The following is an 896,474-nucleotide window of genomic DNA, read 5'->3' on the forward strand; positions in this document are numbered from 1 at the left end:
CAGCGCCGCGGCGATGAACGGCGGCTGCGCCGACGCGGAGCGGCTCGCCCATAGCGCGGCGTCGCTGGCCAGCCTGCCCGATCGCGCCGCGCCGAAGCTGTTCAGCAAAGGGCTGAAGGCGACGCATCGCTATCGCGTGCCCGGCGCACGGGAAGAGGCGCAGCAGGGCTTTCCTCACGTCGTCAGGCTGGCGCTGCCGCAGCTGCTGCGCAGCCGCGCGGCGGGCGCGCGTGAAAGCGAAGCGCGGCTTGACGCGCTGATGGCGATCATGACCTCCCTTAGCGACACCTGCGTGCTCTCCCGCGCCGGCCTTGAAGGCCTGCAGGCGATGCAGGCGGGCGCCCGTGCGGTGCTGCTGGCCGGAGGCTGCATGACGGCGCAAGGCCAGCGCGCGCTGGCGCAGCTGGACGCCGAGATGCTGGCCCTGAACGCCTCGCCGGGAGGCGCCGCCGATCTGCTGGCCGCCACGCTGTTCATTGACAGGGTAGCTGTTACTGCCCATCACTCTTTTCTTTAGAGGACGTTATGGAACACATCACATTATCTTTCCCTGCTAACCGCACCTTCAGCGGCAGAGCCCTTGCAGGGGTCGTTGGTTCCGGTGATATGGAAGTGCTGTTCACCGCAGCCGAAGGGCAAACGCTGAATATTGATATCACTACCTCCCTCGACAACAGCGACGCCCGCTGGAAGGCGCTGTTCGATCGCCTCAGCCTGATTAACGGCCTGCCTGCCGGGCAGCTGGTGATCCACGATTTCGGCGCGACGCCGGGCGTTGCGCGCATCCGTATCGAACAGGTTTTTGAAGAGGTAAGCCATGCGTAACGATCCGAGTTTTATCGAACTGCGCGCCCGCGAGCGCGCTCATGCGCTGCTGGACGAGGGCAGCTACCGCGAACTGCTCGATCCTTTTGAGGGCATCATGTCGCCCTGGCTGGCGCCGCAGGGCGTGGTACCGCAGTCCGACGACGGCATGGTGGTCGCGCGCGGCACCATCAACGGCCAGTCCGCCGTGGTCATCGCCATCGAAGGGACCTTCCAGGGCGGCAGTATGGGCGAAGTCTCCGGCGCGAAAATGGCGGCGGCGCTAGAGCTGGCGGCGGAAGACAACCGCAACGGTATTCCTACCCAGGCGGTGCTCTGTCTGGAAACCGGCGGCGTGCGCCTGCAGGAGGCGAATCTGGGTCTGGCGGCGATTGCCGATATCCACGCCGCTATCGTCGATCTGCGCCGCTATACCCCGGTTATCGGCATTATCGCCGGCACCGTCGGCTGCTTCGGCGGCATGTCGATCGCCGCCGCGCTCTGCAGCTATTTGATCGTCACCCGCGAGGCGCGACTGGGGCTTAACGGCCCGCAGGTTATCGAGCAGGAAGCGGGCATCGAAGAGTACGACTCGCGCGACCGTCCCTTTATCTGGAGCATGACCGGCGGCGAAATCCGCTACGCCAGCGGACTGGCCGACGCGCTGGTTGATGATGGCATCAGCGCCGTAAAAACCGCGATGAATACCTTTATCGAAAAAGGCGTGCCGGCGCAGCATCGCAGCGACAACTATGCCGACTTCCTGCCGCGCTTGACCAATTTCGATACGCGTCAGCAGGCGGATACGGCGCAGATTAAACAGCTTTTTGCCCGGGAGGATAAATAATGACCCAGACTATCAGCCGCGGTGCGACCTGGCTGGAAAAACTGGCACCTAATGCGCAGCGCCTGAGCGGCCTGTGCGACTCGGTTCAGGTGGCTGACGGCGAACTCAACGGCGAGCGCGTACGTTTGATCGCCGTCGTGCCCGATGCCAACAACCACTACCCGCGCGCCGCGCGCGGCGAAGTCGGGCTGCTGGAGGGCTGGACGCTGGCGAAGGTGGTGAACGAAACCATCGACGCGGACAAAAACAGCGACGTGAAGCGCCCGATTATCGCGGTCATCGACGTGCCGAGCCAGGCCTACGGTCGACGCGAAGAGGCGTTCGGCATTCATCAGGCGCTGGCTGGCGCAGCGGGCGCCTATGCCAAAGCGCGTCTGGCGGGACATCCGGTGATCGGCCTGATTGTCGGCAAGGCGATGTCGGGCGCGTTTCTGGCGCACGGCTATCAGGCGAACCGACTGATCGCGATTAACGATCAGGGCGTGCTGGTGCATGCGATGGGCAAAGCGTCCGCCGCGCGCATTACGCTGCGTACGGTCGAGGCGCTGGAAAAACTGGCGGCGACCATTCCGCCGATGGCTTATGACGTCAGCAACTTCGCCACCCTTGGTCTGCTGGCCGATCTGCTCACCATCGGCAACCCGGACGCGCCTTCCGACGCCGATCTGGCACAGGTAGAAATCGCGCTGCAAAAGGCGATCGCCGACGCCCGCCAGGATCCATCGCTGAAAACCCGGCTCGGCGCGGAAAACCGCCGCAGCTCCTCTCTGGTGCGCGAGCGTATGCGCGCCAGCTGGTAAAACACAGAAACATTAAAAAAAGACCTGCCGAAATCGGTCTGCCAGGGGCGCGTTGTCGCGCCCCGGAGCGAGGGCCGCTTTTAGAAATTATAAACATCGCGTGACTGGAATCTTATTTCTTAAAAACAGGTGATTTATGATTTACATAATTGTTCATGCCCTTGCTCCAATCTTTGTGATTATGCTGCTGGGTTTCTGGGCCGGTAAAGCCGGTATGGTCGACAATAAAAACGTCTCGCTGCTGAATATCTTCGTGATGGACTTTGCGCTGCCCGCCGCGCTGTTTAGCGCCACGGTGCAAACCGCCTGGCCTGGCATCGTGGCGCAGTGGCCGCTGATTGTGGTGCTGACCGGCGCCATGTGGATTACCTATGCGGCTATCTATTTTCTCGCGACTAAAGTCTTTAAAAAATCCCCGCAGGATGCGGCGGTGCTGACGCTCACCGTGGCGCTGCCAAATTACGCCGCGCTGGGTCTGCCGATCCTCGGCAGCGTGCTGGGCGAAAATGCCACGACTTCGCTCTCCGTGGCGGTGTCGATCGCCTGCGGCTCAGTGCTGCTGACGCCGCTTTGCCTGCTGATTCTGGAACGCGAAAAGGCGCGCGCCGCGGGTGAAGATCACGGTTCCACCTTCGCAATGCTGCCGGTGCTGATGTGGCGTTCGGTGAAAAAACCGATCGTGCTTGGCCCGCTGGTGGGTGTGATACTGTCGGCCATCGGCATTAAAATGCCGGATCTGGTGCTGACGGCGATTAAACCGCTGGGACTGGCGGCGACGGCGGCGGCGCTGTTCCTGACCGGCGTCATCCTCTCTGCGCGTAAGCTGAAACTCAACGCCGTGGTCGGCGTCGGCACCGTCGCCAAGCTGCTGATCCAGCCCTTTATCGCCTGGGGCATCGTCGCCGCGCTCGGCCTGAGCGGCCCGGTGGCGATTACCGCGATTCTGATGATCGCGCTCTCTGCCGGCTTCTTCGGCGTGGTGTTCGGCAACCGCTTCGGCGTGCAGTCGCCCGATGCGGAAGCGGTGCTGCTGCTCAGCTCCGTGCTCTGTATTCTGTCACTGCCGCTGTTTATTACGCTGACTTCAGGAATTTGATATGACGATGACGCCGCGTCCTCACGACCTGCTCTGGCTTCGCGCCGACAGCGCGCTGCTGTCGGTGAAAGAGGCGTGGGTCAGCAAGCACTGGCACGTCGGCTTGCCGGTTGTGGTGCGGCGCGACGTCGCGACGGCGGATCGAATCCCGGTCGGCGTGCGCGGCGAGCGACGGGAGCAGCGCGCCGCCGCATGGGTGCAGGCGGCGGATATCCTGCGCGTCACCACGCCGGAAATCCTCGCCGAACGCGCCTGCCTGCTGGCGTCGCCCTTTGTCACTTACCGCCCGGTTCAGGCGGCGCTTGCGCTCAGCGAGCGCCGCTGGCCCTGGCGCTGGGGCGTCACCGGCAGCGTCGGCTATGCGCTGGCGACGGCGATTCCGGTGCTGCATCCCGGCAGCGATCTCGATTTAACCATCCGCGCGCCGCAGCCGCTGGCGCGCGACCTTTTACAGCAGTGGCAGGCGCAGACGGAGAGTTTGCCCTGCCGCGTCGACACCCAGGTTGAAACGCCGTCAGGCGCGTTCGCGCTCAGCGAGTGGCTGCGCGACGGGCGCGCGCTGGTGAAAACCGCCGCCGGCCCGCTGCTGACCGCGTCGCCCTGGAGCAGGGAGACTTTATGAAAATCCTCTTTACCTTTCCTGGCCAGGGCACGCAGCGTCCCGGCATGCTGCGCAATCTGCCTGACGGAGACGCGCTGCTGAGCAGCGTGCGCGCCGTGTTGGGAGAGGAGACCGACGCGCTCGACAGCCCGGAGGCGCTGCGTCACACCCGCGCCGTACAGCTCTCTCTGCTGATCGTCGGCGTCGCCTGGGCGCGCGAGCTGATCAGAAACGGCGTGAAGCCGGACATCGTCAGCGGCTTATCTATCGGCGCCTTTCCCGCCGCCGTGGCGGCGGGCGCGCTCGATTTCAGCGACGCGCTGCGGCTGGTCGCCCTGCGCGGCGATCTGATGGAGAGCGCCTATCCCCACGGCTACGGCCTGACCGCCATCGTCGGGCTGACGCTCAGCCGGCTGGAAAAGCTGATGGCGGGCAGCAATACCTATATCGCCAATATCAATGCGGAAACCCAGACGGTGATCGCCGGACGCGACGAGGATATGGCGGCGGTGGCGCAAAAAGCGCTCGACGCGGGCGCCAGCAAGGCGGCGCGGCTGGCGGTCAGCGTGCCGTCCCACTGCGCGCTGCTGGATAAGCCGGCGGCGGAGCTGGCCAGCGCCTTCGCCTCGGTCTCGCTGTCGCGGCCCTCATGCGCTTACCTGAGCGGCTCGACCGGCCGCGTGATCTGGGAACCCGCCAAAATCGCCGACGATCTGGCGTTCAATATGGCGCGCACCGTGCAGTGGAGCGACGCCGTGATCGCGGCCAATCAGCGCGACGCCAGGCTGGCGATTGAGATGCCGCCGGGCAACGTGCTGACCGGACTGACGCTTCAGGCGGGCTGGCAGGGAGAGGCGATCTGCATGGAGCGCAATAGCGTTGAGGTCGCGCGCCATCTGGCTAAACGGCTGAGTCAGTAAGGCTGCGCGCGTACATGCGTCCTTCCGCGGCGAGCGCCAGCAGATCCTGATCGCGCTCGCGACGGTGCGAGTAGACGATGGAAACCAGCTGGCGCATCTGGTAGGGCTCTGCCAGCCGAACCAGCTGCACGCTGTTTTCATACACCTTTTTCATGCGGCCGGGGATCAGCGAGAAGCCCATGCCCGCCTGCACCAGACTCACCAGAGAGAAGATGTCGTTCACTTTCGTGACGATGCGCGGTTCGAATCCGGCCACCTGAAACGCCTCCTGAAAGCCAGCGTAAGTGGCGAAGCCCTCCGCCAGCGAGACAAAATCGCGATCGGCGTAGTCGCGCAGATCCGCGTCGCGCGAGCTATCGAGCTTTTCGCCCGCCGGCGCGGCAAGAAAAATATGATCGTAAAACAGCGGAATCACATCGAAATTCGCGCCGCTCAGTTCGCCGCTGTCGGTGGCGATTAGAATAGCGTCGAGCGCGTCATCCTCAAGCATATTGAGCAGCATCTGGTTGGAGCCCATGGTCAGATCGAGCTCAAGCGCGGGGCGCCGCAGCTTCATGCCCATAATCAGACGGGGAATGGTCTCCAGCGTGAGCGAGTAGAGCGTGCCGAGCCGCAATCGACCGCAGCCGACGCCCGCAACCTGTCTTGCCTCTTCTATGCCTTTGCTCATCAGCGCGGTAACGTCCTGGCAATACTCCAGCAGCGTCCAGGCGGCGGGCAGCGGCACCAGATTGCGTCCTTTATGGATAAACAGCGGGCAGTTGATCCCCTCTTCCAGCGTATGCAGCGCGCGGTGCACGCTGACGCTGCTCAGATCGAGCGCCTCCGCCGTGCGCGCGATGTTGCCTTTGGTCATAAACATCATAAAAACGCTGAGCTTACGGAAGGTAATCTCCTGATTGATATCGTTATTCATGCTTTTTCCTTCGCGGGTCTCCTTAAGCGGGCGTAAAGGATAATGCTGGCGCGCCTGATGAGGCAAAGCCCAGCGCGCCGCGCAAGAGAATCAATGCTTCTTCGGCTAAGTGTACTGTTAATCCTGCATTCCGCAGGGAATATAAACTGGCGTCGCAGAGCGGATATTGATCCGGCAAACAAGGAGCGGGAATAAATGCAGAGAGGGGATATCAGCAGGGATTTAACAACCCAAGGCCGCGCAATTTTGCCGTTAACACGCAGGAGAGAGCGGTACAGGAAGGAGGTCGGCAGCAGGAAGCCCTGGGCACCTCAGGGCTTGAGAGCCGGCAGGCTCAGTAGAGGGTATGCTTTAAGCGCTCCGGCAGCGCCTGATCATAGGCCTCGCCGTCTATTTCCGCCTGCGAAAGCTGATGGAGGATCGCCCCTGGAGTGGGCAGTTTGCTACGCGCGATCTGCGCGGCGGGATCCCAGAGTTTTGCTCGAATAATCGCCCGGCTGCACTGAAAAAAGACGCTTTCTACCCTGATGCGCAGCACCGTTTTCGGCAGCTGATTGTTAACGGCGAAGCGGCTAAGAAGATCGGGAGCGATGCAGATCTCCGCGGTTCCGTTTACCCGCAGCGTTTCGCCGATGCCGGGAATCAGAAAAAGCAGCGCCACGCGATTATCGTGCAGGATATTGCGCAGGCTATCGATGCGGTTATTGCCGCGTCGGTCAGGCAGCAATAGCGTCTTCGCATCTTCGATAACGATAAAGCCTGCCGGATCGCCTCGCGGCGAGACGTCTAGCCCGCCCGGTCCCGAGGTCGCCAGCGCCGCAAAGGGCGCAGCCTCGATAAAAGGGCGGTAGGCGGGATGGATATGATCGATCTCCTTGGTCAGCGAGGGTCTGGCGACCGCGCCATAGATCCGTTCCAGTTCCGCTTCGCAGGTAATGCCTCTCTTTGCATCCGTCATCACGTCACCGCCTCTGTATGCAGGAATACGCCTCACCCTTTTATACAGCAGCACGGCCGGCAACGCACCGGCTATTGAGCTCAGGCCGGCAACAGTCCGGCCAGCGCGTAGCTCTTCACCAGGCTGTCGAACAGCGCGATATCCGACCGGCCGCGCGCCATCAGCTGGGCGCCGGCGATAGCCGCATAAATAGCCTGCGCCCGACTGTTGCGCTCTTCGTCGCTGGCGATGCCCGCTTCCTCAAGCTGAGCGGCGAGCCAGGCGATATTGACCTCGGCGAAGATCTTCACTTCCTCTTTTACCGGATCCGGCAGATCGTCATACTCCGCCGCCATAAAGCTCGCCATACAGATGCGGTTTTCATTCTCCAGCGAGCGGCGAAAGATCTCGGGGTAGCGCCGCAGACGGCTGAGCGCATCCGGCTCGCTTTCGCGCAGCGCGTCCAGACTGGCCGCCGTCTCTTCCCAGTAGCGTCTGGCGACAGCCGCGGCCAACTCCGCCTTGCTGGGAAAGTGGTGATAGATGCTTGCCGCCTTGATGCCGACCTCGCTCGCCAGACTGCGGATATTCAGGCCGCTATAGCCATGCGCCTGCGCGCTCAGGCGCGCCGCGTGAAGAAGGGCCTCTTTAGAGGTTTTGCTCATACTCGTTCTCCTGTCAGTTAATAAATATTCTAACATGCGTTAGGTAGGTGTTGACAAGAGGAGGATTTGGCCGCTAACCTAAAACCTACCAAGCGTTAGATAGGAAATTAATCATGAGCCAAGAGATCTTTGTTTCCGACGCCACCCGCCTTGCCGAACTGATCCGCCGCCGCGACATCTCGCCCGTTGAGGTGATGCAGGCCCATCTTGATCGTATTGAAGAGACCAACCCGCAGGTCAATGCGATCGTCACCGTCGCCGCTGACGCGCTGGAGGCCGCCCGCGCCGCAGAAGCCGCCGTGATGGCGGGCGAAGCGCTCGGCCCGCTGCACGGCGTGCCGTTTACCGTCAAAGACTCCATTGACACCGCTGGCGTGATGACCCAGCGCGGATCGCCCATTTTCAAAAACCGACTGCCGACCGAGGATGCCACCAGCGTGGCGCGTATCAAGGCCGCCGGCGGCATTCTGCTGGCGAAAACCAATCTGCCTGAGTTCTCTTACTGGATTGAAAGCGACAACCTGCTTTCGGGCCGGTCAAACAACCCCTGGGATTTAAGCCGTACGCCGGGCGGTTCGAGCGGCGGCGAGTCGGCCGCTATCGCGGCAGGGATGTCGCCGCTGGGGCTGGGCACCGATTTGGCGATTTCGGTTCGCGGCCCGGCCGCCCAGACGGGCATCACCTCCATGAAGGCCACCCACGGCAGCGTGCCGATGACCGGCATCTGGCCGCGCGCGCCGCGCCGCTTCTGGCACGTCGGCCCGATGGCCCGCTCGGTGCGCGATCTGGCGCTCGCCTTTTCACAGCTCTCAGGCCCTGACGGGCAGGATGCCTTTTCCAGCAGCGCGCCGCGCCTCTCTGACGGGCTGCGGTTTAACGCCAGCCGATCGCTGCGCATCGGCTGGATGACCGGCCCGGGTTTCGGCCCGGTCGATAGCGAAGTGGCGGCCGTGGTCAGGGAGGCGGCGCAGGCGTTGAGCAGCATGGGGATGACGATCGAGCCGGTGGGCATTCCGGCGCTGGAGCGGGACGCTGCGCTGGATGTTTTCAACCGCATCCACGTTATGGAGATGAAGCCGGCCTTCGCGGCCGCTACCGCCGGTCGCCGGCCAGATGAGATCTATAAGATGGCAAAAACCATGCTCGCGCTGCCTGATACTTCGCTGGCCGATTTTATCGACGCCGAGCAGGCGGCAGAGCGGCTAAAAGATGGCTTCGCCGACTACTTTTCGCGCTACGACGCGCTGATCACCCAGGTGCTGCCGATCCCGGCCCATAAGCACGGCGTCGATCGCTTTATCATTGACGGTCAGAGCGTGGATGCGACCTGGCTTCAGGGCGCGACCGTGCCGCTTAACGTAACGGGGCTGCCCGGCGTCGCGCTGCCTTTTGGCCGCAGCCGCGAAGGGCTGCCGATTAGCGTGCAGATTGTCGGCAAATGGCACGACGAGGCCGCGATTCTGCATATCGCCTCGCTGCTGGAGGCCGTCAGCCCGATGAAAGGCGCGCATCCCACGCTGTAGCGAAGGTCGTCAGCGTGAAAGGGCTGCGCCGTCGAAGCAAAGATGCCCGCAACGGCGGCGTATCCCTGTAGAATAAGGCGCTTACCGCCGTCAACCTGGAACCCACTGCGATATGAAGCCGATGACGTTAAACGTCGATCTTAACGATCTCTACGCTTTTCAGGCTCTGGTGACATTCAGAAGCTTTAAAGCCGCCGCGGAGGCGATTCATCTTTCTCAACCGGCGCTGAGCCGACGCATCGATAAGTTAGAGACCTCTCTTGGCGTCAGGCTGTTCGAAAGAACCACGCGGCGCGTTAGCCTGACCATGGCGGGCCGCAATTTCGCGCCGCGCGCGCAGCAGATCCTGAAAGATTTAGAGAGCGCCATCGCCGACGTCGGGGATGTCAATCCGCACCGAACGGGCCTGGTGACCGTCGCCTGCGTGCCGTCGGCTGCCTACTATTTTATGCCCAAAGTCATCGCGCAGTTTCAGCTTCACTACCCGCGCGTGCGCATCAAGCTGATCGATTCCAGCGCCGGCGACGTCTACGACGCGGTGATCGACGGCCAGGCCGATTTCGGCCTGAGCTTTACCGGCGCGCCGCAGCCGGACGTCAGGTTTCTGCCGCTGGTGGATGAGGCCTACGTCGCCGTCTGCCCGCGCGACCATCCGCTTGCCGGCAGGAAGAGCTTGAGCTGGCGGGAATTTTATAGCTGGCCCTATGTCTGGCTGGATAAAACCTCGGGCAACCGCAACCTGCTCGATCAGGCGCTGACAGGCATCGTGCCGGAAAAGCCGAGCGTTTGCGAAACGCGTCACGTTACGACGCTGCTGGGCATGGTGGAGGCGGGGCTGGGGATCGCCGCGGTGCCGGGGATGGCGATGCCGAAAGCGGGCCACCCGTTTTTAGCCACTATCCCTTTAAACGAGCCGACGGTGCGCCGCACGGTCGGCATCGTGAAGCGCACCGGTCAAGAGCTGCCGCATCTTGCCGGTGAGCTGGAGGCGATGCTTATTGCGATAAACGCGGCTGAGGGGCAGGCGAACGACCGCTAACGGAATCGAGACCGGTTGCCTGAATCTGCTGCTGTACCCCGGGAGAGGAGAGGTACGCCAGCAGGGCTTTCGCCTCTTCCGGCTGGGCTGAATGGCTGGAGACCGCGCCGGCGAAGCGGGTGACATACTGCATATCCTCCGGCAGCTTGCCGATAAAGGTCACCCCGGCCACCGGCAGCAGTTCGCTGACCTGCTGAAAGCCGATCTCGTAGCGGCCGCTGGCGACGCTTTGCGCCACAGGGGTTTTCTCCACCATCGTCGCCTTAGGCTTTAGCTGTTCAGCGATGCCCAGTTTGTTGAACAGCGTCGTCTCGACATATTTTCCGCTGGCGCTGTCGGAATAGGCGACCGAGCGCGCCTTCAGCAAGGTGGCTCTGAGGGCGTTCGCCGTCGTGATATCGGGCACGGCGGCGCCTTTTTTCACCACCGCGCCGATTTTTGAATCGGCCAGCTCGGTGCGCGTGCCGGGCAGCAGGCGTCCCTCTTTATCGAGCTTATCCAGCGCGTAGCCGACCATAATAATGACGTCCGCTTTTTCGCCCGCGGCTAACCGGTTGGGGATCGCCTCCGGCGACTGACCCATCGACGGCCCTGGCACCGTCTTGATGGTATAGCCTTTTTCAGCGGCGAAGGCGGGGCTGAGCTTTTCCCAGGCGGCTTTGAAGCCGCCGGAGATCATCACCGTGATCTCTTTTGCCGACGCCTCCCAGCTCAGGAGGCAGAGCGGCGCGATAAGCAGCAGGCGGGGTAACCATCGTTTCATCTGTTTTTCCTTAACCAAAGGTTTTTTTAGCGGCGTGATGATGGACCGCCTCTTGCTTGTAGAGGAACAGGGTCGCCAGCAGCGCGCACGCGGCGGCGAAACTCATCCATAAACCAGGCGCGGCTTTGTCGCCGGTCACTTCAATCAGCGCGGTGGAGATGGCGGGCGTAAAGCCGCCGAACAGCGCGGTGGCGAGACTATAGGCCAGCGAAAAGCCCGCGACCCGGACCGAGACCGGCATAATCTCCGTTAACGCCGGGATCATGGCGCCGTTATAGAGCCCGTAAATAAACGAGAGCCACAGCAGCACGCCCAGCATCGAATAGAAGCTCGGATCGGCCGCCAGATATTTAAGGGCAGGGTAGGAGGTGGCGATGGCGATCAGCGCCATGGCGATCAGCACCGGTTTACGCCCGTAGCGATCGGATATCGCCCCGCCAATCGGCAGCCAGATAAAGTTGGAGACCGCCACCAGCAGGGTCACCAGCAGGCTGTCTGATGCGCTGAGCATCAACACTTTTTTGCCGAAGGTGGGCGCATAAACGGTGATCAGATAGAAGGCGGTGGTGGTCATCGCCACCATCAGCATGCCCGCCATCACGGTTTTCCAGTTGCCGAGCAGCGTGCGAAAGACCTGACGCATTTCAGGATGTTGACGACGCGCGCTGAATTCCGCCGTCTCCTCCAGATTGCGGCGCAGAAAAAAGATAAACGGCACGATCAGGCAGCCGAACAGAAAAGGAATACGCCATCCCCAGTCGCGAATCGCGCTCTCCTCCATCAGGGCGTTGAGGGCGAATCCCATCGCCGCCGCCACCATAATGGCGACCTGCTGGCTGCCGGATTGCCAGCTGGTATAGAAGCCTTTTTTGCCTGGGGTGGCGATTTCAGAGAGATAAACCGAGACGCCGCCCAGCTCCGCGCCGGCGGAAAAGCCCTGCAGCAGCCGACCCATCAGCACAATCAGCGGCGCCCAGTAGCCGATCGCCGCATAGGAGGGAATCAACACGATCAGAAAGGTGCCCGTCGCCATAATCGAGAGCGTGACGATAAGCCCTTTGCGTCTGCCCACTTTGTCGATATAGGCGCCCAGCACCACCGCGCCGATGGGGCGCATCAGGAAGCCGGCGCCGAAGACGGCGAAGGTCATCATCAGCGAGGCGAATTCACTGCTCGCCGGAAAGAAGGTGTGGGCGATATAGGTGGCGTAAAAGCCGAACAGGAAAAAGTCGAACTGCTCGAGAAAGTTTCCCGAGGTGACGCGAAAGATCGCGCCTGCCCGAGCGCGAACCGTGTTGATTGATGCAGAGGATGTTTCCATTAAATGCTCCAGCGTTTACGTAATGTTAATGATTCATTACTTTGTTGTGACTCAAGACTGGAACAGGAAGGCGGAGTTAATAAGTGCATTTTGCGTATCGATTAATGCGTGTGGCGCATTAATTTTCGGCCTGCTGCGCGCGATATCCGGCAGCGACTGGCGATACAGCGCATAAGCGGCCGCTTGTCGCCTCTGACGCCTCGTTTTTGCCTTATCAATTTCGTGACCGGCTTCATACCGGCACGGGACGACATCCGCTCGCCGCCGGTCTCTTTGGTTGGCTTCGCGCCGGCTCTCAGGCACACTACCCGCAGCGAAACAGATTCCTGCTGAGACGCGGTTCTCTCACCCGACTTTCTACCGGGCTGCCTGCCAGCGCGCGCCGCCCACCCCTTCGACACACCACAAGAGGAATTACCATGGCTACAGGCCCACTGAACGCAGACGAAATCGAGTGGATGGAAGATGTGTTGATGGAGCACGACAGTGAAGACGGCTTGATCGATATCAGCGAGCTGGACGGTCTTTTCACCGCGGCGCTCTCCAGTCCGTCGCCGCTGGCGCTCGATGCGATGAAACCGGTGATCTGGGGCGAAAGCGCGCCGGACTGGAGCGATCCTGCGGATGAGCAGCGTTTCAATACTCTGGCGGCGCGGATGATGAACGATATCGCCGAGCGCCTCAGCCTCTATCCAGAGCAGTTTGAGCCGCTGTTCGGCTACCGTGAAATGGACGGCCGCGAACTGCTGGTGGTGGAAGAGTGGTGCTTCGGCTATATGACCGGTGTGGCGCTGGCGGAATGGCCGGCGCTGCCTGCTGAGCTACAGCCGTCGCTGCAGGCGATTGCGCTGCATGGCGATATCGATGAGGTCGAGAAACTCGACGGTATGGATGAGATCGCTTACCTGCAGAGCACTGACGCGATACAGCCTGCGGCGCTGCGTCTCTATAACTACTGGCATGGCAAAACCGACGCGATTCACTAAGCGCCAGAGCCGTCTGAGTGCGTTTCACACAGACGGCTCGCAAAGCCTGTAACAAAGAGCATTGGCCCGGCAACGAGCGCACCTCAGGGATGAGGTGCCTGTTGGCGCGGGCCGGGCCGGCAGAGATGGTGTTTACGCGCCGCTACCCGCGTCATTCCCGAGAGCGGCCTCGTCCGACAGCTTTTTCCCTTCCTCGATAAACTCTTCGTCAATCTCTTCGACGTTGTCGCGGTTATCCTTGCCCGACAGCAGGTTCCAGCAGGCGATAAACAGCGCGGCGATCAGCGGACCAATCACAAAGCCGTTAATGCCGTAAATCTCCATGCCGCCTAAGGTGGCGATCAGGATCAGGTAATCGGGCATTTTGGTATCTTTGCCCACCAGCAGCGGACGCAGGATATTGTCCACCAGCCCGACGATCACCACAAAGAAACCGACCAGGAACAGCCCTTTCCACAGCGCGCCGGTCGCGAAGAAGAATATCGCCGCAGGCACCCAGATAATCGCCGAGCCCACGGCGGGGATCAGCGACAGAAACGCCATCAGCGCGCCCCACAGCAGGCTGCCGTCGATATCCACAAACCAGAACGCCAGCCCGCCCAGAATCCCCTGCACGATGCCGACCACCACCGTGCCCTTGACCGTGGCGCGCGAAACGGCGGCGAACTTCATAAACAGGTGATGCTTCACGTAGGTCGAAAGCGGCAGCGCCTCCAGAATCAGATGCACCAGGTAGGAGCCATCTTTCAGCAGGAAGAAGAGCAGATAGAGCATCACGCCGAAGCCGACGGTAAAGGTGAAGGTGCCTTTGCCGATCAGGAACACGCTGCCCGCCATATACTGGCCGCCCTTCAGCGCGAAGGTCGACAGCTTCTGCTGGATCTGCGCCGCGTTATTCATCTGATGCTCAGAGAGGAAGTTGCGCAGCCAGCTGGGCAGGTGATGCAGCAGATCGGCGAAGACCGTCGGAAACTGCGCCGAATTGCTCTGCAGCTTGAGATAGACGGTGTTGACCTCCACCACCAGCGAAGAGGCGATAATCGCCAGCGGCGTAAACACGATCAGGCAGATAATCAGCAGCGTCACCAGCGACGCCAGACCGTTGCGATCGCCCATTTTGTGCCGCAGCCAGGTTTTCAGCGGGGCGAAAATCACCGCCAGGATGGCAGCCCAGAGAATCGGGGAAAAATAGGGCGCCAGTACATCGAAAAACGCCACGGTCACGATCGCCAGAATCACGATGAAGAAACCGATATTTAGTCCTTTAACACGCATGCGTAAACCTCAGGGTTAAGTGTTGCGGGTGAACTATAGAACGCCCGGCGCGCTTTGTAATGCCAATCTGTGGTTTCGTTTAAAAATTTAACGCCGCCGCGACAACCCGGCCGCATCGCCGCGTTAACGGATATTCGGCTGAAATATGCACGATTGGCGCATCACAGTTGAAGCCTGTCGTTAAGGTGTGTAAAAATCCTGCGCAATCGTTTACTCCCGCCGTGGGGAGAGGTTTTTTCCGCGCATCGTTGCGCTGCCGCAAGTCGGCAGAGCAGGGCGACGCGGTAATGCGGCCGTCGATGCTAACTCGCCCTCGACGGCGTTGACGTCATAAAGACAGGAAGGCAGATGAAAACCACGCAAACCGGCGCGCTGACCGCAGCCGCAGAGGCGCCCGCCGAACGCGGCTGGCGCAAAACCGACACCACCTGGATGCTGGGGCTTTACGGCACCGCTATCGGCGCAGGGGTGCTCTTTTTGCCGATCAACGCGGGCGTCGGCGGGCTGCTGCCGCTGATCATTATGGCGATCCTCGCCTTTCCTCTGACCTTTTACTCCCACCGCGCGCTGACCCGCTTTGTGCTCTCCGGCAAAAACGCGGGAGAAGATATTACGGACGTGGTGGAAGAGCACTTCGGCGCCGGCGCGGGCAAAATCATTACGCTGCTCTACTTCTTCGCCATCTTTCCCATTCTGCTGATGTACAGCGTGGCGATCACCAATACGGTAGAGAGCTTTATCGAACATCAGCTAGGGCTGGTGTCGCCGCCGCGCGTGCTGCTGTCGCTGATACTGATTATCGGCCTGATGACGGTGGTGCGCTTCGGCGAACAGATGATCGTCAGGGCGATGAGCATTCTGGTCTTTCCCTTTGTCGCGGTGCTGATGCTGCTGGCGGTTTATCTGATCCCCCACTGGCACGGCGCGGCGCTGCAGACCCTGTCGCTGCACCACAGCGGCGGCGGCAAAGGCATCGCCATGACGCTGTGGCTGGCGATCCCGGTGATGGTCTTCTCTTTTAACCATTCGCCAATCATCTCCTCGTTCGCCGTGGCGAAGCGCGCGGAGTATGGCGAAGGCGCGGAGCCCAGATGCTCGCGCATTCTCGCCTGTTCCCATCTGCTGATGGTGGCGACGGTGATGTTTTTCGTCTTTAGCTGCGTGCTCAGCCTGTCGCCGCAGGATCTCGCCGCGGCGAAGGCGCAGAATATCTCGATTCTCTCCTACCTCGCCAACCACTTTAACGTCCCGGTTATCGCCTGGCTCGGCCCGCTGATCGCCATCGTCGCCATTACCAAATCCTTTCTTGGTCACTATCTCGGCGCGCGCGAAGGCTTCAACGGTCTGGTCAATAAAATACTGCACAGCCGCGGCAAAAGCCTGGCGCCTGCGAAGCTGAACCGGGCGACGGCGCTGTTTATGCTGCTCAGCACCTGGCTGGTGGCGAGCTGGAACCCGAGCATTCTCGATATGATCGAAACCCTCGGCGGGCCGGTGATCGCGATAATCCTGTTCCTGATGCCGATGTACGCCATCCGCCACGTTCCCGCGATGCGCAAATACAGCGGGCATCTCAGCAATCTGTTTGTAGTGCTGGTTGGACTGGTGGCGATCTCCGCCATCTTCTACTCCCTGCTCAGTTAACGAGAAGGCGCCCGCTACGCGCGGGCCGTTTAGCGGCGGTATAGCTTTCCCGTCCCGCAACATGCTAACTTTGTTGAGAATAATTATTAGTTACTGAGGTAGTAAGCGATGAAAAAGGGACTTCTGCTGGCCGGGCTGCTGACATCGGCGGCGTGCGGCGCCACCACGTATCCGCTGCAGATCACCGATCTCGACGGCAACGCCATTCGGCTCGATCATGAGCCGCAGCATGTGATCCTGCAGGATGGCCGCGACGTGCTGGCGCTGGCGCTGCTCGACCGCGACAATCCCTTCAGACGCGTGGTGGCGTGGAATAACCTGCCGAAAAAGCAGGATACCCAGACCTGGGATCTGCTGAAGCAGCGCTGGCCGCAGGCGAGCAACATTGTTGATATGGGCTTCAACGATCAGGGGCAGGTTAATCTCGAAAGCGTGCTGGCGCAGAAGCCGGACCTGATGATCGCCCAGCTGCGCGCGAAATCGGCGCTGCAGCAGTCAGGCGTGCTGGATACGCTGAAAGGGCTCAACATTCCGGTGCTGTTTATCGACTATGAGCTGCACCCGAAAGAGAACACCGCGCGCAGCGTGACGCTGCTCGGCAAGGTGCTTAACCGCGAGAAAGAGGCGGCCGACTATACCGCCTTTTATCAGCAGCGTTTACAGCAGCTCGACGCGGCCATCGCAAAAGTGCCGCAGAAGCCGACGGTGTTTATCGAGCCGATCGCCGGCAACAGCGACAACTGCTGTTTCACTCACGGCCATAACGGCTGGGGCGGCCTGGTGGAGGCGGTGGGCGGTAAGAACATCGGCTCAGCGCTACTGCCGGGCAACGCCGGCTTCGTCTCGCTAGAGAAGATTATCGCCATGAAGCCGGACGTTTATATTATGACCGGCTCGAAGCGTCCTAATCCCGGCGTGCTGCCGTTTGGCTATAACACAACGGCGCAAGAGGTTTCAGCCACCTTTAGCGGCTTGCTTAACCGCAGTGGTCTGAAGCAGATCGCGCCGGTCGAGAAGGGCCGCGTTTATGGGGTTTATCACCACTTTTATAACCATCCTTACAACATCATCGGTATGGAGATTCTGGCGAAAGATCTCTATCCGCAGACGTTTGCCCAGCTCGATCCCACGGCCGATTTCCACTACATCGTGACCCACTTTACCCGTCTGCCGGATGCGCCGGTAACCTTAAGCGCGCCCTGAGCCAGCGACCGCGCGTTGACAAAACGCGCGGTTAATTTACCTTTCCGTCGCGCTATCTTTCGCTACTCTTAAACAAACCGCTGTTTATTTTTGCTCTCGCTGTTTTCCTTGCGCCGTTAGCGCCACCAGTCGAAAAAGATTGCCAAAACCAAAAAACGTGGTGAAATGCGCGCGTTTATTTCGCGCGGACGCAATAAACCGTGCAACAGGGAGTGCAAAAACAGACGATCAATAAGGCAGCATCGCCGCCGCAGTTAGCCAGCGGGCTTAATGCGAGGTTGAACGCTGCCGTTTGGGCTTTGCCCGAGGTGTTTATGACTACACACTCCCTGGCCTCCACGCTGAGTAAAAAATTTATCCTTGAGCCGGTTATGTCGCAGAGCGGCCAGTTTGTCGGTTTTGAGCTGCTGACGCGCTATACCTCGCTGGCGGGGAAATCGCGCAATCCCTTTATGGTGATTGAAAATATGCCGTGCAGCGAAAAGCGCGACCTGCTCTATGAGCAGCTGAGCGATTTGTCGCCGGTCGTGGCGCTGCTTGAGGCGCATCACCTGTTCGTCAGCATCAATGTAGATCGCGATATGGTGACTATGCTGGAGGAGGATGCGCGGCTGGGCTGGCTGCTTAGCACCGCCAGCGTCATACGCTTAGAGGTTTCTGAAGCCATCGACTTCCATCAGGATCACGAGGCGCGCGAAACGCTGCATCGGCTAAAGGCGCGCGGCCTCCGTTTTTTCCTCGACGATCTCGGCACCGGCTTCGCCAATCTGGAAGCGCTCTATACCGGCCTGTTTGAGACGGTAAAAATTGACAAGCGGTTTTTCTGGGAGCAGAAGGATAAATCGATCTTTCCCGTATTAATGGCCAATATTCAGCGCTATTGTCCACAGATAATCGTAGAGGGCGTCGAGAATAAAGAGGATCTGGCGGCGCTGGAACATATCCCGCTTTACGGTTTGCAGGGATACTATTTTAGCGCGCTGGAGATAGAGGATTTGCCGCAGCTTTTTGGCTAAGGCTATTTATTGCGGTGCGTGAGGCGTCGCCAGATTTATCTTTTTCGCCAGCAGGACGTTATTAATTGACCTGGTTAAGTAAGGCGAAGGTAAATAAAATGAAAAGGGCGTCACAGCAGGCGTGCGCTGGCGCTGCGGGCTATGATTGTCGGCCGCGATATTTAGCAGCCATATTAATAGCCTGAATAATTAATTCCCCATACTGGTCAGACCCCAAACCTGTTTCACCTGAAAAGATGATGTTCAGGGCGGATATTTAGCGAGATGTCTAATTCACGCTAAAAAATAAGTCGGCGCAGCGGGATATATTTCAAGAAATATCTTAATTAACAGGGTTAGCGCTGCCAAAATAATAGCGAAAGTGTTATTCTCTTTTTTCAACACTAGTGATGTGGTGTTGTGTCCTCTAGTTTTTTCCTTGATTTGGCAAGGATTAGCCGGTCTTCGGTATTAAGGAATTTCGATTCCCCCGATCGATTTCGATCGGGTTTTCATTTCTGTTTGATTCTATTTTCCGCTTTGTTAAACCGCCATTTTACGCGCTACCCGCCCTGACTCTTCATCGCGCCGCCCGCAGATCCAGCGGTCTCCACAATTTCTGCCGAGTGTTAAGGAAGCGCTAAACGGCGTAATAGTCTGTAAGTTGCCGATTTTTAAGAGTTTTGGAGATGCAGCCGCCATGCAAATCGCCGATAGTAGAGTTCAACGGCGCAACGTTCGCTGTTGCCACTGGAGGTTTACGATGAAAAAAACAACATTACGCGTTATCGCGACTTTTATTGCATGCAGCTCACTGATTTCTACCCTTTCCTGGGCTGACGGCCCGGGCGACCATCATGGCCAGCCCTGGCAGCAGCATGACGGCGATCGTCACGATGGCGGCCGCCACGACGATCGCGGCCGCGGTCCGCAAGGCCATGGCCCGGATCGCGGTCCGGATCGCGACCGTTTCGCCGGCAACCCTCATGGCGACCGCCATGACTATCGCGACCGTGACCGCGATCATTTCGCCTGGAACGGACACGATTTTCGCCGCGGGCACCCGATGCCGCACGAATATCGCGGCCCGCACTATCGGGTAGACGACTGGCGCGAACGCCGCCTGCCGGAGCCGCCGCGCGGCGAGTACTGGTCCTATATCGACGGCAACTATGTGCTGATTGCCGCCGCGACGGGCATTATCACTTCGCTGATCCTCGGCAACGCCTTTAACTAAGCCTGCCATTCGGGCGGCCCTGGCCGCCCGTTCCCCCTGATTTCCGCCTCAATCTTCTGAAAACCGGCAGCCTGCGCGCGCGCCTGTTCCTCTTTTTTTCACGCTCGCCAGGCTATGCTTTGCTTCCACACTGTTCCCTTTCGCCTGATAAGGAGTCGAGATGACAGCGGTAAAAATGGTGGCGGTCGATATGGACGGCACCTTTCTTGATAACCAGAAGCAGTACGATCGCCCGCGCTTTATGCGCTGCTATGAAGAGATGAAAGCGCGCGGCATTAAATTTGTCGTCGCCAGCGGCAATCAGTACTACCAGCTGAAATCTTTCTTTCCCTCTATCGCCAGCGAGATCGCCTTTGTGGCGGAGAACGGCGCCTGGATTCTGGATGGCGAAGAAGAGCTGTTCTGCGGCGCATTTTCTCGCCCGGACGTGCACGCGGTGCTCGATACGCTGCAAAACGGCACCTATCCGGAGCTGCGTTATATCCTGTGCGGACGTGAAAGCGCCTACTATTTTAACGGCAGGGTGGAAGAGCAGTGGCTGGCGAAAATGCGCCACTACTGCCATCGGCTGAAGGCGATTAACTCGCTGGAAGAGACCGGCGACGATCGGCTGTTCAAGTTCGCACTTAACCTCTCTGACGACTATGTCGAACCGCTGATGGCGGATATTCAGCGGCTGCACGCGGGCGCGGCGGCGGCGACCTCGAGCGGTCACGGCTCGGTGGATCTTATCGTGCCGGGCCATCACAAGGCTAACGGGCTGAATATTCTGGCGCAGCGCTGGGGCATCGATCATCAGCAGGTGCTGGCATTTGGCGACGGCGGCAACGATCTGGAAATGCTCAGGCAGTCCGGGTTTAGCTTCGCCATGGCTAACGCGCCGCAGCGGGTGAAAGAGGCGGCGCGCTACGCCGCGCCCGGCAACAACGAGGCGGGCGTTCTGCAGGTGATTGAGAAGATGCTGGCGGGCGCGCCGCCGTTCGCCTGACTTCTGCCCAGGCGGGCGGCGGCCTCGCTGCCCGTTATGCCTGCGCTGGCACCACGCGCCACGCCTGCGTCAGCATCGCGCGCATCGCCTGCTGGCTGTAGTTCACCAGCGAGTTTTTACTGTTGGCGCGCGCCAGAATCCACTCCGCCTCTTCGCTGCTCAGCGTCTGGGCCTCCTGCCAGAAAGGCGCGATCGCCTGCTGCTGCAGCCAGTTTTTCAAAAAGCGCGCCGGCTGCGCCTCCGGCACGGCGAAAAGCTGCTGCTGCAGATCCTGCATCAGCTGCTGCTGCTGCGCATCGTCGCTCTCCGCCAGCAGATCGAGGAACGGAAAGAGCAGCCGGCCGCAGACTTCGCCGTGATGATAAGGCTTGATGGCGCCCAGCTCGCCGGCGATGCCGTGGATCACGCCCAGCCCGGCGCTGCTGAGGCAGACGCCGCCCAGCCAGGAGGCCATCATCATCGCTTCGCGCGCCGCGTCGCCCTGCGCATCGTCGCGGTTTAGCGCGGGCCAGGCCTGAACGAACTGGCGCAGCCCGGTCAGCGCCAGCTGGCGGGTAAACAGGTTCCCCTTGCTGGAAAGATAGGCCTCGAACAGATGGGTAAAGGCGTCGATACCGCAGGTCGCCAGCACCTTATCGGGGGCGCCTTTGAGCAGATCCGCATCCAGAATCGCCACCTGCGGGACAAATACCGGATGGCGCAGCGACGCCTTAACCTTGATCTCATGCTGGTCGGTCACCACCGCGTTCTGCGTCGCCTCGCTGCCGGTGCCGGCCGTAGTCGGCACGGCGATCAGCGGCAGCGTTACCGCCTGCACCGGCGTATCGCCGACCTTTTCCAGATAGCGCGCGGTGGGAAGCGGATGCTGCATCATGGCGCTGAAAGCTTTGGCGCCGTCGAGCACGCTGCCGCCGCCAATCGCCACCACGCGATCCACATGGCCGCGCCAGCGTGTGACCCAGGCGTCAATCTCAGCCGGTGACGCTTCATGCGCCACGATTTCATAACCAATAATAAGATCGTTCAGCTCGCCTTTAAGACGCGCATAGACGGGGCCGTTAAGAAAAGAGCGACCGCAGAACAGCAGCGTAGGCTGAGGATCGGCACTCAGCAGCGGCACCAGCTTACTGATGCTGCCGCGTCCAGAGAGGGTTCGTTGATTGCTGTACAGCTCGATCAGGTTCTCACTCACCGCAACATCCTTATGTCATCAGGGAAAGAGAGAGTGTAACCAAAAGCCGAACGGCGACAGTGGCAAACTTTCTGATAACGCTGCGATGAAATGTTGATCACCTTCGCAAAACAGAAATTCACCCTGTGCAGGGAGGTGCTTTCATCTGGATGTTACCCTTAACATGTTACTGGTAACAGGTTATGTCAGACTGTTAGTCCGTTTTTCGATGCCGTACCCAATGTCCTTTTCGGACCCATGATAACAATATGCTGCTGGCGCTGGCCGGTCAGTAAGGTGGAGAAAACCTATGCCCTTACTTATTGTGGCGATCGGCGTGGCGTTACTGCTGCTGCTGATGATTCGCTTCAAACTTAATGGATTCATCGCGCTTATTCTGGTGGCGCTGGTGGTCGGCATGATGCAGGGCATGCCGGTCAATAAAGTCATCCTTTCGATTAAAAACGGCGTCGGCGGCACGCTCGGCAGTCTGGCGCTGATCATGGGCTTCGGCGCCATGCTCGGCAAACTGCTGGCCGACTGCGGCGGCGCGCAGCGCATCGCCACCACGCTGATTGAGAAGTTCGGCAAGCAGCATATTCAGTGGGCGCTGGTGCTGACCGGTTTTACCGTCGGCTTCGCGCTCTTTTATGAAGTCGGCTTCGTGCTGATGCTGCCGCTGGTGTTCAGCATCGCCGCCTCGGCGCGCGTGCCGCTGCTCTACGTCGGCGTGCCGATGGCGGCCGCGCTGTCGGTGACGCACGGCTTCCTGCCGCCGCACCCTGGCCCGACGGCGATCGCGACGCTGTTTAACGCCGATATGGGCAAAACCCTGCTGTGGGGCACGCTGCTCGGCATCCCGACGGTGATCCTCGCTGGCCCGGTTTACGCCCGCTTCCTGAAAAGCATCGATAAACCGATCCCGGAAGGGCTCTATAACCCGAAAACCTTTAGCGAAGAAGAGATGCCGGGCTTCGGCGTCAGCGTCTGGACCGCGCTGGTGCCGGTGGTGCTGATGGCGCTGCGTGCGCTGGCGGAAATGGTGCTGCCGAAAGGGCATCTGCTGCTGCCGTATGCGGAGTTTTTCGGCGACCCGGTGATGGCGACGCTGATTGCGGTGCTGATCGCCATCTTCACTTTCGGCCTCAATCGCGGACGCAGTATGGATGAGGTGATGGGCACCATTACCGATTCGATTAAAATTATCGCCATGATGCTGCTGATTATCGGCGGTGGCGGGGCGTTCAAACAGGTGCTGGTGGACAGCGGCGTTGATAAATATATCGCCGCAATGATGCAGGAGAGCAACGTCTCGCCGATCTTTATGGCCTGGTCGATTGCCGCGGTGCTGCGTATCGCGCTCGGCTCCGCCACCGTGGCGGCGATTACCGCGGGCGGCATCGTCGCGCCGCTGATCGCCAGCAGCGGCGCCAGTCCGGAGCTGATGGTGATTGCGGTCGGTTCCGGCAGCGTCATCTTCTCCCACGTCAACGATCCCGGCTTCTGGCTGTTTAAGGAGTATTTCAACCTGACGATTGGCGAGACCATTCGCTCCTGGTCGGCGCTGGAAACCATTATTTCGGTGTGCGGCCTGGTGGGTTGTATGCTGCTGTCGATGGTGATTTAAGCGTTACCGCCGGGCGTTGCCCGGCGGATAGCCTTAGCTGGCCAGCGCGCGAAACGCGGCCAGCTCCTCGTCAGGCATTCCCGCCTGGGTCGCCGCGAGGCAGATTTGCCCCCAGCTGTTGGCGTCCAGCGGGATCCCCTCACGCTCGCGCTGCGCGCGATTCGCCTCTTCCCATTCTCCCGGCACCTGAATCGGCTCGCTGCCGCTCTGCGGCGATCGCTTCACCCAGTCGAGAAAGGCTTCCGCTTCCTCCTGCATCGCCGGCGCGTTGAACGCTTCCGGGTTAAGGATGATGGCGGTCATACAGTTGTAGATCGCATCATGGCTGGCGAGCACCGTTTCATCATGGGTGGTGCGTCCGCCAGAGAGCGCGCCGCCGAGGATTTCGCACAGCGTCGCCAGCGCATAGCCTTTATGCAGGCCAAAGGGCAGCAGCGAGCCGTAGGGCGGCTCATGCATAACGGCGGGGTGTTCGGTCGGCCTGCCCTGGTGATCGATCAGATAGCCGGGCGGCACGTCGACCCCTTTATTCCAGGCGACGCGCGTTTTGCCGAAAGCGATGCCGCTGGTGGCGAAATCGAGCAGAAGAGGGCTGGCGTCACGGCGCGGAAAAATGGCGCAGAACGGGTTGGTGCCGAAGCGGCGATCGCTGCCGCCGAACGGCGCCACCATCGGGTCGCCCATCACGTTGACGAAATGAAAAGAGACCAGACCCGCCGCCGCGCACTGCTCGGCCCAGTGGCCGATGCGGCCGATATGGTGCGAGTGGTGCAGGCCGACCGCGGCGATGCCAAGCTGCTGCGCGCGCGCGATCCCTTGCTGCATCGCCTCAAAAGCGGCCACCTGCCCGAAGCCGGAACGGGCATGAAAGGTCAGCACCGCGCCGGCGTCTTTTTCCAGCACCGGATGCTGATTAAGCTGCAGGTGGCCCTGACGGAATGAGCGCATATAGCTGGGGATCATGCCGACGCCGTGGGAGTCGTGTCCGGCCAGATTGGCCGCCACCAGATGATCCGCCACCAGGCGCGCCTCGTCGGCTTCGCTGCCGGCATGCAGCCATATCGCCTGCACAAACTGATGCAGCCGTGCGGCATTGATACGATAGAGTTCACTCACCTTGCTCTTCTCCTTTTTATGGGTACACCGCATCCTGCGACCAAAAAAAAGCAACGGCAAGTGATGGTTTCAGAGCAGGTAATGGGCCACAAGGGGTGGCCCAATGAGGGGGTTAATGCGGCTGTTCAAAGCCGGCCTTCACCATTTGCTCGCGCAGCGCACGCGTAATTTCGCGATTACCGCCGGTAACGGGGTAGATCACGTTGTTGATGACATCGTCAATATAATGCTCATCGAACTCTTGCAGGGTGAGCTGCGTGCCGCCTTCATCGTTGATGGCGAAAGACCCTTTAATGTGATCGCCAGCATTTTTCGCCTTGAGGCTATAGCGACCCATACTGGTATTTATCGTGCTCATAGCGTCTCCTTGTTACTCATCTTACGGTGATCGTCGCAGAGGCGTGCCTTTGCCGCTAAAAGTCTAGCGGGCTGAAAAGCGGAAAACGAAGCGTAAAGCGGTTAAAAAATCAGCTGCTGCGACCGGCGTCGCAGAAATAGATCGGGCTTATCTGGAAAGGTGAACGCCAGCCAGCGTAGAGAGCGGCCCGGCAAAAACGCAGCCATAGGCTATACTCTTATGCGGAAAGGTTTTTTACTGGCAAAGGAACATGGATATGAAAATAATTTTGTGGATTATCGCCATCATTTTCATTGTTGGATTACTGACGCTAACTGGCGTATTTAAGTTAATTTTCTGAATTAACGCGGGCACCGCTCAGGTGCCCTTGCTTCTGTCCTTCTTTGCCGACGCCTGCGCGACCAGACAGCGCGCGATGGGATCAACCAGCGTATTCGGCAACAGATCCCGTGCCGTCAGTCGCTTGTTGCAGCTGGCGCAGCGTGCGCCGTGGAACGCCGGATCTGCTGAAGGATCGTGGGTAAAAGTAAACTTCGCACTGCCACAGGCGGTGCAGCGAATCTTCATTACCATACTCATTGCTCTCCTTGCCTGAATCGAACAGGCGCTAGTCTAACAAATTCCTCCCGTTTATTTATCAAAAATCCTAAACAATTAATGCGCGTTATCTTATGAGGTTCCTGTTTAATTATTTAATAATTACCCGTTGTTATTGTTGCTTTCTGGTAACTTCTGCGCGGCGCAGTAGATCAGAAGCTGACTGATAAGGCGTTGAAATGGCGTAAGGCCTGGCTGGCGATGCTTCTAAAAGCCGTTATTTTCATCTGTTTGGTTCCGGTTTGATTTCGGTTGAGCATAATTGCGCCCCTGACGCAGGAAAATATTCAACCAGGATGCGTGCGGCTGGAAAGGAGCAAGCTGGTCGGCGCGCCGTCGATTTGTACAGGAAAAGAGTTGTGAACCGGTTTTCTTCGAGCGCCATAGTCGGCGCCTGCTCCGCGCTTATTTTTTCATGTTCCCTGCAGGCTGCGACCCTGACGCAAAGTATCCAGAGCGGCTGGAACACCTTCACCAGCAATGTGCAGCAGACCTGGCAGCAGCCGCAGAACAGAGATTTTTATCTGCCCGCCATCACCTGGCATAACCGCTGGACCTACGACGACGAGCATATCGAGCGCTACAATGAGCGACCCTGGGGCGCGGGCGGCGGCATTTCGCGCTATGACGACAAGGGCAACTGGCACGGCCTTTATCTGATGGCCTTTAAAGACTCCTATAACAAGTGGGAGCCGTTCACCGGCTACGGCTGGGAGGCGACCTGGCATCCGATCGACGGGAGCCGTTTTCACCTCGGCGCGGGTTATACCGCTGGCGTTACGGCGCGCGACAACTGGCGCTATATTCCGGTTCCCGCGCTGCTGCCGCTGGCGTCGGTGGGTTACGGCCCGCTGAATTTTCAGATGACCTATATTCCGGGCACTTACAATAACGGCAACGTCTATTTCGCCTGGCTGCGGTTTCAGTTTTAACTTTTCAGGGCATCTTTCAGGCGGGGACGAAGTGAAAAAAAGGGACATTTATCACTTTTTCATCAATTCTCACTGGACAAATGTCACGGCAATTGCTGTACTAGACGGCGACACAGTTTAGTGTCCATTTTTCATGTAAAGGTAATATAGATGTCCAAGATTAAAGGTAACGTTAAGTGGTTTAATGAATCTAAAGGATTCGGTTTCATTACTCCAGAAGATGGCAGCAAAGACGTGTTCGTACACTTCTCTGCTATCCAGAGCAACGGCTTCAAAACTCTGGCTGAAGGTCAGCGCGTAGAGTTTGAAATCACCGAAGGCGCCAAAGGCCCATCTGCTGCTAACGTTATCAGCCTGTAAGTTAACAGTCAGAATTTCAAAAACCCGCCTTATGGCGGGTTTTTTTATGCCTGAAAAAAAGGGCTTAGCACCTGCTCGCTACGTTATCCCGTTCTGGAAATAAAGACTAACTTCGCAGAATCCCTCATGTCCGGTTCGTGACGCCGCACGAACTGCGGCGTCAGTCACATAAAACCCTCGTAACATTATTATAACAACCCTTACTTGCAGCTTTTTTGCTGTCGACGCTATATAACAGAGCGGCGGCATTATCTTCTTCAGGAGGCAGGATGAATATACGTCAGGCACAGGCGAAAGACAGCTTTGCGCTCAGCGCGCTGCTGGCCGAATTAGGCTACGGCGGCACCGAGAGCTTTATCGATAAACGTCTTGCCCAGTTAAGCAGCGATCCCGACGAGATGCTGCTGGTGGCGGAGCATGGCACCCAGGTGCTGGGATTCCTGTCGATGCATTTTATTCCTCAGCTGGCGCTGGCGGGCGACTTTGCGCGCATCAGCTACTTTTGCATCGCCGAAGGGGAGCGCAGCAAGGGCGTCGGCCAGCAGCTGCTGCAGCACGCCGAAGCGATGGCGACGCAGCGCGGCTGCGATCGTATGGAAGTGCACTGCCACGCCTCGCGGCTCAAGGCGAACCAGTTTTACCTGCGCGAAGGCTATGAAGAGTCGCCGCGCTACCATATCAAAGGTCTGAACTAAGCCGCGCCTCGCGTCCGGCGGCAATCGCCAGCGCGCTGGCCAGCATCTCCAGCTGCCTCTCCTGTAAACAGGCGATGCTGACGCGGATAAACTGCGTCGGCCCCAGCCGACAGCGTTCACCGGGCAGCACGGCGATGCCGCGCGCCGCCAGAGTGATCATCGCATACTGCTCCGACGCCACCGGTATGCAGATGCTCAGCCCGTCGCGCATCGGCAGCTGCAGCCCATGCGCCGCCAGAGCCGTCAGCATTTGCTGGCGTCGCTGACGATAGATCGCGCGCGCGGCGGCGATCGTCTCCTGCGTTGCGGCATCCTGCAGCAGCCAGGCGACGCTCTCCTGCAAAATTCGGCTGGTCCAGCTGACGCCGAAATTGCGCCAGGCCTGAATGCGCCTCACCATCTCCGCCGTAGCGGACAGCACCGCCAGCCGCAAATCGGGGCCATAGGCTTTGGAAAACGAGCGGACGTGCAGCGTGCGTTCAGGAAAAACAGTGCCGAGGCTCCAGGCAGGCGTCGAGGAGAGATCGCCCAGTCCGTCATCTTCGACAATCAGCGTCGCGCTCTGCGCCAGCGTCTGCGCCAGCGCGGCCTGACGCGCGCGGCTGACGCTGTTGCCGGTCGCGGAATGGGTGCGCGGCTGGTAGATCACCATCACCGGCGACTTCTGCAGCAGCGCGGCGAGCATATCCGGCAGCGGTCCCTCATCGTCGCAGGCTAACGGCAGGATTTCCGCGCCGACGTTATCAAGCATATCCAGCAGCCGCGTTGCGGTGGGATCTTCAATCACCACGCGATCGCCCGGCGATACGAGCGTCTGCACCACCAGATTCATCGCGTCGAAGCCGCCGTCCGTGGCGAGAAAGGCTTCCGCCGCATAGGGCCAGCGCGGCTTGATGGCGGAGAGCAGCACCGGCGAAATCGCCTCGCGAACATAGCTGTTTAGATGCGGCGACTGCAGCGCCGCCAGCAGGGCAGGCTGCAGATCGGGCAGCAGCGCGGGATCGGGCGAGGCCATCGCCAGATCGGCGCGAATGTTGTCGCCGTAGTTGCCGATCTTCTCAAAGCGAATCGGGCGCGGCATCACGGTGTTGCCCGACACCCAGACGCCGCTGCGCCCTTTGCCCGCCAGCACCTTATGCTTTTTGAGCTGCCCCCAGGCCGCCGACACGGTCGCCGGGCTAACGCCCAGCTTCTCCGCCAGCTCGCGTACTGAGGGCATCTGCATACCTACCGCAATCTTACCCTCACGGATCAGCGTCGAAGCCGCCAGCGCAATGCCTTTTACTGAGGCGTCGCTTATCTGCTCGCTCAGCCAGTCGATATCCACCATTTGCGTCATAAGAAAATACTTTGTTCAGTAACGAATTAATGATTGTTCAGATAAGTATTCCCGAACTAGTATCAAATTCAAGCACTATTTGATGAATAAATCACCGGCGCCTCAGGGCGCTACCTGCTAACGGGGCAAACATGAGCAGATTAACCGTCAGACTGGCCGTGCGCGACTGGGATTACTTTACGCCGCTGGCGCTGGGCGACCTGCGCCCAGAGGGCTTTGAACTGGTAATCGACCGCGTCGGCACGCTGGTCGATCACCTGGCCGACAGCCCCGACTATGAGGGCGGCGAAGTCTCATTCAGCCGCTATGCCCAGGGGCGCGCGCGCGGCGAAACCAGCCTGCTGGGGCTGCCGCACTTTCTGATGCGCGGCTTTCGTCAGCGCTGCATTATCACCACTGCCGACAGCCCCCTCACGACGCCGGCGCAGCTGAAAGGCAAGCGTATCGGCGTCACCGGCTGGCAGGACTCCGGCAACACCTGGACGCGCGCCGTGCTGCGCGAGGCGGGCATAGAGATCGACGATGCTTACTGGTTCGCCGGTCGCCTGACGGAGTCGCATCCCGTCGTCGATCGCCTGGCGGGCTTTGGCCGTCCGGGCCGCATCGAGGCCGCGCCGGGCGAGCGTCCGCTGCTCGATCTGCTGCGGGCTGGGGAGCTGGACGCGCTGTTTACGCCTTTTATGCCGGAAGGCTTTTTCCTGCCGGACTCCGGATTGCGTCAGCTACAGGTCGATTTCCAGCAGGCGGAGCGCGACTATTTCCACCGCGTCGGCTACGTGCCGGGCATCCATATTCTGGCGCTCAAGCCGGCGCTGGCGGAGGCGCATCCCTGGCTGCCGCAGGCGCTCAGCGAGATTATCGATCGCTCATGGCGGCTGTGGATGCAAAAGCGGGAGAAGTACGCCGACACCACGCCCTGGCTGCTGGACGATTTGCGACGCACCGCGCAGGAATTGCCCGCCAGCTGGAATCAGAACGGGTTTGAGGTTAACAAGAAGATGATTGACGACTTTGCCGATGAGCTTTATCGGCAGGGGTTGACGAAAACGCGCCTGACGCCGGAAGCGATCTTCCCGGCGGCCAGCAAGGGGAACATATGATGAAAGTAGCGATGGGGCAGTTCGCGGTCAGCCGCGAGTGGCAGGAAAACGCGGCAATCTGCCTCGATCTTATGGCGCGCGCCGAAGCGGGCGGCGCCGATCTGCTGGTGCTGCCGGAAGGGGTGCTGGCGCGCGATATCGCCGATCCCGATCTGGTGCTGAAGGCGGCCCAGCCGCTCGACGGCCCTTTTCTGACGCAGCTGCTGGCGAAAAGCCAGGGCAGCGCGCTGACCACCATTATGAGCGTGCATGTGCCCACCGAGGGCGACAAAGCGCTGAACGTGCTGGTTGCGCTGCGCAACGGCGAAATCATCGCCGCCTATGAAAAGTTGCACCTCTACGACGCCTTCGCCATGCAGGAGTCGCAGCGCGTCAATCCCGGCGCCGTTATCCCGCCGCTGGTTGAGGTCGCCGGGATGAAGGTGGGGCTGATGACCTGCTACGACGTGCGTTTTCCTGAACTGGCGCGGCGTCTGGCGCTGGACGGCGCCGAGGTGCTGGTGCTGCCCGCCGCCTGGGTGAAAGGTCCGCTGAAAGAGATGCACTGGGAGCTGCTCACGACGGCGCGGGCGCTGGAGAACACCTGCTATATGGTGGCGGTGGGCGAGTGCGGCCCGCGCAATATTGGCAACAGCCTGGTCGTCGATCCGCTCGGCGTCGCCATCGCCAAAGCGCCGGAGTCGACCGCGCTGGTGTTTGCGGAGCTTGATCCGCAGCGTATCGCCTATGCGCGCAGCGTACTGCCGGTGCTGGAAAATCGCCGCTTCGCCCGTCCGGAATTAAAAACAGAATAAACACGCCTGGGAGAGAAACCGTGAAAAAAAGTGCAACCGCCATCCTGCTGGCGCTTGGCCTGAGCGCCTCGCTGGCCCATGCCGCCGACGCGATACCGACGCAGAAAGTCGACCAGGCGCTTCACGATCGCCTGCCCGACGCCATCAAAAAAGCGGGCAAGATGATCTCCGTGAACAATGGATCCTTTCCGCCCTATGAGATTGTCAACGGCCCGCACACGATGGACGGCGCCTCTGCCGATCTCACCACGGCGCTGGGCCAGCTGCTGGGCGTCAACATTGAACATGCCACGGTGAGCGGCCTGTCAGGGGTGCTCTCCGGCATTAACTCCGGACGCTACCAGCTGGCGATCGGCCCGATAGGCGACTACCCGGATCGTCAGCAGAAAGTGGACTTTATCGACTTCGTGCAGGAGTTTGTGGTGTTCGGGGTACAAAAAGGCAACCCGCAGAAGATCAACGGGCTGGAAGATACCTGCGGCAAACGCATCGCGGTGATGGCCGCGGGATCGGCAGAGCAGGTGATCCGTAAACAGTCGGAAGCGTGCGTGGCGGCGGGCAAACCGGCGGTGGTGGTGCAATCCTTCACCGATCAGCCCTCTTCGATTCTTGCGGTACGCTCGAAGCGTTCTGACGCCTTCTTCTCTTCGCAGGCGCCGCTGACGTACTTTATCGAGCAGGCGAGCGGCCAGCTTGAGCTGGCGGGCAAGGGACAGAAAAACGGCTTCGGCGATATTTTCCAGGGCACGGTGGTGCCGAAAGGGTCGCCGCTAGGCCAGGTGGTGCTGGATGGCTATAAGGCGCTTTACCAAAATGGCACCTACGCCGCCATCATGAAAAAGTGGAAGCTGGACGGCAATATGATTAGCGCGCCGGGTCTCAATCTGGCGAAAGGGGCGGCAAAATGAGTTCAGGCATCCACAATACACGAGCCACGGACAGGCCCGACGTGCAGCAGCGCGACGTGGCTTTCGCCCGCAGCGCGCCCGCCTGGGGACGCTGGGTCTCCTGGATTGTGGCGCTGATCGTCGCCTCCAACTTTCTCTGGCTGGTGGCGACCAACCCTAACTTCGAATGGAAGGTGGTGCTGCAGTGGTTTACCGAGGAGTCGGTGCTGAAGGGGCTGGAAATCACGCTCGGCCTGACCGTGGTCTCGATGATCCTCGGCACCGGGCTGGGGCTGCTGCTGGCGGTGTGGCGTCTGTCGGAGAACCGGCTGCTGAGCGGCATTGCCAGCCTCTATATCTGGTTCTTTCGCGGCACGCCGCTGCTGGTGCAGCTGATATTCTGGTACAACCTGTCGACGCTGTTTCCTACGCTTTCGCTGACGCTGCCCTGGACATCCGTGACCTGGGCCAGCTGGAACACCAACGATCTAATTACGCCGCTGACGGCGGCCATCGCCGGGCTGGCGCTGAACGAGGCGGCCTATATGGCGGAGATTATCCGCGCCGGACTGCTGTCGGTGGACAACGGCCAGGTGGAAACCACCCAGGCCTTCGGTATGAGCCGCAGCCGCGCGCTGCGACGCATCATTATTCCGCAGGCGATGCGCGCCATTATTCCGCCCAGCGGCAACCAGCTGATCAGCATGATCAAGGCGACCTCGCTGGTGAGCGTCATCGCCATGGGAGATCTGCTCTATTCGGTGCAGGCGATCTATAACCGCACCTTTGAAATTATCCCGATGCTGATGGTGGCGGTAATCTGGTATCTGCTGATTACCTCCATCCTGAACGTCGGCCAGTCGGCGATAGAGCGCTACTACGCGCGCGGCACGCGCCGCACGGTAGAGGCGACGAAATCGCGCGCATCCACGCCGCTCACCGGCGCGCGCCTGCTGCAGAAGGAGGATGTATGAATGCTGTCGTGCCGCTGGTCAGCGCGCGTAACGTCCATAAAAGTTACGGCCATAACCAGGTACTTAAAGGGATCGATCTCGACGTCTTTCCAGGGGAAGTAGTCGTGATCCTTGGGCCGTCCGGCTCGGGCAAGTCGACCTTCCTGCGCTGCATCAACCATCTGGAAGATATGAACGGCGGCTCGATCATGGTAGGAGATGAGCAGATTGGCTACGAGCTGAAAAAAGGCATTCTGCATCGCCTCTCGCCGCGTAAAATCGCCCTTCAGCGCCAGAAGATCGGCATGGTGTTTCAGCAGTTCAACCTCTATCCCCATCTGACGGTGCTGCAAAACATTATCGAGGCGCCGATCGGCGTGCATAAATTTCCGCGTCATGAGGCGATCGCCTATGCGCGTTCGCTGCTGGCGACGGTGGGGTTAAGCGACAAGGCGGACGCCTGGCCGCGGCATCTTTCCGGCGGTCAGCAGCAGCGTGTGGCGATCGCGCGCGCGCTGGCGATTAAGCCGACGCTGATGCTGTTCGACGAGCCAACCTCGGCGCTTGACCCGGAGCTGGTCGGCGAAGTGCTGGCCACCATGCGCACGCTGGCGGATCAGGGGCTGACCATGATCGTGGTGACCCACGAGATTGGTTTTGCCCGTGAAGCGGCCGATCGGGTGGTGTTTATGGATGGCGGCGTGGTGGTGGAGCAGGGGCCGCCCGAGCAGGTGATCGCGCAGCCGCAGCATCCGCGCACCCAGGCGTTTTTAAGCCGTTTTATTTAACGCTGCATCAACAATCTTACTCTGTTACAGAATCTAGTTGAGGTTGGCGGCGATCTGCGCGTAAATAGCACTGTTCATTTTCGCTTAGGTTGAAAGGTAAAGTATGGAAGGTATCAGTATTGCCAAACTGCTGATCATCGGTGCGCTCATCGTACTGCTTTTTGGCACCAACAAGTTACGTTCACTGGGTGGCGATCTGGGCTCCGCAATCAAAGGCTTTAAAAAGGCCATGAAAGACGAAGAACCCACCGCAACCAAGACAACGGCTGAAGATGTTCCGGCAGAGCGCGTTACCCATAAAGAGTGACGCATGACCGCCAGAGAATAGATGTAACCATTTATTTCTCACGGACATAAAAAAACCAGACCTTACAGCGTCTGGTTTTTTATTGCCTGCAACAGGGCTGAATTTATTTCACTTCCAGACCTTTCGCCTGCATATCCGCATGATAAGAAGAGCGCACAAAAGGCCCGCATGCGGCATGGGTAAAGCCCATCGCCAGCGCTTCCTCTTTCATCTCATCGAACTCGGCCGGGCTGACGTAGCGCTGAACCGGCAGATGGTGACGGCTCGGCTGCAGGTACTGGCCCAGCGTCAGCATGGTGACGCCGTGACGGCGCAGGTCGCGCATCACTTCGATAATTTCCGCATTAGTTTCGCCCAGGCCTACCATCAGACCCGATTTAGTCGGGATCGACGGATGCGCTTCTTTAAAGCGTTCCAGCAGCTTCAGCGACCAGTCGTAGTTTGCCCCCGGACGCACCTGGCGGTAGACGCGCGGCACGTTCTCAAGGTTGTGGTTGAAGACGTCCGGCGGCGTGGCGGTGAGGATCTCCAGCGCGCGATCCATACGGCCGCGGAAATCGGGCACCAGGGTTTCAATTTTAATGGTCGGGCTCTTTTCGCGGATCGCGCTGATGCAGTCGGCAAAGTGCTGCGCGCCGCCGTCTCGCAGATCGTCGCGGTCTACCGAGGTAATGACCACATAGCGCAGCGCCATATCGGCGATAGTCTGCGCCAGCTTCAGCGGCTCGCCGGCGTCCGGGGCGTTAGGACGGCCGTGCGCCACGTCGCAGAACGGGCAGCGGCGGGTACAGATGGCGCCGAGGATCATAAAGGTCGCGGTGCCATGGTTAAAGCATTCCGCCAGGTTAGGGCAGGAGGCCTCTTCGCACACCGAATGCAGGCCGTTTTTGCGCATCGCCGCCTTGATGCCCTGGATTCGGCTGGAATCCGCTGGCAGCTTGATTTTCATCCATTCGGGCTTGCGTAACAGCTCCTGACGTTCTGTCACCACGGTTTTCACCGGGATCAGCGCCATTTTATCTGCGTCGCGATATTTGACGCCGCGTTCCATCTGAATTGGTTTACTCATAAGTCTGCAGGTTCCGGTCGGATTGCGTGATGAGAGCTTTCGCCTTCAGGCCAGCGCTAAAGCTTTCAACTTTATTTGATAAAATTTCAAAAATTATATCAGTTCCGCCTGGCAGAAGCAGCCGTCCGGCGGCGGGAAAAGTTACAATTTTGTAAATTCGCATGCACGGTTAAGGCAGTGGCGCGGATTCAGCCGGCAGCCACTCCACTTGCACAAAGCCCAGCTGGCGCGCGAAGGCCGCCACCAGCAGCGGCTGCACGTCCGCCAGGCTGACGCCGGGCTGAAAGGCGCTGAGCTGCGTCATGCGCATCCCGGCGTAGCCGCAGGGATTGATGCGCAGAAAAGGGGTTAAATCCATCGCGACGTTAAGCGCCAGGCCGTGAAACGAGCAGCCCTTACGGATGCGCAGGCCGAGCGAGCAGATCTTCTCCTCGCCGACATAAACGCCCGGCGCGTCGGGACGCGCGCGCGCCTCAACGCCGAAGTGCGCCAGCGTGCCGATCACCGTCTCTTCCAGCGCGGTCACCAGCTGGCGCACGCCGATCTTGCGGCGCTTAACGTCAATCAGCACGTACATCACCTGCTGGCCTGGGCCGTGATAGGTGACCTGACCGCCGCGATCGCTCTGCACCACCGGAATATCGCCCGGCATCAGCAGATGTTCGGCCTTGCCGGCCTGGCCCTGGGTGAAAACGGCGTGATGCTCCACCAGCCAGACTTCATCGCGGCTGTCACCGTTACGGCGGTCGGTGAACTGATGCATGGCATCGGAGACGGGTTGCCAGTCGCGCTGGCCGAGCTGACGAATAAGAAGCGTATCTGCTGACAAAACGGCGGTCCGGTTAAGGAGGAAAGGCTGAGTATAACGTCGGCAAAGGGCAAGACCAAGACCCTTCGCCGACGCCGGCACTTACAGCACCATGCGCACGATATCGATATTGCCCAGCTCTTCATACAGGGTTTCCACCTGTTCGATATGCGTGGCGTTAATGGTGATCGATACCGAGTGGTAGTTGCCTTTGCTGCTTGGCTTGACGTCGGGCGAGTAGTCGCCTGGCGCATGGCGTTGCACCACTTCAACCACTTGATCAACCAGCTCCGGCTGCGCCAGACCCATCACTTTATAGGTAAAAGGAGTAGGGAATTCGAGCAGTTCATTCAGTTTGGTTTTCATATTGACTCCGGTGCATAAAAAACAGGCTCCCGCCGAAGCGGGAGCTTTATCATAGCGTAGTTATGGCGACGACGTGGCGACTTTTCAACCGCCAGGCCGCTTAGCCGAACCAGTGATGGAACATCAGCTTGATGTAATCGATGATGCGGCTGAAGAATCCGCCTTCCTGCACTTCGTTCAGCACCACCAGCGGACGCTGTTCCACGGTCTTGCCGTCAAGCTGGAAGTTGATGCTGCCCACTACCTGATTTTTCTGCAGCGGGGCGTGCAGTTCGCTGTTGTTCAGCACATAGCTGGCTTTCAAATCTTTCATGCGGCCGCGCGGAATGGTCAGGTAGGCGTCTTTCTCTACGCCCAGCTGTACGCGATCGCTGTTGCCGAACCAGACCGGCTCAGAGGCGAACTCTTTGCCCGCCTTCAGCGGCGCCACGGTTTCAAAGAAGCGGAAGCCCCAGATAAGCAGCTTTTTGCTCTCGACTTCGCGTCCTTTGAAAGTGCGGCCGCCCAGCACCGCCGAGATCAGACGCATCTGGCCTTCGGTGGCGGAAGAGACGATGTTGTAGCCTGCCGCTTCGGTGTGGCCGGTTTTAATGCCGTCGACGTTGAGGCTGGTGTCCCACAGCAGACCGTTGCGGTTGGTCTGGCGGATATTGTTAAAGGTGAACTCTTTCTCTTTATAAACCGAATACTCGTCCGGCACGTCGCGGATCAGCGCCTGGCCGATCAGCGCCATATCGCGCGCCGAGCTGTACTGGCCGTCCGCATCCAGGCCATGCACCGTCTGGAAATGGGTATTCTGCAGGCCCAGCGCCTTCACGTAGTTGTTCATCAGGCCGACGAAGGCGTCCTGGCTGCCGGCGACATAGTCCGCCATCGCCACGCAGGCGTCGTTGCCCGACTGCAGCACGATGCCGCGCGTCAGCTGGGAAACCGGCACGCGATCGCCCGGCTTCAGGAACATCAGCGACGAGCCTTTGAACACCGGGTTGCCGGTCGCCCAGGCGTCTTTGCCGACGGTCACGATATCTTCCTGGTGGATCTTGCCTGCTTTGACCGCCTGACCAATCACATAGCTGGTCATCATTTTGGTCAGGCTGGCGGGATCGCGACGGGCGTCGGCGTTCTTCTCGGCCAGCACTTTGCCCGAGTTGTAGTCGATCAGCACATAGGCTTCGGCATCGATATCCGGCACGCCCGGGATCATCGTTTTAAGGTTGACGTCATCAGCAAATGCTACGTGGCTGAGCGAAAAGGCGACCAGTGATCCCACTGTCAGGCGTTTCAGAAAACGAGAGGGTTTCAGCGTGTTCATGTTATGGACTACAACATCCGTGAGTTAAGGTTAAAAAAAAGTGGCTCATCATAGCAAATGCCTGTTTTACAGGCATCTGGCTTTGGCATTCTGTTGTTAGCAGAGATGTCCAGCGCGGCGAGCCGAGGGTTCAACGACGCGCGCTGGTGATAAATGAAGCCTGCCCGTTGGCATTCAGGCGCTGCTGCAGCGCAGCGGCGTCGGCGCGGTTTTTAAAAGCGCCGAGCTGAATGCGATAGACGTTGTTGCCGGCATTTTCGACCGAGCCGGGCACGCCATATTTCTCTCCGAGGCTCTGCGCTATCTGCTGCGCGCGCGCGGCGTCGTTGATGGCGCCCACCTGCACCACGAAACCGCCTGAAGGCTGCGCGGTCGCGCCGCTGGCGACAGGCGCCGCCGCCGCAGGTGCGGCTACAGGCGCGGCGGCCGGCTGCGGCGCAGGCTCGCTGCCCTCCAGCACGCCGTTTGCCAGCGGCTGAGGGGCGCCGAGGAAGCCGCTGCTGCTGACAGGCGCGCCCATCTCGCCGTTGCTCTGCAGGGTGCGGTTGTCGACGGCGCGAATATCCTGCGCCGGCACCGGCGCGGCGGCAGGTTCGCTGCTGCCGTTCATCACGCCGTTGCCGCCGAGATCGGGGCGCGCGGGCAGGGCGTAGCTCTGCTTCGCCACCACGGTGCCGATGGTGCCGGGGCCGGAGAGCGTGCCGTCCGGCGCGACCTTGATGTAGTCGACGCGCACGCGGCTATTGTTAGAGATATTGAGGCGATCTCCCGCCGCACGCGACAGGTCGATAATGCGTCCCGGCGTATAAGGACCGCGATCGTTGACGCGCACCACGATCTGGCGACCGTTGGCGAGGTTGGTGACGCGCACGTAGCTGGGCAGTGGCAGCGTAGGATGCGCCGCGCTCAGCGCGTCGGGATCGTAGCTTTCGCCGGTGGCGGTGCGCTTGCCCTGCGCTTCGTCGCCGTACCAGGCGGCTAATCCCACTTCGCTGAAGTTAGAGGGATCCTTGACGATACGGTAAGACTTGCCGTTCGCGCTGTAATCCTGGCTGGTGCCGGGATTAATGGGCTCATATTTTGGCTCGACGCCCGGTATTTCCACCACCGGGCCGTTATAGGCCGGTTGCGGCGGCGCGGTGTTTTGCGGCTCCTGGGTGGTGGTACAGGCGGTCAAAACCAGTAGTGCCAGAGCAACAGCAGGCCATTCCTTACGCATGTGCAGCCTCTTAAACGCTTTTAGATAACATTTTTCTGTGAGTATGGATCGACATTACGATGCCGAATCCCGCCATAAGGACAATAAGCGCCGAGCCGCCATAGCTGACCAGCGGCAGAGGGACGCCAACCACCGGTAAGATACCACTTACCATGCCAATATTAACGAAAACATAAACGAACAAAATCAGCATTAATCCGCCCGCCATGACGCGGCCGAAGGTGGTCTGGGCGCGCGCGGCGATCACCAGACCGCGCAGGATCAGCAGCAGATAGAGCACCAGCAGGATCAGCACCCCCACCAGACCAAGCTCTTCCGCAAGCACGGCGAAGATAAAGTCGGTGTGCCGCTCCGGCAAAAACTCCAGCTGCGACTGGGTGCCATGCAGCCAGCCCTTGCCGCGCAATCCGCCGGAGCCGATGGCGATTTTAGACTGAATAATATGGTAGCCCGCGCCGAGCGGATCGCTTTCCGGATCGAGCAGCATCATCACGCGGTCGCGCTGGTAGTCGTGCATCAGGAAGAACCAGAGCACCGGAATAAAGGCCGCGACCAGCAGCACCGCCACGCCGATCAGCTTCCAGCTCATGCCGGAAAGAAACAGCACGAATAGCCCGGAGGCGGCAATCAGGATAGAAGTGCCGAGATCGGGCTGCGCCGCGACCAGCAGCGTCGGCATAAAGATCAGGATCAGCGCGATGCCGGTATTCTTTAAGGTCGGCGGACAGACGTCACGGTTGATAAAGCGCGCCACCATCAGCGGCACGGCGATTTTAGCAATCTCCGAGGGCTGGAATCGCACCACGCCGAGGTCGAGCCAGCGCTGCGCGCCTTTACTGATATGGCCGAAAGCGTCCACCGCGATCAGCAATATCACGCAGACGATATAGAGATAGGGCGCCCAGCCCTCATAGACGCGCGGCGGCACCTGCGCCAGCACCAGCATCATCACCAGACCCATCGCAATCTGGCCGATTTTGCGCTCCATCATGCCCGGATCCTGGCCGCTGGCGCTCCAGATCACGATGGCGCTATAGGCGAGCAGCGCCAGAATCACCAGCATAAACAGCGGATCGATGTGGATACGCGTCCAGATCGATCTTTTCTGCGGACTATCGTTCATCGACATCGTTATTCACCTTCATAGCCGGGCGGGGTAGGGACCGCGTCCGGCAGAGCCGTATTGTTGTCGCCCAGCATAATGTGGTCGAGAATCTGCCTCATCACCGTGCCGACCGCCGGGCCTGCGCCGCCGTTTTCCAGAATCATGGTGACGGCGACGCGCGGTTTGTCATAGGGGGCAAAGGCGGTCATCAGTTTATGGTCGCGCAGACGCTCGGCGATCTTATGCGCGTTATAGGTTTCGTTCTCTTTCAGGCCGAAGACCTGCGCGGTGCCCGATTTGGCGGCGATTTTATAGGGCGCGTCGGCGAAGCTTTTATGCGCCGTGCCGTTTGCGCGGTTCGCCACGCCGTACATGCCGTCTTTGGCGATCTCCCAGTAGCCGGAGTGAATGTCGCCGATCGGTTCGCCCGGCGGCTGACGCCAGGGCACCATGGTGCGTCCCTCGCGGGTAGCGCGCAGCAGGTGCGGCACTTTGACCATGCCGTCGTTAATCAGGATCATCAGCGCCTTGTTCATCTGCAGCGGCGTCGCGGTCCAGTAGCCCTGACCGATGCCGACCGGAATGGTGTCGCCCTGATACCACGGCTTTTTAAAACGCTTCATCTTCCAGTCGCGCGTCGGCATGTTGCCTGCGCTCTCCTGCGGCAGATCGATGCCGGTGCGGTGGCCGTAGCCGAATTTGTTCATCCACTCCGACAGGCGATCGATGCCCATGTCATACGCCACCTGATAGAAGAAGGTATCCGCCGACTCCTCCAGCGATTTGGTCACGTTGAGGCGGCCGTGGCCCCATTTTTTCCAGTCGCGATAGCGTTTTTCCGAGCCGGGCAGCTGCCACCAGCCGGGATCGAACAGGCTGGTATTGCGGTTGATGACGCCGGCGCTCAGCGCGGAGACCGCTACATAGGGCTTCACCGTCGAGGCGGGCGGATAGGAAGCCTGAATGGCGCGGTTATAGAGCGGGCGGTTTTCGTCGTTGAGCAGGCCGCGGTAATCTTTACCCGAAATGCCGTCGACGAAAAGGTTTGGATCGTAACTGGGCGTGGAGACCATCGCCAGAATCTCGCCGGTGCGCGGATCGCTGACCACCACCGCCGCGCGGCTGCCGGCCAGCAGCGTTTCGATATATTGCTGAAGCTTGAGATCGATGGTCAGCCAGATATCGCGCCCCGCCTGCGGCGACTGCTCGTGCAGCTGGCGGATCACGCGGCCGCGGTTATTCACCTCGACCTCTTCATAGCCGGTAATGCCGTGCAGCACATCTTCGTAGTAGCTTTCGATGCCTAGCTTGCCGATATCGTGCGTCGCGGCGTAGTTCGGCCATTTGCCCTCTTTATCGAGGCGCGCCACGTCACGGTCGTTAATTTTGGAGACGTAGCCGACGACGTGCGTCAGCGTCGGGCCGTAGGGATAGTAGCGACGCTGATAGCCTTTCACCTCGACGCCGGGGAAGCGGTACTGGTTGACGGCGAAGCGCGCCACCTGCACGTCGTTAAGGCCGACCTTAACGGGAATCGAGGTAAAGCGACGCGAGCGCTTGCGCTCTTTATCGAAGGCGTCGAGATCCTCGTCGGTGATATCCAGCACCGGGCGCAGATCTTCCAGCGTTTGCTTGAGGTTGTCGACTTTTTCCGGCACCAGCTCCGCCTGATAGATGGTGCGGTTAAGCGCCAGCGCGGTGCCGTTGCGGTCGTAGATAATGCCGCGGCTCGGCGCCACCGGCACCAGCTTGATGCGGTTTTCGTTAGAGCGGGTACTGTAATCTTCAAAGCGCAGGATTTGCAGGTGGTAAAGATTGACCACCAGTACGCTGGAGAGCACCAGAATGCCGAAGAACGCAATTAACGCCCGACGGACAAAGAGCTTCTGCTCGGCACTGTAATCGCGAAAGGCGTTGCTTTGTAATTTCATCCGCTACTTAAAATGTCGGGGTTAGCCTTACCGGTTATTCACGATGATAAGGATGATTGGCGGTGATGCTCCAGGCGCGATAGAGGCTTTCAGCGACCAGCACGCGCACCAGCGGATGAGGCAGCGTCAACGCGGAAAGCGACCAGCTCTGCTCGGCGGCGGCTTTGCAGGCGGGCGATAAGCCTTCCGGGCCGCCAATCAACAGGCTGACGTCGCGGCCATCCTGTTTCCAGCGCTCCAGCTGCTGAGCAAGCTGGGGCGTTTCCCACGGCTGGCCGGGAATATCGAGCGTAACGATGCGGTTGCCTTTGCCGGTTGCGGCCAGCATCGCCTCGCCTTCTTTTTCCAGGATACGCTTGATATCGGCGTTTTTGCCGCGTTTTCCGGCAGAGACTTCCACCAGCTCCAGCGGCATATCTTTGGGAAAACGACGCAGATACTCAGTGAAACCGGTTTGCACCCAGTCGGGCATCTTCGTGCCCACGGCCACAAGCTGCAGTTTCACGCGTCAGCTCCAGAGTTTTTCCAGCTCATACAGCTGGCGGCTCTCTTCCTGCATGACGTGCACGATGACGTCGCCCAGATCGACCACCACCCAGTCAGCGGCATTTTTGCCGTCCACGCCAAGCGGAATCAAACCGGCGGCGCGCGACTCCTGCACCACGTGATCGGCGATAGAGGAGACGTGGCGCGTCGAGGTGCCGGTGCAGATGATCATGCAGTCGGTGATGCTGGATTTACCCTGAACGTCGAGCGCGACGATATCCTGACCTTTAAGATCATCAATCTTATCAATAACGAACTCTTGGAGTGCTTTACCTTGCAAAAGGTTCCCCTTTAATACGGATAGTAGCGGGCCGGCTGCTGGCCCCGATAAGGCAGCCAAAAAATTGAGCCGCGCAGTATAGCACGCCTTTGCCTGTGCGATATACGCCCGGTGAGCGCTTATTTCAGATAGAGGCCTTCGCGGTCGATATAGTCGATAACGGCCGGCGGCAACAGCTGCTCGCACGACAGGCCGGCGTGACGGCGCTGACGGATTTCCGTGGCGGAGATATTCACCAGCGGCGTATCGGCCAGCCAGATAAAGCCGGCGGGCTGCTGGTGCAGCTGCGCCGTATCAACAGCCAGATGGCTCTCCAGCCAGCGCTGCATCTCCGGCGACGCCATCTCGGCCGGGTAGCCGGGACGCTTGCACACCAGCAGATGACAAAGCGACAGCAAATCCTGCCAGCGATGCCAGCCCGACAGGTTGAGCAGCGAGTCCTGACCAATGATAAATCCCAGCGGCTGATCCGGCCCGCGTTCGGCGCGCAGCGCCTCCAGCGTCGCCACCGTCCACGACGGCGTGTCGCGCATCAGCTCGCGGGTATCGATATCGAACAGCGGTCGATCCTGAATAGCGCAGCGCAGCATCTCGACGCGCTGCGCCGCGCTGGCTTCCGGCTGCGGGCGATGCGGCGGCACGTTGTTGGGCAGCAGCAGCACGCGCGCCAGGCCGGTTTGCTGCGCCAGCGCCTCTACCGGCCGCAAATGGCCGAAGTGAATGGGATCGAAGGTGCCGCCGAACAGGGCGTGAAGGTCAGACACTGGCGAAGCTCGCAGGAAAATGTCGATGACAGAGCAGCAGCGAGAGCGTCTCCAGCTGCGGCCAGATACGCTGCCCGTAATCCTGCTTCAGGGTGAGTTCAATCTGCGTCAGCAGGCGGATCGCGCGCTGCAGGCGCGCGCCGTCCACGCGCTGCAGCGCCTCGGTAAACAGCGCGCGCCGGTTCTGCCAGATGCGCTGCTGATCCATCAATGCGCGCAGCGGCTGCTGCGCCTGATGGCGCTGCAGGTGCAGCAGCGTCATTAAGTCGCGCTGCAGGGTGCGCAGCAGAATAACCGGCTCGCTCTCTTCTTTTTCCAGCTGATGGAGAATGTGCAGCGCGCGCTTGCTTTTGCCCGCCAGCAGCGCGTCCACCCAGTGAAACGGGGTAAAGTGCGCCGCATCGCTGACCGCCTCTTCCACGCGCGGCAGCGTCAGCTTGCCGTCGGGCCAGAGCAGCGACAGGCGCTCCAGCGCCTGCGCCAGCGCCAGAAGATTGCCCTCGTAGCAGTAGCAGAGCAGCTGGATCGCCGCGTCGTCTACCGAGAGCTTCATGCTTTTGGCGCGCGTCGCCACCCAGCGCGGCAGCTGCGCCTGCTCCGGCGTCTGGCACGGCACCAGCACGCCATGGGCGGAGAGCGCTTTAAACCAGGCGCTGTTCTCCTGGGCTTTGGTCAGCTTCGCCAGGCGGCAAATCAGCAAAATATCGGCATGCAGCAGGCCCGCCAGCTTATTCAGCTGTTCGGCCATCGCGGCGTTGGGGCCGTTTTCCGGGAAGAGCAGCGTCATTGTCTGACGCTGAGCGAACAGGCTGAGCGCCTGACAGCTGGCAAAGAGGCTTTCCCAGTCGGTCTGGGCGTCGAGCGTAAAGCTTAAATGCTCCTCAAACCCCTGCGCGACGGCAGCGGCGCGAATCGCGTCGGCGCTCTCCTGCAGCAGCAGCGGCTCGTTTCCGGCTAACAAATAGCAAGCGCGCAGCCCCTCGCGGAGCTGCGCGCCTAGTTGCTCAGGATAGATCCTGATCATTGCGTACTGGTAGCGGAAGAGGAGGAGGCTGGCGCGGGCACCGCAGGTTCGCGGGCCGACGCCGGCAGCGTCTCTTTCTGGTTCATCTGCGCGGCATGCACGGTCAGCAGTTTACGCACCAGCTGCTCTGCGGCGCGCTGACGCATCTCCTGCACGATCATGTCCTGCTCGGCATCTTTCGCCAGCGCCGCGTTCGGGTTATCGAAGAACGAACGATACACCGTGGTGCTGATCGGATAGATGCCTTTGCCCGGCAGCAGAACCTGCGCCGTCACGTTCATCATCAGCGAGTATTCCGCCGTGGTACCGCTGATAAACACCGAGGCGGTATCGCGGCCCTGCGTTTCGCCGCCCAGGCGCAGCGTCGGGATGTCGGTACGGTTCTGCTTCGTATCTTCAACGATGGTGACGTTGTTGATGCGCAGCTGCTGACGCACCGTGCGCGCCAGCGGACCGTACGGATCGCCACTGTTCAAGATCAGCGTTTTCAGCTCGCTCGGCACCTGCGTGGTGCCGCGCGGATGAAAACCACAGCCGGCGGTAACCATCACCGCCAGCAGGACAAACAGCCTGATAATCAGATGTCGCACAGTTCCTCCTGAACTTAACCTACGACCAGGTTAAGCAGTTTGCCGGGTACATAAATCACTTTGCGGATGGTGACGCCGTCAAGGTACTTCGCCACCAGATGTTCCTGGGCGGCGCGAGCCTGAACCTGCTCCTGCGTCGCGTCGGCGGCCACGGTAATTTTACCACGCACTTTACCATTTACCTGCACAACCACCAGCAGCGACTCTTCTACCATTGCCGCCTCGTCCGCGACCGGCCAGTCGGCGTTGTCCACGCTGCCTTCGCCGCCCAGCTCCTGCCACAGCACATAGCTGGCGTGCGGAGTAAACGGATAGAGCATGCGCACGACGGCCAGCAGCGCTTCCTGCATCAGGGCGCGATCCTGCTCGCTCTCCTGCGGCGCACGCGCCAGCTTGTTCATCAGCTCCATAATCGCCGCGATGGCGGTGTTGAAGGTCTGACGACGGCCGATGTCGTCGGAAACTTTGGCGATGGTTTTGTGCAGATCGCGACGCAGCGCTTTCTGATCGTCGTTAAGGCTGCTGATATCCAGCGCTGCCGTCGCGCCTTTCGCCGTGTGCTCCCAGGCGAGTTTCCACACGCGCTTCAGGAAGCGGTTTGCGCCTTCGACGCCGGACTCCTGCCACTCCAGCGTCATTTCCGCCGGCGAAGCGAACATCATAAACAGGCGAACCGTGTCGGCGCCGTAGCGCTCGACCATCAGCTGCGGGTCGATGCCGTTGTTTTTCGACTTCGACATTTTGCTCATGCCGGCGTAAATCACCTCGCGGCCCTGGCTGTCGGTCGCTTTCACGATGCGGCCTTTCTCGTCGCGTTCGACGGTGACGTCGACCGGCGAGACCCAGTTGCGCTCGCCGTTGGCGCCGTGGTAGTAGAAGGCGTCCGCCAGCACCATCCCCTGGCACAGCAGACGCTTCGCCGGTTCGTTAGAGGTTACCAGGCCTGCGTCGCGCAGCAGCTTGTGATAGAAGCGGAAGTAAAGCAGGTGCATGATGGCGTGTTCAATCCCGCCGACATACTGATCGACCGGCAGCCAGTAGTTGGCCGCAGCCGGATCCAGCATACCTTCATCGTAGTTGGTGCAGGTGTAGCGCGCGTAGTACCAGGAGGACTCCATAAAGGTGTCGAAGGTATCGGTTTCACGCAGCGCCGGCTGGCCGTTGACGGTGGTTTTCGCCCACTCCGGGTCCGCTTTGATCGGGCTGGTAATGCCGTCCATCACCACATCTTCCGGCAGGATCACCGGCAGCTGATCTTCCGGCGTCGGCATCACGGTGCCATCTTCCAGCGTCACCATCGGAATCGGCGCGCCCCAGTAGCGCTGACGGGAGACGCCCCAGTCGCGCAGACGGTAGTTGACCTTGCGCACGCCGACGCCTTTCGCGGCCAGCGCGTCGGCGATAGCGTTGAAGCCCGCTTCATGGCTCAGGCCGCTGAATTCGCCGGAGTTGAACAGGGTGCCTTTTTCCGTCATCGCGGCGGCGCTGACGTCCGGCTCGCTGCCGTCCTGGTTCAGCACGACCGGCGTAATCGGCAGATCGTATTTGGTGGCGAACTCCCAGTCGCGCTGGTCGTGCGCCGGAACCGCCATAACGGCGCCGGTGCCGTACTCCATCAGCACGAAGTTGGCGACCCAGACCGGCACTTTGTCGCCGGTCAGCGGATGGATGGCGAACAGGCCGGTCGCCATGCCTTTTTTCTCCATCGTCGCCATCTCCGCTTCAGCGACTTTGGTGTTGCGGCATTCGGCGATAAAGTCAGCCAGCACCGGGTTGCCCATCGACGCCTGCAGCGCCAGCGGATGGCCAGCGGCGACCGCGACGTAGGTCGCGCCAAGGAAGGTGTCCGGACGCGTGGTGTAAACGGTCACTTTCTCTTCGCTGTCGGCGACGTCGAAGGTGATCTCGACCCCTTCGGAACGGCCAATCCAGTTGCGCTGCATGGTTTTGACCTGCTCCGGCCACTCTTCCAGCGTGTCGAGGTCGTTAAGCAGCTCATCGGCATAGTCGGTGATCTTAACGAACCACTGCGGGATCTCTTTGCGCTCGACTTTGGTGTCGCAGCGCCAGCAGCAGCCGTCGATAACCTGTTCGTTCGCCAGCACCGTCTGATCGTTCGGGCACCAGTTCACCGCCGAGGTTTTTTTATAAACCAGGCCTTTTTCATAGAGTTTGGTGAAGAACCACTGTTCCCAGCGGTAGTATTCCGGCTTGCAGGTGGCCAGCTCGCGGCTCCAGTCATAGCCGAAGCCCAGCAGTTTCAGCTGGTTCTTCATATATTCGATGTTGTCGTAGGTCCATGGCGCCGGCGCGGTGTTGTTTTTTACCGCCGCGCCTTCCGCCGGCAGGCCAAACGCGTCCCAGCCGATCGGCTGCAGCACGTTTTTGCCGAGCATACGCTGGTAACGGGCGATCACGTCGCCAATGGTGTAGTTACGCACGTGGCCCATATGTAGGCGGCCGGAAGGATAGGGCAGCATGGAGAGGCAGTAATATTTCTCTTTGCTCTCATCTTCGGTCACTTTGAACGTTTGGTTTTCGTCCCAGTGTTGCTGGACGCGGGATTCTATCTCTTCCGGGCGGTATTGCTCTTGCATGGCAGCCTATGGTCCTTAATGAATAACGCTTAGCTTACTTTAAGATCCGCATAGCATACCCATATGGCTGCCGGTCAACAACACTTCACCGCCCTGTTGCGGTGATTTCTCGCGGAAGGCCGCATCCTGCTCTCATATTCCGATTCGCTTTGCTAAACAACGCGGCAAACGGCGCAAAGCGGCTAAACTTAAAGCTGGCTAACCCGCGCAGAAAGGAGAATAAAATGAACAAAGTGGCGCAAATTTACCGTGAATCCCTGGCCGCGCTGACGGAGCGACTGCGCCAGGGCGATCGGGATATCGACGCGCTGGTGACGTCGCGACGTCAGCAGCTGATGGCCAGCGAGTCCGCGACGCCGGGCGAGATCGACCAGGCGCTGGCGGCGGTTCGACGCGATTTAGAGGAGTTTGCACGCAGCTATCAGGAAATCCATCAGCCAGAGAAGGCGAACGATTCGCTGTTTATGCGCATTGTGCGCGAGAGCCTGTGGAAAGAGCTGGCGGATATCACCGACAAAAGCCAGCTGGAGTGGCGCGAGGTGTTTCAGGATCTCCATCATCACGGCGTCTATCAGAGCGGCGAGGTGGTGGGGCTGGGCAATCTGGTGTGCGAAAAGTGTCACTTTACGCGCGCGATTTATACCCCTGAAACCTTAACGCGCTGCCCGGAGTGCGGACACGATCAGTTTCAGCGCCAGCCGTTCGAGCCGTAAGAGGGTGCGCGCGGAACGACTGTGCTAACGTGAATAAGATGGCCCGATCGCAAAGGCGTTCAGGCCATCCCCTCCACCTGCCAGGCGAATGCGTCGTCGTTCAGTTCTTGATGACGCGCGCCGGATGAGTTAGTGCAGAATCTTCGCCAGGAAATCCTTCGCGCGATCCGACTGCGGATTATTAAAGAAGTCGTCTTTACGCGTATCTTCGATAATCTTGCCCTCATCCATAAAAATGACGCGGTTCGCCACTTTGCGGGCGAAGCCCATTTCGTGCGTCACCACCATCATCGTCATGCCTTCCTGCGCCAGTTCTACCATCACGTCGAGCACTTCGTTGATCATTTCCGGATCGAGCGCCGAGGTCGGCTCGTCGAACAGCATGGCGATAGGATCCATGCAGAGCGCGCGCGCAATCGCCACGCGCTGCTGCTGGCCGCCCGACAGCTGGCCGGGAAACTTCTGCGCATGAGCGGTCAGCCCGACGCGATCCAGCAGCTTCAGACCTTTATCCCGCGCGGCGGTTTTGTCGCGCTTCAGCACTTTAACCTGCGCCAGCACCAGGTTATCGATGATGCTGAGGTGGGGAAACAGCTCGAAGTGCTGGAACACCATACCGACCTTGCTGCGCAGCTGCGCCAGATTGGTTTTCTTGTTGTTCACTTCGGTGCCGTTCACCAGAATAGTGCCCTGCTGAATCGGCTCCAGACCGTTAACGGTTTTGATCAGGGTCGATTTGCCCGAGCCCGACGGCCCGCACACCACCACCACTTCCCCTTTCTGGACTTCGGTCGTGCAGTCGGTCAGCACCTGAAAGTGACCATACCACTTAGAAACGTTTTTCAGGTTAATCATTTAAACCGTCCTTTTTCTTTTTAGATAGCTGACCAACAGCGAAGCGCTCAGGCTGATAACGAAGTAGACCAGACCGGCGAAGAGAACCATTTCCACCTGGGTGCCGTCGCGCTCGCCAATGGTGGACGCGGTGCGGAAGAAGTCCGCCAGGCTTAATACATAGACCAGCGAGGTATCCTGGAACAGCACGATGCCCTGCGTCAGCAGCAGCGGCACCATGGCGCGAAACGCCTGCGGCAGAATAATCAGCTGCATCGACTGCCAGTGCGTCATGCCCAGCGCCAGCGCGGCGTTACCCTGTCCACGTGAGATACTGATGATGCCGGCACGAATAATTTCTGAGTAGTACGCCGCTTCGAACAGCGAAAAAGCGACCATGGCTGAAATCAGTCGGATATCGGTTTTGGGCGACAGGCCCAGCACCTGCTGCAGGAAACTCGGCACCACCAGATAGAACCACAGCAGCACCATCACCAGCGGCACCGAGCGGAACAGGTTGACATAAATTTTGGCGAACCAGCTGATGGGCTTAAAGCTCGACAGCCGCATCACCGCCAGCAGCGTGCCCCAGATAATGCCGAATATCACCGCGGTCACGGTGATCTTCAGCGTAATCACCATACCGTTGAGCAGGTAGGGCAGGCTGGGAGGAATGGAACTCCAGTCAAACTCGTACATTATTTTCCTCCCAGATTACCCGGCAGGCGCACCTTGCGCTCCACCAGACTCATAATCAGCATGATCACCAGGTTAATGGCGATATAGGCCAGCGTGATCGCGGTAAAGGATTCATAGGCGTGCGCCGAGTAGTCGAGCAGCTTGCCCGCCTGCGCCGCCATGTCCACCAGCCCGATGGTCGAGGCGATAGCGGAGTTTTTCACCAGGTTGAGCATTTCCGAGGTCATCGGCGGCACGATCACGCGGTAGGCGTTAGGCAGCAGCACGTAGCGATAGGTCTGCGGCACGGTCAATCCCATCGCCAGACCGGCGTTCTTTTGCCCGCGCGGCAGCGACTGAATGGCGGCACGCACCTGCTCGCAGACGCGAGCGGCGGTAAACAGGCCGAGGCAGATCACTGACGCGGTGAAAAACTGGATATTGGGGTCCAGCTCCGATTTAAACCACATGCCGAGCTTCTCGCCCACCAGCTCCGGCGCCACCAGATACCAGAAGAAGAACTGCACGATCAGCGGAATGTTGCGGAACAGCTCTACGTAACAGGTGCCGATCGCCGAAAGCAGGCGGTTAGGCACGGTGCGCAGAATGCCGAATAAGGATCCTACAAGAAAGGCGATAATCCAGGCGCAGCAGGAGACCGCAATGGTCACCTGAAATCCGGACCACAGCCAGCCAAGGTAGGTCGTGTTGCCGAACGGGGCCTGTTCGAGAAAGATGCCCCAGTTCCAGTCGATACCCATAACGAGCTCCGGTAAAAAAGGGTAGCTAAGCTACCCTGAAGATTGATGAACGGCGTCTGTATTGCCTGCTTCAGGGGAACGACCTGAGCAGCTTGTCTGTCCGCGCCGGGTTTTCAGCAATCGAGAGGGCAGCGAGGCCGCCCTTGTTGTCGTTGTTAGTTCAGTGCTTTGTCGTTCGGCGTTTTGAACAGCGCCTGCATATCCGCTGAGAGATCGAAGTTCAGGTTCAGATTCTTCGGCGGAATCGGCTGCTTGAACCAGGTATCGAACCACTTCGCGGCTTCGCCGGAGGTCTGCGCTTTGGCGATGGTGTCGTCGACCAGCGTTTTGAACGACGCGTCATCTTTGCGCAGCATACAGCCATAGGCCTCTTTCGACTGCGGCGTGCCGACGATCTCCCAGTTATCCGGCTTCTTCGCCTTAGCGCGTTCGCCGGCCAGCAGGGCGTCATCCATCATAAAGGCGACGGCGCGGCCGGTTTCCAGCGTGCGGAACGAGTCGCCATGGTCTTTCGCGCTGATGATGCGCATATCCATTTTCTTCTCGTCGTTCAGCTTATGCAGCAGCACTTCCGAGGTGGTGCCGGAGGTGACGACCACGGTTTTGCCTTTCAGGTCGGCGAAATCTTTGATGTCGCCGCCTTTTTTCACCAGCAGACGCGTGCCGATAACGAAAATGGTGTCGGAGAACGCCGCCTGTTTCTGGCGCTCGAGGTTATTGGTGGTGGATCCGCACTCGAAGTCGTAGGTGCCGTTCTGCAGCAGCGGAATACGGTTCTGCGAGGTGATAGGGATCATCTTCACCTGCAGATCCGGCTTGTTCAGCTTCGCCTTAATCGCCTCGACGATGGCGTTGGAGTAAGCCTGCGAATAGCCCACGACTTTTTGCTGGTTGTCGTAATAAGAAAAAGGAACAGAGGACTCGCGATGCCCCACGACGATAACGCCGTTATCGCTGATTTTCTTCAGGGTGCCGCTGAGGTCTTCCGCCTGGGCCGCGCCCGCTGCCGCAACGCCTGCCAGCAAAAGCGATAATGCCACTTTGCGAATCTGCATGGTCCAACTCCTTCAAGAGATGTCGCGCAGAATATAAACTGCGCAGATGTGTGATGTTGTGTGTATTTCCTGCTGCTTTTTTTGTTATCTCATCGCGTCGGCGCGCTAAGAATATTCACTAACATAGCGGATTGTTAACGTTATGAAACGAAAAAGTTTCTTATTTTGCGAAGTGTTCCGCACCAAATTGAGGCGTATTTCTCGGGTTGCGCGCTCAGGGTGCGTCGCTCTGCCTTTTAACGGTGCAGCGCAGCTCGCGTTAACGCGTCAGTCCGCCAGGTTTACAGGAAACAGGGTTACTGATAGCAAACATCGTGCCAGGTGAACGCCGCAGCAGAAAATAGGGGAGGATGGCGAGAAAGCGAGCGGAATATGGCGAGCGGCGGCGAGCAGGGCGCTCGCCGCCGTCCGTCAGGTCAGGCTTTGCGGCGCCACAGCGCCAGCAGCGCGGCGCCCAGCGTCAGCAGCCAGACCGGCCAGAGACCGGCATGGGCGTAAGGCGTTTCGCCGGTGGTCGGCGTCACCTTATCCAGCAGCACGCCGCGGGTAAATTGTGGCAGGATCTTCTCAACGTCGCCCTGCGCATTCACCACCGCGGTCACGCCGTTATTGGTGCCGCGCAGCAGCGGACGCCCCAGCTCCAGCGCGCGCATGCGCGCCATCTGGAAGTGCTGCCAGGGGCCAATAGAGTGGCCAAACCAGGCGTCGTTAGAGACGGTCAGCAGAAAATCGGTGTCGGGATGGAAATTGGCGCGCACCTGTTCGCCCAACACGATCTCATAGCAGATGGCGCTGGTAAGGTGGTAGCCCGCCGCCTGCAGCTGCGGCTGCAGATAGTCGCCGCGGCTGAAGGAGGACATCGGCAGATCGAAGAAGGGCGCCAGCGGACGCAGCAGGTTCTCCAGCGGCACGAACTCGCCGAACGGCACCAGATGGTTTTTCTGGTAGCGGTTCATGCTTTGATAGCTGTAAGGCTTCTCGCCGCCCAGCACGATCACCGAGTTGTAGTCGTGGTAGCGGTTCTGCTCCAGACGGGAATCGACGATGCCGGTGATCAGCGCGCTGCCGCGCTGGCGCAGCTCGCCGTCCAGCGCGCGCAAAAAGGGCTGCTGATTGCTTTCCAGATCGGTAATCGCCGACTCCGGCCAGATAATCAGCTTCGCGTTGCCCATTAGCGGCTGACTCAGGCCGTTATAGGCGCGCAGCGTGTTGAGCAGCTGCTGCGGATCCCACTTCATCGACTGCGGAATATTGCCCTGAACCAGCGCCACCTCGACGCTGCGCGCCGGCTGCGGCTGGGTCCAGTGGATATAACGCAGCGGCCAGGGCAGCGCCAGCAGCAGCAGCGCGGCGACAGCGCTTTTTACGCTGCGCTGGCGAATGGCGTAAGCCAGCAGGCCTGCGACCACCACCAGAATAAAGGTGAGGGTTTCCACGCCCGCCAGCGGGGCCAGGCCTTTTAGCGGGCCGTCAATCTGGCTGTAGCCGAACTGCAGCCAGGGAAAGCCGGTCAGCACCCAGCCGCGCAGAAACTCGCTAAGCTGCCACAGCGCCGGCGCCGCCAGCGCCAGGCGCCACAGCGTGGCGCGCGGCCAGATGCGGTTCAGCACGCCGGCAAACAGCGCCGGGTAGAGCGACAGATAGGCGGCCAGCAAAATCACCAGGAAGACGTTGATCGGTCCAGGCATGCCGCCAAAGGTGGCGATACTGACGTAGACCCAGTTTATGCCGCTGCCGAACAGGCCGAAGCCCCAGGCGAAACCGATAGCGGTGGCCTGGCCGCTGCGCCGATCCAGCGTCAGCAGCTGCAGGCCGATCAGCGACAGCAGCGCGGCGGGCCAGAAATCATAGGGGGAGAAGGCGAGGGTGCCCAGAGCACCCGTTAACGCAGCCAGCAACAAACGTACCCGCTGGCGCGGGTAAAGTAAGGCCAAAGACATAGGGTTATTCGTCATCCAGTTGGGGTAACGGGGCGTTTTCCGGAATCTTTACATGCACCTGGATGATGCGACGGCTGTCGGACATCGCGACTTTGAAGTGATAACCGTCGATGTCAATGCTCTCTCCCCGTCCGGGAAGATGGCCGAATCCCTGCATGACCAGTCCGCCAATCGTGTCCACTTCTTCGTCGCTGAACTGCGTGCCGAACACCTCGTTGAAATCTTCAATCGGGGTCAGGGCGCGCACCGTATAGGTCTGACGGTTCAGCTGACGGATATCGCGATCTTCTTCGTCGTCATACTCATCTTCGATTTCGCCGACGATCAGCTCAAGGATATCCTCGATGGTGACCAGACCGGAGACGCCGCCGAATTCATCAATAACGATCGCCATATGATAGCGCTGAGAACGAAACTCTTTCAGCATGCGGTCGACGCGCTTGCTTTCCGGCACCACAACCGCCGGGCGCAGCACTTTTTCCATGCTGAACGGCTCTGATTCGCTGCTCATAAACGGCAGCAGATCTTTCGCCATCAAAATGCCTTCGACATGGTCTTTGTCTTCGCTGATTACCGGGAAACGTGAATGCGCGGATTCGATAATCACGTCCAGGCACTCGTCCAGCGTCTGGTTGCGCTTCAGGGTAATCATTTGCGAACGCGGGATCATGATGTCGCGCACGCGCTGTTCTGCAATATCCAGCACCCCTTCGAGCATGTCGCGGGTATCTTCGTCAATCAGCTCTTTTTGCTCGGAGTCGCGGATCAGCTCCAGTAGTTCATCACGGTTTTGCGGTTCGCCGTGAAACAGTTGGTTGATAAGCAGGGAAAAAAATCCCTTTTTACTACTGGGTGCATCGCTGTTTTGAGAATGGTCGTCGCTCATGGCGTTTTTTTAGAGATCTCTCTGGTGAGGGTGGTTGCTGTCGGCGTCCTCGCCGACAGCGGGATAAACTGAGCCAGCGGCTCAGGCGTCTTCTTTTTCCGAAATGTACGGATCGGGATAACCAAGAGCAAGCATTATCTCTGTCTCGATCCCTTCCATCTCTTCGGCTTCGTCATCTTCGATATGGTCGTAGCCGAGCAAATGCAGCGTGCCGTGCACCACCATATGGGCCCAGTGCGCTTCAACGCTTTTGCCTTGCTCTTCCGCCTCTTGCTCCACCACCTGACGACAAATGATCAGGTCGCCCAGCAGCGGCAGCTCAATGCCCGGCGGCGCCTCGAAGGGAAAAGAGAGCACGTTGGTCGGCTTGTCTTTGCCGCGATAAGTCAGATTAAGCTCATGGCTCTCCGCCTCGTCCACCAGGCGAATGGTGACTTCGCTTTCTGGCTGAAAAGGGGTGACCGCCGCCTCCAGCCAGCGCTGGAAAGCGGCCTCGTCAGGCAGGCCGCCGGTCTGTTCGCAGGCGAGCTGCAGATCAAGAATTACCTGGCTCATTTACTCTCCTGCGCCTCGATCTGCGCCGCCAGCGCGTCGCGTTTGCGCTCTTCCGCCAGCTTGTCGCGGCGTTTCTGATCCGCTTCTTCCCAGGCTTCATAGGCGGTGACGATTCGCGCCACAACCGGGTGACGCACCACGTCTTCGCTGTGGAAGAAGTTGAAGCTCAGCTCCTCGACATCGGAGAGCACTTCAATGGCGTGGCGCAGGCCCGATTTGGTGCTGCGCGGCAGGTCGATCTGCGTGACGTCGCCGGTGATCACCGCTTTGGAGTTGAAGCCGATGCGCGTCAGGAACATCTTCATCTGTTCGATGGTGGTGTTCTGGCTCTCATCAAGAATGATAAAGGCGTCGTTCAGCGTACGGCCGCGCATATAGGCCAGCGGCGCAACCTCAATCACGTTGCGCTCCATAAGCTTTTCGACGCGCTCGAAGCCGAGCATTTCGAACAGGGCGTCATAGAGCGGACGCAGGTAGGGATCGACCTTCTGGCTCAGATCGCCAGGCAGGAAGCCGAGCTTTTCGCCCGCTTCCACCGCCGGACGCGTCAGCAGAATACGGCGAATCTCCTGGCGCTCCAGCGCATCCACCGCCGCCGCAACCGCAAGGTAGGTTTTACCCGTACCGGCCGGGCCGACGCCGAAGGTGATGTCGTGGTCGAGAATATTGGCGATGTACTGCGCCTGATTCGGCGTGCGCGGCTTGATCACGCCGCGTTTGGTCTGGATATGCACCGCTTTGCCGAACTCCGGCACGCTGTCGGCGGTCTGCTCCAGCACGCGGCTCTCTTTAATCGCCAGATGGATCTGCTCGGGATCGATATCCGGGATGACGCCGCGCACCGGCGCGGTATCGACGTAAAGGGTACGCAGAATATCTTCAGCGGCGTTGACGCAGAGCGCGCGGCCAACCAGCTTAAAGCTGTTGTCGCGACGGTTGATTTCAATGCCCAGACGACGCTCAAGCTGTTTGACGTTGTCGTCGAAGGGACCGCACAGGCTCATCAGTCGGCGGTTATCTGCCGGTTCAAGGGCGATTTCACGAGTTTCGATATTCAAACGAATCCTTTGGGTCACTCAGGGCCAGTTAGAATGTGTGCTGATGCCGGGTTGATTAACGACGGCACTTTGAGAAATTATTTATGGCATGTCGCCGGGGCGCAAGCATCGCTCATGATATTTGGGCAGCGCGTCCAGAAACCAAGGGCGTGCAGAAGAAAAGAGCGGCGACGCAGCAGGCGCCGCCGCTGAGTGAAGCGCGTATCAAGGCTGGAAGGTGCCGACGCCGATCTCGTTCTCTTTGCGCGTGCGCGCGATAACCGATGCCGGGCTTTCTACGATGCGCAGGCCCATCTCATCTTCGGTGCGCACCACTTTGCCGCGCAGCGAGTTGGTGTAGACGTCGACGATCTCCACATCGACGAACTTGCCGATCATCTCCGGCGAGCCTTCGAAGTTCACCACACGGTTGGTTTCGGTACGGCCCGACAGCTCCATCACGTTTTTACGCGAGGTGCCTTCCACCAGAATGCGCTGCACCGTGCCGAGCATACGGCGGCTCCAGGCCATCGCCTGCTGGTTGATGCGATCCTGCAGGATATAGAGGCGCTGCTTTTTCTCTTCTTCCGAGACGTCGTCCGGCAGATCTGCCGCCGGCGTGCCGGGACGCGCGGAGTAGATAAAGCTGAAGCTCATGTCGAAGTTGACGTCGGCGATCAGCTTCATGGTCTGTTCGAAGTCCTGCTGAGTTTCACCCGGGAAGCCGATGATAAAGTCGGAGCTGATCTGGATATCCGGGCGCGCGGCGCGCAGCTTGCGGATTATCGCTTTGTACTCCAGCGCGGTATGGGCGCGCTTCATCAGCGTCAGAATGCGGTCTGCGCCGCTCTGAACCGGCAGGTGCAGGAAGCTCACCAGTTCAGGCGTGTCGCGGTAGACCTCGATAATGTCGTCGGTGAATTCGATCGGATGGCTGGTGGTGAAGCGAATGCGGTCGATGCCGTCAATGGCGGCCACCAGGCGCAGCAGTTCGGCGAAGGTGCAGATTTCGCCGTCGAAGGTCGCGCCGCGATAGGCGTTGACGTTCTGGCCGAGCAGGTTCACTTCTCGCACGCCCTGCGCCGCCAGCTGCGCGATCTCCAGCAGGATGTCGTCGCAGGGACGGCTGACCTCTTCGCCGCGCGTATAGGGCACGACGCAGAAGGTGCAGTATTTGTTACAGCCTTCCATGATAGAGACGAAGGCGGTGGGGCCTTCCGCGCGCGGTTCCGGTAGACGGTCGAATTTTTCGATTTCCGGGAAGCTGATATCCACGACCGGGCTTTTGCTGCCGCGCACGCTGTTGATCATTTCCGGCAGGCGATGCAGGGTTTGCGGGCCGAATACGATATCCACATAGCTGGCGCGCTGGCGAATATGATCCCCTTCCTGCGACGCCACGCAGCCGCCGACACCGATAATCAAATCAGGGTTGCGCTCTTTTAAGCTTTTCCAGCGTCCAAGCTGGTGGAAAACTTTTTCCTGCGCCTTTTCGCGAATTGAGCAGGTGTTGAGCAGCAGAATGTCCGCCTCTTCAGCTTCCTCGGTCAGCGTGTAGCCGTGGGTGCTGTTCAGCAGGTCAGCCATCTTGGATGAATCGTACTCATTCATCTGACAGCCCCAGGTTTTGATATGCAGTTTTTTCATTGTCGAACTAGCCATTGATTCAGTGCAGTGAGGTGCAGGGCGCGTATTGTAATGCTTTGACGCTGTTGTGACCAGCGCAGAGCCGCCATACTTCGCATATCTGCGGCGCAAGCGACGATCCCTCTCTCGTCGCGCAGGCGATTTCTGCCGCCTGGGCGTTTTTCCGGTACACTTTGCGCCAGTTATCCCGCTTTTCGCAGCGGGTAAAGATTCAGAAGGAGATGAGCAATGCAGGATAACCGCTTTGATGTGGTGGTGGTGGGCGGCGGCATGGTTGGCGCCGCGCTGGCGTGCGGTCTGGCGCTTCAGCAGTTTCGCGTCGCGGTGGTGGAGCGCGCGGCGCCTGCGCCGTTTGACGCCGACAGCGATCCCGACGTGCGTATCTCCGCCATCGGCAGCGCCTCGGCGGGTCTGCTGAAGCAGCTCGACGTCTGGCCGCGCGTGCAGGCGATGCGCTGCGCGCCCTATCGCAAGCTGGAAACCTGGGAGTGGCAGACGGCTCACGTTAGTTTCGACGCCGCGTCGCTCGGCCTGCCGGAGCTGGGTTTTATGGTCGAAAATAGCGTGTTGCAGCGCGCGCTGTGGGAAAGGATGGAGCAGCTCGGTATTGCGCTGCGCTGTCCCGCGACGCTCGCAGGTTTGCAGCAGGAGAACGGCGGCTGGCGGCTCGATCTCAGCGATGGCGAGGCGCTGCACGCCCGGCTGGTGGTCGGTGCTGACGGCGCTAACTCGCAGGTGCGGCAGATGGCGGGCATCGGCATCGACGGCTGGAGCTATGCGCAATCCTGTTTGCTGATTAGCGTGACCTGCGAGCATCCAGCGGGCGACGCGACCTGGCAGCAGTTTACGCCGCAGGGGCCGCGCGCTTTTCTGCCGCTGTATGATAATCGCGCCTCGCTGGTGTGGTATGACGCGCCGGCGCGTATTCGTCAGCTGCAGGCGATGCCGCTGCCGCAGCTGGAGAAAGAGATCGCTGCGACTTTCCCGGCGCGGCTGGGACGTTTTAAAGCGCATGCGGCGGGCGGTTTTCCGCTGGTGCGGCGTCATGCGCAGCGCTATGTGCTGCCCGGTCTGGCGTTGATCGGCGATGCGGCGCATACCATTAATCCGCTGGCGGGGCAGGGCGTGAATCTGGGCTATCGCGATGTCGACGCGCTGGTCGAGGTGCTGGTGGAGGCGCGCGCCAACGCGCAGGAGTGGGCGTCCGAGAATGTGCTGCGCCGTTATCAGTCGCAGCGTCGTCGCGATAATCTGCTGATGCAGGGCGGGATGGATCTGTTCTATTTCGCCTTTAGCAATCGGCTGCCGCCGCTGAAATTCGCCCGCAATCTGGGGCTGATGGCCGCAGAGCGTTCGGGCGCGCTGAAGCGTAAGGTGCTGCGCTACGCGCTGGGATTGTAGGTAAGAGGCAGGGGCGGCTGCGGTCTTTGGGGCCGGAGAGCAGAGTGTTAAGTACTTGAGAACAGGCGTGGCTGCGGAGTCCGTGCGCGGCCACAGAGGGGCTCCCCGATCGCAAAGTCGCTGTTCGTCATCCTTGACCGCTCGGCCAGCGCAATCCCTTGCGCTGGACGCTTTGCTCTTCGGGTAACCTCTCTGTGACCGGAATGAGCAATAGCGCAGCTGTTTAAAAAGAAGGTTTGCCAGACGACAAAAACAACAAAGCCCGCAAAAGCGGGCCTGTTGTCAATTTGGCTGGGGTGCAGGGATTCGAACCCCGGAATGCCGGAATCAGAATCCGGTGCCTTACCGCTTGGCGACACCCCAATAGTGTCTTTTCAAATTGTCTTGTATGGCTGGGGTACGAGGATTCGAACCTCGGAATGCCGGAATCAGAATCCGGTGCCTTACCGCTTGGCGATACCCCAATAATTTGGTGGCTACGACGGGATTTGAACCTGTGACCCCATCATTATGAGTGATGTGCTCTAACCAGCTGAGCTACGTAGCCAAATGTACTGCTTACTGCACCCGATGTGGCTGGGATACCTGGATTCGAACCAGGGAATGCCGGTATCAAAAACCGGTGCCTTACCGCTTGGCGATATCCCATTCGTCGACTCGTATCCACGAGAGCGCATCGGATTGGCTGGGGTACCTGGATTCGAACCAGGGAATGCCGGTATCAAAAACCGGTGCCTTACCGCTTGGCGATACCCCATCCGGCTGCCGAAGACTGAAATGGTGCGGGAGGCGAGACTTGAACTCGCACACCTTGCGGCGCCAGAACCTAAATCTGGTGCGTCTACCAATTTCGCCACTCCCGCAAAAAAGATGGTGGCTACGACGGGATTTGAACCTGTGACCCCATCATTATGAGTGATGTGCTCTAACCAGCTGAGCTACGTAGCCATCTTTTTTCGCGTTACCTTCATCGGCGTTGCGGGGCGCATTATGCGTATTGAGCTGTGGAGCGTCAACACATTTTTTGCCGATTTTCGCCTCTGCGCGCCTGTTTGTCTGGCTTATAACCAGGCTGATGAATTATTCGGCAAGTTTTGATCGTAACCACATCAAAGCTAAAAAAAAGGCGCCTCGCAAGGCGCCATTTGTTATAGGTTATTTTGCTTATTTATAAGCAGACTGATGCACGCCCACCGCGCGGCCTGAAGGATCGTCCATCGACTTGAACGCTTCGTCCCACTCAATCGCTTTGGCGGAGGAGCAGGCGACCGACGGACCGCCCGGCACGCACTCCGCCGCGCTCGGCAGCGGGAACAGCTCTTCAAAAATTTCGCGATAGAGGTAGCCCTCTTTCGACGCTGGCGTGTTGTACGGGAAGCGGAAGTGCGCGGTTGCCAGCTGCTGATCGCTGACCTGCTTCGCCGCAACCTCTTTCAGCGTATCGATCCAGCTGTAGCCGACGCCGTCAGAGAACTGCTCTTTCTGACGCCAGGCGACGCTTTCCGGCAGATAAGAGGAGAAACATTCGCGCAGGATATGTTTTTCCATCTTGCCGTTGCTGCCGCACATCTTGTCCTGCGGGTTGATGCGCATCGCCACGTCGAGGAATTTCTTGTCGAGGAAAGGCACGCGCGCTTCCACGCCCCAGGCGGACATCGCTTTGTTGGCGCGGGCGCAGTCGTACATATGCAGCGCCATCAGCTTGCGCACGTTCTCTTCATGAAACTCTTTGGCGTTCGGCGCTTTATGGAAGTAGAGATAGCCGCCGAATACTTCGTCCGCGCCCTCGCCGGAGAGCACCATCTTAATGCCCATCGCCTTGATTTTACGCGACATCAGGTACATCGGCGTCGAGGCGCGAATGGTGGTGACGTCGTAGGTTTCAATGTGATAGATCACATCGCGAATCGCATCCAGCCCTTCCTGCACGGTAAAGTGAATCTCGTGGTGCACCGTGCCCAGGTGTTCAGCCACCGCTTTCGCCGCTTTCAGATCCGGCGAGCCTTCCAGGCCGACGGCAAAAGAGTGCAACTGCGGCCACCAGGCGTCGCTCTTGTCCTGATCTTCGACGCGTTTCGCGGCGAAGCGTTTGGTTACCGCCGAGATGATAGAGGAGTCCAGACCGCCAGAGAGCAGCACGCCGTACGGCACGTCCGACATCAGGTGGCTTTTTACCGACTCTTCCAGCGCATGCTTCAGGCCCGGCGCATCGGTGACGTTATGTTCTACCGCGGCGTACTCCATCCAGTCGCGCTGCCAGTAGCGACGAATTTCGCCGTCGGTGCTGGAGAGATAGCTTCCCGGCGGGAACTCTTTAATAGAGCGGCACACCGGCACCAGCGCTTTCATTTCCGACGCGACAAAGAGGTTGCCGTGTTCGTCGTTGCCCATATAGAGCGGGATGATGCCGATATGGTCGCGGCCGATCAGGTATTGCTGCTTTGCGCTGTCCCACAGGATAAAGGCAAACATGCCTTCAAGCTCGTCGAGGAAGTCGACCCCTTTTTCCTGATAGAGCGCCAGAATGACTTCGCAGTCAGAGCCGGTCTGGAACTGGTAGCGATCGCTCAGCTCGGCGCGCAGCGCCTGATGGTTGTAAATCTCGCCGTTAACCGCCAGAACATGGGTGTGATCGGCGTTGTACAGCGGCTGGGCGCCGTTGTTGACGTCGACGATAGACAGACGTTCATGCGCGAGAATCGCTTTGTCGTCGGCATACACGCCGGACCAGTCCGGTCCGCGGTGACGCATCAGGCGAGAACTCTCCAGCGCTTTTTTACGCAGATCAATCGGATCGCTTTTCAGATCCAACACACCAAAAATAGAACACATATTCTGACTCCTGAGCTCGCCTGTCGGCGATGTTATCGTTGCCTTGTCCGGCAGCCAGCGGCTGCGTGATGTATAAGAAAATGCGCTATTTCATGCAGTCAATGCAAGCATATTCACCTTTTACTGATAAAAAGATTGTTGGTGAGGCTTTTAATTTGAATATTATTCAATTTAATGCGGCTTTTATTAACGGATCGGCAATGGATAGCCAAATCTGGCTAAAAATGATTCAGATAAGAGCGGATTTCAAGGGAAAGCGGCCGCCTGGCGTCAGGCGGCGCGAAGAGAGCGATTAAAAGAGGTCGATATCCGCGACAGACGGGTAGATCCAGTCGGGACGGAAGGGCATGGCGTCGATATCGCTCAGGGTCGAGACGCCGGAGAGCACCAGAATGGTTTCCAGCCCTGCCTGAAAGCCGGCCAGAATATCGGTGCGCAGGTTGTCGCCGACGATCACCGTCTCCTCGGAGTGGGCCTGCATCTTATTCAGCGCGGCGCGCATGATGTAGGGGCTGGGCTTGCCGACGTAAAACGGGCGGCGGCCGGAGATCTTTTCAATGCCGGCACAAAGCGCGCCGCAGGCGGGCACAAAGCCGCGCGCGTGGGTATCGGGGTTGGTGGCGATAAAGCGCGCGCCGCTGGCGACGAAAAAGGCGGCCTTATGCATCATCTCCCAGTTAAAGGAGCGCGTCTCGCCGACGATCACGAAATCAGGATTGACGTCGGTAATGGTAAAGCCCGCTTTATAGAGTTCATGGATCAGCGCGCCTTCGCCAATCACGTAGGCTTTTTTGCCTTCCTGACGCCGCAGGAAGTCGGCGGTCGCCATCGCGGAGGTATAAAACACCGAGTCGGGCACCTCGACGCCGGCGTTGGCGAAGCGGTTCGCCAGATCCTGCGCGGTCTGCGAAGGATAGTTGGTCAGCACCACCAGCGGCATCTCTTTTTGCAGGATGCGCTGCAGAAACTCCTGCGCGCCGGGCACGGCGGTGTTGTCGTGCATTAACACGCCGTCAATATCGCAAATTACGCTTTTTATCGTCATAGGTTCAGTCCGGGTCGCGTTTACTCTTCCAGTAAATGTTGCAGCAGAATGCCGTTGAGCATAGCGCGTTTTGCCAGCGCAAAGGCGCCTATCGCTGAACGATGATCCAGTTCGGAACGCACCACCGGCAGATTTTTGCGGAAGGCGTTGAGCGCTTGCGTGTTGATACAGCCTTCAATAGCGGGGAACAGCACTTTCTCGGCGTCGGTGATTTCGCCCGCCAGCACCACTTTCTGCGGGTTGAACAGGTTAATCGCAATGGCGATCGCTTTGCCCAGATAACGTCCGACATACTCGATCACTTCACAGGCCAGCACGTCGCCCTGGTTGGCGGCTTTGCAAATCTGCGCCATCTGGCAGGCGTCCTGCGTCAGCACGCTGGGGTAGCCCTGGCTGAGCAGATGGCGCACGCGGTTTTCAATCGCGCCGTTAGCGGCGATGGTTTCCAGACAGCCGAAATTGCCGCAGTGGCAGCGTTCGCCGAGCGGATCGACCTGAATATGGCCGATTTCGCCTACGTTGCCGTTGCTGCCGAGAAAAATATGGCCGTTGGCGATAATGCCGGCGCCGGTGCCGCGATGGAGCCGCACCAGAATCGAGTCAGCGCAGTCGCGGCTTGCACCAAAGTAGTGCTCCGCCAGCGCCAGGCTGCGGATATCGTGACCGACGAAGCTGGTGACCTTAAAGCGATTTTGCAGTCCGGCCACCAGCGGCCAGTGGCTGACGGCGATATGGGGCATATAGCGGATTACGCCGTTTATCGGATCGACCAGGCCGGGCAGGATCACCGAGATGGCGATCAGCTCGCGTATTTTACGCTGGTGAGTATCGATAAAGCTGGCGATCGCGGCGAACAGCGCATGCTCCAGCGTCTCCTGCGTGCGCTCCGGCAGGGCATAATCCTCCTGCGCCAGCGATTTGCCGCTGAGATCGAACAGCGTCAGGGTGGCGTCATGGCGGCCGAGCCGCACGCCGATGGCGTGGAAGTGGCGCGTTTCGGTGACGATGGAGATAGCGCGGCGACCGCCGGTGGATGCCTGTTGATCCACCTCTTTGATCAGCCCGCGCTCAATTAGCTGACGGGTAATTTTGGTGACGCTGGCGGGCGCAAGCTGACTGAGTTCGGCAATCTGAATGCGCGAAATAGGGCCTTGCTGGTCGATTAGCCGGTAAACGGCCGCGCTGTTGAGTTGCTTGACAAGATCGACATTTCCTATTTGTGTCTGGCCGCCAGTGGTCATTCAGTGCTTACTCGCTCAGGACGTCGTCTCCGTTGACAAACGTCTTAGTGATATTGAAATCACGCGTAAAAACAGTGAGGTTGGCGACTTTTCCCGCTTCGACCGTGCCCAGCTGTTTTTCCACGCCCATTGCCTGTGCCGGGTAGAGCGTCGCCATGCGCAGCGCTTCATCCAGCGCGATGCCGACATGTTCGACGGCGTTGCGCACCGATTCAATCATCGTAATCGCAGAGCCGCTCAGCGTGCCGTTCTCGTCCACGCACAGGCCATTGCGATAGTATATTGTTTTGCCAGCGAAAATGAATTTATCAATTTCGGCGCCTGCGGGCGCGGTGGCGTCGGTGACCAGCACCAGCTTATTGCCCTTGATGCGTTTCGCGTTGCGTACGTTAGCGTAATGGACGTGCAACCCATCTGCAATAATGCCGCAATAAACATCCGGCGCATCGAACAGCGCGCCGATCAAGCCCGGCTCGCGTCCGGCGAATGTGGGCATGGCGTTATAGAGATGGGTCGCGAAGGTCACGCCCGCGCGGAAGCCCGCTTTGGCTTCGTCATAGGTGGCGTTAGAGTGGCCGGCGGAAACGATGATGCCCGCCTGCGTCAGCTGACGGATCACCGCGTCGCCGGCGTTTTCCGGCGCCAGCGTCACCTTGGTAATGACGTCGGCGTTATCGCACAGATAGCGCACCAGCGCCGGATCGGGCAGGCGGATAAGATCGGGATTATGGGTGCCTTTTTTGGCTTTATTCAGCCAGGGGCCTTCCAGATGCAGGCCGAGCGCCTGATGTTGATGCTTGCGTTTATAGGCGCGCATGGTGTCGATGGCGCGCTTCATCAGCTCGTCGCTGCTGGTGATCAGCGTCGGCAGAAAGCTGGTGCAGCCTGACTTTTCATTGGCGCGCTGCATAATTTCCAGCGTCTCGACGCTCAGGGCGTCGATGTCGTCGTTGAACTGCACGCCGCCGCAGCCGTTCAGCTGTAAATCGATAAAGCCGGGAGCGATCAGCGCGCCTGAAACGTCGCGCAGCGCGATATCGGCTGGCAGCGCGTCGCGCGGACAGACGCGTTCGATCAGCCCATCGGCGATAACCACCGCGTGGTTATCCAGAATTTCATGGCCGGTATAAATTCGGCCGTTAACTAATGCGTACATCGTGGTTCTCCCGGCTGAGCCCGCCAGAGCCTCGCGGCGGGCATTTACAACATCGTCTTACACGCCTTTCATATTTTCCGCTTCCATTTCGCGGAAATATTTAACGGTTTTCACTTTCAGTTCCATGGTGGCGGGTTCGTCGCATACCACCACCGATTTCGCATGCAGCTGCAGGCAGCTGATGGTCCACATATGGTTGACGTTGCCTTCTACGGCGGCCTGCAGCGCCTGCGCTTTGACATGGCCGGTCACCAGAATCATCACCTCTTCCGCATCCAGCAGCGTGCCGACGCCGACGGTCAGCGCATATTTCGGCACCTGATCCACATCGCCGTTGAAGAAGCGCGAGTTCGCTACGCGAGTGTCGTGCGTCAGCGTTTTGATGCGGGTGCGCGAGGCGAGGGAAGAAGCCGGTTCGTTAAAGGCGATATGCCCGTCGTTGCCGACGCCGCCCATAAACAGGTGAATTTTGCCCAGCGCACGAATCTTCTCTTCATACTGGCGACATTCTGCGTCAATATCTGGCGCATTGCCATTCAGAAGATTGATATTTTCTGGTTGAATATCAACGTGATCGAAAAAGTTGCGGTACATGAAGCTGTGATAGCTTTCCGGGTGCTCTTTCGGCAGGCCGACATATTCGTCCATATTGAACGTCACCACATGCTTAAAGCTGACCTGGCCCGCTTTGTGCATCTCGATAAGGTGCTTGTAAGCTTCCAGCGGCGTGCCGCCTGTCGGCAGACCCAGTACGAAGGGACGGTCGGCGGTAGGGTTAAACGCATTGATACGGTTGACGATATGACGGGCCGCCCATTTACCGACCTGCGTAGGGGTAGCCAAAGGTATAAGTCGCATGTTTCACCTCATTCTGAGAAAAGAAAAGGGGACGACGCACTTATCGCGGCGGTCATTATCACGTTAAGGCGTGAAACGATTTCAGCACGCGATCGCTGCGTCTTGATATTTTTCATCATAAAATAAGTTGGGTTCGTTCGCCAGACGTCTCGGCAGTTAACGGTGCTTTTTGGTGATAATTATCACAGAAGAGACGCGTATAATTTGCGAGGCGAATTAATTTGTCATTACACTGCGCAACGTGAAGTGTAGTGTCAATCAACCCCTGCGGCTGACAATAAAAAGCAAGCGGCGCAGGGCGACAAGCTAGTCTCATAGGGGGAAAGGACAAATGTTAGGTTACTTACAAAAGGTTGGCCGCGCGCTGATGGTGCCGGTGGCGACCCTGCCGGCAGCGGCAATATTAATGGGGGTCGGCTACTGGCTTGACCCGGACGCCTGGGGCGCAAGCAACGCGCTCGCCGCGCTGCTGATAAAATCAGGCGCGGCCATCATTGAGCATATGTCCGTACTCTTTGCTATCGGCGTGGCTTATGGGCTGTCAAAAGATAAAGATGGCGCGGCGGCGCTGACCGGCTTCGTCGGTTTTCTGGTGGTGACGACGCTCTGCTCGCCGGCAGCCGTATCGATGATCCAAAAAATACCGCTTGATCAGGTGCCTGCCGCCTTCGGCAAAATCGAAAACCAGTTTGTCGGCATTATGGTGGGCATTATCTCCGCGGAGGTCTATAACCGCTTTAGCCATGTCGAACTGCCGAAAGCGCTCTCTTTCTTCAGCGGACGACGCCTGGTGCCTATCCTCGTCTCCTTTCTGATGATCGCGGTGGCGTTCATTCTGATGTACATCTGGCCGCTGATCTTCAACGGACTGGTGAGCTTTGGCGAACATATCCAGAAGCTGGGCTCGGTCGGCGCGGGCGTCTACGCCTTCTTTAACCGTCTGCTGATCCCGGTCGGCCTGCATCATGCGCTTAACTCAGTGTTCTGGTTCGACGTCGCGGGCATCAACGATATTCCTAAATTCCTCGGCGGCGCGCAGTCAATCGCTAACGGCACCGGCATTGTCGGCATCACGGGGCGCTATCAGGCGGGCTTCTTCCCAATCATGATGTTCGGTCTGCCTGGCGCGGCGCTGGCGATCTATCACTGCGCGCGTCCGGAAAACCGCGTTAAAGTCGGCAGTATTATGCTGGCTGCGGCCTTTGCGGCCTTCTTCACCGGCATTACCGAGCCGCTGGAGTTCTCCTTTATGTTCGTCGCGCCGGTGCTTTACGTCATCCACGCGGTGCTGACCGGCATCTCGGTATTTATCGCCGCCAGCATGCACTGGATCGCCGGCTTCGGCTTTAGCGCCGGTCTGGTGGATATGGTGCTGTCGAGCCGCAACCCGCTGGCGACCCACTGGTGGATGCTGATCCCGCAGGGCATCGTCTTCTTTGCGCTTTACTATGTGGTATTCCGCTTCACGATTAAGAAGTTCAACCTGATGACGCCGGGCCGCGAGCTGGCGGTAGCGGGCGACGAAACGGACGGCTACGACGTTAACGTCGACACAACCGACAACGGCGAGAGCGCGACCGAATCGCTGGCGCGTCGCTATATCGGCGCCATCGGCGGCTCCGACAACCTGACCGGCATCGACGCCTGTATCACGCGTCTGCGTCTCAACGTAAAAGACTCGGCGCAGGTCAATGAGTCCGTCGCCAAACATCTGGGCGCGTCCGGCGTTATCCGCCTGAATAAACAGAGCGTGCAGGTGATTGTCGGCACCCAGGCGGAAAGTATCGCCACCGCAATGAAAAAAGTGCTGACGAAAGGGCCGGTCGCCTCCGCGGGCGGCGCTTCAGCAGCGCCTGCCGCGCCGGCGGCAAAACCGCAGGCAGCGTTGAATCGCGAGACCAAAACCATCGTGACGCTGATGGCGCCGGTGAGCGGCGACGTGGTCGCGCTGGAAGCGGTGCCTGACGAAGCCTTCGCCAGCAAGGCGGTAGGCGAAGGGCTGGCGATCAAGCCGAGCGGTAAAACCGTGGTGGCGCCGGTTGCCGGCACCGTGGTGAAAATCTTCGACACCAACCATGCCTTCTGCCTGGAAACCAGCAGCGGCGTTGAAATCGTGGTGCATATGGGCCTCGACACCGTGGCGCTGGGCGGCAAAGGCTTTGCCCGGCTGGTGGAAGAGGGCGCGACGGTGGCGTCGGGTCAGCCGGTGCTGGAGATGGATCTCGATTTCCTCAACGCCAACGCGCGTTCGATGATCAGTCCGGTTGTGGTCAGCAACAGCGAAGATTTCGCCGGGCTGACGCTGCTGGCGACCGGCCCGGTGGTGGCTGGCGAAACCCCGCTTTACGAGGTAAAAGGCTAAGCCCCTGAGCGCATCGCCGTAAAAAAAAGCAGGCAGGAAGCAATTCCTGCCTTTTTTCGTTTTATCGCCTTAACAAACCGGTTGTTTCCCTTCGACGCTTTGTGGATCATACTCCGTTACTTCGTGGTACAAACCACCCGCTATACGTATTGAGGATTGAGAGATGAGTGAGGCTGAAGCCCGCCCAACTAACTTTATTCGTCAGATCATCGACGAAGATTTGGCGAGCGGCAAGCACAGTAGCGTGCATACCCGTTTTCCGCCTGAGCCCAATGGCTACCTGCATATCGGCCATGCTAAATCGATCTGCCTGAACTTCGGCATCGCTCAGGACTATCAGGGTCAGTGCAACCTGCGTTTCGACGACACCAATCCGGTTAAAGAGGATATGGAGTTCGTCGAGTCCATCAAGCGCGACGTGCAGTGGCTGGGCTTTGAGTGGAGTGGTGACGTTCGTTATTCCTCAGATTACTTCGATCAGCTCTATCACTACGCGGTTGAACTGATCAATAAAGGTCTGGCCTATGTCGACGAACTGACGCCGGAAGAGATCCGCGAATATCGCGGCACCCTGACCGCGCCGGGCAAAAACAGCCCCTATCGCGATCGCAGCGTCGAAGAGAACCTGGCGCTGTTCGAAAAAATGCGCAACGGCGAATTCGCCGAGGGTAAAGCCTGCCTGCGCGCCAAAATCGATATGGCGTCCAGCTTTATCGTGATGCGCGATCCGGTGCTCTACCGCATTAAGTTCGCCGAACATCACCAGACCGGCAAAAAGTGGTGCATCTATCCGATGTATGACTTTACCCACTGCATCTCCGATGCGCTGGAAAATATTACCCATTCGCTCTGTACGCTGGAGTTCCAGGACAACCGTCGCCTCTATGACTGGGTGCTGGATAACATCTCTATACCCGTGCATCCGCGCCAGTATGAGTTTTCGCGTCTTAACCTCGAATATGCGGTGATGTCGAAGCGCAAGCTGACGCAGCTGGTCAACGAAAACGTGGTGGAAGGCTGGGACGATCCGCGCATGCTGACCGTTTCGGGCCTGCGCCGTCGCGGCTACACCGCCGCCTCTATCCGCGAGTTCTGCCGCCGTATCGGCGTCACCAAACAGGATAACGTGGTGGAGATGGCGTCGCTGGAATCCTGCATTCGCGACGATCTGAACGAAAACGCGCCGCGCGCCATGGCGGTGCTCGATCCGCTGAAAGTGGTGATTGAGAACCTGCCGGCCGGCCATAACGAAATCATCACCATGCCAAATCATCCGAACAAGCCGGAGATGGGCACCCGCGACGTGCCGTTTGGCCGTGAGGTCTGGATCGATCGCGCTGACTTCCGTGAAGAGGCCAATAAGCAGTACAAACGTCTGGTGCTGGGCAAAGAGGTGCGTCTGCGCAACGCTTACGTGATCCGCGCCGAGCGTGTGGCAAAAGATGAAGAGGGGAATATCACCTGCATCTACTGCACCTGCGACGTCGATACCCTGAGCAAAGATCCGGCTGACGGCCGCAAGGTGAAGGGCGTGATCCACTGGGTCTCCGCAGACCACGCGCTGCCGGCGGAATTCCGCCTTTACGATCGCCTGTTCAGCGTGCCGAATCCTGGCGCGGAAGAGGATTTCCTGACCACCATCAATCCGAACTCGCTGGAAATTCGTCAGGGATTCGTCGAGCCAGGTTTGCAGAACGCCAGCCCGGAAGCGCCTTATCAGTTTGAGCGTGAAGGCTACTTCTGCGCCGACAGCCGCTATTCGCGTCCCAACCAGCTGGTGTTTAACCGCACCGTGGGCCTGCGCGACACCTGGGCAAAAATCGGCGATTAAATTTTTGCATTAACGGCATGATAAAATCACTACAGGGCGAGCAATCGCCCTTTTTTATAGCTGCAATCAGCCGCAAGGCAATTTTTTGTTCTGTAACAAACAATTACTACTTGTCGGACCAGTATGGGCGTTGTCTGAGTTAACGAAAATTAATCAATTTACAGATGTGAATTTCATTTTTTCAGGTAGGCTATTCGCTCTTTGAAGAGGCTATGCGGGCATAAAAAGGAAAAATGATGACGGCTCTTGGTCAGGAAGCAAAACACAGCGTGGTAGTTTTACATCAGTTAATCGAACGTATATTCAATCAGCCTTCAGGCGAAGACGATACCTTCGATCTGCTGCTTTCACACTTCCATCCCGATTTCCGCATGGTGACGCCGCAGGGGCGGCTACTCGATTTAAATCAAACCGAAGAGCTGTTTCGGCAGTTACAGGGGCGCCGCGAAGGCATGCGCATTGCCACCAGCGAGCACGCGGTGATCTCTCAGGGCAAAGATGAGGTCACTATTCAATATCGCGAGCTGCAGATGATGAACGGCAGCGATCAGGCGCGCATCTCGCTGGCGATCCTCGACTGCACGACCTCAATTCCCCGCTGGCGCTATCTGCACGAAACGCTGGTCGCCTGACGGCCATAAAAAAAGCCGGTACGCAGACCGGCTTTTAGCATTACTGCATAGCGCACATCTTTACTGATCGTGGAGCGTTTCGTCTTCGCGGCAATCGCCCAGCGAGCAGTGTCCGTAGAGATAGAGGCTATGGTTCGTCAGCTTGATGCCGTGACGGGTAGCAATATCTCGCTGGCGTGATTCGATCGATTCGTCGCTGAATTCGATGACTTTGCCGCAGTCGAGGCAGATCAGGTGATCGTGATGATGCTGCTGAGTCAGTTCGAAAACCGATTTCCCGCCTTCGAAGTTGTGACGCGTAACGATGCCCGCATCGTCAAACTGGTTCAGTACGCGATAAACGGTAGCCAGACCAATCTCTTCGCCCATATCAATCAGGCGTTTATACAGATCTTCCGCGCTGACGTGATGGCACTGAGGTTCCTGAAGCACTTCCAGAATTTTAAGTCTGGGCAGCGTGACTTTCAGGCCAGCCTTCTTTAATGCGGTATTGTTGTCAGTCATGCGGATATTGTCCTGTTACTTTGCTGGTTACTTGAGGCGCCTTGCCTTGAATGTCGTTCGGTGTCTATTCTCATTTGCGTCTCATTATAGAGGTGAAGTTTTGAAATGAAAACCGAGGGAAACGCCTGAAATCAACACGGGCTGTAAGAAGATGCGTAACGGCGCCGGGCGGAGAAATGCAGGAGGTTCGTTATCATCTCGCTAACTTCCTGACCTCGCGGAAGAAATAAGCAGATAACCGATGTGGGTATTGTACAGAATCAGAGATAAAAGTTAAAAAACTGTAGCTATTATTTCTATAGGAAAAACCTTTAACTCAATGTGAGCCAGCGCCCACATTGAGTATGTGGGTAATCAGGCTTCGATGATCGCCTGCAGCTGCAGCTCATCATAAATCTGCTTAACCCAGGCCTCGACGCGCTGGTTGGTCAGTTCCGGCTGACGATCTTCGTCAATCGCCAGGCCGAGGAAGTGCTTGTCGTCCGCCAGGCCTTTAGAGGCTTCGAAATGGTAGCCTTCGGTCGGCCAGTGGCCGACGATCACCGCGCCGTTCGGCTCGATAATGTCGCGAATGGTGCCCATCGCGTCGCAGAAATATTCCGCGTAGTCTTCCTGATCGCCGCAGCCGAACAGCGCCACCAGCTTGCCGTTGAAATCGATCTCCTCCAGCGTTGGGAAGAAGTCGTCCCAGTCGCACTGCGCTTCGCCGTAGTACCAGGTCGGAATGCCCAGCAGCAGGATATCGAACGCCTCGAGATCTTCTTTCGTGCTCTTGGCAATGTCGTGCACTTCCGCAACCTCTTTGCCCAGCTGTTTCTGGATCATTTTTGCAATGTTTTCGGTGTTGCCGGTATCGCTGCCAAAGAAGATGCCTACGATTGCCATGGGGTAAATAACCTCTTAAATCCTGATAATGAGTGCATGCGCAGAGCGCACAATTAAGCGAATGATAGCAGAGCGGGCAAAAGGGCGGAACTCGAAAAGCCGCTCCATTTGCTTCTGCGTGCGCTTTACGCTATTCAGCCCAGTTTGAGTTGCGCCAGCAGCATTTGTTCAATCAGTTCGCTGCGGCTGATATTGCGCTGCTCAGCCAGGGTGTTTAACGCATCCACGGCTTCGCTGGTCATTTTAAGTTCGACACGACGCAGCCCGCGCACTTTGTCACGTTTCAGTTGATTGCGCTTATTGATGCGCAGCTGTTCATCACGCGAGAGCGGACTGGTTTTCGGTCGACCGGGCCGACGCTCGTTTGCAAACAGATCCAGCGTGGTGCGGTCAGTGTGTTCTTTTGCCATGGGTTAGTAAAACTAGCGGCGCGAGCAGGCGCGTTTATCACGAAATGGGCCATTGCCGCGGCAAAAAAATGAGCAGCGGCAAAATTTAGCGCGCCATCATACTCCAGCCGAAGTGATGACGCCAATGCTAAACCGCGAACGGCAAGCTTTTGCTTTTAAAGCGCAAAAAAGCGGCGGACGCTGCGCAATACGGCATCAGGTTTCTCGGCGTGCACCCAGTGGCCGGCGCCGCTGATGACGTGCGCATGCGCGGCGGGAAACTGACGCAGCAGCGCGTCGCGATGCTGGTTGTCGAGATAGGGCGAGTCGCCGCCGCGTATAAAGAGCGCAGGATGCGGCCAGGGCGGCACCGCTTCCCAGCCAGATATTGTAGCGTAATTTTCCCATAGCGCCGGAACGTTGAAGCGCCACTCCCCATCCTGAAACGATTTGAGAATAAACTGGATAACGCCTTCTTCTTTAATATGCGTGCGCATCACCTGCGCGGCCTCGCTGCGCTGGCGCACGCCTGCGTCGCTAACGGCGCGGATGGCGGCGAAAATCTCATCGTGGCGTCGCGTCTGATAATCCACCGGCGCGATGTCGATCATCACCAGCCTTTCCAGGCGCTGCGGCGCCAGCGCGCTCATCGCCATGGCAATTTTTCCGCCCATCGAGTGGCCGATAACGGCGACGCGATCGATCTGGTGCGCGTCCAGGGTGTCGAGCATATCCTGCGCCATGGCGCGATAGCTCATCTCGTCGGCGCGCGGCGACAGGCCGTGGTTGCGCACATCCACCTGTATCAGCGGGCCTGCGTCTTTAAGGCCGCGCGCCAGCACGCCGAGGTTATCCAGACTGCCGAACAGGCCGTGAATAAGCAGGATGGGCAAGGAATCAGCGATTGATTGGTCAGTTTGCAGACGAGCATTTAAAATCATGGCAAAGTTCTTAAGATGGGGACCTTGGGTTAGGTTATCATGCTTTCACCTTTCCAGGCGCGACGACACGGCAGGCTTTAGGGCATATTCCGACTTTTGCCGTATGAGCGTGCGAAGGCTATCAGCCCGCCTGGATTTAACTTTATAATCCTTATGTTAGAACCCGCCCGCTCCGCGAACAACCGAGTGTTGCAACGGCGTTTTTCAGGCTGGCGTGGTTCTGTCACGAGTCGAAACCGTACGGAAAAAGATGAAAACGATTGAAGTTGACGAAGACCTCTACCGCTATATCGCCAGCCACACGCAACATATCGGCGAGAGCGCCTCTGACATTTTACGGCGGATGCTAAAATTTAATGCCGGTCAAAGCGCGCCTGCGGCAGCGGCGCCGTTAGCCGCTGGCGAGGCGGCGCAAAAAACGATCCAGCCGGTGCGCGCGGAAAACCGCCCGCAGGATCGCGTGCGCGCCGTGCGTGAGCTGCTGCTGTCCGACGAATATGCCGAACAGAAGAAAGCGGTCAATCGCTTTATGATGGTTCTCTCAACCCTCTATCGTCTTGATCCTTCGGCGTTTGCTGAAGCCACTGCCTCGCTGCAGGGCCGTACTCGCGTCTATTTTGCGGGCGACGAGCAAACGCTGTTGCAAAATGGCACCCATACGAAGCCGAAGCATGTCCCCGGCACGCCGTACTGGGTGATCACCAATACCAATACCGGCCGTAAATGCAGCATGGTGGAACACATCATGGTCTCAATGCAGTTCCCGCAGGAGCTGGCAGAGAAAGTTTGCGGCACCATTTAAACTGAAGCGTCAGGGAGAAGCGCCAATGGCCAGTCACCCCCGTGCCGGGCAACCCGCCCAGCAGAGCGATTTGATTAACGTTGCACAGTTAACATCACAGTATTATGTCCTGCAGCCCGACGTGGCGAATCCGGACCATGCGGTGAAATTCGGCACCTCCGGGCATCGCGGCAGCGCAGGACGCCAGAGCTTTAACGAGCACCATATTCTGGCGATCGCGCAGGCCATCGCGGAAGAGCGCAAGAAAAACGGCATTACCGGACCCTGCTATGTCGGTAAAGATACGCACGCGCTCTCTGAGCCGGCGATTCTGTCGGTGCTGGAAGTGCTGGCCGCCAACGGCGTAGACGTCATCGTGCAGCAGGACAACGGCTACACGCCGACGCCAGCTATCTCCAACGCTATCCTTGAGCACAACAAGCAGGGCGGCGCGCAGGCGGACGGCATCGTGATTACGCCGTCGCACAACCCGCCGGAAGATGGCGGCATCAAGTACAACCCGCCGAACGGCGGCCCGGCCGACACCAACGTCACCAAAGTGGTCGAGGATCGCGCCAACCAGCTGATTAAAGCGGGCCTGCAAGAGGTTAAACGTCTGCCGCTGGATCAGGCATGGGCAAGCGGCCGTATCGTCGAGAAAGATCTGATCCAGCCTTACGTAGAAGGGCTGGCGCAGGTGATCGACTTCGCTGCTATCCAGAAAGCGGGCCTGAAGCTGGGCGTCGATCCGCTGGGCGGCTCCGGCATGGAGTACTGGAAGCGCATCGCCGAGCACTACAACCTCGACCTGACCATCGTCAACGACGCCATCGACCAGACCTTCCGCTTTATGCATCTGGATAAAGACGGCGTGGTGCGCATGGACTGCTCTTCTGAATGCGCCATGGCGGGTCTGCTGGCCTATAAAGACAAGTTCGACCTGGCGTTCGGCAACGACCCGGACTATGACCGTCACGGCATCGTGACGCCGGCGGGCCTGATGAACCCGAACCACTATCTGGCCGTGGCCATCAACTACCTGTTCCAGCATCGTCCGCAGTGGGGCAAAGAGGTTGCCGTCGGCAAAACGCTGGTCTCCAGCGCGATGATTGACCGCGTGGTTAACGATATCGGCCGCAAGCTGGTGGAAGTGCCGGTAGGCTTTAAGTGGTTCGTTGACGGCCTGTTCGACGGCAGCTTCGGCTTTGGCGGCGAAGAGAGCGCGGGCGCCTCATTCCTGCGTTTCGACGGCTCCGCCTGGTCGACCGATAAAGACGGCATCATTCTCTGCCTGCTGGCGGCGGAAATCACCGCGGTTACCGGCAAAAACCCGCAGCAGCACTATGACGAGCTGGCTGCGCGCTTCGGCGCGCCGAGCTACAACCGTCTGCAGGCGCCTGCAACTTCTGCGCAGAAAGCGGCGCTGTCGAAGCTGTCGCCGGAGATGGTCAGCGCCGACACCCTGGCGGGCGATCCGATCACCGCGCGCCTGACGGCGGCGCCGGGCAACGGCGCCTCTATCGGCGGTCTGAAAGTGATGACGGAAAACGGCTGGTTCGCCGCGCGTCCGTCAGGCACCGAAGATGCCTACAAGATCTACTGCGAAAGCTTCCTGGGCGCCGAGCATCGCGCGCAGATTGAGAAAGAAGCGGTAGAGATCGTCAGCGAAGTGCTGAAAAACGCCTGATAATATTGAGCTGGCTGGTAAACCAGAGGGTTTTTCAGGCGGCTCAGTATTCAAAACGCGGATGGCATGGACCGAAGAGCAAAGCGTCCCGCGACAGGGAGGTCGCGGGCCGAGCGAGCATGGATGCGTAAAGCGACTTTGCGATCGGCCCATGCCATCCGCGTCTGCACAGTGACACATGCATCAAGCGCCCTCTGGGCGCTTTTTTTATGGCATAAAGCGGTAGCCGATGCCGGTTTCGGTCAGCAGATGCTTCGGCTGCGCCGGATCCGCCTCCAGCTTCTGGCGCAGATGCGCCATATAGATGCGCAGATAGTGGCTGTGCTCGACCGCATTCGGTCCCCAGACCTGGCTCAGTAGCTGGCGCTGCGTCAGCACCTTCCCGACATTGCTCAGCAGCACGCCCAGCAGGCGAAACTCAATCGGCGTCAGATGCACCTCGCCATCGGCGCGCACCACGCGGCGCGCGGCGAGATCGACGCTAACGTCGGCGAAACGGATCACCGGTTCCGGCTGCTGGCCGGGATGACGCCGCAGCGCCACGCGCACGCGCGCCAGCAGTTCGCCAATACCGAAGGGCTTGGTCAGATAGTCGTCTGCGCCGACGTCGAGCGCGTCGATCTTATCCTGCTCGTCCACGCGCGCCGACAGCACAATCACCGGCACGGCGCTCCACTGGCGCAGCTCGCGGATAAAGTCGCGTCCGTCGCCGTCCGGCAGGCCTAAATCGAGGATCACCAGATCGGGCTTGCGCGTCGCCGCCTCAATCAGCCCGCGCTGCAGCGTATCGGCGTCAAACACCTTCAGCGCTTCGCCTTCCAGCGCAAGACGCACAAAGCGCCGGATCTCTTTTTCATCTTCAACGATAAGTACGGTGGCCACGCAGCGGTGCTCCATGCCTGAAAACCTGGCGCTACTGTAGCAGCAAAATATCCGGCTGCGAATTGATCATAAGGCGATCAACCCTTTAACCATTTTGTAACTTACTTTCACTATTATCTGAAGGTGACGCTTAAAAAGGAAAAATAGTGGTCGGATGAGTAGTAAAATTACACAGAGAAGCGTAATATCTGAGCAAGATCACATTTCACTCACCGCTTTAAAGGAGGCCAACCATGTATCAAAAGTATCCCATGTATAAAATTCTGTTGCGTCGTGCGCTGGTTATCCTGCTGGGCGTGGCGGCGCTGCCGGTGATGCTGTTTCGCCAGGATCGGGCGCGCTTCTACAGCTATCTCCATCGCATGTGGTGCAAAACCAGCGCCAAGCCGGTCTGGCTGGCGCAGAGCGAAGCCGCAGGCGGCGTCTTCTGGTAATCCGTCCGCATTGCAAAACAGAGCCCGATTCCCCCATCGGGCTTTGTTGTTTCTGAAGCCCTGTCAAAGAGAAAAGCCTCTCCAGCCCTGGCTTGAGGCTGTTATTCATTCAATTTTCAGCTACACTTAAACCTCTACAAGATTTCGGAGGTTGTACAAGTATGAGCGTAAAAATTCCGTTGGGTATCAGTGCCTGCCTGCTGGGAGAGCAAGTCCGTTTTGACGGCGGTCATAAACGTCTGGCGTTTGCCGTCAACGAGCTTGCACCCTTTGTACGCTTTGAACCGATCTGCCCCGAAATGGCGATAGGCCTGCCGACGCCGCGTCCGGCGCTGCGGCTGGTGAAGCAGGGCGATGAAGAGATCCATCTCTGCTTCAGCAAAGAGGGCGGCGAAGAGCTGACCCAGCAGATGAACGACTGGTCTGCGCAGCGGGTTAAATCGCTGCATCACCTGTGCGGCTACATTCTGTGCGCCAAATCGCCCAGCTGCGGTATGGAGCGCGTGCGCGTCTATGAACCCGACACCAATAACAACCGTAAAGCGGGTATGGGACTGTTCGCCGAAAAGCTCAAGGCGGAGATGCCCTGGCTGCCGATGGAAGAGGATGGTCGGCTGCACGATCCGGCGCTGCGCGAAAACTTCGTCGGACGCATCTGCGCGCTGCACGAGTTTAACCAGATGTGGCAGCGCGGGCTTACGCGCGCGCAGCTTATCGCCTTCCACAGCCGCTACAAGCTGCTGATGCTGGCGCATTCGCAGGAGAAATACCGCGAGCTCGGCCCGTTCGTCGCCTCGATGAGCCAGTGGGATTCGCTGGAAGCCTTCGCCTTTGAATACCGTAACCGCATGATGGAACTGCTGTCGCAGCCCGCCTCGCGTCGCAACCACACCAACGTGCTGATGCATGCGCAGGGCTATTTCCGTCGTCAGCTCAGCTCCCCGCAGCGTCAGGAGCTGGCGGAACTGATCGATCGCTACCGCTGCGGCGTGCAGCCGCTGCTGGCGCCGATCACCATGCTTAAGCACTACATGTCGCAGTATCCGCATCCCTGGCTGACGCAGCAGCGCTACTTCGATCCCTACCCGGAGGCGCTGCGACTGCGCTACGGCCAGTAAGATGCGCACTCATTTAGTCTGGCTGCGTAACGACTTACGCGTGAACGATAACCTGGCGCTGAGCGCCGCCTGCCGCGATCCCGACGCAAAGGTGATCGCGCTGTTTATCGCCACGCCGCAGCAGTGGCGTCAGCACGATATGGCGCCAAAACAGGCGGCTTTTATCTACGACAGCCTGCTCGAACTGCAGCAGGCGCTGGCCGATCGCGGCATTACGCTGTTTACGCAGGCGTGCGACGATTTCGCCGCGTCGATCGATCTGCTGAGCGCCTTCTGCGAAAAGCACCGCGTCGATGCGTTGTTTTACAACTACCAGTATGAGCTGAACGAGCGCAAGCGCGACGCCGAGGCGGAAAAACGCCTCGATAAGGCGGGCGTGGTCTGCCAGGGCTTCGACGACAGCCTGCTGCTGCCGCCGGGCAGCGTACAGACCGGCGACGGCAAGATGTACAAAGTCTATACCCCGTTCAGCAAAGCTTTTGTGCGGCGGCTGCAGCAGGCGCTGCCGGAGTGCGTCGCCGCGCCGAAACCGCGCGGCGACGGCGCCATTAAGGCGGGGGCCGCGCCAGCGCACTTCGACTATCCCATGGAAGAGTATGACCGCGAACGCTTCCCGCCTGGCGAGCGTGCGGCGCTGGAGCGGCTGCGCCATTTCGCCCGCCAGCCGATCGTCGACTACAGCACGGCGCGCGATACGCCAGCGGTAGACGGCACCAGCCGCCTCTCGGTCTATCTCGCCACCGGCGTGCTGTCGCCGCGTCAGTGTCTGCATCGCGTGCTGAAAGAGCACCCGCGCGCGCTGGAGGAGAGCAACCTTTTCACCTGGCTCAACGAGCTAATCTGGCGCGAGTTTTATCGTCATCTGATGGTGGCGTTTCCGGCGCTTTGCAGGCATCAGCCTTTTGTCGAATGGACGCGCCACGTTGACTGGCAGCGCAACGACGCGCACTTCGCCGCGTGGCAGGCGGGCAAAACCGGCTATCCCATCGTGGATGCGGCGATGCGGCAGATGAAAGCGCTGGGCTGGATGCATAACCGGCTGCGCATGATCGCCGCCAGCTTTCTGGTGAAGGATCTGCTGATCGACTGGCGCGAAGGGGAGCGTTACTTCATGCAAAACCTGATCGACGGCGATCTGGCGGCCAACAACGGCGGCTGGCAGTGGGCGGCGTCGACCGGCACCGATCCGGTGCCGTACTTCCGCATCTTTAACCCGACGACGCAGGGCGAACGCTTCGATCGTCAGGGCGAATTTATCCGCCAGTGGCTGCCGGAGCTAAAAGAGGTGCCGGACAGTGATATTCATCAGCCGCAGCGCTGGGCGGAGAAAAACCACAAGAGACTCGATTATCCGTCGCCAATCGTGGAACATAAGCAGGCCCGTAAAAAGACATTAGACGCCTTTGTGCGCGCGAAAAACGCAGCCTGAGGCGGCATGGAGCCGTTATGAATCATTACGAACTGGAACAGATCGTCAATCAGCAGCTAAACAGCGGCGCCTTCAGCGACTATGCGCCGAACGGCCTGCAGGTTGAGGGACGAACCGAAGTTAAAACCCTGATCACCGGCGTGACCGCCAGCCAGGCGCTGGTGGATGAGGCCGTGTCGCGCAACGCCGATGCGATTCTGGTGCATCACGGCTATTTCTGGAAAAGCGAGCCGGCGGTCATCAAAGGCATGAAGCGCAACCGCCTGCGCGCGCTGCTGGCGAACGATATCAATCTCTACGGCTGGCATCTGCCGCTCGACGCCCATCCGACGCTGGGCAATAACGCTCAGCTGGCGAAGCTGCTGGATATCGACGTGAAAGGCGAGGTGCAGCCGCTGGTCTTCTGGGGCGAGCTGGCCACGCCGCTGAGCGGCGAGGCGCTGGCGCAGCGCATCGAAGAAAAACTGGGCCGCACGCCGCTGCACTGCGGCGACAACGCGCCGGCGCAGATCCGTCGCGTCGCCTGGTGCAGCGGCGGCGGCCAGGGATTTATCGACAGCGCGGCTGCCTTCGGCGTCGATGCCTTTATCACCGGCGAAGTCTCCGAGCAGACCATCCACAGCGCTCGCGAACAGGGGCTTCACTTCTTCGCCGCCGGCCATCACGCCACCGAACGCGGCGGAATCAAAGCGCTGGGCGAGTGGCTGGCCAGCGAGCATGGCCTGGACGTCACCTTTATCGATATTCCCAATCCCGCCTGATTATTCTCCTCCCGTGCGCCCGCTTTCGGGCGCAAATCTGTTGACAGCGTTCTGACACTTTCGCATAACTATTCGCTTTGTTCTGATAATCAGCAGCCGCCGCGCGCGTTGCGCAGCGGAAAAGTGGAGGTGGAATTTGCAACGAGCACGATGTTATCTGCTTGGCGAACAGGCGGTGGTGCTGGAGCTTGAACCACCGGTATCGCTGCAAAGCCAGCAGCGCATTTGGGGATTAACGCAGCATCTGCAGCAGCATGAGCAGGTGGCGGAAGTGATTCCAGGCATGAACAACATCACGCTGCTGCTGCGCGACCCGCAGCAGAACGCGCTGGACGCCATCGAACATCTGCAGCGCTGGTGGGAAGAGAGCGAGGCGCTGGAGGCGACGTCGCGGCTGGTAGAGATCCCGGTGATCTACGGCAACGACGCCGGGCCGGATCTACAGGTGGTGGCTGACCACGCCGGCCTGACGCCGCAGCAGGTGGTGGAGCTGCACAGCAGCATCGACTACGTGGTCTATTTTATCGGCTTTCAGCCGGGATTCCCCTATCTGGGCGGCCTTGACGACCGTCTCCACACGCCGCGTCGCGCCGAACCGCGCGTCAGCGTGCCGGCCGGCTCGGTGGGCATCGGCGGCAGCCAGACCGGCATCTATCCGCTCGCCACGCCGGGCGGCTGGCAGCTGCTGGGGCGAACGCCCGTCGCGCTGTTTAATCCGCGTCAGCAGCCGCCGACGCTGCTGCGTCCCGGCGACAGCGTGCGCTTTGTGCCGCAAAAGGAGGGAGTATGTTGAGGATCCTGCGCGCCGGACTGGCGACCACGCTTCAGGACAGCGGCCGTACCGGCTGGCGGCAGTCGGGCATCAGCGTCGGCGGGGTGCTCGACCTGCCTGCGATGCGCACCGCCAACCTGCTGGTCGGCAACGCGCCAGACAGCGCGGTGCTGGAGATTGTGCTTGGCCAGTTCAAGGCTGAATTTATGCGCGACGGCTGGTTCGCCCTGACCGGCGCCGCCTGCAATGCCGAACTGGACGATAAACCGGTCTGGACCGGCTGGCGGCTGCCGGTGAGGAAAGGGCAGGTGCTGACGCTCTCCATGCCGCTGCACGGCATGCGCAGCTATCTGGCGATTCACGGCGGCTTCGACGTCGCACCGATGCTCGGCTCTCTCAGCACCGATCTGAAAGCGGGCTTCGGCGGCTGGGAAGGACGCAAGCTGGAAGATGGCGACCGTTTGCCGCTCGGCAAGCCGACGCAGCACTTTACGCGCAAAGCGGGCGTCCGCCAGCTGCTGTGGGGCAACCGCATCCGCGCGCTGCCGGGGCCGGAATATCACGAGTTCAGCCGCGAGGCGCAGCAGGCCTTCTGGCGCACCCCCTGGATGCTGAGTCCGCAGAGCAACCGTATGGGCTACCGTTTGCAGGGGCCGGAGCTAAAGCGCGAAACCGCGCGTGAGCTGCTGTCGCACGGGCTGGTGCCCGGCGTGGTGCAGGTGCCGCCGAACGGCCAGCCGATCGTGCTGATGGCCGATGCGCAGACCACCGGCGGCTATCCGCGCATCGCCTGCGTGATCGACGCCGATCTCTATCAGCTGGCGCAGATCCGTCTGGGCGAGCCGATTCACTTTCTCCAGTGTTCGCTGCCGGTCGCGATGCAGGCCCGCATGCATCAGCGGCGCGCGCTGGAGCATATGGCATGGGGACTTGCGAATGAAAATTGATTTGAACGCCGATCTCGGCGAAGGCGGCGACAGCGATCGCGCGCTGCTGCAGCTGGTCAGCTCGGCCAATATCGCCTGCGGCTTTCATGCCGGCGACGCGCAGACCATGCTGCAGTCGGTGCGCTGGGCGAAAGAATTCGGCGTCGCCATCGGCGCGCATCCCAGCTTCCCGGATCGCGAGAACTTCGGCCGCACCGCCATGCAGCTGCCGCCGGAAACGGTCTATGCGCAGATGATCTATCAGATCGGCGCGCTGAAAAGCCTGGCGGAGAGTGAAGGCGAGCGGCTGGCGCACGTGAAGCCGCACGGCATGCTCTATAACCAGGCGGCGGTCGACGCGACGCTGGCGGACGCCATCGCGCGCGCGGTCAAGGCGATCGACTCGGATCTGATCCTGGTCGGGCTGGCGGGCAGCGAGTCGATACGCGCCGCCGCGCGCCACGGGCTGCGCACGCGCGAAGAGGTCTTCGCCGATCGCGGCTACCTCAGCAGCGGCGCGCTGGTGCCGCGCAGCCAGCCGGGCGCGATGATTGAAGAAGAGGCGCGCGCTATCCAGCAGACGCTGACCATGGTGAAAGAGGGAAGGGTAGAGAGCGTCAGCGGCGAGTGGGTCGCGGTTAACGCGCAGACCGTGTGTCTGCACGGCGACGGCGCGCACGCGCTGCTGTTTGCAGAGCGCCTGCGCGACCTCTTCGCCGCCGAGCAGATCGCCGTCACCAGCGCCTGAATTTTCATTTTTTGCCCGGCCTCGCAGCCGGGCGTTTTCAACATAAGGGTAAACATGGATAACGTGATAAACCTCTGGCCGCTTCTGGGCATTGCGGCAATCGTCGTCGGCTTTCTGCTGCGCTTCAATCCGGTGCTGGTGGTGATTGTCGCCGGCTTCGTCACCGGCTTTGCCGCGCTGATGCCGCTGGGCGATATTCTGGAAAAACTGGGCGCGGGCTTTCTCAATACCCGCAATCTGCCGCTGATCCTGCTGCTGCCGCTGGCCGTTATCGGCCTGCTGGAGCGGCACGGCCTGAAAGAGCGCGCGCAGGCCTGGATCGCGCAGATCAAAACCGCCACCGCCGGCCGCCTGCTGATCGTCTATCTCTTTGTGCGCGAGGTGACGGCGGCGCTCGGCCTGACCAGCCTCGGCGGTCATCCGCAGATGGTGCGTCCGCTGCTGGCCCCGATGGCGGAAGGCGCGACCGAAAACCGCTATGGCGAGGTATCGCCGGAGGTGCGGCATCGTCTGCGCGCCATGTCGGCGGCGACGGATAACGTCGGGCTTTTCTTCGGCGAAGATATTTTCGTCGCCTTCGGCGCGATTATCTTTATGCACAACTTTATGCTGGAGTCGGCCAATATTCAGACCGAGCCGCTGCATATCGCCGTCTGGGGCATCCCTACCGCCGTGGCGGCCTTTCTAATCCACTCGGCGCGCCTGGTGCGCCTCGACCGCAAGCTGGCGCGCGAGCTGCAGGCGCTGAACGGCGACGCGCTGAAAGCGAAAGGAGGTCGCTAATGTTTCAACAACAGTATCTGATGTGGCTGGCTGGCCTGATTCTGCTGGTGGTCGCCGTGCTCTCCTGGCGCGATGCGCATAATCCACGCCGCTTCACCACCGGCCTATTCTGGGCGCTCTACGGGCTGATTTTTCTGGTCGGCGACTGGACCACGCAGCTGATGAGCGCGCTGTTCGGCACCACGGAGCTGGGCACGCGCTATCTGCACATCGGCGTCGGCGTGCTGGTGGTGGCGATGGCGTTGATCGCCGGCTGCGGCGGCGTGCGCCTCGGACGCTATCATCAGCGCAGCGACGAGAAGAAGCAGGTTAGCGCCCGCCGCCTCGGCAACCGGCTTTTCCTGCCCGCGCTGGCGATTCCGGTGGTAACGGTCATTGGCGTGCTCGCCTTTAACCATATTCCCGGCCTGCAGGAAGCGGTATTCGGCGCAGGCAACCATTCGACGCTGGTGACGCTCTTCTCCATGATGATCGGCTGTCTGCTTGGCTGGCTGATTGCGCTGAAGATGACGCACGAGAAGCCGGTGCAGTCGATGCAGGAGACGCGACGCCTGCTGGATGCCATCGGCTGGGCCTTTATCCTGCCGCAAATTCTCGCCACCCTTGGCCTGCTCTTCACCAGCGCCGGCGTCGGCAGCGCCATTTCCCATCTTACGGAGAACTATCTGGCGGTCGATAACCGCTTTGTCGCCGTCACGGTCTACGCCGTCGGCATGGCGCTGCTGACCATGGTGATGGGCAACGCCTTCGCCGCGTTCCCGATTATTACCGCCGGCGTCGGCATTCCAATTCTGGTGCTGCAGCATCATGGCGATCCCGCCGTGATGGCGGCGATCGGCATGTTCTCAGGCTACTGCGGCACGCTGATGACGCCGATGGCGGCCAACTTCAATATCGTGCCCGCCGCGCTGCTGGAGCTGCCGGACCGCAACGCGGTGATCAAGGCTCAGGTGCCGACCGGTGTGCTACTGTTAATCGTTAACGTGTTTTTGCTCTATTTCCTGATGTTCCGGTGAGGTCAGTATGAAGACGGTATTAGTCACGGCGTTCGAGCCTTTCGGCGGCGAAACGATTAATCCCTCGTGGGAAGCGGTGCGCGCGCTCGAAGGCAAAGCGATCGGCGGCGCGCGCATCGTGGCGCGTCAGCTGCCGGTGGTCTTTAGCGACGTGCTCGGCGTGCTCTATGCCGCCATGGATGAAGTCGAGCCCGATTTGATTCTCTCGGTCGGCCAGGCGGGTGGGCGCAGCGATATCACCGTCGAGCGCATCGGCATTAACGTCGACGACGCGCGCATCGCCGATAACGCGGGGCAGCAGCCGGTGGACGAGCCGATTGTGGCGGACGGCCCGGCGGGCTATTTCTCCACGCTGCCGATTAAGGCGATTGTCGCCGCGGTGCGCACGGCCGGAATCCCCGCGTCGGTGTCGCAAACCGCCGGCACCTTTACCTGCAATCGCGTGATGTACGGTCTGCTGCACCGGCTGCATTCTCAGGGCAACCGCGTGCGCGGCGGCTTCGTGCATATTCCCTATCTGCCGGAGCAGGCGGCGCAGCATCCCGGCGCGCCGAGCATGGCGCGCGATCACGTGATGCAGGCGCTGGAGATCGCCATTCGCGTCTCGCTGGAGACGGAAACGGACCTGAAAGTCGGCGGCGGCGCCACGCACTAAGAGGACGACTATGCCTGAAGGACCGGAGATCCGCCGCGCGGCGGATCAGCTTGAAGAAGCGATTGTCGGCAAGCCGTTGACGGACGTCTGGTTTGCCTTTCCCGCACTCAAAACTTACGAGCCCGCGCTGCTGGGCGAGCAGGTCAACGCCATCGAGACGCGCGGCAAAGCGCTGCTGACGCACTTTTCCAACGGTCTGACGCTCTACAGCCATAATCAGCTGTACGGCGTCTGGCGGGTGGTGGAGAGCGGCACGGTGCCGGAAACCAAACGTCAGCTGCGCGTGCGGCTGGCGGTCGCCGATCGCGCCATTCTGCTCTACAGCGCCTCCGATATCGAACTGCTGAACGCCGAGTCGCTGGCGGCGCATCCGTTTTTAAACCGCGTCGGCCCCGACGTGCTCGATGCGCAGCTTGACGTGGCGACGGTGCGCGAGCGGCTGCTGTCGCCGCGTTTTCGCCGCCGTCAGTTCAGCGGGCTGCTGCTCGATCAGGCGTTTCTGGCGGGGCTGGGCAACTATCTGCGCGTGGAGATCCTCTGGCAGGCGGGTCTGCTGGCGCAGCATCGCGCGCAGGATTTAACGGATGAGCAGCTTGACCTGCTCAGCGAGGCGCTGCTGGCGATACCGCGTCACTCCTACCGGATGCGCGGCACGATGAAGAAGTACCATCACGGCGCGGCGTTTCGCTTTGAGGTGTTTCATCGGCAGGGCAAGAAGTGCCGGCGCTGCGGCGAGATTATTCAGAAGGGAACGCTGTCGTCGCGGCCGTTTTACTGGTGTCCGGGCTGTCAGCACTAAAAGGGCACGGCCTGTTGCTACAGACGACTTAAAAGCTAGAGGAGTGGGTAGCCAGACCCGAGGAGCAAAGCGTCCCACGCCAGGGATGGCGTGGGCCGAGCGAGCAGGGATGCGAAAAGCGACTTTGCGATCGGACCCGGTTACCCGCGATTGGCACCAGGCTTTCAGGCGACTGAAGCCTGTTGCTCCTAATCATCACCAAACCCATAAAAAAAGCGGAGATTTCTCTCCGCTTTTTTTTATTGGGCAAAATCTGAATTATTTCTTCAGCGCAGACGTAAACTCACGCTCGGTATAGCCGGTATAAAGCTGACGCGGACGCGCGATTTTCATCCCTTCGTCATGCATCTCTTTCCAGTGGGCGATCCAGCCGACGGTGCGCGCCATGGCGAAGATCACGGTAAACATCGAAGACGGAATACCCATCGCTTTCAGAATAATGCCGGAGTAAAAATCGACGTTCGGATAGAGTTTACGCTCGATAAAGTAGGGGTCGTTCAGCGCGATATGCTCCAGCTCCATCGCCACTTCCAGCAGGTCATCCTTCATGCCCAGCTCGTTCAGCACTTCGTGACAGGTCTCGCGCATCACGGTGGCGCGCGGGTCGTAGTTCTTGTACACGCGGTGACCGAAGCCCATCAGGCGGAAAGAGTCGTTTTTGTCTTTCGCGCGGCGCACAAATTCCGGAATATGCTCAACGGTACTGATCTCTTCCAGCATACGCAGGGTCGCTTCGTTTGCGCCGCCGTGCGCCGGTCCCCACAGCGAGGCGATGCCCGCGGCGATACAGGCGAACGGGTTGGCGCCGGACGAGCCTGCGGTGCGCACGGTAGAAGTAGAGGCGTTCTGCTCATGGTCGGCGTGCAGGATCAGAATACGGTCCATCGCGCGTTCCAGCACCGGGTTCACCTTGTACTCTTCACACGGAGTGGCGAACATCATATGCAGGAAGTTGCCGGCGTAGGAGAGATCGTTGCGCGGATAAACGAAAGGCTGACCAATAGAATATTTGTAACACATCGCCGCCATGGTCGGCATCTTCGACAGCAGACGGAACGCGGCGATTTCACGGTGACGCTCGTTATTCACATCCAGCGAATCGTGATAGAAGGCAGCCAGCGCGCCGGTCACGCCGCACATCACCGCCATTGGGTGGGAGTCGCGACGGAAGCCGTGGAACAGACGGGTAATCTGCTCATGGATCATGGTATGGCGGGTTACGGTCTCGCGGAACTCTTCAAACTGCTTCTGCGTCGGCGCTTCGCCGTTCAACAGGATATAGCACACTTCCAGATAGTTAGAGTGGGTCGCCAACTGATCGATAGGGAAGCCGCGATGCAGCAGAATGCCTTCATCGCCGTCGATAAAGGTGATTTTGGATTCGCATGACGCTGTAGAGGTGAAACCCGGGTCAAAGGTGAAAAGGCCGCTGGAGCCCAGGGCGCGGACATCAACCACATCCTGCCCAAGGGTGCCTTGCAGCACGTCCAGCTCAAGAGCGGTGTCATCTTGTAGGGTTAGCGTCACTTTTTTATCTGTCATTTTCGTCTCCATAGCGCCTTATGTAAGTATGGATCTTAGACACCTGAAAAGCGGTCATGTTGCGGTCGCCATTAACTTCACAATAACACTCTGCGGTAACAGCGCGGGTGCAGGGTACAGAGTGAGAGGCGTGTCCCGGCAGGGAACCTGGCAGTCATGAAATTCTGCATATCGCGGTTGTTAAAGATCCGGTCTGGACATAACTTTCTGGTAATCAACAACCTGTTGTTTTAGGGTGCTCATAACCAGAATGTTACATAACTTGTGCTTAGGGGAAAGTGTATCCCCATAACTTTTGTGCATCACTGGGGTTTGATGCCCTAGTTTGTAACTGAATTGTTGAACTTTTGTCAAATCAGATAATTAAATTTGTATTAAATGTGAAATTCGTGAGTCGGATCACTGTTTCACCCAAATGTACCCAAAGAGATTGTAGGGTAATTGTAATAAGAATGTGATCGTCCTATACTGCCGCCAGGTCTCCGGAAACCCCCTGACACCAGGAGCCACCCAGCGTTTCTACCGCGTCAATTAACACTGGATGTTGCTGATTTGGTGACGGTTAAAGTCTGAACACACCTGTGATTCGACTCCGCCTCAGGGACCGGAGGAAGCAAAATAAAAAAGAGCTGTGTGGGCAAAACCGTGAAAAAACAAAGACCTGTCAACTTGGATCTCTCGACGATCCGGTTTCCCGTTACTGCAATATCGTCCATTCTCCACCGCGTTTCCGGCGTCATAACCTTTGTGGCTCTCGGTATCCTGCTCTGGTTGCTGGGCACTTCTCTCTCTTCCCCGGAAGGTTTCCAGCACGCTGCCGCCATTATGGATAGCTTCTTCGTGAAGTTTATTCTCTGGGGCATCCTTACCGCGCTGGCATTCCACACGGTGGGCGGGATTCGTCATATGTTGATGGACTTTGGTTACCTTGCTGAGACGCTGGCTATCGGCCGCCAATCTGCGTGGGTCACCTTCGGCATTACTGTCGTGCTTTCAATCCTGGCAGGAGTTCTCGTATGGTAAGCAATGCATCCGCGTTGGGCCGCAACGGCATTCAGGACTGGCTGCTGCTGCGCGCTTCGGCAATCCTCATTACGCTCTACATCCTCTACATCGTGGGCTTTATCGCCCTGACCGACACGCTGACCTATGATGTCTGGCGCGGCTTCTTCGCCTCGTCGTTCACCAAAGTGTTCACTCTGCTGACGCTGTTCTCGATTCTGATCCACGGCTGGATTGGAATGTGGCAAGTGCTGACCGACTACGTAAAAGGTCTGGCCGTGCGTCTGATTCTGCAGTTTGCGATTGTGATCGCGCTGTTGTCGTATGCAATTTATGGAACTGTTGTGGTGTGGGGTGTGTAAATGAATTTGCCAGTCAGAGAATTTGATGCCGTGGTGATCGGCGCAGGCGGCGCGGGAATGCGCGCCGCACTGCAAATCTCCCAGTCGGGCCAGAGCTGCGCCCTGCTGTCGAAAGTCTTCCCGACCCGTTCCCACACCGTGTCTGCGCAGGGCGGTATTACCGTCGCGCTCGGCAACACCCATGAAGACAACTGGGAATGGCATATGTACGACACCGTCAAAGGTTCCGACTATATCGGCGACCAGGACGCGATCGAATATATGTGCAAAACCGGCCCGGAAGCGATTCTGGAGCTGGAACATATGGGGCTGCCGTTCTCCCGTCTGGAGGATGGCCGCGTTTATCAGCGTCCGTTCGGCGGCCAGTCGAAAAACTTCGGCGGCGAGCAGGCGGCACGCACCGCGGCGGCGGCGGACCGTACCGGTCACGCGCTCCTGCATACGCTCTATCAGCAGAACCTGAAAAACAAAACCACCATCTTCTCCGAATGGTATGCGCTCGACCTGGTGAAAAATCAGGACGGCGCCATCGTCGGCTGTACGGCGATCTGCATTGAAACCGGCGAAACCGTCTACTTCAAAGCCAAAGCGACCATTCTGGCGACCGGCGGCGCCGGCCGTATCTATCAGTCGACCACCAACGCCCACATCAATACCGGCGACGGCGTCGGCATGGCGCTGCGCGCAGGCGTGCCGGTGCAGGATATGGAGATGTGGCAGTTCCATCCGACCGGCATCGCCGGCGCCGGCGTGCTGGTGACCGAAGGGTGCCGCGGCGAAGGCGGTTATCTGCTGAACAAACATGGCGAGCGCTTTATGGAGCGTTACGCGCCGAACGCCAAAGATCTGGCGGGCCGCGACGTGGTCGCGCGCTCCATGATGATCGAAATCCGCGAAGGCCGCGGCTGCGACGGTCCGTGGGGCCCGCACATTAAACTGAAGCTCGATCACCTGGGCGCTGAAGTGCTGGAGTCGCGTCTGCCGGGCATCCTTGAGCTGTCGCGCACCTTCGCGCACGCCGATCCGATCAAAGAGCCGATTCCGGTGATCCCGACCTGTCACTATATGATGGGCGGCATTCCGACCAAAGTGACCGGCCAGGCGCTGCGCGTCAACGCGCAGGGCGAAGATGAAGTGATCCCCGGCCTGTTCGCCGTCGGCGAAATCGCCTGCGTCTCGGTGCACGGCGCCAACCGTCTCGGCGGCAACTCGCTGCTGGACCTGGTGGTATTCGGCCGCGCGGCCGGCGTGCATCTGATGGAGTGCATCGAACAGCAGGGTCCGCTGCGCGACGCCACGCTGGATGAAATCGACGCCGCCATGGCGCGCTTCAACCGCTGGGAAAGCAACACCACCGGCGAAGATCCGGTAGAAATTCGTAAAGCGCTGCAGCGCTGCATGCAGAACAACTTCTCAGTATTCCGCGAAGGCGATGCGATGAAGCAGGGTCTGGAAGAGCTGAAACAGATTCGCGAGCGTCTGAAATCAGCCCGTCTGGATGACCGTTCACCGGACTTCAATACCCAGCGTATTGAGTGCCTGGAGCTGGATAACCTGATGGAAACGGCTTACGCCACGGCGGTTGCGGCGAACTTCCGCACCGAGAGCCGCGGCGCGCACAGTCGATTCGACTTCCCGGATCGCGATGATGAAAACTGGTTGTGCCACAGTCTCTACGTCCCCGAAACCGAGAGCATGACGCGCCGCGAGGTGAACATGCAGCCGAAACTGCGCGCGGCCTTCCCGCCGAAAGTGCGTACCTACTAATAGCGGAGACGATCATGAAACTCGAGTTTTCAATTTATCGCTACAATCCTGAAGTCGACGCCGCGCCGCGCATGCAGGATTACACGCTGGAATCGGAAGACGGCCGCGACATGATGCTGCTGGACGCGCTTATCCGGCTGAAAGAGAAAGATCCGACGCTGGCGTTTCGTCGCTCCTGCCGCGAAGGCGTGTGCGGCTCCGACGGCCTCAATATGAACGGCAAAAATGGCCTGGCGTGCATCACGCCGGTGTCGGCGCTGGGCAACGGCACGAAGAAGATCGTTATTCGTCCGCTGCCGGGCCTGCCGGTGGTTCGCGACCTGGTCGTGGATATGGGGCAATTCTACGCGCAGTATGAGAAGATTAAGCCTTACCTGTTGAATAATGGAGAGAATCCGCCGGCGCGCGAACATCTGCAGTCGCCTGCCGAGCGCGAGCATCTGGATGGTTTGTACGAGTGTATTCTCTGCGCCTGCTGCTCGACCTCCTGTCCGTCGTTCTGGTGGAACCCGGACAAGTTCGTCGGGCCTGCGGGTCTGCTGGCCGCGTATCGCTTCCTGATCGACAGCCGCGACACCGAAACTGAAGCGCGTCTGGACAATCTGAACGACGCTTTCAGCGTTTTCCGCTGTCACAGTATTATGAACTGTGTGAGCGTGTGTCCGAAAGGGCTGAACCCGACGCGCGCCATCGGCCATATCAAGTCGATGCTGCTGCAGCGGGGCGCGTAAAACAGTATCCGTCCGGGAACCTCAGGTTCCCGGCGTTTTACGGAAGCCTTGCTAAGCGCGGCGACGCCACGCTTAGCAAGGTTCCCTTACGGGCAGGGCGCGTGTGAGCGCACAGGCTCGTATCGCTGAACTCACTACGGCAAACCGCGAAAGCGGCAACAAATGAAACCTCAAAAAAGCATAGTAATGCTTAAGGGATCACAATGCAGAACAGCGCGATGAAGCCCTGGCTGGACTCCTCCTGGCTGGCCGGCGCGAACCAGTCTTACATAGAGCAACTCTATGAGGATTTCCTGACCGATCCGGACTCTGTCGATGCAGTGTGGCGCACGATGTTCCAACAGCTGCCGGGCACCGGCGTGAAACCTGAACAGTTTCACTCCACCACGCGCGAATACTTTCGTCGCCTGGCGAAAGATGCATCTCGTTACACCTCCACCGTCTCCGATCCGGCCGCCAATTCAAAGCAGGTTAAAGTCCTGCAGCTGATTAACGCCTTCCGTTTTCGCGGCCATCAGCATGCGAATCTCGACCCGCTTGGCCTGTGGAAGCAGGATCGCGTCGCTGACCTCGATCCCGCTTTTCACGATCTGACCGACGCCGATTTTCAGGAAAGCTTTAACGTAGGCTCTTTCGCCATCGGCAAAGAGACCATGAAGCTGGCTGACCTCTTCGATGCGCTGCAGCAGACCTATTGCGGCTCTATCGGCGCAGAGTACATGCACATCAACAACACCGAAGAGAAGCGCTGGATCCAGCAGCGTCTTGAATCGGCGGCGGGCCGTGCAGCTTTTAGCAGCGAAAAGAAAAAAGGTTTCCTGAAAGAGCTGACCGCAGCGGAAGGGCTGGAAAAATACCTGGGCGCGAAATTCCCGGGCGCGAAACGCTTCTCGCTGGAGGGCGGCGACGCGCTGATCCCGATGCTGCGCGAAATGATCCGCCACGCGGGCAAGAGCGGCACGCGCGAAGTGGTGCTGGGTATGGCGCACCGCGGTCGCCTTAACGTGCTGATCAACGTGCTGGGCAAAAAGCCGCAGGATCTCTTCGACGAGTTCTCCGGCAAGCATAAAGATCACCTCGGCACCGGCGACGTGAAATACCATATGGGCTTCTCGTCTGACGTTGAGACCGAGGGCGGCCTGGTGCATCTGGCGCTGGCGTTTAACCCGTCGCATCTGGAAATCGTCAGCCCGGTGGTTATGGGCTCGGTGCGCGCGCGTCTCGATCGTCTCGATTCGCCGGGCAGCAACCAGGTACTGCCGATCACCATCCACGGCGACGCCGCGGTTATCGGCCAGGGCGTGGTGCAGGAAACCCTGAACATGTCTCAGGCGCGCGGCTATGAAGTCGGCGGCACCGTCCGTATCGTGATCAACAACCAGGTGGGCTTTACCACCTCCAACCCGCGCGACGCCCGTTCGACGCCGTACTGTACCGATATCGGTAAAATGGTGCTGGCGCCGATCTTCCACGTCAATGCGGACGACCCGGAAGCGGTGGCCTTTGTCACGCGTCTGGCGCTCGACTATCGCAACACCTTCAAGCGCGACGTCTTTATCGACCTGGTTTGCTACCGCCGTCACGGCCATAACGAAGCCGACGAGCCGAGCGCGACCCAGCCGCTGATGTATCAGAAGATCAAAAAGCATCCGACGCCGCGTAAGCTCTATGCCGATCGCCTGGCGGCGGAAGGCTCCGCCAGCGCGGAAGATGCGACCGAGATGGTCAATCTCTATCGCGACGCGCTGGACGCGGGCGAATGCGTGGTGGCCGAATGGCGTCCGATGAGCCTGCACTCCTTTACCTGGTCGCCTTACCTCAACCATGAGTGGGATGAGAGCTACCCGGCCACCGTCGAACCGAAACGTCTGCAGGAGCTGGCGCGCCGCATCAGCCAAATCCCCGACGCGGTCGAAGTGCAGGCGCGCGTAGCGAAAATCTACAACGACCGTAAAGAGATGGCCGAAGGCAACAAGCCCTTCGACTGGGGCGGCGCCGAGAATCTGGCCTACGCCACGCTAGTGGATGAGGGCATTCCGGTGCGTCTCTCCGGCGAAGACTCCGGTCGCGGCACCTTCTTCCACCGTCATGCGGTGATCCACAACCAGGCTAACGGTTCGACCTATACGCCGCTGCACCATATCCATAATGGACAGGGCCAGTTTAAGGTGTGGGACTCCGTGCTGTCGGAAGAGGCGGTGCTGGCGTTCGAATATGGCTACGCCACCGCAGAGCCGCGCACCCTGACTATCTGGGAAGCGCAGTTCGGCGACTTCGCCAACGGCGCGCAGGTGGTGATCGACCAGTTCATCAGCTCCGGCGAGCAGAAGTGGGGTCGTATGTGCGGCCTGGTGATGCTGCTGCCGCACGGCTACGAAGGCCAGGGCCCGGAACACTCCTCCGCGCGTCTGGAGCGTTACCTGCAACTCTGCGCCGAGCAGAACATGCAGGTGTGCGTGCCCTCCACGCCGGCGCAGGTTTACCACATGCTGCGTCGTCAGGCGCTGCGCGGTATGCGCCGTCCGCTGATCGTGATGTCGCCGAAGTCGCTGCTGCGTCATCCGCTGGCGATCTCGTCGCTGGACGAGCTGGCCAACGGCAGCTTCCAGCCCGCTATCGGCGAAATCGACGCGCTCGATCCGCAGCAGGTGAAACGCGTGGTGCTCTGCTCCGGCAAGGTCTACTACGATCTGCTGGAACAGCGCCGCAAAAACGAGCAGACCGATGTCGCCATCGTGCGCATCGAGCAGCTCTATCCGTTCCCGCATAAAGCGGTGCAGGATGCGTTAAAAGATTATGCCCATGTGCAGGATTTCGTCTGGTGTCAGGAAGAGCCGCTGAATCAGGGCGCATGGTATTGTAGCCAGCATCACTTCCGCGAAGTGGTTCCGTTTGGCGCGTCGCTGCGCTATGCGGGCCGTCCGGCCTCCGCTTCGCCGGCCGTGGGCTATATGTCCGTACATCAACAACAGCAGCAAGACCTGGTTAATGACGCGCTGAACCTTGGTTAATTTAAAAGGAAAGATAATGAGTAGCGTAGATATTCTCGTTCCCGACCTGCCTGAATCCGTTGCCGATGCCACCGTGGCAACCTGGCACAAAAAACCAGGCGATGCGGTAAGCCGCGACGAAGTGCTGGTAGAGATCGAAACAGACAAAGTGGTACTGGAAGTGCCGGCCCAGGCTGACGGCGTGCTTGAAGCCGTGCTGGAAGATGAAGGCGCGACCGTTACGTCGCGTCAGATTCTGGGTCGCCTGAAAGAGGGCAACAGCGCTGGCAAAGAGACCAGCGCCAAAGCCGAAGCCAACGAGTCCACGCCGGCGCAGCGCCAGACCGCGTCGCTGGAAGAAGAGAGCAACGATGCGCTGAGCCCGGCCATTCGTCGCCTGATCGCTGAACACGATCTCGACGCGACGCAGATTAAAGGCAGCGGCGTCGGCGGTCGTATTACGCGCGAAGATGTGGAAAAGCATCTGGCGAACAAACCTGCCGCGGCCAAAGCCGCGCCGGCCGCCGCTGAAGCTGCGCCGCAGCCAGCCGTCGCCAACCGCAGCGAAAAACGCGTGCCGATGACCCGTCTGCGCAAGCGCGTGGCCGAGCGTCTGCTGGAAGCGAAGAACAGCACCGCCATGCTGACCACCTTCAACGAAGTGAACATGAAGCCGATCATGGATCTACGCAAGCAGTACGGCGATTCCTTCGAGAAGCGTCACGGCGTGCGTCTGGGCTTTATGTCCTTCTACCTTAAGGCTGTGGTGGAAGCGCTGAAGCGTTTCCCGGAAGTGAACGCCTCAATCGACGGCGAAGATGTGGTGTATCACAACTACTTCGACGTCAGCATCGCCGTCTCCACGCCGCGCGGCCTGGTGACCCCGGTGCTGAAAGATGTCGACGCGCTGAGCATGGCGGACATCGAGAAGAAAATCAAAGAGCTGGCGGTGAAAGGCCGTGACGGCAAGCTGACGGTCGACGAGCTGACCGGCGGCAACTTCACCATCACCAACGGCGGCGTTTTCGGCTCGCTGATGTCGACGCCGATCATCAACCCGCCGCAGAGCGCCATCCTGGGCATGCACGCCATCAAAGATCGTCCGATGGCGGTCAATGGTCAGGTCGTGGTGCTGCCGATGATGTATCTGGCGCTCTCCTACGATCACCGCTTGATCGACGGCCGTGAATCGGTCAGCTATCTGGTGGCGGTGAAAGAGCTGCTGGAAGATCCGGCACGTCTGCTGCTGGACGTCTGATTTTTGCCGGGCGCGCCGACGAAACGCGCGCCCAACCTTATTACTCTTTTCAGACCTGAATGGATAGAACATCATGAACTTACACGAATACCAGGCGAAACAGCTGTTTGCACGGTATGGTATGCCGGCACCCACCGGCTACGCCTGCACTACGCCACGCGAAGCGGAAGAAGCGGCCTCTAAAATTGGTTCTGGCCCGTGGGTAGTAAAATGTCAGGTTCATGCCGGCGGACGCGGTAAAGCGGGCGGCGTGAAAGTGGTTAACAGCAAAGAAGAGATTCGCGCTTTCGCTGAACACTGGCTGGGCAAACGCCTGGTGACCTATCAAACTGACGCCGACGGCCAGCCGGTAAACCAGATTCTGGTTGAAGCGGCCACCGACATCGATCAGGAACTCTATCTGGGCGCGGTGGTAGACCGTGCGACCCGTCGCGTGGTCTTTATGGCCTCGACCGAAGGCGGCGTTGAGATTGAGAAAGTGGCGGAAGAGACCCCGCACCTGATCCACAAAATGGCGCTCGATCCGCTGACCGGTCCGCAGCCTTACCAGGGCCGCGAGCTGGCGTTCAAACTCGGCCTGACAGGCAAGCAGGTCAGCCAGTTCACGAAAATCTTTATGGGCCTGGCGACGCTGTTCCTGGAGCGCGACCTGGCGCTGGTTGAGATCAACCCGCTGGTGATCACTAAGCAGGGCGATCTGGTCTGCCTCGACGGCAAGCTGGGCGTGGACGGCAACGCGCTGTTCCGTCAGCCGGAGCTGCGCGAAATGCGCGATCCGAGCCAGGAAGATCCGCGCGAAGCGCACGCTACGCAGTGGGAACTGAACTACGTCGCGCTGGAAGGCAATATCGGCTGTATGGTTAACGGCGCAGGTCTGGCGATGGGCACCATGGACATCGTTAAGCACCACGGCGGCCAGCCGGCCAACTTCCTCGACGTGGGCGGCGGCGCGACCAAAGAGCGCGTTACCGAAGCCTTTAAAATCATCCTTTCCGACGATGCGGTGAAAGCGGTATTCGTTAACATCTTCGGCGGCATCGTGCGCTGCGACCTGATTGCCGACGGCATCATCGGCGCGGTGGCGGAAGTCGGCGTCAACGTGCCGGTCGTGGTGCGTCTGGAAGGAAACAACGCTGAGCTGGGCGCACAGAAACTGGCGGACAGCGGACTGAACATCATTGCAGCAACCAGCCTGACAGACGCGGCACAGCGCGTCGTTGCGGCTGCGGAGGGGAAATAATGTCTATTCTGATCGACAAAAACACTAAAGTGATTTGCCAGGGTTTTACTGGCGGTCAGGGTACGTTCCACTCTGAGCAGGCGCTGGCTTACGGCACGCAGCTGGTTGGCGGCGTGACGCCGGGCAAAGGCGGCACCACCCATCTCGGCCTGCCGGTGTTCAACACCGTGCGCGAAGCGGTAGAAGCCACCGGCGCGACGGCGACCGTGATCTACGTTCCGGCGCCGTTCTGTAAAGACGGCATCCTGGAAGCGATTGATGCCGGCATCAAGCTGATCATCACCATCACCGAAGGCATCCCGACGCTGGATATGCTGACGATCAAAGTGAAGCTGGATGAAGCGGGCGTGCGTATGATCGGCCCGAACTGTCCGGGCGTGATCACCCCAGGCGAATGCAAAATCGGCATCATGCCGGGTCACATCCATCAGCCAGGCCGCGTCGGCATCGTGTCGCGCTCCGGCACCCTGACCTATGAAGCGGTGAAGCAGACCACGGATATCGGCTACGGCCAGTCGACCTGCGTCGGCATCGGCGGCGACCCGATCCCAGGCTCCAACTTCATCGACATCCTGAAAATGTTCCAGGATGATCCGCAGACCGAAGCGATCGTCATGATCGGTGAGATCGGCGGCAGCGCGGAAGAAGAGGCGGCGGCGTTCATTAAAGAGCACGTCACCAAACCGGTTGTTGGCTATATCGCAGGCGTAACCGCGCCGAAAGGCAAGCGTATGGGCCATGCGGGCGCCATCATCGCCGGCGGCAAAGGCACGGCGGACGAGAAGTTCGCTGCGCTGGAAGCGGCAGGCGTGAAAACCGTGCGCAGCCTCGCCGATATCGGCGACGCGGTGAAAGCGGTGCTGCCAGCAAAATAAGCGCGCACGCATCAGCTATCAGGCCACCCTCTGGGGTGGCTTTTTTTTTGCCAGCAGAGAGAGAGCAGGGCGCTGAACGCGTTATTTAAGCACGGGAAGAAGGCGGTAGCTTTTTAAAGGGGAGGTTAAAAAGTGAAATTAAAGGTAATGCTTTTCTTAATTACGTCATCGCGCGATGACAACTAATTAACAATATTCTTAAGGCTACATATCTGAAAATTAATAGCCTTAATCCAGATCAATAATTCTCGATATTTAACAAACTTTACCGCTGGCAAAGTGTAAGCCAACCGGTTTTAATTGCGCTGCATCAATTCAGTCGTTTCCAAAAACATCCAGGAGATTGCGCCAGGTCGCGCTAAATCAGTGCCGCCAGCTTTTCTCTCTCGCCAGCCTGAAATCAACTGAATGGTGCTTTTCGGGGAAGTTTCACCACTGTTACTCGCTCACGTCGGGCCGCGGATGCGTCTGATCCGTCGGTAACAAAAGCTGGAATCAATAATCAGTCGTTCCTGAATCTTATTCTCTGCGTCAATGCCAGTTGTTCGCCGTTGTTATTCGCAGAGTAAGGTCATGCGAGGAGCAAGGAGTCATTATGCTAGATATCGTCGAGCTGTCGCGTTTACAGTTTGCCTTAACGGCGATGTACCATTTCCTGTTTGTCCCGCTTACGCTCGGTATGGCGTTTTTGCTGGCGATCATGGAAACGGTTTACGTCCTGAGCGGCAAACAAATCTATAAAGATATGACCAAATTCTGGGGCAAGTTATTCGGCATTAACTTTGCGCTGGGCGTGGCCACCGGTCTGACCATGGAGTTTCAGTTCGGAACCAACTGGTCTTATTACTCTCACTACGTCGGCGACATCTTCGGTGCGCCGCTCGCCATCGAAGGGCTGATGGCGTTCTTCCTGGAATCCACCTTTGTCGGCCTCTTTTTCTTCGGCTGGGATCGCCTGAGCAAAACGCAGCATCTGGCGGTGACCTGGCTGGTGGCGCTGGGTTCTAACCTGTCGGCGCTCTGGATCCTGGTGGCGAACGGCTGGATGCAGAATCCCATCGCCTCCGCGTTCAATTACGAAACCATGCGTATGGAGATGCTGAGCTTCTCTGAACTGGTGCTCAACCCGGTTGCGCAGGTGAAGTTCGTGCACACCGTGGCAGCGGGCTACACCACCGGCGCCATGTTTATTCTCGGCATCAGCGCCTGGTATCTGCTTAAGGGACGCGACGTCGCCTTTGCCAAACGTTCGTTCGCCATCGCTGCCAGCTTCGGCATGGCTGCGGTGCTGTCGGTTATCGTGCTGGGCGACGAGTCGGGCTACGAAATGGGCGACGTGCAGAAAACCAAGCTCGCCGCTATCGAAGCCGAATGGGATACCCAGCCCGCGCCGGCGGCCTTTACGCTGTTCGGCCTGCCGGATCAGGATAAACAGGAAAACGCCGCGGCGGTGCAGATCCCTGGCCTGCTTGGCCTGATTGCCACGCGATCTGTCGATACGCCGGTCACCGGCCTGAAAGATCTGATGGCGCAGCATGAGGTGCGCATCCGCAACGGCATGAAAGCCTACGCGCTGCTGAACCAGCTGCGCAGCGGCAGCGAAGATCCGGCGGTGCGTGAGGCCTTCGACCAGCGCAAACAGGATCTGGGCTACGGCCTGCTGCTGAAACGCTATACCCCGAACGTGACGGATGCCACCGAGGCGCAAATCAGCCAGGCGGTGAAAGATTCTATTCCGCGCGTGGCGCCGCTCTATTTCGCCTTCCGCATTATGGTGCTGGCTGGCGTGCTGCTGCTGGGCATTATCACCTTCGCGTTCTGGAGCGTGATCCGCAACCGCGTCGGCAAGCATCGCTGGCTGCTGAAGGCGGCGCTCTACGGGATTCCGCTGCCGTGGATCGCGGTCGAGGCGGGCTGGTTCGTCGCCGAATATGGCCGTCAGCCGTGGGCGATCGGCGAAGTGCTGCCGACCTCGGTGGCCAACTCGTCGCTGACCGTGGGCGATCTGCTCTTCTCCATGCTGCTGATCTGCGGCCTCTATACGCTGTTCCTCGTGGCGGAGATGTATCTGATGTTTAAATTCGCGCGCCTTGGGCCGAGCAGCCTGAAAACCGGACGCTATCACCATGAGCAGGTCGCGGCGGCGGCTGAGCCGGTACGCGGTTAAGGAGAGCAACCATGTTTGATTATGAAGTTTTGCGCTTTGTCTGGTGGCTGTTGATCGGCATTCTGCTGGTGGGCTTCGCCGTAGCAGACGGCTTTGATATGGGCGTCGGCATGCTGACGCGTCTGATGGGGCGCAACGACACCGAGCGCCGCATTATGATCAACAGCATCGCGCCGCACTGGGACGGCAACCAGGTCTGGCTGATCACCGCAGGCGGGGCGCTGTTCGCCGCCTGGCCGATGGTGTACGCCGCCGCCTTCTCCGGCTTCTATGTGGCGATGATTCTGGTGCTGGCGTCGCTCTTTTTTCGTCCGGTAGGTTTCGATTATCGTTCTAAAATTGAAGATATGCGCTGGCGAGGCATGTGGGACTGGGGCATCTTTATCGGCAGCTTCGTGCCGCCGCTGGTGATTGGCGTCGCGTTCGGCAATCTGCTGCAGGGCGTGCCGTTCCACGCGGATGAATTTTTGCGCCTCGAGTACACCGGCAACTTCTTCCAGCTGCTCAATCCGTTCGGGCTGCTGGCAGGCGTGATCAGCGTCGCGATGATCCTGACGCAGGGCGCGACCTACTTGCAGATGCGCACCGCAGGCGAGCTGCATCTGCGTTCGCGCGCGGTGGCGCAGGTGGCGGCGCTGGTGATGCTGGTCTGCTTCGTGCTGGCGGGCGTCTGGGTGAAATATGGCATCGACGGCTATGTGGTGACCAGCGCCATCGATCATCACGCGGCGTCGAACCCGCTGGGCAAAACCGTGGTGCGCGAGGCGGGCGCCTGGCTGGCGAACTTTAACCATATGCCGGCGCTGTGGCTCTTTCCGCTGCTCGGCGTGGTGCTGCCGCTGCTGACGGTGCTGTTCTCGCGCTGCGAGAAGGGCGGCTGGGCGTTCGTCAGCTCGTCGCTGACGCTGGCGTGCGTAATTATGACCGCCGGCATCGCGCTGTTTCCCTTTATCATGCCGTCGAGCATCGAACCCGGCATGAGCCTGACGATGTGGGATGCCACCTCGAGCCAGCGCACGCTGACGGTGATGACCTTCGCCGCCATTATCTTCGTCCCGATTATCCTGGCCTACACCAGCTGGTGCTACTACAAGATGTTCGGGCGGATCACTAAAGAACATATTGAGCGCAATACGCACTCTCTCTACTGATTAAGGAGACGACGCATGTGGTATTTTGCCTGGATTCTCGGCACCCTGCTGGCCTGCGCTTTCGGCATCATCACCGCGCTGGCGCTTGAGCACGTTGAAGACAGCGCCGCGCAGGACGAGCACGCCTGATGCGTAAACTGATTCGGACGTCATATCGTCTGATGAACAAAGGGCCTTTACGTGCCCTTTCGCTCATTCTGGCGCTGATTGTCGCGGGCTGTTTGTTCTGGGACCCCTCGCGCTACGCCGCGCACACCAGTACGCTCTCGGTCTGGCAGGGCATTCTGGTTATCTGGGCGGTGTGCGCCGGCGTGATCCACGGCACAGGCTTCCATCCGCGCCGCACGCGCTGGCAGGCGCTCTTCTCGCCGCCGGTGGCCCTGATCGTTCTGCTGTTGGCGCTTTACTGGTTCTGGCGCTGACGGAAAATCTCCGCCGCTGATCGTGGGTATTGTCAGTGGCAGGTCAAGAAATCTCCTGAAAATCCTTCTGATTGTTACCTTCCGATAATTATTTTCTCCTGGCTCTGGCATCCCATTCCCAACCCCAAATCTCTTGCGTATAGTAGCAACGTTTAAAAACGAGACCGGGATGTAGAGTGAGTACAACGCTGTTTCGCTGGCCGGTTCGGGTCTATTACGAAGACACCGATGCTGGTGGCGTGGTTTACCATGCCAGCTATATCGCTTTTTATGAACGAGCACGTACCGAAATGCTGCGTCAGCGCCATTTCAATCAGCAAACGCTGCTGGAACAGCAGGTTTCTTTTGTGGTGCGGCGCATGACGGTGGACTATGTTGCGGCGGCGCGTCTTGACGACCTTCTGGAGATCCAGAGCGAAGTCACCGCTATGACGCGCGCAACCATGACATTTTCCCAGCGTATCGTGAATGCAGAAGGCAGAGTCCTGAATGAAGCAGAAGTCCTGATTGCCTGCATTAACCCACATCTTATGAAGCCGATTGCGCTTCCCAAGTCTATTGTCGCGGAGTTCAAGCAGTGACTGACATGAACGTTCTTGATTTGTTCCTGAAGGCAAGCCTTCTGGTCAAACTTATCATGTTGATTTTGATCGGCTTTTCCATTGCCTCCTGGGCCATCATTATTCAGCGCACCCGTATTTTGAACGCGGCGGGACGCGAGGCGGAAGCCTTTGAAGATAAGTTCTGGTCCGGCATCGAGCTGTCGCGTCTCTATCAGGAGAGCCAGGGACGCCGCGAAGAGCTGAGCGGTTCAGAGCAGATCTTCTACGCCGGCTTTAAAGAGTTCGCTCGCCTGCACCGCGCCAACAGCCACGCGCCTGAAGCGGTGGTGGAAGGCGCCAGCCGCGCGATGCGCATCTCGATGAACCGCGAGCTGGAAACGCTGGAAAATCACATTCCTTTCCTCGGCACCGTCGGCTCTATCAGCCCCTACATCGGCCTGTTCGGCACCGTATGGGGCATCATGCACGCCTTTATCGCGCTGGGCGCGGTCAAGCAGGCGACGCTGCAGATGGTTGCGCCGGGCATCGCCGAAGCGCTGATCGCCACCGCGATCGGCCTGTTCGCCGCGATTCCGGCGGTTATGGCCTACAACCGACTGAACCAGCGCGTTAACAAGCTGGAGCAGGGCTACGACAACTTTATGGAAGAGTTCACGGCCATCCTGCACCGTCAGGCCTTCTCCAGCGACAGCGCGAAGTAAGCGGAGGTAACCCATGGCCAGAGTACGTGGTCGCGGCCGCCGCGACCTGAAATCGGAAATTAATATCGTTCCGCTGCTCGACGTCCTGCTGGTGCTGCTGCTGATCTTTATGGCGACAGCGCCGATTATTACTCAGAGCGTAGAAGTGGACCTGCCGGACGCCACCGATTCGAAAACGGTCTCCAGCGACGATAATCCGCCGGTGATCGTTGAGGTCTCAGGCGTCGGTCAGTACAGCCTGGTGGTGGATCACGATCGCATGGAGCAGTTGCCGCCGGAACAGGTGGTGAGCGAGGCGCAGCGTCGCATCGAGGCGAATCCGAAAACCGTCTTTTTAATCGGCGGCGCCAAGGATGTGCCCTATGACGAAATTATTAAAGCGCTCAACCTGCTGCATCAGGCAGGCGTTAAATCTGTCGGTTTGATGACGCAGCCGATTTAAAGTCGAACCGTTTTTTGGGAACCGAGTGTGTCGAAGGCAACCGAGCAAAACGAGAAGTTAAAGCGCGCGATAATTATATCGGTGGCTCTGCACGTGGTACTGATCGCCCTGCTGATCTGGAGCTCCTTCAACGAGAACATTGAGGCGAGCGGCGGAGGCGGCGGCAGCGATATTGACGCGGTGATGGTCGATCCCGGCGCCGTGGTCGAGCAGTACAACCGTCAGCAGAACCAGAAAAGCGACAGCCAGCGCGCCGAGCAGCAGCGTGAGAAGCAGGCGCAGCAGCAGGCTGAAGAGCTGCAGCAGAAGCAGGCTGCGGAACAGCAGCGGCTGAAGGCGCTGGAAAAAGAGCGTCTGCAGGCGCAGGAAGCGGCAAAAGCGCAGGCTGAACAGCAGAAACAGGCGGAAGCGGCGGCTAAAGCGGCGCAGGAGCAGCAGAAAGCGGCCGAGGCGGCTGCGGCGCAGGCGAAAGCCGATGCGAAAGCGGAAGCGCAGGCGCAGGCCAAAGCCGATGCGAAAGCGGAAGCGCAGGCGCAGGCCAAAGCGGCTGCCGAGGCGGCGCAGAAGGCGGAAGAACAGGCGAAACAGGCCGCCGCCGACGCGAAGAAAAAAGCGGAAGAGCAGGCGAAAGCCGCCGCCGCGTCCGCCGCCAAAGAGAAAGCGGTGGCCGACGCGAAAGCGGCAGCTGATGCGAAGGCGAAAGCGGCAGCGGAGGCGAAAGCCAAAGCGGCGCAGGAGGCGAAAGCTAAAGCGGCCGAAGAAGCGAAAGAGAAAGCCGAAGCAGCCAAAGAGAAGGCGGCTCAGGAAGCGAAAGAGAAAGCCGCTCAGGACGCGAAAGAAAAAGCGGAAGCCGCGAAAGAGAAAGCGGCGGCCGAGGCGAAAGCGAAAGCTGATGCGGCCGCCAAAGCCAAAGCTGACGCAGCGGCGAAAGCCAAGGCCGCCGCCGACGCGAAGAAAAAAGCGGCGGCGGAAGCGGCGAAAAACAGCAGTGACGTCGACGATCTGCTTGGCGGCCTGACCTCTGGTAAGAATGCGCCGAAAAGTGGCGCGGCCGGCGGCGGCGCGGCAGGGCAGGGCAATCAGAAGAAAGCCGGCGCGTCGGGCGCAGAGATTAACTCTTATCTGGGGCAGGTCGTGGGCGCGATTCAGAGCCGCTTCTACGATGCTGATACTTATAAGGGGAAAGAGTGTAACCTGCGTATCAAGCTGGCGCCGGATGGTTTGCTGATTGACGTCAAATCTGAAGGCGGCGACCCGGCGTTATGCCAGGCGGCGATCGCTGCCGCGAAGCAGGCTCGCATTCCTAAGCCGCCATCGCAAGCAGTGTATGAAGTGTTTAAAAACGCGCCAATGCGTTTCAAACCGGAATAATGCAGTAACCCACGGCAGGTTGGACTAAGGTTAGCTTGCCGTATTTGATGAATACTCGTGTTTTTCAGGAACTGTGCGAATTATCATGAACTCAGGTTCAGGTAAGGGAGAAAAGATGAAGCAGGCACTTCGTGTAACCTTAGGTTTTTTTGTTCTGCTGTGGGCTGCAATGCTCCACGCAGAAGTACGCATTGAAATTACGCAGGGCGTAAACACCGCGCGCCCAATTGGTGTGGTGCCCTTTAAATGGGCGGGCTCAGGCGCCGCGCCTGAAGATGTGGGCGGCATCGTCTCCGCTGACTTACGCAACAGCGGTAAATTCAATCCAATCGATCGTTCGCGTCTGCCGCAGCAGCCGACCAGCGCGCAGGAAGTACAGCCTGCCGCCTGGAGCGCGCTGGGTATCGATGCGGTGGTTGTCGGTCAGGTCACCTCTAATCCAGACGGCAGCTATCAGGTTGCCTATCAGCTGGTGGACACCGGCGGCGCGCCGGGCACCGTTCTGGCGCAGAACTCTTACAAAGTCACCAAACAGTGGCTGCGCTATGCTGCGCACACCGCCAGCGACGAAGTGTTCGAGAAGCTGACGGGCGTTAAAGGCGCGTTCCGCACCCGTATCGCCTACGTGGTGCAGACCAACGGCGGCCAGTTCCCGTATGAACTGCGCGTGTCAGACTACGACGGCTTTAACCAGTTTGTCGTGCATCGCTCGCCGCAGCCGTTGATGTCTCCGGCCTGGTCGCCAGACGGCAGCAAAGTGGCCTATGTGACGTTTGAAAGCGGTAAATCGGCGCTGGTGGTGCAGACGCTGTCAAACGGCGCAATTCGTCAGGTTGCCTCTTTCCCGCGTCACAACGGCGCGCCGGCCTTCTCGCCGGATGGGACTAAACTCGCTTTCGCACTGTCGAAAACGGGCAGTCTGAATCTCTATGTGATGGATCTGGCTTCTGGCCAGACGCGTCAAATTACCGACGGTCGCTACAACAGCACTGAACCGAGCTGGTTCCCGGATAGCCAGACGCTGGCTTACACCTCGGATCAGGCTGGCGCGCCGCAAATCTATAAAATTGGTATCAACGGCGGTGCGCCACAGCGTATTACCTGGGAAGGCTCGCAAAACCAGGATGCGGACGTCTCTGCCGATGGTAAAACTATGGTGATGATCAGCAGCGCCGGTGGCGCTCAGCATGTCGCCAAACAGGATCTGGTAACGGGAGCCGTTCAAACGTTAACGAGCACGTTCCTGGATGAATCGCCAAGTCTGGCTCCTAACGGCACGATGGTAATCTATAGCTCTACTCAGGGGATGGGTTCCGTGTTGCAGTTGGTATCAACAGATGGGCGTTTCAAAGCGCGTCTTCCGGCAACTGATGGACAGGTAAAATCACCTGCCTGGTCGCCGTATCTGTAATGCATAGGTCCCCTGCGCAGCAGGGGGTTAAATGTATGATAAACAATATAACAGGATAACAAAATGCAACTGAACAAAGTGCTGAAAGGGTTGATGCTGGCTCTGCCGGTTCTGGCTGTAGCCGCTTGTAGCTCACACAAAAACAACAACAACGACCAGACTGGCATGGGCGCTGACGGCGCTTACGGCAACGGTGCTGGCATGAACGGCAGCGGCAACATGTCTTCTGACGAGCAGGCGCGTCTGCAGATGCAGCAGCTGCAGCAGAACAACATCGTCTACTTCGGTCTGGACAAATATGACGTGCAGTCTGACTACGCTCAGATGCTGGACCAGCACGCAGCCTTCCTGCGCAGCAACCCGTCATACAAAGTGACCATCGAAGGTCACGCGGATGAGCGCGGCACGCCGGAATACAACATCGCACTGGGCGAGCGTCGCGCTAACGCCGTGAAGATGTACCTGCAGGGCAAAGGCGTGTCGGCTGACCAGATGTCTATCGTCTCTTACGGTAAAGAGAAACCGGCTGTTCTGGGTCATGACGAAGCGGCTTACTCTAAAAACCGTCGTGCCGTTCTGGTCTACTAAGAGAATCACATGATTAGTAACTTCAGACTTCACCTGTTGGGTCTGTCGTTACTGGTTGGCGTAGCGGCCCCCTGGGCCGCTAATGCCCAGGCATCAATCAGTAACGTCGGCTCTGGCTCGGTCGAAGACCGCGTCACCACTCTTGAACGCATTTCCAACGCCCAGGCTCAGCTTCTGCAGCAACTGCAGCAGCAGATGAGCGACAACCAAAGCGATATCGATTCGCTGCGCGGGCAAATCCAGCAAAACAGCTACCAGCTTAATCAGGTCATCGAGCGGCAGAAGCAGCTCTATCAGCAGATCGACAGCCTGAGCAGCAGCGGCGCGAACGGCGCGGCGCAAAGCGGCGCAGATGCGCCGGCGGCGAGCGCCGATACGGGCGCAGCGGCAAGCGCAGGCGACGCGGCGGCAGCCTCCTCAGGCGCGCCGGTGCAGAGCGGCGACGCCAACAGCGACTATAACGCCGCGGTGGCGCTGATTCTGGAAAAAAAACAGTACGATCAGGCGATTGTCGCGCTGCAGGCGTGGGTCAAGCGCTATCCTGACTCAACCTACCAGCCGAATGCCAATTACTGGCTGGGGCAGTTGAACTACAACAAGGGTAAAAAAGACGACGCGGCGTACTATTACGCCACCGTGGTGAAAAATTACCCTAAGTCGCCGAAGGCTTCTGAAGCGTTGCTAAAGGTTGGCGTTATCATGCAGGAGAAAAAGGATACGGCGAAAGCCAAAGCCGTTTTCCAGCAGGTGATAAAACTTTACCCCAATACCGATTCGGCGAAGCAAGCGCAAAAACGTCTCGACGGTCTGTAATTTGTGCAGCCAGCACCGGATTTTGCCTGATTTCTGGTCTGGCAGCATGAAAGGTAAGCAGTTGACGCCGCTGGCGGAAAATAAGGGTTGCGCTACCTCGGTAAATCAGTAATATATGCCGCCGTTGCCGGGACAGAATGCAAATGTGTCTGGCAAGCCTGAAGATGGGTCGTTAGCTCAGTTGGTAGAGCAGTTGACTTTTAATCAATTGGTCGCAGGTTCGAATCCTGCACGACCCACCATCTTCTCAGCGAACAGGTTTTCTTCTCTGTTGCTGCGAAACTTCAGCATCGCTTCACAACCTAAAGATGGGTCGTTAGCTCAGTTGGTAGAGCAGTTGACTTTTAATCAATTGGTCGCAGGTTCGAATCCTGCACGACCCACCATCTTTTACGCAGGCTTCAGGTTTGCGGGTTGTAAGCCCCAAGGGGTCGTTAGCTCAGTTGGTAGAGCAGTTGACTTTTAATCAATTGGTCGCAGGTTCGAATCCTGCACGACCCACCAATTCAGAAAGAAGCGCCCAATGGGCGCTTTTTTCGTTCAGGCACGCTGAGATGTCTGACGTGCAGGATGAGAACCTGCGCAGGTTCGACTGAATCGCCGGGAGCGATTCAGGCTGATGTAGCGCATCACCCGAAGGGCGAGGCCCCGGACGGGCCGAGGCAAATCCTGCACGACCCACCAATTCAGAAAGAAGCGCCCTATGGGCGCTTTTTTCGTTTCTGCGCTATGCCGTTTCTTAAAGCCACTCCATAGTCACCCTGGTGCAGGGCTAACGGATCCGAAGAGCAAAGCGTCCGAGCCAGGAAGGCGAGGCCGACCCACAGGGAGGTGGGTTTCCTTTGCGATCGCGCTCGCTACCTCTGCGCCGCGCACTATACCTGCAGCTATGGCTATCCGCGCCTCGTTAAGATTCTTTCTTCGCTTTTGCTACGGTGAGATTCTCCCAGATATGCATCACCGCGTAGCTGCGCCACGGACGCCACTGCTGCGAACGCGCCTCCGCCTCGGCGGGCTTCAGGCCGCCGAGATTATTACGAATGGCGATATCTTCCTTGGGGAACGCGTCCGGCCAGCGCAGGGCGCGCATCGCAATATAGTGCGCCGTCCAGGGCCCGATGCCCGGCAGCGCCACCAGCTGCTTCATCACCGTCTCCGGCGACTGCGTGGCGTTAAAGCGCAGCGAACCGCCGGCGCACGCCTGCGCAAAGGCGATAATGGCGCGCGAGCGCGCGCTCACGATGCCGAGCGGCGCAACGTCGTCCACCGTCAGGCTGGCGACGCGCTCTGGCAGCGCCGCGTAGCGCGTCAGGTCGGCAAAAGGGGTCACGCAGGGCTCGCCAAAGGCGGCGGCAAAACGGCTGCTCACGGTGGTTGCGGCCTTCACCGTCACCTGCTGCCCGATAATGGCGCGCACGCCAAGCTCAAAGGCGTCAAATGCGCCTGGCACGCGCAGGCCCGGATTGCGCGCCAGGCTCGGCGCCAGCAGCGCATCCTGCGCCAGTCGGGCGGCGATAAGCTGCGGCTGCGCGTTAAGGTCGAACAGATCGCGCAGGCGGCGCAGCAGCAGCGGCAGCACCGGCGTCAGCGAGGTGGAAAAGGTCAGCTGCAGCGCGCGCTTCTGCGGCAGGTGCGCCACGCTAACCCAGCCGCGACAGCGGCCCAGCGCCACGGTGCGCCGATACGCGCCATCCTGCACCGCCTCGACCTCTTTCATCAGGTGGGTCTGCAAAAACGCCAGCATCGCCTCCCAGTCATAGGGCGGACGATAGACCATCAGCAGGGTGGTGCTGTCGCCCGGCTGCGCGCGCGTCGAGGCGCTGACACCCTTGCGCAGCGCGCTCGGCGTCATGCGGTAGCGCGCCTGAAACACATCGTTAAAGCGCCGCAGGCTGCTAAAACCGCTGGCATAGGCGACATCCGTCACCGGCAGCTGCGTCTCCGTCAGCAGCTGCTTCGCCAGCAGCATGCGCCGCGTCTGCTTCAGCTCCAGCGGCGACACGCCCAGCTCCCGCTGCACGATGCGGCGCAGCTGGCGCAGGCTGACGCCAAACTCGGCGGCGATCGCCTCCAGCCCCTCGCTCTCCTCCAGCATGCCCTCCTCGATGCGCTGAATCAGCCTGTCCGCCACGCGGTGGGACTGATCGACCGGCGCGTTGCCCGGCGCAAGCTCAGGGCGACAGCGCAAACAGGGGCGGAAATGGGCCTTCTCCGCCGCTTCGGCGCTGGCGAAAAACAGACAGTTCTTCTGCTGCGGCGCTTTCACCGGGCAGACAGGGCGACAGTAAATGCCGGTCGAGGTGACGCCGACGAAAAACACCCCGTCGAAACGGGTATCGCGCGAGGTGAGCGCCTGATAAGCAATCTCAGGATCGAACATAGTGACTCCTGCAAATAAACAAAGCCTATACCCGCGTTCTGATGCAGACTCGCTGTTTTCGGACAGCAAAGCAGTTTAGTCTGATGGCCGAAAACGGCCAGCGCGCCGTGGCCAAAATGCGACAATAGCGGATGTCTCAAACAGGGAGAACGGCATCATGTATCACTACAAACTTGTCTCCACGCCGGTGGGCGAACTGAAACTGGTGGCGAGCGATCGCGGACTCGCAGGCATACTCTGGAAAAACGACGACCCGCACGGCGCGCGCTTTCTGCCGCAAACGCGCGACGAGTCGCATCCGATCCTGATCGAGGCGGAGCGCCAGCTGCGGGAGTACTTTGCCGGCGAGCGCCGCTGCTTCACGCTGCCGCTCGACTTCGTCGGCACCGAGTTTCAGAAAAAAGTGTGGAACGCGCTGGTGGCGATCCCCTTCGGCGAAACGCGCAGCTACAGCGAAATCGCCCGCCAGATTGGCCATCCGCAGGCGGTGCGCGCGGTCGGCGCGGCGAACGGCAGAAATCCGATCTCTATCGTCGCGCCTTGCCATCGCGTCATCGGCGCCAACGGCAAGCTGACCGGTTTTGCCGGCGGTCTGGAGGTCAAAGCCTTCCTGCTGGATCTGGAAATGCCGCAAAAGGCGGCCGTGCTGCCGCTGTTCGCCGGGGAGCCTTCGCCGCCGCGCGTCTAAAAAAGATCACGACACCGCCGCGCGTTTCCGCTATCGTGTTTAGCATATAAAACACGATGGCGGAATGAACGTCAGTTTTCGCCGTCTTAAGCGATTTTCGTTCATTTAATAAAACGAGAGCGGTGTAATGAGTGCTTTATTCGAAACAGACAGCGCGGCCTGGCCCTTTCCCGCGAAGCCCGCGCGCCTCAGCGGCGACGAAAAAGAATTTTACCTCAGCAAAATCAAACGACTGCTAAAAGAGCGCGACGCGGTTATCGTGGCGCACTACTACACCGACCCGGAAATCCAGGCGCTGGCGGAAGAGACCGGCGGCTGCGTGGCGGACTCGCTGGAGATGGCGCGCTTCGGCAGCGCGCATCCGGCGTCAACGCTGCTGGTGGCGGGCGTGCGTTTTATGGGCGAAACCGCCAAAATCCTCAGCCCGGAAAAAACCGTGCTGATGCCGACGCTGCAGGCGGAATGCTCGCTCGACCTCGGCTGCCCCATCGACGAATTCAACGCCTTCTGCGACGCCCATCCTGACCGCACCGTGGTGGTCTACGCCAACACCTCGGCGGCGGTCAAAGCGCGCGCCGACTGGGTGGTCACCTCCAGCATCGCGGTGGAGCTGATCGACCATCTCGACAGCCTGGGCGAAAAAATCATCTGGGCGCCGGACCGCCATCTCGGCCGCTACGTCACGCAGAAAACCGGCGCGGACGTGCTCTGCTGGCAGGGCGCCTGCATCGTGCATGACGAATTCAAAACCCAGGCGCTGCTGCGCATGAAAGCGCTCTATCCCGACGCGGCGGTGCTGGTGCATCCGGAATCGCCGCAGGCGGTGGTCGATCTCGCCGACGCGGTCGGCTCCACCAGCCAGCTGATCCAGGCGGCGCAGCAGCTGCCGCATCCGCAGATGATCGTGGCGACCGATCGCGGCATCTTCTACAAAATGCAGCAGGCGGTGCCGGAAAAAACGCTGCTGGAAGCGCCGACCGCAGGCGAAGGGGCGACCTGCCGCAGCTGCGCGCACTGCCCGTGGATGGCGATGAACGGCCTGAAAGCTATCGCCGAGGGGCTGGAGCAGGGCGGCGCGCAGCATGAAATAGAGGTTGATGCCGCGCTGCGCGAGGCGGCATTATTGCCGCTCAACCGCATGCTCTCTTTCGCTGCGGATCTCAAACTGAAGGTAAAAGGGAACGCCTGAGGAACCGATGATGGATTTTTTCAGCACAAGCAATATCCTGGTTCATATCCCGCTTGGCGCGGGCGGCTACGATCTCTCGTGGATTGAAGCCATCGGCACGCTGGCGGGTCTGCTCTGCATCTGGCTCGCCAGCCTGGAAAAAGTGATCAACTATCCGTTCGGCCTGATCAACGTCACGCTGTTCGCCGCCATCTTCTTCCAGATCCAGCTCTACGCCAGCCTGCTGCTGCAGATCTTCTTTTTCGTCGCCAACGTTTATGGCTGGTACGCCTGGAGCCGGCAGACCGACGATCGCCAGGCGGCGCTGAAAATCCGCTGGCTGCCGCTGCCGAAGGCGCTGGGATGGGGCGCGGTGTGCGTCGTTGCCATTGCGCTGATGACGCGCTATATCGACAGGGTCTTCGCCTTCCTGACGCAGATCGCCGTGTCGCTGATGAACGCGCTCGGCCTGCAGGTGGCGATGCCGACGCTGCAGCCCGACGCCTTTCCGTTCTGGGACGCCTGCATGATGGTGCTCTCCATCGTGGCGATGATCCTGATGACGCGCAAATATGTTGAAAACTGGCTGCTGTGGGTGGTGATCAACGTCATCAGCGTGATGATCTTCGCGCGCCAGGGGGTGTACGCCATGTCGCTGGAGTACGCCATCCTGACGCTGATCGCCCTTAACGGCTCGCGCCTGTGGATAGCGAGCGCGCGGCAGCACGGCTCGCGCGCGCTGGCGCGTCAGTGATGGTGCGCCTGTTCGCCGTGATGATGATGGTGATGCGCCGTCGCTGAGCCGCCGTCGAAGCCCAGCTCGCAGTCGGGCGTGGCGCACGGCTGATACTCCATCTGCACCGTGGCGTGTCCAATCTGATACTTCTGGTGCAGATAGCGGTGGATACGCTGCAGCAGCGCATCGTGGTCGTATGGCGGGATCACATGCACATGCAGCGTCACCACCGGCTTCTCGCCGACCTGCCAGACGTGCACATGGTGCACGTTGCGCACCTCTGGAATATTCAGCGTCAGGTCGCGCGCCAGCTTCTGCGCGTCGATCACCTCCGGCGCGCCCTCCAGCAGCTCGTGCAGGCTCTCGCGCAGCAGCGACCAGGCGCTACGCAGCACCAGCAGCGACACCAGCAGCGACAGAATTGGGTCGATGGGCGTCCAGCCGGTATAGAGGATAATCAGCGCGGCGACAATCGCCCCAACCGAACCCAGCAGGTCGCCCATAACGTGCAGCGCGGCGGCGCGCACGTTGAGGTTCTTCTCTTCGCTGCCGTGGTGCAGCAGCCAGAACGACAGCATATTGGCCAGCAGGCCCGCCACGGCGATGCCGAGCATCAAACCGCCGGTCACCGGCTGCGGCTGGTAAAAGCGACGCAGCGCCTCCCAGACGATAAGCGCGGTAATCACCAGCAGGGCGATGGCGTTGACGAAGGCCGCCAGCGTGGTAAGACGCAGCAGCCCGAAGGTATGACGGGCGTTGGGCTTGCGCTGGGCGAACTGCACCGCCAGCAGCGCCATCAGCAGCGCAGCGGAGTCGGTAAGCATGTGCCCGGCATCGGCCAGCAGCGCCAGCGAGCCGGAGATCCAGCCGCCGATCGCCTCCGCCAGCATAAAGATTGCCGTCACGGCGAAAGCGGCCGCGAGGCGTTTACGATTGCCCGCCGGCGCGCTGTGAGCGTGGTTATGAGCCATAAGAGTCCAGTTTTATCAGTAACCTGTTGGTGAGTAATAGTAGCAAATCCCAGTCATCCGGCGCGTCCTGCTGCGCTCTGGCGCGATCCGCCAGCCGCTGGCTGAGTTCGGCGCCTTGCTCCAGGCCGATAAGCAGCCAGCTTCCCTTCATGCGGTGCGCCGCTTCCGCCAGCTGCGGCCAGTCGCGCGCCGCGCGCGCCGCCGTAATGCGCGCCACGTCGTTGTTCAGCGCGTCGCGCAGCGTCTGGCTAAGCCGCGCCAGAAACTTCTCGCTCCTCTGCGCCAGCTGGCGCAGGTTGTCATCCAGCGCCGCCAGCGGATCGCGATCGAAATGGGCCAGCAGCGCGGCGAGATCGCTGAGCTGCACCGGCTTAATCAGCACGCGCTCATTCGCCTGCAGCGGCAGGCTGAGCAGCTGCGCGTCGGCGGAGCAGAGCACCCGCAGCGCCGCTCGCTGACGCTGACGATCGCGGCGGCGCAGCAGCCGCAGCAGCAGCTGGCCGTCCGGGCGCGGCATCATCTGATCGATAAACAGCAGATCGTAGGGTTGTTCGGCATCCGCGCGCAGCAGGGCGCGCCCGTCGGCAAAGCAGTCCGCCTCGACGGCGAAGCGCGCCAGCTGCTGCTGCAGCACCATCAGGTTGGCCGGGTGATCGTCGACGATGGCGCAGCGCAGCGCGGCGTAGCGCGGCAGCACGGCGCTCTCCTGCGGCGCGGCCTCGCAGCGCTCCAGCGGCAGCGTCACCGTGACCTCGGTGCCGCGGCCGGGCTGCGAGCGCAGCGCGATATCGCCGCCCATGCGCTGCACGATCTCCCGGCAGATAAACAGGCCCAGGCCGCTGCCCTGCACCGACACCTTCTTGCCCGACGGCGCCTGATACCAGGGATCGAACAGCTTCGGCTGCTCCTCCGGCGGAATGCCGCTGCCGCTGTCGCGCAGGGTGAAGATCAGCTGTTCATCGGCGGCGAGCGTCAGACGTATCTCGCCCTGAGCGGTAAACTTCAGGGCGTTGGTCATCAGGTTGTTGATCACCTGCTGCAGCCGATCCGCGTCGATCAGCACGCGCTCCGGCAGCGGCGTCAGCGTCTCGACGATGAGCGTCGGGCCGCCGGCGCGCATCAGCGGATGATAAAAGCGCTGCTGCTGCGCCAGCCACGCCGCCAGCGCCAGCGGACGCGGCGCGAGGGTAAAGCTGTTGCTCTCGATGCGCGCGTGATCCTGCAGATCGTTCAGCAGCGTCAGCAGCGAGCGGGCGCTGCTGTAAACCAGCGACAGGTTGGCGGAGCGCGCTTTTTCCAGCTCCAGCAGACCAAGGATCGCCTGCATCGGCGTGCGCAGCTCATGGCTGACGGTGGCGAGGAACTGGCTTTTCATCGCGTTGGCGCGCTCGGCCTGCTGACGCTGAAGACGTTCGCGCCGCTGCTGCCAGTAGCGGCGCGCCAGTAGCAGCAGCAGCACGACGATGGCCGCGCCCGCTGCGGCCAGCACCAGCTGCGGCAGCGCGCGCATCGTCATCGCATTGCCCGGCTGCGGCGGCGTCAGCCAGCCGTCGCGCATCTGCCGCTGCGTATCAACGGGGATCTGCTGCAGCGCGCGGTTGATCAGCGGACGCAGCAGCGGCTGGTCGGGAGCGACGCCCAGCGCCACCGGCCAGGCGATATCGCTGGCGGCGAAGGCGAGACGCAGCCGATCGCCGTAGCGCGCGGCGATGCGCCAGCGCGCCGACAGCACGTTATCCGCCAGCGCGTCGATCTGTCCGCTCGCCAGCGCGTCGTAGAGGCTGGCGCGATCGGCAAACACCTGCGGCGTCACTTCGGGCGGCAGCAGCCGCGTCGCGACGTCATCGCGCAGCATGCCGACCCGCTTGCCCGCCAGATCGTGCCAGCGGCTGAAGCTGGCGTCGCGCCGGCTGTAGATGCCCCACAGGGCGCGCCAGACCGGCAGCGTGGCGTTCTGTGCCGCGTCGCCGCTGAGCGGCTGCGTCAGTCGCAGCATCACCTGACGCTGCGCCAGCAGTTCGTCCGCCTGCTGCGGGCCGGCGACCCAGCGCGGCGCGAAGCGCACGCCGCTGCTCTGCGCGATGGCGTTCAGCAGATCGACGCTGTAGCCGCGCGCCGCGCCGTTGCCGTCACGGTAGCTCCAGGGGGCGTTGTCGCTCTCCGCGGCGTAGTAGATCACCGGATGGGCGCTCAGCCAGGCGCGCTCCGCCGCGCTCAGCATCAGGGTTTGCGTATCCTGATAGCGCGGCAGCGGGGCGCCCCAGCGCGACTGCAGGCTGGTCGCCAGCTCGGCGGGCAGCTGGCGCAGGCTCTGGTTGAGCCAGTCGATCAGCGCGGCGTCGCGGGCGAAGGCGCGCAGCGTTAGCTGGCCGACATCCAGCTGCGAGGCGATCTGATAGATTTCGCCCTGCTGCAGCTGACTGAGCAGAAAGCTGGCGCTGATCTCATCCGCCACCACATAGTCGTTTTGCTGATTCAGCAGCGTCGAAATCGCCTGCAGGTCGTTGCTGTAGGTGCGCCAGCGATGCTTTTGCGCCACCGTCGTCGGCAGCTGCGCCAGCGTGACCTGGCTAATGGCAAGCTGCGCGTTCTCGCTGTTGAACATCACGGCGCGCGCGTTGCGCTGGCTGCGATAGATGCGCAGCGGGCTGCTGAACCAGCTTTCGCTGTGCAGCACGCCCGCCGGCAGCGGGTTCGGCAGCGCGCCCAGCGCAAAATCGATCTGGCCGCTCTGCAGCGCCGCCATCAGCTGCGCGCGATCGGCGAACAGCCTGAGCGTAAAGCGGGCGCCGGTAAGCTGGTGCAGGGCGGCCAGCGCGTCGGCGTCCAGGCCGTAAAGCTCGTCGCCGACGCGCATCGTCCAGGGCGCGTTGCTCTCCTCCAGCAGGCCGACGCGCAGCGTCTTTCCCTGCATCGCGTCGGCGCCGCTGACCGGCATCATCATCGGCAGATCCAGGCTGCTGACCGGCCGCAGTTCGGCGCAGGCCAGGGTGGCCGTCAGAGAGAGCAACAGCAGCAGCAGGAAACGCCTCACTGCTGCGCTTTCCACAGGTCGGCCAGCTCCACCACCGAGCGCGCGCCGGTTTTTTCCAGAATGTTCTTTTTATGGGTGCTGACGGTTTTATTGCTGATATGCAGCTGCTCGGCGATTTGAAGATTCGAGAGGCCGGTCGCCAGCAGCGCCAGCACCTGCTGCTCTTTGCTGGTGAGCGGCAGGGCGGGGGCGGTCACCTCAGGCGGGAAGGCGAGCTGGCCGCCCAGCACCGCGAGGATCGCGCTCAGCAGCTGCTCCATACGCTGGCTTTTAACCACGTAGCCCGCCGCGCCCAGCGCCTGCGCGCTGCGCACATAGTGGCTGCTCTGCTGCGCCGAATAGATCAGCACGGGGATCTGCGGAAAATGGATCTTAAGGCGACGCAGGATTTCCAGCCCGTCGCCGTCCGGCAGGCCGATATCCAGCACGATAATGTCGGTGGGCTGCGTCAGCAGCTGGCGCGCCTGCTGTTCGCTGGCGGCGGAACGTAAAAGGATGGGGAAGGGTGCCCGATCGAGCGCGGCTTCCAGCGCCACTTCGACCAGCGGATGATCGTCTATTAACAACAGCGAGGCCATGAACGTTTCCTGACAGAATTCATTGCCCCAGCATAGCGGAAGTTAACGCAGAGAAAAATAATGGAGAGCCGAAGCTCTCCAGAAGATATTACTGCGAGGTGCCGTCAGTTTTGCGGTCGACTGTGCCGCCGCCCTCTTTGGTTTGCACCTTGCTGTTAATATCAGGGCATTTGCCGTCTTTACACTGGCTATTCTGGTCCATCTCATTGGCAGACATATTGCTGCCGCTGGTGGTGCCGCCGTTAGCCGCAGGATTGGTATTGGTGCCGGTATTATTGATTTTGCTGTTGTCGACGTTATTCGGCGGCAGATTCTGTTTTGCGCCGCCCGCTGCCGCGCCTGCTTCAGCCGCCTGGTTGGCCGTGCCGTTATTGTCGGCCATCGCCGCGCCGCTGCCTAAAGTCATTGCTGCCGTCAGAAAAATAAATGCAAACTTATTCATCATTATGCTCCTGTAATCAATGATAGCTGCTGTTTTGAACCCGATGGTGCAGTTTGACGCAAAGAGGTTCCGGCGAAATTTAATTTCACCCAAAGGTCGTCCGGAAGGGATAAATAATGTAAGCGAAGCGTTCCTCAGTGCTTACATGTAAAAGCCTAGTAGAGAACCCTATAAATGCAAATCTCACACATGCATTTAAGACGCGCCCTGAATTTACACTCCGGGCGCAACGGGATAAATTGGACGGGTTGTGCCCGACGCGCGTTGGGCCAGGAATAAATGGAATGATTTATGAATTACCAGAATGATGATTTACGTATTCGGGATATTAAAGAGCTGCTGCCTCCCGTTGCGCTGCTGGAAAAGTTTCCCGCTACCGATAATGCCGCGCGCACCGTTGCTCGCGCGCGCGACGCTATCCACCAGATTTTGCAGGGCGAGGACGATCGCCTGCTGGTGGTGATCGGCCCCTGTTCGATTCACGATCCGCAGGCGGCGAAAGAGTACGCCTCGCGCCTGCTGAAGCTGCGCGACGAGCTAAAAGGCGAGCTGGAAGTGGTGATGCGCGTCTATTTTGAAAAGCCGCGCACCACCGTCGGCTGGAAAGGGCTGATTAACGATCCCTATATGGACGGCAGCTTCCAGCTGAACGACGGCCTGCGCCTGGCGCGCCAGCTGCTGCTGGAGATCAACGACAGCGGCCTGCCGGCGGCGGGCGAGTTTCTCGATATGATCACGCCGCAGTATGTGGCGGACCTGATGAGCTGGGGCGCTATCGGCGCACGCACCACCGAATCGCAGGTGCATCGCGAGCTGGCGTCAGGGCTTTCCTGTCCGGTCGGCTTCAAGAACGGCACCGACGGCACCATTAAAGTGGCTATCGACGCCATCAACGCCGCCGGTTCGCCGCACTGTTTCCTGTCGGTGACCAAGTATGGCCATTCGGCGATTGTCGAAACCAGCGGCAATGCGGACTGCCATATTATTCTGCGCGGCGGCAAAGAGCCGAACTACAGCGCGCAGCACGTTAGCGCGGTGAAAACCGGGCTGGAGAAGGCGGGTCTGCCGCCGCAGGTGATGATCGACTTCAGCCACGCCAACAGCAGCAAGCAGTATCAGAAGCAGCTGGAAGTGGCGGATGACGTGTCGGCGCAGATTTCTGGCGGCGAGCGCGGCATTATCGGCGTGATGATCGAAAGCCATCTTGTCGAGGGCAACCAGAGCCTCGAGAGCGGCGAGCCGCTGGTCTACGGCAAGAGCATCACCGACGCCTGCATCGGCTGGTCTGACACCGACAAGGTGCTGCGCCAGCTGGCCGCCGCCGTGAAGCAGCGCCGCGGCTGATTAACAACGGCGAGATGCTTGAAACGCGAATGGCATAAACCGAGAGCAAAGCGTCACACGCCAGGGACAAAAATGCCGGGAGCATTTTTGAACAACGCAGCGCGTTGGCCCGTTTACGGGCGCACCTCAGGGATGAGGTGCATATCGGCGCGTGCCGAGCTGGCAGGGATGCCGTCTTTTGCGTCTTTGCGATCGGTTTATGCTGTTCGCGTCAGCGCCAAATCCGTAGCCATAAAAAAGGCCAGACATTGTCTGGCCTTTTTAGATTTCAGCTCGCGCTTACTTTGCTTTACCCTGGTTAGCGACGGCGGCGGCTTTCGCTGCGATCTCGTCGGCATCACCCAGATAGTAGTGTTTGATCGGTTTGAAATTCTCGTCGAACTCATACACCAGCGGCACGCCGGTCGGGATGTTCAGCTCGAGGATCTCATCTTCGCTCATGTTGTCGAGGTATTTCACCAGCGCGCGCAGCGAGTTGCCGTGCGCCGCGATGATCACTTTCTCGCCGCTCTTGATGCGCGGCAGAATGCTCTCGTTCCAGTAAGGGATAACGCGATCGATGGTCAGCGCCAGGCTCTCGGTGGTTGGCAGCTGCTCAGCGCTCAGCTTCGCATAGCGCGGGTCGTGGCCAGGGAAACGCTCGTCGTTGCGATCCAGCTCCGGCGGTGTCACCGCGAAGCCGCGACGCCACTGTTTCACCTGATCGTCGCCATATTTGGCCGCGGTTTCCGCTTTATCCAGACCCTGCAGCGCACCGTAGTGACGCTCGTTCAGACGCCAGGATTTCTCTACCGGCAGCCAGGCCTGATCCAGCTCATCAAGAACATTCCACAGAGTGTGAATGGCGCGTTTCAGCACGGAGGTGTAAGCGAAATCAAAGACGAAACCTTCTTTTTTCAGCAGCTGACCGGCTGCTTTGGCTTCGGTGCGACCTTTATCAGAAAGATCCACGTCATACCATCCGGTGAAGCGGTTTTCCTGGTTCCACTGACTTTCGCCGTGGCGGACCAGAACCAGCTTAGTTACGGCCATAGTTAACTCCTTAACTCTTTGATGTTTCTACGATAATGGAAACTTTGCTGCAACCAACCCGACGCGCGCGCCCGGCGGCACATGGATAGCGCCATACCATAGCGGAAAACGGCGCAGGGTGTAAGCCTGTCGGCGACGCACTGCGCGTTTTTCAGGCGGCTCAGCGCGGCGTGAAGCGGTAGCGCGTCACCGATTCCCAGCGCTCGCCCGGCTGCAGCCAGCATGAGGGCTGAGGCCACTCAGGATGATTCGGCGAATCGGGTAAAAATTCGCTCTCCAGCGCAATGCCCTGGAAAGCAGTATAGCTTTTCTGTTCGCGCGCGCGCGTTCCCGCCAGATAGTTGCCGGTATAGAACTGCAGCGCGGGCGCGGCAGTGGTCACGGTCAGCTGCAGTTCGCCGTCGGCAGACCAGAGATGCGCGGCTGGCTGGCTGGCGTCGCCGGCGCTGTCGAGCAGAAAGGCGTGATCGTAACCTTTCACAGCCTGCTGATCGGCGTCGGCGAGAAAATCCTGCGCCACAATCTTGCCCGTGTGAAAATCGAAGCTGGTGCCCGCCACCGCTTTCAGCGGCGCGTTGGGAATCCCCTCGCTGTCGACAGGCAGATAGTGTTCGGCCAGCAGTTGTAAGCGATGCTGGCGCGCGTCGCCATGATGCGCATCAAGATTAAAGTAGGCGTGGTTGGTCAGATTGACCGGACAGGGCCGATCGACCTCCGCCTGATAGCTGATCGACAGGCAGTTGTCGTCGTCCAGCTCATAGCGCACCTGCGCCAGCAGGTTGCCGGGATAGCCCTGGTCGCCGTCCGGCGAGTCCAGGCGGTAAACCACGCTGTTCTCGCTCTGGCTGACGATCTGCCAGCGGCGCTTGTCAAAGCCCTGCGGCCCGCCGTGCAGCTGGTGCTCGCCCTGATTCGCCGCGAGCTGAATAGCCTGCTGCGTCAGCGTCGCCTTGCTGATGCGGTTGGCGTAGCGTCCAATGGTGGCGCCGAGGTAGGCGTCCTGATGCAGATAGTCGGACGGCGTGGCGCAGCCGAGCAGGGTTTCGCGCACGCTGCCGTCACGCATCGGCACGCGCGCCGACAGCCAGGTGGCGCCCCAGTCCATAAAGGTCGCCACCATGCCGCCGGCGTTGCGCAGCACGGTAATACGCCAGGGCTGACCGTCTGGCGCGTGTGAATTCACGTCGCTTAGCATTGGCCCGCTCCTTCTGAGGCGGTGCAAACGTAAAAGGTCTCTTTGATGCCGGTTTTCGCTTCGTACTGTTGCGCCACCGCCGCCTTCACCCGATCCACCAGATCGAACGGCATCAGCGCCACCACGCAGCCGCCAAAGCCGCCGCCGGTCATGCGCACGCCGCCGCGATCGCCGATCTCCGCCTTGACGATCTCGACCAGCGCGTCGATCGGCGGCACGGTGATTTCAAAGTCATCGCGCATCGAGGCGTGCGATTCCGCCATCAGCTCGCCCATGCGTTTCAGGTCGCCCTTGCTCAGCGCGTCGGCCGCCTCCAGGGTGCGGGCGTTCTCTGTCAGCACGTGACGCACGCGTTTCGCCACCTGCGGGTCCAGCTCATGCTCCACCGCTTTGAACTGATCGATATCCACGTCGCGCAGCGCCGGCTGAGCGAAGAAGCGCGCGCCGGTTTCGCACTGCTCGCGGCGCGTGTTGTATTCACTGCCCACCAGATTGCGGCGGAAGTTGGAGTTGATGATCACCACCGCGACATCTTTCGGCATTGAAACCGGGCGGGTGCCGAGGGTGCGGCAGTCGAGCAGCATGGCGTGATCTTTCTTGCCCAGCGCGGAGATCAGCTGGTCCATGATGCCGCAGTTGCAGCCCACAAACTGGTTCTCCGCTTCCTGGCCGTTGACGGCGATAGCCGCGCCGTCGAGCTTCAGATGATAAAGCTGCTGAAACACGGTGCCGACCGCCACTTCCAGCGACGCCGACGAGCTAAGGCCCGCGCCCTGCGGCACGTCGCCGGCGATCACCATGTCGACGCCGCCGAAGCTGGCGTCGCGCTGCTGCAGGTGTTTCACCACGCCGCGCACGTAGTTGGCCCACATCGGCTCTTTCACGCTGAGGATCGGCGCGTCGAGCGAGAAGCTGTCCTGCTGGTTATCATAATCCACCGCCACGACGCGCACCTGGCGGTCGTCGCGCTTCGCGCAGGCGATAACGGTCTGGTAGTCGATGGCGCACGGCAGCACGAAGCCGTCGTTGTAGTCAGTATGTTCGCCAATCAGGTTGACGCGGCCTGGCGCCTGAATGGTGTGGGTCGGGGCATAGCCGAAGGTTTCGTTGAAAATCTGCTGCGTGGTGGTTTTTAACATTGTTGTGCCTCGCGGAAATGAATATCGCTAACGGCGCGCAGGCGTTCTGCCGCCTGTTCCGCCGTTAAATCACGTTGGGTTTCAGCCAGCATTTCGTAGCCGACCATAAATTTGCGAACCGTAGCCGAGCGCAGCAGCGGCGGGTAGAAGTGCGCGTGCAGCTGCCAGTGATGGTTTTCTTCGCCGTTGAACGGCGCGCCGTGCCAGCCCATGGAGTAGGGGAAAGAGCACTGAAACAGGTTGTCGTAGCGGCTGGTCAGCTGCTTAAGCGCCTTCGCCAGATCCGCGCTCTGCTCCGGCGAAAGATCGTTGAGGCGTTTAATATGGGCTTTCGGCAGCAGCAGCGTCTCGAACGGCCAGGCCGCCCACCAAGGCACCACCGCCAGCCAGTGTTCGGTCTCCACCACGGTGCGGCTGCCGTCGTTCAGCTCGCGCGCGGCGTAGTCCACCAGCATTGGCGAGCCGTGCGCGGCGTAGTAGGCGCGCTGATGCTCATCTTCACGCTGCGCTTCGTTAGGCAGGAAACTGTTGGCCCATACCTGGCCGTGCGGATGGGGATTGGAGCAGCCCATCGCCGCGCCCTTGTTTTCAAAAACCTGCACCCAGGGATAGTGCTGGCCGAGATCGGCGGTCTGCGCCTGCCAGGTTTTAACCACCTCTTCCAGCGCGGGCAGCGACATCTCCGGCAGCGTTTTGCTGTGGTCGGGCGAGAAGCAGATCACCCGGCTGGTGCCGCGCGCGCTTTCGCAGCGCATCAGCACGTCGCTGCTCTCCGGCGCTTCCGGCGTATCGGTCATCAGCGCGGCGAAATCGTTAGTGAAAACGTAAGTGCCTTTATAATCAGGGTTTTTGTCGCCGGTGACGCGCGTGTTGCCCGCGCAGAGGAAACAGTCGGGATCGTGCGCCGGCAGCTGCTCTTGCGAAGGGGTTTCCTGCGCGCCCTGCCAGGGACGTTTGGCACGGTGGGGCGAAACGAGGATCCACTGATCGATCAGCGGATTGTAACGGCGATGCGGATGATCGACCGGGTTAAATTTTTCCATGTTGAGTCCTGGTTAACGTCAAAAAGCCAGACAGGCAGGGTTAAAAAGTAGCACATCAGCGCGCGGTAAAGCGTGATCAAGTCTGGATAAATGGAATCGTTTACACAAGCTGAAAATTCTTATTCAAAGCCTTTTGCTTGCGAATATAGCGGTTAAAAGGGCGAAGCAATGGTAGCGGTTACATCACGAATGCTGGCGAGGTGAGCGGACGCCGCCGGGCGGCGTCGCGGGGGTTAATCCAGGCTCTCCTGCTGGTAGACGTAGCCCTTGGCGGCAGGCACAAAGCTGAGGCGATGGGTAATGCAGCGCGGCGCGTCTTCCGCGTGGTGCGAAACAAACAGCAGCTGGGTGCGGCCTTCGCCGATAAGAATATCGACGAAGCGGCGCACCAGCTGGCGATTGATGGGATCCAGCCCCTGCAGCGGTTCGTCAAGGATCAGCAGCGCCGGATGCTTCACCAGCGCGCGGGCGATCAGCACCAGCCGCTGCTGGCCCCAGGAGAGGCTATGGAAGGGCGCGTCGGCCAGCGCGTTATTCATGCCGAGCAGCGCCAGCCACTGCCGCGCCAGCGCCTTCTGCCGCTCCGACGCCGCCTGGTAGAGGCCGATGGAGTCGAAGAAGCCGGAGAGGATCACGGTGCGCACGTTGACGCTGACGCGATACTCCAGATGCAGGCTGCTGCTGACGTAGCCGATATGCTGTTTGATATCCCAGATAGTTTCGCCGCTGCCGCGTTTAGTGCCGAACAGCCAGAGATCGTTGCTGTAGCCCTGAGGATGATCGCCGGTCACCAGGCTCAGCAGCGTCGATTTTCCGGCGCCGTTAGGCCCGACGATCTGCCAGTGTTCACCGGCGTTGACCTGCCAGCTCAGCCCGTTGATCACCGCTTTGTCGTTGTAGCAGACCATGCCGTTGCGCAGAACGACGCGCGGCGTATCCTGCGCCAGCGGCGGCAGCTGGTCGGGCGCATCCGGCTCCGGCAGGGCCATCCCCTCCAGCCGTTCGCTGTGCGCCAGCTGCGCCACCAGCGCCTCCGCCAGGATCGCATCACGCGCGCCGACGTGAGTCAGGGTGCACTCCGCCAGCACGCCGACCTGCTGAATAAAATCGGGGATGTCGTCAAAGCGATTGAGCACCAGCACCAGCGCGACGTCGGGCTGCTGCAGGTTCGCCAGCGTCTCGGTCAGGCTGGCGCGCGAGGCGACGTCGAGGCCGTCGAAAGGCTCGTCGAGGATCAGCAGATCGGGCTGTTTCATCAGCGCCTGGCAGAGCAGCACCTTGCGCGTCTCGCCGGTTGAGAGGTATTTAAAGCGCCGATCGAGCAGGTAGCCAATGGCGAACCGCTCCGCCAGCGCCTGCGCGCGCGCCTCGTCCTGCACCTCATCCTGGATAATCTCCAGCGCGGTGCGCCCGGTATCAGTTTCGCCTTCGCTCAGCAGATCGGTGTTGTTGCGTTCCCATTCGTCGGCGACCAGCTTTTGCAGCTGTTCCAGCGACAGGCGCGTCGGGCGTGCGAACCGGCTGGCGAACGCGCCTTTTTCCGGCGCCAGCTCGCCTGCCAGCGCGCGCGCCAGCGACGATTTGCCGCTGCCGTTGGCGCCGACGAAGCCCCAGCTCTGGCCGCCCGTCAGTCGCAGATCGTTCAGGTTCAGCAATCGGGTGGCGCTAAGACGAAACGTGCCTTGCGAAATTTGCAATAATGCCATGATATATTCCATTTTATGCACTGTAATATCGGGTTGTACCCAGTGCCGTCAGCGAAGTCAAATCATGGCGCGCAGGTCAGAGCAGCGTAGCGATAATCGCGTGTTCGGCGTTAAAACTTGCCGTGACGGGGTCGCCCGGCTGCAGATTCTGCTGCTGCACCTGCTGGTTAGAGAGCGTGGCGCAGAGCGTTTCGCCGCTCGGCAGCGTCATCAGCACTTCGCTCATCTCATCGCCGGGTTCAATCTGGCTCACCTGCGCGCTCAGCTGGTTATCCGCCTGCGACGCCTCGCGGCTCACCTGAATCCATGGCGCTTTGATCAGCACCAGCACCTCTTTGCCCGCCTCGAGCTGCAGGCGCGCCACGCTGCGCTCGGTCAGCGCCACGTTAAGCAGGGTGGCGCCGTCGGCGAGCCGCACCTGAAGATGCTGCACCACATGCTGTTGGTCATGGGCCACCACCGTGCCGAACAGCTGGTTGCGCGCGCTGGTCTGCAGGGAGAAACGCGCGATGGTCGCCAACAGGCTGTCGAGCGGCACCGCGTCGTTTTGCAGCGCGTCGAACGCCTTTTGCTGAATCTGCTCCAGCAGCTGGAATAGCTGGATAAGCCGCTCGCCATAGCGTGTCAGTCGTGCGCCGCCGCCGCCTTTGCCGCCGGTGGCGCGCTCTACGAGGGTTTCGTCAGCCAGCTGGTTCATCTCATTGATCGCGTCCCAGGCGCTTTTGTAGCTGATGCCCGCCAGCTTCGCGCCCTGGCTGATAGAGCCGGTTTCGCGGATGCGTTTCAGTAACGCCATACGGCGCGGATCGGCAAACAGCTTCTGCTGCAGCCGGATGGAGAGGGAAAGTTCAGCCTGCATAGTGGCGTCTCCAGAAGGTGTGAATGCAACGATCATAGCGGGGAGCGGTGTAAAAAGTAAAAGCACGAAAAGGGCAGTGCGTTTTTTTCCTCAGACGTTACAATCACTTTTTTGCTTTGCTGAGTGAGACTTCCATGCTGGAACTGTTAAAAAGCCTTGCTGTAGCGGTGATTATGGTGCCGGTGGTGATGGCGATTATGCTGGGCCTGATTTATGGTCTGGGCGAGGTGTTCAACGTCATCTCGAAATTTGGCCGCCGCGAACACGCTTCACGCTCCCCGCGCTGATTTTACGACGCCCGCTCAAGCGGGCGTTTTTATTTGCTTTCGCTCAACCTTCTTTTTTTCCTGCCGATAATTTTAATAACGCTGCCATGGCGCGCGTTGTATCATCATCTACACAACGCATAACTGGAGAAAACCCATGTCATTCCGATCGTATCGCTGGGGCCTTGCCGCCGCGCTGAGCGTCACGCTGGCCGGTCAGGCCGCCGCCGCTGAGAAAGTCACCGTCTTCGCCGCCGCGTCCTTGACCAACGCGCTGCAGGAGATTGCGACGCAGTATAAAAAGAAAACGGACGTAGAGGTGGTGTCGTCGTTCGCCTCTTCCTCTACGCTGGCGCGTCAGATTGAGCAGGGCGCGCCCGCCGATCTCTTTATCTCAGCGGACCAGCAGTGGATGGATGACGCCGTAGCGAAAAAGAGCATAGATGACGCCACGCGCGTGACCCTGCTCGGCAACGAACTGGTGCTGGTGGCGCCGCGCGGCGACAGCGCGAAGCCCGTTACGCTGAATCAACAGACCGACTGGAAAAGCCTGCTGAAAGGCGAGCGTCTGGCGGTGGGCGATCCCGACCATGTGCCGGCCGGCATCTATGCGCAGGAAGCGCTGCAGAAGCTGGGCGCCTGGGAAGCCGTTTCGCCGTCGCTGGCGCGCGCCAATAACGTGCGCGCCGCGCTGGCGCTGGTCGAGCGCAATGAGACGCCCTACGGTATCGTCTACGGATCGGACGCGGTAGCCAGCGACAAAGTGCAGGTGGTCGGCACTTTTCCGGCCGCCAGCCACAAGCCGGTGGAATATCCGATGGCGATAGTAAAAGCGCATAACAACGCAGCGGTGAAGGCGTTTTATGACTACCTGAAAGGGCCGGAAGCGGCCGCGGTGTTTAAACAGTACGGATTCTCCCCGAAAGCATGATACTCAGCGATCCCGAATGGCAGGCGGTGGCGCTTAGCCTGAAAGTCTCCAGCATCGCGGTGCTGTTCAGCCTGCCGTTTGGCATCCTTACCGCCTGGATTCTGGTGCGCTGCCGGTTTCCAGGCAAGTCGCTGCTCGACAGCCTTATTCATCTGCCGCTGGTGTTGCCGCCGGTGGTGGTGGGCTATCTGCTGCTGATCGGCCTGGGCCGACGCGGCGTGATTGGCCAGTATCTCTACGACTGGTTCGGCTTTAGCTTCGCCTTTAGCTGGCGCGGCGCGGCGCTCGCCTCCGCGGTGATCGCCTTTCCGCTGATGGTGCGCGCCATCCGGCTGGCGCTGGAAGCGGTCGATCCGCGACTGGAGCAGGCGGCGCGCACGCTCGGCGCCGGGCGCTGGCGCGTTTTTTTCACTATCACGCTGCCCCTGACGCTGCCTGGCGTGATCGTCGGTACCGTGCTGGCCTTTGCCCGTTCGCTGGGCGAATTCGGCGCCACCATTACCTTTGTTTCCAACATCCCGGACGAGACGCGCACGCTGCCGCTGGCGATGTTTACCCTGATTGAAACGCCCGGCGCCGAGGGCGCGGCGGCGCGGCTCTGCGCTATCGCCATCGCGCTGGCGCTGCTCTCGCTGCTGATCTCCGAATGGCTGGCGCGCTGGGGCCGCAAAAGGATGGGCGCCTGATGCTAAAACTCAACTTTTCTCAGCGGCTGGGCGATCACCAGCTTGATATCGACGCGCAGATCCCGGCGAAGGGGATTACCGCGGTTTTCGGCGTCTCCGGCGCGGGCAAGACCTCGCTGATCAACGCCATCAGCGGGCTGACGCAGCCGCAGCGCGGCACCATTTCGCTCAATAATCGCCTGCTGCTCGACGTGGAAAAGGGCGTGATACTGCCGCCGGAAAAACGCCGCGTCGGCTATGTGTTTCAGGATGCGCGGCTGTTTCCGCACTATCGCGTGCGCGGCAATCTGCACTACGGCATGTCGCCCGCGATGAAAGGGCAGTTCGACGCGCTGGTAGCGCTGCTGGGGCTGGAGAGGCTGCTGGATCGTTTTCCGCTGTCGCTCTCCGGCGGTGAAAAGCAGCGCGTCGCCATTGGCCGCGCGCTGCTGAGCGCGCCCGATATTCTGCTGATGGACGAGCCGCTCGCCTCGCTCGATCTGCCGCGCAAGCGCGAGCTGATGCCCTATCTGCAGAAGCTGGCGAAGCAGGTCGAGATCCCGGTGCTCTACGTCACCCACAGCCTCGATGAAATTTTGCAGCTGGCGGAGAACGTGCTGGTGCTCGATGGCGGCGGCGTCAGGGCGTTCGGCCCGCTGGAGAAGGTCTGGAGCAGCAGCGCGATGCGGCCCTGGCTGCCGGTAAACGAGCTGACCAGCGTGCTGCGCGTGCAGGTGCTGGAGCATCATCCCGACTATCCGATGAGCGCGCTGTCGCTCGGCGACCAGCATATCTGGGTGAGCCGGGTCAACTATCCGGTGAAAACCGCGCTGCGCATCCGCATCGCCTCGGCGGACGTTTCGCTGGCGCTGCAGCCGCCGCAGCACAGTTCGATACGCAATATCCTGCCGGCGCAGGTGGTGGAGCTGCTGGAGGTCGGGGATCAGATCGAGGTGCGTCTGCGCATCGGCGTCAGCGAACTCTGGGCGCGCATTTCACCCTGGGCGCGGGATGAGCTGGGCATTCGGCCGGATCAGTGGCTCTATGCCCAGATTAAAAGCGTGTCGGTGACCGCCTGACTACAGCAGTTCCTGCTCAATTACCTGGGCGATGCCAGGCTCAAGGTTGGTGCCGATCACCCGCTTCGCGCGCGCCTTGATCGCCTCGTCGGCGTTGCCCATCGCCACGCCCAGCCCGACGGCTTCCAGCATGCTGAGATCGTTATAGTTGTCGCCGAAGGCGATCACCTCCTGCATAGAGAAGCCCAGCGAGGCGACCCACTCCGCCAGCCGCTTGCCTTTGCTGTTGCCGCGCTGCGCGATATCCACCTGATCGTGCCACGACCATTCGCACGCCAGCCCCAGCTCCGCTTCCACATGAGTCGCAAACTGCTGCAGTTCGGCGGTGTTTTCATGGGAAAGCGCGAACTTCCAGATCGCCTGCGCGTCGCGCGCCGCCTGCGCCAGGTTCGGCACCTGAACAAACAGCGGACGCTGATGCGGCGGCAGCGATTCCGCCCATTTCAGGGTGCGCGTCACGTGACCGGTCGGCGTCTGATAGAGCATCGCATCGTCGACGTAGAGCAGGCCGTGGATCTGGTGCTCATCCAGCATCTCAATCACGCGCAGCGCCTGGTCCTTATCCAGCGGGTCGGCAGCCAGCACCTTTTCTGTCTGATAATCATACAAATAGGTGCCGTTGCAGCAGATTGCGGGTGTATCGAGTTCCAGCGCCTGATAAAAAGGGTGGATGGCGCAGTGGTGACGGCCGGTGACGATAGCCACCTTGACGCCAGCCTGACGGGCGCGCTTCAGCGCCTCGATAGACTGGGGCAGGATGGTTTTCGCGGGCGTCAGCAGGGTGCCGTCAAGGTCGAGGGCGATTACGCGATAGCTCATGGCTTATTCCGTGTGAAAGGATTAAAGAGGCACCGAGTCTACACCCGGGCGCGGGCCTGAGACAAAAAGCAGGGCACAAATGATTCCGGCGCACCGTGGCAAAACAGGCTACAGTGAGCCACAGACACAAACTGACAGGCTGCGAACAAGGAGAATGCATGAAACAAGTCGTTTATACCGCCAGTCCCGAGAGCCAGCAGATCCACGCGTGGCGGTTAGATGAAGAGGGCGCACTTTCGCTGTTGCAGGTGACGGACGTCTCCGGCCAGGTTCAGCCGATGGTGGTCAGCCCGAAGAAAGATTTTCTCTATGTCGGCGTGCGCCCGAACTTCCGCGTGCTGGCGTTCCGCATTGCCGCCGACGGCACCCTGAGCGAAGCGGGCGAAGCGCCGCTGCCGGGCAGTCCGACCCATATTTCCACCGATCGCGCCGGCAACTTTCTGTTTTGCGGCTCCTATAACGACGCCTGCGTCAGCGTCAGCCCGATTGGCGTTGACGGCCTGCCGCAGGCGCCGTCACAGGTGATCCGCGAGCTGGACGGCTGCCACTCCGCCAACATCGACAACGCCAACCAGACGCTGTTCGTGCCGGCGCTGAAGCAGGATCGCATCTGCCTTTACTCACTGAGCGCCGACGGCACGCTGGCGCCGCGCGAGCAGGCGCAGGTCACTACGGTAGAGGGCGCGGGCCCGCGTCATATGGCGTTTCATCCCAACGGCAGCTACGCCTACTGCGTCAACGAACTCGACAGCACCGTTGACGTCTGGGCGCTGAGCAATGCGCGCGGCGAAGTTGAGCGCGTGCAGTCGCTGGACATGATGCCGCCGGGCTTTAACGAAACGCGCTGGGCGGCGGATATTCACCTGACCCCTAACGGCCGCTTCCTTTACGCCTGCGATCGCACCAGCAGCACCATTACGGTGTTCAGCGTCAGCGAAGATGGCGGCTTGCTCTCTATCGAGGGCTATCAGCCGACGGAAACCCAGCCGCGCGGCTTTAATATCGATCACAGCGGTCGTTATCTGGTGGCGGCAGGTCAGAAATCGCACCATATTGAAGTGTACCGTATCAGCGAGCCGCAGGGATTGCTGACCCCGCTGGCGCGCTATGCGGTGGGCCAGGGACCGATGTGGGTGGTGATCCATCAGCTGGATTAAAACGATGCGGGGCCGCGGCCCCGCACGCCTTTAGCTAAATGGCAGGGTACTGCTGCAAGATCAATATCGACCCCTTCTGGCTGTGACAGGATAGGCGGATTGTTTTTTTCGGAGTCAGGAACGATGAAGAAGAAAAACCGCACCTCCACCCCGCACGATGCTGCGTTCCGGCAGTTTCTCACCCAGCCAGAAATCGCCCGCGATTTTATGTTAATCCACCTTCCGCCCGAACTGCGCGCCATCTGCGATCTCAGCACGCTAAAGCTGGAGTCCGGCTCTTTTGTCGAGGACGACCTGCGTCAGTATTTCAGTGACGTGCTCTACAGCCTGAAAACCACCGCTGGCGATGACAGCTATGTTCATGTCCTGATTGAGCACCAGTCCACGCCGGATAAACATATGGCATTCAGGCTGCTACGCTATGCGGTAGCCGCTATGCAGCGCCATCTGGATGCCGGTCATAAAAAATTGCCGCTGGTGATACCCGTTCTCTTTTACGTGGGCAAACGCCGACCCTATCCCTGGTCAACCTGCTGGCTGGATGAGTTCAGCGATCCGGCACTGGCGGCGAGGCTCTACGGTGCCGCGTTTCCCCTGGTGGACGTTACCGTCATTCCTGACGAAGAGATTGCCGGTCATCGCACCATGGCTGCCCTGACGCTGCTGCAAAAGCACATTCATCAGCGCGATTTAACCGAGATGCTGGACAAGCTGGCGTCAATCCTGCTGGCAGGTTATCTCTCTTCATCGCAGTTAATATCGCTGATACACTATATTCTTCAGGCTGGCGAAACCTCAGACGCCAAAGCCTTTGTTCGCGAACTGGCACAGCGGATGCCGCAACAGGGGGACGAATTGATGACCATTGCAGAACAGCTTAAACAGGAAGGCCTTGAAAAAGGGCTTGAAAAAGGTATTCAGCTTGGCCGTCAGGAAGGCCGCAACGAGGGCAAACTCGAAGTCGCTCGACGCCTGCTGGAGATGGGCATGCCCAGCGAGTCGGTACAGGCAGCGACCGGCCTGAGTGAGACAGAGCTGGCGCAAATCCCTCACTAATCGCTGGCGCAGCGGCGCCGCTTATTGCGCGCCGCCTTCAGGCGCCGTTACGAATAGTTCACCGTAATGCTGGCGCTCGCCAGCGCATGAAAATGCACGTTAAACCCGACCATTGCGCCGCTCGCTTCGGCGTCTACCTCGATCGCCTCAACATCCAGCGCGTGCACGGTAAAAATATAGCGATGGCTTTCGCCCTGCGGCGGCGCCGCGCCGCCGTAGCCGGCTTTGCCGAAATCGGTGCGCGTCTGCAGCGCCCCCGGCGGCAGCATCGCCAGGCCGGAACCGGCGCCTTGCTCCAGCAGCTGGGTGCTGGCGGGAATATTCACCACTACCCAGTGCCACCAGCCGGAACCGGTCGGCGCATCGGGATCGTAACAGGTCACGACGAAACTTTTGGTGCCTTCCGGCGCATCGTCCCACGCCAGGTGCGGGGAGATATTGTCGCCCTGATAGCCCATGCCGTTAAACACCTGGCGCTCCGGCATCTTGTCGCCGTCGTTAAAATCATTACTGTAAACGCGCATCTTCTCTCCTCGGTTGTGATAAACCTTCCGTATCAACGTTTTCCATCTTAGCGAAAAAAGGAAAGGGTTCCAGCCGTTAGCGCCGATCAGGCGTTAAAGTGCGCCTCCCGCGTCAGCGCCTCGGCAATCGCCCCAGTCAGCTGGCGCAGCGCCTGCGGCGTAATGATATAGGGCGGCATCAGGTAGATTAGGCGGCCAAACGGACGGATCCAGACGCCGCGCTCGACGAAAAAGCGCTGCAGCGCGGCCATATTCACCGGACGGCGCGTCTCAACCACGCCAATTGCGCCCAGCACGCGCACATCCGCCACCTGCGGCGCGTCGCGCAGCGGCATCAGCTCATCGCGCAGCTGCTGTTCAATGCGCGCCACCTGCTGCGGCCAGCGGCCTTCGTTAAGCAGAGAGAGGCTTTCTGCGGCCACGGCGCACGCCAGCGGGTTGCCCATAAAGGTCGGCCCGTGCATAAAACAGCCCGCCGGACTGTCGCTGATGCCATCGGCGACGCGGCGCGTGGCGAGGGTAGCCGCCAGCGTCATCATGCCGCCGGTCAGCGCCTTGCCGACGCAGAGAATATCGGGCGTCACCTCTGCATGCTCGCAGGCGAAAAGCTTGCCGCTGCGGCCGAAGCCGGTGGCGATCTCGTCGGCGATCAGCAGCACATCATAGCGATCGCAGCATTCGCGCACCCGCTGCAGATAGCGCGGATGATAGAAGCGCATGCCGCCCGCGCCCTGAACGATTGGCTCGAGTATTACCGCCGCTAGCCTGGCGTGGTGCAGTTCGATCAGGCGGACAAAGTCATCCGCGTCGCGCTCGTCCCAGATATCGTCAAAGCGGCACTGCGGCGCGGCGGCGAAATGGTGCTCCGGCAGATAGCCGCGCCACAGGCTGTGCATCGAGTTATCGGGATCGCATACCGACATCGCCGCAAAGGTGTCGCCGTGATAGCCGCGCTGCAGCGTAAGAAACTGCTGGCGCGTTTCGCCGCGTCCCAGCCAGTACTGCATCGCCATCTTCATCGCCACTTCCACCGCGACCGAGCCGGAATCGGCGAGGAACACGCACTCCAGCGCGGCGGGCGTCATCGCCACCAGCTGGCGGCAGAGCGCCACCGCCGCAGGATGCGTAATACCGCCGAACATCACATGCGACATCTGCGCCATCTGATCCTGCATCGCCCGGTTCAGCCGGGGGTGGTTGTAGCCGTGGATCGCCGCCCACCAGGAGGACATGCCGTCCACCAGTTCGCGGCCGTCCGCCAGCTGCAGTTGCGTGCCCTGCGCCGCGACTACCGGATAGCAGGGCAGCGGATCGCGCATCGAGGTATAGGGATGCCAGATGTGCTGGCGATCGAATTCAGCGTCCTGAGGGGTAAACATGGTAGTTGTAAACCAAAATAAAAAGATTTAGTTTACAAGTATAACCACGTTAACTGTCGGGATGACACCCTTTTTTTGGAGTAGGCAATGGCACAACACTGGACTCTGGCGCAGGCGCAGGCGCTGTTTGATAAACCTTTTCTTGAGCTGATGTTTGAGGCGCAGCAGGTTCACCGCCAGCATTTCGACCCGCGTCAGGTTCAGGTCAGCACGCTGCTGTCGATCAAAACCGGCGCCTGTCCGGAGGACTGCAAATACTGCCCGCAAAGCGCCCGTTATAAAACCGGCCTGGAATCTGAACGGCTGATGGAGGTACAGGAGGTGCTGGCGTCGGCGCGCAAAGCGAAAGCGGCGGGATCGAGCCGTTTCTGCATGGGCGCGGCGTGGAAAAACCCCAACGACCGCGATATGCCTTACCTTGAGCAGATGGTGCAGGGCGTGAAGGCGCTGGGAATGGAAACCTGCATGACGCTCGGCACGCTAAGCGATCGGCAGGCGCAGCGTCTGGCGGGCGCCGGGCTCGATTTTTATAACCATAACCTCGACACCTCGCCGGAATTTTACGGCAGCATCATCACCACGCGCTCCTATCAGGAGCGGCTGGATACGCTCGGCAAAGTACGCGATGCCGGTATCAAAGTCTGCTCGGGCGGCATCGTCGGGCTGGGCGAAACCGTAAGCGATCGCGCCGGGCTGCTGGTGCAGCTGGCGAACCTGCCGACGCCGCCGGAGAGCGTGCCGATCAATATGCTGGTGAAGGTCAAGGGCACGCCGCTGGCGGATAACGACGACGTCGAGCCGTTCGACTTTATCCGCACCATCGCCGTGGCGCGCATCATGATGCCGACCTCGCACGTGCGCCTCTCGGCGGGCCGCGAGCAGATGAGCGAGCAGACCCAGGCGATGTGCTTTATGGCGGGCGCCAACTCGATTTTCTACGGCTGCAAGCTGCTCACCACGCCGAACCCGGAAGAGGATAAAGACCTGCTGCTGTTCCGCAAGCTGGGCCTCAATCCTGAACATACTCACACCGCGCACGGCGACAACGAACAGCAGCAGCAGCTGAGCGAGCAGCTGTTCCACGCCGATACCGAACAGTTCTACAACGCGGCGCTGTAATGAGCTTCTCCACGCGTATGGCGCAGGCGCTGGAGACGCGCCGCGCCGCTGACGGCTGGCGGCAGCGCCGGCGGGTGGCGCACAACGATACCCGCACGCTGCAGGTAGAGGGAAAGAGATACCTTCACTTCTCCAGCAACGACTATCTCGGCCTGAGCCAGCATCCGGCGGTGATCGCCGGCTGGCGTCAGGGCGCGCCGGGTGCCGGCGCGTCGGGGCACGTCACGGGCTATAGCGGCCGCCACGCGGAGCTGGAGGCGCAGCTCGCCGACTGGCTCGGCTATTCGCGCGCGCTGCTGTTTATCTCGGGCTTCGCCGCCAATCAGGCGATCGTACATCTGCTGGCGCAGAAGCAGGATCGCCTTATCGCCGATAAGCTGGCGCACGCGTCGCTGCTTGATGCGGCAGGCCACACGCCCGCCACGCTGCGCCGCTTTCACCATAACGATGTTGAGAGCCTGACGCAGCGGCTGGCGACGCCGTGCGATGGCGACACCCTGGTGATCACCGAGGGGATCTTCAGCATGGACGGCGACAGCGCGCCGCTGGGGGCGATCGCCGCCGCCGCTCGCCGCGCCGACGGCTGGCTGCTGGTGGATGACGCCCACGGCATCGGCGTGGTGGGCGAGCAGGGGCGCGGCAGCTGCTGGCGGCAGGGCGTGAAGCCGGAGCTGCTGGTGGTGACCTTCGGCAAAGCCTTTGGCGTCAGCGGCGCGGCGCTGCTGTGCGATGACGAGACCGCAGACTATTTCCTGCAGTTCTCGCGCCACCTCATCTACTCGACGGCGATGCCGCCCGCCCAGGCGAGCGCGCTGCTGGCGGCGCTGCATGAGATTCAGGGCGGCGACGCGCTGCGTCAGCGGCTCAGCGACAATGTTCAGCGCTTTCGCCGCGGCGCAGCGGGCTTGCCCTGGGCGCTGATGCCTTCGGAAAGCGCGATACAGCCGCTGATCGTCGGCGAAAACGGCGCCGCGCTGGCGCTGTCGCAGCGGCTGGCGCAGGCGGGCTGCTGGGTCAGCGCCATCCGGCCGCCAACGGTGCCGCCCGGCACCGCGCGGCTGCGCATTACCCTGACCGCCGCCCACCGGGCGGATGATATCGACGCACTGCTGGAGGCGCTGCATGACGCTGCGGGTTAATAAAGCGGCGGTGGCGCGCGCGTTTGGCCGCGCGGCGGGCCACTATGAACAGCACGCCGAGCTGCAGCGCCGCTGCGGCGACGCGCTGCTGGCGCTGGCGCCGCCTCTGGCCGATGGCGATCTGCTCGACGCGGGCTGCGGCACCGGCTGGTACAGCCGCCTCTGGCAACAGCGCGGGCAGCGCGTCGTGGCGCTCGATCTCTCGCCGCAGATGCTGCAGCAGGCGCGCAGCCTCGACGCGGCGAGCGGCTATCTGGCGGGCGACATCGACGCCTTGCCGCTGGCGAGCCAGAGCGTCGATTGCGTCTGGAGCAATCTGGCGGTGCAGTGGAGCAGCGATTTGCGCACCGCGCTGCAGCAGTTCGCCCGCGTGCTGCGTCCCGATGGCGTCATGCTCTTCTCAACGCTGCTGGCCGGCTCGCTGCAGGAGGTGCACGCCGCCTGGCGGTCGCTGGGGCCCGGCGTGCACGCCAATCGCTTTCTGACCGAGGAGCAGGTGCGCGCGGCGGGCGCTGGGCTCAACCTTCGCTTTATCCGTCAGACGCAGGTGATGCATTTTCCCAACGCCCTGAGCGCCATGCGATCGCTGAAGGGCATCGGCGCCACGCATCTGCACCAGGGCCGGGACGGCGCGCCGCTGACGCGGCAGCGGCTGGCGCAGCTTGAGGCGCAGTGGCCGCGCGATGCGCAGGGCTACCGTCTGACTTATCAACTGCTTTTTGGAGTCACGCAACGATGAAATGGTTTATTACCGGCACCGATACCGAGGTGGGCAAAACCGTCGCCAGCGGCGCGCTGCTGCAGGCGGCGGGCGCGGCGGGCTATCGCACCGCCGGCTACAAGCCGGTCGCCTCCGGCTGCGACGTCACGCCGGAGGGCGTGCGCAACGGCGACGCGCTGGCGCTGCAGCGCTACAGCAGCCTGGCGCTGCGCTATGAGCAGGTGAATCCGCTGGCGTTTCTCGAGCCGACGGCGCCGCATATCGTCAGCGCGGAAGAGGGCAGGCCGATCGCGTTTGACCTGCTTTCACAGGGGCTGCGCGCGCTGGAGGCGCAGGCGGAGTGGGTGCTGGTAGAGGGCGCAGGCGGCTGGTACACGCCGCTGTCGGAGACGCAGACCTACGCCGACTGGGTGGCGCAGGAGCAGCTTCCGGTGATTTTGGTGGTCGGGGTCAAACTGGGCTGCATCAACCACGCCATGCTGACCGCCGATGCGGTGCAGGCGCGCGGCCTGCGGCTGGCGGGCTGGATCGCTAACGATATCGAGCCGCCGGGCAAGCGGCATCAGGCCTATATGGCGACGCTGAAACAGCGCATTCCCGCGCCGTTTCTCGGCGAAATTCCCTGGCTGCCCGATGCGGCGGCGCAGGCGGACTGCGGCCGCTTTATCACGCTGCCCAGCTAGCGTTCAGCTCACCGTCAGCCACTTACTGACGGTGAGATCGTCCAGCTGCGCCACGCGTCCCTGCGCGACGTTGCGGCCGCGGTGCAGCAGCAAAAAGTAGTCGGCGACGCGGCGGATCAGCGAGACGCGCTGCTCCAGCAGCAGCACGGTCAGGCCGTAATCGAGATTCAGGCGGCGGATCAGGTTGCCCATCTCCTCTTCCAGCCAGGGCGACATGCCGTCGGTCGGCTCGTCGAGGATCAGCAATCTGGGCCGCAGCACCAGCGCGCGCGCCAGCGCCAGCTGCTGCTGCTGATCTACGGGCAGCTCGCCGCTGCGCTGCTGCCGCAGCGAATAGAGCGCTGGAAACAGATCGAACACCATCTCGGGGATAACGTGCGGTTTGTCGCTCTGACCGCTGCCCGCCAGCAGGGCGATCAACAGGTTATCCTCTACGCTCATCTGCGAGAAAATATGGCGGCCCTGCGGCACATAGCCGATCCCCATACGCGCGCGCTGTTCGGCCGGCTGCAGCAGCAAATCGCGCGGCGGCGAGCCATCTTCCTGCCAGGTCATCGACCCGCTGTTAATCGGCAGGCGACCCATAATGCAGTTTACCAGCGTGGTTTTGCCCATGCCTGGACGGCCCAGCACGCCGGTGCAGGTGCCGGGCGGCAGGTCGAGATCCACGTCCCACAGAATATGGTTCTGCCCGTAAAACTGATTCACCGAACGTAAACTCAGCATCTGACTCTCCTCTTACAGATCTTGCCTGAATGCTTCCGCTCTTTGACGTCTGGCAAACAAGTCTTCAACGGTAGTGGTATCGCGATTATCGCCTTGCTTTACCTTCCTCAACTCTCTGGATAAACGCTGCAATTACCGGGCCAGAATCATTTTGCAGGTCGAGAAGCACCGGCAGGGCGCAATTCACCCGGAAATGATGAAAAATGCTTAACAATTGCTTCGGGTAATCAGGGCGCTGCACTTTCACGGTGCTGATGACTTGACGTTTCTGGTGCAATGGGGCTGCCGTCAGGCAGCTTGTTGAATTTAACTGGTCTTAAAGGCAGTCGCGGCTGGACGAAAATTCAGCGGCGGGCTGAAAAAGCATAGTTAACCGCCACGTTTTCGGTAGGAATTTAAGCGGAAATATTTTTTTTTCACGCGGGCGGCTTAAGGACAAAAAATTATGCACAGCCGATGGCGAAAGGGCTGCCTTCAGTTATCCACCATTCCTGTGGATAACCTTGTGCATTAGACAGTGAAAACAGAGCGCAAGCGAGGAAATACGCGGCCTGGTTACATAATGCTGAGAAACTGGGCTTTTCTCTTATTAATATAAAAAACAGATAGTTAATAAAAAACAAGCCTGAGAATTTTCCGCTGCGTAACAGAGCTGAAATTTAATGACGGTCTCTTGACAAATGTTATAAATCCGCTCCGGCTGGGGATAACCTTGCGCAACGGCAAAAATGTTGTGGCGCTGTTACAGCCAGCAGGAGGCCGCGCCGCGCCAGCGTCTTACTGTGCCGCGTTACTGGTAATTTATCCAGTATTATTTTCTGGCAAAATCGCCACGGCAGAGTAAAATGACTCGGCTAGCCGCCGCATTCTTCAGCAGGAACCGCATCTCATGAGTAAAGTCTTTAAACTAAATTCCGCCTTCCAGCCCTCCGGCGACCAGCCAGAGGCGATTCGTCGCCTCAAAGAGGGGCTGGAGGATGGTCTTGCCCATCAGACGCTGCTCGGCGTGACCGGCTCCGGCAAGACCTTTACCGTCGCCAACGTTATCGCCGATCTCAACCGGCCGGCGATGGTGCTGGCGCCGAACAAAACCCTGGCGGCGCAGCTCTACGGTGAGATGAAAGAGTTCTTCCCCGACAATGCGGTGGAGTTCTTCGTCTCCTATTACGACTACTACCAGCCTGAAGCCTATGTGCCCAGCTCCGACACCTTTATCGAAAAAGACGCCTCGGTAAACGAACATATCGAGCAGATGCGTCTGTCGGCCACCAAGGCGCTGCTGGAGCGTCGCGACGTTATCGTCGTGGCGTCGGTTTCCGCTATTTACGGCCTGGGCGATCCCGATCTCTATCTGAAAATGATGCTGCACCTGACGCGCGGCATGATTATCGACCAGCGCAGCATTCTGCGCCGTCTGGCGGAGCTGCAGTATGCGCGCAACGACCAGGCGTTCCAGCGCGGCACCTTCCGCGTGCGCGGCGAAGTGATCGATATTTTCCCGGCGGAGTCGGAAGATACCGCGCTGCGCGTCGAGCTGTTCGACGAAGAGGTTGAGCGGCTGTCGCTGTTCGATCCGCTTACCGGGCAGATCCTCTCAACCGTGCCGCGCTTTACTATCTATCCCAAAACGCACTACGTGACGCCGCGCGAACGTATTCTGCAGGCGATGGAAGATATCAAAGTCGAGCTGGCGGATCGCCGCCGGGTGCTGCTGGAGAACAATAAGCTGCTGGAAGAGCAGCGCCTGACGCAGCGCACCCAGTTCGATCTGGAGATGATGAACGAGCTGGGCTACTGCTCGGGCATCGAAAACTACTCGCGCTACCTCTCCGGGCGCGGGCCGGGCCAGCCGCCGCCGACGCTGTTCGACTACCTGCCCGCCGACGGTCTGCTGATTGTCGATGAATCGCACGTCACCATCCCGCAAATTGGCGGGATGTATAAGGGCGACCGCGCGCGTAAAGAGACGCTGGTGGAGTATGGCTTTCGCCTGCCGTCCGCGCTCGACAACCGTCCGATGAAATTTGAAGAGTTTGAGGCGCTGGCGCCGCAGACCATCTACGTCTCGGCGACGCCGGGCAACTACGAACTGGAGAAGTCGGGCGGCGAGGTGATCGATCAGGTGGTGCGTCCGACCGGTCTGCTCGATCCGCTGCTGGAGGTGCGTCCGGTGGCGACGCAGGTAGACGATCTGCTGTCGGAGATCCGCAAACGCGTCACCATCAACGAGCGCGTGCTGGTAACGACGCTGACCAAGCGTATGGCGGAAGATCTCACCGAATATCTTGAAGAGCACGGCGAGAAGGTGCGCTATCTGCACTCAGATATCGATACCGTCGAGCGTATGGAGATCATCCGCGATCTGCGTCTTGGCGAGTTCGACGTGCTGGTGGGGATCAACCTGCTGCGTGAAGGGCTGGATATGCCGGAAGTGTCACTGGTGGCGATCCTCGATGCGGACAAAGAGGGCTTCCTGCGCTCTGAACGCTCGCTGATCCAGACCATCGGGCGCGCGGCGCGTAACGTTAACGGCAAGGCGATCCTGTATGCCGACAAGATCACCAACTCGATGGCGCGCGCCATCGAAGAGACCGAACGCCGTCGCGAGAAGCAGCAGAAGTACAACGAGGAAAGAGGCATTGTGCCGCAGGGGCTCAACAAGAAGATCACCGATATCCTCGAGCTGGGCCAGAACGTCATCAAGACGCGCGGCAAGGCCAAAGCCAGCAGCCGCGGCGCCGCCGAGGCGGACGCCAGCTATCTGGCGCTGACGCCGCAGGCGTTGCAGAAGAAGATCCACGAGCTGGAGTCGCAGATGCAGCAGCACGCGCAGAACCTTGAGTTCGAAGAGGCGGCGAACGTGCGCGACAAGCTGCACCAGCTGCGCGAACTCTTTATCGCCGCCTCGTAGCGGCTTAGCTAAAGCGCTGAATGGCGTGTTCTAGCGCCAGCCGCAGCAGCTGGCGGTCGTGACGATAGGGAATATCGGCGGCCTCCAGCGGCTCGCGCACGATCAGGCGGTTCTCGACGCCGGCGGTATCGGCGGCCGGGCTGACCACCACCGCATCAATCACCCGTTTGCCGATATATTTCTCCATCATCGCCAGCTTATCCGCCACCGTCAGGCTGGCGGCGGCTGGACTCAGCTCGCGTCCCAGATTGCCGATAAACACCATGGTGGCGGGCGTACGGCGCAGCGCGCGCGCCATCTCCTCCATCAGCAGGCACGGCATCAGGCTGGTGTAGAAGCTGCCCGGTCCGATCAGAATCAGGTCCGCTTCGGCGATCGCTTCCAGCGCTTCGCGGGTCGGCGCCACGTTCGGGTGCAGCATCAGCTCCTGCGGCGGCTGCGTCATGGCGTCGATATCGGTTTCGCCGTAAACCATATTGCCTTCGCTGTCTAACGCCACCAGATCGACCGGCTGCTCCGACATCGGGATCAGGAAGGCGTCGACCTTGAGCAGGTTGCGAATGATATTGATCGCCTCCAGCGGCCTGACGCTGAGGTGATCCAGCGCCTTAAGCATCAGGTTGCCCAGGTTGTGGCCGGAAAGCTCGCCGTTGCCGGCAAAGCGATATTCAAACATCGCCGACGCGACGCTCGGCTCAGTAATCAGCTGATTGATGCAGTTGCGCATGTCGCCCCAGGCGATGCCGCCTTCGGAACGGCGAATGCGTCCGGTAGAGCCGCCGTTATCGGTGGTGGTGACAATGCCGGTCAGGCGCGAGCCCAGCGGCGACAGGGCTGACATCACGCGACCCAGCCCGTGTCCGCCGCCCAGCGCCACTACGCGATCGAGGTCTGCCAAAGTTCGGTTCATATTTCCTCTTTACCCCCGCTGCCGACTTACCGTACCGGCGTCATTTCAGCGGGCCATGTTAACCTTACTGCCGCGAAAATGCGGCGAAAAACCGTTATATGTCAATATATATAGCGAAATTAGTGGATGGCAGAGCGGCAAAATTCGCGCTACCATTTGCCAACCATGTCGTCCATGTGGCCGACATACACTCAAAGCCTGAACGCCTAAGTCAAATGATAGGGGGTTCAGGCCGCAGCCGACGCGCTGCCAGGGTGCAGAAAGAAATGCCTGCATCTCCCGTATTTGGAAAAGGTGTTCTGGTGTCACAACTTACTGATGCATTTGCACGTCGGTTTTATTACCTGCGTCTCTCGGTGACGGATGTCTGTAACTTCCGCTGCACCTACTGCCTGCCCGACGGCTATAAGCCGCAGGGCGTGAGCAACAAAAGCTTTCTCTCGCTCGATGAAATTCGACGCGTCACGCGCGCCTTCGCCGCGGCCGGCACTGAAAAAGTGCGCCTGACCGGCGGTGAGCCGTCGCTGCGTCGCGATTTTACCGACATTATCGCCGCCGTGCGGGAAAACCGCGCCATTCGGCAGATCGCCGTCACCACCAACGGCTACCGGCTGGCGCGCGACGTCGCCGCCTGGCGCGCTGCCGGGCTTACCGCGCTGAACGTCAGCGTAGACAGTCTCGACGCGCGCCAGTTCCACGCCATTACCGGACAGGACAAGTTCCATCAGGTGATGGCGGGCATCGACGCTGCCTTCGACGCGGGCTTCCAGCAGGTCAAAGTCAACAGCGTGCTGATGCGCGACCTCAACAGCCGCAGCCTGCAAACCTTTCTCGACTGGATCCGCACGCGCCCGATTCAGCTACGGTTTATCGAGCTGATGGAGACGGGCGAGGGCGGCGCGCTGTTCCGCGACCAGCACGTCTCAGGCGCGGTGATCCGCGACCAGCTGGTGGCCCAGGGCTGGCAGCGCCGCGAGCGCGGCCGCAGCGACGGCCCGGCGCAGGTCTTTTACCATCCTGACTACGTCGGCGAGATCGGCCTGATTATGCCCTATTCGCGCGATTTCTGCGCCAGCTGCAATCGTCTGCGCGTCTCGGCGCACGGCAATCTGCACCTTTGCCTGTTCGGCGACAGCGGCGTGCCGCTGCGCGATCTGCTGGTTTCCGATGCGCAGCAGGCGGAGCTGCAGGCGCGCATCGCGCACAGCCTGGGCGCGAAGAAGCAGACGCACTTCCTGCATCAGGGCAATACCGGCATCACGCAGAACCTTTCCTTCATCGGCGGTTAATCTCAGGAGCGAGTCAATGGGCAAATCTACGGGTGAATTTATTCCGGTCAACCTGGCGGTGCTGACCGTTTCCGATCGACGCGACGCCAGCAGCGACACCTCCGGCGACTATTTGCGCGCTGCGGCGCACGAAGCCGGTCACGTCGTGGTGGATCACGCCATCGTCGGCGAAGATCGCTACCGCATTCGCGCCATCGTGTCGCGCTGGATCGCCAGCCTGGATGTGCAGGTGGTGGTGATCAACGGCGGCACGGGGTTCAACGCGAAAAACATCACGCCAGAGGCGATTGAGCCGCTGTTCGATCGCAAAATAGAGGGCTTCGGCGAGCTGTTCCGCATGTTCTCCTGGGAGGATATCGGCGGCTCGACGCTGCAGTCGCGCGCCGTCGCCGGCATCGCCAACGGCACGCTGATCTTTGCGATGCCGGGCTCCACCAGCGCCTGCGAGAGCGCCTGGGAGCGCATTATCGCCGACCAGATCGACGCCCGCACCGGTCCCTGTAATTTCGTTTCACACTTAAAGAAGCTGTAAGCCATGCAACTGACACATATTAACGCCGCGGGCGAAGCCCATATGGTCGACGTCTCCGGCAAGGCGGAAACGGTGCGCGAGGCGCGCGCGGAAGCGCTGGTGCTGATGGCCGCCGAGACGCTGCAGATGATCGTCGACGGCAGCCACCATAAAGGCGACGTCTTCGCCACGGCGCGCATCGCCGGCATTCAGGCCGCCAAACGCACCTGGGAGCTGATCCCGCTCTGCCATCCGCTGATGCTGAGCAAGGTCGAAGTCAATCTGGTGGCCGAGCCGGAACATCAGCGCGTGCGCATCACCTCGCTTTGCCGCCTGAGCGGCAAAACCGGCGTCGAAATGGAAGCGCTGACCGCCGCGTCGGTGGCGGCCCTGACCATCTACGACATGTGTAAAGCGGTGCAGAAAGATATCGTTATCGACCAGCTGCGCCTGCTGAGCAAAAGCGGCGGCAAATCCGGCGATTTCCAGGCGGTGGCCCATGATTAAGGTGCTGTTTTTCGCGCAGGTGCGCGAGCTGGTGGGCACCAGCGTGCTGGAGATGCCTGCTGACTTTCCCGACGTGGCGACGCTGCGCGACGCGCTGGCGCAAAAAGGCGATCGCTGGGCGCTGGCGCTCGACGCAGGCAAACTGCTGGCCGCCGTCAATCAGACGCTGGTGCCGATGTCGCATCCGCTGAAGGCGGGCGACGAGGTAGCCTTTTTCCCGCCGGTCACGGGAGGCTAAGATGGCAACGCAGATCCGCGTCGGTTCGGCGCCCTTTAGCATGGCCGACGAGTACGCCTGGCTCTCTGCCTCCGACGCCGACGGCGCGGTGGTGACTTTTACCGGCAAGGTGCGCAATCACAACCTGGGCGACAGCGTCGCCGCGCTGACCCTTGAGCACTATCCGGGGATGACGGAAAAAGCGCTGCAGGAGATCGTCGACGAGGCGCGCGGCCGCTGGCCGCTCCAGCGCGTCAGCGTTATCCACCGCATCGGCGAGCTTTTTCCCGGCGATGAGATCGTGTTCGTCGGCGTCACCAGCGCGCACCGCGGCAGCGCCTTCGCCGCCGCGGAATTCATCATGGACTACCTGAAAACCCGCGCCCCGTTCTGGAAGCGCGAAGCCACCGGGCAGGGCGATCGCTGGGTTGACGCCCGCGACAGCGACCATCAGGCCGCGCAGCGCTGGGATTAAGGCTTGCTGAGCTGCTCCGCCGGGCCGAAATGGGTCTGGCCGTGAGCGTGCTCGCCGCCGCCGGAGACCCGTTTTAGCTGGATCACCTCGCCGCGCTGCCAGGCGTTGGCGCCCGGCTGCACCGGCTGGGTGACAATATCGGCGCGCGACGCCCGCAGCTTGCGGCTGTCGATATCAAAACGTTTGTCGCGATCCGCCAGCAGGCGATTATCAAGCTGACCGTCGGCGGTAAAGCCCATCATCAGCGCCGGAATGCCGATCGGCAGGGTTTTGTCGCGATCGGTATGCCAGGTGTGCCAGGTTTTGCCGTAGGTATTGGCGATGCGCGCCATCAGCGCGTGATCCGCCGCCTGCGGCAGGCCCGGCGCAATCAGCGTGCCCGATTTCACCTCATAGTCGTGGCTGTGCCACAGCTTTTTCTCTTCCGGCGGCAGGCTCTGATAGAGCCGCGCGCTGATAATGTACTCCACCCCCATCAGCCGCGCGTCTTTGGTATTGCCGTCGTAAATCACCGCCTGCATCACGTCGTCGTTCAGCACCGTCACGTAGTGGTGCGCCTCCATCTGGCCATTCTGATCGCCGTTGTAGAAGTGAAAGCCGTCGAGATAGGTATTAATCGCCTCGATGGGCGGACGCGACTGCAGCAGATCTGCGCCTGTGGCGAGCGCTTTCATTTTTGCCGAGGTGGGCGCGCCGGGCGAGGCGACCTGCGCGGGCGTATTATTCGCGCCGCAGCCGCTGAGCAGCAGGGCAATGGCGGCGCCGAGCCAGAGTTTTTGCATAACTATTTCCTTTTACGCGAGAAAACCTCAGCCTGGCTGAGAAACGCCGATACGCAAGCGCGACGGCAGCGCGGGAATTTACGCCCTGTCTGATGGTTTGTCCGCGCTTCGGTGCTAAGGTAAGGGTTTTGTTTTCCTGCAAGGACCGCTATGTCAGTTTCCGCATCGCTTAAACGTTTCTCGCTGCTCGCCGCGCTGGTGCTGGCGGGCTGTAGCACCAAAAAAACGCCCGAGGCGCCGGCGCGTCAGCCGGCCGACGTCAAGGCGCAAATTCAGCGTCTGCTGCCCGCGCACGTCAGCGACAAACCGGGCTGGGCCACCGATATCTATACCTCGTTCCGCACCCAGCAGATCGACCCCAGCGTCAGCAATCTGTGCGCCGCTATCGCCGTCGCGGATCAGGAGTCGAACTTTAGCGCCGAGGCGGCGGTGCCCGGCCTGCCGAAAATCGCCTGGGGCGAGATCGATCGCCGCGCGGCGAAGGTGCATGTGCCGGCGTTCCTGGTGCGCACCGCGCTGATGATTAAATCCTCCAACGGCGAAAGTTATGCGGCGCGCCTCGACAAAGTGCGCAGCGAAAAAGAGCTGAGCGCCATTTTCGACGATTTTATTGATATGGTGCCGATGGGACAGACGCTGTTCGGCAACCTGAACCCGATTCATACCGGCGGCCCGATGCAGGTCAGCATCAGCTTCGCCGAGGCGCACGCCAAAGGCTATCCCTGGCCGATCGACGGCTCGATCCGCCGCGAGGTCTTTACCCGCCACGGCGGCATGTACTTCGGCATTATGCATCTGCTTGGCTATCCGGCGGACTACAGCAAGCCGATCTACCGCTTCGCCGACTTTAACGCGGGCTGGTACGCCAGCCGCAACGCGGCCTTCCAGGCGGCAGTGGCGCGCGCGACCGGCATGAAGCTGGCGCTGGACGGCGATCTGATCCTTTACGGCTCAGACAAGGCGGGCGCGACCGAGCTGGCGGTGCGCACCCTGGCGAAGCAGATCGACATGAGCGACAGCGCCATTCGCCGCGACCTGGAGAAAGGGGAGCAGGCGAGCTTCAGCGACAGCACGCTGTGGAAGCAGGTCTTCGCGCTGGCCGACAAGATGGCCGGCCGGCCGCTGCCGCGCGAGATGCTGCCGGGCATCAAGCTGGAGAGCCCGAAAATCACCCGTAATCTGACTACGGCCTGGTTCGCGCAGCGCGTCGACAGCCGCTATCAGCAATGTTTATCGCGCCGCTGAGGCGCGCATTGTGGGGCAGTTAAGCGATGCTGTGCCACAATTAGGCATATCCGTCGGCTTGCCGACGCCTTTTCACTCACATGAGGTGCATCATGGATCGATATCCACGCAATGATTCTCTGGTGCAGCCCGCGACGAGCGGGTTGCAGGCTTTTATGGCGCAGGTTTACGGCTGGATGACCTGCGGGCTGCTGCTCACCGCCTTTGTCTCCTGGTATGCGGCGGGCAACGAGCGCATCATGTTCTTTATCTTTTCCAACCGCATGACCTTTTTCGGGCTGATTATCGCCCAGCTGGCGGTGGTGTTCGTGCTCTCCGGCATGGTGCATCGCCTGAGCGGCGCGCTGGCGACCGGGCTGTTTATGCTCTATTCGGTGCTGACCGGCCTGACGATGGCCAGCATTTTCCTCGCCTACACCTACACCTCAATCGCCAGCACCTTCTTTGTGACGGCGGGGATGTTCGGCGCCATGAGCTTTTACGGCTACACCACCAAACGCGACCTGAGCCGCTTCGGCAGCCTGCTGTTTATGGCGCTGATCGGCATTTTGCTGGCGTCGCTGGTGAACTTCTGGCTGAAGAGCCCGGCGCTGATGTGGGCGATTACCTATATTGGCGTGGTGGTGTTCGTGGGGCTGACCGCCTATGACACCCAGCAGCTGCGTCAGATGGGCGAGCAGATCGACGTGCGCGACCGCGAGTCGCTGCGCCGCTATTCAATTATGGGCGCCCTGAAGCTCTATCTCGACTTTATCAACCTGTTCCTGCTGCTGCTGCGTATCTTCGGCAATCGTCGCTAAGCAACTAATGGCTCCATCCCGCCGGCCAGGCCGGGATGGAGCCAATGCGAATTACGCACTCTTCTGCAGTTTCTGTTCATTCTTCGCGCGCAGATGCTTCGCGCGGCTCTCCAGCATCAGATAGAGCACCAGCGCCAGCAGCAGCGGCAGAATAAAGTAGAGTACGCGATAGGCGAGCAGCGCCGCGATAATGGTGCCGTGCGACGCGTGCTGTCCGCTTAGCAGCGCCAGGAACACCGCCTCCAGCACGCCAATCCCGGCCGGAATATGAATAATCACCCCCGCGATGCTGCTGATCAGGAGTACGCCGAGCACGACCGGGTAATCCACCTGCCGCGCCAGCAGCAGCCAGATAATCGCGCCCATCACCAGCCAGTTGGCGGAGGAGACCGCAAACTGAAACAGCGCCATGCGCAGCGACGGCAGCTGCAGCGTCTGACGCCGGATGGTCCACTTGCGGCGCTTTGAAAAGGCGCAGGCCCAGAGAAAGATCGCCACCACCGCCAGCAGCACCACGCCGATAATGCGCAGCGTGGTTTCGCCGATAAACCAGCCGCCGGGGATCGGCACCATGCCCGCGCTAAACACGATACCCGCCAGCAGGATATAGCCGAGCCAGTTGGTGGCGATGCTGAGCGAGAAAATGCGCGTAATGGTGGCGCTGTCCAGTCCGAGGCGCGAATAGAGCCGGTAGCGCATCGCCACGCCGCCGACCCAGGTGCTGAGCGTCAGGTTAAAGGCGTAGCAGATAAACGACACCAGCATCACCTGTCGCTTCGCCAGCTTATGGCCGCAGTAGGCGCGGCCGATCAGGTCATAGCAGCCGTAGGTGAGATAGCTGACGATCACCAGCGTGACCGCGCTCAGCACCGCCAGACGGTTGTAGTTGACGATAACGTTATAGACATCTTCCCAGTTCACTTTGCGGGCGTAGACCACCAGCAGCACAATCACCGCGATAAAGAAGAGCCAGGTCAGCACCTTCTTCGCCAGCTTCCATTTAGGATGTTTTTCCGCCATCAGGATTTCGCCCCTTCATTGTCTGTTTCGACCCGGTCCTGCGTTTCCATTTCCGGCTGAACCGGCGGATCGACCTGCGCAATCAGCGGCGTATGCGCGGGCAGCCAGCCGGCGATAGCCGGGAAATGGCGTAAGAAGTGAAACACCACCACGCTTTTGGTCAGCTGCCACCAGTTGCGCGGCGGCAGGCGATCTTCCTGCACGCGCTGGCAATCTTTCGCCAGCAGCTGCTCCAGGTTATCGCGCAGCGTCTGGTTAAAATCGCGATCGTAGATAATCAGGTTGGCTTCGAGGTTGAGCGACAGGCTCAGCGGATCGAGGTTGCTGGAGCCGACGGTGGCCCACTGGCGATCCTGCACCGCCACCTTGCCGTGCAGCGGGCGGCGGATATATTCGTAGACTTCGACGCCGGCATCCACCAGATAGTTATAGAGCAGCTCCGCGCCGACTTTAACGATCGGCATATCCGGTTCGCCCTGTACGATCAGCCTGACCCGCACGCCGCGCTGCGCCGCGTTGCGCATCTCGCGCAGCAGACGATAGCCGGGGAAAAAGTAGGCGTTGGCGATAATCACATCCTCTTTCGCGCTGCGCAGCATATCGAGATAGTGCTTTTCGATATCGTCGCGGTGGTCGTCGTTGTCGCGATAGACGAACAGCACCTGCGCGTTGCCGGGTACGGCGTTGACCGCAGGGCGATGCGAGCGGCCGCCCCACCAGCGGCGCGTCACCGCTTCGCTGCCCATCGCCTCGCGCACGTAGCGGGTGATATCCTCCACGATGGGGCCTTTGACCTCAACGGCATAATCCTGCTTCGCCTCCGGGCCGTAGCTGGTGTTGTGCTCGGCGGAGAAGTTAATGCCGCCGACGAAAGAGATGACGTCGTCCACCACCACGATTTTCCGGTGCAGGCGGCGGAAGACGTTGGTGCGCATCCCCATCACCAGCGGACGCGGATCGTAGTAGATAAAGCGCACGCCTTCAGCCGTCAGGCTATTGACGAATTTGTCGGAGAGATCCGGCGAGCCGTAGCCGTCCACCATCACCTCTATCTTCACGCCGCGCTGCGCGGCGGCCAGCAGCTCGCGATGCAGCGCGTTGCCGACCTCATCCTCAAACAGGATAAAGGTTTCCAGCATCACGCTGCGTTCGGCGCGCTGAATGGCGCCGAACACGCGCGGGAAAAATTCTTCGCCATTTTCCAGCAGACGCAGACTGTTGCCTTCTCGCCATTCAAAATTCATAGGTGAATCTCCACGGCGAGCGGGGCGTGATCCGACAGGTGCGACCAGGGTTTACGCGGCAGCGCCCAGGGATGACTGACCGTGGCGTTGCGGACATAGATACGATCGAGCCGCAGCAGCGGAAAGCGAGCAGGGAAGGTGCGCGCCGGGCGACCGTGTTTCATGCTAAATACCTCTTTTAATCCTGCGCCATGCTTCAGAATGTGATTGGCGCGCAGCTGCCAGTCGTTGAAATCGCCCGCGACGACCAGCGGCGCGTCGTGCGGCAGCGAGGCCACCATGTCGCACATCATCTTCATCTGCGCGTGGCGGTGCGCCTCTTTCAGACCCAGATGCACGCAGATAACGTGCAGGGTGCCGTGCGGCTCCGGCAGGCTGATTTTGCAGTGCAACATGCCGCGGTTTTCACTTCCTGCGACAGAAATATCGCGATTTTCATACTCCTGAATGGGAAACCGTGACAAAATCGCGTTCCCGTGGTGTCCCTCTGGATAAACGGCGTTGCGGCCGTAGGCGAAATCGTTCCACATGGTGTCGGCCAGAAACTCGTAGTGCGGCGTGCCTGGCCAGTTTTCGTGATGCAGCGGGTGTACGGCATGCGTGCCCATCACCTCCTGCAAAAAGACGATATCCGCTGAGGTGGCGCGCACCGCTTCGCGCAGTTCCGGCAGGATGAAGCGACGGTTGAAAGTGGTAAATCCCTTGTGGGTATTGATCGTCAGGACTTTAAGGAAAAATCCTTGCTTAGTTTGTGGCATACTCTCGACGCACTCCTTTTCATCAGCAACAAAAGTAAAGTGTAGTCTTTGTCACAAACGGGTGCGGTTAAGGATGGAAATTTAGGGCGTTATCCGAAAATTGCTTTACATTGAGGAAACCGTTACCGGCCTGTGCCGGTTGCACTTGGGCGACCTGTTGGGTCTGCCAGGAGAAAAGAATGAAATGGTCTAATCGTGTTCAAATCATCACTGGACAAACCTGCGTGCATATCGCAATGCACGCGCTGGTGATCGCCGCGCTGATCTGGGGCTGGAAGCACAAAGCTCTGATCGAAGTGTGCAGCACGCTGGTAGCCGCCTATGCCGTGGTGTTTATCGCCATGCTGGTCCTGCAGCGTAGTGTTCGTTTGCGTCGCATCGGTGATTATCTTGAAGAAGCGACTACTACCTACTATTTTGGCGCGGCGATGATGACGCTGTTTATCGTCTCGCGCTACATCCACAACGCCTTGCTAATCGGTATGCTGGGCGTGGTGATGCTGGTAGGGCCGGCGCTGGTCTCACTGCTGGCGAAAGAGCCGGCAGGGCGCATCCAGAAGAAGCGCAGCTAACCTTCCGGGTTGGCTATCAGGGGCTGCCGCAAGGCGGCCCTTGTTGTTTCTGCCTTTCTCGCACCCCGCGAGGAAAGCTGCTACACTGCCATCCTTACGCATCGTAGTTTGTGCCCTTTTCACACGTTAGCCCTCGGCTGGCGTCACTTTCCCCCCTGAAAACTACACCGTGAATCGCGGTCAGGGCGGACCGGAGTAACACACTTAATGTCTTTTGACTCTCTCGGCCTGAGCGCCGATATTTTGCGTGCGGTCGCTGAACAGGGCTACCGTGAACCTACGCCTATCCAGCGCCAGGCGATCCCTGTGGTGCTGTCCGGACGCGATCTGCTGGCCAGCGCGCAGACCGGTACCGGCAAGACCGCCGGCTTTACGCTGCCGCTGCTGCAAAAACTCTCTACTCAGGCTGCTTCGGGCCGCGGTCGCCGTCCGGTGCGCGCCCTGATCCTGACCCCGACGCGTGAACTGGCCGCCCAGATCGGCGAAAACGTGCGCGACTACAGCAAATATCTGGAGCTGCGTTCGCTGGTGGTGTTCGGCGGCGTCAGTATCAATCCGCAGATGATGAAACTGCGCGGCGGCGTCGATATTCTGGTCGCCACGCCGGGCCGTCTACTCGATCTGGAACACCAGAACGCGGTCGATCTGTCGCAGATCGAAGTGCTGGTGCTGGACGAAGCGGATCGCATGCTCGACATGGGCTTTATCCACGACATCCGCCGCGTGCTGGCCAAGCTGCCGGCGAAGCGTCAGAACCTGCTGTTCTCAGCAACCTTCTCCGACGACATTAAAACGCTGGCGGAAAAACTGCTGCACAACCCGGAGCAGGTCGAAGTCGCGCGCCGCAACACCGCCTCCGAGCAGGTGTCGCAACTGGTGCACTTCGTCGATAAGAAGCGCAAGCGGGAACTGCTTTCACAGCTGATCGGCGAAGGCAACTGGCAGCAGGTGCTGGTGTTTACCCGCACCAAGCACGGCGCCAACCACCTGGCTGAACAGCTGAATAAAGACGGCATCACCGCCGCGGCGATCCACGGCAATAAAAGCCAGGGCGCTCGTACCCGCGCGCTGGCCGACTTTAAAACCGGCGCCATCCGCGTGCTGGTGGCGACCGACATCGCCGCGCGCGGTCTCGATATCGAAGAGCTGCCGCACGTAGTGAACTATGAACTGCCGAACGTGGCGGAAGATTACGTGCACCGTATCGGCCGTACCGGTCGCGCTGCCGCAACCGGCGCCGCGCTCTCTTTGGTCTGCGTGGATGAGCACAAGCTGCTGCGCGATATCGAGCGTCTGCTGAAGCGTGAGATCCCGCGTATGGCGGTGCCGGGCTATGAGCCGGATCCGAGCATCAAGGCGGAGCCGATTCAGAACGGTCGCGGTCAGCAACAGCAGCCGCGTGGCCGCGGTCGTGGTCAGGGCGGCGCGCCGTCATCTGCACGTCCGCAGGGCGACAAACGCGCGCCGCAGCCGCGCCGTCAGAGCCAGTCCGAGCAGGGCGCTAAGCCTGCGCGTCCGTCGCGTCGTCCGGCTGCGAAGAAAACCGCGTAACGCCATGCGGGTGTTGCTTGCCCCGATGGAGGGCGTGCTGGATTCGCTGGTGCGCGAGCTGCTGAGCGAGGTCAACGATTATGACCTCTGCGTCACCGAGTTTCTGCGCGTGGTGGATCAGCTGCTGCCGGTCAAATCGTTTTACCGGCTCTGTCCCGAGCTGCGCAACAACAGCCGCACGCCTTCGGGCACGCGGGTGCGTTTGCAGCTGCTCGGTCAGCATCCTGAATGGCTGGCGGAGAATGCGGCACGCGCCGCCGAGCTGGGTTCCTGGGGCGTCGATCTTAACTGCGGCTGCCCCTCGAAGCTGGTGAACGGCAGCGGCGGCGGCGCCACGCTGCTGAAAGATCCCGAACTGATCTATCGCGGCGCGAAGGCGATGCGCGAGGCGGTGCCGTCGCATCTGCCGGTCACGGTGAAAGTGCGTCTCGGCTGGGATTCCGGCGAGCGGCGCTTTGAAATCGCCGACGCGGTGCAGCAGGCGGGCGCCAGCGAGCTGGTGGTGCACGGCCGCACCAAAGAGGATGGCTACCGCGCCGAGGCGATCAACTGGCAGGCAATAGGCGAGATCCGCCAGCGGCTGCGCATTCCGGTGGTGGCGAACGGCGAGATTTGGGACTGGCAGAGCGCGCAGGCGTGTATGAGCGCCACCGGCTGCGATGCGGTGATGATCGGTCGCGGCGCGCTCAACGTGCCGAACCTCAGCCGGGTGGTGAAGTACAACGAGGCGCCGATGGCCTGGCCGGACGTGGTGGCGCTGCTGCAAAAGTATGCGCGGCTGGAGAAGCAGGGCGACACCGGCCTCTACCACGTCGCGCGCATCAAGCAGTGGCTCGGCTACCTGCGCAAAGCCTATCCGCAGGCGGACGGCCTGTTCACCGACATCCGCGCGCTAAAACACTCCGCCGCTATCGCCGAGGCGATCGACCGACAGGCCGCAGCCCTGACCCTGTGACAAAAATTCAGGCGACCCGTTAGCAGGCTAAGCGTATAGTGAAAGCCATTTTTCACAACAAGCCAGCCTGCTATGTCTGATGTCGCGGTACTGACTAACGGTCAACTCAACAAACGCATTCTCTCGGTTCTGATCTTCACCTTCTTCTGCTATCTCTCCGTCGGGCTGCCGCTGGCGGTGCTGCCGGGCTTCGTGCATAACCAGCTCGGCTTCAGCTCGTTTGTGGCGGGGCTGATTATCAGCCTGCAATATTTCGCCACGCTGCTGAGCCGTCCGCAGTCGGGCCGGCTGGCGGATCGTCTGGGGCCGAAGCGGGTGGTGATGCTCGGCACGCTGCTCTGCGGCATGAGCGGCGTGATGACCATTATCGCCGCGCTGTGCCGCGACTGGCCGCTGGTCAGCCTGCTGCTGCTGGCGGCTGGACGCCTGTTCCTCGGCGTCGGCGAAAGCTTTAGCAGCACCGGCTCCACGCTGTGGGGCATGAACATCGTCGGGCCGCTGCAGACCGCGCGCGTCATCTCCTGGAACGGCGTCGCCACCTATCTGGCGATGGCGATCGGCGCGCCGCTCGGCGTGATGCTGAACCAGGGACTGGGCATCAGCGGCTTTGCCGGCCTGGTGGCGCTGATGGGCGTCGTAGGTTATCTGCTGGCGAGCCGCAAACCAGCGGTCGAGGTGAGTCAGGGGCAGCGCATTCCATTTCATCGCGTCTTTTCGCGCGTCTGGCTGTTTGGCCTGGCGCTCGGCTTCGGCACCATCGGCTTCGGCGTCATCTCAACTTTTATTACCCTCTACTTCGCCAGCCGCGACTGGAGCGGCGCCGCCTTCGCGCTGTCGCTATTCAGCCTCGGCTTCGTGCTGTTTCGCCTGCTGTTCAGCCGCGCCATTACGCGCTTCGGCGGGCTGCGCGTCGCTATCGTCTCTCTGCTGCTGGAGTGCGCCGGGCTGCTGATTATCTGGCAGGCGGAGAGCAGTGTGCTGGTGGATCTCGGCGCGCTGCTGACCGGCTGCGGCTTTTCGCTGATTTTCCCGGCGCTGGGCGTGGAGGCGGTGAAGCAGGTTGAGCGGCAGGATCAGGGCTCGGCGCTCGGCGTCTACTCGGCGTTTCTCGACCTGGGACTCGGCCTGACCGGCCCGGTGGCGGGATTGCTGATTGGCTACTGGGGCATGCAGTCGGTCTACCTGGCGGCGGCGATGATGGTGCTGGGCGCCTTCGCCATTACGCTGCGCCTGATGCAGCGCTATAGCGGCGCGGCGTAACGCCGCGCCGAAGCCATCAGAACTGCGAGAAAAGGGCGTAGAGCCCGGCGGCCAGCAAAATCGACACCGGCAGCGTCAGGATCCACGCCATCGCCAGATTGCGCAGCGTGGCGAGCTGCAGGCCGGAGCGGTTGGCCGCCATGCTGCCCGCCACGCCGGACGAGAGCACATGGGTGGTAGAAACGGGCAGGCCGAAGCTGTCCGCCGCGCCGATGGTCGCCATCGCCACCAGCTCCGCGCTGGCGCCCTGCGCGTAGTTGAGGTGGGTTTTGCCGATGCGTTCGCCCACGGTCACTACGATGCGACGCCAGCCGACCATGGTGCCGAGGCCCAGCGCAATCGCCACCACCACTTTCACCCACATCGGAATAAAGCGCGTGGCGCTGTCCAGCTCCTGCTTGATCGCTGTCAGATTGCGCTGCGTCTCTTCCGGCATCGCCACTTTATTAGCCTGAATATGTTTGATCGATTCCGAGGTCAGGTACATCTGGTTACGGGTATTCGACACCGCCTGCGCCGGGATATTCTCCATGGAGCCGTAGCGGCGGATCTGCTCGCTGATATCGCCCAGCGTCAGGGCCAGCGCGGGCAGCACGTTGGCGTTCATCTCATTGGTACGCACATAGTCGGTCAGCACGTCGCGCGCGACCGGCGGACGGGCGCTGGCGGGCTGTAGCTGCAGCAGCTGGTTTTCCGTCACCTGCGCCAGCGCCGCCACGCGCGGGATCTGATCCGGCGGCAGCGAACGGTTCAGCGCATAGGCGATCGGCATGGTGCCCACCAGAATCAGCATAATCAGCCCCATGCCTTTCTGGCCGTCGTTGGAGCCGTGGGCGAAGGAGACGCCGGTGCAGGTCAGGATCAGCAGGCCGCGGATCCAGGCCGGCGGCGGCTCGTTGCTTTGCGGCGCTTCATAGAGATCGCGGTTGCGAATAAAGGCCTTCATCGCCAGCAGCAGCAGCGCGGCGCAGATAAAACCCACCAGCGGCGAGAGGATCAGCGAATAGCCGATCTTAATCGCCTGATCCCAGTCCACGCCGCTCATGCCGCTGCGGCCGTGCAGCAGCGCATTGGCGACGCCGACGCCGATAATCGAACCGATCAGCGTATGGGAAGAGGAGGAGGGCAGGCCGAGATACCAGGTGCCCAGGTTCCAGATAATGGCGGAGAAGAGCAGCGCATAGACCATGGCGAAGCCGCCGCCGCTGCCCGCCTGCAAAATCAGCTCGACCGGCAGCAGCGAGATAATGCCGAACGCCACCACGCCGCTGGAGAGCAGCACGCCGAGAAAGTTGCACAGTCCTGACCAGACCACCGCGACGCCGGGCGTCAGCGAGTGGGTGTAGATTACCGTCGCCACTGCGTTGGCGGTGTCGTGAAAGCCGTTAACGAACTCAAACCCCAGCGCGATCACCAGCGCCAGGCCCAGCAAAAAGAAGGGGACGTAGCTGGTGACCGGCGTGTCGGTCTCCTGCACGTCGCTGAACAAGTTGAACCCGGCAAAAGAGAGCCCGGCGACCAGCAGAATAAGAAACAGCGGTTTTGAAAAGCGGTTGCGCTTGCCAGTCAGATTGGGACGCCCGGCAACCGATGACGATAAGCTGTTTTCGCTCATAAACACCTCGGTGGATAGTGGCGGGCGCGCCCTGTCCGCACCCATTACTGGCAGGGATACGCGCTTTATATGACAGAACAATGATGTTGCGCGGCGGCTGTCATTATTCTGTCATCACTCTGCATCAGGCTGTGGATCTGGTCCGCTCTGACATTTATGCCATCCATGGTTTCTGAGCTACTGCTTGCGCCCAATAAATCCGATTTCGACGACGAGGTTGCCGGTTTAATTCACGGCTATCTGATGTCGCCCGACGCGCCGCCGCGCCGCCTGAACGCGCGCGAAGCGGTGCAGGCCGGAGAGCGGCCGCGCCGCGACGGCGAGTTTCTCTGGCTGCATATCAATCTCAATCACGCCCGTGCCCAGCACTGGGTTCAGAGCCATTTTCAGGTTGATGAAGATTTCTTCGAAGAGATCCATTCCGCCTCGTCGCGCACCCGGCTGGCGGAGCAGGGCGAAGCGCTGATGGCGATCCTCAACGACGTCACCTTTAGCCAGCAAGAGCACAGCGCGCAGAACGCCACGCTGTGGATCTGGTGCCGCCGCCAGCTGCTGGTCAGCGCGCGCTATCGTCAGGTCGATATGATCGAACGCATGCACCAGCGCCTGCAGTCGTGCGCCTTTCGCAACGCCGAGGAGATGCTGCTCAGCCTGCTGGGCGAGCAGGAGCGGCAGCTGGAACAGGTGGTGCGGCGCACCAGCCTGGCGGTGGACGCGATCGAGGAGCGGCTGCTCAGCCCGGCCATCAAGGCGAACCGCAGCGAGCTGGGAGAGCTGCGCCGTATGCTGCTGCGTATTCAGCGCCTGCTGGCGCCGGAGCCGGCCGCGCTGTTTCGCCTGCTGAATCGTCCGCCCGCCTGGCTGAACCGCGATACGCTGCGCGAACTGCGCGCCTTTACCGAGGAGTTCAGCGTGGTGCTTAACGACCTCGCCAGCCTGATGGAGCGCATCCGGCTGCTGCAGGAGGAGATCGCCGCGCGCCTGATGGAGCAGAGCAACCGCACGCTGTTTCTGTTAACCGTGATCACCGTGCTGGCGCTGCCGATCAATATCGTCGCCGGCTTCTTCGGCATGAACGTCGGCGGCATCCCGCTGGCGGGCAATGCGCACGGCTTTTTGATTCTGGTGCTGGTGGTGCTGGCGTTTACTGTTGTGGCGGGCTGGCTGGCGCTGAGAAGGCCGCGGAGGTGAAGGAAAGGCTATCGGGGCAGTGTGGTTGTGCGCGCTTCCGTGATGGCGGACAAGCAGAGGAAGCGTTGGTTGTTCGCTATAAGCGAAGAGCGGACGTTAGCACCGCTCTTAAAATGAATAGGCTCAGGACGTTGTGATGCAATTTAGAGCAGATTAGAAGAGACTGCCCCAGGCAGTAAAATCGACAGACTTTATATACCCTTTGCAATTAAGACGTCACTTACGTTTTTGTAAGTCTGCCAGAGCATATTTTCCTCTTTCTGCTACTGAGGCTGATATATCGGATGCCAGCATTTTTGCCAGGCTGAAAGCTTCATCACCGATATTATCTAACTCTTTAATAAGCATTTCGCCAGCTATACGCCGAACCATTGGAGAGCGATCGATTGCCGCCGCCCTCAGATTTTCAAGGAAAGGGGTTGTTATCGATATTGTTCGTTCTTTTAAAGCAGGAATGCGCCGTCTTATGCCGTATGCTTTGTCGATCCACTGCCATTCTGTCCCCTCAGCCCAGACAAATTTTCCTTCAAACTGACAGCGATATGCTCTTGCTCGCAAAGAGGGTTGAACCGATGATTCTGCAATCTCAGCCACAAAATTGTCTAAGGCTGACGTTCGGCCTGTCTGCATAAATATAGTAGCAGCAGGTCCTGAAGTAGATAATATAAGTCGTTTTTTTAGACAGCGGGTTACTTTGTCCATTAAAATAATTTCCATCAGCGTCTCTTTTTCTTTTTCTCCCATTCTTCCCCATGAATCCCAGTAGGGCAGTGTTATAAACAAAACATCAACAATAATTTCCGGGTCAGAATCCTTAGCTATCAAAAGTAGGGCATCACGTGCTGCTTCTCTTACCTGAGGAACCCAGTCATTTAGTTTTCTGACGATCAAAGCGAATAAAAAACTATTAGGTGCGCCACCTGCTAATATCCTTAAAGCTTTCTCCCTTCTGAAACCATTAGCGTTACATATATCAAGCCATCTGAGAGAGCCAACCAAACGGTCTTCGCCCCTTGTACGTAACGAATTAAGCCGCTGAAGAGACAAGGAAATCGTCTGTTGAATGAGGCGCTCCCATTCATCAAGGCTTTTTAAAGGCACTTTTGAAGTGGCAGCAATAAACGGTGATATATCTGGCCTTATTCTCTGATAGAAAATATTAAAGGTCAGTGATTTCTTTACAGACTCTATAACTTCCTGTTTAAGGTCATCCTGCAATGGCATAAGCCTGTATCTCCTGAGAAAAGTTACCGTGACTTGCATACTTCTATAAATATGCGCTAATCAAAAGTCAACGTGCGTTTGCCTGTGACTCCCTGGCAGCAGACAGGTTCTCACCGAGCCAGAGGCTGAGAACTCTGGAAGGCAATTGTCTGCAGGATAAAAAATATTGCATTCTGTACCGCTGTAGAGTTGTGGGCGCTATGGAGCTAAGAGAGCGCCGCTTTTGCCACAAAGCCGGTTTACGCGGACAAGAAGCAGGCCAGGTGCAAAGTTTTTTTCCCGCACATCTGCCCTTTGCCTGTCGGAAACGTGCCAGGAATCAGTGATTCAAACTACCCAGCCGTCTGGCTCTCAAGCACCACCCGAATAACCGCTTCCATTTTCTCCGGCGTAGTGATCGGCGCAAAGCGCTTAAGCGGCTTGCCGTCACGTCCAACCAGGAACTTAGTAAAATTCCATTTAATCCGCCCGCCCAGCACGCCGGGCAGTTCGCTTTTCAGATAACGAAAAATCGGGTGCGTTAAGGCGCCGTTGACCGCCACTTTCTCGAACATCGGAAAGCTCACGCCATAGTTGATATGACAGGTCTGCGCGATTTCCTCCGCGCCGCCTGGTTCCTGCTTTCCGAACTGGTTGCAGGGAAAACCCAGCACCACCAGACCCTGCGCGGCGTACTTCTTGTAGAGCGACTCTAGGCCGGCGTATTGCGGCGTAAATCCGCAGTGGCTGGCGGTGTTGACCACGAGCACCAGCTTGCCGGCGTAGTCGGCCATAGGAATAAGTTCGCCACGCAGGCTGGTGGCGGCAAGTTGATGAAACCTGGTCATGTCGAGATCCTCAGAATAAAAAAGCCCGCAGAAGCGGGCTTTTAAACAGCGGTTAACCAACAACCCTTACGAAGGATTATTAACCGGAGCCGGAGCAACAGGCTGCGCCTGCGGTGCGGCATTCGGGTCGACAACGTTCGCGCCCTGCGGCGTAACCGGCGTCATCGGCTCTTCTTTCGGCTGCGCGCCCGGCGCTTCCGGCACTTCCGTCGGCGCAGTCTGCACGCTGTCGGCAACGCCGTTCACTTTGGTCGGCATGCCGGTGCGGTTCTGAATCGCCGCGTTGACCTGATCCTGGCTGACGCTGGCGTCGGTGATCACTTTGGTCACCGCAGAGGTCAGGGTGATCGGCACCACTTCGCGCGAGTTGAACTGCTCTTCGGTAGTAGAGAGCGGGTTATGCACCTCTACGTAGCGCGAACCGTCCGGCTCAACCGTCGCTTTAACCGGCTGGTCGATAAACTGTACGCGCGTGCCAACCGGCACGTTCTCAAACAGCCATTTGATATCGTCGGCGCGCAGACGCACGCAGCCGTGGCTGACGCGCAGGCCGATACCGAAGTTGGCGTTGGTGCCATGGATGGCGTACAGACGACCGATATAGAGCGCGTAAAGGCCCATCGGGTTGTCTGGACCGGCCGGGAAGACTTCCGGCAGGTTCTCGCCGCGCGAGGCGTACTCTGCGTGCATCGCTTTGGTCGGCGTCCAGGTCGGGCCCGCTTTCTTGCGCTGTACGGTGGTGGTCCAGTTGATCGGCGTATCTTTGCCTAACTCGCCAATACCGATCGGCAGCACCACAACGGTTTTGGTGCCTTTCGGATAGTAGTAGAGGCGCATTTCCGCGCTGTTGATCACGATGCCTTCGCGCGGGGCGTCAGGCAGGATCAGCTGCTGCGGAATGATCATTTTTTTGCCCGCCTGCGGCAGGTAGACGTCCATGCCCGGGTTGGCTTCCAGCATATTGCTGAGCCCCATCTGGTACTGCGCTGCAAAAGCTTCCAGCGGCAGTTTGTTGTCCTGAGGGACGGTAATCTCAATATTTTGCCCAACCAGACGGCTGTTGGCGGCTGGTAAGGGGTAAACCACAGCGAAGGCGGACTGACTGAATGCAGCCAGCGCCAGAGCCATTGAAGCGAACGCGCGAATCATTTTCATATTTTACAAGTCGTTATGGCCTGTTAGCAGGCTTGTCAGTTTATCGAACCCGTACCGGTCAGCGTGGCCGGCTGCACATTATATGGGCATTGTTTCGATGTTGTGAATCAGGATTTTAGCAGCCATCGCAGACTTTAGGTATCCAACTGTGTTATTGGGCCTCCTTGCCGCGATAACGAAGCCGATTAGGGCTGCCACAGGGTCACTTCGCCGCTCAGCTTGCGGTTGAGAAAAAAGGCGGCGCTGATCAGGGCCAGATGGGTCAGCGCCTGCGGCATATTGCCCAGCGCGCGGCCGTGATTGTCGAACTCCTCGGCATACAAGCCTAGCGGATTGGCGTAGCTCAGCAGCTTCTCAAACTCGAAGTGCGCCTCGTGGATGCGGCCGGCGCGCGCCAGACACTCCACGTACCAGAAAGAACAGGCGCCGAAGGAGCCTTCCGAACCGGTCAGGCCGTCGGCAGGCGTCTCGTCGATATTGTAGCGGCGCACCATGCCGTCGCTCACCAGCTCGCGCTTGATGGCGTCGAGCGTCGACAGCCACTCGGGATCGGTCGCGCCGACGAAGCGTACCAGCGGCATCAGCAGCATCGAGGCGTCGAGATGCTTGCCGTGACGCGTCGAGACGAAATGGCCGCGCTCGGCGTTCCAGAAGTTTTGCCAGATATCGGCGCGGATCTCGCTGCGCGCGCTGTCCCAGCGAGCGTAGGGCATCGGCAGCGATCGCTTCATGCCGAGGCGCAGCGCGCGGTCAAGCGCCACCCAGCACATCAGGCGCGAATGAAGAAAGTGCTCGGGCTCGCCGCGCATCTCCCAGATCCCGGCGTCGGGCTGGTTCCAGCTTTCGCACACCATATCGATCATCTGCGACACGTGCTGCCAGCCGCGCTCTGAGATCGCCTCGCCATACTTGTTCGCCAGATAGACCGCATCCATCAGTTCGCCGTAAATATCGAGCTGCGTCTGCTGCCAGGCGTCGTTGCCGATGCGCACCGGCCGCGAGTCGGCGTAGCCGGAGAGGTTAAGCAGCTCGATCTCATGCAGCTCAACGCCGCTGTCGAGGCGATACATCACCTGCAGGCGCATCTCGTCATGGTGGCTGTTCTCGACGCAGCGGCCGACCCAGCGGGTGAAGTTTTTCGCTTCGTCGACGTAGCCGAGGCGCATCAGCGCATACATGCTGAACGAGGCGTCGCGGATCCAGGAGGCGCGATAGTCCCAGTTGCGCTCGCCGCCCAGCTCTTCCGGCAGGCCGAAGGTGGCGGCGGCGGCGATAGAGCCGTGCTGGCTGGAGGTCAGCAGCTTCAGCGCCAGCGCCGAGCGCTGCACCATCTCCTGCCAGCGTCCGCTATAGTTGCTCTTTTTGCTCCAGCGTCGCCAGTAGTTGAGGGTCTCTTCGAAGCAGATTTCCGTGGCGACGTCGCCGATGCGCGCGTCCTCCTGGTTGCCGAACTCGAACTCGACATGCTCGCCCGAGTGAAGTTCAAAACGCGCCGTCGCGGCGTCCGCCTCGCAGGTCAGCGGCACGGTGGCGGCGAGCCGCAGCGTCGGCTGGTTCTCGGCGTAAAAGTCGATGCAGTCGCCTGCGGCCTGCGCGCGGGTTTCGGCGCGGGCGTAGTCGTGACGCGGCGCGCAGCGCATGTTAAACCAGGCGCTGCCGCGCACCATTTTAATGCGGCGCACCAGGCGCGGCTGCTTTTTCGCATCGTCGCAGATCGGCATGTAGTCGGTGATCTCCGCCACGCCTTCCGCGCCGAGCCAGCGCGTTTGCAGAATATTGGTGTCCGGCAGGTAGAGCTGCTGGCGACGCACGTTTTCCCACTCCGGCGCCAGCGAAAAAAGCCCGGCGTCGTCGCTGTCGAGCAGCGCGGCGAACACCGACGGGCTGTCGAGCGCCGGCCAGCAGAGATAGTCAATGGTGCCGTCGTTGGCCACCAGCGCGCAGGTGCGCAGATCGCCAATGATGCCGTGATCTTCGATCGGGCGTTTTATCGTGCTCATCCTCATCTCCATAGCGGGCAATCTGTTAACTATAGACAAAGCGGCAACAGCGGCTGCGGCTGGACATCACCGGATTGCTTCTATACTTCAGCTTACCCGATATCCTGAGGAGGCAATCATGACCACACCACAGAACAAAGTCGCCGTCGTTACCGCATCTGACTCCGGCATTGGCCGCGCCAGCGCGCTGATGCTGGCGGAGCAAGGCTACGATCTCGGCATCACCTGGCGTTCCGATGAAGCGGGCGCGCAGGAGACGGCGCGCCTGGTGCGCGACAAAGGCCGCCGTGCGGAACTGATCCACCTCGACCTCGCCGATCCGCAAGAGGGCGGCCGTTCGCTTTCGGCGCTGATCGACAAGCTGGGCCGCATCGACGCGCTGGTCAATAACGCTGGGGCAAACGCCAAATCGGAGTTTCTCGACACGCCGTTTGAGGAGTGGCGCAAGGTCTTCAGCGTCGATGTCGACGGCGCCTTTATCTGCGGGCAGATCGCCGCGCGCAAAATGGTGGAGCAGGGCGACGGCGGGCGCATTATCAACATCACCTCGGTGCATGAGCATACGCCGCTGCCCGACGCTGTCGCCTACACGGCGGCGAAGCACGCCATGGGCGGCCTGACCAAATCGATGGCCATCAGCCTGATCAAACACAACATTCTGGTGAACTCGGTGGCGCCAGGCGCCATCGCCACGCCGATGAACAATATGGGCGACGGCGACGCGCAGAAGATCAAGACGCCGGAGATCCCGATTGGACGGCCGGGCGACGTGCGTGAAATCGCCAGCCTGGTGGCCTGGCTCTGTTCAGAGTGGGCCAGCTACACCACCGGACAATCCTTTATCGTCGACGGCGGCTTTATGCTGGCCAATCCGCAATTTTACGGCGGGAAAGATATCTAACCGGCGCGGCGGGTGTTCCAGCGACGGATCACCCAGCGCAGGGCGAAGGCGAAGACCACCGCCGCGACCAGCCACAGAATATGCTTCAGGTGCTGGTCAAGTTTGTGCAGCCACGGGGCGATAATGCCGCCGGCAAAGTAACCCAGGGCGACAAAGATCGTCGCCCAAATCGCCGCGCCGATAATATTGAGCAGCAAAAATTTCAGCGGCTTCAGGTGGCTGGCGCCGATGATAATCGGGCCGATAATGCGGAAGCCGTACATAAAGCGCACGCCGATCACGAACAGACTGGGATGGCGCTGGATGAGCCGGTTGGCCTTACGCACCTTGTCCTGATGTTTTTTCAGCTTGCGCAGAATTTTTGTGCCGTAGCGACGGCCGATCCAGTAAAGCAGCTCATCGCCGATAATGCCGCCAACCATCGCCGCCAGCACCACGCCGACAAAGTTGAGCAGCCCCTCGTGCGCCGCCACGCCGCCCAGCAGCGTGAAGGTTTCCCCTTCGGCGATACAGCCGATCAGCAGCGCCAGATAGCCATATTGCGTAATTAATCCGTTGATATCGAAATGCAAAAGTAAACTCCCTGTTCGGTCAGCGATTCATACATTCTATACCGCTTCGGCCAATCCTTCAGGCAGCCGGCTCGTTCGATCACAATTTTTCGCCTGATCCCCTCGCGCTGGCTACAAAAGCAGCAATGCCGTTTATACTTCAAATAATGCTGCCTGAGGGATCGGCGACGCGGGTTCTGGGCGGCCTTTCGCATCTGCGAGGTGATGATATGAATCATGTCTGGGGTCTTATGGCGCATCCCGATCGGGAAATGCGCGATATCAAGCAAGAGAATGAAAGCGTTTCGCACCATTACACCCACCACGTTCTGCTGATGGCGGCGATCCCGGTGATCTGCGCCTTTATCGGCACCACGCAGCTGGGCTGGAACCTGGGCGAAGGGCAGTTCGTTCAGCTCAACCTGCTCACCGGCATCGCGCTCGGCGTGCTCTTTTACCTGGTGATATTAGGCGGCGTAGCGGTGATGGGCCGCGTTATTCACTGGATGGCGCGCGACTATCCGCAGCGGCCCAGCGTGCAGCGCTGTACGGTGTTCGCCGGCTATGTCGCCACGCCGCTGTTTCTCAGCGGTATTGTGGCGCTCTATCCGCTGGTCTGGCTCTGCGTGCTGGCGGGCGCGCTGGCGCTGGTCTACACCGGCTATCTGCTCTATATCGGCATTCCGCTGTTTCTGAATATCGACCGTGACGAAAGCCTGCGCTTTTCCGGCTCGACGCTGGCGATCGGCGTGCTGGTATTTGAAGTGCTGCTGGCGCTGACCGTGGTGCTGTGGGGCTACGGGCCGCGGCTGTTTTAACCCTCCGGCCAACCGCGCCAGCGGCGGATAAAGCGCGCCGCCGCGTAAAGCGTCCTGCGACAGAGATGTCCAGGACGTTTTTTTTAACGCCCGGAAACATTCTCGCCAGGAAATTTCTTACGCTTCCGCGTATTATGCTGCTGCCAGCCTCCGCGTGGTCGGCTCTGCGGCGGGCGGCCTGTGTAAAACACGGCGTACTATCTTAATCGGTCTTTTTATAAGATGCCTGTAACCATTCGCTATTCACTGCTTTCGCTGGCGCTGCTGTTCGGCGGCCAGGCGGCTATCGCGCCCGCGCAGGCGGCTACGTCACTTTCTCAGCTCGCGCCGGTCGCCGAGCCGCAAATTGCCTCGGGCAGCGCGATGATCGTCGATCTCAACACCGGGAAAGTGCTGTTCTCCAGCCATCCCAACCGCGTACGGCCTATCGCCTCTATCACCAAGCTGATGACGGTGATGGTGGCGCTGGATGCGAAGCAGCCGCTCGATGAGCGAATTTCGGTGGATATCAGCCACACGCCAGAAATGCGCGGCGTCTTTTCCCGCGTCAAGCTCAACAGCGAAATCAGCCGCCGCAATATGATGCTGCTGGCGCTGATGTCGTCGGAAAACCGCGCGGCGGCCAGCCTGGCGCATCACTATCCCGGCGGCTACGACGCCTTTATCCGCGCCATGAACGCCAAAGCGCGCGCGCTGGGCATGACCCATACGCGCTACGTCGAGCCGACCGGCCTGTCGACGCAAAACGTCTCCAGCGCGGAAGATCTGGTTAAGCTGCTGCGCGCCACGCGCGACTATCCGCTGCTGGGCGAGTTGAGCACCACGAAAGAGCAGACCGCGGTGTTCACCCATCCCAGCTATGCGCTGCCGTTCCGCAACACCAACCATCTGGTCTATAAAAGCGACTGGCGCATTCAGCTCACCAAAACCGGCTATACCGACGAAGCGGGTCACTGCCTGGCGATGCGCACCACGATCAATAACCGGCCTGTAGCGCTGGTGGTGCTGGACGCCTTCGGCAAATATACCCACTTCGCCGACGCCAACCGTCTGCGCGACTGGCTGGAAACCGGCAAGGCTGCGCCGGTGCCGGCGGCGGCGCTCGCCTATAAAAAGCAGAAGGCGGGGCTGGTGGTGAATAACGTCCACGGCGCGGCGGTAGTGGAATAACCCTTTACCGGCGTCCGCCCACGCGGACGCCGCAACCTGCTCGACGACAACGGCCAGCATTCCTATAGTATCCTGGTGCGCCTGGCCCTAAACTACGCGCCAACGCGATGATCGATCGCCTGAATTTGTGCTGGAACCTCTCTATGTTTACGTTACGCCTCTTTTTACCGCTGCTGATGCTGCTGACGGCGACGCTGTTCCCCGCCTGCGGCATGGCAGACGACAATGCGGCCGATGCCGCGCAGGAAGCTGACGCCGCGCCCAAAGTGAACGCGGCGGTTGAACTGCCGAAAATGCAGAAAGTCCTCGACAAGATCAAAGGTCAGGTGTCGGGGCAGACCAACGAAAACCAGCTGACGCAGCTTAACGAGCTGGCGCTGGAGTTGTCGGGCAACGCCGATACGCTCGCGCAGGCGCTGCAGCCGCAGCGTCAGCAGCTCGACGCGCAGCTGGCGGTGCTGGGCCCCGCGCCTAAAGCGGACAGCGGCGTGAAAGAGACGCCGGAAGTGACCCGCAAGCGCAGCTCGCTGGAGTCGCAGAAGAGCAAACTGGACGATCAGATCAAGCAGGCGGAGGGGATTAAAAACAGCGCCCTGATGCTCTCATCGCAGATCACCAATCTGCGCCGCGATCTGATGAAAACCCAGCTGGCGCTTAACTCCGGCAGTATTCTCGGGCCGCGCTTCTGGGCGCCGCTGTTTGTGAAGCAGGATCTGGATAACGAGAAGATCGACGGCTTCCTGCAGGATTTACAGGACACCGCCGCGCTGTCGTGGGAGCCGGGCTACCGTTTCGGCACCGTCGCCTGGCTGCTGGCGGCGATGCTGGTGATGACGCTGGGACGCCGCTACAGCGAAGAGTTCCTCGCCTGGATCAGCATCCACAAGATGCCGGAAGGACGGCTGCGCCGCAGCTTCCTTGCCGCGGCGATCGCCCTGACCACGCTGGCGGCGGTGGTGCTGACCTTTAACTTTACCGCGCTGGCGTTCGCGCGCCGCGATGAGGTCTCCGGCGACGTGCAGGACTTCGTGGTCAGCCTGGTGAAGCTCAGCGTCTTCTGCGGCCTAATCGCCGGTCTGGGACGCGCTTTTCTCTCGACGCGGCGTCCGAGCTGGCGTCTGCCCGCTATCTCCAACGAGGTGGCGATGGCGCTGAAGCCGTTCCCGCCGATTACCGCCGCGCTGGTGTTTATTTTCCAGACGGTAGAGAACTTTAACTACACCGTCGGCACCAGCCTGAACACCACGATTTTCGCCAACGGCCTGACGGCGCTGCTGATCGGCAGCACCGCGCTGGCGATCAGCATGCGCACCAACCGCGTGCGCCGCCGCATGGTGCAGGAGGGCAATGCGCCGGAAGTGCGCTCGACGCTGGTGGGGCTGATTCAGATGGCGCTGACGCTGACCGCGGTCGCCATTCTGCTGTCGCTGATTATCGGCTACGTCACCCTGGCGCGCTTCCTGAGTTACGAGGTGGTGTGGTGCGGCATTCTGTTCGGCTCCTTCTACTTCCTCAGCCATCTGGTCAATGACGGCTGCGAGAGCCTCTTTTCCGTCAACAGCCTGACCGGCCGACGCCTGCAAACCTCGCTCAACATCGACGAGCGCCATCTGCAGCAGGCGGCGACGCTGCTGGCGGCGCTGGGCAAAACCCTGCTAATCGGCTTTGTGGCGCTGGCGCTGCTTAACGGCACCTTCGCCTCGTCGACGCCGATCGAGCTGCTGCAAAAAGCGATTGAGTTCTGGGGCGGCAAAGGGCTGGAGTCGCTGAACATCGTGCCGGCGCACATGGTCAACGCGATTATCTGCCTGGTGGTGGGCATCTACGTGCTGCGCAGCGTGCGCCGCTGGCTCGACAACGATTTCCTGCCGAAGACCACCATGGACGCCGGCATGCGCGTATCGCTGATCACGCTGTTCAGCAATATCGGCTACGTGCTGGTGATCCTGCTGACGCTGTCGATTATGGGCCTGCAGTGGAACAAGCTGGCGTGGATCGTCAGCGCGCTGTCGGTCGGTATCGGTTTCGGCCTGCAGGAGATCGTAAAGAACTTTATCTCCGGCCTGATCCTGCTGACCGAGCGGCCGGTGAAGGTGGGCGATCTGGTGACCATCAGCGGCATCGAGGGCGATATCCGCCGCATCAACGTGCGCGCCACCGAGATCCAGCTGGGCGACAAGTCGACGGTGATTGTGCCGAACTCGCAGTTCATCTCGCAGAACGTGCGCAACGCCACCATGGGCAACGCGCAGGGCGTGGTGACCATTACGCTGACTTTCCCGCTCAATATCGATCCGGTGCGGGTGCGCGAGCTGCTGCTGGAGGTCTATAACGAGAACGAACGTATTCTCGAGACGCCGGAGCCGTCGGTCTCCTTTAAGGATCTGACGGCGCAGGGCATCATCCTGAGCGTCACCGGCAACGTCGCCAGCCAGCGGCAAATTTCCGGCGCGAAGAGCGACCTGCTGTTCGATATTCTGACGCGCCTGCGCAAAGAGGGCATTGTACTGTCGACGCCGCAGACCATGATTATCGAGCGCCGCCAGCAGATGGCGGAGCAGGCGGCCGATCCGCAGCCTTGATGGTTTGATGAAATAGCCCATGCCACTGCTTAAACGCAAATGGTATTGGGCTTGCCCAGAGATAAAAACGCCAGTCACGTAGCGCGTTAAGCCGAATATGTGAGTGTGAAAGACGGACAGAGCGCATAATTATGTAAATTGAGCGAACGGGCTTTTCTCTTTGTCCCGTTGCGCTGTCTGCATCGAAGCGCACAAAAGGTCCCTGGGGCGGCCATTCATACTGTAAGCCTTGCGACAGCTCACGTAACATTAATCAGGAATAACAAACACGCTTCCCTTGTCATCCCGCTCCAGCAGCGACCAGCAGGCGGGATATTTTTTGCCGTGTCTGTCCTCAAACTCCGGCAGCACCTGGCCTTCTTTAGTCTGAAGATACTGCGTTGTGCCGTTCACGATGGTCGCCCAGCGTCCGGCAAAGGGGGCCAGGTCGCCATTCCAGCGAGTGATACGAACAGGCTCGAATGACTTACCCTCATCCTCTTTATCCAGCTCTGCGCTGGCCGCATCGAAACGGGCAAACCACGCCATGGAGGACGCTTTTTCAAACTGAAAGTTTTCATATTCGGAGTAGAAATGCAGGCCGTTATGCCCGTCATAGCGGATGGGCTTAATCATCTGGTTTACTTTTACCAGCAATGGCGGCAGCTCTTCAGTTTTCGTTTCGCCCAGCGCGGGCGGGAGTGGCCCGGCCTTGAGGATAATGCCGCTGTTATAAGGCAGCAGTTCAATCTCCGGTGTTTTCTTCAGGCGGTGAGCCAGCTTCTCGGCTCCGCCAAGCTTTTCCAGCCAGGGATTGCCCAGGATGGTGTACCAGCAGGCTCCTTTTACGCCTTCCACCGCCTCGCCGCCTTCCAGCGTCCCCAGCGAGTCTACCATCACGCCGGAGAAGCGCTGGGCGAGAGCGTATTCATAGGGGAACATCCGCTCAAATGCATAAGGCAGAATGAACGACAGGCCGGCATAGCCGCTTTCCACCTTAAAACTGTCACACAGCCACAGCAGCCAGGCCTGATAGCGTTCTTTACCCTCCGGCTCTTTAAGTAGCGAGAATGGAAATACCAGTTTGATGACTGAGCGATCGTTGTCGTTATGAAAAACCCGTTTTCCCATTATGAGTATTTCGTAATCAGGGGCATGATAATCTGTATCTACACTTCCCAGATACCATGAAAAAATCTCTTCAGGGGATGAATCCAGGATCGCCTGCCGCTTTTTTTTATAGTTTTTCGCAGTAATTCCAACCCATTTTGGCGTTAGCGTCTTTTTCAGATAGCACTTAAATTCAGTATAAAAGCGATCCACGCACTCCACCATCTTGCGGCGAACCTCGGGTGTGTGGCCGTCCTTAAAAAATACGGTGATAATCAGCCCGAGATTAATAGCGGGGCTGCCGTCTTTGTACTTCACCGACGCTTCCGGCAGCCATTTCTCAATATAATTCAGCTCAAAATCTTTCAGTTCCATTTTCTCTCCTTACCGGGTTGCCAGCGTACCGACCACCCCGGCACTGAGGAGAGCAGCCAGCGCTTCCCACGCGGTGAGCGCCAGACGCACAATCAGTAAAAAGGCCCCCAGAAGGGCTTCCGGAATACCCAGTGTAACTACGAGAACCCCGACACCCACCGCCACCAGTATGACTCCGACTGTTTTCGCCACATCTGTCAGCACCTGCACCCAGTTCACCTGCTTCAGCGTCTCCAGCGTCATATCGGTCGCCCTCTGTATTGCTGACCACGCGGCCCGGAGCTGTTCATCCGTCCAGGATGCAGCCGCACGTCCCGTCCGGCTCACCCAGTGCCAGGCCTGGCTGCCCTGACAGTATGCCCACTCGCCGCTGTCGTTCAGCCAGTTGGCAACCCGATTCAATTCCTGCTGCATCTCTTGCGACAGAGCATTCCAGCCCGCAGCGACGTTATTTATGGCCCCTTCGCTGAGGTCGGCAACCGCTTTACCGGCCCAGGTCCAGGGTTCCAGTTTCGCCGGAGCGGGAGTTTCAGGTGGACGAGGGGTAAAAATCGGCGGGTAGAGGAAAAGCGGCCAGTATTTGGCCCCGCTGGTTCTCCAGGCATTCATGGTTACGTTAACCACCTGGTCGATCCACTGCTGCTCCTGAGGACGACAGTCGTGGATCTCCAGAATGGTCATCCGTTGACGCTCTTTGCCCACTATTTGCATATATTCGTCATACTGGTCTCGTTCAAATTTATCCCCCGGAAACTTCACCTCCACCAGCCGCTCCAGATTATCCACGTGCATCTCGTCTTCCGTATCCGGTCCCGCCAGCCCCGGCCAGCGGTCATACCTGTTCTTCACGATAATGACGTCAGGACGACGGTAGAGGCCTTTGCCCGGCACAGGGAAGGGGTTAGTGGTGTGCCGTCTTCCGGGACCTTCATCCAGCAGCGTACTGCTGAGAAACGGGCGTGGCGGCGTGGTGCGCATGTCGAACGGCACCTCAGCCTTGTACCACCAGTGGTAATGACGGGCAATTTCATCCACCCGGATAAGCCCGCTCATCATCAGCTGCCTGAGGCTCATCTGATAGCTTTTTCCGTCGCGGCGAATCTCAGTGGACAGGCGAGGAAAACGCATGGCGTATTCCACCTTGATATGCAGATACTGGCGGTTATCCGGGGCAGGCAGGCGGGACTGTTTCTCCACCATTTCAACGCCGGTTGTCGTGCAGTCCCAGGCCTTATTATCAGTGCCGGCAGGGATATCAGTTGCTGGCGTATCGGGTAAGTCGGGCATCGTCATGGCGCATCCTCCCTGAGTTCCGTGGTCAGTTGCTGAACATCATCATCCCCGATAAACCACATGGCTTCTTTTGACTGCGGTTTGCTCTGTATGACGTGCAGCTCTACCTCTTCCTGCTCCTGGGTATATACCGGAACGGTCCAGCCTTCGTGGCTGCTGTAGCCTGTGGCAGTCTGACCGGACGGCGTTTTCAGGCTGTAAGGTGTTCCCGCCAGAAGATTTCCCTGTTCATCCTGGAGCTGATACACAGCAGAGTAGATATGCGAAGTGCCCATAAGGGGGAATGACACGGGCATCTCTGCGGGTCTGGTCAGATGCGTCCGCTTTACCTTGCGGGTGTAGGTCGACTCCGTGCCGTACTCGATTTTCCCCTCTTCGATTGTCAGGTAGCTGCCGCCGCCGATTAAGGTCACCTTTTTCTTGCCTGCAAACAGCATGTCGCTGGCGGAAATCAGGCTCAGCTTCTGCTCTGCCGACAGATGCATGTCTCCGTTCTGGGCCTGAATCTGCACCGGGCCTTCGCCGGCCATAATGCTGACTTTTCCTGTCCGGGCGAACAGGCCGGCTTGCTCCCCGGCCAGCATGCTGGTGTTGCCCGTCGAGCCGCTGCTGACGTCGCCTCCGGCGTTTATCCCCACGTTGCCGGCGGCCGTCATCTGCATGTGCTCCCCGCTGGTAAACGCCACGCCGGCCGGGCCGTGGAAGTGGAGCACCCCGTTCAGAGGCTTCAGGCGCTTCTCAAACATCGCTGTCTGGCTGGCGATATCCGCCTCCAGCGCCTGCGCCTGCTCTGCGGCGGCGGCAAGGGCCTGAATCTGCCGCCGGCAGATGTCGATTTCCCGCAGCGCCGTCTCCATATCCAGCACCTCACCCGCAGCTTTTTGCTGTCCGTCAGCGGTGATAAACAGCCCCTTCGCCACGCGGATAACGCCGTACTCGTCGGTGCGCAGCTCAAAGCCCGTTCCTCGCGCTTTCTCCTGCCCGTCCACGATATGTCCCTGACTGAGCTGCGTCGCCCCAGAAGGCGTGGTCAGGGCGATATGCTCTTCGCCCCGCCTGTCCTCCATGCGCAGCGCGTTCCCGGCCGCCGTTCGCAGGATGTTCTGGCTGCGGTTGTCGCGGGTCACAACGTCCTGGTGTTCTGAATCATGAAACGCATGGGCGATGTACGGGCGGTCAATATCCCCGCCCTCGTACGCAATGCCCACTTCGGTGCCGTCGGTCAGCGGCATATGCCAGCCGTACTCTTCCCCGGCGTACGGTTTCGCCAGGCGGACCCACGGGGTGTTAAACCCCGGTTCGGCGTCCTCGCGGCTGAAATCCAGCTTCACCCGGTAGCGGCCCGCGCTGTCGAGGTGGGCGCAGGCGTCGCCTTTCTCCCGGCTCCCGATGCGGGCCGGAAGCGTGCCGAAAATCTGCGGGCGGGGAATGTCGGGCGGACGATAGCAGAACCGCTCGCTGCAGGGCATGCCCCAGAGCGAGACGTGCAGGCGGGTATCACGGGAGGCCCGAAAGGAGGCGAAGGTGATGAGGACCCCGTCCCGCAGGGCGCGGAGCGGGCAGCCCGGCGTCTCCAGCACCTGTCCGGGCGTCAGGCCGGAGGCGTTGCTGAACAGGTGCAGGCGGGCGGAGGCATTCAGCTCACGCTCATGGTGGAGGCGGGCAAAGAAAGCCCCGCTTTCCGTTTCAGGCTCGCGGTCGTCACCCGCCTCCCGGAACGGGCCGCCGTAGCGGTAATGCTCCCCGGTGGTGACGGCCTCGCTGCGCACCGCAACCGCAGAGTCCATCGGCTCTGCGGCCCGGCAGTAGCGGTAGTCCCGGGTCCGTACCCGCCCGGTGACGGTCTTATGCCAGCTCCGCAGGCCCCAGACGGACTCTTCCGCCCCGTCATGCAGCCCGGCGGGCTCCCGGTACGCCCGTACAACCCCATACTGATAGCCCGTCTGGCCGTCGGCGAAGGTCACCGTATCCAGCCCGGTCACGTCGCTGGCGCCGCAGCGATACCAGATACCCGTTTCGGCCAGCAGCCGCTGGATAAACTGCAGGTCGGTCTCCCGCCACTGGGTTATCATCTCCCGCTGCGGGTAACGCCGCTCCAGCCGGAAAGCCAGGTCAGCCCCGTCAAAGCCGTGCGTCCGCAGAATATGCTCCACCAGCTCCGGTACGGAGAGGTGCTGATACACGGCGCAGCGGCGGGTCAGGTTCAGCAGGGCGAGGCGCGAGGCCAGCGTGACGGCAAAGTGCCGCTGGTCCGCGCTGGTTCCGAGCCATTCGAGGCCGATGATAACGCCGTGAACGGTCTTGCCGCTGCGCATGAACAGACTGGCGTATTTCATCAGCACATCGCTGGCGGCGACTTCCTGGACGGTGGTGAACTCAATGCGCCAGCAGAAGGGAGCGCTGAGGGCTTCGGTGCCGCGAAAGCGCAGCACGTCCGGGGTGACCGGGCTGGCGCTGATGGCAAGCGTATAGGGGGAGATCGGATCCATCCGCGTAATCCCTGAGGTAGTCAGTGGACCGAAATTGTGTGTTAATTAACCAGGCGGATCAAGAAGGATTGCGGCGCGCCTCGCTTACGGATAGTCCAGAATAGGAATATAAAAAAGGATACCTGACGCTAAGTTAGGATGCTCAGCCCATGCTACCGGCTCGAGCATCCTTGCTAAAGCGTGTTTCCTTCAGGGCTGCTTCACCGCCCAGCCTTTCTGCTTGCTGGTTTTGCCAATCCCCGGATTAAAGGTGTTGGTGGGATCGAGCTGGCGATAAAAATCCGCCAGCTGCGGCTTCGCCCGATAGAGATGGCCGACGTTATGCTCCGCCGGATACTCTGCGCCGCGCGCCTCTAAAAGCGCCAGCATCTGCTCTTTCAGCGCATGCGCGTCCACCCCTTTTTTCACAATATAATCCTGATGGAAAACGTGGCAGAAGAAGTGGCCGTAATAGAGGCGGTGGCTGAGCGACTGGGTGATTTCCGGCGGCAGGGTTTCAAACCAGTCGCGATCGTTGCGGCGCAGCGCGATATCGAGCGCCAGAATATCCTCTACCTCATCGGCGTGCACCGCGTGATAGCGCACCGCCGCGCCCGCCGCGGCGAAACGGTGCAAAAAGGCGTGCGCGCCCTCTTTGCCTTCGCACTCGAAAAAGGCGCCGCCGCCTTCGCGGAAATACTCCTTCAGATAGTCGCGCGCCTCCTCGACGCCCGCGCCGGACATCTTCAGCAGCAGGTGATGGGCGTATTTATCGCGATACTGCTTCATGCGCTTCGGCAGATGCGCCGGGAAGAGGGCGCTGACGCGCTGCAGCAGGCGATCGGTCAGGTGCGGCTTAACGAAGCTCAGCTTCGCCAGCCAGGCGTCGACACGGCCCTTCAGCGTGAAAAACAGCGGCATCTTATCGGTGCCCAGCTTGTCGATCATCAGAAAGGTATCTTTGCCGTAGACTTCGGCGATGTCGTAAATATCGCGATGCATATATTCGGCCGCCACCGGCAGATGGGTGAAGTGGGCGAGCATATGACGGCGAATATCGCTCAGCACCGCCGGATCGTTGGTGCCGATATAGAACACCTGCTGCTGCGGTTCGCAGGGGAAGGTGTCCAGCCGCACCGCGAACACCGCCAGCTTGCCCGCGCAGCCGGAGGCTTCGAACAGCCGACGCGCATCGGCGTTGAAGCGCGCTGGGGTATCGGCGTCAACGTGCCGCACGCGGTCGGCGTAGTCGGGGTCGGAGGCGTGGCGTCCGTCGTGCTGCACATCTTCCGCTCGCCAGCGCTCATCGTCCAGCCGGCCGAGGATCTCTTCCGGCGAGGCGCCGAGATCGATGCCGAGATGGTTCACCAGCTTCAGCTTGCCCTGCTCGTCCACCTGGGCGAACAGCGCCATCTCGCTGTAGGCCGGGCCGCGTTTGATCAGCGACCCGCCGGAGTTATTACAGACGCCGCCCAGCACCGAGGCGCCGATGCAGGAGGAGCCGATCACCGAATGGGGCTCGCGGTTAAGCGGCTTCAGCGTTTTCTCCAGCTGGTAAAGGGTGCTTCCGGGAAAGGCGAGCACCTGTTTGCCGCCGTCGATTAGCTGCAGCTTATCGAGACGTCGCGTGCTGATAATCACCACCGGGCGATCGTAGTCGTTACCGCTGGGCGTCGATCCCTCCGTCAGACCGGTATTGGCCGCCTGCATCAGGATAACGGCATCGGCGCTGACCAGGCTTTGCAGCACGCGCCACAGCTCCAGCAGGCTGCCGGGAAAGACCACCGCCAGCGCCTCGCCTTCGCCGGAGCGAAAGCCTTTGCGGTAGCGCGCGGTCTGCTCCTGGTCGGTAAGCAGGTGGGAGGCGCCAACGTGGCGGCGCAGATCGGAGAGTAAAGCGGAATGAGACGCTGGATGGATCATGTGCAACTCCCTTGTCATTACATGGCGCCATTACTGTAGCACGTCAGGGAAAAGCAGGACGCAGTGTGACGCTGACGGCTACCTGCTATCCTCAACTTGTGGCACACTGCCGCCTGTTTATTCGATATTGCGCAGTTACTTAAGAGAACCCGACCTGATGAAATGGATTTACTCTGTTAGTCTCGCTGTCTCACTCGCTCTGCAACCCGCGCTGGCCGACGAGCTGACGGGACCGCATCCCATGAACGCGCAGGCGCGCGACGCTTTCGTTAATCAACTCCTGACCAAAATGACGCTGGACGAAAAAATCGGCCAGCTCAGGCTGATCAGTGTGGGGCCGGACACCCCGAAATCGGCGGTTCGCGACATGATAGAGAAAGGTCAGGTCGGCGCGATTTTCAATACCGTGACGCGTCAGGATATTCGCGCCATGCAGGATCAGGTGATGCAGCTCAACCGCCTGAAAATTCCGCTGTTTTTCGCCTATGACGTGGTGCACGGCCAGCGCACTATTTTTCCTATCCCGCTGGGGCTCGCCGCCAGCTGGGATCTCGACGCCGTCAGCGAGGTCGGACGCGTCTCGGCCTATGAAGCCGCCGACGACGGGCTGAACATGACCTGGGCGCCGATGGTGGACGTCAGCCGCGAACCGCGCTGGGGCCGCATCTCCGAAGGATTCGGCGAAGACACCTGGCTCTCCTCGCAGATGGGCAGCACCATGGTGAAGGCGATGCAGGGCAAAAGCCCCGCCGATCGCTATGCGGTAATGACCAGCGTCAAACACTTCGCCGCCTATGGCGGCATTGAAGGCGGCCGCGACTACAACACCGTGGACATGAGCTCGCAGCGCCTGTTCCAGGACTATCTGCCGCCCTATAAAGCCTCGCTCGACGCCGGCAGCGGCGGCGTGATGGTGGCGCTTAACTCGCTTAACGGCGTGCCCGCCACCGCCGACGGCTGGCTGCTGAAAACGGTGCTGCGCGACCAGTGGAAATTCAAAGGCATCACCATCAGCGACCACGGCGCGATTAAAGAGCTGCTCAAGCACGGCGTGGCGACCGATCCGGAGGATGCGGTGCGCGTCGCCCTGAAGTCGGGCATCGATATGAGCATGAGCGACGAGTATTACAGCAAATATCTGCCGGGTCTGGTGAAGAGCGGCGCGGTGAGCATGGCGGAGATCGACGACGCGGCGCGCCATGTGCTGAACGTCAAATATGATATGGGGCTGTTCAACGATCCTTACAGCCATCTCGGCCCGAAAGAGAGCGATCCGCAGGATACTAACGCCGAAAGCCGCCTGCACCGCGCCGAAGCGCGCGACGTGGCGCGCAAAAGCATCGTTCTGCTGAAAAACCGGCTGGACACCCTGCCGCTGAAGCGCGCCGGCACCATTGCGCTGATCGGGCCGCTGGCGGACAGCCAGCGCGATATTATGGGCAGCTGGTCGGCCGCGGGCGTGGCGAAGCAGTCGGTGAGCCTGCTGCAGGGCATGCGTAACGCCACCGCGGGCAAAGCGACGCTGCTCTACGCGAAAGGCGCCAACATCAGCGACAACAAAGGCATTCAGGACTTCCTCAACCTCTACGAGCAGGCGGTGTCGGTGGACGCGCGCTCGCCGCAGGCACTGATCGACGAGGCGGTGGAGAAGGCGAAGCAGGCGGATGTGGTGGTCGCGGCGGTCGGCGAAGCGCAGGGAATGGCGCATGAGGCCTCCAGCCGCAGCGAACTCACCATTCCAGCCAGCCAGCAGAAGCTGCTGGCGGCGCTGAAGGCCACCGGCAAACCGCTGGTGATCGTGCTGATGAACGGCCGGCCGCTGACGCTGGTCAATGAAGATCGCATGGCGGACGCGCTGCTGGAAACCTGGTTCAGCGGCACCGAAGGCGGCAACGCCATCGCCGACGTGCTGTTCGGCGACTACAACCCGTCCGGCAAGCTGCCGATTACCTTCCCGCGTTCGGTAGGGCAGATCCCGCTTTACTACAACCATCTGCCGACCGGGCGTCCCTATAACTACGCCAAACCGAACAAATACACCTCGCACTACTATGATTCAGTGAACGGCCCGCTCTATCCGTTTGGCTACGGGCTGAGCTACACCCGCTTCAGCGTCTCGCCGGTGAAAATGTCGGCGGCCACCATGCCGCGCAACGGCACGGTCGAGGCGAGCGTGACGGTGACCAATACCGGCGACCGCGACGGCGCGACGGTGGTGCAGATGTACCTGAACGATCCTGTCGCCTCGCTCAGCCGTCCGGTGCGCGAGCTGCGCGGCTTTAAGCGGATTATGCTTAAAGCGGGCGAATCGCAGACGGTCAGCTTTAAGATCGACGTGGACGCGCTGAAGTTCTGGAACCAGCAGATGCAGCAGGTGGCGGAGCCAGGCAAGTTCAACGTGATGATCGGACTTGACTCGGTACGCACCCAGAACGCGCAGTTCGACTATCTCTGACGCTGCACGACACGCTTCTTCCGGCTTTGCGGCCGGGAGAAGCGGCCACACCAGGCCAACCACAACCTTATGAACAGCATCCGCAACCGTATCCAGAACCAGGTTTTTCGCGTTAACGGCCTGGCGCTTAATGAGTTCGATATCTCGCAGCCGCCTGGCGACCCCGGCCTGTTCGGCCCCGACAGCGTGATCTGGCGCGTGCACGGCGACTTTCCCGCCATGCTGTGCGGCGGCATCAGCGCCTTGCTGTTACAGATGCTGCATCCTTCCGCGCTGGCGGGCGTCTGGGATCACTCCAATTTCCGCCAGGATATGTTGGGCCGCCTGCGGCGCACCAGCCAGTTCATCGCCGTCACCACCTTCGGCAACCGCCACGACGCCCGCCTGCTGATCGAGCGCATTAAAAACATTCATCTGCGCGTCAGCGGCGTCGACAATTACGGCCAGCCCTACGCCGCCAGCGACCCGCGTCTCCTCACCTGGGTGCACGTCGCCGAAACCAGCGCCTTTCTCGCCGCGCATCTGCGCTTTAAAAATCCGCAGCTCAGCCTGGCGGAGCAGGATCGCTACTATCGGGAAGCGGCGCTGATCGCCGAAGCGCTGGGGGCTGACGGCGTGCCGAAAAGCGTCGAGGCGGTGGGGCGATACCTGCAGGATATGCGCGGCGAGCTGCGCTATGACGAGCGCACTGCCGAGGTGACGCGCCTGCTGCGCGAGGCGCCTGCGCCAGGCTGGCAGGCGAAGCCGGCGATGAAAGTCATGCTGAATTCGGGTATGGCGCTGCTGCCCGACTGGGCGCAGCAGATGTCCGGCTATCGCTTCAGCCCGCTGTCGCGCGCGCTGCTCGAAGCCGAGATGCGGCTGCTGGCGAAAACCCTGCGCTGGTCAATTACGCGCGGCGCATACCATCGCGCCATGCTGCGCATGGGACGCCAGCCTTAACGCTTTCTTAACCTTTTCTGCGCGCTATTCTGCTGGCGTCGCGCTGCCGCTTAACTGCGCGGCGGCGGGAAAGATAACCGACGTTTAACCATGAAATTCGTCGTGCGGCCGCGTATAGCTGCGCGGCGCGCGCGTTTGCCGCTGCTGCGCCGTCTGGCTCTGCTGCAGGCGGTGCGCCAGCAGGCCCAGTCCGGCGCCGATGGCGGCCAGCGACAGCAGGCCGGAGCCGGGTTCGACAGGCAGCAGGATAAGCGCCGCCAGGCCGACCGCGATGAGCGTAGCCGCCAGCGTAAGCGTGGTATAGCGATAAAGAAGCCAGAGAAAAAGCGCGAGAACCGCCAGCTCGCGCCAGGTGAAATCGGTAACGGGCTGCATCATGCGCCTCCGATAAAAAGGGTAGCTCGACCTTAGCACGCGGCTGCGCCTCAGAAACGCGAATAGACTTTCACCATCCGGGCCGCCCACTGTTAAGCAGCGTTGCGCTTTTCCGCGCGGCGCCGCGCTCCCCGCTTTACTTTTGCTTACCCTTGCGCGGGCGCACTGCGCCGACTTTGAGAGTTTTACCCTTGTCTCACGTGGCGGCAGTGGGGATCCTGCTCTAATCTCGGGGAAATGGATCCCTAAGCTTTGTCGAGGCGCTATGACTTACCAACCTCTGATTGCTGAGGTCCACAATCAGCAACACACACTGACGGCGATTGTCGAACAGGATGAGCGCACCGCTTACTTCTACATCTGGCCGACGGATCTGTTCCGCAGCCAGTATGCGGTGCGCGGCTGCTGGCTGCGCAATCTGCTGCCTGCGCCGGCGCAGGAAGATCGCGCGGCGATGGAGCAGGGCATCGCGCCGCTGCTCAGCGCCGAATATTGCCGCACGCTGGAGGCGGAGCCGCCGCTCGATCCGGCAGGCCTGCAGGTGCTGTGGGAGCCGAGCGACGACGGCGCGGCGCTGTGGTATTACGGCCAGCTGCTGGCGGTGATCCCCGGCTGGAGCCTCTACCAGGATAAACAGGTCAGCTTCTCTGCCGGCTGCATCAAAAAAAACCGGCTGACCGCGCCGCTCGGCTCCGCCTCCACCAACGACTACTACGCGCGCGCCGAGCATCAGCGTCAGTTCTGGCGCGACTGGCACGACGGCAACGAGTGGGAGCGGGTGCAGCAGGCGCTGCTGCAGCGCTATCAGGCGCAGTTCGGCGAATCGGTGAAATATTACGCCATCGATCAGGGCAGCTGGCCGCCGATGGCGATCTCCCAGCACTGGCATCAGGGCGTCTGGTATTTCCTCACGCTCGGCATGAGCATTCGCCCGATGCCGCAGGTCGACTATCTGTTCGACGAGCTGGCGCCGCAGTATCGCCGCGTCGAGCTGGCGATGGCGGTGGATGGCGAGGTAATGACCGAAGGCAACGCGGTGCAGATGGCGAGCGCGCTGGCGGAGTTCGCCCATCTGCCCTGGGCGCGTCTCACCTGGCTGGGCGAAGGCCATACGCTGGCGTCGGAAGTGGCGCCGGTCGGCTTTGAAAGCTTTCTGCTGGCCAACGCGCTGGCGGACGAGAGCGCGCAGTTTAACCTGCCGAAGCGCGACGGCGATCGGCCTAACCTGCTGTGGGCGACGCCGATCACCGAAGCGGAGCGCCAGTTCGCGCAGGCGGATGAGCTGGGCGGTCAGCAGCTGGCTGAGCTGCTGATGGCAGCGGGCAATAACCATATCTTCCGTCCGCGCCAGCAGGTGGTGGAGAGCGAAATCTGACGGCGGCGCGCTGTTTGCCCAGCGCGCCACCAGGTCCTTAGTGACTAAATAATCACCTCACTCAACGAGTTGTTAAATTTGTGATCTCGCGCATCTCAAGTTAGCTGCTGCTGCGCCGTTAACCCTGATCAGGCAATCGCGCCGTTTCTGCCAGGGGAAAGCAGATGCTAAAAACAACTCAGTCCCGCTTTACTGCGGTTCTTGTACTCTTTTTTCTCGTTCTGATGCTCATTACCGTCGTGGTGATTAAACAATTTATCGCGCCGCAGCTGACCGCGAATCAGAGCCAGCTGGTGCGCTACCAGGTTGACGCGCTGGCGACCGGCATCGTGGAGCAGATGAACCGCGTGCAGGCGCAGCAGCGCGCCATCACCGAAGCCGCGAGCGTTATGGAGAGTTCCGCCATCGATCAGATGCTGCCGGCGCTGGTGAACCAGTATCAGGACAGTAACGTCTTCGGCGGCGGCATCTGGCCGCTGCCTAACCGTCGCGACCCGGCGAAAGAGAAAGACAGCAGCTTCTTTGCGCGCAACGCCAGCAACCAGCTGCAGGTCAATACCTACTGGAACTCCGACGCCGCCGACAAATACTGGGAGCAACCCTGGTACAAAGACGGCATGGCCGCGCCGAAAGGGCAGTGCGCCTGGGCGAAAGCCTACCAGGACGCCGCCAGCCCGCAGCCGCGCACCAACTGCGCCATGGCGATCTATCGCGACGGCACCGTCTGGGGCGTCGCCACCATCGACGTCACCCTCGGCTTTTTCAACCATCTGGCGAAAGAGATGGGCGACGCCATTCAGGGGCGTGTGCTGATCGTCGAGGCCGACGGCAAAGTCGTGGGCAACGCCGCGCTGGTGGACGGCACGCCGAAGCTGGAAAACCTGACCGACCTGCAGCTGCCGATGGCGGCGCCGTTGAAAGGTCTGCTGAGCGGCGCGGGCTCGCAGCCGACCGAGACGACCTTTGACGGCGAGGATGGCGAACATACGCTGTTCGTGCAGGCTATTCCGGGCAGCCCGTGGTATCTGGCCAGCGACGTGCCCACCAGCCTGCTTACCGCGCAGACGCACAGCATGCTGACGCGCCTCGGCCTGGTGCAGATCCCGCTGGCGATCGTGCTGCTGCTGGTGCTGCTGGGCTTTATCCGCACGATGATGCAGCGCCTTAACGTGCTGCATCGCAATATCGACGCGCTGGCGCAGGGCGGGGCCGATCTGACCCAGCGTTTGCCGACCAGCAACAGCCCGGAGTTCAACGCCGTGGCGCAGAGCTTCAACAACTTTATCGGCTATTTGCAGGGGCTGATGCGTCAGGTCGGCGACAGCGCGCTGGCGATCACCGCCGCATCGCGCGAGATCGCCAGCGGCAACGCCAACCTCTCGTCACGCACTGAAGATCAGGCCAGCTCGATCGTCGAAACCGCCGCCTCTATGGAGCAGCTGACCGGCACGGTGCGCCAGAACGCCGACAACGCCACCCACGCCAACCAACTGGCGGGCAATGCGTCGCAGGTGGCGGCGCGCGGCACGGAAGTGGTGCGTCAGGTGGTGAGCACCATGGGCGAGATCCATAGCTCGTCGCGTAAGGTGGTCGATATCATCAGCGTTATCGACAGTATCGCCTTCCAGACCAATATCCTGGCGCTCAACGCCGCGGTGGAAGCGGCGCGCGCGGGCGAGCAGGGCCGCGGCTTTGCGGTGGTCGCCTCTGAAGTGCGCAATCTGGCGCAGCGTTCGGCCAACTCGGCGCGCGAAATCAAAAAGCTGATTGAGGAGTCGGTAGCCAATATCGACGCAGGCAGCCAGCTGGTGGAGCAGGCGGGCGAGACCATGGACGAACTGATGCAGGGCGTCAGCAGCGTCACCACGCTGATGAGCGAAATCATGTCCGCCAGCCGCGAGCAGAGCATGGGCATCGAGCAGGTCAACGTGGCGATCACCCAGCTTGACGGCACGACGCAGCAGAACGCCGCGCTGGTGGAGCAGGTTTCCGCCGCCGCCCAGGCGATGGAAGAGCAGAGCGTGCAGCTGGAGCAGGTGGTGCAGGGCTTCCGCCTGTAAGCGTTACCTGCGGGCCCGCGCAGTGGCTTGCGCGGGACGCTTTACTCTTCGCTCTCTGCTACCCGCGTCAGCACAACGTCAGTTATCCCACGGACTCGCGCAGGCAAGTCCGTTTTTTTTGCGCGAAACCGCACGAATTCACGCGGCATGATACGGCAGGGATGTGCCAGAATAGTAAGAGTTATCTTAAGGAATCCTCATGTCTGCTATCGAAGTTATTCTCGTCGACCATCTCGATCGTCCCACCGGCAAAATGGAAAAGCTGGAAGTGCATGAGAAGGGACTGCTGCATCGCGCGGTCACGGTCTACGTATTTAATTCGTCCGGCGAACTGCTGCTGCAGCGCCGCGCCAGCGGCAAATACCATTGCGGCGGGCTGTGGAGCAACACCACCTGCGGGCACCCCTATCCGGCGGAGCCAACGCAGCAGGCGGCGGAGCGCCGCTTATACGAGGAGATGGGACTGGAGCTGTCGCTGACGCCGGTCTTCGAGCTGAGCTACAACCTGCCGCTCAGCAACGGCCTGATCGAGCATGAGTATGGCCATGTCTATTTCGCCGTCAGCGATGAGCCACCGACGCCTAATCCCCAGGAAGCGGATGACTGGCGCTACCTTTCGGTGAGCGACATCCAGCGCGCGATGCTTGAGGCGCCGCAGCAGTTCACGCCCTGGTTTCTCTACACCTTTCCGCGCATACCCGCCTATTTGAATGCGCTGAGTATGCCAGCCTGAATAGCGGATCGGACCTCATTCAGACCGCACGTAATTTGTAAGCGGGAGAGAGGAACCGATGAGCAAAGCGTCCCGCGCAAGGGACTGCGCGGGCCGAGCTGCCATGGATGGCGTTTATTGCGTCTTTGCGATCGGTTCCTCTCTCCCGCGTTAGCACTGCTACACAGGCCGCACAAGCGCGTTTTAACGTCCGGCAAAATCCTCCGCGTCCACATCATAGCCCGACGGCTCCCAGCGGATCGCCAGCAGCGCCAGCAGACCGGCCAGCGGCGCCAGGAAAATGACCCAGAAAACCCCGGTGCCCAGCGCGGCGACTAGCACCGGAAACAGAAACAGCGAAACGGTTGAGCTGCCGCGCATCAGCGTCTGGTTAAAACCGACGCCGACGCCGCGCAGCGAAGTCGGATAGCTGAGCGACGCGAAGGTCATGGTATGCGAACCGGGGCCAAAGCCCTGGCCAAACAGAAACAGCGCCAGCATCGCAATGGCGATGCCCGCCTCCTGACCGCCTTCTGGACGCCCAATCAGCGCCAGCCCCAGCAGCGCCACGCACTGACAGGCGTAGCCCGCCACCGACATCTTCCACGCGCCCAGACGCGGCACCAGACGCACCGCCAGCACGCCGCCGACAAAGGCGAACAGCAAATTGAGCGCCAGCGACACCAGAATCGTGGTCAGCATCGACTGGGCGAAAAAGCTGGTGATGATCACCGGCAGGCCGAAGGCCACCGCGTTATAGGCGAAGGAAGAGGCGACCGAGGTGATGGTCGCCAGCAGCGTGCGGCGCAGGTAAACGCCGCGCAGCAGCGCGCCGTAGTTGCGCCAGCTGGCGCGGCGTGCAGGCTGGACAGGCGCCGTAGACGCCTCCTCTGCCACCTGCGCGTTGATATTCCAGCCGCTGCGCAAAATGGCGGCCGCGCCTTTCAGATCGCCCTGATTGGCCGCCCAGACCGGCGACTCGCTCATATAACGACTGCGGATGGCGATAATAATCAGCGCCGGCACCGCGCCGAAGCCGAGGATCAGGCGCCACAGCCAGCCGGTGTGGCTTTCCGGCAGCACCGCATAGAGCAGCAGCACCAGCAGATAGGAGATGCTGATCGCCGCATACCAGGTGGGGCACCACATCGCCACGCTGGCGGCCTTGTTGCCCTTGCCGCGCAGGCGGGAAAACTCGGCGAGAAACGCCATCGCCACCGGCAGATCGATGCCGACCCCCAGTCCCATGACAAAGCGCGCGCCGCCCAGCACATACTCGTTGGGCGCAAAGGCGCAGGCGAGCGCCGCCACCACGAAAAAGAACATATCCGCCATAAAAACGCGATAGCGGCCAATCTTATCGGTGAGGTAGCCGCCGATCAGCGCGCCGACAATGGCGCCAAAGGTAATGGCGGAGGCGACCATGCCGGTGCCGGTCGGGGTGAGGTTGAACTCGCGTGCCACATCCTTGATGCCGAACGCCAGCGCGCCGAGATCGTAAGCATCGAGAAACACGCCGCCCAGCGCGATCGCCACCACGATGCGCGCGTTATTGCGCGCGCCGTCGCCGCTGTTGATCAGGCGCGACACGTCCGCCGCGCTGCGGATCCACTGCGTTTCCCCTTCGGGCCGGTTCCCTGTTAACGCCACCTGGGCGGAAGATGAAGTGAGGTCGGTCATAATGTTGTCTGTGATTATTGTGAGTGAATGGACACCTTACCCTCCAGACGTCTGGACGTAAATTCTTTTCAGTTATAACCGAACGGATAACAGTATGAAAAAGTTGAGGCGCGATACTTCACGCTTCAGGCAATGTGTTACGCGATGCATGACGAAACGACTACTCTCTATAAGCACCTCACAAATAACCGAATTAAAGGAACACCTCATGGCAAGGTCTGGTTTTCTGGCATTGACGGCAGCCGCGCTGCTGCTGGCGACAGGCGCGGCGCAGGCCGCCGATCCCGTGCGCGTGGGTTCGAAAATTGATACGGAAGGTTCGCTGCTGGGCAATGTGATCCTGCAGGTGCTGGAAAAGCACGGCGTGAAAACGGTGAACAAAATCCAGCTCGGCACCACCCAGGTGGTGCGCGGCGCCATTACCGCTGGCGAACTGGACATCTATCCCGAATATACCGGCAATGGCGCTTTCTTCTTCAACGACGAAAAAGACGCCGCCTGGAAAAATGCGCGTCAGGGCTATGAGAAGGTGAAAAAGCTCGACGCCGACAAAAATCAGCTGGTGTGGCTGACGCCGGCGCCCGCCAACAACACCTGGACTATCGCGGTGCGCCAGGATATCGCCCAGCAGAACAAGCTCAGCTCGCTTGACGATCTCAGCAGCTACCTGAAAAAAGGCGGCACCTTCAAGCTGGCGGCCTCGGCGGAATTTATCGAGCGCGGCGACGCCCTGCCGGCCTTTGAAAAAGCCTATGGCTTTAAGCTGACGCAGAGCCAGCTGCTCTCGCTGGCGGGCGGCGATACGGCGGTCACCATCAAGGCGGCGGCGCAGCAGACCTCCGGCGTCAACGCGGCGATGGCCTATGGCACCGACGGCCCGGTGGCGGCGCTGGGCCTGCAAACCCTGAGCGATCCCAAAGGCGTGCAGCCGATCTATGCGCCGACGCCGGTGATCCGCGCCGCGGTGCTGAAAGCCTATCCCGACATCGAAAGCTGGCTGAAGCCGGTCTTCAGCAAGCTGGATGAGAAAACCCTGCAGCAGCTGAATGCGAAAATCGCCGTCGAAGGCCAGGACGCCAGCAGCGTGGCGAGCGAATGGCTGCAGCAGCAGAAGCTGCTGTAAACCATGGCGCTATCGCGGGATGCGATGCTGGCGGCACGGCGCCAGCCGGTCGCGCTGCTGCTGTTGCTGCTGTTAAGTCTGGCGCTCTACTGGCTGCCGTTTCTCAGCTACGCGCCTAACCGACTGGTCTCCGGCCAGCCGCTGATGCTCGGCCAGGTCAGCGACGCCGGCTGGCTGGCGCTGCCGCTGGCGGCGCTCTGGCTGCTGCTGTGGGCGCGCCCGACGCGCGCGGCGCTGGCGCTGATGCTGCTCGCCTGCGACGCGCTGCTGACCGGCATGGTGTGGCTGAGCGGGCACGAGGCGGCGCGGCTGGCGGCGCAGGGCAGCGCGCTGGCGCGCACCAGCTTCGGCGGCGGCCTGTGGCTGGCGTGCGGCGTCACGCTGCTGCTGGGCGCGGAGCTGACGCGCACGCTGACGCGCAATACTCTCTGGCGACTGCTGCTCAATCTGCAGATCTGGCTGCTGCCGCTGCTGATGCTGTTCAGCGGCGAGCTGAACGCGCTGTCGCTGCTGAAGGAGTACGCCAACCGCCACGCGGTATTTGACGCGGCGCTGGCGCGCCATCTGACGCTGCTCAGCGGCACCCTGCTGCCTGCGCTGCTCATCGGCCTGCCGCTCGGCGTCTTGCTGCACCGGCGTCCGGCGTGGCAGAGCGGCGTTTTCAGCGTGCTGAACGTTATTCAGACCGTGCCGTCGGTGGCGCTGTTCGGCCTGCTGATCGCGCCGCTGGCCGGGCTGGCGAGCGCCTTTCCCTGGCTGAAAAGCTGGGGCGTCAGCGGCATCGGCATGGCGCCGGCGCTTATCGCCCTGACGCTCTATGCGCTGCTGCCGCTGGTGCGCAGCGTAGTAGCCGGGCTGCAGCAGGTGCCGCGCGACGTGCGCGAAAGCGCGCGCGGCATGGGCATGGGCCAGCTGCAGCGCTTTTTCGCCGTCGACGTGCCGCTGGCGCTGCCGGTCTGGCTCGCCGGGCTGCGCGTGGTGGTGGTGCAGACGCTCGGCATGGCGGTGATCGCCGCGCTAATCGGCGCAGGCGGCTTCGGCGCCATTATTTTTCAGGGACTGCTCAGCAGCGCGCTCGATTTGGTGCTGCTGGGAGTGATCCCGGTGATTGCGCTGGCGGTGGTGATTGACGCGCTGTTCCGCCTGCTGATTTCCCTGCTGGAGAGAACCCATGATTCACTTTAACGGCGTCAGTAAGCACTTCGCCGGCAAAGCGGCGGTGAAGGATTTGTCGCTGCAGATCGGCGAAGGGGAGTTTAGCGTGCTGCTCGGCACCTCGGGCTCCGGCAAATCGACCACGCTGAAGATGATCAATCGCCTGGTGGAGTTCGACGAGGGCGAGATCCTGTTCGCGGGCGAGTCGATCCGCCGGCTTGACGCGCGCGATTTGCGACGGCGCATGGGCTACGCCATTCAGTCCATCGGCCTGTTTCCCCACTGGACGGTGGAAAAAAATATCGCCACCGTGCCTGCGCTGCTCGGCTGGCCGAAAGCCCGCATTCGCGCGCGGGTCGAGGAGCTGCTGGCGCTGCTGAGTCTGGATGCGCATCTGGCGCGGCGTCTGCCGCATCAGCTCTCCGGCGGCCAGCAGCAGCGCGTCGGCGTGGCGCGGGCGCTGGCGGCGGATCCTGAAGTGCTGCTGATGGATGAACCCTTCGGCGCGCTCGATCCGGTCACGCGCGGCGCGCTGCAGCAGGAGATGCTGCGCATTCACCGCCTGTCGGGCCGCACCATCGTGCTGGTGACGCACGACATCGACGAGGCGCTGACGCTGGCGGATAACATCGTGCTGATGGATCAAGGGGAGATTGTGCAGCAGGGCAAGCCCGCCGCGCTGCTGACGCAGCCGAAAAACGACTTTGTGCAGGACTTCTTTGGCAGAAGCGAGCTGGGCGTGCGTCTGCTGTCGCTGGGGCAGGTCGGCAACGCGGCGCGGCGCGGCGAGTGGCTGGAGGGTGAGCCGCTGGCAGCCGCGCAGTCGCTGCGCGAAGCGCTGTCGCAGTTTATCGCCCGGCGCGCCGATAAGCTGCCGGTGGTGGATGAGCGCCAGCAGCCGCTCGGCGTGCTCTACTTCAGCGATCTGCTGACCCTGCGCGAGGGGCAATGATGCGCTGGCTGAAGGACCCGCTGCTGTGGCTGATTATCCTGTTTGTGGCGCTGCTGCTCGGCCTGCCCTACAGCGGGCCGCTCTTCGCCTGGTGGTTCCCGGAGCAGGCGCGGCCGCTCTACCAGCAGGAGAGCTTTTTACAGCTGGCGCTGGCGCATCTTTTTCTGGTGGTCACCGCCAGCGCGCTGGCGCTGCTGGTCGGCGTCGGTGGCGGGGTGTTGGTTACGCGGCGCGCGGGACGGCGCTTTCGGCCGCTGGTGGAGACTATCGTCGCGGCCGGGCAGACCGTTCCGCCGGTCGCGGTGCTGGCGATCGCCGTGCCGGTGATGGGCTTCGGCGCCTGGCCGGCGGTGGTGGCGCTGCTGCTTTACGGTCTGCTGCCGATTTTACAGGGCACGCTGGCCGGGCTCGATAGCGTGCCCGCCAGCAGTCGGGAGATCGCCGACGGCGTCGGTATGAGCGCGTGGCAGCGTTTGAGGCAGGTAGAGCTGCCGCTGGCTGCGCCGGTGATACTGGCGGGCGTGCGCACCTCGGTGATCGTCAACATCGGCACGGCGGCCATCGCCTCGACCGTCGGCGCCGAGAGTCTCGGTTCGCCGGTGATCATCGGACTGAGCGGCTTTAACACCGCTTATGTGATTCAGGGCGCGCTGCTGGTGGCGCTGCTGGCGATTGTCAGCGATCGCCTGTTTGAGCGCCTGCAGCGCTGGCTTAGCGTGAGTGGAGAATGAGGGTGTAGCCGACCAGCATCAGCCCGCCGGTGCCGCCGACGGCCATAATGAAAAACAGCGTTGCGAAGAAGATTTTTTGCCAGTTCATGCGGAAACCTGAGTAGAGCCCGAAAGCCGGGGATAATAACGCGGGCAGGGCGAGGCGAAAAGGGCCCTGCGTGCGTTTTACTGAAAGCGCGTTTCGTGGGCGCGAATGGTATATCCCTGCTCCTGCCAGTGCGTCAGCTGCTCCTGCTGGCGACGCGTCAGCTTTTTGCCGGTCCAGACAAAAATAGTCTGACCGGGAAAAAGTTCGGGGCGCGGCAGATCGAGCGGCTCCGCCAGCACGTCGAGTCGCCAGCCCTCCTGCGAGAGACGCCAGGCCTCCAGCCAGATGCGGGTGCGGTCTTCTACCGCCCAGCCGAGGATCAGCGCGTCTTTACCCGCTTTTTTACGACTGGCGGCGAGACAGAAGGCGACGTAATCAATCAGCGCGCCATCCAGCAGGCTGCTCATCACGCGCGCGGTGTTCTGATCCAGGCCAAGCTTCTGCCGAACCGGCATAATCACGTGATCGATAAGCGCGTCTACCGGGTTTTCCCGCCCGAGCGCGGCGATTTTGGCGCGCAGCTTTGACGGTTTGACGTGGCGCAGCACGCCCATCAACTCTTCCTGCAGGTTGCCCCAGCCGTCGTGTACGTTCACGCTCTCGCCTTCGAGCAGCGCTTTGACTTTGCCTACCGGCACGCCGCTTTCGATCCAGCGTTTGATTTCTTCGATGCGCTGCACATCCTCGTCATCAAACTGACGATGTCCACCCTCCGATCGCTGCGGCTTTAACAAGCCGTAACGTCGTTGCCACGCGCGCAGCGTGACTGGGTTTATTCCACAGCGTTCGGCGACGTCACCGATACTGTAAAAGGCCATAACTTCCCCAAACTTCCTGACTGCGATCCAGTAACCTTAACTAACCGGATCAACTTGTACAAATGTTTTTTAAATGTACAAGTTGACCCTGGCGCCAGTTTCACGCTATATCTCATTTATGAGATATTTTTCCCAAATATGAGAAGAGCGCCATGCTGACTGAAGAGAGTGAACAACGCCTTGCGGCTCGCCTTGCGGAACTCCGCGTTCAGCGCGGCTGGTCGCTGGATGAACTCGCCACGGCGACCGGCATCAGCCGGGCGTCATTGTCGCGTATTGAGCGCGGCGAAACCAGCCCGACGGCTGCCTTATTGAATCGGCTGTGCGTCGCTTATGGTCTTACCATGTCCCGGCTGTTAAGTGAAGTGGAAGAGGCGGTCAATCTGCTGCTGACGCCGGAACAGCAGCCGTTATGGCGCGACGACGCCAGCGGCTTTGTGCGCCGCAACGTCTCGCCGCCGGCCGCCCACTTCCGCGCAGAGCTGGTGGAAGGGCAGCTGCGGCCGGGCGCGCGCATCGATTACGATGCGCCGCCTGTTCAGGGGCTGGAGCAGCATATCTGGCTGCAGCAGGGCGGCCTGACCATCACCATGGACGGGCAGAGCTGGACCTTACAGAGCGGCGATTGCCTGCGTTTTCATCTGACCGGCCGCTCGGCGTTCGAGGCGCATCTCACCGACGGCGCGCGCTATGTGCTGGTGGTATGCAAACCATGACAACTTATGAATGGCTTGACGCCGATCGGGCGCGTATCGAGCAGGACTTTCTCAGCGATCTGCTGCAGGCGTGCGTCGCGGACGGCGCCAGCATCGGCTTTACCGATCCGCAGGACCGCGCGACGATAGCGCGTTTCTGGCAGCAACGCGCAGCCAGCCTCGCCGAGGGCGAGAACGAACTCATCGTTGCGCGCCAGCACGAGCGGGTGGTCGGCACGCTCACCCTGAGCGCCGCCGTGATGCCCAACGGCCGCCATCGCGCGGAGATAAACAAGCTGCTGGTGCATCCCGCCGCTCGCCGTCAGGGCATCGCGCGCCAGCTGATGCGGCTGGCCGAGCAGCGCGCGCAGGCGCTGGGCAAAACGCTGCTGGTGCTGGACACCCGCAGCGGCGACGTCGCCACGCAGCTCTATCTTTCGCTCGGCTGGCAGATTGCCGGCTCGATTCCAGGCTACGCCGAATCGATCGCGGGCGAGCTGGAGGCGACGACGGTAATGTTTAAGCCGCTGAAGCCCCTGCCATGATCCAGGTCGCGCGTGAAGATGCGGATCATCCCGACGCTCGCTGGCTGCTGGATCGGCTTTCCGACACCCTGGCGCAGTTAACCGGCAGCAGCGGCCGTGCCCGTTTTGATGCGGCGGAAATGGCGATGCCGGGACGCTGCTTCGCCGTGGCCCGGAATGCGCAGCGGCAGCCGGTTGGATGCGGCGCCTTTCGCCCGCTGCAGCCCGGCGTGGCTGAGCTTAAACGCATGTTCGCGCTGCCCGGAAGCCAGGGCGCTGGCGCGGCGCTGCTGCACTTCCTTGAGCAGCAGGCGCTGCTGGCGGGATATCGCCAGCTGTGGCTGGAGACGCGCCGCGTCAACGCGCGCGCGCTGGCGTTTTACGCACGCCACGGCTTTCAGCCTATTGCCGCATTCGGACCTTATGCCGCAATGCCGCAGGCGCAATGTCTGGGCAAACGGCTGGATGGTCAGGGCAGCGCATAGCTGACCGGCGTCACCGCCCGCGGGTCAATCTGCTGGCTTAGCGTGCGAACGGCACGCGCCAGCGGGCAGAGGGTGCCCACCGGCGTCACACGGCATCCCGCCTGCCGCCACTCCTCGCGCAGCAGCGGATGCGCGGCGTCGATCGGCTGCAAACGGCGCAGGTCATCCAGGCTTTGCGCCTGAAAATAGACGCGCAGAAAGCGTTCACCGCTGGCGTTGTCGCGCCAGCGCTCCAGCACAAGAGCGCCGCCGGGCGGGATATTGCCGCGCGCGTAGCCGGGCAGCGTCCAGCTAAAGCCCATCAGAGTACGCACCATCGCGATATTGGTGTCGTGAGCCACCAGCAGCAGCCAGCGCGCATGTGGCGCGGCGTCGCGGCTTTCCGCTGCCTCCAGCATAGCGTTGAGCAGAATCGAGCCGCGCTTTTGCGCGCTGTAGAGCACGTCGTTGCTGAGGTCGTAGTTCGCCGTCAGCAGCGGGAGAATGGCGGTGATCTGCGCCGAGCGGGTGATATGGCCCCAGGCGATCTGGCTGAGCGGCAGGTTCTCGCTCCAGCCGAGGCGCAGCGTTTCCGCCATGCTCGCCATCACGCTCAGGCCGGCGATATAGGCGTGGCCGCCTTTGCTCTGGCGGATCTGCCACGGCTGATCGAACAGCGCGCACTGGGCGTCCGAGAGACACACCGCCTGCTTCAGCGCCTGAACGGCGGGCTGTAGCGCCCGCTGCCGCGCGGCCAGATCGCCCGCCTTCGCCGCGACCGCCGCCCGCTGCCGCGCAGGATCGGTCGCCGTTGCGGCGAAGGCGTCGGTCTGGAACAGCGGATCGGCTTCATCTGCCACGTGATGCACCGGCACGCCGCAGCCGGGAAAGGCGCCGTCCACCAGCGCTTCGGCGGTGGCGCGGGTGCGCTGCAGCGGGCTGGCGCGCACGTAGATATCCTGCGGCTGCGGGCAGCCGGCCGTCAGCAGGCCGAGCTGACGATAATGTTCGCCCTCCCAGCGCCCTTTATTGACCACCGCCGCATAGCCGTGGCCCGTCAGCTCGCCGTCGCGCGTGCTCCATACCGTCCAGGGACGCTGCGTGGCGGCCTCGATCTCTTTGCGGTTGCCCGGCGTGGGCGGACGCACGCCGTGGCGGCTCAGCTCCACCACCTGCTCCAGCTGATAGGTCGGCTGCGCGGCGGCCTGCGCCATCCAGAGCAGCAGGGCGCAGAGAGCGGCAAAGGCGCGGTGGGGAAAAATCATCTCTTCTTCCTTATGAGAACGGCGGTGATGCGACACCATAGCGCTGAAGCCCGGCCGCTGGCTACGGCAAGATTTTTCCGCTGCGCAATTCTTCGAGACGGCGCGAAAAAATGCGCCTCAAAGCTGACGCTGGCGGATTACTGTGTAAAAATACAGGCCATTTTCACCCGGCGGTAAACGACTATGGCCCTGACAGCAGCAATAAAAAGCCAGATAGCGCAGTGGTATAAGGCGCTACAGCAGCAGGTGCCGGACTTTATTCCCCGCGCGCCGCAGCGCCAGATGATCGCCGAAGTGGCGAAGTGCCTGGCGGGCGACGACGCGCGCCATCTGGCGATTGAGGCGCCGACCGGCGTCGGCAAAACCCTCTCTTACCTGATCCCCGGCATCGCGGCGAGCCGCGCCGAAGAGAAGACCCTGATCGTCAGCACCGCCAACGTGGCGCTGCAGGATCAGATCTTTACCAAAGATCTGCCTCTGCTGAAAAAGATCATTCCCGATCTTACCTTTACCGCCGCCTTCGGGCGCGGTCGCTACGTCTGTCCGCGCAATCTGGCGGCGCTGGCGGCCAGCGACGACCAGCAGGGCGATCTGCTGCTCTATCTTGACGACGAGGCGGTAAGCAGCACTCAGGAGGAGCAGACGCAGTGCGGCCGACTGGAGAAGGCGCTCGGCAGCTACGCCTGGGACGGACTGCGCGACCACAGCGAAGAGAATATCAGCGACAGCCTGTGGCAGCGCCTCTCGACCGACAAAGCGAGCTGTCTCGGCGCGCACTGCCGCTGGTATCGCGAATGTCCCTTTTTCGTCGCCCGTCGTGAAATCGAGCAGGTGGATGTCGTGGTGGCTAACCATGCGCTAGTGATGGCGGCGATGGAGAACGAGTCGGTGCTGCCGCCGCCGAAGCACCTGATGCTGGTGCTGGACGAAGGCCACCATCTGCCGGAGGTGGCGCGCGACGCGCTGGAGATGAGCGCCGACATCACGCCCGGCTGGAGCAGCCTGCAGCTCGATCTCTTCGTGCGGCTGGTAGAGGGCATTATGACGCAGATGCGCCCGAAATCGCCGCCGCCGCTCAGCAACCCCGAGCGTCTCAAGGCGCACTGCGAGGAACTGCGCGAGCTGCTGACGACGCTGAGCCAGGCGCTCAATCCGCTGCTGCCCGCCGACAACCAGCCGGGCGAGTTTCGCTTTGTGCTCGGCGAGCTGCCTGAAGAGCTGCTGGCCCTCTGCGCGCGCCTGTTCAAGCTGAGCGACGCGCTGCGCGGCCTGGCGGAAGGACTGATCAACGCCCTCAGCGAACAGACCGGCAGCGTCGATCTGATGCGTTTGCACCGCAATCTGCTGCAGCTTAACCGCCAGTTCGGCTGGTTCGAATCAGTCAGCAAGCTGTGGCGGCTGGCGGCAATGCCGAAAGCGTCGGGCGCGCCGGTGTCGAAGTGGATCACGCGCGAGCTGCGCGACGGCCAGGCGCATCTGCTGTTTCACTGCGCCGGCATTCGCGTCAGCGATCAGCTGGAGAAGCTGCTGTGGCGCAAAATTCCTCATGTGGTGATGACCTCCGCTACGCTGCGCTCGCTCAACAGCTTCGGCCGCCTGCAGGAGATGTCGGGCCTGAGCGAGAAAGCCGGCGACCGATTCGTGGCGCTCGACTCGCCCTTTAATCACGTCGAGCAGGGCAAGCTGGTGATCCCGCAGATGCGCTATGAGCCGCTGCTGGCGAACGAAGCGGAGCATATCGCCGAAATGGCGGCCTTTTTCCGTCAGCAGATGAAAGAGGAGAAGCACAAAGGGGTGCTGGTGCTGTTCGCCAGCGGCCGCGCGATGCAGCAGTTCGTCGCACAATTGCCTGAGCTGCGCCTGACCATGCTAGTGCAGGGCGATCAGCCGCGCTCGCGTCTGGTGGATCTGCACCGTAAACGGGTGGCGAAGGGCGACACCAGCATTCTGGTGGGCCTGCAGTCCTTCGCCGAAGGGCTGGATTTAAAAGGCGAGCTGCTGAGCCAGGTGCATATTCATAAAATCGCTTTTCCGCCGGTGGACAGTCCGGTAATTTTGACCGAAGGCGAATGGCTTAAGAGCCTGAATCGCTACCCGTTTGAGGTGCAGAGCCTGCCGAGCGCCTCCTTTACGCTGATCCAGCAGGTTGGCCGCCTGATCCGCAGTCATCAGTGCTACGGCGAAATCGTCATCTATGACCGTCGCCTGCTGAGCAAAACCTACGGCAGCCGCCTGCTGGCCGCGCTGCCGGTCTTCCCTATCGAGCAGCCGGAGGCGCCCGCCGCGCTGAAGGTGAAACGCGCGCCAGCGCTGGCGGGTAACAAACGGCGCCCCACCCGGCGGCCGGCGACGAAGCGTTAACCACTGACTAATTTTGGCCGCCGCCTGGCGCGGCCCCTGATCGGAAGCGAAGAATGGAACTGAACAAAGTGATTAAAGAGATCGGACGCGGCAAAAATCACGCGCGCGATCTCGACCTCGCCACTGCGCAGGCGCTTTATACGGCGATGCTGGCGGGCGAGGTGCCGGAGCTGGAGCTGGGCGGCATTCTCATCGCGCTACGCATCAAGGGCGAAGGCGAAGAGGAGATGCGCGGTTTCTATCAGGCGATGCAGGCGAGCATGATGTCGCTGCAGGCGCCTGTGCAGCATCCGCAGCCGATAGTTATTCCCAGCTACAACGGCGCGCGGCGTCAGGGCAATCTGACGCCGCTGCTGGCGCTGTTGCTGAATCGCCTGGGCTTTCCGGTGCTGGTGCACGGCGTCAGCGACGATCCGACGCGCGTTACCAGCGAGGCGGTGTTCGCCGCGCTCGGCATTGCGGCGGTGACCACGCAGCAGCAGGCGCAGGCGGCGCTGGACAAGGGCGGCCTCGCCTTTATCACCATCGATCATCTCTGCCCGCCGATGGCGAAGCAGCTTTCGCTGCGCTGGCGAATGGGGGTGCGCAGCAGCGCCCATACGCTGGTGAAGCTGGCGACGCCGTTCGGCGAACGCGACGCGCTGCGTCTCTCCAGCGTATCGCACCCGGAATATGTACCGCGCGTGGCGAAATTCTTTAGCGATATCGACGCGCCCGCCATTCTGCTGAACGGCACGGAAGGCGAAGTTTACGCCAGCCCGCTGCGCTGTCCGGCGATCAGCTTTATTCCCGGCGCAGGAGGCGAAGCGGAAGTCTGGGTAGAGCGGCAGCCGGAAGCGGCGCCGGAGCTGCCGGCGGATAAATCGGCCGAGGCGACCGCGCGCTGGACGGAAAGGGTGTTGAAGGGCGAGTGCCCGGTGCCGCAGGCGCTGCGTCTGCAAATCGCCTGCTGCCTGCGCGCCAGCGGCGAGAGCGCGTCGCTGGAGGCGGGCCTGGCGCGCCTCAGCGACGCCGGATTTTAAGTTAGCCTTGCGGCAGCGCCTGTTCGACCAGGCGCTGCCAGAACGTCACGCCCAGCGGAATTAGCGCGTCGTTGAAGTCATATTCGGCGTTGTGCAGCGGTGCGGAAGGCGTCGCGCCATCGGCGCCCAGCCAGAAATAGGCGCCGGGACAGACATCAAGCATGCAGGCGAAATCTTCCGACGCCATGGAGGGATTCACTTGCCAGTGTACCTGCTCTTCGCCCAGCATCTGCTGCGCCGCCATGCGTACCTGCTCAGCGGGTTCGGCGTGGTTGGCGGTGACCGGATAGCCGGGAAACCAGTGAACAGCGCCGCTGACGCCGAACGGGCGCGGCAGGGTAGTGACAAACTCTTCGATCAGACCGCGTACCTTGTTGCGTACGTCGGTCTGCAAACATCGCACCGTACCGCGCAGCACCAGCGTTTCCGGGATGACGTTAATCGCTTCGCCGCCGTGGATCTGCGTGACGCTGACCACCGCCGAGGCGAGCGGCGAGAGGCGACGTGACGGAATGGTTTGCAGCGCCAGAATCAGTTCGGCGGCCACTACCATCGGATCGGCGCCGCTTTCCGGCATCGCCGCGTGGCAGCTCTTGCCGGTCAGGGTAATTTCAAACGAGTCGAGCGACGCCATCATCGCGCCGGGATTGACCGCCAGCGATCCCACCGGCAGGCCAGGCCAGTTATGCAGCGCATAGATTGCATCCATGGGGAAGCGCTGAAACAATCCCTCTTCCACCATTTTGCGCGCGCCGCCCAGATTCTCTTCGGCGGGCTGAAAGATAAAGTGCACCGTGCCGCGAAAGCGGCGCGTGGCCGCCAGCTGCAGCGCCGCCGCCAGCAGTATCGCGGTATGGCCGTCGTGGCCGCAGGCGTGCATCACGCCCTGACGCGCAGAGCGCCATTGCGGGTTGCCTTTTTCGGTGATGGGCAGGGCGTCCATATCGGCGCGCAGCCCGATAACCGGGCCGTCGCCGTTGCGCAGCGTGCCGACCACGCCGGTGCCTGCCAGCCCGCGATGCACCTGCAATCCCGCCATTTCCAGCTCCTGCGCGACCAGATCGCTGGTTTTATGCTCCTGATAACCGAGTTCCGGTTCGCGGTGCAGCTGATGACGCCAGTGTTGGGCTTTGTCGAGCAGGGCAGGGGATAGGGTCATGCGGAATCGCGCTCCTGTAGTGATGAGTCTCCACTTTAGTGGCAAGGCGCAGGCGCGTCTATCTTCCGGGCTGGGAATTTGGCTATAGGTCAGAACCAAAGGGAATAAGGGGCAGCGGACCGGCTGGGGGCGGAGCGGGGTAGCGGCCCCGCTTGCCTTTTGCGCGCGGCGCGCGCGGCGATTGACCTGGTGCGCAGATGGCTCTGAGCGGGTTTCGTTCGCCTGGTGGCGGCGTGGGTTTTGTTCGCCTGACGGCGGTGCGGGTTTCGTTCGCCTGACGGCGGTGCGGGTTTCGCTCGCCTGACGGCGGTGGGGGTTTCGTTCGCCTGGCGGCGGGGCAGGTTTCGTTCGCCTGACGGCGATGCGGGTTTCGCTCGCCTGGCAGCGGCGCAGGTTTCGTTCGCCTGACAGCGAGGGAGTTTCATTTCGCCCGCTGCGGGCGACCGAGCAGGGCCGGTGGGCGCCGGCCCTGCACCCGCGCCTCGGGCCAGCTCAGCCGCCCGCTGCGCGGGTCCCTTCGCTCTCTCAGGATTTCTGACGGACCGGCTGGATTCGCCATCCTTGGCTCATGCCAGCCTCTTCGCGGCATCCCTGCCGCTCGTCCTGAAATCCTTCCTCCGCTCAGCGGCTGCGATGGCCCCTACAACCCCCGCTGCGAGTTCTGATTCTTAAAGGCGCATCTTTGTCGCTGAAAGCATGAGTCATGCGCTCAGACAATGGCGTCGTTAATAAAAATAAGGAAATTGCAGGCGGGGCAGTGTCAGAGGCATCCGACACGCTGAGGCGCGCACGGCGGCCAGGACGAGCCGACAGGACGTCGGCGAGAGCGCGGCATGAGACAGGATGTCGAATCCGCGCGGTCCGTGAGGCCGACGTAAGCAACGAAGGGACCGCGCGGAGCGCGGCGTGGAGGCTGCCGGAAGCCGGGATTGTTAAGGGGCTGGCGAGCCCCTTAACACGCACGCCAGCAGCGGCGCTGCTGAAACTCCCTGCCGCCTGGCGGGCGGAACCCGCTCAGAGCCTGTTCGCGCAGCGAACCAGAGCCGCCAGCGGGCGGAACCCGCTCAGCGCCCACCTGCGCAGCAGGCCAACCCGCCAGCGGGCGGAACCCGCTCAGCGCCCGCCTGCGCAGCAGGCCAGCCCGTCAGGCGGGACGGAACCCGCCGCCGCCCGCGCCCGGCCTGGCGCCCCTCACTTCAGCATCGGCAGATTAAGCCCGTGCTCGGCCGCGCAGGCCTGCGCGCGCTCATACCCGGCGTCCGCATGGCGCATCACGCCCGTGGCGGGATCGTTCCACAGCACGCGGCCCAGGCGCTGGTCGGCCTGCTCGCTGCCGTCGCAGACGATCACCATGCCCGCATGCTGCGAAAAGCCCATACCGACGCCGCCGCCGTGGTGCAGGCTCACCCAGGTCGCGCCGCCCGCGGTATTCAGCAGGGCGTTAAGCAGCGGCCAGTCGGACACCGCGTCGGAGCCATCCTTCATCGACTCGGTTTCGCGGTTCGGCGAGGCGACGGAACCGCAGTCGAGATGGTCGCGGCCAATCACAATCGGCGCTTTCAGCTCGCCGTTGCGCACCATCTCGTTGAACGCCAGTCCGGCCAGATGGCGCTCCCCTAGCCCCAGCCAGCAGATGCGCGCCGGCAGACCCTGAAAAGCGATGCGCTCCTGCGCCATATCGAGCCAGCGATGCAGGCTTTTATGCTGCGGAAACAGCTCTTTGAGCTTCGCATCCGTTTTGTAGATATCTTCCGGATCGCCCGACAGCGCGACCCAGCGGAACGGTCCTTTGCCCTCGCAGAACAGCGGACGAATATAGGCCGGCACGAATCCCGGGAAATCAAAGGCGTTCTCGACGCCCTCGTCCAGCGCCACCTGACGAATATTGTTGCCGTAGTCCACCGTGGGGATGCCCATATGGCAGAAGTCGAGCATCGCCTGCACGTGCACCGCCATCGAAGCGCGCGCCGCTTTTTCCACCGCTTTCGGCGCGCTGGCGCGTTCGGACTGCCAGCGCGCCACGTCCCAGCCGATCGGCAGATAGCCGTTTACCGGGTCGTGCGCGGAGGTCTGATCGGTCACGATATCGGGCCTGATGCCGCCCGCGCGGGCGCGTTTCACCATTTCCGGCAGGATCTCGGCGGCGTTGCCCAGCAGGCCGACGGAGATCGCCTGTTTCGCCTGCGTCGCCTCTTCAATCAGCGTCAGCGCCTCGTCCAGCGTGTAGGCTTTGTGATCGACATAGCGGGTGCGCAGGCGAAAATCGATGCGCGATTCCTGACACTCGATAGCCAGCACGCAGGCGCCCGCCAGCACGCCCGCCAGCGGCTGCGCGCCGCCCATGCCGCCCAGACCGGCGGTCAGGATCCAGCGTCCGGCCAGATCGCCGTTATAGTGCTGACGGCCCGCTTCGACGAAGGTTTCATACGTGCCCTGCACGATGCCCTGCGCGCCGATATAGATCCAGGAGCCGGCGGTCATCTGGCCGTACATCATCAGCCCGGCTTTATCCAGCTCGTGAAAATGATCCCAGTTGGCCCAGTGCGGCACCAGGTTGGAGTTCGCCAGCAGCACGCGCGGCGCGTCGGCATGGGTGCGGAAGACGCCAACGGGCTTGCCCGACTGGATCAGCAGGGTTTCGTCGGGCTGCAGCAGCTCCAGCGAGCGCAGGATCTGTTCAAAGCATTCCCAGTTGCGCGCCGCTTTGCCGATGCCGCCGTAAACCACCAGATCTTCCGGCCGCTCGGCCACGTCGGGATCGAGGTTATTCTGGATCATGCGCCAGGCGGCTTCGATCAGCCAGTTGGCGCAGTGCAGCGTAGTGCCGTGCGGCGCACGCACTTCGCGCGCCACGGCCTGGGAGAGAGTTTCGCTCATAGCAGATTCCTTATTCACCTGAAGAGACGGTCTGCTGGCTGGGCAGCAGCGCCGTGAGAAAATCGGGCCAGTCGCTACGGCTGGCCCACAGACGCATGGCGTCGATATCGGGCGCCAGCAGGCGGTCTTCCTCAAGGAAGGCGACCTGCTGACGAATACGGCTAATCTCGCGCTCAAGCAGCGCGGAGCTTTGCAGCGGACGGTGGAACTCAATGCCCTGCGCCGCCGCCATCGCTTCGATGCCGACCACTGCGGCGGTGTTAAAGCACATGCTGCCGAGACGGCGCGCCGCATAGGTCGCCATCGAAACGTGATCTTCCTGATTGGCGGAGGTCGGCAGGCTGTCGACGCTGCCCGGATGCGCCAGCGATTTATTCTCTGAGGCCAGCGCGGCGGCGGTGACCTGCGCAATCATAAACCCGGAGTTGACGCCGCCGTCGCGCACCAGAAAGGGCGGCAGGCCAGAGAGGCCGGTGTCGAGCAGCAGCGCCATGCGGCGCTCGGAAATAGCGCCGATCTCCGCTACCGCCAGCGCGATAATATCGGCGGCGAAGGCCACCGGCTCGGCGTGGAAATTGCCGCCGGAGATGACGTCGCCGCTGTCGCTGAACACCAGCGGGTTATCCGAGGCGGCGTTGGATTCAATCTGCAGTACGCGCGCGGCATGAGTGAGATTGTCGAGGCAGGCGCCCATAACCTGCGGCACGCAGCGCACCGAGTAGGGGTCCTGCACCCGGCCGCAGTTAGCGTGCGAGCCGAGAATTTCGCTGCCGTTGACCAGCGTTTCGACGGCGGCGGCCACCGCGATTTGCCCGCGCTGGCCGCGCGCCTGATGAATGCGCGCGTCGTAAGGTTTCAGCGAGCCTTTAATCGCCTCCAGCGACAGCGCGCCCGCTACCAGCCCGGCGGCCATCAGGTTTTCCGCCTCGAACAGGCCGCGCAGCGCCAGCGCGGTCGACACCTGGGTGCCGTTAAGCAGCGCCAGACCCTCTTTCGGGCCGAGCACGAAGGGCTCCAGCCCAACGGAGGCCAGGGCGTCACGCGCGGGGATCAGCGCGCCATCGACGCGTACCTGGCCTTCGCCCAGCAGCATCAGCGAAAGATGCGCGAGCGGCGCCAGATCGCCGGACGCGCCGACCGAGCCTTTTTCCGGAATGCAGGGCATCACGCCCGCGTTAAACAGCGTCAGCAGCGCGTCGATCAGCGCGATACGCACGCCGGAATGGCCGCGCGCCAGGCTAATGATTTTGGTCGCCATCACCAGACGGGTTACGTTATCGGGCAGCAGATCGCCCAGGCCAACGCTGTGCGACAGCACCAGATTACGCTGCAGATCCGCAAGACGGGCGGCGGGAATTTGCGTCTGCGCCAGCTTGCCGAAGCCGGTATTGATGCCGTACACCACCTTGCCGGAGGCGACGATCTCATCCACGGTCTGCTGCGCGCGCAGGATAGCCTCCTGCGCCTGCTCATCAAGCGTGAGCGTCACGCCGCCCTGATATATCCTGCGCAGCGCGGCAAGATCCACTTTACCGGGAACCAGGCGCATCGCCTGAGCCGAACCTGACATAGTCTACTCCTGTCTATACAAGTAAGCGCGTTAAGCAAAAACCCGAACCGTTTTCACTCTGCGCAGCGAATGAAATCGAGTGAACCACAAGTGTCTATTCTTGTCTATACAACTGGCAAGTTATAAGCATTTGCTATGCCAGCGCGATCACAAATTAGCGTGCTCAACTGGCGTGCGATAGCGAGACGGGCGGGGCTGAGGATGTATATACATTTACGCCGTGAGACAGTAAACTTCAGGCATTATCGTGATAAGGAAATGAATATGGTCGAGCATTCGGCAATAGCACAGCTGGCGGCCGCGATGAGCGATGAGCCAGCCCCAATCTACCAGCGCGTCAAGCAGGCGATCGTCAGCCAGATCCGCGCAGGCAGCTGGAAGGCGAACCAGCGCGTGCCGTCGGAAAGCGAGCTGGTTAACGAGCTGGGCGTCAGCCGCATGACCATCAACCGCGCGCTGCGCGAACTGACCAGTGAAGGCTTTCTGGTGCGTATGCAGGGCGTCGGCACCTTCGTCGCCGAGATGAAAGGCTACACGGCAATGCTCGAAGTGCATAACATCGCGGACGAGATCGCCCAGCGCGGCCACCAGCATCGCTGCCAGATCCTCGCCATCGGCCAGAATAAAGCCGATCCCGAGCAGGCGGCGGTGCTCGGCTTAAGCACCGGTCAGACCCTCTTCCATTCGCTGATCGTGCACTATGAGGACGATTTGCCGGTGCAGCTGGAGGATCGCCTGGTTAACCCGCTGGTGGCGCCCGATTACCTGAGCCAGGATTACCACCAGCTTACGCCCTATACCTATCTGATGCAGGTGGCGCCGCTCACCGCAGGCGAGCATATCGTCGAGGCGGTGCTGCCGGACGCGCGCCAGCGTAAATATCTGTCGCTGGATGAGCACGAGCCCTGCCTGCTGATTCGACGCCAGACCTGGAGCGACACCAAAATCGTCACCTACGCGCGCCTGCTCTATCCGGGATCGCGCTATAAGCTGCTTGGCCGCTTCAAGGGACACGGCTAAGACGCGTCAGCAGCAGCTGCGCACCTGGCGTGACCGGCGTCAGCCGCGTCTCCTCATCCAGCCACCAGACGCCCTGCGCTGCGCCGAACCGTTCGCCGTTATCCAGCCGCCATTCGCCGGCGATCGACCAGGCGACGCCGTGCAGGCTGGCCTCCGCCTGTGCGGTCACCGCCACCTCCGCCGCCCAGCTGTCGCGCCGCGTCATGATGTTAAAGTCTTCGCTTTGCCCCTGCAGAGCGGCGTGGATCGCCCATTCGCCGGGAAAGCGCCACGGTTGAAGCGGCTTCAGCCGGTGCGTGGCGGCGGGCGCGCTGAGCCGCACCTCATCGCCGCGCAGCAGCGTAATCACCCGATCGATGCCGGGAAAGCGTGAGAAATCGCCATCGTGGGCGAGGGTGGCGATACTGGCGCGCCAGGCGAAATCCGCTTCGCCCGGCGGATAGCTGACGATTTCGCGCGTTTCGCCGCCGCCGTTGCGCCAGCGGCTGACCGGAAGATCGGCGTAGCAGAAATGCGTTCTCATCGCAGCGCCGCCATCGCCTGGCGAAACGCGGCCGCGCAGCGCTCTTCCGCGGCGTGGCGTCCCCCCTCGATCACCGCGCGGCCCGCGACCCACACCTCGCGGATCTGTTCGCGCCGTCCGGCGAACAGCCAGCGGTTGAGCAGCGCCTCGTCACCCACGCTGTCGAGCCATTCATCCTCCGCCAGCACCAGCCAGTCGGCGCGTTTACCCGGCGACAGTTCGCCGAGCGCGACGCCGCACGCCTGCGCGCCGCCGAGCGCCGCGCCGCGCCACAGCAGATCGCCTACCGAGGGCTGATCCGCCGTGGTGATGCGGTTGCGGCGGCGATCGCGCAGCCGCTGGCCATATTCGAGCCAGCGCAGCTCCTCCAGCGCGCTGAGGGAAACATGGCTGTCGGAGCCGATGCCCCAGCGTCCGCCCTGGGCGATAAACTCAGCCGCCGGGAAGATGCCGTCGCCGAGATTGGCCTCGGTGGTCGGGCAGAGACCGGCCACCGCGCGGCTGGCGGCGAGCTGCGCGATTTCGCGCGCGTCGAGATGCGTGGCGTGGATCAGGCACCAGCGCGCATCGACCTCAAAGCGGTTAAGCAGCCACTCCACCGGCCGCTCGCCGCTCCAGGCCAGGCAGTCGTTGACCTCTTTCTCCTGCTCGGCGACGTGAATATGCACCGGCAGCGCGCTGTCGCTCGCGGCCAGCGCCTCGCGCATCTGCGCTTCGCTCACCGCGCGCAGCGAGTGAAAACAGAGGCCGCGATTAAGCAGCGGCTTATCGCGCACGCTCGCCGCCAGCCGTTCCTGCTGCCGCAGCCAGGCGTCGGTCTGCTGAATAAAGCGTTTTTGTCCCGGCAGCGGCGGCTGCGCGCCGAATCCGCTGTGGCTGTAGAGCACCGGCAGCAGCGTCTGGCCGATGCCGGCGATCTCGGCGGCCTGCATCAGCTGCTGCAGCATCGCGTCCTGCGTGTAGGGCGCGCCGCTGGGATCGTGATGGAGATAGTGAAACTCCGCCACCTGGGTATAGCCGCCTTTCAGCATATCGATATAGAGATACGCGGCGATGGCGCCCACCTGTTCCGGCGTCAGGCGCTGCACCATGCGATACATCAGATCGCGCCATGTCCAGAAGCTGTCCTGAGGATCGCCTGCGACCTCCGCCAGCCCGGCCATGGCGCGTTGAAAGGCGTGCGAGTGCAGATTGGCGACAGAGGGAAGGGTTGCGCCGGGCAGGCGGATAGCGTCGTGCGCGTCGCTGTCGGGCGTGACGCGCTCAATAACGCCGGCGTCGTTAACGGTAATACGCACCTGATGTCGCCAGCCGTCGGCCAGCAGCGCGCGTGGAGCAAAAAAGGTTGCCATAGTTGATCCTCACCGGCTGTAGTTGTATATACATATACATACTTTAAAAGGCGGAGTAAATCGTCCGCAACGGGAGAAAGCGCAATGGCGGAAAGCAAAGCGATCGACAGCCTGTGGCTGGGGGCCGATCTGGTCACCATGCGCGAAGGCAAATATCACATCATCGAGGATGGCGCGCTGGCGGTCACAGGCGACAGGATAGTGTGGGTAGGGCCGCGCGCAGAGATGCCCGATTTTACGCCGCGTCAGCAGCACCGCTTCGACGGCGGCATTGTGACGCCAGGCCTGATTGACTGTCATACCCATCTGGTGTTCGGCGGCGACCGCAGCGCAGAGTTCGAGCAGCGCCTCAACGGCGTCAGCTACGCCGAGATCGCCGCGCAGGGCGGCGGTATTCTCTCGACGGTGCGCGCGACGCGCGAAGCCAGCGAGGCGTCGCTGGTGGCGTCGGCGCGCTGGCGGCTCGACCGACTGCTGGCGGAAGGGGTCACCACGGTAGAGATTAAATCGGGCTATGGGCTGGATGAGGCGAGCGAGCTGCGCATGCTGAGCGCCATCCGCCAGTTAGGCGAGAGCGCGCCCGTCGACGTGCTGGCGACCTGCCTGGCGGCGCACGCCTTTCCGCCGGAATTCAAACAGGATCCCGACGGCTGGGTCGATCTGATTTGCCAGCGCATTCTGCCGCAGGTGAAAGCCAACGGGCTGGCGGACGCGGTGGACGCCTTCTGCGAGCATCTGGCTTTTTCTCCGGCGCAGGTGGCGCGCGTGTTCGATAAGGCCGTGGAGCTTGGGCTGCCGGTGAAGCTGCACGCCGAGCAGCTCTCTTCGCTGGGCGGCGCGCGGCTGGCGGCGGGCTACGGCGCGCTCTCCGCCGACCATCTCGAATACGCTACCGAAGAGGACGCGCGGGCGATGGGCGAGCGGGGCACGGTGGCGGTGCTGCTGCCCGGCGCCTTCTATCTGCTGCGCGAAACCCAACGGCCGCCGGTGGCGCTGTTTCGCCAGCACGGCGTGCCTATGGCGCTGGCCAGCGACGCCAATCCCGGCACTTCGCCTGCGCTGTCGCTGCGCCTGATGCTCAATATGGGCTGCACGCTGTTCGGTATGACGCCGGAAGAGGCGCTGGCGGGCGTTACGCTCTGGGGCGCGAAGGCGCTGGGGCTGCAGCAGACGCACGGCTCGCTGGAGGCGGGCAAAATGGCGAACTTCGTTCACTGGCCGCTGGCGCGTCCGGCGGAACTGGTTTACTGGCTGGGCGGCGAGCTGCCCTGTACCGTTATCTATCGCGGAGAAGCGCAATGACATCTTTCGACTTTACGCCGGGCAGCCTGCCGCTGCTGGTCAGCATTCCTCACGCCGGCACGCAGCTTACGCCAGAGGTGGAAGCGGGGCTGAGCGAGGCGGCGCGCGGCCTGCCCGACACCGACTGGCATATTCCGCTGCTGTTCGATTTTGTGCGCGATCTGGGCGCCAGCGTGCTGATCGGCCGCTATTCGCGGTTCGTTATCGACCTGAATCGTCCGCCGGACAATCAGCCGCTCTACGCCACGGCCACCACCGGCCTCTTTCCAGAAACCCTGTTCGACGGCTCGCCGACCTTCGCGCCAGGCAAAACGCCCTCTGCGGCGCAGCGCGAAGGCTATCTCCGCGATATCTGGCAGCCCTATCATCAGCAGATCCAGCAGGAGCTGGCGCGCCTGAAGGCGCAACACGGCTACGCGCTGCTGTTTGACGCCCACTCTATCGCCAGCGTCATCCCGCGTCTCTTTGAGGGGCGTCTGCCGGATCTCAATATCGGCACCAACGACGGCAAAAGCTGTCGCCCCGAGGTGACGCAGGGGCTGGAAGCGGTCTGCGCGGCGCAGAGCGACTACAGTTGGGTGGTGAACGGACGCTTTAAGGGGGGCTACATTACGCGCGCCTATGGTCAGCCGGAAGAGCAGGTCGAGGCGGTGCAGCTGGAGCTGGCGCAGCGGAACTATATGGAGGAGACGCCGCCGTTCGCCTGGCGGCAGGAGCGGGCTTCAGCGCTGCAAAAGGTGCTGAAGCCGCTGATGCACAGTTTTATCGCGCGCGGCAAGAGCCGGTAACGGGCGGCGCGCCGCGCTTAGCGGCGGCGCGCGTCCGGCCGCATCAGGTCGAAGCGCTCGTTTTCGCTGATGCCGTAATAGGCGCTCGGCCCGCCGGCGCGCAGAATAGGCTGCGCGCGCGCCGTCTGGTAAATCCCCTCGTCCAGCAGCGACTCGTCGATATGAATGGCGATCGCTTCGCCCAGCACCAGCCAGCTGTCGATCGGATTGCCCTGCGCATCCTGCAGCTGGATCAGCTGCGTCAGGCGACATTCGAAGTTCACCGGGCTTTCCGCCACCAGGCTCGCCTTCACCTGCGAGGCGGCCAGCGGCGTGACGCCCGCCAGCGCGAACTCATCCTGTTCCGGCGGCACCGATGCCGAACTCTCGTTCATCGCTTCCGCCAGCGAGCGCGTCGCCAGATTCCAGACGAACTCTTTGCTTTCGCTGATATTGCGCACGCTGTCTTTCCAGCCGCTGCTGGCGAAGCCGATGATCGGCGGATGATAGTTAAAGCAGTTGAAGAAGCTGTAGGGCGCCAGGTTGCGCTGGCCCGCCGCGGAAATCGAACTGATCCAGCCGATCGGGCGCGGCCCGATAATGGCGTTCAGCGGGTCGTGCGGCAGGCCGTGGCCGGCGCGCGGCTGGTAGGAGTAGCGTTTATGCGTCATCTTTTATCCCGTAGCGAAGTGTTAACAATATCTTAGCGCTACAGCATCGGCTGCATCGGGAAGAAATGTGTAAGCGGATTGTGCGGCTTTATTTTCCCGGCGCTGCGGCGTATTGTACGCGCCTGCAAAACGGGAGACGCCATGAACAAGCCAGCCAGTAATTTATTCCACGCCCGCAACCGCCATCAGGGCGAATATGACTTTGCCGCCTTGACCGCCGCGCATCCGCCGCTGGCGGCCAAAGTGCGGCCCAACGGCTACGGCGCGCAGTCGATCGATTTTGCCGACGCGGAGGCGGTGATGCTGCTCAATCAGGCGCTGCTGAAGCTTTTTTACGGCATCGAGTGGCAGCTGGCGCCCGGCGCGCTCTGTCCGCCGGTGCCGGGCCGCGCCGATTACCTGCACTATCTGGCCGATCTGCTGGCGCTGGACAATCGCGGCGCCATCCCGCAGGCGGATATTCTGGATATCGGCTGCGGCGCGAACTGCATCTATCCGCTGATCGGCCAGGCGGAGTATGGCTGGCGCTTTACCGGCACCGATATCGACGAGGCGGCGCTGAAGGCGGCCAGTCGTATCGTGTCGGCCAATCCTGGCTTACAGCGCGCGATTCGCCTGCGTCGACAGAAAGATCCGCAGGCGGTGCTGGCGGGCGTGGTGAACAAAAATGAATTTTTCCACGCGGTGATTTGCAACCCGCCGTTCCACGCCTCGGCGGCGGAAGCGGCAGGCGCCTCGCAGCGTAAAACGCGCAATCTGAAGCTGGAGAGCGCGACGCCGCTCAACTTCGGCGGTCAGCATAACGAGCTATGGTGCGAAGGCGGCGAAAAAGCGTTCGTCGGCAAGATGATCGCCGAGAGCGCGGCGCTGGCGCGCCAGTGCGTCTGGTTCACCTCGCTGGTGTCGCGCCGCGAGAACCTGCCCGCGCTGGAAAAACAGCTGCAGGCGCTCGACGCGGCGGAGGTGCGGGTGGTGAATATGGCGCAGGGGCAGAAGCAGAGCCGTTTTCTCGCCTGGAGCTTTATGCCCGCGGCAACGCGCGCGCAGCGGCTGGCGAAATAGCCTTGCGAGCGGGCCATGCCGCCCGCCTGTTGCAAAGGGATAAAGCGACGGGCCGACTGATGTCGGCCCGGAAACTCAGGAAACGTGCTGCAGGAACTCGCGCAGGCGATCGCTCGGCGGCTGGGTAATCAGCGCATCGGGATCGCCATCTTCCGCGATAGTGCCTTTATCGATAAAGATCAGGCGCGACGCGACTTTCTGCGCAAAGCCGACTTCATGGGTGACGATCACCATAGTCATGCCTTCCTCCGCCAGATCCTGCATCACCTTCAGCACCTCGTGACGCAGTTCGGGATCCAGCGCGGAGGTCGGCTCGTCGAACAGCATCAGCTTCGGCTTTACCGCCAGCGCGCGGGCGATAGCGACGCGCTGCTGCTGGCCGCCGGAAAGCTCGGAAGGAAAGTGGTGCGCGCGCTCGGCCAGGCCGACCTTCGCCAGCAGCTGGCGCGCCAGCGCATGCGCATCCTCTTTCTTTGCGCCGCGCACGCGAATCGGCCCGAACGCCACGTTGTCCAGCGCGCTCATCTGCGGGAACAGATGAAACTGCTGGAACACCATGCCCGCTTCCTGACGGATCAGGCGCTCGTCTACTTTGGGATCGTTGACCTTGAGACCGTCGACGATCAGATCGCCGCTAGTGATCTCTTCCAGCTTGTTGATGCAGCGCAGCAGCGTCGATTTGCCGGAGCCGGACGGCCCGATAATCACCACCACCTCGCCCTGATTAATCTTCAGGTTGATATCGTGCAGCACCTGGGTGGTGCCGAAGCTCTTGGAAACGTTTTTAAATTCAATCACAGGATTTTCATCCTTTTCTCGATGCGGCGCAGCACAAAGCTCAACACCAGCGTAATCACAAGGTAGATAATCGCCACGGCGCTCCAGATCTCCAGCGCGCGGAAGTTGCCGGCGATGATCTCCTGACCCTGACGCGTCAGCTCCGCCATGCCGATAACGATAAACAGCGAGGTATCTTTGATGCTGACGATCCACTGGTTGCCGAGCGGCGGCAGCATACGGCGCAGCGCCAGCGGCATAATAACGTAGCGCAGGGTTTCGCGACGCGACAGCCCCAGCGCCAGGCCCGCTTCGCGGAAGCCTTTATTGATCGACAGCACCGCGCCGCGCGTGATCTCGGCGATATAGGCGCCGGAGTTGATCATAATGGTCACCACCGCCGCGGTGAAGGGATCGATGCGCAGATCGGGGAAGGCCATCGGCAGCGCGAAGTAGATAAACATGACCTGCACCACGATAGGGGTGCCGCGGATGATCTCAATAAAAACTAGCGCGAGATTGTTGGCGATCCAGCCGCCGTAGGCGCGGGCGAAGCCGGCGACCAGGCCGATGATCAGTCCGCCGACCAGGCCGAGCACCGAGATCAGCAGGGTCATTTTCGTGCCTTCGATCAGCGCCGGCATCGCGGGCCAGATGACGCTCCAGTCAAACTCCATGGTGTGACTCCAGTTATGTTGCGATGGAAAAAGCAGGGCACGCGTCCCTGCTCAAAATTGAAACAAAAAAATTATTATTTAGGTTCGCTGCCGAACCATTTTTTGTAGATCTGGTTATAGGTGCCGTTCTCTTTCAGGGTCTTCAGCGCGCCGTTTACTTTCTCACGCAGTTCGTCGCTGCCTTTCGGGAACGCCACGCCGTACTGCTGCGCCTCGATAGAGTCGCCTACCGCTTTAAAGCGGCCTTTGCCTGCGGTGTTGATAAAGTAAAGGATGTTCGGCGTGTCGTGCAGCACCGCGTCGGCGCGGTTGGTGCCCAGCTCCATATAGGCGTTGTCGATATTCGGGAACTGACGCAGATCTTTGGTTTTGATATGCGCTTTCGCGTAATCCACCGAACCGGTGCCGCTCTTCACCGCAACCACTTTACCGTTGAGGTCGTCAATACCTTTGATGTCGTTTTCGTTATTGCGAACCATCACCAGCAGACCGCTCTTGTAGTAGCCGTCAGAAAACTCGATCGCTTTTTTACGCTCGTCGGTAATGGTGATGCCCGCCAGCGCCAGGTCGATATTGCGCGTCTGCAGGGCAGGGATAATGCCGCTAAAGTCCATCGGCTTAAGGGTATAGTCCAGCTTCAGCTCTTTAGCGATGGCGTCCCACAGGTCGACGTCGAAGCCGACATACTTATCGCCCTGTTTGAATTCAAAAGGAACGAACGCGGTATCGGTGGCAACGATCAGTTTTTTTTCTGCTGCGGTGGAAGAGAGTGAGAAGGCCAGCGCCAGCGCGGCCACAGAGACTTTAAACAGTGACTTCATCATTTTTCCTTATTACATCCCGGCCTGAAGGCGGTGTTTACGGCTTACCATATGAAAAAATTATGCCAACTTTTCATTTTTACCACAATCAAAGGGTTAAATCAGAAAGCTGACACGATTTTGCACAGGTAAAAACTTTTGCACCAAAATCGATCACCAAAATGGTGCATAAGATTATTCTGGTGCAATGCACCTTTGCATGCGGCATTCGGCGTGGGAAGGAGAGGCGTTCAGAAATGTTATAGAGGTCAAAAAAAGGGGAGTTTACTGTTAAGCGGGCATAAAAAAGGCGGGTTTCCCCGCCTGATGAGTGCAGTTGCACTTATTCGATATTGGATTCGATAAACCACAGGAATTTATCCAGATCGCGCGATGCCGCGGTAAAGATATCTGCGGTGTCTTCATCTTTCACTTCAGAAATCGCTTTACGGGTATCGTTCGCAACGATGGCGTAGCGATCGGCCAGCGCTTTCAGATGGTCCTGCACGCTGTGAATGTTCAGCGGATAGCTCTGCAGAGGCGTTCTGTCGTTAACGACCTGAGTCGTACCCAGCGCCACGCCGCCTAACTGCACGACACGTTCAGCAATGGTGTCCTGGTGATCGGTAATGGTGGTACGGAAACCGTCCAGCATTTCATGTACGCCGATAAAGTTGGAGCCGCGCATATTCCAGTGCGCCTGCTTGGTGATCAGCGACAGATCGATAAATTCCACTACCAGACGGTTGAGCACCTCAATGGTGGCTTTTTTCTCGTCATCAGCCACATCGTTACGGGTGTAAAGCAGATCGGAAGCGTTCGTTTTAACCAGTTTTGCGGTACTCATCGTATGAATCCTCTCTTTGATGGGTTGTCCTAATCAAGCACGGGAATAAGTATAGCAGCCATTCGCGTGTTTGCAGGATTGAGCTTATCGATGGCTGAAATAGATAGCATTTACGGATAAAGCGTAGGCGGCAATAACAGCTAAAAGAGATGCCGGTTACATTAATATAAATAAATGTTTTTATTATCAATAATTTATATGGTTTTTATGGCCGGGATTTAAACAGTATGTTTCAGAATTATAATAAGAATGTTTATCAATTAATAAAATAAAGGCGCCTGAAGCGGTGAAATATTATCCACCTGCGTTATACGCAGGCGGAATATGTTATTGCGCCGGCGGCGGGGTTATTTCCACTTCTTTAAGCGCGTTATTTTTAGGCTTGAGCGTCAGCGTCGCGCCTGCCGACGCCAGAATGATCGCCAGCAGACCCAGGCTCTGCGTCAGCGACAGCGTTTCACCCAGGAACAAAATGCCCGACAGCGCCGCTACCGCCGGTTCGAGGCTCATCAGCGTGCCGAAAATACGCGCTGGCAGCCGCGTCAGCGCCACCATTTCCAGCGCGTAGGGGATGGCGCTGGAGAGCAGGGCGACCAGCAGCGCGACAGGAATGACGCTCCAGTGCCAGATGCCGGGCTCGGCGAACGTCAGCCCCAGCGGCACGAAAATCACGGAAGCGATTAACGAGCCCATTGCCACGGTCGCCGGGCCGTGCTGCGCGCCAGCGCGCGGACCCGCCAGAATATAGAGCGCCCAGCAGGCGCCCGCGCCCACCGCCAGCGCCGCGCCCAGCGGGTCGATGGCTTTCATACTGTCGCCGAACGGCAGCAGAAACCAGAGTCCGGCCACCGCCAGCACCACCCAGATCAAATCGAGCAGGCGGCGCGTGCCCAGCAGCGCCAGCGTCAGCGGACCGGTAAACTCCAGCGCCACCGCGACGCCGAGCGGCACGGTGCGCAGCGACAGGTAAAAAAGAAAGTTCATACAGCCCAGCGCCAGCCCGTACAGCAACAGCGGCAGACGTTGTTCGCGGGTAAAACGCAGCCGCCAGGGTTTGAAGATTACGCACAGCATCAGCGTGCCGAGTCCGAGACGCAACGCGGTAATGCCGGTGGCGCCTACCGTGGGGAAGAGCGATTTAGCCAGAGAGGCGCCGCCCTGCAGCGATAGCATCGCTATCAGCAGCACGGCGACCGAGAAGGCCGGGGCAGAAGTTTTACCTGAGAGAGAAAATGACATCCTGTAAGCGCGTCCTGATGGTCAACTGAGAGGCAATGAGAGGCTCAGTTTAATCGAACCACGGGCAAAAGCGGAGGAGGCAATCCAGCCTGTCCGCTCCTGGCTGAGCGAAATTCAGGCAATTTCAGGGCCAGTAGCGTAAAGAAATGTCAGGTTTTTTTAGGATTTAACTTAAAGGACAATTTTTATCGCAAAAAATTCATTGCAGTTTGATGACGGAAATTATAAGTAAAATGAATAGCATAGGAAGCTTCATTAACTTTCTGTTACACCAAACATTCTGTTAGACAATAATTTGCGGGCAGAGTTTCTTGCTAAGTTTTGTTATATTTTCAGCGTTGTCAGGAGAGAAGTATTATCACATTTGAGGTGGTTATGAAAAAAATTGCATGTCTTTCAGCACTGGCTTGTGTTCTGGCAGTTTCTGCGGGTTCCGCAATGGCGCAGAGCACAGTCACCGGCGGTTACGCTCAGTCCGACTATCAGGGCGTGGCTAACAAAGCTAACGGTTTCAACCTGAAATACCGTTATGAAGACGGCTCTAACCCGCTGGGTTGGATCGGTTCTTTCACCTACACCGAAAAAGATCGCACTGATTCTGGCGTGTACAACAAAGGCCAGTACTACGGTTTCACCGCAGGTCCTGCTTACCGTCTGAACGACTGGGCGAGCATCTACGGCGTGGTAGGTATCGGCTACGGTAAATTCCAGCAGAACGAAACCACTTTCCGTTCTAACTCTGATTCCAGCGACGTAGGCTTCTCCTACGGTGCCGGTCTGCAGTTCAACCCGTACCAGCAGTTCGCTATCGACGTAGGTTACGAGCAGAGCCGTATCCGTAACGTTGACGTAGGCACCTGGATTGCTGGCGTAGGTTACAGCTTCTAAGTTTTGCTTAGACCAGTTGCATAAAAAACGGCCCTTTGCGGCCGTTTTTTTTATCTCTTTTTTTAGCGCGTCCCATTGTCGGATCGGCGCGAACGCTTCGCAAAAGAGGGGAAATGGCGCTAAAAGAGGGGCGAACAGCAGAGCAGCCCAGGCAAAGAGCAGAGGCTGCATAAGAAAGGTTGCGCGTTAGCCGCGCCAGATAAGATTTGGGCAGTTGCGATTGCCGCGTTTTTCGCCCAGCAGCTTTTCAACCAGCATCAGTCGAAGCGAAAACGGGGAGCGGCTCAGCAGGCAAAGCCAGGATTTCAGCGTTGCGGATGAAACCGGTTTTTCAGTCTGGACGCATTTGCCGCAGTCAAGGCAGCATTTCAGGGTGCTCATATCGACCTCCCAATCAGTAACGTCGTAGCAGCAGGCAAAGGCCGGCGATATACAGGAGAAAAAGCGCTAATAACAGATAAGGATCCTGCACGATCGTCTCCTGATTGTCTGCGCGTTTGCCTACAATATCAACAAATATAGCACTGGCTATACCCTGTAGCCAATGCTATTTACGAAAAATTTGAGCTTCTTTGTGCCTGGTTTACAATGAGCGCAGCAAATCCGTCTCGCTGCGCGGGCGCGGAGAATAATAAAGAGGAAGCTGAATGAGTCGTCGTGCCAAAAGTGGGGCGTCCGCGTCGCCTGGACCCCTGAAAGATGTTGAAGAGCATGTCGAAGGATTTCGACAGGTTCGCGAAGCGCATCGTCGCGAACTGATCGATGACTACGTTGAGTTGATCTCAGATTTAATCGGTGAATTCGGCGAAGCGCGTCAGGTCGATATGGCGGCGCGCCTGGGTGTTTCGCAGCCTACCGTCGCCAAAATGTTGAAACGCCTCAGCAGCGCTGGGCTGGTGGAGCAGGTTCCCTATCGCGGCGTCTTTCTGACCGGCGAGGGCGAGAAGCTGGCGGCGGAGAGTCGCGCCCGCCATCATATCGTCGAAACCTTTCTGCTTGCGCTGGGCATCAGCCCGGAAACCGCGCGTCGCGATTCCGAAGGCATCGAGCATCACGTCAGCGATGAAACGCTCGCCGTCTTCCAGAAGTTTTACGAAAGCCGTCACTAATCACCGGACTCGCTACCATGCTCACCGTGCTGCGCCCTTTTTTGCATGATCGTATTCTGCATTTGCTGTTAGCGTTCGGCGCAGTGTTGCTGCTGCTGGCGAATTTCCGCTGGGCGGATCTGCCCGGCGCCGTCGACTGGCACACCATCGTCACGCTGACGGGGCTGCTGCTGTTAACCAAAGGGCTAGAGACCAGCGGCTACTTCGACGTGCTCGGGGCGCGCCTGATTGGCCGCTTCCGCCATGAACGCGCGCTGGCGCTTTTTATGGTGCTGGCCGCCGCGCTGCTCTCTACTTTTCTGACCAACGACGTAGCGCTGTTTATTCTGGTGCCGCTGACCCTGACGCTGCGTAAATATTCGCGCCTGCCGCTGTCGCGACTGATTATCTTTGAAGCGCTGGCGGTCAATGCCGGATCGCTGCTGACGCCGGTGGGCAATCCGCAAAACATCCTGCTGTGGAGTCACGGCAAGCTCAGCGTGGCGGGATTCATCGGGCAAATGACGCCGCTGGCGGTCTGGCTGCTGGTGACGCTGCTGGCGCTGACGTGGTTCAGCTTTAAGCCGCGCGATATTCAAAAACAGGAGAGCGACGAGACGCGCGCCTGGCAGAAACCGCTGTTCGCCGTTAGCGTACTGCTCTATCTGCTGTTCGTCGCCGCGCTGGAGTGGCAGATGACCGGCTGGGCGCTGCTGCTGATTATGGGCTGCTATCTGGTCATGGCGCGGAAGGTGCTGCTCGCCATCGACTGGAGCCTGCTGGCGGTGTTTATCGCCATGTTTATCGACGTCTACCTGCTTACCCATCTGCCCGTGGTGCAGCGTCACTTCGACGCCGTGTCGCACTTCAGCGACGGCGCGATTTATCTGCTGGCGATCGGCCTGTCGCAGGTTATCAGCAACGTGCCCGCCACCATTCTGCTGCTGCAGAAGATCCCGCCTTCCGACGTACTCGCCTGGGCGGTGAATATCGGCGGCTTCGGCCTGTTGCCCGGATCCCTCGCCAACCTGATCGCGCTGCGCATGGCGAAAGACCGCGCCGTCTGGTGGCAGTTCCATCTCTTCTCTATACCCATGCTCGCCTGGTCGATGCTGAGCGGCTGGCTGCTGCTGCGCCTGCTGCCCTGACTTCCGCTGCGCTTAAAAAAATGTTGCAGGTTGTGCCTCTTTTGTCGGGAAAGGTCAAGAAACGCTGGAAAATGTCAGTTTACCATCTACTGTTTATCTGACCTTTTATGCCCTGGAATTAGGGCGTTAGCGATGCGGAACTGACTATGAGCGAGAATGAAAAAGGCGAATCTCATCAGGATGATGCGGAGAAAAAGCAGGATCCATCCGGTGAGCAGTCTGACCAGAACAACGATGAGCCTGAACGTAAAAGACCCGGCAAAAAACCGCTGATTATTCTCGCCGTAGTGGTGGTGATCATGCTGATCGTCGGCTTCTGGTTCTGGTTCAGCACGCGTAATGAAGAGACCACCGACGATGCCTTTACCGAAGGCGACGCGGTCACCATCGCGCCCAAAGCCTCCGGCTACGTGGTGAAGCTGCTGGTTAAAGATAACCAGCGCGTAAGGAAAGGCGATCTGCTGGTGGAGATCGACCCGCGCGATACCCTGGCTCAGCGCGATCAGGCCAAAGCGCAGCTGGGTCTGGCGCAGGCGCAGCTGCATCAGGCGCAGGCGCAGCTGGCGCTGTCGAAGGTGCAGTATCCGGCACAGCGCGACCAGGCGCTGGCCGATCAGGCGAAAGCCCAGGCCAACCTGCTGAACGCCGAAGCGGACTACCGTCGTCAGCGCGGCGTCGATCCGCGCGCCACCAGCCAGCGCAATATCGATACCGCCGCCGCGCAGCTGCGTTCGGCCCAGGCCCAGCTGCAGAGCGCCAAAGCGCAGGTGGAAGTCGCCTCGCAGGTCGCGCTGCAAATTCGCCAGCAGGAAACCAACGTAGAAGCGCGACAGCAGCAGGTGGCGCAGGCGCAGGCGCAGTTGAATACCGCCGAGCTGAATCTCTCCTATACCCAGGTGCGCGCGCCCTACGACGGCTTCGTCACCAAACGCAACGTGCAGCTCGGCACCCTGGTGCAGGCGGGCAGTTCGCTGTTTTCGCTGGTGTCGCCCGATATCTGGATCACCGCCAATTTTAAAGAGTCGCAGCTGGCGCGTATGAATCCAGGCGATAAAGTGGCGATCAGCGTCGACGCCTGGCCCGATATGGCGCTGGAAGGGCACGTCGACAGCATTCAGATGGGCTCAGGTTCGCGCTTTTCTACTTTCCCGGCGGAGAACGCTACCGGCAACTACGTGAAGATCGTCCAGCGCGTCCCGGTGAAAATCGTTATCGACAAAGGGCTGGATCCCAACCATCCGCTGCCGCTCGGCCTGTCGGTAGAACCTAAGGTCACCGTGGAATGAGTCAGGCGCAGAGCTGGCAACCCTCCAGCAATCCCTGGCTGGTGGCGATAACCGTCACGCTGGCGGTGTTTATGGAGATTCTGGACACCACCATCGTTAACGTGGCGCTGCCCCATATTGCCGGTTCGCTCTCTTCCAGCTATGACGAATCCACCTGGGTGCTGACCTCTTATCTGGTGGCGAACGGCATCGTGCTGCCGATCTCCGCTTTTTTCAGCCGACTCTTCGGCCGCAAGCAGTTTTTCCTGATCTGCATCGTGATGTTCACCGTCTGCTCGTTCCTGTGCGGTATCGCCACCGAGCTGTGGCAAATCATCCTGTTCCGCGTGCTGCAGGGCTTTTTCGGCGGCGGCCTGCAGCCGGTGCAGCAGTCGGTACTGCTCGACTACTTTAAGCCGGAAGATCGCGGCAAGGCGTTCGGTCTCTCCTCTATCGCCATTATCGTCGCGCCCGTGATCGGGCCGACGCTGGGCGGCTGGATCACCGATAACTACAGCTGGCGCTGGGTCTTCTTTATTAACATTCCGGTCGGCATTCTGACGGTGCTGGCGATCTACCAGCTGCTGGAAGATCCGCCCTGGGAGCGCAAGTGGGCGAAAGGGCGGCTGAAGATCGACTATATCGGCATCGGGTTGATTACGCTGGGGCTGGGCTGCCTGCAGGTCTTTCTCGATCGCGGCGAAGATGAAGACTGGTTCGCCTCGCACTTTATCGTGCTGTTCGCCACCCTGGCGCTGGTCGGCATCGTCGGCGCCGTCTACTGGCTGATGTATGCCCGTAAGCCGGTGGTGGATATTCTGGTGATGAAAGACCGCAACTTCTGGGTCTCCGGGCTGCTGATGGCGGGCATGGCGATGATCCTTTACGGCAGCTCCGTCGTGCTGCCGCAGCTGGCGCAGCAGGATCTTGGCTACACCGCGACCTGGTCGGGGCTGGTGCTGTCGCCGGGCGCGGTGCTGATTGTGCTCACCATCCCGCTGGTGCTCGCCCTGATGCCGCGCGTGCAGACGCGTTACATCATCGCCTTCGGCTTTACCTGCCTGGCGCTGGCGTTTATGTACTCCTCGACCCTGACGCCGGATGTCGATTTTAAAACGCTGGTGCTGATGCGCAGCGCGCAGTCTATCGGGCTGGGCTTTCTGTTTGTGCCGCTGACCACCATCGCGTTCATTACTATTCCGCAGCGCCTCAACGCCGACGCCTCGGCGCTGTTTACCATGTTCCGTAACGTGGCGGGCTCCATCGGCATCTCGCTCTCGACCGCGGCGATCACCGAGCGCGAGCAGGTGCGTTCGGCGCATATGGTGCACAACATGACGCCGCTGAACGAGCAGTTCAATATCACCCTGCAGCACTGGGCGCAGGCGATCCGCGACTTTACCTCGGCGGTGGGCGATCCCGCCACGCTGGCGGCCGGTCAGCTCTATCAGGAGATGGTGGCGCAGTCGCGCATTCTGGCGTACATCGATGTCTTTACGGGCCTGAGCATCGTCGCCCTGATCTTGATTCCATTTTGTTGGCTGCTGTCGCCGATTAAGAGCGAAGGCAGCGCAGGAGCACACTGACATGAAGGTTATCTCTACATGCTCGCTGGCGAGACCGCTCAGCATGCTGACGCTGGCGCTCTGGCTGGCGGGCTGCGCCGTCGGCCCCGATTACGAGGCGCCGAAGCCGCAGCTGCCCGGCGGCTATCACCTGATGGACGCGCAGCAGGCGTCGAAAACCGCGCCGGGCGCCGTCAATGCGCGCTGGTGGCAAACCTTTAACGACCCGCAGCTCAACAGCCTGATTGACCGCGCCGTCGAGGGCAACCTGACGCTGCAGCAGGCGGTGCTGCGCATCGCGGGCGCGCGGCAGGAGCTGGCGCAGGCGCGCGGCGGCCTCTTTCCCAGCCTGAACGGCAGCGCGAAAGTGACGCGTCAACAGCTGGGTCTGGAAGGCCTGCTGAAAGCGAACGGCGCCACCGACCAGCTGGACAGCGAAACCGCCAGCCAGCTCAGCAGCCTGGAGCAGCCGGTGACGCTCTACCAGGGCAGCTTCGACGCCAGCTGGGAGCTGGATCTCTGGGGCAAAGTGCGCCGTCAGGTCGAGCTGGCCGATGCGCAAACCCAGGCAGCTATCGAGCAGCGCAACGACGCGCTGGTCTCGCTGGAAGCCGAGGTGGCGCGCGCTTACCTGCAGCTGCGCGGCGCGCAGGCGACGGTCGCCACGCTGGAGCAGCAGATTGCCGTGGCGCAGCAGAGCTGGGAGCTGACGCAGAGCCAGCAGCGCAACGGCCTGGCGCCGCTTACCGATGTGGAGAATGCGCGCGCGCAGCTCAGTTCGCTGCAGGCGCAGCTGCCGCAGTATCAGTCGCAGGCGCGCCAGGCGATGAACGGGCTGGCGGTGCTGCTGGGCAAAACCCCCGGCGCGCTGGATAACGAGCTCTTTACCCCCAAAGCGATGCCCGCCTTGCCGCAGATTGTGCCGGTCGGCATTCCCGCCACGCTGGCGCGGCGCCGTCCCGATATCCGCCAGGCGGAGGCGACGCTGCACGCGCAGACGGCGAATATCGGCGTGTCGGTGGCGCAGCTCTTTCCCAGCCTGTCGCTTACCGGCCAGCTCGGGGTGCGCAATACCGACGTCAGCTATCTCGATAACTGGAGCAGCCACTTCTATTCCGTCGGCCCCTCGCTGTCGATTCCCATTTTTCAGGGCGGCCGTCTGGTCTCCAGCGTGAAGCTGGCGCGCGCCCAGCAGGCGAGCGCGGCGCTCGACTATCGTCAGACGGTGCTCACCGCGCTGCAGGACGTGGAAAACGCGCTGGTGAGCTATCGCGCCGATCAGGCACGGGTCACGGCGCTGGATGAAACCACAGGGTCGCTGCAGCGTGCCTTTGATCTGGCCAGCGACAGCTATCGTCAGGGCATCTCGACCTTTATCGAGGTGCTGGACGCGCAGCGTCAGCTGGCGCAGGCGCAGGAGCAGGCGACCCAGGCGCGCATGCAGAGCGCGCTCGATTTGGTGGCGCTCTATAAAGCGCTGGGCGGCGGCTGGGAAACTTACCAGAACGTTACGCTGCCGCAGTTCGACGTTTTCGGCCCGGCCGCCAGCGCCAGCTAGCCCTTTTCCCGGCTTACGGCTGCGGCAGCTGTCGCAGCCAGTTCCCGCAGCCGCGCCGCTGCTAATGAAATAAAAATTTCCTTTTATCGCCTCACTGGGTTTTATCTACGGCGCGATTAAGGGGGCCAGGTAAAGGCTTTTGGAGCATAAATGTGATCGGTTAAGCAAAAATAAGTGGAGCCTATGATTCACCACGCAAAACTAATATTTCATAATTTATATATGCGATAAAAATAATCTATTTTCACTGGACACCTGCACACCATCGGGAGAAAAGATGTCCAGAGAATCCTACCTTACGCTGAATAAAGCCTCAGGGCCGAACAGCAATGCCCGTACCGAACCTTTTGTTAAAGTCATCGCCGTGGTCGCTACGCTTGGCGGGCTGCTGTTTGGCTACGACACCGGCGTGATCTCGGGTGCGCTGCTGTTTATGGGCCCGGAACTCCATCTGACGCCATTCACCACCGGGCTGGTGACCAGCAGCCTGCTGTTCGGCGCGGCCTTTGGCGCGCTGCTCTCCGGCCATTTCGCGGCAGCGGCCGGACGGAAAAAAATTATTCTGGTTTTAGCCGTGATCTTCGCTATGGGCGCCCTGGGCACCTCAATGGCGCCGGATGTGGGCTGGATGATTTTCTTCCGTCTGGTGCTGGGCGTCGCCGTCGGCGGCGCGGCGGCCACCGTGCCGGTCTATATCGCGGAAATCGCGCCGGCGAACCGACGCGGCCAGCTAGTGACGCTGCAGGAGCTGATGATTGTCTCCGGCCAGATGCTGGCCTATATCTCCAATGCCGGTTTCAACGCCGCGTGGGGCGGCGAAACCACCTGGCGCTGGATGCTGGCGGTAGCGACGCTGCCGGCGGTTCTGCTTTTCTTCGGCATGATGTTTATGCCGGATACGCCGCGCTGGTACGCGATGAAAGGGCGTCTGGCCGATGCGCGCCGGGTGCTGGAGCGAACCCGCGCGCGGCAGGACGTCGACTGGGAGCTGACGGAAATAGAAGAGACGCTGACGGAAGAGCAGCAGCAGCGCCCGCGGCTGAGCGAGCTGCGCAAACCCTGGCTGTTTAAGCTCTTTTTGATCGGTATGGGTATTGCGGTTATTCAGCAGCTGACGGGCGTCAACACCATTATGTATTACGCGCCGACCATGCTGAAAGCGGTCGGCATGGATGACAGCGCGGCGCTGTTCGCCACCATCGCCAACGGCGCTATCTCGGTGTTGATGACCTTTGTCGGCATCTGGCTGCTGGGAAAAATGGGGCGGCGCACGCTGACCATGATTGGTCAGTTCGGCTGTACCGCATGCCTGGTGTTTATCGGCGCGGTGACGCTGTTTATGCCGGAAACCGTTAATGGGCAGCCTGATATGTGGCGCAGCTATATGGTGCTGTTCGGCATGCTGCTGTTTTTAAGTTTTCAGCAGGGCGCGTTATCGCCGGTGACCTGGCTGCTGCTGTCGGAAATATTCCCAACGCGTCTGCGCGGTATTTTTATGGGCGGCGCGGTATTCGCTATGTGGATCGCCAATTTCCTTATTTCGCTAATGTTTCCGGTGCTGCTGGCGAGCGTCGGTCTGGCAGGCGCTTTCTTTATCTTTGCGCTGGTGGGTATTGCGGGCGCGATATTTGTCATTAAGTGCGTACCGGAAACGCGTAATCGTAGCCTGGAGCAGATTGAACACTATCTGCATGAAACCCTCTCGCGCGACGATGAGTTTGTGCGCGAACCCCTAAGACGGCCGGCAAATAAAACATCATAATAAAAGGTTATCAATTTGATTTTGAGCCGGCGCGCGTGCCGGCTTTTTTTTATCCATTCGTGCCGAAGATTAACCTTTTCATGCTCGCTTAGGCTTAATCTCCACGCGAGCGTGCTGGATGATGCCGCAGACACTATTTGTAAAATATCATCTGAAAAGCACGTTATATCCCCTTTTTCCTCAGGCCAGAGGCTATTAAACCCTTCAACCATCAATGAAAACGATTTCAGTCTTGCGCTTTTATCCAGACGTGTACTGTTAATTCACCGTTAATAACACCGTGAGAATTCCCTTAAGTGTCTGCTACAAAAATTTACCTGCGCGCTTCGGAATTTTCTGGAGTAGAAAATTAATTTATTTTTTTATTTGAATTGGGTAATCTTGTCGCTACAGTTTTATTAACCCCCTTAGTCAAGGACAGTATAATGAGTGACGCATTTAAAGTTCTGAACAACATTCGCACATTACGTGCTCAGGCACGCGAACTGCCATTGAGCGATCTGGAAGAAATTCTGGAGAAATTAACCGTCGTCGTCACAGAACGTCGTGAAGAAGTGGAAGCTGAAGAAGCGCAAAACCGCGAAAAAGAAGAAAAGCTCTCTAAATATCGCGAAATGCTGCTGGCTGACGGTATCGACCCGAACGAATTACTGGGCGCGCTGGAAACCGGTAAAAAACGCGCCAAGCGCGCGCCGCGTCCCGCCAAGTATTCTTATACCGACGAGAACGGCGAAGTAAAATCCTGGACCGGCCAGGGCCGTACCCCAGCGGCAATTAAAAAGGCGCTCGATTCCGGCAAAAGCCTTGACGATTTCCTGATCGGCTAAATTTACCCAATCCTTGCAAGTGGGAGCCGGTGGCCTGAACAGCCACCGGCTTTTTATTTTTCCCCCACTGCCAGCGGCTTGCCTCATGCGGCACGTCCGGTGCTGGCATGCGTAAGGCGATGTCTGGCATAATGGCCGCCGTTTTTCCCCTCACTCAGCCATAAAGGTCAATGCCGTGTTAGTAAGCAGCAATATCACCATGCAGTTTGGCAGCAAGCCACTGTTCGAAAATATCTCCGTAAAATTTGGCGGCGGTAATCGTTACGGTTTAATCGGTGCAAACGGCAGCGGTAAATCCACCTTTATGAAAATCCTCGGCGGCGATCTGGCGCCCACCGGCGGTAATGTCTCTTACGATCCCAACGAGCGCATCGGCAAGTTAAGACAGGATCAGTTCGCGTTTGAACAATATAGCGTGCTGGACACCGTCATCATGGGTCACCATGAATTGTGGGAAGTAAAGCAGGAGCGCGACCGCATATATGCTTTGCCGGAAATGAGCGAAGAGGAAGGCTATAAAGTCGCGGACCTTGAAGCGCTTTACGGCGAAATGGATGGCTACAGCGCCGAATCGCGCGCTGGCGAGTTATTACTCGGCGTAGGCATCCCGGTTGAACAGCATTATGGCCCGATGAGCGAAATTGCGCCGGGCTGGAAATTACGTGTGCTGCTGGCGCAGGCGTTATTTTCAAATCCTGATATTTTGTTACTGGACGAACCAACCAACAACCTGGATATTGATACTATCCGCTGGCTGGAGCAGGTGCTGAACGAGCGTGAAAGCACCATGATCATCATTTCGCACGACCGTCACTTCCTGAATATGGTTTGTACGCATATGGCGGATCTCGATTACGGCGAATTACGCGTATATCCAGGCAACTATGACGAGTATATGACGGCGGCTACCCAGTCGCGCGAACGTTTATTAGCAGACAACGCCAAGAAAAAAGCGCAGATTGCCGAGCTGCAGTCTTTCGTCAGCCGCTTTAGCGCCAACGCCTCTAAATCGCGGCAGGCGACGTCGCGCGCGAAACAAATTGATAAAATCAAGCTGGATGAAGTTAAAGCGTCCAGCCGTCAAAACCCGTTTATTCGTTTTGAACAAGACAAGAAGCTGTTCCGTAATGCGCTGGAAGTCGAAGCGCTTACTAAAGGTTTTGATAACGGTCCGCTGTTTAAAAATCTCAATCTGCTGCTTGAAGTGGGCGAGAAGCTGGCGGTTATCGGCGCCAACGGTATCGGTAAATCCACGCTGCTGAAAACGCTGGTGGGCGAACTTGAGCCAGACAGCGGCAGCGTTAAATGGTCGGAGAATGCGCGCATTGGCTATTACGCGCAGGATCACGCCGCCGACTTCGCCGACGACCTTAGCGTCTTCGACTGGATGAGCCAGTGGAAGCAGGAAGGGGATGACGAGCAGGCGGTGCGCAGCATTCTGGGGCGTCTGCTGTTCAGCCACGACGACATCAAAAAGCCGGCGAAGGTGCTGTCGGGCGGGGAAAAGGGGCGCATGCTGTTCGGCAAGCTGATGATGCAGAAACCTAATATCCTGATTATGGACGAACCGACCAACCACCTGGATATGGAGTCGATCGAGTCGCTGAATATGGCGCTGGAGATGTATGAAGGCACGCTGATCTTCGTTTCGCACGACCGTGAATTCGTCAGCTCGCTGGCGACGCGCGTGCTGGAGATCAAAGAGGACCGCGTGGTGGACTTTACCGGCACCTACGAAGACTATCTGCGCAGTCAGGGTATTTACTGATTCAACAGACTATGTGGGGTAGCGAGAGTTACCCCATGGCGGTTAGCTCGGGCGCGAACGCAGGTGGCATGGCCCGATCGCAAAGTCGCTTAAGCATCCATGCCGCTCGTCCCGCGCGGATACGCACCTCATCCCTGAGATGCGCCCGTAAACGGGCCAACGCGCTGCGTTGTTTAAAACGCTCCCGGCGTTTTTGTCCCTGGCGCGGGACGCTTTGCTTTTCGGTCCATGCCACCTGCTTTGAAGCTTATTGGCTGGCTGTCGGCAAACCACAGACTTCGCAGTGCGCATCCTGCGCCACCTTCACGCTGCGAAACTCCGCGTTCATCGCATCATACATCAGCAGCCGCGACGCGGCGGGCGCGCCAAAGTCCGTCAACACTTTAATCGCCTCCATCGCCTGCATGGCGCCAATTACCCCGACCAGCGGCGCCATCACGCCCGCTTCGACGCAGCTTAGCGTCTGCTCGCCGAACAGACGGCTAATACAGCGATAGCAGGGCGAACCCGGTTGCCAGGTAAAGACGCTAATCTGGCCTTCCATACGAATCGCCGCGCCGGAAACCAGCGGCACGCCACGCGACCGACAAAGGCGGTTGAGCTGTTCGCGGATCTGCACGTTGTCGGTACAGTCGAGCACCACCTGATGCCCGGCGATCAGCGCCTCAAGCGCCGCTTCTTCAAGCATGCCGTTAACGGTATCGATATGCACATGCGGATTGATGGCAGCCAGACTCTCCGCCGCCGAATCGACCTTGGCGCGGCCGATATCCGCGTCGTGATGCAGGAGTTGACGCTGCAGGTTCGACAGCGCGACGGTATCGAAGTCAAGCAGGGTCAGCGCGCCGACGCCCGCGGCGGCCAGATAAGGCGACGCCGCGCAGCCCAGTCCGCCGAGACCGACGATCAGCGCGCGGCTCGCCTTGAGCTTCTCCTGACCGTCGAAGTCGAAGCCGCGCAGCACGATCTGGCGGTTATAGCGCAGCATCTCTTCATCGCTGAGTTCGGGCAGCATTACCCCTCCAGCAGCGCGTTGAAGGGCTCAACCTCGACCCATTCGCCCGGCTCGACCGCGCCGCGATCGCGCTCCAGCACAATAAAGCAGTTGGCGGCGGCAAAAGAGCTAAAGACGTGCGAGCCCTGATGGCCGGTGCTGTGCACCTCCAGCTCGCCGTCCGCGCCGCGACGCATGACACCGCGCTGGAAATCGAGGCGGCCAGGGGATTTTTTCAGGCGCGAGGCGGCGCGCGCGCGCAGGCGCGGCGGCAGCGGCGATTCGATCTGGCCGGTCAGGGCGGCAAGCAGCGGCTGCACCAGCTGATAGAAGGTGACGGCGGCCGAGACCGGATTGCCCGGCAGCCCGCAGAACCAGCTGCTGGCGAGGCGGCCGAAGGCGAAAGGCTTGCCCGGCTTGATGGCCAGCTTCCAGAAAGTGATAACGCCCAGCTCGTCCAGCATGGTTTTGGTGAAATCCGCTTCGCCGACTGAGACGCCGCCGGTGCTGATCACCACGTCGGCCTGCCGATCCGCCTCTGCGAACGCATGACGCAGCGCCTGCGGATCGTCTTTGATAATGCCCAGGTCGATCACCTCGCAGCCGAGCTTGCGCAGCATCAGCGAGACGGCAAAACGATTGGTGTCGTAGATCTGGCCCGGCGCCAGCGGCTGGCCGACCGGCTGCAGCTCGTCGCCGGTGGAGAAAACCGCGACGCGCAGCTTGCGCAGCACGCTGACCTCGGCAAGGCCGAGCGAAGCGAGCAGCGGCAGCTCCGCCGCGCCGAGGCGCACGCCCGCCGCCAGCACCGGCTGATCGCGACGGATATCTTCACCGATCAGGCGGATATTTTGTCCCGCCCGCACCGGCGCGTTAATCACAATGCCGTCCTCGACCTCGCGCGTCTCTTCCTGCATCACCACCGCTTCGCAGCCTGGCGGCACCGGCGCGCCGGTCATAATGCGCACCGCGCTGCCCGCCGGCCAGTCGCCGTCAAAAGGGGCGCCGGCAAAGGCTTTACCCGCGATCTTCAGCGGGCGATCGGATTGAATATCGGCCAGACGCACGGCGTAACCGTCCATCGCCGAGTTATCAAACGGCGGCACGTCAATCGGCGAGGTGACCGGCAAGGCGGTAATGCGGCCGGCTGCGTCCGCCAGCGGCACGCTGACGCGATCGCGCAAAGGCTGAAGCTGCGCCAGCATTTTCGCCTGCGCCTCTTCCAGAGAAATTAATCCTGCGGTAAAGCTTTCCATCGTATTAGCAACCTGAGTAAAGACAGTTGCTGACTATTATGGTGCTAATTGCCAGCAGAGTCACATTTCCGCCGCGGCATAAGCCACAATAAAAGGTTATGGCCGACGCGCCAGTTTCCGCTTTACAAGCTTTGACAGGCTTTCTATAGTCAAAAATCATTTAAATTGGCTGAAAACCATTTTAAATCAGTGTTTTCACTCCGGTAAAAGGACAGGGCAAGCGTTATGGTCAAAGCAGTCATCGCTATTCACGGTGGGGCAGGCGCCATTACGCGCTCGGCAATGAGCGCAGAAAAAGAGCAGGCGTATCGTCAGGCGCTGAACGATATTCTCAGCGCGGGACAGCAGATGCTGGCGCAGGGCGCCAGCGCGCTGGACGCCGTAACCGAGGCGGTGCGGCTGCTGGAGGAGTGCCCGCTGTTCAACGCCGGCAAGGGCGCGGTCTTCACCCACCAGGGCACGCACGAGCTGGACGCCTGCGTGATGGACGGCCGCACGCTGGAAGTAGGGGCGGTGGCAGGCGTATCGCGCCTGCGCAATCCGGTGCTGGCAGCGCGCAAGGTGCTGGAGGTGAGCCCGCACGTGCTCTTTATCGGCGCGGGCGCGGAGCAGTTCGCGCGGGACAACGGGCTGGAAGAGGTCGATCCTGCCTTCTTTTCGACGCCGGAACGCTGGGAACAGCTGCAGCGCGCGCTGGCCAGCGACGAGATGGTGCTGGATCACGACGGCGCGGCGAAATCTGACGACCCGCTCGATCCCGACCGTAAATTCGGCACCGTCGGCGCGGTGGCGATCGACGCCGAGGGCAACCTCGCCGCCGCCACCTCAACCGGCGGCATGACCAACAAACAGGCGGGGCGCGTCGGCGACTCGCCGCTGCCGGGCGCAGGCTGCTACGCCAGCAACGATACGGTGGCGGTCTCCTGCACCGGCACGGGCGAAGTCTTTATTCGCACCCTGGCGGCCTACGATATCGCCGCGCAGATGCGCTACGGCGGCCACTCGCTGCAGCAGGCCTGCGTTAACGTCATCCACGACGCTATTCCCGAGCTGGGCGGCAGCGGCGGCCTGATCGCCATCGACCGCTTCGGCAACGTGGCGCTGCCGTTCAACAGCGAAGGCATGTACCGCGGCGTAGCGCGCGTGGGTGAAGAGATAGAGGTCGGCATCTACCGCGAAGGCTAAGGAGCAGGCATGACGCAGCAAATGGCGCCGAATCAAGTTCTGGCGGTACGCAATCTTAACGTGCGCTTCAGCCATGAAGGGCGCGTAACGCACGCGGTGCGCGATCTCTCGCTCGAGGTGCAGCGCGGCGAAACCCTGGCCATCGTCGGCGAGTCCGGCTCCGGCAAATCGGTCACCTCGCTGGCGCTGATGCGGCTGATCGAGCAGGCGGGCGGCGAGGTCAGCGGCGATATTCTGCTACGTCGTCGCAGCGGCGAGCTGCTGGACGTGACGCGCGCGGCGCCGGGCGTGATGCGTCGCGTGCGCGGCGCCGACATGGCGATGATTTTTCAGGAGCCGATGACCTCGCTCAACCCGGTGTTCACCGTTGGCGAGCAGATCGCCGAGTCGATCCGCCTGCATCAGGGCAAAGGCCATCAGCAGGCGCTGGCGGAAGCGCGACGCATGCTCGATCTGGTGCGCATTCCCGAAGCGCAGGGCGTGCTGTCGCGCTATCCGCATCAGCTCTCCGGCGGCATGCGCCAGCGCGTGGTGATCGCCATGGCGCTGTCGTGCCGTCCCGCGCTGCTGATCGCCGATGAGCCGACCACGGCGCTCGACGTCACCATTCAGGCGCAAATCCTGCAGCTGATCCGCGTGCTGCAAAAAGAGATGCAGATGGGGGTGATTTTTATCACCCACGATATGGGCGTGGTGGCCGAAATGGCGGATCGCGTCCAGGTGATGTACCGCGGCGACGTGGTGGAGAGCGCGCCGGTGCAGCAGCTGTTCGACGCGCCGCAGCAGCCCTATACCCAGGCGCTGCTGGCGGCGGTGCCGAAGCTCGGCGCGATGAGCGGTCAGCCGCTGCCTGCGCGTTTTCCGCTGCTGCGCGCCGGCGGTCAGGCGGAGCCGGAGACGCCGCAGGACACCGCGCGTCGCGATCTCGACCCGATTTTGCAGGTGCGCGATCTGGTGACGCGCTTCGATATTCGCGGCGGCCTGCTTAACCGCGTCAAACGCCGCGTGCACGCGGTAGAGAAGGTGAGTTTCGATCTCTACGCCGGCGAGACGCTGGCGCTGGTGGGCGAATCGGGCTGCGGTAAATCCACCACCGGGCGTTCGCTGCTGCGGCTGGTGGCGAGCCAGGGCGGCACCATTACCTTCAACGGCCAGCGCATCGACAGGCTCGCCGGCTCGGCGCTGGCGCATCTGCGGCGCGATATCCAGTTTATCTTTCAGGATCCCTACGCCTCGCTCGATCCGCGCCTGACGGTGGGCTTCTCTATTATGGAGCCGCTGCTGGTGCATAAAGTCATGCCGCGCCGCGAGGCGGAACAGCGCGTCGCCTGGCTGCTGGAAAAGGTGGGGCTGCTGCCGGAACACGCGCAGCGCTATCCCCATGAATTCTCCGGCGGCCAGCGCCAGCGCATCTGCATCGCGCGCGCGCTGGCGCTCAATCCCAAAGTGGTGATCGCCGATGAGTCGGTGTCGGCGCTTGACGTGTCGATTCAGGCGCAGATCGTCAATCTGATGCTCGATCTGCAGCGCGAATTCGGCATCGCCTTCCTGTTTATTTCGCACGATATGGCCGTTGTCGAACGCATCAGCCATCGCGTGGCGGTTATGTATCTGGGACAAATCGTTGAAATGGGGCCGCGCCAGGCGGTGTTCGAGCAGCCGAGGCACCCCTACACCCGCAAGCTGATGGCCGCCGTGCCGGTGGCGGATCCGGCGCATCGTCGGCGCGAACGGGCATTGATGGTGGATGAAATACCCAGCGCCGTACGCGCGCTGGGCGACGAGCCTGAAGTCGCGCCGCTGATGGAGGTGGCGCCAGGCCATTTCGTCGCGCGCCACGCTATCAGCAGCACCTGACATCACAATCACACTAAGCAGGGATACAGGAGAACACGATGCACAACGCAATGCGTAAAGGGTTACTGGCGGCGGGCGTGATGAGCGCCATGGCGGCGCTGCCCGCCTGGGCGGCAAAAGATGCGGTTATCGCCGTCGGGTCCAACTTCACCACGCTCGATCCTTACGACGCCAACGACACGCTGTCGCAGGCGGTGGCGAAATCGTTCTATCAGGGGCTGTTTGGCTTCGATAAAGAGATGAAGCTGACCAACGTGCTGGCGGAAAGCTATCAGGCAAGCCCGGACGGCCTGACCTACACCATTAAGCTGCGCCCAGGGATCAAATTCCAGGACGGCACCGACTTTAACGCCGAGGCGGTTAAGGTCAACCTGGAGCGCGCCAGCAATCCCGATAATCACCTCAAGCGCTACAACCTGTTTAAATATATCGCCACTACCGAGGCGGTCGATCCCACCACGGTGAAAATCACCCTGAAGCAGCCTTTTTCCGCCTTTATCAACAATTTGGCGCATCCGGCCGCTGCAATGATTTCGCCTACCGCGCTGAAGAAATATGGCAAAGAGATCGGCTTCCACCCGGTCGGCACCGGTCCGTATGAGCTGGTGACCTGGAACCAGACCGACTATGTGAAGGTGAAAAAGTGGGACGGCTACTGGAAGAAGGGCTATCCGAAGCTCGACAGCATTACCTGGCGTCCGGTGGTAGACAACAACACGCGCGCGGCGATGCTGCAGACCGGCGAAGCGAACTTCGCCTTCCCGATCCCCTTTGAGCAGGCCAAACTGCTGGAGAAGAACGCGAAGCTGAAGGTGGTGACCGCGCCATCCATCATGCAGCGCTATATCAGCCTGAACGTCACCCAGAAGCCGTTCGATAACCCGAAAGTGCGCGAGGCGCTAGAGTACGCCATCAACCGCGAGGCGCTGACCAAAGTCGCCTTCGCCGGCTACGCGACGCCGGCGACCGGCATCGTGCCGCCGTCGATCGACTTTGCGCAGCGCTATCCAGCGATTCAATACAACCCGGCCAAAGCGCGCGAGCTGCTGAAGGAAGCGGGCTACCCCAACGGCTTTGAAACCACGCTCTGGTCGTCGCATAACCACAGCACCGCGCAAAAAGTGCTGCAGTTTACCCAGCAGCAGCTGGCGCAGGTAGGCGTGAAGGTCAAAGTAACGGCGATGGATGCTGGCCAGCGCGCCGCCGAGGTAGAGAGTAAAGGGCAGAAAGAGAGTGGCGTCCGCATGTTCTACACCGGCTGGTCCGCCTCTACCGGCGAAGCCGACTGGGCGCTGACGCCGCTGTTCGCTACCGCCTCCTGGCCGCCGGCGATTTTCAATACCGCCTTCTACAGTAATCCGCAGGTGGATAAAGATCTGGCCGATGCGCTGAAAACCACCGATCGCGAGCGCAAAGCCAGCCTGTATAAAGACGCGCAGGATAAAATCTGGAACGACCATCCGTGGATCCCGCTGGTGGTGGAGCAGCTGGTTTCCGCCAACACCGCGTCGCTGACCGGCTTCTACGTGATGCCCGATACCTCCTTCAGCTTTGACGAGGCCGACCTGAAGTAACCCGATCGGCCAGCCCGCGCGGGCTGGCCGCCGCTGCGCAGGATTTCGCATGCTTAACTATTTTATTAAACGTCTGCTCGGGCTGATCCCGACGCTGCTGATTGTCGCGGTGCTGGTGTTCATGTTTGTGCACCTGCTGCCGGGCGATCCGGCGCGCCTGATCGCCGGTCAGGACGCCGACGCCACGGTGGTGGCGCTGGTGCGCCAGGAGCTGGGGCTGGATCAGCCGCTGCCGCAGCAGTTCTGGCACTTTATTCTCAATGCGCTGCAGGGCGATTTCGGCCATTCGCTGGTGTCGAAGCGGCCGGTCGCCGAGGAGATCGCCACCCGCTTTATGCCGACGCTGTGGCTGACGCTGGCCAGCATGATCTGGGCGGTGATTTTTGGCATGACGATCGGCATTGTCTCCGCCGTGTGGCGCAACCGCTGGCCCGATCGCCTCGGCATGACGCTGGCGGTGTCAGGCATCTCTTTTCCCGCCTTTGCGCTCGGCATGCTGCTGATGCAGGTTTTTTCAGTGGAGCTGGGCTGGCTGCCGACCGTCGGCGCCGACAGCTGGCGGCACTATATTCTACCGTCGATTACGCTGGGCGCCGCCGTGGCGGCGGTCATGGCGCGCTTTACCCGCGCCTCGTTCGTCGAGGTGATGCAGGAAGACTATATGCGCACCGCGCGCGCCAAAGGGGTGCGCGAATCGCTGGTGGTGGTCAAACACGGCCTGCGCAGCGCCATGATCCCGGTGGTCACCATGATGGGGCTGCAGTTCGGCTTTCTGCTCGGCGGTTCGATCGTGGTAGAGGTGGTCTTCAACTGGCCGGGCCTCGGCCGCCTGCTGGTGGATTCGGTGGAGATGCGCGACTACCCGGTGATCCAGGCCGAAGTGCTGCTCTTCTCGCTGGAGTTCATCCTGATAAACCTGATTGTCGATCTGCTCTATGCGGCAATCAATCCCGCTATTCGCTACAGGTAAGGAGTCGCAATGAAAAACTGGCGACGCGAAGCGGTGCTGAAAAGCCTGCCGCTGACGACGGAAAATCGGGTTCGCACGCCCTGGAGCGAGTTCTGGCGACGCTTTCGCCGCCAGCCGGTGGCGATGACCGCCGGGCTGTTCGTGCTGCTGCTGATTGTGCTGGCGTTTATCGCGCCGCTGATCGCGCCGTTCGACGCTGAGAACTATTTCGACTACGACCGGCTTAATCAGGGGCCTTCGCTGATGCACTGGTTCGGCGTCGATGCGCTGGGCCGCGATATCTTCAGCCGCGTGCTGGTTGGCACCCGCATCTCGCTGATCGCCGGCTTCTTTTCGGTGGCGATTGGCGCGGCGATCGGCACCTTCTTCGGTCTGCTGGCGGGCTACTACGAGGGCGCCTGGGATCGCATTACCATGCGCATTTGCGACGTATTGTTCGCTTTTCCCGGCATTCTGCTGGCGATTGCGGTGGTGGCGATTATGGGCAGCGGCATGAGCAACGTGATTATCGCGGTGGCGATTTTCAGCATTCCGGCGTTTGCCCGCCTGGTGCGCGGCAATACGCTGGTGCTGAAGCATCAGACCTATATTGAGTCGGCGCGCAGCATCGGCGCGTCCGACGCCACTATTCTGCTCAGGCATATTCTGCCCGGCACGGTGTCGTCTATCGTGGTCTACTTCACCATGCGCATCGGCACCTCGATTATTACCGCCGCCAGCCTGTCGTTTCTCGGTTTGGGCGCGCAGCCGCCCACGCCGGAGTGGGGCGCGATGCTCAACGAGGCGCGCGCCGATATGGTGCTGGCGCCGCACGTGGCGATTTTCCCCAGTCTCGCGATTTTTCTCACGGTTTTAGCATTTAATTTGCTTGGTGACGGGCTACGCGACGCACTCGATCCTAAACTCAAGACATGAAAAAATTCGATTACGAGCAGGACTTTAAAACCATCGACTTCCGCAAACAGCCGGAGCGCTATCAGGTCGGGCGCGGCGAGCAGGGCGTGCTGATGGTGGAGCCCTATAAAAGCGAGATCTTGCCGCACTGGCGCTTCCGTACCGTGCCGATCGCCGAGGCGTCGGCGGCGAAGATTATGGAGCTGTTTGAAACCTACCGCGCGCAGGATGATTTCGTCGGTATGGATATGGCGCGCAAGTTCATCCAGATGGGCTATACCCGTGCGCGCCGCTACAGCAATCACAAGGGCGGACGCAAGTACGACGCCGACGGCAACGAGCTGCCGCGCGGCGTCGATGAAGAAAAGGCCGCTGCGGCGGCCGTTTTCAAAGCCTACTGGGATCGCCTGCGCGAAGATGAAGACTACCTGGCGCGCAAGCAGGCGCACCAGAAGCTCTATGGCTAACTGCCAGTGATAAGCTGAATGTCGCCATCCATCCTGGCTCTATTCGGCGCCTGGACGACGGCGCGCGTTTCGTCGCGTTTCGCCCTAAATCACCGTGCTTTTTGTAGGGGAATTATGACGTCTTTTCAGTGAGATAAGCCGCGATTTTCCCTGGTAAAAAGGCGGCGAGCTGACCTTATGTTACGTAAATATGTGCAAACGTCGCGGCCAGAGGGTCAGAGGCTAAACTCCGAGAATTTAAACGAAAATTCTTATCCGCCACAGGCGCATTATTTGTCAATAATCAGAACAGGGTTGAGTTTAACGCGGCCTGGTGCTTAAATCCTGAATTCAAATTTACTGTGAATTCAATAATAAGCAGATAACAAGGCAGCTGCGGACATCTGTCGCCGCAGTCGACTAAGTGGATAATGTGAGAGCGCAATGATGAAAGAGATCGTTAACGGATTTCTGAGTTTTCAACAGAATGTGTTTCCTGAAAGGAAGGATCTTTTCAAAAGCCTGGCGTCGAACCAAAATCCGAAAGCGCTGTTTATCTCCTGTTCCGACAGCCGTTTAGTACCGGAGCTGGTGACCCAGCAGGAGCCGGGCCAGCTTTTCGTGATCCGCAACGCGGGCAATATCGTGCCGCCGTTCGGGCCGGAACCAGGCGGCGTATCAGCCACCATCGAATATGCGGTCATGGTGCTGGGCGTAAGCGAAATTATCATCTGCGGTCACTCTAACTGTGGTGCGATGAACGCTATCGCCTCGTGTCAGTGCATGGATAATATGCCGGCGGTCGATCACTGGCTGCACTACGCGGATGCGGCGAAAACCGTGGTGGAAGAGCGCCAATATGAGACGCCGGAAGCCAAGCTGAACGAGATGGTCAAAGAGAACGTCATCGCCCAGCTGAACAATATCAAGACGCATCCATCCGTGGCGCTGGCGCTGCGTAAAGGCAAAGTGCGCCTGCACGGCTGGGTCTACGATATCGAATCAGGCAAAATTATGGCGCTGACCGAAGGCGGCAAGCGCTTTATCTCGCTCTCCGATAACCCGGAAACCTGCTTCGAGTAAGCCTCTCGCCCGCTGCATCCACAGCGGGCGTTTTCTTTTTGTTTATCCCGGCACGTTCTCAACGGATTATCTAAGCTATTAACGTCCTGTTTCTATTTGAGAACTGACTATGCGCAAAATTTCCTTGTTGACCCTGCTGACCAGCGCCATGCTGCTGGCGGGATGCACCTCGCACGTTGCCGATAAACAGCAATATTCCGGTTTTATCTCCGATTACAGCCAGCTCAAGCCCGCCACCTCAGCCAGCGACCGGCCTACGCTGCGCTGGATCTCGCCCGACTACCGCAGCAGTGACTACAGCTCGGTGGTCTATACGCCGGTGGTTTACTATCCGGCGGCTAAGCCTAACGCGCGCGTTAGCCAGCAGACGCTGGATCAGATCCGCAGCTACACCGATACGCGACTCAAGGCGGCAATTGGCGAACGTAAAAAGCTGGTGACCCAGCCTGGTCCGCACACGCTGATCGTGCGCAGCGCTATCACCGGCGTGACGGCGGAGAATGAGGGCGTCCAGTTCTATGAGGTGGTGCCGGTAGCGGCGGTGATCGCCAGCACCATGGCGGCGACCGGCCACCGCACGCAGAACAGCGCGCTGTTCCTCGAGATCGAGGCGCGCGACGCCCAAACCGGCAAACCGCTGATCAAGGTGGTGCGTAAGGCGTTTGGCAAGTCGCTGAACAACAGCAGCGCGCCCATCACCTACGCCGACGTGAAGAGCGCGATTGACGATACCGTCAGCGACGCGATGAACTTCAGCGCGCCCTGACTCGGACGGCGATGGCAGGGACGCCATACTTAATCTTTTGTAAAGCCTGAACATTATCCTGTCGCGCTGGCTACCCTTAAGCTCATCCCCTGGCGACTGGAGCACTACGATGACCCGACTCACTGCCGCGCTGCTGCTTAGCGGCGCGCTCTCTACTCTCCCCGCGCTGGCGGCGGAGGTGCAGGTTCAGGTTTTACAGGACAAACTCGATCATCCCTGGTCAGTGGCGTTTCTGCCGGACAATCAGACGCTGCTGATCACCGAGCGCAGCGGGCAGCTACGCAGCTGGCGGCCGCAGAGCGGTCTGTCGCAGCCGATCGAAGGGGTGCCGAAGGCGGCGGTGCGTCGCCAGGCGGGATTGCTCGACGTGGTGCTGGCGCCGGACTTCGCGCAGAGCCGCCGCGTCTGGCTGAGCTACACCGAGGCTAACAGCGGCGGCGAGCTGGGCGCGGTGGTGGGCTACGGCCAGCTCAGCGAGGATAATCGCCGCCTGACCGGCTTTAAAACGGTGGTGCGCCAGACGCCGCAGCTGTCGGCGGGCAACAACCTCGGCACGCGTATGGCCTTCGATGGCGACGGCTATCTCTACATTGTGTTCGGCGACAACTTCCACAGCAGCAGCGCGCAGGATCTCGACAAGCTCACCGGCAAAATTCTGCGTCTGAATCAGGACGGCAGCGTGCCGAAAGATAATCCTTTCGTCAGCCGCAGCGGCGCGCGGCCGGAGATCTGGGCCTACGGCCTGCGCAACCCGCAGGGGCTGGCGTTTAACCCCTGGACGCAGCAGATATGGGAAAGCGAGCACGGCCCGCGCGGCGGGGACGAGGTGAATATTCCGCAGAAAGGCAAAAACTACGGCTGGCCGCTGGCGACCTGGGGCATCGACTACAACGGCAGCAAGGTGCCGGAATCGAAAGGAACGCACGCCGAGGGAACGGAACAGCCGGTGTTCTACTGGAAGAAATCGCCTGCGCTAAGCGGCATGGCGTTTTACAACAGCGCGCGCTTTCCGCAGTGGAAAAATTCGCTGTTTATCGGCGCGCTCAAAGAGAAAAGCCTGATCCGCCTCAGCGTCAATGGCGAAAAGGTGGTCGAGACGCAGCGTCTGCTTACCGATCGCGACGAGCGCATTCGCGACGTGCGTCAGGGGCCGGACGGCTATCTCTACGTGCTTACCGACAGCGACAACGGCAAGCTGCTGAAGGTGGGACTCGCCGAGGCGGCTGGCGCGTCCCGTGGTTAATCAGCGCGCCCAGCGGCAGACTTGCCAGCCGCGGTTGAGCGCTTCCTGATGCAGCAGCGCATCCGGGTTGATCACCAGCGCGTGATCGGCCTGCGCCAGCAGCGGCAGGTCGTTCATCGAGTCGCTGTAAGCCCAGGTGCGCGCGAAATCCTGCTCCTGCTGCAGGGCGCGCCAGTCGGTAAGCCGCGTCACCTTGCCCTCTTTATAGGTCATAGTGCCGTAGGTTTGTCCGCTGTAGCGGTCATTCACCACTTCGACGCCAATCGCCAGCGCGCCGTGCGCGCCCAGCCGTTCGGCAATCGGCGTCACCAGATGTTCGCCGCTGGCGGAGCAGATCACCACTTTGTCGCCGCGCTGCTGATGCCAGGCAATACGGTTGCGCGCTTCGGGATAGACGCGCGGCAGGATGTCGCGCTGGATCCAGCGGCGCACCCAGCCTGCGACGGTCGGCGCTGCCAGACCGGCCAGCGGCGACAGCGTCAGCGCCATATAATCTTCCATCGCCAGCGTGCCAGCGTAGTAGTGCGCCATCAGCGCCTGCTCTTCGGCCAGCAGCGCTTCACGGGCAAAGCCCTGCGACACCAGCCAGCGTAGCCACAGGCCGGTGCTGCCTTCGCAGATAACGGTTTCGTCGAGATCGAATACGGCTAAGTCCATGGTGGGTCTCCTCAGTAGACTCACATCAGCCTGGCAGAATTTTGTGACGCTCTTAACCCTTCTGCGAAAAATCGGAATTTCACCGGCTTTTTCGTGCGCGCCTCTGGCGCGAAACTGGTCAGCGCGCCCGGCAGATGCCAGGGTTACTCTACTAAACTCTATAAAACTTTACGGTTGGGCGGTTTTTTTCATGCGCTGCAGAGGGTAGCGTTTCACTCTGTAGGTTTTGCCTTAAAACCGCGATTTAACATGGAATTTCCTCGCACATGACAACTATTCGCTCTTCACGCCGCCTGCGGCACGCCGCCGCCGCTTCGTTACTGCTGTTTATCGCCCCCGTTGCCTTCGCCGTGGATGCGCCTGCGCCGCCCCAGGTCGAGGCTAAAGCCTGGATATTAATGGATTACGCCAGCGGCAAGGTGCTGGCGGAGGGCAACGCGGACGATCGGCTCGATCCCGCCAGTCTGACCAAAATGATGACCAGCTATGTGGTCGGCCAGGCGCTGAAGTCGGGCAAAATCAAGCGCGATGATATGGTGACTATCGGCCAGGACGCTTGGGCGACCGGCAATCCCAAACTGAAAGGCTCTTCGCTGATGTTCCTCAAGCCTGGCGACCGCATTCCGGTGTCGGAGCTGAATAAAGGCATTGTTATTCAGTCCGGCAACGACGCCTGCATCGCGCTGGCGGACTATGTCGCCGGCAGCCAGGACGCCTTTATCGGCCTGATGAACAACTATGTTAAGGCGTTCGGACTGAAGAACACCCACTTTATGACGGTGCACGGGCTGGATGCCGAAGGGCAGTACAGCACGGCGCGCGATATGGCGCTGATTGGCCAGGCGCTGATCCGCGACGTGCCGGAAGAGTACGCGCTGAACAAAGAGAAAGAGTTTACCTTCAACCATATTCGCCAGATGAACCGCAACCGGCTGCTCTGGAGCACCAACCTGCAGGTCGATGGCATTAAAACCGGCCACACTTCTGGCGCAGGCAATAACCTGGTGGCCTCCGCGACCGAGAATGGGATGCGGCTGATCTCCGTGGTGCTCGGCACCGCCACCGACGCCGCGCGCTTCCGCGAGAGCGAAAAACTGCTGACCTGGGGTTTCCGCTTTTTTGAGACCGTGACGCCAATCAAGGCGGACAAACCGTTCGCCCAGCAGCGCGTCTGGTTCGGCGATCGCAAAGAGGTCAACCTCGGCGTTGAGAAGGATGCCGCGCTGACGCTGCCGAAAGGGCAGATGAAGAACCTGAAGGCGAGCTATACCCTCACAACGCCGCAGCTTGAGGCGCCCTTGAAGAAAAATCAGGTGGTGGGCAGCATCGATTTCCAGCTTGACGGCAAAACCATTGAGCAGCGGCCGCTGGTGGTGATGGAGGAGGTGCCGGAGGGCAATTTCTTCAGCCGCATCGTCGATTTCGTGCTGATGCAGTTCCACTCGCTGTTCGGCAAGTGATTTAGTTAAAGCACACTCTGGTAGCGTTGAGCAGACGCGGCTGGCATGGGCCGATCGCAACGTCGCTCAACGCCTCCCTGCGCGCTCGGCCCGCGTGGTTACGCACCTCATCCCTCAGGTGCGCCCGTAAACGGGCCAGCGCGCTGCCCGCTTGCTTAATCCTGGATCCAGCCCTTGCGTATCGGCAGGGCGAACAGCGCGCGGTAGACGGCGTTTAAGGTCGCCAGCATGCGCGCGCCATATCCCTGCCAGGCGAGATGCGACGCCAGACAGCCGAGCAGCCCCACCAGAAATCCGCCCAGCATATCCATCGGCCAGTGCACGCCGAGATAGACGCGCGACCAGGCGATGGCCGTGCCGAGCGCCATCAGGATCACGCCTGACCAGAGTCGATGCCAGAAGATAAACGCCAGCGCGAAGGTGAAAATTGTGGTGCCGTGATCGCTCGGGTAGGAGTCGTCAGGCGCATGATGCAGAAACTGATACCCAAGCCCGATCGCGAACGGCCGCGGATGAGGGAAAAGCTGGCCGACGCACCAGGAGATAGCAAGGGCGTAGATCAGCGCCATGCCGGTTTTCAGCACCAGCACGCGCTGCGATTTCACCTGGTCGCGCGGCCCCCACAGCCAGAGCGCGACAATCAGCAGCGGCACGATGGCGATCAGATCTTTGGCGATAAAGGTCGCCAGCGCCAGCAGCCAGCCGGGCGAATCGGGCGTTGCGTTAATGGATAAAAACAGAGAGTGGTTAAACGCTTCCATAAAGGTAAAAAATCCTCGTCGTAGATCTGCGCCCGTTCGCCGCTGCGCACAAAATGTCAATGAAAAGATCTATTCTGGCGACGTCACGCGTCGGGAGATATAGCGCCCGCTCCTAAATGACGCGCAGGTTTCAGAACGGTTTAAGTTCAGTGACAACGCGCGCACCCCTTATCCGCTCTGCCCTGGTATGTGACAGGCATAAAAAAACCCGTCAGCAAAAAGCTGGCGGGCTCCACAATTTGGGGATTTCAAAGAAAAGCAGTGGCACTTATTCAGACTCAGCCTTAACAAAAAAGTTCTGGACTGAGCTGAAAAAATTTTATAGGGGCAAAATCGGCCAGATAATCACAATCAGCGTGCCCGCCAGCGTCAGCAGCACGTTGGCGATGGCGTAGGTGCCTGCATAGCCCAGCGCCGGAATATTGCTGCGCGCCGTATCGCAAATAATCTCCATCGCCGGCGCGCAGGTGCGCGCGCCCATAATGGCGCCGAACAGCAGCGCGCGGTTCATGCGCAGCACGTAGGCGCCGAACAGATAGCAGATCACTACCGGCAGCAGGCTCACCAGCAGGCCGCACAACAGCATCAGCGCGCCTTCGCTGCCGAGACCCTGGTTGATGCCGCTGCCGGCGCTCAGCCCGACGCCCGCCATAAACACCATCAGCCCGAACTCTTTCACCATGGTGAGCGCGCCCTGCGGGATATAGCCGAAGGTGGGATGGTTGGCGCGCAAAAAGCCGAGCATAATGCCGGCGAACAGCAGCCCGGCGGCGTTGCCGATGCCGAAGCTGAAGTTGCTGAACTGAAAGGTGATCAGCCCGATCATTAGCCCGACGATAAAGAAGGCGCAGAACGCCAGCAGATCGGTCACCTGGCTGTGAATCGCGATAAAGCCGATGCGATCCGCCACGTTTTTCACGCGCTTCGCCTCGCCGCTGACCTGCAGGATATCGCCTTTATGCAGCATAATGCTGTCGTCGATCGGCATCTCGATCTGACTGCGGATGACCCGGTTCAAAAAGCAGCCGTGATCGGTGAGATTGAGTTTGCTGAGGCGTTTATTTACCGCGTTGTGGTTTTTCACCACGATCTCTTCCGTCACGATGCGCATATCGAGCAGATCGCGGTCGAAGACCTCTTTGCCGTTGCGAAAGCTGGCGTCGAGCCGCGCATGAGCGTCTGGATAGCCCACCAGCGAAATATCGTCGCCGAGCTGCAGCACCGCGTCGCCGTCCGGGCTGGCCAGAATGCCGTTGCGGCGAATACGTTCGATATAGCAGCCGGTCTGGCGATAGATACCCAGTTCGCGCAGATTCTTGCCGCCGCTCCACGCCACCAGCTCCGGGCCGACGCGGTAGGCGCGGATCACCGGCAGAAAGACTTTGCGCTGGCTGTCGGCGTCCAGTCCGCGCTCGCGCGCGATTTGCTGGGCGCAGGTGGGCAGATCCTGATGCTGCAGGCGCGGCAGATAACGCGCGCCGAAAATCAGGCTCACCAGGCCGATCAGATAGGTCAGGGCGTAGCCGAGCGAGAGGTGATCCTGCATCAGCGCCAGTTGTCCGCCGTCGCTGAGGCTCTGCCGCAGGGTATCGCCTGCGCCGACCAGCACTGGCGTCGAGGTCATCGAGCCCGCCAGCATCCCCGCCGTCATGCCGATATCCCAGCCGAAAAGTTTGCCGAAGCCCAGCGCCAGCAGCAGGGCGCTGAGCACCATGACGATCGCCAGCAGAAAATAGTTTTTCCCGTCACGGAAGAAAATAGAAAAAAAGTTGGGGCCCGCTTCTACGCCGACGCAAAAAATAAACAGCATAAAGCCGAGGCTCAATGCGGCGGTATTTATCGCGAAGTGCTGCTGGCCGAGTAATAAAGAAACGACTAATACGCCGATGGAATTACCCAACTGCACTGAGCCCAGGCGCAATTTACCCAGGCAAAGACCGAGTGCTAAAACGACAAATAATAACAGAACGTCATTTCCGCTTAACAAATCTGCGACGTTTATGTTCACTGTTTAACTTCTTGTTTACTTGTAAGCTGTTGATGACAGGCCTGTTTTTCGCTATCTTGTGCAGGCCGAGCAGTAAGCCTGCTGCCAGATTTAAACAGGCCACTCTTAAACGGCAGGTATTCTAATCATAAAAATCACCCTCAGCCATTAGCTTAAAATTTCATACCGCTAACGGCCTGTTTCATTTTATTTCCACCAGAGATCGCGGCAGGTTGTTGTCATTATGATGATTTTCAATAAGTGGGGTGATATGCCACAGCGTTCCTTACGCTGGACCAGTGCGATGCTTGGCGTTGCGCTCTACAGTCTGGTGTTTATTTATGCGCATCGTTACTGGCTGGTGGGCAATGCGCCGCTGGGCGGGCAGCCTGAATTGCTGCTTTTTTTGCTGCCGGGCGCGGTAATGGCGATGCTGCACGCGGAGAGTCCGCTAAAAAGCACGCTGCTGATGGCGCTCTGGGGCACGCTTCTCGGCGTTCTGCTGCTCAACAACTCGCTGCTGGCCCACACCAGCTGGCTTACCCTGTCGGTCTGGAGCCTGAGCGCGCTCTTCTGGGCGGGCAGCGGCGCGCTGCTGGTGCGTCTGGCGCGCATCGTCTGGCGCTGACGCCAGAACGAAAAAACGGGCCGTGTCGGCCCGTTACGCTGGCGAAAAAATCTTATACGCTCAGGTTTTCTTTGGTCCAGGCGGCGAAATCGGTGTAGCCGCCGATATGCTGCTCGTCGATGAAAATCTGCGGAACGGTGGTGACGGGTTTGCCCGCGCTTTTCTCCAGATCCGCTTTGGTAATGCCTTCCGCCTGGATATCCACATACTGGTAGCTAAAGTCGTCGCGCTCGGCGCTGAGCTTGTCGGCCAGCTCTTTCGCACGTACGCAATAGGGGCAGCCAGGACGACCAAAAATGACAGTAACCATGAAAAGCTCCTTAATTCAGGCTATTTAATGTGACACATGTCACACAAGCTCAAAGTAGATGGTCAACATGATGCCCGCTCGAACCGCTTAAAGAAAGCAGGAAATGCCTGTTAGTCTGATGCGCGCCGTCTATGCAAGTTGGTGAACCTTGACCATAATTGACGGCCTGAACCCGGTGCGACCCAGGAGAATGCTATGCCGAATCTGGCGCGTTTGCCCAAAGCTCTGCTGATCATGGAGGCGCTCGGCGGCCTGCTGACGCTCTGCGCGCTGCTGCTGGCTAACCGCTGGCTGCCGCTGCCCGCGCACGCTGACGGCAAGACGCTGGCGACCGCGCTGCTGATTATCGGCATTCTGCTGATGCTGCCCGCCGCCTGGCTGATGATATGGCGCACCGCGCAAGCGATGGCGCCGCAGCTGTTCGGTCGCGCCGTTAATAAAAATGACACTCGCCGGAGACCTTAATGACACCGACTATCGATCTATTGTGCAGCCACCGTTCCATTCGTGCCTTTACCGACCAGGCAATCAGCGCGGAACAGCGTGAGGCGATTATCGCCGCGGCGCAATCGGCGTCCACCTCCAGCTTTCTGCAGTGCTCTTCCATTATTCGCATCACCGATCCCGCGCTGCGCCAGCAGCTGGTGACGCTGACCGGCGGTCAGCAGTGGGTGGCGGACGCGGCGGAGTTCTGGGTATTCTGCGCCGACTTTAACCGCCACCTGCAAATTTGTCCCGATGCGCAGCTGGGCCGCGCCGAGCAGCTGCTGCTGGGCTGCGTCGATACCGCGCTGATGGCGCAAAACGCCATGATCGCCGCCGAATCCCTTGGCCTGGGCGGCGTCTTTATCGGCGGCATCCGCAACAATATCGCGCAGGTGACCGAGCTGCTTGGCCTGCCGAAATTCGTGCTGCCGCTGTTCGGCTTCTGTATCGGCTATCCCTCTGCCGTGCCTGACCTTAAGCCGCGCCTGCCGCAGGCGATGCTGGTGCATGAAAACCGTTATCATCCGGTCGATCCGCAGGTGCTGGCCGATTACGATAGCCGCACGGCGATCTACTACGAGCAGCGCGACAGCAATCAGCGCAGCGAGACCTGGAGCGAGCTGATTCAGCGTCTGATCGTCAAAGAGACGCGCCCCTTTATGCTCGACTACCTGCACCAGCAGGGCTGGGCGACGCGTTAATTCCAGAGAGGTTCGATGATGAAAATCGCCATCCTGTCGCGCGACGGACAACTTTACTCCTGCCGACGCTTGCGTGACGTTGCCGAGCAGCGCGGGCATGAGATTCAAATCATCGATCCGCTCTCCTGCTACATGAATATCAACCCGGCTTCGCCAGCGGTGCACTATCGCGGCGAACCGCTCGGCCATTTCGACGCGGTCATCCCGCGCATCGGCTCCGCCGCCACCTTCTACGGCACGGCGGTGCTGCGCCAGTTCGAGATGTGCGGCAGCTATCCGCTCAACGAGTCGCTGGCCATCGCCCGCGCGCGCGACAAGCTGCGCTCGCTGCAGCTGCTGGCGCGTCAGGGTATCGATATGCCGGTGACCGGCTTCGCCTCGTCGCCGGACGATACTCAGGATCTTATCGCCATGGTCGGCGGCGCGCCGCTGGTGGTGAAGCTGGTAGAGGGCACGCAGGGCATCGGGGTGGTGCTGGCGGAGACGCGGCAGGCGGCGGAGAGCGTCATCGACGCCTTTCGCGGCCTTAACGCCCATATTCTGGTGCAGGAGTTTATCCAGGAGGCGCAGGGACGCGATGTACGCTGCCTGGTGATTGGCGGCGAAGTGGTGGCGGCGATCGAGCGCGAGGCGAAAGAGGGCGATTTCCGCTCTAATCTGCATCGCGGCGGTAAAGCGCATCCGGTGGAGATTACGCCGCAGGAGCGCGCCATCGCAGTCAAAGCGGCCGCGACGCTGGGGCTGGACGTGGCGGGCGTGGATATTTTGCGCGCGCATCGCGGCCCCCTGGTGATGGAGGTAAACGCCTCGCCCGGGCTGGAAGGGATCGAAACCAGCACCGGCATCGATATCGCCGGCCTGATGATCGACTGGACAGAGCGCAACGCTCTGCCCGGTTTCAGTCTTAAAACCGGCGGCTGACGCGCGCTTTTCAGCGGTTTTCGTAGCGTCAGGCGCATTTTTTCCGTAAGCTTAGTCGCCTGTTTATTCACCCCTTGGGACACTACGATGGATTCTCTTGTCGTTCCGGATATCGACCTGTTGCGTCGCTGGCTGGATCAGCAAAATATCACCTGGTTCGAATGTGATGCCTGCCAGGCACTTCATCTGCCGCACATGCAAAATTTCGATGGGGTGTTCGACGCCAAAATCGATCTGGTCGACAACGTTATTCTCTTTTCCGCGCTGGCGGAAGTGAAGCCCACGGCGCTGATCCCGCTGGTCGGCGATCTGTCGCAGATCAACGCCAGCTCGCTGACGGTAAAAGCCTTTGTCGACATTCAGGATGACAACCTGCCGAAGCTGATTGTCTGCCAGTCCCTGGCGACCAGCGCCGGGTTGACCTTCGGCCAGTTCGCCAGCTTTATGAAGCAGAGCGAAGAGCAGGTCTCGATGGTGATTATGGAAGCCTTCGCCAATAATCTGCTGATGATGGGCGAAGAAGAAGAGCGTTCGCCGGTTAGCTTCAGCCACTCGCTGCTGCACTAAGCCAGCCTTTTTTCCGCCCCGCTTCAACTGCCGCTTTATGCGGCAGTTTTCATTTTTGGCCCACCATTTTTTATTCTGCATTTTGCCCTTTAATGCCAGATATTTCTCGTGGTTTGTGCCGTTCCTGCCAGACCACATAGCACAAACATGCATAACCTGTCGCTAAAAGGCGTTTTTTACGCTGGGGTATGGTAGCGGCAGGGTAGCGGGGCTATTCTTGCGGGGCTGCATGAGACGTGGATTCGCAGCGCAGGTATCAGTTTTTACTATTAAACTCTCAATGAATATTGATTCATTGTGTCTGTGAATTGACGCACAGCTCGCAGCGCTGGCATTCGCTTTAGCCAGGCCGTGACGATCCGCTCAGGAGGAAATAAAAAGATGTTCAATCAAAAAAAATGGTTGTCAGCTGCGGTTACCGGCGTACTGATGGTCGCCTCTGCAGGATCGATGGCGGAAGATAAAACGCTGCATGTTTATAACTGGTCAGATTATATCTCGGCGGACACGGTGCCGAATTTTGAAAAAGCCTCCGGCATCAAAGTGGTCTACGACGTCTTCGACTCCAACGAAGTGCTGGAAGGCAAACTGATGGCGGGCAGCACCGGCTACGACGTGGTGGTGCCATCCTCCAGCTTCCTGGCGCGCCAGCTGCAGTCCGGCGTATTCCAGCCGCTGGATAAGAGCAAACTGCCGAACTACAAGAATCTCGATCCTGAGCTGATGAAGAAGGTGTCGCAGCACGATCCCGATAACAAATACGCCATTCCTTATCTCTGGGGCACCACCGGCATCGGCTATAACGTTGACAAGGTGAAGGCGGCGCTGGGCGCCGACGCGCCGGTCAACAGCTGGGATCTGGTGCTGAAGCCGGAAAACCTTGAGAAGCTGAAAAGCTGCGGCGTCTCTTTCCTCGACGCGCCAGAAGAGATTTTCGCCACCGTGCTCAACTATCTCGGCAAAGATCCTAACAGCTCTGACGCCAAAGATTACTCCGGCGCGGCGACCGATCTGCTGCTGAAGCTGCGCCCCAGCATTCGCTACTTCCACTCGTCGCAGTACATCAACGATCTGGCGAACGGCAACACCTGCGTCGCTATCGGCTGGTCGGGCGATATTCTGCAGGCGAAAAATCGCGCCGAGCAGGCGAAAAACGGCGTGCATCTCGCCTACAGCGTGCCGAAAGAGGGCGCGCTCGCCTTCTTCGATATGATGGCGATCCCGAAAGACGCGAAAAATCTCGATGCGGCCTATCAATGGCTGAACTACATCATGGATCCGAAAGTGATTGCCGACGTTTCCAACAAGATGTCCTACGCTAACGGTAACAAGGCGTCGCTGCCGCTGATCAACGCCGATATCCGCAACAATCCGGGCATCTTCCCGACGCCGGAAGCGATGTCGAAGCTGTTCGTGCTGAAGGTGCAGGATCCGAAGCTGGATCGCGCGCGCACCCGTGCGTGGACGCGAGTGAAAAGCGGGAAATAAGCGGCTTTTTGCGCATTCGCACATTTACAACCTGGAACAGAGGCGCTGCGCTGGCCTCTGTTTTCTCTTTTTTAGCGGCTGGCTTAGCCGTTCCGCGTAGACCGGAGTGAACTGTTAGTGAACGACGCGATCCCTCGTCCCCAACCTAAAACCGCAAAGGCGTTAACGCCCTTGCTGGAGATCCGCAACCTGACCAAATCGTTCGACGGACAGCACGCCGTGGACGATGTCAGCCTCACCATCTATAAAGGCGAAATTTTCGCGCTGCTTGGCGCCTCCGGCTGCGGAAAATCGACGCTGCTGCGCATGCTGGCGGGTTTTGAGCCGCCGACCAGCGGCCAGATTGTGCTGGACGGCCAGGATCTCTCTCACGTGCCGCCTTACCAGCGTCCGGTAAACATGATGTTTCAGTCCTATGCGCTCTTTCCGCACATGACGGTTGAGCAGAATATCGCCTTCGGCCTGAAGCAGGACAAACTGCCGAAGAGTGAAATCACGGCGCGGGTGCAGGAGATGCTGGCGCTGGTGCATATGCAGGAGTTCGCGAAGCGCAAGCCGCACCAGCTCTCCGGCGGTCAGCGGCAGCGCGTGGCGCTGGCGCGCAGCCTGGCGAAGCGTCCCAAGCTGCTGCTGCTCGACGAGCCGATGGGCGCGCTCGATAAAAAACTGCGCGACCGCATGCAGCTGGAAGTGGTGGATATTCTGGAGCGCGTCGGCGCGACCTGCGTCATGGTGACCCACGACCAGGAAGAGGCGATGACCATGGCGGGCCGCATCGCCATTATGAACCGCGGCAAGTTCGTGCAGATCGGCGAGCCGGAAGAGATTTACGAGCATCCCACCACCGTCTATAGCGCCGAGTTTATCGGCTCGGTTAACGTCTTCAGCGGGCTGCTGCGCGAACGTCAGGAGGATGGCCTGGTGATCGACAGTCCTGGGCTGGTGCATCCGCTGAAGGTCGACTCCGACGTCTCGGTGCCGGACAACGTGCCGGTGCACGTGGCGCTGCGCCCGGAGAAAGTGATGCTGTGCGACGAAGTGCCGGCGGACGGCTACAACTTCGCCGTCGGGGAAGTGGTGCATATCGCCTATCTCGGCGATCTCTCTATTTTTCACGTGCGTCTGAAAAGCGGGCAGATGATCAGCGCCCAGCTGCAGAACGCCCACCGTTTCCGCAAAGGCTTGCCGACCTGGGGCGACGAAGTGCGCCTCTGCTGGGATGTCGACAGCTGCGTCGTGCTGACCGCCTGAGGAGATGCGATGAGCCAACTTTTTCACTCCAGCAAACCGGCGCGCGCCTGGCTGGCTGGCACGCCGCTGCAGCGCTGGGCGACGCGCATGAAAATGCGTCACGGCCGCAAGCTGGCGATCGCGCTGCCTTACGTCTGGCTGGTGCTCTTTTTCCTGCTGCCGTTTTTAATCGTGCTGAAGATCAGCTTCGCCGATATCGCGCGCGCGATCCCGCCCTACACCGAGCTGATGAGCTGGGCCGACGATCAGCTCAACGTGGTGCTGAATTTCGGCAACTACCTGACGCTCACCGACGATCCGCTCTACGTGGACGCCTATCTGCAGTCGCTGAAGGTGGCGGCGATCTCGACCCTGATCTGCCTGCTGGTCGGCTACCCGCTCGCCTGGGCGGTGGCGCACAGCAAGCCCTCGATGCGCACCATCCTGCTGCTGCTGGTGATCCTGCCGTCGTGGACCTCGTTTCTGGTGCGCGTCTACGCCTGGATGGGGCTGCTCAACAACAACGGCATCCTGAACCGTTTCCTGATGTGGCTGGGCGTGATCGACCATCCGCTGGTGATCCTCTATACCAATACGGCGGTCTATATCGGCATCGTTTACTGCTATCTGCCCTTTATGGTGCTGCCGATCTATACCGCGCTGACGCGCATCGACTACTCGCTGGTGGAAGCCTCGCTCGATCTCGGCGCGAAGCCGCTGAAGACCTTTTTCAGCGTCATCGTGCCGCTGACCAAAGGGGGCATCATCGCCGGCTCGATGCTGGTGTTTATTCCGGCGGTGGGTGAGTACGTGATCCCGGAACTGCTGGGCGGCCCGGACAGTATTATGATTGGCCGCATCCTGTGGCAGGAGTTCTTTAACAACCGCGACTGGCCTGTCGCCTCGGCGCTGGCGGTGATAATCCTGCTGATTTTGATCCTGCCAATCGTCTGGTTCCACAAGCATCAAAACCGTGAAATGGGAGAGAAGGAATGAATCAGCTGCCTGCGATTCGCTCGCCGTGGCGCACCGCCATTCTGGTCTGCGGTTTCCTGTTTCTTTATGCGCCGATGCTGCTGCTGGTGGTCTACTCGTTTAACAGCTCGCAGCTGGTCACGGTGTGGGAGAGCTTCTCGTTTCACTGGTATCGCGTGCTGTTTCAGGACAGCGCCATGCTGGACGCGGTAGGACTCAGCCTGACCATCGCCGCGCTGAGCGCGACCATGGCGGTGGTGCTCGGCACCATGGCGGCGGTGGTGGTGGTGCGCTTTGGCCGCTTCCGTGGCCATACCGGCTTCGCCTTTATGCTGACCGCGCCGCTGGTGATGCCCGACGTGATCACCGGCCTGTCGCTGCTGCTGCTGTTCGTCGCGATGGGCAACGCCTTCGGCTGGCCGAGCGACCGCGGCATGCTGACCATCTGGCTGGCGCACGTCACCTTCTGTACCGCCTATGTCGCGGTGGTGATCAACTCGCGCCTGCGCGAGCTGGATCGCTCGATTGAAGAGGCGGCGATGGACCTGGGGGCGACGCCGCTCAAGGTGTTCTTCGTGATCACCGTGCCGATGATCGCCCCGGCGATCGTCACCGGCTGGCTGCTCGCCTTTACGCTGTCGCTGGACGATCTGGTGATCGCCAGCTTCGTTACCGGGCCGGGCGCCACCACCTTGCCGATGGCGATCTTCGCCACGGTGCGGCGCGGCGTGAACCCGGAGATCAACGCGCTGGCGTCGCTGATCCTGTTTGTGGTCGGACTGGTGGGCTTTATCGCCTGGCGCTGGATGGCGCACGAAGAAAAACAGCGTATTCGCGATATTCAGAAGGCCAGACGTGGCTGAAATCCCTGATCTTTGCCACTATAAAGACGGGCGGATTTTTCCGCCCGTCTGCGTGTAGTGATGGAGCCTGGCCATGTCCGAAACCCTGAAAAAAGGCGATTTTATCGCTCTTGCGCCCGTGCCGGTGACGGTGGCGGGCATCGCCATTATCGCGACGCGCTGCCTGAGCGTGCTGATGCTGGCCAACGAGCTGGGGCTGGAGGAGATCGCGAACTTCGTTCATCGCAGCGCGCAGGCCTGGGACTCCACCCTTATCTTTATCGCCAGCCAGCTGATCTTTTTCTATGAGCTGCGCTGCGCCTTTCTGCTGCTGCGCGGCAGCAACCGCGGCCGCTGGGGCTTCGCCGCCACGCAGCTGGTGGTGCTGCTCTATATGCTGCTGGCCTCTACCGGCGGCATCTATCCGGAGATTTTCAGCATCAGCGGCGCGAACAACGCGCAAATCATTCACCATACGCTGATGCAAAAGCTGCCCGATTTGCTGGTGCTCGGCCTGCTGTTCGTGCCGGCCGCCAGCCGCGCATTTTTCCGTAAGCGGTGATACAATCGCGCTCCGCCCGACCTCCTTGAATGACACAGGCCTTACCCCATGCAATGCGCGCTCTATGACGCCGATCGCTGCCGCTCATGCCAGTGGCTGGAAAAACCCTATTCACAGCAGCTCAGCGACAAGCAGTCGCGGCTGAAGTCGCTGCTGGCGCAGCAGCCGGTAGCGCAGTGGCTGCCGCCGGTCACCTCGGCGCAGCAGGCGTTTCGCAATAAGGCGAAGATGGTGGTCAGCGGCAGCGTAGAGCGTCCGGTGCTGGGTATGGTGCAGCGCGACGGCAGCGCGGTAGATCTTTGCGCCTGTCCGCTCTATCCAGACAGCTTCGCGCCGGTTTTCGCCGCGCTGAAGCCCTTTATCGCCCGTGCGGGCTTAACCCCCTATAACGTGGCGCGCCGCCGCGGCGAGCTGAAGTTCCTGCTGCTGACCGAAAGCACCCAGGGCGGCATGATGCTGCGCTTTGTGCTGCGCTCCAGAGAGAAGCTGAACCAGCTGCGCGCCGCGCTGCCCTGGCTACAGCAGCAGCTGCCGCAGCTCAAGGTGATCTCCGCGAATATACAGCCGGTGCACATGGCGATTCTGGAAGGGGATGAGGAGATTGCGCTGACGCCGTCGCAGTCGCTGGCGGAAAATTTCAATCAGGTGCCGCTCTGGATCCGGCCGCAAAGCTTTTTCCAGACCAACCCGCAGGTCGCCGCCGCGCTCTACGCCACGGCGCGCGACTGGGTCGGCGAGCTGCGCATCGGCAGCATGTGGGATCTTTTCTGCGGCGTCGGCGGCTTCGGCCTGCACTGCGCCACGCCGCAAATGCAGCTGACCGGCATTGAGATCAGCGCCGAGGCGATCGCCTGCGCGCAGCGTTCAGCCGAGATGCTGGGGCTGGAAAAAGTCAGTTTCGCCGCGCTGGATTCGACCGCTTTCGCCACCGGGCGCGACGCGGTGCCCGATCTGGTGCTGGTCAACCCGCCGCGGCGCGGCATCGGCGCCGCGCTGTGCGACTATCTCAGCCGCATGGCGCCGGACAACATTCTCTACTCGAGCTGCAATCCAGAGAGCATGGCGCAGGATATCGCGCGGCTGGCGGATTATCGGATAACGCGCGTACAGCTGTTCGACATGTTTCCGCATACCGCGCACTTTGAAGTGCTCTGCCTGCTGACGCGCCGTGGCGCGGAAGAGGGTGGGCCAGCGTCCTGAGCCTCTGAGCCAGGAGCGATGCAGAACCGATCGGACGCCCGTCCGCTGGCCCATAATAGCGTATTACTCAGGGAACCATTTCTGATTAAGCTGCTGAAGCACGCCGTTGCTCTTCAGCGTCGCCAGCGCGGCGTTTAGCCTGTCGCGCAGCGCGTCGTTGCCTTTTCGCACCGCGATGCCCAGACCGGTACCGAAATAAGCCTTGTCCGTCACGTGCTCGCCGACCGGCGCTAAATCGCCGTTGGTCTTCAGCCACTGATTCACCACGGCCGTGTCGCCGAATACGCCGTCAAGACGGCCATTTTTCATATCGAGAATGGCGTTTTGATAGCTGTCATAGGCGACGGTAACGATCTCAGGATGCTTCTCCTGCAGATATTTCTGGTGCGTGGTGCCGTTCTCCACGCCGATACGTTTGCCCTTCAGCGCGGCGAAATCGCTGAATTTGCCCTTACGCGCAATCACCACGGCGGAGTTGGCGTAATAGGGCTGGGTGAAATCGACCTGCTTGCTGCGATCGTCGGTGATATCCATGCCGGAGATCACCGCGTCGAAGCGGCGAAATTTCAGCGACGGGATCAGGCTGTCGAAAGCGTTATTGGTAAAGGTGCACTCCGCCTGCATTTGCTGGCAGAGCGCTTTGGCCAGATCGATATCGTATCCCACAATCTGATTGTCGCGATCCAGCGATTCAAACGGAGGATAGGTAGCGGAAGAGGCGAAGCGGAGGGTATCCGCCGCGTGGGCGCTCAGGGTCAGCGTCGCCAGCGCGGCGGCAAGGATCCATTTTTTCATCGTATTACTCCTGAAAACCATGCCAGAGGCGGAACGGTTGACACGATGCCAGTAAATGAATCTTTATGCAATATTTGTGAGTAAAAAATGAAAAAGGCGAGCATTGCTCGCCTGGATATTAACTTCTGCGCTCAAAGGCGAGCGCGCGCCGTTCGATCAGCCGCATCATCAGCGTCAGCAGGCCGTTGACCACCAGATAGACCAGCCCGGCGGCAGCGAACACCATCACGTCGTAGGTACGGCCGTATAGCAGCTGGCCGTGGCCCATCACTTCCATCAGCGTAATGGTGTAGGCGAGCGAGGTGCCTTTAAACACCAGCACGACCTCGTTGGAATAGGAGGAGAGGGCGCGCTTAAACGCATAGGGCAGCAGAATGCGCAGCGTATCTTTGCGGTTCATCCCGAGCGCGGCGCAGGACTGCCACTGGCCTGACGGGATGGCGCGCATCGCGCCGTAAAACAGCTGCGTAGTATAGGCGGCGCTGTTAAGCGACAGCGCCAGCATGGCGCACAGCCAGGGCTGCGACAGCAGATGCCACAGCCAGGGAACGCTCTGCAGGCTGGGAAACTGGCCGGGGCCGTAGTAAATCAGAAAGATCTGCACCAGCAGCGGCGTGCCGGTAAACAGGGTGATATAGATTTTCACCAGCGGATTAAGCAGCGGCGTTTTCAGCGACAGCACCACGGTGAAAAGCAGCGCCAGCGCCAGCGCCACCAGCAGCGACGCCAGGGTGAGCGTCAGGCTGGTGTGTAGCCCTTTCAGAATTTCAGGCAGGTAGCTCAGCATCAGCTATTCCCTCGCTCGAAGCGGGTGGCGCGCAGCTCGATACGGCGCAGCACCGCCTGGCTCAGCAGCGTAATCACCAGATAGATAGCCGCGGCGATCAGAAACCAGGTAAAAGGCTCCTGCGTGCGGGTGGCAATGCTCTTGGTCTGCAGCATCAGATCGTTAACGCTGATCAGCGACACCAGAGCGGTATCCTTTAGCAGCACCAGCCACTGGTTGCCGAGTCCGGGCAGCGCGTGGCGCCACATCTGCGGCATAATCAGGCGCAGGAAGATGGCGGACCTCTTCATGCCCAGCGCCTGACCCGACTCCCACTGACCCTGCGGCACCGCCTTCAGCGCGCCGCGCAGGGTTTGCGAGGCGTAGGCGGAGTAGAGGATCGCCAGCGCAATCACGCCGCACAGAAACGGGCTGACGTCGAAATTCTCGATCTGAACCTGCACCGGCAGCTGAAACAGGCCGAAATTGAGGGTAAAACCGTCGGAGAGCACCAGCAGCAGCTGCGAGGCGCCGAAATAGATAAACAGCACCACCAGGATTTCCGGCAGGCCGCGGATCAGCGTCACCAGCGCCGTGCCGATCCACGCCAGCGGCTTAATGCGCAGCGATTCCCAGCCGGCGAAAATCATCGCCAGCGCAAGGCCGGCGATCAGGGCGCACACAGCGAGGCCGACGGTCATGCCGGCGGCGCTGGCGAGAGGATAGAACTCACTCATGGTTAATTACTGCTGGAACCATTTGCTGTAGATGGTTTTGTAAGTGCCGTCAGCTTTTACCTTCTCCAGCGCGGCGTCGAATTTCGCCTGCAGATCGGTGTTGCCCTGACGCACGGCGATGCCGAGGCCGGTGCCGAAATAGGCTTTGTCGGTGACTTTATCGCCAACTGCCGTCAGGCTGGCGTTCTGCTTCAGCCATTCGTTGACCACTGCCGTGTCGCCGAAGACCGCGTCGATACGGCCGTTTTTCAGATCCAGCACCGCGTTCTGATAGCTGTCGTAGGGCACGGTAGTGATATCGGCATGCTGATCGTTAAGGTATTTCTGGTGCGTCGTGCCGTTTTGCACGCCGACGCGCTTGCCTTTCAGCGCGGCCACATCGGCCACTTTGCCTTTCTGCGCGATAAACAGCGCGGAGTTGTCGTAGTAAGGCTTGCTGAACAGCACCTGTTTTTCGCGCTCCGGCGTGATGTCCATACCGGCCATCACCGCGTCGAAACGGCGGAACTTCAGGCTCGGGATCAGGCTGTCGAACGCCTGGTTGGTGAAGGTGCAGGTCGCGTTCATCTCTTTGCAGAGCGCGTTCGCCAGGTCGACGTCGAAGCCCTGAATCTTGTTGCTGGAGTCGACGAACTCAAACGGCGGATAAGAGGCCTCTGTGGCGAAGCGAATAGTCTGCGCCGCAGACGCGCTCAGGCTCAGACCAGCAAGCAGTGCAGCAAGTACGATTTTTTTCATTGAGAGCTTCCTGACTTAATGCGAAAGATAATGTGCAAACGCCTCGGTTTGCGGCTGTGTAAATCGGCTGGCGTCGCCCTGTTCCACGATATGGCCGTTCTCCATATACACCACGCGGCTGGCGGTTTTACGGGCGACTTCTACTTCGTGCGTCACGATGACCTGGGTAATGTGCGTCTGGGCGAGTTCGCGAATAATGCTGACGATCTGCGCGGTGATTTCCGGATCGAGCGCGGCGGTCGGCTCGTCGAACAGCAGTACCTGCGGTTCCATCATCAGGGCGCGCGCGATGGCGACGCGCTGCTGCTGGCCGCCGGAGAGGTGCAGCGGGAAGCGATCGGCATAGGGCGTAAGGCGCAGGCGCTCCAGTAGCTTGTCGGCGCGCGCGCGCGCCTCCGCTTTGCTGAGTCCCAGCACGCGGCACGGCGCTTCGATCAGGTTCTGCACCACGGTGAGATGCGGCCAGAGGTTATATTGCTGGAAAACCATGCCGACATTCTGACGCAGTTCGCGGATGGCGGCGTCGGACGGCGTCTTGCTGAAGTCGAAATGGGTGCCGGCGATTTTCAGGCTGCCCGAGCGTGGCTGCTCCAGCAGGTTAAGCACGCGCAGGAGTGAGCTTTTCCCCGCGCCGCTTGGGCCGAGCAGCACCAGCGTTTCGCCTTGCGGGCAATCCAGATTGATGTCAAACAGCGCCTGGTGGGCGCCGTAAAAGCAGTTAATCCCGTTTAGTTGAATACTCATGCGCAAATTTTGAATAGCCATTAGTGCCGCGAATCTTAACCGCACCAGAATAGTTATGCAAATGAAGTGGGTTAAAATTTATTAAACTGCAGAGAAACAGGTAAAGCGTAGCACAATATCGCGCCACTTAGCGGCAGGGGCGCGCAGGCAATAAGAGGCGCGCCGCAAGAGAGCGGCGCGCCGGGGAAGAGATTATTTTTTCGCCTGCTCCAGCGTCTGGCTCAGGGTGCCGCCGCCCGGATGCGCCCAGTCGGCGACGTAGCGCACGTCATCCACCACCCAGCAGGTGCCTTCGCGGATCATCAGCACCTCATCCTGCCAGCTTTTGCCGTCGCGGCTCAGCTCGACGCGCAGCGGAATATTGCGCGCGTCGCGGTTCGGAATGGTAGAGCTGTCCGCCACGCTGGCGGCGGTCGGACCCTGCGCCAGGCTGGAGAAGAGATCGCTGCTGCGCCACTGCGCCGTCGCGTTGCCGCCCTGGGTATTCGCCTGCTGCAGCGCCTGATAGAGGCGATCGCTCAGGTAGGGGCGATATTTCGCCAGCTGATCGCTGCCCGGCAGGCCCGGCGTCGGCTGCTGAATGCGCAGATCGTAAAACTGCTGCGCGACGCTGTCTGGACCGCCATCGACGCAGGGCGCGGTGCGAGGGCCGTTGTCCTTAATCACCGGCTCCACCGTGGTACAGGCGGAGAGCAGCAGTGCGGCCGGAAGCAGCAGCGCAAAGGCTTTGTTTCTCATCTCGATTTCCTTATTGTTCTCTGGCAAAGCGCTATTTTTAGCATAGAGTATAGCCGTGCTTTTTAGTTGAAAGAGCCTTGTCCCCTATTTCATATCAGGAGAGAGCGATGAAATTTTCCACCACGCCTACGCTGGAAGGACACAGCATCAGCGACTACTGCGGCGTCGTCACCGGCGAAGCGATCCTTGGCGCTAACATTTTCCGCGACTTTTTCGCCGGCATCCGCGACGTGGTCGGCGGCCGTTCCGGCGCCTATGAGAAAGAGCTGCGCAAGGCGCGCGAAATCGCCTTCGAGGAGCTGGAAGCGCAGGCGAAGGCGCTGGGCGCGACGGCGGTGGTCGGCATCGATATCGATTACGAAACCGTCGGCAAAGATGGCAGCATGCTGATGGTCAGCGTAAGCGGCACGGCGGTGAAACTCCGTTGAGGCTGCTGCTGGCCGCGCTGGCGCTGCTGCTGGCGGGCTGTCAGAGCGGACTGGAATCGCGGCAGGGCTACTGGGTCGACACGCAGCATCCGGCTTACGGCGCCAGACCGCGCATTAAGGCGATCGTTATTCACTATACCGCCGAAGATTTTCCCTCTTCGCTGGCGACCCTGACCGATCGCGACGTCAGCGCCCACTACCTTATTCCCCGCCAGCCGCCGCAGCGCGCCGGAAAGCACATTATCTGGCAGCTGGTGCCGGAAGCGCAGCTCGCCTGGCACGCCGGACCGAGCTTCTGGCGCGACGCGACGCGCCTCAACGACACCTCGATCGGTATCGAGCTGGTGAACCGCGGCTATACGCGCACCCTGACCGGACGCGACTGGCAGCCCTTTACCGAGGCGCAAATCGCCGCGCTGACGCTGCTGCTGAAGGACATCGCCCAGCGCTACGCCATCGCGCCGCAGAATATTGTCGGCCATAGCGATGTCGCGCCGCAGCGCAAGCAGGATCCCGGTCCGCTGTTTCCCTGGGCTCAGCTGGCGCGGCAGGGGATCGGCGCCTGGCCGGAGGCGTCGCGCGTGCAGCACTATTTAGCGGGCAGGGCGGCGCAGACGCCGGTGGCGACAGAGACGCTGCTATCGGCGCTGTCGCGCTACGGCTATGACGTGAGCGGCGCGGCCACGCCGCGTCAGCAGCAGCGGCTGATCGCGGCGTTCCAGATGCATTTTCGTCCGGCGGACTATCGCGGCTTGCCGGACGCGGAGACGCTGGCGATTGCCGAGGCGCTGCTGGAGAGATACGGCGATTAACGTTCCAGGAAGGCTTTCCAGTGCGCCAGCAGCTGCTCCAGCGCATGGCGGTCGACGTCCAGATGGGTAACGATGCGCGTTACCGGTCCGACGCTTAACAGCACGTCGCGCGCGGCGAACCAGTTTTTCAGCGGTTCGATCTGTTCGGCGGGCACGCGCACGAACAGCATGTTGGTCTGCTGATCCATCACCTCGACGCCCGCCTGCTGCAGCTGCTGGCCGAGCCAGGCGGCGTTGTCGTGATCCTCTTTCAGCCGCGCGACGTTGTGCTGCAGCGCGTAGAGGCCGGCCGCCGCCAGAATGCCCGCCTGGCGCATGCCGCCACCGGCCATTTTGCGCCAGCGGCGCGCGCGCTCAATATAGGCCTCATCGCCGCACAGCAGCGATCCCACCGGCGTGCCCAGTCCTTTCGACAGGCAGATAGTCAGCGTGTCGCAGTAGCGCGCAATCGCCTCCAGCGTGACGTTTTGCGCCACCACCGCGTTAAAAATGCGCGCGCCGTCGATATGCAGCGCCAGCTTGCGCTCGCGGCTAAACGCCCAGGCGCGGGCGAGATAGTCGAGCGGCAGCACCTTGCCGTGGTGGGTGTTCTCCAGGCTAAGCAGGCGGGTGCGCGCAAAGTGGATATCGTCCGGCTTGATGGCGGCGGCCACTAACTCCAGCGGCAGCGTGCCGTCTTCGGCAGCGAGGATCGGCTGCGGCTGGATGCTGCCCAGCACCGCCGCGCCGCCCGCTTCATATTTATAGTTATGCGCCTGCTGGCCCACGATATATTCGTCGCCGCGCTCGCAGTGGCTCAGCAGCGCCACCAGATTGGCCTGAGTGCCGGTCGGGAAGAATAGCGCGGCCGCTTTGCCGCTAAGTCGCGCGGCTTCCGCCTCCAGCGCATTCACGGTGGGATCGTCGCGATAGACGTCGTCGCCGGTTTCGGCGGCCATCATCGCCTGCAACATCGCGGCGCTCGGCCGGGTTACGGTATCACTGCGTAAATCGATCACGTTGCTCTCCTGAGAAAAGCGGGCAGAACGCCCGAACAGGCTGCACACAGGGTGAGGAGCGGATGGCGTGGCCCGAGGAGCAAAGCGTCCCGCGCCATGGACAAAAACGCCAGGAGCGTTTTTGAACAACGCAGCGCGTTGGCCCGTTTACGGGCGCACCTCAAGGATGAGGTGCGTATGCACGCGGGCCGAGCTGGCAGGGATGCCGTTTTTTGCGTCTTTGCGATCGGGCCACGCCATCCGCGCAGGCACCTTGTCTCTATCTTCAGCGGACCCAGACGCCCGCTGGCCTCTTTCTCTTTTACCGCAGCCAGTTGGTTTTCGCCAGCTCCACCACTTCGTCGCCGCGGCCGTTCAGGATTGCGCGCAGCATATAGAGGCTAAATCCTTTCGCCTGCTCCATCTTGATCTGCGGCGGCATCGCCAGCTCCTCTTTGGCGGTAATGACATCTACCAGCACCGGACCGGGATGCGCGAATGCCTGCTCCAGCGCGCCGTTAAGCTCGGACGCCTTCTCCACGCGCAGCCCTTTAATGCCGCACGCCTCAGCGATGGCGGCGAAGTCAGGATTATCCAGCTCGGTGCCGTCAGTGAGGTAGCCGCCCGCCTTCATCTCCATGGCGACAAAGCCCAGCACGCTGTTATTGAAGATCACCAGCTTCACCGGCAGCTTGAGCTGCGCCAGGGTAATAAAGTCGCCCATCAGCATGCTGAAGCCGCCGTCGCCGCACAGCGCCACCACCTGACGATCGCGGTTCAGCGCCTGGGCGCCGAGCGCCTGCGGCATGGCGTTCGCCATTGAACCGTGATTGAAAGAGCCAAGCAGGCGGCGACGGCCGTTCATCTTCAGATAGCGCGCCGCCCAGACGGTGGGCGTGCCGACGTCGCAGGTGAAAATGGCGTCGTCGCTGGCGTAGTGGCTGATCTGCTGCGCCAGATACTGCGGATGGATCGCCTGTTTGTCGTTGGCGTTAGCCAGCTCGTCCAGTCCTTTGCGCGCGTCGGCGTAGTGTTCCAGCGCGCTGTCGAGATGATGACGGTCGCTTTTCTTCTCCAGCCGCGGCAGCAGCGCCTGCAGCGTCGGCTTCACCGCGCCGACGTACGCCTGATCGAGATGGCAGTGCGCGCCGAGGCTGCCGGGATTGATATCAAGCTGGATGATTTTCGCCTGTTCGGGATAGAAGGCGCGGTAGGGGAATTTGGTGCCGAGCAGCACGAGCGTATCGGCGTTCATCATGGCGTGATAGCCCGATGAGAAGCCGATCAGCCCGGTCATGCCGACATCATAAGGGTTATCGTACTCAAGATGCTCCTTGCCGCGCAGCGCATGGACGATCGGCGCCTTCAGCGTCTCCGCCAGCCGCACCACTTCGTCATGGGCGCCGGCACAGCCGCTGCCGCACAGCAGCGTGATATTGCTGGCCTCATTCAGGGTTTGCGCCAGCAGCGCCAGCTCGCTCTCCTGCGGCAGCACCTGCGGCAACAGCGGCGGATACCAGGCGGTCGACGCGCTCTCCGGCGCGGGCTTCAGCGCCACGTCGCCCGGCAGCACCACCACTGACACGCCGCGATTAAGGATCGCCTCGCGCATCGCGATGCCGAGCACCTGCGGCAGCTGCTCGGGGCTGGAGACCAGTTCGCAGTAGTGGCTGCACTCGCGGAACAGCTCCTGCGGATGCGTCTCCTGAAAATAGCCGCTGCCGATCTCGCTGGAGGGAATATGGGCGGCGATCGCCAGCACCGGCACGCGGTTGCGGTGGCAGTCGAACAGGCCGTTGATCAAATGCAGGTTGCCCGGCCCGCAGGAGCCGGCGCAAACCGCCAGCTCGCCGCTGACGTGTGCTTCCGCTCCGGCGGCGAAGGCGGCAACCTCTTCGTGTCGCGTCGGCATCCACTCAATGGTGCCCATGCGGTTCAGGCTGTCGCTCAGCCCGTTCAGGGAGTCTCCGGTTACCCCCCAGATACGTTTGACGCCGGCGTTTTCCAGCGTTTTCGCGATCAGCGCCGCAACGGTCTGTTTCATCTTACTCTCCTCTGGCTGTAAGCCATCTTCCCAATGGCGGACAAAAAGAGAAGCCTAGACGAGGTTTCGCGCGCGCAGCCGTGAAAAAGTGCGCTGCGCGTTATGCGGAGAAAAAGGCGATGAGCAGCGGCGCCAGCAAACTCATCACAAAGCCGTGTACGATAGCGGCCGGCACGATTTCATTGCCGCCTGCGCGCTGTAGCACCGGCAGGGTGAAATCCATTGCCGTCGCGCCGCACAGTCCGAGCGCGCTGGAGCGATGCCGGGCGATCAGCGCCGGGATCAGCATTATCGCGGTCAGCTCGCGCACCAGGTCGTTGAAAAAAGCGGCGCTGCCGATCACCGGCCCGAACGCTTCGGTCATCAGGATGCCGGAAAGAGAGTACCAGCCAAAACCGCTGGCCAGCGCCAGGCCGGTTTTCAGCGGCAGACCCAGCAGCGCGGCGGCGATGGCGCCGCCCAGCAGGGCGCTCAGCAGCACTACCACCGACACCAGCATGCCGCGTCGATTCAGCAGAATCTGGCGCAGCGTCATGCCGCTGCCGCGCAGCTGCACTCCAACGAGGAACAGCAGAAAGATCAGCGCATATTCGCTGGCGGTGGAGGCGTGGCGCAGAAAAGCGAGCTGCGTCAGCCCCGCCAGAAAGCCCATCACCACCACGCCGCACAGCGTCAGCGAGTCGAGCGCCATGCGCAGGCGCGACGGCAGCGCTTCCTGTCTATGCTTGTGCTGCCAGGGACGCTTTTTTTCCAGCAGGCGCAGCGCCAGCAGGTTGCACAGCAGGATCGCCAGCGCGCTGACCAGCGCGATATGAAAAACGCTCAGCAGATTGCGGCTGAGATTATCGAGAAAGGCGAGGCTGATGCCCATAAAGAAGAGAATGATATAGACCATCCAGCCAAGCAGACGATTCACCAGACGTAAAAAAGCGGGCTGATGCAGCGGCAACAGCCAGCCTGCCACCAGCGGCAGCAGAATAATAAGAAGCCCAGAATACATAACGGATGCGTTTCCTTGCAGAGAGTGCGGACACGCTAGCGAAAAAGCCTGATAGAGTAAACCCTTGTATTACAGCGGCATGGCCGGACCTGAGGAGAGAGCGTCATGATTCTGGAACATATCGAGATTACCGGCTTTCGCGGCATTAATCATTTATCGCTGCCGCTCACCCAGACAACCCTGCTGATCGGCGAAAACGCCTGGGGCAAATCGAGTTTGCTGGACGCCCTGAGCCTGCTGCTTGCGCCGCAGGAGAGCCCTTATCAGTTTACCCGGCACGATTTCCACTTCACGCCCGGCAACCGCGAGACGCCGATGCGGCGCCTGCAAATTGTGTTTCATTTTCGCGACGACGGCAGCGAACAGGCGGCGCTGTTTTCGCCATTCTGGCAGCGCGACGCGCAGGGCGCGCGCTGGCTCTACTTCAGCACGCGCGCCCGACTGCGCGAAAACGAGGTCACCGCCTCGCGCCGCTTTCTGCGCGCTGACGGCGAGGCGCTACCGCCGGCGGGCAGCGAAGAGGCGATAAGCCTGCTGACGCGGCTGCATCCGGTGCTGCGTCTGCGCGATGCGCGCTTTAGCCGCCGCGCGCGGCACGACAGCAGCGACGGACAGGCGCGAAGCGCTGAGATGAGCGCGCTGGCGGCGGATATCGGCAGCCTGACGCGTCAGCTGGCGTCGCAGCCCCATCAGCTCAGCGATGAAACGCTGCGGCAGGGCGTCGCTACCATGCAGCAGCTGATGGAGCACTATTTCCTGGTGCTGCAGCCCGCCGCGGACGGCGCGCGGCGCAGCGATCCGCAAACCCGCGACGGCGCGCACGGCTGGCGCGCGCTCGATCGCCTTAATCAGCTGATCGGCGAAACCGATTCGCGCAGTCAGCAGATCGTGCTGCTGCGCATGTTCGTTCTGCTGGCGCAGGCGCGCGGCGCGGCAGGGCTCTCGCCCGACGCGCGCCCGCTGCTGCTGATAGAAGATCCGGAGACCCGGCTGCATCCGATTATGCTGTCGGTGACCTGGAATCTGCTCGATCTGATCCCGCTGCAGAAAATCGCCACCACCAACTCCGGCGAGCTGTTGTCGCTGACGCCGGTGGAAAATGTCTGTCGGCTGGTGCGCGAACCGACGCGCGTCGCTGCCTGGCGCATCGGCCCGCAGGGATTGAGCGCCGAAGAGAGCCGCCGTATCGGCTTTCATATTCGCGTCAACCGGCCGTCGGCGCTGTTCGCCCGTTGCTGGCTGCTGGTGGAGGGCGAAACCGAGGTGTGGATCATCAACGAGCTGGCGCGCCAGTGCGGCTACCACTTCGCGGCGGAAGGGGTGAAGGTCATCGAGTTCGCGCAGGCGGGCCTGAAGCCGCTGCTAAAGTTCGCCGCGCGCATGGGCATCGCCTGGCACGTGCTGACCGACGGCGACGACGCCGGCAATAAATATGCCGCCACCGCGCGCAGCCAGCTGGCGCCGCACGATGAGCGCGACCATTATCTTACGCAGCTGCCGGCGCCCGACATGGAGCACTATCTGTTCGGATCAGGCTTTAAAGCGGTTTATCTGCAGATGGCGCATCTGCCGTTAAATGTGGCGATGAGTCCCAGGCGTATCATTACCAAAGCGCTTCAGCACGCCTCCAAGCCGGAGCTGGCCATCGCCGTCGCGACCGCCGCCGCCGAGCGCGGAGAACAGGCGATGCCGCCGCTAATGCGCCAGCTGTTTTCGCGCGTGATGTGGCTGGCGCGCGGCAAAGCGGATTAACCGCACGTGCGCAATAAAATAAAATGCCAGCGACACGGCTGGCATTTTTTGGGGGAGCGTTCAGAATGGGGTGATAGCAGTTCAGGCGTGCTGTACAACGTCCACCGGCACGATCAGACTGGCATGATTGCCTTTCGGGCCCTGATGAACATCAAACTGAACTTGTTGCCCGGCTTTTAATGTTCTGTAACCATCCATCTGAATCGTAGAGTAGTGCGCGAAGATATCTTCTCCGCCACCGATCGGACAGATAAAGCCGAAGCCCTTGGCGTTATTGAACCATTTAACAGTACCCGTCTCCATGCTTTTACTTCCCTCGCAAGACATTTTGATAATCAGGTGAGTAAATTAAAGCTGGGGTCGAGTTTGTTTAAAACTCAATCAGCTTGTGTCTGTAGAATGTAGAGAAAGGGCCCCTGGCGTCAAGCAAACCACCAGAGAGTGCAGGGATAAAATCATCAAAATTTGAGACAGTTAACGCTATTGCGAATTTTGTGATACAGGTCGCGCGCGGGTTTTTTCGCAAAAAATCGCTGCGGCGGAGGCGTGCTTGACAGGCGTGTTAAACTCTACGTATGGACAGATAATCGTCCGTATCGATGTACAGAATTTCAACGGAACATTATGGCAAATACTAACGACTGGCTTAACTTTGAACACCTGGCCGAAGACAAAGCGAAAGAGGGACTACAGCCGCCCTCTATGTATAAAGTCATCCTGAATAATGACGATTATACGCCTATGGAATTTGTTATTGACGTTCTGCAAAAGTTCTTTTCTTATGATGTTGAACGTGCAACGCAACTGATGCTGAAAGTTCACTACCACGGAAAGGCGATCTGCGGTGTCTTTACCGCCGAAGTGGCGGAGACCAAAGTCGCTATGGTGAACAAGTACGCGCGGGAGAATCAGCATCCATTGCTGTGTACGCTGGAAAAAGCCTGAACTCGCCCTCATATAGTGAAGGTGAGGTTGTCAGAGCGATAATTGGGGGAGGTGCCTATGCTCAATCAAGAACTGGAACTCAGTTTAAACATGGCTTTCGCCAGAGCGCGTGAGCACCGTCATGAGTTTATGACCGTCGAGCATTTGTTGCTGGCTCTGCTCAGCAACCCGTCGGCCAGAGAGGCACTGGAAGCCTGTACCGTCGATATTGTCGCGCTGCGGCAAGAACTCGAAGCTTTCATTGAACAAACCACACCGGTGCTGCCCGCCAGTGAAGCGGAGCGCGATACGCAACCCACGCTCAGCTTCCAGCGCGTCCTGCAGCGCGCGGTATTCCATGTCCAGTCATCGGGCCGCAGCGAAGTCGCTGGCGCTAACGTGCTGGTCGCCATCTTCAGCGAGCAGGAGTCGCAGGCGGCCTATCTGCTGCGCAAACATGAAGTGAGCCGTCTTGATGTGGTGAACTTCATTTCTCACGGAACGCGTAAAGACGAACCCGGTCAGGCGCCGAACAGTGAGAATCCGGTCAACGAAGAGCAAGCAGGCGGGGAGGATCGTATGGAAAACTTCACCACCAATCTCAATCAGCTTGCTCGCGTCGGCGGAATCGATCCGCTGATTGGTCGCGACAAAGAGCTGGAGCGTACCGTTCAGGTGCTGTGCCGTCGCCGTAAAAACAACCCGCTGCTGGTGGGCGAGTCGGGCGTCGGTAAAACCGCTATCGCGGAAGGCCTGGCCTGGCGCATCGTGCAGGGCGACGTGCCTGAAGTGATGAAGGACTGCACTATCTACTCGCTCGATATCGGTTCGCTGCTGGCGGGCACAAAGTATCGCGGCGACTTCGAGAAGCGCTTCAAAGCTTTGCTGAAACAGCTGGAGCAGGATAACAGCAGCATTCTGTTTATCGATGAGATCCATACCATCATCGGCGCAGGCGCGGCATCCGGCGGCCAGGTAGATGCGGCTAACCTGATTAAGCCGCTGCTCTCCAGCGGGAAAATCCGCGTGATGGGATCAACCACCTATCAGGAGTTCAGCAATATCTTCGAAAAAGATCGCGCGCTGGCGCGTCGCTTCCAGAAGATCGATATCACCGAGCCGACGCTGGATGAAACCGTGCAGATCCTGAACGGTCTCAAGCCGAAATATGAAGCGCACCACGACGTGCGTTACACCGCGAAAGCGGTGCGCGCCGCGGTTGAGCTGGCGGTGAAATATATTAACGACCGTCATCTGCCGGACAAAGCGATCGACGTGATCGACGAAGCTGGCGCGCGGGCGCGTCTGATGCCGGCCAGCAAGCGCAAGAAGACCATCAACGTCTCCGATATCGAGACCGTGGTGGCGCGTATCGCGCGTATTCCTGAGAAGAGCGTTTCGGCAACCGACCGCGACACGCTGAAAAATCTCGGCGATCGCCTGAAAATGCTGGTGTTCGGCCAGGATAACGCCATTGAAGCCCTGACCGAAGCGATCAAAATGAGCCGCGCCGGACTGGGCCAGGATCGCAAACCGGTTGGCTCCTTCCTGTTCGCCGGGCCGACCGGCGTCGGTAAAACCGAGGTTACGGTCCAGCTGGCGAAGGCGCTCGGCATCGAGCTGCTGCGTTTTGATATGTCCGAATATATGGAACGTCATACGGTGAGTCGCCTGATTGGCGCGCCTCCGGGCTATGTCGGCTTCGATCAGGGCGGGCTGCTGACCGATGCGGTGATTAAGCATCCGCATGCGGTGGTGCTGCTCGACGAAATCGAGAAAGCGCATCCGGACGTCTTTAACCTGCTGCTGCAGGTAATGGACAACGGTATGCTGACGGACAATAACGGCCGTAAAGCGGACTTCCGCAACGTGGTGCTGGTGATGACCACCAACGCGGGCGTACGTGAAACCGAGCGTAAATCGATTGGTCTGATCCATCAGGACAACAGCACCGACGCGATGGAAGAGATCAAAAAGATCTTTACGCCGGAGTTCCGCAACCGTCTCGACAACATTATCTGGTTCCGCCACCTGTCACCGGAGGTGATCCATCAGGTCGTGGACAAGTTTATTGTCGAACTGCAGGCGCAGCTGGATGCGAAGGGCGTCTCGCTGGAGGTCAGCGACGAAGCGCGCGACTGGCTGGCGGAGAAAGGCTACGACAAGGCGATGGGCGCGCGTCCGATGGCGCGTACGGTGCAGGAAAACCTCAAGAAACCACTGGCCAACGAATTGCTGTTCGGCTCGCTGGTGGACGGCGGCTCGGTCTCGGTGGCGCTCGACAAAGAGAAGAACCAGCTGACCTACCACTTCCTCAGCGCGGAAAAACGCAAAACGGAAGGCACGGTTCACTAAGCGCCGTACGACAGAAATAGAAAAGGCCAGATGCGAATCTGGCCTTTTTTTTCACCGCCGTTCAGGCGGCGAAAGCGAAATGAAGCCGCTTAGCGACTACGGAAGACAATGCGGCCTTTGCTCAGGTCGTACGGGGTCAGCTCAACAGTCACTTTGTCGCCCGTCAGGATGCGGATATAGTTTTTGCGCATTTTACCGGAGATATGAGCGGTAACCACGTGACCGTTTTCGAGTTCTACACGGAACATGGTGTTAGGTAACGTATCAAGTACGGTACCTTGCATTTCAATATTGTCTTCTTTGGCCATCGAATCCTCTGGGTGGACTAGCTTTCAGTGAACCGGCAAGATAATGCCGAATTCCACGATTTATGTAAAGAAACGTTGGCGGTAAGGCCAACGCTTCGCCGTGCTTCGCGCGAGGGCGCGAGCATCTCGGTTAAATTCGGGTGTTTATGTGACGTCTGCGGGGGATTAACGGGCTAAGAATCTGCATCAGTAGGCGGTAACACGCGCTCATCTGAAACAGTTCCGGGAGTGCGTTGTGATTCCCAGCCTGGCAATTCCGGCTCGCCGTTGCGAAGCGCGGACGACATACCAAACGCGACTATTATACCACTTTTACGCCTGATTGTGTGCAAAACATCTGCGCGGGCTTAAAAAAGGGTCTGAGTGCGCCAGCAGCCGGCGCTGACGGGCTGCCAGGCAAGGGTCTGAACATACTGCAAATAGTCGACGCGCGGGATCTCACGCGCGCCCAGCGAGGCGGTGTGCGGATTCAAAACCTGACAATCCACCAGCCTGCCCTGATGTTTGATGAAATGCTGGCAAAATACCCAGAGTGCGGTTTTTGAGGCGTTCTCGCTGCGGCTAAACATCGACTCGCCGCAGAAAATTTGCCCGAGTGCGAGGCCGTACATGCCGCCGACCAGCTGCTGATCCTGCCAGACTTCGACGGAATGCGCATGGCCCAGCTCATAGAGACGCTGCCAGGCGCGCTTTACCTCGAAGGTGATCCAGGTGCCTTCCTGACGACCGGCGGCGCAGCCTTCCACCACCTCGAAAAAGGCCTGATTCATGGTGACGCGGTAGGGCGAGCGGCGATGAAACCGCGCCATGCTGCGGCTGAGATGAAAAGATTCCGGCACTAAAACCGCGCGCGGATCGGGCGACCACCACAAAATCGGATCGCCCGGCGAAAACCAGGGAAAAATGCCGCGCTGATAGGCGCTGAGCAGGCGGGCAGGGGAGAGATCGCCGCCCATCGCCAGCAGGCCGTTCGGCTCGCGCAGCGCCATCTCCGGCGGAGGAAAATGTAGGGATTCCCGTGACAGTTGCACCAGTCTCATCGCATCGTTACTCGTCGCTTTTTCGCTAAGACTATAGCGCAAAGCGCTGCTGGAAATGCCAGTAGCGCCCCTCTTTTGAGATTAATTCGTGGTGCGCGCCCTGTTCGACAATCTGGCCATTTTCCATCACGCAGATGCGATCCAGCATTTCCAGCCCGCTAAGGCGGTGCGTCACCATAATCAGGGTCTTGCCGAGGGTGACCTGCTGCAGCAGCACCAGAATTTGCTGTTCGGTGGCGGCGTCAAGCCCTTCGGTGGGTTCGTCCAGCAGCCAGAGATCGCCGTCGTGCAGCAGCGCGCGCGCAATCGCCAGGCGACGCAGCTCGCCTCCCGACAGCGGGCGGCCCCCTTCGCCGAGCCAGGCGTTAAGCCCCTCTTCGCTCTCTAGCAGCCGCGTTAGCCCGCTCTGGCGCAGCGCCTCGCTGAGCTGCGCGTCGCTGGCGTCGGGACGCGCCACGCGCAGGTTTTCGCGCAGCGTCTGGTTAAACAGATGCACGCGCTGCGTCACCACGCTGATGCGCTGACGCAGCGATTTTTCATCCCAGTCGCACAGCGCGACCTCCTGCAGCCTAATCGATCCCGCCTCCGTGTCCCAGGCGCGCGTCAGCAGCGCCAGCAGGGTGGATTTGCCGCAGCCGGTAGGGCCGAGCAGCGCCACGCGTTCGCCTGCCCGCACCTGCAACGAAAATCCTTCCAGCACCGCTTCGGGGCGATGCGGATAGCGGAAGGTAAGCTGGTCGATCGCCACCGAAAGGCTGCCCGGCGCGCAGGCCGCGCTGGCGGGAAAGCGGATGGCGGGCGTCTGCCCGATAATGCCGGTGACGCGCTCTGCGGCGGCGATCACCTGCGCCAGCGGCAGAAAGGCGCCGGCGACCGGGCCCAGCGCTTCGAAGGCGGCCAGCGCGCAGAAGACCACCAGCGCGATAAGCGCGCCGGACGAGGCGCTGTGCGCCAGGCTATCGGCGCTCATCCACAGCAGCAGCGTTACGGTCGCGCCGCTTATCAGCAGCAGCAGGCTTTGCGACAGCGCCTGCAGACGCTGCTGCTGCTGCTGCGCTTTCTGCCATTGCGCTTCGTCGCGGTCGAGCTGCCCGCGCCAGCGATCGGAGAGGCCGTAAATCGCCAGTTCAGCCTGCCCGCTTAGCCAGTGCATCAGCCGCAGGCGCCACTGCGCGCGCTGCTGCGCAATCGCGCGCCCGGCTGGCGCGCCCAGCCGATAAAACAGCGGCGGCAGCAGCAGCAGCGTCGCCAGCATCACGCCGCCGAGGGTCAGCGCCAGCCGCACGTCCAGCAGGCCGATGCCCAGCGTCACCACCACAATCACCACCAAAGCGCCAGCCAGCGGGGCGATAATCCGCAGATAGAGATGGTCGAGGGTATCGACGTCGCCGACGAAGCGGTTAAGCAGATCGCCCTGGCGGAACGCCGCCAGCTGGCCCGGCGCCAGCGCGATAAGGCGGCTGAAGGTAAAGACGCGCAGGTGTTGCAGCACGCGGAAAGTCGCGTCATGGCTGACCAGCCGCTCGAAATAGCGCGCGGCGGTGCGTGTAATCGCCGCGCCGCGAACGCCTGCGGCGGGCAGCATGTAGTTAAAACTGTAGAGCCCGGCGAGGCCCGCCAGCGAAGAGGCGGCGAGAAACCAGCCTGAAAGCGCCAGCAGACCGATGCTGGCCAGCAGCGTAACGATGGCAAGCAGCACGCCCAGCGACAGCCGCCAGGGGTGACGTAGAAACAGGCGCAGGAAAGGACGCAGGGCGGACATCAGCTAATCTCCTTCTGACGATGCAGAGCCATCTGGCGAAACGGGCCGGGTTCGGCGATCAGATCGCGCCACTGGCCCTGCTGCGTTAGCTGACCCTCCTGCATCACCCAGACCGCATCCCACTGCTGCAGCGCATCGAGCTGGTGGGTGCTCATCAGGGTAGTCTGGCGGCGTGACGCCTTATCGAGCGCCCGCATCACGTGCTGTTCGCTGCGGCTGTCGAGGCTGGCGGCGGGCTCGTCCAGCAGCAGCAGACGCGCTGGCTTATAGAGCGCGCGCGCCAGCGCGATGCGCTGCGCCTGGCCGACGGAAAGCCCCGCGCCGTCGTCGCCGATCGGCGTCAGCACGCCGGCGGAGAGCCGCGGTAAAAATTCGCTGACGCCGCAGTCGGCGAGCAGAGCGTCCAGATCGACGTCGTCTCGCCCGTTCCCCATCACGATATTCTCCTGCAGCGTCCCGGCGGGCAGCTGCGGGTTTTGCCCAAGCCAGGCGATCTGCCGCTGCCAGTAGGCGCGGCGCATCTCGCGCAGCTCGACGCCGTTGACGCGCAGCGAGCCCTGATAGGGCAGGAAGCCGAGCAGCACGTTCATCAGCACGGTTTTTCCTGCGCCGCTCTGGCCGACCAGCGCCACGCGCTCGCCGGCCGCAAGCGTAAAGCTGAGGGGGCCGCACAGCGCTTTGCCCTCTGGGCTCAGGGCAATCAAATCCTGCCCGACGATGGCGAGCGGCGCGTCGCCGGGCAGCGTCGCCGCGCCCTCGGCGGCGGCAGGCTGCGGGCTCTCGCGCATAAAGCGCTCCAGAGCGTCCGCGCCGCCGACCGCCTGCGCTTTGGCATGATAAAACGCGCCGAGATCGCGCAGCGGCTGGAAGAATTCCGGCGCGAGGATCAGAGCGACGAAACCGGCAAACAGGGTAACGCCGCTTCCCCAGGCGCCGAAATGGAGTTCGCCGAGATAGGAGAAGCCGAAGTAGACCGCAACCACCGCAATCGCCAGCGACGCGAAAAACTCCAGCACGGCGGAGGAGAGAAAGGCGAGGCGCAGCACTTCCATGGTGCGCTGGCGAAAATCGGCGGTGGAGGCGGCGATAGCGGCGGTTTCCGCTTCGGCGCGATGAAACAGGCGCAGGGTTTCGCGTCCGCGCAGCCGGTCGAGGAAATCGCCGCTGAGGCGCGCCAGCGCGATAAAGTTGCGGCGGTTGGCGTCGGCCGCGCCCATGCCGACCAGCGCCATAAACAGCGGGATCAGCGGCGCGGTGACCAGCAGGATCAAACCGGCCGCCCAGTTAAGCGGGAAAACGGTCAACAGAATGCATAAGGGGATCAGCGCCGCCAGCGTCATCTGCGGCAGATAGCGCGCGTAATACTCCTGCATCTCCTCGATCTGCTCCAGCAGCAGCGTCGCCCAGCTGCCCGCCGGTTTGCCGCGGATCCACGCCGGGCCGAGCGCGGAGAGGCGATCCAGCACCTGCTGACGCAGCGCCTGGCGAATCGCCTGGCCGGCGCGAAAGCCTGCGGCCTCGCGCGCATAGTTAAGCAGCGCGCGCAGCGCAAAGCAAAGCAGCAAAAGGGCGAAGGGGAGAAGCAGGTCAGCGCGCGGCCGCTGTTCGACAATCAGCGCCTGCAGCAAAAAGGCGAGCAGCCAGGCCTGGGCAATAATCACCAGCGCGCTCGCCAGCCCAAACAGCGAGGTCAACCGCAGCCAGCGGCCGCCGTAAGCGCGTTGCTGGCGCAGCCAGCGGGTCAGTTCCTGTTGCCGGGTTTTGTTCATGCGAGACCGTAGCGTTATCGATATCCAGGAAAGAATAAGAAGGTAGCTTTCAGGCGCCTGAATCTAGCACGGCGGCATAAAAAAAGGCGACTGAAAAACAGTCGCCCCGAATAAGTAAGATCAGCTAATTAACAACTCACCGATCGTTTTTAACCAGACCGTCGAGATAGCGCTCGGCGTCCAGCGCGGCCATACAGCCGGTGCCGGCAGAGGTGATCGCCTGGCGATAGATATGGTCCATCACGTCGCCTGCGGCGAACACGCCGGGGATGCTGGTCTGGGTAGCGTTGCCGTGCAGGCCGGACTGAACCTTGATATAGCCGTTCTCCAGCGCCAGCTGGCCTTCGAAGATCGCCGTATTCGGGCTATGGCCGATGGCGACGAACAGACCCGCCACTTCCAGCGACTCGGTCTCCGCTTCGTTCAGCGTCGAGCGCAGCGTCAGGCCGGTCACGCCCATCTGGTCGCCAACCACCTCTTCCAGCGTGCGATCGGTGTGCAGCACGATATTGCCGCTGCGCACTTTTTCCATCAGGCGATCGATCAGGATTTTCTCCGCGCGGAAGCTGTCGCGACGGTGAATCAGGTGCACTTCCGCCGCGATGTTCGCCAGATAGAGCGCCTCTTCCACCGCGGTATTGCCGCCGCCGATCACCGCGACTTTCTGGTTGCGGTAAAAGAAGCCGTCGCAGGTGGCGCAGGCGGAAACGCCTTTGCCTTTAAACGCCTCTTCGGAAGGCAGGCCCAGATAGCGCGCCGAAGCGCCGGTCGCGATAATCAGCGCGTCAGCGGTGTATTCGGCGCTGTCGCCGATAAGACGGAACGGACGGTTCTGCAGATCGACGGTGTGAATATGGTCGAAAATGATTTCCGTGTTGAATTTTTCGGCATGCTCATGCATGCGCTCCATCAGCGAGGGACCAGTGAGATCGTGCGGGTCGCCGGGCCAGTTCTCTACCTCGGTGGTGGTGGTCAGCTGACCGCCTTTTTCGAGGCCGGTGATCAGCACCGGATTCAGGTTAGCGCGAGCAGCATAGACCGCTGCGGTATAACCCGCTGGGCCTGAGCCCAGAATGAGCAATTTACTGTGTTTGGCCGTACTCATATGATCCTCAGTTTCATTCGGCTGACAACATGACCTGGGATTGTAGGGAATTTACCGTGGCAAAAAAAGGGCTGAGGAATTTTGTTGCCGATAGCTGCAAACGGCGTAGACGATAACGGCGGGTTCTGCACGTCGGCTGCGCTAAAAGGGGGCAATAATCGGTTTTTACTGGTGCAAAAGTACAAAAATTCTCATTTAAAAACAGTTACCCAGCAGTCTGTCTGGCATCTTGTCCTGAATTTGGTCTTTTTACTTTGACAATCGCCTGCGCTTTTGCGAAAACAATGGCAGAAGCGAAGAAGAAGGAGAGAGTCAAAACAGGGTTTCGTTCCTCGTTTTGCCCCTTTATTCCCGATAAATTACAGCCTGGCATAGGTAATGACGCATGATGTGGACAGACAACATGCGTCATGCGGATGGATGCGCGACAGCGCACAGGCTTTGATTCTTCGCTTCACTAATGCCTTGAACAGTGAACGTTTCCAGGGCGTGGCAGGTAAAGGGAAGGAATTAAGAGAGACAATAATAATGGTAGACAATAAGAAACGCCCCGGAAAAGATCTCGACAGGATCGACAGAAATATTCTGAATGAGCTTCAGAAAGATGGTCGTATTTCCAACGTAGAGCTTTCCAAACGCGTAGGATTATCGCCTACGCCATGTCTTGAGCGTGTGCGTCGTCTGGAACGTCAGGGTTTTATTCTTGGCTATACCGCGCAGCTTAACCCGCACTATCTCGATGCATCGCTGCTGGTTTTTGTTGAGATTACTCTGAATCGTGGCGCGCCGGATGTGTTTGAACAGTTTAACGCCGCTGTGCAAAAACTTGAGGAAACTCAAGAGTGTCACCTGGTTTCCGGCGACTTCGACTACCTGCTGAAGACGCGCGTGCCGGATATGTCCGCCTACCGTAAGCTGCTTGGCGAAACCCTGCTGCGCCTGCCGGGGGTCAACGACACCCGCACTTACGTGGTGATGGAAGAGGTCAAACAGAGTAATCGGCTGGTGATCAAAACCCGATAACGCAGCGCAGGTGCAAAACCTGCGATATTTCGATACACTCCTGTGAATTCATACAGGACCAGCGTCGGGCTTGCCCGACGCTGTTGCCTTCATAATTTACAGGCACCTGGAGAGTTCTCTTGAGCCAGGAATACACAGAAGACAAAGAAGTTTCGTTAAAACCGCTGAGCAGTGGGCGTCGTCTGCTGGAAGCGTTGCTTATTCTCGTCTCGCTTTTCGCCGTCTATCTGATGGTCTCGCTCGTCAGCTTCAATCCTTCCGATCCGAGCTGGTCGCAAACCGCCTGGCATGAGCCGATTCATAATCTCGGCGGCGGCGTGGGGGCCTGGCTGGCGGATACGCTGCTGTTTAGCTTCGGCGTAATGGCCTACGCCATTCCGCCGGTGATCGTCGGACTCTGCTGGATCGCCTTTCGCCAGCGCGATCAGCAGGACTACATCGACTATTTCGCTATCGGCCTGCGCCTGATCGGCGTGCTGGCGCTGGTAGTGACCACCTGCGGCCTGGCCGCGCTCAACGCCGACGATATCTGGTATTTCGCCTCCGGCGGCGTTATCGGCAGCCTGGTGAGCAACGCCATTGCGCCCTGGTTCTCGCCGGCTACCGGCACGCTGGCGCTGCTCTGCGTCTGGGCGGCGGGCATTACGCTCTATACCGGCTGGTCATGGCTGACCATCGCCGAGCGCATCGGCGGCGTAGTAATGGGCGTGCTGACGTTCGCCAGCAACCGTTCGCGCCGCGACGAGCCGTGGCAGGAAGACGAGGACGAGATCGACGCTGACGTCGCGCCGCGCTTTGAGGCGGCCGCGCAGGATGAAGAGGATGTGCTGCTTGCCGCGCCGCGCGCGCCGGCCGCTCAGGCTGCGCCTGATGCCGCCGATCCGCTGCTGGCGAAAGCCGCTGCGGCGACGGACGCCGCGCTGACGTCCGCCGCCCAGGCCGCAGGCGTTGCCGCTGCCGCGTCGCCAGCGCCGACTGCCGCCGCTTCGGCGACGAATGCGGTACCGGCCGTTACGCCTGCTCCGGCTACGCCAGAAGCGGGTAGTTCGCCAGCGACGCCGACATTCTCCGCGCCTGCTGCAACGTCCGCCGCGCCTGTAGCGGCTGCGGCCGTACAGACTCCGACCGCCGTACAGGCTTCGACGCCTAACGCCTTCTCCGCGCCTCAGCAGCCCGCCAGCGCCTTTGCGCCAGCGACCGAGCAGCCCGCAGCGCCCGTCGAGCCGCCGCGCTACCGTTTTGAGATGCCGCAAGAGCCTGCCGCGCCCGCCTTTACCGGCTGGGAAGAGGACGAAGGTCCGCAGATGGGCAACTGGCGCGACGCCGATATGACCGCAACGGCGAGCGCCGCTGCCGCTGCCGCCGCGCAGGCAAGCTCTGCGCCGCTGTTCGATATCGTGCCGGAAACCAACCACAATCCGCAGGTGAAGCAGGGCATTGGACCGGCGCTGCCGCGTCCTAATCCGGTAAAACTGCCGACGCGACGCGAGCTCGCCTCCTACGGCATCAAGCTGCCTTCGCAGCGTATGGCGGAAGAAAAAGCCAAAGCGCAAGAGCAGCAGCGCGCCGAGGCCGATCGGCCAGCAGAGGCGCATGCCGAGTGGTCGGAACAGCAGCAGCAGGCTGAAGAGCAGGCACAGCTGCGCGAGGCGTTCGCCAGCCAGCAGCAGCAGCGCTACGGCAAGAGCTGGCAGCAGGAAGAGGAGCCTGACGCGGATGAGGCGATCGAACAGGCTGCGCTGGCGCAGCAGTTTGCCGCTCAGCAGCAGCAGCGCTACGGCGCCGACGAGCAGGAAGAGAAAGCGCCCGCCTTTAGCCTGGATACCTCCGCCGCGTTCGACTTCTCGCCGATGAAAGATCTGGTGGATGAGGGACCGAACGAACCGATCTTCACCATCGCCAGCACCCCTGAACCGGAAGCGCCCGCGGCGACCCATACGCCGTGGCAGCAGCCTGCTGAAGCGGCGGCTGCCCAGCCGGCGGTCTCCGTGGCCGCGCCGACGGTCTCCGCCGCGTTCGAACCCGCTGACGCGTTCGCGCCTGAGGCTGATTACGCGCCCGCCGCAGAGCCGGAACCGACGCCCGCGTTTCAGGCGTCTGCGCCTGCCGCTGCGCAGCCAACGGCCTCACACTCTGCTTCGCTGGATAACAGCCTGATCCATCCTTTCCTGATGCGTCACAATCAGCCGCTGGAGAAACCCTCTACGCCGCTGCCGACGCTCGATCTGCTCACCTCGCCGCCTGCGGAAGAGGAGCCGGTCGATATGTTCGCGCTGGAGCAAACGGCGCGCCTGGTCGAAGCGCGCCTGGGCGACTATCGCGTCAAAGCGGAAGTGGTCGGCATCTCGCCTGGCCCAGTCATTACCCGCTTCGAGCTGGATCTGGCCCCTGGCGTCAAGGCCGCGCGCATCTCCAACCTGTCGCGCGATCTGGCGCGTTCGCTCTCCGCGGTCGCGGTGCGCGTGGTTGAGGTGATCCCCGGCAAGCCCTATGTCGGCCTGGAGCTGCCTAACAAGCATCGCCAGACGGTCTATCTGCGCGAAGTGCTCGACTGCGCCAAATTCCGCGACAACCCGTCGCCGCTGGCGGTGGTGCTGGGCAAAGATATCGCCGGTCAGCCGGTGGTCGCCGATCTGGCGAAAATGCCTCACCTGCTGGTCGCCGGTACTACAGGTTCCGGTAAGTCGGTCGGCGTTAACACCATGATTATCAGCATGCTCTATAAGGCGACGCCGGAAGAGGTGCGCTTTATCATGATCGACCCGAAAATGCTCGAGCTGTCGGTCTATGAGGGCATTCCGCACCTGCTGACTGAAGTCGTTACCGATATGAAAGACGCGGCTAACGCGCTGCGCTGGAGCGTCGGCGAGATGGAGCGTCGCTATAAACTGATGTCGGCGCTCGGCGTGCGTAACCTTGCCGGTTACAACGAAAAAGTCGAGCAGGCGGAAGCGATGGGCCGTCCGATTCCCGATCCGTTCTGGAAGCCCGGCGACAGTATGGATATGACGCCGCCGGTACTGGAAAAGCTGCCTTATATCGTGGTTCTGGTGGATGAGTTCGCCGACCTGATGATGGCGGTCGGCAAGAAAGTTGAAGAGCTGATCGCGCGTCTGGCGCAGAAAGCGCGCGCCGCGGGCATCCACCTGGTGCTGGCGACCCAGCGCCCGTCAGTGGATGTGATTACCGGCCTGATCAAGGCCAATATCCCGACGCGCATCGCCTTTACCGTCTCGAGCAAAATCGACTCGCGCACCATCCTCGATCAGGGCGGCGCCGAATCGCTGCTGGGCATGGGCGATATGCTCTATATGCCGCCTAACTCCTCTATGCCGGTGCGCGTGCACGGCGCCTTCGTGCGCGATCAGGAAGTGCACGCCGTGGTGCAGGACTGGAAGGCGCGCGGACGTCCGCAGTACATCGAAAGCATTACCGCAGGCGAAGAGAGTGAAGGCGGCTCTGGCGGCCTGGAAGGCGATGAAGAGCTGGATCCGCTGTTCGATCAGGCGGTGGCCTTTGTGGTCGACAAGCGACGCGCCTCTATTTCCGGCGTACAGCGCCAGTTCCGTATCGGCTATAACCGCGCCGCGCGCATTATCGAACAGATGGAAGCGCAGGGCATCGTCTCGGAGCCAGGCCACAACGGCAACCGCGAGGTGCTTTCGCCGCCGCCGCACGAAATGTAGCGCGACACGCTTTGCAACAAACAATCATGGGCCAGTTTTTACTGGCCCATTGTTCAGGCGACATTTACCCCTCATATCAGAGAAAGCTTTCGGGTTTTTCTCCTGGCCCAATGCTAAAACGGCGACCAGAATTAAAACGGTATTCACTGGATAGAGATAAATAAGGAATTGAAGCGGATGAAATCAAGCGTAATCGTGTCTGGCCTGTTGGCCGTTTTTGCGTCTGCCAGCGTAATGGCGGACGCCTCCAGCGATCTGCAGCAGCGTCTGAACAAAGTTAACAGCTTCCACGCCAGCTTCAGCCAGAAAGTGACCGACAGCAGCGGCGCCAACGTGCAGGAAGGCGAGGGCGAGCTGTGGGTGAAGCGTCCCAGCCTGTTTAACTGGCACATGACCGCGCCGGACGAGAGCGTGATTATCTCTGACGGCAAAAACCTGTGGTTCTATAACCCGTTCGTGGAACAGGCGAGCGTCAGCCTGCTGAAAAACGCCACCAGCAACACGCCTTTCATGCTGATTGCCCGCAACCAGCCGAGCGACTGGCAGCAGTACAACATCAAACAGCAGGGCGATACGTTTGAACTGACGCCGAAAAACAGCGACGGCAATCTTAAACAGTTCACTCTTTCAGTCACCCCAACGGGCACCATCAACCAGTTCAGCGCCATTGAGCAGGATGGCCAGCGCAGCAGCTATCAGCTCAAAAGCCAGAAAAACGGCGCTATTAGCCCGGACAAGTTTACCTTCACGCCGCCTAAAGGGGTGACGGTAGACGACCAGCGTCAGTGAGGTGAGCGTGGGTAATCTGTCTCTGGATTTTTCCTCTGAAGATTTCAAGCCGCTGGCGGCGCGTATGCGCCCCGAAACGCTTAAGCAGTATATCGGGCAGCAGCATCTGCTGGCGCCCGGCAAGCCCTTGCCGCGCGCAATCGAGGCTGGCCATCTGCACTCGATGATTCTTTGGGGGCCGCCGGGTACAGGTAAAACCACGCTGGCGGAGATTATCGCGCGCTACGGCAATGCCGACGTCGAGCGTATCTCCGCCGTCACGTCGGGCGTCAAAGAGATCCGCGAGGCGATCGAGCGGGCGCGCCATAGTCGTCAGGTCGGCCGCCGCACCATTCTGTTCGTCGACGAGGTGCATCGCTTCAACAAAAGTCAGCAGGATGCGTTTTTACCGCATATCGAAGACGGCACCATCACTTTTATCGGCGCCACGACGGAAAACCCCTCGTTCGAACTCAACTCCGCGCTGCTCTCCCGCGCGCGCGTCTATCTGCTGAAATCGCTGACCACGGAAGATATCGAGCAGGTGCTCGATCAGGCGATGCAGGACAAAACGCGCGGCTACGGCGACAGCGATATTCTTCTGCCCGACAATACGCGCCGCATGATCGCCGAACTGGTCAGCGGCGATGCGCGCCGCGCGCTTAATACGCTGGAAATGATGGCGGATATGGCGGAGAGCAACGCGCAGGGCAAACGCGAGCTGACGCCGCAGCTGCTGACCGAAGTCTCCGGCGAGCGCGCCGCGCGCTTCGATAATAAGGGCGACCGATTTTACGATCTGATTTCGGCGCTGCACAAATCGGTGCGTGGCTCAGCGCCGGATGCGGCGCTTTACTGGTACGCGCGCATTATTACCGCCGGCGGCGATCCGCTCTATGTCGCGCGGCGCCTGCTGGCGATCGCCTCGGAAGATGTCGGCAACGCCGATCCGCGCGGTATGCAGGTGGCGATCGCCGCCTGGGACTGCTTTACCCGCGTTGGGCCAGCCGAAGGGGAACGCGCTATCGCTCAGGCGATCGTCTATCTCGCCTGCGCGCCGAAAAGCAATGCCGTCTATAACGCCTTTAAAGCGGCGATGCGCGATGCGCGCGAGCATCCCGACTATGACGTGCCGGAGCACCTGCGCAACGCGCCGACCCGGCTGATGAAGGAGATGGGCCTGGGCAAAGAGTACCGCTACGCCCATGATGAAGCACACGCCTATGCGGCAGGCGAGGTCTATTTTCCACCGGAAATGGCGCAGACGCGCTACTACACGCCGACCCAACGTGGCCTCGAAGGCAAAATTGGCGAAAAGCTCGCCTGGCTGGCTGAACAGGATCAAAATAGCCCGACAAAACGCTACCGCTAAAACAGGCGTTACGGTAAGGTGAGCAAGGATTTCAATGCATTCCAGCGGGAATGCATCCCTCTTTTCAACCTTTTATTACACAGGATAAGCATGCTCGATCCCAATCTGCTGCGTAATGAGCCAGACGCAGTCGCAGAAAAACTGGCACGCCGAGGATTCAAACTGGATGTGGAAACGCTGCGCTCCTTAGAAGAGCGCCGTAAAGTCCTGCAGGTAGAAACGGAAAATCTGCAGGCCGAGCGTAACTCCCGATCCAAATCCATCGGTCAGGCCAAAGCACGTGGGGAAGATATCGAGCCGCTGCGTCAGGAAGTGAACGCGCTGGGCGAACGCCTGGATGCGGCCAAAGCGGAACTGGATGCCCTGCAAAACGAAATTCGCGACTTCACCCTGGCGCTGCCGAACCTGCCGGCGGACGAAGTGCCGCTGGGCAAAGATGACAGCGAGAACCAGGAAGTCAGCCGCTGGGGCGAGCCGCGCCAGTTTGATTTCCCGGCGAAAGATCACGTTGAGCTGGGCGAGATGGCGAAAGGCCTCGACTTTGCCTCTGCGGTGAAGCTGACCGGCTCGCGCTTTGTGGTGATGCAGGGACAAATTGCCCGTCTGCATCGCGCCCTGAGCCAGTTTATGATCGACCTGCACACTGAGCAGCACGGCTATCTGGAAACCTACGTACCCTATCTGGTCAATCATGCGACCCTGTACGGTACCGGTCAGCTGCCGAAGTTCGGTGAGGATCTGTTTCATACCCGACCGCTGGAAGAGGAGTCAGAGAGCAGCAACTATGCGCTGATCCCGACCGCGGAAGTGCCGCTGACCAACCTGGTGCGCGACGAAATCGTGGAAGAGGAGAGTCTGCCGATCAAACTGACCGCGCATACGCCTTGCTTCCGCTCTGAGGCCGGCTCTTACGGTCGCGATACGCGCGGCCTGATCCGCATGCATCAGTTCGACAAGGTTGAGATGGTGCAGATCGTCGCGCCGGAAACCTCGATGGATGCGCTGGAAGAGCTGGTGGGCCACGCAGAGAAAGTGCTGCAGCTGCTAAACCTGCCGTACCGCAAGGTGCTGCTCTGCACCGGCGACATGGGCTTCGGCTCTGCCAAGACTTACGATCTGGAAGTCTGGCTGCCAGCGCAGAATACCTATCGCGAAATCTCCTCCTGCTCCAATATGTGGGATTTCCAGGCGCGTCGCATGCAGGCACGCTGCCGCAGCAAAACCGACAAGAAACCGCGTCTGGTGCACACCCTGAACGGCTCTGGCCTGGCAGTGGGCCGTACGCTGGTAGCGGTGCTGGAGAACTATCAGCAGGCTGACGGCCGTATTCAGGTGCCGGAAGTATTGCGCCCTTATATGAACGGCGTCGAGTTTATCGGCTGATACGCGCGTTAAGCAGAAACCCGGACCTGTCCGGGTTTTTTTATCTTCAAAGCGCGTCGGCGGCCAAAATCTATCAGAAATAATCGTTATCGACACGCTCGGCAGCGTCGTGCTTAAAAAGCCTGTTTTTCATTAAGATAGCGCTAAACCTCGTCTCGTTTGACACTTCTATAACCTACTGAAGATTAATAAATTAAATTATCTTGCAGCAAAATGTGCTGCGCCTTTTTTTTGTGCTTTTCCTTTAAATTAGCCAGTGGCAAACTGCGCGCAACTTCCCCTCTTTTCTTTGGTTTTTATTCCTATGTCCACCTGGTCACGTCCCGTGGTGCTGCTGCTTTGCGGCCTGCTTTTGCTGACGGTCGCAATTGCTGTGCTCAATACGCTGGTTCCGCTGTGGCTGACTCACGATGCGCTGGCTACCTGGCAGGTAGGCGTCGTGAGTTCCTCTTTCTATACCGGCAATCTGGCGGGTACGCTGGTGGCCGGCTGGCTGATCAAGCATTACGGTTTTAACCGCAGCTACTATCTCGCCACGACGGTGTTTGCCGCTGCGACCGCCGGTTTATTAATGATGGACGGTTTCTGGGCCTGGTCGCTGCTGCGTTTCGGCGCTGGCGTCGGCTGCGCGTTGATTTGGGTGGTGGTAGAGAGCGCGCTGCTTTGCAGCGGCACGGTACGCAACCGCGGGCAGCTGCTGGCCGCCTATATGATTGTCTACTATCTGGGCACCGTGGCAGGCCAGCTGCTGGTAAGCAAAGTCTCCACCGAGCTGTTCAGCGTGATTCCCTGGCTGACCGCGCTGATGATCTGCGCCATTCTGCCGCTGGTGTTCGTGAAGGTCACTGCGGCCGGCGAGGCGACCGACGCTGCGCCGGGCAAAATCTGGCCGATGCTGCGTCGTCGTAGCTCACGACTCGGCATTAACGGCTGTATTATTTCCGGTATCGTGCTGGGATCGCTCTATGGCCTGATGCCGCTCTATCTCTCGCATCAGGGCATGAGCGATGCCAACGTCGGCTACTGGATGGCGCTGCTGGTTAGCGCCGGTATTGTGGGGCAGTGGCCGGTGGGCCGCCTGGCGGATCGTTTCGGCCGCCTGCTGGTGCTGCGCGTTCAGGTGTTTGTCGTGATTCTGGGCGCGATTGCCATGCTGAGCAACGCCGCGATGGCGCCGGCGCTCTTTGTGCTGGGCCTGGCAGGCTTTACGCTCTACCCGGTGGCGATGTCATGGGCCTGCGAGACCGTGGCGCATCATGAGCTGGTGGCGATGAACCAGGCGCTGCTTTTGAGCTATACCATCGGCAGCCTGGCGGGTCCCAGCATGACGGCGGTGCTGATGCAGAGCTATTCCGATCGCATTCTGTTTGTGATGATCGCCGGCGTGGCGCTGGTCTATCTGATGATGCTGCTGCGTAAGGCCGATCAGCAGGCGACGCCGGTGGCGCACGCCTGACGTCATAAAACTCGTGCTTTGATGCGAAAAGGGCCAGTGCCTGCGTGGTTGGCTGGGCCAGATCGCAAAGTCGCTTAAGCATCCATGCACGCTCGGCCCGCGCCTTCCCTGGCGCGGGAAGCTTTGCTCTTCTGGCCCAGCCAACCACTGTCTCACTCTGGGTGCGGTTATGTTAATACATAACATGATGACCGTAGCCAGCGAGAATGTTTTTCACGCGCTCCATGGTCTCTTTCGTCGGCGGCTTCACGCCGTCAAGCTTGTACTCTTCGCCCATCGCAATCCATTTATGCTTGCCGAGTTCGTGATAGGGCAGCAGCTCAATCTTCTCGACGTTGTCCATATCCCGCGTGAACTCGCCGAGTCGGTGCGCCGAATCGTCGTCGTCGGAATAGCCAGGCACCACCACGTAACGGATCCAGGTGCGCTTGCCTTTCTTCTGCAGATAGCGGGCAAAATCGAGCGTGCGATGGTTAGAGACGCCGACCAGAATCTGATGGACGTCATCGTTCACCTGCTTGAGATCGAGCATCACCAGATCGGTGACGTCCAGCAGCTCGTCGATTACCGGATCGTAGCGGCGCACAAAGCCGTTGGTGTCCAGACAGGTATGAATGCCTTCCGCCTTGCAGGCGCGGAACCAGTCGCGCACAAACTCAGCCTGTAAAATCGCTTCGCCGCCGGAGGCGGTTACGCCGCCGCCAGAGGCGTTCATAAAGTGGCGATAGGAAAGCACATCTTTCATCAGCTCTTCGACGGTGACCTCTTTTCCGCCGTGCGTATCCCAGGTATCGCGGTTATGGCAGTAGAGGCAGCGCATCAGGCAGCCCTGAAAGAAGGTGATAAAACGGATGCCGGGACCGTCAACCGTCCCGCAGGATTCGAATGAGTGGATACGACCGTTGCAAGACATTGCGATGTTTCTCCAGGTTAGCCTGTAGCAGGCGCACAATCTCTGTTGTGCTCGATGAAAAAAGTCGGTTTTGACTGATTTCTGCAGTGAGAGCGCAGACAAAACGGGCCTTGGAGAAAAGGCTCCCGGAGGAGCCTTTTTTACAGCTTAGAGCAATATGCTTACAGCGAGTTAGTGAAGGTACGAGTAATCACATCCTGCTGCTGCTCTTTCGTCAGCGAGTTAAAGCGGACGGCATAGCCGGAAACGCGGATGGTCAGCTGCGGATAGTTTTCCGGATGTTCCATCGCATCCAGCAGCATCTCGCGGTTCATCACGTTCACATTAAGGTGCTGGCCGCCTTCAATGTTTGCTTCATGATGGAAGTAACCATCCATCAGGCCGGCAAGGTTAGCTTTACGCACGTTGTCGTCTTTACCCAGCGCGTTCGGCACGATAGAGAAGGTATAGGAGATACCATCTTTCGCGTAGGCGAAGGGCAGTTTAGCCACAGAGGTCAGCGAGGCGACGGCGCCTTTCTGATCGCGTCCGTGCATCGGGTTGGCGCCTGGACCGAAAGGCGCGCCAGCGCGACGACCATCTGGTGTATTACCGGTTTTCTTACCGTAAACCACGTTTGAGGTAATGGTCAGCACAGACTGCGTCGGTACGGCGTTGCGGTAAGTGGTGAGTTTCTGAATTTTCTTCATGAAACGTTCAACCAGGTCGCAGGCCAGGTCATCGACGCGCGGATCGTTATTACCAAACTGCGGATATTCGCCTTCGATTTCAAAGTCGACCGCCAGGCCATCTTCGTCGCGGACCGGTTTCACTTTGGCGTATTTGATCGCGGCGAGCGAATCGGCAGCCACAGACAGACCGGCGATGCCGCAGGCCATGGTGCGATAGACATCGCGGTCATGCAGCGCCATCAGCGAAGCTTCGTAGCTGTACTTATCATGCATGTAATGAATGATGTTCAGCGCGGTCACATACTGTTTCGCCAGCCAGTCCATGAAGTGGTCCATACGCGCCATAACGGTATCGAAATCGAGCACGTCGTCCATTACAGGCGCCTCTTTTGGGCCTACCTGCATTTTCATTTTTTCATCCATGCCGCCGTTGATTGCGTACAGCAGGGTTTTCGCCAGGTTAGCGCGCGCGCCGAAGAACTGCATCTGTTTGCCGACAATCATCGGGCTAACGCAGCAGGCGATGGCGTAGTCGTCATTGTTAAAGTCTGGACGCATCAGGTCGTCATTTTCATACTGCAGAGACGAGGTATCGATGGAGACTTTAGCGGCATATTTCTTGAAGTTCACCGGCAGTTTTTCTGACCACAGGATGGTCATGTTCGGCTCAGGCGACGGACCCATGGTGTAAAGGGTGTTCAGGAAACGGAAGGTGCTTTTTGTCACCAGAGTACGACCGTCGACGCCCATGCCCGCCAGCGATTCAGTCGCCCAGATCGGGTCGCCGGAGAAGAGTTCATCATATTCTGGCGTGCGCAGGAAGCGCACCATGCGCAGCTTCATCACCAGATGGTCAATCAGCTCCTGCGCCTGCTCTTCGGTAAGCTTGCCTGCCTGCATATCGCGTTCGATATAGATGTCCAGGAAGGTCGAGACGCGGCCGAAGGACATCGCGGCGCCGTTCTGCGATTTCACTGCGGCGAGATAGCCGAAGTAGGTCCACTGTACCGCTTCCTGCGCGTTGGTTGCCGGACCGGAGATATCGCAGCCATATTTGGCGGCCATCTCTTTAATCTGGGCCAGCGCGCGATGCTGTTCAGCAATCTCTTCACGCAGACGGATGGTGGCTTCCAGGTTCACACCGTTTTCCAGATCGTTCTGCAGCGAATGGAACTGGGCCAGTTTGTCCTGCATCAGGAAGTCGATGCCGTACAGCGCGACGCGGCGATAGTCGCCGATGATGCGGCCGCGGCCGTAGGCGTCCGGCAGACCGGTCAGCACGCCCGATTTACGGCAGCGCAGGATGTCCTGGGTATAGACATCGAACACGCCCTGGTTATGGGTTTTACGGTATTCGGTGAAGATTTTTTTCAGAGTAGGGTCCAGCTCACGGCCGTAAACCTTACAGGAACCTTCCACCATTTTGATGCCGCCGAACGGGATAATGGCGCGTTTCAGCGGAGCTTCAGTCTGCAGGCCGACGATTTTTTCCAGCGATTTATTGATATAGCCGGCGTCGTGCGCGGTAATGGTCGAGGCGAGATCGGTGTCGAAATCGACGGGGGCATGCGTGCGGTTTTCAATTTTAATGCCTTCCAGCACGTCGTTCCACAGCTTAGTGGTCGCGTCGGTCGCGCCAGCCAGGAATGACTCATCGCCCTCATACGGCGTGTAGTTCCTTTGAATAAAATCGCGAACGTTGACGCTGTTCTGCCATTCGCCCTCGGCGAACCCTTCCCAGGCCGCAGCCTGTTTTGTATTCAGATCGGTCATGATATACCTGCCTTATCTAAGAAGACGTTACGTTGGCGCCGCCAGCCAGGCGGCGTCGGTCAGAATCATTAATGTGCGTTAGAACCGTTGCGTAAATAGATCACCCAGTAGGTCAACCCAACCAGCAGACCGCCGCCGATAATGTTGCCGAGCGTGACCGGAATCAGGTTGTCGATAATAAAGTTGACGGGCGTAAGCGCCTGGAACTGGTCGGCGCTGGCGCCGGCGGCTTGCCAGAAAGCCGGGCCAGAAAAATCGCGAATGACGATCGCTAACGGAATAAGGAACATATTGGCGATGCTGTGCTCGAAGCCGCTGGCAACGAACATGGCGACCGGCAGAATCATCGCCAGGGTCTTATCCGTCAGGCTATGGCCGGAATAGCTCATCCAGACCGCCAGGCAGACCATCAGGTTCGCCAGCGTGCCCAGGCAGACGGCTTCAATAAAACTGTGATGCATTTTATGATCGGCGGTTTGCAGCACATTCAAACCCCACGCGCCGTTCGCCGTCATATGCTCGCCGGCGAACCAGATCAGGGCGACGAAAAACAGCGCGCCAACGAGGTTGCCGAAATAGACATTGATCCAGTTGCGCGCCAGCTGTCCCCAGGTGATGCGTCCGCTCGCTTTCGCGACGACAATCAGCACGGTAGAGGTAAAGAGATCGGCGCCGCATATCACCACCAGAATCAGCCCCAGCGAGAAGCAGATGCCGCCGATAAGTTTCGCCACGCCATAAGGCATGCCTGCGGTGCCGGTGGTCGCAGTGATATAAAAAACAAACGCGATGGAAATAAAAACGCCGGCGGTGATGGCAAGGAAAAAAGTGGTTAAGGGATGTTTAGTGGCTTTATATACTCCAGCATCTTCCGCCACTTTGGCCATTGCGGCCGGTAATAACAGATTAAAAGGGTTGTCAGCTTTCACACTAACGCTCTCCAAAAGATGTCTGGAAAAATACTAACAAAGGAGTATAGGACAGGATTTGATCTGGATCATATTTGACCAGAAGACAGCGGGGAGGATCGAGGCAGGAAACGAAATAAATGGCGTAATATATTGAATTTTAATAAATAAAAATTTTTTAAATTTTATATCTTTATTTTAAATGCGGATAATGAGCGGCGGCCCATTGTGTTAAGCAATGTCATCAGGCAAGTCTGTAATGTTAAAAAAACAATGTGACGAACGATTAAAAATAATGAAAGACGCTGCTCCGCGATAAATAATGGCGCCAATAGTATTGACGCCATGCCTGTTTAATTTAGCCTTGCGCAGCTGAACAGGTTAACTATTTTTTCCAGTAACGACGTTTTGCCGTCTGGAGTTTTTCATAAGCCTGCAGCAGCGCCTGGTGCGCCGGGAAGGCTTTGAGGTCGTCGTCAACGGCCTGCAGACCGTAGAAGGGCGCTTCGCCGCTGATGGCCGCCGACGCCGCTTCCAGCGCTTCCGCACCGTACATGCGCGTGAAGGCGTGATGATACTGCAGCGGGTCGCGCTCATCTTCCATCGCCAGCAGCAGCAGCGTCTGCAGGCAGCGGTAGTAGTTGGCGCGTTCCGCTGAAAAGATCGAGCCGTTGAACTCCATGGTCCATTCGGTCCAGATTAGCGCCTGATCCAGGTCGCCCCCAGCCAGCGCCAGCATCGCCTTCAGCTCGCCGATGCGCAGCGTGTACCAGCCGTTGTCTTTGCCGCTCGCCAGCCCCAGCAGTTCGCGCACGCGGGTAAAGTCGTCATGGCCTTCTTCATCCAGCTGGGCAATCAGGTCAAGATACTCTTCCGGATTCCAGTTGCTGGCAGGCAGCGCCAGCAGCGTGTCGCGCAGGCCCGCGCCCATGTTGTTGTTCGCCAGCACCAGATCTTCCGCCGGATAGATATCGGACATGCCCGGCACGATAATGCGGCAGGCGTAGACGCCCAGGTGATCGTAATCCGCGATATAGACTTCCTGCCCTTCCTCGCGGAAGATCGCCATCAGGGTGGCGAACTCTTCCTGGGTCGTGCCGCTGAATGACCAGTCGACGAAGGGATAGTCCGCTTTTTCTTTGAACAAATCCCAGGAGATAAGGCCGCTGGAGTCGATAAAGTGCGTCTCGAGGTTGGCGTGCTCGGCGACTTCTTCATCGTCGAAGGTTGGCGGCGTAAAGACGTCGAGATCTTTCAGGCTGCGGCCCTGCAGCAGCTCGGTAACGGTACGCTCAAGGGCGACGCCGAAATCGGGATGCGCGCCGAAAGAGGCGAAACAGGTGCCGTTTTGCGGGTTGAACAGCACCACGCAGATCACCGGATATTTGCCGCCCAGCGAGGCGTCATAGGCGAAAATCGGGAAGCCTTCCGCTTCGAGGCGCGCAATCGCCTCTACCACGCCAGGATAGCGCTGCATCACGCTCTCAGGAATTGTCGGCAGGCTGATCGCTTCGGCGATAATGCGGTTTTTGATATAGCGCTCAAACACCTCGGAAAGCCCCTGCACGCGCGCTTCGTTGGCGGTATTGCCCGCCGACATGCCGTTGGAGACGTAGAGGTTGCCGATGATGTTCATCGGGATATAGACGGTCTGCTGATCGGACTGACGGGTAAACGGCAGGCCGCAGATGCCGCGCTCGGCGTTGCCGGACTGCAGATCCACCAGCTCCGGCGCGGTCAGCGCGTCGTCAGGATCGTAAAAAGCGCGCAGGCGCGCATCCAGAATGCCTTCCGGCAATGAGCCGTCCGCCGGGATCGGGAACCATTTCTCGTCCGGGTAGTGAACGAAATCGCCGTTGGCGATCGATTTGCCCAGCCAGAAGTCGGCGAAGAAATAGTTAGTCGAGAGACGCTCGAAATATTCGCCCAGCGCCGACGCCAGCGCGGCTTTCTTGCTGGCGCCTTTGCCGTTGGTAAAGCAGAGCGGACAATCGCGGTCGCGAATATGCACGGACCAGACGTGGGGAACCGGATTAAGCCAGGAGGCTTCTTCAATATTAAAGCCAAGGTCGGTCAGTTTTTGCTGGAAGCGCGCGATGGAATCTTCCAGTGCTGCGTCTTTGCCGGGAATAAACGTTTGCGTCATGGAACCGCTCTCTCATATATATAGTGGGCGTAAAGCGCGCAATGATACGGACTTTGCCGCCGTGGCGCTATGAAGACGGGATAAATTTCTACCCGCCATTATCCTGAAAGCGGCGTGGCAGAAGGACTCTCTTTTCTCACTCAACGAGCCGCCTCACAAAATTTCGCGCTGCGTTTCATTTGTAACATAAGCTGCGGCGCGGCAGATTCAGAAAATGTGATCCCTTCCCGATTTATCATTGCAGGCGCCATAAGGCAGTGATAAAACCGGTAAGCAATTCATAACCGTTCTGGATAACGTGGTGAGGGGAAATGACGCAGATTTATAATTTTAGTTCCGGTCCAGCGATGCTGCCGGTTGAAGTGCTCCGTCGTGCAGAACAAGAACTGACAAACTGGCACGGTCTGGGGACCTCCGTTATGGAGATCAGCCATCGCAGCAAAGAGTTTCTCAAGGTAGCGGAAGAGGCGGAGCAGGACTTACGCGATCTTCTGAAAATCCCGGCTAACTACAAAGTTTTATTCTGCCACGGCGGCGCGCGCGCGCAGTTCGCTGCGGTGCCGGGCAACCTGCTGGGCGAGGCGACCACGGCGGATTACGTCGACGGCGGCTACTGGGCGCACAGCGCCATTAAAGAAGCGGAAAAGTATTGCACGCCGCGCACGCTGGACGTCAAGACTACCCGTGACGGCAAACGCGCTATCCTGCCGATGAGCCAGTGGGCGCTGAGTAGCGACGCCGCTTACGTGCACTACTGCCCCAACGAGACCATCGACGGCATCGCGATCGACGAACAGCCCGACTTCGGCGACAAAATCGTCGTTGCCGATCTCTCCTCTACCATTTTGTCGCGTCCGCTGGACATCAACCGTTACGGCGTGATCTACGCCGGCGCGCAGAAGAATATCGGCCCGGCCGGGTTGACCATCGTCATCGTGCGCGACGATCTGCTGGGCAAAGCCCGCCAGTCCGTTCCCTCTATTCTCGATTATCAGGTGCTGGCGGAAAACGACTCTATGTTCAATACGCCGCCGACCTTTGCCTGGTATCTCTCCGGCCTGGTGTTTAAATGGCTGAAAGAGAAGGGCGGCGTCAGCGAAATCGACAAAATCAATCAGGCTAAAGCCGATCTGCTCTACGGCCTGATCGATAGCAACCCGTTTTACCGCAACGACGTCGCGACGGAAAACCGTTCGCGCATGAACGTGCCTTTCCAGCTGGCGGACGCCGCGCTGGACAAACTGTTCCTGGAAGAGTCGTTCAACGCGGGCCTGCACGCTCTGAAAGGCCATCGCGTGGTAGGCGGTATGCGCGCATCGATCTACAATGCGATGCCGCTGGAAGGCGTCAAAGCGCTGACCGACTTTATGGCTGACTTCGCACGTCGTCACGGTTAAGCCTGAGCTGTAGCGTCGGCGCTAGCGCCGACTTCAGACCCCGTCTCGCGGCGGGGTTTTGTCCTTTTCTGGAGATTTGGTTTCACATGCAGGACTCCCTGACCTTACAACCGATTGCACGCGTTGACGGCACCGTTAACCTGCCGGGTTCAAAAAGCGTTTCTAACCGCGCGCTGCTGCTGGCTGCGCTGGCGAAAGGCACCACGCGTCTGACGAACCTGCTGGACAGCGATGACGTTAAACATATGCTGAACGCCCTTAAGGCGTTGGGCGTCGATTTTACTCTCTCCGCCGACCGCACCCAGTGCGACGTGGTGGGACAGGCAGGGGCGCTGCGCGCCTCTCAGCCGCTGGAGCTGTTTCTCGGCAACGCGGGCACGGCGATGCGGCCGCTGGCGGCGGCGCTCTGTCTCGGCGAGCAGGATATCGTTCTGACCGGCGAACCGCGCATGAAAGAGCGTCCAATCGGACATCTGGTCGACGCGCTACGTCAGGGCGGCGCGCAGATTGAGTATCTGGAGAACAGCGATTACCCGCCGCTGCGCCTGAAAGGCGGCTTCACCGGCGGCGACGTCAGCGTGGACGGCAGCGTCTCCAGCCAGTTCCTGACCGCGCTGCTGATGACCGCGCCGCTGGCGGAGCGCGATACCCAGATCGCCATTAAAGGCGAGCTGGTCTCTAAACCCTATATCGATATTACGCTGCATCTGATGCGCTGCTTCGGCGTCGAGGTCGAAAACCAGCACTACCAGCGCTTTATCATTAAAGGCCAACAGCAGTATCAGTCGCCAGGCGACTATCTGGTAGAGGGCGACGCCTCTTCCGCCTCCTATTTCCTCGCCGCCGCCGCCATTAAAGGCGGAACCGTGCGCGTCACCGGCATCGGCCGCGACAGCGTGCAGGGCGATATCCGCTTTGCCGACGTGCTGGAAAAAATGGGCGCAACCGTCGAGTGGGGCAGCGACTATATCGCCTGTACCGCTGGCGAGCTTAACGGCATTGATATGGATATGAACCATATTCCCGACGCCGCGATGACCATCGCCACGGCGGCACTGTTCGCTAAAGGCCCGACGCTGCTGCGCAATATCTACAACTGGCGCGTTAAAGAGACCGATCGCCTGGCTGCAATGGCCACCGAGCTGCGTAAAGTGGGCGCGGAAGTGGAAGAGGGGCATGATTTTATCCGCATCACCCCGCCGGAAACACTGCGTCACGCGGAGATCGGCACCTACAACGATCACCGGATGGCGATGTGCTTCTCGCTGGTGGCGCTCTCCGATACGCCCGTGACTATCCTCGATCCCGGCTGTACTGCGAAAACCTTCCCCGACTATTTCCAGCAGCTGGCCAAAATCAGCCAGAACGCCTGATTTTCACCGCGCCGGAGAGCGAGACTCTCCGGCATTCTCACTGCCTCTGGCCTCACTGACCAAGATATGTTCTGAATCTGCTGCAATTTATAGCGATGTCTCCGCTAAAAGGTAACGACATTAGCCTGGGCCGCGTATAATGCTTCCAGTTCTGAACAGCCTGAAGGCTGAACTATTTCGCGCAGCAACAGGAGAGAATAATGACGGCAACTGCCCCGGTTATAACTGTCGACGGACCTAGCGGCGCAGGCAAAGGCACGTTGTGCAAAGCGATGGCGGAAGCGCTGCAGTGGCATCTGCTCGACTCCGGCGCCATCTATCGCGTTCTGGCGCTGGCTGCGCTGCATCATCAGGTGGATATTGAATCCGAAGAGGCGCTGGTGCCGCTGGCGGCCCATCTGGACGTGCGTTTCGTGTCGCAAGAGGGCGAACTGCGGGTCATCCTCGAGGGCGAAGAGGTCACCGGCGAAATCCGCACGCAGGACGTCAGCAACACCGCGTCGCGCGTCGCCGCTTTTCCCCGCGTGCGTGAGGCGCTGCTGCGCCGCCAGCGCGCCTTTCGCGACGAGCCCGGCCTAATCGCCGACGGCCGCGATATGGGCACGGTGGTTTTCCCTGACGCGCCGGTAAAAATTTTCCTCGACGCCAGCCCGGAAGAGCGCGCCCAGCGCCGTATGCTACAGTTGCAGGAAAGCGGCTTTAGTGTTAACTTTGATCGCCTTTTAGCCGAGATAAAAGAACGTGATGACCGCGATCGCAACCGCGCCATTGCGCCTTTAGTCCCCGCCGCCGATGCGCTGGTTCTGGATTCTACGCAGTTATCCATCGAACAAGTCATTGATCAGGCGCTGGAATATGCCCGCACAAAGCTGGGCATTTAATCTTTTCGGCCAAACAGAATTGCAGTAACCCTGTGCCAGGGAAAGCGCGCAGGGCATGTGAAACAACCCCATCCGACAATGACGTCAGGTGGACGTTAAATTGAAGAATCCTAAGATTATCAATATGACTGAATCTTTTGCTCAACTCTTTGAAGAGTCCCTGAAAGAAATCGAAACCCGCCCGGGTTCCATCGTTCGTGGCGTTGTTGTCTCTATCGACAAAGACGTCGTTCTGGTTGATGCGGGTCTGAAATCTGAGTCTGCCATTCCGGCAGAGCAGTTCAAGAACGCAGCCGGCGAACTGGAAATCCAGGTTGGTGACGAAGTTGACGTTGCCCTGGATGCAGTGGAAGACGGCTTCGGTGAAACCCTGCTGTCCCGTGAGAAAGCTAAACGTCATGAAGCCTGGATCACGCTGGAAAAAGCTTACGAAGACGCTGAAACTGTTACCGGTGTTATCAACGGCAAAGTTAAAGGTGGCTTCACAGTTGAGCTGAACGGTATTCGTGCGTTCCTGCCAGGTTCACTGGTTGACGTGCGTCCGGTACGCGACACGCTGCACCTGGAAGGCAAAGAGCTTGAATTCAAAGTAATCAAGCTTGATCAGAAGCGTAACAACGTCGTGGTGTCTCGCCGCGCGGTTATCGAATCTGAGAACAGCGCTGAGCGCGATCAGCTGCTGGAAAACCTGCAGGAAGGCATGGAAGTCAAAGGTATCGTTAAGAACCTCACTGACTACGGCGCATTCGTTGATCTGGGCGGCGTCGACGGCCTGCTGCACATCACCGACATGGCGTGGAAACGCGTTAAGCATCCGAGCGAAATCGTCAACGTGGGCGACGAAATCACTGTTAAAGTGCTGAAGTTCGACCGCGAGCGTACCCGTGTATCTCTGGGCCTGAAACAGCTGGGCGAAGATCCGTGGGTGGCTATCGCTAAGCGCTACCCGGAAGGCACTCGCCTGACCGGTCGTGTAACCAACCTGACTGATTACGGCTGCTTCGTAGAAATCGAAGAAGGCGTTGAAGGTCTGGTACACGTTTCTGAAATGGACTGGACCAACAAAAACATCCACCCGTCTAAAGTTGTTAACGTGGGCGACGTGGTTGAAGTTATGGTTCTGGACATCGACGAAGAGCGTCGTCGTATCTCCCTGGGCCTGAAGCAGTGCAAAGCCAACCCATGGCAGCAGTTTGCTGAGACCCACAACAAGGGCGACCGCGTTGAAGGTAAAATCAAGTCAATCACTGACTTCGGTATCTTCATCGGCCTGGACGGCGGCATCGACGGCCTGGTTCACCTGTCTGACATCTCCTGGAACGCGACTGGCGAAGAAGCCGTTCGTGAGTACAAAAAAGGCGACGAAATCGCTGCCGTTGTACTGCAGGTTGACGCAGAGCGTGAGCGCATCTCTCTGGGCGTGAAACAGCTGGCTGAAGATCCGTTCAACAACTACATCACCCTGAACAAGAAAGGCGCCATCGTTACTGGTAAAGTAACGGCAGTTGACGCTAAAGGTGCTACAGTTGAACTGGCAGACGGCGTTGAAGGTTACCTGCGCGCTTCTGAAGCTTCACGTGACCGCGTTGAAGACGCAACTCTGGTTCTGAATGTTGGCGACGATGTTGAAGCTAAATTCACCGGCGTTGATCGTAAAAACCGCGTTGTTAGCCTGTCTGTCCGTGCGAAAGACGAAGCTGACGAGAAAGATGCCATCGCAACTGTGAACAACAAGCAGGAAGAAAGCAATTTCTCCAATGCTATGGCTGAAGCGTTCAAAGCAGCTAAAGGCGAGTAATCGACCTGAAGCAACCGGGCAGGGAAATCTGCCCGGTTACGGTAGCAAGCTGTCATACCTTTCCCACAAGGATTAACCGGAGGTTACATGACCAAGTCAGAACTGATTGAAAGACTTGCTGGCCAGCAGACTCATATTCCGGCGAAAGTCGTTGAGGATGCTGTAAAAGAGATGCTGGAGCACATGGCCACTACGCTGGCCCAGGGCGAACGCATTGAAATCCGGGGATTCGGCAGCTTTTCTTTGCATTACCGCGCGCCGCGTACGGGTCGTAACCCGAAAACGGGCGACAAAGTGGAACTGGAAGGTAAATACGTTCCCCACTTCAAGCCGGGCAAAGAGCTGCGAGACCGTGCAAACATTTACGGTTAAGCCGTAACCGAACGCAGAAACGACATCTCAGGATGTCGTTTTTTTTTGCCCGCCGTTTCTTTGCGAGCCTGGCTGACAGGCTCTGCAATCGCCCTGAAATCTTCCTCTTTTTTTGCGAGGCCGCGCTGAAGCGCGCCAGCCTCAGCCTGACCGCGCGCCGCATTATCTGCATACTCTCAGCGTGTTAAACCGGGACGAGAGCAAGATGACAGCAACGCTTATTGCCAGAATCGCTATTCTCGCCGCGCTGCCGCTGCTGTTTCTTCATCGGCTTCCATCAACAGCAGGCATCGCGGCAATCGCCTGCGCAGGCATGCTGCTGCTGTGGACGCAGTCGGCGTGGCTGCGCATGGCGGCGATAGCGCTGCTGCTGTGCAGCTGGATGCTGGGAGCCGCACGCTCAGCTGTGACCGCGATAGAAACCGCCAGCGCTGCGCCCGCCAGCTACAGCGTGCGCATCGATGAGGTTCAGCAAGAGAGGCGACAGATCAAGGTGCAGCTATTAACGCGAGAAGGGCGCTATCTGTTTCCGCCGCGTTTCGCCTGGCTGTCGCTCGGAGAGAGCGAGCAAGTCTGGTGCCCTGGGCAGCGCTGGGAGATGCAGCTCAGCCTGCGGCCCGTGCATGCCCGGCTCAATGAAGGGGAGTTCGACGCGCAGCGTTTCGCGCTGGCGAATCATATGGGGCTGCGAGGCCGTATTCAGCAGCAACGGCCAGAATCCCTGGCCTGCAGCTGGCGCTGGCAGCGCATCCTGCGCGATCTGCCAGCGATTAACGCGCTTGAGCAGCGCGCCGTTGTTGAGGCGCTCGCGTTCGGCGAGCGGGCGGAAATGGGCGACGCGCTGCGTCAGCTGCTGCGGGAAACCGGCACGGCGCATCTGATGGCGATTTCAGGTATGCATATCGCGCTGGCCGCCAGCAGCGGCTGGCTTATGGCGCGGGCGGTTCAGCTGGCGCTGCCGGCGCGCCTTATCGGCTATCTGTTCCCGCTGCTGACGAGCTGGCTGCTGGCGGCGCTTTATACCTGGCTTTCCGGCTGTCATGCGCCCGCCCAGCGCGCGTTAATCGCCCTGACGCTATGGCTTATTTTTCGTATCAGAGGCGTGCAGCTTAGCGGCTGGCAGGTCTGGAGCCTGTGCGTCGGCGGGCTGCTGCTGTTCGATCCCCTCAACGTGCTCTCAGAGAGTTTCTGGCTCTCGGCGCTGGCGGTTGCCTTTTTGCTGATCTGGTACCACTGGTTTCCTTTACCGGCGCGCTGTCGTCGCGGCTGGCGCTGGCTGCCGGTTCAGCTACTGCACCTGCAGCTCGGCATGATGCTGCTGATGGCGCCGCTGCAGGTGATGCTGTTTGAGGGCATTAGCCTCTCGGCGCTGGCGGCGAATATGCTGGCGATACCGGTGATCTCTTTTATCAGCGTGCCGCTTATCCTGCTGGCGATGTTGACGCCGGTCAGCGCGATCTGCGCCGCGCTCTGGCGGCTGGCGGACATCTCCATCGCCTGGCTGATGGCGGCGCTGGAGACTTTGCCCGATGGCTGGTGGGCGTTTCATGACGGCGGCACGCTGGCGCTGCTACTGTGGGGCGGGCTGATTATCTGGCGCTGCGCGCTGTTTCACGCCGCCCCGGTCAGTTGCGCGGCGCTGGTGCTGGCGCTGCTGGCCTGGCGCTGGCCGCGCGACGAACCGGGCTGGCGTATCGATATGCTGGATGTCGGGCAGGGGCTGAGCGTGGTGATCCGTCAGGGAAGAGAGGCGATGCTCTATGATACCGGACCGGCCTGGGAACACGGCGACGCCGGCACGCGCCACATTATTCCCTGGCTGACGCGTAAACGGCTGCGCCTTCAGACGGTCGTGCTCAGCCACCGCCATCTCGATCACAGCGGCGGATTAAAGGCGATAAAACAGCGCTGGCCCGCGGTGCCGATACGCAGCGCCACGCTCGATGCCGCTCATCTGCCCTGTATGCGCGGCGTGCGCTGGCGTTGGGGGGCGCTGAATATCGAAGCGCTGTGGCCGCCCGCGCGCTCGGCGGTCAGCAACAATAACGACTCCTGCGTGCTGAGCGTGGATGACGGCGTCACGCGCCTGCTGCTGATGGGCGATCTGGAGGCGCCGGCGGAGCGGCAGCTGGTGGCGCTGGAAAAAAGCGGGCTCAGGGCCGATATCATCCAGGTGCCGCACCACGGCAGTCGCACCTCGTCAACGCCGCTGCTGCTGCGCAACGTGGGCGGAGGTATCGCTATCGCCTCAATGGCGCGCTACAACGCCTGGCATATGCCGGTCAACAGCGTGCTGGAAAACTACCGCCGCGCGGGCTTCGCCTGGCACGACACCGCCCTGTCGGGCCAGATAACCCTGACCGTCGCCGGCCGCAAAACCGCGGTTTCTGGCCTGAGAGAGCAAATTTTGCCCCGTTGGTACCATCAGTGGTTTGGCGTCAAACGGGAATCCAGGTAGAATGAGCGGCTATTTCAAACAGCGTGAATAAATAATGCATCAAGATAAAGATCTCTCAACGTGGCAGACATTTCGTCGACTCTGGCCGATGATCGCGCCCCATAAAGCGGGTTTATGCGTGGCCGCTGTGGCCCTGATACTTAACGCCGCGGGCGACACGCTCATGCTCTCCCTGTTGAAGCCTTTACTGGATGATGGGTTTGGTAAAGCGGATAAGTCGGTGCTGATCTGGATGCCGCTGGCCGTTATCGGGCTGATGCTGATCCGCGGCGTCACCAGCTATATTTCCAGCTACTGCATCTCCTGGGTCTCCGGCAACGTCGTGATGAATATGCGCCGTCGCCTCTTTAGCCACATGATGGGCATGCCGGTCTCGTTCTTCGACCAACAGTCAACAGGCACGCTGCTGTCGCGCATCACCTACGATTCCGAGCAGGTCGCCTCTTCCTCCTCCAGCGCGCTGGTAACCGTAGTGCGCGAAGGCGCGTCGATTATCGGCCTGTTTATCATGATGTTCTACTACAGCTGGCAGCTGTCGCTCATCCTGATTGTGCTGGCGCCTGTCGTCTCTCTGGCGATTCGCTCGGTCTCTAAGCGCTTTCGCAGCATCAGCAAAACCATGCAGAACACCATGGGGCAGGTGACTACCAGCGCCGAGCAGATGCTGAAAGGGCACAAAGAAGTGCTGATTTTCGGCGGTCAGGAAGTGGAGTCGGAGCGTTTCGCCCGCGTCAGCAACCGCATGCGTCAGCAGGGCATGAAGCTGGTATCGGCCTCATCCATCTCCGATCCGGTGATCCAGCTGATCGCCTCGCTGGCGCTGGCGTTCGTACTTTACGCCGCCAGCTTTCCCAGCGTGATGGATACGCTGACCGCAGGCACCATCACCGTGGTCTTCTCATCGATGATCGCGCTGATGCGTCCGCTGAAATCCCTGACTAACGTCAACGCGCAGTTCCAGCGCGGTATGGCGGCGTGTCAGACGCTTTTCTCTATCCTCGACAGCGAGCAGGAAGTCGACACCGGCACGCGCGAAATTCAGCGCGCCAGAGGCGACGTGGAGTTTCGCAATGTCACCTTTACCTATCCTGGCCGCGATACGCCAGCGCTGCGCGATATCAACCTGGCGCTGCCGGAAGGCAAAACCGTGGCGCTGGTTGGACGCTCCGGCTCAGGCAAGTCGACGCTGGCCAGCCTGCTGACGCGCTTTTACGACATTCAGCAGGGCGAAATCTTGCTGGACGGCCACGACCTGCGCGAATACACGCTGCGTTCGCTGCGCAATCAGGTTGCGCTGGTTTCACAGAATGTTCACCTGTTTAACGACACCATCGCCAACAATATCGCCTATGCGCGCAGCGAGCAGTATAGCCGCGCCGAGATCGAGCGCGCCGCGACCATGGCGCACGCTATGGACTTCATCAACAAGATGGATAACGGGCTGGATACGGTGATCGGCGAAAACGGCGTGCTGCTCTCCGGCGGCCAGCGTCAGCGTATCGCCATTGCGCGCGCGCTGCTGCGCGACTGTCCGATTTTGATCCTGGACGAGGCGACCTCCGCGCTCGATACCGAATCGGAACGCGCCATCCAGTCGGCGCTGGACGAGCTGCAGAAAAACCGCACCTCGCTGGTTATCGCTCACCGCCTGTCGACCATCGAGAAAGCCGATGAAATCGTGGTGGTGGAGGATGGCCGTATTGTCGAGCGCGGCACCCATGCCGATCTGCTGGCTCAGCGGGGCGCCTATGCTCAGCTGCATAAGATGCAGTTTGGGCAATGATCGAACGTATCTGGAGTGGACGCTCGCCGCTGTGGCTGCTGCTGTGGCCGCTTAGCCTGATTTACGGCGCGGTCTCCTCTCTGATTCGTCTTAGCTATCAGCGCGGCTGGCGTAAAAGCTGGCGCGCGCCGGTTCCGGTGGTGGTGGTCGGTAATCTCACCGCAGGCGGCAACGGCAAAACGCCGGTCGCGATCTGGCTGGTGCAGGCGTTACAGCGCCGCGGCCTTCGCGTCGGCGTGGTTTCGCGCGGCTACGGCGGCAAAGCGGAGCGCTATCCGCTGCTGGTCAATGCCGATACGCCGACGGAGCAGGCGGGCGATGAGCCAGTGCTGATCGCTCAGCGCACCGGCGCGCCAGTCGCGGTGGCGCCGAAGCGCCGCGCCGCGGTTGAAGCGCTGCTCGCCAGCCACCCCATCGATCTCATCATTACCGACGATGGCCTGCAGCACTACGCGCTGCAGCGCGATCGCGAAATCGTGGTGGTCGACGGCGTCCGCCGCTTCGGCAACGGCTGGTGGCTGCCGGCCGGGCCGATGCGCGAGCGCGCTTCGCGTCTGGGACAGGTAGACGCCGTTATTGTTAACGGCGGCCGCGCGGAAGCGGATGAAATCGCGATGTCGCTGCGGCCTGGCGATGCGGTCAACCTGCACACGCAGCAGATCGCGCCGCTTTCCGCGCTGGAAAATGTGGTGGCGATGGCCGGCATCGGGCATCCGCCGCGCTTTTTCGCTACCCTTAACCAGCATGGCGTCACGCCGGTCGCCGAGATCGCCTTCGCCGATCATCACGCCTACAGTCAGGAGGAGCTGGCCGGTTTAGTGGCCAGGGGGCAAATCCTGCTGATGACCGAAAAAGACGCGGTTAAGTGCCGTCGCTTCGCCCAGCCTGACTGGTGGTATCTGCCGGTCGAAGCCGAACTGAGCGGCAGCGCCGTCGCCCCGCTGCTGGACGATATCGAACGTCTGGCGCGGCAGCGCCCAGGCAGGTCCGCAGACTAACCTCTCGCCGAATGCAGGAAGGGAATGAACACAACGCTTTCGCTTTCGCTTCAACAGGCACGAAATCTTCATCTGGCGGCGCAGGGTCTGCTGCGCGCGCCGTCGAAACGCGCGCGCTATGCGGATCTGCTCGCGGCGGTGCGGCGCATGTCGCTGCTGCAAATCGATACCATCCACGTCGTCGCGCGCAGCCCTTATCTGGTGCTGTTCAGCCGTCTCGGCAGCTACCCGCCGCGCTGGCTGGAAGAGGCGCTGGCGCAGGGCGAGCTGTTTGAATACTGGGCGCACGAAGCCTGCTTTATTCCCCGCGAAGATTACCGGCTGCTGCGCCACCGCATGCTCGAACCCGAGCGCCTTGGCTGGAAATATAACGCCCAGTGGATGCAGGATCATCAGCAGGAAATCGCCGACCTGCTGCGGCATATTGCCGATAAGGGGCCGGTTCGCGCCGCCGACTTCGCCAGCGGCGCCGATCACAAACCCGGCTGGTGGGCGTGGAAGCCGCACAAGCGGCATCTGGAAAATCTTTTCAGCGCGGGCGAGCTGATGGTCAGCGAGCGGCGCAATTTTCAGCGGGTTTACGATCTGCGTTCACGGGTGCTGCCGGAGTGGCAAGATGCGCTGCACGCCCTTAGCGAAGCGGACGCGCAGTGGGAGATGCTGCGCAACAGCGCGCGCAGCCTCGGTATTTTTCGCGCCGCCTGGCTGCCGGATTACTATCGCCTAAAACGGGTGGCGCTGAAGCCTTACCTGGAGAAAGCGCAGCAGGCGGGCGAAATTATGCCGGTCGAGGTGGCCGGGCTCGGCGAGATGTGGCTGCATCGCGATCTGCTGCCGCTGCTCGACGCGCCGCTTAACGCCACGCACAGCGCCATTCTGTCGCCTTTCGATCCATTGGTGTGGGATCGGCGGCGCGCGCTGGAGCTGTTCCAGTTCGACTATCGCATCGAATGCTATACGCCGGAGGCGAAACGCAAATATGGCTATTTCGTCCTGCCGGTGCTGCATCGCGGCGCGATCAAGGCCAGGCTGGACGCCCGCATGCAGCGCCAGGCGCGGCAGCTGGTGATCAACAACTTTTGGCTGGAGCCGGACACGCGCGTCACCGCCGCATTCGTCAGGGATATTCGTCAGGCGATTGAGCGCTTTGCGGCCTGGCAGAATGCGGAGAGCGTGCTGTTCGAACAGATGCCCGCCGCGCTACGGCCGCACTGGCCTGGCGTCTGGACGCTCGATTCCTGAGCTTTGCGGTCTGCGCCGCAGTTTCGCGGCCGCTTTCCGCGCACGCTGAAACACTGCGCTATGGTATCCTTAGCGCCTTATGCAATCGGTCCGCAATGGAGGACATATGGATCACCGCTTACTCGAAATTGTTGCCTGCCCGGTGTGCAACGGCAAGCTTTACTACAACAACGCCCAGCAGGAGCTGATCTGCAAACCTGACGCGCTCGCCTTTCCGGTGCGCGACGGCATTCCGGTGCTGCTGGAAAACGAAGCGCGCACGCTCGCTGTGGAAGAGATCCATCCATGAGTTTCACGGCGATTATTCCCGCGCGCTACGCCTCGACGCGCCTGCCCGGCAAACCGCTGGTCGATATCGCCGGAAAGCCGATGATCGTTCACGTGATGGAGCGCGCGCGCGCCTCTGGCGCCAGCCGCGTGATTGTCGCCACCGATCATCCGGATGTGAAAACAGCGGTTGAAGCGGCCGGCGGCGAAGTCTGCATGACGCGCGCCGACCATCAGTCAGGCACGGAGCGGCTGGCTGAGGTGATCGAAACCTGCGGGTTCGCCGACGATGAGATTATCGTCAACGTACAGGGCGACGAACCGCTGATCCCGCCGGAAATCGTACGCCAGGTGGCGGCGAATCTGGCGGGCGCGCAGGCGGGCATGGCGACGCTGGCGGTGCCGATTCATGACGCGGAAGAGGCGTTTAACCCTAACGCGGTGAAGGTGGTGATGGACGCGCAGGGCTACGCGCTCTATTTCTCTCGCGCCACTATTCCCTGGGATCGCGAGCGTTACGCCGCGTCCCGCGAGGAAATCGGCGATACGCTGCTGCGCCATATCGGCATCTACGCCTATCGCGCCGGCTTTATTCGTCGCTACGTCTCCTGGGCGCCTTGCCCGCTGGAGCGGATCGAACTGCTGGAGCAGCTTCGCGTGCTCTGGTACGGCGAAAAAATCCATGTCGCCGTCGCGGAAACCGTGCCGGGCACAGGCGTGGATACGCCGGAAGATCTGGCGCGCGTGCGCGCCGCGCTGCAGGGCTGATGGCGTCGGGGAGCCATCCCCGACGCTTTTATTGATCTATTTCTGCTTTTTCGCCCGCTGAGGCCTCCAGGATGGTGTGATGTTTTCCTTGAGGAGGATGCATGGAAAGTCTCAAATCTGAACTCTCGCTGGTGCTGGGCGAGACGGTCGGCCGGCTCGAAACCATCAGCGAACAGCCGCCGACGCGGCTCTATGCGCTCTACGATCGCCAGGACAAACCGATGCCGCTGGTGGCGAAATATTTCCGTCATCAGGGACGTGCCGCGCTTGAGGCGAAAAAGCTGGCGCTGCTCGGCCATGAAGGGCTGATCGCCGTGCCGGCGGTTTATGGTCTGGTGCTGAGCCAGCAGCCGCCGGCGCATGAAATGCTGCTGATGGCGCGGCTGAACGGCGTCTCCGCCGAAGCGCCGACCCGCGACGCCGCTCGCTGGCAGCAGCTGTGCGAAGAGGTGGTGGAAGGACTGCTCGCCTGGCATCGCATCAGCGGACATGGCCTGGTCGGCACCGTCGACAGCACCCAGCAAAACAGCTGGCCTGCCTGGTTCCATCAGCGCGTGGAAGTGCTCTGGTCCACGCTCAGCTACCTGCAGCCACCCGCGTTCACCCATGCCGACCGCCAGGTGCTGTTTCGCAGCCGCGAGCAGCTGGCGCATCTGTTTCGCGACTTCGACGATCCCTGCGTCATGCTGCATGGCAATCTGCGTCTCACCAGCATTGTCAAAAATGCGCGCAGCGATCAGCTGCTGGCGATGACCCAGCCCGGCGCCATTTTATGGGGGCCGCGCGAATATGAGCTGATGCAGCTGGGCGAAAGTCCGGCGGAGCAGGCGCTGATGGCGCGCTATCTACAGTGCGCGCCGGTCTCCGAAGGCTTTCTCTGGCGGCGCTGGCTTTATCAGCTGTGGGACTGCATCGACGGTCTGGTGCAGTATGGCGAATTCGACCGCGCGCGCTTCGATCACGCCCATGCGCAGCTACTGCCCTGGCTCGGCTGAGGGCGCGTCGCCACCTTTTAGCCACTGCCACGCCTGTCCCAACGTCTCATAGACGACCCGGTCGCTGTGGCTCAGCCAGAGCGGCGAAGGGATCGCGCGCTCCCACCAGTTAAGCGGCGAAGCGATCGCCAGCTGATTGGCGGGCGCGGCAAGCGGCGTTAAGCCGGCAGCGTGAAAGAAATTCAGGGCGCGCGCCATATGATTGGCGGAGGTGACGAGCAGGAAGGGGCGCTGGCCGACGACGCCGCGCACCGCGCGCGCCTCCTGTTCGGTATCTTTCGGCCGATCCAGCACCTGAATATGATCTGGCGGCACGCCCAGGCTCAGCGCGACCGAGGCGGCGACCTGCGCGTTGCTGACGGGGTTCTGTCCGGCGGCGGCGCCGGTGAAGATCATCGTTGCCTGCGGGTTGCGTCGCCACTGGCGCACGCCTTCGGCAACGCGCGGCAGGCTGTTGCCGATCAGGTTCGAACTCGGGGCCCAGTCGGGGTTAAAGGTGTAGCCGCCGCCCAGCACCACGATAAAATCGACCTTCTCGCTGCCGTTCCAGGTAGGGTAACGTGACTCCAGCGGCAGCAGCAGGCGATCGGCGACCGGCTGCAGACTCAACAGCAGCAGCAGCGCCCAGCTCAGCGAGACTAAAATTTTGCCGCTTTTGTGCCATCGGCTAAACCAAAGCAGTAAAATACCCGCTGCCATCAACAGCAGCAGCAGCGGTAAAGGCATCAACAGACCGCCTGTTAGTTTTTTCAGTCCAAAAAACATCAAAAAAACTCCTTGTTGTCCGAAAAAACAGCAGCTGGAAAGGAAGAAGGGGATGAAAGGTTCATTCTTCATGAGCCTGTGACAAAATAGCACAAGTCTGAGCGCAGCATACCGGAGCCCACGCCATGCAGGATCGTAACTTCGACGATCTCGCGGAAAAATTTTCGCAAAATATTTACGGCACCACCAAAGGGATGGTGCGTCAGGCGATCCTCTGGGACGAGCTTGAGGCGATTCTGCCGACGCTCGGCGCGGCGCCGCTGCGCGTGCTGGATGCCGGCGGCGGGCTGGGGCAAATCTCCAGCGGGCTGGCGCAGCGCGGCCACCAGATCCTGCTGTGCGATCTCTCGGCGGAGATGCTGCGCCGGGCGCAGCAGCATGCCGAGGCCCAGCAGGTGATCCATAACATGCAATTCAGACAAATCGCCGTGCAGCAGGTGGGCGATCATTTGGATACGCCGGTGGATCTGGTATTGTTTCACGCTGTGCTTGAGTGGGTCGCAGAGCCTGAAAAAGCGCTGCAGGCGCTGTTTGACGCGCTGCGCCCCGGCGGCGTGATGTCGCTGATGTTTTTTAACCGCCACAGCCTGGTGTTTCGCAACCTGACGCTGGGGAACTTCGGCTATCTGCGCGTCAATATGGCGAAGCAGAAGAAGCGCTCCCTGTCGCCGGATTACCCGCGCGATCCAGAGGATGTCTATCGCTGGCTCGCCGCGTGCGGCTTTGAGATCGAGCAGCGTACGGGCGTGCGCGTCTTCAGCGACTACATGAAAGCCCCGCCGGCGGACGGCGGAGGCGACGCGAGCATTCTTGAGATGGAGCGACGCTACTGTCGCCAGGAACCCTTTTTAAGCCTGGGACGCTACATCCACGTGACCGCGCGTAAACCAGGGCAGAAGGACGAACTATGAGTGAATTTTCCCAGACGGTACCCGAGCTGGTCAGCTGGGCGCGCAAGAATGACTTTTCCCTTGCGCTGCCGGTCGATCGTCTGGCTTTTCTGCTGGCCATCGCCACCCTGAACGGCGAGCGAATGGACGGCGAAATGAGTGAGGGCGAGCTGATCGACGCTTTTCAGCACGTCAGCAAAGCCTTTGAGCAAACCCATGAAACCGTGGTGGTGCGCGCCAACAACGCCATCAACGATATGGTGCGCCAGCGTCTGATCAACCGCTTTACCAGCGAGATGACGGAAGGGCACGCCATTTATCGTCTGACGCCGCTGGCGATCGGCATCACCGACTACTACATCCGCCAGCGCGAATTCTCGACGCTGCGCCTGTCGATGCAGCTGTCGATCGTGGCGGGCGAGCTGAAGCGCGCCGCCGATGCGGCGGAAGAGGATGGCGATGAGTTCCACTGGCACCGCAACGTCTTCGCGCCGCTGAAATATTCCGTGGCCGAAATCTTCGACAGCATCGACATGACGCAGCGCCTGATGGATGAACAGCAGCAGGCGGTCAAGAACGATATCGCCGATCTGCTGAACAAAGACTGGCGCGCGGCGATCTCCAGCTGCGAAATGCTGCTGTCGGAGACCTCCGGCACGCTGCGCGAGCTGCAGGATACGCTGGAGGCGGCGGGCGATAAGCTGCAGGCCAACCTGCTGCGCATCCAGGACGCCACGCTCAGCAGCCCCGATCTCGGCTTTGTCGATAAGCTGGTGTTCGATCTGCAAAACAAGCTGGACCGCATTATCAGCTGGGGCCAGCAGGCGATCGACCTGTGGATCGGCTATGACCGCCACGTCCACAAATTCATTCGAACCGCTATCGATATGGACAAGAACCGCGTCTTTGCGCAGCGCTTGCGCCAGTCGGTGCAGAACTACTTCGACCAGCCGTGGGTGCTGACCTACGCCAGCGCCGATCGCCTGTTTGATATGCGCGACGAGGATCTGACGCTGCGCAACGACGAGGTAATGGGCGAACTGCCCGCCGAGCTGGAATATGAAGAGTTCAACGAGATCCGCGAACAGCTGGCGGCGATGATCGAAGAGGCGCTGCTGAGCTACAAATCCGAACAGAAACCGCTCAACCTCGCCACGGTGATGCGCGACTATCTTGCCCAGTATCCGCGCGCGCGCCACTTTGACCTGGCGCGTATCGTCGTCGATCAGGCGGTGCGTCTCGGCGTGGCGGAAGCCGATTTAGCCGGTCTGCCCGCGCAGTGGCAGGCCATTAATGATTACGGAGCCAAGGTGCAGGCACATGTCATCGACAAATATTGAACAAGTGATGCCGCTTAAGCTGGCGCAGGCACTGGCGAACCCGATTTTTCCCGCGCTCGACAGCCAGCTGCGCGCCGGTCGCCATATCGGCATCGAAGAGCTGGACCAGCACGCTTTTCTGATGGACTACCAGACTTTCCTGGAAGAGTTTTACGCCCGCTACAACGTCGAGTTAATTCGCGCGCCAGAGGGCTTTTTCTACCTGCGTCCGCGCTCCACCACGCTGATCCCGCGCTCGGTGCTCTCTGAGCTGGATATGATGGTCGGCAAGCTGCTCTGCTACCTCTATCTCAGCCCGGAGCGTCTGGCGAACGAAGGCATCTTTACCCAGCAGGAGCTGTATGACGAGCTGCTGGCGCTGGCTGACGAGAACAAGCTGCTCAAGCTGGTGAACCAGCGCTCCACCGGCTCCGATCTCGATCGCGCCAGGCTGCAGGAGAAAATGCGCGCCTCGCTGAGCCGACTGCGTCGACTCGGCATGGTGTGGTTTATGGGCAACGACAGCAGCAAATTCCGCATTACCGAATCGGTGTTTCGCTTCGGCGCCGACGTGCGCAGCGGCGACGATCCGCGTGAGGCGCAGCTGCGCCTGATCCGCGACGGCGAAGCCATGGCGCTCGACAGCGTGAGCGCGACCAGCGAGCAGGATGATATTGACAGCGACGCGAGTGATAGCGCGGAGGAAGAACAGGCATGATTGAACGCGGAAAATTTCGTTCGCTTACCCTGATCAACTGGAACGGCTTTTTTGCCCGCACTTTTGATCTCGACGAACTGGTCACCACCTTGTCGGGCGGCAACGGCGCAGGCAAATCCACCACTATGGCCGCCTTCGTAACGGCGCTGATCCCGGATCTGACGCTGCTGCACTTCCGTAACACCACGGAGGCGGGCGCTACCAGCGGTTCGCGCGATAAGGGCCTGCACGGCAAGCTGCGCGCCGGCGTCTGCTACGCGGTGCTCGACGTGATCAACTCGCGTCACCAGCGCGTTATCGCCGGCGTGCGTCTGCAGCAGGTAGCCGGCCGCGATAAAAAGGTCGATATCAAACCGTTCAGCATTCACGGGCTGCCGATGGATAGCCAGCCGACCGACATGCTGACCGAGATTATGAATAGCCGCCAGGCGCGCGTGCTGCCGCTGAGCGAGGTCAAAGATCGCGTCGAAGCGCAGGAAGAAGTGCAATTCCGCCAGTTCAGCTCGGTCACCGACTACCACGCGATGATGTTTGAGCACGGCATTGTACCGCGCCGCCTGCGCTCCGCCGGCGATCGCAGCAAATTCTACCGTTTGATCGAAGCGTCGCTCTACGGCGGCATCTCCAGCGCCATCACCCGCTCGCTGCGCGACTACCTGCTGCCGGAAAACGGCGGCGTGCGCAAAGCGTTTCAGGATATGGAAGCGGCGCTGCGCGAAAACCGCATGACGCTGGAGGCGATCCGCGTCACGCAGTCCGATCGCGACCTGTTTAAGCATCTGATCTCCGAAGCCACCAGCTACGTCTCGGCGGACTATATGCGTCACGCTAACGAGCGACGTATTCATCTCGACGGCGCGCTGCAGCTGCGCCGCGATCTCCTCTCCAGCCGTAAACAGCTGGCCACGGAGCAGTATCGCCATATCGAGATGGCGCGCGAGCTTGCCGAGCACGGCGGGGCGGAGAACGATCTGGAAGCGGACTATCAGGCCGCCAGCGATCACCTCAATCTGGTGCAGACCGCAATGCGCCAGCAGGAAAAAATCGAGCGCTACGAAGCTGACCTCGATGAGCTGACGCATCGTCTGGAAGAGCAGAACGAAGTGGTGGCGGAAGCGCGCGAAGCGCAGGAAGAGAACGAAGCGCGCGCCGAAGCGGCGGAGCTGGAGGTTGACGAGCTGAAAAACCAGCTGGCCGATTTCCAGCAGGCGCTCGACGTGCAGCAGACGCGGGCGATTCAGTATCAGCAGGCGCTGCAGGCGCTGGAGCGCGCGAAGACGCTGTGCCAGCTGCCCGATCTGACCATCGACAACGCCGACGAATGGCAGGCGCGTTTCCAGGCGACCGAAGAAGAAGCGACGGATACCCTGCTGCGTCTGGAACAGAAGCTGAGCGTGGCGGAAGCGGCGCACAGCCAGTTCGAGCAGGCGCTGGCGCTGGTGACCAGCATCGCCGGCGACGTGCCGCGCCAGGAAGCCTGGCAAACCGGCCGCGAGCTGCTGCGCGACGCCGCCAATCAGCGTCACTACGCCGAGCAGCTCTCGTCGCTGCGCCTGCGCCTGAATGAGATGGAGCAGCGTCTGCGCGAGCAGCATGAGGCGGAGCGCCTGCTGGCGGAGTTCTGCAAACGGCAGGGCGCGCACTATGACGCCGACGCGCTGGAAGGGCTGCATAGCGAGCTGGAAGCGCAGATCGAACAGCTCAACGCCAGCGTCTCCGATGCGGGCGAACGCCGCATGGTGATGCGCCAGGAGCTGGAGTCGCTGCGCGAGCGCATTGCAACGCTGACCTCGCGCGCGCCGCACTGGCTGGCGGCGCAGGAGATCCTGACGCAGCTCAGCGAGCAGACCGGCGAGGCGCTGGAAAACAGCCAGCAGATCACCGAATACATGCAGCAGCTGCTGGAGCGCGAGCGCGAAACCACGGTAGAGCGTGACGAGGTCGCCGCGCGCAAACGCAGCGTCGAACGTAAAATTGAACGTCTCAGCCAGCCTGGCGGCGCGGAAGATGCGCGCCTGACGCAGCTGGCGGAACGCTTCGGCGGCGTGCTGCTTTCTGAAATTTACGACGACGTCACGCTGGAGGACGCGCCTTACTTCTCGGCGCTCTACGGCCCGTCGCGCCACGCTATCGTGGTGCCGGATCTGTCGCTGGTGCGCGAGCAGCTCGACGGTCTGGAAGAGTGCCCGGAAGATCTCTACCTGATTGAGGGCGATCCGCAGTCGTTCGACGACAGCGTCTTCGCCGTGGAAGAGCTGCAGAACGCGGTGGTGGTGAAGGTGGCGGAGCGTCAGTGGCGCTATTCACGCTTTCCAAAAGTGCCGCTGTTCGGCCGCGCCGCGCGTGAAAATCAGCTGGAGCAGCTGCACCTCGAGCGCGATCGCCTGGCGGAACGCTACGCCACGCTCTCGTTCGACGTGCAGAAAACGCAGCGTTTGCATCAGTCGTTCAGCCGCTTTATCGGCACCCATCTGGCGGTTGCCTTCGAGGAAGATCCCGAAGCGCAGATCCGCCAGTTCAACGCCCGTCGCACCGAGCTGGAGCGCGCGCTGGCGCAGCATGAAAGCGACAATCAGCAGCAGCGCCAGCAGTATGAGCTGGCGAAAGAGGGCGTGGCGCAGCTAAACCGCCTGCTGCCGCGCGTCAATCTGCTGCTGGACGACACGCTGGCCGATCGCTGCGACGAAATTCGCGAGCAGGTCGAAGAGGCGCAGGAGGCGGCGCGTTTCCTGCATCAGCACGGCGCGAAGCTGACGAAGCTCGAGTCGCTAATTGGCGTGTTGCAGAGCGATCCCGAGCAGCATGAACAGCTGCAGGCGGACTATCAGCAGGCGCAGCAGCAGCAGCGCGTCGCGCGTCAGCAGGCGTTCGCGCTGACGGAAGTGGTGCAGCGTCGCGCCCACTTCAGCTACGGCGACTCCGCCGGCATGCTGAACGGCAACAACGATCTCAGCGATAAGCTGCGTCGCCAGCTGGAGCAGGCGGAAGGCGAGCGCAGCCGCGCGCGCGAACGCCTGCGCGAGCAGCGGGCGCAGATGGCGCAGTACAGCCAGGTGCTGGCCTCCCTGAAAAGCTCGCACGACACCAAGCGCGACATGCTGAAAGAGCTGCTGCATGAGATGCAGGAGATCGGCGTGCACGCCGACGCCAGCGCGGAAGAGCGCGCGCGCATTCGCCGCGACGAGCTCTACGCGGCGCTGAGCCACAACCGCGCCCGTCGCAATCAGCTGGAAAAGCAGCTCACCTTCTGTGAAGCGGAAATGGAGAACCTGCAGAAACGGCTGCGCGTGCTGGAGCGCGACTACCACCGCATTCGCGAGCAGGTGGTGAGCGCCAAAGCGGGCTGGTGCAACGTGCTGCGGCTGGTAAAAGAGAACGGCGTCGAGCGGCGTCTGCACCGTCGCGAGCTGGCCTACCTGAGCGGCGACGAGCTGCGTTCGATGTCGGATAAGGCGCTGGGCGCGCTGCGTCTGGCGGTAGCGGATAATGAGCATCTGCGCGACGTGCTGCGCCTGTCGGAAGATCCGAAGCGTCCCGAGCGCAAGATCCAGTTCTTTATCGCCGTCTATCAGCATCTGCGCGAGCGCATCCGTCAGGACATTATTCGCACCGACGATCCGGTCGAGGCGATCGAGCAGATGGAAATCGAATTAAACCGTCTGACCGAAGAGCTGACGGCGCGCGAGCAGACGCTGGCGATCAGTTCGCGCAGCGTGTCGAATATTATTCGCAAAACCATACAGCGCGAGCAGAACCGCATTCGTCAGCTCAACCAGGGGCTGCAGATGGTGAGCTTCGGCCAGGTGCGCAGCGTGCGGCTTAACGTAAACGTGCGCGAAGCCCACGCCACGCTGCTGGATACGCTGTCGGAAGAGCATGAGCAGCATCAGGATCTCTTCAACAGCAGCCGTCTCACCTTCTCCGAAGCGCTGGCGAAGCTCTATCAGCGCCTCAATCCGCACATCGACATGGGTCAGCGCACGCCGCAGACCATCGGCGAAGAGCTGCTGGACTACCGCAACTACCTGGAGATGGAGGTCGAGGTCAACCGCGGCTCCGACGGCTGGCTGCGCGCCGAGAGCGGGGCGCTGTCGACCGGCGAGGCGATCGGCACCGGGATGTCGATCCTGGTGATGGTGGTGCAGAGCTGGGAAGAGGAGTCGCGCCGCCTGCGCGGCAAAGATATCTCTCCCTGCCGTCTGCTGTTCCTCGACGAAGCGGCGCGTCTGGATGCGCGCTCTATCGCCACGCTGTTTGAACTCTGCGAGCGTCTGGAGATGCAGCTGGTGATCGCGGCGCCGGAAAACATCAGTCCGGAAAAAGGCACTACCTATAAGCTGGTCCGTAAAGTGTTCAATAACACTGAACATGTGCACGTAGTCGGTCTGCGCGGCTTCTCTGCCGATGCGCCGACCACGCGCCGCGACAGCGAGGAGTCAGCCGGGGTGGAAGCGGAAAACTCGCAGGTTTAATCTGGTTAATAAGTAGCGCATTGGGTAATCTGTAAACGGCATTTGTCCTGTGAGGCAAATGCCGTTTTTTATTTGTATACTCAGGTCATGAGTAGCAGCCCAGTTGCAGCGGATCCAGGAAACGCTGCGTGGTAAACAAATAAGGGGGCAGGGATGTTGCTGACCAATAAAACCAACAATTATCTGTTTTCACTGCTGGCGCTCGCGCTGGCCTTGACGCCGCTGCATCTGACGCATGCGGCGGTTATTGCAGCGTTACCCGGTACTACGCACGCGACCATTTCAGTCAGCGATAGCCAGCAGCGCCTGCGTCAGGCGTTCGCCGGCAAAGAGCCGCCGTTCTATTTAGCCTCGCTGGCGACGCTCTATGCGGCGCACAATATGCAGCCGATGTGGCAGGATCGCGCGGCGGTGCAGCAGTTCCAGCAGCAGCTGGCGGAAATCGCCATGTCGGGCGTGCAGCCGCAGTTTACGCGCTGGGTCGATCGTCTGACCGATCCTGGCATCAACGGCTTCGCGCGCGACGTGGTGCTCAGCGACGCGATGCTGGGCTATCTGCAGTTCGTCTCCAGCGTGCCGACCCAGGGTGAAAGCTGGCTCTACAGCAACGTGCCCTACAAGCTGGCGCAGCCGCCGGTATCGGTAGTGAACCAGTGGCAAAACGCAGTGCTGGCGGGCGGCTCCGCCGCATTTGTCGCCTCGCTGGTGCCGCAGCACCCGCAATATGCGCCGATGCACGCCGCGCTGAAGCAGATGCTCACCGACTCGCGTCCCTGGCCGCAGCTGAAAAACCGCGAAACGCTGCGTCCGGGTCAGGTGAGCGACGACGTTCCGGCGCTGCGCGAAATCTTACAGCGCACCGGCATGCTCTCCGCGCAGCCGGTCGCGCCGGGCCCGGCGGACGATGCGGTGCCTACTGCGCCGGTTCCGGCGAACCAGAGTGGTCAGCCCGCGGCGGTTAGCCCTTCAGCGGCCAGCGTCGGCGATCTCGCCGCACAGACGCCGCAGCAGACAGGCAACGTGCAGAATGGCGCCGCTGACGCGGTTAGCGACAACGTCTATGACGCCGCGCTAGTGGAGGGCGTTAAACGCTTCCAGCAGTGGCAGGGATTAGGCGGCGACGGCGCGGTCGGTCCGCGCACCCGCGAATGGCTCAACGTCACGCCGCAGATGCGCGCCGCGCTGCTGGCGCTGAATATTCAGCGTTTGCGCCTGCTGCCGGACGATATGCACAACGGCATCATGGTCAACATTCCCAACTTTTCGCTGACCTACTACAACAACGGCAACAAGATCCTGTCGTCGCGCGTGATTGTCGGCCGTCCCGATCGTAAAACGCCGCTGATGCGCAGCGCGCTGAATAACGTGGTGCTTAACCCACCGTGGAACGTGCCGACAACGCTGGTGCGTCAGGATATTATTCCCAAGGTGAAGCAGGATCCGAATTATCTCTACAAGCACGGCTATACGCTGCTCTCCGGCTGGAGCGCGGACGCAGAGGTGATCGATCCCAGCATGATTGACTGGAGCATGGTATCCGCCTCGTCGTTCCCCTATCGGCTGCGTCAGGCGCCGGGCAACACCAACTCGCTGGGCCGCTATAAGTTCAACATGCCCAGCTCGGACGCCATCTACCTGCACGACACGCCCAACCACGCCCTGTTTCAGCGCGATATCCGCGCACTGAGCTCAGGCTGCGTGCGCGTCAACAAAGCGTCAGAGCTGGCGGGAGTGCTGCTGCAGGATGCTGGCTGGAATGATTCACGCATTTCCGACCAGTTAAAACAGGGCGATACGCGCTACGTGCCGATTCGACACCGCATTCCGGTGAATTTGTACTATCTGACTGCCTGGGTAGCCGATGACGGCAAGCCGCAGTTCCGCACAGATATTTACAATTATGATAATCCTGCCCGTTCCGGCAGTCAGGCGCTGGCGCGCGCTGGACAGCTGCTGCTCTAATCCTTGATTTTCCAACCCTGTTCCTTTTCGCCGCCGCTGCGATAAGGATTCCAGAATGGCGATCCCGTCCGGGATCGCCGCACAAACCTCTTTACCGCGGGTTGACGTAATCCGGATGGCCGGTTATGGTGCGGCCTTGTGCGGTTTTTGCACATTTCGATGGCTTCAATCTCAGGTAACCGTTTTTCATGTCCAGTTTTAACTTAACACGTCGCAAATTGCTTCTTGGCGGAACGGCCGCGGCCGGCATGGCGCTGCTGCCCAACGCAGCTATGGCCTCGCTTTCAACGTCGCGTCCTCGCGTGCTGACGCTGAGCAATCTTCACACCGGTGAAACCCTTAAAACTGAGTTTTTTAATGGGAAAAGTTACGATAAGAGCGAGCTGGCTCGTCTGAACCACTTTTTCCGCGATTATCGCGCCAATCTGACGAAAAGCATCGATCCTCATCTTTTCGATCAGATCTATCGCCTGCAGGCGCTGCTCGAGACCCGTAAGCCGATTCAGCTGATCTCCGGCTATCGCTCGCTGGCGACCAACAATATGCTGCGCGAAAGCGGCCCGGGCGTGGCGAAGCACAGCTACCACACCAAAGGTCAGGCGATGGATTTTCACATCGAAGGCATCGCGCTGAATAACATTCGCAAAGCGGCCTTAACAATGCGCGCCGGTGGTGTAGGATATTATCCTCGCAGCAACTTCGTTCATATTGATACCGGGCCGGTACGGCACTGGTAACGACGCCGGCAACGCTGCGTGCGCCGGTCATGGAGCGTTATGAACTACCACATTATTCCTGTTACCGCCTTTGCGCAGAACTGTTCGGTTATCTGGTGTGAGGCGACGCGCGACGCCGCCCTGGTCGATCCGGGCGGCGATGCGGCGACCATTATCGAAACGCTCCAGCAGCTCAATCTTACACCGCGCCAGATTTTACTGACGCACGGCCATCTCGATCACGTTGGCGCCGCGGCGGACCTGGCGGCGCACTATCAGGCGCCGATTGTCGGTCCGCACCGCCTGGACGCCTTTTGGCTGGAAGCGCTGCCGACGCAGAGCCGGATGTTTGGTCTGGCGGAGTGCGCGCCCTTTACGCCGGATCGCTGGCTGGAGGAGGGCGACAGCGTGCAGGTCGGCGACGTCGAGCTGACGATCCTGCATACGCCAGGCCACACGCCGGGCCATATCGTCTTTTTCGATCGCGCAGGACGCCTGCTGATTTCCGGCGATGTGATTTTCCATGGCGGCGTAGGGCGGACCGACTTCCCGCAGGGCAGCCATCAGGATTTGATCGCCTCGATTAAAGAGAAGCTGCTGCCGCTGGGCGACGATATCACCTTCGTGCCCGGCCACGGCGCCATGTCGACGCTGGGACGTGAACGTATCAGCAACCCCTTTCTGCAATAAAAAATGGGCCGTAGCGGCCCATTCTCTCTTCTGACGCACGCCAACTGCGAGCGTCTCAGCGCGAAGCTTCCCGCGCAGGCGCGGGAAACGTGGCTGATTTACAGCACTGCGACAATCGCCTCGCACAGCGCCGACATATTATCCGGCGTCATGCCCGCGACATTAACCCGACCTGAATTCACCGCATAGACGGCAAACTCGTCACGCAGGCGGATAACCTGATCTTTGGTCAGGCCGCTAAAAGAGAACATGCCGTTCTGCTGAATGATAAAGCTGAAGTCGCGCGTGGCGCCTTTCTCCGCCAGGGTATTCACAAACAGCTGACGCATGCGCTGAATGCGCTGACGCATATCGGTCAGCTCCTGCTCCCAGATGGTACGCAGCGCCTGATTGCTCAGTATGGTCGCCACCACCGCGGCGCCGTGCGCTGGCGGGTTAGAGTAGTTGGCGCGAATGGTGTACTTCACCTGGCTGAAGGCGGTCTCTGCGGTGGCCGCATCGGCGGCAACCAGCGTAATGGCGCCGACGCGCTCATTATATAAGCCGAAGTTCTTGGAGTATGAGCTGGCGACAATCAGCTCCTGATGCGAGGCGGCGAAAATACGCAAGCCTTCCGCATCTTCATTCAGGCCGCGCGCAAAGCCCTGATAGGCGAAATCGAACAGCGGCAGCCAGCCTTTGGCCTGAGAGAGCTGCGCCAGCTGGCTCCACTGTTCCGCCGTCGGATCGATGCCGGTTGGGTTATGGCAGCAGCCGTGGAACAGCACCACGTCGCCGGCTTTGGCTTCCTGCAGCGCAGCCAGCATGCCGTCGAAATCGAGCTGGTGCTGCTCCGCGTCGTAGTAAGCGTATTCGCACACTTCCAGACCGGCGGCGTTAAAGACGTTTTTATGGTTAGGCCAGCTGGGGTTGCTCACCCAGACGCGCTTGACTGTCGTCTGCGTGGCGAGAAAATCTGCGGCGACGCGCAGCGCGCCGGTGCCGCCAGGAGTCTGCGCGGTGCGCGCGCGGCCAGCGGCGATCAGCGAATTCTCTGCGCCAAACAGCAGCTCCTGGGTGCAGCGCGCAAAATCGGCCAGGCCATCAATGCTGAGATAGTTTTTGGTGGTTTCGTTTTCCAGCAGATACTGCTCGGCTTTTTTTACGCTGGTGAGCACCGGCGTATTGCCGGTTTCATCTTTATAAACGCCGATGCCAAGGTTGATTTTGTGCGGGCGGTCGTCAGCGCGAAACAGATCGGCCAGCCCAAGAATAGGATCGGCAGGTGCCGCAGAGATAGATTCAAACATGAGTCGTGTCCAGTAGCGTGAACTTTAACGAAATGAGCCTTCAGGTTAACGTCAGCGCTGCGCATTGCCAACCGTTTACGCAAAAAATCGTCGGCGGACGTTGGTCATTCAAGTGGCTTATGGCAAAAAACAGAAAGGTGCCGTTATACGGTGAATAGCAGGCATAAAAAAACGGAGCCGAGGCTCCGTTTTTTCTGCGACAGGTAACTTAGAACTGGTAAACCAGACCTACCGCTACAACGTCGTCGGTGTTCAGACCCAGGCGGTTGTTGTCATCCAGCTGGTTGATCTGATAGTCAACATAGGTCGACATGTTTTTGTTGAAGTAGTAGGTTGCGCCCACGTCGATGTATTTAACCAGGTCAGCATCGCCCACGCCTTCGATGTCTTTGCCTTTAGACTGCACGTAGGCGATAGACGGACGCAGACCGAAGTCGAACTGATACTGTGCAACCAGCTCGATGTTCTGCGCTTTGTTGGCGTAAGCAGTCGTAGTGGTGGTCGGACCGGTTGCCAGATCGAACGGCGTAGAGTTACGGGTTTCACCGTAGTAAGCCGCCAGGTAGACGTTGTTGGCGTCATACTTGATTGCAGTTGCCCAGTTTTCAGCGCGTTTGCCCTGACCAACAACAGAACCATCCGGAGCGACTACGCCAGACGCCTGGCTGTCGGTACGATCGCTGCTGCTGTATGCGCCTACGATGCCCAGGCCGATCGGCGAGGTGTAGGAAGTTGACAGGCCCCAGCCGTCGCCGTTGGCGCGACGAATGTCAGAACGCTCGTTTTTGCCCTGATACTGTGCCGCGAAGTCCCAGCCATCTACCAGACCGAAGAAGTTTTTGTTGCGGTAGGTCAGCAGACCGGTGCTACGACCGTTCATGAAGTTGTCTGAGTAGCCAGAGTCGCCGCCGAATTCTGGCAGCATATCGGTCCAGCCGATTGCGTCGTAAACAACGCCGTAGTTACGACCGTAGTCGATTGAACCCGCATCGCCAAATTTCAGACCGGCAAAGCCCAGACGGGTACGGTTGCCATCTTGCGCGTCAGAACCTTCAGAGTTGTTGGCCTGAACGTTGTATTCCCACTGGCCGTAACCGGTCAGCTGGTCATTGATCTGAGTTTCACCCTTGAAGCCGAAGCGAACATAAGTTTTATCGCCATCGTTGCCGTCATTATCAGAAAAATAGTGCAGACCAACAGCTTTGCCGTACAGATCCAGCTTATTGCCGTCTTTATTATAAATTTCTGCTGCGTTTGCTGCGCCGGCAGCTAACAGAGCAGGGATAACCACTGCAAGAATGTTGCGCTTCATCATTATTTATTACCCTCATTGGAGTTTATTCGGACACCTGCCACTGCCGTCAAGAAACCGTTACGGAACCCTGAGAGAAGTTTGGTGTCTTCCTGTGTCTGCACGCATCTTTCCATCCCGAAGCAGGATATGCCACACTGAAAATGCTACTAAACTCGTAATCTGGTTTCTAAAAGCAAATTTGTATTACAAAATGTAAATATCTGGGAACTTTGTGAGAGAACTCAAAATTTACAAAAATAAAAAAAGGCCGGCAGAGCCGACCTCGTTATATATATGAATTTCTTATAATTAATAGATAATTTTAGAAATTTGCATTGCGCGGGGTGCGTGGGAAAGGGATAACGTCCCTTACATTTTGTACGCCGGTGACATAGGCGATTAAACGTTCAAAGCCTAAGCCGAAGCCTGAATGAGGAACGGTGCCGTAGCGACGCAGATCGCGATACCACCAGTAATCTTCTTTATTCAGGCCCATCTCTTCCATACGCGCGTCCAGCACGTCGAGACGTTCCTCACGCTGCGAACCGCCGATGATTTCGCCGATGCCCGGCGCCAGTACATCCATCGCCGCCACGGTTTTATTATCTTCGTTAAGGCGCATATAGAACGCCTTGATCTCTTTCGGATAGTTTTTCACCACCACCGGCGCTTTAAAGTGCTGCTCGGCCAGATAGCGCTCGTGCTCGGAGGAGAGATCGATGCCCCAGGACACCGGGTTTTCAAAGCTCTGTCCGCACTTTTCCAGAATGGTAATGGCGTCGGTGTAGTCGACCTGCGCGAAGTCGGTGGAGATAAAGCGCTGCAGACGATCGACCGCCTCTTTATCCACGCGTTCGGCAAAGAACGCCATATCGTCGGCGCGTTCGTCCAGCACCGCTTTAAAGACATATTTCAGCATCGCTTCGGCGAGCGCGGCGGCGTCATCCAGCGTGGCGAAGGCGATTTCCGGCTCCAGCATCCAGAATTCCGCCAGGTGACGGCTGGTGTTGGAGTTTTCTGCGCGGAAAGTGGGGCCGAAGGTGTAGATTTTCGACAGGGCGCAGGCGTAGGTTTCGCCGTTCAGCTGGCCGGAAACGGTCAGGAAGGCCTCTTTGCCGAAGAAATCTTCGTTAAAATCGACAGCGCCCTGCGGCGTACGCGGCAGGTTTTCCAGATCCAGCGTCGAGACGCGGAACATTTCGCCGGCGCCTTCGGTGTCTGAGGCGGTGATCAGCGGAGTCGATACCCAGAAATAGCCATTCTCATGGAAGAAGCGATGCAGCGCCTGCGCCAGGGTATGACGCACGCGCGCCACGGCGCCGATCAGGTTGGTGCGCGGGCGCAGGTGCGCTACTTCGCGCAGATATTCGATGCTGTGACGCTTCGCCGCCATCGGATAGGTGTCGGGATCGTCCACCCAGCCGGTCACTTCCACGCGGGTCGCCTGGATCTCAAACGCCTGACCCTGGCCCGGCGAGGCCACCACGGTGCCGGTCACGATCACCGAGCAGCCGGTGGTCAGGTGCAGAACCTCGTCCTGATAATTATTCAGAGAATTATTCACAACGGCCTGAACGGGATTAAAGCAGGAACCGTCATAAACGGCGACGAAGGAAAGACCGGCTTTTGAATCTCTGCGGGTACGCACCCAACCACGTACGGTGACTTCACTGTCAACCGCGACGCGACCGTGCAGTACGTCCGCTACAGGCACTACGCTCATAAATATCTCTCTATATAGAAGAAGTGAGTTTAAACAATCTCCCCACACCGGGGTGTTGCTATGTTACTTGCGAGTCGCAAGGAAACAAGCAAAATCCGGCGGGACGGCAGATTTATTACAGCAGAAGCGGGGCGCATCAACGCCCCGATAACGCGAGGATTAGCTGGCTTTTTTCACCAGTGGCAGATCGAACGCTTTGCGCAGGGCGCGGACAAAAGCCTGATCCTGACAGATCGTTTTGCCCGGACTGTCGGAGAGCTTCGCCACCGGCTTGCCGTTGCACTCCACCAGTTTAATCACGATATTGAGCGGCCTGACGCCGGGAATATCGCAGGTCAGGCGGGTGCCGATGCCAAAGACGACGTTGGTGCGCTGGCCAAAGTGGCGATAGAGCGCCAGCGCCTTATCCAGATCGAGATTGTCGGAAAAGACCAGGGTTTTGCTGTGCGGATCGATGCCCAGCTTCTCATAGTGAGCCAGCGCCTTTTCGCCCCACTCGACGGGATCGCCTGAATCGTGGCGCAGTCCCTGATAGCGGCTGGCAAAATTGACGCCGAAGTCGCGCAGGAAGGCGTCCATCGCGATGCAGTCGGTGAGGGCGATGCCTAACTGCCCGTCATACTCGTCAAGCCACGCCTGTAGCGCCGCACGCTGGCTGTTGGCCAGCACCGGGCTAATCTGCTGAAAAGCCTGAAACCATTCGTGCGCCTGCGTGCCGACCGGCGTCAGCGCCAGGCGGCGCGCCAGATCGTAGTTGCTGGTGCCGATCAGCCAGGGGAAATCCTGCTTCAGCGTGGCGACGATGGCCTGCTGCACCTCCTGCGAGAAACGGCGGCGAGTGCCGAAATCCATCAGGCGAAAGCGTGACATATCGATGTCGGCGACGTCGCGGCGGAAAGCGCTCAGCTTCTGCTGCAGATGGTCGACCGCCTGCTGCGCGCTCACCAGCGGCGAGCGGTGGCGATGCACTACTTCGCTGATCAGCGCCAGCAGCGGCACCTCCCATAAAATCACTTCGCGCCACGGCCCGGTGATGCGGATAGCGAGATGCCCGTCGCGGTTGCGCACCTGCACCTGGTCGGGGTTATAGCGAAAATCGCGCAGCCAGTTAAGGTAGTCGGCATGGAAGAAGGGCAGGCCAGAGAGATACGTATATTCGTCATCGGTCAGCGCTAGCGTCTGCATGGCGTTAATGGCCTCGCGAATTTCGTTCGCATAGAGACCGAGCAGATCGTCGCCGCGGCAACGAAACTCAGCCGCCACCGTGACATCGTGATAACGGTGGAATACGGCTTGCTGCATATGAAGCTTATAGGCGTCAGTATCCAGCAGGGAAGTCAGTATCGGGGAAGCATGTCCTGTCATGGTGCGTTTCAGCATCCTGTTCGGCGGCGCAGAGCCCGGTGTGTGAGAGTCATAAAGACGCAGGAGTATAAATCAGTAACTGCGACCGATCACAGCATATTTCAAGCCCGCAGGTCGAGGTTAAAACGTGCCGTTGTTAATGAATTGTAGCTATTTATGCCGCGATGCGCATTGTGCATGGCAAGCTAAAGGCAACGCGCTTAGACTTTGGCGGTAAACCTATAACAATGCGAGACGGAATATGACGCAACAGCACCACATTAAATATCGCCACGACTACCGTGCGCCGGATTACACCATCACCGACATCGACCTGACCTTTGCGCTCGACGCCGCGACGACGCGCGTCACCGCCGTCAGCCAGGTTAAACGTCTCGGCGATGCGCAGGCTGAGCTGCGTCTTGATGGCGAAGCGTTAACCCTGATCGCCCTTGAAGTGGATGGCTCGCCCTGGAGCCACTATCGCCAGGAAGAGGGCGCGCTGGTGCTGAGTCAGCTGCCGGAGCAGTTCCAGCTCAAGATCGTCAACGATATTCATCCCGATAAAAATACCGCGCTGGAAGGGCTTTATCAGTCTGGCGAAGCGCTCTGCACCCAGTGCGAAGCCGAAGGCTTCCGCCACATTACCTGGTATCTGGATCGCCCGGACGTGCTGGCGCGTTTCACCACCACTATTATCGCCGACGAGGCGCGCTATCCCTATCTGCTCTCCAACGGCAACCGCATCGACGGCGGCAAAGCGGAGCAGGGCAAGCACTGGGTGAAATGGCAGGATCCCTTCCCGAAACCCTGCTATCTCTTTGCGCTGGTGGCGGGCGATTTCGACGTGCTGCGCGATAGCTTTAAGACCCGCTCCGGCCGCGACGTGGCGCTGGAGATCTTCGTCGATCGCGGCAATCTGGATCGCGCCGACTGGGCGATGACCTCGCTGAAAAACAGCATGAAGTGGGATGAGGAGCGCTTCGGCCTGGAGTATGACCTCGACATCTTTATGATTGTCGCCGTCGACTTCTTCAATATGGGCGCGATGGAGAACAAAGGCCTGAACGTCTTTAACTCCAAATATGTGCTGGCGAAGGCGGAAACCGCGACCGACAAAGACTATCTCGGCATCGAAGCGGTGATCGGCCATGAATATTTTCACAACTGGACCGGCAACCGCGTTACCTGCCGCGACTGGTTCCAGCTCAGCCTGAAAGAGGGGCTGACGGTATTCCGCGATCAGGAGTTCAGCTCCGATCTCGGCTCGCGCGCGGTCAACCGCATCGATAACGTACGCGTGATGCGCGGCGCGCAGTTCGCCGAGGATGCCAGCCCGATGGCGCACCCGATCCGCCCGGATCAGGTCATGGAGATGAACAACTTCTATACCCTGACCGTTTACGAAAAGGGATCGGAAGTGATCCGCATGATGCACACGCTGCTCGGCGAAGAGAATTTCCAGAAAGGGATGCAGCTCTACTTCGAGCGTCACGACGGCAGCGCGGCGACCTGCGACGACTTCGTGCAGGCGATGGAGGATGCCTCGAATGTCGATCTGTCGCAGTTCCGCCGCTGGTACAGCCAGAGCGGCACGCCGGTGCTGACGGTGCGCGACGACTACAATCCCGAGCTGGAGCAGTATACGCTGCACGTCACCCAGCACACGCCGCCGACCGCCGATCAGAAAGAGAAGCTGCCGCTGCATATTCCGCTCGATATCGAACTCTATGACGGCGAAGGCAAGGTGATTCCGCTGCAGCATAACGGTCATCCGGTGCATCACGTGCTGAACGTGACCGAGGAGTTCCAGACCTTTATCTTTGATAACGTCTACTTCCAGCCGGTGCCGTCGCTGCTGCGCGAATTCTCCGCGCCGGTGAAGCTCGACTATAAATGGAGCGATGCTCAGCTCACCTTCCTGATGCGCCATGCCCGCAACGACTTTGCACGCTGGGATGCGGCGCAGAGCCTGCTGGCCACCTATATCCGCCTTAACGTGGCGCGCCATCAGCAGGGCCAGCCGCTGTCGCTGCCGCTGCACGTCGCCGACGCTTTCCGCGCGGTTCTGCTGGACGAAGGGCGCGATCCGGCGCTGACCGCGCAGATTCTGACGCTGCCGGGCGAGAACGAGATTGCCGAGCTGTTCGAGGTGATCGATCCGCAGGCGATTACGGTGGTGCGCGAGGCGCTGGTGCGCACGCTGGCCACCGAGCTGGCGGATGAGTTTTATGCCGTCTACAACGCGAATCAGCAGAGCGAGTACCGCATTGAGCACGATGCGATGGGGCAGCGCGCGCTGAAGAATGTCTGCCTGTACTATCTGGCGTTCGGCGAAACAGCGCTGGCGGACAGGCTGGTGCAGACGCAGTATCAGCAGGCGAACAACATGACGGACGCGCTGGCGGCGCTGGCGGCGTCGGTGGCGGCACAGCTGCCGTGCCGCGGCGCGCTGCTGGCGCACTACGACGAGCGCTGGCATCGTGATGGCCTGGTGATGGATAAATGGCTAATGCTGCAGGCCACCAGCCCGTCGGCGGACGTCTTGCAGAAGGTGCGCGAGCTGCTGCATCATCGCTCGTTCACCATGAGCAACCCTAACCGCATCCGCGCGCTGATCGGCGCCTTCGTCTCCGGCAACCCGGCGGCGTTCCACGCCAAAGACGGCAGCGGCTATCAGTTCCTGGTGGAGATGCTGACCGATCTTAATACCCGCAACCCGCAGGTGGCGGCGCGTATGATCGAGCCGCTGATCCGCCTGAAGCGCTACGACGCCGACCGTCAGGCGCTGATGCGTCAGGCGCTGGAAACGCTGCAGGGGCTGGATAAGCTCTCGGGCGATCTCTATGAGAAGATCACCCGCGCGCTAAACGCTTAAATGGCAAAGGCGGGAAATATTCCCGCCTTACAGGCCGCAGAAAAGTATAAAACGCGGGTAGCAGGGACCGGAGAGCAAAGCGTCTCGCGACAGGGATGTCGCGGGCCGAGCGCGCAAGGATGCCTTGAGCGACTTTGCGATCGGTCCCTGCTACCCGCGTTGTCATCTGATCCCGGTGTTACCCACTCTTTTTAGCGCTGGTGGGCGTAGCGCGCCGGCTGCTCGCTTTCGCTGCGGCGCATCACGCGATCCAGCACCTCCGCCTCCAGCTCCGCCAGCCTGACCGACCCGCGACGGCGCGGACGCGGCAAATCCACCAGCAAATCGAGCCCAATCTGACCCTCTTCGATCAGCAGCACGCGATCCGCCATCGCCACGGCTTCGCTGACGTCATGCGTTACCAGCAGCACGGTAAAATGGTGCTGCTGCCATAACGACTCGATCAGCCCCTGCATTTCAATACGCGTCAACGCGTCAAGCGCGCCGAGCGGCTCGTCGAGCAGCAGCAGACCCGGACGGTGGATCAGCGCGCGCGCCAGCGCCACGCGCTGCTTCTGTCCGCCGGAGAGCGCAGCGGGCCACTCATGGGCGCGCTCCGCCAGCCCGACCGCCTCCAGCGCCTCGAGCGCCGCGCTGCGCCACTCGCGACCCTTCAGGCCGAGCCCGACATTATCGATAACCCGCTTCCACGGCAGCAGACGCGCGTCCTGAAACATCAGGCGGGTATCTTCGCGCGCGGTGTGCAGCGGCGCGTTGCCCGCCAGCAGCTCGCCCTGCGTGGTCTGCTCCAGCCCCGCCAGCAGGCGCAGCAGCGTGCTCTTGCCGCAGCCGCTGCGTCCTACCACCGCGACAAACTGGCCGGAGGGAATATGCAGATCGATCTGATTCAGGATAGTGCGGCTGCCGTACTGCTTGCTGACGCCGTTGACGCCGACCGGCGTGCCGGCATTCAGCCGCGCCGGAGAGAGTGAAGTGCTCATGCGTTCTCCTCCTTCAGTTGATAGGCCGGATGCCAGCGCAGCCAGACGCGCTCCAGCAGCAGGGCGGCGACATCCGCCAGTTTGCCGAGCAGGGCGTAAAGAATAATCGCCACCACCACCACGTCGGTTTGCAGGAATTCACGCGCGTTCATCGCCAGATAGCCGATGCCCGAGTTGGCGGAAATGGTCTCGGCGACGATCAGCGTCAGCCACATCAGGCCGAGCGCGAAACGCACACCGACCATAATCGAGGGCAGGGCGCCGGGCAGGATCACCTGAATAAACAGGCTCCAGCCCGAGAGGCCGTAGCTGCGCGCCATCTCCACCAGGCCGCGATCGATATTGCGGATGCCGTGGTAGGTATTGAGGTAAATGGGGAACAGGGTGCCGAGCGCCACCAGAAAAATCTTCGCCGCCTCGTCGATGCCGAACCAGAGGATCACCAGCGGGATCAGCGCCAGATGCGGCACGTTGCGTAGCATTTGCACCGAGGTATCCAGCAGTCGTTCGCCCAGCCGCGAGGTGCCGGTGATCAGCCCCAGTATCAGCCCGATAGAGCCGCCGATGCTAAAGCCGATCAGCGCACGCCAGCCGCTGATGGCGAGGTGCTGCCACAGCTCGCCGCTGGCGGCCAGATGCCAGAAGGTAATGACGATATTTTCCGGCGACGGCAGAATGCGCGTCGACAGCAGCCCGGTCTGGGAGGCAATCTGCCAGACCACCACCAGCAGCGCCGGGAAAATCCAGGGCACCAGCTGGTTAGTAATGCGTTTCGTGGTTTTCGCCATGATCTCTCTCTCAGCTCTGCGACACTTTTTGCGGACGGAAATCATTGGCGACGGTTTCGCCGAACGCCTGCACGTCGCGCGGTTGCGGGATCTGCGGCACCTCCAGGTCGAGATGCGGGAAGAGCAGCTCGCCGACGCGATACGCCTCTTCCAGATGCGGATAGCCGGAAAGAATAAAGGTCTCGATGCCGAGGTCGGCGTACTCCTGCATGCGCGCGGCCACGGTCGGGCCGTCGCCGACCAGCGCGGTGCCGGCGCCGCCGCGCACCAGACCGACGCCCGCCCACAGGTTCGGGCTGATTTCCAGCTGGTCGCGGCGCCCGCTGTGCAGCGCCGCCATGCGCTGCTGGCCTACCGAGTCGGTGCGGGCGAAGGCGGCCTGCGCCTTCGCGATGGTGTCGTCGTCGAGATGGGCGATCAGACGGTCGGCGGCGCGCCAGGCTTCATCGTTGGTTTCGCGCACGATGACGTGCAGACGAATGCCGAAGCGCACCTTGCGTCCCTGCGCCGCCGCTTTGGCGCGCACCTGTTCAATCTTCTCTTTCACCAGCGCGGGCGGTTCGCCCCAGGTGAGGTAGACGTCGACCTGCTCGGCGGCCAGATCCTGCGCCGGTTCAGAGGAGCCGCCGAACCAGAGCGGCGGACGCGGCTGCTGCACCGGGTCGAACAGCAGGCGCGCGCCGCGCACCTTGACATATTTGCCGGCGTAATCGACCGTTTCGCCCTCCAGCACGCGACGCCAGACGCGGGTAAACTCCGCCGACTCGACATAGCGTTCATGATGATCGAGAAACACGCCGTCGCCCGCCAGCTCTTCGGGATCGCCGCCGGTCACCAGATTAAACAGCGCGCGGCCGTTAGAGAGGCGATCCAGCGTTGCGGCCTGGCGCGCCGCCTGGGTCGGCGAAATCACGCCGGGACGCAACGCCACCAGAAAACGCAGTCGCTGCGTTACCGGGATCAGCGAGGCGGCGACCAGCCAGGCGTCTTCGCATGAACGGCCGGTCGGAATGAGCACGCCGCCGAAGCCCAGGCGGTCTGCGGCCTGCGCGATCTGCTGCAGGTAGCTGTGGTCGACCGGACGCGCCCCTTCCGAGGTGCCGAGATAGTGTCCGTCGCCGTGCGTCGGAAGAAACCAGAATACGGATAAGCTCATTATTCGCTCCTTACTGAAGTTGGGCGCTGGGATGCCAGATGCGATCGGCGATCGTCAGTTTGACCGGCACCAGGTGGCTGGCGTAGAAGAGATCGGCGGTATGCTGCTGCGCCGCTGCGGTTTGCGCGCTGACCGGCGAAATGCGGGTCGGCGGACGGTGATCGAGATAGCTGGCGATAACCGGCTTCGGCAGGCCCATCGCGGCGGCGAGCAGAGCGATGCTCTGATCGCGCTGGCTGAGCGTCAGCGCATCCGCCTGGCTAAAGGTATCCAGCACCTGTTGAACGAAGGCGCCGTTCTGCTCGGCGAACTTACGCGTCGCCAGGTAGAACGAGCCGGTAAGGTTGAGCTGGCTGCCGTCGGCCAGCACGCGCACGTTGCCCTGCTGCAGCGCGGCGGAATAGTAGGGATCCCAGATAGCCCAGGCGTCCACGTCGCCCTGCTGGAAGGCGGCGCGCGCGTCGGCGGGCGTCAGATAGATCGGCTGAATATCCTTAAAGCTCAGCCCTTCGCGCTGCAGGGCGCGCAGCAGCAGGTTGTGCGAGCTGGAGCCTTTCTGAAAGGCGACTTTCTTGCCTTTCAGGTCGGCGACGCTGTTCAGCGGGCTGTTTTTCGCCACCAGAATCACTTCCGATTTCGGCTTCGGCGGCTCCGAGCCGACGTAAAGCAGATCGGCGCCCGCCGCCTGAGCGAACAGCGGCGGTATATCGCCGGTGCTGCCGAGGTCGATGCTGTCGACGTTTAGCGCCTCCAGCATCTGCGGACCGGCGGGAAATTCGATCCACTGAATTTTGGTGCCGGGGAAGCGCTGCTCCAGCAGCCGGTGCGATTTCGCCAGCACCATGCTGACGGAACCTTTCTGATAGCCGATGCGAATCTGCGCGGGCGCGTCCGCCGCCTGCGTTTGCAGGCTCAGCACGGCGAGTGCGGCGAGTAGCCAGCCGGTGATGCTCTTCATGTCGGTTTCTTCCTTTAAACAGCCTGCGCCAGAGGTTTGTGATGGCGGGTCAGCGCCAGCCAGAACGCCTCGACCGCCTCATCCAGTCGGCGCGCCAGCGCCGCCTGCAGCTCGGGCTGGCGATCGTAGTGGGTAATCTGATGATCTTCGGCAAATACGCCGTGCAGGATCTCCTGCGCCTTTAGCGCGTTCAGCACCGGCTTCAGGGCGTAATCGACCGCGAGCATATGGGCCACGCTGCCGCCGCTGGCCAGCGGCAGCACCACTTTGTGCTCCAGGGCGCGTTCGGGCAGCAGATCGAGCAGGGTTTTCAGCGCGCCTGAGAAAGAGGCCTTATAGACCGGCGTGGCGACGATCACGCCGTCGGCGGCGAGCAAATCTTCCCGCAGCGCCAGCAGCGCCGGGGCATCGAAACGCGCGTTAATAAGATCGTCTGGCTGAAAGTTCTGGATATTCCACGGGATAACCTCAACGCCGCGCGCTTCCAGCGCGCGCTGGCACAGGGTAAGCAGCGAGGTCGAACGTGACGGGAAACGCGGGCTGCCAGCTAGCGTAATAACTCGCATCATTACTCCTTATAACTGAAAGTTATTGATTAGCTATTGTTGAGAACTGATGCTCACATCCTGACAGAGCGGGGGAGAGGGCTTAAATGATTTATCCGGCAAACTAAAGGCGAAAAGCGCAAAACGCGCAGCGTTATTAATGAAAGCATTGCCGGAAGCGGCAGGGCAGAGTTCCGAATAATCCTAAAACAGTGGCGTAGATCCAGCGGCATTGTTTATGCCGACTTAACAAATAGCAGTAAAAGTATCTGCACATTATCTGGCGCGGGCTGATTAACCAGACCAGGCACATAGCGCTATTTGCTTCCTGCAACAAGTTTGATGCGGCATAAAGGAGAGAGAGCTAATCAGACCGCATCTGCTATGGGATTGCAGGCGTTATTATCGGAATATCGCCATGCCGATAACGGTCATCGGCGAGGCGCTATTTCCGTTAAATGATAATAATGCTATCAAACAGAAACCCTTTGTGACCTTTTTCCCTTCTAAAAGCGCTGACGGTTTAGCCATAAAAGTTACACGATGTTAAGCAAAAGGCGCGCTTTGCCGCTGATACTTTATCTGGCGTGATAGATTAGGCGCTAAGCGAAAATCTGAATAAGAGACTGGCCCTGTTAATAGAAAAAAGCTTCTGCCTATACTATTCCACCACGAGAGACTCGCTGCTGACGTCTCGTTTAATTCTTTCTGCGCCATGCTTTAACACAATTTTAATATTTGTGTAACGCTCGTGCTTTTTCTTTTAATCGACCCAGAGAAAGATGTATGGCAAAGACGCTGCTATCAGTCATTATTCCCACGTATAACGTAGAGAAATATATAGTCGAATGTGTCGACTCCTTGTTGCGTCAGATTGACGCGCCGACTGAAATTATTATTGTTAACGACAGCTCGACCGACGGCACGCTGGCGCTGGTGGAGCAGAAATATGGCCACCAGCCGCAGGTTCGCATTATCACCACGCCCAATGGCGGCGCGGGTAAAGCGCGCGATACCGGCATCGACGCCGCACAGGGGGAATTTGTCTTCTTCTGCGACCCGGACGATATCGTGCCGGAAGGCTTCGTTGCAGAGCTTCAGCAGGTTACCGCCGCGCACCCTGAAATCGACCTGTTTTGCTTTAATTCGCAAATGTTTGAAGAGGGTCGGGAAAATCAGACCCGTCCTAAAGTGCGCCACGAACAATTCGGCCTGCAGTCGCCGCAGCAGGTTTTGTCGCGTCTGCTGAATAACGGCTCCTATACCTCCGCCGCCTGGAACTACGCGGTGAAACGAAGCCTGATTACGCAGCACAACCTGCGTTTTGTCGACCGGGTGCATGAGGATCATAAATTTACGCTGTCGGTATTCGTGCACGCCACGCACGCCTGGGTAAGCCAGCACGTTTACTATCGCCAGCGCGTACGCAGCGGCTCGCTCACCAACAGCCGCAAAAACGACGACTATTTTCTGCAGCGTTATAACGCCTTTATGCAGACCTACGGCATACTCAAGCATAATTTAGATCATTCGCCGCTGAAGACGCAGCTGGAAAAAGCCTATTTAATGCACTCTTTCCGCCTGATGATTTATCTGTCGCTCTACAACGGCACGCCGGTGCCGGAATATGTCATTAATGCGATTCGCTTTATGGGCGGCAAATTTAAGCCGGTCAACGCTAAAGAGTGGCTGCTTATTAATCGCCCGCGCATGTTTATCCTGCTGCAAAAATACAAAGTTACAAAAGAGCTGAAAAAAGCTGCCTGACTTTTTCGCTCGCATCGGAATGCCTGCTTACCGGACGATTCACCGCGGATAAATATTATTACACCCTCTGACTTCATCCGCGGCAGGTCAGATTAAATCTGGCGCGCAGCGCCAGAGATAAATTTAAGACTATGTCTGGTAGGCAGGTCTGATGATGTGTGCCACGCTTGTGGCCTCCGAGAAAACTGCCCAGATACAATCATACTTATGTCAATTAAACGTAACGCGATCGCCAATTATGTCGGTCAGATTTACCTGACGCTGTCAGGCATTCTGGTCGTGCCGCTCTATATTCAACATCTCGGGATGGAAGCTTACGGGCTAGTGGGTTTTTTCTCGATTCTGTTAACCTGGCTCCAGCTGCTTGACGCCGGCGTGTCGACCACGCTGATGCGCGAAGCGGCGCGCTATCGCGCTAATCAGGCGGAATTTATCTGGTTCCCGGCGCTCTTCTCCGCGCTGTCGAAATTCTTTCTTATCTCCACGGTCATTCTGGTGGTGATTGGCTGGCTGGCGACGCCGTGGATCGCCCATAACTGGCTCGACGCGCGCCATCTGCCTTCGGCGGACGTGACGCTCGCTGTTGCTATCATGGTGATTACGGCGGCTATTCGCTGGCGTACCAGCCCCTATCGCAGCGTGATTGTCGGCTTTGAGCATCAGGTATGGCTCAACGGCGTCAACCTGGTCATCGTTACGCTGCGCACCTTTGGCGCGGTGCTGATCATTCAGCTCTTCTCCAATCCGGTGCTGAGCTTCTTTATCTGGCAGCTGGCGGTGTCGATAGCGGAGGCGATCTGCCTGATTGCCAAATCCTATCAGCTGGTGCCTGCCGCCGCGCGTAAACAGAAGCACGAAAACTTAAAGACGGTGTTAAAGCCCTTTATTCGCTTTGCGCTGAGCGCGGCCTTCGCCAGCGCAATCTGGACCTTTATTTCGCAAATCGACCGTCTGGTGCTGTCGAAAACCCTGCCGCTGAGCGCCTACGGCTCCTTTACCGTGGTCGCCACCGCGGCTACCGGCATTATCCTGCTCAGCAGCCCGATTATGCAGGCGATTGTGCCGCGCATGACCGGCATTAAAACGCGTAAAGAGGGCGATGCCGAATCGCTGACGCTCTACCGCTACACCACTCAGGCGGTGGCGATCTTTATGGCGCCGCTTAGCATTACTATCGCGATGTTCGCCACGCCGCTGCTCTGGGCCTGGACGCAGAACACGCAGGTCGTGACGGATATGTCGTTCGTGCTCAGCCTCTACGCGCTGGGCAGCGGCGTGCAGGCGATTTGCGGCCTGCTTTACCATCTGCAGTACGTTAACGGCAACCTCAAGCTGCATCTGAAGGGCTTCTCCTGCTTCGCCGTGATCCTGGTTCCGCTCAACATCTGGGCCGCGATCCACTACGGCGCAGAGGGCACCGGCTGGCTGTGGCTGGGGCAGAACGTCTTCTATCTGGCCGGCTGGGCATGGCTGGTGCACCGCCGTTTCGCGCCGGGCATTCACTTTACCTGGCTGACGCGCGACGTGCTGCTGATCTGGGCGGTTGCGGGGCTGATCGCCTGGCTTTGCACCTTCCTGCCAGTTGAGTGGAACCAGAACCGCTGGCTTAACCTGCTGTGGCTGGGTCTGATCGGCCTGGTTAACCTCTCAGTCTGCTGTCTGCTGCACAGCCTGGTGATTAAGCGTTTGCTGCCTGCCCGAGCCAAAGGTTTTACTATTGAGGAGCGAGAATGAGCACACGGAACCCTGACAGCCGCGCAGCGACGATCTCTGTTATCGTGCCGAACTGGAACTGCGCGCCCTGGCTGCCGGAAGCGATCGATTCGCTGCTGGGTCAGTCATCTCCGCCGGAGCAGGTGATCGTTATCGACGACGGCTCCACCGACGACAGCGTCGCCCTGCTGGAGGCGCTGGCCGCCCGCCATCCGCAGCTGACGCTGCTGCGCGGCGAGCGCGGCGGCGTCAGCGCAGCGCGCACCAAAGGGCTGGAGATCGCCACCGGCGACTTTATCTACTTTATGGACGCCGACGATTTTGTCTCAAAAGATCTTTTCGCCGACTTCCGCAGTACGCTGGCGCAGCATCCCGAGATGGAGATGTTCTGCTTCGGCGCGCGCATGTTTACCGACAAACCTGTCGCCGAGCGTCAGTATGAGCAGTTCCATCAGCGTCACGTCGACGCCGTCCTGCCCGGCGGCGCCGACACGCTGCGCAGCATGATCCCGCACCGTTCGGCCCACCGCACGCTGTGGAGCAGCATTCTTTCGCGCGACCTTATTATGCGCACCGGGGTGCAGTTTCTGCCGATCCAGAATCATGAGGACGCGCCCTATATGTTCGCGCTCTATATGTCGGCGCGGCAGATCGGCTTTACGCGGAAAAGCTACTACAACAAGCGCTTTATGCCGACTTCGCTGTCGCAGGGCAAAGCGACCTTCTCCTGGGTGGAGAACTACTATATCGCCCGCCGCAGCAGCGAAAGCTTCCTGCGCGAGCAGGGAATGCCGCCGGAAGAGAAGCTGCTGGACATCTACTATCAGCCGGTAATGTACGGTTGCCTGATCGAAATCCGCAAAAACAATATTGCGGTGCCTGCCTCGTGGCATACCACTATCGATCAGCTGGTGCGCAAGGTCACGGGCGAAAGCAAACGTCTTAAACTGCTCTGGTACTATCCGACGATTTACAGCGGACTGCAGGCGTGTCGCCGTCTGGCGCGTTATGCCAGCAAGCGCTGATCGCGATCAATATTCTTGTCCCGTCAGTAATTTACTTTTGCGCCAGAGGCCTTTACCATTCTGGCGCACATTTTCCCGTGCACCCCGACAACTCATCGCTTCCGACCTCCAGGAGAGTGCATGCTTTATCCTATCGTCCGACCTGCGCTGTTTAAGCTCGACCCCGAGCGCGCTCACGAACTCACTTTTCAGCAACTGCGTTTCATCAGCGGCACGCCGCTGGAGGCGCTGATTCGTCAGCGTCTTCCTTCCCGTCCGGTGACCTGCATGGGCTTACGGTTTGACAACGCGCTGGGGCTGGCGGCCGGACTGGATAAAAACGCGGAATGCATCGACGCCTTTGGCGCGATGGGGTTCGGCTTTGTCGAGGTCGGCACCGTCACGCCCCGCGCTCAGGCGGGCAACGATAAGCCGCGCATGTTCCGGCTGGTCGAGGCCGAGGGCATTATCAACCGCATGGGCTTTAACAATCTCGGCGTCGATCACCTGGTGGAGAACGTCAAAAAAGCGCGGTTCAAAGGGATTCTCGGCATTAATATCGGCAAAAATAAAGATACGGCGGTAGAAAACGGCAAAGAGGATTATCTGATCTGCATGGAGAAGGTTTATGCGCATGCCGGCTATATCGCGATAAATATCTCCTCGCCAAATACGCCGGGATTGCGTACGCTGCAATATGGCGAAGCGCTCGACGATCTTCTGGCGTCGATTAAAGCCAAACAGAAAGCGCTGGAGCAGCAGCATCTGAAATATGTGCCGGTCGCGGTAAAAATTGCGCCCGATCTTTCTGAAGAAGAATTAATACAAATTTCCGACAGCCTGGTGCGCCATAATATTGATGGCGTGATCGCCACCAATACGACGCTGGATCGCTCGCTGGTCAGCGGCCTGAAATACAGCACGGAATCAGGCGGCCTGAGCGGTCGTCCGGTGCAGTCGCGCAGCACGGCGATCGTCAAGCGGCTGGCGCAGGAGCTGGACGGCGCGCTGCCGATTATCGGCGTCGGCGGTATTGATTCATTAACCGCGGCGCGAGAAAAAATGGCCGCGGGCGCCGCGCTGGTGCAGATTTACTCCGGCTTTATTTATAAAGGGCCGGGATTAATAAAAGATATCGTGACCCATCTCTAAGACATTTCTAATAAAACGACGCCGGGGGGTTTATTTCTGACTCCGGCTCGTTTATATTTTTTCCCTGTTGTGCGTATTTTCAGCTTTTTCCCCACAAACAGGGCTTCGCTGAGTCTGTGCAGAGAAACGCGGCGGTTAATGACGAGGCATATTATGAAAATCAAACCTGACGACAACTGGCGCTGGTATTTTGACGCCGACCATGACCGGATGATGCTGGACCTGGCTGACGGTATGCTTTTCCGCTCTCGCTTTCCCCGCAAAATGTTGACCCCCGACGCCTTCACCCAGACCGGATTCAGCGTTGACGACGCCGCCCTCTACTACACCTTCGAAGAACGCTGCCGACAAAGTTCGCTGAGCGTTAATCAGCGCGCCGAACTGACGCTTAACGCGCTGGTGGCGAGCCGCTTTCTGAAGCCGCTGATGCCGAAAAGCTGGCATTTCACCGCCTGGACCTGCGTGCTGCAGCCAGAGGCGGGCGATATGGTGGAGGTGACGCTGGCGGAAAACGGCGAACAGGCGCGGCTGCTGGCGGTGGAAAGCGGCGGCAACGCCACGCTCTGCCTGCTGGCGCAGCCTACGCTTACCCTGGCGGGCAAGCAGATGGTGTTAGGCGACGCCATCAAAATTATGAACGATCGCCTGCTGCCGCACCATGCGGAGAGCGCGCCGCGCTTCGCCTACGCGGTCTGATTCTCACGCCAGTTCTATATCGCCAGCGGGAATACAGCTGCAGCTCAGAATGGTGCCGTCGTCGCGAATGGCGCTCTTCTTCAGCGCTTTTACCTCTCCCGCAACCAGCGTCACTTTACAGCTGCCGCACAGGCCTGCCCGGCAGGAGTAGGGAATTTTAAAACCCTGCTGCTCTAACTGCTCCAGCAGCACCTGCTGGTTATCGCCCTGAAACTGCTCGCCTTGCCAGGTCACAGAGACCGCCGCCGCCGTTTGCTGCTGCGGCTTAAGGGTCTCTACCACCGCGCCAGGGCCGTAGGCACGCGGCGTATGGCGCGCCAGCACCTGCACCTCGTCCCCCACGCGCACGATGCCGCTGCCGCGCGCGATCAAATTCAGGCCGAAGTCGATATCGCCGCTGCCGTCCTGCGCGCTGCGGAAGCCCTGCAGGGTTTTTAGCGGCTCGCCGTCTGGATGCTTGCGGCCGCTTTCGGTGCCGACGGTGGTAAAGACGCAGCGGCTGCAGGGTTTAGGCACGTCGAAAATTACACTGCCGATCTGCACCGTTGCCCAGCTGTCTTCATCCCAGGCCGGCGCGCCGCTGACGATAAGGTTGGCGCGAAACTGCTCGGCGCGCACGCTGGCCGGGCAGCGCTGTTGCAGATCCTGCAGCGAGGCGCTGTTAACCAGCAGAAACGGATAGCCGTCGGCAAAACCCAGCGGCACCTCGTTAAAGCGTTTCACCCGGCGCGACGGCTGCGGCCCAACCCAGCGCAGCTGCACCGGACGGGGGAAAAAGGCGCTGAGCCAGGCGTTGATGTCGTCGGGAGCGATGCGCGCGGTAAAATGGTTGCCCCAGACTTCCGTCGGCGCCTCCTGCGCGGCGAAATCGCTGAAGCGGATCATCGCCTGGCTGCCGTCGGGCGCCTGCAGGGAGAGGCCGTCGGTCAACAGCGCCGGGGTAAAGCGCACCATCTCCGGATACTGGCGCGCGGTGATAAAGGTGCCGTCCAGATCCGTCACCATAAAAATGCGGTCGAAAGCCAACCCGCTCTCCAGCGCCTGCGCATGAGAGAGGTGTACACCCCGCATAGATTTGACCGGATGAATAAACAGACGGGACAGCGTAAGCATGGCGATCTCCAGAGAAGCGGGCGTGGGCGGCAAAAGAAGCTAACTTTATGATACATGGCGTCGGGACGCTATAGCCTCGTGATCGGTCGGGTGAGAGGCACGCGCGTAGCTTTCCAACAATGAGGCGTAATTAGGGTATAATGCGCAGCAATTTTCTCAAGAGTAATAGTGACGATATGAATTCTCTCTTTGCCAGTACGGCGCGTGGGCTCGAAGAGCTGTTGAAAAGTGAGCTGGACGCCCTGGGCGCGCAGGATCTGCAGGTGGTACAGGGAGGCGTTCACTTTGAAGCCGATGACCGTACGATGTATCAGAGCCTGCTGTGGAGCCGGCTGGCGTCGCGTATTTTACTGCCGCTCGGCGAATTCGGCGTCTACAGCGATCTCGATCTCTACGTCGGCGTACAGAGCATCGACTGGACCGAACTGTTCGGCAGTCAGCATACTTTCGTGGTGCACTTCAGCGGCACCAACGAATCGATTCGCAACAGCCAGTTTGGCGCGTTAAAGGTCAAGGACGCGATTGTCGACTCCTTTACCCGCCAGAAGCTGCCGCGTCCCAATGTGGATCGCGAGCAGCCGGATATCCGCATCAACGTCTGGCTGAATAAAGATCGCGCCAGCATCGCGCTGGATCTGAGCGGCGACGCGCTGCATCAGCGCGGCTATCGTCAGCAGACCGGCCAGGCGCCGCTCAAGGAGAACCTGGCGGCGGCGATTGTGCTGCGCTCCGGCTGGCAGCCGACCACGCCGCTGCTCGATCCTATGTGCGGCTCCGGCACGCTGCTGATCGAAGCGGCGCTGATCGCCTGCGATCGCGCGCCGGGCCTGCTGCGCAGCCGCTGGGGCTTTACCCACTGGCGTCAGCATAACGACGCGCTGTGGCGCGAGGTGAAAAGCGAGGCGCAGCAGCGCGCGCGCGCTGGCACCGCCGCCGCGCAGGCGCGCTTCTTCGGCTACGACAGCGACGGCCGCGTGCTGGAATGGGCGCAGGCTAACGCACGCCGCGCCGGCGTCGCCGATCTCTTTACCTTTGCGCGTCAGGATGTGCTGCAGCTGAAAAACCCGCTGCCGGGCGAGCAGCGCGGCACGGTGCTGAGCAACCCGCCTTACGGCGAACGTCTGGAGAGCGAGCCGGCGCTGATCGCGCTGCACAGCCAGTTCGGCCGCATCATGAAACAGCACTTCGGCGGCTGGACCCTGTCGCTCTTCAGCGGTTCGCCTGAGCTGCTGAGCTGCCTGCAGCTGCGCGCGGAGCGCCAGTTCAAGGCGAAAAACGGCCCGATCGAGTGCGTGCAGAAAAACTATCAGCTGGCGGAAAACAGCAGCGAAAACGGCGCGCAGATCGCCGAGGATTACGCGAACCGCCTGCGCAAAAACATGAAGAAGCTGGAGAAGTGGGCGCGTCAGGAAGGCATCGCCTGCTATCGCCTCTATGACGCCGATCTGCCGGAGTACAACGTGGCGGTGGATCGCTACGGCGAGTGGGTGGTGGTGCAGGAGTACGCGCCGCCCAAGACCATCGACGCGGCGAAAGCGCGCCAGCGCCTGTTCGACGTTATCGGCGCGACGCTCAGCGTGCTGGAGCTGCCCGCCAACCGTCTGGTGCTGAAAACGCGCGAGCGGCAGAAAGGCAAGAATCAGTATCAGAAACTGGGCGAGAAGGGCGATTTCTTCGAAGTGCAGGAGTACAACGCGCGCCTGCTGGTTAACCTGACGGACTACCTGGACACCGGGCTGTTCCTCGACCACCGCATAGCGCGCCAGATGCTCGGCAAAATGAGCAAGGATAAAGATTTCCTCAACCTCTTCTCCTATACCGGCAGCGCCAGCGTGCACGCCGGGCTAGGCGGCGCGCGCAGCACCACCACGGTCGATATGTCGCGCACCTATCTGGAGTGGGCGGAGCGCAACCTGCGCCTGAACGGGCTGACCGGCCGTCAGCATCGCCTGATGCAGGCCGACTGCCTGAGCTGGCTGCGCGAGAGCGACGAGACGTTCGATCTGATCTTTATCGATCCGCCGACTTTCTCCAACTCTAAACGCATGGAAGAGGATTTCGACGTGCAGCGCGATCATATTATGCTGATGCGCAACCTGAAACGCCTGCTGCGCGCGGGCGGCACCGTGATGTTCTCCAACAACAAGCGCGGCTTTAAAATGGATCTCGAGGGGCTGGCGTCGCTGGGCCTGAAGGCGCAGGACATTACCCAGAAAACCCTGTCGCAGGATTTTGCCCGCAACCGTCAAATTCACAACTGCTGGCTGATTACTCACGCCGGTAAGGAATAAGTTCAGATGTCATTAATCAGTATTCACGGCGCTTACCTCTCGTTCAGCGATGCGCCGCTGCTCGACAACACCGAGCTGCATATCGAAGAGAACGAGCGCGTCTGTCTGGTCGGCCGTAACGGCGCAGGCAAATCGACCCTGATGAAGATCATCAACGGGGAGCAGCCGCTGGATGACGGCCGCATTATTTTTGAACAGGACCTGGTGGTGGCGCGTCTGCAGCAGGATCCGCCGCGCAACATTACCGGCTCCGTCTATGACTTCGTGGCGGAAGGCGTGGAAGAGCAGGCCGAGCACCTCAAGGCCTATCACGCGATTTCCCATGCGGTGATGCTCGATCCCAGCGAGAAAAACCTCAACGAGATGGGACGGCTGCAGACTATCCTCGACCACCACAATCTGTGGCAGCTGGAGAGCCGTATCAACGACGTGCTGCAGCAGATCGGTCTGGAACCTGATACCGAACTGTCGTCGCTGTCGGGCGGCTGGCTGCGCAAAGCGGCGCTGGGCCGCGCGCTGGTGAGCAACCCGCGCGTGCTGCTGCTGGACGAACCCACCAACCACCTCGATATCGAAACCATCGACTGGCTGGAAACCTTCCTGAAGACCTTCAGCGGCAGCATCGTCTTTATTTCCCATGACCGTTCGTTTATCCGCAATATGGCGACGCGCATCGTTGACCTCGATCGCGGCAAGCTGGTCTCCTGGCCGGGCAATTACGATCTCTACCTTGAAGGCAAGGAAGAGGCGCTGCGCGTTGAAGAGATGCAGAACGCCGAATTCGACCGCAAGCTGGCGCAGGAAGAGGTGTGGATCCGTCAGGGCATCAAGGCGCGCCGCACCCGCAACGAGGGCCGCGTGCGCGCGCTGAAAGCGCTGCGCCGCGAACGCTCCGAGCGCCGTGAAGTGATGGGCAAAGCCAATATGCAAGTGGGCGAAGCGTCGCGCTCGGGCAAAATCGTTTTCGAACTGGAACACGTCAACTACGGCGTGGGCGGCAAAACGCTGGTGCATGACTTCTCCGCGCAGGTGCAGCGCGGCGATAAGATCGCGCTCATCGGTCCGAACGGCTGCGGCAAAACCACGCTGCTGCGTCTGATGCTGCAGCAGCTGAAAGCCGACAGCGGCCGCGTGCACAGCGGCACCAAGCTGGAAGTCGCCTACTTCGACCAGCATCGCGCCGAGCTGGATCCCGATCGCACCGTGATGGATAACCTGGCCGAAGGCAAGCAGGAGGTGATGGTGAACGGCAAGCCGCGCCATGTGCTCGGCTACCTGCAGGACTTCCTGTTCCATCCGAAACGCGCCATGACGCCGGTGCGCGCGCTCTCCGGCGGCGAGCGCAACCGCCTGCTGCTGGCGCGTCTCTTCCTGCGTCCCAGTAACCTGATGATCCTCGATGAACCGACCAACGACCTCGACGTCGAAACCCTGGAGCTGCTGGAAGAGCTGATCGACGGCTATCAGGGCACCGTGCTGCTGGTGAGCCACGATCGTCAGTTCGTCGACAACACCGTGACCGAGTGCTGGATTTTCGAAGGCAACGGCGAGATCGGCAGCTTCGTCGGCGGCTATCACGACGCGCAGCAGCAGCGCGCCGCCTACAAACAGCAGAAAAGCGCCCAGGGAAACAAGCCTGCCGCCGCGGCGAAACCAGCGGCGGAAAAAGCTGACGGCGTGAAACGCGGCGGCGGCAAGCTAAGCTATAACCTGACGCGAGAGCTGGAGCAGCTGCCGCAGAAGCTGGAGTCGCTGGAGGCGCGCATTGGCGAGCTGCAGGCGAAAATGAGCCATCCTGACTTCTTCAGCCAGCCGCATGACCAGACCCAACCGGTGCTGGACGCGCTGGCGCAGACCGAGCAGGAGCTGGAAACGGCGTTCGCTCGCTGGGAAGAGCTGGAAGCGCTGAAAAACGGCGCGTAACCATAAGGGAGGCGGGATGTGTTCAGCCGCTGAAAGTCAGGCGTGGATGCTCTGTCCACAGTGCGATTTAATGGTAAAACTGCCGGACGTGCCGCAGGGCAGCCGCGCGTCCTGCCCGCGCTGCCATTCGGTGCTGACCGCGAACTGGCCCGAGCCGCGTAAACAGCCGACAGGCTACGCGCTGGCGGCGCTGTTTATGCTGCTGCTGGCCAACCTGTTTCCCTTTATCACCATGAAGGTCGCGGGCCTCAGCAGCCAGATCTCGCTGCTGGAAATCCCGCAGGTGATGGTGTCGGAGGATTACAGCAGCCTGGCCACGCTGTTTCTGGCGTTCGTTCAGGCGATCCCTGCGCTCTGCATGCTGACCATTATTCTGCTGGTGAACCGCATACCGATGCCGGTAAGCCTGCGTCTGGGGCTGGCGCGTATCCTGTTCCAGCTGCGCAGCTGGGGCATGGCGGAGATCTTTATGGCCGGCGTGCTGGTCAGCTTCGTCAAGCTGATGGCCTACGGCGATATCGGTCTGGAGACCAGCTTCTGGCCCTGGTGCCTGTTCTGCCTGCTGCAGCTGCGCGCCTTTCAGTGCGTGGATCGACGCTGGCTGTGGCAGCAGATCGCGCCGCTGCCGCCGCTGCCGCATGCGCCGCAGAAGGGCGTCAGCGGGCTGGAGCAAGGGATGCGCTCCTGTCCGTGCTGCACCGCGATCCTCGCCGCGGATCATCCTGACTGTCCGCGCTGCGGCGTGATCGCCGCGCCGCGCCGCAAGCACAGCCTGCAGTGGACGCTGGCGCTGCTGTTTACCTCGCTGATCATCTATATTCCCGCCAATCTGATGCCGATTATGGTGACCGAAACCCTTGGCACGCCTTATCCGTCTAATATTATGGCGGGCGTGATCCTGCTCTGGAGCGACGGATCCTATCCGGTGGCGCTGGTGATTTTTATCGCCAGCATCATGGTGCCGTCGCTGAAGATGCTGGCGATTGGCTGGCTCTGCTGGAACGCCAGCGGCCGCGGCCAGCGCGACAGCGAACGCATGCATCTGATTTATGAAATCGTCGAATTTGTCGGCCGCTGGTCGATGATCGACGTGTTTGTTATCGCCGTGCTCTCTGCGCTGGTGCGCATGGGGCAACTGATGAATGTTTATCCCGCAACGGGCGCGCTGCTGTTTGCGCTGGTGGTGATCCTTACCATGATCGCCGCCATGACGTTTGACCCGCGCCTGACCTGGGATCGCGTACGGGAACATACTACAAAGGAGCCGCGCCTTGACGGAAAGTAACCACGGCCATGCCAAAGTCGACCAGATTAAACGCTGGTCGCCGGTCTGGATTGTCCCCATCGTGACGCTGTTGATCGGCGGATGGATCCTGTTTTACCACTTCAGCCACCTCGGGCCGGAAGTGACCCTGATTACGGAAAACGCGGAAGGCATCGAAGCGGGGAAAACCACCATCAAAAGCCGCAGCGTTGACGTCGGCGTGGTGGAGAAAGCGGAGCTGACCGACGACCTGCACCACGTTGAAATCACCGCGCGGCTCAACTCCGGCATGGAAAAGCTGCTGCACGGCGACAGCGTGTTCTGGGTGGTGAAGCCGCAGATTGGCCGCGAAGGGGTAACCGGTCTGAATACGCTGCTCTCCGGTGCCTATATCGAACTGCAGCCGGGTAAAAAAGAGGAGCCGAAAGAGCGCTATGATCTGCTCGACGCGCCGCCGCTGGCGCCGCCGGACGCCAAAGGCATCCGCATTACGCTCGACAGCAAAAAAGCGGGGCAGCTCAACGCCGGCGACCCGGTGCTGTTCCGCGGCTATCGCGTCGGCACCGTGGAGACCAGCACCTTCGATACCGATAAGCGCATGATGACCTACCAGCTGTTTATTGCCGCGCCTTACGACCGACTGGTGACCACCAACGTTCGCTTCTGGAAAGACAGCGGCATCGCGGTGGATATGTCGGCATCGGGCATGCGCGTCGAGATGGGCTCGCTGACGACGCTGTTTAGCGGTGGCGTCAGTTTCGACGTGCCGGACGGCTGGGATTTAGGCCAGGCGGCGGCGAATAACGCCGACTATCATCTGTTCGACGATCAGCGCAGCATCCAGGATTCGCTCTACACCAATCACGTCGATTTCCTGATGTTCTTCACCGATTCGATTCGCGGCCTGCAGGTGGGCGCGCCGGTCGAGTTCCGCGGCATCCGTCTGGGTACGGTGGCGCAGGCGCCCTTTATGACCGAAGGGGTGAATCAGGCGTTGAATAACGACTATCGCGTGCCGGTGCTGATCCGCATTGAACCTGACCGCTTCACCGCCAGACTGGGCCAGGACTTTAATCTGGAGCAGCATCTGCAGGACGGCAAAAAACGCGGCCTGCGCGCCTCGCTGAAAACCGGCAACCTGCTCTCCGGCTCGCTCTATATCGATCTCGACTTCTACGATAACGTGCCGGCCTATAAAGGGCCGAACAAAATCGCAGGCTACGAGATCATTCCGACCACCAGCGGCGGCCTGAGCCAGATCCAGCAAAAACTGGTGGCGGCGCTCGACAAGATCAACGCCTTGCCGCTTAACAACGTGGTGACCGAGGCGACCGGCACGCTGAAAGAGAGCCAGCGCACGCTGCGTGAAATGCAGGGCACGCTGAAAAATCTCAATCAGATCACCGCCAGCCCGGCGATGAAAACGCTGCCGGAAGATATGCAGCAAACGCTGCGCGAGTTGAATCGCAGCATGAAGGGGCTGCAGCCTGGCTCACCGGCTTACAACAAGCTGGTGGGCGATATGCAGCGACTCGATCAGGTGCTGCGCGAACTGCAGCCGGTATTGAAAACCCTTAATACCAAGAGCAACGCGCTGGTCTTCGAGGCCAAACCGGGTCAGGATCCACAGCCAAAGAGGGCGAAACAGTGAGAAAAGGGGCCGTTTTTTGCGCCGCGCTGCTGTTAAGCGCATGCAGCAGCACCATCGACAACACCTACTACCAGCTGCCGTCGAAGCCGGCGGCGATGCAGGTACGCAGCGGCGGCGAAGCGCAGCCGCCAGCGCTGTGGGTTCAGCAGGTGGCGGTGCCTGATTACCTGGCGGGCAACGGCCTGGTCTATCAGACCAGCGACGTGAAATACGTTATCGCCGCCAATAATCTCTGGGCCAGCCCGCTGGATCAGCAGCTCCAGCAAACGCTGGTGGCGAACCTGAGCAAGGCGCTGCCGGGCCGGCTGGTTTCCGGCGCGCCGCTGGGCGAAAAGCATGACACGCTGAGCGTAACGGTAACCGGGTTCCAGGGGCGTTATGACGGGCGCGCCGTGGTGAGCGGCGAGTGGGTGCTGCAGCATAACGGTCATGTGGTGAAGCAGGGATTCGACGTGGCGCTGCCGCAGAACGAAGATGGCTATGACGCGCTGGTGCGCACTCTGGCTATCGGCTGGCAGCAAACTGCGCAGCAAATTGCCAATGCGGCGATAACCACAGAATAAAATTCGCTAAAGATGTTGTTTAGCCCCTGGTGGTCGTCAGCGAAATGCGGCGGCGCTCAGGGGCTTTTTTATTGCCGCTTCAAGTCGATACGGGCAGCTGTCAGCCTGCGCGACAGGGAAATTATGGCGATCTGGCGTCAAAATGATGACACTGGCGTGAAATTTGCGCATTGACCTTTCGAGGCAGGGCAGGTAGAACTTAATGGTGGCTGAGTAATAATTCGCCACTCTTTTTCTTTCCACCAGATTCCACAGACCTGATATGAGGGATACGGAGTATGAAGAGACAGAAACGAGACCGCCTTGAACGCGCTCATGCACGTGGCTACCAGGCCGGTATTACAGGACGCTCAAAAGAGATGTGTCCGTATCAGATGATTGAGGCTAAGTCTCACTGGTTGGGAGGTTGGCGACAAGCCATGGAGGACAGGTCGGTTACGGTGTAATCGATCGTCAGGAAATGGAAGAAACCTCCGCGCTGGCGGAGGTTTTCATTTGCACAATCAGAAAGCGTTGGTGTCTTTAAACAGACCGACTTTCAGATCGCTGGCAGAGTAAATCAGGTTACCATCGACGAAGACTTCGCCATCGGCGACGCCCATCACCAGCTTGCGGTTAATGACGCGCTTGAAGTGAATGCGGTAGGTCACTTTTTTCGCGGTCGGCAGCACCTGGCCCGTGAATTTCACCTCGCCGACGCCCAGCGCGCGGCCTTTGCCTTCGCCGCCCAGCCAGCCCAGATAGAATCCTACCAGCTGCCACATCGCATCCAGACCGAGACAGCCCGGCATCACCGGATCGCCGATAAAGTGGCAGGCGAAAAACCATAAGTCCGGATTGATATCCAGCTCGGCTTCAACGAAACCTTTGTCGAACTTACCGCCATCTTCGGTCATCTTGACCACGCGGTCCATCATCAACATGTTGCCTGACGGAAGCGGCGGACCGTTCTCGCCAAACAGTTCACCGCGACCTGACGCAATCAGGTCCTCTTTGCTATAGGATTCGCGTTTATCAACCATGTTTTCAATAAGCCTTGTTTTAGTGAAGCACGAAGTTTAGCGAACAGCTGTACGCTGAGCAATTCAATCAGTTCTGGTTGAACCAGTTTAGCCAGCGAAACGGCCAGGGGCGATGACTCGCTTCCTGCTGATTGAGTTGGGTAATACGATCCTGGATCCGGTTCAGCAGCGCGTCGCCGTTATCCTCTTCGCTGCGCCAGACCACGCCGGTCAGCAGCGGCAGCGCCTCATCGGCGCGATCGATCGCCCAGATATGAAAACGGCCCTGTTCAACGGCGTCGACCACATCCTGACTCAGGCAGAGGTGACGCACATTGCACGCCGGAATAATCACTCCCTGCTGGCCGGTCAGTTCGCGCTCGTTGCAGATAGTGAAGAAGCCTTCGATCTTCTCGTTCAGGCCGCCTACCGGCTGAACGTTGCCGAACTGATCGACCGAACCGGTAACCGCAATCTGCTGATTAATCGGCTGATTAGCCAGCGCGCTGACGAGGGCGCAGAGTTCCGCCAGAGAGGCGCTGTCGCCGTCGACTTCTGAATAGGATTGTTCAAACACCAGCGAGGCCGAGAAGGGCAGCTGCTGATCGAGCTCCAGCTCGGCGATAAGATAGGCCTGCATAATCATCATGCCTTTGGCATGGATGTTGCCGCCCAGTTCAGCTTTGCGTTCGACGTCGGTAAACTCGCCGTCGCCTGGATGCACGACGCAGGTAATGCGCGAAGGTTCGCCCCACGGGCGCGGATGGCCCGGAAACTCCACCACGGAAAGGCCGTTGATTTGACCGATGACTTCGCCTTCGGTTTCAATCAGGATCTGCTTCAGCAGAATTTCGTCGCGCATGCGCTCGGCGAGGAAGGCTTCGCGCCAGGTGCGCACGTCCAGGGCGCTGACCAGCGCCGCCTCGTTAAGCGCATTCTCCTGCGCGAAGGCTTCGCGCATCTGACGCAGCAGCCAGCGCGGGCAGAGCGGCAGCACTTCCTGATCGCCGGTGTAACGCACCGCTTCGCGGATCAGCGGCGGCCAGAAATCGGCCTGCGGAGCGGGCAGTCCCGCCTGCAGCGCGACATCCTGCGCCCAGCGACACCAGGCCAGCATGTCGTCTTCGTCGACGATCTGCATGTTCTCTTCGAATTCAGTATAGATCGCCATCTCGTGCAGTTCAGGATCGCTCTCCTGAAACGCCGCCAGCGCATCGCGGTCGCCGCAGAGCACCAGCTTCAGGCTAAGCGGAAGCGGGGGCACAGAGACCGGCAGAGGATGACGCTCATCGGGCGACTGCCATTCCAGGCGGCCCAGCTGGATAGCGCGTTTCAACCGCAGCCACAGCAGCGGCTGCGCCTGCAGAGTGCGCAGCGACAGCACCAGCGTTCCGCCGTTGGCGCGGTGAATCAGGCCCGGCTCAAGCTGCAGGCGGTCGCGATGCAGACGCACGCAGCCAAACAGCTGATCGTTCTCAATCCACTCCGCGAAATGAACCTGACCGCTGCCGGTAAAGGGATGCGAGGCATCGCCGGGCGGCTGAAGAGTCACGTTATCCGCGATGATATGATAATGTCCGCCGAACAGCTCAGTAGATTCGTCGGCGATACGCTCCATCTGGCGCGCGATAAGCGCCAGGTAGTCCAGGTTCTCCTGACTACACACCAGCAGAAGGGGAAAGCCCTCGCTCTGCTGATCGAGGCAGGCCAGCGCGTTCAGTAAACGCGGCTGCACCGTCGCCAGACTATCGGTCTCTTCTTCGGTAATACGGGAAAAAACGGACGCGTATCCGGTAATATTCGGCTGCAGGTCTTGCCAGGAAAGTTGGGAGCTGGTCAAAATAATCGCATTTGGTTAATTAAAGAAAAGCGGGATTATACAGGAAACCCCTTTGTTAAGCACTGCATGGTTCCGATTAACCCTGAGACATACAACGCCTTTTTCCTTACTGCATCCAGGAAAAAAACTGTTATTCTAAGTTTGTTACGCGGTCACGATGAGATTCCGATGAAATACCAACAACTCGAAAATCTTGAAAGTGGATGGAAATGGAAATACCTGGTGAAGAAGCACCGGGAAGGCGAGCCGATCACGCGTCATATTGAGCTCAGCGCCGCGCAGGCAGCCGTAGATGAACTGCTCGCAATGGAAAACCGTCCGGTCGATGTGGCTGAATGGATCGCGCAACATATTCACCCGGATCTGGATAATCGGCTGAAACAGACAATTCGCGCGCGCCGCAAGCGGCACTTTAATGCAGAGCACCAGCATACGCGCAAAAAGTCGATCGATCTGGAGTATCTGGTGTGGCAACGCCTGGCGGGGCTGGCGCAGCGTCGCGGCTGCACGCTGTCGGAAACCATCGTTCAGCTGATTGAAGACGCTGAACGTAAAGAGAAATATGCCACCCAGATGTCGAGCCTGAAACAGGATCTGCAGGCGATTCTCGGCAAATCAGAAACGAGCAGCGACTAGCCCGGCGCGGTAAAAGCCATAAGAGAGACATAAAAAAACCCCGCTTCGCGGGGTTTTTTCTTACGGAGTAACTTAAGCCTGCGGCTGAGTTACAACGTCTTTGATACCTTTCACGTCGATTTCTACGCGACGGTCCGGAGCCAGGCAGTCGATCAGAGCCTGACGGCCTTTCACGCTGTCACAGGTGTTGCCGGTAACTGGGTTAGATTCGCCCATGCCACGTGCAGAGATCTTGTTAGACGGGATACCTTTAGATACCAGGTAGTCAACCACTGACTGAGCGCGTTTCTCAGACAGTTTCTGGTTGTACTGGTCAGAGCCGATGCGGTCAGTGAAGCCCAGAACGACGACTGAACCGTCTTTCGGATCCATTGAGCTCAGCTGGCTGTACAGCTGATCCAGAGCCTGCTGGCCTTCCGGCTTCAGGGTAGATTTGTTGAAGGTGAACAGCACGTCAGACTTCAGGGTGAAACGCTTGGTTTCAACAACTGGAGCCGGAGCCGGCGCCGGTGCTACAACCGGTGCTACTTCATCCTGACCGAAGCGGTATGAAACGCCTACGCTCAGCATGCCGTTGTCAGGACGTGCGCCAACGGTCTGTGCGTCACCGATGTTGTTAACCCACTGGTAGTCCAGACGAGTTGCCCAGTTCTGAGTCAGAGCGTATTCAACACCCACTGCTGCCAGCGGAGAAACGCCGGTGTCGTGGTCGCTGATGCGGCCGTTGACAACGTTGTTCTGAGTTGCGTCAGCGCGCCATACCATACCACCCAGACGGGTGTAGACATCCAGATCGTCGGTGATCGGATAGCTCAGTTTAGCAGCCAGCTGAACGCCCTGTGCTTTGAATGCGCCGTTGTTCACGGTGCCTTTGTTCGGCATACGGCCAAGCCAGTCGTAACCCAGCTCGAAGCCCAGGTACGGGTTAGCCTGGTAACCGACGAATGCACCAGCTCCAAGCTGAGATTCGTGAGTCGGGCCATTGTTGTTGCCATAACCGTTACCGTAGTAACCAGTATCGTGATACTGAGACCAGCCCAGTTTAGCACCGGTATACCAGGTGTCATCTTTCGGAGCGGCCTGCGCTACGGTAGCGAAGCCAGCCAGTGCCACTGCAATTGCGATAGCTGTCTTTTTCATTTTGCGCCTCGTTATCATCCAAATAGGCAATGAGCAAAAAGGGATGCTCTTGGTTGTAATCCTTCGCCGGGTTAATACGCTCGCTTATGACTCTACCGATTAAAAAAACGGAGATTATTGAGCACCCTGGCGAGGTAAAGTCTACAACGAGATTGGAAAGTTACAAGTATGATGTGAGGGGATGCTGCAAAAAAACAGGGCTTTATACACATATTCTAACATTTCGCCCGGCCTTCATGCCGTCGCGCTTTAAGGCAAAATGCAGCTAAACCATTGTCAAAGCTGGAGGGAAAAGAATCAGTGGTTTAGCCGGAACAAAAAAGGTAAATGGCGCGAGAAAAATCCTATTTTTACTTAATGAAACAAATCCGACTGAATTTTTAGTCCTTTATTTGGTCGCAGCGTGGGTTCGCTCGTCCCATTTGGACGCATAATTAACCCCAGCGCTTTGCCTTCGGCCGCTGCCTGTTCTAATTCGCGGCGCTCTTCCTCATCCAGATCGTAAGGTATCCACGCCAGCACCACGCTGTAATTCCCTGTACGCAAAGCTTTAATCATCGCCTCGACAGAGGTGCATCGCTCAGAATCCGCAACGTGCATACTTTTTTCCAGCGGCAAGCCCGACTGCTGCAGCCAGGCGCGATTGAGCTTGTGCGCAGGCGTCAGCCACAGCTGCCAGCGAGACTCCTGGCTCAGCTGTTGCAGTAACGGCAGCAGCAACATTTGCATCATGCCGGGCTGCTCGCTGTAGCGCAGTTCCGTAATCCAGCCGCTGTGCTGCGACGGTTTAGACGCGGATACGTGACGGTGAGCGAAGCCTGCATTATTAAAGTGTTGGGTGCGCATAAGTTAACCACTCAGCATTGGACTGTATGGATATACAGTAATGACTTCCTGGACAAAGATCAACCTCAAATTTGGAAAACGGCTCGCAAAAAAAGGAGAAGGTCGGGCTGGAATAAAAGAATTAATTGAACCCTTAATTAATTTTTTCTATATCTCTAACGGTTTGATAGTGATGGCTTTTTATTAATTGCACACAAGGAGAGCGTGTCATGAAAAAACAGCACCCTATTGTAGAACAGTCCCGCAATCGTCTGGCCGCGCTAGGCCACATCGAGTCGCGCACTCAGTTTGGCGGCTATGCGCTGGCGGTGGAAAAAGTGGTTTTCGCTCTGGTCAACGACGACGCGCTCTACCTGCGCGCCAGCGAAGCGCTGCGGGAATATGCGGCGCGACAGCCGATGCAGTCGCTGGTGTTTCGCAAGCGCGGCGCCGAGGTGAGCCTTAACTACTATCGCGTCGACGACGCGCTATGGAGCGACACCGATCGTCTGCTGTCGCTCTCCGCCGCTTCGCTGCGCACCGCCCGACAGGAGACGCTGGCCAGGCAGCGGCCGCTGCGGCTAAAAGATCTGCCCAATCTTAGCCTGCGCATGGAGCTGTTGCTGCTCGAGGCGGGCGTGACAACCGTGCGCCATCTGAGGGAGCTGGGATCAAAACGGTGCTGGCTCAGGCTCAGAGCGATCAACCAGCATATCGGCTTTAAAACGTTGCTGGCGCTGGAAGGCGCGATAAAAGGGCGCCATGAAGCCGCCCTGCCGCAAACGGTCAGGGCGGAGCTGAATGAATGGTATCAGGAGACCTTAAAAGGCTTTTAAGGCTGCGCCAGCGTCCGGCGCAGTCGGGCGATCTCTGGCAGCAGGGCAACCAGTAAACCGAGCTGCTGCAGCACCAGCGGAGCGCGCGTCTCTTGATTGGCAGCCATATCGCTGATGCGCTGCGTCAGCGCGCTCTGCATCGTTTCCGCTTCGGCGTCGCTCACCACGTCGGTTTGCAGCACATCTTCGACATAGCAGACCGTATCGTCGAGCAGCGTCAGCAGCGCGCCGTCGTTCAGCTTATCGCGATGCGCGCCCAGCGCAGAGATATAGCTGAGGAAAGAGTGATTAAGGCAGAGCAGCTGGAAAGCGGACTCTTTGTATTTCTGCTGCGTTCGCGACTCGCCGCTCATATTGGAGACCACCGAAGCCAGCTCCGCATCGGCGTTGTGGGCGTCGCGGCGCGCGATACGATAGGCAAGGCGGTTGTCTTTGCCCTGGTGATACTGCTCCATAATCGCATCCAGATAGCGGCAGTTGGCATTCAGGGTGCGCGCCGCCACGGCGGGCAGCTGGCGAAAACGCCAGTCGGGCCAGATAAACGCCACCGCCAGCCAGGCGAGCGCGCATCCCAGCAGCGTGTCCACGATACGCGGCAGCGCCACCTCGAAACCCTCTCCCAGCAAATTGAAGCAGAGCAGCACCAGCAGCGTGATAAATAGCGTCGCCTGCGCATACTGCACCTGACGAAAGGCGAAAAACAGCACGCCGCTGACCACGATCAGCACCAGCTGGCCTTCGGTCGAAGGCACCAGCCAGAGCACCGGCAGGCCGATGGCGATGCCCGCCAGCGTACCGCCGATACGCAGCGCAAGCCTGCGCCGCGTGGCGTTATAGTTCGGCTGGCAGACAAACAGGCTGGTAAGCAGGATCCAGTAGCCGCGATCGAGGCCGGTAATCTGAATAAAGCCGTAGCCGATACAGAGCACCACCGTCATGCGCGCCGCATGGCGGAACAGCGCGGAGGCAGGCGTCATATGGCGGCTCAGCCGCAGGCGAATGTCGCTCCAGCCGCTTAGCCCTTCGCGCGACAATCGGTTATCGTCCGCCAGGTTTTCGCTGGCTAACGACTGCTCAGACTCTATCGATCCCAGCTGCGCGTCGATAGCGCGCAAATTGCGCAGCAGCCAGAACAGCGGGCGCAGATGGGGCGCATCAGGCTCGTTGTGCTGCAGGCGCTCCAGCGCCGTTTGCAGGCGATCGAAGGCGCGCTCGAAGCGCGGATCGTGCTCCCAGCGCTCGCGCAGCAAAATGCACTGAGAGAGCTGACGGCACGCCTGCGCCTGCATATTCAGCAGCCGCTGAAAGCGGAACAGGATCTCGTTATAGCGCCAGTCGTCGCGCAGCAGATGATACTGCAGATGGGAGGAGCTGGCGCGCTCGTGGATATCCTGCGCAACAAAGTAGTAGTGCAGGCTGCGGCGGGTGCTGCGCGATCCGCGATCGCCGCGCAGGCGGCTCTGCAGCGTGCTTTTAGTCAGATTTAGCTGCGCCACCAGCTGGCTGTTGACCATCGCGGTGCGGATCAGCGTGGCGTCGTCCTGCGCCTCGCCGTCGGGATCGAACAGATTCGCCTTGGCTTCAAGGTACTGCGCCAGCTGCGCGTAGCTGGCCGCCAGCTGTTCCTGCACTGGCCGCACCGGGAACATCAAATGGCCAAGCAGCGTCAGCACGTTGTACCAGAGCGCGCCGACCAGCAGCAGTATTGGCTGCATATACCACTGCGAAAAGAGACCGATGCCCAGCATGGTGTAAACCGCGATCAGCAGCGCGCCAAAGGCGATGGTGGCGTAGCGCTGGCCGAGCGCACCCAGCAGGATAAAGCCCCAGGTGGAGAGCGCCAGACCGACCATAAAGGCCAGCGGATGGGGAAACAGCAGCTCTACCGACACCGAGGCGATACAGAAGCAGAGCAAGGTGATCAGCAGATTGCGCAGTCGACCGGTAAGGCGATCGTCGAGATCGGCCAGCGCCGCGGCCACCACGCCGAGCGTCAGCGGGATGGTCCAGTCTATCTGATGCAGCCACCAGGGCACCGCCGCGCAGCCGGTCAGCGCCAGAAAGATGCGCAGCAGATAACGCCAGCTGCTGTTAAAAAGATAGTTGCGCCAGCCCGGCAAGGCTTTGGACATCATAGGGCGGCCTCAGTAGCGCCGACGGGCGCTGGCATCGCGCGCGGCGCGAGCTTCTTCAACCGACACCACGCGGCGGCCGACCGGCCAGAGCGCGATGGCGGCGATTTTAAAGTTGGCGAGGCCCACCGGAATGCCGATGATGCTGATGCACTGTACGATGCCGGTAGAGATATGGGTCAGGCAGAGCCACCAGCCGAAAAAGATCAGCCAGAAAATATTGAGGAAGGTGCCGCCGGTGTTCAGCAGCGCGTTTTTACTCTCCGGGCGCAGCACGTCCACGTGCACCGCCTCGTTGCCGTAAGGCAGCAGAGAGAGTTTGGTGATTTCCCAGCAGGAGCGCGTCAGCGGCAGGGTAAAGATCAGGACGATACTCACCAGCGTGGCGAACAGCCAGCAAAGGGTGGTGATAAACCCGCCGAGGATAAAATTGAGAATGTTCAACACAGTGCGCATGGCGTTTTTTTCCTTTTGCTTTCCGCAAGATGTGCCGCCAAGTTTAGCCTGTTTTAAGGCTGGAGCGCCAAGAGTCTGACAGGTAAACTCCCGATATTCTTTTCCCGGCTTCGACGGTGTGGACATGGAACTCAAAGCGACATCGATGGGCAAACGGCTTGCCCAGCATCCCTATAACCGGGTACGCCTGCTGGCGGCTGGGGTGGAAGTAAGCGGCGACCGGCACGAATACCTGATTCCTTTCAACGAGCTGCTCGATATCAGCTGCAAGCGCGGCATGGTCTGGGGCGAGCTGGAGTTTTTACTCCCTGACGACAAAGTGGTGCGGCTGCACGGCACCGAATGGCAGGAGACGCAGCGCTTCTACCACTATCTGCTGCAGGCCTGGCAGGGGTGGAGCGCCGAGATGAGCGCGATTTGCGCCGGCGTGCTGGACCAACTCAGGCAGGAGATCGCGCGCTTCGGCGAGCAGGATCGCTGGATCAAACGCAGCGAGCTGCAGGCGCTGCGCGCCACCATCGAAAAGCAGTTCGCCGCGCTGCCGCTGCCGCTGGCGCGTCTGGAAGCGTTCAGCGACTGCCGCGAGCCTTACCTGCTTTGCCTGCGCTGGCTGGAGCAGGGCGACGCGACGCTGCGCCAGCGCAACCGCGACTGGACGGCGCGCATGCTCAGCGCGCATCACGACTTCTTCGCCACGGTGGAATCCTCGCCGCTCAACGTGTCCCAGAGCGAAGCGGTGGTGAACGGCGAAGATGCGGTGCTGGTGCTCGCCGGCGCAGGCAGCGGCAAAACTTCGGTGCTGGTGGCGCGGGCGGGCTGGCTGCTGCGGCGCAAGCTGGCCGCGCCCGATCAGATTCTGCTGCTGGCGTTTGGGCGTCAGGCGGCGGAAGAGATGAACGATCGCATTCGGTCGCGGCTGGGCGTCGCCGACATCCAGGCGCGCACCTTTCACGCCCTGGCGCTGCATATTATCCGCGAAGGCAGCAATAAGCAGCCGGTCATCAGCAAGCTGGAGAGCGATACCGCGGCGCGTCACGCGCTGCTGATCGACACCTGGCGTCAGCAGTGCGATGAGAAGAAGGCGCAGGCGAACGGCTGGCGTCAGTGGCTGCGCGACGAGCTGGAGTGGGAGCTGCCTGAAGGGCACTTCTGGCAGGACGATCGGCTGGCGAAACGGCTGGCGTCGCGCCTCGAAAGCTGGCTGGGACTGATGCGCATGCACGGCGGCGCGCAGGCGGCGATGATCGCCGACGCGCCGGAAGAGGTGCGCGAGCTGTTCGGCAAGCGAGTGAAGCTGATGGCGCCGCTGCTGAAAGCCTGGAAAAGCGCGCTGAAAGAGGAGGGCGCGGTCGATTTTTCCGGGCTGATCCATCAGGCCGTGGCAATTCTCGACAAGGGACGCTTTATCAGCCCGTGGAAGCATATCCTGGTAGATGAATTTCAGGATATCTCGCCGCAGCGCGCCGCCCTGCTTGCGGCGCTGCGCCAGCAGAACAAGCGCGCCTCGCTGTTCGCCGTGGGCGACGACTGGCAGGCGATCTACCGTTTCACCGGCGCGCAAATGACGCTGACCACCGCCTTTCATCACTACTTCGGCGACGGCGATCGCTGCGTGCTGGATACCACCTATCGCTTTAACGATCGCATTGGCGATATCGCTAACCGCTTCGTCCAGCAGAACCCGCACCAGCTGCGCAAGCCGCTCAACAGCCTGATTAAAGGGAGCAAAAAAGCCGCAGGCCTGCTGCCGCAGGAGCAGCTGGAGCCGCTGCTGAACAAGCTGAGTGGCTACGTGAAACAGGACGAGCGGGTGCTGCTGCTGGCGCGCTACCACCATCTACGCCCGGATGTGCTGGATAAAGCCAAAACCCGCTGGCCGAAGCTCAACCTCGACTTTATGACCATTCACGCCAGTAAAGGACAGGAGGCGGATTTCGTTATTCTGCTGGGATTGCAGGCGGGCAAAGAGGGTTTTCCCGCCGAGGCGCGCGAATCGGCGATCGAGCAGGGACTGCTGCCGCAGCCGGAGGATTTTCCGGATGCGGAGGAGCGGCGTCTGGCCTATGTGGCGTTAACGCGCGCGCGCCAGCAGGTGTGGATGCTCTACGATCGTGAACAGCCTTCGCGCTTTGTCGAGGCGTTTCGTCAGCTCGGCGTGCCGCTGCTGCGTAAAGCCTGATTAGCTCAGGCGCGCCTGCAAATAGCGCTGATAGTCGGGGATGGCGATCTCCACCGACTCGGCAAACAGCGGCGACTGAATAATAAAGTTGGCCGTGGCGCGGTTGGTTGCAACCGGAATGTTCCAGACGGTGGCGAGGCGCAGCAGCGCCTTTACATCGGGATCGTGCGGCACCGCGTTAAGGGGATCCCAGAAAAAGATCAGCACGTCGATTTTGCCTTCGGCGATCAGCGCGCCCACCTGCTGATCGCCGCCCATCGGGCCGCTCAGCATTGCGTTCACGTTCAGGCCGGTGTGGCGATTAATCAGATTGCCGGTGGTGCCGGTGGCGTAGAGGGTGTGGGGTTCAAGGGTGGGCTGATTCTGTTTTACCCAGTCGAGCAGCGAGGCCTTGCAGTGATCGTGCGCAACCAGCGCGATATGTTTGCTGAGGCCAAGCGTGCGGGTGGTCTGTTCCATAAAGACGTCCTGGTGAAGTCGCGTGCGAAGAAGAGTGGCACGAGTTTACCCTGCGTCTTTCCCGCCTATCAACTTGTCCTTAACAATTTGACCAGCGACATAAACTGCTGACGGGTCGCCTGATCGAAGCGATGAAACCAGCGCTTAATCGCGGGCGACTCTGCTTCGTCTACCCAGACGAATTCGGCCTCGACGGGCGGGCGGTTGGCCGCGCCGTCGCGCACGGCGGCGAAATGAGGCACGGAGGCGATCTGGCCGTTGCGGTTATAGAGGATCATCGCCTTTTCCATATCGCTATCTGCCGAGATCGGCAGGCGATCGCGGCGAATATCGATCTCTTTGCCATGTTCGTCGACCAGCTGAAAATTGAGCGTGCGATCGAAATGATGGCGCTCGCGACGATTTTCCAGCGCGGGCAGACGAATGGTGATGGTTTTGACCTGGGCATTGAAGGTGACGATCATCGGCGCAGACTGATAGCGCAGCGACGCATCTTTGCGCGCGTCGCGCAGCTGTTCGACGCGGAAGAGAAACTGATGCTGCCCGCGCTCCAGCTCAAGACTGTCGGCGCCTTTCAGCAGCGAACCGGAAATTTTGCGCCCGTCCAGCACCAGCAGATCGATTTGCGGATCAAGCTTCAGCGTGATGGCCTGACAGGTTGCCGAGACGAGGAGAACAGTCAACCCCGTCACGGCCAGAGAGAGTTTCATGTAGACTCCAGAATAGGGCGCAAAGTTTTGTGTGTAGCAAATTCTTACATTATGGCAGTAAATTTACATTTGAACATATATTTTTGTGCGCCAGTGCAAAATTACGCTTTCTGGAGAGCGGCGCGCTTAACAGGCGACGCTACATTTAATGCTCTGAAATAAGGAGAGAAAGATGAACGATCAAACTATTCGCGACGTGTTGACGCGCACTCAGCGTATCGCACTGGTAGGCGCCAGCGATCGTCCAGACCGACCGAGCTACGGCGTGATGAAATATCTGCTGGATCAGGGATACGAGGTGATTCCCGTGAGTCCGAAACTGGCCGGTCAGACGCTGCTGGGCCAGACGGCCTACGCAAAACTGGAAGAGGTGCCAGGCAAAATCGATATGGTTGACGTATTTCGCAATTCGGAAGCGGCGTGGGGCGTGGCGCAGGAAGCGATCGCGGCGGGCGCGGATACCCTGTGGCTGCAGCTGGGCGTGATCAACGAGCAGGCTGCCGTGCTGGCGCAGGATGCGGGCCTGACCGTGATTATGGATCGCTGTCCTAAAATAGAGATTCCGCGTCTGGGCGTGACGCGACAGAAACAGTAGCATCACAGGCGGCGTATAAATGCCGCCTGCGATCAGTGGCGCAGGCGCGGGGCCTGCAGCTGCTGGCGAATCGATGCGGCCAGCTCGTCCATCTCCGGCTGCTCCGGATGCTCCGAACTGGTTTCGCCGGAAAGCTGAATCTCAGCGATATAGGTGTGCACCTGATCGCCTTCTTCATCTTCCATCACCACGTGATACCAGGGCGCGCGGCGCAGCGTTTCGGTCGCGCCGACCTCGTCCAGCTTCGGCGTATCCAGCGAATATTCGGGATCGACATCGACTATTACGCCCAGCACGCCGGAAAGGCGATGCCGAACCTGCTGACCAATACCAAATTTAGTGGCAATCATAGTGACCTCCAGAAAAACTGCCTCCTGATCAATATGGCGTCAGAAGGCGCTTTTTCAAGTCACACCACACGACATGCAAAACCTTTAAGATAAAGACCCTCAGGATAGCTGGCGATCACCGGGTGATCGGCCGCCTGACGGAACTGCTCAATAAACTGCGCTTCGCGGCCCGCATCCAGCGCGGCGTCGGCCACGATTTTCTGAAACAGCTCGGTCGCCATCAGGCCTGAGCAGGAGAAGGTCATCAGGATGCCGCCGGGATTGAGCAGCTGCATCGCCAGCATATTGATATCTTTATAGCCGCGACAGGCGCCCGCCAGCTGATTTTTGTTTTCCACGAACTTCGGCGGATCCATGATAATCAGATCGAACTTCTCGCCGGCGTCGCGGTAGCGGCGCAGCAGCTTGAACACGTCGTCGCGCACGAACTGGGCGCGCGACAAATCCAGCTCGTTGAGCTCGACGTTCTGGCGCGCCACGTCGAGCGCCTCCTGCGAGGTATCCACGCTAATTACTTCGCGGCAGCCGCCCATCAGTGCCGATACGGCAAATCCGCCGGTATAGGAGAAGCAGTTCAGCACGCGCGCATCCTGCGCGTAGCGGCGCGTCGCCAGACGGCTGTCGCGCTGGTCGAGGTAGTAGCCGGTTTTATGGCCGCCCTGAATATCGACCAACAGCTTCATGCCGTGCTCGGTTATCGGCAGCAGCGGCGGCGGTAGTTCGCCGGTCACCGGGCCCTGCGTCAGCTCCAGCCCCTCTTTTTTACGCACCGCCACATCGGAACGATCGTAGATGGCGCACTGGGGAAAGCACTGCTGCAGCGCGGAGAGAATGGCGGGACGCTGGTATTCCGCGCCGGCGGAGAGCAGCTGCAGCACCAGGAAGTTGCCGAAGCGATCGATGGTCACGCCGGGCAAGCCGTCAGATTCGCCGGCGATCAGGCGATAGCTGTCCAGCCCGTCTTTCTGCGCCAGCCAGTCGCGCCACTGCCGCGCCTGCTCGAAACGGCGTACGAAGAAGGCGATATCAATTGATTCGTCCTGCTGCCAGCTCCAGACGCGGGCGCGAATTTGCGACTGCGGCGACCAGGCCGCGCGCGCGAGAAATTTGCCGTTATGGTCGCAGACATCAACGGTTTCACCCAGTTGCGCTTTACCTTCAAGGCGCGCGACGGCACCGGAAAACACCCACGGATGGCGGCGGAGCAGGGATTTTTCACGTCCCTTAGCGAGAATCAATCGAACGGTCATAGTTTGCTATGCTTACCTGAAAAAATGAGGCGCCATTGTCCGGCGGATAACGGAAAATTGCAACGCGCAGCGGCAGGAGAGAGTGATGACATCAGCCTGTTATAAAATATGGGTGCACGGCAGAGTGCAGGGCGTGGGGTTCCGCTACAGTACCCAGGCGCAGGCGTCGCAGCTTGGCGTGCTGGGCTACGCGCGAAATCTGGATGACGGCAGCGTCGAGGTGCTGGCCTGGGGCGAGCCGGACAAGGTCGACGCGCTTATCGCCTGGCTCAAGGCGGGCGGACCGCGCAGCGCGCGCGTCGACAAGGTGCTTATGGAGCCGCATCAACCCGCCGAGCCGCCGCGCCGTTTCACCACCGGCTGATCAGAGACACTTCGCCGGTTTTGGCAGGCCGGCGATTTTCGTCGCCTGTTTCGCCGGGCCGTCCGGGAACAGACGGAACAAGTAGCGGCTATTGCCTTTCTCTTCGCCGTACTTTTGCGCCATCGCCTTGACCAGCATCCGTATGGCGGGCGATGTGTTGTACTCCAGGTAGAACGCGCGCACGAAGCGCACGACCTCCCAGTGGGCCTCGCTCATAGCGATGCCTTCTTTATCGGCGATCTGTTCTGCGAGCGCCTCGCTCCAGTCGTCGCGATGTTTCAAATAGCCTTCGCCGTCGACCTCGATGGTTTTACCGTTAAATTCCACGTTTGCTCCTGACTGCGTTATCCGGCGGCATTCTACCAAATTGCGCCGTCAGAAAAAGCAAAACCCCGCCGAAGCGGGGTCAGGGAGGAGCGGGCGCGAGACGCTTTGCTTTTTGCGTCAGGCTTGCATGCCTGGCTGTTAGTCGTTGCGGGCGAAGCCCAGAATGCTCAGCAGGCTGATAAAGATATTGTAGAGCGAAACGTAGAGGCTGACGGTGGCGCGAATATAGTTGGTCTCGCCGCCGTGAATAATATTGCTGGTTTCCCACAGGATCGCGCCGGCGGAAAAGAGAATAAACAGCGCGCTAATCGCCAGGTGCAGCGCAGGCAGCTGCAGGAACAGATTGGCGACGACCGCCACCAGCAGTACCACGAAGCCCGCCATCATCATGCCGCCGAGGAAGGACATATCGCGGCGGGTAGTCAGCACATAGGCCGAGCAGCAGAAGAAGACCAGCGCCGTGCCGCCTAACGCCAGCGCAATCACATCACCCATGCCTGCGGCTAAAAACGAGCTGAGGATCGGACCAAGGCAGTAGCCGAGAAAGCCGGTGAAGGCGAAGGCCGCCAGAATGCCCATCGGGCTGTCAGCCAGCTTATGGGTCAGGAACATCAGGCCGTAGAAACCGACCAGCATTAAAATCAGTCCTGGGCCAGGCAGGCCGAGCACGGTGCTCGCGGTGGCGGTCACGGCGGAAAACGCCAGCGTCAGGCCAAGCAGGAAATAGGTATTGCGCAGCACCTTATGGGTACTGAGCAGCGATGTCCGTGAAGACGAGGTAATAATTCTGTCCATAATGCGCTCCTTTATCAGAACACGAGGTTTGCGCTGAGAATACGCAGCGGGGGCAAAACGGGAAAGGCGTTTTACCCTTCTTTACGCGATAAATCGCTGTTTCTCTGAGCGGAATGGCGATTTAGCCAACGAATAACGCCGTTTTGGCTGTTTTTCAGGCGAATGAATTCGTACAGGCTTTACATCCTTCGGGGGGATGTTTATAGTGCGCCTCATTGCGGAGGGGTGGCCGAGCGGCTTAAGGCAGCGGTCTTGAAAACCGCCGATGGGAAACCATCCGAGAGTTCGAATCTCTCCTCCTCCGCCACTTTCCTGCTCAGGCAGGAACAGGCAATGCGGCAATGTCGTTTTGCCGATGTGAAAAGCATCACCCCGGAGGGATGGCCGAGCGGCTTAAGGCAGCGGTCTTGAAAACCGCCGATGGGAAACCATCCGAGAGTTCGAATCTCTCTTCCTCCGCCACACCAGACAGGCCAGCACAATGTGCTGGCCTGTTGCATTTCTGCCTTTCGATCTCTGCTCTCACTGCGCTTCGCAGGCTGCTTTCGGCCCGCTCTGCTATAGTCCATTCACGTTTTTACAAACATCGGGCGCATTTCGCGGCCAGCTTAGGTTACACTGTGGGCCACTATGCTCTGATCAGAGCTAATCGGTTGATAGCCAGAGTGTTTCTCTACTGAATAAATGGAATAGGCACAATGATCAAGAAACTGAGTCTTTGCGCACTGTCGGTGCTCGCCGCGCTGCCGATCGGCATGGCGGCCCAGGCGGCTGAAGGCGACATGCAGCTACAGCAGGTACTGATGTTTAGCCGCCACAACCTGCGCGCGCCGCTGGCCGATAACGGCAGCGTGCTGGAACAGTCGACGAAGAAAAGCTGGCCGCAGTGGAGCGTGCCGGGCGGACAGCTCACCACCAAAGGCGGCGTGCTGGAAGTCTATATGGGCAACTACACGCGTCAGTGGCTGGCGCAGCAGGGCCTGGTGCAGAACGGCAGCTGTCCTGACAGCAGCAACGTCTTCGTTTATGCCAACAGCCTGCAGCGCACCGTCGCGACGGCTCAGTTCTTCGTTAACGGCGCGTTCCCCGGCTGTGATATCGCCGTCACCCATCAGGACGCCATGGGCACCATGGATCCGGTGTTTAACCCGGTGATCACCGACGACAGCGAAGCCTTTAATAAGAAAGCGCTGGCGGCGATGACGGCGGAAAACGAAAAGCTGGCGCTGAAGCCTGCGCTGCAACAGCTGGATAAGATCGTCGATTACAAATCCGCGCCGGCCTGCAGCAACAAAAAACAGTGCGATTTAAGCAGCGGCGATAACGTCTTCAGCGCCGAGAGCGGCAAAGAGCCGAACGTAAGCGGCCCGCTCAAGGTCGGCAACTCGCTGATGGACGCCTTCACGCTGCAATACTACGAAGGCTTCCCGCTTGAGCAGGTCGCCTGGGGCCAGATCAAAACGCCAGAGCAGTGGAAAACCCTGTCGGCGATCAAAAACGGCTATCAGGACGCGCTTTTCACCAGCCCGGATATCGCACGTGAAGTCGCCGCGCCGCTGGTGGATTATATCCGCAGCCAGCTGGTGGATGAGGACAAAGCCAACGCGCCGAAAATCACCATGATGGTGGGACACGACTCCAATATCGCCTCGCTGCTGAGCGCGCTGCAGGTCAAGCCTTATGAACTGCCGGGCACCTGGGAGAATACCCCTATCGGCGGTCAGCTGGTGTTCGAACGCTGGCACGATGCGAAAAACAACAAAGATCTGCTGAAGCTGGAATATGTCTATCAGACCGCCGATCAGCTGCGCGACGGCGACGTGCTGAGCCTGAAGAATCCGCCGAAGCGCGTGACGCTGCAGCTGGAAGGCTGTCCAACCGACGGCAACGGCTACTGTAGCTGGGATCAGTTCGCTCAGGCGCTGAACGGCGCGCTGCAGGGCACGCCAATGGAGCCGGCCGCCCAGCCGCAGCCGACCGCGGCGGCCGCTGAGGATGCCGCTAAGCCAGCGGAGAATAAACCAGACGCCAGTAAGGCCGCCGCTGATAAAGCTGCTGCCGATAAAGCCGCTGCGGACAAAGCGGCAGCGGAAAAAGCCGCCGCGCAGAAAGCGGCTGAAGCGAAAGCTGCAGAAGAGAAGGCGAAAGCGGCCGAGGAGAAAGCGAAGGCCGAGCGCGCCGCAGCGCAAAAGGCGGCGGCTGAGAAGGCCGCCGCTGATAAAGCGGCGGCAGATAAAGCCGACGCGTCAGCGCAGAAGCCGGTGGAATCCGCGCAGAACAGCGACGCGAAGCAGACCGTTACCCAGTAAACGCTGTACCAGTGAAAAACCCCGCCGCAGCGGGGTTTTTTTATGGGCGAGGCGGATTAGCCTGCAACTACCACCAGTTTCTGGTTGGCGAACTCTTTGATACCCAGGTCCGACAGCTCGCGGCCATAGCCGGAGCGCTTCACGCCGCCGAACGGCAGCTCGGCTGAGGTATCGCTCTGCGAGTTGATAAACACCATACCGGTCTCTATCGCCGAGGCGAGTCGGCGTCCGCGCGCGCTGTCTTGCGTCCAGACCGAGCCGCCCAGGCCGTAGTGAGAGTCGTTCGCCAGCGCAACGGCGGCGTTGTCGTCGCCTACCACGTAAATTTGCGCCACCGGGCCGAAAAACTCCTCGTAGTAGGCCGGATTATCCGGGCGGATATCGGTCAGGATCGTCGGCTGGAAGTAGCAGCCGACGCCCTCAACCGGCTTGCCGCCGATCAGCAGCGTCGCGCCGTTGCGCACCGCCTCGTTGACCTGCTTCGCCAGGCGATCGCGCGCATCTTTAGAAGAGAGCGGCCCCAGCGTGGTCTGCTCGTCGAGCGGATCGCCAAGGCGGGCCGCCTTCAGCGCCGCGCTGAACTTATCGATAAAGGCGCTGGCGATCTTTTCATGCAGAATAAAGCGCTTGGCGGCGGTGCAGACCTGACCGCAGTTGCTGAGCCGCGCCTGCGCGCCCTGACGTACCGCTTCATCGATATCAGCGTCGTCGAGCACCACGAAAACGTCGTTGCCGCCCAGTTCCAGCGTCGATTTCTTCAGGTATTTGCCCGCCTGCTGCGCCACGGCGCTGCCGGCGCGTTCTGAACCGGTCAGGGCGACGCCCTGCACCCGATCGTCGGCAATCAGCTCGGCGACCTGGTCGCTGCTGATAAACAGGTTAGTCCAGGCGCCTTCCGGCGCGCCCGCTTCGATGACCAGCTTTGCAAACACGTCGGCGCAGTGGGGCACGATATTGGCATGTTTCGCCAGCACCGGATTGCCCAGCGCCAGGTTAGGCGCCAGCACGCGCATCAGCTGATAATATGGGAAGTTCCACGGCTCGACGGCGACCAGCACGCCGATGGGATGATACTCCACCCAGGCCTCGCCCAGTTCGCTGGGGTAGGGCTGCGGTTTAAGGATCTCTGCCGCATGGTCGGCATAGTAGCGCGCGATTTGCGCGCAAATTTTCACTTCTCCACGGCTCTGACCAATCAGCTTGCCCATCTCCTTGCTGGCGATGGCGGCCAGCTCGTCAACCCGGCTTTCTATCAAGTCCGCCAGCTTCGCCAGCACCTGCAGACGCGGCTCGATATCCCCTTTGCTCCATGAAGAGTGGAACAGGCGATCGGCAGTTTCCAGCGCCTCGCTTACCGCAGCGGCGTCGTGAGAAGGCCAGCTTTTCAGCAGCTGATTATTGGCGGGGTTAATGCTCTGATAGGAAGACATAGATTCTCCTTGGTCAGTAAAAAAGGTGAGGCGGGATATCCCGCCTCGCAATCAGATATTTTTGCGCTCTACTGGCGTATCGTCCCACGTCAGCACGTCGGCTTCCGTTTTATCAAAGGCGCGAAACAGCACTTCGTCATTGCCCTGCTGACGCCAGATCTCCTCCGCCAGCTTCTCGTCGTAGTTCGCCACTTCGAAAATAGCCTCTGCGATCTCTGGAGAGGTGTGACGCAGCGTGGCCCATTCGCCCACGTGGTGTGCTTTCGCTTGATCGTTAGACATCATTTTCTCCTTAGTGAAACTTACTCTTTGAGTTTTACCGTGAGTCCGGCAACGTGCTCGCCCTGAAAGCGGGCAATATTCAGTTCGGCTTCTGTTGGCTGGCGCGAGCCATCGCCTCCCGCCAGCGTAGTGGCACCGTAAGGCGTGCCGCCGCGCGTCTGCGAGATGTCGAACAGCTCTTTGGTGCCGTAGCCAATCGGCACGATCACCATGCCGTGGTGCGCCAGCGTGGTCCAGACCGACGTAATGGTCAGCTCCTGGCCGCCGCCGGTGCCGGTTGAGGTAAAGACGCTGGCAACCTTGCCAAACAGCGCGCCAGACGCCCACAGGCCGCCGGTGCGGTCCCAGAAGGTGCGCATCTGGCCGGACATATTGCCGAAGCGCGTCGGCGTGCCGATCAGGATAGCGTCGTACTGCGGCAGTATATCCGGCGTGGCTTCCGGGGCCGCCTGGTCAGTTTTTCCGCCCACCTGGGCGAAACGCTCGGCGTCCATGGTTTCCGGCACGCGCCGGATGTCGACTTCGACGCCCGGAACGCGACGCGCGCCTTCCGCCACCGCATTCGCCATGGTTTCGATATGCCCGTACATTGAGTAATAAAGCACAAGTATACGTTTAGTTCGCATTATTCGACCTCTTTGTGGTTTTGGCCTGCTCACGAGTATAGTAGACACAGAGAGGTAGCGAAGAATGGCGATAATAATCCAGTACATAAGGTGGCGTTCAACCGAACAGACATCTGGTGATAGCTTGCGCAGACAGCGTGACATGGTGGCGCGATACCTCGCCAGACATCCTGATGACACTGCACCCTCACAGTTCATCTACCTTGACAAAGGTGTCAGGGTTTAAGAAGAAGCCCGTGATGATGGCTGACGGTGAGTGGACAGAGCAATCACTGAACCGTTCCGTGCTTTTGGCGACATCGGAAAGATTGTTGATGCGGGTATCACCATCGTTACCTTGCAGGATGACGCTGAATACGATTCCACATCACTCAGTCGTAACATGTCCAGCCTGATGATGGTGTTGATGAAATCCTTCGTCGCATTTGAGGAATCGCTGAAGAAACGTGAACGTGGTCTTGCCGTAGCCGATGGCAAATACCAGAAGTTTGATGAAGACGGTAAACCGATGAAGTTCCTGGTGCCTGGCTGGATTATCCATGACCAGGTGAATGAACGTTTCCTTGTGAATGAAGAGAAGGCCAACATCGTCAGGTCTATCTTCGCTATGCGCATTGCTGGTGATAGCTGGTTGTGGAGGTCTGCAACCAGTTCTTTGCAACGCTCATCCTCGCCTTCATAAATCTCAGAAGCAGTGACCAGCGTCATCATTGCTATCTGAGGTAAGGCCATAAGCTGAGCCAGAGCAGCGCGATAGTTCGATTTGCTTCCATCGTTACCAGCAACGGTCAGGTGACTCATTTGACGCTCTCTAGCACGATAGGGCAGTTATGGCTGTTCCACACATTCAATGCACTCTGCATGTATTCCGCCCCGTATGACTTCACACCACGTGCAGCAGCATCGTTACCCACATCAACTGTTGCTTTAGTGTTTGCCGTCATCATGGTTGAAGCGAAATCAATCGCAAGGTCTTCAGGTGATGGATTGTATGCCTGAGCTAGTAGTAATGGCTGGTTAGCTTTGAATAACTTCAGTGCTTTTTGCTGAGCATCCAGCGCTACGCCTTCTGGAAGTGCTTTGAAGTCCATCATCTGAGTTAATGCAGCGCATTCAGTAACCTGTGACATGCGGTTGAACTCTGCCTGTGAAATACCAGTAGCAGATGCTGATACTGAAACCAGAAGGCTAACGATGGTGATTAATGTCTTTTTCATGATTACCTCAAAAGTTAATGTTCTGGTGTTGGTAAGGCTATTTTGGTTTTATGGTGCAGCATCTATTTCTGTGCTGGATATAAAAAGGGCTACCGTTCTGGTAGCCAAAGGTAGGTACAGCGTCGATGTTATTATTTCTGCGTTGCGTATTTCACAAACTGACCATCCCGCATTACAGCCATTTTCTCAGGATGTTTCTTGTAGGCAATGAATGTTAATCCGCATCCCTGATAAACGGTTGCAGCTTTGGTGCGCTCGGTTACTGCCAGCGGTTTACCATCACAGTATGCAAGTTCATCTCTGTCTATTTTCACTGTCATCTGGTCGAACTGGTAAACCTTCATCTTACGTGCTGCCTGTGCTCGCTGTGGTGGGTTGCGGTACATGTGCCAACCTGAATCTGTGTGGTAGAGGCCTGGCTCATCATGAAGAGAGTTAAACAATCTGTCGGTGATGGCTGGCTTCTCACCGCTCTCTTTATTCAGCAGGAAATTCAACAGTTCTGAGGTGTAATCACTGGTACGGATGGCGATTCCAGCAGCTTCAGCGCTATGACCAACGTGCGTGCTGATGGCTATGCTCAGCTTGTCGAGTCGGTCACCTATCACATAAAGCTGTGCCATAGAGATACCCATGAAGCACGCGGTGGCGATGGTTGCCGTTCTAACGTATTGCATCGGTGTTGACTCCAGCGTTTGCCAGTACCCGACTGACGACGTTTGTCGAGCAATTGAACCATGCAGCAAGGCGCTCTAACGAAAGGTTGCCAGCTTTGTAGAGGAAGACGATTTGAAGGTTCCGGTGGTAAGTGTTCATGTCGGGTGGTTTCCGCTGGTGATTATTGATGTGCGGAAAAGTAGAGCTGGATGACAGGATTTTTACTGATGCTGGTCAAAGAAACGACAAAACCGCCACGGTGGGCGGTCTCAATTAATCGGGGATGCTATCCAGGTCTTGTTGAATGCTGCTGGAGGCTACGCCCTTTGTCATCAGCGGTATTGTTTGCGGTGCGGCGGCTGCAGCTTCTGGTAAATCACGGTCAACCAGCATCAGGTATTCACGAAACTTCTGCTTATCTGTGTGATAAAGGAAATTAAAGAAAAGATTAGTTTAAAAGAAGAATGTCAAAGTCAAAACCTGGCTTCGCTATTACAGGGAAAACCTGTTGGTGATGAAGTTAGTTCTGAAGAGAGTACGCTCATCATTGCCTTGAAGCCTTCGCGCTTCATCGGTGCAATGGGTTCTGACCTGTTCTCATCAGCGTAGACAGCGTCTGGTGAGGCGTATCACTGGCTAATCTGGTGAACCTGGTTGTAGGCAGTCTGTTGGTCTGTACTACTCTTCAGATAATAAAAAAGGCGACTTGATAGCCGCCTCTTGATTATCGTTTCTGCATTCACGACAGACTGCATCGAACGCCTGTTACCTTCTCGATGAACGCAATCAGACTTTCTGCACCCGTCTGGATGTCATCGAAGAGTTCACTGTGAAACACTTTGTCAGCACGTGCTTCAAAAATGTGCATGTGTTCCGGTTTCACCTTCACTGAGGTCAGGCGTTTCAGGCTATCCGGGCAACAGCGATACTTGAACTTATCACCATAACGCTGAAGCATTCTGATACCCGTATTTGTGTGATGCGTAGCTCTCAAACTTATCGTCATTTTGCCATCTCTCATCAGGCTAACCAGACAACCATGAACACTATCAGATAAAAGACGCAGATAGTGGCTATGGGCTTATCCAGATAACGCATTTTACCAGTTACCGTGGAAGCCACCGTTCTGAGAAGAACCGCCACCCACATGTTCACCGCCACCTAAGCCGTGGGAATGTGACGCAGCATTGTTGCCGCCATTACCCGTGCCATGTTCACTGCTATGACCGTGGTCATTACCTTGCTGACCGCCTTTTACAACAGGGCTGCTGATTATGCCGTCAACATGCGGAACGCTTACCTGAAGGGAAGGGTCAACCTTCGCTACAACTGCGGCACGGGTAACCTGAGTAATGCCGTTGATGGTGACTGAAACAGGTGTATTACCTGGCAGGCTACCCACGCCAACATTGATGGAACCTGTTTGAGCAGGTTTGGATGGTGTGAGCGCTGTCATTGATACGATGTTTACCGGATGGCCTTCAGGATTGGTTTTAACACCGTAGTTGGCAATGTCTTTAGCTGCTTGTTCAGCAGCTATCTGTGCATTTACTTCAGCAACGCCGCCTGCCAGAAACCTGCTGACGTGTACGCTGACGATTAGCCTGTTCCAGAGCTTTACCCAAAGCGGCAGCAGCCTGAGCACTGACATTTGCTGGTGCGGCAAGGTGAGGTGATGCAATCGCAACGTGTACACCGTCCAGATGTGTAGGTGTGCCAGTCTGATTAGTAGGACTACCAGCAGGATCAGACTCTTTGACAATAGCTGGTTGCATAGTCCAGCCGCGTGAATCCATCGGTGAAAGCTGTCCGGTAGGTTTGCCAGCAGGGTTAGACTCTTTCACCACACCAGGGGCCATAGTGTTAAGGCTGGTCTGAGTGACATGCTGCTGTGAAGTTCTGGCAACGTTTGCAGCAGCCAGACGATTACCCAACTCTGCACGAGCTTCAGACATAGTTTGAGCATCGTTAGCAGCCTGTTTGTCAGCAGTCGCTTTAGCCTGAGCAGCAGCGGCGGCTTGTTGTGCATCACGAGCCATTTCAGAACGTCCCTGAGCATCATTAGCACGTGCATCTGCATAAGCCTGTGCACGAGCAGCGCCAGCAGCATTCATTGCATCACGGTCTGACTGCATTGTGCCGGTTGCGTCATGGTGAGCAAGAGCATGGTCATGTGCCGCGGCCACACCTGCTTCAGCTTCAGAAACAGACATTGCAGCAGCGTTATAAGAAGTAACAGCGGTGATTACCAGTAGAGCGATTTTTGTAGCTTTCATCATTTATTCCATCAAAGTTGATTGTCATTTGGGTTTATTTTCGTGACGAATCAAGTTGACGGAAATTTACATTCAGTTCTTTGCGCTAAGGCAAGAAAACTGTGACATCCATCACCTGGCTCGTTTCGATGGATGCAGCGTGATGGAGTTTAGTTGATCAAAATTCTGGTCATTGCGCGCTCCTCAGCATGTGAAAACTCAAGCAGAAGTATTGAAGAGCTTTTTGGCCCTGCGGCGAGATCGCAAAATTTGCGGTTTTCTGCTGCATTGCATTCAGGTCGCGACCTGCGCACAATGGCGCCCGTTAAATCGCTGAAGGTGAGATATGTCGGACGTTTCCCGCACCCTGACACTGCGCGTGTCGCGCGAAGAGCTGGTGCTGATTTTGATTACCATGATCTGGGGCGGCACCTTCCTGGTGGTGCATCGCGCCATGGCCGTTTCAGGGCCGTTCTTCTTCGTCGGCCTGCGCTTCGCCACCGCCGCGCTGATCCTCGGCTGCGTCTTTCGACGCGCGCTGGCGGGCACCACGCGGCAGGAGCTGATCGCCGGCGCGCTGATCGGCCTGTCGATCGCCGGCGGCTACGGCCTGCAAACCTGGGGCATGCAGACCATCTCCAGCAGCCAGTCCGCCTTTCTCACCGCGCTCTACGTGCCGGTGGTGCCGCTGCTGCAGTGGCTGTTTCTGCGGCGGCCGCCGGGCGTGATGGCGTGGTGCGGCATACTGCTCGCTTTTCTCGGTTTGCTGCTGGTGGCCGGGCCGCAGGATGGCCGCATCAGCCTTAATTCGGGCGAAATTGCCACCTTGCTCAGCACGCTGGCGATCGCCGCCGAGATCATCCTGATTAGCCGTTTCGCCGGTCAGGTGGACGTGCGCCGCGTGACGCTGATTCAGCTGGCGGTCGCCTCGCTGTGCGCCTTCGCCCTGATGGCGCCGAACGGCGAATCGATTCCGGCGCTCAGCCCGACGCTGCTGCTGAGCGCACTGGGGCTCGGCGCGGCCAGCGCGCTGATTCAGGTCACCATGAACTGGGCGCAGCGCAGCGTTTCGCCGACGCGCGCCACGGTGATCTACGCGGGCGAGCCGGTCTGGGCGGGCGTGGTAGGGCGTCTTGCTGGAGAGCGACTGCCTGCGGCGGCCATTCTCGGCGGCGCGCTGATCGTCTGCGGCGTCATCGTCAGCGAGCTGAAGCTCAGGCGAAAAAAAGCGGCGCCCGAGGCGCCGCGCGAATAATCATCCCTGCTGGCGCGCCGGACGCTCCGCCAGCGCCGCGCCGCGTCGGCGCAGAATCGCATTAAGCAGGATCGCGCCGAAGGTGGCGGTGCCGATACCGCCCAGGGTAAAGCCGCCGATCTTCAGCGAGAAATCGCCCGCGCCCAGCACCAGCGTAGTGGCCACCATAATCAGATTGCCGTTCTGGCTGAAGTCCACATGGTTCTGCACCCAGATGCGCGCGCCCGCGACCGCAATCAGGCCGAAGACCACAATCGAGGCGCCGCCGATAACCGGCGCGGGAATCGCATGGATCAGCGCGCCAAACTTCGGCGAAAAGCCGAGGATTAGCGCAATGACCGCCGCCGCCACGAAGGCGAGCGTGGAGTAGACTTTAGTGACCGCCATCACGCCGATATTCTCCGCATAGGTGGTCACGCCGCTGCCGCCAATTGAGCCGGAGATAATGGTCGCCAGGCCGTCGCCGACAAAGGCGCGTCCCATCCAGGGATCGAGATTGCGGCCGGTCATGCCCGCAACTGCTTTGAGATGGCCGAGGTTTTCCGCCACCAGAATAATCGCCACCGGCGCGATCATCACCATCGCCTGAAGATCGAAGCTGGGCGCGGTGGTTTGCGGCATGCCGAACCACGCGGCCTGCGCCACGCCGCTAAAGTCGACCGGTTTGCCGAAGCCCAGCACGTTGGTCAGCAGCGCGTAGATCGCCCAGGCGACGATCAGCCCCACCAGAATCAGCAGGCGCTGCACCATGCCGTAAGTAAAGACCGCCACCAGCCCGATGGCGAGCACGGTCATCACCGCCATCCAGCTGTCAAAGCCGGAGGCCGCCACGCTGTGCACCGCAATGGGCGCGAGGTTAAGCCCAATCGCCATCACCACGGCGCCGGTAACCACCGGCGGCATCAGACGTTCGATCCAGCGCGTGCCGACTTTCATCACCAGCAGGCCGATCAGCATATAGAGCGCGCCGCAGGCGATGACTCCGCCGAGCGCGACGCTGAGATGCGGGTTGAGTCCCTGACCGTTGAAGCCGGTTACGGCGATCACCACGCCGACAAAGGCCGCGCTGGAGCCGAGATAGCTCGGCACGCGTCCGCCGGTGATAACAAAAAAGAGCAGGGTGCCGATGCCCGACACCAGGATCGCCAGATTGGGATCCAGCCCCATCAGCAGCGGCATCAGCACGGTGGCGCCGAACATCGCCACCGCATGCTGCAGGCCGAGGATCGCCGTTTGTCCAAACGGCAGCGTCTCATCCGGGGCGATAAGCCCGCCGTCCGATACCGCCGACTTTTTACGCCATTGAGGAAACCAGGAACTCGCCATCGTTATCTCCAGAAAGAGTGGTATCAGGCCGCGCAGGGCGGATTAGCGGGCGTCCTGCCGCTGCAAGGGCAGATAGCCGCGATCGAACCAGGCCAGCCCGTGCATTTCGTTGCTAAACGTCAGCGCCAGCACTTCGCAAAACAGCACGTCATGGGTGCCGACCGGCGTAATGTCGCTGATGCGGCAGTCGAACGAGACCAGCGCCCCCTCCAGCACCGGCGAACCTGTCGCCGCCGTGCGCCACTGTGCCGCCTGAAAGCGCGCTTCCATCGGCGTCTTGCCGCCGAACAGGCCTGAGAGCGCCTCCTGACCGGCCGCCAGGGTATTGACGCAAAGCTGGCGGTTGGCGTCGAACACCGACCATACCGAGGCGGAGCGATTCAGGCAGACCAGCAGCGTCGGCGGCGTATCGGTGACGCTGCACACCGCAGAGGCGGTAAAACCTGCGCGGCCCGCCGGGCCGTCGGTGGTGATGATATTAACGGCGGCGCCAAGGCGCGCCATGCCGTCGCGAAAGGCCTGCTTCTCGACCAGCGCGATCTCAGGCGTAAGGGTCAGGGTACTCATGGTTATCTCCTCAGCTCGCCGCGCGCTGCGGCGCGGCTTCGCCTCTGTTAAGCCACTGCAGCAGCAGCGAGTTGAATCCGTCGGCGTCGGTGACGCTCATGGCATGTCCGCCCCAGGACATGGCGATCTGCTGCGCGTTGGGCAGCGCAGCCGCCAGCTCTCCGTTGCAGCTCCAGGGCACCAGCATGTCGTCCTGGCTACAGATCGCCAGCACCGGCTGCTGAATGCGGTGGGCCAGCGGCGCGAAGTCGGCGCGCATCAGGGCGTTCAGGCGCAGCAGCAGGTTGTCGCGCCCCTGAAAATGGGCGAGATGCGCCGCCTCTTCGTCGGCGAGACGCGTCTGATGCTGCGCCATCCACTCCGCCGGATAGAGGAACAGCGGCTGCGCGCGCACGAAGGCCTCGACGCCCGCCTTGAGCAGCAGATCCTGCCGCACCTGAAAGCAGCGTCGCGTATGGGGATGCAGCCGCAGCCAGCCGTTGATGACCGCTACGCGCTCGACGCGTTCGGGGTAATCGAGCGCCAGCTGCAGCCCGACGAGGCCGCCAAGCGCGTGGCCGATGACGCTGAAGCGGGTTATAGCGCGCTGCGCCAGCGCCTCGGCCAGTTCGGCCGCCATCATCGCCATTGAATAGTCGGCGGGCAGCGGTTGCGCGCTACGGCCGGTGCCGCGCTGATCGTAAACCACCACGCGATAGCGCGCGCTGAGCGCCGCCAGCTGCGGCTGCCAGAAGCCCGCGACGCCGCCGAGGCCGGAAGCCAGCACCAGCGTCGGCGCCGCGGGATCCTGCCGTCCCAGTATCTCCAGATGCATTACGCCTCCCGCTTGCCGATATGCGCCACGCTGGCGATCTCCACCAGCGCGTCGGGCTTCACCAGACCGCACTGAATGCAGAAGCGCGCCGGCTTATCGCCGGCGAAATACTCGGCATAGACCTGATTGATGGCGGCGTAATTTTGCCAGTCGGTAAGAAAAATCGAGTTGAACGTCACGTCGTCGAGCGTGCCGCCCGCGGTTTCAATCACCGTTTTAATGGTTTCCAGCACGTGACGCGTCTGCGCGGCAGCGTCGCCGATATGCACCACGTTATTCTCTTTATCGAACGGCAGAGTGCCGGACACATAGACCACCCCGTCGGCCAGCGTGCCCGGAACGAAAGGAGCGATCGGCGTGGCGGTGCCGGGGGGAATAATCACAGACTTCGGCATGGCTTTACTCCTTATGACCTTGCAGGCTTTCGCAGAAGGCGTCGACGCTGGAGACCCAGCCGAAAAAGGTTTCGATGTTGAAAATCGCCGCCTGCTGGGCAAAAAGCGGGCCCGCCTGGTAGGTAGCGTCTTCCAGCACTACGCCGAAATATTCGAGGAAAAAGCCGTCGCGCAGCGTCGATTCCACGCAGACGTTGGTGGCGATGCCGGTAAAGATCAGATGACGAATGCCGCGGCTGCGCAGCATGCTGTCGAGCGGAGTGTTGAAAAAGCCGCTGTAGCGCGGTTTCGGCAGCACGATATCCTCTGGCTGCGGCTGCAGCGCATCCACCAGCTGATAATCCCAGCCGCCTTTCGCCAGCAGCGTGCCCTGCAGCTCAGGGCGCTTGCGCATGGTTTTCAGAGCGTTGGATTTATGAAAATTCGGCGAACCGGCATCGCCCGCCTCGACATACTGGTTATCCCAGCCGTTCTGGAACCAGACGATCTGCACGCCAGCCGCGCGCGCGGCGCTGACCGCCTGCGCGATCTTCTCGATCACCGGCGTCGTGGCGGAGACGTCGAAGCCGGCCAGATCGAGATAGCCGCCGGGCGTGGCGTAGGCGTTTTGCATATCGACCACGATCAGCGCGCTTTGCGTGGGCGGGAAAGCGATCGCTTCCGGGCGCGCAGGCAGCTCAACCTGCGGCAGCGCGGAAGTATGGGCGCAGTAAACGGTACTCATCAGGCCACCTCTCTGTTGTCATTGATCTCGCTGCGACACTGCATCAGCGGCTGGATATGCTGGCCGAAATCTTCAATGCCCTGCAGGAAGTCGTCGAAGGTGAGCAGCACGCCTTCGGCGCCGTTAACCTGCGCCACCTCGTCCAGCATGCGCGCGACGTTAGCGTAAGAGCCGACCAGCGTGCCCATATTGATATTGACCGCAGAAGTGGGGTCGGCCATCTGGCGCACGTTGGTGTCGCTGCCGGAGCGCTTGTCCTGCTGGCTTTGCGTGGTGAGCCAGGCGAGCGCCTCTTCATCGGCGCCCGCTTTGTAGTGCTCCCATTTGGCGCGCGCCGCCTCGTCGCTGTCGGCGGCGATAATCATAAACAGCACGTAGGAGCCGACGTCGCGGCCCGCCTTCTCTGCCGCCTGTTTCATCCGCGCGGCGGTCGGGGCGAAAGCAGCGGGCGTATTGACCCCTTTGCCGAAGCAGAAGTTGTAGTCGGCATGCTGCGCGGAAAAGGCCATGCCTGCATCGCTCTGACCGGCGCAAATCACCTTCATCGGCTTTTGCGGCTGCGGGCTGACCCGGCAGTCGTTCATGGTGAAAAATTCGCCTTTGAAATCGGACTGGCCGCTGCCCCAGAGATCGCGCAGCACGGTGACGTACTCCGTCAGGTAGTCGTAGCGGCGGCTAAAGTAGTCATCGCCTGGCCAGATACCCATCTGCTCATACTCCGGTTTCTGCCAGCCGGTCACCAGGTTGACGCCGAAGCGGCCGTTGGAGATGGAGTCGATGGTCGACGCCATACGCGCCACAATAGCGGGCGGCAGCGTTAGCGTGGCGGCGGTGGCGTAAATCTCTATACGCGAGGTCACGGCGGCCAGGCCCGCCATCAGGGTGAAAGATTCCAGGTTGTGATCCCAGAACTCGGTTTTGCCGCCGAAGCCGCGCAGCTTGATCATTGAGAGCGCAAAGTCGAAGTGGTAGCGCTCCGCCTTTTGTACGATCGCCTTATTCAGTTCGAACGTCGGCTTGTACTGCGGAGCGTGGGAAGAAATCAGCCAGCCGTTGTTACCAATCGGAATAAAAACGCCAATCTTCATGTCGAACCCTCTTTGCCAGGTGATAAATGATGTGGTGCGCTACGCGGCATCCTGCTTCATCCCTGATGGCGGCGCTTGCTGACAAATTTGCAAAGGTTGTGCCACAAAATAAAAGGGTCTATTTAACAAAAGGTTAAACATACAGGGCGGATAAAAAGTGGAACGGCTGGTCCGTTATGGACCATCTGGTCAAAAATCTCTGCACGTTTTGCAGGCAGGCTGAACAAAAAAGGTGCAGCGGCCGGGTTGGGCAGGGGAGAGCGGCTTTGCTATGATGCCAGTACGCTTAAGGAATGAGGTAACGCTGTGAAAACCGATGAAAAAAAACCGACGCGACGTTCGCGCGCGACTGCGGCGAAACGCGCCGCCATTCTGGAGGCCGCGCTGGCGCTTTTCTCGCAGTTTGGTATTCACGGCACGCGTCTGGATCAGGTCGCCGAGCGCGCCGACGTCTCCAAAACCAATCTGCTCTACTATTATCCTTCGAAAGAAACGCTCTATATCGCGGTGCTGAAAGAGATCCTCGACGTCTGGCTGGCGCCGCTGCGCGCGCTGCAGCACGATATGGATCCCCTCAGCGCCATACGCCGCTATATCCGTCTCAAGCTTGAGGTGTCGCGCGATCATCCGCAGGCGTCGCGGCTCTTCTGTCTGGAGATGTTGCAGGGCGCGCCGCTGCTAAAAGGGGAGCTGGCGGGCGATCTGAAACAGCTGGTGGACGATAAGGCGGCGATCGTTGAGCGCTGGATTAATGAAGGACGTCTGGCGGGCGTACAGCCGCAGCATCTCTTTTTTATGCTGTGGGCGGCGACGCAGCACTATGCGGATTTCGCCAGCCAGGTCGAGGCGATTACCGGGCAGACCCTGAGCGATCCCCAGTTTTTTGATGAAACGGTCGAAAACGTGCAGCGCATGATTATCGAAGGGATCCGCGTGCGCTAATTTCCTTGCGGCTGGCGCCGCCGCTCAGCCACGGAGTTATCGATGGATTCTGTTTCGCAGTTGCTGCTGGGCGCGTCGGTCAGCGTCGCGGCGATGGGTCGCCGGACGCCGATCTGGCAGGCGGCGGCGGTGGGCGCCGTCTGCGGTACGCTGCCCGATCTCGACGTGTTTATCGATCACGGCGACGCCATCCGCAATATGACGCTGCACCGCACCGAGAGCCATGCGCTGCTGTGGCTCACGCTGGCCTCGCCGCTGCTCGCCTGGCTTATCGCGGGCCTGTTCCGGCGCGGCGTAAGCTGGCAGCAGTGGTGGCTGGCGATCTGGCTGGCGCTGATTACCCATCCGCTGCTGGATCTGATGACGGTGTATGGCACGCAGCTTGGCCTGCCGCTCACCGATCACCCCTTCGCCGTCGGCAGCATCTATATCGTCGATCCGCTTTATACGCTGCCGCTGCTGATCTGCCTCGCGGTAGCGCTGCGGCGTGGCGGTGCCAGCGGTCTGCGCTGGAATCGCGTCGGATTAACCCTGAGCACGCTCTATCTCGCCTGGAGCGTGGCGATTCAGGGCGTGGCAGGCTGGCAGATCGGACAATCGCTGACGCAGCAGAAGGTGTCCGACGAGAAGGTGCTGGTGACGCCAACCGCGTTTAATACGCTGGTATGGCGCGCGGTGATTATCGACGGCGATCGCTATGGCGAAGCCTGGTGGTCGCTGCTGTCGCCGACGCGGCCACTGCAGATCCGCTGGCGGCCGCGACACACGGCGCTGTTCGCGCCGCTGCAGGGCAGCTGGTATGCGGAGCGCGTCGCCTGGTTCAGTCACGGCTTCTATGCGCTGCGCGAGCAGGATGGGCAGACGCTTATTGCCGATTTACGCATGGGGGAAGAGGGGAAGTATACCTTTACCTTCGGGCTGGGCACGCCGCAGTCGCCCGCCGCGCATCCTGAGCGGCTGCCTTCCGCGCGTCCTTCGCTGGGGCAGAGTTTTAAAAAGAGTGTAGAGCGCTTGTAAAAGCGGCAATGACGCACCTCCTCCCTGAGGTGCGCCAGCGCGTTGCGTTGTCTAAAAACGCTCCCGGCGTTTTTGTCCCTGCGCGGGACGCTTTGCTCTGGTTGATGCTTCCCGCCCCTTAGCCGTTTTTATCGCAGGGGAAAAAGCGATTAGCGTGCAGCGCGACGGCGCAGCAGCCAGCCCATGGTCAGCATGACAAACCACAGCGGGGTGACCATCAGCGCCTGACGGGTATCTTCCTGCAGCGTCAGCAGCACCAGCACGAAGGCGAAGAACGCCATCACCACCCAGCACATGAACTTGCCCAGCGGCATCTTAAAGCCCGACGCCGCGTGGCGCTCCGGATACTTCTTGCGGTAGGCCAGATAGCTGCACAGGATAATGGTCCAGACGAACATAAACAGGATCGCCGACACCGTGGTCACCATGGTGAACACCGTCATCACATCCGGGATCAGATAGATCAGCGCGACGCCGACAAGCAGGCAGAGGCAGGAGAAAAAGAGCCCGGCAGTCGGCACCGCGCGCGCGGAGAGGCGACCAAAGGCGCGGTGCGCCACGCCCTGCTGCGACAGGCCGTAGAGCATACGGCTGGTGGAAAAGATGCCGCTGTTGGCGGAAGAGGCCGCTGAGGTCAGCACCACAAAGTTCACGATACTGGCCGCCGCCGGCAGGCCGATCAGCACAAACATCTCAACAAAAGGGCTGCGATCCGCCAGCACCTGCGTCCAGGGCGTCACCGCCATGATCACCATCAGCGCCAGCACGTAGAACATAATCACGCGCAGCGGAATGGCGTTAATGGCGCGCGGCAGCACCTTATGGGGATCGTGCGTTTCCGCCGCCGCCGTGCCGACCAGCTCAATGCCGACAAAGGCGAACACCGCAATCTGGAAACCGGCGAAAAAGCCGCTTAGCCCTTTCGGGAACAGGCCGCCGTGATCCCAGATATTGCTCAGCGAGGCGGTGCCGCCGCCCGGCGAAGGATAGTGCAGGGTCACCAGCACGATGCCGGTGATAATCAGCGCCACGATGGCGACGATCTTAATGATGGCGAACCAGAACTCCATCTCGCCGAACATTTTCACCGTGGCAATATTCAGCGCAAGGAACACGAAGACGCACAGCAGGGCGCTCATCCATACGGAAAAACCGGGGAACCAGAGCTGGAAATAGGCGGATATCGCCACCACGTCGGCAATGCCGGTCACCACCCAGCAGAACCAGTAGGTCCAGCCGGTAAAGTAGCCCGCCCAGGGGCCGAGCAGGTCGGCGGCGAAGTCGCTGAACGATTTGTATTCCAGATTAGAGAGCAGCAGCTCGCCCATCGCGCGCATCACAAAAAAGAGCATAAAGCCGATGATCATATAAACGAAAATGATCGACGGACCCGCCAGACTAATGGTTTTGCCGGAGCCCATAAACAGGCCGGTGCCGATGGCGCCGCCGATGGCGATAAGCTGAATATGACGGTTATGCAGATTACGCCGCAGCTTGTCAGGATTCTCCTGTTCAGCGACGGCTTCTTTTACTTGATCAACCATAAAATCGTTATTCCTGTCTGGATGTTGTGTCAGCTCTGCTGGCTGTTTGCGATCGCTTGCCTGGAGGCAAGTGGGCATAAGATAGAGGAATAAGGCAAAAGCTCGCTAATTTTTTTGTCCAAATGCGACCTTTACGTCTTATTAACATGTCAGAAAATCTTTACGCGGCACAAACTTGCGGCACAATGCGGCTGTTTTAAGCGAAAAGCGCCGTTAACAGCGCTAAACCGGCGCGTAGCTTCTACACTTTTGTTCTCTAAATCAAGCTGCTGCGAGAGGGAGAATGCGCGCGATTATTCTGCTGCTGGTGTTAATAGCCGTTGGATGGTGGAGCCTGCCGTGGCTGAAGCAGCATCTGCCGCCTCAGTTCAACCCCTTTACGCCGCTGGCGGTCACCGATCCGCCCGGCTGGATGACGCGCTACAAACTCAAGCGGCTGGCTAGCGATCCCGCTGCCTGCCTCGACGTGATGCGCCGCGCGCAGCAGGCGGGCCTGGTGACGTTTAGCGCGCGTCCCGCCGTCACGGGCGCCTGCCCGCTGCCTGATCCGCTGCGCATCCAGCGTTTCGGCAAGGTCAGCCTGAGCAGCAGTTTTCTCGCCAGCTGCCCAATGGCCGTCGCCAGCACCATGTTTGTTCTGCGCAGCCAGCAGCGTCTGGCGCAGGCGCAGCCTGGCGCGTCGCTGACGCGCATCAACCATGTCGGCAGCTACGCCTGCCGCAATATCTATCACCGCACGGAAGGGCGCTTAAGCGAGCATGCCACCGCGGATGCCTGGGACGTCACCGGCTTTCAGCTGGCTGACGGGCAACGCATAGAGGTGGGGAAAAACTGGACGCAGCCGGAAAACAAGTCTGTTCTGCTGCATCAGCTCTGGCAGGAGGGATGTAATAACTTCGGCAATGCGCTTGGGCCGGATTATAACGCCGCGCATGCCGGCCATTTTCATTTCGGCATGCGCGGAACCGGATATTGTCGATGAATTAAACCGCCGGGTTCAGCCCGCGTTTAATCAGAAAATGATTGGCGGGCCAGGAAAATATAAATCCAGTCAGCGTTGCGAGCTGCAGCATAAACCAGAAAGCCGCCATCAGCGGATTGATTTGCTGATGAAGTACAAATTTTAGGGCCAGGCTCATAAAGAGGAAAATGCCCGCCTGATAAACCAGCAGCGGAAACGTTTCGGTGCGAAAGGCGACCAGCAAGGCGCGCCAGATAGAAAGCGCTTCGCGCTGCCTGATCGCCATAAATTGTAAAAACAGACCGCTAATCAGAGAAATAGCCAGGCAGATAATTGCCTGCATCCAGAGCGGCGTAGCAAAATGATAGTGGTTTAGCAGAGTGATAATCGGAATCGTAATCAGTTCGCTAAAAATGCAGGCTGCCGCCGAGAGAGAGGTCGTAATAAATATGGTTTGCCAGCCGGCGTAATGATGAATTTTTTGCGGAACTAATAGCGCAAGTTTAAGCTGACGCGAAGGTTTTCGACCAAGATACCACCAGGCCAGCCAGCCAAAGAACGGCAGATAGAGTCCAGTCAGCGGCCAGATAATGTTCATTATCCCGACAGGATGAGGATGGCGGAAAATATCCTTAAGGATCATCAGAGCGGTACAGGCTCCTAATACCAGGAAGGGTAATGCCAGCTGATTCAACATAGTGTTTCCCACCTGCAAAGGTAAAAGCGCATCCGTAAAAACGGCCGAAGGCTGCCAGCAGCCTGCCTGCCGTGCGTAATGAGTAGATAAGGGGTCCATGGTTAAGCGTAGCCCAATCGCGACACAAGCAAGCGATCTATGCTTAAGCGAAGCGGTAAAAAAAAGCACGCATTTCCACTGCTACTGGCATTTTCGCTTTAGAATACCTTAACTCTATGTTTACAAATAAATTACGTATCTAAACTAATTTAACTTAATAGTCATGCTGAATGATGGCCAATGTATGAGGAATTTATTGTTGTATTGCAGATTGAATCCGTTTAAGAAAAATCTTATTCTGTTTTTTCGGCGGCTCCACTGCTGAGAATGGGATTCTCTTTCGAGAAGCGCAGGGATCATGCTTTAAGAAAAAACACGCACAACCGGACGTGACGTGGTTTTTACTTGCATGCCTGTTTTTTTCTCAATAAAACTTTTTTCTCTTATAAATTTATTTTTTTAAAATGTACAACCTCAATAACCAGACGCGTCAGCGTGAGGATAACGCCGAGGCAATATGACTAACGAAAATTATTTCGTCTGGCGCCGAGAGACGGAAAAAGAATTTCAGGCTCTCGCTTCAACTGAAGAATTGAAGACGCTCATTCAGACCCACGTAGTGTCACTAGGGTTCGACAGCTATTCCTTTTTGATTCAGCATCCTGTGCCTTTTACCCGGCCGCGTATTTTTTTGCATAGCACCTATCCGGCCGCCTGGATTAAACGCTATGAAGAAAAAAACTATTACGCCGTCGATCCGGTGTTATTGCTTTGCCAGCAGCCGGGACGAGGGCTGGAGTGGACGGACGACATCTTCGCTGGGGCCGGCGATTTGTGGAAAGAGGCGCAGGAGTATGGGCTAAACAGCGGATTTTCCTGCTCCGCGATGGCGTCAAATCGCGCCATTGGTATATTATCTATAGCATCTCGCCTGGCAAGCAAGACGCAGCATTTGCAGACCGAGCTGGAAGTGAAACTGCACTTTCTGGCGGAACTGAGCTTGCGTGCGCTTCAGCGTTTTTCCGATGATGCGCTAATGGTGCTAAAAAATGATTTCAGTCAGCGCGAGCTGGAGATTTTGAAATGGACTGCTGAAGGCAAAACCTCGGCTGAAATTTCGCTTATTTTAGCTATTTCGCAGCATACGGTAAATTTTCACCAAAAGAATATGCAAAAGCGATTTAATGTTTCCAATAAAACCCAAATTGCCTGTTATGCGGCGGCAATTGGTCTGATATAGAAAAAGGCAACTACTAAATTTAGTAGTTACGTTGCCGGAAGCAGTTGTCTACCCTGCGCCGGGACTTTGCCAGGCGGGCGTAGCGTAAATCAGTGCAAACATGAGGATGTCAGGGGCGCATGATGAAGATAATTCAAACCCAGTTAAAGGATATGCCGTCCTCTCTGCTGGCCGAGTTAGGCAGCTACCGTTATAGCGTATTTGCGCGTGGAGAAGGTTGGTCGATTCCGCCGCGTCTCAGCACGCCGGGTCAGGAGTATGACCGTTTTGATCGTTCAGATGTCACCTGGCTGCTGGCATGGAGCGCGCGCGACGGCATTAGCGGCTGCGCGCGGCTGATGCCGTGGCATGAGCCTGCCCAGAGCGAAGGGCTGGTGGTGCCGTTCAGTCATGAAAAAGTGTGGGAGATGTCGCGCTTCTCGGCGAAGCTGGACGTGGACGCGGAACTGCCGTTCAACCTGTTATGGCACGCCGTACAGCTCGCCGAACTCAACGGTATGGAGTATCTCATTAGTTCGGCGACGCCGATGCTGGAGAAGATGTTTGAGGATCACCAGGTCGCCTATGAGCCGCTTACGCCGGGCTTAATCCAGTCAGAGGATAATCTGTTCGCGATTCGTATTCCGGTGGCGCAGCCGGCGCTGGCGGAAAAGTATCGCGGCACGCGGCGCTTCAGCCCGGAAGAGGTATTGCCGTCGCTGGGCGTCTCCGTCAACTGGCAGTCGCACACCTGACAGCGCGCCCCCGCGTCAGGCGGGGGCGAACGCATCACTGACGATACGCGGTTTTAATCTGTTTAATGGTGTTGCTAAACACTTCCGCCTGCGGCTTATCACCCAGGGTTTGCACGTAGCGTTCCATATTAATAATCACTTTGCCGGCATCTGCCTGGCCCATTCCTTTCAGAATCAGCGTCACCATCATTTTCAGACAGGCGACTTCGTCGGCCAGCTTCAGCGTGTCGTGCGAGGTAACAAATTCTTCATCGCTCATCGTGTTCTCCTTGGGGGTTAATCGATCGTGCCGGCATGTTCCGCGCAGCCGTGCAACAGTATATCACAGCACGCCATTTACCTGCGCAAGCGAAGCGTCAGCGCGGCCGACTCCTCAACAGGATATTATTTAAAGCAGCAGGTGAATAATTTTCACAGCCCGCCCAGGCTGCATTTAAGCGCAAACCGGCATTTTACCTGATGCATAATTTAACGGTTTGAAATCTAATGAAAAATAAAAAGATAAAATGATCATATTTTAGGCGGCCAACATATTAATTTGGCTGTCTGGAAAGCCTTGATGTAAATCATTTAATACGGCCAAACATTCGGGCGATTGATGTTCATTAAGGCGAAAAGCAGGTATCATGCGCGGATTCATTATCAGAATTATTCCTCATTTTAGCTTGCGGAGTGCTCCCCGTTGATCAGTGTTCTTCTTGTAGATGACCATGAACTGGTACGCGCCGGTATTCGACGCATACTGGAAGATATGAAAGGTCTTGTGGTCGCGGGAGAGGCCTGTTGCGGCGAGGACGCGGTGAAATGGTGCCGATCGCATCAGGTCGACGTGATCCTGATGGATATGAATATGCCCGGCATTGGCGGGCTGGAAGCGACGCGCAAAATCGTGCGCTTCAATCCCGATATCAAAATTATCATGCTGACCATCCACACCGAAAACCCGCTGCCCGCTAAGGTGATGCAGGCGGGCGCGGCAGGTTATCTCAGCAAAGGCGCCGCGCCGCAGGAAGTGGTCAACGCTATCCGCTCCGTACACGCCGGCCAGCGCTACATCGCGTCAGATATCGCCCAGCAGATGGCGCTGAGCCAGATCGAGCCGCAAAAAGCGGAATCGCCCTTCAGCTGTTTGTCGGAAAGGGAATTGCAGATTATGCTGATGATCACCAAAGGGCAAAAGGTGACGGAAATCTCCGAGCAGCTCAATCTCAGTCCTAAAACCGTTAACAGCTACCGTTATCGCATGTTCAGCAAGCTGAACATCAGCGGCGACGTAGAGTTAACGCATCTGGCCATTCGACATGGCCTGTTCAATGCGGAGCCGTTAATCAGTAGTGAGTGAAGTTTTCAACGCCAAAGCCTTTCTCAGCACGGTGACCAGCCAGCCGGGCGTGTACCGTATGTACGACGCCTCGGACACCGTGATCTATGTAGGAAAAGCCAAAGATCTTAAGAAGCGCCTTAGCAGCTACTTTCGCAGCCACGTCGGCAGTCGAAAGACCGAGGTGCTGGTCAGCAACATCCATCATATAGACGTCACCGTTACGCACACTGAAACGGAAGCGCTGCTGCTCGAGCACAACTACATCAAGCTCTATCAGCCGCGCTACAACGTGCTGATGCGCGATGATAAATCCTATCCGTTTATCTTTCTCAGCGGCGATACGCATCCGCGCCTGGCCTACCATCGCGGCGCCAAACACGCGAAAGGCGAATATTTTGGCCCTTTCCCGAACGGCTATGCGGTGCGTGAAACCCTGGCGCTGATGCAAAAAGTCTTTCCGATCCGCCAGTGTGAAAACAGCGTCTACCGCAATCGCTCCCGACCCTGCCTGCAGTATCAGATTGGACGCTGCCTTGGTCCGTGCGTCGCCGGTCTGGTGAGCGAAGAGGAGTATGCGCAGCAGACGGAGTACGTGCGGCTGTTTCTCGCCGGTAAGGATGACCAGGTGCTGAACATGCTGGTGAAGCGCATGGAAGAGGCGAGCATCGGGCTGCGCTTCGAAGAGGCGGCGCGTCTGCGCGACCAGATCCAGGCGGTGCGTCGCATTACGGAAAAGCAGTTCGTCTCCAATCAGGGCGACGATCTGGACGTGGTGGGCGTCGCCTACGACGCCGGCATGGCCTGCCTGCACGTGCTCTTTATTCGTCAGGGCAAAGTGCTGGGCAGCCGCAGCTACTTCCCGAAAGTTCCGGCCGATACCGAGCTGGCGGAAGTGGTGCAGACCTTCGTCGGTCAGTTTTACCTGCAGGGCAGCGAAGCGCGCACCCTGCCGGGCGATATCCTGCTGGACTTCGATCTGCCGGAGCGTGAACTGCTAGCCGCATCGCTGAGCGAGCTGGCGGGGCGCCGCGTGACTATTCAGAGCAAACCGCGCGGCGACCGTGCGCGCTATCTCAAGCTGGCGCGCACCAACGCGGCGACGGCGCTCACCACGCGGTTATCGCAGCACTCCACTATCCAGCAGCGGCTGGCGGCGCTGGCGCAGTTTCTCGAGCTGGACAAAATTAACCGCATGGAGTGCTTCGACATCAGCCACACCATGGGCGAGCAGACCATTGCATCCTGCGTGGTGTTCGATCCCAACGGGCCGCTGCGCAGCGACTACCGGCGCTACAATATCGAAGGCATTACGCCCGGCGATGATTATGCGGCGATGAATCAGGTGCTGCGCCGCCGCTACGGCAAAGCGCTGGAAGAGGACAAAATACCCGACGTCATTCTGATCGACGGCGGCAAAGGGCAGCTGGCGCAGGCGAAGCAGGTGTTTGCCGAGCTGGACGTCGAATGGGATAAATCGCGACCGATTTTACTGGGCGTGGCGAAAGGCAGCGATCGTAAAGCGGGCCTCGAAACGCTCTTCTTTGAAGCGGAAGGCGAGGGCGTTTCGCTGCCGCCGGACTCCGCGGCGCTGCACGTTATTCAGCATATTCGTGACGACGCTCACAATCATGCAATTTCGGGCCACCGTAAAAAACGGGCGAAAGTAAAGAACACCAGCGCGCTGGAGAGCATCGAAGGCATTGGCCCAAAACGCCGCCAGCAGCTGCTTAAGTATATGGGCGGCCTGCAACCTTTGATGAACGCCACGGTTGAAGAGATCGCCAATGTGCCCGGCATTTCGTTCGCGCTGGCGGAAAAAATATACCATTCGCTAAAACACTAGCATTGAAACAGGTGAGGCAATGTAGGAACATAGGGGAAATTCTACCCATTCCAGACAGTTACCGGCATATGCAATTTAACATTCCGACGTGTCTCACCCTGTTTCGAGTCGTCCTGATCCCCTTCTTCGTGCTGGCTTTCTATCTGCCGTTCTACTGGGCGCCGTTCGCCACCGCCCTGATCTTCGTGGTCGCTGCGGTAACAGACTGGTTCGACGGATTTCTCGCCCGTCGCTGGAAGCAAACCACGCGCTTCGGCGCCTTCCTCGACCCGGTAGCCGATAAGGTGATGGTGGCGATTGCGCTGGTCCTGGTGGCGGAATACTTTCACTCGTGGTGGATTACTCTGCCGGCCGCGACCATGATCGCGCGCGAAATTATTATTTCCGCGCTGCGCGAGTGGATGGCGGAAATCGGCAAGCGCAGCAGCGTCTCCGTCTCCTGGATCGGCAAGGTGAAAACCACGGCGCAGATGCTCTCGCTGGTGGCGCTGCTGTGGCGTCCCGACACCACGGTAATCGCCGTGGGCGTGGTGGCGCTTTATATTGCCGCCGTGCTGACATTCTGGTCGATGTTTCAGTATTTAAGCGCTGCGCGCGGCGATCTGCTCGATAGCTGATCGAAGCGACTTAAAAAGCAGCAAACGGACGCACTGTGAAGATAATTCTGTTGACTCAGTGCGTCAGGTCAGTAGAATGCATCGCATCGAACGGCGGCAAGCCCGCCAGAAGATAAGCAAAATCAGCAAGTTCCATTAGATTGCTGAACAATGCGGGAATAGCTCAGTTGGTAGAGCACGACCTTGCCAAGGTCGGGGTCGCGAGTTCGAGTCTCGTTTCCCGCTCCAGATTTGCAGGTCAGGATCCCCTGACGGCACAGCGGATAAAGGCGCGTTGGCAGAGTGGCCATGCAGCGGATTGCAAATCCGTCCACCTCGGTTCGACTCCGGGACGCGCCTCCACTTTACACCCTGCCCGGGTGGTGAAATCGGTAGACACAAGGGATTTAAAATCCCTCGGCTTATGGTCGTGCGGGTTCAAGTCCCGCCCCGGGCACCATCTCTATCGATTAAAAAAACCAAATTAAAACAAAGCAGTAGTAAGCAATGTCGTGACCGCCTTCAGGGCGGTTTTTTTGTGCGTTGCGCTCCCTTCCTGATACCCCTTCCTGATATTACTTGCGGCTTTTTGTCCATTCACGGCCGGGAGTACCACAGTTTTACGATCGTATATCACTGTTTGCTCCTCTCCTGACGTTCTCTTTGTCCTTTTGAGATGGTGCGCTCTGTACGTGGCCTGCAGCGGACAATTATCCGGCTGGCAGAGGTACAGTCGCGCGGCTGCGTCAGGCGAGGTCAGCAGGGGCGCTTCACCATGACCTCGGTCAATGCCGTCAAACAATCAATCCCTGTCAGAAGCAGCAAACCGCAAGTCGGTTTCTGCTCATCGTCACCAGGATGCCTCAACTGTTACATAACAGGGTCTCAGCAGGCCGAAATAGCCGTGCGTTCAGACTATCTGAGGCTGAGTCAACCAGAGTCACCGGTTTATCTATAAAACGGCAAAACCGCTGTTTTCAGAAACCTAAATTTTTTTCCATCCGGTTGAGGTCAGGTTGATATTCAGTGGCGCGATAAAAGCAGCGATTGTGCGCCTTATTTAAAGAAATGCGATCGCAGTCGATGTTATTTATTGCGCTAATCGACCAAACGCCTCAATCAAATTAAACGCCTGGTAAACATCCTCATTGTTTTATACCGGTGATTAACTTTCTCTGTGGCAGGTTGTGAACAAATTATGAACACTCCAGGTTATTTTTTTCACATTTTAAAACACACCGGCACCGGGAAATTCTCTTAAAACTCAGCGCTGTTGCGTAATCTTATTACGAAATTGTTTGCTTTTAGCAAATGACCTGCCCATTTAGATAGCCTTAGCCTATCGTTTGAGTTTTCATGATAGGTATATTCCCGATTGCAGGCTAATTCGGATTATTCTATAAAGTGCCCACGAAATGTGAGAATGATCACATACAAATGGATGTTGAAATGAAGAACTGTCGCTTTTGTTACGGCCTGGCGCGGTAAGAGAGGGCCAGCCAGACTAAAGCGGGAATGTTACTACAGCAACATCCTGATAAGAGGAGCATATGATGCCTGCACATCTTTCACACCTGACAGTCGCTAGCGCACAGTTATGTGACCACCTTTACACTGCTTTAGCGCCGTATGATTTTACTGAATCATAACATGCGGCCTGCTTATTCAGACTTCAATGCCGCCCCGCGCTAATGAAATTTAGCAGGAATATAAAGAGCGAGCCTGAATAAACAGAATAAAGCAGTCACTTATTTAACGGCATCCAGAAAGCTAACGATTATTTAAAATAATCGGTCATTTCTTTCATTTTTTTCAGCATGGAAGGCGTTCTGATATGCGCAGCAAAGACATATCACCGGTAAGCAGTTTTAATTAACTGTTTGTTGTTAAAGAACTTTCCAGGAAATTGAATATGAAAACCCTCATGAAATCTTTTTTCGTTTCTGCGGCACTGGCCACCGCGTTTATTAGCTTTTATAGCGCAGCTGACAATCAAAATATTGTCACAACAACAAAAGAGTTTCGCTTAAAACTGAGCGAAACGCGCATGATTTATAATCCAGCCTCCAGCGGGGCGGCGCTGTCGGTAACCAATCCGCAAAGCTATCCCATTCTGGTGCAGGGTAAAGTTTTTGCTGAAGATAAGAAAACACCCGCCCCCTTTATTGTGACGCCGCCGCTTTCACGCCTCGAAGCGCAGCAGCAGAGTCGTCTGCGCGTGATTCGCACGGGCGGCAGCGTCAGTAACGATCGCGAAACCCTGCAGTGGCTTTGCGTGGGCGGTATTCCGCCCAAAGATACCGATGTATGGGCAGATAAAAATGGTCAAAGCGCCGGGAATAATGCGGTAAACCTCCACCTGGAAGTCAGCGCTCATCAGTGCATTAAATTGCTGGTACGTCCTTCCGGCATTCACGGCAGCATGTTAGATGCCGCAAACAGCCTGAAATGGCAGCGGCAGGGCAATACGCTGACCGTCACTAATCCCTCCCCGTTCTATATCAATCTGCTGACAGTGAATGCAGGCGGAAAAGAGATTGCGAACCCGGACTACATTGCGCCTTTTGCTTCGCAACATTTTTCGCTCCCCGCCGGTGCCGCCGGACAGGTTCAGTGGAAAGTGATTACTGATGAAGGAGGCGAAAGCCAGCTGTTTCACAGTGCGCTTTAACTCCTCTCATTATTAAGAACGGATATTCATCATGCAATTCAGGCTTACAACGATAGCAATGGCCATAGGCTCAGCCCTGTTCTCCATGACGGTAGCCGCGCAAACATGGACGTTTGATGCTTCCCAGCTGGATGGTGACGTCAGCGCAGCCGATATGGCGCTGATTAACCAGGGCGGCGAACTGCCCGGCACCTACCGTGTCGATATTGTGCTCAACGGCGACGTAGTGGACTCGGGTGATGTGCTCTTTCGCCAGGTCAAAACCAGTGCGGGCGAACCTGAATTGCAACCCTGCCTGAGTCGCGCGCAGCTCGCACGCTACGGGATTAAAGTCGATGCTTATCCAGGGCTGAAAAGCGGGGCGGACGATGCGTGCGTTTCACTGAGCGCGATACCCCAGGCGCAGGCAACATTTAACTTCAGCCAGCAGCAGCTGCTGCTGTCGGTGCCGCAGGCGGCGCTGCTAAATGTAAGCAACGATATTGCGCCACGCAGTCAGTGGGATGATGGATTGCCGGCAGTTTTGCTCAACTATCAGATCAGCCATACCAGCACGACGTCACGCGGCACTGGGGGCAGCGACGATCAATCCAACTATGTCGAACTGGAACCGGGCGCCAACTTCGGCCCGTGGCGGCTGCGTAACGTCACCAGCTGGCAAAAAGATCGCGGTCAGCCGGGCCGCTGGCAGAGCGCCTATACCTATGTAGATCGCGGCCTCTACGGCATGCAGAGCCGTCTGACATTAGGTGAACGCTTCACGCCGTCTGACGTGTTCGACAGCGTGCCGTTTCGCGGCGTGATGCTGGCGACCGACGAAAGCATGATGCCCGCTTCGCAGCGCGGCTACTCGCCGATCGTGCGGGGTATCGCACGCACGCAGGCCCGGGTCGAGGTAAAACAGAACGGCTATACCCTCTATAACGCCACCGTGGCGCCCGGTCCGTTCGCGCTGGATAACCTGGCGGTAGCGGGTACGGGCGGCGATTTGCAGGTCACCGTCTGGGAAACAGACGGCAATCCGCAGGTGTTTACCGTGCCTTATCAGACGCCCGCCGTGGCGCTGCATGAGGGCCATATGATCTATAACCTGATGAGTGGTCAATACCGCGCCGCCAGCAGCGACGTAAAAGCGGCCACGGTGGCGCAGGCAACCCTGATGTACGGCTTGCCGGGTAACCTGACCCTTTATGGCGGTACGCAGTGGGCGCAGCACTATCAGGCCATTTCAGCAGGACTCGGGCTTTCGCTGGGTTACCTGGGGGCCATCTCGGTTGATGGCACTGGCTCCAGCGGTCAGCGTCGTGGAATGGCGAGTGAAAAAGGCGCCAGCTGGCGCATGCGCTACAGCAAATCGCTGGCGGCGACCAACACCACTTTTGCGCTGACCAGCTATCAGTACGCTAGCTCAAACTACGCCACGATGAGCGATGTGCTGAACAGCTACGGGCGAGAGGGATCGGCGCAGTTCAGCAGCAGCGATAAACGTCAGTCTCGCACCACAATTTCGCTCAGCCAGCCGCTGGGCGAGCTGGGAAGTATCAGCCTGAGTGGTTCACGCGACACCTATCGCAATCAGGGTGCCAGCGAATCCTTTAGCGCGGCCTACAGCGTGGTGATGCATGGCGTCAGTGTGGGGCTTAACTGGTCGCAAAACAGCACGCACTACAGCAGCGATAAGCAGCACGATCGCATTGTCAGCCTGATGGTCAGCCTGCCGCTGGATCGCTGGCTGAACGGCTCGGCCAGGGCGAACTATCAATACACCTCGCCTTCAAAAGGAGGCGACAGCCAGCAGCTGGGTGTTAGCGGCCAGGCGTTCGACCAGCAACTTCAGTGGAATGTCAGCCAGCGCTACCGTTCATCTGCCAGCGCAAGCGACAGAAATAACAGCGCCATGCAGCTCGGCTGGAACGGGCGCTACGGACAAATCAACGGCAGCTATAGCTACAGCCCGACGTCGCAGCAAACCGGCATCGATGTTGCGGGCGGTATGGTGCTGACACGTGACGGCCTGACGCTGGGTCAGCCGATAGAGGGCACCGTTGCGCTGGTTGAAGCGCCGGGCGCCAGCGGCGTTCCCGCCGGTGGCTGGAGCGGCGTAAAAACCGACTATCGCGGCTATACCACCGTTTCATCGCTGCAACCCTATCAGCGTAATACGGTAAGCCTCGACTCTTCGCAGCTGGCGACGGACGCTGAAATTACGCAAACCGACGTTACCGTCGTCCCCACGGAAGGCGCCGTGGTCGCGGCCTCGTTCCATACCCATATTGGCGCGCGCGCGATGATAACGCTGACGCGCGCCAACGGTAGCGCAATGCCTTTCGGCAGTATGGTGACCGTTGTCAATCAACAGAGTGCCGACAGCGGCATCGTGGGTGAAAAGGGAGAGGTCTATCTGTCCGGTCTGGCGCCTAAAGGGAAACTGATCGTGAAATGGGGCCAGAGCGCAAATGAACAGTGTCAGGCTGATTATCATCTTTCCGCGAAAAGCGGCGCTGCGGGTATTTATCTGGCTCAGGCGATCTGTCGTTAAACCCGAAGTAACAGGAGAACAGAAATGAATAAAACCGTGATGAGTTTACTGGCCAGCCTGCTTTTATTTACCGGCGCTGGGGGAAATATGGCGACAGCGGCAGAAGCGCCACAGCTGATGCTGCAAATGAAGCAGAGTTTGCTGGCGGGTAATATTAAGGATGGGATGCGGCTTGGTCAGGGCATGATTATCAGTCACAGCGAACATGCTGGCTTCTCAATATGGAGTGACAAAACTTCCGCTGCCCTGCGCGCTGGCCATTTTCTGCTGCGGGGGAAAAGAGAGGCTGCACATATATTGAAAGTGCGTCTGGAGCCTAAAGGCATTAACGCTGCGGAAACGCCCGACGGTCAGGGGATGCATTTTAATACCAGCGATACCAGAGTGAGCTTCAATATTATTGCTGATGGCGACCAGTCGCCGCAGGCCGATAGCTACACGCTGGATATTAATGCTGCTCTGGTGGGGATGTAATTTTCGATATTGTTCTGATGGATGCTTGATTGTTATTTAATCTCTGTTTATTGAGTTAAATAAAGTCCCGATAGATAATATTTTTATAGCAAGTTTTCTCTTTCATATTTAATTAAAAGGTGTTGTCATGATTACGTTAAATAAATTACTGCTGGCTTCTGCTGTAGCGGCCACAATGGTAACCGGTTTTGCTCATGCGGCTTCCGCACCTGTTGCGGGTAACGGCGTCGCGGCATCAGCGGATGTGGTATTCTCCGAGCCGGATCAGATTTCCCATACGCTGACGCCGGTAGCGAATCTGTTTGCTGGTGAGCATCAGGATCTAGAAAAAATTGCGGATGGCGTTGTACATTCACTGGACGGCGTCGCGCATCTCTATGTCGTGCGTTTTACCGGCGCCAGCTCATACAGCTCGGGCTATGCTGATATCCCCAGCGCAATTTATCCGGGTAAAAATAATCCAGACAATACCATTAATGTTGAGTTTGGCCTGAAAAACATAGCGACCAATAACAGCGCTAATCAGTATATGGACTCAACCAATCATGGCCTGGTACTTTATGGTCGTCAGGGCATACCTGCGGCGGCGAAAACAGTTAACTATGAAATTATTCTGAATAAAAAGCAGACGATTAAGGCTGACACTTACACTATTTCAACCGTTGCCTATGAGTATGCTGGCTAAGTCTTTTTATCCTGACAGCGCTGCTGTCTGTTAAATTAACGTCAGTAATTAAAAAAGTGGCCTCTTTATTTATATAGAGGATTATTTTTTTAATTTAACCAAAAGGTTTCATCATGATTAGCTTCAATAAATTTTTCCTGGCCTCTGCGGTAGCGGCCACAATGCTAACCGGTTTTGCTCATGCGGCTTCCGCGCCGGTTGCGGGCGACGGCGTTGCGGCATCAGCGGATGTAGTATTTTCCGAACCGGATCAGATTACCCATACGCTGACGCCGGTGGCGAATCTGTTTGCTGGCCCGCACAAAAAGATGGATAAAGTTGCGCACGGCGTGGTTCACACGCTTGACGGGCACGCGCACAATTATGTGGTGCGTTTTACCGGAGCCGCTTCTTTTTCCAAGGGATATTATGATATGCCAAGTGCAGTCTATACAGGAAGAAATAACTCAAGCAATACAATTAATGTTCAGTTTGCGACGAAAAATCTGGAGCAGTTTGCTGTGCAACAATACATGGACTCAAATAATCACGGCATCGTTTTGACTAATGAAATGTCAAAAGGTATTAACGATCTGGTTCCGGTAAAAACAGCAAACTATGATATTTCGCTAGCAGCCGATCAGGACGTTAAAGCCGATACCTATACTATTTCCACCATCGCCTATGAATATGCGGGGTAAGCGCTACGCGGTTTGACAGCGATTCAACATAAAACCCCGGCTAAAGCTGTTCAGCTGGCCGGGATAGCCGCTTAGTCCGCGCTGAAAATCGCAGTTGTCTGTTTAGTAACGACAGTAAGTAAAAGTGATAACTGTATTTAGAGAATGATTATCTTTTATTTATTAATTTAACCAAAAGGTTTAATTATGATTCACTTCAATAAATTTTTCCTCGCCTCTGCGGCAGCGGCCACAATGGTAACCGGTTTTGCTCATGCGGCTTCCGCGCCGGTTGCAGGCGACGGCGTCGCAGCATCAGCGGATGTGGTATTTTCTGAGCCGGATCAAATTTCCCATACGCTGACGCCGGTGGCAAATCTGTTTGCTGGCCAGCACAAAATGATGGATAAAGTTGCGCACGGCATGATTCACTCGCTTGACGGGCACGCGCACAATTATGTGGTGCGTTTTACCGGAGCCGATTCTTTATCCATAGCAGACTGGTATTTTATGCCAAGCGCAGTATATAAAGGGAAAAATAATCCAGAAAATACTATTAATGTCATGTTTACGATTAAATACCTGGATAGTTATGCTATACAACAATATATGGACACAGATAATTATGGGGTCGTTTTGACTAATGAAATGTCAAAAGATTTCGGCGATCTGGTGCCGGTTAAAACAGTAAACTATGATATCTCGCTAGCAACCGATCAGGACGTTAAAGCCGATACCTATACTATCTCTACCATCGCCTATGAATATGCGGGTTAATGCTCTTGCGTCTTAACTTACCCTAAAGGTGATGAGTGACGCTGTTTGACAGGCCCCGCGCAGTCGGGGCCTTGTTATGCCTGAACTAGCCCAGCCTGCCGCTTAGACGCTGATGAAAATCACTGCTGCGGGTATCCAGGCCAACAATTGTTACCTGCGCGCCGTGACGCTGATAGCGATAGGCAATGCCGTCAAGCGCCGCTACCGAAGAGGCGTCCCATATCTGCGCGTGCGTCAGATCGATCGTTACCAGTTTAGGATCGTGCCCATAGTCAAAGTGCTCAAACAGATCGTTGCTGCTGGCGAAAAAGAGCGGCCCGCGCACCCTGTAGTGCACCGAGTGGCCATCAGGGCTGAGCTGGCGCTCGGCATGAATAACATGCGCGATACGGCGCGCAAACAGCATCATGGCGGCGATCACGCCCGCCAGCACGCCGAGCGCCAGGTTGCCGGTCCAGACCGTAACGACAATGGTCAGCGCCATCACCAGCGTCTCCGACCAGGGCATGCGTTTCAGCGTAGCGGGTTGCAGGCTATGCCAGTTCACCGTTTTCACCGCGACCACCATCATGATGCCCGCCAGCACCACCATCGGGATCTGCGCCATTACGGCGCTCAGGCCGGTCACCAGCAACAGCAGCACCAGCCCGGCGACCAGCGTTGAGACGCGCGTGCGCGCCTTGCCCAGCTCGACGTTAACGATGGTCTGGCCGATCATCGCGCAGCCAGCGATGCCGCCGTAAAAGGCGGCGAAAATATTGGCGACGCCGAGTCCCCAGGATTCACGTCGCTTGCTGGATGGCGTATCGGTCAGATCGTCCACCAGCTTGGCGGTGAGCAGCGACTCCATCAGGCCGACAAAGGCGATACTGAGCGCGGTCGGCCAGACAATCTGCAATGTGCTGAAATCAAGCGGCACCTGAAGCGCATTCAGGCCAGGCAAGCCGGCGCTCATTGGGCCTTCGTCGCCCACGTTGGGCACGCGCCAGCCCATCAGCAGCGCGACGGCGGTGACCACCACGATCGCGACCAGCGGCGAAGGCACGCTTTTCAGCAGGCGCGGCAGCAGCAGCACGATCGCCAGCGTCACGGCGAACAGCAGCCACACCAGCGGGCTTTGTCCCCAGACGTGCGGCACCTGCGCGAAGAAGATCAGCACGCCGAGCGCATTGACGAAGCCGAGCATCACCGAGCGCGGAATATAGCGCATCATGCGCGCCAGACCGGCCACGCCGAACAGGATCTGAATCACGCCGCCCAGCACCACGGCGGGCAGAATATATTCCACGCCGTGCGCATGCACCATCGGGCCGATCACCAGCGCGACCGAGCCGGCGGCGGCAGTCACCATCGCCGGACGTCCGCCTAGTATCGAGAGCGTCAGGCAGAGCACCACGGACGCCACCAGGCTGACCCTGGGATCGACGCCAGCGATCACGGAAAAGGAGATGACTTCCGGGATCAGCGCCAGCGCGGTGATCACGCCGGCCAGACACTCGCGGGTGAACAGGGTGGGGGAACGCAGCACGCGACCCACGCTCAGGTCGTTGTCCAGCGATTGGGCAACGTCATCAGGTTGACTCATAAACTTGCAGGCTCTTTTTGATTATTCGCTCTCGCAGCAGAAGCGGAGAGCGCAGGAGAAATTAAGCTGGAGAGGGTACTGTCTGAAAGGAAAATTTGCCAGCGATGGCGTACCGGGCAGGATAACTCCGTCCGTGGAGTCAGGATTACACCGTTAAATCGTCGGGCGTTTTATGCACCACCAGCTCCAGCAGCTGACGATAGATGTCGAGCGTCGCCGGATCCGACTCCAGCTCCAGCCGGTGGATCAGTTTAGCGATAATCGCTTTATTGGTCACAGGATTGCCCGCCTGGAGGATCTCCGCGATGGCTACACCCAGCATTTCCATCTCGCTAGCGCCGTTGTTGGCCGCTGCGCTGAAGCGATCACCCATCTCTTTATCGGTTTGCGAAACAGCGTTTTGCATGTGTCAGCCCTAAAATAGCCCTGGCGTCCAGATTGAATACCAGATCAATTAACGATGAAAATCCCCTTACATGGACAGATGTAAAGGGTGCCAGCTCATCAAAAAAAGGACCTCTGAAGGTGGAAATCCACAGACACCTTCAGAGGCGACGCAAACGCATCATTCGTTACGGAATCGTTATCCGATTCATGGGACGTAAAGTTATACAATGAAGGTGTACAGACACAAGGATAAAATTAGTCAATTTGTGCTATTTGTTAATTATCAAATGCATAAATGTATACGAGGTGAGGCAAAGCTGTACAAGTTGTTTGTACAATGGGACACTTGTACAGCTATGTAGGGTAACGTACGGCGTTTCTGGCCGCGGCTTAGCTAAAAAGCTTTAACTTCGAGGTCAGTTTTCGCACCTGTTGTTTCTCGCCGACCAGCGCCAGACCCAGCAGCCGCCACTCGCTGGCCGGGATCTCGCGCATCGCCGCGCTAAAGGCCGCATAGTCGGTGGTGGTCTGACCCTGCTCAGGAAAGAGCACCAGATCGCACGCCAGCTCGGCGCAGCGGGCGCGCAGCGCGTCCATCTCGGCATGGGTGGCCGCCAGCACCGGAATGCCGACCGGGATAAGGCCGGGATAGCAGCAGGCGTCGGCATCCTGTAACGCTTCGCCGACCAGCGCGGGATGGCGCTGGCCAAGCGTCAGCGCGATGACCGCTGCGGCGTTGGCGGCTTTACCTGGGGCGAGATCGTTTTGCAAAATCATGACGCAACGAGGGTCTTGCATAGCACTTCTCCAGACAGAAAAGGGCATTGTGACCCGGTCTTCAGCCAGCGTCTGGAAGATTTGTGCAGGCCTGTTGATAGCGCGCCGGGGTCAGATGGCAGGCGCGCTTAAACCAGCGGCCCAGGTGGCTTTGATCGGCGAAGCCCAGCGCCGCGGCGACGTCGGCGGCAGGGACGCCCGCCGCCAGCTGGCGACGGGCCTGGGATAAGCGCCACTGCACCAGCCAGGCGTGCGGCGGCAAGCCCCACTGCGCCTGAAACAGGCGCGAAAGGCGAAAGCGATCCACCTGCAGCGCCTCGGCCATCGCCTGTAAACCTGGATTAAGCGCGTGATGGGCGATAAGCCAGTCGCGCGCCTGCTGCGCCAGCCGACGATCGCTATCCGCCGCGCGCGGCTCGCTGCGCCATAGCGGATGCTGACTCAGCTGCAGGAACAGGCGGTCGAGCGTCGCCTCTTTGATCAATGCCGGGTGGTCGTGCCACAGCGCGTCGAAACAGTGCCAGACAGCCCAGGCGAGCGCCTGGTCGTCGCGCAGCGTGGCGGCGAAGCGGAGTTCGCCGCCGTGGCCACTGGTGCAGAGCGGCGTCAGCTGCTGCGCGATCTGCTGCGGCGAGAGATAGAGCATACGATAGGTAAAGCCCTGCGCATCCACCGCGTCGCCGTCGTGCAGCTCTTCCGGCTCCAGCATAAATACCGTGCCGGGGCGGCTGCGATGCTGTTTACGGCGCGAGTGAAACTGCTGCACGCCTTGCTCCGTCACGCCGATCAGATAGCTGTCGTGCCAGTGGGGATCGTAGGCGTGGCCGGTGAAATGCGCGCGGATGGTCTCTATGCCGTGCAAGGCGTCGCGGCGCAGATCGATCCAGTTGCTGTTGCGATGGGACATAGTAGCTCCAGTTTTACCCCGTCTGGGTAGTAATATGACTTTAAAACCCGACGACACACGCGTCATTTTTTAACGCCCTGTGCTATTTTCATTAGCAATTTGCTCGGCGTATAATAACGCACTCATTTAGTTAGGACTCTAATAATCAGGTCGCTACGCTTTGACTCTGCACTATAAAACCTTTACCCATTTACTCTACCAGACCGCGCACGCGTGGCGGCTGGCCGTTGATCGTCACCTTAAACACAGCGGCCTGAGCATGAGCAGCTGGATGGCGATCGGCCTTATCGCCAGCGAAACGCGGCCGCTGACTCAGACGGAACTGGCGCAGATGCTCGGTCTGGAAGACGCCAGCATGGTGCCGCTTATCGACCGCCTGGTGAAACAGGAGCTGCTGACGCGCGTGCAGCCGCCGGAAGATCGCCGCAAGCGCCATCTGGTGCTGACGGAAAAGGGCAATCAGGCTTTCGCCTTAGTGAAAAACGAGGCGGACGCGCTGCGCGCTGAACTGCTCGGCGATATCGATCCGCAGGCGCTGGCGACGACGGAGCAGGTGCTGCAACAGCTGCTGACGCGTATGGGAAATATGTAGCGGTGGCGCGACGCAATCCCTATGCGCAGCGCGAATGGTTGCCGCATGAAAAACCCATGCTGCCGGGATCGCCCTCGACCCCGATTCATTCGCCGCCCAAACGGATTGCCTTTGGCCTGATCGGCCTGCTTATCTCGCTTACCGGCGCGCTTAGCAACGCGCTGGTTACCGCCAATCTCACCAACCTTCAGGGCACGTTCGGCGCCTACTCTAACGAAATCGCCTGGCTGCCCGCCGTCTACGTGATGGGCAATATCTCCATAAACCTGCTGCTGGTGAAGTTTCGTCAGCAGTTTGGCCTGCGCGTCTTTACAGAGGCTTTTCTGGTGCTCTACGTGCTGGTGGCCTTTTTCCATCTCTTCGCCAACGATCTCAGCTCGGCGATCATCGTGCGCACCGCCCACGGCATGGCGGGCGCGGCGCTCAGTTCGCTGGGGATCTACTACCAGGTGCAGGCGTGGCCGGCAAAGCACCGGCTAAAGGCGCTGGTGATCGGCCTGACCGTCTCGCAGTTCGCCATTCCGATGGCGCGGCTTTTTTCGTCCGAACTGCTGCAGCTGGAAGAGTGGCGCGGGCTCTATCTGTTTGAGCTGGGTCTGGCGATGATCGCGCTGGGCTGCGTGCTGGTGGTGAAGCTGCCGCCGGGCGATCGCATCAAGGCGTTTGAAAAGCTCGATTTCGTCACCTTTATGCTGCTGGCGCCGGGCATGGCGCTGCTTTGCGGCGTGCTGTCGCTGGGGCGCATCGAATGGTGGTTCACCACGCCCTGGCTCGGCGTCTGCCTGGCGATCGCGCTGGTGCTGATCGTCGCGGCGATCGTTATTGAGCACAACCGGAAAAATCCGCTGATCAACACGCGCTGGCTCAGCAGCGGCAACATGGTGCGTCTCGGCATCGTGATGATTATGATACGCATCGTGCTGGCGGAGCAGAACACCGGCGCGGTGGGCTTTTTGCAGCAGCTGGGGCTGCTCAACGATCAGATGCGCGGCCTGTCGCTGGCGATTATCGGCGGCATGACGCTCGGCATCGCCACCAGCGCGCTGACCATCCGTCCCGCGCACCTTAACTGGCCGATCGTCACCTCGCTGGCGGTGATGATCGTCGCGTCGTTGATGGATGCGCAGGCCAGCCCGGTCACCCGCGCCAACAATATGTATCTCAGCCAGTTCCTGCTCGGCTTCAGCAGCACCTTTTTTATGGCGCCCGCGATGCTGATCGGCATCGGCAGCGTGGTGACGCAGCCGAAAAATCTGGTGAGCTTCGTGGTGCTGTTCGGCATGAGCCAGAACCTCGGCGGCCTGATCGGCTCCGCCATTCTCGGCACCTTTCAGGTCTGGCGCGAGAAGTACCACTCCAGCCTGATCGGGGATCAGCTCTCGCTGCTCGATCCCAACGTGACGGAGCGCCTCAGCCAGTACGGCGCGCTGTTCAACAGCCAGCTGGCCGATCCTGCGCTGCTGAGCGCGCAAAGCAGCAGCCAGCTGCAGGTGGTGGCGACGCTGCAGGCGAACGTGCTGGCCTATAACGATACCTATTTACTGACGGCGGCGCTGGCGCTCATCACCCTGATGTGGGCGCTGTGGCGTCTCTCCCGTCAGCAATACCTCAACTGGCGACAGGCGCGCTTTAATCTGATGGAGCAGCGTCTGGCGGCTGCGTCACAAGAATCTATGGAGTCACGATGAGTCAGCAGGATGAACTTCAGGCAGCGGAGCGCGAGCGCGCCAGTCGCCGGCGCATTCTTTCTATTGCGGCGGGAAGCGGCATCGCCATTCTTGGCGTACTGATTATTTTATACGCCTGGCAGCTCTGGCCCTTCACCAGCGCCATACAGAGCACCGAGAACGCCTATGTGCGCGGTCAGGTGACCTTTATCAGCCCGCAGGTCAATGGCTATCTCACCTCGGTAGAGGTGGTGGATCTTCAGCCGGTGCAAAAAGGGCAGCTGCTGATGACCATCGACGATCGCATCTATCGTCAGCGCGTGCATCAGGCGCAGGCGCAGCTGGCGATGAAGCAGGCGGCGCTCAGTAACAACCTGCAGCAGCGCCGCAGCGCGGAAGCCACCATCGCCAGCAATAAGGCCGCGCTGGAGAACGCCAGAGCCCAGGCGCTGAAGGGGGGCTTCGATCTGAAGCGCGTCGAAAATCTGGCCGCCGACGGCTCGCTCTCGGTACGCGAACGCGATGCGGCGCGCGCCGCCAACGCGCAGGCGCAGGCGGCGGTGCGTCAGGCGGAGGCGCAGATGGCGGTCGCGCAGCAGAATCTGCAAACTGTAATCGTCAATCGCGCCTCGCTGGAAGGCGACGTCGCCAGCGCCCAGGCGGCGCTGGAGCTGGCGCAGATCGATCTCGCCAATACCCGCATCCTGGCCCCGGACGCCGGGCAGCTCGGCCAGCTTTCGGTGCGCAAAGGGGCCTATGTTACGGCGGGCACGCGGCTGACCTCGGTGGTGCCGGACCATAAGTGGATTATCGCCAATATGAAAGAGACGCAGCTGGCGGATATTCGGCCGGGCCTGCCGGCAACCTTCCGGGTCGATGCGCTCAACGGCAAGCGCTATAACGGCCATGTGGAATTTATCTCGCCGGCGGCGGGCTCCGAGTTCAGCGCGATTTCGCCGGATAACGCCACCGGCAACTTCGTCAAAATCGCCCAGCGCATTCCGGTGCGAATCGCCATTGACGCGCAGGATATGCGCGAGCTGCGCCCCGGCATGTCGGTGGAGGTCAGCATCGATACCGCCGCGCAGCCGCGCGACCAGGCGGTGAAGCAATGAGGCGGCTGTTATGCGCCGGTCTGGCGGCGCTCACGCTGTCCGGCTGCGCCACCGAGGTAGAGAAAGCGCCCGCGTCGCTGCCGATCCCGCCGCAGTGGCGTAATCAGGTCGGACCCGCCGCCGCGCCGGAAGCGGAGTGGTGGCGGGCCTTCGGCGACGACAACCTCAACCGGCTGGTGACGCAGGCGCTGCGCAATAACCTCGATATTCTCACCGCGCGTTCGCGCGTCGAGCAGTACCGCGCCGAGCTGCGCGCGGCGCAGGGCGACAACTTCCCGACCCTGAGCGCGGGCGTCGGCGTGACGCATCAGCGCGCGCTCTCCGCCGCTACCGGCCAGCCCTACGAGAGCGCCGTTTATCAGGGGCTGCTTCAGGCGAACTACAATGTCGACCTGTGGGGGGCGCGCAGCAGCAGCATCGCGGCCAGCGAAGCGTCGCTGGAGGCGCAGCGCGCGGCGGCGTCGGCGGCGGAGCTGACCGTCGCCAGCTCGGTCGCGTCGGGCTATCTGAGCCTGGTGGCGCTGGACGAGCAGCTGCGCGTCACCGAGGCGACGCTTGAGACGCGCGGCAATTCGCTGCAGCTGGCGCAGCGCCAGTTCGAAACCGGCTACAGTTCGCGGCTGGAGTGGATGCAGGCGGCGTCCGAGTACCAGACGGCGAAGGCGCAGGTGCCGCAGCTCAGGCATCAGATCGCCCAGCAGGAGAACGCCCTGAGCATTCTGGTAGGGATGAACCCGCGCGAGATCGCGCGTCGCCCGCAGTTCAACCAGATTATGCCGCAGCGGATGCCGCAGCTGCTGCCGTCGCAGCTGCTTAACCGGCGCCCCGATATTGTCGAGGCGCAGCGCCTGCTGCTGGCGGCAGACGCCACGCTCGCCTCGTCGCAGGCGAAGCTGCTGCCGTCGCTTAACCTGACCACGAGCGGCACCCTGCAAAGCAGCGAGCTGCATCAGCTGATCGATAATCCGTTCCGCCTGTGGAGCATCGGCGGCAGCGTGCTGGCGCCGCTGCTGAACCGCGAAGCGCTGACGGCGCAGGTGGACGTGTCGATGGCGGCGCGCAACCAGGCGCTGTACGGCTATGAGAAAGTGGTGCGCAACGCCTTCTCCGAGGTGAACGACGCGATGGACGCCATTCTGCAAGGGCAGGCGCAGCTGGCGGAGCTGCAGAAGCAGGAAGAGTACGTCTCTGAGGCGCTGCGCATCGCCCGCAATCGCTATCAAAACGGTTACGCCTCCTATCTTGACGAGCTGGACGCGCAGCGCACGCTGTTCACAACCCAGCTCAATCTGGTTTCGGTGAAAAACAACCTGCTGCTGGCGCAAATCGCCCTGTATCGCGCGCTGGGCGGCGGCTGGCAGGCGCAGTAGGCCGCTTTCGCGCGGCGGCGCAGGTCGCCGCGTTTTCAGCACGCTGCTTTCCATAAAAGCCCTTCAGCACGCATTCCTTAGACGTTTCTGGCTTATTGGCTGCCAAAATTTCGCTTGCAATAAAAGCAAGGCTGCGCATAATCGCAAACCGTAATAATAATGATTATCAGTAACCTTCTTATTAGGGATCGACTATGCGCCGTTCGCTTTCTTCTCCCGGATGTAAACCGACGCTGCTGGCCTTACTGGTCAGCGCCGGTTGTTTGCCAGTGATGGCTGCTACCAACACCAGTGACACCGCTTCAACCAACAGCGAGCAGACGCTGACCGTCACCGCCGCGCCGCAGAGCGATTTCAAACCCGGCGGCGACCAGCTGGTGCCCGCTTATCTTGATGGACAGGTGGCCCACGGCGGCCGTCTCGGCATGCTGGGCGAACAGAGCGCCATGGAGGTGCCGTTCAACGTTATCGGCTATACCTCGAAGATGATCCAGGATCGGCAGGCGAAAACTATCGCCGACGTGGTGAAAAATGACGCGGGCGTGCAGAGCCTGCAGGGCTACGGCAACTTCGCCGAAACCTATCGCATTCGCGGCTTTACGCTGGACGGCGATGATATGACCTTCGGCGGGCTGCCGGGCGTGGTGCCGCGCCAGGTGATGGACGCGTCGCTGATCGATCGCGTCGAGATCTTTAAAGGCGCCAACGGCCTGCTCAACGGCGCCGCCAGCAGCGGGGTAGGCGGCATGATCAACCTTGAGCCGAAACACGCCGAGGATCTGCCGCTGACGCGCGTCGGCGTCGACTACACCTCGGCCCAGCAGGTCGGCGCGACGACCGATATCAGCCGCCGTTTCGGCGACGAGAACCAGTTCGGCGTGCGCCTGAACGCGGTGCATCGCGAAGGAGAAACCGGCGTCGACGGCGAGCAGAAGCGCACCACCGCCGCCTCCCTTGGGCTGGACTACCGCGGCGAACGCCTGCGCACCTCGCTGGATCTCGGCTATCAGAAAAAGACCTTCCACGATGCTGACAACGGCGTCAACATCAGCGGCATCGACTTTATTCCAGAGCTGCCGTCAAACAGCCACAACTACAGCCAGGACTGGGTCTACAGCGATATCGAGTCAGAGTTCGGCATGGCGCGCGCCGAGTATGACGTGACCGACAGCTGGACGCTCTACGGCGCGGTGGGCGCGCAGCACTCTCACGAGCTGGGCGACTACGCGTCGCCGAAGCTCACCGATGCAGACGGCAACGCGCAAATCGGCCGTCTCGACACCAACCGCATCATCAACAACTTCAGCGGCATGGCCGGGCTGCGCGGCCGCTTCGATACCGGCTTTATCAGCCATAAGGTCAACGTCGGCTATTCCGCCTACACCTCGCGCAACAACACCGCGTGGCGTATGGCCTATGGCGCGAACACCGAGTCGACCAATATCTATCACACCGGCAAGGTGCCGAACCCGACCAATAACCTTAGCGGCGGCGACTACAGCGATCCGCTTACCACCGGGCGCAACCGCACCCAGGGCTATCTGCTGAGCGACACGCTGGGCGTACTGAACGACAGCGTGCAGCTGACTTTAGGCGCGCGCCATCAGAAGGTGGTGGTGCGCAACTACAGCAACGCCACCGGCGCCGAAGATACCTCGAGCCGCTACACCGACAGCCGCTGGATGCCCACCTACGGCATTCTCTATAAACCGCTTGAGTCGGTGGCGCTCTACGCCAACCACACCGAGTCGCTGCAGCCGGGCGAGGTGGCGCCGAACAACGCCACCAACTACGGCACCACCACCGGCATCGCCCATGCGAAGCAGAATGAGGTGGGCGTGAAGGTCGATTTCCAGCGCGTGGGCGGATCGCTGGCGCTGTTCGAGATCAAGAAGCCGTCGGGCATTCTTAACAACGACGGCAGCTATGGCCTGGACGGCGAGCAGCGCAACCGCGGCGTGGAGCTGAATATCTTCGGCGAACCGGTGCTGGGCGTGCGTCTCAACGGCAGCGCAACCTGGATCGATCCAGAGATGACCAAAACCGAAAACGGCACCTATAACGGCAAAGAGGCGATCGGCGTGCCGCGCTATAACGTTGTGCTGGGCGGCGAGTATGACATCAGGCCGGTTGAGGGGCTGACGGCGACGGCGCAGCTGGAGCACTCTGGCGCGCAGTGGGCGGACTCCGCCAATACAAAAAGAATCGACAGCTTTACTACGCTCGATTTAGGCATGCGCTACCGCATGAAGGTCAACGAAAACGATCTGGTATGGCGCGTTGGCCTCGATAACGTCACCAACGAAAAATACTGGTCTTCCGTTGACGGCACCGGCACCTATCTGTTCCGCGGCGATGGCCGCACGCTGAAGGCCGGCGTCAGCTACGACTTCTGACCCGCTAACGGGACGCGTTTCGCGTCCCGTTTTTTTTTGCACAAGAAAAGGCTGGCGAGCGTCCCGGTTTCTATTACACTGGTCGCCGCCGCAAGCCTGCGGCGATCCACCGATTTCCGTTGAGAATCTATGCTTCCACTGTCGCCGCACGATCCGCAAGATGAGCCCCTTCGCCAGACAATGGACGATGCGCACTTCGCCATCGTGGTGCTTGCGGTGACCTCTGTTACGCTTATAATCTTCGTCCTGTTGGTGACGCTCTGGATGAGTTAAAAAGAGAATCGTAAGCGGCAGGGAGGTTCAGAAGGAGTAAAGTATGGAATCGCGAGATGACAAACTGATCGCCATTATTGGTCTGCTGGCCGCCTGCTTGATCGGCGTGGTTTTTCTCTTTGCTATGACCTGGCTCACCGATGTCCGCCATCCCGCCGATCCGTCGCTTGAAGTACAGAGCTGCACGCCGAAAAAACCGCCCGTTCACCCCTCCTGAAATCTGGTCTGAAACTTGATCTGCTGACTGCGCAGCACCAGCGCCAGCCCCTCATGCAGCGTGCGGTTGCCGTTGGGATCGCCCAGCCCGAACAGCGCGCCCGGCGAACGGCGATCGTCAGCCCAGGCGGGATATTCCACCACCGGATAGAGGGAAACGCCCTCCAGGCCGACGCCCTGATCGAGCGCCAGCATCACCTCTTCGCTAATATGCTGCAGCCAGGGGGCGCGCGCTTCGCCTTCCGCGCCGGTTTCCGCCAGCAGCAGCGGGCGCTGGTAGCGCTGCCAGCACTGCGCCAGCAGGCGATGCAGCGGCTGGCGCAGCGGATGGGTCGCCGACATCGGCTCGCCGGGAAAGAACCAGTGATTGTCGGGATAGTAGTTGAGTCCGAGAATATCGAGGCAATCCTCGCTGCCGCCTAGCTCGCTGTCGATGCGGCCCGCCAGCATATCCCAGGCTTCAAACTGCGCCTGATGCTGCACGTCGGCGTAGGGTTTGCTGTCGGGATTATGGGGATCGCTGGCGATCTGCACCAGCGGATCGGTAAGTACGAAGCGCGCTTCAGGATAGATCTCGCGGATAGCGTGGATCGCCGCCAGCGAGGCGCGCACCAGCTGACGCTTCAGCTCTCTGCCGCGGTTGGCGACGTGGGGATTGAACCAGGCGACGTCGGCTCCGGCCCATGACCAGAATGAAATCTGGTTAATGGGCGTGAAGAAGGGGCGCTCGATGCCCTCATCGCGCATCAGCTGCGCCATGGCGCGGGCGAAACGGGCGAAATGCTCGATAAACGACGCCTTCCAGATATTCAGATGATCGGGATAGCCGAAGTGCGCCAGCTCCCAGATAATCTCCATCTCATGACGTCTGGCCGCCTGCACCATCGGCAGGAAGCTGCTCCAGTCGTAGCGGTGCGGCTCTTTTTCAATCAGATACCAGCGCGCGCCGTCGCGCGCCGTATGCAGACGCTGCGCCGCCAGCGCGGCGTAATCTTTATCCAGCAGCATATCGTGGCCGCTGCTGATCACCATGTCCAGCCGCTTGCCCGCGGTGCGGCAGGCGGTAGAGCAGGGGAAGCTGCCCTGAAAAAAACTTTTGAACAGCCGGGGATGGTGGCGCTGAAGCAGGGATGAATCTGACGTCATGGTCCGCTCCTGTAACTGGCCGGTCGTGATAGTCTGGCTAAGTCTAGCTGAAAAAACGGCGCTGTCTGGCTGCTCTCAGACTGCGCGTATAGCCATATCCGGCGAAGCGTTAAATAATAAGAGCGTGTCGATTATTCAGGGAACCCCAATGACCGAAGCGTTAAATCTGCTGACTAAAGTGCCTGACGTCAGCTGGCTTGAGGAGATTATCGGCCCGCGCAGCGCCCGCCATCCCGGCCTGAGCGGCATTCATCCGCTGGCGGACGGGCTCGACGCTTTCGCGGCCCGCTATCTGCTGATGGGCAAAGCGGAGCGCACGCTGGATGTACAGTATTACATCTGGCAGAACGATATGTCGGGACGCCTGCTGTTTAGCGCGCTGCTGGAGGCGGCCGGGCGCGGGGTGAAGGTGCGGCTGCTGCTGGACGACAACAACACGCCGGGCCTGGATGATACGCTGGCGCGTCTCGATCGCCATCCCAATATCACGGTGAAGCTGTTTAATCCGTTCTCGTTCCGCACCCTGCGCGCGCTGGGCTATCTCTCCGATTTCGCCCGGCTTAATCGCCGCATGCACAACAAGAGCTTTACCGTGGACGGCGTGGCGACCATTGTCGGCGGGCGCAACGTCGGCGATGAATACTTCGCGACCGGCAGCGAACCGCTGTTCGCCGACCTCGACGTGCTGGCGATCGGCCCGGTGGTGGAAGAGGTCTCGGAAGATTTCGAGCGCTACTGGCAGAGCAAGCCGGTGGCGCCGCTCAAGAGCGTGCTGGATGAGAGCGAGCATCAGGACGGCGAGGTGGCGCTGCCGCCCGACTGGCGCGACAGCGAAGCGGTGCAGCGCTATCTGGCGCGGCTGGAAAGCTCGCACTTCGTCAGCCAGCTGGAGCAGGGCACGCTGAGCATGACCTGGGCGCGCGCCCGTCTGCTGAGCGACGATCCGCGCAAGGGGCTGGGCCGGGCGAAGCGCAGGAACCTGCTGCCGCAGCGCATGCTGGAGGTGATCGGCGTGCCGCAGCAACAGTTCGATATCATCTCCGCCTATTTCGTGCCCACGCGCGCCGGCGTCGCCCAGCTGCTGGCGCTGAAGCGGCGCGGCGTGAAAATCGCTATTCTGACCAACTCCCTCGCCGCCAACGACGTGTCGGTGGTGCATGCGGGCTACGCCAAATGGCGTAAAAAGCTGCTGCGGCGCGGCATCGAGCTCTATGAGCTGAAGCCGCAGTCGGGCGTGCCCGACGCGCCGCACGACCGCGGTCTTACCGGTAACTCCGGCTCCAGCCTGCATGCCAAAACCTTTACCGTCGATCAGGAGACGCTGTTTATCGGCTCATTCAACTTTGATCCCCGTTCGGCGGTGCTGAATACCGAAATGGGGCTGGTGATTGAGAGTGAAGCGCTGGCGCGGCAGACCCATCAGCGCTTTAGCGCCGCCATGCGCGATCGCGCCTGGGCGCTGCGGCTCGACAAGTGGGGGCGCGTCAACTGGGTAGAGTATGCGGGGGAAGCGCAGGAGATTGTGCATAAGCATGAGCCGCGCTGCACCTGGGTGCAGCGCCTGCTGGTGCGGCTGGTATGGCGTCTGCCTATCGAGTGGCTGCTATAGGCGTCGAGCGCGCGGACGGCAGGGCGTCCACGCGCTCGTCTTACTATTGTTTCTGCGGCTTGCCGGAAAACAGAAAGCGCAGCAGCGGGATGCGCAGATGAATTTCATAGAGCAGAAACGCCACGCCGAACACCATCGCCAGCCCGACAAAGAAGCCCAGCGTGTTGTTGCCGATCTGCGGGGTGATGAAAATGCCGTAGAGCAGCGTCAGCGGATGGTGCACCAGGTAGATAAACAGCGAAGCGTTCACCAGATACATAATGCGCGGCGAGTGGGCGTTGAGCATACGGTGGCCGAAGCTGAAGCAGACGTTTAGCATGCAGAGCCCCATCAGCGTGGTAATCAACGCGTCGAGCTCATAGAGCCAGCCGTCGCCGCTGCTGTAGCGCTGATTAAGGCTATAGGCGATGAAAACCAGAATCGCGCCGAAGCACATCACCGGATTAAAGCGCACGAACAGCTGCTTCAGGGCAGGGTGCTTCCACGCCAGCGCGCCCAGCATAAAGAAGGGCAAAAACAGCAGCGTCTGCATCACCATAATGCTGAACAGGCCGTCCATCAGCAGCGCGGGGAAAAAGGTAAAGATCGCGCGGCGGAAAATATCCCACAGCAGCGCATAGCCCATAATCGCCAGCGTCACCTTGCCCCAGCCGATGCGGCTGTAATCGATATGCCGATGCTGGCGGCGCAGCCAGTTAAAGGTCAGCATGCCCAGCGCGGTAAGGATCACCAGCACCACCAGGAACCAGAGGTGCGAAATCAGCTCCCACATCAGGTTATTGAATTTGCCGTACAGCGTCAGCTGATCCCAGTTGCTCATCTTGTCCGACAGCGCGCGTAGCATAAAAAACTGCGGCAGCGTAATCAGCGGCACGGCGGTCAGCAGCGGAATGCCGACGCGCTCCAGGCGCACTTTCAGCCAGCGCTTCGCTTCGTAGCGCAGGTAGAGCATGTAGGAGAAGTAGCCTGAGATAACGAAAAAGACCTGCATGCGGAAGGCGTGAATAAAGTCATTCAGCACCGTCAGCCAGAGCGACGCTTCCTGACTATTGACGGCCCATTTTTGGGTGGAATAGATGAGGGAAACGTGAAACGGCACCCCCAGCAACATCAAATACGCCCGAATCGAATCGAGGAAATATTCACGTTCAGGTTTTCCTGTACTCATAAAGTTCCAGTTTGTTAGTACGTTTCGGCCAGTTTCCCCCTGAAACTGGTTTATGCCGCAGGGAAATTCTACCTGCTGTAAACAGCGTATACTATCAGTTGATTCTGGAACGTTTAATTGTCCTAAAAGCAGGCGTAGTCCTGACGAAACCCTGGAACATTCTTTTGGATATGCTGTCGGAAAAGCGAATAATCCTTTAAGATAAATGGGTTTGTACTTAGCACACGAAAGGGGGGGATGTGCTGATTAATGTAGAAAAAAAAGGCGGGCTGATGAAGATGCGCTGGCTTGGCGCGGCAGTTCTGCTGGCGTTGTACGCCAATAATAGCTGGGCGTTTAACCTTGATGATGTCGCAAAAGAAGCTAAAACGCTGGCAGGGAAAAGTTTTGAGGCGCCTAAGAGCAATTTACCCTCTCAGTTTCGTGAAATGAAATTTGCTGACTATCAGCAGATCCAGTTTAACCACGACAAAGCGTACTGGGGCAAACTGCGTACGCCGTTCAAGCTTGAGTTCTACCACCAGGGCATGTATTTCGACACGCCGGTAAAAATCAACGAAGTGACGGCTAACTCGGCGCGCGAAATCAAATACAGCCCTGACTATTTCAACTTCGGCAACGTTAAACACGATGCCGATTCGGTGAAAAATTTAGGGTTCGCCGGTTTTAAAGTGCTTTATCCGCTTAACTCGCGCGATAAAAAAGATGATGAGATCACCAGCTTCCTGGGCGCCAGCTACTTCCGCATCATCGGCGCCGATCAGGTGTATGGCCTGTCGGCCCGTGGCCTGGCAATCGATACGGCGCTGCCGTCCGGGGAAGAGTTCCCGCGCTTTAAAGAGTTCTGGATCCAGCGTCCTAAACCGCAGGATAAGCAGCTGGTGATCTATGCGCTGCTCGATTCGCCGCGTGCGACGGGCGCCTATCGCTTTACCGTGCATCCGGGCAAAGAAACCACTGTCGACGTTCAGTCGAAGGTCTATCTGCGCGACAAAGTCGGCAAGCTGGGCGTCGCGCCGCTGACCAGTATGTTCCTGTTCGGCGCCAACCAGCCTTCGCCGGTAACCAACTTCCGTCCGGAACTGCATGACTCCGACGGCCTGTCGATTCACAGCGGCAACGGCGAATGGATCTGGCGGCCGCTCAATAATCCGCGCCATCTGGCGGTGAGCACCTACACCATCGAAAGCCCGAAAGGCTTCGGTTTGCTGCAGCGCAGCCGCGACTTCAACCGCTATCAGGATCTCGACGATCGCTACGATATGCGTCCGAGCGGCTGGGTTGAACCGCTGGGCGACTGGGGCAAAGGTCGCGTCGAGCTGGTGGAGATCCCGACCGCGGACGAAACCAACGACAATATCGTCGCCTTCTGGACGCCGGAGAATCTGCCGGATCCGGGCAAAGAGATGAACTTCAACTACCGCCTGCACTTTACGCGCGACGAGAGCCAGCTTCACTCCGACGATACCGCCTGGGTGAAAAACACGCTGCGTTCGGCGGGCGACGTGAAGCAGTCTAATCTGGTGCGTCAGCCGGACGGGTCTGTCGCCTTCACCATCGATTTCGTTGGTAAAGCGATGAGCCAGATGCCGGATAACAGCCAGGTCGCGCCGCAGGTCAGCGTGGGCGATAACGGCGAAGTGGTTGAGCAGAGCGTACGCTATAACCCGGTCACCAAAGGCTGGCGTCTGGTGCTGCGTCTGCGCGTCAAAGATAACAAACAGCCTACCGAAATGCGCGCCGCGCTGGTTAGCGGCGACAAGACATTGACGGAAACCTGGAGCTATCAGTTACCTGCCAATGAATAATCCGACATTTATTCCTAAAAACTACGTGGAAGCCCTGCCGCTGGATGCGGCAGGGAAGGCCCGGTTAAGCGCCTCGCTGCAGCACGCCGAGGCGTTTCACTTCATTCACGATACGCTTGGCCAGGATGTAGCCGCCAGCGATCGTCCTGACGATGCGCCGCTCAAGTCGGTCTCGGCCCGCGTCAAAATGGCGTGGCCGGATTCGCTGGCCGATGGTGAGCAGTTCGGCAAGGATTATCTCGATCGCACCACGCTGAAGGCGATGCCGAAGGTTAAGCGCTCGCTGATGTTCCCGGAAGCCTGGCGCACCAACCCGCTGGTGCGCGCCTGGCGTTCGCTGCGCGGCGAAAAGCTGACGCATCGCTATGCCACGGCGGAAGAGCAGCGCGCCGAGGAGAAGTGGCGTCACGTCGGCTCAATTCGCCGCTATGTGCTGCTGATCCTTACCTTGTTCCAGACCGTCATCGCCACCTGGTACATGAAAACCATCCTGCCTTATCAGGGCTGGACGCTGCTCGACCCGATGGAGATGCTGAACCAGAACTGGCAACAGTCGGTGATGCAGATCCTGCCCTATGTGTTGCAGACCGGCATTCTGTTCCTGTTCGCCATTCTGTTCTGCTGGGTGTCGGCGGGCTTCTGGACCGCGCTGATGGGCTTCCTGCAGCTGCTGATCGGCCGCGATAAGTACAGCATTTCCTACTCGACGGTGGGCGACGAGCCGCTTAATCCTGAACATCGCACCGCGCTGATTATGCCGATCTGCAACGAGGACGTAGAGCGCGTCTTCGCGGGCCTGCGCGCCACCTGGGAATCGGTCGCGCGCACCGGCAACGCAGAGCACTTTGACGTTTACGTGCTGAGCGACAGCTACGATCCCGATATCGCCATCGCGGAGCAGAAGGCCTGGATGGAGCTGGTGCGCGACGTGGGCGGGGCCGGCAAAATCTTCTACCGCCGTCGCCGTCGCCGCGTGAAGCGTAAGAGCGGCAACATCGACGACTTCTGCCGTCGCTGGGGCAGCAACTACAGCTACATGGTGGTGCTGGACGCGGACAGCGTGATGAGCGGCGAATGTCTTACCGGTCTGGTGCGCATGATGGAAGCGAACCCCAACGCCGGGATTATCCAGTCGTCGCCGAAGGCGTCGGGCATGGATACGCTCTACGCGCGCTGCCAGCAGTTCGCCACGCGCGTTTACGGTCCGCTCTTTACCGCCGGCTTGCACTTCTGGCAGCTTGGCGAGTCGCACTACTGGGGACATAACGCCATTATCCGCGTTAAGCCCTTTATCGAGCACTGCGCGCTGGCGCCGCTGCCGGGCGAGGGCTCCTTCGCCGGATCGATCCTGTCGCACGACTTCGTCGAGGCCGCGCTGATGCGCCGCGCCGGCTGGGGCGTGTGGATCGCCTATGACCTGCCGGGTTCCTATGAGGAGCTGCCGCCGAACCTGCTGGACGAGCTGAAACGCGACCGTCGCTGGTGTCACGGCAACCTGATGAACTTCCGCCTGTTCCTGGTGAAAGGGATGCACCCGGTGCACCGCGCGGTGTTCCTGACCGGCGTCATGTCCTATCTCTCGGCGCCGCTCTGGTTTATGTTCCTGGCGCTCTCCACCGCGCTGCAGGTGGTGCATACGCTAATGGAGCCGCAATACTTCCTGCAGCCGAGGCAGCTCTTCCCGGTCTGGCCGCAGTGGCGTCCTGAGCTGGCGATCGCGCTCTTCTCGACAACGCTGGTGCTGCTGTTCCTGCCGAAACTGCTCAGCGTCGTGCTGATCTGGTTCAAAGGCGCGAAACCTTACGGCGGCGCGTTCCGGCTCTTTATCTCGTTGCTGCTGGAGATGCTTTTCTCCGTGCTGCTGGCGCCGGTGCGCATGCTGTTCCATACCGTGTTCGTGGTCAGCGCTTTCCTGGGCTGGGAAGTGGTGTGGAACTCGCCGCAGCGCGACGATGACGCTACGCCGTGGAGCGAAGCCTTCCGTCGTCACGGCTCACAGATGCTGCTCGGCATCGTCTGGGCAGTGGGCATGGGCGTGCTGGATCTCAACTTCCTCTGGTGGCTGGCGCCGATTGTCTTCTCGCTGATCCTGTCGCCGTTTGTGTCGGTGATGTCGAGCCGCGCGACGGTCGGGCTGAAGAGCAAGCGCGCGAAGCTGTTCCTGATCCCGGAAGAGTATGAGCCGCCGAAAGAGCTGGTGGACACCGATCGCTACCTGCAGCTCAACCGCGAGCGCGCCCTGAAGCACGGCTTTATGCATGCGCTGTTCCATCCGGCGTTTAACGCGCTGGCGACCGCGCTGGCGACCTCGCGTCACCGACAGAGCCAGCTGCTTGATTACGCGCGCGACCGCCGCGTCGATCAGGCGCTGAGCGATGCGCCCGAGAAGCTGAACCGCGAACAGCGTCTGCAGCTGATCAGCGATCCGGTGGTGCTGGCGCGCGTTCACTCACGCCTGTGGGAGAACGGCGATAAGTATCATCAGTGGGTAGAGAGCTATCAGAAGCTGGCGCTCAATCCGCTGGCGCTGCCGCCTCAGGCGGGTTAATATTCGCCAACCAAAAGCGGCAGCGATGCCGCTTTTTTTATGCGCGCGATTTAACGCTATTATTACGCTTTGATGGCGTAAGCAGGTGACAAAACAGATGCGCCATTATCTACACTAGCCGCTGGCTGAAACGAGTATCGCGAGTGAAAAGTTTGCTGAAAACAGTGATGGTCGCGCTAATGGCGCTGATATTAAGCGGATGCGGCAGTATTATTAGTCGCGCCGTGCCCGGACAGGGACACGGCAACCAATACTATCCTGGCGTGCAGTGGGATGTGCGCGACGGTCCATGGCGCGTGCTGACCATTCTCGATCTGCCGCTGTCGCTGGTGGTGGACACCATGCTGCTGCCGGTTGATGCCCACCACGGGCCCTATGAGTAATCAGAGCAGGCGGTCGGACTCGCTATTGTCATCATCCCACTCCTGCGCCGCCGCTTCGCCTTCTTCGCTGTCGATCGGCGGCTCAAGCTGAAACTCGCCCTCATCCCATTCATGCAGGGTATTTTCGGCTAACCACTCCTGGCGCAGCTCGACTTCGTCGAAATCGCCGTCAAATATCGCCTGCGCCGCCTCGCCGCTGCGGATCGGCAGGCATTCGCCGCTCTCGCCTTCTTCTTCAAAGAACTCTGCCTGCCACATAATATCGCCATCCTGCATCACATACTTCTGCAGGCCAAACTGACTGATGCTGGCATCCTCTTCTTCAATGTCGGGATGATCGGCGAGAAATTCTTCACGCGCAGCCTCGATGGCTTCTTCTAAGGTGCTGAACATGCTCATTACTCTTCTCCTTGCCTGATTAACGGGATGTCAGAGAAGGATAGACGAAATTTTTCAGGGGAAAGTGTGAAAAAGAGACGGTGGGCGAGAAACTCCTCCCACCGTCATCGATCAGAGTGACTTTTGCGGGAAGTGCAGCACCGGCCGCACCGTTTCGCGCATAACGGGCGCCGCATAGCGAATACAGCATTTAATACAGGGTTTGACTTTTTTAAAATTAATTCGCGCAATAGATAACGCCTGATTCAAATTATATAACGTGCCGATAAAAACGATATCCTCTTTATCCGGCATACGTTTACACTCTTTGCGGTGTAAATAATGGTAATTATCCTGATCGGTACTGATTGTCACGTAGTAATAGATGCCTTTATTCATTTTTATGTTCCTGCTAGAGATTCGCTGTGTGTAATCTTTTTATATTTTTTGAAGGGCAGTTAAATAATTAACTGTCACGACCGAAATTACCGATATGTATCTAATTGTTCAAATTCCATAAAAGTATAAAACAGCCAAATAATTGGCACAATGCTTATATGCAACAGGTCTAATCAGACAATGCCTTGTAAAATAAGTTAATTTTACTGGATACATAAGCTAATGCAAAGAATTGATTATGAAGAAATAGGAAAAGGCCTGGAGTAGGTGAAAATCAGATCCAAATAAGATAAATCGCAAACATTAATTTCCCAGCCGCTAATTAGCCATATTACGGGATAATGCCTGCTTTTGGCCATAATTAATTTAGCGCGCATAACCAATTAAAAAAGAGGATAAATCAATACCTGCTTTCCTTTAGTTTAGAGTGGACCTCATCGGCAGGTATAAAAGCTTTTTTTATTATGAAACAAAAGGTTGTGTGATTTAGCGCAAAGTTTTACGCGTTAGCGAAGATGATGCTTAAGGCCGGCGGACGACAGCGCGTCCGCCGGAAAGGACTCAGTAGCGAGAAGGCTCGCCTTCGGGACGCGTTTTGAAGCGACGGTGCAGCCACATATATTGCTCCGGCGCCAGCAGGACGCCTTCTTCCACCACTTTATTCATCTGCGCGGCGGTGGCGACATCGCTGTCGAGCGGGATCTGATCGCTGACGTCGGGCAGGATCAGCATCTGATAGCCGCGGCCGTGCGGCAGGCGGCGCGGAACGAAGGGAATGACGTGCGGCTTGCCGCTGCGGATCAGCAGGTAGGTGCCAACGGTGGTGGCGGCTTTTTCTACCGCGAAGAAAGGCACGAACACGCTGCTGCGCGGGCCGTAGTCGTGATCGGGCGCGTACCAGATAATATCGCCGTTTTTCAGCGCGCGGATCATGCCTTTCAGATCTTTGCGGTCGAGCATGCCTTTGTTGGAGCGCATCCGGCCCCAGGTCTGCAGCCAGTCGATCAGCTTGTTGTCATTGGGGCGATAGACGCCGATGCCGGGGTTATAGATGCCGAAAATACGCGCGCCCAGCTCCAGCGTCAGGAAATGCATGCCGATCAGCAGCACGCCGCGCTGCTCATCTTTCGCTTTTTGAATATGCTCAAGGCCGGATACATCAAACCACTTCTTGATGCGCCAGTCGGGCCAGAACCACGCCATGCCGGTTTCAATCAGCCCCATGCCTACCGACTCGAAGTTATGCTTTACCATCGCTTCACGTTCGCTGGTCGGCATATCGGGAAAGCAGAGCTCCAGATTGCGTCGGGCGATGGCGACGCGGCGTTTCAGAAAGCGTATTGCAATACGCCCTAATCCGCAGCCCAGCATATAGAGCAGCGGGTAGGGCAGCAGCACCAGCAGATAAAGAAAGCCGATGCCCAGCCAGGTCAGCCAGTAACGGGGATGAAGGAGTTCTCGGGAAAATTGCGGCAGTTGAGTCATATGAAAAAGCTTATCCTGCGTAATGCGCCTGATGGCGCCAATATCTCGTTGATTTTCCCCTATTGTGCCAGCTTTTCCTCTGCGCTGAAATAAACGCAGGGCGAATGCGTATATGGCCCGCTGAAAAGAAACCCGCGTGAAGGGGGCTTAAAAAGCGATCCAGATCAATTTTCTTTGCATCCTGGCCTATTGCTGTATCATGTGCCGCGCAATTTTTTATCCCAGACAGGAACGAACACCATGCCAGTGTTACATAACCTTGTTAACAATAAAGAGCTGAAGGCGCGCATGCTGGCGGAGACCGAACCGCGCACGACCGTCTCGTTCTACAAATATTTTCACATCGCCGATCCCAAAGCCTTTCGCGACGCGCTCTATCTTGGCCTGACCGAACTCAAGGTCTTTGGCCGCGTCTACGTCGCGAAAGAGGGAATCAACGCGCAGATCAGCGTGCCCGCCAGCCTCTATGAGAAGATGAGAGCCTGGCTGTATGGCTTCGATCCGGCGCTGAACAATCTGCGCATGAATATCGCGCTCGACGACGACGGCAAATCATTCTGGGTGCTGCGCCTGAAAGTGCGCGACCGTATCGTGGCGGACGGCATTGAAGACGAAAGCTTCGACGCCAGCGACGTCGGCACCTATCTGAAAGCGGCGGAAGTCAACGCGATGCTGGACGATCCCGACGCGGTATTCGTCGATATGCGCAACCACTACGAATATGAAGTGGGCCGTTTCGATAATGCGATGGAGATCCCGGCCGACACCTTCCGCGATCAGCTGCCGATGGCGGTTGAGATGCTGCAGGAGCAGAAAGATAAAAAAATCGTAATGTACTGCACCGGCGGCATTCGCTGCGAGAAGGCGAGCGCCTGGATGCGTCATAACGGCTTCGACGATGTTTACCATATCGAAGGCGGCATTATCGAGTATGCGCGCCGCGCGCGCGAGCAGGGCCTGCCGGTGCGCTTTAAGGGCAAAAATTTCGTCTTCGACGAGCGTATGGGCGAGCGCATCTCCGACGATGTGCTGTCGCAGTGCCACCAGTGCGGCGCGCCGTGCGATACGCACACCAACTGCGTCAACGACGGCTGTCATCTGCTGTTTATTCAGTGCCCGAGCTGCGCCGAGAAGTTCCACAACTGCTGTAGCCCGCTCTGTATGGAAGAGTCGCAGCTGTCGCCGGAAGAGCAGCGCGCGCGCCGCGCCGGTCGTGAAAACGGCAACAAAATTTTCAATAAGTCGCGCGGCCGTCTGACCATGGCGATCCCGTCGCCGGAGAAAGAGTAACGGTCTGAGCCTGACGCGCATGCGTCAGGCTTTTTTATCGCTTCAGCGGGTAAAGCGAGAGAGCGAGAAGGGCGTGAGATCAAACGAAAAGGGTTTATCGAGCGCGAACTCCGTCGCCAGCTCCCCCAGCACGCTGGCGAACTTGAAGCCATGTCCACTCAGGCCGGTGATAATCAGCCGATTCGGCTCGCCCGGCAGGGTATCGATTATAAAGTCTTCATCCGGGCTGATGTCGTAGCTGCAGGCTTCGCCGTGCAGACAAACCCCGACGCCAGGCAGGAATTTACGCAGAAACGCAAAGGCGTCGCTGCCGTCCTCGGCAAAACTGCCAAAGGGTTTGCGATCCTCCGGCTGGCTCATTGGCTGGCCGCCGTCGTGACGTCCCACCTTCAGCGCGTTGTTATCCGCCGGAAAGCCGTAAAAGTGGCTGCCGTTTTCCATCTCTACCGTAAAGCCGGGAAACTTGTTGTTTTCGCTGTAGCGGCCGTCGGCCTGATACCAGGCGAACACTTTACGCGTCGGCTTGAGCGGTAAATCCGGCACCAGCTTGCCGACCCAGGTCCCGGCGCTGATCAGCATCTTGCGCGCGCGGAAGGTGCCGTCTGCGGTGACCACCTGCTGCAGGTCGCCGTCGCGGCCAATCTGCGACACGCCGCAGTTAAAGAGCTGCGCGCAGCCCGCCTGCTCGGCGAGGGCGATCCAGCTGCGCACCGCCTGCTCGCACTTCAGATAGCCCGACTGCGGTTCGAAAACGCCGATATAGCCATCCGGCACGCTGATCTGCGGCCAGCGCTGGCGCACCTCTTCCGCCTGCAGCAGCTCTACGTCCAGCTTCCAGGCCTGCGCGCTGTCGATGACGTTGCGGATGAATTCAGAGTGAATGGGCGCGAGGTTGATGATGCCGCTGCGGTGCATGATGCGTTCGCCCGCCTGCTGTTCCAGCTCGTCCCAGAGGGTCTGCGCGCGCAGCACCAGCGGCACATAACGTTCGCCTTCGCCGTAGGCGTGACGGATCAGCCGCGTTTCGCCGTGATGCGCGCCCTGGGTATGCGGCGGATGGCTGGAATCGATCATCAGCACCGACAGGCCCGCCTGGGTGGCGTAAAAGCCCGCGGCGGCGCCAACGGACCCGCTGCCCACCACAATCAGATCATAAATCATTGAAGGGTAACTCCTGAAAGCCGTAACACGCCCAGCAGCATACCAGAATCAGAAATGAAAAAGGCACCCCTGAGGGTGCCCGTTCATCTGGCGGAGACTAATGTTTGGACTGGAAACGCTCCATTTGCTCGGCCGATTCGATCTTGGCAATGCCAGCTTCAAGAATAGAAATAAATTGTCTTGCCACGTCTGTTGTCAGCCAGTAGGTCGGTCCGACGTCTGCTTCTTCTTCTTTTTGATCCTGCGAGGAGAGCGAGTGCAAACGGATCATCATAGCGTCGTAGCTGTCTACGGTACTGATATCCCAGCCCACCAGCGGGTGAGTCTGAATAACGTCTTTATGATTACTGTCCATTATAACCTCCTTATTACTCGTTAAACGAAGTGCATGATGAGGTTCAATGCGGCTTTTTTATCCGATAGCGAGACAATTATAACAGAAAAAGCGTTCTATCCGATTAAAATGTGCGGAGAACAAAAAGTGAGCGAAATATTCGGCGTTAAAAAAGCGATTAAAAAAAATAAAATGCCTGACGCATCAGGCAGTTTTTTACGCGCTCGCGCACCAGTAAAAATCAGGCCAGCGGGTCAGCCGGCTGAACGCTGTGGGGCTTTTGCAGCGTCAGCGCCAGACGGGCGAAGTGCTGCTGTAGAGGTTCGTCGTGATTTTGATTTTGCGCCTCAAGCGTCAGGTGATGCACCAGCAGCTGAGCGGCGCGCTCGTCGAGGCAGAGGGTAAGGCTGGAGAAGGCGCTTTCCAGCACCGTCAGGCGACGTTGCTGATCGGCGATTAGCGCCAGCAGCTCACCGAAGGTCATGGCCTCTTCCGGGTTTTCTGTCATCATTTCATCTCAACTCCTGTTAAGCATAACGAGCGCAAGAATAGGCGATTGATCGATCAGAGTCTAGATGCAGGAAAACGTTCTGGCGAGGGGAGAGAGCGATAAAAAAGCCGGATGGCGACACCCGGCAAAAACTGCGCAGTGGCGGTTAATCGGTAATGAACCAGTCGTCAGCGCTTTCCCAGGTTTCCTGTAAAATATCGCTGATTCGATCGCGCGTCTCTTTGCCGCCGCCCAGCACGCTGAGCTGGTTCGCGGTGGCATAGCGCACTTTGACGTGGTTCTGGCCGTCGGGAAACTCTTCATCGATACGGCGGGAAAGTTCTGCCGTCAGCGCTTCCATTGCGCCGGACGGAAGCGGGGACGTTTTGGCAACGGTAATTTCAACACGCATAGCAGCCTCCGGATTAGATGCTGTATATATTTACAGTATATTCAGGCCGGAGGCAAGCGAAAGCGCAGATCAGATTTTTACGCGCCAGTTCAGGGTTTCGCCGGCGAGGAAGGGCACCAGCGCGTGCTCGCCCATGCTGATGCTCTCGTCGACTTTCCAGGGTTCGCGCACCAGCGTCACGGTTCCTTCGTTCAGCGGCAGGCCGTAAAAGCGCGGGCCGTTCTCCGAGCAGAAGGCTTCGAGGTGCGCCAGGGCGTCCAGCTCTTCGAAAACGGTGGCGTAGGCGGGCAGCGACGTCGGCGCGTTGAAGACGCCCGCGCAGCCGCAGCTCGCCTCTTTGAGATGGCGCAGGTGCGGCGCGGTGTCGGTGCCGAGGAAGAAGCGCGGATGGCCGCTGGCGACCACTTTGCGCAGCGCTTCCTGATGCACGTTGCGCTTGAGGATCGGCAGGCAGTAGAGGTGCGGCCGCACGCCGCCTACCAGCATATGGTTGCGGTTGAACATCAGATGCTGCGGCGTAATGGTGGCGCCCAGCTTGTCATTGCCCGCCTCGACGTACTGCGCGGCTTCGCGCGTCGTGATGTGCTCGAACACCACTTTGAGTTCCGGGTACGTTTTGCGCAGCGGCTCCATTACGCTGTCGATAAAGCGCGCCTCGCGATCGAAAATATCGATGTCGGCGTGGGTCACTTCGCCGTGGATCAGCAGCGGCATGCCGATTTTCTGCATGCGCTCCAGCACGCTGCTGATGGCGGCGATGTTGGTAACGCCGTGGCTGGAGTTGGTGGTGGCATGCGCCGGATAGAGTTTAGCGGCGGTAAACACGCCCGCGTTAAAGCCCTGTTCGATCTCATTGGGATCGAGCGAGTCGGTAAGGTAACAGGTCATCAGCGGGGTGAAGCGATGGTCCGCCGGCAGCGCGGCCAGGATGCGATCGCGGTAGGCGACGGCGGCGGCGACGCTGGTGACCGGCGGCACCAGGTTGGGCATCACGATGGCACGTCCGTTAACCGCGCTAGTGTAGGGCAGGACCGTATTCAGCATCGCGTCGTCGCGCAGGTGAATATGCCAGTCGTCAGGGCGGCGGATAGTAAGTTGCTGAGGGTGTGCAGTCATCAGTGAAGCTCCGGCTAGTCAGGAAACGTAGAGGCGCGTTTTGGCCGGGTACAAAGCATAAGGTGTCGGGCAACCGTTTGCACTTCTTTTCTTGCAGGGAGGGGGAAAAGAACAGCGGGCACTGCGCCAGACCGCAGATGAGCTTACATCGCGGGTGACATGGACCAAAGAGCAAAGCGTCCCGCGCAAGGGACAAAAACGCCGGGAGCGTTTTTGAACAACGCAGCGCGTTGGCCCGTTAACGGGCGCACCTCAGGGATGAGGTGCGTAGCACGCGGGCCGAGCCGCCAGGGATCGCGCTTTTGCGTCTTTGCGATCGGGCCATGTCACCCACGCCTGCACCTTGTCACTGCGTAAACGGAATCACCAGCTGGCCAGGCTCGACCTTAAGGCCCTTCGCGAATTTCTTCGCCAGCGCCTCGCCTTTGCTGCGATCGACGCTCAATACATAGGCCGGCTTCTGGTTAAAGTAGCTTTTCAGCGACTGATTCAGATAGGGCGTCAGGCTTTTCATCACCGCGGCCATTTTTTCCGGCTGCACCTGTGCGTCGACGATCTCCAGATCGCGCAGATAGACGGCGCCCTGCTGCGCGTCGAATACCGGCTGCGCCTTCATTTTCAGCTGCATATCCGCTTCCTGCGGGCCAAACAGCGAAGTGACGTTGATTTTCGCCTTGCCGGTCAGCGTGACGCGGTCCGGCTCCTCGCGGCCAATCTGGCTGTTGAGGTCGGTCAGCAGAATATGAGCGTTCACCAGGCCGGCGACGCCGATATCTTTCTCATAATTGTTGTGCTTCGCCAGCGCCTGATTCACTTCCTGCTCGCTGATGGTGTACTGCGTAAGCTGATTGCAGCCGCTAACCAGCACGGCGAAAAACAGGGCCGTCAGCCCCAGAAATGCCTTTTTCATTGTGTCCTCATCCGGATTGATGCTCATGCAGCGCATAGGTTGCCTGAATGCGGATGAGGTGTCATTAAGAAGGCGATGAGAAACGCCAGCGCGCCTCTCATCGCACCGCGTCAGAGGGCGATAGAGGAGAGCAGATTGACCTGCGTCTGCTTCGCCATATTGTCGCGATAGTCTGCCACGCGGCTCGGCCAGTCGATGCCGGCCACCAGCGTCAGCGAGCGCAGCAGCGGAAAGAGGTGGATATCATCCTCCGACAGCTCGCCGTTGACCGCGTTGGGTTTGACGATCAGCTTGTCGAGCTGGCGCAGATCGTCGCCGATCTTCTTGATCAGGCCCGGCGCATGGCTCTTTAGCTCGGCGAAATCGCCGATCGCCGCCTCTTTCTTCTGGCGGAAATAGTCGCGCGCCTCTGGCGTGGCGAATTCGGCGAAGGCGGCGTCCGCAATGCGCGGCAGCAGCAGCTTATTAACGTAGCCGTTGACGCTGCGCAGCCAGTCGCCGATCGCCGGATTGATCTTGCCGTTCAGCAGCGGCTCACGGTCGCTTTTATCGATAAAGCGCACAATATCGAGACTTTCCGGCATAGCGCTGCCGTCATCTTTTTGCAGGATGGGCGCCACCTTCTGGCCCACCAGCTTTTTCGGCGTCGCTTCATCGTCGTTAAGCATCACGATAAGCTCTACCGGCAGGTTTTTCAGGCCGAAAATCATGCGCGCTTTGACGCAAAAGGGGCAGTGGTCGTAGATGTAGAGTTTCATCCCGGTCTCCTTTAGATGGTCAGGGCGACGGGCGTCACCCTGATTGAGGGCGTGTCGGAAGTATGGAAGAGATTCCGGGCGAGGGCAAACCGACGCCGCGAGCGGACCAGGATTTGCAAAATAAAATCAAGGCGTTTCACGCCGGTCGCTAACGAATATTTTACCGCGGCAGGGGCGGCGGTTATAGTGAAAGCAATGTTGTTGGCACCGCTTTCTTTAAGCCTCAGATTTCAGGAGTCATGATGTTTGGCTATCGTTCTGCCGCGCCCAGAGTGCGATTAACCACCGACCGACTGGTGGTGCGTCTGGTTCACGAGCGCGACGCCTGGCGACTGGCGGATTACTACGCCGAAAATCGCGCCTTCTTAAAACCCTGGGAACCGGTGCGCGACGAGAGCCACTGTTATCCCTCCGGCTGGCAGGCGCGCCTGGGCCTGATCACCGATATGCATAAAAGCGGCTCCGCCTACTATTTCATTCTGATGGATCCCGAAGAGTCTGAAGTGCGCGGCGTCGCCAACTTCAGCAACGTGCTGCGCGGCTCATTCCACGCCTGCTACCTCGGCTATTCGCTGGGCGAAAAGTGGCAAGGACAGGGCCTGATGTTCGAGGCGCTGCAGGTCGCCATCCGCTATATGCAACGCCAGCAGAATATTCACCGTATTATGGCGAACTATATGCCGCATAATCAGCGCAGCGGCGCGCTGCTGGCGCGTCTCGGCTTTGAGAAAGAGGGTTATGCGAAAGACTATCTGTTAATCGACGGCCGCTGGCAGGATCATGTGTTGACCGCGCTGACCCGTCAGGAGTGGACGCCGGATCGGCGCGGCTAATAAGGAGATCGGAATGAAAATGGCGCTTTCGCCGCTGGCGTTGCGTGTTTTGGGTTGCCTGCTGGAGAAGCAGGTCACCACGCCGGAGCAGTATCCGCTATCGCTGAATGCGGTGGTGACCGCCTGCAACCAGAAGTCGAACCGCGAGCCGGTGATGAACCTGACCGAAAGCGAAGTGCAGGAGGAGCTGGATCGGCTGACGAAAAAGCATCTGGCGACCGCCAACAGCGGCTTCGGCCAGCGCGTGGCGAAGTATGAGCAGCGCTTCTGCAATTCGACCTTCGGCAACCTGCAGCTCAGCAGCGCCGAGGTGGCGATTCTGACGCTGCTGTTCCTGCGCGGCGCGCAGACGCCGGGCGAGCTGCGCACGCGCAGCGGCAGACTGCACGAGTTTGCCGACGTTGAGGAAGTGGAAAGCGTGCTGGCTGGCTTAGCCGAGCGCGAGATGGTGACGCGCCTGCCGCGCGAGCCGGGCAAGCGCGAAAGCCGCTACCTGCATCTGTTCGGCGACGCGGAGTCCGCCAGCCAGGCGGCAACGGCAGAGGAAGATAACGGCGATCTCAGCGCGCGCGTCGCCGTGCTTGAGCAGTCGCTCGTCGCCTTACAGGCGCTGGTGCAGGCGCTGCTGCATAAAGGAGGCTGAGATGACACTGCGCATTGGCGTTGTCGGACTGGGTTCGATTGCGCAGAAAGCCTGGCTGCCGGTGCTGGCACAGGCGGAAAGCTGGAGGCTGGTCGGCGGCTTCTCGCCGAATCAGCAGAAGGCGCAGCGGGTGTGCGACAGCTACCGCATGACCTGTTTCTCCTCGCTGAACGCGCTGGCGGACGCCTGCGACGCGGTGTTCGTTCACACCAGCACCGTCACCCACTACGAGATTGTCAAAGCGCTGCTGCTGGCGGGAAAAGATGTGCTGGTGGATAAGCCGCTGGCCGATAATTTCAGTCAGGCCGAGGCGCTGGTCGCGCTGGCGGAAAAGCGCGGACGCAAACTGATGGTGGGCTTTAACCGCCGCTTTGCGCCGCGCTATCAGCAGCTGCGGCTGGCGATGCCGCAGGCTGCCAGCCTGCGCGTGGAGAAACACCGCAGCGACAGCGTCGGGCCGAACGATCTGCGCTTTACCCTGCTCGACGACTATCTGCACGTGGTGGATACCGCGCTCTGGCTTGCGGGCGATCGCGCCGTCCAGCGTCATGGCTACATCCACACCAACGAGCGCGGCGAAATGCTCTATGCCGAGCACCACTTCGCCGCCGGCGCCGTGCAGATCGCCACCAGCATGCATCGCCGCGCGGGCAGCCAGCGTGAGCGCGTAAGCCTGGTCGGCGACGGCAGCTGCATCGACGTGCTGGAGATGCGCGACTGGCAGGAGGAGCGCGGCGACGGCGTGCGTATCGATCCGCCGCCCGCCTGGCAAAGCCATCTGACCCAGCGCGGCTTCAGCGGCGCGGCGCACCATTTTATCCAGTGCGTGCAAAATCAGACGATGCCTGAAACCGGCGGCGAACAGGCGCTGCTGGCGCAGCGCGTGGTGGAAAAAATGTGGCGCGAGGCGGAGAAGGAATAACGCCTTGTAACACTCCGCGCTGGTCATTTCCCGCCGTGGCAGTAGACTATCGCCGGGCGCCGCTGGGCGCCCGCGCTAAGTAGCTCATTTTGCCGACTCTTTTCAGGACGCGCGCCAATTATGAATCTGTTGAAATCGCTGGCAGCGGTCAGTTCCATGACCCTGTTTTCCCGCGTATTGGGTTTTGCCCGTGACGCCATTGTGGCGCGGGTGTTCGGCGCCGGGATGGCCACGGATGCCTTTTTCGTCGCCTTTAAGCTGCCAAACCTGCTGCGGCGTATTTTCGCCGAAGGCGCCTTTTCGCAGGCGTTCGTACCGATCCTCGCCGAGTATAAAAGCAAGCAGGGCGAAGAGGCGACGCGGCTCTTTATCGCCTATGTCTCCGGCCTGCTGACGCTGGCGCTGGCGCTGGTGACCATCGCAGGGATGTTCGCCGCGCCCTGGGTGATTCTGGTCACTGCGCCTGGCTTTGCCGATACCGCCGACAAGTTCGCGCTCACCAGCGCGCTGCTGCGCGTGACCTTTCCCTATATTTTGCTGATTTCGCTGGCCTCGCTGGCGGGCGCGATTCTTAATACCTGGAACCGCTTTTCCGTTCCCGCCTTCGCGCCCACGCTGCTGAATATCAGCATGATCGGCTTCGCGCTCTTCGCCGCGCCGCACTTCCATCCGCCGGTGATGGCGCTGGCGTGGGCGGTGGTCGCGGGCGGCGTGCTGCAGCTTTTCTACCAGCTGCCGCACCTGAAGAAGATCGGCATGCTGGTGCTGCCGCGCATTAATCTGAAGGATGCGGGCGTCTGGCGCGTGATGCGGCAGATGGGACCGGCCATCCTCGGCGTTTCCGTCAGTCAGATTTCGCTGATCATCAATACTATTTTCGCCTCGTTTCTCGTCTCCGGCTCGGTCTCCTGGATGTATTACGCCGATCGCCTGATGGAGTTCCCGTCGGGCGTGCTGGGCGTGGCGCTCGGCACCATTTTGCTGCCGTCGCTGGCAAAGAGCTTCGCCAGCGGCAATCACGATGAATATTCCCGTCTGATGGACTGGGGCCTGCGCCTCTGCTTTTTGCTGGCGCTGCCGAGCGCGGTGGCGCTGGGCATTCTCTCCGGTCCGCTCACCGTCGCGCTGTTTCAGTACGGCAAGTTCACCGCCTTCGACGCCCTGATGACGCAGCGCGCGCTGATTGCCTATTCGGTGGGACTGATGGGGCTGATCGTAGTGAAGGTGCTGGCGCCGGGGTTCTACTCGCGTCAGGACATCAAAACGCCGGTGAAGATCGCCATGATTACTCTGGTGATGACGCAGCTGATGAACCTGGCCTTTATCGGCCCGCTGAAGCATGCCGGTCTGTCGCTCTCAATCGGTCTGGCGGCCTGCCTTAACGCCGCGCTGCTTTACTGGCAGCTGCGTAAGAAGAAGATTTTTCAGCCGCAGCCGGGCTGGGCGAGCTTTCTGCTGCGTCTGCTGATCGCGGTCATCGTGATGGCGGCGGCGCTGGTGGGGATCCTGTACTGGATGCCGGCGTGGGAAGAGGGCGCGATGGTCTGGCGTCTGCTGCGTCTGGCGGCGGTCTGCGCGGTGGGAGGCGGCGCCTACTTCCTGACGCTGGGGCTGCTCGGCTTCCGGCTGCGCGACTATGCGCGTCGGGCGCACGCGTAACAGCGCATTAAAAATCCCGCCTTAAAGGCGGGTTTTTTTTGCACTCCTGACAATGCAGCCATAGCAGCCTGTGCGGTTGATGCGGGTAAAATCTATGTTTAACCTGTTCCAGTAACAAAATAAATATATTTAACTAGCCTTTATCGCGGTTTTTATTTTTTATTTCTATTCATGTCATGCGGTTAACTTAATCTGTATCAAATGACCATGATTTTTAGCCGGAACTGTTTTAGTCCATACTTTTTTATCTTTATAGTCTGTAATCAGGCCCTTAAAAGAGGAAAGGGGAAATGGCTATACCTTTTTATGCATGGCTGTATGATGATGCGGGTAATTTAATAAAAGGTTGTGCTGACGTTCCAGTGAGAGAAACAGCATAGAGGTTTTGAACAGGCATGGCATGGATATATAAGCAAAGCTCAGGGGAATTATTTCATAACGGCGAAATGATTGAACAGGGATACGCGGGAAGGATGACTAACAAAAATAACCCTGATCGCCAGCAGGTCCGCGGATTAGGCCCGTTACCCCAGGGGACGTATCATATCGGCGGTTATACGCATTCCAGAGGACCGTTAACCATAACGTTAATACAAACATCGGGCGAAAGTTATGGCCGTAGCGCTTTTCGTATCCATGGAGAGCGCATCGCGCCTCCGGCGGGATGGGCTTCTGAGGGATGCATAATTATGGGTTATCACACTCGTCGTCTCATAGCCCTCTCATCGGACAGAACGCTAGAAGTGATAAGATGAAAAAACAATCTCTGTTTATCATGACCTCCATTTTGTTTATCTATTCAGCTGCTAATTTTGCCAATACAAACCACTGCAGAGGGATTTTAGATGAGAAAATAATTTTGACCGATCAATACTGTTTTAACGCTTTTGTTAGCGGCGTTGCTGGCGGAGATAAATTATTTATAGCATTCACGCCTGCTCTGTCCGGCAAAATTAATTCGGTTCAAAGCATTGCGTTGCGGGACGCGCTGGTCAATGCGCTATTGTCAGCGCCCGCTGAGACGCTTGAGACTTTAAATAAAATTGATAGCTATATCAGCCAGCAAGACCAGGACAGTGATACTGACAGAATAGGCAGCAACTCGGTCTGCGCGACCTTGCCTGATCCTGTTGTTTATAATAAGCCTTCGTTTCTGGAATATGCTGAAAGGGCGAATAAAAGTCTTAAGGCGACAGGGCAACAAGGCGCGCAATGCCTTTCGCTGGTTAATGGCGTTGTCGACGAGGTGTTAAATGATGAAAAACGCGGTCGAATAAAATGGGGGCTCAGCTCTTACTCTTTTGATGAAATCTCGCGATGAAAGGCCGTCAGGAAGCGCCAACCGGGGATGCACCAGGCGTAATTTCAGAGTGAAAAGCCGGATTTGCGCTATCCGGCTTCGAATGTTATGCCTTCCGGCTGAGCGTCGCCTGACCTTTACCCAGCCCGTCCGGGCCGTAAAACGCCTGCGTCTGATGCGGCTTAAGCACGGTCAGCGCCTCTTCGGTAAAGCGGATCTGCTGATTGAGCAGCAAGCCGTTATGGATATTGGCGTCGTTTAAGCGACGCGTCATCAGGCCGATACTCTGCCAGCGGCGCGTCATATCACTGTGACCAGCATAAGGTGCCTGGGTGCCGAGCTGTCGCTCGGTGCTGCGACGCATCTCGTCCAGATAGCTCAGCGTCGCCAGCAGCGCGCTTTTATCTTCGGTAATGCGCTGCAGCAGATTATTGTTAATCCTGCCTGCGGCCAGTTGGTGCTGCTCCTCTTCGAGAACGTTCGACAGCGAGGAAAGCACTTCCTGCATCTTATCTAGTGTGGTCAACAGGTTGCTCATGGGGATTATTTACCCTCTAAATACGCCTTAGTGTCGGCAATCAGCGCATCGGCGATCTTGCCGGTATCCATTTTCAGTTCGCCATTGCGAATGGCGGTTTTCAGTTGTTCGACGCGCGCCACGTTAATGTCCTGGCTGCCCGGCTGGGTCAGCTGCGACTGCGCATTGCTCAGGCTGACCTGGGCTGCGGCGGGCGTGGTTGCGGTAGCGTTCGACGCCTGGCGCGTTTTACCGGTTGCGGACTCGTTGCTTTCACGGGTTTGCACGGTAGCGACGGGCTTCAGAGGTTGCGTTCTGTCGATGCTCATATTCGGGCTCCTGTACGGTCAGGGGAAACTGCCACCTGAATCAGAATAGCGTAATCGCTTAATTGATTTCTCTATCGGCAGAAAAACAGCGTTCTTTAGCGCCTTATAGCGATATCAGAATATTCCCATCCGCATCCACTTTCCCGCTCACCACCTGGCCGTTGCCCATGCGCACGCGCACCGACTGCGCCAGGAACGCATTGTTTAACGCTTTGCCTTCGCCGCTGGCGTTAAAGCCTTCGCCGCTGGCGATCACCATCACGCTCTGACCCGCCTTCACGCGCCACGGCTGACGCACCATCGACAGCGTCACCGGCTGGCCCGGCTGAATATCACGCAGCACCACCGCATCCGCGACCGAACCGGCGTCAAGCATAGCGCGCGCCGGCAGGGTATCGAGACGGCCGCTCTGCAGGCGGAAATCGTCGGCGCTGACGGTCGAGCCGCGCGCCAGCAGGCGCGTCGCCACCAGATACTGGCCGGTAACCTGCACCTGCACCTGAAGAAAACGTCGCGTATCGCCGCAGGTGGCGGCCACGCTCATCGGGCCCCACAGGCGGCTATTGCCAGGCAGGGTGAACTGCGGCGCGTCGCAGGTCGGCCACTGCGCCTGCGGCGTCTTAATCTCCACCGTCATGCCCGCCGCATGCTGCGCGTCGCGAGCCTGAAAAAAGCCCGTTAGCTGGGCGGATAGATCGGCGGCGCCGGCGGGCAGGGTGGACAGCGCCAGCAGGCTGGCCAACAGGGCGGTAATGGTACGCATCAAATAACTCCTGGCTGCTAATGGCGACGAGTGTACTCGCGCTGCGACAAAATCAAGGCGAAAAATAGCCGTGGTTTTTGACGTTATTCAGACGATGGCTATTGCTTTTCCCCACATAAGCTGTCCGCTCGAAATTCTCATTTGCGGAGGAAGCATGCTCGACAAACTGGATGCTGCGCTGCAGTTCGGCACTGAAGCTCTCAATCTGCGTGCTCAACGTCAGGAGATCCTGGCGTCAAATATTGCCAACGCCGATACCCCTGGCTATCAGGCGCGGGATATCGACTTTGCCAGCGAGCTGAGTCGGGTAATGAAAAATGGTCGCGCCGAAGGCAGCGGCATGTCGCTGAAGGTCACCTCGCCGCGTCATATCGAAGCGCAGGTTAACTCGGCGGCGTCGGCCAACCTGCTCTATCGCATTCCCGATCAGCCTGCAGCCGACGGCAACACCGTCGATATGGATCGCGAACGTACCCAGTTCGCGGACAACAGTCTGAAGTACCAGACCGACCTCACCCTCATCAGCAGCCAGATCAAGGGCATGATGAGCGTGTTACAAGGGCAATAAACATGGCATTGCTGAATATTTTTGACATTGCCGGGTCAGCGATGACCGCGCAATCCCAGCGTCTCAACGTCAGCGCCAGCAACCTGGCGAACGCCGACAGCGTCACCGGCCCCGACGGCAAGCCTTACGTGGCGAAGCAGGTGGTGTTTCAGACCGATGCGGCGCCCGGCGCGGCGACCGGCGGCGTCAAAGTGGCGCAGGTGCTGGACGATCCCTCTCCGGCGAAGCTGGTGTACGACCCAGGCAACCCGCTGGCGGACGACAAGGGCTACGTGAAGATGCCGAACGTGGACGTGGTGGCGGAAACCGTCAACACCATGTCGGCGTCGCGCAGCTACCAGGCCAACGTCGAAGTGCTGAACACCGTGAAATCAATGATGATGAAAACCCTGACCATGGGTTCCTGACGGAGAAACGACATGGGCATAGCAGTAGGCGTCAACGAGAAACTGGACCCCACGGTCCTCAGCTCATCCAGCAGCGGCACCAGCAACAGCGCGCAGGATCTGCAGAACCAGTTTCTGACCATGCTGGTAACGCAGTTGCAGAATCAGGATCCCACCAATCCGATGGACAACAGCCAGCTCACCACGCAGCTGGCGCAGATCAACACCCTGAGCGGCATTGAAAAACTCAATACCACGCTGGGTTCGATCTCCGGCCAGATCAGCACCAGCCAGTCGCTGCAGAGCTCGACGCTGATCGGCCACGGCGTAATGGTAAACGGCACCCAGGTGCTGGTCGGCAAAGGCACCACTACGCCGTTTGGCGTTGAGCTGGCCACCGCGTCGACCGCCACCACCGCCACGGTGAAAGACGCGAGCGGCAACGTGGTGCGCACCATCGATCTGGGCGCGCTCTCGGCCGGCGTGCATACCTTCTCGTGGGACGGCACCCTGGCGGACAGCTCCACCGCGCCGGACGGCAAATATACGGTTTCAATCGCCGCCAGCAATGGCAGCACGCAACTGGTGGCCCAGCCGCTCAACTACGCCTACGTCAACGGCGTCTCGACGGCAGATAACACCACCAAACTGGATCTCGGCACCATGGGCTCCGCAACCCTTGATGAAGTACGTCAGATTCTCTGATTCATCTCTAAACAGGAGAAATAAACATGTCATTTTCCCAAGCGGTGAGCGGCCTGGGCGCTGCCTCCAGCAACCTGGACGTTATCGGCAACAACATCGCCAACTCCGCGACGGCGGGCTTTAAATCCAGCACCATCGCCTTCGCCGATATGTTCGCCGGATCCAACGTCGGCCTCGGCACCAAAGTGGCGGCGGTGATCCAGAACTTTAACGACGGTTCCACCACCACCACCAGCCGCGGCCTCGACGTCGCGCTGAGCGGCAACGGCTTCTTCCGCATGGCTGACGCCAGCGGCGCGGTCTACTACTCGCGCAACGGCCAGTTCACGCTGGATGAGAACCGTAACCTGGTCAACACTCAGGGCCTGAAAGTGACCGGCTATCCGGTAAGCGGCACGCCGCCGACGGTGCAGGCCGGCGCCAATCCGGTCGAGCTGAGCATTCCGACCACGCAGATGTCGGCGCGCGCCACCACCACCGCGACCCAGGTGGCGAACCTCAACTCCACCAGCACCATTCCGACCGTAACGCCGTTCAACGCCAGCAACGTTGACAGCTACAACGCGAAAAGCACCATGACGGTCTATGACTCGCAGGGTAACGATCACGCCCTCGACATGTACTACGTCAAAACCGCCGACAACAACTGGACGGTGCACACCATCGACTCCACTACCGGCGCCAGCGCAGGGGATTTCACCGCGACATTCGACGCGAGCGGCAATCTGACCGGCCTTAACGGCGGCACCACGTCAACCGTCAACCTGACCATCAACGGCTCCAACGGCGCGGCGGCGGGTCAAACCATTGCGCTGAGCATGCTGGGCAGCCTGCAGCAGAACACCGGCACCACCACCTTCGGCAACCCGACGCAGGACGGCTATGCGCCAGGCGATCTGACCAGCTACGCCATTAACGACGACGGCACCATTACCGGCAGCTACTCGAACCAGAAAACCCAGCTGCTGGGACAGATTGTGCTGGCCAGCTTCTCTAACCCGGAAGGGCTGCAGTCGCAGGGCGACAACGTCTGGTCCGCCACCAGCTCCTCTGGTCAGGCGGCGATCGGTCTGGCGAACACCGGCACCTACGGTTCGCTGACCTCCGGCGCGCTGGAAGCGTCGAACGTCGATATGAGCAAAGAGCTGGTGAACATGATCGTGGCGCAGCGCAACTATCAGGCGAACGCCCAGACCATCAAAACTCAGGACCAGATTCTCAACACCCTGGTTAACTTGCGTTAATTCACTAACGGGATTGCTTTATGGATCACGCGATATATACCGCAATGGGCGCGGCCAGCCAGACGCTGGATCAGCAGGCCGTCACGGCCAGCAACCTCGCCAACGCCTCAACGCCGGGCTTTCGCGCGCAGCTCAATGCGCTGCGCGCGGTGCCGGTCAGCGGCTGGTCGCTGCCGACGCGCACCCTGGTAGCCGCCTCGACGCCCGGCGCCGATATGAGCCAGGGCGCAATGGACAATACCGGACGCACGCTGGATGTGGCGATGGGACAGGACGGCTGGCTGGCGGTGCGCACCGCTGACGGCAGCGAAGCCTATACCCGCAACGGCAATATGCAGATCAGCTCGACCGGCATTCTTACCGTCCAGGGCAATCCCGTCATGGGCGACGGCGGCCCTATCGCGGTGCCGCAGGGCGCCGAGCTGACCATCGCGGCGGACGGCACCATCACGTCGCGCAATGCGGGCGACGCGCCGAACGCCACGGTGCAGATCGGCCGTCTGAAGCTGGTGAAAGCCACCGGCAAAGAGATGCAGCGCGGCGACGACGGCATGTTCCGTCCGAACCAGCAGACTCAGGCGACGCGCGGCGCGGCGCTGGCCGCCGACGCCACGGTGCAGGTCATGCCGGGCGTGCTGGAGGGCAGCAACGTCAAGCCGGTAGAGACCATGGTCGATATGATCGCCAACGCCCGACGTTTTGAGATGCAGATGAAAGTCATCACCAACGTCGACGAAAACGAACAAAAAGCCAACCAGCTGCTGAACATGAGCAGCTAAGGCAGAGGAAAACAGATGATTCGTTCCTTATGGATCGCCAAAACCGGTCTTGACGCCCAGCAAACCAATATGGACGTTATCTCCAACAACCTGGCGAACGTCAGCACCAACGGCTTTAAACGTTCGCGCGCGGTGTTTGAAGATTTGATGTACCAGACCCTGCGTCAGCCGGGCACCCAGTCTTCCGAACAGACGACGCTGCCGTCGGGCCTGCAGATCGGCACCGGCGTGCGTCCGGTCACCACCGAGCGCCTGCACACTCAGGGCAACCTGTCGCAGACCAGCAACTCCAAAGATGTGGCGATCAACGGCCAGGGCTATTTTGAAGTGCAGCTGCCGGACGGCACCTCCGCCTACACCCGCGACGGCTCGTTCCAGGTGGACCAGAACGGTCAGCTGGTCAACAACGCCGGCTATCCGGTGCAGCCGGGCATCACGATCCCGGCTAACGCCACCAGCATCACTATCTCGCGCGACGGCGTGGTGAGCGTGACGCAGCAGGGCCAGACCAACCCGGCGCAGGTCGGACAGCTTACGCTCAGCACCTTTATTAACGACGCCGGTCTCGACAGCATGGGCGAAAACCTCTACCAGGAAACCCAGGCGTCAGGCGCGCCGACCCAGAGCACGCCGGGCCAGAACGGCGCGGGCCTGCTCTATCAGGGCTATGTGGAAACCTCAAACGTCAACGTGGCGGAAGAGCTGGTCACCATGATCCAGACGCAGCGCGCCTATGAAATCAACAGCAAGGCGATCAGCACCTCCGATCAAATGCTGCAGAAATTAACGCAGATTTAATTGCGGTTATCAGGGCCAGCGCTGGCTGGCCTGAAGTCAACACATCTATAAGGTCGTGACTCCGTGGCGAAGCAACTGAACATAAAGCCTGGACATTGGTTGGCGGCGACAATGCTGCTGACCCTTAACGGTTGTGCGTTAGTGCCGCGCACGCCGCTGGTGGAAGGGGCAACCACGGCGCAGCCGCTGCCTTCCGCGCCGCCGGTGGTCAACGGCTCTATTTTTCAGGGCGTCGCGCCGCTCAACTACGGCTATCAGCCGCTGTTTGAGGATCGTCGCCCGCGCAATATCGGCGATACGCTCACTATCGTCCTGCAGGAAAACGTCAGCGCCAGCAAAAGCTCTTCAGCTAACGCGACGCGCGACGGCAGCGCCAGCTTCGGCCTCGACGCCATCCCGACCGGCCTGAACGGCCTGGTGGGCGCAGACGGCTCGAAAGCCAACCTGGGCGCCAACGGCAAAAACGATTTCGCTGGCAAAGGCGGCGCAACCGCCAACAACACCTTTACCGGCACCATTACCGTCACCGTGAATCAGGTTCTGTCGAACGGCAACCTGCGCGTGGTGGGCGAGAAGCAGATCGAGATCAACCAGGGCACCGAGTTTATTCGCTTCTCCGGCGTGGTGAACCCGCGCACGATCAGCGCCAGCAACTCGGTACTGTCGACGGCGGTGGCCGACGCCCGCATCGAATATGTCGGCAATGGATATATTAATGAAGCGCAGACCATGGGCTGGTTCCAGCGTTTCTTCCTGAACATCTCGCCGATGTAATGAGGTCATGATGAAAAGTGTGAAAAGTTTACTGCTCGGGCTGAGCCTGACGCTCGGCCTCTGCCTGAGCGCCCACGCGGATCGCATTCGCGATCTCACCAGCGTGCAGGGCGTGCGCGACAACCAGCTGATCGGCTACGGCCTGGTCGTGGGCCTCGACGGCACCGGCGACCAGACCACCCAGACGCCGTTTACCACGCAAACCGTCAGCAACATGCTCTCCCAGCTCGGCATTACCGTGCCGCAGGGCACCAACATGCAGCTGAAAAACGTCGCGGCGGTGATGGTGACGGCGCAGCTGCCGGCCTTCGCCCGTCAGGGTCAGACCATCGACGTGGTGGTCTCCTCGCTGGGCAACGCCAAAAGCCTGCGCGGCGGCACCCTGGTGATGACGCCGATGAAAGGCGTCGACAATCAGGTCTACGCGCTGGCGCAGGGCAACATTCTGGTTGGCGGCGCGGGCGCGTCGGCAGGCGGCAGCAGCGTGCAGGTCAACCAGCTTAACGGCGGCCGCATCACCGGCGGCGCTACCGTCGAGCGCGAACTGCAAAGCAACTTCGGCAGCCAGAACACCCTCAACCTGCAGCTGAACAATGAAGATTTCTCGATGGCGCAGCGTATCGCTGACGCCATCAACGGACGCGGCGGCTACGGCCAGGCGACGGCGCTTGACGCCCGCACCGTACAGGTGCGCGTTTCGCCCAACAACAGCTCCCAGGTGCGCCTGCTGGCGGAGATCCTGAATATCGACGTGTCGATTCCGATTGAAGACGCCAAAGTGATCATCAACTCGCGCACCGGATCGGTGGTGATGAACCGCGAAGTGACGCTGAGCACCTGTGCGGTGGCGCAGGGCAACCTGTCGGTCACGGTCAACCAGTCGCAGAACGTCAGCCAGCCGAATACGCCGTTTGGCGGCGGTCAGACGGTGGTGACGCCGCAGACGCAGATCGATCTGCGCCAGAGCGGCGGCGCGCTGCAGCGCGTCAGCGCCAGCGCCAACCTGAACAACGTGGTGCGCGCGCTCAACGCCTTAGGCGCCTCGCCGATCGAGCTGATGTCGATTCTGCAATCGATGGAGAGCGCGGGCTGCCTGCGCGCCAAACTGGAAATTATCTGACGATGGATACGCAATCGCTGATGAAGGCGGCCTTTGACAGTCGCTCGCTGAACGACCTGAAGCGCGAAGCCAGCACCGACCCGAAAGGCAAGGCGCTGCAGGTGGCGAAACAGGTTGAGGGCATGTTTGTGCAGATGATGATGAAGAGCATGCGCGAAGCGCTGCCGCAGGACGGCATCTTCAGCAACGAATCGACCAAAATGTTTACCTCAATGTACGATCAGCAGATTGCGCAGGAGATCGGCAAGCGCGGGCTCGGCATGGCCGATCTTATCGTCAAGCAGATGCAGCCGGCGCAGGAGCCTGACGAGCGCGCCGGCACCGTGCCGATGCCGCTCGACGACAGCTTTATCTACAGCGCGGCGGCCTCCAGCCAGCTGGAGCAGATGGTGCGCAAGGCGGTGCCGCGCCTGCCGGTCTCGCCGTCCAGCCTGCCTGCCGACAGCAGCGAGTTTATCGCCCAGCTGGCGCAGCCTGCGCAGGCCGCCAGCGCCGAAAGCGGCATTCCGCACCACCTGATTCTGGCGCAGGCCGCGCTGGAGTCGGGCTGGGGCCAGCGCCAGATCCTGACCCGCGACGGCAAGCCGAGCTACAACGTGTTCGGCATCAAGGCGAGCGGCGACTGGAAGGGCGAGAGCACCGATATCATGACCACCGAGTATGAACAGGGCGAGGCGAAGAAGGTGCGCGCCAGCTTCCGCGTCTACCACTCCTATTTCGAGGCGCTGACCGACTACGTCAAACTCCTCTCGAACAACCCGCGCTACGCCGCCGTCACCAGCGCGCAGACCGCCGAGCAGGGCGCGCACGCGCTGCAGGCCGCCGGTTACGCCACCGACCCGAAATACGCCCAGAAACTGGTGGGAATGATCCAGCAATTCAAAAACATGGGCGAGAAAGTGGTGAAGGCGTACAGCAAAGATTTAAACGATCTCTTCTAACGGCTCAGCCTCAAGTTTCACTCAGGCGCGCCGATACTATCAGCAGATGCCAGACGCGTTTTTGCGCACGGGCGAGCATTGATGAGTGCGAGCCCGCTTAACGGGAAAGAAAGGAACCGAGATGTCCAGCATAATAAACTCTGCGATGAGTGGGCTCAGCGCCGCGCAGGCAGCGCTCAGCACCACCAGCAACAACATCACCAACTATACGGTCGCGGGCTACTCGCGGCAGACGATTCTGCTGTCGCAGGCGAACAGCACCCTGCAGGGCAGCAGCTATTACGGCAACGGCGCGAACGTCACCGGCGTGCAGCGCGAGTATGATGAGTTCATTACGGCGCAGCTGCGCAGCTCCAGCGCCACCTACAGCGCGGCCAATACCCAGTACTCGCAAATCTCCAATATCGACGATCTGCTTTCCACCTCAACCACCAGTCTCTCGACGTCGATTCAGGACTTCTTTACCAACCTGCAGAACGTGGTGAGCAACGCCAACGATCCGTCGGCGCGTCAGTCGATGCTGAGCAACGCCCAGGGGCTGGTGAACCAGTTCCAGACCACCGCGCAGTATCTGACCAATATGCAGGGCAGCGTTAATACTGATATCGCTTCGAACATCGATCAGATCAACACCTTTACCAGCCAGATTGCCGATCTCAACAAGCAGATTGGCAAGCTGAGCACCGCAAGCGGCGCGCAGCCCAACGATCTGCTGGATCAGCGCGACCAGCTGGTCAACAACCTGAATAATATCGTTGGCGTTACCGTCTCTAAACAGGACGGCAACTATATCGTCGCCATGGGCAGCGTGACGCTGGTCAACGGCAACAAATCCACCAGCCTGGTCGCGATGCCTTCCAGCAGCGATCCGACGCGCACCGCCGTCGGCTATGTGGATAACAGCGCCGGCAACGTCGAGATTGCTGAAAAGAATATCAGCACCGGCTCGCTGGGCGGCCTGCTGGCTTTCCGCTCGCAGGATCTCGATACCGCGCAGAATCAGCTCGGCCAGCTGGCGGCCGCCTTTACCACCAGCTTCAACGCGGTGCATAAGCAGGGCTACGACAGCAACGGCGATCAGGGCACGGACTTTTTCACCATCGGCAGCCCAACGGTGCAGAGCAACAGTAAAAACAGCTCCGCCACGACCGTGACGGCGAGCTGGACCGATACCAGCGCGCTGAAAGCCTCTAACTATACCGTCAGCTATGACGGCGCGAACTGGAACGTCACGCGCGCGTCCGACAATGTGAAAATCACCGCCACAGCCGGCACCGACGCCTCGGGCAACGCCACGCTAAGCTTCGACGGCCTGCAGCTGACCGTGAACGGCACGCCGAACGCACAGGACAGCTTCCTGGTGAAGCCGGTGCAGAACGTCATCAGCGGCATGTCGGTCGCCATTACCAGTGAGTCGCAGATCGCCGCGGCGGGCGCGACGGGCGGCGAGAGCGACAACCGCAACGCCCAGAAGCTGCTGGCGCTACAGGATGCGAAGGTGGTGAACGGCAACGCGACGCTGTCGCAGGCTTACGCCAGCATCGTCAGCACCGTCGGCAACAAAACCAGCACGCTGGAAACCGCCAGCACCACGCAGAAAAACGTCGTGACGCAGCTGACCGATCGCCAGCAGTCGGTATCTGGCGTCAACCTCGATGAAGAGTACGCCAACCTGACCAAGTATCAGCAGTACTACATGGCGAACGCGCAGGTGCTGCAAACCGCCAGCTCGATTTTCGACGCGCTGCTTAATATCCGCTAAGGAAAAGAACCATGCGACTCAGTACCAATATGATTTTTGACCAGCAGGTGCGCGGCATCAGCGATTCGCAATCCTCCTGGCTGAAAGTGGGCGAGCAGCTCTCCAGCGGCCGCCGCGTCAACAATCCCTCCGACGATCCTATCGCCGCGTCGCGCTCGGTCGTGCTGGCGCAGACCCAGGCGCAGAGCAGCCAGTACTCACTGGCGCGCACCTTTGCGACTCAGGGATTGTCGATGGAAGAGAACACCCTCACCGGCGTAACCAGCACTATTCAGGATGCGCAGACGCTGATCGTAAACGGCTCGACCGGCACGCTGAGCGACGACGACCGCGGCTCTATCGCCACGCAGCTGGAGGGCCTGCGCTCGCAGCTGCTGAACCTGGCGAACAGCAAAGACGGCAATGGCCGCTATATCTTCGCCGGCTATAAAACCGACAGCGCGCCTTTCGTCGATAACGGCAGCGGCGCGGTCACCTATGCGGGCGGCACTGACGCTATTACGCAAAAGGTTGATACCAGCCGCACCATGACCGTGGGGCACACCGGCGACGACATCTTTATGTCGATCACCGGCAACGCCAAAAAAGAGCCGGACGGCAGCGCCAGCGAAACCAATATCTTTAATATGCTCGACAGCGCCATTGCCGCGCTGAAGACGCCGCTGGCAGACGCCGACGACGCCGCTAAAAAGACGTTCCAGGATGCGATGGATAAAACCAACCGCGGCCTCGGCAACGCGCTGAACAATGTTCTGACCGTGCGCTCCGAGATCGGCACCCAGCTCTCTGAACTGAGCACGCTGGATGGGCAGGGCGGCAATCGCGACGTTATCCTGAGCAGCGAAATGAGCGACCTGGTCGACACCGACTACACCTCGGCCATCTCCAGCTATACCATGCAGCAGACGGCGCTTCAGGCCTCTTATAAAACCTTTACCGACATGTCCAAGATGTCGCTGTTCCAGCTCAACGCCTGACAAAACCTGATTCGAGCATGCCTGAACCGGACATGCTCATTTTTGTCCCACGATCCTGACCGGCATCGTGGGATTTTTTTATGCGTAAGAAATAAAAAACCCCGGCAAGCCGGGGTTTTTTGTGGGTCGCGTCAGGGTATTACGCGCTTTCAGGTCGGGTCGCCGGAGCGGTGGCCTGATGCGTCGCGCTGTGACCGCCCGCTGCGCCTTTGCCTTCGAAGGCGAACGGCGCGCGCACCCAGTCGCTGTGGCGTGCCGGTTCCGGCTGCCAGGCTGGCGCCGGGGCTTTCGTCATCGGCGCAGAAGCGTGATGCGAGAAGCGGACGGCGGCGTCCTGCGGCGCGGCGTCGCGTGCCGGAACTGGCGCATGCGGCTCGCTAATCGGCTCAGGCGTGCTCTCTGCCGCAACCGGCGCGTTCAGCACTTCCTCAACCTGCGCTTCTGCTTTCGGCGTCACGTCGTGCGCTGATTCAGCGGCGATCTCGGTGGCGTCGGCGGCTGGCGTCGCTTCTTCAACAACCGGCTCGGCTGGAACAACCGGCTCAGCTGGAACAACCGGCTCAGCTGGAACAACCGGCTCAGCTGGAACAACCGGCTCAGCTGGAACAACCGGCTCAGCTGGAACAACCGGCTCAGCTGGAACAACCGGCTCGGCTGGAACAGCCTGCTCGGCAATCGCTTCCGCGACGGCTTCGTCGGCGGCCGGGATAACGGCAGGCTCATGATTGACCGGTGCCTCAATCGGCGCGGTGTTATCAGTGTTCACCACCGTAACCGGCGTTTCCGCCTGGGGTTCAGCCTGCTGCACCTCGTCAGCCGGTTGCGCTTCGGCGGCATTCACCTGCGGCGCGACGTCAGCCTGCGGCGCGGCGTCGATAGACGGCGCGGCTTCAACAGCAGCAACCGGCAGCGCGATAGCGCCTGCGGTCTCTTGCTGGCTGTAGTCCGGCGCATCCTGCTGCGGCTCCTGCATCTCTACCGGCTGAGCGACCGGATAACGTACCCAGACCTTGCCGGATGCCATTTCTGGCGACGCTGCGGCGGCAGCCAGCGGCATTGCTGACTCGGTCGGATAACGCTCGTCGCGATAGCGACGACGACGCTGCCCGCTGACGCGCAGGTGGCGCGGCGAACGGCGCGAGCGGCGCGGCATATTGCCGTTGTCGCGGTTTTCCGTCTCATCCTGCTCGAACTGCGCTGGCTCTTCGATCTGCGGCGCGTTGCGTACTGCCTCTGGCTGCGCTTCCACAGCTTCCGCGGTCGGCTGCTCCGTCTCGCCGCCGATACGCACTTTCTGCGTCAGCTGGCGCGGCTTGCGGCGCGGCATAACCTGAACGCGCTCATCTTCCTGCGCTTCCGGGGCCTCGACGACGTCAGCGACGGCAGCGGTCTCAACGGCTTTGCTCGCTTCCTGCTGCGCGCGCTTCTCTTCCTGACGACGACGCTGGCGCTCGGCGCGCTGTTCGCGACGCTGCTGCTGTTGCTCTTCGCGCTGCTGGCGCGCTTCGTCGCTCAGAACCGGACTGCGCTCTTCGCGCGCTTCGTTCTGCGATGACTGGCGCTTGTTGCGACGCGCATCGGCGTTGTCACGCGGCTCGCGGTTTTCGCGCGGTTCGCGATTTTCACGCGGCTCACGGCTTTCGCGCGGTTCGCGATTTTCACGCGGCTCGCGGCTTTCGCGCGGTTCACGGTTTTCACGCGGCTCGCGGCTGTCGCCGTTGCGCGGCGTACGCTCGCGACGGTTGTTGTTGCGGCGATTGTTGCGACGATCGCCGCGCTCTTTGGCGCTGCTGTCGTTCTCGCTCTCTTCGCTGCTGGCCTGCGGCGCCGGCGTCGCTTCCGCGGCTGGCGTCGGGGCGGGCTCGTCGCCGCCAAACAGTTTTTTCAGCAGACGGCTAAAGAAGCCGGTACCGCTGGCGGCGGCAGGCGCGGCGGCGGCCGGTTTGGCTGCAGGTTGCGCCTCAACGGCTTTAGGCTGCTCGGCTGGCGTCTCGGCCGGCGCCGGCGGCGCGTCAGGCATAACGAAGGCGGCCAGCGCAGGCTGCTCAGGACGACGGCGCTCGGCGTGCTCTTCTTCCGACGGCATCGCCATTTCGGCTTCATGCAGCTTCGGCAGGTGATAGCTGAGGGTCTGCGTCTCTTCGCCTTTGCGCACGCGCAGCACAGAGTAGTGCGGCGTTTCCATGCGATCGTCCGGCACGATAATCGCGCGAACGCCGCCCTGGCGCTTCTCAATCGCGTTCACCGCTTCACGTTTTTCGTTCAGCAGGTAAGAGGCGATCTGCACCGGAACAATGGCGTGCACCTCTTTGGTGTTGTCTTTCAGCGCTTCTTCTTCAATCAGGCGCAGAATTGACAGCGACAGCGATTCGTTATCGCGGATGGTGCCGGTGCCGCTACAGCGCGGACAGACGTGATGGCTCGATTCGCCCAGCGACGGGCTGAGGCGCTGACGCGACATCTCCAGCAGGCCGAAGCGCGAAATATGGCTGATCTGAATGCGCGCGCGATCCTGACGCACCGCTTCGCGCAGGCGATTTTCCACCGCGCGCTGGTGGCGTACCGGCGTCATATCGATAAAGTCGATAACGATCAGACCGCCCAGGTCGCGCAGGCGCAGCTGACGCGCGATCTCATCGGCGGCTTCCAGGTTGGTGTTGAACGCCGTCTCTTCGATATCGCCGCCGCGCGTGGCGCGCGCCGAGTTGATGTCGATGGCGGTCAGCGCTTCGGTGCTGTCGATAACGATCGAGCCGCCTGACGGCAGGCGCACTTCGCGCTGGAAGGCGGACTCAATCTGCGATTCGATCTGATAGTGGCTGAACAGCGGGATCTCGCCGGTGTAGAGCTTGATCTTGCTGCTGAAATCGGGACGGCCAAGCGCGGCGATATGCTGGCGCGCCAGCTCGAGCACTTTCGGGTTGTCGATCAGAATTTCGCCGATATCCTGGCGCAGGTAGTCGCGGAAGGCGCGCACGATAACGTTGCTTTCCTGATGGATCAGGAAAGGCGCAGGGCGGTTTTCAGCGGCTTTTTTGATCGCTTCCCAGTGTTTCAGACGGAAGCTCAGATCCCACTGCAGCGCCTCGGCGGATTTGCCGACGCCCGCGGTGCGAACGATCAAGCCCATGCCGTCCGGCAGCTCCAGCGAAGAGAGCGCCTCTTTCAGCTCGGTGCGATCGTCGCCTTCGATGCGGCGGGAGATGCCGCCCGCGCGCGGATTATTCGGCATCAGCACCAGATAGCTGCCCGCCAGAGAGATAAAGGTGGTCAGCGCCGCGCCTTTGTTGCCGCGCTCTTCTTTATCGATCTGAACGATCACTTCCTGACCTTCGCGCAGCACCTCTTTGATATTCGGACGGCCTTGCGAGTGATAGCTGGATGGGAAGTATTCGCGGGAGATTTCTTTCAGAGGGAGAAAACCGTGGCGCTCGGCGCCGTAATCGACAAACGCAGCTTCGAGGCTGGGTTCAATGCGGGTAATTTTACCTTTGTAAATGTTGGCTTTTTTCTGTTCGTGTCCGGGGCTTTCAATATCCAGATCGTACAGGCGTTGTCCATCAACCAGGGCAACGCGCAACTCCTCCTGCTGAGTTGCATTAATTAACATTCTTTTCATCGTTTCTGACTCGTTATTCTCACATGAGTGATAAAGCTGCGGGCATAGTTACCCTGGACGAGTTCTGACCGATGGCCCCGTGACTAAGTGCCTTACGTCAACCTCCCGGTTGTCGACTGCGCGAGGGGCGCAAATAACGTCGGTGGCCTGTTTTTCATAAGGAAAAACAGCGCCGTTGCGCTGAAATGCCTGAGAGAAATTGATAACTCCTGCATTTCAAACTTCCGTCCAGGCTGCAACCCGCAGCCCGCTAAGTGCCTGAATAAACATCACGTCTTACGCCATTGCTGCGTGGGCGTTTCATTCGGCAAAATGACTAATTAGCTCTTTTTCTGGCCTGAAATACATCAGACGAGAAACTCAGGCATTATTCCATTGCTAACCTTCATATAGCAAGGCGACTTTTATCGCCAGATGAAGATTAGTGATGCATAACACCTTAATATGTCGGACGAATGAGCAGGCTGCTGAAAAAGCCAGCGCACGCTGCGCTTTTTCGCGCGACAAGAGGAGAGTTAAGCACAGAAAAAGGGGTGGCGCTATCACAGGACACTATTTAGAATCGCCGCCATGAAAACAGAGAATCCTGGCGTACAGCTTGTCGCCATTTCGGCTGAAAATGCCGGACAACGCATCGATAACTTTTTACGCACCCAGCTAAAGGGCGTGCCGAAAAGCATGATTTACCGCATCCTGCGCAAAGGCGAGGTGCGGGTGAATAAAAAACGCATTAAGCCGGAATATAAGCTGGAAGAGGGCGACGAGGTGCGCATCCCGCCGGTGCGCGTCGCCGAGCGCGAAGAGCAGGCGGTGTCGCCGAAGCTGGAGAAGGTAGCGGCGCTGGCGGAGGCCATCATCTTCGAAGACGATCATATTCTGGTGCTCAACAAGCCTTCCGGCACGGCGGTGCACGGCGGCAGCGGGCTGAGCTTCGGCGTGATCGAAGGGCTGCGCGCGCTGCGTCCGGAGGCGCGCTTCCTCGAACTGGTGCATCGCCTCGATCGCGACACCTCCGGCGTGCTGCTGGTCGCCAAGAAGCGGTCGGCGCTGCGCTCGCTGCATGAGCAGCTGCGCGAAAAGGGGATGCAGAAGGATTACCTGGCGCTGGTGCGCGGCAGCTGGCCGTCGCATCTCAAGAGCGTGCAGGCGCCGCTGCTGAAAAACATTCTGCAGAGCGGTGAGCGCGTGGTGCGCGTCAGCAGCGAAGGGAAACCGTCAGAAACGCGCTTTAAAGTGGAAGAGCGTTTCGCCTTCGCCACGCTGGTCAAGGCGAGTCCGGTCACGGGCCGCACCCATCAGATCCGCGTGCATACCCTGCATGCCGGTCATCCTATCGCCTTCGACGATCGCTACGGCGAGCGTGAGTTCGACAGCCAGCTGGCCGCGACCGGACTGCGTCGTCTCTTCCTGCACGCCGCCGCCCTGACCTTTACCCATCCTGGCAGCGGCGAAACGCTGCGTTTAGAGGCGCCGCTCGATAACGAGCTTAAGCGCTGCCTGCAGGCGCTGCGTCAGCAAAAAAGCTGACGCGCTGTCGGCCTCATTCCAGCGGATTGATGCCGACCGCCCGCAACATGCCGCTGAGCGCGATCAGCGGCAGCCCTACCAGGGTATTGGGATCGCGCCCCTCCAGCCGCTCGAACAGGCAAATGCCAAGCCCCTCGCTCTTGAAACTCCCGGCGCACTGCAAAGGCTGCTCCTTCTTTATATAGGCGCGGATCTCCGCATCGCTGAGAGAGCGGAAGTGCACTATAAAGGGTTCGCAGCACTGCATCAGCGTCTTGCTGCGCGGCTGGTAGAGCGCCAGCCCGGTATAAAAGGTGATGGCGTTGCCGCTCGCCTGACGCAGCTGCGCAAAGGCGCGGTCGGGCGTGTGCGGCTTGCCGGTAATGGTGCCGTCGAGCACGCACACCTGGTCCGAGCCGATAATCCAGCTGTCGGGGTAGTCGGCGGCCAGCGCCTGCGCTTTGGCGACGGCGAGGCGCGTCACCAGGGCGTCGGCGGCTTCGCCTGCGTACGGCGTTTCGTCAACCTCTGGCGCGGCGGTAATAAAAGGAAGGCCGAGTTTGCCCAGCAGCGCCTGACGAAACGGCGAGGTTGAGGCTAAAAGAAGAGAGTCAGGCATTTTTTCACAATAGTAATGGCGAATTGGTGACACTCATTTTAAACTGTGCGCCGCACTGGATGCGAATAACTGGTGAAAGATGCTGTGAAACGGCCTTTTTCTTTGACTCTATGACGTTACAAAGTTAATATGCGCGCCCTATGCAAAAGGTAAAATTACCCCTGACGCTGGATCCGGTCCGCGCCGCTCAAAAACGCCTGGATTATCAGGGCGTTTACACCCCTGAACAGGTGGAGCGCGTAGCCGAATCAGTTGTTAGTGTGGACAGTGACGTGGAATGTACCATGTCGTTTGCGGTTGACAGCCAGCGCCTCGCCGTACTGCAAGGTACAGCGGACGTGCAGGTTACATTGCGCTGTCAGCGCTGCAACCAGACATTCCCTCACGCTGTCCACGTAAGCTATTGCTTCAGTCCTGTCTCAACCGATGAGCAGGCCGAGGCACTGCCGGAAGCCTACGAGCCGATCGACGTCGATGATTTTGGCGAAGTCGATCTGCTGGCGGTGATAGAGGATGAAATCATTCTCGCGCTGCCGGTCGTTCCGGTGCATGATTCTGAACACTGTGAAGTGTCCGAGGCGGACATGGTCTTTGGCAAATTGCCTGCAGAGGCGGAAAAACCAAACCCATTTGCCGTATTAGCCAGTTTAAAGCGTAAGTAATAGGAGTAAGGTCCATGGCCGTACAACAGAATAAACCCACCCGTTCTAAGCGTGGCATGCGTCGTTCGCACGATGCGCTGACCACTGCAACTCTGTCTGTAGATAAAGTTTCTGGCGAAACGCATCTGCGTCACCACATCACTGCGGATGGTTACTACCGCGGTCGCAAGGTTATCACCAAGTAAGACTTGCGCTTAGCAAGGTGATACTTTGACACGTTTGACCCTGGCTATTGATGCCATGGGCGGGGATTTCGGTCCTTGCGTGACAGTGCCTGCAGCTTTGCAGGCACTGGCCTCTCATTCGCATCTCAATCTTCTTCTGGTCGGCATTCCCGACGACATCACTCCATTGCTTGCCAAAGCGGATTCCTCGTTAACAGAACGTTTGCAGGTCATTCCTGCGGAGTCAGTTATTGCAAGCGATGCGCGGCCCTCTCAGGCTATCCGCGCCAGTCGCGGCAGCTCGATGCGTATTGCGCTGGAGCTGGTGAAAGAGGGACGAGCGCAGGCCTGCGTCAGCGCCGGCAACACCGGCGCCCTGATGGGGCTGGCGAAATTAATGATAAAACCGCTGGACGGCATTGAGCGCCCGGCGTTAATGACCGTGCTGCCGCATCAGCAGCGCGGCAAAACGGTGGTGCTCGATTTAGGCGCCAACGTGGATTCCGACAGCGAGATGCTGGTGCAGTTTGCCGTAATGGGCGCGGTGATGGCGGAAGAGGTGTTAGCGATCCCCAATCCCCGCGTCGCGCTGCTCAATATTGGTCAGGAAGAGACCAAAGGGCTGGAGAGCATACGCGGCGCCGCCAGCATGCTGAAAGCGTCCGGGCAGATTAACTATATTGGTTACCTGGAAGGCAACGACCTGCTTACCGGCAAGACAGATGTGCTGGTGTGTGACGGTTTCGTCGGCAACGTCACGCTGAAAACCATGGAAGGCGTGGTAAGAATGTTCCTTTCCCTGCTGAAATCTTCAGGGAAGGGGAAAAAACGGTCATGGTGGCTGAAGCTGCTGGGGCGCTGGATTCAGAAACGTCTGGCGAAGCGCTTCGGGCATCTCAACCCCGACCAGTACAATGGCGCTTGTCTGTTAGGATTGCGCGGAACAGTGATCAAAAGCCATGGCGCGGCCAATCAACGCGCCTTTGCCGTGGCGATAGAACAGGCAGAGCAGGCGGTGCGACGGCAGGTTCCCGAACGAATCGCCGCGCGTCTTGATGCTGTATTAGCCAGGAGTGACAAAGCCTAGATGTTTACCAAAATTATCGGTACGGGCAGCTATTTGCCTAGCCAGGTGCGTTCGAACGCGGATCTGGAAAAAATGGTGGAGACGTCGGACGAGTGGATTGTAACCCGCACCGGCATCCGCGAGCGCCGCATTGCCGCGCCGGATGAAACCGTTGCCAGCATGGGCTTCGCGGCCGCGCAGCGCGCGCTGGAGATGGCGGGCGTAGAGGCAGGCGACATCGGCCTGATTATCGTCGCCACCACCTCGTCCAGCCACGCTTTTCCCAGCTCGGCCTGCATGATCCAGCAGATGCTAGGCATCAACGACTGCGCCGCCTTCGACCTTGCGGCCGCCTGCGCGGGCTTTACCTATGCGCTGAGCGTTGCGGACCAGTACATTAAAAACGGCGCGGTGAAGCATGCGCTGGTGATTGGCTCTGACGTGCTGGCGCGCACCCTCGATCCCAACGATCGCGGCACCATCATTCTGTTCGGCGACGGCGCGGGCGCGGTGGTATTAGGCGCGAGCGAAGAGCAGGGCATCATCTCTACGCATCTGCACGCCGACGGCCGCTACGGCCAGCTGCTGACGCTGCCTTACCAGGATCGCGCCAACCAGGACGAGCCAGCCTATCTCACCATGGCCGGCAACGAAGTGTTCAAGGTGGCGGTAACCGAGCTGGCGCACATCGTTGACGAAACCCTGCAGGCCAATAATCTCGATCGCGAAATGCTCGACTGGCTGGTGCCGCATCAGGCTAACCTGCGCATCATCAGCGCGACGGCGAAAAAACTCGGCATGGGCATGGATAAAGTGGTGGTCACGCTGGACCGTCACGGCAATACCTCGGCGGCGTCGGTGCCCAGCGCGCTGGATGAAGCCGTGCGCGACGGCCGTATCAAACCCGGACAACTGATTCTGCTGGAAGCCTTTGGTGGCGGGTTCACCTGGGGTTCCGCACTGGTTCGCTTTTGATTCACAGGAAAGAAAGATGACGCAATTTGCCTTTGTTTTTCCCGGTCAGGGATCACAGACCGTCGGTATGCTCTCTGAGCTGGCGGCGGCCTATCCGCTGGTGGAAGCGACCTTCCGCGAAGCCTCTGACGCGCTGGGATACGATCTGTGGCAGCTGGTCAGCGCTGGCCCGGCTGAAGAACTGAACAAGACCTGGCAGACGCAGCCTGCGCTGCTGGCCGCTTCCGTGGCGATCTATCGCGTCTGGCAGCAGCAGGGCGGCGCGCAGCCGACGCTGATGGCTGGCCATAGCCTTGGCGAATACTCCGCGCTGGTGTGCGCCGGCGTGCTTGATTTCGCCGACGCCGTCAAGCTGGTGGAGCTGCGCGGCAAGCTGATGCAGGAAGCGGTGCCGGAAGGCACCGGCGCGATGCAGGCGATTATCGGCCTCGACGACGCCTCAATTCGCAAAGCCTGCGAAGAGAGCGCGCAGGGCCAGGTGGTCTCGCCGGTTAACTTTAACTCGCCGGGCCAGGTGGTCATCGCCGGAAATAAAGAAGCGGTCGAACGCGCGGGCGCAGCCTGTAAAGCCGCAGGCGCCAAGCGCGCGCTGCCGTTGCCGGTCAGCGTGCCGTCGCACTGCGCGCTGATGAAGCCTGCCGCCGACAAGCTGGCGGTAGCGCTGGAAGAGATTGCGTTCAACGCGCCGTCCGTTCCGGTGGTGAACAACGTTGACGTAAAATGCGAAAGCGACGCGGCGGCGATCCGTCACGCGCTGGTGCGCCAGCTTTACAGCCCGGTTCGCTGGACCGAGAGCGTAGAATTTATGGCGTCGCAGGGCGTTACCCAGCTGCTGGAAATGGGGCCGGGTAAAGTGCTGACGGGTCTGACCAAACGCATTGTGGACAGCCTGACGGCGGCAGCGGTCAACGACCCGACGTCGCTTTCTGCAGCACTTGAACAGGAATAAGAGGATAAACATGAGCTTTGAAGGTAAAGTTGCGCTGGTAACAGGCGCGAGCCGCGGCATCGGCCGCGCGATCGCGGAAACGCTGGTCGCGCGCGGCGCTAAAGTTATCGGCACCGCGACCAGCGAAAGCGGCGCGGAAGCCATCAGCGCTTACCTCGGCGATAACGGCAAAGGTCTGCTGCTGAATGTGACCGATCCCGCATCGATCGACAGCGTGCTGGAGAAGGTTCGCGCAGAATTTGGCGAAGTAGACATTTTGGTCAATAATGCAGGCATTACGCGTGACAATCTGTTGATGCGCATGAAAGACGACGAGTGGGCGGATATCCTTGATACCAACCTGACGTCGGTTTTCCGTCTTTCGAAGGCGGTATTGCGCGCCATGATGAAAAAACGCGTGGGTCGTATCATTACCATCGGTTCCGTTGTTGGCACCATGGGCAACGCGGGCCAGGCAAACTACGCAGCAGCCAAGGCGGGTTTGATTGGCTTTAGCAAATCACTGGCGCGCGAAGTTGCGTCACGTGGCATTACCGTAAACGTCGTGGCTCCGGGCTTTATCGAGACGGACATGACGCGTGCACTGAGCGAAGATCAACGTTCCGGCATTTTGACGCAGGTTCCCGCAGGTCGTTTAGGCGACGCGCAGGAAATCGCCAATGCTGTTGCATTCTTAGCCTCTGACGAAGCAGCCTACATCACGGGTGAGACGCTGCACGTCAATGGCGGCATGTACATGGTCTGATAATCACGAAATCATTTGCATTGTTTGCGGTAAAAACCGCAAAATAGCGTAAAATCGTGGTTCGACCAGCCGGGATTTTGTTGCATCTTTTTCAACATTTTATACACTACGAAAACCATCGCGAAAGCGAGTTTTGATAGGAAATTAAATAGTATGAGCGATATCGAACAACGCGTTAAGAAAATCATTGCTGAGCAGCTGGGTGTGAAAGAGGACGAAGTAACAAACTCTGCATCTTTCGTTGAAGACCTGGGTGCTGATTCTCTTGACACCGTTGAGCTGGTAATGGCTCTGGAAGAAGAGTTTGATACTGAAATTCCAGACGAAGAAGCTGAGAAAATCACTACCGTTCAGGCAGCGATCGACTACATCAATAGCCACCAAGGCTAATGAATATCTTCAGGCGGTCGCTCGACCGCCTGAGTTTTATGCTAGTTCCTTAGAGTTTTTATTCCCCCTCCCTGGAGGACGAACGTGTCTAAGCGTCGTGTAGTTGTGACCGGTCTTGGCATGTTGTCTCCTGTCGGCAAAACCGTAGAGTCTACCTGGAGTGCTCTCCTTGCCGGTCAGAGCGGCATTAACCTGATCGACCATTTTGATACGAGTGCCTATGCAACCCGTTTTGCTGGCATCGTAAGAGATTTCAATTGTGATGAAATCATCTCGCGCAAAGATCAGCGCAAGATGGACGACTTCATCCAATACGGCATTGTTGCCGGCGTGCAGGCTATGCAGGATTCGGGTCTGGTCGTGACCGATGAAAACGCTGGACGCATCGGCGCGGCAATTGGTTCCGGCATCGGCGGACTGGGTCTGATCGAAGAGAACCATACCTCGCTGGTCAACGGCGGTCCGCGCAAAATCAGTCCGTTCTTTGTACCTTCGACCATCGTGAACATGATCGCCGGCCATCTGACGATTATGTATGGCATGAAAGGTCCCAGCATCTCTATCGCCACTGCCTGTACCTCCGGCGTGCACAACATCGGCCATGCGGCGCGTATTATCGCCTATAACGATGCTGACGTGATGCTGGCGGGCGGCGCAGAGAAAGCCAGCACCCCGCTGGGCGTGGGCGGCTTCGGCGCAGCGCGCGCGCTCTCTACGCGCAACGATAACCCGCAGGCGGCCAGCCGTCCGTGGGATAAAGATCGTGACGGCTTCGTGCTGGGCGACGGCGCGGGCATTATCGTGCTGGAAGAGTATGAGCACGCGAAAAAACGCGGCGCGAAAATCTATGCGGAAATTGTCGGCTTCGGCATGAGCAGCGATGCTTACCACATGACGTCGCCGCCGGAAAACGGCGCTGGTGCCGCGCTGGCGATGGAAAACGCGCTGCGCGACGCGCAGCTGTCGGCAGAGCAGATCGGCTACGTCAACGCGCACGGCACCTCTACGCCGGCGGGCGACAAAGCGGAAGCGCAGGCGGTGAAAACCATTTTCGGCGCCTCGGCGAAAACCGTTATGGTCAGCTCGACCAAATCGATGACCGGCCACCTGCTGGGCGCGGCAGGCGCGGTAGAGTCAATCTACTCGATTCTGGCGCTGCGCGACCAGGCCGTGCCGCCCACCATCAACCTGGATAACCCGGATGAGGGCTGCGATCTTGACTTCGTGCCTCACACGGCGCGTCAGGTTAGCGGTCTGGAGTACACGCTGTGTAACTCCTTCGGCTTCGGCGGGACTAACGGCTCACTGATTTTCCGTAAGATCTGACGATTCACGTTCTGGCAAAAGGCCCGCAGATGCGGGCCTTTTTTCTATCTGGAAAGGCTCTGAAACGGATTATCACACCACAACGCGCTACCATAGCGCTTTTGCCTGCGGGAGAGCCTCATGTGGATAAATGGAACGGAGCAGCGCACGCTGCCTGCCAGCGATCGCGCGACGCAGTTCGGCGACGGCTGCTTTACCACGGCAGCGGTGCATAACGGCCGTATTCAGCTGCTGGCGGCGCACCTGCGCCGTCTGCGCGAGGGTTGCGAACGGCTGATGATGCCCGACGTCGACTGGGCGCAGCTGGAAAAGGAGATGCGCGCCGCCGCGCAGCCGCACGCTCAGGCGGTTTTGAAAGTCATCCTCAGCGCCGGCGCAGGCGGACGCGGCTACAGCCGCCAGGGCGGCAGCGGCGCCACGCGCGTCGTCTCGATTGCGCCCTGGCCGCACCACTATCAGCCGCTGCAAACGCTGGGCGTCCGGCTGCGCACCAGCCCGGTGCGGCTGGCGCAGAACCCGCTGCTGGCGGGCATCAAGCACCTGAATCGCCTGGAGCAGGTGATGATCCGCGCGCATCTCGATCAGAGCGACGCCGACGAGGCGCTGGTGCTTGACACTTCGGGCTACGTGGTGGAATGCTGTGCGGCCAATTTATTCTGGCGGCAGGGCGAACGCGTTTTTACGCCCGATTTGACGCACGCTGGCGTCGACGGCGTGATGCGGCGCTATCTGATGGCGCAGATGGCCGCCGCAGGCCTGCATTGCGAGGTGGCGCGCTGTGAAGCGGCGCAGCTGCAGGCGGCCGACGAAATCGTCATCTGCAATGCCCTGATGCCGGTTTTGCCGGTACGGCAGCTGGACGACAAGGCGTTCAGCGCGCGCGCGCTCTACCACCGGTTTCAGCACAGCTGCTATTTAATGGAAGAAAAATGAGTCGAACGAAAAAATTTTTCGCCGTCGTCGCGGCGATTGTGGCCCTTGCGGCGGCCTTCAGCTACTGGCAAATTCAGCGCTTCGCCGCGACGCCGTTAACCATTGACCAGGAAACGATCTACACCTTGCCCGCGGGCACCGGCCGAGTGGCGCTGGAGGCGCAGCTGGAGAGCCAGCATATTATCCCGCAAAGCCTCTGGTTCGGTCCGCTGCTGAAGCTCGAGCCGGACCTGGCGCGCTTTAAAGCGGGCACCTACCGGCTGGAGAAGGGGATGACGGTGCGCGCGCTGCTGCAGCTGCTCGCCAGCGGCAAAGAGGCGCAGTTCCCGCTGCGGCTGGTAGAGGGCCAGCGCCTGATCGACTGGCTCGCCGAGCTGCGCGCAGCTCCCTATATCAAACATCAGCTGAAAGATGACCAGTTCGCCACGCTGGCGAAGACGCTGAACATCGATCCGCTGGCGCTGGAAGGCAGTTTCTATCCGGATACCTATCTTTATACCGCCAACACCAGCGATATTGCGCTGCTGCAGCGCGCGCACGTCCGCATGACGGCGCTGGTGGATCAGATCTGGAAAAACCGCATGCCGGATCTGCCCTATAAAAATCCGCAGGAGATGGTGACCATGGCGTCGGTGATTGAAAAAGAGACCGCCGTCAGCGCTGAGCGCGCGCGCGTCGCCTCGGTGTTTATCAACCGGCTGCGCACCGGCATGAAGCTGCAAACCGATCCGACGGTGATTTACGGCATGGGCGAGAAGTATACGGGCACGCTGACGCGTAAAGACCTGGAGACGCCGACCGATTACAATACCTATACCATAAACGGCCTGCCGCCTGGCCCTATCGCCGCGCCGAGCAAAGCCTCGCTGGAAGCGGCCGCGCATCCTGAAAAAACCGATTACCTCTATTTTGTCGCCGACGGCAAGGGCGGTCATACTTTTACCACCAACCTTGCCAGTCATAATCAGGCGGTACAGGCTTACCGGCAAACGCTGAAGGAAAAAGATGAAAAGTAAGTTTATCGTCATTGAAGGCCTGGAAGGCGCCGGAAAAACCACGGCGCGCGAGGCGGTGGTTGAAACGCTGCGCGAGCGAGGCGTTGAGGATATCGTCTTTACCCGCGAGCCGGGCGGCACGCCGCTGGCGGAGCAGCTGCGCGTACTGGTGAAGCAGGGCATTGAGGGCGAACAGGTCACGGACAAAGCGGAGCTGCTGATGCTCTACGCCGCCCGCGTGCAGCTGGTGGATACCGTGATTAAGCCCGCGCTGGCGCGCGGCGCCTGGGTCATCGGCGACCGGCACGACCTCTCTTCGCAGGCCTATCAGGGCGGCGGGCGCGGGCTGGACGCCGCGCTGATGCGCACGCTGCGCGACGCCGTGCTGGGCGATTTTCGCCCCGATCTTCAGCTTTATCTCGACGTCACGCCGGAAATTGGCCTGCAGCGCGCCCGCGCGCGCGGCGAGCTGGATCGCATCGAGCAGGAGTCGCTGCGCTTTTTCGAGCGCACCCGCGAGCGCTATCTGGCGCTGGCTGCCGAAGACGAGCGCATCCTGACCGTGGATGCCACGCAGCCGCTGGAGAGCGTCACGCAGGCGATCAAAGCGACCCTGACGGGCTGGCTGGATCGGCAGGCATGAACTGGTATCCGTGGCTGAATCAGCCTTACCGCTACATTATCGGCCAGCATCAGGCGGGACGCGCGCATCACGCGCTGCTGATCCAGGCGATTGACGGCATGGGTGAAGAGGCGCTGGTATGGGGCGTCAGCCGCTGGCTGATGTGCCAGCAGAAGCATGGACTGAAGAGCTGCGGCCAGTGCCATGGCTGTCAGCTGATGCAGGCGCAGACGCACCCCGACTGGTATCGCCTGGAGGCGGAGAAGGGCAAAAGCACCCTGGGTATCGACGCGGTGCGCCAGGTGACCGAAAAACTCTACCATTTCGCCCAGCAGGGCGGCGCGAAAGTGGTCTGGCTACCCGATGCCGCGCAGCTTAGCGAATCGGCGGCTAACGCGCTGTTAAAAACCCTGGAAGAGCCGCCGGCCAACAGCTGGTTCTTCTTAGGCAGCCGCGAATCGTCGCGTCTGCTGGCCACGCTGCGCAGCCGCTGTATGGCGCTCTCGCTGGCGCCGCCGGACGAGGCGCAGAGCCTGCAGTGGCTGAGCAAGCAGCTGCCGCACGAGACTGTCGCGCTGCAGACCGCGCTGCGCCTCAGCGCAGGCGCCCCTGCGGCGGCGCTACAGCTGCTGGAGCCGGCGCGCTGGCAGGCGCGCCAGAACCTGTGCGACGCGCTGCCCGCCGCGCTGCGGCAGGATATTTTGCTGCTGCTGCCGCTGCTTAATGCCGAAGATGTCGCCGCGCGCATCAGCTGGCTGATGGCGCTGCTGGTGGATGCGATTAAATGGCAGCAGGGCGCCGTGCGCTGGCTAAGCAACCCCGACCGTCAGGATGTGGTGGCGCTGCTGGCAGAGACCTTTTCCGCCCGCGCGCTGGATGAGAGCGCGCGCGCGTGGATGCATTGCCGGGAACAGCTGATCCACGTGGCCGCCGTCAACCGCGAGCTCCTGTTAACCGACCGACTTCTGAGCTGGGCGGACCAACGCAAGCCCGGCGTAGTCGCTTAACGACAAAACGAGACACCCTATGTTTATTGTGGATTCACACTGCCATCTTGATGGCCTGGATTATGAGAAGAATCATCGCGATCTCGACGATGTGCTGGCCAAAGCCGCCGCGCGCGACGTGAAGTTTATGCTGGCGATCGCCACCACGCTGCCGGGTTTTCATACCCTGAAGGCGCTGGTAGGCGAGCGTGACAATATCGCGCTCTCGGTCGGCGTGCATCCGCTGAATCAGGAAGAACCTTACGACGTCGAGGAGTTTCGTCGTCTGGCCGCCGATCCGCGCGTGGTGGCGCTGGGCGAAACCGGCCTCGACTACTATTATCAACAGGAAACCAAAGCACAGCAGCAGGCGTCGTTCCGCGAGCATATCCGCACCGGCATCGCGCTGAACAAGCCGATTATCGTGCATACCCGCGACGCGCGCGAGGACACGCTGGCGATTCTGCGCGAAGAGCAGGTTGAGCGCTGCGGCGGCGTGCTGCACTGTTTTACCGAGGATCAGGCGACGGCGGCAAAGCTGCTCGATATGGGCTTTTACATCTCGTTTTCCGGCATCGTTACCTTTCGTAACGCCGAACAGCTGCGCGAAGCGGCGCGCTATGTGCCGCTTGATCGCATGCTGGTGGAGACCGACTCTCCCTACCTGGCGCCGGTGCCGTATCGCGGCAAAGAGAACCAGCCAGCCTATACGCGCGACGTGGCGGAATACCTCGCGGTGCTGAAAGGGGTCGATATCGAGACGCTGGCCGCTGCGACCACGCAAAACTTCTCGACGCTTTTCCAGGTGCCCCTGAGCCGACTCGGCGGTTAAGGCTTTATTTCAAAGCCTGTAATAATTCGGTAATACCGACTGATTGCCCTGCTTTTTACCGCAGGGCTGCTGTTTTATGGGGCAAAACGCGCGCAGTCAGTCAGAATATACTGATATCAGCGTCAGCCGATCCAGGAAACGTGATAGTCGTCAAAGTAACGCCGACTGATTTATTTTACCCTTCGTAATAATTAAAAGGCGGTCACCGTCAAACGGGTTGCGGATCCTCCCCCGCGACCCAGCGCACAGCGCAAAATCGCACTCATACTCAGGAGCTTCAGGCTATGTTCAAGAACGCATTTGCGAACCTGCAAAAGGTCGGTAAATCGCTCATGCTGCCGGTATCGGTTCTGCCGATTGCCGGTATTTTATTAGGTGTTGGTTCGGCAAACTTTAGCTGGCTGCCGGCCGTCGTTTCCCACGTAATGGCGGAAGCGGGCGGCTCGGTGTTTGCTAATATGCCGCTTATCTTCGCTATCGGCGTGGCGCTCGGCTTTACCAACAACGACGGCGTTTCTGCGCTGGCGTCGGTGGTGGCGTACGGCATCATGGTGAAAACCATGGCGGTGGTCGCGCCGCTGGTGCTGCATCTCTCCGCTGAAGAGATTGCTGCGCACCATCTGGCGGATACCGGCGTACTGGGCGGCATTATCGCCGGTGCGATAGCGGCCTATATGTTCAATCGCTTCTACCGCATCAAGCTGCCGGAGTATCTCGGCTTCTTCGCCGGTAAGCGCTTTGTGCCGATTATTTCCGGCCTGGCGGCGATCGTGCTGGGCGTGCTGCTCTCCTTTATCTGGCCGCCGATTGGCTCGGCGATTCAGGAGTTCTCGCAGTGGGCAGCCTATCAGAACCCGGTTGTGGCGTTCGGTATCTATGGCGTGGTTGAGCGTGCGCTGGTGCCTTTCGGCCTGCATCATATCTGGAACGTACCTTTCCAGATGCAGATCGGCGAGTTCACCAATGCGGCGGGTCAGGTGTTCCACGGCGATATTCCGCGCTATATGGCGGGCGATCCGACTGCGGGCAAACTCTCTGGCGGCTTCCTGTTCAAAATGTACGGCCTGCCGGCGGCGGCGATCGCCATCTGGCATTCGGCGAAGCCTGAAAACCGCGCCAAAGTGGGCGGCATCATGATCTCCGCCGCGCTGACCGCGTTCCTGACCGGGATTACCGAGCCGATCGAGTTCTCCTTTATGTTCGTTGCGCCGATCCTCTACGTGATCCACGCAATTCTGGCCGGTCTGGCGTTCCCGATCTGTATCCTGCTCGGCATGCGTGACGGCACCAGCTTCTCGCACGGCCTGATCGACTTTATCGTACTGAGCGGCAACAGCAGCAAAATCTGGCTCTTCCCTATCGTCGGCATCATTTATGGTCTGGTTTACTACACCATTTTCCGCGTGCTGATTGTGAAGCTGAACCTGAAAACGCCGGGCCGTGAAGAGACCACCACCGAGTCCTCTTCAGCTACCGGCAGCGAGATGGCGGGCAAGCTGGTTTCTGCTTTCGGCGGCAAAGAGAACATCACCAACCTGGATGCCTGTATTACGCGTCTGCGCGTCAGCGTGGCCGACGTCAGCAAGGTTAACCAGAACGAGCTGAAAAACCTCGGCGCCCGTGGCGTGGTGGTAGCAGGTTCTGGCGTTCAGGCGATTTTCGGCACCAAGTCCGATAACCTGAAAACCGATATGGATGAATACATCCGCAGCATGTAATGCGGATGTAAGAAAAAAGCCCCGCACAGGCGGGGCTTTTTTTTATCTGCGTTTTGCTCTCAGAGGTAAACGCGCAGGTACTCCGTCAGGCACAGCAGCGCCATCGCCTGGCCGTAGGGCATCGAGGTCAGCGGCACGTTGCGGTAGTAGTCGAGATCGCTGCCCATCGCGGTGCCGAATGAAACCTGTTTCAGCTCGCCATCTTCGTCGATATTGGCGATCACGCCGCGCAGCGCGTTCAGGCCGGTAGGCAGATAATCCGCGCTCAGATAGCGTTTACGCACCGCCTTGATAATGCCGTAGGCGAAGCCTGCGGTCGCCGACGCTTCGAGATAGCTATCAGGATCGTCCAGCAGCGTATGCCACAGGCCGCTCGGATGCTGGCAGGCGCGCAGCGCTTTCACCTGGCTCTCCAGCACCTGCAGCAGGAAGCGGCGCGTCGCATGCTGTTCCGGCCAGTTCATCATCTCCAGGAAATCGGGGATAACGATGGTGAGCCAGCTGTTGCCGCGCGCCCAGCGCGCACTGGCGAAGTTATGACGGCCCTCGAAGTTCCAGCCGTGGAACCAGAGCCCGGTCTGGCGATCCATCAGATATTGCGTGTGCAGCAGGAACTGATAGCTCGCCTCTTCGATAAACTCCTGACGATTCAGCAGCTGGCCGATTTTCGCCAGCGCCATCACGCTCATCATCAGCGTATCGTCCCAGAGCTGCTGATGGTTTTCATTGTTGTAGACGATATGCTGCAGGCCGCCCTGTTCGGTGCGCGGCATCTCATACATCACCCATTCCGCCCAGCGCTCCAGCACCGGCCGCCAGGCGGCGTTGCCGGTCTCTTCGTAGCGATAAGCCAGCGTCAGGAAAGGCGCCACGGTATTCACGTTCTTGGTCGGCGTGCCTTCCTCCAGGCGCGCGGCAAACCAGTCGTCGATAATGCTCAGCGTCTGCCGATCGCCGGTTTGCTGATAATAGTGCAGCATGCCGTAGAGCCCGATGCCGTGAGTCCATTCCCAGCCAGCCCAGCCCTTGGTATCGATTACGCGCCCGTCATCGAGGCGCAGCAGAAATTCTCCCGTCTCGTCGGTGATGTTCACCAGGTTTTGCGTCAGCTTGTGAATCAGTTGCAACAGCTCCTGGCGCGGCAGCAGAAATTCTGGTTGGCACAAAAGAGCACTCTGTTTCACAGGAAATACAGTCATGGTTCATTCCTATCGTTTCAAGGTCGTAGTAAGGGGAGATGCGATCGGACGCGCGGTCTTGAGCGGCGGCGCGGCCGGTTTATGACGGTTAAGGAAGCCGATATTGTTGTTGCCCCACAGATTTTCGTAAGGCATGCCGGCCAGGGTCTCGACGATATCCCGCGCTTCCGCCGTGATGCGCTCTGGCAGAACGCGGTCAGCTTCGCGCATTTTCAGCGTCTCTTCGCGCAGCACGGTGTGGGTTTGCAGATTGAGCTTAAAGCGCAGCGAAACCAGGAAGCCGCAGGCCAGCACGCACAGGGTGCCGAGGCTGAGGATGCCGAGGATGGTATGGCTGACGCCTGGCGCCTGCGTCGCCTGCCCGGAGACAAAGCCGGAGAGCTGCAGCACGATGCCGACCAGCATAACCGCGCCCGCCTGGGAGGCTTTGCGAGTCAGGGTCATAATGCCGGCGAAAATCCCTTCGCGGCGCTGACCGGTAATCACCTCGTCCACATCGGCGATATAGGTGTAGATATTCCAGGGCACATAGTTGATGCCGCCGCGTCCCAGACCTGCCAGCGCGGAGATCAGCAGCAGCAGTGAGAAGTTGTCGTTCATGCCCGCATACCAGAGGCCGGCGTAGGAGAGCGCGGCGATGCCGAACAGCGTGACGACCATGCGATAGGCAGGCGCCGGTCCCATGCGGATGCAGAGCGGGATCATGCCCATGACGGCGATAAACTGCAGCACCGCCATGGTGCCCATCAGGTTGGACGCGATCTGCGCGCTCTGCATCAGTACGAACACCACATACCAGGTGAAGACGGCGTTAAAGACATCCTGCGCGATATAGCCGCCCAGATACATACCGAGATGCTGACGGAAAATGCGGATGCGCAGCGTAGAAGCGAGCTCGACGTAGAGACGCTTCAGGCTCTGCATCAGCGACAGCTGCCGTTTCTCCTCTTCGGCGCGGCGCGACTCCTCGGAGAAATCGTCGCCATCGCGCTCCCAGGTAAAGAGCCACACCAGCGTCAGCACCAGCGCGCAGATAACCGAGAACACCAGGCTGGCGTAGAAGAAGGAGAGCGGGTTGTCTTTGCCCAGGGCGCCGATCAAAATGCCCGGCAGGAAGGCGGCCAGGATCGCCGACAGCTGCGCCAGTGCGATACGCGCGCCGGAAAAGCGGGTCTTCTGTTTGAAATCGTCGGTCATCTCCGGGACCAGGGTTTCATAGGGCACCAGAATCATGGTGTAGACCACGTCAAACAGCAGATAGGTGGCGAGATACCACCAGAAACCCATATCGCTCAGCCACATCAGGCTGTAGCTGAAGACGCAGGGAATGCCGAGCAGAATAAAGAATTTACGGCGGCCGAAGCGCTTGCCCAGCCAGGTCGAGCCGAAGTTGTCGGTCAGGAAGCCCATCAGCGGGCTGACCACCGCGTCCAGCACGCGCGCGGCGGCGAAGATAAAGGTCGCTTCGATAGGTGTCAGACCGCAGAAGGTGGTATAAAAATAGAGCAGCCAGGCGGCGGTGAGCGCCGTGGTGCCTGCGCCGAGAAAATCCCCGGAGCCGTAAGCCAGATAGTGGCCAAAACCAATTTTACGTGAGCGCATACGGATGCTCCTTATAGCCATAGTCATTACATCCCCTGTTATCCGGACGACACACTCGGAATAGATAGAAAGTAGAGCCGCAGCGCAGGGCAAACCTTCGCAATTTCGACAGGCGTCGCACCTGGCTGGCAATGACGCAAAGAAAAGGGCGGCGTGTTTCTAATTTATGAAACGGCGTTTCATTTTAACTGTGGGCAGGGCGGCAATTTGCGAAGCGGCGCACAGTTAAAAGATGCGGCGAAAATGGCGCAAAGGCAGGCAGTTAATCGGCGAAAAGTGGTCCTGAGCTTGAAAGAAAACAAATTCCTCACGCATACTGATTGACTGTCCATCAGGCTTAAGGAAATGCACCATGGCTGAAGAAACGATTTTCAGTAAAATCATCCGTCGCGAAATCCCTGCCGACGTGGTGTATCAGGATGAACTGGTCACTGCGTTTCGCGATATCTCTCCCAAAGCGCCGACCCATATTTTGATTGTCCCCAACGTGTTGATCCCCACCGCTAACGACGCGCTGCCCGCCCACGAGCAGGCGCTGGGCCGCCTGTTTACCGTCGCCGCGAAAATCGCGCGCGCCGAAGGCATCGATCAAGACGGCTACCGCCTGATCGTTAACTGCAATCGTCACGGCGGTCAGGAGGTTTATCACATTCATATGCATTTACTCGGCGGACGTCCGCTGGGTCCAATGCTGGCCGACTGATCCTCCATACGGAAGCGAGTTATGCGTCAATGGCTGACAGGCCTGCCGCTCCTGCTGACTCTGGCAGGTTGCAGCAGCGATAAACCGATGATCGACACGTCGCAGTCGCTGGTGATGGAGTCCTCTGTGCTCTCTGCCGGCATCATTACCGACGAGCCGGTGGTGGACGAGCAAGACGGGCAGCAGCGCGCGCGCAGCGTGCTCTATAATCAGCGCGAAACGCCGGTGGTGATCCACTATCGTTATTACTGGTACGACGACAAAGGGCTGGAAATTATGCCGGGCGAACCGGCGCAGCGGGTCACCGTTCCGGCGCACGGCAGCATTGTCGCCGCTTCCCAAATGGGCAACCTGACGGCCAGCAAGGTTCGTCTCTACCTTTATCTCTGAGGATTGTTAAGTGATTCGCCGACTCCCTCGTTCCGGAGCGCTCCTGATGGCGCTCATTCTTTCCGGCTGCGTAATTAAACAGCAGCAGCCTGCGCCCGTTGAACCGACGCAGCCCGCCGAACCCACTCAGCCGCAGCCTGTGCCGCAGCCGCAGCCAGTGCCGGAGCCGACGCAGCCTGTGCCGCAGCCGCCGAAGCTGAAAACCATTAACTGGGACGCCAGCGTGCAGCCGCTGGTGGCGCAGATGCTGCGTGCAGCCAACGGGGTTACGCCGGGCAGCGTGCTGATGGTCGATCGCATTAAAAACAGCACCAACGGCGCGTTGCAGAGCGAAAAAGCCACAGACGCGATTCAAAACGCGCTGGCCAACAACGGCAAGTTTACGCTGGTGACCAACGATCAGCTGGCGCAGGCTAAGCAGACGCTGGGCCTGTCGCCGGACGACAGCCTGAACTCGCGCAGCAAGGCGATCGGCCTGGCCCGCACGCTGAACGCGCAGTATGTGCTCTACAGCACGGCGCAGGGCGACGTGAAAACGCCGACGCTGCAGATGCAGCTGATGCTGGTGCAGACCGGCGAGATCGTCTGGTCAGGCAAAGGTGTCGCCCAGAATTGATCCCTCGCTGCTGGCGCGCATAGCAAAACAGCTGCCGGGCGTCGCGCTGGAGAGGGTCGCGCCGCTGCAGGGGCTTACCGGCCACAGCAGCAAACTGGAAAGCGGGCAGGGCGCGTTTGTCGCGCGGCCTGCGCCGCAGCCGCCGATCCCCTTTGTCGATCGTCAGCGCGAAGCCCGCCTGCTGCGCAAATTGCATCCCAGCGGCCTGACGCCGCGCCCGTTGCTCGGTGACGCGCAACTGCTGCTGCTGCCGTGGCGCGCGGGCGAACCGCTGTCGCCGCAGGCGTTTCACCAGCGGCGCGATGAGGTGGTGGCGCTGCTGCTGCGGCTGCATCGCCAGCCGCAGACGGGCTACCGCCTGCGGATGATGCCGCTGCTGCTGCGCTACTGGCAGCTCTGCCGACAGCGGCATCTGGGCTGGCAGCGCGCCCTGCGTCAGCTGGCGCGCGCGGGCGAACCCGCGCCGCTGCGGCTGGCGCCGCTGCATATGGATGTCCATGCCGGCAACCTGATTGCAGACGCGGAAGGGCTGCACCTGATCGACTGGGAGTATGCCGCCGATGGCGACGTGGCGCTGGAGCTGGCGGCGCTGTGCGCCGCCGATCCCGAGCGGGCAGAGAGCTGGCTGGCGGCCTATGCCGAGGCGGCGCGCCTGCCGCCCGCGGCGCTGGCGCGGCAGGTTGCGCGCTGGCAGCCCTGGCTGCGGCTGCTGATGGCCAGCTGGTATCAGCTGCGCGCCGAACAGAGCGACGATGCGGCGCTGCGCCAGCTGGCGCGGCAGAGCTGGCAAACCCTTTAATTCGCGCGGCGAGAGCGCCGCGCCAGGAACTGATTATGACGACACAACTTCCCGGCCCGCTGATGCTGGATGTCGAAGGTTTTGAACTGGACGCCGAAGAGCGCGAAATCCTGCGGCATCCTACCGTCGGCGGCGTGATCCTCTTCGCGCGCAACTACCACGATCCGGCCCAGCTGGCTGAGCTGGTGCGCCAGATCCGCAGCGCGTCGCGCACGCGGCTGGTGGTAGCGGTCGACCAGGAGGGCGGACGCGTCCAGCGCTTCCGCGACGGCTTCACCACGCTGCCCGCGATGCAGTCTTTCGCGGCGCTGCACGATGCGCAAAGCGGCGGCGAGCTGGCGCAGCAGGCAGGCTGGCAGATGGCGGCGGAGATGATCGCCATGGATATCGACATCAGCTTCGCGCCGGTGCTGGACCTTGGCCATATCAGCGCGGCGATCGGCGACCGCTCCTTCCATGAGGATCCGCAGATTGCGCTGGCGATGGCGCGCCGCTTTATCGCCGGCATGCATGAAGCGGGCATGAAAACCACCGGCAAGCACTTCCCTGGCCACGGCGCGGTCAGCGCCGACTCCCATAAAGAGACGCCGCGCGACCCGCGCGATCTGGAGACGCTGCGTCGTCACGACATGGCGATTTTCCAGGCGCTGTTCGACGAGGGCGCGCTGGATGCGGTCATGCCGGCGCACGTTATCTATACTGAGGTGGATCCGCTGCCCGCCAGCGGTTCGCCCTACTGGCTGAAAAAGGTGCTGCGGGAAGAGCTGGGCTTTGACGGCGTCATCTTCTCTGACGATCTGTCGATGGAGGGCGCCGCCATCATGGGCAGCTATGCGGAGCGCGCGCAGCAGTCGCTGTCAGCCGGATGCGACATGATCCTGGTCTGCAACCATCGCGCAGGCGCGATCAGCGTGCTGGATAATTTGATCGCGATCGGCGCCGAACGCGTGCCGCGGCTGTACCATCGGGGAACCTTTACCCGCCAGAGCCTGCAGCAGAGCGCGCGCTGGAAGCAGAATGCGCAGCAGCTAAGCAACCTGCAGGCGCGCTGGCTGGAACACAAAGCGTCAGGGAAGTAATCTCTGCTCCCGGCGCGCACAACGCTGAGGAGTGTCATGATTATCTATCTGCACGGTTTCGATTCCAACAGTCCGGGCAACCATGAAAAGGTGCTGCAGCTGCAGTTTATCGATCCTGACGTCAGGATGATCGGCTACAGCACCCGCCACCCTAAACATGATATGCAGTTTCTGCTGAAAGAGACCGACAAGCTGCTGACGCGCGGCGGCGGCGTCCAGCCGCTGATATGCGGCGTCGGGCTGGGCGGCTACTGGGCAGAGCGCATCGGCTTTCTCTGCGGCATTCGCCAGGCGATTTTCAATCCCAATCTCTTTCCCTTCGAAAATATGGAGGGAAAAATCGACCGGCCGGAAGAGTATCTCGACATCGCCACCAAATGCGTCAGCGACTTTCGCGAAAAGAACCGCGATCGCTGCCTGGTGTTCCTGTCGCGCCGCGACGAGGCGTTAGATAGCCAGCGCAGCGCAGAGACGCTGCACCCCTTCTACGAAATCGTCTGGGATGAGCAAGAAGGCCATAAGTTCAGGAACATCTCCCCGCATCTCCAGCGCATTAACGCTTTCAAAACATTAGGTTAAGCATGCGGGCGCCAGCCAGGCGCCCGCGCCTTTTGCGTAATAATCTGAGTTATCCGCCGAGTAATTGATGTAAATCAATTTTGGTATGACCATCTTCCCTGCCCATGCTATTCTGCCCTCAGCAGCGATTTTAACTTCGCCAACCCTATGTTTATTAAGGTTTAATTTAACCATCGATTAACTATTGGTTCACATTTTGAGGGGGTCTTGTTGACTACATCCATGAAAAAAATCGTTATTGTCGGTGGCGGCGCGGGCGGGCTGGAGATGGCAACGCAGCTCGGTCACAAGCTGGGCCGCAAGAAAAAGGCCGAGATTATTCTGGTGGATCGCAACCACAGCCACCTGTGGAAGCCGCTGCTGCACGAAGTGGCGACCGGATCGATGGACGAGGGCATTGACGCGCTGAGCTATCTGGCGCATGCGCGCAACCACGGCTTTCAGTTCCAGCTCGGCTCGCTGACTAACATCAATCGCGAGCGTAAAACCATTGAGCTGGCGGAGATGCGCGACGACAACGGCGAAGTGCTGGTGCCGCAGCGCGAGGTGGCCTACGACACCCTGGTGATGGCGCTCGGCAGCACCTCGAACGATTTCGGCACGCCGGGCGTGAAAGATCACTGTATCTTCCTCGACAACCCGCACCAGGCGCAGCGTTTCCACAATGAGATGCTGAACCAGTTCCTGAAATTCTCCGCCAGCGAAGGCCGGCTGGAGAAGGTCAATATCGCTATCGTCGGCGGCGGGGCGACCGGCGTCGAGCTGTCAGCCGAGCTGCATAACGCGGTCAAGCAGCTGCACAGCTACGGCTATAAAGGGTTGAGCAGCGAGGCGCTCAACGTCACGCTGGTGGAAGCGGGCGAGCGCATTCTGCCTGCGCTGCCGCCGCGCATCTCTGCCGCGGCGCACAGCGAGCTGACCAAGCTGGGCGTGCGCGTGCTGACGCAAACCATGGTGACCAGCGCCGATAAAAACGGCCTGCACACCAAAGGCGGCGAATTTATTGAGGCGGATCTGATGGTATGGGCGGCGGGCATTAAAGCGCCGGACTTCCTCAAAGAGATTGGCGGGCTGGAGACCAACCGCATCAACCAGCTGGTGGTGAAAGAGACGCTGCAAACCACGCTGGACGACGATATCTACGCCATCGGCGACTGCGCCTCCTGCGCGCTGCCGTCGGGCGGCTTCGTGCCGCCGCGCGCCCAGTCGGCGCACCAGATGGCGTCGCGCGCTATGGAGAATATCCTCGCCCAGCGTAGCGGCAAGCCGCTGAAAGCCTACGTCTATAAAGATCACGGCTCGCTGGTGTCGCTGTCGCGCTTCAGTACCGTGGGCAGCCTGATGGGCAACCTGATGCGCGGCTCCATGATGGTAGAGGGCCGCATCGCGCGCTTTGTCTACATCTCCTTATATCGTATGCATCAGATTGCGCTCCACGGCTATTTCAAGACTGGCCTGATGATGCTGGTAGGCAGTCTTAACCGCGTGATCCGTCCGCGCCTCAAGCTGCACTAATGATTCCCAGGCGGCGCAAGCCGCCTTTTCTTTTCTCAGACGCTGGTTAAGCTGCTGACACATAACACAAATTAATTAAACTCCGCTCGCCAGTCCTGCTCAGAACTCTCCGAAAAGCTGGCCCTGATCCGCTTCCGGTGCGTTTTCCTCCATTAATCTGATGTTGCAATTTCGGGCCATCTGCAAAACTTCCTGCAACGATACGGCGGGTCGTGCACGCCGTTCTGTGCCATAGCGACAGGGGACATCGTCGCGGCACGCATGCACGGTAACAACTTCAGGAGGACAATCCTGTGAATAAATCAATGTTAGCGGGTATCGGTATCGGCGTTGCAGCCGCTTTGGGTGTGGCCGCCGTTGCCAGCATGGATGTATTTGACCGTGGTCCGCAGTATGCGCAGGTGCTTTCAGCGACGCCAATCAAAGAGAGCATTAAGCAGCCGCGTCAGGAATGTCGCAACGTGACGCTAACCCATCGTCGCGCGGTACAGGATGAGAACCGCATCGCCGGTTCGGTGCTGGGCGCGGTAGCGGGCGGCGTACTGGGTCATCAGTTCGGCGGCGGACGGGGACGCGATGTGGCGACGGTCGCAGGCGCGCTGGCGGGCGGCTATGCCGGCAACCAGGTGCAGGGCGGTTTGCAGGATCGCGACACCTACACCACCTCAGAGCAGCGCTGCAAAACGGTATACGATAAGCAAGAAAAGATGCTGGGTTATGATGTGACCTATAAAATAGGCGACCAGCAGGGCAAAATCCGCATGGAAAACGACCCTGGCACCCGCATCCCGCTGGACCGTAACGGCCAGCTCATCCTGAACAGCAATCAGGCTTAACGGGGCAAAGATTCCCACACAGCACACACATAGTAAAAAGGCACATCTTGCGATGTGCCTTTTTTTTAGCTTTGCTTTTTATGCCGTCTCATCCGCTTGCGAGACGACTTATCAGCCGATGGTCATCAGGCTGGCGTTGCCGCCGGCCGCCGCGGTGTTGACGCTCAGCGAGCGCTCAATCAGCAGACGTTCCAGCAGCAGCTGAGTGTCGCCGCGAGCGAAGCCCTGCACCGATACAATCGCGCCGTCGCGCGCCGCGATCTGCTCGCACAGCGTGCGCAGCTGATCGGCGTCGCCGTGGTAGATCACCGCGTCGAAGTGGGTGGCGAACAGATCCTTCGCCAGCGCGATGCGCGCCTGTACCGCCTGCGGCAGCGCCTGGCGCAGCTTGCGGTGCAGCTCATCGTCCGGCCAGAGCGCCTGACTGCCGACGCTGGTTACCGCCGCCAGCTGCACCAGCGCGTCCTGCTCGTTATCGGCGAGACAGAGCACGCGTTCGCGCGGCAGCAGCGAGAAGGTGTTGCGCTCGCCGGTCGGACCGGTCAGCAGCCGCACGGTGCCCGCCTGCGCCAGCGTGGCGTAGCGCTGACAGATCGCCGCCAGTTCCGGCTTATCCTGCTGCGCCCAGGCCGCCAGGGCTTTATGCGGCTCCAGCAGCGCCTCGCGCAGCGTGCCGTCAGCCGGACGTTCGGCGTCCTGGCGATCAAAGGTGGCGCTCAGCGCCGTTTCCGGACGGCTGGAGAGCAGGCGGTAGAGATAGAGCGGGCCGCCCGCTTTCGGGCCGGTGCCGGAGAGGCCTTCGCCGCCGAACGGCTGCACGCCGACCACGGCGCCCACCATATTGCGGTTAACGTAGAGGTTGCCGACTTTAGCGCTGGCGGTGACCTGCGCGATGGTTTCATCAATGCGGGTATGCACGCCCAGCGTCAGGCCATAGCCGCCGGCGTTGATCTGGTCGATCAGCTGCGGCAGCGCATTGCGCGCGAAGCGCACCACGTGCAGCACCGGGCCGAAGATCTCTTTATCGAGGTCGCTGACCTGATCAAGCTCGATCAGCGTCGGCTTGATAAAGGTGCCGCTTTGCCACTCCGCGCGATCCTGCGGATGCTCCTGCACCGCCTGGTAGACGGCATTGCCTTTGTTGCGCATCGCCTGGATATGACGCTCGATATTGGCCTTCGCCTCGGCGTCGATCACCGGGCCAATGTCGGTGGAGAGGCGCTCGGGATTGCCCATGCGGCATTCGGCCATCGCGCCGCGCAGCATTTTCAGGGTGTGATCCGCCACATCCTCCTGGATGCAGAGCAGACGCAGCGCCGAGCAGCGCTGTCCGGCGCTGTCGAATGCCGAGGCGAGGATATCGACTACCACCTGTTCGGTCAGCGCGGAAGAGTCGACGATCATCGCGTTAAGCCCGCCGGTTTCGGCGATAAGCGGCGTCGGACGGCCCTGGGGATCGAGGCGGCCGGCCAGGTTGCGCTGCAGCAGCGTCGCCACCGCGGTAGAGCCGGTAAACATCACGCCGCGTACGCGCGCGTCGCGCGTCAGCTGCGCGCCGACGGTTTCGCCGTCGCCCGGCAGCAGTTGCAGCACGCCCGCAGGCACGCCGGCATCCAGCAGGATACGCACCGCCTGCGCGGCGATCAGCGGGGTCTGTTCCGCCGGTTTGGCCAGCACGCTGTTGCCCGCCGCCAGCGCGGCCGCGATCTGGCCGGTAAAGATCGCCAGCGGGAAGTTCCACGGGCTGATACAGACCACCGGGCCAAGCGGACGATGCGTTTCATTATCGAAATCGTCACGCACCATGCCAGCGTAGTAGCGCAGGAAATCGACCGCTTCGCGCACTTCGGCGATGGCGTTGTTATAGGTCTTACCCGCTTCGCGCACCAGGATGCCGATCAGCTGCTGCATGCCGTCTTCCATATACTGCGCGGCGCGATCGAGGATCGCCGCGCGCTCGTCCGGCGGCGTCGCGAACCAGATTGGACCGGCGTTCACCGCCGCATCCAGCGCCAGCGACACTTCCGCTTCGCTCGCTTCGCGCACCTGGCCGACGATATCGCCTGGCGCGGCCGGATTGATGACCGGACGGGTTTCGCCGTCGCCCAGCTCGCCGTCAATAATCGGCTGCGCCAGCCAGGGCTGCGCGGCGCTGCTCAGCAGGGCGCTGGAGAGCGACGCCAGACGATGTTCGTTGGCCATATCGATGCCCGCCGAGTTGCTGCGTCCCGCGCCGTAGAGATCGCGCGGCAGCGGGATCTTCGGATGCGGCAGGCCAATCGCCCCTTCGCTCGCGCCCAGTTTTTCCACTGCCGCCACCGGATCGGCCACCAGCTCGTCAATCGGCAGCGAGGTATCGGCGATACGGTTAACGAAAGAGGTATTGGCGCCGTTTTCCAGCAGGCGACGCACCAGGTAGGCGAGCAGGGTTTCATGAGTGCCGACCGGCGCATAGATGCGGCACGGACGATTGAGCTTGCCGTCCGCCACTTTGCCAACCACCTGCTCATAGAGCGGTTCGCCCATGCCGTGCAGGCACTGGAACTCATACTGGCCCGGATAGTAGTTATTGCCCGCCAGCTGGTAGATGGCCGCCAGCGTATGGGCGTTGTGAGTAGCGAACTGCGGATAGATCAGGTTCGGCACCGCCAGCAGCTTGCGCGCGCAGGCGAGATAGGAGATATCGGTGTAGACCTTGCGGGTATAGACCGGATAGCCCTCAAGGCCTTCCACCTGGGCGCGCTTGATTTCGCTGTCCCAGTAGGCGCCTTTCACCAGGCGGATCATCAGGCGGCGACGGCTGCGCTGCGCCAGATCGATCAGCGAGTCGATGACGAACGGGCAACGCTTCATATAGGCCTGGATCACGAAGCCGATGCCGTTCCAGCCCTCCAGCTCCGGCTCAAAGCAGAGCTTCTCCAGCAGATCGAGCGACAGCTCGAGACGGTCCGCCTCTTCGGCGTCGATATTGATGCCGATATCGTAAGAGCGCGCCAGCAGCGTCAGGGATTTCAGAATAGGGTAAAGCTCCTCCATCACGCGATCGTACTGCGCGCGGCTGTAGCGCGGGTGAAGGGCGGAAAGCTTGATGGAGATGCCCGGCCCTTCATAAATGCCGCGGCCGTTAGAGGCTTTGCCGATAGCGTGGATCGCCTGCTGGTAGGAGACCAGGTAGGCTTTGGCGTCGCTGGCGGTCAGCGCCGCTTCGCCCAGCATATCGTAGGAGTAGCGGAAGCCTTTCTCTTCCAGCTTGCGCGCGTTCGCCAGCGCTTCAGCGATGGTTTCGCCGGTGACGAACTGTTCGCCCATCAGGCGCATCGCCATATCGACGCCTTTGCGCACCAGCGGCTCGCCGCTCTTGCCGATAATACGGTTCAGCGAGCGCGACAGATTGGCTTCGTTGTGCGTAGAGACCAGACGTCCGGTAAACAGCAAACCCCAGGTGGCGGCGTTAACGAACAGGGAAGGGCTGCGGCCCAGATGCGACTGCCAGTTGCCGTTGCTGATTTTGTCGCGGATCAGCGCGTCGCGCGTCGGTTTATCGGGAATGCGCAGCAGCGCTTCCGCCAGGCACATCAGCGCCACGCCCTCCTGAGAGGAGAGCGAGAACTCCTGCAGCAGGCTTTGCACCATCCCGGCGCGTCCGGTCGCCCCTTTTTGGTGCCGCAGCTTGTCGGCGAGGCTGTAGGCGAGCTGATGCGTTTTCTCCGCCAGCGACGCCGGCAGACGCGCCTGCTCCAGCAGCATCGGCACCGCGTCGGTCTCGGGACGACGCCATGCGGCGGTAATCGCGGCGCGCGCCACCGACTGCGGCAGAATATGCTCGGCGAAATCGAGGAAGGGCTGATGCGTCTCTTCCGGGGCGATCTCCTCCTGCTCCACCTGCGCGCCCGCCGTCATGGGGACCTCCGGCAGGGCGTCGCCGCTCTCCAGCTGGCCGAGGTAGTTGAAAATCGCCTGCTTAATCAGCCAGTGCGGCGTGCGGTCAACCTTCTGCGCCGCCAGTTTAATGCGTTCGCGGGTGGCCTCATCCAGCTTCACCCCCATTGTTGTCGTGCCCATGACCTGTCTGCTCCTGTCTTTAACTCTCACACTGCGTGGCCAGCACTATCTCTGATGTTGCAACTTTGTGCAACCGTGTTAAGTGTGACCTGCTTAACAGCCTTTTTAATGATTAATTTGTTAACGCTATAAAAGGCGGCATGGAACTTGCTGCAAGAATCTCGCCACAATTGCGCGGCGCTAACCTACTGCAATGCTGGCGGTTTACCTGGGTGCAACTGTGGAACTGTGAGCGAGTGCAACCTGTTAACATAATTTAGCGGTTAACAGGTGAAATCGCTGTAATGCCTGTGTTAAATCCATTGTGCGCATCGCGCCTTTCCGGCAGGATACCGCGCCTCAGGAAAGAGCAGGCGCCTGAATCTGGAAAAAAACCTGCGGCTCCGTCCCGTTCCGACGCGGCCGCAGCGTGCGGTTTCTCTCGGGAAATCAACTATAAAGTGGAGAGACGAATGAGTGTAAGCACACCGATGCTGGTGACTTTTGTAATTTATATCCTTGGGATGGTGCTGATAGGCTTCATCGCCTACCGTTCCACCAAAAACTTCGACGATTACATTCTGGGCGGCCGCAGTCTGGGCAGTTTTGTTACCGCGCTGTCGGCGGGCGCCTCTGATATGAGCGGCTGGCTGCTGATGGGGCTGCCGGGCGCGATTTTTCTCTCTGGCATTTCGGAAAGCTGGATCGCCATCGGCCTGACGATCGGCGCCTGGCTGAACTGGAAGATCGTAGCGGGGCGTCTGCGCGTCCAGACCGAGCACCATGACAACGCCCTGACGCTGCCCGATTTCTTTACCAGCCGCTTCGAAGATAACAGCAAAATCCTGCGCGTCATCTCTGCGCTGGTGATCCTGATTTTCTTCACCATCTATTGCGCCTCGGGCGTGGTGGCGGGCGCGCGCCTGTTTGAAAGCACTTTCGGCATGAGCTATGAAACCGCGCTGTGGGCCGGCGCGGCGGCGACCATCCTCTATACGCTGGTAGGCGGCTTCCTTGCGGTGAGCTGGACCGACACCGTGCAGGCAACCCTGATGATTTTCGCGCTGATCCTGACGCCGGTGATCGTGATTGTCGCCGTGGGTGGGCTGAATGATTCGCTGGCGGTGATTGAGGCGAAAAGCATTGAAAACCTCAATATGCTGAAAGGGCTCAATTTCGTCGCGGTGATTTCGCTGCTCGGCTGGGGACTGGGCTACTTCGGCCAGCCGCATATTCTGGCGCGCTTTATGGCGGCGGATTCGCATCGCTCGATCCGCACCGCGCGCCGCATCGGCATGGCCTGGATGGTGCTCTGCCTGGCGGGCGCGGTGGCGGTCGGCTTCTTTGGTATCGCCTATTTCCAGAATCACCCGGACCAGGCGGCGAACGTCAGCGGCAACGGCGAGCGCGTCTTTATCGAGCTGGCGCGCATTCTGTTTAACCCGTGGATCGCCGGCATTCTGCTCTCGGCCATTCTGGCGGCGGTGATGTCAACCCTCAGCTGCCAGCTGCTGGTCTGCTCCAGCGCGCTGACCGAAGATCTCTATAAAGGCTTCCTGCGCAAAAACGCCAGCCAGAAAGAGCTGGTGTGGTTCGGCCGCGCTATGGTGCTGCTGGTGGCGCTGATCGCCATCGCGCTCGCCTCGAACCCAGATAACCGCGTGCTGGGGCTGGTAAGCTACGCCTGGGCCGGTTTCGGCGCCGCCTTTGGTCCGGTGGTGCTGTTTGGCGTCTGCTGGAAGCGCATGACGCGCAACGGCGCGCTGGCGGGTATGGTGATCGGCGCGGCGACGGTGCTGATCTGGAAACAGTATGGCTGGCTGGGCCTGTACGAAATCATTCCGGGCTTCGCCTTCTCCAGCATCGCCATTGTGCTCTTCAGCCTGCTGGGTCGCGAGCCGTCTGCCGCGGCGCAGCAGCGCTTTGACGCGGCCGAGGCGGAATACCTGACCAAATAATTCATTACAACATACAAGCCCGCTTCCCGCATGGGAGCGGGCTTTTTTGCGTCTTCAGCAGGAGAAATAATTTCGCCGCATTACTTGTTTTTTCCTCCGCGATAATGATAATCGGTATCGTTCGCATTTTACCTAACTTTACCCGCGATTGACGCTGCTTAACATTCAAGAGGTCGGCGATGTTTGTTCCCTTTCTTATCATGCTGCGCGAAGGCCTCGAAGCGGCGCTGATCGTCAGCCTGATCGCCAGTTATCTGAAGCGCACCGGCCGCACTCGGTGGTTCCCGGCACTCTGGGCGGGCGTCTTTATCGCGGCGGCACTCTGCCTCGCGCTCGGCATTATCATCAACCAGACCACCGGCGAATTCCCGCAGAAGCAGCAGGAGCTGTTCGAAGGCATCGTGGCCGTGGTCGCGGTGGCGATCCTCACCTCAATGGTGTTCTGGATGCGCAAAGTGGCGCGCAATATGCGCGTGCAGCTTGAGCAGGCGGTCGATCAGGCGCTGAATCAGAGCGGGCGCGGCGGACTGGCGCTGGTGCTGATGGTGTTTCTCGCCGTGGCGCGCGAAGGGCTGGAGTCGGTGTTCTTTCTGCTGGCGGCCTTTACCCAGGATGTCGGCTACGCGCCGCCGGTGGGCGCCGTGCTCGGACTGGCGACGGCGGTGGTGCTGGGCATGCTGCTCTACTGGGGCGGCGTGCGCCTGAATATGGCGCACTTCTTCCGATGGAGCAGCCTGTTTATTCTGTTCGTCGCCGCCGGGCTGGCGGCGGGCGCTGTACGCGCCTTTCATGAGGCGGGCCTGTGGAACCATTTTCAGACGGTCGCTTTCGACCTGAGCAACGTGCTCTCCACCCATTCGCTGGCGGGCACGCTGCTTGAGGGCGTGCTGGGCTATCAGGAGACGCCGAGCGTCAGCGAAGTGGCGGCCTACTTTCTCTACCTTATTCCGGCGCTGCTGCTGTTTTTACTGCCGGCGCGTCCGGCGCGCCAACTCTCGACTAAACAGGGATAACTCTATGATGATTCGCTTTCGCCGCAAAACCCTGCTGGCTTCGCTGCTGGCGCTGACGGGAACCGCTGCGGCCGCCGATATTCCGCAGGTCGCCGTCAGCGTGACGGATACCCAGTGCGAACCGATGCAGCTGACGGTCAAGCCAGGCAAAACCCAGTTTCTGATCAAGAACAACAGTCAGAAAGCGCTGGAGTGGGAGATTTTGAAAGGCGTGCTGGTGGTGGAAGAGCGTGAAAATATCGCGCCGGGCTTCAGCCAGAAGCTCACCGCTAACCTTGAGCCGGGCGAGTATGAGATGACCTGCGGCCTGCTGAGTAATCCGAAAGGCAAGCTGATCGTGCAGGGCGAGGCGTCGCCCGCCGTGAAAGGCGGTAAACCCGACGTGCTGGCGCTGGCCGGCCCCATCACCGCCTATAAAGCCTACGTAACGCAGGAAGTGGCGCAGCTGGCGGCGAGCACCGAAGCCTTTACCCATGCGGTGAAAGCGGGCGATATCGAGAAGGCGAGAGCGCTCTATGCGCCGACTCGTCAGCACTACGAGCGTATCGAGCCTATCGCCGAGCTGTTCTCTGATCTTGACGGCAGCATCGACGCGCGCGAAGACGATTACGAGAAGAAAGCGGACGATCCGAAATTCACCGGTTTCCACCGCCTTGAGAAAGCGCTGTTCAGCGATAACAACACCAAAGGCATGGAGGGTTACGCCACTCAGCTCAACCGCGACGTGCAGGATCTGCAGACCCGCATCAGCGAGTTGGCGTTCCCGCCGGTGAAAGTGGTCGGCGGCGCGGCCGGCCTGATCGAAGAGGTCGCCTCCAGTAAAATCTCCGGCGAAGAAGATCGCTACAGCCGCACCGATCTGTGGGATTTCCAGGCGAACATCGACGGCGCGCAAAAGATTGTCGATCTGCTGCGTCCGCAGCTGCAGCAGGCGAATCCGCAGCTGCTGGCGAAAGTTGACGGCAACTTCAAAAAAGTCGATGCCATTCTGGGCAAGTATCGCGAGGGAGAGGGCTTCGCCTCCTACGAGAAACTCACCAGCGCGGATCGCAATGCGCTGAAAGGCCCGGTTACCGCGCTGGCGGAAGATCTCTCTTTACTGCGCGGTACCTTAGGTCTCGATTGATATGAGTCGTCAACAGGATGAGGCGCAGCCTGCAAGGCGGCGCCTGTTAAAAGGGCTGGGGCTGTTGGGCGGCGCGGCCGCCCTGAGCGGCGGCTGTCCGTTCCACGCGGCGGCCGACAGTTTTTCTCCCGGTACGGTTGCGCCCGACGCGCGACGCCAGGTGCAACCCTTCTACGGAGAGCATCAGGCGGGCATCACCACGCCGCAGCAGGCGTCGATGATGCTGGTCGCCTTCGACGTGCTGGCCAGCGATAAGGCCGATCTGGTGCGCTTGTTTCAGCTGCTCACCGCGCGCATCGCCTTTTTGACCAGCGGCGGCCCGGCGCCGGCGGTGACTAATCCTAAACTGCCGCCGATGGACTCAGGCATTCTGGGCGCAGAGATTGCGCCGGACAATCTGACGATGACGGTTTCGGTGGGCGCATCGCTGTTCGACGAGCGTTTTGGCCTGCAGGCGCTGAAGCCGAAGAAGCTGCAAAGCATGACGCGCTTTCCCAACGATTCGCTGGATGCCGCCCAGTGCCATGGCGATCTGCTGCTGCAGATTTGCGCCAACACCCAGGACACGGTGATCCACGCGCTGCGCGATATCGTGAAATACACGCCCGATCTGCTGGGCGTGCGCTGGCGTCGCGAAGGCTTTATCGCCGATCACGCCGCGCGCAGCCAGGGTAAAGAGACGCCCATCAACCTGCTGGGCTTCAAGGACGGCACGGCCAATCCCGACACGCAGAATAAGCCGCTGATGGATAAGTTGCTGTGGGTGACGGCCGATCAGGACGAGCCGGCGTGGACGCGCAGCGGCTGCTATCAGGCGGCGCGAATTATCCGTTTCCGCGTTGAGATGTGGGACCGCACACCGCTCGGCGAACAGCAGGCCATCTTCGGCCGCGACAAGCTGAGCGGCGCGCCGCTGGGTATGCAGCACGAGCATGACGTGCCAGATTATACGAAAGATCCGGAGGGTGAGGTTATCGCGCTCGATGCCCATATTCGCCTTGCTAATCCGCGCACGCCTGAGACGGAGAGCAGCCTGATGCTGCGCCGCGGCTACAGCTATTCGGCGGGCACCACCGCATCGGGGCAGCTCGATATGGGGCTGCTGTTCGTCTGCTATCAGCACGACCTGGAAAAAGGCTTTATCACGGTACAGAAGCGGCTCAACGGCGAAGCGCTAGAAGAGTATGTACGTCCCATCGGCGGCGGCTACTTCTTTGTTTTGCCGGGCGTTCCCGACGCAAAGCACTATCTGGCGCAGCCGCTGCTGGAAGCCTGACGACATCTGCGCCGCCGCATCGGCGGCGCGATTTATGCGTGAGGCGCAAAATATTTTTCCCCGCCTGAAAATTTAATCCCTTGATTGCTATAACAAAAAATTTTTTTGCCCGCCTGTCGGCTGCTGTTATTTCTTAATTCTGGGTATGGTCGTAAAATTAATGTTGCCAACTCTGTTAAAATTAGTGCAGTTTAATGGATAAGCGTGTTGTATCGCAGACTGGAGTCGCGCATGGGAAAGTCCTTTACAGGACAGACAGCTTTACCTCAGGTTTCACACTCTTCAGCGAGGGCATGCGCGCCTTCGACAGCCTCTTCTTCTTTATCAAATTGTTTCTCTATCTTCGATTTTACCGGTGTGTCTTTGCGCCTCGGTGCGGCGACACATCTTTATCAACGGTACGTCATGGCTCGAAAGGAAGCCAATCAAACCTCTAAAGCGTTCAGTTAATCGTGGCGGGCAGCGGCCCAACGCGGGAAATGAAACCAACTGTAAGGTGCGACTATGGGAAGACAGAAAGCAGTGATCAAAGCGCGTCGTGAAGCCAGAAGGGTGCTTCGTAGTGACTCTCGCAGTCATCGTCAGCGCGAAGAAGAATCGGTCACTTCGCTGGTGCAGATGGGTGGGCTGGATGCAATCGGTATGGCGCGCGACGTGCGCGACCGTTCGCCGATCGCCGCCAGGAACGATGCTCAGGCGCACTATCTCCAGGCCATAGAATCGAAGCAGCTGATCTTTGCAACCGGCGAAGCTGGATGCGGTAAAACCTGGATCAGCGCCGCGAAAGCGGCAGAGGCCCTGATACATAAGGATATCGACAGGATTATTGTCACCCGTCCGGTGCTACAGGCCGATGAAGATCTGGGATTCCTGCCAGGGGACATCTCGGAAAAATTCGCTCCGTACTTCCGGCCGGTCTACGACGTTCTGGTTAAACGTCTTGGCGCTTCCTTTATGCAGTACTGTCTGCGACCCGAAATCGGCAAGGTGGAAATCGCGCCTTTCGCCTATATGCGCGGTCGTACCTTTGAAAACGCGGTGGTGATCCTCGATGAGGCGCAAAACGTGACCGCGGCCCAGATGAAGATGTTCCTGACGCGCCTTGGCGAAAACGTCACGGTGATTGTTAACGGCGATATTACCCAGTGCGACTTGCCTGCTGGGGTCTCTTCCGGTCTCGCGGACGCGCTGGCGCGGTTCGAAGAGGACGAGATGGTCGGGATTGTGCGCTTCGGCAAAGATGACTGCGTGCGTTCGGCGCTTTGTCAGCGCACGCTGCATGCGTATGGTTGATTGATTTGAGTAAGTCTGTGTAGCAAGAAAAACCCGGCGCAAGCCGGGTTTTTTATGGGTGATATTTCTAAATGGCATCTTATTTTATTTTAGAAAGGTATCACTCAGGCAAAAGCAGAATGCGATAACGTTTTCTTGTTTGGTAAAATGCCCGGTCTGATAACGCCTGGAGATAGAGATCGATGGAAGGAAACTTAATTTTCTGTTCAGATGCCATACTGCGATTTCAGTCCATATACGATGAAACAACAGCGGTTCCCTTACTCTCGATACAGAACGCAGTAGCCAGCACCGATCCATTCTTTCTTCTTCGTTTTTTCCACCATAGCGTTCTGATAGAAGACGGGACAACGCTGGCAAGCATCTTTCTGGCAATAGAACCCTGGAAGGCGTTGTTAGCCGCTTATCTGGACAGAGATGTGGGCGCTTATATTGATGAGGTCCGAAAACCGTCGGGACCCGCTACATGGGATATAGAATGGATTGGTATTGACCGTCATAGTTCAGTTTATCGCGCTTACCAATATCAGGACATGGAAGAAGGAGAAGATCTTACAAGCTATTTTAACCGTGAGCGCATCCCAACCGAGGAGTTTGACATTGAAACGCGCTGTGATGCTTCCGGCTTCATTAAGGGAGATGAAGAGCGCTGGAGCATTAGCGGCGACATTCATGAAGTTAAAAATCTGCCTGTTATCCTTTACAATAAACAGGCATTGACTGACTCCGCAAAAGATAAATTGCTGAACAAAAATGTATCAGGTGTGAAAAGTGCAGGGCATAGCAGCTTCATTTATGGCGACACCTCTTTTTGTTTTAGGGAAGTCATGGAAGCTATTTTCATTAGCGGCCTCTTTTTTTATGCGCCGGAGGATGCCGCCAGCACTTTTAATGAACTTAAAGCCAGTCTGGCTGAACTGAAAGACGAAACTGACTGATGAATCTGACGTAGTTACGGCCGACAGGGAATCGGATAAAGATCCTGCCATCATTATTGCCGAGGGTGCTTTCGACTCGGTTACGACACATATGGAATCAGAGACTGAAGAGTGGCACGCTATTAAGAATCTATGCCAGCGTGAGGGGACCTTACCTGTACGCATTGGGCGTATCAAAATGGCAGAGCCTCCGGAATTGCGTCTGTGCGGTGAGATCCTTAATATAAAGGAATAAATATAATGAATATTATAGATACTATAAAAGATTCTTGGTTGTTCGAGGACCACTTGAAAGCTATTACGGGGCCTTTATTTGTTGCTGCTGCTTTATGGCTGGTTCGCTTAATAAAACGCCTTTGCTTCCCTTTTGTCTTCATTTTCAAAATGAATCTTTCATCTAATTTTATTAGGTTGTCTGTAGACGATAAAGTTATTGCGCTAAAGATAATTAGTGAATTTAATGATGTTGATGGAGAGTATGATGTTTTAATTAAGGAGCTAAAACTTAAGCAATATGGTTTATTTTATCCTCTACCTGTATTAAAGGTTCTGTTTAGCTACATTTATGATAATAATGTTCGAATGAATAGTACGGGTTTTTTATCTTTCCTTGACTGCAATCAGATTTTCAATTACAAACGAGATGAAATGCCTGTTTGTTCATTAAAAAAAATGACAGGCCACATAGTTTTTTATACTCTATTTCTTGCTTTTTTGGCGTGGTACAGTATTGACGTTTTTAATTCAATTTTGACCCTTTATCATCCCCCTGGGAATTTTATAAATATATCCACAATAATTTTAATGTTCATCATTATTATTTTAATCTTAAGGTTTGCTTACATTATTGTTGAAAATTTCATATCTCTTTTTTGGGCAATCTCTTTTTCAAAAAAATTGAGAAGATATGCTGTGTTAAGAGAAAAAATGAGACTCATTAAAAAATATGAACAATAAAATTTCGTGCCTGTATTTTCCTGATTTGCGGCGGTAAGAGGGGGATTGACTCGCTGCGCTCGCCCTGCGGGCAGCGTCGCAGGCTCCGCTGTCCAACGGGCTGCGCCCGTTGTCGAACCCCGGCGGGGGTTCTCATACCTCTCTCATCGAGTGATATAAACGAAAAAAGCCTGAACGTATGTTCAGGCTTCTCTCTGAAATGATGGCGGTGAGAGGGGGATTGACTCGCTGCGCTCGCCCTGCGGGCAGCGTCGCAGGCTCCGCTGTCCAACGGGCTGCGCCCGTTGTCGAACCCCGGCGGGGGTTCTCATACCCCTCTCATCGAGCGATATGCAAAAAAAAAATGCCTGAACGCGAGTTCAGGCATTTTCTTGAATTTGTGGCGGTGAGAGGGGGATTCGAACCCCCGATACGTTGCCGTATACACACTTTCCAGGCGTGCTCCTTCAGCCACTCGGACACCTCACCACATTTTTCCGCTGACCTTGCTGGGTCAACGGGGCGCTACTATAGGGAGTCGGCCTAAAAGGGTCAAGCACTATTTTTCTCTTTTTTTCTATCCGCTTAAGCTCTGTTCGAATCGATTTATCCCTGCGCATTCCGGCCAGATTGTCATCAAAAAGAAATCCCGCAGCCACAAAAATGTCACCAGAACATCACAGACTTAACGCCTGAAACCTCTGGTAAATTTTTCTCATAAAGGAATACAAGATGAAACCTGTGCGCCTCTTTACCTTTTCTCTGCTCGCCTCGCTGATCAGCCTCTCTGCGCACGCCGAAAACGGCAGCGCGCCTGCAGACGCAGGTTACTCGCGTGCCGCGACCGGCGACATTACCCAGCACGGCGGCGCGCGCCGCCTGACCGGCGATCAGACCGAGGCGCTGAAAGCGTCGCTGCGCAACACCACGGCGAAAAACGTCATTCTGCTGATTGGCGACGGCATGGGCGACTCGGAGATCACCGCCGCGCGTAATCTGGCGGAGGGCGCAGGCGGCTTCTTTAAAGGACTGGACGCGCTGCCGCTTACCGGCCAGTACACACACTATTCGCTCGATAAGAAAACCCACAAGCCGGATTACGTTACCGATTCCGCCGCATCCGCCACCGCATGGGCCACCGGCACCAAAAGCTATAACGGCGCCATCGGTGTCGACGTCAACGGCAAGGATCAGCAAACCCTGCTGGAGATCGCCAAAGCGGCAGGCAAAGCCACCGGCAACGTCTCTACCGCAGAGCTGCAGGACGCGACGCCCGCCGCGCTGATGGCGCACGTTACCAGCCGCAAATGCTACGGCCCGGAGAAAACCAGCGAATTGTGCGCCAGCAACGCGCTGGAGCAGGGTGGTAAAGGCTCGATCAGCGAGCAGATCCTGAAAACCCGCGCCGACGTAGTGCTGGGCGGCGGCGCGAAATCTTTTAACGAGGTGGCGAAAGCGGGCGACTATCAGGGCAAAACTCTGCGCGAACAGGCGCAGGCGCTGGGATATCAGCTGGTGAGCGACTGGCAGGGGCTGAACGCCGTTACCGCGGCCGACAAGGAGAAACCGCTGCTCGGCCTGTTTGCCGACGGCAATATGCCGGTGCGCTGGAAAGGGCCGAAGGCAAGTCATTATGGCAACATCGATCAAGCGGCGGTGACCTGCGAGGTGAATAAAGATCGCCCGGCCGCAACTCCGACGCTGTCGCAGATGACCGCCAAAGCGATCGATCTGCTGAAAACCAATCCGAACGGCTTCTTCCTGCAGGTCGAAGGCGCGTCGATCGATAAAGAGGACCACGCGGCCAATCCGTGCGGCCAGATTGGCGAAACCGTGGACCTCGACGAAGCGGTGCAGCAGGCGCTCGCTTTTGCGCGCGCAGAGGGCAATACGCTGGTGGTAGTGACGGCGGATCATGCGCACAGCAGCCAGATCATCGCCAACGGGACGAAGGCGCCCGGCCTGACGCAGGCGCTGAACACCAGGGACGGCGCGGTGATGACCCTCAGCTACGGCAACTCCGATACCGATTCGCAGGGCCACACCGGCACTCAGCTGCGCGTCGCGGCCTACGGTCCCTGGGCGGCTAACGTGGTGGGGCTGACCGATCAGACCGATCTCTTCTTTACCCTGCGCGATGCGATGGCGCTGAAGTGACGCGAACGCTTTGCTCTCCGGCTCCTGCTACCCACGCTATAAGCGCTTCAGCGGTCTGACGTCTCCCGGCTGGCGGGAGACGTTATTGCATCGCTAAACGCGGTTTTCGCGCAGCTGCGCCATAAAGTTCTGCACCCACTCCATGCGCAGCTTGCGCTCGGCCAAATCGCGCGTAAAGCGCAGTCGGGTCGGCCCATCCAGCTTCCACTGCTGCGGATCTTTCTGCAGCAGGCTAATCAGCCAGCCAGGGTCGACGCTGTTCTGCGGCGCAAAGTCGAAGAAGCCGCCTTTGTCGCTGACCTCGATCTTGCGAATGCCGAGACTGCGCGCCACCAGCCGCAGCGTGGCGATATCCAGCAGATTGCGCGCCGCGTCCGGCAGCACGCCGAAGCGGTCGATCATCTCTACTTTCAGCTCCTGCAGCTCCTCTTCGCTGTCGGCGCTGGCGATGCGCTTGTAGAGCGACAGTCGGGTATTGACGTCGGGGATAAACTCCTCCGGCAATAGCGCGGGCATGCGCAGCTCGATTTCGGTCTGATTGCTGGTGAGATCTTCCAGCGACGGCTCGCGCCCCGCCTTCAGCGCCTCGACCGCGTTCTCCAGCAGCTCCATATAGAGCGAGAAGCCCAGCGTCTCCATCTGCCCGCTCTGCTCTTCGCCCAGCAGCTCGCCTGCGCCGCGGATCTCCAGATCGTGCGTCGCCAGCGCAAAGCCCGCGCCCAGATCCTCCAGCGAGGCGATCGCCTCAAGACGCTTCTGCGCGTCGCTGGTCATCGCCTTGGGGTGCGGCGTCAGCAGCCAGGCGTAAGCCTGATGGTGCGAACGCCCGACGCGGCCGCGCAGCTGATGCAGCTGCGCCAGGCCGAAGTGATCGGCGCGCTCGATGATAATGGTGTTGGCGGTCGGGATATCGATGCCGGTCTCAATAATGGTGGTGCAGACCAGCACGTTGAAACGCTGATGATGGAAGTCGTTCATCACCCGCTCAAGATCGCGCTCGCGCATCTGGCCGTGGCCGATGGCGATACGCGCCTCCGGCACCAGTTCCGTCAGCCGCTGCGCCGCCTTTTCGATATTCTCGACGTCGTTGTAGAGGTAGTAGACCTGGCCGCCGCGCAGCACTTCGCGCAGGATCGCCTCGCGCACCACCAGCGCGTCATACTCGCGCACAAAGGTCTTCACCGCCAGGCGACGCGCCGGCGGCGTGGCGATAATCGACAGGTCGCGCATGCCGCTCATCGCCATATTCAGGGTGCGCGGGATCGGCGTCGCGGTGAGCGTCAGGATATCGACGTCGGCGCGCATCGCCTTGATGCGCTCTTTGTGGCGCACGCCGAAGCGGTGTTCTTCATCGACAATCAGCAGCCCTAAATCGTGCCACTTCAGATCGCTCATCAGCAGCTTGTGGGTGCCGATCAGGATATCGATCTTGCCCTCGCTCGCCGCCTGCAGCACCTGCGTCTGCTCTTTGGCGCTGCGGAAGCGCGACAGCATCTCGATGCGCACCGGCCAGTTGGCGAAGCGGTCGCGGAAGTTGTCGTAGTGCTGCTGCGCCAGCAGCGTGGTCGGCACCAGCACCGCCACCTGTTTATGGTTCTCTACTGCGAGGAAAGCGGCGCGCATCGCCACTTCGGTTTTGCCGAAGCCGACGTCGCCGCACACCAGACGATCCATCGCCAGCGGCTGGCACATGTCGCTCAGCACCGCGTTGATCGCCTGCGCCTGATCCGGCGTGGTTTCAAACGGGAAGCTCTCGCAGAAGAGCTGATACTGCTCGCGGTCGTGCTTAAAGGCGTAGCCCGCTTTCGCCGCGCGCTGGGCGTAGATATCCAGCAGCTCGGCGGCGACGTCGCGCACTTTTTCCGCCGCTTTCTGCCGCGCGCGCGTCCAGGCGTCGCTGCCCAGCTTGTGCAGCGGCGCATTTTCATCCGCGCCGCCGGCGTAGCGGCTAATCAGGTGCAGCGACGACACCGGCACATAGAGTTTGGCGTCGTTGGCGTAGGAGAGCATCAAATACTCCGCCATGATGCCGCCCGCTTCCAGCGTGGTCAGGCCGATATAGCGGCCGACGCCGTGCTCCAGATGCACCACCGGCTGACCGGGCGTCAGCTCGGCCAGGTTGCGGATCAGAATATCGGGATTGATAGTGCGGCGCGTATCCTGGCGGCGTCGGCTGACGCGCTCGCCCAGCAGATCGCTTTCGCAGATCAGGGCGCGGTCGCGCTGCGTATCGACAAAGCCGCGCTCGCTGGCGCCGATCATCAGGGTATAGCGCTCGCTGTTCGCCTCATCGAAGCGCCGCACCGTCTGCGGACGCAGCTTAATGCGCGCCAGTAGCTCCTGCAGGCTTTCGCGGCGGCCTTCGCTCTCAACCGAGAAGGTGACGTGGCCGCTGAAGCCGTCGAGGAACTGGCGCAGCGGATCGAGCGGCGCTTTGGCCTGCGCCTGCACGGCGATATCGGGCAGCGGCTGGTAGCCGAGATTGGTGTTGCCCGCTTTCTCCGGCAGCGCCTCGTTGGTCATCTGTATGCGCGGCCAGCGGTTCAGCTCGCCCAGCAGCGCATCCGGCCGCAGCCAGAGCGTGGTTGGCGTCAGCAGCGGCCGCATGGGATCGACGCGGCGGTTTTCATAGCGCGCCTCTACGTCCTGCCAGAAGCGCTCCGCGCTGCCGTTAAGATCGCCGCAGTTCACCACCAGCGTATTGTCGGGCAGATAGCTGAACAGCGTCGGCAGCGCCTGCTCGAAGAAGAGCGGCTGCCAGTATTCGATGCCGGCGGGCAGGGTGCCTTTGCTCACCTGCTGATAGATATGCTCCGGCTCGCGGCGCACGTCGAACAGCTCGCGCCAGCGGGTGCGGAACAGCTCGATCGCCGCTTTGTCGGTAGGGAACTCATGGGCCGGCAGCAGATTGATCGCCGGCACCGCCTCCAGCGTGCGCTGGCTGTCGACGTCGAACAGCCGCAGGCTGTCGATCTCGTCGTCGAAAAAGTCGATGCGGTAGGGCTGATCGCTGCCCATCGGAAAGAGATCGAGCAGCGCGCCGCGCGTGGCGTATTCGCCATGCTCCATGACCTGGTCGACGTGGCGATAGCCCGCCTGTTCCAGCTGATCGCGCAGGCGATCGCGCGACAGTTTCTGTCCCTGCTTCATCACCAGCGCGTGGCCGTGCAAAAAAGGATGCGGACAGACGCGCTGCATCAGGGTGTTCACCGGCATAATCAGCATGCCGCGCGTCATGGTCGGCAGCTGGTAAAGCGTCGACAGACGCGCCGAAATAATGTCCTGATGCGGCGAGAAGCTGTCATAGGGCAGCGTTTCCCAGTCGGCGAGATGGCTGACGGGCAGATCGGTGAACTGGCGGATTTCATCCAGCAGGCGCAGCGCGGTTTGCATATCGGGGGTGATCATCAGCACCGGACCGGCGTGGCGCTCGGTAATGCTGGCGCACTCCACCGCGTGCGCGGCGCCGATCAGCTGACCGAGCTGGCGACGATCGCCGGATTTTACGGGCAGGGCATAGCGGGTCTGTTCGGACATGGGATCTTGTGGTTCTCTCCATTTTTTCCAGGGCGTCATGATTCCACATTACGCCCTGGCGATCACCTGCTGCGACGGTTTTTCCTTTGCGCGGTGGCCGAGTTATTTAGCGGATGGTTGGGTGTAGTGCATGCGCGGACGATCGACGTTCGCCCAGCTCAACTCCATTTCCAGATGGTAGCTGTGGTTGCCGTCGTCCCACTTGACGTAGTAGCCGGTGGGCGCGTCTCCCTGTTCAAAAATGTTAACAATCTCGCCTTTTATCTCTCCCGATTTGTGTTTCACAATGCTGCCTTTGGGATATTTGAACATGGTGTTTCCTCCAGCGCCTCAGGAGCAGGTTGCTGACTCCATCTTATAGTGTAGCCTAACCCGATGGCAGGCGATTAAACGTACAGACGGGAGCGACGGGATTTCTTTTTGGCAAAAATCGGCCACACTTTGCCGCGTACTCAGAGGGTTAGAGGTTTCATAAACCGAACGCCTCCTTTATCATCACTGGTCTACTTTCAGGCAACTGCCAAGACGGAATACATGTATCAACCTGTCGCGCTATTTATCGGCCTGCGCTATATGCGCGGGCGAGCATCGGATCGCTTTGGTCGCTTCGTTTCCTGGCTCTCCACTATCGGCATCACGCTCGGCGTGCTGGCCCTGGTCACCGTGCTGTCGGTGATGAACGGCTTTGAACGCGAGCTGGAGGGCAATATTCTCGGCCTGATGCCGCAGGCGCTGGTCACCAGCGAGAAGGGCAGCATCAACCCGCAGCAGCAGCCCGCGGAGAGCCTTAAGCTGGCGGGCGTCAGCCGCATGGCGCCGCTCACCACCGCCGACGTGGTATTGCAGAGCGCGCATAACGTCTCGGTCGGCGTGATGCTCGGCATTCAACCCGATGAAAAAGATCCGCTCACGCCTTATCTGGTCAACACGCCGCAAAGCGTGCTGCAGTCGGGCCAGTACAACGTCATCCTCGGCGAACAGCTGGCGACGCAGCTTGGCGTCAAGCGCGGCGACGAGCTGCGCCTGATGGTGCCGTCGGTCAGCCAGTTTACTCCGATGGGCCGCGTGCCGAGCCAGCGTCTCTTCACCGTGGCGGGCACTTACGCCGCCAACAGCGAGGTGGATGGCTACCAGATTCTGGTCAACCAGCAGGACGCCTCGCGCCTGATGCGCTATCCGGTTGGCAACGTCACCGGCTGGCGTCTGTGGCTGGATAAACCGCTGGCGGTGGATGCGCTGAGCCAGCAGGCGCTGCCTGCCGGGCTGGTGTGGAAAGACTGGCGCGAGCGCAAAGGCGACCTGTTCCAGGCGGTGCGCATGGAGAAGAACATGATGGGGCTGCTGCTGAGCCTGATCGTCGCCGTCGCCGCTTTTAATATCATTACCTCGCTCGGCCTGCTGATCATGGAGAAGCAGGGCGAGGTGGCGATCCTGCAAACCCAGGGGCTGACGCGCCGGCAAATCGTCGCGGTCTTTATGGTGCAGGGCGCCAGCGCCGGGATTATCGGCGCGCTGCTCGGCACGCTGCTGGGCGTGCTGCTGGCCAGCCAGCTCAATAATCTGATGCCGGTTATCGGCCTGTTTTTAGATGGCGCGGCGCTGCCGGTCGACATCAATTTCTGGCAGGTGGTGACCATCGCCGTCACGGCGATGGCCGTCGCGCTGCTGTCGACGCTCTATCCCTCCTGGCGCGCCGCCGCCGTTCAACCCGCTGAGGCTTTACGTTATGAGTAACACCCCTTTGTTGCAGTGCCGCGAGCTGTGCAAACGCTATCAGGAAGGCAGCGTGCAGACTGACGTGCTGCGCAACGTCACCTTTAGCCTGCAGCCCGGCGAGCTGGTGGCGATTGTCGGCAGCTCCGGCTCCGGCAAAAGTACGCTGCTGCATCTGCTGGGCGGCCTGGACGCGCCGACCTCTGGCGATGTGGTGTTTGACGGCCAGTCGCTGAACGCTATGTCCTCTTCCGCTAAAGCGTCGCTGCGCAACCGCGAGCTGGGCTTTATCTACCAGTTCCATCATCTGCTGCCCGACTTCAACGCGCTGGAAAACGTGGCGATGCCGCTGCTGATCGGCAAAACCGGCAAGGCGGAGGCGCAGCAGCGCGCCCGCGAAATGCTGGCGGCGGTAGGGCTGGAGAAACGCGCGCATCACCGTCCGTCGGAGCTGTCGGGCGGCGAGCGCCAGCGCGTTTCTATCGCCCGCGCGCTGGTGAACCGCCCGCGTCTGGTGATGGCGGATGAGCCGACCGGCAACCTCGACGCGCGCAACGCCGACGCCATTTTTGAGCTGCTGGGCGAGCTGAATGTCCGTCAGGGCACCGCCTTTCTGGTGGTGACGCACGATCTGCATCTGGCGAAGCGCCTGTCGCGTCAGATGGAGATGCGCGACGGCCAGTTAAGCGAGCAGGTGACCTTAGCAGGAGCGCTCTGATGGGTTCGTCGTTATCCCTGTTGTTAGGGCTGCGCTTCAGCCGCGGCCGCCGCGGCGGCGGCATGGTGTCGCTGATTTCGATTATTTCGACTCTCGGCATCGCGCTGGGCGTGGCGGTGCTGATCATCGGCCTGAGCGCCATGAACGGCTTCGAGCGCGAGCTGAACAACCGCATTCTGGCGGTGGTGCCGCACGGCGAGATCGAGGCGGTGAATCAGCCGTTCCGCAACTGGCAGTCGCTGATTGCGCCCGTAGAGCAGGTGCCCGGCATCGCCGCCGCCGCGCCCTATGTTAATTTCACCGGGCTGATCGAGAGCGGCGCAAAGCTGCAGGCGCTGCAGGTGAAAGGGGTCGATCCGGCGCAGGAGCCGCGTCTTAGCGCGCTGCCGCAGTTCGTTGAAGGCGACGGCTGGAAAACCTTCGCCGCCGGCAAGCAGCAGATTATTTTAGGCGGCGGCATCGCCCGCACGCTGAACGTCACGCAGGGCAGCTGGATTACCATCCTGATCCCCAACAACGACGGCGGCACAAAGCTGCTGCAGCCGAAGCGCATTCGCCTGCAGGTGAGCGGTATTTTGCAGCTGAGCGGTATGCTGGACCATAGCCTGGCGCTGGTGCCGCTGGCGGACGCGCAGAGCTATCTCGATATGGGTGACAGTGTCACGGGCATCGCCCTGAAGATGAACGACCCTTTTCAGGCGGTGAAGCTGGTGCGCGACGCGGGCGAAGCGACGCACGGCTACGTCTATATTCGCAGCTGGATTGGCACCTTCGGCTATATGTACCGCGATATTCAGATGATCCGCGCCATTATGTATCTGGCGATGGTGCTGGTGATTGGCGTAGCCTGTTTTAATATCGTTTCAACGCTGGTCATGGCGGTGAAGGACAAGAGCAGCGACATTGCGGTGCTGCGCACCCTGGGCGCAAAAGATGGGCTGATCCGCGCCATCTTCATCTGGTACGGCCTGCTGGCTGGGCTGCTCGGCAGCGTCAGCGGCGTGGTCATCGGCGTGCTGGTGGCGCTCAATCTCACCACCCTGGTGCGCGGGCTGGAATCGCTGACCGGCCATCATTTGCTGGCGGGCGATATCTACTTTATCGATTTTCTGCCCTCGGAGCTGCACTGGCTCGACGTCGGCTCCGTGCTGCTGACGGCCATCGTGCTGAGCCTGCTGGCGAGCTGGTATCCGGCGCGGCGCGCCAGCCGCATCGATCCGGCGCGCGTGCTGAGCGGGCAGTAACCCGGCGAAAACGGCGGCATCGCGCTGTCATACGCGGCCGCTACACTTGAGAGTTCTGGCGGCGACCCGACGTCGCCTATAAGGAGTTTTTATGCGCACACCGCGTCGACGCTTGCGCCTCGCCCGCTATAAGAAGACCCGCCGCAAGGTGCACCAGCGTTTTCGCCAGCGTATTTTCGAGCGCGATCGCCAGGCGGAGCTGGCCTCCCATCCGCAGCCGTTCGTGGTGGTGTTGACCGGTGCGGGCATTTCGGCCGAGTCGGGCATCCAGACGTTTCGCGCCGCCGACGGCCTGTGGGAAGAGCATCGCGTAGAGGATGTGGCGACGCCGGAAGGCTATCGTCGCGATCCCGAGCTGGTGCAGCGTTTTTACAACGCGCGCCGTCGCGCGCTGCAGTCCAGCGAGATCCAGCCCAACGCCGCGCACAAGGCGCTGGCCGAGCTGGAGCAGGTGCTGGGCGATAACTTTCTGCTGGTGACGCAGAATATCGACAATCTGCACGAGCGCGCGGGCAACAGCCGCGTGCTGCATATGCACGGCGAGCTGCTGAAGGCGCGCTGCACCAGCAGCGGACAGGTGATTGAGTGGAGCGGCGATCTCACCACCGACGATCGCTGCACCTGCTGCCAGTTTCCTGCGCCGCTGCGCCCGCACGTGGTGTGGTTTGGCGAGATGCCCATCGGCATGGAGGAGATTTACCATGCGCTGGAGCAGGCGGATCTTTTTATCGCTATCGGCACCTCCGGGCATGTCTATCCGGCGGCGGGCTTCGTGCATGAAGCCAAACTGCAGGGCGCGCATACCGTGGAGCTGAATCTGGAGCCGAGCCAGGTGGGCAATGAGTTCGCCGAGCGTCACTACGGGCTGGCGAGCCAGGAAGTGCCGCAGTTTGTGGATGGTTTTTTGCGCAGTTTGTATAAGTAAGAGCTTTTTAGGCAGGCCGCACAAATGTTAGCAAGCGGGTAGCATGGTCCGAAGAGCAAAGCGTCCCGCGACAAGGATGTCGCGGGCCGAGCGCGCAGGGATGCCTTGAGCGACTTTGCGATCGGACCATGCTACCCGCGTTGGCACCTGTTCAACAAAAAGGCGGCTTTGCCGCCTTTTTATTACCGACCCGCCTTTAGCTTCTGGAACAGCGTCTCATACTGCACGCTGGCGTCACCGACGTCGTTCTGCCATTCGCCATTCTTAATCACCTCGGCGGAAGGGTAGAGCGACGGATCGTTCGCCACCGCTTTCGGCAGCAGCGCCCTGGCGGCGAGATTCGGCGTCGGGTAGCCGATGGTTTCCGCCACTTTCGCCGCCACGTCGGGACGCAGCAGGAAGTTAATCAGCTTCAGTGCGCCCGCCTTGTTTTTGGCGTTGGCCGGGATTGCCAGATTATCCATCCAGAAAATCCCGCCCTCTTTCGGCCAGACCACCTCCAGCGGCGTGCCCGCCTGACGCGCCACGTAGGCGGAACCGTTCCAGATCATGCCGAGATTCACTTCCCCTTCCATATAGGGGTTGCCGGGATTGTCGGAGTTAAAGGCGAGCACGTTCGGCATCAGCTTCTTCAGCTCTTCATAGGCGGCGTTGATCTCTTTGGGATCGCGGGTATTACCGGAGAGACCCAGCTTGCGCAGCGCCATCTGGAACACCTCGCGCGCGTCGTCGGTCAGCAGCAGGCTCTGCTTATACTCCGGCTTCCACAGATCGGCCCAGCTCTGCACCGACTTCGGGTCCACCGCGTCGGTATTGACGCCGATCGCCGTCGCGCCCCAGATATAGGGGATCGAATAGTCGTTACTGGGATCGAATGGTTTATTCAGCAGATTGGGGTCGAGGTTATTGAAGTTGCTGAGCTGCGTTTTGTCAATCTTCTGCAGCATCCCCTCGTTGCGCATCTTCGCCACGAAATAGGTCGAGGGCACCACCAGATCGTATGCGCCATTTTTCCAGGTCTTCAGCCTGGCGTACATGCTCTCGTTGGACTCGTAGGTGGAGTAAATCACCTTGATGCCGGTCTCTTTGGTGAACTGCTCCAGCAGTCCCGGCGGCACATATTCGGTCCAGTTATAGAAGTAGAGCGTGTTGCCGTCGTCAGCCTGCGCGCTCTGCATGCCCAGCGCCAGCGCCCCAGCCGCCAGCCAGTGAGACCATCTCTTCATCATCAATCCTCTATTTGGTTTTATCACGGAGCAACAGCTGGCTGACGCCGACCAGCAGCAGCGACAGCAGCAGCAAAATGGTCGCCAGCGCGTTCACCTCCGGCGAGACGCCGACTTTTACCATCGAATAGATCTTCAGCGGCAGGATCTCAAAGGTCGGCCCGGTCACAAACGAGGAGACCACCACGTCGTCCATCGACAGGGTAAAGCTCAGCAGCCAGCCCGCCGCCACCGCCGGCATCGCCAGCGGCAGAATAATTTTACGTAAAATCGTGGTTTCGCTGGCGCCCAGATCCTTCGCCGCCTCCAGCATGCGCACGTCGAAGCCCTTCAGACGCGAATAAACGGTAATCACCACAAAAGGCAAACAGAAGGTGATGTGCGAAAAGAGCAGCGACCAGAAGCCGAGCGAAATGCCGAGCAGCATAAACAGCACCAGCAGAGAGATCGCCATCACGATATCGGGCGACATCATCACCACAAACAGCATGCCGCTGACGAAAGGCTTGCCGCGAAAGCGGTAGCGGTAGAGCGCCACGGCGGTGAGCGAGCCAATCAGCGTCGCGCAGCTGGCGGAGAGCACGCCCATCAGCAGCGAATGCTGCGCCGCCTGGATCAGGCTGTCGTTATTCACCAGCAGGCTGTACCACTGGGTGCTGAAGCCCTGCCAGTTGATGCCGAAGCGCGAGGCGTTGAACGAGTTAACGATCAGAATGGCGATAGGGATATAAAACCAGGCGTAAATCGCGGCCATAAAGCCGCCACGTAGCAGGCGCGCGATCATTCCAGCTCCACCTTTTTATTCAGCAGGCGCGCGGCGCGCCAGTAAAACAGCAGCATCAGCCCCATCAGCAGCGTCATCACGATGCTGGTCGCCGCGCCGAACGGCCAGTCGCGGATGTTGAGGAACTGGCTCTTGATGACGTTGCCGATCAGCAGGTTCTTCGCGCCGCCCATCAGGTCCGCCACATAGAACAGCCCCATCGCCGGGATCAGCACCAGCAAACAGCCTGCGACGATGCCCGGCATGGTCAGCGGCAGAATAATGCGGAAAAAAGTCTGCGTTTTGCTGGCGCCAAGGTCGCGCGCCGCTTCCAGGCAGGGGCGGTCCAGCTTTTCCAGGCTGGAGTAGAGCGGCAGCACCATAAAAGGCAGCAGAATGTAGATCAGGCCGAGAACCACCGCCTGCGGCGTATACATGATGCGAAACGGCGTCTCGATAACGCCGAGCCACAGCAGAAAGTCGTTCAGCCAGCCGCGCGTGCTGAGAAAAATTTTCAGCCCGTAAATGCGGATCAGGGAGTTGGTCCAGAAAGGGACAATCAGTAGAAACAGCATCAGCGGCCGCAGGCGCGCCGGCAGCTTCGTCAGGCACCAGGCGAAGGGATAGCCCAGCAGCAGGCAGCCGAGCGTGGCGATAACCGCCATATTGAGCGAGTGCAGCAGCACCTCGGCGTAGAGCGGATCGAGCAGCCGCGTATAGTTGCTGAGGGTGAACGCCATACGCACGAAATGCGCGTCGTCGCGCGTCAGAAAGCTGGTGACGAAAATCATCAGGTTCGGCAGCAGCACGAAGAGCGCCAGCCAGCCGACGATCAGCGCCGTGACGCTTTTCTGGAAACGATTACGCATCAGCTTCATAGGGCAGCACCACCTCCCAGCTGGGAACCCAGTTCACCGCCATCTTTTGATTAAGGGAGTGATCGAAGTCGGGATCGTCCTCGTTGAAGAATTCGCTGACCGTCACCAGCTTGCCGTTTTCCAGCTCAACGGTCGATTCCAGCGTCATGCCTTTGTAGTTGCGCTCGCGCACGTAGCCGATCAGGCCTTCCACCGCCTGCTCGCTGTGCACCTCGTCGACGCGCAGATCTTCCGGACGCAGCAGCACATGCAGGCGGTCGCCGACGCTGACCGGGAAGGCACAGTGAATATCGCATTCGCGGCCCTCTACGCGGGCGCGCACGCGCGGCGCGTCGCTGGCGTCGAGGACGTCGGCGTCAAACACGTTGATTTCGCCGATAAAGCGCGCCACGAACAGATTCTTCGGCTCTTCGTAGATTTCGCGCGGCGTGCCGTCCTGCTCGATCTTGCCGTCGCGCATCACCACGATGCGGTCAGACATGGTGAGCGCCTCTTCCTGATCGTGCGTCACGAACACAAAGGTGATGCCGAGCTTGCGCTGCAGCGCCTTCAGCTCGTTCTGCATCTGCTTGCGCAGCTTGTAGTCGAGCGCCGAGAGCGACTCGTCGAGCAGCAGCACTTTGGGCCGGTTCACCACCGCGCGCGCGATGGCGACGCGCTGCTGCTGACCGCCGGAAAGCTGATGCGGGCGGCGATCGGCGAAGCTCTCCAGCTGCACCATCGCCAGCGCCTCGCTGACGCGCGCGGCGATCTCCGCATTCGGGGTTTTCTGCATGCGCAGGCCGAAGGCGACGTTTTCAAAGACCGACATGTGCGGGAAGAGCGCGTAGCTCTGAAAGACGGTGTTGACGTGGCGATGCTCGGCGGGCGTATCGGTGATGTCGCTGTCATCCAGCATTACGCGGCCGCTGTCGACCTCTTCCAGCCCGGCGATCAGCCGCAGAATGGTGGTTTTGCCGCAGCCCGACGGACCGAGCAGGGTGATAAATTCGCCATGGTCGATGGTCAGGTTGAAGTCGCTGATAATCGACTTGCCGTCAAAAGCTTTACTGATGCCAGAAAGCGTAACCAGCGCCTGCTGCGCGCGTGTTTGCGTCATTTTAGTCACTCAGTCGGTAATAGGGTCGAACAGGTTACAGCATAGCCGTTTACGTCGGCCAGCCAGCGAGAGGGCGCGATGATACCTGAAAAACCGGCCAATGCCATGTTTTGGCGGTGAAAAGAGGCGATTAGGCCGTTATCCGCTACCTTGACCACAGATGTTAACAACTCTGTTAAAAGTTCCTTCTGCAAACGCGCGGCGCAGGTTAACCTGTCAGATAATGATATGACGCAACATGCGTCGGACGCGACTGTTGATAATGATAGTCGGCTTCTTTTGAAGGATGGCATATGGATCAGTTACTTGAACGGTTTTTAAGTTACGTGGCGGTAGAGACGCAGGCAAAACCGCAGGCGCGTCAGGTGCCCAGCAGCGAAGGGCAGTGGACGCTGGCGCGCAAGCTGCAGGAAGAGCTGATTGCGCTCGGATTTATCGATGTCTCACTCAGCGATCACTGCTGCGTAATGGGCACGCTGCCCGCCAACGTAGACTGGCCGACGCCGGTGATCGGCTTTATCTCGCATATGGATACGTCGCCCGATTTCACCGCGAAGAATGTGAACCCGCAGATTATCGAGAACTATCGCGGCGGCGATATTGCGCTCGGCATGGGCGAAGAGGTGCTGTCGCCGGTGATGTTCCCGATCCTGCATAAGCTGATCGGCCATACCCTGATTACCACCGACGGCAAGACGCTGCTCGGCGCCGACGATAAGGCGGGCATCGCCGAGATCATGACGGCGATGGCGCGCCTCGCCAACAGCGATATTCCGCACGGCGCCATTCGCGTCGCCTTTACCCCGGATGAAGAGATTGGCCGCGGCACCTCGCACTTCGACGTCGAGGGTTTCGCCGCCGACTGGGCCTACACTATCGACGGCAGCGATCTCGGCGAGTTCGAATATGAGAACTTCAATGCGGCGTCAGCGGTGGTGAAGATTGTCGGCAATAACGTGCACCCCGGCTCGGCAAAAGGCGTGATGGTGAACGCGCTCGACGTGGCGACGGCGTTTCATGCCGAAGTGCCGGCGAAAGAGCGTCCGCAGTTTACCGACGGCTACGAGGGCTTTTACCATCTGCATCAGATCAAGGGCACGGTAGAGCACGCCGAGCTGCAATACATTATTCGCGATTTCGATACCAACGCGTTCGAGCAGCGTAAGCAGGTGCTGACGGCGATTGCCGAGCGCATTAACGCCGGGCTGCATAAAGACTGTTCCGTGACGGTGGAGATCAGCAATAGCTATCGCAATATGCGCGAGAAGGTGGAACCGCATCCGCATATTATCGAGCTGGCGCTGCAGGCGATGCGCGACTGCGGCATCGAGCCGAAGGTGAAGCCGATCCGCGGCGGCACCGACGGTTCCGCGCTGTCGTGGAAAGGACTGCCGTGCCCGAATATCTTCACCGGCGGCTATAACTATCACGGCAAGCACGAGTTCGCCTCGCTCAATATTATGGCGCAGTCGGTGGATGTGATTGTACGGCTGGCGGAGCTGGCGGCGCAGAAAAAGGGGTAAAAAACGTCTCCGTCAGTAGGCGCAGCGCTTACGCGGGTGGCGTAGAGCGATCGCAAAGTCGCTAAACGCATCCCTGCTCGCTCGGCCCGCGTAGCTACGCACCTCATCCCTGAGGTGCGCCCGTTACCGGGCCAACGCGCTGCGTTGTTTAAAAACGCTCCCGGCGTTTTTATCCCTGGCGCGGGACGCTTTGCTCTTCGCTCCACGCCACCCGCGTTTTAGCTTTTGAGTCGTCTGGTGGTTCTACTCAGCGTCGCCAAAGTACCAGTACCCGGCGTTCACCAGCGCGGCAAGCTGCGCCAGCAGCGACGGGTCGTCCAGCGCTTCGCCGAAATCCTGCAGGCTCAGCGTCTCACGACGCGCCAGCGCCTTCAGCACCTCCGGCTGCGAGCACTCGACGCGCTCGCCGTTGACAAACACCGCATCGCCAAGGGTCAATACGCGCAGGCCGCCAAGACGCGACAGGGTATCGCCCTGCTGCAGCGCATCGTAAATCTCATCGGGCTGATAGGGCGGCTCCGGCGGGGCGACGTCCAGCTCATGACGCGACTGGGAGATGAACTCTCCGAACCAGTTGGCGAAATGCTCCGGCTGGTCAATCACGTCCAGCATCACCTTGCGAATGCCCTCGATCTCCTGCGGCAGGATCTGCGACGGACAGTCGCGCGTCGGCACCTCGGGATCGCTGTAGCGATAGCTGCCCAGCTCGCGCGCCAGCACGTAGTCGGCGAAGCCGCTGATCAGCTCGCGGCCGTTCGGCGCGCGGAAGCCGACAGAGTAGTTGATGGCGTTCTCCAGCGAGTAGCCCTCGTGCGGGAATCCCGGCGGAATATAGAGAATGTCGCCAGGCTCCATCTCTTCATCGATAATGGCGTCGAACGGCTCGACCTGCAGCAAATCGGGGTGCGGGCAGTGCTGCTTCATCGGCACTTTCTCGCCGACGCGCCAGCGACGACGGCCGGTGCCCTGAATAATAAACACGTCGTACTGATCGAAGTGCGGGCCGACGCCGCCGCCCGGCACGGCGAACGAAATCATCAGATCGTCGATGCGCCAGTCGGGTAAAAAGCGGAACGGACGCATCAGCGCCGCCGAAGGCTCATGCCAGTGGTTCACCGCCTGCACCAGCAGCGACCAGTTATTTTCGCCCAGATGATCGTAGCTTTCGAAAGGACCGTGGCTCACCTGCCACTTGCCGTCGTTATGGCTGACCAGACGGCTGTCCACCTCATTTTCCATCGCCAGTCCGGCCAGCTCGTCAGGAGAGATGGGATCGACAAAGTTTTTAAAACCGCGCTTAAGCAGCACCGGGCGTTTTTGCCAGTAGCGCTGAATAAAGTCGGGCCAGTTAAGATCGAGCTGATAGTCCATAGGGTCGTTCCATGCAGGGCTGTAAATGCAGCCAAGTATAACAGCCCGCGCGCCTTTCTACTCGCGGCGATGTTCGACTTCCTGTCGGCGGAAGATCACTTCCATGCGCGCGCCGCCCAGCGGGCTGGAGGTGGCGATAATCTGGCCCTCATACTGCTCCAGAATATCGAGCGCTACCGCCAGCCCCAGCCCCTGGCCGGGCCGCAGCGTATCGGCGCGCTGGCCGCGCACGAAGACGAGATCGCGCTTGCTTTCGGGAATGCCGGGGCCGTCGTCGTCGATAAACAGATGCAGCGCCTGATCGGTCTGCCGCGCGCTCACCTCGATAAACTCCAGGCAATATTTGCAGGCGTTGTCCAGCACGTTGCCTAACACCTCCATAAAGTCGTTTTTATCGCCGATGAAGGTCACCTCCGGCGAGACGTCGAGCGTAATCTCTACGCCTTTGTGCTGATACACCTTGTTGAGCGCCGAACAGAGGCTGTCGAGCAGCGCCGACACCGGATGCAGGTCGCGCAGCAGCGGATTGTGATCCGCCTGCATGCTGGCGCGGTGCAGGTAGTAGCCGATCTGCTGCGAAATACGGCTGATCTGCTCCAGCATCACCGGCTCGGCCTGCTCAATGGTGAGATCCTTGCCGTTACGCAGCGAGCGCAGCGTGCTTTGCAGCACCGCCAGCGGCGTTTTCAGGCTGTGCGTCAGGTCGGAAAGGGTAGTGCGGTAGCGCGTATAGCGCTGACGCTCGTTGCTCAGCAGCAGATTGAGGTTGCGCACCAGGCTGCGCAGCTCCTGCGGCGGCGCATCGTCGAGATTCTCACGCTGGCTGGTTTCCAGTTCGCGTATCTGCGTGGCGAGATGGCCGATTGGGCGCAGGCTCCAGTGCGCCGCCAGCCACAGCAGCGGGATCACCAGAATCAGGTTGGCGGCCAGCACGTAGCTGAACCAGGACCAGACCACGTCCGAATGCTGCAGCTCCTGCGGTATCGAGTCCACCACCACGATGGTCAGCGCGGGCAGGTTGGTGGTGGCGTCATAGCGGTTCACCGCGACGGAGTGGGTAAAGGTGTCGTTACTGTCGTTATCGATGGCGTGCAGCCGCTTCTGCGCTGAGAGATCGTTGCCTATCGCCATGGCGCTGGTGCGATTGCTGGTGTCGATTTCGTAGAAGTCGGGCTTCAGCAGCCACTCATGCTGGATTTTAGCGCGGATCTCCGGCACGTCGCGCTGCTGCCACAGCAGCTTGCCCTGTTCGTCGTAGATAAACACCAGCGTCGGGAAGTTGAGCGTCATGCGCTCCGGCTGCGCGATGGTCAGCTGATTATTTTTCCACTGCGCCAGCGTAAAGAAGAGATTGCTTTCGCCGCGCATCACGCGATAGGTGTTTTTGTCGAAGCTGACCACGTAGCCGATCACCGCTACCATACCGTAGGAGAGCGAGAGAAACAGCACGATAGCGGAGCAGGCCAGCAAAAAGCGGGCGCGCAGCGACAGAGGACGATAGCGTTGAAACCAGCTCATCAGAGATCGAAGCGGTATCCCTGACCGCGTACGGTGGTGATCACTTCATCCGCATGCAGCGCCTGAATTTTTTTACGCAGGCGGCCCATTAGCACGTCGATGGTATGGCTTTCGCGCAGTTCGGCGTCGGGATAGAGCTGCAGCATCAGGGAGTCTTTGCTCACCACTTTGCCCGCGTTGCGGATCAGCGTTTCGACGATGGTGTATTCGAAGGCGGTCAGCTTGACCGGCTGGTCGTGAATGGTCAGCTCGCGGCGCGAGAGATCGACCTGAAACGGCGCCATGTCGATGATTTGTGAAGCGTGCCCGCTGTTGCGACGCATCAGCGCCTGCAGGCGCGCGGCCACTTCTTCAATATGGAAAGGTTTGGTGACGTAGTCGTCGGCGCCCGCTTCCAGCGCTTCGACTTTGGCCTGCCAGCCTTCGCGCGCGGTGAGCACCAGAATCGGCTGCCGTACCGACTGACCGCGCCAGCGGCGGATCAGCGACATGCCGTCTTCATCCGGCAGGCCCAGATCGACCAGCGCGATATCGGGCAGATGCTCCTGTAAAAAATAGTCGGCTTCCTTTGCGTCCTCTGCGGCGTCTACCTGATGGCCCATTTCGCGCAGCTGAACCGCAAGATGATGGCGCAGCAGAGCATTATCTTCCACAACCAAAACACGCATGGCTTTTCCTTACTCTCAGAGCATTTAAGTAAAGATAAAGTATACGCAAAAACATTTAAACAACAGCTTAACGCAGGCGGGTCCGGCCCGCCTGCGTCTGCGCTTATTTCAGATCGTCAACCATCTGCACGGCGCGGCCGAGATAATTAGCCGGCGTCATCTGCTTCAGGCGCGCTTTTTCCTCTTCCGGCAGCGCGAGACTGTCGATAAAGGTCTGCATGCCCGCCGCATCGACGCGTTTGCCGCGCGTCAGCTCTTTCAGCTTCTCGTACGGCTTCTCGATGCCGTAGCGGCGCATCACGGTCTGGATCGGCTCCGCCAGCACTTCCCAGTTGTGATCCAGCTCGTCCAGCAGACGCTCGCGGTTCACTTCCAGCTTTGAAATGCCCTTCAGCGTCGCCTGATAGGCGATCAGCGCGTAGCCGACGCCGACGCCGAGGTTGCGCAGTACCGTGGAGTCGGTGAGGTCGCGCTGCCAGCGCGAAACCGGCAGCTTGCTCGCCAGATGCTGCATCACCGCGTTCGCCAGGCCCAGGTTGCCTTCGGAGTTTTCGAAATCGATCGGGTTGACCTTGTGCGGCATGGTGGAAGAGCCGATTTCGCCCGCGATGGTTTTTTGTTTGAAGTGGTTGAGCGCGACGTAGCCCCAGATATCGCGATCGAAGTCGATCAGGATGGTGTTGAAGCGCGCCATGCAGTCAAACAGCTCGGCGATATAGTCATGCGGCTCAATCTGGGTGGTGTAGGGGTTCCAGGTGATGCCCAGCGAGGTGACGAACTGCTCGCTCAGCTGGTGCCAGTCCACTTCCGGATAGGCGGCGATATGGGCGTTGTAGTTGCCCACCGCGCCGTTGATTTTGCCCAGAATCTCGATTTTGCTCAGCTGACGCTGCTGACGCTCCATGCGGTAGGCGACGTTCGCCATCTCTTTGCCCATGGTCGAGGGCGTGGCCGGCTGGCCGTGGGTGCGCGACAGCAGGGGAATATCGCGGTATTCGTGCGCCAGACGCTTCACCGCGTCAATGATCTGCTGCCAGTAGGGCAGGATCACGTCGCGGCGCGCGCTTTCCAGCATCAGCGCATGCGACAGGTTGTTGATATCTTCGGAGGTGCAGGCGAAGTGGATGAATTCCGATACCGCGTGCAGCGCCGGCACGCTCTCGACTTTCTCTTTGAGAAAATATTCGACCGCTTTTACATCGTGGTTGGTGGTGCGTTCGATGGTTTTGATGCGCGCCGCATCCTCTTCGCTGAAATTAGCGACGATTGCATCAAGGAAAGCGTTTGCGTCAGCGTCAAATGCAGGAACTTCCTTGATCTCTGCGGTGGACGCCAGTTTTTGTAACCAGCGTACTTCAACCTCGACGCGGAACTTCAGCAAACCGTATTCGCTGAAAATAGCGCGCAGCGGGCTGACTTTATCGCCGTAACGACCATCGACGGGTGAGACGGCGGTCAGAGAGGATAATTCCATCAGTGCAACTCCTGAATCGTTAACAGTATGGACTTCGCCAGCTTAATAAGCCGGAGAGAGCCGGGATAAAATGGTTTTCGCTTCGCGCAGCAAACGCTGGCGCGACAGCATCAGCTGAAAGCGGCCGCCGCCGACCTGCTGCCACAGCACGGCGGCGCGAATGCCCGCCAGCAGCGTGGCGCGCACTTTGCTCTGCAGCAGCGGATTCTGCAGCACGGCGGGCGAGCCGGTGACCTGAATGCGCGGGCCAAGCGGGCTGACGACATCGACATAGATCGCCGCCATGGCGCTGGTGATGGTTTCCGAGCCGAGTTCATAGTGCGCCAGCTGGCGATCGAGCTGGCTAATGCGCTGCGCCAGGGTGTCGAGCGCGCTTTTGTTGCCGCTCAGCTTGCGCTCCAGCACCATCATGCTCAGCGTATAGCGCGTCAGCTCCGCGCCCATGCCCTGACGGCTGCTGCTGTTAAGCACCGCCATCAGCGTTTCCAGCCCGAGGCGCAGGTTAGCTTCGTCATTGCCGAACACCGCCAGCGTCGAGCCGGGGTTTAAATCAATTACGCTGCGTAGCGAGACGTTAAGCGCGTCCGGCTGGCACTGGCCCTGATGCGCCAGCTGCTGAACCAGATGCGCCGACTGACAGATGCCCGCCAGCGCCAGCGTAATATCGTAATAATTTTTAGCCACGGTTACTCCTGTCTACGCGTCAGCCATGCCGACTTAGTCTGCGCTCAGCGGCAGGCGCTCTTCGATAATGCCGCCGCCGAGGCACACATCGCCGAGATAGAACACGGCGGACTGGCCAGGCGTTACCGCCGCGACCGGCTCGTCGAAGCGCACTTCGATGCGATCGTCGCCGCGTGGCACGATTTCGCAGGGAATATCCGTCTGGCGATAGCGGGTTTTCACCGTACAGCGCAGCGGGGCGGCGATCGGCTGGCGATCGACCCAGTGCAGCTGCTGGGCGATAAGGCCCACCGACATCAGGCGCGGATGCTCGGCGCCCTGCGCCACGATCAGGCGGTTGCGCGCCACGTCTTTATCCACCACGTACCAGGGATCGTCGTTGCTCTCTTTCAGCCCGCCGATGCCCAGCCCTTTGCGCTGGCCCAGCGTGTGATACATCAGCCCCTGATGCTCGCCGACCACCTGGCCGTCCACGGTCTCAATCACGCCCGGCTGCGCCGGCAGATAGCGGCCGAGGAAGTCGCGGAATTTGCGTTCGCCGATAAAGCAGATGCCGGTAGAGTCTTTTTTCTTCGCGGTAACGAGATCGAGCTGCTCGGCGATGCGGCGCACCTCCGGCTTCTCCAGCTCGCCGACCGGGAACAGGCTCTGGGCGATCTGCTGGTGGCTCAGCGTATAGAGGAAGTAGCTCTGATCCTTGTTGCCGTCGAGGCCGCGCAGCAGCTGGCTTTTGCCGTCGACGTCCGCGCGGCGCACGTAGTGGCCGGTCGCGATGTAGTCCGCGCCGAGATCGTCCGCCGCGAACTCCAGGAAGGCTTTGAATTTGATCTCTTTGTTGCAGAGAATATCGGGGTTGGGCGTGCGGCCCGCTTTGTACTCTTCGAGGAAGTGCTCGAAAACGTTGTCCCAGTACTCTGCGGCAAAGTTGATTTTATGCAGCTTGATGCCGAGTTTGTCGCATACCGCCTGCGCGTCCGCCAGATCGTCCGCGGCAGTGCAATACTCCTCGCCGTCGTCTTCCTCCCAGTTCTTCATGAACAGGCCCTCTACCTGATAGCCCTGCTGCTGCAGGAGCCAGGCGGAAACGGAAGAATCGACGCCGCCGGACATACCGACGATCACTTTTTTCTGGCTGTTGTCAGACATGACGCACTCTTGATTACGATAAAAAAACAGGCGGCATATTCTATCACGCGTCGGCGTGGCGCGCACCCTCGCGAAACGGCCACTGGAACGGCGCGATCAGATGCAGCGGATAGCGCGCGCCCTGTTGCCACAGCCGGACGCTTTCGGCGACCAGCGGCGAACGGAGGTTATCTGCGGCGATAATCTGCTCAGGCGTCAGCCACCAGCAGCGGTCGATATCGCTGTCCTGCGGCGCGGTGGCGCGCTTTTCCGCCAGATCGACGCCAAACAGAAAACGCACAAAAGGCGTATTGTCCGGCGCGATCCACTGCTGGACGCCGAGAAAGTAGCCGAGCGCGCACTCAAGGCCGGTCTCTTCGCGCAGCTCGCGCCGCGCCGCCTCCAGCAGCGTTTCGTCCGCTTCAAGATGACCGGCGGGCTGGTTCCAGGTGGCGCGGCCCTTGACCCGCTCTTCCACCACTAACAGTTCGCCTTCGGCCTGCACGATGCAGGCGACGGTGACATGAGGTTTAAACATCGATCCTCCGGGATTGTTAACCTGACGTTATCGAAAAGCGTGGTGATGCTTACGCCGAAGCGGTTATATCGCGCCACTCGCTCGGCGCTAAGTCGTCGAGCCGATAGTCGCCCATCGCATAGCGGATCAGGCGTAGCGTCGGAAAGCCGATATGCGCCGTCATACGGCGCACCTGGCGGTTGCGGCCCTCGTAGAGCGTCACCTTCAGCCAGCTGGTGGGGATCGCTTTACGTTCGCGGATCGGCGGCTGGCGCGGCCACAGCCAGGCGGGCGCCTCGACCTTTTCGACCCCTGCGGGCAGCGTAGGGCCATCTTTCAGATTAACGCCACCGCGCAGCGCCGCAAGATCCGCTTCCTGCGGCTCGCCTTCGACCTGAACGTAGTAAATTTTGCCGGTGCGCTTGCCGGGCTGCGTCAGCGCCGCCTGCAGCGCGCCGTCGTTGGTCAGCACCATCAGGCCTTCGCTGTCGCGGTCCAGACGACCGGCGGCATAGACGTCGGCGACCGGGATAAAATCCTTTAGCGTCTGGCGGCCGGCTTCGTCGCTAAACTGTGGCAGAACATCGAATGGTTTGTTAAATAATATGACGCGTCGCGGTCCGCGCGCGCGCGGCGGTTTGCGCTGAGCGCCGCGTGGCGCGCGGTCAGGGCGTTTATGATGGTGAATTTGCTGAGAACTTTTTCGCATGAGCTTTGCAGTCGGTGACAATCGGCGCATTATAACGCGAAACAGTGACGATTGGCGCGGCGTAAATATTCAAGTATCATGGCTCCACATCTTACAATTTATTAACAAAACGCCCAGGAGAGGTTAATGGAAAGCAAAGTAGTTGTTCCGGCGGAAGGTCAGAAAATCACCCTGGATCAGGGCAAGCTCAATGTGCCGAATAACCCGATCATTCCTTACATTGAAGGCGACGGCATCGGCGTTGACGTTTCTCCGGTGATGCTGAAGGTCGTCGACGCTGCGGTGAAAAAAGCCTACAACGGCGAGCGCAAAATCTCCTGGATGGAGATCTACACCGGCGAGAAATCGGTAGAGCTCTACGGCCAGGACGTCTGGCTGCCGCAGGAAACCCTCGACCTGATCAAAGAGTATCGCGTCGCCATCAAAGGCCCGCTGACGACGCCGGTTGGCGGCGGCATCCGTTCTCTGAACGTGGCGCTGCGTCAGGAGCTCGACCTCTACGTTTGCCTGCGTCCGGTTCGCTACTACACCGGCACGCCGAGCCCGGTTAAACGTCCTGAAGATACCGATATGGTGATCTTCCGCGAGAACTCAGAAGATATCTACGCCGGTATCGAGTGGAAAGCCGGTTCTGCCGAAGCGGACAAAGTGATCAAGTTCCTGCGTGACGAAATGGGCGTGAAGAAAATCCGCTTCCCGCAGGATTGCGGCATCGGCGTGAAGCCCTGTTCGGAAGAGGGCACCAAACGTCTGGTGCGCGCAGCGATTGAGTATGCGATCACTAACGACCGCGACTCGCTGACGCTGGTGCACAAAGGCAACATCATGAAATTCACCGAAGGCGCGTTCAAAGACTGGGGCTACCAGCTGGCGAAAGAAGAGTTCGGCGCTGAGCTGCTGGACGGCGGCCCGTGGATGAAGATCAAGAACCCGAATACCGGCAAAGATATCATCGTGAAAGATGTGATTGCCGATGCGTTCCTGCAGCAGATCCTGCTGCGTCCGGCGGAGTATGACGTGATCGCCTGTATGAACCTGAACGGCGACTACATCTCCGACGCCCTGGCGGCGCAGGTCGGCGGCATCGGTATCGCACCGGGCGCGAACATCGGCGACGAATGCGCGCTGTTCGAAGCGACCCACGGCACCGCGCCGAAATATGCCGGTCAGGATAAAGTGAACCCAGGTTCCGTGATTCTGTCCGCGGAGATGATGCTGCGCCATATGCAGTGGTTTGAAGCGGCCGACCTGATCGTTAAAGGTATGGAAGGCGCGATCGCCAACAAAACCGTGACCTATGACTTCGAACGTCTGATGGAAGGCGCTAAACTGCTGAAATGCTCAGAGTTTGGCGACGCTATCATCGAAAATATGTAATATGCCTCTCTCCGATCGTCCCTGCGGCGATCGGAGTTTTCCTCGCCGCGCGTTTTCCTGATGCCTTCAACCGTTCTCATTCAACCTCTCTTTATTTGCATTTGCGTCTGCCGCCCTGTCACAGCACTGAATGATCGCCTGCGCGCCGCGTCATAGATCGTCCCCCTTGCCAGCGCTTAAGACAGGCTCGCTAAGACAGGCTCGCTGATGTGCGCCTTTTACATTTCGCTGTGCTCATTCTGGACTCACTTTGACCCGGCAGCGCACATAGCGCCTTGTTGCGGCAAATGGGCCAGGAATAACATCGCCAGACGACAATGATGTTCGATGATAAAGGGAGACAGGGAATGAAAAGAAACAGACTGGCGGCGCTGTTAATGGCGCTGAGCGCGACGGGTACTGCCGGCGCATCCGCACCGCACTGGAGCTATGAGGGCAACGCGGGGCCGGCGCACTGGGGCGAGCTGGCGGCGGATTATCAGACCTGCCATAACGGCAAGTTCCAGTCGCCGATCGATATTAAAAATGCGATCAACGGCAGGCTGCCGCCGCTGCAAATGGAATTTCATACCTCGGCCGAAACGCTGGTGAACAATGGGCACACCCTACAGGTCAGCGTTAATGACGAAGATGATTTCAGGCTCGACGGCGACATCTTTCAGCTCCGGCAGTATCACTTCCATACGCCCAGCGAGAACCAGATAGCAGGCCGCAGCTTTCCGCTGGAGGCGCATTTTGTTCACAGCAATGCAGCAGGCGAGCTGGCGGTGGTGGCGGTGATGTTTGATATCGGTAAAGAGAACCCGGCGCTTATTCCGATTCTGGCTGCGATACCGTCGCAGCTAAATCACGTCGTGGCCGTCGACAAGCAGGTCGATCTCCGTCCGCTCTTTCCTGCCGACCTGCACTATTATCGCTTCAGCGGCTCTCTGACGACGCCGCCCTGCAGCGAAGGGCTGCGCTGGCTGGTCATGAAACAGCCCGTCACGCTGTCCGAGGCGCAGCTGGAAGCTTTCCACCAGGCGCTGAAGTCGAGCAATAACCGGCCGCTGCAGCCTTTGCACGGGCGCTTAGTCGTGGAATAACGCGCTTTTCTCGGCGTTAATATACCGTTTTACGCTGTGCAGAATAATTGGTTACGTTCTTGCAACTAATCTTCTTATTTGAGAGGGGTGGCGAAAAAACGAGCCAGCCAAAATTGACTGAGATCATAAAGTAAAACGGCCGGTGCATTAATATAGCGGCGTGTGTTGTTATGTGACCCGGCTCAACAACCTCATCAAAATGTAATCTTTGTATTTTTGGCTTTTTAAAATTTACCCTGTTTATTCAGGGTATTTTTTTTGCCGATTTTCAGGCCTGCAAAAAAGCAGGGGGGAGTTGACGATCGGTTGAGATTATTTAATCCCAAAGGCCAGTCAGTATTAGTCTTTTTTTATATTGGCGGGGCGGCAATTTCCGTCCGCCATTAACACGGTAAGAAACCAGAGGTAGATGATGTTAAAAAAAACTGCGGCTGAATTTTTCGGCACGTTCTGGCTGGTATTCGGCGGCTGCGGAAGCGCGGTGCTTGCCGCTGCCTATCCGCAATTAGGCATCGGATTCGCCGGCGTGGCGCTCGCATTTGGTCTGACGGTATTGACCATGGCCTATGCAGTCGGACATATCTCCGGCGGCCATTTCAATCCTGCGGTCACGCTGGGGCTGTGGGCGGGTGGTCGCTTTAGCGCGAAAGGCGTTGTGCCTTATATTATCGCGCAGGTTATCGGCGGGATTGCGGCGGCTGGCGTTCTTTACCTTATCGCCAGCGGCAAAGCGGGCTTCGACGTCACCGCCAGCGGCTTCGCCTCTAATGGCTTCGGCGAGCATTCGCCAGGCGGCTATTCTCTGCAGTCTGCCGTTATTATCGAACTGGTGCTGACCGCGTTTTTCCTGATCGTTATTCACGGCGCGACCGATAAAAAAGCGCCGGCGGGCTTTGCGCCTGTCGCGATCGGCCTGGCGCTGACGCTGATTCACCTGATCAGCATTCCAGTAACCAATACCTCAGTTAACCCGGCGCGCAGTACGGCGGTTGCGCTTTTTCAGGGAACCTGGGCGCTGCAGCAGCTCTGGCTTTTCTGGCTGGTGCCGATTATCGGCGGCTGCATCGGCGGGCTTATTTACCGCTTCCTTTTGCAGAGTGAAGATTAATTGTCACGCTGTCGAACGCGCCGTTAAAACCTCGCCATCTGGCGGGGTTTTTTATCTGCTCAATTTAATCGGGCAGGGGACAATTAGCGCTGCTGGAAAAGCCCGCCACATGCAGAGATTACGTACCAGTCAATAACAGAACAGACGGCAAACGCGCCGCGAAAATAGACTTTTCGCTATTTTATCGGCGGCCCAGCATAAAGAATGCTACTCTTTACATTCTGGGTACGTTGTCATGAACGCAGGAAAACCCGCTGCGACGTTACATTCAGGCGTCGCTTACGTTTAGGCATGCATGAGTGTCTTTAAAACAGCGTTAGCTGATCGAGACACTTATGAAAGAAGGTTTTTACTGGGTCCGGTCGGGAAGCGAGCCTTTGCAGGTCTGGTACTATCTGCCTCAGTTCGGCTGGTACCGGCCGCAAAGCGCTATCCCGATGACGACGACTTATTTCCGCCAGATGGCCTTTGAAATAATCGGCGAGAGATTATCGCCGCCATCCTCTCTTGATACGCCAAATAAGCTGCCGTGATCGCCTAAAGCGAAACGGTAAAAGCGAAGCGGTGGAAGTGTAAATTTCCCTAAGAAAGCAGCTTTGTTTGATTGAAAGCAAAGTCATGCGTGGCGTATATCAGCTTAAATACGAAATGGCTTTTTTGAACACTCATCTTTTATCCGCTTGCATTATAATACTCAGGTCCGGCTAATATCCGGGCGCGTGCATTAATTATTATCAGGTGAATGAAGTGAACTATAAGCAGTTTGAAAACAAACTTGAATCCTGGGGAAAAATCTCTTTTACCGCCATTATATACAGCAAATATGGCGTGGATTTTGAAGTGTATGCTATTGACGAACACAGCAATACGAAAAGTCGCATCTTTCTCTGCTATGCCGAAAATGAAGCGGACGCGCAAAAAATGGTGGACCAATATTCTGTGTGGCTGGCGAAGTTCAACAGCCTTGCGCGCAAGCGTCTCAGCAGCGAACAGGCGATGAAGGAGGCGCTGCTGTAGCAGGCGTAGCGGCGTCTGTGTCGCTACGCAATAAGGCGTGTCAAACCGGCGCCGATGCCGCCTTTCTGCGTTGCCGTCGTCTGCCTGTTGCGGCTTTCGGCGCAGCAGGCGGCACGCTAAGGCATTCTTGCCAAACAAATTTACTTTTAACTTGCTTAAGTAGGGTGGACATGCGTTAATAGTCCGTCGGTCTGATTAGCAGACAGTTTCAGAGTTAGTTCATATTGTATTTCTCATCTCAGTTAGTGCCGCTTCAAGCCTTTCTTTTTGAGTCTACCTCAGGTTCTGATTTATTTCTGCAATTCAGCCTCTTATGCCGAAAGGCGAACTAAAAAGGTCATATATTATGTCGAATAAAATTTTTGGAACCGTAAAGTGGTTTAACTCAGAAAAAGGTTTTGGTTTTATCTCTCCGGAGAATGGCAGCAAGGACGTTTTCGTCCACTTCTCTGCTATCCAGGGCACTGATTACCGCTCGCTTGACGAAGGTCAGCGCGTTGAGTTTTCTGTTGAGCAGGGGCCGAAGGGTCCGTCAGCAGTAAACGTTGTAGGGCTTTAATATTAGCCTTTCAGCCAGACGCTTTCGATGCCCGTGCTGCCAGAGCTCTCAGTATCGTGTCTCTGCGTTCGATCAGTGCAAAAGCAATCCCCATGGCGCAAAATGCATTTTTTGCAAAACCGCGATGATCCTTGCTGACATATTCGATCGTTAACCGTTTCGCCGCTGTCGCGCAGGCCCTGCAGACAGGGTGAAAAGCCGTGCATCAGCTTATTAAGGCATCCTTCGGGATGCCTTTTTTATTGCCGCAACAGCAGGCATGCCCCATCGCGTCAGACCTCAAAAAAAAAGCCCCCAAAAGGGGGCAAGGGGTTGGAGTAACAGCCGCTCAGTAAGCATTGTGGATTTCATTACCGAGCCGCTTAAATATAGCTAACGCCAGCGATTATCGCCTGTCTGAAGGGTAATATTATAAATTTAGAGTTCTAATTATTAGATCCCTGAGAAAGCGGAACGATTGAATTATAGCGATTTTTTTTGTCTGAAAACGATTACTAAGAATGGTCTGCAACTCATATCTGACAGATGTGATAACTGGGCTGTTCTGGATGGGCCATTATTTCCTGTTGAGCAGCGCCTGCAGCGGTCACGCCGCATACAGCCGGGGAAGAGGCAGAGAAGAGCGACGTCGAAACTTAGCAACGCGAAATAAAAAATACCCCCGCAATGCAGGGGAGAGTCATATTGGATATAAAACGGACTCGTAGAGCAATATCTCTGGTGGAGGCTTGGGCTCAGAATTCATTTTAAGCATAACATAGTTAATAAACGCCGCCACTGATTTAAAAATAAATAATTACCTGAATATCTAACGGTTAGATCTCTACCTTTCTCGCGCTCTCCGTTATTTAACTGCCATTAATATAGCGATTTAGTCACTCTTTTTTAAGAAAGAGAAAGGCGCTGCTTTATATCCTCAAAGAGGGTTGTTCCCCTCTGCAAGGCAAAAAAGCCCAGGTCTGTTTTGACCGGGCGATGAAAAATTTAACAATCAGGGCATCGAAAGCGATTCGGAAAATGAGGGAGAAACCGCATCGCGGCGTCACTGGCAGATAAAGCAAAAGACAATGTGAAAAATAGTCGAGAGGGTGGCAAACACAGGGCGGGCCAGAGCACATTTTTCTCTGCGGCGCGGCGCTCATATTATCGCCATATCAGTTTGAATTAAGGCGATATTTTGCTCATGAAACAGATTAACCGCCCAGCCTTACAAAAAATAATCCCTTCAGCGTCAGTGGGTTCACCATTTTTATCACCGCTGCGCCTTGATTAAATCATGAGTTTGATATTACTGTATTTATATACAGTATCCAGAAGAAGGAGTCTTTCTCATGAAGTTATATCGCCCCGCGGAAGTCCGCGACCTGCTGCCTTTGCCGCTTTACATTGAGCGCGTGCCCTGCGGTTTTCCGTCGCCGGCGCAGGATTACATCGAAAAACGTATCGACCTGAATGACCTGATGGTGCAGCACCCCAGCGCAACCTATTTTCTCCGCGTCAGCGGCGATTCGATGATCGAGGCGGGCATCTGCGAAGGGGATATGATTGTCGTCGACTCCTCTCTTAAGGCGAAGCACGGCGATATTATCGTCGCCGCCATTGATGGCGAATTTACTATTAAGCAGCTTCGTATCCACCCCTCAGTGCTACTGATGCCGGCCAACAGCAAGCATAGCCCAATCCCTATCAATACCCCCGAAGGACTCCAGGTCTTCGGCGTTGTGACCTACGTTATTAAATCGACGCACTGATATGTACGCGCTGGTCGACGTAAACAGCTTCTACGCCAGCTGCGAAAGCGTTTTTCGCCCCGACTTACGCGGCGTGCCCGTTGTGGTGCTCTCCAGTAACGATCTAAGCGGTGAGAAACGTTAGTTAACCCTATGCTGTTCACATCATCTTATTACTGATGGTGTGAGGCGTGATTTGAGGTTTGTATTTGCAACAAAAGAGCTGACCCTGGCTGGCCGTTCATTTGAGGGATTTCCATTAACTGGATGAGATGAATGGCCAGTTCAGCTGACACAATCTTTCCTTTGGCACAACCTTATCGAGTCATGGGGATCGCGAAGCACTCTTAGCTGGGATAAGCTGCGCGCGCCAGGGGTACGCCGCTGGGAAACCGCTAAAATATGAGGATAATCCCGTGAAATCTGCAGTAATTAATGGCATTTCAAGATTCTGCGCAGAGCTATAGCTGCCGCTCAGTGGAACGAAAACCGACGTTAAGAGATTTTGGTAATGAGAGTGTGAAAAAAATATAGGGAATACCTTTGGGGGATTTTTATATTATTGATCCAAACTAAAGTTAGATTTTTCAGGGGTGAATAAAATACAGCCTTTATCAAACATAAGGATATACTGATGCCAATTCCTGCAAATATGTAGCTTAAGGACGACGGCGGCGCGGACATCAAAGGGTCTGTGGATGTTCAGGATCGTGAAGGCAGCATCGAAATTATTGGATTATCTCACGGTTTAACTCTGCCTGTTGATAGCGCTAGCGGTAAAATCACCGGCACGCGCCAGCATTCATCTATGATGCTTGAAAAAGAAATTGACAGCTCCTCTCCCTATCTCAACAGAGCTGCAGCTACGGGGCAGGCACTGCAAAGTGCTGAAATCCGTTTTTATCGAATCAATGACGCAGGGCAAGAAGTCTGCTATTACATCATCCTTCTGGAAAATGTAAAAGTCACAAGTGTAAACACTTCCATTCCTAATACTAAGCTATCCAGTTCACAGCTTAATCATGTAGAACACGTCAGCCTTAATTATGAAAAAATAACCTGGCACTATGTGGACGGCAATGTGAAATTTGCTGATGCATGGAATGAGCGCAAGACGGTCTAAAACATGCGCCCTTAGCGGCGCATTTTTCTGACAATCCACATTGAGAGCAGATATCCCACGACCGCGAACGCGAAAGAACCTGTCACCCAGGTCAGCACCCATAAATCGTCGAAGTTCTCCTGGCTGGAATACCCATGCACCCATTGCGCGAAACGCTCAGAAGTATGCAGACTGATGAATGATTCTGGGTATATCAAGCATGAACCAAACCAGACTAGCGCGGCAAACCAGGCGGTTTTTACCAGCCTACGGGCAAGTGTTATAGCCATTGTTGACCACCTCGATCATTCCGTATGCTTTCAAATTTTTCATACAGGGAACATCAATCAGCGTGGTGGCCAGTAAAGCGTTGCGCAGTGTGCGAAACTCGGCATTGCTTACCAGGGTTATGCAGCCATCGGACAGCACGCCCGGATGCAATCTGAAATGCTCACGTTTAATCCCTTCTATCCAGAGTGAATCATTAACGCTCCAGTTGTCCGGGTATAGTGCAAACCATTCATCACGTCTGAAACTCCGCGCCACTGGCATGCTGGTTGTACGTGTCTTTAACCCAGGCAATCGCCTTTGAGATTTTACCGCCACTTCCACGATTCACAATCCAGTAATTCCCTTCAGGAAGGGGGCCATCTCCGGCTTCCTTTCCCGAATATTTGCCACATCCTCCCCGGTTTTTATAAGCACCATTGCCAGAGAATGCCATGAAAGTACCTACGCCGGGAAAAGTTAGCGGCGCTATATCTGCTCCGTTTAGTAAAAACCTTCCATATAACGCCATGTAAATTCCTCCTTAAATTTACGAATATGTATTGTGCTAGTGAATGGCAAAAAATGAATTGAGCTGAAACAAAAGAATTTTTATTTTCGCCCCATGCCCAAAACATGGGTTAAGTCGGTTTTCGCTCCACTAGACGTCAGCCCCGTCTAACCATGCACCGCAGGAATAAAAAAGCCCGCTTGCGGCGGGTTTTAAGGCTATGCGTGGGCCTGGTACAGCTGCGTTACGCGGTAGTCATAGATGCGCGCCAGCTTTTCGAGCATCGCCTTTTGTGGCTTCGCCCTTTTCTCCATGTTTGAAACGCACCGGGGGTAATACCCAGCGCTTCAGCGACATACTCTTGCGAATCGTCTCATCGTCATTGTCAGAATTTAGTTATTTGGTTATGTATTTAATTTTGGCGGCATAAATAACTGTGTGTGGCATGGCGATGGCGGCATCACTAAATCAGCAGGTTGATAAATTTCCGGGTCTCATTGATACTGTATGGATAAACAGTGTCTAACCTGGAAATTTTGGTATGTTCGCGCTGGTTGACGTTAACAATTTTTACGCATCTTGCGAGACCGTATTCCGCCCTGATTTGCGCGGAAAGCCTGTCGTCGTCGTTTCCAACAACGACGGCTGCGTTATCGCCCGCAGCGCAGAGGCCAAGGCGCTCGGCATTAAAATGGGCGCGCCTTTTTTTAAGCTGAAAGAGACGCTGCGCCAGCACCGGGTGCAGGTTTTTAGCTCTAACTACGCGCTCTATGCCGATATGAGCCTGCGGGTGATGACCACGCTGGAGGAGATGGCGCCAGCGGTGGAAATGTACAGCATTGATGAAGCCTTTCTGGACCTGAGCGGCGTCAGTTTTTGCCAGCCGCTGGAGGCGTTTGGGCGCGCCGTGCAGGCGCGCGTGAAGCAGGAGCTGCATCTGCAGGTGGGCGTCGGGATTGCGCCCACCAAGACGCTGGCGAAGCTGGCCAACTTCGCCGCGAAAAAGTATCAGGGCACAAAAGGGGTGGTCGACCTCTCCCACGCCGAGCGGCAGCGTAAGCTGATGGCGCTGGTGCCGGTAGAAGAGGTGTGGGGCGTCGGCGCGCGCATCGCTAAAAAGCTGCATCAGATGGGCATTGAGAGCGCGCTGCAGCTGGCGGACAGCTCTACCTGGGTCATCCGCAAGCATTTTAACGTGGTGCTGGAGCGCACGGTGCGCGAACTGCGCGGCGAAGCCTGCCTGGATCTGGAGGAGATGGTGCCGACGAAACAGCAAATCGTCTGCTCGCGCTCTTTTGGCACCCGCCTCACCGATTACGGCGCGGTGCGGCAGGCGGTTTGTCAGTATGCCGAGCGGGCGGCGGAAAAGCTGCGGCAGGAGAATCAGTATTGTCGGCAAATCGCAGTCTTTCTGAAAACCAGCCCGCACGCGGAAAACGAGCCCTACTACGGCAACCAGGCGATGGGGCAGCTGCTGACCCCTTCAAACGACACGCGCGATATCGTCCGCATTGCCACAGAGGCGCTGGATCGCATCTGGCTGGACGGCTACCGCTATATGAAGGCGGGCGTCATGCTGGGGGATTTTTTCAGCCAGGGCGTGGCGCAGCTGCATCTGTTTGACGCCTGTGGGCCGCGAGCCAACAGCGAAGCGCTGATGCAGGTGGTAGATAAGATTAATCAGGCGGGCAGGGGAACGCTCTGGTTTGCCGGACAGGGCATTGAAAAAAGCTGGGCGATGAAGCGCGAGATGCTGTCGCCAGCCTATACCACCCGTTTTTCGGATCTGCCGATCGTCCGGTAACGATCGGCCGGAGCGGTTAGTGTTTTTTGGCGGTCGAAGAAGCGTGTTCGCCATAGCTGCGCGGCGGCGGTTCGCTGACGGCGCGCGCAGAAGGAAACTCCTGACGTATCTCCGCCAGCGCCAGCATCAGCGCCTGCTTGCGATCGCTGTCGCTTTCCGTTATCGCCATCGCTTTCAGGCGATTCGCCAGCGAGGCGCCGGAGATCGACGCGTTTTGCTCCAGCAGCGCGGCGACGGCTTCGCCAATCAGATAATCTGTGAGTTTTTCAATCTTACTTCTGTGCATACCCGCATCTCTTATTACAGTGTTTGCCCGTTGATGGGCAGAGTGACTGGAAGCAAGCCGTCTGCGTTGGGGCGCCTGCGGCGTATGTCCGTCAATGATGCTCTGCCTGACACGTTCCACTGTGAATCATGCTGCGGGCAGGAGCTGAACGCAATGGTCAGCCTGCAAATTAAAACTAAGGTTTAAACAACAAACTAATTAACTTTTGATAGTGCTGCTCTTCTTCCGGGCTGGCTGCCAGCTCAAGGCGGGCAAGCAGTTTGGTGCAGAGCGTTTTTCTGTTGAGCTGTTTACCGGCGCGCAGGATTTCGACCACAATTTCACCTAAGGTCTCCTGCTCGCACGGCAGCGCGGCCTTGTTGAAGTAGTGGGCGATATCACTGGCTGTGGTTGGCCTGTCTCCGATCTGACGCATAAACAACCCTTAAAGTCCGTGTGGTTAAAACATAATCAGTTAAGCCAGGGCTAAAGTTATACAATTTCCAGGAGGTTGTACAGGATTACCTGCGCGGGCCGACGTTTATTTTTTGAACTTCACCACGCTGTCAGTATTAACAACGAGTTAGCTTAAAACTCAGAACAAGCTAACGGTCATGGGTCAGTTTAACTTGCTGGCCAGCAGCCGAATGGCGCGCTCGCAGGCGGCCTCGATTGCCGGATCTTCCGCGCGTGCGCCCGCGCGATAGAGCGCGCCAATAATTTCCTGTATGGGAAGGGCTTCGCCAGGCTGCAGGAGCTGCGCCACAACACGGCCTAGCAGAGCGTAAACTTCCTGATTATCAGCAGTTTCATTGTGGTTCACGCTGTCTCCTGAAGGGCGATGACGAACGGGTAATTTTGAATGCATTATCTCTTTTACTGTTAATCGGAATAAAGCACAGCAAGAACGATCGCCTGAGAAAAAGCGCGCTGTGCAGATTGCATTTAGGAAATACTTATTTCCTAATAGGGCAAATCAATTAATCCAGAATGCCAAGCAGCATATTAATCGTTTCTGCTCCATTAGTCACATCCTGAACTTTTCCCACCACGCGCATGCCGAACGCCACGCACAGCAGCAGGCCCGCCGCCGTCTCCGCATCCAGCGCGGCAGAGACCGAGCCATCTTCCTGGCCTTCGCGCACCAGCGCGACCAGAAAATTTCGGTTGCGCAGTACCGCCTGGCGCACCAGCTCGGAAAGCTCCTCATCCAGGCTCTGCAGCTCGACGGTGCTGCCGACCACCAGGCAGCCGCGACGCCCCTCGATTTCACGGGCGGAGTCGAGATAAAACCGCAGCAGTTCGGCGATGCGCGCCCTGCCGGTAGGCTGCTGCTGCAGGCGCGCGCGCAGGTCGGCGCCGCGCACGCTGATATAGCGTTCGAATACGCGCAGGAACAGGGTGCGCTTGTCTTTAAAAGCCTTATAGATACTGCCTGCCGTCAGATTCATGGCTTCGCTGAGATCGGCTACCGACGAGGCGTGGAAGCCTTTCTGCCGGAAAACGATCATGGCGTTATCCAGTGCAGTATCGGTATCGAAAGCTCTCGGTCTGCCACGCTCTCTGGCGGGAGCGGCGGGGATGCGGGATGTGGTCATCGCTCAACTTAAGGGAATATTTGCTACCAAATTACCATAACCGCGCGCGGCAGGAAAAAATAAAAACGTCAGCGGCGCAGCCGACGTTCAAAATCAAGCAGGTCGGAAAAGCGCGGGCCGGGGAAATAAGCAGGCTAAATAATAATATTTATTAACCACAGCCGGAGGAGAATATAGCGCGCTGCGCTTCTCGGAAATTTCAGATATACAACGAAAATCGGTACGACGCGCCGCATGCTGGCTTAACCTGTGGACCTCAACATAAAAAAGGACGACTTATGAAATCTCTGTCAATGTTTGGTGCCGCAGCGCTGGCGGCTTTCGCTTTCTCCGCCACGGCAGCGGAACCTGCCGCGATGAAAAATCCGATCAGCGTTCACGTGCTGAATTTACAAACCGGCATTCCTACCGCTGGCGTAACGGTAGAGCTGGATCAAAACCGCAACGGCGACTGGGTCAAGCTCGCTACCGGCGTCACCGATGCCAACGGCCGCATCAGCGCGCTCTATCCGGCGGGCAAGCAGGCGGAGCAGGGCACCTATAAAGTGGTGTTCAAAACCGGCGACTACTATGCCGGCGTGAAGCAAAAAACCTTCTTCCCGGAGATCCCGGTGATCTTCACGATCGAGAACACCAGCCAGCACTACCATATCCCGCTGCTGCTTAGCCCTTACGGCTACTCCACCTATCGCGGCAACTAAGCGGCGAAACGTAACTTCCCAGGCCTGACGCGCAATGCCGCCTCAGGCCTTTTTTGTATCGCGCCACGGCGCGGCGAAATTAAGCGAAAATTAATCTTTATTCCGTAGGCTGCACTCACTGCTAACGCCAGGTCAGGATCCTGCCCAGGGGAGAAGGAACGCCCGGTGCCGTCGCGCATGTTGTCCGGCAAACCAGACGTTGATTGTTTTGACGGGAGCCACCCTCTTTGCTGCGATTGCTTTTTTTATTAATGGGCGGGCCGATGCTGCGCGCCAGCTGGCCAGGCCTGCTGCTGGCCGGCACGCTCTGCCTCGCCGCCAGCGCGGGCATCGTGCTGGAAAGCCTTTACCACGGCACGCTTGCCGTGCCGCTCTGTTTGCTGAGCGTTTTCCTCCTCTCTGAAGGCGTGATACAGGCCTGGCGCGCGCGAACCGGGTTCGACAGCGGCTGGGCGGCGCAGAGCAAAGCGCTGACGCTGCTGCTGCTGGGCGCGGCTTTGCTGGCCGCGCCGCAGGAGAAGGGCTGCGGCGTCGCCTGGCTGTTCGCGCTCGCCTTTTTGCTGGACGGCGGCTTTCGCATCATCTCCTGCACGCTGATGCGCTGTCGCCGCTGGCACAGCAAGCTGGCGATCGGCGGCGGCGAATGGCTGCTCAGCCTGATGATCGTCACCGACTGGCCGTTGCCCCATCGCGTGCTGATCCCGATGGGATTTGCTGTGGTGCTGCTGGGCTGGGCCTTCTCGCTGCTGCAAATGGTCTGGCAAATCCGCGCGCTGCCGCCGGAGACCAGCGTAGCGGCGCTGCCGCTCTTTACCCGCAAAGGGGTGCGCAAACCGCACGGGCTCGATTATCGCCACGTTCCCTGCGACGCCGCGCCCGCCAGCGAGCCGCTTACCATCTATATCTGGACGCCGCTGGGGTCGGGCAGCGTCGCCGGACGGCGTCCCTGGTTTGACCGCTGGGTCGCCGCTATCGATCATCGCGGACAGGTTTCCACCGGCCATACCTCGCTGGCGATGGGCGATGCGCTTTACATCAGCCTCTATCCGGTCGAGGATATGACCGGCACCCTGAGCGGTGTGCTGCAGATGCTGCACGCGCGCGAGGAGAATGACGTCGCCGGCTTTCATCAGCGCTCCCTTGAGCGGGAGATCAAAGAGTGGTGCCTGCCCGACAAGCGCCTCTCGCTGCCGCATTACAACCAGCAGGCGCTGATCAACTACTGGGCGCGCCACGGCCAGGATTGCCGCTACAACCTGACGTCGCGCAACTGCTCCACCAGCGTGATGCAGGCGCTGGACGTCGCCACCGAGGGGCTGCTGGGGCTGCGCGGCGTGCGCGGTTACGCGGCGCTGCTCGATCCTGACTTCTGGCTGCTGAGCCTGATCCGCAGCCGGGCGGAGGGCATGACCTGGACGCCGGGCCTGGTCATGGATTACGTGCAGGTGTTGCGCCGGGTGCTGGCGTCTCAGCCGAGCGGCTACGGCAGCAGATACTTATTTCACGAACGCGCGCAGGAAAATAACAGCGGCTGTCGCACAGAGCGCGGTTAATTATCTGTCGGATGAGGTCGGCCTTATTTAAGCGGGTAGGGGTTGCGCAGAATAAAAAATCGCGCTTGCAAGAGTGGTTAAATAAACGCCGGGAAGTATTTCCCGGCGTTCCTTTATTTTCAACTGGCGCTTTTATCTGCGGCAGAGCGGCGGCTGAGCTTACCGCCGACGCGTCCTGCCTCGACCGCGCGCTCGCGGTTATATTTAAAATTACCGCTGCTCATCTGCCCGCCTTTTTTACCCGCTTCACGCGCTCTGTCGGGATTCTCGGCAAAATTACCTGCTCCACCACGTCGCTGAGTCATATCAATTCCTCTCTGTATAAAATAATAATAATTAAAAAGAGTTTCAATGCGCTTTAACTATGTAAGCAGAATGGCGATTTAGCAATGTGACATCTGAGATGAATATTCGCCTTTCTCGCGGCAGGAAATAACAGTGCAGAAAAAAACGAAGGCTAATTATATATCAGGTAAAGAAAATTTAACTAAATATGTACAAGTTTAAACAGAGTTGTACAATTTGGCCGTTAGTGCTAATTTGTGATGCATATCACGAATAAAGAATCTGTTTTCCTGTCGCAATAAATAAAAAAGCGCAGCGGCCCGAAGCGGAGCGCTGCGCTTTTTGCGTTAGCGTTACGGTTTAGGGCCGGCGGAACAGCGCCAGGCTGCGCCCCTCCAGCTCGAAATCCTTCTCTTTAGTGATCACCAGTCCGCGATTGTCGTTGTCGGAGGTGGTGAGTTCCAGCACCCAGCCGCCTTCGCCAAACTGCGGAATGCGGAACGGCACCGTGCCCTCAAACGGGTTGATCAGCATCAGCACGTCGTGCCAGATGCCCTCTTCGGTTTGCAGGTCAGGACGGCCGATATAGACGCCCAGCGTCGAACCTTCCTCCCACTGCTCTTCCTGCTGGAAGCCGCCGCCGGCGTTGAACCACTTGATCTCCATGCCGTCGCGCCAGTTCTCACGGCGCAGCAGCGGCTGCTCGGCGCGCAGGCGGATAACGTGGCGCGTAAACTCGCGCAGCGCCTCCGCGCTGGCGGGGAGGTTATCCCAGTGAACCCAGGAGATCTCGCTGTCCTGGCAGTAGCCGTTGTTGTTGCCCAGCTGGCTGCGGCCGAACTCGTCACCTGCCAGCAGCATCGGCGTGCCGTGGGAGAAGAAGAGCGTAGCGAGGAAGTTGCGCTTCTGGCGCTCGCGCACCGCGTTAATGCCTTCATCTTCGGTCGCGCCTTCCGCGCCGTAGTTGTAGGAGCGGTTATCGTTATGGCCGTCGTTGTTATCCTCGCCGTTTTCGTCGTTGTGCTTCTCGTTGTAGGAGACCAGGTCGTTGAGCGTGAAGCCGTCATGCGCGGTGATGAAATTGACGCTCGCCCAGGGACGGCGGCCGCGCTGGTCATAGAGATCGCCGGAGCCGAGCAGGCGGGCGGCGAAGTCGGTCGAGACGTTATCGCCTTTCCAGTATTCGCGCACCGTATCGCGGTATTTATCGTTCCACTCCGCCCAGCCTGGCGGGAAGCCGCCGACCTGATAGCCGCCGGGGCCGATATCCCAGGGTTCGCCGATCAGCTTCAGCTTCGACAGCACCGGATCCTGCATAATGGCGTCGAAGAAGCCGCCGCGCTGGTCGAAGCCTTCCGGCTCGCGTCCGAGAATGGTGCCGAGGTCGAAACGAAAACCGTCGATATGCATCGATTCCGCCCAGTAGCGCAGCGAATCCATCACCATCTGCAGCACGCGCGGATGCGAGGTATTCACCGTATTGCCGGTGCCGGTATCGTTGATGTAGTAGCGATGCTGATCAGGCAGGGTGCGGTAGTAGGAGAAGTTGTCGATGCCCTTAAAGGAGAGCGTCGGCCCCAGCTCGTTGCCTTCCGCCGTGTGGTTGTAGACCACGTCGAGGATCACCTCGACGCCGGCGTCGTGAAAGGCGCGCACCATGTCGCGGAAGCCCTGAATGCCGCGCGGGCCGTAGTAGCGCGGCGCAGGGGCGAAAAAGCCGATGGAGTTGTAGCCCCAGAAGTTTTTCAGCCCGCGGTCCAGCAGATGCTGATCGTCCGGGAACCAGTGCACGGGCAGCAGCTCGACCGAGGTGATGCCCAGGCTTTTGATATAGTCGACCGTGGCCTGATGTCCCATGCCCTCATAGGTGCCGCGCAGCACCTCCGGCAGCGCCGGATTGAGCTGGGTGAATCCCTTCACGTGCGTCTCGTAGATCACCGTGTTCGGCCAGGCGATGCTCGGACGGTTATCATCCTGCCAGTCGAACTCGTTGGGATCGATGACCCGGCATTTGGGCATAAAAGGGGCGCTGTCGCGCGTGTCGAACGTCAGATCCTTATCTTCATGCAGCAGTTCGTAGGCGAAGTGCGCCTCGTTCCATTCGATATCGCCCGCCAGTTCGCGCGCGTAGGGGTCGATCAGCAGCTTGTTGGGGTTAAAGCGATGGCCGTTCTCTGGATCGTAAGGACCGTAAACGCGATAGCCGTAAAGCGCGCCGGGTTTCAGGCCCGGCACATAGCCGTGCCACACCTCGTGGGTGAACTCCGGCAGCTCCAGACGGGCGATCTCATTCTTGCCGCTCTCGTCAAACAGGCAGAGCTCGATACGCTCGGCGTGGGCGGAAAAAATGGCGAAATTCACCCCTTCGCCGTCGTAGTTGGCGCCCAGCTGCTGGCCCGAACCCGACGTAATAGTAAACTCTGTAGCTTCAGACATTTATCCCTCTCCATTCAGTAAAATGCTATCCACGACAACCGCGTTGAATCACCTGTTTTTCTTTATCTTGTCAGACGCTGAGCAGCACCAGCGGCGCGCCGCTGTTGAGCGCGTCAAGGCTGAGCCGGTCGGTCAGCTCACACTCTTCTCCAGTAAAAATGTTGCGGTAACGGCGCTGTGCCAGAGGTTCTTTCAGGGTAATCGAGGTGGCGTCGCTGTAGCGCTGACGGGCGAAAGCCAGGCGCGGCACCACGACGATCAGCGCGTGCTGCGCATCGGCGCGGGCGAAGGCGATCGCATGCGAGGCTTCGGTGCCGTTGACCACCAGCGGCAAATAGTCGCCGTGGCGGAACAGGGCGTGATACTGCTGACGCAGCGGCAGCAGCGTGGCGATGGTCTGCTGTTTGAGCTGGCCGCTTTGCCACCCCTCCGGCGCGGAGAAATCGCCGCGCTCGTCCAGCATGCGCTGTAGCGCGTCGAAGTCCGGCTCCAGGCGGTTATCGGGATCGACCAGGCTGAAGTTAAGCGCTTCGCTGCCCTGATAGATATCGGGCACGCCGGGCGCGGTCAGCTTAATCACCGTCTGGCTGAGGGAGTTGATCAGGCCGGCGGCGATAAAAGGCAGCAGCGCCTGGCTGAAGTCGGCGAGAAACCCGGCGTTATCGGGCGAGAGCAGACGGCGGGCATAGTCGAGCACCGCCGTTTCGTAGGCCTCGTCGCCGTCCGCCCAGTTGGTGCGCAGCTTGGCTTCGCGCAGCGCTTTTTCGACAAAAGCGATAAAGCGCGGTTCGATCGCCGCGAGCTGAGCGGCGTCCGCCACGCCGGAAGCGGGCCAGACGCCCGCCAGCGCCTGGTAAAGCATCCACTCCACCGCCGGTTCCGGCGCCGGGCCGCCGTCGAGCGCCGCCACCGCGCCGCGGTTCATCTGCCGCCAGCGCGCCACATGCTGCGCCCAGCGCTGCGGCGACTCCGTCAGGGTATAGAGGCGCGCGCGCGCGTCCTCGCCGCGCTTGGTGTCGTGCGTCGAGGTGCCGGTCAGGCCGTCAGGCTGACGCTCGCGACGCCTCTGCATCTCGTCGTGAAAGCGCGCCAGCGAGAAGGCGCGCGGCAGCGGCTCGGCGCCGACTTCGTTAAGCGCCAGCGCCATATGCTGGCGGAAAAAGAGCGTATCCTCGACCGACTTCGCCATCAGCGGGCCGGTCAGCTGCTGGAAGCGGGTGCGGAAGGTGGCGGCCTCCTGCGCGACGGCGGCGTCGAGTTCGTTGTTCATAATGCGCAGCAGCAGGTCGAGCGCCGCAGGCGAGAGGCCGGGCGCGTCGCGGCGCACCGTTTCCGCCACGCGCCGCAGCAGCGCCGCGCCCTCCGGCGGCATGCCTTCCGGCGTGCCGTAGCTGCGATAGACCGGAAAGGCCACCAGCAGCTCGCGCAGCGCGGCGCGCAGATCGCTCTCCGGCAGCGTGACGCCGGAGGCGCTGGCGATGGCGCCCGCCAGCTTCAGCAGAGTAGTGAATTCGCCTTCAAAGTTTTTATCCGCCATCAGCAGCTTGGCGGCGCGCAGCTGGTCGCGCATATCTACCGGCTCGCCCACCGTCTGATCGTAGGCCTGACGCAGCGCGGCGATCTGGCGGCCATCCACCAGCGCGTCGGAGAGCGAGGCGATAAATTCATAGCCGGTGGTGCCGGATACCGGCCAGTCCGCCGGAAGCTGTTCGCCTTCGCCGAGGATTTTCTCCACCGTGATGTAACAGTCCGCTCCCGCATGCTGGCGCAGCTGCTCCAGATAGCCTTTGGGATCGGCCAGCCCGTCGACGTGATCGACGCGCAGCCCGCTGACCGCGCCCGAATGCACCAGCTCCAGAATCAGCCGGTGGCTGTCGTCGAACACCTGCGGATCTTCCACCCGAACGCCCGCCAGCCCGGTGATTTCGAAAAAGCGGCGGTAGGAGAGGTCGCGCGGCGCGTCGCGCCACGACATCAGCCGGTAGGGCTGGCGATCGTGCAGCGCCGCGATCTGCGCCTTATCGGTCAGCGCCAGCACCTCGGCTTCGCGTCCCTGCCAGCTCGCCGGCGAGAGCGGATAAAAGCTTTCGTAATAGGCGAACGCCGGTTTGCCGCTGTCGGGAGCGGCTTTTATCGCGATCTCGCCGTTTTCCAGCGCCGCTTCGAAGCTGTCGCCGAGGAAGGGCAGCGTCAGCCGACGCGACCAGTCGATGTCGAAGTAGCGCGCATAGCGGCTCTGCTTGCCGTGCTCAATCACATCGCGCCACCAGGCGTTCTCCAGCGAGGCGGCCATATGGTTCGGCACGATATCGATAATCAGCTCGAGGCCCGCCTGCTTCAGCGTCTCTACCAGCCGGTCGAAACCGGCGCGGCCGCCGATAGCGGGATCGATGGCATTGGCGTCGGTTACGTCGTAGCCGTGGGTCGAGCCGCTGGTGGCGGTAAAGATCGGCGAGGCGTAGAGGTGGGTGATGCCGAGCCGTTTCATATAGGGCACCAGCGCCGCCGCGCGATCGAAGGTCATGCCGTTGCGAAACTGAATACGGTAGGTTGAAGCGGGAATAGTCATTGGGCATCTCCTTTGGCCAGGCGCACGACGATGGCGTTTTGCGGCAGATCGCGGCCGTTCTCCGGCCAGGCGAAAATCGTTTCGCCGGGCTGTTCAGGCAGCGGCTGTGGCTTCTCGCCGATATTCAGCGCCAGCGACAGCGTGCCGGCGGGGAAGCGCCAGCTCACCTGAATAAAGCCTTCTTCGCTCCTCTCTACGCGCCCGGCGTGGCCGCCGGCAGTAGCCAGCAGCGGCACGATATGCTGCTGGCGCAGCGCCAGCAGGCGGCGCGACAGCGTCAGCCAGGCCTTGCCCTCGTCGCTCTGCGGCTTGCGCCAGTCGAGCTTCGAGCGGGTAAAAGTCTCTTCGGCGTTAGGATCCGGCACGCTTTCGCCTTCATGTCCGGCGTGACCGGCGAACTCCTTCGCGCGGCCTTCGCGCACCGCTTTGGCCAGATCGCCGTGAAAATCGGTAAAAAAGAGGAAGGGATTGGTTTCGCCATACTCTTCGCCCATAAACAGCAACGGAATATGCGGCGAGAGCAGCAGCGTGGCGAGCAGCACCTTATTGCGTTCGGCGCCGATAAGGCTAATCAGTCTTTCTCCCAGCGCGCGGTTGCCGACCTGGTCATGGTTCTGGATAAAATCGACGAACGCTGCAGGCGGCTGGCCGCGGCTGTCGACGCCGCGCGCCTCGCCGCTGTGGGGCGAGACCTCGCCCTGATAGGCGAAACCTTCCGCCAGCACGCGGGCGACATATTTTTCCGGATGCGGCGTGAAGTCCTGATAGTAGGCGTGGGTTTCGCCGGTGGCGAAGACGTGAACCGCGTTGTGGAAGTCGTCGTTCCATTCGCCGCTGAACAGCGGCGCGTGGCCTTGCTCATCGCGCGGATGCAGGAACACCACGTTGCGGCTGTCTTCGGTGGTGAGATGGATCGGGCGGTCGGCGATCTCCGCGCGGATGCGCTCGGCGATCTCGATCAGCGCATGCTTCTCCGACGTATCTTCGATCTGGTCGATGGCGTCGAAGCGCAGGCCGTCAAGGCGGTACTCCTGCAGCCAGAAGAGCGGCGCCTCGACGATATAGCGGCGCGCCGCGTCGACGTCGTAGGCGATGCCTGCGCCCCAGGGCGTTACGCGCTCTTTATGGAAAAAGTCCGGCGCCAGCAGCGGCAGGTAGTTGCCTTCCGGGCCGAAGTGGTTCAGCACGATATCCAGCACCACCGACAGGCCGTGACCGTGCGCGGCGTCGATAAAGGCTTTGAAGTCGTCAGGCGTGCCGTAGGCGGCGTGCGGCGCATAGAGCAGCACGCCGTCGTAGCCCCAGCCGCGGTTGCCGCCGAACTGCGATACCGGCAGCACCTCAATCATGGTAATGCCGAGCTCCGCCAGCCAGGGCAGCTTGTCAATCGCCGCCTGGAAGGTGCCTTCCGGGGTAAAGGTGCCGATATGCAGCTCATAGACCACGCTCTCTTCCCAGGGGCGACCTTGCCACGCCTGATGCTGCCAGGCGTAGCGCGTGGGATCCACCACCAGCGACGGGCCGTTAACCTCATCTTTTTGCGCGCGCGAGGCGGGATCGGGCACGACGGTGCCGTCGGCCAGCACAAAATTATATTCGCTGCCGGGCGCGACGCCGTCCGTGCGCAATTCAAACCAGCCATCCTCGGCGGAACGCATTGGCGTATCTTTGCCGTCAAGACGCAGGCTAACACTGTGTTGACCGGGGGCCCAGAGACGAAAGCGGACCGCATCGTTGGCGACATATTCAGCGCCCCAGCTTTTGGTAAATGATGCTGACTCCATTCAATAACCTCGTCTGAATCAAATGTGATCGATAAACCACACCGCGCGGCCCAGGTCCGGCGATGCAGGCAACAAAAGGTAAGACGGAAACGTATCTGACACGTCGCTGGCGGAGCGCGCGCGCGGATGCGGGGGAAGCGCAATCGGCTCTCTACGACGCCATACGAAAATCAATCATAGTCCACGCTGCAAGAGTTGCCGGAGCGGGGCGCAGCGCGGAAGCGGCTATTCCGGCGCGCGGCGGGAAAATTAAGTGATGCCCGTCACAAATCAAAAAGTGCATCTATACTTGTTACTCTTGCCTGAGTTGGTGAAATTATATGCAAATTCAGGATGTTAAAACTCATGGAGTGAATGTGGAGCAAAATAAACCTGAATCAAACGACAGCAGCGCGCCGTCGGCCGATACCGTGCGCCAGCGGCTCTTTTTCGTGGTGCTGGTGGCGACCATGGGCGCGCTCGCCTTTGGCTACGACACCGGCATCATTTCCGGCGCGCTGCCCTATATGACGCTGCCGCCCGCGCAGGGCGGCCTCGACCTCACCCCGTTCACCGAAGGGCTGGTGACGTCGTCCCTGATCTTCGGCGCCGCGGTCGGCGCGTTTCTCAGCGGCTATGTTTCGGATCGCTTCGGCCGCCGCATCACCCTGCGCAGCCTGGCGCTGGTGTTTGTCGCCGGCGCCATCGGCACCGCCGTCGCGCCGAACGTCGAGGTGATGGTGGCGATGCGCCTGCTGCTCGGTATCGCGGTCGGCGGCGGCTCCTCTACCGTACCGGTGTTTATCGCCGAGATCGCCGGACCGCGCCATCGCGCGCCGCTGGTGAGCCGCAACGAGCTGATGATCGTCTCTGGCCAGCTGCTCGCCTACGTGGTCAGCGCGCTGATGAGCTACCTGCTGCACGATCCGAAAATGTGGCGCTATATGCTGGCGCTGGCGATGATCCCCGGCGCGCTGCTGTTTATCGGCACCTTCTTCGTTCCCGCCTCGCCGCACTGGCTGGTGGCGGAAGGGCGCATCAAAGAGGCGATGCGCGTGATGAAGAAGCTGCGCGAAACGCCGCGCGAGGTGCGCAAAGAGATGGCGGATATGCGCAAACAGGCGCGCGCAGCGGAGCGCGGCCCGTCGGCTGGCGAGCTGCTGCGCGAGAAATGGGTGGTGCGTCTGCTGCTGCTCGGCGCCGGTATGGGCATCGTCATTCAGTTCACCGGCGTTAACGCCTTTATGTACTACACGCCGATTATTCTGAAAACCACCGGCATGGGCACCAGCGCCTCCATTGCCGCCACCATCGGCAACGGCGTGGTGTCGGTGCTGGCGGTGATGGCCGGGATCCGCGCGGTAGGGCGCTTCGGCCGCCGTCCAATGCTGATGACCGGGCTGTGCGTGGTGATCGCGGCGCAGCTGGCGCTGGGCTCGGTGCTGGTCTTTATGCCGCAGAACATGACGCAGAGCCTGCTGGCGCTCGCCTGCATTATGCTGTTCCTGTTCTTTATGCAAATGTGCATCTCGCCGGTCTACTGGCTGCTGATGTCGGAGCTGTTCCCGATGAAGGTGCGCGGCGTGCTGACCGGCACCGCCGTCTCTTTCCAGTGGATCTGCAACGCGGCGGTCGCCTTCGCCTTTCCGCCGCTGCTGGCGCTGGCGGGCAACAGCACCTTCTTTATTTTCGCAGCGATTAACGTAGCGTCGCTGGCGTTTGTCGCGCTGATGCTGCCGGAGACGCGCGGTAAATCGCTGGAGCAGATTGAAACCCTGATGCGCGAGCGTTTTGGCGAAACGGATAACACCGCCGCCAGCGACGCGGCATAAGCGCAGGCTGCGGATTATCTCGCTGATAATCCGCAGCTATCACACCAAATACTATTACCGTCTGGCGGCCGACGCGCCGTCCGGGAATAATCTCAGCATGGCTACTTATCGAATCAAAGTGGGATTTCATAATCCCTCCGCGCTGACCTTCCGGGAGCTGGATGTGATTCTGGCTGAAGCGTCATTCCGCGCCGCGCAGTCACAGCGCGCCGGCGTTCGTTATTTCACGGAGTATGAATATGAGTCGGAGGGCGATCTCTGTTCGGTGTGCGCGCTGGCCTATAGCCACGCCTGCAAAGTGAGGAAATGTCCGCTGGTGCTGGTGGAGATGCAAAAGGCCGAGGCGGGCGTCTGATTGCGTGTGACGCCGCGCCTCGGGCGGCTACAGCAGTTCGTCGGCCTGGATCGGCTGCGCATGCCAGCGCTCGACCGCCTGCCTGACCTCATCTTCGCTGGGGTTCTCTTCCGTCGCCACGTTGTAGCGTTTGCCGTCCACCGCGATGACCGTGACCGGCAGCACATAGCGCTGCAGCTCCTCGCGGTTTGGCGAGGTGCTGCTCTCGGTCTCTTCAGGCGCTTTGATCTCAACCTCGACTTCTACCTGGCCCGCTGCAAAGCTTTTGACTTCGCCGTGGTAGCCGGCGCCGAAAATCAGATAATCCTGGTTCATAGTCTCTCCTGAGGGTGAGCGGCATCGCACAGCGCGATGCCGTCAATAGCGCGTTATGCCTGTTTCGGCTGCCCGTTGGAGGCGGTAATGCCGCCGTCGACCGGCAGATTGACGCCGGTGATATAACGCGCGTCGTCGCTGGCGATAAACAGCACCGCGCTGGCGATATCATCCGGCTCGCCGGCGCGGCGCAGCGCGATGCGATCATAGAAGCGCTCCATCAGCGCCTCGTCGTTTTTCATATCCTCGGTGAGGTCGGTGAAGGTCAGTCCGGGACAGATGGCGTTGACGCGTACGCCGTCGGCGCCGTAGTCCATCGCCAGCGAACGGGTAAAGTTGGTCACCGCGCCTTTCGCCGCGTTGTAGACGCTCATGCCCCAGTCGCCGCCAAGGCCGGACACCGAAGAGATATTGACCACGTTGCCCCGGGTTTTCAGCAGGTCGGGCATAAAGTGGTGAATACAGTAGTAAACGCCGTCGAGATCGACCTTCATCAGCTTGTGCCAGTCGTCCGGCTGCACTTCGTGAATGCGGCCCTGCACCACGCTGCCCGCGTTATTAACGAGGACGTCGACGCGCCCGTACTTCTCCGCCACGCGATCGCGCAGCGCTTTTACCTGGTCGACCTCCGCGACGTCGCACGGCGCCACCAGATGATCGCCTGACGCCAGCAGCGCCAGCGTCTTCTGCAGCTTCTCTTCGGTTCGGCCGACCAGCACCACGGCGGCGCCTTCACGGGAAAACTGTTGCGCCGTAGCCTGACCAATACCCGATCCCGCCCCGGTGACAACGACCACTTTTCCTGTAAATCTCGACATATTCTCTCCTTACGGTGGGATGACAGACATTACCTTTAAGCCTGGCAGCCAGATGAGATCGTTCAAGCCAGACGGCAATATCCCTGCAATAAGTCTGTACTTTATGGCTGACAGCTGGCCTACACTGTCAGGCACTAACCGAGGAGTGACCATGCCATCACAGACGCTTTCCGCTGACTGCTGCATCGTCGGCGGCGGCCCGGCGGGCCTGATGACCGGCTACCTGCTGGCGCGCGCGGGCCTGCAGGTGGTCGTTATTGAAAAACACGCCGATTTTCTGCGCGATTTTCGCGGCGACACCATTCATCCCTCCACGCTGGAGGTAATGCACCATCTGGGCCTGCTGGATAAGCTGCTGGCGCTGCCGCATCAGCGCGCCGAAAAGCTACAGGCGGAAATGGGCGGCGAAGAGGTGACGATGGCCGATTTCTCGCGCCTGCCGGTGCGCTGCCGCTTTATCGCTTTTATGCCGCAGTGGGATTTTCTTAACTTTCTCGCCGACCAGTGCGCCGCTTTTCCCGGCTTCAGGCTGTTGACCGCGACCACGCTCAGCGAGCTGATCGTCGAGCAGGATCGGGTGTGCGGCGTCACCGCGCTGCGCGACGGCCAGCCGCTGACCATCCGCGCGCAGCTGGTGATCGGCGCCGACGGGCGGCATTCGGCGGTCAGGGCGCAGGCGGGGCTGACCAGCCGCGCCTTCGGCACGCCGCGCGACGTCATCTGGTTTCGGCTCGACAAACAGCCTGAAGATCCCGCAATGGGCACCGGCCACAGCGGCCCACGCAATAACGTTATCGTTATCGATCGCGGCGACTACTGGCAGTGCGGCTTCACTATCGAGAAAGGGGAGTTTGAGGCGCTGCAGCAGGATGGACTGGCGGCGCTGAAGCAGCGCATCGCCGCGGTGTCGCCATTCGACGCCGGACGGCTGGAGACCATCGACGACTGGTCGCAGGTCCGGCTGCTGTCGATTCGTATCGACCGGCTGGATAAGTGGATGCGGCCCGGACTGCTCTGCATCGGCGATGCGGCGCACGCCATGTCGCCCATCGGCGGGGTCGGCGTCAACCTGGCGATCCAGGATGCGGTGGCCGCCGCCAACCTGCTGACCCGGCCGCTCCAGCGCGGCAGGGTCAGGCTGCGCGATCTGGCCCGGGTGCAGAAGCGCCGCCAGTTTCCCACCGTCGCCACCCAGTTTTTGCAGATCAAAATGAGCCGTAAGCGGCCGGGCGGAGGCGGGAAAAACCCGATGCCTGGCATGCTACGCAAATGGCCGTTCCTGCGCTTTGTCTTCGGGCGGCTGCTCGGCATGGGATTTCGCATGGAAAAACCGCGCCGCTTTGCGGCGCGCTGAGGCTGAACGCGCGTCGCAATCCTATACTTGACCGATTAAAAGGTCCGTCATCGGGATACGCCTGTGGAAAATCCTCAACTGCTGGCGCAGCGTCAGCGACGCGCGTTGCTTGCCGGTTCGGTCGGCAACTTTATCGAATGGTATGAGTTCGCCGTTTACGGCTTTCTCGCGACGCTGATCGCGCAGAATTTCTTTCAGCTGCACGGCGCCTCGGCGCTCAGCAGCCTGATCCTGACCTACGCCTCCTTCGCCATCGCCTTTTTCTTTCGTCCGCTGGGCGCCGTTATCTTCGGCCGTATCGGCGATCGCATCGGCCGCAAGCCGACGCTGATCGCGGTGCTGCTGCTGATGACGCTGGCGACCACGCTGATTGGCCTGGCGCCGACCAGCGCCGCGCTGGGCATCGCCGCGCCGCTGATCCTTACCGGATTGCGCATCCTGCAGGGGCTGTTCGCGGGCGGCGAGTATGGCGGCGCGGTGGCGCTGATGACCGAGTTCGCGCCGCCGGGCAAGCGCGGTCTCTACGGCGCGTGGCAATCTTTTACCGTGGCGCTGGGGCTGCTGGCGGGCGCGGGCGTCGTGGCGCTGCTTTCGGGGCTGCTCAGCCCCGACGCGATGCTGGCCTGGGGCTGGCGCGTGCCTTTCCTGCTGGCGCTGCCGCTCGGACTGATTGCGCTGTGGCTGCGGCTGAGCATGGAGGAGACGCCGAGCTTTATTCGCCAGCACCAGCAGACCCGTCCGCAGGCAAGCGCCGCGCAGACGCTGAAAATTATCCTGCTGGCGATAGCGCGGGTGATGCTCTGGTCGGCGGCGGGCTATACCTGGCTGGTAATTATGCCCAGCTATCTGCAGGCCGCGCTGCACACCGGCTTCAATCAGGCGCTGCTGAGCGCGGTGATTTCCAACCTGGGCTTTGCGGCCGCCATTTTGCCGGCCGGCTGGCTCAGCGATAAAATCGGCCGCCGCCGCGTGATGGTCACGGCCAGCGTCTTGCTGCTGCTGCTGGCGTTTCCGCTGCTCAACCTGTTGCAGGCGGATACCACCTCGACCGCGCTGCGCGCGCTGGTGGTGTTTATCGCCGGCGGCATCGTCGGGATGCTGGCGGGACCAGGTCCGGCGATGCTGGCGGAGATGTTTCCCACCCATGTGCGCTACACCGGCCTGGGCCTCGCCTATTCACTGTCGAACGCCATCTTTTCTGGCTGCGCCGGCCTGATTATCACCGGCCTGATGAAACAGACCGGCAATCTTGATATTCCGGCCTGGTACGTGATGGCCACCGCGCTGGTCAGCATTCCGGCGCTGATGACGCTGAAAAACAGCGATGCTCAGCAGCGGCTGTAATCGTTACATCAGCACGATGCCGAACCGTTTTAACAGCAGCGCCCACAGGGCGAAAAGCGCGAGGGTGAGAAGGCAGGAAATCCCGAGCGTCGGCCAGAAGCCGGCGCGCTGGTAGAGAAACGGAAACAGGATAAACATCGGCAGCGTCGGCACCACATACCAGAAGGTGTACCAGGCGTGTGCGGCGATCTTCTCCTGCGCCTGTCCCTCCAGCTTCATCCAGATCAGCACCAGCACGGTGACCAGCGGCAGGGCGGCCAGCAGCCCGCCGAGGCGATCGCTGCGCTTCGCCGTTTCGGATATCAGCACCACCATAAAAGCGGTAATCGCATATTTTGAGATAAGCCAGAGCATCGGTTTTTCCGTTAATAGGTGAGCCGCAGGCGCGGCTATTTCAGGTAGGCGCGTATAACCGCGACGATCTCTTCCAGATCCTCGCTCCGCTCCTGCGGGGTCGCCTCTTCATTCATCAGGTGTTCGCGGATATGGCCTTCCAGCAGCTCGCTCATCAGGCCGTTAATCGCCCCGCGTACCGCCGCCACCTGCTGCAGCACCTTCAGGCACTCTTCGCCCGACGCCAGCGCCGTTTCCAGCGAGGCGGCCTGACCTTTGATACGCCGCACGCGGGTCAGCAGGCTCTTTTGATTTTTCAGGGTATGCGCCATTCAGGATCTCCCGTTGATCGCTATCTATACTGGGGTATAGTATATGAGGCTGAATTCTACGGCTCCCGGTGGTCGTTTGCAACCTGCCGCCACGGGCCAGGGCGTCGCCGGTCTTAGCATCCATAGTCTCTGGAGATCTTTTATGGCAGTGAAATCACCCTGCATCGATTTATGCGTCTTTGACGGGAAAACCGGCTGGTGCGAAGGATGCGGACGCACGCGTAAAGAGGCGCAAGAGTGGCGCAAGCTGACTCCCTACCGCCAGAAAGCGATAGCGCGCGCGCTGGAAGGGCGAATGACGATTCTGCGACAGCCGCAGAAATAGCTTAAGAGATAAGGACGAGGTAAGGAGCGGGCGCCCCTTCCCGGCCTCCTCGCCAGGGCGAGGAGGCGCGCTGGATTATTTACGACCCAGCAGGAAGCCGATAAAAACGCCGACGCCAGCTGCAACCGCCAGACCGGCTAGCGGGTTGGCCTGAACCTGGTCTTTAATGGTGTCTGCCGCGTCGCGCGCAGCGTAGGTTGCCTGGTTGGAATAACGACGCGCTGCGCCGCGAACGCGGTGACGCGGTGAATCGGTCGCTTCGCCCCATTGCTGCTCAGCGGCACCAGCAACTTCTTTAACGGTATCTTCGATTTTTCCTGACATAGTTCGTCTCCTTTGAGTTGGCATTCACTAAAAGCGTAGCAAAGCCCGGCAGTTATGCTGGATGCTTACGCTTTTTCATCTTATGACTGAGGCTGGCCGACCGGGCCGCTGCCCCCTGGCGCGCCAGGAGGTTGCTGCCCGCTGGGCGCATGCGGCGGCGCTGGCGCGTCATGCGGACGCGGCGCGCAGGCCGTAACGGCGCACGCGCCGAGCCCGAGTAAAAAAATCATTACCAGCTGTTTCACAGGCTTCTCCAGGTTAAAAAAGGGCTGCTGAAAGCGTAGCGGGTGAATAGCCGGAGGGCAAACGAGGCGACCCAGCGTCACCAGCGCGCTGTTTATGTTCGACGCGAATGCAGCGCCAGCGACCAGATATCCCGCCCACATTCGGGGCAGTTGCCTGTGTCGCCGCTATGCATCTCCTGGGTCAGACCGCAGCGCTTACAGGCATACAATCCGTCGTGGGGGATTAGGGTGAAGCAGGGGCGATGCGCGGCCGGCAGAACGGAAAGGCCGGGAACGACATCTTCATCTTGATAGAAATAGAGGCTGAGCTGACCATCGACTTCTACCAGCCCGAGGCGGATCTGACCAAGATGTTCCGCGCCCGCATGCCGCAGCTCCATTAAAAACTCATCTTCAGAAATATTAAGTTTGTCGAGATTGCCGGATACATACTTCCCTTGTGAAATAAGGGTAACGACTTGTCCCTCAATTAAGGTCGACAGCGTGGTCGATCGCGACATAGCCCAGGTTGTCAGACGGTAAAGCGCAAGAAGAACGATAAAAACCATGATGACGGGCAGCACCGGCACATCGTCATAAAATGTCACGTCGCCGGAGGCTGACCCCAGCGTCAATATAATCACCACCTCGAAAAGCGACAGCTGCTGAACGCCGCGTCTGCCCGAAATTTTGAGAAAAATAAAAACCACGCTGTAGGCAATAAAAACGCGAATGACGACTTCAAAAAGAAAGGTATAAGGCAGGTCGTTAATAAGAAATTTATGGAAATCGAAGTCGGTCATCTCATGTCCTGTTCACTATTCCTGATGTTCTCGGCACGGATAAACTGTTAACTGACGTGGCCCATGGCAACGCGGATTAAGGGCGCGGGAAAAGGCGGATATCTCGCCAGCACGACCCGGCAAGAGGCGCGTGCTGACGCTATTACCGGCTGGCGATAAGGGAGAACGCCCTGATCGCCGACGCCATCACCACTCGACGCAAATTTTACCCAGATGGGCGCCGCTCTGCTGGTGGCGAAAAGCGTCGCCAAGCTCGGCGTATTTGAAAGTCCGGTCAATCACCGGCTTCTTGCCCATCATCTCCAGCGCCTTCACAAAATCGACCTGGTCCTGGCGGCTGGCCACAATCAGGCCTTTCAGCTGAACCTGCTTCGCCAGCAGGGAGAGCACGGAGATGTCCGCTTTATCGCCGGAGAGAATGCCGATCTGCGCAATATGGCCGCCGACTTTGACCGCCTTCAGGGATTCATTCAGGGTAGCCGGGCCGCCCACTTCCACGACGTGGTCGACACCGAATCCCTGCGTCAGCTCGAGCGCTTTGTCGCCCCATTGCGGCGTGGTTTTGTAGTTGATGGTTTCATCGGCGCCCATCGCGCGTACCGCGGCGAGCTTTTCATCGGAAGAGGAGGTGGCAATCACCCTGGCGCCCATCGCCTTAGCGATTTGCAGCGCCGCGACAGAGACGCCGCCGGTTCCCTGCACCAGCACCGTTTCACCCGCCTTAAGCTGACCATCTGTAACCAGCGCGCGCCAGGCCGTCAGGGCGGAAGTGGTGATGGTTGCCGACTCGGCATGGCTCCAGCCTTGCGGCGCATGGGTGAAGGCGCTTTCCGGGCGAACAACATATTCGCTCGCCATGCCATCGATGCCGTCGCCGGGCGTATGGGCAAAGTTGCCTGCCGCGGGCACCGGCTTGCCTGCCGGCCAGACAGGGAAAAAGGTCGAGACGACGCGATCGCCAGCCTTGAACGCTCCAACGCCTTCTCCCACCTCTTCCACAATGCCTGCGCCGTCCGACAGCAAGATACGGCCATCCTGAGTAGGGAATTGTCCGCTGGCCACAATCAAGTCGTGAAAGTTGAGCGAGCTGGCTTTAATCGCCACCCGAATCTCGCCTTTGCCAGGCCTGCCGGGGTCGGCAATATCAGTCAGGGTAATGTTTTCCAGACCGCCGGGCGCCTTGAGCGTAACTGCTTTCATCGTGAATCTCCTGTAAAAGCGTAGGTTTATCTGATAAGCGATTAATTAACCTAATAATAGGAGGAGTTTATTGAGCAGGGGACCTTTTTATTACTCCGGCGAGGGGCAGAGAACGTGCAAAAACGCGACCAGGCTAAACAGCATCGCGGATGACCATGAGCATGATGGTCCGCAGGTTGAGAAAGGGCAAACCGCAGCAGTGGCGATCTGCCCGCCGGCATTACTCTACGGCGATGGGTTTCTCATCCACCGCGGGCTGTTCATCGCCCTGAATCTGACTGATGCGCTGTTCGGTTGCGTTAACCGCGCTGGCGCTGCTCAGCAGGGTATAGGTCAGCTCAAAGGTGGTGCTTTGACCGGGCGCTAACTGCTTCACGCGACCCTGCTCTTTTTCAATCGTCACGGGGTAGGCGTAATTGGTGCCTGGCTCAATGCCGGTAACGTAGCCCTGTTTCAGCGTGTCGGTGTTCTTCCACATCGTCAGCAGGGGCAGCTGGTGGGTGTCGAACTCAATGGAGGCGCCTTTGTCGCCTTTGCTGTTGATCACCGCCGCCAGCGTTTTGCCGCTGCTGTCCGCCTTTGGCACCAGGTTAAACACCATCTCATCAAAGTCTTTGGTCGGCGCGTCGTAGGTGTTCCACGCTTTCAGGCCGGTTTTCGCATAGTCGTTAAAAGGCGAAACCGACTTCAGCGGGGCGATAAAGCGCGCGTCTTTTTCCAGAATCGGCGTGCCGAAGTTGCTGTGATAAATAATTTGATAGTCATGCGGATAGTCGCCGCGGTTGGTCAGCACGTCATGCAGGGTAAAGGATTTAGCGCCAGGCACGTAACGTAGCTCGGTCCAGGTTTCCAGATTCGCTTTTTTAAAGGTGTTTTCTTTCAGCAGACCACGCACGCGGATTTCATGCGGCGCCTTGTCGTCGATGGTGACCTCAACGCGGGACGCTGGCGTATTGCCTGCTTTGCCGTGCAGGGTGTAAATTCTGCCCTCTTTGACCACCGGATGCCCGGTCCACTCGTAGCCGCAGCGCACCATCATTTCATTGAATCCTTCCAGCCAGCCTAAGCCATTGCGGCTGTCGAGATTGATATAGGCCGGATTAACCACCTCGTCGACCGGCGAATCCCAGCCCAGCCGAACGCCATCGCCATTCACATGCAGCAAATCCATGCCGCGCGTCGGGCTCAGGGCAATCGTCAGGCCGCTTTTGCTGGTGATGGTCAGCACCTTCGAGCCTTCCTGCTTGCCGCCGTGCAGGACTTTCTGTTGTAAGCTGAAGTCATCGCCTGAAAGCTTCAGCTGTTTACTGCTGATCTGCCAGTTTCCCTTGTCGGTACCGGCTTCAGCATCTGTCAGCACCCACGTCTGCGCTGCTGCCTGACCACTGAATGCCGCCATCACCATGCCTGCTAAAAGTGCCTTTTTCATTTTTATGCATCCCGTTGCTGAATTGATTTAGCTTAAGTCGGGCAAGAGTATAAATTGCCGCCGCGCGAAAACGTGATGAGGTTCACCTGACGCAATTTTCTATTCGCCTGATGAGATAATTCAGATCCGCGTCACAGGTTTATGCGCAATAAACAGGCGATTCAGGAGAGTAGAAGCAGGGTTTAAGCTAAAAAAGAGGCGTTTTGTTAAATCGTTTCAGCTATCTGAGAGCGTGCCCGCTGCGAGACGGGTTGCGCGGCCGCAGCGACGACAGGGCGGTCAGGCGTATGCGGTTGGGGTTTGGCTGGTTTATCCAGAGGCAGCTTGCAGCCAGACAGCAGGAAGAATTTAATAACAGCGTCGTCAGGCTGCCACCGCGCAGCTTCTCACAAGGAGATATTGATGAAAGTACAGGTTAAAAACGAAAACGGGATGGTGCAGTGCTTAGAAGCCGCCTCCCTGGTGATTACGCTGGGCAATGGCGAAACCCTTGAAATCGGCGAAGAGAGTAGAGGTCGTCCAGACCATCTCTCTGAGGGCGTCACCGTATGGGGAGGAAGGATACCAGAGCAGGGCGCCTCACTGGATGCACTGAAGGCGTCCACGCGCGGGCTTGGTATCTATCCGCTGGCCGCAAACATGATCCATCTCTTTCCGCTCAGCAAATAACGCCGGGCCCTTTCTGCCGGAAAAGCAGATAGCTTTCCCGGTAGAGAGCCGGCGGGATCGCGCTGATGATTAACCGCGCTGTAGCGCGCAAAAATCCACCGCCGTTACCTTTAATCTCCGCATTAATCCGCAGCATTGTTCAGGTTGTTCTATCTTTAATGTCGTCAAAAGAATAAACCAACCGCTGGAGCATGGGTTAATGTCGAAAGAAACAGAGAAGCAACCACTGAGCCACCGCGCGCCCACTACGGGCCCTGAATCCTCAGAACCCGGTTTGGGTTCGCTGGCGCCGAAAGATGGGTCACATCAGCCGTCGCCTGAGCCGACCCCGCCAGGCAAACAGCCCACCGCGCCAGGCAGCCTGAAAGCCCCGCAGACGCATAACGCCAAACTCGACCAGCTCGAAGCCAGCCGTAAAAACGGCACCGACCGCGCCCTTACCACCAACCAGGGCACGCGCATCGCCAACGATCAAAACTCGCTGCGCGCCGGTTTCGCGCGGGCCGACGCTGCTGGAAGACTTCATCATGCGTGAGAAGATCACGCACTTTGACCATGAGCGTATCCCGGAGCGCATCGTGCACGCGCGCGGCTCGGCGGCGCACGGCTATTTTCAGCCTTACCGCTCGCTAAAAGATCTCACCAAGGCGCAGTTCCTCAGCGATCCCGAGCAGACCACGCCGGTTTTCGTGCGCTTCTCCACGGTGCAGGGCGGCGCGGGTTCCGCCGATACCGTGCGTGATATTCGCGGCTTTGCCGCCAAGTTCTACACCGAAGAGGGGGTGTTTGACCTGGTCGGCAACAACACCCCGGTGTTCTTTATTCAGGACGCGCATAAATTCCCTGACTTTGTGCATGCGGTTAAGCCAGAGCCGCACAACGAAATCCCGCAGGGGCAGAGCGCCCATGACACCTTCTGGGATTATGTCTCTCTGCAGCCGGAAACCATGCATAACGTCATCTGGGCGATGTCCGATCGCGGTATTCCGCGCAGCTATCGCACCATGGAAGGGTTCGGTATCCACACTTTCCGCCTGATCAACGCCGAAGGCAAAGCGACCTTTGTCCGTTTCCACTGGAAGCCGGTGGCCGGTAAAGCGTCGCTGCTGTGGGATGAGTCGCAGAAGCTCACAGGTCGCGATCCCGATTTCCATCGCCGCGATCTGTGGGAGGCGATTGAAGCGGGGGACTACCCGGAGTATGAGCTGGGCCTGCAGCTGATCCCGGAAGAGGATGAGTTTAAATTCGACTTCGATATTCTGGACGCCACCAAGCTGATCCCGGAGGCGCTGGTGCCGGTAGAGATCGTCGGCAAGATGGTGCTGAACCGTAATCCGGACAACTTCTTCGCGGAAACCGAGCAGGTGGCATTCCATCCGGGCCATATCGTGCCAGGCCTGGATTTCACCAACGATCCGCTGCTGCAGGGGCGTCTGTTCTCCTACACCGATACCCAGATCAGCCGTCTGGGCGGGCCGAACTTCCACGAAATTCCCATCAACCGTCCGACCTGTCCTTACCATAACTTCCAGCGTCAGGGCATGCATAGGCAGGATATCGATACTAACCCGGCCAACTACGAGCCGAAACTCCATCAACGACAACTGGCCGCGCGAAACACCGCCGGCGGCTGAGGGCGGCGGCTTCGAAAGCTATCAGGAGCGGGTTGAGGGCCATAAGGTCCGCGAGCGAAGCCCCTCATTCGGGGAGTACTACGCCCAGCCGCGTCTGTTCTGGCTGAGTCAGACCGAGGTTGAGCAGCAGCACATCATCGGCGCCTACTCGTTTGAGCTGAGCAAGGTGGCGCGTGCCTACATCCGCGAGCGTGTAGTGGATCATCTGGCGCGCATCGATATCGCGCTGGCGCAGGGCGTGGCGGATAACCTCGGCATCGCGCTGACCGACGAGCAGCGCGCTATCCAGCCGCCAGCTGCGGTAAATGGTCTGACCAAAGATGAAAGCCTGAGCCTCTATGCGAAGCCCGATGGCGAGATCAAAGGCCGTCAGGTCGCGCTGCTGATTAGCGATGGCGTCAAAGCCGCCGATGTGCTGAGCATTCTGCAGGCGCTGAAAGCCGAGGGCGTACACGCCAAACTGCTGGCGCCGCATATGGGCCAGGTGCGCGCCGATGACGGCTCTGTGCTGCCGGTCGACGCCACCTTCGCCGGTCTGCCTTCTCTGACGTTTGACGCGGCGATCGTGCCGGACGGCAATATTGATGCGCTGCTGCTGAGCGGCGACGCCCGTTACTTCCTGCTGGAAGCCTACAAACATCTCAAAGTGATTGGGCTGGTAGGCGGCGCGCGCCGCTTTAAAGCGCAGTTTGGTCTGGAGGATGCGGATCAGGAAGAGGGAATTGTGCAGGGCGACAAAGCGGAGAGCGCGCTGATGTCGCAGTTCACGCAAGCGATGAAGGCGCACCGCGTCTGGTCGCGCAGCCAGAAGGCTAAATCCATCCCGGCCTGACGAGCCACGCCCGACCTGCCGGGATCGCGCAGGAAAGCTAATCGGGGCGCCATCTATTCATGGCGCCCTTTTTTTGTCTAAAGGGGCCGAAAAACACGCCGCTTTGGGTTGCTGCTGTCAACCTGCAAGCACACTTCCGATATCACATCAGTGATATCAATCACACTAATCGCTGAAGCTATTGCCGCGCGCGTCGATAACTCCTGCTCAGCGTCTTTTTAGCGCTGAACAGGGAACATGAGTACTGATTGCGAACGGACCTGCTTTTAGCCCCTCTTTTTTCAACACACCAGCACCAGCAATTCTTTTCATTACAGTGGAAATAATAATATGTCTGTCTTTAAGACAATGGGTAAAAGCGTTATCGGCTCCCGTTTATCCGGCGCATCACAGCCCGCTAACGGTATTTTTAACTGTCAGGATCTGCCTGAATCGCTCTCTGCGGCAGGCATCAGTCGTCGCGCGGCGGGTATTCTGCTGACGTTCGTGCCGCCCGAGGCGAATTTCCATCAGGTCAGCCAGGCCTGGCAGCGCTTTACCTCGGCGGATCTGACCGTGGTTACGCTCTCCTCTAACGGCGCGCTCAGCGCCAGCGGCAAACAGACAACCTACTGCAAAGGGGATGGCCAGGAGGGGAGCTGGCTCTGGCTGCCCCGTAGCCTGATTGCGGAACATGAAACCCATATCGTTGACCTGCATCTCAGTGACACCCACACGGCGACCGATCGCATCAGCGCGATTGAGCAGGAGCTGGCCGCGCTCAGGCTGCGCATGCCGCTCTCCGCCGATCGCACCTTTGCCATGATCTACTGCGACGGGCTGTCGGCGTCGGAAGGATTTTTGATGCAGGCCTGGTACAACAGCGGCCGCTTTCCCTGCCTGGCGATTGGCGGCTCGGCGGGCGGGCGCGTCACCTTCGACGGTACCTGGATCGGCGTCGGCGGTCGCGTGCTGCAGGGGAAAGCGGTGATCGTTTTCTGCCGCATGGCGGCGGGCAAATCGTTCGCGCCCTTTAAGAGCCAGAACTTTGAGCCGCTGAACAAAAGCTGGCTCATTGCGGAAGCGGATCCGGTGACGCGCACCCTGACATCGGTGTTCAATCAGCAGGGGCAGCAGCAGCCCTTTACTCAGGCGCTGGCGGAACATCTGGCGTGCAACGAACAGCAGCTTACCGAGCGGCTGAAAGGGCTGACCTTCGCCGTTAAGGTGGGCGAGGCGTTCTTTATTCGCTCCGTGGCGAAAATGGCGAGCAGCAGCGTACAATTTTTTTGCGACCTGGAGTTCGGCGACCGGCTCTACCTGATGCGCGAAACCGATTTTAAGCAGGCGACGCTGCGTGACTGGCAGGCGTTTACCGGGCGCCACGGCAAACCAGCGGCGATCCTGATGAACGACTGCATACTGCGCCGCGCAGGCAACGCCGATCGGCTGCACGACGCCCACTTCTTTAAAGGCATTCCCGCCGCCGGCTTCTCCAGCTTCGGCGAGATCCTGGGCGTGCCGATCAACCAGACCCTCTCTGCGCTGGTGTTTTTTAATCACGACGCCGGTGCGATGGCGCAGTTTCCCGTGGAGTATGCCAGCTATGCGGCGCATTACGCCCAGCGCGCGCTGCGTCGCTGGGAGGCGCTGAACCGCGTGCAGTCAGGCGTGCTGGCGCGGGTGGTGAATTATCAGCAGGAGCTGGCCCCTATCGTGCAGGCGCTGCCGGTGCTGGAAGCCGCGACCCAGAGCCAGAGCGAGGCGCTGACCCTGGCTGAGGGCGCTATCCGCGGCATTAGCGATCTCGCCAGAGAGAGTCAGCAGGCGCAGAGTCGCCTGGGCGAAGGGCTGGACGATCTGGAGGCGATCTCGAACGGCATCAACGTCATCACGCACGGCATCACCGATATCGCCTTCCAGACCAATATTCTGGCGCTTAACGCGGCGGTTGAAGCCGCGCGCGCCGGCGAGGCGGGCAGGGGATTCGCCGTGGTGGCGGGAGAGGTGCGCCGTCTGGCTCACTCTTCCCGTGAGCAGGCGGAAGCCACGGCAAGCAATATTAACGATGCGGTGAACACCATTTCACGCATTCGCGACGTGGCCACCAACACGGTGCAAACCGCCACCGATATGGCCGAGCGCAGCATTCAGGCTGCCGATACCATCGCGGCGATGAGCCATCGCACGCGCGAAGAACGCGCAGGCATGACGAAACAGCTGGATAGCCTGCGCACCCTGACCGCCGGCATGGACGCCATGCAGGACGCGGTGGCGGAGCTGAAAGTGCTGCAAACCCTCTCAACCCGCCGATAAGGCATCGCTGGCGCAGCGCTCTGGAGAAGGGCTGCGCCGATGGCGAAGCGAAGCCCTAAGCCTCAGATGCTGTTCCGCCCGCGGCAGGTTTGCGGCGTGGGGCGATCCTGACTACCTTTTCTGAATACTCTTTTACGACGACGGGCGAAGCCTGGCAGGAGGAGCGATGAAGCGCGATGCATTAAATGAAGACGATTACGACGAAGTCTGCCGGGTCATCGGCGATGCGGTGGTCGTGCTGGCCGAATCGGGCCATGAGACGAAACGGGAAGAGATTTCCGCGCTGCTGAAACGTGCGCGGCAGCATCGTTCACACAGCGAGCGCGATGAGCAGCGCATGCTGGAGCACGCGATCCGCCTGGTTAAGCCGTAAATTGCTGGCCGCTATGCCTGCTGCGCCAGCAGTGCCGGGCGGCTGGCGGGATACCAGCTCACCAGGAAATGCCGCAGGTGATCGAGGCACCACTCCGCCTCGTCGCGCTGCTGGCAGTAATACATCACCGTCACTTTTTCATACTCCCGCGCGCGCTGACGCAGCGGCGACCAGCCCCATTCCAGCACGCAGCGGGCGTAGTTAATCAACGCGTCCGGCTGCATATCGTGCTGCGTCGCCTGCTCGCGCAGGTAGCGTCCAAAAGCCTGATCGAGGGTCAGCGTCTCTTGCCGGGCGACCGGCAGGTCAGGACGGAAGGCGAAATCGATAAAGCCGCATACCGCATCGGCGCGCTGCTGCCAGTCGCACGCCAGCGTCATAAACAGCCCATCCTGCAGATTAATCTCTTCCAGCAGCCGCCGCAGATTCGGCGACTGCGCCAGCACCGCAATCTCATCGATACGCTCTGTCTGCAGCGTGAGATCGATGCCGCACGGGTTGAGCGAACCATCCTCGTTGCGCGTGGCGGGGAAGGGGAAATCGATGTAGCCGTTGTTGTCCAGTCGCTTTTCCATGGAGGGTGAGCCTGCAGCCTGACGAGCCACGACAATAAACTATCTGGCCGCCGGACGCACGCCTAAGGGCACGTCCAGGTGATCATGGTGTCTTCGTGCGGATTGATCAGGCGGAACTGCTTATCCGACAGCCGCTGGGCGTAGTAGCCTTCGGCCGTCACGGCGGAGGGGATATATTTGAAACGATCCAGCGACTGCAGTGTCCCACTCTGCACGTTGACGCCGTCGCGGCTGACGGTGAAGGCGCTGACGAGGTCGAAAATCGTCGCCTGCGTCTGCCCCATCGGCTGGCCGTAAATGGTGCTGACTTCGCCAGCGCACTCGACCCCTTTGGGGCCGGAAGCGCAGCCGGCAAGCAGCGTAATAAAAGTGAAAACGGTGAGTCGCAACATATCCTGTACCTGCTTCGATCCCTGGGTATCCCGTGGCGCTGATTTTGACGCGTTGCGTCCCGGCTATTGTGATCATAGCAGGTCTGGCGCGGCATCCCATTTGCAGTTCGATTAATAGTTAAGCTTTAAACGTGCCAGAGGGTGACTTGAGTAGCACATTAAAGGTATTCTTGCCATCTTTGCGCACCAGTTGGGCGATTTAAGGGAAACTGAATGAAAGAAGAAGAAGCCAGTCTAATGATTATCCGTCATGCGATCGAGAGGCTTGAAGCGGAAAAGAAGCAGCAGGTGATCTCCTGCGTGGCGGCCATCCGCGATGTGATGCAGGGATACGACGAGGAGGATGCCTCGCTGGCGTTAATGCTGGTCGCCGCCGAGGTTGCGGCGGAATAAACGTCAGCCCGGGGTTGCATGATGCGGCGCCGGGCTTTTAGCGGTTCATCTCACTCACCAGCCAGCGGTGGATCACGCTGACAATCCACGCCTGCTGCGCTTCGTCCAGCGGCTGATGAGCAGCGATGCCGTGCCACTTCGCCAGGCAGCCGCGACAGCAGGTCGCCGTAGCGTGCTGGGCGATAAACACTGGATGGCCGCGCATCGGCGTCTGCTTACCGTCATTCTTCGGCTCCGCCTGCGCCAGACGCTGCGCGACAAAATCCGCCGCATGCCGATCGATCACTTCCGGCCCTTTCGCCAGACAGTATTCACGCTCCTTCACGCCCAGATGAAAGCGCCGCCGAAACGGCGACTGCGCCAGCCGCTGAAACAAGGCATCTTGCCGGTCCATAGAATCTCCTTTAGGAATCAATGCGTTTTAAGTCTCTTCCTGGTTTCGCTTTGGCGAAGCTGTGCTAAACCTAAAGCGAACCCAGGAAGGAGGAAATATGAAAAAAACAGTTATAGCGATCGGTATCCTGAGCGCGGGCCTGATGCTGGCCGGCTGCGCCAATGACCACGTGCTGCATACTAATGACGGCCGTACCATTGTGGCGCAGGGCAAGCCGCAGGTGGATAGCGACACCGGTATGATCACCTACAAAGACGTCTACGGTAAAGAGCAGCAAATCAATCGCGACAGCATCAAAGATATGTCGGAAGTTGGGGATTAACGACAGCTTTTGTCACACTTCGGCCCGCCCTGCGCGGGCCGTTTCGTTTATCCCTACCGTTTGTTGTGTTATTCTAAAAATAGCTAACTAAATCAGAGCATAACTTCGACGGAGCCTGAAGATAATGAAATCAACTTTGCTCACACTTGGTTTGCTGAGCTGCGCTATTGCGCCCGCCTGGAGCGAAACCCAGTTCCAGATCACCTGTCCCGGCCGTCCCACCATGACCATCTCGCGCGCCGCCTATGGCCTGAGTACGCTTACCTGGCCGCAGCACCATTTTCAGATTGCCGCCGGCCAGCAGCACACCCGGCTGAAGAGCGGCGACAGCGTCGCCATTACCCGCTTCCGCAACGGCGACCAGCTGATCGTCAATAAAGCGAGCGAGGAGACCTTCTTCGTTTACCGCGACAGCAACCGGCTGTTACCCTGTAGCCGCAGCGAAACGCGCGATGTCGACCAGCTGTCGCTGGAGCCCTACGACGATCGCGCCCATCCGCACTCTTAACCCGCTTTAGCCGGAGAGTCTATGCAACTGAACGTTACCGATGCGGTCACGCATCAGGATCTGGATGAGGTGCGGCTCGGCCTGAACGCCTTCAACAGCCGCTTTATCAATATTGACGAGATCAAAGCCATCGGCGTGTTCGTTACCGACGCGCACGGCAAAAAACAGGCGGGACTGACCGGCTCGACCGCCGGCAACTGGCTGCGCATCGACATGCTGTGGGTCAGCGACGCGCTGCGCGGGCAGGGCGTCGGCACCCGGCTGATCAGGGCGGCGGAAGAGGAGGCGCGTCAGCGCGGCTGCCGCTATGCGCAGGTCGATACCGCCAGCTTTCAGGCGCGCCCGTTCTATGAAAAGTTAGGCTACAGCCTGCGTTTCAGCCTGGATAACTACCCGCGCCACCATCAGCGCCACTATCTCAGCAAGGCGCTGTAATCAAAAAGGCAGCTGCTGGCGCATATCCAGCGGCTGCTGCTCCGCCTCGTCAATCGCCGCCAGCCAGCTTTGCAGCGTCACCTCGACCCATGAAAGATGGCCGCGCGTGGTGCTCATCAGCACCACATCGGGCCGCAGCGTGCGGTAAAACTCCAGCGACTGCTTGAGCTCGTGCGGATTGCTGTCCGCCACCAGCACCGTGACCCAGCGATGGTGATCGCGCGTCAGGGTGTCGCCGACGAACAGATAGCTGCGACCCAGCGGCGAATGGTAGAGAAAGCTGCAGCTGCCTGGCGTATGGCCCGGCGTCGGCAGCAGGTGGACGTCGCCGAAGTGGGTCTCCTGCTGGCTAAAGGTGTCGTCCGGCTCCAGCACCCGGCTGACGGGGCCGAGAGAGCGGCTGTGGCAGTAAAGCGCGCTGTTGAAGCGCTGCTGGATCACGGCAGCGCCGGGCGCCGCTTCGTGCCAGTGGGTCAGGTAGTGGCGGATCACGCCGCCCTCGTCGGCCAGCACCTCATGATCGAGCGGGTGCTCCACGCGGCCAATCAGCAGGTTGCCGCGCGGATGGCGCAGCATAAAGCCGTGCATCATTAAATCATTAACGGCATCTTCCGCCGGAAATTCCGGCGTGGAGATCCACAAATCGTCGTACAGCGGCTTCAATGGCGATCTCCCTGAGAACGGCTTAATGCTCGGGTAATACGGGATGGCCAGTGGCCTGCAGTTCGGCCTGATGGTTCGCCACGCGCAGACGGGCGCGCGCGCCAAGCGGCAGCGTGACGGTATCCGCATCATGACCAAAGGCCAGATCGCTTATCACCGGCAGGCCGGTGACGTCGCGCAGATATTGCCAGACGCTGGCGAAGTCAAACCCGTTGTCATAGTCGCTGAGCGCGCTGCTGGTAAAGCTGCCGGTGATAATGGCGCGCTGCCGCGCGAGGATGCCGCTCTGCTGCAGCTGGATCAGCATGCGCTCGATGCGGAACGGATGCTCATTCACATCCTCGATCACCAGAATGCCGTCGTCGAACTGCGGCAGCCAGGGGGTGCCGATCAGCGAGCAGATCATCGCCAGATTGCCGCCCCACAGCGTGCCCTGCCACTCGCCAGCGTCCGGCGTCTCGCTGCGCCAGCCAACATTGACTGTAGGCGAAGTCAGCGCCTGCCAGAAGTGCGTCAGGGTAAAATCAGATAAAACCTCCGCGCCGAAATTGCCGGCCAGCATCGGCGCGCTAAAGCTGACAAGGCCGGTCTGCGCCAGCAGGGCGAGCTGCAGCGCGGTGAAGTCGCTGTGGCCGCACAGCGCCAGCGGCTGATTCAGCAGGCGGCGCTGCAGCCCGACGTAGTCAATCTGCGCCAGCAGGCGGCTGGCGCCGTAGCCGCCGCGCACCGCCAGCACGATATCGGGCAGCGTCTCGAGCTGCGCCAGCCGGTTGAATTCGGCGAGACGTTCGGCGTCGGTGCCGGCGAAACGCTGAAAGCGGCGGCCGATGGTTTCCAGATTATCGACCTGATGGCCCGCCGCGCGCAGCCGTTCGACGCCGCGCCAGGCGGCAGGCTGGTTGTGACAATATCCGGAGGGCGAAATGAGATGGACGGAACGAGAAATCATAAGGCTATTCCTGCGGTTAGCGGGCGATTAACTGGCCGATGATGACGAAAAGCGCGACGGAAGTCACTGCGCGACACGGTTTTTTACGCAATTAGGATAAACGGTAATTTTGCTGCGGCGCGCGCCAGGTATGATAGCCTGCGACCACATTGCATCAGGATGAAAAATTGGTGAAATTTCGATACCTTGCCCTTTCCGCGCTGCTGCTGGCGGGCTGCGCCAGCGAACCGTCAAAACAGGTCGTTAAGCAACGCAACACGCCGCTTACGCAGGCGCCGCCGTCGAATATCAACGCCACCTGGGCGATGTTCACCGAAGATGCCGCCAGTCATTATGGCGTTGATGAGAAACTGCTCAGCGCCATTATCACTGTCGAATCGGGTGGCAACCCCGGCGTCGTCAGCCGCTCCAACGCGGTGGGACTGATGCAGATTAAAGCCGCGACGGCGGGCAGGGAAGTCTATCGCGTGCAGGGGCGCCGCGGTCAGCCGTCGACCGCGGAACTGCGCGATCCGGCGAAAAATATCGATATCGGCGCCGCCTATATCAAGATCCTGCAGGAGTCGGCGCTCTCCGGCATTCGCGATCCGCTCACGCTGCGCTACGCCACTATCGTCTCCTACGCCAACGGCGCGGGCGCGCTGCTGCGCACCTTTTCCCGCGACCGCGACCGGGCTATCGCCATGATCAACGCCATGTCGCCGGACGAGTTCTACCAGCACGTGCAGAACAAGCATCCCGCCGCGCAGGCGCCGCGCTACCTGTGGAAGGTCACCACGGCGTACCGCACCATCTGACGCCTTACTCCACCAGCAGCCGCGCGGTGGGGTAATCGACGATCAGCACGTTGACGTAGCCGCCGCGCAGCGCGCCGCGGATGGCGTGCGCCTTCTCTTTGCCGCCCGCCAGCGCCACCACCTGCGCGCAGTTGCGCACCTGCGCCAGCTCCATGCCGATCACCGGATCCTCTTCCGCGCTCAGCACCGGTTCGCCCTGCGCGTCGAAGTAGTGCAGGCAGATATCGCCCACCGCGCCGCGCTGCGCCAGGGTGCGCAGCATCTCCTCGTCATAATAGTTGCCGGAGTTGCGCAGCAGCGCCGACGGCTCCAGATCGCCGATGCCGACGATAGCCAGATCCACCTGATCAAACTTCTCCAGCACCTCCGCGACGTCCGGGTTGGCCGCCAGCCGCTGGCGATCCTGCACCGAGTGCTCGATCGACTGCGAGGGCAGCAGCCAGGAAGGGCAGTTCAGCAGCGCCGCGAGGTTTTGCGTCAGAATCGTCGCCTGCACGTTACCGTTGGCGCCGACGCCGCCCAGCAGCTGGATCACCCCTTTGCAGGCGGCGTTAAAGGGGTGCAGCGCATCCACCATGGCGCGGATGGTGCCGCTCCAGGAGGAGATGCCGATCAGCTCGTCGGCGCGCAGCCGCGTCTCCAGATAGTGCGCCGCCGCCGAGCCGATCGCCTGCTTGATCTGCTGCGAAGAGGCGTTTTCCGGCACGTCGACCACAATCGCCTGCGGCAGCCCATAGGTCTGCTCGATCGCCTTCTCCAGCGCCGGAAAGATATTGGCGGGCGGCACGACGCTGATCTTCACCACGCCCTCTTTCACGCTGCGGTTGAGAATGCGCGAGACAAAAGACTGCGACAACTTCAGCATCTGCGCGATATCTGACTGCTTCATCCCTTCGCTGTAGTAAAGCGTGGCGATCTTCACCATCAGCCGTTGCTCATCCTGTTTCGCCATTCATCCTTCCTCTCTGTGTCGGCCTGGTATTGTTAACCAGGATGCGGGAAATCACAACGCGGGACATTTTGTGATCCTTTTCGCTTTTTAAACAATCGGGGTTGCGCGCCCGCCTGAAGCGGGTGCATAGTCATCTTGCATATAAAATCGCAATTGAATATTTATTCAAGCGGAGAATAACTGATGAACGCACCTCTCGTCAAAATTACCCTACTGGCTTCACTGATGGCACTCTCGACCGCCGCGCTCGCCGCCGATAAAGGCCTGCTGGCGATCATCACCCCGTCGCACGACAACCCCTTCTTTAAAGCGGAAGCGGACGGCGCGCTGGAAAAGGCTAAGGCGCTCGGCTACACCACGCTGGTGGCGTCGCACGACGACGACGTCAACAAACAGAACCAGCTGATCGAAACCGCCATCGCGCGCAAGGCCAAAGCGATCATTCTCGATAACGCCGGGGCGGACGCCACCGTCGGCCCGGTGCAGAAAGCCAAAGATGCCGGCATTCCCACCTTCCTTATCGACCGCGAAATCAACAAAACCGGCATCGCCGTGGCGCAGATCGTCTCCAATAACTATCAGGGCGCGCAGCTCGGCGCAGAGAAGTTCGCCAAACTGCTGAACGGCAAAGGCAGCTACGTCGAGCTGCTGGGCAAAGAGTCCGACACCAACGCGGGCGTGCGTTCGCAGGGCTATCACGACGTGCTGGACGACTACGGCGATATGAAGATGGTGGCGCAGCAGAGCGCCAACTGGAGCCAGACCGAGGCGTTCAGCCGCATGGAGACCATCCTGCAGAAGAACCCCAACATCGTCGGCGTGATCTCCGGCAACGACACCATGGCGCTGGGCGCGGAGGCGGCGCTGAAGGCGGCGGGCAAAACCAACGTTATCGTGGTGGGCTTCGACGGCAGCGACTACACCCGCGACTCCATTATCAACAAAGGCAACATCAAGGCGACGGTGCTGCAGCCGGGCTGGGCGCAGGCGCAGATGGCGGTCGAGCAGGCGGACTACTACCTGAAAAACGGCAAAGCCCAGAAAGAAGAGAAGCAGCTGATGGACTGCGTGCTGATTGACGACAGCAACGCGTCGAAGCTGAAAAACTTTAACCTGGCGAAGTGACCGGAGGCGGCATGAAACGGAGCGGAGCGATGCTGGTGATAACCCTGGCGCTGACGGTAAGCGGTTGTACCGTGGTGGATCTCGACGCCAGCGGCAACCCGATCATGCCGAAAGATCCCCATGCGAAACCGAGCTACAGCAGCCAGACGCCGCAGCAGATCGCGGAGGCGAGCTGGCAGAGCCGGGTGCTCGACGCCGCGCAGCAGCGCGCCATGAGCTGGGCGGATATGGAGACCAAAAGCGGGACGGTGAAGGCGGGCGGCAGCGAAAGCGTCTTTGTGCGCGCCAGCGGCACGGTGGCGGCGGTGGACGAGAGCAACAGCCGCGAGCGCACCCTGACGCTGACCCTGAACGGCAAGCCGGTAAAAGTCAGCCTCGGGCCGGTGATCCGCAGCAACGCGCTGCGCGATGCGGCGGGTTTCCGCTTCGAGGAGTTCACCAATCAGGTGCAGTACGCGCAGCTGACCCGCGCGCTTAACCGCCACGCGGTGCAGCAGCTGCCGAAGGTCGACGCCAGCTGGGTCGGAAAACCGGCGCAGGCGCTGCTGGCGGTGGAAATGGGCCACGGCGTGGTCAACGATGTGATGGCGGTAGAGCTGAAGCAGGGAGAGGCGCCATGAGCGACGACATCATCCTGCAGGCCAGCAATATCACCATGCTTTTTCCCGGCACGCTGGCGCTGGATCGCGTCGACTACCGCGTCTGGCGCGGCAAGGTCAACGTGATTATCGGCGAAAACGGCGCGGGCAAATCGACCCTGATGAAAATCCTCGCCGGAGTGCAGCAGCCCACCAGCGGCGAGCTGTTCCTCAATGGCGAAAAGGTGGTGCTGAGCAGCACGCGCGCCGCCGCAAAGCTCGGTATCGGCATGGTGCATCAGGAGCTGAACCTGTTTGAAAACCTGTCGGTGGCGGAGAACATTTTTCTCGGCCGCGAGCTGCAGCACGGCATCCGCCCCATTAATGAAGCGGAGCAGGAGCGCCGCGCCGCCGCGCTGATGGCGCGCCTTGACCAGCCGATTTCGCCGAAAGAGCCGGTCGGCAATCTCAAGGTCGGGCAGCAGCAGCTGGTGGAGATCGCCAAGGCGCTGGCGGAAGACGCCGACATTCTTATCCTCGACGAGCCGACCTCGGCGCTCAGCAAAACCGAAGTGGAGATCCTGTTCCGCGTTATCCGCGAGCTGACGCGCCAGGGCGTCACCCTGATCTATATCTCGCATCGCCTCGAAGAGCTGATGGCGATCGGCGACGTGATCACCATCCTGCGCGACGGCCGCTTTCAGGCGGAAGCGCAGGTCAGCGATATCGACGTGCCCTGGATCGTACGCGAAATGCTCGGCAGCGAGCCGATGAGCAACTTTCTGCCGGACGGACGCACTTTCGGCGCGGCGGTGCTGGAGGCGGAGCACATTACCTGCGTCAGCCCCAACGGCAACACCCTGGTGGATGACGTCACCTTTAACGTGCGCGCCGGAGAGATCGTCGGCATCTACGGGCTGATGGGCGCGGGGCGCACCGAACTCTTCGAGTGTCTGCTCGGCAGCGAACGCAACTACCTCGGCAAAATCTGGCTCGACAGCAAGCCGGTGCCAACGCGGCTGCCGCCCGCCGAGCGCATCCGCATGGGCATGAGCCTGGTGCCGGAAGATCGCAAGCGCGCCGGCATTTTCCCGGGGTCCTCGGTGGCGAGCAACCTCACCATCGCCAGCCTGTGGCGCCGGCTGACGCACCGCTTCGCCATCGCCCAGCAGGAAGAGCGGGCGGCGGTGACCAGCACCGTCGGCAATCTGGCGATCAAGATCTCCTCGCCCGAGGTGGCGATCAGCGCCCTGAGCGGCGGCAATCAGCAGAAGGTGGTGATCGGCCGTTCGCTGCTGACCAATCCGCGCCTGCTGCTGCTGGACGAACCGAGCCGCGGCATCGACGTCGGCGCCAAAGGGGAAGTGTTTCGCATGATGGTGCGGCTGTCGGAGCAGGGCATCGCGGTGCTCTTCTCCACCTCCGATTTGAAAGAGATCATGGCGGTGGCCGATCGCATCCTGGTGATGTCGGGCGGCAAACTTACGGCTGATATTCCGCGCGGCGACGCGGAAGAGTCAGCGCTGGTGAAAGCAAGCGCACAGGGGTTTTGAGCATGAAAGGCAACAACGCTATGACAATGGCCGGCCAGCCGGCGAAGGCGTTTAACTCGCGCGAGAGCATTATCCTGCTGCTGCTGAAGCTGCGCACCTTTATCGCGCTGTTTTTGATTGTCGGCTTCTTCGCCATCACCGTGCCGGACTTTCTCGCGCTCGGCAGCCTGGTGATTATGGTGAAGCATATCGCCATCAACGCCTTTCTGGCGCTGGGCATCACCTTCGTGATTATCACCGCTGGCATCGACCTCTCTATCGGCGCGACGCTGGGGCTGTGCGGCATGATTGCCGGCTGGCTGATCACCAAAGGGATCGTGCTGCCGATGTTCGGCATCGCCATCTTTCCCAGCGTCTGGGTGATTGTGCCGCTGGTGCTGCTGGTGGGCGGCCTGATTGGCGCGGCCAACGGCTGGATCATCACCCGCTACAACGTCGCGCCCTTTATCTGCACGCTGGGCACCATGTATATCCTGCGCGGCGCGGCGATGCTCACCTCAGGCGGCGAAACCTTCCCTGGTTTGCAGGGCAATCCGCTGCTCGGCAACACCGGCTTCGACCGCATCGGCGCCGGATCGCTGCTCGGCCTGCCGTACGCCATCTGGATGATGATCGTGCTGGCGCTGGTGATCGCCTATATCGCCCGTCGCCTGCCGTTCGGCCGCCAGGTCTACGCCATCGGCGACAACGAGCGCGCCGCGGAGCTTTCCGGCGTCAAAGTGAAGCAGGTGAAAATCTGGGTCTATACGCTCTCCGGCTTCTGCGCGGCGATAGCGGGCATCGTGGTGTCGTCGCAGCTGGTTGCCAGCCATCCGGCCAACGGCACCTCGTTCGAGATGAACGCCATTGCGGCGGTGGTGCTGGGCGGCACGTCGCTGGCGGGCGGGCGCGGCACCATTCTCGGCACCCTGGTCGGCGCCTTTGTTATCGGCTTTCTCGCCGACGGCCTGATCATGATGGGGGTGAGCGAATTCTGGCAGATGGTGATCAAGGGCATCGTTATCATCATCGCCGTCATCATCGACCAGATGCAAAACCGCATGCAGCAGAAAGCGGCGGTGGTGGCGCAGAAGGCGCTGATCGAGGAGGGCGCAGAGGCAAAAAGTTAATCGGTGGCGGTGCAGGCGGATCGTTTTGCTGCACCCCCTTTTTTTACCCCTTGCGAATATATATTCGGACATGATTTTTAATTCAGAGGTGATGTATGAATCCTTTCAAACTTCCGGTCGACGAACTGCAGCGTAAGGCGCGCGCCGTGCGCCGCCGCATTATCCAGCTTAACGCGGGCAGCCCGGCCGGCGGCCATACCGGCGCGGATCTGTCGCAGGCGGATATTCTGACCGCGCTCTACTTTCGCATTCTCAACTGCGCGCCAGATCGCACCGAGGATCCGCAGCGCGACATCTATATCCAGTCCAAAGGCCATGCGGTCGGCGGTTACTACTGCGTGCTGGCGGAAGCGGGCTATTTTCCGGTCGACTGGCTGCCCACCTATCAGCATGCTGATTCGCATCTGCCGGGCCATCCGGTGCGGCAGAAAACCCCGGGCGTGGAGCTGAATACCGGCGCGCTCGGCCATGGCCTGCCGGTCGCGGTGGGGCTGGCGCTGGCGGCGAAAAAAGATGGCAGCAAGCGGCGCATCTTCGTGGTGACCGGCGACGGCGAGCTGGCGGAGGGGAGCAACTGGGAGGCGGCGCTGGTCGCGGCGCACTACGGCCTCGACAACCTGATCATCATCAACGACAAGAACAAGCTGCAGCTGGCGGGCGCGACGCGCGACATCATGAACACCGACCCGCTGCCGGAAAAATGGCGCGCCTTCGGCCTGGAGGTCACCGAGTGCAACGGCAACGATATGGCGCAGGTGGTCGAAACCATTGAAAGCCTGCCGCAGAACGGCAAGCCGCAGGTTATCGTGGCGCATACCGAAAAAGGCTACGGCATTTCCTTTATTCAGAGTAAAGCGGAGTGGCATCACCGCGTGCCGAAAGGCGAAGAGATCGAACTGGCACTGGAGGAACTGAAAGATGAGTAATGCACAACATTTAGCCAGCGTAATGGTGACCGCCTTTATCGACGCGGTGAACCGCGGCGTAGATCTGGTGCCGGTGGTGGCGGACTCCACCTCAACCGCAAAAATTTCGCCCTTTATCAAAGCCTTTCCCGATCGGCTGGTGAACGTCGGCATCGCCGAGCAGACGCTGGTCGGCACCGCCGCCGGGCTGGCGCTGGGCGGCAAGATCGCCGTGACCTGCAACGCCGCGCCGTTCCTGGTGTCGCGCGCCAACGAGCAGGTCAAGGTCGACGTCTGCTACAACAACACCAACGTCAAGCTGTTCGGCCTGAACGCCGGCGCCAGCTATGGCCCGCTCGCCAGCACCCACCACAGCATCGACGATATCGCGGTGATGCGCGGCTTCGGCAACATCGAAATTTATGCGCCCGCCTGTCCGCTGGAGTGCCGTCAGATCATCGACTATGCGCTTGATCATGTCGGCCCGGTCTATATCCGCCTCGACGGCAAAGATCTGCCGCAGCTGCACAGCGAGGATTACCGCTTCGAGCCGGGCAAAATCGACCAGCTGCGCGAAGGCAAGGATATCGCGCTGGTGGCGATGGGCTCGACGGTGCATGAGATTGTTCACGCGGCGGAGCAACTGGCTGAAAAAGGGATCTCGGCGGGTGTGATCAGCATTCCATCCATCAGACCCTGCGATACCCAACAGCTGCGCAACCTGCTAAATCACTATCCAGCCGTGATCAGCGTGGAAGAGCACAACGTTAACGGCGGCGTCGGCAGTCTGGTGGCCGAGGTGCTGGCGGAAGGGGGCTGTGCCATTCCGCTGCTGCGCCTGGGCATCCCGGACGGGCAGTACGCCATTGCGGGCGATCGCGCCTCCACGCGCGCGTATCACGGCATCGACGCCGCGAGCGTCGTCAACAGCGCGGTGCGCATTTGCGCGGGAGCCTGACCATGGAAGACGCCCTTATTCTGGCGATTGACGAAGGCACCACCAATGCCAAGGCGATCGCCGTCAATCGCCAGGGCCGCGTCGTGGCGCGCGGCAGTCAGCCGCTGACGCTGTCGCATCCGCAGCCGGGGCTGGCGGAGCAGGACGCGCTGGCGATCTGGCAGGCGGTGAAGCAGGCGGTGGCCGACTGCCTGGCGCAGTGCGGCGGCGCGCCGGTGGCGGCGGTGGCGATCAGCAACCAGCGCGAGTCGGTGCTGATCTGGCAGCGGCGCGACGGCAGGCCGCTTACGCCGCTGGTGAGCTGGCAGGATCGGCGCTCGGAGGCGTTTTGCCGCGATCTGCGCGCCGCGGGCAACGCCTCGCGCATTACCGGGCTGACCGGGCTGGCGGTGGACCCGATGTTCCCGGCGGCGAAGCTCACCGGCATGCTGGCGGCGATCCCGGACGGCGCGGCGCGCGCGGCGGCGGGCGAACTCTGCATCGGCACGGTCGATTGCTGGCTCGCCTGGCAGCTCAGCGCGGGCGAGGTGTTCGTTACCGATCACGCCAACGCCGCGCGCACTCAGCTTTATAGTCTGCACAGCGGCGGCTGGGACGATGAGCTGCTGCGTCTGTTTCAGCTGCCGCGCGCCGCGCTGCCGACTATTGTGCCGTCGGCCAGCGCGCAGGGCGCGGTGGCGATTAGCGATATTCCGGGCCTGGCGCCGGGCACGCCGATTCTGGCGCGCATCGGCGATTCCCATGCGGCGCTGCGGGCGCAGCGGCGCGGCGACGAAGAGGTGGTTAAGGCGACCTACGGCACCGGCTCTTCGCTGATGATGTCGATGGCGACGCCGCTGCTGACCGATAACGGCCTGAGCACCACCGTCGCCTGGCACGATGGCGAAATGCGCTTCGCCTTCGAAGGCAATATCACCCACACCGGCTCCGGCGCGGCCTGGCTGGGCAAGATGCTCGGCATTCAGGATCCGCGCGAGCTGACCGCGCTGGCGCGCACCGCCGACAGCAATCAGGGCGTCTATTTTGTGCCGGCGCTTTCCGGGCTGGGCGCGCCCTGGTGGGATCTGCAAGCGCGCGGCATGGTGTGCGGCCTGACCGACGCCGCTACGCCTGCGGTGCTGGCGCGCGTGGCGCTGGAGTCGATCGTGTTTCAGATCGCGGATGTGTTTTTCGCCATGGAGCAGGCGAGCGGCCAGCGGCTGTCGGCGCTCTGCGTGGACGGCAGCGCGACCGCCAACGACTGGCTGATGCAGCTGCAGGCGGACGTGCTGCAGCGCCCGCTACTGCGTGCGCCCACGGCGGAGGTCTCCGCGCTCGGCGCGGCGCTGCTGGCGGGCAAGGTGTTGGGCTGGTGGCAGCAGGGCAGCGAGATGCAGGCGCTGCAGGGCGGCACGCGCGTCGAGCCGCGCAGCGAGCAGGCGCAGGCGATGCGGGAGAACTATCAGGGCTGGATAGCGGCGGTGGCGCGCTGCCGGTTTCAGCCGCCTCAGTAAGAGCCTGATGACGTTTGAAACCTCAAAAAGGTCTCACCGCGCATCTCACAGCCGCACTATAGCCAAAGGGAAAGGGCGCTTTGCTCTTCGGCCGAAACGACCTTTCCCCTGAAGCAGCGGTGCGGTTTTGAGAATTCAGGCGCGGCGCGCCTCTTCCTCATCGTTCTCCGCGCGCAGCATCTCCACCGGCGGAATACGGCCGCCGCTGAACTCCACCTGACGGATCGGGAAGGCGAAGCGCACATCGCGCTGCTCCAGCGCCGCCATCAGCTGCAGGTTAATCTCCTGCTGAATATCCATATATTTGTTGTAGTCGGCGTCGAGCACGAAGTAGACCACTTCGAAGGTCAGCTTCGAATCCTCAAAGGCGAAAAAATGCGCGCGATCGAAGCGGGTCAGCTCAATGCCCTGAATAATCGACTTCACCAGATCGCTCACTTCGCGCACCTGCGCCGAAGGCGTGCCGTAGCTCAGGCCGAAGCGAAACACGATGCGCCGCTGCTGCATACGCTTGTAGTTGTGGATGGTCTGCTGCAGCAGAATGGTATTGGAGCAGACGATCTGCTCGCCGCTCAGGCTGCGCAGGCGCGTGGTCTTCAGGCCGATATGCTCGATAGAGCCGGCGATATCGCCGAAAACAATAAAGTCGCCGTGCTCGAAAGGCTTATCGAAACCGATCGCCAGCGAGGCGAAAACGTCGCTCAGCACCGTCTGAATCGCCAGCGCGATGGCAATACCGCCCACGCCGAGACTCGCCACCAGCGCGGTAATATTGATGCCCATATTCGACAGAATGGCGAGCAGCATCATCACCCACACCACCATGCGCAGCAGAATGCCGAGGATCACCGTGGTGACTGGATTGCGCACGTGCACCGGATCGCGTAGCAGATTATGCAGCCACAGCCGGATGCCGCAGTCGATCCACATGGCTAACTGCACGGCGAAGGCAAGGAACCAGCCGTGAGAAATAAAGCCGTCCCAGCTGGCGGGCACGTCGACAAAGCGCAGGGCGATCAGCAGCGAAAAAATCAGCAGCAGCAGCTGGCTGGTGCTGCGCAGGATCTCCACCAGAATCGAGGTGAAGCGCACGTGGCGCTGCTCGCTGTAGCGCGCGATGCGGCCAGAGATAAAGCGAATGGCGCTGCGCAGCAGCCAGTAGATCAACAGCGTGCCTGCCACCACAATAGCGCTGTTGATCCAGAAAGTCTGATTAAGAAAAAGACGTTGAAAATAGCCTGATGAGAGCCAGTTTTCCATTGGGGAGTTTCTCTTTGCTGGGAGCCGGTTTAAAAAAGAGAGCAAGGAGAAGCATAGCCTGGATGCGCCGGGAGGCAGCGCAAATCACTGAAAAACTACTGAAATCGATTCGCTTTATCGCGCGCCAGGCGCTCAAGGGCGAAAATAACCTGCTGTAGCTGACGCTCCTGCAGCGGCTCGATGGCGGTAAAACGAAAGCTGAGACGCGGCGTGACGCGCGTTTCATTTTTGCTGGTCACCACGCTGCGCTCGCCGATATGCAGCAGCTGCGCGCCGACCTCGAACTGGCCATATTCGCCCAGCTCGACGTGCAGCTTTTTTAAACTTGTCGCCGCTGCTCAGCCCCTCCGGCAGCGCCTCGTCCACCAGCACGCCGATGCCGCCCAGCGACAGATCCTGCAGGCGGAAACGCACCTTTTTGCCGTTGGGCCACTCGCTGTGACAGTAAAAGATCGGATCGAGCGGCGCGGAGATGCGGAAAAACTCACGACGCTGGATCTGCCACAGCAGCTCGGGCAGCGGCGCGCTAAAGGCGGGCAGCCCCTGGAAGGTGGTTCTTTCCAGCGAGGACAGGCTGAACTCTACTTTGGCGCCGTAAGTTTCCGCGAGGATGCTCACATCGCTGCATGAAAGCACATACTCGTTGTCGAGATTATTGCTGCCGAGGTCGAAAACAATACGATCCTCGTCGGCATCCAGCATACGGCTGATAAACTGACCGCGCGAAAAAGTGACCATTAAAGGCGTCTGAAACCGTAGCAAATCCTTTATCACGCCGAGAACCGCCAGCGTGCCACGTTTGAGATACTGTTCTTTGTCGGCTTCTTTCACTTACTGGCTCCAAAAGAGGGCAAATTAGCTGTTATCTGATGCTTTATTCTCTCTCCGTTATCGGCGGCGGGCGCGGAAGCTTTAGGTTTTTAAGTCAATTTTTGTCGCTGTTAATCCTGCAGCAGGAAATTTCCTGTCTATACTTAGCTCTGTAATTCTCCTGATTAATCAGGCGGTCACAACCTAATCAAAAAGGAAGGAGTAGTAGATGGGTATCATTTCATGGATCATCTTTGGTTTAATCGCCGGTATTCTCGCTAAATGGATCATGCCGGGCAAAGATGGCGGTGGTTTTATCGTAACCGTTATTCTGGGTATTATCGGTGCGGTCGTCGGCGGCTGGATCAGTACGCTGTTTGGCTTCGGTCGGGTTGACGGCTTTAACTTCGGCAGCTTTGTGGTCGCGGTTATCGGCGCGCTTGTCGTGCTGTTTATCTACCGTAAAGTCCGTAGCTGAAACGCATAGCGTAAGAACTGCAACGGGACGACTTTGTCGTCCCGTTTTACTTTCCCCGCTAGAAATCGTATCCCACCGACACCAGCAGCGAACGCTCCGCGCCCCAGTAGCAGTAGCCCGTGCCGTAACAGGCGGCCACATAGTGACGATCGGTCAGGTTATTCGCGTTGACCTGTAACCACGCGCCGCGCAGCGCGCTGTTCCAGACGCCGAGATCGGCGCGCACCGAGGCGTCGAACAGCGTTACCGACGGCACGCGTCGGCTGTTCTCATTATCCGCCCACTGTTTGCCGATATAGCGCACGCCCGCGCCCGCGCTGATGCCGCCGTCAAACTGATAATGACCCCAGAACGAGGCCATGCTGTTCGGCGTGACGTAAGGCGTGTGGCCATCATTGCCGTCCAGCGTCTCCTTATAGCGCAGGTGGTTAAGGGTATAGCCCGCCACGGTGCTCAGACGCGGCGTCAGCTGATTGCGCGCCTCCAGCTCGATGCCCTGCGAATGCACTTTGCCGGTCGGCGTATAGGTGGAGTCGACGATATTGCGCGTGGCGACATCTTTCTGCGTCAGATCGTAGAGCGCCAGGGTATAGAGATCGCGCGTGCCTGCCGGCTGATATTTTATGCCCGTCTCATACTGCTCCGAAGTGGTCGGGCGCAGCAGGTTGCCGTCGGTGCCGGTCAGCGCGGTCGACGTAATCGCCTGGCTGTAGCTCACATAGGGCGAGACGCCGTTGTCGAAGGCGTAGAGCAGCGCCGCGCGCCCGCTGACGTGATCGTCCTGTCGGCGCGCCGTGCCGCTGTTGTCGGCAACGATGCGGTCGTAGCGGCCGGAGAGATCGAGATGCCAGCGATCCCACGTCATCTCATCCTGCAGGTAGAGGCCGGTCTGGTAGTAGCGGCGCGTCTCGCGCGTCCAGCTATAGTCCGGCATCGGCCCCAGTGCCGCGCCGGTATCGGCGTTGAGCGCGCTGGCCGCGCCGCCCGCGTCGCTTAAATCGTTCTTGTAACGGTGATACTCCGCGCCGATCGACAGGCGGTGCGCCAGCTCGCCGGTGTCGAACTCCGCCGTAACGCGGTTATCCGTCGCCCAGGCGGAGAGCGAGGAGCGTTCGCCGGAGTAGTAGCGGTTAAGGATGTTGCTGCCGGGCGACTGCCAGCCGACCTGATAAACCTGGTCGAGATCGACGTTTGAGTGGCTGTAGCTTCCGGTCGAGGAAAACGACCAGACGTCGCTAAAGCGGTGCTGGAAATCATAGCTGTAGATCTGTTCGCGGCGCTTGAACTGGTCCAGCGACGGATCGCCGTCGTAAAAACCGGTGCTGAGCTTCGCGCCGTTGTGGGCGCTCAGCGCGCCGTCGCCCGGCACCGAGCCGTGATAGCCGCCCGAAGGATCTTTTTGCAGATAGGCGCGCAGCAGCAGCTGGGTATCTTCCGTGGGCTGCCACATCAGCTGCGGCATCAGCGCGTACTTCTCCTCGCGCGTGTGGTCATACTGGGTATCGCTGTTGCGCGTCATGCCGGTAAGGCGAAACGCCCACTCGTTGTTGATGGCGTTGGTGTAGTCGAACGCCGCGCCGCGCGTATCCTGGGTGCCTGCCGTCAGCCGGAAGTGGCCCGCTTCGCTGAACTGCGGGCGGCGCGTGGTCTGGTTCACCAGCCCGCCCGGCACCGTCTGGCCGTACAGCGCGGAAGAGGGGCCTTTAATTACGTCGACACGCTCCAGAAACCAGGGATCGACCTGCAAAACGTTATAGCTGCCGCCATCGCTCATCAGGCGCAGGCCGTCGAGGAAGGTATTATCCACGTCGCCGCCGTGGAAGCCGCGCAGCGAAATGGTGTCGTAGCGGGTCGCGGCGCCGCCGAAGTTGGAGAAAACCCCTGGCGTATAGTTCAGCACCTGATTGAGATCGATGGCGCCCTGATCGTCGATCTGCTGGCGAGCGATCACCGAGACCGACTGCGGCGTCGTGAGCAGCGGGCGATCGCTTTTGGTGGCGCCTGCGCTGGTGGTGACGAGATAGCCCTGAGTCGGGCCGTAGGCGCTCTCCCGTGGCGAGGCGGTTACCGTCAGCGTGTCGGCCGCCAGGCTGGCGGCGGGCAGAGCGATCGCCAGCGCGCACAGCAGCGCGCAGCGGTGAGGGGAAAACGGCAGCATCATATCCTGTCCTTGTTCGGCCCACCTTCAACAGGCGGCATATGTATGATAAAGATTCTCAAAATCAGAGTGAGAATTATTATCAATATGTGAAAAATGTTTCAAGGTTTGTTGAACAGGAGAAGACAAAAATAAAACGAAGGGCCGGGAGTGGCCCTTCGTCTGGGGGAGGTTACTTCGCTGTCGCCGCGGCCTGAGGAATATCCTGGGCGCTGTTGCAGGTTTTCTCTTTCGGACAATACTTATCGAGCAGCATCAGCGTCACGCCGTTGGTCCAGCCGAAGCCGTCCTGCAGCGGATATTCGCCGCCGCCGCCGCCGCCGAGGTTCGGCCCGTCGACCACATACTTCTCGACCAGCTTATGCTCTTTGTCGTAGGTGGTCTGGACGTTCTGCAGGAAGCGCATGCCGACCTGCTGCGCCAGCTGCGGCTTGTTGTAGTGCTCCAGACCTTCTACCGCCACCCACTGCAGCGGCGCCCAGCCGTTAGGCGCGTCCCACTGCTGGCCGTTGTTCACCGTGGTGGTGAGCAGACCGCCCGCTTTCAGCAGCTGTTTCTCTACCGCCGAGGCGGTGCGATCGGCCTGCTTGTCGCTGGCCAGCTGCATATAGAGCGGGAAGAGCGCTGCGGCGGTCAGCTGCGGGCTGGCCTGACGCGTTTTGCTGTCGTAGTCGGCGTACCAGCCCTGTTTCTCATCCCACAGATAGCGGTTCACCGCCGCCTGACGCTTCTCCGCCAGATCGGCGAACTGCTTCGCCTTATCCTGCTGTTTATCGAGGCGATACGCTTTGGCCAGCGTCTGCTCGAGATGGAACAGCAGGCTGTTGAGATCGACAGGCGCCAGCTGAGTGGTGCGGATCGAGGCGAGATTATGCGCGTCGCTGAACCAGCGCGAGCTGAAGTCCCAGCCGGACGCGGCCCCGGCGCGCAGATCGCGGTAGAGTTCGCCTTTGTCGCGCTGCGGCGCTTTTTTCGCGGTATTGACGTCATCCAGCCAGGATTCGGTGCGCGGCACGTCGCGCGCGTCCCAGTAGCGGTTAAGCACGGTGCCGTCCGCCAGCTTGATCACGCGCTTGCTCGCCTGACCGGCGGCGACGCTATCGCTGTCCGCCATCCAGTAGTCGTACTCTTTCTGCAGCTGCGGCAGGTATTGGGTGTAGGCCGCGTCGCCCTGGTGCGTCGCCAGCAGATCGACCATCAGGCTAAAGAAAGGCGGCTGCGAGCGGCTGAGGTAGTAGCTGCGGTTGCCGTTGGGAATATGACCGTAGGTATCCAGCTCCCACGCGAAGTTATCTACCATATCCTGCACGCGATCCCAGTGGCCGCTCTCGGCCAGGCCGAGCATGGTGAAATAGCTGTCCCAGTAGTAAACCTCGCGGAAGCGGCCGCCCGGCACCACATAGGGTTTCGGCAGCGGCAGCAGCGAATCGTAACGCCCGGCGCTTTTGGCGGTGCGCGTCAGCACCGGCCACAGGCCGTCGATATGCGCGCGCAGGCTCTGGCCGGCGGGCGGCACATATTTTTCGCCCGCGGCGGGCAGGGTAAAGTTGCTGGCGACGAAACGCTTCAGATCGAAATTGCGCTGATTTTTTTGCATCTGCCAGTCCGCCAGAATCGACGCCGGGTCGAACTTCGGCACCGCGTCGGCGAAGGTTTTCTGGTCGGGATAGAACTGCGCCTGCTGTACCGCGTTAAACAACGGACCCAGCCGAACATCCGGCGGCTGCGGCTGGCTGCTGAGCATACGTGAGTTATCGTCTGCGTGCGCCATCAGCGCAGGCAGACCCAGCAGCAGAGTCAGCAGCACTGGCGCGACTCCCTGACGCCCGACAGGCGCGGTTACGACAGTTTTCTTCATCGGTTTTTCTCCTTGTCCGAAAGGCGGCCGCGCGTAACGCATTGACCACTCGAACAACTTTAGTCGCAATCTGACAACGTGGCGCGACGACGCTGCGAAAATGTGAAGCAGCCCTGGCGGCGGGACGGCGGTTTTTGCTTGCCCTGGCGCCGCTTTTGCCGGAGGCTGAGGGCAAAAAACGAGGATTGAGATGGATATTATCTGGTATCACCCGACCCAGGATGGCGAGATCTGGCTGGCGGGCATGCAGCGGCGTCTGCCGCAGGCGCGGGTGCGGCGCTGGCAGCCCGGCGACGACGCGCCCGCCGATTACGCTATTCTGTGGCAGCCGCCGCGCGAGATGCTGGCGCATCGCGCCGGACTGCGCGGCGTATTCGTGATGGGCGCGGGCGTAGACGATATTCTCGGCCGGCTGGCGCGCTATCCCGATATGTTGCCGCCATCGGTGCCGCTGGTCCGCCTGGAGGATAGCGGCATGGCGCGGCAGATGCAGGAGTATGCGCTCTACTGCGTGCTCGGCTGGTTTCGCCGCTTCGACGACTACGCCAGACAGCAGCAACAGGCGCAGTGGCAGCCTTTGCCGCCGACAACGCGCGAGACGTTCAGCGTCGGCGTACTCGGCGCGGGCGTGCTGGGGCAGAGCGTTATCGAGGCGCTGCGGCCCTGGGGCTTTCCGCTGCGCGTCTGGAGCCGGACGCCGAAGCGCATCCCGGGCGTGGAGAGCTTTGCCGGACGCGAGAGCCTTGACGACTTTCTGCGCGGCGCGCAGGTGGCGATCAATCTGCTGCCCACCACGCCGGAAACCCGCAACCTGTTTGACGCGCGCACCCTGAGCCAGCTGCCGCCGCACGCCTGTTTCCTTAATATGGCGCGCGGCGCGCAGGTGGTGGAGGCAGATCTGCTGGCGGCGCTGGAGAGCGGACGGCTGCGCGCCGCCGCGCTCGACGTATTCCAGCAGGAGCCGCTGCCGCAGGAGAATCCGCTATGGCGTCATCCGCGCGTCACCGTAACGCCGCATATTGCGGCATTGACCCTGACGGATGAGGCGATGGACGCCATCACGCGCGGCATTGGCGCCATCGAGGCGGGCGAACGGCCTCTGGGCTGTGTCGATCGCCAGCGCGGCTATTGAATTCCGGTTAACTTATTGGCCGCCCGAGCGGGCGGCAGAGAGGAGAAAATAATGTACCCCGTTGATTTGCATATGCATACCGTTGCCAGCACGCATGCCTACAGCACGCTGCACGACTACGTCGCGCAGGCAAAAAATAACGGCATCAGGCTGTTCGCCATTACCGATCACGGCCCCGATATGGCCGACGCGCCGCACTACTGGCACTTCGTTAATATGAAGATCTGGCCGCGCGTGATTGACGGCGTCGGCATTTTGCGCGGCATTGAGGCCAACATTAAAAATCAGCAGGGCGAAATCGACTGCTCCGGCCCGATGCTCGGCTCGCTGGATCTGATTATCGCCGGCTTTCACGAGCCGGTTTACGCACCGCGCGACAAGAGCCATCACACCGATGCGATGATCGCCACCATGGCGAACGGCGTGGCGCATATCATCAGCCATCCGGGCAACCCGAAGTTCCCGATCGATATCCGCGCCGTCGCCGAGGCGGCTGCGCACTACAATGTGGCGCTGGAGATCAACAACTCCTCTTTTACCACTTCACGTCCCGGCAGCGAGCCGAACTGCCGCGCCATCGCCGAAGCGGTGCGCGACGCCGGCGGCAAACTGGCCTTTGGTTCCGATTCCCACACCGCCTTTACGCTGGGCGACTTCGAGCACTGCCTGCGCATCACGCGCGCAGTGGATTTTCCTGAAGATCGCGTGTTAAATGTCACGCCGCGCCGCCTGCTCGATTTTCTGGAGCAGCGTACCGGCAAGCAGATTGCCGAACTGGCGGATTTTTAACCCTTACTGCAATGGCATTACGCTTCGCAGAAGAAGCAAGATCACGCAAAAGGACGCTGGGAATACAGGATGGTAAGCACTACTGTGATTGTTCTCAGCACCATTAGGACAAGACTGATAAGCGGTGCCAGGGCCCCTGTATAAAGCGTTTGAGGGAGAGTGAACTGCTTGCGGGTATTATGAGTGACAGAGAAGAAATACAAAGCTAAATAAAAAGTTTGGGAAATAGCAGAGGGTATTTGCTGGTAAAGCCAGAGCCAGCAGAGAGGAACAATATTAGATCGTTAAATCGAAGCGGGCCGACTATAGAATCTCGACCGCTTCAGTCCTACAGACGTTATTACTGCAAAGGAATAGCCCAGCGTCGCATTACGGCAGCGCCTAAATTATCAGACCTGAAGAGAAATAATTTCTGCTAAAAACGATAAAATCAGAAATTGTTACCGCAAAAAACCTTCCCCAGCCCGGTTACAGAGGTGTACGATTAACGATCAATACCCATGTAAATTGAAGGGTTTCTATGGCTCTACAAGGAAAGTTAATTTTAAACGGTGCTGATTACGTACCGCTTACCTTTGCTGGGGTAGGTGTGTTCATGGCGTTTTCAGGTAATGGAGTTTACAAGAACAAGGGCGCGTGTGGGATGATAATCAATGATGGTCCACTTCCACCGGGAAAGTATTACATCGTAGACAGGCCAACCGGAAGCAAGTTAAACCAGGTCCGGGCCTGGGGTATTGACGTAGTTAAAAGCACCTTCATGTATCATGTTGATCATTCAGAATGGTTCGCCCTGTTTCGGGCTGACGGAGTGATTGACGACACCACATTCTACAAGGGTATTTCCAGAGGTAGCTTTAGACTCCATCCGGGACAAGTCTCAGACGGATGCATTACTCTTGCCCACCAGTCAGACTTCAACAGATTGCGTGACGCTCTGTTACGTACAAAGAAAGAGAAAGTGCCGGGTAAAAATTTAGACTCATACGGCACGATTGAGGTAGTAGCGAATGGCTCGAATAGTTGCCCGTAGGTTAGCAAAGGTTGTCTACTTCCTGTTAATTCTGCTCGTTGTTGGGCGTTCCCTGGGCGATCCCTATTTATGGGTTAATCATGATCTTGGCTATCGGGTTGTGCGCCTTTTTTATGGTGATAACGACGCAGGCGTCGAGAACATAGAAGATGTGTTTTTTTATATCGCTTTCCTTACTGAGATCGCGGCAGCAACAGCCATTTATCTTATGACGATGAAGTTAATACGAAAAATAAGGAGCAAGTAAAATGCCAATCCCTCCGTATATGTGGCTTAAAGACGATGGTGGCGCAGACATAAAGGGATCCGTTGATGTTCAGGATCGTGACGGCAGTATTGAGATCATCGGACTGAGCCACGGAATAAACTTACCTGTAGACAACGCTAACGGTAAGATCACCGGAACCCGTCAACATTCATCAATGATGATTGAAAAGGAAGTGGATAGTTCTACCCCGTATCTTTATAAGGCCGCTGCCACTGGCCAGACGCTGAAAAGCGCGGAGATCCTTTTCTATCACATCAATGACGCAGGACAAGAAGTACCCTATTACTCTGTACTGATGGAAAACGTGAAAATCACAGGTGTTAACTGTGGTGTTCCGAACTGCAAACTTGCAGCCAATGACAAAATGAACCATATGGAGTCTGTCGCATTGCAGTATGAGAAAATTACCTGGAAAATTCACGACGGGAATATTCAGTTTACGGACGCCTGGAACGAGCGCCCAACCGCGTAACATCAGAGGGTACTTTTAACAATCCGCCCCTTAGTCGTTGAGGGTCTGGTTTAGCGCTGTGATGGGAAACGTCCAACAGGCTTAAGCAATGGCGGAATGTATTCATTTATTTCTCGCTGAGAATCGGGCAATACTGATACCGATACCGGATCAAGATAGCTGACCTGATCCGGCTTTATGCTTATACACTATTAAACAATAGCAAACCCTAAGGTGTTTTCCCCTTCAACCGACAGGCTTTCTGTCTGAGAAATAAAATATTCAAACTCTACATGTAGCCACTTTTCCCAGTCATTTCTGTCACGTTCACAAATCAGGCGTGATCGTGCTTTCATGTTCGCATCTTTTACAAAGGATTCCATAATCGATCTAACGGTTATGGCGTCAGCTTTTATCGTCATTGTCGCTCTCCACTGATCAATCAGGTTACTTATCGGCAGAGACTCCTTGCGCATCACGCGCGCAGTGGATTTTCCCGAGGATCGCGTGTTAAATGTCACGCCGCGCCGCCTGCTCGATTTTCTTGAGCAGCGTACCGGCAAGCAGATTGCCGAACTGGCGGATTTTTAACCCTTTTGCCTCTGGAATAGTGCATGAACGAGTTTTCCATTCTCTGCCGCGTGATCGGCTCCCTGTTTAATCGCCAGCCGCAGGATCCGCTGCTGGTGCCGCTGTTTACCCTGCTGCGCGAGGGCAAACTCAGCGCGCAGTGGCCGCTAGAGCAGGATGAGCTGCTGCAGCGCCTGCAGCAGAACAGCGATCCGCAGGCGCTGGCGGCGGATTACAATGCGCTGTTCGTCGGCCCCGAGTGTAAGGTGCCGCCTTACGCCTCGCAGTGGCCGGAAGGCAAGGCGGAGCCGGAGGTGCGCGCCTTTCTCGCCTCGCGCGGCATGCCGCTCAGCGACGCGCCCGCCGACCACTTCGGCGTGCTGATGCTGGCGGCCTCCTGGCTGGAAGATCAGTCGGCGGAGGATGAGAGCGCGGCGCAGTGCGCCCTGTTCGACAGCTATCTGCTGCCCTGGTGCGGCGCCTTTCTCGGCAAGGTCGAGGCGCACGCTACCACCGCCTTTTACCGCACGCTGGCGATGTTAAGCCGTGAGGCGATCCAGGCGATGTGGGACGAGCTGAACGAGGCCGGCGAAGAGAGCGGCGAAGCCTGACGCCGCGCCTTTTACCAGCGCGCCGGATGCATGCCCGGCTCGCAGCCCGGTGTGGCGCAGAGCTGCGGCGTGCCGGGTAGCCGCGCGGCGGCGCGCAGCCGTTCCCCGATGCCCCAGGGCGTCAGCTCAACCGTCGGCAGCGTATCCTGCGCATGCGCCTTAATGCCCGCCGGCAGAGCGGCATCCCGGCTGGGATGCTGCTGCAACAGCAGGGCGGTGCGCGCCAGCGACAGCCGTGCCTCCACGCCATAGCCGGTAGCGTGGCGCTGGCGCAGTCCCTCCAGCGCCGCGGCGGCCATCAGATAGCCGGTAGCGTGATCCAGCGCCTGTACCGGCAGCGGCGTCGGCTTCCTGCTTTGCGACCAGCGCATGCCGCTCTCGGCGATGCCGCACGCCATCTGCACCAGACTGTCGAAACCGCGGCGGTTGCGCCACGGGCCGTGCCAGCCCCAGGCGTTCAGGCTAACGTCCACCAGACCCGGCGCCAGCCGGGCGCGCGTGTCGGCGTCGAATCCCAATTGCTCCAGCGCGTCGGCGCGATAGCCGTGCACCAGCACGTCCGCCTGCTGCAGCAGCTCGCGCAGCGTCTCGCGGCCCGCCGCCGTTTTAAAGTCGACCACGGCGCGCCGTTTGCCGCAGGCGATCTCTTCATCCAGCGTCGGCTCGCGCCAGCCGGGCGGATCGAGACGCAGCACCTGCGCGCCGAGGCTGGCGAGAAAGCGGGTCGCCACCGGCCCGGCGATGATGCGCGTCAGATCCAGCACCCGAACGCCGAGCAGCGGTCGCGCGGCGGGCATCGACCAGCTGCGCGCAGGCGCGGCGGGGCCCCGTCGCCAGGCGATCAGCGGCTCTTCGCGCACCGCCTGGCCCTGCGGATGCTGCTGCCATGCTTGTTCGCTGCGCATCTTTGCGGCGCAGCCGCCGGCGTCGACCACCGCCTGCTCCAGCGCGTCAGCCTGCCAGCGCGCCACCTGCCGCGCCAGCGCGTCGCGGTCGGGATGCTGGCCCAGCACGCGCTCCATCGCCGCGCGATGCTGCGGCGCATTGGTGTGCAGGCGGATCCAGCCGTCGGCGCTGCGGTAGTCGCCGGCAAAGGCGTCCCATAGCGCAGGCGCGGGGCGATTGCGGGGAAAGAAGCTGGTCTGAAACCAGCGCGAGGCGAGGCGTACGTTGACGCTTACCGGCTGGCGGACGCCGATAAAATCCGCCGTCGCCTGGGTCGCCAGCCCGATGCTGGCGGCCGCCAGCTCGCTGACGGCGAAAGCGGATGAGAAGGTCGCGGTATCAAGAAAGGTGGGCGGGGCGGTTGCGTCGCCGGGGCCACGCAATCCTTGCCACAGCTGCTGCCAAAGCGACGCGGCAAGCTGATAATCCATAATCATTCTCCAGAAACAGACGGTATCCAGAGCATAGCACCGCTTTTTCAGCGGCGGCGCAGACGCGGGAAGCGCGCGTGCATGCGCAGGCTGCGCAGGTTGATGACCGCTATCGCCGTGCCGCACACCACCAGCGATGCGCCGATGATTTTAAACGTGTTCAGGCTGTCGCCCAGCACCACGATGCCCATCAGCACCGACAGCACCGGCGTCAGCAGCGAGTAGGGCATGATCAGATTGACGTTGTACTGCTTCAGCAGCCCGTACCAGAGGGTATAGGCGACAATCGACGAGGCGAGCGCGCTGTAGAGAATGCCGAACCAGCCGCGCCATCCCGCCTGGCTCAGGGCGTAAAACTGGTGCGACTCCATTACGAAGCTCGACAGGCCGACGATGGGCACCGCCAGAAAGGCGATCCAGCCGGTCATGGTCAGCGGCTTGATCGGCGGCGATTTTTTCACGATCAGATTGCTGACCGCCCAGCCGGTGGCGCTGCAGAGCAGGATCGCCAGCACCCACCAGGCGGGAATGGTCGGGCTGCCGGAGAGCACCGCCACGCCGCACAGGGAGAGGGCGATGCCGACCAGCTGAATCGCTCTCAGCCGCTCTTTCAGCACCGTCATCGCCAGCAGCATGGCAATCGGCGTGCCGAGCTGCACCACAATCGCGCCGGTGCCGGCGTCGGTATAGCGCATGCCGACGAACAGCAGCGAGAAGTGCATAAAGCCGAAGGTAAAGGCGAGCGCCAGCAGCCAGGGAAGCTGCTCACGCGTGATGCGACAGAAGGGGATCAGCACAATCGCCACCACCACAAAGCGCATGCAGGTGAGGAACAGCGGCGGCAGCTCCAGCAGGCCCCACTTCACCGCCACGTTATTGAATGCCCAGATAGAGACCACCATTAAAATCAGAAAAAAATGCCGCAGAGCCACAATCCCGTCCTTCGCTGTTGTTTTTCGCCACGCCCTAATGATGGCACGAAGCGGTGAGACGCCGACAGGCGATGACAAATATTTTTCTGTTATGACAGCGGCAGGAAAATCATAAGACAGGCCGCCGCTTTGCTGGCAGACTGGTTCACCGAGACGCTAACCTGCCAGGGAACCCATTCGGTATGAATTCCACCTCCTCTTTGCCCCTTGCTCTGATTCAACTGGAAGTGCCGCCTGCCGACGTGGTTGAGCGTATTGGCGAACAGCCGCGCTGGTTTATTGACGCGCTTGATCTGCAACCTGATGACTATCTTATTGTGCGCCCGCACCTTGGCGAATCGCTGCCGCAGTTTGACCAGATCAGCGGCGCTATCCTCAGCGGTTTCGTGGGCGATGGTGACCGACCACGCCGAGTGGAGCGAGCGCAGCGCGGCGTGGGTGCGGGCGGCGATCGACGCTGAGCTGCCGCTGCTGGGCGTCTGCTACGGCCATCAGCTGATGGCCTACGCGCTGGGCGGCAAGGTGGCGGACAACCCCAACGGCTGGGAGCGCGGCCTGCTGCCGCTGACCTGTAAAGCGGCGATGCAGCGCGACACGCTGCTTTCGGCGCTGCCGGAACGCTTCAGCGCCTGGCTGTCGCACCGCCAGTCGGTGATTACCCCGCCGCCGCAGGCGCAGGTGCTCGCCACCTCCGAGAAAGATCCCTGCCAGATCCTGCGCTATTCGCCGCAGGCGCTGTCGGTGCAGTTTCACCCGGAATTCTCACGCCATATTATGAGCGCCAGCCTGCCGCAGGGCGTCAGCGACAGCGGCGCGGATATCGAGGGCGCGGACTGGGCGCGACAGCTGCTGACGGCGTTCTGGCAGCAGACGCGTCCGCAGCAGAGCCAGGCTCAGGGCGCGTAGCTGCGCCGGCAGCGATAAACCCAGGCGGGCGGCACGTTTTTTAGCACCCGCTGACGCTGCCAGATAAAGTAGCGCGAGAGATCGGGCTGGGTGATGGAGGTGTACTGAAACTGCACGAAAACGCCGTCCGGGCCGAGCGCGTTGAACGCGGCGCGCAGAATGTCGTCGCGCAGCGCCGGCGGCAGCGACAGCAGCGGCAGGCCGGAAAAGATCGCGTCATACTCGCCGGTCAGATAAGCCGCCGAACAGCTGCGTACCTGCAGGCGCGCATCCTCCAGCGCGCGCAGCTTATCCGCCAGCGGTGCGCTGATCTCAAATGCATCCAGTTTCGCCTGCGGCTGCATACGCGCCAGCAAGTGACGCGTCAGCACGCCGTCGCCCGCGCCCAGTTCCGCGACGCGCAGGGCGCTGCGCCAGCAGACGCTGTCGCTCATGGCGCGGCACAGCGCCGCCGACGAGGGCGTAATGCTGCCCATCTTGCGCGGATGGCGAATAAACTGATGAATAAAGTCTGCTTTTGCGCGCATAAGGGTAAAAGCCGAAGCCAGCATGTCACTCTCTCCTGTGATTAACCTTCTCTGTTGACCCTGTTCCGGCTCGAGGTTTCGCTTTTTTTCCGCGCCTCGGCTTATTCTCAGAATTATCCGTGCGCACGGGCGGCGCGCTTTTCCTTTGCGGCGGTCACAGTTTCCGACTGCAACATCTGACAGGCTGGCTTTGTTCATTCATTGTTAACAGCAAGTTTCATTGTTGTTTCAAATACTGCCATGTTAAGGAGATTCACCATGCGTTACGCCTCTCCCGGGGAACAGGGTTCTCTGATTCAGCTGCAGAAAACCTACGGCAACTTTATTAACGGCGAATTCGTGACGCCGGTGAACGGCAACTACTTCACCAACACGTCGCCGGTCAACGGTTCGGTCGCGGGGGAATTTCCCCGCTCGGACAAGGCGGACGTGGACAATGCCGTCGCCGCCGCGCACGCCGCCGCTGAAGCCTGGGGCAAAACCTCGCCGCAGCAGCGCTCGCTGGCGCTGCTCAGGATCGCCGATCGGCTAGAGCAAAATCTGGAATATATGGCGGTGAACGAGACCTGGGATAACGGCAAACCGGTGCGCGAAACCCTGGCCGCCGATATGCCGCTGGCGGTGGATCACTTCCGCTATTTCGCCGGCTGCGTGCGGGCGCAGGAGGGCACTGCCGCCGAGATCGACGAGTTTACCGCCGCCTACCATTTCCATGAGCCGCTCGGCGTGGTGGCGCAGATTATCCCCTGGAATTTCCCGCTGCTGATGGCGGCGTGGAAGCTGGCTCCGGCGCTGGGCGCGGGCAACTGCGTGGTGCTGAAGCCGGCCGAGCAGACGCCGCTGAGTATTACCCTGTTTGTCGAGCTGATCAAAGATCTGCTGCCGCCCGGCGTGTTGAACGTGGTGCACGGCTACGGCAAAGAGGCGGGCGAGGCGCTGGCCTCCCATCCCGATATCGCCAAAGTGGCCTTTACCGGCTCCACGGCGACCGGCGGCCATATTCTCGAGCTGGCGGCGAAGAGCATGATCCCCTCAACCGTCGAGCTGGGCGGCAAATCGCCGAACATCTTCTTCGAAGATATCATGCAGGCGGAGGAGAGCTTTATCGAGAAGGCGGCCGAAGGGGTGGTGCTCGGCTTTCTGAATCAGGGCGAGGTGTGTACCTGTCCGTCGCGCGCGCTGGTGCAGGAGTCGATCTACGAGCCCTTTATGGCGGCGGTGATGAAGCGCATCAAAACCATTAAGCGCGGCGATCCGATGGACAGCGAAACCATGGTCGGCGCGCAGGCGTCGCAGCAGCAGTTCGACAAGATCCTCTCCTATCTGGAGATCGCTCGTCAGGAGGGCGCGGAGGTGCTGACCGGCGGCGGCGTGGAGAAGCTGGAAGGCGCTCTCGCCAGCGGCTACTACATTCAACCGACGCTGCTGAAGGGCGACAACAGCATGCGCGTCTTCCAGGAGGAGATTTTCGGGCCGGTGGTCGGCATTACCACCTTTAAGGATGAGGCGGAAGCGATCGCCATCGCCAACGACTCGATTTACGGGTTAGGCGCAGGCGTCTGGACGCGCGATATCAACCGCGCCTATCGCGTCGGCCGCGCCATCAAGGCGGGGCGCGTCTGGACCAACTGCTATCACCTCTATCCGGCCCACGCTGCCTTTGGCGGCTATAAAAAATCGGGCATTGGACGCGAGACGCACAAGATGATGCTGGATCACTATCAGCAGACCAAAAATTTGCTGGTGAGCTATAGCGTTCAGCCGCTCGGTTTCTTCTGATTTCGCACTCTGCGGCGCGCTACTCTCTGGGCAGCGCGCCGTTTTTATTTCATATTTATCCCAGCGCATTTCGCGTTTTTTCGACCCATTGTTACCTGTCATAACCGTGTAAAATTGCTATGGCATGGTCAGGACAGTGGTTCCTGACGGGCCTGAGGCCGAACTGAATAAGGAATGTTGATGAACGAATGGTATAACGTGCTGAGCGAACATGACGAGGTGCTGGACGGCGTGGAGTACAGCATTATTGCGGTTAATCTGCCGGTCTCGCTGCGCAATGAGGATGCCGCCGCACGACTGCAGGCGGGAGAAGCGAGCGATGCGGCGGAAGTGCCGCGTTTCTGGTAACGAGCTGTAGCGTTACCTGAGTACAGGGTACCTGAAATCTGTTCTGGCAGGCAGCTCAGAGGCTTAATACGCGGCTGGCTGGGTTCGAGGAGCAAAGCGTCCCGCGACAGGGATGTCGCGGGCCGAGCGAGCAGGGATGCGTAAAGCGCCTTTGCGATCGAACCCTGCCAGCCGCGTGAGCACAAATGCCACGCCTTCTACGAGGTAGTTAAGGTTTATTTCACGCAGCGCGCGCAGGTGCTGTCCTGAATCTGCTTAAAGAAGTCGTTGCCTTTATCGTCCACGAGGATAAAGGCCGGGAAGTTCTCAACCTCAATCTTCCAGATCGCCTCCATCCCCAGCTCGGCATACTCCACACACTCCAGCTTTTTAATGCTCTGCTGTGCCAGCACCGCTGCCGGGCCGCCAATGCTGCCGAGATAGAACCCGCCGTGCTTCTGGCAGGCGTCCGTCACCTGCTGGCTGCGGTTGCCCTTCGCCAGCATAATCATGCTGCCGCCGTGCGACTGCAGCAGGTCAACGTAGGAGTCCATGCGGCCAGCGGTAGTCGGGCCAAGCGAGCCGGAAGCGTAGCCTGCCGGGGTCTTGGCCGGACCGGCGTAATAGATCGGGTGATCTTTCACGTACTGCGGCAGCCCTTCGCCGCTGTCGATACGCTCTTTCAGCTTGGCGTGCGCGATATCGCGCGCCACGATAATGGTGCCGCTCAGCGACAGACGCGTAGAGACCGGATAAGCGGAGAGCTGCGCCAGAATCTCTTTCATCGGCCGGTTAAGATCGACGCTCACTACGCCGCCTTCGCCCTGCTGACGCAGCGCTTCCGGAATATACTGTGCCGGGTTGTCTTCCAGCTTCTCAATCCAGATGCCGTCGCGATTGATCTTCGCTTTGATATTGCGGTCTGCCGAGCAGGAGACGCCCATGCCGACCGGACAGGAAGCGCCATGGCGCGGCAGGCGGATTACGCGGATATCATGCGCGAAATATTTGCCGCCGAACTGCGCGCCGAGGCCGAGCTGCTGCGCCGCCTCCAGCAGTTCCTGCTCCAGCGCCAGATCGCGGAACGCCTGGCCATGCTCGTTGCCGCTGGTCGGCAGGCTATCGTAATAGTGCGTCGAGGCGAGCTTCACGGTCTTCAGCGTCGCCTCCGCCGAGGTGCCGCCAATCACGAACGCGATGTGATAGGGCGGACAGGCGGCGGTGCCGAGCGACATCATCTTATCCACCAGATAATTCTTCAGCTTGCCGGGCGAGAGCAGCGCTTTGGTCTCCTGGTAGAGATAGGTTTTGTTGGCTGAGCCGCCGCCCTTGGCGATGCAGAGGAACTTATATTCGTCGCCGTCGGTGCTGTAGATATCGATCTGCGCCGGCAGATTGGTACCGGTGTTCACCTCGTTATACATATCGAGGGCGGCGTTCTGGGAATAGCGCAGGTTATCTTCGATAAAGGTGTTATAGACGCCCTGTGACAGCGCGGCTTCGTCACCGCCGCCGGTCCAGACGCGCTGGCCTTTTTTGCCCATGATAATCGCCGTGCCGGTATCCTGGCAGGTGGGCAGCACGCCTTTGGCGGCGATCTCCGAGTTGCGCAGAAACTGCAGGGCGACATATTTGTCGTTCTCGCTCGCTTCATCGTCGGCGAGGATAGAGGCGACCTGCTGCTGGTGCGCCGGACGCAGCATAAAAGAGGCGTCGTGAAATGCCTGCTGCGCCAGCAGGGTCAGCGCTTTGGGATCGACCTTCAGCACCTCTTCGCCTTCGAAGCTGGCGACGGAGACGTGCTCGCGCGTCAGCAGATAGTACTGGGTATCATCGTGGGACAGCGGAAAGGGCTCTTGATAGTAGAAAGGTTTGTTCGACATCTCGGCTCACTTATGCGGCGGCGACGGCTCGCGCAGCGCGAGACGAACAGCCGCAAATTTGTTGGTTTTTATTTCGCCAGCCGCGCGGGACGCGGCTGGCGTAAGCTGAAGGGAAAGGATTTTACACTTTATTAACCTGTTTCGTCGCCTGCTTTAGAACATCATCACCATCCACGGATAGGCGATCAGCATCAGCAGCACCAGGAACAGCAGGCCGAAAATGGTGCCCAGACGCCAGTAGTCTTTGGTCGGCAGATAGCCGCTGCCGTAGTAAATCGGGCTGGGGCCGGTGCCGTAAGGGGTGATAATCCCCATCACGCCAAGCGAGGTACAGAGCATCAGGCAGAACACCGGCATATTGATGCCCGGGATCGCTGCGGCGATGGTCAGCATTGCCGGGAGCAGCGCGGTGGTGTGCGCCGTGGTGCTGGCGAACAGGTAGTGCAGCAGATAGAAGGCGATAAGCAATACCACCGCGGAGACCTGCGGGTCATACCCCTGCAGCAGCATGCCGCCCTCTTTGCCCAGCCAGGCGATAAAGCCGACGCGCGCCAGGCCATCCGCCAGGGCTACGAGGGTGGCGAACCAGGCGAAGGTATTCCACGCCGCTTTATTGCTGGTGATGTCGCTCCAGTTCAGCACGCCGGTCCAGAGCATCAGGATAATAACCAGCAGCGCAGCCATCGCAGGCTCGATCCAGGCGGTGGCGAAAATCCACATCAGCAGCGCGCACACCACGAAAATCAGCAGCAGAATCTCGTTGCGCGACAGTTTGCCCAGCTTTTGCAGCTCGGCAGTGGCCCAGCGCGGCACTTCGTCGTTGACCTTCACTTCCGGCGGATAGAGCCAGTACGCCAGCAGCGGCATGGTCAGGATCAGCAGCACGCCGAGCGGCAGGAAGGCGAGGAACCACATGCCCCAGGAGATATCGAAGCCCACGACGCTTTTCACCAGCGCCAGCGCCAGCAGGTTCGGCGCCAGCGCCGACAGGAACATAGAGCTGGTGATACAGGCGGCGGTAATGGCGACCCACATCAGATAAGAGCCGATGCGGCGCGCGCTCGGGTCGTTGGGTTTAGAGCCGTAGAGCGGCGGCAGGTTGGCGATAATCGGGTAGATGGTGCCGCCGCTGCGCGCGGTGTTCGACGGCGTAAAGGGCGCCAGCAGCAGATCGGCGAAGGTAATGGCGTAGCCGAGCGTCAGGCTGCGACGGCCAAGATACTTCACCAGAATCAGCGCCAGGCGACGGCCGAACTGAGTTTTATCGTAGCCGGCGGCAAACATAAAGGCGCCGAAAATCAGCCAGACGGTGGAGTTGCCGAAACCGCTTACGCCCCATTTAAAGGCCTCGGTGGCGACCTTGAAGCCCGGCTTCGCCAGCTCGGCGGGGCTAAACAGCACGAACTGGCTGAAGAGGGCGATGACCACCACGCCGGTCAGGCCGATGACCGCGCCCGGCAGCGGTTCGAAGATCAGGCCGACGATCACGCCGACAAAGATAGCGAAAAAGTGCCAGGCATAGGGCTCGAGTCCGGCGGGCGTCGGCACCAGCAGCAGCAGGGCGGCGACCACGATGGGCAGCGCCAGCATGATCCAGCGTTTGTGTTGTCCCGGCGGCGGGACGGGCGCAGGTTGCGCGGCTTCGTTCAGCGTCGTTTTCATGTTCATAGTGAGGGTCTGCAAGTTATAAAGAAGAGAGTGTCGGCTTTGTTGATGCACCGTTTATTTAGTGCGCGTATAACGCCTTCAGCAAAACCTTATTGAATAACGTCTTCACATGACAACTTTATTAAATAAACTTTTGCGCCGTGGCTATATGATGCGCCTGCCATAATAGTAAATTTTGATCTAGATCAAAGAGTGAGTTTGCCATTTAATTGCGATTAAGGCTTTAAAAGCCGCGCTGCGCTCTTAAGAAGATTCTGAAGCGAGGAGTGGCGTTACTGGCGCTTTTTTCTGCAAATTTCATCGCTTTTACCTTATTGAAAAATATGAATTAATTTTTGATTATAACAATAATTTGATTTTTTCAGCGCTTTCGCTAACATTACTATAACTAAAATCTCAGTCTTTGCAAAATAAATAACTCCGCTCCTTTAAAAGTTTTATAACTATATTCATTTCTTTTGTAGCTAAAGTAACTGGTATATTAGTGGCATTAAGCCGGACCTTTAAATAATCACCAGAGTGCCTCGTCCGCAGAATTTCTCAGCTTTTAATTTCCGGAGTTAATCTAATGAATACTCGCACCCCGCTTTTAAATCCGCTGACTTTGCCCAACGGCGCGGTATTAAAAAATCGTCTGGTCATGGCGCCGATGACCACCTGTACGGGATTTTATGACGGCACCGTGACCAGCGAGCTGGTTGAGTACTACCGCGCGCGTGCAGGCACGCTCGGTACGGTTATCGTCGAGTCCTGTTTTATCGATAACAAAGGCCCCGCCTTTCCCGGCGCCATCGGCATTGACAGCGACAACAAAATCGCGGGCCTGGCGCGCATCGCCGACGCGATTAAATCGCAGGGCTCGACGGCTATCCTGCAGATTTACCACGGCGGCCGTATGGTGGAACCTGGGCTGATCGGCGGCAAAACGCCGGTGGGCCCTAGCGCCATCGCCGCACCGCGCGAAGGCGCGACCACCCCGCAGGCGCTGACCGCCGATGAAGTCGAAGTGATGATCACCAAATTCGGCGACGCGGTGAACCGCGCCATCAAGGCGGGCTTCGACGGCGTGGAGCTGCACGGCGCCAATACCTATCTGATCCAGCAGTTCTTTTCCCCTAACTCCAACCAGCGCGACGACAAGTGGGGCGGCAGCCGCGAAAACCGCGCCCGTTTCCCGCTGGCGGTGCTGGATATCGCCCACAAAATGGCGGAGCGCATCGCGCACAACACCTTTATCATCGGCTATCGCTTCTCGCCGGAAGAGATTGAAGTGCCCGGCATTCGCTTTGCCGACACGCTCTATCTGCTGGAAAAACTGGCGGAGCGCGGCCTCGACTACGTGCACTTTTCCATGGGCCAGCTGCTGCGTCCCTCTATTGTCGATACCCGCGACCCGATGCCGCTGATCGACAAATATATCGCGCAGCGTTCCGAACGGCTGGCGAAGGTGCCGGTTATCGGCGTCGGCGGCGTGGTGAATAAAGCCGACGTGGAGATGGCGCTGGAGCACGGCTACGATCTGGTGGCGATCGGCAAAGCCTGCATCGCCTACCCGGACTGGGCGGATCGCGTGCTGAACAACGAGCATCTCGACCTCTATATCGACAGCACCCAGCGCGAAGCGCTGATGATCCCGGAACCGCTGTGGCGCTTCTCGCTGGTGGACGCGATGATCCGCGAAGTGAGCGCGCCGGGCCGCAAATACAAGGCGGGCGTCTATCAGGAGAAAGTCGAGGCGGAAGCGCTGAAGCTGAAAATCAACGTCACCCTCGATACCGACCGCATCACCGATATTTCGATGGTGCCGGACGATACGCTGGACGTCGATTTCACCGAGACCTTTGAAAGCCTGCGTAACCGCATTCTGGTGGCCAACAGCCCGCACGTCGACGCCATCAGCGGCGCCACTACCCAGAGCGAGGCGCTGAAAAAAGCGGTATCGCGCGCGCTCTCCACCTCCAGCAAAGAGTATGTGATTGAAGAGGGCGGCAACCCCGCTGCGCCGCAGAACTACGACGTGGTGGTGATCGGCAGCGGCGGCGCAGGCCTGGCGGCGGCGATTCAGGCGCACGACGAAGGCGCGCGCGTGGTGATCATCGAGAAGATGCCGACCATCGGCGGCAACACCATCAAAGCTTCGGTAGGGATGAACGCGGCGGAAACCCGCTTCCAGGCGATGAAGGGCATCAAAGACAGCAAAGAGCTGTTCTATCAGGAGACGCTGAAAGGCGGTCAGCATAAAAACAACCCGGTGCTGCTGCGCGAGTTCGTCGAGCTGGCGCCGGAAGCGATCGACTGGCTGGCGGATCACGGCATTGAGCTGAACGATATCACCATCACCGGCGGCATGAGCATCGACCGTACGCACCGCCCTGCGGACCGTTCGGCGGTGGGCGGCTACCTGATCAGCGGCCTGGTGAAAAACATCAACAAGCGCAATATCGAAGTGCTGCTGGATACCTCAGTTGCTGAAATCCTCACCGAGAACGGCGCGGTTACCGGCGTGAAGGTGGTGGATGAGTACTACGACAGCCGCATCCTCTATGCAAAAAGCGTGATCGTCGCCACCGGCGGCTTCAGCGCCAACCGCGAGATGGTGGTGAAATACCGCCCTGAGCTGGACGGCTTCGTGACCACTAACCATAAAGGCGCGACTGGCAGCGGCATCGCCATGCTGCAGAAGCTGGGCGCGGATACGGTGGATATGGGCGAAATCCAGATCCATCCCACCGTTGAGCAGACCACCTCATATCTGATCTCTGAATCGATTCGCGGCGGCGGCGCCATCCTGGTGTCGCAGGAGGGCAAACGCTTCTTCAACGAGATGGAGACCCGCGACAAGGTTTCCGCGCAGATTATCGCGCTGCCGGAGAAAAGCGCCTGGGTGGTCTTCGATGAACAGGTGCGGGCGAACAACAAAGCGGCCGATGAGTATATCGCTAAAGGCTTTGTGATCAGCGCGCCGACCGTGGGCGAGCTGGCGGTGAAGCTCAATATGGAGCACACCACCCTTGAGGAGACGCTGGCGCGCTACAACCAGTTCGTGGTGGATCAGAAGGATGAGGATTTCGGCCGCACCACCGCGCTGCGCCATCCGCTCAATCAGGGGCCGTTCTACGCCATCCGCGTCGCGCCTGGGGTGCATCACACCATGGGCGGCGTGACCATCAATACCGACACCGCGGTGCTCGACAGCAACAAACAGGTGATCCGCGGCGCCTGGGCGGCGGGGGAAGTGGTCGGCGGCATCCACGGCGCCAACCGTATCGGCGGCAACGCCGTGGCGGATATCATTATCTTTGGTATCCTTGCCGGACGTAACGCGGCGGCCCTGGCGCGCGGCTAGTCCGCTGTCGGCAACGGCGCATCGGGCAACACCACCCGGCGCGCCGTTGCCGGATCCACTTTGACAGCCGAGGCGAGTATGTCAGCCGACGAAGGCGTTTACGCCTATTCCGCAGTACTGATGGGTTCGCCCATTCTTCTTAAGCTCTTTGAGGACAATGCGGCGCTGGCCGCGCAGGTCTTCCGTCTTATCCGCCATCAGGAGAATATCCTCACCGTCAACCGCGCCCACTCCGAGGTGATGGCGATCAACCACGCCGCAGGCAAAGAGCCGGTCTGCGTCAGCCGCGAAGTATTCAATCTGATTCAGTGCGCGCATCAGGTCAGTCTGCTGCCGCACAGCCTGTTCAATTTCACCATCGGTCCGCTGGTCAAGCGCTGGAAGATCGGCTTTCAGGGGCGCAGCGTGCCGCCGCCGGGCGAGCTGGAAAAGCTGATGGCGCTGACCGATCCGCGCGAGGTCGTGCTGGATCCTGCGCGGCGCAGCGTGTTTCTGCGCCAGCCAGGCATGGAGATCGATCTGGGCGCTATCGCCAAAGGCTATATCGCCGATCTGGTGCGCAGTTTTCTGCGCCAGCAGGGCGTGGAAAGGGCGCTGATTAACCTGGGCGGCAACGTGCAGACGCTCGGCGCGCCGCCGCAGGCCGCCGGCTGGTCGGTGGGGCTGAAAACCCCGTTCGGCCAGGCTGACGACTTAATCGGCGTGATTGAGGTTGCGGGGAAATCGGTGGTGACCTCTGGAGTCTACGAGCGCTACTTCGAGCTGGACGGCCGCCTCTATCACCACATCCTCGACGCGCGCAGCGGCTATCCGCTCGACAACGAGCTGCTGAGCGTCACGGTGATTTCCGACCGCTCGATAGATGGCGACATCTACACCACGCTGCTCTACGGGCTGGGCGTTGAGCAGAGCCTCGCGGCGCTGCGCGACGCGCCGCACATCGAAGCGATATTCGTGACGCGCGACCAGCAGGTGATCTGCTCCTCGTCGCGCCAGTTCGCGTTTCGTCTGCACGACCGCCGCTATCAGCTGACTACTGACAATACTGCCTGAGCAGCGAATGGTATTCCGGCTGCAGGCGGTATCGATAGACCGGACGGCCGGTCGCGCCATAGTGGATGCTGGTGAAGAGAATATTGATCTGCGCCAGCCAGATCAGGTATTTGCGGCAGGAGACGCGCGAGATATTGACCTCCGCCGCCAGCTCGTCGGTGGAAAACTCGCTGCCGGGATGGGCGTCGATCCACTGGCACAGGGTGCGCAGCGTCTGCGGCGTCAGCCCCTTCGGCAGCCGTTTGCTGTCGTTGGTGGTGGGCGGATTGCCGTGGATCAGCTGGTCGACTTCCGCCTGCTGGTAGTAGAGATGGTTATCCATCAGCGACTTCTTCTGCCGCCAGTTGGTGAGCGCCTCTTCGAAACGCGGGAACTGGAAAGGTTTGATCAGATAATCCACCACGCCGTAGTGCAGCGAGGTTTTGATGGTGGCGGCGTCGGCGGCGGATGAAATAATGATCACCTCGACAGGCTGCTTCGCCTCGCGCAGCTCCGGCAGCAGATCCAGCCCGTTCTCATGCTGCAAATAGATATCAAGCAGCACCAGATCCACGGCGGGCTCGCTGTGGAGGATCATCTCTTTCGCCTGCTGCAGCGTCGACGCCGTGCCGACGCAGTGAAAGCCCGGCACCTGCCCGACGTAAACGCGATTCAGCTCGGCGACCATAGCGTCATCATCGACCACTAACACATTGATCATGCGGTTTTGTTGCCTCCATCCCAGGGAAGTTGTACAAAAAATTGGGTAAACACGCCGGGTTCCGACTCCACGCTGACGCTGCCGCCGAGGCTTTCCGTCTGCTGCTTCAGCAGATAAAGCCCGACGCCGCGATCCTCGCCTTTGGTTGAAAAGCCTTTGTCAAAGATAGCATCCAGCTGGTCGGTCGGGATGCCTGGCCCGTCGTCGCTGACCTCGCACGCCAGCCAGCCGTTCTGGTAGTGCAGCATCACGTGAATATCGCCGTTGTGTTCACTGCCCAGCGCGTCGAGCGCGTTCTCGATCAGATTGCCGAGCACGGTGATCAGTACGGCGATCTGCTGCTCGTTGCCGATATCGGGCAGGAAGCTGGCATCGCTCAGCGTCAGACGATGGCCGCTGTCCGAGGCGCGATTGATTTTACTCAGCAGGAAGCCGGCGATCACCGGCGACTTGATTTTGTCGAGCAGCGAACCGATTTCGGTCTGGTAGTTGTTCGCCGTTTTTAAAATATAGGCTTCGACCTGCGCATAGTTTTTCATGTGCAGCAGGCCAAGGATCACGTGCAGCTTATTCATAAACTCATGCGAGCGCTCACGCAGCGCGTCGACGTAGTTTACCATGCCGCTCAGGCGCTGCAGCAGCCGCGTGATTTCGGTTTTATCCCTGAAGGTGCAGACCGCGCCGATAAGCCGCTGCTGGCTGTAGACCGGCACGGTGTTGCTCAGCAGCACGTGGCCGTTGATATTCAGCTCTTCGTCGCGCCGCGCGCGGCCGGTAGCCAGCGTCTCCTGCAGCTGGGCGTGGATGACGCTGGCCTCCTCCATGCTGCCGGAACTCTCTTCCGTCAGCAGCTTTTGCGCCGCCTCGTTGATCAGCGACACCTCGGCATGAGCGTCCACCGCAATGACGCCCTCTTTAACCGAGTGCAGAATCGCCTGGCGCTGCTCGAACAGCGAGGAGATCTCCCAGGGTTCGAGCCCGAAGAGGATGCGCTTCAGGGTTTTCACCAGCGCCAGCGTGCCCAGCGCGCCCGCCAGCGCGCCGATCAGAATGGTCCAGATAATGCTCCAGCGGCTCTGGTTGATCTGATCGCTGACCGCCTCCAGCGAGATGCCTATCGACACCACGCCGATCTGCTGCTGCTGCGCGTTATAGACCGGCGTAAAGACGCGCAGCGCCTCCGCCAGCGAGCCGCGATTGACCGAGACGTTCTCTTTGCCCTGCAGCGCCGGATTGATGTCGTCGCCGATAAAGTGCCGGCCGATCAGCGCCGGATTAAGATGGGAGTAGCGGATGCCCTGCATATTGGTCACCACCACGAACAGCAGATTGTTGTGCTGCTGCGCCGCGCGGGCGATGGGCTGGATAATGCCGGCGTCCGGCGGCCCGCTCAGCGCCTGCTGAATGGCAGGCACGTCCGCCAGCGTGCGCGCCACGGCCATCGCCTTATCTTCCAGCTGCTTCTGCGTGGCGTTGCCGATCTGAAAGAAGTAGAGCAGATGCACGCTGAGCAGCACGAAGGTCACTACCGCGCCGATCATCAGCGTAACCAGCGTGCTGAGCTTCATATGTTTTTTGCGGGTCAGGTTGCCTTGCGGAGTGTCGCGCATCGTCGGTCCTTTGTCGGAAAGCGGTGGGGTATTATCGCTTTCTGTGGGGCTTTGCAAAGGTTTTTAGCGCGAAGCGGGATGAGCCGTTGGTTAGCGGGCGTTGTCCGGGCGAGAAGCGCCTGTGTTTAGTTCAGAAGATATGCGGTCGGAAAGGGGCTGGAAAGTAAGAACGCGGGATACAGCATAGAACTATTTAGTTACAGCATACTAATCAAGGGTCTCTTTTCCGGGCATAAAAAATCCACGCGCAGGCGTGGATTTTAAAACCGAGCGGTTTGTTATGAGAGGCGCTAGCCCCTCATCAGACAAACGCGGCTTAGACGTTAAACAGGAAGTTCATCACATCGCCATCTTTAACGATGTACTCTTTCCCTTCTGAACGCATCTTGCCCGCTTCCTTCGCGCCCTGTTCACCTTTGTAAGCGACAAAGTCGTCAAACGCGATGGTCTGCGCGCGGATAAAGCCTTTCTCGAAGTCGGTATGGATCTTGCCAGCCGCCTGCGGCGCGGTAGCGCCGACCGGAATAGTCCAGGCGCGCACTTCTTTCACGCCCGCGGTGAAGTAGGTCTGCAGGTTCAGCAGGGCGTAACCGGCGCGGATTACGCGGTTCAGGCCCGGCTCTTCCAGACCCAGCTCGGCCATAAACTCGGCGCGATCTTCATCGTCCAGTTCGGCGATGTCTGACTCAACGGCGGCGCAAACCGGTACCACCACGGAGCCTTCCGCTTCAGCGATGGCGCGAACCTGATCGAGGTAGGGGTTGTTCTCAAAACCGTCTTCGTTGACGTTGGCGATATACATGGTCGGCTTCAGCGTCAGGAAGCTCAGGTAGCGGATCGCCGCTTTCTCATCGGCGTCCAGCTTCAGCGCGCGCAGCATACCGGCGTTTTCCAGATGCGGCAGGCACTTCTCCAGCGCGGCCAGCTCGACCTTCGCGTCTTTATCGCCGCCTTTGGCTTTTTTCTGCACGCGCTGAATGGCGCGCTCGCAGGTTTCCAGATCGGAGAGCGCCAGCTCGGTGTTGATCACGTCGATATCTTCCGCCGGATCCACTTTGCCCGCGACGTGAATGATGTTTTCATTCTCGAAGCAGCGCACGACGTGGCCGATCGCTTCGGTTTCACGGATATTGGTCAGGAACTGGTTGCCCAGACCTTCGCCTTTCGACGCGCCTTTCACCAGGCCCGCAATGTCGACGAACTCCATGGTGGTCGGCACCAGGCGCTGCGGTTTGACGATCTCCGCCAGCTGATCAAGGCGCGGATCCGGCATCGGCACCACGCCGGTGTTGGGCTCAATGGTGCAGAAGGGGAAGTTAGCCGCTTCGATGCCCGCTTTAGTCAGCGCGTTGAACAGGGTGGATTTACCGACGTTCGGCAGGCCCACGATACCGCATTTGAATCCCATGGTTGGTTACCCTTCTAACTTGAGGTGCAACGCCTGCTGCAGGCATTGCCGGAAACGAAAAAATTTGGCGCATTATACACAGAAATCGCGCGGGCAGGGCGTTTAGCTCGCCTTGAACGCGTGCAGCCGGTTCATCGCCTTCAGGCGATCCTCCTTCAGCCACACTTCGGTACAGCGCGCCGCTTCATCAATCGCATCGTCGATCAGCTTCTGCTCGCTGGCGGGCGGCTTGCCCAGCACAAATCCCGTCACCTTGTTGCGATCGCCCGGATGGCCGATGCCGATGCGCAGGCGGTGAAAGTTATTGTTGTTGCCCAGCTTGCTGATGATGTCCTTCAGGCCGTTATGGCCGCCATGGCCGCCGCCCTGTTTGAACTTCGCGACGCCCGGCGGCAGATCGAGCTCATCGTGCGCCACCAGAATCTCTTCCGGCGCGATGCGGAAAAAGGTCGCCATCGCCGCCACGGCCTTGCCGCTAAGGTTCATATAAGTCGTCGGCACCAGCAGACGCACATCTTCGCCCGCCAGGCTGATACGCGCGGTATAGCCGAAGAATTTCGCCTCTTCCTTTAGCGACTGATTATGACGCTCCGCCAGCAAATCGAGATACCAGGCGCCGGCGTTATGTCGCGTGGCGGCGTACTCCGCGCCGGGATTGGCCAGGCCCACAATCAGTTTAATGCTGCTCACGATGAATATCCTGCTCAGGTGGTGAAAAGGCGTTAGTGTACTTCGCGGCAGAGAAGAGAACAAACTTCGCAAAGGCTGGATGGTTACGTCGCGTGATTAACTATTTTGTTATTTAAATCAAGCTTCTGAAGGTAAATTTAGGTCAGCCTTTATTAGGGTTTGTGATCCTGGACGCAACTTGTCCGCAGGCCATTGCCTAAACTTATGACAAGTTAACATTATGTGCGGTTTGTTTGGCTTGTTCATATGGACAGAGGTGAGTTATGAAACATCAACATTGTCGGAAAGCAGGAAACGTCCTGATGATCGTAGGGCTGGTGGTGATGGTCTCCAGCATCATCTTCTCCGTGCTTAATCAACTGCCGAGCATTCAGATGCCGGCGCTGCTGGCGCAGGGCGCTATTCTCGGCATCTTTATCGGCGCGCTGCTGTGGCTCGCCGGCGCGCGCGTCAGCGGGCGCGAAAGGATCGAAGACCGCTACTTCTGGCACCGTCATTATGACGAGCGCTGCCGCCGCACGCCGAACCACTGATCCGTTTTTCCAGCCATAAAAAAACCGGGCGCATGGCCCGGTTTTTTATTTAACGAATCATTAATGCTCGAACATCGCCGAGATAGACTCTTCGTTGCTGATACGGCGGATCGCTTCAGCCAGCATGCCGGAAAGCGTCAGGGTACGAACGTTCGGCAGCGACTTCATCTCTTCAGAAAGCGGGATGGTGTCGCAGACGATAACCTGATCGATCACCGATTTACGCAGATTCTCTACCGCATTGCCGGAGAAAATCGGGTGAGTCGCGTAGGCGAAGACGCGTTTCGCGCCGCGCTCTTTCAACGCTTCCGCCGCTTTGCACAGCGTGCCGCCGGTGTCGATCATATCGTCGACCAGCACGCAGTCGCGGCCCGCCACGTCGCCGATGATGTGCATCACCTGAGAAACGTTCGCGCGCGGACGACGTTTATCGATGATAGCCATATCGGTATCGTTAAGCAGTTTGGCGATCGCGCGAGCACGCACGACGCCGCCGATGTCCGGAGAAACCACGATCGGGTTTTCCAGACCAATTTGCAGCATGTCTTCCAGCAGGATCGGGCTGCCGAAAACGTTATCAACCGGGACGTCAAAGAAGCCCTGGATTTGCTCGGCGTGAAGATCGACCGTCAGAACGCGGTCGACACCAACGCTGGAAAGGAAATCCGCGACCACTTTAGCGGTAATCGGCACGCGAGCGGAGCGCACGCGGCGGTCCTGGCGGGCATAGCCGAAGTAGGGAATAACCGCGGTAATACGACCAGCAGAAGCTCGACGCAGCGCGTCGACCATCACAACCAGTTCCATCAGATTATCATTGGTGGGAGCACAGGTGGACTGGATGATGAAAATATCACCACCGCGTACATTTTCATTAATTTGTACACTCACTTCGCCATCGCTGAAACGGCCCACTGCGGCGTCTCCGAGGCTGGTGTAAAGGCGGTTGGCAATACGTTGTGCTAGTTCCGGGGTGGCGTTACCAGCAAATAGCTTCATATCAGGCACGAGAAGAACCTCAGGCTTGGCGTCCAGAGAATGAACGGCGTCAGGGTAACCGGCGCATACCCTGATGCATGTTCATACGGGTGTGTTAATGCACAGCGTGCAGCGTCTGGAACAGGGTGACACTGTCACACATGCGCTTACAGCCCGGAAAGGGTGCGATGCAGAGGCGAGACGTTAACGCCTCGCGCGACAAATCCGCATACCCATTTCGGGGCGAGTTCCAGCACCTGACGAGCGGCTGACTCGGTGTCAAATTCGGCAAACACGCAAGCGCCAGTGCCAGTCAGGCGCGACGGCGCGTATTCTAGCAGCCAGGAAACAAGCTCATCAACCTCGCGAAAACGTTTTCTTACCACTGCCTCACAATCATTGTGAAAGGGTGTCGATAAAAGCGCCGCCAGAGAACGCACCGGCGTATCGCGCGTAAGCTGCGGATCGTTAAACACCAGCGGCGTCGGAACGCTCACGCCGGGATGCGCCACAAGATACCATTTTTCCGCCGGGTCGGCGGGCTGGAGCTGCTCGCCAACGCCCTGGGCAAAGGCGGCGAAACCTCTGACGAACACCGGCACGTCCGCGCCAAGCTTAATCCCCAGCTCCGCCAGCGCCTCCAGGGAGAAACCAACGCCCCAGAGGTGATTCAGCGCCACCAGCACGGTGGCGGCGTTCGAGGAGCCGCCGCCCAGCCCGCCGCCCATCGGCAGTTGCTTTTCGATGGCGATCTGCGCGCCGGCGTCGGCCGGCAGCCAGTCTTGGGCCTGCGCCGCCTGGCGCAGCAGCATCGCCGCGCGAACGATCAGGTTGTCGTCATGGGCGACGCCGTCGACCGGCGTAGTCAGGCTGACGCGGCCGCTGCTGTCCGGCGTGATATGCAGGCTGTCGCCGTAGTCGAGAAACTGAAACAGCGTCTGCAGGTTATGGTAGCCGTCTGCGCGACGGCCGGTGATATAGAGAAACAGGTTGAGCTTTGCCGGAGCGGGCCAGGTGGTGATCATTGCAGGGTCCAGCTATCCATACGCAGTTTGATGCGCTGGTCGCCTTCGCGCAGCTCCAGGTTCGCCGGCAGCGGCGGGGTGGATTTGCTGTCGTAATCCTGAATCGCGACCTGCCACTTCTGGCCGTTGCTGCTGTAGTTCAGGCTTTTAAGCTGATAATTGCTGTTGAGCTGATAGTCGCTGGCGTCGCCCGGCAGGCCCATCATCCACTGGCGCAGGTTGGCAAGCGGAATATCCATGCCGGTCAGCTGAGCGATCATCTTCTCCGCGTCGTTGCTGACGTAGCGTTTGCCTTTGTTGTCCACAATCTGTACGGTGTCGCCCTGAGCGTCAAGCTGCAACTCCGTGCTGCCCAGCGGGTTGGTCAGCAGCAGGCGATAGCGGTCCGGAGCGGTCTGCTGCCAGTTAAAGCGCGCGTAGACTTTCTGCTTGTCGGAAAGATAGGCGAAGGCGCCGCGTGTCTGGTAGTGCGTGACTTTCGCCACATCCTGCTGATGCTGCTGCCACTGCGGCGCGGTCGTGCTCGGGCCTGGGCCCTGAGGCTGATTAACGGCGCAGGCGGTAAGCAAAACGCTCGCCAGCGGCAAAAGGCGCAACATAGTGCGTGGTGAATAGGTCATCACGTGGTCATCTCCTCGGACACGTTTTTAATTCGTAACGGTTAACGCTAGCGATCCGCTTATAAACCGTCAATGCTGATTAGAGTAAAATTGCGCACGATCAGTTTAATCTTATTACAGTCATAGCCTTTGTATGGCTTTTCATGATCTGCCGCATCTTGTAGAATGCGCATCACAAAACCCTGACATTATTGGGACATCCCAACTTTTATCGCCATGACGCTGCTCGCTCTCGGAATCAATCATAAAACTGCACCTGTCGCGCTGCGCGAACGCGTCGCGTTCGGGCCGGACGTGCTGGAACAGGCGCTCGACAGCCTGCTTTCCCAGCCAATGGTGCAGAGCGGCGTCGTTCTCTCTACCTGCAACCGCACCGAACTCTACCTTAGCGTAGAGCAGCAGGCGGATCTGCAGGAGCGCCTGGTGCGCTGGCTGTGTGACTATCACCATCTCAATGAAGAGGACGTGCGTCAAAGTCTCTACTGGCATCAGGACAACGCGGCGGTCAGCCACTTAATGCGCGTGGCGAGCGGTCTCGACTCGCTGGTGCTGGGCGAACCGCAAATCCTCGGCCAGGTGAAAAAAGCGTTCGCCGATTCGCAGCGCGGCCATGCGCTGAGCAGCGAGCTGGAGCGGATGTTCCAGAAAACCTTCTCGGTCGCCAAACGCGTGCGCACCGAAACGGAAATCGGCGCCAGCGCGGTGTCGGTCGCCTTCGCCGCCTGTACGCTGGCGCGTCAGATCTTCGAATCCCTGTCGACCGTCAACGTGCTGCTGGTCGGCGCGGGCGAAACCATCGAGCTGGTGGCGCGCCACCTGCGCGAGCATAAAGTGCAGAAGCTGATTATCGCCAACCGCACGCGCGAGCGCGCCGAGCGGCTGGCGGAAGAGGTCGGCGCGGAGGTGATCGGCCTCGGCGACATCGACGCGCGCCTCGCCGAAGCCGATATCGTTATCTCCTCCACCGCCAGCCCGCTGCCGATTATCGGCAAAGGGATGATGGAGCGCGCGCTGAAAGCGCGCCGCAACAAACCGGTGCTGCTGGTGGATATCGCCGTGCCGCGCGACGTGGAGCCGGAAGTGGGCAAGCTGCCTAACGCCTATCTCTACAGCGTTGACGACCTGCAGGCGATCATCGAGCAGAATATGGCGCAGCGCAAAGCCGCCGCCGTACAGGCCGAAAGCATCGTGGTGCAGGAGAGCGGTGAATTTATGTCCTGGCTGCGCGCCCAGAGCGCGGTCGAGACCATTCGCGAATACCGCTCTCAGGCGGAAAGCGTGCGCGCCGATCTCGAATCGCGCGCGCTGGCCGCGCTGCAGCAGGGCGCCGATCCGCAGAAAGTTCTGCAGGAGCTGGCGCACAAGCTGACCAATCGTTTAATTCACGCACCAACCAAATCCCTGCAGCAGGCCGCCCGCGACGGCGACACTGAACGCCTGCAATTGCTTCGCGACAGCCTCGGTCTCGAGTAGACTCCCGGGCTGTTGCCCTCTGTGACGAGAATCCCATCACGACATGAAAACCTCTATTGTTGCCAAACTGGAAGCGCTGCAGGAGCGCCACGAAGAAGTGGAAGCGATGCTCGGCGACGCCAGCGTTATCGCCGATCAGGACCGCTTCCGCGCGCTCTCGCGCGAATATGCGCAGTTAACCGACGTGACCCAATGTTTCCGCGCGTGGCAGCAAACGCAGGAAGATATCGAAACCGCCCAGATGATGCTGGACGATGCCGAAATGCGCGATATGGCGCAGGAAGAGCTGCAGCAGGCGCGCGCCGAGAGCGAGCGGCTGGAGCAGCAGCTGCAGGTGCTGCTGCTGCCGAAAGATCCTGACGACGAACGCGCCTGCTTTATCGAAGTGCGCGCCGGCACTGGCGGCGACGAGGCGGCGATCTTCGCCGGCGACCTGTTCCGCATGTACAGCCGCTACGCCGAAGCGCGCCGCTGGCGCGTGGAGATCGTCAGCGCCAACGAAGGCGAGCACGGCGGCTATAAAGAAGTGATCGCCCGCGTCACCGGCGACGGCGCCTATGGCCGCCTGAAGTTCGAATCGGGCGGCCACCGCGTGCAGCGCGTGCCGGAAACCGAATCCCAGGGACGTATCCATACCTCGGCCTGCACCGTGGCGGTGATGCCGGAGGTGCCGGAAGCGGAGCTGCCGGAGATCAATCCGTCCGATCTGAAGATCGACACCTTCCGCTCGTCAGGCGCGGGCGGCCAGCACGTCAACACCACCGACTCCGCTATCCGCATCACCCACCTGCCGACCGGCATCGTGGTGGAGTGTCAGGATGAGCGTTCGCAGCACAAAAACAAAGCCAAAGCGCTGGCGGTGCTGGGCGCGCGCATTCGCGCCGCGGAGATGGCGAAGCGCCACGAAGCGGAGGCGAGCACGCGCCGCAACCTGCTGGGCAGCGGCGATCGCTCCGATCGTATCCGCACCTACAACTTCCCGCAGGGGCGCGTGACCGATCACCGCATCAACCTGACCATCTATCGCCTTGACGAGACCATGGAAGGCAAGCTGGACAACCTGATTGAGCCGATTGTGCAGGAGCATCAGGCCGATCAGCTGGCCGCGCTGGCTGGTCAGGAGTAATGGAGTTTCAACGCTGGCTGAAAAGGGCTGTCGCCGCGCTACAGGGCGGCGAGAGTCCGAAGCGCGACGCGGAGATCCTGCTGGGGCACGTTACCGGCAAATCGCGCAGCTGGCTGGTGGCGTTCGGCGAGACCGAACTGCTGCCTGAACAGCTGACGCGCCTTGACGCGCTGCTGGCGCGGCGCGTGCAGGGCGAGCCGGTGGCGCATCTGATCGGCGAGCGCGAATTCTGGTCGCTGCCGCTGCGCGTCTCCGACGCGACGCTGATCCCGCGACCCGACACCGAAGTGCTGGTAGAGCAGGCGCTGGCGCGCCTGCCCGCCGCGCCGTCGCGCATTCTCGATCTCGGCACCGGCACCGGCGCTATCGCGCTGGCGCTGGCGAGCGAACGGCCCGACTGCGAAGTGCTGGGCGTCGATCGCATCGAGGCCGCCGTGGCGCTGGCGCAAAGCAACGCCGACCGGCTGGCGATCCCCAACGCCGCCTTCGTCCTGAGCCACTGGTTCGACGCGCTGCCCGCCGCGCGCTTCAATCTGATCGTCAGCAATCCTCCCTATATCGACGCGTGCGACCAGCATCTTTCGCAGGGCGACGTGCGTTTCGAACCGCGCAGCGCGCTGGTGGCCGACGAGGCGGGGCTGGCAGATCTGCGCCTGCTTATCACCCAGGCGCCGCAGTGGCTGGCGCCCGGCGGCTGGCTGCTGCTGGAGCATGGCTGGCAGCAGGACGCCCTAGTCCGCGCGCTGATGCAGCAGCACGATTTTCTTCAGGTTGAGACCGTGAATGATTACGGCGGCAATCCGCGCGTCACGCTCGGTCGCATTCCCTCTTAAAAAGGACGTTTCATGGCCGCTTACTATCCGCTTATTAAGCAACTGCATCTGCTGACGGTGTTTATCAGCATTGCGCTTTTTATCCTGCGTTTTTACTGGCTGCGCCGCGGCTCGGCGCTGCTGCAGCGCCGCTGGGTGCGCATTACGCCGCACGTTAACGACACCTTTTTACTGCTGACCGGCGTGCTGCTGGTGATGATTACCCACTTTTACCCGTTCTCGCCGCAAGGAAGCTGGCTGACGGAGAAGCTTTTAGGCGTTATTATCTACATCGCCTTAGGTTCCGTGGCATTGAGTCGTCGCCCGCGCGCCAGCCGTACGCGCTGGATCGCTTTCCTGGTCGCGCTGGTCGCGCTGGTGACAGTGATTAAGCTGGCGGTGACCAAAATGCCGTTATTGGGGATAGTATGACCTCCACAGAGCAATTAGATTTTAGCCAGACGCCGCTGTGCGAAGCGGTGATTGGCGCCACCCGCGCGATTCGCGCCGATTTTCCCGCCTCGTCCGTGCAGGAGCAGCTGGCGACGCTGGTGGCGGAAGCCCGCCGCTATGTGAGCAGCGAACAGGACGCCGACATGCAGCTGGAGAAGCTGCTGGAGCTTTTCTACCGCCATTGGGGCTTCGGCGGCGCCAGCGGCATCTACAACCTTTCTGACGCGCTGTGGCTGGATAAAGTGCTCAAGACGCGTCAGGGCACCGCGGTGTCGCTGGGCGTGATCCTGCTGCATATCGCGCAGGCGCTCGACATTCCGCTGATGCCGGTTATTTTCCCCACGCAGCTGATTTTACGCGCCGACTGGATCGACGGCGAGATGTGGCTGATCAACCCGTTCAACGGCGAGACGCTCGATACCCACACGCTGGAAGTGTGGCTGAAGGGCAACATCAGCCCCACGGCGAAGCTCTACGACGACGATCTGGAAGAGGCGAAGACCATTAGCGTGATGCGCAAGATGCTCGACACCATGAAGGCGGCGCTGATGGAGGAGAAGCAGATGGAGCTGGCGCTGGGCGTGAGCCAGGTGCTGTTGCAGATCGATCCAGACGACCCTTACGAGATCCGCGATCGCGGTTTGATCTACGCGCAGCTGGAGTGCGACCATATTGCGCTAAACGATTTAACCTACTTCGTTGAGCAGTGTCCCGAGGATCCGGTCAGCGAGATGATCAAAGTACAAATTCACGCAATTGAACAGAAACAGGTGACGCTGCACTAAGCGCACCACACCATTAAGGAAAGGGCATGACTCAGAAAGTCGTCACTATTGGTGATATCAAGGTCGCTAACGATCTGCCATTTGTGCTGTTTGGCGGCATGAACGTGCTGGAATCGCGCGATCTCGCCATGCGTATTTGCGAACACTATGTGAAGGTCACCGACAAGCTCGGCATTCCGTACGTGTTCAAGGCCTCTTTTGACAAGGCTAACCGCTCTTCCATTAAATCCTATCGCGGTCCCGGCCTCGAAGAGGGCATGAAGATTTTCCAGGAGCTGAAGCAGGCGTTCGGCGTGAAGATCATTACCGACGTGCACGAGGCGTCGCAGGCGCAGCCGGTGGCCGACGTGGTCGACGTGATCCAGCTGCCCGCCTTCCTGGCGCGTCAGACCGACCTGGTGGAAGCGATGGCGAAGACCGGTGCGGTGATTAACGTGAAGAAACCGCAGTTCGTCAGCCCTGGCCAGATGGGCAATATCGTGGATAAGTTCGCGGAAGGCGGCAACGATCAGGTGATTCTGTGCGATCGCGGCAGCAACTTCGGCTATGATAATCTGGTCGTCGATATGCTCGGCTTTAACGTGATGAAGAAAGTCACCAACAACAGCCCGGTGATTTTCGACGTGACCCACGCGCTGCAGACGCGCGACCCGTTCGGCGCCGCTTCCGGCGGTCGCCGCGCCCAGGTGGGCGAGCTGGCGCGCGCCGGGATGGCGGTCGGCATTGCCGGTCTGTTTATCGAAGCGCATCCGGATCCGGATCACGCGAAGTGCGACGGCCCGTCCGCGCTGCCGCTTGATAAACTGGAGCCGTTCCTGGTGCAGATGAAGGCGATTGACGACCTGGTGAAGAGCTTCCCGGAGCTGGATACCAGCAAGTAACTGGCGCTTCAGGCGGCGAAATAAAAAAGAGCGACATTGGTCGCTCTTTTTTTTGTCTCTTGTTCAGAGCATGATCGTCATCAGATAGCCGGCAAAAATCGCCAGGTGCGCGGCGCCGTTCAGCACGTTGGTGCGCCCGGTGGAAAACGAGATATGACACAGGATCAGCGCTGCTGACATCATCACCATCTGCGGCGGCTCAAGGCCGAACACCAGCTGCTGGCCGGTAAGGGTGGCGATAATGCTTACCGCCGGCACGGTCAGCGAGATGGTCGCCAGCACCGAGCCGAAAAAGAGATTCATGGCGCGCTGCACCTGATTCATCAGCACCGCCTTCAGCGCGCCCAGCCCTTCCGGCGACAGGATCAGCAGGGCCACCAGGAAGCCGGTGAACTGCGCGGGCGCATTAAACTCCGACAGCAGATGCTCCAGCGTATTGGCGTTCATCTTGGTGACGCTGATCACCGCAATCAGATGCACGATCAGCCAGACGGTGTGCCAGACGCTGCTGTGCGCCGAGGGCTTGCCGTGATGAGGGTCGCCATCGTCGCTGTCGTCTTCATGCTCGTAAACAAACAGGCTCTGGTGGGTGCGCGTCTGGATCAGCAGGAAAACGCCGTACATCGCCGCCGAAATCGCCGCGATCAGCAGCGCCTGCGTGGTGGTGAAGTTGCCGCCCGGCAGGGCGTTGGGAAACACCAGCACCAGGATCGCCAGCGGAAAGATGGCGATCAGGTACTGCTTTACCCCGGCAAGATTCACATACTGCGTGGCGAACTTGCGCCCGCCCAGCAGCAGCGAGAACCCCACCAGCCCGCCGGTGACGATCATGATGATGGAGTAGAGCGTGTCGCGCATCAGCGCCGGCGCGGCATCGCCGGTGGCCATCAGCGCGGAGATCAGACTGACCTCGAGGATCACCACCGACAGGCTGAGGATCAGCGAGCCGTAGGGCTCGCCCAGCCGATGCGCCAGCACGTCGGCATGGCGCACCACGCTGAAGGCGCTGCTGAGGATCGCCACCAGCGCCAGCAGGTTGATGCCGATAACCGCGGGCAGAGAGGTCTGTCCGCCAAAGAAAAACAGCACGCCCAGGGCGGCGAGAGGAAGTATCAGCGAGAACTCTTTGTGACGTGTTTTTTCATGTGTGGTCATTCACCATCCTCTTGAGAGAAATGCTTCGGCGAAACCCAACGGGGTTTCACAAAATAGTAGAACTTTTATTACATATCAGAGTGTAACTTTTCGCCGTTTAACCGGGGTAAAATTTACCGGTTTTTACTTTCATACAAATACACGGCCACACTGCCAAAAAGCAATATAAAAATGTTTTATCGCTTTCTATTCATCATATTAACGTAGTTCGTCAGGAAATAATAACGCAGTTAAATGCAAATTATTACTGCGATAACCCTGGGTTTCAGGCGCTTCGTGCGATTTTTTCGAAACGGCAGGTTGAATATCAAGGTTGTAATTTTTTCTCCATACGCCAGGCTTAAAGCTGACCTTTAATGGAGGAAATGCAATGCCTTACAAAAATCGTGAAGCGCTGCCGGATAACGTGAAGCATGTTCTGCCGCCGCATGCGCAGGAGATCTATCAGAAGGCGTTCAACAGCGCCTGGGATCAGTATAAAGACAAAGATGAGCGACGCGGCGACGAGTCTCGGGAAGAGGTGGCGCATAAAGTTGCCTGGTCGGCGGTAAAAAAAGAGTATGAAAAAAGGGATGATGATAAGTGGCACCCTAAAAAGTAGCCACGGGACCGGGGCCGGCGCAGCCGGCCTGACGCAGCGCTTTTTTAATTTCTCGCCTGGCCGCGGCCTTGAAAGCGGGGCGGAAAATGCATACTGTCAGAGCTTGCTGCGGCTCAAGAATGTCGCCCGTTAGCCGATTTTATAAGGGAGCCCGTCGGACAGGACGTTAAAAAGGTCAGGAGGTCGCATTGTTAACCCGAGAATTTTTATTAAAAGCAGACTGCAAAACCTCATTCGGCGATATTGAGGAATCGTTGCTCTGGAGCTGCGAGCAGCGCGCCGCGTCGCTGGCGGCCACGCTCGCCTGCCGTCCCGACCAGAGTCCGGTCTGGATCTTCGGCTATGGGTCGCTGATGTGGAATCCTGTTTTTGAAGCGGACGAGGTCGCCTCCGGCACGCTGGACGGCTGGCATCGCGCCTTCTGCCTGCGGCTGATCGCCGGACGCGGCACCTCGTCCCATCCTGGCCGCATGCTGGCGCTGAAAGAGGGCGGTTCGACCAGCGGCCTGGCGTTCCGCCTGCCGGAGACGCGCCTGCATGAAGAGCTGGAGCTGCTGTGGAAGCGCGAAATGATCACCGGCTGCTATCTGCCGACCTGGTGCGAATTAACGCTGGAGGATGGGCGCAGCGTCACCGCGCTGGCCTTTATTATGGATCCGCGCCATCCGCTGTATGAATCGGACTCCTGTCCTGAAGCGATCGCGCCGCTGATCGCCGCGGCGAGCGGCCCGTTGGGCAGCAACGCGCAGTATCTTTTTTCGCTGGAGCAAGAGCTGGCGAAGCGCGGCATGGAGGAGGAGAGTTTAAGCCGCCTGGCGCACCAGGTGCGCGCGCTGCAGGCGGGCGTGCGCTGCGCGCAGGGCTAAAGGGTAAGGCTCGCGGCGTGCGTATCCACGCCGCGAAAGCGCGCTAATTCCCCGGATTCAGCAGCCAGGTGCCTGGCTTGTCAATCACCAGCGACTGCGCGCGCATGCTGGTGCCTGAATGCACCTCGATACGATACTGACCCGCCGCCAGGTTGAGCGCGGCAAAGCCGTTGCTGCCGGTTTTCACCTCCACCGGCTGGCCGTTGAGCACCACGTTGGCGCCGCGCTCTAGCTTGAGGTAGACCGTCGCCAGCGTGGCGGGCGTCGCCGGCGGCGCGCTATTCACCACGGGATTGTCGACTACGGCAGGCGTCGCATTTTCCGGCGCCGCGTCGCGCCTGTTGGTCAGCCAGGCGACCACCACGACCGCCAGCAGCGCCGCAGCCGCCAGCGCCACCAGCCCCGGCGACAGACGACGCACGTTGCGCGGCGTCACCGGCTCGACGCTGGCCGAGGCGTGATTCACCGCCATCACCACCGGCGCGGGCGTCGCTACGTCCTCTTCCTCGACCACGGGCGTCGGCGCGGGCGCAGCAGCGACCGGCTCCGGCGCAGGCTGCAGGCTATTGACCACCGCCTCTACGTCGCTGACGGGCAGATCGATAAGCGCGGCAAAGGCGTCAATCGACTGCGGGCGATCGGCGGGCTTCATCGCCAGCGCGCAGTCCACCGCGTGCAGCAGCGGCAGCGAATAGCCGGGCGGCTGACGCTCGACCAGCGGCTGGTAGTTATCCTCGATGCAGCGCACCACGCTTACCGGCGGCGGATTGCCGGTAATCAGGCTGTGCAGCACCGCGCCGAGCGCGTAAATATCGGTCCACGGCCCCTGTTCGTTTTCACCCTCTTCGCTGTACTGCTCAATCGGCGCGAAGCCCGGCTTGAGCATAATTTCGGTTTCGTCCGACAGGTTGCCGATCTCTTTACGCGCCGAGCCGAAGTCGAGCAGCACCGGCAGCTGGTTTTCCTGAATCTGAATATTATCCAGCGAAATATCGCGATGCAGATAGCCCGCCTGATGGATGGTGCTGATGGCACCGAACAGCGGCGGCAGCAGGCGGCGGATCCAGGCCTCGCTCACCGCATCCGGGCTGGTCTGCTGCCACTCTTTCAGCGTCATGCCGCTGTAGTAGAGCGTGCCCATATAGGCGGTGCCGTTCTGCTCCCAGAAGCGCAGCACGTGCAGCAGGCCGGGATGGTTGAAGCGCGCCAGCAGACGCGCCTCCTGGATAAAGCTGGTCAGGCCGGCGTTAAACAGCTTTTGATAGCGTTCGCCGCGCAGCTCCAGCGACAGATCCTCGGCGCGCACCGCCAGCGACACCGGCATATACTCTTTAATCGCGATGGTGCGCTCAAGCTGATGATCCCAGGCGCGATAAACGATGCCAAACCCGCCGCCGCCAATCACTTCCTTGATTTCAAACTCGTTAAATCGGTATCCCGCAGGGAGCGCGTTGGGCACCGCTTTCTGATTATCATTTGCCGACATAGTGAACTCTCTGAACACCGCCTGGCAGCCAGGCTGCGCTGTAATTAATTGATGTTACGCCACGCACCTATCGCCGGATCGACCAGATCGGCGTGCAGGGTGTCGATCAGTAACACATTCACTTTTTGCTGTGGCATAAACTGCGGTCCCCAAAGACCACGCAACGTTTCCACCCGCGATTTCACGGCGTCCGGATCCTGCTGCGCCGTATTTTTATCCATTTTCACCAGCAGCGCGCCGTTAAAGCGCCAGACGTGGCTCGCCTCGTCGAAAGGCAGCACCAGCCAGCTGTCCGCGGCATCGGCGCGCGTCACGATCATGCGCTCTTTATTCGCGGCCACCACCTGTAGCGAGTTGCCGGCGATTTGCAGGTTCGCGATAGGGTAGCCCTGATAGAAGGTGACCGGCAGAGGCGTGTTTTTGCCCTTGCTGGCTAAGATTAACGCGCTTTTGCCTTCCAGCCAGCCGTCGTGCGGGCACTGCGCCTGCGCGACGTCGGGAATAAACAGCGACTGGCCGTCGGCGTCCCACGCCGTGCGGAAGCGGCAGCCGCCGGGCAGATCGAAATTCTGCAGCGGCGCGCTGTTGGCCGGGCGCGACAGGTCGAGCGGCGCCGCGTTGGCGGCGCTGGCGCTGGCGGTCGCGTCGGCCATGACAATCGGCCGCCAGTTTTGCAGCTTGCTGGCGCTGCCGCTGGCCAGCACGCCGCCCTCTTTATTGGTCATCTGCCAGGGCAGCTCATCCAGCGTGCCGCACTGGTTCGCCAGCAGCGTGCCGACGCGCGGCAAAAAGGTCGTCAGCACGGCGGAATCGGTGCTTTTGCCGGAAACGATGCGCAGCGGCAATGTCTCTTTGCACCAGTCGTCGGGCGCTTTGCTTTTTACGCCATCGATAAAAACCTCCAGCGCCAGGCTGGGAGAGTAAACCACGCGATAATCTTCGGCCTGCGCGCTGAAAGCGATAAGCAAGGTCGCAATGCCGGACAACCACAATTTCATAAGGATCCTTGGTATCAGTCGCGGGGCGGCAGAAAACGTGCCGAATCCGCCGCAGAATAAAGCAACGTAGCGTCCTGAGGTTCGCCGATCCATACAGAGAGCGCGCTGAGATTATCCTTTTTCACGCTGCGGCTGACCGCTTTTTCCATCAGCGCCAGCCACTCTTCGCAGGCGTTCACCATACGCAGCGCCTGCTCCATCTCTCTGGCCGTCAGGTTAAGCCAGAAACCGTCGGTGCAGACCAGAAAGGCGTCGCCATCCTCCAGCGCCAGCTCGGCGGAGAAGGTCACCGGACGCGCCGGATCCGCGCCGAGCGCATTATAGAGTAAATTACTGTTAATGCCGGTATTTTCATAGCCCGCATCCTTTAACTGCTGCGCCAGGCTGTGATCGCGCGTGACGTCGAACAGCGTGCCGTGGCGGAAGTGGTATACCCGGCTGTCGCCGGCGTGCGCCCACCAGGCGCGCCGCTGCGGGCGATCGATAAACAGGGCCGCCAGCGTGGTGCTCATGCGGGAGAAAGCGGGCTGCTGCGTCTGCGCCTCGCGCAGCGCCGCGCGGCAGCGCTCAATCGCCGCGTGCGTGTTTTCCGGCGTCAGCCGCGGCTGGTCGCGCAGATCGGCGAGCAGGGTATCGCGCACCAGCTGCGCGGCGCGATCGCCGCCTGCCAGGCCCGCCACGCCGTCGCAGACCACGAAGCACGCCTTCTCGTCGGTGATCTCCGCGCCGGTGCGGTCCTGGTTCTCATCGCGCAGCCCCTGCTGGCAGCGGCTGGCAAATACAATCTTCATGCGTCGTCCGTCCGGGTCTGCGAATCTTTGTACTGGTTCACTTCCACATCGTAGGCGTGCAGAAAGGCTTCGCCGAACAGCGTGTGGAAGTCATCTTCGATCTCGCCGGCGGTGCGCTGATAGTTACGCGTAAAGTAGTCCCAGAGCGCAGCTTTTCGGGCGACAGATAAGGGGAGCTTAGGCAGCACGCCCTCGCTGCGCGCCTGCTCTTCCAGACGCTGCGGGTTAAACGACTGCAGCATGGCGGCGATAATGGCGCGAATACCGGCGATCATGCCGAGCTGATGCGCCTGCAGATCCACCAGCGCATCGCGCACCGCCTGCTCCGGCGGCATAAAGCCAGGCATCTGGCTTTGATACATCTGCATCAGCACGGTTTTGCCGGAGGGCAGGATCTTAAAGGGGTTGTTCGCCTCGTTCAGGATCATCGTCATATCCGCCTTGACGCCGCGCTTCAGGATCTGGCGCGACGACAGCAGCGCGACCGTGCCCTGTGAAAAGAGACTCAGCATCCGTCCCGTGACGCGCATCTGCTCTTCGTCGATCGGCGTGGCGTGACCGTTGTTCAGCCCCATCCCCTCCAGCAGCGCGGCGATCAGCTTCTCCTGATCCTGTAAAGCGATGCCGGTCGGGCGCGGCGCCTCGCTCTTTTGCGGATCGATCGCCAGTCGCGCGTCGCTGTGGCGCGACGCAGCAGGCGGGGCAGAGAAAACGCTCTCTGTTGGTTCAATCTCATACATGCCCAGCGGATCGTCCTCCAGCTGCAGCTCGCTGACGAACAGCGCCAGCGGATCGTCCTTCGCCGCGTCGGCGCGCGCCGGATCCTGCACGGCAAGCTGATATTCGCCAATTTGCAGCGCGTCCCCATGGCGCAGCTGAACCTGCATGCCGCGCTCCAGCGCGACGCCATTGTGTACCACCGCGGTCACGCTACCCTGGTTGGTCAGGCGGCACTCGCCGTCGGCGGAAAGGTGCACCAGCGCCTGCAAACGCGAAATAGCGCGCGATTCGTCCGGCAATACCAGATCGTTATCCTGGCTACGGCCGATGGTACCGCCGGGCGGCTGAAACGCCACGGTTTTTACCGGAACATCCGTATTGCACTGCACAATGGTAAATTGCATGAGTCATCCCGTGTCTGATGGGCAAACGCAAGGCCGTTATTCGAACATTGGCGGATAGAGGCCGTTACGTCCCGGCTGAGTACCTGCCGCCGGGTTAAAAAGTAATAAAAACAGTTGCGCCGTCAGGTTGCCGCTGTGCTTATGGGTCGCATGGGCGAAGCCGTCGCAGCGGTTGGTCCACCAGTAGCTGATATGCTGCTGGGGATCGAAGCGGTCTGCCACCTCGCGCCAGCTCAGGGTGCAGGGCAGGTCGCTAAAGCCAATGACGTCCATAATGTCGGAATGCTGCTTCTCCGGCACCAGCAGCGGCGGCAGCGCCTGCATCTGCTGCTCCAGCTGGGCCGGCGCGATCTGCACCTGCACCGCCTGATAGAGCGTGGCGCCTAAGTCCTGAAACCAGTCGCCGGAGATCGCGAGCTGCGCCGGATGCCACTGGCTGAGCGGAAAGGTGCGCAGCGCCAGCAGCGGCCAGGCGCGGCCCACGCGATCGCACGAGGGCATCAGGCAGCCCATCTGCACCTGCTGCACGCCCGGCGTGATCGGCAGAACGAAGTTCCATACCGGCGCCTGCAAAAACCAGCTGGTGGCCGCCTGCTCCTGACTGTGCCAGTGCATCAGCCCCTGCTGAAACCAGTGGGTCCAGGGCGCGATATGTTTCTCGCTCAACCGGTGACGAAGGAAATCGCCGGTTGAGGGGAGCTTCCCGTACCAGCCGGGGGCGACGATCGCAGCCATACTCACCTCATCATTACTCGCTATGCGCGGTCAATCGCTGCGCGTCCGCCGCCGGCGTCACGGCCAGCGCGCTGCCTTCGCGGCCCGCATTTTTAAGATTTTCCGCAAGCTTGCGCATCATCAGCGCGTTGTCGCGCGCATAGGGCGAAGACTGAATCTGCTGATCCAGCAGCTGGCTGAGGTGCCAGTCGAGCTGCTGCAGGTCGCGCGCGCTAACGTTCTCAGGCAGCGAGCGCTGCAAATTTTGCATCAGCCAGGCGCGTAAAAATTCGCCGTCGTAGTTGCGCGGCTGATAGAGCATTTGGTAGGCGCGCAGCGCATTACGGCTGTACTCATTGTCGTCGCCCTTGTCGTTTCGCAGCAGGTTAGTGATCTGCTGCGCGACGCGCGGTAATAGCAAAGACTTTAGCGCATTTTGATAAAGCGCCCAGGCGGCATCGCTGACCTGGGTGCCGCGATAAAGCCCGGCGCGCATGGTAACTGGCGGATTATCCAGCGAAAAATGCTCAGAGAGCGGCAGTTTCACCAGGTTGTTCAAAAAGGGAAGCAGATCAAAAATATTATCCGCCGGCTGATGGATCACCTGCTGGCTCTGGCTGGCGATAACCGGCACGCGCTCCGCCACCTGGCTGAGGTAGCGCTGGTTCTGGAAAAAGCTGATCAGCCAGAGCCCCGAGGCGATAGTGAGGGCGCCCGCCAGCACGCCGTAGCCAATCCAGTGGAGCAGCTGGTTGCGGTGCTCCCAGTGGCGGTTGCTGCCGGCAAGGCCGCTTTCGCGGAACACCAGGTCGCTGAGCAGATCGCGGATAAAAAAGCTCTGGCCCTTGTTGCCGGGGATCGGGCTGTTGCGGTTGACGCTGTCCCAGGCGGCGATGGTCTGACCGCCCGCCTGCGGCAGCTGCAGCTTGCGGCTTAGCTCGCCCATAATACGGTCGAAGGGCAGACCCTCCTGGGTGCCGCTGGTAAAGAAGAGCCCGCGGGCGCTCCAGGCGATCGACTCCTGCTGGTCAGAGAAAACCACGTCGAGATACTCGCTCAGCAGCGGGCGCAGCGAGGCGAACTCCTGCGGAAAGAGGAAACAGTCGGCGCGCTGGCTGAGGTCGCGCTCCTGCGCCATCTTGTGGCTGAGCTGCTGCTGAAGCTGCTGCTCCAGTCGGTGGAACTGCTGATGAAAGCTGCGGTGCCAGTCATCTTTATGCGGCTTGCCCGGCTCCCAGGGAAAGGTAAAGCCCCAGATGGCGTCGCGCTGGCGCTTCTCCAGCGCGCCGAAATAGCCCAAAAAGCCTTTGAGCAGATCGGTTTTGGTCACCATGACGTAGACCGGAAAGTGAATGCCGGTCTGCTGGTGCAGCTCGCTCAGACGATTGCGCATGGCGCTCGCCTGGGCATAGCGCGCCTCGGCCGATTCGCTCAGCAGATCCGCCACGCTCAGGGTCATGATCACGCCGTTGATCGGCTGGCGCGTGCGGTAGCGCTTCAGCAAATTGATAAAGCTGTGCCACTCGCCGGCGTCGCGCGCGCGCTGGCTCTCCTGCAGGGTATAGCGTCCGGCGGTGTCGATCAGCACCGCCTGGTCGGTAAACCACCAGTCGCAGTGGCGGGTGCCGCCTACGCCGCGAATCGCGGTCTTGCCGACGCTGTCGGTCAGGGGAAAGTCGAGTCCGGCGTTGAGCAGCGCGGTGGTTTTGCCCGCACCGGGCGCGCCGATCACCAGATACCACGGCAGCTGATAGAGATAGCTCGACTGCATGCGCGCTAGCCAGCGGCTGTTGCTTTTGCGGCTGAGGGGCATGCGTTTCAGCTGCATCACCGCCTCGCTGAAGCGCTGGGTGAGCAGCTCCTCGGTCGCCTGGCGGTCGGAGAGATCCTCCGCGCCCGCCTGCTGCAGGTTATCGAGCAGCTTGCTGTTGAACCAGGCGCGATAGAGCGAAGGGATAAACTGAAACAAAATCCAGATGAAAAAGAGCAGGCCCACCGTCAGCTGGCGCGGCAGCGCCGGCTCCAGCGGGCGGGTCTCTCCCCAGCTCCAGAACGGGCCGAGGATCCAGACGAGACAGCTCAGCGCCGTCACGCCGATAAAACTCCACAGCAGGCGATGGGTGAGAGCAGGGCGTAAGGATGCGCGCATTACTGGGTTCCCTGATGATTACTGAGCGTTTCCGGCGCGGCGAACAGCGTAATTTCGACGCGGCGGTTGCGAGTGCGGTTTTCGTTGCTGTCGTTGGGCAGCAGGGGATCGCTGTCGCCGCGTCCTTCAGAGCGGATCGCATGGGCGTCGGCGAGCTGCGACTGCAGCAGCTGGGTCACGGCGCGAGCGCGAGCGAACGAGAATTCATAGCTGGAGGCGAAGCGGCTATTGTCCACCGGGCGATTGTCGGTAAAGACCGACACCAGCACCGTGCCTTTGACGTTCTTCATCGCCGTGGCGACGCGGGCCAGTAAGGCGCGGCCGACTGGATTGATAGCGGTGCCCTGTTCGGCGAACAGCTTGTCGGCGGGAATAATCACCTTGCTGCCGAACGCGCCGTCGCTGACTTCAAGCTGGCCAGCGGCGATCACGTCGTTCAGGCGCTGGCGCAAATCGAGCAGCGCCTGCGGCGAAGAGGGACGGCGGCCGACGGTGATCTGCGGCAGCGGCGTCTGATAAATGGCGCGCAGCAGCGGTTCGGCGTCGTTGCCGAGCCGCCAGTTCAGCGCGCTGTAGAGCAGGCAGGCGAGCAGCGCGGCGACGGTAGCGCAGGCCCAGAGCGGGATCATCGGGCGCGAGATGCTGCTGACCAGCGGATGCACCTGGACCAGCGGCCTGGCGCTCCCGCTTTGCGGCTGGCGCGTCTCCTCGATAAGCTTCGCGAGGCGCTTGCGAATGGCGTCGCACTGCACGCGTCCGCTGTCGCTGCCGCGATAGCGGCCTTCGTAGCCGAGCAGCAGGCAGTAGTGCACCACCTCCAGCAGCCAGAGGTGCTGGGCCGGGCTTTGTGAAATGCGCGACAGCAGCTGGAAAAATTTTTCGCCGCCCCAGCTTTCATTGTGAAAGGTGACCAGCATGCCGTTACCGGACCAGACGCCGCGCGTGCCCCACGGGGTTTGCGCCGCGGCCTCGTCCAGCGCGCTGCACAGGCAGTAGCGCGCGCCGATAATCATCTCGAACGGCAGTCCCGCCTGCTTGCAGCGCTGCTCGAACTGGCGGATTTCATCAATCAGCGACTGACGCAGGCCGGCGGGGTCGTCGTGCGTCACCGCCTGGCGAAGCTGCACCACGGCGTTCAGCAACGGCGCCGCAGCCTGCAGTAAAAGATTATCGTTGCCCGAGGCGTTCGCCTCTGCGGCCTGCGATTCCTGAGTCATTAACGGGGATTCTTCCAGACAAGAGCAGATCCCTGAGTGGCTAGCTCAGGGATGACAAACTGGCAATATGCGCCGGATTTCATTATCAGTCTAAGATCCAGGTCGCGGTATCGTTGGTGCGGCACGCTTTGCTGGCGCCGCCGACATCGACGCAAACCTGCTTATTTTTACCGCGCGGCCGTGGGCGATCGCTGCGCAGCGTGGCGTCGTAGCGGCTGCTCTCTACGCCCGCTTTCAGCGGAACATAGCCGATCAGCGGGCCGTCGGCCTGGTCGGCGATCGCCAGCCAGTGGTTTTCAACGCTGCCCAGCACTTCGAACGGCTTGCCGGTTTCCAGATAACGCACCACTTTGCCGCCGTAGTCGGGCGTGGTCATCACCGACGCCGCATAGAGCGCGCGCCAGGTTTCATTAACCGGGGTAAATTCAGCAGGCGCGGCGACCGCATGACGATGCACTAACTTAACGCCATTGACTTCGCTGGTGACCAGCGTGTCATCGGTGACAGACGGCGGCGGCGCTTTACAGCCCGCCAGGGTCAATGTCGCCAGCAGCATTAACGCAAGACTCTTTTTCACCATGTTCCTCGATTTCATCAGAGTAACTGCATAATACGTCGCCATCGTCACGCTGGTGACGACCTGCGCCCGGCATCATGCCTTCACAGCATCAGCTAAAAAAACAGACAAATTACATCAGGATAGTACTGCATCCAGTCTACCTAAGACTTTTGAGATTTCAAACCATTGCGCGGTCGCTAAAGCCATGCTAGTCAGCCTGACGCACGGCGCGCAAAAATACCAAAAAAGGTCGCTGAGTAGTTCAGTTAAACGAAATTTAAGGATGAATGCCGTAACGTGATGAGTTATGAAGCAGGCTATTTTGTCATGCGCCACCAGGAATAGGAAATTATTAAATTTTTTTAATCGCTTTAGCCACCTGCGCCTTCCGCGCCTCTCCTTTTTCGCCTGCGATTTTCAGAATATACGGGTGAAAGCGCGCGCACTTTTTCCATAAACCGGCACGGCTTTTGCTTTTTTTGCCCACATAAGGCGACGCTGAGCGAAAGGGATGCACAACAAGTGTGCGCATGGTGCGTTGGCGAAGTGCAGCCGCAAAGTCGATCGGGCGGAGAGGCGGTGCTCAGGCAGCGTTCCTGAGGGTTGTGCAATCTGGCATGTGGCTTGCTTGAGCAATAAGGCATTCGCATTGCTTTCGCCAGCCGTGGTGAAACAGTGCTTTGGATAAAGGCGTCCGTCTACCTGCGCAGCCAGGTCGATCGGACGCCTTTTTTTATTCTCTTTTACCGGACCGGCGATAAGCAGCCGCTTTGTCTGCCTTATGACGCAGGCCTAAACTGCGCGCCGCTGCGCCTGCGGCAGCGACGCCACCAGCACGTTGACGCCGAGCGCTTCAAAGGCGGCGATCTGCGCCGCGCTGATGCCGTTGTCGGTGATCAAATAGTGGATATGGCTCCAGTCGCAGGGCAGCGCGAACATCGACACCTTGTCGATTTTGCTGGAGTCCGCCACCACATAGACCGTGCTGGCGGAGTTAATCATCGCCATTTTCACCTTGATGTCGGTTTCACTGGGGAAGCTGAGGCCGAGGCGCGGCGAAATGCAGGCGGTGGCGAGAAACAGCTTCTGCGCCAGCACGTTTTCAAAAAAGCTCGCCGCTTTTTCGCCGGAGGTGGAGAGGGTTGGGAATTTAAAGGTGCCGCCGGTAAGCAGAATGTTGATGCCCGGTTCGCCGCCCAGCTTGAGGGCGATATTCACCGCGGTGGTCACCACCGAGAGGCGGCGAATATGGCCGATCGCCTCGGCGATGGCGGTAGTGGTGGTGCCGGAATCGAAAATCACCGTGTCGCCATTTTCGATATGCTGCGCCGCCAGTCGGCCGATCGCCTCTTTTTCCTCCAGATGGGTCTGCCGCTCCAGCAGCAGCGCGCCGGTATTCTGCTTGCCGGTCATCAGGGTCGCGCCGCCGTGATAGCGCTGCACAAATCCCTGCTTTTGCAGCATTCTCAGGTCGGTACGGATCGTGGCTTCCGTCAGGCCGAACGCCTCCGTCAGCGCCTTAACCGTCACCGTGCCGTCTTCGCGGATCATCTCCAGAATCTTTTCGCGGCGCTGCTGCATATCGGCAAGCTGCTCAGTTTTGCTTTTCAATCGAAATGCTCCCTCTTCTCAACCACGGTTATATCCGGCGAATTGATGCCTGACGCTGAGTTTACCCCGCACTTTTGGCGAATGCGAGACGACCCAACGCGCCGGTTATTTTCGAACGAAAATCATAATCTCGCATCCCTTTGAAAGCGCAGGGTTCGCGTAGCGCCTTTATCCATGCCCGTTTCAGGCCCATCAAGCTATATCACGCGAAAACAAGGGGATAAAAATAATTTTCGCGAGGTGTATGAAATTTGATCTCACCCACATACCATTGCGATTCGATAGCTTATATTTTTGTTCGAAAATCAAATATCCCGTAAGCCCGGAAAAATCCGTTTTAGCTGGAGCGGCCGCCGGCAGCGACACAAGAGAGGTAGAGATGAGCAGCGAATATGACGTAAACCTGCGCTACGGCGTCGACAGCGCGATGGATCTTGGCGGCAAAGTGGCGGTGGTGACCGGCGGACTCGGAGGCATCGCCATGGCGAGCAACGAGATGCTGCTGGCGAAAGGGGCGCGTCTGGCGCTGCTCTATCCCCCTTTCGAAGCGGAAAAGGTCGCCAGCCTGCGCGACAGCTTCGACGCCGACAAGGTGCAGTTCGTCACCTGCGACGTCACCGATCCGGCGTCGGTAGAGAGGGCGTTCGACGAGGTGGCGCAGCACTACGGCCAGATCGATATCCTGGTCAACTGCGCCGGCTACGTGATGCTGCAGCCGGTGCTGGAGACCGATTTCGCCGAATGGCAGAAGCAGATCGCCGTCAACCTGACCGGGCCGTTTCTCTGCGCGCAGGCGGCGGGCAAACGCATGGTCGCGGCGGGCAAAGGGGGCAAAATCATCAATATCGCCTCGCAGGCGGCCTCGATCGCGATTGATAACCACGTCGCCTACACCTCCGCCAAGGCGGGCCTGCTCGGCATGACCAAAGTGATGGCGAAAGAGTTCGCGCCGCACCGTATTAACGTCAATACCCTGTCGCCCACCGTGGTGCTGACGCCGATGGGCGAAAAAGCCTGGCGCGGCGAGAAGGGCGAAGCGATGAAAAAGCTGATCCCGTTAGGCCGCTTCGCCTACACCGACGAAATCGCCGCCGCCGTGCTGTTTTTCGCCAGCAACGGCAGCGACATGATTACCGGCGCCGATCTGATGATCGATGGCGGTTTCACCATCTGGTAATGCAGCACCAGCCCGAAAGCCTCATCCCCCTACAAATAGAAGAGAGAATATCGCCATGAAAATCCGCTCCCTGCTGTGCACCGCGATCGCCGCCAGCCTCTTCTCCAGCGCCGGCTTCGCGGCGGAGAAAGGCACCATCATGATCCTCGTCAACTCGCTGGATAACCCCTATTACGCCTCGGAAGCCAAGGGCGCCAACCTCAAGGCGCAAGAGCTGGGCTACAAAACCTCGGTGCTGTCGCACGGCGAAGACGTCAAGAAGCAGAGCGAGCTGATCGACGCCGCTATCGGCAAAAAAGTGCAGGGCATTATTCTCGACAACGCCGACTCCACCGCCAGCGTCGCGGCAATCAAAAAGGCCAAAGAGGCTGGTATTCCGGTGGTGCTGATCAACCGTGAAATCCCGGTCGACGATGTGGCGCTGGAGCAGATCACCCATAACAACTTTCAGGCCGGTTCCGACGTCGCCACCGTGTTCGTCGAGAAGATGGGCGAGAAGGGCAAATATGCCGAGCTGACCTGCAACCTGGCGGACAACAACTGCGTGACGCGTTCGAAATCCTTCCATCAGGTGCTGGACCAGTATCCCGATATGCAGAGCGTGGCGCGCCAGGATGCGAAAGGCACCCTGATCGACGGCAAGCGCATCATGGACAGCATTCTGCAGGCGCATCCCGATGTGAAAGGGGTGATCTGCGGCAACGGACCGGTGGCGCTGGGGGCGATCGCCGCCCTGAAAGCGGCGGGCCGCGACGACGTCACCGTCGTGGGTATCGACGGCAGCAACGACGAGCGCGACGCGGTGAAGGCGGGCACGCTGAAAGCCACGGTGATGCTGCAGGCGCAGGCGATCGCCGCGCAGGGCGTCACCGATCTGGATAACTTTATTCAGAAAGGGGTCAAGCCGGCGAAGCAGCGCGTGATGTTCCGCGGCATCCTGATTACGCCGGATAACGCCAGCGGCGTGCAGGACTTCAACTTTAAGTCGTAACCCCTTGCAGCGGCGCCCGTCCTGGACGGGCGTCAGGAGAACCCCATGGACAGACGACTCTGGCTTCTGCTTCCGATGATTGTGCTCAGCGGTTGCCGCATTGTGTCGCAGCAGGAGCTGGCGGATCTGAAAAATCCGCCGAACCCGAAGATGGCGAATATCGCCCAGACCTGGCGTGAACAGCTGGTGCCGCAGGTGCAGCGCGACGCGAAACCGGCGGGCGAACTGCTGAAGGCGCTGCAGGCGGCGAAAGATTTCGACACCGCCTGCAGCACGCTGGGCTATCGCAGCCAGGCTGAAAACCCCTGCGTGTTTAGCGTCAGCGTCAGCGGCGAAGTGACGGCGGTCAATACCACGTCGCGCAGCGGGCGCATGACGGTAAAAGACGCCTCTGGCGACAACATCACGGTGCAGACCGGACCGATTATTCCCGGCACCGCGCTGCGCGACGCCTATAAAGGGTCAAGCTATCAAGACTTTAACGACCAGGTGCTGTTCGGCGACTACGGCCGCGCCATCAATCAGCAGGCCTCCAGCATGATGACCGCCTTCAAGCCGAAAGTCGGCGACAAGGTGCAGCTGACGGGCGTATTCAGCAGCTGGGATGTGCCGCAGCAGATCCCGAACGTGACGCCTGTCGCCATCGCGCGGCAGTAAGGAGCGGTTATGCAGCATCCACAAGCGGACGGCGAGGTGATTATCGAGACGCGCGGCCTGTCGCGCATCTATCCCGGCGTCACCGCGCTCGACCAGGTCAACTACCGCGTCTATCGCAACAAGGTCAACGTGCTGATCGGCGAAAACGGCGCGGGCAAATCCACCATGATGAAGATGCTGGCCGGGGTAGAGACCCCTTCCAGCGGCGAAATTCTGCTCGACGGCGAGCCGGTATCGCTCTCCTCGACGCACCAGGCGGAAAAACAGGGCATCAGCATTATCTTTCAGGAGCTGAACCTGTTTCCCAACATGAACGTGATGGACAACATCTTTATCGCCAACGAGTTCTTCCAGCGCGGCGTGATCAACGAGAAGTATCAGTATGCGCTGGCGAAGTCGCTGCTGGAGCGGCTGGAGCTGGATGTCGATCCCTACGCGCCGCTGGGCGAGCTGGGCATCGGCCATCAGCAGCTGGTGGAGATCGCGCGGGCGCTCTCGAAAGATACGCGCGTGCTGATTATGGACGAGCCGACCAGCGCGCTCAGCCAGTCGGAGGTGAAGGTGCTGTTCAACGTTATCGAACAGCTGAAGCGGCGCGGCGTCACCATCATCTACATCTCGCACCGGCTGGAGGAGCTGATGGAGATCGGCGATCACATCACTATCTTCCGCGACGGCCGCTTTATCAGCGAGCGCGAGGTGCGCGACGCCAGCGTGCCCTGGATTATCGAACAGATGGTCGGCGACAAGAAAAAGCACTTTGACTATCAGGCGGCGGCGCAGGGCGAAACGGTGCTGGAGGTAGAGGGTCTGACCGCGCTGCATCAGAACGGCGGCTACCGGCTCAACGACGTCAGCTTCTCGCTGCGCAAAGGGGAAGTGATCGGCATTTACGGCCTTTTAGGGGCCGGACGCACCGAGCTGTTCAAAGGGCTAATCGGCCTGATGCACTGCCAGTCGGGCAAGGTGCGGCTGGCCGGCAGCGCGCTGGAGCGGTGCAGCTTTCAGCAGCGGCTGAAGCGCGGCATTACGCTGGTGCCGGAGGATCGCCAGGGCGAAGGCGTGGTGCAGCTGATGTCGATCACCGCCAACATGACGCTGACCGACCTCAGCCTGCGCGGTTTCCGCCGCGCGCTGCGCCTGCTGCATCCGGCCAAAGAGAAGCGGCGCGTCGACGAGATGATCCAGCATCTGGCGATCAAGGTCAGCGATCCCGAGCTGCCGATTACCTCGCTGAGCGGCGGCAATCAGCAGAAGGTGGTGCTGGGCAAGGCGCTGATGACCGGGCCGCAGGTGGTGCTGCTGGACGAGCCGACGCGCGGCATCGACGTCGGCGCGAAAACCGACGTCTATCACCTGATCGGCACGCTGGCGCAGCAGGGGCTGGCGGTGATGTTCTCCTCTTCCGAACTGGATGAGGTGATGGCGCTGGCGGATCGCGTGCTGGTAATGGCCGACGGCCGTATCACCGCCGATTTATCCCGCGCTGACGTCACGCGCGAAAAACTGATTACGGCCTCAACGCCGCATGACTAAGCCGCCGGTTTACCAGGCATGACGGGCGACATCGTTCGCCCGCAGGAGAGATGATGAACCAAAAATACCTGCTCTATATGTACCTGCTGAAAGCGCGCACCTTTATCGCGCTGCTGATCGTCATCGGCTTTTTCAGCGTTATGGTGCCGAACTTCCTTACCCCGTCGAACCTGCTGATTATGACCCAGCACGTCGCCATTACCGGGCTGCTGGCGATCGGCATGACGCTGGTGATCCTCACCGGCGGCATCGATCTGTCGGTGGGCGCGGTAGCGGGCATCTGCGGCATGGTGGCGGGCGCGCTGCTCACCAGCGGCGTGCCGCTGTGGGGCGGCAATACCCTGTTTCTCAACGTGCCGGAGGTGATCCTCGCGGTGGCGCTGTTCGGCGTGATTATTGGGCTGGTGAACGGCGCGGTGATCACCCGGCTCGGCGTCGCGCCCTTTATCTGCACTCTGGGGATGATGTATGTGGCGCGCGGCGCGGCGCTGCTGTTCAACGACGGCAGCACCTACGCCAACCTGGTCGGCCTGCCGGCGCTCGGCAACACCGGCTTCGCCTTTCTCGGCTCCGGCACGCTGCTCGGCATCTATCTGCCGATCTGGCTGATGGTGGGCTTTCTGCTGCTCGGACTCTACCTGACGCGCAAAACGCCGCTGGGACGCTATATCTACGCCACCGGCGGCAACGAATCGGCCGCGCGGCTGGCGGGCGTGCCGATCGTGAAGGTGAAAATTTTCGTCTACGCCTTCTCCGGCCTCTGCGCCGGGCTGGTGGGGCTGGTGGTGGCGTCGCAGCTGCAAACCGCCCATCCGATGACCGGCAATATGTTCGAGATGGACGCCATCGGCGCCACGGTACTGGGCGGCACGGCGCTGGCGGGCGGCCGCGGCCGCGTCTCCGGCTCGATTATCGGCGCCTTCGTCATCGTCTTCCTCGCCGACGGCATGGTGATGATGGGCGTCAGCGACTTCTGGCAGATGGTGATCAAGGGGCTGGTGATTGTCACCGCCGTGGTGATCGACCAGTTCCAGCAGCGGTTGCAAAGCAAAGTGGTGCTGCTGCGTCGCCATGAAAAAAAGCAGCAGTCGACATCGGTATCTGAAGTCAGTCATGGATAAGCGGAGGGCAACATGACGCGTAATTTTCAAGGAAAAACCGTAGTAATCACCGGCGCCTGTCGCGGCATCGGGGCCGGCATCGCGGCGCGCTTCGCGCGCGACGGCGCGAACCTGGTGATGGTCTCCAACGCCGAGCGGGTGTTCGCCACCGCCGAAGCGCTAAAGGAGAAGTACGGCAGCGATATTCTGGCGCTGCAGGCGGACGTCACCGACGAAGCCGCGGTCCAGCAGCTCTATCAGCAGGCGTTCGAGCGCTTCGGCCGCATCGACGTGTCGATTCAGAACGCAGGCGTGATCACCATCGATCGCTTCGACGCCATGCCGAAAGCGGATTTCGACAAGGTGCTGGCGGTGAACACCACCGGCGTCTGGCTCTGCTGCCGCGAGGCGGCGAAGTATATGGTGAAGCAGAACGGCGGCAGCCTGATCAACACCTCTTCGGGCCAGGGGCGTCAGGGGTTTATCTACACGCCGCACTACGCGGCGAGCAAGATGGGGGTGATCGGCATTACCCAGAGCCTGGCGCTGGAGCTGGCGCCCTGGCATATCACCGTCAACGCCTTCTGTCCCGGCATTATCGAGAGCGAGATGTGGGACTATAACGACCGCGTCTGGGGCGAGATCCTCAGCACCGATGAGAAAAAATATGGCAAGGGCGAGCTGATGGCGGAGTGGGTCGAGAATATTCCGCTGAAGCGCGCCGGCCAGCCGGAGGATGTCGCCGGGCTGGTGGCGTTTCTCGCCTCTGACGACGCGCGCTATATTACCGGCCAGACCATCAACGTCGATGGCGGGCTCATCTTCTCCTGACCCTCTCTTCAGGCTGGATAAATCTGAGTTTATCCAGCTTTTCCCCTGGTTTATCCGCTTATCACCGCCATTCTCTGCAAACTCATCATGATGTGTTAAAGTTGATTCAAGCCATTTTGTGAGACAGGTCTCGTTAATCAGCCGAAAAACCCGATAAGACGCTATGTTTTTTCACCGCTTTGCCCGCCCCTTTTTTGCCTCTTCGCCCCTTGTCGCGGCGATCCTTTCCGCTGTGCCTGCGGCGCAGGCTTTCACCGGAACCGCCTCCGTGGCGGAGACGCCTTTCGAGGATCCGGCGCGCTTTAACCAGCAGCTGGCGGCGCTGCCGTCGCTGGGCAACGCGCAGAGCGACGACGAGTGGAATAAGCGGCTCGCCGTTATCGCCAAAGATATCGGCGAAGCGAGCCAGAACAGCGATAACAGCACCAGTTTCGGCCAGCAGGCGGGCGTCTGGGCCTTTAACCATTTTCGCGACGAGGTGGCGAACCGCGTGGAAAGCGAAGGGGAGTCGCTGCTGTCGCCTTACGGCAACGCCCAGCTCGATCTGATGGTGGATATGCAGGGCAACTTTACCGGCACCGGCGGCGATCTCTTCACCGCGCTGGCGGACGAGCGCAGCCATCTCACCTTTAGTCAGGTGGGGGTGCGCGACACCAGCGATGGGCTGGTGGGCAATATCGGTTTGGGCCAGCGCTGGGTGACGCCGGACTGGCTATTGGGCTATAACGCCTTTCTCGATCGCAGCTTCGCTATCGGCCAGCAGCGCGCCTCGCTCGGCACCGAAGCCTGGAACGAGAATCTGCGTTTCTCCGCCAACTACTATCACCCGGTAGGCAGCTGGAAGAACAGCGGCGACAGCGAACAGCAGCGCATGGCGCGCGGCTACGACATCACCACGCAGAGCTATCTGCCGTTCTATCGTCAGCTCGGCGTGTCGCTGAGCTGGGAGCAGTATCTCGGCGACAACGTCGATCTCTTTCACAGCGGCAACCGCTATCACAACCCCTCCGCGCTGTCGCTCGGCCTCTCCTATACGCCGGTGCCGCTGGTGACGCTGTCGGCCAGCCACAAGACCAGCAGCGCGGGCGAGACGCAGGATCAGCTGGGGTTAAAGCTCAACTATCGCTTCGGCGTGGCGCTGAGCAAACAGCTGGAGGCGAGCAACGTCGCCGAGGCGCGTTCGCTGCGCGGCAGCCGCTATGACCGCGTCACCCGTTCCAGTACGCCGGTGCTCGATTTTCGCCAGCGCAAAACCCTGTCGGTGTTTCTCGCCACGCCGCCGTGGCAGCTGACGCCGGGCGAAAGCCTGCCGCTGAAGCTGCAGATCCGCCACAGCCACCCGATTAAGGCGGTGAGCTGGCAGGGGGATACCCAGGCGTTGAGCCTGACGCCGCCCGCCAATAACAGCCAGCCGCAGGGCTGGAGCCTGATCGTGCCCGCCTGGGATGACTCGCCAGGCGCCAGCAACGAGTACCGCCTGTCGGTGACGCTGGAGGATGATAAGCAGCAGCGCGTCACCTCGAACTGGATCACCCTGAAGGTGCAGCCGCCGATGCAGGCCGATGCCGGTGCGGCGTCCGATCGCTTCGATATTATGGCGCCCTGACAGCAAACGCGCGGCCGGCGATAAAGTGTGACAATTGTCACAATATTTCGCTGGTCAGGCGCGTGGGAAAGTCGCAGAATCGCCGCAAAATCCCTTATCACCTGCAGATCATGATCGTTCGTCCCCATCGCCACTGGTTCGTTCGTTTGTTCGCCTGGCACGGCTCTGTGCTGCCTGTTATTTCATTTCGTCTGTTTCTCAACCTGCTGATGTCGCTGCTCGCGCTCTGGCTGCTTAACTGGTACGAGACGCTCGGCATAAAGCTGACGCTGGCGCCTTTTAGCCTGCTTGGCGTCTCCATTGCGGTGTTTCTCGGCTTTCGCAACAGCGTCTGCTTTGCACGCTTCAGCGAGGCGCGCCATTTTTTCGGCGCGCTGCTGATCGCCTGCCGCACGCTACAGCGGCAGGTGCTGGCGCTCTTTCCTGAAGATGCGCCGCGTATTCAGGCGCTGCTGCTGGCGTTCTGCTACAGCCTGAAGCACCAGCTGCGCCGCAGCGACGCGCGCGCCGATCTGCAGCGGCTGCTCGGGGAAGATGCCGAGTGGGTGCTGTCGCGCCGCTCGCCGACCAATATGCTGCATCTTCAACTCTCGCACTGGCTGGCGGATCAGCGTCGCCAGGGCAAAATCAGCGATCTGGTGTGGAGCAATATCGACGAGAGCCTGAATCAACTGGCGGCGGTGCTCGGCGGCTGCGAACGGCTGGCGAGCATGCCGGTGCCGTTCGCCTACGGCCTGCTGCTGCATCGCACCGTCTATCTCTTCTGCACGCTGCTGCCGTTCGCGCTGGCGCCCGATCTGCACTACATGACGCCGCTGGTATCGATGTTTATCTCCTACACCTTTTTGTCGCTGGATACGCTGGCGGAAGAGCTGGAGATGCCGTTCGGCTATCAGAACAACCATCTGCCGATGGATGCGATCTGCGCCAATATCGAGATCAGCCTGCGGGAAATGGCGGGGGAAGAGGAGACGCTGCCGACGCCGCTGCGCCCGGACGCCTACTACCGTCTGACCTAGCCCTGACGGCGCGTCTCTGCGGGGAGCGAAAAAAGGCCGCTTGCGCGGCCCTGCGCGCCCGGTTGACACGGACCGGGCGCAGAGTGAGGGTAAAATCTTATCAGAACTGGTAGATCAGGCCGACGGCGGTGATATCGTCGGTCTTCAGGCCCAGCGGGTTGTTGTCGTCCAGCAGGTTGATCTTGTACTCCACGTAGGTCGACATGTTTTTGTTGAAGTAGTAAGTGGCGCCCACCGCAACATATTTGAAGATGTCGGCGTCGCCGATATTCTCAATCTCTTTGCCCTTTGATGAGACGTAGCCTATCGACGGGCGCAGGCCGTTCAGGAACTGATACTGCGCCACCGCTTCGAAGTTCTGCGCTTTATTGGCGAAGCCGCCGCTGATTGGGGTGGCGTTCAGGGTTTCGCCATACATCGCCGCCAGATAGATCTGATTCGCGTCATATTTCACCGCCGTCGCCCAGTTCTGCGCTCTGTCGCCGTCGCCGCGCGCCGCTGCATTCTGCGCTTCGGTGCGGTCGAGGCTGGCGTAGGCGCCGGTAAAGCTCAGGCCGAAATCGAAGGCGTAGCTGGCGGAAAGGGCGTAGCCGTCGCCGTTGGAGCGGCGCACGCCGTCGGTGTTGCCGGCGCGATCGTTTTTACCTTCATACTGCGCCGCCAGGCTCAGTCCTTTAACCAGGCCGAAGAAATCTTTGTTGCGCCAGGTGAGCAGGCCGGTAGAGCGTCCTGCCAGGAAGGCGTCGGTGTAGCCGGAATCGCCGCCGAAGAAGGGCAGCATATCGGTATAGGCGAACGCGTCGTAGACCAGCCCGTAGTTGCGGCCATAGTCGATCGAGCCGGCGTCGCCGAACTTCAGGCCAGCATAGCCGAGACGGGTGCGGTTGCCGGTCTGCGCGTCGCTGCCTTCCGAGTTGCGCAGGCTGTACTGATACTGCCAGAAGCCATAGCCGGTCAGCTGGTCGGTAATTTTGGTTTCGCCTTTAAAGCCGAGGCGCGTATAGGAAGAGGTATCGCCATCGTTGCTGCTGTCGTTGGAAAACAGGTGCGAGACGTTAATTTTTCCCACTAAGTCGAGTTTGTTGCCATCTTTATTATAAATTTCCGCTGCCTGGCCGGCAGATATTCCCACAAGAGACGACACCACTGCCGCCGCTAACGCGCGCTTCATCATTTATATTTACCCTGTCTTTGTTAGTTATTATTCCCCGCTATCTGGGGTGAAAGAAAAATGACACAAAAGGATAATTTGACCTAGTGCAATAAGTGTAACTGAATATTTCAAGGGCTATTTTGCCATTTCTGTTGTTTGTTTTTTAATCTTATTGTCGCGGGGGTAATTATCGCCGATTAAAGAGTTAAGGCGAGGCTTGAGGTATAATTTATTGATTTTATTGCTTTAAATTATGGTTTTCTGTCAGGCTTCTTTGTGTAACTGCGCTTTGGCGATCTGCTAGCCAATCCCAAATGAAAATCAAGCTTTACCGGAAAAGTTCAATATAAGATTAAGGGTAATGCTCTAATAATTAGCTTGCTTACAAGTCAGGCAGCCATCATTAATTCTTATTGCCACATTGATAATAACGTCAGTAATAATTGTTTTAACGGCCGCCATTTATTTACTGAAACCCGGTTAATGGAAAAGGCTGGTTTTTTTATGCACGACGTTATGCCCTCAGGTTCACAGGGCTTATTGCCTTTAGCATAAAGCCTGACCGTCTCTTTTCCGCGATCGATCTGCCCTGAAACAGCGCGCGCTGCACTTATAAAGTGCGTTTTTTGCCTGAATTTGAACATAAAAGTCAGGAGCGATCACAAAAGCAATATTTACTCTGGCAACTGCATAAATCTGCTGCGGATTATGCGGCGCAGGCGCGGCGCCAGTAAAATTATTCACTATGTATGCATTTAAAGTGAATAGCGCATGTTTTTAAGTTGTTGATATTTCGTTGCTAGTCCTCTTTTATGCATTTATTCGCTTTGCTGGCACGCAAGCTGCACTTTACAGTAGGGCTGTGTTCACCCGAATTTCACAAATTTAAAACATTCGCTTTACTCACCGGCGCGCCGGGCGGGAAGGCAGGAGAAACAGTTATGTCACTGCAGGTTTCGCGTCACGATTTCGATCAATGGATGGTGCCGGTCTATGCGCCAGCGACTTTTGTACCGGTACGCGCATCGGGCTCGACCCTCTGGGATCAGAACGGCAAAGAGTATATCGACTTTGCCGGCGGCATTGCGGTTAACGCACTGGGCCATGCGCACCCGGCGCTGCAGCAGGCGCTGACCGAGCAGGCGTCGCGCCTGTGGCATACCGGCAACGGCTACACCAACGAGCCGATCCTGCGGCTGGCGAAGCAGCTGATTGACGCCACCTTCGCCGACCGCGTCTTCTTCTGCAACTCCGGCGCCGAAGCCAACGAGGCGGCGCTGAAGCTGGCGCGTAAAACGGCGCACGATCGCTTCGGCGCGCACAAAAGCGGCATCGTCGCCTTTAATAACGCCTTTCACGGCCGCACGCTGTTTACCGTTTCCGCTGGCGGTCAGCCCGCCTACTCAAAAGATTTCGCGCCGCTGCCGCCCGATATCCGCCATACGCCGTTTAACGACCTGGAAGCGGCGGCGCAGCTGATCGACGACAATACCTGCGCGGTGATCGTCGAACCGATTCAGGGCGAAGGCGGCGTACTGCCTGCCGATCCCGCCTTTTTGCGCGGCCTGCGCGCGCTGTGCGACCAGCACCAGGCGCTACTGATTTTTGACGAAGTGCAGAGCGGCGTGGGCCGCACCGGTTCGCTCTACGCCTATATGCACTACGGCGTGACGCCGGACGTGCTCACCACCGCCAAGGCGCTGGGCGGCGGTTTCCCTATCGGCGCGATGCTGACCCGCGAGGATCTGGCGCAGGTGATGAATGTCGGCACTCACGGCACCACCTACGGCGGCAATCCGCTGGCGGGCGCGGTGGCGGGCAAGGTGCTGGAGCTGATCAACCAGCCTGCGACCCTGGCGGGCGTCACTGAACGCCACCAGTGGATCGTCGAGGCGCTGGAGGAGATTAACCAGCGGCTGCATCTGTTTAAAGAGGTGCGCGGCCTGGGCCTGCTGATTGGCGCGGTGCTGAACGAGGACTATGCCGGTAAAGCGAAGCAGTTCAACCTGGCGGCCGCCGAGCAGGGCGTGATGGTGCTGATCGCCGGCGCTAACGTGGTGCGCTTCGCGCCGGCGCTCAATATCAGCGAAGAGGAAGTCAAAACCGGCATGGCGCGCTTTGCCGTCGCCTGTGAACACCTGGCGCGAGGATCGACATCATGATGGTGATTCGCCCTGTTGAACATGACGATCTGCCGCAGCTCCTGGCGCTGGCCGGCAAAACCGGCGGCGGACTGACCTCGCTGCCGGTCGACAGCTCCACGCTGCAGGCGCGCATCGAGCGTTCGCTGCAAACCTGGCAGGGCACGCTGCCGCGCGCCGAACAGGGCTACGTTTTCGTGCTGGCGGACAGCGAAGAGAATCGCGCTGTGGGCATTTGCGCCATCGAGGTGGCGGTCGGACTGCAGGAGCCCTGGTATAACTTTCGCGTCGGCACCCAGGTGCACGCCTCGAAAGAGCTTAACGTCTACGCCGCGCTGCCGACGCTGTCGCTGAGCAATGACCATACCGGCAGCAGCGAACTCTGCACGCTGTTTCTCGATCCCGACTACCGCGACGGTAAAAACGGCTATCTGCTCTCGAAGTCGCGCTTTCTGTTTATGGCCAACTTTCGCCATCAGTTTATGGATCGCGTGGTGGCGGAGATGCGCGGCGTCAGCGACGACGCGGGACATTCGCCTTTCTGGGACAGCGTCGGCAGCCGCTTCTTCTCTATGGAGTTTCGCAAGGCCGACTTCCTCAGCGGCACCGGCCAGAAAGCCTTTATCGCCGAGCTGATGCCGAAACACCCGCTCTATATCGACTACCTGTCGCCAGAGGCGCGGGCGGTAATCGGCCAGGTGCATGAGAAGACCGCGCCCGCGCGCGCGGTGCTGGAGGCGGAGGGATTCCGCTACCGCAACTATATCGACATCTTCGACGGCGGCCCGACGCTGGAGTGCGAAATCGACGACATTCGCGCCATCCGCAAAAGCCATGTGCGCAGCGCCGCGCTCGGCGAACCGGACGAACATGCGCCGCTCTGTCTGGTGGCGAATCTGGACTATCACCGTTTCCGCGTCGCGCTGCTGCCAGCGCGCATCGAGCAGCACGACGTGGTACTTAATGAGAATCAGCTCAGGGCGTTGCACGTTGAGCCAGGCGATAGCCTGCGCGTAGTGACGCTGGGCGGCGAGGAGAAAAAAGCATGACGCAAATGATTAACGGCGAATGGCAGCCGGGCCGCGGGGACGCCTTGCGTAAAATCGATCCGGTGTTCGGCGAAACGCTGTGGCAGGGCGAGTCCGCCACGGCGGAGCAGATCGCGCAGGCCGCGGCCGCCGCCCGCGAGGCGTTTCCCGGCTGGGCGCGCCGACCTTTCGCCGAGCGTCAGGCGCTGGCCGAGCGTTTCGCCGCGCTGCTGGAGAGCCACAAAACCGAACTGGCGGAAACCATCGCCGCCGAAACCGGCAAGCCGCGCTGGGAGGCGCTGACCGAAGTGCAGGCGATGATCAATAAGATCGCTATCTCGGTGAAGGCTTTCCACACGCGCACCGGCGAACAGCACGAGGGCGAAAGCTCGCTGCGCCATCGCCCGCACGGCGTGCTGGCGGTATTCGGCCCCTACAACTTTCCCGGCCATCTGCCTAACGGCCATATCGTGCCGGCGCTGCTGGCGGGCAACTGCGTACTCTTCAAGCCGAGCGAGCTGACGCCGCTGACGGCGGAGAAAACCGTGCGCCTCTGGCTGGAAGCGGGTCTGCCGCGCGGCGTGCTGGCGCTGCTGCAGGGCGCGCGCGCCACCGGACAGGCGCTGGCGGCGGAGACGCAGATCGACGGCGTGCTCTTTACCGGCAGCGCCGGAACCGGCTATCAGCTGCACCGCCAGTTCGCCGGCCAGCCGGAAAAAATGCTGGCGCTGGAGATGGGCGGCAACAATGCGCTGATCGTCGAGGATCCGGCGGATATCGACGCGGCGGTGCATATCGCTATTCAGTCCGCGTTCATTACCGCCGGGCAGCGCTGCACCTGCGCGCGCCGTCTGCTGGTGAAGCGCGGCGCGGCGGGCGACGCCTTCCTGCAGCGGCTGCTGGAAGTCAGCGCGCGGCTGCAGCCCGGCGCGTGGAACGCCGAGCCGCAGCCCTTTATGGGCAGCGCCATCTCCGTCGAAGCGGCGGAAAAGATCTATCAGGCGTGGCAGCAGCGCGTCGCGCTCGGCGGCACGCCTTTGCTTGAGATGCGCTGGCCGCAGCGCAGCAACGCGCTGCTGACCCCGGGCATTATCGAGGTCACGCAGGTCAGCGGCCTGCCGGACGAAGAGGTGTTCGGCCCGCTGCTGAACGTTATTCGCTACGATCGCTTTGATGAGGCGATCCGCCTCGCCAACGAGACGCGCTACGGCCTGTCGTGCGGCTTAATCTCGCCGTCGCGCGCGCAGTTTGACCAGCTGCTGCTGGAGGCGCGCGCCGGGATCGTGAACTGGAACAAGCCGCTCACCGGCGCGGCGAGCAGCGCGCCGTTCGGCGGCATCGGCGCGTCCGGCAACCATCGCGCCAGCGCCTGGTATGCGGCGGACTACTGCGCCTGGCCGATGGCGTCGCTGGAGACGCCCGATTTGACGCTGCCCGCCGCGCTCTCGCCTGGGCTCGATTTCTCCGCGCGCGAGGAGCAGGCATGAAAACCACAGAAGCGAATTTTGACGGGCTGGTCGGCCTGACGCACCACTATGCCGGGCTGTCGTTCGGCAACGAGGCCTCGACGCGTCACCAGCATCAGCCCTCGAACCCGCGCCTCGCGGCGAAGCAGGGGCTGCTGAAGATGAAGGCGCTGGCGGACAAAGGCTTTGTGCAGGGCGTCATTCCGCCGCACGAGCGGCCGAACCTGCCGCTGCTGCGTCAGCTCGGCTTCCGCGGCAGCGACGAACAGGTGCTGGCGCAGGCGGCGAAGGCGTCGCCCGGACTGCTGTCGGCGGTCAGCTCCGCCTCGGCGATGTGGGTCGCCAATGCGGCGACGGTGTCGCCTTCGGCCGACAGCGCCGACGGGCGCGTGCATTTCACCGTCGCCAACCTGAACAACAAATTTCATCGCGCCATGGAGGCGCCGCAGACCGCCCGGCTGCTGCGCGCCATCTTTCGCGATCCGCAGCGCTTCGACGTGCACGACGCGCTGCCGCAGGTGGCGCTGTTTGGCGACGAAGGGGCCGCAAACCATAACCGCCTCGGGGCGGAGTATGGCGACCGCAGCCTGCAGCTCTTTGTCTACGGCCGCGACGACAACGGCGGCATCGCGCCGGGACGCTATCCCGCGCGCCAGACGCTGCAGGCGAGCCAGGCAGTAGCCAGGCTGCATCAGCTTGATGAGCGCCACACGATCTTCGCCCAGCAGAACCCGCAGGTTATCGACCAGGGGGTGTTTCATAACGACGTTATCGCGGTCAGCAACCGCGAAGCGCTCTTCCTTCATCAGCGGGCATTCGTCGATCAGCCTGCGCTGCTGGCGACGTTGCAGCGTCGCGTGCCTGGCTTTACCGCCATTGAGGTGCCCGAAAGCCGCGTCTCGGTGGCGGACGCGGTCAGCACTTATCTCTTCAATAGCCAGCTGCTGAGCCGCGACGATGGCGCGATGATGCTGGTGCTGCCCGAAGAGTCGCGCCAGCATCCCGGCGTCTGGGGCTACCTGAGCGAGCTGGTAGAGCAGGGTGGCCCGGTGCGCGAGCTGGCGAGCTTTGACCTGCGCGAAAGCATGCAAAACGGCGGCGGGCCCGCCTGTTTGCGGCTGCGCGTGGTGCTGACGCCGCAGGAGCGACAGGCGCTGAATCCGGCGGTGATGATGAACGATCGCCTGTTCGCCACGCTTAACAGCTGGGTGGATCGCCACTACCGCGATCGCCTGACGCAGGCGGATCTGGCAGACCCTCAGCTGTTAACAGAGGGCCGCGAGGCGCTGGACGAGCTGACGCGGCTGCTGGACTTAGGCAACGTCTACGCGTTTCAGCAGTAGCGGGAACGGCGCTGACATCGCAGAAAGGAGGTTTAATGCACGATTTTCTTCAGCAGACGCTGTCAGGCGAGGCGCCGCATCAGCCGTGCGGCGAAACGCCCTGGCTGCGCTGGCGGTGGATCGATCACGGCATTCTTCAGCTCGATCCGCTCGGCGAACCGCAGCAGGCGCTGGTGCTGTCGGCCGGCATTCATGGCAATGAGACCGCGCCGGTAGAGATAATGAACGCGCTTATCAGCGCGCTGCTGCGCGGCGAGATGCCGTTGCGTCATCGCGTGCTGGCGATCCTCGGCAATCCGGCGGCGCTACGCGCCGGAAAGCGCTACCTGCGCCACGATGTGAATCGCCTGTTCGGCGGCCGCTGGCAGCAGATCGACGACTGCGACGAGGCGCGGCGCGCGCTGCGTCTGGAGCAGGCGACAGAGGCTTTCTGGCTGGAGGGCGGCCAGGCGCAGCAGCCGCGCTGGCATCTCGATCTGCACACCGCCATTCGCGGCTCCTGGCATACCCGCTTCGGCGTGCTGCCGCTCAATCCCCATCCCTGGCCGGCGCCGTTTATCCACTGGCTGACGGCGGCGGGGCTGGAGGCGCTGGTCTTCCACACGGCGCCGGGCGGCACCTTTACCCATTTCAGCTGCGCCAACTTCCGCGCCGCCAGCTGCACGCTGGAGCTGGGCAAGGCCCTGCCGTTCGGCGCCAACGACCTGACGCAGTTCGCCGCCGCGCAGCAGGCGCTGGCGGCATTGCTGAGCGGCGGGCCGCTGCCGGAAGCGCGAGAGCAGCCGCGCCGCTACCGGGTGGCGCAGCAGATTACCCGCCTCAGCGAGCAGTTCCGGCTGCATATGGATGCGGAGACGCGCAACTTTACCGCCTTCCCGCAGGGCGCGCTGCTGGCCGAGGATGGCGCCACGCGCTACGTCGTGCAGCAGGCGCGCGAATATGTGCTGTTTCCCAATCCCGCCGTCGCGCTGGGGCTGCGCGCCGGTCTGATGCTGGTAGAGGAGGATGCGCCCGCCGAGGCGCCGCCGCGCTGATATTCTCTCCGGCGGCGAAGCGGTGAATTTTCCTTCCGCTTTGCTGCCGAAACCCTTACACTCCTCCATAATTCCTGCCAAATCCGCTTTGAATTCATATTCTTTTGCAATTCCTCACCTTATTCTTCTTATTCTCTTCATGATTGCCCGATTTTTGTCTTTTATGCTTTCACGGCTTTACTCACTCTCTGAGAGATTGACATTCAGCAGCGTAATCTTGTTCTCGAAGACGCGACAGGCTGCTGTCGTCATTAACTGAATGATAAGGACAACTATTATGCGTAAACTGACTTCCCTGATTCTCGCTTCTACCCTGGCATTCGGTGCGGCAAGCGCGGTCCATGCAGCGGCCGACAACCTGACGCCGCCGCCGGCCGGTAGCGAAAAAGCGATGCATAAGCCGCCGATGCACCACGGCATGATGATGTTCAAAGGCCTGAACCTGACCGAGGCGCAGAAGACCCAGATTCGCGACATCATGAAAGAGAGCCATAAAGACTTTAAACGTCCGTCGCTGGAAGAGCGCCGCGCCGGTCACGCGATTATCGCCTCTGACACCTTTGACCGCGCGAAAGCGGAAGCGCAGGCAGAGAAAATGACCGCCGACGCGAAAGAGCGCGCGGTAGCGATGATGGAGACGCAGAACAAGCTCTACAACGTGCTGACGCCGGAACAGAAGAAGCAGTACAACGCTAACTTTGAAAAGCGTCTGACCGAGAAAGGCCCGCACGACGAGAAAATGGCGCCGCCAGCCGCTGAATAACCGGCTGAGGTAAGGCAGTAAGACCGCCGACGTTGTCCAGAGACGCAGAAAGTCTGGGCAGCGTCGGCGGTTTTTTTATAGCGGTTCGATGGGGTAGTGGCCCGAAAGTAGCGGCCGACACAAAATTTTATAGCCGTCATGGTCGAAGCCGCTCGGCGCGCGCTTCAGCCGACGCGCCTCTTCCATATCGCTGACCGATCCGAGATAGAACCAGTGGTCGATCACGTGGATCTGCGTCATCAGTTTTCCCTCCTCGATCAGCGCGACCGGGCCCTGCCACGGCCAGCAGATCACCCGCACGCTCTCCAGCGCTTCCAGCAGCCGCGCCTGATGATCGTCCAGCGTTTCACGGCCGCAGCAGGCGCCGGCGCAGCGGCGCAGCGCAGCGCGAAAACAGGCGCGGTTGGCGCTCAGCTTCTCCAGCCCCAGCAGCCCGTGGCAGAGCTGATGCTCGTCGGCGAGATACTTAAGCGTCTCCAGCGCCTTATGGCGGCTGCGATAAAGACCGAAGAGGTTGGGGGAGTGAGAAAAATCGACGTCGCGCGCGTAGACCACCTCAGGCTTGCCCTCGGCGATCTGAATCGAGCAGAGCTGGCGATTTTTGCGCAGGCGCTTGTTGAACAGCGGCTGCTGCGTCTTGATCATCTGCGCTTCCAGCAGCAGCGCGCCGAGATCGCCCGCGGTGGGGATCCAGCTAACGCGTCGCGCCTGGCGCAGCATGCGCGCCTCTTCCGGCGTGCGGAAGTGCGACATCACGCGCGAGCGCAGATTGATGCTTTTCCCGATATAGAGCGGCAGCGTCTCGCTGTCGCCGTGAAAGGTATAGACGCCGGGCTGATTGGGCAAACCTTCCAGCCATTCGCGCAGGTGTTCGGGATATTCGTAGATGGCAGCCGCGTCGAACTCGAGGCGGTGCGTGGCGGCACGTCGAACCAAGACAGACTCCTGTAACTGTGTATTCATACAGCATATCAGGCTGCTCAGGCTTTCGCCAGCGGGTTAACCGGTGAACATTGAGGCGGGATAACATTTCCCCTGCCGGGCAGCAGGGGAAAAGGGGGATTATTTCCAGAAGTCGTCGAACACCGTAATCGGCGGACGACGCTTGTGCTCGGTCTTCACATACCAGTTTTCGATGATCTTCGCCGTTTCCGGCGCGACGCTTTTGCCTTCCAGGTAGTCGTCAATCATCTCGTAGGTCACGCCGAGCGCCACTTCATCCTCCAGGCCAGGACGATCGTCTTCCAGATCCGCCGTCGGGCGTTTCAGGTAGAGGTGTTCCGGACAGCCCAGAGTTTTCAGCAGCAGCTTGCCCTGACGTTTGTTGAGGCGAAACAGCGGGTTGATGTCGGTGCCGCCATCGCCATATTTGGTGAAGAAGCCGGTCACCGCTTCCGCCGCATGGTCGGTGCCTACAACCAGGCCTTTGGTCATGCCGGCGATGCTGTACTGCGCCTTCATACGCTCGCGCGCTTTTTCGTTGCCGCGCACAAAGTCAGAGAGTTCGACGCCCGCCTCGCGCAGCGCGCGTTCGCTGGCCAGCACCGACTCTTTGATATTGACCACCAGCGAGCGATCGGGCTGGATAAACGCCAGCGCATCCTGACAATCCTGCTCATCCGCCTGCACGCCGTAGGGCAGACGCACGGCGATAAAGGTGTAGGCGCTGTCGCCGCTCTCTTCGCGCAGTTCGCCGATCGCCAGCTGCGACAGTTTGCCCGCCAGCGTCGAGTCCTGACCGCCGCTGATGCCGAGCACCAGGGTTTTCAAAAACGGATTGCGCTTCAGATAGCTTTTGAGGAAATCGACGCTGCGGCGAATTTCCTGCTGCGCGTCGATATCCGGGCTAACGCCGAGTGCGGTAATGATTTCCTGCTGCAGTGACATGAATCTCTCCTCAAGTCAGAGGCCTGTCGGCCCGTGCGAACCTTTTATTAAAGCTAACGCGCCTCGCCGAAAACAACAAGCCAAAGCGCCAGTTGTTTCCGGCTAACTGTTGCCATATCAGGCAGTTTATTCGCGCGGCGCCGGTTTCTGCGCCAAGAAGATAAACATCAGGATCGCCAGCATAAAGCAGCCGAAGATGGTGCCGGTCATGCTGACGAGCGAGGTGCCCCCCAGCCCGGTAATGGGCACCGATATCGCGCCGAACGAGAACATGCAGACGCCGATCACCGCCGACGCGCTGCCGGCGCGATGGCCCTGGCTCTGCATCGCCAGCGACGAGGCGGTGGTGGCGATCACCCCGTTGCTCGCGATGGTGAAAAAGAGCGCCACCAGCACCAGCGGCAGCGGTGCGGCGAGAAGGCCCGCCAGCAGCAGCAGGCTGGAGGCGGCAAAGGCCAGCGTCAGGCCGCCCTTCAGCACGCGATATTCGCCCCAGAGCGGGCAGAGACGCGCGCTGGTCTGCGAGGCGATCACCAGCCCGATGCCGTTCGCGGCGAAGCAGAAGCTGAACGCCTGCGGCGACAGGCCGTAAATCTGCTGCAGCACAAAGGGCGACGCGCCGATATAGGCGAACATGCCCGACATCATAAAGGCCTGCGTCAGACAGAAGCCCATAAAGGGACGATGAACCACCACCTGGCCCAGCGCCGCCCAGGCCGAAAAGACCGATCCCTGGCTGCGGCGCTCGGGCGGCAGGGTTTCGTGCAGTTTCCAGCGCGCCAGCAGGATCAGCAGCAGCGCCGTCGCGCCCAGCACCACGAAGATGCCGCGCCAGTTAAGCAGCGTCATCAGCACGCCGCCCAGCACCGGCGCGCCGATCGGCGCCAGGCCGTTCACCAGCATCAGCAGCGCGAAGAAGCGCGTCAGCTCATGGCCGCTGTACATATCGCGCGCCACCGCGCGCGACAGCACCGCGCCGCCCGCGCCCGCCAGGCCTTCGAACAGGCGCGCCAGCAGCAGCTGGTGGATATCCTGCGCCAGCGCGCAGCCGATCGAGGCGATAAACAGCAGCGCCAGCGAAAGCGTCAACGGACGCAGGCGGCCGAACTTATCGCTCATCGGTCCGAACAGCAGCTGTCCGGCGCCGAGGCCGAGCAGGCCGGCGGTAAGGCTAAGCTGCGCCGTGGCGGTCGAGGTTTGCAGATCGCGCGCCAGTTCAGGCAGCGCAGGCAGGTAGAGATCGATGCAGAGCGGGCCGAGCGCCGCCAGCAGGCCCAGCGTGATGGCATAGACCAGTCGGTTATTGCGTGCAGGTGTCATTTGTCCTCTGAGGGGTTGACTAAGTTGTGGATCATCTGTTTGTAGAGGGTATAAAGCAGATCCGCCGACGCTTTCTGCGTCGTCAGGCGGCGAAAAGCGGTGCCTTCTATCAGCACCGCCAGCACTTCGACGCAGGCGGCACGCTGCGGCTCGGTAAGGTGCGGATAGTCCGCGCGCATTTTTTCACAGGCGTTGTGAAACAGGCGCGTCTCGGCGGCCTGCAGGATATCGCTGACGCGCGGATTGCGGCTCGCCTCGGCGGCAACCTCCAGCATCAGCATCTCATCCTCGTCGTGCAGGGTTTCGCGGCGGGCGATCATATCGGCGATATGGCTGGCGTCGCTCTGCGCGCTCATCGCCACCACGCGGCCGTCGACGATGCGTTTCACCATCTCTTCAATCAGCGCGTCTTTGCTGGGAAAGTAGCGATAGATCTGCCCGACGCTCAGGCTGGCGGCGCTGGCAAGCTGCGCCATGCTGGCGCCGTGGAAGCCTGACTGACGAAAACAGCGCCGCGCCGCCGCGATGATCTCATCCTGGCGCTTGCGATGCCGCGCGTCGCGCTGTGGGTTCATCCTGCCTCCGAAAATAGTTTTGAGAGTGCTTATTCTCGCGCCGGATTATACGGAGCGATCGCGTTTAGGCCAGCCTTTTTACGCTAACCTGACAGTTCAGACTGAACTTAAAAGTGCGCCATAAAGTTGATTAATCTGCATTTCTGTTCCAGGCTTAAGCTTACATGGACAATACAATGAGGAACAACTCGATGAATAAAGCAATGGGATGTATCGCTGCGGCGCTGACGCTGGTCGCACTGTCTGGTTGTACGGCTTACGATCGTGCTGAGAGCTACGTGAGCAAGCCCGTGGTTAAGGATGTGAAAAAAGGCATGACGCGCGATCAGGTTCGCCAGATTGCAGGCCCGGCTTCTACTGAAATCACCATGGTTCACGCGCGCGGCACCTGCCAGACCTATGTGCTGGGCGAGCGTGACGGCAAGCCGCAGACCTACTTCGTGAGCTATAGCGACACCGGTCGCGTCATGAACTACGGTTTCCAGAGCTGTAAAGATTACGATACCGATCCGCAGGCTGCTCAGTAAGCTGCGAAGCGAAAGAACAGAAAGCAAACGGCCCGTCATTGACGGGCCGTTTTTCGTTATGGCTGCTTAGAGTCCTGCGGGACGCGGCACCTCGATATAGTTGCCGCTGATATCGCGCTGATAGTAGTGGCCCTCCTGCACGTAAAAACGGCGTCCGTTAAAGTCGAGCACGCGCAGCGCGCCATCCTGCTCGGCAGGCGGCTGCACCACCACGTAATTTTCGCCCTGACGCTGATAGTAAGCGCCGTTGAGCATGTAGTAGGTCAGGCCGCCGATCAGCACCGCGGTCGCCGCTTCAGGCAGAAAGCGCAGCGGGCCTGGACCGCCCCAGCCGCGGCCGTGGCCGCCCCAGTGCGGACCCGGGCCGGGACCCCAGCCGCCGGGGTGAGCAGAGACAAGCGCTGGCGACAACAGCGTTAGCGCCAGCAGCGAGGCGATAACTTTTTTCATGGGTTTTCTCCTGCGATAACTGCCTGAAGCATTCTCTTTTTCCGCTGTGAAAACAAGCGCAGAAGGGCGACTTTTTCCTCTCTTTACCACGCTTAACGCTTTCTTAACGGCGTCGCCATAAAGGGGGCGGATTATGAAGCGCGGAGATAAAAAAACCGGGCGCGATGGCCCGGTTTATCGTCATGCAGCGCGCGCTTAGCGGTGCGCCAGCTCTGCGTGCTCGTCACTCTCCAGCACCGCTTTGTCGGTCATGCCGAGCCAGCGGCTGGTGAGGGAGCCAGCGGTCATCGAGCCGTTGACGTTGAGCGCGGTACGGCCCATATCGATCAGCGGTTCGATAGAGATCAGCAGGGCGACCAGCGTCACCGGCAGACCCATCGCCGGCAGCACGATCAGCGCGGCGAAGGTCGCGCCGCCGCCTACGCCCGCCACGCCTGCGGAGCTCAGCGTAACGATGCCCACCAGCGTGGCGATCCAGACCGGATCGAACGGGTTAATGCCAACGGTCGGCGCAACCATCACTGCCAGCATGGTCGGATAGAGACCTGCGCAGCCGTTTTGACCGATTGTCGCGCCGAAAGAGGCGGAGAAGCTGGCGATCGATTCCGGTACGCCCAGGCGACGCGTCTGCGTTTCCACGTTAAGCGGAATGCTCGCGGCGCTGGAGCGGCTGGTAAAGGCGAAGGTGATCACCGGCCAGACCTTGCGGAAGAAGCGCAGCGGGTTGATACCGTTGACCGACAGCAGCAGCGCGTGCACGCCGAACATAATCGCCAGACCCAGGTAGGAGGCGACGACGAAGCCGCCCAGCTTGATAATGTCCTGCAGGTTGGAGCCGGCGACCACTTTGGTCATCAGCGCCAGCACGCCGTAGGGCGTCAGCTTCATGATCAGACGCACCAGCTTCATCACCCAGGACTGCAGAGTATCGATCGCCACCAGCACGCGCTGGCCTTTGGCTTCGTCATCCTTCAGCAGCTGCAGCGCGGCCACGCCGAGGAAGGCGGCGAAGATCACTACGCTGATAATCGAGGTCGGGCTGGCGCCGGTCAGATCGGCGAACGGATTTTTCGGCACGAAAGAGAGCAGCAGCTGCGGCACGGTGAGGTCCGCCACTTTGCCCGCGTAGTTGCTCTGGATCGCGGCAAGGCGCGCGCTCTCCTGCGCCCCTTGTACCAGCCCCTCGGCGCTGAGGTGGAACAGGCCGGTGACCAGCACGCCCACCAGCGCGGAGATGGCGGTGGTGAACAGCAGCACGCCGATGGTGAGCAGGCTGATTTTGCCCAGCGACGAGGCGTTATGCAGGCGCGCGACGGCGCTGAGGATAGAGGCGAACACCAGCGGCATCACGATCATCTGCAGCAGCTGCACATAGCCGTTGCCCACGATATTGAACCAGCTAATAGAGGTTTTCAGCACCTCGCTCTGCGCGCCGTAAATGGTCTGCAGCGCCAGGCCGAACAGCACGCCGATCACCAGACCGACCAGCACCTTTTTCGACAGGCTCCAGCTATCGCGGCCGAGGCGCGACAGCAGCAGCAGCAGCGCGACGAAGGCTGCGAGATTAAGAATCAGAGGTAGATCCATGTTGGCTCCCGAAAGACACGCCCGACGACAGCTATTGCGCCGGAACGTCAGATATTGTGACGCACGAATTAAGTGGCGCTATGTTACCAGCTCACCCGGACGCCGACTTATATCCAAATGGAATGCCTTATAACCAGACAGCGTTTTCTGCTGCTTTAATGCGCTTTTTGGGTGGAAATCAGACGAGAGACGCCATTTTGCAGCGTATCGAACAGCTGCGTTGGCCAGCCGTTCGCACCAAAAGAGGGCGAGCCGGGCGGAAACCAGAGCGCGTAGCCCACCAGCGCCAGGCAGAGCGTGCGCTCCAGCTGATTGCCTTTCTGGCTTCTGAGGATCGGCAGACGAAAGCGCCAGCGGCACGGCCACAGCAGCGGCACGCCGGCGGGCGTCAGCATATCGGCAACAATATGGCTGAGATAACCCAGCGTCATGCCCTGCAGCACGTCAGCGGGCAGCAGCCAGTCGTCGGGCACGTTTATCTGAAACAGCCACAGGCTGGCGGCCACCGCCAGCAGGCTATGGGTAAAGCCGCGGTGGCCGAAGGCGCGGGCGATAGGGTACGACAGCCATTTTAGCCGCTGGCCGAGCAGAGATTTAGGGTGGTCGATGTCGGGCAGCAGACAGGTGAGCAGCGAGGCGGAAATCAGGTGCCACCAGTCGGCCTGCGCCAGCACGGGCGTCAGCTCTGCGCGTTTGGCGAAAATAGCGGTGGCAATAGCGAAAATTACGTGGCCTTCGCCCGTCATGATAAAACCTGGCTGCAAACTGTCGATGCATCCAGTATAGGGATTTATCCAGTAAATGAGAAGTTGTGACGCTGTAACGAAGCGTGAATTTTTTTAGCGAAACGGCGGCATTGCGCCGCCGTTTCGTCGGGTTTGTCAGCAGCAGGCCGTTGGGCCGCCTCTTATGCTCTGCGTGACGCTAGCGCGCCAGCCAGCCGCCGTCGACCGCCAGCGTGTAGCCGTTGACATAGTCAGAGGCTGAAGAGGCGAGGAAAACCACCGGACCCATCATATCTTCCGGCACGCCCCAGCGCGCGGCGGGGATGCGTCCGAGGATCTCGGCGCTGCGGCCTTCGTCGCTGCGCAGCTGTTCGGTATTGTTGGTCGCCATATAGCCCGGCGCGATGGCGTTGACGTTGATGCCGTGTTTCGCCCACTCGTTCGCCATCAGCCGCGTCAGGCCCATCACCGCGCTTTTCGACGCCGTGTAGGAGGGGACGCGAATGCCGCCCTGGAAAGAGAGCATCGAGGCGATGTTGATGATTTTGCCGCCCTGGCCCTGCGCGATAAACTGGCGCGCCACCTGCTGCGACAGGAAAAAGACGCTTTTGCTGTTGATGTTCATCACGTCGTCCCAGTCCTGTTCGCTGAAGTTCAGCGCGTCCTCGCGGCGGATAATCCCGGCGTTGTTGACCAGGATGTCGATTTTGCCTGCGGCGGCAACCGCTTTCTCCACCACGCCCGGCACCTGCTCGGTGCGGATAAGATCCGCCTGCAGCGACCAGAAGCGGCGGCCCAGCGCTTCGACGCGCTGCTGCGTTTCCGTGGGATCGTCGCGGTTAACGCCGACGATATCGCAGCCGGCCTGCGCCAGCCCCAGCGCCATACCCTGGCCGAGCCCGGTGTTGCAGCCGGTGACCAGCGCGATTTTACCTTCCAGATTAAATGCGTTGAGTATCATGAGAGCGCCTCCTTTGTTAGCGCAGATCGCGGATGTTGACATGATCCATGTCGTCGAATACCTGATTCTCGCCGACCATGCCCCAGATAAAGGTGTAGCGTTCGGTGCCGACGCCGGCATGAATCGACCAGCTGGGCGAGATAACCGCCTGTTCGTTATGCACCAGCAGATGACGCGTCTCCTGCGGCTGGCCCATCATATGAAACACCGCGCTGTCCGGGTTCATATCGAAGTAGAAGTAGACCTCCATCCGGCGTTCGTGGGTGTGACACGGCATGGTGTTCCACAGGTTGCCTTCGTCCAGGCGCGTCAGGCCCATGGTGAGCTGGCAGGTCGGCAGCACGTCCGGCACCAGATATTTGTTGATGGTGCGGCGGTTTGAGGTCGCCGCATCGCCCAGCGTGGTGCGGACCGCGTCCTCTTTGCCGACTTTTTTATCGGGAAAGCGGCTGTGCGCGGGCGCGCTGTTGAAATAGAACTTCGCCGGACGTGAGGCGTCGTTGCTGCGGAAGCTCAGCGTCTGGGCGCCTTTGCCGACGTAGAGCGCCTCTTCCGTCCCGATCTCCCAGACCTTGCCGTCTACCTCGATGGTGCCCGGTCCGCCGATATTGATAACGCCCAGCTCGCGGCGCTCCAGGAAGTAGCTGACGCCCAGCTGTTTGCCCATCTCGTTGCCGAAGGTCACGCCGTCGGCGACCGGCATCACGCCGCCGATAATAATGCGGTCGATATGGCTGTAGGTGAGCGTATAGCGGTCGGCTTCAAAGATCTTCTCAATCAGAAATTCGCGGCGCAGCGCGGCGGTGTCGAGCTGACGGGCATGCTCGCTGTGAATGCTTTGACGAACGTCCATTCTGGTCCCCTCTGGCGAAACAGGTGCATAGGCCCCGCAGGGCGTCTGAGGGCATCTTAGGAGGAGTGGAGGATCAATTCAATAAAAATGAAACGCTGTTTTATTTATTTGAGAGGGGGATCATGCCGCAAAGAAAAACCCGCCGGCGGCGGGTAGGTGCGAATAAGCGGCGCGTTCGCGCTTTAGCGTGCCGACTCGCCCAGCAGATGCGCGGCGGTCAGCTGGGTCAGATCGTCCAGCTTTACGTTAGCCAGCGACCAGCGCGGATCCTCGCGCAGCGCGGCGGGCGGCACCACCACAGAACGCATGCGCGCCGCTTTGGTGGCGATCATGCCGTTAACCGAATCCTCCAGGGTTACGCAGTTGAGCGGATCGACGCCCAGCCGCGCGGCGGCGTCGAGATAGACCTGCGGATGCGGTTTGCTGTAAGGCAGCGCCTCGGCGGAGACCAGCACGTCGAAATGGTCGCGCAGGTCAAACAGCGCCAGCACGCGCTCCAGCATCATCAGCGGCGAGGCGGAGACCAGGCCGGTTTTCAGCCCGCGCTGCCGACAGAGCTGCAGCGCCTGTTTCACCCCTGGCAGCAGCGGGCGCTGCTCTTCAATCAGCGCCAGCGCGCGGGCGATAATGCGCGCCGTGACCGTCTGCTGATCCGGGCCTGACCAGGGCAGGGTTTCATACCACATGCGCACCACCTGATCGATGCGCAGACCGAGCGTGTCCGGCAGCTCGCTGCGGCGCGACAGATCGACGTTGAGCGTGGCGAAGATATCCAGTTCTGCCTGATCCCACAGCGGTTCAGAGTCGATAATCAAACCATCCATATCAAACAGGGCGGCATAAACGGGGCGGGTGTAACTCATCGGCTGGCTCCTTGTAGAATTTGCGCTACCTTATCATGGGCCGGCGCGCGCCGCGAAAGTGGCGCAGGCGGCGCTTTTTACGGGAAATAAAAACCACAGGCAGGTAGACTGGCTGCAAACGGGATTCAGGTACAGGAGATACCATGACTTATCAACAGGCTGGCCGCATTGCCATCCTTAAGCGAGTGGCTGGCTGGGCGATTTTTTTGCTCGCGCTGCTGTCGACCGTGATTTCAGTGCTGAGCTTTATGTTCAGACACAGTGAAAAACAACCGGGCATCGACGCGGTGATGCTCGATTTTGTCCATGTCATCGTCGATATGATCCGCTTCAACACGCCGTTCCTCGGTTTCTTCTGGCGTAACTCGCCGGTGCCGGAGTTTCACGGTCAGATGAATATCGGCTTCTGGATTATCTATATTCTGATTTTCGTCGGTCTGGCGCTGGAAGCGTCCGGCTCGCGCATGGCGCGTCAGGCGCGCCATATTAAAGAGGGTATTGAGGATCAGCTGATTCTTGAGCAGGCGCGCGGCAGCGACGCCCGCACGCGCCAGCAGCTGGAAGAGAAAATCCGCGTGCCGCACCACACGATTTTCCTGCAAATCTTTCCGCTCTATATCCTGCCGGTGGTGATCGCCGTCGCCGGTTACTTCGCGCTGTCGCTGCTCGGCTTTCTGTAACGGGTCAGGCCGGTCTGGCCTGACGCTGCGCCAGCGCGTCCTCTTCCAGCAGGCGCGCGACGGCAAAGCGCGCCTCGCTCAACCAGCTGCCGCCGAAAACGTTGGCGCGGTTAAGCAGGTAGTAGAGCTGGTAGACCGGCTGGCGCTGCGAGAAGCCGTCCGGCAGCGGCCAGACCGACTGATAGCCCTCATATATCTGTCGCGGCAGATCGGGAAACCAGCCGAGCATCGCCAGGTCGCATTCGCGATCGCCCCAGTAACAGGCGGGATCGAACAGCCAGGGGCCGCTGGCGCTGCCGGCGCAGTTGGCCGGCCAGAGGTCGCCATGCAGCAGGGAAGGCTGCGGATGGTGCGTGGCCAGCGCGCGCTGCACGCAGTTAACGATCTCTTCCGTATTGCCGTAGGCGATGCCTTTCTCTTCCGCCAGCTGCAGCTGCCAGCCGATGCGCTGCTCCGCAAAGAAAACCGACCAGCGGCGCAGCCAGCTGTTGGGCTGAGGCGTAGTGGTGATGTTGTTGTCGAAGTCGAGGCCGAACTGCGCCTGTTCGCTCCACTGATGCAGGCGCGCCAGCTGCTGCCCCAGCTGAAAGGCGTTCTCCGCGTCCAGCGGCTGCGGCGCAATATACTCCAGCAGCAAAAAGCTCTGATCGCGATGGTGGCCGACGCCGTAGACCGCCGGCACGCGCACGCTTTGGGTGCGCGCCAGCAGCGCCAGCTGATCGGCTTCCCAGGTGAAAAGGGTAAGCATCTCGCGGCTGTTGCACTTCATAAAGACATCATGCTCGCCATAGCGCAGGCGCCAGGCGGGATGAACGTCGCCGCCGGGAAGCTCGTGGCGTTCGGTAATTTCGGCATGGCCAAACTGTTCGCTTAACAGACGACTAATAGCGTTCCACATTGGGCGATCCTCTTTTAACCTGTCAGGCTGCGGTGTCAGTCAGAACGGTCTACGACATAAAAACGATTATATCGCGTGTATATCGCTGAAAACCCGCGCTTGCGCACAGCTTACCGGAACGGATAGCGAGCGCGGCTACGGCGTCGCATCGCGTAAAAACGCCTCCAGCGTCGTTACGGCGACGTCAGGTTTCTGATGCAGCACGCTTTCGCCCGCGGCAGTGGCCTGACGCTGCAGCTCCTCCTGCGACAGGGCGCTGACCAGACCGAAGCTATTGGTGCCCAGCTCGTGCGGGTGGCCCTGGTCATCGTTGAGCGTGGTGCTGAAGCCGGCGGCGATCATCGCGCTGTTGAGCGCCTGAATATCACCAAGGCCCGCTTCCTGATAGTGAAATGTGACAATGTAACGTTTAAGATCGTCGCTCATGTTTCACCTCTGTGCGGCATGACTGTGCTCAGCGTAGACCATGGTGAAAAAATGCGCGAATAATGAACAGGATAAAGCGGTTAATTAAGGCAGGCATAAAAGTAAACCTGGGTAAAGCCGCCAACGGGCGGTTCAGAAAAATCTTGTAGTAACTCCGCTGTTTTTCAGCCTGCTCCGCTCTATAATGCGCGCCGTTAATGAGAAAAGTCCCAATAATCAAGCGGGATAGCCTGTGTGAAGCCTGTTTCAGGCAGGTTAATATTTATTTACAATACTTACCGTAAATTGCATTGATTGGCCGGTAAAACTCTTCACACTCACTGTTTTTTAAACTGTCGTACGGGTCACAATAAATGAAAGTGCTTCACAAGCTCTCAGCCGTTCTTTTGCTTTCCGCCGGCGCATTTTGCCACCAGGCATTGGCGGACAACACCGTTTTTACCGCGATGGACGATCCTTCAACGGCGAAAAAGCCGTTCGACGGCAGCGCCTCCGCAGGCTATCTGGCGCAGACCGGCAACACCACCAGCTCCTCGCTGACTGCGCAAACCAATATGACGTGGTATCAGAGCTCCATGGCTTACAGCCTGTGGGGTAACGCGGCGAACACCTCGTCCAACGACGAGCGCTCTTCTGAAACCTACAGCATCGGCGGCCGTTCGCGCTACAACCTCAACAGCTTCGACTACCTGTTCGGTCAGGCGAGCTGGCTGAGCGACCGCTTTAACGGCTACGACTCGCGCGATGTGCTGACCGCCGGTTACGGTCGTCAGATCCTGAGCGGGCCGATCCATTCGCTGCGCGCGGAATTTGGTCCGGGCGTGCGCTATGACGATTTCCATGACGGCGGCAGCGAAACCAAAGCGCTGGGCTACGGCGCGCTGAGCTATCAGTGGCAGCTGACTGACAACACCAAATTCATTCAGGGCGTATCTGTGCTGAGCAGCTTTGGCGAAGACACCACCGTCAACTCGGAAACGGGTCTGCAGGTCGGCATCAACGATCACTTCGCCCTGAAGCTGGCGTACAACGTGACCTGGAACAACAACCCGCCAGAGTCCGCGCCCGATCGCACCGACACCAAAACCAGCATCATGCTGACCTACGCCATGTAATTCACGGCGTAATCGCTTCCTGACCGCAGCCCGTCTGCGGTTTTTTTTCGTCTGTTCCTCGACTTAGCGGCGAGAGGGCGGGTTTTGCTCACCGCTCAAAGCTGTTATCATCAGCGGCGCACTACCATTCCCGGCGTCATTCCGACAATGTGGGTCTGACATCGCGCCGGGCAATCAATTCTACTCAATGTTGTATGTAAGCTTTCGTGTGGCTTACCACTGCAATTAAGGATATTAAATGCCTGTAATTACTCTTCCTGATGGCAGCCAGCGCAGCTATGACCGCGCGGTAAGCGTGATGGATATTGCGCTGGACATCGGTCCTGGCCTGGCGAAAGCCTGTATTGCCGGACGCGTTAATGGGCAGCTGGTGGATGCGGTCGATCCCATCACCGAAGATGCCTCCGTCGCCATCATTACCGCTAAAGATGAAGCGGGTCTGGAAATTATTCGCCACTCCTGCGCGCATCTGCTGGGACACGCGATTAAACAGCTGTGGCCCAATACGAAAATGGCGATCGGTCCGGTTATCGACAACGGCTTCTACTATGACGTCGATCTCGATCATACCCTGACGCAGGAAGATATCGACGCGCTGGAAAAACGCATGCACCAGCTGGCCGAAACCAACTACGACGTGGTGAAAAAAGTCGTCAGCTGGCAGCAGGCGCGCGACGTATTCGCCGAGCGCGGCGAAAGCTACAAAATCACTATTCTGGATGAGAACATCAGCCACGACGATCGTCCTGGCCTTTATCATCACGAAGAATATGTCGACATGTGCCGCGGTCCGCACGTGCCGAATATGCGTTTCTGCCATCACTTCAAGCTGCAGAAAATCGCGGGCGCCTACTGGCGCGGCGACAGCAACAATAAAATGCTGCAGCGTATCTACGGCACCGCCTGGGCGGATAAGAAGCAGCTCAACGCCTATCTGCAGCGTCTGGAAGAGGCGGCGAAGCGCGACCATCGCAAGATCGGCAAGCAGCTCGACCTCTATCATATGCAGGAAGAGGCGCCGGGCATGGTTTTCTGGCATAATGACGGCTGGACCATCTTCCGCGAGCTGGAAGTGTTCGTGCGCAGCAAGCTGAAAGAGTACCAGTACCAGGAAGTGAAAGGTCCCTTTATGATGGACCGCGTGCTGTGGGAAAAAACCGGGCACTGGGAAAACTACAAAGAGGCGATGTTCACTACCTCGTCAGAAAACCGCGAATACTGCATCAAGCCGATGAACTGTCCGGGCCACGTGCAGATCTTCAATCAGGGGCTGAAATCCTACCGCGATCTGCCGCTGCGAATGGCGGAGTTCGGTAGCTGTCACCGCAATGAGCCGTCAGGCGCGCTGCATGGCCTGATGCGCGTACGCGGCTTTACGCAGGATGACGCCCACGTCTTCTGTACCGAAGATCAGGTGCGCGACGAAGTGAACAGCTGTATTCGCATGGTTTATGACATGTACAGCACCTTCGGCTTTGAAAAGATCGTGGTGAAGCTCTCCACGCGGCCTGAGAAGCGCATCGGCACCGATGAAATGTGGGACCGTGCTGAAGAAGATTTAGCCGCCGCGCTGAATGAAAACGAAATTCCGTTTGAATTCCAGCCCGGAGAAGGTGCATTCTACGGCCCGAAAATTGAATTTACACTGTATGACTGTCTCGATCGCGCCTGGCAGTGCGGCACAGTTCAGCTAGACTTTTCCCTGCCAAAACGTCTGGACGCCACCTATGTGGGCGAAAACAACGACCGTCAGACCCCGGTAATGATTCATCGCGCGATTCTTGGCTCGATGGAGCGCTTTATCGGCATCCTGACCGAAGAGTTCGCTGGGTTCTTCCCGACGTGGCTGGCGCCGATGCAGGCGGTGGTGATGAATATCACCGATGCACAGGCGGAATATGTCGACATGTTGACACGCAAATTGCAGAATGCTGGCATTCGTGTGAAAGCAGACTTGAGAAACGAGAAGATAGGCTTTAAAATCCGCGAGCACACATTACGTCGCGTCCCTTACATGCTGGTTTGCGGTGACAAAGAGGTGGAAGCAGGCAAAGTAGCCGTTCGCACCCGCCGCGGTAAAGACCTCGGGACGATGGACATCGATGTGTTTGTTGAGAAGCTGCAACAAGAGATTCGCAGCCGCAATCTTCACCAATTAGAGGAATAAGGTTATTAAAGGCGGAAAACGAGTACAACCGACGCGTCCGAATCGAATCAACGGTGAAATCCGTGCCACTGAAGTACGCTTAACTGGCGTGGATGGCGAACAGATTGGTATTGTCAGCCTTCGCGAAGCTATTGAAAAAGCTGAAGAAGCGGGTGTTGATTTAGTTGAAATCAGCCCCAACGCCGAACCGCCGGTGTGCCGTATTATGGATTACGGCAAGTTCCTTTATGAAAAAAGCAAATCTTCTAAGGAACAGAAGAAGAAGCAAAAAGTTATCCAGGTTAAGGAAATTAAATTCCGTCCTGGTACCGATGAAGGCGACTATCAGGTAAAACTCCGCAGCCTGATTCGTTTTCTGGAAGAAGGCGATAAAGCCAAAATCACGCTGCGTTTCCGTGGTCGTGAGATGGCGCACCAACAGATCGGCATTGAAGTGCTTAACCGCGTCAAAGAAGATCTGACAGAACTGGCAGTAGTCGAATCCTTCCCATCGAAGATCGAAGGCCGCCAGATGATTATGGTGCTCGCTCCCAAGAAGAAACAGTAGGCTTTCAAGTAGCAACGACCGCGCAGCGTTCGCGCTGTGCGGCTCTTTGTTCGCCTGTCTGATTCGTTTTATTAACAATGCGAAGTGGATATTTTTAAAATGCCAAAGATTAAAACTGTACGTGGCGCCGCTAAGCGCTTCAAGAAGACCGCTTCTGGCGGCTTCAAGCGTAAGCACGCAAACCTGCGTCATATTCTGACTAAAAAATCAACTAAGCGTAAACGTCACCTGCGCCCGAAAGGCATGGTGTCTAAAGGCGATCTGGGTCTGGTTGTTGCCTGCCTGCCGTACGCATAAGTTAACTTTTTTATAAATCTGCCTCGACGACTCTGCATAACGGCCGCTGGCCGGCAGGGGATAAAGGCATCACAGAATATTGATACAGGAGAGCTCACATGGCTCGCGTTAAACGTGGTGTAATTGCTCGCGCACGTCACAAGAAAATCTTAAAACAAGCTAAAGGCTACTATGGTGCACGTTCACGTGTATACCGCGTTGCCTTCCAGGCTGTTATCAAAGCTGGTCAGTATGCTTACCGTGACCGTCGTCAACGTAAGCGTCAGTTCCGTCAACTGTGGATTGCGCGTATCAACGCTGCAGCGCGTCAGAACGGCATCTCTTACAGCCGTTTCATCAATGGCCTGAAAAAAGCGTCCATTGAAATTGACCGTAAAATCCTGGCTGACATCGCTGTATTCGACAAAGTGGCGTTCACCGCACTGGTCGAAAAAGCAAAATCAGCTCTGGCGTAAGTCAGATGAAAAAGGGAGCTTGCTCCCTTTTTTATTGCCTGTAACTCAAGCAAAAGATTGACATTTTCACCGCAGGGCTTTTCAATAGTGCCCTCAGAGTCACAGCAAGGTAACGCAAGCATGAATGCTGCTCTTTTCCGTTTCTTTTTTTACTTTAGCACCTGACACTCAGGGGCTTTTGCGCATAGAAAAGAAACGAAAAATCGCGCCGAAAGCCTCCCTCGTGGAGGCTTTCGTGTTTCTGGCGAAGCATGACGGCAACGTCCCAACGAGAACTGACCAGCCCGCCTGGAAGAAGAGGAAACCATGTCCCAACTCGCAGAACTGGTGGCCCGCGCCACAGCCGCTATCGACGAGGCGACGGATATCGCCACCCTTGACGCGGTGCGCGTCGAATATACCGGTAAAAAAGGCCACCTGACGCAGCTGATGACAACGCTGCGCGAGCTGCCGCCGGAAGAGCGTCCGGCTGCGGGCGCAGTGATCAACGACGCCAAGCAGCAGGTGCAGGAGCGCCTGAACGCGCGCAAAGAGACGCTGGAGTCCGCCGCGCTCAACGCCCGTCTGGCCGCCGAGACCATCGACGTCTCGCTGCCGGGACGCCGCACGGAAAACGGCGGTCTGCATCCGGTCACGCGCACCATCGATCGCATCGAAACCTTCTTCGGCGAGCTGGGTTTCGCGGTGGTGACCGGCCCGGAGATCGAGGATGACTACCATAACTTCGACGCGCTAAATATCCCGGGCCACCACCCGGCGCGCGCCGATCACGACACCTTCTGGTTCGACGCCACGCGCCTGCTGCGCACCCAGACCTCCGGCGTGCAGATCCGCACCATGAAAAACCAGCAGCCGCCGATTCGCATCATCGCGCCGGGCCGCGTCTATCGCAACGACTACGACCAGACGCATACCCCGATGTTCCACCAGATGGAAGGGCTGATCGTCGACAAGAACATCAGCTTCACCAATCTGAAAGGCACGCTGCACGACTTCCTGCGCAACTTCTTTGAGGAAGATTTGCAGATCCGTTTCCGTCCTTCTTACTTCCCGTTCACCGAGCCTTCGGCGGAAGTCGACGTCATGGGCAAAAACGGCAAATGGCTGGAAGTGCTGGGCTGCGGCATGGTGCATCCGAACGTATTACGCAACGTCGGCATCGATCCGGAAATCTACTCCGGCTTCGCCTTCGGCATGGGCATGGAGCGTCTCACCATGCTGCGCTACGGCGTCACCGACTTGCGCGCCTTCTTCGAAAATGACTTACGTTTCCTCAAACAATTTAAATAAGGGCAGGTTATCCAATGAAATTCAGTGAACTCTGGTTACGCGAATGGGTAAACCCGGCTCTGGACAGCGCTGCCCTTTCTGAACAGATCACCATGGCCGGTCTGGAAGTGGACGGCGTGGAGCCGGTTGCCGGCGCGTTTCACGGCGTGGTGGTCGGTGAAGTCGTCGAGTGCGGCCAGCACCCGAACGCTGACAAGCTGCGCGTCACTAAGGTCAACGTCGGCGGCGATCGTCTGCTGGATATCGTCTGCGGCGCGCCGAACTGCCGTCAGGGCCTGAAGGTGGCGGTTGCTACCGTGGGCGCCGTACTGCCGGGCGATTTTAAAATCAAAGCGGCGAAGCTGCGCGGCGAGCCGTCTGAAGGCATGCTCTGCTCGTTCTCCGAGCTGGGCATTTCCGACGATCACAACGGCATTATCGAACTGCCGGGCGATGCGCCCATCGGCGCGGATATCCGCGACTATCTGCAGCTCGACGACAACACCATTGAGATCAGCGTTACGCCGAACCGCGCCGACTGCCTCGGCATCATCGGCATCGCGCGCGACGTGGCGGTGCTGAACGGCCTGCCGCTTACCGCGCCGGCAATCGAGCCGGTGGCCGCCGCGATCTCCGATACCTTCCCGATCCGCGTCGACGCCACCGACGCCTGCCCGCGCTACCTCGGCCGCGTGGTGAAAGGCATCAACGTTAAAGCCGCCACCCCGCTCTGGATGCGTGAAAAGCTGCGCCGCTGCGGCATTCGCTCTATCGATCCGGTGGTGGATATCACCAACTACGTGCTGCTTGAGCTGGGCCAGCCGATGCACGCCTTCGACCTCGACCGCCTCGACGGCGGCATCGTGGTGCGCATGGCGGAAGAGGGCGAAACCCTGACGCTGCTCGACGGCAGCGAAGCGAAGCTCAACAGCGATACGCTGGTGATCGCCGATCACCACAAAGCGCTGGCGATGGGCGGCATCTTCGGCGGCGAGCATTCTGGCGTCAACGAAGAGACGCAGAACATTCTGTTTGAGTGCGCCTGGTTCGATCCGCTGGCGATCACCGGTCGCGCGCGCCGTCACGGCCTGCACACCGACGCCTCGCACCGCTACGAGCGCGGCGTCGATCCGGCGCTGCAGCATAAGGCTATCGAGCGCGCCACCCAGCTGCTGCTGGATATCTGCGGCGGCCAGGCCGGCCCGGTTATCGATCAGACGCACGACGCGGCGCTGCCGCCGCGCGCCACCATCACGCTGCGCCGCGAGAAGCTGGATCGCCTGATTGGCCACGCCGTCGCCGATGAGCAGGTAACCGACATCCTGACGCGTCTCGGCTGCAAGGTGATGCCAGGACAGGGCGAGTGGAAAGCGGTCGCGCCGAGCTGGCGCTTCGACATGGCGATTGAAGAAGATCTGATTGAAGAAGTCGCCCGCATCTACGGCTATAACAACATCCCGGACGTGCCGGTGCAGGCGAGCCTGGTAATGACCCAGCACCGCGAGGCGGATCTCTCGCTGAAGCGCGTTAAAAATCTGCTGGTGGATAAAGGCTATCAGGAAGCGATCACCTACAGCTTTGTCGACCCGAAAATCCAGCAGCTGCTGCATCCGGGCGAAGAGGCGCTGATCCTGCCCAGCCCGATCTCCAGCGAGATGTCGGCGATGCGCCTGTCGCTGTGGACCGGCCTGCTGAGCGCCGTGGTCTACAACCAGAACCGCCAGCAGAGCCGCGTGCGCCTGTTTGAGAGCGGTTTGCGCTTTGTGCCTGATACCCAGGCGAATTTAGGCATCCGTCAGGATCTTATGCTGGCGGGCGTGCTGAGCGGCAATCGCAATGAAGAGCACTGGGATCTGGCGCGTCAGGCGGTTGACTTCTATGATTTGAAAGGCGATTTAGAATCGCTGCTCGATTTAACCGGCAAGCTGGACGACATTCGCTTCCGCGCGGAAGCCAATCCGGCGCTGCATCCGGGGCAGAGCGCGGCGATTTATTTGCATGAAGAACGAATCGGATTTATCGGGGTGGTTCATCCTGAGCTGGAACGTAAGCTGGATCTCAACGGCCGCACCTTAGTCTTTGAACTGCTTTGGAATAAGGTCGCAGACCGCGTCCTGCCTGAAGCGCGCGAGATTTCACGCTTCCCGGCGAACCGTCGCGATATCGCTGTGGTAGTGGCTGAAAACGTCCCCGCAGCAGATATCATCGCCGAGTGTAAGAAAGTTGGCGTAAATCAGGTAGTTGGCGTAAACTTGTTTGACGTGTACCGCGGTAAGGGTGTTGAAGAGGGTTTCAAGAGCCTCGCCATCAGCCTGATTTTGCAGGATACCAGCCGGACACTCGAAGAAGAGGAGATTGCCGCGACCGTTGGCAAATGCGTTGCGGCATTAAAAGAGCGATTCCAGGCAACCTTGAGGGATTGAACCTATGGCGCTTACAAAAGCTGAAATGTCAGAGTACCTGTTTGAGAAGCTTGGGCTGAGCAAACGCGACGCAAAAGAGCTGGTGGAGCTGTTTTTTGAAGAGGTTCGCCGCGCTCTGGAGAATGGTGAACAGGTAAAACTGTCTGGGTTTGGTAATTTCGACCTGCGCGATAAAAATCAGCGTCCAGGCAGGAATCCAAAAACGGGGGAAGATATTCCAATTACCGCGCGCCGCGTGGTAACGTTCCGCCCGGGTCAGAAGCTGAAAAGCCGCGTCGAAAACGCTTCCCCGAAAGATAACGACTGACCGATTTCAGTGTTCTAAAAAGGCCGCTTATGCGGCCTTTTTCATTTCCGCGCCGCGCGCGTTCCCCTTTTTCTGCCGTATCTCTTCATACTGTCAGCATTCTGTAAGCATAAGGGAAATAAGCTGAAAATCCGCCTGCGCCGATAGTGACGCGCGAGGCGCTTTTGCTATAACTGCGGCGAGAGACAACAAGAGAACGCCCTGATGAAAAAAACCGCACTGCTTTTAAGCCTCCTGCTGGGAATGCCGCTGCTGGCGAGCGCCAATGCGCCGCACCATGACGATCCGCCGCGCGTCAGCGCCCATATCGGCGATCGCGACCATCGCGGCTACTACTGGGACGGCTACGACTGGCGCTCGGCGAAATGGTGGCAGACGCACCACGGCCGCAACGTCGGGCTGAAAGGGCCGCACGGCTACTGGAACGGCAACGGCTGGCAGGCGCAGCGCCCCGATCGCGGCAGGCCGGTAGCGAAACGCGATAATCCGTCGCACAGCGGCCGTCAGCCGCACGGCGAGCCGCTGCCGCCGCGCCCGGAGCACGGCTAATCCTCAAGGCGGCGCCCGACGGCGCCGCCGACGCCAGCCTTTCTTTTTCCGCCAATCTCTCTACAATCAAATCTCTGTTTTCTCAACGAATCCCCAACTATGTCCCTGCTGGATCAGCTTGCTTATCAGGCGGATCGCCGCAGCCGTCGCGCGCTCACGGCGCTGTGTCTTCTTCTGCTGGCGTTAATGGCGCTTAGCCTGTGCGCGGGCGATAGCTGGATCGCGCCAGCGCAGTGGCTGAGCGACAGCGGCCGGCTGTTTGTCTGGCAGCTGCGCCTGCCGCGCACCCTGGCGGTGGTGCTGGTCGGCGCGGCGCTGGCGGTGTGCGGCGTGGTGATGCAGGCGCTGTTTACCAACCCGCTGGCGGAGCCGGGCCTGCTCGGCGTCTCTAACGGCGCCGGCATCGGCCTGGTGCTGGGCGTGCTGTTCGGCAGCGGCTCGCTCTGGAGCCTGAGCCTGGCGGCGATGGCGGGCGCGCTGCTGATCACGCTGATCCTGCTGCATTTCGCGCACCGGCAGCTCTCTGTCACGCGGCTGCTGCTGACCGGCGTGGCGCTCGGCATTATCTGCAGCGCCATCATGACCTGGGCGGTCTACTTCAGCACCAGCCTCGATCTGCGCCAGCTAATGTACTGGATGATGGGCGGCTTCAGCGGCATCGACTGGCGCTACGGCTGGATGATGCTGGCGCTGCTGCCGGTTACCGCTGGGCTGATCGCCACCGCGCGCGTGCTCAATCTGCTGGCGCTCGGCGAAACCTCGGCGCAGCAGCTGGGCCTGTCGCTTTTTTTCTGGCGTAATGCGCTGGTGCTGGCGATGGGCTGGCTGGTGGGCGTCAGCGTCGCCATGGCGGGCGCCATCGGCTTTGTCGGTCTGGTGATCCCGCATCTGCTGCGGCTCAGCGGCATCAGCGATCATCGCTATCTGCTGCCGACCTCGGCGCTGGCGGGCGCGGGCGTGCTGCTCGCCGCCGACATTATCGCGCGCCTGGCGCTGACCTCGGCGGAGCTGCCGATCGGCGTGGTGACCGCCACGCTCGGCGCGCCGCTGTTTATCGCGCTGTTAGTTAAATCTTCGCGCTAGCTTCGGCTGGCTTTCTGCATCCTCTACAGGAGACTTTCATGAGCCTTTATCAAACTGAAGTAACCACCATCGACGGCGAAAAAACCACGCTGGAGCAGTGGCAGGGCAAGGTGCTGCTGGTGGTTAACGTGGCGTCGAAATGCGGCCTTACGCCGCAGTACGAGCAGCTGGAGGCGCTGCAGCAGCAGTATCAGGCGCAGGGCTTCAGCGTGCTCGGCTTTCCCTGCAATCAGTTCCTCGAGCAGGAGCCGGGCAGCAACGACGAGATCAAAACCTTCTGCAGCACCACCTACGGCGTTACCTTTCCCATGCTGGCCAAAGGCGACGTCAACGGCCCGGCGCGCCACCCGCTCTACACGCAGCTGGTGGCGGCGCAGCCGGAGGCGGTGCGTCCGGAAGGCAGCGGCTTCTACGAGCGCATGGCGAGCAAAGGCCGCGCGCCGAAAACGCCTGGCGATATCCTGTGGAATTTTGAAAAGTTCCTGATTGACCGCGAGGGCAACGTGGTGCAGCGCTTCGCGCCGGATATGACGCCGGACGACGCCGTTATCCAGCAGCGCATTCAGCAGGCGCTGGCGCAGTAAATGGTTCTGAGCCTCAAGGACGCCGCCGTTGCTGGACGGCTGGCGCCTTTTTCCGCCGAAGTGGGCGCCGGTACGCTGCTGCACCTGGTCGGGCCTAACGGCGCGGGCAAAAGCAGCCTGCTGGCGCTGATGGCGGGAATGCTGCCGGGCGAAGGAGAGATTAGGCTGCTGCAGCGCCCGCTGCGCGAATGGCGCGGCGCGGCGCTGGCGCGGGTGCGCGCCTGGCTGCCGCAGCAGATAGCGCCCGGCTTTATGCCGGTCTATCACTATCTGCGCCTGCACCTGAGCGACGCGCGGGCGGATGAGGCGCTGAGCGGGCTGCTGGAGACGCTGCGGCTGCAGGACAAGCTGGCGCGGCCGCTGACGCAGCTGTCGGGCGGCGAGTGGCAGCGCGTCAGACTGGCGGCGGCGTTCGCCCAGATCGATCCCGCCCTTAATCCGCAGGGGCAATTGCTGCTGCTGGACGAACCGATGACCGGGCTGGATATCGCCCAGCAAAACGCCGTGCACAACCTGATCGTCGGGCTGCGGCGCGCCGGCGTCTGCGTTATCGCCAGCAGCCACGATCTTAACCATACGCTGCGCCATGCCGACAGCGTCTGGCTGATGGCGCAGGGTCGCGTGGTGGCGCAGGGCGCGGCCGCATCGATTCTTACGCCCGAGCGCCTCAGCGACCTCTACGCGATTCCATTCCGCCAGCTGGAGCTGGACGGCCAGCCGCTGCTGACCATACAACCCTGAACCTCGCGTCTTGCCAGGCTGCGCGCCTGACGCTAGAGTGAGGCCGTTGCGATAAAAGGAGATGCGCGCGAATGCGGATGGGCGTGATTTTAATGGTGCTGATACTGGCGGGATGCAGCGGCCATCGTGCGCCGCCGGTGAACGGTCGGCTGTCGGATTCCATTATGGTGGTGGCGCAGCTCAACGAGCAGCTGGGGCAGTGGCGCGGCACCCCTTATCGCTACGGCGGCATGAGCCGTGGCGGCATCGACTGTTCCGGGTTTGTCTATCTCACCATGCGCGACAGGTTCGATCTTCAGCTGCCGCGCAGCACGCGGGCGCAGAGCGGTATCGGTACGCGCATCAGCAAGGATGAGCTGCAGCCGGGCGATCTGGTGTTTTTTAAAACCGGCCGCGGCGAAAACGGTCTGCACGTCGGCATCTACGACAGCGACAACGCCTTTATTCACGCCTCTACCAGCCAGGGCGTGATTCGCTCTTCGCTCGACAACGTCTACTGGCGCAAAGCCTTCTGGCAGGCGCGACGTATTTAAGGCAAATTAAGTATCGCCCCCCTCGGCGCGCGTCGGAATAGCAATGGAAATAGCAGCAACAAAAGGGGGATTTTATAACTCTTATTTTAAATGGCACTTTACGCTGCCGGGAAATAATTATATCAATAAGGCGGAGAGTTAATTTTCTGGTAAAGGGTATTATACGCTACCGTTATTTGGCTTAGGGATCTGGCGCAGAGGGCAAAGCGAAATTTAACGGCAAAGATGTCCATCTCTTCCCGCGTTTGGTACTATTGCCTGCCCGATTTCGATGATATACGATGCGCCAGTTGCCACTTTATCTGGCTGTAAAAATGAAAGTTCATTTATCTGCCGACTATCAGTCGGAAATTTGGTTTTATCCTGCCTGCACAATTAGCGGGCAGCTGGTGGCTGTCGAGCTGGTTAGCCAGTTCGTCCATGATACTGCGCCTGTAACCTTGCCGCAGGACCTGCTGTTGCCGCAGCTTGACGAGCCGCAGAGGCTGCGCCTGCTGCAGCGACAGATCGGTTTGCTGGAACAATATCGCGACTTCTTTGATAAAAATCATCTTCTGGCATTAATGCGTATTGATGAAAATCTGGCGCACACGCTGCTGGCGAGCGAATTGCTGATACGTAAAATTAAACAGCTTCCTTTTTTATTACTCGACCTTAGCGAAACGTTTCCGCAGCTTTTAAACGGAATTAATGACCCTGTTATTTCTGCGCTAAAACAACAGTTCCGTTTATCATTATCCCATTTTGGCGCGGGTAAATCCTCGACTCGCGCGGTCTACGATAATCTGTTCGACTGCATCAAACTGGATAAGCAATTTATTCAGTCGCTGGCGAAACGCGCCTCATTCCAGCCCTTTATTCAGAGCATCGTCGATAACTTTCGCAGCCATACGCAGCTGATGATTATTTGCGGCATCGACGACAGCGCGCTGTTCGATAAAACCGCCACGCTGCAGCATGCGGTGCTGCAGGGCGCGCTTTTCCCGCCGGTGAAGGCTGAGTCGCTGTCGCGGCTGATTGCCAGAGAATGCCGCGCTCCTGACTAAGCCCGCCTGTTGTATTTGATTCCTCGCCACTATACTTGCGGTGTCTCGCGCGGCCGCGTCTGCCGCGGGACGACCCGATATCCGGTTATTCACAGCGACGGCGGCTCTGGTTTCGCCGGGCTGCCGCTCGGGAGAGTCTATGTTGTTTGATAACAGCTGGCAGCGCGAGCTGCCGGGTTTCTATACCGCTCAGGCGCCGACGCCGCTCAAGGGCGGACGCCTGTTTTACCACAATGCGCCGCTGGCGCAGACGCTGGGCGTCGATGCGGCGCTTTTCGCCGGCGAAGGCCATGGCGTCTGGCACGGCGCCGCGCTGCTGCCGGGCATGCAGCCGCTGGCGCAGGTTTACAGCGGCCATCAGTTCGGCGTCTGGGCCGGTCAGCTTGGCGACGGGCGCGGCATTCTGCTGGGCGAGCAGCGCCTCGACGCGGGCGGCAAGGTCGACTGGCACCTGAAGGGCGCAGGGCTGACCCCTTATTCGCGCATGGGAGACGGGCGCGCGGTGATTCGCTCCACGGTGCGCGAATTCCTCGCCTCGGAGGCGCTGCACCATCTGGGCATTCCCACCACGCGCGCGCTCGCTATCGCCATCAGCGACGAGCCGGTCTATCGCGAATCGCCCGAGCGCGGCGCGACCCTGATGCGCATTGCGGAAAGCCATCTGCGCTTCGGCCATTTCGAACACTTCTTCTACAGCCAGCAGCAGGAAAAAGTCGAGCAGCTGGCGGACTATGCGCTGCGCCACCACTGGCCGCATCTGGTCGACGAAGCGGATAAATACCTTTTATGGTTTACCGACGTCGTCGAGCGCACCGCGCGCCTGATCGCCCAGTGGCAAAGCGTGGGCTTTGCGCACGGCGTGATGAACACCGATAACATGTCGCTGCTGGGGCTGACCATAGACTACGGCCCGTACGGTTTCCTGGACGACTACCAGCCCGGCTTTATCTGCAACCACAGCGATTATCAGGGGCGCTACAGCTTCGAAAATCAGCCGATGATCGGCCTGTGGAACCTTAACCGGCTGGCGCATGCGCTTTCCGGCCTGCTGAGCGTCGACCAGCTCAGGCAGGCGCTGAGCCGCTACGAGCCGGAGCTGATGCGCGTCTGGGGCGAACGTATGCGGGCGAAACTGGGCTTTAGCCAGGCTGACGGCGGCGACAACGACCTGCTGGTGGAGCTGCTGGCGCTGATGACCCAGGAGCGCAGCGACTACAGCCTGACGTTCCGCCTGCTGAGCGAAACGCAGCAGCAGGAGGCGCGCTCGCCGCTGCGCGACGAATTTATGGATCGCGACGCCTTTGACCGCTGGTATCAGCGCTATCGCGCGCGTCTGCTGCAGGAAGGGGTCGATGATGAGACGCGACAGCAGCGGATGAAGGCCGCTAATCCGGCGCTGGTGCTGCGCAACTATCTCGCGCAGCAGGCGATCGACGAGGCGGAAAAAGGTGAGAGCGGGGCGCTGGCGCGGCTGCATCAGGCGCTGCAGCAGCCCTTCAGCGACGAAACGGCCGCTGAGTATCGTCAGCGGCCGCCGGAGTGGGGAAAATCGCTGGAGGTCAGCTGCTCCAGCTAACGACTCAGAAGCGGCTGTTCACCGCCTCGGCCAGCAGCGACAGCACCGCTTCGCTGTCCTGCCAGCCGAGGCAGGGATCGGTAATCGACTGGCCGTAAACCAGCGGCTCGCCCGCGACCACCTTCTGATTTCCCTCTTCGATAAAGCTTTCGATCATTACGCCCGCGACCGCGCGCGAGCCGGCGCGGATCTGCTGCGCCACCTCGGCCGCCACCTCTTTCTGGCGACGATGCTGCTTCAGGCAATTGCCGTGGCTGAAATCGATCACCAGCTGTTCCGGCAGGTTAAATTCGCGCAGGCTGGCGGCCGCGGCGGCCACGTCCTCGGCGTGATAGTTAGGCGCTTTGCCGCCGCGCAGGATCACATGGCCGTGCGGATTGCCGCTGGTCTGGTAAATCGTCATCTGGCCATCTTTATCGGGCGACAAAAACATATGGCTGGCGCGCGAGGCGCGAATCGCATCCACCGCGATGCGCACGTTGCCGTCGGTACCGTTCTTGAAACCCACCGGGCAGGAGAGCGCGGAGGCCATCTCGCGGTGGATTTGGCTCTCGGTGGTGCGTGCGCCAATCGCGCCCCAGCTGATCAAATCGGCGATAAACTGGCCGGTGACCATATCGAGAAACTCCGTCGCGGTAGGCAAGCCCAGGCGATTGATATCGAGCAGGATCTGACGCGCCAGGCCGATGCCGCGGTTAACGTTGAAGCTGCCGTCCAGATCGGGATCGGAGATCAGGCCTTTCCAGCCCACCACGGTGCGCGGTTTTTCGAAATAGGTGCGCATCACGATTTCCAGGCGGTCGGCGTAGCGCTCGCGCAGCGCATTCAGCCGCTGGGCGTAGTCGAGCGCCGCACGCGGGTCGTGCAGCGAGCAGGGGCCGATAATCACCAGCAGGCGCGGATCCTCGCCGGTAAGAATGCGGGCGATGCGCTGACGCGCGCGGGTGACGTTATCCGCCACATCGGCGGAGAGAGGGTGTTCGACGGCTAACGCGGCAGGCGTAATCAGGCTGCCGATGCGTGCCGTACGCAGTTCATCAGTTTTGTTCATGAGCATCTCGAAAGCTTTTTCTTCGCAGCGGTGACATACCGGGAAGTGATGATGATCACAATAAATTATTAGCCTGCGAATGCAAGCCTATAAACTGAAATGATATTTTTTACGTCGGCAGCGGCGCTTTACAAAAGCGCCGCTGCCAGCGTCTCAGTACATGCGGCGCGTCAGGCCCATGATGTCGAGAATTTTGGTGGCGATCTCTTCGACCGAATAGTTGGTGCTATTGAGGTAGCGGATCTGATGGGTGCGAAACAGCGCCTCGACCTCGCCGACCTCAAGCCGGCACTGGCGCATAGAGGCGTAACGGGTATTTTCCGCCCGCTCCTGGCGAATGGCGGCAAGGCGCTCGGGATCGATGGTCAGGCCAAACAGCTTGTTCTGAAACGGGCGCAGGGCGGCGGGCAGCTTGAGGTTATCCATATCGTCGGCGATAAAAGGATAGTTGGCGGCGCGGATGCCGAACTGCATCGCCAGATAGAGGCTGGTCGGCGTTTTGCCGCAGCGCGACACGCCCAGCAGGATCACCTGCGCCTCTTCCAGCCCGCGCAGCGAGATGCCGTCATCGTGCGCCAGGGTGTAGTCAATGGCGGCGATGCGCGCGTCGTACTTGCCGAGGTTGCTGGCGTCGAGACCGTGAGTGCGGTGCGCCACCGGGGCGGGCGCCATGCCCAGCTCCTCCTGCAGCGGCGCCACCAGCGCCTGCACGATATCCTGACAGAAGCCCTCGCTCTGCGTAATGATGTCGCGCACTTCCGGCGTAACGATAGAGAAAAACACCAGCGGGCGCACGCCGCTTTTCTGATAGAGCGCGTTGATCTGCGCCTTTACCGCCTGCGCGCGCTGCACGTTCTCGACAAAGGGCAGCGTCAGGCTGTTGAAGCCCACCGGAAACTGCGACAGCACCGCGTGGCCCAGCACCTCTGCGGTAATCGCGGTGCCGTCGGAAATATAGAAAACGCTTCTTTCGCTGCTCATGGCCTTTACCTTATGGGTAGAGAGATAGCGTCAGGTTAGCAGCTTTAATTAGCGCTCAGAACAAAATAAAAAATCCATGTCTAAATTTTGTGAACTTTTCGTTTTTTTCTCGCCTGAGGCGGCAAAACCGACGCCGCTAAATAATGAAATGACGTTTTAATCTGGTTTTTCTTGCCGTCGCTGCCGGCTGCCGGAAAATAACGCGACAGATTGTTGCGCAACGAAAATGGCTGATAAGCTGATGAAAAATAGCGAAAACAAGCAACATCATAGCCTTAGCGCAAAATAGCGGATTTGCGCAACCTGGCGCAATTATCGGAATAATTCCTAAAGTGATAAATCTTGCGCGCTTTAACGATTCAACACTTAGTCATTAATTGCGCATTGTGCCAGGCTAATTTTGCGAATAGCTAAATTTTCCATGTGCCCATTCATTCTTAAAAGGATAATCTCGATGTCCATTACAGGCGAACAGCCGTTAGTGCTCTGGTATAACCAGCTTGGCATGCATGATGTCGATCGCGTGGGAGGCAAAAACGCCTCTCTGGGTGAAATGATTACGAATTTATCGTCGCTGGGCGTTTCCGTGCCCAACGGATATGCGACCACTTCTTTCGCCTTTAATCAGTTCCTCGATCAGAGCGGCCTCAACCAGCGCATTTACGATTTACTGGACAAGACCGATATCGACGATATCGACGAGCTGGCGAAAGCCGGCAAGCAGATCCGTCAGTGGGTCGTGGATACTCCGTTCCAGCCCGAACTGGAAACGGCTATTCGCGAGGCTTACGAGCAGCTCTCCGCAGACGATGCCGAGGCGTCATTCGCCGTACGCTCTTCCGCCACGGCGGAAGATATGCCGGACGCCTCCTTCGCCGGCCAGCAGGAGACCTTTCTTAACGTGCAGGGCTATGACGCGGTGATCATCGCCGTGAAGCACGTTTACGCCTCGCTGTTTAACGATCGCGCTATCTCTTACCGCGTGCATCAGGGGTACGACCATCGCGGCGTCGCGCTGTCGGCGGGCGTTCAGCGTATGGTGCGCTCCGATCTCGCCTCCTCGGGCGTGATGTTCACCATCGATACCGAATCGGGCTTCGATCAGGTGGTGTTTATTACCTCCGCCTTCGGTCTCGGCGAAATGGTGGTGCAGGGCGCGGTCAATCCCGACGAGTTTTACGTGCACAAGCCGACGCTGGCTGCCGACCGTCCGGCGATCGTGCGCCGCAATATGGGCTCGAAAAAGGTGCGTATGGTCTACGCCGATTCGCAGTCGCACGGCGAGCAGGTGCGCATCGAAGACGTGCCGGAAAGCGAACGCGACCGTTTCTCGCTGACCGATGAGGAGGTGCAGGCGCTGGCGCGTCAGGCGGTGCTGATCGAGCAGCATTACAAGCGCCCGATGGATATCGAATGGGCCAAAGATGGCCACACCGGTAAGCTCTTTATCGTGCAGGCGCGACCGGAAACCGTGCGCTCCAACGGACAGGTGATGGAGCGCTATAACCTGCAGGGCACGGGCAGCGTGGTGGTGGAAGGCCGCGCTATCGGCCATCGCATCGGCGCGGGCGAAGTAAAAGTGATCCACGACATCAGCGAGATGAACCGCATTGAAAAAGGCGACGTGCTGGTCACCGATATGACCGACCCCGACTGGGAGCCGATCATGAAGAAAGCCTCGGCGATCGTCACTAACCGCGGCGGACGCACCTGCCACGCGGCGATTATCGCGCGCGAGCTGGGCATTCCGGCCGTGGTGGGCTGCGGCGACGCCACCGATCGCCTGCAGGACGGCAACAAAGTCACCGTTTCCTGCGCCGAAGGCGACACCGGCTATGTCTATAGCGATCTGATCGATTTCGAAGTCACCAGCTCGCAGGTAGACGAGATGCCGGCGCTGCCGCTGAAGATCATGATGAACGTCGGCAACCCCGACCGCGCATTCGATTTTGCCTGCCTGCCGAACGAAGGCGTGGGCCTGGCGCGTCTGGAGTTCATCATTAACCGCATGATTGGCGTGCACCCGAAGGCGCTGCTGGAGTTTGACCAGCAGACCCCGGAGCTGCAGCAGCAGATCCGCGGCATGATGAAAGGCTTCGACAGCCCGGTCGAGTTTTATATCGCGCGCCTGACTGAAGGGATCGCCACGCTCGGCGCCGCCTTCGCGCCGAAGCGGGTAATTGTGCGCCTGTCGGACTTCAAATCGAACGAGTACGCCAACCTGGTAGGCGGTGAGCGCTACGAACCGGAAGAGGAGAACCCGATGCTGGGCTTCCGCGGCGCCGGACGCTATGTGGCGGACAGCTTCCGCGACTGTTTCGCGCTGGAGTGCGAAGCGGTGAAGCGCGTGCGCAACGAGATGGGCCTGACCAACGTCGAAATCATGGTGCCCTTTGTGCGCACCGTGGCGCAGGCGCAGGCGGTGGTTGAGGAGCTGGGCCGCCAGGGGCTGAAGCGCGGCGAGAACGGCCTGAAAATCATCATGATGTGCGAAATCCCCTCTAACGCGCTGCTGGCCGAGCAGTTCCTCGAACATTTCGACGGCTTCTCAATCGGCTCGAACGATATGACGCAGCTGGCGCTGGGGCTGGATCGCGATTCAGGCGTGGTGTCGGCGCTGTTCGACGAGCGCAACGAGGCGGTGAAAGCGCTGCTATCGATGGCGATTCAGGCGGCGAAAAAGCAGGGCAAATATGTCGGTATCTGCGGCCAGGGGCCGTCCGATCATCAGGACTTCGCGGCCTGGCTGATGGAGGAGGGTATCGACAGCCTGTCGCTTAATCCGGATACCGTGGTGGAAACCTGGCTGTCGCTGGCTGAGTTAAGCAAAAACTGATGATTATTTAGGTAAATTGTCGCTAAAAGGCCAGCTTTGCTGGCCTTTTTACTTTCTTCAGGCCAAAAAAAAGCCCATCACAGGGGATGGGCAAAGACTACACACAGCAATTCTTCACTTTACTCAGGGGAAAAAGGTTGTTTAAAAATCAGTAGGTTGATTTCAAACTTAGGAATCATGTTATTCATCGCGCGGTTCTGAGTCTTTAAGAATCCTCTTATTAGTTTAAAGCCAGTAAACTTTTGTCACCTGTTTAGCCGTAATATCGGGGTAAACCAGTGCGAAAAATAAACTATTCGCCGCTGATATGCGGCCTCATGGCCGAAAACTGCGTTTTTTCTTAAAAACCGCTAATGAAAAAAAATACTACCGCGGCGCAAATGAGTCAGGGCGATTAACCGCCCTGAACCCGGTTTCAGGAAGGCAGCTGTTCTTCGTCGTGGTCGGACAGGATCTCCACCACGCTGGCGAGATCGCCTTCTGGCGGCGGCGGGGCTTCATGCATCCAGACGGAGACCAGTCGGTAAGAGACCGCCAGCACCACCGGACCGATAAACAGACCAATCAGGCCGAAGGCAACCAGTCCGCCGATAACGCCGGAGAGGATCAGGATCATCGGCAAATCGGCGCCCATGCGGATCAGCATTGGGCGCAGCACGTTGTCCAGCGTGCCGACCACGCAGCTCCAGATCAGCAGCACCGTGCCCCAGGTGGTGTCGCCGCTCCAGTAGAGCCAGATAATGGCGGGCACCAGCACGATAAGCGGCCCTATCTGCACCAGACAGCAGAGGATCATCAGCACGGTCAGCAGCGTGGCGTAGGGGATGCCGGAAAGCGCCAGGCCGATGCCGCCCAGCACGCCCTGCACCAGCGCGGTCACCACCACGCCGAGCGCAACGGCGCGGATCGCCTGACCTGCCAGCAGCACCGTGGCGTCGCCGCGACGGCCCGCCATGCGAAAGGCGAAGTGGCGGATACCCTGCGCCGCCTGTTCGCCGCGCCAGAACAGCAGGGCGCTGAACAGCAGCATCACGCCGAGATGGATCATCAGCCGACCGAAGTGGCCCGCCTGCGCGACAAAGAAGCCGGTGGTGCGACCGACGTAGGGCTGCAGTTTCGCCATAATGGCGGATCCGCCGCCCGCCACCATCTTGTGGTAGCTGGAGAAGAGTTTGTCGCCGATGGCTGGAATATCATTCAGCCACAGCAGCGACGGCATCTCCATATGGCCCTGCGTCGCCCAGGCGATAACGGGCGCGCTATTGTCGATAAGGCTGTTGACCAGCAGCGCGATGGGAATAATAAACAGCAGCAACAGCAGCAGCGTCATCACGATGACCGCCAGCGAACGCCGGTTCCACAGCAGGCGCTGCACGCGCAGCATCAGCGGCCAGGTGGCGATCACCACCATGCTCGCCCAGGCGAAACCCAGTATAAAAGGCTGAACTATCCAGATGCAGGCGACGATCATCAGCAGGATAAAGAGCAGCGTGAAGAGCCTCTGCGGCATATCCGTGGTGCGGTGCAGGTTTTTCATAACAGAGAACGACCTCAAATAATCCTTCATTAGGGGGCAATCAGGCCCGGTTTAATGATGAGCTATTTTGTCCTGTTTAAACAGAGGTGAAAGCAGCGGTTTTTCCCTTTCCTGAAAAAACAGCGAGCGCGAAAAAAATGTGTTAAAACGGAACGTTCAGACAAAACAAGCAACGCAAACGTTTACAACATCTGGTCTCCCAATAATGATCCCACAGATTTCTCAGGCGCCCGGCCTCGTTCAACGGGTGCTGACATTCCTCGACGCGCTGAAGGCGCAGGGCTTCACCGGCGATACCGCCACCAGCTACGCCGACCGTCTGTTAATGTCCACCGACAACAGCATCTATCAGCTGCTGCCGGACGCGGTGCTTTTTCCGCGCTCCACCGCCGACGTCGCGCTGATTGCGCGTCTGGCGGGCGAGGCGCGTTTTAACGAGCTGATCTTCACGCCGCGCGGCGGCGGAACCGGCACCAACGGCCAGTCGCTGAACCAGGGCATCGTGGTGGACATGTCGCGCCATATGAACCGCATCCTGGAGATTAACCTCGAGCAGGGTTGGGTGCGCGTCGAGGCGGGCGTGGTCAAGGATCAGCTTAACGCCTGGCTCAAGCCCTACGGCTTTTTCTTCTCGCCGGAGCTTTCCACCAGCAACCGCGCGACGCTGGGCGGGATGATCAATACCGACGCCTCGGGCCAGGGCTCGCTGGTCTACGGTAAAACCTCCGATCATGTGCTGGGCCTGCGCGCGGTGCTGCTCGGCGGCGATATTCTCGATACCCGGCCGATGGCCGCCGCGCTGGCGGAGACGCTGGCGCAGACCGCGACGCCGGAAGGGCGCATCTATCAGCAGGTGCTGACGCGATGCCGCGAGCAGCGCGCGCTGATCCTGGAAAAATTTCCGAAGCTGAACCGCTTCCTCACCGGCTACGATCTGCGTCACGTCTTCAGCGACGATATGCAGACTTTCGACCTGACGCGGCTGCTGTGCGGCGCTGAGGGCACGCTGGCCTTTATCACCGAAGCGCGGCTCGATATTACGCCCATTCCCAAAGTGCGCCGGCTGGTGAACATCAAATATGACTCTTTCGACTCCGCGCTGCGCAACGCGCCCTTTATGGTCGAGGCGAAGGCGCTGTCGGTAGAAACGGTGGATTCCAAAGTGCTTAACCTGGCGCGGGAAGATATCGTCTGGCACTCGGTGCGCGAGCTGATTACCGACGTGCCGGAGAAAGAGATGCTCGGCCTCAATATCGTCGAATTCGCCGGGGACGACGGCGCGCTGATCGAGCAGCAGGTCGCTTCGCTCTGCGCGCGGCTGGAGAGCCTGATGGCGCAGCGACAGGGCGGCGTAATCGGCTATCAGCTCTGCGAGGATCTCGACGGCATCGAGCGCATCTATAACATGCGGAAAAAAGCGGTAGGCCTGCTGGGCAACGCCAAAGGGCGCGCCAAGCCGATCCCCTTCGTCGAGGATACCGCCGTGCCGCCGGAGCACCTTGCCGACTATATCGTCGAGTTTCGCGCGCTGCTCGACAGCCACGGCCTGAGCTACGGCATGTTCGGCCACGTCGACGCGGGCGTACTGCACGTGCGTCCGGCGCTCGATATGTGCGATCCGCAGCAGGAGATGCTGATGAAAACCCTGTCGGACGAGGTAGTGGCGCTGACCGCGCGCTACGGCGGGCTGCTCTGGGGCGAACACGGCAAAGGGTTTCGCGCGCAATACAGCCCGGCGTTCTTCGGCGAAACGCTGTTCAACGAGCTACGCCGCATCAAGGCGGCGTTCGATCCCGATAACCGCATGAATCCCGGCAAGATCTGTACCCCCATCGACAGCAACGAGCCGATGATGCAGGTCGACGCGACCAAGCGCGGCAGCTATGACCGCCAGATCCCGCTGACGGTGCGCAGCGAGTGGCGCGGCGCGATGGAGTGCAACGGCAACGGCCTCTGCTTCAATTTCGATGCGCGCAGCCCGATGTGTCCCTCCATGAAGATCACCCGCAACCGCATCCATTCGCCGAAAGGACGCGCCACCCTGACGCGCGAATGGCTGCGCCTGCTGGCGGAGCAGGGCGTCGATCCGCAGCAGCTTGAAAAGCAGCTGCCGGAAAACAGCCTGTCGCTGCGCGCCCTGATCGGCCGCGTGCGCAACAGCTGGCACGCCAGCAAGGGCGAATATGACTTCTCCCATGAGGTGCATGAGGCGATGTCCGGCTGTCTCGCCTGTAAAGCCTGCTCGACCCAGTGCCCGATCAAAATCGACGTGCCCGATTTTCGCGCCCGTTTTTTGCAGCTCTACCATACGCGCTATCTGCGCCCGGTAAGCGACCATCTGGTGGCGGCGGTCGAGAGCTATGCGCCGCTGATGGCGAAAGCGCCCAGGGCGTTCAACTTCTTTCTGCGCCAGCCCTGGATGCGCGAGCTAGGCAAAACCCATATCGGCATGGTCGATCTGCCGCTGCTCTCGTCGCCTTCGCTGAAGCAGGAGCTGAGCGGCCATCCGGCGATGGGCATGACGCTGGAGAAACTTGAGGCGCTGAGCCCAGCGCAGCGCGCCGAAACGGTGCTGGTGGTGCAGGATCCCTTTACCAGCTTCTACGAGGCGCAGCTGATCGCCGACTTCATTCGCCTGATCGAAAAGCTGGGCCTGCGGCCGGTGCTGCTGCCCTTTATGCCGAACGGCAAGGCGCAGCACGTTAAAGGCTTTCTGCAGCGCTTTGCGCGCACCGCCGGCAAAACCGCTGACTTCCTGAATCGGGTGGCGAAGCTTGGCATGCCGATGGTGGGCGTCGATCCGGCGACGGTGCTCTGCTATCGCGATGAATATAAGCAGACGCTTGGCGACAAGCGCGGCGATTTTCACGTTCAGCTGGTGCATGAGTGGCTGCGCGAGGTGGTCAGCACGCGCGAAGCTGTGCCGGGCAGCGGCGAAAGCTGGTATCTGTTCGCGCACTGCACCGAAGTGACGGCGTTGCCCAACACGCCGAACCAGTGGCAGGAGATCTTCTCGCGCTTCGGCGCGCGGCTGGAGAATATTAATGTCGGCTGCTGCGGCATGGCGGGCACCTACGGCCATGAAAGCAAGAATCTCGACAACTCGCTGGGGATTTATGGGCTGTCGTGGCATCCGCAGCTGCAGAAACTGCCGCGCCAGCGCTGCCTGGCGACCGGCTTTTCCTGCCGCAGCCAGGTTAAAAGGCTGGAAGGCAACGGCATGCGGCATCCGCTGCAGGCGCTGCTGGCATTGATGTAACGAAATTGTGCGCGACGTCACGACGCGGCTGGATTAGAATGTCCAGCCCGCGTGACGCACGAAGTCGCTCTGCAGCGCGGTGGCCTTGTCCCACTCTCCCACCAGCGCCAGCTGATGGCACAGGCGAGTGAGTGAGAGGCGGGCCAGCTGCCAGGCCTGGATGCGGAACAGCCTGTCGCGCTCGCTGTTGCCCATCTCCTGCACCAGCCGGTGGTGCAGCTTGCCCATGGCGTACAGATAACTTTGATCGTCTCCGTTGATCTGGCAGATTTCGGCCATATCCAGACAGGTGTCGTTGAACTGGCGCAGCTGATGAATAGTAGAGTGGGCCCGGTCAAGCTTTGCCTGCGCCAGATAGAAATCAACGGTGATATCGCGCACGGAAAACTTATAGTCGTCGATTTTGCCCTGCAGCCAGGCAGAGACGGAGAGCGTCATGGCGCCACCTCGGATGTTGAATGATAATAATTATCATATTCAACTGGGGCCGGAATGCAATTGCGCCGCGCGAAAATTTTTACGATTTACTTAGCCTGTTAATAAAATCGGCAAGAACAATTTTTGCGTAAGCGATAAAGGCGTAACCTATCAATAAGAAATTATTAATAACTGGCTGAAAAAAATTTTACGTATTTTTAACAGGTTAGACCGCTGGTTCAGGCGCGCGCGGCCTTGCCGCAAAGGCCTGTGAAGCAGCTATGCTTAATAAAGCAGCGATTAAAAAGAGCACAAGATGATTATCCCTGCAAAACAAGAGGTTGAAGTGATCGTCCAGATCCTTACCATAGGGGGATAGCCTGAAAAGGTCCGGACTTACGAGGTAACAACATGGCATCTGTAAATGCAGCAACGTTCTCTCCTGATGATTTCGTCTGGAAAGGGGTCACGCTGACTGATTCCGCGGCAAAGCAAATTCTTAGCCTGGTGGCGCAAGATCCTGAAGTGAAAGGTCTGCATCTCGGCGTGAAGCAATCCGGCTGCGCCGGTTTCGGCTACGTCATGGATCTGGTGAAAGAGCCTGCCGACGACGATCTGCAGTTTACCCATAACGGCGCAACGCTCTACGTGCCGCTTCAGGCGATGCCGTTTATCGACGGCACGGAAGTGGATTATGTCCGCGAAGGCCTGAACCAGATTTTTAAATTCAATAACCCTAAAGCTCAACACGCCTGCGGGTGCGGTGAAAGCTTTGGCGTCGAGTAAGTGAAATATGTCACGACACAGCGAAACATCTGACGATGTACAAATGTGGGAAGGCAAGCTCAACTACAAAGAGGGCTTCTTTACCCAGTTGCAAACCGACGAAATGGCGCACGGCATCAACGAGGATGTGGTGCGCGCGATCTCGGCTAAACGTAACGAGCCAGAGTGGATGCTGGAGTTTCGTCTTAAAGCCTTTCGCGCCTGGCTTGAAATGGAAGAGCCGCACTGGCTGAAAGCGCATTACGACAAACTGGATTATCAGGATTACAGCTATTATTCGGCGCCGTCGTGCGGCAACTGCGACGACAGCTGCGCCTCTGAGCCGGGCGCGCTGCAGTCGTCGGGCATCGAAGAGACCAACAACTACCTGACGCAGGAAGTTGAGAAGGCGTTCGATCAGCTGGGCGTGCCGGTGCGCGAAGGGCGCGAAGTGGCGGTCGATGCGATTTTCGACTCTGTTTCCGTCGCCACCACCTATCGCGGCAAGCTGGCGGAGCAGGGCATCATCTTCTGCTCGTTCGGCGAAGCGATTCAGGAACACCCTGAGCTGGTGCAGAAGTATCTCGGCACCGTGGTGCCGGCTAACGACAACTTCTTTGCGGCATTGAACTCCGCGGTCGCCTCCGACGGCACCTTCGTTTATATCCCGAAAGGGGTGCGCTGCCCGATGGAGCTGTCGACCTATTTCCGCATCAACGCGGCGAAAACCGGTCAGTTCGAACGCACCATCCTGATTGCCGACGAAGACAGCTACGTCAGCTACATCGAAGGCTGTTCCGCGCCGGTGCGCGACACCTATCAGCTGCATGCGGCGGTGGTGGAAGTCATCATTCATAAAAACGCGGAAGTGAAGTACTCCACCGTGCAGAACTGGTTCCCAGGCGGCGAAGGCGAAGGCGGTATTCTGAACTTCGTCACCAAGCGCGCGCTGTGCGAAGGCGAGAACAGCAAAATGTCCTGGACGCAGTCCGAGACCGGCTCCGCCATTACCTGGAAATACCCGAGCTGTATCCTGCGCGGCGACAACTCCATCGGCGAGTTCTACTCGGTGGCGCTGACCAGCGGCCGTCAGCAGGCGGATACCGGCACCAAGATGATCCACATTGGTAAAAACACCAAATCGACCATCATCTCTAAAGGTATCTCTGCCGGTAAGAGCCAGAACACCTATCGCGGCCTGGTGAAAATCATGCCGACCGCGACCAACGCGCGTAACTTTACCCAGTGCGACTCGATGCTGATCGGCCCCGACTGCGGCGCGCATACCTTCCCGTATGTCGAGACCCGCAACAACACCGCTCAGCTGGAGCATGAGGCGACCACCTCGCGCATCGGCGAAGATCAGCTGTTTTACTGCCTCCAGCGCGGTATCAGCGAAGAAGATGCGATCTCAATGATCGTCAACGGCTTCTGTAAAGACGTTTTCTCTGAGCTGCCACTGGAATTCGCCGTGGAAGCGCAAAAACTGTTAGCCATCAGCCTTGAGCACAGTGTGGGCTGATGCCGTCACACGCGTTGCCGGAAGCAATGTGAAGGAATAAGTATGTTAAGCATTAAAGATTTACAGGTTAGCGTTGAAGACAAAGAGATTCTGCGCGGTCTTAACCTCGAAGTAAAACCGGGCGAAGTGCACGCCATTATGGGCCCGAACGGCTCAGGCAAAAGCACGCTCTCTGCAACGCTGGCTGGCCGTGAAGATTACGAAATCACCGGCGGTTCCGTGAGCTTCAAAGGCAAAGATCTGCTGGAGCTTGACCCGGAAGATCGCGCGGGCGAAGGCATCTTTATGGCGTTTCAGTATCCGGTCGAGATCCCGGGCGTCAGCAACCAGTTCTTCCTGCAGACCGCGGTCAACGCGGTGCGTAAATATCGCGGTAAAGAAGAGCTGGATCGTTTCGACTTTCAGGACTTTATCGAAGACAAGATCCACCTGCTGAAGATGCCGGAAGATCTGCTGACCCGTTCGGTCAACGTCGGCTTCTCCGGCGGCGAAAAGAAACGTAACGACATCCTGCAGATGGCGGCGCTGGAGCCGGAGCTGTGCATCCTTGATGAAACCGATTCCGGTCTGGATATCGATGCGCTGAAAATCGTCGCAGAGGGCGTCAACAGCCTGCGCGACGAAAAGCGCGCCTTTATCATCGTGACCCACTATCAGCGTATTCTGGACTACATCAAACCAGACTTCGTGCACGTGCTGTACAAAGGTAAGATCGTCAAATCGGGCGACTTTACGCTGGTGAAACAGCTGGAGGAGCAAGGCTATGGCTGGCTTACCGACGAAGAGTGATAACGCCCTGCAGCAGTGGCACCATCTGTTTGAATCGCGCGGCGAGTTACGCTCGCTGCAGGCTCAGCAGCACTGGCAACAGCTGATGCGCGTCGGTCTGCCGACGCGTAAGCACGAAAACTGGAAATACACCGCGCTGGATGGGCTTCTGGCCCACCAGTTCGCGCTGCCGCAGGCGAAAAGCCTGAGTCAGGCGCAGGTCGACGCGCTGGCGCTGCCGCTGGACGCGATCCGCCTGGTTTTTGTCGACGGCCAGTTTCAGCCGTCGCTGAGCGCGGCCGATACCGAACTCTTCGCCGTTCAGCATAGCCGCGCCGCCGAGCGCCGCCCGCTGCCGGCGCCGGTGCAGCCGGAAGTGTTTCTGCATCTGACCGAAAGCCTGGCGGAAGAGGTCACCTCGATTCGCCTGGCGCGCGGCAAGGCGGCGGCGCGTCCGCTCTACCTGCTGCATATCACCAGCGGCCAGGCGGATGCGCTCAACACCGTGCATCATCGCCACCATTTCGAGCTGGAAGAGAGCGCCCAGGCGCAGGTTATCGAGCATTACGTCACGCTGGACGGCGCACAGCACTTCACCGGCGCGCGCTTTACCTTCGCGGTCGGCGACAATGCTCAGCTGAAACATATCAAGCTGGCGTTTGAAGAGAGCAGCAGCTACCACTTCGCCCATAACGATATCGTTATCGGTCGCGATGCGCAGGTGAGCAGCACCAGCTTCCTGCTGGGCGCGGGCCTCTCTCGTCACAACACCAGCGTGCAGCTCAACGGCGAAAACACCCAGCTGTCGCTGAACAGTCTGGTGCTGCCGATGAATTCGGAAGTGGCGGACACCCGCAGCTATCTGGAGCATAACAAAGGCTACTGCCTGAGCCGTCAGCTGCATAAAACCATCTCGCGCGACAAAGGCCGCGCGGTGTTTAACGGCCACATCAAAGTGGCGCAGCACGCGCTGAAAACCGACGGGCAGATGACCAACAACAACCTGTTGCTGGGTCGTCTGGCGGAAGTGGACACCAAGCCGCAGCTGGAAATCTACGCTGACGACGTGAAGTGCAGCCACGGCGCGACCATCGGCCGCATTGATGATGAGCAGATGTTCTACCTGCGCTCGCGCGGCATCGCGGAAGAAGCGGCGCAGCAGATGATTATTCACGCTTTTGCGGCTGAACTGACCGAAGCGCTGGATGATGAGACGCTGCGTCAGGCGGTTCTGCAACGCATCGCGGCGCGTTTCCCTGGAGATGCCTCATGATGAACTTCGATCTCGAACGTATCAGGGCCGACTTCCCGATCCTGAAGCGTGAGGTCAACGGTCATCCGCTGGCCTACCTTGACAGCGCGGCCAGCGCCCAGCGTCCGCTGGCGGTGATTAACGCCGAAAGCCATTTTTATCAGCATGGCTATGCGGCGGTGCACCGCGGCATTCACAGCCTGAGCGCGCAGGCCACCACCGATATGGAAAACGTCCGCCTGCAGGCGGCGCGTTTTCTTAACGCCTCCTCGCCGGAAGAGATCGTGTTCGTCAAAGGCACCACCGAGGGAATCAACCTGGTGGCGAACAGCTGGGGCGCAAGCCAGCTGCAGGCAGGCGACAACCTGATCATCACCGAGATGGAGCACCACGCCAATATCGTGCCGTGGCAGATGGTGGCGCAGCGCACCGGCGCAGAGATCCGCGTGCTGCCGCTGAATGACAACGGCGAGCTGGCGATCGACGCGCTGGCGGGGCTGATTGACAGCCGTACGCGCCTGCTGGCGGTGACGCACGTCTCCAACGTGCTCGGCACCGTTAACCCGGTTAAAGCGCTGGTGGCGCAGGCGAAAGCCGCCGGGCTGGTAACGCTGGTGGACGGCGCGCAGGCGGTGATGCATGGCAAGGTCGACGTGCAGGATATCGACTGCGATTTCTACGTCTTCTCCAGCCACAAAATTTACGGCCCTAACGGCGTCGGCATTCTCTACGGGCGCAAAGCGCTGCTCGACGAGATGCCGCCCTGGGAAGGCGGCGGCTCGATGATCGATCAGGTGGTGCTGCCTGTCGGCACGACCTGGAACAAAGCGCCCTGGCGTTTCGAAGCGGGCACGCCTAACACCGGCGGGATTATCGGCTTCGGCGCGGCGCTGCGCTATGTGGAAGAGATCGGTCTTGAGGCGATTCAGCAGCGTGAACAGGCGCTGATGCGCTACGCGCTCGATAAGCTCGCCTCGGTGCCCGATCTGGTGATCTACGGCCCGCAGGATCGCGCAGGCGTCATCGCTTTTAATCTGGGCAAGCATCACGCCTACGACGTCGGCAGCTTCCTTGATCAATACGGTATCGCCATCCGCACCGGCCACCACTGCGCCATGCCGCTGATGCGCCATTTCGCCGTGCCGGCCATGTGCCGCGCCTCGTTCGCCTTCTACAACAGCGAAGAAGAGGCCGATCGTCTGGCGGCGGGTTTGACCCGTATTCATCGTTTGCTGGGCGGTTGAGCAGAGTTCAGGAGTCAGTCATGGCCACGTTGCCAGATAAAGAGAAACTGGTGCGCAACTTTAACCGTTGCGCCAACTGGGAAGAGAAGTACCTCTACATCATCGAGCTGGGCGCAAAACTTCCAGAATCATCCGAAAGCCTGCATCAGCCGGAAAACGTTATCTCCGGCTGCCAGAGCCAGGTCTGGATCAAGATGACGCCGCAGAGCGACGGCACCCTGGCGTTTGAAGGGGACAGCGACGCCGCTATCGTTAAGGGATTGATTGCAGTGGTATTTAGTCTGTATCAAAACCTGACGGCAGCCGATATCGTCGCGCTGGACGTGCGGCACTGGTTCGCCGAGCTGGCGTTAACCCAGCATCTGACGCCGTCGCGTTCGCAGGGCCTTGAAGCGATGATTCGGGCAATTCGCCATAACGCTCAAAATCTCCTCTGAGGTAAACTAGCAGACGCCAACAGGCGTCTGTTTTTTTATCTGAAAGAGAAGATTGCATGAAATCAGCCTTACGTTTCGCCGGTGCGCTGCTGCTAAGCGTTGGACTTGCCTCGCCGGCTTTCTCCAAGGAATACCCGCTTCCTGCCGCCGACAGCCGCCTTATCGGCGAAAATCAGTTAACCACCGTTCCCGACGACAAACGTCCTCTTGAAGCGATTGCGGCGAAATACCAGATTGGGCTGCTGAGCATGCTGGAGGCCAATCCCGGCACCGATCCCTGGCTGCCAAAGGCGGGCACGCAGTTAGTGGTGCCGCAGCAGATGCTGCTGCCGGATACGCCGCGCGAGGGGATTGTGGTAAACCTGGCCGAGCTGCGCCTCTATTATTACCCCAAAGGCGAAGACAAGGTCATCGTCTATCCCATCGGCATCGGCCAGCTCGGCGCCGCGACGCCGGTGATGGTGACCAGCATCAGCCAGAAGATACCTAATCCGACCTGGACGCCAACCGTCAATATCCGCAAGCGCTACGCTAAAGATGGCATTACGCTGCCGGCGGTGGTGCCTGCCGGCCCGGAAAACCCGATGGGGCTGTTTGCGCTGCGTCTGGCGCGCGGCAGCGGCAACTATCTGATCCACGGCACCAACGCCGATTTCGGCATCGGCATGCGCGTCAGCTCCGGCTGCATACGCCTGCGTCCGCAGGATATCGAAGCGCTGTTCAACAGCGTGCCGAAAGGGACGCGGGTGCAGGTGATCAACCAGCCGGTAAAATATGCCGTCGAGCCGGACGGAAAGCGCTATGTCGAAGTGCATCAGCCGCTGTCGCACAGCGATAAAGACGATCCGCAGACCATGCCGATAGCGCTCAGCCCGGCGATGAAGAAGTTTATCAAAAGTCCGCAGAGCGACAGCGCGCTGATCAAAGCGGCGCTGGAGCGTCGTTCCGGCATGCCGGTGCTGGTATCGAGCGGGGAGGCGGTGGCAGAGCCGTCTGAGGCGGTCTCAGAGCAGGCGCAGAGCGCGCAGACCACACCCTGAGCCCGACAGTCGCCGCCGTATCCCGGCGGCAAAATCAGGGCAAAAAAAATGGCGCCACATGGGCGCCATTTTTAATACCAGAACTCTTACTTACGGTAAGAGTGAGCCTGGTTGTCCAGACGCTGGTTAGCACGAGCTGCGTCATCTTTAGCAGCCTGCACGTCAGAACGGATTGCGTTCACGTCGTTGCTCAGCTGGTCAACTTTAGCGTTCAGAGTCTGAACGTCTGAAGACAGCTGGTCGATTTTAGCGTTGCTTGAGCAACCAGCCAGCAGAGTTGAACCCAGGATTACCGCGCCCAGTACCAGTTTAGTACGATTCATTATTTATACCCTCTAGATTGAGTTAATCTCCATGTAGCGTTACAAGTATTACACAAAGCTTTTTAAGTTGAGAATAAATTTTTGATGAGAAGATGCTTAAACTTGATCGTTCGCTCAAAGAAGCAGCGCTTAACCGCATATGATAAAAATATTTAGCGAAAACAGAGAGATTTAATCGGATTAACCTTAATTTCGGAGGATATTGAATAGTTATTATCGATTGGAAATTTCCCGGTTTTGTATTAGTGACGGAATAAAAAAAGCGCCCCTGAAGGCGCTTTTAAATAAATGCTCAAACGAATTAAATGACGTGTACTGAGGCCGTATTTGTGGTACCGCTTGGTACTAATGCGCCCGATACCATTACAACCACGTCACCTTTTTGCGCATAGCCGCTTTCCAGCGCCGCTTCTTTGCCGATGCGATAGAAATCGTCGGTAGAGGCGATCTCGGTAACCAGACGCGTTTCGATGCCTTTGCTCAGGATCAGCTGGCGTGCGGTGGTCTCATTGGTGGTCAGCGCGAGGATAGTGGCGTCCGGGAAGTATTTGCGCACCGATTTGGCGGATTTGCCGCCTTCGGTAGCAACCACGATCAGCGGCGCTTCCAGCTTCTCGGCGGTTTCCACCGCGCCACGGCAAACGGCTTCTGTGATGCGCAGCTTACGGGAATCTTCCAGCGCGTCGATGCGTGACTTCATCACGCGGTCGGTACGCTCGCAGATAGTGGCCATAATGGTCACAGACTCCAGCGGGTATTTGCCCTTGGCGCTCTCGCCAGAAAGCATGACCGCATCGGTGCCGTCGAGGATGGCGTTGGCCACGTCGCCCGCTTCCGCGCGGGTAGGGCGCGGGTTCTTGATCATCGAGTCGAGCATCTGGGTAGCGGTGATCACCACTTTGCGCGCCTTGTTGCACTTCTTGATCATCATCTTCTGGGCGAAGATCACTTCTTCTACCGGGATCTCTACGCCCAGATCGCCGCGCGCCACCATGATGCCGTCAGAGGCGTCGAGGATTTCGTCGAAGTTGTTCAGGCCTTCCTGGTTTTCGATCTTGGAGATAATCTGAATATGTTCGCCGCCGTGGGCTTTCAGATGCTCGCGGATCTCCAGCACGTCGGAGCGCTTGCGAATAAAGGAGGCCGCCACGAAGTCGACGCCTTGCTCGCAGCCGAAAATCAGGTCGCGCTTGTCTTTTTCCGCCAGCGCAGGCAGCTGGATAGAGACGCCCGGCAGGTTAACGCCTTTGTTCTCGCCGAGGTCGCCGTTGTTCAGCACGGTGCACACCACGGTGTTTTCCGTCACTTCTTTTACTTCCATGCCGATCAAACCATCGTCTACCAGTACGGTGTTGCCGATTTTCAGATCTTCAGTAAAGCCGGCGTAGGTGACGGCGACGCGTTCGCTGTTGCCGATTACGCTCTGGTCGGTGGTGAAGGTAAAGGTCTGTCCCGCTTTCAGGGAAACGTCGTTACCGCCTTCCAGTTTCATGGTGCGGATTTCCGGACCTTTGGTGTCGAGCAGAATAGCGGCCTGACGACCGGTTTTCTGCATCACCGCGCGCATGTTGGCGATGCGCTGGCCGTGCTCGGCGTAGTCGCCGTGCGAGAAGTTGAGGCGCATAACGTTCATGCCGGCTTCAAGCAGCTGGGTCAGCATCTCTTCAGATTCGGTTTTCGGGCCGATAGTACAAACGATCTTGGTCTTTTTCATGACAGGTTATCTGTAAGTTGTGATGGATGATGAAGGTTGGGATTCGATGACGACGCATCGAAATGAGAATTCTGGTTGATAACGAAACGGACAGTACAACGTAAGAATAGGTGACGCAGGCTGAGCGTGCAGGGAAGTTGTGCGGTTACGTCTGGAAACCGACAATAGCGTGTTGCGCAAAGAGTGTGAGTTATCGCCATAGGCACGCCGCGCTGAAACCTTTCAAGTGGAACAACGCCGGATAGTATAGACGCTAAGTATCCGAAAACCAATTAAAAAGCGGAGAAGGAAACGACGGAGATCAATAAATAGTGAAGTTGCGCAAGGAGAGAAATTAGCAAAAGTGGTGCGCTCTAATGGACTCGAACCATCGACCCCCACCATGTCAAGGTGGTGCTCTAACCAACTGAGCTAAGAGCGCATTCAGAAATTTGGTGCGTCCGAGTGGACTCGAACCACCGACCCCCACCATGTCAAGGTGGTGCTCTAACCAACTGAGCTACGGACGCACTTGGTGCGCTCTAATGGACTCGAACCATCGACCCCCACCATGTCAAGGTGGTGCTCTAACCAACTGAGCTAAGAGCGCAACACGCTGTCAGGGCGACAGCGGGGACGAATATTATCGACACGCCGCAACGCTGGCAAGGGGAAAAACGCTTTTTTAGTGCTGACTGACCAGCAACTGCGCTATGCGTCGTTTTTTTAGACGTAGCAGGACGTTAAAGGCGGGGCAAAGCCGCAGAGAGATGAGTCGAGACCCATCTCTCTGTTTCTCTTAGCGCGCCGCGCGCGCAAGGATCACCTGCGCAGGCAGCTGTTGCAGGCGGCGTATGCGCCACAGCATCATGATCGCCGCCGAGGTCAGGCCGATAATAAACCCGCACCAGAAGCCCGCCGGGCCCATACGCGGCACCACCCAGTCGGTCATCGCCAGCGTATAGCCGCTGGGCAGCCCCAGCAGCCAGTAGGCGATAAAGGTAATAAAAAAGATCGAGCGCGTATCTTTATAGCCGCGCAGAATGCCGCTGCCGATAACCTGAATCGAATCGGAAAACTGGTAGATTGCCGCCAGCAGCATCAGCTGCGCCGCCAGCGCCACCACTTCCGGGTTGTCGTTATAGAGCAGGGCGATCTGATGGCGGAAGGTCACGGTCAGCAGCGCGGTCATCGCCACCATGCAGACGCCAACGCCCTGCGCGGTCCAGGCCGCGACGCGCGCCTGTTCGGCCGAGCCTTGGCCCAGCCGGTAGCCGACGCGAATAGTGGTGGCGACGCCGAGCGACAGCGGCAGCACGAACATCAGCGAGCTGAAGTTGAGCGCGATCTGATGGCCCGCAACGTCGACGATGCCCAGCGGCGACACCATCAGCGCCACCACGGCGAACAGCGTCACCTCGAAAAAGAGCGCCAGCGCCACCGGCAGGCCGAGCGAAACCAGCCGCTGCAGCACGGCGCGCGACGGCGGCGACCAGCGGGATCGCATGCGGATATCGCGCATACCGCCCATGCGGCGCACCCACAGCCGCATCACCAGGAACATCACCCAGTACACCGATCCGGTCGCCACGCCGCAGCCCACGCCGCCCAGCGCCGGCATGCCGAAGTGGCCATAGATAAAGATCCAGTTGAGCGGGATATTGACCAGCAGGCCGATAAAGCCCATCACCATGCCGGGTTTGGTTTTCGACAGGCCTTCGCACTGGTTGCGCATCACCTGGAAGAAGAGATAGCCGGGCGCGCCCCATAGCAGCGCATGAAGATAGCCTTCCGCCTTCAGCGCCAGCTGTTCGTCAATATCCTGCATGGCGCGAATGACGTAACCGGCGTTCCACAGCACCAGCATAATCAGAATGGCGACGAAGAAGGCGAGCCAGTAAGCCTGGCGAACCTGTTCGGCGATACGTTCGCGGCGGCCGGAGCCGTTGAGTTGCGCAACGGTTGGCGTCAATGCAAGCAGAAGACCATGGCCGAATAAAATGGCCGGAAGCCAGATAGAGGTGCCGACTGCGACGGCGGCCATATCCGTGGCGCTAACCGCGCCGGCCATGATGGTATCTACAAATCCCATTGCGGTCTGCGCCACCTGAGCAAGGATGACCGGAATCGCAAGGGCAAGCAATTGACGCGCTTCTGTTAAATACTTCTGCACGTTAACACCTGTTAAAAAAGAAAAGGGGAGTGATCCCGGAGAAATGCGCGGTTAGTGTAGCGGCATTAACAGGATTCACCAAGTTTTGTCACGCTGTGCGTTATATTGCGACTGTAAAGCGGACGCGACGCGGAAATAATATCCGCGCGCTAAGCTGTGGTAAGCTAGAGCAAACTTAGCAGAGGCCAAAACTATGTTTACCGGAATTGTGCAGGGCACCGCAAAGATTGTGTCCATTGAAGAAAAAGATCTGTTTCGCACCCATGTCGCAGAGCTGCCGGAAGAGCTGCTGCCGGGGCTGGCGCTGGGCGCGTCGGTGGCGCATAACGGCTGCTGTCTGACGGTGACGGCCATTGAAGGCAACCGCGTCAGTTTCGATCTGATTAAAGAAACGCTGCGCGTCACCAATTTAGGCGACCTGCAGGAAGGCGACGTCGTCAATATTGAACGCGCGGCGAAATTCAGCGATGAGATCGGCGGCCACCTGATGTCTGGCCATATTATGACCACTGCGGAAATTTGCAAAATTATCCAGTCGGAAAATAACCGCGAAGTCTGGTTTAAAATTCAGGACCCGGCGCAGATGAAATATATTCTGCATAAAGGCTTTGTTGGTATTGACGGCATTAGCCTGACCGTCGGCGAAGTGACCAAAAGCAAATTCTGCGTCTATTTAATCCCGGAAACCCTGGAGCGCACCACGCTTGGCGCGAAGAAGCTGGGCCACCGCGTCAATATCGAGATCGATCCGCACACACAGGCGATCGTCGATACCGTCGAACGCGTGCTGGCGCAGCGCGAAGCCGCCGCCTTGCGTCCGGACGTCGAATAAGCATAAAAAAAGGCGCTCCAGGCGCCTTATTCACTAGCGCGGCTTAGCGCGCGACGCGCAGGCCGCCTTCTACGCCGCGGCTAAAAACCACCTGCCACAGCTGAATATCGCGGGCGCGAAAGGCGCCGGCGCAGGCGTTAAGGTAGTAGCTAAACATGCGCTTAAAACGTTCGCCGTACTTTTCAGCCAGCTGCGGCCAGGCCTGCAGGAAGCGCTCATACCAGGCCATCAGCGTGGTGTCGTAATCGGCGCCGAAATTATGCCAGTCTTCCAGAATGAAATGCGACTCGCTGGCGTCCGCGATATGGCGCACCGACGGCAGACAGCCGTTGGGGAAAATATATTTATCAATCCAGGGATCGACATTCATATCGGTGCGGATCGCGCCGATGGTGTGCAGCAGGAACAGTCCGTCTGGCTTGAGGTTACGGTCCACCACGTCGAAGTAGGTGGCGTAGTTTTTCGGTCCAACGTGCTCGAACATGCCCACCGAAACGATACGGTCGAACTGCTGGTTAAGATCGCGATAATCCTGCAGCAAAATAGTGACGTCCAGCCCTTCGCAGCGCTGCTGCGCCAGCTTCTGCTGCTCTGCCGAGATGGTTACGCCGTGCACCACCGCGCCGTAGTGGCGAGCGGCATACTCGGCGAGGCCGCCCCAGCCGCAGCCGATGTCCAGCAGCGTCATGCCCGGCTCCAGCTGCAGTTTGCGGCAGATCATATCCAGCTTCGCTTCCTGCGCCTGCTCCAGCGTCTCGGCCTCTTTCCAGTAGGCGCAGGAGTATTGCATATAGGGATCGAGCATCAGCGAGAAGAGGTCGTTCCCGAGATCGTAATGCTCTTTACCCACGATCCATGCGCGTTTTTTCGACTGTAAGTTGGTGAGACGCGCGGCGGCCACGCGCAGCGTATCTTTGAAGTGGTGCGGCAACTGCTGGTCCAGCTTGTGCTTTAGCACGCGGTGAAAAAACATATCCAGCCGTTCGCAATCCCACCAGCCATCCATATAAGCTTCGCCAAGACCAAGTGAGCCTTCCTGAATCACACGCTTAAAAAAGTCAGGCTGTTTGACCTGAATATCCCAGGGGCGGCTGCCGTTGATTTCGATGTCCGCTTTTTCCAGCATTTCGTGGACAATGCGATACCAGTGGTTTTCTTCAAGGCTCACTTCTTCTATTAACGATGAACTCATAGCTTCTCCATCACCTGTCCGCGTTGAACCTGAGAAAAAGAATAGCCAATTTCTCAAGGCCTGTGAGAAATGTCACGGATTGCTCCGTGCGCCTGATATCCGACGTTTTACAGAGGATTGGATCTGAATATCGTTGTCTGACGAGCAGGAAACGCGCGCGCAGACACCATCCGGGCGATAAGCTTCGCCTAAAAATAAAACAATTATGTTATTGATTTGTTGCAGATTTATTGACCTGATCGAGTATATGCTCAACCAGGTCAGTATTCAACGACTTATTGTTAGGCAGCTAACTATAAAAGTTGCCTTAGTGATTATCCTGGCAGGGAGTGGTAACGCGGACAATATCCATTTGTGCGCTGGCGCGTCGCTGCCAGACGTAGCCCGCTATCGCCAGCGCGATAGTGGTCACCATAATCAGCGTAGTCATCAGCAGCGGCTGTTGTAAACCTGCGGAGACCGCCAGACTGGCAACAAAGCAAAGACCGAGCTGCAGGGTATTCTGCAGCGCCGCGGCTTTACCGGTGGCGTGCGGGAACGGCAGCAGCGCATTCGACACCACAATCGGGTAAATCGCGCCGTTCGCCAGCGCCATGCCGCAGAAGGGCGCAAGCAGGGCGATCAGACTGTGGCTTCCGGTCAGCGCCACGGCGAACAGCGTCGCCACGCTCAGGCTGTAAAGCGCCAGCAGCAAGGGGAGCAGCTGCGCGCCGGCAAAGCGGTTCAGCAGCGCGCGGCAGCCAAATCCGCCCAGCAAAAAGGCGATGGTTTGCGGAATATAGCTCAGGCCGATATCCGCCGGCGTCAGGCCCGCATCGGCGAGAATAAAGGGCGAGCCGGTCAGCCAGGCGAAAAAGCTGGCGGAGCAGGCGGCATAAATCAACACGTTGCCGCCATAGACGCCAGAGCGCAGCAGCGAGAAAAAGCCCGGCTGATCGTTCGCTTCTTGCGCTGTCGGACGACTGGCGGGCAGGCGCAGCGTTACCAGCATCAGCGCCACGCCGGTCAGCGTCAGCACCAGAAAAATCGCGCGCCAGTGAAAATGGCTAATCAGCCAGGCGCCAAGCAGCGGCGCCAGCGCGGGCGAAAGCGCCACCAGCGGCATAATGGTGGCGAACACCTTATTGGCGCGCGCGCGCGGATAGCGGTCCACCACCAGCGCCTGCCAGCTCACCGCCGCGGCGCAGACGCCGATCGCCTGAATAAAGCGCAGCGCCAGCATCAGCATTGCATTTTCCACCCACAGCATGCCGGCGCAGCCGAGCGCGAACAGCCCCAGCCCCATCAGCAGAACCGGTTTGCGCCCGATGCGGTCGGAAAGCGGGCCCCAGAAAAGCTGGCCGATGGCGAAGCCCGCCAGGAACAGGCTCATACTGGCGCTGATAATGCCGGGCGAGGTATTGAAGCTGATGCGCATCGCGCCGAAGGCGGGCAAATACATATCGGTCGCCAGAAAGCCCAGCATGCTGAGCAGGGCGAGGTAAGGCATAAATCCTTTTGATGACAGCATGGTTTTTAATCTCATTTTCGTCAGGCAGGTTAAACGCGGCAAAGTGTAAAAGGGTGCGCCTGCCGCTGTGAAACGTTAATATTTGCAGAGTGCTGTGAAAATTTTTGAAAGGAAAAAGCATGTGGTCCGAATATGCGCTTGAAGTGGTAGACGCCGTGGCGCGCACCGGCAGTTTTAGCGCCGCCGCGCAGGAGCTGCATCGCGTGCCTTCTGCCGTCAGCTATACGGTGCGCCAGCTGGAAACCTGGCTGGCGGTGCCGCTGTTCGAACGGCAGCATCGCGAGGTGGCGTTGACCGCCGCTGGCGAGCATTTTGTGCGCGAGGGCCGTGAGGTTATCAAAAAAATGCTCGCTACCCGCAGACAGTGTCAGCAGCTGGCGAACGGCTGGCGCGGGCAGCTCAGCATCGCGGTCGATCGCATCGTGAAGCTGCCGCGCAGTCGTCAGCTGGTGACCGACTTCTATCGCCACTTTCCCGATATGGAGCTGCACATCAGCTATGAGGTGTTTAACGGCGTCTGGGACGCGCTGGCCGACGGACGCGTCGACGTGGCGATCGGCGCCACCCAGGCGATCCCGGTCGGCGGGCGTTTCTCCTTTCGCGATATGGGCGCGCTGAACTGGCGCTGCGTCGTGGCGCGCCAGCATCCGCTGACGCGGCAGCCGCAGCTCGACGACGACGCGCTACGCGCCTGGCCGTCGCTGGTGCTGGAGGATACCTCGCGCGCGCTGCCGCGGCGCATGACCTGGACGCTGGATAACCAGCGGCGACTGGTGGTACCGGACTGGCAGGCGGGGCTGGCGTGCGTGCTGGATGGCTTATGCGTGGCGATGATGCCGGGCCATCTGGCGCGTCCGCTGCTGGATAAGGGCGAGCTGGCGGAGCTGACGCTGCCTGCGCCCTTTCCGGAAAGTCCCTGCTGCGTGAGCTGGTCGGAGGCGCGCGCATCGCCGGCGCTCAGCTGGCTGCTCAGCTATCTCGGCGATGCGCGAACGCTCAATCAGGAGTGGTTAAGCGAGGATTAACGGCGGTAGTCGCGAAAAGGGCCGTCGCCGACCGAGCGGCGCTCAATCAGCGTGGGATGCACTTCGATGGTCTGCGACACTTCGCGTTTGCTGGTAATGCGGTCGAGCAGCATCTCCAGCGCCTTCTCGCCCAGCTGGGCTTTCGGCTGATGCACGGTAGTCAGCGCCGGCGTGAAGTAGCGCGCGTTGCGCACGTTGTCATAGCCGATCACCGAAATATCCTGCGGCACGCGCAGCCCCATCTCGTCGGCGGCGCAGATCGCGCCCATCGCCATAATATCGCCGCCGCAGAAGATCGCCGTTGGGCGCTGCTTCTGCTGCAGGATCTGCTGCATCGCCTGATAGCCCGATTCCGGCTCGAAATCGCCCTGAACGATCCACTCGGGACGTACCGCGATGCCCGCTTCCTGCAGCGCTTGCAAAAAGCCCGCATGGCGCCCGCCGCCGGTATTGCGCTCCAGCTGGCCGGGAATGGCGCCGATATCGCGATGGCCGCGCTCAATAAGATAGCGTCCCGCCAGATAGCCGCCCTGGAAGGCGTTATCGAGCACGGTGTCGGTAAAGTCGCCGCGCGATTCGCCCCAGTCCATCACCACCATCGGAATATTGCGGTTCTCTTCCAGCATCTTCAGCAAATCGTCCGGATACTCGGAGCACATCACCAGCAGGCCGTCGACGCGCTTTTGCGCCATCATCGACAGATAGGCGCGCTGCTTCTGCAGATCGTTATGAGCGTTGCCGAGAATGAGGGTATAGCCGCGCTCAAAGCAGTGATGCTCGACCGCTTCGATGATTTCCGCAAAATAGGGCGCTTCGCTGGAGGTGGCGAGCAGCCCCAGCGTTTTGGTGTGGTTGACCTTCAGGCTGCGCGCCACGGCGCTGGGCGAATAGTGTAATTCCTGTATCGCCTGCCAGACGGCGTTGCGCGTCTCTTCCGCAACGAAGCGCGTTTTATTGATCACGTGGGAAACGGTGGTGGTGGAAACACCCGCGCGCTTCGCGACATCTTTAATTGTTGCCATTGAAAAGAGACTCCAGAACTTATCAATAAGCCACTGATAAGCATAATGTTAAACGTTTGCGTCCGCTAAGAGAGTTTTCTGTTAATTCGCTACAGTTTTTGTCGGTGAAATACTCACTGGGCAGGACAAAACAGGGGCTGTTGCGTGCGAACGGCACGGGCGTTGCGTCAGTTGCGCAACAAAGCCGGGGATTCTAACAAGGCTTGCGGGATAAAACGAGATTTTTACCGGCAACTATGGGAAAATCGCATAAGACCCTGACAACTGTGTGGATAAGGAGAGGTAATGAGCACCGATTTGAAACTGGCATTAATGACTACCGGCGCGGCGCTGCTGATGATTGTGGCGTTTGGTTTTACCGCCGTCATGCACTAACAGAGAGCGATAAAAAAACCGGGATTATCCCGGTTTTTTTATGGCGTTTAGCGAATGGTTTTCGGCGTCATCACTCGTCGCGCGCCGATATAGTGACGCTGCCAGTAATCATCCGAAAGCCCGCTAATCTGGATATCTTTGCCGGTGCGCGGCGACTGAATAAATTTGCCGTTGCCAAGGTAAACCCCAACGTGGTCGGCGGTGCCGCGGCCGTTGATACGGAAGAAGACCAGATCGCCTTTCTCCAGCGACTCGCGCTTGACCGGCGCAGCGTCGCGCAGGTGATACATTTCGTTGGCGGTGCGTGGAATTCTGAATTTCACCAAATCTTTATAGGCGTACCAGACGAGGCCGCTGCAGTCAAAACCGGTATGCGGCGAGGTACCGCCCCACTGGTAGGGCTTGCCCAGCTGACCCATCAGTTTGGTCATCGCCGTTTCGCGCGCTTTCTGGTAGCGCAGGCGATGGGACTTGCTCATTTTGATGGTAGAGGTGTCGTCGGCATTCAGCTGCGGGAGAGTGGCGGCTTTTGCGGTGCTCAGCGTGCGCTGGCGGCCATAGCGTTTGTGAGAAGATTTAAGGGTTTTTTTCGTATCGGCGGCGGAAGGGGAAAGCTTAGCCGTTTCAATTTTCTTCTGCTTTTTCAGTTTGAGTTTTTGCGCAGTAGAAGGGCGCGTTTTTTTCGCGCTGGTTTTGACCGGTCGCCGTTTGCGGCGCTCATCTTCGCGCGCGCTTTTTTTCTCCGCCTTGTGCAGGCTGGCGTTAACCGGCGCTTGCGGCGAGGCCGAAGCGATGTTCATGAACAGCTGCGCGAAAGCTAATATAAAGAGCGTAATCAGTAATCGCATAGTCCGGTTACAGGGTTAGCGGTTACGACAACAGGCCGTAACGTGGTTAGAAAAATCTGATCGGAGATCAGCGCCGGGGCCATTCTAAGCCAGGTTTTTTTCAAAAGTTAAGCCATTTTTCTATTAAACTGTTACAGGGTTGCAGTTGAGTTTAAAATAAGCAATTTCAGCAGCTTATAGCAGCAAAGTTATTACCAGTTATGAACAGCTTAAGTTTTGATTATCGTCAGAAAAACGCAGATCTTTAGTAAAGAACTTAACAAACATGGCGGTTTCGCCTGGCAAGCGAGAAATTGTCGTTTTCAGGGACGGGGCGAAGTCGCTACAATAAACAAACACGAAGTAGGGAATTAAGGAAGGCAATTATGAGTACTGTAGAAAAAATTCAGCGCCAGATCGCAGAAAACCCGGTCCTGCTGTACATGAAAGGCTCGCCGAAACTGCCAAGCTGCGGTTTCTCTGCGCAGGCGGTGCAGGCGCTCTCTGCCTGCGGTGAGCGCTTTGCTTACGTGGATATTCTGCAGAACCCTGATATTCGCGCCGAGCTGCCGAAATACGCCAACTGGCCGACCTTCCCGCAGCTGTGGGTAGACGGCGAGCTGGTCGGCGGCTGCGATATTATCGTCGAAATGTTCCAGCGCGGCGAGCTGCAGTCGCTGATCAAAGAGACGGCGGAAAAGCACAAAGAAGCGGAATAAAAGAAGTGTAAAAAAAAGGCCGACGCAAGTCGGCCTTTTTTTACGCCTGCTCCGGCGCCGCTTCCGCGTCGTCGCTTGCCGCCATCGGCAGCGGCCAGCCGCCCAGCCGTTTCCAGCGGTTGACCAGCTCGCAGAACAGCGTCGCCGTCTGCTCAGTGTCGTAGAGCGCAGAGTGCGCCTGGGTGCTGTCAAAATCCATGCCTGCCGCTTTGCAGGCTTTCGCCAGCACCGTCTGCCCCAGCACCAGCCCGCTCAGCGCGGCGGTGTCGAAGGTGGCGAACGGATGGAAAGGGTTGCGCTTCAGCCCAGCGCGCCCGGCGGCGGCCATCATAAAATTGAGATCGAAGGTCGCGTTGTGCGCCACCATGATGGCGCGATTACAGTGGTGATCCTTGATGCCTTTGCGCACCATCTTAAATATGGCGTGCAGCGCCTCATATTCGCTAATCGCGCCGCGCAGCGGGTTGCTGGGATCGATGCCGGTAAACGCCAGCGCCTCTGGATGAAGCAGCGCGCCTTCGAAAGGCTCGACGTGGAAATGCAGCGTCTGGTCGCGATGCAGCCAGCCCTCTTCGTCCATTTTCAGCGTGGTGGCGGCGATCTCCAGCAGCGCATCGGTCTGCGCGTTAAAGCCTGCGGTCTCGACATCGATCACCACAGGATAGAAACCTCGGAAACGTTGATTCAGCGCGTTCAGGGAGTTCGTTTCAGACATCAGCATCTCATAGCAGAAAATAGGCAGCGCGCATTATGGCAAAAAAAAGAGGAGGGTGCAGCAGAAGGGAAAGCTTCAGCCTGCTGCCGCGCAGACTGAAGCGGCAAACTTAGTTGCCCAGGCCGTGACCGGCATGTTTATTTTCGATCAGCTCAATCTTGTAGCCGTCTGGATCTTCGACAAAGGCGATAATGGTTGAACCGCCTTTCACCGGACCCGCTTCACGCGTGACTTTGCCGCCCGCGTTGCGGATACGGTCGCAGGTCGCCGCCACGTCGTCCACGCCCAGCGCGATATGGCCATAGGCGTTGCCGAGATCGTAGCTGTCCACGCCCCAGTTGTAGGTCAGCTCGATAACCGCGCCTTCGCTCTCTTCGGTATAGCCCACGAATGCCAGCGTATATTTATACTCCGTGTTTTCGCTCTGACGCAGCACGCGCATGCCGAGAACGCGGGTGTAGAAGTCGATGGAGCGTTGCAGATCGCCAACGCGCAGCATGGTATGAAGTAAACGCATAACATCCTCTTTTATTAATTCGTCATCTTCTGATGACTCAAACGCTAAGTATAGCGGTGAAAATAGCAAAAAACGGGCGCTGGCGTAACCGTTGTCACGCCAGCGTCGCGCTTAAAGCGTCGGGTAGTCGGTATAGCCTTCCGCGCCGCCGCCGTAGAAGCTCTCCGGGCGCTGCGGGTTGAGCGGGGCGTCCTGCTGCAGACGCGCCACCAGATCGGGGTTGGCGATAAAGTCTCGGCCAAAGGCCACGGCGTCAATCAGGCCGCGCGCAATCAGATCGTCCGCTTTCTCCACGGTATAGGCGCCCGCGCCGATAATCACGCCGGGGAAGAGCGCGCGCACTTTTTCGCGGAAGGCGTCGCTGTAGGGCTTGCCGCCCGCCCAGTCTGGCTCGGAAAGGTGCAGGTAGGCGATATTGCGCTTCGCCAGCTCGCCGATATACCACAGCGCGGCTTTCTCTTCTTCAGGGCCATTATCCAGATTCTGGAAGCTGCCGATCGGCGAAACGCGAATGCCGATGCGGTCGGCGGACCAGTTGGCGATAGCGGCGTCGACCACTTCCAGCGCGAAGCGGCCGCGTTTTTCAATGCTGCCGCCATATTCGTCGGTGCGACGGTTGGAGTCGGGCGCCAGGAACTGATGCATCAGATAGCCGTGCGCCGAATGCAGCTCCAGCAGATCAAAATCCGCCTCGCGCGCATTGGCGGCCGCCTGGCCGAAATCCGCCACAATCTGTTTGATCTCGGCGAGGGTAAGCTCGCGCGGCGTCGAGGTCTCTTCGCGGTAGACGCTGCCGTCTTCCGCACGCAGCGAGGTGCGCGTGCCGGCGGCGATAGCAGAGGGCGCGACAGGCGCTTTGCCTTCCGGCTGCACGCTGTTGTGCGAAATGCGGCCGGTGTGCCACAGCTGAACGGCGCTGTGGCCGCCCGCCTCGTGAATGCCTGCGTTAATCGCTTTCCAGGCAGCAATCTGCTGCTGAGTATGCAGGCCCGGCGCGCCGGCGTAGCCTTTCGCCTGGAAAGAGACCTGCGTCGCCTCGGTGATGATCAAACCGGCGCTGGCGCGCTGACGATAATATTCGCCCATCAGCGGCGTCGGGATGTCGCCTGGCTCGATGCTGCGCAGACGCGTCAGCGGCGCCATAAATACGCGATTCGGTACGGTAATCGCACCCACTTTAAGCGGGCTAAACAGCTGGGTACTTGCCATAACAACTCCTGTAGTAGACCGGTCTGCTATAAAACGGCATTTTTAAAATCAGTGGGTTTGCAGCCACTGTTCGATAGTGCTCAATGCGAGGCGCAGCGGCTGCGGCTCGCGGGATAGCTTGCTCTGCAGGCTGGCGCCCAGCCACAAAATATAGATTACTTCCGCCATCTCGCGCGGCGCATAGGGCAGCTCCATCGTCTCCTGCCGCAGCGCCGCTTCGAGCGTTTGCGTATAAGCCGCGATAATGCGGCTGGCGCCGCGCTGCAGGGCGTCGCGCATCGGCTCGGAGAGATCGCAGACTTCCGCGGAGAGCTTCACCGCCAGGCAGCCGACGATATGTCCCTGTTCGCTGAACAGCTGCTCAGCCTGGCGAAAGTGCGCCAGCAGCCGCTCGCGCGGCGTGCCTTCGCCGTGCTGCAGCCGCGCTTCGACCTGCTGGTGCAGATGGAGAAAGTAGCGCTCCAGCAGCGCCACGCCAAACGCCTCTTTCGAGCGGAAATAGTAGTAGAAAGAGCCTTTCGGCACCTCCGCCAGCGTCAGCAGCTCGCTGAGTCCCATTCCGGTGAAACCGCGCTGCAGACAGAGCTGCTCGCCGGTGGCGAGCAGATGTTCACGGGTTTCGGTGCGTTGCAGCGTCTTGTTCATGGCGCTTAAGGTAGTAGACCGATCGGTCGGATGCAACCATTAGCCCGTTTTACGGCACGTACTGATCATGTCGAGCTGCGGCTGATATTCGCTGGTCTGGACGTTGAACATCCCCAGCAGCGTATGGAACAGGTTGTCCTGCGACACCTCTGCCGTCGGCGCCTGCTGGCGCAGGCAGGCCTGATTAATGCCGTAGGTTCTGGCGTAATCATCCGACATCCACAGCAGCAGTGGGATATGCGTCTGCTGAGACGGCGCAATCAGATAGGGCGCGCCGTGCAGATACATGCCGTGTTCGCCGAGCGATTCGCCGTGATCGGAGAGATAGACCAGCGCGACGTTAAAGCGATCGCTTAATCCCTTCAGCATATCGATGGTGCGGCCGATCATATCGTCGCTGTAGAGCAGAGAGTTATCGTAGGTGTTCATCAGCGCCTGATGGTCGCAGTCCTGAATCTGATTGCTGTCGCAGGTCGGCGTAAACTGGCGGAACTGCGGCGGATAGCGACGATAGTAGGCGGGGCCGTGACTGCCCATCTGATGCAGCACGATAATGCCGTCGTTGTTCAGGCTGTCGGTGTAGTTATCCAGCTGGTGCAGCAGCACGTCGTCGAGGCAAGAGCCCTCCTGGCACCAGGCGTTCAGCTTCCACAGCGTCATATCGGTATGCGGCACGCGATCGCAGGCGCCCTTGCAGCCGCCGTCGTTTTCGCGCCACAGCACGCTGACGCCCGCATGGCCGAGGATATCCAGCACACCGTCCTGATGATGGGCCAAATTAGCGTCATAGTGCGCGCGCGGCATATTAGAGAACATGCAGGGCACGGAGATGGCGGTTTCCGTGCCGCAGGAGGTCGCCTGCGGATAGTAGATAACATTCTGCTTTTTCAGCTGCGGGTTGGTTTCGCGCGCGTAACCGCCCAGCGAAAAGTTTTCCGCGCGCGCGGTTTCGCCGACCACCAGCACCACCAGCGTTTTTTTCTGCTCCGCCGCGATAGTGGGGCCTTTATGCGCGTCCTGCCCGATATGCACCCAGGCCTGGCTGCCTTTCATCCAGCGATTATTAACGTAGTGGCCGGCGCCGCTGACGATGTTGGCCGGCGTCACCATTTTGATCAGCCCTTTGTTATTGCGGATCAGCGAGGCGTAATCCTTATAAAAGAGCAGCGCCATCAGCAGGATAACGCCCAGCGACGCCGCCATAAACAGCGCGCGCCAGGCGAGATTCATCCACCAGCATTCGCGGCGTTTGAAGCGCGTCAGGAAGATGACGATGGTCGGCACTACGCCCATCAGCAGCAGCCAGATGACGGCGTTACGGCTCAGCAGCGCGGTGGACTCCTGCAGATCGGTTTCGAAGACGTTCTGCACCATGTTGGTATCGATAACCGTGCCGAAGCTAAACATAACGTAGTTTGCCGCCGCGCTCGTCAGGATCAGCACTGCCAGCAGCGGCTTACGCAGGTAAGGCCAGGCGATCAGGTTAAAGATCAGGCCGAACGCCGCCGTCAGCACAAGGGGCAGGCTGGCGGCAAACAAGTAGTCGTGCAGAGAGGTATAAGGAATGCGTTCCCAGGCGCGGAACAGAAAGAGACCGTTCAGGACCAGCGCAAAGAACAGGGAAACCGCAAGATTAAAGGCGTTTTCGTGACAGCGTAACTTTTTCAACTGCATGAGTATCCAGAAAAAAATTAATAATCGCCAAAACAGAATAGAGGCAATAAGCTGGGAAAACCTTAACAAAGGCTCAACACTATGCGCGGAATTATCTGTTTAGCCAAACTAATTAGTTACATTTAGTGACGTAACGCGTAGCACGCTGCGAGAAAGGCTCGCGCCTTGAGCTATCTTTAAAAGAGATAATCAGCGATGTGGAGATCCTGTGGCGGAGCAACTTGAGTTTTTCCCGGTACCCAGTCCCTGTCGCGGCATCTGTCAGGTGGATGCGCGCGGCTACTGCCTCGGCTGCCTGCGCAGCCGGGAAGAACGCTTCAACTGGATGAAATTCAGCGACGCGCAGAAGCGCGACGTGCTGCGCCTGTGCCATCAGCGCCGCCTGCGTCTGCTGCGCCAGCAGAAACCGGAAGAGGATGTTGAACCGCAGCAGCCATCCCTGTTTTGAGCGCTTTTCGTTATACTCCCTGACACTGACTGAAAGAGCAAACACAGGGATATCACCATGCTACAAGCGCAACAGATCTCGCTGCAGGGCCCCGCTTTCTCTCCGCTGATTATGGGTTACTGGCGGCTAATGGAGTGGGGAATGACTCCGCAACAGCGCGTCAGCTTTATCGAACATCATCTCGCATCAGGCATCACCACGGTCGATCACGCCGACATCTACGGCGACTACCGCTGCGAAGCCGCCTTTGGCGAGGCGCTGAAGCTGTCGCCCGGCCTGCGCGATCGCCTGCAGATCGTCACCAAATGCGGCATCGCCACGCGCGCGAAGCCGGAACATCGCATCGGACACTACATCACCGACAAAGCGCACATTGTGCAGAGCGCGGAAAACTCGCTGCGCCATTTCGCCACCGACCGGCTCGACCTGCTGCTAATCCATCGCCCCGATCCGCTGATGAACGCCGACGCGATGGCCGAGGCGTTTCTGGCGCTGCACCAGAGCGGTAAAGTGCTGCATTTCGGCGTGTCGAACTTCACGCCGTCGCAGTTCGCGCTGCTGCAGTCGCGTCTGCCCTTTACGCTGACCACCAATCAGGTGGAGATCTCGCCGATTCAGCAAAACGTGCTGCTGGACGGCACCCTCGATCAGTGCCAGCAGCTGCGCCTGCGTCCGATGGCGTGGTCCTGCCTGGGCGGCGGCGAACTGTTTCAGGATCCGCACTATCAGCCGCTGCGCGACGAACTGGAGCAGGTGCGTCTCGAAACCGGCGCCGCCAGCCTGGCGCAGGTGGTTTACGCCTGGGTACTGGCGCTGCCGAGCCAGCCGCTGCCGATCATCGGCTCCGGCAATCCTGAACGCGTCAGCGAAGCGGTGGCGGCGCTAGGGGTTACGCTGGATCGCCAGCAGTGGTTCCGTATCCGTAAAGCGGCGCTGGGTTACGATGTGCCCTGAAGCGTAAAGCTGTGTCAAACAGCAGCGCAGATCGGAAATTGCGGCCAGGCTTATCACACCCTGTGGGAGATAAGAGGCAAGCGATAATGAAAAAATCGGTCTTAGCATGTCTGTTCGCGATAAGCGGCGGCCTCGCCGGCAACGCGCTGGCGCAAGAGGTCACACTGCATAAAGTCAGCGCCGAGGGCATCGGTGAGGCGATCGGCACGGTCGATATCGAGCAGACAAAATATGGTCTGCTGTTTACGCCGAAGCTGAACGGCCTGACGCCCGGCGTGCACGGCTTCCATGTGCACGCCAACGGCAGCTGCGAGCCCGGCGTTTCTGAAGGCAAAACGGTGGCGGCGGGCGCGGCGGGCGGCCATCTCGATCCGCAAAAAACCGGCAAGCACCTCGGCCCGTATGGCGAGGGCCACCTCGGCGATCTGCCGGCGATCTACGTCAATGAGAAGGGCGGCGCCGACTATCCGGTGCTGGCGCCGCGGCTGAAATCCCTGGATGAGATCAAGGGCAAAGCGTTAATGGTGCATATCGGCGGCGATAACCACGCCGATCATCCGCAGCCGCTTGGCGGCGGCGGCGGGCGCTACGCCTGCGGCGTGATCTAATTGTTCGTTCACCGACGGCTCCTCAGGGAGTCGTTTTATTATCGTTTAGTTTCCGGCTATGTTCTCCTGATGATTTACCGCCTATGATACTGATTCTGGACACTTTCATCTGGTGCGATCAAAGGAGAAAAGGAATGAAGAAATCGGGCGCACTGCTGCTCTGCCTGCTGCTGGCGGGCTGCGATCAACCCAATGAAACCCAGCTCAGGACTGAAGCAGGACGTCAGCTTCAGCGCACCATTGATGCCAGCCCGGCGCGCGCCGAATGCGAATCCATCGCGAAAGGACGCGAGTGGCTGAGCCACAGCGTGCGCAAACGGCTTGAAGAGAAGGACTGCCAGTTTATTCTGCGCAGCCCTACCGAAACTAACTTTGAGCAAACGGCGATCTACCACACCAGCATGACCATGGTGTGCGGCAGCATTATCGGCAAGAGCTTTACCGGCAGCGAAATCCGGCGGCGTTTTATCTACTCGCCGGAAGAGCGCGAGCTGGTGATTGAGCCGATGTCCGCCAACGATAAAACCCGTTTCGAACAGCGTAAGACCCTGGCGCAGCTGCAGGCCGATTTCGACCGCCAGCAGCAGCAGTACTGCAAATAGCTATTCCGGCACCGCCTGTTTCAGCTGCGCCAGCGAACAGCGCAGCCGCCATAAAATACCCGCCAGGGTATTCGCCTCCGTATCGCCCTCCGCCACCAGCTGGCGGATGGTCTCCTCCAGCGTCGTCAACGTCTGCTCAAGCGAACTGTGCCGCACGCCGCGCGCGCTGATGATGCGCTGTAAATCCTGCAGGCTCGCCTCACGCATCTGCGCCAGCGCGGTTGACGCGGGCTGCCAGTCGCGCAGCTGCCAGACGATATGCGAACAGTTGAGCAGCACGACGCCCCAGCGCAGCAGCCAGACGCGCGCCTGCTCGTCGCGGCTGCTGCTCAGCTGGCTGATACGGTGGTAGATCTGCGATTCAAAGCGGCTTTCGCTCAGGCGCGGACGGCGGCGCAGCTGGTCGAGAAACGCCATGCGCAGCGCGCGGATATGACGGCGGCTGCGGCGCGCGTCGGAGCTGGGGCGCAGGATCTGAAACGCCAGCCAGGCGAGCATCACGCCGCACACTTTGGCGATATTGTCGTTGAGGAAGTCGGCGTAATCCCAGCTCGGCGGGTTAGTCACCGCGATAAACGAGCCCATAAAGACAATAAACTGGCCCCAGAGCGCAGCGCGCTGCTTTTGCTGCAGCTTAAACAGCTGCAACGTCAGCAGCAGCGGGAACAAAAACAGCAGAAACTGCCACAGCTGGGAGATCTGCACCATCAGGCCGAACTTCATCACAAAGCTGAACAGCGACAGCCAGAGTAGGGTTTTCAGCAGCAGCGTGACGCTGCCGCTGGGCGAGGGGGCGGACGAGTAGAGCACGCAGGCGATAGCGGTGAGGGTCAGCGCCGCCGCGCCGGCCGACCATTGCGTCGCGATCCAGAAGGCGCAGCCCGCCACGACGGCGCAAAAGGTGCGCAGCGCGCTCCAGCCCGCTTCGGCGCTGTCGCTCTCCCGCGCCAGCGCGGGCACCGGCGGCGGCTGAAAGCGGGTATCGGCGTCGGCGCGGGCCAGCAGGCGGATCCAGCGGCTGACGTTGAGGTACATCCAGCAGAAGTAGCGCAGGCGCTGACAAAAGGCGCGCTGGCGGTAATCGCCGTCGGCGGCGGGAGTGACGCTGCGCAGGATCCGCGCCAGCCGGTATTTGTCGCACTGCGCGCTCGCCAGCTCCTGCATCAGGGCGTCGATGGCGTCGTAAAGCGGCTGCGGCGCGTCGGGCCAGTTAAGCAGCATGCGGCGCAGGCTGGAGAGCACGCTGGTCAGGCGCAGCTGCTGGTGCAGCACGTAGTTGAGCACGTTGTTCTGGCGGCGAAAGCGGTAGTGGCTCCAGAACGCCTGAATGCGCAGCAGATTCATGGTAAGGATCTGGCTGATCACCGCTTCATGGGCGGCGCGCACCTTGTCGACTTCGGTAGGCTGCAGCAGCAGCCCGGCGTGCTCCAGCAGGCGGGCATGCATCTTTTGCAGCGAGGCGATCAGCGCCTCGCCGTCTGAGGTGCTCGGCAGCACCATCATCATAAACCCGGCGCACAGAATGCCGGAAATCACCTCGCAGACGCGCGCCTGCGTCAGATTCCACAGATCCGTCGCATCGGTCAGGTCGACGCTGCTAAAAACGATAATCGCCGCGGTGTAGCCCGCCAGCGAAAAGGCGTAGGCCACATTGTTCTGATAGTGGTTGGCGATGCCGGTGCAGAACGCCAGCCAGCCGGCGATAAAAAAGGTGAACAGCCAGGGTTCGTTGAGAGTATGGCCGGCGATCAGCAGCGCGGCGCCTGCGCCCATCAGGCTGCCGACGATGCGTCCGAGGCTTTTGCTTATCGCGCCGCCGACGGTGGGAAAGCTGATCACCGCCGCCGAGGTCATCGCCCAGTAGGGCTCATCCAGGTCGAGCGCATAGGCGATGCTGAGCGCCAGGCACATCGCGATGGCGTTGCGCAGCGCGTAGCGCCATTGGTTGGCGTCTGCCTTCACCCAGGGGAGCTGGTCCCACGCCAGCCAGCGCAGATTCATCGCGCGCTCACGGCTGGACAGAGATAGAGCAGGTGGTGCCCGCCACCAGCGGCACATTATCCGGTATCTGCGCCAGGCGAATGCGCACCGGCACGCGCTGCGCCAGCCGCACCCAGGGCACGTTTGGCTTGATATCGGGCACCAGGCCGCTGTCGCTGTCGATGCTCTGGTCGTAGATGGCGCGGCCGATGCTTTCCACCTCGCCCTGCAGCCGCGCGCCGTTGCTGTAGAGCACAATCTGCGCCGGCGCGCCGGGACGAATATGGCGCAGCTTGGTCTCTTCGAAATAGCCCATCACGTAATAAGAGCGGCTGTCGACCAGCGCGAAGAGCGGCGTGCCCGCCGTGGCGTAGTCGCCGACGCGCAGCGTCAGGTTGCTGACCCAGCCGTCGGTCGGCGCCGTCACGGTGGTCTGCTGCAGGTTCCAGCGCGCCTGGTCCAGCGCCGCCTGCGCCGCTTTGGCGCTGGCCGCCATCGACGCGGCGTTCAGCTGCGCGGCGTCGAGATCTTCGGCCGAAATTACGTTGCGCGGCAGGCTGGCGCGGCGTCGCGACTCATGCTGCGCCTTCGCCAGGTCCGCCTGCGCCTTCGCCAGCTGCGCCTCGGCGTTGTCCAGCGCAATCTGCCAGGGCACGGTATCCAGCGTCAGCAGCGTCTGGCCCTGATGCACAAACTGATTATCCTTCACCGCCAGCGAGACGATGCGCGCCGAGATCTGGGGGGTAACCTGCGCCAGCTCGGCGCGGACTTTGCCGTCGCGCGTCCAGGGCGACTGCATGTAGTAGTTCCACATCCACCAGCCCGCCAGCAGGGCGGCCGCGAAGACGATTAGCGTGGAAAAATATTTCACTGCATTGAATTTCATGGTGAGTATCCCTGTCCCAGCAGAAAAAGCGCGGCGGCGACGCAAAGCACGAAAAGAGAGAGATCCAGCAGCGTCGGATGCCAGATATCGCCCGAGTAGATCCAGCCGCGCAGCAGCGGATGAAGAAGAAGCCAGAAGAAGAAGCCGAGCAGGACCGCTTTAAACAGCGGTGGAAAAAACAGCGAGGCGCCGAACACCAGGTCGGTCAGGGGTCCAGCCGCATGAAAGGGAAAAATAGCCACGCATCGTCCTTCTGATATCACCCCGGCACCGGTCTCAAAAAGCGTAGATGAACCGCTGCGGCTTCGCCCGGGGTTTGTAATTTGTCCTTTAAACTCGCAGAATAGTGTAAAATCTGGCTTGATAGCTAGCAAGCTAATTATAAGGAGATGAAATGGATACGCCCCTTGGAACGGATTTGTCTCGCCTGGTGCGCATCTGGCGCGCGTTGATCGATCAGCGACTGAAGCCGCTTGAGCTGACGCAGACGCACTGGGTCACGCTGCACAACATTCATCAGCTGCCGCCGGAACAGTCGCAGATTCAGCTGGCGAAGGCCATCGGCATTGAGCAACCGTCGCTGGTGCGTACGCTGGATCAGCTGGAAGAGAAAGGATTGATTACCCGCTCAACCTGCGCGAACGATCGCCGCGCGAAGCGTATCAAGCTGACGCGTCAGGCGGAGCCGATTATCGAACAGGTTGAGAGCGTTATCGACGCCACGCGCGACGATATTCTTGCCGGCATCAGCCGCGAAGAGATCAACCAGATGGTGACCCTTATCGCCCGTCTGGAGAAAAACATTCTCGAGCTGCAGCATCGGGAAAAATAAAAAAACCGACGCCGCGGCGTCGGTTTTTTTTGGGCTGAGGCGATCAGCGCGGGGAAACGGTGATCTGGCTGCCGTTAGACGCCAGCGCGACGCGCTGCCCGACAGAGTAACGGCTGGCCGCCTGCTTCTGCACCACCATGATGGTATTGCCGTCATCCTTACGGATTTCCAGCTCGACGCCGTCGGTTTTATTCACTGCGCCCTGAACGCCCTGGCCCGCCAGGCCGCCGGCGATGGCGCCGCCCGCGGTCGCCAGGCTGCGTCCGGTGCCGCCGCCGATAGTGTTACCGAGGAAGCCGCCCAGCACCGCGCCGCCGATAGCGCCGATCACGTTGTTGTCATCGCCGCCCTGAATCTTAACCGGACGGACCGAGACCAGCGTGCCGTAAGACACGCTCTGAACCTGTTTGGCCTCACTGGCACTGTAGGTATCGCCTGACAGAGTACTGGTATTTGTGCAGCCAGCCAGCGTAATGCCGGCCAGTGCGACAGCAACGAAACGCTTGATCATTTGTAACTCCTTTCTTAAGCAATGCGCCATGTGTATCGCGAAATCCTGCAAACAGTATAAGACACAAAGCAAATTAATCTTAGTCTGAGTAAAACATGGTGAAGCCAAACATAGACTATTGGCGATCAACAAAAATTCAACCAGGCGATAAAAAAAGTTGCGCAATGTTATTTGTTGCATAAAGTCGGGGAAAACATCAGGTAATCGTCGAATCGGGCGCGAGAATTTGCCAGACTGAAAGGTGTTGAATCGCACTTCCGCCACTCAGTAAGGACCAGGAATGAAATCAGGACGTTATATCGGCGTTATGTCAGGCACCAGCCTGGACGGCGTTGACGTGGTGCTGGCCGCCATCGATGAGCATATGGTGGCGCAGCAGGCGAGCTACTGTCATCCGATGCCGGGCGAGCTGCGCCAGCAGATCCTGGCGATCAGCCAGGGCCAGCAGCTGACGCTTTCGCAGCTCGGCCAGCTCGATACGCGCCTTGGCCGGCTGTTCGCCGACGCGGTCAATACCCTGATGCGGCGCGAGGCGCTGGAGCCGAGCGATATCGTCGCCATCGGCTGTCACGGGCAGACCGTCTGGCACGAACCGCAAAGCGACGCGCCGAACACGCTGCAAATCGGCGATAATAATCAGATCGTCGCTGCCACCGGCGTCACCGTGGTCGGCGACTTCCGCCGCCGCGATATGGCGCTGGGCGGGCAGGGCGCGCCGCTGGTGCCCGCGTTTCATCAGGCGCTGCTAATGGATGCGGTTGAGCGCCGCATGGTGCTCAATATTGGCGGCATCGCCAATCTTTCGCTGCTGATCCCCGGCCAGCCGGTGCGCGGCTTCGATACCGGCCCTGGCAATATGCTGATCGACGCGTGGATCTGGCGCCACCAGGGCAAGCCTTTCGACCAGGACGCCAGCTGGGCGCGCAGCGGCAGCGTGGTGCCCGCGCTGCTGGATCAGATGTTGCGCGATCCCTGGTTCGCGCTGCCGCCGCCGAAAAGTACCGGGCGCGAATATTTCAATCTGGGCTGGGTTGAGCGTCAGCTGCAAACTTTCCCGGGCCTGGCGCCGCAGGACGTGCAGGCGACGCTGACCGAGCTGAGCGCCGTCACCATCGCCGATCAGGTGCAGCTCAACGACGGCTGCGATCGACTGCTGGTGTGCGGCGGCGGCGGCCGCAATCCGCTGCTGATGACACGCCTCGCCGCGCTGCTGGCGGGAACCGAGGTGACCACCACCGACGCCGCCGGCATTCGCGGCGACGATATGGAGGCGCTGGCGTTCGCCTGGCTTGCCAGCCGCACGCTCGCCGGTTTGCCCGGCAATCTGCCCGCCGTGACCGGCGCGGCGGCAAAAAGCGTGCTCGGCGCTATCTATCCCGCTAATCCGCTCTACTGACAGGAAGGAGAATCACGATGAAACAGGGGTTAACGCTTGCCGCCGCGCTGCTGCTGAGCGGCTGCGGTCTGCTGCACAAACAGGCTGAAGCGCCGCAAACGCTGCACTATCGCTGCGGCACGCTGCCGCTGACCGTCACGCTCGACAACGCCAGCGAACAGGTCAGCTTTATCATGGATGGTCAGCCGTTAACGCTGAAGCGGGCGATCTCCGCCTCAGGCGCGCGCTACAGCGACGGGAAATATGTCTTCTGGAGCAAAGGCGAAACCGCCTTTATCGAACGCGACGATAAAATCGTCGTTAACGACTGTGAATTGCAGCCTGCCAGCCAGCCTGTTCATTTCGAGTAACCCGTATGAGCACGAATTTCACTCTGCAAGATATCGCCAGCCTGCGCCGCGAATATACGCGCGGCGGGCTGCGTCGCAAGGATCTGCCGGACCAGCCGCTGGCGCTGTTTGAAACCTGGCTGCGGCAGGCGTGCGAGGCGCAGCTGCCCGATCCCACCGCCATGACCGTGGCGACGGTGGACGATCAGGGGCAGCCTTACCAGCGCATCGTGCTGCTCAAACACTATGACGACGGCGGCCTGGTGTTCTATACCAACCTCGGCAGCCGCAAGGCGCAGCAGCTGGCCAACAATCCGCGCATTTCGCTGCACTTTCCCTGGCACTTTCTGGAGCGCCAGGTGATGGTGCTGGGCGAAGTGGAGAAGCTGTCGCCGCTTGAGGTGCTGAAATATTTCCATAGCCGCCCGCGCGACAGCCAGATCGGCGCCTGGGTATCGCGCCAGTCGAGCCGGATATCGGCGCGCGGCGTGCTGGAGGGAAAATTTCTCGAGCTGAAGCAGAAGTTTCAGCAGGGCGAGGTGCCGCTGCCGAGCTTCTGGGGCGGATACCGCGTCAAATTTCACACCATGGAGTTCTGGCAGGGCGGCGAACATCGCCTGCATGACCGTTTCCTCTACCAGCGCGACGACAACGGCTGGAAAATCGACCGCTTAGCCCCGTAAAACAACGTTTTTCTCCTCTCTCAGCGCTGGCACAGAAGTCGCCAGCGCTTTATGCTATAGCCCTCTTTTTTTTTCTTCCGCACTCAGCGGAAAGCTGTGTACCAGCATAGGTGCAGTCTGATCAATTTGGAGTCAGTAATGACCAGCAGTAACCTGATACAACAATTGCAGGAACGAGGCTTAATCGCCCAGGTAACGGACGAGGAAGCGTTGGCAGAGCGACTGGCGCAAGGGCCGATCGCCCTCTATTGCGGCTTCGATCCTACCGCTGACAGCTTGCATTTGGGCCATCTGGTGCCGCTGCTCTGCCTGAAACGTTTTCAGGATGCCGGACACAAACCGGTCGCGCTGGTGGGCGGTGCCACCGGTCTGATCGGCGATCCCAGCTTTAAAGCAGCAGAACGCAAACTCAACACCAGCGAAACCGTAGGCGAGTGGGTGGAGAAGATCCGCCGTCAGGTCGCGCCTTTCCTCGATTTCGACTGCGGCGACAACAGCGCTATCGCCGCCAACAACTACGACTGGTTCGGCGGCATGAATGTGCTGACCTTCCTGCGCGATATCGGCAAACACTTCTCTGTGAATCAGATGATTAACAAAGAAGCGGTCAAACAGCGCCTGAACCGTGACGATCAGGGGATCTCCTTTACCGAGTTCTCCTACAATCTGCTGCAGGGCTATGACTTCGCCGAGCTTAACAAGCGTCACGGCGTGTCGCTGCAGATTGGCGGCTCCGATCAGTGGGGCAACATCACTTCCGGCATCGACCTGACGCGTCGTCTCTATCAGAACCAGGTCTTCGGCCTGACGGTGCCGCTGATCACCAAGTCCGACGGCACCAAGTTCGGTAAAACCGAAGGCGGCGCGGTGTGGCTCGATGCGAAGAAAACCAGCCCCTATAAGTTCTACCAGTTCTGGATCAATACCGCGGACGCCGACGTCTACCGCTTCCTGAAGTTCTTCACCTTCCTCAGCCTTGACGAAATCAACGCGCTGGAAGAAGAGGATAAAAACAGCGGCAAGGCGCCGCGCGCGCAGTATGTGCTGGCCGAGAACGTCACGCGCCTGGTGCACGGCGAAGCGGGCCTGGCGGCGGCGAAACGCATTACCGAGAGCCTCTTCTCCGGCGCGCTGAGCGACATGACCGAAGCGGACTTCGAACAGCTGGCGCAGGACGGCATGCCGACCGTGCAGCTGAGCGCGGAAGACGATCTGCAGCAGGCGCTGGTGAATGCCGAGCTGGTGCCGTCACGCGGTCAGGCGCGCACCATGATCGGCTCCAACGCCGTCGCGATTAATGGCGAGAAGCAGTCAGACGCGGAGTACCGCTTCAGCGAGAGCGATAAGCTGTTTGGCCGCTACACGCTGCTGCGTCGCGGGAAAAAACACTACTGCCTGATCGTCTGGCAGTAAGCGCTTCAGGGCCGGTTTCCGGCCCTTTTTTATGGCAGGCAAGGGCAAGGCAGTTCAGAAAATAATGAAAAATATTCTCGCAATTCAGTCGCATGTAGTATTCGGCCACGCCGGCAACGCCGCCGCCGAATTTCCGATGCGGCGCATGGGGGCCAACGTCTGGCCGCTCAACACCGTACAGTTCTCTAACCATACCCAGTACGGCCACTGGACGGGTACGGTGATGCCCGCGACGCACCTGACGGAGATCGTCAAAGGCATCAGCTATATCGATCGGCTGAAAACCTGCGATGCGGTGCTGAGCGGCTATCTGGGCTCGGCTGAACAGGGCGAACAGATCCTCGAGATCGTGGGTATGGTGAAAGCCGCCAATCCAGACGCCTGGTTCTTTTGCGATCCGGTGATGGGACATCCTGAAAAAGGGTGCATCGTGGCGCCCGGCGTGGCGGAGTATCACTGCAAATACGCCATGCCCGCCAGCGACATCATCGCGCCGAATCTGCTGGAGCTGGAGATGCTCAGCGAGCGTAGCGTCACCAGCGTAGAAGAGGCGACCGCGGCAGCGCGCGCGCTGATTGCCCAGGGCCCGCGCGTGGTGCTGGTGAAACATCTGGCGCGCGCCGGACGCCGCAGCGATCGCTTCGAAATGCTGCTGGTCACGGCGGAAGAGGCCTGGCATATCAGCCGTCCGCTGGTGGATTTCGGCGTGCGCCAGCCGGTCGGCGTCGGCGATCTCACCAGCGGCCTGCTGCTGGTCAATCTGCTGCACGGCAAGGATCTGAAGCAGGCGCTGGAGCACGTTACCGCCGCCGTGTACGAAGTGATGCTGACCACGCACGCCATGGGCGAATATGAGCTGCAGCTGGTCGCGGCGCAGGACGCTATCGCCCAGCCGACCCAGCACTTCGCCGCCGAAGCGCTGTAAACCTGCCGGGCCGATATCGCATCGGCCCCGTTAGTCAGGCGGCGCCTTCCGCCTTCAGCGCCGCCTGCACCGCAGGCCGCTGCGACGCGCGCTGAAACCAGGCATCCAGCGCCGATAGCCCTTCCAGCTCCAGCTTCAGCGCCTGCGCCCAGCGCACCATCACGTAAAGATAGGCGTCCGCCACGCTGAAGCGCAGCCCCATCAACCACTGCTTGTCCTGCAGCGCCTTGTCGACAAAGCGAAACTGCTGCTCCAGCCGGGCGCGCAGCAGAGGCTTGTAGCTGTCGGGCGTATCGGACTTAAACAGCGGCGTAAAGGTTTTATGCAGTTCGCTGCTGATAAAGCTGAGCCACTCCAGCGTGTGGTAGCGCGTCAGGCTGCCGACCGGCGCCAGCAGCTGGCGATCGGGCTTCAGATCCGCCAGATACTGCACAATCGCCACGCCTTCGGTCAGGATGGTGCCGTCATCCAGCTCCAGCGCCGGCACCTGGCCTTTTGGATTGATTTGCCAGTAATCTTCGCTGCATTCGGTGACTTTTTTCATCAGATCGACATTGACCTGCGTGAAGTCGAGCCCGCACTCACGCAGCACGATATGCGGCGAAAGCGAGCAGGCGCCAGCTTTACAGAACAGTTTCATCACGGACCTCCGGATTGCGACAGGATCATTGCAGCTTAATGCCTCGTCGCCGAATTGCCAGTGACCGCGATCAAGCGTTGCCTCTGGCCCGGAAAAGGATAAAAAAAAGCCGGGCGCATGGCCCGGCTGCATGTTACCTGAACGATCAGGCCTGCGCTTTTTTCAGCTCTTCTTGCGGCGTCTGCGCCATGCGGTTCAGCAGCGGTGCGGTCAGCAGCATCAGCACGGCGATCACGCCGGTCACGATGCCGATCTGCTGGAAGACGCTGCTGTAGACGCTCAGCGAGGCGAGCGGATCGGTCACGTTCTCCGGCACGGCCATCAGGCCCGCCACTTTGCCGGCGATCATCGCCGCGCCAGCGGTGGTGAGGAACCAGGAGCCCATGATAAAGCCCATCAGACGTTGCGGCACCAGCTGCGCCACCATCGCCAGACCGAGACCGGAGATCATCAGCTCGCCGATGCTCTGCAGCGCATAGCTCAGGATCAGCCAGTTAACTGAAACGATACCGGCATCCGAGGCGAACTTCGCGCCCAGCGGCAGCACCAGGAAGGCGGCCGAGCAGAGCACCATGCCGATAGCGAATTTAAACGGCATCGGCAGACGGTCGCCCAGCTTGTTGTAGACCGCAGCCAGCAGGGGGCTCGCCAGCATAATCCAGAACGGGTTGAGCGCCTGGAACTGCTCGGGTTCGAAGGTAATCCCCAGAATGGTGTGTTCGACGTTGCGAATCGCAAAGAAGTTAAGCGAGGTCGGCATCTGCATATAGAGCACGAAGAAGACAATCGCTTCGACCATCAGCAGAAAGGCCACGATCATTTTGCGACGCGCCGCGCCTTTCAGCGAGAAAGCCTCTTTGGCGAAGATCAGGATAATGCCCAGCGCGACCACGCCCAGGGTAATGCGCGCGATAGTCTGGTTATGCAGCAGCCAGGTGGCGATAGCGACCAGCACCACTACGCCCACCAGCGTCATCAGCAGCTTGCTGACGTTAAGCGGCGCGAAGTCCGGCTTCGAGCCGTAGTTTTTCACCAGGCCTTTGCAGAACAGGAAGTTAAGCAGGGTAATCACCAGACCGACAACCGAAAGGGAAAAGGCTACGCTCCAGCCATATTTCGCCGCCAGCCAGGGGGTCAGCATCATCGAGAAGAGCGAGCCGACGTTGATTGACATGTAGAACATGGTGAAGGCGCCGTCGAGACGCGGGTCATCTTTCTCGTAGCAGGTAGAGAGCAGCGAAGAGGGATTCGCTTTAAACAGCCCGCTGCCTACCGCGATGGTCGCCATGCCGACATAGACCATGCCGACGTCATGGCCGGAGAAGGCCACCAGCGCGTAACCCAGCGCCAGCACGATGACGCCCAGCACGATAACGCGCTTGGTGCCCAGCACTTTATCGCCCAGCCAGCCGCCGATGGCCACCAGGCCATAAACCAGCGCGCTAAAAGAGGCGAACAGCGTAATAGAATCCGCTTCCGACATGCCCAGCTGTTTAACCAGGTAAACAGCCATGATGGCCTGCAGGCCGTAGAAACCGAAGCGCTCCCACAATTCGATCGAGAAGATCAGGTAGAAGGCCTTCGGCTGTTTGAACGCATTGAGGCTAACGGCCTCATCAGTGTGTTTGTTTGCAGTTGACACGTGTACCTCAGTTTTTCGCGTACCCTGTTTTACGACAGGAAATAAGTCCGCGTCATGTCAGGATTCCATGCGCGACATTGTTATTAGTAGGGAAAAGCGGCGCCTAATGTGGCTGATTAAGCGCATCAGGGCAAGAATTTTTTGAATGCTGAAAACCCCTGGTGAGGTAAGGTTTAAAAACTTAACCACGCGGGGGAATCGGATTTAAATTTCAGTGGTAAAGATTATATCAGAACAAACGTTTGTTTTTCACGCTTGCCTGTCCATATTAACAAGATAAACTGCTTTTGAGGTAACGGGCAGTTTATGGTGTCAGTGATTGATAATTAATCAGATTATTATGCCGCATTTATGACGTTTATTAGCCAGTTTGCATAAGTATCAGGCAATTTATCTTCTGGAACGCGGCGCAGCGCGGCAAAAGTTGATCTCTCACACAAAATTTGCAATTAATTCATGGAGTAAAAGAAGAAAGCGTTTGTGCTGGCATAAACGGCGGTAAAAAAGCGGCGATAAGGCAAAAAGCAAGGGGAAAAAACGATAACGCTTCGACGGATGGAAAGATGCGTTTTTTAGCGCCTTTACTCAACCTTGTTGTCAGATAAAAATTGCGATTTTTACCGTATCGACATCAAATTAACGATCCGGTAACCTCGAAATTTCCCCTTACAGGACGTTATCATGGCAGCTTCTTTGAACCTGGCGCTGGTAGGCGATTATCGCGCCAGCGCCGTTGCGCATCAGGCTATTCCTCTGGCTATCGAGCGCGCCGCCGCGCATCTGGGCGCCGCCGTCAGCTTTCGCTGGCTCGCGACTGACCAGCTCGGCGATCTCAGCGCCGTCAAAAAGAGCGACGCCGTCTGGGTGGTGCCGGGCAGCCCCTATAAACACGACGAAGCGGTGTTTGACACCATACGCTGGGCGCGTGAGCAGCAGCATCCCTTTCTCGGATCCTGCGGCGGTTTTCAGTATGCGGTGATTGAGTATGCCCGCAGCGTGCTGGGCTGGCAGGATGCGAACCACGCCGAAACCGACGAGGGCGGCCGCATGGTCATCGCGCCGCTCAGCTGTTCGCTGGTGGAACAGCGGGGCGAAGTCAGGTTCGCGCCGGGATCGCGCATCGCCGAGGCCTACGGCGCGCAGTCAAGCGATGAAGGCTACCACTGTAATTTCGGCGTTAATCCCGCGTTTAGCGAGGCGCTGGAAGGAGAGAACCTGCGTATCACCTCCTGGGACGCTTCAGGCGATGTGCGCGGCATTGAACTGACCGATCACCCGTTCTTCGTCGCGACGCTGTTTCAGTCGGAGCGGGCCGCGCTGCAGGGGAAAGATTCGCCGCTGACGATCGCCTGGCTACAGGCGGCGCTGGCAGGGCGCTGAGGCATGACGGGCGCGGTGCGCCCGTTAGATTTCCGTCTTGTCGGGAAACTCGCACAGATCTTCAATCAGGCAGGCGCCGCAGCGCGGCTTGCGCGCGACGCAGGTGTAGCGGCCATGCAGGATCAGCCAGTGGTGGCAATCCACCTTAAACTCGGCGGGGACCACTTTCAGCAGCTTCGCCTCTACCTCTTCCACGTTCTTGCCTGGCGCGAAGCGAGTACGGTTGCTGACGCGAAAAATATGGGTATCCACGGCGATGGTCGGCCAGCCGAAAGCGGTGTTCAGCACCACGTTAGCCGTTTTGCGCCCGACGCCCGGCAGCGCCTCCAGCGCGGCGCGATCTTCCGGCACCTCGCCGCCGTGCTGCTCCAGCAGAATACGGCAGGTTTTGATTACATTCTCAGCCTTGCTGTTATACAGGCCGATGGTCTTGATATGCTCCTTCACGCCCTCTACGCCCAGCGCCAGCATCGCGGCGGGGGTATTTGCCACCGGATAGAGCTTCGCTGTCGCCTTATTGACGCTGACGTCGGTCGCCTGCGCCGACAGCAGCACGGCGATCAGCAGCTCGAACGGCGACGTGAAATGGAGTTCGGTGGTGGGGTGCGGGTTGTTGTCCCGCAGCCGGGTAAGGATTTCTCTGCGTTTCGCCTGATTCACACCGCTTTCCCTGCAGGCGCGTGCGGCTCGGCCGCCGCGGCTTCCGCCTCGCGGCGCGCGGCGCGCTGTTTCAGTTTCTGATCGATCAGATACTTCGCGGCCAGCAGCATGCCGAGGCCGATAAAAGCCCCTGGCGGCAGCATCGCCAGCAGCATCGGCGAGTCGAAATGCACCACCTCGATGCGCAGCGCCCTGGCCCAGGGGCCGAGCAGCTGATCCGCGCCGTTAAACAGCGTGCCGCTGCCGATCAGCTCGCGAATCGAGCCGAGAGTCACCATGGCGCAGGTTGCGCCCATGCCGATGGCGAAGCCATCCAGCGCGGCGAGGGGAATGCTGCTCTTCGAGGCGACCGCTTCGGCGCGGCCGACCACGATGCAGTTGGTGACGATCAGCGGAATAAAGATGCCGAGCGACTCATAAAGGCCATAGGCGTAGGCGTTGATCAGCATCTGCACGCAGCTCACCACCGAGGCGATGATCATCACGTAGATCGGGATGCGGATTTCCGACGGCACCCAGCGGCGCGAGGCGGAAATGGCGCTGTTGGTTATGGTCAGCACCAGCGTGGTCGCCAGGCCGAGTCCCAGCGCGTTGGTCGCCGTCGAGGTGACGGCCAGCAGCGGGCAGAGCCCCAGCAGCTGCACCAGCGCCGAGTTGTTTTTCCACAGGCCGCCTACCAGCAGGTTTTTGGCTTCACTCATTTGCCTCTCCACATTCGGGCAGCGACGAGACGTTGCCGCTCAGCGTTTCAATCAGTAGCGCGGCGCGCTTCGTGGCGTTAACCACGGCGCGCGGCGTGATGGTGGCGCCGGTAAACTGGTCGAACTCGCCGCCATCTTTCTTTACCGCAAAGGCTTTGTCATCGGCGCCGTGCACCACTTTGCCGTTAAAGCTGTTAATCCAGTCAGAGATCCGCAGCTCGATCTTGTCGCCAAGGCCGGGGGTTTCGTGATGTTCGATAACGCGTACGCCCAGCACCTTGCCGTGAAAATCGGCGCCGACCAGCATCTGTATCGCACCAGAATAGCCATCCGGCGCGGTGGTCTCAAGCGCGGCCGCCACCGGCGCATCGCCTTTGCGCGCCAGATAGAGGTGGTGCGGCGCGGCGTTGCCCAGCGCGGCATCGGTGACAAGGTAACATTCGCGCTGAATCTGATTATCGTACAGATCGACCGGCACCACCTGATCCAGCAGGTTTTTCTGATTCAGCGCCGTTTGATGGGCAATGGTGGGTTTGGTCACGTAGTTCACCACGGCGGTCAACCCGGTGGTGAACACCGCGAACAGCGCCAGGGTAACGGCGTTTTTACGGATAGTCTCAAGCATCGATCACTCCTTGCGATGGCCGTAGACGCGCGGCTGCGTGTAGTAATCGATTAGCGGCACGCAGATATTCGCCAGCAGCACGGCAAAGGCGACGCCGTCGGGATAGCCGCCGAAGCTGCGGATCAGCCACACCAGCAGACCAATCAGCGCGCCGTAGAGCAGACGCCCGCGGTTGGTGGTGGAGGCGGTTACCGGATCGGTGGCGATGAAAAACGCGCCGAGCATGGTGGCGCCGGAAAAGAGGTGGATCAGCGGCGTGTTAAGGCTCTCCGGCGAGATCAGCCAGCCCAGCGTGGCGCAGAACGCCAGCGACAACAGCATCGCCGCCGGAATATGCCAGCGAATGGCGTTTTTCCACAGCAGAAACAGGCCCCCGGCCAGATAGCCAAGGTTGATCCACTGCCAGCCCAGGCCGGCCAGCACGCCGGTATAGATCGGCTGCGCCAGCAGCTGCTCCGCGCTGTGGCCGGCGCGCAGGCCGGTTTTAAAGGTATCCAGCGGCGTCGCCTGGCTGATGCCGTCGGCGCCGATCTGCAGCTGCTGCATGGTTTCGCCCGCCAGCGTATGGCCGGAAAAGATCATGCTCAGCGAATCGAGCAGCCCCGGTTTCACCACCTGCAGCGCATCGGGCGGCAGCCAGCTGGTCATCTGCACCGGGAAAGAGATCAGCAGCACCACATAGCCGACCATTGCCGGATTGAACGGGTTCTGGCCGAGACCGCCGTAGAGCTGCTTGGCGATCACGATAGCGAACAGGGTGCCGATCACCACCAGCCACCAGGGCGCGAGCGGCGGCAGGCTAATGCCGATAAGCACGGCGGTCAGCAGCGCGGAGTTATCCGCCAGGCTGGGAGCGATCGGCGCCTTGCGCAGCCGCAGAATGGCCGCTTCCGCCAGCCATGCGGTCAGCACCGCCAGCAGCACCTGCAGCACGCTGCCATAGCCAAAGAAATACCATTGCGCGGCGAAGCCGGGGACGGCCGCCAGCACCACCAGCAACATAATGTTGCCGGTGCTGCGACGGTTATGGGTATAAGGGGAGCTTGCGATACGAAAAGCCATTTATTCCTCAAACGTCGACGGCGGCTGCGCTTTACGCGCTTTCGCCCGGGCGATAGCGGCAGCGACGGCTGCCTTGCGCGCGTCTTCCGACGGACGCGCATCACTGTTGGCAACGTCGAGGGTCACGACGTCCTTTTCTGATGCCTGCGCGGCAGCGGCTTTCTTTGCTTTGGCGCGGGCGATAGCGGCTTCAACTGCCGCCTTGCGCGGATCAGCCGGCGGCACATCCTCGACCGGCTGCACCTCTTCGGTGGGCGTGCCGGCGGCGGCCTGCGCGGCAGCGGCTTTTTTCGCTTTGGCGCGGGCGATAGCGGCTTCAACTGCCGCCTTGCGCGGATCGGCCGCTGGCGCGTCGTCGACCGGCTGCGCCTCTTCGGTGGGCGTGCCGGCGGCGGCCTGGGCCGCTTCAGCTTTTTTCGCTTTGGCGCGGGCGATAGCGGCTTCGACTGCCGCCTTGCGCGGATCAGCCGGCGGCACATCCTCGACCGGCTGCACCTCTTCGGTGGGCGTACCGGCGGCGGCCTGGGCCGCTTCAGCTTTTTTCGCTTTGGCGCGGGCGATAGCGGCTTCAACCGCCGCCTTGCGTGGATCAGCCGGCGGCACATCTTCGACCGGCTGCACCTCTTCGGTGGGCGTGCCGGCGGCGGCCTGGGCGGCAGCGGCTTTCTTCGCTTTGGCGCGGGCGATAGCGGCTTCAACTGCCGCCTTGCGCGGATCAGCCGGCGGCACATCCTCGACCGGCTGCACCTCTTCGGTGGGCGTGCCGGCGGCCTGGGCCGCTTCAGCTTTTTTCGCTTTGGCGCGGGCGATAGCGGCTTCGACCGCCGCCTTGCGCGGATCGGCCGCCTCACTCTGGGGGGCTTCCGCCGCTTCCGGCTGCGCGACTTTCTTCGCTTTGGCGCGGGCGATGGCGGCTTCCACCGCCGCTTTGCGCGGATCTTCCGTCTGGCGGGTCACCGGCTGGGTTTCTGCCTGCGCTTCCGCCTGACGCAGATGCGCCTGCGCATGGCGCGCCTGACGCTGCGCTTCTTCCACCGCCGGATCGACGACGCCCGCCGCCTGGCGTTTCGCCATCACGCGTTCGCGGGCGGCGGCCAGTTCGCCTTCGTCGCTGCGCGCCACGCGCTGCTTCGCCTGTTCATGCTTCGCTTCGCGCGCCAGCTTCTCGCGTTCCAGACGCGCCTGGCGCGCCTCGAAGCGCGCTTTCGCCTCGGCGGTGCGCTTCGCTTCAAGATCGATGGCGCGCAGTTCCGCCTTCTCCTGACGGTAGTACTGCACCAGCGGAATATTGCTCGGGCAGACATAGGCGCAGGCGCCGCATTCGATGCAGTCGTCGATATGGTGGGCGCGCGCTTTATCGTGATCGCCGCCCTGGCTGTACCAGTAGAGCTGCTGCGGCAGCAGCTTCGCCGGGCAGGCGTCGGCGCAGGCGGAGCAGCGAATACAGGACTGTTCTTCTTCGTTGTTGCCCATTTCACTGGCGGAGGGCGCAAGAATGCAGTTGGTGATCTTCACCACCGGCACGTCGAGCGACGGCAGGGTAAAGCCCATCAGCGGGCCGCCCATAATCACCATCTGACGCGGCGCGGGCGTAAAGCCGACCTGATGCAGCAGATGGCTGATGGGGGTGCCGATGCGGCTCCAGACGTTGCGCGGCTGCGCAATCGCCTCGCCGGTCAGGGTCACCACGCGCTCGGTGAGCGGCTCGCCGTCGATCACCGCGCGCTTCACCGCCCAGGCGGTGCCGACGTTCTGCATCAGCACGCCGATATCGGTAGAGCGTCCGCCGTGCGGCACTTCCAGTCCGGTCAGAATTTTGGTGAGCTGCTTCGCGCCGCCGGAGGGATATTTAGTCGGAATCACGCGGATTTGCAGATCGCGCTCGCCGCCCAGCGCCTGCTTCAGCGCGGCAATCGCTTCCGGCTTGTTGTCTTCGATGCCGATCAGCACGCGCTCGGCCTGCAGCACCCAGGCGAGGATGCGGCTCCCTTCCAGCACTTCGGCGGCATAATCCTGCATCAGGCGATCGTCGGCGGTGATATAGGGCTCGCACTCGGCGGCGTTGATAATCAGGGTTTTCACCCCGCGCAGGCCGCCGCGCAGCTTGGTGCCGGTAGGGAAGCCCGCGCCGCCAAGACCGGCGACGCCCGCGTCGTGAATGCGCTGCACGATGGCGGCGCGCTCGCGCTGGCGGTAGTCCGCCATCGGCTCAAGCAGCGTCCAGCGATCCTCGCCGTCCGGCGACATAAAAATACACAGCTCCGACAGCCCGGAGGGGTGCGCGGTCATATGCTGGCCAATGGCGTCAATGGTGCCGGAGGTCGGCGCATGCACCGGCAGCATCCGGCCGCTGCCGAAAGTCAGCGGCTGACCGCGCAGCACGCGATCGCCCGGCGCGACGCAAATCTCGCCCTCATGGCCGATATGCTGCTTCAGCGGGATAATAAAGCGGTCCGGCAGCGGCAGCTGGCTCAGCGGCGTGCCGTTCGACTGGGTTTTCATTTCCGGCGGATGAATGCCGCCTTCGAAATCCCACAGCTTCTCTTTACGAAAGATATTTAACAGATTAAGCATGACTTTCTACCGGGATCACCCGTACAGGAATGGTCTCAAGATCCCATTTCCAGTTAGCGGTGGTGGTCGCCACCGGACGCATCTCGATGCAGTCGGTGGGACAGGGCGCGACGCAGAGGTCGCAGCCGGTGCAGACGTCGCTCAGCACGGTATGCATCGCGCGCGTTGCGCCGACGATGGCGTCGACCGGGCAGGCCTGGATGCACTTGGTGCAGCCAATGCAGTTCGCTTCATCGATCCAGGCGACGGTGCGCACCGGCTCTTTCGCCGTTTCGTCGCCGTCAATCGGCTGCGGGTCGACGTTCAGCAGCGCCGCCAGCTTGAGCATGGTCTGCTCGCCGCCCGGCGCACATTTATTGATCGCCTCGCCGTTATTGCCCACCGCGTCCGCATAGGGACGGCAGCCGGGATAGCCGCACTGGCCGCACTGGCTTTGCGGCAGCAGTTCGTCGATCTGCTCGACGATGGGATCTTCTTCAACCTGGAAGCGGCGCGAGGCATAGCCGAGCAGGGCGCCGAACACCAGGCTCAGCGCGCTCAGAACGATAATGGCAATCCAGATCGCGCTCATCAGAATTTCACCAGACCGGTAAAGCCCATAAACGCCAGCGCCATCAGGCCGGCGGTCACCAGCGCGATAGAGGAACCTTTAAAGGGCGCAGGCACGTTTGCCAGCACCAGACGCTCGCGCATGCCGGCGAACAGCACCATCACCAGCGAAAAGCCGAGCGAGGCGCTGAAGCCGTAAAGCGCCGCCTGCAGAAAGGTATGATTCAGATTGACGCTGAGCAGCGGCACGCCGAGCACCGCGCAGTTGGTGGTGATCAGCGGCAGAAAGATGCCGAGCAGACGGTAGAGCGACGGGCTGGTTTTACGCACCACCATTTCGGTGAACTGCACCACGACGGCGATCACCAGGATATAGGCCATAGTGCGCAAGTAGACGAGGTCGAGCGGCACCAGTATCAGGTGGTTCACCAGCCAGGCGCAAATCGACGCCAGCGTAATGACGAACGTAGTCGCCAGGCCCATGCCGATCGCCGTTTCCAGTTTTTTGGAAACGCCCATAAAGGGGCAGAGGCCAAGAAATTTCACCAGAACGAAGTTGTTCACCAGCACAGTGCCTACAAACAGCAGCAGATAATCGGTCATTTTTTCGCCATTGATTCGGAAAGCGGCCCATTATCTGTGATCTGTGACGCTATCTCAACCACTGCGCGAAACGCCGCGCGCTGTTTCGCACTCAGAATTAAATTATTGACGAAACTCACGGCGTTACGGCTGGATAAAGGTCGATTTCACCCGCTGAGAGCGTTTGAAATAGGGCACGAACACCGCCGCGGCCAGCAGCGCCAGCAGCAGCGTCTGGGCGGCCTTGCCGTCGGAGACCGGCGTAAAAGCGAAGGTCTTCAGCGCCAGCAGCAGCGTGACCAGCAGCCAGATAATGTAGTGGCGCGGCAGACGACGCGAGCGCTTGCAGAAAATCCAGCAGACCCAGAGGCTGTAGAGCCAGACGGCGAGCGCGGTCAGCAGGGAGATCGCCCAGTTGGTCACCAGCATGCCGCCATGCGAAAACAGCGTCGCGCGCCATACCGGATTGAACAGAGGGCTGAGGTACATCGCCAGCACCATCGCGCTGGTGAGCATCATCATAATCAGCCAGGCGAGCGGCACAAGCAGCCAGCCGCCCAGACGCGGCGCAGTTACCGATTCGTTCATGGAGGAGATCCTGTTGCGACAAGGAAAGCGGGTGAGGATAACACGTTCAGACAGGGCCTGCCTGTGCAGAAGCGGCGTCTTGCCGGCAGGCCAGATAACCTCTAATCAGACCACGTAACGCCACACCGTTTTCGGCACGCGGCCGAGGTCGTAGAGTCGCCCGCCAGACGCCAGCTCTGCGCGTCGGTGATCCGCCGCACGGTACATGCTGATGATCTCGCTGTCATCGGTAAGCGAGTAGTTAAGGTGATCGTAGAGTTTTTCCAGACTTTCCAGATTATTCACTTTGCGGAATTTGAGAAGGTAATCTTGCGCAGTCATGATTGCCGTAATTAGAGAGAACAGAGAAGCGGTCAGTATAGGGAGCAGGCGCAGAGTGTCCAGCGACTTATTCTGGGAAAAAGACAAATTATTAATTTTTTTAATCAATGCGCTAAAAAACCCACTTTTTAACATACAAGCATAAATAAAGCGAAACGGCAAAAACCTGACAAACCGCTCTCCGCGCCGTGCCGCTGCGCTTAGCGGCGTAAGGGCAGCGCGCGCACGTTACTCCCGCTTTCCTGAAAGAAAACCGCCTCGCCTGAGGTAAGAAAGTATCCTGAATTACTTACCCCGACGCGCTGGCTGGATTAAGCCAGAGGATATTCCCTCTTGTCTGGCGCAGGGCTGATTTAACCCGCGCGGTAATTCTGCTGGCCCGAGCCTTCAAGGCGCACCACTGTGCGGGAAATCACAAAATTGTTATCTCGCCAGCAAGGCAGGCGGTGACCAAAGTTTACGTATTATTGTAATCGCTTTCAGAGGAAGATTTCATAAGCGATTCTGTTTATTACATTTATTTAACCAGCACGTTTACATAACCCAGTCGTTTTGTCCATGAACAATAGCGTGCCAGACTGCCATACCTGCACGTAACCCCTTTAATTTGAACCGATTTGTGAAGCGCGTCGCCCTTATTCAGGCCGATTTGCGCCAGGCTAAACGGGCTCTTTACCCTTACTCGCAAAAGCCCTTCAGAGGAATGCAAACTATGTGGAAACGTTTACTTTTGACCAGCCTGGTCAGCGCCGCGCTAGCTGCGCCGGTTATGGCGGCAGACCTGACGGTCGGCTTCTCTCAGGTCGGCTCCGAATCGGGCTGGCGCGCAGCAGAAACCAGCGTGGCGAAAAGCGAAGCGGCGAAACGCGGCATCACGCTGAAAATTGCCGACGGTCAGCAGAAACAAGAGAACCAGATCAAGGCGGTACGTTCATTCATCGCTCAGGGCGTCGACGCGATTTTTATCGCGCCGGTGGTGCAGACCGGCTGGGAGCCGGTGCTGGAAGAAGCTAAAGACGCCAAAATCCCGGTTTTCCTGCTCGACCGCGCCATCGTGGTGAAAGATAAATCGCTCTATATGACGGTGGTCACCGCTGACAACGTGCTGGAAGGCAAGCTGATCGGCGACTGGCTGGCGAAAACCGTCGGCGACAAGCCGTGCAACGTGGTTGAACTGCAGGGCACCGTGGGCGCCAGCGTCGCCATCGACCGCAAGAAAGGCTTTGCCGAGGCGATAGCGGGCCATCCGAATATCAAGGTGGTGCGCTCGCAGTCGGGTGACTTTACCCGCAGCAAGGGTAAAGAGGTGATGGAGAGTTTTATTAAGGCGGAAAACAACGGCAAGAATATCTGCATGGTTTACGCCCATAACGACGACATGGCGATCGGCGCGATTCAGGCGATCAAAGAGGCGGGGCTGAAGCCCGGCAAGGATATTCTCACCGGCTCAATTGACGGCGTGCCCGATATCTATAAGGCGATGCTGGCGGGCGAGGCTAACGCCAACGTCGAGCTGACGCCAAATATGGCAGGCCCGGCATTCGACGCGCTGGAGAAGTTCAAAAAAGACGGCACGCTGCCGCCGAAGATCACCAAAACCGAAACCCGCCTCTTTTTGCCTGCCGATGCGCAGGCGCAGCTGGATTTGAAAAAAGGCATGGGTTACTGAGCCGCGAGCCGCTCTCCTGAGCGGCTTTTTATCTGTTGAGGCGGGGCTGACAAAATGATTAGGCACAATGACGATGCGCTGCTCACCATCAGCGGCGTCAGCAAAGGGTTTCCCGGCGTGAAGGCGCTGGATAACGTATCGTTTAGCGTGCGCAAAGGCGAGATCATGGCGCTGCTGGGCGAAAACGGCGCGGGCAAGTCGACGCTGATTAAGGTGCTGACCGGGGTCTATAGCCGCGACGCGGGCACGCTGACGCTGAACGGGCAGACCATTGCGCCGCGCAGCACCGCCGATGCGCAGAAGATGGGTATCGGCACCGTCTATCAGGAGGTCAATCTGCTGCCGAATATGTCGGTGGCCGACAACCTGTTTATCGGGCGCGAGCCGCGCCGCTTCGGCATGGTGGACCGCCGCAGGATGGTGCGCGACGCCGACGCGCTGCTGCGCAATTACGGTTTTATTCTCGACGTGACGCGTCCGCTGGGGCACTACTCGGTGGCGATGCAGCAGATTATCGCCATCTGCCGCGCGGTCGATCTCTCGGCGCAGGTGCTGATCCTCGACGAGCCGACCGCCAGCCTCGACGCCAGCGAAGTGGAGATGCTCTTTACCCTGATGGCGCAGCTGAAGGCCAAAGGGATGAGCCTGATCTTCGTCACGCACTTTCTCGATCAGGTCTACCGCATCACCGACCGCATTACGGTGCTGCGCAACGGCCAGTTTATCGCCACGCGCGATACCGCCACGCTGCCGCAGATTGAGCTGATTAAGCTGATGCTGGGGCGCGAGCTGCTGGAAACCGCGCTGCAGCGTCAGGGCAGCACGCTGCGCAGCAATCAGCCGGTGGCGTCGTTTCGCGACTACGGCAAGAAGGGCACCATCGAGCCTTTCGACCTTGAGGTGCGTCCTGGGGAAGTGGTGGGCCTGGCCGGCTTACTCGGCTCCGGCCGCACCGAGACCGCCGAGGTGCTGTTCGGCATTCGCCGGCCCGATCGCGGCACGGCGACCATTAAAGGCAAACCTCAGACGATCCGCTCGCCGGCGCAGGCGTCGCGGCTCGGCATCGGTTTTTGTCCGGAGGATCGCAAGACCGACGGCATTATCGGCGCCGCCTCGGTGCGCGAAAATATTATCCTGGCGCTGCAGGCGCAGCGCGGCTGGCTGCGTCCGATTAAGCGGCGCGAACAGCAGGCGATCGCCGAGCGCTTTATCAAGAGCCTCGGCATCCGCACGCCGCACGCCGAGCAGCCGGTGGAGCTGCTTTCCGGCGGCAATCAGCAGAAGGTGCTGCTGTCGCGCTGGCTGGTGACCAAACCGCAGTTTCTGATCCTGGATGAACCCACGCGCGGCATCGACGTCGGCGCCCACGCCGAGATTATTCGCCTGATCGAATCCCTGTGCGCCGATGGCCTGGCGCTGCTGGTGATCTCTTCCGAGCTGGAGGAGCTGGTGGGCTATGCCGATCGCGTGGTGATTATGCGCGACCTGAAACAGGTGGCGGAGATCCCGCTTGAGCAGCTTTCGGTGGCGTCGATTGTTAACGCCATCGCGGACGGAGGGGCACAACATGCTTGAATCCCATATGACGAAGCCAGAACGCCGTAAGTTTCGCCTGCCGCCGGGCCTGCCGCAGATCGCCGCGCTGATTCTGGTGCTGCTGGTGGATAGCCTGGTGGCGAATAATTTTTTCGCCGTGCATCTGCAGGAGGGTCGTCTGTTCGGCAGCCCGATCGATATTCTTAACCGCGCCGCGCCGGTGGCGCTGCTGGCGGTCGGCATGACGCTGGTGATCGCTACCGGCGGCATCGATCTTTCGGTGGGCGCGGTGATGGCGATTGCGGGCGCGACCGCCGCTACCCTGACGGTGTCGGGCCACAGCCTCACGACGGTGATTTTGTCCGCGCTGGGCGCCGGGCTGCTGTGCGGGCTCTGGAACGGCGTGCTGGTGGCGCTGCTGCGCATTCAGCCTTTTGTCGCCACGCTGATTTTGATGGTGGCGGGGCGCGGCATCGCGCAGCTGATTACCCAGGGGCAGATCGTGACCTTCGACAGCGCGGCGCTCGGATGGCTGGGCAGCGGGTCGCTGTGGCTGCTGCCGGTGCCGGTGTGGATTACCCTCGCGGCGGCGCTGCTGGTCTGGCTGCTGACGCGCAAGACCGCGCTCGGGCTGTTTATCGAGGCGGTGGGGATTAACCTGCGCGCCGCGCGCAACGCGGGCGTGACCGGCTGGCTGGTGGTGATGTCCACCTATGCGATCAGCGGGCTGTGCGCGGCGGTGGCGGGCCTGATCGTGACCGCCGATATTCGCGGCGCGGACGCCAATAACGCCGGCCTGTGGCTGGAGCTGGATGCGATTCTCGCGGTGGTGATCGGCGGCGCCTCGCTGATGGGCGGCCGTTTTAATCTGGTGCTGTCGCTGATCGGCGCGCTGATTATTCAGGCGATGAATACCGGCATTTTGCTTTCCGGTTTTCCGCCGGAGCTGAATCAGGTGGTGAAGGCGGTGGTGGTGATGGGCGTGCTGCTGCTGCAGTCGCCGCGCTTTCTGGCGATGTTGAAACGGAGACGGCCTCAATGATTAAACGTCATCTTCCCCTGATGATTACGCTGCTGGTATTTGTCGCCGGCTATCTGTTCTGTCTGAGCCAGTTTCCCGGCTTCGCCTCGACGCGCGTGATCTGCAATATTCTGACCGATAACGCTTTTCTCGGCATTATCGCCGTCGGCATGACGTTTGTGATCCTCTCCGGCGGCATCGATCTGTCGGTGGGCGCGGTGATCGCCTTTACCGGCGTGTTTCTGGCGCGCGCCATCGGCGATTTGCATATTCATCCGCTGCTGGCGTTCGCCATTATTTTGGCCGCGGGCGCGCTGTTCGGCGCCATGATGGGCTGGCTGATCGACGCGCTGAAGATCCCGGCGTTTATTATTACGCTGGCGGGGATGTTTTTTCTGCGCGGCTGTAGCTATCTGGTGTCGGAGAATTCGATTCCCATCGATCATCCGCTCTACGCCACGCTTTCCAGCCTGGCGTGGAAGGTGCCGGGCGGCGGGCGTCTGAGTTTGCTGGCGCTGGTGATGCTGCTGGTGGTGGCGGGCGGCATTTTGCTGGCGCACCGTACGCGCTTCGGCAATCAGGTTTACGCGATCGGCGGCAGCGTGACTTCGGCGCAGCTGATGGGCATTTCCACGCGCGCTACCACGATTCGCATTTATATGCTGTCGACCACGCTGGCGACCCTGGCGGGCATTGTGTTTTCTGTTTATACCTCGGCGGGTTATGCGCTGGCGGGGCTGGGCGTCGAGCTGGACGCTATCGCCTCGGTGGTGATCGGCGGGACGTTGCTTTCCGGCGGCGTCGGGACGGTGCTGGGCACGCTATTTGGCGTGCTGATTCAGGGGCTGATTCAGACCTGGATTAATTTCGACGGCACATTGAGTTCCTGGTGGACCAAGATCGCCATCGGTATTTTGCTGTTCGCGTTTATCGCGCTGCAGCGTTTGCTGACGGTGATGTGGGATCGGCAGAAGAATGCGCCGGTGAAGCGGATAGCGACCTGAGAGTTTGTTTTTGACTAAGCCGCCTGAGGGCGGCTTTTTTGTGGTTATGAGAGTGTGCGGCGTGGCTGGTGTTAGGATATGAGTACGAGCGGTAAGCTATAGCTGTGAGAATGTGCAGCGTGAAAGCGGGTTCTGCCCGATCGCAAAGAATGCCCGCATCCATGCGGATCGGCCTCGCCATCCTGGCTCGGACGCTTTGCTCTTCGGGCAGAACCCCCTTCCACGGATGGGCATTTTTATGGCTGCATGAAACAACCGCAATTATGTGGCTCGGACGCTTTGCTCTTCGGGCAGAGCCCCCTTCCACGGTTGAGCATTTTTATGGCTGTTAGACAAACCGCACAGAGGTTCATAAAGGAGGGAGGATGGGCAGTGGAGTGAAGCGTCCGAGCCATGGACAAAAACGCCGGGAGCGTTTTTGAATAACGCGTAGCGTTGGCCCGCTTGCGGGCGAGCCCCAGGGATGGGGCGAGTAAGGCGAGGCCGAGGCTCCAGGGATGGATTTACGCCGTCTTCACGGAACTGCCCATCTTCCCGACTGATCAGCTCAGGCCTGATAAAAAACGCCGACTTTAAAAGTCGGCGCTGATTTCTCTCTAACCGCAGCTTAGCGCTTCGAACGGTAATAAACCTCATTCCAGCGCAGCGCGTCTTTAAACGCCGGCAAACGCGTATGCTCGTCAATCACCAGCACTTCGATGTCGTTCATCTCGCCGTAGAGATACATATCCTCCAGCGTCAGCGCCTGGCTGAATACCGTATGATGCGCGCCGCCGCCCAGAATCCACGCTTCCGACGCGGTGGCCAGCGACGGCTGGGCGCGCCACAGGGCGCGTGCGACCGGCAGCTTCGGCAGCGGCTTCGGCTGCTCAATCGCATCTACCACGTTCACCAGCAGGCGGAAACGGTCGCCCATATCGATCACGCTGGCGTTGACCGCGCGGCCGGCCGGGGTCGAGAAGATCAGGCGCGCCGGATCCGCTTTGCCGCCGATGCCGAGGAACTGCACGTCGATCAGCGGCTTCTCCTCTTTGGCGATAGAGGGGCAGACCTCCAGCATATGCGAGCCTAATACCAGATCGTTGCCGGGCGAGAAGTGATAGGTGTAATCCTCCATAAAAGAGGTGCCGCCAGGACGGTCGCCCGCCAGCACTTTAAAAATGCGCAGCAGCGCGGCAGTTTTCCAGTCGCCTTCGCCGGCGAAACCGTAGCCCTGGCCCATCAGGCGCTGCACCGCCAGTCCTGGAAGCTGCGTCATGCCGTGCAGCGTCTGGAAATTGGTGGTGAAGGCTTTGCAGCCCTCGTCGTCGAGAAAGCGCTTAATGCCGATCTCGATACGCGCCGCGTCAAGCACGTTCTGGCGCTTCTCGCCGCCGCTGGCCGCCACGTCGCTGAAGCGATAGAGGCTCTCGTACTCGTCAATCAGCGCGTTAACCTCGCCGTCGCTTACCTGATTAATCACCTCGACCAGATCGCCGACGCCCCAGCCGTTGACCGCGTAGCCGAACTGGATCTGCGCCGCAACTTTATCCCCTTCGGTCACCGCCACTTCGCGCATATTGTCGCCGAAGCGCGCCACTTTCAGCTGCTGGCTGCTCTGCTTCGCGAAGGCGGCGCGCATCCAGTTGCCGATGCGCTGCTGGCTCGCCGCATCCTGCCAGTGGCCGGTGATCACGCTGTGCTGCAGCCCCATGCGCGCGCCGATAAAGCCGAACTCGCGGCCGCCGTGCGCGGTCTGGTTCAGGTTCATAAAGTCCATATCCATACTGTCCCACGGGATCTCCGCGTTGAACTGGGTATGGAACTGCAGCAGCGGCTTGTTCAGCACGCTGAGCCCGCCGATCCACATTTTGGCGGGCGAAAAGGTGTGCAGCCAGGTAATGATGCCGACGCAGCTGTCGTCGTGGCTGGCGTCGCGGCAGAGCGCCAGCGCTTCATCCGGCGACTTCACCAGCGGTTTGGCGATAAGCTTTAACGGCAAGGCGGAAGAGGCGTTCAGGCCTTCGACCACCTGGCGCGCGTGCTCTTCGACCTGACGGAGGGTTTCCGCGCCGTAAAGATGCTGGGTGCCAATCACAAACCATACGCTGTGCGCGTTGTACTGATCCATAAAACCACTCCTTAATTAGCGTTGGCGGGGCGCGACGCATACTGCGGCTCAGCCGCCGCGCACCAGAGTTGATAACGTTCGTAAAGCTGCTGATAGCGCGCGACTCGGGCGGCGTCGGGCTGTAGCGTGACGGCAATCGGGCTGGCCATCGCTTTCTGCGCCTCGGGCACCGAGGCGTAAACGCCCGCGGCGACGGCGGCGAAGATCGCCGCGCCCAGCGCACAGCACTCGTCGGAGGCGACGATATCCAGCGGACGGTTCATCACGTCGCAGCACGCCTGCATGATGGCGGGCGATTTGCGCGCGATGCCGCCCAGCGTCAGGATGTTCTCGACCGGGATCTGCTGCTGTTCGAAGCACTCCATAATGGCGCGCGCGCCGAAGGCGGTGGCGGCGATCAGGCCGCCGAACAGCGCGGGCGCGTCAGTGCCGAGATTCAGATCGGTGATAACCCCTTTCAGGCGCTGGTTGGCGTTGGGGGTGCGGCGACCGTTGAACCAGTCGAGCACCACCGGCAGATGATCCAGCTGCGGATCGGCAGCCCAGGCTTCGGTCAGCTGGCGGATCAGGTTGCGCTGCAGCTCAGCCAGCTGCGGCTGAAGTTCAGGATGCTGCGCCGCCGCCTGCTGCAGCGGCCAGCCGAGCAGGCGGCTGAACCAGGCGTAAATATCGCCGAACGCCGACTGGCCCGCTTCGCAGCCGATGGCGCCCGGCATGACGCTGCCGTCGACCTGGCCGCAGATGCCTTTAATGGCGCGGTCGCCCACCTGTTCTGCATCGGCGATCAGGATGTCGCAGGTAGAGGTGCCGATCACTTTCACCAGCGTATAAGGCTGCGCGCCTGCGCCGACGGCGCCCATATGGCAGTCGAACGCGCCGCCGGCGATGGTGACGCTCTGCTTCAGGCCGAGCCGCTGCGCCCAGTCGGCGCTCAGCGTGCCAACCGGAATATCGGCGGTCCAGGTGTCATGGAACAGCGGCGAGTCGAGCTGCTGGGTCAGCAGCGGGTCGAGCGCGTTAAGAAAGTCGGGGTCGGGCAGTCCCTGCCAGTCGGGATGCCACAGCGCCTTATGCCCGGCGGCGCAGCGGCTGCGGCGCAGGCTGGCTGGAGCGGTGGTGCCGCTCAGCAGCGCCGGCACCCAGTCGCACAGCTCCACCCAGGACACGGCGGCGTCGCGCACCGCGGCGTCGGCGCGCGAGACGTGCAGAATTTTCGCCCAGAACCACTCCGACGAGTAGATGCCGCCAATATAGCGGCTGTAGTCGGTAAAGCGTCCGCTGCGGCAGAGCTGGTTAATCGCTTCCGCCTCTTCAATCGCCGTGTGATCTTTCCACAGCACGAACATGGCGTTGGGGTTGTCGGCGAAGTCGGGACGCAGCGCCAGCACGTTGCCGTCGCGGTCGACAGGGGCGGGCGTCGAACCGGTGGTATCGACGCCGATTCCCGTGACGCTGTCACGTTGTTCCGGCGTCAGCGCGTCAAGCACGCCCAGCAGCGCCTTTTCCATCGCCTCAATATAGTCCAGCGGATGGTGGCGGAAGCGGTTGGTATGGGGATCGCTGTACAGTCCCTGCTGCCAGCGCGAGTAGTTCACGACGGCGGTTTTCAGCTCGCTGCCGCTGTCGCAGTCTACCGCCAGCGCACGCACCGAATCACTGCCAAAGTCGAGGCCCAGAGTGATGGCTCCAGCACGCATCGGAAATCTCCTGTTATGAATAATCGTCTCTTATCCTGTGGCGGCGGCACAGGAAACGTTATTCCGCGATCGCTGAGAATATGCACTTTTCTGTCATGGGCAGCGATTTTGTGATCGCCGACAAAAGTTGCCGGTCGGTTAAAATTGCTGAATATATGGAACATTTTGTCGTGATTTCAGGGTGTGATACCGCTCTACATTTTTCCTCGCCTTTCCCGCTACAACTAGCCCAGCGTTTGCACAGGCTTTACTCATTCGCACGTCTAACGCGCTGATTTTCATCTGTACCCAAAAAAGAAAATTGACTGGTAGCGTTTACACCGATTCGTTAACAGCAGGGAAAAACACCCTGGCTCCGGAGAGCATCATGCATAAATTCACTAAAGCGTTCGCGGCCATCGGCCTGGCAGCGGTTATGTCACATTCCGCTATCGCCGAAACCATGAAGCTGGGTTTTCTCGTTAAGCAGCCTGAAGAACCCTGGTTCCAGACCGAATGGAAATTCGCGGACAAGGCCGGCAAGGATTTAGGCTTTGAAGTGATCAAAATCGCCATTCCCGACGGCGAGAAGACCCTTAACGCCATCGACAGCCTGGCCGCCAGCGGCGCGAAGGGCTTTGTCATCTGTACGCCCGATCCCAAACTCGGCTCCGCTATCGTCGCCAAGGCGCGCGGCTACGATCTGAAGGTGATCGCCGTCGACGACCAGTTCGTCAACGCCAAAGGCAAGCCGATGGAGAGCGTGCCGCTGGTGATGATGGCCGCCACCAAAATCGGCGAGCGTCAGGGGCAGGAACTCTATAAAGAGATGCAGAAGCGCGGCTGGAACGCCAAAGAGACCGGCGTGATGGCGATTACCGCCAACGAGCTTGATACCGCGCGCCGCCGCACCGGCGGATCGATGGATGCGCTGAAAGCGGCCGGTTTCCCGGCGGCGCAGATCTATCAGGTGCCCACCAAATCCAACGATATCCCTGGCGCCTTTGACGCCGGCAACTCGCTGCTGGTGCAGCATCCGGAAGTGAAACACTGGCTGATCGTCGGCATGAACGACAACACCGTGCTGGGCGGCGTGCGCGCCACCGAAGGCCAGGGCTTTAAGGCGGCGGACGTGATCGGCATCGGCATCAACGGCGTCGACGCCATCAGCGAACTGTCGAAAGACAAAGCGACCGGCTTCTACGGCTCGCTGCTGCCCAGCCCGGACGTGCACGGCTACAAGAGCAGCCAGATGCTCTATGAGTGGGTGAGCAAAGGGGCTGAACCGCCGAAATTCACCGAAGTCACCGACGTGGTGCTGATTACCCGCGACAACTTCAAAACCGAACTGGCGAAGAAAGGGTTGATGTAAACCCGCGTACCGTGCCGCCGCCCGCGCGGCGGCACCTTTACGGTAAACCAGAGGAGTTACCATGAATAGCGAGCCAACCTTTCTGTCGTTTCATGGCATCAGCAAGACGTTTCCCGGCGTTAAGGCGCTGCAGGATATCTCGTTCGACTGTCGCGGCGGCGAAGTGCACGCCCTGATGGGCGAGAACGGCGCGGGCAAATCGACGCTGCTGAAAATTCTCAGCGGCAGCTATCAGCCCAGCGGCGGCCAAATCCGCATTAAAGGGGAGCCGGTCACTTTTCAGCATACCAGCGAGGCGCTGGATGCCGGCGTCGCCATTATCTACCAGGAGCTGCATCTGGTGCCGGAGATGAGCGTGGCGGAGAACATCTACCTCGGTCAGATCCCGCACAAGCGCGGCCTGGTGAACCGCAAGCTGCTGCGCTACGAAGCGGGTTTGCAGCTAAAAAACCTCGGCATGGATATCGATCCTGATATGCCGCTGAAATATCTTTCGCTTGGCCAGTGGCAGATGGTGGAGATCGCCAAAGCGCTGGCGCGCAACGCGCGCATTATCGCCTTTGACGAGCCGACCAGCTCGCTGTCGGCGCGCGAAATCGAGAATCTGTTCCGCGTGATCCGCCAGCTGCGCGCGGAAGGGCGCGTGGTGCTCTACGTCTCGCACCGCATGGAGGAGATCTTCGCCCTCAGCGACGCCATTACCGTATTTAAAGATGGCCGCTACGTGCGCACCTTTACCGATATGGCCAACACCCATCACGACGATCTGGTGCAGGCGATGGTGGGACGCAATCTTGGCGATATTTATGGCTATACGCCGCGTCCGCACGGGCCGGTGCGCCTGGTGCTGGAGAAGGTCGAGGCGAAGGGCGTGCGCGAGCCCATCTCGCTTGAGGTACGCGCCGGTGAAATCGTCGGCCTGTTCGGGCTGGTGGGCGCCGGACGCAGCGAGCTGATGAAAGGCATCTTCGGCGCGACCCGGCTGCGCGGCGGCCGCATTCTGCTGGACGGCGAGGTGCTGAAGCTGCGCGAGCCGATCGACGCCATCCGCGCCGGCGTGATGCTCTGCCCGGAAGACCGTAAAGCCGAAGGGATCATCCCGGTGCACTCGGTGCGCGACAACATCAATATCAGCGCGCGACGTCACAACCTGACCGCCGGCTGCCTGATCCAAAATCAGTGGGAGACCCGCAACGCCGACAGCCATATTCGCTCGCTCAATATCAAAACGCCGCACGCCGGGCAGCTGATCATGAATCTCTCCGGCGGCAACCAGCAGAAGGCGATTCTCGGCCGCTGGCTGTCGGAAGAGATGAAGGTGATCCTGCTGGACGAGCCGACGCGCGGCATCGACGTCGGCGCTAAGCATGAAATCTATAACCTGATCTATCAGCTGGCGAGCAAAGGCATCGCGGTGCTGTTCGCCTCCAGCGATCTGCCGGAAGTGATGGGCCTGGCCGACCGCATCCTGGTGATGCGCGAAGGCGCCATCGCCGGCGAACTGCTGCATGACGCCGCCACGGAGCAGCAGACGCTGAGCCTGGCGATGCCTAAAACCACCCAAGCGGCCGCTGTGGCCTGACAGAGGAAAATATTATGTCTTCATCCACAACTTCAGGTACGCCGCCGGTGCAGCAGCGCAGCGGCATGCGCTTCGGGCGTATCTGGGATAACTTCGGCATGCTGGTGGTGTTCGCGCTGCTGTTTGTCGCCTGCGCCCTGTTTGTGCCTAATTTCGGCTCCTTTATCAATATGAAAGGGCTGGGCCTGGCGATGTCGATGTCGGGCATGGTGGCGTGCGGCATGCTGTTCTGCCTCGCCTCTGGCGATTTCGATCTCTCGGTCGCCTCGGTGATCGCCTGCGCGGGCGTGGTCGCCGCGGTGGTGATCAACATGACCGAAAGCCTGTGGATCGGCGTCTTCGCCGGCCTGCTGATCGGCGTCGCCACCGGCTTCGTCAACGGCTTCGTGATTGCGCGTCTCAAAATCAACGCCCTGATCACCACGCTGGCGACCATGCAGATCGTGCGCGGCCTGGCCTATATCTTCTCCGACGGCAAAGCGGTCGGCATCGAAGATGAGCGCTTCTTTACCCTCGGCTTCGCCAACTGGCTCGGCGTGCCCGCGCCGATCTGGCTTACCATCGCCACCATGCTGATTTTCGGCTTCCTGCTCAACAAAACTACCTTTGGCCGCAACACCCTGGCGATCGGCGGCAACGAAGAGGCGGCGCGGCTGGCGGGCGTGCCGGTGGTGCGCACCCGCATCATCATCTTTATTCTCTCCGGGCTGGTGTCGGCGGCGGCGGGCATTATTCTCGCCTCGCGCATGACCAGCGGCCAGCCGATGACCTCGCTGGGCTATGAGCTGGTGGTGATCTCCGCCTGCGTGCTGGGCGGCGTCTCGCTGAAGGGCGGCATCGGCAAAATCTCCTATGTGGTGGCGGGGGTGCTGATCCTCGGCACCGTTGAAAATGCGATGAATTTACTCAATATCTCGCCATTCTCACAGTACGTGGTGCGTGGTCTGATACTGTTAGCGGCGGTGATTTTCGACCGCTATAAACAAAAGCATAAAGCCTGACGGCAAAAAGGGGCGGCGCTCAGGCGCCGCGCTCTGTTTAACCCTGACTGAGTGAGGACGTTATGTACCACCGTGAATCCACAGCGGCGCAGCAAAATCCTCTGTTGCCCGGTTATCCCTTCAACGCCTGGCTGGTCGCCGGGCTGACGCCGATTACGGCCGACGGTCCGCTCGATTTTTTTATTGACCGTCCGCACGGCATGAAAGGCTTCATTCTCAACCTCACCATTAAAGGCAAGGGCCGGGTGTTCGACGGCGAAAACGGCTTTGACTGCCTGCCGGGCGATATGCTGCTGTTTCAGCCGAAAACGCCGCACTACTACGGGCGCGCCTCAGACAGTCCGGAGTGGCATCACCGCTGGGTCTACTTCCGTCCGCGCGCCTACTGGAACGACTGGCTGCAGTGGCAGGACGCGCGCGAAGGCGTCGGGCGGCTGCATCTCAACGAGACGCTGCGCGCCGAGTTCGACCGCCTGTTCGCCAGCATCGAGCAAACCCATAATTCCGGCCGCCGCTTCGCCGAAGAGCTGGCGATGAACCTGCTGGAGCGCCTGCTGCTGCGTGCGGTAGAGGAAGATCCGCGCAGCCATCAGCAGGTGCGCGACCCGCGCATCATCGAGGCCTGCCAGTACGTCACCAACCATCTGGCCAGCGAAGTGAAGATCGAAGAGGTGGCTCGCCACGTCTGCCTGTCGCCGTCGCGCCTGGCGCACCTGTTCCGCGAACAGATGGGCGTCAATTTGCTGCGCTGGCGCGAAGACCAGCGCGTGATCCGCGCCAAGCTGCTGCTGCAAACCACGCAGGAGCCGATCGCCAGCGTCGGGCGCGAAGTAGGCTATGACGACCAGCTCTACTTTTCACGCGTGTTCCGCAAACGGGTCGGCGTCAGCCCCAGCGATTTTCGCCGTCGCAATCAGGATGCGCAGGATACCTTGTTCGCGGAAACGCCCTGGCCGATGGCGCAGAGTGCTATCTCCTGATTTTTCGGGGGATTCCTGCTTGTTCTAACCGACGCTATGGTCTTAAATCAGTCGGGTATGCGAATAAGAGGAGTGATAATGAGCGACAAACTTCGTGTTGGACTGATAGGGTACGGCTTCGCGAGCAAGACGTTTCACGCGCCGCTGATTGCGGGCACGCCGGACGTCGAGCTGGCCGCCATCTCCAGTAGCGACGAAGGGAAAGTGCACGCTGACTGGCCGCAGGTGAAAGTGGTGGCCGATCCTCAGGCGCTGTTAGAGGACCCGTCGCTGCAGCTGATCGTGATCCCGACGCCCAACGATACCCACTTTCCGCTGGCCAAAGCTGCGCTGAACGCCGGCAAGCATGTGGTGGTGGATAAACCCTTTACCGTGACGTTGTCACAGGCGCGCGAGCTGGACGCGCTGGCGAAGGCTAAAGGCCTGCTGCTTTCCGTCTTCCACAACCGCCGCTGGGACAGCGATTTTCTGACCCTGAAACAGCTGCTGAAAGAGGGCACGCTGGGCGAAGCGCGCTATTTTGAATCGCATTTCGATCGCTTCCGCCCCGAAGTGCGTCAGCGCTGGCGCGAGATGAAAGGCGCCGGCAGCGGCATCTGGTACGATCTGGGGCCGCATCTGCTCGATCAGGCGCTGCAGCTGTTCGGCGCGCCGGTCGCCATCAACGTCGATATGGCGGAGATGCGTCCTGGCGCGCAGACCACCGACTACTTCCACGCCACGCTGACCTATCCGCAGCGTCGCGTGGTGCTGCACGCCAGCATGCTGGTGGCGGCCGAGTCGCCGCGTTATGTGCTGCACGGCACGCGCGGCAGCTACGTGAAATATGGTCTGGACCCGCAGGAAGACCGGCTTAAGTCGGGCGATTTCCCGCCGGCCGAGGACTGGGGCTACGATATGCGCGACGGCGTGCTGACGCTGGCCGACGGCGAAGGCGTCAAGGAAGAGACGCTGATGACGCAGCCGGGCAACTATCCCGCCTATTATGCGGCGGTGCGCGACGCGATCAGCGGGCGCGGCAATAACCCGGTGACGGCGGAAGAGGCGATCCAGGTGATGGAGCTGATCGAGCTGGGCCTGCAGTCGGCGGAGAAGCGCCAGACGCTCTCGCTGAAGTGACACACAAAAGGCCAGAGCGATGCTGGCCCTGAGATAGTGAGGCCGCCTTTGCGGCCTTTTTTTACGCCTGCACTTTATTGCGGATAGCGGTTTTCTCGGCGTCGCTCAGGAAGGCGATGGTCAAACCGTTCTCCTGCGCCTGGCGGATCTGCGCGGCGCTCAGCCCGGCGGCGGGCGCGGCGTGCTGATACTCGTGCGCCAGCTCAATCCCCTGAACCGCCGGATCGTCGGTGTTGATGGTCGCCAGGATGCCGTGCTCCAGGAACTGTTTCAGCGGATGGTGCGCCAGCGAGGAGACGGTGCTGGTCTGAATATTGGAGGTGAGGCAGGACTCGATGCCGATGCGGTGCTCGGCGAGAAAATCCATCAGCGCGCGGTCTTCAATCGCCTTCACGCCGTGGCCGATACGCTCGGCGCCCAGCTCGCGGATCGCCTGCCAGATGCTCTCCGGGCCGGCCGCTTCGCCCGCATGCACCGTGACGCGGAAACCGGCGTCGCGCGCCTGAGTAAAGTGGCTCAGGAACTCGCTGCCGGGAAAGCCCAGCTCGTCGCCCGCCAGATCGACGGCGGTGATATGATCTCGGTGCGCCAGCAAGCCTTCCAGCTCGCGCAGGCAGGCTTCGTCGCCGAAGGTGCGGCTCATAATGCCGATCAGGCGCACGTCGACGTTATATTTCTGGCAGCCCGCTTTAATTCCGTCAATAACCGCTTCCACCACGCCCGCCACCGGCAGGTTATGGTTCATCGCCATATAGCCCGGCGAGAAGCGCAGCTCGGCGTAGTGGATGCCGGCGCGCGCCGCATCTTCCACATTTTCCAGCGCGATGCGGCGGCAGGCGTCGAGATCGCCCAGCACCTTAACGCCCCAGTCGAGCTTATTCAGGAAGCTCACCAGATCGGGCTGGTTTTCCACGACCTGAACGTGAGGACGCAGCGCTTCCAGCGTAGTGGCGGGCAGGGCGAGGTTAAACTGGCGGCCTAAATCCAGAATGGTTTGCGCGCGGATGTTGCCGTCAAGATGGCGATGGATATCGGTAACGGGAAGGCTGGAATCGAACATGCTGCACTCTCTGACAGGAATAAAAGTGCAGACCATTATAGAAACAACGTGCGCAACATAGCGAGTCCTTTGCGCAACCCGCGCCGCAACTGCTGGGATAGTAAGCGAAAGGGCGGCTGTTCAGCCGCCCGCTGTCAGACTCCGAGCGCGTGCAGCGCCGCAATCAGGCGGCCCACGCCATCCTCCAGCTTGCTGCGCGGACAGCCGACGTTAAGACGCAGAAAGCCCCGGCTGGCGTCGCCGTAGGTCGAGCCGGGCATTATCGCCACCTTCTGCCGCTGGATAAGCTGCTGCTGTAGCGCCGCCTCGTCGACGCCGAGCGGGTTGAGATCGATCCACGCCAGATAGGTCGCCTGCGGCGGCTGCCAGCCAAGCTGCGGAAAGGCGCCGTTGAGCCGCTGCGCCAGCCACTGCATATTCGCCCGCAGATAGTCGCGCAGCGCGTCAAGCCAGGCCGCGCCGTGGCGATAGGCGGCGATGTGCGCCGCGACGGCGAGAACCGCAGGGGAAGAGAGGCCGTCCGCCGCTTTCATCTGGTGCAGCAACGCCTGGCGATCGGCAGGGTCGGGAATGACTCCCCATGCGCCGGTCAGCGCCGGCACGTTAAAGCTCTTTGATGCCGAGGAGAACAGCGCCCAGTCGCTGCGCGCCACTTCGCTCCAGGGCAAATGCACAACATCAGCCATAACCATATCCATATGGATTTCATCGCTGATTACGCGTACCTGATAACGCTCGCACAGCGCCGCCATCTGCGTCAGCTCGTCGCGCGTCCAGACCTTGCCGGTAGGGTTGTGCGGGCTGCAGAGCAGCATTACTTTGCAGCGCGGCCGGGCGAGCTGCTGCTCCAGCGCCTGCATATCGCAGCGCCAGCCGCAGACGTCGCGCTGCAGCGGCTGCGTCAGAATCTGGCGTTGACTGGCAGTCAACAAGGCGTAAAAGGCGTCATAGGCGGGGGTATGGATCAGCACTTCGTCGCCTGGCGCGGTCCAGCGGCGCACCATCTGCGCCACCATATAGATCACCGACGGCCCGTAGACCAGCGTGCTCTCATCGAGCGCTGTGTTAAATCGCGTCTGCATCCAGTGGCCGATCGCCGAGAGAAAGTCGCTATGCTGCCAGCGGCTATAGCCGAACACGCCGTGGTCGAGCCGCTGCTGCAGCGCCGCGCGAATAGCGGGCGCGACGGCGAAATCCATATCCGAAATGGTGAACGGCAGCAGATCCGGCGCGCCGAAGCGATCGGCGACAAAATCCCACTGCGTGCAGTAGCTGCCGCGCCGGTCGATAAGCTGGTCAAAATTAAAATCTTGCGTCATATGCGTTACACCGTCACATTCATCAGCGACGCCAGCTCGTCTTTAACGGACTGCACCTGAGGACCGATCACCACCTGCAGCGTAACCGGGCTCAGATGCACAACGCCAATGGCGCCGTTGGCCTTGAGCGCGGCGTCATCCACCTTGCTCATATCGACGATGCGCAGGCGCAGGCGGGTCAGGCAGTTATCCAGCGAACTGATATTTTCCACGCCGCCCAGCGCCTCGAGGATGGCGGGCGCGTTATAGCCCGATTTGCCTGCGCCGGCGCGGCTCACCTGCCGCTCGACGCCGCTCTCTTTTTCGCGCCCTGGCGTGGCGATATTGAAGCGAATGATGGCGAAGCGGAATAGCGCATAGTAGCCCGCGAACCACAGCGCGGCGGCGACCGGCACCCAGTACCACTTAGTGGCGAGGCCGTGCAAAATGCCGAACACCACAAAATCGATGATATTGCCGTCGGTATTGCCGATGGTGACGCCGAGCACCGCCATCAGCGTAAAGCCGAGTCCGGTGAGCAGCGCGTGCAGCAGATAGAGCGCCGGCGCGACGAACAGAAACAGGAACTCGATCGGCTCGGTGGTGCCGCCGACCACGCAGGCCACGACGCCGGAAATCAGCAGGCCTTTAATCTTGTGGCGATTCTCCGGCCTGGCGCAGTGGTAGATGGCGAGCGCCGCGCCCGGCAAGCCGCCGAGAAAGGCGGGCATTTTCCCCTGCGAGAGAAAGCGGGTGGCGCTTTCTGAAAAGCCTTGCACTTCCGGGCAGGCGAGCTGCGCCTGGAAAATGGTCAGCGCGCCGCTGACGCTTTTGCCGCACACCTCCATGGTGCCGCCCGCGTCGGTAAAGCGAATAATCGCCACCAGAATATGCTGCAATCCAAACGGCAGCAGCAGGCGTTCGCCGGTGCCGAACAGCATCGGGCCAAAGTCGCCCGCGCCGTTAATCATCCAGCCGAGACCGGCGATGCCGCGCGCGAGGAAAGGCCAGATCAGCGGCACCGCCAGGCCGAGCAGGCCGGTAACCAGCAGGGTAATAATGGGAACAAAACGCGTGCCGCCGAAAAAGGCCAGCGCGTCCGGCAGCCGGATGGTGTGGAAGCGCTCATGCAGCCAGAACACCACCACGCCGACAATCACCGCGCCAAGAATACCGGTGTCGATCGCCTGGATGCCCAGCACCGACTGCACGTTGTTGGCCTTCAGCAGTGCGGCGTCGCTGGTGGGCAAAATGCCTTTCATCGTGAGCCAGAAGTTGGTGCTGAGGTTCATCACCGTATAGCCGACAAACCCGGCGAAGGCGGCGACGCCTTTATTCTCGCGCGCCATGCCGAGCGGGATGGCAATGGCGAACATCACCGGCAAAAAGCGGAAGGCGAAGGCGCCGGTGGCCGCCATCCAGACAAACAGATGCTGCAGCAGCGGCTGGTCGAGCAGCGGGATTAGCGTCAGCACGTCGCGGCTGCTGAGCGAGCTGCCGATGCCGAGCATAATGCCGCAAAACGACAGCAGGGCGACGGGCAGCATAAAGGTCTTGCCCAGACTCTGAAAAAACTCCCAGAGCGACAGGCGCGGAAGTGGAGCGGACATATTTTCTCCTGGAAAGAAAGTAACAGCAGATCGAGGTGAAAAGATGATAAAACGTTTTACCATCGTGTTTTGAGCGGCCTGTCACACTGTTCGCTGGTGCTGAAAGGTTAAGTTTATTCGGCGGGTTTAACGTTTTACCTATATGATACCGGCATACAGGAGCTTTCCGCAGGCGTGCAACATGTCGCAGCAAAAAATCACCATCAACGACGTCGCCGAGGCGGCTGGCGTCTCCGTCACCACCGTTTCGCTGGTGCTTTCCGGCAAAGGCCGCATCTCGCCCGCCACGGCGGCGCGGGTCAATGAGGCGATCGAGCAGTCGGGTTATGTGCGTAACCGCACGGCGGCGGCGCTGCGCGGCGGCGCCAGCGGCGTAATCGGCCTGATCGTCAGGGATTTGAGCCAGCGCTTTTATGCTGAGATGACGGCCGGACTCAGCGAGGCGCTGGAGGCGCAGGACAAGATGCTGGTGCTGACCCAGAGCGGCGCGCAGGGTCAGCATCTGGCGCGCTGCTTCGAGTCGCTGGTGGCGCAGGGCGTCGACGGCGTGGTACTGGGCGGCGATGCGGGCAACGGCGCGGCGCTGGCGACGCGCGCCGCCGAGCTTGGCCTGCCGCTGATCTGCGCCTCGCGCGCCAGCTATCTGGAGGGGACGGACAGCCTGCGGCCCGACAACGCGCTGGGCGCGCGCATGGCGACGGAATATCTCATCCGTCAGGGACACCAGCATATTGCCTGGCTGGGCGGCAGCGGCGCGTCGCTGACGCGTGCCGAGCGCATCGGCGGCTACTGCGCCACGCTGCTGCAGTACGGCCTGCCTTTTAAGCCGGAGTGGATTATCGAGTGCGAAGAGAGTCAGAAAGCGGCGGCCGAGGCGACCACGCAGCTGCTGCAGCGCCATCCGCGGCTGACCGCCATTATCGCCGCCAACGCCGCCACCGCGCTGGGCGGCTACTTTGCGCTGCTGCGCAGCGGGCGCTCGCTGGGTCAGGGCGCGGTTGACAGCTATTACGCGCAGCAGATGGCGCTGGTGGGTTTCAGCGACGAGCCTCAGGCGAACCTGAGCGATCCGCCGCTCACCTTTATCTGCAGCCCGGCGCGGGAGATGGGCCGCGCCGCGGCGGCGCGCATCCTGCTGCGGCTTAGCGCGCCGGAGACCGCCAGCCAGCACATGATTTTGACGCCGAGCCTTATCGGCGGCGACAGGAAATAAAAAAGCGACCCAGAGGTCGCTTTTGCCTTTTTACCGCTTACGCTTACTGCGGCATGCCTTCGCTGGTGGGCAGGCCGAGCATATAGCGCGACATAAACTGCTCCAGCGTCATGGTGTCGCCGTTCATGTTCACCTGGCCGCCGTTGTACTGCAGGCTGGTGACGATATTGTTATCCTGCTGCTGGGTCAGACGGAACATCTGTCCCATCGCCGCCAGACCTTTCACCTGCTGATCCGCCAGCTTCTGCGCGTCGTCGCCGGTATAACCTTCGGCCAGGCCGACGTTGCGCATTACTTCGGTCGCCATCGGCATATTGATCACCAGTTTGGCCGATAAGCTCTTCAGCACGCGATCCACCATGCCGGAGAGATTTTGCGGCTGTCCGGTAACGGTGGCGGGATCGTTGAAGTTAGCGGTGAGGTTAAAGGTGCTTTCGCCTTTCTCGTTTTTCCAGCTCAGCGGCGCGATGCTGACCATCGGCGCGCCTTTCAGCAGCGTCGGCAGGTTATTCATCAGAATGGTGTTGACGCCGGCCTGATAGCGAATCGGATCGTTGGCGAGGCCCGGCTGATTCAGCAGGTCCTGCATCTGCGCGTGGTAGTTATCGGAGAAGGCTTTCACCGCCTGGGCGTCGAACTGCGCCAGCTTCATGCTCAGCTTCGCTTCGCCGAAATCGTTATTCTGCAGGTGCACGTTATCGACGCGATAGTCGATATTGCCGCTGATTTTGCCCGCTTTGTTATCAAACGATGAGGTGCCGTTGAGCTTTTGCAGCGTCAGCGCATCCTTGCCGTTAACGCTGGCGTTAAATTTCTCCAGCTCGACTTTCTGATCGCCGATGCGCACGCCTTCCGGCGTCAGGTGTGTATTGCCGCTCACCTTCACGCCGTTAGCGGTAAACAGCACCGGCATGCCCATTTCATTTTTGCTGGTGATGGCGATGCTGTCGATATCGCTGTCTACTGAGACCTTATCGCCTTTGCTGTCCGCGCTGACGTTAAGCGTGCCGCCGTTGGTCGCGACGCGCTGGCCGGTCTGCGCATTCTGATAATTAACCGGCAAAAAGTGCAGGGCGGTATCGGTGGCGCCGCTATAGCCGATGCGGGTATCCGCATTCGCCGGCGATTTATTGTCGGTCAGGGCGAACAGGTTTTTCAGCGCATCGGTATTTTCCAGCTCGGTGTGCACCGACGCCATGCTTGGGATCAGCGTAAAGCGACGCAGCTGGGCGAACGGGAAGGGGCCGTGATCGATGGTTTCGTTAAAAACGATGCTCTGGCCGGGCTTCAGGAACGCGTTATCTTCTGTCTGCGAGTTGGCCTGCAGCACCAGCTTCGCCTTGCTGCTGAAGACGCCGCGCTGGTAATCCTGATAGCTGAGCTTGAGGCGGCTGTTGGGCGCCAGGGCGTTGAGCTGGGTATTGGCGTTCTGCACCAGTTCATCCATATGGCTTTCCAGCTGCTTACCGGTAAACCATGCCGCGCCGGTCCAGATTACGCCCAGGGCGATAATCACACCTACGGCAACGTTGGTCTTTTTCATTGCTGAGTCGTCCTTATCCTTGTGTCCGCTTACGCCGCTGTCCGACGTCCGGCGAGGGAAAAAAAACGCCCGCAGGCGTTTTTCGCTAATAGGTTGAAATAATAGCAGTTAGGGCCAGTTCCGTCAGCCGAATCAGCGTAATGCGTTAAAAACGCGCGCCAGGCGGCCGCTTCCGGTAGCTTTCAGCGCGCCGTCACTGGCGGAAACAAAGCAGGATTCTCCCGGCCGCAGCGTCAGCTGCTGCTGGCCCAGCGTCAGCGTCGCCTCGCCTTCGATGCAAAACAGGATCGCCGCGCTCTCCTGCGAGAGGGGCTGCGGTTCGCTGTCCAGCGCGTGAATGGCGAAAGCGAAATCCTCCACCGGAATCGGGAAGTTCAGGACGCGGTCCTGCTGTTGCGGCTGGGTCAGCAGCTGCGAGGCCGGTTTTGACTGAAATTTGACGTTGGCGAGCAGCTCGGGAATATCAATATATTTCGGCGTCAGGCCGGCGCGCAGCACGTTATCGGAGTTGGCCATCACCTCCAGCGCCACGCCGTTGAGGTAGGCGTGCGGCGTTTCGGCGTAAAGGAACATCGCTTCGCCCGGCTGCAGCGTAATCACGTTCAGCAGCAGCGGCGAAAACAGTCCGCTGTCGTCCGGGTAATCCGCCGCGATCGCCTTAATGGTCTCCCACGGCTGGCCGTCGCGCGCGTTGAGCGCGGCTTTCAGCACGCCCAGCGCCAGCGACTTCGCTTCGCCCTGCAGCGAGAGCAGGGTGGTGAACAGCGTTGCCAGATTATCGCTGTCGGGGTGCTGCAAAAAGTGGGCGATCTGCGGATGCGCGCCCGCCACCGGCTGCAGCAGCGAAGCGATCTCCGGCAGCTCGCGAAAGCCGTTCATCGCCTGAAAAGGGGTCAGCGCGTAGACCAGCTCCGGCTTATGGTTGGCGTCTTTATAGTTGCGCTCCGGCGCGTTGAGCGGGACGCCCGCAGCGTTCTCGCGTGCGAAACCCTCTTCCGCCGCGCTTTTGCTGGGATGAACCTGAATCGACAGCGGCTGTTCGGCGCACAGCACCTTAAACAGGAAAGGCAGTTCGCCAAAGCGTTTTGCCACCGCATAGCCCAGCGTCTCCTCGGGCGCGGCGTTGATGACGTCGCGCAGCGAGCGCCGCTCGCCCTTGATCTCGACCTGAGAAGGGCTTTTGGGATGCGCGCCCATCCACAGCTCCGCCATCGGCGCGCCGCTGGGATTGGCGATGCCGTAGAGTTCCGTTAAGGCGGTTCTGCTGCCCCATGCGTAATTTTGCAGCGAATTGACCATTTTTTGCATAATTAACCCTTTAATCACGGGAAGTTATTGCGCCTATTAAAGCAGAAAATGGCGGCGATAATACATATGAAGTGCAAACAGCGCGTCAGACTCGCATAATGTTAAATTCTTGTATGTAAGAATTCTGCGCGTCCAGTGTTCTTCCCGCGCTGGGCGACCAATCACCACAACCTGTGCTAAAGGAGACGTAGACATGGCAGCCACGCGCATTGAAAAAGATTCAATGGGGCCCATTGATGTACCCGCAGACAAGTTATGGGGCGCGCAAACGCAGCGCTCGCTGGAACACTTCCGTATCTCGACAGAAAAAATGCCTACCGAGCTGGTCTACGCGCTGGCGCAGACCAAGCGCGCCGCCGCCACCGTCAACCGCGATCTCGGCCTGCTGCCGGCTGAACGCGCGGACGCCATTGTTAAAGCCGCCGACGAGGTGCTGGCGGACCAGCACAGCGGCGAGTTCCCGCTGGCGATCTGGCAAACCGGCTCCGGTACCCAGACCAATATGAACATGAACGAGGTGCTGGCCAACCGCGCCAGCGAGATCCTCGGCGGCGAACGCGGCATGTCGCGCCTGGTGCATCCCAACGACGACGTCAACAAAAGCCAGAGTTCTAACGACGTCTTCCCGACCGCAATGCACGTGGCGGCGGTGATCGCGCTGCGCGAAAAACTGATCCCGCAGATTGACTCGCTGAAGAAAACCCTGAGCGAGAAGTCCAGCGCCTTTCAGGATATCGTCAAGATCGGCCGCACCCATCTGCAGGATGCGACGCCGCTGACCCTGGGCCAGGAAATCTCCGGCTGGGTGGCGATGCTGGAGCATAATCTTAAGCATATCGAGCAGAGCATTCCTCACGTCGCCGAACTGGCGCTGGGCGGCACCGCCGTCGGCACCGGGCTGAATACCCATCCTGAGTATGCGGTGCGCGTGGCGAAAGCGCTGGCCGAGCTGACCGGGCAGCCGTTCGTTACCGCGCCGAACAAGTTCGAGGCGCTGGCGACCACCGATGCGCTGGTGCATGCGCACGGCGCGCTGAAAGGGCTGGCGGCCTCGCTGATGAAGATCGCCAACGACGTGCGCTGGCTGGCGTCAGGCCCGCGCTGCGGCATCGGCGAACTCTCCATTCCGGAAAACGAGCCGGGCAGCTCTATCATGCCGGGCAAGGTCAACCCGACCCAGTGCGAAGCGATGACCATGCTCTGCTGCCAGGTCATGGGTAACGACGTGGCGATCAATATCGGCGGCGCGTCAGGCAATTTCGAGCTGAACGTCTTCCGGCCGATGGTGATCCACAACTTCCTGCAGTCGGTGCGCCTGCTGGCTGACGGCATGGACAGCTTTAACCACCACTGCGCCGTCGGCATCGAGCCGAACCGCGACCGCATTTCGCAGCTGCTCAATGAGTCGCTGATGCTGGTGACCGCGCTGAATACCCATATCGGCTACGACAAAGCGGCCGAAATTGCCAAGAAGGCGCATAAAGAGGGGCTGACGCTGAAAGGCTCGGCGCTGAAGCTGGGCTATCTTACCGAAGAGGAGTTTGACGCCTGGGTGCGGCCGGAAGAGATGGTCGGCAGCATGAAGGCGTAATCCGCCGTCGTAATACAAGGCCAGCGCTGCTGGCCTTTTTTCGTTATATCGGACAGTCGACCCACAGGTGCAGCCGCGGGATCAGCAGGTTGAGCGGCTGCGCCGCCGGCTTATAGCGGTGCTGCACGTTATCCGCGTTGTAGTTCAGCAGTTCGCCCAGCACCGGCACCTGGCTGCGGTCGCGACACAGCACGACGATCGGCGACGGACAGGCGAGCTGCGTCTGTTTTTTCTCGTCGGCGCGCCAGACGCGCGCGATCGGCTGCACCTTCACCGGGCGCTTGATCTTCAGCCGCGCGGTGGCGGGCAGGGCGCGCACGCTCTCCAGCTCATCCTGCACTTTTTCCGCCCACTGCTCACGCGTCCAGGGCGCCTGCGCGCGACTGGCGCTGAGGCTCTTTTCCAGCTGCGCGATAATCTCTTCGCGCTTGACGTTTTTAATCACATGCTTGTTGGCCCAGCCGAAACGCAGGCTGTCCGGCGCCTGCAGCAGGGGAATGGTGCGATAGGCGTTAAGGGTAATCAGGCCGCGCAGATGCTGGTGCACGAACTCAAAGCGCGCCTCGCTCGGCAGGCCCGATTCCACCGTGATGATCTGCTCCAGCCGCGCTTTATATTGATTCACCAGCGCGATCTGGTCGATAAGGGCGGTTTCGCGTTCGCCCTCGGCTTCAATGCAGAGAGCGCCGGGCAGGCGAACGGCCGCTTTGGTGCTCAGCTTTTCTGACTGATGCTGCATAAAAAGCCGACAGAAGTGCGCCAGCGCCATCTCGCGCGCGGCTTCGCCCAGGTGCTGCTCAACGGCGATTTCGGTCACGGCGTCATGTTCGTGGCCTTTTTCTATCGGCGGCAGCGAGAACACCCGCGCGATTAGCAGCGGCTGCGCCATAATCATCTCGCGCAGCTCGCCCAGTGACTGTTCGAGGCGGTTGGCGCAGTCATGCAGGTCGGAAATCAGATCGTAACGCATCAGTGCTCCTCATAGTTACAACATACCTTAATGTGACAGAGAGTGGCGCTGCGTGCAATCTGTTCTATTAGTTACAGCATACTTAAAGAGATTAATTAAATAAACCGTGCGGCCTGACGGCTAAGCAGGCAAAGCGGGGCGAGCGGCACCGTTTCGGTTTTTTCCTTATCTCATAACATGTTATAAAAGTCGCTACTGTACAAAAGGGTAACGGATGTGAATCAACGGAATAAACCCGGCGTGCTGGCGGTAGTGGTGCTAGGGCTGGTGCAGATACTCTCCTGGGGCGGCTCGTTTTATCTGATGGCGGTCATGGCGGCGCCGATCGTCGCGGAAACCGGCTGGTCGCAGCAGTGGGTCTACGGCGCGCTGTCGCTCGGCATTCTGGTTTCCGGCCTGCTGGCGCCGCTGAGCGGACGCATTATCGCGCGCACCGGCGGCCGGCTGCTGCTGGCGCTGAGCGGGGCGGTGATGGCGATCGGGCTTGCGATAATGGGCTTAAGCCATTCGCTGCCGCTGTTTCTTGCCGCCTGGGTAGTGATCGGCGTCGGCATGGCGATGGGACTCTATGACGCGCTGTTCGCCACGCTGGGCACGCGCTACGGCAGCCAGGCGCGCAGCGCCATTACCAGCATTACGCTGATTTCCGGCTTTTGCACCTCGCTGGTGTGGCCCGGCACCGCGCTGCTGATTCACCTGCTTGACTGGCGCGGCGCCTGTTTCGCTATCGCCGCCATGATGCTACTGCTGGTGCTGCCCGCCTATTTTTACGCGCTGCCGGATAAAGCGGCGGTGCTGAAGCCGAAAGCGGCGACGGCGCCTGTGCCGCAGAGCGATATCGCGCCGTCGCTGTTCTGGCTGCTGTGCGCCATTTTTACGCTCGCCTCGGTGATCATGACGGCAATCTCGGTACAGCTGATCGCTTTGCTGCAGGCGAGCGGCTACACGCTGGCTGCCGCGCTGGGGCTCAGCGCCATTCTGGGGCCATGTCAGGTGGGATCGCGCGTCGTCGATATTTTGTTTAAACGCGGCCATCCCATCTGGACCGCCTTTTTCTCGGTGGGACTGGTGGCGCTCGGCCTGCTGTCGCTGGCGCTATTCCCGCAGCTTGCGCTGCTCAGCATGGTGCTTTACGGTGCAGGAAATGGCCTGCGCGCCATCGTGCGCGGAACTTTACCGCTGGCGATGGTCAAACCGGAGGCGTATGCCGTAGTCGTTGGCAGAATGGCGCGCCCGGCGCTTATCGGTCAGGCGCTGACGCCTCTGGCGGGCGGATATCTGTTTGAAACCTTCGGCGCGTCCGCTACGCTGTGGATGCTTTGCGCGCTGGCGCTGCTTAACGTGGCGCTGGTGATGCTGCTAAAAAATCGGCTGCCGTCGGCGCCGCCAGCGGCGCTTTAAGGGCAGGGCGGAAGCTGGCGCGGCGCGGGCTGAACAGCTTGTGCTGTCGGCTGCCGGGTTTTAATGAATACGTGCCCTGGCGCCGTCGCCTTGCTTCTAAAAAGCAACAGTGTTTGTTATATTTATTGCTCACTGAATGTTCACTTACGCGGCAATAAAACAATAAGATGCACCGCAACTCAGGATAATGAAATGCTTGATTACCGCTTCCCGACAGCTTTGCAAATGGTTCTTAGCGTAGCGATGGCGGAGCAAATGGGTAAACGCTCGACCAGCGCCATTCTGGCATACGGCCTTGAGGCGAATCCCAGTTTCATCCGTAAGCTGATGGTTCCGCTCACCCGCGACGGCATTATCGTCTCGACGCTTGGCCGCACCGGTTCGATTCATCTGGGGCGTCCGGCCAGCGAAATCACGCTGCGCGATATTTATACCTCGGTGATTGAGGACAAAAAGCTCTGGGCGTCGCGTCCGGACGTCGCGCCTCGCTGTCTGGTCAGCGCCAATCTCTGCTGGTACTTCAAATCGATCGCCGATGAAGCCGAGCAGGCCTCGCTCGACGTGCTGGAAAAACGCACCGTCGCCGACGCGCTCGAAGAGCTGAAGAAAGGCAATGAAACCGAGTGCGCGCCGGTGCTGGAACCGGATGCCATCGAAGACCTGTGCAAAAAAAGCCGCTAAAAGCGGCTTTTTTTATGCCCGCCGCGCGGCGCACCCGATCCCTGCCATAAGGTTTTTCTCTCCAGCCGCAACAGACGAACCCACGCTATAGCAAAAGCATCCGGCGAAATGATGGTTTTTTTATCCGATTGATAATGCAGAAAAAGCGTATTTTTCCGTCTGATTATTTTGTATCTATGGAGAGAGAAATGGCCTTAATCAACTGTCCGGAATGCAAGTCGGACGTCAGCGATTCCGCTTTTAAGTGTCCTTCATGCGGGCATCAGGTAAAAAAACCGAAGCGAACGCTGTTTGGGAAAATCGTTAAGATCGTATTTATCCTGTTTAACCTGCTGATGATCTATTCTATTTTCGCCGGTATGGGCGCGAGCGGAGACGTGATCAATAATGCGGCTTCCGATGCAGAACGCGCGGGCGCGGCGTTAGGCGCAGGCATGGGCGCGATGATGCTGGGGATCCTCTGGGTCGTGGGCGATATCATTATCGGCACGCTGGTTTTTCTGACGCGTCCCAAAGCCTGATAATATCTGCCGCAAAGCGGGTACATCCGTGTGAACATAAAAAGCCGCTAATGCGGCTTTTATTATATTTCTCGCCGGGCTATTTTTTCCGTAAAGGATGCTGCTTCCAGCGCGTGACCAGCCACTCAAATTCCTGATATGTCGTCTCTGAGTGAATATGCTCTCTAATCGCCTTAATCAGGGGCTCCGCGATATCCCATGCCTGAATAACAGTGGTGAAAGAGGTTCTCTTAATCATCTGCTCATCATATATCCCTTCGCGAATACTGACGGCGACTCTCTCATAAAAGTTTAAAATATATTGTAGCTTGCGCCGCTCAAGCTTCTCTTTTTCTGTAATGATTTTACCTTCTCGCGGAAAAATATATGAACGAAAAGACTTACCCGAACGATTTACTTTTTTAAGAACGTGTAAGGATTCCATGTAATCCTTATCCTGGCGGCTTTCAAATAAAAATTTTGCGGTCTCCTTTTTCTTGGCTGTGCGCACGTTATAGAAGATGGCGCATGTAGCGACGATAACGCCGAGCAGGACGATGGCGTTACTGATGAATGGCCATATAGTCAGGTTTGAAGTCATATTTTTCGTCCATGAAAAAGGCGGGTTGCTTCCCCGCCTTAGTTATTTTGCGTCTGCTTAGAATCCGTCAAACTCGTCTCTTGCTTTGTTCATATAGCCTCCCTGAATAGCCTTGTTGCTTTTGCGTTAATAGTTAATTCTTCACGCTTCTGCTGACTGGAAAATTAACCTGGCAGTTTTTTCCTGTCAATGAGTTGTCTGTACAGATTGCGTAGCGTTACGCAATTTTCACATTCCACTGCCATTGTCTGAATTAAAGAAAGGGCGATCGCTGACCGCCCTTACTCTTTACGCTGTCTGCATCGCCTCTTTCGGCGCCTTGCGCGTCACCAGCTTACGCAGCGTGACGTAGAACACCGGCGTCAGGAACAGACCGAACAGGGTAACGCCCAGCATCCCGGCGAATACGGTGATGCCAGTGACGCCGCGCACTTCCGCGCCCGCGCCTTCGCCCAGAATCAGCGGCACGGTACCGGCGATAAAGGCGATAGAGGTCATTACGATCGGACGCAGACGCAGACGGCAAGCCTCCAGCGCCGCTTCCACAATGCCTTTGCCCTGCATCTCCAGCTCGCGGGCGAACTCCACAATAAGAATGGCGTTCTTACAGGCCAGCCCCATTAGCACCACCAGACCGACCTGCACGAAGACGTTGTTATCGCCGCCCGTCAGCCAGACGCCGACCAGCGCCGACAGCATGGTCACCGGCACGATCAGGATCACCGCCAGCGGCAGCGTCCAGCTCTCATAGAGCGCGGCCAGCACCAGAAACGCCAGCAGCACCGCCACCGGGAAGACGATAAAGGCGGTATTGCCCTGGGTCGCCTGCTGATAGCTGAGATCGGTCCACTCGATATTCATGCCGTTTGGCAGCAGCTGACTGGACATCGCTTCCAGCTGGGTCATCGCCTGCGCGGAAGAGAGAATGCGCGGATCGGCATCGCCAATCAGGTCTGCCGCCGGGTAGCCGTTATAGCGGATCACCGGATCGGGCCCGTAGGTGGTGGTGATATGCACCATGCTGCCGATAGGCACCATCTCGCCGCGATCGTTGCGGGTGCGCAGGTTAGCGATATCCTCCACGCTGTCGCGGAACTCGCCGTCCGCCTGCGCCATCACGCGCCAGGTGCGGCCGAAGCGGTTGAAGTCGTTGACGTACGAAGAGCCGAGATAGGTCTGCAGCGTGCTGAAGAGATCGGTCAGCGACACGCCCTGCGCCTTGGCTTTATCGCGGTCAACCTGCACGTCGAGCTGCGGCACGTTCGCCTGATAAGAGGAGATGGGATAGTGCATGCCCGGCGTCTGCATCACCGCGCCGGAAAGGGTGTTAATCGCCGTCTGCAGCGCCCCATAGCCCAACCCCGCGCGATCCTGCACGTAGAGCGAGTAGCCCGACCCCTGGCCGAGGCCCAGAATCGGCGGCGGCATAATCGAAAAGCCGAATCCCTGCTGCAGCTGGGCGATCTTGGCGTTGATTTCCGCGTTAATCTCTGCCGCGCTGTGGGTACGCTCGCTGAACGGCTTCAGGCCGAAGAACACCGTGCCGGTATTGGGCGTGTTGGTGAACTGCAGCGCATTCAGGCCGGGGAAGGCGACGGAGTAGGCCACGTCTTCGGTATTCATGCCGATTTCGCTCATCTTGCGGATCATTTCATCGGTACGCTCCAGCGATGAGCCTTCCGGCATCTTCACGCCGCCGATCAGGTAGAGCTTATCCTGGGTCGGGATAAAGCCGCCCGGCACGGCGTGGAACATAAAGCCCGCGCCCGCCAGCAGCAGCACGTAGACGCCAAACACCGCGCCGCGACGGCGCAGCGTTTTGCCGACCAGCCCTTCATAGCCGTGCGCGCTGCTGTTAAAGAAGCGGTTGAACGGCCGGAACAGCCAGCCGAGCAGGCGATCGATAATGCGCGTCGGGATATCTTTCGGCGCATGGTGATCCTTCAGCAGCTTCGCCGCCAGCGCCGGCGACAGCGTCAGCGAGTTGATGGCGGAGATCACCGTGGAAATGGCGATGGTGACCGCGAACTGCTTATAGAACTGGCCGGTGACGCCGGAGAGAAACGCCATCGGCACGAACACGGCGCAGAGCACCAGCGCGATAGCGACAATCGGCCCGGAAACTTCGCGCATCGCCTGATGCGCCGCCGCCTGCGGCGAGAGGCCCAGCGCGATATTACGCTCGACGTTCTCCACCACCACGATGGCGTCATCCACCACGATGCCGATCGCCAGCACCAGCCCGAACAGGCTCAGGGTATTGAGCGAGAAGCCGAGCAGGTAGAGCACGCTAAAGGTGCCGACGACCGAAACCGGTACCGCCAGCAGCGGAATGATCGAGGCGCGCCAGGTCTGCAGGAACAGGATCACCACCAGCACCACCAGGGCGACCGCTTCCAGCAGCGTATGCACCACCGCGCTGATGGAGTCGCGCACGAATACGGTAGGGTCGTAAGGCGCGGCCCACTGCACATCGTCCGGGAAGCGCGTCGCCAGCTCGGCCATTTTCGCGCGCACCGCATTAGAGAGATCGATGGCGTTGGCGCCCGGCGCCTGGAAAATACCGATGCCGACCGCGTCTTTATTGTTGAGCTGCGAGCGCAGCGCATAGCTGCCGGAGCCCATCTCGATGCGCGCCACGTCGCGCAGCCGCACCAGCGAGCCGTCGTCCGAGGTTTTCAGGATGATATTGCCGAACTGCTGCTCGTTTTCGAGGCGGCCCGCGGTATTGATCGAGAGCAGGAAGTCGGACTGCTTCTTCAGCGGTTCAGCGCCGAGCTGGCCAGCCGACACCTGCACGTTTTGCTCCTGCATCGCCGTGATCACGTCGGCGGCGGTCAGGCCGCGCGCGGCGACCTTGTTGGGATCGAGCCAGACGCGCATCGCATATTCGCCCGCGCCGAAGATCTGAATCTGGCCCACGCCCGGCAGGCGCGCCAGCTCATCCTTCACCTTCAGCGTGGCGTAGTTGCGCAGGTAGAGCGAGTCGTACTTGCCGTGCGGCGAGAACATATGCACCACCAGCGTCAGCGTCGGCGACATCTTCTGGGTGGTAATGCCGAGGCGACGCACATCCTCCGGCAGGCGCGCTTCCGCCTGGGCGACGCGGTTCTGCACCTGTACCTGCGCCTGATCGGGATCGGTGCCGGGACGGAAGGTGACAGTAGTCACCAGCACGCCGTCGGAACCGGCTACCGATTTCATATACATCATATTTTCAACGCCGTTGATCGCCTCTTCCAGCGGCGTCGCCACCGAGTCGGCAATCACCTTCGGGTTGGCGCCGGGATATTCAGCGCGCACCTGCACGCTGGGCGGCACCACATCCGGGTATTCGCTGATCGGCAGCAGCGGAATGGCGATCAGGCCGGTAACGAAAATCAAAATCGACAAAACGGCGGCGAATATCGGCCGGTCGATAAAAAAGCGGGAAAAGTCCATAGCGGCAGTAGCCTCAGTTAGTTGGCGTTAGCCGCGCGCATCGCGACCTGCTGAGCCGTTACCGGCATTCCGGGCATAAACACTTTTTGCAGCCCGTCGACGATCACGCGATCGCCCGACTGCAGCCCGCTTTTCACAATGCGCAAACCCTCGGCCATCGCGCCGGGCTGAATGTCACGGCGCTGCGCCTTGCCTTCTTTGTCCACGACATAGACATATTTGCGATCCTGATCGGTCAGCACCGCCTTGTCGTCAATCAGCAGCGCCTGGAACTCTGCGCTGCCCGGCAGGCGGACGCGGGAGAAGAGGCCGGGCGTAAACTGACGCTGCCGGTTATCAAGCAGGGCGCGCATGCGGATGGTGCCGGTGCTGGCGGTGAGCTGGTTGTCGGTAAAGTCGACCATGCCGCGGTGCGGATAGCCGCTTTCGCCCGCCAGACCGATTTCGACCGGCAGCGAGCCGCGCTGCTGGCCCTGACGCGCCATCGCCTGATAGTGCAGGAAGGTGGTTTCATCGACGTCGAAGTAGACATACATACGATCCTGCGACACCAGCGAAGTGAGCACGCTGGCGCTGTCGCCGGCGGTCACCAGGTTGCCGGTGGTGATCATGGCGCGGCTGGCGCGTCCGTCGATCGGCGCGGTCACCCGGGTAAAGTCAAGATTGAGCTGCGCCATATCCACGGCCGCCTCAGCGGAGAGCACGTCCGCCTGCGCCTGGCTGGCGGCGGAGCGCCGCTGCTCCCACTGCTCGCGCGACACCGCCTGGGTGCCGATCAGCTTCTCGGTGCGCGCCGACTCGCTGCGCGCCAGCGCCGCCTGGCTGCGGGCGCGCGCCAGTTCGGCCTTCGCCTGCTCCAGCGCGGCGCGGTAGGTGCGGTCGTCGATGGTGAACAGCACCTGGCCTTTTTTCACTTCGTCGCCTTCGCGGTAGTTCACCGCATCGATATAGCCGGAGACGCGCGGGCGCAGCTGCACGCTCTGCACCGCTTCGATGCGACCGTTAAAGCTGTCCCACTGGCTGACGGGCTTCACCACCACGTCGGCGACGCTGACCTGAGGAGGCGGCGGTGGGGCGTTTTGCGCCACGCCTTTGTCACATCCGCTGAGTATGCTGCTGAGCAGCACCGCGCCCAGAAGGGTTGAACCCTGACGAACCCACTTCGTTTGTCTGTTCATTATTGTTATTCCGCATAGCGTTAAAAAAGAGCCCACAAAAGCGGGCCAATATTTGCAACTTTTAAGATTGCAATTAATCGCGAGGAGTGTAGGCTTGGGCATCCAGCAACTGCAAGAATATCTGATACACTTTATGTGCGGTTTTGACTGAGGCAGAGCGGGGCGGAGAATGTCCTTACGGCGAGTGCGGCATTTAATGTATCAATCCAACTTGCATTAAATGGCAAAGTCAGTCACCCTTAAAGTGTAATTGCAACTGATACTGATACTGTTCGCAACGGCGACGGGAGAAAATGGGATGATGAGCGACGCATTTATTCACGATCTAATCGACTGGATCGATAACAACATCGAAGCACGTCTGGATCTGGACACCGTATCGGAGCGCGCAGGCTATTCTAAATGGCACCTGCAGCGTATGTTTAAAGAGCACACCGGCTATCCGCTGGGTGAGTACATCCGCATCAAGAAGCTGAAGAAATCCGCGGATCGGCTGACCACCACCAATGAGCCGATCCTTAACGTCGCGATTTCGCTCGGCTTTGACTCGCAGCAGTCTTTCAACCGCAGCTTTAAACGCCAGTACGGCGTTGCGCCAGGCGCCTGGCGTCGCCACGGGGCGCAGATGCAAGCCATGCAGTGATCCCCGCAGGGCCAGCTTCGCTGGCCCGCGCTGTATCTGCCCGCTAAAGCTGGTATCATCAGCGTCCTGTTGTCTGGGATGCCATCATGTCGAAAAAACTCTGGATCGCACTGATCATCGTGCTTGCGGCCGCCTGGGCCGGTTTTAAACCCCATCTGAATGTTTCACCCACGTCTGAATCCGGCGACATCAGCTCGCTGACCGATGCGCGCACCGTAGCGCGTTACCTGCTGCAGCATCAGCAGCTGCCGACTTATTACATCAGCAAAAACGACGCGCGCCGCCGCGGCTGGGATCCTGCCAAAGGCAATCTGTGCGAGGTGCTGCCGGGCAAGGCGATAGGCGGCGACCGTTTCGGCAACCGCGAAAAGCGCCTGCCGCAGCGCAGCGGACGCTTATGGTATGAAGCGGACGTCAACTATCGCTGCGGCCATCGCGAGGCGGATCGGCTGGTTTACTCCTCCGACGGCCTGGTCTATATCACCACCGATCACTACCGCAGCTTTAAACAGGTGCCCTGAAAATGCTGACCATTACGCTCGACTTTCGTCGCCTGGCGGATCGCGACGCGCTCTACCAGACGCTGGCGCAGCAGAGCCACTGTCCGTTCGCCTTCGGCAATAATCTGGACGCGCTGTGGGACTGGCTGACCGGCGGCATGGCGCTGCCGGCGCGCATTCATCTGCGACACGCGGCGGAGGCGGAACGGCGCGACGAGTTCGCCGCCGTGCTGGCGCTGCTGGAAGAGGCGGCGCAGGCGCTGGAGGGCGACCTGCGCCTGAAGCGGGATTAGCTGCGCAGCGGCGTGAGGATCGCGGCCAGCGCGGCGCGCGCGGCAGGCGTCACGTCGCGTCCGCCAGCGTAGCCGTTGTTCTCCAGAATCACCGAATTCAACCCGACCAGCCAGTCGTAAATATAGTAGGCGGTATGGTTGGCGGGCGCGGCGGAGAGGCGCGTCAGCCGCTGTCCGGCAGAGAAATTAACGCTCGGCGCGGGCGGACGCGAGAAAATCGGCTGACCGCGATTGACGCGGCTCGGCGGCCGCTCAGCTTCGTCACGCTGTATAAAGCCCAGCCAGGCGACAAAATCCCCCAGCACCGTCATGGCGCGGGACACCTGACGATCGGCGCGCGACTCGTGGGTGACGGAAGGGTTATCCGGCTCGTGCAGCGCCTGCTCCAGCGACGTCAGCATATCGAGGCGGAAGCTGGCGACGATCAGCTCTTCAACCAGCCACTCCAGCGTGCCGCGATCCACATTCAACAGCGTCAGCAGGCTGCGGTTCTCCGGCAGTTCGCGCAGATGATCGAGCCACAGCGCCATCACCTGGCGCGCGAAGCTCTGTCCCGCGGCGCTGACGTGATGCTGCGCGGCCGCAGGCTCGGCCAGCGGCGTATCGCTAAAGAGATCGAATTCAAACCCGACGCCGAAATGCTGCGCGGGCGCCTCGGCGCGGATCGCGGCGGCGGCGGCCGGCGCGTCATGCTGGCTCAGCCAGAGCTGACGCAGCGTCTCGCGCGGCGGCTGCAGCCGCTCCAGCAGTTCGCCGTGCAGGCCGGTGCGGTGCTGCAAACATTTCAGCAGGGTGTCGGCGATGGTCTGCCTGCGCGCCGCCTGTTCGGCGCTCGCTTCAGCGTCGGTCCAGGGCAGCAGACGACGCTCCAGCACGCTGTGCTGCAGGGCGCGCAGCTCGGCCAGCAGCCGATCGCGGCGCGCGTCGGGCTGCATCTCTTCCTGCAGCCACTCCGCCATGCGATCGACGCCGGCGCGATCGAGCGCCAGCATCGAGCCCCAGCGCTGGCCGGGCTGGCCAATCTGGCGCTGCACCGCCTCATCGACGTTGATCTGCTGATGGCGCGCGTCATAAGGCGTGATCGCCCAAATCAGGCGCGGCTTTTCGCCGTTTTCGCGCGGCGGCTGATGCAATTGCCACTCGCGCAGCGCGCGGCTGGCGACATCGACATCCTGACGCTGGCTGGCGGCGGTGCAGACCAGCATTAAATCGATCCCCTGGCGCGCAGCGTAGAAGCCGGGCAGCAGGGCGCGTTTCTGCTCCAGCAGTCGGGCGCGCAGCGGATCCAGCTGCTCCAGGCGCTGACGCTCCTCCAGCGCCGCCGCATCGGCGGGCGCGCCGGGCGCGGGCAGATCGAGCATATCGGCGTCGTCAAACAGGGCGGTGCGCGGCATCGAGTTCAGGGGGATAACCAGCTCCAGCGTCAGCAGCGCCAGCCAGCCGAGCGGCACCTGCTGCGGCTTGCCGATGCGGTTGCCGTTCAGCGGGCAGACTTCCACCTTCATCTGCTGATCCTGCTCGCTGGCGGGGGCGATCAGCTGTTCGCTCGGCAGCAGCGCGTCGTCCGCCAGCAGGCTGAGCGGCGCGAGCAGGCGGCTGGCGCTGCGCAGCTGATGGCGCAGATGCAGCAGCGCGCGCAGCGCTTCGCTCAGCTCCGGCTGCGTCGGCCACAGCAGCGCGAAAAGCTGCACCCGATCGTCGACGCTGAGCGCGGGCGCCAGCTCGACCGCCTGCGGCCAGAAATGGCGATCGAGCCGCGGCTCGTGACAGCGGTGGCGGCGGCTCCAGGCCCAGAGCGTCACCAGCGCGTCGCTGTCGAGCCCGCCGACCGGCGCGCTGAGGCGCTGGCGCTGCAGGCGCTGCAGCTGCTGGTCGAGCTGGGCGCTTTCCGGCTGGGGCGCCGCATGGCGGCAGCTCAGCACCAGACGTAAAATTTCCGCCTCGCTCAGCAGCGTCAGCTCTACCGGCCATTCGCCGGAGAGCGGCTCGCGCTGGTGGCAGTAGCGGGTCGCCGCGGCGAAGTCGAGATTGCCGGGATTGATCTGCTGGAAGACGTTAAGGCTCTTTTCCCCCAGGCGCGTCAGCAGCTGGCCCTGGGCGTCGGCGACCATTTCGCTCAGCAGCCAGGCTTTGCCCGCCTGCGACTGGCCGAACAGCGCCAGCGTCACCGGTCGGGCGACCTGCTGGGCGAGCGCGTCGCTCTGCGCGCGGGCGCGGCGCAGCTGGCGCGTAAAAGTTTCCGCCTCCAGCGCCAGGCGCGGCGACGCGTCGCGGTGGTCGGCGATCCAGCCCAGGCTGGCGTTGAGCGCCTCCTGCAGCAGGCCAAGTCGTTTTGCCAGCGTCTGCGGCTGGCGCGGTTTTACAGTTCTCATCGTTTGCAAAGGCTTCCGCTGTCAATCCAGTACTGGGCATTGGCGTTGCCCGTCGGCGAGAGAGTATTGAGCTTCAGGCTCAGCTGCTCGAGCGGCACGCGGGTGCCGTCGTCGAGGCGCGCGTCGCTCAGCACCAGCCGCTCGGGGCCGGGCAGCGTCGGGCCTGGCGCCACCGCCAGCTTCACGCGCAGCACGCTCTCTCCGGCGACCTTGCGCGCCAGCTGGGCGTCGTTCAGCGTCAGGCTATAGAGCGGCGACGCGGGCCAGCGATCGTTATCGAGCTGGCGGAAACCGAGGCAGACGTTGCCGCGAATGCGGAAGCTGTTTTTGCGGTCCAGCGCGAAGCTGCGGTCGTCGAGATCGATATCGCTGTAGCAGAGATTATCGTCGGTCAGCGCCTGGTTCTCGTCGAGCACGCCCAGATAGCGGATGGTTGAATAGGGCTCGAAATCGCCCGCGCGGAACCAGAAGCTGTTCAGGCGCAGATCCAGCGCCAGCAGGCAGAGCATCGCGCCGACCGCCGCGGTGGATTTCGGGTTGTCGATGCGGCCATGCTTATTGAACGGATACCAGTCGCTGGTGTGATAGCCCTCCAGCGACAGAATGCGACTGCCCGGCAGCGGCTGCAGATGGCGCACCAGCGCCTGGATGCCGGGGAAGCGCGACGGGCGTCCGGTGAGCAGCAGCACGTCGCACTGATAGAGCGACACCACTTCGCACATCGAGCGCAGCGCCGGGATGATCGCCATGCGGTGCTGCATAAACTCGGCGTGCAGCTGCGCGAGACTGACGATCAGCGGCACCTCCAGCAGATCGAAACCGCTGTCGGCGCCCAGCGCGCGCTGGATCTCGCCGTTGATAAAGGCGAGCACCGCGTCGGCCGGACGGCTCTCCACCAGTTCGCCGAACAGGGCGTTGATCTCCGCGTGGCTCTCCAGCGGATCCCAGTTCTCGTAGCGCTCCAGCACCGCCTGCGCCAGCGGAATAAACAGCTGCAGCGTCGCCTGCTGGCGCAGCGTCGCCTGGCCGTCGAGGCGGCCGTCGTGGCCGAACAGCTTGTTCAGCAGCGGCTCGGCCAGCGTCAGGCCCGCTTTCTGCAGGCTCTGCTGCAGCGCGGGCAGGATCCAGAGCTGGATCACGTCCAGCAGAATATCGTCGCCTGCGACTTTGAAGCCTTCGCGGAACAGCAGACGCGGGGTGATTTTGACGTTATTGCCCTGGCCGTCGTCGAGACGGTAGTGGGTAATGGCCAGATCGGTGGTGCCGCCGCCGATATCGATCGAGGCGATGCGCAGGCTTTTGCCCGGCACTTCATCCGCTTCGCGCGGACGATCCGGGCGCGCGGTGCTGCTGAAGAAATCCTGCGCGCGACCGGCGAAGTTGACCTGGGTTTCGTTAAACAGCCACACCATCTGGCCGCAGGTGGCCTCGTCCCACTCCATCTGCACGTCGGGCACCGGCTTGCGGCAGGTCGGCGGCGCGGCGGCGTCGAACGGCTCGTCGGCCGCGTGCCAGCCCTCGGCTTTCCACACCAGCGCGATCGCCTGCTGCATGCGGCGGCGGAAAATTTCGCGCTCCGGCTTCGGCATCGCGGACGGCAGGGTAAGGATAACGTGGCGCAGCTGGCGCGGCGCGTGGCTCTGCGGCATGCGCTGGCGCTGCGCGGCGCTGTTCATCTGCATCAGCGCCTGCGCCAGCAGTTCGCACAGCATAAAGGTCATCAGCGAGCTGCGGCTGTAGTGGGCGGAAAACACCGGCAGGCGATCGTCGTCGGCGAGCGCGTGCAGCGGCTCTCCTTCATCATTCAGCAGAAAGGTAAAGGGCGCGGCGTTGGCCTGCGGCTCGTTCGATCCCTGCGGCTGGTTAAAGCGCCAGCCTGGCTGATAGCGCGCCTCGTCCCACAGATAGCGGCGCGGGCTGGAGATGCCGGTGCTGCCCTCAAGGCCGGCGCGCTGCAGCGCCAGGCGGCTCGCTTCGCGGCCGACGCGCGTCAGCGACGGCCACATAAAAGCGTTTTCGCGGCCGCTCTGCAGTGAAAAGCTCGCCTTGCCGAAGTCGGTTTCAGCGAACTCCAGGCGGCTGTCGAACAGTTCGTTATAGACCTGATGCGGCTGCGAGAGGTCGCGCAGCTGCAATTCGTAGGTCTGCTTCAGGCCGTTGCTCTCTTCGGGATGATCTTCCACCAGAATGCCGCAGGTGTGCGAATTGCCGACGTCGAGAATAATGTCGACGTTCACCGCCGGCGTCTGCTGGGTGGCGGCCTGAAGGTGGATATCGCTCAGGTTAAGCTGCTCGCCGAGCAGCTCCAGCAGGTTCAGGTAGTGCGCCTGATATTCGAACTCGCGCAGCGCCTGCGCGATCGCCTGCTCGCGACGGTCGCCGACGCGGTCGCTGAACGCCTCGCGCAGCCAGCCGTCGACCCAGATATGATCGAGGAACTCGCCCAGCTCGTAGTTGTGCCAGGCGAGCGAGAAGGTGACGCCGTTCTGCGCGTCGGCGGCGGTCAGGCCGAGCTGTTCGCCGCCATCCTCCTGCGCGACGCAGCGGGTATCGAACGCCAGGGTCACACGATGGGTGTTGCCCGCCGCGTCGGGCTGCGCCAGCGCGGTGAGGCGCAGACGCGCCCAGTTCTCCGGGCCGCCGATAAAGCGGCGGCCGCTGGCGCAGCGCAGCATCGGCAGCGGCAACCAGCAGTCCGCCAGCAGCGCCAGCGAGTCGGCCAGCGCCACGTCCGATTCCGGGCGCACCACTTCCGGCGCGCCGCCGTCCTGCGGATAGAGCAGAAATTTGCCGCTGTTGCCGTCGACGTTGAGGCGCAGCAGCGGGCCGTTCGCGGTCTGGCGCACGAACTGGCGGCGCGCCTGACCTGCGGCGATGCGCAGGCCGAAATCGAGAAACTGTACGCCGCTCTCTTCAATCAGCGTGATTTTTTGTTTGTCATCGATCAGGGGAGCCAACATGGTTACTTACTCTCACGCTTAATCGTCATCGGGAAGGATTTTTCGTCGCTGAACAGCGCTTCGCACACGGCGGCGCCGTCTCCCGGCTTACACATCAGCTGCGGCATGCGGTAGCGCGAGCCGTCGCTGCATTTGGCCGTATAGCGGCTGCGCACCGAGAGCTGGCCGCTGCCGAGCATGGCGGCGGTGACCTCGTCGGCGCTGCAGCGCAGGTTATTGCCCTGGGTGACGGTGGCGCTGCCTTTGCCGCCGCTGAGTTCATAGTGCAGCACCGGTGACGCGCCGCCCGGCAGGGAGTTTTGCATCACCACGCGCCAGCGGCCGTCGACGACGCTAATCGCGCCGGTGCGGACATCCTCCACGCTCATTTTCAGCGCGTCGCCCGTGGCGGGAACGGCGGGCGCCACGACGCTGGCAAGCGTTGCGGAAGGCGCAGGCGTCTCGGCGGGCGCGGCGACGCTGGCGGGCGTCTGCGGCAGGGTGGCGGCGAGCTTCTGCGCGGCGATCAGCGCGGCAGGCGGCGCGATAGCGGCGGCCGCCGGAGCGGCGACAGGCGTCGGCTGATGCAGCCAGAAAGCGGCGGCGCCGGCAACGGCCAGCGCCACCGGCGCAAGATAGAGGAGGCGGAAGGCGCGGCGCTGTGTGGCCGGCGCAACCGATGCAACCGCGGGCGGCTCAACGACCTGAGGGGCTTCGACAATGGGTTCCGGCAGCGGCTCAGGCTCAGCGATCATCGGCACCATCGCCGGCTGCGGCTCGACGACAGTCAATTCCGGCAGCAGCGGCGGCAGCGACGCCTCCAGCGTATCGCGCAGGCAGGCGAGCGCATCGTCGCGCGTGCGCGCCTGCGCGTCGACAAAGCCCCAGAAGGTGATCACCGGCTTGCCGTCCACCAGGTAGACATACTGCTGATCGGGAAACTGCAGCGCTTTGCCCAGCAGCGCGCCGAACAGGCGCATCGCCGGATTCTCCGCCTCGCGGGCGCGGGTGCTGAGATCCTGCATCTCCTGCTGCGTCGCCGTCAGCTGTTCCAGCGCCAGACGGCGCTCGTAATCGCTGGCGGCCAGCCAGGATTTCACCTTGCCGCTGAAGGGCGCGTACCAGTCGAGGCGGTCGCCGCGCGCGTTGGGCTGAGGAATAGCCAGGCAGTTTGCCAGCACGGTCTGACGGCGCAGCCGCAGCGTTTCACGAATTTGCAGGGCGGATGCGTAGACCGGCTGGCCGTTTTCACCCAGCGCCAGCACCGCGTCAAGATTGCCGCTGCGCAGAAAAGTTTTTGCCACCTGTTGGGCCCTTATCGGTCGAAGTGTGAGGCAGAAAATCGTGTGATATCGGCGATTGAAGCGATGTTACGCGGAGAAAGGGCAAATCAAACGCCGGAAAAAAAGGGAATTAAGGGCGTTTATCGCGCGCTGCGACAAAAAATGCGCAGCGCGCCCAGGGGGTTAAGCGGCACGGCGCGTCAGCACGACATGCGCCGCCAGGCCGCCGACCAGCCCCCAGAACGCCGCGCCGAGGCCGAACAGCGACAGGCCTGAGGCGGTAATCAGAAAGGTAATGGCGGCGGTATCGCGCGTATCCGGCTCCGCCAGCGCGCGCGTCAGGCTGCCGCTGAAGGTGGAGAGCAGCGCCAGCCCGGCGAGGGTGGCGATCAGCGGCGACGGCAGCGCCACAAACAGCGCGGCGATAAGCGCGCCTGAAAGCCCGGCCAGCAGATAAAAAAGACCGGCCAGCGCGGCGGCCATCCAGCAGCGGCGCGGGTCGGAATCGACCTCGTCGCCCATGCAGATAGCGGCGGTAATGGCGGCGATGCAGACGGAAAAGCCGCCGAACGGCGACAGCAGCAGGGCGACCAGCCCGGTCCAGCTCATCAGCGCGGAGACCGGCGGCTGATAGCCGTGCGCCTGCAGCGTGGCGACGCCCGGCGCGTTTTGCGACGCCATGGTGACGAGGAAAAAGGGCAGGCCGACGCCGAGCAGTGCGGTCAGGCTAAAGTGCGGCATGATGCCCTGCGGCAGCGCGAAGCTCGCCATCTGCGCCGGAAAATGGATCGCGTGCCGGGCGAACGCCAGCGCGACGCCCACCGCCAGGGTGGCCAGAATGGCGTAGCGCGCCAGCCAGCGCCGCGCCAGCAGCCAGGCGAGCAGCATCGCCCCGCACAGCGCAACGTCGCTCTGCAAGCCGGTAAAAGCTTCCAGCCCGAAGCGCAGCAGGATCCCGGCGAGCATGGCGGAGGCCAGCGCGGGCGGAATGACCTTCATCAGGCGCGCGAACAGGCCGGTGACGCCGCTCAGCACGATCAGCGCGTTGGCGAAGATAAACACGCCGATCGCCTCATTGATAGAGAGTCCGTGCAGGCTGGTGGCCAGCAGCGCCGCGCCGGGCGTGGACCAGGCGCAGAGGATCGGCATGCGCGTCCAGAGCGACAGGCCCAGCGAGCAGAGGCCCATCGCGATGCCCAGCATCGACAGCCAGCCGCCGATCTGCGTCGGGGAAGCGCCGGCGGCCTGCGCCGCCTGAAAAATAATGGCTGCTGAGCTGCTGTATCCAACCAGTACGGCGACGAAACCCGACACCAGCATGGGAAAGGAAATGGCGGATCGCGCCGTTATGCGCTGCATAAGACCTCCACTGTGCGTTATAGCGCACATGGTAACAGTGTGCGCTATAGCGCTCAAGTGCTACACTGCCGCCATGATTTCAGGAGAACCTCATGGAAAATCTGCATCAGCATCTTAGCGAGGCGCTGAAACAGCTGCGTCAGGCCAACGGCTGGAGCCTGACGCTGGCGGCGGAACGCACCGGCGTCAGCAAAGCGATGCTCGGCCAGATCGAGCGCGGCGAGTCCAGCCCGACGGTGGCCACGCTGTGGAAAATCGCCACCGGTTTTAACGTTCCTTTCTCTTTTTTCATTCAGGGCAATGGGCTGCAGAGCGGCGATAGCGCGCGCTTCAGCCAGCCCAACGCGCAGATGACGGTACGCCCGCTGCTGCCTTACGACGCGCGGCTGCGCTTCGATCTGCTGGCGGTCGAGCTGGCGGCAGGCGCGCAGAGCGACTCCTCGCCGCACGAGCAGGGCTGCGTCGAGCAGGTGGTGGTGATCGAGGGCGAACTGCTGCTCGGCACGGGTGGCGTCTGGCGACGGCTGCAGGCGGGCGAAGCGCTGCAGTTCGCCGCCGACGTGGCCCACAGCTACCGCAATCCGCTCGCCACGCCGCTGCGCTTTCACAGCCTGATCCACTACCTGCAGCGTCCCGACCTTACAAATTGATACGAAGGCAAACTACACAGTTTACCTTCGTATCTCTATACTGGCGCTAACGTAAGGAGAAAGGCGATGAGCGAACTCACTGAAGCCGCCGCGGCGCTGCGCATGCTGACAGGCAAGCTAAGCCGTCGGCTGCGCGAATCCGCGCCGCCGGGCGATCTCACCTGGTCGCAGGTGTCGGTGCTGGGTTATCTGGTGCGCGACGGCGCGATGACCATCACCGAGCTGGCTGCTGCGGAAGGGGTGCGCACCCAGTCGATGGGCGCGACCGTCGCCAGCCTGCTGGCGGCGGGCATGGTGCAGGGCGAAGCGGATCCGCACGACGGCCGTAAAACCCGCTACTCGCCGACGCCGGCCGCCTGCGCGCTGATCGCCGCCAACCGCGCGATGCGCGACGACTGGCTGGTGCGCGCCATCGACACCCGGCTCAGCGCCGATGAGCGCCAGCTGCTGATCGCCGCGATCCCCTTACTGCAACGACTCGCCGACAACGCATCCTGAGAGGACTTTCCATGGCTCTGACTACCCTTGATACCCACACCGCACTGATTATCATCGACCTGCAGCACGGCATCGTTCGCCTGCCGGTGGTGCATGAGCCGCAGCCGGTGATTGACCGCTGCGCACAGCTTGCCGCGGGTTTCCGCGCCCGCCAGCTGCCGGTGGCGCTGGTCAATGTCGCCGGCGGCGCGCCGGGCCGTAACGAGCAGGGCAGCCACAGCGGCGAACTGCCTGCCGACTGGGCGACGCTGGTGCCGGAGATGACGCCGCAGCCGGGCGATATCACCGTCACCAAAAAAACCTGGGGCGCCTTTCACCATACCGATCTGCATGCCGAACTGCAGGCGCGCGGCGTCACCCAGGTGGTGATCTGCGGCATCGCCACCAGCATCGGCGTCGAATCCACCGCGCGTCAGGCGTATGAGTTAGGTTACAACGTCACTTTAGCCACCGACGCCATGACCGATCTCAACCTCGACACCCACAACAACAGCGTGAAGCTGATCTTCCCGCGCCTTGGCGAAACCGGTACCAGCGCCGAGGTGCTGGCGCTGGTCGACGCGCGCTAGCATGGCGACGGCGCAGGCGGGCCTGGCGCGCTGGGCCGGGCTGATCCTTAGCTCGGCGGCGCTGGTAGCGGTGCTGGAGTGGCTGCATATTCCGGCCGCGCTGCTGCTTGGCCCGATGTTCGCCGCCATCGGCTTTGCCGCCTCTGGCCGCACGCTGAAAATCGCGCGGCCGCTGTTTAACGGCGCGCAGGCGACGGTGGGCGCGATGATCGCCGCGGCGATCCCCGCCTCGATATTTCATGAAATTGCCGATGACTGGCCGCTGTTTGTGCTGTGCGTCGGCTCGGTGATCGTCGCCAGCCTGGCGCTCGGCGGCCTGCTGGCGCGCTTCCGCGTGCTGCCGGGCTCGACCGCCATCTGGGGCTCGTCGCCCGGCGCGGCAACCGCCATGACCCTGATGGCGGAGAGTTTCGGCGCCGACGTGCGCCTCGTCGCCTTTATGCAGTATCTGCGCGTGATGATGGTGGCGCTGGTCGCCACGCTGGTGACGCGCCTCTGGACCCACGAGGGCAGCGCGCCCGCCGCCTCGCCGGCGCTCGATCTCTTCGCGCCTTTCGCGCACACCGCCTTCCTCTTGACGCTGCTGACCATCGCCGCCGGCCTGCTGGCGGCGCGGCTGCTGCGCATTCCCGCCGGCCCGATGCTGATGACGCTGATTATCGCCTCGCTGGCGCAGGATATCGGCGGCGTCGATATCACGCTGCCGAAGTGGCTGCTGGCGCTGGCGTACGCCTTCGTCGGCTGGGGCATCGGCCTGCGCTTCAGCGCCGATATTCTGCGCTACGCGGCGCACGCCTTGCCGCGCGTGCTGCTGTCGGTGCTGACGCTGATCGCTATCTGCGGCCTGTTTGCTTTTCTGCTGGTGAAGTTTGCCGGTATCGATCCGCTGACCGCCTATCTGGCGACCAGTCCGGGCGGCGCCGATTCGGTGGCGATTATCGCCGCGTCGAGCAACGTCGATATGCCGTTTGTGATGGCGATGCAGACCGGGCGCTTTATCGTGGTGATGTTCACCGGCCCGATTCTGTCGCGCTGGATCGCCAACTGGATGGCGCGGCGCGCGCCATAAAAAAAAGCCCCGGTTTCTGGCCGGGGCGACAGGGCTTACTGAAAGGCGTAGCTCAGCGTCAGCCCGACGCTGTAATTGCGACCCGGCGCCGGTTCGAAGTAGCGTCCGTTGCCTTCGTTAACGATCACCGAGCCGACGTAGTTGCGATCGAAGAGGTTATCGACGCGGCCGAAGAGATCGAGCGTCCAGTTCTGCACCAGCCATTTGTAGCCGCTGTTAAGCGCCGCGACGGTATAGGCGGGCGCCTTCACGTCGTTTTCGTCATCGGCGGCGATATCGCTCATATAGCGCATCTCCGCGCCCGCATAAAAGCCCTGTTCCGGCGCGTAGGCCAGGCTGGCGTAGAGCATATTGCGCGCAATGCCGGGAATGCGGTTGCCGTCGCAGCTCGCGTCGCCGCAGGCGTTGCTGCGATAGCGCGCGTCGAGCAGCGTCCAGGCCGCCTTCGCGCGCCAGTCGGCGGCGAACTGCTGATCCACGCCCAGCTCCAGGCCGCGCCGGCGGGTTTGCCCGGCGTTTTTATAGGTGGTGCGGCCGCCGAGGCTGGTATCGGTCACGATTTCGTTTTGCGTGTCGGTCTGGAACAGCGCGGCGGTGATCAGGCCGTTGCCGATGCGTTTTTTGCTGCCCAGCTCGACCGTGTCGCTGGTCGCCGGTTTCAGGCCGGTATTCAGGCCGGTTTCGCCGTCGGCGCGATAGGATAGCTCGTTGATGGTCGGGGTTTCAAAGCCGCGGCCCGCCGAAAGATAGGCGTTCCAGCTGCTGTCGATCGCGTACTTCAGCGACGCGGCGGGCAGCCATTTGTGGTAGCGCGCGTCGCCGCTGTCGTCGCCGTTGCCGGCGGTAATGTAGTTGTCGTTGGAGTCGAAATTAACCGTGCTGTAGCGCAGCCCGGCGTCCAGCGACCATTTGTCGGTGAGCTGCCAGGCGGTCTGCAGGTAAGGATCCAGGTTCCACATCAGGTTGCGTTCGTTACGGCGAATGTTGCCCTTCACGCCGAGGTCGTCGCCGCTGAAGTTTTCAAAACCCTTGCGGCGCTCGGTCATGGTTTCATAGTCGAGGCCGCCGGTCAGCGTCACCGGCACGCTGAACAGGCTGTCGCGGTGGGTCCAGCGCGTGTCGATGCCCTGGTAGTGGCGCGTCAGATCGATCACGCCGCCAGGATGTTTCGGGCTGAGCTGCACGTTTTTCGGGATCGACTGATACTGGGTGGTTTCGCGGATGCCAGCGTACATCATCACGCTGAGATCGTCGTTTTCGCCCATCTGACGCTGGTAGTGCAGGCCGCCCTGGGTCTGATCGACCGTTTTGCGCGTGTTGTAGAGGGTGACGTTGCTGACCACCTGGCGCGGGTTGGCGCGCCACTGATCCGGCGTCAGGCCGCCGGGATCTTGCGCCTCGATATGCACGCTGTTGAACAGCAGCGTCAGGGTGCTGACGTCGTCGATGCGCACGCCCAGCTTCGCGTTGCCGAGGTTCTTTTGCGCCTCGCTGTGATCGCGGTAGCCGTGCGTGGTAAAGCGCGAGGCGGAAACGGTGTAGTTGACGTCGCCCGCCTGGGTGCCGTCGCCGGTCGCGCCGCTCGCCTTGACGCTGTTGCGCCAGCTGCCGTAGCTGCCGTACCAGCTGCCTGCTTCCAGCGTCGTCGGCTGCTGACCCGTCTGGGTATCAACGTTAATCACGCCGCCCGAGGCGTTGCCGTAGAGCGCGGAAAAGGGGCCGCGCAGCACCTCGATATGGTCGATCGATCCGATATCGATATTGGAGGTTTGCCCCTGACCGTCGGGCATGGTGGCGGGAATGCCGTCGACGTAGAGGCGCAGTCCGCGCACGCCGTAGGTGGAGCGCGAACCAAACCCGCGCACCGAGAGCTGCAGATCCTGCGCGTAATTCTGGCGGTTCTGTCTTGCATGTATCCATAGGTATTTTTATGTATTCATACAGCTATTAATGTATTTAAGCATTTGAAATTAAAATGGATAAAATGAACCTTCTGTATTCTTTGTTATTTGCGTGTCCTTTGGTGTATTCCTTTGTCCAACGATGATCAAGTACAATATGAGTACCAATAAAATAAGTTGAGTACATATATGGCCATCAGTGACACAAAGCTAAGAGGCTTGCACGGCAAGCCCTATGACGGACCGCCTGAGTTAACTGACGCAGATGGCCTGGGAATCCGCATCACTCCAAAGGGTATTATCAGCTTTCAGTACCGATACCGATTTAACGGCAAGCAACATCGCCTCGGGATCGGTCGGTATCCAGAAATTTCGCTGAGGGATGCCAGAATAAAAGTAGGAGAATTCAAGGAGTCGCTTGGAGCAGGGAAAGACCCTAAGCACCATAAGCCACAGGTTAAGTTTCGCCCAACGCTTCAAGACTGCATAAACTACTGGTGGAAAAATTATGTGCAGCAATCGCTCCGGGAAAGTACGCAAGAAGTTTACAACCGCGTAGTTCTGAACGAAATGGAAGGCGTGTTTGAGGGTATTCCTCTTGAGGATATAAACGTCAGTACATGGGTGGATTTCTTTACCCAAAAAGAGCAGGAAAACCCTGTTAAGGCCCGGAGGCTTCTGGTTAATCTGCGTGGTGCCGTAGACTGGTGTACACGAAGGCAATACATAGACAGTTCAAGCCTGCTTCGCCTTGACCCTAAAGACTTTGGCAAAAAACCAAGGGTAGGGGAAACAGTCCTGACCTATCGCCAGCTGGCCCAAATTTGGCTGGAAAATGAAAAAACCACGGCGACCGCGTCCTCTAAGCGTCTGGTTAAGTTGCTCATACTTTATGGCGCTCGAAATAGTGAGATGCGCGAAGCTCTAAAGCAAGAATTCGACTTCGAAGAAAACATTTGGACTCTGCCGGCCGCAAAGAGCAAAACAGATAAAATTATCAGGCGTCCTATTTTCAAGCATGCGCTGCCACTGCTTGAGGAGGCTAAGGCATCAGGAAAGGATATTCTTTTCCCGGGCGCTTACGATCGCGATATTCCCTTGTCGATTGGCTCGGCAACAAGATATGTCAGGCTATTGCGTAATCAGTTGAGCATCGGTGATTTTACGGCTCATGACTTCAGGCGAACTCTGGCGACCAGGCTTTCTGAGGAAGGCGTTGCGCCGCACGTAATCGAGAAGATGCTTGGACATGATTTAGGGGGCGTGCTTGCCGTTTATAACAAGCACGACTGGTTAGCAGAACAGAAGGCGGCATATGAGCTCTATGCAGAAAGGATATTTGAGCAACTTAAGCTGATTTCTGGTTAACGCCGCCGTTAAGTATCCAACCATCAACCTCGGCCAGTAAGTAAAGCTTTGGACGGCTTCTTACTGGTTTAGGGAACCCCATCTTATGGGTATATTTCCAGATGGTCATTCTGGATGAAACCTTTAGCTTATCCATAACCTCTTTCTCTGAAATCAAATCTGTATTGGCCATGCTATTTCTCCACTCCTGCTGCAACAGGTTAAGGCACCGTGACATGTCACGGTGCGATGTTTAATTTTGTCTCAAGCCAGCCGCTGGTGGTCCAGCACTGCGAATCCCCCTGGCACGGGCAGGCGCTGACCGGGAGGCGATCGCCACACTTCCCGCACTGGCGCTTTGCCAGCACTTCCAGCTGCTGCGCCAGCTCGGCCGCGTCCTGGCGAATAAGCAGCGCTATGTACTCATTCAGCTCATACGGTTCGCGACCGGGGCGGCGTGCGGCGCAGTTCTGCGCCAGCATCTCCAGTTCCTGACTATCTAGCGTCAGCTCCAGCTTCCGGTCGCCGCTGGCGGCCTGACGGGCACGCTGCGCAGCTTTGCGTTCGGCGGGGGATTTAACCTTTATCGCCCTCCGTATTCACCCAGCCTTTAGACGTGCTTCTTATTTTGCCCGCTTTGCGCAAAGCCTGCAGGCGGCGGTCCATGACCCTGAACGGCTCTTTACCGGCTTCCAGCTCTGCAAGGCGAAAACACTCGCTGACGAGCGCGCCAATATAGATTTCGGCGAAGCGCTTCGGCACATGCGTGATCGCGTGCAGAATCAGATCATCAAGCTTTTCGTATTTGTTCGGCATCATTCCACCTCCGGTGCTGCTGCCAGCATGGCATCCCATACCTGCTTTGTGGCAAGCTGCTGGTCGCCTGCATCGTACATAGCCGCTGTTGGCTCAACCGGCACGAGCTTCCATCCAGGAGGGGCTACGTGGTGAACGATTATCGTTTTCTCATCACTGCCAGCTGGGTCAAAACCGATATGCGCAGCTGTCGTGGTAGCGTTCAGGCGCTTAACCACATCAGGCGGAGTAAATCCGATCACCTGATCGCCTTCTTTCACCAGGCGAATGAGCATAGCCAGATTGTCAATCAGCTCCCCCTCTACGCTTAACCAGTCCTCACGACCTTCGGTATAATGAATAACGGCTTTGATAACCTCACCGCTTTCCTCCGCCACTTTGTTCAGGACATAGTTAGGTTGCGGGAATTTGCGCATAGCTTTGTCTGCTCGCAGCCTGGCTTCTTGCACCAGTTTTGCGAAATAATCATTAGGTACTTCTGGTTCGACAACGGGCGGGGCGATGGTGCTTAGACGGTTAAAAACCCACGCGTTATATCTCTCGACAGCTACGTCATCTGCGCTTCCGCAGTCAACAAGCTGCTCCACGATTTCGGCTGCCAGCGCCTTTCTCTGCTCTTCAGTATATGCCTGCATCATTCCCCCTCCACGCGCTTAAACTCGATCACCCACACCCACGGGTTAGCCTACCAGCTGTCAGCGCCGTAGATAGATTCCCATACGTGATGAAAATGTTCATGAGGTGTGGCGCTGTACATGTAGCCGGGGATAGAGCCGTGACCGCCGATGCACCCTTCAGCAATCGCATCCTGCTCCGTCATGCTATTCAACCGCTCGACCCGCACGCCGGTAATCTCCAGCGTTATGCGTGACGCCCAGCGCGGCATGTGGATGGATGGTCGGCACGTCCCTTTCGGTGGCTCTTTTCCGCCGTCTGCAGGGTAAATAATATTGGGCCATGGCCCATCTTTCAGGTCATGAGGGCGACCAGGGAAGCACCAGTCAGCATCGAAGGCTGCGAAAGCCTCACGCACCCAGAGGCGATCACCTACTGCACCAAACGGGCACTTAGCGAGAAATTGCTCTTTGGTGTAGTCGCACCATGTGCCGCTCTGGTTGCGCATTGAGAATACATGTTCGCCATACCACTTGTCGCCAGGCTCGCGATAATCGATAACCTTCTGCCCAGTGACCTGCATGTTTTTTGCCGGTGACTGGATGATCCGGCGCGTCTGCGTCTTGCTGCCGTTCAGTACGGCACGAACCATGTCGGCGTTAAAGATGATTGGGCGCTCACGCATCTTCTTCATCCTCTTCAACAGGCTCTACTTCCGTGCCATCGTAAGCCGCTTTGACGCTATTGGCCGCTGCGATAATGGCGTTGAACTGCTCCGGGTTAACCGTCACACCAGGGAACTGGCGCGAGACTTCAAAGCTAATGGCAGCAACGAGTTTCATCTGGTCGATGCAGATAGTGGTTTTCATCACTCACCATCCTTACCGGCGGTTATGTAATTCATCTCAACTTGTGCCAAACACTCAAGCGCGCGCTCTACGCCTTTATCCTGGTGGTTCATGGTGGCCATTATCATCTTGGCAGCATGGTTAACCGCCTCAGCCCGCACAGAGTTGAGCCAGGCGTCGGTGACTGGGGTGTCGGCTTTCATGATTTCCAGCGCGCGAGAGTGGCTGATGCTGTCTTTACTCTGCTCAGTAGCCCAGGCGTCGATTTCTTCTGTTAGCTTGAGGTTCGGAGCCTCAATACCCGGCCCAGCAACCGTGTTTTGCAGCCATTGCTCAACTTCATAAATGCGGCCGACACGCAGGTGCATAAGTGCCGTATGAATGCCTACCCAGTATTTATGCAACACCCAGGCATTCGAGAGTTCGCTTGCGGCTTTTGGCAGAAGATATGCATTCTCCGCTGCCAGCGCGTCACGCTGCTTACCGGCTTCAGCTGCTGCTGCGAGCGCGCAATCCAGGCGGGTGGCCAGTTCACTGACCATCTTTGCCCTGTCGATCAGCGGCGTATCTGCGTCCAGATTGGCTGCAAACTTATGACCTGCCGCTACCAGCTCTTTATTTGATAATTTATTCATCATGCAGGTGGCCTCAGTGGATAGTGATGTTGCGGTACATTTCCTCAGCCATGCGCTGAGCTTTAATCGGGTTCTTAACCAGCTCACCATCCGGGGCGATCCAGCCGCCGAAAATTTTGGAGTAGGGGAAGATGATGATCCCTACTCTAATGTCGTCGTTAGGCGATTTCATTCTGGCGCTCCCGTTTTGCCTGGTCGAACTCGCTGCCGAGTATTTCGATAGCGCCTGCGGTGGTTTTAGGCGTTGCTGAGGTTTCAACGTAGATTGCGTCACCATGTCGGAAGTAGGTGATGCCGGTAAAAAGTAAGGTTCCCCAGTCGAGCCCGATAAGTGGGAAGAAAGCGGCTTTATCGACGTCGATTTTTGGTCGCTGTGCATTCCAGAGAGCCTGCAGAGCCTTGTGCTCTTCAGCCATTCCGACTGGCGCCTTACTTTTAGGCCAGCATGCAAAACCAGTGCGGCTCGATGCTTTTGTCCAAAGATCGGCGGAAAGGAAAATGCCGCCTGAGAATTTGACGCCATAAAAAACTTCTCGGACGCCATCAGAATTGAAAACAGGTTTTGCATCAAACATGGATGCAAATGAGGTTCCCGCATCGCGCAGCAACTTCGCATCGCTCTGTAGTTTTTCCCAACCTGCCAGAGCTTCCGCGCTGGTAAATTTAAAAAAGCCCATAAAACTTTCTCCACACGATTTTTGATTGCATGAATCCCTTGCCAGTGACGGCAATAAAAACTGAGGGATTCGCTTAAATAGCTGTTGGGTTACTGCAATAACCCACAGCCTGATTTCTCCACACCGAAACATCGAAGGGAATTGTGGTGGCCGGAGCTTCCCCGGCTTGCTGGTATTTGCCGCCATACTTTCAGGCGCGTCCCAAGTATCCTATTCCCAGCCGACCGGCTATTACGGCTGCGCATAAGTGCGCATTCACCACAATGGAGAGAGCACTGTCAGAACGCCGCTGGCGCTATACCCGCCTTTGGCCAATGCTCTTTCCTGTTGTGAAAAAGAGGGCGGTTAAATCAGATTGCGAACTGAAGAAACCGCCAAACAACACACCGTCATCCATCAAAAAACCGGCTTCACTGCCGGGCTATCGACACAGCACTCCAACAACACGATCCCCATATCCCCATCGCAAACCAGCTCGGCATCCGGGAACAGGTACAGAAAAGTGATCAGGTCCCAAAACTTGGTGTTGCTCATGTTCTTGACCATTCTCATCTCAACATCCGTAAGTAACCGCTGATGAGGGAAACAATAATGCGAATATGCATATAACGCAAGTGGTAAAATGCGTTATTTGCAAACAATAAATGTTAAAGACGCAAAAAAGCCCGGCAGAACCGGGCTTATCGGGTTTTAAGGAGCGGTTAGCCGTGTCGTTTGAAGGATTGCGACTGGCTGATCATGACCTTGCCGAAAATATAAAAGCGATGCTCATTCGATTCATCAATGAACCAGTCACGGTATCGGGTATTGTCAGAAATGACGACGATTTTATCGGGAACCATCTGTAAGCGCTTTATGTGAATTTTTCCATCGAAACCAAACACATAAATTCCATCACCATCAAACTGATTCACTGAAACATCTACGAAAACCAGATCTCCTGGCTCGATAGTGCCCGACATACTGTCACCGCGGACATTAACCATCTTTACCGTAGTCGCAGGCTTACCGCCGAAGAAGTTTCTTGGCGTGCTCAGTGTTGTACTCAATAGAGCGAATGACATCGATAATGTCACTACCAACAAAGGCTCCTGGGCCAGCACTTACATTTACATCAAGCAAATCCACACGATACACATCCCCCCCTTGTATAACCTTGACCATATCCTTACTGTTATTATATACAGTATTTTTTGGATCGGAGGGAATAAATAATTCACCTAGGCTCACATTTAGCGCATTCGCTATTTTATTAAGCGATTGCTCGGTAAAGGATTTTTGCTTTCCTGTCTCAAGACGTGAAATGTTCGCCTGGTCAACACCTACGGCATCAGCCAGATCGTTCATTGTCAGCCCGCGCGCAAGCCGCAGTTCTCTGATTCGATTTCCTATATTCATGTGCCTATTTAATGGCTGGTTTGCATGAAACGCAAATTAACTTGCGCAATCCGCCAGCATGAAATAATATGCGAATTACGCAACTAAGGGGGTTAAAAATGTCTTCACCGTTACGAAACTTGCGCAAGTCGCAAGGCAGAACACTAAGTGAAGTGGCCGGCGCCATCCATCTGGATGTAGGCAACCTGAGCCGTATTGAGCGCGGTCTGCAGGTGGCATCACTGGATGTGGCAGAGCGCCTGGCTTTGTTCTTTAAAGGCGAGATCAGCGAGCTGGAAATTCTTTATCCCCAGCGCTACCTGACCAGCACCGAGACTTTAACAGCTACGCCATCCGTAGCGAAACCACAGTAGAGAGGGCTTAGCCGTGGGTAAACCTGACTGGCAAATAGAAAAGCAACCAGCCTGGCTTGTTGCTGCGATCCGTAAAACCATCACCAGTATGCCTGGCGGTTATGCGGAAGCAGCTGAATGGCTGGGCATCACAGAGAACGCGCTCTTTAACCGTCTGCGTCTTGAGGGCGACCAGATATTCCCTATGGGCTGGGCGATGGTTCTTCAACAGGCCAGCGGAACCAAATACATCGCCGACGCAGTGTCGCGTCAGTCGAACAGCGTAAACGTCCCGATGGTGGATATCGAAGATGTTGATAACGCCGACATCAACGAGCGCCTGATGGAGTCAGTTGAGTGGATCGGCAAGCATTCAGCCTATCTGCGTAAAGCCACAGAGGACGGGGTGATTGATGCAGCTGAAAGAGAGCAGATTGAGGAGAACAGCTATCAGGTAATGGCTAAGTGGCAGGAGCATCTGACGTTGCTATATCGCGTTTTTTGCCCGCCAGATAAGGCGAACGCCCCAGGTTGCAGCCCGGAGCGTTCAGTTGCGACCAAATCACTTGGTGTGGAGAAATAATCGCATGGTCAATTTAAACAGATTCCATCCTGTTCCGCAATTTAGGTGCCTGCCGTCGGCTGGTGGCCGAGTGAATCAGGAGCCGCTGCGGTATGTGCTTAATGTACCCGGATGCAGCGAAGAGGTGAACCACAGCTTTGTAGAGTGGGCTGTGGGTGAGTCACACCGTCAACTGGGATTAACGAAATGCGCGAGCTCAACCGAAGGTTTAAAGACAAGCGCGGCGTTATCGTCCGCGTCGTTCGCTGGGAACCTGAAACAAACCGCGTTATCTACCTGCGCGACAACTATGAACATGGCGAGTGCTTCAGCCCACTTGACCAGTTTCAGCGCAATTTCAGGGAAGTAGGGGCAGAGCATGAGTCTACTTCTGAAAGTAAAACCGCTAGTCATCAGCCCAGTGCTGGCATGCCGTATCGGGCTGAATGAAGCCATCGTGCTTCAGCAAATCTGTTACTGGCTGGAAGACACCACCTCTGGCGTTGATCATGACGGTCGCCGCTGGGTCTACAACACTATTGACGAATGGACAGAGCAATTCCCGTTCTGGTCGGAAAAGACAGTCAAGAGGGCGCTTTCCTCATTGAGAGGCAAGGGGCTTATTTATGTCGAGCAGCTGAAGAAAACCCAGCATGATCGGACAAATTTCTATGCGATTAACCACGCAAGCCCACTACTTTCCGATGGGGACAAATTGACCCCATCGAAGAGGGCAAATTGTCCCGCTCGAAAAGGTCAATCCGTCCCTATGGATAAGGTCAATTTGAACCCATCCAGCGGGTCAAATTGGGCCGCTCTTACAGAGAATACAACAGAGAATACTACAGAGAGTACAACAGGGACTTCTTGTCAGGTTGCTGCGCAACCCGACCGCGATGTTGAACTGACTGATCGCGCTAAGAAGGTTCTGGCTCACCTCAATATGACCACCGGCGCCAAATTTCAGGTTTGCAAATCATCCCTGGAGAATATCCGTGCACGGCTGGCAGAAGGTTATGAGCTCGGTGAGCTGTTGCTGGTGGTCGATTATAAAAACGCACACTGGCAGAACACTGAGCAGGCCCAGTATCTGCGCCCAGCAACTCTGTTCATACCCAAAAACTTCCCTGGCTATCTCCAGTCTGCGACCAAGTGGGATAAATCAGGGCGCCCACCATGCGTGAACGGCAAATGGCAGCGCGATGTGATGCAAATGCCCAGCGCTAATTACGAAATCCCCGATGGCTTCCGTGGCGCTTAACAGGAGACGCGACGATGAATACTGAGCAAATGATTCTGGCGTACCTGGTAGAGCATCCGGGCCTGACGGCTTCCGAACTGGCGAAGGGGATGAAGGCGAACGTGAGAACGGTACGCGAAGCAGGAAAAACACTGGTGGCAATGGGCGAAGTCTACCTGGACGTGAAATTCCGTTACTACCGGGTTGAAGAGGCAACAGCTGTAGACGCCGAATACGCGCGCCTGAGCAAGTTGGCTATGTCTCTTCAGGCTCGCAACTGCTGGAGCCGCGCGGCAACAGTCTGGCTGAACGCGATGGACGCAACGGCTAAGCCTCGCTTTCGTGATCAGGCTGTAGCGCGCCGCAGGATGTGCATGCAGAAGGCAAAAGCCTTGAGGCCGAAGCCGAGCGCCGACGCATGGGGTGGCATCTGATGAAAGCCTATGTACTGCGCCATTACGAGCGCAACGTGATTTTTTACCAAAGCATTCGCACTGCGGCCCTGATGATCGCCGCGCTGATCGTTACCCTGTCCTGGGAGCTGGCAACCAAATGACTAACTTAGCAAGAATTTACGACAACAAAGCAAAGACCGAAACCAATATCACTACCCGCAAAACTTACCTGCTGGGCGTCGATGAGCTGTATGTCGAAAGTGGTTACAACATCCGTGAAATTGACCAGACCCACGTCGAAGAATTCCGCGATGCCTTCATCGCCGGCGAACACGTGCCTCCGCTCGCTGTGCAGGTCACTGAGCAGGGCATTAAGATCATCGACGGTCATCACCGTTACCACGGCGCGCTAATGGCGAAAGAAGCTGGTTATGACATCCGCCTGGAGTGCAAAGATTTCGTAGGCTCCGAGGCCGATCGCATCGCCTTCATGGTCACCAGTAGCCAGGGCCGCGCGCTGGAACCACTGGAGCGTGCAGCAGCTTACCAGCGCATGAGCAATCAGGGCATGGAACCGGCAGAAATTGCGAAGAAGGTGAAGCGCTCTATTGCTGACGTGGAGCATCACTTGCAGCTACTGACGTCTGGTGACGAGCTGATCGCCATGGTGAAAAACAAAGAGGTCGCAGCGACTACTGCCGTGGCGCTGGTGCGTGAGCATGGGGTGAAAGCTGGCACCGTGGCCAGAACAAAGTTGGATAAAGCTAAAGCGACTGGTAAGAAAAAACTGACCAAAGCCGATGCGATGCCGCAGTTCAGCGCCGCGCGGGCTCGCCGCCTTGTTGAATTGCTTTGTGATGCGCAGAACGGAGAGACCGACGAAGGACACACAGCGCTATTCATCGATCCGAACTGTGTTGAAGAAGTTATGGCCATCATTGCTGAATACCGCTCAGGCATTCCCGCCGTCGCCTCTCAGCCGATCGTTAACGCGGATAGCCAGTATGACGAAAACATGCCACTAACCCGCGCTGGCATCCTTGAGCAAAGCGGCATTGAAGTATGGGCCTGCGCAGCTGCGATGTTTGGCGACAAAGACATTTACCCGTTTCAGGAGTCCCGATTTGCGCATACCTGGGCGGCGGACTCTTTCGAAAATCCAGCGGTAGTGGTAGTGCCAGCGGAGATTCTTGCCAAAGCACAGCGCCTGAAGCAGAAAAAGCTGGAGAACACTGAGCTGAAAGCGTGGGTGACCGCTCAGTATCCCGACCTGGACGCTGCAGAAGTTATGGATAAGTTCAACCGCTTCAGTTCAGTAGCCATCGAGACGCGCCTGAATACTGAAATGACCATGGCGGAGTTTATCGGGCTGGTGGAGCGTGCTGATAAATCATCGTGGGAAAATATCCGCATGCTGCGCGCCGCCGTCGCCGAACTGGCCGGGCAGATGACGATTCCTGACATTGGAGGAGCCGCGTGAGGAATCCGATCACTGAACAGCTCCATGCGGGCTGGTTAGAGAAACTGGAAGCCGACAGGGTCAATGCAGTGAAAGAGCGAGCAAGGATGTTCGCTTTCGACTACAAGGCCGCCAAGAAGGTTTTCAAAGGTTTCACAGCTGAGTATCAAACCAATGGCTGGGTAAGAATTTACGTAAGTAGAGCCTTCCTGTCGGGAATGGCAGGGCTTAAAACTTTTAAGCAAACTGGTTCGGATTACTACGAGCACTACTCCAGAAATATGGGTATTTACCTGCCATCCGGAATTGGCGATGAGGCATATTTAAAGATGAATCTTCCTGCGCTGGTAGCCGGGAGGGTGAAATGAGGAGTGGCACATTCAACCAGGCAATAATGGTCGCAATAAAGATCTCTGTATTGTGGGCGCCCATTAGCATTTTGCTGTTCATAGTAATTTATGGAGGAGATTCTCGCCTTCAGTGGTGGCAAGGGATTGTGTCATGTGGGCCTGCATTGGCTGTTTGCTTGGTTGAGCTTATTTGCTCATTACGGGAGCGCAAGGCATGATCACTAAGAATGAATTGGAGCCGTGTCCGTTCTGTGGTCGATCCGACTTGCTCCACATTGAAAAGCATCCCAGGAGCAGATTCTTGCATGTGCACTGCTGGGCATGTGGCGCAAATGGCCCCGCTAAGCGTGCCATGACAGAGAAAGAAGCCTATGCCAGCTGGAATCAGCGCAACAAGCAGGAGGAAGCATGAAGCTAACTCTGCCGTTCCCGCCCAGCGTCAACGGTTACTGGCGGGCTACCAGCCAGGGTATGAAAATTAGCGCCTCCGGGCGCTCTTTTCGCATCAATGCCTTCGCAGCCGTCATAGAGCAACTTAAGCGCGCACCTCAACCGATTACAGTGGGCGTTGAAGTAACTGTGATCCTTTACCCACCCGACAAGCGGAGGCGCGACCTAGACAACTACCAGAAGGCGTTGTTCGACAGCCTTACCCATGCGCGCATCTGGGCTGACGACAGTCAGATAAAGAGATTCACTGTAGAGTGGGGCATGCTCACCAAAGGCGGCAAAGTGGAGGTAACAATCACGGAATTTCAATCAGCTGCCGAATGCACATAGGTAGTACTTTTCATTTCGAAATCGTTATGATGGTTATGCCGGTTAGCGTTTGCAGACGCTGCCGGCAAAGGTTGGTCCCGTTCATTTGCAGATGAGGGGGCGGGACCGGATAAAACAAATGGTGTGGAGAGCAAAATATGCCGAATCAGGTACTGGGCGCAACTGCGTCTGGCGTAAACCCCGTAGTTATCTCTTCGAACGCTTCAGTTAGCGTTCCCGTTCTCATGTACCGCGATCAGCGGGTGATCACCACTGAGCTATTAGCCAGAGGCTATGGCACTGACGAAGCCAACATCCGTAAAAACCTTTCACGCAACGTTGGTCGTTTTGTCGAGGGGATTCATATCTTCACCGTGGATGGTGACGAGCTCCGCGATTTGCGAGTGACTAATAGTCACGCACAAATTTCATCCAAAGCCAGAAGCCTGACGCTATGGACAGAGAAGGGCGCCGCGCGCATGTCCAAAATCGTCGATACGGATGAGGCATGGACCTTCTTTGAAGGGCTGGAGGACAGTTATTTTCGTCTCAGAGAGGTCGGCGGGCTTCTACTGCCGGACATGAACGATCCGATTAAGCTGGCGCGCGCATGGGCTGATGCTATGGAAGCGAAGCAGCAGGCCGAAGTGCTGACCCATCGGCAAGCCCAGTATATCGATCACCTTGAGAACCTGTTTAGCGATGGGCTTTCTCCTGTCCAGTTCTGCAAACGTCTTAACGGCGTGAACGTCAGCAGGGTGAGCGCATACCTGCAGGAGTCGAACTGGCTCTATGACGACAACCCCAACGGGAACCATGCTCACTGGCGCGTACGCTCTCAGGCGCGCGATAAATATCTCACAGAGAAAAGCAGCCAGATTAACCCGTCATCGGCGGCCAGCTTCACCAGCTACCAGCCCGTTCTGCTGCGTGAAGGCGCGGTGTGGCTTTACCGTCGCTATCTCAAAGGCCAACTGCCTATGAAGCGCTCCTGGAATGGCGAGTTCACCCACGATAAAGAACTGGCGGGCAACGCATGAGGGCAATTCTCACACCGGAAGTGGCACCGCGCACAGGGATAGTCCTGTTCAAGCCTGGCTCAGAACTGATGAGCTTGTTTCGTGGACGCGTACTCATCAGCACGCCGACTGGTGATATGGCTGACCTGCCGTCAGGGAAAATCAACGATGGCAATCAGCCCTTGCTGGATGATCCGCTACTGAATTCATTTTTCCGCCATGAGCGCGTTATTGCCGCCGCTGGTGGCTTTTCCGATCTTACTGTCTGGGTAGCCATGATTAACGCATGCCAGTGCGATGACGGCGACGGCTTCCACTTCCACGAAATGACAACGCTTGAAACAGAAGACGGCGTGCTGTCGCTCTGCTACCACCATGACAACAAGCTGCGCAATAACGGCGTATCTGGCGAAATGGAGGAGGTTGCTGCCGCGAACGTCGCAGCGTGGATCATTCACAGCGCCTGCCTCGATATGGGCCTGCATGCTAACCACACGCTGACCTTGCCCGAACTGTGCTGGTGGGCATCCATCAAAGACGTAATCGACCTGATACCCGAAGCGCCGGCGCGCCGCGTTCTGAAGATGAAGGCAGTGCAGGTGGCTACCGGAACGCTGAAGGAATCACTGATTGCGCCAGAGCGTCCGGGCCGAGAGGTTTTGCAAGAGGTCGGGGAAGTCGTGAAGAAGGTTATAGGCCTGGCGGCAGACCCGGAGTCGCCGGAATCGTTTATGCTTCGTCCAAAGCGTAAGCGCTGGGAAAGCGAGAAGTATACGCGCTGGGTAAAGGCGCAAAAGTGCGCCTGCTGCGGTAAGCAGGCAGACGATCCGCACCACATCATCGGACACGGTCAGGGAGGAATGGGAACGAAGGCGCATGACTTATTTGTGATACCGCTTTGCAGAGCACATCACGATGAGCTGCACCGGGACATGAGGGAGTTTGAAAGCAAATATGGCAGCCAGATTGAGCTGCTGTTCAGGTTCCTCGATCACGCGATTGCAGTCGGCGTTATCGGGGCAGATAAAAAATAAAGGGTGTGGAGAAGGATTAGCATGAAAATTGAATCGGCGTTAAAGCATTTCAGCCCAAAGACTATGAACATCAGCGACACCTCGCGTGCGACAGCGTCAGAATCGCTGACGGGTACAGACGTGATGGGTGCCTTCGGTATGTGCCAGTCAAAATCTCCATTAGGGGTGGCGGCCGTTCTGGCTAAAGCCGGGCTAGGCGAAGAGGACAAAACGCGCGCCATTAATTATTTACTGGCTTATGCGCGTAGCTCGGTTCCCCGTCTGATCATCAAAGGTGCAGGCGCTAAGTTGCTGCCTTGTCTGACCGTAATGTGCAAACTCGCTTTTGAAGAATACACACGCTCCGCTGCGTCTAAAAATGCCTGTCCAGATTGCGAGGGACGAGGCATTACCAAAAGCATCGCCAATGTGATGATTCATCCGGGCTGCGGCGAAAAGACCCCGCCTAAATATCGCCTCGATACAACAGAGCATCAGTGCGTGACATGTCACGGCAAGGGTTTCATCAGCGCGCGCTGCCGTTGCAACGGAACTGGACGCGTTCGCGATCTTGAAAAGTCAAAGCTCAGCGGTTGCCCGGTTGAAAAAGAATGCGATCGCTGCAGCGGTAAAGGGTTCAGACGCAAACCATCCAGTAAGGCCTATAAGGTCGTCAGTATGATTGTCCCGGATTTGCATGTCAGGACGTGGGAGCGCAACTGGAAACCTTTCTTCGACGCGCTAGTTTCAAAGCTGGAAATGGAAGAAAGCCACGCGGATGCGGCCTTTAAATCGGTGACACGCCAGTAACTCCGTAAAAATTATTATCCATATGGCTGAATAAAAGAGTTGATTTTGTCGCAAAATGGATTAATATCGTTCCCATAGTGGGCTTTCTGTACACGACGCTCACTACCATCATCAGTAAGCCCCGCCGCCCGGTGGGGTTTTTTATTTCCACACAATACCAAAGGCGCTGAGCGCAGGCGGCTTATCCGCGCTGTCCAGGACTGCAAACCTGTAGCGCCTTTCATATTGTGATAAATACAGCAAGATTTACCCTGTTGCCGACGGGCAAGGCAGTTACCGCGTTTTGCGTCAGGGTATTCAAATATTAGGGCTCGCTTCGGCGGGCCTTTTTCGTTTTTGCGCCCGGCCAATCAACTCAAGCTGAACCTTAACCGATGTGGCTGAGGCGCATTCTTATTCGACTACTGACGGCACCGACCAAATTGGGAGGTGAGGATGAAACACATGCCAGAGAGAGATCCAGGCTTTTGGGCAAGCCTGCTTGCCTGGCTGTACGCCCACAAAAACGAATCCGGCTATGCAGGTCTGGCGGGAGTAATGGCTATTCTGCGCGCGTCGTGGATTGGCAAAGACACATGGCCCCGTCGTCTGCTCGATGCCGCGATGTGCAGCGTCTTTGCTTTCTTCCTCCAGCCGACGCTGCAGGTAATCGGATCGGTCTTTAACTGGAACTTCAGCGACGACACCACGCGTGTGGTTGCGGTGTTTCTCGGCTTTCTCGGCGTGGACTGGCTTTCATCAAAGCTGCGCAGGCTGATTGATAAGCGTTTGGGGGATAGCAATGCTGACACCCAGTGATTTCCAGCGCGCTACTGGCGTATCTAACGCTGTTCGTGACGCATGGTTCCCGCATATAGCGGCTAGCATGGCGGCGTTCGGCATCACAACGCCACTGCGGCAGGCTCATTTCCTCGCGCAGGCCGGGCATGAGTCGGCAGGCTTTACGAAAGTAGAAGAGGGACTGAACTACAGCGAGTCCGCGCTGCTGGCAACCTTCAAAGGGCGGATAACTGCCCAACAGGCTAAAGCCTATGGACGCAATGAGGCGCACACGGCAAACCAGAAGATGATCGCCAACATCGTTTACGCAAACCGTAACGGCAATGGCGACGTAAGTTCAGGTGATGGCTACCGCTATCGTGGACGTGGGTTAATCCAGATTACCGGCAAAGCTAATTACGCGGCGCTGGTGAAGCAGTTAGGCGTGGATATCGTTGCGTACCCTGACCGGCTGGCAGGGAATATGCTCGCGGCAATGTCGGCTGGAGCCTGGTGGAAGAACAACGGTCTGAATGAACTGGCTGACTCTGATGATGTTACCCGCATCACCAGAATCATCAACGGTGGCATTAACGGTCTGGACGACAGGAAATCCCGCTTAACTAAAGCTAAGGGGATTCTATGCTCAACGTAATCAGCTTCATCCGAAATTACTCTCATCTCATCATCATCGGCCTTATCTGCGTTTGTCTATGGGGGCTCAATGCCCGCAACTCGCAGCTGAGCGCTACTAATGACCGGCTGGAAAAGCTTTCGAACAGCAAAGACGAACAGATTAACGATCTGCGCTCGAAGAATGACGATCTGGCCGGTAGCGTGAACGACCTGGTGAAAGCGGTAAATCAGCAAAACTCCGTTATGAGCCAGGTAGCCGAACAGCGCGCAGTTACAGCGCAGCAGAACCGGAAGCTCCAGAATGAAATTAAGCGTTACCTTGCGGCGGACAAGTGTGCTGTTGCTCCTGTCCCTGCTGATGCTGCTGACAGGCTGCGCGACGCAGCAAAAGCCGCTGGTGGAGTACCGGACAGTAAAGCAGCCTCAGCTAAACCTTCCGGCTGAGCTTACCAGCCAGATTGACGTGCCAGCGCCGTCACAGGATATGACGTTCGGTGACAGCGTCAGTCTCAACGCTGAGTTATATGGGGCTTTGGGTCAGTGCAACATTGATCGAGCCGCGATTAGAAAATTGATTAGGTGACTGACTAGTTAACTTAATATTAACCACCTTTTAGTTAGCGGCTGCATAGTTCTTACTAGCAATAGGATATTGCCTAAAAGCCAACATAGTTATAATCTCCACCCCCAATCTTACATTAATATTTCTGGGGTTTGCATGAGTGAGGATGCGGGACTGCATGAGGTCGAACGTTTCAGTATTTTTTATGATGCTGACGACAATGAGCTCTCTGAGCATAAAATGGATGCAATTTTTCTCGGTCAGGCAATCCAGCAAGTAGGTTTAATGGTCAAGCAGGCAGGGCGACTGCTAAACCCAAACGAAGCAGATCTTGATGTCAAAGTTACAGTGCCAGCCCAGGAAGGGTCATTTGCTGTAGAGTTTGCATTATATGCATATAATAATTTTCGCGAGGTTTTACCGGCGCTAGGCCTCCTGGGTGGCGGTGCTTTGGCTGTAACTCAGCAACTTCGCAGCCGCAAAGTCATCAATGTTCAGACTTGGGACAATAGTGATGATGCAGTCATCACTGTAGAGTATCGTGGTAGGCAGGAAGATATAGTATGCCGTAAAGATGAAGCATTGCTTGCTACTGACCCTGTGATCAGAGAGGCTTACAATGAAATCATAACTCAGCCCTTGATCAACAAAGATGCCCCTGTTTTTCGCGTCGAGATTGAGGGTGAAGAAGTCTTACGGTTAGATGGGGTTGATGATGTTGAGTTTGCACCATTACCTAAAAAGTCTCTTACCTTCGACCACACCGAGCGTCTTGATACCACAGTTGCTTTAACTCAGGTGAACTTTACATCTTCCACGGGATGGCGTATCAAATACCTGGATGAAGATCGCGCCGTAAAGATGGAAGACACTGCATTTATGGAGCGCGTGCTTAATAATCAGGCAGCCTTCGTGAAAGGTGATCTGTACAGGGTTATGCTTAGAATTAAGACTATTGAAAGGCCTGACAACACCATAAGAACGACCTATGCTATTGAGCAAGTTCTTCATCACTTCGCTGATGAAGATCGTCGCTTAGTTTAAGGAGTATATGTTTACCAATCTGTCTTACTTAATCCAAATCCTTCAAGGATTCAGCTGGATACCCTTAACGGCATTTTTTGCCGTGTTTGGTTATGCCGCTGTGCGCTGGATTGGTAACACTTTTTTTCCTGAACGTTTCGTTACGTTAAATCGGTATCACAACAACAGATTGATTTCCACCGTTCAAATCGACGTCAAGACCGCCGAGCCCCTTGTAGAGCAGCTAAGAAAGATAGGGGACGCTGAACGTGGCCGATAAGTCTCTTCCTGAAGCTGGAGTAGGTATTGGATCGGGGGTAACAACTACACTTATAGCCTTTTTGACAAACTGTAGTGAGTTTTTACCCGAACAATACAGACATGGATACACTCAAATCATTCCTTACCTGTGTCCATTGATTAGCTGGGGATTAGTTTGGTGTTACAACCGATTTGTCGAGCCTCCAGAAATGGCTAGCATTAAAGGTAAGCTCAAGCGTGATTTGAAACTGCTCAAAAAGTGCATTAAAAACAAAACGATGTCCCAAGCCGCAAGGGATAAAGCGCAGCTTGACTATGATGAGACCAGCTTAAAATACGCTAGTCTGGGCAGGGATTATGCTGCAGGGCTTTATAGCAAGCCTACTCAGTAGATTTACTCTGGTAACTATCGCTCAATACACTATCAAAATGCCGCCCTCGGGCGGTTTTTTATTTTGTGCTGAAAACTGCATTCACAGAGTTCAGTTTTCAGCATAAAGATACTGAATCATCGGATGGTAGTCTCGCCATTGCCGACCATTTATCACATCAAGCCAGCAGGAAACTCTGATGAGCCTCAAGTCTGAAGTGCTAAAAGTGATCATTCATGATGATTACTTGGAAGTTATTACATCTAAAGGTAGCGCCCGCTATGAAGGATTTTTTTTGACTACACATAAAGGTGATCGCGATAGCTTGCCGGGAGCACTGATTGTTACGGACGCCAGATCTATTAATCCTGCAGTTAATGTGACAGCAAAAAGCGCCTTGTGGGGTGTAGATGTGAAGTGGCAGTGGCCTAAAGAGGCGGATGATAAGTGGCGTGCCGAAATTAAAGCTGAATACAGCAATGGCGAGTTAACCACTTATCAGGGGCGCAATGTCACTTTCCCTGGCTGCGCTTTTCAAGTAACAGGCGTTCCTGCTGGTAAAGACATCAGCCTGACAGTGACGCTGAACGATGGAAGCGGCAAGCGATCCAAGCCAATACAGCTCAGCGCCAAATCCTCAGATGATGCAGGCGCAATCCTGAACGATACCTTTAAAATTCTCGGCGGTCAGGTGTTTATCAATGAGGCGCTGATCGGACCCTATAAGCAATCTAAGGTTGGTTGGTTTCACAGTCAAAACAGTGAAGTTACATACTGCGCAGAAAATGGTGAGCATCGCGTGCGCATGCAGGTTGGTGTCAATACTGGAAAATCATCCATCGCCGACAATGTCCGTGACATCGACTCGAAGTATGTGGAAAGCGAAGCCACTGAGTATGAAGATGAACTGGTGGCTGAACTGAAAGCATTGCTTGAAAAAGAAAGAGACCATACCCGACTGGCAACGCTCATCAGCGAGCAGGTTCGCCAGCGCATCAAAGCAGAGAGCCAGCCTGGCGGCTTGCTTCACAAACGATAACCTCCTTCGGGAGGTTTTTTATTGGGGTGAATATGGACGTTGTTATTGATGGGGTGCAATACGCGCCGGTAAGCAACCGCGCCTCAAATATCGGCATCGCTATTTCTACCCACAACCGCCACGACGTTTTATCCCGTGCGCTGGAGCACCAGGTGAAGTATCTGCCGTCCGGCGCGTTGCTAGTGGTTATTGATGACGGGTCAGCAAAGCCGGTTGCAGTGCCTGATGGTGTGAAGCTGATCCGCTTTGAAACATCACGCGGAATTGTAGCGGCGAAGAACGCCAGCCTCGAGGCGCTGATTGATGCGGGCTGTGAGCATCTTTTCCTGTGGGACGATGACGCATGGCCTATCGCTGGTAGCTGGGAACGGCCTTATATCGAATCCCCTGAGCCGCATCTGGCTTACCAGTTTCAGGATTTCGCGACAGGGCAGAAGCTGAACGACATAGCTGTGCTGTACCGGGACGATAAACATATTGCATACACCGGCCAGCGCGGCGTGATGCTTTATTACCATCGCAGCGCGATTGGAAAGGTCGGCGGCTTTGACCCCATCTATCAGCGCGGCATGTACGAGCATTCAGACCTGGCACTACGGATTCACAACAGCGGATTAACCAGTTGGGCCTTTGCTGACGTTGTGGGCTCGGACAAGCTGATTTATTCCCTCGACGAACATCAGGCTGTTGAGCGGTCAGTGCCTAAGCCCGATCGTGAAGCACAGGTGAAGCGCAACGTTACTATCCATAACCAGCGCCGCGATGACGGTTATGCCGGATATGCCGAATACCGACAGCAGCGCAATGTGGTAATCACCACGCTACTGACCAGCCAGCCCGACCCGCAACGCGGAACGAAGCTAACGGCGTCGCCTGAACTGCTGACCCAATGGGCGGCATCGGTAAAGGGCAGTGATGCTGTTGTCCTTGCCGACGAACTGACTACCGCACCGGCAGGCGCATCGCTGATGGCCGTTCCTGACGTGAACATGAATGTCTACTTCCGTCGCTGGCTGCATATCTGGCAGCACCTCCGGGATCACCCTGAATATCATTTCGTCTGGTGCACCGATGGCACTGACGTAGAGATGCTGCACGAACCGTGGGAAGGGATGCAAGATGGCAAGATTTATGTTGGCTCTGAACCGAAGACATATGCGGACCCGTGGTCCACACAGAGTCATCCTGAAGCTATCTATCGGGCGTTTGTCGCTGACCATCAGAATGATGTGATGCTAAATGCTGGCCTGCTTGGTGGCAGTCGCACTGACGTAATGGCTATAGCGCACGGCATTGTGCGCCTTTACTACCATATCGAGTCTCTGCGTTTCTGGAATAAAGAAGGTTCAGCCGCGGCTGTTGGCGACATGATTGCCTTTGGCATTGTGGCGCATCGATACAGCGACAGGCTGGTGACGGGTCCTAGCGTGCATACCGTATTCAAGTCCGATGGAATCGGTAAGGAGTTTGCCTGGTGGAAACACAAATAAAGTTCGTTGTCGTCGGACATCATACGCGCCGGCATCAGGCAGAACAGCTTGCATGGTCGCTACGTGCTCACCTGCTGATTGATGAAGGCCAGCACGGCGCAAACTGGAATCACCGGCGCGCTATCGAGTGGGCCAGTGAGCAGAGCTGCAGGGTGGTAATCGTTGAAGATGATGCGCTGCCGGTGTCAGGCTTCACCGATAAGGTGACTGACTGGCTGGCGATATTCCCTGATGACCTGCTGAGCTTCTACCTTGGCACTGGCAGGCCGCCACAGTATCAGCTTGAAATAGCGATGAAGCTTATCGAAGCAGATAAGCGTCAGGGTGAGTACATCACAATGAACCGGCTGATTCATGGCGTCTGTTACAGCGTGCCACAGTCGAAGCTGCAGCAGGTCATCAGCCGCTGGAATCACGGCGCACCAGCTGATTACGCGGTGGGTGATGCGTGCGGTGGTTCGGTCATATATCCATGTTACTCGCTGGTTGACCATGCCGACGCCGTCACTGTCGAGCGACACCTCGATAACACTCCGCGTACAGAGCGTCGGAAAGCCTGGAGGCTGGCATCACAGGAATATCAATGGCAAAACTCGTGACGCTTAAACCGCGGCTCTCTCCTGACCGCACTCAGCGACTGAAGACGCTGACCGTAGCTGATACGCGCATTACAGGCTGGAAGCTTCAGGCACGCCGAAAACGATTATGGGCAGCCAATCCCTGCTGTGCGATGTGTGGTCGCCTGACCGAATATCCTCACGGATTCGAGCTGGATCACAAGGTCGCACTCTTTCAGGGCGGTGAGGATACGGATGCGAATTGCCAAATCCTTTGCTGCGGTCCGGATGGATGCCATCGGAAGAAGACACGCAACGACCTGAAGCGATAACTTGCATGAAGTCGGTGATGTCTCAGACGCGCGCAAATGATAATGATTATCGCCTGACGGCGAAAGGGTGGGGGGGTATGCCGAAAGTCTGAGGCGATAACGTCAGGAAACCGCCCCCCCTCTCACGCACAGAAAATTTCCCCCTTTGGAGGGTGTAAACATGTTAACCGCGCAGAAGCGTAAATTCGCGATCGCGCTGGTTTCCGGTATGTCACAAAAAGATGCGGCAGTTAAAGCTGGATATTCCGAAAAATCCGCTCGCTCCAAGGGGTCGCAGCTTGCAAATGACCCGGAAGTCATCGCTTTCATCAAACGAAAAAAGAATGAAAAAGTTGAAGTCGATGATGAGCCATCCTTCGGTAAAAAAGTTTACACCCCAGCAGTAACAGACTCTCCTGGTCAGCCTGAAGAAAATAGCGTAGGCATCGGAACGTATGATGACCCGCTGGAGTTTTTAAAGGCTGTCATGAATGACGCTGGTGAGGACATAGATACCCGAAAAGACGCTGCTAAGGCGATGTTACCGTACCTTCACAGCAAAAAAGGTGAGGGCGGTAAGAAGGAAGCGAAGCAGGCTGCAGCTAAGGCAGTCGCCAGCAAGTTTACAGGCATGGCACCGCCGCAGCTGATTGTGAATAATGGGAGATAGCAATGCCGGAATGGTCCACAGCATGTACTGACTGGGCCAGCAGGCTCATTAACCGCGAATCGATCATCCCGCCGCCCATTTTTCAGAATTCAGGTGAGCATGCGCTTTCAATTTTCAAGGAGCTGAGAGTAACCGACCTGCCCGGCAAGCCAACATTCGGTGAGTGCTCTGAGCAGTGGGTTTTCGATTTCGTGCTGGCTATTTTCGGTGGCTACGATCAGCAGACGGGCAATCAGCTTATCCGTGAATACGGGCTGCTCATTAGTAAAAAGAACACAAAATCTACCATTGCGGCAGGAATTATGCTGACCGCACTAATTATCTGCTGGCGCGCTGATGAAGAACACCTGATTCTGGCGCCAACAAAAGAGGTCGCGGACAACTGCTTTAAACCAGCGGCCAGTATGGTGCGTGAAGATGAAGAGCTCTCCGCACTGTTTCACGTTCAGGATCACATCCGCACTATTACACACCGCGTCAACCGCAACAGCCTTAAGGTTGTGGCAGCTGACAGCGACACGGTGTCAGGGAAAAAGGCCGGGCGTATCCTGGTTGAAGAATTGTGGCTGTTTGGCAAGAACGCCAAAGCAGACGCGATGTTCATTGAGGCGTTAGGCGGGCAGGTATCGCGTAACGAGGGGTGGGTGATTTATCTGACTACCCAGAGTGATGAGCCGCCGGCGGGAGTCTTCAAAAAGAAACTGGATTACTGGCGCAACGTGCGCGACGGGATCATTAAAGACGGTAAAACTCTCGGCATCCTTTATGAATTTCCGCCTGAAATGGTGGAAAACGAAGGCTTTCGCAATCCTGATAACTTCTATATCACCAACCCGAACATGGGCCGCTCGGTCAGTAAAGAGTGGCTTGATGATGAGTACCGCAAGCGCTCTCAGGAAGACGAAGGAAGCCTGAGAAAGTTCCTGGCTAAGCACCTTAACGTAGAAATCGGTATGAATCTGCGCGGCGACCGCTGGGCTGGTGCCGAATTCTGGGAGACACAGGCCGATCCGTCAGTCACTTTCAAACAGATTCTGGAGCGATGCGAAGTCATCTCCGTTGGAATAGATGGTGGTGGTCTCGATGACCTGCTGGGCCTCTCAATCGTCGGACGCGATAAAAAAACGCGTAACTGGCTGACGTGGTCGCATGCCTGGTGCCATGAAAAAGCCATCGAACGGCGAAAAAGTGAAGAAAGCAAACTGCGCGATTTTGAAAAGCAGGGCGATCTGACCATAGCCCGGAGGGTGGGCGACGATGCCAATGAAGTGGCGATGTATGTCTCACAGATTTATGAGGCGGGGCTGCTCGACAAGGTCGGCATGGACCCTGCAAGCGTGGGCGTCCTGCTTGATACCCTGATTGAGGCCGGTATTCCGCAGGAGCTGGTCGTCGGCGTAAGTCAGGGCTGGCGCCTCGGTGGCGCATGCAAAACGGCAGAGAGAAAGCTGGCAGAGGGCGCGCTGCTCCATGCAGTTCAGCCTCTTATGAACTGGTGCGTCGGGAATGCGAAAGTGGTTATCAGTGGCAACGCTCCACTGGTAACGAAAGGGGCCAGCGGCATCGGTAAAATTGACCCTCTGATGGCACTTTTTAACGCCATATACCTGATGGCACTTAATCCCGCAGCGACCAAAAAAGAATACAGCGTGTTTTTCATATAGAAATTCCGCTCTCAACGACCCGCTACGGCGGGTTTTTTCGTTTCTGGAGATATGGAAATGAAGCAACAACACGCCGTGAGCCTTTTAAAGGTGAAGGCGGTCAATGAGGACACTCGGGAAATAACTGGCATTGCCACCACCCCGAGCCCTGACCGTTACGGTGATGTCGTGATGCCGGAAGGGGCTGAGTTTCAGCTTCCTATCCCGCTTTTGTGGCAGCACGACCACCAGTCTCCCATCGGGCAGGTAACCAGCGCCAAGGTGACTGCCGAGGGAATTGAAATAAAAGCCACGCTGGCTAAAGCGGACTCACCAAGTCAGCTTGCGGCGCGACTGGAAGAAGCATGGCAGAGCATTCGTCTCGGCCTTGTAAAAGGATTGTCGATCGGCTTCCGGCCTATTGAATACGCCTATATCGACGAAGGGGGCATCAGGTTCACGAAATGGGAGTGGTACGAGCTCTCTGTCGTGACGGTGCCGGCCAATGCCGAAGGCACGATCCAGACCGTTAAATCTATCGATGAGAAGCTGCGGGCCGCGTCAGGCGTAGTGCAGAACGACTCGAAAAAAAGAAAACCCGCTGGCGCTACAGCACCTAAAAATTCTCAGACTAAAGGAATCACTATGAACATCGCCGAGCAGATCAAAACGTTCGAAACCAAACGCGCTACGCTCGATGCAGAGCGCCAGGCTGTTATGTCTAAAGCCTTCGATGAAGGCCGCACGCTGGATGCGGAAGAAGAAGAGAAATACGACGAAGTTACCTCGGAAATTAAATCCGTTGACTCCCATCTGGCGCGCCTGCGTGACATGGAGTCAGCCAAGGCCGCGACGGCACAGCCGGTACAGAAGGCAGCGGCGGGCACTGTGGTAAACACGACCGATACCCGTGCACCCGCGGTTATCCATGTCGAAAAACCGCTGGAAAAAGGGATCGCATTTGCGCGCTTCGCCAAATCACTGGCAGCGGCAAACGGTAGCCGTACCGAAGCGCTGGAAATCGCAAAGCGCCAGTACCCGCGTGATGCAAAACTGCATCATGTTCTGAAAGCAGCCGTGGGTGCAGGCACCACTACCGATCCGCAGTGGGCTGGCAGCCTGGTCGAGTACCAGGAGTACGCACAGGACTTCGTAGAGTTCCTGCGCCCGCAGACCATTATCGGCCGTTTCGGTCAGGGCAATATCCCTGCGCTCCGTCAGGTGCCGTTCAATATTCGCATTCCGGCGCAAACTTCTGGCGGCTCCGCTAGCTGGGTCGGTCAGGGCAAGGCTAAACCGCTTACCCGCTTCGATTTTGAATCGATCACCTTCGGTTTCTCCAAAGTAGCAGCAATCGCCGTGCTGACTGATGAGCTGATCCGCTTCTCCAATCCGGCGGCTGATGCGCTGGTACGTAACAGCCTGGCAGAAGCGGTAATCGCTCGCCTTGATGCTGATTTCGTCAATCCGGCAAAAGCAGAGGTTGCCAACGTTTCTCCGGCATCTATCACCAACGGCGCGCAGCAAATCCCGAGCTCTGGCAGCCCCGACACTGACAGCACCAACGCGTTTCAGGTGTTCATCGATGCTGGCCTGCAGCCGACCGGCGGCGTATGGCTGATGTCCAGCACTACTGCGCTGGCATTGTCCAAGCGCAAAAACGCCCTGGGTCAGAAAGAGTATCCGGATATGACCATGTTCGGCGGCACCTTCGAAGGTCTCCCGGCGATCGTTTCTCAGTATGTGGGCAATCTGCTGGTGCTGGTTAACGCGCCGGATATTTATCTGGCGGATGACGGCGGTGTTGCAGTTGATATGTCTCGTGAGGCGTCTCTCGAAATGGAGAGCGAGCCTACTGGCGACAGCGTCACTCCGACCCCGACCGAAATGGTTTCCATGTTCCAGACTAACAGTGTGGCAATCCGCGCGGAACGCTGGATTAACTGGAAACGCCGCCGTACGGCAGCCGTAGCCGTAATCACCGGCGTTAACTACAGCGCTAACGCTGGCAGCTAAGGAGAGGCGGGGAGAAATCCCCGCTTTTTTCTATGAAACAGGTTCGTTATCTGAAAAGCACTCATGATGCACATGTGGGTGAAAAGCGCTTTCTGCGTGACGATCATGCCGAGGTTTCTTCGCTTAACCGGACACGTCGAATTTATCGATATTGTCGAGAAAAAAGCAAAGAGCCAGAAAAAGAATTGATGCTCGGGAGAAGCAGCCATGTTCGGTTTCCGCAAAAAGCCTAAGCAAGAAAAGGCGCTGCAGGCTGCAAATGGCGGCTGGTGGCGCAGAATATTTGAGTCATTTTCCGGCGCATGGCAGCGAAATATTGAGGTAGACAGTACAACGGTGCTGGCTTACCACGCGGTATTCTCCTGCATTTCTCTGATTTCTGCCGACATCGCAAAAATGCCGCTGTTGCTTAAAAAGAAGCTGAGCAGCGGCATCTGGGCAGATCACAGCGATGCGAAGATTTCTCCGCTGCTGAGAAAGCCAAACAGTTTTCAGACGCGCATGCAGTTCTTTGAATGCTGGATGAATTCAAAGCTTTCTGATGGCAACACGTACGTGCTGAAGTTGCGTGATGCCAGCGGTAACGTTAAGCAGCTGCGCGTGCTGGACTATAACAAAGTTACCCCATACGTGACGGATGATGGTGAAATTTTCTATCAGGTAAGGCCGGATAATATTCACGGGCTTGAACAGGAAGTAATGGTGCCAGCACGGGAAATTATTCACGATCGCTTCAACTGCTTTTTTCATCCTCTTTGCGGACTTTCTCCCATTTATGCCTGCGGACTGACAGCTATGCAGGGCGATGCGATCCTGACCAACTCCGCAAATCATTTTAAAAACGGTGGAAAACCCGGCGGCGTGATAAAAGTACCCGGCGCGGTTGATGCTGATAAAGCACGGGAAATAAAACAGAACTGGGATGAGGGCTACTCTGGAGCAAACGCTGGCAAAACCGGCCTGCTGGCAGACGGTGCTGAGTTTGTTTCTGTGTCTATGACCGCTGTGGATGCGCAGATGGTAGAGCAGCTTAAGCTCACAGCTGAAATCATCTGCTCTACGTTTCACGTCCCGATTTATAAGGTAAATACTGCATCCACGCCGTCATATAACAATATTGAGGCTCTGGATCAGGGTTATTACTCGCAGTGTCTTCAGACGCATATAGAAGGAATTGAGCTTCTGCTGGATGAGGCGTTTGACCTCGATACGCAGACCGGAGTTGAATTCGACCTGAATACGCTGATCCGCATGGACACTGAAGGGCGTTACAAAACCTACAGCGAAGGCATCGGCGCCGGATTCCTTACTCCCAATCAGGCCCGCAAAAGTGAAAATATGCCTCCTGTTGAAGGTGGCGATACACCATACCTGCAGCAGCAGAACTATGCGCTGTCAGCCCTGGCTAAACGGGATGCCAGCGATGACCCGTTCGGCACTCAATCCAAAACTGAAGCGGCCACCACGCCGACACCGCCTGTTGACGATGAAACCAGTAAGGCTCTGACGGAGCATGAGAGTTTCATGGTCAAGGCAATGCTGAAAGGACTGCTTACCCATGAATGAACGTGACATGTCACTGCTGAAGGCAGTCAGTGAGGCAGTAAAAGAGCAGCTGGCGGCGGTGCATAAAAAATACGAAACAGCCTTCCAGTCGCAGGCGAACAAAATAGCCGAACTGGAAAAAATGCTGATTGGATACCAGGCGGCCTCTGTCGATGAGCAGTCAATCATCAAATCTGTACTGGAGCAGATTGAGGTGCCGGCGGCGCCCAGGCTGCCTGATATCGGTAAAATGGTGAAAGATGCGGTGGCGGACATACCCGTTCCTGCCGCACCCGAACAGCCTGCACTTCCCGATATCGGTAAGATGGTGCGTGATGCCGTCGCTGACATCGAACTGCCAAAACCTGAGCCGTTGCCGGATATTGGGAAGATGGTGAAGGATGCGGTGGCGCAGATACCTAAGGCCAGAGACGGTGAGGATGGCGAAGACGGTAAAGATGCGCTGCAGCTTGAAATCATGCCTGAAATTGTCCCTGAAAAGTCATATCCGCGCGGCAGCTACGCCATTCATTCGGGTGGCCTGTGGCGATCATTCCAAAAAACAACTGGCATGAATGGCTGGGAATGCCTGGTAGATGGTATCAGCGATATAGATATTACTCAGGCCAGTGAGCGTCAATTCACTGTCACCGCAGTTAAATCAAGCGGTGAAAAAACAGAGAAAACCTTCAGCGTGCCGGTAATGATTTACCGCGACATCTTCAAAGACGGCGAGAAATACTATCCCGGGGACAGTGTGACGTGGGGTGGTTCAATCTGGTACTGCTATCAGGAGACGGGCGATAAGCCAGGAGAGGATGGCTCGAAGGGCTGGAAGCTGGCGGTTAAGCGCGGTCGCGATGCGAGGGCTAAGTGATGCTGGAATTTGTATCGCTAGATGAAGCTAAAGATCACCTTAAAATCGATACTGATGCCGGTGATGCCGACCTGCAATTGAAAATCTATTCGGCCAGCGCGGCGATACTGGATTATGTCCAGGGAAGCCGCGACCGGCTGATCGACACAGCCGGCAACGTTATACCTGATACGCCCGAGCTGCAAAGAGTGAAGCAGGCAACGTTAATTTTTGTCGGCATTCTTGACCGCGTTCGCGGCGGCGAAGAAGAAACTCAGTATCAGCAGGGGCAATTACCTTATTCCGTGACCAGCCTGATTTACTCACTCCGAAAACCAACGATCGTCTGATGAGGCTTATATGCAGGCAGGAAGACTAAAGGACAGGGTGACGATCCAGAATTTCTCTACCTCACGTTTGCCTTCAGGTCAGGTCAAAGAAATCTGGCAGGATGGAAAAACTGTCTGGGCGGAAATAAAGGGAATTAGCGGCAGAGAGATCTTGTCCTCAGGTGCTGAAAGGGCTGAGGCAACGATAAGAGTCTGGGTACGTAACAACCATGAAATTTCATCTGCCTCAAGGCTCAGATGCGATTCCGGCCCGTTTAAAGGAATAACGCTTGATGTAGTGGCACCTCCAATCCCAGACGCAACAAACGACAGGATGGAAATCCTGTGCAAGCAGGGGGTAAAGACATGATCGATACAAGGCTGGATTTTTCCGGACTTATGGATCTGAGCGATGACTTAATGGCGCTAAGTAAAGCCGAAAATCGTAAGGTCATGCGTGATGCAACCCGCGCCGCTGCCACGGTTTTTCAGGACGAAGTCATCAAGCGAGCCCCGGTAAGAACCGGCAAGCTGAAGAAGAATATCGTTGTGATGACCCAGCGGACGCGTAACGGCGATATTTCCTCTGGGGTCCACATTCGCGGTACCAACCCGCGCACAGGGAACAGTGACAGCAAACTGAAAACCAAAGACTCGCGAAATGCTTTTTACTGGCGCTTTGTTGAGTTGGGCACGTCGAATATGCCAGCGGTCCCTTTTGTTCGGCCGGCTTATGATGCTAGGCAGGAAGAGGCCGCAAATGCCGCGTTTGCCCGCGCCAATCAGGCTATTGATGAGGCGCTGTTAAAATGACGGAATCGCAAATTTACGCTCTTCTCAGTGAACTGTCTGGCGGGCAGGTTTACCCCTATGTGGTGCCGTTAAATCCGCAGGGGGAAAGGTCGGTTTCCCCGCCCTGGATTGTATTCACTGTAGTAAGCGAGGTGTTTGGCGATACGCTGTGCGGTCCGGCAGAGGAAAACGGCACGCTGCAGGTTGACGTGTACGCATCGACGCCTGATGAAGCCCGCGCCATCAGGGAACAGGCTGCTGATGCTCTTTCGCCGCTCAACTTCACGCAAATGAACAAAACGAACGGCTACGAATCTGACACCGGCTTATTCCGGGCGACTCTGGAAATTCAGAGCCAGCAATAATCACCCACCTAACCAACACCACAGCCACCGGAAGGTGGTTTTTTTTTCGTCTGGAGAAAACATGACCAGCAAATATGAAGTAACGAAGGGGATGACGTTTGCCGTCTCTGATGCGCCGGTAACTGCTGGAGATTTCGAAGCCGCAGGTTTCCCTACCGCCAGCGTTAACTGGCTGGAGGCGGCCTGCGCAACGAAGGAAATCACCTATACAGGCGGTCAAAAAGGCGACATCGACGTCACCACGCTTTGCTCGACCGAGCAGGAGCAGACCAATGGCCTTGCCGCGCCGGCAGAGATGAGCATCAGCCGTAACTGGGTTGGTGATGAAGAAGCGCAGATGGCATTACAGACAGCGTATGACAATGATGAGCTGCGCGCGCTGCGTGTTCTTTTCCCGTCAGGTAACGGCTATTACGTGCTGGTAGAGGTTCGCCAGAGCTCGTGGGGTGCGACTACGTCATCTGTAGTCAGCGCCACTTACTCGCTGCGTGTTCGCGGCAAGCCTAAGCGTATCGTTGCGTCAGGTTCGTAAGTAGCGTTTTTTCTGAGCCACTGACTGTGGCTCTGTTATTTTCCTTTCAGACTCAGAGATCATGAAATGTCTAAAGCAGAACAAAGCAAAGCATCATCGGATTCACTTCGCGATCTGGCGCTTGCTCCATCCTCCGGCTTTCGCTCCAAAGTAATTTCCGTTCCCGAGTGGAATGACGCCAAAGTCATGCTGCGCGAGCCATCAGGTGAGGCCTGGCTGCATTTTCGCGAGATCATGACACCTGATCTGCCAGAAGGCGAAGAAGCGCCGAAACTGACCCAGCAGGAAACGTATCTTCGTAACAAAAAGGCAGACGTCGTGATGTTTATGGATGTGCTGCTGGATGAGAACGGCAAGCGCGTTTTCAGCGATCAGGACGAAGCCATCGTGTCTGAAATTTATGGTCCCGTGCATTCCCGCCTGCTTTCTCAGGCCCTTAATCTGGGCATGTCTCAGGAAGCCGCAGAGGCAAAGTAAAAGAGCCGCTGACTTTCTTCTTAATGTCTCTGGCGCTCCGGCTGGGGCGCACCCTTCATGAACTCCGTAACTCCCTCACAGCAAGCGAGCTGAAAATGTGGATCGCCTATGACCGTTTCAGCCCGATTGGTGACTGGCGCGGCGATATTCAGGCGGCGCAGATTTCAGCGGCAATCCTGAATTCGCAAGGCGGCAAAGCCACGATCAGCGAGCTGCAGCTTAAGTGGGGAGAAAAAGACGAAGAGGCGGAAATCAGCGGCCTTGAAGAATGGATGGGTGGTCTTTAATTTCCCGCGCAGGCGGGGTTACACAGGTGATATATGGCTGCGCTGCGCGAACTTATTATAAAGATTTCTGCTAACTCCAGCTCCTTTCAGTCTGAAATTTCCCGTGCGTCTCGCATGGGCGCGGATTACTACAAGACAATGGAGCAGGGAGGCAAAAAGGCGGCCGCGGCCACCCGTGAAACCCAGCGATCACTGACTGAGCTTAACTCTGAACTGGCAACGGTAAAATCATCCGCAGCTGGTCTGGCCGGCGCATGGGCGGGGGCATTTGCGACCCATCAGCTAATTGAATTTGCTGACACCTGGAACCAGATGAACGGGCGCCTGCGACTTGCGTCCACATCCACTGAAGATTTTGCTACCTCACAGCGCACGCTGATGGAGATAAGCCAGCGCACCGGCACGTCTCTAGAGGCTAACAGCAATCTATACAGCCGTATCGCGCAGTCGCTTCGTGCAGCCGGCTATGCATCATCAGATGTGGCCAAGGTAACGGAGACGGTAGCCACATCGCTCAAGCTGTCTGGAGCCAGTACGGAAGAAGCCAGCTCTGTGATTACTCAGCTTAGCCAGGCATTAGGCTCCGGCGTTCTGCGTGGCGAAGAGTTCAACGCCATCATGGAAAACGGCGGGCGGCTTGCCAAGCTGCTGGCTGATGGGCTGGGGGTATCGGTTGGCAGCCTTCGCAACATGGCGAATAACGGCCAGCTGACGACTGACAAGATCGTACCGCTGCTGACTAACGTTGAGGTACTGCGAAAAGAGTTCGAAAGCCTGCCTGCTTCCATCAGCGGATCGGCGCAGAAAGTGCAGAATGCATTTCTTGCCTGGGTCGGCGGCGCCAATGATGCAGTTGGTGCATCATCCTCTCTTTCCGGCGTGCTTGATGGCCTGGCAAATAATATCGATTCAGTTGCCAATACTGCAGGGCTGCTGGTCGGCATAGGGCTCGCACGCTATTTCGGCAATATGGTTGGCAATGTCGCTCAGTCTACAGCCGCAGTGGTCAGTAACACGGCTGCAGAGGTGGCACTCGCTCAGGCACAGGTACGCGGGGCACAGGTAAGCGTTGCTGCAGCCCGTCAGACGCTTTATCGCGCCCAGCAGGCAAAAGCCGCTGCGGTGTCTATTGAGGCGCAAATCCTTGCAGAGAGAAATCTCGCTGCAGCGCAAACGAGCCTTAACAGTGCGATAGCTGGTCGCTCATCAGCGGTAAATAACCTCACCAATACGGCATCAGTGATGTCCCGTCTGGGGAGCGGTGTGCTGGGTATACTTGGCGGCTGGCCGGGCGTAATCATCGGTGCCGGCGCGGCAATGTACGGCCTTTATGAGCATACGCAGCAGGTTCATAAAGAGGCTGTTGGCTTCTCCAATAACCTTGATGAAATCAACGGCAAGCTCAAGCAGATGTCTGTGCTGGGGCTTAAATCCACAGCTGCAGATGCCCGTACATCTTTACAGGCTCAGAAGCAGGACCTCAGCGACCTTGATGCTCAGATTCTGAAGGTGAAAGACAGCCTTGCCGGTCTCGACCAGATCCAGCAGGATTACAACAAGCATCCAACGCTCACCTATATCAACACGTTTATGGATCAGGCCGACATTACGGCCAAGAACGTGGAGCTGACCGACAAGCTCAACAAACTGGAGTATCAGCGCGAGCAGGCCGCAGCTAAAGTTGCCAGCACTCAAAAGCTGGTTAACGATGCAAGCGATCTGGCAGCTCAGAAAGCGGCAGAGCAGGCTGGTGCCGTTGCCATACTGCGAGGTGCCTATGACCTTCTAAACCGCTCGATGTCAGCGACTGCCGGCGCTAAGCCGCCACAGTACGCAGGCCCGGTAGTAAATCTAGCCAGCGCGACACCTCAGCAGCAAACTGCGCTCGAGAAGGCCAGACGCGATAACGAGCTTGCCAGCCTCGACGGACTGCAAAAGCTTCATCGTCAGCACCAGTATGAAGCCGACGACCTGAAACTGACCGGCGCGCTTTATACGCAGTACGTTTACAACAAGGACCAGGCTGCCAAAAAGGATGATGAAGCGGCAAAAGCCAAGAAAGCCGGAACGGCAGCGACTAATGCGCAAAACAAAGCGGAACGTGAAGCGGCCACTCAGGCAGAGAACTATGCGCGCAAGATTGCCGATCTCAGCGTTGCGATTGAGGTCCAGAAAGTCAGGGCGACTGACGGGGAAAAAGCAGCTGAACTTTATGCAGCTTCCCATCAGGCAGGTACGAAGTGGACCGAAGAACAGCGCAAGGCAATTCGTGATAACTCAACTGAGCTTGAAAAGTGGACGCAGCTTGCTGACGCAAACGTGAAGAAACAGCGCGAGCAGGTTGATGCGCTCAAAGACCTTTCCGACGCTGCCCGCAAGTATCGGGATGATGCTGCACAGACTACCGACACAGCAGGCATGAGCGATCGCCAGCGCAGCCGGTATGACGATCAGCAGCAAATTGAGCGCGTATTCGACAAGACAGACAAAGGTTCCGCTGCCATTGCTGCCCGCCAACAGGCACTTGATGATCTCGATAAGAAATACCAGGCTATCGCGGCTTCAGAGTCAAACTGGCTGAGCGGCGTCTCGCGTGGCTATGAGAACTGGCTCGAAAGCGCGAGTAATATCTCCGGCGCGGTATCCTCAGGGATTACCTCAACGCTCGACAGCGCTATGGACAATATGTCCGCGATGCTGGTGGGCAGCAAGGCTGACTGGAAAAGCTGGGGATTATCCGTACTGCAGACGATTTCTAAAGTTGCGCTGCAGATGGCAGTAGTTAACGCGATGGGAAGTGCCAGCTCGTCTTTTGGCAGCATTCTCGGTTCGGTTTTCAGCAGTGTTGGTGGTGCTGCCGTTGGTGCGGCTGGCGTTTCGACCGGCGCGATGGGGATGTCAACGAGCTATGCCGCTTATGATGACGGCGGGTATACAGGGCCGGGCGGCAAACATGACCCTGCCGGCATCGTGCACAAAGGGGAATTTGTTTTCACCAAAGAAGCAACGCAGCGTATTGGCGTCGCCAACCTCTATGACATGATGCGGGGCTATGCTAGTGGCGGCTACGTTGGTGAGATTCCCGGGCAGCGCGCTTTCTCATCTGGCGTTAACCGCGCCACAGGAAGCGGCAATACGATCATTCAGGTCGATGCGCCGGTCAGTATAGTTCAGGACAATAGCTCGGGAGACGTATCATCTGCCGGAACTGCGAACGCAGCAAACCAGATCAAAACCATCGTGCAAACCACCATTACAGAACGTCTGAGAAAGGAAATTTCTCCGGGCGGGATTCTGTATCGCACATAAGGTGAGAGTGACAAATGGCTACGGATACATTCAACTGGTGCGCCAGAGTAGAGGCCAGCGAGCAACTTAACGTCGCTACCATTCAGGCCCAGTTCGGCGACGGTTATAAACAGATCGCTGGCAAAGGCATCAATGAGGCATCAGAAAGCTGGGCGCTAACCTGCAACGGAAGGCTGGCTGCTATGGCGCCGGTCAGGGCATTTCTTAAGGGGCATGTGGCCACCTCATTCTGGTGGACTAACCCGTGGGGTGAAAAAAAACTGTATCGGGTGAAGTCTGATTCGATAAACCCGAAGTTCGTCAACGGTGACTTCGTGGAAATCTCTTTCACGTTTGAACAGGCGTTCGCACCGTGACGTGTTGCAAAACCATCAGGCGCTCCGGCGCCTTTTTTTATGGGTGAAATATGAGCTTTACTCAGGACGTTCAGTCGCTGGAGCCGGGCCAACTGGTGCAGCTGATAGAAATCGACGGGACAGAGTTCGGGCTTGATACCATCCTTCGATTTCATGCATATAACCTGCCGACAGAGGGATGGGCCTCATTCGCAGCGGATAATCTCCCGTCCATTATCTGGCAGGGCAACGAGTACGATCCGCATCCGTACGAACTGACCGGGCTTGAAATGAGCAGCTCAGGCTCACAACCCACACCAAAGCTGTCGGTGGGGAATGTCGGGAATTACGTGACTGCACTTTGCCTGCAGTATCAGGACCTGGTGAAAGCAAAAGTCCGTATCCGCTCCACGATGGCAAAGTATCTGGATGCGGCTAACTGGACTGCTGGAAACCCTAACGCTAATTCTCTGGAGGAGCGTGTTCAGCTGTTTTACGTAAATGCGAAAACGGCAGAAAATCGGGTCCAGGTAGATTTCGAACTCTGCTCGCCGTTCGACATTCAGGGGCTGCAGCTTCCCTCCCGGCAGATCACCCCTGTCTGCACCTGGTGCATGCGCGGCTGGTACCGCACCGGCACCGGCTGCGATTACAACGGGAATCGTTATTTCCTCAAAGACGGCACACCGACAGACAATCCGGCTCTTGATGTGTGCGGCGGGCGCCTCGGTGATTGCAAACTGCGATTCGGCGAAGATCAGCCGCTATCATTCGGCGGATTCCCTGCGGCCAACCTTCAGGGCAAATAACTATGCGTAAAAAGATTCTGGAAGCCATACGCGAGCACGTTGCTGCGGAGTATCCAAAAGAAGCCTGCGGGCTGGTAATTCAGGCTGGCAGGGCTCAGACATATGTGCCCTGTCGGAACATCCACGAAGAGCCGACCGAGCACTTTACCCTTTCACCTGAAGACAGGCGTGCGGCTGAAAAACAGGGTGATGTGCTGATGGTTATCCATTCGCACCCGGATGTGCCGCAGCTTATTCCGTCTGAAAGGGACCGGGTGATGTGCGACCACTCTGGCGTCGAGTGGGGGATCATGTCATGGCCGGACGGCGATTTCTGTACCTTCTCCCCGCGTAAAGACAGGGAGCTGGTCGGTCGCCGCTGGGTGCTGGGGCTCGCCGACTGCTGGACGCTTATCATGGACTATTACCGTCAGGAGCACGGCATCATCCTGAATAACTGGTCTGTTGACTATGAGTGGTGGGTAGACGGCAAAGAAAGTCGCTACGACGATAACTGGCTGGCTGAAGGGTTTATTGAGGTGACGGCGTCAGAGATGCGTGAGGGCGACATGATCATGATGCAGATTCAGGCGCCAGTGACAAATCACGCGGCCATTTATCTCGGCGACAACATCATTCTTCATCACAACTTTGGCAACCTCTCAACGCGCGTCCCGTATGGAGATTACTGGCGTAACAGAACCGTGCGTGTGGTTCGCAGGAAGGAGTTAATGGATGCTTAAGACAATGACCCTGAAAGGGCCGATGGCAAAGAAATTCGGTAAGATTCATAGATATCACGTTGCCGATCTTCGCGAACTGCTCCGTGCCATGTGTTCGCAGGTTCCCGGCTTCAAAAGCTATGTTTCAACGGCGCACCTTAACGGCGTGCGTTTCGCCTTTTTCAGCGGCAAAAATAACATCAGCCTTGAAGAGTTCGATATGTCCTCCGGAGCTGTTGAGTTTGAGATGGAGCCCATCATTGAAGGTTCAAAGCGGGGCGGCGCGCTTCAGGTAATCATCGGTGCCGTGGCGATCGTGGCTGCATTCTTCACTGCGGGCAGCACTCTCGCTCTTTATGGTGCGGCACTGGGGACAACGACAGCAACAGGGCTTGCCGTAACAGCATTAACCAGCCTGGGCATTAGCATGCTGCTTGGCGGCGTGGTCCAGATGCTTACCCCGCAACCAAAATACAATATCGGCGCATCATCAAGTACGGATAACAAACCCAATTACGCCTTTGGCGCGCCGGTCAACACTGTAGCGATGGGTTATCCCGTTCCGGTTCTCTATGGGGAGCGGGAAATCGGCGGGGCAATCATTAGCGCCGGAAGCTTTACCAGCGATCAGCAATAAACTCTCTGACTTAAATTCAGGCCACCTTCGGGTGGCTTTTTTGTGGGTGAAATATGCGACTACTTGAAGGGGCGACTGTCATCAGTGCCAGCAAGGGCGGTGGAGGCAGCGCGCACACGCCTACAGAACAGGCAGACGATCTGCTTTCCATTGCGAAATTGAAAATGCTGCTTGCCATTTCTGAAGGTGAAATTCAGGGTGACTTGACGGCGCAGCAAATTTATCTGAATGACACCCAGCTGGCGAACGATGACGGCACATATAACTTTACCGGTGTTGTCTGGGACTGGCGCAAGGGCACCCAGGATCAGGGTTACATTCAGGGTATGCCTGAAGTCGATAACGAACTGTCTGTTGGCGTCGTCGTTACACAGTCGGTGCCGTGGACGCGCCAGTATACCAATCTCACCCTCGATGCCGTCCGAATCAAGCTCAGCCTGCCAGTTCAGTACGCCTATAAAGACAATGGCGATATGGTCGGCACGGTTACGCAATATGCGATTGACCTTTCAACAGATGGTGGGTCGTGGGTCACGGTTGTGGATGGCAGCTTTGACGGCAAAACCACATCAGAATACCAGCGCGATCACCGTATCGATCTGCCAAAAGCATCAAGCGGCTGGGCTATCAGGGTAAGGCGCATCACCGCAGACTCTTCATCTTCGAAGCTCGTCAATGCGTTCAAAGTTTTCTCGTTTGCTGAGGTCATAGACAGCAAGCTGCGTTACCCAAATACGGCGCTGCTTTATGTCGAAGTCGATGCCAGTCAGTTCAACGGCAGCGCGCCAAAAATCACCTGTAAACCTAAAGGTCGCCTGGTACGCGTGCCGACCACGTATGATCCGGTAAGTCGCACCTATAGCGGCAACTGGCTGGGTGATTTCAAATTTGCCTACACAAATAACCCGGCCTGGATTTTTTATGACCTGGTGCTGGATAAGATTTTCGGGATGGGCAACCGCGTCGATGCCTCAATGATCGACAAATGGGAACTTTACAGCATCGCGCAGTATTGCGATCAGATGGTCAGTAACGGTGCCGGCGGAACAGAACCGCGCTTTACCTGTAACGTTTTCATCCAGAATCAGCAGGACGCCTATACCGTACTCAAAGACATTGCGGCCATCTTCAGGGGCATCACGTTCTGGGGTAATAACCAGATATTCGTCAATGCCGACGTGCCGCAAGTCGATAGCAACGGCAATGTCGATGTTGACATGGTTTACCATGCGGCGAATGTTATCGACGGGCTCTTTAGCTATGCGGGAGGCAGCTACAAAAACCGTTACACCTCCTGTCAGGTGTCATGGTCTGACCCCGTAAATCATTTCTCAGATACGGTCGAAGGGGTCTACGATTCCGATCTCGTTAGCCGGTATGGTGTGAATGAAATGTCCCTTACCGCTATCGGCTGCACATCTCAGAGTGAGGCTCACCGACGAGGCCGCTGGGCCATTTTGTCCAATGCTAAAGACGGAACCATTTCATTCGGCACCGGCCTGGACGGATATCTTCCCGTGCCGGCGGAAATTATCGGCATTGCCGATCCTTTCAGAGCCGGAAAGCAGAACGGCGGCCGCATCAGTGCCGCTAGCGGCCTTACTATAACGCTGGATCGCGCAATTGACTACGGCGCCGGCGACAGGCTGGTGGTTAACCTGCCTGACGGTACGGCACAGACGCGCACTATCGCCAGTATCAGCAGCGATAAAAAAACGGTAACGGTAAATACGGCATTCAGGCAGACGCCGGTGGCGGGCGCTGTATGGGCCATCGACAGCGATAATTTGGCCATTCAGTATTACCGTGTTACCTCAATAGCTGGCAATGATGATGGAACGTTTACCATCGCAGGCGTTGAGCACGATCCAAACAAGTATCGTTATATTGATGATGGTGTTCGGATTGAGCCTGCGCCCATTACTGTCACGCCGATAAGCGTCCTGAAGGCCCCGACCAATATCGCTATTTCTGAAGTCAGTTACGTCGAGCAGGGCCTGTCTGTTTCAATCATGCAGGTTACGTGGGACAGGGTTGAAGGAGCGATCAGCTACGTTGCGCAGTGGCGCAAGGATAAAGGCGACTGGGTCAATGTGAGCCAGACCAGCGCGCAGGGTTTCAGCATTCAGGGAATTTATACGGGCGTTTATGACGTCAGGGTGCGCGCAGTTAATGCCGCGGAAGTTTCCTCTCCCTGGGGATACGCTGATTCAACTTCCCTGACAGGCAAGGCAGGTAAGCCAGGCACGCCTGTTAATCTGATGGCTACAGACAATGTTGTGTGGAACATCGATATCACCTGGGGCTTTCCTGAAGGCTCGGGCGATACGGCCTATACCGAAATTCAGGTGGCCACCACTGCAGACGGACAAAACCCTCAGTTCCTTGCCTATGTTCCTTATCCCGGCGTGAGCTATCAGCACGGGCCAATGCCTGCTGGCGTTCGCCGTTGGTATCGGGCCCGGCTGGTGGACAAGATCGGCAATGTGGGCGACTGGACGGCTTTTGTGGCTGGCATGTCCAACGTAAATGCAGATGACCTGATTGGCAGCGTGGTGGAAGAGTTCCTGACGTCTCCTGACGGTAAGCAGCTGCTCGAGCCACTCATCACCGATCCGCAGGCGCTGTTACAGAGCATGCTGTCGGAATATGATTCGGTTAATCAGCAATGGGCGAATTATGGCGAAAACCGCGCCGGAGTCCTGCAGGCGCAAAAAGTTGCGGCAGATGCCGAAAGTGCTGTTGCTCAACTTGAAACTGACGTAGTAGCTCAATTCGCTGAGCAACAGGCAGCAATTCAGCAGAAGTTCACAGCTTACGCTGATGTATCCAGCCCCTCTGCAATTTACACACTGAAAACGGGCATCCGATATAACGGGACGAATTACGATGCCGGTCTGTCTGTCGCCGCAACGGTAAATGGCAGTGGAGGCGTAGATACGCGTGTTGCGGTCAACGCTAACCAGTTTCGTCGTCATGAGTGGCGTTGGCAACAGCCTTTATTCTCCCTTTGTTATCAAGGACGGGCAGGTGCTTATCAGTCAGGGCTTTATCGGTCAGGGCTGGATCAATAACGCAATGATCGGCGATTATATCCAGTCAAACAACTTTGTTGCAGGCTCTGTGGGATGGCGCCTGGATAAAGCAGGAACATTCGAGCGAAACGCGGCGAATGGTTCAGGCAGAGTTATTGACACAGGGGTTCTCAAGCTGACCTACGACGCTAATGGAACGTTGCGAATCAGAGAAGGACTCTGGTAAGGAGAAAAAATGCCATGTGGTCTGCAATGTTGGGATGCGTCAGGTAAATTAGTCGTCGATATCGGCGACTACAACACCAGATATTTAGGCAGAACTACTGTAACTATCCCGGCCAACGTAAATATGGTGACTGGTTCCTATGGAGGGATAACATCGGTAGGCTCGTTTGCTGCCGTTGTCTCAACATCCAGCGCCAGCTATTTCAAAACCAACAACTTTGCTACCCGAACCTATGATGGCGGTTACCGAGTCTGGCGATTATCCCGAGACGTCACCGCTGTTACATTAACCTTGGATTTATACGCATTCATATGAGCGGATATCAGATTTTCAATTCTTCAGGCGCATTAGTAATAGATTCAAACTATAAGGGAAGCTATTACCGTGATAATGTGCAATACGGAGGGATTACTGATGTTGGCTATTACAATATTAGTTGTCAACTAGGTAACTCTACGGATATGGGTTTTGTAAGCGGAGGGGTGCCCGATGACGATAACTTGCGATGGTTTAAGCCAAATAACAATGCGAAATTTTTCGCATCTAACCCAGCATGGATGACGGCTAACGCTGGTTTGATGGCCAGGACGCACAGCGGTATGCCAGTGGAGAGCGGCTACAAAGATGTTTTTAATTCATCGGGTGAGCTTATTTGGTCAGCCGTCATGGCCGCAAAAATTCCTCGAATCATTGGTTTCTTTGAAATTCCGGCGAATTACGATCTCGATAGTACGGTTTACTCTCAGGCAATAGGTAATAACACGTGGATTCTTATGAGTTCTTGCCCAAGCGGAAACATATCTGACGACGGGGCGGCTACTGGTTATTCGGGGCTGTTTTTTAGGTTTGCAAATGGAACTCTTCAGTGTCAGTGGGTAAACCAACTTCAGCAAAGCTGGGCGAACACCTTAAAGCCATATGGTTTGCGCATACCTTATGCCATTCTTCCTAATCTAAGCTAAAGGTGATCGTTACGATCAAATAATTAAATTGAACTTTTCAGGCTAAAGGTATTCTATGCGATTATAACTTTTGAGGTGCTTATGTATAAATTCCTTTTTCCTGTTTTTTTTATGTTTGCTATCTTTAATGCCAATGCAAACATTATCAAATATCCTGTTCGAGCTGCAAATCTTCGCATCGATGGCGAAGTTAATGTGCTTTACGATGTTAACAGAAACGGGAGGGTAGAGAACATCCGTCTCATCAGTGCGGAACCGCCTGATGTTTTCGATCGTAGCGTACGCAAGCAAATTTCGTACTGGAAGTTTACATCAGGCAAAGCCAAAAAAAACGAGCAGCTAAAAATCATTTTCAAAGCTAATTAAGCCAACATAAATCAACTAACCCGGCCATTGTGCCGGGTTTTTTTTATTGCCCGGAGAGAAGCATGTCAGCAGGCACTATTGCACTAACAAACAACTCTGTCGCAGTCAGTGGCACTGGAACAAGTTTTACGACAGAGCTTAAGGTAGGCGATTTCATCGGGGTAATTGTTGGAGGAACACCCTACACGCTGATTGTAGCAGCCATCGCCTCCAACACTCAGTTAACCCTTGGCGGCGCCTATGCAGGCCCAACAGCTAGCGGTCTCGCATGGAATGCAGTTCCTGCCAGCCTGCTATATGCCGTTACTCAGCAGATCATGAATGATATGGGCACAGCGCTGCGCGGCATGAACTCACAGCTGGTTAACTGGCAGAGGATTTACAGCGATGCGTCTTCGGTTACTGTAGAGCGCCCGGATCGCACCACATTTACCGGGCCGAGCTGGGGATATATGGCGCAGCAGTACGCCAGCAAGGCAAATACTGCAGATGTTTTGGCCAAAGCTGACAACCTGAATGGTCTGACTGATAAAGCCACTGCCCGATCAAATCTTGGCGTAAGCTACGGAACCACAGCGGGCACAGTTACGCAGGGTAATGATACCCGGCTGGGAACGCTGAATAACAAAACAGGCGGCAACGTATCTTCACTGGTCAATGTGAAGGGCGACATTCTCTCTCAAAACGTGTTCGGCGACAGCACGCAGGGACGCTGGTCCTCTGAGTTGAGGGCTGTTCTTGATGGATGGGGAAAACCCAACGACGCACCTTCAGGCGTAAACGGAGCTTTCTTTGGCTTTGCAACAATTTCGCCATCATCAGCCGGCGCGCCGGTACAGGGGCAGATAACAGGAAGCAGTTACTGGCACGGGACTAAGCGCTGGTACTTCCCGTTTGATACTGGCAATGCGATTGCTCCGGGAAACCTGGGTGTCGAACTCAGACGAGCGCATCAAAACCAAAATTCAGCGCATCGATGACCCGCTTGGCAAGATGAAGTTGATTAAAGGGGTGACCTGGGAACGACTGGACAACGCCGCCCCTGGTATTGGGTTCATTGCGCAGGACGTGCAGGCAGTATTCCCAGACAGCGTATTCGTTTCAGGCGACAGGACGCTAAAGGATGGCAAGGTTGTTAAAGACATCCTTTCTCCTGATACGTCAGGAGTGTCAGCAGCCTTGCACCATGAAGCAATCCTGGCGCTGATGGACGTCATCGAAAAACAGAACGCCATAATTGCTGAGCTACAGAGTCGTATGAAATCCATTGATGGGCTCGATGCCTAACCACTCGCGCCAGGCTTCTTAAGAAAATCTCCAGTGCCAGCCTAGGCTTTACAAAAAACCGAATCGTAGCGGCTTGCCAAAAACAGCTCTCAATATTACTGTGTTTATATACAGTTATTTTATAGGGAGGTTTTCATGCCACGCGATTATGAGATTACCGCGGCTTTCAAAGACGCGATTAAGTTAGACGCAAAAAGACGTCAGACAATAACTACAGATGATTTTCGGCTGGCGCTGGAAAAGTACAATCACCACTGGCCACTTGAGGAGTGCAATCGGTGGATCAAGCGCTACCAGTCATTTTTCTTTGAGCTAGTCACTGATGGGGGCGCAAACAAAACGTGGGCGCTGCGAAACATGGGCTATGTGATCTGATGGGCTTTCAATCTCCAGCTCAGGACTACATTGAGCGGCGCCTCACCGTTAACGACCTTGTTGTTCATAATCCCAGCGCAACGCTATTCATAGAGCGTGAGGAGGGGCTTATTGTAGTGGACAGGTCCGCCCGCATCGCCAGTGGTGACAAAATAGCTCTTCTGCATGATGGCGTGTCGCTGATAGCAAGAACTGGCGAGCACTATGTGATTACCGACGAAGGGCAAAGAATTGCTGGTGAAGAGCTTGAGGGAGTAGTTGTGCTCGGCAAAGTAACGTATGAAATCATGCGCGTTTGGCACGATGATAGCCCGGTTTAGAAAAATGCCCGCAAAGTTGCGGGCATCTTCATTAACGGTTAGAAATGTACAGCGTCACTTCCAGACCGAGGCGCAGATCAACAAATTCTGGCTTCTTCCACATAATAAATCCCTCCTGAAGAGTTAAACACCTCTCAATTATACCTCAAAACCCCAAGATAAATTGAGTACATAAATGAGTACATAATTGTTCACGACTCATTTCACGCGACGCTCGCTAAACCTCAGCGCAGCGTGAAATTGCCCATGAATAGCGCGCTTTAAAATCCGTAATTCTGTCTTCTCTATTCATAATTCTGGCGGTTCTGGATTTGCAGGCCCGGCACGCTGCCGAGATTTTCCGACAGATTGACGCGCGGCGCGGCCTGGCGCATATCCTCGCCGTTCACCACGCTGACCGCGGCGGGCGTATCGAGTTCGGAGAGGCCGGTTTGCGCCGGCGCGGCGCTGACCACCATGGTCGCGCTGCCGGTATCCTCAGCCGCCAGCAGCGGCAGCGGCAGCATGGCAGGCAGCAGCACGCTGACCTGTCGCAGTGATGCAATTTTCATGAATGAAAGACCGTCATTAAGAGATGAAATGAACCAGATGGAACATTGTGCGCGTATGTTACGGCTTTTTACGATTATTTGAAAAGCGTAAATAATAAGGTCGTTTTATGCGAAATTCAGCGTCGAAAAATGTTTTTCCCGACTGGATTTTTCGTGACTTTCCCTTCAGTGTTAAATGCTTAGTTTACGGATAACCCGAGGAGTCAGTATGAGTCAACAACCCGCCGTCGCCGTATTAGGTTTAGGCGCCATGGGGCGCGCGTTTGCCGCCAACCTGCTGAAAAAGGGGTTTACCGTCTATGGCTGGAACCGCACGCGGGCGCGCGGCGAAGATCTGTTAGCCTCCGGCCTGACGCTGAGCGCCAGCCCGGAAGAGGCGGTGCGCGACGCTGACGTGGTTATCGCCATGCTCTCCGACGGCGAGACCACGGAAAACACGCTGCATCAGGTGAAGGAGGCGCTGAAGCAGGGCGCGACCCTCGCGCAGATGGGCACCATCGGCGTAGAGAAAACCGACGCCCTGATCGGCTGGTTCGCCAGCGAGCGCCCGGACGTCGTCTTTATCGACGCGCCGGTTTCCGGCACCAAAGCGCCGGCCGAGAATGCGCAGATCCTGGTGATGGCCAGCGGCGATCGGACGCGCGCCCAGGCGGCGGAAACGGTCTTCGCCGCGATTGGCAAAGGCACGCAGTGGCTGGGCGAGGCGGGCAAATCGTCGCGCATGAAGCTGGTGGTCAACAGCTGGCTAATCGGCCTGATGCAGAGCCTGGCGGAGAGCACGCGCCTGGCGGAGGAGTTTGGCTTTACCACCGACGATCTCTGGAAGGTGCTGGACGGCGGCCCGCTGGCGGCGCCCTACGCCAAAGCGAAGCTCGCGATGATCGCCAGTGAAGATTTCACCCCGCAGATGAGCCTGGTGTGGGCGCTGAAAGACGCGAAGCTGGCGTTAGAGGCGAAGGGCGACGCGAAGCTGCCCGCGCTGGAGCAGATCGCCGCACTCTGGCAGCAGGCGGTCGACGCCGGCTACGGCGAGCAAGATCTGGCGTCGATCCACCGCTATCTGAAGCAATAACCGTGACGGCGCGGCTGTCGTTCGATTTCACCTCTCGTCCGCTGGTCTCTTACGCCCATGACTACGCGCACGGCGACAGCGAACCCTGGCATCATCACAGCTGCGCGCAGCTGATCCATACGCTGAGCGGCGTGGTGCGCGTCGATACCGCGCAGGGCAGCTGGATCGTTCCGCCGGGCCGTGGCGTCTGGCTGCCCGCCTATACGCGCCATGCGCTGCAGATTACCGGGCCGGTCGCCGCGCGCACCTTATTTGTCGATCCGCTGGCGCGCGCCGACCTGCCCGCCAGCTGTCAGGTGGTGCCGGTATCGCCGCTGCTGCGCGAGCTGATCGTCAGCGCGCTGCCCTTGCCGGAGGTTTATGCGCCCGGCAGCCGCAGCGAGCATATCTATGAGTTGATTCTGGATGAGCTGCGCGGCCTGGACGTGCTGCCGTTCAATCTGCCGGAGCCGCAGAGCGCCCGGCTGCAAAGGCTCTGCCGCGCCATCCAGCAGGCGCCGGGGGATCGCTGGACGCTGGAGGAGGGGGCGCGGCGGCTAAACCTCTCCAGCCGCACCCTTGCGCGCCACTTTCAGCGGGAGACCGGGCTGCATTTCAGCGACTGGGTGCGCCGCGCGCGCCTGGTTATCGCCCTGACCCGTCTGGCGCAGGGCGAGTCGGTGCTGGCCGTGGCGCTCGATCTCGGCTATGAGAGTCCCAGCGCCTTCAGCGCGATGTTTCGTCGCCTGCTGGGGGTTGCGCCTGCCGCCTATTTTCCACAGGCAGAGAGGCCGTCGCCGCGTTAAGCAGCGCCTGTAGGGAGGCGCGGGCGATATCGCTGTCGATGCTGACGCCCCAGGCGCGCTCGCCCAGGCTATTCAGGCAGCAGACGTAGGCGACCGAACGGCTGTCGCTGCGTTTGCCCAGCGTATGCTCGTGGTAATCCGCAATCGTCAGCTCCAGCCCCAGCGCGCGACGCAGCGCATCCACCGCCGCTGACAGCAAGCCGTTACCGCTGCCGCGCAGGCGACGACTGCCGCCGTTTATCCCGAGGTTCGCCTCAAGCCGGGTCATATCGCCGTCGCTTCGGCTTTCCGCCTCCAGCAGGGTCAGCGTCGCCTGCTCGACGCCGTAGTGCAGGCAGAAGCAGCGCCAGATGGCGCGCTGCGTCATCTCCTTGCCGTGGCGGTCCGTCTCTTGCTGCACCCGCTGGCTGAAATCCTGCATCAGCGCGCGCGGTAGCGCCAGGCCATGATTTTGCTCCAGCAGCCAGGCGGCGCCGCTCTTGCCCGACTGGCTGTTGACGCGGATCACCGCCTCATAGCTGCAGCCGATATCGGCCGGATCGATCGTCAGGTAAGGCATCTGCCAGATCGTCTCCTGCCGCTGCTGACGCAGGGCGAAACCTTTGCGGATCGCATCCTGATGCGAGCCGGAAAAGGCGGTGAACACCAGCTCGCCCGCATAAGGATGACGCGGATGCACCGGCAGCTGGTTGCAGCGCGTCACCACCTCCGTCACCTTGTTGATATCGCTGAAGTCAAGTTGAGGCGCGATCCCCTGGCTGTAGAGATTTAGCGCCAGCGTGACGATGTCGACGTTGCCGGTGCGCTCGCCGTTGCCGAACAGGCAGCCTTCAACGCGATCCGCGCCCGCCAGCAGCGCCAGCTCCGCGCAGGCGGTGCCGGTGCCGCGATCGTTATGGGGATGCACGCTGATACAAACGGCATCGCGGCGGCTGAAGTGACGGCAAAAATATTCAATCTGATCGGCATACACGTTCGGGGTATTGACCTCCACGGTCGCGGGCAGATTGACGATCATCGGACAGGCGGCGCAGGGCTGCCAGATATCCGCTACCGCCTCGCAGATCGCCAGCGCGAATTCCGGTTCGGTAAAACAGAAGGTTTCCGGGGAGTATTCAAACGTCCAGTGCGTTTCGGGCCGGGCGTCGCAGCCGTCACGGATTTGACGCGCGCCCGCGCACGCCAGCGCGACGATCTCCGCCTGGCTCTGGCCAAACACCCGTTCGCGAAACAGCGGCGCAGTGGCGTTATAAAGATGCAGAATAGCGCGCGGCGCGTCCTGCAACGCCTCGAAGGTGCGGGCGATAAGCGCTTCGCGCGCCTGCGTCAGCACCTGGATAGTGACCCCTTCGGGAATACGGCGCTGCTCAATCAGATCGCGCACAAACTGGAAGTCGGTTTGCGATGCGGCGGGAAAGGCGACTTCTATCTCTTTAAAGCCGCACGCCAGCAGCAGATCCCAAAACGCCAGCTTGCGTTCTGCATCCATCGGTTCCGCCAGCGCCTGATTACCGTCGCGCAGGTCGGTGGAAAGCCAGCGCGGCGCCTTTGTCAGCTGGCGATCTGGCCACTGACGATCGGGCAGGGCGATAACGGGAAAAGCACGGTACTTCTCTTTGGGGTGCGTCAGCATAAAACCTCCTTATGGTGTCAGCGCAGTCTGCCGCGTCGCGCCGCGCCGCCGCGCGCGCAAAAATGACAACCGATAACGCAAAAGCGACAGCCTTATGCGGCCGCCGGCTAACCTCATGCGGAATCGGCATCGGCGTTTCTCAAGGTCCGGTTTATGCTGGTTTTTTTTGCGCCAGGAGAAAACAGGATGAAATACCACGCTCTTTATATCGCGCTTGCGCTGACCAGCGCCTGCTCCGCGCAGGCCGTCACGCTGCGCATCGCCGATCAAAAAGGCAATATGCGCGCCGAGATGACGGCGGCGCATCAGCTTGACAAGCTAAGCTACGCAATTGAGTGGGCGGAGTTTCCCGCCGCCGCGCCGCTGGCGGAGGCGCTTAATGCGGGCGCGGTGGACGCGGGCATTATCGGCGACGCGCCGCTGCTCTTTTCGCTGGCCGCCGGCTCGCAGGTGAAAGCGGTGGCGGTGAGCAAATCGGTGCCTGCCGGGCTGGCGGTGCTGGTGCGGCCCGATTCGCCCATCAAAACCGCCGCCGATCTCAAAGGAAAAAGCATCGCCACCGGACGCGGCTCTATCGGCCATTTTCAGGCGCTGAAAACCCTGGAGCAGGCGGGCCTGAGCGATAAAGATGTCAGCTGGCGCTTTCTACAGCCTGCCGACGCGCGCATCGCGCTTTCTAACGGCGCGGTAGACGCCTGGGCGACATGGGATCCCTATACCGCGCTGGCGGAAGTGACCCAGAGCGGACGCATACTGGTCAACGGCGTGGGGCTCTCGACCGGCAACAGCTTCCTGGCCGCCACCGACGCCGCCATCAACGATCGCGAAAAGCGCGCCGCGCTGCAGGACTACGTCAACCGGCTGGCGGCGGCGGATCGCTGGGCCAACAGCCACGTCGCCGACTACGCGCAGACGCTGGCGAAAATTATCGGCTTCCCGCCCGCGGCGGCGGAAAAAGCGTTCTCGCGTCGCCAGTCGCACTGGCAGAGCATTGACGACAATACGGTGCAGCAGCAGCAGGAGACCGCCGACTTTTACCAGAAATATGGCCTGATCCAGAAAACCCTGGATGTGAAGCCGACCTTTTATCGCGGCCTGACGGTGGCGCAGGGCGGTTAAATCAGGATGCGGTTGCGCGTCCGCGCAAAACAGCGTAGAAAACTGTACAAGGAATGTTCGCGGCGCCTGACGTATACTCAACAGGGCGCAACCGCACAGGTTATCGCGCCGTTAAGACGAGGAGGACAAATGAACAGGCTAAAAAGGTTAATGGGCAAGTGGTTCGCCGAGCCGGATAAGTTTATGCGCGGCTTAACCAATGAAGATCTGCGCTACACCGATCAAGACAAGCTGATTCTCGACGTTAACGGCAACGCCCGTCTGAATATGAATAACCCTGATGTGGGCAGAGCGATGCGTGCCCGTATGGAAGAGCTGGCGCAAAAACGCTAAGGGCGTGCGATGGGACCGCTGGTCATTATGGTCGTGCTGGTCTGCGGCTACTGGTATACGGAAAACCACTATCCCTCGCGCACGCGTCAGGCGCGCTCTAGCGGCTGGATCGCCTATTTTTACGTGGCGATGCACGGCGCCAAGTTCGCGCTGCAGGGCTTTTTCGGCGTAGCGCTTATCTACGTCGCGCTCTTTCTGCTGAGTCTGCTGCTTTCAGTTCCCCATCTCTTTTTTCCCGATTACGCCATACAGGACTACTACTCCTGGCTGACCCACACCACGCTGATGAACTATCCGCTCTTTTTCGAGCTGGGTCTGGCGCTCGCCGCGCTGCGCGCCTGGCGCGCGGGCGAAGCGGCGCGGCGGGCGATGCGTGACGGGAAAAGCAGCATGGCGGAGTATCGTAAAGTCGCCCGGGAAGATGGCATGGAGTCGCTGCTGCTGCAGGCGATCGAAGAAGAGAAGCTGGTGTTCGTGACGCTTAAATCGCGCAAGGTCTATATCGGCTACGTCGCCGCGCCGCGCATCGAACACACGCAAACCCAGCATCTGGCGCTAATCCCCTATATCAGCGGCTACCGCGATAAAGAGACGCTGCAGTTCTGCGAGCAGCATCGCTACTACGAACTCTACCTGGCGCAGAATATCACTCCCGATTCCGAACCGCTGAACCTGCAGCACTTCCGCCATCTGATTCCCATGGCGGAGGTCGAGGCGGTTTCGCTGTTTGACGTCGCCACCTACAAGATTTTTGACCAGTTCTCGGTTACGCCGCAGGCAGAGTAACCATTCGTGCCCTCTGATTTGGCGTTTATCCTGCGGCCGCGTAACATAGCGCGATGTTGAGTTTTTTAAACGCTTATTTCTCCGATGTTAACTTTTGATGGCCATAACGATCTGCTGCTCAATCTGTGGCTGAATCATCGCGACGCGCCGGTCGACGCCTTTTTCAACGGCATCGAACGTGGCCAGCTCGATTTTCCGCGCATGCGCCAGGGCGGCTTTTTCGGCGGCCTGTTCGCTCTCTTCGTGCCGCCGCAGGCCTATATCGCCCAGATGGCGCCGCACCTTGCCGAGACGCCTTATCAGCCGCTGGAGATCATGTGGCAGCAGCTGGCTATTCTTACGCAGATCGCCGAGCAGTCGCAGGGGCGCGCGCGGCTGTGCCGCAGCGCGGCTGAGATTGTCGCCTGCCGCGACGCGGGCGTGCTGGCGCTGGTGGCCCATATCGAAGGCGCGGACGCGCTGGATGAAGAGGGCGAGCAGCTGCAGGCGTTTTATGCTGCCGGCGTGCGCAGCATCGGGCCGTTCTGGAATCTGCCTAACCGCTTCGGCGTCGGCGTGACCGGCGCATTCCCCGGCTCGCCGGACAGCGGGCCAGGCCTGACTGAAGCCGGCAAGGCGTTGATTAAACAGGCCAACGCGCTGAATATGCTGATCGACGTCTCCCATATGAATGAAAAAGCGTTCTGGGATACCGCCGCGCTCTCTCGCTCGCCGCTGGTGGCGACCCACTCCAACGCCCATGCGCTCTGCGCCCAGCCGCGTAACCTGACCGATGCCCAGCTCGCCGCCATTCGCGACAGCGGCGGCATGGTCGGCATCAACTTCGGCAATGCGTTTCTGCGCGCCGACGGCAAGCGCGACGGCGATACGCCGCTGAGCGACATCGTCAGGCACTATGAACGGCTCATAATGATAATGGGCAGCGATCGTGTGGGATTCGGCTCCGATTTTGACGGCATCTCCGTGCCAGACGCGCTAAAAGACGTGGCGGGGCTGCCGCGCCTGTTCGCGGCATTCCGCGAAGCGGGCTATGATCAGGATCGGCTGGAAAAGCTCGCTTCGGATAACTGGTTGCGCCTGCTGCGCCAGGTCTGGCAGGGCTGATTCATTTCCTTAACATTTGCGGGTTGATCTCGATGCGCCGTTAGCGCACCATCAGCCGGCTCAAAATTGCGTGCATAATCACTGGATTGTTTACGTAATGATACCTGACGGGTATCGCTTTGTTCATTCACCTTAGAGGAAGACTATTATGTGGAAAAAAACCTGAATTTGTTGATTTACGTCTCGGTCTGGAAGTGACGCTGTACATCTCCAACCGTTAATATCCATGCCCGCCAGCTGCGCGGGCATTTTGTTTCAACGCCGGGTTTCTCCTATGTTCATCAAAGTCCTTGGATCCGCCGCTGGCGGCGGTTTTCCTCAGTGGAACTGTAACTGCGCCAACTGTCAGGGCGTGCGCGAAGGCACCATTCAGGCCAGCCCGCGTACGCAGTCCTCGATTATTCTCAGCGACGACGGCGAAAACTGGGTGTTATGCAACGCCTCGCCGGACATCAGCCAGCAGATCGCCCATACGCCAGAACTGATAAAAAAAGGCGCGCTGCGCGGCACCGCCATCGGCGCCATTATTCTTACCGACAGCCAGATCGATCACACCACCGGGCTGCTCAGCCTGCGCGAAGGCTGCCCGCATCAGGTGTGGTGCACGCCGGAAGTACACGCCGATCTCACCAGCGGCTTCCCGGTCTTCACCATGCTGAAGCACTGGAACGGCGGGCTGCAGCATCGTCCCATCGCGCCGCTCGAGCTGTTCAGCGTCGATGTCTGTCCGAACCTGCGCTTTACCGCGATCCCGATCCTCAGCAACGCGCCGCCTTACTCGCCATACCGCGACCGTCCGCTGCCGGGACACAACGTGGCGCTGTTTATTGAAAACCTCGCCAGCAAACAGACGCTGCTCTATGCGCCGGGCCTCGGCGAGCCGGATGCGGTGATTATGCCCTGGCTGCAGAAGGCGGACTGCCTGCTGATCGACGGCACCGTCTGGAAAGATGACGAGCTGCAGGCCGCCGGCGTCGGCAACAACACCGGCAAGGCGATGGGCCACCTGGCGCTCTCCGAAGAGCAGGGGCTGATGGCGCTACTTGCCTCGCTGCCGGCAAAACGCAAGATCCTTATTCACATTAACAACACCAATCCGATCCTCAACGAGCAGTCGCCGCAGCGTCAGTTTCTGACGCAGCAGGGCATTGAAGTGAGCTGGGACGGCATGGCGATTCATCTTCAGGAGTGAGTGATGCAGATCACCGAGACGCTGACGCCGCAGGCGTTCGAACAGGCGCTGCGCGATAAGGGCGCTTACTACCATATTCATCATCCATACCATATCGCGATGCACAACGGCGACGCGACGCGCGAGCAGATCCAGGGCTGGGTGGCGAACCGCTTCTATTATCAGACCAGCATCCCGCTGAAAGATGCGGCGATCATGGCGAACTGCCCCGATCCCGCCACTCGCCGCAAGTGGGTGCAGCGCATCCTCGACCACGACGGCAGCAACGGCCACGAAGGCGGCATCGAAGCCTGGCTGCAGCTGGGCGAAGCGGTTGGGCTGACGCGCGAGGCGCTGCTGTCTGAGCGCCATGTGCTGCCGGGCGTGCGCTTCGCGGTCGACGCCTATCTCAACTTCGCGCGCCGCGCCAGCTGGCAGGAAGCGGCCTGCAGCTCCCTTACCGAGCTTTTCGCGCCGCAGATCCACCAGTCGCGTCTCGACAGCTGGCCGCAGCACTATCCCTGGATTAAGGAAGAGGGCTATTTTTATTTCCGCAGCCGTCTGAGCCAGGCGAACCGCGACGTCGAGCATGGCCTGGCGCTGGCGCTGGAGTTTTGCGATACGGTCGAGAAACAGAACCGCATGCTGGAGATCCTGCAGTTCAAGCTCGATATTCTCTGGACGATGCTGGACGCCATGACCATGGCCTACGCGCTGAACCGTCCGCCTTACCATACGGTCACCGACAAGGCGGCCTGGCACACCACAAGGCTGGTATAACAGATGAATGACAACTCTATTCCCGCGTTCCGCCGCGGCTATCGCATGCAGTGGGAAGCCGCGCAGGAGAGCCACGTCGTGCTTTATCCGGAAGGCATGGCGAAGCTGAATGAAACCGCCGCCGCCATCCTGGAACAGGTCAACGGCAAAGAGAGCGTCAGCGCGATTATCGCCGGGCTCGACGCGCGCTTCCCGGAAGCGGGCGGCGTCGGCGAAGACGTCAGAGAGTTTCTGCGCGCGGCGTATGAACAAAAGTGGATAATGTTTCGTGACCCAGAATAAACCCGCCGTTAATCCGCCGCTCTGGCTGCTGGCGGAGCTGACCTACCGCTGTCCGCTGCAGTGTCCTTACTGCTCCAATCCGCTCGATTTCGCGCAGCAGGAGAAAGAGCTAACCACGGAGCAGTGGATTGAGGTATTCCGCCAGGCGCGCGCCATGGGCAGCGTCCAGCTCGGCTTTTCGGGCGGCGAACCGCTGACGCGCAAAGATCTGCCGGAGCTGATTCGCGCCGCGCGCGATCTCGGCTTCTATACCAACCTGATCACCTCCGGCATCGGCCTGACCGAGAAGAAGCTCGACGCCTTCGCCGAGGCGGGCCTGGACCATATCCAGATCAGCTTCCAGGCGAGCGACGAGACGCTTAACGCCGCGCTGGCGGGATCGAAAAAAGCCTTCCAGCAGAAGCTGGAGATGGCGCGCGCGGTGAAGAAGCACGGCTACCCGATGGTGCTCAACTTTGTGTTACACCGTCACAATATTGATCAGATCGACAAGATTATCGACCTCTGCATTGAGCTGGAAGCGGACGACGTCGAGCTGGCGACCTGCCAGTTCTACGGCTGGGCGCAGCTTAACCGCCAGGGCCTGCTGCCGACGCGCGAGCAGATTGCGCAGGCGGAAGCGGTGGTCAGCCGCTATCGCGAACGCATGAGCGGCAGCGGCAACCTGACCAATCTGCTGTTCGTGACGCCGGATTACTATGAGGAGCGTCCCAAGCCCTGTATGGGCGGCTGGGGCGCGATTTTCCTCAGCGTTACGCCAGAAGGCACCGCGCTGCCGTGCCACAGCGCGCGCCAGCTGCCGGTGCAGTTCCCGTCGGTGCTGGAACAGTCGCTGGAGGATATCTGGTATCGCTCTTTCGGCTTCAACCGCTATCGCGGCTTCGACTGGATGCCGGAACCCTGCCGCTCGTGCGACGAGAAAGAGAAGGACTTTGGCGGCTGTCGCTGCCAGGCCTTTATGCTGACCGGCAACGCCGATAATACGGATCCGGTGTGCAGCAAGTCGCCGCACCACGACGTGATCCTCGAGGCGAGGCGCGAAGCGGCCTGCAGCGACGTGAAAATCGGCCAGCTGCAGTTCCGCAACCGCGCCAACTCCCAGCTGATCTACAAAACCCGGACCTTCTGACCATGCCTGAGCTGCGCCAGTTGCAGTTGCCAAATGGCCTGCGCGTCACGCTGATCCATCAGCCCGACGCGCAGCAGGCCGCTGCGCTGGCGCAGGTGGCGGCGGGTAGCCATGATGAGCCTGAAGCCTGGCCAGGCCTGGCGCATCTGCTGGAACATCTGCTGTTCAGCGACAGCGCCGGTTATCAGGGCAACGAACGGCTGATGCCCTGGGTGCAGGCGGCAGGCGGGCGGCTCAATGCCACGACGCTGCTGCGCAGCAGCGCCTGGTTCTTTGAGGTGGAAGCCGGGCTGCTGGCCGACGGCGTCGCGCGGCTGGCAGATATGCTGGCTGCGCCGCGGTTTACGCCTGAGGCCATCGCGCAGGAATCGGCGGTAATCGATGCCGAGTACCGGCTGATTCAGCAGCATACGCCGTCGCGTCGCGAAGCGGCGCTGTTTACTTGCGTCAGCGCACCGGCCGATTTTCAGCGTTTCCATATCGGTAGCCGCGATGCCTTTGGCAACGATCCCGACGCGCTTAAGCAGGCGCTGCATCAGTTCCATCAGCGTTTTTTCCTGGCGGGCCAGATGCAGCTGTGGCTGCAGGGGCCGCAGCCGCTGGATGAGCTTGAACAGCTGGCGCGGGCCTTTAGCCAGCGTTTTCAGCCGGGGCTGGCTGAAGTGTGGGCCAGGCCTTTACGCTTCACCACTGAGGCCGACGTTGCGCTTGAAACGCAGGGAGCCGGTCAACTCTGGATCACCACATTTCTCAGTGGAGAAGCGGGCCCCGTACGTGACAACGTCACACTGTTGCGCGAGTTTTTACAGGATGAAGCGCCATACGGCGCAATGGCAAGCCTGCGGCAGCGCGGCTGGGCACAACAGCTTGAGTGTAAATGGCTGAGTCTGGACAGCACAGGCGGCTGGCTGGCGCTGCAGTTCGATACGGATCGGCCTGATGCGGTCTGCGCTTGGTATCCACATGCGCTGCGCATGCTGGCAAAAACGTCACCGCAGCAGCAGCGCCACTATCTGAATTTAGCCCATCAGCGTTTCGCCGCGCTGACTCCGCTTGACCAGCTGCGCGAGCGCGCCTTTGGGTTTGTCCCGCCAGCGCATACAAGAGGATTTGCCTCTCTGCTGCAACAGCTGGCAAACGCGCCGCAGGCGCGGCTGTGGAGTGCGGCCAGCGTGCAGGGCGACCAGATTGAAACTCAGGGATTCAGGCTAACGCTGCAATCCTGGACCGCTGGAGTTTGCCATGAGGCGCTACCAGAACTGCACTTTCACCCGCTGGTACCGCTTTCAAAGCAGCAGCCCGCGCCGCCCGAGCTGTGCGCACCGCTGCTGCATCTTGCCGCTGGCGACACGCCCGCCACGTTACTGCTGCGTCCCGATTTTTTTACCTCACTGACACCCGCGAATGCTGTCGCCCTCGATCGGCGACTGCGGCCACTCTTTGCGCTGCTGCGTCATCAGGGCGGCGCGGCAAGCTGGCAGGAAAACCAGGGCAGCTGGCAACTGGTGGCGCAGCTGCCGTTCGGTTGTGAGGCCTGGCTGGCGTCGCTGCCGGATGCGATGCGCCTTGACGACAGCCCGCAAGACGAGCCGCCGCCGGATGATGTGGCGATCCGCGAACTGCTGCGTCGGCTGCCGCAGGCGGTTGCCGCTTCTCCATCGGCGGGCGGCTGGCGCGCGGCGCTCTATGGCGGTTTGCCGCAGCAGCATGAGATCATCGCGCGCTGGCTGGCGCCGCTGGCGGGCGAGGCCCACGGCGATGGCGCAGAGCCTGAGCAGGGCAAACGGCTGACGGTGGCGCATCAGAGCCGCGACGGCGCGCTGCTGCTGTTTTTGCCCTGTCCCGCTGAGGTGTCGCTGGCGGCGCTGCGTGCGCTGGCGCTGCTGATGGAGCCGCGCTTTTTCCAGCGCATGCGCGTTGAGCAGCAGATCGGCTATGTCGTTAGCTGCCGCTATCACCGCTGCGTCGATCGCGACGGTATTCTGTTCGCCCTCCAGTCACCGAGCGTCGCTCCCGACGCGCTGCTGGCGCAGTGCCAGATCTTTTTGCAGCAGCTCAGGATACCTGATGAAGCGGAGACGCTGGAGAAATGGCAGGCACGCCTGCGCGCGCCGCTTCATGCTCCGCAGGAAGCGGCGGCCAGCTTACAGCTGGCGTTGCGTCGCGCAGGTGGACTGCGCGATCTCGATGATGCATCGGTCGCGGCCTTGACCTGGACAGCGCTGCACCAGGCAAAAGCACAGCTTCTGAGCAGATGGCAGAGCGGCGTGGTATTGCAAACCCGTTACCTCGGTTCGTAATAGTCACGCCAGGATATTGCTGAATTTATTTGAAAATTAAGACCAAAACTCTTCACTATATCTGCGCGAGCCTTTCAGCGACACTCAAATGGATTCGGTTGTTTTAAAAGGAACCCAAAGTGAAAAATATTAAACGTCTTGCGCTGCCGCTGTTGGCCGCCACCGCCCTGTATGTCCCGCTGTCTCAGGCCGCTGCGCAGCAGTACGAGCTTGATCCCGCGCACACCTCTGTGATCGTGACCTGGACCCACTTCGGCTTTTCACATCCCACCGCAGATATTCCTGACACCAAAGGAACGCTGGTGTTTGACAGTGAAAACCCAACCGCCTCACGCGTTGACGTCACGCTGCCGATTACCCATATCGACAGCCATGTTGCAGCGCTGACCAAAGAGTTTAAAGGCGCGGAATACTTCGATACGGCGAAATACCCGACCGCGACGTTCCACAGCACCAAAGTGACCGCGAAGGGCGATAATAAATTCGACGTGGAAGGCAACCTGACGCTGAAAGGCATCACTAAACCGGTTACGCTGCACGCTACGCTGAACAAGCAGGGCGAGCATCCGATGGTGAAGAAGCAGGCGATTGGCTTTGACGCCACGGGTACCATTAAGCGTTCAGACTTTAAGCTGGATAAATATGTTCCGGCCGTCGGCGATGACGTCACGCTGACTATTTCTACCGAAGCTTACGCGAAATAACGCTGTGACTCTCTCTCGTTATCGGGAGAGAGTTTAATTCCTGCCTTAAATTCTCTTATCACTTTCTCCGGCATTTTCCACTTCATTACGGCGCTAAGGCGATTGATCACTGATTATTGATTGCGGTGTGAATTATCACGCCTGAAATGAAAAACAGTGCTTAATGAACGGTTAATCCAGTGAAAATGAGGTGAAAATCACAATTTCGCATTAACGATAAAAGCGAGTGAATTTCATATCCCCTTTGCCTGCATAAATTACCTCTCTTTAACCCAACCCAATGAATCTTATCGAAAATCAATTTCCCTCTCGATTTACCGGCTGTGATCCAGCTCGCAAATAAAAGCCTGAAAAAAGAAGTGTCAATACTCTGAGCTTCTTAATCTCTGCTGGATTTGTGATATCCGTTGCAAATTTCAAGTCCTTCACCTGGAACAATAACCTCAGAGCGGATTAAGCCAGAGAGGTTTTCATAATGAGAATTGGCATGGTGATAAGCGGTGGCGACGTCGCCGGCATTAATAATTTTATCTTTCAGGTGGCGCGACTGGCGCAGGCGGATATGGTGCTATTTAACGGCGGCATTCCTGGGCTGCTGGAAAATCGACATCAGGAGATAGCCTGGCGCGATTTAGTGGATTATTCCGTGGCCTCTATTCCGTTAATGCAATCTGGCAGAACCGAAAAGAAATTAGCGCGCAGCGAATATGAGCGAATTACCCGGCAGCTTAAAGCCTTGCGCGTGGAAATATTAATTATGGCGGGCGGTGATGGCTCGCTGCAATTCCTGCACACGCTAAGCGAATTTGGCGTGAACTGTTTCGGCGTCGGTATGACTATCGACAATGACGTTTACGGCAGCGACTACACCATCGGTTTTTCCACCGCCTGTGAGCAGGTATTAAAAGAGGTGGCGAAGCTGCGCAATACCGGTCGGGCGCTCACCGGACGCGTATTTATGGCGGAACTGCTGGGCGGTTTTTGCGGCGAACTGACGCTACAGTCAGCGATTAAAAGCAACGCTGACTTTGCGCTTATCCCGGAGTGCCAGATTCCGGTACAGCAGCTGGCTGAACGCATTCGCGCCCGGCTGGAGGTACAGAACAGCGTGGTTATTCTCTGCTCGGAAGGCTACACGCGCGAATATTCACCGGGGTTTCAGGGAGCCATCGACACCCTGATTAAACAGCTGGAGCCGCTGACCGGCGTGCGAATTCGTAAAACCATTATTGGTTATGGTCTGCGTAACGGCGATCCCACCTGCGAAGAGATTTATCAGGGCGCAATTATGGCGACCGAAGTGGTGCGTTGTATTCAGTCGGGTATGCGAAACAAAGCCGTAATTATTAATGGCAGCAATAAACCCATCCCGATTGATTTAATTAGCATGAAAAAACGTCTTGTCGATACTGAAGGGCACTATTACAAACTCGCTAAACAACTGAATATAGTCTGAGGAGATAGCCATGCTTAAAATTTTATGTGTCTGCGGCTGCGGTCTGGGATCCAGCTTTGCCATTGAAATGAGCGCCAAAGCAGTATTAAAGAAGCTGGAGATTGAAGCTGACATCGATCACACCACTATATCGGAAGCCAGTGCTTTTAAGTCCGATATTATTCTGACGCAAAAAGCGTTCGCTGACGTATTAAATGCCGACGCCTCGCCTGAAGAGATGAAACGCGTGATTGTGCTGAACCGACTGACCGATAAAGGGGAAATTGAAGAGAAGATCCTGGCTTTCCTCAAAGAGCGTAACCTGAAGGTTGTGAATCATGAATAGTGTTATTAATTTCCTGGTGAAAGATCTGTTAGGGCAGGCATCTATCCTGATCGCCTTTATTGCGCTCATTGGCCTGCTGCTGCAGCGTAAATCGGCAGGGAAGGTAGTTGAGGGCACCTTTAAAACGCTGCTCGGCTTTTTAATCATGATGGCCGGTATCAATATTATTGTCGGCACCTTAACTTTCCTGAATACTATATTTACCCACGGGTTTGGTATGCAGGGCTATATTACCGACGTCGCCGCGATCGCCGGGCTGGCAAATCGCGAACTGGGATCGGAAGTGGCCCTGACGCTGCTGGTGATCTTTATCGTCAATATTATTATCGCGCGCATCACGCCCTTTAAATATATCTTCCTGACCGGGCAGGCGCTGCTGTGGATGGCGACCATCGGCACGGTGATTGGCTATAAGGCCGGGCTTACCGGGCTGCCGCTCATCCTTACCGGCGGCATCTTTGGCGGCATTATGGCGGTGGTGATGCCTGCGCTGGCGCAGCCGGTGGTGCGCCGCATAACCAATTCCGACGATATCGCGCTGGGCCATTTCTGCACCATTGGCTATCTGGTCCAGGCAGCGGTAGCGAAGCTGGTCGGTAAAGGATCGCGCTCTACGGAAGACCTCAAGCTGCCGGATAACTTCAAGTTCCTGCAGGACACCTATCTGGCGATGGGTATCGTCATGGTGCCGATGTACCTCATCCCGGCGCTGGCCGCAGGCCCGGCCTTTATCGCCCAGTACAGCAACGGCATGAACTACCTGATGTATGCCTTTATGCAGGCGATGCAGTTCGTTGCCGGGGTATTTGTGCTGTACAGCGGCGTGCGGCTGCTGCTGAACGAGCTGGTGCCCGCGTTTCGCGGTATCGCGATGCGTATCGTGCCAGACGCGAAGCCCGCGCTCGACTGCCCGGTGCTGTTTCCCTATGCGCCCAACGCCGTCATTGTCGGCTTCCTTGCCACCACGCTGGGTTCGGTCATCGGTATGATCGTCTTCCCGATGTTTGGCCTCGCCATGATTCTGCCCGGCCTGCTCACCAATTTCTTTGCCGGTGGCGCGGCGGGAGTGTTCGGCAATGCTCTCGGCGGTCGTCGCGGCGCGATGATTGGCGGTGTGGTGCACGGACTGTTTATCACCTTTTTACCCGCCATCCTGGTGCCGATGCTGGAAAGCTACGGTTTCACCGGTGTGACCTTCAGCGATGCCGACGTTATCAGCACCGGCCTGGTATTAGGCCACGCCTTCCAGGGCAACTGGCTGTTCGTCGCGCTGTTCGTGCTCTTTATTACCCTGATCGCCTGGTTTGTTAACGGAAAATCCACTAAGCCCCGTGAGGAAAATATCCATGAGTCTGTATAATTTTACCGATCTGTTACAGGTGGCAAAACAGCGTGAATTTAAAGCGCTTGGATCCTTTAATTTGCACTGCCTGGAAATGCTGCCCGCTTTTTTTAAAGCCGCAGAAAAGACCAATAGCCCATTAATGATCCAAATCTCGACCGGCACGGCGAAATATTTAGGCCATCGGCTGCTGGTTGACGCTATTCGTTCACTTTCGGCCAGTAAAAATGTGCCGACCTGTCTGCATCTCGATCACTGTTCCGATTTAGAGGCGATTCAGACCGCGATTGATGCGGGATTCAGTTCAGTGATGTATGACGGCTCACACCTGCCGATTGAGGAAAATATTGCTAATACGCGCCGCGTGATTGATATGGCGCGCCCGCGCAATGTGTCGGTAGAGGCGGAACTGGGTGCGATTGGCGGATCGGAAGATGGCAAAGTGGTGGCGATAGAGGATATTGCGTTTACCCCCGTTGAGGATGCGAAACGCTTTGTGCAGGAAACCGGCGTCGATATGCTGGCGATCTCTATCGGCACGGTGCACGGCCTCTACACCGGCAAAGCGCATATTCAGCATCAGCGACTGGCCGAGATCACCCATGCCACCGGCACGCCGCTGGTGCTGCACGGCGGCACCGGTGTCAGCGATGAGGATATGCGCCTGGCGGTACGCAGCGGCATCGAGAAGGTCAATGTCGGCACCGAGATGAATGTGCAGTGGGTGGCGCGCTGCAAGCAGACCTTTGAAAAAGGTAAAGTAAACGACAGCGTACGTAATTTCCTGGTTCCGGCCAATGACGCCGTGACCAACGTATTAGTCGAAAAGATCCAGCTGTTCCGTTAATTCTATTCTCACTCATATATCATTGCCCGGCGCGATTCGGGGCAGGAGAGGCTATGTTTGGATTTATGAAAAAGTCCGCGCCAGATAACCAGCAGGATGAGGCGGAAATCGAGAGACAAGCTGCTGCTATCAGCGTGGAAATAAAGGATCTGGAGCAGCGGCTGGATAGCAATTCCCGCGACGGTGAGGCGCAGAAGCAATTAATGGTGGCCTATAACCGCGCGCTGAGTTTATTTGCCAAAAGCCGACGTCACCGCAATGAAATGGATGCGCTGTTTGTCAAAATGGATGAGCTGCGAAATATTATTCGCAAGTCGATCTGAGGAGACCTGATGAGTATTAAACAGGTATTACAGGAGGCCAACGCCATTCAAACAGGCGTCAGGGCCAGCGACTGGCGGCAAGTGATTGCGCTGGCGGCGCAGCCGCTGGTTCGCGGCGGCTATGTTAAAGCCTCTTACCCTGAGGCCGTCATCGCCAATACCCTGACGCACGGTGCCTATTACGTATTTGAAGAGGGCATCGCCATCCCCCATGCGCGGCCAGAGGCAGGCGTGGTAAAAGATTGCTTTAGCCTGCTGCTGCTGGAGGAACCCATCTCATTCGATGGGAGCGACAAAGCGGATATCGTCATTATGTTCGGTGCACGCGACAGCAACGCGCATATTGAAGAGGGCATCCGCGCCATTGTCTCGCTGCTGGATAATGAAGAGACGCTGGCGCGTTTACGGCAGGCTCGCAGCGTGGCGGAGGTTATCGACATCCTATGACGCTCGCAACGCAACAAAAGCAGGTGGTGCTGGTGAACGGCATTCCCGCCTCAGGCAAAAGCACGCTGACTCAGGCTATCTCCTCGCGGCTGAACCTGCCGGTGCTGACGCTCGACGCGGTGAAGGAGCCGTTTATGGCGAGTTTCGCGCCGGTCGATCGCCAGCGCAATCGCCAGCTGGGCTGCGCGGCCTACCAGGCAATCTGGAAAATTGTCGGCCAGGCCCCCGCTGGCTGCGTCTACCTGATTGACGCCTGGTTCGGCTTTCAGCCGAAAAGCGTGCTCGAACAGGGGCTGGCGACCGCAGGCGCAGGCCGCGCCCTGGAGCTATGGCTGGATATTTCGCCCGACGAGGCGGTGGCGCGCTACCAGGCACGGTTGTCGAACCGGATGCCGGGCCATCCCGGTGCGGAATATCTGCCAGAGCTGCGTCGTCTGGCGGAGCAGGCGCAGCCGATAGCCGTCGGTCCGGTGCTGCGTATGGATGCGGCTGATCTTGATATCGACGCTGCTGAGCGCTGGCTATTGCAGCAGTTGCAGCCCTCATATGCCCGAACCTGTGACCCCGATAAGCCTTTGTATCAGCAAAGTTAACCCGCTACCGGCCTCAGGGCCGGCTTTTTTATCATCCCGCACCGCTTGACGCGCTGGCAATTAGTGACCGTACTTAACAATTAAACCGCCCCTTTAAGGAGAGGATTATGCCAACGCCACCCTTTCTCAAACCCGGCGAAAAGGTCGTGCTCTATGACGGCGTCTGCAAAATTTGTAACAGCTGGGTCAATCTCTTGCTGCGCCTGAAGCTTTCCCGACGCATCCGGTTTGCGGCAGTACAGAGCGAAGAGGGCAAGGCGCTGCTGCGTTTTGCCGGCCTGCCCGATGAAAATATCCGCACCATTGTGCTGATTGACGGCGATCGTCACTGGATCCGCGCGCAGGCTATTTTACGCGTCATGCGGCTGCTGCCGTTTCCATGGGGAGTGCTGTCGCTGCCAGGCCTGCTGATCCCCCATTTTATTAGCGACTTTTTCTACAACCGCATTGCGCTAAATCGCTACCGGCTGTTTGGCCGCTACGAAAAGCAGCATCCCGTCCCCTCTGATTTCCCCGGACGTTTCCTGCATGCCTAGCGCTTAGCCGGGCGACAAAAAGTCCTCACGCTGCGGGGTAAAGGTATCCAGCAGCGTGCCCGCCTCCAGGCAGACGCAGCCATGCACGACGTTGGGCCCCTTATAGAGCGTGTCGCCTGCGCCAACCTCCTGGGTGACGCCGTCGATGGTGAAGGCGAAACGCCCGCTGAGCACCCAGGTCAGCTGCTCATGAGGATGATGATGCAGGGGGCCGACCGCCCCCTGTTCAAAGGTCACTTCCACCGCCATCATGGTGCCGCCGTGCGCCAGCACGCGGCGCGTCACGCCATTGCCTGCGGCTTCAGGCTGCGTCTGCGATCGATATACAAACATGTTGTCTCCTCATTCGGATCGGCCTTTGACTGCCGTTTTTGTGATACGCCTCACGCCACTGTGGACGATTAATTCATGCACTTTAGCCGCTTTTGATTAAAATGAAACGGTGTTTCATAAATACTTAAGGGCAGATCATGAAAATCGCATTAATGATGGAAAACAGCCAGGCCGCTAAAAACGCCGTCGTGCGCAAAGAACTGGAAAACGTCGCGCAGCCGTTGGGCCATCAGGTCTTTAACGTCGGCATGAGCGACGAACAGGATCACCATCTGACCTATATTCACCTCGGCATCATGGCCAGCGTGCTGCTCAACAGCAAAGCGGTCGATTTCGTTATCGCCGGCTGCGGCACCGGACAGGGCGCCTTAATGTCCCTTAACCTGCATCCGGGCGTGGTGTGCGGCTACTGCATCGATCCGGCGGACGCCTATCTGTTCGCGCAGATCAACAACGGCAACGCGCTGTCGCTGCCGTTCGCCAAAGGCTTCGGCTGGGGCGCGGAGCTGAATGTGCGCTTTATCTTTGAAAAAGCCTTCACCGGCGAAAAAGGGCTGGGCTATCCGCCGGAGCGTAAAGAGCCGCAGGTGCGTAACGCCGGCATTCTGAATCAGGTAAAAGCGGCGATGCTGAAAGAGAACTATCTCGATACGCTGCGCGCGCTCGATCCGGAGCTGGTGCGCACCGCGCTCAGCGGCCCGCGTCTGCAGCACTGCCTGTTCGAGCATGGTCAGGTGCCGGAAATCGCCGACTTCGTGCGTCAGATTACGCAGTAACGCCTCTCCTGGCGCGCGGCCTTCGCCGCGCGCCTCTCTTTCCCCTACATCTCTCTCGCCAGCGCCGGATTGTAGTGACGGCTTGCCGCTACCAGCATGCGCGTATAGGGCATCGCCGCGCGATCGGCCACCAGCGTCGGCACGTCGAGCGTCTCCAGCACGCGTCCTTGCTGCATCACCGCCACGCGATGGCAGAGATGCGCCACCACGCCTAAATCATGCGTGACCATTAGGTAGGTGAGATTCGCCTGCTGCTGCAGATCGCTCAGCAGGTTGAGAATTTCCGCCTGCACCGAGACGTCGAGCGCCGAGGTCGGCTCATCAAGCAGCAGCACGCGCGGCTCCAGAATCAGCGCGCGCGCGATGGCGACGCGCTGGCGCTGACCGCCGGAAAGCTGATGCGGATAGCGCGTCAGCCAGGCGCGATTCAGCCCGACCTTTTCCAGTATCGCCACCACGCGCGCCTGCCGCTGGCCGATGCCGTGGATCAGCAGCGGCTCCTCCAGAATATCGCCGAGGGTGTGGCGCGGATGCAGCGAACCGTAAGGATCCTGAAATACCATCTGCACCTGCCTGCAGCGCGCGCGGTCGATGCGGCGGCCGAGAGGCGCTCCGCCTATCGCCAGCGCGCCATGCCAGTGGGTAATCAGTCCCGCCAGGCACTTCAGCACCGTGGTTTTGCCCGAGCCGGACTCGCCCACCAGGCCGAAAATTTCCCCTTCGTTAACCTTCAGAGCGACGTCGAACAGCACCTGGGTTCGGGCCGTCTCTTCGCCGAAGCTCAGGTTAAGATTCTCAACAGCGATCATGCGCGCTCCTTAATCGTTTAGCCAGCTGGCCTGGCGCTGCAGCACCGGCAGACGGCTGCGGCGCTGGTCGATATCCGGCAGCGCCGCCAGCAGGCCCTGCGTATAGGGATGGCGCGCGCGATCGAGATCGCCCGCCGCCAGCGATTCCACCACGCGACCGGCGTACATCACCAGCACGCGGTCGCAGAAGCTGCGCACCAGGCTGATGTCGTGGCTGATAAAGATCAGCCCCAGCCCGCGCGCCTTCACCAGCTCATCCAGCAGCGCCAGAATTTGCAGGCGAACCGAGACGTCGAGCGCGGAGGTCGGCTCATCGGCGATCACCAGCTCCGGCTCGGTGATCAGCATCATGGCGATCATCACGCGCTGGCCCTGGCCGCCGGAAATCTCATGGGGATAGCGCTGATAAAGGCGCTCAGGCTCGTGAATGCGCACCACCTCCAGCATCTCCAGCGCGCGCTTTTTCGCGGCGGCGTGCTGGCCGCGATGGTGGCTGCGCCAGGCCTCGGCGATCTGCTCGCCGACGCGTACCACCGGATTAAGCGAATATTTCGGGTCCTGCATAATCATCGAAATGCGCCTGCCGCGGATGGCGCGCATCTGCGCCGGGCTGGCGCGCAGCAGATCGATCTCGCCGAACTGCATGCGCGCCGCCTCGATGCGCGCCTTCGCCGGATGCAGCTGCAGCAGGGCGCGGCCCACGGTGGATTTGCCGGAACCGGACTCGCCGACGATCGCCAGTTTTTCCCGGCCGAGCTGAAAGGAGACGCCGCGCACCGCCGGGGTGCTATGACGTCCATTAACAAAATCGACGTGCAGATCGTGCACGTCCAGCAACGGCGCGCCGTTACTCACTGCGGGGATCGAGCAGGTCACGTAGGCCATCTCCTAAGAAGTTGAACGCCAGGCTGTTGATCAGGATCGCCAGACCCGGCACGGTCACCACCCACCAGCACTCCAGCATGTAGGTACGGCCGCTGGCGATCATCGCGCCCCATTCCGGCGCGGGCGGCTGCGAGCCGAGGCCGAGGAAGCCGAGCCCGGCGGCGGTGAGGATTATGCCCGCCATATTCATGGTGATGCGGATAATCACCGACGGCAGACAGAGCGGCACGATATGGTGCCACAGCACGCGCAGCGGCGATGCGCCCTGCAGCCGCACGGCGGAGATAAAGTCCGCCTGGCGCAGCGACAGGGTTTCGGCGCGCGCCAGCCGCGCGATGGGCGGCCATGCGGTCAGGGTAATGGCGATCACCACATGCTCCAGGCCAGGGCCGAGCGCGGCGACAAACGCCAGCGCCAGCACCAGGCTGGGAAAAGAGATAAAGATGTCGGTAATGCGCATCAGCGCCGCGTCCACCTTGCCGCCGAAATAGCCGGCGGCGACGCCCAGCAGCAGCCCGAGCGGACCGGCGGTGACCGACACCAGCAGCACGATATAGAGCGTAATGCGCGCGCCCCACACCAGGCGGCTGAAGATGTCGCGGCCAAACTCGTCGGTGCCGAACCAGTGCTGCGCGCCCGGCGGGCTGAGGGCGTTGTCGAGATCCTGCACCAGCGGATGATAAGGGGCGATCCAGGGGGCGAACAGCGCCGTCAGGCAGAGCAGCAGCACAATGCCGCCGCCGATGGCGGTCAGCGGATTGCAGGCCATGCGCAGAAGGAAATGGCCGGCGCGCAGGGCAGAGCGACGGCAGCGCGCCAGCCGTTCGCGCGCTCTGCCGACCGGCGGCGTCTCGATCGAAAGCGTCATACTTTGGTCCTCGGATCAAATACCTGATAGAGCAGGTCGGAGAGCAGATTGAGCAGCACGAAAATCAGCCCGACCACCAGCACGCAGCCCATCACCGCATTCATATCGCCCAGCATCAGACTGCCGGTCAGGTAGGAGCCGAAGCCCGGCCAGGAGAAGACGGTCTCGATCAGCACCGCGCCCTCCAGCAGCGAACCGTAGGCGAGCGCCACCACCGTCAGCAGCTGCACCAGAATATTGCGAAAGGCGTGCTGCCAGATTACCTGCCACTCCGTCAGCCCTTTGACGCGCGCCGTGAGGATAAACTCCTGCGACAGCTGCGCCAGCATAAAACTGCGCGTCATGCGGCTGATATAGGCGAGGGAGTGAAAGCCGAGCAGCGACGCGGGCAGCACCAGATGGTTCAGCGCGTTCCAGAAAACCGTGGCGTTGCCTGCCAGCAGCGCGTCCACCAGCATCAGGCCGGTGCGGCGCGGCACCACGCCGTCCAGGCTGAAATCGACGCGCCCCGCGCCGCCGACCCAGCCCAGATGGGCATAGAAGAGCAGCAGACCGATCATGCCGACCCAGAAGATCGGCGTGGAGTAACCCGCAAGGCTCACCACGCGCACCGCATAATCGATCGCGCCATTGCGTTTCGCCGCGGCGATCACGCCAAGCGGCACGCCGAGTCCGGCGCCGATCACGATCGCCAGGGTTGCCAGCTCCAGCGTGGCGGGAAAGACGCGCAGAATATCCTGGCTGACGGGCTGGCCGGTCAGCAGCGCATGGCCGAGATCGCCGTGCAGCAGGCCGTTCAGGTAGATGCCAAACTGCGCCCACAGCGGCTTGTCGAAGCCGAGCTGGTGGTAAACCTGCTGATAAGTGGCGTGATCGGCGTCCGGGCCGACGATCGCCAGCACCGGATCGAGCGGCATCACGCGGCCGATAAAAAAGGTGAGCAACAGCAGGCCGAACAGGGTAATAAAAACCTGCGTCGCGCGTTGGCTGACGCGGCGCAGCTGCGGAAGGGCGGCGATCATGGCGTACCTCCCGCCAGGCTCTCTGGCGTTTTCCAGACGTCACGTAAAAAAGTGGTGGCGGACGGATGCGGCTGATAGGCCTGTACGCGGTTATTCACCACCACCGAGTCGACCATCTGGGAAATCGGCATCAGCGCTGGGATCAGCTGGTCATAGCGCTGCTGGATGGCGAAATAGGCCTGCTGCTGCTTTGCGGCGTCGCGCTCCGTCAGCGCCTGGTCGATCATGCTGTTGAGCTGCGCGTCGTAGAAGCTGGTGCGCCAGCCCTGGAAGTTGGTCAGCCGCGCGCTGTCGGCGTTGTCCGGGTTGTAGACCAGCGAGCGCAGGCTGGAGTGGGGATGCGGCTCGACGCCGCTGCCGCCGCGTCCCACCAGCAGCCCGAACTGCCGGTCGCGCATCGCGCCATAGATCTGGTTGCCGGTGCCGGTGATAATGCGCGCGCGGATCCCCGCCTGCATCAGCGTCGACTGGATGGCGATGGCGACGTTAAGAAAGGGCTGATCCGCCAGCACGCGCAGCGTGGTGTCGAAGCCGTCGGGGTAACCCGCCTCCGTCAGCAGCGCCCGGGCGCGCGCAATATCCAGCCGGTAGCCGGGATCGGGCAGCGTCGCGGGCATGCCGGCCTGGATCGGCCGCTGATGCAGCACGCCGTAGCCTGCCATCAGCGTTTTATTGATCCCCTGATAGTCCACCAGATAGCGCAGAGCTTCGCGCACCTTCGGGTTGGCGAAAGGGGCTTCTTTCATGCTCATCGCCAGATAGTAGATTGTGCCGCGCTGCACGCTGTCGATGCTGAGATCGGGGTCGTTGCGCAGGGCGCGCACGTCGGGGATCGCCATATTGCTGGCGATATCGAGATCGCCTTTCTCCATCATCAGGCGCAGGGTCTGCGACTCCTGCAGGTGACGAAACACCACGCGCTGCATCTTCGCCGCGCCGCGCCAGTAGTCCGGCGCACGGCTCATGGTCAGCACATCTTTCGCCTGCCAGCCGTCGAGCCGGAACGGGCCGGAGCCCGCCTCATGGGTGGTGAGCCAGCGGTTGCCCCAGTCGTTGTTGACGGCGTGCGCCTGCACGGTTTTGCTGTCGAGCACCACCATGCTGCCGAGCGCGGCGAGCGAGTAGAGCACCAGCACGGGATCGTTGGGCTTCGGCAGACGGATAACCAGGGTGCGCGCGTCAGGCGCGGCGATCATCTCGTCAACGTTGGCCTTGCTGAAGCCGTAGGATTTCCACACCGACGCCTGCGCCAGGTTAAGGTGCAGCACGCGGCGCATCGACCAGAGTGCGTCGGCGCTGGTCAGGGCATTGCCGGAGTGAAAGCGCACGCCGTCGCGCAGCCGAAAGGTCAGCGTGCTGTTGTCCGGGCTGATGCGCCAGCTCTCCGCCAGCGCCGGGCGCACGCGCGTCAGCTGCTGCGGATCAAGCTCCACCAGCCCGTCATAGAGGTTAACCACGATGCCGACCACTTCGTTGCCGGTCATCGCGGCGGGATCGAGCGTAAGCAGATTGTTCATATTCATGCCGACGATCAGCTGGTCGTCAGGCGTATTCGCCTGAAGCGATGCGCTGCCCGCCAGCAGCAGCAGCGTGGCGAGCCACGCGCCGCAGCGGGTGCGGATAGTCATAAAGTAAGTCCAGCAGGTCAGAGGTTTATAGTTGTTTGCTGTACTTCTCTCTCAGCGTTACCAGCGGTTCAGCGTATGGGTCTCAATCCAGCTGAAGTTGATATCTTCGCCCAGGCCGGGCCGGGTCGGCAGCTGCACAAACCCCTCATCGTCCATCGGATCGATCAGGCTGTTGAGGTAAGCCGGCGGCTGCTCATAGTCGAGAAAGGGGTGCAGCAGGCCGCGCTCGTACCAGCGGCAGTTGCGGATCGCCCCGACCACCGCCAGGCTGGCCGCGCCGTTGCCGTGTACTTCGCAGTCCATGCCGAACGCCTCCGCCAGGCTGGCGACCTTCATGGTGGCGGCGATGCCGCCGACGCCGTTAGCGCCGGCGCGCAGAATGTCGCAGGCGCCGGCGCGCACCCAGTCGGCGCGGCTGTGATGCTTGCCGCCGAGGCTCTCCGGGCCCAGCACGTCGATGCTGAGGTTTTCCGCCAGCCAGGCGTAGGAGGCCATGCTCTCTTCCTCCATCGGCTCTTCGAACCAGCTAAAATTCAGCTTCTCCAGCGCCTTGCCGATGGTGAGCGCCTCGCTGCGGCTGTACCAGTGGTAGCCGTCCAGCATCAGGGCGATGTCCGGGCCGACCGCTTCGCGCACCGCGGCGCAGGCCCTGATATCCATCTGCGGGCTGGGAGCGAACGCCACCGGCGGCATCCAGGTGTGCAGCTTGATCGCTTTATAGCCGCGCGCCACCAGCGTTTCGGCGAAGCGCGCATAGTCGTCCGGCGTCGCCAGCCCGCCGGGCAGCTCGTCGCCGCACATGGTGCTGCCGTAGGCGGGCACCCGTTCGCGATAGCCGCCGAGCAGCTTGTGCACCGGCTGCTGCAGCCGGCGGCCGATAAGATCCCACAGCGCCTGCTCGACGGCGGAAAGGGCGCGCTCGGTGAGCTGATGCGCGCTGCCGCGCTGCCAGTGCGCCAGATCCTGCCACAGCCGTTCGCGATCCATGGCGTTCTGCCCGATCAGCACCTTGCGGAAGAAGGCGTTGACCACGTGCGGGCGGATCACCTCCGCCGGCGCGAAGGCGTAGCCGCTGTGGCCGTCTTCGGTGCTCAGGGTCAGCAGCGCCATCTGCGCCTCGGTTTCCTCGCCGGGATGAGAGTGTCCTGCGCTGTCGGCATGACGCCTGCTGGGATAAGTAAACTGGGTGACTTCAATGGCGCTGATCTTCACGGCACAGGCTCCTTATGCGACGGCTCTCGCTGAATGTGAAATAAAAGTGAAACGATGTTTCATTTCGTAATCTAGCGCTCACGGATTGTTTACGCATTAGCCAAAGCGAGGTAAATGCAGCCGTAAATTAGGGCAGCCGCACAGGGTGATGTGAACAGATTCACGAAGCCTGGCTGCTTTGTGAGCAAGGCCGCACTGGGAAAATGCGCAGCCCATTGTGCCGCTCACGCTTGCAGATGCGGCAGGGCTGACCATTATTGTTTAATTAACCCGTTCATCATTAACCGGCTTTTTAGCCGCTACGGCGAAAGGCAAGGAGGAAACCATGCGCGTTCATCACCTCAACTGCGGCTGTATGTGTCCCCTCGGCGGCGCGCTCTACGACGGATTCAGCCGCTCGCCGCTGGCGCACCTCAGCTGCCACTGTCTGCTGCTGGAAACCGACGCGCACGGGCTGGTGCTGGTGGATACCGGCATCGGCCTGCAGGATATGGCGCACCCCGGCCGCCTGTCGGGCTTTTTCCGGCTGTTCAACAATATTCAGTTCGACCGCAGGCTCAGCGCCTGGCAGCAGATCGTCGATCTCGGCTTTAAGCCGGAGGATGTGCGCCATATCATCCTGACGCATCTCGACTTCGATCACGCAGGCGGCATCAGCGACTTTCCGCAGGCGCGCGTGCATCTGCTGCAGCGGGAGCTGGATACCGCGCCGCAGCGCCAGAGCTGGCTGCAGCGGCAGCGCTTCCGGCCGCAGCAGTGGGGCAACCACAGCGGCTGGCGCGGCTACGCCGCCGGCGGCGAACGCTGGTTCGGCTTCGATGCGGTGAGGGCGATCGACGATCTCAACGACGAAGTGCTGCTGGTGCCGCTGCCCGGCCACACGCTGGGCCACGCGGGCATTGCGGTGCGGCAGGGCGACGGCTGGCTGCTGCACGGCGGCGACGCCTGGTTCTACCGCGAGGAGATGCGGCAGGCGGAGCGCCACTGCACGCCAGGCCTGCGCTTCTACCAGTGGATGATGTGCAGCGATCGCGACGCCTGGCGCGCCAACCAGCAGCGGCTGCGCGCGCTCTCCCTGCAAACCGACGCGCAGGTGACGCTGTTCTGCAGCCACGACCGGCGCGAGCTGGGCCTGCTCGACAGCCGGTAAAAGATTTTTCCCAGCCTCTTTTCCTTTAACCCATTTTGCGTGATAGTAACGGCGCTTTACATAAATAATTATCATTATCGTTTGAATGGGTTAATCAATGAAGAAATGGATGTTAGCGCTGGGGTTGTTGTGCATCGCGGGAACGGCTGCGGCCAAAACCATCACCGACGTGGCGGGCCGTCAGGTTGAAGTCGCCGCCGAGTCGAAACGCATTATTCTGGGCGAGGGGCGGCAGATCTATCTGCTGGCGGCGTTCGACACTGACGCGCCTTTTCAGCGCGTCGTAGGCTGGCGCGACGATTTTCATAAGGCGGACTGGGACGGCTACCAGGCGTATGAAAAGCGCTATCCGCAAATCAAAACGCTGCCGACCTTCGGCGGCGCCAAAGACGGCACCTTTAACGTCGAGCAGGCGCTGACGCTGAAGCCCGATCTGGTGCTGATGAACCTGGAGTCGAAAGCGGCGACCGACGAAGGCAAGCTGATTGAGAAGCTGCAGGCGGTCGGCATCCCGGTGGTGTTTATCGATTTCCGCGAAGCGCCGATGGTCAACGCGGAAAAAAGCATTCGCATCATGGGCGAGCTGCTGAACAAGCCGGAACGCGCGCAGGCGATTATCGATTTTCGCCGTCAGCAGATTGAGCGCGTCACCGCGCGGCTGAAAGAGTTTCACGGCACGCGTCCCAGGGTGATGATTGACCGCGCGGGCGGCTACACCGATGAGTGCTGCATGTCGTTCGGCAACGAAAACTTTGGCCAGATGGTGGAGATCGCAGGCGGCAGCAACATCGCGAAAGATCTGATTCCTGGCACCTTCGGCACCCTTAACCCCGAGCAGATTATCGCCAGCCGTCCCGACGTGGTGGTGGTGACCGGCGCGAACTGGAAAAACTACAACACCGTCGGCAAGTGGGTCGGGGTCGGGCCGGGCGCCGACGTGAAGGAGGCGGAAAAGCGCCTGCAGATGCTGATGATGCGCGACGCCTTTAAAACCCTGCCGGTGGCGCACAACGGCCACGCGCACGCCATCTGGCATCAGTTCTACGACAGTCCCTATCAGTTCGTCGCCATTCAGGCGCTGGCGAAGTGGCTGCATCCCGATCTCTTCGCCGATCTCGATCCCGACGCGACGTTCCGCGCCTTCCATGAGAAATTTTTACCGCTGCCTTATCAGCCCGGTTACTGGGTAACCCTGCCTGCCGACAAGCGTTAATCGCCGCAGCGCGGCAGGGACGCCGCGTCATCGCCCGAATCTTTCCGTCATCTTTCTTCATATTTACTAATATTTTACAGGCGCGGCGCGTTTTACGCGCTGTAACGCTCAATGATAGGGAGAGGATAATGACCAGAACTTCGGGACGATCGGCTTTCGCCGTGGCGCTTTACACGCTGTTCGAACCTGTGCCGCTCGGCTTTTTCGTGGCGGCATGGATCTTCGACATTATTTACCTTAACAGTTACGTCGTAGAGTGGACGCACGCCGCCAGCTGGCTTATCGCCATCGGGCTGGTCATCGCCATTCTTCCGCGTCTTATCGCCCTGATTGATCTGTTCCGCGGCAGCCGCCGCGCGGAAAAGGCGCATTTCTGGCTTACGCTGGTGGCGATCCTGCTGGCGATCGTTAACGCCTTTGTTCACAGCCGCGACGCTTATGCCGTGGTGCCGTCCGGCGTCATCCTGTCGACCCTCGTGGTGGTGCTGATGCTGATCGCCAATGTTCAACTCGCGCTGCGTCAGCGCACGGCTTAAGGAGAAGCACCGATGAAAAAGCAAACGCTTATCGCGATGGCGCTGACCGCGCTGCTGGCAGGCTGCGACAGCGGCGCGCAGCTCGATCCGCAAAAGCAGATCGGGCCGAATCCGGAACTGCCCGAGGCGAAAAACTTCTTTATGCCGCCGATGCAGGTGCCGGAAGGGGTGCCGTGGAAGCAGGGCGAGATGCCGAAAGTGGCGCAGGGGCTGAAAATCGAGAAGATCGCGGAGAACCTTAAGCATCCGCGTCAGGTGCTGACGCTGCCGAACGGCGACGTGCTGGTGGCGGAGTCCAACGGTCCGGCCAAACCCACCACGCGTCCCAAGCAGCTGATTATGGGCATGGTGCAGAAAGCCTCAGGCAAAGGCGGCGAGGGCGGCAACCGCATCACGCTGCTGCGCAACGTGAACGGCAAATGGGAGCAGCACGTCTTTATCGAGAACCTCTTTTCGCCCTTCGGCATGCAGCTGATCGGCAATACGCTCTATGTCGCCAACGCCGACAGCCTGGTGAAGTTTCCCTATCAGGAAGGGCAAACCGAGATCCGTACGCCGCCTCAGCTGGTGACCGATCTGCCCGGCGGGCCGATTAACCACCACTGGACCAAAGCGCTGGTGGCCAGCCCGGACGGCAGCAAGCTCTATGTCGGCATCGGTTCTAACAGCAATATCACCGAGAACGGCATCGGCGCGGAATACCATCGCGCCGCGGTGCTGGAAGTCGACGCCGCCAGCGGCGCAACGCGCCTTTACGCCACCGGGCTGCGCAACCCGACCGGCCTGCAGTGGGAGCCGCAGAGCAACCGGCTGTGGGCTATCGTCAACGAGCGCGACGAGATCGGCTCCGATCTGGTGCCGGATTATATGACGTCGGTGCAGGAGAACGGCTTTTACGGCTGGCCTTACAGCTATTTCGGTCAGCATGTGGATACGCGCGCGCAGCCGCAGCGTCCTGACCTGGTGGAGAAGGCGATTAAGCCGGATTATGCACTCAGCTCGCACGTCGCGCCGCTGGGGCTGCTCTTCTACCAGGCGGACAATATGCCGCAGTATCGCGGCGGCGCCTTCGTCAGCGAGCACGGCAGCTGGAACCGCACGCCGCTTAACGGCTATCAGGTGGTGTGGGTGAAATTTGAAAACGGCAAGCCGGTCGGATTGCCGCAGCCGGTGGTGACGGGATTCCTGACCGACGATCAGAAGCAGGTAAGAGGTTTGCCGGTCGGACTGTCCGCCGATCGGCAGGGCGGGCTGCTGATTGCGGATGATGCCGGCAACACGGTGTGGCGCGTCAGCGCGAAGTAGTTTTTCACAGGCATAAAAAAAGGATTTGGCGTCGCGGCCAAATCCTTTCTTTTTTTGTTCGCTTAACGGCTGGTGACCGCGCCGCGAACGAGGTGCTCAGCACTCTCCACACCTGCGATTCTAAATAGCGCGGAGAAATATTTCAAGTTTCGCCAAAATACTGTATGGTTATACAGGTGTTGAGCGCGAAGCAGAGCCGACTTGCTGACTGGCCGCTCCCAGGGGCACGGTTTCGAAAATCCCGGCAGGCATCAGGTGGTGCTGGCCTGTGGCTTTAGCAACGAGTGCCGCTCAGCGCTCTCCACAAGATGTGCTTAGGCGCCCGGCGGGTAGAGTCAAAGCCTCGGTAGCCGAACAGCGCGCTCCTGTTGAAGGAGAAGGAAAGTGATGGAACTGATTAGATTGCTCCTGGATCTTATCCGGGTCATCTTGCAGATCATCGTTGCCCTTTTGCAACTGACCGGCCAGGCTCACTAGCCGGAACTTGAATAAAGGCGGAGCTAACCACTCCGCCTTTTTCGTCGCGCCGTCCCGCCGCAACCACACTGTCTTTTGCCTGTCATCTTCGCCCGTTACCGTCAGCGCTGTTTCCGCCGCGCCGCGCGCGCTGCTTATCCAGACATCCGACCAGACGAGGCCTCTATGTCTTTGCACGCTCTCTCTTCCGCCCGACTGCAGCAGACCTTTATCGACAGCAGCGTACGCCTGCGCGACACCACCGTCGGGCGGCAGTGCGAAATCCTGGCGCACAGCTACCTCGAATACAGCACGCTGGGCGACTTCTCCTATATCGGCGAACAGTGCCACGTGGCGGACGCGCAGATCGGCCGCTTTACCGCTATCGCCAACCATGTGCGCCTCGGCGCGCCCAATCACCCGATGGATCGCGCCTCGCAGCATCGCTTTACCTACTGCCCGGAGTATTACGACGCCAGCGCGACGCGCGACAGCGGCTTTTTCGCCGACCGCCGCGCCGCGCGCGTTATTATCGGCCACGACGTCTGGATTGGCCACGGCGTGATTGTGCTGCCGGGCGTGACGGTCGGCGACGGCGCGGTGCTGGCGGCGGGCGCGGTGGTGACGAAAGATGTTGCGCCCTACAGCATTACAGGCGGCGTGCCGGCGAAACCGATCCGCATGCGCTTTACGCCCGCGATCGCCGCGCGCCTGCGGCAGATTGCCTGGTGGGAATGGCCGCTGGAGAAGCTGATGGCGAACCTGGCTGATTTCCAGTCCGGCGACATCGCGCGCTTCTGCGATCGCCACGGCTGACTACACTTACCGCATCGCAACCACATGAGGAGAGCGCTATGTTCACGCTCTATGGCGCACCGGGCTGGGGCTCGGCCATCAGCGAGCTGATGTTTGGCCTCTGCGGCGAACCCTATCGCTGGGTGGATGTTTCCGGCTTCGATCGGCCGGGCGAGGCGCGCGATCGGCTGCTGGCGCTTAACCCGCTGGGGCAGGTGCCGACCTTGCAAAGCGAGGATGGCGCGGTGCTGACGGAGAGCGCCGCCATTGCGCTGATGCTGGCGGATCGCCATCCTGGGCTGATCCCGCCTCACGGCGATCCGCAGCGCGCGCGTTTTTACCACTGGCTGGTGTGGCTGGTCGCCGCCGTCTATCCCACCTTTACCTACGGCGACTATCCGCAGCGCTGGACCGCCGCGGGCGCGCAGGAGCTGAAACAGAGCACCGACGCCCACCGCGAAGAGGCCTATCGCTGGCTCGAGTCGCAGCTCGGCGACAGCGCCTTTCTGTTGGGGGATAACATCACGCTGCTTGACGCCTACCTGCCGGTGCTGGTGCGCTGGCAGCCGCGCGAGGCCTGGTTCCAGGCCAGCGCGCCGAAGCTGTGGGCGATTGCGCAGCGCGTGAAGGCAAGAGAAGGGCTGCAGAGCGTGGTGGCGCGCAACCAGCTGTAGCGCGCCGCCAGAGGTTACAGCGCCTGCTGCGCCACGCCGCCGGCGCTGTGCGGCTGCAGCGGTTTCTCCGGCTGCAGCAGCGTCATCGCCAGCATGCTGCCCAGCGCAATAACGGCGGTGACGGTAAACATCGCATTGTAGCCGTAGTACTCCGCCAGCCAGCCACACAGCATCGGCGAGACGATGGCGGCGAGATTGGCGATCGCCAGCGTCATGCCGCTAAAGGCGCCGACCGAGGCTTTCGGCGTCACGTCGATCACCACAGACCAGTAAACGTTGTTCACCATAGCGTTGAGCGCGTTGCCCAGCGTCATCAGCGCAATAATCGCCGTTGCCGATCCGGCATACGGAATGGCCATAAAACAGCAGGCGGTGCCCAGCAGCGTCACGGCGGCGAACAGGTTGCGCGCCACCCGCAGGTTATTGAAGCGCGCCAGCAGGCGATCGGCGAGACGGCCGCCGAGCAGCACGGTCAGGCAGGCGCCGCTCCAGGGGATCATCGCCACGTACCAGAGCGAATGGAGATCGTAATGGAAGCTGTCCTGCAGATATTTCGGCAGCCAGGTCACCAGCGTAAAGGTGATATAGAGAAAGGAGAAGTAGCCGAGAGCATTGCACACCAGGGTGCGACTGGTGAAGAAACGCCACCAGGGCAGCGGCGTATCGGCGTGCGCCTCCTGACGCTGACCGTCGCGGATCAGCGCGCGCTCTGCCGCATTCGCCGCGGGGTGCAGCTCCGGAGCGTCGTTGAAGGTGCGCGCAAACAGCAGCATCGCCAGCAGCGAGAAGAGGCCCAGCAGAATAAACATCATGCGCCAGTCGTGGGTCAGCAGCAGCAGGCCGACCGCAATCGGCGCGGTCAGCAGCGATCCTACCTGCGTGGAGAGCAGGCCGATGCTCAGCGCGAAGCCGCGCTCGTTATCCGGCGCCCAGTGGGCGATGGCTTTGTTCATCAGCGCGTAAGCAGGGCCTTCGGAGAAGCCGAACAGAATGCGCAGGGCGGCGAAGCCCATAATCGCCGAACCGCCGAACAGCGCCATGCCCAGATCGCCAGCCCAGGCGGTGGCGATCTCCAGCAGCGACCAGAGCACACCCGCCATCAGCCAGACCTTGCGCGTGCCGAGCCGATCCGCAAGGAATCCGCCGCACAGCGATCCGAACAGATAGCCGAAACCGAAATAGCCCAATACCGCGCCCAGCTGCACTTTACTGAACTGATACTCCTGAGAGATGGCGTTAGCGGCAAACGACAGCGCGCCGCGATCGATGTAGTTGATCAGCGCGACAAAGAACAACAGGGAAAAGATAACGTAACGATAGCGACTCGGCTGCATGGTGCCTCTCCTGCATGAATAGGGTCTGCAAGGGATAAGCAAGATCGGTGCCGAACTTAAAGCGGGTAGGCTGGCCGGGCGTTGCGCACGAGGCAGGCATCAAATTACCAGCCTAATGGTTCGCCTGCGCATCATTAAGGTGCAGTAAAGCGGCGTCGACGGCAACAGCAGGGAAGACGTCAGCCTTATAGGGCGCCGATACGTTAAATTTGTGTGTGTTATTTGCTGGCTGCTTGAACAAAAGATGCGGTAAAGCCAGGTAACCTATTAGCTATATCGTACCATCGCGCCAGGTTACACCCGGCAGCGCCACTGCACAGCGAGCCGGCTCCCTTTTTAGCTGCCGTGAATCCGTTAGCCAGGCTAAAGACTCCCAACATATTGTGTTTTTAACAAAAAGTTACCTAAGTTAAAATAACGTTGAAGTTATGTGTATTTATTTTATTTCGTCCCTTGAATGAGGAAAAGATGGATCATGGTTAACAAGCTAACCAGTATCGTGATGGCGATTGTCGCCGTGGCGATGCTGTATATGGGCGGGAAACTATTGCTGCTGGGGGGCAGCGCGTTCTATGCGCTGATGGCCGCAGGCTTACTGCTTACCGCGATACTGCTGTTTCTGAATAAACGCAGCGCGCTGTCGCTTTACGCGCTGCTGATGTGGATCACCCTGTTCTGGACGATCTGGGAAGTGGGCTTTGATAAGTGGCAGTGGATCCCGCGCGGCGACCTGTTTGGTCTGTTCGGTGTCTGGCTGGCGCTGCCCTGGGTGGTGCGTCCGCTGACCCAGCGCACGTTCCATCCTTTCCTCGGCACCACGGTGGTGGTGATGATCGCCCTGGTGATCGGCCTCTGCTTTTACGATCCGCTGCCGCAGCAGGGCACCATCACCAATGCGCGCACGCCGTCCGCCTCGACCGGCGCGGGCAACGACTGGACAGCCTACGGCGGCTCCACCAATGCGCTGCGCTTCTCTTCGCTGAATCAGATCACCAAAGATAACGTGAAAGATCTTGAGGTCGCCTGGACCTACCACACCGGCGATCTGCGTCAGAGCGACGACGCGACCGAATACACCTTTGAAGCGACGCCGCTGAAGGCGAACGGCATGCTCTACTTCTGTACGCCGCATAACGAGGTGCACGCGCTCGATCCGGAAACCGGCGCGGTGAAATGGAAATATGCGCCGCCGCAGGATCGCTCCTATATGCAGCAGCACCAGACCTGCCGCGGCGTCAGCTTCTACGACGCTGGCAATCCGGCGGCTGACAGCAGCGCTGCGCAGCCTGCGATCTGCCGCAAGCGTATCTACAACGCGACCACCGATGCGAAGCTGGTGGCGCTGGATGCCGACAGCGGCAAGCCGTGCGCCGATTTCGGTCAGAACGGCGTCGTCGATCTGCACGCCAATATGGGCGAGGTGCGTCCGCATGCGCTGATGCAAACCTCTGCGCCGCTGGTGGCGGGTAATCTGGTGATTGTCGGCGGTTCGGTAATGGACAACGGCTTTAACCGCGGCAACCCGTCCGGCGTTATCCGCGCTTACGACGCCGTTACCGGCCGTCTGGTGTGGAACTTCGATCCGGCTCAGCCGGAGGCGACCCAGCCGATTGCGGCGGAGGCGACCTATCCGCAGGACACCCCGGTGGCCTGGGCGACGCTGAGCGCCGACCTGAAAAACGGCCTGGTCTATGTGCCGTTCGGCAACGCCTCGCCGGATGAAGTGGGCATCGAGCGCGATCCCAACAGCAACACGGAGAAATTCCGCGATGCGCTGGTGGCGCTCGATCTGAAAACCGGCGCCTTTAAATGGCGTTATCAGAGCGCCAACCACGATCTCTGGGACCGCGATAACCCGTCTCAGCCGTCGCTGGTGGATATCGACTATCAGGGCAGCCAGCAGCCGGCGGTCATCCTGCCGACCAAAACCGGCAACCTGTTCGTGCTCAATCGCCTGACCGGTCAGCCGATCTATCCGGTTAATCAGGTGAAGGTTTCGACCGAGGGCGGCGTCGAGGGCGAGAAGTTCGCCGCTACGCAGCCGGTCTCCAGCCTGAATTTTATTCCGCAGCCGCTGACGGAGAAAGCGATGTGGGGTATTACGCCGTTCGACCAGATGAGCTGCCGCATGGGGTTCCGCGAGCTGCGCTATGACGGCAACCCGTGGACGCCGGCGACCGAGAAGGGCTCGCTGATTTTTCCGGGCAATATCGGCGTATTCAACTGGGGGTCGGTGGCGGTTGATCCGGAACGTCAGCTGCTGATCGCCGCGCCGGTGCGTCTGGCCTATAAGTACAACCTGATCAAGCGCTCGCCCGCCACCGCGACCGAGCGCCTGTTCACCAAAGATGGCTCGCCATACTGGAATGAAAACTTCCACGGCGATTACGCTATCCATATTCAGCAGTTCGCGTCAGAGCTGGGCATACCCTGTATCGCGCCGCCGTGGGGCCGTATGGTGGGCGTCGATTTGAAAACCGGCAAGACCGAATGGCTGCGCCGCATCGGCACCACCAAAAACCTCAATACCTCATTCCTGCCGGGGCGTTTCCCGATTGGCTTCCCGATGGGAATGGTGGCGCACGGCGGCCCGCTGGTGACGGCTGGCGACGTGGTGTTCCACGGCGCGACGGCGGATAACTTCTTCCGCGCCTATGACAGCACCACCGGCGCGCTGCTGTGGCAGACCGAGCTGAGCGCGGGCGCGCAGGCCACGCCGTCAACCTTTATGGGTAAAGATGGCAAGCAGTATGTGGTGATTGCCGCTGGCGGTCACGGATCGCTCGGCACCAAAAGCGGCGACAGCGTGGTGGCGTTCCGTCTGAAATAACGGCGTCCCGGCGCGTTGCGCAGAAAAAGAGAAAGCGCCCGATTGGGCGCTTTTTTTTAACTGCCTGAGCGCGGCGGGTGTTACTTGTCGTTGCCGAAGCCCTGTTTTTTCAGCGCGCCCAGCACGTGCGGGAAGTAGATGTTCTGATAATAGCCGCTGACGCTTTCGCTCCAGCTTTCGCCGTCGGAACGGCCGATGTTCTGCCAGTGCTGCACCATCTCCTGATTGTAGGCGGCGATCTTCTCCTCCAGCCCGGCGGTGCGGTAGGCCTCTTCATGGCGGAAGGTTTCCAGCGGCAGGCGCGGTTTCTGGTGCGACGGCTCATCGACATAGCCAATCACTACGCCTGCGACCGGGAAGGTATATTCCGGCAGTTCCAGCAGGCTAATCAGCGCGTCGGGATCGCGGCGGATACCGCCGATCGGCACGATGCCCAGACCTTCCGCGCGCGCGGCGGCCATCACCGAGCCCAGCGCGATGCCCACATCGGTGGCGCCGGAAACGATGCTCTCGATACTCTGCTGCGCGACCTGCTCGCGGCCGATCGCCTCGATTGCCACGCGCGATTTATGCATATCCAGCACGAAGGTCAGAAACACCGGCGCTTTGGCGATCCACGGCTGGCCGCCAGCGATTTGGGAGATCGCCTTACGCTTCGCCGCATCGCGGGTCACCACCACAGAAACCTTCTGCGAGTTGACCGAGGTCGGCGCGCGGTAGGCAGTGCTGATAATGCGATCCAGAATCGCGTCGTCAATCGGCTGCTCGGTAAAACTGCGTTCGCTTTTATGACTGGTAAAAATATCAATTAGTGAATTCATGGATCCTCCAGATGTGGAGGCTAAGAGTAGCAGGTTCAGGCAGGGCCAGATTTAACCGCATTGGTCATTCGCGGCAACCTGAGGTTCTTCAGAGGATTAGCGGACGAACCGGCAGTGAGCCAGCACACATTTCTGCATAAATGGCAAAACATAACAACTATGTAACAATATGAATGCGCTGGCGTTTTGGGCAACCCCACAACAGGCCTCAGGCAGCTACACATAACCACGCCGCGTCCGGCTGCGTATACCTGAAGCGGCAACTCTCAACCTACTGAGGTGACAAATGAATAACACTCTGGCGCTGCGCCGGTCGATTCTCCTGCTGGGCATGGCCTTTAGCGGTCCTCTGCTGGCGCAGACCTTTGTCTACGTTTCGGCGGCGACGGATGGCAACATCGCGCGTTACGCCTTAAACGATCGGACCGGCGCGCTAAAGCGCCTTGGCGACACCCCGGCGGAGGGCAAGGTGATGCCGATGGCGATAAGCCCGGATAAACAGACGCTTTACGCCGCCGTGCGCAGCCAGCCGATGCGGCTGGTCAGCTGGTCCATCAACGGCAAGAGCGGGGCGCTGACGCCGGCGTCAGCGAGCGCGGCGGCCGCAAGCTACCCCTATATCAGCCTGGACAGGCAAGGGCGCTTTTTGCTGGCGGCTTCCTATGATAGCGGCCTGGTGCATGTGTATCGCCTCGGCGCAGGCGGGAAGGTGGTAACGCCTTTGGTGTCAGAGGTACAGGCCGGTCACGCTGCGCATTCGGTGATTGTTGATGCGACGGATCGCTCCGCCTACGTTGGCGTGCTGGGCACCGATCGCGTGCTGCAGCTGGCGCTGCACCAGGATGGCCAGCTGACGCCGCTGGGTAAGGGTTTCGTTGCCACGGCGGAGAAAAGCGGACCGCGGCACTCGACGCTGTCGCCAGATAACCGCTTCCTTTATAACGTTGGCGAGATGAGCGGCGCCATCGTGCAGTTCGCGCGGCAGCCGGATGGCACGCTGGTAAAGGTCGCTGACTATCCCAGCGCGGTCGCGCAGAAATATCAGCTGCAGCACGGCGTGGAGCGCACTGCCAGCTACAGCGATGCCACGCCGCGCATCTGGGCGGCCGATATCAAAATTACGCCTGACGGGCGCTTTCTCTACGTCACAGAGCGTACCAGCAGCACGGTAACGGGCTATCGCATCAGCCAGCAGGATGGAAAGCTGCAACTGATCGGCAGCTGGCCGGTTGAAAAGCAGCCGCGCGGCATAGCGATTACGCCTGACGGGCGCTGGCTGATCGCCAGCGGCGAAAAGAGCGCGGTCATTGGCAGCTACGCCATTGCCAAAGAGAGCGGTAAGCTGCAAAGGGTCGCCGAAGCGCCGGTCGGCAAAGGTGCAAACTGGGTCGCCATTGTCAGCATCGATTAACCGCCCGCCGCTTCGTTCAAAAATTTTGGCTAAACGCAGCCGTTAATTTCTTTTGTGAAGCGAATGCATTGATGTGAACCTGGCCGAAAAGATGTTCTACACTTAAAAATCAATCAAAATATTTGATTGACGAGACGGCATCAATAAGGGCGGCGACAGCAGCAGGTCGCGATCGCCGCCATTAAACTGATCACTCATAAGAGGAGAGCATTATGAAAGCGGTCGTTTACAACGGGCCTTTCGATGTGTCAGTAAAAGATGTTCCGGACGCGAAGATTGTTCGTCCAACCGATGTGCTGGTTCGCATCACTACCACGAACATCTGCGGTTCTGACCTGCATATGTATGAAGGTCGCACCAGCTTTGAGCAGGGGCGCATATTCGGTCATGAAAATATGGGGCAGGTTATTGAAGTCGGCGGCGCCGTAGAGCGGATAAAAGTGGGGGATTATGTCTGCCTGCCGTTCAATGTTGGCTGCGGATTCTGTGAAAACTGCGAAAAAGGGTTAACCGGCTATTGCCTGACGGCTAACCCGGGAACGGCTGGCGCCGCTTACGGCTTTGCCGAGATGGGAGAGTGGGATGGCGGACAGGCGGAACTACTGCGCGTTCCTTATGCCGATTTTAACTGTCTGGTCTTGCCGCCGGATGCGGTTGAAAAAGAAGAAGATTACGTCTTCCTCTCCGACATCTTCCCGACCGGCTGGCACGCCACTGAACTGGCGGGATTGCGGCCCGGAGAAAGCGTCGCCATTTATGGCGCAGGACCGGTGGGCTTAATGGCTGCGCATTCCGCCATTATCAAGGGCGCATCCCAAGTGTTTGTCGTGGATACCCATCCCGATCGGCTGGCGTTGGCGGAAAAAATCGGCGCGGTTGCCATTAATGGCGTGGGCGACGATGCGGTGAATAAAATTCTCGAGTTAACCGATGGGCGCGGCACGGACTGCGGCTGTGAATGCGTTGGCTACCAGTGCTGCAATAAACATGGTCACGAGGATAACTCCGCCACGATGAATAGCCTGGTGGCGTCAACCAAAGCGACGGGCGGCATTGGCGCGGTAGGTGTGTTTGTGCCGCAGGATCCCGGCGCGGCGACTGAACTGGCCAAACAGGGCAAGATGCCTTTCGATTTTGGCAACTTCTGGTTTAAAGGTCAGTCGATTAAAACCGGCCAGTGCAACGTGAAGGCTTATAACCGTCAGCTCGCCAGGCTTATCCATCAGGGCAAGGCGAATCCGGCGCAGATTATTTCGCACCGGCTACAGCTGTCAGAAGCTCCAGAGGGTTATAAGCACTTTGACGCGCGCGACGAGGGCTGGACCAAAGTAATTCTGAAGCCCTGAATGCTAAACGGGTAAAAAGCCGCATTCAGGCTCGGTTGCGAAGGCAAACGGATACCGCTGTCTGCGGCTTAAAGAAATCAGTTTTTAACATCGGGTTTTATTCAGGGCGGATAATATCCGCTGGATGAAAACCTTTCTGAAACCGTTCTATGAACTGGGCAAGGCAGACCGTGCGAATGGCCTGACGCAGAAGCAGGCGGAACAGCGGGTAAAAAGGTTTAACGAATGCGAAAAGGGAGCATTTAGCGCTGACGCTCAGCGAAGCTTTTTCGGGTCACAGGCGTATAGTGCGGACCGGCCAGTGAAGCAGAGTCAGATTATGCTGGAGAGCGCCACCGCGACATACTGGGATGGCTATTACGGTCGTCCGTAGATGGGCGCAACGCGGGTTAACGCGCCGACAGCGTTCGGCGCTTTTAAGTCCGATAGCCGACATGACGAACGGCGCTGTGGCAGATGGCGGCGTTTAGGTGATGAGAAAAGAAGAGGGAAGAGAGAAACAGCGTCCTGACCATCAGTGATATCGTATTTAACATAATATACATTATGTGCACCTGGATTGATCTGGTGATAATCCCGCGTTTCAGCCTGATTTTGCCTTATCCGGGTTACGCTTCCTTTTTCGTTACGCTGGCCAGCCAGCCAACACCTGATTAATGATCCCTTCAAGCTTGTCGCGGCCGAATCCCGCTTTGGCCTGAATAGCCATGCCGTGCAGTACGGCGCACACATAGGCAGCTAACGCCGCGCTGTCTGCGTCCGGCGGCAAATCGCCTTCCTGTTTCGCCCGCTCGAACCGTTCGCGCAGTTTCGTCTCTCCCTCTTCACGCGCGGCAATCAGCGCCTTCTGTATCGACTGCGCATCGTCGGAACAAGCCAGCGCGCCGTTGATGCCCAGGCAACCGGTGTGTTCAGGATATCGGGTATGCAAATCCGCTGCGGCGCGCAGCACGTAGGCTGCTGCGGCTTTCGCGGATGGCTGCGCCAGCGCGGCGGGCAAGAAATCGAGATAATGAGCGTAATAGCGATCCAGCGCGCGTAGAAACAGCGCCTCTTTATTACCGAAGGCGGAATACAGCGCCGGACGCTCCACGCCGGTTGCTTTGGTTAAATCTGAGTAGGACGTGCCCTCATACCCTTTGCTCCAGAACACGCCCAGCGCTGCATCCAGCGCCTGCTCTACATCGAATTCGCGATTACGTCCCATTACCTGACCTCAAAATTTCATAACGGTCGATATTAAATCTCTTGACGGCATAAGTCTAATTACATAACGTTCATTACGTAATGGTCGTTATGGAATATCAAACTCCCCCTAACCGGGCAACTTATTTACGGAAGGAGTGTTGTCATGCAGCAATCGTTAACGGGTAAAGTGGCGCTGGTGACCGGCGGATCGCGCGGTCTGGGCGCGGAAATTGCCGGGCAACTGGCCGATCAGGGTGCGGATGTGGCGATTACCTACGTGGCGTCCAGCGCAAAAGCAGAGGCCGTGGTGGAAAAATTGCGGGCTAAAGGAGTACGCGCCGTCGCTATTCAGAGCGATCAGGCCGACACGGGCGCCGCTCAACCGCTGATCAACGAGGTGCTTGCTCAGCTCGGCCGGCTCGATATTCTGGTGAATAACGCGGCTATCGCGGTTCAGGGTAAAACGGTGGACGATCCGGAGCTTGATACCGAAAATCTCGATCGGCAATGGCGTACTAACGTCATGGGGCCTGTCGCCGTGACCCGCGCCGCTGCGCAGGTACTGTCGCCGGAAGGCCGGATTATCTTTATCGGCTCGCTGCTGGGCGGCCATGTTCCCTTTGCTGGCGTCGCCGACTATGCCGGTACCAAAGCGGCTATTGTGGGCTATGCAAAAGGCGTGGCGCGGGATCTTGGCGCAAAAAACATTACGGTCAACGTTATTCAGCCCGGCGTGATGCCGACGGAAATGTCGCGTGAGGCGCTTGGGGAAACGGTGCCGGAATCGCTGATGGATCTCCATCCTATTCGCCGTATCGCCACGCTGGAAGAGGTCGCCGCTATGGTCACCTTCCTGGCGGGCCCGCAAGGCGGCTATATCACCGGCGGCGTTATTGATATTGCGGGCGGCCTGAGTATTTAACCCCCTTCTCAGCCGGAAACCTCTCCGGCTGAGGCGTTACAGCCCGAAGCCGCGCTGAAGATCTGAACGGGTATCAATATCCAGCACGCACCCCTTATCCGCCAACGCTACCGCCTGACACGGCGCGCTGTTAAGCACCGCGCGTGCGCCGCTGTCTCCGCTCAGACTGGCGAGCGCGGAAAAGAACGCGCGCTGAAATCCCACTGGATGCCCAGCTACGCCTTCGACTTCTGCCCGAACCAGCGGCGCGCGATGCAGCGCATCCGCCACGGCCAGCACGCTTTCCACGGTCAGAAACGGCATATCGCCCAGCGTAATCAGCCAGCCGTCGTACTCCGCGGTGGCTTTCACGCCCGCGGCGATAGAGTCGCCGATGCCCGCGCTGCGGCAGATAACGGCGCGACCCGCGGGGATCAGCGCATGAATTGTCCTGTCTTCCGGCCGCGTCACCGCGAAAACGTCAAGCCCTGTGGCGACAGCATGATCCAGCGTGTGCTGCAAAACCGGCTTGCCGTTCAGCGAGGCGAGCAGCTTATGCTCTCCGCCGCTCGCTTTAAAGCGGCGGCTGAAGCCGGCCGCCATCACCAGAATGGCGATTCTCATATCAAACTTCCCTGCTCCCACGGCTCTGCCTGAGTCGGCTCAACCGCCGCTACGCAGCCGTTTTTGTAGCGCACGATATCCGCCATCACCGACAGCGCGATCTCCGACGGCGTTTTACTGCCGATATCGAGCCCGACTGGGGCGTGAATGCGGCTAATCTGCTCAGGCAGCAAATCGCCATACTCTCCCAGCCGCGCTTTTCTTCTCAGGCTGTTCTTTTTCGATCCCATCGCGCCGATATAGAACGCCGGCAGATTGACCGCTTCCATCATGGTGAGATCGTCAATGCGCGGATCGTGGGTCAACGACAGGATCGCTGTCCCGGCATGGCAACCTTCTCGCTCCAGGTAAACGGCGGGAAACTGCTTAATCAGCCTGACGTTCGCGTCCAGCAAGGCGGCCATATTCGCCAGCGCCTCGTCCCGGTGTTCGCACACGATGGTTTCGAAGCCGAGCGCGACGGCAAAGTTGGCGCAGAACACCGCGACGCTGGAAAGTCCGCCGATCACCAGCCTGGGCGCGGTGGAGAGCGTCAGGGTAATGGCGGCACCGTCGCGGTACGTCAGCGTGCTGTTGGTATAGGCGGCCGGCTCCAGCGCATGGCAGGGATGCGGCAGAATAATTTTCTTTTTCACCGCCGTGGCGGCGACCAGCGCATCGTGCATTTTCTGCAAATAGGCGCGGCTCTCAGCGCCGGGCGACAGTTTTTCCACCAGAATATCGAGCACACCGCCACACGGCAGCGCCCTGTCCGGCTCAAATCCGCCCTCGCCGTAGCGCACGATTTGGCTGGCGGCCGGGAAGGCGTTGCGATCGATGCGTTCGATAAAACTCTCTTCAATGCAGCCGCCTGAAAGCGACCCGCAGTGATGCCCCTCTTTGCGGATAATCATCATCGCGCCGGGCGGGCGCGGCGAGGATCCGTAGGTAGAGAGCACCGTGCAGAGCCATACCTCATGCGCGTCAACCCACTGCAATCCTGCCTGTAATACCTGCATATCAAGGTTGTGCATGACCTGGTGCCTCCGGCAACGGTTAAGCCAGGGCGCTTGCCCTGGCGGTAATTAAGTCGACAATGCCCGCCTTAGCGTACGGCATGTCGGTAACGATCGCGGCGGCTCGCCAGCACGGAAAAGATAGCCGAGATAATTAGCAGCGCCAGGCCAAAGGCGAAGGGGCTCCACCAACCTGCCGCGTCAAACAGTTCGCCGCCCAGCGCCGCGCCCAGGGTGATCGCCAGCTGGATCACGGCTACCATCAGGCCGCCGCCCGCCTCCGCGTTTTCCGGCAGCGCGCGGCTCAGCCATAGCCCCCATGCGACCGGCGCAGGCGTGGCGATCAGGCCCCACGCGGCTAACAGCACGCCCGTTATCAGCAGCGAATGTCCCTGCCAGATCAGCAGCGCAGCCAGCGCTGCCATCGCCAGCGGGATCAGGATCAGCCAGCGAAACAGATGTCGCTGCAGCAGCAGGCCGACCGACCAGGTTCCCAGCAGTCCCGCTGCGCCCAACAGCAGCAAAACAAACGAAAGCTCGCTGACGCTGGCTCCTGTAACCGACTCCATAAACGGGCGTAGATAGGTGAAGATCGCAAACTGCCCCATAAACAGCGTCAGCAGCGCGGCCATTCCCGCCGCGACGTGCGGCAAGCCAAGCAGGCGCAGCGGGTTCGCGCTGTGGTTATCGCCCTGCGCAGGCAGCGACGGAATCGCGCGCCACTGCCAGATAAAGGCGCCGACGGCCAGCGGCACGACGATAAAAAACGCCCCGCGCCAGCCGATATACTGGCCGAGAAAACTCCCCAGCGGCGCGGCGACGGTGGCCGCCAGCGCATTGCCACCGTTAATCAGCGCCAGCCCTTTCGCCACCGCATGCGGCGGCGCGAGGCGCATAATGGTCGCCGTCGACATCGACCAGAATCCGCCGATCGCCACGCCGAGCAGCGCGCGTCCGACAATAAAAACTAGTCCGTCTGGCGCGAATGTGACAGTCAGGCCGGAAATTGTCAGTAAAAGCGTAAAGGCGATCAGCACTTTTTTACGGTCGAAACGACCGGTTAACGGCGTATTAAGCAGGCTGGTCAGCACCGCGAAAAAACCGCTGACGGAGATCGCCTGGCCCGCCTGTCCCTGGCTAATGCCCAGATCCTGCGCCACCGGCGTCAACAGACTAACGGGCATAAATTCCGAGGCGATCAGCACCACGACGCCAAGCGCCATAGAGAAAATAGCGCCCCAGACAGCGTGGTGACGCGAGGCGTGAGTTGTCATAGTTGTCATCGGTTAATCCATAAGTTTCAATGCCGTAAGATGCTACCCAAACTGCCGGCATGAATTAACCTGGATAAACGGGATGTAATTGTGAATTAAATTCAATAATGGCCGAGGGGCCGCGCTAAAACCAGGCGGCGCCCCTCGGCATGGCTTAACGCATCTGCAAAATGATCGGGTTGCTGCTGGCGGGATCGGTGTGCTGACGCATCTCCGCTACCGCTTTCGCCTCTGTCTGCGCCCCGCCGTTACCCCAGGATGAGCGAATATAGTTGAGCACATCTGCTACCTCACGATCGGAAAGCTGTTTGCGGTATGGCGGCATCCGATAGGCGTCCGGCACGCCGCCGGCAACCACGCGGGCGGAGCCGTTCAGCACGATATTGATCGCCGAAGAGGCATCGACCTGCATCGAAGTGGCGCCTGCCAGCGGCGGGATCCACGGCGCCTGTCCGCGTCCGTCGGCGCCATGGCAGCTGCTGCAGCGCGCGATAAAGGTCTGCTCGCCTGGATGGCGCGCGCCCTGTTCGCTTCTCGCCGCGTAATGCCAGGCGTTGCCGCTGTCGTTGCTGCCCGGCGGCAGCGACTTGAGGTAGTGCGCGATGGCGCGCAGATCGTCGTCGCGCATAAACTGGGTAGAGTTGTTAAACGCATCCGTCATCGAGCCGAACACCACGCCGTGGGCGTTGCGTCCGGTTTTCAGAAAAGTTACTACCTCCTCTTCGCTCCAGCGGCTTATCCCGGTGCTGGCGTCGCCGCGCAGGCTGGGCGCATACCAGCCGTCAAGCAGCGCGCCCGCCAGATAGTCCGGGCTGCGCGCATCCAGCGCTTTTTCGTTGAAGGCCAGGCCGCGCGGCGTATGGCAACTGCCGCAGTGGCCGGGCCCCTCCACCAGGTAGGCGCCGCGGTTCCAGAGCGCGTCGCGGTTCGCCACCGTCTGCCAGGGTTCGCCGCTGGCGAACGCGGCGCGCCACAGCGCCAGCGGCCAGCGCATGTTGAGCGGCCAGGGGATCTCTGAGGGCTGATTTTGCCGCGAGGCGGGCTGCACGCCGTGCATCATAAAAGCATAGAGCGCGCGGATATCCTCATCGCTCAGCTTCTGATAAGAGGGAAATGGCATTGCCGGATAGAGCCGATGTCCGTCCTGCGCCACGCCCTGACGCACCGCGCGATCGAAGTCAGCCAGCGAATAGCGGCCAATACCGCTCTCGCGGTCGGGCGTAATATTGGTGGTATAGATTTTCCCGACCGGCGTCGCCATCGCCAGACCGCCGGAAAATGGCGCATTCTCCGGCGTACTGTGGCAGGCGACGCAGTCGCTCAGACGCGCGACATATTCGCCGCGCTGGATAAGATCCGGCGGCGCGGCGGTCCCGGCGTTCGCTTCATTGTCGAAAGGCGACGCGGGCGTACGCAGCATCCACAGCAGCGCGCCCGCTGCGATAGTGAGCGCTGCAATCAGCAGCAGGCAGAGCCTTTTCCTGGTCATGATGTTTTCCTTAAGAACCTGCGGCTCAGGTAAAGTTGTAGCGTGAAAGCGGCATAGAGCGAATACGCTGACCGGTCAGTCTGGAGACCGCATTCGCCACCGCGGGCGGCACGGCGGGCAGCGGTGGTTCGCCGATGCCGCCCATTTTGGCGCCGCTCTCGATAATGCGTACCTCGACCTGCGCCATGCGCGACGCTGGCAGGATCGGATAGAGATCGAAATTACGCGCCACCGGCTGCCCCTTCTCAAACAGCGCCTCTTCCAGCAGAACCTGCGACAGCCCCAGCGCGACCGCGCCGTTGACCTGCGCCTCGACGATGGCCGGATTAACGATGCTGCCGGGATCGATCGCTTCCCAGACTCGATGCACTTTGACCTGCCCATTCTCAATCGAAACTTCCGCTATCGCCGCCGCCTCGGTGCCGAACGGCGACGCCATCGCCACGCCGCGGGCGCGCCGGCTGCCATCTTCGGCGGTATAAGGGCCCGGTTTCCAGCCGCCGGAGAGATCGGCCACCGCGTGCAGCAGCGTCGTCAGGCGCGCATTGCCCTTCAGCAGCCGCAGACGCAGCTCAAAGGGATCGAGCCTGCCGTGGTCCGCGATCTCGTCGAGAAAGCTTTCATAAAGAAAGTCGTTCATCGAGTTGCCGACCGAGCGCCAGTAGCCCAGCTTTACCGGCCCTTTTTTATAGATCTGCGCGATGCGCAGGTGGGGAATGTCATAGGATTTGCCGGTCAACCCCTCAGTGGCGGTGGGATCGAGCTTATCGCCCTGTTTACCGGAGATGCCTTCGGTCGGGCCTTCGCAGATGCTGATCGCTTCCAGCGCCAGCGGATAGCCCTGGTTATCAAGTCCGGCGCGGAAGCGCACCGCCGCCATCGGGCGATGGGTGTCGCGCAGAAACTCCTCTTCGCGGCTCCAGATTAGCTTAACTGGACGGCCGACCGCCTTCGCCAGCTCAACCGCCTGCGGCCAGGCCATCGCCCCGTCATAGACAAAGTGACGCCCGAAAAAGCCGCCCAGCAACGGGGAGTGAATCAGGATTTTGCTGGCGTCGAGCCCGGTGCGTTTCGCCACCTCGCCCTGGAACATCTCCGGCGCCTGGTTAGGGATCCACAGCTCCAGCGTGCCGTCGTCGTTAAAGCGCGCCAGCGCCGAAGGCGGCTCCAGCTGAGCATGATTTAGATACTGGCTGTGGTAGGTGGCGCTGAGCGTGGTTTTGGCGGCGGACATGCCCGCGGCCAGGTCGCCTTTGACCTCTGCATCCTGGCCGTCGCCCGGTTCGTCCGCCAGCGTGCGGGCGAAATCGTCAGAGGAGAAATCCGGCGGCATTAGCCCGGCGTCGTCAGGCGCCAGCCATTCTACCTGGAGCGCCTCAACCGCGCGTTTCGCCTGCCACCAACGCTCGGCGACCACCGCCACCGCGTCCGGCAGCCGGTGCACCGAGTGCACGCCCTTCATCGCCCTGACCTGCGACTCGTTGCGCCATGCGCCCGGCGTCATGCCAAAACGCGGCGCGTGCTGCACCGCCGCATGCAGCATATCGTCGACGCGGCAGTCGATGGTGTAAACCGCCTGCCCGGTCGATTTCTCCCAGGCGTCGAGGCGCTTGACGGGCTTGCCGATCCAGCGGAACTGCGAGGGATCTTTCAGGCTGACCGCGTCCGCAGGCGGAACCGGCAGATCGCGCGCGCGGCTGGCCAGCTCGCCGTAGGTCAGCGTCCGCCCTGAAGCGTCGTGTACCACCTTCCCCGGCTCGGTGCGCAGCGAGGCGAGCGGCACCGCCAGCGCGCTTGCCGCCGCCTGCAGCAGCATATGGCGCGCCAGCGCGCCGAGACGGCGCATGGTGGTGTAGCTGGTTCGCACCGACTGGCTGCCGCCGGTGATGCGCATGCCGCTGTCCATGACCTTGTACTCGTCGCCAGCCGGGGCGTTCTCAACGACAAAGGTGGCGGGATCGGCATCCAGCTCTTCGCCGACGATCTGCGCCATGGCGGTAAAGATCCCCTGTCCGCCTTCGATAAACGGTGATAAAAAACGCACGCTGCTGTCAGGACGGATCTCAAGAAAGGCGGGCACGCGCGTGCCGGGCGGCAGGCTCTGCTGCGCAGCCTGGGCGCGCGGCTGGCCTAATGGCAGGCCGATGCCCAGCACCAGTGCCCCCGCTACGCTGCCCGACGCCAGCAAAAAGCGGCGGCGCGACAGGTTGGCGGGGTCATCGCCGAGGGAAAATTCAGATGATGCGGGCTGTTTTCTCACCGATCGCCTCCCTGACCCGCCACCTCGTGGATGGCCGCGCTAATGGCGTTATAAGTGCCGCAGCGGCAAAGATTCACCATCGCCGCCGCGATCTCCTGGTCTGAAGGATGGGCGTTCTGCCTGAGCAGCGCGGTTGCCGCCATCACCTGTCCCGACTGGCAGTAGCCGCACTGCGGCACCTGATGCTTCACCCAGGCCGCCACCACGCGCTTGCCTACGTCGTCGCTCTCGATCGCTTCAATGGTGGTGATCTGCTTTCCGGCGACCTGATCGATCGGGGTTACGCAGGATCGCACAACCTGCCCGTCGATCATCACCGAACAGGCGCCGCACTGCGCCAGACCGCAGCCATATTTCGTTCCCGTCATACCCAGATCGTCGCGTATTACCCAGAGTAACGGCGTATCCCCTTCGGCATCGACCTGAACGGTTTTATTGTTTATCTGAATATCCATAGTGCTCCGGTCTTAATCGCTTTTGCTTTCACCCTATCCTTACAGAGAATAATGGAATGATTAACCGACTCTCGCCGCATACGCTGCTGAATAAAATTCATTAATTAACGAAACGCCCGCGCAGCGCCATTTATCGGCGCATTGCGGCTTTTAATGATCCGTGCGATTAGCGAAATGGCGTTGGATTCATTCTCCTGACCAGGCTAATTTGCCTGTCTCTGTGAATTAAAATCATAAATAAGGACGGGATAAGATGAACGATATTCAGGCATTTATTGCTGTGGCGCGCGAGCAGAGTTTTACCAAAGCAGCGGCAGGCCTGGGTGTGAGTCCGTCGGCGCTCAGCCACACCATCCGCAATCTGGAAGAGCGTATTGGCGTGCGCCTGCTGGCGCGCACCACGCGCAACGTCGCGCCAACCGAAGCGGGCGAACGGTTGCTGCAGTCCGTGGCGCCCTTGTTCGAACAGATCAACAGCGAAATTGCGCGCATTGGGGAATTACGCAATACCCCGGCCGGCAATATACGCATCACCTGTTCCGACGATGCCGCCGAGATCCTGCTGCGCCCTGCGCTGCCCGCCTTTTTTGCCAGCTATCCCGATATCAGCGTGGAAATCTGCATCGACTACGGCTTTACCAATATCGTCACCGAACGTTTCGATGCCGGCATTCGACTGGGGGAGTCGATCAGCCGCGATATGATTGCGGTGCGCCTCGGGCCCGACTGGCGGCTGGCGGTGGTCGGCACGCCCGCCTATTTTCAGGCGCATCCGGTTCCGGTGGTTCCGCAGGATCTGACAGCGCACCGCTGCATCAATATCCGCCACTCGCCGGGCGGCAGCGTCTACGCGTGGGAGTTTGAAAAAGCGGGCCGCAAGTTAACGATTCGGGTAAACGGTCCGCTGCTGTCCAACAGCATTATCCATGTGCTGAACGGGGCGCTGGACGGCATTGGCCTGGCCTGTGTGCCGGAGCATATGGCGCGTCCCCATATCGAGGCGGGCCGCCTGATTGAAGTGCTCGCCGACTGGAGCCCGTTGTTCGAGGGCTATCACCTTTACTATCCCAACCGACGCAACACCTCTTCCGCCTTCGCCGCTTTTGTCGAGGCTGTCCGATACCGTGGCTGACGCTGCGCGTCAGGCGTCCAGCTGCGCCTGAATCCACTGCAAAAAGTAACTGACGCGCGGAAACTGCGCATAGCCGCGCGGATAAACCAGGTGATGGGCGCTGACCGGCAGGCTCATGGCGTCGTCAAATACTCTGACCAGTTTGCCGCTGCGAAGATAGTCGGCGGCCAGCAGTTCGCTTTCGAAGATCAGCCCGTGGCCAAGCATCGCCGCCTCCAGGCTCATATAGGATCGGTCGAAGCGAAACAGCCACTCCTGAGTCGGCTGCGGCAATTGCTGCGTGGCGAACCACTGCGGCCACTGAATTAACGGCGATTCGGAAAGGATCAGCGCGTGGTTATTTAATTCGTCCGGCGAGCGCAGCGGATATTTATCCAGATAGTCGGGCGACGCCAGCACCGACATTTTTTCATGGCGAATTGTTTTTATTTCAAACGCCTTCCATTCCGGAAAGCCATGGCGCACCGCAATATCAATATTATCGCGACTGAAGGATAAGTTCTCATAGGAGCAGGAGAGCGAAACCTGTATGTCCGGGTGCGCTTCGCGAAACTGATGAATTCGCGGCAGCAGCCATAACAGCCCAAAACTGGGCGCGCAGTGAATGCACAGCGCGCTGCGATCTTTCTCATTGCACAGCCGCGCTGTCGCCTGCGTCAGGCTAAGGATTAGCGGCCGAATCTCCGCTAAATAGCGCTCGCCCGCCAGGGTTAACGCTACCCCTTTCGCCGAGCGGTGGAACAGAATCGAGCCCAGCTCTTTTTCCAGTTTCGCCAGCTGGTGGCTCGCCGCCGAGGGGGTGATATTTAATTTTTCCGCCGCGCGCGCCACGTTTCCTGATTGCGCCACTTCCTCAAAGACGCGCAGCGATTTTAATGAAGGGAGCTGGCTGACTGGCTTTTCCATAACTATTCCCGCTCACGGTTTTGTGATTTATATCCGTTTTAAACATTGAAAATTGTTAACTGCATCAAACCAACAATTTCATTCAGCATCAAATGAATTTTTTTGCATTGCCACTTTGCGCGCTATTTCTGATGCTGAGGATGAACCCTGCCGGTAGCGATACCGAACCCTATAAAAAAAGAATCTGGAGTCAGTTATGTTGCTGAAAGAGAAAGTTGCGATTATTACGGGCGCCGCGTCTCAGCGCGGTATTGGACGCGCTACGGCCGCCTGCTTCGCTCACCACGGCGCGCGCGTGGTAGTGCTCGATCTTGATGAAGCGGCAGCGCAGCGCACCGCGCTGGAGCTGGGATCCGGCCATCTGGGCCTTGCGGCCAACGTCACCGACGCCGAGGCGATTCAGCGCGCCGTCGCTGATGTCCTGAAGGAGTATGGCCGCATCGACGTGCTGGTGAATAACGCCGGCATTACGCAGCCGGTGAAAACGCTGGAAATCGGCCTCGAAGACTACAACCGTATACTGGATGTCAACCTGCGCGGCACGCTGCTGATGTCGCAGGCGGTGATCCCTGTGATGCAGCGTCAGGGCGGCGGCAGCATCGTCTGTCTCTCGTCGGTATCGGCGCAGCGCGGCGGCGGCATCTTCGGCGGTCCGCACTACAGCGCTGCAAAGGCGGGCGTCCTGGGCCTGACCAAAGCGATGGCGCGCGAGTTCGGGTCGGATCAGATTCGCGTCAACGCCCTGACGCCCGGCCTGATCCAGACCGATATCACCGGCGGACTGCTGCATGACGAGCGCCGTCACGCCATTATCGATTCGATTCCTCTGGGGCGCCTCGGCGCGGCTGACGACGTGGCGCACGCCGCGCTGTTTCTCGCCAGCGATCTCTCCAGCTACCTCACCGGCGTCACTTTAGACGTGAACGGCGGCATGCTGATCCACTGATCGTCCCCCTTTTCTCCAGCAGCCAGGCTGCTGGTTCACTCCCGGAGTGTTAATCATGACAACGCTGAATATCGGTGCGGCGGTCGCTGCGCGCGACGGCGCCTATCGCAAAATCGCCTGGCGCCTGATGCCGTTCTTAATGTTGTGTTACCTCTGCGCCTATCTGGATCGCGTCAACGTCGGCTTCGCCAAGCTGCAAATGATGGACGATCTCTCGCTGAGCGAAACGGTCTACGGCCTCGGCGCCGGGATCTTTTTTCTCGGTTACTTTTTCTTTGAGGTGCCCAGCAACCTGATCCTGCATCGCGTCGGCGCGCGCCGCTGGATCGCCCGCATTATGATCACCTGGGGCCTGATCTCCGGCGCCTTCGCCTTTGTCGAGACTGCCTGGCAGTTCTATCTGCTGCGCTTCCTGCTGGGCGTGGCCGAAGCCGGACTGGCGCCCGGGTTGCTGCTCTATCTCACCTACTGGTTTCCCGCTCAACGTCGGGCGCGCATGACGGTGCTCTGGTTCGTCGCTATTCCGCTCTCCGGCATGATCGGCGGCCCGCTCTCCGGCTGGATTATGGAAACCTTCGCCGGATCGCACGGCTGGGCCGGCTGGCAGTGGATGTTCATGCTGGAGGCGATCCCGACCATTCTGATGGGGTTTGTGGTGCTGGTGGTGCTGAAAGATCGCGTCGAACAGGCGAGCTGGCTCGATGAAGGCGAAAAACGTATGGTGCGCGCCGATCTGGATGAGGATAACCAGCAAAAGTCGCATCACGGCACTATCAAAGAGTTTGTGGCGGACAAACGCCTCTGGACGCTTGCGGCGATCTACTTTTGCGTGGTGATGGGTCAATACGCCCTGACCTTCTGGCTGCCGACGCTGGTAAGAAATGCCGGCATCCGCGAGCCGCTGCATATCGGCCTGCTCACCAGTCTGCCCTATCTGTGCGCCATCGTGTTTATGCTGATGGCGGGCCGCAGCGGCGATCGCCATCGCGAGCGGCGCTGGCACCTTATCGTACCGATGGTGCTCGGCATGGCGGGTCTGACGATGGCAACCCTGCTGGGCCACAGCGTCACGCTGTCGCTGTTCTTTCTATGCCTGGCGGCGGCGGGGATTCTCTCCGCCTCGTCGCTGTTCTGGATGCTGCCGACCAATCTGCTGGGCGGCGTCTCTGCCGCCGCGGGCATCGCGGCGGTGAACTGCATCGCCAATCTCGCCGGCTTTTTTTCGCCCTGGCTTATCGGCTCGATTACCACGCTGACCGGCTCGCCCGCGTCGGGCATGTACTTTATCGCTGCGGTTCTGCTGCTCGGCGCGCTCTGCGTGCTGCGTATTCGGGCTGCGGACGTTAATCGTTAATCAGGAGGTTCTATGCATACCCTTACTTCGTCGGCACCGCTGACCCTACGACAGCGCGCCACGCGCATTCGACGCCATGCGCTGCTGATGGGCCAGGTTCAGGGCCAGGGCTATATCGGTCAGGCGCTGGGCGCCGCCGATCTGCTCGCCGTGAGCTATTTCCACGCGCTGAACTATCGCGCCGAGGATCCCGAATGGGAAGGTCGCGATCGTTTCTATCTCTCTATCGGCCACTACGCTATCGCCCTCTATGCGGCGCTGCTGGAGGCGGGCGTCATTCCCGAAGCGGAGCGTGAAACCTACGGCAGCGACGAGAGTCGTCTGCCAATGTCGGGCATGGCGGCCTATACGCCCGGTATGGAGATCACCGGCGGCTCGCTCGGCCACGGCCTGGGCATTGCGGTTGGCGCCTGCCTGGGGCTGAAGCGTAAGGGCTCGACCTCGCGGGTCTATAACCTGCTTTCCGACGGGGAACTGAATGAGGGATCGACCTGGGAGGCCGCCATGTCGGCGTCACACTGGCGGCTCGATAATCTGATCGCGATTATCGACGTCAATAACCAGCAGGCGGACGGCCATAGCAGCGAGATTCTGGCGTTTGAGCCCATCGTCGAGCGCTGGCAGGCTTTCGGCTGGTATGCGCAGCGGGTGGACGGCAACGATATCGATGCGCTGGTCGCCGCCTTTGACGCCGCGCGCGACTGGCCGCAAGCGCAGCCGCGCGTAATTATATGTGATACCCGAATGGGCAAAGGCGTGCCTTTCCTGGAAACCCGGGAGAAAACCCATTTTATCCGCGTCGACGCCGATGAGTGGGATAAAGCCCTTACTGTGCTGGAACAGGGAGAATAAGATGAGTACTTCAACGGTAAAAAAACGCCTGACGACCTCGGCGATGATCGCCTCGATTGCCGCCGAGGGCCAGCCGACGGAAGCTGCGCCTTTTGGCCATGCGCTGGTCGAGCTGGCGCGTCAGCGCCAGGATATCGTCGGCTTAACCGCCGACCTGAGTAAATATACCGATCTGCACCTCTTCGCCGACGCCTTTCCTGACCGTTTCTTTCAGATGGGCATGGCGGAGCAGCTGCTGATGAGCGCAGCCGCCGGCATGGCGCGCGAAGGCTTTACGCCGTTCGTCACCACCTACGCGGTGTTCGCCTCGCGCCGCGCCTATGACTTTATCTGCATGGCGATCGCCGAAGAGAATCTGAACGTGAAAATCGCCTGCGCCCTGCCCGGGCTCACTACCGGATACGGTCCGAGCCATCAGGCGACCGAGGATCTGGCGATATTTCGCGGCATGCCTAACCTGACGATTATCGATCCCTGCGATTCGCGGGAAATCAGCCAGGTGGTGCCGGCCATCGCCGACCATCAGGGGCCGGTCTATATGCGCCTGCTGCGCGGCAAGGTGCCGCTGGTGCTGGATAAGTATGACTATCGCTATCAGCACGGCAAAGCGCAGCGGCTGCGCTCAGGCAAACATGCGGTGATTATCAGCAGCGGCTTAATGACGATGCGCGCGCTGGAGGCGGCTGAACAGCTGGAGAGCCGCGGCATTGAGGTCGGCGTGGTGCACTCGCCGGTGATCAAGCCGCTGGACGAGGCGACGATACTGCGCGAGGCCGGCGAAGCGGTCAGCGCGGGACGGCTGGTGATTACGGCGGAAAACCACTCGATTACCGGCGGCCTGGGCGAAGCCATCGCGGCAACGCTGCTGCGCCACGGTGTGACGCCCCGTTTCCGGCAGATCGCCCTGCCCGATGCCTTTCTCGACGCGGGCGCGCTGCCAACGCTGCACGATCGCTACGGCATTTCGACTCAGGCGATGGTGACGCAGATTACGGCGTGGCTGGAGCATGGCATCTGACAGATGGCAACGATCCGGAAGCCCTGCGCTTCCGGACGGATAAGCCAGTCGCCTTCTCTGTTAAGCAAGATGTATTTGCACAGATGTTGATGGTGGATATTATAGATAAGCTTTATGTATGCTGTAACTAAATGGAGCGCTATCTTCTCCCTGTTCGCTATAGGGTCTGTTATCACTCTTATCGACGGTGCACAGGCTGCTACGCCAGTCGAATTTTTGCTGCCTGACGCGCAGAGTTGAGCGCCGTAGTTGCGTTTCTCAGGCGGCGACGCGATGCTGCCCGCTGTCGATTCCACCAGCAGGAGAGCGAAGATGGATAATCCACTCTGCCGCGCTTTACAGATAGCCTTTCCTTTAATTCAGGCGCCAATGGCGGGCGTCTCTACTCCCGAACTGGCCGCCGCGGTGAGCAATGCGGGGGCGCTAGGCTCGATCAGCCTGGGCGCCTCAAACCAGCAGCAGGCCAGCGCCATGCTGAGCCGCCTGCGGCAGCTCACCGCCGCGCCGGTAAACGTGAATCTTTTTTGCCATGCCCCGCCGCAGCGCAATGCCGAACGCGAACGCGCCTGGCTGGCGCGCTTTGCGCCGCTGTTTGCGCAGTATGGCGCCCCGCCGCCGCCCGCGCTGAGCGAGATTTATCCGACGTTCAACGCCGCCTCCCCGCTGCTCGAACCGCTCCTTGAGGCTGCGCCCGCCGCGGTAAGCTTTCATTTCGGCCTGCCGGAGCAGTCGGTTATCGAGCGGCTGAAAAAGCAAGGTATGGTGACACTGGCGAGCGCCACTTCCGTTGAGGAAGCGCGTCTGGTCGCCGCCGCAGGCATCGATTTCGTGGTGGCGCAGGGTTTTGAGGCGGGCGGCCATCGCGGCATTTTCGATCCTGAACAGGCGGATGCGCAGATGAACACGCGGACGCTGGTACAGACAATCCGCAATGCGTGCGATCTTCCCGTTATCGCCGCAGGCGGCATCATGGACGGCAGCGATATCGCTGCAATGATGAAGCTCGGCGCAGCAGGCGTACAGCTCGGCACGGCCTTTCTACTCTGCCCTGAGTCGGCCACCAACGCCGCCTGGCGCGCGGCGCTGAAAAGTGACGCGGCCAGAGAGACCGAAATGACCGCCGCGATTTCCGGCCGCCCGGCTCGCTGCCTGAGCAACGCCTTTTGCCGCGCAACGCGCGGTATCTCTCAAGAGGCGATTCCGGACTATCCGCTGGCCTACTCGCTGGGCAAAGCGCTCGCCGCCGCAGCCGCCGCGCAGGGCGAGCACGGCTTTGGCGCGCAGTGGGCGGGCCAGGGCGCAGCGCGCGCGCGGGAAATGGCGGCGACGGAGCTGGTTAACACTCTGATTGCGGAATTTCGCGCGGCGCAGTAGCCCGCACCAGTCGCCCTTTTAAGGTGCGGGCTCCGCCAGCAGCATTAGCAGCGGCACCAGCGACAGCCCGTCCGGTATCTCGCCGTCAGCGATCATCTGGCGGATTTCGGTGCGGGTAAACCAGCCGGTGGCCATCACCTCATCCTGCGCTTCGTCCATGCCGACAAATTCCAGATCGGTGGCGACAAAGGTAATAAACAGCTGATCGCTGCTGCCATAAGAGGGGTTGTAGCGGATAAGCTCGCGAATAGAGCTGGCGCGATAGCCGCTCTCTTCCTGCAGTTTCCCGCCGCGCCGCGCAGGCGGGCGTTTCATCGGCGTCGACGCCGCCGGAGGGAATGGCCCACACCACGCGATCAATCAGATAACGATACTGCCGGATCAGCAGGATCTTCTCCTGCTGCATCGCCACAATGCCGACCGCAGGACGCTCATGATGCACGGCGTAGAAATCCCGTGGCGCGCCTTCGCTGAGCGCGATACGCGCTTTACGCACGCTAAACCAGGGGTTGTGCAGGAGGGTCTCTACTTCATGAATATCTGACTCGGTGAGCTGTTTTTTCACATTTATCTCCCGTCGATAAAGGTAAAACAGACTACCTTAGTGCCCCACCGTTTTGGAAAAAAGATTCACCACCAGCACGCCGGCGATGATCAGCGCGAGGCCGATGATAGCGGGCAGGTCGAGCTTCTGCTTGAACACCACCCAGCCGACGGCGGAAATCAGCACGATGCCGACGCCCGACCAGATAGCGTAGGCGATGCCGGTCGGCATGGTGCGCAGCACCAGCGTCAGGAAATAGAAAGCGATGACGTAGCCAGTCAGCGTCACCACCGCAGGCCAGAGCCGGGTAAAGGATTCTGAAGCCTTGAGGCTGCTGGTCGCGATCACTTCCGCCACGATGGCGATAAACAGATAAACGTAAGTCATAACATCCCTAAAAAAGGCGCGTAGATTGTCCGGCAGCAGCGCCGGTTCAGGCAGCACAAAAGAGCTATTTTAGGCGATGGCCAACAGGAAAGGGAAACGGCGGCGGACCAGTTTGACCTGAATCAATAAACGGCAAATCCGTTGATTTGCCGTTTAGGGCGTTATCTGCACTGGCTGGCGCAGTTCTGCACGCAGATCTGCGTCTGGCTGCTGCAGGAGCCGTTGCCGCGCGTATTGCAGTGCGAGCGCTCGACGTAGCAGTTCTGCTGACAGCTGGCGAGATCGCACTTCGCCGCTACCGGCGTCAGCTGAGCGATGGGCGCCCGTCCGCTAAACAGCGCTGATGACGCCGTCGGCTGGGCGGTAGCGCTCTGTCCCAGCAGTAAGGCGGTGATCAACAGTATGATGTAACGACTTTTCATTTTTGACTCTCCCCGGATGCAATCCCGACTAAGTATGGCTGGCGAACGGGCAACCGTCTGCGCCGCACGCCTAAAAGCGCCGGCCGATCACACTTCAGCTATCGGTCTGAAACAAAAGATTCACCCAGCCTGCAAAGCACCAAAAAGAGGCATTTTCACTGCCCGGTTGCCTGCTGCTGGCGCGCCCTCGCTGCGCTGAACGTGTCAAGGGCCCGCCTGACGGGCGCTGCCGGGTTGGTACAAAAGTTGCAGCCTCTACTCCATCGACAAGGAGAAAGATATGAAAGCGATTGTAATTGGCGGCGGCATTGGCGGCATGAGCGCGGCGCTAGCGCTGGAAAAAGCGGGCATCAAAACAGAAGTGTTTGAAGCGGTAAAAGAGATGAAGCCGGTGGGCGCCGCGATCTCAGTCTGGCCGAACGGCGTGAAGTGCCTGAACGCGCTAGGGCTGAAAGCGCAGCTGCGCGCCCTGAGCGGCAATATGGCCTTTATGGCCTACCAGGATTTCGCCAGCGGCGCGACCCTGACGCGTTTCAGTATGGAACCGCTGGTGCGCCAGGTTGGAGAATATCCCTCGCCGGTGGCGCGCGCCGAACTGCAGGCGATGCTGATCGACAGCTACGGACGCGAACGCGTCAGCTTCGGCAAACGCGTAGCGCAGGTCGAACAGCATGAGCACGGCGTCACCGCTCTCTTCGAAGACGGCACCACCGCGCAGGGCGACCTGCTGATCGCCGCCGACGGCGCGCATTCGGTTATCCGTCAAAGCGTGCTGGGCGAAAAAGTCGAACGCCGCTACGCCGGCTACGTCAACTGGAACGGCCTGGTGGAGATCGATGCGGCGCTGGCGCCCGACGATCAGTGGACCACCTTCGTCGGCGAAGGCAAACGCGTCTCGCTGATGCCGGTGAGCGGCAACCGCTTCTACTTCTTTTTTGACGTGCCTTTGCCGAAAGGCCTCGCGGAAGACCGCAGTACGGTAAAAGCGGATCTGCGCCGCTACTTCCAGGGCTGGGCGCAGCCGGTGCAGCGCCTTATCGACGCTATCGATCCGGCGACCACCAACCGCGTCGAAATCCACGATATCGATCCCTTTAGCCGTTTTGTCAGCGGGCGCGTCGCGCTGCTGGGCGATGCGGCGCACAGCACCACGCCGGACATTGGCCAGGGCGGCTGCGCGGCGATGGAGGATGCGCTGGTGCTGGCCGCCTCTCTCGCTGCCCACTCGCTGGGTATTGAGGATGCGCTGCAGCGTTATGAGTCGCGGCGCGTGAGCCGTACCCGCGATCTGGTGCTGAAAGCGCGCAAACGCTGCGACGTGACTCACGGTAAAGATCCCGCAGCGACCGCGGCCTGGTATCAGGAACTGCGGCAGGAAACCGGCGAGCGCGTGCTGGCGGGCATGTGCGAAACCATTGAGGGCGGGCCGCTGGGATAAAAAAGCGGGCATTGCGCCCGCTGAGGATTAGTCGGCCAGGCCGCGATTTTTCAGCATCGGCTCAAGCTGCGGTTCGCCGCCGCGCCAGTTCTCATAGAGCTGTTTCAGATCGCTGCTGTTGCCGCGCGACAGGATCATCTGGCGGAAGCGGTCGCCATTCTCGCGCGACAGCCCGCCATTCTCCACAAACCACTGATAGCCGTCGTCCGCCAGCATCTGCGTCCAGATATAGGCGTAATAACCGGCCGCATAGCCGCCGCCCCAGATATGCTGAAAATAGCTGGAGCGATAGCGCGGCGGCACGGCCGTCAGCGCCAGATTGTCACTCTGCAGCGCCTGCTGCTCAAAGCCCTCAACCGACTGCGGCGTCTCGCCGACGGCGATGCTGTGCCAGTGCAGATCCAGCAGCGCGGCGGCCAGCAGCTCACTCATGTCGTAGCCTTTGTTGAAACGGCTGGCGCGCACGATCTTCTGGTGCAGCGCCTCCGGCATCGCCTCGCCGCTCTGGTAGTGACGCGCATAGTTAAGGAACACCAGCGGCTCGCTTGCCCAGTGCTCGTTGAACTGCGAGGGAAACTCGACGAAGTCGCGCGGCGTGGCGGTGCCTGAAAGGCTCGGATAGCGCTGGGTGGCGAACAGCCCGTGCAGCGTGTGGCCGAACTCATGGAACAGGGTAATGACCTCATCCCAGCTGAGCAGCGCCGGTTCGCCTTCCGGCGGTCGGGTGTAGTTGCAGACGTTGTAGATGACGGGACGCGTCGCCAGCAGTCTTGACTGATTGACGAGGTTGCTCATCCAGGCGCCGCCGCCTTTGTTGTCGCGCTTAAAGTAGTCGGTATAGAACAGCGCCAGCGGCGCGTCGTCGACGTCGAAGATCTCATAGACGCGCACGTCAGGATGGTAGACCGGCAGATCGTGACGCTCGCTGACGCGGATGCCGTAAAGCTGGTTCGCCGCCCAGAACACCCCTTTCTCCAGTACGTTGTTAAGTTCGAAATAGGGGCGGATTTCGCTTTCATCGAGGTCGTACTGCGCTTTGCGCACCTGCTCGGCATAGAAGCTCCAGTCCCAGGCGGCGAGAGTAAAATCGCCCTGCTGCTGGTCGATGGTCTGCTGGATGGCGGCCGCTTCGCGTTCGGCGCGCGCCCGCGCGGCTGGAACGATATGACGCATAAAGGCGAACGCCGCGTCGGGGGTTTTCGCCATCTGATCCTGCAGCTGCCATTCGGCGAAGCTGGCGAAGCCCAGCAGCTGCGCCTGCTGCGCCCTTACCTGGGCCAGCTCCAGCACCAGCGCGCGGGTATCGTTTTCGTCGCCCTTCTCGCTGCGGCCGACCGAGGCGGCGAACAGCGCCTGACGCGTCGCGCGCGAACGCAACGCCTGCAGCGCCGGCTGCTGGGTAGTATTCTGCAGCACCAGCAGCCAGGCATTTTCCAGCCCGCGCGCCTGCGCCGCCGCCTGCGCCACCGCTAAATCGGCCGGGCTCAGGCCCGCCAGCGCCTCGGCCTCCTGCACCACCAGCCCGCCCGCTTTGGTCGCGGCCAGCAGCTTATTGGTGAAGCGCGTGCTGAGGCGCGCCGCCTGCTGATTGAGCGCTTTGAGCTGCTGTTTGGCCTCTTGCTCCAGACTGGCGCCCGACAGCTGATAGTGCTGCCATGTCACCTCCACCAGCCGCAGCGATTCAGGATCGAGCGCCAGGGTCTCGCGCTGCTGATAGACAGCGTCAAGACGGGCGAACAGCGCGCTGTTCAGGACGATCTCGTCGTTGAGCGCGGTCAGCTGCGGCGCGATCTCTTCATCGACCTGCTGCAGATAATCGCTGGTATTCGCTGAGGTCATGGCGCCGAAGACCAGATTGACGCGTTCAAGCAGCTGTCCGCTGCGCTCCAGCGCCTCGTAAGTGTTGGCGAAAGTAGGCGCCTCGGGATTTTGCGCAATCGCCTGCACCTCTTTACGCTTCTCCTCAATGCCCGCCAGCAGCGCGGGCAGAAAGTCCGCTTCCTGAATCTGATCAAATGGCGGCGCCTGCCAGGGCAGCGTGCTTACCTGAAAAAACGGATTTTGTCTGACGTTCATGCCTCGCTCCTGATTACCGTGCAAAGATTTATCCTGGCAGGTTGCTACGCCCGCAACAACTCGCTCTGCGCTTGCGTCTCGTCGCGTTGCCATACCGCGCGTCCGTTAACCCAGGTCTCGGCGATGTTGCGATCGTCGCCGAGCGTCATCAGCACAAACAGCCGCTCCCAGATATCTTTACTGTTGCTGATGCGCAGCCGCTGCAGCGGCGAGACGGCCAGATCCAGCACCACGAAGTCCGCCTCCTTGCCCGGCGCAAAGTTGCCGATATGCGGATGCAGATCGAGCGCGTGCGCGCCGCCGAGGGTGGCGTGGTAGAACGCTTCTGCCGCGCTGAGCCGATACTGCTGCAGCTGCCCGACCTTATAGGCCTCGCCGAGCGTTTGCAGCATATTGAAAGTGGTGCCCGCGCCGACGTCGGTGCCGATGCCGATCCTGACCCCCTGCTGCCAGCTGCGCTTGAGATTAAACAGCCCGCTGCCGAGGAACAGGTTCGAGGTCGGGCAAAAGGCGATGGCGGAATCGGTATCATGCAGACACTGCCACTCATGATCCTCCAGATGCAGACAGTGCGCGAACAGGCTGCGCCGTCCTGTGAGCTGATGGCGATGATAAACGTCAAGATAGCCGTCGTGCTGCGGAAACAGCGACTTCACCCAGGCGACCTCCTGCGGGTTTTCGCTCAGGTGAGTATGCAGCCAGACGTCGGGATATTCCTGACGCAGCTGACGCACCTTTTCGAGCAGCGCCGGCGTCGAGGTGGGCGCGAAGCGCGGCGTCAGCGCGTAGCTGAGCCGACCGCGCCCGTGCCAGCGTTCGATCAGCGCCCGCGTGTCGGCATAACTCTGCTCCGGCGTCTCCAGCAGCGCGTCCGGCGCATGGCGATCCATCATCACCTTGCCGGCGATCAGCCGCATCTCAATCGCCTCGGCGGCGCCGAACAGCGCCTCCACCGACTGCGGATGCACCGTGCCGAACACCAGCGCGCTGGTGGTGCCGTTCGCCAGCAGCTGCTGCAGAAAAAAGGCGGACATGGCGGCGGCGTGATCGGCGCAGTGGTACTGGCTTTCCACCGGAAAAGTATAGTGGCTGAGCCACTGAAGCAGCTGCTCGCCGTAGGCGCCGATCATCTCGGTCTGCGGATAGTGAATATGGGTGTCGACAAAGCCCGGCACAATCAGGCGGCCGCGCAGATCGATAACATCGTCTGGCGCCTGCGGCAGCGCCTCCCAGGCATGCAGCCCGAAGATGCGCCCCGCCTCCAGCAGCAGCACGCCGTCGTCGATATAGCGCGCCTGCGCCATAATCTCCTCGGGCTGCCGCGCCACATCGGTAAAATCAAAAAAGCTGGCGCGAATGGCCGTAAGGGTTGATGACATACTCGTTCCTTTATTCCGCGTGCGGACCTGATTAACGGTCAGATGAATGAGGTTAAATTGCAACCCGCATGCCAGAACCCGTCGCCTATTCAATATGTTATGTGAAAAAAGCATTTTTTCCGCGGCGACAGAAACGGTATCGTATGCGCAACCGGTTGCCTCTCTGACAGGCAAACTGCGCTAAAACAACGCCGCGGATAACGCGTGCGCCTCTGCTCCTCTTTGGTGCAGCGCGCGCCACAATAGCGCAGCGCAACGCCTGAAAAATTCCTTTACAGCCCGCGCGCGCTTTTATCGCGCAGCGGCGCCGTTGAAGTGATATGGTGAAAACAGGTCAACTGAAAAACGTGTTAAGGAACAGTGAGATGATTATTTTTGTTACCGGCGCGACGGCCGGTTTTGGTCAAAGTATCACCCGCCGATTCATTGAAACAGGTCACAAAGTGATTGCCAGCGGCCGGCGCGCCGAGCGCCTGCAGGCGCTGAAAGAGGAGCTGGGCGAGAACCTCTATACCCTACAGCTTGACGTGCGCAACCGCGCCGCAATCGAAGAGGCGGTCGCCTCGCTGCCCGCCGAGTGGCGCAATATCGACGTGCTGGTCAATAACGCCGGGCTGGCGCTCGGCATCGAGCCGGCGCATCGCGCCAGCGTCGAAGACTGGGAAAATATGATCGACACCAATACCAAAGGGCTGGTCTTTATGACCCGCGCCCTGCTGCCGGATATGGTGGAGCGCGACGTCGGCCACATTATCAATATCGGCTCCGTCGCCGGCAACTGGCCTTACGCGGGCGGCAACGTCTACGGCGCCACCAAAGCTTTCGTGCGCCAGTTCAGCCTCAACCTGCGTACCGACCTGCACGGCACCGCGCTGCGCGTAACCGATATCGAACCTGGCCTGGTCGGCGGCACCGAGTTCTCTAACGTGCGCTTCAAAGGCGACGATGAAAAAGCGGATAAAGTTTACGAAGGCGCGACGGCGCTGACGGCGGAAGATGTCACCGAGGCGGTGTACTGGGTAGCGACGCTGCCGAAGCACGTCAATATCAACACCCTGGAGATGATGCCGGTAAGCCAGACGCAGGCCGGCCTGAAAGTGCACAAGCCCTGACAACGCCTGAGGCCAGCCTGCCGGGCTGGTCTCCTCTCAGGCGCGCCCCCAGCCCGCCACGATAATCAGCATGCCGCAAAACGCCACCAGCGCCCCGCTCCAGTCCCATGCGCTAAGCTTCACGCCGTCCACCACGCGCAGCCACAGCAGCGCGGTCAGCACGTAAACGCCGCCGTAGGCCGCATAGACGCGCCCGCTCGCCGCCGGATGCAGGGTCAGCAGCCAGACAAAGGCCGTCAGGCTCAGCGCGGCAGGCAATAACAGCCAGACGGAGCCGTTCTTTTTCAGCCAGAGCCAGGGTAAAAAGCAGCCGACAATCTCTGCAATGGCGGTGAGAAAAAAGAGCAGCGCGGTTTTGATCAGCATGGGATCCTCTCGCAAAGATAAACAGCTCGCCCACCACTGGTGAGCAAATAAAGCGCGATGATATACTAAGCCCTGTCTGCCGCAACCCTGAACCATCCCTGCGCGCCAGGCATTAACCGAAGGAAAAGACGATGAAAAAATTGTTTCCGACCCTGTTCGCCGCGCTGCTGGCCGGCAGCGCGATGCTGACCGCCGTGCAGGCCAGCGCCAATACCAGCCGCCTGATTATTGAAGACGGCAACAACGCCGCCAGTAATGAAGCCGCGCGCCAGAGCAAAGAGCAATGGAATGACACGCAGCACCTGCGCCATAAGGTGAACACCCGCGTAGAGAAAGAGTTCGATAAAGCGGATCGCGCCTTCGATACTCGCGACGCCTGCGAAAAGAGCTATAACGTCAACGCTTACTGGGAAGCCAATACCCTGCGCTGCCTCGATCGCCGCACCGGCCGACCGGTCGCCCCCTGATTTATTCCAGGGACTGCTATAGTCAGTAAGGTTCACTACGCAAAAGGAGAAGATGATGAAGAAACAGACCGGAATGTTAATCGCAACTTTACTGGCGCTGCCGATGCTGGCGCACGCCTCCTGCGAGTCCGTTAAAGCGGACATCAGCCAGAAAATCATTCAGAACGGCGTCCCGGAATCGGGTTTTTCGCTGGATATCGTGCCTAACGATCAGGTTGACCAGGCGGGCGGCCAGGTAGTGGGCCATTGCGAAAATGACACACAGAAAATTGTTTATAAGCGCGTGGGACGCGGCGAGGAAGGCAGCGTGCCTGACAGCGCAGGCAGCTCGCAGGATGCGCCTGCGCAGTGAGCCTACTCTGCTGACAAAGCCGGCCATTCTTATCCGCGTCGGCATTCAATAAGGGCGACGCCGTCGCCCTTTTCTATTCCGCCTGTTCCGGTCGCTGTCGCGGCATCATCCACGCCACACCCAGCGCAAACAGCGCAATGACCAGCGCCACCACGAATACCCAGTGCAGCGAGGCGGCAATCGCCTGCACCATATGGTGCAGCGTCTCGCTGGAGAGCGCCTCGCGCGACGGCGCCGACATAACCTGCTGCACCGGATCGGCGGCGTGCGGCAGCCGCTGCGCCAGGTTAAGGTTCAGCACGGCGCCCATCAACGCGGTGCCGATAGCCGATCCCATCATGCGGCTGAACATGATCGACGCGGTGCAGATGCCGCGAATATCGTAGTGCGCATGGTTCTGCACCGACACCAGAAAGGTGGTGCTGGTCATCCCCATGCCGGTACCGATAATAAAGGCGGTCGCGCCCGCCTGCCAGATTGCGCTTTCCGCGCGCAGCAGCAGCAGCAACGCGCTGCCCGCCACCAGCAGCAGCGCGCCGAGCTGGGCGGTAAACCGGTAAGAGGTATGCAGCATCAGCCGCCCGCTCAGCGTGCTGGCGAGCGGCCAGCCGATCGACATCATCGCCAGCGCGCTGCCCGCCTGCAGCGGCGTGCCGCCTGTGATGCCCTGGATCCAGGTCGGCAGAAAGGCGCTGATCCCCATCATCGCCGCGCCGATAATCAGATTTCCGGCGTTGCCGGCGATAATCAGGCGGCTACGCCAGATCTCCAGCGGAAACAGCGGCGCATCGGCGCGCAGCTCATGCCTTTTTAGCTGCCAGCCGGCGAACAGCGCCAGAACCAGAAAAGCGACCAGCCAGTAGCCGAGCCACTCCGCCTGCAGCAGCGCCATCAGCAGCGCGCTGACGCAGATCGTCAGCCAGAGGCTGCCCGCGACGTTCAGCGGCTGCGGCTTCTCGTCGACGCAGTGGGCCGGCAGAAAGCGCGCCAGCATCGCCATGCTAATCAGCCCTATCGGCAGATTGACCCAGAAGATCAGCGACCAGCTAAAGTGCTGCACCAGCCAGGCGCCGGTCAGCGGACCGACGATCGCCGCCACGCCCCAGACGCTGGAGAGCCAGCCCTGCACGCTGGCGCGCTCGCGCGGCGAATAGATATCGGCCACGATGGTGGAGCTGAGCGGCATAATGGCGCCGGCGCCCAGTCCCTGAAAAGCGCGGAAGAGGATCAGCCACAGCATGCTGTGTGCGAAGCCGCAGAGCACCGAGCCGATCAGAAACAGCGAGGTGCCGATGAAAAACATTTTGCGTCGCCCCCACATATCCGCCAGACGGCCATAGAGCGGCACGCTCACCGCCTGCGTCAGCAGATAAACAGAGAAGACCCAGCCAAACTGTGAAAAACCGCCGAGGTCGGCAATGATGGTCGGCATCGCCGTAGCGACGATGGTCACCTCGATAGCGGCCATAAACATCGCCAGCATACAGGCGAAGAGGATCCAGCCGCGGTGGCTGACCTGCAGGTGTGCGCTCTCAGTCATACATCTCCCTTTTGTTATTCAGCAAGGCTAGCCTAAATTCGCGTTGCCGCTGTGCCTGGCGTGCGCACGTTGTGTGACGGCGTCACCTTAACCCGCTAAAAATAGTTAATTTCCTGCTGAAACCAGATGCCACGCGGCTTTAACCGCCGTTCAGGCTGTTTCTATCTGTCTGATTTTGCCGATAAAAAGTAGCGCCCCCTCTTTTAGGCTGCTATAGGCTTAATAGCTTTTTATCCATACCTGAAAAAATTGGGCGACGTGATTGTCCGCCTGCACAACAAACAACAGGGAGATCGAGAATGCAAAATGGTTCGCTGGTCAGACGCGCCGGACTCGCGCTGCTGGCCATAGTCTGCGTGCTGACGCTGCTGGTCTGGGGGCTGGGGATCGAGACGCTGCGCGCGCGCCGCGTCGACCTGATCTACCTCGGTCAGCAGCATCTCTATCTGGTTTTCTGGTCGATGCTGTTCGCGCTGCTGATCGGCATTCCCAGCGGCATCCTGCTGAGTCGTCCTTTTGCCCGTCGCTGGGCCGAATATGCGATGCAGATCTTCAACGTCGGCAATACGCTGCCGCCGCTGGCGGTGCTGGCGCTGGCGATGGTCGTGCTGGGGATTGGCGAAAAACCGGCGCTGTTCGCCCTGTTCCTCGCCTCGCTGCTGCCGATTGTGCGCAACACCTATTCCGGACTGAGCGCGGTGCCGCCCGCCCTGATTGAGGCGGCGAACGGTATCGGCATGACCAAACTCCAGCGCCTGCGTCAGGTTGAGCTGCCCAACGCTTATCCGGTGATGCTGGCCGGTATCCGCATCGCCACCGCCATTAACGTCGGCACCGCGCCGCTGGCCTTTCTGATCGGCGCCAGCAGCTACGGCGAACTGATTTTCCCCGGCATCTACCTCAACGATTTTCCCACGCTGATCCTCGGCGCGGTCGCCACGGCGCTGTTCGCGCTGCTGCTCGACATGCTGCTGGCGGCGCTGGGCCGCTTTCTCAGCCCGCACGCGGCTTAACAGGGAGACTGATATGACGACGCTGACGCGCTGGTTCAGACGCACCGCGGTGGCCCTCGCCGCGACGCTGGCATTTAGCCAGGCGGCGCAGGCCGCCGCGCCGCTGGTGATGGCGACCAAAAGCTTTACCGAACAGCATATTCTTTCCGCCATGACGGTGATATGGCTGCAGAAGAAAGGCTTTCAGGTGATCCCGAAACGCAATATCGCCACCACCATCGGCCGCAACGCCATGCTCAATAAACAGGTGGATATGACCTGGGAGTATACCGGCACTTCGCTGATCATCTTCAACCACATCAACAAGCCGATGTCCTCTGACGAGGCGTATCAGACGGTGAAAGCCCTCGACGCTAAGCTGGGGCTGGTCTGGCTCGACCCGGCTCCGATGAATAATACCTATGCGTTCGCCATGCAGCGCGCGCGCGCCGAGAAAGAAGGTATCAGCAGCATGTCGCAGCTGGTGGCGAAGATCGAACAGGTGCGCCAGCGCGACCCCGATCATAACTGGCGGCTGGGGCTGGACCTGGAATTTTCCGGCCGCTCCGACGGTATGAAGCCGCTGCAGACCGCCTATAACCTGACGCTCGATCGGCCGCAGATTCGGCAGATGGATCCTGGCCTGGTCTACAACGCGGTGCGCGACGGCTTTGTCGATGCGGGCCTGGTCTACACCACCGACGGACGCGTTAAGGGTTTCGATCTCAAAGTGCTGGAGGATGACAAGCACTTCTTCCCCAGTTACAACGTCACGCCAGTGGTGCGCAAGGATGTGCTCGACAGTCATCCAGGCCTTGCGCAAGCGCTGAATCAGCTTTCGCCGCTGCTGACCAGCGAGGCGATTACCGAGCTGAACAAGCGCGTCGATATCGATCATCAGTCGCCCGAGCAGGTTGCGCGCGACTTTCTCAACGCTAACAAGATGCTGTAAGGCGGCCATATGGATACCTTTCACTACATTATCAACAACTGGAGCAGCCTGCTGGCGCTGACCTGGCAGCATACCTGGCTGGTGCTGGTGGCGGTCGGATGCGCTATCGTCGCCGGCGTGCCGCTGGGCGTGCTGATCGTGCGCGTCAGATGGCTGGCCGCGCCGGTGCTGGGCATCGCCACCGTGGTGCTGACCATTCCGACCATCGCCCTGTTCGGCCTGATGATCCCGCTCTTTTCGCTGATCGGTCAGGGCATCGGCGCGCTGCCCGCCATTACCGCAGTATTTCTCTATTCGCTGCTGCCGATTGTGCGCAACACCCATACCGCGCTGGAAAATCTGCCGGACGGCCTGCGTGAGGCGGGACGCGGTATCGGCATGACCTTCTGGCAGCGGCTGCGCTGGGTGGAGATCCCCATGGCGCTGCCGGTAATTTTCGGCGGCATTCGCACCGCCGTGGTGATGAACGTCGGCGTGATGGCGATCGCCGCGGTGATTGGCGCAGGCGGCCTTGGCCTGCTGCTGCTCGACGGCATCAGCGGCAGCGACATTCGTATGCTCATCGCCGGCGCGCTGATGATCTGCCTGCTGGCCATTATTCTCGACTGGCTGCTGCACCGTCTGCAGTCGGCGCTGACTCCTAAGGGGATTCGATAATGATAAAACTGGAAAACCTGACGAAAACCTTTACCCAGAAAAACGGCGCCAGCGTGACCGCCGTCGATAACGTCAGCCTGCATGTGCCGCAGGGCGAAATGTGCGTGCTGCTCGGCCCGTCAGGCTGCGGCAAGACCACCACCCTGAAGATGATTAATCGCCTTATCCCCAGCACCAGCGGCAGGATATATATTAACGGCGAGGATACCAGCACCCAGGATACCGTTACCCTGCGCCGCAACATCGGCTATGTGATCCAGCAGATCGGCCTGTTCCCCAATATGACGATTGAAGAGAATATCACCGTGGTGCCGCGCATGCTGGGCTGGGACAAGAAACGCTGCCGCGAACGCGCCACCGAGCTGATGAGCATGGTGGCGCTCGATCCCGCCAAATTTCTTCACCGCTACCCGCGCGAAATGTCGGGCGGCCAGCAGCAGCGTATTGGCGTGATCCGCGCGCTGGCGGCGGATCCGCCGGTGCTGCTGATGGATGAGCCGTTCGGCGCCGTCGACCCGATCAACCGCGAGGCGATCCAGAACGAGTTTCTTGATATGCAGCGTCAGCTGAAAAAAACCGTGATGCTGGTCAGCCACGACATTGATGAAGCGCTCAAGCTCGGCGACCGTATCGCGGTATTTGGCCAGGGAAAAATCGTGCAGTGCGCCAGCCCGGATGAGCTGCTGGCCAGCCCGAGAAATGATTTCGTCGGCTCGTTTGTCGGCCAGGACCGCACGCTGAAGCGCCTGCTGCTGGTGCAGGCGGGCGACGTCACCGATCAACAGCCCACCATCACCGTTAAACGCGCCACGCCGCTGGCGGAGGCGTTCGCCCTGATGGATGAAAACGAGATGCGTTCGGTGACCGTTGTAGATAACGACGGCAAACCGCTCGGCTTTGTGAAGCGCCGCGAAGCGCGCCACGCCAGCGGCAACTGCGAGTCCCTGCTGCATACCTTCCGGGTAACCGGCAAGGCGGAGGAGAATCTGCGCGTGGTGCTCTCTAAGCTCTATGAGCACAACACCGTCTGGATGCCGATCGTCGACGAAGATGGCCGCTACAGCGGAGAGATTTCGCAGGATTATATCGCCGACTACCTCAGCTCCGGCCGCACGCGACGCCGCCTCAATCCGTAATTTTTTAGCGACCGCCTGCAGCAGGCAAGCGGCCCCGACGCAAACGTCATGGCGCCGGGGCCGTACTCTTTTCTACAGCCCTTTTTCCACCGCTTGGCCCTGCGGCAAGGCAGCAGCGCGCGGCTCGCTGGGCAGCACCAGATTCAGCAGGATCGCCAGCACGCCGCCGGTGGTTACCGCATGGCCAAAAATCTGACTTACCAGCGGCGGGAACTGCTTCAGCGCTTCCGGCACCGCTTCGACGCCCAGCCCCAGACCAAAAGAGACCGCTACAATCAGCATCTCGCGACGCCCCAGCGGCGTTTGGGTCATTACGCGGATCCCGGCGGCCACCACGCTGCCGAACATCACCAGCGTCGCGCCGCCCAGCACCGGCGGCGGGATCTGCTGCATCAGCGCGCCCACGGCGGGAAACAGCCCGAGCAGCGCCAGCATCGCCCCCATCACCATGCCGACATAGCGGCTCGCCACGCCGGTCATCTGAATCACGCCGTTATTCTGCGCAAAGGTGGTGTTGGGAAAAGCGGAGAAGACCGCCGCCAGCACGCAGCTCACGCCGTCGGCGCAGATGCCGCCCTGCAGGCGACGCTGAAACTGCGGGCCGCTGATCGGCTGCTGCGACAGCATACAGTTGGCGGTCAGGTCGCCCACCGCCTCAATCACCGAAATCACCGACACCAGCGCGATAGGCAAAAAAATCGTCCAGTCGAAGGCGAAGCCGAAACGGAAAAAGCCAGGCAGCGCCAGCCAGCCCGTCTCCGGCAGCGGCTTCAGCACCAGCGTGCCGCTGAGCGCCGCGGCGAGGCAGCCAGCGGCGATGCCGGCGATCACCGCGATCAGCCGCGCCCAGCGGTTGCGCATCCGGTTCAGCGCGATAATCACCAGCAGCGTCAGGGCGCCGAGCGCCAGGTTGCCGGGCGCGCCGAAATTCACCGCGTTATGCCCGCCCGCCCAGTCAGTGATGCTCACCTTAATCAGGCTAATGCCGATCAGCGTTATCACCGTTCCGGTCACGACCGGCGTCAGCACGCGGCGCAGCTGCGCGATGCAGCGGCTAATCAGCAGCGGGATCAGCGCGGCGACCAGCGTGCAGCCGAAGATCATCGCCATAATATCCTCCGGCGAACCGCCGCGGCTTTTGACGATCATCCCGCCGGAAAGGATGACGCCAAGAAAGGCGAAGCTGGTGCCCTGCAGGCAGATCATGCCCGCGCCGATCCCCGCCACGCGCCGCGCCTGCAAAAAGGTGCCCATGCCGGAAACCAGCAGCGACATGCTAATCAGATAGGGAATATAGGCCTGCAGCCCCAGCACCGAGCCAATAATCAGCGGCGGCGTGATAATGCCGACCACGCTGGCCAGCAGATGCTGCAGCGCGGCAAAAAACGCGGGCGCGGGCCTGATGCGCTCGTCCAGCCCGTACAGCAATGCTTTCTCTTCTGAATGCGACATAATCGTGCTCCGGCAGTCTTGTGATTAACGCTGTTAATGCATTTATCACGCCACGCGCGCGGGCAGCGAAAGGAAGTAATGTTAACTGGTTGACGGATAAGAAGTTAAAAACAAAAAGCGCCGCGCCAAATCCTGAAACCATCGATTCAGACGCAGCGGCTTTGCAGCATAATGTTTCACTCTCAGGCGATCTTTGCACCTGAATCGGGCAGCGCGGCGATGCCCAGCGAAGAGAGATCGAGATAACCGGCCAGGTCGCGCTGTTCGGCGCGCGGCAGATAGGGCAATTCCCCCAGCAGCGGCGCATCGATGCTGTCGCGCAGCACGTCGATCAGCTCAGCATAGTGCGCCAGGCCGGGGTTAATGCGGTTTGCCACCCAGCCGGCCAGCGGCAGCCCGTCACGCGCGATCGCCTCGGCGGTCAATAGCGCATGGCTGAGGCAGCCCTGCTTGATGCCCACCACCAGCACCACCGGAATATGATGCTGCGCCACCCAGCCGGAGAGCGGCTTCGCATCGTTCATCAGGCTGCGCCAGCCGCCGGTGCCTTCAACCACGACGCAGTCAGCCTGCTGCTCCAGCCGCTGCAGGCTCTGATTCAGCAGCGCATAGTCCATGGGCCTGCGCGGACGAATGCTGACTTCGTCTTCTTCATAAATCAGCGGGTTAATCGCATCGTAAGGCAGGGTAAGCGTCGAACTGCTCTGCAAAACCAGCGCATCCTTACTGCGCAGGCCTTCAGCGCTCCGCTCAGCGTTTCGAGCAACCGGTTTGAAACCCACCGCGCTCAGGCCAGCGCGAGCGAGATACTGCAGAAGCGCGCGCGAAACCACGGTCTTCCCTACAGCGGTGTCAGTGCCGGTAATGAACAGATTTTTCACCCCACTCCTCCTCAACGTAACGGTTTTGTTTTACAAAAAAGCAAAACCTATTGTAAGGAGTGCGGGCAGCAGGCGGCTTGCGTTAGCGCAAAGTTCAGTCGCGCTTAACCTTGTAACAGTTTTACCAGCAGATAGCCGCTGTAGAGGGCGTCTTTGATCAGGGCCGCCGCGCCGAGGGTGCCCGGCTCGCGGAACTCCGTGGGCGCCAGCTGAATCGCTTCGCTGTAGGCGGGCAGCGCCTGCTGGCGGATGGTGCTGCTGACGGCGGGAAACAGCACTTCAGCGGCTTCGTTAAGCGGCGAGCCGATCAGAATATGCTGCGGGTTGAAGATATTGACCATCATCGCCAGCATCCGTCCGACATGATGCCCGACGCCCGCGATGGCGTCGCGCGCCAGCCGATCGCCCTGCTGGGCCGCCACACAGAGCCTCTCCAGCGTTAACGGCTGCTGGTGCAGCACGCTGTCGGGCTGCGCGGCGAGGCGCTGCGCCGCCAGCGCCAGCAGGCTGCCGGTGCTGGCAACCGTCTCCAGACAGCCGTGATTGCCGCAGTAGCACTGCTGACCGTAGGGATCGATCTGGGTATGTCCAATCTCAACCAGCGCACGGCCGCTTTTATGCAGCAGCTGGCCGCCGCTGATCACGCCCGCGCCGACGGTATCGTCAATGACAATCTGGATGACGTCCTGCGCGCCGCGCGACGCGCCGAACAGCGACTCCGCCAGCGTCCAGGCGGAGATGTCGTGCTGCACAAATACCGGCACGCCGGTGCGCTGCGCCAGCGTATCGCCCAGCGGTATCTCGCGCGCCTCATAGCCTGGCAGCCGGTGCACCACGCCCGAGGCGGCGTTAATCAGCCCTGGCAGCGTGATGGCAATTGCCGTCAGCCTTTCCAGCTTGCGCTGGTGGCGCATAAAAAAGGCGTCGACACGATCGATCAGCGAGGTCAGCAGCGGCTGCTGCGCTTCATCAGGTAGCGGTGAGGTCTCCTCCACCAGCGCGCGGCTGCTGAGATCGCGCAGCGTCAGGGTCAGCGCGCCATGATGCAGGCGCACCGCGAGGTAGTGCCAGGCGAGCGTATCGAGGATCAGGCCGATGGCCGGTCGGCCGCGCGAGCCTGGCTCCTGAAATTCCGTCTCCTGCACCAGATGAGCATCAAGCATTTCACGCACGATTTTGGTGATGCTGGCGGGCGCCAGCTGCGCCAGGCGGGAAAGTTCGATACGCGAAATCGGACCGTAGAGATCGATCAGGCGGTAAACAACGCCTGCATTAGTCTGTTTGATCTGGTCAATGTGACCAGGCTGACTATCCAGCTTCACGCCCTGTGCTCCCGGTTATTTTCGCGCTTCTAAATAAACAGCGACTATGGTGAGGCAGATTGCGCCTGAGCGTCAAATATTTGATTTGAAATGTGATTTGCAGCACATAAAAACCGGACTTTGCTTAAGGTCTGGCCCTTATTTTTGCGCTTCTGGCGACAGAAGCCGCATCATATTGCGCATCTGCATCGACGGCTCGCGCTCGCCCGACCAGACCAGCCACACCTCCGACAGCGCATCTTCCTCTTTCAGCGGCAGCCAGACCACATCGGCCAGACGCGCGCGCGCGAAGGACGCAGGCAAAATCGATACGCCAAGGCCGGTAGCCACCAGCCCGAGGATGGTCATCGCCTCGCCCACCTCCTGCATGATGTAGGGCTTAATCTGATAGCGGCGCAGCAGGCTGAGGATTTCGCCGTGCAGCGCCGTGCCGCCCTGCGGATCGAAGAAAATGAAAGGTTCGTTCGCCAGGGCGCTGACGGAGAGGGTTTCCACGTCCGCCAGCGGATGCGCCCAGTGCACCACCGCGCGCAGGGGTTCGCGCAGCAGCAGCTGATGACGCAAATCGGGCGGCAGCGCGGTGTTGCGCATCACCCCCAAATCGAGTCGGCCCTCATGCAGCGGCGCAAGCTGCTGTCGGGTGTTGATCTCCTGCATCTGGATATGCACCTGCGGCCAGCGCTGGCGAAACTGATAGAGCGCGTCCGAGACCAGGCCGGTAAAGGGCGCAGAAGAGGTAAAGCCGATGCGCAGCTCGCCCTCTTCGCCGCGCTCCAGCCGCGCCGCGCGACTGGCCGCCTGCTCGACCTGCTGCAAAATCGCCCGCGCGTCGCTGAGGAACTGTTGCCCGGCCGGCGTGAGCTGAACGCTGCGATTGGTGCGGGTAAACAGCTTCGCGTCAATCTCCTGCTCCAGCTGCATGATCTGCTGGCTGAGCGGCGGCTGAGAGATGTTGAGCCGCTGTGCGGCGCGGCCAAAATGAAGCTCTTCGGCGACCGCGAGAAAGTAGCGCAGGTGACGCAGTTCGATATTCATATTTTAAACATATCAATTGAGATTATTAATATATTAGACAACCTATTAGCGCTTTCCTAGAGTAGTCCTACTCTTTTCAGCTGAGGAATTAACGTGCGTCGCTCTTCTCAGGCGGTTACGCTCGACGACGGCGAGTTAGCCGATTCGACGGCAGTCTCTCCCGCGGCATCATCCGTATGGATCAAACGCGGCACGCCGCAATTTATGCGTGTCACCCTTGCGCTCTTTTCCGCCGGTCTGGCAACCTTCGCGCTGCTCTACTGCGTGCAGCCAATTCTGCCGGTGCTGTCGGCGCAGTTCGGCGTATCGCCCGCCGAGAGCAGTATTTCGCTCTCGATCGCTACCGGACTGATGGCGCTGGGGCTGCTGGTGACCGGCCCGCTTTCCGACGCCGTGGGCCGCAAGAACGTGATGGTGACGGCGCTGATGCTGGCGGCAATTTGCACCCTGATTTCCGCCACCATGAACAGCTGGCAGGGCATTTTGCTGATGCGCGCCCTCACCGGCCTTTCGCTCAGCGGCGTGGCCGCCGTGGGCATGACCTACCTCAGCGAAGAGATCCATCCCAGCGTTATCGCATTTTCTATGGGGCTCTATATCAGCGGCAACTCCATTGGCGGCATGAGCGGCCGCTTGCTGAGCGGCGTGCTGACCGATTTCTTTTCCTGGCGCGTCGCCATCGCGGCGATTGGCTGCTGCGCCCTCGCGTCGGCGCTGATGTTCTGGCGCATTCTGCCTGCGTCACGCCATTTTCGTCCGGCGTCGCTGAAGCCGCGCAGCCTGATGATTAACTTTCGCCTGCACTGGCGCGACCCTGGACTGCCGCTGCTGTTCGCCGAAGGCTTTCTGCTGATGGGCGCCTTCGTCACGCTGTTCAACTATATCGGCTACCGTCTGCTCGGCGCGCCTTACCATCTCAGCCAGGCGGTCGTCGGCCTGCTCTCTGTGGTCTATCTGACCGGCTCCTGGAGTTCGCCGAAGGCGGGCGCGCTGACGATGAAGCTGGGACGCGGCCCGGTGCTGCTCGGCGCTACGGCGCTGATGCTGACGGGCCTGCTGCTGACCGCGCTGAGCGCGGTGTGGTGGATTTTCGTCGGCATGATGCTGTTTACCGCCGGCTTCTTCGCCGCTCACGCGGTCGCCAGCGGCTGGATCGGCCCGCGCGCGCGTCGCGCCAAAGGCCAGGCGTCGTCGCTCTACCTTTTCAGCTACTATGTCGGCTCCAGCGTAGCCGGCACGCTTGGCGGCCTGTTCTGGCACAGCTACGGCTGGCCTGGCATTACCCTTTTTATCTCCGCGCTGCTGCTGCTCGCTCTGCTGACAGGCTGGCGTTTGCAGCGAAAACAGCTCTGACGCCGTACGGCGCTCACCAAAAAGGACGCAGCTGCGTCCTTTTTCGCCTCTTGACCCTGAGCCTGCTAACTTATTAGGGCCATAAAAAACAAAGTCGCCAATCCTCGCTATAATCCCTCTCACTCCAACAATAAATGTACTTTTTTTTACAGCAATGAGGATGTCCCAATGGGCCATTACTACTACGTTTCTAAAATTTCTGGCTACAACGATAACCATGTGGTGCATGCCGCAGGCTGCCAGTATCTTCCCCCGTTAGAATCCCGCCTGTTTCTCGGCACTTTTTATACCGCCAACGCCGCGATCCAGCAGGCGCGCAAGTATTACCCCGGATCGCTGGGTTGCGAGGCGTGCTGTCCGCTGCCGGTAAAAAAAAACCTGAAGGTACAGAATAGCGTGGCACTAAAGCATATCGCCTGACTCTGATTATGCTGGCCTCGCCGCGGAGGTCAGCAATGCTTTGCGCCGTTGCGCCAGTTTGTTAAGATTTCTCCTCTCTTTCCAGTAAGGTAGAGCTCTTCTTCCTGATGCCTGAGCAAACTATGCGCGAAAAATATGCCGCTTCACAAATTGCCCTTCACTGGCTGACCTTTCTGCTGGTGGCGCTGGCGTACGCCACTATCGAGCTGCGCGGCTTTGCCGAGCGCGGCTCCTGGCAGGGCTATGCGATGATCATTACCCACTTCAGCGCAGGCTTTACCGTCCTGCTGCTGATGCTGGCGCGTCTGTTTTTGCGCACGCGCCATCGTACGCCACCCATTACGCCGCCGATCGCCCGCTGGCAAACCGGCCTGGCGCATCTGGTGCATACGCTGATCTATGCGCTGTTTATCACCCTGCCGATTCTGGGCCTCACCTCGCGCTATCTGCGCGGGCGAGACTGGTGGCTGTTCGGCATACCGATGCCGGTGGCGAGCGAACCCAGTTTCGATCTCTCTGACAGCCTGATCGAATGGCATGAAACGCTGGCACCGCTGGGATACTGGCTGATAGGCCTGCATGCCGCGGGCGCGCTGTTTCATCACTATTTTCTCAAGGACAATACGTTGAAACGTATGATGCCGGGCAAAACGCCGCGCTGATAACCCTTGTTTATCGCCCGCGGGCCGGGCGATAAAAAACTTTCAGGAATAAAACTGCGTTTCACCGTTCCCCTTACCGTGCAATTCCCTCACAATGGTCAATAATTGTGACGCAAGTCACTTTCGTGGATGTGAAAACCGCATCTTTTTGCTGCTGCTCTGACTGATTTTATTTTCATGCAATCAACTACTGTATCCCGTAAAACGGCCTGGCTACGCGTGGTGCTGCTGGCTATCGCCGCCTTTGTTTTCAACACCACTGAATTCGTGCCCGTCGGCCTGCTTTCCGATATCGGCGCCAGCTTCAGCATGAAAAGCGCCGACGTGGGCATTATGCTCACTATCTACGCCTGGGTGGTGGCGCTGCTTTCGCTGCCGCTGATGCTGCTGACGCGCAATATCGAGCGGCGCATCCTGCTGTCGGCGCTGTTCCTGATCTTTATCCTGAGCCATGTGCTGTCGACCTTCGCCTGGAGCTTCACCTCGCTGGTGGTGTCGCGCATCGGCATCGCGCTGGCGCATGCGGTGTTCTGGTCAATTACCGCCTCGCTGGCGATTCGCGTCGCGCCCGCCGGTAAAAAGACCCAGGCGTTAAGCATGCTGGCGACCGGCACTGCGCTGGCGATGGTGCTGGGCGTGCCGATTGGCCGCGTGGTAGGACAATATCTGGGCTGGCGCACCACCTTCGGCATGATTGGCGCCTCGGCGCTGGTGCTGATGGTGCTGCTGGCGCGTATTCTGCCGCGTCTGCCGAGCGAACACACCGGCTCGCTGAGCAGCGTGCCGATGCTGTTTCGCCGGCCCGCGCTGGTGAGCATGTATCTGCTGGTGACGCTGGTGGTGACCGCGCACTACACCGCCTACAGCTATATCGAGCCGTTTATGCAGTTCGTGGCGAATGCGGATGAGAACTTTACCACGCTGCTGCTGCTGCTGTTCGGCTCCGCCGGGATCCTGGGCAGCGTGCTCTTTAGCTCGCTGGGCAATAAGTTCCCCTCTGCGCTGCTGATCGCCGCGATAGCGATTATCACCCTCTGCATGGGGCTGCTGATTTTCGCCGCCGTTCGTCCGGCCGCGATTGCGACGCTCTGTATTCTGTGGGGCATGGCGATGATGATGATCGGCCTGGCGATGCAGGTGCGCGTGCTGTCGCTGGCGCCGGATGCCACCGACGTGGCGATGTCGCTGATGTCAGGCATCTATAATATCGGCATCGGCGCGGGCGCGCTGCTGGGCAATCAGGTCAGCGAGCATCTGAGCATGGGGGACGTGGGTAATATTGGCGGGCTGCTGGGGCTGGCGGCGCTGTTCTGGTGTATCGCTATCTTCCGCAAGTATCCGCAGTTGCGCAGCAACGGATAAAAAAAGGGCGTCGGAACCGGGTTCCGACGCCCTTTTTCTTAATTAAGGCTGGCGGCTGTGCCAGACAGCCTGCTCGCGCCAGAGGTCGAAGCGATGGGAAAAGGCTTTACGCGCACGTTGTCCTGCTTTCCCGACAGCTGCTGCTCCAGCGAAATCAGGCTGCCGCTGCCGCTGACGTTTACCGCTGCGGCCTCTGTCTGGTAATAAGGCGCAGCCTCAAGCTGCTCCGCCGCCGCGCTGGTCAGAGAAACCGCACTGAATAGCGCCGCCATAACGACATACTTCACGCTTTTCATCCTCTCTCTCCTTCTCTCCGACGCCGCTGACTTACTGATAAATCACTGCGGTGCCGTGCAGGTTGTTCTGACCGGAAGTCGAGGTGATGCGGAAAGATTTCGCGCCTGCGGCATCCGCTTTCGCGTTCAGCTGCGCTTCCAGTGAATCCAGGTTAGTGCCGCCCTGAGCGGAGATGGTGCCAACCGGAGTCTGGTTCAGCGGGTCGCTGACAACCTGATCAGCTGCGAATGCGCCAAAAGTCAGGGTAGTAAGGGCCAGAGCGGCCAGGGTCAGTTTGGTGGTTTTCATGATATCGGCTCTCATATTCGGGTTTATAAAAGTGTCGCTAAATTAATTAACGATCGTTAAATAAATAGTAGAGCATGGTGCGACTCTGCGTCAATGTTTTTTTATCGATCGTTATTTTAATGCGGAAGAGGCGTGAGTATGGGCTTCAGCGCCCTTTTCCACTTAACCATATGGGGGAAAAGTGGGCGGCAACGCACAAAATGCCAACCCCGTTTTACGGGCGCGCTGGCTGACTTGCATATTTTCTTAATGATCGGTAATTTAATAGGGTGTTTTTCAGACGTGAGGATCTATGAGCCAGCAATATGATGAAGTCCTGAAAAAATGTCGTGGTCGGCCAAAAACCTTCGACCGGGACGCAGCGCTGGACAAAGCCCTGACGCTGTTCTGGACCCATGGTTATGAAGGCACCTCTCTTTCCGATCTGGTTGCTGCCACCGGCGCTAAGGCGCCGACGCTCTACGCCGAGTTCGAGAATAAAGAAGGCCTGTTCCGCGCGGCGATGGAACGCTATATCGAGCGCTTTAGCGCTGAACGCAACGCCGCGCTGCAGGATGAGAGTAAATCGGTTGCTGAAGCGATTGAAAGCTGGTTCCGCGCCACGGCGGCCTGCTTTACCAACTGCGATACGCCGGCGGGCTGCTTCTTTATCTGTACCTCTACCGCGCTCTCTTCGTCATCGAGCGAGATCGCCCATATGCTGCGCCAGCAGCATGACGCGCAGCAGCAGACGCTGCTGGATTTTCTCACCGCCCGCCAGCAGCGCGGCGATATTCCGGCGCAGGTCGATATTCACTCTCTGGCGCGCTATCTCGCCTGTATGCTGCAGGGTATGTCGGTGCGCGCGCGCGAAGGCGCGCCGAAAGCGGATCTCGATAACATCATCGACACCCTGATGGCGATGTGGCCGGCGCTCACCGGTCAGTGCATGAAGCCGCGCTGAATATTTTGCGCTATGAAGTAATCAGGGCGGGAATGTTCCCGCCCTGCTCGTTTGCGACCCTTACTCGAGAAAGAAGACCGGCTTCAGCACCTGGCTAACCGGACTGTTGTCGGGATTGCTCGGCATGAGATCCTTCATCGAGGCCCACCAGCGCTGGCATACTTCCGTCTGCGCCACCGCGTTCCAGCGCTCTTCCGACTCGATCTCCACGCTGGCGAACAGCAGATGCCGTTCGGCGTCCAGCCAGATAGCGTAGTTGTGCGCGCCGTGCGCCTTGAGCGTTTGCGCCAGCTCCGGCCAGATGGGCGAATGGCGACGCTCATACTCCTGATGGCAGTCGGCATTCACCTGCATGACAAAGGCTTTACGCAGCATTGGCTGGCCCCGCGTCAAGCGCCGCCTGCCACGGCTTAACGTTGAAGCGTTTGCCCAGCGCCACCAGCTGTTCGGTCGTGATGCTCTGGCGGATGCCGCCCATCGACAGCACCTTCACGATCACTTCGGACGATTTCTCTGCGGTGTCGATCAGGCCGAAGGTTTCATCCAGCGTCGGGCCGGCGCCGAAGATGCCGTGGAACGGCCACATCACGATGCTGTGAGACGCCATCTGATCGGCTGTCGCCTGACCGATTTCATCGGTGCCCGGCACCATCCACGGCAGAATGCCGACGCCGTCCGGGAACACCACCAGACATTCGGTGCTGCCTTCCCACAGCAGGCGGGTAAAGCGCGCCGAATCGAGCTCCACCACGTAGCTCAGCGACATAAAGTTGGTGGCGTGGCAGTGCATGATCACGCGATCCGCGCCGCCGGAGACCGCTTTGCGCACGCAGTGAGACTGGAAGTGCGACGCCAGCTCGGAGGTCGGCAACCCGCCGTTGCTCAACCCCCAGTGAATTTTATAAGAGAGACCTTGCTCGTCGACTTTCAACAGCGCCAGGCTGTCGGCGGGATCGAGCTGCACGTTGCGGAAAAACTTGCCCGATCCGGTGACAAGGAACCAGCAGTTGGCCAGCTCAGGCGCCGGTTTCGTCAGCTCAACGCAGCGCGGCTCGGCATAAAAGTCGCCGGCGAAAGGCTTTACTTCCTCTTCCAGCAGGCGCAGCGACACGTTGCCGCCGTTACGTTCGTCCCAGCCCTTCAGCCACATATCGCTGGTGGCTTTAACCATTCCCTGTACAAACCAGGATGAAAGAATGCTTTGCATAGTGAACCCTTAACGTTGATTCAGAATTTGTTTTTCATAGTGACGCACATCGCCTAACCAGCTGGCGTCGGCGGGCACGTCGTGGCGCAGGCACCAGGCTTCCCATACCGCCTGCCACGGCAGCGATTTTTGCTCTTCCAGCAGCGCCAGGCGCGCGGTGTAGTCTCCGGCGGCTTCGCTCTGACGCAGGCGATCGGTCGGCTCCAGCAGCGCGCGCAGCAGCGCTTTCTTGGTGTTGCGCGTGCCGATCACCCAGGCGGCGATGCGGTTAATCGAGGCGTCGAAGAAGTCGAGGCCGATATGCACCTTGTCGAACAGCTGGTGGCGCACGATTTCGCTGGCGATCGCCTGGGTTTCATCGTCGAGCAGCACCACATGGTCGCTGTCCCAGCGCACCGGACGGCTGACGTGCAGCAGCAGGCGCGGCACATAGAGCATGGCGGTGGAGATCTTGTCGGAGATCACCTCGGTCGGATGGAAGTGGCCGGCGTCCAGCGTCAGCGCGGTCTGACGGCTGGTGGCGTAGCCCATAAAGAACTCGTTGGAGCCGACGGTGTAGCTTTCCGCGCCGATGCCGAACAGCTTGCTCTCGACCGCGTCGATATGGTGCTGCGGGCTGAGCTTCTCGGCGATCACCTCATCCAGCGCGCTCAGCAGACGCTGACGCGGCGCCAGCCGATCCACGGTGAGATCTTTCATGCCGTCCGGCACCCAGATATTCATCACCGACGGCGTGCCGAGCTGCTCGCCAAAGTAAGCCGATACGCGACGGCTCGCCTTGCAGTGATCGATCCAGAACTGGCGGATCGCCTTGTCGGCGTGCGACAGGGTGAATCCGTCGGCGCTCAGCGGATGCGAAAAGCAGCTCGGGTTAAAATCGAGCCCCAGCTTCTGCTGCTTCGCCCACTCCACCCAGTTGGCGAAGTGCTTCGGCTCGATGGCGTCGCGATCCACCGGCGACTCGCTCTCCAGATAGATGGCGTGCAGGTTCAGACGTTTGGGGCCGGGGATCAGCGACATCGCTTTTTCCAGGTCGGCGCGCAGCTCAGCGGCGTTGCGCGCTTTGCCGGGATAATTGCCCGTCGCCTGAATGCCGCCGGTCAGCGCGCCCTGCGGGTTCTCAAAGCCGCGCACGTCGTCGCCCTGCCAGCAGTGCATGGAGACGGGGACGCTGTCCAGGCGCGCCATCGCCTGTTCGACATCCACGCCGATATCGGCATAACGTTGTTTAGCCAGCTCAAAGGCTTGCTCAATCAGCTTTGTCATATGCGAGTTCCTTAGCAGGCTGACTCAGCGCCGAAAAGCGTGCCTGGCAGGCACGAAAGGCGCTGTTGGTCAGCGGTTCAAATGTCTTCAGAGGGAAGTTGTTTTCTACGCAGCGGCGGAAATCCGCCACGTCGGTAAGTTCGCCTAAGGCGATAAGCTGGCAGCCAACGTTGCCCAACGTCGAGGCTTCGACCGGCCCGGCCAGCACCGGGATTTCGCAGGCGTCGGCGCAGAGCTGGTTAAGAAACTGGTTCTGGCTGCCGCCGCCCACCACGTGCAGCTGGCGAAACGCCCCGCCGCGCAGCGCGGCCAGCTCGTCGATCACCTCGCGGTAGAGCAGCGCGAGGCTGTCGAAAATACAGCGCGCCAGCGCGGCGGCGGACTGCGGCACCGCCATATGCTGTTCGGCGCAGGCGTTCTGAATTTCGCTGACCATGCTGTCGGGGTTAATAAAGCGCGCGTCGTTGGGATTGATCAGCGCGCGGCAGGCCGGCTCTTGCGCCGTCTCGGCGATCAGCGCGCAGAGATCGTCGATTTGCAGCTCGGCGCAGACCCGCTGCAGCAGCCAAAGCCCCATGATGTTTTTCAGCACGCGATAGCCTTCGGCGCCGCCCTCATTGGTGATGTTGGCTTTAAGCGCATGCGCAGAGGCGTAAGGCAGCAGGCTTTCGAATCCCATCAGCGACCAGGTACCGGAGCTGAGATAGGCCGCGTTGTCCTGGGTCAGCGGCGTGGCGAGCACCGCGCTGGCGGTGTCGTGGGTGGTGACGGCGATGACCGGGATCTCGACGCCGCGGGCGTTCTGCCAGCAGCCGATAACATTGCCCGGCGACGTCGGTTTGCCGAACCAGGCGGGCGACGCGCCTGCCCAGTCGAGCAGTTCGGCGTCCCATTCGCCGCTTTCGATATTCAGCAGCTGCGTGGTGGTGGCGTTGGTGTACTCCCAGTTAAGCTTGCCCGTCAGGCGATAGTGCAGATAGTCAGGGATCATCAGCGCGTAGGCGACCTTCTCTTTCCAGTCTGGCTGTTGCTGGCTCAGGGCGCGGAACTGATAAAGGGTATTGAACGGCAGAAACTGAATGCCGGTGCGGGCGTAGATCGCCTCTTTGCCCAGCTCGCGCAGCGCCTGCTCCATCACGCCGTGGGTGCGTTTGTCGCGATAGCTCACCGCTTCGCCGACGCGGTTGCCCACGTTATCCAGCAGCACCATATCGACGCCCCAGGTGTCGATGCCGATGCTGTCCGGCACGATATTCTCCTCGTCCAGCTGCGCCAGCCCGGCGCGGATTTCGCGCTCCAGATGATCGAGGTCCCAGCAGTCATAGCCGGCGCGGCGTTCGCGGCGGCTGGCGAAACGACGCACTTCGCGCAGATCGATTTGCTGTGATGCGGCGTCCCACCGGGCGAGCATCACGCGTCCGCTGGATGCGCCCAAATCAACCGCAACGATATTTCGCTTACTCATGGCCCGTTCTTCCTTAGATATGATGCTGACAGAGTAGGAACCTTGAGCGCGCGCCACCTTCCCCGTACTGCCAGCGCCGCAACGCCGCTGGCAGGTTTGCAAAGAAGTTCGTGAGAGAGATCACAGAGGCGCAAGGGCGACGGATGTGAGCTTCGCCGCAATTCTTTTAACTGGTGGGAATATCTTGAAAAAAAAGCGAATTTCCTGCGCTTCGCGGTTGAAAATTCAAGGTCAGCCGCGCGGGCGCTGAGTAGACTCGGTTACGCTTTTGTTAAACGACCGAGGCTCCAATGACGATTTTACACAGCGCCGATTTCTTCCCTCAGGGCGACTACGCCATCGCTATCGAACCCCGGGTGCCGCAGCAGGCGTTTCCCGAACATCACCACGATTTTCATGAAATCGTGCTGGTGGAACAGGGTTCGGGGATCCACGTTTTTAACGGACAGCCGCAAACGCTGTGCGCCGGCTGCGTCTGCTTCGTGCGCGATCACGATCGCCATCTGTATGAACAGACAGAGAATCTCTGCCTGACCAACGTGCTTTACCGCAGCCCGGGCGCGTTTCGCTTTCTCTCGGGACTGCAGGCGCTGCTGCCGAACGATCAAGACGGCAGCTACGCGTCGCACTGGCGGATAAATAATAAAGTCATGACGCAGGCGCTGGATGTGGTGGCGAAGATGCGGCAGGATGATGGCTGGTCGCTGGAGAAGCAGGCGCGACAAGAGCAGCTCTTTTTGCAGCTGCTGGTTTTGCTGCGCGAAGCGTGCCGCAACGAACAGGCGCAGGATCAGGAGGCGCGTCTGCACCGCCTGCTCGACTGGCTTAACGATCACTACAGTGAAGAAATTTTGTGGGAAGCGCTGGCCGACCGCTTTTCGCTGTCGCTGCGCACGCTGCACCGTCAGATGAAGCAGCAGACCGGCAATACGCCGCAGCGCTATCTGAACCGTCTGCGTCTGCTGCAGGCGCGCCACCTGCTGCGCCACAGCGATCTGCGCATCACCGATATCGCCTTTCAGTGCGGCTTCGGCGACAGCAACCATTTCTCCACCCTGTTTCGGCGTGAATTTGGCTGCGCCCCGCGAGCGGAGCGCCAGCAGATGATGTAAAAGGAGCACGCGATGACGCTGATACTGAGTCGGGACGACTATTTTGCCGCCCCAGGCCTGCCGGTTACGGTGGCTGAACGTATGCCGCAACCCTCTTTTCCCCCTCACCGGCATGAGTTCAGCGAAATTGTCATCGTCTGGCGCGGCAACGGCCTGCATATCCTCAACGATCGCCCCTGGCTGATAACCTGCGGCGACGTCTTCTATATCCGCGACCAGGATTGCCACAGCTACGACAGCGTCAACGATCTGGTGCTGGATAATATACTTTACTGCCGCGATCGCTTCGGTCTGGCTCTCGACTGGACGCAACTCCTGCCGCCGCAGGGCATCGACGCGCCGGGCTGCTGGCGGCTGACCACGCGCGGCATGGCGCTGGCGCGCGGCGTTATCAGCCAGCTGGAGCGTGAGAGCCGCAAGAGCGATCCCCTCTCTATTCAGCTGACGGAAGCGCTCTTTTTGCAGCTGGCGTTGATCCTGCGTCGTCACGGCTATGCGGCGGATCGCCCCTGGGCGCTGCCGGAGGGGGAACAGCTCGATCTGCTGATGTCGGCGCTGCAGGGCGCGGTGGCGCGTCCCTTCGACCTGACAGCGTTTTGTCAGCAGAATTCGCTGAATGAGCGCGCGCTAAAGCAGCTGTTTCGTCAGCAGACCGGCATGACGGTCGGCCACTACCTGCGTCAGCTACAGCTTTGTCAGGCGAAGCATCTGCTGCGCACCCAGGACTGCCTGATCGGTGAAGTGGCGGCGCGCTGCGGTTTTGACGACAGCAACTACTTTTCGGTGGTGTTTACGCGCGACACCGGCTTGACCCCCAGCGCCTGGCGCCAGCAGTTTGTGCCGCAGCGATCGGGAAGTGCGACGCAAGACAGAGCGCCCTCTTAACCGTTTATCTCTCAGGCAGCGCCCTATGCCTGCGAGCGCGGGCCAGACAATTGCAAAAACGCAAAAAGCGGCATCCATGCCGGCTCGTCCCGCAACATCCCTGTTGCTGCTCCTTAGGCCTTGCTGGCCACGCGGGCAGGTTATTTGCAAACCAGAACCTGCTTGTTTTACTCCTGCAGACTTACGCGGCCATGCCAAGCCCAACGATATTGGCGGCAATAATAATCACCACGCAGCCGATGGAGAGCACACCGACTGGACGACGCCCGGCCGACTTCCACTCTTTCATCAGCAGACCCACCAGCCCGCCGCACAGCACGTAGAGGCTCATATGCAGCATCCAGCTGACGTAGTCATACTGCGGCGGAATGCTGGCGTGGCCCCAGGCGTAGAAGAAAAACTGCAGATACCACATGGTGCCGCCCAGCACCGCAAAGGCGATATTGGCGATCAGCAGCGGCTTCGCCACTGAGAGATCCCGGCGCAGCGACAGTTCCGGCTTCATCGCCAGGCGGATAAAGCAGAACGCCAGATTGACCAGCGCCCCGCCGCCCATGATCACCACATAGCTTGGCAGCGCGACGTAGAGCGGATCGATGCCCAGCTGGGCCGCCGCTTCATGCATCGGTTTAGCCGCATCCATCGCGAACGACATGCCTGCTGAAAAGATGCCGCACATTACCGCCAGCACCAGCCCTTTCTTCAGGTTGAACTCCTCGGCATTGATCCCCAGCGCGCGCTCCTTCAGCAGACCGGCGCGCGAAACGATGGCGACGCCCACCAGCGCCACGGCGACGCCGAGCAGCGTTAAACGGCCGCCGGTTGAGGCGAACAGTTCGCCGAAGCGCCCCTGGATCAGCGGCGTCATCAGGGTGCCGACCACCAGCGTAATGCCGATAGCGATGCCGATGCCCATCGACATGCCGAGATAGCGCATCGTCAGGCCGTAATTAATATTGCCGATGCCCCACATCGCGCCGAACAGAAACACCGGCAGCAGCTGAGAGAAGCTAAAGCTGCCGTAATAAGCCCAGAAGTTCGGCAGCAGCACGGCGCTTACCGCCCAGGGCAGGATCAGCCAGGACATAAAGCCGCCTATCGACCACATCGTTTCCCATGACCACTTTTTCACCTGTTTAAACGGCGCGTAGAAACACGCGGCGCTGGCAGCTCCGACGAGATGCCAGAAGATACCTGCAATAATGGCACTGTTCATTGTTATTCCTTGCATAAGGTTGAGGCCTACAGGAAACCCGGTTCCTGATTAGCAGGCAGTCTACGGCGCGCCTGAACGCCTCAGCCTTTGAATGGCTGCCGACCGCAAAGCCGAAATGGCAATATCCGCCGGTTACTCCTTACGCGGATCACAGTTTCGACTTTGTCGGACTGGCAGCAAATTAATCCTTTAAGTGACTTATTATTCAGGTTTTTTTTGAAAAATGCTGTGCCGCGCAGCACATTTATCAGCTGGCTGCCGCTTTTTCCTCGCTCCTGGCAGCAGCAGAAAGATCGCTTCACTAATGGCGCTTAACGCCGTATAAAACGTAGAAAATCTTCAACGCCGGAATAGAGATGACGGGTAAATGGTTAACGCTGTTCTTAACGCGTGCGGTGAGTCGCGTGATGCTGGACGATCTGCGCGCCATCCTGCCCGCCAGCGCACTTAAGATCTTTATTAATGGACTGGAAGAGGCGCAGTACGCCACGCTGGAATGCCAGCAGGCGGAAGAGAATTGCGCGCTGATCGCCTCTGCGCTGGTGGTGTGGCGTCAGCTGGGCCAGGTGCACAGCATTACCTATAAAAAAGGCGAAGTGCTGCGCGACGTCAGCGACGCCAGCCAGTTTCAACTATTTAGCATGCTGAAAACGCACCGCGCGGTGATGCAGGTCGCCTGACGCGGAGATAACGAGGTTTCTATGAGAGTGGGTATTCTGTTTCCGATCGCGATTATCGTCGCTGGCGTCGGCTTTCTGGCATGGTTTATTGGCAGCGGACTCGCCATGCCAGGTTCCTGAGCTAGCGCAGCTGACTGTCTTTACTGCCGCGGCGGTTGAAGAGCGCGCTGCCCTTTAGCTCTTTATCGTGCTCCTGCTGACACGCCAGGCAGAAGCGCACGCCCGGCACCGCCTCACGGCGCGCCTGCGGGATCGGCTCGCCGCACTCGTCGCAAAATTCCGCGCTTTCGCCCTTGCTCATGGTGCCGCGCACGCGCGCAATCTCATCGTTAACCGTACTTTCGATCTGTTCCTGAACGGCGCCGTCTGACGCCCATCCGCTAGCCATAACATCCTCCTCATGCCTCCTGAAAGTGTTGGCCCAAATTCCGTTTTGCGCAACCTGGTGAAGATATGCGGGCCAACACCGCTGAATACAACCTTTTGCCTCCCTTATCGCCCTAATCTGCGTCTGTTTGCCAGCGCCACGCCGCCTGTGGCAATCAGACTAAGGTGTCCCCTGCCATTTTGTTTCACGCTGCATTTATAAAACATTTTATTAACGTACCCGACATCGGAGATTCGGCAGATGACAACAGAACTCAAACATTACATTAACGGTGAGTTTGTCGCGCACGGCGCAGACAGCTGGATTGAGGTGATCAACCCCGCCACCGAAGCGCTGCTGGCGCGCATACCTGAAGGCTGCGCGCAGGACGCCAGCCGCGCGATTGACGCCGCCGAAGCTGCGCAGCCGTCATGGGAGGCGCTGCCCGCCGTGGAGCGCGGCGGCTGGCTGCGCAAGCTGGCGACCGCTATTCGCGATCGTGAGCCGGAACTGACCGCCACCATCGTTGCAGAAGGCGGCAAAACGCAGGGACTGGCGCAGACCGAGGTGCTGTTCACCGCAGATTATCTGGAATATATGGCCGAATGGGCGCGCCGCTATGAAGGCGAGATCGTCAACAGCGATCGGCCTGACGAAAATATTTTCGTCTTTAAAAAGGCGATCGGCGTGACTACCGGCATTCTGCCGTGGAACTTCCCTTTCTTTTTGATCGCCCGTAAAGCCGCGCCTGCGCTGATCACTGGCAATACCATCGTGATCAAGCCCAGCGAGCTGACGCCGCTTAACGCCGGCATCTTTGCCGAGATCGTTCATCACATTGGCCTGCCGCCGGGCGTGATTAACATTGTCTATGGTTACGGCCCGGAGATTGGGCAAGAGCTGGCTGCAAACGCGAAGGTGGGTCTGGTCAGCCTGACCGGCAGCGTCGGCGCAGGCGTCGCCACCATGACGGCAGCGGCGAAGAACGTGACTAAAGTGTCGCTGGAGCTGGGCGGCAAGGCGCCCGCCATCGTGATGGAAGATGCCGACATCGAGCTAGCGGTTAAGGCGATCGTCAGCTCCCGCGTGATCAACAGCGGCCAGGTATGCAACTGCGCGGAGCGCGTCTATGTGCAGGAGGGCATTTACGATCGCTTTATGACCGCGTTAACCGAGGCGTTCAAAGGCGTAACCTTCGGCGATCCGGCGGAGCAGCGCGATCTGGATATGGGGCCGCTGATTAACGCCGCCGCGCTGGCGCGCGTCGAGAAGAAAGTGGCGGACGCCGTGGCGGCGGGCGGCAAGGTGGTGCTGGGCGGCAAGCGCGCCGGCGAAAAAGGCTTCTTTTTTCAGCCGACGATTATCGCTGACGTCCGTCAGGATATGGAGATTATGCGCGAGGAGATCTTTGGGCCGGTGCTGCCGGTGATGACCTTTAAAACGCTGGACGAGGCCATTGCGCTGGCCAACGACTGCGAGTACGGCCTCACCTCCTCTCTCTATACGCGGGATCTGAATACCACCCTGGTGGCGCTGCGTAAGCTGAAGTTCGGCGAAACCTACGTGAACCGCGAGAATTTTGAGGCGATGCAGGGGTTCCATGCGGGCTGGCGCAAATCGGGCATCGGCGGCGCCGACGGTCGCCATGGGCTGGAGGAGTATCTGCAGACGCACGTCGCCTATCTGCAGTTTTCGCTGTAATGACAAGCCGCCCAATGGGCGGCTTTCTCGTTCGGTGAGAACACAATTTTGTGAAGCCGAACAGATAAAAATGATTGCTGCCGTTAATATAAAGCCACATATTCATGATGGGTATTGACCCGATAATTATTTTGACAAGGAGAGCAAAATGGCTTTAAGCGATCATGAATATGTCAATTTTTCTGAAGACTATGAGCTTAATTATCATCTACGTAAGGTCGATAAGCAGCAAACCTCCGGTAATCGCGCAACCCTTTGCACAATGGGCGTAGAACTCAAGGGGCAACTGGGTAAGACCTTCCTGACCCACGCAGAATTCCATACTTATATCCTGACCCAGCTTCATCGACTCACCTGAAACCGCGCGGTTCGTCAGGCTGCCCTTGTCGGGCAGCCTGTTTTTCACGCTACGCGCGACCGGCTACGCAGCAGCGCCGCGGCGCTCAGCAGCGATACCGCCATCAGGTAGTAGCCCGGCGCGAGACTGCTGCCGGTGGCGTTTATCAGCAGCGTGCAAACCAGCGGCGCGAAGCCGCCGAATATCGTCACCGCGACGTTATAGCCGATCGCCATGCCGCTGGCGCGCGTGCCGGCGGGAAAGAGATCCGCCATCACCGACGGCACGGTGGAAAAATAGATCGATTTCAGCAGCGCCATCCATCCCACCAGCAGCATCAGCGTCAGCGCCGACGTGTGATTCACCATATAGCGGAAGGCGGGATAGATGGTCACCAGCAACAGCAGCAGCGAACCCCACATCAGCGGCACGCGCCCTACGCGCTCGGCCCACAAGCCCATCAGCGGCGTCACAAGGGTGAGGATCGCCCCCGCCAGCAGCGTGGCGCTAAACGCGACGCTGCCCGGCAGATGCAGCGTTTTGGTGGCGTAGGTCGGCACATAGTTCAGCATGTAGTTAACCGCCGTTGAGATCACCATCAGCCCGATCGCCAGCAGCAGCAGCTCTTTCTGACTGCTGAACAGCTGTTTCAACGGCGCCGCGCTTTTCTCCTGCTGCGCAAAGCTGGCCGGCTCATGAACGTGGCGGCGGATATAGATCCCCAGCGGACCGATCAGCAGACCAAAAGCGAAGGGAATGCGCCAGCCCCAGGACTGAATCTGCGCCTCGCTCAGGATCTGCGTCAGCCCGAGGCCGAAGGCGGAAGCCATCAGCGTGCTTGCGCCCTGCGTCGCGAACTGCCAGCTGGCGATAAAGGCTTTGCGCTCGGGAAAATGCTCCACCAGAAACGCCGTCGAGCTGCCGAACTCGCCGCCCGCTGAAAAGCCCTGGATCAGGCGCGCCAGCATGATCAGCAGCGGCGCCGCCAGCCCGATGGTGCCGTATTCCGGCATAAAGGTGATGATCGCGCCGCCCAGCATCATCAGATTGATAGAGAGCAGCAGCGCCTTTTTGCGGCCGTGGCGGTCGGCGTAGTTGCCCAGCACCACCGCGCCGAGCGGACGGATAAGAAAAGAGACGCCAAAGCTGCCGAAGGTTAACAGCAGCGACACGGAGGCGTCGCGGGAAGGGAAAAAGGCGTGGGCGATATAGCTGGCGAAAAAGCCGTAGACCGCAATATCGAACCACTCCAGCGCGTTGCCGATACAGGTGGCGAACAGGGTTTTGTGCAGGCTCGGCTTCGCCTGAACCTGCGTTGCTGCTTGCGTCAGCGTGCTCATACGCGCGCTCCCTGGTAAGCCTGCTGCCGCGCCAGCAGCGCCTCGCCCTCTTCGCCCAGCTGCCAGAACAGCCGCGTCATAATCTGCAGCCCTTCGCGCGCTACGGACTTCAGCATATGCTCGTTGACGCCGTGCTGGCCGCAGGCGGGATAAGAGTGCGGCACCCACAGGGTCGGCAGGCCGAGGATCGCCGAAAAGACCTCGTTCGGCAGAGAACCGCCCAGGTTCGGCAACAGCGCCGGTTTTTTGCCGCTGCTGACGGCCATGCTATCCAGCGCCCAGGCGACCAGCGGGCTTTGCGGATCGAGACGCGTGGCGGGCGAGCCGCGCAAAAACTCGACCTGCACAGCGTCGAATCCGTGTGCGCGCAGATGCGCCTCGACGTGCGCCACCAGGTTTTCCCAGTCGGTGCCCACCACAAAGCGCAGCTGACACACCGCGGTCGCCTCGCCGGGGATCGCGTTCATCGGGCGCGCCGGGTTGCCGGTCTCGAAGGCCAGCACCTCTAGCGTGTTCCAGCCGTACAGGCGTTCCGCCGCCGTCAGGCCCGGCTCGCCCCAGCCGGCGTCCAGCGCCGGATCGCCCGGCATGCCGCCTACCTCGATATCGCTGAGAATGGCGCGTACCACCGCGCTCAGCGAGTCGGGCTTCAGCGCTTCGACCTGCAGCACGCCGCGCGCGTTGACCAGCGAGGCGATGGCGTTCGCCAGCTGGATGCCGGGATTGCTGAGCAGCCCGCCCCAGTTGCCGGAGTGATAGGCGTTGTCGCGCGCGCGGATGGTGAGACGAAAATTGGCCGCGCCGCGCGAGCCGAGAAACAGCGTCGGGCGCGGCGCGCTGACGCGCGGGCCGTCAGAGGCGATAAAGAGGTCGGCGTGCAGCAGCGCCTGCTGCTGGCGGCATAGATCGGCCAGACCCGGCGAGCTGATCTCTTCGCCCATCTCGAACAGGATCTTACAGTTAAAGCCGAGACGGCCGCCGCGCGCCTGATAAACCTGCTCCAGCGCCGCCAGATTGACGCAGTGCTGCCCTTTATTGTCGGCGCTGCCGCGGCCATACCAGCGATCGCCCTCTTCGATCAGCTGCCAGGGATTCAGGCCGTCGCGCCAGTTTTCATCGTCGCCGAACACCACGTCGCCGTGTCCGTAAACCAGCAGCGTCGGCAACGCCTCATCCTCGATGCGCGTCGCTACCAGAAAGGGAGGACTCTCCGCTGCCGGATTGTCGATAAAGTGCAGCGTAAAGCCAAGCGCCGCCAGCTGCGGCGCGATCTCCTGCTGCAAATAGTGAGTTAACTCGCCGTCGCGATCCGCCCGCTGGCTTTCGGTGGCGCACGCCACGCGACGCGCCAGAAGCCGCTGGAATTCACCGCTGTCGAAATAGCGCATCGCCTGTTGAATCGCCTGTTGTTCCGTCATGTTTGCCCTGTCTTTTTTATTGTGTGTTGCGCTATCTTTGCCAAAAGGCTGGCGTTGCCACAATTATCAATTTATCGACGTAGCCTTGCTTTAAAAGCAAAGCCAAAATGCCCGATAAAGAAGCATGCACCGTTGGGGTGCAGAGGAGAGAGGATGCTGAGCAGTGAAATCCGTTATTTCCTTGCCGTGGCCAACAGCGGTTCGCTGAGCGCGGCCAGCGAGCAGCTGTTTGTAGCGGTCTCCGCCATCAGCCGACAGATCCAGCGGCTGGAGGCGCAGGTGGGCGCGCCGCTGTTCGATCGTCACGCGCGCGGCATGGTGCTCAATGAGGCGGGAGAAATTTTTGCCCGTCAGGTACGGCAGAGCCAGCTGGATATGGAGTACGCGCTGGCGGAAATTAAGGGGCTGAAGGCGATACGCCGCACGCTTATTCGCGTCGCCTGCACCGACGGCATGGCGTTCAGCCTGCTGCCTGGCCTGCTGGCGGAGTTTCGCGCGCGGAATCCCGGCGTCTATTTCGCGCTAAAGGTAGAGAGCGCCCAGAGCGTAGCGGAACGCGTGCGCGCCGGGGAGTGCGACGTGGCGCTGCAGTTTAGCCTGCATCCAGAACGCGGCGTGGAAGTCATCGGCTCCTGGCCCGCGCCGGTGCTGCTGGCGATGCAGCAGGATCATCCGCTGGCGCAACAGCCGGTGACGCTGGAAGCGCTCAGCCACTACCCAATGGCGCTGCCGGAGCAGAACACCACGGTGCGGCAGCTGTTCGATCTCGCCTGCCAGATGCGCGGCTGCGTGATTGAACCGGTGCTGACCTGCGACTACTTCGCCACGCTCTATCAGTTTCTGCTCAATACCCCTGAGGCGATCACCATTAGCAGCGCGTTTACCCTGATCAACACAACGCAAACCCAGCATCTGGTGCTGCGCGAGATGGGCGTCGACCAGCTCAGCCAGCGCACGCTGCAGCTGCAGCGCGTGTCGGGACGACAGCGCAACGCGGCGCTGTCGCCCTTTCTCGCGTTTCTCCAGCAGCGTATCAGCGCGATCGCCGCCGGTCTGGCCTGATTACTCTTTTATATCGACCGGATAGAAGATGTGCTTGCCGAACGGGTCGATATCGTAGCCGCTCACCTCTTTGCGTACCGGCTCGAAGATGGTCGAGTGGGCAATCATCACCGCGGGCATCTGATCATGCATGATCTGCTGCGCCTGCAGGTAGAGCGCGGTGCGCTTGCCCTGATCCGGTTCGGCGCGCGCCGCGACGATCAGCTTTTCAAACGGCTGATAGCACCACTTCGAGGAGTTGGAACCGCCCTGGGTCGATTTGCAGCTGTAGAGCGGCCCGAAAAAGTTGTCGGGATCGCCGGTGGCGGTGGTCCATCCCATCAGCGCCGCCTGATGCTCGCCGCTGCGCACCCGCTTGAGATACTCGCCCCATTCGTAGGTGACAATAGAGGCCTTGATGCCGACCTTCGCCCAGTCCGCCTGAATCATCTCCGCCATACGGCGCGCGTTAGGGTTATAGGGACGGGAAACCGGCATCGCCCAGAGCGCGATTTCCGTGCCGGGCTTGATGCCCGCCTGCTGCAGCAGCGCTTTGGCTTTCTCGGGATCGTAGCTGTAATCCTTAAGGTCTCTGTTTTCGCTCCAGACGCCCGGCGGCAGAATGTTTTTCGCCGCGGTGCCGGTGCCTTTGAAAATCGCGTCGATAATCGCGGGTTTGTTGATCGCCATCGCCAGCGCCTGTCGCACCTCGACCTTATCCAGCGGCGCTTTGGTGGTATTGAACGCGAGGAAGCCGGTATTCAGCCCCGCCTTTTGCATCAGGTTGATCGCCGGATTGCTGCGCATTTTCTCCAGGTCGGCGGGATTCGGGAACGGCATGATCTGACATTCGCCCTTCTCCAGCTTGGCAAGCCGCACCGAGGCGTCGGGCGTAATGCTGAACACGATGCGGTCCAGCTTTGCCTTGCCCGCCCAGTAGTGCGGAAAAGCCTTATAGAGAATGCGCGAGTCTTTCTGATACTGCACCAGCTGGAACGGCCCGGTGCCGATGGGATCCATATCGACCTTCTCCGGCGTGCCCGCCTTCAGCATCTGGTCAGCATATTCAACCGAGTGAATCGAGGCGAAATACCAGGCGAGATCGGCAAGGAAAGGCGCCTCCGCGTGATTCAGGGTAAAGCGCACCGTGTGGTCGTCGACGCGATCGATACTCTTGATCAGGGTAGTTAACTCAAGGCTGTCGAAGTTAGCGTAGGTGCCGCCAGAGACGTTGTGGTAGGGATTTTTGCTATCCATCTGCCGCATAAAAGAGAAGATAACGTCGTCGGCGTTGAAATCGCGGCTGGGCTTGAAGACTTTATTGCTTTGAAAAGAGACGTTTTTGCGCAGGTGAAAGGTATAGACCTTGCCGTCCGGGCTTATCTCCCAGCTTTCCGCCAGGCTCGGCACCAGTTCGGTGGTGCCATATTTAAAATCCACCAGCCGGTTAAAGACCGGCACCGCGCTGGCGTCCACGCTGGTTCCCGAGGTGTAGAGCTGCGGATTGAAATTTTCCGGCGACCCTTCGGCGCAGTAAACCAGCGTTTTCGCGCCGGCATTATGCGCCAGGGTCGCGGTCAGCAACGCCAGCATCGCTATCTTCACTTTCATCATTTCCTCACTTTTTATTGACTTCCGTTGGTCAGATTCCCTAAATGATCCAGACGCTTTATGGATACCACGTTTTCGTAACATAACGAATCCCGCTGTTGGCAGACAAATAAGGATCGGTGATGACAGCCCTTGCAACTCAGTTAACTCAACGTTTTTTTCGCTATCTGGCGGTCAGCAGCCAGAGCGACGCTAAATCAGACACCTTGCCCAGCACGCCGAGCCAGCACGCCATGGCGCAGCTGCTGGCGCAGGAGCTGACCGCTCTCGGGCTGGATAAAGTGGAAATCGACGACTGCGCCACGGTGACGGCGGTGAAGCGCGGCAACCGGCCCAGTGCGCCGCGCATCGGGTTTATTACCCATATCGATACGGTTGATGTAGGGCTCTCGCCCGATATTCATCCGCAGATCCTCACCTGGCAAGGCGAGGATCTGTTGCTCAACGCGCGTGAAGATATCTGGCTGCGCCGCGACGAGCACCCGGAGATCGCCCCCTATCTCGGCGAGGAGATTATTTTCAGCGACGGCACCAGCGTGCTGGGCGCGGACAATAAGGCGGCGGTGACGGTGGTGATGACGCTGATGGAGAATTTGCAGGGCGATCACGGCGATATCCTGGTGGCCTTTGTGCCCGACGAAGAGATTGGGCTGCGCGGCGCGAAGGCGCTCGATCTGGAAAAGCGCTTCAACGTCGATTTCGCCTGGACCATCGACTGCTGCGAGCTGGGCGAAGTGGTCTATGAGAACTTCAACGGCGCGTCGGCGGAGATCACCTTTACCGGGGTGCCGGCGCATCCAATGTCGGCCAAAGGGGTGCTGGTCAATCCGCTGCTGATGGCGCACGACTTTATCAGCCTGTTCGATCGTCGGGAAACGCCGGAGCATACCG

The 896,474-nt window shown here is 59.7% G+C and carries 860 protein-coding genes, 19 tRNA genes, 3 other RNA genes, 12 pseudogenes and 1 riboswitch (2 of these 895 cut by a window edge); of the genes and pseudogenes, 521 read left to right on the forward strand and 373 right to left on the reverse strand.

Features of this window, described 5'->3' with window-relative positions:
* The 7 genes from AC6I7Z_RS05625 to mdcH all read left to right on the forward strand — a co-directional run.
* Positions 1-517, forward strand: the 3' portion of a protein-coding gene (locus tag AC6I7Z_RS05625; protein ID WP_497813450.1) for a triphosphoribosyl-dephospho-CoA synthase. It extends 347 nt beyond the left edge of the window; only the last 517 of its 864 coding nucleotides appear in the window; the start codon falls outside the window, past its left edge; its stop codon occupies positions 515-517.
* Positions 518-525: 8 nt separating this feature from the next.
* Positions 526-825: a malonate decarboxylase acyl carrier protein gene (gene mdcC / locus AC6I7Z_RS05630; RefSeq protein ID WP_497813451.1), complete on the forward strand. Its 300-nt coding sequence runs from the start codon at positions 526-528 to the stop codon at positions 823-825.
* Positions 818-1,651: a biotin-independent malonate decarboxylase subunit beta gene (locus tag AC6I7Z_RS05635; protein ID WP_497813452.1), complete on the forward strand. Its 834-nt coding sequence runs from the start codon at positions 818-820 to the stop codon at positions 1,649-1,651. Before mdcC ends, AC6I7Z_RS05635 begins: the two co-directional genes overlap by 8 nt.
* The gene (gene mdcE, locus AC6I7Z_RS05640; RefSeq protein ID WP_497813453.1) at positions 1,651-2,451 is read left to right on the forward strand and encodes a biotin-independent malonate decarboxylase subunit gamma; all 801 of its coding nucleotides are present in this window, start codon (positions 1,651-1,653) and stop codon (positions 2,449-2,451) included. Before AC6I7Z_RS05635 ends, mdcE begins: the two co-directional genes overlap by 1 nt.
* Before the next feature lie 136 nt (positions 2,452-2,587).
* Positions 2,588-3,547: an AEC family transporter gene (locus AC6I7Z_RS05645; protein ID WP_497813454.1), complete on the forward strand. Its 960-nt coding sequence runs from the start codon at positions 2,588-2,590 to the stop codon at positions 3,545-3,547.
* A gap of 1 nt (position 3,548) precedes the next feature.
* Positions 3,549-4,169: a malonate decarboxylase holo-ACP synthase gene (locus AC6I7Z_RS05650; protein WP_497813455.1), complete on the forward strand. Its 621-nt coding sequence runs from the start codon at positions 3,549-3,551 to the stop codon at positions 4,167-4,169.
* Positions 4,166-5,068 (forward strand): malonate decarboxylase subunit epsilon, encoded by a 903-nt coding sequence (gene mdcH, locus AC6I7Z_RS05655; protein ID WP_497813456.1) that lies wholly within the window; start codon positions 4,166-4,168, stop codon positions 5,066-5,068. Before AC6I7Z_RS05650 ends, mdcH begins: the two co-directional genes overlap by 4 nt.
* Here mdcH and AC6I7Z_RS05660 read toward each other — a convergent pair.
* The 3 genes from AC6I7Z_RS05660 to AC6I7Z_RS05670 form a co-directional block, all read right to left on the reverse strand.
* Positions 5,049-5,984, reverse strand: a complete 936-nt coding sequence (locus AC6I7Z_RS05660) for a LysR family transcriptional regulator (protein ID WP_497813457.1) — start codon at positions 5,982-5,984, stop codon at positions 5,049-5,051. The genes mdcH and AC6I7Z_RS05660 overlap by 20 nt on opposite strands.
* A 334-nt stretch (positions 5,985-6,318) precedes the next feature.
* Positions 6,319-6,942: a pyridoxamine 5'-phosphate oxidase family protein gene (locus AC6I7Z_RS05665; protein ID WP_497813458.1), complete on the reverse strand. Its 624-nt coding sequence runs from the start codon at positions 6,940-6,942 to the stop codon at positions 6,319-6,321.
* An 80-nt stretch (positions 6,943-7,022) separates the two neighbouring features.
* Positions 7,023-7,586, reverse strand: a complete 564-nt coding sequence (locus AC6I7Z_RS05670; RefSeq protein WP_497813459.1) for a TetR/AcrR family transcriptional regulator — start codon at positions 7,584-7,586, stop codon at positions 7,023-7,025.
* Between the two features lie 113 nt (positions 7,587-7,699).
* Between AC6I7Z_RS05670 and AC6I7Z_RS05675 the strand changes: the two genes are divergently transcribed.
* Both AC6I7Z_RS05675 and AC6I7Z_RS05680 read left to right on the forward strand, forming a co-directional pair.
* Positions 7,700-9,109, forward strand: a complete 1,410-nt coding sequence (locus AC6I7Z_RS05675; RefSeq protein WP_497813460.1) for an amidase — start codon at positions 7,700-7,702, stop codon at positions 9,107-9,109.
* A gap of 121 nt (positions 9,110-9,230) precedes the next feature.
* Complete coding sequence (locus AC6I7Z_RS05680) at positions 9,231-10,148, forward strand: LysR family transcriptional regulator (RefSeq protein WP_497815403.1); 918 nt, start codon at positions 9,231-9,233, stop codon at positions 10,146-10,148.
* Here AC6I7Z_RS05680 and AC6I7Z_RS05685 read toward each other — a convergent pair.
* Both AC6I7Z_RS05685 and AC6I7Z_RS05690 read right to left on the reverse strand, forming a co-directional pair.
* On the reverse strand, positions 10,105-10,911 hold the full coding sequence (locus tag AC6I7Z_RS05685; RefSeq protein WP_497813461.1) for a substrate-binding domain-containing protein: 807 nt from the start codon (positions 10,909-10,911) through the stop codon (positions 10,105-10,107). The genes AC6I7Z_RS05680 and AC6I7Z_RS05685 overlap by 44 nt on opposite strands.
* A gap of 10 nt (positions 10,912-10,921) precedes the next feature.
* Positions 10,922-12,232 (reverse strand): MFS transporter, encoded by a 1,311-nt coding sequence (locus AC6I7Z_RS05690; protein WP_497813462.1) that lies wholly within the window; start codon positions 12,230-12,232, stop codon positions 10,922-10,924.
* Between the two features lie 419 nt (positions 12,233-12,651).
* Between AC6I7Z_RS05690 and AC6I7Z_RS05695 the strand changes: the two genes are divergently transcribed.
* The gene (locus tag AC6I7Z_RS05695) at positions 12,652-13,218 is read left to right on the forward strand and encodes a UPF0149 family protein (protein WP_497813463.1); all 567 of its coding nucleotides are present in this window, start codon (positions 12,652-12,654) and stop codon (positions 13,216-13,218) included.
* Between the two features lie 132 nt (positions 13,219-13,350).
* Here AC6I7Z_RS05695 and AC6I7Z_RS05700 read toward each other — a convergent pair whose 3' ends face one another.
* A complete protein-coding gene (locus tag AC6I7Z_RS05700) occupies positions 13,351-14,493 on the reverse strand; it encodes an AI-2E family transporter (RefSeq protein WP_497813464.1) in 1,143 nt (380 codons plus the stop codon).
* Positions 14,494-14,841: 348 nt separating this feature from the next.
* On the opposite strand from AC6I7Z_RS05700, the gene AC6I7Z_RS05705 reads away from it, so the two are divergent.
* The 5 genes from AC6I7Z_RS05705 (at position 14,842) to AC6I7Z_RS05725 (ending at position 20,560) form a co-directional block, all read left to right on the forward strand.
* Entirely contained in the window at positions 14,842-16,137 is a 1,296-nt protein-coding gene (locus AC6I7Z_RS05705; protein ID WP_497813465.1) for an HAAAP family serine/threonine permease, read from the forward strand.
* A gap of 108 nt (positions 16,138-16,245) precedes the next feature.
* On the forward strand, positions 16,246-17,340 hold the full coding sequence (locus AC6I7Z_RS05710; RefSeq protein WP_497813466.1) for an ABC transporter substrate-binding protein: 1,095 nt from the start codon (positions 16,246-16,248) through the stop codon (positions 17,338-17,340).
* A 314-nt stretch (positions 17,341-17,654) separates the two neighbouring features.
* A complete protein-coding gene (locus tag AC6I7Z_RS05715) occupies positions 17,655-18,356 on the forward strand; it encodes an EAL domain-containing protein (RefSeq protein WP_497813467.1) in 702 nt (233 codons plus the stop codon).
* A gap of 742 nt (positions 18,357-19,098) precedes the next feature.
* Complete coding sequence (locus tag AC6I7Z_RS05720; protein ID WP_497813468.1) at positions 19,099-19,572, forward strand: RcnB family protein; 474 nt, start codon at positions 19,099-19,101, stop codon at positions 19,570-19,572.
* A gap of 160 nt (positions 19,573-19,732) precedes the next feature.
* Positions 19,733-20,560, forward strand: coding sequence for a Cof-type HAD-IIB family hydrolase (locus tag AC6I7Z_RS05725; RefSeq protein WP_497813469.1), 828 nt, complete (start codon positions 19,733-19,735; stop codon positions 20,558-20,560).
* Positions 20,561-20,594: 34 nt separating this feature from the next.
* Here AC6I7Z_RS05725 and AC6I7Z_RS05730 read toward each other — a convergent pair whose 3' ends face one another.
* Complete coding sequence (locus tag AC6I7Z_RS05730; RefSeq protein WP_497813470.1) at positions 20,595-21,752, reverse strand: iron-containing alcohol dehydrogenase; 1,158 nt, start codon at positions 21,750-21,752, stop codon at positions 20,595-20,597.
* 289 nt (positions 21,753-22,041) lie between these two features.
* Here AC6I7Z_RS05730 and gntT point away from each other — a divergent pair, with 289 nt between their 5' ends.
* A complete protein-coding gene (gntT, locus tag AC6I7Z_RS05735; protein ID WP_497813471.1) occupies positions 22,042-23,358 on the forward strand; it encodes a gluconate transporter in 1,317 nt (438 codons plus the stop codon).
* A 33-nt stretch (positions 23,359-23,391) separates the two neighbouring features.
* Here gntT and AC6I7Z_RS05740 read toward each other — a convergent pair whose 3' ends face one another.
* Both AC6I7Z_RS05740 and AC6I7Z_RS05745 read right to left on the reverse strand, forming a co-directional pair.
* Entirely contained in the window at positions 23,392-24,474 is a 1,083-nt protein-coding gene (locus AC6I7Z_RS05740) for a malate/lactate/ureidoglycolate dehydrogenase (RefSeq protein ID WP_497813472.1), read from the reverse strand.
* Positions 24,475-24,586: 112 nt separating this feature from the next.
* A complete protein-coding gene (locus AC6I7Z_RS05745) occupies positions 24,587-24,832 on the reverse strand; it encodes a hypothetical protein (protein WP_497813473.1) in 246 nt (81 codons plus the stop codon).
* Between the two features lie 256 nt (positions 24,833-25,088).
* Between AC6I7Z_RS05745 and AC6I7Z_RS05750 the strand changes: the two genes are divergently transcribed.
* Positions 25,089-25,172, forward strand: a complete 84-nt coding sequence (locus AC6I7Z_RS05750; protein WP_019105993.1) for a small membrane protein YohP — start codon at positions 25,089-25,091, stop codon at positions 25,170-25,172.
* Positions 25,173-25,189: 17 nt separating this feature from the next.
* On the opposite strand, the gene AC6I7Z_RS05755 is transcribed toward AC6I7Z_RS05750, so the two are convergent.
* Complete coding sequence (locus tag AC6I7Z_RS05755; protein WP_497813474.1) at positions 25,190-25,411, reverse strand: ECs_2282 family putative zinc-binding protein; 222 nt, start codon at positions 25,409-25,411, stop codon at positions 25,190-25,192.
* Between the two features lie 377 nt (positions 25,412-25,788).
* Between AC6I7Z_RS05755 and pagP the strand changes: the two genes are divergently transcribed.
* The 3 genes from pagP (at position 25,789) to AC6I7Z_RS05770 (ending at position 27,416) form a co-directional block, all read left to right on the forward strand.
* Positions 25,789-26,361: a lipid IV(A) palmitoyltransferase PagP gene (gene pagP, locus AC6I7Z_RS05760; protein WP_497813475.1), complete on the forward strand. Its 573-nt coding sequence runs from the start codon at positions 25,789-25,791 to the stop codon at positions 26,359-26,361.
* Positions 26,362-26,511: 150 nt separating this feature from the next.
* On the forward strand, positions 26,512-26,721 hold the full coding sequence (gene cspE / locus AC6I7Z_RS05765; protein WP_033751857.1) for a transcription antiterminator/RNA stability regulator CspE: 210 nt from the start codon (positions 26,512-26,514) through the stop codon (positions 26,719-26,721).
* A gap of 269 nt (positions 26,722-26,990) precedes the next feature.
* On the forward strand, positions 26,991-27,416 hold the full coding sequence (locus tag AC6I7Z_RS05770; protein WP_497813476.1) for a GNAT family N-acetyltransferase: 426 nt from the start codon (positions 26,991-26,993) through the stop codon (positions 27,414-27,416).
* Here AC6I7Z_RS05770 and AC6I7Z_RS05775 read toward each other — a convergent pair.
* The gene (locus AC6I7Z_RS05775) at positions 27,400-28,755 is read right to left on the reverse strand and encodes an aminotransferase class I/II-fold pyridoxal phosphate-dependent enzyme (protein ID WP_497813477.1); all 1,356 of its coding nucleotides are present in this window, start codon (positions 28,753-28,755) and stop codon (positions 27,400-27,402) included. The genes AC6I7Z_RS05770 and AC6I7Z_RS05775 overlap by 17 nt on opposite strands.
* Before the next feature lie 131 nt (positions 28,756-28,886).
* Here AC6I7Z_RS05775 and AC6I7Z_RS05780 point away from each other — a divergent pair, with 131 nt between their 5' ends.
* From AC6I7Z_RS05780 to tatE, 6 genes are all read left to right on the forward strand, one after another.
* Positions 28,887-29,855 carry a substrate-binding domain-containing protein gene (locus AC6I7Z_RS05780; protein ID WP_497813478.1) on the forward strand — a complete coding sequence of 323 codons (969 nt, stop codon included), beginning with the start codon at positions 28,887-28,889 and terminating at the stop codon, positions 29,853-29,855.
* Positions 29,855-30,649 carry a deaminated glutathione amidase gene (locus tag AC6I7Z_RS05785; RefSeq protein WP_497815404.1) on the forward strand — a complete coding sequence of 265 codons (795 nt, stop codon included), beginning with the start codon at positions 29,855-29,857 and terminating at the stop codon, positions 30,647-30,649. Before AC6I7Z_RS05780 ends, AC6I7Z_RS05785 begins: the two co-directional genes overlap by 1 nt.
* A 20-nt stretch (positions 30,650-30,669) precedes the next feature.
* On the forward strand, positions 30,670-31,557 hold the full coding sequence (locus tag AC6I7Z_RS05790) for an ABC transporter substrate-binding protein (RefSeq protein ID WP_497813479.1): 888 nt from the start codon (positions 30,670-30,672) through the stop codon (positions 31,555-31,557).
* The gene (locus AC6I7Z_RS05795) at positions 31,554-32,510 is read left to right on the forward strand and encodes an amino acid ABC transporter permease (RefSeq protein WP_497813480.1); all 957 of its coding nucleotides are present in this window, start codon (positions 31,554-31,556) and stop codon (positions 32,508-32,510) included. The genes AC6I7Z_RS05790 and AC6I7Z_RS05795 overlap by 4 nt, the downstream gene beginning before the upstream one ends.
* Complete coding sequence (locus tag AC6I7Z_RS05800; protein ID WP_497813481.1) at positions 32,507-33,277, forward strand: amino acid ABC transporter ATP-binding protein; 771 nt, start codon at positions 32,507-32,509, stop codon at positions 33,275-33,277. The genes AC6I7Z_RS05795 and AC6I7Z_RS05800 overlap by 4 nt, the downstream gene beginning before the upstream one ends.
* 103 nt (positions 33,278-33,380) lie before the next feature.
* The gene (tatE, locus tag AC6I7Z_RS05805) at positions 33,381-33,584 is read left to right on the forward strand and encodes a twin-arginine translocase subunit TatE (protein WP_033751842.1); all 204 of its coding nucleotides are present in this window, start codon (positions 33,381-33,383) and stop codon (positions 33,582-33,584) included.
* A gap of 103 nt (positions 33,585-33,687) precedes the next feature.
* On the opposite strand, the gene lipA is transcribed toward tatE, so the two are convergent.
* The 13 genes from lipA to leuS form a co-directional block, all read right to left on the reverse strand.
* On the reverse strand, positions 33,688-34,653 hold the full coding sequence (gene lipA, locus AC6I7Z_RS05810; protein WP_033751839.1) for a lipoyl synthase: 966 nt from the start codon (positions 34,651-34,653) through the stop codon (positions 33,688-33,690).
* 169 nt (positions 34,654-34,822) lie between these two features.
* Positions 34,823-35,482, reverse strand: coding sequence for a lipoyl(octanoyl) transferase LipB (lipB, locus tag AC6I7Z_RS05815; RefSeq protein ID WP_497813482.1), 660 nt, complete (start codon positions 35,480-35,482; stop codon positions 34,823-34,825).
* 81 nt (positions 35,483-35,563) lie between these two features.
* Positions 35,564-35,827: a DUF493 family protein YbeD gene (gene ybeD, locus AC6I7Z_RS05820; RefSeq protein WP_033751835.1), complete on the reverse strand. Its 264-nt coding sequence runs from the start codon at positions 35,825-35,827 to the stop codon at positions 35,564-35,566.
* Positions 35,828-35,927: 100 nt separating this feature from the next.
* Positions 35,928-37,139 (reverse strand): D-alanyl-D-alanine carboxypeptidase DacA, encoded by a 1,212-nt coding sequence (dacA, locus tag AC6I7Z_RS05825; protein WP_497813483.1) that lies wholly within the window; start codon positions 37,137-37,139, stop codon positions 35,928-35,930.
* A 130-nt stretch (positions 37,140-37,269) separates the two neighbouring features.
* A complete protein-coding gene (gene rlpA / locus AC6I7Z_RS05830; RefSeq protein WP_497813484.1) occupies positions 37,270-38,358 on the reverse strand; it encodes an endolytic peptidoglycan transglycosylase RlpA in 1,089 nt (362 codons plus the stop codon).
* A 10-nt stretch (positions 38,359-38,368) separates the two neighbouring features.
* Positions 38,369-39,481 carry a peptidoglycan glycosyltransferase MrdB gene (gene mrdB, locus AC6I7Z_RS05835; protein WP_497815405.1) on the reverse strand — a complete coding sequence of 371 codons (1,113 nt, stop codon included), beginning with the start codon at positions 39,479-39,481 and terminating at the stop codon, positions 38,369-38,371.
* An 8-nt stretch (positions 39,482-39,489) separates the two neighbouring features.
* Entirely contained in the window at positions 39,490-41,394 is a 1,905-nt protein-coding gene (mrdA, locus tag AC6I7Z_RS05840; RefSeq protein WP_497813485.1) for a peptidoglycan DD-transpeptidase MrdA, read from the reverse strand.
* A 34-nt stretch (positions 41,395-41,428) separates the two neighbouring features.
* A complete protein-coding gene (gene rlmH / locus AC6I7Z_RS05845; RefSeq protein ID WP_033751828.1) occupies positions 41,429-41,899 on the reverse strand; it encodes a 23S rRNA (pseudouridine(1915)-N(3))-methyltransferase RlmH in 471 nt (156 codons plus the stop codon).
* Between the two features lie 3 nt (positions 41,900-41,902).
* Positions 41,903-42,220 (reverse strand): ribosome silencing factor, encoded by a 318-nt coding sequence (rsfS, locus tag AC6I7Z_RS05850; protein WP_033788909.1) that lies wholly within the window; start codon positions 42,218-42,220, stop codon positions 41,903-41,905.
* Positions 42,221-42,339: 119 nt separating this feature from the next.
* Positions 42,340-42,984: a nicotinate-nucleotide adenylyltransferase gene (nadD, locus tag AC6I7Z_RS05855; protein WP_497813486.1), complete on the reverse strand. Its 645-nt coding sequence runs from the start codon at positions 42,982-42,984 to the stop codon at positions 42,340-42,342.
* Positions 42,977-44,008 carry a DNA polymerase III subunit delta gene (gene holA, locus AC6I7Z_RS05860; protein WP_033751822.1) on the reverse strand — a complete coding sequence of 344 codons (1,032 nt, stop codon included), beginning with the start codon at positions 44,006-44,008 and terminating at the stop codon, positions 42,977-42,979. Before holA ends, nadD begins: the two co-directional genes overlap by 8 nt.
* Positions 44,005-44,598 carry an LPS assembly lipoprotein LptE gene (gene lptE / locus AC6I7Z_RS05865; RefSeq protein ID WP_497813487.1) on the reverse strand — a complete coding sequence of 198 codons (594 nt, stop codon included), beginning with the start codon at positions 44,596-44,598 and terminating at the stop codon, positions 44,005-44,007. Before lptE ends, holA begins: the two co-directional genes overlap by 4 nt.
* A 14-nt stretch (positions 44,599-44,612) precedes the next feature.
* A complete protein-coding gene (gene leuS / locus AC6I7Z_RS05870) occupies positions 44,613-47,195 on the reverse strand; it encodes a leucine--tRNA ligase (protein WP_497813488.1) in 2,583 nt (860 codons plus the stop codon).
* A gap of 224 nt (positions 47,196-47,419) precedes the next feature.
* Between leuS and AC6I7Z_RS05875 the strand changes: the two genes are divergently transcribed.
* A complete protein-coding gene (locus AC6I7Z_RS05875; RefSeq protein ID WP_497813489.1) occupies positions 47,420-47,908 on the forward strand; it encodes a zinc ribbon-containing protein in 489 nt (162 codons plus the stop codon).
* A gap of 129 nt (positions 47,909-48,037) precedes the next feature.
* On the opposite strand, the gene AC6I7Z_RS05880 is transcribed toward AC6I7Z_RS05875, so the two are convergent.
* The 9 genes from AC6I7Z_RS05880 to miaB all read right to left on the reverse strand — a co-directional run bounded on the left by AC6I7Z_RS05880 (position 48,038) and on the right by miaB (position 57,316).
* The gene (locus AC6I7Z_RS05880; RefSeq protein ID WP_497813490.1) at positions 48,038-48,763 is read right to left on the reverse strand and encodes an amino acid ABC transporter ATP-binding protein; all 726 of its coding nucleotides are present in this window, start codon (positions 48,761-48,763) and stop codon (positions 48,038-48,040) included.
* A complete protein-coding gene (gltK, locus tag AC6I7Z_RS05885; protein ID WP_497813491.1) occupies positions 48,764-49,441 on the reverse strand; it encodes a glutamate/aspartate ABC transporter permease GltK in 678 nt (225 codons plus the stop codon).
* On the reverse strand, positions 49,441-50,181 hold the full coding sequence (locus AC6I7Z_RS05890; RefSeq protein WP_497813492.1) for an amino acid ABC transporter permease: 741 nt from the start codon (positions 50,179-50,181) through the stop codon (positions 49,441-49,443). The genes gltK and AC6I7Z_RS05890 overlap by 1 nt, the downstream gene beginning before the upstream one ends.
* Before the next feature lie 155 nt (positions 50,182-50,336).
* On the reverse strand, positions 50,337-51,236 hold the full coding sequence (locus AC6I7Z_RS05895) for an amino acid ABC transporter substrate-binding protein (RefSeq protein ID WP_048783099.1): 900 nt from the start codon (positions 51,234-51,236) through the stop codon (positions 50,337-50,339).
* Between the two features lie 416 nt (positions 51,237-51,652).
* A complete protein-coding gene (lnt, locus tag AC6I7Z_RS05900) occupies positions 51,653-53,176 on the reverse strand; it encodes an apolipoprotein N-acyltransferase (protein ID WP_497813493.1) in 1,524 nt (507 codons plus the stop codon).
* 4 nt (positions 53,177-53,180) lie between these two features.
* Positions 53,181-54,062 carry a CNNM family magnesium/cobalt transport protein CorC gene (corC, locus tag AC6I7Z_RS05905; protein WP_033751802.1) on the reverse strand — a complete coding sequence of 294 codons (882 nt, stop codon included), beginning with the start codon at positions 54,060-54,062 and terminating at the stop codon, positions 53,181-53,183.
* Positions 54,063-54,143: 81 nt separating this feature from the next.
* The gene (ybeY, locus tag AC6I7Z_RS05910; RefSeq protein ID WP_033751799.1) at positions 54,144-54,617 is read right to left on the reverse strand and encodes an rRNA maturation RNase YbeY; all 474 of its coding nucleotides are present in this window, start codon (positions 54,615-54,617) and stop codon (positions 54,144-54,146) included.
* Positions 54,614-55,675, reverse strand: a complete 1,062-nt coding sequence (locus tag AC6I7Z_RS05915; RefSeq protein ID WP_033751796.1) for a PhoH family protein — start codon at positions 55,673-55,675, stop codon at positions 54,614-54,616. Before AC6I7Z_RS05915 ends, ybeY begins: the two co-directional genes overlap by 4 nt.
* A 204-nt stretch (positions 55,676-55,879) precedes the next feature.
* A complete protein-coding gene (miaB, locus tag AC6I7Z_RS05920; protein ID WP_033788931.1) occupies positions 55,880-57,316 on the reverse strand; it encodes a tRNA (N6-isopentenyl adenosine(37)-C2)-methylthiotransferase MiaB in 1,437 nt (478 codons plus the stop codon).
* Positions 57,317-57,529: 213 nt separating this feature from the next.
* Here miaB and ubiF point away from each other — a divergent pair, with 213 nt between their 5' ends.
* On the forward strand, positions 57,530-58,702 hold the full coding sequence (gene ubiF, locus AC6I7Z_RS05925; protein ID WP_497813494.1) for a 3-demethoxyubiquinol 3-hydroxylase: 1,173 nt from the start codon (positions 57,530-57,532) through the stop codon (positions 58,700-58,702).
* 288 nt (positions 58,703-58,990) lie between these two features.
* On the opposite strand, the gene AC6I7Z_RS05930 is transcribed toward ubiF, so the two are convergent.
* From AC6I7Z_RS05930 to asnB, 8 genes are all read right to left on the reverse strand, one after another.
* Positions 58,991-59,065: transfer RNA gene (locus AC6I7Z_RS05930), tRNA-Gln, on the reverse strand.
* Positions 59,066-59,091: 26 nt separating this feature from the next.
* Positions 59,092-59,166, reverse strand: a tRNA-Gln gene (locus AC6I7Z_RS05935).
* Positions 59,167-59,172: 6 nt separating this feature from the next.
* Positions 59,173-59,249: transfer RNA gene (locus AC6I7Z_RS05940), tRNA-Met, on the reverse strand.
* Between the two features lie 26 nt (positions 59,250-59,275).
* A tRNA-Gln gene (locus AC6I7Z_RS05945) sits at positions 59,276-59,350 on the reverse strand.
* 34 nt (positions 59,351-59,384) lie between these two features.
* Positions 59,385-59,459 (reverse strand) — tRNA-Gln (locus AC6I7Z_RS05950).
* A 21-nt stretch (positions 59,460-59,480) separates the two neighbouring features.
* Positions 59,481-59,565 (reverse strand) — tRNA-Leu (locus AC6I7Z_RS05955).
* 8 nt (positions 59,566-59,573) lie between these two features.
* A tRNA-Met gene (locus AC6I7Z_RS05960) sits at positions 59,574-59,650 on the reverse strand.
* Positions 59,651-59,866: 216 nt separating this feature from the next.
* The gene (gene asnB / locus AC6I7Z_RS05965) at positions 59,867-61,534 is read right to left on the reverse strand and encodes an asparagine synthase B (RefSeq protein WP_497813495.1); all 1,668 of its coding nucleotides are present in this window, start codon (positions 61,532-61,534) and stop codon (positions 59,867-59,869) included.
* A gap of 68 nt (positions 61,535-61,602) precedes the next feature.
* On the opposite strand from asnB, the gene AC6I7Z_RS05970 reads away from it, so the two are divergent.
* Positions 61,603-61,830 (forward strand): hypothetical protein, encoded by a 228-nt coding sequence (locus AC6I7Z_RS05970; protein WP_497813496.1) that lies wholly within the window; start codon positions 61,603-61,605, stop codon positions 61,828-61,830.
* Here the strand turns inward: AC6I7Z_RS05970 and AC6I7Z_RS05975 are convergent.
* The 4 genes from AC6I7Z_RS05975 to nagB are packed head-to-tail and all read right to left on the reverse strand — an operon-like array spanning position 61,827 to position 65,834.
* Entirely contained in the window at positions 61,827-62,579 is a 753-nt protein-coding gene (locus AC6I7Z_RS05975; RefSeq protein ID WP_033751787.1) for an HAD-IIA family hydrolase, read from the reverse strand. The two genes, AC6I7Z_RS05970 and AC6I7Z_RS05975, sit on opposite strands and share 4 nt — an antisense overlap.
* Before the next feature lie 20 nt (positions 62,580-62,599).
* On the reverse strand, positions 62,600-63,820 hold the full coding sequence (gene nagC, locus AC6I7Z_RS05980; RefSeq protein ID WP_497813497.1) for a DNA-binding transcriptional regulator NagC: 1,221 nt from the start codon (positions 63,818-63,820) through the stop codon (positions 62,600-62,602).
* A gap of 7 nt (positions 63,821-63,827) precedes the next feature.
* Complete coding sequence (gene nagA / locus AC6I7Z_RS05985) at positions 63,828-64,976, reverse strand: N-acetylglucosamine-6-phosphate deacetylase (protein WP_497813498.1); 1,149 nt, start codon at positions 64,974-64,976, stop codon at positions 63,828-63,830.
* Between the two features lie 57 nt (positions 64,977-65,033).
* Positions 65,034-65,834 carry a glucosamine-6-phosphate deaminase gene (gene nagB / locus AC6I7Z_RS05990; protein ID WP_033751778.1) on the reverse strand — a complete coding sequence of 267 codons (801 nt, stop codon included), beginning with the start codon at positions 65,832-65,834 and terminating at the stop codon, positions 65,034-65,036.
* Between the two features lie 331 nt (positions 65,835-66,165).
* Here nagB and nagE point away from each other — a divergent pair, with 331 nt between their 5' ends.
* The 3 genes from nagE (at position 66,166) to AC6I7Z_RS06005 (ending at position 70,659) form a co-directional block, all read left to right on the forward strand.
* Positions 66,166-68,196, forward strand: a complete 2,031-nt coding sequence (gene nagE, locus AC6I7Z_RS05995; protein ID WP_497813499.1) for an N-acetylglucosamine-specific PTS transporter subunit IIBC — start codon at positions 66,166-66,168, stop codon at positions 68,194-68,196.
* A 163-nt stretch (positions 68,197-68,359) separates the two neighbouring features.
* Entirely contained in the window at positions 68,360-70,027 is a 1,668-nt protein-coding gene (gene glnS, locus AC6I7Z_RS06000) for a glutamine--tRNA ligase (RefSeq protein WP_497813500.1), read from the forward strand.
* A gap of 236 nt (positions 70,028-70,263) precedes the next feature.
* Entirely contained in the window at positions 70,264-70,659 is a 396-nt protein-coding gene (locus tag AC6I7Z_RS06005) for a hypothetical protein (RefSeq protein ID WP_048786930.1), read from the forward strand.
* A gap of 60 nt (positions 70,660-70,719) precedes the next feature.
* Here the strand turns inward: AC6I7Z_RS06005 and fur are convergent, their stop codons facing one another.
* The 4 genes from fur to ybfF form a co-directional block, all read right to left on the reverse strand.
* Positions 70,720-71,163 (reverse strand): ferric iron uptake transcriptional regulator, encoded by a 444-nt coding sequence (gene fur, locus AC6I7Z_RS06010; protein ID WP_033751764.1) that lies wholly within the window; start codon positions 71,161-71,163, stop codon positions 70,720-70,722.
* A gap of 354 nt (positions 71,164-71,517) precedes the next feature.
* On the reverse strand, positions 71,518-72,048 hold the full coding sequence (gene fldA, locus AC6I7Z_RS06015; RefSeq protein ID WP_048786929.1) for a flavodoxin FldA: 531 nt from the start codon (positions 72,046-72,048) through the stop codon (positions 71,518-71,520).
* Between the two features lie 134 nt (positions 72,049-72,182).
* Positions 72,183-72,458: a LexA regulated protein gene (ybfE, locus tag AC6I7Z_RS06020; protein ID WP_033751760.1), complete on the reverse strand. Its 276-nt coding sequence runs from the start codon at positions 72,456-72,458 to the stop codon at positions 72,183-72,185.
* A 155-nt stretch (positions 72,459-72,613) separates the two neighbouring features.
* Positions 72,614-73,378 (reverse strand): esterase, encoded by a 765-nt coding sequence (gene ybfF, locus AC6I7Z_RS06025; RefSeq protein WP_497813501.1) that lies wholly within the window; start codon positions 73,376-73,378, stop codon positions 72,614-72,616.
* Between the two features lie 250 nt (positions 73,379-73,628).
* Between ybfF and seqA the strand changes: the two genes are divergently transcribed.
* The gene (seqA, locus tag AC6I7Z_RS06030) at positions 73,629-74,180 is read left to right on the forward strand and encodes a replication initiation negative regulator SeqA (protein WP_497813502.1); all 552 of its coding nucleotides are present in this window, start codon (positions 73,629-73,631) and stop codon (positions 74,178-74,180) included.
* A 25-nt stretch (positions 74,181-74,205) separates the two neighbouring features.
* The gene (gene pgm, locus AC6I7Z_RS06035) at positions 74,206-75,846 is read left to right on the forward strand and encodes a phosphoglucomutase (alpha-D-glucose-1,6-bisphosphate-dependent) (RefSeq protein WP_048786927.1); all 1,641 of its coding nucleotides are present in this window, start codon (positions 74,206-74,208) and stop codon (positions 75,844-75,846) included.
* Between the two features lie 207 nt (positions 75,847-76,053).
* On the opposite strand, the gene kdpE is transcribed toward pgm, so the two are convergent.
* Positions 76,054-76,728, reverse strand: coding sequence for a two-component system response regulator KdpE (gene kdpE / locus AC6I7Z_RS06040; protein WP_497813503.1), 675 nt, complete (start codon positions 76,726-76,728; stop codon positions 76,054-76,056).
* 233 nt (positions 76,729-76,961) lie between these two features.
* On the opposite strand from kdpE, the gene AC6I7Z_RS06045 reads away from it, so the two are divergent.
* The 11 genes from AC6I7Z_RS06045 (at position 76,962) to nei (ending at position 86,169) form a co-directional block, all read left to right on the forward strand.
* Positions 76,962-77,162 carry a YbfA family protein gene (locus tag AC6I7Z_RS06045; RefSeq protein ID WP_497813504.1) on the forward strand — a complete coding sequence of 67 codons (201 nt, stop codon included), beginning with the start codon at positions 76,962-76,964 and terminating at the stop codon, positions 77,160-77,162.
* Positions 77,163-77,323: 161 nt separating this feature from the next.
* Complete coding sequence (locus AC6I7Z_RS06050; RefSeq protein WP_497813505.1) at positions 77,324-78,280, forward strand: YbgA family protein; 957 nt, start codon at positions 77,324-77,326, stop codon at positions 78,278-78,280.
* 1 nt (position 78,281) lies between these two features.
* Positions 78,282-79,709 carry a deoxyribodipyrimidine photo-lyase gene (gene phrB, locus AC6I7Z_RS06055; RefSeq protein WP_497813506.1) on the forward strand — a complete coding sequence of 476 codons (1,428 nt, stop codon included), beginning with the start codon at positions 78,282-78,284 and terminating at the stop codon, positions 79,707-79,709.
* Positions 79,710-79,726: 17 nt separating this feature from the next.
* Positions 79,727-80,470, forward strand: coding sequence for a type 2 GTP cyclohydrolase I (locus tag AC6I7Z_RS06060; protein WP_497813507.1), 744 nt, complete (start codon positions 79,727-79,729; stop codon positions 80,468-80,470).
* 136 nt (positions 80,471-80,606) lie between these two features.
* Positions 80,607-81,263 carry a 5-oxoprolinase subunit PxpB gene (pxpB, locus tag AC6I7Z_RS06065; protein WP_497813508.1) on the forward strand — a complete coding sequence of 219 codons (657 nt, stop codon included), beginning with the start codon at positions 80,607-80,609 and terminating at the stop codon, positions 81,261-81,263.
* On the forward strand, positions 81,257-82,189 hold the full coding sequence (pxpC, locus tag AC6I7Z_RS06070) for a 5-oxoprolinase subunit PxpC (RefSeq protein WP_497813509.1): 933 nt from the start codon (positions 81,257-81,259) through the stop codon (positions 82,187-82,189). The genes pxpB and pxpC overlap by 7 nt, the downstream gene beginning before the upstream one ends.
* A complete protein-coding gene (gene pxpA / locus AC6I7Z_RS06075; protein ID WP_497813510.1) occupies positions 82,179-82,916 on the forward strand; it encodes a 5-oxoprolinase subunit PxpA in 738 nt (245 codons plus the stop codon). Before pxpC ends, pxpA begins: the two co-directional genes overlap by 11 nt.
* A 54-nt stretch (positions 82,917-82,970) precedes the next feature.
* The gene (locus tag AC6I7Z_RS06080) at positions 82,971-83,699 is read left to right on the forward strand and encodes a DUF969 domain-containing protein (RefSeq protein ID WP_497813511.1); all 729 of its coding nucleotides are present in this window, start codon (positions 82,971-82,973) and stop codon (positions 83,697-83,699) included.
* Entirely contained in the window at positions 83,699-84,715 is a 1,017-nt protein-coding gene (locus AC6I7Z_RS06085; RefSeq protein ID WP_497813512.1) for a DUF979 domain-containing protein, read from the forward strand. Before AC6I7Z_RS06080 ends, AC6I7Z_RS06085 begins: the two co-directional genes overlap by 1 nt.
* Positions 84,716-84,722: 7 nt before the next feature.
* A complete protein-coding gene (pcp, locus tag AC6I7Z_RS06090) occupies positions 84,723-85,370 on the forward strand; it encodes a pyroglutamyl-peptidase I (RefSeq protein ID WP_497813513.1) in 648 nt (215 codons plus the stop codon).
* A 10-nt stretch (positions 85,371-85,380) separates the two neighbouring features.
* Entirely contained in the window at positions 85,381-86,169 is a 789-nt protein-coding gene (gene nei / locus AC6I7Z_RS06095) for an endonuclease VIII (RefSeq protein ID WP_497813514.1), read from the forward strand.
* A 258-nt stretch (positions 86,170-86,427) separates the two neighbouring features.
* Here the strand turns inward: nei and AC6I7Z_RS06100 are convergent, their stop codons facing one another.
* Positions 86,428-87,711, reverse strand: coding sequence for a citrate synthase (locus AC6I7Z_RS06100; protein WP_033751723.1), 1,284 nt, complete (start codon positions 87,709-87,711; stop codon positions 86,428-86,430).
* Between the two features lie 633 nt (positions 87,712-88,344).
* Between AC6I7Z_RS06100 and sdhC the strand changes: the two genes are divergently transcribed.
* The 23 genes from sdhC to AC6I7Z_RS06215 all read left to right on the forward strand — a co-directional run bounded on the left by sdhC (position 88,345) and on the right by AC6I7Z_RS06215 (position 108,249).
* Complete coding sequence (sdhC, locus tag AC6I7Z_RS06105; protein ID WP_033751718.1) at positions 88,345-88,734, forward strand: succinate dehydrogenase cytochrome b556 subunit; 390 nt, start codon at positions 88,345-88,347, stop codon at positions 88,732-88,734.
* Positions 88,728-89,075 carry a succinate dehydrogenase membrane anchor subunit gene (sdhD, locus tag AC6I7Z_RS06110; protein ID WP_497813515.1) on the forward strand — a complete coding sequence of 116 codons (348 nt, stop codon included), beginning with the start codon at positions 88,728-88,730 and terminating at the stop codon, positions 89,073-89,075. The genes sdhC and sdhD overlap by 7 nt, the downstream gene beginning before the upstream one ends.
* Positions 89,076-90,842 (forward strand): succinate dehydrogenase flavoprotein subunit, encoded by a 1,767-nt coding sequence (gene sdhA, locus AC6I7Z_RS06115; protein ID WP_497813516.1) that lies wholly within the window; start codon positions 89,076-89,078, stop codon positions 90,840-90,842. It abuts the gene before it with no gap.
* 14 nt (positions 90,843-90,856) lie between these two features.
* Complete coding sequence (locus AC6I7Z_RS06120; protein WP_033788969.1) at positions 90,857-91,573, forward strand: succinate dehydrogenase iron-sulfur subunit; 717 nt, start codon at positions 90,857-90,859, stop codon at positions 91,571-91,573.
* A 203-nt stretch (positions 91,574-91,776) separates the two neighbouring features.
* Positions 91,777-94,584, forward strand: a complete 2,808-nt coding sequence (sucA, locus tag AC6I7Z_RS06125) for a 2-oxoglutarate dehydrogenase E1 component (protein WP_497813517.1) — start codon at positions 91,777-91,779, stop codon at positions 94,582-94,584.
* A 16-nt stretch (positions 94,585-94,600) separates the two neighbouring features.
* A complete protein-coding gene (gene odhB / locus AC6I7Z_RS06130; RefSeq protein WP_048786914.1) occupies positions 94,601-95,821 on the forward strand; it encodes a 2-oxoglutarate dehydrogenase complex dihydrolipoyllysine-residue succinyltransferase in 1,221 nt (406 codons plus the stop codon).
* Between the two features lie 73 nt (positions 95,822-95,894).
* Positions 95,895-97,061, forward strand: a complete 1,167-nt coding sequence (gene sucC, locus AC6I7Z_RS06135; RefSeq protein ID WP_033788974.1) for an ADP-forming succinate--CoA ligase subunit beta — start codon at positions 95,895-95,897, stop codon at positions 97,059-97,061.
* A complete protein-coding gene (gene sucD, locus AC6I7Z_RS06140) occupies positions 97,061-97,936 on the forward strand; it encodes a succinate--CoA ligase subunit alpha (RefSeq protein WP_033751698.1) in 876 nt (291 codons plus the stop codon). Before sucC ends, sucD begins: the two co-directional genes overlap by 1 nt.
* Positions 97,937-98,531: 595 nt before the next feature.
* A complete protein-coding gene (gene cydA / locus AC6I7Z_RS06145) occupies positions 98,532-100,103 on the forward strand; it encodes a cytochrome ubiquinol oxidase subunit I (RefSeq protein ID WP_497813518.1) in 1,572 nt (523 codons plus the stop codon).
* 11 nt (positions 100,104-100,114) lie between these two features.
* A complete protein-coding gene (cydB, locus tag AC6I7Z_RS06150) occupies positions 100,115-101,254 on the forward strand; it encodes a cytochrome d ubiquinol oxidase subunit II (RefSeq protein WP_497813519.1) in 1,140 nt (379 codons plus the stop codon).
* Positions 101,255-101,269: 15 nt separating this feature from the next.
* Positions 101,270-101,383, forward strand: coding sequence for a cytochrome bd-I oxidase subunit CydX (gene cydX / locus AC6I7Z_RS06155; RefSeq protein WP_497813520.1), 114 nt, complete (start codon positions 101,270-101,272; stop codon positions 101,381-101,383).
* Positions 101,383-101,676 (forward strand): cyd operon protein YbgE, encoded by a 294-nt coding sequence (gene ybgE, locus AC6I7Z_RS06160; RefSeq protein ID WP_497813521.1) that lies wholly within the window; start codon positions 101,383-101,385, stop codon positions 101,674-101,676. Before cydX ends, ybgE begins: the two co-directional genes overlap by 1 nt.
* 176 nt (positions 101,677-101,852) lie before the next feature.
* A complete protein-coding gene (ybgC, locus tag AC6I7Z_RS06165) occupies positions 101,853-102,257 on the forward strand; it encodes a tol-pal system-associated acyl-CoA thioesterase (protein ID WP_033751687.1) in 405 nt (134 codons plus the stop codon).
* Entirely contained in the window at positions 102,254-102,940 is a 687-nt protein-coding gene (gene tolQ, locus AC6I7Z_RS06170; RefSeq protein WP_033751685.1) for a Tol-Pal system protein TolQ, read from the forward strand. Before ybgC ends, tolQ begins: the two co-directional genes overlap by 4 nt.
* Positions 102,941-102,953: 13 nt before the next feature.
* A complete protein-coding gene (tolR, locus tag AC6I7Z_RS06175) occupies positions 102,954-103,382 on the forward strand; it encodes a colicin uptake protein TolR (RefSeq protein WP_033751683.1) in 429 nt (142 codons plus the stop codon).
* A gap of 27 nt (positions 103,383-103,409) precedes the next feature.
* Positions 103,410-104,753, forward strand: a complete 1,344-nt coding sequence (gene tolA, locus AC6I7Z_RS06180; protein WP_497813522.1) for a cell envelope integrity protein TolA — start codon at positions 103,410-103,412, stop codon at positions 104,751-104,753.
* Positions 104,754-104,868: 115 nt separating this feature from the next.
* Positions 104,869-106,164 (forward strand): Tol-Pal system beta propeller repeat protein TolB, encoded by a 1,296-nt coding sequence (gene tolB / locus AC6I7Z_RS06185; protein ID WP_033751678.1) that lies wholly within the window; start codon positions 104,869-104,871, stop codon positions 106,162-106,164.
* Between the two features lie 63 nt (positions 106,165-106,227).
* On the forward strand, positions 106,228-106,752 hold the full coding sequence (gene pal / locus AC6I7Z_RS06190) for a peptidoglycan-associated lipoprotein Pal (protein ID WP_312111482.1): 525 nt from the start codon (positions 106,228-106,230) through the stop codon (positions 106,750-106,752).
* Between the two features lie 9 nt (positions 106,753-106,761).
* On the forward strand, positions 106,762-107,565 hold the full coding sequence (gene cpoB, locus AC6I7Z_RS06195; RefSeq protein WP_497813523.1) for a cell division protein CpoB: 804 nt from the start codon (positions 106,762-106,764) through the stop codon (positions 107,563-107,565).
* Between the two features lie 166 nt (positions 107,566-107,731).
* Positions 107,732-107,807 (forward strand) — tRNA-Lys (locus AC6I7Z_RS06200).
* Positions 107,808-107,875: 68 nt separating this feature from the next.
* Positions 107,876-107,951 (forward strand) — tRNA-Lys (locus tag AC6I7Z_RS06205).
* A 42-nt stretch (positions 107,952-107,993) separates the two neighbouring features.
* A tRNA-Lys gene (locus AC6I7Z_RS06210) sits at positions 107,994-108,069 on the forward strand.
* Between the two features lie 45 nt (positions 108,070-108,114).
* A non-coding RNA gene (locus AC6I7Z_RS06215) (RtT sRNA) lies at positions 108,115-108,249 on the forward strand.
* Between the two features lie 223 nt (positions 108,250-108,472).
* Here AC6I7Z_RS06215 and AC6I7Z_RS06220 read toward each other — a convergent pair.
* The gene (locus AC6I7Z_RS06220) at positions 108,473-109,945 is read right to left on the reverse strand and encodes an AlkA N-terminal domain-containing protein (RefSeq protein WP_497813524.1); all 1,473 of its coding nucleotides are present in this window, start codon (positions 109,943-109,945) and stop codon (positions 108,473-108,475) included.
* A gap of 157 nt (positions 109,946-110,102) precedes the next feature.
* Here AC6I7Z_RS06220 and AC6I7Z_RS06225 point away from each other — a divergent pair, with 157 nt between their 5' ends.
* From AC6I7Z_RS06225 to pnuC, 3 genes are all read left to right on the forward strand, one after another.
* The gene (locus AC6I7Z_RS06225) at positions 110,103-110,633 is read left to right on the forward strand and encodes a methylated-DNA--[protein]-cysteine S-methyltransferase (protein WP_497813525.1); all 531 of its coding nucleotides are present in this window, start codon (positions 110,103-110,105) and stop codon (positions 110,631-110,633) included.
* Positions 110,634-110,760: 127 nt separating this feature from the next.
* A complete protein-coding gene (gene nadA / locus AC6I7Z_RS06230) occupies positions 110,761-111,822 on the forward strand; it encodes a quinolinate synthase NadA (protein WP_497813526.1) in 1,062 nt (353 codons plus the stop codon).
* 10 nt (positions 111,823-111,832) lie between these two features.
* The gene (gene pnuC / locus AC6I7Z_RS06235; protein WP_497815406.1) at positions 111,833-112,555 is read left to right on the forward strand and encodes a nicotinamide riboside transporter PnuC; all 723 of its coding nucleotides are present in this window, start codon (positions 111,833-111,835) and stop codon (positions 112,553-112,555) included.
* On the opposite strand, the gene zitB is transcribed toward pnuC, so the two are convergent.
* The 4 genes from zitB to AC6I7Z_RS06255 all read right to left on the reverse strand — a co-directional run bounded on the left by zitB (position 112,549) and on the right by AC6I7Z_RS06255 (position 117,565).
* On the reverse strand, positions 112,549-113,508 hold the full coding sequence (gene zitB / locus AC6I7Z_RS06240; RefSeq protein ID WP_497813527.1) for a CDF family zinc transporter ZitB: 960 nt from the start codon (positions 113,506-113,508) through the stop codon (positions 112,549-112,551). The two genes, pnuC and zitB, sit on opposite strands and share 7 nt — an antisense overlap.
* The gene (locus AC6I7Z_RS06245) at positions 113,498-116,557 is read right to left on the reverse strand and encodes a hybrid sensor histidine kinase/response regulator (RefSeq protein ID WP_497813528.1); all 3,060 of its coding nucleotides are present in this window, start codon (positions 116,555-116,557) and stop codon (positions 113,498-113,500) included. Before AC6I7Z_RS06245 ends, zitB begins: the two co-directional genes overlap by 11 nt.
* On the reverse strand, positions 116,539-117,120 hold the full coding sequence (locus AC6I7Z_RS06250; RefSeq protein ID WP_497813529.1) for a response regulator: 582 nt from the start codon (positions 117,118-117,120) through the stop codon (positions 116,539-116,541). Before AC6I7Z_RS06250 ends, AC6I7Z_RS06245 begins: the two co-directional genes overlap by 19 nt.
* 88 nt (positions 117,121-117,208) lie before the next feature.
* Entirely contained in the window at positions 117,209-117,565 is a 357-nt protein-coding gene (locus AC6I7Z_RS06255) for a YbgS-like family protein (RefSeq protein WP_497815407.1), read from the reverse strand.
* Positions 117,566-117,853: 288 nt separating this feature from the next.
* Here AC6I7Z_RS06255 and aroG point away from each other — a divergent pair, with 288 nt between their 5' ends.
* Positions 117,854-118,906, forward strand: coding sequence for a 3-deoxy-7-phosphoheptulonate synthase AroG (gene aroG, locus AC6I7Z_RS06260; RefSeq protein WP_286872473.1), 1,053 nt, complete (start codon positions 117,854-117,856; stop codon positions 118,904-118,906).
* Between the two features lie 279 nt (positions 118,907-119,185).
* Here the strand turns inward: aroG and gpmA are convergent, their stop codons facing one another.
* From gpmA to modE, 6 genes are all read right to left on the reverse strand, one after another.
* On the reverse strand, positions 119,186-119,938 hold the full coding sequence (gene gpmA, locus AC6I7Z_RS06265; RefSeq protein WP_033751646.1) for a 2,3-diphosphoglycerate-dependent phosphoglycerate mutase: 753 nt from the start codon (positions 119,936-119,938) through the stop codon (positions 119,186-119,188).
* A gap of 160 nt (positions 119,939-120,098) precedes the next feature.
* A complete protein-coding gene (gene galM / locus AC6I7Z_RS06270; RefSeq protein WP_497813530.1) occupies positions 120,099-121,133 on the reverse strand; it encodes a galactose-1-epimerase in 1,035 nt (344 codons plus the stop codon).
* Positions 121,127-122,272 (reverse strand): galactokinase, encoded by a 1,146-nt coding sequence (gene galK, locus AC6I7Z_RS06275; protein WP_497813531.1) that lies wholly within the window; start codon positions 122,270-122,272, stop codon positions 121,127-121,129. The genes galM and galK overlap by 7 nt, the downstream gene beginning before the upstream one ends.
* On the reverse strand, positions 122,266-123,315 hold the full coding sequence (gene galT / locus AC6I7Z_RS06280; protein WP_497813532.1) for a galactose-1-phosphate uridylyltransferase: 1,050 nt from the start codon (positions 123,313-123,315) through the stop codon (positions 122,266-122,268). Before galT ends, galK begins: the two co-directional genes overlap by 7 nt.
* A gap of 233 nt (positions 123,316-123,548) precedes the next feature.
* Positions 123,549-125,021: a molybdate ABC transporter ATP-binding protein ModF gene (gene modF / locus AC6I7Z_RS06285; protein ID WP_497813533.1), complete on the reverse strand. Its 1,473-nt coding sequence runs from the start codon at positions 125,019-125,021 to the stop codon at positions 123,549-123,551.
* 76 nt (positions 125,022-125,097) lie between these two features.
* On the reverse strand, positions 125,098-125,880 hold the full coding sequence (gene modE, locus AC6I7Z_RS06290) for a molybdenum-dependent transcriptional regulator (protein WP_497813534.1): 783 nt from the start codon (positions 125,878-125,880) through the stop codon (positions 125,098-125,100).
* Positions 125,881-126,014: 134 nt separating this feature from the next.
* Here modE and AC6I7Z_RS06295 point away from each other — a divergent pair, with 134 nt between their 5' ends.
* The 4 genes from AC6I7Z_RS06295 to modC all read left to right on the forward strand — a co-directional run bounded on the left by AC6I7Z_RS06295 (position 126,015) and on the right by modC (position 128,821).
* A complete protein-coding gene (locus AC6I7Z_RS06295) occupies positions 126,015-126,167 on the forward strand; it encodes an AcrZ family multidrug efflux pump-associated protein (RefSeq protein WP_497813535.1) in 153 nt (50 codons plus the stop codon).
* A gap of 136 nt (positions 126,168-126,303) precedes the next feature.
* Complete coding sequence (gene modA, locus AC6I7Z_RS06300; protein ID WP_497813536.1) at positions 126,304-127,077, forward strand: molybdate ABC transporter substrate-binding protein; 774 nt, start codon at positions 126,304-126,306, stop codon at positions 127,075-127,077.
* Positions 127,074-127,763, forward strand: coding sequence for a molybdate ABC transporter permease subunit (modB, locus tag AC6I7Z_RS06305; protein ID WP_497813537.1), 690 nt, complete (start codon positions 127,074-127,076; stop codon positions 127,761-127,763). The genes modA and modB overlap by 4 nt, the downstream gene beginning before the upstream one ends.
* Positions 127,763-128,821, forward strand: a complete 1,059-nt coding sequence (gene modC, locus AC6I7Z_RS06310) for a molybdenum ABC transporter ATP-binding protein ModC (protein WP_497813538.1) — start codon at positions 127,763-127,765, stop codon at positions 128,819-128,821. The genes modB and modC overlap by 1 nt, the downstream gene beginning before the upstream one ends.
* On the opposite strand, the gene AC6I7Z_RS06315 is transcribed toward modC, so the two are convergent.
* Positions 128,822-129,640: a pyridoxal phosphatase gene (locus AC6I7Z_RS06315; RefSeq protein ID WP_497813539.1), complete on the reverse strand. Its 819-nt coding sequence runs from the start codon at positions 129,638-129,640 to the stop codon at positions 128,822-128,824.
* Positions 129,641-129,798: 158 nt separating this feature from the next.
* On the opposite strand from AC6I7Z_RS06315, the gene pgl reads away from it, so the two are divergent.
* Positions 129,799-130,797, forward strand: a complete 999-nt coding sequence (gene pgl, locus AC6I7Z_RS06320; protein ID WP_497813540.1) for a 6-phosphogluconolactonase — start codon at positions 129,799-129,801, stop codon at positions 130,795-130,797.
* A 123-nt stretch (positions 130,798-130,920) separates the two neighbouring features.
* Positions 130,921-131,853 (forward strand): Rpn family recombination-promoting nuclease/putative transposase, encoded by a 933-nt coding sequence (locus AC6I7Z_RS06325; RefSeq protein ID WP_497813541.1) that lies wholly within the window; start codon positions 130,921-130,923, stop codon positions 131,851-131,853.
* Positions 131,854-131,900: 47 nt separating this feature from the next.
* Here AC6I7Z_RS06325 and AC6I7Z_RS06330 read toward each other — a convergent pair whose 3' ends face one another.
* On the reverse strand, positions 131,901-132,377 hold the full coding sequence (locus AC6I7Z_RS06330; RefSeq protein WP_048785701.1) for a kinase inhibitor: 477 nt from the start codon (positions 132,375-132,377) through the stop codon (positions 131,901-131,903).
* Positions 132,378-132,463: 86 nt separating this feature from the next.
* Complete coding sequence (gene bioA / locus AC6I7Z_RS06335; RefSeq protein ID WP_497813542.1) at positions 132,464-133,756, reverse strand: adenosylmethionine--8-amino-7-oxononanoate transaminase; 1,293 nt, start codon at positions 133,754-133,756, stop codon at positions 132,464-132,466.
* Positions 133,757-133,843: 87 nt separating this feature from the next.
* On the opposite strand from bioA, the gene bioB reads away from it, so the two are divergent.
* Genes bioB through bioD (AC6I7Z_RS06355) form a run of 4 tightly spaced genes read left to right on the forward strand, consistent with a single transcriptional unit; the run spans position 133,844 to position 137,418 of the window.
* Positions 133,844-134,875: a biotin synthase BioB gene (bioB, locus tag AC6I7Z_RS06340; RefSeq protein WP_497813543.1), complete on the forward strand. Its 1,032-nt coding sequence runs from the start codon at positions 133,844-133,846 to the stop codon at positions 134,873-134,875.
* The gene (locus AC6I7Z_RS06345; protein WP_497813544.1) at positions 134,875-136,014 is read left to right on the forward strand and encodes an 8-amino-7-oxononanoate synthase; all 1,140 of its coding nucleotides are present in this window, start codon (positions 134,875-134,877) and stop codon (positions 136,012-136,014) included. The genes bioB and AC6I7Z_RS06345 overlap by 1 nt, the downstream gene beginning before the upstream one ends.
* On the forward strand, positions 135,998-136,753 hold the full coding sequence (gene bioC / locus AC6I7Z_RS06350) for a malonyl-ACP O-methyltransferase BioC (protein ID WP_497813545.1): 756 nt from the start codon (positions 135,998-136,000) through the stop codon (positions 136,751-136,753). Before AC6I7Z_RS06345 ends, bioC begins: the two co-directional genes overlap by 17 nt.
* Positions 136,750-137,418 (forward strand): dethiobiotin synthase, encoded by a 669-nt coding sequence (gene bioD / locus AC6I7Z_RS06355; protein WP_497813546.1) that lies wholly within the window; start codon positions 136,750-136,752, stop codon positions 137,416-137,418. The genes bioC and bioD (AC6I7Z_RS06355) overlap by 4 nt, the downstream gene beginning before the upstream one ends.
* Before the next feature lie 3 nt (positions 137,419-137,421).
* Here the strand turns inward: bioD (AC6I7Z_RS06355) and AC6I7Z_RS06360 are convergent, their stop codons facing one another.
* Positions 137,422-138,144, reverse strand: coding sequence for an ABC transporter ATP-binding protein (locus AC6I7Z_RS06360; protein ID WP_497813547.1), 723 nt, complete (start codon positions 138,142-138,144; stop codon positions 137,422-137,424).
* Between the two features lie 85 nt (positions 138,145-138,229).
* Entirely contained in the window at positions 138,230-138,421 is a 192-nt protein-coding gene (locus AC6I7Z_RS06365) for a hypothetical protein (RefSeq protein WP_497813548.1), read from the reverse strand.
* A gap of 612 nt (positions 138,422-139,033) precedes the next feature.
* On the opposite strand from AC6I7Z_RS06365, the gene uvrB reads away from it, so the two are divergent.
* On the forward strand, positions 139,034-141,055 hold the full coding sequence (uvrB, locus tag AC6I7Z_RS06370) for an excinuclease ABC subunit UvrB (protein ID WP_497813549.1): 2,022 nt from the start codon (positions 139,034-139,036) through the stop codon (positions 141,053-141,055).
* Between the two features lie 4 nt (positions 141,056-141,059).
* On the opposite strand, the gene AC6I7Z_RS06375 is transcribed toward uvrB, so the two are convergent.
* The gene (locus tag AC6I7Z_RS06375) at positions 141,060-141,965 is read right to left on the reverse strand and encodes a gluconeogenesis factor YvcK family protein (protein WP_497813550.1); all 906 of its coding nucleotides are present in this window, start codon (positions 141,963-141,965) and stop codon (positions 141,060-141,062) included.
* A 177-nt stretch (positions 141,966-142,142) separates the two neighbouring features.
* Positions 142,143-142,277: riboswitch (molybdenum cofactor riboswitch) on the forward strand.
* On the opposite strand from AC6I7Z_RS06375, the gene moaA reads away from it, so the two are divergent.
* From moaA to moaE, 5 genes are all read left to right on the forward strand, one after another.
* The gene (gene moaA, locus AC6I7Z_RS06380; protein ID WP_497813551.1) at positions 142,268-143,254 is read left to right on the forward strand and encodes a GTP 3',8-cyclase MoaA; all 987 of its coding nucleotides are present in this window, start codon (positions 142,268-142,270) and stop codon (positions 143,252-143,254) included. Its footprint overlaps the riboswitch before it by 10 nt.
* Before the next feature lie 16 nt (positions 143,255-143,270).
* Positions 143,271-143,786, forward strand: coding sequence for a molybdenum cofactor biosynthesis protein B (gene moaB, locus AC6I7Z_RS06385; RefSeq protein WP_033751590.1), 516 nt, complete (start codon positions 143,271-143,273; stop codon positions 143,784-143,786).
* A 3-nt stretch (positions 143,787-143,789) separates the two neighbouring features.
* Complete coding sequence (gene moaC, locus AC6I7Z_RS06390) at positions 143,790-144,272, forward strand: cyclic pyranopterin monophosphate synthase MoaC (RefSeq protein ID WP_497813552.1); 483 nt, start codon at positions 143,790-143,792, stop codon at positions 144,270-144,272.
* Positions 144,265-144,510, forward strand: coding sequence for a molybdopterin synthase sulfur carrier subunit (gene moaD / locus AC6I7Z_RS06395; RefSeq protein ID WP_497813553.1), 246 nt, complete (start codon positions 144,265-144,267; stop codon positions 144,508-144,510). The genes moaC and moaD overlap by 8 nt, the downstream gene beginning before the upstream one ends.
* Position 144,511: 1 nt before the next feature.
* On the forward strand, positions 144,512-144,964 hold the full coding sequence (gene moaE / locus AC6I7Z_RS06400) for a molybdopterin synthase catalytic subunit MoaE (protein WP_497813554.1): 453 nt from the start codon (positions 144,512-144,514) through the stop codon (positions 144,962-144,964).
* On the opposite strand, the gene AC6I7Z_RS06405 is transcribed toward moaE, so the two are convergent.
* Positions 144,961-145,746 carry an OBAP family protein gene (locus AC6I7Z_RS06405; protein WP_497813555.1) on the reverse strand — a complete coding sequence of 262 codons (786 nt, stop codon included), beginning with the start codon at positions 145,744-145,746 and terminating at the stop codon, positions 144,961-144,963. The genes moaE and AC6I7Z_RS06405 overlap by 4 nt on opposite strands.
* Before the next feature lie 150 nt (positions 145,747-145,896).
* Here AC6I7Z_RS06405 and AC6I7Z_RS06410 point away from each other — a divergent pair, with 150 nt between their 5' ends.
* Positions 145,897-146,991, forward strand: a complete 1,095-nt coding sequence (locus tag AC6I7Z_RS06410) for a DUF1615 domain-containing protein (protein ID WP_497813556.1) — start codon at positions 145,897-145,899, stop codon at positions 146,989-146,991.
* Positions 146,992-147,083: 92 nt separating this feature from the next.
* A complete protein-coding gene (locus tag AC6I7Z_RS06415) occupies positions 147,084-147,791 on the forward strand; it encodes a Bax inhibitor-1/YccA family protein (protein ID WP_434126713.1) in 708 nt (235 codons plus the stop codon).
* A 51-nt stretch (positions 147,792-147,842) separates the two neighbouring features.
* Here the strand turns inward: AC6I7Z_RS06415 and AC6I7Z_RS06420 are convergent, their stop codons facing one another.
* From AC6I7Z_RS06420 to AC6I7Z_RS06430, 3 genes are read right to left on the reverse strand one after another with little or no spacing between them, the layout of a single operon-like run.
* The gene (locus tag AC6I7Z_RS06420) at positions 147,843-148,811 is read right to left on the reverse strand and encodes a lysylphosphatidylglycerol synthase domain-containing protein (RefSeq protein WP_497813557.1); all 969 of its coding nucleotides are present in this window, start codon (positions 148,809-148,811) and stop codon (positions 147,843-147,845) included.
* Entirely contained in the window at positions 148,811-150,055 is a 1,245-nt protein-coding gene (gene clsB, locus AC6I7Z_RS06425; protein ID WP_497813558.1) for a cardiolipin synthase ClsB, read from the reverse strand. Before clsB ends, AC6I7Z_RS06420 begins: the two co-directional genes overlap by 1 nt.
* Complete coding sequence (locus AC6I7Z_RS06430) at positions 150,052-150,813, reverse strand: endonuclease/exonuclease/phosphatase family protein (protein WP_497813559.1); 762 nt, start codon at positions 150,811-150,813, stop codon at positions 150,052-150,054. Before AC6I7Z_RS06430 ends, clsB begins: the two co-directional genes overlap by 4 nt.
* A 179-nt stretch (positions 150,814-150,992) precedes the next feature.
* Here AC6I7Z_RS06430 and AC6I7Z_RS06435 point away from each other — a divergent pair, with 179 nt between their 5' ends.
* From AC6I7Z_RS06435 to AC6I7Z_RS06450, 4 genes are all read left to right on the forward strand, one after another.
* Entirely contained in the window at positions 150,993-151,385 is a 393-nt protein-coding gene (locus AC6I7Z_RS06435) for a YbhQ family protein (RefSeq protein WP_033751562.1), read from the forward strand.
* Positions 151,386-151,592: 207 nt separating this feature from the next.
* Positions 151,593-152,936: an ATP-dependent RNA helicase RhlE gene (gene rhlE / locus AC6I7Z_RS06440; protein WP_497813560.1), complete on the forward strand. Its 1,344-nt coding sequence runs from the start codon at positions 151,593-151,595 to the stop codon at positions 152,934-152,936.
* 4 nt (positions 152,937-152,940) lie between these two features.
* A complete protein-coding gene (gene dusC, locus AC6I7Z_RS06445) occupies positions 152,941-153,891 on the forward strand; it encodes a tRNA dihydrouridine(16) synthase DusC (protein WP_497813561.1) in 951 nt (316 codons plus the stop codon).
* A 72-nt stretch (positions 153,892-153,963) separates the two neighbouring features.
* Positions 153,964-155,151: an MFS transporter gene (locus AC6I7Z_RS06450; RefSeq protein WP_497813562.1), complete on the forward strand. Its 1,188-nt coding sequence runs from the start codon at positions 153,964-153,966 to the stop codon at positions 155,149-155,151.
* A 16-nt stretch (positions 155,152-155,167) separates the two neighbouring features.
* Here AC6I7Z_RS06450 and AC6I7Z_RS06455 read toward each other — a convergent pair whose 3' ends face one another.
* Positions 155,168-156,766 (reverse strand): inorganic phosphate transporter, encoded by a 1,599-nt coding sequence (locus AC6I7Z_RS06455; protein ID WP_497813563.1) that lies wholly within the window; start codon positions 156,764-156,766, stop codon positions 155,168-155,170.
* A gap of 165 nt (positions 156,767-156,931) precedes the next feature.
* On the opposite strand from AC6I7Z_RS06455, the gene AC6I7Z_RS06460 reads away from it, so the two are divergent.
* Complete coding sequence (locus tag AC6I7Z_RS06460; protein WP_497815408.1) at positions 156,932-157,957, forward strand: transporter; 1,026 nt, start codon at positions 156,932-156,934, stop codon at positions 157,955-157,957.
* 216 nt (positions 157,958-158,173) lie between these two features.
* Here AC6I7Z_RS06460 and AC6I7Z_RS06465 read toward each other — a convergent pair whose 3' ends face one another.
* The 4 genes from AC6I7Z_RS06465 to AC6I7Z_RS06480 form a co-directional block, all read right to left on the reverse strand.
* The gene (locus AC6I7Z_RS06465; protein ID WP_497813564.1) at positions 158,174-159,181 is read right to left on the reverse strand and encodes a hypothetical protein; all 1,008 of its coding nucleotides are present in this window, start codon (positions 159,179-159,181) and stop codon (positions 158,174-158,176) included.
* A gap of 332 nt (positions 159,182-159,513) precedes the next feature.
* A complete protein-coding gene (locus AC6I7Z_RS06470; protein WP_497813565.1) occupies positions 159,514-160,008 on the reverse strand; it encodes a glutathione peroxidase in 495 nt (164 codons plus the stop codon).
* 66 nt (positions 160,009-160,074) lie between these two features.
* Positions 160,075-161,163: a L,D-transpeptidase family protein gene (locus AC6I7Z_RS06475; RefSeq protein ID WP_312063644.1), complete on the reverse strand. Its 1,089-nt coding sequence runs from the start codon at positions 161,161-161,163 to the stop codon at positions 160,075-160,077.
* Between the two features lie 185 nt (positions 161,164-161,348).
* Entirely contained in the window at positions 161,349-163,163 is a 1,815-nt protein-coding gene (locus AC6I7Z_RS06480; RefSeq protein ID WP_497813566.1) for a glycoside hydrolase family 15 protein, read from the reverse strand.
* Positions 163,164-163,281: 118 nt separating this feature from the next.
* On the opposite strand from AC6I7Z_RS06480, the gene AC6I7Z_RS06485 reads away from it, so the two are divergent.
* Positions 163,282-164,064: an SDR family oxidoreductase gene (locus AC6I7Z_RS06485; protein ID WP_497813567.1), complete on the forward strand. Its 783-nt coding sequence runs from the start codon at positions 163,282-163,284 to the stop codon at positions 164,062-164,064.
* On the opposite strand, the gene AC6I7Z_RS06490 is transcribed toward AC6I7Z_RS06485, so the two are convergent.
* Positions 164,061-164,636 (reverse strand): DedA family protein, encoded by a 576-nt coding sequence (locus AC6I7Z_RS06490; RefSeq protein ID WP_497813568.1) that lies wholly within the window; start codon positions 164,634-164,636, stop codon positions 164,061-164,063. The genes AC6I7Z_RS06485 and AC6I7Z_RS06490 overlap by 4 nt on opposite strands.
* A 209-nt stretch (positions 164,637-164,845) precedes the next feature.
* On the opposite strand from AC6I7Z_RS06490, the gene AC6I7Z_RS06495 reads away from it, so the two are divergent.
* From AC6I7Z_RS06495 to AC6I7Z_RS06505, 3 genes are all read left to right on the forward strand, one after another.
* Positions 164,846-165,433, forward strand: coding sequence for a Yip1 family protein (locus tag AC6I7Z_RS06495; protein WP_497813569.1), 588 nt, complete (start codon positions 164,846-164,848; stop codon positions 165,431-165,433).
* A gap of 222 nt (positions 165,434-165,655) precedes the next feature.
* A complete protein-coding gene (gene pbpG / locus AC6I7Z_RS06500; RefSeq protein WP_497813570.1) occupies positions 165,656-166,603 on the forward strand; it encodes a D-alanyl-D-alanine endopeptidase in 948 nt (315 codons plus the stop codon).
* 143 nt (positions 166,604-166,746) lie between these two features.
* Positions 166,747-169,185 (forward strand): DUF3772 domain-containing protein, encoded by a 2,439-nt coding sequence (locus AC6I7Z_RS06505; RefSeq protein ID WP_497813571.1) that lies wholly within the window; start codon positions 166,747-166,749, stop codon positions 169,183-169,185.
* 249 nt (positions 169,186-169,434) lie between these two features.
* Here the strand turns inward: AC6I7Z_RS06505 and AC6I7Z_RS06510 are convergent, their stop codons facing one another.
* The 4 genes from AC6I7Z_RS06510 to dld form a co-directional block, all read right to left on the reverse strand.
* Positions 169,435-170,649, reverse strand: a complete 1,215-nt coding sequence (locus AC6I7Z_RS06510; RefSeq protein WP_497813572.1) for a DUF3396 domain-containing protein — start codon at positions 170,647-170,649, stop codon at positions 169,435-169,437.
* Between the two features lie 9 nt (positions 170,650-170,658).
* Complete coding sequence (locus AC6I7Z_RS06515; RefSeq protein ID WP_497813573.1) at positions 170,659-171,942, reverse strand: VRR-NUC domain-containing protein; 1,284 nt, start codon at positions 171,940-171,942, stop codon at positions 170,659-170,661.
* On the reverse strand, positions 171,939-174,431 hold the full coding sequence (locus AC6I7Z_RS06520; RefSeq protein ID WP_497813574.1) for a type VI secretion system Vgr family protein: 2,493 nt from the start codon (positions 174,429-174,431) through the stop codon (positions 171,939-171,941). Before AC6I7Z_RS06520 ends, AC6I7Z_RS06515 begins: the two co-directional genes overlap by 4 nt.
* Before the next feature lie 189 nt (positions 174,432-174,620).
* On the reverse strand, positions 174,621-176,333 hold the full coding sequence (gene dld, locus AC6I7Z_RS06525; protein ID WP_497813575.1) for a D-lactate dehydrogenase: 1,713 nt from the start codon (positions 176,331-176,333) through the stop codon (positions 174,621-174,623).
* Between the two features lie 157 nt (positions 176,334-176,490).
* On the opposite strand from dld, the gene bglX reads away from it, so the two are divergent.
* Positions 176,491-178,788 (forward strand): beta-glucosidase BglX, encoded by a 2,298-nt coding sequence (gene bglX, locus AC6I7Z_RS06530; protein WP_497813576.1) that lies wholly within the window; start codon positions 176,491-176,493, stop codon positions 178,786-178,788.
* A 69-nt stretch (positions 178,789-178,857) separates the two neighbouring features.
* Positions 178,858-179,730: an oxygenase MpaB family protein gene (locus AC6I7Z_RS06535; RefSeq protein WP_497813577.1), complete on the forward strand. Its 873-nt coding sequence runs from the start codon at positions 178,858-178,860 to the stop codon at positions 179,728-179,730.
* A gap of 84 nt (positions 179,731-179,814) precedes the next feature.
* Here the strand turns inward: AC6I7Z_RS06535 and AC6I7Z_RS06540 are convergent, their stop codons facing one another.
* Positions 179,815-180,108, reverse strand: a complete 294-nt coding sequence (locus tag AC6I7Z_RS06540; protein WP_497813578.1) for a hypothetical protein — start codon at positions 180,106-180,108, stop codon at positions 179,815-179,817.
* A gap of 262 nt (positions 180,109-180,370) precedes the next feature.
* On the opposite strand from AC6I7Z_RS06540, the gene AC6I7Z_RS06545 reads away from it, so the two are divergent.
* The 3 genes from AC6I7Z_RS06545 (at position 180,371) to idi (ending at position 184,273) form a co-directional block, all read left to right on the forward strand.
* On the forward strand, positions 180,371-181,480 hold the full coding sequence (locus AC6I7Z_RS06545) for a suppressor of fused domain protein (protein WP_497813579.1): 1,110 nt from the start codon (positions 180,371-180,373) through the stop codon (positions 181,478-181,480).
* Positions 181,481-181,644: 164 nt separating this feature from the next.
* The gene (locus tag AC6I7Z_RS06550) at positions 181,645-183,540 is read left to right on the forward strand and encodes a methyl-accepting chemotaxis protein (RefSeq protein WP_497813580.1); all 1,896 of its coding nucleotides are present in this window, start codon (positions 181,645-181,647) and stop codon (positions 183,538-183,540) included.
* A gap of 199 nt (positions 183,541-183,739) precedes the next feature.
* Positions 183,740-184,273 (forward strand): isopentenyl-diphosphate Delta-isomerase, encoded by a 534-nt coding sequence (gene idi, locus AC6I7Z_RS06555; protein WP_497813581.1) that lies wholly within the window; start codon positions 183,740-183,742, stop codon positions 184,271-184,273.
* A 183-nt stretch (positions 184,274-184,456) separates the two neighbouring features.
* Here the strand turns inward: idi and AC6I7Z_RS06560 are convergent, their stop codons facing one another.
* The gene (locus AC6I7Z_RS06560; RefSeq protein WP_497813582.1) at positions 184,457-185,932 is read right to left on the reverse strand and encodes an MFS transporter; all 1,476 of its coding nucleotides are present in this window, start codon (positions 185,930-185,932) and stop codon (positions 184,457-184,459) included.
* Between the two features lie 208 nt (positions 185,933-186,140).
* On the opposite strand from AC6I7Z_RS06560, the gene osmF reads away from it, so the two are divergent.
* The 4 genes from osmF to AC6I7Z_RS06580 are packed head-to-tail and all read left to right on the forward strand — an operon-like array spanning position 186,141 to position 189,893.
* Positions 186,141-187,055, forward strand: coding sequence for a glycine betaine ABC transporter substrate-binding protein OsmF (gene osmF, locus AC6I7Z_RS06565; RefSeq protein WP_048785936.1), 915 nt, complete (start codon positions 186,141-186,143; stop codon positions 187,053-187,055).
* A 3-nt stretch (positions 187,056-187,058) separates the two neighbouring features.
* Positions 187,059-188,240, forward strand: coding sequence for an ABC transporter permease (locus AC6I7Z_RS06570; RefSeq protein ID WP_497813583.1), 1,182 nt, complete (start codon positions 187,059-187,061; stop codon positions 188,238-188,240).
* Entirely contained in the window at positions 188,227-189,162 is a 936-nt protein-coding gene (locus tag AC6I7Z_RS06575) for an ABC transporter ATP-binding protein (RefSeq protein ID WP_497813584.1), read from the forward strand. The genes AC6I7Z_RS06570 and AC6I7Z_RS06575 overlap by 14 nt, the downstream gene beginning before the upstream one ends.
* The gene (locus tag AC6I7Z_RS06580; RefSeq protein WP_497813585.1) at positions 189,162-189,893 is read left to right on the forward strand and encodes an ABC transporter permease; all 732 of its coding nucleotides are present in this window, start codon (positions 189,162-189,164) and stop codon (positions 189,891-189,893) included. Before AC6I7Z_RS06575 ends, AC6I7Z_RS06580 begins: the two co-directional genes overlap by 1 nt.
* On the opposite strand, the gene AC6I7Z_RS06585 is transcribed toward AC6I7Z_RS06580, so the two are convergent.
* Together AC6I7Z_RS06585 and AC6I7Z_RS06590 are read right to left on the reverse strand one after the other, a co-directional pair.
* The gene (locus tag AC6I7Z_RS06585) at positions 189,874-189,981 is read right to left on the reverse strand and encodes a YohO family small membrane protein (protein WP_491565906.1); all 108 of its coding nucleotides are present in this window, start codon (positions 189,979-189,981) and stop codon (positions 189,874-189,876) included. The two genes, AC6I7Z_RS06580 and AC6I7Z_RS06585, sit on opposite strands and share 20 nt — an antisense overlap.
* 77 nt (positions 189,982-190,058) lie before the next feature.
* Entirely contained in the window at positions 190,059-190,799 is a 741-nt protein-coding gene (locus AC6I7Z_RS06590; protein ID WP_497813586.1) for a MerR family transcriptional regulator, read from the reverse strand.
* Between the two features lie 152 nt (positions 190,800-190,951).
* On the opposite strand from AC6I7Z_RS06590, the gene AC6I7Z_RS06595 reads away from it, so the two are divergent.
* Genes AC6I7Z_RS06595 through AC6I7Z_RS06605 form a run of 3 tightly spaced genes read left to right on the forward strand, consistent with a single transcriptional unit; the run spans position 190,952 to position 192,503 of the window.
* The gene (locus AC6I7Z_RS06595) at positions 190,952-191,515 is read left to right on the forward strand and encodes a helix-turn-helix domain-containing protein (protein WP_497813587.1); all 564 of its coding nucleotides are present in this window, start codon (positions 190,952-190,954) and stop codon (positions 191,513-191,515) included.
* A complete protein-coding gene (locus tag AC6I7Z_RS06600; protein WP_497813588.1) occupies positions 191,512-192,039 on the forward strand; it encodes a GNAT family N-acetyltransferase in 528 nt (175 codons plus the stop codon). Before AC6I7Z_RS06595 ends, AC6I7Z_RS06600 begins: the two co-directional genes overlap by 4 nt.
* On the forward strand, positions 192,036-192,503 hold the full coding sequence (locus tag AC6I7Z_RS06605) for a GNAT family N-acetyltransferase (RefSeq protein WP_497813589.1): 468 nt from the start codon (positions 192,036-192,038) through the stop codon (positions 192,501-192,503). Before AC6I7Z_RS06600 ends, AC6I7Z_RS06605 begins: the two co-directional genes overlap by 4 nt.
* Here the strand turns inward: AC6I7Z_RS06605 and AC6I7Z_RS06610 are convergent.
* A complete protein-coding gene (locus tag AC6I7Z_RS06610; protein WP_497813590.1) occupies positions 192,488-193,747 on the reverse strand; it encodes a histidine-type phosphatase in 1,260 nt (419 codons plus the stop codon). The genes AC6I7Z_RS06605 and AC6I7Z_RS06610 overlap by 16 nt on opposite strands.
* Before the next feature lie 183 nt (positions 193,748-193,930).
* Here AC6I7Z_RS06610 and dinG point away from each other — a divergent pair, with 183 nt between their 5' ends.
* A complete protein-coding gene (dinG, locus tag AC6I7Z_RS06615; RefSeq protein ID WP_497813591.1) occupies positions 193,931-196,108 on the forward strand; it encodes an ATP-dependent DNA helicase DinG in 2,178 nt (725 codons plus the stop codon).
* A 53-nt stretch (positions 196,109-196,161) separates the two neighbouring features.
* A complete protein-coding gene (ybiB, locus tag AC6I7Z_RS06620) occupies positions 196,162-197,130 on the forward strand; it encodes a DNA-binding protein YbiB (protein ID WP_497813592.1) in 969 nt (322 codons plus the stop codon).
* A gap of 1 nt (position 197,131) precedes the next feature.
* On the opposite strand, the gene AC6I7Z_RS06625 is transcribed toward ybiB, so the two are convergent.
* From AC6I7Z_RS06625 to hutH, 3 genes are all read right to left on the reverse strand, one after another.
* Complete coding sequence (locus tag AC6I7Z_RS06625) at positions 197,132-198,289, reverse strand: M20 aminoacylase family protein (protein WP_497813593.1); 1,158 nt, start codon at positions 198,287-198,289, stop codon at positions 197,132-197,134.
* 1,191 nt (positions 198,290-199,480) lie between these two features.
* On the reverse strand, positions 199,481-201,166 hold the full coding sequence (hutU, locus tag AC6I7Z_RS06630) for a urocanate hydratase (protein ID WP_497813594.1): 1,686 nt from the start codon (positions 201,164-201,166) through the stop codon (positions 199,481-199,483).
* Positions 201,167-201,176: 10 nt separating this feature from the next.
* On the reverse strand, positions 201,177-202,736 hold the full coding sequence (gene hutH / locus AC6I7Z_RS06635) for a histidine ammonia-lyase (RefSeq protein ID WP_497813595.1): 1,560 nt from the start codon (positions 202,734-202,736) through the stop codon (positions 201,177-201,179).
* 264 nt (positions 202,737-203,000) lie between these two features.
* On the opposite strand from hutH, the gene hutC reads away from it, so the two are divergent.
* Complete coding sequence (gene hutC / locus AC6I7Z_RS06640; protein ID WP_316556119.1) at positions 203,001-203,756, forward strand: histidine utilization transcriptional repressor HutC; 756 nt, start codon at positions 203,001-203,003, stop codon at positions 203,754-203,756.
* On the opposite strand, the gene AC6I7Z_RS06645 is transcribed toward hutC, so the two are convergent.
* Together AC6I7Z_RS06645 and AC6I7Z_RS06650 are read right to left on the reverse strand one after the other, a co-directional pair.
* The gene (locus AC6I7Z_RS06645) at positions 203,740-204,279 is read right to left on the reverse strand and encodes a HutD/Ves family protein (protein WP_497813596.1); all 540 of its coding nucleotides are present in this window, start codon (positions 204,277-204,279) and stop codon (positions 203,740-203,742) included. The genes hutC and AC6I7Z_RS06645 overlap by 17 nt on opposite strands.
* Entirely contained in the window at positions 204,276-205,631 is a 1,356-nt protein-coding gene (locus tag AC6I7Z_RS06650; protein WP_497813597.1) for a formimidoylglutamate deiminase, read from the reverse strand. Before AC6I7Z_RS06650 ends, AC6I7Z_RS06645 begins: the two co-directional genes overlap by 4 nt.
* Positions 205,632-205,715: 84 nt before the next feature.
* Here AC6I7Z_RS06650 and hutI point away from each other — a divergent pair, with 84 nt between their 5' ends.
* Both hutI and hutG read left to right on the forward strand, forming a co-directional pair.
* Positions 205,716-206,933, forward strand: coding sequence for an imidazolonepropionase (gene hutI, locus AC6I7Z_RS06655; protein ID WP_497813598.1), 1,218 nt, complete (start codon positions 205,716-205,718; stop codon positions 206,931-206,933).
* Positions 206,930-207,721: an N-formylglutamate deformylase gene (gene hutG, locus AC6I7Z_RS06660; RefSeq protein WP_497813599.1), complete on the forward strand. Its 792-nt coding sequence runs from the start codon at positions 206,930-206,932 to the stop codon at positions 207,719-207,721. Before hutI ends, hutG begins: the two co-directional genes overlap by 4 nt.
* Before the next feature lie 17 nt (positions 207,722-207,738).
* On the opposite strand, the gene AC6I7Z_RS06665 is transcribed toward hutG, so the two are convergent.
* Positions 207,739-208,371, reverse strand: coding sequence for a flavin reductase family protein (locus AC6I7Z_RS06665; protein ID WP_497813600.1), 633 nt, complete (start codon positions 208,369-208,371; stop codon positions 207,739-207,741).
* A 141-nt stretch (positions 208,372-208,512) separates the two neighbouring features.
* On the opposite strand from AC6I7Z_RS06665, the gene rlmF reads away from it, so the two are divergent.
* On the forward strand, positions 208,513-209,433 hold the full coding sequence (rlmF, locus tag AC6I7Z_RS06670) for a 23S rRNA (adenine(1618)-N(6))-methyltransferase RlmF (RefSeq protein WP_497813601.1): 921 nt from the start codon (positions 208,513-208,515) through the stop codon (positions 209,431-209,433).
* Positions 209,434-209,508: 75 nt separating this feature from the next.
* Here the strand turns inward: rlmF and glnQ are convergent, their stop codons facing one another.
* From glnQ to rhtA, 5 genes are all read right to left on the reverse strand, one after another.
* Positions 209,509-210,231 carry a glutamine ABC transporter ATP-binding protein GlnQ gene (glnQ, locus tag AC6I7Z_RS06675; protein WP_497813602.1) on the reverse strand — a complete coding sequence of 241 codons (723 nt, stop codon included), beginning with the start codon at positions 210,229-210,231 and terminating at the stop codon, positions 209,509-209,511.
* Positions 210,228-210,887: a glutamine ABC transporter permease GlnP gene (gene glnP / locus AC6I7Z_RS06680; protein ID WP_497813603.1), complete on the reverse strand. Its 660-nt coding sequence runs from the start codon at positions 210,885-210,887 to the stop codon at positions 210,228-210,230. The genes glnQ and glnP overlap by 4 nt, the downstream gene beginning before the upstream one ends.
* Positions 210,888-210,961: 74 nt before the next feature.
* Complete coding sequence (gene glnH / locus AC6I7Z_RS06685) at positions 210,962-211,708, reverse strand: glutamine ABC transporter substrate-binding protein GlnH (RefSeq protein ID WP_033751452.1); 747 nt, start codon at positions 211,706-211,708, stop codon at positions 210,962-210,964.
* 322 nt (positions 211,709-212,030) lie between these two features.
* Complete coding sequence (gene dps, locus AC6I7Z_RS06690) at positions 212,031-212,534, reverse strand: DNA starvation/stationary phase protection protein Dps (protein ID WP_033751449.1); 504 nt, start codon at positions 212,532-212,534, stop codon at positions 212,031-212,033.
* Positions 212,535-212,861: 327 nt separating this feature from the next.
* Complete coding sequence (gene rhtA, locus AC6I7Z_RS06695) at positions 212,862-213,773, reverse strand: threonine/homoserine exporter RhtA (protein WP_497813604.1); 912 nt, start codon at positions 213,771-213,773, stop codon at positions 212,862-212,864.
* Positions 213,774-214,148: 375 nt separating this feature from the next.
* Here rhtA and ompX point away from each other — a divergent pair, with 375 nt between their 5' ends.
* Positions 214,149-214,661: an outer membrane protein OmpX gene (ompX, locus tag AC6I7Z_RS06700; RefSeq protein WP_033751446.1), complete on the forward strand. Its 513-nt coding sequence runs from the start codon at positions 214,149-214,151 to the stop codon at positions 214,659-214,661.
* A 186-nt stretch (positions 214,662-214,847) separates the two neighbouring features.
* On the opposite strand, the gene AC6I7Z_RS06705 is transcribed toward ompX, so the two are convergent.
* Positions 214,848-215,042: a hypothetical protein gene (locus AC6I7Z_RS06705; protein WP_497813605.1), complete on the reverse strand. Its 195-nt coding sequence runs from the start codon at positions 215,040-215,042 to the stop codon at positions 214,848-214,850.
* A gap of 266 nt (positions 215,043-215,308) precedes the next feature.
* Here AC6I7Z_RS06705 and mntR point away from each other — a divergent pair, with 266 nt between their 5' ends.
* The 8 genes from mntR (at position 215,309) to AC6I7Z_RS06745 (ending at position 225,642) form a co-directional block, all read left to right on the forward strand.
* Entirely contained in the window at positions 215,309-215,770 is a 462-nt protein-coding gene (mntR, locus tag AC6I7Z_RS06710; RefSeq protein WP_033789194.1) for a manganese-binding transcriptional regulator MntR, read from the forward strand.
* A 17-nt stretch (positions 215,771-215,787) separates the two neighbouring features.
* On the forward strand, positions 215,788-216,897 hold the full coding sequence (locus tag AC6I7Z_RS06715) for an SLC13 family permease (protein WP_497813606.1): 1,110 nt from the start codon (positions 215,788-215,790) through the stop codon (positions 216,895-216,897).
* A 146-nt stretch (positions 216,898-217,043) separates the two neighbouring features.
* Positions 217,044-218,183 carry an HlyD family secretion protein gene (locus tag AC6I7Z_RS06720; protein WP_497813607.1) on the forward strand — a complete coding sequence of 380 codons (1,140 nt, stop codon included), beginning with the start codon at positions 217,044-217,046 and terminating at the stop codon, positions 218,181-218,183.
* A complete protein-coding gene (locus AC6I7Z_RS06725) occupies positions 218,180-219,748 on the forward strand; it encodes a DHA2 family efflux MFS transporter permease subunit (RefSeq protein WP_497813608.1) in 1,569 nt (522 codons plus the stop codon). The genes AC6I7Z_RS06720 and AC6I7Z_RS06725 overlap by 4 nt, the downstream gene beginning before the upstream one ends.
* Before the next feature lies 1 nt (position 219,749).
* On the forward strand, positions 219,750-221,285 hold the full coding sequence (locus AC6I7Z_RS06730) for an efflux transporter outer membrane subunit (protein ID WP_497813609.1): 1,536 nt from the start codon (positions 219,750-219,752) through the stop codon (positions 221,283-221,285).
* Between the two features lie 277 nt (positions 221,286-221,562).
* Positions 221,563-223,047, forward strand: a complete 1,485-nt coding sequence (locus tag AC6I7Z_RS06735; RefSeq protein ID WP_497813610.1) for a sugar porter family MFS transporter — start codon at positions 221,563-221,565, stop codon at positions 223,045-223,047.
* A 425-nt stretch (positions 223,048-223,472) separates the two neighbouring features.
* A complete protein-coding gene (locus AC6I7Z_RS06740; protein ID WP_033751426.1) occupies positions 223,473-223,874 on the forward strand; it encodes an H-NS family histone-like protein in 402 nt (133 codons plus the stop codon).
* A gap of 175 nt (positions 223,875-224,049) precedes the next feature.
* The gene (locus tag AC6I7Z_RS06745) at positions 224,050-225,642 is read left to right on the forward strand and encodes an ABC-F family ATPase (RefSeq protein WP_033751423.1); all 1,593 of its coding nucleotides are present in this window, start codon (positions 224,050-224,052) and stop codon (positions 225,640-225,642) included.
* 247 nt (positions 225,643-225,889) lie between these two features.
* On the opposite strand, the gene moeB is transcribed toward AC6I7Z_RS06745, so the two are convergent.
* The gene (moeB, locus tag AC6I7Z_RS06750; protein WP_497813611.1) at positions 225,890-226,657 is read right to left on the reverse strand and encodes a molybdopterin-synthase adenylyltransferase MoeB; all 768 of its coding nucleotides are present in this window, start codon (positions 226,655-226,657) and stop codon (positions 225,890-225,892) included.
* Positions 226,657-227,892 carry a molybdopterin molybdotransferase MoeA gene (moeA, locus tag AC6I7Z_RS06755; RefSeq protein ID WP_497813612.1) on the reverse strand — a complete coding sequence of 412 codons (1,236 nt, stop codon included), beginning with the start codon at positions 227,890-227,892 and terminating at the stop codon, positions 226,657-226,659. The genes moeB and moeA overlap by 1 nt, the downstream gene beginning before the upstream one ends.
* 225 nt (positions 227,893-228,117) lie before the next feature.
* Between moeA and AC6I7Z_RS06760 the strand changes: the two genes are divergently transcribed.
* The 9 genes from AC6I7Z_RS06760 (at position 228,118) to AC6I7Z_RS06800 (ending at position 237,910) form a co-directional block, all read left to right on the forward strand.
* Complete coding sequence (locus AC6I7Z_RS06760; protein ID WP_497813613.1) at positions 228,118-229,077, forward strand: isoaspartyl peptidase/L-asparaginase family protein; 960 nt, start codon at positions 228,118-228,120, stop codon at positions 229,075-229,077.
* 9 nt (positions 229,078-229,086) lie between these two features.
* On the forward strand, positions 229,087-230,934 hold the full coding sequence (gsiA, locus tag AC6I7Z_RS06765; RefSeq protein WP_497813614.1) for a glutathione ABC transporter ATP-binding protein GsiA: 1,848 nt from the start codon (positions 229,087-229,089) through the stop codon (positions 230,932-230,934).
* Positions 230,935-230,972: 38 nt separating this feature from the next.
* Positions 230,973-232,508: a glutathione ABC transporter substrate-binding protein GsiB gene (gsiB, locus tag AC6I7Z_RS06770; protein WP_497813615.1), complete on the forward strand. Its 1,536-nt coding sequence runs from the start codon at positions 230,973-230,975 to the stop codon at positions 232,506-232,508.
* Positions 232,509-232,557: 49 nt separating this feature from the next.
* Positions 232,558-233,478 carry a glutathione ABC transporter permease GsiC gene (gsiC, locus tag AC6I7Z_RS06775; RefSeq protein WP_497813616.1) on the forward strand — a complete coding sequence of 307 codons (921 nt, stop codon included), beginning with the start codon at positions 232,558-232,560 and terminating at the stop codon, positions 233,476-233,478.
* Between the two features lie 9 nt (positions 233,479-233,487).
* The gene (gene gsiD, locus AC6I7Z_RS06780) at positions 233,488-234,393 is read left to right on the forward strand and encodes a glutathione ABC transporter permease GsiD (RefSeq protein WP_497813617.1); all 906 of its coding nucleotides are present in this window, start codon (positions 233,488-233,490) and stop codon (positions 234,391-234,393) included.
* Positions 234,390-234,839, forward strand: a complete 450-nt coding sequence (locus tag AC6I7Z_RS06785) for a DUF4385 domain-containing protein (RefSeq protein ID WP_497813618.1) — start codon at positions 234,390-234,392, stop codon at positions 234,837-234,839. Before gsiD ends, AC6I7Z_RS06785 begins: the two co-directional genes overlap by 4 nt.
* A 426-nt stretch (positions 234,840-235,265) precedes the next feature.
* Positions 235,266-235,901 (forward strand): carbonic anhydrase, encoded by a 636-nt coding sequence (locus AC6I7Z_RS06790; protein WP_497815409.1) that lies wholly within the window; start codon positions 235,266-235,268, stop codon positions 235,899-235,901.
* 109 nt (positions 235,902-236,010) lie between these two features.
* Positions 236,011-236,667: a DUF3313 domain-containing protein gene (locus tag AC6I7Z_RS06795; protein ID WP_497813619.1), complete on the forward strand. Its 657-nt coding sequence runs from the start codon at positions 236,011-236,013 to the stop codon at positions 236,665-236,667.
* 109 nt (positions 236,668-236,776) lie between these two features.
* Positions 236,777-237,910, forward strand: a complete 1,134-nt coding sequence (locus AC6I7Z_RS06800; protein ID WP_497813620.1) for a PQQ-dependent sugar dehydrogenase — start codon at positions 236,777-236,779, stop codon at positions 237,908-237,910.
* Here the strand turns inward: AC6I7Z_RS06800 and AC6I7Z_RS06805 are convergent, their stop codons facing one another.
* Positions 237,911-238,567 carry an HAD family hydrolase gene (locus tag AC6I7Z_RS06805; protein WP_497813621.1) on the reverse strand — a complete coding sequence of 219 codons (657 nt, stop codon included), beginning with the start codon at positions 238,565-238,567 and terminating at the stop codon, positions 237,911-237,913.
* Positions 238,568-238,833: 266 nt separating this feature from the next.
* On the opposite strand from AC6I7Z_RS06805, the gene AC6I7Z_RS06810 reads away from it, so the two are divergent.
* Complete coding sequence (locus AC6I7Z_RS06810) at positions 238,834-240,027, forward strand: serine hydrolase (protein WP_497813622.1); 1,194 nt, start codon at positions 238,834-238,836, stop codon at positions 240,025-240,027.
* A 155-nt stretch (positions 240,028-240,182) separates the two neighbouring features.
* Here the strand turns inward: AC6I7Z_RS06810 and ybjG are convergent, their stop codons facing one another.
* Both ybjG and AC6I7Z_RS06820 read right to left on the reverse strand, forming a co-directional pair.
* A complete protein-coding gene (gene ybjG, locus AC6I7Z_RS06815) occupies positions 240,183-240,788 on the reverse strand; it encodes an undecaprenyl-diphosphate phosphatase (protein WP_497813623.1) in 606 nt (201 codons plus the stop codon).
* A 319-nt stretch (positions 240,789-241,107) separates the two neighbouring features.
* Positions 241,108-242,796 (reverse strand): aspartate:alanine antiporter, encoded by a 1,689-nt coding sequence (locus AC6I7Z_RS06820; protein ID WP_497813624.1) that lies wholly within the window; start codon positions 242,794-242,796, stop codon positions 241,108-241,110.
* Positions 242,797-243,046: 250 nt separating this feature from the next.
* Between AC6I7Z_RS06820 and ybjM the strand changes: the two genes are divergently transcribed.
* On the forward strand, positions 243,047-243,403 hold the full coding sequence (ybjM, locus tag AC6I7Z_RS06825) for an inner membrane protein YbjM (RefSeq protein WP_497813625.1): 357 nt from the start codon (positions 243,047-243,049) through the stop codon (positions 243,401-243,403).
* A 52-nt stretch (positions 243,404-243,455) separates the two neighbouring features.
* Here the strand turns inward: ybjM and AC6I7Z_RS06830 are convergent, their stop codons facing one another.
* Positions 243,456-243,713 carry a GrxA family glutaredoxin gene (locus AC6I7Z_RS06830; RefSeq protein ID WP_497813626.1) on the reverse strand — a complete coding sequence of 86 codons (258 nt, stop codon included), beginning with the start codon at positions 243,711-243,713 and terminating at the stop codon, positions 243,456-243,458.
* A 195-nt stretch (positions 243,714-243,908) separates the two neighbouring features.
* On the opposite strand from AC6I7Z_RS06830, the gene AC6I7Z_RS06835 reads away from it, so the two are divergent.
* From AC6I7Z_RS06835 to rlmC, 10 genes are all read left to right on the forward strand, one after another.
* Positions 243,909-244,178 carry a DUF1418 family protein gene (locus tag AC6I7Z_RS06835; RefSeq protein ID WP_033789226.1) on the forward strand — a complete coding sequence of 90 codons (270 nt, stop codon included), beginning with the start codon at positions 243,909-243,911 and terminating at the stop codon, positions 244,176-244,178.
* Entirely contained in the window at positions 244,178-244,900 is a 723-nt protein-coding gene (nfsA, locus tag AC6I7Z_RS06840; RefSeq protein ID WP_497813627.1) for an oxygen-insensitive NADPH nitroreductase, read from the forward strand. The genes AC6I7Z_RS06835 and nfsA overlap by 1 nt, the downstream gene beginning before the upstream one ends.
* Positions 244,901-244,918: 18 nt before the next feature.
* Positions 244,919-245,821 carry a 30S ribosomal protein S6--L-glutamate ligase gene (rimK, locus tag AC6I7Z_RS06845; protein ID WP_497815410.1) on the forward strand — a complete coding sequence of 301 codons (903 nt, stop codon included), beginning with the start codon at positions 244,919-244,921 and terminating at the stop codon, positions 245,819-245,821.
* Positions 245,822-245,908: 87 nt separating this feature from the next.
* The gene (locus AC6I7Z_RS06850) at positions 245,909-246,388 is read left to right on the forward strand and encodes a YbjN domain-containing protein (RefSeq protein ID WP_048784912.1); all 480 of its coding nucleotides are present in this window, start codon (positions 245,909-245,911) and stop codon (positions 246,386-246,388) included.
* Positions 246,389-246,769: 381 nt separating this feature from the next.
* On the forward strand, positions 246,770-247,876 hold the full coding sequence (gene potF / locus AC6I7Z_RS06855; RefSeq protein ID WP_497813628.1) for a spermidine/putrescine ABC transporter substrate-binding protein PotF: 1,107 nt from the start codon (positions 246,770-246,772) through the stop codon (positions 247,874-247,876).
* Between the two features lie 117 nt (positions 247,877-247,993).
* Positions 247,994-249,127 carry a putrescine ABC transporter ATP-binding subunit PotG gene (gene potG / locus AC6I7Z_RS06860; protein WP_497813629.1) on the forward strand — a complete coding sequence of 378 codons (1,134 nt, stop codon included), beginning with the start codon at positions 247,994-247,996 and terminating at the stop codon, positions 249,125-249,127.
* A gap of 9 nt (positions 249,128-249,136) precedes the next feature.
* Positions 249,137-250,102, forward strand: coding sequence for a putrescine ABC transporter permease PotH (gene potH, locus AC6I7Z_RS06865; RefSeq protein WP_497813630.1), 966 nt, complete (start codon positions 249,137-249,139; stop codon positions 250,100-250,102).
* Complete coding sequence (gene potI / locus AC6I7Z_RS06870) at positions 250,099-250,944, forward strand: putrescine ABC transporter permease PotI (protein WP_497813631.1); 846 nt, start codon at positions 250,099-250,101, stop codon at positions 250,942-250,944. Before potH ends, potI begins: the two co-directional genes overlap by 4 nt.
* Before the next feature lie 73 nt (positions 250,945-251,017).
* Positions 251,018-251,485 carry a YbjO family protein gene (locus AC6I7Z_RS06875; RefSeq protein WP_497813632.1) on the forward strand — a complete coding sequence of 156 codons (468 nt, stop codon included), beginning with the start codon at positions 251,018-251,020 and terminating at the stop codon, positions 251,483-251,485.
* A gap of 48 nt (positions 251,486-251,533) precedes the next feature.
* Complete coding sequence (gene rlmC / locus AC6I7Z_RS06880; RefSeq protein WP_497813633.1) at positions 251,534-252,685, forward strand: 23S rRNA (uracil(747)-C(5))-methyltransferase RlmC; 1,152 nt, start codon at positions 251,534-251,536, stop codon at positions 252,683-252,685.
* 63 nt (positions 252,686-252,748) lie between these two features.
* On the opposite strand, the gene AC6I7Z_RS06885 is transcribed toward rlmC, so the two are convergent.
* The 6 genes from AC6I7Z_RS06885 to AC6I7Z_RS06910 form a co-directional block, all read right to left on the reverse strand.
* On the reverse strand, positions 252,749-253,480 hold the full coding sequence (locus AC6I7Z_RS06885) for an arginine ABC transporter substrate-binding protein (RefSeq protein ID WP_497813634.1): 732 nt from the start codon (positions 253,478-253,480) through the stop codon (positions 252,749-252,751).
* A 118-nt stretch (positions 253,481-253,598) separates the two neighbouring features.
* Entirely contained in the window at positions 253,599-254,267 is a 669-nt protein-coding gene (gene artM, locus AC6I7Z_RS06890; RefSeq protein ID WP_033789238.1) for an arginine ABC transporter permease ArtM, read from the reverse strand.
* Positions 254,267-254,983 (reverse strand): arginine ABC transporter permease ArtQ, encoded by a 717-nt coding sequence (gene artQ / locus AC6I7Z_RS06895; protein ID WP_497813635.1) that lies wholly within the window; start codon positions 254,981-254,983, stop codon positions 254,267-254,269. Before artQ ends, artM begins: the two co-directional genes overlap by 1 nt.
* Positions 254,984-254,989: 6 nt before the next feature.
* Positions 254,990-255,721 (reverse strand): arginine ABC transporter substrate-binding protein, encoded by a 732-nt coding sequence (artJ, locus tag AC6I7Z_RS06900; RefSeq protein ID WP_497813636.1) that lies wholly within the window; start codon positions 255,719-255,721, stop codon positions 254,990-254,992.
* Between the two features lie 15 nt (positions 255,722-255,736).
* Positions 255,737-256,465: an arginine ABC transporter ATP-binding protein ArtP gene (gene artP / locus AC6I7Z_RS06905; protein WP_497813637.1), complete on the reverse strand. Its 729-nt coding sequence runs from the start codon at positions 256,463-256,465 to the stop codon at positions 255,737-255,739.
* A 192-nt stretch (positions 256,466-256,657) separates the two neighbouring features.
* Complete coding sequence (locus AC6I7Z_RS06910) at positions 256,658-257,203, reverse strand: lipoprotein (protein ID WP_312141598.1); 546 nt, start codon at positions 257,201-257,203, stop codon at positions 256,658-256,660.
* A 107-nt stretch (positions 257,204-257,310) separates the two neighbouring features.
* On the opposite strand from AC6I7Z_RS06910, the gene AC6I7Z_RS06915 reads away from it, so the two are divergent.
* Together AC6I7Z_RS06915 and AC6I7Z_RS06920 are read left to right on the forward strand one after the other, a co-directional pair.
* Entirely contained in the window at positions 257,311-257,631 is a 321-nt protein-coding gene (locus AC6I7Z_RS06915) for a heavy metal-binding domain-containing protein (protein WP_497813638.1), read from the forward strand.
* The gene (locus tag AC6I7Z_RS06920; protein WP_497813639.1) at positions 257,628-258,443 is read left to right on the forward strand and encodes an N-acetylmuramoyl-L-alanine amidase; all 816 of its coding nucleotides are present in this window, start codon (positions 257,628-257,630) and stop codon (positions 258,441-258,443) included. The genes AC6I7Z_RS06915 and AC6I7Z_RS06920 overlap by 4 nt, the downstream gene beginning before the upstream one ends.
* Here AC6I7Z_RS06920 and ltaE read toward each other — a convergent pair.
* From ltaE to AC6I7Z_RS06935, 3 genes are all read right to left on the reverse strand, one after another.
* The gene (gene ltaE, locus AC6I7Z_RS06925; protein WP_497813640.1) at positions 258,440-259,441 is read right to left on the reverse strand and encodes a low-specificity L-threonine aldolase; all 1,002 of its coding nucleotides are present in this window, start codon (positions 259,439-259,441) and stop codon (positions 258,440-258,442) included. The two genes, AC6I7Z_RS06920 and ltaE, sit on opposite strands and share 4 nt — an antisense overlap.
* A 301-nt stretch (positions 259,442-259,742) precedes the next feature.
* On the reverse strand, positions 259,743-261,464 hold the full coding sequence (gene poxB, locus AC6I7Z_RS06930) for a ubiquinone-dependent pyruvate dehydrogenase (RefSeq protein WP_497813641.1): 1,722 nt from the start codon (positions 261,462-261,464) through the stop codon (positions 259,743-259,745).
* A gap of 100 nt (positions 261,465-261,564) precedes the next feature.
* Complete coding sequence (locus tag AC6I7Z_RS06935; protein ID WP_497813642.1) at positions 261,565-262,464, reverse strand: LysO family transporter; 900 nt, start codon at positions 262,462-262,464, stop codon at positions 261,565-261,567.
* A gap of 105 nt (positions 262,465-262,569) precedes the next feature.
* Here AC6I7Z_RS06935 and AC6I7Z_RS06940 point away from each other — a divergent pair, with 105 nt between their 5' ends.
* The gene (locus tag AC6I7Z_RS06940; RefSeq protein ID WP_497813643.1) at positions 262,570-264,216 is read left to right on the forward strand and encodes a DUF2813 domain-containing protein; all 1,647 of its coding nucleotides are present in this window, start codon (positions 262,570-262,572) and stop codon (positions 264,214-264,216) included.
* An 81-nt stretch (positions 264,217-264,297) separates the two neighbouring features.
* On the opposite strand, the gene cspD is transcribed toward AC6I7Z_RS06940, so the two are convergent.
* Positions 264,298-264,519, reverse strand: coding sequence for a cold shock-like protein CspD (gene cspD, locus AC6I7Z_RS06945; RefSeq protein ID WP_033751327.1), 222 nt, complete (start codon positions 264,517-264,519; stop codon positions 264,298-264,300).
* A 321-nt stretch (positions 264,520-264,840) separates the two neighbouring features.
* Here cspD and clpS point away from each other — a divergent pair, with 321 nt between their 5' ends.
* Positions 264,841-265,161 carry an ATP-dependent Clp protease adapter ClpS gene (gene clpS / locus AC6I7Z_RS06950; protein ID WP_033751321.1) on the forward strand — a complete coding sequence of 107 codons (321 nt, stop codon included), beginning with the start codon at positions 264,841-264,843 and terminating at the stop codon, positions 265,159-265,161.
* 57 nt (positions 265,162-265,218) lie between these two features.
* The gene (gene clpA, locus AC6I7Z_RS06955) at positions 265,219-267,495 is read left to right on the forward strand and encodes an ATP-dependent Clp protease ATP-binding subunit ClpA (RefSeq protein ID WP_497813644.1); all 2,277 of its coding nucleotides are present in this window, start codon (positions 265,219-265,221) and stop codon (positions 267,493-267,495) included.
* 89 nt (positions 267,496-267,584) lie between these two features.
* Here clpA and infA read toward each other — a convergent pair whose 3' ends face one another.
* The 5 genes from infA to trxB all read right to left on the reverse strand — a co-directional run bounded on the left by infA (position 267,585) and on the right by trxB (position 273,479).
* Complete coding sequence (gene infA / locus AC6I7Z_RS06960) at positions 267,585-267,803, reverse strand: translation initiation factor IF-1 (protein WP_002211347.1); 219 nt, start codon at positions 267,801-267,803, stop codon at positions 267,585-267,587.
* Between the two features lie 347 nt (positions 267,804-268,150).
* Complete coding sequence (aat, locus tag AC6I7Z_RS06965) at positions 268,151-268,843, reverse strand: leucyl/phenylalanyl-tRNA--protein transferase (RefSeq protein ID WP_497813645.1); 693 nt, start codon at positions 268,841-268,843, stop codon at positions 268,151-268,153.
* Between the two features lie 31 nt (positions 268,844-268,874).
* Positions 268,875-270,605: a heme ABC transporter ATP-binding protein/permease CydC gene (gene cydC, locus AC6I7Z_RS06970; protein WP_497813646.1), complete on the reverse strand. Its 1,731-nt coding sequence runs from the start codon at positions 270,603-270,605 to the stop codon at positions 268,875-268,877.
* Positions 270,605-272,374 (reverse strand): heme ABC transporter permease/ATP-binding protein CydD, encoded by a 1,770-nt coding sequence (cydD, locus tag AC6I7Z_RS06975; protein WP_497813647.1) that lies wholly within the window; start codon positions 272,372-272,374, stop codon positions 270,605-270,607. The genes cydC and cydD overlap by 1 nt, the downstream gene beginning before the upstream one ends.
* Before the next feature lie 136 nt (positions 272,375-272,510).
* Positions 272,511-273,479, reverse strand: coding sequence for a thioredoxin-disulfide reductase (gene trxB, locus AC6I7Z_RS06980; RefSeq protein WP_048785808.1), 969 nt, complete (start codon positions 273,477-273,479; stop codon positions 272,511-272,513).
* Between the two features lie 528 nt (positions 273,480-274,007).
* On the opposite strand from trxB, the gene lrp reads away from it, so the two are divergent.
* From lrp to AC6I7Z_RS07010, 6 genes are all read left to right on the forward strand, one after another.
* Positions 274,008-274,502 (forward strand): leucine-responsive transcriptional regulator Lrp, encoded by a 495-nt coding sequence (lrp, locus tag AC6I7Z_RS06985; RefSeq protein ID WP_006118610.1) that lies wholly within the window; start codon positions 274,008-274,010, stop codon positions 274,500-274,502.
* 119 nt (positions 274,503-274,621) lie between these two features.
* On the forward strand, positions 274,622-278,188 hold the full coding sequence (locus AC6I7Z_RS06990) for a DNA translocase FtsK 4TM domain-containing protein (RefSeq protein WP_497813648.1): 3,567 nt from the start codon (positions 274,622-274,624) through the stop codon (positions 278,186-278,188).
* A gap of 177 nt (positions 278,189-278,365) precedes the next feature.
* Positions 278,366-278,977, forward strand: coding sequence for an outer membrane lipoprotein periplasmic chaperone LolA (gene lolA, locus AC6I7Z_RS06995; protein WP_033751302.1), 612 nt, complete (start codon positions 278,366-278,368; stop codon positions 278,975-278,977).
* Positions 278,978-278,984: 7 nt separating this feature from the next.
* A complete protein-coding gene (locus tag AC6I7Z_RS07000; RefSeq protein ID WP_033789565.1) occupies positions 278,985-280,328 on the forward strand; it encodes a replication-associated recombination protein A in 1,344 nt (447 codons plus the stop codon).
* Between the two features lie 90 nt (positions 280,329-280,418).
* On the forward strand, positions 280,419-281,711 hold the full coding sequence (gene serS / locus AC6I7Z_RS07005) for a serine--tRNA ligase (protein ID WP_216492058.1): 1,293 nt from the start codon (positions 280,419-280,421) through the stop codon (positions 281,709-281,711).
* A 304-nt stretch (positions 281,712-282,015) separates the two neighbouring features.
* Positions 282,016-283,167 carry an MFS transporter gene (locus tag AC6I7Z_RS07010; RefSeq protein ID WP_497813649.1) on the forward strand — a complete coding sequence of 384 codons (1,152 nt, stop codon included), beginning with the start codon at positions 282,016-282,018 and terminating at the stop codon, positions 283,165-283,167.
* Between the two features lie 172 nt (positions 283,168-283,339).
* On the opposite strand, the gene pflA is transcribed toward AC6I7Z_RS07010, so the two are convergent.
* From pflA to ycaO, 4 genes are all read right to left on the reverse strand, one after another.
* Positions 283,340-284,080, reverse strand: coding sequence for a pyruvate formate lyase 1-activating protein (gene pflA, locus AC6I7Z_RS07015; protein WP_033789268.1), 741 nt, complete (start codon positions 284,078-284,080; stop codon positions 283,340-283,342).
* A gap of 161 nt (positions 284,081-284,241) precedes the next feature.
* Entirely contained in the window at positions 284,242-286,524 is a 2,283-nt protein-coding gene (pflB, locus tag AC6I7Z_RS07020) for a formate C-acetyltransferase (protein ID WP_497813650.1), read from the reverse strand.
* A gap of 68 nt (positions 286,525-286,592) precedes the next feature.
* Positions 286,593-287,453: a formate transporter FocA gene (gene focA, locus AC6I7Z_RS07025; protein WP_497813651.1), complete on the reverse strand. Its 861-nt coding sequence runs from the start codon at positions 287,451-287,453 to the stop codon at positions 286,593-286,595.
* Positions 287,454-287,817: 364 nt separating this feature from the next.
* Positions 287,818-289,578 (reverse strand): 30S ribosomal protein S12 methylthiotransferase accessory factor YcaO, encoded by a 1,761-nt coding sequence (gene ycaO / locus AC6I7Z_RS07030; RefSeq protein ID WP_497813652.1) that lies wholly within the window; start codon positions 289,576-289,578, stop codon positions 287,818-287,820.
* 311 nt (positions 289,579-289,889) lie between these two features.
* On the opposite strand from ycaO, the gene serC reads away from it, so the two are divergent.
* From serC to AC6I7Z_RS07090, 12 genes are all read left to right on the forward strand, one after another.
* A complete protein-coding gene (serC, locus tag AC6I7Z_RS07035) occupies positions 289,890-290,975 on the forward strand; it encodes a 3-phosphoserine/phosphohydroxythreonine transaminase (RefSeq protein WP_497813653.1) in 1,086 nt (361 codons plus the stop codon).
* Between the two features lie 86 nt (positions 290,976-291,061).
* The gene (gene aroA / locus AC6I7Z_RS07040; RefSeq protein ID WP_497813654.1) at positions 291,062-292,348 is read left to right on the forward strand and encodes a 3-phosphoshikimate 1-carboxyvinyltransferase; all 1,287 of its coding nucleotides are present in this window, start codon (positions 291,062-291,064) and stop codon (positions 292,346-292,348) included.
* A gap of 200 nt (positions 292,349-292,548) precedes the next feature.
* Positions 292,549-293,229, forward strand: a complete 681-nt coding sequence (gene cmk / locus AC6I7Z_RS07045) for a (d)CMP kinase (protein WP_497813655.1) — start codon at positions 292,549-292,551, stop codon at positions 293,227-293,229.
* Between the two features lie 124 nt (positions 293,230-293,353).
* Positions 293,354-295,027 (forward strand): 30S ribosomal protein S1, encoded by a 1,674-nt coding sequence (gene rpsA, locus AC6I7Z_RS07050; RefSeq protein ID WP_048784670.1) that lies wholly within the window; start codon positions 293,354-293,356, stop codon positions 295,025-295,027.
* An 87-nt stretch (positions 295,028-295,114) separates the two neighbouring features.
* Positions 295,115-295,399, forward strand: a complete 285-nt coding sequence (ihfB, locus tag AC6I7Z_RS07055; protein ID WP_033751281.1) for an integration host factor subunit beta — start codon at positions 295,115-295,117, stop codon at positions 295,397-295,399.
* A gap of 205 nt (positions 295,400-295,604) precedes the next feature.
* Complete coding sequence (locus AC6I7Z_RS07060) at positions 295,605-297,857, forward strand: DNA internalization-related competence protein ComEC/Rec2 (protein ID WP_497813656.1); 2,253 nt, start codon at positions 295,605-295,607, stop codon at positions 297,855-297,857.
* A 34-nt stretch (positions 297,858-297,891) separates the two neighbouring features.
* Positions 297,892-299,640 carry a lipid A ABC transporter ATP-binding protein/permease MsbA gene (gene msbA, locus AC6I7Z_RS07065; RefSeq protein ID WP_497813657.1) on the forward strand — a complete coding sequence of 583 codons (1,749 nt, stop codon included), beginning with the start codon at positions 297,892-297,894 and terminating at the stop codon, positions 299,638-299,640.
* The gene (lpxK, locus tag AC6I7Z_RS07070; protein WP_497813658.1) at positions 299,637-300,638 is read left to right on the forward strand and encodes a tetraacyldisaccharide 4'-kinase; all 1,002 of its coding nucleotides are present in this window, start codon (positions 299,637-299,639) and stop codon (positions 300,636-300,638) included. The genes msbA and lpxK overlap by 4 nt, the downstream gene beginning before the upstream one ends.
* Positions 300,639-300,662: 24 nt before the next feature.
* On the forward strand, positions 300,663-301,880 hold the full coding sequence (locus tag AC6I7Z_RS07075; RefSeq protein ID WP_497813659.1) for a winged helix-turn-helix domain-containing protein: 1,218 nt from the start codon (positions 300,663-300,665) through the stop codon (positions 301,878-301,880).
* A gap of 106 nt (positions 301,881-301,986) precedes the next feature.
* Positions 301,987-302,169, forward strand: coding sequence for a Trm112 family protein (locus AC6I7Z_RS07080; RefSeq protein WP_033751266.1), 183 nt, complete (start codon positions 301,987-301,989; stop codon positions 302,167-302,169).
* Positions 302,166-302,915, forward strand: coding sequence for a 3-deoxy-manno-octulosonate cytidylyltransferase (gene kdsB / locus AC6I7Z_RS07085; RefSeq protein ID WP_033751263.1), 750 nt, complete (start codon positions 302,166-302,168; stop codon positions 302,913-302,915). Before AC6I7Z_RS07080 ends, kdsB begins: the two co-directional genes overlap by 4 nt.
* A 101-nt stretch (positions 302,916-303,016) precedes the next feature.
* Positions 303,017-303,910: a fructosamine kinase family protein gene (locus AC6I7Z_RS07090; protein ID WP_497813660.1), complete on the forward strand. Its 894-nt coding sequence runs from the start codon at positions 303,017-303,019 to the stop codon at positions 303,908-303,910.
* Here the strand turns inward: AC6I7Z_RS07090 and elyC are convergent.
* Positions 303,890-304,675 carry an envelope biogenesis factor ElyC gene (gene elyC, locus AC6I7Z_RS07095; RefSeq protein WP_497813661.1) on the reverse strand — a complete coding sequence of 262 codons (786 nt, stop codon included), beginning with the start codon at positions 304,673-304,675 and terminating at the stop codon, positions 303,890-303,892. The two genes, AC6I7Z_RS07090 and elyC, sit on opposite strands and share 21 nt — an antisense overlap.
* Before the next feature lie 125 nt (positions 304,676-304,800).
* Here elyC and cmoM point away from each other — a divergent pair, with 125 nt between their 5' ends.
* The 7 genes from cmoM (at position 304,801) to AC6I7Z_RS07130 (ending at position 315,442) form a co-directional block, all read left to right on the forward strand.
* Positions 304,801-305,586 (forward strand): tRNA uridine 5-oxyacetic acid(34) methyltransferase CmoM, encoded by a 786-nt coding sequence (gene cmoM, locus AC6I7Z_RS07100; RefSeq protein WP_497813662.1) that lies wholly within the window; start codon positions 304,801-304,803, stop codon positions 305,584-305,586.
* Complete coding sequence (gene mukF, locus AC6I7Z_RS07105) at positions 305,583-306,905, forward strand: chromosome partition protein MukF (protein ID WP_033751254.1); 1,323 nt, start codon at positions 305,583-305,585, stop codon at positions 306,903-306,905. Before cmoM ends, mukF begins: the two co-directional genes overlap by 4 nt.
* The gene (gene mukE / locus AC6I7Z_RS07110; protein WP_048784654.1) at positions 306,886-307,602 is read left to right on the forward strand and encodes a chromosome partition protein MukE; all 717 of its coding nucleotides are present in this window, start codon (positions 306,886-306,888) and stop codon (positions 307,600-307,602) included. Before mukF ends, mukE begins: the two co-directional genes overlap by 20 nt.
* The gene (gene mukB / locus AC6I7Z_RS07115) at positions 307,599-312,074 is read left to right on the forward strand and encodes a chromosome partition protein MukB (protein ID WP_497813663.1); all 4,476 of its coding nucleotides are present in this window, start codon (positions 307,599-307,601) and stop codon (positions 312,072-312,074) included. Before mukE ends, mukB begins: the two co-directional genes overlap by 4 nt.
* Before the next feature lie 153 nt (positions 312,075-312,227).
* The gene (gene ldtD, locus AC6I7Z_RS07120; protein ID WP_497813664.1) at positions 312,228-314,036 is read left to right on the forward strand and encodes a L,D-transpeptidase; all 1,809 of its coding nucleotides are present in this window, start codon (positions 312,228-312,230) and stop codon (positions 314,034-314,036) included.
* Between the two features lie 188 nt (positions 314,037-314,224).
* Positions 314,225-314,773 carry a peptidoglycan L,D-endopeptidase MepK gene (gene mepK / locus AC6I7Z_RS07125; RefSeq protein WP_033751243.1) on the forward strand — a complete coding sequence of 183 codons (549 nt, stop codon included), beginning with the start codon at positions 314,225-314,227 and terminating at the stop codon, positions 314,771-314,773.
* Between the two features lie 39 nt (positions 314,774-314,812).
* Positions 314,813-315,442: an MBL fold metallo-hydrolase gene (locus AC6I7Z_RS07130; protein ID WP_497813665.1), complete on the forward strand. Its 630-nt coding sequence runs from the start codon at positions 314,813-314,815 to the stop codon at positions 315,440-315,442.
* A gap of 98 nt (positions 315,443-315,540) precedes the next feature.
* Here the strand turns inward: AC6I7Z_RS07130 and AC6I7Z_RS07135 are convergent, their stop codons facing one another.
* From AC6I7Z_RS07135 to pncB, 4 genes are all read right to left on the reverse strand, one after another.
* Positions 315,541-316,731 (reverse strand): amino acid aminotransferase, encoded by a 1,191-nt coding sequence (locus AC6I7Z_RS07135; protein WP_497813666.1) that lies wholly within the window; start codon positions 316,729-316,731, stop codon positions 315,541-315,543.
* A 208-nt stretch (positions 316,732-316,939) separates the two neighbouring features.
* On the reverse strand, positions 316,940-318,046 hold the full coding sequence (ompF, locus tag AC6I7Z_RS07140; protein WP_497813667.1) for a porin OmpF: 1,107 nt from the start codon (positions 318,044-318,046) through the stop codon (positions 316,940-316,942).
* Between the two features lie 301 nt (positions 318,047-318,347).
* Positions 318,348-319,748, reverse strand: a complete 1,401-nt coding sequence (asnS, locus tag AC6I7Z_RS07145) for an asparagine--tRNA ligase (protein ID WP_497813668.1) — start codon at positions 319,746-319,748, stop codon at positions 318,348-318,350.
* Between the two features lie 159 nt (positions 319,749-319,907).
* Positions 319,908-321,113 (reverse strand): nicotinate phosphoribosyltransferase, encoded by a 1,206-nt coding sequence (pncB, locus tag AC6I7Z_RS07150; protein ID WP_497813669.1) that lies wholly within the window; start codon positions 321,111-321,113, stop codon positions 319,908-319,910.
* Between the two features lie 241 nt (positions 321,114-321,354).
* On the opposite strand from pncB, the gene pepN reads away from it, so the two are divergent.
* Positions 321,355-323,970 carry an aminopeptidase N gene (pepN, locus tag AC6I7Z_RS07155; RefSeq protein ID WP_497813670.1) on the forward strand — a complete coding sequence of 872 codons (2,616 nt, stop codon included), beginning with the start codon at positions 321,355-321,357 and terminating at the stop codon, positions 323,968-323,970.
* A gap of 191 nt (positions 323,971-324,161) precedes the next feature.
* Here the strand turns inward: pepN and ssuB are convergent, their stop codons facing one another.
* Genes ssuB through ssuE form a run of 5 tightly spaced genes read right to left on the reverse strand, consistent with a single transcriptional unit; the run spans position 324,162 to position 328,418 of the window.
* Positions 324,162-324,950 carry an aliphatic sulfonates ABC transporter ATP-binding protein gene (gene ssuB / locus AC6I7Z_RS07160; protein WP_497813671.1) on the reverse strand — a complete coding sequence of 263 codons (789 nt, stop codon included), beginning with the start codon at positions 324,948-324,950 and terminating at the stop codon, positions 324,162-324,164.
* Positions 324,947-325,738: an aliphatic sulfonate ABC transporter permease SsuC gene (gene ssuC, locus AC6I7Z_RS07165; protein ID WP_497813672.1), complete on the reverse strand. Its 792-nt coding sequence runs from the start codon at positions 325,736-325,738 to the stop codon at positions 324,947-324,949. Before ssuC ends, ssuB begins: the two co-directional genes overlap by 4 nt.
* A 10-nt stretch (positions 325,739-325,748) precedes the next feature.
* Entirely contained in the window at positions 325,749-326,894 is a 1,146-nt protein-coding gene (gene ssuD, locus AC6I7Z_RS07170; RefSeq protein WP_497813673.1) for an FMNH2-dependent alkanesulfonate monooxygenase, read from the reverse strand.
* A gap of 10 nt (positions 326,895-326,904) precedes the next feature.
* Positions 326,905-327,852 (reverse strand): sulfonate ABC transporter substrate-binding protein, encoded by a 948-nt coding sequence (locus AC6I7Z_RS07175; RefSeq protein WP_497813674.1) that lies wholly within the window; start codon positions 327,850-327,852, stop codon positions 326,905-326,907.
* Between the two features lie 14 nt (positions 327,853-327,866).
* Positions 327,867-328,418 carry an NADPH-dependent FMN reductase gene (gene ssuE / locus AC6I7Z_RS07180; protein ID WP_033789321.1) on the reverse strand — a complete coding sequence of 184 codons (552 nt, stop codon included), beginning with the start codon at positions 328,416-328,418 and terminating at the stop codon, positions 327,867-327,869.
* A 765-nt stretch (positions 328,419-329,183) separates the two neighbouring features.
* On the opposite strand from ssuE, the gene AC6I7Z_RS07185 reads away from it, so the two are divergent.
* The 5 genes from AC6I7Z_RS07185 (at position 329,184) to AC6I7Z_RS07205 (ending at position 334,729) form a co-directional block, all read left to right on the forward strand.
* Complete coding sequence (locus AC6I7Z_RS07185; RefSeq protein WP_497813675.1) at positions 329,184-330,164, forward strand: glycosyltransferase family 2 protein; 981 nt, start codon at positions 329,184-329,186, stop codon at positions 330,162-330,164.
* A 207-nt stretch (positions 330,165-330,371) separates the two neighbouring features.
* Positions 330,372-331,898, forward strand: a complete 1,527-nt coding sequence (locus AC6I7Z_RS07190) for a lipopolysaccharide biosynthesis protein (protein ID WP_497813676.1) — start codon at positions 330,372-330,374, stop codon at positions 331,896-331,898.
* On the forward strand, positions 331,895-332,902 hold the full coding sequence (locus tag AC6I7Z_RS07195; RefSeq protein WP_497813677.1) for a glycosyltransferase family 2 protein: 1,008 nt from the start codon (positions 331,895-331,897) through the stop codon (positions 332,900-332,902). The genes AC6I7Z_RS07190 and AC6I7Z_RS07195 overlap by 4 nt, the downstream gene beginning before the upstream one ends.
* Before the next feature lie 120 nt (positions 332,903-333,022).
* The gene (gene pyrD / locus AC6I7Z_RS07200) at positions 333,023-334,033 is read left to right on the forward strand and encodes a quinone-dependent dihydroorotate dehydrogenase (RefSeq protein ID WP_497813678.1); all 1,011 of its coding nucleotides are present in this window, start codon (positions 333,023-333,025) and stop codon (positions 334,031-334,033) included.
* Positions 334,034-334,186: 153 nt separating this feature from the next.
* A complete protein-coding gene (locus tag AC6I7Z_RS07205) occupies positions 334,187-334,729 on the forward strand; it encodes a cell division protein ZapC (protein WP_033751204.1) in 543 nt (180 codons plus the stop codon).
* Between the two features lie 3 nt (positions 334,730-334,732).
* Here AC6I7Z_RS07205 and AC6I7Z_RS07210 read toward each other — a convergent pair whose 3' ends face one another.
* Positions 334,733-335,842: a YcbX family protein gene (locus tag AC6I7Z_RS07210; protein WP_497813679.1), complete on the reverse strand. Its 1,110-nt coding sequence runs from the start codon at positions 335,840-335,842 to the stop codon at positions 334,733-334,735.
* A 176-nt stretch (positions 335,843-336,018) separates the two neighbouring features.
* Here AC6I7Z_RS07210 and rlmKL point away from each other — a divergent pair, with 176 nt between their 5' ends.
* The 6 genes from rlmKL (at position 336,019) to rmf (ending at position 343,980) form a co-directional block, all read left to right on the forward strand.
* Positions 336,019-338,133, forward strand: coding sequence for a bifunctional 23S rRNA (guanine(2069)-N(7))-methyltransferase RlmK/23S rRNA (guanine(2445)-N(2))-methyltransferase RlmL (gene rlmKL / locus AC6I7Z_RS07215; RefSeq protein WP_497813680.1), 2,115 nt, complete (start codon positions 336,019-336,021; stop codon positions 338,131-338,133).
* A 6-nt stretch (positions 338,134-338,139) separates the two neighbouring features.
* Positions 338,140-340,056 carry an ABC transporter ATP-binding protein gene (locus AC6I7Z_RS07220; protein ID WP_497813681.1) on the forward strand — a complete coding sequence of 639 codons (1,917 nt, stop codon included), beginning with the start codon at positions 338,140-338,142 and terminating at the stop codon, positions 340,054-340,056.
* A gap of 16 nt (positions 340,057-340,072) precedes the next feature.
* Positions 340,073-341,341, forward strand: a complete 1,269-nt coding sequence (pqiA, locus tag AC6I7Z_RS07225; RefSeq protein ID WP_497813682.1) for a membrane integrity-associated transporter subunit PqiA — start codon at positions 340,073-340,075, stop codon at positions 341,339-341,341.
* Positions 341,328-342,971 carry an intermembrane transport protein PqiB gene (gene pqiB, locus AC6I7Z_RS07230; RefSeq protein ID WP_497813683.1) on the forward strand — a complete coding sequence of 548 codons (1,644 nt, stop codon included), beginning with the start codon at positions 341,328-341,330 and terminating at the stop codon, positions 342,969-342,971. Before pqiA ends, pqiB begins: the two co-directional genes overlap by 14 nt.
* Complete coding sequence (gene pqiC, locus AC6I7Z_RS07235) at positions 342,968-343,534, forward strand: membrane integrity-associated transporter subunit PqiC (RefSeq protein WP_497813684.1); 567 nt, start codon at positions 342,968-342,970, stop codon at positions 343,532-343,534. Before pqiB ends, pqiC begins: the two co-directional genes overlap by 4 nt.
* A gap of 278 nt (positions 343,535-343,812) precedes the next feature.
* Positions 343,813-343,980 carry a ribosome modulation factor gene (gene rmf / locus AC6I7Z_RS07240; protein WP_434124569.1) on the forward strand — a complete coding sequence of 56 codons (168 nt, stop codon included), beginning with the start codon at positions 343,813-343,815 and terminating at the stop codon, positions 343,978-343,980.
* Between the two features lie 57 nt (positions 343,981-344,037).
* Here rmf and fabA read toward each other — a convergent pair whose 3' ends face one another.
* Positions 344,038-344,556, reverse strand: coding sequence for a bifunctional 3-hydroxydecanoyl-ACP dehydratase/trans-2-decenoyl-ACP isomerase (gene fabA / locus AC6I7Z_RS07245; protein WP_033751185.1), 519 nt, complete (start codon positions 344,554-344,556; stop codon positions 344,038-344,040).
* 67 nt (positions 344,557-344,623) lie between these two features.
* Positions 344,624-346,381, reverse strand: a complete 1,758-nt coding sequence (locus AC6I7Z_RS07250; RefSeq protein ID WP_497815411.1) for an AAA family ATPase — start codon at positions 346,379-346,381, stop codon at positions 344,624-344,626.
* 162 nt (positions 346,382-346,543) lie between these two features.
* Between AC6I7Z_RS07250 and matP the strand changes: the two genes are divergently transcribed.
* Complete coding sequence (matP, locus tag AC6I7Z_RS07255) at positions 346,544-347,011, forward strand: macrodomain Ter protein MatP (RefSeq protein WP_497815412.1); 468 nt, start codon at positions 346,544-346,546, stop codon at positions 347,009-347,011.
* A 72-nt stretch (positions 347,012-347,083) separates the two neighbouring features.
* Here the strand turns inward: matP and ompA are convergent, their stop codons facing one another.
* Both ompA and sulA read right to left on the reverse strand, forming a co-directional pair.
* Complete coding sequence (gene ompA, locus AC6I7Z_RS07260; RefSeq protein WP_497813685.1) at positions 347,084-348,151, reverse strand: porin OmpA; 1,068 nt, start codon at positions 348,149-348,151, stop codon at positions 347,084-347,086.
* Positions 348,152-348,505: 354 nt separating this feature from the next.
* Positions 348,506-348,997 (reverse strand): SOS-induced cell division inhibitor SulA, encoded by a 492-nt coding sequence (gene sulA, locus AC6I7Z_RS07265; protein ID WP_497813686.1) that lies wholly within the window; start codon positions 348,995-348,997, stop codon positions 348,506-348,508.
* A gap of 209 nt (positions 348,998-349,206) precedes the next feature.
* On the opposite strand from sulA, the gene AC6I7Z_RS07270 reads away from it, so the two are divergent.
* A complete protein-coding gene (locus tag AC6I7Z_RS07270; protein ID WP_497813687.1) occupies positions 349,207-349,812 on the forward strand; it encodes a TfoX/Sxy family DNA transformation protein in 606 nt (201 codons plus the stop codon).
* Here the strand turns inward: AC6I7Z_RS07270 and yccS are convergent.
* Entirely contained in the window at positions 349,809-351,947 is a 2,139-nt protein-coding gene (gene yccS, locus AC6I7Z_RS07275; protein ID WP_497813688.1) for a YccS family putative transporter, read from the reverse strand. The two genes, AC6I7Z_RS07270 and yccS, sit on opposite strands and share 4 nt — an antisense overlap.
* A 9-nt stretch (positions 351,948-351,956) precedes the next feature.
* The gene (locus AC6I7Z_RS07280; RefSeq protein ID WP_277268744.1) at positions 351,957-352,400 is read right to left on the reverse strand and encodes a YccF domain-containing protein; all 444 of its coding nucleotides are present in this window, start codon (positions 352,398-352,400) and stop codon (positions 351,957-351,959) included.
* Between the two features lie 124 nt (positions 352,401-352,524).
* Between AC6I7Z_RS07280 and helD the strand changes: the two genes are divergently transcribed.
* Positions 352,525-354,579 carry a DNA helicase IV gene (gene helD, locus AC6I7Z_RS07285; protein ID WP_497813689.1) on the forward strand — a complete coding sequence of 685 codons (2,055 nt, stop codon included), beginning with the start codon at positions 352,525-352,527 and terminating at the stop codon, positions 354,577-354,579.
* Here helD and mgsA read toward each other — a convergent pair whose 3' ends face one another.
* On the reverse strand, positions 354,580-355,038 hold the full coding sequence (gene mgsA / locus AC6I7Z_RS07290; RefSeq protein ID WP_497813690.1) for a methylglyoxal synthase: 459 nt from the start codon (positions 355,036-355,038) through the stop codon (positions 354,580-354,582). It lies immediately after the preceding gene.
* A 68-nt stretch (positions 355,039-355,106) separates the two neighbouring features.
* Positions 355,107-355,748, reverse strand: coding sequence for a YccT family protein (locus AC6I7Z_RS07295; RefSeq protein WP_497813691.1), 642 nt, complete (start codon positions 355,746-355,748; stop codon positions 355,107-355,109).
* A gap of 172 nt (positions 355,749-355,920) precedes the next feature.
* Here AC6I7Z_RS07295 and AC6I7Z_RS07300 point away from each other — a divergent pair, with 172 nt between their 5' ends.
* Positions 355,921-356,343 (forward strand): CoA-binding protein, encoded by a 423-nt coding sequence (locus AC6I7Z_RS07300; RefSeq protein WP_286870009.1) that lies wholly within the window; start codon positions 355,921-355,923, stop codon positions 356,341-356,343.
* Positions 356,344-356,375: 32 nt separating this feature from the next.
* Here AC6I7Z_RS07300 and hspQ read toward each other — a convergent pair whose 3' ends face one another.
* Positions 356,376-356,693 carry a heat shock protein HspQ gene (gene hspQ / locus AC6I7Z_RS07305; RefSeq protein WP_033751160.1) on the reverse strand — a complete coding sequence of 106 codons (318 nt, stop codon included), beginning with the start codon at positions 356,691-356,693 and terminating at the stop codon, positions 356,376-356,378.
* A 59-nt stretch (positions 356,694-356,752) separates the two neighbouring features.
* Positions 356,753-357,943 (reverse strand): 23S rRNA (cytosine(1962)-C(5))-methyltransferase RlmI, encoded by a 1,191-nt coding sequence (gene rlmI / locus AC6I7Z_RS07310; RefSeq protein ID WP_048782997.1) that lies wholly within the window; start codon positions 357,941-357,943, stop codon positions 356,753-356,755.
* A gap of 85 nt (positions 357,944-358,028) precedes the next feature.
* Here rlmI and yccX point away from each other — a divergent pair, with 85 nt between their 5' ends.
* On the forward strand, positions 358,029-358,307 hold the full coding sequence (gene yccX / locus AC6I7Z_RS07315) for an acylphosphatase (protein WP_497813692.1): 279 nt from the start codon (positions 358,029-358,031) through the stop codon (positions 358,305-358,307).
* On the opposite strand, the gene tusE is transcribed toward yccX, so the two are convergent.
* Positions 358,308-358,634, reverse strand: coding sequence for a sulfurtransferase TusE (gene tusE / locus AC6I7Z_RS07320; RefSeq protein ID WP_096072912.1), 327 nt, complete (start codon positions 358,632-358,634; stop codon positions 358,308-358,310). It abuts the gene before it with no gap.
* 138 nt (positions 358,635-358,772) lie between these two features.
* Entirely contained in the window at positions 358,773-359,429 is a 657-nt protein-coding gene (yccA, locus tag AC6I7Z_RS07325; RefSeq protein ID WP_033751148.1) for an FtsH protease modulator YccA, read from the reverse strand.
* 219 nt (positions 359,430-359,648) lie between these two features.
* Between yccA and AC6I7Z_RS07330 the strand changes: the two genes are divergently transcribed.
* From AC6I7Z_RS07330 to agp, 3 genes are all read left to right on the forward strand, one after another.
* A tRNA-Ser gene (locus tag AC6I7Z_RS07330) sits at positions 359,649-359,736 on the forward strand.
* A gap of 67 nt (positions 359,737-359,803) precedes the next feature.
* Positions 359,804-359,891, forward strand: a tRNA-Ser gene (locus tag AC6I7Z_RS07335).
* A gap of 236 nt (positions 359,892-360,127) precedes the next feature.
* Positions 360,128-361,738 (forward strand): bifunctional glucose-1-phosphatase/inositol phosphatase, encoded by a 1,611-nt coding sequence (gene agp / locus AC6I7Z_RS07340; protein WP_497813693.1) that lies wholly within the window; start codon positions 360,128-360,130, stop codon positions 361,736-361,738.
* Between the two features lie 56 nt (positions 361,739-361,794).
* Here agp and AC6I7Z_RS07345 read toward each other — a convergent pair whose 3' ends face one another.
* Genes AC6I7Z_RS07345 through wrbA form a run of 3 tightly spaced genes read right to left on the reverse strand, consistent with a single transcriptional unit; the run spans position 361,795 to position 364,076 of the window.
* Positions 361,795-363,168 (reverse strand): NAD-dependent succinate-semialdehyde dehydrogenase, encoded by a 1,374-nt coding sequence (locus tag AC6I7Z_RS07345; RefSeq protein ID WP_497813694.1) that lies wholly within the window; start codon positions 363,166-363,168, stop codon positions 361,795-361,797.
* Positions 363,169-363,219: 51 nt separating this feature from the next.
* Positions 363,220-363,450: a YccJ family protein gene (locus AC6I7Z_RS07350; protein ID WP_033751138.1), complete on the reverse strand. Its 231-nt coding sequence runs from the start codon at positions 363,448-363,450 to the stop codon at positions 363,220-363,222.
* A 20-nt stretch (positions 363,451-363,470) separates the two neighbouring features.
* On the reverse strand, positions 363,471-364,076 hold the full coding sequence (wrbA, locus tag AC6I7Z_RS07355) for an NAD(P)H:quinone oxidoreductase (RefSeq protein WP_497813695.1): 606 nt from the start codon (positions 364,074-364,076) through the stop codon (positions 363,471-363,473).
* 256 nt (positions 364,077-364,332) lie between these two features.
* On the opposite strand from wrbA, the gene AC6I7Z_RS07360 reads away from it, so the two are divergent.
* Positions 364,333-364,758: a hypothetical protein gene (locus tag AC6I7Z_RS07360; protein ID WP_497813696.1), complete on the forward strand. Its 426-nt coding sequence runs from the start codon at positions 364,333-364,335 to the stop codon at positions 364,756-364,758.
* A gap of 115 nt (positions 364,759-364,873) precedes the next feature.
* Here AC6I7Z_RS07360 and AC6I7Z_RS07365 read toward each other — a convergent pair whose 3' ends face one another.
* The 5 genes from AC6I7Z_RS07365 to AC6I7Z_RS07385 form a co-directional block, all read right to left on the reverse strand.
* The gene (locus tag AC6I7Z_RS07365; protein ID WP_497813697.1) at positions 364,874-365,293 is read right to left on the reverse strand and encodes a hypothetical protein; all 420 of its coding nucleotides are present in this window, start codon (positions 365,291-365,293) and stop codon (positions 364,874-364,876) included.
* A 131-nt stretch (positions 365,294-365,424) separates the two neighbouring features.
* Positions 365,425-365,970, reverse strand: coding sequence for a hypothetical protein (locus AC6I7Z_RS07370; RefSeq protein WP_497813698.1), 546 nt, complete (start codon positions 365,968-365,970; stop codon positions 365,425-365,427).
* A 719-nt stretch (positions 365,971-366,689) separates the two neighbouring features.
* The gene (locus AC6I7Z_RS07375; RefSeq protein WP_497813699.1) at positions 366,690-366,908 is read right to left on the reverse strand and encodes a hypothetical protein; all 219 of its coding nucleotides are present in this window, start codon (positions 366,906-366,908) and stop codon (positions 366,690-366,692) included.
* Positions 366,909-367,049: 141 nt separating this feature from the next.
* Complete coding sequence (locus tag AC6I7Z_RS07380; RefSeq protein ID WP_497813700.1) at positions 367,050-367,595, reverse strand: hypothetical protein; 546 nt, start codon at positions 367,593-367,595, stop codon at positions 367,050-367,052.
* On the reverse strand, positions 367,504-368,226 hold the full coding sequence (locus tag AC6I7Z_RS07385) for a hypothetical protein (protein WP_497813701.1): 723 nt from the start codon (positions 368,224-368,226) through the stop codon (positions 367,504-367,506). Before AC6I7Z_RS07385 ends, AC6I7Z_RS07380 begins: the two co-directional genes overlap by 92 nt.
* A gap of 325 nt (positions 368,227-368,551) precedes the next feature.
* On the opposite strand from AC6I7Z_RS07385, the gene AC6I7Z_RS07390 reads away from it, so the two are divergent.
* Positions 368,552-369,460, forward strand: coding sequence for a DMT family transporter (locus AC6I7Z_RS07390; RefSeq protein ID WP_497813702.1), 909 nt, complete (start codon positions 368,552-368,554; stop codon positions 369,458-369,460).
* Here the strand turns inward: AC6I7Z_RS07390 and rutG are convergent, their stop codons facing one another.
* Genes rutG through rutA form a run of 6 tightly spaced genes read right to left on the reverse strand, consistent with a single transcriptional unit; the run spans position 369,461 to position 374,374 of the window.
* Positions 369,461-370,786 carry a pyrimidine utilization transport protein G gene (gene rutG / locus AC6I7Z_RS07395; protein ID WP_048782230.1) on the reverse strand — a complete coding sequence of 442 codons (1,326 nt, stop codon included), beginning with the start codon at positions 370,784-370,786 and terminating at the stop codon, positions 369,461-369,463. It lies immediately after the preceding gene.
* Between the two features lie 42 nt (positions 370,787-370,828).
* Positions 370,829-371,353 (reverse strand): NADH-dependent FMN reductase RutF, encoded by a 525-nt coding sequence (gene rutF / locus AC6I7Z_RS07400; protein ID WP_497813703.1) that lies wholly within the window; start codon positions 371,351-371,353, stop codon positions 370,829-370,831.
* Positions 371,354-371,363: 10 nt separating this feature from the next.
* Positions 371,364-372,167 carry a pyrimidine utilization protein D gene (gene rutD / locus AC6I7Z_RS07405; protein ID WP_497813704.1) on the reverse strand — a complete coding sequence of 268 codons (804 nt, stop codon included), beginning with the start codon at positions 372,165-372,167 and terminating at the stop codon, positions 371,364-371,366.
* Positions 372,167-372,562, reverse strand: coding sequence for a pyrimidine utilization protein C (gene rutC, locus AC6I7Z_RS07410; RefSeq protein ID WP_033789402.1), 396 nt, complete (start codon positions 372,560-372,562; stop codon positions 372,167-372,169). The genes rutD and rutC overlap by 1 nt, the downstream gene beginning before the upstream one ends.
* 4 nt (positions 372,563-372,566) lie before the next feature.
* On the reverse strand, positions 372,567-373,286 hold the full coding sequence (gene rutB, locus AC6I7Z_RS07415; protein WP_497813705.1) for a pyrimidine utilization protein B: 720 nt from the start codon (positions 373,284-373,286) through the stop codon (positions 372,567-372,569).
* Positions 373,286-374,374 (reverse strand): pyrimidine utilization protein A, encoded by a 1,089-nt coding sequence (rutA, locus tag AC6I7Z_RS07420; RefSeq protein WP_497813706.1) that lies wholly within the window; start codon positions 374,372-374,374, stop codon positions 373,286-373,288. Before rutA ends, rutB begins: the two co-directional genes overlap by 1 nt.
* A 306-nt stretch (positions 374,375-374,680) precedes the next feature.
* Between rutA and rutR the strand changes: the two genes are divergently transcribed.
* A complete protein-coding gene (gene rutR / locus AC6I7Z_RS07425; RefSeq protein ID WP_048782218.1) occupies positions 374,681-375,316 on the forward strand; it encodes an HTH-type transcriptional regulator RutR in 636 nt (211 codons plus the stop codon).
* A 42-nt stretch (positions 375,317-375,358) separates the two neighbouring features.
* Positions 375,359-376,333: a metal-dependent hydrolase gene (locus AC6I7Z_RS07430; protein WP_497813707.1), complete on the forward strand. Its 975-nt coding sequence runs from the start codon at positions 375,359-375,361 to the stop codon at positions 376,331-376,333.
* A gap of 149 nt (positions 376,334-376,482) precedes the next feature.
* On the opposite strand, the gene cycA is transcribed toward AC6I7Z_RS07430, so the two are convergent.
* Complete coding sequence (cycA, locus tag AC6I7Z_RS07435; protein WP_497813708.1) at positions 376,483-377,877, reverse strand: D-serine/D-alanine/glycine transporter; 1,395 nt, start codon at positions 377,875-377,877, stop codon at positions 376,483-376,485.
* 283 nt (positions 377,878-378,160) lie between these two features.
* On the opposite strand from cycA, the gene AC6I7Z_RS07440 reads away from it, so the two are divergent.
* Positions 378,161-378,859 (forward strand): extensin-like domain-containing protein, encoded by a 699-nt coding sequence (locus tag AC6I7Z_RS07440; RefSeq protein ID WP_497813709.1) that lies wholly within the window; start codon positions 378,161-378,163, stop codon positions 378,857-378,859.
* 1 nt (position 378,860) lies between these two features.
* On the opposite strand, the gene AC6I7Z_RS07445 is transcribed toward AC6I7Z_RS07440, so the two are convergent.
* Positions 378,861-379,703 (reverse strand): DUF4396 domain-containing protein, encoded by an 843-nt coding sequence (locus AC6I7Z_RS07445; RefSeq protein ID WP_497813710.1) that lies wholly within the window; start codon positions 379,701-379,703, stop codon positions 378,861-378,863.
* 388 nt (positions 379,704-380,091) lie between these two features.
* Between AC6I7Z_RS07445 and AC6I7Z_RS07450 the strand changes: the two genes are divergently transcribed.
* Positions 380,092-380,814 (forward strand): autoinducer binding domain-containing protein, encoded by a 723-nt coding sequence (locus tag AC6I7Z_RS07450; RefSeq protein ID WP_497813711.1) that lies wholly within the window; start codon positions 380,092-380,094, stop codon positions 380,812-380,814.
* A gap of 122 nt (positions 380,815-380,936) precedes the next feature.
* Positions 380,937-381,548, forward strand: coding sequence for an autoinducer synthase (locus AC6I7Z_RS07455; protein ID WP_497815413.1), 612 nt, complete (start codon positions 380,937-380,939; stop codon positions 381,546-381,548).
* A 34-nt stretch (positions 381,549-381,582) separates the two neighbouring features.
* Here AC6I7Z_RS07455 and AC6I7Z_RS07460 read toward each other — a convergent pair whose 3' ends face one another.
* Complete coding sequence (locus AC6I7Z_RS07460) at positions 381,583-381,807, reverse strand: DUF2594 family protein (RefSeq protein ID WP_033751095.1); 225 nt, start codon at positions 381,805-381,807, stop codon at positions 381,583-381,585.
* A 423-nt stretch (positions 381,808-382,230) separates the two neighbouring features.
* Here AC6I7Z_RS07460 and uvrY point away from each other — a divergent pair, with 423 nt between their 5' ends.
* The 12 genes from uvrY (at position 382,231) to AC6I7Z_RS07520 (ending at position 393,116) form a co-directional block, all read left to right on the forward strand.
* A complete protein-coding gene (gene uvrY, locus AC6I7Z_RS07465; RefSeq protein WP_048782205.1) occupies positions 382,231-382,890 on the forward strand; it encodes a UvrY/SirA/GacA family response regulator transcription factor in 660 nt (219 codons plus the stop codon).
* Positions 382,883-384,715 carry an excinuclease ABC subunit UvrC gene (gene uvrC, locus AC6I7Z_RS07470; protein ID WP_497813712.1) on the forward strand — a complete coding sequence of 611 codons (1,833 nt, stop codon included), beginning with the start codon at positions 382,883-382,885 and terminating at the stop codon, positions 384,713-384,715. Before uvrY ends, uvrC begins: the two co-directional genes overlap by 8 nt.
* 68 nt (positions 384,716-384,783) lie before the next feature.
* Positions 384,784-385,332 carry a CDP-diacylglycerol--glycerol-3-phosphate 3-phosphatidyltransferase gene (pgsA, locus tag AC6I7Z_RS07475; protein ID WP_497813713.1) on the forward strand — a complete coding sequence of 183 codons (549 nt, stop codon included), beginning with the start codon at positions 384,784-384,786 and terminating at the stop codon, positions 385,330-385,332.
* Positions 385,333-385,484: 152 nt separating this feature from the next.
* Positions 385,485-385,560, forward strand: a tRNA-Gly gene (locus AC6I7Z_RS07480).
* A gap of 40 nt (positions 385,561-385,600) precedes the next feature.
* A tRNA-Cys gene (locus tag AC6I7Z_RS07485) sits at positions 385,601-385,674 on the forward strand.
* An 11-nt stretch (positions 385,675-385,685) separates the two neighbouring features.
* Positions 385,686-385,771 (forward strand) — tRNA-Leu (locus AC6I7Z_RS07490).
* A gap of 1,452 nt (positions 385,772-387,223) precedes the next feature.
* Entirely contained in the window at positions 387,224-387,982 is a 759-nt protein-coding gene (locus AC6I7Z_RS07495) for a fimbria/pilus periplasmic chaperone (protein WP_497813714.1), read from the forward strand.
* 31 nt (positions 387,983-388,013) lie between these two features.
* The gene (locus tag AC6I7Z_RS07500) at positions 388,014-390,521 is read left to right on the forward strand and encodes a fimbria/pilus outer membrane usher protein (RefSeq protein ID WP_497813715.1); all 2,508 of its coding nucleotides are present in this window, start codon (positions 388,014-388,016) and stop codon (positions 390,519-390,521) included.
* Between the two features lie 24 nt (positions 390,522-390,545).
* On the forward strand, positions 390,546-390,995 hold the full coding sequence (afaD, locus tag AC6I7Z_RS07505; RefSeq protein WP_497813716.1) for an AfaD family invasin: 450 nt from the start codon (positions 390,546-390,548) through the stop codon (positions 390,993-390,995).
* Between the two features lie 127 nt (positions 390,996-391,122).
* Positions 391,123-391,680: a hypothetical protein gene (locus tag AC6I7Z_RS07510; protein WP_497813717.1), complete on the forward strand. Its 558-nt coding sequence runs from the start codon at positions 391,123-391,125 to the stop codon at positions 391,678-391,680.
* A gap of 113 nt (positions 391,681-391,793) precedes the next feature.
* Positions 391,794-392,360 (forward strand): hypothetical protein, encoded by a 567-nt coding sequence (locus AC6I7Z_RS07515; RefSeq protein ID WP_497813718.1) that lies wholly within the window; start codon positions 391,794-391,796, stop codon positions 392,358-392,360.
* Between the two features lie 186 nt (positions 392,361-392,546).
* Positions 392,547-393,116, forward strand: coding sequence for a hypothetical protein (locus tag AC6I7Z_RS07520; RefSeq protein WP_497813719.1), 570 nt, complete (start codon positions 392,547-392,549; stop codon positions 393,114-393,116).
* A gap of 85 nt (positions 393,117-393,201) precedes the next feature.
* Here the strand turns inward: AC6I7Z_RS07520 and AC6I7Z_RS07525 are convergent, their stop codons facing one another.
* From AC6I7Z_RS07525 to AC6I7Z_RS07540, 4 genes are all read right to left on the reverse strand, one after another.
* On the reverse strand, positions 393,202-394,701 hold the full coding sequence (locus AC6I7Z_RS07525; RefSeq protein WP_497813720.1) for a SulP family inorganic anion transporter: 1,500 nt from the start codon (positions 394,699-394,701) through the stop codon (positions 393,202-393,204).
* A 145-nt stretch (positions 394,702-394,846) separates the two neighbouring features.
* Positions 394,847-395,107, reverse strand: a complete 261-nt coding sequence (locus tag AC6I7Z_RS07530; protein ID WP_497813721.1) for a biofilm/acid-resistance regulator YmgB/AriR — start codon at positions 395,105-395,107, stop codon at positions 394,847-394,849.
* Between the two features lie 371 nt (positions 395,108-395,478).
* Positions 395,479-395,886 (reverse strand): DUF2000 domain-containing protein, encoded by a 408-nt coding sequence (locus AC6I7Z_RS07535; protein ID WP_033789433.1) that lies wholly within the window; start codon positions 395,884-395,886, stop codon positions 395,479-395,481.
* 40 nt (positions 395,887-395,926) lie between these two features.
* The gene (locus AC6I7Z_RS07540) at positions 395,927-396,772 is read right to left on the reverse strand and encodes an AraC family transcriptional regulator (protein WP_497813722.1); all 846 of its coding nucleotides are present in this window, start codon (positions 396,770-396,772) and stop codon (positions 395,927-395,929) included.
* A gap of 160 nt (positions 396,773-396,932) precedes the next feature.
* Between AC6I7Z_RS07540 and AC6I7Z_RS07545 the strand changes: the two genes are divergently transcribed.
* The 6 genes from AC6I7Z_RS07545 to AC6I7Z_RS07570 all read left to right on the forward strand — a co-directional run bounded on the left by AC6I7Z_RS07545 (position 396,933) and on the right by AC6I7Z_RS07570 (position 404,402).
* On the forward strand, positions 396,933-397,364 hold the full coding sequence (locus AC6I7Z_RS07545; protein ID WP_497813723.1) for a MarR family winged helix-turn-helix transcriptional regulator: 432 nt from the start codon (positions 396,933-396,935) through the stop codon (positions 397,362-397,364).
* A gap of 2 nt (positions 397,365-397,366) precedes the next feature.
* Positions 397,367-399,052, forward strand: coding sequence for an MFS transporter (locus AC6I7Z_RS07550; protein ID WP_497813724.1), 1,686 nt, complete (start codon positions 397,367-397,369; stop codon positions 399,050-399,052).
* Positions 399,049-400,146, forward strand: a complete 1,098-nt coding sequence (locus AC6I7Z_RS07555; protein ID WP_497813725.1) for an HlyD family secretion protein — start codon at positions 399,049-399,051, stop codon at positions 400,144-400,146. The genes AC6I7Z_RS07550 and AC6I7Z_RS07555 overlap by 4 nt, the downstream gene beginning before the upstream one ends.
* A complete protein-coding gene (locus AC6I7Z_RS07560) occupies positions 400,143-401,516 on the forward strand; it encodes an efflux transporter outer membrane subunit (protein WP_497813726.1) in 1,374 nt (457 codons plus the stop codon). The genes AC6I7Z_RS07555 and AC6I7Z_RS07560 overlap by 4 nt, the downstream gene beginning before the upstream one ends.
* Before the next feature lie 194 nt (positions 401,517-401,710).
* Positions 401,711-403,912 (forward strand): TonB-dependent receptor, encoded by a 2,202-nt coding sequence (locus tag AC6I7Z_RS07565; protein WP_497813727.1) that lies wholly within the window; start codon positions 401,711-401,713, stop codon positions 403,910-403,912.
* Positions 403,913-404,228: 316 nt separating this feature from the next.
* Positions 404,229-404,402, forward strand: a complete 174-nt coding sequence (locus tag AC6I7Z_RS07570; protein ID WP_187143625.1) for a hypothetical protein — start codon at positions 404,229-404,231, stop codon at positions 404,400-404,402.
* Here AC6I7Z_RS07570 and AC6I7Z_RS07575 read toward each other — a convergent pair.
* On the reverse strand, positions 404,390-405,547 hold the full coding sequence (locus AC6I7Z_RS07575; RefSeq protein ID WP_497813728.1) for a glycoside hydrolase family 1 protein: 1,158 nt from the start codon (positions 405,545-405,547) through the stop codon (positions 404,390-404,392). The two genes, AC6I7Z_RS07570 and AC6I7Z_RS07575, sit on opposite strands and share 13 nt — an antisense overlap.
* 148 nt (positions 405,548-405,695) lie before the next feature.
* Here AC6I7Z_RS07575 and AC6I7Z_RS07580 point away from each other — a divergent pair, with 148 nt between their 5' ends.
* Positions 405,696-407,156, forward strand: a complete 1,461-nt coding sequence (locus AC6I7Z_RS07580; RefSeq protein WP_497813729.1) for a phospholipase D family protein — start codon at positions 405,696-405,698, stop codon at positions 407,154-407,156.
* Between the two features lie 43 nt (positions 407,157-407,199).
* On the opposite strand, the gene mdoC is transcribed toward AC6I7Z_RS07580, so the two are convergent.
* The gene (gene mdoC, locus AC6I7Z_RS07585; protein WP_497813730.1) at positions 407,200-408,324 is read right to left on the reverse strand and encodes a glucans biosynthesis protein MdoC; all 1,125 of its coding nucleotides are present in this window, start codon (positions 408,322-408,324) and stop codon (positions 407,200-407,202) included.
* Between the two features lie 269 nt (positions 408,325-408,593).
* Here mdoC and AC6I7Z_RS07590 point away from each other — a divergent pair, with 269 nt between their 5' ends.
* From AC6I7Z_RS07590 to AC6I7Z_RS07600, 3 genes are all read left to right on the forward strand, one after another.
* Positions 408,594-410,132 (forward strand): glucan biosynthesis protein G, encoded by a 1,539-nt coding sequence (locus AC6I7Z_RS07590; RefSeq protein WP_497815414.1) that lies wholly within the window; start codon positions 408,594-408,596, stop codon positions 410,130-410,132.
* Positions 410,125-412,680 carry a glucans biosynthesis glucosyltransferase MdoH gene (gene mdoH, locus AC6I7Z_RS07595; RefSeq protein WP_497813731.1) on the forward strand — a complete coding sequence of 852 codons (2,556 nt, stop codon included), beginning with the start codon at positions 410,125-410,127 and terminating at the stop codon, positions 412,678-412,680. The genes AC6I7Z_RS07590 and mdoH overlap by 8 nt, the downstream gene beginning before the upstream one ends.
* Before the next feature lie 167 nt (positions 412,681-412,847).
* A complete protein-coding gene (locus AC6I7Z_RS07600; RefSeq protein WP_075203257.1) occupies positions 412,848-413,063 on the forward strand; it encodes a YceK/YidQ family lipoprotein in 216 nt (71 codons plus the stop codon).
* On the opposite strand, the gene AC6I7Z_RS07605 is transcribed toward AC6I7Z_RS07600, so the two are convergent.
* The 3 genes from AC6I7Z_RS07605 to AC6I7Z_RS07615 form a co-directional block, all read right to left on the reverse strand.
* Positions 413,064-413,462, reverse strand: a complete 399-nt coding sequence (locus AC6I7Z_RS07605; RefSeq protein ID WP_497813732.1) for a MysB family protein — start codon at positions 413,460-413,462, stop codon at positions 413,064-413,066.
* 111 nt (positions 413,463-413,573) lie between these two features.
* Positions 413,574-413,840 (reverse strand): hypothetical protein, encoded by a 267-nt coding sequence (locus tag AC6I7Z_RS07610; RefSeq protein WP_033751035.1) that lies wholly within the window; start codon positions 413,838-413,840, stop codon positions 413,574-413,576.
* 561 nt (positions 413,841-414,401) lie between these two features.
* Positions 414,402-415,325, reverse strand: a complete 924-nt coding sequence (locus AC6I7Z_RS07615) for a Kdo(2)-lipid IV(A) acyltransferase (RefSeq protein WP_497813733.1) — start codon at positions 415,323-415,325, stop codon at positions 414,402-414,404.
* A 240-nt stretch (positions 415,326-415,565) separates the two neighbouring features.
* On the opposite strand from AC6I7Z_RS07615, the gene trhO reads away from it, so the two are divergent.
* Complete coding sequence (trhO, locus tag AC6I7Z_RS07620) at positions 415,566-416,615, forward strand: oxygen-dependent tRNA uridine(34) hydroxylase TrhO (RefSeq protein WP_497813734.1); 1,050 nt, start codon at positions 415,566-415,568, stop codon at positions 416,613-416,615.
* 42 nt (positions 416,616-416,657) lie between these two features.
* Here the strand turns inward: trhO and solA are convergent, their stop codons facing one another.
* The 7 genes from solA to grxB all read right to left on the reverse strand — a co-directional run bounded on the left by solA (position 416,658) and on the right by grxB (position 421,796).
* The gene (gene solA, locus AC6I7Z_RS07625; protein ID WP_497813735.1) at positions 416,658-417,776 is read right to left on the reverse strand and encodes an N-methyl-L-tryptophan oxidase; all 1,119 of its coding nucleotides are present in this window, start codon (positions 417,774-417,776) and stop codon (positions 416,658-416,660) included.
* Between the two features lie 97 nt (positions 417,777-417,873).
* Entirely contained in the window at positions 417,874-418,131 is a 258-nt protein-coding gene (bssS, locus tag AC6I7Z_RS07630) for a biofilm formation regulator BssS (RefSeq protein ID WP_497813736.1), read from the reverse strand.
* 220 nt (positions 418,132-418,351) lie between these two features.
* A complete protein-coding gene (locus AC6I7Z_RS07635; RefSeq protein WP_033751017.1) occupies positions 418,352-418,621 on the reverse strand; it encodes a hypothetical protein in 270 nt (89 codons plus the stop codon).
* 145 nt (positions 418,622-418,766) lie between these two features.
* On the reverse strand, positions 418,767-419,012 hold the full coding sequence (gene dinI, locus AC6I7Z_RS07640) for a DNA damage-inducible protein I (RefSeq protein ID WP_033751014.1): 246 nt from the start codon (positions 419,010-419,012) through the stop codon (positions 418,767-418,769).
* A 69-nt stretch (positions 419,013-419,081) separates the two neighbouring features.
* On the reverse strand, positions 419,082-420,128 hold the full coding sequence (pyrC, locus tag AC6I7Z_RS07645) for a dihydroorotase (RefSeq protein WP_497813737.1): 1,047 nt from the start codon (positions 420,126-420,128) through the stop codon (positions 419,082-419,084).
* Positions 420,129-420,474: 346 nt separating this feature from the next.
* Positions 420,475-421,038, reverse strand: a complete 564-nt coding sequence (locus tag AC6I7Z_RS07650) for a lipoprotein (protein WP_497813738.1) — start codon at positions 421,036-421,038, stop codon at positions 420,475-420,477.
* Positions 421,039-421,148: 110 nt separating this feature from the next.
* Entirely contained in the window at positions 421,149-421,796 is a 648-nt protein-coding gene (gene grxB / locus AC6I7Z_RS07655) for a glutaredoxin 2 (protein WP_033789470.1), read from the reverse strand.
* Between the two features lie 242 nt (positions 421,797-422,038).
* On the opposite strand from grxB, the gene rimJ reads away from it, so the two are divergent.
* The 6 genes from rimJ to AC6I7Z_RS07685 all read left to right on the forward strand — a co-directional run bounded on the left by rimJ (position 422,039) and on the right by AC6I7Z_RS07685 (position 427,174).
* Positions 422,039-422,629 (forward strand): ribosomal protein S5-alanine N-acetyltransferase, encoded by a 591-nt coding sequence (gene rimJ, locus AC6I7Z_RS07660; protein WP_048780858.1) that lies wholly within the window; start codon positions 422,039-422,041, stop codon positions 422,627-422,629.
* A gap of 13 nt (positions 422,630-422,642) precedes the next feature.
* The gene (locus AC6I7Z_RS07665; protein WP_497813739.1) at positions 422,643-423,272 is read left to right on the forward strand and encodes a YceH family protein; all 630 of its coding nucleotides are present in this window, start codon (positions 422,643-422,645) and stop codon (positions 423,270-423,272) included.
* A gap of 1 nt (position 423,273) precedes the next feature.
* Positions 423,274-424,194: a Gfo/Idh/MocA family protein gene (locus AC6I7Z_RS07670; protein WP_497813740.1), complete on the forward strand. Its 921-nt coding sequence runs from the start codon at positions 423,274-423,276 to the stop codon at positions 424,192-424,194.
* 120 nt (positions 424,195-424,314) lie between these two features.
* Positions 424,315-425,853, forward strand: a complete 1,539-nt coding sequence (murJ, locus tag AC6I7Z_RS07675) for a murein biosynthesis integral membrane protein MurJ (RefSeq protein WP_497813741.1) — start codon at positions 424,315-424,317, stop codon at positions 425,851-425,853.
* 395 nt (positions 425,854-426,248) lie between these two features.
* Positions 426,249-426,608: a tlde1 domain-containing protein gene (locus AC6I7Z_RS07680; RefSeq protein WP_497813742.1), complete on the forward strand. Its 360-nt coding sequence runs from the start codon at positions 426,249-426,251 to the stop codon at positions 426,606-426,608.
* Complete coding sequence (locus AC6I7Z_RS07685) at positions 426,605-427,174, forward strand: hypothetical protein (protein ID WP_497813743.1); 570 nt, start codon at positions 426,605-426,607, stop codon at positions 427,172-427,174. Before AC6I7Z_RS07680 ends, AC6I7Z_RS07685 begins: the two co-directional genes overlap by 4 nt.
* An 85-nt stretch (positions 427,175-427,259) precedes the next feature.
* Here the strand turns inward: AC6I7Z_RS07685 and flgN are convergent, their stop codons facing one another.
* The 3 genes from flgN to flgA form a co-directional block, all read right to left on the reverse strand.
* On the reverse strand, positions 427,260-427,691 hold the full coding sequence (gene flgN, locus AC6I7Z_RS07690; RefSeq protein WP_497813744.1) for a flagellar export chaperone FlgN: 432 nt from the start codon (positions 427,689-427,691) through the stop codon (positions 427,260-427,262).
* 5 nt (positions 427,692-427,696) lie between these two features.
* Positions 427,697-427,999, reverse strand: a complete 303-nt coding sequence (gene flgM / locus AC6I7Z_RS07695; RefSeq protein ID WP_033750992.1) for a flagellar biosynthesis anti-sigma factor FlgM — start codon at positions 427,997-427,999, stop codon at positions 427,697-427,699.
* A 103-nt stretch (positions 428,000-428,102) separates the two neighbouring features.
* Complete coding sequence (gene flgA / locus AC6I7Z_RS07700; protein ID WP_497813745.1) at positions 428,103-428,762, reverse strand: flagellar basal body P-ring formation chaperone FlgA; 660 nt, start codon at positions 428,760-428,762, stop codon at positions 428,103-428,105.
* 154 nt (positions 428,763-428,916) lie between these two features.
* On the opposite strand from flgA, the gene flgB reads away from it, so the two are divergent.
* From flgB to flgL, 11 genes are all read left to right on the forward strand, one after another.
* Positions 428,917-429,330 (forward strand): flagellar basal body rod protein FlgB, encoded by a 414-nt coding sequence (flgB, locus tag AC6I7Z_RS07705; RefSeq protein WP_033750987.1) that lies wholly within the window; start codon positions 428,917-428,919, stop codon positions 429,328-429,330.
* A gap of 2 nt (positions 429,331-429,332) precedes the next feature.
* Positions 429,333-429,737 carry a flagellar basal body rod protein FlgC gene (gene flgC, locus AC6I7Z_RS07710; RefSeq protein ID WP_048784492.1) on the forward strand — a complete coding sequence of 135 codons (405 nt, stop codon included), beginning with the start codon at positions 429,333-429,335 and terminating at the stop codon, positions 429,735-429,737.
* Positions 429,738-429,749: 12 nt separating this feature from the next.
* Complete coding sequence (flgD, locus tag AC6I7Z_RS07715) at positions 429,750-430,421, forward strand: flagellar hook assembly protein FlgD (protein WP_497813746.1); 672 nt, start codon at positions 429,750-429,752, stop codon at positions 430,419-430,421.
* Between the two features lie 26 nt (positions 430,422-430,447).
* Positions 430,448-431,665: a flagellar hook protein FlgE gene (gene flgE / locus AC6I7Z_RS07720; protein WP_497813747.1), complete on the forward strand. Its 1,218-nt coding sequence runs from the start codon at positions 430,448-430,450 to the stop codon at positions 431,663-431,665.
* 20 nt (positions 431,666-431,685) lie between these two features.
* Positions 431,686-432,444 carry a flagellar basal body rod protein FlgF gene (locus tag AC6I7Z_RS07725; protein ID WP_033750975.1) on the forward strand — a complete coding sequence of 253 codons (759 nt, stop codon included), beginning with the start codon at positions 431,686-431,688 and terminating at the stop codon, positions 432,442-432,444.
* Between the two features lie 15 nt (positions 432,445-432,459).
* Positions 432,460-433,242, forward strand: a complete 783-nt coding sequence (gene flgG, locus AC6I7Z_RS07730; protein ID WP_120452019.1) for a flagellar basal-body rod protein FlgG — start codon at positions 432,460-432,462, stop codon at positions 433,240-433,242.
* A 111-nt stretch (positions 433,243-433,353) separates the two neighbouring features.
* Complete coding sequence (locus AC6I7Z_RS07735; RefSeq protein WP_497813748.1) at positions 433,354-434,016, forward strand: flagellar basal body L-ring protein FlgH; 663 nt, start codon at positions 433,354-433,356, stop codon at positions 434,014-434,016.
* 19 nt (positions 434,017-434,035) lie between these two features.
* Positions 434,036-435,136, forward strand: coding sequence for a flagellar basal body P-ring protein FlgI (locus tag AC6I7Z_RS07740; RefSeq protein WP_497813749.1), 1,101 nt, complete (start codon positions 434,036-434,038; stop codon positions 435,134-435,136).
* A gap of 2 nt (positions 435,137-435,138) precedes the next feature.
* Positions 435,139-436,077, forward strand: a complete 939-nt coding sequence (gene flgJ / locus AC6I7Z_RS07745; protein ID WP_497813750.1) for a flagellar assembly peptidoglycan hydrolase FlgJ — start codon at positions 435,139-435,141, stop codon at positions 436,075-436,077.
* A 121-nt stretch (positions 436,078-436,198) separates the two neighbouring features.
* Positions 436,199-437,839, forward strand: coding sequence for a flagellar hook-associated protein FlgK (gene flgK, locus AC6I7Z_RS07750; protein ID WP_497813751.1), 1,641 nt, complete (start codon positions 436,199-436,201; stop codon positions 437,837-437,839).
* Positions 437,840-437,850: 11 nt separating this feature from the next.
* The gene (flgL, locus tag AC6I7Z_RS07755; RefSeq protein WP_497813752.1) at positions 437,851-438,816 is read left to right on the forward strand and encodes a flagellar hook-associated protein FlgL; all 966 of its coding nucleotides are present in this window, start codon (positions 437,851-437,853) and stop codon (positions 438,814-438,816) included.
* Between the two features lie 139 nt (positions 438,817-438,955).
* On the opposite strand, the gene rne is transcribed toward flgL, so the two are convergent.
* Entirely contained in the window at positions 438,956-442,435 is a 3,480-nt protein-coding gene (gene rne / locus AC6I7Z_RS07760; RefSeq protein WP_497813753.1) for a ribonuclease E, read from the reverse strand.
* Between the two features lie 570 nt (positions 442,436-443,005).
* Here rne and rluC point away from each other — a divergent pair.
* Positions 443,006-443,962 carry a 23S rRNA pseudouridine(955/2504/2580) synthase RluC gene (gene rluC / locus AC6I7Z_RS07765; protein ID WP_497813754.1) on the forward strand — a complete coding sequence of 319 codons (957 nt, stop codon included), beginning with the start codon at positions 443,006-443,008 and terminating at the stop codon, positions 443,960-443,962.
* A gap of 13 nt (positions 443,963-443,975) precedes the next feature.
* Here the strand turns inward: rluC and AC6I7Z_RS07770 are convergent, their stop codons facing one another.
* On the reverse strand, positions 443,976-444,560 hold the full coding sequence (locus tag AC6I7Z_RS07770) for a Maf family protein (RefSeq protein ID WP_497813755.1): 585 nt from the start codon (positions 444,558-444,560) through the stop codon (positions 443,976-443,978).
* Between the two features lie 140 nt (positions 444,561-444,700).
* Here AC6I7Z_RS07770 and yceD point away from each other — a divergent pair, with 140 nt between their 5' ends.
* The 14 genes from yceD to ptsG all read left to right on the forward strand — a co-directional run bounded on the left by yceD (position 444,701) and on the right by ptsG (position 456,923).
* Positions 444,701-445,222, forward strand: coding sequence for a 23S rRNA accumulation protein YceD (yceD, locus tag AC6I7Z_RS07775; RefSeq protein WP_033750954.1), 522 nt, complete (start codon positions 444,701-444,703; stop codon positions 445,220-445,222).
* 14 nt (positions 445,223-445,236) lie between these two features.
* A complete protein-coding gene (gene rpmF, locus AC6I7Z_RS07780) occupies positions 445,237-445,407 on the forward strand; it encodes a 50S ribosomal protein L32 (protein WP_017348070.1) in 171 nt (56 codons plus the stop codon).
* Between the two features lie 25 nt (positions 445,408-445,432).
* Entirely contained in the window at positions 445,433-446,473 is a 1,041-nt protein-coding gene (plsX, locus tag AC6I7Z_RS07785; RefSeq protein ID WP_497813756.1) for a phosphate acyltransferase PlsX, read from the forward strand.
* Positions 446,474-447,427, forward strand: a complete 954-nt coding sequence (locus AC6I7Z_RS07790; protein WP_084881832.1) for a beta-ketoacyl-ACP synthase III — start codon at positions 446,474-446,476, stop codon at positions 447,425-447,427.
* Positions 447,428-447,443: 16 nt separating this feature from the next.
* A complete protein-coding gene (gene fabD, locus AC6I7Z_RS07795; protein ID WP_497813757.1) occupies positions 447,444-448,376 on the forward strand; it encodes an ACP S-malonyltransferase in 933 nt (310 codons plus the stop codon).
* A gap of 10 nt (positions 448,377-448,386) precedes the next feature.
* Positions 448,387-449,121, forward strand: coding sequence for a 3-oxoacyl-ACP reductase FabG (gene fabG, locus AC6I7Z_RS07800; protein ID WP_033750943.1), 735 nt, complete (start codon positions 448,387-448,389; stop codon positions 449,119-449,121).
* 153 nt (positions 449,122-449,274) lie between these two features.
* On the forward strand, positions 449,275-449,511 hold the full coding sequence (gene acpP / locus AC6I7Z_RS07805) for an acyl carrier protein (RefSeq protein ID WP_025901771.1): 237 nt from the start codon (positions 449,275-449,277) through the stop codon (positions 449,509-449,511).
* Positions 449,512-449,595: 84 nt separating this feature from the next.
* On the forward strand, positions 449,596-450,837 hold the full coding sequence (gene fabF, locus AC6I7Z_RS07810) for a beta-ketoacyl-ACP synthase II (RefSeq protein ID WP_033750934.1): 1,242 nt from the start codon (positions 449,596-449,598) through the stop codon (positions 450,835-450,837).
* Positions 450,838-450,957: 120 nt separating this feature from the next.
* On the forward strand, positions 450,958-451,770 hold the full coding sequence (gene pabC, locus AC6I7Z_RS07815) for an aminodeoxychorismate lyase (RefSeq protein WP_497813758.1): 813 nt from the start codon (positions 450,958-450,960) through the stop codon (positions 451,768-451,770).
* The gene (gene mltG, locus AC6I7Z_RS07820; protein ID WP_497813759.1) at positions 451,767-452,786 is read left to right on the forward strand and encodes an endolytic transglycosylase MltG; all 1,020 of its coding nucleotides are present in this window, start codon (positions 451,767-451,769) and stop codon (positions 452,784-452,786) included. Before pabC ends, mltG begins: the two co-directional genes overlap by 4 nt.
* Positions 452,776-453,408 carry a dTMP kinase gene (gene tmk, locus AC6I7Z_RS07825; protein ID WP_497813760.1) on the forward strand — a complete coding sequence of 211 codons (633 nt, stop codon included), beginning with the start codon at positions 452,776-452,778 and terminating at the stop codon, positions 453,406-453,408. The genes mltG and tmk overlap by 11 nt, the downstream gene beginning before the upstream one ends.
* The gene (gene holB / locus AC6I7Z_RS07830) at positions 453,405-454,394 is read left to right on the forward strand and encodes a DNA polymerase III subunit delta' (protein WP_497813761.1); all 990 of its coding nucleotides are present in this window, start codon (positions 453,405-453,407) and stop codon (positions 454,392-454,394) included. Before tmk ends, holB begins: the two co-directional genes overlap by 4 nt.
* 19 nt (positions 454,395-454,413) lie before the next feature.
* Positions 454,414-455,205, forward strand: coding sequence for a metal-dependent hydrolase (locus tag AC6I7Z_RS07835; protein ID WP_497813762.1), 792 nt, complete (start codon positions 454,414-454,416; stop codon positions 455,203-455,205).
* Between the two features lie 284 nt (positions 455,206-455,489).
* Complete coding sequence (gene ptsG / locus AC6I7Z_RS07840; RefSeq protein WP_033750915.1) at positions 455,490-456,923, forward strand: PTS glucose transporter subunit IIBC; 1,434 nt, start codon at positions 455,490-455,492, stop codon at positions 456,921-456,923.
* A gap of 59 nt (positions 456,924-456,982) precedes the next feature.
* Here ptsG and bglB read toward each other — a convergent pair whose 3' ends face one another.
* On the reverse strand, positions 456,983-458,122 hold the full coding sequence (gene bglB / locus AC6I7Z_RS07845; protein ID WP_497813763.1) for a beta-galactosidase BglB: 1,140 nt from the start codon (positions 458,120-458,122) through the stop codon (positions 456,983-456,985).
* A gap of 9 nt (positions 458,123-458,131) precedes the next feature.
* Complete coding sequence (locus AC6I7Z_RS07850; protein ID WP_497813764.1) at positions 458,132-459,724, reverse strand: MFS transporter; 1,593 nt, start codon at positions 459,722-459,724, stop codon at positions 458,132-458,134.
* Between the two features lie 352 nt (positions 459,725-460,076).
* On the opposite strand from AC6I7Z_RS07850, the gene hinT reads away from it, so the two are divergent.
* From hinT to AC6I7Z_RS07890, 8 genes are all read left to right on the forward strand, one after another.
* Positions 460,077-460,427: a purine nucleoside phosphoramidase gene (gene hinT / locus AC6I7Z_RS07855; protein ID WP_033750906.1), complete on the forward strand. Its 351-nt coding sequence runs from the start codon at positions 460,077-460,079 to the stop codon at positions 460,425-460,427.
* Positions 460,428-460,448: 21 nt separating this feature from the next.
* Positions 460,449-460,817: a YcfL family putative periplasmic lipoprotein gene (locus AC6I7Z_RS07860; protein ID WP_033750903.1), complete on the forward strand. Its 369-nt coding sequence runs from the start codon at positions 460,449-460,451 to the stop codon at positions 460,815-460,817.
* Positions 460,818-460,827: 10 nt separating this feature from the next.
* Entirely contained in the window at positions 460,828-461,433 is a 606-nt protein-coding gene (gene lpoB, locus AC6I7Z_RS07865) for a penicillin-binding protein activator LpoB (protein ID WP_497813765.1), read from the forward strand.
* Positions 461,417-462,232, forward strand: coding sequence for a thiamine kinase (thiK, locus tag AC6I7Z_RS07870; protein ID WP_497813766.1), 816 nt, complete (start codon positions 461,417-461,419; stop codon positions 462,230-462,232). The genes lpoB and thiK overlap by 17 nt, the downstream gene beginning before the upstream one ends.
* A 35-nt stretch (positions 462,233-462,267) precedes the next feature.
* On the forward strand, positions 462,268-463,311 hold the full coding sequence (gene nagZ, locus AC6I7Z_RS07875) for a beta-N-acetylhexosaminidase (RefSeq protein ID WP_497813767.1): 1,044 nt from the start codon (positions 462,268-462,270) through the stop codon (positions 463,309-463,311).
* A gap of 36 nt (positions 463,312-463,347) precedes the next feature.
* Complete coding sequence (gene ycfP / locus AC6I7Z_RS07880) at positions 463,348-463,890, forward strand: alpha/beta hydrolase YcfP (protein WP_497813768.1); 543 nt, start codon at positions 463,348-463,350, stop codon at positions 463,888-463,890.
* Positions 463,891-464,100: 210 nt separating this feature from the next.
* A complete protein-coding gene (locus AC6I7Z_RS07885) occupies positions 464,101-465,405 on the forward strand; it encodes an NAD(P)/FAD-dependent oxidoreductase (protein WP_096072946.1) in 1,305 nt (434 codons plus the stop codon).
* Between the two features lie 293 nt (positions 465,406-465,698).
* A complete protein-coding gene (locus AC6I7Z_RS07890) occupies positions 465,699-466,241 on the forward strand; it encodes a glycine zipper 2TM domain-containing protein (protein WP_033750889.1) in 543 nt (180 codons plus the stop codon).
* Between the two features lie 111 nt (positions 466,242-466,352).
* Here AC6I7Z_RS07890 and putA read toward each other — a convergent pair whose 3' ends face one another.
* A complete protein-coding gene (gene putA / locus AC6I7Z_RS07895) occupies positions 466,353-470,303 on the reverse strand; it encodes a trifunctional transcriptional regulator/proline dehydrogenase/L-glutamate gamma-semialdehyde dehydrogenase (RefSeq protein ID WP_497813769.1) in 3,951 nt (1,316 codons plus the stop codon).
* Between the two features lie 452 nt (positions 470,304-470,755).
* On the opposite strand from putA, the gene putP reads away from it, so the two are divergent.
* The 7 genes and pseudogenes from putP to AC6I7Z_RS07930 all read left to right on the forward strand — a co-directional run bounded on the left by putP (position 470,756) and on the right by AC6I7Z_RS07930 (position 478,843).
* Positions 470,756-472,240, forward strand: a complete 1,485-nt coding sequence (gene putP / locus AC6I7Z_RS07900) for a sodium/proline symporter PutP (RefSeq protein WP_497813770.1) — start codon at positions 470,756-470,758, stop codon at positions 472,238-472,240.
* A gap of 179 nt (positions 472,241-472,419) precedes the next feature.
* Complete coding sequence (efeU, locus tag AC6I7Z_RS07905; RefSeq protein WP_048785122.1) at positions 472,420-473,253, forward strand: iron uptake transporter permease EfeU; 834 nt, start codon at positions 472,420-472,422, stop codon at positions 473,251-473,253.
* A 4-nt stretch (positions 473,254-473,257) separates the two neighbouring features.
* On the forward strand, positions 473,258-474,379 hold the full coding sequence (efeO, locus tag AC6I7Z_RS07910) for an iron uptake system protein EfeO (RefSeq protein ID WP_497813771.1): 1,122 nt from the start codon (positions 473,258-473,260) through the stop codon (positions 474,377-474,379).
* Position 474,380: 1 nt separating this feature from the next.
* Complete coding sequence (efeB, locus tag AC6I7Z_RS07915) at positions 474,381-475,655, forward strand: iron uptake transporter deferrochelatase/peroxidase subunit (protein WP_497813772.1); 1,275 nt, start codon at positions 474,381-474,383, stop codon at positions 475,653-475,655.
* 504 nt (positions 475,656-476,159) lie between these two features.
* Entirely contained in the window at positions 476,160-476,948 is a 789-nt protein-coding gene (gene phoH, locus AC6I7Z_RS07920) for a phosphate starvation-inducible protein PhoH (RefSeq protein WP_033750871.1), read from the forward strand.
* Positions 476,949-477,130: 182 nt separating this feature from the next.
* Positions 477,131-478,121: pseudogene (locus AC6I7Z_RS07925) on the forward strand (hypothetical protein).
* Between the two features lie 5 nt (positions 478,122-478,126).
* A complete protein-coding gene (locus AC6I7Z_RS07930) occupies positions 478,127-478,843 on the forward strand; it encodes a hypothetical protein (protein ID WP_497813773.1) in 717 nt (238 codons plus the stop codon).
* A 203-nt stretch (positions 478,844-479,046) separates the two neighbouring features.
* Here the strand turns inward: AC6I7Z_RS07930 and AC6I7Z_RS07935 are convergent.
* Positions 479,047-479,175, reverse strand: a non-coding RNA gene (locus AC6I7Z_RS07935) — RtT sRNA.
* Positions 479,176-479,223: 48 nt separating this feature from the next.
* Positions 479,224-479,311 (reverse strand) — tRNA-Ser (locus AC6I7Z_RS07940).
* Between the two features lie 243 nt (positions 479,312-479,554).
* Here AC6I7Z_RS07940 and phoA point away from each other — a divergent pair.
* Positions 479,555-480,979 (forward strand): alkaline phosphatase, encoded by a 1,425-nt coding sequence (gene phoA, locus AC6I7Z_RS07945; protein ID WP_497813774.1) that lies wholly within the window; start codon positions 479,555-479,557, stop codon positions 480,977-480,979.
* A 93-nt stretch (positions 480,980-481,072) separates the two neighbouring features.
* Here phoA and mfd read toward each other — a convergent pair whose 3' ends face one another.
* Together mfd and AC6I7Z_RS07955 are read right to left on the reverse strand one after the other, a co-directional pair.
* Positions 481,073-484,516, reverse strand: a complete 3,444-nt coding sequence (gene mfd, locus AC6I7Z_RS07950; protein ID WP_497813775.1) for a transcription-repair coupling factor — start codon at positions 484,514-484,516, stop codon at positions 481,073-481,075.
* A 102-nt stretch (positions 484,517-484,618) separates the two neighbouring features.
* Entirely contained in the window at positions 484,619-484,828 is a 210-nt protein-coding gene (locus tag AC6I7Z_RS07955) for a hypothetical protein (RefSeq protein WP_497813776.1), read from the reverse strand.
* Between the two features lie 222 nt (positions 484,829-485,050).
* Between AC6I7Z_RS07955 and lolC the strand changes: the two genes are divergently transcribed.
* The 4 genes from lolC (at position 485,051) to cobB (ending at position 489,116) form a co-directional block, all read left to right on the forward strand.
* The gene (gene lolC, locus AC6I7Z_RS07960) at positions 485,051-486,250 is read left to right on the forward strand and encodes a lipoprotein-releasing ABC transporter permease subunit LolC (RefSeq protein WP_497813777.1); all 1,200 of its coding nucleotides are present in this window, start codon (positions 485,051-485,053) and stop codon (positions 486,248-486,250) included.
* Positions 486,243-486,947, forward strand: coding sequence for a lipoprotein-releasing ABC transporter ATP-binding protein LolD (gene lolD, locus AC6I7Z_RS07965; RefSeq protein WP_103795494.1), 705 nt, complete (start codon positions 486,243-486,245; stop codon positions 486,945-486,947). The genes lolC and lolD overlap by 8 nt, the downstream gene beginning before the upstream one ends.
* On the forward strand, positions 486,947-488,191 hold the full coding sequence (gene lolE, locus AC6I7Z_RS07970) for a lipoprotein-releasing ABC transporter permease subunit LolE (RefSeq protein WP_497813778.1): 1,245 nt from the start codon (positions 486,947-486,949) through the stop codon (positions 488,189-488,191). Before lolD ends, lolE begins: the two co-directional genes overlap by 1 nt.
* A gap of 91 nt (positions 488,192-488,282) precedes the next feature.
* Positions 488,283-489,116, forward strand: a complete 834-nt coding sequence (gene cobB / locus AC6I7Z_RS07975; RefSeq protein WP_497813779.1) for a Sir2 family NAD+-dependent deacetylase — start codon at positions 488,283-488,285, stop codon at positions 489,114-489,116.
* 182 nt (positions 489,117-489,298) lie between these two features.
* On the opposite strand, the gene potD is transcribed toward cobB, so the two are convergent.
* The 4 genes from potD to potA are packed head-to-tail and all read right to left on the reverse strand — an operon-like array spanning position 489,299 to position 493,082.
* Positions 489,299-490,342 (reverse strand): spermidine/putrescine ABC transporter substrate-binding protein PotD, encoded by a 1,044-nt coding sequence (gene potD / locus AC6I7Z_RS07980; RefSeq protein WP_497813780.1) that lies wholly within the window; start codon positions 490,340-490,342, stop codon positions 489,299-489,301.
* 10 nt (positions 490,343-490,352) lie between these two features.
* On the reverse strand, positions 490,353-491,126 hold the full coding sequence (potC, locus tag AC6I7Z_RS07985) for a spermidine/putrescine ABC transporter permease PotC (protein WP_497813781.1): 774 nt from the start codon (positions 491,124-491,126) through the stop codon (positions 490,353-490,355).
* Entirely contained in the window at positions 491,123-491,983 is an 861-nt protein-coding gene (gene potB, locus AC6I7Z_RS07990) for a spermidine/putrescine ABC transporter permease PotB (RefSeq protein ID WP_497813782.1), read from the reverse strand. The genes potC and potB overlap by 4 nt, the downstream gene beginning before the upstream one ends.
* The gene (potA, locus tag AC6I7Z_RS07995) at positions 491,967-493,082 is read right to left on the reverse strand and encodes a spermidine/putrescine ABC transporter ATP-binding protein PotA (RefSeq protein WP_497813783.1); all 1,116 of its coding nucleotides are present in this window, start codon (positions 493,080-493,082) and stop codon (positions 491,967-491,969) included. The genes potB and potA overlap by 17 nt, the downstream gene beginning before the upstream one ends.
* Positions 493,083-493,375: 293 nt before the next feature.
* On the opposite strand from potA, the gene pepT (AC6I7Z_RS08000) reads away from it, so the two are divergent.
* Positions 493,376-494,605 carry a peptidase T gene (gene pepT, locus AC6I7Z_RS08000; RefSeq protein WP_497813784.1) on the forward strand — a complete coding sequence of 410 codons (1,230 nt, stop codon included), beginning with the start codon at positions 493,376-493,378 and terminating at the stop codon, positions 494,603-494,605.
* Between the two features lie 243 nt (positions 494,606-494,848).
* Here the strand turns inward: pepT (AC6I7Z_RS08000) and AC6I7Z_RS08005 are convergent, their stop codons facing one another.
* The 8 genes from AC6I7Z_RS08005 to rluE form a co-directional block, all read right to left on the reverse strand.
* Positions 494,849-495,976 carry a ribosomal protein uL16 3-hydroxylase gene (locus AC6I7Z_RS08005; protein ID WP_497813785.1) on the reverse strand — a complete coding sequence of 376 codons (1,128 nt, stop codon included), beginning with the start codon at positions 495,974-495,976 and terminating at the stop codon, positions 494,849-494,851.
* 57 nt (positions 495,977-496,033) lie between these two features.
* Positions 496,034-497,494, reverse strand: coding sequence for a two-component system sensor histidine kinase PhoQ (gene phoQ, locus AC6I7Z_RS08010; RefSeq protein WP_497813786.1), 1,461 nt, complete (start codon positions 497,492-497,494; stop codon positions 496,034-496,036).
* On the reverse strand, positions 497,494-498,162 hold the full coding sequence (phoP, locus tag AC6I7Z_RS08015; RefSeq protein WP_033747880.1) for a two-component system response regulator PhoP: 669 nt from the start codon (positions 498,160-498,162) through the stop codon (positions 497,494-497,496). Before phoP ends, phoQ begins: the two co-directional genes overlap by 1 nt.
* Before the next feature lie 103 nt (positions 498,163-498,265).
* Positions 498,266-499,636: an adenylosuccinate lyase gene (gene purB / locus AC6I7Z_RS08020; RefSeq protein ID WP_048784113.1), complete on the reverse strand. Its 1,371-nt coding sequence runs from the start codon at positions 499,634-499,636 to the stop codon at positions 498,266-498,268.
* 42 nt (positions 499,637-499,678) lie between these two features.
* Positions 499,679-500,320, reverse strand: a complete 642-nt coding sequence (gene hflD / locus AC6I7Z_RS08025) for a high frequency lysogenization protein HflD (protein WP_434125330.1) — start codon at positions 500,318-500,320, stop codon at positions 499,679-499,681.
* 33 nt (positions 500,321-500,353) lie between these two features.
* A complete protein-coding gene (mnmA, locus tag AC6I7Z_RS08030; protein WP_497813787.1) occupies positions 500,354-501,466 on the reverse strand; it encodes a tRNA 2-thiouridine(34) synthase MnmA in 1,113 nt (370 codons plus the stop codon).
* A gap of 43 nt (positions 501,467-501,509) precedes the next feature.
* The gene (locus AC6I7Z_RS08035; protein ID WP_497813788.1) at positions 501,510-501,983 is read right to left on the reverse strand and encodes an NUDIX domain-containing protein; all 474 of its coding nucleotides are present in this window, start codon (positions 501,981-501,983) and stop codon (positions 501,510-501,512) included.
* Positions 501,984-502,032: 49 nt separating this feature from the next.
* Entirely contained in the window at positions 502,033-502,701 is a 669-nt protein-coding gene (gene rluE, locus AC6I7Z_RS08040) for a 23S rRNA pseudouridine(2457) synthase RluE (RefSeq protein ID WP_497813789.1), read from the reverse strand.
* Between the two features lie 96 nt (positions 502,702-502,797).
* On the opposite strand from rluE, the gene icd reads away from it, so the two are divergent.
* From icd to AC6I7Z_RS08090, 10 genes and pseudogenes are all read left to right on the forward strand, one after another.
* Positions 502,798-504,048, forward strand: coding sequence for an NADP-dependent isocitrate dehydrogenase (gene icd / locus AC6I7Z_RS08045; protein ID WP_497813790.1), 1,251 nt, complete (start codon positions 502,798-502,800; stop codon positions 504,046-504,048).
* Positions 504,049-504,395: 347 nt separating this feature from the next.
* Entirely contained in the window at positions 504,396-505,133 is a 738-nt protein-coding gene (locus AC6I7Z_RS08050) for a carbonic anhydrase (protein ID WP_497813791.1), read from the forward strand.
* A gap of 412 nt (positions 505,134-505,545) precedes the next feature.
* Entirely contained in the window at positions 505,546-506,241 is a 696-nt protein-coding gene (gene aqpZ, locus AC6I7Z_RS08055; protein ID WP_497813792.1) for an aquaporin Z, read from the forward strand.
* 335 nt (positions 506,242-506,576) lie between these two features.
* Entirely contained in the window at positions 506,577-506,774 is a 198-nt protein-coding gene (locus AC6I7Z_RS08060; protein WP_497813793.1) for a hypothetical protein, read from the forward strand.
* A gap of 214 nt (positions 506,775-506,988) precedes the next feature.
* A complete protein-coding gene (locus AC6I7Z_RS08065; protein ID WP_497813794.1) occupies positions 506,989-507,258 on the forward strand; it encodes a hypothetical protein in 270 nt (89 codons plus the stop codon).
* 346 nt (positions 507,259-507,604) lie between these two features.
* Complete coding sequence (cspE, locus tag AC6I7Z_RS08070) at positions 507,605-507,817, forward strand: transcription antiterminator/RNA stability regulator CspE (protein ID WP_120452131.1); 213 nt, start codon at positions 507,605-507,607, stop codon at positions 507,815-507,817.
* A gap of 1 nt (position 507,818) precedes the next feature.
* Complete coding sequence (gene ymcF, locus AC6I7Z_RS08075) at positions 507,819-507,971, forward strand: cold shock small protein YmcF (protein ID WP_497815415.1); 153 nt, start codon at positions 507,819-507,821, stop codon at positions 507,969-507,971.
* A gap of 1,177 nt (positions 507,972-509,148) precedes the next feature.
* The gene (gene umuD / locus AC6I7Z_RS08080; RefSeq protein WP_497813795.1) at positions 509,149-509,568 is read left to right on the forward strand and encodes a translesion error-prone DNA polymerase V autoproteolytic subunit; all 420 of its coding nucleotides are present in this window, start codon (positions 509,149-509,151) and stop codon (positions 509,566-509,568) included.
* A gap of 1 nt (position 509,569) precedes the next feature.
* A pseudogene (locus tag AC6I7Z_RS08085) lies at positions 509,570-509,671 on the forward strand (Y-family DNA polymerase); the annotation flags it as partial.
* A gap of 558 nt (positions 509,672-510,229) precedes the next feature.
* The gene (locus AC6I7Z_RS08090) at positions 510,230-510,670 is read left to right on the forward strand and encodes an Hcp family type VI secretion system effector (protein WP_497815416.1); all 441 of its coding nucleotides are present in this window, start codon (positions 510,230-510,232) and stop codon (positions 510,668-510,670) included.
* An 11-nt stretch (positions 510,671-510,681) separates the two neighbouring features.
* On the opposite strand, the gene AC6I7Z_RS08095 is transcribed toward AC6I7Z_RS08090, so the two are convergent.
* From AC6I7Z_RS08095 to AC6I7Z_RS08105, 3 genes are read right to left on the reverse strand one after another with little or no spacing between them, the layout of a single operon-like run.
* Positions 510,682-510,939: a hypothetical protein gene (locus AC6I7Z_RS08095; RefSeq protein WP_497813796.1), complete on the reverse strand. Its 258-nt coding sequence runs from the start codon at positions 510,937-510,939 to the stop codon at positions 510,682-510,684.
* Positions 510,917-511,201 carry a tlde1 domain-containing protein gene (locus AC6I7Z_RS08100; RefSeq protein ID WP_497813797.1) on the reverse strand — a complete coding sequence of 95 codons (285 nt, stop codon included), beginning with the start codon at positions 511,199-511,201 and terminating at the stop codon, positions 510,917-510,919. The genes AC6I7Z_RS08095 and AC6I7Z_RS08100 overlap by 23 nt, the downstream gene beginning before the upstream one ends.
* Complete coding sequence (locus tag AC6I7Z_RS08105; protein WP_497813798.1) at positions 511,173-511,448, reverse strand: tlde1 domain-containing protein; 276 nt, start codon at positions 511,446-511,448, stop codon at positions 511,173-511,175. The genes AC6I7Z_RS08100 and AC6I7Z_RS08105 overlap by 29 nt, the downstream gene beginning before the upstream one ends.
* 520 nt (positions 511,449-511,968) lie before the next feature.
* On the opposite strand from AC6I7Z_RS08105, the gene umuC reads away from it, so the two are divergent.
* Positions 511,969-513,231 carry a translesion error-prone DNA polymerase V subunit UmuC gene (gene umuC, locus AC6I7Z_RS08110; RefSeq protein WP_497813799.1) on the forward strand — a complete coding sequence of 421 codons (1,263 nt, stop codon included), beginning with the start codon at positions 511,969-511,971 and terminating at the stop codon, positions 513,229-513,231.
* A gap of 16 nt (positions 513,232-513,247) precedes the next feature.
* On the opposite strand, the gene AC6I7Z_RS08115 is transcribed toward umuC, so the two are convergent.
* The 4 genes from AC6I7Z_RS08115 to AC6I7Z_RS08130 all read right to left on the reverse strand — a co-directional run bounded on the left by AC6I7Z_RS08115 (position 513,248) and on the right by AC6I7Z_RS08130 (position 515,094).
* Positions 513,248-513,517: a hypothetical protein gene (locus AC6I7Z_RS08115; protein WP_497813800.1), complete on the reverse strand. Its 270-nt coding sequence runs from the start codon at positions 513,515-513,517 to the stop codon at positions 513,248-513,250.
* Between the two features lie 175 nt (positions 513,518-513,692).
* Complete coding sequence (ycgZ, locus tag AC6I7Z_RS08120) at positions 513,693-513,932, reverse strand: regulatory protein YcgZ (protein ID WP_497813801.1); 240 nt, start codon at positions 513,930-513,932, stop codon at positions 513,693-513,695.
* Positions 513,933-514,115: 183 nt separating this feature from the next.
* Positions 514,116-514,364, reverse strand: a complete 249-nt coding sequence (locus tag AC6I7Z_RS08125; protein ID WP_497813802.1) for a hypothetical protein — start codon at positions 514,362-514,364, stop codon at positions 514,116-514,118.
* Positions 514,365-514,476: 112 nt separating this feature from the next.
* Entirely contained in the window at positions 514,477-515,094 is a 618-nt protein-coding gene (locus tag AC6I7Z_RS08130) for a TetR/AcrR family transcriptional regulator (protein WP_497813803.1), read from the reverse strand.
* 278 nt (positions 515,095-515,372) lie between these two features.
* On the opposite strand from AC6I7Z_RS08130, the gene uraH reads away from it, so the two are divergent.
* Together uraH and AC6I7Z_RS08140 are read left to right on the forward strand one after the other, a co-directional pair.
* Positions 515,373-515,795: a hydroxyisourate hydrolase gene (gene uraH, locus AC6I7Z_RS08135; RefSeq protein WP_033747835.1), complete on the forward strand. Its 423-nt coding sequence runs from the start codon at positions 515,373-515,375 to the stop codon at positions 515,793-515,795.
* Between the two features lie 227 nt (positions 515,796-516,022).
* Positions 516,023-517,348, forward strand: coding sequence for a hypothetical protein (locus tag AC6I7Z_RS08140; RefSeq protein WP_497813804.1), 1,326 nt, complete (start codon positions 516,023-516,025; stop codon positions 517,346-517,348).
* A gap of 119 nt (positions 517,349-517,467) precedes the next feature.
* Here the strand turns inward: AC6I7Z_RS08140 and AC6I7Z_RS08145 are convergent, their stop codons facing one another.
* From AC6I7Z_RS08145 to treZ, 4 genes are all read right to left on the reverse strand, one after another.
* Positions 517,468-517,653, reverse strand: coding sequence for a con-10 family general stress protein (locus tag AC6I7Z_RS08145; RefSeq protein WP_033747833.1), 186 nt, complete (start codon positions 517,651-517,653; stop codon positions 517,468-517,470).
* A 340-nt stretch (positions 517,654-517,993) separates the two neighbouring features.
* Positions 517,994-520,069, reverse strand: coding sequence for a glycogen debranching protein GlgX (gene glgX / locus AC6I7Z_RS08150; RefSeq protein ID WP_497813805.1), 2,076 nt, complete (start codon positions 520,067-520,069; stop codon positions 517,994-517,996).
* Between the two features lie 70 nt (positions 520,070-520,139).
* Positions 520,140-522,638 carry a malto-oligosyltrehalose synthase gene (gene treY, locus AC6I7Z_RS08155; protein WP_497813806.1) on the reverse strand — a complete coding sequence of 833 codons (2,499 nt, stop codon included), beginning with the start codon at positions 522,636-522,638 and terminating at the stop codon, positions 520,140-520,142.
* Complete coding sequence (gene treZ, locus AC6I7Z_RS08160) at positions 522,635-524,422, reverse strand: malto-oligosyltrehalose trehalohydrolase (protein WP_497813807.1); 1,788 nt, start codon at positions 524,420-524,422, stop codon at positions 522,635-522,637. The genes treY and treZ overlap by 4 nt, the downstream gene beginning before the upstream one ends.
* A gap of 356 nt (positions 524,423-524,778) precedes the next feature.
* On the opposite strand from treZ, the gene AC6I7Z_RS08165 reads away from it, so the two are divergent.
* Both AC6I7Z_RS08165 and AC6I7Z_RS08170 read left to right on the forward strand, forming a co-directional pair.
* Entirely contained in the window at positions 524,779-526,233 is a 1,455-nt protein-coding gene (locus AC6I7Z_RS08165; RefSeq protein WP_497813808.1) for a sugar porter family MFS transporter, read from the forward strand.
* A gap of 97 nt (positions 526,234-526,330) precedes the next feature.
* On the forward strand, positions 526,331-526,588 hold the full coding sequence (locus tag AC6I7Z_RS08170; protein ID WP_033748045.1) for a hypothetical protein: 258 nt from the start codon (positions 526,331-526,333) through the stop codon (positions 526,586-526,588).
* A gap of 27 nt (positions 526,589-526,615) precedes the next feature.
* Here the strand turns inward: AC6I7Z_RS08170 and AC6I7Z_RS08175 are convergent, their stop codons facing one another.
* Entirely contained in the window at positions 526,616-526,903 is a 288-nt protein-coding gene (locus AC6I7Z_RS08175; RefSeq protein WP_497813809.1) for a hypothetical protein, read from the reverse strand.
* Between the two features lie 53 nt (positions 526,904-526,956).
* A complete protein-coding gene (gene budC / locus AC6I7Z_RS08180) occupies positions 526,957-527,721 on the reverse strand; it encodes a meso-2,3-butanediol dehydrogenase (protein ID WP_497813810.1) in 765 nt (254 codons plus the stop codon).
* Positions 527,722-527,872: 151 nt separating this feature from the next.
* Between budC and AC6I7Z_RS08185 the strand changes: the two genes are divergently transcribed.
* Together AC6I7Z_RS08185 and AC6I7Z_RS08190 are read left to right on the forward strand one after the other, a co-directional pair.
* Positions 527,873-529,075 (forward strand): FAD-dependent oxidoreductase, encoded by a 1,203-nt coding sequence (locus AC6I7Z_RS08185; protein WP_497813811.1) that lies wholly within the window; start codon positions 527,873-527,875, stop codon positions 529,073-529,075.
* 63 nt (positions 529,076-529,138) lie between these two features.
* The gene (locus AC6I7Z_RS08190) at positions 529,139-530,419 is read left to right on the forward strand and encodes an MFS transporter (RefSeq protein ID WP_497813812.1); all 1,281 of its coding nucleotides are present in this window, start codon (positions 529,139-529,141) and stop codon (positions 530,417-530,419) included.
* A gap of 3 nt (positions 530,420-530,422) precedes the next feature.
* Here the strand turns inward: AC6I7Z_RS08190 and AC6I7Z_RS08195 are convergent, their stop codons facing one another.
* Positions 530,423-530,773 (reverse strand): DUF3147 family protein, encoded by a 351-nt coding sequence (locus AC6I7Z_RS08195; protein WP_497813813.1) that lies wholly within the window; start codon positions 530,771-530,773, stop codon positions 530,423-530,425.
* 35 nt (positions 530,774-530,808) lie between these two features.
* A complete protein-coding gene (locus tag AC6I7Z_RS08200) occupies positions 530,809-531,084 on the reverse strand; it encodes a metal/formaldehyde-sensitive transcriptional repressor (RefSeq protein ID WP_497813814.1) in 276 nt (91 codons plus the stop codon).
* A gap of 142 nt (positions 531,085-531,226) precedes the next feature.
* Between AC6I7Z_RS08200 and AC6I7Z_RS08205 the strand changes: the two genes are divergently transcribed.
* On the forward strand, positions 531,227-531,409 hold the full coding sequence (locus AC6I7Z_RS08205; protein WP_497813815.1) for a DUF1289 domain-containing protein: 183 nt from the start codon (positions 531,227-531,229) through the stop codon (positions 531,407-531,409).
* A gap of 75 nt (positions 531,410-531,484) precedes the next feature.
* On the opposite strand, the gene AC6I7Z_RS08210 is transcribed toward AC6I7Z_RS08205, so the two are convergent.
* The 4 genes from AC6I7Z_RS08210 to AC6I7Z_RS08225 form a co-directional block, all read right to left on the reverse strand.
* On the reverse strand, positions 531,485-531,733 hold the full coding sequence (locus AC6I7Z_RS08210; RefSeq protein ID WP_048785201.1) for an ElaB/YgaM/YqjD family protein: 249 nt from the start codon (positions 531,731-531,733) through the stop codon (positions 531,485-531,487).
* 337 nt (positions 531,734-532,070) lie between these two features.
* Positions 532,071-532,760, reverse strand: coding sequence for a DUF421 domain-containing protein (locus AC6I7Z_RS08215; protein ID WP_497813816.1), 690 nt, complete (start codon positions 532,758-532,760; stop codon positions 532,071-532,073).
* A 186-nt stretch (positions 532,761-532,946) separates the two neighbouring features.
* A complete protein-coding gene (locus AC6I7Z_RS08220) occupies positions 532,947-533,960 on the reverse strand; it encodes a zinc-dependent alcohol dehydrogenase family protein (RefSeq protein WP_497813817.1) in 1,014 nt (337 codons plus the stop codon).
* A 220-nt stretch (positions 533,961-534,180) separates the two neighbouring features.
* Positions 534,181-535,389 carry an aldose 1-epimerase family protein gene (locus AC6I7Z_RS08225; protein ID WP_497813818.1) on the reverse strand — a complete coding sequence of 403 codons (1,209 nt, stop codon included), beginning with the start codon at positions 535,387-535,389 and terminating at the stop codon, positions 534,181-534,183.
* A 402-nt stretch (positions 535,390-535,791) separates the two neighbouring features.
* Here AC6I7Z_RS08225 and AC6I7Z_RS08230 point away from each other — a divergent pair, with 402 nt between their 5' ends.
* From AC6I7Z_RS08230 to AC6I7Z_RS08245, 4 genes and pseudogenes are all read left to right on the forward strand, one after another.
* Complete coding sequence (locus AC6I7Z_RS08230) at positions 535,792-536,058, forward strand: hypothetical protein (protein WP_497813819.1); 267 nt, start codon at positions 535,792-535,794, stop codon at positions 536,056-536,058.
* A gap of 199 nt (positions 536,059-536,257) precedes the next feature.
* Positions 536,258-538,524, forward strand: a pseudogene (gene katE / locus AC6I7Z_RS08235) (catalase HPII).
* Positions 538,525-538,854: 330 nt separating this feature from the next.
* On the forward strand, positions 538,855-540,819 hold the full coding sequence (locus AC6I7Z_RS08240) for a methyl-accepting chemotaxis protein (protein WP_497813820.1): 1,965 nt from the start codon (positions 538,855-538,857) through the stop codon (positions 540,817-540,819).
* Between the two features lie 166 nt (positions 540,820-540,985).
* Positions 540,986-541,192 carry a DUF2767 family protein gene (locus AC6I7Z_RS08245; protein WP_048785169.1) on the forward strand — a complete coding sequence of 69 codons (207 nt, stop codon included), beginning with the start codon at positions 540,986-540,988 and terminating at the stop codon, positions 541,190-541,192.
* A gap of 11 nt (positions 541,193-541,203) precedes the next feature.
* Here the strand turns inward: AC6I7Z_RS08245 and AC6I7Z_RS08250 are convergent, their stop codons facing one another.
* Positions 541,204-541,767: a hypothetical protein gene (locus tag AC6I7Z_RS08250; RefSeq protein ID WP_497813821.1), complete on the reverse strand. Its 564-nt coding sequence runs from the start codon at positions 541,765-541,767 to the stop codon at positions 541,204-541,206.
* Positions 541,768-541,829: 62 nt separating this feature from the next.
* Positions 541,830-542,159: a hypothetical protein gene (locus AC6I7Z_RS08255; RefSeq protein WP_033789660.1), complete on the reverse strand. Its 330-nt coding sequence runs from the start codon at positions 542,157-542,159 to the stop codon at positions 541,830-541,832.
* Positions 542,160-542,372: 213 nt separating this feature from the next.
* On the opposite strand from AC6I7Z_RS08255, the gene AC6I7Z_RS08260 reads away from it, so the two are divergent.
* Positions 542,373-542,552 carry a hypothetical protein gene (locus AC6I7Z_RS08260; protein ID WP_033747773.1) on the forward strand — a complete coding sequence of 60 codons (180 nt, stop codon included), beginning with the start codon at positions 542,373-542,375 and terminating at the stop codon, positions 542,550-542,552.
* A gap of 37 nt (positions 542,553-542,589) precedes the next feature.
* Here AC6I7Z_RS08260 and AC6I7Z_RS08265 read toward each other — a convergent pair whose 3' ends face one another.
* Positions 542,590-542,946 carry a DUF4186 domain-containing protein gene (locus AC6I7Z_RS08265; RefSeq protein WP_497813822.1) on the reverse strand — a complete coding sequence of 119 codons (357 nt, stop codon included), beginning with the start codon at positions 542,944-542,946 and terminating at the stop codon, positions 542,590-542,592.
* A 97-nt stretch (positions 542,947-543,043) separates the two neighbouring features.
* On the opposite strand from AC6I7Z_RS08265, the gene AC6I7Z_RS08270 reads away from it, so the two are divergent.
* The 3 genes from AC6I7Z_RS08270 (at position 543,044) to AC6I7Z_RS08280 (ending at position 544,211) form a co-directional block, all read left to right on the forward strand.
* Positions 543,044-543,268, forward strand: coding sequence for a YgdI/YgdR family lipoprotein (locus AC6I7Z_RS08270; RefSeq protein WP_497813823.1), 225 nt, complete (start codon positions 543,044-543,046; stop codon positions 543,266-543,268).
* Positions 543,269-543,392: 124 nt separating this feature from the next.
* A complete protein-coding gene (locus AC6I7Z_RS08275; protein ID WP_497813824.1) occupies positions 543,393-543,776 on the forward strand; it encodes a hypothetical protein in 384 nt (127 codons plus the stop codon).
* Positions 543,777-543,797: 21 nt separating this feature from the next.
* Entirely contained in the window at positions 543,798-544,211 is a 414-nt protein-coding gene (locus AC6I7Z_RS08280; protein WP_497813825.1) for a GNAT family N-acetyltransferase, read from the forward strand.
* Here the strand turns inward: AC6I7Z_RS08280 and AC6I7Z_RS08285 are convergent, their stop codons facing one another.
* On the reverse strand, positions 544,212-544,874 hold the full coding sequence (locus tag AC6I7Z_RS08285) for an MBL fold metallo-hydrolase (RefSeq protein ID WP_497813826.1): 663 nt from the start codon (positions 544,872-544,874) through the stop codon (positions 544,212-544,214). It abuts the gene before it with no gap.
* A 22-nt stretch (positions 544,875-544,896) separates the two neighbouring features.
* Complete coding sequence (ldcA, locus tag AC6I7Z_RS08290) at positions 544,897-545,823, reverse strand: muramoyltetrapeptide carboxypeptidase (RefSeq protein WP_497813827.1); 927 nt, start codon at positions 545,821-545,823, stop codon at positions 544,897-544,899.
* 167 nt (positions 545,824-545,990) lie between these two features.
* Here ldcA and emtA point away from each other — a divergent pair, with 167 nt between their 5' ends.
* A complete protein-coding gene (emtA, locus tag AC6I7Z_RS08295) occupies positions 545,991-546,620 on the forward strand; it encodes a membrane-bound lytic murein transglycosylase EmtA (protein WP_497813828.1) in 630 nt (209 codons plus the stop codon).
* A 4-nt stretch (positions 546,621-546,624) separates the two neighbouring features.
* On the opposite strand, the gene AC6I7Z_RS08300 is transcribed toward emtA, so the two are convergent.
* Positions 546,625-547,572 (reverse strand): sugar-binding transcriptional regulator, encoded by a 948-nt coding sequence (locus AC6I7Z_RS08300; protein WP_033789666.1) that lies wholly within the window; start codon positions 547,570-547,572, stop codon positions 546,625-546,627.
* Between the two features lie 183 nt (positions 547,573-547,755).
* Here AC6I7Z_RS08300 and AC6I7Z_RS08305 point away from each other — a divergent pair, with 183 nt between their 5' ends.
* From AC6I7Z_RS08305 to AC6I7Z_RS08335, 7 genes are all read left to right on the forward strand, one after another.
* A complete protein-coding gene (locus tag AC6I7Z_RS08305) occupies positions 547,756-548,697 on the forward strand; it encodes a D-ribose ABC transporter substrate-binding protein (RefSeq protein WP_497813829.1) in 942 nt (313 codons plus the stop codon).
* 11 nt (positions 548,698-548,708) lie between these two features.
* Positions 548,709-549,317 carry a DUF2291 family protein gene (locus tag AC6I7Z_RS08310; RefSeq protein ID WP_497813830.1) on the forward strand — a complete coding sequence of 203 codons (609 nt, stop codon included), beginning with the start codon at positions 548,709-548,711 and terminating at the stop codon, positions 549,315-549,317.
* On the forward strand, positions 549,314-550,828 hold the full coding sequence (locus tag AC6I7Z_RS08315; protein WP_497813831.1) for a sugar ABC transporter ATP-binding protein: 1,515 nt from the start codon (positions 549,314-549,316) through the stop codon (positions 550,826-550,828). Before AC6I7Z_RS08310 ends, AC6I7Z_RS08315 begins: the two co-directional genes overlap by 4 nt.
* A 2-nt stretch (positions 550,829-550,830) precedes the next feature.
* On the forward strand, positions 550,831-551,937 hold the full coding sequence (locus AC6I7Z_RS08320) for an ABC transporter permease (RefSeq protein WP_277268848.1): 1,107 nt from the start codon (positions 550,831-550,833) through the stop codon (positions 551,935-551,937).
* Between the two features lie 95 nt (positions 551,938-552,032).
* Entirely contained in the window at positions 552,033-552,863 is an 831-nt protein-coding gene (locus AC6I7Z_RS08325) for a transketolase (protein WP_497813832.1), read from the forward strand.
* Entirely contained in the window at positions 552,856-553,800 is a 945-nt protein-coding gene (locus AC6I7Z_RS08330; protein ID WP_497813833.1) for a transketolase family protein, read from the forward strand. Before AC6I7Z_RS08325 ends, AC6I7Z_RS08330 begins: the two co-directional genes overlap by 8 nt.
* Before the next feature lie 2 nt (positions 553,801-553,802).
* Positions 553,803-555,293 (forward strand): FGGY family carbohydrate kinase, encoded by a 1,491-nt coding sequence (locus tag AC6I7Z_RS08335; RefSeq protein WP_497813834.1) that lies wholly within the window; start codon positions 553,803-553,805, stop codon positions 555,291-555,293.
* A 135-nt stretch (positions 555,294-555,428) separates the two neighbouring features.
* Here the strand turns inward: AC6I7Z_RS08335 and AC6I7Z_RS08340 are convergent, their stop codons facing one another.
* Both AC6I7Z_RS08340 and AC6I7Z_RS08345 read right to left on the reverse strand, forming a co-directional pair.
* Positions 555,429-556,553 (reverse strand): mechanosensitive ion channel family protein, encoded by a 1,125-nt coding sequence (locus AC6I7Z_RS08340; RefSeq protein WP_497813835.1) that lies wholly within the window; start codon positions 556,551-556,553, stop codon positions 555,429-555,431.
* A gap of 95 nt (positions 556,554-556,648) precedes the next feature.
* Positions 556,649-557,384: pseudogene (locus AC6I7Z_RS08345) on the reverse strand (flagellar brake protein).
* Between the two features lie 208 nt (positions 557,385-557,592).
* Here AC6I7Z_RS08345 and AC6I7Z_RS08350 point away from each other — a divergent pair.
* A complete protein-coding gene (locus AC6I7Z_RS08350) occupies positions 557,593-557,841 on the forward strand; it encodes a GlsB/YeaQ/YmgE family stress response membrane protein (protein WP_033747725.1) in 249 nt (82 codons plus the stop codon).
* 58 nt (positions 557,842-557,899) lie between these two features.
* On the opposite strand, the gene AC6I7Z_RS08355 is transcribed toward AC6I7Z_RS08350, so the two are convergent.
* Positions 557,900-560,002, reverse strand: a complete 2,103-nt coding sequence (locus AC6I7Z_RS08355; protein WP_497813836.1) for a TonB-dependent siderophore receptor — start codon at positions 560,000-560,002, stop codon at positions 557,900-557,902.
* A gap of 169 nt (positions 560,003-560,171) precedes the next feature.
* Positions 560,172-561,857 (reverse strand): alpha,alpha-trehalase TreA, encoded by a 1,686-nt coding sequence (gene treA, locus AC6I7Z_RS08360; RefSeq protein WP_497813837.1) that lies wholly within the window; start codon positions 561,855-561,857, stop codon positions 560,172-560,174.
* A gap of 190 nt (positions 561,858-562,047) precedes the next feature.
* Between treA and ghrA the strand changes: the two genes are divergently transcribed.
* The 4 genes from ghrA to AC6I7Z_RS08380 all read left to right on the forward strand — a co-directional run bounded on the left by ghrA (position 562,048) and on the right by AC6I7Z_RS08380 (position 565,551).
* Positions 562,048-562,989: a glyoxylate/hydroxypyruvate reductase GhrA gene (gene ghrA, locus AC6I7Z_RS08365; RefSeq protein WP_497813838.1), complete on the forward strand. Its 942-nt coding sequence runs from the start codon at positions 562,048-562,050 to the stop codon at positions 562,987-562,989.
* Between the two features lie 51 nt (positions 562,990-563,040).
* Entirely contained in the window at positions 563,041-563,778 is a 738-nt protein-coding gene (locus AC6I7Z_RS08370) for a phosphatase (protein WP_033789684.1), read from the forward strand.
* A 520-nt stretch (positions 563,779-564,298) separates the two neighbouring features.
* Positions 564,299-564,811, forward strand: a complete 513-nt coding sequence (locus AC6I7Z_RS08375; RefSeq protein WP_497813839.1) for a DUF2778 domain-containing protein — start codon at positions 564,299-564,301, stop codon at positions 564,809-564,811.
* A gap of 248 nt (positions 564,812-565,059) precedes the next feature.
* The gene (locus AC6I7Z_RS08380; protein WP_497813840.1) at positions 565,060-565,551 is read left to right on the forward strand and encodes an Hcp family type VI secretion system effector; all 492 of its coding nucleotides are present in this window, start codon (positions 565,060-565,062) and stop codon (positions 565,549-565,551) included.
* A 191-nt stretch (positions 565,552-565,742) separates the two neighbouring features.
* On the opposite strand, the gene AC6I7Z_RS08385 is transcribed toward AC6I7Z_RS08380, so the two are convergent.
* On the reverse strand, positions 565,743-565,952 hold the full coding sequence (locus AC6I7Z_RS08385) for a hypothetical protein (protein WP_497813841.1): 210 nt from the start codon (positions 565,950-565,952) through the stop codon (positions 565,743-565,745).
* A 49-nt stretch (positions 565,953-566,001) separates the two neighbouring features.
* Here AC6I7Z_RS08385 and AC6I7Z_RS08390 point away from each other — a divergent pair.
* Together AC6I7Z_RS08390 and AC6I7Z_RS08395 are read left to right on the forward strand one after the other, a co-directional pair.
* A pseudogene (locus AC6I7Z_RS08390) lies at positions 566,002-566,121 on the forward strand (phosphatase); the annotation flags it as partial.
* Between the two features lie 23 nt (positions 566,122-566,144).
* Positions 566,145-566,711: a TorD/DmsD family molecular chaperone gene (locus AC6I7Z_RS08395; protein WP_497813842.1), complete on the forward strand. Its 567-nt coding sequence runs from the start codon at positions 566,145-566,147 to the stop codon at positions 566,709-566,711.
* A gap of 11 nt (positions 566,712-566,722) precedes the next feature.
* Here AC6I7Z_RS08395 and AC6I7Z_RS08400 read toward each other — a convergent pair whose 3' ends face one another.
* Both AC6I7Z_RS08400 and AC6I7Z_RS08405 read right to left on the reverse strand, forming a co-directional pair.
* Entirely contained in the window at positions 566,723-568,087 is a 1,365-nt protein-coding gene (locus AC6I7Z_RS08400) for a CoA transferase (RefSeq protein WP_497813843.1), read from the reverse strand.
* Positions 568,088-568,134: 47 nt separating this feature from the next.
* A complete protein-coding gene (locus tag AC6I7Z_RS08405; protein WP_497813844.1) occupies positions 568,135-569,019 on the reverse strand; it encodes a DMT family transporter in 885 nt (294 codons plus the stop codon).
* A gap of 182 nt (positions 569,020-569,201) precedes the next feature.
* On the opposite strand from AC6I7Z_RS08405, the pseudogene AC6I7Z_RS08410 reads away from it, so the two are divergent.
* A pseudogene (locus tag AC6I7Z_RS08410) lies at positions 569,202-569,925 on the forward strand (glutamine amidotransferase).
* On the opposite strand, the gene AC6I7Z_RS08415 reads toward AC6I7Z_RS08410, so the two are convergent.
* Positions 569,913-570,476, reverse strand: coding sequence for a class I SAM-dependent methyltransferase (locus AC6I7Z_RS08415; RefSeq protein WP_497813845.1), 564 nt, complete (start codon positions 570,474-570,476; stop codon positions 569,913-569,915). The pseudogene AC6I7Z_RS08410 and the gene AC6I7Z_RS08415 overlap by 13 nt on opposite strands.
* A 234-nt stretch (positions 570,477-570,710) precedes the next feature.
* Between AC6I7Z_RS08415 and exaC the strand changes: the two genes are divergently transcribed.
* Both exaC and AC6I7Z_RS08425 read left to right on the forward strand, forming a co-directional pair.
* A complete protein-coding gene (gene exaC / locus AC6I7Z_RS08420) occupies positions 570,711-572,231 on the forward strand; it encodes an acetaldehyde dehydrogenase ExaC (protein ID WP_216492407.1) in 1,521 nt (506 codons plus the stop codon).
* A 180-nt stretch (positions 572,232-572,411) separates the two neighbouring features.
* Positions 572,412-572,579 carry a hypothetical protein gene (locus AC6I7Z_RS08425; protein ID WP_497813846.1) on the forward strand — a complete coding sequence of 56 codons (168 nt, stop codon included), beginning with the start codon at positions 572,412-572,414 and terminating at the stop codon, positions 572,577-572,579.
* A gap of 215 nt (positions 572,580-572,794) precedes the next feature.
* Here AC6I7Z_RS08425 and fumA read toward each other — a convergent pair whose 3' ends face one another.
* Positions 572,795-574,441 (reverse strand): class I fumarate hydratase FumA, encoded by a 1,647-nt coding sequence (gene fumA / locus AC6I7Z_RS08430; protein WP_312059045.1) that lies wholly within the window; start codon positions 574,439-574,441, stop codon positions 572,795-572,797.
* A 153-nt stretch (positions 574,442-574,594) separates the two neighbouring features.
* Positions 574,595-576,103 (reverse strand): anion permease, encoded by a 1,509-nt coding sequence (locus tag AC6I7Z_RS08435; protein WP_048786423.1) that lies wholly within the window; start codon positions 576,101-576,103, stop codon positions 574,595-574,597.
* A 574-nt stretch (positions 576,104-576,677) separates the two neighbouring features.
* On the opposite strand from AC6I7Z_RS08435, the gene AC6I7Z_RS08440 reads away from it, so the two are divergent.
* Both AC6I7Z_RS08440 and AC6I7Z_RS08445 read left to right on the forward strand, forming a co-directional pair.
* A complete protein-coding gene (locus AC6I7Z_RS08440) occupies positions 576,678-579,455 on the forward strand; it encodes a flavocytochrome c (protein WP_497813847.1) in 2,778 nt (925 codons plus the stop codon).
* A 78-nt stretch (positions 579,456-579,533) separates the two neighbouring features.
* On the forward strand, positions 579,534-580,508 hold the full coding sequence (locus tag AC6I7Z_RS08445; RefSeq protein ID WP_497813848.1) for an FAD:protein FMN transferase: 975 nt from the start codon (positions 579,534-579,536) through the stop codon (positions 580,506-580,508).
* Here the strand turns inward: AC6I7Z_RS08445 and dcuR are convergent.
* From dcuR to pth, 4 genes are all read right to left on the reverse strand, one after another.
* A complete protein-coding gene (gene dcuR / locus AC6I7Z_RS08450; RefSeq protein ID WP_033747696.1) occupies positions 580,489-581,208 on the reverse strand; it encodes a two-component system response regulator DcuR in 720 nt (239 codons plus the stop codon). The two genes, AC6I7Z_RS08445 and dcuR, sit on opposite strands and share 20 nt — an antisense overlap.
* Positions 581,205-582,818, reverse strand: coding sequence for a sensor histidine kinase (locus tag AC6I7Z_RS08455; RefSeq protein WP_497813849.1), 1,614 nt, complete (start codon positions 582,816-582,818; stop codon positions 581,205-581,207). The genes dcuR and AC6I7Z_RS08455 overlap by 4 nt, the downstream gene beginning before the upstream one ends.
* 316 nt (positions 582,819-583,134) lie before the next feature.
* Positions 583,135-584,226: a redox-regulated ATPase YchF gene (ychF, locus tag AC6I7Z_RS08460; protein ID WP_033747685.1), complete on the reverse strand. Its 1,092-nt coding sequence runs from the start codon at positions 584,224-584,226 to the stop codon at positions 583,135-583,137.
* 102 nt (positions 584,227-584,328) lie between these two features.
* Positions 584,329-584,916 (reverse strand): aminoacyl-tRNA hydrolase, encoded by a 588-nt coding sequence (gene pth, locus AC6I7Z_RS08465; RefSeq protein ID WP_497813850.1) that lies wholly within the window; start codon positions 584,914-584,916, stop codon positions 584,329-584,331.
* A gap of 263 nt (positions 584,917-585,179) precedes the next feature.
* Between pth and ychH the strand changes: the two genes are divergently transcribed.
* The gene (ychH, locus tag AC6I7Z_RS08470) at positions 585,180-585,449 is read left to right on the forward strand and encodes a stress-induced protein YchH (protein WP_497813851.1); all 270 of its coding nucleotides are present in this window, start codon (positions 585,180-585,182) and stop codon (positions 585,447-585,449) included.
* Positions 585,450-585,509: 60 nt separating this feature from the next.
* Here ychH and prs read toward each other — a convergent pair whose 3' ends face one another.
* The 3 genes from prs to lolB all read right to left on the reverse strand — a co-directional run bounded on the left by prs (position 585,510) and on the right by lolB (position 588,072).
* Positions 585,510-586,457, reverse strand: a complete 948-nt coding sequence (prs, locus tag AC6I7Z_RS08475; protein ID WP_006118899.1) for a ribose-phosphate diphosphokinase — start codon at positions 586,455-586,457, stop codon at positions 585,510-585,512.
* Positions 586,458-586,594: 137 nt separating this feature from the next.
* The gene (gene ispE, locus AC6I7Z_RS08480) at positions 586,595-587,452 is read right to left on the reverse strand and encodes a 4-(cytidine 5'-diphospho)-2-C-methyl-D-erythritol kinase (protein ID WP_497813852.1); all 858 of its coding nucleotides are present in this window, start codon (positions 587,450-587,452) and stop codon (positions 586,595-586,597) included.
* On the reverse strand, positions 587,449-588,072 hold the full coding sequence (lolB, locus tag AC6I7Z_RS08485) for a lipoprotein insertase outer membrane protein LolB (protein ID WP_497813853.1): 624 nt from the start codon (positions 588,070-588,072) through the stop codon (positions 587,449-587,451). Before lolB ends, ispE begins: the two co-directional genes overlap by 4 nt.
* A gap of 216 nt (positions 588,073-588,288) precedes the next feature.
* Between lolB and hemA the strand changes: the two genes are divergently transcribed.
* The 6 genes from hemA to kdsA are packed head-to-tail and all read left to right on the forward strand — an operon-like array spanning position 588,289 to position 593,602.
* Complete coding sequence (gene hemA / locus AC6I7Z_RS08490) at positions 588,289-589,545, forward strand: glutamyl-tRNA reductase (protein ID WP_497813854.1); 1,257 nt, start codon at positions 588,289-588,291, stop codon at positions 589,543-589,545.
* Between the two features lie 43 nt (positions 589,546-589,588).
* Entirely contained in the window at positions 589,589-590,671 is a 1,083-nt protein-coding gene (prfA, locus tag AC6I7Z_RS08495; RefSeq protein ID WP_033747664.1) for a peptide chain release factor 1, read from the forward strand.
* Positions 590,671-591,504 (forward strand): peptide chain release factor N(5)-glutamine methyltransferase, encoded by an 834-nt coding sequence (gene prmC / locus AC6I7Z_RS08500; protein WP_497813855.1) that lies wholly within the window; start codon positions 590,671-590,673, stop codon positions 591,502-591,504. Before prfA ends, prmC begins: the two co-directional genes overlap by 1 nt.
* Positions 591,505-591,516: 12 nt before the next feature.
* Positions 591,517-591,915 (forward strand): SirB2 family protein, encoded by a 399-nt coding sequence (locus tag AC6I7Z_RS08505; protein WP_497813856.1) that lies wholly within the window; start codon positions 591,517-591,519, stop codon positions 591,913-591,915.
* Complete coding sequence (sirB1, locus tag AC6I7Z_RS08510; protein ID WP_497813857.1) at positions 591,912-592,721, forward strand: invasion regulator SirB1; 810 nt, start codon at positions 591,912-591,914, stop codon at positions 592,719-592,721. The genes AC6I7Z_RS08505 and sirB1 overlap by 4 nt, the downstream gene beginning before the upstream one ends.
* A 26-nt stretch (positions 592,722-592,747) precedes the next feature.
* Complete coding sequence (gene kdsA, locus AC6I7Z_RS08515) at positions 592,748-593,602, forward strand: 3-deoxy-8-phosphooctulonate synthase (protein ID WP_497813858.1); 855 nt, start codon at positions 592,748-592,750, stop codon at positions 593,600-593,602.
* A 63-nt stretch (positions 593,603-593,665) separates the two neighbouring features.
* Here the strand turns inward: kdsA and chaA are convergent, their stop codons facing one another.
* Positions 593,666-594,757, reverse strand: coding sequence for a sodium-potassium/proton antiporter ChaA (chaA, locus tag AC6I7Z_RS08520; RefSeq protein WP_286871087.1), 1,092 nt, complete (start codon positions 594,755-594,757; stop codon positions 593,666-593,668).
* A 370-nt stretch (positions 594,758-595,127) separates the two neighbouring features.
* Between chaA and chaB the strand changes: the two genes are divergently transcribed.
* Together chaB and AC6I7Z_RS08530 are read left to right on the forward strand one after the other, a co-directional pair.
* Entirely contained in the window at positions 595,128-595,358 is a 231-nt protein-coding gene (gene chaB / locus AC6I7Z_RS08525) for a putative cation transport regulator ChaB (RefSeq protein WP_497813859.1), read from the forward strand.
* A 188-nt stretch (positions 595,359-595,546) separates the two neighbouring features.
* Positions 595,547-596,224 (forward strand): gamma-glutamylcyclotransferase, encoded by a 678-nt coding sequence (locus tag AC6I7Z_RS08530; RefSeq protein WP_048784238.1) that lies wholly within the window; start codon positions 595,547-595,549, stop codon positions 596,222-596,224.
* A 43-nt stretch (positions 596,225-596,267) separates the two neighbouring features.
* Here the strand turns inward: AC6I7Z_RS08530 and AC6I7Z_RS08535 are convergent, their stop codons facing one another.
* The 9 genes from AC6I7Z_RS08535 to AC6I7Z_RS08575 form a co-directional block, all read right to left on the reverse strand.
* Positions 596,268-597,710 carry a serine/threonine protein kinase gene (locus tag AC6I7Z_RS08535; protein WP_497813860.1) on the reverse strand — a complete coding sequence of 481 codons (1,443 nt, stop codon included), beginning with the start codon at positions 597,708-597,710 and terminating at the stop codon, positions 596,268-596,270.
* A gap of 44 nt (positions 597,711-597,754) precedes the next feature.
* A complete protein-coding gene (locus tag AC6I7Z_RS08540; protein WP_497813861.1) occupies positions 597,755-598,708 on the reverse strand; it encodes a hypothetical protein in 954 nt (317 codons plus the stop codon).
* A gap of 14 nt (positions 598,709-598,722) precedes the next feature.
* On the reverse strand, positions 598,723-599,499 hold the full coding sequence (locus AC6I7Z_RS08545; protein ID WP_497813862.1) for a PP2C family protein-serine/threonine phosphatase: 777 nt from the start codon (positions 599,497-599,499) through the stop codon (positions 598,723-598,725).
* A complete protein-coding gene (tagH, locus tag AC6I7Z_RS08550; protein ID WP_497813863.1) occupies positions 599,496-600,623 on the reverse strand; it encodes a type VI secretion system-associated FHA domain protein TagH in 1,128 nt (375 codons plus the stop codon). The genes AC6I7Z_RS08545 and tagH overlap by 4 nt, the downstream gene beginning before the upstream one ends.
* Before the next feature lie 36 nt (positions 600,624-600,659).
* Entirely contained in the window at positions 600,660-601,358 is a 699-nt protein-coding gene (tagF, locus tag AC6I7Z_RS08555) for a type VI secretion system-associated protein TagF (protein WP_497813864.1), read from the reverse strand.
* A 13-nt stretch (positions 601,359-601,371) separates the two neighbouring features.
* Positions 601,372-603,486 (reverse strand): type VI secretion system membrane subunit TssM, encoded by a 2,115-nt coding sequence (gene tssM / locus AC6I7Z_RS08560; RefSeq protein ID WP_497813865.1) that lies wholly within the window; start codon positions 603,484-603,486, stop codon positions 601,372-601,374.
* Entirely contained in the window at positions 603,486-604,703 is a 1,218-nt protein-coding gene (gene icmH / locus AC6I7Z_RS08565; protein WP_497813866.1) for a type IVB secretion system protein IcmH/DotU, read from the reverse strand. The genes tssM and icmH overlap by 1 nt, the downstream gene beginning before the upstream one ends.
* A gap of 85 nt (positions 604,704-604,788) precedes the next feature.
* Complete coding sequence (locus AC6I7Z_RS08570; RefSeq protein ID WP_179944743.1) at positions 604,789-605,283, reverse strand: SH3 domain-containing protein; 495 nt, start codon at positions 605,281-605,283, stop codon at positions 604,789-604,791.
* A 771-nt stretch (positions 605,284-606,054) separates the two neighbouring features.
* A complete protein-coding gene (locus AC6I7Z_RS08575) occupies positions 606,055-606,873 on the reverse strand; it encodes a DeoR/GlpR family DNA-binding transcription regulator (protein WP_497813867.1) in 819 nt (272 codons plus the stop codon).
* Between the two features lie 379 nt (positions 606,874-607,252).
* Here AC6I7Z_RS08575 and AC6I7Z_RS08580 point away from each other — a divergent pair, with 379 nt between their 5' ends.
* The 8 genes from AC6I7Z_RS08580 to AC6I7Z_RS08615 all read left to right on the forward strand — a co-directional run bounded on the left by AC6I7Z_RS08580 (position 607,253) and on the right by AC6I7Z_RS08615 (position 615,790).
* The gene (locus tag AC6I7Z_RS08580; RefSeq protein ID WP_497813868.1) at positions 607,253-608,050 is read left to right on the forward strand and encodes a GolD/DthD family dehydrogenase; all 798 of its coding nucleotides are present in this window, start codon (positions 607,253-607,255) and stop codon (positions 608,048-608,050) included.
* A 55-nt stretch (positions 608,051-608,105) separates the two neighbouring features.
* Positions 608,106-609,041 carry a D-ribose ABC transporter substrate-binding protein gene (locus tag AC6I7Z_RS08585; protein ID WP_333620916.1) on the forward strand — a complete coding sequence of 312 codons (936 nt, stop codon included), beginning with the start codon at positions 608,106-608,108 and terminating at the stop codon, positions 609,039-609,041.
* Between the two features lie 45 nt (positions 609,042-609,086).
* Positions 609,087-609,698, forward strand: coding sequence for a DUF2291 family protein (locus AC6I7Z_RS08590; protein ID WP_497813869.1), 612 nt, complete (start codon positions 609,087-609,089; stop codon positions 609,696-609,698).
* A gap of 9 nt (positions 609,699-609,707) precedes the next feature.
* Positions 609,708-611,234 (forward strand): sugar ABC transporter ATP-binding protein, encoded by a 1,527-nt coding sequence (locus AC6I7Z_RS08595; RefSeq protein WP_497813870.1) that lies wholly within the window; start codon positions 609,708-609,710, stop codon positions 611,232-611,234.
* A 53-nt stretch (positions 611,235-611,287) separates the two neighbouring features.
* A complete protein-coding gene (locus tag AC6I7Z_RS08600; protein ID WP_048786390.1) occupies positions 611,288-612,355 on the forward strand; it encodes an ABC transporter permease in 1,068 nt (355 codons plus the stop codon).
* A 12-nt stretch (positions 612,356-612,367) separates the two neighbouring features.
* Positions 612,368-613,165 (forward strand): glucose 1-dehydrogenase, encoded by a 798-nt coding sequence (locus AC6I7Z_RS08605; protein ID WP_497813871.1) that lies wholly within the window; start codon positions 612,368-612,370, stop codon positions 613,163-613,165.
* A gap of 163 nt (positions 613,166-613,328) precedes the next feature.
* Complete coding sequence (locus AC6I7Z_RS08610; protein ID WP_497813872.1) at positions 613,329-614,771, forward strand: YchO/YchP family invasin; 1,443 nt, start codon at positions 613,329-613,331, stop codon at positions 614,769-614,771.
* Positions 614,772-614,881: 110 nt separating this feature from the next.
* The gene (locus tag AC6I7Z_RS08615) at positions 614,882-615,790 is read left to right on the forward strand and encodes a bestrophin family protein (protein WP_497815417.1); all 909 of its coding nucleotides are present in this window, start codon (positions 614,882-614,884) and stop codon (positions 615,788-615,790) included.
* Between the two features lie 100 nt (positions 615,791-615,890).
* Here AC6I7Z_RS08615 and AC6I7Z_RS08620 read toward each other — a convergent pair whose 3' ends face one another.
* The gene (locus AC6I7Z_RS08620) at positions 615,891-616,964 is read right to left on the reverse strand and encodes a porin (RefSeq protein WP_497813873.1); all 1,074 of its coding nucleotides are present in this window, start codon (positions 616,962-616,964) and stop codon (positions 615,891-615,893) included.
* Between the two features lie 920 nt (positions 616,965-617,884).
* Here AC6I7Z_RS08620 and AC6I7Z_RS08625 point away from each other — a divergent pair.
* The 6 genes from AC6I7Z_RS08625 to spy all read left to right on the forward strand — a co-directional run bounded on the left by AC6I7Z_RS08625 (position 617,885) and on the right by spy (position 624,718).
* Complete coding sequence (locus AC6I7Z_RS08625) at positions 617,885-619,105, forward strand: aspartate aminotransferase family protein (protein ID WP_497813874.1); 1,221 nt, start codon at positions 617,885-617,887, stop codon at positions 619,103-619,105.
* A complete protein-coding gene (gene astA / locus AC6I7Z_RS08630) occupies positions 619,102-620,133 on the forward strand; it encodes an arginine N-succinyltransferase (protein ID WP_497813875.1) in 1,032 nt (343 codons plus the stop codon). Before AC6I7Z_RS08625 ends, astA begins: the two co-directional genes overlap by 4 nt.
* Positions 620,130-621,599 carry a succinylglutamate-semialdehyde dehydrogenase gene (astD, locus tag AC6I7Z_RS08635; RefSeq protein WP_497813876.1) on the forward strand — a complete coding sequence of 490 codons (1,470 nt, stop codon included), beginning with the start codon at positions 620,130-620,132 and terminating at the stop codon, positions 621,597-621,599. Before astA ends, astD begins: the two co-directional genes overlap by 4 nt.
* Positions 621,596-622,921 (forward strand): N-succinylarginine dihydrolase, encoded by a 1,326-nt coding sequence (gene astB / locus AC6I7Z_RS08640; protein WP_497813877.1) that lies wholly within the window; start codon positions 621,596-621,598, stop codon positions 622,919-622,921. The genes astD and astB overlap by 4 nt, the downstream gene beginning before the upstream one ends.
* A 35-nt stretch (positions 622,922-622,956) precedes the next feature.
* Entirely contained in the window at positions 622,957-623,955 is a 999-nt protein-coding gene (astE, locus tag AC6I7Z_RS08645) for a succinylglutamate desuccinylase (protein WP_497813878.1), read from the forward strand.
* A 277-nt stretch (positions 623,956-624,232) separates the two neighbouring features.
* Positions 624,233-624,718 (forward strand): ATP-independent periplasmic protein-refolding chaperone Spy, encoded by a 486-nt coding sequence (spy, locus tag AC6I7Z_RS08650; RefSeq protein ID WP_497813879.1) that lies wholly within the window; start codon positions 624,233-624,235, stop codon positions 624,716-624,718.
* Positions 624,719-624,793: 75 nt separating this feature from the next.
* Here spy and cho read toward each other — a convergent pair whose 3' ends face one another.
* The 4 genes from cho to AC6I7Z_RS08670 all read right to left on the reverse strand — a co-directional run bounded on the left by cho (position 624,794) and on the right by AC6I7Z_RS08670 (position 628,500).
* Complete coding sequence (gene cho, locus AC6I7Z_RS08655; protein WP_033747571.1) at positions 624,794-625,654, reverse strand: excinuclease Cho; 861 nt, start codon at positions 625,652-625,654, stop codon at positions 624,794-624,796.
* Positions 625,655-625,780: 126 nt separating this feature from the next.
* On the reverse strand, positions 625,781-626,605 hold the full coding sequence (nadE, locus tag AC6I7Z_RS08660) for an NAD(+) synthase (RefSeq protein WP_497813880.1): 825 nt from the start codon (positions 626,603-626,605) through the stop codon (positions 625,781-625,783).
* Between the two features lie 126 nt (positions 626,606-626,731).
* Positions 626,732-627,925, reverse strand: a complete 1,194-nt coding sequence (locus tag AC6I7Z_RS08665) for a multidrug effflux MFS transporter (protein ID WP_497813881.1) — start codon at positions 627,923-627,925, stop codon at positions 626,732-626,734.
* Positions 627,922-628,500 (reverse strand): TetR/AcrR family transcriptional regulator, encoded by a 579-nt coding sequence (locus AC6I7Z_RS08670; protein WP_497813882.1) that lies wholly within the window; start codon positions 628,498-628,500, stop codon positions 627,922-627,924. The genes AC6I7Z_RS08665 and AC6I7Z_RS08670 overlap by 4 nt, the downstream gene beginning before the upstream one ends.
* A 191-nt stretch (positions 628,501-628,691) precedes the next feature.
* On the opposite strand from AC6I7Z_RS08670, the gene osmE reads away from it, so the two are divergent.
* Positions 628,692-629,027, forward strand: a complete 336-nt coding sequence (osmE, locus tag AC6I7Z_RS08675; protein WP_497813883.1) for an osmotically-inducible lipoprotein OsmE — start codon at positions 628,692-628,694, stop codon at positions 629,025-629,027.
* A 66-nt stretch (positions 629,028-629,093) separates the two neighbouring features.
* Here osmE and AC6I7Z_RS08680 read toward each other — a convergent pair whose 3' ends face one another.
* The 6 genes from AC6I7Z_RS08680 to hxpB form a co-directional block, all read right to left on the reverse strand.
* Positions 629,094-629,477, reverse strand: a complete 384-nt coding sequence (locus AC6I7Z_RS08680; protein ID WP_497813884.1) for a DUF6515 family protein — start codon at positions 629,475-629,477, stop codon at positions 629,094-629,096.
* Positions 629,478-629,672: 195 nt separating this feature from the next.
* The gene (locus tag AC6I7Z_RS08685) at positions 629,673-631,064 is read right to left on the reverse strand and encodes an L-cystine transporter (protein ID WP_497813885.1); all 1,392 of its coding nucleotides are present in this window, start codon (positions 631,062-631,064) and stop codon (positions 629,673-629,675) included.
* 155 nt (positions 631,065-631,219) lie between these two features.
* Positions 631,220-631,810 (reverse strand): metal-dependent hydrolase, encoded by a 591-nt coding sequence (locus AC6I7Z_RS08690; RefSeq protein ID WP_033789786.1) that lies wholly within the window; start codon positions 631,808-631,810, stop codon positions 631,220-631,222.
* Positions 631,811-631,988: 178 nt separating this feature from the next.
* Entirely contained in the window at positions 631,989-632,750 is a 762-nt protein-coding gene (gene kduD / locus AC6I7Z_RS08695; RefSeq protein WP_048786041.1) for a 2-dehydro-3-deoxy-D-gluconate 5-dehydrogenase KduD, read from the reverse strand.
* A 16-nt stretch (positions 632,751-632,766) separates the two neighbouring features.
* The gene (gene kduI / locus AC6I7Z_RS08700; protein WP_497813886.1) at positions 632,767-633,603 is read right to left on the reverse strand and encodes a 5-dehydro-4-deoxy-D-glucuronate isomerase; all 837 of its coding nucleotides are present in this window, start codon (positions 633,601-633,603) and stop codon (positions 632,767-632,769) included.
* Between the two features lie 182 nt (positions 633,604-633,785).
* On the reverse strand, positions 633,786-634,466 hold the full coding sequence (gene hxpB / locus AC6I7Z_RS08705) for a hexitol phosphatase HxpB (RefSeq protein ID WP_497813887.1): 681 nt from the start codon (positions 634,464-634,466) through the stop codon (positions 633,786-633,788).
* 143 nt (positions 634,467-634,609) lie between these two features.
* Between hxpB and AC6I7Z_RS08710 the strand changes: the two genes are divergently transcribed.
* Positions 634,610-635,146, forward strand: a complete 537-nt coding sequence (locus AC6I7Z_RS08710; protein ID WP_497813888.1) for a YniB family protein — start codon at positions 634,610-634,612, stop codon at positions 635,144-635,146.
* 4 nt (positions 635,147-635,150) lie between these two features.
* Here the strand turns inward: AC6I7Z_RS08710 and AC6I7Z_RS08715 are convergent, their stop codons facing one another.
* Together AC6I7Z_RS08715 and ghoS are read right to left on the reverse strand one after the other, a co-directional pair.
* On the reverse strand, positions 635,151-636,044 hold the full coding sequence (locus AC6I7Z_RS08715; RefSeq protein WP_497813889.1) for a fructosamine kinase family protein: 894 nt from the start codon (positions 636,042-636,044) through the stop codon (positions 635,151-635,153).
* 135 nt (positions 636,045-636,179) lie between these two features.
* Positions 636,180-636,470, reverse strand: coding sequence for a type V toxin-antitoxin system endoribonuclease antitoxin GhoS (gene ghoS / locus AC6I7Z_RS08720; protein WP_497813890.1), 291 nt, complete (start codon positions 636,468-636,470; stop codon positions 636,180-636,182).
* Positions 636,471-636,823: 353 nt separating this feature from the next.
* On the opposite strand from ghoS, the gene AC6I7Z_RS08725 reads away from it, so the two are divergent.
* The 16 genes from AC6I7Z_RS08725 to AC6I7Z_RS08800 all read left to right on the forward strand — a co-directional run bounded on the left by AC6I7Z_RS08725 (position 636,824) and on the right by AC6I7Z_RS08800 (position 651,162).
* The gene (locus AC6I7Z_RS08725) at positions 636,824-637,585 is read left to right on the forward strand and encodes a DUF481 domain-containing protein (RefSeq protein ID WP_033747531.1); all 762 of its coding nucleotides are present in this window, start codon (positions 636,824-636,826) and stop codon (positions 637,583-637,585) included.
* A gap of 238 nt (positions 637,586-637,823) precedes the next feature.
* Positions 637,824-639,752 carry a threonine--tRNA ligase gene (gene thrS / locus AC6I7Z_RS08730; protein ID WP_497813891.1) on the forward strand — a complete coding sequence of 643 codons (1,929 nt, stop codon included), beginning with the start codon at positions 637,824-637,826 and terminating at the stop codon, positions 639,750-639,752.
* Between the two features lie 4 nt (positions 639,753-639,756).
* The gene (gene infC, locus AC6I7Z_RS08735; protein ID WP_033747527.1) at positions 639,757-640,299 is read left to right on the forward strand and encodes a translation initiation factor IF-3; all 543 of its coding nucleotides are present in this window, start codon (positions 639,757-639,759) and stop codon (positions 640,297-640,299) included.
* A gap of 99 nt (positions 640,300-640,398) precedes the next feature.
* A complete protein-coding gene (gene rpmI, locus AC6I7Z_RS08740; protein ID WP_006118955.1) occupies positions 640,399-640,596 on the forward strand; it encodes a 50S ribosomal protein L35 in 198 nt (65 codons plus the stop codon).
* Between the two features lie 98 nt (positions 640,597-640,694).
* Positions 640,695-641,051, forward strand: coding sequence for a 50S ribosomal protein L20 (rplT, locus tag AC6I7Z_RS08745; protein WP_010616241.1), 357 nt, complete (start codon positions 640,695-640,697; stop codon positions 641,049-641,051).
* 120 nt (positions 641,052-641,171) lie between these two features.
* The gene (gene pheM, locus AC6I7Z_RS08750; protein WP_152525475.1) at positions 641,172-641,216 is read left to right on the forward strand and encodes a pheST operon leader peptide PheM; all 45 of its coding nucleotides are present in this window, start codon (positions 641,172-641,174) and stop codon (positions 641,214-641,216) included.
* A 141-nt stretch (positions 641,217-641,357) separates the two neighbouring features.
* Entirely contained in the window at positions 641,358-642,341 is a 984-nt protein-coding gene (pheS, locus tag AC6I7Z_RS08755; RefSeq protein WP_033747521.1) for a phenylalanine--tRNA ligase subunit alpha, read from the forward strand.
* 14 nt (positions 642,342-642,355) lie between these two features.
* Entirely contained in the window at positions 642,356-644,743 is a 2,388-nt protein-coding gene (gene pheT, locus AC6I7Z_RS08760) for a phenylalanine--tRNA ligase subunit beta (protein ID WP_497813892.1), read from the forward strand.
* Between the two features lie 4 nt (positions 644,744-644,747).
* A complete protein-coding gene (ihfA, locus tag AC6I7Z_RS08765) occupies positions 644,748-645,050 on the forward strand; it encodes an integration host factor subunit alpha (protein ID WP_033747517.1) in 303 nt (100 codons plus the stop codon).
* Positions 645,051-645,254: 204 nt separating this feature from the next.
* Positions 645,255-645,599 carry a DUF2502 domain-containing protein gene (locus AC6I7Z_RS08770; protein ID WP_497813893.1) on the forward strand — a complete coding sequence of 115 codons (345 nt, stop codon included), beginning with the start codon at positions 645,255-645,257 and terminating at the stop codon, positions 645,597-645,599.
* 99 nt (positions 645,600-645,698) lie between these two features.
* Complete coding sequence (gene btuC, locus AC6I7Z_RS08775; RefSeq protein WP_497813894.1) at positions 645,699-646,682, forward strand: vitamin B12 ABC transporter permease BtuC; 984 nt, start codon at positions 645,699-645,701, stop codon at positions 646,680-646,682.
* Between the two features lie 38 nt (positions 646,683-646,720).
* Positions 646,721-647,266, forward strand: a complete 546-nt coding sequence (locus AC6I7Z_RS08780; RefSeq protein WP_497813895.1) for a glutathione peroxidase — start codon at positions 646,721-646,723, stop codon at positions 647,264-647,266.
* Positions 647,267-648,007, forward strand: a complete 741-nt coding sequence (gene btuD / locus AC6I7Z_RS08785; RefSeq protein ID WP_497813896.1) for a vitamin B12 ABC transporter ATP-binding protein BtuD — start codon at positions 647,267-647,269, stop codon at positions 648,005-648,007.
* A gap of 71 nt (positions 648,008-648,078) precedes the next feature.
* On the forward strand, positions 648,079-648,540 hold the full coding sequence (locus tag AC6I7Z_RS08790) for a C40 family peptidase (RefSeq protein ID WP_497813897.1): 462 nt from the start codon (positions 648,079-648,081) through the stop codon (positions 648,538-648,540).
* 314 nt (positions 648,541-648,854) lie between these two features.
* A complete protein-coding gene (locus tag AC6I7Z_RS08795) occupies positions 648,855-649,586 on the forward strand; it encodes an EAL domain-containing protein (protein ID WP_497813898.1) in 732 nt (243 codons plus the stop codon).
* Positions 649,587-649,725: 139 nt separating this feature from the next.
* A complete protein-coding gene (locus AC6I7Z_RS08800; protein ID WP_497813899.1) occupies positions 649,726-651,162 on the forward strand; it encodes a protein adenylyltransferase SelO in 1,437 nt (478 codons plus the stop codon).
* Positions 651,163-651,166: 4 nt separating this feature from the next.
* On the opposite strand, the gene AC6I7Z_RS08805 is transcribed toward AC6I7Z_RS08800, so the two are convergent.
* Together AC6I7Z_RS08805 and ppsR are read right to left on the reverse strand one after the other, a co-directional pair.
* Positions 651,167-652,213, reverse strand: a complete 1,047-nt coding sequence (locus tag AC6I7Z_RS08805) for a 3-deoxy-7-phosphoheptulonate synthase (protein ID WP_497813900.1) — start codon at positions 652,211-652,213, stop codon at positions 651,167-651,169.
* A 153-nt stretch (positions 652,214-652,366) separates the two neighbouring features.
* The gene (ppsR, locus tag AC6I7Z_RS08810) at positions 652,367-653,194 is read right to left on the reverse strand and encodes a posphoenolpyruvate synthetase regulatory kinase/phosphorylase PpsR (protein WP_497813901.1); all 828 of its coding nucleotides are present in this window, start codon (positions 653,192-653,194) and stop codon (positions 652,367-652,369) included.
* 454 nt (positions 653,195-653,648) lie between these two features.
* Between ppsR and ppsA the strand changes: the two genes are divergently transcribed.
* Positions 653,649-656,030, forward strand: coding sequence for a phosphoenolpyruvate synthase (gene ppsA, locus AC6I7Z_RS08815; protein ID WP_497813902.1), 2,382 nt, complete (start codon positions 653,649-653,651; stop codon positions 656,028-656,030).
* 62 nt (positions 656,031-656,092) lie between these two features.
* On the opposite strand, the gene rprA is transcribed toward ppsA, so the two are convergent.
* An RNA gene (gene rprA, locus AC6I7Z_RS08820) (antisense sRNA RprA) lies at positions 656,093-656,201 on the reverse strand.
* 244 nt (positions 656,202-656,445) lie between these two features.
* Positions 656,446-657,567, reverse strand: a complete 1,122-nt coding sequence (gene ydiK / locus AC6I7Z_RS08825) for an AI-2E family transporter YdiK (protein WP_497813903.1) — start codon at positions 657,565-657,567, stop codon at positions 656,446-656,448.
* Positions 657,568-657,772: 205 nt separating this feature from the next.
* Between ydiK and ydiJ the strand changes: the two genes are divergently transcribed.
* Positions 657,773-660,826 (forward strand): D-2-hydroxyglutarate dehydrogenase YdiJ, encoded by a 3,054-nt coding sequence (ydiJ, locus tag AC6I7Z_RS08830; RefSeq protein ID WP_497813904.1) that lies wholly within the window; start codon positions 657,773-657,775, stop codon positions 660,824-660,826.
* A 33-nt stretch (positions 660,827-660,859) separates the two neighbouring features.
* Here the strand turns inward: ydiJ and AC6I7Z_RS08835 are convergent, their stop codons facing one another.
* Positions 660,860-661,264 (reverse strand): hypothetical protein, encoded by a 405-nt coding sequence (locus AC6I7Z_RS08835; RefSeq protein WP_497813905.1) that lies wholly within the window; start codon positions 661,262-661,264, stop codon positions 660,860-660,862.
* A gap of 390 nt (positions 661,265-661,654) precedes the next feature.
* On the opposite strand from AC6I7Z_RS08835, the gene sufA reads away from it, so the two are divergent.
* Genes sufA through AC6I7Z_RS08870 form a run of 7 tightly spaced genes read left to right on the forward strand, consistent with a single transcriptional unit; the run spans position 661,655 to position 668,271 of the window.
* Positions 661,655-662,029: a Fe-S cluster assembly scaffold SufA gene (sufA, locus tag AC6I7Z_RS08840; protein WP_033789823.1), complete on the forward strand. Its 375-nt coding sequence runs from the start codon at positions 661,655-661,657 to the stop codon at positions 662,027-662,029.
* Between the two features lie 7 nt (positions 662,030-662,036).
* Positions 662,037-663,530, forward strand: coding sequence for a Fe-S cluster assembly protein SufB (gene sufB / locus AC6I7Z_RS08845; RefSeq protein ID WP_081137338.1), 1,494 nt, complete (start codon positions 662,037-662,039; stop codon positions 663,528-663,530).
* 42 nt (positions 663,531-663,572) lie between these two features.
* Complete coding sequence (gene sufC / locus AC6I7Z_RS08850; RefSeq protein WP_033789824.1) at positions 663,573-664,319, forward strand: Fe-S cluster assembly ATPase SufC; 747 nt, start codon at positions 663,573-663,575, stop codon at positions 664,317-664,319.
* Positions 664,294-665,571, forward strand: a complete 1,278-nt coding sequence (gene sufD, locus AC6I7Z_RS08855) for a Fe-S cluster assembly protein SufD (protein WP_497813906.1) — start codon at positions 664,294-664,296, stop codon at positions 665,569-665,571. Before sufC ends, sufD begins: the two co-directional genes overlap by 26 nt.
* Positions 665,571-666,794 (forward strand): cysteine desulfurase SufS, encoded by a 1,224-nt coding sequence (gene sufS, locus AC6I7Z_RS08860; protein ID WP_497815418.1) that lies wholly within the window; start codon positions 665,571-665,573, stop codon positions 666,792-666,794. The genes sufD and sufS overlap by 1 nt, the downstream gene beginning before the upstream one ends.
* Positions 666,795-666,814: 20 nt before the next feature.
* Entirely contained in the window at positions 666,815-667,231 is a 417-nt protein-coding gene (gene sufE / locus AC6I7Z_RS08865) for a cysteine desulfuration protein SufE (protein ID WP_033789826.1), read from the forward strand.
* A gap of 56 nt (positions 667,232-667,287) precedes the next feature.
* Positions 667,288-668,271, forward strand: a complete 984-nt coding sequence (locus AC6I7Z_RS08870; protein ID WP_497813907.1) for a L,D-transpeptidase family protein — start codon at positions 667,288-667,290, stop codon at positions 668,269-668,271.
* An 86-nt stretch (positions 668,272-668,357) separates the two neighbouring features.
* On the opposite strand, the gene AC6I7Z_RS08875 is transcribed toward AC6I7Z_RS08870, so the two are convergent.
* From AC6I7Z_RS08875 to AC6I7Z_RS08900, 6 genes are all read right to left on the reverse strand, one after another.
* On the reverse strand, positions 668,358-668,594 hold the full coding sequence (locus AC6I7Z_RS08875; protein ID WP_007374746.1) for a major outer membrane lipoprotein: 237 nt from the start codon (positions 668,592-668,594) through the stop codon (positions 668,358-668,360).
* A 301-nt stretch (positions 668,595-668,895) separates the two neighbouring features.
* Positions 668,896-670,308 (reverse strand): pyruvate kinase PykF, encoded by a 1,413-nt coding sequence (gene pykF / locus AC6I7Z_RS08880; RefSeq protein ID WP_286871258.1) that lies wholly within the window; start codon positions 670,306-670,308, stop codon positions 668,896-668,898.
* Positions 670,309-670,652: 344 nt separating this feature from the next.
* Positions 670,653-670,729, reverse strand: a tRNA-Val gene (locus AC6I7Z_RS08885).
* An 11-nt stretch (positions 670,730-670,740) separates the two neighbouring features.
* Positions 670,741-670,817, reverse strand: a tRNA-Val gene (locus tag AC6I7Z_RS08890).
* A gap of 3 nt (positions 670,818-670,820) precedes the next feature.
* Positions 670,821-670,897: transfer RNA gene (locus AC6I7Z_RS08895), tRNA-Val, on the reverse strand.
* 189 nt (positions 670,898-671,086) lie between these two features.
* Positions 671,087-672,460, reverse strand: coding sequence for an MATE family efflux transporter (locus tag AC6I7Z_RS08900; protein WP_497813908.1), 1,374 nt, complete (start codon positions 672,458-672,460; stop codon positions 671,087-671,089).
* Between the two features lie 193 nt (positions 672,461-672,653).
* Between AC6I7Z_RS08900 and AC6I7Z_RS08905 the strand changes: the two genes are divergently transcribed.
* Positions 672,654-673,292, forward strand: a complete 639-nt coding sequence (locus AC6I7Z_RS08905) for a riboflavin synthase (protein ID WP_033789831.1) — start codon at positions 672,654-672,656, stop codon at positions 673,290-673,292.
* 43 nt (positions 673,293-673,335) lie between these two features.
* Here the strand turns inward: AC6I7Z_RS08905 and cfa are convergent, their stop codons facing one another.
* Together cfa and punC are read right to left on the reverse strand one after the other, a co-directional pair.
* A complete protein-coding gene (gene cfa, locus AC6I7Z_RS08910) occupies positions 673,336-674,484 on the reverse strand; it encodes a cyclopropane fatty acyl phospholipid synthase (RefSeq protein WP_497813909.1) in 1,149 nt (382 codons plus the stop codon).
* 307 nt (positions 674,485-674,791) lie between these two features.
* On the reverse strand, positions 674,792-675,994 hold the full coding sequence (gene punC / locus AC6I7Z_RS08915; protein ID WP_497813910.1) for a purine nucleoside transporter PunC: 1,203 nt from the start codon (positions 675,992-675,994) through the stop codon (positions 674,792-674,794).
* Positions 675,995-676,113: 119 nt separating this feature from the next.
* Between punC and punR the strand changes: the two genes are divergently transcribed.
* Complete coding sequence (gene punR, locus AC6I7Z_RS08920; protein WP_497813911.1) at positions 676,114-677,019, forward strand: DNA-binding transcriptional activator PunR; 906 nt, start codon at positions 676,114-676,116, stop codon at positions 677,017-677,019.
* Here punR and purR read toward each other — a convergent pair.
* Positions 677,016-678,041, reverse strand: a complete 1,026-nt coding sequence (gene purR, locus AC6I7Z_RS08925) for an HTH-type transcriptional repressor PurR (RefSeq protein ID WP_497813912.1) — start codon at positions 678,039-678,041, stop codon at positions 677,016-677,018. The genes punR and purR overlap by 4 nt on opposite strands.
* A 285-nt stretch (positions 678,042-678,326) precedes the next feature.
* Between purR and cydH the strand changes: the two genes are divergently transcribed.
* On the forward strand, positions 678,327-678,416 hold the full coding sequence (gene cydH, locus AC6I7Z_RS08930) for a cytochrome bd-I oxidase subunit CydH (protein WP_497813913.1): 90 nt from the start codon (positions 678,327-678,329) through the stop codon (positions 678,414-678,416).
* Positions 678,417-678,463: 47 nt separating this feature from the next.
* Here cydH and AC6I7Z_RS08935 read toward each other — a convergent pair whose 3' ends face one another.
* Complete coding sequence (locus AC6I7Z_RS08935; RefSeq protein ID WP_497813914.1) at positions 678,464-679,264, reverse strand: C40 family peptidase; 801 nt, start codon at positions 679,262-679,264, stop codon at positions 678,464-678,466.
* A 362-nt stretch (positions 679,265-679,626) separates the two neighbouring features.
* Between AC6I7Z_RS08935 and AC6I7Z_RS08940 the strand changes: the two genes are divergently transcribed.
* Positions 679,627-679,962, forward strand: a complete 336-nt coding sequence (locus tag AC6I7Z_RS08940; RefSeq protein ID WP_179256429.1) for a Grx4 family monothiol glutaredoxin — start codon at positions 679,627-679,629, stop codon at positions 679,960-679,962.
* A 40-nt stretch (positions 679,963-680,002) separates the two neighbouring features.
* Here the strand turns inward: AC6I7Z_RS08940 and rnt are convergent, their stop codons facing one another.
* The 5 genes from rnt to eptA form a co-directional block, all read right to left on the reverse strand.
* Positions 680,003-680,677, reverse strand: a complete 675-nt coding sequence (gene rnt, locus AC6I7Z_RS08945; protein WP_427106371.1) for a ribonuclease T — start codon at positions 680,675-680,677, stop codon at positions 680,003-680,005.
* A 109-nt stretch (positions 680,678-680,786) separates the two neighbouring features.
* Positions 680,787-681,194, reverse strand: coding sequence for a lactoylglutathione lyase (gene gloA / locus AC6I7Z_RS08950; RefSeq protein WP_033747448.1), 408 nt, complete (start codon positions 681,192-681,194; stop codon positions 680,787-680,789).
* 111 nt (positions 681,195-681,305) lie between these two features.
* On the reverse strand, positions 681,306-682,403 hold the full coding sequence (locus AC6I7Z_RS08955) for an alkene reductase (RefSeq protein ID WP_497813915.1): 1,098 nt from the start codon (positions 682,401-682,403) through the stop codon (positions 681,306-681,308).
* Between the two features lie 48 nt (positions 682,404-682,451).
* On the reverse strand, positions 682,452-683,048 hold the full coding sequence (locus AC6I7Z_RS08960; RefSeq protein WP_497813916.1) for a TetR/AcrR family transcriptional regulator: 597 nt from the start codon (positions 683,046-683,048) through the stop codon (positions 682,452-682,454).
* A 39-nt stretch (positions 683,049-683,087) separates the two neighbouring features.
* A complete protein-coding gene (gene eptA, locus AC6I7Z_RS08965; RefSeq protein ID WP_497813917.1) occupies positions 683,088-684,722 on the reverse strand; it encodes a phosphoethanolamine transferase EptA in 1,635 nt (544 codons plus the stop codon).
* 208 nt (positions 684,723-684,930) lie between these two features.
* Between eptA and AC6I7Z_RS08970 the strand changes: the two genes are divergently transcribed.
* From AC6I7Z_RS08970 to AC6I7Z_RS08985, 4 genes are all read left to right on the forward strand, one after another.
* On the forward strand, positions 684,931-685,170 hold the full coding sequence (locus AC6I7Z_RS08970; protein ID WP_497813918.1) for a DUF1289 domain-containing protein: 240 nt from the start codon (positions 684,931-684,933) through the stop codon (positions 685,168-685,170).
* 57 nt (positions 685,171-685,227) lie between these two features.
* On the forward strand, positions 685,228-686,124 hold the full coding sequence (locus tag AC6I7Z_RS08975) for an aldo/keto reductase (RefSeq protein WP_497813919.1): 897 nt from the start codon (positions 685,228-685,230) through the stop codon (positions 686,122-686,124).
* Between the two features lie 86 nt (positions 686,125-686,210).
* The gene (gene sodC / locus AC6I7Z_RS08980) at positions 686,211-686,732 is read left to right on the forward strand and encodes a superoxide dismutase [Cu-Zn] SodC (RefSeq protein WP_497813920.1); all 522 of its coding nucleotides are present in this window, start codon (positions 686,211-686,213) and stop codon (positions 686,730-686,732) included.
* 134 nt (positions 686,733-686,866) lie between these two features.
* Entirely contained in the window at positions 686,867-687,334 is a 468-nt protein-coding gene (locus tag AC6I7Z_RS08985) for a hypothetical protein (protein WP_497813921.1), read from the forward strand.
* Here AC6I7Z_RS08985 and AC6I7Z_RS08990 read toward each other — a convergent pair whose 3' ends face one another.
* Genes AC6I7Z_RS08990 through AC6I7Z_RS09000 form a run of 3 tightly spaced genes read right to left on the reverse strand, consistent with a single transcriptional unit; the run spans position 687,335 to position 690,442 of the window.
* Positions 687,335-689,335: an FUSC family protein gene (locus AC6I7Z_RS08990; protein WP_497813922.1), complete on the reverse strand. Its 2,001-nt coding sequence runs from the start codon at positions 689,333-689,335 to the stop codon at positions 687,335-687,337. It abuts the gene before it with no gap.
* 7 nt (positions 689,336-689,342) lie between these two features.
* Positions 689,343-690,200 carry an efflux RND transporter periplasmic adaptor subunit gene (locus tag AC6I7Z_RS08995; protein WP_497813923.1) on the reverse strand — a complete coding sequence of 286 codons (858 nt, stop codon included), beginning with the start codon at positions 690,198-690,200 and terminating at the stop codon, positions 689,343-689,345.
* On the reverse strand, positions 690,197-690,442 hold the full coding sequence (locus AC6I7Z_RS09000) for a DUF1656 domain-containing protein (RefSeq protein ID WP_497813924.1): 246 nt from the start codon (positions 690,440-690,442) through the stop codon (positions 690,197-690,199). The genes AC6I7Z_RS08995 and AC6I7Z_RS09000 overlap by 4 nt, the downstream gene beginning before the upstream one ends.
* A 152-nt stretch (positions 690,443-690,594) precedes the next feature.
* Here AC6I7Z_RS09000 and slyA point away from each other — a divergent pair, with 152 nt between their 5' ends.
* Positions 690,595-691,032, forward strand: coding sequence for a transcriptional regulator SlyA (gene slyA / locus AC6I7Z_RS09005; RefSeq protein WP_033747426.1), 438 nt, complete (start codon positions 690,595-690,597; stop codon positions 691,030-691,032).
* A 43-nt stretch (positions 691,033-691,075) separates the two neighbouring features.
* Here slyA and slyB read toward each other — a convergent pair whose 3' ends face one another.
* Positions 691,076-691,543, reverse strand: a complete 468-nt coding sequence (slyB, locus tag AC6I7Z_RS09010) for an outer membrane lipoprotein SlyB (RefSeq protein ID WP_033747425.1) — start codon at positions 691,541-691,543, stop codon at positions 691,076-691,078.
* 280 nt (positions 691,544-691,823) lie between these two features.
* Between slyB and anmK the strand changes: the two genes are divergently transcribed.
* The 5 genes from anmK to pdxY all read left to right on the forward strand — a co-directional run bounded on the left by anmK (position 691,824) and on the right by pdxY (position 696,289).
* A complete protein-coding gene (anmK, locus tag AC6I7Z_RS09015; RefSeq protein WP_497813925.1) occupies positions 691,824-692,939 on the forward strand; it encodes an anhydro-N-acetylmuramic acid kinase in 1,116 nt (371 codons plus the stop codon).
* Positions 692,940-692,956: 17 nt separating this feature from the next.
* Entirely contained in the window at positions 692,957-693,289 is a 333-nt protein-coding gene (locus AC6I7Z_RS09020; protein ID WP_048784637.1) for an MliC family protein, read from the forward strand.
* Between the two features lie 5 nt (positions 693,290-693,294).
* Positions 693,295-693,951 (forward strand): pyridoxamine 5'-phosphate oxidase, encoded by a 657-nt coding sequence (gene pdxH / locus AC6I7Z_RS09025; RefSeq protein ID WP_497813926.1) that lies wholly within the window; start codon positions 693,295-693,297, stop codon positions 693,949-693,951.
* Positions 693,952-694,089: 138 nt separating this feature from the next.
* The gene (gene tyrS / locus AC6I7Z_RS09030) at positions 694,090-695,364 is read left to right on the forward strand and encodes a tyrosine--tRNA ligase (protein WP_497813927.1); all 1,275 of its coding nucleotides are present in this window, start codon (positions 694,090-694,092) and stop codon (positions 695,362-695,364) included.
* Between the two features lie 64 nt (positions 695,365-695,428).
* Positions 695,429-696,289: a pyridoxal kinase PdxY gene (gene pdxY / locus AC6I7Z_RS09035; protein ID WP_497813928.1), complete on the forward strand. Its 861-nt coding sequence runs from the start codon at positions 695,429-695,431 to the stop codon at positions 696,287-696,289.
* A gap of 34 nt (positions 696,290-696,323) precedes the next feature.
* On the opposite strand, the gene gstA is transcribed toward pdxY, so the two are convergent.
* Positions 696,324-696,929 (reverse strand): glutathione transferase GstA, encoded by a 606-nt coding sequence (gstA, locus tag AC6I7Z_RS09040; protein ID WP_497813929.1) that lies wholly within the window; start codon positions 696,927-696,929, stop codon positions 696,324-696,326.
* A 145-nt stretch (positions 696,930-697,074) separates the two neighbouring features.
* Complete coding sequence (gene dtpA, locus AC6I7Z_RS09045; protein ID WP_497813930.1) at positions 697,075-698,571, reverse strand: dipeptide/tripeptide permease DtpA; 1,497 nt, start codon at positions 698,569-698,571, stop codon at positions 697,075-697,077.
* Between the two features lie 681 nt (positions 698,572-699,252).
* Between dtpA and AC6I7Z_RS09050 the strand changes: the two genes are divergently transcribed.
* Positions 699,253-699,951, forward strand: a complete 699-nt coding sequence (locus AC6I7Z_RS09050) for a CTP synthase C-terminal region-related (seleno)protein (RefSeq protein WP_497813931.1) — start codon at positions 699,253-699,255, stop codon at positions 699,949-699,951.
* Between the two features lie 24 nt (positions 699,952-699,975).
* Here the strand turns inward: AC6I7Z_RS09050 and nth are convergent, their stop codons facing one another.
* From nth to ydgT, 9 genes are all read right to left on the reverse strand, one after another.
* Positions 699,976-700,611, reverse strand: coding sequence for an endonuclease III (nth, locus tag AC6I7Z_RS09055; RefSeq protein ID WP_497813932.1), 636 nt, complete (start codon positions 700,609-700,611; stop codon positions 699,976-699,978).
* Positions 700,608-701,312: an electron transport complex subunit E gene (locus AC6I7Z_RS09060; protein ID WP_497813933.1), complete on the reverse strand. Its 705-nt coding sequence runs from the start codon at positions 701,310-701,312 to the stop codon at positions 700,608-700,610. The genes nth and AC6I7Z_RS09060 overlap by 4 nt, the downstream gene beginning before the upstream one ends.
* A complete protein-coding gene (gene rsxG, locus AC6I7Z_RS09065) occupies positions 701,305-701,937 on the reverse strand; it encodes an electron transport complex subunit RsxG (protein WP_497813934.1) in 633 nt (210 codons plus the stop codon). The genes AC6I7Z_RS09060 and rsxG overlap by 8 nt, the downstream gene beginning before the upstream one ends.
* A 3-nt stretch (positions 701,938-701,940) precedes the next feature.
* Positions 701,941-702,999 carry an electron transport complex subunit RsxD gene (rsxD, locus tag AC6I7Z_RS09070; protein ID WP_497813935.1) on the reverse strand — a complete coding sequence of 353 codons (1,059 nt, stop codon included), beginning with the start codon at positions 702,997-702,999 and terminating at the stop codon, positions 701,941-701,943.
* A complete protein-coding gene (gene rsxC / locus AC6I7Z_RS09075) occupies positions 703,000-705,573 on the reverse strand; it encodes an electron transport complex subunit RsxC (protein WP_497813936.1) in 2,574 nt (857 codons plus the stop codon).
* Complete coding sequence (gene rsxB / locus AC6I7Z_RS09080) at positions 705,566-706,144, reverse strand: electron transport complex subunit RsxB (RefSeq protein ID WP_497813937.1); 579 nt, start codon at positions 706,142-706,144, stop codon at positions 705,566-705,568. Before rsxB ends, rsxC begins: the two co-directional genes overlap by 8 nt.
* A complete protein-coding gene (rsxA, locus tag AC6I7Z_RS09085) occupies positions 706,144-706,725 on the reverse strand; it encodes an electron transport complex subunit RsxA (protein WP_033747388.1) in 582 nt (193 codons plus the stop codon). Before rsxA ends, rsxB begins: the two co-directional genes overlap by 1 nt.
* A 123-nt stretch (positions 706,726-706,848) precedes the next feature.
* Positions 706,849-707,292, reverse strand: coding sequence for a DUF2569 domain-containing protein (locus tag AC6I7Z_RS09090; RefSeq protein WP_033747386.1), 444 nt, complete (start codon positions 707,290-707,292; stop codon positions 706,849-706,851).
* 105 nt (positions 707,293-707,397) lie between these two features.
* Entirely contained in the window at positions 707,398-707,613 is a 216-nt protein-coding gene (gene ydgT / locus AC6I7Z_RS09095; protein ID WP_497813938.1) for a transcription modulator YdgT, read from the reverse strand.
* 712 nt (positions 707,614-708,325) lie between these two features.
* Here ydgT and ytfQ point away from each other — a divergent pair.
* Genes ytfQ through yjfF form a run of 4 tightly spaced genes read left to right on the forward strand, consistent with a single transcriptional unit; the run spans position 708,326 to position 712,843 of the window.
* Positions 708,326-709,282, forward strand: a complete 957-nt coding sequence (gene ytfQ / locus AC6I7Z_RS09100; RefSeq protein WP_033747382.1) for a galactofuranose ABC transporter, galactofuranose-binding protein YtfQ — start codon at positions 708,326-708,328, stop codon at positions 709,280-709,282.
* Between the two features lie 54 nt (positions 709,283-709,336).
* Positions 709,337-710,857 carry a galactofuranose ABC transporter, ATP-binding protein YtfR gene (gene ytfR / locus AC6I7Z_RS09105; RefSeq protein WP_497813939.1) on the forward strand — a complete coding sequence of 507 codons (1,521 nt, stop codon included), beginning with the start codon at positions 709,337-709,339 and terminating at the stop codon, positions 710,855-710,857.
* Positions 710,850-711,860, forward strand: coding sequence for a galactofuranose ABC transporter, ATP-binding protein YtfT (gene ytfT, locus AC6I7Z_RS09110; RefSeq protein ID WP_497813940.1), 1,011 nt, complete (start codon positions 710,850-710,852; stop codon positions 711,858-711,860). Before ytfR ends, ytfT begins: the two co-directional genes overlap by 8 nt.
* A complete protein-coding gene (gene yjfF, locus AC6I7Z_RS09115) occupies positions 711,857-712,843 on the forward strand; it encodes a galactofuranose ABC transporter, permease protein YjfF (protein ID WP_497813941.1) in 987 nt (328 codons plus the stop codon). Before ytfT ends, yjfF begins: the two co-directional genes overlap by 4 nt.
* 607 nt (positions 712,844-713,450) lie before the next feature.
* Here yjfF and araA read toward each other — a convergent pair.
* Together araA and AC6I7Z_RS09125 are read right to left on the reverse strand one after the other, a co-directional pair.
* Positions 713,451-714,953: an L-arabinose isomerase gene (araA, locus tag AC6I7Z_RS09120; protein ID WP_497813942.1), complete on the reverse strand. Its 1,503-nt coding sequence runs from the start codon at positions 714,951-714,953 to the stop codon at positions 713,451-713,453.
* A gap of 11 nt (positions 714,954-714,964) precedes the next feature.
* Complete coding sequence (locus tag AC6I7Z_RS09125; protein WP_497813943.1) at positions 714,965-716,650, reverse strand: ribulokinase; 1,686 nt, start codon at positions 716,648-716,650, stop codon at positions 714,965-714,967.
* 367 nt (positions 716,651-717,017) lie between these two features.
* Here AC6I7Z_RS09125 and AC6I7Z_RS09130 point away from each other — a divergent pair, with 367 nt between their 5' ends.
* The 5 genes from AC6I7Z_RS09130 to AC6I7Z_RS09150 all read left to right on the forward strand — a co-directional run bounded on the left by AC6I7Z_RS09130 (position 717,018) and on the right by AC6I7Z_RS09150 (position 722,683).
* Positions 717,018-718,001 (forward strand): arabinose ABC transporter substrate-binding protein, encoded by a 984-nt coding sequence (locus tag AC6I7Z_RS09130; RefSeq protein WP_497813944.1) that lies wholly within the window; start codon positions 717,018-717,020, stop codon positions 717,999-718,001.
* A 61-nt stretch (positions 718,002-718,062) separates the two neighbouring features.
* A complete protein-coding gene (gene araG, locus AC6I7Z_RS09135; protein ID WP_497813945.1) occupies positions 718,063-719,583 on the forward strand; it encodes an L-arabinose ABC transporter ATP-binding protein AraG in 1,521 nt (506 codons plus the stop codon).
* Positions 719,584-719,597: 14 nt separating this feature from the next.
* Positions 719,598-720,584, forward strand: a complete 987-nt coding sequence (gene araH / locus AC6I7Z_RS09140) for an L-arabinose ABC transporter permease AraH (RefSeq protein ID WP_497813946.1) — start codon at positions 719,598-719,600, stop codon at positions 720,582-720,584.
* 62 nt (positions 720,585-720,646) lie between these two features.
* Positions 720,647-721,564: an arabinose operon transcriptional regulator AraC gene (gene araC, locus AC6I7Z_RS09145; RefSeq protein ID WP_497813947.1), complete on the forward strand. Its 918-nt coding sequence runs from the start codon at positions 720,647-720,649 to the stop codon at positions 721,562-721,564.
* A 78-nt stretch (positions 721,565-721,642) separates the two neighbouring features.
* The gene (locus AC6I7Z_RS09150) at positions 721,643-722,683 is read left to right on the forward strand and encodes an oxidoreductase (protein WP_497813948.1); all 1,041 of its coding nucleotides are present in this window, start codon (positions 721,643-721,645) and stop codon (positions 722,681-722,683) included.
* Positions 722,684-722,744: 61 nt separating this feature from the next.
* On the opposite strand, the gene add is transcribed toward AC6I7Z_RS09150, so the two are convergent.
* From add to malX, 3 genes are all read right to left on the reverse strand, one after another.
* On the reverse strand, positions 722,745-723,743 hold the full coding sequence (gene add, locus AC6I7Z_RS09155) for an adenosine deaminase (protein WP_497813949.1): 999 nt from the start codon (positions 723,741-723,743) through the stop codon (positions 722,745-722,747).
* 134 nt (positions 723,744-723,877) lie between these two features.
* Positions 723,878-725,062, reverse strand: a complete 1,185-nt coding sequence (locus tag AC6I7Z_RS09160; RefSeq protein WP_497813950.1) for a MalY/PatB family protein — start codon at positions 725,060-725,062, stop codon at positions 723,878-723,880.
* Positions 725,063-725,067: 5 nt separating this feature from the next.
* On the reverse strand, positions 725,068-726,651 hold the full coding sequence (gene malX, locus AC6I7Z_RS09165; protein WP_497813951.1) for a maltose/glucose-specific PTS transporter subunit IIBC: 1,584 nt from the start codon (positions 726,649-726,651) through the stop codon (positions 725,068-725,070).
* A gap of 181 nt (positions 726,652-726,832) precedes the next feature.
* Here malX and malI point away from each other — a divergent pair, with 181 nt between their 5' ends.
* Positions 726,833-727,864 (forward strand): Mal regulon transcriptional regulator MalI, encoded by a 1,032-nt coding sequence (gene malI, locus AC6I7Z_RS09170; protein WP_497813952.1) that lies wholly within the window; start codon positions 726,833-726,835, stop codon positions 727,862-727,864.
* Between the two features lie 43 nt (positions 727,865-727,907).
* On the opposite strand, the gene AC6I7Z_RS09175 is transcribed toward malI, so the two are convergent.
* Positions 727,908-729,407 carry a YdgA family protein gene (locus AC6I7Z_RS09175; protein WP_497813953.1) on the reverse strand — a complete coding sequence of 500 codons (1,500 nt, stop codon included), beginning with the start codon at positions 729,405-729,407 and terminating at the stop codon, positions 727,908-727,910.
* 132 nt (positions 729,408-729,539) lie between these two features.
* Entirely contained in the window at positions 729,540-730,715 is a 1,176-nt protein-coding gene (manA, locus tag AC6I7Z_RS09180) for a mannose-6-phosphate isomerase (protein WP_497813954.1), read from the reverse strand.
* A 193-nt stretch (positions 730,716-730,908) separates the two neighbouring features.
* Between manA and fumC the strand changes: the two genes are divergently transcribed.
* Positions 730,909-732,306 (forward strand): class II fumarate hydratase, encoded by a 1,398-nt coding sequence (fumC, locus tag AC6I7Z_RS09185; protein WP_497813955.1) that lies wholly within the window; start codon positions 730,909-730,911, stop codon positions 732,304-732,306.
* Between the two features lie 43 nt (positions 732,307-732,349).
* Here fumC and tus read toward each other — a convergent pair whose 3' ends face one another.
* Positions 732,350-733,279: a DNA replication terminus site-binding protein gene (gene tus / locus AC6I7Z_RS09190; protein ID WP_497815419.1), complete on the reverse strand. Its 930-nt coding sequence runs from the start codon at positions 733,277-733,279 to the stop codon at positions 732,350-732,352.
* A gap of 213 nt (positions 733,280-733,492) precedes the next feature.
* On the opposite strand from tus, the gene AC6I7Z_RS09195 reads away from it, so the two are divergent.
* The 3 genes from AC6I7Z_RS09195 (at position 733,493) to AC6I7Z_RS09205 (ending at position 735,879) form a co-directional block, all read left to right on the forward strand.
* Positions 733,493-734,677: an MFS transporter gene (locus AC6I7Z_RS09195; RefSeq protein ID WP_497813956.1), complete on the forward strand. Its 1,185-nt coding sequence runs from the start codon at positions 733,493-733,495 to the stop codon at positions 734,675-734,677.
* A 192-nt stretch (positions 734,678-734,869) separates the two neighbouring features.
* Positions 734,870-735,358 (forward strand): RrF2 family transcriptional regulator, encoded by a 489-nt coding sequence (locus AC6I7Z_RS09200; RefSeq protein ID WP_033747332.1) that lies wholly within the window; start codon positions 734,870-734,872, stop codon positions 735,356-735,358.
* 188 nt (positions 735,359-735,546) lie between these two features.
* The gene (locus AC6I7Z_RS09205; RefSeq protein ID WP_033789944.1) at positions 735,547-735,879 is read left to right on the forward strand and encodes a TFIIB-type zinc ribbon-containing protein; all 333 of its coding nucleotides are present in this window, start codon (positions 735,547-735,549) and stop codon (positions 735,877-735,879) included.
* Between the two features lie 79 nt (positions 735,880-735,958).
* Here AC6I7Z_RS09205 and AC6I7Z_RS09210 read toward each other — a convergent pair whose 3' ends face one another.
* The 3 genes from AC6I7Z_RS09210 to AC6I7Z_RS09220 form a co-directional block, all read right to left on the reverse strand.
* Complete coding sequence (locus tag AC6I7Z_RS09210) at positions 735,959-736,459, reverse strand: DUF4760 domain-containing protein (RefSeq protein ID WP_497813957.1); 501 nt, start codon at positions 736,457-736,459, stop codon at positions 735,959-735,961.
* A 288-nt stretch (positions 736,460-736,747) separates the two neighbouring features.
* Positions 736,748-739,900: a multidrug efflux RND transporter permease subunit OqxB gene (oqxB, locus tag AC6I7Z_RS09215; RefSeq protein WP_497813958.1), complete on the reverse strand. Its 3,153-nt coding sequence runs from the start codon at positions 739,898-739,900 to the stop codon at positions 736,748-736,750.
* Between the two features lie 17 nt (positions 739,901-739,917).
* The gene (locus AC6I7Z_RS09220) at positions 739,918-741,078 is read right to left on the reverse strand and encodes an efflux RND transporter periplasmic adaptor subunit (RefSeq protein ID WP_048780866.1); all 1,161 of its coding nucleotides are present in this window, start codon (positions 741,076-741,078) and stop codon (positions 739,918-739,920) included.
* Positions 741,079-741,376: 298 nt separating this feature from the next.
* Here AC6I7Z_RS09220 and AC6I7Z_RS09225 point away from each other — a divergent pair, with 298 nt between their 5' ends.
* The 3 genes from AC6I7Z_RS09225 (at position 741,377) to AC6I7Z_RS09235 (ending at position 742,514) form a co-directional block, all read left to right on the forward strand.
* On the forward strand, positions 741,377-741,721 hold the full coding sequence (locus AC6I7Z_RS09225) for a helix-turn-helix domain-containing protein (RefSeq protein ID WP_033747323.1): 345 nt from the start codon (positions 741,377-741,379) through the stop codon (positions 741,719-741,721).
* Positions 741,722-741,807: 86 nt separating this feature from the next.
* The gene (locus AC6I7Z_RS09230) at positions 741,808-742,242 is read left to right on the forward strand and encodes a ribonuclease domain-containing protein (protein WP_497813959.1); all 435 of its coding nucleotides are present in this window, start codon (positions 741,808-741,810) and stop codon (positions 742,240-742,242) included.
* Between the two features lie 2 nt (positions 742,243-742,244).
* Positions 742,245-742,514 (forward strand): barstar family protein, encoded by a 270-nt coding sequence (locus tag AC6I7Z_RS09235; RefSeq protein ID WP_497813960.1) that lies wholly within the window; start codon positions 742,245-742,247, stop codon positions 742,512-742,514.
* Here the strand turns inward: AC6I7Z_RS09235 and AC6I7Z_RS09240 are convergent.
* From AC6I7Z_RS09240 to AC6I7Z_RS09255, 4 genes are all read right to left on the reverse strand, one after another.
* Positions 742,511-744,886, reverse strand: a complete 2,376-nt coding sequence (locus tag AC6I7Z_RS09240) for a virulence factor SrfC family protein (RefSeq protein WP_497813961.1) — start codon at positions 744,884-744,886, stop codon at positions 742,511-742,513. The genes AC6I7Z_RS09235 and AC6I7Z_RS09240 overlap by 4 nt on opposite strands.
* Positions 744,883-747,846 (reverse strand): virulence factor SrfB, encoded by a 2,964-nt coding sequence (locus AC6I7Z_RS09245; protein WP_497813962.1) that lies wholly within the window; start codon positions 747,844-747,846, stop codon positions 744,883-744,885. The genes AC6I7Z_RS09240 and AC6I7Z_RS09245 overlap by 4 nt, the downstream gene beginning before the upstream one ends.
* Before the next feature lie 2 nt (positions 747,847-747,848).
* Positions 747,849-749,129: an SrfA family protein gene (locus AC6I7Z_RS09250; RefSeq protein WP_497813963.1), complete on the reverse strand. Its 1,281-nt coding sequence runs from the start codon at positions 749,127-749,129 to the stop codon at positions 747,849-747,851.
* A gap of 162 nt (positions 749,130-749,291) precedes the next feature.
* Positions 749,292-750,467, reverse strand: a complete 1,176-nt coding sequence (locus tag AC6I7Z_RS09255) for a benzoate/H(+) symporter BenE family transporter (protein ID WP_497813964.1) — start codon at positions 750,465-750,467, stop codon at positions 749,292-749,294.
* A gap of 92 nt (positions 750,468-750,559) precedes the next feature.
* Between AC6I7Z_RS09255 and AC6I7Z_RS09260 the strand changes: the two genes are divergently transcribed.
* The 4 genes from AC6I7Z_RS09260 (at position 750,560) to AC6I7Z_RS09275 (ending at position 753,253) form a co-directional block, all read left to right on the forward strand.
* Complete coding sequence (locus tag AC6I7Z_RS09260; RefSeq protein ID WP_497813965.1) at positions 750,560-751,117, forward strand: helix-turn-helix domain-containing protein; 558 nt, start codon at positions 750,560-750,562, stop codon at positions 751,115-751,117.
* Between the two features lie 66 nt (positions 751,118-751,183).
* Complete coding sequence (locus AC6I7Z_RS09265) at positions 751,184-751,615, forward strand: MarR family winged helix-turn-helix transcriptional regulator (RefSeq protein WP_313590732.1); 432 nt, start codon at positions 751,184-751,186, stop codon at positions 751,613-751,615.
* A gap of 11 nt (positions 751,616-751,626) precedes the next feature.
* The gene (locus AC6I7Z_RS09270; RefSeq protein WP_497813966.1) at positions 751,627-752,184 is read left to right on the forward strand and encodes an isochorismatase family protein; all 558 of its coding nucleotides are present in this window, start codon (positions 751,627-751,629) and stop codon (positions 752,182-752,184) included.
* A 1-nt stretch (position 752,185) separates the two neighbouring features.
* Positions 752,186-753,253 (forward strand): AbrB family transcriptional regulator, encoded by a 1,068-nt coding sequence (locus AC6I7Z_RS09275; protein WP_497813967.1) that lies wholly within the window; start codon positions 752,186-752,188, stop codon positions 753,251-753,253.
* 35 nt (positions 753,254-753,288) lie between these two features.
* Here the strand turns inward: AC6I7Z_RS09275 and pqqU are convergent.
* Positions 753,289-755,157 (reverse strand): annotated as a pseudogene (gene pqqU / locus AC6I7Z_RS09280) (TonB-dependent receptor PqqU); the annotation flags it as partial.
* Between the two features lie 186 nt (positions 755,158-755,343).
* Here pqqU and AC6I7Z_RS09285 point away from each other — a divergent pair.
* On the forward strand, positions 755,344-756,522 hold the full coding sequence (locus AC6I7Z_RS09285; protein ID WP_497813968.1) for a tyrosine-type recombinase/integrase: 1,179 nt from the start codon (positions 755,344-755,346) through the stop codon (positions 756,520-756,522).
* Here the strand turns inward: AC6I7Z_RS09285 and AC6I7Z_RS09290 are convergent.
* From AC6I7Z_RS09290 to AC6I7Z_RS09340, 11 genes and pseudogenes are all read right to left on the reverse strand, one after another.
* Positions 756,503-756,694: a helix-turn-helix transcriptional regulator gene (locus AC6I7Z_RS09290; RefSeq protein ID WP_497813969.1), complete on the reverse strand. Its 192-nt coding sequence runs from the start codon at positions 756,692-756,694 to the stop codon at positions 756,503-756,505. The two genes, AC6I7Z_RS09285 and AC6I7Z_RS09290, sit on opposite strands and share 20 nt — an antisense overlap.
* A gap of 46 nt (positions 756,695-756,740) precedes the next feature.
* Positions 756,741-757,088 carry a hypothetical protein gene (locus AC6I7Z_RS09295; protein WP_497815420.1) on the reverse strand — a complete coding sequence of 116 codons (348 nt, stop codon included), beginning with the start codon at positions 757,086-757,088 and terminating at the stop codon, positions 756,741-756,743.
* Positions 757,078-757,320 (reverse strand): hypothetical protein, encoded by a 243-nt coding sequence (locus tag AC6I7Z_RS09300; RefSeq protein WP_497813970.1) that lies wholly within the window; start codon positions 757,318-757,320, stop codon positions 757,078-757,080. Before AC6I7Z_RS09300 ends, AC6I7Z_RS09295 begins: the two co-directional genes overlap by 11 nt.
* The gene (locus AC6I7Z_RS09305; protein ID WP_497813971.1) at positions 757,317-757,955 is read right to left on the reverse strand and encodes a nucleoside triphosphate pyrophosphohydrolase family protein; all 639 of its coding nucleotides are present in this window, start codon (positions 757,953-757,955) and stop codon (positions 757,317-757,319) included. Before AC6I7Z_RS09305 ends, AC6I7Z_RS09300 begins: the two co-directional genes overlap by 4 nt.
* Before the next feature lie 47 nt (positions 757,956-758,002).
* A complete protein-coding gene (locus AC6I7Z_RS09310; RefSeq protein ID WP_497813972.1) occupies positions 758,003-758,617 on the reverse strand; it encodes a hypothetical protein in 615 nt (204 codons plus the stop codon).
* Positions 758,610-758,801: a hypothetical protein gene (locus AC6I7Z_RS09315; RefSeq protein ID WP_497813973.1), complete on the reverse strand. Its 192-nt coding sequence runs from the start codon at positions 758,799-758,801 to the stop codon at positions 758,610-758,612. Before AC6I7Z_RS09315 ends, AC6I7Z_RS09310 begins: the two co-directional genes overlap by 8 nt.
* Positions 758,801-759,418, reverse strand: a complete 618-nt coding sequence (locus AC6I7Z_RS09320; protein WP_497813974.1) for a hypothetical protein — start codon at positions 759,416-759,418, stop codon at positions 758,801-758,803. Before AC6I7Z_RS09320 ends, AC6I7Z_RS09315 begins: the two co-directional genes overlap by 1 nt.
* Positions 759,419-759,428: 10 nt before the next feature.
* Complete coding sequence (locus AC6I7Z_RS09325) at positions 759,429-759,587, reverse strand: DUF1317 family protein (protein WP_497813975.1); 159 nt, start codon at positions 759,585-759,587, stop codon at positions 759,429-759,431.
* Positions 759,574-760,278, reverse strand: coding sequence for a Mu-Gp12 family protein (locus AC6I7Z_RS09330; protein WP_497813976.1), 705 nt, complete (start codon positions 760,276-760,278; stop codon positions 759,574-759,576). Before AC6I7Z_RS09330 ends, AC6I7Z_RS09325 begins: the two co-directional genes overlap by 14 nt.
* A 210-nt stretch (positions 760,279-760,488) precedes the next feature.
* Positions 760,489-760,626, reverse strand: coding sequence for a hypothetical protein (locus tag AC6I7Z_RS09335; protein WP_497813977.1), 138 nt, complete (start codon positions 760,624-760,626; stop codon positions 760,489-760,491).
* 167 nt (positions 760,627-760,793) lie between these two features.
* Positions 760,794-761,490: pseudogene (locus AC6I7Z_RS09340) on the reverse strand (XRE family transcriptional regulator).
* Positions 761,491-761,588: 98 nt separating this feature from the next.
* Here AC6I7Z_RS09340 and AC6I7Z_RS09345 point away from each other — a divergent pair.
* The 48 genes and pseudogenes from AC6I7Z_RS09345 (at position 761,589) to AC6I7Z_RS09580 (ending at position 798,312) form a co-directional block, all read left to right on the forward strand.
* Positions 761,589-761,843: a helix-turn-helix domain-containing protein gene (locus AC6I7Z_RS09345; protein WP_033750701.1), complete on the forward strand. Its 255-nt coding sequence runs from the start codon at positions 761,589-761,591 to the stop codon at positions 761,841-761,843.
* A 13-nt stretch (positions 761,844-761,856) separates the two neighbouring features.
* Positions 761,857-762,405 (forward strand): YmfL family putative regulatory protein, encoded by a 549-nt coding sequence (locus tag AC6I7Z_RS09350; protein ID WP_497813978.1) that lies wholly within the window; start codon positions 761,857-761,859, stop codon positions 762,403-762,405.
* Between the two features lie 186 nt (positions 762,406-762,591).
* Positions 762,592-762,768: pseudogene (locus AC6I7Z_RS09355) on the forward strand (DUF4222 domain-containing protein); the annotation flags it as partial.
* Positions 762,764-763,645: a conserved phage C-terminal domain-containing protein gene (locus AC6I7Z_RS09360; protein WP_497813979.1), complete on the forward strand. Its 882-nt coding sequence runs from the start codon at positions 762,764-762,766 to the stop codon at positions 763,643-763,645. The pseudogene AC6I7Z_RS09355 and the gene AC6I7Z_RS09360, both read left to right, overlap by 5 nt.
* Positions 763,646-763,659: 14 nt before the next feature.
* Positions 763,660-764,058 carry a PerC family transcriptional regulator gene (locus tag AC6I7Z_RS09365; protein ID WP_497813980.1) on the forward strand — a complete coding sequence of 133 codons (399 nt, stop codon included), beginning with the start codon at positions 763,660-763,662 and terminating at the stop codon, positions 764,056-764,058.
* A complete protein-coding gene (locus tag AC6I7Z_RS09370; protein ID WP_497813981.1) occupies positions 764,058-764,180 on the forward strand; it encodes a hypothetical protein in 123 nt (40 codons plus the stop codon). Before AC6I7Z_RS09365 ends, AC6I7Z_RS09370 begins: the two co-directional genes overlap by 1 nt.
* The gene (locus AC6I7Z_RS09375; RefSeq protein WP_497813982.1) at positions 764,177-765,499 is read left to right on the forward strand and encodes a ParB/RepB/Spo0J family partition protein; all 1,323 of its coding nucleotides are present in this window, start codon (positions 764,177-764,179) and stop codon (positions 765,497-765,499) included. The genes AC6I7Z_RS09370 and AC6I7Z_RS09375 overlap by 4 nt, the downstream gene beginning before the upstream one ends.
* Positions 765,496-765,846, forward strand: a complete 351-nt coding sequence (locus AC6I7Z_RS09380) for a hypothetical protein (RefSeq protein WP_497813983.1) — start codon at positions 765,496-765,498, stop codon at positions 765,844-765,846. Before AC6I7Z_RS09375 ends, AC6I7Z_RS09380 begins: the two co-directional genes overlap by 4 nt.
* Positions 765,847-766,042: 196 nt before the next feature.
* Positions 766,043-766,240: a Lar family restriction alleviation protein gene (locus AC6I7Z_RS09385; RefSeq protein ID WP_497813984.1), complete on the forward strand. Its 198-nt coding sequence runs from the start codon at positions 766,043-766,045 to the stop codon at positions 766,238-766,240.
* Positions 766,237-766,608, forward strand: a complete 372-nt coding sequence (locus tag AC6I7Z_RS09390) for a RusA family crossover junction endodeoxyribonuclease (protein WP_497813985.1) — start codon at positions 766,237-766,239, stop codon at positions 766,606-766,608. Before AC6I7Z_RS09385 ends, AC6I7Z_RS09390 begins: the two co-directional genes overlap by 4 nt.
* Before the next feature lie 137 nt (positions 766,609-766,745).
* Complete coding sequence (locus AC6I7Z_RS09395; RefSeq protein ID WP_497813986.1) at positions 766,746-767,627, forward strand: ORF6N domain-containing protein; 882 nt, start codon at positions 766,746-766,748, stop codon at positions 767,625-767,627.
* Positions 767,624-768,640 carry a DUF968 domain-containing protein gene (locus tag AC6I7Z_RS09400; RefSeq protein ID WP_497813987.1) on the forward strand — a complete coding sequence of 339 codons (1,017 nt, stop codon included), beginning with the start codon at positions 767,624-767,626 and terminating at the stop codon, positions 768,638-768,640. Before AC6I7Z_RS09395 ends, AC6I7Z_RS09400 begins: the two co-directional genes overlap by 4 nt.
* Positions 768,641-768,661: 21 nt before the next feature.
* Positions 768,662-769,429: an antitermination protein Q gene (locus tag AC6I7Z_RS09405; protein WP_497813988.1), complete on the forward strand. Its 768-nt coding sequence runs from the start codon at positions 768,662-768,664 to the stop codon at positions 769,427-769,429.
* A 444-nt stretch (positions 769,430-769,873) separates the two neighbouring features.
* Positions 769,874-770,227 carry a phage holin, lambda family gene (locus tag AC6I7Z_RS09410; RefSeq protein ID WP_276742427.1) on the forward strand — a complete coding sequence of 118 codons (354 nt, stop codon included), beginning with the start codon at positions 769,874-769,876 and terminating at the stop codon, positions 770,225-770,227.
* Positions 770,211-770,843, forward strand: coding sequence for a glycoside hydrolase family 19 protein (locus AC6I7Z_RS09415; RefSeq protein ID WP_497813989.1), 633 nt, complete (start codon positions 770,211-770,213; stop codon positions 770,841-770,843). Before AC6I7Z_RS09410 ends, AC6I7Z_RS09415 begins: the two co-directional genes overlap by 17 nt.
* Complete coding sequence (locus AC6I7Z_RS09420) at positions 770,831-771,268, forward strand: Rz lytic protein (RefSeq protein WP_497813990.1); 438 nt, start codon at positions 770,831-770,833, stop codon at positions 771,266-771,268. Before AC6I7Z_RS09415 ends, AC6I7Z_RS09420 begins: the two co-directional genes overlap by 13 nt.
* Positions 771,183-771,407, forward strand: a complete 225-nt coding sequence (gene lysC / locus AC6I7Z_RS09425; RefSeq protein ID WP_497813991.1) for an Rz1-like lysis system protein LysC — start codon at positions 771,183-771,185, stop codon at positions 771,405-771,407. The genes AC6I7Z_RS09420 and lysC overlap by 86 nt, the downstream gene beginning before the upstream one ends.
* Before the next feature lie 135 nt (positions 771,408-771,542).
* Complete coding sequence (locus AC6I7Z_RS09430) at positions 771,543-772,430, forward strand: LAPAL motif-containing putative phage structural protein (protein WP_497813992.1); 888 nt, start codon at positions 771,543-771,545, stop codon at positions 772,428-772,430.
* 7 nt (positions 772,431-772,437) lie between these two features.
* Positions 772,438-772,689, forward strand: coding sequence for a hypothetical protein (locus AC6I7Z_RS09435; protein ID WP_497813993.1), 252 nt, complete (start codon positions 772,438-772,440; stop codon positions 772,687-772,689).
* A complete protein-coding gene (locus AC6I7Z_RS09440) occupies positions 772,679-773,062 on the forward strand; it encodes a hypothetical protein (RefSeq protein WP_497813994.1) in 384 nt (127 codons plus the stop codon). The genes AC6I7Z_RS09435 and AC6I7Z_RS09440 overlap by 11 nt, the downstream gene beginning before the upstream one ends.
* A 178-nt stretch (positions 773,063-773,240) precedes the next feature.
* Positions 773,241-774,080: a hypothetical protein gene (locus tag AC6I7Z_RS09445; protein ID WP_497813995.1), complete on the forward strand. Its 840-nt coding sequence runs from the start codon at positions 773,241-773,243 to the stop codon at positions 774,078-774,080.
* Between the two features lie 32 nt (positions 774,081-774,112).
* Positions 774,113-775,570: a glycosyltransferase family 2 protein gene (locus AC6I7Z_RS09450; RefSeq protein ID WP_497813996.1), complete on the forward strand. Its 1,458-nt coding sequence runs from the start codon at positions 774,113-774,115 to the stop codon at positions 775,568-775,570.
* Entirely contained in the window at positions 775,552-776,169 is a 618-nt protein-coding gene (locus AC6I7Z_RS09455) for a hypothetical protein (protein ID WP_497815421.1), read from the forward strand. Before AC6I7Z_RS09450 ends, AC6I7Z_RS09455 begins: the two co-directional genes overlap by 19 nt.
* Positions 776,154-776,459 carry an HNH endonuclease signature motif containing protein gene (locus AC6I7Z_RS09460; protein ID WP_497813997.1) on the forward strand — a complete coding sequence of 102 codons (306 nt, stop codon included), beginning with the start codon at positions 776,154-776,156 and terminating at the stop codon, positions 776,457-776,459. Before AC6I7Z_RS09455 ends, AC6I7Z_RS09460 begins: the two co-directional genes overlap by 16 nt.
* 160 nt (positions 776,460-776,619) lie before the next feature.
* Positions 776,620-777,108: a terminase small subunit gene (locus tag AC6I7Z_RS09465; RefSeq protein ID WP_497813998.1), complete on the forward strand. Its 489-nt coding sequence runs from the start codon at positions 776,620-776,622 to the stop codon at positions 777,106-777,108.
* A gap of 2 nt (positions 777,109-777,110) precedes the next feature.
* Positions 777,111-778,772, forward strand: coding sequence for a terminase large subunit (locus AC6I7Z_RS09470; RefSeq protein WP_497813999.1), 1,662 nt, complete (start codon positions 777,111-777,113; stop codon positions 778,770-778,772).
* Between the two features lie 57 nt (positions 778,773-778,829).
* Positions 778,830-780,767 (forward strand): phage major capsid protein, encoded by a 1,938-nt coding sequence (locus AC6I7Z_RS09475; protein WP_497814000.1) that lies wholly within the window; start codon positions 778,830-778,832, stop codon positions 780,765-780,767.
* Between the two features lie 207 nt (positions 780,768-780,974).
* Positions 780,975-782,333 carry a phage portal protein gene (locus tag AC6I7Z_RS09480; RefSeq protein WP_497814001.1) on the forward strand — a complete coding sequence of 453 codons (1,359 nt, stop codon included), beginning with the start codon at positions 780,975-780,977 and terminating at the stop codon, positions 782,331-782,333.
* The gene (locus AC6I7Z_RS09485) at positions 782,326-783,189 is read left to right on the forward strand and encodes a phage portal protein (protein ID WP_497814002.1); all 864 of its coding nucleotides are present in this window, start codon (positions 782,326-782,328) and stop codon (positions 783,187-783,189) included. Before AC6I7Z_RS09480 ends, AC6I7Z_RS09485 begins: the two co-directional genes overlap by 8 nt.
* On the forward strand, positions 783,189-783,518 hold the full coding sequence (locus AC6I7Z_RS09490; RefSeq protein ID WP_313588331.1) for a head-tail connector protein: 330 nt from the start codon (positions 783,189-783,191) through the stop codon (positions 783,516-783,518). The genes AC6I7Z_RS09485 and AC6I7Z_RS09490 overlap by 1 nt, the downstream gene beginning before the upstream one ends.
* 10 nt (positions 783,519-783,528) lie before the next feature.
* Positions 783,529-783,867 carry a phage head closure protein gene (locus AC6I7Z_RS09495; protein WP_497814003.1) on the forward strand — a complete coding sequence of 113 codons (339 nt, stop codon included), beginning with the start codon at positions 783,529-783,531 and terminating at the stop codon, positions 783,865-783,867.
* A complete protein-coding gene (locus AC6I7Z_RS09500) occupies positions 783,864-784,310 on the forward strand; it encodes an HK97-gp10 family putative phage morphogenesis protein (protein ID WP_497814004.1) in 447 nt (148 codons plus the stop codon). Before AC6I7Z_RS09495 ends, AC6I7Z_RS09500 begins: the two co-directional genes overlap by 4 nt.
* On the forward strand, positions 784,307-784,654 hold the full coding sequence (locus AC6I7Z_RS09505) for a DUF3168 domain-containing protein (protein ID WP_497814005.1): 348 nt from the start codon (positions 784,307-784,309) through the stop codon (positions 784,652-784,654). The genes AC6I7Z_RS09500 and AC6I7Z_RS09505 overlap by 4 nt, the downstream gene beginning before the upstream one ends.
* 61 nt (positions 784,655-784,715) lie before the next feature.
* On the forward strand, positions 784,716-785,186 hold the full coding sequence (locus AC6I7Z_RS09510) for a phage tail protein (protein WP_497814006.1): 471 nt from the start codon (positions 784,716-784,718) through the stop codon (positions 785,184-785,186).
* 66 nt (positions 785,187-785,252) lie between these two features.
* Positions 785,253-785,663: a phage tail assembly chaperone gene (locus tag AC6I7Z_RS09515; protein WP_497814007.1), complete on the forward strand. Its 411-nt coding sequence runs from the start codon at positions 785,253-785,255 to the stop codon at positions 785,661-785,663.
* A 23-nt stretch (positions 785,664-785,686) separates the two neighbouring features.
* Entirely contained in the window at positions 785,687-785,950 is a 264-nt protein-coding gene (locus AC6I7Z_RS09520) for a phage tail assembly protein T (RefSeq protein ID WP_333610123.1), read from the forward strand.
* 33 nt (positions 785,951-785,983) lie between these two features.
* Complete coding sequence (locus AC6I7Z_RS09525) at positions 785,984-789,259, forward strand: phage tail tape measure protein (RefSeq protein ID WP_497814008.1); 3,276 nt, start codon at positions 785,984-785,986, stop codon at positions 789,257-789,259.
* A gap of 14 nt (positions 789,260-789,273) precedes the next feature.
* Positions 789,274-789,615 carry a phage tail protein gene (locus AC6I7Z_RS09530; protein WP_497814009.1) on the forward strand — a complete coding sequence of 114 codons (342 nt, stop codon included), beginning with the start codon at positions 789,274-789,276 and terminating at the stop codon, positions 789,613-789,615.
* Positions 789,616-789,665: 50 nt separating this feature from the next.
* Positions 789,666-790,403, forward strand: coding sequence for a phage minor tail protein L (locus AC6I7Z_RS09535; protein ID WP_497814010.1), 738 nt, complete (start codon positions 789,666-789,668; stop codon positions 790,401-790,403).
* A 2-nt stretch (positions 790,404-790,405) separates the two neighbouring features.
* The gene (locus AC6I7Z_RS09540) at positions 790,406-791,125 is read left to right on the forward strand and encodes a C40 family peptidase (RefSeq protein ID WP_497814011.1); all 720 of its coding nucleotides are present in this window, start codon (positions 790,406-790,408) and stop codon (positions 791,123-791,125) included.
* Positions 791,118-791,741: a tail assembly protein gene (locus AC6I7Z_RS09545; RefSeq protein WP_497814012.1), complete on the forward strand. Its 624-nt coding sequence runs from the start codon at positions 791,118-791,120 to the stop codon at positions 791,739-791,741. The genes AC6I7Z_RS09540 and AC6I7Z_RS09545 overlap by 8 nt, the downstream gene beginning before the upstream one ends.
* A gap of 53 nt (positions 791,742-791,794) precedes the next feature.
* Positions 791,795-795,002: pseudogene (locus AC6I7Z_RS09550) on the forward strand (TipJ family phage tail tip protein).
* Between the two features lie 311 nt (positions 795,003-795,313).
* Complete coding sequence (locus tag AC6I7Z_RS09555; RefSeq protein ID WP_497814013.1) at positions 795,314-795,964, forward strand: DUF8377 family phage-derived protein; 651 nt, start codon at positions 795,314-795,316, stop codon at positions 795,962-795,964.
* Between the two features lie 81 nt (positions 795,965-796,045).
* The gene (locus AC6I7Z_RS09560) at positions 796,046-796,330 is read left to right on the forward strand and encodes a TonB family protein (protein ID WP_497814014.1); all 285 of its coding nucleotides are present in this window, start codon (positions 796,046-796,048) and stop codon (positions 796,328-796,330) included.
* A gap of 62 nt (positions 796,331-796,392) precedes the next feature.
* Positions 796,393-797,310, forward strand: coding sequence for a hypothetical protein (locus tag AC6I7Z_RS09565; RefSeq protein WP_497814015.1), 918 nt, complete (start codon positions 796,393-796,395; stop codon positions 797,308-797,310).
* A complete protein-coding gene (locus tag AC6I7Z_RS09570) occupies positions 797,261-797,617 on the forward strand; it encodes a tail fiber domain-containing protein (protein WP_497814016.1) in 357 nt (118 codons plus the stop codon). The genes AC6I7Z_RS09565 and AC6I7Z_RS09570 overlap by 50 nt, the downstream gene beginning before the upstream one ends.
* A gap of 135 nt (positions 797,618-797,752) precedes the next feature.
* Complete coding sequence (locus tag AC6I7Z_RS09575; protein WP_497814017.1) at positions 797,753-797,992, forward strand: hypothetical protein; 240 nt, start codon at positions 797,753-797,755, stop codon at positions 797,990-797,992.
* Positions 797,992-798,312 (forward strand): S24/S26 family peptidase, encoded by a 321-nt coding sequence (locus AC6I7Z_RS09580; RefSeq protein ID WP_497814018.1) that lies wholly within the window; start codon positions 797,992-797,994, stop codon positions 798,310-798,312. The genes AC6I7Z_RS09575 and AC6I7Z_RS09580 overlap by 1 nt, the downstream gene beginning before the upstream one ends.
* Before the next feature lie 31 nt (positions 798,313-798,343).
* Here the strand turns inward: AC6I7Z_RS09580 and pqqA (AC6I7Z_RS09585) are convergent, their stop codons facing one another.
* Together pqqA (AC6I7Z_RS09585) and AC6I7Z_RS09590 are read right to left on the reverse strand one after the other, a co-directional pair.
* Complete coding sequence (pqqA, locus tag AC6I7Z_RS09585) at positions 798,344-798,415, reverse strand: pyrroloquinoline quinone precursor peptide PqqA (RefSeq protein ID WP_010617686.1); 72 nt, start codon at positions 798,413-798,415, stop codon at positions 798,344-798,346.
* A gap of 187 nt (positions 798,416-798,602) precedes the next feature.
* A pseudogene (locus AC6I7Z_RS09590) lies at positions 798,603-798,863 on the reverse strand (TonB-dependent siderophore receptor); the annotation flags it as partial.
* Between the two features lie 208 nt (positions 798,864-799,071).
* Between AC6I7Z_RS09590 and AC6I7Z_RS09595 the strand changes: the two are divergent.
* Both AC6I7Z_RS09595 and AC6I7Z_RS09600 read left to right on the forward strand, forming a co-directional pair.
* Positions 799,072-799,935: an NAD(P)-dependent oxidoreductase gene (locus tag AC6I7Z_RS09595; protein WP_497814019.1), complete on the forward strand. Its 864-nt coding sequence runs from the start codon at positions 799,072-799,074 to the stop codon at positions 799,933-799,935.
* A 2-nt stretch (positions 799,936-799,937) separates the two neighbouring features.
* Entirely contained in the window at positions 799,938-800,720 is a 783-nt protein-coding gene (locus AC6I7Z_RS09600; protein WP_497814020.1) for an AraC family transcriptional regulator, read from the forward strand.
* On the opposite strand, the gene leuA is transcribed toward AC6I7Z_RS09600, so the two are convergent.
* On the reverse strand, positions 800,641-802,353 hold the full coding sequence (gene leuA / locus AC6I7Z_RS09605) for a 2-isopropylmalate synthase (protein ID WP_497814021.1): 1,713 nt from the start codon (positions 802,351-802,353) through the stop codon (positions 800,641-800,643). The genes AC6I7Z_RS09600 and leuA overlap by 80 nt on opposite strands.
* A 186-nt stretch (positions 802,354-802,539) precedes the next feature.
* Between leuA and AC6I7Z_RS09610 the strand changes: the two genes are divergently transcribed.
* From AC6I7Z_RS09610 to AC6I7Z_RS09700, 19 genes are all read left to right on the forward strand, one after another.
* Positions 802,540-803,472: an ABC transporter substrate-binding protein gene (locus AC6I7Z_RS09610; protein ID WP_497814022.1), complete on the forward strand. Its 933-nt coding sequence runs from the start codon at positions 802,540-802,542 to the stop codon at positions 803,470-803,472.
* Between the two features lie 129 nt (positions 803,473-803,601).
* Positions 803,602-803,805 (forward strand): hypothetical protein, encoded by a 204-nt coding sequence (locus AC6I7Z_RS09615; RefSeq protein ID WP_312059138.1) that lies wholly within the window; start codon positions 803,602-803,604, stop codon positions 803,803-803,805.
* A 9-nt stretch (positions 803,806-803,814) separates the two neighbouring features.
* A complete protein-coding gene (locus AC6I7Z_RS09620; RefSeq protein WP_497814023.1) occupies positions 803,815-804,591 on the forward strand; it encodes a hypothetical protein in 777 nt (258 codons plus the stop codon).
* 84 nt (positions 804,592-804,675) lie between these two features.
* Positions 804,676-805,695 carry a dipeptidase gene (locus AC6I7Z_RS09625; protein ID WP_497814024.1) on the forward strand — a complete coding sequence of 340 codons (1,020 nt, stop codon included), beginning with the start codon at positions 804,676-804,678 and terminating at the stop codon, positions 805,693-805,695.
* A 125-nt stretch (positions 805,696-805,820) separates the two neighbouring features.
* Entirely contained in the window at positions 805,821-805,916 is a 96-nt protein-coding gene (gene pqqA / locus AC6I7Z_RS09630) for a pyrroloquinoline quinone precursor peptide PqqA (protein WP_497815422.1), read from the forward strand.
* Positions 805,917-805,969: 53 nt separating this feature from the next.
* Positions 805,970-806,887, forward strand: a complete 918-nt coding sequence (pqqB, locus tag AC6I7Z_RS09635; RefSeq protein WP_497814025.1) for a pyrroloquinoline quinone biosynthesis protein PqqB — start codon at positions 805,970-805,972, stop codon at positions 806,885-806,887.
* A 3-nt stretch (positions 806,888-806,890) separates the two neighbouring features.
* Positions 806,891-807,646, forward strand: a complete 756-nt coding sequence (gene pqqC, locus AC6I7Z_RS09640) for a pyrroloquinoline-quinone synthase PqqC (protein WP_497814026.1) — start codon at positions 806,891-806,893, stop codon at positions 807,644-807,646.
* Positions 807,647-807,649: 3 nt separating this feature from the next.
* Positions 807,650-807,928 (forward strand): pyrroloquinoline quinone biosynthesis peptide chaperone PqqD, encoded by a 279-nt coding sequence (gene pqqD, locus AC6I7Z_RS09645; protein WP_033747277.1) that lies wholly within the window; start codon positions 807,650-807,652, stop codon positions 807,926-807,928.
* Positions 807,915-809,057, forward strand: coding sequence for a pyrroloquinoline quinone biosynthesis protein PqqE (gene pqqE, locus AC6I7Z_RS09650; protein ID WP_497814027.1), 1,143 nt, complete (start codon positions 807,915-807,917; stop codon positions 809,055-809,057). Before pqqD ends, pqqE begins: the two co-directional genes overlap by 14 nt.
* Positions 809,058-809,059: 2 nt before the next feature.
* A complete protein-coding gene (gene pqqF, locus AC6I7Z_RS09655; RefSeq protein ID WP_497814028.1) occupies positions 809,060-811,357 on the forward strand; it encodes a pyrroloquinoline quinone biosynthesis protein PqqF in 2,298 nt (765 codons plus the stop codon).
* A gap of 119 nt (positions 811,358-811,476) precedes the next feature.
* On the forward strand, positions 811,477-812,061 hold the full coding sequence (locus AC6I7Z_RS09660; protein ID WP_497814029.1) for a YceI family protein: 585 nt from the start codon (positions 811,477-811,479) through the stop codon (positions 812,059-812,061).
* 475 nt (positions 812,062-812,536) lie between these two features.
* Positions 812,537-813,517 (forward strand): 6-phosphofructokinase, encoded by a 981-nt coding sequence (locus AC6I7Z_RS09665; protein ID WP_497814030.1) that lies wholly within the window; start codon positions 812,537-812,539, stop codon positions 813,515-813,517.
* A 10-nt stretch (positions 813,518-813,527) separates the two neighbouring features.
* Positions 813,528-813,842 (forward strand): PTS sugar transporter subunit IIB, encoded by a 315-nt coding sequence (locus tag AC6I7Z_RS09670; RefSeq protein WP_497814031.1) that lies wholly within the window; start codon positions 813,528-813,530, stop codon positions 813,840-813,842.
* Positions 813,835-815,202 carry a PTS sugar transporter subunit IIC gene (locus tag AC6I7Z_RS09675; protein WP_497814032.1) on the forward strand — a complete coding sequence of 456 codons (1,368 nt, stop codon included), beginning with the start codon at positions 813,835-813,837 and terminating at the stop codon, positions 815,200-815,202. Before AC6I7Z_RS09670 ends, AC6I7Z_RS09675 begins: the two co-directional genes overlap by 8 nt.
* Positions 815,189-816,031, forward strand: a complete 843-nt coding sequence (locus AC6I7Z_RS09680) for a class II fructose-bisphosphate aldolase (RefSeq protein WP_497814033.1) — start codon at positions 815,189-815,191, stop codon at positions 816,029-816,031. Before AC6I7Z_RS09675 ends, AC6I7Z_RS09680 begins: the two co-directional genes overlap by 14 nt.
* Before the next feature lie 53 nt (positions 816,032-816,084).
* Positions 816,085-816,354 carry a hypothetical protein gene (locus tag AC6I7Z_RS09685; protein ID WP_497814034.1) on the forward strand — a complete coding sequence of 90 codons (270 nt, stop codon included), beginning with the start codon at positions 816,085-816,087 and terminating at the stop codon, positions 816,352-816,354.
* A gap of 9 nt (positions 816,355-816,363) precedes the next feature.
* Positions 816,364-816,801 carry a PTS sugar transporter subunit IIA gene (locus tag AC6I7Z_RS09690; RefSeq protein ID WP_497814035.1) on the forward strand — a complete coding sequence of 146 codons (438 nt, stop codon included), beginning with the start codon at positions 816,364-816,366 and terminating at the stop codon, positions 816,799-816,801.
* A complete protein-coding gene (locus AC6I7Z_RS09695) occupies positions 816,798-817,394 on the forward strand; it encodes a P-loop nucleotide/nucleoside kinase family protein (protein WP_497814036.1) in 597 nt (198 codons plus the stop codon). Before AC6I7Z_RS09690 ends, AC6I7Z_RS09695 begins: the two co-directional genes overlap by 4 nt.
* Before the next feature lie 107 nt (positions 817,395-817,501).
* A complete protein-coding gene (locus AC6I7Z_RS09700; RefSeq protein WP_497814037.1) occupies positions 817,502-817,930 on the forward strand; it encodes a thiol-disulfide oxidoreductase DCC family protein in 429 nt (142 codons plus the stop codon).
* Between the two features lie 3 nt (positions 817,931-817,933).
* Here AC6I7Z_RS09700 and AC6I7Z_RS09705 read toward each other — a convergent pair whose 3' ends face one another.
* Entirely contained in the window at positions 817,934-818,263 is a 330-nt protein-coding gene (locus AC6I7Z_RS09705; RefSeq protein ID WP_497814038.1) for a cupin domain-containing protein, read from the reverse strand.
* Positions 818,264-818,400: 137 nt separating this feature from the next.
* Here AC6I7Z_RS09705 and AC6I7Z_RS09710 point away from each other — a divergent pair, with 137 nt between their 5' ends.
* The gene (locus AC6I7Z_RS09710) at positions 818,401-819,039 is read left to right on the forward strand and encodes an RpiB/LacA/LacB family sugar-phosphate isomerase (protein WP_497814039.1); all 639 of its coding nucleotides are present in this window, start codon (positions 818,401-818,403) and stop codon (positions 819,037-819,039) included.
* A gap of 44 nt (positions 819,040-819,083) precedes the next feature.
* On the opposite strand, the gene AC6I7Z_RS09715 is transcribed toward AC6I7Z_RS09710, so the two are convergent.
* The 6 genes from AC6I7Z_RS09715 to AC6I7Z_RS09740 are packed head-to-tail and all read right to left on the reverse strand — an operon-like array spanning position 819,084 to position 825,463.
* Positions 819,084-819,848, reverse strand: a complete 765-nt coding sequence (locus tag AC6I7Z_RS09715) for an ABC transporter ATP-binding protein (protein ID WP_497814040.1) — start codon at positions 819,846-819,848, stop codon at positions 819,084-819,086.
* 9 nt (positions 819,849-819,857) lie between these two features.
* Positions 819,858-820,724 (reverse strand): ABC transporter ATP-binding protein, encoded by an 867-nt coding sequence (locus AC6I7Z_RS09720; protein ID WP_497814041.1) that lies wholly within the window; start codon positions 820,722-820,724, stop codon positions 819,858-819,860.
* Complete coding sequence (locus AC6I7Z_RS09725) at positions 820,696-821,601, reverse strand: ABC transporter permease (protein WP_497814042.1); 906 nt, start codon at positions 821,599-821,601, stop codon at positions 820,696-820,698. Before AC6I7Z_RS09725 ends, AC6I7Z_RS09720 begins: the two co-directional genes overlap by 29 nt.
* Positions 821,598-822,623, reverse strand: a complete 1,026-nt coding sequence (locus AC6I7Z_RS09730) for an ABC transporter permease (protein WP_497814043.1) — start codon at positions 822,621-822,623, stop codon at positions 821,598-821,600. The genes AC6I7Z_RS09725 and AC6I7Z_RS09730 overlap by 4 nt, the downstream gene beginning before the upstream one ends.
* The gene (locus AC6I7Z_RS09735) at positions 822,620-824,251 is read right to left on the reverse strand and encodes an ABC transporter substrate-binding protein (protein ID WP_497814044.1); all 1,632 of its coding nucleotides are present in this window, start codon (positions 824,249-824,251) and stop codon (positions 822,620-822,622) included. Before AC6I7Z_RS09735 ends, AC6I7Z_RS09730 begins: the two co-directional genes overlap by 4 nt.
* A gap of 57 nt (positions 824,252-824,308) precedes the next feature.
* Positions 824,309-825,463, reverse strand: a complete 1,155-nt coding sequence (locus AC6I7Z_RS09740) for a mandelate racemase family protein (RefSeq protein WP_497814045.1) — start codon at positions 825,461-825,463, stop codon at positions 824,309-824,311.
* Positions 825,464-825,788: 325 nt separating this feature from the next.
* Between AC6I7Z_RS09740 and AC6I7Z_RS09745 the strand changes: the two genes are divergently transcribed.
* The 6 genes from AC6I7Z_RS09745 to AC6I7Z_RS09770 all read left to right on the forward strand — a co-directional run bounded on the left by AC6I7Z_RS09745 (position 825,789) and on the right by AC6I7Z_RS09770 (position 831,592).
* Positions 825,789-826,613, forward strand: a complete 825-nt coding sequence (locus AC6I7Z_RS09745) for an MBL fold metallo-hydrolase (RefSeq protein ID WP_497814046.1) — start codon at positions 825,789-825,791, stop codon at positions 826,611-826,613.
* Between the two features lie 97 nt (positions 826,614-826,710).
* Positions 826,711-827,826: an ABC transporter substrate-binding protein gene (locus tag AC6I7Z_RS09750; RefSeq protein WP_497814047.1), complete on the forward strand. Its 1,116-nt coding sequence runs from the start codon at positions 826,711-826,713 to the stop codon at positions 827,824-827,826.
* Between the two features lie 128 nt (positions 827,827-827,954).
* Complete coding sequence (locus tag AC6I7Z_RS09755) at positions 827,955-828,362, forward strand: DUF2231 domain-containing protein (RefSeq protein ID WP_497814048.1); 408 nt, start codon at positions 827,955-827,957, stop codon at positions 828,360-828,362.
* Positions 828,363-828,374: 12 nt separating this feature from the next.
* Entirely contained in the window at positions 828,375-829,667 is a 1,293-nt protein-coding gene (locus tag AC6I7Z_RS09760) for a PQQ-dependent sugar dehydrogenase (RefSeq protein WP_497814049.1), read from the forward strand.
* 642 nt (positions 829,668-830,309) lie between these two features.
* Positions 830,310-830,939, forward strand: a complete 630-nt coding sequence (locus AC6I7Z_RS09765; protein WP_497814050.1) for a DapH/DapD/GlmU-related protein — start codon at positions 830,310-830,312, stop codon at positions 830,937-830,939.
* Between the two features lie 38 nt (positions 830,940-830,977).
* Complete coding sequence (locus tag AC6I7Z_RS09770) at positions 830,978-831,592, forward strand: glutathione S-transferase family protein (protein WP_497814051.1); 615 nt, start codon at positions 830,978-830,980, stop codon at positions 831,590-831,592.
* Between the two features lie 14 nt (positions 831,593-831,606).
* Here AC6I7Z_RS09770 and AC6I7Z_RS09775 read toward each other — a convergent pair whose 3' ends face one another.
* Positions 831,607-832,926 carry an MFS transporter gene (locus AC6I7Z_RS09775; RefSeq protein WP_497814052.1) on the reverse strand — a complete coding sequence of 440 codons (1,320 nt, stop codon included), beginning with the start codon at positions 832,924-832,926 and terminating at the stop codon, positions 831,607-831,609.
* A 475-nt stretch (positions 832,927-833,401) separates the two neighbouring features.
* Here AC6I7Z_RS09775 and AC6I7Z_RS09780 point away from each other — a divergent pair, with 475 nt between their 5' ends.
* The gene (locus AC6I7Z_RS09780; protein ID WP_497814053.1) at positions 833,402-835,756 is read left to right on the forward strand and encodes a membrane-bound PQQ-dependent dehydrogenase, glucose/quinate/shikimate family; all 2,355 of its coding nucleotides are present in this window, start codon (positions 833,402-833,404) and stop codon (positions 835,754-835,756) included.
* An 80-nt stretch (positions 835,757-835,836) separates the two neighbouring features.
* Here the strand turns inward: AC6I7Z_RS09780 and AC6I7Z_RS09785 are convergent, their stop codons facing one another.
* On the reverse strand, positions 835,837-836,577 hold the full coding sequence (locus tag AC6I7Z_RS09785) for an NADPH-dependent oxidoreductase (RefSeq protein ID WP_497814054.1): 741 nt from the start codon (positions 836,575-836,577) through the stop codon (positions 835,837-835,839).
* Positions 836,578-836,863: 286 nt separating this feature from the next.
* Between AC6I7Z_RS09785 and AC6I7Z_RS09790 the strand changes: the two genes are divergently transcribed.
* The 3 genes from AC6I7Z_RS09790 to AC6I7Z_RS09800 all read left to right on the forward strand — a co-directional run bounded on the left by AC6I7Z_RS09790 (position 836,864) and on the right by AC6I7Z_RS09800 (position 839,707).
* On the forward strand, positions 836,864-837,988 hold the full coding sequence (locus tag AC6I7Z_RS09790) for a lactonase family protein (protein WP_497814055.1): 1,125 nt from the start codon (positions 836,864-836,866) through the stop codon (positions 837,986-837,988).
* Positions 837,989-838,200: 212 nt separating this feature from the next.
* Positions 838,201-839,334, forward strand: coding sequence for a glutathione-independent formaldehyde dehydrogenase (locus AC6I7Z_RS09795; protein WP_497814056.1), 1,134 nt, complete (start codon positions 838,201-838,203; stop codon positions 839,332-839,334).
* A gap of 115 nt (positions 839,335-839,449) precedes the next feature.
* Complete coding sequence (locus AC6I7Z_RS09800; RefSeq protein WP_497815423.1) at positions 839,450-839,707, forward strand: Exc2 family lipoprotein; 258 nt, start codon at positions 839,450-839,452, stop codon at positions 839,705-839,707.
* Positions 839,708-839,959: 252 nt separating this feature from the next.
* Here AC6I7Z_RS09800 and AC6I7Z_RS09805 read toward each other — a convergent pair whose 3' ends face one another.
* Positions 839,960-840,541, reverse strand: coding sequence for a TetR/AcrR family transcriptional regulator (locus tag AC6I7Z_RS09805; RefSeq protein WP_497814057.1), 582 nt, complete (start codon positions 840,539-840,541; stop codon positions 839,960-839,962).
* Positions 840,542-840,685: 144 nt separating this feature from the next.
* Between AC6I7Z_RS09805 and AC6I7Z_RS09810 the strand changes: the two genes are divergently transcribed.
* The gene (locus tag AC6I7Z_RS09810) at positions 840,686-841,444 is read left to right on the forward strand and encodes an SDR family NAD(P)-dependent oxidoreductase (protein ID WP_497814058.1); all 759 of its coding nucleotides are present in this window, start codon (positions 840,686-840,688) and stop codon (positions 841,442-841,444) included.
* Positions 841,445-841,480: 36 nt separating this feature from the next.
* Here the strand turns inward: AC6I7Z_RS09810 and AC6I7Z_RS09815 are convergent, their stop codons facing one another.
* From AC6I7Z_RS09815 to AC6I7Z_RS09840, 6 genes are all read right to left on the reverse strand, one after another.
* Positions 841,481-842,047 carry a nucleotidyltransferase family protein gene (locus tag AC6I7Z_RS09815; RefSeq protein WP_497814059.1) on the reverse strand — a complete coding sequence of 189 codons (567 nt, stop codon included), beginning with the start codon at positions 842,045-842,047 and terminating at the stop codon, positions 841,481-841,483.
* Positions 842,044-843,060, reverse strand: a complete 1,017-nt coding sequence (locus AC6I7Z_RS09820) for an XdhC family protein (RefSeq protein WP_497814060.1) — start codon at positions 843,058-843,060, stop codon at positions 842,044-842,046. The genes AC6I7Z_RS09815 and AC6I7Z_RS09820 overlap by 4 nt, the downstream gene beginning before the upstream one ends.
* Positions 843,061-843,131: 71 nt before the next feature.
* Positions 843,132-844,325, reverse strand: coding sequence for an MFS transporter (locus AC6I7Z_RS09825; RefSeq protein ID WP_497814061.1), 1,194 nt, complete (start codon positions 844,323-844,325; stop codon positions 843,132-843,134).
* Between the two features lie 145 nt (positions 844,326-844,470).
* Entirely contained in the window at positions 844,471-845,805 is a 1,335-nt protein-coding gene (locus AC6I7Z_RS09830; protein ID WP_497814062.1) for a c-type cytochrome, read from the reverse strand.
* 25 nt (positions 845,806-845,830) lie between these two features.
* Positions 845,831-848,065: a xanthine dehydrogenase family protein molybdopterin-binding subunit gene (locus AC6I7Z_RS09835; RefSeq protein WP_497814063.1), complete on the reverse strand. Its 2,235-nt coding sequence runs from the start codon at positions 848,063-848,065 to the stop codon at positions 845,831-845,833.
* Positions 848,062-848,520, reverse strand: a complete 459-nt coding sequence (locus AC6I7Z_RS09840) for a (2Fe-2S)-binding protein (protein WP_497814064.1) — start codon at positions 848,518-848,520, stop codon at positions 848,062-848,064. Before AC6I7Z_RS09840 ends, AC6I7Z_RS09835 begins: the two co-directional genes overlap by 4 nt.
* A gap of 253 nt (positions 848,521-848,773) precedes the next feature.
* Here AC6I7Z_RS09840 and AC6I7Z_RS09845 point away from each other — a divergent pair, with 253 nt between their 5' ends.
* Positions 848,774-849,652, forward strand: a complete 879-nt coding sequence (locus tag AC6I7Z_RS09845) for a LysR family transcriptional regulator (protein ID WP_048786863.1) — start codon at positions 848,774-848,776, stop codon at positions 849,650-849,652.
* Positions 849,653-849,661: 9 nt separating this feature from the next.
* Here the strand turns inward: AC6I7Z_RS09845 and AC6I7Z_RS09850 are convergent, their stop codons facing one another.
* Positions 849,662-850,558, reverse strand: coding sequence for a LysR substrate-binding domain-containing protein (locus tag AC6I7Z_RS09850; protein WP_497814065.1), 897 nt, complete (start codon positions 850,556-850,558; stop codon positions 849,662-849,664).
* 196 nt (positions 850,559-850,754) lie between these two features.
* On the opposite strand from AC6I7Z_RS09850, the gene AC6I7Z_RS09855 reads away from it, so the two are divergent.
* From AC6I7Z_RS09855 to AC6I7Z_RS09875, 5 genes are all read left to right on the forward strand, one after another.
* Positions 850,755-851,504, forward strand: a complete 750-nt coding sequence (locus AC6I7Z_RS09855) for an SDR family NAD(P)-dependent oxidoreductase (RefSeq protein ID WP_497814066.1) — start codon at positions 850,755-850,757, stop codon at positions 851,502-851,504.
* 55 nt (positions 851,505-851,559) lie between these two features.
* Positions 851,560-852,858 carry an MFS transporter gene (locus tag AC6I7Z_RS09860; protein WP_427106420.1) on the forward strand — a complete coding sequence of 433 codons (1,299 nt, stop codon included), beginning with the start codon at positions 851,560-851,562 and terminating at the stop codon, positions 852,856-852,858.
* Between the two features lie 12 nt (positions 852,859-852,870).
* A complete protein-coding gene (locus AC6I7Z_RS09865) occupies positions 852,871-853,710 on the forward strand; it encodes a transketolase (protein ID WP_497814067.1) in 840 nt (279 codons plus the stop codon).
* A 1-nt stretch (position 853,711) separates the two neighbouring features.
* The gene (locus AC6I7Z_RS09870; protein ID WP_048786859.1) at positions 853,712-854,728 is read left to right on the forward strand and encodes a transketolase family protein; all 1,017 of its coding nucleotides are present in this window, start codon (positions 853,712-853,714) and stop codon (positions 854,726-854,728) included.
* 312 nt (positions 854,729-855,040) lie between these two features.
* Complete coding sequence (locus AC6I7Z_RS09875; protein WP_497814068.1) at positions 855,041-856,102, forward strand: NAD(P)H-dependent flavin oxidoreductase; 1,062 nt, start codon at positions 855,041-855,043, stop codon at positions 856,100-856,102.
* Positions 856,103-856,120: 18 nt separating this feature from the next.
* Here the strand turns inward: AC6I7Z_RS09875 and AC6I7Z_RS09880 are convergent.
* The 3 genes and pseudogenes from AC6I7Z_RS09880 to AC6I7Z_RS09890 form a co-directional block, all read right to left on the reverse strand.
* Positions 856,121-856,667, reverse strand: a pseudogene (locus AC6I7Z_RS09880) (NUDIX domain-containing protein).
* A 36-nt stretch (positions 856,668-856,703) separates the two neighbouring features.
* A complete protein-coding gene (locus AC6I7Z_RS09885; protein ID WP_497814069.1) occupies positions 856,704-857,033 on the reverse strand; it encodes an SMR family transporter in 330 nt (109 codons plus the stop codon).
* A 161-nt stretch (positions 857,034-857,194) separates the two neighbouring features.
* Entirely contained in the window at positions 857,195-857,455 is a 261-nt protein-coding gene (locus tag AC6I7Z_RS09890; protein WP_497814070.1) for a hypothetical protein, read from the reverse strand.
* Positions 857,456-857,735: 280 nt separating this feature from the next.
* Between AC6I7Z_RS09890 and hpxO the strand changes: the two genes are divergently transcribed.
* Positions 857,736-858,893: an FAD-dependent urate hydroxylase HpxO gene (gene hpxO, locus AC6I7Z_RS09895; RefSeq protein WP_497814071.1), complete on the forward strand. Its 1,158-nt coding sequence runs from the start codon at positions 857,736-857,738 to the stop codon at positions 858,891-858,893.
* Between the two features lie 27 nt (positions 858,894-858,920).
* On the opposite strand, the gene dcp is transcribed toward hpxO, so the two are convergent.
* Together dcp and guaD are read right to left on the reverse strand one after the other, a co-directional pair.
* Complete coding sequence (gene dcp, locus AC6I7Z_RS09900; protein WP_497814072.1) at positions 858,921-860,969, reverse strand: peptidyl-dipeptidase Dcp; 2,049 nt, start codon at positions 860,967-860,969, stop codon at positions 858,921-858,923.
* A gap of 44 nt (positions 860,970-861,013) precedes the next feature.
* Positions 861,014-862,348 carry a guanine deaminase gene (gene guaD / locus AC6I7Z_RS09905; RefSeq protein WP_497814073.1) on the reverse strand — a complete coding sequence of 445 codons (1,335 nt, stop codon included), beginning with the start codon at positions 862,346-862,348 and terminating at the stop codon, positions 861,014-861,016.
* 365 nt (positions 862,349-862,713) lie between these two features.
* Here guaD and ydfG point away from each other — a divergent pair, with 365 nt between their 5' ends.
* Positions 862,714-863,460, forward strand: a complete 747-nt coding sequence (gene ydfG, locus AC6I7Z_RS09910) for a bifunctional NADP-dependent 3-hydroxy acid dehydrogenase/3-hydroxypropionate dehydrogenase YdfG (RefSeq protein ID WP_033747192.1) — start codon at positions 862,714-862,716, stop codon at positions 863,458-863,460.
* 36 nt (positions 863,461-863,496) lie between these two features.
* Here ydfG and AC6I7Z_RS09915 read toward each other — a convergent pair whose 3' ends face one another.
* Positions 863,497-863,826 (reverse strand): YnfA family protein, encoded by a 330-nt coding sequence (locus tag AC6I7Z_RS09915; protein WP_075203264.1) that lies wholly within the window; start codon positions 863,824-863,826, stop codon positions 863,497-863,499.
* A 131-nt stretch (positions 863,827-863,957) separates the two neighbouring features.
* Between AC6I7Z_RS09915 and AC6I7Z_RS09920 the strand changes: the two genes are divergently transcribed.
* Positions 863,958-864,293 carry a DUF1283 family protein gene (locus AC6I7Z_RS09920; RefSeq protein ID WP_497814074.1) on the forward strand — a complete coding sequence of 112 codons (336 nt, stop codon included), beginning with the start codon at positions 863,958-863,960 and terminating at the stop codon, positions 864,291-864,293.
* A gap of 55 nt (positions 864,294-864,348) precedes the next feature.
* Entirely contained in the window at positions 864,349-864,645 is a 297-nt protein-coding gene (locus AC6I7Z_RS09925; protein ID WP_497814075.1) for a DUF1161 domain-containing protein, read from the forward strand.
* Between the two features lie 73 nt (positions 864,646-864,718).
* Here AC6I7Z_RS09925 and AC6I7Z_RS09930 read toward each other — a convergent pair whose 3' ends face one another.
* Positions 864,719-866,185, reverse strand: a complete 1,467-nt coding sequence (locus AC6I7Z_RS09930) for an MDR family MFS transporter (protein ID WP_497814076.1) — start codon at positions 866,183-866,185, stop codon at positions 864,719-864,721.
* A gap of 299 nt (positions 866,186-866,484) precedes the next feature.
* Between AC6I7Z_RS09930 and osmY the strand changes: the two genes are divergently transcribed.
* The 4 genes from osmY to osmV are packed head-to-tail and all read left to right on the forward strand — an operon-like array spanning position 866,485 to position 869,922.
* Positions 866,485-867,198 carry an osmoprotectant ABC transporter permease OsmY gene (gene osmY, locus AC6I7Z_RS09935; protein WP_497814077.1) on the forward strand — a complete coding sequence of 238 codons (714 nt, stop codon included), beginning with the start codon at positions 866,485-866,487 and terminating at the stop codon, positions 867,196-867,198.
* A 13-nt stretch (positions 867,199-867,211) separates the two neighbouring features.
* A complete protein-coding gene (locus tag AC6I7Z_RS09940; RefSeq protein WP_497814078.1) occupies positions 867,212-868,129 on the forward strand; it encodes a glycine betaine ABC transporter substrate-binding protein in 918 nt (305 codons plus the stop codon).
* Between the two features lie 9 nt (positions 868,130-868,138).
* Positions 868,139-868,786 carry an osmoprotectant ABC transporter permease OsmW gene (gene osmW, locus AC6I7Z_RS09945; RefSeq protein ID WP_033747177.1) on the forward strand — a complete coding sequence of 216 codons (648 nt, stop codon included), beginning with the start codon at positions 868,139-868,141 and terminating at the stop codon, positions 868,784-868,786.
* Positions 868,786-869,922: an osmoprotectant ABC transporter ATP-binding protein OsmV gene (gene osmV, locus AC6I7Z_RS09950; RefSeq protein ID WP_497814079.1), complete on the forward strand. Its 1,137-nt coding sequence runs from the start codon at positions 868,786-868,788 to the stop codon at positions 869,920-869,922. The genes osmW and osmV overlap by 1 nt, the downstream gene beginning before the upstream one ends.
* 72 nt (positions 869,923-869,994) lie before the next feature.
* On the opposite strand, the gene AC6I7Z_RS09955 is transcribed toward osmV, so the two are convergent.
* The 4 genes from AC6I7Z_RS09955 to AC6I7Z_RS09970 form a co-directional block, all read right to left on the reverse strand.
* Positions 869,995-871,374, reverse strand: coding sequence for a nucleobase:cation symporter-2 family protein (locus AC6I7Z_RS09955; RefSeq protein ID WP_497814080.1), 1,380 nt, complete (start codon positions 871,372-871,374; stop codon positions 869,995-869,997).
* A 182-nt stretch (positions 871,375-871,556) separates the two neighbouring features.
* Complete coding sequence (gene bioD, locus AC6I7Z_RS09960; protein WP_497814081.1) at positions 871,557-872,255, reverse strand: dethiobiotin synthase; 699 nt, start codon at positions 872,253-872,255, stop codon at positions 871,557-871,559.
* A 104-nt stretch (positions 872,256-872,359) separates the two neighbouring features.
* A complete protein-coding gene (gene mlc, locus AC6I7Z_RS09965; RefSeq protein WP_497814082.1) occupies positions 872,360-873,577 on the reverse strand; it encodes a sugar metabolism global transcriptional regulator Mlc in 1,218 nt (405 codons plus the stop codon).
* Positions 873,578-873,715: 138 nt separating this feature from the next.
* Positions 873,716-874,612: a LysR family transcriptional regulator gene (locus AC6I7Z_RS09970; RefSeq protein WP_497814083.1), complete on the reverse strand. Its 897-nt coding sequence runs from the start codon at positions 874,610-874,612 to the stop codon at positions 873,716-873,718.
* 93 nt (positions 874,613-874,705) lie between these two features.
* Here AC6I7Z_RS09970 and ynfM point away from each other — a divergent pair, with 93 nt between their 5' ends.
* The 4 genes from ynfM (at position 874,706) to AC6I7Z_RS09990 (ending at position 878,409) form a co-directional block, all read left to right on the forward strand.
* The gene (gene ynfM, locus AC6I7Z_RS09975; RefSeq protein WP_497814084.1) at positions 874,706-875,965 is read left to right on the forward strand and encodes a multidrug efflux MFS transporter YnfM/SxtP(Kp); all 1,260 of its coding nucleotides are present in this window, start codon (positions 874,706-874,708) and stop codon (positions 875,963-875,965) included.
* Between the two features lie 168 nt (positions 875,966-876,133).
* Complete coding sequence (locus AC6I7Z_RS09980) at positions 876,134-876,385, forward strand: hypothetical protein (RefSeq protein ID WP_497814085.1); 252 nt, start codon at positions 876,134-876,136, stop codon at positions 876,383-876,385.
* 122 nt (positions 876,386-876,507) lie between these two features.
* A complete protein-coding gene (gene cybB, locus AC6I7Z_RS09985) occupies positions 876,508-877,047 on the forward strand; it encodes a cytochrome b561 (RefSeq protein ID WP_497814086.1) in 540 nt (179 codons plus the stop codon).
* Positions 877,048-877,224: 177 nt separating this feature from the next.
* Positions 877,225-878,409 carry a sugar transporter gene (locus AC6I7Z_RS09990; RefSeq protein ID WP_497814087.1) on the forward strand — a complete coding sequence of 395 codons (1,185 nt, stop codon included), beginning with the start codon at positions 877,225-877,227 and terminating at the stop codon, positions 878,407-878,409.
* A gap of 38 nt (positions 878,410-878,447) precedes the next feature.
* Here the strand turns inward: AC6I7Z_RS09990 and AC6I7Z_RS09995 are convergent, their stop codons facing one another.
* Both AC6I7Z_RS09995 and bhsA read right to left on the reverse strand, forming a co-directional pair.
* Positions 878,448-878,705, reverse strand: a complete 258-nt coding sequence (locus AC6I7Z_RS09995) for a hypothetical protein (RefSeq protein ID WP_497814088.1) — start codon at positions 878,703-878,705, stop codon at positions 878,448-878,450.
* Between the two features lie 31 nt (positions 878,706-878,736).
* The gene (gene bhsA, locus AC6I7Z_RS10000; RefSeq protein WP_497814089.1) at positions 878,737-878,994 is read right to left on the reverse strand and encodes a multiple stress resistance protein BhsA; all 258 of its coding nucleotides are present in this window, start codon (positions 878,992-878,994) and stop codon (positions 878,737-878,739) included.
* Positions 878,995-879,286: 292 nt separating this feature from the next.
* Between bhsA and AC6I7Z_RS10005 the strand changes: the two genes are divergently transcribed.
* Positions 879,287-879,937 (forward strand): TetR/AcrR family transcriptional regulator, encoded by a 651-nt coding sequence (locus AC6I7Z_RS10005; RefSeq protein ID WP_497814090.1) that lies wholly within the window; start codon positions 879,287-879,289, stop codon positions 879,935-879,937.
* 60 nt (positions 879,938-879,997) lie between these two features.
* On the opposite strand, the gene rhaM is transcribed toward AC6I7Z_RS10005, so the two are convergent.
* From rhaM to rhaB, 4 genes are read right to left on the reverse strand one after another with little or no spacing between them, the layout of a single operon-like run.
* Positions 879,998-880,312, reverse strand: coding sequence for an L-rhamnose mutarotase (rhaM, locus tag AC6I7Z_RS10010; protein WP_497814091.1), 315 nt, complete (start codon positions 880,310-880,312; stop codon positions 879,998-880,000).
* Complete coding sequence (gene rhaD, locus AC6I7Z_RS10015) at positions 880,302-881,144, reverse strand: rhamnulose-1-phosphate aldolase (protein ID WP_497814092.1); 843 nt, start codon at positions 881,142-881,144, stop codon at positions 880,302-880,304. Before rhaD ends, rhaM begins: the two co-directional genes overlap by 11 nt.
* 9 nt (positions 881,145-881,153) lie before the next feature.
* The gene (locus AC6I7Z_RS10020) at positions 881,154-882,410 is read right to left on the reverse strand and encodes an L-rhamnose isomerase (RefSeq protein ID WP_497814093.1); all 1,257 of its coding nucleotides are present in this window, start codon (positions 882,408-882,410) and stop codon (positions 881,154-881,156) included.
* A complete protein-coding gene (gene rhaB / locus AC6I7Z_RS10025; protein ID WP_497814094.1) occupies positions 882,394-883,875 on the reverse strand; it encodes a rhamnulokinase in 1,482 nt (493 codons plus the stop codon). The genes AC6I7Z_RS10020 and rhaB overlap by 17 nt, the downstream gene beginning before the upstream one ends.
* 290 nt (positions 883,876-884,165) lie before the next feature.
* Between rhaB and rhaS the strand changes: the two genes are divergently transcribed.
* Complete coding sequence (gene rhaS, locus AC6I7Z_RS10030; RefSeq protein ID WP_497814095.1) at positions 884,166-884,987, forward strand: HTH-type transcriptional activator RhaS; 822 nt, start codon at positions 884,166-884,168, stop codon at positions 884,985-884,987.
* Positions 884,988-884,999: 12 nt separating this feature from the next.
* Positions 885,000-885,872 (forward strand): HTH-type transcriptional activator RhaR, encoded by an 873-nt coding sequence (gene rhaR, locus AC6I7Z_RS10035; RefSeq protein ID WP_497814096.1) that lies wholly within the window; start codon positions 885,000-885,002, stop codon positions 885,870-885,872.
* A gap of 181 nt (positions 885,873-886,053) precedes the next feature.
* Here rhaR and rhaT read toward each other — a convergent pair whose 3' ends face one another.
* Complete coding sequence (rhaT, locus tag AC6I7Z_RS10040; RefSeq protein ID WP_033747132.1) at positions 886,054-887,088, reverse strand: L-rhamnose/proton symporter RhaT; 1,035 nt, start codon at positions 887,086-887,088, stop codon at positions 886,054-886,056.
* Positions 887,089-887,444: 356 nt separating this feature from the next.
* Here rhaT and AC6I7Z_RS10045 point away from each other — a divergent pair, with 356 nt between their 5' ends.
* Entirely contained in the window at positions 887,445-887,768 is a 324-nt protein-coding gene (locus AC6I7Z_RS10045) for a hypothetical protein (RefSeq protein WP_497814097.1), read from the forward strand.
* Positions 887,769-887,789: 21 nt separating this feature from the next.
* A complete protein-coding gene (locus AC6I7Z_RS10050) occupies positions 887,790-887,888 on the forward strand; it encodes a YoaK family small membrane protein (RefSeq protein WP_143806249.1) in 99 nt (32 codons plus the stop codon).
* A 1-nt stretch (position 887,889) separates the two neighbouring features.
* Here AC6I7Z_RS10050 and AC6I7Z_RS10055 read toward each other — a convergent pair whose 3' ends face one another.
* Complete coding sequence (locus AC6I7Z_RS10055) at positions 887,890-888,156, reverse strand: DksA/TraR family C4-type zinc finger protein (RefSeq protein ID WP_033747127.1); 267 nt, start codon at positions 888,154-888,156, stop codon at positions 887,890-887,892.
* A gap of 240 nt (positions 888,157-888,396) precedes the next feature.
* On the opposite strand from AC6I7Z_RS10055, the gene aldA reads away from it, so the two are divergent.
* Both aldA and AC6I7Z_RS10065 read left to right on the forward strand, forming a co-directional pair.
* Positions 888,397-889,836: an aldehyde dehydrogenase gene (gene aldA, locus AC6I7Z_RS10060; protein ID WP_497814098.1), complete on the forward strand. Its 1,440-nt coding sequence runs from the start codon at positions 888,397-888,399 to the stop codon at positions 889,834-889,836.
* Positions 889,837-889,984: 148 nt separating this feature from the next.
* A complete protein-coding gene (locus AC6I7Z_RS10065; protein WP_497814099.1) occupies positions 889,985-890,194 on the forward strand; it encodes a hypothetical protein in 210 nt (69 codons plus the stop codon).
* 44 nt (positions 890,195-890,238) lie between these two features.
* Here AC6I7Z_RS10065 and AC6I7Z_RS10070 read toward each other — a convergent pair whose 3' ends face one another.
* Entirely contained in the window at positions 890,239-891,513 is a 1,275-nt protein-coding gene (locus AC6I7Z_RS10070; RefSeq protein WP_497814100.1) for an MFS transporter, read from the reverse strand.
* Positions 891,510-892,931, reverse strand: a complete 1,422-nt coding sequence (locus AC6I7Z_RS10075; RefSeq protein ID WP_497814101.1) for a M20 family metallopeptidase — start codon at positions 892,929-892,931, stop codon at positions 891,510-891,512. The genes AC6I7Z_RS10070 and AC6I7Z_RS10075 overlap by 4 nt, the downstream gene beginning before the upstream one ends.
* A gap of 153 nt (positions 892,932-893,084) precedes the next feature.
* On the opposite strand from AC6I7Z_RS10075, the gene AC6I7Z_RS10080 reads away from it, so the two are divergent.
* Entirely contained in the window at positions 893,085-893,993 is a 909-nt protein-coding gene (locus AC6I7Z_RS10080; RefSeq protein WP_497814102.1) for a LysR family transcriptional regulator, read from the forward strand.
* On the opposite strand, the gene AC6I7Z_RS10085 is transcribed toward AC6I7Z_RS10080, so the two are convergent.
* Entirely contained in the window at positions 893,994-895,583 is a 1,590-nt protein-coding gene (locus AC6I7Z_RS10085; protein WP_497814103.1) for an ABC transporter substrate-binding protein, read from the reverse strand. It abuts the gene before it with no gap.
* A gap of 122 nt (positions 895,584-895,705) precedes the next feature.
* Between AC6I7Z_RS10085 and pepT (AC6I7Z_RS10090) the strand changes: the two genes are divergently transcribed.
* Positions 895,706-896,474, forward strand: the 5' portion of a protein-coding gene (pepT, locus tag AC6I7Z_RS10090) for a peptidase T (protein WP_497814104.1). 464 nt of this gene lie beyond the right edge of the window; the window shows 769 of its 1,233 coding nt (coding positions 1-769); the start codon lies at positions 895,706-895,708; the stop codon falls past the right edge of the window.

The sequence above is a fragment of the Pantoea sp. X-Soil-MYKO-1289 genome (assembly GCF_059730625.1).

What these genes read in the sequence shown, in the direction of transcription:
- mdcC (WP_497813451.1), top strand. Translation starts at nt 526, where the DNA reads ATGGAACACATCACATTATCTTTCCCTGCTAACCGCACCTTCAGCGGC.
- AC6I7Z_RS05635 (WP_497813452.1), top strand. Translation starts at nt 818, where the DNA reads ATGCGTAACGATCCGAGTTTTATCGAACTGCGCGCCCGCGAGCGCGCT.
- mdcE (WP_497813453.1), top strand. Translation starts at nt 1,651, where the DNA reads ATGACCCAGACTATCAGCCGCGGTGCGACCTGGCTGGAAAAACTGGCA.
- AC6I7Z_RS05645 (WP_497813454.1), top strand. Translation starts at nt 2,588, where the DNA reads ATGATTTACATAATTGTTCATGCCCTTGCTCCAATCTTTGTGATTATG.
- AC6I7Z_RS05650 (WP_497813455.1), top strand. Translation starts at nt 3,549, where the DNA reads ATGACGATGACGCCGCGTCCTCACGACCTGCTCTGGCTTCGCGCCGAC.
- mdcH (WP_497813456.1), top strand. Translation starts at nt 4,166, where the DNA reads ATGAAAATCCTCTTTACCTTTCCTGGCCAGGGCACGCAGCGTCCCGGC.
- AC6I7Z_RS05660 (WP_497813457.1), bottom strand. Translation starts at nt 5,984, where the DNA reads ATGAATAACGATATCAATCAGGAGATTACCTTCCGTAAGCTCAGCGTT.
- AC6I7Z_RS05665 (WP_497813458.1), bottom strand. Translation starts at nt 6,942, where the DNA reads ATGACGGATGCAAAGAGAGGCATTACCTGCGAAGCGGAACTGGAACGG.
- AC6I7Z_RS05670 (WP_497813459.1), bottom strand. Translation starts at nt 7,586, where the DNA reads ATGAGCAAAACCTCTAAAGAGGCCCTTCTTCACGCGGCGCGCCTGAGC.
- AC6I7Z_RS05675 (WP_497813460.1), top strand. Translation starts at nt 7,700, where the DNA reads ATGAGCCAAGAGATCTTTGTTTCCGACGCCACCCGCCTTGCCGAACTG.
- AC6I7Z_RS05680 (WP_497815403.1), top strand. Translation starts at nt 9,231, where the DNA reads ATGACGTTAAACGTCGATCTTAACGATCTCTACGCTTTTCAGGCTCTG.
- AC6I7Z_RS05685 (WP_497813461.1), bottom strand. Translation starts at nt 10,911, where the DNA reads ATGAAACGATGGTTACCCCGCCTGCTGCTTATCGCGCCGCTCTGCCTC.
- AC6I7Z_RS05690 (WP_497813462.1), bottom strand. Translation starts at nt 12,232, where the DNA reads ATGGAAACATCCTCTGCATCAATCAACACGGTTCGCGCTCGGGCAGGC.
- AC6I7Z_RS05695 (WP_497813463.1), top strand. Translation starts at nt 12,652, where the DNA reads ATGGCTACAGGCCCACTGAACGCAGACGAAATCGAGTGGATGGAAGAT.
- AC6I7Z_RS05700 (WP_497813464.1), bottom strand. Translation starts at nt 14,493, where the DNA reads ATGCGTGTTAAAGGACTAAATATCGGTTTCTTCATCGTGATTCTGGCG.
- AC6I7Z_RS05705 (WP_497813465.1), top strand. Translation starts at nt 14,842, where the DNA reads ATGAAAACCACGCAAACCGGCGCGCTGACCGCAGCCGCAGAGGCGCCC.
- AC6I7Z_RS05710 (WP_497813466.1), top strand. Translation starts at nt 16,246, where the DNA reads ATGAAAAAGGGACTTCTGCTGGCCGGGCTGCTGACATCGGCGGCGTGC.
- AC6I7Z_RS05715 (WP_497813467.1), top strand. Translation starts at nt 17,655, where the DNA reads ATGACTACACACTCCCTGGCCTCCACGCTGAGTAAAAAATTTATCCTT.
- AC6I7Z_RS05720 (WP_497813468.1), top strand. Translation starts at nt 19,099, where the DNA reads ATGAAAAAAACAACATTACGCGTTATCGCGACTTTTATTGCATGCAGC.
- AC6I7Z_RS05725 (WP_497813469.1), top strand. Translation starts at nt 19,733, where the DNA reads ATGACAGCGGTAAAAATGGTGGCGGTCGATATGGACGGCACCTTTCTT.
- gntT (WP_497813471.1), top strand. Translation starts at nt 22,042, where the DNA reads ATGCCCTTACTTATTGTGGCGATCGGCGTGGCGTTACTGCTGCTGCTG.
- AC6I7Z_RS05745 (WP_497813473.1), bottom strand. Translation starts at nt 24,832, where the DNA reads ATGAGCACGATAAATACCAGTATGGGTCGCTATAGCCTCAAGGCGAAA.
- AC6I7Z_RS05750 (WP_019105993.1), top strand. Translation starts at nt 25,089, where the DNA reads ATGAAAATAATTTTGTGGATTATCGCCATCATTTTCATTGTTGGATTA.
- AC6I7Z_RS05755 (WP_497813474.1), bottom strand. Translation starts at nt 25,411, where the DNA reads ATGAGTATGGTAATGAAGATTCGCTGCACCGCCTGTGGCAGTGCGAAG.
- cspE (WP_033751857.1), top strand. Translation starts at nt 26,512, where the DNA reads ATGTCCAAGATTAAAGGTAACGTTAAGTGGTTTAATGAATCTAAAGGA.
- AC6I7Z_RS05770 (WP_497813476.1), top strand. Translation starts at nt 26,991, where the DNA reads ATGAATATACGTCAGGCACAGGCGAAAGACAGCTTTGCGCTCAGCGCG.
- AC6I7Z_RS05775 (WP_497813477.1), bottom strand. Translation starts at nt 28,755, where the DNA reads ATGACGCAAATGGTGGATATCGACTGGCTGAGCGAGCAGATAAGCGAC.
- AC6I7Z_RS05780 (WP_497813478.1), top strand. Translation starts at nt 28,887, where the DNA reads ATGAGCAGATTAACCGTCAGACTGGCCGTGCGCGACTGGGATTACTTT.
- AC6I7Z_RS05785 (WP_497815404.1), top strand. Translation starts at nt 29,855, where the DNA reads ATGAAAGTAGCGATGGGGCAGTTCGCGGTCAGCCGCGAGTGGCAGGAA.
- AC6I7Z_RS05795 (WP_497813480.1), top strand. Translation starts at nt 31,554, where the DNA reads ATGAGTTCAGGCATCCACAATACACGAGCCACGGACAGGCCCGACGTG.
- AC6I7Z_RS05800 (WP_497813481.1), top strand. Translation starts at nt 32,507, where the DNA reads ATGAATGCTGTCGTGCCGCTGGTCAGCGCGCGTAACGTCCATAAAAGT.
- tatE (WP_033751842.1), top strand. Translation starts at nt 33,381, where the DNA reads ATGGAAGGTATCAGTATTGCCAAACTGCTGATCATCGGTGCGCTCATC.
- lipA (WP_033751839.1), bottom strand. Translation starts at nt 34,653, where the DNA reads ATGAGTAAACCAATTCAGATGGAACGCGGCGTCAAATATCGCGACGCA.
- ybeD (WP_033751835.1), bottom strand. Translation starts at nt 35,827, where the DNA reads ATGAAAACCAAACTGAATGAACTGCTCGAATTCCCTACTCCTTTTACC.
- dacA (WP_497813483.1), bottom strand. Translation starts at nt 37,139, where the DNA reads ATGAACACGCTGAAACCCTCTCGTTTTCTGAAACGCCTGACAGTGGGA.
- rlpA (WP_497813484.1), bottom strand. Translation starts at nt 38,358, where the DNA reads ATGCGTAAGGAATGGCCTGCTGTTGCTCTGGCACTACTGGTTTTGACC.
- mrdB (WP_497815405.1), bottom strand. Translation starts at nt 39,481, where the DNA reads ATGAACGATAGTCCGCAGAAAAGATCGATCTGGACGCGTATCCACATC.
- mrdA (WP_497813485.1), bottom strand. Translation starts at nt 41,394, where the DNA reads ATGAAATTACAAAGCAACGCCTTTCGCGATTACAGTGCCGAGCAGAAG.
- holA (WP_033751822.1), bottom strand. Translation starts at nt 44,008, where the DNA reads ATGATCAGGATCTATCCTGAGCAACTAGGCGCGCAGCTCCGCGAGGGG.
- leuS (WP_497813488.1), bottom strand. Translation starts at nt 47,195, where the DNA reads ATGCAAGAGCAATACCGCCCGGAAGAGATAGAATCCCGCGTCCAGCAA.
- AC6I7Z_RS05875 (WP_497813489.1), top strand. Translation starts at nt 47,420, where the DNA reads ATGAACAAAGTGGCGCAAATTTACCGTGAATCCCTGGCCGCGCTGACG.
- AC6I7Z_RS05880 (WP_497813490.1), bottom strand. Translation starts at nt 48,763, where the DNA reads ATGATTAACCTGAAAAACGTTTCTAAGTGGTATGGTCACTTTCAGGTG.
- gltK (WP_497813491.1), bottom strand. Translation starts at nt 49,441, where the DNA reads ATGTACGAGTTTGACTGGAGTTCCATTCCTCCCAGCCTGCCCTACCTG.
- AC6I7Z_RS05890 (WP_497813492.1), bottom strand. Translation starts at nt 50,181, where the DNA reads ATGGGTATCGACTGGAACTGGGGCATCTTTCTCGAACAGGCCCCGTTC.
- AC6I7Z_RS05895 (WP_048783099.1), bottom strand. Translation starts at nt 51,236, where the DNA reads ATGCAGATTCGCAAAGTGGCATTATCGCTTTTGCTGGCAGGCGTTGCG.
- lnt (WP_497813493.1), bottom strand. Translation starts at nt 53,176, where the DNA reads ATGTCTTTGGCCTTACTTTACCCGCGCCAGCGGGTACGTTTGTTGCTG.
- corC (WP_033751802.1), bottom strand. Translation starts at nt 54,062, where the DNA reads ATGAGCGACGACCATTCTCAAAACAGCGATGCACCCAGTAGTAAAAAG.
- ybeY (WP_033751799.1), bottom strand. Translation starts at nt 54,617, where the DNA reads ATGAGCCAGGTAATTCTTGATCTGCAGCTCGCCTGCGAACAGACCGGC.
- miaB (WP_033788931.1), bottom strand. Translation starts at nt 57,316, where the DNA reads ATGGCTAGTTCGACAATGAAAAAACTGCATATCAAAACCTGGGGCTGT.
- ubiF (WP_497813494.1), top strand. Translation starts at nt 57,530, where the DNA reads ATGCAGGATAACCGCTTTGATGTGGTGGTGGTGGGCGGCGGCATGGTT.
- asnB (WP_497813495.1), bottom strand. Translation starts at nt 61,534, where the DNA reads ATGTGTTCTATTTTTGGTGTGTTGGATCTGAAAAGCGATCCGATTGAT.
- AC6I7Z_RS05970 (WP_497813496.1), top strand. Translation starts at nt 61,603, where the DNA reads ATGTATAAGAAAATGCGCTATTTCATGCAGTCAATGCAAGCATATTCA.
- AC6I7Z_RS05975 (WP_033751787.1), bottom strand. Translation starts at nt 62,579, where the DNA reads ATGACGATAAAAAGCGTAATTTGCGATATTGACGGCGTGTTAATGCAC.
- nagC (WP_497813497.1), bottom strand. Translation starts at nt 63,820, where the DNA reads ATGACCACTGGCGGCCAGACACAAATAGGAAATGTCGATCTTGTCAAG.
- nagA (WP_497813498.1), bottom strand. Translation starts at nt 64,976, where the DNA reads ATGTACGCATTAGTTAACGGCCGAATTTATACCGGCCATGAAATTCTG.
- nagB (WP_033751778.1), bottom strand. Translation starts at nt 65,834, where the DNA reads ATGCGACTTATACCTTTGGCTACCCCTACGCAGGTCGGTAAATGGGCG.
- nagE (WP_497813499.1), top strand. Translation starts at nt 66,166, where the DNA reads ATGTTAGGTTACTTACAAAAGGTTGGCCGCGCGCTGATGGTGCCGGTG.
- glnS (WP_497813500.1), top strand. Translation starts at nt 68,360, where the DNA reads ATGAGTGAGGCTGAAGCCCGCCCAACTAACTTTATTCGTCAGATCATC.
- AC6I7Z_RS06005 (WP_048786930.1), top strand. Translation starts at nt 70,264, where the DNA reads ATGACGGCTCTTGGTCAGGAAGCAAAACACAGCGTGGTAGTTTTACAT.
- fur (WP_033751764.1), bottom strand. Translation starts at nt 71,163, where the DNA reads ATGACTGACAACAATACCGCATTAAAGAAGGCTGGCCTGAAAGTCACG.
- fldA (WP_048786929.1), bottom strand. Translation starts at nt 72,048, where the DNA reads ATGGCAATCGTAGGCATCTTCTTTGGCAGCGATACCGGCAACACCGAA.
- ybfE (WP_033751760.1), bottom strand. Translation starts at nt 72,458, where the DNA reads ATGGCAAAAGAACACACTGACCGCACCACGCTGGATCTGTTTGCAAAC.
- ybfF (WP_497813501.1), bottom strand. Translation starts at nt 73,378, where the DNA reads ATGATTTTAAATGCTCGTCTGCAAACTGACCAATCAATCGCTGATTCC.
- seqA (WP_497813502.1), top strand. Translation starts at nt 73,629, where the DNA reads ATGAAAACGATTGAAGTTGACGAAGACCTCTACCGCTATATCGCCAGC.
- pgm (WP_048786927.1), top strand. Translation starts at nt 74,206, where the DNA reads ATGGCCAGTCACCCCCGTGCCGGGCAACCCGCCCAGCAGAGCGATTTG.
- AC6I7Z_RS06045 (WP_497813504.1), top strand. Translation starts at nt 76,962, where the DNA reads ATGTATCAAAAGTATCCCATGTATAAAATTCTGTTGCGTCGTGCGCTG.
- AC6I7Z_RS06050 (WP_497813505.1), top strand. Translation starts at nt 77,324, where the DNA reads ATGAGCGTAAAAATTCCGTTGGGTATCAGTGCCTGCCTGCTGGGAGAG.
- phrB (WP_497813506.1), top strand. Translation starts at nt 78,282, where the DNA reads ATGCGCACTCATTTAGTCTGGCTGCGTAACGACTTACGCGTGAACGAT.
- AC6I7Z_RS06060 (WP_497813507.1), top strand. Translation starts at nt 79,727, where the DNA reads ATGAATCATTACGAACTGGAACAGATCGTCAATCAGCAGCTAAACAGC.
- pxpC (WP_497813509.1), top strand. Translation starts at nt 81,257, where the DNA reads ATGTTGAGGATCCTGCGCGCCGGACTGGCGACCACGCTTCAGGACAGC.
- pxpA (WP_497813510.1), top strand. Translation starts at nt 82,179, where the DNA reads ATGAAAATTGATTTGAACGCCGATCTCGGCGAAGGCGGCGACAGCGAT.
- AC6I7Z_RS06080 (WP_497813511.1), top strand. Translation starts at nt 82,971, where the DNA reads ATGGATAACGTGATAAACCTCTGGCCGCTTCTGGGCATTGCGGCAATC.
- AC6I7Z_RS06085 (WP_497813512.1), top strand. Translation starts at nt 83,699, where the DNA reads ATGTTTCAACAACAGTATCTGATGTGGCTGGCTGGCCTGATTCTGCTG.
- pcp (WP_497813513.1), top strand. Translation starts at nt 84,723, where the DNA reads ATGAAGACGGTATTAGTCACGGCGTTCGAGCCTTTCGGCGGCGAAACG.
- nei (WP_497813514.1), top strand. Translation starts at nt 85,381, where the DNA reads ATGCCTGAAGGACCGGAGATCCGCCGCGCGGCGGATCAGCTTGAAGAA.
- AC6I7Z_RS06100 (WP_033751723.1), bottom strand. Translation starts at nt 87,711, where the DNA reads ATGACAGATAAAAAAGTGACGCTAACCCTACAAGATGACACCGCTCTT.
- sdhD (WP_497813515.1), top strand. Translation starts at nt 88,728, where the DNA reads ATGGTAAGCAATGCATCCGCGTTGGGCCGCAACGGCATTCAGGACTGG.
- sdhA (WP_497813516.1), top strand. Translation starts at nt 89,076, where the DNA reads ATGAATTTGCCAGTCAGAGAATTTGATGCCGTGGTGATCGGCGCAGGC.
- AC6I7Z_RS06120 (WP_033788969.1), top strand. Translation starts at nt 90,857, where the DNA reads ATGAAACTCGAGTTTTCAATTTATCGCTACAATCCTGAAGTCGACGCC.
- sucA (WP_497813517.1), top strand. Translation starts at nt 91,777, where the DNA reads ATGCAGAACAGCGCGATGAAGCCCTGGCTGGACTCCTCCTGGCTGGCC.
- odhB (WP_048786914.1), top strand. Translation starts at nt 94,601, where the DNA reads ATGAGTAGCGTAGATATTCTCGTTCCCGACCTGCCTGAATCCGTTGCC.
- sucC (WP_033788974.1), top strand. Translation starts at nt 95,895, where the DNA reads ATGAACTTACACGAATACCAGGCGAAACAGCTGTTTGCACGGTATGGT.
- sucD (WP_033751698.1), top strand. Translation starts at nt 97,061, where the DNA reads ATGTCTATTCTGATCGACAAAAACACTAAAGTGATTTGCCAGGGTTTT.
- cydA (WP_497813518.1), top strand. Translation starts at nt 98,532, where the DNA reads ATGCTAGATATCGTCGAGCTGTCGCGTTTACAGTTTGCCTTAACGGCG.
- cydB (WP_497813519.1), top strand. Translation starts at nt 100,115, where the DNA reads ATGTTTGATTATGAAGTTTTGCGCTTTGTCTGGTGGCTGTTGATCGGC.
- cydX (WP_497813520.1), top strand. Translation starts at nt 101,270, where the DNA reads ATGTGGTATTTTGCCTGGATTCTCGGCACCCTGCTGGCCTGCGCTTTC.
- ybgE (WP_497813521.1), top strand. Translation starts at nt 101,383, where the DNA reads ATGCGTAAACTGATTCGGACGTCATATCGTCTGATGAACAAAGGGCCT.
- tolR (WP_033751683.1), top strand. Translation starts at nt 102,954, where the DNA reads ATGGCCAGAGTACGTGGTCGCGGCCGCCGCGACCTGAAATCGGAAATT.
- tolB (WP_033751678.1), top strand. Translation starts at nt 104,869, where the DNA reads ATGAAGCAGGCACTTCGTGTAACCTTAGGTTTTTTTGTTCTGCTGTGG.
- pal (WP_312111482.1), top strand. Translation starts at nt 106,228, where the DNA reads ATGCAACTGAACAAAGTGCTGAAAGGGTTGATGCTGGCTCTGCCGGTT.
- cpoB (WP_497813523.1), top strand. Translation starts at nt 106,762, where the DNA reads ATGATTAGTAACTTCAGACTTCACCTGTTGGGTCTGTCGTTACTGGTT.
- AC6I7Z_RS06220 (WP_497813524.1), bottom strand. Translation starts at nt 109,945, where the DNA reads ATGTTCGATCCTGAGATTGCTTATCAGGCGCTCACCTCGCGCGATACC.
- AC6I7Z_RS06225 (WP_497813525.1), top strand. Translation starts at nt 110,103, where the DNA reads ATGTATCACTACAAACTTGTCTCCACGCCGGTGGGCGAACTGAAACTG.
- nadA (WP_497813526.1), top strand. Translation starts at nt 110,761, where the DNA reads ATGAGTGCTTTATTCGAAACAGACAGCGCGGCCTGGCCCTTTCCCGCG.
- pnuC (WP_497815406.1), top strand. Translation starts at nt 111,833, where the DNA reads ATGGATTTTTTCAGCACAAGCAATATCCTGGTTCATATCCCGCTTGGC.
- zitB (WP_497813527.1), bottom strand. Translation starts at nt 113,508, where the DNA reads ATGGCTCATAACCACGCTCACAGCGCGCCGGCGGGCAATCGTAAACGC.
- AC6I7Z_RS06250 (WP_497813529.1), bottom strand. Translation starts at nt 117,120, where the DNA reads ATGGCCTCGCTGTTGTTAATAGACGATCATCCGCTGGTCGAAGTGGCG.
- AC6I7Z_RS06255 (WP_497815407.1), bottom strand. Translation starts at nt 117,565, where the DNA reads ATGATGAATAAGTTTGCATTTATTTTTCTGACGGCAGCAATGACTTTA.
- aroG (WP_286872473.1), top strand. Translation starts at nt 117,854, where the DNA reads ATGAATTACCAGAATGATGATTTACGTATTCGGGATATTAAAGAGCTG.
- gpmA (WP_033751646.1), bottom strand. Translation starts at nt 119,938, where the DNA reads ATGGCCGTAACTAAGCTGGTTCTGGTCCGCCACGGCGAAAGTCAGTGG.
- galM (WP_497813530.1), bottom strand. Translation starts at nt 121,133, where the DNA reads ATGCTAAGCGACGTGAATTCACACGCGCCAGACGGTCAGCCCTGGCGT.
- galK (WP_497813531.1), bottom strand. Translation starts at nt 122,272, where the DNA reads ATGTTAAAAACCACCACGCAGCAGATTTTCAACGAAACCTTCGGCTAT.
- galT (WP_497813532.1), bottom strand. Translation starts at nt 123,315, where the DNA reads ATGGAAAAATTTAACCCGGTCGATCATCCGCATCGCCGTTACAATCCG.
- modF (WP_497813533.1), bottom strand. Translation starts at nt 125,021, where the DNA reads ATGGCATTATTGCAAATTTCGCAAGGCACGTTTCGTCTTAGCGCCACC.
- modE (WP_497813534.1), bottom strand. Translation starts at nt 125,880, where the DNA reads ATGCAGGCTGAACTTTCCCTCTCCATCCGGCTGCAGCAGAAGCTGTTT.
- AC6I7Z_RS06295 (WP_497813535.1), top strand. Translation starts at nt 126,015, where the DNA reads ATGCTGGAACTGTTAAAAAGCCTTGCTGTAGCGGTGATTATGGTGCCG.
- modA (WP_497813536.1), top strand. Translation starts at nt 126,304, where the DNA reads ATGTCATTCCGATCGTATCGCTGGGGCCTTGCCGCCGCGCTGAGCGTC.
- modB (WP_497813537.1), top strand. Translation starts at nt 127,074, where the DNA reads ATGATACTCAGCGATCCCGAATGGCAGGCGGTGGCGCTTAGCCTGAAA.
- modC (WP_497813538.1), top strand. Translation starts at nt 127,763, where the DNA reads ATGCTAAAACTCAACTTTTCTCAGCGGCTGGGCGATCACCAGCTTGAT.
- AC6I7Z_RS06315 (WP_497813539.1), bottom strand. Translation starts at nt 129,640, where the DNA reads ATGAGCTATCGCGTAATCGCCCTCGACCTTGACGGCACCCTGCTGACG.
- pgl (WP_497813540.1), top strand. Translation starts at nt 129,799, where the DNA reads ATGAAACAAGTCGTTTATACCGCCAGTCCCGAGAGCCAGCAGATCCAC.
- AC6I7Z_RS06325 (WP_497813541.1), top strand. Translation starts at nt 130,921, where the DNA reads ATGAAGAAGAAAAACCGCACCTCCACCCCGCACGATGCTGCGTTCCGG.
- AC6I7Z_RS06330 (WP_048785701.1), bottom strand. Translation starts at nt 132,377, where the DNA reads ATGCGCGTTTACAGTAATGATTTTAACGACGGCGACAAGATGCCGGAG.
- bioA (WP_497813542.1), bottom strand. Translation starts at nt 133,756, where the DNA reads ATGTTTACCCCTCAGGACGCTGAATTCGATCGCCAGCACATCTGGCAT.
- bioB (WP_497813543.1), top strand. Translation starts at nt 133,844, where the DNA reads ATGGCACAACACTGGACTCTGGCGCAGGCGCAGGCGCTGTTTGATAAA.
- AC6I7Z_RS06345 (WP_497813544.1), top strand. Translation starts at nt 134,875, where the DNA reads ATGAGCTTCTCCACGCGTATGGCGCAGGCGCTGGAGACGCGCCGCGCC.
- bioC (WP_497813545.1), top strand. Translation starts at nt 135,998, where the DNA reads ATGACGCTGCGGGTTAATAAAGCGGCGGTGGCGCGCGCGTTTGGCCGC.
- bioD (WP_497813546.1), top strand. Translation starts at nt 136,750, where the DNA reads ATGAAATGGTTTATTACCGGCACCGATACCGAGGTGGGCAAAACCGTC.
- AC6I7Z_RS06360 (WP_497813547.1), bottom strand. Translation starts at nt 138,144, where the DNA reads ATGCTGAGTTTACGTTCGGTGAATCAGTTTTACGGGCAGAACCATATT.
- uvrB (WP_497813549.1), top strand. Translation starts at nt 139,034, where the DNA reads ATGAGTAAAGTCTTTAAACTAAATTCCGCCTTCCAGCCCTCCGGCGAC.
- AC6I7Z_RS06375 (WP_497813550.1), bottom strand. Translation starts at nt 141,965, where the DNA reads ATGAACCGAACTTTGGCAGACCTCGATCGCGTAGTGGCGCTGGGCGGC.
- moaB (WP_033751590.1), top strand. Translation starts at nt 143,271, where the DNA reads ATGGGCAAATCTACGGGTGAATTTATTCCGGTCAACCTGGCGGTGCTG.
- moaC (WP_497813552.1), top strand. Translation starts at nt 143,790, where the DNA reads ATGCAACTGACACATATTAACGCCGCGGGCGAAGCCCATATGGTCGAC.
- moaD (WP_497813553.1), top strand. Translation starts at nt 144,265, where the DNA reads ATGATTAAGGTGCTGTTTTTCGCGCAGGTGCGCGAGCTGGTGGGCACC.
- moaE (WP_497813554.1), top strand. Translation starts at nt 144,512, where the DNA reads ATGGCAACGCAGATCCGCGTCGGTTCGGCGCCCTTTAGCATGGCCGAC.
- AC6I7Z_RS06405 (WP_497813555.1), bottom strand. Translation starts at nt 145,746, where the DNA reads ATGCAAAAACTCTGGCTCGGCGCCGCCATTGCCCTGCTGCTCAGCGGC.
- AC6I7Z_RS06410 (WP_497813556.1), top strand. Translation starts at nt 145,897, where the DNA reads ATGTCAGTTTCCGCATCGCTTAAACGTTTCTCGCTGCTCGCCGCGCTG.
- AC6I7Z_RS06415 (WP_434126713.1), top strand. Translation starts at nt 147,084, where the DNA reads ATGGATCGATATCCACGCAATGATTCTCTGGTGCAGCCCGCGACGAGC.
- AC6I7Z_RS06420 (WP_497813557.1), bottom strand. Translation starts at nt 148,811, where the DNA reads ATGGCGGAAAAACATCCTAAATGGAAGCTGGCGAAGAAGGTGCTGACC.
- clsB (WP_497813558.1), bottom strand. Translation starts at nt 150,055, where the DNA reads ATGAATTTTGAATGGCGAGAAGGCAACAGTCTGCGTCTGCTGGAAAAT.
- AC6I7Z_RS06430 (WP_497813559.1), bottom strand. Translation starts at nt 150,813, where the DNA reads ATGCCACAAACTAAGCAAGGATTTTTCCTTAAAGTCCTGACGATCAAT.
- AC6I7Z_RS06435 (WP_033751562.1), top strand. Translation starts at nt 150,993, where the DNA reads ATGAAATGGTCTAATCGTGTTCAAATCATCACTGGACAAACCTGCGTG.
- rhlE (WP_497813560.1), top strand. Translation starts at nt 151,593, where the DNA reads ATGTCTTTTGACTCTCTCGGCCTGAGCGCCGATATTTTGCGTGCGGTC.
- dusC (WP_497813561.1), top strand. Translation starts at nt 152,941, where the DNA reads ATGCGGGTGTTGCTTGCCCCGATGGAGGGCGTGCTGGATTCGCTGGTG.
- AC6I7Z_RS06450 (WP_497813562.1), top strand. Translation starts at nt 153,964, where the DNA reads ATGTCTGATGTCGCGGTACTGACTAACGGTCAACTCAACAAACGCATT.
- AC6I7Z_RS06455 (WP_497813563.1), bottom strand. Translation starts at nt 156,766, where the DNA reads ATGAGCGAAAACAGCTTATCGTCATCGGTTGCCGGGCGTCCCAATCTG.
- AC6I7Z_RS06460 (WP_497815408.1), top strand. Translation starts at nt 156,932, where the DNA reads ATGGTTTCTGAGCTACTGCTTGCGCCCAATAAATCCGATTTCGACGAC.
- AC6I7Z_RS06465 (WP_497813564.1), bottom strand. Translation starts at nt 159,181, where the DNA reads ATGCCATTGCAGGATGACCTTAAACAGGAAGTTATAGAGTCTGTAAAG.
- AC6I7Z_RS06470 (WP_497813565.1), bottom strand. Translation starts at nt 160,008, where the DNA reads ATGACCAGGTTTCATCAACTTGCCGCCACCAGCCTGCGTGGCGAACTT.
- AC6I7Z_RS06475 (WP_312063644.1), bottom strand. Translation starts at nt 161,163, where the DNA reads ATGAAAATGATTCGCGCGTTCGCTTCAATGGCTCTGGCGCTGGCTGCA.
- AC6I7Z_RS06480 (WP_497813566.1), bottom strand. Translation starts at nt 163,163, where the DNA reads ATGAGCACGATAAAACGCCCGATCGAAGATCACGGCATCATTGGCGAT.
- AC6I7Z_RS06485 (WP_497813567.1), top strand. Translation starts at nt 163,282, where the DNA reads ATGACCACACCACAGAACAAAGTCGCCGTCGTTACCGCATCTGACTCC.
- AC6I7Z_RS06495 (WP_497813569.1), top strand. Translation starts at nt 164,846, where the DNA reads ATGAATCATGTCTGGGGTCTTATGGCGCATCCCGATCGGGAAATGCGC.
- pbpG (WP_497813570.1), top strand. Translation starts at nt 165,656, where the DNA reads ATGCCTGTAACCATTCGCTATTCACTGCTTTCGCTGGCGCTGCTGTTC.
- AC6I7Z_RS06505 (WP_497813571.1), top strand. Translation starts at nt 166,747, where the DNA reads ATGTTTACGTTACGCCTCTTTTTACCGCTGCTGATGCTGCTGACGGCG.
- AC6I7Z_RS06510 (WP_497813572.1), bottom strand. Translation starts at nt 170,649, where the DNA reads ATGGAACTGAAAGATTTTGAGCTGAATTATATTGAGAAATGGCTGCCG.
- AC6I7Z_RS06515 (WP_497813573.1), bottom strand. Translation starts at nt 171,942, where the DNA reads ATGACGATGCCCGACTTACCCGATACGCCAGCAACTGATATCCCTGCC.
- AC6I7Z_RS06520 (WP_497813574.1), bottom strand. Translation starts at nt 174,431, where the DNA reads ATGGATCCGATCTCCCCCTATACGCTTGCCATCAGCGCCAGCCCGGTC.
- dld (WP_497813575.1), bottom strand. Translation starts at nt 176,333, where the DNA reads ATGATCCATCCAGCGTCTCATTCCGCTTTACTCTCCGATCTGCGCCGC.
- bglX (WP_497813576.1), top strand. Translation starts at nt 176,491, where the DNA reads ATGAAATGGATTTACTCTGTTAGTCTCGCTGTCTCACTCGCTCTGCAA.
- AC6I7Z_RS06535 (WP_497813577.1), top strand. Translation starts at nt 178,858, where the DNA reads ATGAACAGCATCCGCAACCGTATCCAGAACCAGGTTTTTCGCGTTAAC.
- AC6I7Z_RS06540 (WP_497813578.1), bottom strand. Translation starts at nt 180,108, where the DNA reads ATGATGCAGCCCGTTACCGATTTCACCTGGCGCGAGCTGGCGGTTCTC.
- AC6I7Z_RS06545 (WP_497813579.1), top strand. Translation starts at nt 180,371, where the DNA reads ATGACTTACCAACCTCTGATTGCTGAGGTCCACAATCAGCAACACACA.
- AC6I7Z_RS06550 (WP_497813580.1), top strand. Translation starts at nt 181,645, where the DNA reads ATGCTAAAAACAACTCAGTCCCGCTTTACTGCGGTTCTTGTACTCTTT.
- idi (WP_497813581.1), top strand. Translation starts at nt 183,740, where the DNA reads ATGTCTGCTATCGAAGTTATTCTCGTCGACCATCTCGATCGTCCCACC.
- AC6I7Z_RS06560 (WP_497813582.1), bottom strand. Translation starts at nt 185,932, where the DNA reads ATGACCGACCTCACTTCATCTTCCGCCCAGGTGGCGTTAACAGGGAAC.
- osmF (WP_048785936.1), top strand. Translation starts at nt 186,141, where the DNA reads ATGGCAAGGTCTGGTTTTCTGGCATTGACGGCAGCCGCGCTGCTGCTG.
- AC6I7Z_RS06570 (WP_497813583.1), top strand. Translation starts at nt 187,059, where the DNA reads ATGGCGCTATCGCGGGATGCGATGCTGGCGGCACGGCGCCAGCCGGTC.
- AC6I7Z_RS06575 (WP_497813584.1), top strand. Translation starts at nt 188,227, where the DNA reads ATGATTCACTTTAACGGCGTCAGTAAGCACTTCGCCGGCAAAGCGGCG.
- AC6I7Z_RS06580 (WP_497813585.1), top strand. Translation starts at nt 189,162, where the DNA reads ATGCGCTGGCTGAAGGACCCGCTGCTGTGGCTGATTATCCTGTTTGTG.
- AC6I7Z_RS06585 (WP_491565906.1), bottom strand. Translation starts at nt 189,981, where the DNA reads ATGAACTGGCAAAAAATCTTCTTCGCAACGCTGTTTTTCATTATGGCC.
- AC6I7Z_RS06590 (WP_497813586.1), bottom strand. Translation starts at nt 190,799, where the DNA reads ATGGCCTTTTACAGTATCGGTGACGTCGCCGAACGCTGTGGAATAAAC.
- AC6I7Z_RS06595 (WP_497813587.1), top strand. Translation starts at nt 190,952, where the DNA reads ATGCTGACTGAAGAGAGTGAACAACGCCTTGCGGCTCGCCTTGCGGAA.
- AC6I7Z_RS06600 (WP_497813588.1), top strand. Translation starts at nt 191,512, where the DNA reads ATGACAACTTATGAATGGCTTGACGCCGATCGGGCGCGTATCGAGCAG.
- AC6I7Z_RS06605 (WP_497813589.1), top strand. Translation starts at nt 192,036, where the DNA reads ATGATCCAGGTCGCGCGTGAAGATGCGGATCATCCCGACGCTCGCTGG.
- AC6I7Z_RS06610 (WP_497813590.1), bottom strand. Translation starts at nt 193,747, where the DNA reads ATGATTTTTCCCCACCGCGCCTTTGCCGCTCTCTGCGCCCTGCTGCTC.
- dinG (WP_497813591.1), top strand. Translation starts at nt 193,931, where the DNA reads ATGGCCCTGACAGCAGCAATAAAAAGCCAGATAGCGCAGTGGTATAAG.
- ybiB (WP_497813592.1), top strand. Translation starts at nt 196,162, where the DNA reads ATGGAACTGAACAAAGTGATTAAAGAGATCGGACGCGGCAAAAATCAC.
- AC6I7Z_RS06625 (WP_497813593.1), bottom strand. Translation starts at nt 198,289, where the DNA reads ATGACCCTATCCCCTGCCCTGCTCGACAAAGCCCAACACTGGCGTCAT.
- hutU (WP_497813594.1), bottom strand. Translation starts at nt 201,166, where the DNA reads ATGAGCGAAACTCTCTCCCAGGCCGTGGCGCGCGAAGTGCGTGCGCCG.
- hutH (WP_497813595.1), bottom strand. Translation starts at nt 202,736, where the DNA reads ATGTCAGGTTCGGCTCAGGCGATGCGCCTGGTTCCCGGTAAAGTGGAT.
- hutC (WP_316556119.1), top strand. Translation starts at nt 203,001, where the DNA reads ATGGTCGAGCATTCGGCAATAGCACAGCTGGCGGCCGCGATGAGCGAT.
- AC6I7Z_RS06645 (WP_497813596.1), bottom strand. Translation starts at nt 204,279, where the DNA reads ATGAGAACGCATTTCTGCTACGCCGATCTTCCGGTCAGCCGCTGGCGC.
- AC6I7Z_RS06650 (WP_497813597.1), bottom strand. Translation starts at nt 205,631, where the DNA reads ATGGCAACCTTTTTTGCTCCACGCGCGCTGCTGGCCGACGGCTGGCGA.
- hutI (WP_497813598.1), top strand. Translation starts at nt 205,716, where the DNA reads ATGGCGGAAAGCAAAGCGATCGACAGCCTGTGGCTGGGGGCCGATCTG.
- hutG (WP_497813599.1), top strand. Translation starts at nt 206,930, where the DNA reads ATGACATCTTTCGACTTTACGCCGGGCAGCCTGCCGCTGCTGGTCAGC.
- AC6I7Z_RS06665 (WP_497813600.1), bottom strand. Translation starts at nt 208,371, where the DNA reads ATGACGCATAAACGCTACTCCTACCAGCCGCGCGCCGGCCACGGCCTG.
- rlmF (WP_497813601.1), top strand. Translation starts at nt 208,513, where the DNA reads ATGAACAAGCCAGCCAGTAATTTATTCCACGCCCGCAACCGCCATCAG.
- glnP (WP_497813603.1), bottom strand. Translation starts at nt 210,887, where the DNA reads ATGGAGTTTGACTGGAGCGTCATCTGGCCCGCGATGCCGGCGCTGATC.
- glnH (WP_033751452.1), bottom strand. Translation starts at nt 211,708, where the DNA reads ATGAAGTCACTGTTTAAAGTCTCTGTGGCCGCGCTGGCGCTGGCCTTC.
- dps (WP_033751449.1), bottom strand. Translation starts at nt 212,534, where the DNA reads ATGAGTACCGCAAAACTGGTTAAAACGAACGCTTCCGATCTGCTTTAC.
- rhtA (WP_497813604.1), bottom strand. Translation starts at nt 213,773, where the DNA reads ATGTCATTTTCTCTCTCAGGTAAAACTTCTGCCCCGGCCTTCTCGGTC.
- ompX (WP_033751446.1), top strand. Translation starts at nt 214,149, where the DNA reads ATGAAAAAAATTGCATGTCTTTCAGCACTGGCTTGTGTTCTGGCAGTT.
- AC6I7Z_RS06705 (WP_497813605.1), bottom strand. Translation starts at nt 215,042, where the DNA reads ATGAGCACCCTGAAATGCTGCCTTGACTGCGGCAAATGCGTCCAGACT.
- mntR (WP_033789194.1), top strand. Translation starts at nt 215,309, where the DNA reads ATGAGTCGTCGTGCCAAAAGTGGGGCGTCCGCGTCGCCTGGACCCCTG.
- AC6I7Z_RS06715 (WP_497813606.1), top strand. Translation starts at nt 215,788, where the DNA reads ATGCTCACCGTGCTGCGCCCTTTTTTGCATGATCGTATTCTGCATTTG.
- AC6I7Z_RS06720 (WP_497813607.1), top strand. Translation starts at nt 217,044, where the DNA reads ATGAGCGAGAATGAAAAAGGCGAATCTCATCAGGATGATGCGGAGAAA.
- AC6I7Z_RS06725 (WP_497813608.1), top strand. Translation starts at nt 218,180, where the DNA reads ATGAGTCAGGCGCAGAGCTGGCAACCCTCCAGCAATCCCTGGCTGGTG.
- AC6I7Z_RS06730 (WP_497813609.1), top strand. Translation starts at nt 219,750, where the DNA reads ATGAAGGTTATCTCTACATGCTCGCTGGCGAGACCGCTCAGCATGCTG.
- AC6I7Z_RS06735 (WP_497813610.1), top strand. Translation starts at nt 221,563, where the DNA reads ATGTCCAGAGAATCCTACCTTACGCTGAATAAAGCCTCAGGGCCGAAC.
- AC6I7Z_RS06740 (WP_033751426.1), top strand. Translation starts at nt 223,473, where the DNA reads ATGAGTGACGCATTTAAAGTTCTGAACAACATTCGCACATTACGTGCT.
- moeB (WP_497813611.1), bottom strand. Translation starts at nt 226,657, where the DNA reads ATGCTGCCCGAACTCAGCGATGAAGAGATGCTGCGCTATAACCGCCAG.
- moeA (WP_497813612.1), bottom strand. Translation starts at nt 227,892, where the DNA reads ATGGAAAGCTTTACCGCAGGATTAATTTCTCTGGAAGAGGCGCAGGCG.
- AC6I7Z_RS06760 (WP_497813613.1), top strand. Translation starts at nt 228,118, where the DNA reads ATGGTCAAAGCAGTCATCGCTATTCACGGTGGGGCAGGCGCCATTACG.
- gsiA (WP_497813614.1), top strand. Translation starts at nt 229,087, where the DNA reads ATGACGCAGCAAATGGCGCCGAATCAAGTTCTGGCGGTACGCAATCTT.
- gsiB (WP_497813615.1), top strand. Translation starts at nt 230,973, where the DNA reads ATGCACAACGCAATGCGTAAAGGGTTACTGGCGGCGGGCGTGATGAGC.
- gsiC (WP_497813616.1), top strand. Translation starts at nt 232,558, where the DNA reads ATGCTTAACTATTTTATTAAACGTCTGCTCGGGCTGATCCCGACGCTG.
- gsiD (WP_497813617.1), top strand. Translation starts at nt 233,488, where the DNA reads ATGAAAAACTGGCGACGCGAAGCGGTGCTGAAAAGCCTGCCGCTGACG.
- AC6I7Z_RS06785 (WP_497813618.1), top strand. Translation starts at nt 234,390, where the DNA reads ATGAAAAAATTCGATTACGAGCAGGACTTTAAAACCATCGACTTCCGC.
- AC6I7Z_RS06790 (WP_497815409.1), top strand. Translation starts at nt 235,266, where the DNA reads ATGAAAGAGATCGTTAACGGATTTCTGAGTTTTCAACAGAATGTGTTT.
- AC6I7Z_RS06795 (WP_497813619.1), top strand. Translation starts at nt 236,011, where the DNA reads ATGCGCAAAATTTCCTTGTTGACCCTGCTGACCAGCGCCATGCTGCTG.
- AC6I7Z_RS06800 (WP_497813620.1), top strand. Translation starts at nt 236,777, where the DNA reads ATGACCCGACTCACTGCCGCGCTGCTGCTTAGCGGCGCGCTCTCTACT.
- AC6I7Z_RS06805 (WP_497813621.1), bottom strand. Translation starts at nt 238,567, where the DNA reads ATGGACTTAGCCGTATTCGATCTCGACGAAACCGTTATCTGCGAAGGC.
- AC6I7Z_RS06810 (WP_497813622.1), top strand. Translation starts at nt 238,834, where the DNA reads ATGACAACTATTCGCTCTTCACGCCGCCTGCGGCACGCCGCCGCCGCT.
- ybjG (WP_497813623.1), bottom strand. Translation starts at nt 240,788, where the DNA reads ATGGAAGCGTTTAACCACTCTCTGTTTTTATCCATTAACGCAACGCCC.
- ybjM (WP_497813625.1), top strand. Translation starts at nt 243,047, where the DNA reads ATGCCACAGCGTTCCTTACGCTGGACCAGTGCGATGCTTGGCGTTGCG.
- AC6I7Z_RS06830 (WP_497813626.1), bottom strand. Translation starts at nt 243,713, where the DNA reads ATGGTTACTGTCATTTTTGGTCGTCCTGGCTGCCCCTATTGCGTACGT.
- AC6I7Z_RS06835 (WP_033789226.1), top strand. Translation starts at nt 243,909, where the DNA reads ATGCCGAATCTGGCGCGTTTGCCCAAAGCTCTGCTGATCATGGAGGCG.
- nfsA (WP_497813627.1), top strand. Translation starts at nt 244,178, where the DNA reads ATGACACCGACTATCGATCTATTGTGCAGCCACCGTTCCATTCGTGCC.
- rimK (WP_497815410.1), top strand. Translation starts at nt 244,919, where the DNA reads ATGAAAATCGCCATCCTGTCGCGCGACGGACAACTTTACTCCTGCCGA.
- AC6I7Z_RS06850 (WP_048784912.1), top strand. Translation starts at nt 245,909, where the DNA reads ATGGATTCTCTTGTCGTTCCGGATATCGACCTGTTGCGTCGCTGGCTG.
- potF (WP_497813628.1), top strand. Translation starts at nt 246,770, where the DNA reads ATGTTCAATCAAAAAAAATGGTTGTCAGCTGCGGTTACCGGCGTACTG.
- potH (WP_497813630.1), top strand. Translation starts at nt 249,137, where the DNA reads ATGAGCCAACTTTTTCACTCCAGCAAACCGGCGCGCGCCTGGCTGGCT.
- potI (WP_497813631.1), top strand. Translation starts at nt 250,099, where the DNA reads ATGAATCAGCTGCCTGCGATTCGCTCGCCGTGGCGCACCGCCATTCTG.
- AC6I7Z_RS06875 (WP_497813632.1), top strand. Translation starts at nt 251,018, where the DNA reads ATGTCCGAAACCCTGAAAAAAGGCGATTTTATCGCTCTTGCGCCCGTG.
- rlmC (WP_497813633.1), top strand. Translation starts at nt 251,534, where the DNA reads ATGCAATGCGCGCTCTATGACGCCGATCGCTGCCGCTCATGCCAGTGG.
- AC6I7Z_RS06885 (WP_497813634.1), bottom strand. Translation starts at nt 253,480, where the DNA reads ATGAAAAAATGGATCCTTGCCGCCGCGCTGGCGACGCTGACCCTGAGC.
- artM (WP_033789238.1), bottom strand. Translation starts at nt 254,267, where the DNA reads ATGCTGAGCTACCTGCCTGAAATTCTGAAAGGGCTACACACCAGCCTG.
- artQ (WP_497813635.1), bottom strand. Translation starts at nt 254,983, where the DNA reads ATGAGTGAGTTCTATCCTCTCGCCAGCGCCGCCGGCATGACCGTCGGC.
- artJ (WP_497813636.1), bottom strand. Translation starts at nt 255,721, where the DNA reads ATGAAAAAAATCGTACTTGCTGCACTGCTTGCTGGTCTGAGCCTGAGC.
- artP (WP_497813637.1), bottom strand. Translation starts at nt 256,465, where the DNA reads ATGAGTATTCAACTAAACGGGATTAACTGCTTTTACGGCGCCCACCAG.
- AC6I7Z_RS06910 (WP_312141598.1), bottom strand. Translation starts at nt 257,203, where the DNA reads ATGAGAAACAAAGCCTTTGCGCTGCTGCTTCCGGCCGCACTGCTGCTC.
- AC6I7Z_RS06915 (WP_497813638.1), top strand. Translation starts at nt 257,311, where the DNA reads ATGAAATTTTCCACCACGCCTACGCTGGAAGGACACAGCATCAGCGAC.
- poxB (WP_497813641.1), bottom strand. Translation starts at nt 261,464, where the DNA reads ATGAAACAGACCGTTGCGGCGCTGATCGCGAAAACGCTGGAAAACGCC.
- AC6I7Z_RS06935 (WP_497813642.1), bottom strand. Translation starts at nt 262,464, where the DNA reads ATGTATTCTGGGCTTCTTATTATTCTGCTGCCGCTGGTGGCAGGCTGG.
- AC6I7Z_RS06940 (WP_497813643.1), top strand. Translation starts at nt 262,570, where the DNA reads ATGATTCTGGAACATATCGAGATTACCGGCTTTCGCGGCATTAATCAT.
- cspD (WP_033751327.1), bottom strand. Translation starts at nt 264,519, where the DNA reads ATGGAGACGGGTACTGTTAAATGGTTCAATAACGCCAAGGGCTTCGGC.
- clpS (WP_033751321.1), top strand. Translation starts at nt 264,841, where the DNA reads ATGGCAAATACTAACGACTGGCTTAACTTTGAACACCTGGCCGAAGAC.
- clpA (WP_497813644.1), top strand. Translation starts at nt 265,219, where the DNA reads ATGCTCAATCAAGAACTGGAACTCAGTTTAAACATGGCTTTCGCCAGA.
- infA (WP_002211347.1), bottom strand. Translation starts at nt 267,803, where the DNA reads ATGGCCAAAGAAGACAATATTGAAATGCAAGGTACCGTACTTGATACG.
- aat (WP_497813645.1), bottom strand. Translation starts at nt 268,843, where the DNA reads ATGAGACTGGTGCAACTGTCACGGGAATCCCTACATTTTCCTCCGCCG.
- cydC (WP_497813646.1), bottom strand. Translation starts at nt 270,605, where the DNA reads ATGTCCGCCCTGCGTCCTTTCCTGCGCCTGTTTCTACGTCACCCCTGG.
- cydD (WP_497813647.1), bottom strand. Translation starts at nt 272,374, where the DNA reads ATGAACAAAACCCGGCAACAGGAACTGACCCGCTGGCTGCGCCAGCAA.
- trxB (WP_048785808.1), bottom strand. Translation starts at nt 273,479, where the DNA reads ATGAGTACGGCCAAACACAGTAAATTGCTCATTCTGGGCTCAGGCCCA.
- lrp (WP_006118610.1), top strand. Translation starts at nt 274,008, where the DNA reads ATGGTAGACAATAAGAAACGCCCCGGAAAAGATCTCGACAGGATCGAC.
- lolA (WP_033751302.1), top strand. Translation starts at nt 278,366, where the DNA reads ATGAAATCAAGCGTAATCGTGTCTGGCCTGTTGGCCGTTTTTGCGTCT.
- serS (WP_216492058.1), top strand. Translation starts at nt 280,419, where the DNA reads ATGCTCGATCCCAATCTGCTGCGTAATGAGCCAGACGCAGTCGCAGAA.
- AC6I7Z_RS07010 (WP_497813649.1), top strand. Translation starts at nt 282,016, where the DNA reads ATGTCCACCTGGTCACGTCCCGTGGTGCTGCTGCTTTGCGGCCTGCTT.
- pflA (WP_033789268.1), bottom strand. Translation starts at nt 284,080, where the DNA reads ATGTCTTGCAACGGTCGTATCCACTCATTCGAATCCTGCGGGACGGTT.
- pflB (WP_497813650.1), bottom strand. Translation starts at nt 286,524, where the DNA reads ATGACCGATCTGAATACAAAACAGGCTGCGGCCTGGGAAGGGTTCGCC.
- ycaO (WP_497813652.1), bottom strand. Translation starts at nt 289,578, where the DNA reads ATGACGCAAACGTTTATTCCCGGCAAAGACGCAGCACTGGAAGATTCC.
- serC (WP_497813653.1), top strand. Translation starts at nt 289,890, where the DNA reads ATGACGCAGATTTATAATTTTAGTTCCGGTCCAGCGATGCTGCCGGTT.
- aroA (WP_497813654.1), top strand. Translation starts at nt 291,062, where the DNA reads ATGCAGGACTCCCTGACCTTACAACCGATTGCACGCGTTGACGGCACC.
- cmk (WP_497813655.1), top strand. Translation starts at nt 292,549, where the DNA reads ATGACGGCAACTGCCCCGGTTATAACTGTCGACGGACCTAGCGGCGCA.
- rpsA (WP_048784670.1), top strand. Translation starts at nt 293,354, where the DNA reads ATGACTGAATCTTTTGCTCAACTCTTTGAAGAGTCCCTGAAAGAAATC.
- ihfB (WP_033751281.1), top strand. Translation starts at nt 295,115, where the DNA reads ATGACCAAGTCAGAACTGATTGAAAGACTTGCTGGCCAGCAGACTCAT.
- AC6I7Z_RS07060 (WP_497813656.1), top strand. Translation starts at nt 295,605, where the DNA reads ATGACAGCAACGCTTATTGCCAGAATCGCTATTCTCGCCGCGCTGCCG.
- msbA (WP_497813657.1), top strand. Translation starts at nt 297,892, where the DNA reads ATGCATCAAGATAAAGATCTCTCAACGTGGCAGACATTTCGTCGACTC.
- lpxK (WP_497813658.1), top strand. Translation starts at nt 299,637, where the DNA reads ATGATCGAACGTATCTGGAGTGGACGCTCGCCGCTGTGGCTGCTGCTG.
- AC6I7Z_RS07075 (WP_497813659.1), top strand. Translation starts at nt 300,663, where the DNA reads ATGAACACAACGCTTTCGCTTTCGCTTCAACAGGCACGAAATCTTCAT.
- AC6I7Z_RS07080 (WP_033751266.1), top strand. Translation starts at nt 301,987, where the DNA reads ATGGATCACCGCTTACTCGAAATTGTTGCCTGCCCGGTGTGCAACGGC.
- kdsB (WP_033751263.1), top strand. Translation starts at nt 302,166, where the DNA reads ATGAGTTTCACGGCGATTATTCCCGCGCGCTACGCCTCGACGCGCCTG.
- AC6I7Z_RS07090 (WP_497813660.1), top strand. Translation starts at nt 303,017, where the DNA reads ATGGAAAGTCTCAAATCTGAACTCTCGCTGGTGCTGGGCGAGACGGTC.
- elyC (WP_497813661.1), bottom strand. Translation starts at nt 304,675, where the DNA reads ATGTTTTTTGGACTGAAAAAACTAACAGGCGGTCTGTTGATGCCTTTA.
- cmoM (WP_497813662.1), top strand. Translation starts at nt 304,801, where the DNA reads ATGCAGGATCGTAACTTCGACGATCTCGCGGAAAAATTTTCGCAAAAT.
- mukF (WP_033751254.1), top strand. Translation starts at nt 305,583, where the DNA reads ATGAGTGAATTTTCCCAGACGGTACCCGAGCTGGTCAGCTGGGCGCGC.
- mukE (WP_048784654.1), top strand. Translation starts at nt 306,886, where the DNA reads ATGTCATCGACAAATATTGAACAAGTGATGCCGCTTAAGCTGGCGCAG.
- mukB (WP_497813663.1), top strand. Translation starts at nt 307,599, where the DNA reads ATGATTGAACGCGGAAAATTTCGTTCGCTTACCCTGATCAACTGGAAC.
- ldtD (WP_497813664.1), top strand. Translation starts at nt 312,228, where the DNA reads ATGTTGCTGACCAATAAAACCAACAATTATCTGTTTTCACTGCTGGCG.
- mepK (WP_033751243.1), top strand. Translation starts at nt 314,225, where the DNA reads ATGTCCAGTTTTAACTTAACACGTCGCAAATTGCTTCTTGGCGGAACG.
- AC6I7Z_RS07130 (WP_497813665.1), top strand. Translation starts at nt 314,813, where the DNA reads ATGAACTACCACATTATTCCTGTTACCGCCTTTGCGCAGAACTGTTCG.
- AC6I7Z_RS07135 (WP_497813666.1), bottom strand. Translation starts at nt 316,731, where the DNA reads ATGTTTGAATCTATCTCTGCGGCACCTGCCGATCCTATTCTTGGGCTG.
- ompF (WP_497813667.1), bottom strand. Translation starts at nt 318,046, where the DNA reads ATGATGAAGCGCAACATTCTTGCAGTGGTTATCCCTGCTCTGTTAGCT.
- asnS (WP_497813668.1), bottom strand. Translation starts at nt 319,748, where the DNA reads ATGAGCGTAGTGCCTGTAGCGGACGTACTGCACGGTCGCGTCGCGGTT.
- pncB (WP_497813669.1), bottom strand. Translation starts at nt 321,113, where the DNA reads ATGACAGGACATGCTTCCCCGATACTGACTTCCCTGCTGGATACTGAC.
- pepN (WP_497813670.1), top strand. Translation starts at nt 321,355, where the DNA reads ATGACGCAACAGCACCACATTAAATATCGCCACGACTACCGTGCGCCG.
- ssuB (WP_497813671.1), bottom strand. Translation starts at nt 324,950, where the DNA reads ATGAGCACTTCACTCTCTCCGGCGCGGCTGAATGCCGGCACGCCGGTC.
- ssuC (WP_497813672.1), bottom strand. Translation starts at nt 325,738, where the DNA reads ATGGCGAAAACCACGAAACGCATTACTAACCAGCTGGTGCCCTGGATT.
- ssuD (WP_497813673.1), bottom strand. Translation starts at nt 326,894, where the DNA reads ATGAGCTTATCCGTATTCTGGTTTCTTCCGACGCACGGCGACGGACAC.
- AC6I7Z_RS07175 (WP_497813674.1), bottom strand. Translation starts at nt 327,852, where the DNA reads ATGAAGAGCATCACCGGCTGGCTACTCGCCGCACTCGCCGTGCTGAGC.
- ssuE (WP_033789321.1), bottom strand. Translation starts at nt 328,418, where the DNA reads ATGCGAGTTATTACGCTAGCTGGCAGCCCGCGTTTCCCGTCACGTTCG.
- AC6I7Z_RS07185 (WP_497813675.1), top strand. Translation starts at nt 329,184, where the DNA reads ATGGCAAAGACGCTGCTATCAGTCATTATTCCCACGTATAACGTAGAG.
- AC6I7Z_RS07190 (WP_497813676.1), top strand. Translation starts at nt 330,372, where the DNA reads ATGTCAATTAAACGTAACGCGATCGCCAATTATGTCGGTCAGATTTAC.
- AC6I7Z_RS07195 (WP_497813677.1), top strand. Translation starts at nt 331,895, where the DNA reads ATGAGCACACGGAACCCTGACAGCCGCGCAGCGACGATCTCTGTTATC.
- pyrD (WP_497813678.1), top strand. Translation starts at nt 333,023, where the DNA reads ATGCTTTATCCTATCGTCCGACCTGCGCTGTTTAAGCTCGACCCCGAG.
- AC6I7Z_RS07205 (WP_033751204.1), top strand. Translation starts at nt 334,187, where the DNA reads ATGAAAATCAAACCTGACGACAACTGGCGCTGGTATTTTGACGCCGAC.
- AC6I7Z_RS07210 (WP_497813679.1), bottom strand. Translation starts at nt 335,842, where the DNA reads ATGCTTACGCTGTCCCGTCTGTTTATTCATCCGGTCAAATCTATGCGG.
- rlmKL (WP_497813680.1), top strand. Translation starts at nt 336,019, where the DNA reads ATGAATTCTCTCTTTGCCAGTACGGCGCGTGGGCTCGAAGAGCTGTTG.
- AC6I7Z_RS07220 (WP_497813681.1), top strand. Translation starts at nt 338,140, where the DNA reads ATGTCATTAATCAGTATTCACGGCGCTTACCTCTCGTTCAGCGATGCG.
- pqiA (WP_497813682.1), top strand. Translation starts at nt 340,073, where the DNA reads ATGTGTTCAGCCGCTGAAAGTCAGGCGTGGATGCTCTGTCCACAGTGC.
- rmf (WP_434124569.1), top strand. Translation starts at nt 343,813, where the DNA reads ATGAAGAGACAGAAACGAGACCGCCTTGAACGCGCTCATGCACGTGGC.
- fabA (WP_033751185.1), bottom strand. Translation starts at nt 344,556, where the DNA reads ATGGTTGATAAACGCGAATCCTATAGCAAAGAGGACCTGATTGCGTCA.
- matP (WP_497815412.1), top strand. Translation starts at nt 346,544, where the DNA reads ATGAAATACCAACAACTCGAAAATCTTGAAAGTGGATGGAAATGGAAA.
- ompA (WP_497813685.1), bottom strand. Translation starts at nt 348,151, where the DNA reads ATGAAAAAGACAGCTATCGCAATTGCAGTGGCACTGGCTGGCTTCGCT.
- sulA (WP_497813686.1), bottom strand. Translation starts at nt 348,997, where the DNA reads ATGCGCACCCAACACTTTAATAATGCAGGCTTCGCTCACCGTCACGTA.
- AC6I7Z_RS07270 (WP_497813687.1), top strand. Translation starts at nt 349,207, where the DNA reads ATGAAAAAACAGCACCCTATTGTAGAACAGTCCCGCAATCGTCTGGCC.
- yccS (WP_497813688.1), bottom strand. Translation starts at nt 351,947, where the DNA reads ATGATGTCCAAAGCCTTGCCGGGCTGGCGCAACTATCTTTTTAACAGC.
- AC6I7Z_RS07280 (WP_277268744.1), bottom strand. Translation starts at nt 352,400, where the DNA reads ATGCGCACTGTGTTGAACATTCTCAATTTTATCCTCGGCGGGTTTATC.
- helD (WP_497813689.1), top strand. Translation starts at nt 352,525, where the DNA reads ATGGAACTCAAAGCGACATCGATGGGCAAACGGCTTGCCCAGCATCCC.
- mgsA (WP_497813690.1), bottom strand. Translation starts at nt 355,038, where the DNA reads ATGGAACAGACCACCCGCACGCTTGGCCTCAGCAAACATATCGCGCTG.
- AC6I7Z_RS07295 (WP_497813691.1), bottom strand. Translation starts at nt 355,748, where the DNA reads ATGAAACTCTCTCTGGCCGTGACGGGGTTGACTGTTCTCCTCGTCTCG.
- AC6I7Z_RS07300 (WP_286870009.1), top strand. Translation starts at nt 355,921, where the DNA reads ATGAACGATCAAACTATTCGCGACGTGTTGACGCGCACTCAGCGTATC.
- hspQ (WP_033751160.1), bottom strand. Translation starts at nt 356,693, where the DNA reads ATGATTGCCACTAAATTTGGTATTGGTCAGCAGGTTCGGCATCGCCTT.
- rlmI (WP_048782997.1), bottom strand. Translation starts at nt 357,943, where the DNA reads ATGACCGTTCGATTGATTCTCGCTAAGGGACGTGAAAAATCCCTGCTC.
- yccX (WP_497813692.1), top strand. Translation starts at nt 358,029, where the DNA reads ATGACATCAGCCTGTTATAAAATATGGGTGCACGGCAGAGTGCAGGGC.
- yccA (WP_033751148.1), bottom strand. Translation starts at nt 359,429, where the DNA reads ATGGACAGAATTATTACCTCGTCTTCACGGACATCGCTGCTCAGTACC.
- agp (WP_497813693.1), top strand. Translation starts at nt 360,128, where the DNA reads ATGATCAAGAAACTGAGTCTTTGCGCACTGTCGGTGCTCGCCGCGCTG.
- AC6I7Z_RS07345 (WP_497813694.1), bottom strand. Translation starts at nt 363,168, where the DNA reads ATGTCTTCCTATCAGAGCATTAACCCCGCCAATAATCAGCTGCTGAAA.
- AC6I7Z_RS07350 (WP_033751138.1), bottom strand. Translation starts at nt 363,450, where the DNA reads ATGTCTAACGATCAAGCGAAAGCACACCACGTGGGCGAATGGGCCACG.
- wrbA (WP_497813695.1), bottom strand. Translation starts at nt 364,076, where the DNA reads ATGCGAACTAAACGTATACTTGTGCTTTATTACTCAATGTACGGGCAT.
- AC6I7Z_RS07365 (WP_497813697.1), bottom strand. Translation starts at nt 365,293, where the DNA reads ATGAAAAAGACATTAATCACCATCGTTAGCCTTCTGGTTTCAGTATCA.
- AC6I7Z_RS07370 (WP_497813698.1), bottom strand. Translation starts at nt 365,970, where the DNA reads ATGCAATACGTTAGAACGGCAACCATCGCCACCGCGTGCTTCATGGGT.
- AC6I7Z_RS07375 (WP_497813699.1), bottom strand. Translation starts at nt 366,908, where the DNA reads ATGCTTCAGCGTTATGGTGATAAGTTCAAGTATCGCTGTTGCCCGGAT.
- AC6I7Z_RS07385 (WP_497813701.1), bottom strand. Translation starts at nt 368,226, where the DNA reads ATGAAAGCTACAAAAATCGCTCTACTGGTAATCACCGCTGTTACTTCT.
- AC6I7Z_RS07390 (WP_497813702.1), top strand. Translation starts at nt 368,552, where the DNA reads ATGTCGGACGTTTCCCGCACCCTGACACTGCGCGTGTCGCGCGAAGAG.
- rutG (WP_048782230.1), bottom strand. Translation starts at nt 370,786, where the DNA reads ATGGCGAGTTCCTGGTTTCCTCAATGGCGTAAAAAGTCGGCGGTATCG.
- rutF (WP_497813703.1), bottom strand. Translation starts at nt 371,353, where the DNA reads ATGAGTACCCTGACCCTTACGCCTGAGATCGCGCTGGTCGAGAAGCAG.
- rutD (WP_497813704.1), bottom strand. Translation starts at nt 372,167, where the DNA reads ATGCATCTGGAGATACTGGGACGGCAGGATCCCGCGGCGCCGACGCTG.
- rutC (WP_033789402.1), bottom strand. Translation starts at nt 372,562, where the DNA reads ATGCCGAAGTCTGTGATTATTCCCCCCGGCACCGCCACGCCGATCGCT.
- rutB (WP_497813705.1), bottom strand. Translation starts at nt 373,286, where the DNA reads ATGAGTACCGTTTACTGCGCCCATACTTCCGCGCTGCCGCAGGTTGAG.
- rutA (WP_497813706.1), bottom strand. Translation starts at nt 374,374, where the DNA reads ATGAAGATTGGCGTTTTTATTCCGATTGGTAACAACGGCTGGCTGATT.
- AC6I7Z_RS07430 (WP_497813707.1), top strand. Translation starts at nt 375,359, where the DNA reads ATGGATTCTGTTTCGCAGTTGCTGCTGGGCGCGTCGGTCAGCGTCGCG.
- cycA (WP_497813708.1), bottom strand. Translation starts at nt 377,877, where the DNA reads ATGGTTGATCAAGTAAAAGAAGCCGTCGCTGAACAGGAGAATCCTGAC.
- AC6I7Z_RS07440 (WP_497813709.1), top strand. Translation starts at nt 378,161, where the DNA reads ATGCGCGCGATTATTCTGCTGCTGGTGTTAATAGCCGTTGGATGGTGG.
- AC6I7Z_RS07450 (WP_497813711.1), top strand. Translation starts at nt 380,092, where the DNA reads ATGACTAACGAAAATTATTTCGTCTGGCGCCGAGAGACGGAAAAAGAA.
- AC6I7Z_RS07455 (WP_497815413.1), top strand. Translation starts at nt 380,937, where the DNA reads ATGAAGATAATTCAAACCCAGTTAAAGGATATGCCGTCCTCTCTGCTG.
- AC6I7Z_RS07460 (WP_033751095.1), bottom strand. Translation starts at nt 381,807, where the DNA reads ATGAGCGATGAAGAATTTGTTACCTCGCACGACACGCTGAAGCTGGCC.
- pgsA (WP_497813713.1), top strand. Translation starts at nt 384,784, where the DNA reads ATGCAATTTAACATTCCGACGTGTCTCACCCTGTTTCGAGTCGTCCTG.
- AC6I7Z_RS07495 (WP_497813714.1), top strand. Translation starts at nt 387,224, where the DNA reads ATGAAAACCCTCATGAAATCTTTTTTCGTTTCTGCGGCACTGGCCACC.
- AC6I7Z_RS07500 (WP_497813715.1), top strand. Translation starts at nt 388,014, where the DNA reads ATGCAATTCAGGCTTACAACGATAGCAATGGCCATAGGCTCAGCCCTG.
- afaD (WP_497813716.1), top strand. Translation starts at nt 390,546, where the DNA reads ATGAATAAAACCGTGATGAGTTTACTGGCCAGCCTGCTTTTATTTACC.
- AC6I7Z_RS07510 (WP_497813717.1), top strand. Translation starts at nt 391,123, where the DNA reads ATGATTACGTTAAATAAATTACTGCTGGCTTCTGCTGTAGCGGCCACA.
- AC6I7Z_RS07515 (WP_497813718.1), top strand. Translation starts at nt 391,794, where the DNA reads ATGATTAGCTTCAATAAATTTTTCCTGGCCTCTGCGGTAGCGGCCACA.
- AC6I7Z_RS07520 (WP_497813719.1), top strand. Translation starts at nt 392,547, where the DNA reads ATGATTCACTTCAATAAATTTTTCCTCGCCTCTGCGGCAGCGGCCACA.
- AC6I7Z_RS07525 (WP_497813720.1), bottom strand. Translation starts at nt 394,701, where the DNA reads ATGAGTCAACCTGATGACGTTGCCCAATCGCTGGACAACGACCTGAGC.
- AC6I7Z_RS07530 (WP_497813721.1), bottom strand. Translation starts at nt 395,107, where the DNA reads ATGCAAAACGCTGTTTCGCAAACCGATAAAGAGATGGGTGATCGCTTC.
- AC6I7Z_RS07535 (WP_033789433.1), bottom strand. Translation starts at nt 395,886, where the DNA reads ATGCAAGACCCTCGTTGCGTCATGATTTTGCAAAACGATCTCGCCCCA.
- AC6I7Z_RS07540 (WP_497813722.1), bottom strand. Translation starts at nt 396,772, where the DNA reads ATGTCCCATCGCAACAGCAACTGGATCGATCTGCGCCGCGACGCCTTG.
- AC6I7Z_RS07555 (WP_497813725.1), top strand. Translation starts at nt 399,049, where the DNA reads ATGAGTCAGCAGGATGAACTTCAGGCAGCGGAGCGCGAGCGCGCCAGT.
- AC6I7Z_RS07560 (WP_497813726.1), top strand. Translation starts at nt 400,143, where the DNA reads ATGAGGCGGCTGTTATGCGCCGGTCTGGCGGCGCTCACGCTGTCCGGC.
- AC6I7Z_RS07565 (WP_497813727.1), top strand. Translation starts at nt 401,711, where the DNA reads ATGCGCCGTTCGCTTTCTTCTCCCGGATGTAAACCGACGCTGCTGGCC.
- AC6I7Z_RS07570 (WP_187143625.1), top strand. Translation starts at nt 404,229, where the DNA reads ATGGAATCGCGAGATGACAAACTGATCGCCATTATTGGTCTGCTGGCC.
- AC6I7Z_RS07575 (WP_497813728.1), bottom strand. Translation starts at nt 405,547, where the DNA reads ATGACGTCAGATTCATCCCTGCTTCAGCGCCACCATCCCCGGCTGTTC.
- AC6I7Z_RS07580 (WP_497813729.1), top strand. Translation starts at nt 405,696, where the DNA reads ATGACCGAAGCGTTAAATCTGCTGACTAAAGTGCCTGACGTCAGCTGG.
- mdoC (WP_497813730.1), bottom strand. Translation starts at nt 408,324, where the DNA reads ATGAGTACAGGAAAACCTGAACGTGAATATTTCCTCGATTCGATTCGG.
- mdoH (WP_497813731.1), top strand. Translation starts at nt 410,125, where the DNA reads ATGAATAATCCGACATTTATTCCTAAAAACTACGTGGAAGCCCTGCCG.
- AC6I7Z_RS07600 (WP_075203257.1), top strand. Translation starts at nt 412,848, where the DNA reads ATGGTCGCGCTAATGGCGCTGATATTAAGCGGATGCGGCAGTATTATT.
- AC6I7Z_RS07605 (WP_497813732.1), bottom strand. Translation starts at nt 413,462, where the DNA reads ATGAGCATGTTCAGCACCTTAGAAGAAGCCATCGAGGCTGCGCGTGAA.
- AC6I7Z_RS07610 (WP_033751035.1), bottom strand. Translation starts at nt 413,840, where the DNA reads ATGAATAAAGGCATCTATTACTACGTGACAATCAGTACCGATCAGGAT.
- AC6I7Z_RS07615 (WP_497813733.1), bottom strand. Translation starts at nt 415,325, where the DNA reads ATGACTCAACTGCCGCAATTTTCCCGAGAACTCCTTCATCCCCGTTAC.
- trhO (WP_497813734.1), top strand. Translation starts at nt 415,566, where the DNA reads ATGCCAGTGTTACATAACCTTGTTAACAATAAAGAGCTGAAGGCGCGC.
- solA (WP_497813735.1), bottom strand. Translation starts at nt 417,776, where the DNA reads ATGATTTATGATCTGATTGTGGTGGGCAGCGGGTCCGTTGGCGCCGCC.
- bssS (WP_497813736.1), bottom strand. Translation starts at nt 418,131, where the DNA reads ATGGACAGTAATCATAAAGACGTTATTCAGACTCACCCGCTGGTGGGC.
- AC6I7Z_RS07635 (WP_033751017.1), bottom strand. Translation starts at nt 418,621, where the DNA reads ATGATGACAGAAAACCCGGAAGAGGCCATGACCTTCGGTGAGCTGCTG.
- dinI (WP_033751014.1), bottom strand. Translation starts at nt 419,012, where the DNA reads ATGCGTGTTGAAATTACCGTTGCCAAAACGTCCCCGCTTCCGTCCGGC.
- pyrC (WP_497813737.1), bottom strand. Translation starts at nt 420,128, where the DNA reads ATGACTGCACACCCTCAGCAACTTACTATCCGCCGCCCTGACGACTGG.
- AC6I7Z_RS07650 (WP_497813738.1), bottom strand. Translation starts at nt 421,038, where the DNA reads ATGAAAAAGGCATTTCTGGGGCTGACGGCCCTGTTTTTCGCCGTGCTG.
- grxB (WP_033789470.1), bottom strand. Translation starts at nt 421,796, where the DNA reads ATGAAACTCTACATCTACGACCACTGCCCCTTTTGCGTCAAAGCGCGC.
- rimJ (WP_048780858.1), top strand. Translation starts at nt 422,039, where the DNA reads ATGTTTGGCTATCGTTCTGCCGCGCCCAGAGTGCGATTAACCACCGAC.
- AC6I7Z_RS07665 (WP_497813739.1), top strand. Translation starts at nt 422,643, where the DNA reads ATGAAAATGGCGCTTTCGCCGCTGGCGTTGCGTGTTTTGGGTTGCCTG.
- AC6I7Z_RS07670 (WP_497813740.1), top strand. Translation starts at nt 423,274, where the DNA reads ATGACACTGCGCATTGGCGTTGTCGGACTGGGTTCGATTGCGCAGAAA.
- murJ (WP_497813741.1), top strand. Translation starts at nt 424,315, where the DNA reads ATGAATCTGTTGAAATCGCTGGCAGCGGTCAGTTCCATGACCCTGTTT.
- AC6I7Z_RS07680 (WP_497813742.1), top strand. Translation starts at nt 426,249, where the DNA reads ATGGCATGGATATATAAGCAAAGCTCAGGGGAATTATTTCATAACGGC.
- AC6I7Z_RS07685 (WP_497813743.1), top strand. Translation starts at nt 426,605, where the DNA reads ATGAAAAAACAATCTCTGTTTATCATGACCTCCATTTTGTTTATCTAT.
- flgN (WP_497813744.1), bottom strand. Translation starts at nt 427,691, where the DNA reads ATGAGCAACCTGTTGACCACACTAGATAAGATGCAGGAAGTGCTTTCC.
- flgM (WP_033750992.1), bottom strand. Translation starts at nt 427,999, where the DNA reads ATGAGCATCGACAGAACGCAACCTCTGAAGCCCGTCGCTACCGTGCAA.
- flgA (WP_497813745.1), bottom strand. Translation starts at nt 428,762, where the DNA reads ATGCGTACCATTACCGCCCTGTTGGCCAGCCTGCTGGCGCTGTCCACC.
- flgB (WP_033750987.1), top strand. Translation starts at nt 428,917, where the DNA reads ATGCTCGACAAACTGGATGCTGCGCTGCAGTTCGGCACTGAAGCTCTC.
- flgC (WP_048784492.1), top strand. Translation starts at nt 429,333, where the DNA reads ATGGCATTGCTGAATATTTTTGACATTGCCGGGTCAGCGATGACCGCG.
- flgD (WP_497813746.1), top strand. Translation starts at nt 429,750, where the DNA reads ATGGGCATAGCAGTAGGCGTCAACGAGAAACTGGACCCCACGGTCCTC.
- flgE (WP_497813747.1), top strand. Translation starts at nt 430,448, where the DNA reads ATGTCATTTTCCCAAGCGGTGAGCGGCCTGGGCGCTGCCTCCAGCAAC.
- AC6I7Z_RS07725 (WP_033750975.1), top strand. Translation starts at nt 431,686, where the DNA reads ATGGATCACGCGATATATACCGCAATGGGCGCGGCCAGCCAGACGCTG.
- flgG (WP_120452019.1), top strand. Translation starts at nt 432,460, where the DNA reads ATGATTCGTTCCTTATGGATCGCCAAAACCGGTCTTGACGCCCAGCAA.
- AC6I7Z_RS07735 (WP_497813748.1), top strand. Translation starts at nt 433,354, where the DNA reads ATGCTGCTGACCCTTAACGGTTGTGCGTTAGTGCCGCGCACGCCGCTG.
- flgJ (WP_497813750.1), top strand. Translation starts at nt 435,139, where the DNA reads ATGGATACGCAATCGCTGATGAAGGCGGCCTTTGACAGTCGCTCGCTG.
- flgK (WP_497813751.1), top strand. Translation starts at nt 436,199, where the DNA reads ATGTCCAGCATAATAAACTCTGCGATGAGTGGGCTCAGCGCCGCGCAG.
- flgL (WP_497813752.1), top strand. Translation starts at nt 437,851, where the DNA reads ATGCGACTCAGTACCAATATGATTTTTGACCAGCAGGTGCGCGGCATC.
- rne (WP_497813753.1), bottom strand. Translation starts at nt 442,435, where the DNA reads ATGAAAAGAATGTTAATTAATGCAACTCAGCAGGAGGAGTTGCGCGTT.
- rluC (WP_497813754.1), top strand. Translation starts at nt 443,006, where the DNA reads ATGAAAACAGAGAATCCTGGCGTACAGCTTGTCGCCATTTCGGCTGAA.
- AC6I7Z_RS07770 (WP_497813755.1), bottom strand. Translation starts at nt 444,560, where the DNA reads ATGCCTGACTCTCTTCTTTTAGCCTCAACCTCGCCGTTTCGTCAGGCG.
- yceD (WP_033750954.1), top strand. Translation starts at nt 444,701, where the DNA reads ATGCAAAAGGTAAAATTACCCCTGACGCTGGATCCGGTCCGCGCCGCT.
- rpmF (WP_017348070.1), top strand. Translation starts at nt 445,237, where the DNA reads ATGGCCGTACAACAGAATAAACCCACCCGTTCTAAGCGTGGCATGCGT.
- AC6I7Z_RS07790 (WP_084881832.1), top strand. Translation starts at nt 446,474, where the DNA reads ATGTTTACCAAAATTATCGGTACGGGCAGCTATTTGCCTAGCCAGGTG.
- fabD (WP_497813757.1), top strand. Translation starts at nt 447,444, where the DNA reads ATGACGCAATTTGCCTTTGTTTTTCCCGGTCAGGGATCACAGACCGTC.
- fabG (WP_033750943.1), top strand. Translation starts at nt 448,387, where the DNA reads ATGAGCTTTGAAGGTAAAGTTGCGCTGGTAACAGGCGCGAGCCGCGGC.
- acpP (WP_025901771.1), top strand. Translation starts at nt 449,275, where the DNA reads ATGAGCGATATCGAACAACGCGTTAAGAAAATCATTGCTGAGCAGCTG.
- pabC (WP_497813758.1), top strand. Translation starts at nt 450,958, where the DNA reads ATGTGGATAAATGGAACGGAGCAGCGCACGCTGCCTGCCAGCGATCGC.
- mltG (WP_497813759.1), top strand. Translation starts at nt 451,767, where the DNA reads ATGAGTCGAACGAAAAAATTTTTCGCCGTCGTCGCGGCGATTGTGGCC.
- tmk (WP_497813760.1), top strand. Translation starts at nt 452,776, where the DNA reads ATGAAAAGTAAGTTTATCGTCATTGAAGGCCTGGAAGGCGCCGGAAAA.
- holB (WP_497813761.1), top strand. Translation starts at nt 453,405, where the DNA reads ATGAACTGGTATCCGTGGCTGAATCAGCCTTACCGCTACATTATCGGC.
- AC6I7Z_RS07835 (WP_497813762.1), top strand. Translation starts at nt 454,414, where the DNA reads ATGTTTATTGTGGATTCACACTGCCATCTTGATGGCCTGGATTATGAG.
- ptsG (WP_033750915.1), top strand. Translation starts at nt 455,490, where the DNA reads ATGTTCAAGAACGCATTTGCGAACCTGCAAAAGGTCGGTAAATCGCTC.
- bglB (WP_497813763.1), bottom strand. Translation starts at nt 458,122, where the DNA reads ATGACTGTATTTCCTGTGAAACAGAGTGCTCTTTTGTGCCAACCAGAA.
- AC6I7Z_RS07850 (WP_497813764.1), bottom strand. Translation starts at nt 459,724, where the DNA reads ATGCGCTCACGTAAAATTGGTTTTGGCCACTATCTGGCTTACGGCTCC.
- hinT (WP_033750906.1), top strand. Translation starts at nt 460,077, where the DNA reads ATGGCTGAAGAAACGATTTTCAGTAAAATCATCCGTCGCGAAATCCCT.
- AC6I7Z_RS07860 (WP_033750903.1), top strand. Translation starts at nt 460,449, where the DNA reads ATGCGTCAATGGCTGACAGGCCTGCCGCTCCTGCTGACTCTGGCAGGT.
- nagZ (WP_497813767.1), top strand. Translation starts at nt 462,268, where the DNA reads ATGACGACACAACTTCCCGGCCCGCTGATGCTGGATGTCGAAGGTTTT.
- ycfP (WP_497813768.1), top strand. Translation starts at nt 463,348, where the DNA reads ATGATTATCTATCTGCACGGTTTCGATTCCAACAGTCCGGGCAACCAT.
- putA (WP_497813769.1), bottom strand. Translation starts at nt 470,303, where the DNA reads ATGGGCACGACAACAATGGGGGTGAAGCTGGATGAGGCCACCCGCGAA.
- putP (WP_497813770.1), top strand. Translation starts at nt 470,756, where the DNA reads ATGAGTGTAAGCACACCGATGCTGGTGACTTTTGTAATTTATATCCTT.
- efeU (WP_048785122.1), top strand. Translation starts at nt 472,420, where the DNA reads ATGTTTGTTCCCTTTCTTATCATGCTGCGCGAAGGCCTCGAAGCGGCG.
- efeO (WP_497813771.1), top strand. Translation starts at nt 473,258, where the DNA reads ATGATGATTCGCTTTCGCCGCAAAACCCTGCTGGCTTCGCTGCTGGCG.
- efeB (WP_497813772.1), top strand. Translation starts at nt 474,381, where the DNA reads ATGAGTCGTCAACAGGATGAGGCGCAGCCTGCAAGGCGGCGCCTGTTA.
- phoH (WP_033750871.1), top strand. Translation starts at nt 476,160, where the DNA reads ATGGGAAGACAGAAAGCAGTGATCAAAGCGCGTCGTGAAGCCAGAAGG.
- AC6I7Z_RS07930 (WP_497813773.1), top strand. Translation starts at nt 478,127, where the DNA reads ATGAATATTATAGATACTATAAAAGATTCTTGGTTGTTCGAGGACCAC.
- phoA (WP_497813774.1), top strand. Translation starts at nt 479,555, where the DNA reads ATGAAACCTGTGCGCCTCTTTACCTTTTCTCTGCTCGCCTCGCTGATC.
- mfd (WP_497813775.1), bottom strand. Translation starts at nt 484,516, where the DNA reads ATGTCCGAACAGACCCGCTATGCCCTGCCCGTAAAATCCGGCGATCGT.
- AC6I7Z_RS07955 (WP_497813776.1), bottom strand. Translation starts at nt 484,828, where the DNA reads ATGTTCAAATATCCCAAAGGCAGCATTGTGAAACACAAATCGGGAGAG.
- lolC (WP_497813777.1), top strand. Translation starts at nt 485,051, where the DNA reads ATGTATCAACCTGTCGCGCTATTTATCGGCCTGCGCTATATGCGCGGG.
- lolD (WP_103795494.1), top strand. Translation starts at nt 486,243, where the DNA reads ATGAGTAACACCCCTTTGTTGCAGTGCCGCGAGCTGTGCAAACGCTAT.
- lolE (WP_497813778.1), top strand. Translation starts at nt 486,947, where the DNA reads ATGGGTTCGTCGTTATCCCTGTTGTTAGGGCTGCGCTTCAGCCGCGGC.
- cobB (WP_497813779.1), top strand. Translation starts at nt 488,283, where the DNA reads ATGCGCACACCGCGTCGACGCTTGCGCCTCGCCCGCTATAAGAAGACC.
- potD (WP_497813780.1), bottom strand. Translation starts at nt 490,342, where the DNA reads ATGAAGAGATGGTCTCACTGGCTGGCGGCTGGGGCGCTGGCGCTGGGC.
- potC (WP_497813781.1), bottom strand. Translation starts at nt 491,126, where the DNA reads ATGATCGCGCGCCTGCTACGTGGCGGCTTTATGGCCGCGATTTACGCC.
- potB (WP_497813782.1), bottom strand. Translation starts at nt 491,983, where the DNA reads ATGAAGCTGATGCGTAATCGTTTCCAGAAAAGCGTCACGGCGCTGATC.
- potA (WP_497813783.1), bottom strand. Translation starts at nt 493,082, where the DNA reads ATGACGCAAACACGCGCGCAGCAGGCGCTGGTTACGCTTTCTGGCATC.
- pepT (WP_497813784.1), top strand. Translation starts at nt 493,376, where the DNA reads ATGGATCAGTTACTTGAACGGTTTTTAAGTTACGTGGCGGTAGAGACG.
- AC6I7Z_RS08005 (WP_497813785.1), bottom strand. Translation starts at nt 495,976, where the DNA reads ATGGACTATCAGCTCGATCTTAACTGGCCCGACTTTATTCAGCGCTAC.
- phoQ (WP_497813786.1), bottom strand. Translation starts at nt 497,494, where the DNA reads ATGAGCTGGTTTCAACGCTATCGTCCTCTGTCGCTGCGCGCCCGCTTT.
- phoP (WP_033747880.1), bottom strand. Translation starts at nt 498,162, where the DNA reads ATGCGTGTTTTGGTTGTGGAAGATAATGCTCTGCTGCGCCATCATCTT.
- purB (WP_048784113.1), bottom strand. Translation starts at nt 499,636, where the DNA reads ATGGAATTATCCTCTCTGACCGCCGTCTCACCCGTCGATGGTCGTTAC.
- mnmA (WP_497813787.1), bottom strand. Translation starts at nt 501,466, where the DNA reads ATGTCTGACAACAGCCAGAAAAAAGTGATCGTCGGTATGTCCGGCGGC.
- AC6I7Z_RS08035 (WP_497813788.1), bottom strand. Translation starts at nt 501,983, where the DNA reads ATGTTTAAACCTCATGTCACCGTCGCCTGCATCGTGCAGGCCGAAGGC.
- rluE (WP_497813789.1), bottom strand. Translation starts at nt 502,701, where the DNA reads ATGCGCCGATTGTCACCGACTGCAAAGCTCATGCGAAAAAGTTCTCAG.
- icd (WP_497813790.1), top strand. Translation starts at nt 502,798, where the DNA reads ATGGAAAGCAAAGTAGTTGTTCCGGCGGAAGGTCAGAAAATCACCCTG.
- AC6I7Z_RS08050 (WP_497813791.1), top strand. Translation starts at nt 504,396, where the DNA reads ATGAAAAGAAACAGACTGGCGGCGCTGTTAATGGCGCTGAGCGCGACG.
- aqpZ (WP_497813792.1), top strand. Translation starts at nt 505,546, where the DNA reads ATGTTAAAAAAAACTGCGGCTGAATTTTTCGGCACGTTCTGGCTGGTA.
- AC6I7Z_RS08060 (WP_497813793.1), top strand. Translation starts at nt 506,577, where the DNA reads ATGAAAGAAGGTTTTTACTGGGTCCGGTCGGGAAGCGAGCCTTTGCAG.
- cspE (WP_120452131.1), top strand. Translation starts at nt 507,605, where the DNA reads ATGTCGAATAAAATTTTTGGAACCGTAAAGTGGTTTAACTCAGAAAAA.
- umuD (WP_497813795.1), top strand. Translation starts at nt 509,149, where the DNA reads ATGAAGTTATATCGCCCCGCGGAAGTCCGCGACCTGCTGCCTTTGCCG.
- AC6I7Z_RS08095 (WP_497813796.1), bottom strand. Translation starts at nt 510,939, where the DNA reads ATGGCTATAACACTTGCCCGTAGGCTGGTAAAAACCGCCTGGTTTGCC.
- AC6I7Z_RS08100 (WP_497813797.1), bottom strand. Translation starts at nt 511,201, where the DNA reads ATGCCAGTGGCGCGGAGTTTCAGACGTGATGAATGGTTTGCACTATAC.
- AC6I7Z_RS08105 (WP_497813798.1), bottom strand. Translation starts at nt 511,448, where the DNA reads ATGGCGTTATATGGAAGGTTTTTACTAAACGGAGCAGATATAGCGCCG.
- umuC (WP_497813799.1), top strand. Translation starts at nt 511,969, where the DNA reads ATGTTCGCGCTGGTTGACGTTAACAATTTTTACGCATCTTGCGAGACC.
- AC6I7Z_RS08115 (WP_497813800.1), bottom strand. Translation starts at nt 513,517, where the DNA reads ATGCACAGAAGTAAGATTGAAAAACTCACAGATTATCTGATTGGCGAA.
- ycgZ (WP_497813801.1), bottom strand. Translation starts at nt 513,932, where the DNA reads ATGCGTCAGATCGGAGACAGGCCAACCACAGCCAGTGATATCGCCCAC.
- AC6I7Z_RS08125 (WP_497813802.1), bottom strand. Translation starts at nt 514,364, where the DNA reads ATGCATTCAAAATTACCCGTTCGTCATCGCCCTTCAGGAGACAGCGTG.
- AC6I7Z_RS08130 (WP_497813803.1), bottom strand. Translation starts at nt 515,094, where the DNA reads ATGACCACATCCCGCATCCCCGCCGCTCCCGCCAGAGAGCGTGGCAGA.
- uraH (WP_033747835.1), top strand. Translation starts at nt 515,373, where the DNA reads ATGAAATCTCTGTCAATGTTTGGTGCCGCAGCGCTGGCGGCTTTCGCT.
- AC6I7Z_RS08145 (WP_033747833.1), bottom strand. Translation starts at nt 517,653, where the DNA reads ATGACTCAGCGACGTGGTGGAGCAGGTAATTTTGCCGAGAATCCCGAC.
- glgX (WP_497813805.1), bottom strand. Translation starts at nt 520,069, where the DNA reads ATGTCTGAAGCTACAGAGTTTACTATTACGTCGGGTTCGGGCCAGCAG.
- treY (WP_497813806.1), bottom strand. Translation starts at nt 522,638, where the DNA reads ATGACTATTCCCGCTTCAACCTACCGTATTCAGTTTCGCAACGGCATG.
- treZ (WP_497813807.1), bottom strand. Translation starts at nt 524,422, where the DNA reads ATGGAGTCAGCATCATTTACCAAAAGCTGGGGCGCTGAATATGTCGCC.
- AC6I7Z_RS08170 (WP_033748045.1), top strand. Translation starts at nt 526,331, where the DNA reads ATGGCTACTTATCGAATCAAAGTGGGATTTCATAATCCCTCCGCGCTG.
- AC6I7Z_RS08175 (WP_497813809.1), bottom strand. Translation starts at nt 526,903, where the DNA reads ATGAACCAGGATTATCTGATTTTCGGCGCCGGCTACCACGGCGAAGTC.
- budC (WP_497813810.1), bottom strand. Translation starts at nt 527,721, where the DNA reads ATGTCGAGATTTACAGGAAAAGTGGTCGTTGTCACCGGGGCGGGATCG.
- AC6I7Z_RS08185 (WP_497813811.1), top strand. Translation starts at nt 527,873, where the DNA reads ATGCCATCACAGACGCTTTCCGCTGACTGCTGCATCGTCGGCGGCGGC.
- AC6I7Z_RS08195 (WP_497813813.1), bottom strand. Translation starts at nt 530,773, where the DNA reads ATGCTCTGGCTTATCTCAAAATATGCGATTACCGCTTTTATGGTGGTG.
- AC6I7Z_RS08200 (WP_497813814.1), bottom strand. Translation starts at nt 531,084, where the DNA reads ATGGCGCATACCCTGAAAAATCAAAAGAGCCTGCTGACCCGCGTGCGG.
- AC6I7Z_RS08205 (WP_497813815.1), top strand. Translation starts at nt 531,227, where the DNA reads ATGGCAGTGAAATCACCCTGCATCGATTTATGCGTCTTTGACGGGAAA.
- AC6I7Z_RS08210 (WP_048785201.1), bottom strand. Translation starts at nt 531,733, where the DNA reads ATGTCAGGAAAAATCGAAGATACCGTTAAAGAAGTTGCTGGTGCCGCT.
- AC6I7Z_RS08215 (WP_497813816.1), bottom strand. Translation starts at nt 532,760, where the DNA reads ATGACCGACTTCGATTTCCATAAATTTCTTATTAACGACCTGCCTTAT.
- AC6I7Z_RS08220 (WP_497813817.1), bottom strand. Translation starts at nt 533,960, where the DNA reads ATGAAAGCAGTTACGCTCAAGGCGCCCGGCGGTCTGGAAAACATTACC.
- AC6I7Z_RS08225 (WP_497813818.1), bottom strand. Translation starts at nt 535,389, where the DNA reads ATGAAAAAGGCACTTTTAGCAGGCATGGTGATGGCGGCATTCAGTGGT.
- AC6I7Z_RS08230 (WP_497813819.1), top strand. Translation starts at nt 535,792, where the DNA reads ATGAAAGTACAGGTTAAAAACGAAAACGGGATGGTGCAGTGCTTAGAA.
- AC6I7Z_RS08240 (WP_497813820.1), top strand. Translation starts at nt 538,855, where the DNA reads ATGTCTGTCTTTAAGACAATGGGTAAAAGCGTTATCGGCTCCCGTTTA.
- AC6I7Z_RS08245 (WP_048785169.1), top strand. Translation starts at nt 540,986, where the DNA reads ATGAAGCGCGATGCATTAAATGAAGACGATTACGACGAAGTCTGCCGG.
- AC6I7Z_RS08250 (WP_497813821.1), bottom strand. Translation starts at nt 541,767, where the DNA reads ATGGAAAAGCGACTGGACAACAACGGCTACATCGATTTCCCCTTCCCC.
- AC6I7Z_RS08255 (WP_033789660.1), bottom strand. Translation starts at nt 542,159, where the DNA reads ATGTTGCGACTCACCGTTTTCACTTTTATTACGCTGCTTGCCGGCTGC.
- AC6I7Z_RS08260 (WP_033747773.1), top strand. Translation starts at nt 542,373, where the DNA reads ATGAAAGAAGAAGAAGCCAGTCTAATGATTATCCGTCATGCGATCGAG.
- AC6I7Z_RS08265 (WP_497813822.1), bottom strand. Translation starts at nt 542,946, where the DNA reads ATGGACCGGCAAGATGCCTTGTTTCAGCGGCTGGCGCAGTCGCCGTTT.
- AC6I7Z_RS08270 (WP_497813823.1), top strand. Translation starts at nt 543,044, where the DNA reads ATGAAAAAAACAGTTATAGCGATCGGTATCCTGAGCGCGGGCCTGATG.
- AC6I7Z_RS08275 (WP_497813824.1), top strand. Translation starts at nt 543,393, where the DNA reads ATGAAATCAACTTTGCTCACACTTGGTTTGCTGAGCTGCGCTATTGCG.
- AC6I7Z_RS08280 (WP_497813825.1), top strand. Translation starts at nt 543,798, where the DNA reads ATGCAACTGAACGTTACCGATGCGGTCACGCATCAGGATCTGGATGAG.
- ldcA (WP_497813827.1), bottom strand. Translation starts at nt 545,823, where the DNA reads ATGATTTCTCGTTCCGTCCATCTCATTTCGCCCTCCGGATATTGTCAC.
- AC6I7Z_RS08300 (WP_033789666.1), bottom strand. Translation starts at nt 547,572, where the DNA reads ATGGCGAAACAGGATGAGCAACGGCTGATGGTGAAGATCGCCACGCTT.
- AC6I7Z_RS08305 (WP_497813829.1), top strand. Translation starts at nt 547,756, where the DNA reads ATGAACGCACCTCTCGTCAAAATTACCCTACTGGCTTCACTGATGGCA.
- AC6I7Z_RS08310 (WP_497813830.1), top strand. Translation starts at nt 548,709, where the DNA reads ATGAAACGGAGCGGAGCGATGCTGGTGATAACCCTGGCGCTGACGGTA.
- AC6I7Z_RS08315 (WP_497813831.1), top strand. Translation starts at nt 549,314, where the DNA reads ATGAGCGACGACATCATCCTGCAGGCCAGCAATATCACCATGCTTTTT.
- AC6I7Z_RS08320 (WP_277268848.1), top strand. Translation starts at nt 550,831, where the DNA reads ATGAAAGGCAACAACGCTATGACAATGGCCGGCCAGCCGGCGAAGGCG.
- AC6I7Z_RS08325 (WP_497813832.1), top strand. Translation starts at nt 552,033, where the DNA reads ATGAATCCTTTCAAACTTCCGGTCGACGAACTGCAGCGTAAGGCGCGC.
- AC6I7Z_RS08330 (WP_497813833.1), top strand. Translation starts at nt 552,856, where the DNA reads ATGAGTAATGCACAACATTTAGCCAGCGTAATGGTGACCGCCTTTATC.
- AC6I7Z_RS08335 (WP_497813834.1), top strand. Translation starts at nt 553,803, where the DNA reads ATGGAAGACGCCCTTATTCTGGCGATTGACGAAGGCACCACCAATGCC.
- AC6I7Z_RS08340 (WP_497813835.1), bottom strand. Translation starts at nt 556,553, where the DNA reads ATGGAAAACTGGCTCTCATCAGGCTATTTTCAACGTCTTTTTCTTAAT.
- AC6I7Z_RS08350 (WP_033747725.1), top strand. Translation starts at nt 557,593, where the DNA reads ATGGGTATCATTTCATGGATCATCTTTGGTTTAATCGCCGGTATTCTC.
- AC6I7Z_RS08355 (WP_497813836.1), bottom strand. Translation starts at nt 560,002, where the DNA reads ATGATGCTGCCGTTTTCCCCTCACCGCTGCGCGCTGCTGTGCGCGCTG.
- treA (WP_497813837.1), bottom strand. Translation starts at nt 561,857, where the DNA reads ATGAAGAAAACTGTCGTAACCGCGCCTGTCGGGCGTCAGGGAGTCGCG.
- ghrA (WP_497813838.1), top strand. Translation starts at nt 562,048, where the DNA reads ATGGATATTATCTGGTATCACCCGACCCAGGATGGCGAGATCTGGCTG.
- AC6I7Z_RS08370 (WP_033789684.1), top strand. Translation starts at nt 563,041, where the DNA reads ATGTACCCCGTTGATTTGCATATGCATACCGTTGCCAGCACGCATGCC.
- AC6I7Z_RS08375 (WP_497813839.1), top strand. Translation starts at nt 564,299, where the DNA reads ATGGCTCTACAAGGAAAGTTAATTTTAAACGGTGCTGATTACGTACCG.
- AC6I7Z_RS08380 (WP_497813840.1), top strand. Translation starts at nt 565,060, where the DNA reads ATGCCAATCCCTCCGTATATGTGGCTTAAAGACGATGGTGGCGCAGAC.
- AC6I7Z_RS08385 (WP_497813841.1), bottom strand. Translation starts at nt 565,952, where the DNA reads ATGACGATAAAAGCTGACGCCATAACCGTTAGATCGATTATGGAATCC.
- AC6I7Z_RS08395 (WP_497813842.1), top strand. Translation starts at nt 566,145, where the DNA reads ATGAACGAGTTTTCCATTCTCTGCCGCGTGATCGGCTCCCTGTTTAAT.
- AC6I7Z_RS08400 (WP_497813843.1), bottom strand. Translation starts at nt 568,087, where the DNA reads ATGGATTATCAGCTTGCCGCGTCGCTTTGGCAGCAGCTGTGGCAAGGA.
- AC6I7Z_RS08415 (WP_497813845.1), bottom strand. Translation starts at nt 570,476, where the DNA reads ATGCTGGCTTCGGCTTTTACCCTTATGCGCGCAAAAGCAGACTTTATT.
- exaC (WP_216492407.1), top strand. Translation starts at nt 570,711, where the DNA reads ATGCGTTACGCCTCTCCCGGGGAACAGGGTTCTCTGATTCAGCTGCAG.
- AC6I7Z_RS08425 (WP_497813846.1), top strand. Translation starts at nt 572,412, where the DNA reads ATGAACGAATGGTATAACGTGCTGAGCGAACATGACGAGGTGCTGGAC.
- fumA (WP_312059045.1), bottom strand. Translation starts at nt 574,441, where the DNA reads ATGTCGAACAAACCTTTCTACTATCAAGAGCCCTTTCCGCTGTCCCAC.
- AC6I7Z_RS08435 (WP_048786423.1), bottom strand. Translation starts at nt 576,103, where the DNA reads ATGAAAACGACGCTGAACGAAGCCGCGCAACCTGCGCCCGTCCCGCCG.
- AC6I7Z_RS08440 (WP_497813847.1), top strand. Translation starts at nt 576,678, where the DNA reads ATGAATACTCGCACCCCGCTTTTAAATCCGCTGACTTTGCCCAACGGC.
- AC6I7Z_RS08445 (WP_497813848.1), top strand. Translation starts at nt 579,534, where the DNA reads ATGTCAGCCGACGAAGGCGTTTACGCCTATTCCGCAGTACTGATGGGT.
- dcuR (WP_033747696.1), bottom strand. Translation starts at nt 581,208, where the DNA reads ATGATCAATGTGTTAGTGGTCGATGATGACGCTATGGTCGCCGAGCTG.
- AC6I7Z_RS08455 (WP_497813849.1), bottom strand. Translation starts at nt 582,818, where the DNA reads ATGCGCGACACTCCGCAAGGCAACCTGACCCGCAAAAAACATATGAAG.
- ychF (WP_033747685.1), bottom strand. Translation starts at nt 584,226, where the DNA reads ATGGGATTCAAATGCGGTATCGTGGGCCTGCCGAACGTCGGTAAATCC.
- ychH (WP_497813851.1), top strand. Translation starts at nt 585,180, where the DNA reads ATGAAACATCAACATTGTCGGAAAGCAGGAAACGTCCTGATGATCGTA.
- ispE (WP_497813852.1), bottom strand. Translation starts at nt 587,452, where the DNA reads ATGATCACCACCTGGCCCGCTCCGGCAAAGCTCAACCTGTTTCTCTAT.
- lolB (WP_497813853.1), bottom strand. Translation starts at nt 588,072, where the DNA reads ATGACCTATTCACCACGCACTATGTTGCGCCTTTTGCCGCTGGCGAGC.
- hemA (WP_497813854.1), top strand. Translation starts at nt 588,289, where the DNA reads ATGACGCTGCTCGCTCTCGGAATCAATCATAAAACTGCACCTGTCGCG.
- prfA (WP_033747664.1), top strand. Translation starts at nt 589,589, where the DNA reads ATGAAAACCTCTATTGTTGCCAAACTGGAAGCGCTGCAGGAGCGCCAC.
- prmC (WP_497813855.1), top strand. Translation starts at nt 590,671, where the DNA reads ATGGAGTTTCAACGCTGGCTGAAAAGGGCTGTCGCCGCGCTACAGGGC.
- AC6I7Z_RS08505 (WP_497813856.1), top strand. Translation starts at nt 591,517, where the DNA reads ATGGCCGCTTACTATCCGCTTATTAAGCAACTGCATCTGCTGACGGTG.
- sirB1 (WP_497813857.1), top strand. Translation starts at nt 591,912, where the DNA reads ATGACCTCCACAGAGCAATTAGATTTTAGCCAGACGCCGCTGTGCGAA.
- kdsA (WP_497813858.1), top strand. Translation starts at nt 592,748, where the DNA reads ATGACTCAGAAAGTCGTCACTATTGGTGATATCAAGGTCGCTAACGAT.
- chaA (WP_286871087.1), bottom strand. Translation starts at nt 594,757, where the DNA reads ATGACCACACATGAAAAAACACGTCACAAAGAGTTCTCGCTGATACTT.
- chaB (WP_497813859.1), top strand. Translation starts at nt 595,128, where the DNA reads ATGCCTTACAAAAATCGTGAAGCGCTGCCGGATAACGTGAAGCATGTT.
- AC6I7Z_RS08535 (WP_497813860.1), bottom strand. Translation starts at nt 597,710, where the DNA reads ATGTCGGCAAATGATAATCAGAAAGCGGTGCCCAACGCGCTCCCTGCG.
- AC6I7Z_RS08540 (WP_497813861.1), bottom strand. Translation starts at nt 598,708, where the DNA reads ATGAAATTGTGGTTGTCCGGCATTGCGACCTTGCTTATCGCTTTCAGC.
- AC6I7Z_RS08545 (WP_497813862.1), bottom strand. Translation starts at nt 599,499, where the DNA reads ATGAAGATTGTATTTGCCAGCCGCTGCCAGCAGGGGCTGCGCGATGAG.
- tagH (WP_497813863.1), bottom strand. Translation starts at nt 600,623, where the DNA reads ATGCAATTTACCATTGTGCAGTGCAATACGGATGTTCCGGTAAAAACC.
- tagF (WP_497813864.1), bottom strand. Translation starts at nt 601,358, where the DNA reads ATGGCTGCGATCGTCGCCCCCGGCTGGTACGGGAAGCTCCCCTCAACC.
- tssM (WP_497813865.1), bottom strand. Translation starts at nt 603,486, where the DNA reads ATGCGCGCATCCTTACGCCCTGCTCTCACCCATCGCCTGCTGTGGAGT.
- icmH (WP_497813866.1), bottom strand. Translation starts at nt 604,703, where the DNA reads ATGACTCAGGAATCGCAGGCCGCAGAGGCGAACGCCTCGGGCAACGAT.
- AC6I7Z_RS08570 (WP_179944743.1), bottom strand. Translation starts at nt 605,283, where the DNA reads ATGGTGAAAAAGAGTCTTGCGTTAATGCTGCTGGCGACATTGACCCTG.
- AC6I7Z_RS08580 (WP_497813868.1), top strand. Translation starts at nt 607,253, where the DNA reads ATGAGCAGCGAATATGACGTAAACCTGCGCTACGGCGTCGACAGCGCG.
- AC6I7Z_RS08585 (WP_333620916.1), top strand. Translation starts at nt 608,106, where the DNA reads ATGAAAATCCGCTCCCTGCTGTGCACCGCGATCGCCGCCAGCCTCTTC.
- AC6I7Z_RS08590 (WP_497813869.1), top strand. Translation starts at nt 609,087, where the DNA reads ATGGACAGACGACTCTGGCTTCTGCTTCCGATGATTGTGCTCAGCGGT.
- AC6I7Z_RS08595 (WP_497813870.1), top strand. Translation starts at nt 609,708, where the DNA reads ATGCAGCATCCACAAGCGGACGGCGAGGTGATTATCGAGACGCGCGGC.
- AC6I7Z_RS08600 (WP_048786390.1), top strand. Translation starts at nt 611,288, where the DNA reads ATGAACCAAAAATACCTGCTCTATATGTACCTGCTGAAAGCGCGCACC.
- AC6I7Z_RS08605 (WP_497813871.1), top strand. Translation starts at nt 612,368, where the DNA reads ATGACGCGTAATTTTCAAGGAAAAACCGTAGTAATCACCGGCGCCTGT.
- AC6I7Z_RS08610 (WP_497813872.1), top strand. Translation starts at nt 613,329, where the DNA reads ATGTTTTTTCACCGCTTTGCCCGCCCCTTTTTTGCCTCTTCGCCCCTT.
- AC6I7Z_RS08615 (WP_497815417.1), top strand. Translation starts at nt 614,882, where the DNA reads ATGATCGTTCGTCCCCATCGCCACTGGTTCGTTCGTTTGTTCGCCTGG.
- AC6I7Z_RS08620 (WP_497813873.1), bottom strand. Translation starts at nt 616,964, where the DNA reads ATGATGAAGCGCGCGTTAGCGGCGGCAGTGGTGTCGTCTCTTGTGGGA.
- AC6I7Z_RS08625 (WP_497813874.1), top strand. Translation starts at nt 617,885, where the DNA reads ATGTCACTGCAGGTTTCGCGTCACGATTTCGATCAATGGATGGTGCCG.
- astA (WP_497813875.1), top strand. Translation starts at nt 619,102, where the DNA reads ATGATGGTGATTCGCCCTGTTGAACATGACGATCTGCCGCAGCTCCTG.
- astD (WP_497813876.1), top strand. Translation starts at nt 620,130, where the DNA reads ATGACGCAAATGATTAACGGCGAATGGCAGCCGGGCCGCGGGGACGCC.
- astB (WP_497813877.1), top strand. Translation starts at nt 621,596, where the DNA reads ATGAAAACCACAGAAGCGAATTTTGACGGGCTGGTCGGCCTGACGCAC.
- astE (WP_497813878.1), top strand. Translation starts at nt 622,957, where the DNA reads ATGCACGATTTTCTTCAGCAGACGCTGTCAGGCGAGGCGCCGCATCAG.
- spy (WP_497813879.1), top strand. Translation starts at nt 624,233, where the DNA reads ATGCGTAAACTGACTTCCCTGATTCTCGCTTCTACCCTGGCATTCGGT.
- nadE (WP_497813880.1), bottom strand. Translation starts at nt 626,605, where the DNA reads ATGTCACTGCAGCAGGAAATCATTACCGCACTCGGCGTTAGCCCGGAT.
- AC6I7Z_RS08665 (WP_497813881.1), bottom strand. Translation starts at nt 627,925, where the DNA reads ATGACACCTGCACGCAATAACCGACTGGTCTATGCCATCACGCTGGGC.
- AC6I7Z_RS08670 (WP_497813882.1), bottom strand. Translation starts at nt 628,500, where the DNA reads ATGAACCCACAGCGCGACGCGCGGCATCGCAAGCGCCAGGATGAGATC.
- osmE (WP_497813883.1), top strand. Translation starts at nt 628,692, where the DNA reads ATGAATAAAGCAATGGGATGTATCGCTGCGGCGCTGACGCTGGTCGCA.
- AC6I7Z_RS08680 (WP_497813884.1), bottom strand. Translation starts at nt 629,477, where the DNA reads ATGAAAAAAGTTATCGCCTCGCTGCTGGCGCTAACGCTGTTGTCGCCA.
- AC6I7Z_RS08685 (WP_497813885.1), bottom strand. Translation starts at nt 631,064, where the DNA reads ATGGATCTACCTCTGATTCTTAATCTCGCAGCCTTCGTCGCGCTGCTG.
- AC6I7Z_RS08690 (WP_033789786.1), bottom strand. Translation starts at nt 631,810, where the DNA reads ATGACGGGCGAAGGCCACGTAATTTTCGCTATTGCCACCGCTATTTTC.
- kduD (WP_048786041.1), bottom strand. Translation starts at nt 632,750, where the DNA reads ATGATACTCAACGCATTTAATCTGGAAGGTAAAATCGCGCTGGTCACC.
- kduI (WP_497813886.1), bottom strand. Translation starts at nt 633,603, where the DNA reads ATGGACGTTCGTCAAAGCATTCACAGCGAGCATGCCCGTCAGCTCGAC.
- hxpB (WP_497813887.1), bottom strand. Translation starts at nt 634,466, where the DNA reads ATGAGTTACACCCGCCCCGTTTATGCCGCCCTGTTTGATATGGATGGT.
- AC6I7Z_RS08710 (WP_497813888.1), top strand. Translation starts at nt 634,610, where the DNA reads ATGACTTATCAACAGGCTGGCCGCATTGCCATCCTTAAGCGAGTGGCT.
- AC6I7Z_RS08715 (WP_497813889.1), bottom strand. Translation starts at nt 636,044, where the DNA reads ATGTGGAACGCTATTAGTCGTCTGTTAAGCGAACAGTTTGGCCATGCC.
- ghoS (WP_497813890.1), bottom strand. Translation starts at nt 636,470, where the DNA reads ATGAGCGACGATCTTAAACGTTACATTGTCACATTTCACTATCAGGAA.
- AC6I7Z_RS08725 (WP_033747531.1), top strand. Translation starts at nt 636,824, where the DNA reads ATGAAAGTGCTTCACAAGCTCTCAGCCGTTCTTTTGCTTTCCGCCGGC.
- thrS (WP_497813891.1), top strand. Translation starts at nt 637,824, where the DNA reads ATGCCTGTAATTACTCTTCCTGATGGCAGCCAGCGCAGCTATGACCGC.
- rpmI (WP_006118955.1), top strand. Translation starts at nt 640,399, where the DNA reads ATGCCAAAGATTAAAACTGTACGTGGCGCCGCTAAGCGCTTCAAGAAG.
- rplT (WP_010616241.1), top strand. Translation starts at nt 640,695, where the DNA reads ATGGCTCGCGTTAAACGTGGTGTAATTGCTCGCGCACGTCACAAGAAA.
- pheS (WP_033747521.1), top strand. Translation starts at nt 641,358, where the DNA reads ATGTCCCAACTCGCAGAACTGGTGGCCCGCGCCACAGCCGCTATCGAC.
- pheT (WP_497813892.1), top strand. Translation starts at nt 642,356, where the DNA reads ATGAAATTCAGTGAACTCTGGTTACGCGAATGGGTAAACCCGGCTCTG.
- ihfA (WP_033747517.1), top strand. Translation starts at nt 644,748, where the DNA reads ATGGCGCTTACAAAAGCTGAAATGTCAGAGTACCTGTTTGAGAAGCTT.
- AC6I7Z_RS08770 (WP_497813893.1), top strand. Translation starts at nt 645,255, where the DNA reads ATGAAAAAAACCGCACTGCTTTTAAGCCTCCTGCTGGGAATGCCGCTG.
- btuC (WP_497813894.1), top strand. Translation starts at nt 645,699, where the DNA reads ATGTCCCTGCTGGATCAGCTTGCTTATCAGGCGGATCGCCGCAGCCGT.
- AC6I7Z_RS08780 (WP_497813895.1), top strand. Translation starts at nt 646,721, where the DNA reads ATGAGCCTTTATCAAACTGAAGTAACCACCATCGACGGCGAAAAAACC.
- btuD (WP_497813896.1), top strand. Translation starts at nt 647,267, where the DNA reads ATGGTTCTGAGCCTCAAGGACGCCGCCGTTGCTGGACGGCTGGCGCCT.
- AC6I7Z_RS08790 (WP_497813897.1), top strand. Translation starts at nt 648,079, where the DNA reads ATGCGGATGGGCGTGATTTTAATGGTGCTGATACTGGCGGGATGCAGC.
- AC6I7Z_RS08795 (WP_497813898.1), top strand. Translation starts at nt 648,855, where the DNA reads ATGAAAGTTCATTTATCTGCCGACTATCAGTCGGAAATTTGGTTTTAT.
- AC6I7Z_RS08800 (WP_497813899.1), top strand. Translation starts at nt 649,726, where the DNA reads ATGTTGTTTGATAACAGCTGGCAGCGCGAGCTGCCGGGTTTCTATACC.
- AC6I7Z_RS08805 (WP_497813900.1), bottom strand. Translation starts at nt 652,213, where the DNA reads ATGAACAAAACTGATGAACTGCGTACGGCACGCATCGGCAGCCTGATT.
- ppsR (WP_497813901.1), bottom strand. Translation starts at nt 653,194, where the DNA reads ATGAGCAGCGAAAGAAGCGTTTTCTATATTTCCGACGGCACCGCGATT.
- ppsA (WP_497813902.1), top strand. Translation starts at nt 653,649, where the DNA reads ATGTCCATTACAGGCGAACAGCCGTTAGTGCTCTGGTATAACCAGCTT.
- ydiK (WP_497813903.1), bottom strand. Translation starts at nt 657,567, where the DNA reads ATGAAAAACCTGCACCGCACCACGGATATGCCGCAGAGGCTCTTCACG.
- ydiJ (WP_497813904.1), top strand. Translation starts at nt 657,773, where the DNA reads ATGATCCCACAGATTTCTCAGGCGCCCGGCCTCGTTCAACGGGTGCTG.
- AC6I7Z_RS08835 (WP_497813905.1), bottom strand. Translation starts at nt 661,264, where the DNA reads ATGACGCTCTCCGTCTCTGCCTGGCTGCAGGGCAAAATCGACGACTAT.
- sufA (WP_033789823.1), top strand. Translation starts at nt 661,655, where the DNA reads ATGGCATCTGTAAATGCAGCAACGTTCTCTCCTGATGATTTCGTCTGG.
- sufB (WP_081137338.1), top strand. Translation starts at nt 662,037, where the DNA reads ATGTCACGACACAGCGAAACATCTGACGATGTACAAATGTGGGAAGGC.
- sufC (WP_033789824.1), top strand. Translation starts at nt 663,573, where the DNA reads ATGTTAAGCATTAAAGATTTACAGGTTAGCGTTGAAGACAAAGAGATT.
- sufD (WP_497813906.1), top strand. Translation starts at nt 664,294, where the DNA reads ATGGCTGGCTTACCGACGAAGAGTGATAACGCCCTGCAGCAGTGGCAC.
- sufS (WP_497815418.1), top strand. Translation starts at nt 665,571, where the DNA reads ATGAACTTCGATCTCGAACGTATCAGGGCCGACTTCCCGATCCTGAAG.
- sufE (WP_033789826.1), top strand. Translation starts at nt 666,815, where the DNA reads ATGGCCACGTTGCCAGATAAAGAGAAACTGGTGCGCAACTTTAACCGT.
- AC6I7Z_RS08870 (WP_497813907.1), top strand. Translation starts at nt 667,288, where the DNA reads ATGAAATCAGCCTTACGTTTCGCCGGTGCGCTGCTGCTAAGCGTTGGA.
- AC6I7Z_RS08875 (WP_007374746.1), bottom strand. Translation starts at nt 668,594, where the DNA reads ATGAATCGTACTAAACTGGTACTGGGCGCGGTAATCCTGGGTTCAACT.
- pykF (WP_286871258.1), bottom strand. Translation starts at nt 670,308, where the DNA reads ATGAAAAAGACCAAGATCGTTTGTACTATCGGCCCGAAAACCGAATCT.
- AC6I7Z_RS08905 (WP_033789831.1), top strand. Translation starts at nt 672,654, where the DNA reads ATGTTTACCGGAATTGTGCAGGGCACCGCAAAGATTGTGTCCATTGAA.
- cfa (WP_497813909.1), bottom strand. Translation starts at nt 674,484, where the DNA reads ATGAGTTCATCGTTAATAGAAGAAGTGAGCCTTGAAGAAAACCACTGG.
- punC (WP_497813910.1), bottom strand. Translation starts at nt 675,994, where the DNA reads ATGCTGTCATCAAAAGGATTTATGCCTTACCTCGCCCTGCTCAGCATG.
- punR (WP_497813911.1), top strand. Translation starts at nt 676,114, where the DNA reads ATGTGGTCCGAATATGCGCTTGAAGTGGTAGACGCCGTGGCGCGCACC.
- purR (WP_497813912.1), bottom strand. Translation starts at nt 678,041, where the DNA reads ATGGCAACAATTAAAGATGTCGCGAAGCGCGCGGGTGTTTCCACCACC.
- cydH (WP_497813913.1), top strand. Translation starts at nt 678,327, where the DNA reads ATGAGCACCGATTTGAAACTGGCATTAATGACTACCGGCGCGGCGCTG.
- AC6I7Z_RS08935 (WP_497813914.1), bottom strand. Translation starts at nt 679,264, where the DNA reads ATGCGATTACTGATTACGCTCTTTATATTAGCTTTCGCGCAGCTGTTC.
- rnt (WP_427106371.1), bottom strand. Translation starts at nt 680,677, where the DNA reads ATGTCTGAAACGAACTCCCTGAACGCGCTGAATCAACGTTTCCGAGGT.
- gloA (WP_033747448.1), bottom strand. Translation starts at nt 681,194, where the DNA reads ATGCGTTTACTTCATACCATGCTGCGCGTTGGCGATCTGCAACGCTCC.
- AC6I7Z_RS08955 (WP_497813915.1), bottom strand. Translation starts at nt 682,403, where the DNA reads ATGGCAAGTACCCAGCTGTTTAGCCCGCTTAAAGTGGGTGCGATTACC.
- AC6I7Z_RS08960 (WP_497813916.1), bottom strand. Translation starts at nt 683,048, where the DNA reads ATGAACAAGACGCTGCAACGCACCGAAACCCGTGAACATCTGCTCGCC.
- eptA (WP_497813917.1), bottom strand. Translation starts at nt 684,722, where the DNA reads ATGCAGTTGAAAAAGTTACGCTGTCACGAAAACGCCTTTAATCTTGCG.
- AC6I7Z_RS08975 (WP_497813919.1), top strand. Translation starts at nt 685,228, where the DNA reads ATGCTACAAGCGCAACAGATCTCGCTGCAGGGCCCCGCTTTCTCTCCG.
- sodC (WP_497813920.1), top strand. Translation starts at nt 686,211, where the DNA reads ATGAAAAAATCGGTCTTAGCATGTCTGTTCGCGATAAGCGGCGGCCTC.
- AC6I7Z_RS08985 (WP_497813921.1), top strand. Translation starts at nt 686,867, where the DNA reads ATGAAGAAATCGGGCGCACTGCTGCTCTGCCTGCTGCTGGCGGGCTGC.
- AC6I7Z_RS08990 (WP_497813922.1), bottom strand. Translation starts at nt 689,335, where the DNA reads ATGAATCTGCGCTGGCTGGCGTGGGACCAGCTCCCCTGGGTGAAGGCA.
- AC6I7Z_RS08995 (WP_497813923.1), bottom strand. Translation starts at nt 690,200, where the DNA reads ATGAAATTCAATGCAGTGAAATATTTTTCCACGCTAATCGTCTTCGCG.
- slyA (WP_033747426.1), top strand. Translation starts at nt 690,595, where the DNA reads ATGGATACGCCCCTTGGAACGGATTTGTCTCGCCTGGTGCGCATCTGG.
- slyB (WP_033747425.1), bottom strand. Translation starts at nt 691,543, where the DNA reads ATGATCAAGCGTTTCGTTGCTGTCGCACTGGCCGGCATTACGCTGGCT.
- anmK (WP_497813925.1), top strand. Translation starts at nt 691,824, where the DNA reads ATGAAATCAGGACGTTATATCGGCGTTATGTCAGGCACCAGCCTGGAC.
- AC6I7Z_RS09020 (WP_048784637.1), top strand. Translation starts at nt 692,957, where the DNA reads ATGAAACAGGGGTTAACGCTTGCCGCCGCGCTGCTGCTGAGCGGCTGC.
- pdxH (WP_497813926.1), top strand. Translation starts at nt 693,295, where the DNA reads ATGAGCACGAATTTCACTCTGCAAGATATCGCCAGCCTGCGCCGCGAA.
- tyrS (WP_497813927.1), top strand. Translation starts at nt 694,090, where the DNA reads ATGACCAGCAGTAACCTGATACAACAATTGCAGGAACGAGGCTTAATC.
- pdxY (WP_497813928.1), top strand. Translation starts at nt 695,429, where the DNA reads ATGAAAAATATTCTCGCAATTCAGTCGCATGTAGTATTCGGCCACGCC.
- gstA (WP_497813929.1), bottom strand. Translation starts at nt 696,929, where the DNA reads ATGAAACTGTTCTGTAAAGCTGGCGCCTGCTCGCTTTCGCCGCATATC.
- AC6I7Z_RS09050 (WP_497813931.1), top strand. Translation starts at nt 699,253, where the DNA reads ATGGCAGCTTCTTTGAACCTGGCGCTGGTAGGCGATTATCGCGCCAGC.
- AC6I7Z_RS09060 (WP_497813933.1), bottom strand. Translation starts at nt 701,312, where the DNA reads ATGAGTGAAGCCAAAAACCTGCTGGTAGGCGGCCTGTGGAAAAACAAC.
- rsxG (WP_497813934.1), bottom strand. Translation starts at nt 701,937, where the DNA reads ATGCTTGAGACTATCCGTAAAAACGCCGTTACCCTGGCGCTGTTCGCG.
- rsxD (WP_497813935.1), bottom strand. Translation starts at nt 702,999, where the DNA reads ATGGCTTTTCGTATCGCAAGCTCCCCTTATACCCATAACCGTCGCAGC.
- rsxC (WP_497813936.1), bottom strand. Translation starts at nt 705,573, where the DNA reads ATGCTTAATCTGTTAAATATCTTTCGTAAAGAGAAGCTGTGGGATTTC.
- rsxB (WP_497813937.1), bottom strand. Translation starts at nt 706,144, where the DNA reads ATGAGCGCGATCTGGATTGCCATTATCGTTCTGAGCGCGCTGAGCCTG.
- rsxA (WP_033747388.1), bottom strand. Translation starts at nt 706,725, where the DNA reads ATGACCGATTATCTGCTGCTGTTTGTAGGCACTGTGCTGGTGAACAAC.
- AC6I7Z_RS09090 (WP_033747386.1), bottom strand. Translation starts at nt 707,292, where the DNA reads ATGAACGAATCGGTAACTGCGCCGCGTCTGGGCGGCTGGCTGCTTGTG.
- ydgT (WP_497813938.1), bottom strand. Translation starts at nt 707,613, where the DNA reads ATGACTGCGCAAGATTACCTTCTCAAATTCCGCAAAGTGAATAATCTG.
- ytfQ (WP_033747382.1), top strand. Translation starts at nt 708,326, where the DNA reads ATGTGGAAACGTTTACTTTTGACCAGCCTGGTCAGCGCCGCGCTAGCT.
- ytfR (WP_497813939.1), top strand. Translation starts at nt 709,337, where the DNA reads ATGATTAGGCACAATGACGATGCGCTGCTCACCATCAGCGGCGTCAGC.
- ytfT (WP_497813940.1), top strand. Translation starts at nt 710,850, where the DNA reads ATGCTTGAATCCCATATGACGAAGCCAGAACGCCGTAAGTTTCGCCTG.
- yjfF (WP_497813941.1), top strand. Translation starts at nt 711,857, where the DNA reads ATGATTAAACGTCATCTTCCCCTGATGATTACGCTGCTGGTATTTGTC.
- araA (WP_497813942.1), bottom strand. Translation starts at nt 714,953, where the DNA reads ATGGATCAGTACAACGCGCACAGCGTATGGTTTGTGATTGGCACCCAG.
- AC6I7Z_RS09125 (WP_497813943.1), bottom strand. Translation starts at nt 716,650, where the DNA reads ATGCGTGCTGGAGCCATCACTCTGGGCCTCGACTTTGGCAGTGATTCG.
- AC6I7Z_RS09130 (WP_497813944.1), top strand. Translation starts at nt 717,018, where the DNA reads ATGCATAAATTCACTAAAGCGTTCGCGGCCATCGGCCTGGCAGCGGTT.
- araG (WP_497813945.1), top strand. Translation starts at nt 718,063, where the DNA reads ATGAATAGCGAGCCAACCTTTCTGTCGTTTCATGGCATCAGCAAGACG.
- araH (WP_497813946.1), top strand. Translation starts at nt 719,598, where the DNA reads ATGTCTTCATCCACAACTTCAGGTACGCCGCCGGTGCAGCAGCGCAGC.
- araC (WP_497813947.1), top strand. Translation starts at nt 720,647, where the DNA reads ATGTACCACCGTGAATCCACAGCGGCGCAGCAAAATCCTCTGTTGCCC.
- AC6I7Z_RS09150 (WP_497813948.1), top strand. Translation starts at nt 721,643, where the DNA reads ATGAGCGACAAACTTCGTGTTGGACTGATAGGGTACGGCTTCGCGAGC.
- add (WP_497813949.1), bottom strand. Translation starts at nt 723,743, where the DNA reads ATGTTCGATTCCAGCCTTCCCGTTACCGATATCCATCGCCATCTTGAC.
- AC6I7Z_RS09160 (WP_497813950.1), bottom strand. Translation starts at nt 725,062, where the DNA reads ATGACGCAAGATTTTAATTTTGACCAGCTTATCGACCGGCGCGGCAGC.
- malX (WP_497813951.1), bottom strand. Translation starts at nt 726,651, where the DNA reads ATGTCCGCTCCACTTCCGCGCCTGTCGCTCTGGGAGTTTTTTCAGAGT.
- malI (WP_497813952.1), top strand. Translation starts at nt 726,833, where the DNA reads ATGTCGCAGCAAAAAATCACCATCAACGACGTCGCCGAGGCGGCTGGC.
- AC6I7Z_RS09175 (WP_497813953.1), bottom strand. Translation starts at nt 729,407, where the DNA reads ATGAAAAAGACCAACGTTGCCGTAGGTGTGATTATCGCCCTGGGCGTA.
- manA (WP_497813954.1), bottom strand. Translation starts at nt 730,715, where the DNA reads ATGCAAAAAATGGTCAATTCGCTGCAAAATTACGCATGGGGCAGCAGA.
- fumC (WP_497813955.1), top strand. Translation starts at nt 730,909, where the DNA reads ATGGCAGCCACGCGCATTGAAAAAGATTCAATGGGGCCCATTGATGTA.
- AC6I7Z_RS09200 (WP_033747332.1), top strand. Translation starts at nt 734,870, where the DNA reads ATGCTTGATTACCGCTTCCCGACAGCTTTGCAAATGGTTCTTAGCGTA.
- AC6I7Z_RS09205 (WP_033789944.1), top strand. Translation starts at nt 735,547, where the DNA reads ATGGCCTTAATCAACTGTCCGGAATGCAAGTCGGACGTCAGCGATTCC.
- AC6I7Z_RS09210 (WP_497813957.1), bottom strand. Translation starts at nt 736,459, where the DNA reads ATGACTTCAAACCTGACTATATGGCCATTCATCAGTAACGCCATCGTC.
- oqxB (WP_497813958.1), bottom strand. Translation starts at nt 739,900, where the DNA reads ATGGACTTTTCCCGCTTTTTTATCGACCGGCCGATATTCGCCGCCGTT.
- AC6I7Z_RS09220 (WP_048780866.1), bottom strand. Translation starts at nt 741,078, where the DNA reads ATGAACAGACAAACGAAGTGGGTTCGTCAGGGTTCAACCCTTCTGGGC.
- AC6I7Z_RS09225 (WP_033747323.1), top strand. Translation starts at nt 741,377, where the DNA reads ATGATGAGCGACGCATTTATTCACGATCTAATCGACTGGATCGATAAC.
- AC6I7Z_RS09230 (WP_497813959.1), top strand. Translation starts at nt 741,808, where the DNA reads ATGTCGAAAAAACTCTGGATCGCACTGATCATCGTGCTTGCGGCCGCC.
- AC6I7Z_RS09235 (WP_497813960.1), top strand. Translation starts at nt 742,245, where the DNA reads ATGCTGACCATTACGCTCGACTTTCGTCGCCTGGCGGATCGCGACGCG.
- AC6I7Z_RS09240 (WP_497813961.1), bottom strand. Translation starts at nt 744,886, where the DNA reads ATGAGAACTGTAAAACCGCGCCAGCCGCAGACGCTGGCAAAACGACTT.
- AC6I7Z_RS09245 (WP_497813962.1), bottom strand. Translation starts at nt 747,846, where the DNA reads ATGTTGGCTCCCCTGATCGATGACAAACAAAAAATCACGCTGATTGAA.
- AC6I7Z_RS09255 (WP_497813964.1), bottom strand. Translation starts at nt 750,467, where the DNA reads ATGCAGCGCATAACGGCGCGATCCGCCATTTCCTTTCCCATGCTGGTG.
- AC6I7Z_RS09260 (WP_497813965.1), top strand. Translation starts at nt 750,560, where the DNA reads ATGGAAAATCTGCATCAGCATCTTAGCGAGGCGCTGAAACAGCTGCGT.
- AC6I7Z_RS09265 (WP_313590732.1), top strand. Translation starts at nt 751,184, where the DNA reads ATGAGCGAACTCACTGAAGCCGCCGCGGCGCTGCGCATGCTGACAGGC.
- AC6I7Z_RS09270 (WP_497813966.1), top strand. Translation starts at nt 751,627, where the DNA reads ATGGCTCTGACTACCCTTGATACCCACACCGCACTGATTATCATCGAC.
- AC6I7Z_RS09275 (WP_497813967.1), top strand. Translation starts at nt 752,186, where the DNA reads ATGGCGACGGCGCAGGCGGGCCTGGCGCGCTGGGCCGGGCTGATCCTT.
- AC6I7Z_RS09285 (WP_497813968.1), top strand. Translation starts at nt 755,344, where the DNA reads ATGGCCATCAGTGACACAAAGCTAAGAGGCTTGCACGGCAAGCCCTAT.
- AC6I7Z_RS09290 (WP_497813969.1), bottom strand. Translation starts at nt 756,694, where the DNA reads ATGGCCAATACAGATTTGATTTCAGAGAAAGAGGTTATGGATAAGCTA.
- AC6I7Z_RS09300 (WP_497813970.1), bottom strand. Translation starts at nt 757,320, where the DNA reads ATGATGCCGAACAAATACGAAAAGCTTGATGATCTGATTCTGCACGCG.
- AC6I7Z_RS09305 (WP_497813971.1), bottom strand. Translation starts at nt 757,955, where the DNA reads ATGATGCAGGCATATACTGAAGAGCAGAGAAAGGCGCTGGCAGCCGAA.
- AC6I7Z_RS09310 (WP_497813972.1), bottom strand. Translation starts at nt 758,617, where the DNA reads ATGCGTGAGCGCCCAATCATCTTTAACGCCGACATGGTTCGTGCCGTA.
- AC6I7Z_RS09315 (WP_497813973.1), bottom strand. Translation starts at nt 758,801, where the DNA reads ATGAAAACCACTATCTGCATCGACCAGATGAAACTCGTTGCTGCCATT.
- AC6I7Z_RS09320 (WP_497813974.1), bottom strand. Translation starts at nt 759,418, where the DNA reads ATGATGAATAAATTATCAAATAAAGAGCTGGTAGCGGCAGGTCATAAG.
- AC6I7Z_RS09325 (WP_497813975.1), bottom strand. Translation starts at nt 759,587, where the DNA reads ATGAAATCGCCTAACGACGACATTAGAGTAGGGATCATCATCTTCCCC.
- AC6I7Z_RS09330 (WP_497813976.1), bottom strand. Translation starts at nt 760,278, where the DNA reads ATGGCGGCAAATACCAGCAAGCCGGGGAAGCTCCGGCCACCACAATTC.
- AC6I7Z_RS09335 (WP_497813977.1), bottom strand. Translation starts at nt 760,626, where the DNA reads ATGAGCAACACCAAGTTTTGGGACCTGATCACTTTTCTGTACCTGTTC.
- AC6I7Z_RS09345 (WP_033750701.1), top strand. Translation starts at nt 761,589, where the DNA reads ATGTCTTCACCGTTACGAAACTTGCGCAAGTCGCAAGGCAGAACACTA.
- AC6I7Z_RS09360 (WP_497813979.1), top strand. Translation starts at nt 762,764, where the DNA reads ATGAGTCTACTTCTGAAAGTAAAACCGCTAGTCATCAGCCCAGTGCTG.
- AC6I7Z_RS09365 (WP_497813980.1), top strand. Translation starts at nt 763,660, where the DNA reads ATGAATACTGAGCAAATGATTCTGGCGTACCTGGTAGAGCATCCGGGC.
- AC6I7Z_RS09370 (WP_497813981.1), top strand. Translation starts at nt 764,058, where the DNA reads ATGAAAGCCTATGTACTGCGCCATTACGAGCGCAACGTGATTTTTTAC.
- AC6I7Z_RS09375 (WP_497813982.1), top strand. Translation starts at nt 764,177, where the DNA reads ATGACTAACTTAGCAAGAATTTACGACAACAAAGCAAAGACCGAAACC.
- AC6I7Z_RS09385 (WP_497813984.1), top strand. Translation starts at nt 766,043, where the DNA reads ATGATCACTAAGAATGAATTGGAGCCGTGTCCGTTCTGTGGTCGATCC.
- AC6I7Z_RS09390 (WP_497813985.1), top strand. Translation starts at nt 766,237, where the DNA reads ATGAAGCTAACTCTGCCGTTCCCGCCCAGCGTCAACGGTTACTGGCGG.
- AC6I7Z_RS09395 (WP_497813986.1), top strand. Translation starts at nt 766,746, where the DNA reads ATGCCGAATCAGGTACTGGGCGCAACTGCGTCTGGCGTAAACCCCGTA.
- AC6I7Z_RS09400 (WP_497813987.1), top strand. Translation starts at nt 767,624, where the DNA reads ATGAGGGCAATTCTCACACCGGAAGTGGCACCGCGCACAGGGATAGTC.
- AC6I7Z_RS09405 (WP_497813988.1), top strand. Translation starts at nt 768,662, where the DNA reads ATGAAAATTGAATCGGCGTTAAAGCATTTCAGCCCAAAGACTATGAAC.
- AC6I7Z_RS09410 (WP_276742427.1), top strand. Translation starts at nt 769,874, where the DNA reads ATGCCAGAGAGAGATCCAGGCTTTTGGGCAAGCCTGCTTGCCTGGCTG.
- AC6I7Z_RS09415 (WP_497813989.1), top strand. Translation starts at nt 770,211, where the DNA reads ATGCTGACACCCAGTGATTTCCAGCGCGCTACTGGCGTATCTAACGCT.
- AC6I7Z_RS09420 (WP_497813990.1), top strand. Translation starts at nt 770,831, where the DNA reads ATGCTCAACGTAATCAGCTTCATCCGAAATTACTCTCATCTCATCATC.
- lysC (WP_497813991.1), top strand. Translation starts at nt 771,183, where the DNA reads ATGCTGCTGACAGGCTGCGCGACGCAGCAAAAGCCGCTGGTGGAGTAC.
- AC6I7Z_RS09430 (WP_497813992.1), top strand. Translation starts at nt 771,543, where the DNA reads ATGAGTGAGGATGCGGGACTGCATGAGGTCGAACGTTTCAGTATTTTT.
- AC6I7Z_RS09435 (WP_497813993.1), top strand. Translation starts at nt 772,438, where the DNA reads ATGTTTACCAATCTGTCTTACTTAATCCAAATCCTTCAAGGATTCAGC.
- AC6I7Z_RS09445 (WP_497813995.1), top strand. Translation starts at nt 773,241, where the DNA reads ATGAGCCTCAAGTCTGAAGTGCTAAAAGTGATCATTCATGATGATTAC.
- AC6I7Z_RS09450 (WP_497813996.1), top strand. Translation starts at nt 774,113, where the DNA reads ATGGACGTTGTTATTGATGGGGTGCAATACGCGCCGGTAAGCAACCGC.
- AC6I7Z_RS09460 (WP_497813997.1), top strand. Translation starts at nt 776,154, where the DNA reads ATGGCAAAACTCGTGACGCTTAAACCGCGGCTCTCTCCTGACCGCACT.
- AC6I7Z_RS09465 (WP_497813998.1), top strand. Translation starts at nt 776,620, where the DNA reads ATGTTAACCGCGCAGAAGCGTAAATTCGCGATCGCGCTGGTTTCCGGT.
- AC6I7Z_RS09470 (WP_497813999.1), top strand. Translation starts at nt 777,111, where the DNA reads ATGCCGGAATGGTCCACAGCATGTACTGACTGGGCCAGCAGGCTCATT.
- AC6I7Z_RS09475 (WP_497814000.1), top strand. Translation starts at nt 778,830, where the DNA reads ATGAAGCAACAACACGCCGTGAGCCTTTTAAAGGTGAAGGCGGTCAAT.
- AC6I7Z_RS09480 (WP_497814001.1), top strand. Translation starts at nt 780,975, where the DNA reads ATGTTCGGTTTCCGCAAAAAGCCTAAGCAAGAAAAGGCGCTGCAGGCT.
- AC6I7Z_RS09485 (WP_497814002.1), top strand. Translation starts at nt 782,326, where the DNA reads ATGAATGAACGTGACATGTCACTGCTGAAGGCAGTCAGTGAGGCAGTA.
- AC6I7Z_RS09490 (WP_313588331.1), top strand. Translation starts at nt 783,189, where the DNA reads ATGCTGGAATTTGTATCGCTAGATGAAGCTAAAGATCACCTTAAAATC.
- AC6I7Z_RS09495 (WP_497814003.1), top strand. Translation starts at nt 783,529, where the DNA reads ATGCAGGCAGGAAGACTAAAGGACAGGGTGACGATCCAGAATTTCTCT.
- AC6I7Z_RS09500 (WP_497814004.1), top strand. Translation starts at nt 783,864, where the DNA reads ATGATCGATACAAGGCTGGATTTTTCCGGACTTATGGATCTGAGCGAT.
- AC6I7Z_RS09505 (WP_497814005.1), top strand. Translation starts at nt 784,307, where the DNA reads ATGACGGAATCGCAAATTTACGCTCTTCTCAGTGAACTGTCTGGCGGG.
- AC6I7Z_RS09510 (WP_497814006.1), top strand. Translation starts at nt 784,716, where the DNA reads ATGACCAGCAAATATGAAGTAACGAAGGGGATGACGTTTGCCGTCTCT.
- AC6I7Z_RS09515 (WP_497814007.1), top strand. Translation starts at nt 785,253, where the DNA reads ATGTCTAAAGCAGAACAAAGCAAAGCATCATCGGATTCACTTCGCGAT.
- AC6I7Z_RS09520 (WP_333610123.1), top strand. Translation starts at nt 785,687, where the DNA reads ATGTCTCTGGCGCTCCGGCTGGGGCGCACCCTTCATGAACTCCGTAAC.
- AC6I7Z_RS09525 (WP_497814008.1), top strand. Translation starts at nt 785,984, where the DNA reads ATGGCTGCGCTGCGCGAACTTATTATAAAGATTTCTGCTAACTCCAGC.
- AC6I7Z_RS09530 (WP_497814009.1), top strand. Translation starts at nt 789,274, where the DNA reads ATGGCTACGGATACATTCAACTGGTGCGCCAGAGTAGAGGCCAGCGAG.
- AC6I7Z_RS09535 (WP_497814010.1), top strand. Translation starts at nt 789,666, where the DNA reads ATGAGCTTTACTCAGGACGTTCAGTCGCTGGAGCCGGGCCAACTGGTG.
- AC6I7Z_RS09540 (WP_497814011.1), top strand. Translation starts at nt 790,406, where the DNA reads ATGCGTAAAAAGATTCTGGAAGCCATACGCGAGCACGTTGCTGCGGAG.
- AC6I7Z_RS09545 (WP_497814012.1), top strand. Translation starts at nt 791,118, where the DNA reads ATGCTTAAGACAATGACCCTGAAAGGGCCGATGGCAAAGAAATTCGGT.
- AC6I7Z_RS09555 (WP_497814013.1), top strand. Translation starts at nt 795,314, where the DNA reads ATGAGCGGATATCAGATTTTCAATTCTTCAGGCGCATTAGTAATAGAT.
- AC6I7Z_RS09560 (WP_497814014.1), top strand. Translation starts at nt 796,046, where the DNA reads ATGTATAAATTCCTTTTTCCTGTTTTTTTTATGTTTGCTATCTTTAAT.
- AC6I7Z_RS09565 (WP_497814015.1), top strand. Translation starts at nt 796,393, where the DNA reads ATGTCAGCAGGCACTATTGCACTAACAAACAACTCTGTCGCAGTCAGT.
- AC6I7Z_RS09575 (WP_497814017.1), top strand. Translation starts at nt 797,753, where the DNA reads ATGCCACGCGATTATGAGATTACCGCGGCTTTCAAAGACGCGATTAAG.
- AC6I7Z_RS09580 (WP_497814018.1), top strand. Translation starts at nt 797,992, where the DNA reads ATGGGCTTTCAATCTCCAGCTCAGGACTACATTGAGCGGCGCCTCACC.
- AC6I7Z_RS09595 (WP_497814019.1), top strand. Translation starts at nt 799,072, where the DNA reads ATGAGTCAACAACCCGCCGTCGCCGTATTAGGTTTAGGCGCCATGGGG.
- leuA (WP_497814021.1), bottom strand. Translation starts at nt 802,353, where the DNA reads ATGCTGACGCACCCCAAAGAGAAGTACCGTGCTTTTCCCGTTATCGCC.
- AC6I7Z_RS09610 (WP_497814022.1), top strand. Translation starts at nt 802,540, where the DNA reads ATGAAATACCACGCTCTTTATATCGCGCTTGCGCTGACCAGCGCCTGC.
- AC6I7Z_RS09615 (WP_312059138.1), top strand. Translation starts at nt 803,602, where the DNA reads ATGAACAGGCTAAAAAGGTTAATGGGCAAGTGGTTCGCCGAGCCGGAT.
- AC6I7Z_RS09620 (WP_497814023.1), top strand. Translation starts at nt 803,815, where the DNA reads ATGGGACCGCTGGTCATTATGGTCGTGCTGGTCTGCGGCTACTGGTAT.
- AC6I7Z_RS09625 (WP_497814024.1), top strand. Translation starts at nt 804,676, where the DNA reads ATGTTAACTTTTGATGGCCATAACGATCTGCTGCTCAATCTGTGGCTG.
- pqqB (WP_497814025.1), top strand. Translation starts at nt 805,970, where the DNA reads ATGTTCATCAAAGTCCTTGGATCCGCCGCTGGCGGCGGTTTTCCTCAG.
- pqqC (WP_497814026.1), top strand. Translation starts at nt 806,891, where the DNA reads ATGCAGATCACCGAGACGCTGACGCCGCAGGCGTTCGAACAGGCGCTG.
- pqqD (WP_033747277.1), top strand. Translation starts at nt 807,650, where the DNA reads ATGAATGACAACTCTATTCCCGCGTTCCGCCGCGGCTATCGCATGCAG.
- pqqF (WP_497814028.1), top strand. Translation starts at nt 809,060, where the DNA reads ATGCCTGAGCTGCGCCAGTTGCAGTTGCCAAATGGCCTGCGCGTCACG.
- AC6I7Z_RS09665 (WP_497814030.1), top strand. Translation starts at nt 812,537, where the DNA reads ATGAGAATTGGCATGGTGATAAGCGGTGGCGACGTCGCCGGCATTAAT.
- AC6I7Z_RS09670 (WP_497814031.1), top strand. Translation starts at nt 813,528, where the DNA reads ATGCTTAAAATTTTATGTGTCTGCGGCTGCGGTCTGGGATCCAGCTTT.
- AC6I7Z_RS09675 (WP_497814032.1), top strand. Translation starts at nt 813,835, where the DNA reads ATGAATAGTGTTATTAATTTCCTGGTGAAAGATCTGTTAGGGCAGGCA.
- AC6I7Z_RS09680 (WP_497814033.1), top strand. Translation starts at nt 815,189, where the DNA reads ATGAGTCTGTATAATTTTACCGATCTGTTACAGGTGGCAAAACAGCGT.
- AC6I7Z_RS09685 (WP_497814034.1), top strand. Translation starts at nt 816,085, where the DNA reads ATGTTTGGATTTATGAAAAAGTCCGCGCCAGATAACCAGCAGGATGAG.
- AC6I7Z_RS09690 (WP_497814035.1), top strand. Translation starts at nt 816,364, where the DNA reads ATGAGTATTAAACAGGTATTACAGGAGGCCAACGCCATTCAAACAGGC.
- AC6I7Z_RS09695 (WP_497814036.1), top strand. Translation starts at nt 816,798, where the DNA reads ATGACGCTCGCAACGCAACAAAAGCAGGTGGTGCTGGTGAACGGCATT.
- AC6I7Z_RS09700 (WP_497814037.1), top strand. Translation starts at nt 817,502, where the DNA reads ATGCCAACGCCACCCTTTCTCAAACCCGGCGAAAAGGTCGTGCTCTAT.
- AC6I7Z_RS09705 (WP_497814038.1), bottom strand. Translation starts at nt 818,263, where the DNA reads ATGTTTGTATATCGATCGCAGACGCAGCCTGAAGCCGCAGGCAATGGC.
- AC6I7Z_RS09710 (WP_497814039.1), top strand. Translation starts at nt 818,401, where the DNA reads ATGAAAATCGCATTAATGATGGAAAACAGCCAGGCCGCTAAAAACGCC.
- AC6I7Z_RS09715 (WP_497814040.1), bottom strand. Translation starts at nt 819,848, where the DNA reads ATGATCGCTGTTGAGAATCTTAACCTGAGCTTCGGCGAAGAGACGGCC.
- AC6I7Z_RS09725 (WP_497814042.1), bottom strand. Translation starts at nt 821,601, where the DNA reads ATGACGCTTTCGATCGAGACGCCGCCGGTCGGCAGAGCGCGCGAACGG.
- AC6I7Z_RS09730 (WP_497814043.1), bottom strand. Translation starts at nt 822,623, where the DNA reads ATGATCGCCGCCCTTCCGCAGCTGCGCCGCGTCAGCCAACGCGCGACG.
- AC6I7Z_RS09735 (WP_497814044.1), bottom strand. Translation starts at nt 824,251, where the DNA reads ATGACTATCCGCACCCGCTGCGGCGCGTGGCTCGCCACGCTGCTGCTG.
- AC6I7Z_RS09745 (WP_497814046.1), top strand. Translation starts at nt 825,789, where the DNA reads ATGCGCGTTCATCACCTCAACTGCGGCTGTATGTGTCCCCTCGGCGGC.
- AC6I7Z_RS09750 (WP_497814047.1), top strand. Translation starts at nt 826,711, where the DNA reads ATGAAGAAATGGATGTTAGCGCTGGGGTTGTTGTGCATCGCGGGAACG.
- AC6I7Z_RS09755 (WP_497814048.1), top strand. Translation starts at nt 827,955, where the DNA reads ATGACCAGAACTTCGGGACGATCGGCTTTCGCCGTGGCGCTTTACACG.
- AC6I7Z_RS09760 (WP_497814049.1), top strand. Translation starts at nt 828,375, where the DNA reads ATGAAAAAGCAAACGCTTATCGCGATGGCGCTGACCGCGCTGCTGGCA.
- AC6I7Z_RS09765 (WP_497814050.1), top strand. Translation starts at nt 830,310, where the DNA reads ATGTCTTTGCACGCTCTCTCTTCCGCCCGACTGCAGCAGACCTTTATC.
- AC6I7Z_RS09770 (WP_497814051.1), top strand. Translation starts at nt 830,978, where the DNA reads ATGTTCACGCTCTATGGCGCACCGGGCTGGGGCTCGGCCATCAGCGAG.
- AC6I7Z_RS09775 (WP_497814052.1), bottom strand. Translation starts at nt 832,926, where the DNA reads ATGCAGCCGAGTCGCTATCGTTACGTTATCTTTTCCCTGTTGTTCTTT.
- AC6I7Z_RS09780 (WP_497814053.1), top strand. Translation starts at nt 833,402, where the DNA reads ATGGTTAACAAGCTAACCAGTATCGTGATGGCGATTGTCGCCGTGGCG.
- AC6I7Z_RS09785 (WP_497814054.1), bottom strand. Translation starts at nt 836,577, where the DNA reads ATGAATTCACTAATTGATATTTTTACCAGTCATAAAAGCGAACGCAGT.
- AC6I7Z_RS09790 (WP_497814055.1), top strand. Translation starts at nt 836,864, where the DNA reads ATGAATAACACTCTGGCGCTGCGCCGGTCGATTCTCCTGCTGGGCATG.
- AC6I7Z_RS09795 (WP_497814056.1), top strand. Translation starts at nt 838,201, where the DNA reads ATGAAAGCGGTCGTTTACAACGGGCCTTTCGATGTGTCAGTAAAAGAT.
- AC6I7Z_RS09805 (WP_497814057.1), bottom strand. Translation starts at nt 840,541, where the DNA reads ATGGGACGTAATCGCGAATTCGATGTAGAGCAGGCGCTGGATGCAGCG.
- AC6I7Z_RS09810 (WP_497814058.1), top strand. Translation starts at nt 840,686, where the DNA reads ATGCAGCAATCGTTAACGGGTAAAGTGGCGCTGGTGACCGGCGGATCG.
- AC6I7Z_RS09815 (WP_497814059.1), bottom strand. Translation starts at nt 842,047, where the DNA reads ATGAGAATCGCCATTCTGGTGATGGCGGCCGGCTTCAGCCGCCGCTTT.
- AC6I7Z_RS09820 (WP_497814060.1), bottom strand. Translation starts at nt 843,060, where the DNA reads ATGCACAACCTTGATATGCAGGTATTACAGGCAGGATTGCAGTGGGTT.
- AC6I7Z_RS09825 (WP_497814061.1), bottom strand. Translation starts at nt 844,325, where the DNA reads ATGACAACTATGACAACTCACGCCTCGCGTCACCACGCTGTCTGGGGC.
- AC6I7Z_RS09830 (WP_497814062.1), bottom strand. Translation starts at nt 845,805, where the DNA reads ATGACCAGGAAAAGGCTCTGCCTGCTGCTGATTGCAGCGCTCACTATC.
- AC6I7Z_RS09840 (WP_497814064.1), bottom strand. Translation starts at nt 848,520, where the DNA reads ATGGATATTCAGATAAACAATAAAACCGTTCAGGTCGATGCCGAAGGG.
- AC6I7Z_RS09845 (WP_048786863.1), top strand. Translation starts at nt 848,774, where the DNA reads ATGAACGATATTCAGGCATTTATTGCTGTGGCGCGCGAGCAGAGTTTT.
- AC6I7Z_RS09850 (WP_497814065.1), bottom strand. Translation starts at nt 850,558, where the DNA reads ATGGAAAAGCCAGTCAGCCAGCTCCCTTCATTAAAATCGCTGCGCGTC.
- AC6I7Z_RS09855 (WP_497814066.1), top strand. Translation starts at nt 850,755, where the DNA reads ATGTTGCTGAAAGAGAAAGTTGCGATTATTACGGGCGCCGCGTCTCAG.
- AC6I7Z_RS09860 (WP_427106420.1), top strand. Translation starts at nt 851,560, where the DNA reads ATGACAACGCTGAATATCGGTGCGGCGGTCGCTGCGCGCGACGGCGCC.
- AC6I7Z_RS09865 (WP_497814067.1), top strand. Translation starts at nt 852,871, where the DNA reads ATGCATACCCTTACTTCGTCGGCACCGCTGACCCTACGACAGCGCGCC.
- AC6I7Z_RS09870 (WP_048786859.1), top strand. Translation starts at nt 853,712, where the DNA reads ATGAGTACTTCAACGGTAAAAAAACGCCTGACGACCTCGGCGATGATC.
- AC6I7Z_RS09875 (WP_497814068.1), top strand. Translation starts at nt 855,041, where the DNA reads ATGGATAATCCACTCTGCCGCGCTTTACAGATAGCCTTTCCTTTAATT.
- AC6I7Z_RS09885 (WP_497814069.1), bottom strand. Translation starts at nt 857,033, where the DNA reads ATGACTTACGTTTATCTGTTTATCGCCATCGTGGCGGAAGTGATCGCG.
- AC6I7Z_RS09890 (WP_497814070.1), bottom strand. Translation starts at nt 857,455, where the DNA reads ATGAAAAGTCGTTACATCATACTGTTGATCACCGCCTTACTGCTGGGA.
- hpxO (WP_497814071.1), top strand. Translation starts at nt 857,736, where the DNA reads ATGAAAGCGATTGTAATTGGCGGCGGCATTGGCGGCATGAGCGCGGCG.
- dcp (WP_497814072.1), bottom strand. Translation starts at nt 860,969, where the DNA reads ATGAACGTCAGACAAAATCCGTTTTTTCAGGTAAGCACGCTGCCCTGG.
- guaD (WP_497814073.1), bottom strand. Translation starts at nt 862,348, where the DNA reads ATGTCATCAACCCTTACGGCCATTCGCGCCAGCTTTTTTGATTTTACC.
- ydfG (WP_033747192.1), top strand. Translation starts at nt 862,714, where the DNA reads ATGATTATTTTTGTTACCGGCGCGACGGCCGGTTTTGGTCAAAGTATC.
- AC6I7Z_RS09915 (WP_075203264.1), bottom strand. Translation starts at nt 863,826, where the DNA reads ATGCTGATCAAAACCGCGCTGCTCTTTTTTCTCACCGCCATTGCAGAG.
- AC6I7Z_RS09920 (WP_497814074.1), top strand. Translation starts at nt 863,958, where the DNA reads ATGAAAAAATTGTTTCCGACCCTGTTCGCCGCGCTGCTGGCCGGCAGC.
- AC6I7Z_RS09925 (WP_497814075.1), top strand. Translation starts at nt 864,349, where the DNA reads ATGAAGAAACAGACCGGAATGTTAATCGCAACTTTACTGGCGCTGCCG.
- AC6I7Z_RS09930 (WP_497814076.1), bottom strand. Translation starts at nt 866,185, where the DNA reads ATGACTGAGAGCGCACACCTGCAGGTCAGCCACCGCGGCTGGATCCTC.
- osmY (WP_497814077.1), top strand. Translation starts at nt 866,485, where the DNA reads ATGCAAAATGGTTCGCTGGTCAGACGCGCCGGACTCGCGCTGCTGGCC.
- AC6I7Z_RS09940 (WP_497814078.1), top strand. Translation starts at nt 867,212, where the DNA reads ATGACGACGCTGACGCGCTGGTTCAGACGCACCGCGGTGGCCCTCGCC.
- osmW (WP_033747177.1), top strand. Translation starts at nt 868,139, where the DNA reads ATGGATACCTTTCACTACATTATCAACAACTGGAGCAGCCTGCTGGCG.
- osmV (WP_497814079.1), top strand. Translation starts at nt 868,786, where the DNA reads ATGATAAAACTGGAAAACCTGACGAAAACCTTTACCCAGAAAAACGGC.
- AC6I7Z_RS09955 (WP_497814080.1), bottom strand. Translation starts at nt 871,374, where the DNA reads ATGTCGCATTCAGAAGAGAAAGCATTGCTGTACGGGCTGGACGAGCGC.
- AC6I7Z_RS09970 (WP_497814083.1), bottom strand. Translation starts at nt 874,612, where the DNA reads ATGAATATCGAACTGCGTCACCTGCGCTACTTTCTCGCGGTCGCCGAA.
- AC6I7Z_RS09980 (WP_497814085.1), top strand. Translation starts at nt 876,134, where the DNA reads ATGGGCCATTACTACTACGTTTCTAAAATTTCTGGCTACAACGATAAC.
- cybB (WP_497814086.1), top strand. Translation starts at nt 876,508, where the DNA reads ATGCGCGAAAAATATGCCGCTTCACAAATTGCCCTTCACTGGCTGACC.
- AC6I7Z_RS09990 (WP_497814087.1), top strand. Translation starts at nt 877,225, where the DNA reads ATGCAATCAACTACTGTATCCCGTAAAACGGCCTGGCTACGCGTGGTG.
- AC6I7Z_RS09995 (WP_497814088.1), bottom strand. Translation starts at nt 878,705, where the DNA reads ATGAAAAGCGTGAAGTATGTCGTTATGGCGGCGCTATTCAGTGCGGTT.
- bhsA (WP_497814089.1), bottom strand. Translation starts at nt 878,994, where the DNA reads ATGAAAACCACCAAACTGACCCTGGCCGCTCTGGCCCTTACTACCCTG.
- AC6I7Z_RS10005 (WP_497814090.1), top strand. Translation starts at nt 879,287, where the DNA reads ATGAGCCAGCAATATGATGAAGTCCTGAAAAAATGTCGTGGTCGGCCA.
- rhaM (WP_497814091.1), bottom strand. Translation starts at nt 880,312, where the DNA reads ATGCTGCGTAAAGCCTTTGTCATGCAGGTGAATGCCGACTGCCATCAG.
- rhaD (WP_497814092.1), bottom strand. Translation starts at nt 881,144, where the DNA reads ATGCAAAGCATTCTTTCATCCTGGTTTGTACAGGGAATGGTTAAAGCC.
- AC6I7Z_RS10020 (WP_497814093.1), bottom strand. Translation starts at nt 882,410, where the DNA reads ATGACAAAGCTGATTGAGCAAGCCTTTGAGCTGGCTAAACAACGTTAT.
- rhaB (WP_497814094.1), bottom strand. Translation starts at nt 883,875, where the DNA reads ATGAGTAAGCGAAATATCGTTGCGGTTGATTTGGGCGCATCCAGCGGA.
- rhaS (WP_497814095.1), top strand. Translation starts at nt 884,166, where the DNA reads ATGACGATTTTACACAGCGCCGATTTCTTCCCTCAGGGCGACTACGCC.
- rhaR (WP_497814096.1), top strand. Translation starts at nt 885,000, where the DNA reads ATGACGCTGATACTGAGTCGGGACGACTATTTTGCCGCCCCAGGCCTG.
- rhaT (WP_033747132.1), bottom strand. Translation starts at nt 887,088, where the DNA reads ATGAACAGTGCCATTATTGCAGGTATCTTCTGGCATCTCGTCGGAGCT.
- AC6I7Z_RS10045 (WP_497814097.1), top strand. Translation starts at nt 887,445, where the DNA reads ATGACGGGTAAATGGTTAACGCTGTTCTTAACGCGTGCGGTGAGTCGC.
- AC6I7Z_RS10050 (WP_143806249.1), top strand. Translation starts at nt 887,790, where the DNA reads ATGAGAGTGGGTATTCTGTTTCCGATCGCGATTATCGTCGCTGGCGTC.
- AC6I7Z_RS10055 (WP_033747127.1), bottom strand. Translation starts at nt 888,156, where the DNA reads ATGGCTAGCGGATGGGCGTCAGACGGCGCCGTTCAGGAACAGATCGAA.
- aldA (WP_497814098.1), top strand. Translation starts at nt 888,397, where the DNA reads ATGACAACAGAACTCAAACATTACATTAACGGTGAGTTTGTCGCGCAC.
- AC6I7Z_RS10065 (WP_497814099.1), top strand. Translation starts at nt 889,985, where the DNA reads ATGGCTTTAAGCGATCATGAATATGTCAATTTTTCTGAAGACTATGAG.
- AC6I7Z_RS10070 (WP_497814100.1), bottom strand. Translation starts at nt 891,513, where the DNA reads ATGAGCACGCTGACGCAAGCAGCAACGCAGGTTCAGGCGAAGCCGAGC.
- AC6I7Z_RS10075 (WP_497814101.1), bottom strand. Translation starts at nt 892,931, where the DNA reads ATGACGGAACAACAGGCGATTCAACAGGCGATGCGCTATTTCGACAGC.
- AC6I7Z_RS10080 (WP_497814102.1), top strand. Translation starts at nt 893,085, where the DNA reads ATGCTGAGCAGTGAAATCCGTTATTTCCTTGCCGTGGCCAACAGCGGT.
- AC6I7Z_RS10085 (WP_497814103.1), bottom strand. Translation starts at nt 895,583, where the DNA reads ATGAAAGTGAAGATAGCGATGCTGGCGTTGCTGACCGCGACCCTGGCG.